Below are 922,746 nucleotides of genomic sequence, written 5' to 3'. Positions count from 1 at the left end.
CGCGCGGGGCGCCGCTGACCTGTGCGTCGTCGATGCGTGGAGACGCGCGGTGCGCACGGCCGCGGGGGCGCGTGCTGGGTGCTCCCTGCGCGCGTCAGGCCGGACGCGGGACGTCCAGCACCAGGTCGTGCACGCGCTCGGCGCCGCGGCGCGTCGACCCTGACCCGGGGGCCGTGCGCGAGGATGGGCGCGTGACCGAGCCGTACCGCGTGATGACCGTCTGCACCGGCAACATCTGCCGCTCCCCGATGGCGGAGATCGTGCTGCGCGACCGGTTCGAGGCTGCGGGCCTCGGCCACGCGGTCGTCGTCGACTCGTCCGGGATCAGCGACGAGGAGCACGGCAGGCCCGTCGACCGGCGCGCGCGCGCCGTGCTCGCGGAGCACGGCTACCCGGTCGGCGACGGGCACCGCGCGCGGCAGGTCCGCGCCTCCGACCTCCCGGCGCGCGACCTCGTCCTCGCGATGACGTCCTCCCACGCCCGCGCGCTGCGCCGGCTCGCGGGGGACGCGGGCGTCGCGGCGCGCGTCGTGATGTACCGGTCGTTCGACCCGGCCGCACCCCTCGTCGCGCCCGGCCAGCCTGAGCACGTGCTCGACGTCGACGACCCCTGGTACGGCGGTCCGGAGAACTTCTCCACGTGCCTCGCCGAGGTCGAGGCGGCCGCGGACGGGGTCGTCGCGCACGTCCGCGCGGCGCTCGCGGCCCGGGACGCCGCGACGGCGGGCTGACCCGCTCCGGCCGGGACGCCGCGGCGGGCTGCCGCCCTACACCCGCCCTACAGCCGCCCTACAACCAGCGGTTGCGTCGGAAGGCGCGGTGCAGCAGCACGCACGAGCCGACGATGACGGCGAGCACCACCCAGAACCCGAAGCCGGTGTCGGCGGCCGGCAGGTTGCGCACGTTCATGCCGTAGACCCCCGCGATCGCCGTCGGCACCAGGCCGATCGCGGCCCACGCCGAGATCTTCCGCATGTCCGCGTTCTGCTGCACGCTCACGCGCGACTGCGCGACGGTCACCTGCGCGAGGTCGGCGGCCAGCACACCGGACAGCAGCGCGTCGGCGGTCTCGATCGAGTCGGCGACCCGCAGCGCGTGGTCCTCGACGTCCCGGAAGTACGGTGCCATCTCCTCCGGGACGCCCGGCACCTGGCCCGCCGCGAGCCGGTGCAGCGGCCCGACGAGCGGCACGACCGCCCGCCGGAACTGCTGCACCTCCGACTTGAGCCGGTAGATGCGCTCCGCGTGGTCCTCGCCGGGCGTCGAGCCGAACACCTGGTCCTCGATCTCGTCGAGGTCGACGTCCACGGACCGCGTGACCTCCAGGTACTCGTCGACGGTCAGGTCGAGCAGCCGGTGCAGCACCGCCCACGGCCCGAGCGCCATCGTGTCCGGGTCCGCCTCCAGGCTCCGGCGGGCGCGCGCCGGGACCTGCGAGTCGCCGTGCCGCACGACGACGACGAACCGCGGCCCGACGAAGACCGCGAGCTCGCCCACGTCGACGACCTCGGCGTGGTCGACGTACCGCACGGGCTTGACGATCGCGAACGTCAGGTCGGGGTAGCGCTCGAGCTTGGGGCGCTGGTGCGCCCGGATCGCGTCCTCGATCGCCAGCTCCGGCAGCGCGAACCCCTCCGCGAGCGCGTCGAACTCGTCGGCGGACGGGTCCACGAGGCCCACCCAGACGAACCCGTCGTCCCGCTCCGCCTCCTGCGCGGCGGCGAACAGGTCGTCGAGCCGGTGCCGCCGGACGCCGTGGGTGTAGAGGGCGCAGTCCACGATCACGCACCGCATGCTGCTCTGTTCCGGCGGGAGAGTCGAACGGGCGCCCGGTGGTGCTCGGCACGGCAGGATGGGGCGGGTGAAGGTCGCCTCCCGGGCGCACGTGCCGCCCTTCGCCGTCATGGAGATCCTCGCTGCCGCGAACGCGCGCCGGGCTGCGGGGGAGCACGTCCTCAACCTGTGCGCCGGCGAGCCGTCGACCGGTGCGTCGGAGGTGGTCCGGCAGCGTGCCGTCGAGCTGCTGACCAGCGGCGACCTCGGGTACACCGAGGCTCTCGGCGCGCCGGGGCTGCGCGCCGCCATCGCCACGCACTACCGGACCTGGTACGACGTGGACGTCGACCCCGCGCGCATCGCGGTCACGACGGGATCGTCGGGCGGGTTCCTGCTCGCGTTCCTCGCGGCGTTCGACGTGGGCGACCGGGTCGCCCTCGCCCGCCCGGGCTACCCGGCGTACACCAACATCCTGCGCGCGCTCGGGTGCGAGGTCGTGGAGCTGCCGTGCGGGCCGGAGTCGCGGTTCCAGCCGACGGTCGCGCACCTCGAGGCGCTCGACGGCCCGCTCGACGGACTCGTCGTCGCGAGCCCCGCGAACCCCACGGGCACGATGGTCGACGCCGCGTCGCTCGCCGAGCTCGCCGCGTGGTGCGCCGAGCACGGGGTCCGGCTGGTGAGCGACGAGATCTACCACGGCATCACGTACGACGAGGGTGCCGTCGTGGCCACCGCCGCGCAGTACCTCGACGGCGGCGCGGTCGTCGTGAACTCGTTCTCCAAGTACTGGGCGATGACCGGGTGGCGGCTCGGCTGGCTGGTGCTGCCCGACGACCTCGTCGCGCCCGTCGACGCGCTCGCGGGCAACGTCGCGCTGTGCCCGCCGGCGCTCGCGCAGCACGCGGGTGTGGCCGCCTTCAGCCCGGAGGGCTACGCGGCGGCGCGTGCCAACGTCGAGCGGTACGCCGCGTCGCGCGCGCTCCTGCTGGAGCGGCTGCCCGAGCTCGGGTGGACGCACGTCGCCCCCGCGGACGGTGCGTTCTACCTGTACGGCGACGTGTCGTCGTCGGGCCTCGACTCGGTGACGTGGTGCGCGCGGCTGCTCGACGAGGCCGGCGTGGCCCTCACGCCGGGCACCGACTTCGACCCCGTCGACGGGCACCGGTTCGTGCGGCTGTCGTTCGCGTCGTCGCCCGAGGTGGTGCGGGAGGCCGTCGACCGGGTCGTCCGCTGGCAGGCGACGCTGGGAGCCTGAGGCCACGACGTTGACGAGCGCGGCGGAGCATCCACGGGCACGATCGGGTCGCGTGGAGCGTTGACCCCACGACCGCAGGACACCGCCCCGGGAGGACCCATGCGCTGCCCCGTCGACCAGGCCGAGCTCGTCATGTCCGAGCGGCAGGGGGTGGAGATCGACTACTGCCCGACGTGCCGCGGCATCTGGCTGGACCGCGGCGAGCTCGACAAGATCCTCGACCGCGCCGCCGCTCCCGACCCCGGCCTCGGGTCCGGACCCGCTCGCCCCGCCGAGCCGCGCCCCGAGGACCGGCGCGGCTACGACGACCGTCGGGGCTTCGACGACCGGCGCGGGTACGACGACCGCCGCGGCACCCCCGACCCGCGCTACGCCGACCCGCGCTACGCCGACCCGCGTCACGCGGGCGACCCCCGCTACCGGCGCAAGAAGAAGGAGTCCTGGCTGGAGGACCTCTTCGACTTCTGACGACCGCTCCTCACGCACGGGCGTCCGGGCGATTTCGACGGCGGCCGCCCGTGCTGACGGGCTCGCGCGCGACGTAGGTTGGACGGCGTGCCGCTGCCCCCGCTCGTCGACCCCGGGCCACCGCTGACTCCCGCGCAGGTGACGCGTGGGTCGCGGCACCTGCTGCTGCCGGGGCTCGGCGTCGACGGGCAGCGCAGGCTGCGCAACGCGCGCGTCCTCGTCGTCGGCGCCGGGGGCCTCGGGGCGCCCGTGCTGCAGTACCTGGCCGCGGCGGGTGTCGGCACGATCGGCGTGGTGGACGACGACGTCGTCGACGTCACCAACCTGCAGCGGCAGGTCATCCACGGCACGGCCGACGTGGGACGGCTCAAGGTCGACAGCGCGCGCGACGCGATCGCGGAGCTCGACCCGGACGTGCGGGTCGTCGTGCACGCCCTGCGGCTGGACGAGGGGAATGTCGACGACGTCCTGCGCCGGTACGACGTCGTCGTGGACGGCACCGACAACTTCCCGACCCGGTACCTCGTCAACGACGCGTGCGTACGGCTCGGGCTGCCCGAGGTCTGGGGCTCGGTGCTGCGGTTCGACGCGCAGACGACCGTGTTCTGGGGCCGTCCACCCGCCGGGGTCCCGGCCGTCCAGCTCCGCGACCTGTTCCCGGCACCGCCACCGCCCGACACCGTGCCGTCGTGCGCGGAGGCCGGCGTGCTCGGGGCGCTGTGCGGGCAGGTCGGGTCCGTCATGGCGACCGAGGCGGTCAAGCTCGTCACCGGGCTGGGGGAGCCGCTGCTGGGCCGCGTGCTCGTCGTCGACGCGTTGCGCGGCCGGTGGTCCGAGGTGCCGCTCGTCGGCACCGCCCGCCCCGGCGCCGACGACGGCGTCGCCGAGCGGTCGGCCGCCCCGGTCTCGCCGCGGTCCGCCGCCGCGCCCGCCGCGCCCGCCGCGCCCACCGCCGCGCGCGCCGGCGCCTCGTCGGCGACGAGCCCGTCGCGCCCCCTCGACGACGTCGTGCCGACCGTGACGGCCACCGAGCTCGTCGCGCGCCTCGACGCCGACCCGACGACGGTGCTCGTCGACGTCCGCGAGGCCGCGGAGCTCGCCGTCGTGTCCGTCCCGGGCGCCACCCACGTCCCGCTGGCGCGCGTCCTCGACGGCTCGGCCGTCCCCGACCTGCCGCGCGACCGCCCGGTCCTCGTCATCTGCCAGGTCGGCGCACGCTCGGCCCTCGCCGCCCGCACGTTGCGCGCCGCCGGGGTCGACGCCGCGAACGTCGAGGGCGGCGTGCTCGCCTGGCTCGCCGCGCGCGCCTGAAGGCGTTTCTCCCGGTGGTCCCGCACGCCGGGGCGCCGGGGTCGGGTGGCAGGATCGGGGGGTGCCGACGACCCCCGCGCTGCGCAGCCTCGAGGAGCACCGCGCGGCAGCGCTGCAGCTGGCCGCACCGCTGCCCGCCGTCGTCGTCGCTCTGGCCGACGCGCTCGGCCTCGTGCTCGCGCAGGACGTCACGACCGACGCGCCACTGCCCCGGTGGGACAACTCCGCGATGGACGGCTACGCGGTGCGTGCCGAGGACGTGCGGGACGCGTCGCCGTCCACCCCGGTGACGCTGCGGGTGGTCGCCGACCTGCCCGCGGGGTCGTCGCACCGGCCGACGGTCGGACCCGGCACGGCGGCGCGGATCATGACGGGCGCACCCGTGCCGGCCGGCGCCGACGCGATCGTGCCTGTCGAGGACACCGACGCCGGCACGGTCACCGTCCGGGTCGGCGCGCCGAAGGTCGTCGGGCAGCACGTCCGGCGTGCAGGCGAGGACGCCGTGCCGGGCGACCTCGTCGTCGCCGCGGGCACGCTGCTGGGCCCCGCGCACGTGGCCGCGGTCGCGTCGGTCGGCGTCGCGGAGGTCGCCGTGCACCGGCGGCCTCGCGTCGCGGTCGTGAGCACGGGCGACGAGCTCGTCGCCCCGGGGAAGCCGCTCGCGCACGGGCAGATCCCCGACTCGAACTCGTGGCTGCTCGCCGCGGCCGTGCGCGACGCGGGCGGTGAGGCGCTGCGGCTCGGGCCCGTCGGCGACGACCCGGTCGCGCTGCGCGACCTGCTGCACGGCCTCGACGGCACGGTCGACGCGATCGTCACGTCCGGCGGCGTGAGCGTCGGTGCGTTCGACGTGGTCAAGGCAGCGCTGCTCCACGAGCCCGACGTCGCGTTCGTCCCCGTCGCCGTCCAGCCCGGCAAGCCGCAGGGGCTCGGCCGGCTGCCCGGCGGGACGCCCGTGTTCACGCTGCCCGGCAACCCGGTGAGCTCGTTCGTGTCGTTCGAGCTGTTCGTGCGGCCCGCGCTGCTGCGGATGCGGGGTCTCGTGGAGGTCGAGCGCCCGACGACGACGGCCGTCGTCGTCGACGGCTGGCGCACGCCGCCCGCTCGCGCGCAGGTGATGCCGGTCCGCTTCGTCGCGCCCGAGTCCGACGGCCGCCACGTCGACACCGTCCCGCCCGCCCACGGGCAGCGCACCGACGAGCACGCGACCTCCGCCCCGCGCCACCCGCGCGTCGTCCGCGCGACCGCGGGGGGCTCCGGGTCGCACCTCGTCGCGCGCCTGGCGGTCGCCGAGGGCCTCGCCGTCGTCCCCGCCGAGATCGAGCAGGTCGCGCCCGGCGACCTCGTCACCGTCCTGAGGATCACCCCATGACGCAGCCCTTCACCCACCTCGACGCCGCCGGCCACGCGCGCATGGTCGACGTCACCCACAAGCAGCCGACCGTCCGCGCCGCGACCGCGACCGGCCGGGTCGTGTGCGGCCCGGACGTCGTCGCCGCGCTGCGCGACGGGACCGTGCCGAAGGGCGACGTGCTCGCCGTCGCGCGGGTCGCCGGCATCGCGGCCGCGAAGCGCACCGCCGAGCTGCTGCCGCTCGCGCACGTCATCGGCGTGCACGGCGTCGTCGTGGACCTGTCCGTCGAGGACGACGGTGTCGCGATCACCGCGACGGTCCGCACGGCCGACCGCACGGGCGTGGAGATGGAGGCGCTCACCGCGGTGTCCGTCACCGCGCTCGCGGTCGTCGACATGGTCAAGGGCCTCGACAAGTCCGTGTCGATCGCGGACGTCCGCCTCGAGGCCAAGACCGGAGGCAAGTCCGGCGACTGGCGGCGCGAGCCGTGACCGGTCCGGCCTCGCCGGCCGCGCCCGAGCCTGGTACCGACGAGTTCGACGCGGTCGTGCTCGCGGGCGGTCGCGCGCAGCGGCTCGGCGGTGCCGACAAGGGGTCGGTGGTCGTCGCCGGGCGCGCGCTCGTGGACCACGCGCTCGCGGCCGTCTCCGGGGCGCGGTCCGTCGTCCTCGTCGGTCCGCCGTCGGTCGCCCGGCCGGGTGTCGCGACCGTCCAGGAGTCACCACCGTTCGGCGGTCCCGTCGCCGGCCTGGCCGCGGGCCTCGCGGCTCTGCCCGACCCCGGTCCGCGGACGGCTCCCGACCGCCTCGTCGTGGTGCTCGCGTGCGACGTCCCCGGGGCGGTGCGCGTGGTGCCCGCGCTCGTCGCGGCGGCGCTGGCAGCACCGGCGGCGGACGGCGCGCGGCTCGTCGGCCCGGACGGGGCACCGCAGCACCTCGTGGCCGCCTACCGGCGCACCGCGCTGGACGCGGCGCTCGCGGCCCTCCCGGACGGCCCGCGCGACGTCGCCGTCCGCCGGGTCGTCGGCGGCCTGGACCTCGTCGACGTCCCCGACGTGGACGACGCCGGTGCCGACGCGGACACGTGGGACGACGTCCGCCGGCTCGACACGCGGCTGGCTGCGGGTGGCAGCATCGGACCCAGCGACCACGACCGGAGGACACCGTGAGCACCGACCCCCGCAAGGCGCCCGGCGCCGACCTGCCCGCCTGGGTGGACCACATCGCGCGCGAGCTGGGTGTCGACCCCGCGCTCGTCGACATCGACCGCGTCCTGGGCGTCGCCGCGGACGTCGCGCACTCGGTCGCACGGCCGGCCGTGCCGGTGACGATGCTGGTCGCGGGCCTCGCCGTCGCGTCGGGCCGCGCGGGCGACGACGTGCTCGCGACGGTCGAGCGGGCGGCGCTCGCGTGGGCGTCCGACGAGAACGTCCTGCCGTGACCGCGTCGACGACCCCGGCGGTGGAGACGCTGACCGTCCGCTACTTCGCCGCCGCGGCCGAGGCGGCCGGTCTCGACACCGAGGCCGTGCCGGCCGGGCCGGCCGCCGGTGTCGTCTCCGAGCTCGTGCGTCGCCACCCCGACCTCGCCGGCGTCCTGCCCCGCTGCGCGCTCCTGGCCGACGGCGTGCGCGTCGAGGACTCCGACCAGGTCCGGCCCGGCGCGACCCTCGACGTCCTGCCGCCCTTCGCGGGCGGCTGACCGCCCCGGCGCCCGGACGCGGACGACGGTCCACGGCGTCGACGTCCCGGCCGAGAGGTCGGCCCCTCTCGTGCGACCACGCGAGCCGCCCGCTGCGACACGCCGTCACCTCGCCGCGCCGAACCGCCCCACGGGCGGTAGGCATGGGACCTTCGGCCCTTGTCTAGGGTGGGGCGGTGCGCAAGGAGGTACGTGGGGCGTGAACGCACCAACGACAGATGCAGCCGGCGGGACGTCACAGCTGCTGTCCGCGATCCTGGACATGGCCGGCGACCTGGACCTCCCCAGCCTGCTGGAACGGTTCGTCGCCGCCAGCACGACGCTGACGGGAGCCCGGTACGGCGCGATCAACATCGTCGACCCCGACGGCACGTCGTTGACGTTCGTCCAAAGCGGCGTCGACGAGGCCACCGCCGCAGCGCTCGGGCACCCGCCGCACGCGTGGGGTGTGCTGGGGCAGATCCCCGACCACGGGGTCCTGCGGCTGGAGGACCTGACGCAGCACCCCGCGTTCCGCGGCCTGCCTGCGGGACACCCGCCGATGGGCTCGTTCCTCGGCTCGGCCGTCCGCGTGCACGGCGAGCGGTACGGGACGCTGTACCTGTCGGAGAAGCAGGGCGGGTTCGACGACGCCGACGTCGAGGTGGTGCAGGCTCTCGCGGCAGCCGTGGCCGTGGCGGTCGACAACGCGCAGCTGTACGCCGCACAGGTGCGCCGCCAACGCTGGCTGTCCGCGTCGCAGCAGATCACGACGATGCTCCTCGAGGGTGCGGACGCCGAGGACGCCCTGGAGATGATCGCCCAGGCCGCCGCCGACAGCGGTGAGGCGGACGTCGCCGCTCTCGTGCTGCCGGGCCCGGAGGGCGACGACCTGATCGTCGAGATCGTCACCGACGGCGGCCGCCAGCTCCTCGGCCTGGACGCGACCGACGACCCGCGGGTGCGACAGGCGTTCACCAGCGCCGACGGGGGCGTCCTCATCGTGAACGCGTCGACGGACGCGCACCCCGCGTTCGCAGGCTTCGGGCCCGCGCTCCTGGCGCCGCTGCACGCGCACGGCGACGGTCTGGGGGTCCTCGTGCTGCTCCGCGCGGCGGGCGGGGAGCCGTTCACCGAGCAGGACCTGACGTTCGCGCAGTCGTTCGCCCGGCAGGCGGCGCTCGCGTTCGTCCTGGGCGAGGCCCAGCGGCTGCGGGGGCACGAGGCGCTGCGGGGCGAGCGCACCCGCATCGCCCGCGACCTGCACGACCTCGCGATCCAGCAGCTGTTCGCCGCCGGCATGCAGGTCGAGTCGTTGCGGTCCGACCCGTCCGTGCCCGTCCCCGAGCACGTGTCGCAGGCGCTCGGGCAGGTCGTGGAGCACGTGGACGCCGGCATCCGGCAGATCCGCGTCATCGTGCGCACCCTGGACGACCCGGGCGCGACGATCCCCCTGGTGCAGCGAGTCGTCGCGGAGGTCGAGCTCGCGCGCGCGTCGCTCGGGTTCGCGCCCGCGTTGAGCGTCACGGTCGACGGCGTCGACGTGGACGTCACCGCGGCCGGCCCCACGGACGCAATCGACTCCCTGGTCGCCCCCGGCCGGGCGAACAACGTGGTCGCGGTGGTGCGCGAGGGCCTGTCCAACGTCGCGCGGCACGCCCGTTCGCGGCAGGTGTCGGTCCGGCTGGCGGTCGCCTCCGGCGGTGACGGGTCGATCGTCGTGGAGGTCGAGGACGACGGCGTCGGCGTCCCGGCGGCGCCGACCCGCTCCTCGGGCACCCGGAACCTCGCGGAACGCGCGCGCGAGGTCGGCGGGTCCTTCTCGTTGCTGCAGCCCCCGTCCGGACGAGGGGCGCTGCTGCGCTGGCAGGCACCGCTCGACTGAACCTCACGCCTGACCTGGGACGACGCGTGCCCGGCGGCCTCACGCGCCGGGGACCTAGGTCACGTCCCGGCCTGACGTGCGACCGCGAGCCTGGGCGGATGAGCGACCCGGATGGTGGCGACGGACCCTGTGCGAGCGACGCACCGGAGGACCGGGCGGCGCCGACCGCCGAACCCGGCATCGACGTCACGACGCCCCGGCTCCACCTCCGGCCGTTCCGGGCGGGCGACGCGACGGCGCTGCACGCGTACCTCTCCCACCCCGACGCCGTGCGGTACGAGCCGTACGGCGTGCTCGACCCGGACGCCGCCGCGCGCGAGGCCGAGCGCAGGGCGCACGACCCGGCCTTCGTCGCGGTGTCGCTCCGCTCCACGGGCACCCTGGTCGGGAACCTCTACCTGGCCGGCGAAGGACCGGCCGAGTGGCACACGTGGCAGCTCGGGTACGTGTTCCACCCGGCCCACTGGGGCCACGGCTACGCGACCGAGGCGTGCACCGCCCTGCTCGACCACGTGTTCACGGTGCGGCGGGCGTGGCGCGTGGTCGCGCGCTGCGACCCGCGCAACGAGCGGTCGTGGGCGCTGCTGGAGCGCCTCGGCATGCGCCGCGAGGGCCACCACCTCCGGGCCGCGTCGTTCACGGCCGACGCCGACGGGCACCGGGTCTGGCACGACACGTACGTGTACGCACTCCTCGCGGACGAGTGGACCCGACCGCCCTCCTGACGCAACCGTCACGGGTGGCGTCACGCCGTGGCGCCCGCCTCTCGGTGACGCGTTCGGGGGACGATCCACGGCACGGCCAGACACAGCTGCCAGAGGCCAGCCCGCGTCAGCCGCCGATCGCGCTCATGGGCCGGTCGGGCTGCCGGAACGTCGGCTCGCCGATGCCGTGCCCGGCCTTCTTGCCCGCGAGGCACCGCCGGTACGCGTCGGCCACGGCCTCGTCGCCCAGCGCCTCGTCGCGCACGACCGCCCGCACGTCGACCTCGTCCTGCGCGAACAGGCACGCGCGCAGCTGCCCGTCGGCGGTCAGGCGCAGCCGGTCGCACGCGGAGCAGAACGGCGCGGTGACGGACGCGATGACGCCGACGGTCTGCGGCCCGCCGTCGACGTGCCAGAGCTCGGCGGGGGCGTTGCCGCGCCCGGGAACCTCGGTGAGCGTGAACGCCGAGGTCAGCCGGTCGAGGATCTCCGCCTGCGTGACCATCTGCGTGCGGTCCCAGGTGTGGCCGCCGTCGAGCGGCATCTGCTCGATGAACCGCATCTGGTACCCGCGCTCGACCGCGAACCGGGTGAGCGCGACGACCTCGTCGTCGTTCACCCCACGCATCGCGACGGCGTTGATCTTGACGGGGTGCAGCCCGGCGGCGTCCGCGGCGGCGATGCCGGCGAGCGTCTCGACGAGCTTGTCGCGCCGGGTGAGCTCGATGAACTTCCCGCGGTCGAGCGTGTCGAGGCTGATGTTCACGCGGGACAGCCCGGCGTCGCGCAGGGGAGCGGCGAGCGCGGGCAGGCGCAGCGCGTTGGTCGTGAGCGACACCTCGGGGCTGCCGTGCGGGCCGGTGAGCGCGGTCAGCCGCCGGACGACGTCGACGACGTCGACGCGTAGCAGCGGCTCGCCGCCCGTGAGCCGGATCTCGGTGATCCCGAGCTCGACGCCGACGCGGGCGACGCGCACGATCTCCTCGGTCGTGAGCATCGTCTGCCGCGCGAGCCACGGCACGCCCTCGGCGGGCATGCAGTACGTGCACCGCAGCGAGCAGCGGTCGGTGAGCGAGATGCGCAGGTCGTGGTGCGGGCGCCCGAACCGGTCGACGAGCGGAGCGTCGGGGCGGGCGGCGTCCTGCGGCCGTGGACCGTCGGCGCGCGGCACGACAGGGCTGCCGTCGTCCGACGACGAGGCCCGCACGGTCGGCATCGGCAGGTCCGTCATGACATCCCCACCCACACGTGGGAGCCGTCCGCGAGGATCTCGCGCTTCCAGACGGGCAGCTCGGCCTTGACGGTCTCGACGAGCGCCCGGCACACGTCAAACGCCTCGGCGCGGTGCGCGGTCGCCACGGCGCACACGATCGCTGCCTCGCCGACCTCGAGCCGCCCGACGCGGTGGCTCACCGCGAGCCCGAGCACGTCGTCGTCCGCCGCCGCACGCCCGGCGAGCCGCGCGAGGACCGCCGCCGCGTCGGGGTGCGCGCTGTACTCGAGCGCCACGACCCTCCCGTCGACCGACGGGTCGTGGTCCCGGACGAGCCCGACGAAGGTCGCGACCGCCCCGGCGCGGGCGTCGCTCACATGTTCCACGTGAAACAGCAGGTCAAGCGGCCGGTCCTCGATCCGCGCCAGCACCGTCATCCGTGGTCACCCCCCGCGACCTGGTCGAGGAGGTGGCCGAGGAGCGGGACGAGCGCCGCGAGGTTGTCCCGGACGCCGCCGGGCGAGCCCGGCAGGTTGACGACGACGACCCCGTCGGCCGTCACGCCTGCGAGCCCTCGCGACAGCACCGCGGTGGGGACGGTCCGCGCGGACTCGCGCCGCAGGAGCTCCGCGACACCCGGCAGCTCGCGGTCGAGCACGGCGCGCGTGCCCTCCGGAGTCCGGTCCCGCGGCCCCACGCCGGTGCCGCCGGACGTCACCACGAGCCGCGCGCCGGAGCGTGCCGCGGCGTCGATCGCGTGCTGCACCGGCAGCGCCCCGTCCGGCACCACGACCGGCTGGTCGACCTCGAAGCCCGCCTCGACGAGCAGGTCCCGCGCGAGCGGACCGGACCGGTCTTCGCGCGTCCCGGCCGCCGAGCGGTCGGACACGACGACGACCGCCGCGTGCCGCGAACCCCGGGCGTTGGTCACCGCGTCAGCCTAACGACGCACCCCGGAACCGCCTCCGGTGCCCGCACCGTGGAAAACCCCGGCGCACGGCGTGCCAGCATGGGCGCGACACCGGCAGCCCACGGGGAAGAGCGACGATGCGCACACGCGTCCCGACGAGCGAGGTCGAGCCGTGGTGGCGCCGCCGCGGCCGGGGCGCGTCGGCGGTACCGGGGGGAGCGCCGCGCCCGTCGTCGCCCAGGTCGTGGCGACGCAAGCGGCGGCTGCTGCTCAACGCGGCCGTCGTCCTCGTCGTCGGGCTGGCGGTGCTGCGCGCGGCCGCCCGCGGCTCGACGCCGATCGTCCTCGCGGTCGTCGCCCTCGTCGCGACCGGCGTCTGGATGCTGGTCGACCGCCGCCTCGACCGTCGCCGCGCGCGTGCCCGCGACGACGGCGGGCGGCGCTGACCGCCCGCACGCCAGGACCGCCCGCACGCCAGGACCGCCCGGCCGCGGACACCACCGCCCGGGCCACGCGCGGCGGGTAGGCTGGCCGGAGCACGGCGACAACTGAACACGCTGCTCGAACCGACGCGGGAGAGCTCCGGCCACGGCCGGACGCCGAAGGAGCAACCCTCCCCGGGAATCTCTCAGGCCCCTGTACCGCGACGGCGAGGCAACTCTGGAAAGCGGCCGCGCCCGACGAGGGCCGGCCCACCGACGGTGCAAGTCGGCGCGCCCCGGGCCACTCGGCCATGGCGGACCGGCAAAACTCTCAGGTCGTGCGCCCGGCGCGCGGATGACAGAGCGGGGAGCCCACCAGCCCGTCCCGGCGCGCCTGCCGGACGACCCCCGGAGCAGCCCGTGACCGACCTCAGCTCGTTGCACGACGTCGTCGCCCGGACCGGCGCCCCCGCCGTCCCGCCGATCCCCGTCCCCGCCGGCGCGACCGCGGTCGCCCTCACCGCCGTGGAGCACACCCCGGCCGCCGAGGGCTTCGTCGACCGGCACGTCGGCCCGCGCGGCGAGGAGACGCTGCGCATGCTGGAGACGGTCGGCTTCCCGACCCTCGACGCGCTGATCGACGCGGCGGTCCCGGCGTCGATCCGCACGGGCCGGGAGCTGGACCTGCCGCCGGCCCGCAGCGAGGAGGACGTCCTCGCGGCGCTGCGCGAGGTCGCGGGGCGCAACCGGGTGCTCACGTCCATGATCGGCCAGGGGTACTACGACACGGTGACCCCGCCGGTGATCCGCCGGAACGTGCTGGAGTCGCCCGCCTGGTACACGGCGTACACGCCGTACCAGCCGGAGATCTCGCAGGGTCGCCTGGAGGCGCTGCTCAACTTCCAGACGATGGTCACGGACCTCACGGGTCTCGACATCGCGAACGCGTCGCTGCTCGACGAGGCGACCGCGGTGGCCGAGGCGGTCGCGCTCATGTGGCGCGGGCAGCGGAACAAGCCGGGCACGGTCGTGCTGGACGCGGACCTGTTCGGGCAGTCGCTCGCCGTCACGGTCGGTCGGGCGGAGGCGATCGGTCTGCCCGTCGTCGTCGCGGACCTGACGGACGGGCTGCCCGAGGTCGAGGGGACGCTCCTCGGTGTCGTGGTGCAGCAGGTCGGTGCGTCGGGCCGGGTGCGGGACCTCGCGCCGGTCGTCGCGCAGGCGAAGGAGCGCGGGGCGCTCGTCACGGTCGCGGCGGACCTGCTGGCGCTCACGCTGCTGACGTCGCCGGGTGAGCTCGGCGCGGACGTCGCGGTCGGCTCGGCGCAGCGGTTCGGCGTGCCGCTGTTCGGCGGCGGCCCCCACGCGGCGTTCATGGCCGTGCGTCAGGGGCTCGAGCGCTCGCTGCCCGGGCGGCTGGTCGGCGTGAGCATCGACGCGGACGGCGCACGGGCGTACCGCCTGGCCCTGCAGACGCGTGAGCAGCACATCCGCCGCGAGAAGGCGACGAGCAACATCTGCACCGCGCAGGCGCTGCTCGCGATCGTCGCGTCGATGTACGCCGTCTACCACGGGCCGGACGGCCTGCGGGCGATCGCGCAGCGCGTGCACCGGCACGCCCGGTCGGTCGCGATGGTCCTGGGCGAGGTCGGCGTCGAGGTCGAGCACGCCACCTACTTCGACACCGTGCGGGCGGTCGTGCCGGGGAAGGCCGCCGACGTCGTGGCCGCCGCCGCGGGGCTGGGCGTCAACGTCTGGGCGCCCGACGCGGACCACGTGCAGGTCGCGTGCGACGAGAAGACGCGCCCCGAGCACGTCCTCGCCGTCGTGCTGGCCTTCGCGCAGGCCGGGACGACGCGCCTCGAGGCCGACGACGACGGCACGTTCGCGTTCGGCTTCGTCGGCCCGACGGCGTTCGACGACGAGTCCGACGCCCTGCCCGCGGCGCTGCGCCGCACCACGAGCTACCTGCAGCACCCCGTCTTCCACCTGCACCGGTCCGAGACCGCGATGCTGCGGTACCTGCGCAGGCTGTCCGACAAGGACCTCGCGCTCGACCGCACGATGATCCCGCTCGGGTCCTGCACGATGAAGCTCAACGCCACGGTCGAGATGGAGCCGATCTCGTGGCCGGAGTTCGCGGCCATCCACCCGTACGCGCCCGCCGACCAGACCGAGGGCTACGCCGAGCTCGTCACCGAGCTGCAGGACTGGCTCGCCGAGATCACGGGCTACGCGGCCGTGTCGGTGCAGCCCAACGGCGGCTCGCAGGGCGAGTTCGCGGGCCTGCTCGCGATCCACGCGTACCACCGCAGCCGCGGCGAGGACCGCGACATCTGCCTGATCCCGGCCTCCGCGCACGGGACGAACGCGGCGTCGGCGGCGCTCGCGGGCCTGCGCGTCGTGGTCGTCGCGACCGCCCCCGACGGGTCGATCGACCTCGACGACCTGCGCGCGAAGCTCGACCAGCACGGCCCTGCGGTCGCGGCGATCATGATCACCTACCCCTCGACGCACGGCGTCTACGAGGAGGGCGTCCGGACGGTGTGCGACCTCGTGCACGACGCGGGCGGCCAGGTGTACATCGACGGCGCGAACCTCAACGCGCTCGTCGGGCTCGCACGGCCGGGCGAGATCGGCGGCGACGTGAGCCACCTGAACCTGCACAAGACCTTCTGCATCCCGCACGGCGGCGGCGGGCCGGGCGTGGGGCCGGTCGCGGTCGCCGCCCACCTGGCGCCGTTCCTGCCGGGCGACCCGACCCCGGCCGCCGCGCGTCCCGCCGACGAGGCCGCCGCGGACCGGGCCGGGCTCGGCGCGGTCGCACCGGTGTCCGCGGCGCCGTGGGGCTCGGCGGGCATCCTGCCGATCTCGTGGGCGTACGTCGCGCTCATGGGTCCCGACGGGCTGCGCACCGCGACGGAGACGGCGGTCCTGGCCGCGAACTACCTGGCCACGCGCCTCGCGCCGCACTTCCCGGTGCTCTACACGGGCCCGAACGGGCTCGTCGCGCACGAGTGCATCCTCGACCTGCGCGACATCACGAAGCAGACGGGGGTGACCGCCGAGGACGTCGCGAAGCGGCTCATGGACTACGGCTTCCACGCCCCGACGCTGTCGTTCCCCGTCGCAGGCACGCTCATGGTCGAGCCCACCGAGAGCGAGGACCTGGCCGAGCTCGACCGGTTCGTCGACGCGCTCGTCGCGATCCGTGCCGAGATCGACGCGGTCGCCGCCGGACGCTGGGCCGTCGAGGACTCGCCCCTGCGAAACGCGCCGCACACCGCGGCCAGCGTCTCGACCGACGCGTGGGACAAGCCGTACGGCCGTGAGCTCGCCGCGTTCCCGGTCGCGTCGCTGCGTGACGGCAAGTACTGGCCGCCGGTCCGCCGCATCGACGGCGCGCACGGCGACCGGAACCTCGTCTGCTCGTGCCCGCCGGTCGAGGCGTTCGCCGAGTGAGCGCCCCCGACCCCGCGGCGCCCGCCGGCGCCCCCGCCCCGACGAACGGAGACCCCGTGAGCGACCCGACCGCCGACGTCCTGTCCCCGCTGCATGACGAGCACGTCGCCCTCGGCGCCGCGCTCACGTCGTTCGCCGGATGGCAGATGCCGCTGCGCTACACGTCCGACCTGGCCGAGCACACCGCGGTCCGCACCGCCGCCGGGCTGTTCGACCTGTCGCACATGGGCGAGCTCGAGGTCACCGGACCGCAGGCGGGGTCGGCGCTCGACGCAGCCCTCGTCGGCCACCTGTCCGCCCTCGCCGAGGGCCGGGCGCGGTACACGATGATCGTCGACGAGCACGGGGGAGTCCTCGACGACCTCGTCGTGTACCGGCTGGCGCCCGAGCGGTTCGTCGTCGTCGCGAACGCCTCGAACGTGGCCGTGGTCCGCGACGCGCTGCGCGAGCGGCTCACCGGCTTCGACGCCGCGCTCGACGACGCCTCCCTGCGGACCGCGCTCGTCGCCGTCCAGGGGCCGCGCGCCGAGGAGATCGTCGCCTCCGCGACCGAGCCGGCCGACGTCGACGCGGTGCGTGCGCTCAAGTACTACGCCGCGGTCCCCGCGACCGTGGCCGGACTGAGCGCGCTCGTCGCCCGCACCGGCTACACCGGCGAGGACGGGTTCGAGCTGTTCGTGGACGCCGCCGACGCCCCCGCGCTGTGGCGCGCGCTCCTCGCCGCGGGTGCACCGCACGGCCTCGTCCCGGCGGGCCTGTCCGCGCGCGACAGCCTGCGCCTCGAGGCCGGGATGCCGCTGTACGGCAACGAGCTCGACAGCACGACGACGCCCTACGACGCGGGTCTGGGTCGCGTCGTGCGGCTCGACAAGACCGACGCCGACGGGGACCCGCTGCCGTTCGTCGGCCGCGACGCGCTCGCGGGCCGCGCGGACTCGCAGCCGGCGCGCGTGCTGGTCGGGCTGCAGGGGCTCGGGCGTCGCGCCGCGCGGCACGGCTACCCGGTGCTCGCGTCCGCCGAGGCCGGCGCCGCGCACGTCGGGACCGTCACGTCGGGTGCGCCGTCGCCCACCCTCGGCCACCCCGTCGCCATGGCCTACGTGACCCCCGAGGTGAGCGCCCCCGGCACGGAGCTCGCGGTCGACGTGCGCGGCAGGGCCGAGCCGGTGCGCGTCGTGCCCCTGCCCTTCTACCGTCGTCCTCGGTGACGGCGGCCGCGCACCTGACCGGCGCCGTCCCGGCGTCCCGCACGACCCGCACGGCCTGCCGCGCGGCACCCGCCCGACCCGCCCGATCCCGCACAGACCAGGAGACGACATGACCGCCCTGCCGGCGCACCTGCACTACACGCTCGAGCACGAGTGGCTCGAGGACGGCTCGCCCGCGACCGTCGGGATCACGTCGACCGCCGCCGAGGCGCTCGGCGACATCGTCTACCTCGAGCTGCCGGCCGTGGGGGAGCAGATCGCCGCCGGGGCAGTGGTCGGCGAGATCGAGTCGACGAAGTCCGTGTCCGAGCTGTTCTCGCCCGTCTCCGGCACCGTGGTCGAGGTCAACCAGGACGCCGTCGACGACCCGTCGCTCGTGAACTCCGACCCCTTCGGCCGGGGCTGGCTGCTCAAGGTCGACGTCGCGTCGACGGGGCCGCTGCTGACCGCCGAGGAGTACGAGGCGCACGCCGCGGGCTGACCCCCGCGGACCCTCCGGTCGAACGTCCCCTATCGGACCAACCCGACGCCACACCATCGGCCGAACGGGTGAACATAGGGACCTACGTCCCATGGGGTGTATCTGCATCGGATGCCGAAGTTCATTGTGGGTGGCAGCGAGACCGGTTCAGCAGCGATCCGCGCGAAAAGAGTTGGTGGAAGTGGCGTCATGGCGCCGCCCGAGCTCCCTCTCATCCGGTACGCCGCCTTTGGCGGAGCCGGAGAAGTCGGCACCACAGCAGCACAACCGGAGGACACGATGAGCATGCTGGAGACGCGCGAGACGGCCGGGACCGTCACCGAGGCGCTGACGCGACGCGAGCGCGTGGTGCTCGGCGAGCTGGCCGAGGACGTCACGCTCGAGGAGATCGCCACCCGTCTGTTCGTGACGCGCAACACGGTCAAGTCCCAGGTGCGGAGCGTCTACCGCAAGATCGGCGTCTCGACGCGCGCCGAGGCGGTGGCGTGGGCCGTCGCGCACGGCATCCGCTGAGCGCACACCAGTCGACTTCCCGACGGCCCGGGCGACCGGGCCGTCGCCGGGTCGCCACGCCCCCGCCACACGGGCCTGGCAGACTCGCCGCATGACACAGCCCGTGCTCGTCGTCGCGGCCGCCGTCGTGGACGACCTCGACGACCCACGGGTGCTGCTCGCCGCTCGTCGTGCGACGCCGGCGAGCCTCGCGGGTCGATGGGAGTTCCCCGGCGGCAAGGTCGACGCCGGGGAGACCCCCGAGGCCGCGCTGCACCGTGAGCTCCGCGAGGAGCTGGGTGTCCGCGTCGCGCTGGGCGACGAGGTCGTCGGCCCGCACGACGGCGTGTGGCGGCTCACCGACCGCTACGTGATGCGGCTGTGGTGGGCCGAGATCGTCGACGGCGTGCCGCAGCCGCTCGTCGAGCACGACGAGCTCCGCTGGTTGCCCGACGGGCAGTGGCACGACGTGCCGTGGCTGGACGCGGACGTCCCGATCGTCGAGGCGCTGACCGCCTCGCTGCGCGACGGCGCGCGCTGACGGCTCGCGCTGACGGCTCGCGTGCGACGTGCGCTGCGGGGCGTGCACGCCCGAAGGCCCCGCGCCGGACGGCAGGGGGCCTTCGTGGTCCGCGTCGAGCACGCGGACGGGCGGACGCGGTCCGCGTCGAGCACCCGCGGACGGGCGGACGTGGTCCGCGTCCGGCAGTCGCCGGCGAGCCGGCGTGGTCCGCGTTCAGCAGTCGCGGGCCGCGCGGGTCACCAGCGGTGGTTGGCGTTGCCGGAGCACGCCATGCCCGTGCCGCGGCAGTACGTGCACTCGCCCTTCCAGCGGCGCCGACCCTGGCCCTCGCAGTGCCCGCACTCGCTCACGGGAGCGCTGCACTCGTCGCACCTCTTCATGTCCGCCTCCTCGCCGGGCTCGCCGTCCCGCCCGTCCTGACCCCGCGCACGGGGCGGCACGAGCTCTGTGAGGAAGGGATCGGCACCTGCCGACGGCCCTTGAGCGCCGTCTCCGGACCGTGACCTGCAACGACGCCTACCAGGCGGTAGGGAGCGCTCCCATGCCCGGCTTGCGTCGGTCTGGGACCTAGGACCCCCGCAAGGATCCACCGTTCGGAGCAACGCCGACCGGACGTCCCGACGTCACCCGAACGCGCGACGCGGGGCGTGTCGCGCGATGCGGTCAGCGCAGCGCCGCGGCCGCTCGACGGACGCCGTCCGTGAGCGTGGCGGTCGACGCCGCGAGGTTGAGACGGACGAAACCGGCGCCCTCGTGCGCGCCGAACGTCGGGCCCGGGTTCACCGCGACCCGACCGACGTCCAGCAGCAGCCGGGCCGGGTCGGCGCCGGCGCGGACCGCGGGCAGGTCACGCAGGTCGATCCAGGCGAAGTACGTGGCGTCGGGCGGGGACCAGCGCGCCTCGGGCAGGTGCGCGGTCAGCAGGTCGGCCAGGAGCCGCTGGTTGTGCCGCAGGCCGTCGAGCACGGCGTCGAGCCAGTCGCCGCACTCCCGCAGGGCCGTCGCGTGGGCCACGGCGCCGAGGTGGCTGACACCGTGCAGGACGATCTCCGGCAGACGGGCCAGGTCGGCGCGTGCCTCAGGGCCGGGGACCGCCACCGCGGCCTTGAGCGCCGCGAGGTGGAACGCTTTCGACGCCGAGTGCAGCGCGATCGCGGACGGGATCACGGTCGTCGTGGGGACGAACGGCAGGGGAGCCCCGGTGTCGTCGGTGCCCGTGACCAGCGGTGCGTGGATCTCGTCCGCGACGACGCGCACCCCGTGGCGCCCCGCGAGCTCGCCGACCGCCGCCAGCTCCGCCGCGGTGTGCAGGGTGCCCGTCGGGTTGTGCGGGTGGCACAGCAGGTACGCGGCGCGGCGGCCGCCCGACGTCGCCGCCGCGAACGCCGCGTCGAGCGCGTCGACGTCCAGCCGGCCGTCCGGCCCGAGCGGCGCGGCCAGCGGCCGGCGGTCCGCGTGCTCGACGAACTGCACGAACGGCGGGTAGACGGGCGGGTTGACGACGACGGCGTCGCCCGGGCCGGTGACGAGGCGCAGCACCTCGACGACCCCGAGCATGACGTCGGGCACCAGCCGGCAGTCCGCGACGGGCACGTCCCACCCGTACCGGTCGGCGGCGAACCCGGCGAGGGCCTGCGCGTAGCCCGGCCCGAACACGTAGCCCGTGTCGCCCGCCCGCAGCGCGTCGGACACGGCGCGCACGACCGCCTCCGGCTGCAGCACGTCCATCTCCGCCACGTACATCGGCAGCACGTCCGGCGGGTAGCGGCGCCACTTCTGGCTCGTGCGGCGCCGCAGCGCGTCGAGCGGGACGGCGTCGAAGATCGTGGTCTCGGTGCGCGCTTCCACGCGGCGACCCTAGCCCCGCGGTCCCTCGCCGTCCCCGGGGACGACGGAGGGCCGGGTCCGTGCTGGACCCGGCCCTCGCGGCTGTCGTGCCTCAGAGCGTCGCGCGGACCGCCCGCGTCGCCTCGATGATGTGCGCCAGCGACGGCGTGACCTCCTCGTAGCGGCGCGTCTTGAGGCCGCAGTCCGGGTTCACCCAGAGCTGGTCGAGCGCGATCGACCGGACCGCCTCGGTGAGGAGCTCCTCGACCTCGCCCTCCGACGGGACGCGGGGAGAGTGGATGTCGTAGACGCCCGGACCCACCGCACGCGGGTAGCCCGCGCCGGCGATGTCACCGAGGATCTCCATCTTCGAGCGCGCCGCCTCGATGCTCGTCACGTCGGCGTCCAGGCCGTCGATCGCGCCGATGATCTCGCCGAACTCCGAGTAGCACAGGTGGGTGTGGATCTGGGTGTCCTCGCGCACGCCGGCCGTCGACAGGCGGAACGAGCGGACCGACCAGTCGAGGTAGGCCGCGTGGTCCTCCTCGCGCAGCGGCAGGAGCTCGCGCAGCGCCGGCTCGTCGACCTGGATGATGCCGATGCCGGCGGCCTCGAGGTCCGTGATCTCGTCGCGCAGCGCGAGGGCGACCTGGTTCGCGGTGTCGCCCAGCGGCTGGTCGTCGCGGACGAACGACCACGCGAGGATCGTCACCGGCCCGGTGAGCATGCCCTTGACCGGCTTCGGGGTGAGCGACTGCGTGTACGACGTCCAGGCCACCGTGATCGGGGCAGGACGGGACACGTCGCCCCACAGGATCGACGGACGCGTGCAGCGCGAGCCGTAGGACTGGACCCAGCCGTTCGTGGTCACGGCGAACCCGTCGAGGTTCTCCGCGAAGTACTGGACCATGTCGTTGCGCTCGGGCTCGCCGTGCACGAGGACGTCGAGGCCGATCTGCTCCTGCAGCTCGACGACGCGGCGGATCTCCGCCTTCATCTCGTCCTCGTACTGCTCGGCCGTGAGCTCACCCTTGCCGAACGCCGCGCGCGCCTTGCGGATCTCGGGCGTCTGCGGGAACGAGCCGATGGTCGTCGTCGGCAGCGGCGGCAGGTCGAAGCGGGCCGCCTGCGCCGCCTTGCGCGCCGCGAAGTCGCCGCGGCTGAACGCGTCCTCGCCGAGCGCCGCGACGCGCTCGCGGACCTCGGGGCGGACGACGCCCGGCGCGCTCGTGCGCGACGCGAGCGCGTCCGAGGCGGCGAGCAGCTGCTCGTGGATCGCCTCGCGGCCCTCCGTCAGGCCCTCCGCGAGGGTGACGACCTCGACGACCTTCTGGTCGGCGAACGCGAGCCAGGACTTCAGGGTCGGGTCGAGCGTCGGCTCGTCCTCGACGTCGTGCGGGACGTGGAACAGCGACGTCGACGTGCCGACCGTGACAGCCCCCGCGCCGAGGTTCTCGAGCCGCTCGAGCACCTGCAGCTTGGCGTCGAGGTCCGCGCGCCAGATGTTGTGGCCGTCGACCACGCCCGCGACCAGCGTCTTGGTCTCCAGGCCCGGGACCGCCTGCGTCGGCGCCGGGCCGCGCACCAGGTCGACGCCGATGGCCTCGACGTCGGTCGCGGCGAGCACGCCGAGCGCGTCGCGCAGGTCGCCGTAGGGCGCGGCGACGAACAGCGCCGGGCGGCCCTCGACGGCGGTGAGCGCGCCGTAGGCCTCGGTCACCGACGCGAGCAGGCGCTCGACGGGCACGTCCACCGAGTCGGACACGAGCGCGGGCTCGTCGAGCTGCACCCACGTGGCACCCGCGGCGGCCAGGTCGCGCAGCAGGGCCGCGTACACCGGCAGGACGTCCGCGAGCCGGTCGATCGGCGCGAAGCCCTCGGGCGCGCCCTCGGCGGCCTTGGCGAGCGCGAGGAACGTCACCGGGCCGACGACGACCGGCCGCGTCAGGACGCCCTCGGCCAGCGCCTCCGCGAACTCGCGCACCGGGCGGTCGCTCGCGTAGCGGAACTCGGTGTCCGGGCCGATCTCGGGGACCAGGTAGTGGTAGTTCGAGTCGAACCACTTGGTCATCTCGAGCGGCAGGTCGTCGCCGCGGCCGCGCGCGACCGTCGAGTAGCCCGCGAGGTCGAGGCGACCCTCGGCGTCGACGAGGTCAGCGAACCGCGCCGGCACGGCGCCGAGCACCGTCGCGGCGTCGAGCACGTGGTCGTAGAACGAGAACGCGCTCGGGATCGCCGGCACGTCCGTGCGCAGGCCCAGCTCGGCCAGGCGCGTGCGGGTGCGGCGGCGCAGGTCGGCGGCGACGGCCTCGACCTCGTCGGCGGAGGACCGCCCGGCCCAGAACGCCTCGATGGCCTTCTTGAGCTCACGGCGGGGGCCGATCCGGGGGTAGCCCAGGACCGAGCCGGCGGGGAACGTGGGGGTGGTGGTCATCGCGGTGTCTGTCCCTCGTGGGTGGGGTCGGGTGACGTCGGGTCCGGTGCGGCCTGCCGGCCGGTGCGCGCCCCGCCGTCGAGCCCTGCTCCTTCGAGCAGGTCGAGCGCGGCGTGGTGCTGGTTGAACGTGTACAGGTGGACGCCGGGCGCGCCGCCGTCGAGGACGCCCCGGACGAGGTCGACGCCGTACCGCACGCCGCGGCGGTGGCGCTCCACGTCGTCGTCGGCCGAGCCGAGCAGGTCGAGCAGGTCGCGCGGGACGGGGACGCCGGAGAGGTCCTGCACCCGCAGCAGCCGGGCCGGGTCGGTCGCCGGGATGATGCCGGGCACGATCGGGATCGTCACGCCCGCGTCGCGCGCCTCGGCGACGAGCCCGAGGTACGCCTCGGCGTCGAAGAAGAGCTGCGTGATCGCGAAGTCCGCGCCGGCCTCCTGCTTGGCCAGCAGCGACGCGACGTCCTGCGCACGCGTGCCGCCGGTCGCGGCGTTGCCGCGCGGGAACGCCGCGACGGCGACCGACAACGGGCGGACCCGGGCGCGCACCGCCTGCGACGGGCTTCCCGCGCAGCGCCGCGACTCGATCTCGCGGAGCAGCTCGACCAGCTCGCTCGCGGTGTGGAGTCCGTCGGGGTGGGGCTGCCAGTCCGGCTGCCCGGCCGGCGGGTCGCCGCGCAGCGCCAGGAACGAGCGTGCGCCCTCGTCGAGGAACTCCTCGACGATCGCCGTGATCTCGGCGCGCGACGTGCCGACGCACGTGAGGTGGGCGATGGGGTTGAGCGACGTCTCGCGCAGCAGGCGGCGGACCAGCGCGCGCGTCGTCTGCCGGGTGCTGCCCGACGCCCCGTAGGTCACCGACACGAAGTCGGGGTGCGCGTCGGCGAGGTGCTGGATGGTGTCCCAGAGGCGCGGCGCTGCGCCGGGGTTGCGCGGCGGGAACAGCTCGAACGACACCGTCGGGCGGTCCACGGCCGCGAGCGGGCGGTCGACGGCGGCGACGTGCGGACCCGTTGCGCGGCGGCTGACCGTGCGGGTCCCGAGCGCCTCGTCCGGGACGGTGCCGGCGGGGGAGACCGTGGGCGCGCTCACGGCCGGGTCCGGGGTGTCCGGTGGGTGCGGCGGTGCCGGCGGTCGCCGGGACACGCGTGGTGCAGGGACATCACTCACTCCATCGACCCTGGCGGAAGCACCCACACCCTCGCCAGGAGGGGGGTTGCTGCGGCGTCGTCGAGCCAGGTCTCTCGGCCGCTCTGGATGGTTGTCGTGATGCTAGACCGCCGACCACATGGTGGGCAACGTCGCTCGATGGGTGAGACGCAGGTGTCCGCCCCCTAGCCCTCCGGGACGGGTCGTGCGGCGAGGCGCGTGGCCGGCAAGGCGCGCCCGCCGTCGGCCCTGTCGCAGCGCCCGGCGCCGTCCTGCCGGCCCCACCGGCACGGGCGGCGCGACGACGGCGGTGCCCGTGCCCTGGGGTCGGGCTCCCGGCGGCGGTGCGCCGAGGGGCGTCAGTGGCGGCGGCGCGGCGTGAGGTGGCCGTGACGCACACGGCTGCGCTGCGTGGGCACGTCGAACCACGAGGTGGGCGAGCCCGCCGGGACCTCGCGCAGCCCGTCGTGCACGGCCGCGAGGACCTCGGCGTCGACGGCCGTGGGGTCGGACAGCGCAGCGGCCGCCGCACGCACGGCGTCGAGCCGCCCGTCGGGGTCGTGGGTGTCCGTCATGCCGCGAATCCTAACCGCCGTGTCCGAGGCGGCCACGGGCGGGCCGAGGGCGTCACCCAGGGGGAGCAGCGCGCCGGCGGGGCGTCACGGGCGGGGCGTCACGGGCGGGGCGTCAGGGGCGGGCCACCGAGGGGCACCCGGCGCGGTGGTCGTCCACCAGTCCGCAGGCCTGCATGGCGGCGTAGGCGGTCGTCGGGCCGACGAAGCGGAAGCCGAGCGACTTGAGCTCCTTGGCCAGCGCACGCGACTCCGCCGTGGCTGCCGGGACGTCGGACCAGGTCACGGGCCTGACGTGGTCCGAGCGTGCCGGTGCGTGCGACCAGACGACCTCGTCCAGCGTCCGGCCCGCCTCGTGCAGCGCCCGCAGCGCGCGGGCGTTGACCACGGTCGCCTCGATCTTGGCGCGGTTCCGCACGATCCCCGCGTCGGCCATGAGCCGCGCGACGTCGTCCTCGTCGAACGCGGCGACCGCCTCCGGGTCGAAGCCGGCGAACGCCGCGCGGAAGGCGGGCCGCTTGCGCAGGATCGTGATCCAGGCGAGCCCGGACTGGAAGCCCTCGAGCGCGATGCGCTCGAACAGCGCCTCCTCGCCGTGCACCGGGACGCCCCACTCCTCGTCGTGGTACCGCTCGTAGAGCGGGTCGCCGTCGCCGAAGCACCGCGCGCCGGCCGGGACCGGGCGTGCCGGCGGCGCCGGGTCGGTGTCCGTGAGCGGCGCCGGGTCGGTGTCCGTGAGTGCGGCCGGCACGGCCGGCGCCGTAGCGTCCGTCGGGGGCGGGGCCGTGGGGTTCTGGGTCACGCCGCCAGTCTGGCGTGGGCCGCCGACAGGCGGGTGCCGGGCGCTCGCGGTCCGTGGAGCCGCTCCGCCGGGCAGGGGCTGTGGACGGCTCGGTCGGTGGTGCCCGGACGCCCCCCGCCGGGCGCGCGCGCCCCGGACTGGACGGTCAGCGCCCCGGCGCCCCCGCCGGCCCGTCATGCCCCGCACGCTCGGCACGCGCCACGAGCGCCGCGATGCCGTCCAGCACCAGGCGCGTCCCGAACGACACCGGCGACGACTCGAGCTCGGCGCCGAACGCCCCCGCGGACGCCGCGCGACGGACCGCGGGGTGCGCGTCGGGCGTCGCGACGGCGAGCAGGAGCCCGTCCATGTCGTACGGGGACGCCGTGGCCTCCTGCACCGTCCGCTCGCGCTCGGCCCACGACGCGTAGAGCGTGAGCTCGCCGAGCTGGTGGTGCGCGAGGATGCCGACGGCCGCCACCTTCTCGTCCTCCCCGAGCGGGGTGTCCTCGAGCGCGGCGATCATGGCCTCCATCCACGCCAGCCGGTTCGGGCCGATCGCGTGCAGGACGGTGCCGGCGTGCGCGAGCCACGGGTGGGCGTGCAGGACCGGCTGCTGCAGCGCGACCAGGAGCTCGAGGCGCGCGCGCCAGTCGCCGACCTCCCGGCCCACGGCGGGCGGGCGTCCGCTGGCGCGGTCGGCCATGAGGCTCACGACCTCGTCCTTCGACGCGACGTACCGGTAGAGCGACATCGTCGTGAAGCCGAGGGACTCGGCGAGGCGGGCCATCGAGACCGCCCCGATCCCTTCGGCGTCGGCGAGCGCGACGGCGGCGTCGGCGATCGCGTCGAGGGTCAGGCCGGGACGGGGCCCGCGCCGCGGCGGCTCGGGGACGCGCCACAGCACCGCCAGGTCGGGCGGGAGGGCGGCGGCGTCGACGGTGAGCGCGGGTGCGGGGTCGGTCCCCGCGCGGGCGGCCTCGCGGCGTGCGCGCTCGGCCTCGCGTGCCGCGCGCTGCTGCGCGAGAGCGGCGTCGCGCGCGGCCTTCTCGGCCTCTCGCAGGGCGCGACCGGCCTCCCGTGCCGCGTCACGTGCGGCACGCTCGCGCTCGGCCTGCGCGCGCTCGGCCTCCTTGCGGGCCTCGGTCTCGCGGCGCTCGCGGTCGCGCTGCGCGTCGAGCAGGGCGCGCTCGCGGGCCTCCTCGGCCTGTCGGAGCGCCTTGAGCCGGTCCTGCTCGGCCTTCTCCTCGTCCCGGCGACGGCGGTCGGCGTCGCGCTGCGCGCGCTCGGCGTCCCGGGCGGCGGTGCGCTCGGCCTTCTCGCGGTCCCGCCGGGCCCGTTCGGCCTCCTTGGCGGCGGCGCGCTCGGCCTTCTCGCGGTCGCGCCGCAGGGCGTCGAGCTCGCGGCGCGCGTCGGCGTCCTCACGGGTCGCCGTCACCTCGTCCGTCGCGTCGTCGCCGGTCGCGTCGCCCTCCGGTCGTCCCTGCTCCACGTCGCACCTCCTTGACGCCCGATCCTATAAGTGTGTATGACATACACACACAGTTTACGACGTACACAGAAGGAGGAGTGATGGCAGACCCGATCGTCGTCGCCCGCAGGCTGCGCAAGGCCTACGGCGACGTCACCGTGCTCGACGGCGTCGACCTCGACGTCCACCGCGGCGAGGTGCTCGCGCTGCTGGGCCCCAACGGCGCCGGCAAGACCACGACCGTCCGCATCCTGTCGACGCTCCTGCGTCCCGACAGCGGCACCGCGACCGTCGCCGGGGCCGACGTCGAGCGCGAGCCCGCCCGCGTCCGTTCCGCGATCAGCCTCACCGGCCAGTACGCCGCGGTCGACGAGCTGCTCACCGGCGAGGAGAACCTCCGGCTCATGGCGCGCCTCGCCCACCTCGGCCCGCGCGAGGTGCGCACCCGGACCGCCGCGATGCTCGAGCTGTTCGACCTCACCGACGCCGCCCGCCGGCTCGTCAAGACGTACTCCGGAGGCATGCGGCGACGCCTCGACCTGGCCGTCAGCCTGCTCAGCCGGCCGCACGTCGTGTTCCTCGACGAGCCGACCACGGGCCTCGACCCGCGCAGCCGCGGCGACCTCTGGGACGTCATCCGCGGGGTCGTCGACGCAGGCGCGACGCTCCTGCTCACCACGCAGTACCTCGAGGAGGCCGACCGGCTCGCGGACCGGATCGTCGTCATCGACCACGGGCACGTCATCGCCGAGGGCACCGCCGCGCAGCTCAAGCGGACCGTCGGGTCGGCGCACGTCGAGCTCGTCCTGCGCGACGGCACCGTCCAGCGGGTCCCGACGGACGGCTCCGTCACAGACGTGCACCGGATCCTCGGGGACGTCGCGTCGCGGCCGCTCGACGTCGCCGCGTGGCAGGTGCGTGAGCCCACGCTCGACGACGTGTTCCTCGAGCTGACCGGCAGGCCCGCGCCCACGGACGCCGACGGTGCCCGCCCGACCGACCCGATCCTCGCCGGCGCCGCCGGTCCGCACCCCCGGGAGACCCGATGACCACGCTGCTCGCCCCCGCACCCGTCACCGACCAGGAAGGACGCGGCACCGGACTGCGGGACACGTCCGCGCTGGTCGGCCGCACGCTGCGCCGCACCACCCGGCAGCTCGACACGCTGCTGATCTCGGTGATGCTGCCCGTGATGCTCCTGCTGATGTTCACGTACGTGTTCGGCGGGGCGATCGACCCGAGCGGGCGCTACGTCGACTTCGTCGTGCCGGGCATCATCCTGCTCACCGCGGGCTACGGCGCCGCGAACACCGCGGTCGAGATGGCGTCGGACATGACCAACGGCATCATCGACCGCTTCCGGTCCATGCCGATCCGCCCCACGGGCGTCGTGACGGGGCACGTGGTCGCGAGCATGGCGCGCAACGCGGTGTCGAGCGCGCTGGTCGTCGGCGCCGCGTTCCTCGTCGGGTTCAGCCCCGACGCGACGCTGCTCGACTGGCTCGGCGCGCTCGGGCTGGTCGCGCTGTTCGTCCTCGCGCTCACCTGGGTCGGCGTCGCCGTGGGGATCCTCGCGTCCGGGCCTGAGGCGGCGAGCGGCTTCACGTTCGTCATCCTGTTCCTGCCGTACGTGTCGAGCGCGTTCGTCCCGCCGGAGTCGATGCCGTCGGTGCTGGAGACGATCGCGGCGTGGAACCCGGTCACCCCCGTGACGGACACGATGCGCAGCCTGCTCCTCGGCCTGCCGCTCGCGACGTCGACGTGGGTGTCGGCGGTCGCGTGGTGCGCGGGCATCTTCCTCGTCGCGCGGGTCGCCGCGGGCCTGCTGTTCGCACGCCGACGCTGACGGACGGCGCGGCGGGCGACCGCCGCACGTGGCACCGGCGGGGGCGGCGTCCCCGGCCCGCGGGCGTGACCCACGTCGGTGCCACGGCCGCCCGCCGGTCAGCGCAGCGCGGCCAGCGCCTTGCGGATGCGGGTCGGGCTCACGGGGACCGGGGTGCCGAGCTGCTGCGCGAACAGGCTGACGCGCAGCTCCTGCAGCAGCCAGCGGACCTCGTCGAGCGCGGCCTCGCGCGTCGCGTCGGGGGCCGCCGCGCGGGCCGCGGTCACCGCGTCGTCGTACAGGTCCTCGACGTCGTGCACCTGCCACGCGAGGTCGCCGTCACGCTGCGGGTTCTCCGCGGCCTTGCCGAGCCGGTGCCGCGCCGCGCGCAGGTACCGCGTGAGCTGCGGCAGCCGGACCGCGCCGACCTCGGAGACGAACCCGTCGTGCACGAGCGCGGCGGACTGCTCGCGCACGTCCTGCACCGTCGCGAGCAGCGCGAGGCTGGCCGACGAGCGCAGGTCGCCCTCGAGCTCCCGCCACGCGCCCAGCACCGCGACGAGGTCCGTGACGACCGCGTGGACCGCGTCCTCCAGCCCGTCGCGGACGGCGGTGCGCAGGGCGGCGTACGCGTCGGCGTCGCGCACGTCGGCGGCGGTGCGGGTGCCGAGGTGCTGCGCCGTCAGACGGTCGATCGCGGCGAGCTGCACGTCCCTGACCAGCGCGTCCGTGCTCGGGTACGGGCTCGCAGCGAGCGTGAGCGCCTGCGTCCCCGACCAGCGCGTCGTGATGCGGGCCGTCGCGAGGCCGACGTCGAGCAGCAGCAGCCGGCGCAGGCCCCGGCGGGCCGCCGACGGCACCGCCGCGGCGTCCGCGAGCGTGCGCACCGCGACGGACGTCACCTCGTCGACCAGCGTCGGGTAGGCGCGCACGACGACGCCCGCGGCCCGCGCCTCGAGCACCTCGGGGAGCGCGCCGCCCGGCAGGTCGTCGGGCCAGGTCCGCAGGCCCGTGCGTTCGAGCGACGGCGGTGCCGCCGTGGCGGACGGGCCAGGGCCGGGCACGGCGGGGACGCCCGCGGCCGGAGCCGCTGCCGGTCCCGCCCCACGCGCACGCGCAGCCGACCCCTCGCCACCCGGAGCGCGCGCGCCACCCGGCGCGCCCGCGTCGCCGGACGTCCCGGGAGCCGCGGACGCGCGTGCCTCCTCCATCGCCGCGCGCACCGCCGTCCGGACGGCGGCGTCGACCGCCTGCTGGGTGCGTGACGCGAGCCGCCGCTGGAGCGTCAGCAGGTCCTTGCCCTCGTCCACGACGCCCCCGCGGTCGCCGACGACGCGGAACGTCATCCGCAGGTGCGGCGGCAGCTTCTCGTCGTCGAACGCGTCGTCGGGCACGTCGACGTCGCGCACGGCCCGCACGGCCTGCCGGAACAGCTCACGGAACGACGGGGCGGCGTCGCCGGCCCGCACGGTGTCCTCCCACGACGCGGTGTGCTCGCGCAGCCACGCCTCGACGGACCGCGCGACGTCGGGCGCCGGGACCAGCTGCACGCGGACCGGCTTGGGCAGCGCGCGGATGGTCGCGGTGACGAGCTCCTCGCGCAGGCCGGGCACCATCCAGTCGAACCCGTCGGGGGTCAGCCGGGCCAGCGCCGTGAGGGGGACGTGCACCGTGACGCCGTCGGCCTCGGTGCCGGGCTGGAACTGGTACGTCAGCGGCAGGCGCAGGTCGCCCTGCGGCCAGCGGGACGGGAACGCGGACTCGTCGATCGCCTCGGCGTCGTCGGCGACGAGCAGCTCGCGCGTGAACGTCAGCAGGTCGGGGTCGCGTCGCCGGGCGCCCTTCCACCACTGGTCGAAGTGCCGGGCGGAGACGACGTCGGACGGGATCCGCTCGTCGTAGAAGTCGAACAGCACGTCGTCGTCGACGACGAGGTCGCGGCGGCGGGCGCGCGCCTCCAGGCCCTCGGCCTCGGCGAGCAGGCGGCGGTTCTCGTGGAAGAACTGGTGGTGGGTCGTCCACTCGCCCTGCACGAGCGCGTGCCGCACGAACAGCTCGCGCGCGTGCTCGGCGTCGACCTTGGCGTACAGGACGCGCCGCTGCGCGACGATCGGCACGCCGTACAGCAGGACCTTCTCGAACGCGGTCGCGGCGCCCTGCTTGGACGACCACGCCGGCTCGGAGTACGTGCGCCTGACCAGGTGGGCACCGACCTCCTCGGCCCACTCGGGCTGGATGCGGGCCGCGTCGCGCGCCCACAGGCGGGACGTCTCGACGAGCTCGGCGGCCATGACCCACGCCGGCGGCCGCTTCGCGAGACCGGACCCGGGGAAGATCGCGAACCGCGCCCCGCGCGCGCCGAGGTACTCGTTGCGCGCGCGCCGGTCGGGCCGCCGCCCCCGGCCGGCAGCGGGTCCCCGGGCCGGTGCGGCGACCTCCGTCGCCTCCTGCATCCCGATGTGCGACAGCAGCCCCGACAGCACGCTCACGTGGATCCGGTCCGCGTCCCACTCGAGCCGCAGCGCCCCCCGGGCCGTGTCGTCGGGACCGCGACCGTCCGAGGCGGAGGCGCCGGTGTCGCCTGGCGACGTCGCGGTCTCGCCGCCGGGCGCGGGACCGGATCCCGGGCGCAGCGGGGAGACGTGGATGCCGAGCGGCTTGGCCAGCTCGCGCAGCTGCGTGACGACGTCCTGCCACTCGCGGATGCGCAGGTAGTTGAGGTGCTCCGACCGGCACATCCGGCGGAACGCGTTGCCCGACAGCTCGCGCTGCTGCTCGCGCAGGTACTGCCACAGGTTGAGGTACGCGAGCAGGTCCGACGTCGGGTCGGCGAACCGGCCGTGCAGCTGGTCGGCGCGGTCGCGCTCCTCGGCCGGACGCTCGCGCGGGTCCTGGATCGACAGCGCGGCGGCGATCACCATGACCTCGCGCGCGACCCCGCGACGCCCGCCCTCGACGATCATCCGCGCGAGCCGCGGGTCCATCGGCAGCTGCGCGAGAGCGCGCCCGGTGTCGGTGAGCCGCGTGACGCTCGTCGGCCGGCCCGAGCCGTCGACGGGTTCGACCGGCACCGTCTCCAGCGCCCCGAGCTCGGTCAGCAGCTGCACGCCGTCCCGCACGGCCCGCACGTCGGGCGGGTCGACGAAGGGGAAGTCGGTGACGTCGTCGGGCGACGCCGCGACCCCCACGGCGATCATCTGCAGGATCACCGACGCGAGCGACGTGCGCAGGATCTCCGGCTCGGTGTACATCGGCCGCGACGCGAAGTCGTCCTGGGAGTACAGCCGGATCGCGATGCCGTCCGCGACGCGCCCGCACCGCCCCGACCGCTGGTTCGCCGACGCCTGCGAGACCGGCTCGATCGGCAGCCGCTGCACCTTCGTCGCCTTGGACCACCGCGAGATGCGGGCCGTGCCCGGGTCGACGACGTACCGGATGCCGGGCACGGTCAGCGACGTCTCCGCGACGTTGGTCGACAGCACCACGCGCCGCCCGGCGTGCTGCTCGAACACCCGGTGCTGCTCGGCCGCGGACAGCCGGCTGTACAGCGGCAGCAGCTCGACGGGCTGCGGGTGCCGCGGGTCCGTGACGCGGGCGCCCAGCGACGTGCGCAGCGCGTCCTCCGCGTCCCGGATCTCCCGCTCGCCGGACAGGAAGACGAGGATGTCGCCCGGCCCCTCCGCGGACAGCTCGTCGACCGCCTCGGTGATGGCCGTCATGAGGTCGCGGTCCTCGGTGGCCTTCGCGCGCGGACGCCGGCCCGCGTCCTCGTCGGGCGCCTCGACGTCCGGCGACAGCGGCCGGTAGCGGATCTCGACGGGGTACGTGCGGCCGCTGACCTCGACGACGGGCGCCGGAACGCCCTCGGGGTGCTCGGGTGTCGCAGGGCCGGCGAAGTGCCGCGCGAACCGCGCGGAGTCGATCGTCGCCGACGTGATGACGACCTTGAGGTCCGGCCGCTGCGGCAGCAGCCGTGTGAGGTAGCCGAGGATGAAGTCGATGTTGAGCGAACGCTCGTGCGCCTCGTCGATGATGAGCGTGTCGTACGACCAGAGCATCGGGTCGCGCTGGATCTGCGCCAGCAGGATGCCGTCCGTCATGACCTTGACGAGCGTCTCGTCGGACGAGGTGTCCGTGAACCGCACCTGGTAGCCGACGAGCTGCCCGAGCGGCGTGCCGACCTCTTCCGCGATGCGCTCCGCGACCGACCGGGCCGCGATCCGGCGCGGCTGCGTGTGCCCGATCTGCCCCGCGCGCCCGCGGCCGAGGTCGAGCGCGATCTTCGGGATCTGCGTCGTCTTGCCGGACCCCGTCTCGCCCGCGACGACGACGACCTGGTGGTCGCGGATCGCCGCCGCGATCTCGTCGCGCCGCGCGCTGACCGGCAGGTTCTCCGGGTAGACGATCGCGGGGACCACGACGGCCTCGCGGACCGCGGCGGCGCGGGCCCGGCGCGCGGCCGCGCGCTCGTCGTCGCGCCGGGGGTCGCGAGCGTCACGACGGCGTCCGCGCTGGTCGTCGCGGTGCGGGTCACGGCGGCCGTCCGGCTGCGTGCCGCTCTGGCCGTCGCGCTGGTCGCGCTGGGGGTCGCGCTGCGCCTCCCGCTGACCCCGGCGGCGGGGACCACGACCGCCGCGCCCGCCGCTGCGGCGGGGGCCCGCCGGGCGGTCGGCGCCGGTCGACGGCTCGCTGGTGGTCACGACGCACGATTCTCCCAGGTGCTCCCGGCGGCCCGCGCGCTCATTCCGGTCCCGCTCGCAAATGCGGTCGTGCCGGGCACCGTCGACGTCGTACCGTCGCCGGGTGCTGATCTGACCACCCGCGCCGAGTCCCTTCCCGACTCCCCGCGCCCGTCGCCGCCCGCACCGGGCCCGCGACCGTCGGCGCCCCCCGGTGGTGATCGCATGACCCCAGTCCTTCGTGCCCGTTCCCTCACCCGTTCCTACGACGGGCGCCCCGTGCTGTCCGGACTCGACCTCGACGTCGACCCCGGGCACCGGCTCGGCGTCGTCGGGGAGAACGGCATCGGCAAGTCGACGCTCCTGCGGCTGCTCGCCGGCGTCGAGGACCCCGACAGCGGCAGCGTCGAGCGCCCCGCCGCGCTGCAGCTGCTCGCGCAGGAGCCCACGTTCCGCCCGGCCGACACCGTCGCCGACGTCATGGCCGCCGCGCTCGCGGACGTCCGCGCCGTCGAGCGGGTGCTCGAGGACGCGTCGGCAGCGCTCGCCGACGACCGGCCCGGTGCCGCCGACGCGTACGCCGAGGCCCTCCTGCGCGCCGAGCTGGCCGGCGTCTGGGACGCCGACCGGCGCGCCGAGCTGGCGCTCGTCGGCCTCGGCCTGGGCGACGTGGAGCCGACGCGGCCGACCGCCCGGCTGTCCGGCGGTGAGCGGTCCCGGCTCGCGCTCGCCGCGCTGCTCGTGCGCAGCCCCGCGGCCGTGCTCCTCGACGAGCCGACGAACCATCTCGACGACGCCGCCGCCGAGTACCTCGCCGGTGCGCTGCGCGAGCTGCCCGGAGCCGTCGTGCTCACGAGCCACGACCGCGTCTTCCTCGACGAGACGTGCACCGGGATCCTCGACCTCGACCCGTCGCTCGACGGTCCGACGCGCTACGGCGGGACGTTCACGGACTACCTCGCGGCCCGGCGCGCCGAGCGCCAGCGGTGGGAGGAGCGGTGGAGAGCCGAGCGGGACGAGCTCGCACGCCTGCGGCACGCGGTGCGCGTCACGGCGCGGCAGGTCGGGTACGGCCGCGCGCTCGGCAACGAGTTCAAGATGGCGTACGACGCGAAGGGCGCGCGCGTCGAGCAGCAGGTGTCTCGGCGCGTCCGGGACGCGCGGCGCCGGCTCGACGAGCTCACGCGCGACCAGGTCCCCCGGCCGCCCGCGCCGCTGCGCTTCGCGGTGCCCGACGGCTGGTCCAGCGCCGACGGGGTCGTCCTGCGCGTGCGGGACGCCGTCGTGCCGGGCCGGCTCGAGGTGCCGTCGTTCGACCTCCTCGCCGGTGCGCAGGTCCTGGTCAGCGGCCCGAACGGCGCGGGGAAGTCGACGTTGCTGCACCTGCTCGCGGGGGACCTCGTCGCGGCGCACGGGTCGGTGCAGCGGGCAGGCGGCGCCGAGGTGGCGCTGCTGGAGCAGGACGTGGGGCTCGCCGACGACGTGCGGACGCCGCGCGCGCTCTTCGACGCCGTGACCGCCGACGTCCCCGCCCCGGTGCGGCTCGTGGACCTCGGCCTGGTGGCGCCGCGGGACGTCGACCGGCCCCTGCGGGAGCTGTCCGTGGGCCAGCGGCGGCGCGTCGTCCTCGCCCTGCTCGTCGCCCGCACGCCCGCCGTCCTGCTCCTCGACGAGCCGACCAACCACGTGTCGGTGCGGCTCGCCGACGAGCTCGTCGACGCGCTCGAGGTGTCGCCCGGGGCCGTCGTCGTCGCGACGCACGACCGGTGGCTGCGCCGCCGGTGGACGGGCGAGCGCCTGCACGTCGCCGACGGCCGGGTCCTACAGTGACCGGGTGAGCGACGAGGGCCGCGCGGGCGACGAGGTGACCGAGGGCGAGCGGCGGGCCGTCGGCGCGCTGGAGGCGTCCGGGATCGGGTTCGTCGTTACCCGGCACGGGCCCGTCCGCTCGCTCGCGGAGGCGGCCGCGGCCCGCGGGGTCGCCCCGGCCGACGTCGTCAAGACGATCGTGGTGCGGCGCGGCGACGACGACTTCCTGCTCGTCCTCGTCCCGGGTGACCGGACGATCTCGTGGCCGAAGCTGCGCGCCCTGCTCGGGGTGAGCCGCCTGTCGATGCCCGACGCGGCCACCGCCCGGGACGCCACCGGGTACGAGCGGGGCACGATCACGCCGTTCGGGTCGCTGCGCGCGTGGCCCGTGGTCGCCGACGCGCGCGTCCCGGGGCGGGCCGTGTCGATCGGCGCGGGGGCGCACGGGGTGGCGGCGACGGTCGACGGCTCGCAGCTCGTGCGCGCGCTCGGGGCGACGACGGCGGACGTGACGGAGCCGGACGGCGGCTGACCCACGGCGCCGTCGCGTCTGCGCAGGTGGCGCGCGGGACGGTCCCGCGGCGGGAACGTCGACCGGCATCCGGGCGTTGGGACCTCTCGAGTGGCGGTGTCGTCGCCGACGAGTACCGTCATCACGCCGACCGGGCCGAGGTGCCCGGAAGCGCAGAGCTGAGGAGTCATGGAGCTGATCGAGCACACCGCCGCCGCCGGGACGATCCGGGTGGAGGAGCAGGACGGACGCAGCGTCGTCGTCCTCGTGGGGGAGATCGACGCGGCCCTGCGCGACGAGGCGAGCGCGACCATGGGGCGGGCGCTCATCAGCGGCGCGCCGGTGGTGGTCGACACGACGTCCGCGACGTTCATCGACTCGTCCGGCATCGCGTTCGTGCTGCAGCTGCACCTCGCGGCTCGTGAGGCGGGCATCCCGGTGTCGCTGCGGGACCCGCACCGGGTGCTGCGGGACGTCCTGGAGATGATCGGCATGGGCGACGAGCTGCCGGCCGAGGTCCCCGTCGGGGTGCCCGAGCCCGCCTGACCCCTCGGGCCGCCCGTGCGCTCTGCGCACCGTGCGACCGTCGCCGAGCCGTCCACAGACCCCGTGCGACGGTCGCCGAGCCGTCCACAGCCCCCGTGTGACGCGTCCGTCTCCCGACGCTCCGGCGACCCTCGGCCGCCGTGTCGGAGGAGCCGGTTAGCGTCCTGGCCATGCGCATCCTGCACACCTCCGACTGGCACCTCGGTCGGACGCTGCACGGGGTCGACCTCCTCGACCACCAGGCGGCCTACCTCGAGCACCTCGTGGAGGTCGTGCGGGCCGAGCGCGTCGGCGCGGTCGTCGTCGCGGGCGACGTGTACGACCGCGCGATCCCGCCCGTCGAGGCCGTGAACCTCCTGTCGGACACGCTCGCGCGCCTCTCGGAGCACACCACCGTCGTGGTGACCTCCGGCAACCACGACTCCGCGACGCGGCTCGGGTTCGGGTCCGCCCTCATGCGGGAGCGCGTGCGGCTGCGCACCCGCGTCGCAGGCCTCGCCGATCCCGTCGTGCTGGCCGACGACGGCGGCGACGTGCTGGTCTACGGCCTGCCCTACCTGGACCCCGACACCGTGCGCTCCGCGCTCGCGGAGCCGGGCGCGCACGACGGCGAGGCAGTCGTCCCCGCCCGCTCGCACGAGGCCGTGGTCGGAGCCGCGATGCGGCGCGTGCAGGCGGACCTCGCCGCGCGGCCGAGCGCCGCGGGCCGGCGGCCGCGCGCGGTCGTCGCCGCGCACGCGTTCGTGGTCGGCGGGCAGGCCAGCGAGTCGGAGCGGGACCTGCGCGTCGGCGGCGTCGAGCACGTGCCGGCGGGCGTCTTCGCGGGCGTCGACTACGTGGCGCTCGGGCACCTGCACGGGCCGCAGCGGATCAGCGGGCCCGACGGCACCGTCCTGCGCTACTCCGGGTCGCCGCTCGCGTACTCGTTCTCCGAGCTGCGGCACACCAAGTCGACGGCGCTCGTCGACCTGTCCGGCGCCGAGCCCGTCGTCCAGCTCGTCCCCGCACCCGTGCCGCGCCGGCTCAGCGAGGTCACCGGCACCCTGGACGCTCTCCTGGGTGCAGCCGGGGAGGCCCACGTCGACGACTGGGTCCGCGTCACCGTCACCGACGAGCAGCGCCCCGCGGACCTCTACCGCCGCGTCACGCAGCGGTTCCCGCACGCGCTCGTCGTGCAGCACCGTGCGCCGCAGGGCGAGCAGGCAGCCCGCGCGGCCGTGGTCACCGCCGCCGCCGACCCGGTCGAGGTGGGCGCGGACTTCGTGCGGCACGTGACCGGACGGGTCGCGACCGCCGTCGAGGTCGACGTGCTGCGGCGCGCGTACGAGGACGTGCTCGCCGCGGAGCGGAGCGCCTGATGCAGCTGCGGTCGCTCACCGTCCAGGCGCTCGGCCCGTTCGCGGGCCGGCACACCGTCGACTTCGCCGCCCTCGGGGCGTCCGGGCTGTTCCTGCTGGAGGGACCGACCGGGTCCGGCAAGTCGACGCTCATCGACGCGGTCGTCTTCGCGCTGTACGGGAAGGTCGCGTCCGCCGACGCGTCCGACGACCGGCTGCGCTCGGCGTACGCCGCCGACGACGTGCCGACCGTCGTCGACCTGACCTTCGAGGTCGCGTCCGGCGTCTACCGCGTGCGGCGGAGCCCCGGGTACGACCGCCCCAAGAAGCGCGGCACGGGCACCGTGAAGCAGCAGCCCTCGATCACCCTGTGGCGGCTCGGCTCCGACGACCCCGCGGCCGCCGACCCGGACGCGCTGCCCGCAGGCGACGTGCTCTCGACCCGGCTCGACGAGGCCGGTGCGGAGATCCAGCGGGTCGTCGGGCTCGACCGCACCCAGTTCGTGCAGACGGTCGTGCTGCCGCAGGGCGAGTTCGCGCGGTTCCTGCGCGCCAACCCCGAGGACCGCCGCGGGCTGCTGCAGAAGATCTTCGGGACCGAGGTGTACGACCGGATCGGGCGCCGGCTGGTCGAGCTGCGCCGCGAGTCCGCAGCGGCGGTCGAGGCGGCACGCTCGGCCCTCGGGACGGCCGCGGCGCACCTGGTGGGCGCCGCCCGGCTGGACGCCGACGACGCCTCCACCCTGCGTGCCGCGCTGGACGCGGCCGCCGCGGAGGACGCCGCCGACGGCGTCGACGCGGTGCGCGCGGTCCTCGACGGGCTGGGCCGTGACGTCCGCGCGGCGGCGGACCAGGCGCGCGTGCACGCCGAGAACGCGGAGCAGGCCCGGGCAGCGGCGCGGTCCGCGCTCGACGAGGCGACCCGGACCGCCGACCTCGTGCGCCGCCGCGATCGGCTGCGATCCGACCGGGCCGCGCTCGCCGAGGCGGCCCCCGTGCACGAGGAGGCGCAGGCACGCCTCGCGCGAGCCCGCGCCGCGAAGGCCGTCCGGCCCCTGCTGCGGCGCGCGGACGAGGCGACGGTCACGCTCGAGGCGGCCGCGAAGACGCTCGACGCCGCGCTCGACACGGCCCCGGTCGACCTGGCGGACCTGGCCCGGACCGCGTTCGGAGACGCGGCCGGGACGGCGCTCGACCTCGTCCGTGACGACGCGCCGGCACGGCCGTTCCGCGCGTCGGAGGCCCGCAGGGGCCTCGACGCGCAGCGCGAGGCCGACGTCGCGCGCGCCGGGGCCGTCGACCGGCTCGTCGCCGTCGAGGCCGGGCTCGAGGCGCAGCGCCACGAGGTCCGCAACGCCCGCACGACCGTCGAGGACCTGCACGCCGAGATCGCCGTGCACGACACCTGGCTCGCGGGCCGCCCCGACGCGCGGTCGCAGCTCGAGGACGCGCTGCACGGCGCGCGCGAGCTCGCCGGGAGCGTCGAGGGCCGTGCGGCCCGGGTCGCCGCGCTGGAGGAGCTGGGCGCGAACCTGCGGGCGCTCGACGCCGCCCGGGCGGCGCACGACGCGGCGTGCGAGGCGCGCGCCGGGGCGGCGGTCGTGGCACGCGACGCCGTCGCGCACGAGGCGGCACTGCGCACCGCCCGGATCGCCGGGCTCGCGGGCGAGCTGGCTGCCGCGCTGCAGGACGGCGACCCGTGCTCCGTGTGCGGCGCGGTCGAGCACCCCGCGAAGGCGCCGCTCGCACCGGACCACGTCTCCGCCGACGACGTGCGACAGGCCGAGGACGTCCGGGCCGCCGCCGAGGAGGCGCTCCGGGTTGCGGACGCCCGGGTCGCGGAGTGCGCGGAGCGGGTCGCGGGGCTGACCCGCACGTGCGCCGACGCGCTCCCCGACGACGTCGCCGAGCAGCTCGCCGAGGCCCGGGCTGCGCTCGACGCCGCCCGCGCGTCGGCCGCAGACGTCCCCCGGCTGGACCAGGAGCTGCGCGCGCACGACGAGGCCACCCGTCTGCGCTCACGGGAGCGCGCGGAGGCGTCCACCGCGCTCGCCGGAGCCGAGGTCCGCGCCGAGACCCTCGCGCAGGCGCTCGCGTCCGCCGAGGCCGAGGTCGAGGCCGGGCACGACGGGTTCCCGACGGTCGCAGCCCGGCACGCAGCGCTGCGCGAACGGATCACGGCTGCGGCGACGCTCGCGGACGCGCTGCTCGACCTGGAGCACGCCGCCCGGCAGGCGCAGGAGCACCGGACGGAGCTCGCCGGCGCGCTCGCGGATCACGGCTTCCCCGACACCGACGAGGCACGCGACGCCGTGCTCGACCCCGCCGCGCTCGACGAGCTCGTCGCCGGCGTCGAGGCGTACACCGCCGCGGTCGCCGCCGTCACCGCCGGACTGGCCGACGCGGCGCTCGCGGCTCTGCCCGAGCACGTCGACGTCGACCTCGACGCGGCACGGGCCGCCGAGTCGGGTGCCCGCACGGCCGCCGAGCACGCGGCGGGCGAGGCGCGGGTCGCCCTCGACCGGGTCGCTGCCGTCGAGGCCGCCGCGGCCGACGTGCTCGCCGCCGCCGAGTGCGTCGTCGAGCACGCCGCCGCGCACGCCCCCGTCGCCCGGCTCGCCGCGCTCGCCGCCGGGACCGGGGGCGACAACGCGCACGCCCTCTCGCTCGCGACCTACGTCCTGACGCGACGGTTCGAGGACGTCGTGGCGGCCGCGAACGACCGGCTCGCCGGGATGTCCGACGGCCGGTACGAGCTCGTGCGCAGCGACCGCAAGGAGGACGTCACGAGCCGGCGTACGGGGCTGTCGATGCGCGTCGTCGACCATCGGACCGGCCAGGAGCGGGACCCGCGGACCCTGTCCGGCGGGGAGACGTTCTACGTCTCGCTGTGCCTCGCGCTCGGCCTCGCCGACGTCGTGTCCGCCGAGGCCGGCGGCATCGACCTCGGGACGCTGTTCGTCGACGAGGGCTTCGGCTCGCTCGACCCGCACACGCTCGAGCAGGTGCTCACCGAGCTGGGCCGGCTGCGCGCCGGGGGGCGCGTCGTGGGCGTCGTCTCCCACGTCGACACGCTCAAGCAGGCGATCGCCGACCGCATCGAGGTCCGCCCCACGCCGCACGGACCGAGCACCCTCACGGTTCGCGCCGGCTGACACGTCGGCACCGCCGTCGCCGGACGCCGGCCCGAGTGAGCACCCTCACGTGTCGCGCGGGCTGACACGTCGGCACCGCCGTCGCCGGACGTCGGCCCGAGTGAGCACCCTCACGGTTCGCGCCGGCTGACACGTCGGCACCGCCGTCGCCGGACGCCGGCCCGAGCAGGACGGGCGAGTCCGCGACCCACCGAGGGCCCATGACGCGGGCGGCCATGCGGGGGGCGGGCGGTTCTGCCCCCGGTGGCACTCTCACCAGGTCCAGCCGCGGGCGGCGAGCTCCACCTCTTCCCGGAACCGCTCCGCCGGGTCGCCCTTGGGCCGGGGGAGCACCTCGACGCCCGCGAGCCGGCAGGCCTCCGCCAGCAGCTGGTCGTAGGCGAGCTGCGACGCGATGATCCGTTCCGCCCGGGCGAACGTCCGGGGGTCGAGCTCCAGCGAGCGGACGTGGTCGGCGACGGCACCGAGCCGCTCCTGGACCCGGAGCGCGTCGAACGGGTCGGGCGGCTGCGGGCGTTCCGGGCGGATGCGGTGCGCCAGCCGCTCAAGCCGGTCGGCCACCGCCACACGCCACCGCGGCGGCTCGTCCGCACCCGGGAGCAGCGCCCACAGGAGGCTGAAGACGAGCGCCGGTACGAAGAGGACTGCCAGCAGCAATACCCACGACATCGTGAGGTCCTTCGACGGAGCGCGTTCCTCCCAGGCTAGGTCGCCGCTGTGACGCATGCCACACCTTCCGCCGGGGCGATCGCGCCGTCTCACGGGCCGTACGTCACGCGGTCGGTGTGCAGGTCAGCACAGCGCCGCTCGCGTGGTCGGCCGCGGCGCTGACGCCTACGGTGGCCGGGTGATGCCGACACCCGTCCCCGTGCCGCACCCGATGCCCTCGTCTCCGCGTGCGGGCGAGGTGCGCCCGTGAGCGCGCGAGGGGTGGTCGCGTTCGTCTCGACCCTCGTCATGCTCGGTGCGGGCGTCGTCGTCGCGGACCGTGTCGTCGCCGCAGCCGCGGAGCGCCGGGCGGTGACGGCGGTCCAGGAGAACCTCGACGTCACGGGAACCCCGACGGTCACGATCGACGGGTTCCCGTTCCTCACCCAGGTGCTCGCGGGATCGCTCGACCACGTCACCGGGTCGGTGGACGGCGTGACCCTCGAGGGCGGGCTCACCGCCACGGACGTCACGTTCGAGGCCTACGGCGTCACGACCGCGCAGCCCTCGACGGTCAGCTCGGGCACCGTCGAGGGGACGCTCCCCACCGCGTCGGTCGAGCAGGTCGTCGCCGAGCAGACGGACCTCGACGTGACCCTCGCGACGCAGGCCGACGCGATGGTGGCGACCGGGTCGGTGCTCGGCGTCGAGCTCTCCGTCGCGCTCACCCCGCGCGTGCAGGACGGCCGCCTGCTCGTGGACGTCGGCACGGTGTCGCTCGGCGGCCTGACGATCGCGGTCGACGACCTGCCCGACCGGGTCGCGGGGAGCCTGCAGGGCCTCGAGATCCCGGTCGAGGGCCTGCCCGACGGCATGACGCTCGATGCCGTGTCCGTGCAGCCCGAGGGCGTGCGCATCACCGCGACCGGCGAGGACGTCGTCCTCGCGACGACCACCGGCTGACCCCGAGCCGGTCACGCGCCTGCCCGGCCCTGCGGGCGAGCGGGCGTACAGGCGATGCGCAGCCGTGCCCGAGGGGGTGGATGACGCGGTGCCCGCTGCGGACGGGCGCACGTCGGCGAGCGTGCGGATGGTGCGGCGACGGGTGCGCCCGGCCCCACCGGAGCGCCGATGGTGCGGTGCCCCGGTGCGGGCGGTGGGCGACGCGGTGCCGGGCGGTGTCCGAGGCGCCGGTAAGGTCCGGTGCGCACCGCCGCGCGGCGGTCGGGGACGACGAGGAGAGCCGTGGACTGGTGGACCGAGACGTGGCGGTCGGTGACGACCCCCCAGCCCGTGCCCGAGACGGCGGTCGTCGTGCTCAGCGCGGCGCTCGTGCTGGTCGTGCTCGTCGTACCGGTGCTGTGGCACGTCACGCGGCACGCCCTGACGATCGTTCACGAGGCCGGGCACGCCGGCGTCGCCGTGCTCGTCGGGCGGCGCCTGTCGGGCATCCGGGTCCACTCGGACACCTCGGGCCTCACGGTCTCGGTCGGCAAGCCGCGCGGCCCGGGCATGGTGGCGACGGCAGCCGCCGGGTACCCCGCACCCGCCGTGCTCGGCCTCGGCGCGGCGTGGCTGCTGTCCCGCGGGTACGCGGTGGCGCTCCTGTGGGTGCTGGTCGTGGTCGCCGCGCTGGTGCTCGTGCAGATCCGCAACTGGTACGGCCTGTGGTCCGTGCTCGTGAGCGCGGGCGTCCTCGTCGCCGTGACCGTCTGGGGCTCGGCGGCCGTGCAGTCGACGTTCGCGTACCTCCTCACGTGGTTCTTCCTGCTGGGCGCCCCGCGCGCCGTCCTCGAGATGCAGGCCTCCCGGCGGCGGTCGCGTCGGCGTGGTGCTCCCGACCAGTCGGACGCGGGCATCCTCAGCCACCTCACCCACCTGCCCGGCCTGCTGTGGGTCGGGCTGCTGCTGCTCGTGTGCCTCGCCTGCCTCGCCGTCGGCGGTGCATGGCTCGTCGGGCTGCAGCTGGCGTGAGGCGGACACCGCCCGACGCCTGACGGCATCGCCTCGACCCTGCGCGCCGCTGCGCGGCGGGGGCCGGGCGGGCGACGACGCATCCGTCCAGCGCCCGGTCGAGCGCGGCTCGTTCCTCGCTCGACACGCTGAGGCGGTACGCGGCCTTCACGCGCACCTGCCGGACGGCGTACGCGCACCGGTATCCCGGCTCGGGCGGCAGCCACGCGGCCGCGTCGGCGGCGCCCTTGTCCTCGTTCGCGTCGCCGTCGACCGCGAGCAGGTTCGCCGGGTCGTTCGCGAACGCGGTGCGCGCGGCCGTCGACCACCCGGCGGCCCCCGACCTCCAGGCGTCCCCGAGCGCGACGACATGGTCGACCTGCACGTCACGCGAGTCCGGCCCGCGCGCGAAGCGCACGACGCGCCCCGTGTAGGGGTCGTCGAGCCGTCCCGTCAGGATGACGCAGCCCCGGGTCGCGGGGTCCAGGGTCACCTCGGCCAGGTCGCGGCGGAGCACGTCGTTGCGGGTGTCGCACCCGTTGCCGTCGGTGTCGGCCCACGCCTGGCCGAACGCCGACCTCTCGTAGGGTTCGACGGGGTCGCGGCGGCGCACGGTCAGCGTGTCGAGCTCCGTGCGGGCGCGCGCGAGGTCGGCGCCCGTGACCGGGTGCCGTGCCGCCGCCCTCCGGTCGGTCCACAGCGGGGTGCCGGCCCCGACGACGAGGCACACGACGACCACCAGGAGCGCGCGACGGCGTCGGGCCACGTGCGCACGCAGGTCCTGGACGAGAAGGCGGGCGGGAGGCGGTCGGCGGCGCTGGCCGGGACGGGCGGGCATGGCGAGGACCCTGCCGTCGCGGCGCGCCGTGCAGGACCGGTCGCGGGCAGGCCGAGGGACGGCGCCGGCGACGGAGGGGCTGTGGACGGTTCGCGCTGGCCGACGTGCACCCCTTGACCTGGAGTGCACTCGAAGGGCGATCATCGGCGCATGAGCGTCGTCGCGGACCGCGTGAGCCTGAGCATCGCCGAGGCGGCCGAGGCCACCGGCCTCACCGCGCACACCCTGCGCTACTACGAGCGCGACGGGCTGCTGCTCGACAGCGTCGAACGCGCGTCGTCGGGCCACCGCCGGTACACCGACGCGGACCTCGGGTGGATCCGCCTCGTGACGCGGCTGCGTGCGACCGGCATGCCGATCCGGGAGATCCGGCACTACGCCGAGCTCGTGCGCAGCGGCGAGGGCAACGAGGACGCGCGCCTGGCCCTGCTGCGTGCGCACCGTGACCGGGTGCGCGCGCAGCTCGTCGAGGTCGCGACCCACCTGGAGGCCATCGAGGGCAAGATCGCGGTCTACGAGGGCACCGCCGACAGCTGCACCTCCGCCTGACGCCCGCATCGGCCGCCCGCCCGCACCCCGGCACGGCCCCCGGACCCACGCCTTTGCGTACTCCCGCCCGGCCCAGCCGGACCCGCGCGCGGCCCTGCGTCCTCCCGCCTGGCCCGCCGGACCTGCGCGCGGCCCTGCGTGCTCCCGCCCGGCCCGCCGGACCTGCGCGCGGCCCTGCGTACTCCCGCCGGGCCCCGCCGGACCCACGCACGGCCCTCCGTATCCCGCACGGCCCCGCCCAAGGCCCGCACGCCACCTCCACCCCGCGTCGGGAGAGCGCCTCTAGGGTCGACGCGTGCCCGCCCGCAGACGTCCCGTCGTCGCCCTGGTCGCGCTCGTCGTCGTCGCGGCGGGCCTCGCCGTCGCGACGCTCGCCGACGGGCCGCTCGCGGACCCGGCGGGCGACGCTCTCTACGCCGTGCTCGTCTACGCGCTCCTCGTGCTCGTGGCGCCCCGCACGCGCCCGGCCCGTGCGGCGCTCGTCGCTGCCGCCGTGTGCGCGCTCGTCGAGGTCGCGCAGCTCACGGGCGGTCCCGCGGCGCTCGTGGCGGCCGTGCCGCCCGCGCGGTTCGTGGTCGGCACGACGTTCGTCGCGGCGGACCTGGTCGCCTACGCGGTCGGCGCGTCGGTCGCGGGCCTCGCCGACGCAGCCGTGCTGCGCCGCCGCTCCGCCAGCTCGCGCGGTGGCTCGGCACGGGCCGGCCGCGAGGCCGCCGTCCCGCCCGGTGATGTGGCGGGCGTCTCAGCCGTCCACAGCCCTTACGGTATGGAGCCCTGACCACAGGGGACCTACGTCAGGGTGCCGACCGGGGCCCGGAACGGCATGCTGGCGCGGGTCACGGGACGCCGAGGAAGGGCACGACGATGACCGCTCCGACGAGCATCTTCCGGCGCAAGTCCGTCGAGGACTCACTGGCTGCCGCCGACGATCCCGACCGGCACCTGCGCCGCAGCCTCACCGCGTGGGACCTGGCGGTCCTGGGTGTCGCGGTCGCCGTCGGTGCGGGCATCTTCTCGGTCGGCGCGACGGCCGCCGCGAACTACGCCGGCCCGTCCGTCATCGTCTCGTTCATCATCGCCTCGATCGTGTGCGGGCTCGCGATCATGTGCTACGCCGAGTTCGCCTCGACGCTGCCCGTCGCCGGGTCCGCGTACACGTTCTCGTACGCGTCGATGGGCGAGTTCGTCGCCTGGATCATCGGCTGGGACCTGATCCTCGAGATGCTGCTCGCCGCGGCGGTGATCGCGAAGTTCTGGGGCGTGTACCTCGCGGACGCGTTCGGCCTGTTCGGGATCGACGTGGCGACGACGCTGCACCTCGGCCCGGTCGACGTCGAGTGGGGACCGGTCGTCATCGTGGCGGTGTTCACCACGCTCCTGGCGATCGGCACGAAGCTCAGCACGCGCGTGAACAGCGTGTTCACGATCATCAAGGTCGGCATCACGCTGTTCGTGATCGTCGCCGGCTTCTTCTACGTGGACAAGGCGAACTACACGCCGTTCGTGCCGCCGGCCCAGCCCGCGGAGGGCGCCACGGCGCTCGACCAGCCGCTGTCGGCGTTCCTCCTCGGGTTCGAGCCGACGACGTACGGCGTCGTCGGCATCCTCTCCGGCGCCGCGCTCGTGTTCTTCGCGTTCATCGGCTTCGACGTCGTCGCGACGACGGCCGAGGAGGCGCACGAGCCGCAGCGGACCATCCCGCGCGGCATCCTCGGCGGCCTCGCGGTCGTGACGGTGCTGTACATCCTCGTGACGGTCGTCGTCACCGGCATGGTGTCCTACACCGAGCTCGCGGAGTCCGGGTCGCCGTCGTTGACCACGGCGTTCGTGCTGGTCGGGGCCGACTGGGCCGGCCGCATCATCAGCGTCGGAATCCTCGTCGGGCTGACGTCCGTGCTCATGGTGCTGCTGCTCGGGCTGACCCGCGTGGTGTTCGCGATGAGCCGCGACGGGCTGCTGCCGCGCGGCATGTCCCGGACCTCCCCGCGGTTCCGCACCCCGGTCCGCCTGCAGGTGGGTGCCGGCATCGTCGTGGCTCTCATCGCGGGCCTGTCCGAGGTCGAGCTGCTCGAGGAGATGATCAACATCGGCACGCTGTCCGCGTTCGTGCTGGTGAGCTTCGGCGTCCCGATCCTGCGGCGGCGCCGTCCCGACCTCACGCGGGGCTTCACCGTCCCGTGGTCGCCCGCGCTCCCGATCATCTCCGGCGTCGCGTGCCTGTGGCTCATGCTCAACCTGACGACGCTCACCTGGGCCCGGTTCGCCGTCTGGCTCGCGATCGGCGTCGTCATCTACGCCGTGTACTCCTACCGGCACTCCGTCGCCGGCAAGCAGGTGGAGGTCGCTGCCCAGGAGTGACCGCGGGCCCGCAGCGAGCGACCCCGTGCCGTCGTGCGACGTGCCGTCTCCGACGAGCCCACGCGGGACGTGCCGGTGCCCGGCGCCCTACCCCACGTGCCCCACGTGCGCTGACGGCGAGCGGCACGCCGGACGCGCGATGCTGGGCGGCCGCCCCGTCCGCTAGCGTGACGCCCGCCGCGCGTCCGGACGACATCCTCGCGACGTTCTCCACGGTCAACGCGGCCCGCTCGCGCCTCAACGGCTTCGCGAACGAGCTCCTCGGGTCCGTCGTGCTGTTCTCGTGCGCCCTCGGGCTCGTGCACTCGCCGCTCACCGCGAACGAGCCCGGCGTCGCGCACGTCGCCATCGGGTTCCTCGTGTGGGGACTCGTCGCGGGCCTCGGCGGCCCGACCGGCCCCGCCCTCAACCCCGCGCGCGACCTCGGACCGCGCCTCGTGCACGCGCTGCTGCCGCTCAAGCACAAGGGCGGGTCCGACTGGCGCTACTCGTGGGTGCCGGTCGCCGCGCCGATCCTCGGCGGGCTCATCGGCGTCGGCGGCTGGAAGCTCCTGCTCGGCTGACCGACTGACCGACTGACCGGCGGCTCGACTGACCGACTGACCGGGGTCAGTCCTCGACCGGGGTGAGGACGAACACGGGGATGAGGCGGTCCGTCTTCGTCTGGTACTCGGCGTACGCCGGCCAGACCTCGAGCGCCCGCGCCCACCACTCGTCGCGCTCGGCGCCCGACACCTCGCGCGCCTCGTAGTCCTTCCTCACGGCCCCGTCCTGGAGCTCGACGTGGGGGTGCGCGACGAGGTTGTGGTACCAGGCCGGGTTCTCGGGCGTGCCGCCCTTCGACGCGACCACGGCGTACCGGCCCTCGTGCTCGACGCGCATGAGCGCGTTCTTGCGGAGCTTGCCGCTGGTCGCCCCGACGGACGTCAGGACGATCACGGGCTTTCCCTGCAGCGTGTTGCCCTCACGGCCGTCGGTGGCCTCGAAGAGCTCGGCCTGCTTACGGGCCCACTCGGACGTGCTGGGTGCGTACTCACCGGTCAGAGGCATGTCGCCCCCAACCACCGTCGCCCGCGCGCCATTCCCATCAGCGGGTCCGCTTCTGGTCGTCGAGGAAGTCCTTCGCCTTCGCGACGACCTGGTCGACCTTCGCGTCGGTGCCGGCGTCCGTCCGCGTCTTGAGCGCGTCGGCCGCCTTGTCGAGCGCGTCCTTCGCCTGGTCCTCGCGTCCCTCGAGCGCGCCCTTCGCCTTGCTGACGAGGTCGTCGATGCCCACGGTGTCCTCCTCGGGGTGGCCGGCGGTGCGGTCGCCGCCGGGTCAACGGCCAGTGTGCGGGTACCGGGGCGGTGCCGCGCGCCGACCGGGCCGCCGATCACGGTGCCGTCGACCGGGCCGCCGATCCGTGCCGTCGACCGGGACGCCGAGCACCGCGCCGTCGACCGCGCGACCGGTCACCGTGCCGTCGACCGGGGCGCCGAGCACCGCGCCGTCGACGGTGGCCCTCGACCACCAGGTCGCCAGGCACCGGGCCGTCGAGGAACCGACGGACGAACGGACGACCGCAGATGCCCGGCCGTCCGGGGTGGGCGAGGCGGGCGGGGCGTCCTAGCCTGGGAGGCGAGGTGAGCGCACATGCACGCTGAGGTGGGAGACAAGGTCGTCGTCCACGGCCGGACCGTGGGGACGGCGGACCGCTGCGGGACGGTCGTCGAGGCGCGGGGGGCCGACGGGCCGTACCTCGTGCGGTTCGACGACGGGCACGAGTCGCTCGTGTTCCCGGGGCCGGACGTGTCGGTGGAGTCGCACGCGTCCTGAGCGGCGGCGGGCAGACTGCCGGGGCGGCCGACGAGGGACGTCGCGACGGCCGGGCGGGGCATCCGGCGCCGACCGGGGACGTCGGCGTGCGGCCGGCACCAGCACCGGCGCCGGCCGAGGTCAGTCGGAGGCGGTCGCCGGTCCGCGCGCGGACGGCGCCCGGCGCGCGTCACTGGGGTGGTCCGTCGTCGGCGTGCTGCCCGGGATCAGCGCGGCGCCCACGGCGAGCACGACCGCGGCGGCGACGACGCCGACCAGGCCCACGGTGACCGCGTGCTGGAACCGTGCGGGGTCGGACGTCGCGTCGGTGCCGTGCATGAGCCCGTTGACGACGGCGCCGAGCACCGCCACCCCCACCGCGCTGCCCAGCGACCGGGCGAACGCGTTGGCCCCGGTCACGACGCCGCGGTCGCCCCACCCGACGCTCGCCTGCGCGGCGATGAGCGTGGGGGACGCGGCCAGACCCATCCCGGCGCCGACGACGAAGCAGCACGCACCGACGGCGAGCACGGACGGGCGCGTCGCGACGACGACGAGCGCGACGGTGCCGACGAGCACGAGCGCGGCACCGGCGAGCGCGGTCGCCCGGAACCCGAACCGCAGGTACAGGCGCCCGGACTGGGACGCCGAGATGGGCCAGCCGAGGGTCAGGGCGGCGAGCGTCAGGCCGGAGACGATCGGGCTCGCGTCGAGCAGCGCCTCGAGGAACGTCGGCACGTAGGAGGACAGGCCGACGAGAACGGCGCCTACCGCGAGGCCGACGAGCAGGGCGGCGACGAGCAGCCGACGCCGGAACACCCACAGCGGCAGGACGGGCTCGACGGCGCGGCGCTCGACGAGCACGAACGCGCCGAGCAGCGCGGCGGCGAGGCCGAGCGAGCCGAGCCCGGGCACGGAGACCCACGGCCATGCGTGCCCGCCCTCCAGCAGCCCGAGGACGAGGAGCGTCAGGCCGACGGTGAGGAGCGCGCCCCCGGTCCAGTCGATGCGGTGCGTGGTGCGGGCGACGGACTCGCGCAGGTGCCGCACGAGCAGCCACGCGGCCCACACGCACAGCGGCACGTTGACCCAGAAGATCCACCGCCACGACGCGTACTCGGAGAAGAGGCCGCCGAGCGTGGGCCCGACGACGGACGACGCGGCCCAGACGGCGGCGATGTACGCCTGCGCCTTGGCGCGCTCGGCGACGGTGTAGATGTCGCCCGCGATCGTGATCGCCATGGGCTGCACCGCCCCGGCGCCCAGCCCCTGCACGGCGCGTGCGACGACGAGCGCCGGCATGCTCCACGCGAACCCGCAGAGCACCGACCCGAGCAGGAACAGCCCGATGCCGACGAGCACGACGGGCAGCCGCCCGACGGTGTCCGCGAGCTTGGAGTAGATCGGGACGCTCACCGCCTGCGTGAGCAGGTACACCGAGAACAGCCACGGGAACGTCTCGAAGCCGCCGAGCTCGCCGACGATGGTCGGGACCGCGGTGGCGAGGATCGTGGCGTCGATGGCGACGAGGCCGGTCGTCACCATGAGCGCGAGGAGGATCGGGCCGCGTTCGGAGCGCAGCCCCACGGCGGCGCGTGTGACGTCGCCGGCGCCGGTGCTCGTGCGCGTGCTCAGGTCGGCCTCCTCGTCGTGCGTCCCGGTCGAGACTGCCACCGGGGCCGGGCTCCCGCTGCTCGGGCCCCCCTACGCTGGCGCGCATGACGCACGAGTACGCCATGACCGGGTTCGTCGTCCGTGACCACCGGGTGCGGGTGCCCGTCGACTGGGCCGACCCCGCGCGGTTCGGCGACATCGAGGTGTTCGCGCGCGAGGTCGTCGACCCGCGGCGTGCGACGCAGGACCTGCCGCTGCTGCTGTTCCTCCAGGGCGGCCCGGGCGGGATGGGTCCGCGTCCGGCGCCGGGCTCGTGGCTCGGTGCGGCGCTCGAGAAGTACCGCGTCGTGCTGCTCGACCAGCGGGGCACGGGCCGCTCGTCGCGCGTCGACGGGCGCGTCGTCGCGCGCTTCGACGACCCGGAGGTGGCCGCGGACTACCTGGCGTGCTTCCGCGGGGACGCGATCGTCGCCGACGCGGAGCACCTGCGCACCACGGTGTTCGGCGGCCGACGCTGGGCCACGCTCGGGCAGTCGTACGGCGGCTTCCTCACCATGACGTACCTGTCGCGGCACCCGGAGGCGCTGACGCGCTGCTACGTCACGGGCGGGCTGCCGCCGCTGACGGTCGACGCGGAGGGGGTCTACCGGGAGACGTTCGACCGGCAGGCGTCGCGCAACGCCGAGCTGCGGCGGCAGCACCCGGACGACGTCGAGCTGCTCGGGGCGCTCGCGGACCGGGTCGCCGCGGGGGACGTCCTGCTGCCCGACGGGGACGTCCTGACGCCCGAGCGGCTGCAGACGCTCGGCATGCAGCTCGGCATGAGCACGGGCATCACGGGCCTGCACTGGCTGCTGGACACGGCCCTCGACTCGACCGGTGAGCCGTCCGTGCCGTTCCTCGCGGACGTCGCGTCGCGGACCGGGTTCGACGCCATGCCCCTGTACGCGGTGCTGCAGGAGGTGATCTACCACCAGGGCGAGCGTGCGGGCGGGTGGGTCGCGGAGCGGGAGGCCGCACGCCGGCCGGAGTTCTCCCCGTCGGCCCGGCCGCTGCTGCTCACGGGCGAGGCGATGTTCCCCTGGATGTACGCGCAGCAGGCGGCGCTGCGTCCGTTCGAGCGCGTCGCGCACGTGCTCGCGGAGCGGACGTCGTGGCCCGAGCTGTACGACCTGGACCGGCTCGCGTCGAACGAGGTGCCGGTCGCGGCCGTCATGTACTACGACGACCCGTACGTCGACCTGGGGCTGGCGCTGCGCGGGGCCGAGGCGGTCGGGAACGTGCAGGTGTGGATCACCAACGAGCACCTGCACGACGGGGTGCGCGTCGCGGGCGACACGATCCTGCCGCGGCTGGTCGACCTCGTCGACGGGGTGTGGTCGGTGACGTCCCGCTGACCGCGGCGCGGCGGCCCGGGTGACGGGCCGCCGACGGCACCGGTCACACGGCCGTCGTCGTACGCCCCGCGTAGGCCTCGCGGACCGTGGCCTCCGCCGCCTTGCCGTACATGCAGTAGTCGTCGTCGGCGGCCGCGTCCGCCTCGTCGTACAGCGCCGCGGGCCAGTCCCAGAGCATGAAGCCCTGCACCCAGGGGCGTGCGGCGCACGCGCGGAACGCCGACTCGTACCAGTGGACCTGCGCCTCCTGGGACGGTGCACCGGGCAGCGACCAGTCGTTGGGGAGCGCGGGGGAGCCCTCGCGGCTGGGGCAGCCGGCCTCCATGAAGAAGAACGGCTTGCCGAACCGCTCGACGACGGGCGCGATGCGGTCGAGCTGGGCCTCCCAGTCGTCGGCGGGGTAGTACCCGGACGACGAGACGACGTCGACGGCGTCCCACCAGGTGACGTGCTCCTCCTGGTACTTGTCGCAGTTGTAGGTCACGAGCCCGTCGTAGACGGCACGGACCTCGGCGACGAGCGCGCGCCACTCGTCGGCGCGGCGGTCCGTCTGGACCATCTCGCAGCCGATGCAGAGCATCTCGACGCCCTCCTCGGCGGCGATGCGCGCGTGGTGCACGACGTAGGCCGTGTACGACGCGAACCACTGGGACCACTTGGGCTCGGGCGGGACGTCGTGGTCGAAGAAGTTGATGTGCGCGCGCCAGGTGCCGTCGGCGACGTTGACGACGGGCTTGAGGACGACGCGCAGCCCGCGCGCCTTGGCGGCCCGGATCGCCCAGCGGACCTCGTCGTCGGTCACCGTCGGCGCCTGGTCGAAGCGGATGTCGACCGACTGCGCGGTGTCCTGGTAGGCCGCGAACGTGATCGCGGTCCAGGTGACGCCGAGCCGCTCGACCATGAGATCCATCGACCGTTCGGCGCGCGGGCCGCCCCACGTCCCGCGGACGCCGGTCCAGCCCCACGTCATGCCGGCGACGTACCCGCCGGGGATCTGCTGCGTACCCACGTCCACCTCCGCGTGACGCGCCGCCCCGTCGCGACGCTCGCGTCAGCGTAGACTTATTCAGTCAGCCAAACAAAGTCGCCTCGCTAACGCGCGCCGGTCAGCCGGCGCCCGACGCGAGCGCACGCGCCCGGACCAGGACGGCGTCGAGCATCGCCGGGGTGAGGCGCCCCGTGAACGTGTTCTGCTGGCTCACGTGGAAGCAGCCCACCAGGGCGAGCTCCCCGTCGCCGTCGACCCGCCGCAGCCGGACCTCGGCGCCGTGCGCGAACGCGGGCCGCGGCCGGGGCACCGCCCAGCCCTGCTCCGCGAGCGTCGCGAGCACCGCCTGCCAGCCGAAGCCGCCCAGCACGACGACGACGCGCGGCTCCACCAGTGCGAGCTCCCGCGCCAGGAACGGGCCGCACGTGCGGCGCTCCTGCGGGGTCGGGGCGTTCTCGGGCGGCGCGCACCGCACGGGCGCCGTCACGCGGATGCCGTCGAGCGTCAGCCCGTCGTCGGCGCGCACCGACAGGGCCTGCGACGCGAACCCCGTGCGGTGCATCGACGCGAACAGGAAGTCCCCCGAGCGGTCCCCGGTGAACATCCGGCCCGTCCGGTTGGCACCGTGCGCCGCGGGGGCCAGACCGACCACGAGCACGTCCGCCCGCGGGTCGCCGAACCCCGGCACCGGGCGCCCCCAGTACGTCTCGTCGCGGAACGCCGCGCGCTTCACCTCGGCGACGTGCTCGCGCCACGCGACGAGACGGGGGCAGGCCCGGCAGCCGACGACGAGCCCGTCGAGCTCGGCGAGGGTGCGTGCCGAGGGGGCCCGCATCGGGTTCGAGGTGGCGTCGTCGACGGCCCCGGCGTCGCCGCCCGCGGTCCCGCTCACCGGCGCCCCAGCACGTCGTCGACCAGCGCGAGCGCCGCCCGCGCGTCCGGTACGTGGTGCACCGCGGGACGTCCGGGATCGGCCGCGGTGAGGCGTTCGGCCGTCGCGCCGCCGTCCGGGGGCGGCCCGGGCTCGTGCCCGTCCGCCGCGCGCACCGTCCAGCCGCCCACCGCGACCACCGGGACGCCGGTGCGGACGGCCAGCGCGACCTCGCTCAGGGTCCCCCAGGACCCGCCCACGGCGACGACGACGTCGCTCGCCCGCACCAGGAGCGCGTTGCGGACCTCGCCGAGCCCGGTCGGGACCGCGACCGTGAGCCACCGGTTCCCGTCCGTGCGGTCGTCGCCCGGGAGCAGCCCGACGACCGTGCCGCCCGCCTCCGCGGCCCCCTGCGAGGCCGCCGCCATCACGCCCCCGAGCCCGCCGGACAGCACCACGCAGCCGCGCTCCGCCAGCCCGCGGCCGACGGCACGCGCGACGTCGAGCTCCGCGGCCGACGCGGTCCCCGGCCCCACGACCCCGACGTGTGCCCTGTCCATGAGCCCTCCTCGTGCGCCCCGCAGCGGCGCCCCGTCAGCGGTCCCGCTCAGCGGTGCCTGGCAGCGGTGCCGCTCAGCGGTGCCTCGCCACGGTGCCTCGCAGCGGTGCCGCTCAGCGGTGCTCTCATCCGACCACACGCGGGCCCGCCGCACCCCGGCGACCGACCGGGCCCGGAGCTGCCGTGGTCCGGGACGGCGACGGCGAGCGGATCGGGACCGCATCGTGACCTGAGGTGCTCGCGTGGCAGCGCACCCATCGCGCATCCTGCGGGCACGTCGAAGGAGGCGCCACATGGCGGGACCCGCCGCAGGACCGTCCGACGGCCCGGCCACCCCGGCCGGCTGCTACTGCGGATGCCCCACGTGCCCCGGCACCGGTGCGGTGCCGCACGACGCGACGACGGCCCGGTGGCTGCACGCGGTGCTGCCGCCGTCGACCGCGCAGCCGTGGGTGCTGCTGCCGTTCGGCGCGGTGTGGAGCGGGACGACGGAGGTCGGCGCGGACTGACCGCGGCGCCGGGGCGCCCCGGGCCGCATCACCGGGCCGCCGCACCGGGACGCTCGGCGTGTGCCGTCGACGACCGGCGTCGTCCGTCCGAACCTCGCGTCAGGCGAAGCGGGACGGGTCGCCCGCGCCGACGCGGACGACCTCGGGCGTCCCCTCGGTCCAGTCGACGACGGTCGTCGGCACGGTGTCGCAGTCCCCGGCGTCGACGACGGCGTCGACCTGGTGGTCGAGCTCCTCCTTGATGAGCCAGCCCTCGGTGAGCGGCTCCTCCTGGCCGGGCAGGAGCAGCGTCGAGGACAGCAGCGGCTCGCCCAGCTCGTGCAGGATCGCCTGCACCACGCGGCTGTCCGGGATGCGCACGCCGACCGACCGCTTCTTGGGGTGCGCGAGCCGGCGCGGCACCTCCGGCGTCGCCTTGAGGATGAACGTGTACGGGCCCGGCGTCGCGGCCTTGATCGCGCGGAACGCCGCGTTGTCGAGGTGCACGAGCTGGCCGAGCTGCGCGAAGTCGGCGCAGACGAGCGTGAAGTGGTGCCGGTCGTCGAGGTGCCGGATGCGGCGGATCCGCTCGGCCCCCTCCTGGTCGCCCACGCGGCAGCCCAGCGCGTAGCAGGAGTCGGTCGGGTAGGCGATCAGCCCACCCTCACGCAGCAGGTCCACGACCTGCGTGATCGCCCTCGGCTGCGGGTCGTGCGGGTGGACGTCGAAGTAGCGGGCCATGCCGCCGAGCGTAGGGCTGGCGGCCCGGCGGCGGCGAGGTCGCGCGGGTGCGTCGGGGCGGGACTCCGAGCCCGGCAGGGGGCGTCAGGCAGGGACGAGGTGGTCCGGGCAGACGTCGAAGCGCTCCGGCGTCATCGTCAGCTCCGCGCGCCCGCCCGTGATCGACCGCAGGTCCAGCGCGTAGCGCGACAGCTCCGCCTCGGGCACGGACGCCTCGATCCGTACGGTGCCGTCGTCGAGGGACGTGGTCGCGCTGATCCGGCCCCGCCGCGACGACAGGTCGCTCATCACGTCGCCCTGCGCGGAGGCGGGCACGACGACCTCGACGTGGCTCACGGGCTCCAGCACGACGGTCCCGGCCGCGGCCAGCGCGTCGCGCACGCCCGTCGCCGCCGCGGTCCGGAACGCCATGTCGGAGGAGTCGACCGAGTGCGCCTTGCCGTCGTACACCTCGACGCGCAGGTCGACCACGGGGTACCCGTGCGGTCCGCCGTGCTCCATCGCCTCGACGACGCCGCGCTGCACGGCGGGCAGGTAGCCGCGCGGGATCGCGCCGCCCACGACCTTGTCGACGAACTCGAACCCCGACCCGTGCGGCAGCGGCGACACCCGCAGCTGCACGACGGCGTACTGCCCGTGTCCGCCGGACTGCTTCTTGACCTTGCCCTCGGCCTCGACGGCCTTGCGGATCGTCTCCCGGTAGCCGACCGGCACGGGGGACGTCGTCACGTGGACGCCGAAGACGCGCGCGAGCCGCTCGAGCGCGACCGTGAGGTGCGTGTCGCCGAGCCCGCGCAGGACCGTGCGGTCACCGGTGCGGTCGACGCTGAGCGTCACGTCCTCGGCGGTCAGCCGCCCGAGCGCCGCGGACAGGCGGTCGTCGTCGGACTGCGTGACGGGCTCCAGGGCGAGCGCGTACACGGGCGGGCGCGGGCGCGGCGGCTCCGCGGTCATCGCGGCCCCCGGTCCCGTGCGCTCCGCGAGCAGCGACCCCGACGGGGTGGCGGCGAGCTTCGCGATCGCGGCGACGTGGCCCGCGGGCACGCTGTCGACCGGCAGGTGCTCCTTGCCGCGCAGCCGGAACAGCCCCGGCACGCGCTCCTCGGTGCGGGTCGTGGTGTTGAGCAGCTTGTCGCCGGGGCGCACGGTGCCGGACAGCACCCGCACGAGGGTCACCTGGCCGACGAACGGGTCCGCGACCGTGCGGAACGCGTGCACCAGCACGGGACCGGCCGGGTCGGCCGCGACCTCCACGACGGTGTCGCCCGCGCGCACCCGCTTCGGGCGGTCCGTGGGCGACGGCGCGAGCTCGCACAGCAGGTCCGCGAGCCGGTCCACGCCGACCCCGGTGACCCCCGAGACGACGAGGACCGGGAACGCCTCCCGGTCCTGCACCTCGTGCGCGAGCGTCCGCTCCAGCTCGGCGGCGCTCGGCACGTCTCCCGCCAGGTAGCGCTCCAGCTGCTCGTCGTCGTGCGCGACGATCTCCTCCGTCACCTCGTCGTGGAGGCGGTGCTCCTCGTCGGCGACGTCCGCCGGGAGCGGCTCCGTGCGGTGGTGCCCGTCCTTGTCGTACGCGAACCCCTGCTCCGTGAGCACGTCCGCGACGCCGGTGAACGACGACTCCTCGCCGAGCGGCAGCTCGAGCGGCACGAACCCGTCACCGAACGCCGCCCGCAGGTCCGCGAGCACGTGCCGGAAGTCGGCGCGCGCCTTGTCCTCCTTCGTGACGACGACGAACGTCGGCAGCCCCGCGTCCGCCGCGAGCCGCCAGGCCGCGTGCGTCCCGGCCTGCACCCCGTCGACGGCGCTCACGACGACCAGCGCGAGGTCCGCCGCAGCGACGGCCGCGTCCGCGGCGCCCGCGAAGTCCGCCGAGCCGGGGGTGTCGAGCAGCGTCACGTCGTACGTCGCGCCGTCCGGCGCCTTCCACGGGAACGGCGCCACGCCCAGGCCGAGCGAGATGCCGCGCGCGACCTCCTCGGGCTCGTGGTCGCTCACCGTCGAGCCGTCCTCGACCCGGCCTGGTCGGGTGAGCACCCCGGCCTGGTGCAGCAGCTCCTCGACGAGCGTCGTCTTGCCCGCCCCGGACGCTCCGAGCAGGGCCACCGTGCGGGTCCTCGGCGTCGTTGCCTGGTCCATCGTCGTCTCCCGGCCGGCTCCCGGCGGTTCCCCGGGGGCGCGTGCGACCACACTAGCCAGACGCGTCGTGCCGTGGCAGGACGAGAGGCCCTGGTGCGCCGGGCGGTCGCCGCGGTACGCCGACGGCCCGGCCCCGACCTCGTGGGAGGTGCGGTGCCGGGCCGTCGGGCCGTGCGCTCAGCTGCTGGTCAGCGGGCGTCGAGGATGTCGACGACGAAGACGAGCGTCGAGTTCGCGGGGATCGTGCCGTTGTCCTGGTCGCCGTAGCCCTGGTCCGGCGGGACGACGAGCAGCACCTGGCTGCCGACCGTCTGGCCCGTGACGCCCGTGTCCCAGCCCGGGATGACCTGACCCGCGCCGACCTGGAACGGGAACGTCGTGTCCTTCGACCAGGACGAGTCGAACTCCGTGCCGTCCCACAGCCAGCCGGTGTACTTCACGGTGACCGTCTGGCCGGACTCGACCGCCGGGCCCGAGCCCTTGATGAGCGGCTGCGCGACGAGCGTCGTCGGCGCCGCGGCCGTCGACGGCGTGATCGACGGTGCGCCGTCCTCGCCCAGCGTGACGGTCGGCAGGCCCTCGACGGGCGCGACCGCCTCGCCCTCCGCGCGGTCCGGGATCGTCACCGCGTCGACGACCTCCATCGCGTACACCTGCGTGTTGTTCTCGCCCGACGAGAGCGCGACGAGCACCCGGGCGCCGACGTGCGCGCCCTCGAGCTCCTTGTCGAGCTCCGCGATGCTCGTGGCGCCGGCCGTGACCGTCTCCGGGCTGTCGGGGTACGTCGAGCCCATCGTCGAGCCGTCCGTGCCGCTCACCATGACCATGTGGACCGTGAGGTTCTGGCCGTCCTCGATCGCGGCGCCGTCACCGTCCTGCACGAGGTGTGCGACGAAGGTCGTCACGTTGAACGGGGTGCTGGGGAGCGTGACCTTCGGCTCCTCACCCGGCTCGCCCTCGACCTTGACCTTCGCGAGGGCGGCCTGGTCGGCGGCCTGGGCCGCGCTGACCGACGCGCTGGCGTCGGCGGACGGGGAGTCGTCGGAGCCGCCGTCGCCCGAGCAGGCGGCGAGCGAGAGGGACAGGACGAGCGCGGTGGTCGCTGCGGCGATCGCGCGGGCGGTGGTCGTGCGGCGCACGAGGGTCCTCCGTCGGTTCGGGTCCCGCCCGGGGTCGAGCGGCGGACTCGGGAACGGTACGCGACTTTCCTGGACGACGGCTGGGTGCGCCCGCCCGACCGCCCCCCACCCCCCCACCAAATCGTTTCGCCACCCCGATCCCCCACCCCGCTCGTCGGCACCCTCCGTGCCCCGCCGAGATCGCGAGAACGTGCCGAGCTCGTGAGCCGCAGCTCGCGATCTCGGCAGGACCTCGCGATCTCGGCGAGGAAGGGGGGCCGGGGTGGGTGGGTCAGGTGGGGGTGGGGTGGGGGGAGAGGGAGGCTCTCAGGGTGGTCGGGTCCGTGGTGGGGCGGTCGCAGACGAAGCCGCGGCACACGTACGCGGCCGGGCGGCCGTCGACGAGGGGGCGGTCGCGCAGCAGCGGGACGGCCGACGCGTCCGCGGCGACGGCCGACGGGTCGCCGAGCGCCACGACGAGCCCGGGAGCCGTCGACGCCAGCGCGACCCGGTGCAGGTCACGCGTCGCGTCGTCCCGCACGGGCCCGACGACGGCCACCTCGCGCGGGCCGTCGAGCAGCGCCTCCGCCGTCGCGAGCGCCCAGCCCGCAGCGCGCGGGTACCGCCCGGCGAACGTCAGTGGCACCGCGAGGGCACGGACCGCAGCCTCGCGGTGCCGCGACGAGCCCGTGAACGCGCCGTACGTGACCAGCGCGCCCGCGGCCGCCGCCTGCCCCGACGGCGTCGGCCCGTCGGCCGGGTCCTGGGGGCGACGGATGCGGGCCAGCACCGGGTCGGTCTCGTCGTCCGCGGTGTCGTAGAAGCCGCCCGCCCCGTCGCCGAACCGGGTCAGGACGGTCTCCAGCAGGCCCCCCGCGCGCGCGACCCAGCGGTGCTCGCCGGTCACGGCCGCGAGCGCCAGGAACCCCTCGGCGACGTCGGCGTAGTCCTCCAGCACCGCCGCGGCCGTGCCCGGCACCCCGTCCCGCGACGCCCGCACGAGCCGCACAGGAGTGCCGGGCTCGACGCCGTCCGCGCCGGGTGCCTCCGCGTCGCCCGAGGCGCGGCGGACGTGCAGGTCGACCAGCAGGGTCGCCGCCGCCGTCGCCGCCTCGACCCAGTCGGGCCGGTCCAGGAGCGCGCCGGCCTCGGCCAGGGCTGCGACGGCCAGGCCGTTCCACGCCGAGACGACCTTGTCGTCGCGTGCGGGCTGCGGGCGCGTCGCGCGGTGGGCGAGGAGGCGCTCGCGGACGGAGGAGAGCCGGTCCTCGTCGTCCGGGTCCGCGCGCAGCTGCAGCACCGACGTGCCGTGCTCGAACGTGCCCGCGCCGGTCACGGCCAGCACGTCCGCCGCCCATGCCCCGTCGTCGTCGCCGAGCACCGCCCGCAGGTCGTCGGGCGTCCAGACGTAGGTCGCACCCTCGACGCCACCCGTGTCCGCGTCCAGCGCGGACGCGAACCCGCCCTGCCCGGTCCGCAGCTCGCGGAGCATCCAGTCGGCGGTCTGCGTCACCACGCGCCGGGCCAGCGGCGAGGCCGTCGCGCGCCACCAGTGCGCGTACACGCGCAGCAGGAGGGCGTTGTCGTAGAGCATCTTCTCGAAGTGCGGCACGGTCCACGTCGCGTCGACGGAGTACCGCGCGAACCCGCCGCCGAGCTGGTCGTACATGCCGCCGCGGGCCATGGCCGTGAGCGCGTGCCCGGCCGCGTCGAGCGCGTCCCGGTCGCCCGTGCGGGCGTGGTGCCGCAGCAGCCACTCCAGGACGGTCGACGGCGGGAACTTGGGGGCGCCGGCGAAGCCGCCGTGCACGCGGTCGAGCGACGCGCGCGCCGCGGCGAGGGCGCGCTCGACGACGGACGCGTCGACCTCGGCCGCCGGCGCGGGCACGAGCGGGGCGCCGGGGGAGAGCGGGGCGCCGGGCTCCGCACCGCTGGGCGCCGCGTCGGGTCGACCGTCGACGAGGTGCTCGTCGGCGGCGTGCGCGTCGTGCCGGTGCCCGTCCTCGTCGGCCTCGCCCGCGAGCGCGCTGCGGATCGACTCCGCGCTCGCCACGACCTCGTCGCGCCGCGTCTGCCACGCCGCCGCGAGCGCCGCGAGGACCTCGGGGAACGACGGCACGCCCTGGACGGGCCGCGGCGGGAAGTACGTGCCGCAGAAGAACGGTGCCCCGGCGGGTGTCGCGAACACCGTCATCGGCCAGCCGCCCTGGCCGGTCATCGCCTGCGTCGCGGTCATGTAGACGGCGTCGACGTCGGGGCGCTCCTCGCGGTCGACCTTGACGTTGACGAAGTGCGCGTTCATGAACGCGGCGGTCACGGGGTCCTCGAACGACTCGTGCGCCATGACGTGGCACCAGTGGCAGGCGGCGTACCCGACGGAGACGAGCAGCGGCACGTCGCGGCGCGCGGCCTCGGCGAACGCCTCCTCGCCCCACTCGAACCAGTCGACGGGGTTGTCGGCGTGCTGCCTCAGGTAGGGGCTCGTGCTCGCGGCGAGACGGTTCATCGACGTCACCTCCGGGACCGGACGAGGACCGTGCCGCGTCGACGCTACGGGAGGGTGCGACCGGCCGCCCGGTCACGCCCCGAGGAGCCGCCGCGCCTCGGGGCCGAGGGTGCGGACGTCGAGCGACCGGCCGCATCGACCCCGAGCTGCACGGCCGTCGGCGTGGTCCCGGACCCGCCGCGGCGCGTCGAGGGGCGGCGACGGGTGGGTCGTTGGTCCCCGGGGGCGGGCCGGAGCGGGGCGCGCGGCGGCGGCTTGACCGGATCTTCATCGTCCATGAGCACCGGCACGACACGTCGCCCCGACGGTGGTGTCGTCGCCGGACGTGCCGGCGCTCGCCGAAGGGACGTCTCATGGTCACCACAGCCCCGTCGTCTGCCGGGTCCGTCGACCGCACCTCCGCGGTCCGCGGGCACGGGACCCGTGTCGCGGCGGTCGCCGCGGTCAGCGTCGTCATCGCCGCGGTCGCGCTGCTGCTGCCTGCGTGGCCCGCGGGGGAGGACATGGGCTCGACGCACTACATGGGCCTGCTCGCCGCGAACCAGCCGTGGAACCTGCTGCTGTTCATGGCCGTGCCGGTGATCCTGGCCGAGACGATCGCGGTGAGCGAGCTCGCGATCCTGTTCCGCCGGCAGGTGCCCGTCGCGGTGGCGCGGCTCAACCGGTACGCGGGGCTCGTCGTGGGGTTCTACTTCCTCGGCGTCGTCGTGTACCTGATGCGGCACGCGGTCGTGCCGCTGACGACGAGCGGCGGCTGGCGCGGCTGGGTGGACGTCGTCGCGGTCGGGTTCTACCTGCTGGGGATCGTGCCGCTGTACGGGATGACGCTGCTGGAGACGCGCGTCGTCGGTGCCGGCTGGGACGACCGGCGCCGGCTGCAGGTGCACGCGACGCTCGTCGGGGTGTTCCTCGTCGTGGCGCACGTCGCGATGATCGCGGGCATGCTCGACCCGGCGGTGGCCGGCTGGGAGCCGACGCACGTCATGGACGACGGCTCGAGCATGGAGGGCATGACGCATTGAGCCGGGACGACGCCGACCGGTCGGCCCGCGGTCCCGGACGGGGCGCCGCGGGCCTGACCTGCGGCCGTGCGAGCCGGGCCGGGCGCCCGCGTACTGTGCTCCGGTGACCGCCGACCGCCCGTCCCCCCGCCGCGCGCGCCCGGCCGAGGACGTGCCCGGGCTGACGGCGTGCGCGCTGTGCGCGGGGGAGACCGCGGGCGGGTCCGACCCGCTGCCCGGCGGGCAGGCGGAGCGGCTGCGGCGGCTCGCCGCGGACGGGGCTGCCCGGCTGACGTTCGTCGACTGCCTCGACGAGTGCGAGCGGGGCGACGTCGTCGTCGCGCGTCCGTGCTCCTCGCAGCGTCGGGCGGGCGTGGTGCCCGTGTGGTTCGAGCGGCTCTCTGGCGACGACGCGACGGCCGACCTGGAGGGCTGGCTGCGCGCGGGCGGCCCGGGTGCGGCGGAGGTGCCGGCGGGGCTCGCCGACCTCGTGCTGCCGCGGACGGCCGACGTGGACGAGGCCGCCACCGCCTGACCCTCCCTGTCGGCGTGTGGGTGGTCGGGGCCACGATGGGGCAGGTCAGCACCCGACGGACGAGGAGCACCCCATGGCCGTGACGCTCAACCCGTACCTGAACTTCCGCACCGGCACGCGGGAGGCGATGGAGTTCTACCAGTCGGTTCTCGGTGGCGAGCTCAACGTGAGCACGTTCGCCGACTACGGCATGGCGCAGGACCCGGCGGACGCCGACAAGGTCATGCACAGCCAGCTCACGACGCCCGACGGCCTCACGCTCATGGCGGCCGACGTGCCCGCGCACATGGACCTCGCGCCCGCCTCGTCGATCTCGGTGTCGCTGAGCGGTGACGACGAGGCGAAGCTGCGGGGCTTCTACGACGCCCTCGCCGCCGGGGGGACGGTCCTCGAGCCGCTCACGGTCGCGCCGTGGGGCGACAGCTTCGGCATGGTCGTGGACAAGTTCGGGACGACGTGGCTCGTCAACATCGCGGGGACGCCGGCGGCGTGACCACCCCCGAGGCCCGTCAGGCGACCGCGTCGACCTGGCGGGCCTCGTCGTGCGCCCGCACCGGGTCCGGCACCGGGTAGCCGACGAGGGCGCGCGCCGGCAGGACGCGGTCGATCCCGACGAGCGCGAGCCCGAGGACGTAGAAGCCGACGCCGTACACCAGGACGTTGAGGCCGAGCCCGCCCCAGCCGAGCTCGTCGAGGTCGACGAACCCGTACGGGTAGCCGAGGTCCCAGACGAGCCCGCGGACGGTCGCGAACACGCAGTACGCCAGCAGGTACCCGAGCCAGTACGCCGCGTGCCGCAGCCGCAGCCGCCGGTGCGCGTCGAGCAGCAGGAAGTCGAGGAACGCCGCGACGGGCGTGATCTCGTGCTCGATGGTGCCCGACGTGAGGCCGAACGCGACCGCGGGTGCGTCGGCCGCCTCCGGGGCGAGCACGAAGAACGAGATCAGCCCGGTGATCGCGAGGAACAGCGTCACGCCGCCCTTGAGCCACGCGGGCGGCTGACGTCGGCCCAGCACCGACGCGACGCCCGCCCAGATCATCACGACCGCGAGCATCAGCCCGGCCTGGTTGGTGAAGTACGCGAGGCCGTCGAGGTCGCCCCGCATCCAGATGTCCTTGGTGCCGACGAGGGCGAGGGTCGCGATGGCGAACCGGACGAGTGCGACGACGACGTTGACGGCGGTGTGCATGCGACCCCTTCGACCAGCCCCGGTGCTGTGCAGGTCGAAGACTCTCACCTGCCCCGGCCGTCGCGCACGCACGAGCCGCGCGGGGGACGTCAGGTGCGGTCGCCGACGATCGCGTCCGCGTGGTCGGCGACCCACTCCATGAGCGGCAGCAGGCGGGCGACGAGCTCGGTCCCGAGCGGCGTCAGCGAGTAGTCGACCCGCGGCGGCACGGTCGCGGTCACCTCGCGGTGCACCAGGCCGTCCGCCTCGAGGGTCCGCAGCGTCTGCGCGAGCATCTTCTCGCTGATGCCCTCGACGACGCGGCGCAGCTCGCCCCACCGCAGCGACCGCTCCGACAGGGCGACGAGCAGCAGGACGCCCCACTTGCTGGTCACGTGGTCCAGGACCACCCGGGTCGGGCATGCCGATGCCAGGATCCCGTTCGTCAGCAGCCTGTCCAGCACGCTGACCTCGTTGCTCACCGTCACGTCCGTACCTTACGACGAAGTGGGTACCCTCCGACGGGAAGGTGCTCCGGTGGGCTGTGGTTGACCACGGCGACACACCGTCGCCCGCGTCGTCGGGCCAGCGAGAGGAACACCATGTCGATCGTCGTCACCGGAGCCACGGGCCACCTCGGCCGCCTCGTCGTCGAGCACCTGCTGGAGCTCGGCACGCCCGCGCAGGAGATCGTCGCGACGGGCCGCTCCGTCGACCGGATCGCGGACCTCGCCGCACGCGGCGTCCGCACGGCCGTCGCCGACTTCGACGACCCGGCGACGCTGACCGCCGCGTTCGACGGCGCCGAGACCGTCCTGCTCGTCTCCGGCAGCGAGGTCGGTCGTCGCGTCCCGCAGCACACCGCCGCGATCGAGGCCGCGCGGGCCGCGGGCGTGCGCCGCGTCGTCTACACGAGCGCCCCGCACGCCGACACCACGCCGCTCGCCCTCGCCGCCGAGCACCGCGCCACCGAGGAGGTCCTGCGCGCGTCGGGCCTGACGTGGACCGTCCTGCGCAACAACTGGTACCACGAGAACTACCTGCCGGTCCTCGACCAGGCCGCCGCGACCGGCGTCGTCGTGTCGAGCACGGGAGCGGGCCGGGTCGCGAGCGCCCCGCGCGACGACTACGCCGCCGCGGCCGCCGTCGTCCTGTCGACCGACGGGCACGACGACCGCGTCTACGAGCTCAGCGGTGACGTCGCGTGGACGCACGACGACCTCGCCGCGGCGGCCGCCGAGGTGCTGGGCACGCCCGTCGTGCACCGCGCCGTGCCGGCCGACGAGCACCGCGCGATCCTCGAGCAGGCGGGCCTCGACGCCGGGACGATCGCGTTCCTCGTCGGGCTGGACGAGGGGATCGCGCGCGGCGACCTGGCCGACGCCACCGCCGACCTGCGCACCCTCGTGGGCCGCCCGACGGTCCCGCTGGTCGAGACCCTCCGCGCCGCCCGCGCCTGACCCACCCCACCCCCGACTCCCCACCCCCCCAGCACGCCCTCCGCCGAGCTCGTCACCTCGGGCCGAGCTCGTCAGCTGGAGCTGGCGACCTCGGCCGGGACTGACGAGCTCGGCGCCGGGGCGCGGGTCGGGGCGGGTTAGCCTCGGGACGTTCGGGCGGCGACGGGGACGAGGGACGGTCATGGCGAGCAGCGCACCTCTGAGGTTCGGCGTGGTCGGCAGCGGGTGGCGGTCGGGGTTCTTCCTCCGCGCGGCCCGGCAGATGCCGGACAGGTTCGCGTGCGTGGGCGTCGTGACGCGCACCGCCGAGAGCGGCGCGGTCGTCGAGCAGGAGTGGGGCGTGGGGACCGTCCGGACCGTCGACGAGCTCCTCGCGGCCCGACCGGAGCTCGTCGTCGTCTCCGTGCCGTGGCCGGTGACGCCCGAGGTCACGCGCGAGCTCGTGGCCCGCGGCGTCCCGGTGCTCGCCGAGACACCGCCCGCGCCCGACGCGGACGGCCTGCGCGCACTGTGGGCGGACGTCGGCAGCAGCGGGCTCGTCCAGGTCGCGGAGCACAGCCCCTCGATGCCCGCGCACCAGGCCCGCATCCGGCTCGTCGAGGACGGGCTGATCGGCACGCCGACGAGCGTGCAGGTCTCGTCGACGCACCTGTACCACGCCGTCGGTCTCGTCCGGCGGCTCCTGCGCGCCGGCCGAGGCGAGGTCGCGGTGCGCACCAGCCGGTTCACGGCGCCGCTGATCGACCCCCGCAGCCGCGACGGCTGGACGGGCGAGACGCAGCCGCAGGACCGCTGGACGCTGCTCGCGACCCTCGACTTCGGCGACGGTCGCAGCGCGCTCTACGACTTCACCGAGAACCAGTGGCACAACCCGCTGCGCACCAACCGGATCACCGTCCGCGGCTCGCACGGCGAGGTCGTGGGCGACTCGGTGACGCGCTGGGTCGACGAGCAGACGATCGTCACCTCGTCGATCGTGCGCCGTGCGTCGGGGATCGAGCAGGACCTCGACGGGTTCGACCTGCAGCACCTGAGCCTCGACGGACGCGTGCTGTACCGGAACCCGTTCGACGGTGCTCGGCTCGCCGACGACGACCTCGCGGTCGCGACGCTGCTCGCCGACTCCGGTGCCTGGGTGCGCGGCGACGGCCCGCCGCCGTACCCGCTCGCCGACGGGTGCCAGGACCACCTGCTGGGGCTCGCGATCGAGGAGTCGGCCCGCACGGGCGAGACGGTCCGCACCGGACGCGAGGCGTGGGCGGACGCGTGAGCCCCGCCGGCGGTGCCGGGTCGGGCGACGACGGCGGCTCTGCCGAGGGCGGTCCGGGTCGCGGCGGACCCGTGCGGGATGGCCAGGACGGGCCGGTGCTCCCGACGGCGCTCGTCCTGGGGGCCGGGATCGGCGGGCTGGCCGCCGCCGTCGGGCTCGCCCGGTCGGGCTGGTCCGTGACCGTCCTCGAGCGGGCACCTGCGCTCGAACCCGTCGGGGCGGGCATCGCGCTCGCGCCCAACGCGATCCGGGCGCTCGACGCGCTCGGCGTCGCCGACGAGGTGCGCGCGATGGCGGCCCTGCGCGGCGAGATCGGGATCCGCCGCGCCGACGGACGGTGGCTCGTGCGCGCCGACGCGACCGCGGCCGGCGAGGCGCTCGGGGAGTCGACCGTCGTCGTGCACCGTGCGCGGCTCGTGGACCTGCTGGTCCGGGCGCTGCCGGACGGCGCACTGCGCACGGGCGTGGAGGCGGCCGTCGTCGACGCGGGTGACGCGACCCGGCGCGCGCAGGTGACGGTGCACCCGACGGGCCGACCCACCGACACCCCGGACGTGCTCGACGCGGACCTCGTCGTCGCCGCCGACGGGATCGACTCGCGCACGCGCACGGCGCTCTTCCCGGAGCACCCCGGGCCCGTCGCGACGGGAGTCGTCGCGTGGCGTTTCGTGGTCCCCGCGCCCGAGGGTCTGGTCCCAGCGGAGACGTGGGGACGAGGGTCGGTCGTGGGCCTCGCACCGCTCGCCGACGGCCGCGTCTACGGGTACGCGACGGCGGTCCTGCCGCCCGGCACCCGCAGCGACGACGAGGTCGCGGAGCTCCGCCGACGCTTCGTGACGTGGCACGACCCGATCCCGGCGGTCCTGGACCGGTTGTCGGAAAGCGACGTCCTGCGGCACGACCTGCGCTGGCTCGCGACACCCCTGCCACGGTTCGACGTGGGTCGTGTCGCGCTGCTCGGCGACGCCGCCCACGCGATGACCCCGAACCTCGGCCAGGGCGGCTGCCAGGCGCTCGAGGACGCGGTGACGCTCGGCGTCCTGCTCGGACGGCACCGCAACCCGCCGACCGGCCGCCCGGGACCCGCACCGGCCTCCGCCCAGCCCGCGGCGCCGGTCGCGCACCCCGACCCCGCGGGGGTGCCCGCGGCCCTCGCCGCGTACACGGCCGAGCGGCTGCCGCGCACACGACGCGTGCAGCGCATGTCCGCCCAGGTGGGCCGGCCCACGACGTGGACGTCGCCGGTCGCCGTGGCCCTGCGGGACGCGGGGGCGAGCGTCGTCGGCAGGATCGCCGGTCCGCTGCTCGTCCGGCGCACCGCCCCGGTCGTCGGGTGGCGGCCACCGGCCGCGGAGGGCGACGGCACCGACCCCGCGGACGCCCGACCCGGAGCGGGACGCGGCTAGGCGCGGACGACGCCCGCCTCGACGGCGACGATCGCCGCCTGCACGCGCGACGCGCAGCCCAGCTTCGCGAGCACGCGGCTGACGTGCGTCTTCGCGGTGGCCTCGGTGATGACGAGGGCGTCGGCGAGCTCGGCGTTCGACATCCCCGCGCCGAGGCACGCGAGCACGTCGCGCTCGCGGGCGGTGAGGGACGCGACCGCCGCCGCGTGGACGCCACCGGCCCCCGGCGCGGCCGTGGGGGTGTCCGCGGCGGGCGCGGCCGCGACGAGGTCGGCGAGCAGCCGTCGCGTGACCTCGGGCGCGAGGACCCCGTCGCCCGCGGCGACGCGCTGCACCGCGTCGACCAGCGCGGCGGCGCCCGTGGTCTTCAGCAGGAACCCGACGGCCCCGGCGCGCAGCATCCCGAGCACGTACTCGTCGAGGTCGAACGTCGTGAGGGCGACGACGTCCGCGAGCCCCTCGCGCGTGATGACACGCGTCGCCTCGATGCCGTCGACGCCGGGCATCCGCACGTCCATGAGGACCACGTCGGGGCGCAGCGCGCGGGCGTTCGTGATCGCGGCCTGCCCGTCGGCGGCCTCCCCGACCACCTCGATCCCGCCCTGCTCGAGCAGGAGCCGCAGCCCGGCGCGGATCGCCGCGTGGTCGTCGGCCAGCAGCACGCGCGTCACGCGACCTCCTCCGGGAGCCGGGCCCGCACACGCCAGGCGCCGTCGACGAGCCCGGCGTCGAGCCGCCCGCCGAGCGCCTCCGCACGCTCGCGCATGGTGTGCAGCCCGGTCCCGCCTCGCAGGCCGGTCGCGACGGCCGGCGGGTGCGCCGCCGACGAGCCGTCGGCCGGGTTCGTCACCGTGAGCTCGAGGCTGCCGTCGGAGCGGCGCAGGGTCACGACGGCCGGGGCGCCGGGCGCGTGCTTGGCGGCGTTCGTCAGTGCCTCCTGGACGATCCGGAACGCGGCGAGGTCGACGGCGACGGGCAGGTCGGTCGGCACGGGCCCGTCGACGACGACGTCCTGACCGGCGGCCTGCGCGAGGGCGACGAACGCGTCCAGGCGGGCCAGGCCGCTCGGTGCCGTGGCGGCGCCGGGGCGCTCGCGGAGCACCATGATCATCGACCGCAGCTCCGTGAGCGCGTCCAGCGTCCCCGCTCGCACGGCCCGCAGCGCGGCGCGGTCGGCGTCGGCGTCCGGTGGCCCGGCGAGCGCCGCCTCGGCCCGGATCGCGACCGCGGACACGTGCCCCGCGACGACGTCGTGCAGGTCCCGGGCGGTGCGGGCACGCTCCTCGCGCACGGCCGACGTGCGGTCGAGCTCGGCGATCCGCTCCAGGTCGTCGGCGTGCGCGCGGGCGAGGGCCGCAGCCCGCTGCTCGAGGTCGGCGCGTCGACGCTCCGCCTCGGCACGGGACCGCTCCGCCTCCGCTCGGGACCGCTCGGCCTCCGCGCGCTCCGCCTCGGCGCGGGCGCGGCCGGCCTCCAGCGCGGCCAGCTCGTCGCGCTGCCGGACGTCCTTCGCCCACCACAGCGGCGTCACGTACAGGGCGACGGACTGCAGCAGGAGGAGCACGGCCTCGCGCGGCGGCGCGCCGGCCACGAGCACGAGCACGGGCGCGACGACGACGACCACGACCACGGTGGCCACGATCCGGCGCCGCACGACGGGCCGCGTCAGCAGCGCGGCCGTGTAGAGCGCGTCGAACAGCGCGATCGAGGTGGCGACGCTGCCGCCCAGCACGGCGTCGAGCACGGTGCACGTCACGGCCACGAGGAGGACGCCGACGGGGTGGCGCCGCTTGACGACGAGGGCGGTGCACGCGACGAGCAGCAGCACGACGTGCCACGCGCCCACCCGGTCCGCGACGGCGGCGGGCACCCACGGGGGCGCGGGACTCGCGAGGCCGAGCCCGATCAGCGCGAGCCCGAGCAGCGCCGTGGCGGCGGCCGATGCGCGGTCGTCCCACCACCCCCGCGCGCGCACGGTCGCCTGGATGCGGGCTGCGGCCTCCCACAGCCGTGTCAGGGCTCCGTCCGAGGGCTGCGGGCCCGCGGCCCGCGCCGTCGTCGCCCGCGGGACGTGGCTTCCGCCGCGCCCGTCGCCCGTCGCGCCGCTCACCCGCCCATCCCAGCACAGGGGCGCAGCGCGCCCGTCGTCCGGACGATGTACGCCGCGGCGCAGGGATCGGCCGTCCGCCCGACGCGCCGTGCCTGGCGCGACGGCGACGGTGGCGGCATGGTCGAGACGATCCGTGAGAACCCCGTCGCCGCGCTGGTCGTGGCCTGCGAGGTCGCGTTCTGGGTGTTCCTGGTGGCGGCGGTCGCCGCCCGGTACGGGCTGCGGTGGCGGCGCACGTCGACGGTGCTGCTGCTGTGCGAGCCGCTGCTGGAGGTGGTCCTGCTCGTCGCCACCGTCGGTGACCTGCTGCGCGGCAGCGAGGCGACGTGGACGCACGGGCTCGCGGCGCTGTACCTCGGGTTCACGGTCGGCTTCGGCAAGCTCACGGTGCACACGGTCGACGCGTGGGTCGCGTGGTGGTTCGCGGGCGGCCCGCGTCCGGCCCGGCCGCCGAAGCACGGCCCGGGGGCGCGCTCGCACGAGTGGCGCCTGTGGGGGCGCGTCGTCGTCGCGTGGGTCGTGTCCGCGGCCGTGCTGGGGGTGCTGCTCCTGCTCGCGCAGGACGCCGCCGCCCGTGAGGTGCTGCTCGGCTGGCTGGGCCGCGCGACGGTCGTCCTCGTGGGGTGGTTCGTCTTCGGGCCCGTGTGGACGGAGCTGTCGTCGCGTGGCCGTCCTGCCGACGACCGCGACCCCGCGGGCGACCGCCGGCCCGTCGACGCCCGCTGAGCAGCCCCGACCGCCGGACCGTCCGTCCCGCGGATGCGGGCCCGCCGGTCCGGTGCGACGGTCGGAGCATGACACGGTTCGGCTACACCCTCATGACCGAGCAGTCCGGCCCGAAGGACCTCGTCCGGTACGCCGCCGCCGCGGAGGAGCTGGGGTTCGACTTCGAGGTGTCGAGCGACCACTACTTCCCGTGGCTCGACGCGCAGGGCCACTCCGGGTACGCGTGGTCGATGCTCGGTGCCGTCGCGCAGGCGACGAGCCGCGTCGAGCTCATGACGTACGTGACGTGCCCGATCCTGCGCTACCACCCGGCCGTCGTCGCGCAGAAGGCCGCGACGCTCGGGGTGCTGAGCGACGGCCGGTTCACGCTCAACCTCGGCGCCGGGGAGAACCTCAACGAGCACGTGGTCGGCGAGCGCTGGCCGGCGGTCGGGGAGCGGCACGACATGCTCGAGGAGGCCGTCGAGATCGTCCGCGAGCTCCTGTCCGGCGAGCGGACCACCTACGACGGCCAGTACTTCCGCGTGGACTCCGCGAAGGTCTGGGACGTGCCCGACGAGCCCGTGGAGATCGGCGTCGCGGTGTCCGGCGACCAGTCCGTGCAGCGATTCGCGCCGCTGGCCGACCACCTCGTCGCGGTCGAGCCCGACGGTGACCTCGTCGCGTCGTGGGACGCCGCGCGCCCCGCGGGCGCCCCGCTGTCCCGCAAGATCGGGCAGGTGCCCATCAGCTGGGACCCGTCGGAGGAGCGGGCCGTCGAGCGTGCGCACGAGCAGTTCCGCTGGTTCGCCGGCGGGTGGAAGGTCAACGCCGACCTGCCGACGACCGAGGCGTTCGACGCCGCCAGCCAGTTCGTGCGCCCGCAGGACGTCGCCGACCAGATCGCGTGCGGGCCCGACCTCGACGCGTTCGTCGAGTCCGTGCGCGCCTACTGGGAGGCCGGGTTCACCGACGTCGCGATCGTGCAGGTCGGCGACGAGGCGCAGGACGAGTTCCTCGAGAAGGCCGCCGGCCCCCTGCTGGAGAAGCTCCGCGCCGCCGCACCGTCCTGATCCGTCGCCCGTGACCCCCGAGAGAGGAGCACCACCATGGCCGTGCCCGCGTTCCAGGACCTCCCCCTCGCCGACCGTGACCGCGCGTGGGACGGCGACGCCGCCGAGAAGCGCGTGCGCGCCTGGGCGAAGGCGCAGGACGAGCCCAACGAGAAGTACCGCGACGCGCACGTCTGGTACGACGCCGACGCCAAGGAGAACTTCACGTCGTACAAGCTGCTCATCGCCGACGTGGTCGACGGTCGGCTGCGGGCCGTGCCGCGCGCCGTGTTCGCCGCGGCCGCCGTCATGCAGGGCTCCCGCGGCGGCGTCGACCTGCCGGACAAGGACCGCGACCGCGTGAAGAGCCACCTGGCCAAGTACTACGCCAAGCTCGACGACACCCCGCCCTGGTCCGACGACTGACGGCCGCCCGACGCGACGTCAGTAGCCGGGGCGGAGGCGGACGCGCGGCTGGTTGCCGTTGCCCTTGTCGTTCTCGACGATGCTCGGGCGGTCCGCGACGAAGTCCCCGAACGTCTTGTAGCCGAGCGAGCGCTCGCTGAACGCCGGGTCCATGCGCGTCATCTGGTTCTTCAGCTCGCCGAACGACACCCACTCGTCGTCGGGCTTCTTGGTGCGCACGAGCCGCATCGCGCGCATGAGGAGCTGCGTCGCGGCCCGGTGCGCGGCCTTGCCGCTGCGCGCGGGGCCGCGGTCGCCGTCGCCCGCGGCGTCGACGTCGGCCGCCCCGCCGCTCTCCCCGACCCGGGCTGCGTCCGCCGTGGCCCCGGTCAGGGCACCCGAGGCCGCGGACGCCGCGGTGCCGTCCGCGTCGGTCCCGCTCACCGGCGAGCCCGCGGGTGCCTGGGCGCGCCGGGAGCGGCCCGACCGCGGTGCGGCGGCCGGGTCCGGTGCCGGCTCGTCGACGTCCCCGCGCACGACGGACCGCGCCGGACGCGCCGGGGCAGGTTCGGGCTCGTCGTCCGGCTCGTCCTCGCCGCCGGCGGCCGTGTCGAGCAGGTCGTCGTAGTCGGCGAACTCGTCGCACGCGGCCATGAGCGCGCGCGAGGTGGCGCCTGCGACACCGATCCCGACGACGTACCGCCCGAGCCGCTTGGCGCGCTGCGCGAGCGCGATGTAGTCGGAGTCGCCCGCCACGACGACGACGTGCGTCACGTCGGGGAGGCGGAACAGGTCCTCGACGACGTCGACGGACAGCCGGATGTCGGCACCGTTCTTGACGCCCGCGGTGACGGGGAACAGCTGCGTGAGGTCGACCGCGCGGTCGACGAGCTGGCGCTGGTAGCCCGCGTTGGCGGGCACGGACCAGTCGGCGTAGGCGCGGCTGACGACGACGGACCCGAACGACGACGCGTAGTCGAGGATCGCCCCGACGTCGACGCGTGCCTCCGCGAGACGCCGGTCGACGAGGTCGTCGGACGCGGCGTCCATGCGGTGCTGCCGCGCGCTGTCGCGCTGCCACTCCCCGCGGCGGAAGGTCTGGTCGTAGCGCGAGATGACGATGTTGTCGAAGTCGATGTAGACGGCGACGCGGGCGGTGGTGGACTCCGGCATGCGCCCATCCTCGCCCCTGCGCCGTGGTCGTCGCTGCCGGTGCCCGGCCGTGGTGCGGCCGAGCCGCGGCCGTGGCGGGTCGTGCGCGGCCGGCGGCTACGGTGTGGCGGTGGTCGTGGACGGGGTGCGCTGACGTGCCGTCCTACCGTGTGCGCGCGTTCGTGGGTGCGCTGCGCCCGGGCACGGCGGCGCCGGACCTGCTGCCGTCGGCGGTGGCGTTCGCGCGCGAGACGGTGACCGTCGAGTCGTCGGACGTCGACGTGGTGCGTGGCCGTGCCCGCGTGACGGTGCGGTTCCAGGCGGACGACGACGCGACGGCCCGGCGTGCGGGCTGGGCGGTGCTGCACCACCTGGACGAGCGCGCGGAGATCGACGGCCGCTCGGTCACGCGCCGCTTCGGGGCCCGCTGGTACCCGGTGCAGACCCGCGCCTGACGGATGCGGACCCTGGCCGGGCGGTGCGGCGGTCAGCCCTGCGGCGTGAAGCGGGCGAGGTCGGCCGGGACGTGGTCGTGCCGCAGCTCGAACCAGACGGCCTTGACGGCGACGCCGTCCTCGTCGGCGCAGGTGCCCCAGCGGGTCGAGAGCCGGTCGACGAACATGACCCCGCGGCCGCCGAGCGCGGTGGGCGGGGGGTCGCGCAGCACGGGCTCGTCGCGCGCCCCGTCGGTGACCTCGACGCGCGTGCGCTCGTCGTCGACGTCGACGCGCAGCACGACGGGCGGGTCGGCGTGGGCGACCGCGTTGGTGACGAGCTCGCTGACCAGCAGCACGAGGACCTCGAGCCGGGCGGGCTCGACGCCGGCCTCGACGAGCCGCTCACGCGCCCAGCGGCGCGCCGGCGCGACCGCGGACAACGCGGGGGCGAGGGACGTCTCGGCACGCATGGGCGGGGCCTCCTGCTGAGCACTGGTCGGGGGCGGCGAGCAGTGGGAACTCCGCCACGGTCGTGCACATCCGGTGATTCGGCAACTCGAACTCGACCCCCGGACGCACGGGCGGCCGGTGCGCGTGTGAGCATGGTCGCCGTGCCGCATCATCCCGCAGGACCGGCCGCTAACGCGCCCAGGGCGCCGTCGACGCGGCAGGTCCGCAGGTGGCGCCGCTACCTCGCGGACGAGCGGGCCGAGGCCGCGGTGTACCGGGACCTGGCGGCGCGCCGGACGGGTGAGGAGCGCGCGATCCTGCTGGCGCTCGCGGAGGCGGAGCGCCGGCACGAGCAGCACTGGCTCGACCTGCTGGGCGACCAGGTGGGCCGTCCGCTGCCGGGGGACCTGCGCACGCGGGTGCTCGGCTGGCTCGCGCGGCGGTTCGGGTCGGTCTTCGTCCTGGCGCTCGCGCAGCGTGCGGAGTCCCGGTCGGACTACGCGGACGACGTCGACGCGACGGCCCGGATGGCGGCGGACGAGCGCATCCACGAGGAGGTCGTGCGGGGTCTGGCGACGCGCGGTCGCAACCGGATGTCGGGCACGTTCCGCGCTGCGGTGTTCGGCGCGAACGACGGCCTGGTGAGCAACCTCGCGCTCGTGCTGGGCATCGGGGCGAGCGGCGCGTCGCAGGCCACGGTGCTGCTGACCGGGCTCGCGGGTCTGCTCGCGGGGGCGCTGTCGATGGGTGCGGGGGAGTACGTGTCGGTGCGCTCGCAGCGCGAGCTGCTGGAGGCGTCCCGGCCGGGTCCGGACGCGGCCGCGGCGCTGCCGCACCTCGACGTCGACGCGAACGAGCTGGCCCTCGTCTACCGCGCGCGTGGCCTGGAGGCCGACGAGGCGCAGGCGCGCGCCACCCGGGTGCTGGAGTCGTTCGGGCCCGGGGGTGCGCGGGCGGCCGGCTCGGGGACGTCGGCGGCGGCGCGGCAGGCGCTCGCGGTCGCTGCGGGCGAGGGTGACGAGGACGCGGTCGTCGAGGTCGACGAGCACGAGGCCGTCGGCACGGCCTGGGGTGCGGCGCTGGCGAGCTTCTGCTTCTTCTCGTCGGGCGCCGCGATCCCGGTGCTGCCGTACCTGCTGGGCGGCGAGGGGCTCGTGGCGGTCGCGTGGGCGGCGGCCCTGGTCGGGCTCGCGCTGCTGGGCACGGGTGCGACGGTCGGGGTGCTGTCGGGGGCGTCGCCGGGGTTGCGGGCGCTGCGGCAGCTCGGGATCGGGTTCGGCGCGGCAGCGGTGACGTACGGGCTCGGGCTCGCGTTCGGCACGTCGGTGGCGTGACGCTCGTCCGCCCACCAGGTGAGCCAGGTTTGGCAAACCTTACTTAGTCGAGGCTAACCTTCGCTTCGTGCCCTCGACGACACCGTCCGACGCCCCCGCGCTCCGCGGCGAGGACCTGCGCCTGGCCTACCACGGCACCGTCGTGGTCGAGCGTGCCGGCCTGCGCCTGCTGCCCGGCGAGGTCACCGCGCTGATCGGACCCAACGGCTCCGGCAAGTCCACCGTCCTGCGCGCGCTCGCCCGGCTGCACAAGCCCGAGGCCGGCACCGTCGCGCTGCCCGACGTGCCCGACACCCGCACGCTCTCGGCGTCCGAGTTCGCCCGCCGCGTCACGCTGCTGTCCCAGTCGCGGCCCACGCCGTCGGGCGTCTGCGTGCGCGACGTCGTCGGCTACGGCCGCCACCCGCACCGCGGTCGCTGGCGGCAGTCCGACCCCGACGGCCCGCGCGCGATCGCGTGGGCGATGGACGTCACCGGCACCACCGCCATGGCCGAGCGGCCCGTCGACGAGCTGTCCGGCGGCGAGCTCCAGCGTGTCTGGCTCGCGACCTGCCTCGCGCAGGACACGCGCGTCCTGCTGCTCGACGAGCCCACGACGTACCTCGACCTGCGCTACCAGGTCGAGATCCTCGACCTCGTGCGCGACCTCGCCGACGACCACGGCGTCGCCGTCGGCGTCGTCCTGCACGACCTCGACCAGGCCGCCGCCGTCGCCGACCACGTGGTGCTGCTGCGCCGCGGCGAGGTCGTCGGCGCGGGCCTGCCGCACGAGGTGCTCACCGCCGACGCGCTCACCGAGACCTACGGCATCCGCATCGACGTGACCGTCGACGAGCACGGCCGCGTGCACACGCGCCCCGTCGGCCGGCACACCCGGCGCACCCGCACGCTCGCCGCCGTCTGAGGCGCGCACCGAGCCGAGCGTCCCCGAACCCGCACCGCCCGCACACCCGCTCCGCCCCCCGCGGAGCAGCCACCACCACCGACGAGGAACCCCATGCGAAACCTGCGCGCCCTGCCCGCCGCCGCCCTGGCGGGCACCGCCGCCCTCCTGCTCGCCGCCTGCGGCACGACCGAGGAGGCCGGCGCCGCCGAGCCCAGCACCTCCGCCGACGTCGCGGGCGGCCCGGTCACGATCACCGACGACCGCGGCGAGGAGGTCACGCTCGACGCCCCCGCGACCGACGTCGTCTCGCTCGAGTGGGGCCTGACCGAGAACCTCCTGACGCTCGGCGTCACCCCCGTCGGCCAGGCCGACGTCGCGGGCTACAACACGTGGGACACGGTCGTGCCGCTCGACGCGTCGGTCGCCGACGTCGGCATGCGCGGCGAGCCGAGCCTCGACGCGATCGCCGCGCTCGACGCCGACCTCGTCGTGACCACCACGGACCTCCCGGAGGAGGTCATCGCGCAGATCGAGGAGCAGGTCCCGGTGATCGCGCTGCGCGGCTCCGACGCGAGCGACCCGATCGGGCACATGCGCCGCACGGTCGAGGTGCTCGGCGAGGCGACCGGCACGTCGGACGCGAGCGAGAAGGCGCTCGCCGACTTCGACGCGGCGGTCGAGGACGCCAAGGCCGAGCTCGACGAGGCCGGGCTCGCCGGTGCGCGCTTCACCATGGCGGACGGCTGGCTGTCCGACGGTGCCGTCTCGGTCCGCATGTACACCGAGGGCTCGTACCTCGGGGGCGTCGCGGCCCTGCTCGGCCTGGAGAACGCCTGGACGGGCGAGGGCGACCCCGACTACGGCCTGGCGACGACCGACGTCGAGGGTCTGACGAACCTCGGCGAGGACGTGCACTTCCTCTACGTCGCGAACGACACCGAGGGCGGCGACGCCTTCACCGAGGGCCTGTCCGGCAACGCGATCTGGCAGCAGCTCCCCTTCGTGACGGCGGGCGACGTGCACCGCCTGCCCGACGGCATCTGGATGTTCGGCGGTCCGGCCGCGGGTGAGGCCTGGATCGACGCGACGGTGGACGCGCTGACGAAGTGAGCCTCGGTCTCGACGAGCAGGTCGACGCCCCCGGCGCACCCGCCCGGCCGGGCGGGGGGACGGTCACGGCCGCCCCCCGCTCGGTCGCGCAGCGCGCGCTCCTGGTGGGCGTGTTCGTCGCCGGTGCGGTGCTGGTCGCCGTGCTGGCGCTGGTCGACCTCACGCTGGGCACCTCCGACGTGGGGGTGGCCGACCTGCTGCGCCTGCTGACGGGCTCCGGCGACGACGAGGCCCTCGCGGTGCTCGTCGCGTCGCGTGCCCCGCGGGTGCTCGCCGGCCTGCTCGTCGGGGCCGCGCTCGGGGTGTCCGGGGGCGTGCTGCAGTCCGTGGCGCGCAACCCGCTGGCCTCCCCCGACACGCTCGCGGTCAACGCGGGCGCCTACGTGACCGTCGTCGTCGCGAGCGTCCTCGGCCTGTCGCTGCCGTTCGCGCTGAACGGCGCGCTGACGTTCCTCGGCGGGCTCGCGGCCGCGTCGTTCGTGCTCGCGATCTCCCGCGGCGGCGCGAGCGGGCCGTCGCGCCTCGTCCTCGCCGGGTCCGCGACGATGCTCGCGCTGTCCTCCGTGACGTACCTGCTGATGATCCTCTTCGAGGAGGAGACGCAGGGGATGTTCGCGTGGGGCGAGGGCACGATCGTGCAGTCCGGGTCGCAGAAGGTGGCCCAGGCTGCACCCGTCGTCCTCGTCGCGATCGTCGTCGCGGTCGTCTGGGCCCGCCGTCTGGACCTGCTCGCGCTCGGCGACGACACCGCGTCCGTGCTCGGGCTCGACGTGCGCCGCACGCGGCTCGTCGCCGTGCTGCTCGCGGTGCTGCTCGCCGCGCTCGCGGTGAGCGTCGCCGGGCCCGTCGGCTTCGTCGGCCTGTCCGCGCCGGTGATCGCGCGCCTCGTCGCGTCCCGCGTGCCGGGCCTGCACCGGCACCGGCTGCTGCTGCCGTTCGCGGCGCTCGCCGGCTGTGCCGTCGTGCTGGCCGCGGACGTGCTGATCCGCCTCGCCGTGCCCGCGCGCACGGGCGTCATGGTGCCGACCGGGGTCGTGACGACGCTGCTCGGGGCCGCGCTCATGGTGTGGCTCGCGCGCCGCCTGCGCGCCTCGGGGCCGGTGCGCGTGACCGCGTCCGTCGGTGCCCGCACCGCGTCGCACGCCCGCGTCGCGACCGTGCTCGGCGTGCTGACGGCGCTCGTCGTCGCGCTGCTCGTCGCCGGCCTGCTGCTGGGCGACCGCCTGCTGCTCACGGGCGACGTGCTCAACTGGCTCTCCGGGGTGAGCGGCCGGCAGGTCACGTTCGTGCTGGACCAGCGGGTGCCGCGCGTCCTCGCGGCCCTGCTCGCGGGGGCGGCGCTCGGGCTCGCCGGCACGTCGGTGCAGGCCGTGGCGCGCAACCCGCTCGCCGAGCCGGGGCTCCTCGGCATCACCGGCGGGGCCGGGGTGGGTGCAGTCGTCGCGACGGCGCTCGTGCCGGGCGCGTCGGTGTGGACGGTGTCCGTCGGTGCCGTGCTCGGCGCGGTGCTCACGTTCTCGCTCGTCTACGGCCTCTCGTCGCGGCGCGGGCTCAGCTCCGACCGGCTGGTGCTCGTCGGCATCGGGGTGTCCGCGGCGGCGACGTCCGTCATCACGCTGCTCGTCGTGCTCACCAGCCCGTGGAACACGACCATGGCGCTCACGTTCCTGTCCGGCTCGACGTACGGGCGCACGGCCGCGCAGGTCTGGCCGGTCGGCATCGCGCTCGTCGTCCTCGTGCCGCTGCTGCTGCGGTGGCGTCGCGACCTCGACGTGCTCGCGCTCGACGACGACGTGCCGCGCGTGCTGGGCGTCGCGCTGGAGCGCACGCGGTTCGGGCTGCTCGTCGTCACCGCCCTGCTCACCGCGTCGGCCGTGTCGGCCGTCGGCGTCGTCGGCTTCGTCGGCCTCGTCGCGCCGCACCTCGCCCGCGCGCTCGTCGGCTCGTCGCACGCCCGCGTCGTGCCCGTCGCCGCGCTGCTCGGAGCCGTCGTCCTGAGCCTCGCGGACACCGTCGGGCGGACCGTCATCGCGCCCGCGCAGATCCCCGCGGGCCTCGTCACGGCGCTCATCGGCGCGCCGTACTTCGTCTGGCTCCTGTGGCGCACGCGCCGCTCCGCGTGAGTGTGACGTGGACAGGGGTTTAGGCAAGCCTCACCTTCCCGTAGGCTGACGCACGTGACGACGACCACGACGACGGACGCGCTCGCGACCGCCACCGAGGCCCTGCCGTTCCGCATGTTCGCCGTGCAGGTCGCGGACGTGCAGCGCCTGTGCCCGAGCGTCCTGCGCCTGACCTTCACCGGCGACGACCTGGACCGCTTCGCGGACAACGGGTTCGACCAGCGCATCAAGTTCTTCCTGCCGCTGCGTGACGCCGGCTACGACGAGCTGCTCTCCCTCGACGGCTCCGCCGACTGGTACGGCCGCTGGCGCGCCCTGCCCGACGAGCGTCGCCACACCGTCCGCACCTACACCGCGCGTGCCGTCCGCCAGCACCGCCGCGAGCTCGACGTCGACGTCGTCCTGCACGGCGACCTCGGACCCGCTTCCCGCTGGGCCGGCAGCGCCGCCCCCGGCGACGAGCTCGTCATCCTCGGCCCCAACGCCGACGCCGTCGGCCCGCACGGCGGCGTCGACTTCGTGCCCCCGGCCCGCACCGACCGCCTCCTCATCGCCGGCGACGAGACCGCGCTGCCCGCCATCGCCGGCATCCTCGAGCGCCTGCCCGCCGACGCGCGTGGCGAGGCCATCATCGAGATGCCTCACCCGGAGGACCGCCTCGACCTGACCGCCCCCGCGGGCGTCACCGTCCGCTGGTACGGCCGCGGGGAGAACCCGCACGGCTCGCTCCTCGTCCCGGCCGTCCAGGCCGCCGCCGCCCGCATGCTGCCCGGCCAGGCTCCCGCCCCCGACGTGGTCCTCGAGGACGTCGACGTCGACGAGGGCATCCTGTGGGAGGTGCCCGTCGACTGGGCGACCGGCGCCCCCCTCGCCGAGGAGGCTCACCTGTACGCCTGGCTCGCGGGCGAGGCCGCCGTCATCAAGACGCTGCGCCGCCACCTCGTCGCCGAGTGCGGCGTGGACCGCAAGGCCGTCGCGTTCATGGGCTACTGGCGCGAGGGCCGCTGCGAGGCGAACTGACCGCGGACCCGCCGCGAGGGTGCCTCCTCACGGTCAGGCGTGCCCACGATCGTCACCGTCGCATGCCTCCACGTCGAGCCTGCCCGGATCAGGCGATCGCGAATGCGCCGGCCGGGAGCCGATGCGCATCCTTGACGTCGTTCGAGCAGCGGGCCGGCGGCACCCCGAGCACAGTCGGTCAGATGCTCATCACGGCGCGCACCCGCGGGAGCGTCGTGCGCCGCATCGCGCAAAGCACCCGGTCGAGTGACGCGCCCGTCGTGAGTCGAAGGCGTGTCCGATCGTCGGTCTGACGACGGGCGGGCGCTCTGCGGTCGAGGCTCAGGTGGGCCTCCCGGGACCGCTCGCAGCTCGTCGAGCTTTCTCGCGATCGACGCCCCATCGACGGAGATCTGTTCAGGCGCCGTGCGCGCATCGGTGCCGCCCTCCCCGTCGCGAGGTGGCTCCGTGGCATCGCTGGGAGAGGTATCACAACGAGGCAGGCGCTACTCATCCCTGTTGGGATGCGCAGGCGTTGCACGGCCGGCCCGGCGCTCTGCACACGGGGAGGTGGTTCGCATGAGTACCCTGCTCGGCTCCGGTCAGGCCGCTGCGTCGCCAGGCATGCCGACGATGCCGCCGCACTCTTCCAGTGCTCCACCTGAGCGCGATCAGCCGATCGTTCCCACCAGTGCTGAGGAGGTCAGGAGTCGAGCCGCGACTGGGGCGTGGGACTGCTACGTAGAGGCGACGTGGAACTCCTCGCGGACTTGGTGGTGGTCCGCAGGTGGCACGACTCTGCGACTCGCTACGGCAGTCGCCGCAGGCCTGTCGGCCCTGAGCACGGTCACCTGGTCCGATGGCTGGACCCAGGCGCTGGCGGTCGTGACTGCGGTGTCGGCGGCCGCCAACGTTGCTCTCGACCCGGCTCGCAACACCGAAGCCCACCGCCGCGCGGCAAAGGACTACCGTCGCATGCAGATCCGCTTCAACGACCTTCGAGCGTGGGTCGAGATGCGACAGGCGGCGCTGGCCGAGGACGAAGCGATTCCTTCGGAGCAGCTCGAGGAGTTTGTGCACGCTCTCCTGGCAGCTGAGGCACGTCGCGAGGCCATCGCAGATGCATCGCCGCCGCGCACGGAGCGCCTGAGCGGGGACCCGGCCGTGCGGCAGGACTGGACACGGTGGAGTTACGGCCGCCTCACAGCTCACGAGGAGTGGAGTCGCCGGGCGGCAGTCGTCTTGGCAGCCCGAGAACGTCGGCTATCTTCGCCGCCGACAGTGCGCCTCGACGAGCAGGGCAACATCAGCAACGTCGTCTGGCCGGAGGCGCGCGACGCCGACGACGCTTCGGTACGGGACGAGCCGGACACGCGATCGGTGCCGACGCCACGGCCGTAGCAGCTTCGAACTGGGGCAGCCGCCGGCCGAGTCGGCTGCGCAACCGCAAACGGTGGCGGTCTCAACCCGTCAACGCACCACACGGAAGGATTCGTGCGGGAGGTTGAGCGGTGGCGCTGGTGGAGTCGGTCGAGGATCGGGTGTGGGCGGGATGGCGCGCCGGGGAGTCGCTGCGTTCGATCGTGCGGGCGACCGGCGCACCCCGAGAGACAGTCCGTCGAGTGCTGGTGGCTCACGGCGGCATCCGTCCAGCGCCCCGCCGGCGGGCTCCGCTGCGGTTGAGCGCGCAGGACCGTGAAGCGATCTCGCGTGGGCTCGCGGCGGGCCGGTCGTGTCGCGAGATCGCGGCGGATCTCGGCCGATCCGCCTCGACCATCTCCCGCGAGGTCACTCGGAACGGCGGGCGAGCCGCCTACCGCGCTGTCGATGCGGAGACCGCCGCGCTCGTGCGGGGTCGGCGACCGCAGACGACGAAGCTCGCGCTGGACCCTGAGCTCGCGCAGGCGGTTCGAGCTCGGCTTGAGCTCGACTGGTCCCCGCAGCAGATCGCGGCCTGGTTGGCCCGCTCACGCCCGGACCCGGCACAGCGGGTCAGCCACGAGACGATCTACCGGACGCTCTACACCGCGGCTCGCCGGGAGCTCGGCGACCGGCCGCACAGGCATCTACGCACGGGCCGGCCGATGCGCCAGCCGCGGTCGGCGCGCCGCCCCGACGGGCGCGGGCGCCTGCGGAACATGACGTCGATCCATGCCCGCCCCGACGACGTCGCCACGCGAGCCGTGGCCGGGCACTGGGAAGGAGACCTGGTGATGGGCCGCCGGCCGAGCGCGGTCGCGACCCTGGTCGAGCGCCAGACCCGCTACCTGCGACTGGTGCGACTACCCGAGGGGTACCGGTCAGAGCACGTCCGAGAGCAGCTCACCTCCGAGCTCGCGCAGATCCCGGCCTGGATGCGGCTGTCGCTGACCTGGGACCGCGGCCGAGAGATGGCCGAGCACCAGGAGCTGACGGCCGCCTCTGGGGCGGCTGTGTACTTCTGCGACCCGCGCAGCCCGTGGCAGCGCGGCACCAACGAGAACACCAACCGGCTGCTGCGGCAGTACCTGGGCAAGAGCGCGGACCTGCGGTCCCTGACCCAGCACGACCTCGACGCCATCGCGATGCGCATCAACGACCGGCCGCGTCGCGTCCTGGGCTGGGACAGCGCGACCGACCGCTACCAGCGCCTCATCAGGGATCGCTACCTCGCTGACCGTCTCAGTGAGGGATCGACCAGCGAGACGCACTCCGCGATCCACCCACCTTCATCCGCTGAGCACGTGGCAGCGTCTCATTAGACCCGCCCGCGAATGTGCCCGGTTGAGGTCGCTCAACTGCGACACTGCACGCATGACCGCCATCCTCGTCGGCTACGCCCGCTGCTCGACCGCAGGGCAGGACCTGACCGCCCAGCAGCTCGCGCTCCGAGCGCTGGGCGTCGAGCCGAGCCGGGTCTACGTCGACCAGGGCATGACCGGTACCAACCGGGCTCGGCCCGGACTCCGCGAAGCGATCGCTGCGACCCGCGCCGGGGACACCCTCGTCGTGACCAAGCTGGACCGTCTCGCCCGCTCCATCCGAGACGCGCGCGACATCGTCGATGAGTTGACCGGCGCCGGTGTCCGCCTGCAGATCGGCGCCAGCGTCCATGACCCGGCCGACCCCGTCGGGCGGTTGCTGCTCAACGTGCTGGCGATGGTCGCCGAGTTCGAAGGGGACCTAATCCGCAGCCGCACCCGGGAGGGTATGGCTGTTGCCCGCACCAAGGGGCGGCTGCGTGGGCGTGCCCCGAAGCTCTCCGGCGCTCAGGAGCGCCACTTGGTCGACCTGCACCGCGGCGGCCGCCACACCTCGGCCGAGATTGCCGAGCTGTTCGGTGTGTCGCGCGCGACCGTCTACCGCGCCATCCAGCGCGCCGGTGATCCCACGAACAGCGTTTGACCAGCAGACATCGCTCGCCAGCGAGCGGGAGTGGAACGCGGGCCGGGGGTCGAGCGTGCTCCCGTAGACCTGCGCGCCTGGCTCGCGATCTCAGCCGCTCGAGCGGCCCGTGAAACGGCTCGCGAGTGAGCGGCGTGCGGCCCAGAGCGCGCAGCCGGCGCAGATGTACACCCCGGGTGTGCTGCCGAGCTCGGCGGCGTGTGGCCGCACCCGGCCGCAACAGCCGCAGGTCCTGCTAGCGGCGGGAGGTTGGTTTGCTGGGGATGTCATGGCCCAGGGTGGCTCATCGGCGACGACGGCGTCGATGGTTGGCGGGTCAAGCGCAGCAGGAGGTCGGCATCTCGTTGCGGAACAGTCCGGCGGCGATGCGCAGGCTCTCGGCCATCGTCAGGTAGGGCGCCCAGGTGTCGGCGACGTCGTCGACGCTCATGCCGGCCCGGATGGCGTAGGTGGCGGCGAGCATGATCTCTCCTGCGCCGTCGGCTAGGGCGTGCACACCTAGGGCGCGACCCGTGGTGGCGTCGGCGACTACCTTGACCACCCCTCGGGTGTCGCGGTTGACCAGGGCCCGCGGAACGTCGGAGAGGTCCAGCACCCGGCACGCGCAGGCGTAGCCCTGCTCGAGCGCTTCTTCCTCGGTCATCCCGGCCGAGGCGAGCTGAGGGCTGGTGAAGACCACGGCGGGCAGGCCGTTGTAGTCGACCTGCGCGTCGGGCGGGCCTGCGGGGCCGGCGAGTGCGTTGCGCGCGGCGGCCCGGCCGGTTGCGGCGGCGACGTAGACGTACTGCGGGGCACCGGACACGTCACCTGCGGCGTAGACGCGGGGGTTGGTCGTGCGCTGGAGCGCATCGGTGCGGATGAAACCTCGCTCGTCGAGGTCGATGCCCGCGGCCGCGAGCTCCAGCCCGTCGGTCCTGGCCGACCGGCCCACGGCGACCAGAAGCCGCGCGCCGCGGGCCGCCGCACCCGAAGCCGCCCGCACCACAACCTGATCCCCTTCCACCGCGACAGAGACGGCGTGCTCTTCGAGCATGACGATGCCGTCGTCGGAGAACACCCCGCGCAGCCCCTCGGCCAGCTCCGGCTCGGCGCGGGGTGCCACGCGCCCGACCAGGGAGACCCTGGCTCCGAGGTGGGCGAAGAGCTGCGCCTGCTCCAGGCCGACGTAGCCACCGCCGACCACCACCAGCGACTCAGGTACCTCGTCGAGCTCCATGGCTGTCGTCGACGTCAACCAGTCCACCGAATCCAGACCCGGCAGCGCGGGAACCACCGGTTCGGAGCCGGTCGCCACGACGTACGCCCGGGCGCGCATGGCCTGCCCGTCGACGGCGAGCGTGTCCCGGTCGATGAAGCTCGCCTGCCCCGAGATCACCTCGAACCCGTAGGCCGCCGCGACCTCGGCGTACTTCGCCCCTCGCAGGCGTTCGATCAGCTCGTCCTTCTGGCGCACCAACGCGCCCAGGTCCACCGCGCCGGCCGAGGTAGGAACTCCGTCGAACGGATTGTTCAGCGCCGCATGTCGGGCGCCGGCCGCCGCGAGGAGCGTCTTGGACGGGACGCAGCCGATGTTCACGCACGTCCCACCCAGAACGCCCCGCTCGACCAGCACGACACTGCGCCCCGCCTGCCGTGCGGTAATGGCCGCGGCCATCGCCGCGCCCCCCGACCCGACGACGGCCAGGTCTACGCCGGAGTCGTCATTCATGTCGCACTCTCTCCTCACCGAACGTCGCTACGCCAGGGTGGACCTTCCCCCACACTGGAAGGTCAAGGCGACCGGCGAAAGGACCCGACGATGCGCATCGGAGAGCTCGCTCGCGCGGGCGGGACCACGACGAAGACCCTGCGCTACTACGAGACAGTGGCACTGCTCCCAGCACCCGCGCGGACCGCCGCCGGCTACAGGGACTACGACGCCACGACCGTGGCCCGACTGGACTTCATCCGCCGCAGCCAAGCCGCCGGCCTGACCCTTGCCCAGATCCGCGAAGTCCTGCAGGTCCGCGACGCCGGCACAGCGCCCTGCCACCACGTCCACGAGCTCCTCGACCGGCGCGTCCACGAGCTCGACCGCCAGATCGCAGACCTCCAAGCGCTCCGCCTCACCGTCGCAGAGCTGCGCGACTCCGCCAGCGAGGCAGACCCCGAGACCTGCAACCCCTCAACCGTCTGCCGATACCTCTGAGCCTCGGCGTCGCGGACCTGGCTACGGTGCAGGCCGAGGGTGGTGCGTTGACGGGTTGAGACCGCCATCGTTATCGGCGCGCGAGGAGGGGTGCCCGACTTGACCCACCGCATTCGGCGACCGGTTTGCTGCGGGGGTATCGGTCGGTTCGGTTCGGGTGCTGTTTTCGGGTAAGCAATTGTCAAGCTGCAAGATCGTCGAAGACCCGGGCGTCGGCGCTCATGGACGGCGACTTGGCCCGACGATCGCTATGCGTCACCTGCCGCGACAACGGCATCCCGCCCGGGTATGGGGGTGTCCGCCGTGCTGGGCCAACTGGCGGCGCCGCACCGGGCTACAGCGTTACGTCTTGGTGCCCGCCTTCGCTGCCGTCGCTGAGGTACCAGGTGATGGTGAAGCTCTCGATCCCGCTGCCGGCCTCGGCGGGCACGGGCCACCAGGCCGCGAAGTAGCCGTCGGAGACGGTGGTCTCGATGACGACTCCGTCGGCCCGGGTGAGGGTGACTCGATCGACGTCGGCGCCAACGTGGCCGTAGGCGGATCGCCATCCTTCGTGGCCAAGTCCACCGCTCCACTCCGCCTCGGTCGCGCGGACCTGCACCACCCGGCCCGCGGTCGCCGTGCCGCCCGAGCCTCCACCAAGCTCGGCACTGTCAGGCATGAGGCACTCGTGAACCGATCCGATGCTTCGTCCCGGCACTTCGCTGCTCAGCAGCGCGTAGGTCCAGTCTCCGCGGCGCTCAACCAGGACGGTCCTCGCGTTCTGGACGTCCAGCGTGGCGCCCTCGCGGGAGCCGGCGATGAGGCGTCGGCACTGGGCGGCGCTCTGCGCCGTGTCGATCTGCGTGACGGGCTCCGGGCTCGCCGTCCAGCTGGCGAAGGCCACAGTCGCACCGATCCCGGGCACCACGGTGACGGCCATGGCCACGGCAGCGGCAGCCGCTGCCGGGAGTGCGAGCCATCGCCACGTCGGACGTCGGCGATCGACGTCGACGTCCGTGCCTGCCTCGTCGGCGATGCGGGTATCGAGAAGCGCCCGCGCTGCCGACAGGTCCTCGGCCCGGGTGGCGGCCGGAGCGAGCGCATCGAGGACGTCGTACGCGTCAGGTCTGGTCATGGCCTACTCCTGAAAGGGATGGCTGCGGGGTCGAGGGAACGAGCGGTCGGCCGTCCGGGGGGCTCGTCATCGTTCGCAGATTGCGTGAGTCGCCGCCGAGCTCGCGAAAGGCGGACGCGGAACGCCTCGGGCGAACAACCGGCAACTTCGGCTGCAGCTGCGGCCGACAAGCCGTCCCACGCGGTCAGCAGTAGCGCTTCTCGGTCGCGAGCATCGAGGTACGCCAACGCCGTCAGCACCCGCGTCCGCTCGCCGGCCGTGACGTCTGCCCCGTCAGCTGGCGGGGCCAGGTGGGCAATGCGTGCGAGCTCGAGTTCGACTGCGCGCTTGCGGTACAGCGACCGGCGCTGGTTGGCGATGGTGTTCTTGGCTACGACGAGCAGCCATGGCAGGGGTTCACCAGGTACGTCGGCTAGCCGGCGCCACGCGACGAGAAACGTCTCGGCTACCACTTCCTGAGCGGTGTGCGGATCGACGTGCCGCATCGCGTACGCGTGAACACGTCCAGCGTTCGCCTGCCACAGAGACTCGAAGCGCTGGGCTTCGAACTGGGCGGTCCCGTCCGGGGGGTCTGTGTCCACACTAGGAAGTGTCCGCACCCGGCGAGATGTGACGGGGAAGCGCGCATCAGTCTCCCCTACGTCGCCTCCGCTGACCTTCAGCGCCCGCGACTGCGGCCACGGTCGGCCGCGTCCCCCGAGGGCAGCTCTCCGGGGTTCGTTGCATGTCGGCGGACTGCCACGGTTGAGCGCCCGCGAGCCGCCGGGCGCTGGTCGCCTCTGGCAGCCGCTGGGCGATCCGTGGCGGTCACACCCTTGGCAGGACGCGTCCCGGTCGACAGAGTCGTGCCATGCCCGAGGCTCGAGTGCTGCCGGCCGACTTCGACGGCCAGGTCCTGGTCCCTGGTGACGCGGGGTACGACGAGGCGCGCGCGGTGTGGAACGGAACGGTCGACCGCCGGCCCCGGTACGTCGTGCGGTGCGCCGGCGTGGAAGACGTCCGGCGCGCGGTCCGCGTCGCCCGCGAGCTCGGGCTGACGCTCGGCATCCGCTGCGGCGGGCACAGCGCCGCGGGGTGGGCGGTGCCCGACGACGGGCTCATGATCGACCTGTCCGGGATGCGCGAGGTCATGGTCGACCCGGCCGCGCGCACGGCGCAGGTGCAGGGTGGTGCGCTGCTCGGCTCGCTCGACGCGGCCACGCAGCCGTTCGGGCTTGCGACCACGGCGGGCATCGTGTCGCACACCGGCATCGGGGGCCTGGCGCTCGGCGGCGGCGTGGGGTGGCTGGCGCGTCAGGCGGGCCTGACCTGCGACAACATGATCGGGTTCGAGGTCGTCACCGCGGACGGCGAGCTCGTGCAGGCGTCCGCCGACGAGAACCCCGACCTGTTCTGGGGGCTGCGGGGCGGGGGTGGCAACTTCGGCGTCGTCACCCGCTTCCACCTCCGGCTGCACGACGTCGGCACGCAGGCGCTCGTCGCCGAGGTGGACCTCGACCCGGAGCACGCCCTCGACCCGCTGCGGACCTGGCTGGCCCGGGCGTGGGACGCGCCGCGGCAGGCCACGCTGTACGCGCAGGTCATGGCGGGCGGTGCGCTGACGCTCGGGTTCGTCTGGGTCGGGGCACCCGCCGGGAGCGACGCGCTGCTCGCGGAGCTCGACCGGCTCGGGGCGCCGCTCGCGCGACGCGTCGAGCCGCGCTCGTACCTGCAGCTCCAGAGCCAGTCGGACGTCCCGACGGCGCACGGCTTCCGCCGCTACGCGAAGAGCCACTACGTGCGGGGCCTTCCCGACGCGGGCCTCGAGGCCTTCCTCGCGCACGTCGACGCGGGCGTCGGCGCGGCGAGCCTCGTCTCGTACGGCGGCGCGATCGCCGACGTCGACCCGGACGCGACGGCGTTCGTGCACCGCGACGCCGAGTTCGAGTACGACGCGGGCGCCCGCTGGGAGGACCCCGCGGACGACGCACGCCACGTCGAGTCGTGCCGCCGGCTCGCGTCGGGGCTCGAGCCGTGGAGCACGGGCGTCTACGTCAACGCGCTCGCCGACGAGGGCGTCGCGGGCGTCCGGCGGGCGTACGGCGACGGCGCCTACACGCGGCTGCGCCAGGTCAAGGCCGCGTGGGACCCCGAGAACGTGTTCCGGCTCAACCAGAACATCCCGCCGGCCTGACGCCGCGTCGTCGCGTCCCTCGTCCCGGCCGCTCCGGCGGACGTGGCGCCGAGCGCCGCCGGTTGCCGGTCGACGGTGCGCCCCGCACGCTGGGGTGACGACGAGGGGGATGCATGAGCTCGACAGACCCGTACCGCAACGCCGATCCCGACCCCGACCAGACGCCGGGGCTCGAACCCGGTGGTGGTGTCGCGCCCGGCGACACGCCGCCCGGGGAGTCGTCGACGTCCGGCGCGTCGGACCGGCAGCCGGGTGCCGCGTCGACGCGCGCGAACTGGATCGCGTACGCGGTGATCGGCGCGTTCGTCGTGCTCATCGGGCTGTTCTTCGTGGGGTACGCGGTCGGCCTCGCCGACTGACCGCAGGCTGGCTCTTGCCGAGCGTCGCGGGCGGACGGACACTGACGGGATCCCGCCCGGTCGGAGGTGATCGACGTGCCCGACACGTCTCCGTTCCCCGACGCCCTGCCGGTCCTGTCCGCCGGACGTCACCGTCACCCGCGCTACGGCGGGTGTGCCATGGAGTGGGCGAGCCTGCTCGCCGGTGAGCGGTGGAGCGACCACCCGGCGTGCACCCACCCGCTCCTCGCCCACCTCACGCGGTCGGTCAACGACCGGGTGAGCGACGACGCCCGGACGGCCCTCGCGCACCTCGTGCCGACGCTCGTCGGGCTGCGCAGCGACGACCGCGAGTGGGCGCTGGAGGTCGCGTACGTGTCCGTGCGGCACGCGCTGCGCCACGCGGAGCCGTCGGACGTGCGCGACCTGGTCGTCGCCCTGCTGACGCTCGACCGCCTGCTTGCCGCGTCGGACGCCCGGCTGCCGACGCAGCGCCGTCCGGAGACCACCGCGCTGCTCGCGCCCGTAGGCCCCGGCGACATCGCCTGGGCCGAGCGGTTCACCCGCGCGATGGGCGTGCCGCGGCGCGCGCGCGGGCTGACGCGCATGGTCGTCGAGGTGTCGGTCGCGACGGTCGCCGCAGCGCCGCACGCGGACGATGCGCTCGTCGCGATGCTCACCGACGCCGTCGGCGCGTGCCAGCGGCTGTCGGGCCGTGCGCAGCCGGACGCAGCGCTCCCTTCCGCGGCCCGCTCGGGTGCCCGGCAGCAGGTGCCCACGTGGAGCGGCTCGGCGGCGTAGCCGCACCTCCCGGTGCGGCCGAGGGCGCTCTCCGGGGCTGCTGCGCCCGGGGGCGTCACCGAGAGCCGGCCGTCCCACGGGCCCGGCGCACTACGGTCGACGCGTGAGCGACGAGGTGGTGCGGGCAGTCCGGGACCGTTTCGACGGGAGGGCGCCCTCGTACGACGGCAGCGCGATGCACCAGGGCCTCGCCCGCGCGGTGGCGGAGTTCGCGGACCTCGTCGGCGTCACCACGGTGCTCGACGTCGCGACGGGAACCGGCCTCGTGCTGCGTGCGCTGCGCGACCTGCCCGGCGGGCCCGCGCTCCGCCTCGCGGGCGTCGACGTCTCCGCCGGGATGCTCGGGGTCGCCCGAGCCACGTTGCCGGACGCCACGCTCACCCAGGCCGACGCCCGACGGCTCCCCGTCGCCGACCGCTCGGTCGACCTGCTGACCTGCGTGACGGGCCTGCACCTCATCCCCGACACCGCGCGGGTCGTCGAGGAGTGGGTGCGTGTCCTGCGCCCGGGTGGGCGCGTCCTGACCGCCACCTTCGCCGAGCTCGACCCCTCCCGGCACCACCGCGAGCTCGCGCCGGGAGCCGCACCGCCGTACCCGGTCGTGCACGACCCGTTCCGCACGCCGGAGGCGCTCGGCGAGACGGTGGCGGCGAGCGGGCTACGGGTGCTGCGGCACGCGGCGTGGACGGACGGCTACGACCGGGTGCTCATCGCGGAGCTGGGGGTCGGCGACGGAGGCCGAGGCCGACGCCCGACGGCGTCGGCTCACTGATCGGGCGTCGCCGGCTCGCCGGGGGGCGTCGGGACGAGTGCGGAAGCGGCACGTCGGCGGGCGTTGCGCGCGGCGAGAGCCTCTCCGACGAGGACGCACACCATGCCCGCCGCGGTCCACCAGTTCTGCAGCACGGCCGCGCCCCCTCCGACGACGAGCGCTGCGACCACGAGACCGAGCCGGAAACCCTGCATCTGTGCAGAGTGGCAGACGGCGGGTGTCCCCGGGGCCCGTTCGACGTGACTGGTCGCAGCGGTGTGCGCCGTCGCCCTCTGCCAGGGTGGACGCCATGCGGACGACGTTGCTGACCTCGACGGTTGCCCTGTGCGTGCTCGCCCTCGCGGGGTGCGCGACGGATCGACCGGGCACGGCCGGACCGAGCACCCCGGCGGCCCCCGCGTCGTCCGGCGCGCCGACCCCGACCGCGGCCTCGACCGTCGCGACGGACGTCGCGCCGGAGGTGATGCTCACGGAGGCCGCGTGGACGGCGGTCGGTGCCGAGGCGCCGCGGCAGGACAAGGACGGCGTCGTCGAGTGGCGGCTGCCGATGGCCTGCGCGGCAGGGACGCCGACGGAGGCGCTCGCCATGCGCACGGTCACGCACGGCACCGGTGAGTTCGAGTCGTCGGTGGGCGTGCAGCAGGTCGCGGTGCTGCCGGACGCGGACACCGCGGTCGCGGAGGCGGACCGGCTGGCGACCGCGCTCGGCGACTGCACCGGCGAGCCGCCGACCCTGTACGTGGTCGAGCCTCTCGCGGTGGGGGCGCAGGGGATCGGACTGGCGACGGACTACTACGGGGCGTCGGCGTCGGCACCGCTCGACCAGGCGATGGGCACCTACGTCGCGATCACGCGTCGCGGCACGGCGGTGACGCTCGTCGCGCTCGACGGCGGAGAGGGGACCGTCGGCGCCGCACGGGCGACGGTGACCGGGCTGGCGCCGCAGGCCTGGGAGCAGCTCTGCGGGTTCGACGCCGCGGGCTGCTGACGCGGGTCTGCCTCGCGCCCGTGCGCGCGGGTCCTTTCACCCGGCACGTGGTTGCGCGGGGCTACGGGTGCGGAGACGATCGTCGCGGGCGCCAGGCCACGGACGCCCTCGTGCTCACTTGGGGGGGTGAGGACGGGTGGCTGACCTGGACGCCCGAGAGCATCCGCGACGGGGTGCCGTGTCGCGGGGGGTCGTGCCCCTGCTCGACGTGCTGGTGGGTTCGCTCGGTGCGACCACCGCAGCCGTCTTCGTCGTGCCGGACGGGCGTCTTCTGGCGTACTCGGGGCAGGAGCCGTCCGACAGCGCCCTCGAGGACGCCGCGGCGCTGGTGACGAGCGGCGGGATCTCCGTCGGGCTGTCGTCGCGCCGCCGGGACCGGGCGGGTCACGCGGTCGCGGGCGTGCCCTTGCGTGCGGCGGACGGGAGCGTCCTGGGTGCGCTGACCGTGCGGCTGCCCGAGCATCCGCCGGAGGCGCTGGTCGCCGCGCTGCCCGCCCTGGCCGGCTACGTCGCGGTGCTGCTCGTGCCCGACGCAGACGGCGACGGTGCGGTGCCGGACGCCGTCGCGGCCTTCGCGCTCTCGGGGGCGGGTGTCCTGCAGGCCGATCCCGCCGGGGTCGTCGTGGCCGCCAACCCGGCGATGTCGTCGCTCGCCGGTGGTGCTCCGCTCGTCGGGAGGGCGCTCGTGCACCTCGTGACGGCGCGCGAGCGGGCGCAGGTCCGGGACGTCGTCGCGGCGCTCGCGGACGGTCGCCTCGACACGGCCGACCTGGCGCTCGAGCTGCGCACGCCGGACGGGACGCGGGCGGTGCGGGCGTCCGCCACCGTCGAGCGCGCGCCCGACGGCTCGCCGCTGCGCCTGCTGCTCGTCGCGCTCGACGACACGCAGGCTCGTCAGACGGCGCGCGAGCAGGCGGCACGTGCGCAGAGCGCGTGCGCCCTCGTCGCGGCGATGCCCGACGCGATCCTGGTGTGCGACCGCAGCGGCACCATCCGTGAGGTCAACCGGCAGGCCGAGGTCCTCTTCGGGTACACGCCCGAGGAGCTCGTCGGGCTGCCCGTCGAGACCCTCGTCCCCGTCTCCCGCGCCCACAGCCACGACTGGTTGCGGAAGAGGTACACCGCGGCGGCGCACGCCCAGCCCATGTCGACCGGTCCGGGGATCGCGGCCCGGACGAAGGGGGGTGCCGAGGTCCCCGTCGAGGTCAGCCTCGCGGCCGTCGACCTGGCCGACGGGCCGGGCGTGGTGGCCTCGGTCCGGGACGTCACGCAGTCCCGGCGCACCCTGGACGACCTGCGCGCCTCGCACGACCTGATCGCCGGGATCCTCAGCGCGGCCACCGAGCAGGCGATCATCGCGACGGACCTGGACGGCAACGTCGAGCTCTACAGCGCCGGGGCCGAGCGGCTGCTGGGCTGGTCCGCGCAGGAGGTGCTGGGCGGGCCCGCCGCACGGTTCGACAGTCCCGCGGCGGACCTGAGCACGGACTGGGGCCTCGATCCCGAGGCGCCGCTCGAGGCGCGTGTCCGGGAGCTCGTGGGGTCCGGGGTCGCCACGACGCACCCCTGGATCTACCGGACGAAGTCCGGTGAGGACCGTGCGGTGCTGGTGTCGGTCACGGTCCGTCGCGGACCTGCCGGCCCGACGGGCCTCATCATCGTCGCGACCGACCGCACGGCGTCGATCGCCCGTGAGGCCGAGCTCGCGCGCAGCGAGGAGCGGTTCCGGCTGGCGTTCGACAACGCCCCGGTGGGTGTGGCGCTGCTCGACGCGCGGCCGGGTGCCGTCGGGCGGGTCCTGCGTGTGAACCGGGCCCTGTGCGAGATCCTCGGGTTCGACGAGGTCGAGCTGCTCGGCGTCGACCTCACGGCGCTCGTGCACCCCGAGTCGCTGCCGGACCTGCTCGACGCGCTCGACATCCTCGTCGACGGCACGGTGAGCAGCGAACGGCTCGAGCACCGGTACACGAGCGGGGCGGGCGACGACGTGTGGGTGCAGATGAACCTCGCACTCGTCCGGGACGGCGACGGCGCCCCGGACTACCTCATCGGCCAGTTCGCGGACATCACGGAGCGCAGGCGAGCCGAGGCCGAGCTCACGCACAACGCGCTGCACGACTCCCTGACCAGCCTGCCGAACCGCGCGCTGCTCACGGAGCGTCTCGACCGGGCGCTCGCGCGCGCCGGGCGGGACGGCACGACGGTCGCGGTGCTCTACCTCGACCTCGACAACTTCAAGGACGTCAACGACTCGCTCGGGCACGCCGCGGGTGACGAGCTGCTCGTCCACATCGGGCGGCGGCTGACCACGGTCATGCGGGAGACGGACACGGCCGCGCGCCTCGGCGGCGACGAGTTCGTCGTCATCTGCGAGGACCTCACGAGCCTGGAGGACGTCGGTGCGGTCACGCACCGCATCACGCAGGCGCTCGCCGTGCAGGTGCCGATCGCCGGACGCATGGTGACGGTGTCGGCGAGCATCGGCATCGCGCACTCCACGTCGGGCCACGACCGGTCCGAGGACCTGCTGCGCGCCGCCGACATCGCGATGTACCGCGCGAAGGCCAACGGCCGTTCGCGGTACGAGTTCGCCGACCCGCACACGCAGGTGCGCGCGGTCCGCCAGCTCGAGCTCGAGTCGGACCTGCGGTCGGCCCTCGACCTGCAGAGCCACCCGTCGCTCCCGCCGACCGGCCAGCCGTTCCGGCGGGGCGACGACCAGCTGCTGCTCGACTACCAGCCGTGCTTCGACGCCCGGACCGGGCAGCTCGTGGCCGTCGAGGCCCTCATCCGCTGGGAGCACCCCGCGCGGGGCCGGCTCAGCCCCGGGGACTTCCTCGACGTCGCCGAGGACCGCGACCTGATGGTGCCCCTCGGTCTGTGGGTGCTGCGTGCCGCGTGCGCGCAGGCCGCGGGGTGGCACCGGGCGTACGGGCCGCGGTGCCCCGAGATCTGGGTGAACGTCTCGTCCCGCCAGCTCGGCCGCCACGAGTTCTCCGCGCGGCTCGCCGACGTGCTCGCCGAGACGGGCCTGCCGCCGGAGAAGCTCTGCGTCGAGCTCACCGAGCGGCAGGCGCTCAGCAGCGCGCACTCGACGCTCGCGGACCTGCACGCGCTCCCCGGCCTCGGGGTCCGGCTGGCCATCGACGACTTCGGCACCGGCTACGCGGGCCTGGACTACCTGCGGCGCCTGCCGGTGTCGTGCCTCAAGGTCGACGCGAGCTACGTGGCGTCGCTCGGCGTCGACAGCACGGGCACCGCGGTCGCGGCGGGAGTCGTGAACTTCGGGCGGGCGCTCGACCTGACCGTGGTGGCCGAGGGCGTGGAGACGCCGCAGCAGCGCGACATGATCGTCGACCTGGGCGCGGACGTCCTGCAGGGATTCCTGCTGGCCCGCCCGGCGGGCCCGGACGTCGTCGACCGGCTCCTGCACGACCAGGCCTGCGTCACGCCGCCGCCGTCCTGACGGCGCGCCGCCCTGGGGATCAGCGGCCGGGGACCGACGCGCACGTGTCGGCGGCGGGGTCGTCGGCGAACCGGTCCGTGGTCCAGGCGAGCAGGTCGGGGACGAGCGGGGAGTCCGCCTCGACGAGCGCGACGTGGGTGCGGCCGTCGTACAGGCGGTAGTCGACGGCGTACCCGGCGGCGCACCGGGCCCGCACGTAGCCGGCCTGCGCGGCGGGCAGGACGAGGCCGTCGGCTGCGCCCTGCGCGACGAGCACGGGCGCGTCGACGGGGCCCGACGGCACGTTCTCCAGCAGGCGTTCCTGGAACGCGCCGCGGGTCGGGTCGCCGTGCCACAGGGGCTTGTCCAGCACGAGGGACGTCCCGAGGGAGACGACGACGCCGGGCTCGGCGAGGCAGCGGCTCGCGGTCTCGCGGACGAGCAGGCGCGCGCCGGGGCGGACGTACTCCTCGAACGCGACGTCCGGGTAGAGGGTGGTGTACGCGTCGATCGCGTAGGCCGCGAACATCGCCCCGCCGGGGACGGTCGCGAGGTTCTCGACGAGCGCGGGCAGGTCCGCGGCGGGGGCGAGCGCGGCGACCCCGTCGAGCGGCACGTCCGGGGCGTAGCCCGGTGCGAGCACCCCGGTCCAGAGCGCCGCGTGGCCGCCCTGCGAGTGCCCCCAGACGACGGTCCGGTCGGCGAGGCCGACGTCGAGCTCGCGGGCAGCGCGCACGGCGTCGAGCACCGAGCGGCCCTCGGCCTGCCCGACCAGGTACGGGTGCGGTCCCTCGGTGCCCAGGCCCACGTAGTCGGTCGCGACGAGCGCCCACCCCGCGGCGAGGACGTCGTCCTGCACGAACATCGCCCCGGCGGCGAGGCCGTCGTCGAGCACGCTCGGCGCGCACCCGGACGCGGTACCCGTCGTGCCGTGCGCCCACGCGACGACCGGCACCGGCCCGTCCGCGTGGGTCGGCACGACGACGAGCCCGCTCGCCACGGCGGGCACGTCCTCGTCGCGCGTGGTCGTGTAGAGGATGCGCCACGCGTCCGCGCCCGACGGGATCTCGGCGCTGGTGAACGGCTCGCTGCGCAGCAGCCGGCCCGGTTCGGCGGGCACGTCGGCGGGCGGGTCGTAGAAGGCGTCGGGCGTGGGCGCCGCGCGGTGGATCCCGACGCTGACGAGCGCGAGGGCGAGCGCGAGGGCCGCCCCCGCGGCGGCGCCCGACACCCGCCGCCAGCCGCCGCGCGGCTCCGAGCGGACGGGTCGCAGCAGCGGGTCGGTGCTCCCGCGCACCCCGGCGACGACCGCCCGGACGCCGAGCAGCACGAGCCGCGCGCCGAACAGCACGGCGACGACGAGCACCGTGACGTCCGGCCACGCGAACGCGAGCACGCCGACGAGCAGTCCCGCGACGCCCCCGAGCACGGCCTCGGCGCGCGCCGACCCGCGCGCCGCACGCGCCGCGAGCAGGTCGAGCGCGCCGTCCGCGACGAGCGCGCCCGCGAGCACGAGCGCCAGGACCCGCACCGTGACCTCCGGCCAGGCGAGCACGACGGCCGCCGTCGCGAGGAACAGCAGGCCGCGCACGGGCCGGAGCCGTGCGCCGGCGGCGGGCGTGCCGGCGGGCGTGCCGCGGGCGGCCCGCGACGACGCGACGAGGTCCACGACGCCGGCCACGACCAGACCGGTGACGACGACGGCGACGAGCACGGCGAGCGACGAGAAGGGTCGCAGGGCGAGCACGGCGCCCAGCGCGGCGACGACGGCACCCCCGACGACCGACGCCCACCGGCGCCCCGGCGTCGCGCGCGAGGCGGTCACGGGCGGCGCGGTCACGGGCGGTGTGGCCTGCGCCTCGTCCGGCGCCTCGTCCGGCGCGCGTCCGTGCTGGTCGGCGGCGTGTCCGGCGTCCATGTCGGCACCGTAGCGCCGCAGGTCCCGCCCGTCGCCGCCCCCCACCGGTCACAATGGTCCGGCGGCCCGGTCGGCGGGGCGCGCAGCGCTGGGCGGCGTGGCCCCTGACCGAGGGGGCGACCCGTGACGACCGTGAGCACCACCGACGAGGCGACGCGCCCCGCCGGCGTCCCGCACAGCCTCGCGGACGACGTGATCGGGCTGCTGACGGGCGTGATCCTCGTCGCCGTCGGGATGTCGCTGCTGCGCACCGGCGAGCTCGTGACGGGCGGCATCGCGGGCGCGGCGCTGCTGCTCACGCACGTCGTCGACCTGCCGCTCGGCGTGCTGTTCTTCGCCGCGAACGTGCCGTTCTTCCTGCTCGCGGTGCGCCGGTCGGGGTGGTCGTTCACGCTGCGCAGCGTGCTGACCGTCGGCCTGGTGTCGGCCGCGACCGCGGTGACGGGTCGGCTGCTCGACGTCGCGTCGGTCGACCCGCTGTTCGCCGCGGTGGTCGGCAACGTGCTGTGCGGGACGGGCCTGCTGGTGGTGTTCCGGCACCGGTCGAGCGTCGGCGGGTTCTCGATCCTCGCCGTGATGCTGCAGGAGCGGGCGGGGATCCGCGCGGGGTACGTGCTCATGGTGCTCGACACGCTCGTCGTCCTGGCGGCGTTCACGGTCGCGCCGCCGTTGCAGGTGCTCGTGTCGGCGGCGGGCGCCGTCGTCCTGAGCCTCATCGTGACGCTCAACCACCGGCCGGGCCGCTACACCGGGTTCTGAGCGCTCAGGCGCGCCGCCCGTCAGACGGCGGGCGACCGGCGCTCGAGGAGGACCACGTCACGCCACTGGCCGGCGAGCGGTCCGTGCGTCATGCGGCCGAGGCGTTCGCGCGTGCCGACGGCGCGGAACCCGGCGGCGGCGTGCAGGGCGAGGCTGGCGGCGTTCTCCGGGAAGACGCCGGACTGGACCGTCCACACGCCGGCGGCGTCGGTGCTGGCCAGGAGCGCGTCGAGCAGCGCCCGCCCCACGCCGCGGCCACGGGCGGCGTCGTCGACGTACACGGAGTGCTCGACGACGCCGGAGTAGACGCACCGGTCGGACACGGGCGACGCGGCGACCCACCCGAGCACGGTGCCGTCGTCGGCGAGCGCGACGAACCGGTGGTCGGCGAGCCTGCCCGCGTCGAACGCCTCCCAGGTCGGCACGTCGGCGGCGAAGGTCGCGTGGCCGGTGGCGATGCCCGCGGCGTAGATGCGCGCGACGTCGGGCCAGTGCTCGGCCCGCAGGGGGACGGTCGCCGTCACGCGGCGCCGACCCGCAGGTGCGTGCCGAGGTGCGCGGTGACGGCCTCGACGGCGCCGGGGACGATCGTGAAGTAGGCCCACACACCGCGCTTCTCGCGCGTGAGGAGGCCGGCCTCGGTGAGCTGCTTGAGGTGGTGGGAGACGGTCGGCTGGCTGAGGCCCACAGGCTCGGTGAGGTCGCAGACGCACGCCTCGCCACCCGCGTGCGCGGCGATGAGGGACAGCAGGCGCAGGCGCGTCGGGTCGGCGAGCGCCTTGAGCGTGCGGGCGAGCTGCTGCGCGTCGTCGTCGCTGATCGCCGGCGACGTCAGGGGCGTGCAGCACGCCGGGGCGGGTGCGGCCACCACGGGGAGCAGGTCGAGAGCCATGACGGCAGTGTACGCCCGAAGATCGACGGCCGTCGATATTGACAATGATCGATCGATGGGTGCAGAGTCGGCGCATCGACAAACTTCGATGTGTTGGAGGGATCATGAGCGACATCCGGGAGCAGGTCCGGGAGCGGTACGCGCTGGCCGCCACGCAGGTCGGCGGCGACGCGGGCTGTTGCGGCGGCGGCTGCACGCCCACGAGCGAGGCGGAGATCTTCGGCGCCGCGCTCTACGACGCGAAGGACCTCGTCGACGTCCCGCTCGAGGCGCAGCTCGTCTCCCTCGGCTGCGGCAACCCGCTCGCCGTCGCCGAGCTCCGCGAGGGCGAGCGGGTGCTCGACCTCGGGTCCGGCGGCGGCATCGACGTCCTGCTGTCGGCCAAGCGCGTCGGCCCCACCGGCTTCGCGCACGGCGTCGACATGACGGACGAGATGCTCGACCTCGCCCGCGCCAACGCCGAGAAGGCCGGCGCGACCAACGTGGCTTTCCACAAGGGCACCATCGAGGACCTGCCGCTCGACGACGGGTCCGTCGACGTCGTCATCTCGAACTGCGTCGTGAACCTCTCGCCCGACAAGTCCGCGGTCCTGTCCGAGGTGTTCCGCGTGCTCGTCCCCGGCGGCCGCGTCGGCATCTCCGACGTCGTCGCGGAGGACCACCTGACGCCCGAGCAGCGCGCCGAGCGCGGCTCCTACGTCGGCTGCATCGCCGGTGCGCTCTCCCGGCAGGAGTACCTCGACGGCCTCGCCGCCGTCGGGTTCGTCGACACCGACGTCACGTTCACCCACCAGGTCGCCGACGGCATGCACGGTGCCGTCGTGCGCGCCCGCAAGCCGCAGGAGGTCTGACCGTCATGTACCCCGAGACGTACCTGGAGCTGCACCGCCAGCGCGAGCGGGAGCTGGAGGCCCGGCTCGCGTGGGCCCTCGCGCACCGCGAACGGTCCGGCGCCGTCACCGGGAGCACGCGACGCCCGGTCGCCGCCGCCTGGCACCGCGTCGCCGCCGCGGCGGCAGGTGTGCCGGGCCGGGTCCGCGCGGCGACGGCGCGTCCCGCCGGCTTCGGTCCCGCGGCCGCCTGCTGCCCCGCGGTGTGACGCACGACGGGGCCCGGCGCGGAGGGGTGCCGGGCCCCGTCGCCGCGCGGTCAGAGCGCGGCGGCAGGGACGCCGAGCTCGTCGAGCAGCCCGAGCACGCGGGTGCGGATCTCGTCGCGGATCGGGCGGACGGCATCGATGCCCTGCCCGGCCGGGTCCTCGAGCACCCAGTCCTCGTAGCGCTTGCCGGGGAAGAACGGGCAGGCGTCGCCGCAGCCCATCGTCACGACGACGTCGGAGGCCTGGACGGCCTCGGTGGTCAGGACCTTCGGCTGCTCGGCGGTGATGTCGACCCCGACCTCGGCCATGGCCTCGACCGCGACGGGGTTGACCCGGTCGGCAGGCGCGGAGCCCGCGGAGCGGACCTCGACGGCCCCGCCGGACAGCGCGGTGAGGAATCCCGCGGCCATCTGCGACCGGCCCGCGTTGTGCACGCAGACGAACAGGACGCTGGGCTTGTCGGTCGTGCTGGTCATCGTGGCTCCTCGGGTCCCGCGCGGGGCGGGCGCGGCGGTCGGTCGGGTGGCGCGCGGTGACGGGCACCGCGTCGGTCGTGGGGCCATCTTGACCATCCGCCAGTTGCTCAGTCAACATTGACTCAATGAACACCGAGTGGATGGACGAGGTGGCGCGCCGTGCCGCGCTGCACGCCGCGCTGTCCGACCCCGGCCGCCTCGCCGTCGTCGAGCTGCTGTCCCGCGGCGACGCCTCGCCCTCGGAGCTCGCCCGCACGCTCGCGGTGCCGTCCAACCTGCTCGCGCACCACGTCAACGTCCTCGTCGAGCACGGGCTCGTCGAACGCACCCGCTCGGAGGGGGACGGCCGCCGCACCTACCTGCGCCTCCTCCCGGTCGACCTCGGCACCGGCCCGGGCGCCCTGCCGCGCCCCGCACGCGTGCTGTTCGTCTGCACCGCGAACTCCGCGCGCTCGCACCTCGCGGTCGCCCTCTGGCGCAGCGCGAGCGACGTCCCGGCCGCCTCCGCCGGCACCCACCCCGCACCGGCCGTCCACCCCGGTGCCGTCGCCGCCGCGGCGCGGCACGACCTGACGCTCGGCGACGCGCGACCCCGCCTGCTCGACGACGTGCGGCAGGACGGCGACCTCGTCGTCACCGTGTGCGACCGGGCGCACGAGGAGGTCGACGTCGACGCCGACGTGCACTGGTCGATCCCGGACCCGGTCCGGGCAGGCACGGACGACGCGTTCGACCGCGCGGTCGTCGCACTCGACCGGCGCGTCGCGCTGCTCGCCCCGCGGCTCGTCGCCTGACCCCACCTGCTGCCCGCCGGGTCAGGTCCGCGGCGCGTACATGATCACGGCGACGCCCACGAGGCAGACCGCGGCGCCGACGAGGTCCCACCGGTCCGGCCGGAACCCGTCGACCACGACGCCCCACGCGAGCGACCCGGCCACGAAGATGCCGCCGTACGCGGCGAGGATGCGCCCGAAGTGCGCGTCGGGCTGGAGCGTCGCGACGAACCCGTACAGCCCGAGCGCCACGACCCCCGCACCGATCCACAGCACGCCGCGGTGCTCGCGCACCCCCTGCCAGACGAGCCACGCCCCGCCGATCTCGGCCACGGCAGCGGCGGCGAACAGCAGCAGGGAGCGCAGGAGCGTCATGACGCCAGTGTGACGGCGGACGCCGCGGCCGCCGCAGGCCGGTGCGGGGCTGCGGCAGCCCGGCTAGGACGCGCGTCCCGCCGCTCCCGTGTAGGTGAACGCGTGGACGGCGACCTCTCCCGCCGACGCCACGAGCCCGACCAGGCGGCCCGTGAAGCCCCCCGCGACCTCCGTGGACAGGTACCGGCCGTCGAGGCTGCCGAGCTCGACCCGCCCGTGCGCGCCGTCGACGGCGACGACGACCTCGTCGGGCCCGCGCTCGTGGCTGTACCAGGCGGCGGCCGACGGCCGGGCCTCGACGACCACGGCGGCGCCGGTCGGAAGGTCGGCCTCGCCGAGCACCTGGACGAGCGGGCCGACGCGCGCGACGGCTCGCACGTGCCCGCCCGTGACCTCGGCGGTGACGGCGTGCGTGGGGTCGATCCGCAGCTCGAGCCCGCCGACGGCGCCCGGGTCGTCGGCCGTGAGCACCGCGGTCGCGACGAACGACCGGTGCTGCTGGCGGCGGCCGACGAAGGTGCGCTCGTCGGGCCGCGCGGCGAGGACCCACGCGTCGTCGGACCGGCGCAGCACGTCGGCGGGGAACACGCCGGCGCCCACCCAGTCACCCGGGAGCGCGTCGGTGCCGAGCGTCTGCGTCGCCCCCGTGTCCGGGCCGGACGGCTCGACGGGCGCGCCCACCTGCGGCCACCCGTCGACCCAGCGGATCTCGGTCGCGAACGTCTCGCGGCCCAGCACGTGCCAGGACGGGAAGTACCCGGCGGTGCGGACGCCGAGGAACACCGCGGCCCAGGTGCCGTCGGGGCGCTGCACGAGGTCGGCGTGGCCGGTGTTCTGCACGACGGACGCGGTACCGCGCGCGGTCAGCACGGGGTTCGCGGGGTTGCTCTCGAACGGGCCGGACGGCGACGGGCCGCGGGCGACCGCGGCGGCGTGCCCGGCGGCGGTGCCGCCCTCGGCGACGAGCAGGTACCAGGTGCCGTCGACGCGGTAGAGGTGTGGGGACTCGACGTCCTTGCCGCCCGCCCCGCCCCACACCTTCTGCGGCTCGCCGAGCAGCTCGCCCGTGGTCGGGTCGAGCACGGCCTGGACGATGCCGCCGTCGGACCACGTGAGGTAGCAGGTGCCGTCCTCGTCCCACGCGAGGTCCGGGTCGATCCCCGTCGCGGCGCGCACGTGCACGGGCTCGGACCAGGGGCCCGCGGGGTCGGTCGCGGTGACGACCAGGTGCCCGGGACCGTCGGACACGTTCGTGGTGACGAGCCAGAACCGCCCGTCGTGGTGCCGCAGGGTCGGCGCGTAGACGCCCCCCGACGGGGCGACGCCGTCGAGGCGCAGCTGCGACGGGCGGTCGAGCGCGTGGCCGACGAGCTCCCACGTCACGAGGTCGCGGGACCGGAACAGGGGCACGCCGGGCGCGTACTCGAAGCTCGAGCACGCCAGGTAGTAGGTGTCGCCGACGCGGCACACGGTCGGGTCGGGGTGGAAGCCTGCGAGGACCGGGCGGGTGGGGAGCGTCAGGGTCACGGGCGGGGTCGTCGTCGACACCCGGCGAGCCTGCCACAGCGCCCGGCTCGCCGGGCGGGGGAGCGGGCGTGCGGTTAGCGTCGGGCGGACCGGACGGCGCGCGATCCGGAGGCGGTCGCGCCGGGGCGCCGGGCGACGGGCATGGGAGCGGCGATGACGCTGACGGGGAAGGTCGCGCTCGTGACGGGCGCCGGGTCGGGCATCGGGCGTGCCGCGGCGGTGCGGCTCGCCCACGAGGGCGCGACGGTCGTGCCGCTCGGGCACAGCCAGGACAGCGCGGACGACGTGGCGGCGGAGATCCGCCGGGACGGCGGCACGGCCCTGCCCCTCGCGGCGGACGTCGGCGACGCGGACGCGGTGCGGGACGTGCTGTGGCAGGTCGAGGAGGAGCTGGGCCGGCTGGACGTCGTCGTGGCGAACGCGGGCGTCAACGGCGTGTGGGCGCCGATCGACGAGATCGAGCCCGCCGAGTGGGCGTCGACGATCGGCACGAACCTCACGGGGACGTTCCTCACGGTCCGGTACGCCGTTCCGTTGCTCGTGCGGCAGGGCGGGGCGGTCGTCGTGGTGTCGTCGATCAACGGCACGCGCACGTTCAGCAACTCGGGGGCGTCGGCGTACGCGACGAGCAAGGCGGGGCAGGTCGCGTTCGCGCGCATGGTCGCGGTCGAGCTCGCGCCGCGCGGCGTCCGGGTCAACGTGGTCTGCCCGGGGGCGATCGAGACGGAGATCGACGACAACACCGAGCAGCGGCACACCGAGGGCCTGGGCGTGCGGGTCGAGTACCCGGACGGGCAGATCCCGCTGACCGGTGCGGAGCCGGGGCGGGCGTCGCAGGTGGCCGACGCGATCGCGTTCCTCGTGTCCGACGACGCGAGCCACGTCACCGGGACGGAGATCTTCGTCGACGGCGGGCAGTCCCTCGTCGTCTGACCCCTTGACCGGTGCGTCGCCGCAGGTGGACCGTGGCGTCGAGCAGCCGGAGAACAGGGGTGCGACATGGCGAAGGGCTCGGACGCGGGCGGCGCCGGGGGTGGGGCCGTGTACGGCCTCGGCCTCATCGGCGCGGCGGTCTACTACTTCTCGGCCGGTGAGGGGTTCTGGGACTTCGTCCTGGCGATCCCCAAGGCGATCGTGTGGCCGGCGATCGTCGCCTACGAGCTGCTGAAGAGCTTCTACGGCGGCTGACGTCAGGCGCCGACGAGCGAGGCCCCCCAGTCGCCGGCGCGGTCGAGCTCACCCGGCGCGAGCGGACCGCCGACGCCGGTGACGACGAAGTCCTGGCCGCGCTCGGCGGCGACGCCGTTCCGGCGCAGGTGCGCGGCGGCGGCCTTGCTGCCGGACCCGGAGAACGGTCCCTTGGTGCGCGTCGCGAACGTGACGACGCGCCCGTCGACGGCCTCGACGCGCTCGGCCCACTCCCGCACGCCGGGCTGGGCGGGCCCCGCGCCGCGGCCGGCGGCCTGGGCGCGCGACGCGGCGGACGGCAGCCCCATGTTGTGGGTCGGCACGCCGACGAGCACGAGGTCGGCGCGCAGGCGGGCCGGGGCGTCGGCGGCCGCGACGACGTCGACGGTCGCGCCGGCGCCGGCGATCCGCTCGGCGATGGCGCGGGCGACCTGCTGGGTGTTGCCGAAGCAGGACTCGGCGACGACGACGACGGTGGGCACGGTGATCAGCTCCAGGTGGGGTGGCCGGCGGCGACGGCCGCGAGGGCCTGCCCGAGGACGAGGACGACGCCGGCGAGGGTGCCGACGGCGGTGAGGGCGACGGCGGACGCGCCGACGCGTGCGCCGACGGTCCAGGCGGTGCGGCCCGGGCGCAGCGCTCCCCAGGTCGTGGAGAGCACGGCGACGACGAGCAGGAACAGCGCGGTCGCGAGCGTGTCGCTTCCCTTGGCGTGGGTCTGCGCGGCGGCGACCTCCTCGGCCGAGCCGGTGGCCTGCACCGCGTCGAGGAGCGTCGCGCCGGCCTCGGAGGTGGCGAGCGCACCGGCGAGCGCGACGACGACCAGAGCGAGCGTGGGCCAGCGCAGCGCGCGGCGGCTCGCGGGGACGAGGGCGTGGACGAGCGCGACGAGGGCGGCGACCGCGGCGACGAGCAGCGTCGCGGAGCCGAGGACGACGTGGGCGGGCATGGCACCCTCGCAAGTGGTTGAGACATGATGTCTCATGCAGACTAGGACCGTGCCCGACGAGCGTCAACGCCCCCCGACCGACGCCGCGGAACGCGTGGTCGCCGCCGCCGTCGGCCTCGCCCGCGAGCGCGGCCTCACCGTCGGGCTCGACCGGATCAGCCTCGAGGAGGCCATCGCCGCGTCCGGCGTCTCCCGCGCGACCGCCTACCGCCGCTGGCCGAGCAAGACCGACTTCCTGCGCCAGGTGCTCCTGCGCATCGTCCAGGCCGCACGCCTCGAGCCCGAGAGCGACGAGGACATCGCCGCGATCCGCGGGCTCGTCACCGAGCACCGCGACCGGCTCGCGACCCCCGAGGGGTGGCGGACCGTCGTCGTCGAGGGCCTGCGCATCTCCACCGACTCCGACTTCCGCCGCCTCGCGACGTCACCGGTCTGGCGCGACCACCTCGCGCTGCGCGCCACGTGCGCGAGCCTGCCCGCGGGCGACCTGCGCGACGCCGTCGCCGCGGAGCTCGCCGCCGCCGAGCGCGCGTTCACCGAGCGGCGCGCGGCCGTCTACGGGGCGCTGCCACGCATGCTCGGCTACCGGCTCGTCCCGTGGCTCGGGGACGACGGTTTCACGCTCATGGCCGAGACCACCGGCGCGCTCATGGCCGGCCTCGTCGGCCGCGCCGCGATCCTCCCGCCCCGCGCGCCGACCACCATGAGGGCCTTCGGCTCGGCCGTCGCGTCGTCGTGGACCACCGAGTCGTACTCGGTCGTCGCGACGATCCTCGCGTTCCTCGAGCCCGACCCGGCGGTGTCGTGGGGACCCGAGCGCGTGGATGCCGCCATCGCCGCCTCCTACGAACTCGAGCGCACGGCCCGCAGCCTGCGCCGGTGACGGGGGCCGCGCCGGGCGCCCGCACGCCCGGGAGCTACCGTTCCGGCAGCGCACCCAGGGTCAGCTCCGGCTCAGTGCCGGCGGGCACCGGGAACCACGCGAGGAAGGTGACACCCTCCTCCGTCGCGTCGAACCGGGCGATCGTCGCGTGGCCCGGCTCGTAGAAGGTGTCGCCGGCACGCAGGACGGACGGGGCGTCGTGCCCGACCTGGAAGTGCACGGACCCCGACTCGACGACGCCGAACACCGGGCCGTTGTGCCAGTGCGCACCCGGGTGGACGTCGGGCGCGATCGTGATGCGGCGCACCTCGACCGAGGCGAAGCTCGGGGCCCCGTCGAGCGTGAAGGTGCTCAGGGTCGTGCGCACGACCGGCGGTTCGCTCATCGGTCGATGATGCCACCGCGCGGCACGAGGCTGCGGGCGTCGGTGACCGCTCGGGACGGACCGCCTCCAGCCCTACGCCTGACCCGCGGCCCCGGCCGCCGCGTAGGTGTGCCCCGCGGCGCGCAGGCGGTCGACCAGCACGTCGCCCATCCCCGCCGCGGGCGTGAGCGAGCCCGCGCGGTCGGGCAGACGGTCCTCGTCGAGCGTGAGCGCGAGGGCCGTCTGCCCGAGCATGACCGCGGTCGCCGCGTACCCGGGGTCGCCCGGGCCCGACGCCTGTGCGCGGTAGCGGCGCCCGCTCGTCGTGGTCGCCACCGCGTCCATGCGGAACCAGCCGCGCTCGCGGGTGCGTGCGTCGGGCCCCTCGCCCGGGCCGGGGAGCCAGCGGTCGAGCACGGCGCGCGTGGGCGGGAACGCGAGGGCCGCGGCGCCGCCGCCCAGCCCGGCCGTCACCGCGACCGCCGCGACCGCGGCGCGCGGACCACGACCGACGCCCATCGCCTCGCCGTACCGCAGGCCGCGGCCGTAGGCCCAGCCCTGCAGGGCGTTGCTGCGCCGCACGACGCGGGAGTTGAACGACGCCATGAGGAACGGTGCGGTCCAGGTGCCGTCTGCCAGGCGGCGGGGTGGCGGTGCGTCGGCGGGCTGCGGCGGTGCGGGCTCGGCGGTGCGGTCGGGGCTCAGCGCGAACGGGTCGGCGAGCAGGCGTCGGACGTCGCGCGAGCCGGCCGCGGCGACCGCGATGCCACGCATCGACGCGACGGTCCCGCCGCTGACGCCCCCGCGTGCGCGGGCCAGCAGGCGGACGTCGCGCAGGTCGCCCGCGTCGTCGGCCGCGGCCGCACGGTGCAGCAGCAGCACCGCGAGGTCTGACGGCACCGAGTCGTAGCCGCACGCGTGCACCAGGCGCGCACCGGATGCTCGTGCGACGTCGTCGAGATCGTCCGCGACGCGGCGCACGAACGGCACCTCGCCCGTGAGGTCCGCGTAGTGCGTGCCCGCACGGGCGCAGGCCGCGGCGAGCGGCAGGCCGTGCTCCGCGTACGGGCCGACCGTCGACACGACCACCCGGGCGTCGGCGGCCAGGGCGGCGAGCCCGGTCTCGTCGGCGGCGTCCGCGACGACGAGCGGCCAGTCGGCCGCGCCGGCGGGCAGCCGGTCACGCAGCTCGGCCAGGCGTGACCGCGACCGGCCCGCGAGCGCGACCCGCAGGCCCGGCGGAGCGTGCTGCGCGACGTGCTCGGCGACCAGCGCGCCGACGAAGCCGGTCGCCCCGAACAGCACGAGGTCGTGCGTGCGCGTCGTCATCGCCCGATGCTCCCGCGTCGGTGGCGCGCCCGCGCGGTGGGCCTCGGGCCGTGTGGGTGGTCGGCGGCACGATGGAGGTCCGCCGCCGGCGTCGGGTCGGCGGCCCGTCGAGGGGGTCGACGATGGACTTCAGGCTCGAGCTCGTGATCGTCCCGGTCAGCGACGTGGACCGGGCCAAGGCGTTCTACGCGGACCAGGTCGGCTTCGCGGTCGACTTCGACAACGTCGTGTCGCCGGACCTGCGGTTCGTCCAGCTCACCCCGCCCGGCTCGGCGTGCTCGATCGCCGTCGGGCTCGGGCTGACCGACGCCGCACCCGGGTCGGTGAAGGGCCTGCAGGTGGTCGTCGACGACGCCGACGCGGCCCGCGCGTTCCTCGTCGAGCACGGGGTCGACGCGCCGCCCGTCCAGGACTTCCCGTGGGGCCGGTTCACGGGGTTCTCCGACCCGGACGGCAACGAGTGGGCCGTGCAGGAGCTCCCGGACCGCTCCGCCTGACGGTTCACGCCTCCCGGGCGCGCGTCCACACCCAGGCGGTGACGGCCGGGTCGAGGTCGCGCAGACCCTCGGAGCTCCGGTCGGCGTCGGCGTCCCGGAACGCCGACGCCGGGAGCTGTGCGAGCGCCGCGGCGACGACCGCGTCCGCGAGCCGCCACGAGCCGGGGACGTCGTGGAAGCCCTCGCGACCGCGCTGGTACTGCCAGCACCGGGCGGCCCAGACGGTCTGCAGCGGCTCGACGTCGGCGACCGGGCGGTACGTGTAGGCGGCGAGCGCGGCCCGCAGCGCGTCGCGGTCCTCCTCGAACTCCTCGCGCTCGTCGTCGTCCATCCAGTCGAGGTCGACGTCCTCGATGCGCTCGCCCATGTTCTCGCGCCACAGCGTCCGTCCGAGGTCCTGCGGGTCGCGGCCGGAGACGTCGGGGTGCTCGGGGACGTACCGGCAGGCGGCCGTGACCACGTAGTCGATGTGGTCGGCGGGCAGGACGAACGAGCTCATCGCGGGGCCTCCGTGGGTGCCGGCCGGCGGGGTCGGCGCGGCCACGGGGACGCTAGCGCGGCCCCGTGCAGAGGCGGTGCGGGTCGCGCGAGGTGCACCCGCTCGGCCCAGTCGCGCCCGGACCGGCGACGTCCCCGCCGGTGCACGCCCGGCCGGCGCCGTCGGGCAACCGGCCGGGCGGGACGTCAGGACCCGGCCGGGTCGAACGTCCAGGCCTGCTGCGGGTCGGTCGTCGACGGCGCGAGGCCGACGCGCGTGCCGGGGTCGGCGCTGCGGCGGCTCACGTCGAGCTGGCGGCCCGTCGCGACCGACAGCAGCGACCACGTGCGGCCGTCGGTCGTACTCAGCACCCACTGCTGCGCGCGCCCGGGGCCGGCCGCGTCGGGGCGCACGCGCGCGGTGCCTCCCTCGTCGGTCGCCGCGAGGAGCGTGCCGTCGCCGTCCGTGAGCGTCACGACACGCCGGTTGGTCCCGGCGCCGGACAGCGTGCGCAGCGTCCACCTCTGCCCGGGCGCGGCGTCCGCGGTGGACTCGACGGTGGTCACGACCGCCGGCCCGCCGTCCCCGGCCACCACGGGACCCGCCGTCAGCGCGAGGCCGCCGTCGGCGCTCAGCACGCGGAACGGTGTGCCGTCGGCGGGTGCGCCGTCCTCGGCCACGCCCGCGACACCCTCGACCAGGAACGTCGTGACGGACTTGGCGGGCACGGGCAGCGTCACGGTGCCGTCGCGCCCGACGGCCACGGGCTCGCCCTCGACCAGCGCGTGCGGCGGGTCGTCGGGCTGCGGGACGGGCCGCGGGGCGGTCGTGACGACGGGCGTGACGGTCGCGCCGGCCCAGGACCCGAAGCCCCGCAGGTCGAGCGTCACGGCCCGGTCCGAGCGGGACGTGTTGACGTGCACGAGCGTCGCGCCGCCGTCGTGCACGAACGCGGTGGTCGACGGGTCGTCGACGGCGACCTGGACGTCGCCGGGCTCGATGTGGTGCGTGAAGTTCCGGACGGTGTCGTACTTCGTGTTCGTCAGGATGCGGCACGTCGGGTCCGCGTGCCCCGCGGCGACGCGTCGCGCGGACGTGCCGTCGGCGCCGCAGTCGAGGTCGACGTAGACGCTGCCCCAGTTGCCGTCGGCCTCGAGCTCCATGTGCCAGCGGTCCTCGACGGGCTGCCAGAAGACCCACGCGCGCGGCTCGAGCTCGCGCAGGTCGTCGACGATCCGCGTCGCCATCCCGAGGCCGTTCGCCATGTCGTCGACGTCGAACCCGCCCTCGAGGCTGAAGTCGCCCTCGACCTCGCTCATCCACAGCGGCTTGCCGCTGGCCTTCGCGATGTCACGGACCTGCACCCGGTCCTCGGTGCCGTACGTGTGCACGTTGAGCTGGCCGACGGCGTCGCGCGCGGCGGGCGTCCAGCCCTCCCAGTCCTGCACGAACAGGCGCGGGTTCGTCTCGTCCGGGCCGGACACGACCGCGTCCGTCGCGGCGCCGTCGAGCCGGGCGGCGAGCGCCTCGACGAGCCGGGCCTGCAGCGCGGGCGACAGGTGCGCGCCCTCCTGCCGGCGGGGCTCCAGGCTGCCGTCCTCGCGGAACCGCGTCGCCCAGTAGTCGGTGTTGGGCTCGTTCATCGGGTCGATCGTCGCGAAGGAGATCCCGTAGGTGCTCTCCAGGTGCTCGACGACGCGCACCATGTACGCCACGAAGTCCTCGACGCTGTCGGCGCGCAGCTGGTCCGTGGTGGGGGACAGGCCGCCCGTCACGTACCCCGACTCGGTCATGAACCAGGGCGGCGAGTTGCTGAACGCCTCCCAGTGCGTGACGCGCGCGTCCTGCGCGAGCCGCTCGACCCACCACCGCTGGCCGGGGTCGGCGTCGAGGTCGTACGACGCGTCGTCCTCCGGGTCCCACGCGGTGCGGAACGCGTCGGCCTGGGCGAGGGTCGCGGACGGGGTGGGCGCCCACCAGCCGGGCACGTCGCCGCCGGGGCGCATGTACGCCGCCGAGTCGACGTCGGTCGCGTTGCCGCCGCCGACGTTGTAGCGCACGACCGTGAGGTTGAGCCCGTCCTCGCCGAACACCTTCTGGTACAGCTCCTCGCGCAGGGCGTCGGGGTAGCCGCCGGTGGCGTGCGCGAACCAGACGAGGCTCGTGCCCCAGCCCTGGAACGGCTCGCTCGACCGGTACGCCGGGTTGGGGCGGATGGTGAGCGGGTCGCCGGGGACGTCGTCGGGGGTGCCGACGGCGAGCGCGGTCACGGCGCCCCCGGCGGCGGCGACGCCCGCCACGGTCGCGGCGGCGATCACGGCGCGCCTGCGCCGCTTCGAGGTGCTGGTCACGGCCACACTGCCTTTCCTCGGGGTCTGCTGCGGGTGGTGCTGCGGGTGCTGCTGCCGGTGCTGCTCAGGTCGGACGTCAGGTGCGGCGTCACGCGTGGTCTCAGGTGCGCTGCGCGTGCTCCAGCCGCGCGTACCGCCCGCCCGCCGCGACGAGCGCGTCGTGGTCGCCGACCTCGACGACGCGCCCGTGGTCGAGCACGACGATGCGGTCGGCGCCGCGGATCGTGGACAGCCGGTGCGCGACGACGAGCGTCGTCCGGCCGCGCATGAGCCGCGCGAGCGCGTCCCGGACCAGCGCCTCGGACTCGGAGTCGAGCGCGGAGGTGGCCTCGTCGAGCAGCAGGACGCGCGGGTCGCGCACGAGTGCGCGGGCGATCGCGATGCGCTGCCGCTGCCCGCCGGACAGCCGTGCGCCGCGCTCGCCGACGACGGTGTGCCACCCGTCGGGCAGGTCGTCGACGATCTCGGCCGCGTTCGCGTCGACGAGCGCCTGGCGGACGCGCTCGTCGGGCACGTCGTGCAGGCCGTAGGTGACGTTCTCGCGGATCGACCCCTCGAACAGGACGGACTCCTGCGGGACGACGGACACGTGCCGGCGGTAGGTGCGCAGGTCGAGCGTGGCGGCGTCGACGCCGTCGAGCAGCAGCCGCCCGTCGGTGGGGCGCAGGAACCCGAGCGCGAGGTTGAGCATGGTCGACTTGCCAGAGCCGGACGGGCCGACGAACGCGACGGTCTCGCCGGGGCGGACGTCGAGGTCGACGTCGAGCAGCGCGGGCTCGGGGGCGTCGGGGTAGCGGAACCCGACGTGCTCGAACCGCAGCGCGCCGCCGACGGACGCGACGACGGCCTTGCCGGCGTTCTCCTCGAGGTCGGGCTCGGTGAGCACCTCGGCGACGGACCGCACGGACTCCAGGCCCTTCTGCCCGACGGGCAGCACCATGAGCACCTGCGTGACGCCCCCGGTGATGAGGCCGAAGTAGGCGGAGAGCTGGACGACCTCGCCGGGCGTGATGCCGACGCGCCCGGTCACGGCCGCCCACGCGCCGATGACGAGGCAGCTCACGGAGAGCAGCTGCAGGACGACCCAGGACAGGGACTGGAACCGGCCGTTGAGCACGTCGAGCTCGTACCCGGAGGTCCGCACGCCCTCGGCGCCCTCGGCGATCCGGGCCTGCGCGGTGGCCTCGAGGCCGTGGGCACGCGTGATGGGCAGCAGCGTGGCCATCTCGCCGACGCGCGACGCGAAGTGCTCGACGTTGCGGCGGAAGTCCTCGTTGCGCTGCCGGGACCGCCGCGCGAGCCCCCAGCGCAGGACGACCGCGAGGGGGATGGTGAGCGCGTAGACGGGCAGGAACTGCGGCACGGACAGCGCGGTCATGACGATCGCGCCGGTGACGACGGTGGTCTGCGCGAGGACGGGGTGGGTGACCTGCTGGAGCGCGAGCTCGATGTTCTCGACGTCGCGGACGACCTTGGTCTGCACGATCGAGGACGAGGTGCGGGAGTGGAAGCCGATGGACAGGCTCTGCAGCCGCGCGGTGAGCGCGTTGCGGAGGTCGGCGCCGATCTGCCGGACGGCCCCCATGAACAGCTTCGTGTAGAGCACGTGCGTCCAGTAGTTCTGGAGCAGCGCGACGAACGCGACGGCGGCCCAGACGCCGAGGTCCCGCAGGGGTCCGCCGTCGACGACGATGTCGATGACGTGGGCGGTGACGACCGGCATGAGCCACTGCGGGGAGTCCTTGACGGGGAAGACGAGGACGGCGCCGACGACGCGGGCGCGGTGCGCGCGCAGGAGCCGCAGCACGGACCGCAGGGGGTGGTGACCGTCGACGTGGACGGCTGAGCCTCGGCAGGCGACGGTCATCGGGGGTGCCTCTCGGCCGGTGCGGGCGCGGGTCCGTCGGGACGTGTCGTCCCTGCTGCGGGCTGCGTCGAAGGCCTCCGGGCGGTGCGCTCGACGTCGAGCACTCATAACTCTAGCCATTAGACGAAGGGTGCAACGATCTGTCTCGGCGATCCGGTCCGGCCGGGGGAGTCGTGATCCAACCGTGACCAGGCAGGCTTTCCATCCATTCGTCTAAGGGTTAGGTTAACCCCGACAGTTTCTCGACGGTGCCGTGGGACGACGACGCGGCGGCGCCGTCCCTGACCGCAGAGAGGCGGACAGCATGAGCACGAAGAGGTCGAAGAGCCTCCGGGCCGGAACGGCCGCGATCGCGGCGCTGGGCATCGTCACCCTGGCCGCGTGCGGCTCGGGCGGTGGCGACGACACCGCGGCCGACGGCAGCACGACGCTCAAGATGACGGTCTGGGGCGGCGACGTCGACAAGAAGTCGTACCAGGAGCGCATCGACCTCTTCGAGGCCTCGCAGGACGACGTCAAGATCGAGCTCCAGCTCATCCCCGGTGAGCAGTACGAGCAGAAGGTCCAGACGATGATCGCCGGCGGCGACGGCCCCGACATCATGCAGGTCGCCGAGGGCGTCAACGTCTACTCGTCGAAGAACCAGATCATCCCGCTCGACGACCTCGCCGCCGACGCCGGCCTCGACCTCGAGGAGCGGTTCGGCCCCGTCGGCACGCTCTACTCGTACGAGGACAGCGTCTACGCGATCCCCGACCGCTCCGGCGCGATGATCGTCTACTACAACAAGGACATGTTCGACGCCGCGGGCGTCGAGTACCCGAACGCCGACTGGACCTGGCAGGACGCGCAGGCCGCCATGGAGAAGCTGACCGTCCCCGGCCAGCAGTGGGGCTACTCGGGCGCCGGCTGGTGGGCGCAGTGGTGGTCGTTCGCGTACCAGAACGGCGGCCAGATCATCGACGACGAGGGCCAGCCGCAGGCCAACTCGCCCGAGGTCGTCGAGGCGCTGCAGTGGGCCAACGACCTCACGCACAAGCTGCACGTCGTCCCCACGGCCGCCGAGTACGCGGACATGGGCCCCGACATGGGCGGCGACCCGGCGTTCGCCGCGGAGAAGGTCGCGATGAACACGACCGGCTTCTGGGCGATCAACTCGCTGCTCGACGTGGACTTCAACTGGGACATCGCGCCGATGTGGCAGGGCGAGGAGCAGGCCGTCTCCGCGTTCGGCTCCGGCCTGGCGATCTCGCGTGACAGCGAGCACGCCGAGCAGGCGTTCCAGGCGATCGACTTCCTCACCGACGCCGAGGCGCAGGCCGTCATCATCAAGAACGCGCAGGACGTGCCCGCCAACCTCGAGGTGCAGCAGTCCGAGGCGTTCCTCAAGCCCGAGTGGGCCACCCGCGAGGTGAACATGGGCGCGTTCGGCGAGTCGTCGTCCTTCGTCTTCCGCTCGCCGCTCATCCCCGAGTGGAACGAGATGCAGGCCGCGTTCGACGACAACCTCGGCACGTTCTGGAACGAGGGCGGCGACGCCAAGACGCAGCTGGACACGATCCAGAAGCAGCTCGAGTCGATCATCAAGCCGGCGAGCTGATGACCGCGACCCTCGGCGAGGCCTTCGGAGCGGCGCGGGCGACCAGCCCGCGCCGCCCCGGGGGGCGCAGCGCGCCTCGCCAGAAGCTCACGCGACGGCGCAAGGTCGAGGCACGCTATTTCTGGCTCTTCATCTCGCCGTGGCTGATCGGCTTCGTCGGGTTCCTCCTGGGCCCGATGATCGCGTCGGTCTACATCTCGCTGACCGAGTGGGACTCGTTCACGCCCCCGCAGTTCGTCGGGTTCGACAACTACACGCGGGCGCTGACGGACGACCCGATCTTCTGGAAGGCGCTCGGCAACACGTTCTTCTACGCGCTCGTGTCGGTCCCGCTCGGGCTCGTCATCGGCGTCTGGCTCGCGAACCTGCTCAACAAGAAGGTCCGCGGCCGCAAGCTGTTCCGCACGTTCATCTACCTGCCCACGCTCGTGCCGCTCGTGGCCACCGCGATGGTGTTCAAGATGGTCCTCGCGCCGTCCGGTCCGCTCAACGACCTGCTGGGCGTCGTCGGCGTGCAGGGCCCGGACTGGCTGCTCGACCCGACGTGGGTCAAGCCCGCCCTGGTCGTGCTGTCCGCGTGGGGCGCCGGCGGCGCGACCGTGCTCCTGCTGTCCGCCATGAACGGCATCCCCAAGGAGTTCTACGAGGCCGCGGAGATCGACGGCGCGGGGCCGATCCGGCAGTTCTGGTCCATCACGTTCCCGCAGATCACGCCCATCATCTTCTTCAACCTCATCATGGGGCTGATCGGGGCGTTCCAGATCTTCGGGCAGGTCTACATCCTCACCTCCGGAGGACCCGACAACGCGAGCATGATGATGGTGCCGCTGCTCTTCCGTGAGGCCTTCAGCTTCTACCACTTCGGCTACGCCTCGGCGATCGCCTGGCTGCTGTTCCTCGTGATCATCGTCTTCACGATCATCGCGTTCCGGACGTCCAAGAAGTGGGTCTTCTACGAGACGGAGGTGCGGTGATGGCTGCCGCCACCCAGGTGCCGCCCATCGCGGCGCCCCCGCACGACGAGCCCGGCGAGAGCAAGCACGGCGACCTCACGTCGGCCCGCACCCTCAAGGCGTTCAAGGCGTCGCCGGCCACCTACGCGGTGCTGCTGGTCGTCTCCGCGATCTTCTTCGTGCCGTTCATCCTCATGTTCTCGATCGCCCTCGCGAGCGACCAGACGAGCGCCACGAACATGTTCACGATCATCCCGACGGAGTTCGAGTGGTCGAACTTCTCGGACGTGTTCACGGCCACCGGCCTGCCGGTCGGCACGTTCATCCTCAACTCGGTCATCATCGCGACGCTGTCGGCCGTCGGCCAGGTGCTGTCGTCGTCGCTCGTCGGCTACGCGTTCGCGCGGCTGCGGGCGCCCGGCAAGAACGTCATGTTCATGGTCGTGCTCGCCACGATGATGATCCCCGCGCAGATCACGATGATCCCCCAGTTCCTGCTGTTCAAGGAGCTCGGCTGGGTCAACACGTTCCTGCCGCTCATCATCCCGAACTTCTTCTCCAACGCGTTCAACGTGTTCCTCGTGCGGCAGTTCGTCTCGCGCATCCCGAGCGAGATGGACGAGGCCGCGCAGGTCGACGGGCTCGGCTACTTCGGCATCTACCGCCGGATCATCCTGCCGATGATGTGGCCGATCCTCACGGCCATCGCGATCTTCACGCTCACCGCCGCGTGGGGCGACTTCATGGGGCCGCTCATCTACCTCAACCAGGAGGACATGATGCCGCTGGCCCTCGGCCTGCAGTACATGACCTCCACGAGCAACGCGATGCAGCTCCCGCCGTGGAACCTCGTGATGGTCGGCTCGATCATGCTGACGCTGCCGATGATCGCGATCTACTACCTCGGCCAGAAGTACCTGTACGAGATGAACGTGTCGGCCGGAAGCGCGGGTGTGAAGTGACGGTGCTCGACACGCGACCCGGGCTCACCACGTCCGGGCTCGTGCTCGACGGCCAGGAGCAGGTGCTGCTGTGCGCGTCGCTGTTCTACTTCCGCCTGCCGCGCGAGACCTGGGCGGACCGCCTCGCCCAGGTCCGCGCGTCCGGGTACACGGTCATCGACGTGTACCTGCCGTGGAACTTCCACGAGCTCGCCCCGGGCGAGTGGGACTTCGCGGGGCGGCGTGACGCGGGGGCGTTCCTCGACCTCGCGCACGAGGCCGGGCTGTCCGTCATCGCCCGGCCGGGGCCGTACATCTGCTCCGAGTGGGACGGCGGCGCGCTGCCCGCGTGGCTGCCGCTGACCCCCGGCCTGCGGATCCGGCAGGCCGAGCCGCAGTACCTCGACGCCGTGCGCGGCTGGTTCGACCAGGTGCTGCCCCTGCTCGCCGCCCGGCAGCACGGGCACGGCGGCAGCGTCGTCGCCGTCCAGCTCGAGAACGAGCTCGACTTCTTCGACACCGCCGACCGCACCGCCTACGTGGGCGCGCTGCGGGACATGGCGCTCGCGCACGGCATCGAGGTGCCGCTGATCGCGTGCGCCGGGCAGGGCGACGCCGCCGGGGCGACCGGTGACGTCGAGGGCGTCGTGCCCGCGTTCAACTTCTACCCCTCCGACGCCTCGGCCTTCGTCGAGCCCGAGGTCCGCCGCTACGCCGAGCTGCTCGCCGGGCGCGGGCTGCCCCTGCTCGTCACCGAGACCAACCGCGCGCACGTCACCCTGCGCCGGCTGCTCGTCAGCGGCGCGCGCGTCCTCGCGCCCTACCTGCAGGCGTCCGGGTACGACTTCGGCTGGACCCCGTCGACCGGCAACTGGGGCGACCCCGGTGGGTTCATGACGCACGACTACGACTTCGGCGGCTACCTGTCGCCCGTCGGCGAGCCGCGTCCCGAGATGGTCGAGGCCCGCGTGCTCGCCGCCGTGACCCGCACGCTCGGCGCCCGCCTCGCGCGCGCCGTCCCGCACGCCGCCGACGACGCCTACCGCACCGACGTCCCCACGAGCGCGTCGCCGTCGGTGCTCGCGCTCGACGGGGGTGGGACGCTGCTGGGGGTCCCGAACCTGGGGGACGTGGCAGGTCCGGCCGTCCTCGCTGCCGGCGGCGGCGGGCGTCGGGCACTCGCCGACGTGGCCGACGACGACCTCGTCGTCACGCTGCGCCCGCACTCGTGCACGCTCGTGCTGCGCGACCTGCCCCTCGACGGGTTCGGTCTCGACGGCACGCTCGTCCTCGCGACCGCCGACCTCGTCGGCGCCGGGCCGGACGGGCTCGTGCTCGCCGCGCACGGGCCGAGCACGCTCGCGCTGCGTTCGGGCGACGGCACGCCCGTCGTGGTGCGCCTCGACGCGCCCGTCCCCGGCTCACCCGCGTCGGTCGACGTCAGCGACGGCGCCACGACCTGGCACGTCGTCGTCCAGCACCCGCAGGACGTGACCGACCCCGACGGGACGCGGCACCCCGCCCCCGCCGGACCGTCCGGACGCGCCGCCGTCGCGCACGCCGCCGCGACCGCCGCCCGGATCACGGCCGCCCGGCTGCTCGACCTCCCGACGCGCACCGGCGTCACCGTCCGGCACGACCTGCCGCCCGCGTCCGAGCAGGTCGGCGTGCTGCGCGGCCGCACGCACTACACCGCCGACGTCACCGACGTCACCGAGCTGCTGCTCGTCGGCGCGGCGGACCTCGTCGACCTCGCCCTCGACGGGCAGGCGCAGCCGACGCGGGCCCGCTTCGGCGCGACCGAGCTCGTGCCGGTCGACGGCGCGACCCGCGTCGACGCGACCGTCGAGACGTGGGGCCACCCCAACTTCGACGACGTGCGCCTGCCCGCGATGCGGATGGGGTCGCTGCGGGGCATCGGGCAGGTCTTCTCGGTCACCGGCCGCGAGGACGTGCACGCGCTGTGGACCGTCGACGGCGGCTCGCAGTGGGCCGGCGAGCCCGCGCCCCTGCGGACCCTCGGCGGGTGGAGCAGCACGCGCGTGGGCCAGCCGATCACCTACCGGCGCCGGCTGGACGTCGACGGCACGTCGCCGTACGCGCTGCACGTCGACGGCCTGCCCGGGTCCGCGCGCGTGCACGTCGACGGCGTCGAGCGGCTCGTCACCGCCACCGACCCGTGGGTCCACCTCGCGCCCGGCGAGGGCCGCGAGATCACCGTGACCGTGCCGCACGCACCGGGCGCGTTCGGGCCGACGACCCTGCTGCGGCTCGAGCCCGTCCGCGGGTGGGACGTCGAGGCGCAGTCCGACCACGACCTGCTGGCCCTCGCGGGGTCGTCGGCGGGCGGCGCGCCCGTCGACCTGCCGCTCGCGCTCGACCCCGGCGACGAGCGCTGGGTCGACGTGGACGTGCCGTCGGGCGGCTGCTCGATCCGGTTCGAGGGCACCCACGTGCGGGTCGCCGTCTACGCGCACGACGAGCTGCTCGGGCGCGTGTGGCTCGACGACGACGCGCGCCCCCGGTTCACCGGCGGAGATCCCGGGCGGGTCTGGCTCCCCGCGGCGTGGAACGGTGGGACCATACGTCTCCAGGTGCGCGCCACCGCCGGCCGCACCGACCCCGCACTGGTCGCCGTGCTGGTGACGCCCAGCAAGGAGTAGGGATGGCAGTCCGGAAGAGGTCGTCGCGCGACATCCGCTCGGAGTCGCGGCTGGACGTCCTGCACGCCCTGCTGTCCCTCGGCGAGTCCACCCGCAACGAGCTCGCGCGGCGCACGGGGCTCAGCCTCGCGACCGTCGCGACCGTCGTGTCCGAGCTCATCGGGGAGGGGCTCGTCGTCGAGGCCGGGCTCGCCGCGACCGGCGTCGGGCGGCCCACCACGACCCTGCGCATCAACGGCGGCCGCGGCCTCATCGCGGGCATCGACGTCGCCGAGACCTACGTGAGCGCGCACGTGTTCGACGCCGCCCTCGCCGAGGTCGGCACCGCGGACCTGACCCTCGACGAGCACGAGACGTCCGCCGAGTACGTGGTCGACGCGATCGTCCGCGCTCTCGACGAGGCCGTCGCGTCCACCGGGCTCGACCGGTCCCGCCTGCTCGGCGTCGGGGTCGCGCTGCCCGGGCTCGTCCAGCGCAGCACCGGCGCGATGTCCGTCGTCGTGCCGAAGTGGTCGTGGCGCGCCGACGACCTCATCGACCTGCTGCGGGCCCGCGTCGGCCTGCCGCTCGTCGTCGAGAACCCGCTCAAGGCCATCGCGACCGCCGAGCTGTGGCTCGGCACCGGGCGCGGCGCGTCCAGCATGGTGACCATCAACCTCGGCACGGGCGTCGGCGCGGGCATCGTCCTCGAGGGCACGATCCTGCGCGGCGCGACCAACTCCGCGGGCGAGTGGGGCCACTCCCTGCTCGTCCACGACGGCCGGGGCTGCCGGTGCGGGCGGCGCGGCTGCGTCGAGGCCTACGTCGGTGCGCCCGGCATCCAGCAGACGCTGCGCGAGATCGCGCCCGACCACCCGCTGGCCGACCCCGACCTGCAGCAGCGCGACGTCATCGGCGCCCTCGCGTCCGCCCTCGACGGCCCGGACCCCGACCCGGCCGTGGTCGAGACGCTCGACCGCACGGCCCGCTACCTCGGCTCGGCGATCGCGGACGTCGTCGCGATCATCAACCCCGAGGTGGTCATGCTCACCGGCTGGACCGCGTGGGCGTTGGGCGAGCACCTGCTGCCCGGCACCCAGTCGGAGATCCGCACCCAGTCCCCGAACGGCGCCGCCACGGACCTGACCCTCGGCATCTCCACGGTCCGCGGCAACTCCGCCGCCATCGGGATGGCCACCCTCGCCTTCGAACGCTTCCTGGGCGACGTCGGCCTGGTGACCACGAGGGCCCCCCTGGCCCTCTAGCCACCGGCCCCCCGCCCCGCCGACGAGTTCGTCAGTCCGGGTCGAGTTCGTCGGCTGCACCTGACGAACTCAGCGGGGAGTGACGACCTCACGCCCACGGCCCCGGCGGCGGCCCGGGTGCCGCCCTCCGGGCGAGGTGTCCCGCTCGCCGACGCCCGCCCCGCAGCGCCCAGCCCACCCGGCCGTCGAGATCGCGAGATCCCGTCGAGATCGCGAGCTCCGACTCACGATTCCGACGACACCTCGCGATGTCGGCGGCGGCGGGCAGCGTGCGGGGACGCGGCCGCGGGCTCGTGGGTCAGGTGGTGACGCGGAGGTGGAGGCGCGTCGGGGTCGGGCGGAGGGAGGCGTTCGGGAGGACGCCCGGGCCGCACGCCGCCGAGCCGAGGCCGTGCTGGGCGGCGTCGACGTGCAGCCACAGGAGGCCGTCCGGGGCGAGCTCGTGCGGGTGGGCGGCTGCGGCCAGAGCCGCGTCGGACCACGGTCGGGCGGTGAGCTCGAACCCGGTGACCTCACGGCCGCCGAGGCGCGTGTCGCCCGCGGTCAGGGTCAGCGGACCCGCGGCGAGGTCGAGGGTCGCGCGCGTGACGCCTCGGCGGGCGCCGTTCTCCTGCGGGTGCGTGTAGCGGGTCTGGAGCGCGTCGACGGTGTGCTGCCACCGGCCTGCGAGCGCGGCGCGCGACGAGTCGGCGTACGACTCGTCCGGCCCGAGCCCGACCCAGTCCACGCCGACGGCGCCGGCCGAGTCCTGCTCGAGCGCGAGCAGCCAGCCGAGCCGGGCCACCGACCCCGGCCAGCGGCCCTCGGGCCGCAGGTGGACGACGAGGTCGGCGGTCGAGGCGTCGACCTCGCGCCACTCGTACCGGACGGCGAGCGCGCAGTCGGTGGCGGCGCCCGCGGTGCGGGCCGTCACGACGAGCGTGCCGTCGTGCCACGCGACGGTGTCGAGGCGTTCGTGCAGGCGGGTCAGCCCGGCCCGCTCCCACGCCTCGCCGTCCCCGATCGCGTCGTACCAGGAGCGGCGCAGGTCGTTGTCGGTGGGTGCGCGCCACGCGTCGGCGCGTGCGAGCCGCACGGCCGTGCCGCCGATCCGCGTCACGCGCCCGTCGGCGTCGAGCTCGACGGGCCCGACCCGGTGCACGCCCGCGGTGGACGGGTCCCAGGTCGACGCCGCTGCGCCGGCCGACGAGCCGCCTGCCGCCGACCCCGCCGCGCCCGGGCCCGCGGTGGACGGCGCCCAGGTCGACGACGCCGTGCCGGCTGACGACTCGCCTCCCGACGAGGCGCCGTTCGGCGACGCCGCGGGACCCGTCGACGCGTCGGCGCGCGGGTCGGGGACCGGGGGGAGGGTGCCGCGGCGCAGGAGGAGCTGGCCCGCGCCGAGGTTCCCGCCTGCGAGGTCGGCGGACGCGTCGCGCGGGAGGGCCCGCAGGACGAACCAGACCGTGACGGCGGGGTCGAGGTGGTCGAGCGTGTCGCCGACGACGTCGGCCGCGACGACCTCGGTCGACTCCCCGGGGTCGAGGACGGTGTCGATCTCGCCCTTCGCGGCGACCTCACCGTCGGCGACGACGGTCCACACGAGCCGCGCGTGCGCGGTGCTCCGGAACGCGTACCGGTTGCGGACGACGAGCGTCCCGGGCCGGTCGTCGACGGTCCGGACCCCGACGGGCGCGTAGACGGCGGCGAGCTCGAGCAGACCCGGCGACGGGGTGCGGTCGGGCAGCAGGAGGCCGTCGGCGATGAACGTGCCGTCGTGCAGCTCCTCGCCGAAGTCGCCGCCGTAGCCGAAGAACGGCGTGCCGTCGGCGGTGCGCGTGGCGATGCCGTGGTCGATCCACTCCCACACGAAGCCACCCATGACGCGGGGGTGGGCGTCGAACAGGTCGACGTAGTCGGTGAGCCCGCCGGGCCCGTTGCCCATGGCGTGCGCGTACTCGCACAGGACGAACGGCAGGGTGCGGCGGCGGGCGTCGAGCGCGGTGTCGGCCCAGGCGGGCTCCTCGCCGCGGCCGACGAGGTCGACCTCCTCGCTGCTGGGGTACATGCGGGAGTACATGTCGACGTGCTCGCTGGACCAGTCGCCCTCGTAGTGCACGGGGCGGGTGCCGTCGAGCGCGCGGACGGCGCGGGCCATGGCGCCGACGTTGCAGCCCCGGCGGGCCTCGTTGCCGAGCGACCAGATGACGACGCTGGGGTGGTGCGCGTCGCGGCGGACCATGCGGGTCACGCGGTCGACGAGCAGCGGCTCCCAGGCGGGGTCGTCGGTGGGGTTGCCGCGCCAGTCGAAGGCGTCGAACCCGTGGGTCTCGAGGTCGTTCTCGTCCATGACGTAGAGGCCGTGCTCGTCGCACAGGTCGAGGAAGTGCGGGTGCGGCGGGTAGTGGCTGGTGCGGACGGCGTTGACGTGGTGCCGCTTCATGAGCAGCACGTCGGCGAGCATCGTCTCGGGCGTCACGGCGCGGCCGCGGGTGGGCTCGAACTCGTGCCGGTTGACGCCGTAGAGCGTCACGGGACGCCCGTTGACGGTGAAGACGCCGTCGACGATCGCGACGGTCCGGAAGCCTGCGCGCAGCGTGACGGTCTCCGCCGCGGCCGAGACGACGACGTCGTAGAGCCGGGGGTGCTCGGCGCTCCACGGCTCGACGCCGGGCACCTGCACCTCGTCGCCGGCGGCCACCTCGACTCCCAGCTCGGGCACGCGCACCAGGGCTCCGGCGGCGCCCTCGACGGACACGCGCAGCACCCCCTCACCGGTGACGTGGTCGTAGGCGGCGTGCAGCGTGACGTGCTCGACGCCGCCGGCCGGCCGGTGCTCCAGACTCACCCCGCGGTAGATGCCGGACAGCCACCACTGGTCCTGGTCCTCGAGGTAGGTGTGCGCCGACCACTGGGTGACGCGGACCGCGAGGAGGTTGTCGCCGTCGACGAGGGCGTCGGTCGCGTCGACCTCGGTGGGCACCCGGGAGCCCGACGACTGGGCGAGCACGCGCCCGTTGACGGCGACCTCGAACCAGGAGTCGACGCCCTCGAACCGCAGCACGACCCGGCCCTCGGACCGCCAGTCGGCGGGCACGGTGAAGGTGCGCCGGTACTCGCCCGTGGGGTTGTCGCGCGGGACGCGCGGCGGGTCGACGGGGATCGGGTAGAGCACGTTGGTGTACGCGGGGCGCCCGTAGGGCCACGCGTCGGGAGCGCCGGCGAGCTGCCAGTGGCCGGGGACGTCGAGCTCGTCCCAGCCGTCGCCGGGGTCGGCGGGAGAGATGCCGGTCGTCGCGGTCTCGACGAGCCGGAACCGCCAGGGCCCGTCGAGCGACGCGACGCCCGCGGTCGACGCACCGGCCGGCGGCCGGAACCGCGCCGGCCGCACCCCGGTCGGTGGCACGAGGGACTCGTGCGTGGGGCGGACGGGAGGCAGCGGCGGGACGCCGCCGAGGGTCGGGACGACGGGCCGGAACGTCGAGCCGTCGACCTGCAGCCGGTCGACGACGACCTCGCGGTGGGTCCCGTCGCCGCCGGGGATCGCGTGCCGGTGGTAGGCGACGTACCAGTCGCCGGTGTGCGCGCGCAGGATCGAGTGGTGCCCGGTGCCGACGACGCCGAGCGCGGGGTCCTTCTGCAGCAGCAGGCCCCGGGCGGTCCACGGGCCGTAGGGGGTGGGGCCCGTGGCGTGCGCGACGCGGTAGTCGGGGCTGCGGGTGTCGTCGACGGACCAGCTCAGGTGGTAGCCGTCGCCGAGCCGGACGACCCACGGCGCCTCGCGGAAGCCGTCGAGGCCCTCGAGGACCCGCACGTCGGCCGGGTCGTAGCCGAGCAGGTCGTCGTCGAGCGGCACGACGCGCGGCGTCATGTTGCCCCAGTACAGGTACGCCTGTCCGTCGTCGTCGACGAACACGGACGGGTCGATCTGCTGCTCGCCGCCGTAGTCGGCCCTGTCGACGAGCGGGTGCCCGAGCGCGTCGACGAACGGGCCGGTCGGGGAGTCGGCGACGGCGACGCCGATGCTCTGCGAGGCGGTGAAGTAGAAGTAGTAGCGGCCGTCGCTCTCGACGGCCGCGGGGGCCCAGGCGTGCCCGTCGGCCCACGCGAGGTCCCGCACGTCGAGAACCGTGCCGTGGTTCGTCCACGTGACCAGGTCGGGCGAGGACCAGGCCTCGAACGACGTGCCCGACCAGCCGTCGTACCCGTCGGTCGTCGCGTAGAGGTAGTACGTGTCGCCGAACCGGACGAGGTTCGGGTCGGCGTAGTGGCCGGGCAGCGCAGGGGTGGGCATGGCGGGGCCTCTCAGGCGGACGGGGGTCCGAGCGTGCGGCGCAGCGCGTCGTGCTCGGCGGCGGTCAGGGGCAGGACGGACCCGTGGCGGGCGCCGGGCGGCAGGTGGTGCTCGGCGACGGGGGCCCAGACGGGCGCGTCGAGGGTGGCCGACGTGAAGGGCACGTACCCGCGGCCGCCGAACTCGTCGACGAGCAGGTACCAGCGGTCCCCGGTGGGGGACGGCACGACGACGGGACCCTCGCCGTGCGCGACGCCGGGGCCGAGGTCGGTGGTGCGGCCGATGCCGTCGGTGACGGGCTCGTACGCGGTGGAGCGCAGGTCGCGCGAGCGCTCGGCGGTGAGGAACTTCGCGGTGCGGGACGCGGACGACGGGTCGCGCTCGTCCTTGGTGAACCGGTACCACCAGCCGTCGTGCCGGAGGAGCGTCGAGTCGATGACGGAGTGGCCGGGGTCGCTCCAGACGCGTGCGGGCTGCACGGTCACGAAGTCCCGCGTCGTCGCGCAGAGCATCCGGTGGTGCGTCTCGCCGAGGTGCTCGGGGTCGTCGGCCGCGTAGAGCGTGGACGCCCAGAAGACGAGGAACTCGTCGTGCTCGTCGTCCCACACGGCCTCGGGCGCCCACGTGCACCCGGCGGTGGGCGGCGACACCTCGACGAGCCGGGGCGTCGACCAGGTGAGCAGGTCGGGCGACTCCCAGACGACGAGCGACCGGCTGCCGGTGCGCACGGCCGCGGCCCAGTCGCCGCTGCCGTGGATGCGCAGGTCGGTCGCGATCACCCAGTACCGGCCGCCCGCGGGGGCACGGACGAGGAACGGGTCGCGCACGCCGCGCTCGCCGACGGTCGAGACGAGCACGGGCCGCCCGTCGTGGAGCACGTCGTAGCGCAGCGGGTCGGCGCCGCGGCTGACGGCGAACCGCACCTGCTCGCCGTCGGGCGTGCTCTCGCCCGCGAAGTACGCGAACAGGTAGCCGTCGACCACGCTCACTCCTCCGTGTGCCCGAGCGCGAGGTCCTCGACGAACGTGACGGTGGGCGCGGCGGTGTCGAGCACGAGCACCAGGATGTCGTTCCCCTGGGCGCGCAGCACGGGCGCGGGCACGTAGAGCGTGCGCTGCGGCGCGCGGGACCAGAACCGGCCGAGGCAGAAGCCGTTGACCCAGACGACGCCCTTGCCCCAGCCGGCGGTGTCGAGGAAGTGGTCGGCGTCCGGGTCGGGGGTGTCGAACGTCGCGTGCGCGAAGGCCGGGCCTGCGACGACGCCGTCGACGGGTGCGGCGTCGCGCACGTGGGCGGTGAGCGCGGTGACGTCGTCGAGCGCGAGCGGCCGGACGCCCCAGCGGGTCACGGCCTCGGCGCCGACGCGTGCCGGTCCGATCAGGCCCTTGGGCTCGCCGATGCGCGGCCCGTAGTTGACCCGCCCCTGGTCCTCGACGAGCACCTCGAGCGCCCCGCCGTGCGGCAGGACGGCCCGGTGCTCGCCCAGGTCGCGGCTCAGGACGGCGACGGGTGCGCGGTCGACGAACACCTGGGCGCGGTCGCGGACCTCGGCGACGTCGAGGACCCCGGGGGCGACGTCGTCGAGCGCGCGGTACAGCGCGAAGCCGTCGAACCGGCCGAGCTCGTCGACGGTGGGCAGGTGGTCGTGCGGGTGCTCGGGTCCGAGCAGGTCGAGGACGTCCCACAGCGGCGCGACGGTCGTGAGCGGCGCGGTGAACGCCGGGGCGTCGGTGCGCGGCGGCGCGGTGACCGCGGGGACGTCGGTGTAGCGCGACAGGACCTCGCGGAACGCCCAGTACTTCGCGGTGGGGCGCCCGGCCTCGTCGAGCGGCGCGTCGTAGTCGTAGCTCGTGACGATCGGCACGTAGGTGCCCTTGTCGTTGGCGCCGTTGGTGAAGCCGAAGTTGGTCCCGCCGCACACCATGTAGAGGTTCACGGACGCGCCCGCTGCGAGCAGCGTGTCGAGCTCGTGCGCGGACGCCGCGGCGTCGGTCGTGTGGTGGTGCAGGCCCCACGAGTCGAACCAGCCGTCCCAGAACTCCGCGCACATGAGCGGGCCGGTGGGCTGGTGCTCGCGCAGCGTCGCGAGGCGCTCGGCGGCGCGCGACCCGAACGAGCCGGTCTTGTGCAGCTCGGGGAGGCTGCCGTTCTCGAGCATCCACGGCTCGGGCTGGTCGATCGTCGTGAGCGGCGTGGTGATGCCGGACTCGCGCAGCAGCTTGACGAGCGCGCGCAGGTAGTCCTTGTCGTCGCCGTAGGCGCCGTACTCGTTCTCGACCTGGACGAGCACGACGGGGCCGCCACGGTCGACCTGCCGGGGTGCGACGATCCCGGCGACGGCCTCGTAGTAGTCCTGGATCGCGGCGAGGTAGGTGGGCTCGTGGCGGCGGACGGCGGCGCCGGCGGTGAACAGCCACCCGGGCAGGCCGCCCCCGGTCCACTCGGCGCAGATGTAGGGCCCGGGCCGGACGATCGCCCACATGCCCTGCGCGGCGACCTCGTCGAGGAACCGGCCGAGGTCGAGGATCCCGTCGGTGCGGAACTCGCCGCGGGCGGGGGAGTGCGCGTTCCACGGGATGTAGGTCTCGATGGTGTTGAGGCCGAGCTCGCGGGCGCGCGTCAGCCGGTCGCGCCACTGGTCGGGGTGGTGGCGGAAGTAGTGCAGCGCCCCGGACAGGATGCGCACGGGCGTCCCGTCGTGCAGGAAGTCCTGCTCACCGATCTCGAACCGGCTCATGGCCCGCCCCTTCCCTGTCTCCGTCGACACGGCGTCGTCGCTGGGCCGGACGTGCTGGAGGACGAGCGCGGCACAGACTTTCCAACCCTTAGTCTGAGGGTCGAACGAATTGCCGTCAACTCACCCGTGGCGACCGCCGCCGTCAGGGCGGGCAACGGTCGCCGCGGGCGGCCGACCTCAGCGGACGGGCGTGCAGCGCAGCAGCGCGGCCCCGTGCGGCGCGAGCGTGACGTGCAGCGCCGCACTGCCCGGCGCGACCCCGCGCGCGTCGTCGCTCTGCACCGTGACGGCCGACGTCCGGACCCGCGCGCCGGTCCACAGCTCGACGACCTCGCCGGCCACGTCGTCGTCGGCACCCACCGGCAGCCCGACGTTCCCCGCGTCGAGCGCGACCGACCGCGGCTCCTCGCGCAGGTTGAAGGCCGCGACGTACCGCACGCCGTCCGGCCCCTCGGCCGCCCACAGCACGAGCCCGTCCTCGCGGAACACCTCCCGGTTCCCGGACGAGGCGGCGTGCACCGCCAGGACGTCGGCGTTCTGGAACAGCGCGACCGTCGCCGGGTCGGACGTCGGCAGGTCCCCGCCGATCATGAGCGGCGAGCGCGCGACCACCCACAGCGTCATCAGCGAGACCCGCTCGTCGGGCGTCAGGCCGTCGTGCCGCGGCTCTCCGCGCTCGGCCCGGATCCCGACGCGCCCGAGCGGCAGCATGTCGCCGTCCGGCCAGCCCTGCGCGGAGGCGAACGGCGCCCACCGCGCGAACCGCGCGAAGTTGGCCTCGACGTCCTCCCAGCGGTCCCACAGGTCGTCGCAGACGCGCCACATGGTCGCGTGCTGCCGCAGGTGGTCCAGGCGCGTCAGCGACAGGTCACGGCCGGGCGACAGGCTGAGCTCGATCGGCCGGCCGGAGCGCTCGATCGCGCGCGCGTACGCCTCGATGTCCGCCGCCTGGTAGGGCCACAGCATGTCGTCGGCCTTGACGAAGTCCACGCCCCAGTCCGCGTACAGCGCGAGCGTCGAGTCGTAGTACGCCTGCGCGCCGGGGTGCCGGTGGTCCAGGCCGAGCATGTCGGGGTTCCACTCGCAGACGTTCGTCGCGTCCGCCACCGCCGACGCCGTGACGCCGGCCGCGCCGAGCACGGGCAGGTCCTGCTCGACCGCGCCGCGCGGGATGCCCCGCATCGTGTGGATGCCGAACCGCAGCCCGAGCGCGTGCACCCGGTCGGCGAGCGGTCCGAAGCCCGCGCCGCCCGTGGCGCTCGGGAAGCGGCCCGGGTCCGGGACGAGGCGGCCGTGCGCGTCCATCGCGAGCGGCGCGCCCGCGTTGTAGCCGTGCGACCGGGCCGTCGGGTCCGACCAGTCGATGTCCACGACGACCGTGTCCCACCCGTACGGCAGCAGGTGCTCGGCCATGAACTCGGCGTTCGCCATCACCTCCGCCTCGGTCACGGTCGTGCCGTAGCAGTCCCAGCTGTTCCAGCCCATGGGCGGTCGGGGGGAGGGCGTCGTCGCCATGTGGTCTCCGTGCGCTCGGGGACGGTCCGGTGCGCGCGCGTGCGGCGGCGCGACCGGCGGTTCCATCGATGTTAACGCTCACATCCACGGTCACCCAGACGTGTGGTCGTGCCCGGCCGCCGTGCGAGGACGCGGAGCGGTTCCTAGCGTGGAACGACCGGAACCCGCCTGACGAAGGAGGACAACGGCATGGCCACCATCGAGCAGACCGTCGAGGTCGACGTCCCGATCCGCACCGTCTACGACCAGTGGACGCAGTTCGAGGACTTCCCCCGGTTCATGGGAGGCGTCGAGCGCATCACCCAGACCGACGACCGGCACACGCACTGGACGACGTCCGTCGGCGGCGTGCACCGCGAGTTCGACGCCGAGATCGTCGACCAGCACCCCGACGACCGCGTCTCGTGGCGCAGCGTCGACGGAACGACCCACGCGGGCGTCGTCACGTTCGACAAGCTGGCCGAGAACCGCACGCGCGTGACCGCCCGGATCGACTGGCAGCCCGAGGGCGTCGTCGAGAAGGTCGGCGCCGCCGTCGGCATGGACGACCGCCAGGTGAAGGCCGACCTCGAGCGCTTCCGCGAGTTCATCGAGACGCGCGGCACCGAGACGGGGGCGTGGCGCGGCGACCTCTGACGCCACCCGCCCCGCGCACGCGCGACGCCGGTCCCTCCGCAGGGGCCGGCGTCGCCGCGTCCGGGCCCCGCTCGCCGGACCCAGCCCGAGCCGGTCGCGAGCGCCGCGGCTAGGGTCGCCCCATGGCCGTCTCGGACGTCGACCTCGCCCACCTGCGCCGGTGCCTGGAGCTCGCGCGGGAGGCGCTCGACGACGGCGACGAGCCGTTCGGGTCGGTCCTCGTCGACGCCGGGGGAACCGTCCTGCTCGCCGACCGCAACCGCGTGAAGGACGGCGACGGGACCCGCCATCCCGAGCTCGAGATCGCCCGGTGGGCCGCCGCGCACCTGCCCGTCGAGGAGCGCGCCGGGTGCACCGTCTACACGTCCGGCGAGCACTGCCCCATGTGTGCGGCCGCGCACGGGTGGGCCGGGCTCGGCCGGATCGTCTACGTCGCGTCGAGCGGGCAGCTCGCCGCGTGGCGCCGCGGGTGGGGCCTCGCGCCCGGCCCGGTCGCGAGCCTGCCGATCAAGGGCGTCGTCCCCGGTGCGGTCGTCGAGGGTCCGGTCGAGGCGCTCGTCGACGAGGTGTGCGCGCTGCACCGCGAGCACGCGGACCGCCACCGCTGACACGCCACCGCCGACCCGCCGCCGATCCGCCGCCGCCGACCCGGCACCGCTGACCCGCCGCCGCCGACCCGGCACCGCTGACCCGCCGCCGCCGACCCGCCGACCCGCCACCGCCGGCGAGCGGCGACGCGGGCGAGCGGCCGGTCAGGCGCCGGACGCGTCACCCACGGGCCCGCCCGCGCGGGACAGCGCCCACCGGTTGACGACGTAGAGCACGACGCCGACGGCGAGGAGCACACCCGCCCGCAGGTACACGGCGGGGTCCCGGCTGGTGAGCGGCGACGCGAGCACGAGCGAGACGACGGCACCGGCCACGGGTGCCCACGTCGGCGCCCGGTAGCCCCGCGCGCGGGCGTCGTCGGCGTCGGCGGTGCCCCCGTCGTCGTCCGCGTCCGCGGGGCGTCGCCGCAGCACGAGGACCGAGACGTTGACGGTGGCGAAGACGAGCAGCAGGAGCAGGACGGTGGTGTCCGCCAGGCCCGCGAGGTCGCCGGTCGAGACGAGCGTCAGCGCGACCGCCACGGTGAACGCGATCGCGACGTGCGGCGTCTGCCGCCGCCCGACCTGGCCGAGCACGCGCGGCACGATCCGCTCCTGCGCCATGCCGTAGACGAGGCGCGACGCCATGAGCATGTTGATGAGCGCGGTGTTGGACACCGCGAGCAGCGCCACGACGGCGAACAGCGCGGGCGGCACGGTCAGCCCCGCGACCTTGACGACCTCGAGCAGCGGACCGGTGGACCCGGCGAGCACGTCGGTCTCGACGAGCATCGACGACGTGAACGCCACCCCGACGTAGATCAGCCCGGCGACCGCGAGCCCGCCGAACAGCGCGCGCGGGAAGTCGCGACGCGGCGCACGGCACTCCTCGGCGAGGTTCACGGAGTCCTCGAACCCGAGCAGCGCGTAGAACGCGAGGGCTGTCGCGCCGAGGACCGCCATCCAGGCGGGCCCGTCGGTGTCGAGCACGAACGCCCGGGACGGGTCGCCGTCGCCGGTCAGCAGCGCCCACCCGCCGATCGCGAGGATGACGAGCAGCCCGGTCGCCTCGACGACCGTCAGCACGACGTTGACGCGCACGGACTCGGAGATGCCGAGCAGGTTGACGGCCGTGACGGCGAGCAGGAACCCCCACGCGGCGACGAGCGTCGGCACGGTGACGAGCTCCGCGAGGTAGTCCCCGCCGAACGCGCGGGCGGCGGCGCTCGCGCTCGTGACGCCGGACATCATGACGGCGAACGCCACGACGAACGTGAGGAACGGCCGGCCGAAGGCGCGCTGCGCGTACAGGGCGGCGCCGGCGGCCTTCGGGAAGCGGCCGACGAGCTCGGCGTAGGCCGTCGCCGTGAGCGTGGCCAGCACGAACGCGCACACGAACGGCAGCCACACCATGCCGCCGACCTCGGCGGCGACCTTGCCCGTGAGCGCGTAGATCCCGGCGCCGAGGATGTCGCCCACGACGAACAGGACGAGCACCCGGCGGCCGATGGTCCGCCGCAGCGCGGTCGGTCGTTCCGCGGTCCCGACCTCCATCGCACCCCCCTGGTCTGCGGCCAGTGTCGTCCGGCGGTGCTCGCTCCGCGCGCCGGACGCCGCCGGCCGCCCGGATCGGCCTCCCACGTCGCCGGCACGTGGTCCCCGCCGGCCGCCCACCCGACGTACCGCTCGACGCGCACCGGTCCGCGCGCCCCGTCCTCGCGCCCGCCTCGACGCCCACCGGTCCGCGCGCCCCCGTCCTCGCGCCCGCCTCGACGCGCGCCGCGCCCCGCCCCTGCCTAGGCTCGGACCTCGACCCCCAACGACGGTGCGGCCCCCTCGCCGCGCCGCACGGACCTCGGGAGGACTGCGCATGAAGGGCAAGATGGCGTTCGTCGTCGGAGCCGGAGTCGGGTACCTGCTGGGCACCCGCGCCGGCCGCGGTCAGTTCGAGAAGATCAAGGGCTGGGCCAACGACGTGTGGCAGGACCCGCGCGTCCAGGGCTACGTCCAGGACGTGGAGAGCCAGGCGACGGCGTTCGCGAAGCAGCAGGGCGTCGCGCTCAAGGACAAGGCGGTCGAGGCGGCCCGGTCGGCGGTCGCGGGCAGCGCCCCGTGGAAGTCGGGCAGCCGGCCCGAGGCGGACGACCCCGCGCCGGACGTCCTGGCCGGCGAGCCGATCATCGACGCGGAGGACGCGCGCCTGCGTCCCTGACGGGGGCCTCCGCCCGTGGGCTGGGGAGCCGGCGGAGGACCGACCCGACGCGCCCTCGCAGACACCTCCGGGTGCTCGGCGGGGGCGCGTCGCCGTCCCCGGGCCGCACGCTCCGCGATCCGTGCCCGTGGGCGGCGGCGCGACAGGTCGTCGCCGGTCAGGCGCCGAGAGCCTGCAGCACGGCCTCCGCTGTGTCGGCGGGCACGGACGTGACCGGCACGTCGAGGCCGTCCTCGTCGTCGCCCAGCGGTTCGAGGGTCGCGAGCTGGGACTCCAGCAGCGTGGCGGGCATGAAGTGCCCGCGGCGGCCCGCGAGCCGGCGGTCGAGCTCGGGCCGGGGGACGGCGAGGTGCACGAACCGGACCCGGCCCTCCGCCGACCGGAGCACGTCGCGGTAGGCGCGCCGCAGCGCCGAGCACGCGACGACGGTCGGCCGTCCCGCCTGCGCGTGCTCGGTCATGGCCGCGGCGACCAGGCGGAGCCACGGCCCGCGGTCGTCGTCCGTCAGCGGGACGCCGGAGCGCATCTTCTCGACGTTCGCGGGCGGGTGCAGGTCGTCGCCCTCGACGAACGCGGCCCCGAGCCGCTCGGCGACGAGCCGCCCGATGGTCGTCTTCCCCGTCCCGGACACGCCCATCACGACGACGTGCTGCACTCCCACCGCTGACCTCCGGATCTCGTCCCGCGCGCCCACCTTCCCATGCCGTCCGCGCCGAGATCGCGACGTCTCGCCGACCTCGTGAGTCCGGCCTCGCGAGCTCGACGGGGGCTCGCGATCTCGGCGCCGGCGGCGTGGGGGTGGGGACCGGCGGGAGCGGAGGGGCGGGTTAGGGTGCGGCGGATGTCTCTCGTCGTCGACACGACCCCCCTGCGCGTCAGCCCGGAGTTCCGGCGCCTGTGGTGGGGGCTGTCCGTCTCCAACCTCGGCACGCAGCTCACGGTCGTCGCCGTGGGCCTGCAGGTGTACGAGCTCACGGGGTCGACGTTCTCGGTGGGCGTGCTCGGGCTGTGCGCGCTCGTGCCGCTCGTCGCGTTCGGGCTGTACGGCGGCGCGATCGTCGACCACTACGACCGCCGGCGGGTCGCGCTGGTCGCGTCGGTCGTGTCCTGGGTCGTGGTGCTGGGGCTCGCGGCGCAGGCGTGGCTCGGCAACGCGCACGTCGGGCTGCTGTACGCGCTGGTCGCGGTGCAGTCGGGTGCGGGCGCGGTCAACAGCCCGGCACGCACCGCGATCATCCCGCGCCTGCTCGACGCGAAGCTCCTGCCCGCCGCGAACGCGCTCCAGACCACGGGATGGAACGTCGCCCTGACGGTCGGCCCGCTGCTCGGCGCGGCGGTCGTGGCGTGGCTGGGGTACGCGGCGGCGTACACGCTCGACGCGGTGCTGTTCACGTTCGCGCTCACGGCGCTGCTGCGGCTGCCGCCGGTGCCGCCCGAGCCGTCGTCGACCCGGCGTGCGCGCGTCGGGATCGGCTCGGTCGTCGACGGGCTGCGCTACCTCGGCACGCAGCGCAACGTGCGCATGACGTTCGCGGTGGACCTCGTCGCGATGATCTGCGCGTCCCCGCGCGTGCTGTTCCCCGCGGTCGGCGTGGTCTACCTGGGCGGCGGCGAGACGACGACGGGCGTCGTGACCGCGGCGGCCGCGGTCGGCGCGGTGCTCGCGGGGGTGTTCTCCGGGCCGCTCGTGCGCGTGCGCTGGCAGGGCCGGATCATCACGGTGGCGATCACGGTGTGGGGCCTCGCGATCGCGGGCTTCGGCGCGGTCCTCGTCGTCGTCGACCGCGACCGCCCGGACCAGGTCCTGTGGGGCGCGCTGGCGCTGGCCGTGCTCCTGCTCGCGGTCGCGGGCGCGAGCGACGCGATCAGCTCGGTGTTCCGCCAGAGCATCCTGCAGACCGCGACGCCGGACGACATGCGCGGCCGGCTCCAGGGCGTCTTCGTCGTGGTCGTCGCGGGCGGCCCGCGCGTGGGCGAGCTGCTGCTGGGCGGCCTGGCGACGCGGGTCGGCGAGGGCTGGACCGCGGTGATCGGCGGGCTGACGTGCGTGGTCCTCGTCTGGCTCCTGGTGCGCGCGCAACGCACCTTCTGGGACTACGACTCCCACCACCCGACGCCGTGACCCCCGCGGCGTCTGCGGCGGGCGTGGGCGGCGGCGGTCAGGCCAGCGCGGCCAGGTGCACGTCGAGCGCGCGCCACAGCTCCGCGCGGTAGCCGGGCACCCAGTCGCCGTCGAAGGCGCGGGGTGTGATCTCGGTGAGCAGGATGAGCGTGAGGAACGTCCGGTAGAGCGCGAGCCGGGTGCGGGCGGACGGGCTCGTGACGTCCAGCCCGCCGGGCACGACCGACGCGTACCCGGCGAGCACGCGCGGGTTGACCGGCCCGGTGTTGTGGCAGTCGGCGCCCACGACCTCGTGCAGCGGGTCGCCCCAGAACGCGCGCTCGGGGTCGATGACGCCGACGATCTCGCCGGTCGCGGCGTCGACGAACAGGTTGCCGGCCCACAGGTCGGTGTGGACGAGCGCGGGCTGCGTGACGTCGGCGAGCGCGGACCGGTGGCGCGCGACGGCGGAGCGGACGAGGTCGGCGGGCAGCTCGACGCCCCAGCGCGGCGCGTCGTCGAGCACGGCGTCGACCATGGCCGTGAACGTCTCGGTCCAGGTCCGGCCGACGAGCCCGCTGGCCGCGTTGGGGTAGCCGAACGGACGGTCGTGCTCGCCGTCCGTCGGGGTGAGGGCACGCGCCCACGCGAGCCCCGGAGCGGTGTGCAGCCGTGCCATGTACGCCCCGAGCTCGTGCTCCGCGCGTGCGGCACGCGGGTCGGTGTCGGCGGGTCCGAAGCCGGCGTCCGTGAGCGGGACGCCGTCGAGGTGGCTGACGACGAGCGCGTCCGACGGCAGCACGCTGCGCGTCTCGTCGGTGAGCAGCACGCGCGGCATCAGGAGCTGGGGGTGCTGCTCGGCGAGGCGGTAGACGTGCGCCTCGGACCGCACGAGGTCGAGCTCGTAGGTGAGGAGCTTCTCGGTCGCGGTCGGCGCGGTCTTGACGATGACACGCACCCCGTCGTCCAGGACGACCCGATAGCTGGTCGCGAACATGCCGCCGGTGAGCCGCTCGGCGGACACCACGGTGCCGAGCGGTGCCAGCACGGTGCGCAGCGCGTCGAGCGGCACGTCGGTGGCGTCGGTGCTGGTGACGGAGGTCTCGTCGGCGAGGGTCACCCGGCGCACGCTACTGCGCGCCGTGGCCGGGTGGGAGGGGCCGAGGGCCGTTGCGGGTGTCGAAACTCCCGGCGCCGTCAGCCCTCGTCGACGACGTGCGTGGTGCGAGGTCCCGACGGCTCGGTCGCGCTCGCGCCGTCACCGGCTCCGGTGCGCTGCTGCGGGACGGTGCCGCGCGGGTCGACGCAGTCCGCGATCTCGCAGGCCGCGACGGTGGCTCCGGCGGTGGGCGAGGGCGACTCGTCCTCGACGGCGCGGGCGACGCGGGCCTTCTCGTCGCCCGGGGTGGGCCGCAGCGTGCGGTAGGCGGCGAGGGTCGCGACCAGCGCGAGGACGGCGGACACGATGACGACGAGGAACCCGCCGTGCGACCCGTCGGCGTCGATCCGGGAGCCCGCGACGGACGACCCGACGGACACGCCGACGCCGAGCGACGTGCCGACCCAGGTGAGTCCCTCGGTGAGCCGCGCGGCGGGCACGAGCTGCTGCACGAGCGCGTTGCCGTTGATGAGCGTCGGCGCGATCGCGAACCCCGTGACGAACATGACGGCGGCGAGCGCCACGAGGTTGGCCGCGACGACGAAGAACGAGACCCCGACGGCGAGCACGACCACGCCGATGGCGAACCGCTGGTGCAGGGGCCGGACCCAGTGGCGGGTGCCGTAGAGCAGGCCGGCGATGAGCGAGCCGAGCGCGAACACCGCGAGGATCACGCCCGCGACGCCCGTGTTCCCGGACTCCTCCGCGAAGGCGACGGTCGAGACGTCGGTGGCGCCGAAGATCGCGCCCATCGCGATGAACACGAGCGCGAGCACGACCATGCCGGGCGACGCGAGCACCGACCCGCGGTGCCGCTCGCCGGTCGCGGCGCTCGGTGCGGGCTCGGTGGCGCGCAGCGCGAGGAACCAGTAGCCGCCGAGGACGAGCGCGACGAGCGGCACCACGAGCCCGGCGGCCGGGTCGACGCTCGTCGCGAGGAGCGTGGCGAGGACGGGCCCGACGATGAAGACGAGCTCGTCGATGGTGGACTCGAGCGCGTACGCGGTGTGCATGGCGCGGGGCTCGCCGCCGAGCACGCCGGCCCACCGGGCCCGCACGAGCGAGCCGAACGACCCCACGGCGGCGCCGGTGACGGCGGCGGCGGCGTAGAGGAGCACGGGGTGGGTGTCGGCGCGGGCGGCGACCACCAGGGTGACGAGGCCGACGGAGGCGACCGCCACGGCGGGGCGCATGACGCGCGCCTGCCCGTGCCGGTCGACCAGTCGCGCGAGCTGCGGCGAGCACAGCGCCTGCGCGACGACGTAGACCGCGGACACCCGGCCGGCGAGCCCGTAGGAGTCGTAGAGCGCGGCGATCATGAGGACGATGCCGATGCCGATCATCGACATCTGGAGCCGGGCGACCATCCCTGCGACGGAGAACGCCAGGGCTCCGGGGCGCGACAGGATCTCGCGGTACGGCTGGAGCATGCGGCTAGTCTCGCACCGGGCGCCGACGTGGGCCGGGGGCTTGGCGCGGGGCGCGGCGTGGCGCACGATCGGGTCATGGCAGACGTGCTGGTCAGCGACGCGCCGCAGGCGCACCGGTTCGAGGCGCGCGACGAGGCGGGTGAGCTGCTCGGCTTCGCGGTGTACGACGGTGTCGGCCGGACGGTGGTGTTCACCCACACGGAGGTGGACCCGCGGCACGAGGGACGCGGTGTGGCGTCGACGCTCGTGCGCGGGGCGCTGGACTCGGTGCGCGCGCAGGGGCGCGACGTCGTCGCCCTGTGCCCGTACGTCCGGGCGTGGATCGCCCGTCACCCCGACTACCAGGACCTCGTGCACCGGTCCGCATAGCACACGGCGGTTGTCACAAGCAACTTGAGTAAATTTCTGATGAACTTGCCTAGGGCAATACGGACACATCGGGTCAAGCGGTAAGCGTTTCCGGTGAACGGCGTCACATTTGGACGCTTGTTCGTCTCAATGTCCCTTTACCGCCTGGTAGGTTCCATTTACCGAGTTCGTGGCGGGCTGTGACAGGCCATCGCTGCCCCCGCGCACCGGCCGTGCGCCTCCATCGATCAGGGGGCGGTTGCGCACGTCTCTTCGCGGTCATCACGCCTCACAGGGACCACCGACGCCCGACGTATGCCCAGACCGGGATGCGTCCGGGACGTCCTTCGCTGTTCGCCATCGTCGTCGCTCAGCAGTCATCACACACGACTCACGATGAGCGGGTAGGCCATTGTTCGTCTTCGTGCTGCAGCTCCGTCACATGTTCGCGGGGCAGTCAGAATTCTATTTGTTCGCGGTCTTCTCGACCCTGATCTGGGCATTGTGGCTGCTCAAGGTGCTTCTCTCGCGCCGCTACAAGCCCTACACCGGTGAGTTCCACGGCACGACGTCCGTCGTGATCCCCGTGGTCGACGAGCCGCTCGACCTCTTCCACGACGTGCTGAAGCGGATCGTCGCCCAGCAGCCCGACGAGGTCATCGTCGTCATCAACGGCAAGCGCAACCCCGCCCTGGAGCGCGTGAGCGAGGAGTTCGCCCCGCTCGTCCGCTGGGTGCACACCCCGATCCCGGGCAAGCGCAACGCCGTCAAGATCGGCACCGAGATGTCGCGCGGCGAGATCACGGTCCTCGTCGACTCCGACACCGTCTGGACCGACGGCACGCTGCCCGAGCTGGTCAAGCCGTTCGCGGACGACAACGTCGGCGGCGTCACGACGCGCCAGCGCATCCTCGACCCCGAGCGGTCCTGGATCACCCGCTGGGCCGACTGGCTCGAGAACACCCGCGCGCTCTACTCGATGCCCGCGCAGTCCGCGCTGGGCCAGGTCGGCTGCCTGCCGGGGCGCACCATCGCGTTCCGCCGGCACATCCTCGTCGACGTCATGGACGACTTCATGACCCAGAAGTTCATGGGCGTCTTCCTCGAGGTCTCCGACGACCGGACCCTGACGAACCTCACGCTGAAGGCCGGCTACAAGTCCGTCTACCAGTACACGAGCCTCGTCTACACCGACGCGCCGCTGCAGGTGAAGAAGCTCTTCAAGCAGCAGCTCCGCTGGGCCCGCGGCAGCCAGTACAACACCCTGCGGATGCTCCCGTGGATGCTGGGGCACGCCCCCATGCTGGCGATCTTCTTCGTCATGGACATCGTCCTGCCGTTCCTGCTGGTCGGGACGATCGCCGGCTGGATCTACCGGTCCGCGTCCGGCACCGGGATCAACCTGTACCAGGCGATCCTCGAGACCTACACGGGCCTCACGGGCTGGGTCTGGGTCGTCGCCACGATGATCGTCTCCTCCGTGCTGTCCATGGCGATCCGGCAGATCCGCCACCTGCACGAGAAGCCGTCGGACTTCCTGCGGCTGCCCCTGTTCATCATCGTGTCGACGTTCTTCCTCATGCCGGTCCGCCTCCTCGGCTTCCTGCGCATGGCCCACGCCAGCGGCTGGGGCACCCGTGCGGGCGCCTACGCCGGCGGCGACCTCATGGAGGAGCTCGAGCAGAGCCCGCAGGGCCCCGTCGACCTCGTCGACCGCGCCCCCGACGGCGTCGTCCCCTCCCAGCGGGACGCCGACGGCACCGTGCTGACCCAGGCCCCGGCCCGCGTCCGTCGCGCCACGGCCGGCCCGGCGCCCGCGCCGCGCCGCCGTCGCCGTCTCAACCCGCTCGCCGGCATCCCCTACGTGGTGGCCGTCGCGATCTTCGCCCTGGAGGCACTCGTCTATGTCTGAGCACACCGCACACGCCGGCTGGTGGGCGCGGGCCATCCGCCCGTCGCCGCGCAAGCGGCTCTCCGCAGCCGCGATCGCCCTGGCCCTCGTCGCCGTCACCGTCGGCGTCTGGCTGTCCCCGTCCGTCGACGCGGTCGTCCCCACCCGGGCCACCGCCGAGGAGCTGCGGCTCCAGGAGCAGAACGACGAGCTGCGCTACGCGCTCGAGGCGCGCGAGAAGGAGGTCGCCGACCTCGAGCGCTCGCAGCGCAAGGCCGCCGCCGACCGCAAGGCCGCCGCGGAGCGCGGGCAGGCCAAGGCCGAGGAGGAGAAGGCCGCCGCTGCCGCCGCCGGCGCGCAGAAGGCCGCCGAGGAGCAGGCCGCCGCCCAGGCGGCGGGCGCCGCCAAGGCCGCCGCGGAGCGCAAGGCCGCCGCCGAGCGCGGCAAGGCACGGGACCGCGCCGCGCGGGCCGAGGCCGCGCTCGCCCGTGCCCGGGCCGACGCCGCCGCGCCCACCACCTCCGGGCCCGCGCCCGAGGTCAAGCCGACCGCCCCGCCGCTCGACGCGCTGCGCCGGCCGGCCCAGCGTCTCCTCGGGCTCTACACCCCGCAGGCCCCGTTCAGCTGGGCCGAGCAGGACTCCGTCGCCGCGAAGATCGGCACCCAGCCGAACGTCGTCGGCTACTTCCAGGGCTGGGACGGGCCGTTCCGCGCGGACGCCGTCTCCCGCACCTGGGCCAAGGGCGCGATGCCGATGGTCACCTGGGAGTCGCGCGCTCTCGCCACGGCGAACGACGTCGTGGAGGAGCCCGAGTGGTCCCTGCCGGAGATCATCAACGGCCGGTACGACGACTACCTGCGGCAGTACGCCGCCGACGTCACCGCGCTCGGCCTGCCCGTCGCGATCCGTCTCGACCACGAGATGAACGCGTCCTGGTACCCGTGGAACGAGCAGGGCTCCGGCGGTGCGTCCGTCAACGGCAACAACCCCGGCGACTACGTGAAGATGTGGCGCCACGTGCACGACATCTTCGAGCAGGCCGGCGCCAACCAGTACGTGCTGTGGGTGTGGGCGCCGAACATCGTCAACAACCTGCCCGCGGCGAACCAGTCGCTCGAGTACACGCGCAGCCTGTACCCCGGTGACGAGTACGTCGACTGGGTCGGCCTGTCCGGGTACTACCGCCCGCCGTACCGCGACGGGCAGACGCCGACGTTCGCGTGGACGTTCGACAAGTCCCTGGACCAGCTCCGCGCCATCACGAGCAAGCCCATCTTCCTCGCGGAGATCGGCGCCTCCGAGGCCGGCGGCCAGAAGGCCGCGTGGGTCACGGACCTGTTCGACGCGCTGGCCGAGCCGAAGAACGCCGACGTCGTCGGGTTCGCCTGGTTCAACCACGCCGTCACGACCATCAGCCAGGGCGAGCGCATCACCAACGACTGGCGCGTCGAGTCGCGCGCCGACTCGCTCGCCGCCTTCGTCGAGGGCCTGCACGACCCCGCCGACGGCTTCGCCCTGACCCCCGGCGGTGCGTCATGACGCCCGCGACGCCCACCGCCAACCCTCGCCGATCCAGGAGAACCGACATGACCGAGCAGCACGCGGACGACCTCAGCGTCGCCGACCTCTTCCCCCGGCGCGTCTTCGACGCCGACGCCCCGGCCCCCCGCATCTCGGTGCTCGGCACCGGCTACCTCGGTGCGACCCACGCCGTCTCCATGGCCGCGCTCGGCATGGAGGTCGTCGGCTACGACACCGACCCGGCCAAGGTCGCCGCGCTGCAGGCCGGCAAGGTGCCCTTCTTCGAGCCCGGGCTGCCCGAGCTCCTCGAGGAGCAGCTCGCCACCGGCCGCCTGCGCTTCACGACCGACGTGGCCGAGGCCGTGGCGTTCGCCGACGTGCACTTCGTCTGCGTCGGCACGCCGCAGACGAAGACGAGCCACGCCGCGAACCTGTCCTTCGTCGAGGCCGCCACCACGGCCATCGCGGAGAACCTCACGCACGACGCGCTCATCGTCGGCAAGTCCACCGTCCCCGTCGGCACCGGCGCCCGCCTGCGCGAGCTCGTCGCGGCGAAGGCCCGCCAGGACGTGCGCGTCGAGCTCGTCTGGAACCCCGAGTTCCTCCGCGAGGGCAAGGCCGTGCAGGACACGCTGCACCCCGACCGCATCGTCATGGGCGGCACCACGCCCGAGTCGGAGGCCGTGCTGCGCCGCGTCTACGCGACGCCGATCGCCGAGGGCTCGCCGGTCGTCGTGTGCGACCTGCCGACCGCCGAGCTCGTCAAGGTGAGCGCGAACGCGTTCCTCGCCACCAAGATCTCGTTCATCAACGCGATCGCCTCGGTGTGCGAGGCCGCCGACGCCGACGTGACCGTCCTGGCCGACGCCCTCGGCCACGACGTCCGCATCGGCCGTCAGTTCCTCGACGCGGGCCTCGGCTTCGGCGGCGGCTGCCTGCCCAAGGACATCCGCGCCCTCATGCACCGTGCCAACGAGCTCGGTGCGCACCAGGCCTCGGCCCTGCTCCAGCAGGTCGACGAGATCAACATGGGCCAGCGCGGCCGCGTCATCGACCTCGCCCTCGAGGCGTGCGGCGGGTCCGTCCTGAACCGCCGGGTCGGCGTCCTCGGGGCGGCCTTCAAGCCGCAGACCGACGACGTGCGCGACTCGCCGGCCCTCAACGTCGCCGCGGCCCTGCACCTGCGCGGCGCGCAGGTCACCGTGTACGACCCCGAGGCCGGCGACACCGCCCGCGCGTCCTTCCCGACGCTCGGCTACGCGACCTCCGTCGAGGAGGCCGTCGAGGGTGCGGACGTCGTCCTCGTCCTGACCGAGTGGGACGAGTTCGTCGGCGCCGAGCCGGCGACGCTCGCGCCGCTCACGCAGCACGCGAACGTCATCGACGCGCGCGGCAAGCTCGACCCGCAGCGCTGGCGCCAGGCCGGCTGGTCCTTCCGGGGCCTGGGCCGCACCGCCGCCTGACGGGTCACAGACCGGCCGTCGGAGGCACGCCGACGGCCACCCCGTACGTGTCCCCTCCGCCACCGCGGGGCGGGGAGGACGCGTACCGCGGTCGACGTCGCGCCCCCGCGACGACCGCAGGGCCGCGCACCTCTGCCCGGGTGCGCGGCCCGTCCGCGTCCCCGGGCGGGTGCGCGGCGCTGCGTCAGCTGCCCAGGGCCTGGGCCACGACCTGCTTGGCCTCGTCCTGGACCTGCGCCAGGTGCTCCTGCGAGACGAACGACTCGGCGTAGATCTTGTACACGTCCTCGGTGCCGGACGGGCGCGCGGCGAACCACGCGTTCTCCGTGGTGACCTTGAGGCCGCCGATCGCCGCGTCGTTGCCGGGCGCGTGCGTGAGGCGTGCGGTGATCGGCTCGCCCGCGAGCGTCGTCGCGGTGACCTGCGAGGCGTCGAGCGCGGCGAGCGTCTTCTTCTCCTCGCGGGTCGCGGCGGCGTCGACGCGCGCGTACCAGGACTCGCCGAACTCGCCGACGAGCTCGCGGTGGATCTGCGACGGGGACTTGCCGGTGGTCGCGATGATCTCCGAGGCCAGCAGGGCGGGCAGGAGGCCGTCCTTGTCGGTGGTCCACACCGTCCCGTCCTTGCGGAGGAACGACGCGCCCGCGGACTCCTCGCCGCCGAACCCGATCGACCCGTCGACGAGGCCCGGCACGAACCACTTGAACCCGACGGGCACCTCGACGAGCCGGCGTCCCAGACGGGCGGCGACGCGGTCGACGAGGCTCGACGACACGAGCGTCTTGCCGATCGCGGTGCCGGTCGGCCAGCCCGGACGGGCCCCGCCGTACAGGTAGTGGATCATCACGGCGATGTAGTGGTTCGGGTTCATCAGGCCCGCGTCGGGCGTGACGATGCCGTGCCGGTCGGAGTCGGCGTCGTTGCCCGTCGCGACGTCGAACGGCGCCTCCCCGCCCGCCATGCGGGACACCAGCGACGCCATCGCGTACGGCGACGAGCAGTCCATGCGGATCTTGCCGTCCCAGTCGAGCGTCATGAACGACCAGCGCGGGTCGACCTGCGGGTTCACGACCGTGAGGTCGAGGCCGTACCGCTCGCCGATCGCGCCCCAGTACTCGACGGACGCGCCGCCGAGCGGGTCGGCGCCGATGCGCACCCCCGCCGCGCGGATCGCGTCGAGGTCGAGGACGTTCGCCAGGTCGTCGACGTACGCGGACAGGTAGTCGTGCTTGCGGGTCGTCTCGGCGGCGAGCGCCTGCTCGACGCTCACGCGCGGCACCGACCGCCAGCCGGACGCGAGGATGGCGTTCGCGCGGTCCGCGATCCACGACGTCGCCTCGGAGCCGGCAGGGCCGCCGTCCGGCGGGTTGTACTTGAAGCCCCCGTCGCGCGGCGGGTTGTGCGACGGGGTCACGACGATGCCGTCGGCCAGGCCCGGGCCGGACGTGCGCACGCCCTCGGACGTGCCCGCGCCGTTGAAGCTGAGGATCGCGTGGGACACGGCCGGCGTCGGCGTCCACGAGTCGCGGGCGTCGATCCGCACCTCCACGCCCGCGGCGGCGAGCACCTCGAGCGCGGAGCGGAACGCGGGCTCGGACAGGCCGTGGGTGTCCCGGCCGATGAACAGGGGGCCGTCGGTGCCCTGCCCGCGGCGGTACTCGACGATCGCCGCGGTGATCGCGACGATGTGCGCCTCGTTGAACGCCGCGTCGAGCGCCGAGCCGCGGTGGCCGCTCGTGCCGAACACCACGCGCTGCGCGGGGTCGTCGAGGTCGGGCTGGCGGTCGTAGTAGGCGCTGACCAGGGCGTCGAGGTCGACGAGGTCGGACGGCTGGGCGGGTGTTCCGGCGCGCGGGTCCATGCGGTCGATCCTCCCGCACGCCAGGCGTCCCCGCAGCCCCCGAGGTCCCAGGTCGCCGGGCGTGCGCCCCGTCGTCGCCCGGACGCCCGGTACCCTTCACCGCATGGCCAGGAACACGCCCGACTTCGTGCTGCGTCCGTTCGAGGGGCTCCCCGGCGAGCCCGACTGGGTCGCGCTCAAGGAGCTCGTCCCCGCCGCGACGGCCACGGCCCGCACCACGAAGGAGCACGGCGCCCGCGAGGTGCTCGTCACGACCGTCCTGCCGACCGCGTGGCCCGCGCTGCACCGCTCGGACGGTGTGGTCCTGCTGGCGCTGCAGACGGTCGGCAGCTCGGGCGACGCGAGCCGTGACCTCGCCGCCGCGCTGCTCGAGGCGCTCGACGTCGAGCCCGGCACGGCCGTCGAGACGGTCGGCCTGCCCGGCCCCGGCCCGCGCCTGCAGGACGTCCTCGACCTGTCGGTGCCGTTCGAGGTCACCGTGCACGACTCGTTCGCCTACTGGCTCGCGCCGGACACCGAGCGCACCCCGGACCTCACCGCCGCCATGGAGGAGGCCGACGCGGGCATCATCGACACCCGCAAGCTCGCGGCGGTCGAGTCCGCGTACTGGTGCCGCATGGGGGCCCGCGAGTTCCTGCGCTGGGCGCAGCCCCACGACGAGCAGACCGTGCTCGACGCGCTCGCCCGTCTGCACGCGCGCCGCGCCTCGGGCTTCGACGGCGGCAAGTTCGTCGGGTACTTCCGCTCGAGCGGGCTCGTGGTGCCGGTGTGGGAGCTCGCCCGCGGGTCGGAGGCGGAGGACGTCGAGGGGCCGGTGGCGCAGTTCGCGCCGTCGTTCGCCGAGGCGCTCGCCGACACGAGCCCGCTCGACGCGAACGCCCGCCGCGCCCGCGCCGGCCTGGTCGCGCGCCAGGTCACGCTGCGCTGACGTCACCCGACGTGCGTTCCGACGTCCCCCGGTCGGGCGTGCCTGCCCGGCGGGCGAGCACCTCGCGGATCGCTAGGCTGACGCCCGTGACGCGCAAGGGCGGGAAGGCCGCCGACGACCACCCGGAGGCCGGCCCGCCCGCCTCCTCCGCCGCCGCACCCGCGCCCGCGCCCAAGGCGCACCGGCAGCGGCAGCGTGTCGCCGTCATCATCCCGGCGAAGGACGAGTCGCGGCGCATCGCCGCCACGGTCCGCTCCGCGCGCGCGATCCCGTACGTCGACCTCGTGCTCGTCGTCGACGACGGCTCCGAGGACAACACCCAGCACGTCGCCCGCGAGGCGGGTGCCGTCGTCGTGCGGCACTCCCACAACCGGGGCAAGGCCGCCGCGATGGAGACGGGTGCCGCCGTCGTCGCGATGCGCGACGCGCCGGACCGTCAGCCGCGGATCCTGCTGTTCATCGACGGCGACCTCGGCGAGACCGCGGTCAACACGGCACCGCTCGTGCCGCCCGTCGTCGAGGGCCACGCCGACCTCGCGATCGCCCTGCTGCCCCCGCAGCCCGGTGCCGGCGGCCGCGGCATCGTCGTCGGCGCGGCGCGTCGGGCCATCGCGTCGATGACGGGCTGGACGCCGACGCAGCCGCTGTCGGGCATGCGCTGCCTCACGCGCGAGGCGTTCGAGGCGGCCACGCCGCTGGCCCGCGGGTGGGGTGTCGAGACCGGCATGACGATCGACCTGCTGCGGCAGGGGTTCCGCGTCGTCGAGGTGCCGTGCGAGCTGCGGCACCGGCCGTCGGGCAGCGACCTCAAGGGCCAGCTGCACCGGGCCGCGCAGTACCGCGACGTGCAGCTCGCGGTCAGTGCGCGCCGCGTGCGGGGGGCGGCGTCGGTGGTGCGGCAGACGGTCGCGCCGCGTCCGCGTCCGCCGCAGACGCACCGCTGACGGCGGGCTCCTCGCGGACCTGCTCCGCGCCGTCCGCCTGACCAGCCCTCGGCGCGGCCCGGTCCTCGCCGTCCGCGGCGACGCCGGACGGTCCGGCGTCCGCCGGCACCGGGGTGCCCTCGGGGGCCCCGAGCCGCCACTGCGCCGCGGCGGCCACGAGGCACGGCACCGCGACGGCGATGCCCGTCGCGGGCACGACGATGCCCGAGTCGTTCATGAGGAACCCGACGCCGAGCCCCGCGCCGATCGCGGCGACCGCCGGACGCAGCAGCGGGACGGCCGCCTGCAGGCCGGCGAGCGGGCTCCGGGGGCCCATGAGCGCGCCGCGCCCCGGCCGGTCGCCCGCGACGACGATCCACGTGAGCGCGACGCCCCCGACCGCGAGCACGAGGTAGCGCCAGTTGGTCAGGACGCGCAGGTTCACGGACAGCTTGCGGTAGACCACGTCCCACAGCCCGCCGTCGAGGACGGTCGCGAAGAACCGGCCGAGGTGCGTGCGGTCCGCGGGCGGGCGCATCCAGTCGAGCACCGCGAAGCCGCCCACGACGAGCGCGCCGACCCCCAGCACCACCGCGAGGACCTTCCAGTTCACCGACCGTCCGCTGACGACGATCGCGAGCAGCGCGAACGCGAGGATCAGGGCGGGCGGCCCGCCGAAGTCGGACCCGAGCCCGGGGGCGCCGTCCACGACGACGAGCAGCAGGCCCAGCCCGGCGACGAGCACGGTCGCGAGCGTGCGGCGTCCACGTCGCACCAGGGGGTCCGCGATCGCGACGGCGACGAGCAGCCCCGCCGCGGTGAGCAGCGCGAACGCCTGGTTGCTCATGCCGTAGAAGCGGGCCGCGAGCAGCCGGTGCGCCCCCATCGGGGTGTCGATGACGAGGTGCGACCCGGTGCAGGCGTCGACCACGAGCACCCCGACGGTCACCGCGGCGACGAACCCGGCCGGGCCGAGCACGGACCGCCGCCACGGCCCGGCGAGCGCGAGCGCGGTGATCAGCGCGATCCAGCCGAGCACCGTCCACCAGAACGCCGCGCGCGGGTCGGACGCGCGCCACCACGGCACGACGCCCGTGAGGAACGCGGTGACGGGCGCGGCCGCGAGCGCGAGCGCCGCGACCTTGAGCACCTGCAGCGCGGGCCGCAGGGGAGCGCGGTCGGAGCGGCCCTTGCGCGTGAGGATCACCGCCGCGGCGACGAACAGGACGGCCTGCACGAGCACCATGCGCGTCGAGAACCCGCCGCTCACGCGCGTGACCCACAGGGCCTTGTCCTGGACGTCGAGCAGGACCGCCATGCGTCCCGCCGCGGTCGGGGGGCCGGCGACGGGCAGGATCGTCGCGCCCGCGAGCGCCGGTGCCTCGTCCTCGAGGTCGAGCGCGTCGAGCAGCGTCGGGGTCACGTCGGCGGTCTGCACGAGGCCCGCCTGCCGGGTCGCGCCGGACGTGAGCAGGTTCTCGGCGTACGCGTCCCCGTCGGGGGCGGTCCCCGTCGCGGCGGCGAGCTGCAGCGTCGTGCGGCTGGAGTCGGCGAGCGACACGACGAGCACGGTCGCCCCGCTGCGCTCGGTCGCCCGCAGCACGGCGCCGATGCGGTCGTCGAGCGTCTGCGCCTGCGCCGCGCGGCTGGGCTCGACGATCGCGTCGGGCGACGGGAGCTCGGGGTCGGTCGCGCCGGGCAGGCCCGGGATCTCGTCCGCGGGCTCCTGGTCCTCGGGCAGCGTCGACGAGGCGCGCGGCGCGGTCGCGTACCCGGGGTCGCGGATGACGCCCGCGTCGACGACGACGAGGCGGGACGTCGCGAGCGCGTCGCGGACGGCCCGCGTCAGCCCGCTCGTGGTCGTGGGCCGGGGCACGTGCGTCCCGACGGGCAGGCCGTCACCGTCCGCGAGCGCGATCGCCGCACCCGGGCCGATGCCCGTGGCCGCGGTGCCCGACCCGTCGAGGAGGTCCCCGAGCAGCCCGGGGCGGGCCCCGTACGACTCGGCCCGGGCGGACGCCTGGTAGTCGGTCCACCCGGGGACGAGACCGTCCTCGCCCGGCTCGCGCAGCGTCCGGCACCGGCGGTCGTCGGCGGGCAGGTCCGACGCGCGCTCGCCCGACGACACCGCGAGCCAGCCGTCGGCGGGGCACGACCGCAGCTCGACGGACCGGGCGGCGACCAGGCCGACGGACCCGTCGCGGGACAGGTCCCACAGCGCGGGCGTGGTGAGCGTCGTGACGTCGTCCCAGCGCAGGCCCGTGACGCCCACGAGGACGACGGGTGCGGTGCTCGCGTCCCCGGCGGCCCCCGTCGCCGTGGCGGACGGGCTCGGCTCGACCGCCGCGGGACGCGTCCCCGCGCCGGCGGGCGGGGCGAGCAGCAGCAGCGTCACCGCCGCGAGCAGCGCACCGGCGAGCACGCGCACGCGTCGGGACAGGGCGCGCGGGCGGGCAGGACGGGGCACCGGACCAGCCTACGGGCGCACTACCCTCGACCCCGGCGGGTGGGGTCGACGCCGCGTGGAGCGCCTGAGGAGGAGCTGTGATGTCCGAGTCGGGAGCGGTCACGCCCGGGCCGGCGACGCCCGCGGGCGCGGACCGGCCGCGGTACGCCTACCTGGGTCCCGCCGGGACGTTCACCGAGGCCGCGCTGCGGCAGGTCGTGAGCCCGCAGGACGCGCAGTACCTGCCGCAGACCGACGTGGCCGCCGCGATCGGCGCCGTGCGGTCCGGCGAGGCCGACTACGCGGTCGTCGCGATCGAGAGCACCGTCGAGGGCGGCGTCACGGCGACGCTCGACAGCCTCGCGGGCGGCTCCCCGCTGGTCCTCCTGCGCGAGGTGCTGGTCCCCGTCCAGTTCACGCTCGCAGCCGCGCCCGGGGTCACGCTGGCGGAGGTGCGCCGCATCTCCGCGCACCCGCACGCGTGGGTGCAGTGCCGACGCTGGCTCGCGCACCACCTGCCGCGCGTCGTGCACGTGCCGGCGACGTCGAACACCGCGCCCGCGGCGCTGCTCGCCGGGCGGGCCGCGCAGGCCGCCGCCGACCTGGGCTTCGACGCCGCGCTCGTGCCGCCCACCGCGGTCGACACCTACGGCCTCGTCCCGCTCGCGGTCGACGTCGCGGACAACGCGACGGCCGTGACGCGGTTCGTCGTCGTCGGGCACCCCGGCGAGGTGCCGCCGCCGACGGGAGCCGACAAGACGACCCTGGTCGTGCACCTGCCCGACAACGAGGCGGGCGCGCTGCTGGCCATGCTCGAGCAGTTCGCCGTCCGTGGCGTGAACCTGTCGCGCATCGAGTCGCGGCCGATCGGCGACGCGCTCGGGCGCTACTCGTTCTCGATCGACGCGGAGGGGCACATCACCGACGAGCGCGTCGGCGAGGCGATCATGGGCCTGCACCGCCGCTGCCCGCACGTGCGCTTCCTCGGTTCGTACCCGCGCGCCGACGCGGTCGCGCCGACCGTGCACGTGGGGACGGCTGACGCGGACTTCGTGACCGCGCGCGAGTGGCTGCGCGCGGTCCGCGGCGGCCGGGCGACCTGACCCCGGCCGGCCCCGCGCCGGTCCACCACCGCGCCGGTCCACCCACCGCGCCGGTCCACCCACGCCGGTCGACCGACCGCGCCGATCCACCCACCGCGTGGGTCGACCCACCGGCGGTCGACCCCGCCGCTCGGTCGACCTACCGCGCAGGTCGACCGAGCCGCGCCGGTCAGCCGGCCGCGTCGAGCACCTCGGCCGCGGGGACCACGCCCACGTCCACGCCGCGCAGCACGCGGTCGGCATCGAGGTCGGCCGGCGCGAGGTCGAGCTCCTCGGCGGTCAGCGCGAGCGGGCCCGACAGGCCGACCGTGCCGCCCGCGTCCACCGGGTCGGCGTCGGAGTCGGCCGTCGCGCGGCCCGGGCGGGCGAGCGGCGTCGTGAGCCGGTGGCCCGCGGGGAGCACGTACCGCACGCGGTAGACGCCGTCGGGCAGGCCCGCGAACGTCGCGGTGCCGTCGTCGCCCGTCGACACCGGCGGGACGGGCCGGCCGCGGACGTCGCGCGCCGGCTCGGCGTCGGCGGTCTCGAGCTGCACGAGCACGCCCGGCAGTGCCCCCTCGTCGTCGCTGCGCAGCCCGTCGCCGTCGTCGTCCCGCCACGCGCGGGTCACGAGCGCGAGCCGCGGTGCCGTCGCGGGCGCGACCTCGTCGGCGGCCACGGGCCCGAGCGTCACCGCGTCGAGCCTCTCCACCACCGCGTCCGGCGCACCCAGCGCCACGACGAGCCCGACGGCGGCCAGCGCGCCGACCGTGGACGCCCCGACGGCGGCGACCGCGCCGAGCCGGTGCCGCCGCGCGGCCGTCGCAGCGGTCGCGGCCGCGGCCCGTCGTGCGCGCCGGCGCGGGACGTCGTCGGGCTGCTGCGGGCCGGGCACGCGACGTCGGGAAGGGGTGACGGCGGGTCCGCCCGGGGGGACGCGCGTCACGCCGCGCGGCGCGCTCGCCGGCGGGTCCTGGTGGGTGGAGGTCGGCAACCGTGACTCCTTCGTCCGTCGGCAGGGGCACGCCGACGGCCCACGGTAGCGCCCGTTCCGGACAGGTCGGGAGGAACCGGACGCGCTGTCACCGGTCCGGGGGAACGCGCGGCAGCGGCCGCGGCGCGCCGCCGACGCCGCGTGGGGTGCGGACGCCCGGACGCTCCAGGTCGCGCGGCCCCGGGCTCAGGCCGACGGCACCCGCACGACGAGCGCCCCCGGGTCGACGCGTGCCCGCAGCTCGGTGACGCGCCCGACGACGTCGCCGTCGACCTGCACGTGGTCGCCGCCCGGGACGACGAGGCGCACCTCCTGCGCGCGCGTGTGGTCGATGCGGCCGATCTTCGCGGGCAGCTCGTTGCGTACGCCGACGCCCTGCAGCACGACCTCCCCGAGCAGCTGCGCCCAGCCGGCGATCCCGGCGCGGGTGTCGATCGCGGCGACGTCGAGCCAGCCGTCGTCGAGCTCCGCGTCGGGCAGGAGCGTGATCCCGCCGGGCAGCCGCCCGCAGTTGCCGATGAGCAGGCTGCGCAGGCGTGTCGTGGTGGTCTGCTGGTCGTCGAGCCGGACGTGCACGCGCGTGCGCCGGCCGTGCAGGTGCCGCATCCCGGCGAAGAAGTACGCGATCCAGCCGACCCGCGCCTTGAGCTGCTCGTCGGTGTCGGCGACCATCGCCGCGTCGAACCCGACGCCCGCGATGACGAGGAAGATGTGGTCGCGCGGCAGGTCGGTGTCGTCGGGCAGGTCGTCGGCGGCCTCGGCGACGTCGTCGTGCACGTCGGACTCGAACCGCAGCACGCGCAGCCAGCCGACGTCGATCGTCCGGTCCCGGCCGTCGAGCGCGACGTGCAGCGCGGCCAGCGGGTCGGACAGCGGCAGGTCGAGGTTGCGGGCCAGCAGGTTGCCGGTGCCGAGCGGGATCAGGCCCATGGGGACGCCCGTGCCGACGAGCCCCTCGGCGACGGCCCGCACCGTCCCGTCGCCGCCGATCGCGACGACGACGTCGGCACCCTGGTCGACGGCGGCGCGCGTCTGCCCGACCCCCGGGTCCTCGACCGTCGTCTCGAGCCACAGCGGCTCGGGCAGGAGCTGGTCGGCGCACGCGCGCACGACCGCGGCCCGCAGGTGCGCCACGTCGGGCTTGGACGGGTTGGCGACGAACGCGACGAGCTGACCGCTGCCCTGGACGTCGCGCGCGAGCCGCAGCGCGCGGGCCACCTGCGCCCGTCCGGGGGACTCGATCCGGCGCCGCAGCTCCCTCTGCCGCACCCACAGCAGCAGCGCGATCCCGAGCGCGGCGAGCGCGAGGACGCCGGCCACGACCGCGACCCACCCCTCCCACGCCATGCGGGCAATCTAGGCCCCCGACCGGGCCCCCGACCTGCGGACGCGCCACCCACCCCCCGCCCCGGGGAACCGCCCCACCCTCGACACCCCGCCACGCCCGTCCCTCCCTCCCTCTCGACCCCGACCCCGAGCCGCAGCCGCGGCCCTCCCCTCCACCCCCTCCGGCGCCGAGATCGCGACCTCCCGCCGAGATCGCGAGTCCTGCCTCGCGATCGGGGCGAGAGCTCGCGATCTCGCGGGCGGGCGGGCGGCTGGGGGTGGGGGTGGAGGTGGGGAGAGGGGGGCCGGGGGAGGGGCGGGGCGGCAGGGCGGGGTGCGGCGGGGGTGGGGCGGGGCGGCAGCGCGGGATGCGGCGGGGTGGGGCGGGGCGGCAGGGCGGGGGTGGGGCGGGGCGGCAGGGTGGGTGCGGCGGGGGTGGGGAGGGAGGGGTGGGGGTGGGTCGGTAGCATCGGGCGGGTGATCGATCTGCGGCTCCTGCGGGAGGACCCCGACCTCGTCCGGAACAGCCAGGTGCTCCGCGGGGACGACCCGTCCCTGGTCGACCAGGTCCTCGACGCCGACGCCCGCCGCCGGGCCGCCCTGACCCAGTTCGAGACGCTGCGGGCCGAGCAGAAGGCCCACGGCAAGAAGGTCGCGGCCGCGCAGGGCAACGAGAAGCACGCGCTGCTCGCGCACGGGAAGTCGCTTGCCGAGCAGGTCAAGGGCCTGCAGCAGGAGGCCGAGGAGGCCGAGCGGCACGCCGCGGACCTCACGCGCCGCATCGGCAACGTGGTCGAGGACGGCGTCCCGGGCGGCGGCGAGGACGACTACGTCGTCGTCGAGCACGTCGGCACGCCCCGCGACTTCGCGGCCGAGTACGGCGACGGCTTCGCGGTCCGCGACCACCTCGCGCTCGGCGAGGGTCTGGCCGCGATCGACACCGAGCGCGGCGCGAAGGTGTCGGGCGCGCGGTTCTACTACCTCACGGGCCTCGGGGCGCGGCTCGAGCTCGCGCTGCTCAACGCGGCCGTCGACCGGGCGCTCGCGGCCGGGTTCACGCCCGTCATCACGCCGACGCTCGTCAAGCCCGAGGTCATGGCGGGCACCGGGTTCCTCGGGGCCCACGCGGACGAGATCTACCACCTCCCCGCCGACGACCTGTACCTCGTCGGCACGTCGGAGGTCGCGCTCGCGGGGTACCACAGCGGCGAGATCCTCGACCTGAGCGGCGGCCCGAAGCGCTACGCGGGCTGGAGCGCGTGCTACCGGCGCGAGGCCGGCTCGTACGGCAAGGACACGCGCGGCATCATCCGCGTGCACCAGTTCCACAAGGTCGAGGCGTTCTCGTACACGACCGTCGAGGACGCGGCCGACGAGCACCGGCGGATCCTCGGCTGGGAGAAGGAGATGCTCGACCTCGTCGAGCTGCCCTACCGCGTCATCGACACCGCCGCGGGCGACCTGGGCAGCAGCGCGGCCCGCAAGTTCGACTGCGAGGCGTGGCTGCCGAGCCAGCAGCGGTGGCTCGAGCTCACGTCGACGTCGAACTGCACGACGTTCCAGGCGCGCCGCCTCGGCGTGCGGGAGCGGACCGCCGACGGCACGGTGCGCCCGGTGGCGACGCTCAACGGCACCCTCGCGACGACGCGCTGGATCGTGGCGATCCTGGAGAACCACCAGCAGGAGGACGGCTCGGTGCGGGTGCCCGAGGCGCTGCGGCCGTACCTCGGCGGCCTCGAGGTGCTGGAGCCCGTGCGATGAGCCGCTGCCGCCTCGTGGCCCTCGACGTCGACGGGACCCTCATGTCCTACGACGGCGTGCTGTCCGACGACGTCCGCGAGGCCGTCGCGGCGGTCCGGGACGCGGGCGTGCACGTGGTGCTCGCGACGGGCCGCGGGGCGCACTCCGCGGTGCCGGTCGCGCGCGAGCTCGGGCTCACCGAGGGGTGGGTCGTGTGCTCCAACGGCGCCGTGACGGCGCGCCTCGACGGCAGCCCCGAGGGGTTCGTCGTCGACCGGTCGGTGACGTTCGACCCGGGCCCGGCGCTGCGCACGATCGCGATGGAGCTGCCGGACGCGCTCATCGCGGTCGAGGACCTGGGCGTGGGGTTCAAGGTGTCGGCGGACTTCCCGACGGGGGAGCTGTCGGGTCGCGTCGAGGTGGTGCCGTTCGAGGAGCTCGCGTCCACGCCCGCGACGCGTGTCGTCATCCGGGCGCCCGAGGCGAGCCCCGAGGAGTTCCACGCGCTGGTGGAGCGCGTCGGCCTGCACGAGGTCGAGTACGCGGTCGGCTGGTCGGCGTGGCTCGACCTCACCCCGGGCGGGGTGTCGAAGGCGAGCGCGCTCGAGGAGATCCGGCAGCACGAGGGCGTCGAGCCGTTCCAGACGGTCGCCGTGGGGGACGGCAGCAACGACGTGCAGATGCTGCGCTGGGCCGCGCGCGGCGTCGCGATGGGTCACGCGACGGACACCGTCCGCGCCGCGGCCGACGAGGTGACGGGGACGATCGAGGACGACGGCGCCGTCGCGGTGCTCCGCAGCCTCCTGGTCTGACGGGTCCGTCACGTCGACCGACCGCGCGGTAGGCCGCTCAGGTCTGCGACCTGCGCGAAGACTGACCGGCGTGTCGGCGCTTCGTTGCGCAATCGTGACCGACTTGTCCCCCTCCGAGAGTTGCGGTCGCGTTGCGCAACGGCTTGCATCGCAGTGGAGGGCGCGACAGGGGTAGGTCGTGCCTCCGGCAGACATGACGACGTGGAGGTCTCATGAACATGCGGAAGCGCCGCGGCTACGCGGCGGCGGCGGCAGCGGGTGCGAGCCTGGCTCTGGTGCTCACGGCCTGCTCCGACGGGGGCGACGACAACGGGGGCGGCGGGGGTGATGACGAGCCCACCGTCGACTGTGCGGCCTTCGAGGAGTACGGCGACCTGTCGGGCAAGCAGATCAGCGTCTACACGTCGATCGTGGACCCGGAGGCGCAGCAGCAGCGCGACTCCTACGTCCCGTTCGAGGAGTGCACGGGCGCCGAGATCGTGTACGAGGGGTCGCGGGAGTTCGAGGCACAGCTCCCCGTCCGCCTGGAGGCCGGCAACCCGCCGGACATCGCCTACGTGCCGCAGCCGGGCTTCCTCGCGTCGCTCGTCGCCGACTACCCCGACGTGGTCGTCCCGGCCCCGCAGGGCGTCATCGACAACGTCGCCGAGTACTTCTCGGAAGACTGGGCCGGGTACGGCACGGTCGACGACACGCTCTACGCGTCGCCGCTCGGCGCGAACGCCAAGTCGTTCGTCTGGTACTCGCCGCAGTTCTTCGAGGAGTACGGCTACGAGATCCCGGAGACGTGGGACGACCTCGTCGCCCTGTCGGACAAGGTCGTCGAGGACTACCCGGACGGCAGCGTGAAGCCGTGGTGCGCCGGCATCGAGTCCGGTGACGCGACCGGCTGGCCGGCCACCGACTGGCTCGAGGACATGGTGCTGCGCACGGCCGGCGCCGACGTGTACGACCAGTGGTACAAGCACGAGATCCCGTTCAACGACCCGCAGATCCTCGCGGCGCTGCAGGCCACGGGCGAGATCCTCAAGAACCCCGACTACGTCAACGGCGGCCTGGGCGACGTGACGTCCATCGCGACGGCCCCGTGGACCGAGGCCGGCTACGGCATCCTCGACGGCTCGTGCCTCATGCACCGGGCGGCCAACTTCTACGCGGCCAACTGGGACGAGGGCGTGACGGTCCAGGAGGAGCCGACCGACCAGGGCGTGTACGCAGGTTCTACCTGCCGAGCATGGACGACACCAAGCCGATCCTCGGCGGTGGCGAGTTCGTGACCGGCTTCTCCGACCGTCCCGAGGTCGAGGCGTTCCGCGCCTACCTCGCGTCGCCGGAGTGGGCGAACGCCAAGGCCGAGGCCACCCCGCAGGGTGGCTGGTTCAGCGCGAACAACGGGCTCGACCCCGAGCTCATCGTGCAGCCCGTCGACAAGCTCGCGTTCGAGCTCATGACGGACGACGCGTACACCTTCCGCTTCGACGGCTCCGACCTCATGCCGGGTGCCGTGGGTGCGGACGCCTTCTGGAAGCAGATGGTGGCGTGGATCGCGGAGGACCAGTCCGACGAGGAGACGCTCGACAACATCGAGGCGGCCTGGCCCGCCTCGTGACGCGGCGACCGGACTGAGGCGACGTGGTGGGAGCCGTCAGCGGTTCCCACCACGTCGTCGTCCCGGCCGCCCCGACGCCCCGCGCGCCCGCGCGCCCCCTCGTGCTCCACGCCGGCCTCGACGGCGAGGAAGGGTGACTCATGGACTGGCTGCTCCACCCGGACACGACGCCGGAGAAGCTCGCGCTGATGCTCGTCGCGATCCTCCTGTTCGTCGCCGTCATGGGCCTGATCCTCTTCGGGATCGACAAGATCAAGCGGCTGCCCGTGTGGGCAGTCGTCCTCGGCTTCCTCGGGCCGACCGTGCTGTTCCTCGTCTTCGGCCTGCTGTACCCGGGCCTGCGCACCGTCCGGGCGTCGTTCTACGACAACAAGGGGCGCGAGTTCGTCGGCGTGGACAACTACGTCCGCGCGTTCACGGAGGACCAGTTCCAGATCGTCCTGCGCAACACGCTGCTGTGGGTCGTGCTCGTGCCGCTGCTCGCGACGTTCATCGGGCTCGTCTACGCGGTCCTCGTCGACCGGTCCCGGTTCGAGTCGTTCGCCAAGACGCTGATCTTCCTGCCGATGGCGATCTCGCTCGTCGGCGCGTCGATCATCTGGAAGTTCGTCTACGAGTACCGCCCGGACCAGGGGCAGATCCAGCAGATCGGCCTCGCCAACCAGATCCTCGTGTGGCTCGGGCTGCCACCCCAGCAGTTCCTGCTCGACCAGCCCGCGAACACGTTGTTCCTCATCGCGGTCATGGTGTGGATCCAGGCCGGGTTCGCGATGACCGTCCTGTCCGCCGCGATCAAGGCGATCCCCGACGACATCGTCGAGGCGGCGCGGCTCGACGGCCTGCACGGCGTCGGCATGTTCCGCTACATCACGGTGCCGAGCATCCGGCCCGCGCTCGTCGTCGTGCTCACCACGATCGCCATGGCGACGCTCAAGGTCTTCGACATCGTCCGGACCATGACGGGCGGCAACTTCAACACCTCGGTCGTGGCGTACGAGTTCTACACGCAGAGCTTCCGGGCCCAGCAGCAGGGCCTGGGCGCCGCGCTCGCGGTGCTGCTCTTCGTGCTCGTCATCCCGATCGTCGTCTACAACGTCCGGCAGCTGCGGCTCGCGGAGGAGATCCGATGACCGTCATCCCTCCCACCACGCTCGTCTCGGAGGACGAGGGCGACACCCGCAAGGTGCCGAGCAAGCTGTCCCGGGCCGACCGGCGCGCGCTGGCCGTCAAGGGCAAGATCAGCTCGCCCTGGGCGTCGGGCATCGCGATCGTGCTGGCGATCCTGTGGACCGTCCCGACGTTCGGGCTGTTCGTCACGTCGTTCCGGCCCCGTGCCGAGATCCGGACCACGGGCTGGTGGACGCTGCCGTGGAACCCCGAGCTGACGTTCGACAACTACCAGGAGGCGCTGTTCGGCTCCTCGACGAGCCTGTCGACCTTCTTCGTCAACTCGGTCGTCATCACGCTGCCCGCCGTCGTCATCCCGATCTCGCTCGCGCTGCTCGCGGCGTACGCGTTCGCGTGGATCGAGTTCAAGGGCCGCAACCTGCTGTTCGTCGCCGTCTTCGCGCTGCAGGTCGTGCCCATCCAGGTGACCCTCATCCCGCTGCTGTCGCAGTACGTCGACTGGGGGCTCGCGGGGTCCTACTGGGTGGTGTGGCTGTCGCACTCGATCTTCGCGCTGCCGCTCGCGATCTACCTGCTGCACAACTTCATGAAGGACATCCCGGCGTCGCTCGTCGAGGCCGCACGCGTCGACGGCGCCGGGCACGTGAAGATCTTCTTCCGCGTGCTGCTGCCGCTGCTCACGCCCGCGATCGCGTCGTTCGCGATCTTCCAGTTCCTGTGGGTGTGGAACGACCTGCTCGTCGCGCTCGTGTTCGCGGGCGGGACGACGGACGTCGCCCCGCTGACCGTCCGGGTCGCCGAGCTCGCGGGCACGCGCGGGTCGCAGTGGCACCTGCTGTCGGCGGGCGCGTTCGTCGCGATGGTCGTGCCGCTGGTCGTGTTCCTCGCGCTGCAGCGGTACTTCGTGCGTGGCCTGCTCGGCGGTGCCGTGAAGGGCTGACCGCCGCAGCAGCACCGCGGCCCGCACCCCGTCGAGGGTGCGGGCCGCAGTGCTGCGCGGTGAGCGGCGGGGGCCGGGTGAGAAGGTGGGCGGGTGCCCGCGCCCCTGCTGTTCGTCCTGTCGGGGCTGACCCAGTACCTCGGCGCCGCGATCGCGGTGGGGCTGTTCGACGAGCTGCCCGCGGCGGTCGTCGCGTGGCTGCGGCTCGCGGTCGCCGCGGTCGTCCTGCTGGTGTGGCGGCGACCGTGGCGCGAGCGTGACCGGTGGACGCGCCGGTCCGTCGTGACGACCGTGCTGTTCGGCGTCGTGCTCGGTCTCATGAACGTCGCGTTCTACGTCGCGATCCAGCACCTGCCGCTCGGCACCGCGGTCGCGCTCGAGTTCGTCGGGCCGGTCGCGGTGGCGGCCGTCACCGGGCGGGGATGGCGCGACCGTGCCGCGATCGGGGTCGCCGCGCTGGGCGTGGTGCTGCTGGCCGGGGTGACGCTCGGCTCGGGCGCGGTGCCGGGCGGCGACGCGGTCGTCGGCCTCGTCGCGATCGGGGTGTCCGCGGCCTGCTGGGCCGGGTACATCCTGCTCGGGCGCCGGGTCGCGACCGCCGAGACGGGCGGGGTCACCGGCCTGTCCGTCGCGATGACCGCGGGCGCGCTGGTCCTCGCCCCGTTCTTCGTCGCCGACGCCGCGCCCGCCGTCACCGACGCGAGGCTCGCGCTGCTGGTCGTCGGCGTCGCCGTGCTGTCCTCGGTCGTGCCCTACGCGCTCGAGCAGGTCGTCCTGCGCCGGGTCAGGCCCGCGACGTTCGCCGTCCTGCTCGCGCTGCTGCCCGCGACCGCGGCCGTCGTCGGTGCCGTCGTGCTGCGTCAGGTCCCGCACCCGGCGGAGCTCGTGGGGCTGCTCCTCGTCTCGGGTGCGATCGCGCTGTCGGCGACCGACCACGACGTGGCCGACGAGGCGCCGCCCCCGGCGTGACCGCCGGCCCCCGCGGCGCGCGTCAGAGGTACTGGCCCGTGCCCCCGTCCTCCTCCTCCGGGTGCCCGAGCGTGAACCCGGGCGGCGTCGCGACCGCGGGACCGCGCCCCGGGGGCAGCGCGCGCCGCATCTGCGACAGCTGCGCTTGCGCCGCCATCTGCTGTGCGACGAGTGCGGTCTGGATGCCGTGGAACAGGCCCTCGAGCCACCCGACCAGCTGCGCCTGCGCGATCCGCAGCTCCGCGTCCGACGGCGTCTGCTCGTCGACGAACGGCAGCGTGATCCGGTGCAGCTCCGCGACGAGCTCCGGCGACAGGCCGTCCTCGAGCTCCTTGAGCGAGCGCTCGTGCACCTCCGCGAGCCGGGCGCGGGCCACGTCGTCGAGCGGGGCGCTGCGCACCTCGTCGAGCAGCTGCTTGATCATCGTGCCGATCCGCATGACCTTCGCGGGCTCGCCCACCAGGTCGGTGACGTCCTCGCGCTCCTCCTCGGCACCCGCCTCGGGGCCACGACCGGCGCCGGGCGCCGGCACGACCACCACCCGCGGCCCCGTCCCGCCCTCGGCCTGCTCCTGCGGCTCGTCCTGACGTGCGTCGCTGTCGCTCATCCGGGCATTGTGTCCCGCCCGTCCCGGCCCGGCCAGCACGGCCCGGCGCACCCGTGCGCGTCGGTAGGGTGTGCGCATGTCCTGGCTGACGACGCCCGCGCACGCCCGGTGGCTCGAGGGTGAGACCGACCGGTTGCTGGACTTCGGGAGGGCGTCGGCGCTCCCCGGCGGCGGCTTCGCCCGGCAGGACGACGAGGGCCGGCCCGTCGACGGCCCGCTCGAGCTGTGGATCGCGTGCCGCATGACGCACGTGTACGCCATCGGCCACCTGCTCGGCCGCCCGGGCTCCGCCGCGCTCGTCGACCACGGGCTCGCGGCGCTGCGCGGCGTCTTCCACGACGACGAGCACGGCGGCTGGTTCGCCGAGGTCGAGCGCGACGGCACGCCGCGCGACACCGACAAGGCCGCCTACCCGCACGCGTTCGTCGTGCTCGCCGCGTCCAGCGCGACCGCGGCGGGCCGGCCCGGGGCGCGCGAGCTGCTCGACGAGGCCCTCGCGGTGTCCGAGCAGCGCTTCTGGGACGACGCGGCCGGCATGGCCGTCGAGCAGTGGGACCGCACGTTCACGGACCTCGACGCGTACCGCGGCGTCAACGCCAACATGCACACCGTCGAGGCGTACCTCGCGGCCGCCGACGTCACCGGGCACCGCGTCTGGCTGGACCGCGCCGTGCGGATCGTCGAGCGCGTCGTGCACGGCTTCGCGCGCGGCAACTCCTGGCGCATCCCCGAGCACTTCGACTCTGCGTGGACCGCCGACCTCGAGTACAACGTCGACACCCCCGCGCACCCCTTCCGCCCCTACGGCGCGACGATCGGCCACTGGTTCGAGTGGGCGCGGCTCACCCTGCACGCGCGTGCCGCGATCACGGCACGCGGCGACGTCGCCCCGGCGTGGATGCTCGACGACGCCGTCGCGCTGTTCGACGCCGGCGTGCGCGAGGGCTGGGACGTCGACGGCGCCCCCGGGTTCGTCTACACGGTCGACTGGTCGGGCCGTCCCGTGGTGCGCGAGCGCATGCACTGGGTCGCCGCCGAGGCGGTCGCCGCGGCCGCGACGCTGCACGCCGCCACGGGGGAGCAGCGCTTCGACGACCTGTACACGCTGTGGTGGGAGTACGTCGGCGCGCACCACCTGGACCGCGAGGGCGGCTCCTGGTGGCACGAGCTGGGGACCGACAACACGGTGTCCCGGACGGTGTGGGCCGGCAAGGCCGACCTCTACCACGCGGTGCAGGCCACGCTCGTGCCGCGGCTGCCGCTCGCACCGGTCATCGTCCCGGCGCTCGCCGCAGGCCTGCTGGACTGATCCGGCGGCCCCGGGACGGTCCGCCGCGGCCGGGGCTCGCCGCGCGGGGCCAGGGTCAGGGGACGAGCAGGACCTTCCCGAAGACCTCGCCGGCCTCCAGCATCCGGTGCGCCCGCGCCGCCTCGTCGAGCGGGACGCGCTCGTGCACGACCGGGCGCAGCCGCCCGTCGGTGAGCATCGGCCACACGTGCCGCGCGACGCCGTCGACGATCGCGGCCTTCTGCGCGTGCGGCCGCGAACGCAGGGTCGTCCCCACGACGGACGCCCGCCGGGCGAGCAGCAGCCCGAGGTCGAGCTCGGCGCGGCGGCCCTGCTGCAGGCCGATGACGACGAGCCGCCCCCCGTCGGCGAGCAGCCGCAGGTTGTCGGGCAGCGCGCGGCCGCCGAGCACGTCGAGCACCACGTCGACGCCCCGGTGGTCGGTCGCCGCCCGGACCCTCCCGACGAGGTCGTCCTCGCGGTGGTCCAGCACGACGTCGGCGCCGAGGTCCGCGACCCGCCGCACGCGGTCGGGCCCGCCCGCGGTCGCCAGCACCCGGGTGCCGAGCGCGCGGGCCACCTGGACGGCCACCGACCCGACGCCGCCGGAGCCGCCGTGCACCAGCAGCGTCTCCCCGGGGGCGAGGTGCGCGGCGCGCAGGTTGGACCACACGGTGGCGACCGCCTCGGGCAGCGCGGCCGCGTCGACGAGGGGCAGGTCGTCCGGCACGGGCAGGCACAGGTCGGCCCGGACCGTCACCCGTTCGGCGTAACCTCCACCCGCGAGGAGAGCAGCGACACGGTCGCCGACGCCCCACCGGTCGACCGCGTCGTCGCCGACGGCCACGACGGTGCCCGACACCTCGAGCCCGGGCCACGCCGGTGCACCCGGCGGCGGGGGGTAGTGGCCCTCCCTCTGGAGGACGTCGGCCCGGTTGACCCCTGCCGCGCTGACCTGCACCAGGACGTCCCCGGGCCCCGGTGTGGGCTCCGGGACGTCCTCGACCCGCAGCACCTCCGCGGGACCTGGCCCGTCGACCACGACTGCCCTCATCTGCGCACCTTAGCGGCCGTCCCGACGCGGCCCGGTAGGGTGCGCACCTGGTCCCCACCCGCCGTATCCCATCGGGTGAGGTCCGTGGCAAACTCTGCCGCGGGCTAATGGTCCGGTGTCCAGGAGCCGATGACGGCGGTGGACCCCTCGTGGGGTTCTTGGGACGCAGGGCCGGCACGCCCCCCGGTGGCAACACCCGTGTCGGGTGGAGGAAAGGAACGACATGCTGCGACGGCTTGGCATCCGCGCCAAGGTGATGGCTGTCCTCGCCGTGCCCATGCTCGTCCTGTTCGGTGCCGGGGCGTTCATCTCGTACGACGCCATCCGCGAGGCGCAGCGCGTGCGCGCCGCCGAGGGTGCGGTCCTCGCGCTCCAGGCGTACGCGCCGCTCGCGAGCGCGATCCAGACGGAGCGCACGCTGTCCGTCAACGGCGTGACGGGCGACCCGCTGGTCGCCGCGCGCGACGAGACGGACTCGCTGCTCGCGAAGGTCAAGCCGCTCACGCGCGAGCTCGACCTCGACGAGTTCCCGCAGCCCGTCGTCGAGCAGTTCCAGGAGGTCCAGCTCACCCACAACACGCTGCTCCCGCAGGTGCGACGCCTCGTGGACGGCAAGGGTGAGCGCGGCCAGGTCGGCAACAGCTACGAGCAGATCATCGACGGGCAGATCGACCTCGTCGAGCAGGTCGCCAACGCGCTCGACGACCGCGAGCTCGCGTCCTACGTGACCGCCTACCGCGACGTCGGCGCGACCGCGGACAGCCTCGTCACCGAGATGCTCGACGGCCAGCGCCTCATGCGCGCCGTCAACGCGCAGGTCGCCGCCGCCCGTGCCTACGCGAACACCGCGGCCACCACCGAGATCGCCCGTGCCCGTGCCCGCGCCTCCGTCGAGCGGCTCGGCGAGCAGGGCATCACGATGCCGAACCGCGACCCCTCCTCGTCCTTCACCGCCATGCGGTCCTGGCTGCAGCAGGGAAACGCGGGCGGTATCGCCCAGGTGAACCAGGAGGCGTACGTCGGTGAGGTGACCCAGCAGCTGACCTCGCTGGGTGCCGTCAACGACGCCGTCCTCGAGCGCGCCGCCGAGATCGCCGACGCGGCCGCCACGAACGCCGAGACCCGCGCGATCTACACGATCGCCATCGCGCTCGTCGCCGCCGGCCTGTCCCTCATGTTCGCCCTCGTCATCGCCCGAGGCATCGTCACGCCGCTGCGGCGCCTGACGGCCGCGGCGTCCGAGGTCCGCGAGCAGCTCCCGAAGCTGGTCGAGCAGGTGGCCGTCCCCGGTGAGGGCCCCGAGATCGTGCTCGAGCCCATCCCCGTGACGACGCGTGACGAGGTCGGCGCGCTCGCCGAGGCGTTCAACTCCGTGAACGCCACGACCGTCCAGGTCGCCCAGGAGCAGGCCGCCCTGCGTGGCTCGATCGCGGAGATGTTCGTCAACGTCGCCCGCCGCGACCAGGTCCTGCTGAACCGGCAGCTGTCGTTCATCGACTCCCTCGAGCGTGCGGAGGAGGACCCGTCGACCCTGGCGAACCTGTTCCGCCTCGACCACCTCGCCACCCGTATGCGCCGGAACGCGGAGTCCCTCCTCGTGCTCGCCGGCATCGACTCGGGCCGTCGCCTGCGCGACGCGATGCCGCTGTCCGACGTGATCCGGACCGCGTCCTCCGAGATCGAGCAGTACGACCGCGTCGAGCTCGACCTGCAGGTCGACCCGCACATGCTCGGGTTCAACGCCCTCGGCGCCGCGCACATGCTCGCCGAGCTCCTCGAGAACGCGACGATCTTCTCCGAGCCGGAGACGCCCGTCACGGTCACCACCGGCGTCTCGGGCCAGTACGTGTACGTCCGCATCCTCGACCACGGCCTCGGCATGACGGACGCCGAGATCGCGGCCGCGAACGCGAAGATCGTGTCGGTCTCCGCGAGCGACGCCCTGGGCGCCCAGCGCCTCGGCCTCTTCGTCGTCGGCCGCATCGCCCAGCGCCTCGGCGCCGAGGTCAAGCTGCACAAGAGCTCGCACGGCACCGGCACGGAGACCATCGTCCGGTTCCCGTCGACGCTGTTCGCCGCGACCGAGACGTCGCTGTACGGCGCGCCGTCCGCACCGGCCGCGGCCCAGCTGCCGGCCGCGGCACCGGCCCCCGCGGCCGACGCCGCGCCGGTCGTCCGCGAGGTCGACCTCGCCGCACTGACCGACGGCCAGACGGGCCTCGGCCTGCCGCGTCGCAAGCGCGGTGACGACACCGGCGAGCAGGAGGTCGCACCCGGCTCCCTGCCGGTCCGTGGCGGCGGCCAGCTGCCGACGCGCTCCGCGAAGACGTTCGACGAGGACAAGATCGTCCTGCCCGAGGTGCCCTCCGGCAACCTCAGCGCCGACCTCGGCTCGGCGGGCACCGAGTGGACGCCCCCGACCATCGCCACGACGCCGCTGGGCTCCGGCCTGCCGAGCCGCCAGCGCGCCGGCACGTCCGCCTGGGCCGCTCCCGAGCCCGAGCAGCCGGCCGCCCCCGCGGCCCCGGCGTCGCCGTCCGCGCGTGCCGGCCTGTTCTCCGGCTTCCGTGGCCGCGGCGAGATCGTCACCGGCACCCCCGCGTCCGGCATCGAGATCCCCGGCCTCGCCGACGACGACGCCCCGCAGCGCCCGGCCGACCCGGTGCGCGCGCCGTGGATGGCCCTCGGCGGTGCGCACTCCGCCGGCCCGGAGCCGGTCGTGGTCCCGGGCCTGGTGGAGGACTCCGAGGAGGAGGCCTGGCGTCCGACCGAGCCTGCTCGCGAGGAGGCCCAGCCTGCGGCCGAGGTCGAGCCCGCGTGGTCGCCGACGCCTGCGGCGGATGCGGAGCCCGCGTGGGCCCCGACGCCCGCTGCCGAGGCGGAGCCGGCATGGTCGCCGACGCCTGCTGCTGACGCGGAGCCCGCCTGGTCGCCGACGCCTGCTGCTGACGCGGAGCCCGCCTGGGCCCCGACGCCTGCGGCCGACGCCGAGCCGGCGTGGTCGCCGACGCCCGCGGCGGATGCGGAGCCGGCCTGGTCGCCGACGCCTGCCGCCGACGCCGAGCCTGCCTGGGCCCCGACGCCTGCCGCCGACGCGGAGCCCGCCTGGTCGCCGACGCCTGCTGCCGACGCCGAGCCGGCGTGGTCGCCGACGCCTGCTGCTGACGCGGAGCCCGCCTGGGCCCCGACGTTCGCCGCCGAGGCCGAGCCGGCCTGGTCGCCGACGCCCGCCGACGCGGAGCCCGCCTGGGCGCCGACGCCCGTCGCCGAGGCCGAGCCCGCGTGGGCGCCGACCCCGGCCCCCGAGGCCGAGAGCTGGGCCCCGACGCATGCCGCCGACGCCCCCGCGCACGAGGCGTGGCAGGCCGAGGAGGCCGCCGCCCCGCTGCCGACGCGGAGCCGTGTCGCGGAGCCCGCGGCGTGGTCCGCGCCCGCCGAGGCCGCCCCCGAGGCACCCGCCGCCACCGAGCAGGCGCCTGCCGCCGAGACGCCCGTGTGGACGTCGCGCATGCAGGGCTTCACCTCCTACAGCGGCTACTCCGGCTGGGCGGCGCGTCAGGCCGCGCAGGCCGAGGTGCCGTTCGAGAAGGCTCTCGACGAGGCCCGTGCCTGGCACACCGGTGCGATCCCGGTCGTGCCCGAGGCCTCTGCCGCCGCGCCCGAGACGTCGGCCCCCGAGTCCGACGACGCGTGGCCGACCCCCTCGTGGGAGACGCCGACGTGGGAGCCGCCGACGTGGCAGGCACCCGCATGGCAGGACGCCGAGCCCGCAGCCGAGCCGGTCGCGCAGGTCGAGCCCGAGCCCGCCCCCGTGCAGCTCGCCCCGGAGGAGCCGGAGCCCGCTCCGTGGCAGGCCGCGGCTGCGCCCACGGCGGCGTGGCAGGCTCCCGCCGTCGAGGAGCAGCCCGCGTGGCAGGCCCCGGTCGCGGAGCAGACGCCGTGGCAGCCGCCCGTCGCCGAGGAGCAGCCGGCGTGGCAGGCCCCGGTCGCGGAGCAGACGCCGTGGCAGCCGCCCGTCGCCGAGGAGCAGCCGGCGTGGCAGGCTCCCGTCGCGGAGCAGACGCCCTGGCAGCCGCCGGCCGCCGAGCAGCCCGCGTGGCAGGAGCCGCAGCAGGAGCGTCCGGCGCAGCCGTTCGCCCCCGTCGACTCCGCGCAGCCCGCCCCGACGCAGCAGCCCAGCCCCGCCTGGGCGCCGGCACCGGTCGCCGCGACCACCCCCGGTGGCGGCTTCGCCGAGGTCGTGCGTCCGGACGAGCAGGACAAGCCCAAGCGTCGCTGGGGTCTGTTCGGGCGCAAGAAGGGCGAGGACGGCGAGCCGCTGTCCGGCCCGACGCCGGTCGCGCACGCTGAGGCCGTCGAGCAGCCCGTCCGCTCGTCCGCCTGGAACAACGAGCCGCAGGCCGCGCCCGCCGCACCGGCGTGGGCAGCGTCCACGTGGTCGGCCCCGTCCGCCCCGACGCCGGCGCCCGCGCCCGTCCCGGCCGCCCCGCCCGAGCCGCGTCCCGCGGCCGGCTGGGCACCGCCGGAGTGGGCCCCGCGTCCGCCCGCCGCGGCGGCTCCCGCCGCCACGGTCCCGCACCCGACGCTCCCGCCGTCCGTCGCGCCCCGCATCGGGACGCTGGACGACGAGGTCGCCGCGATGCTGGCCATGCGGTCGGACATCCAGGAGCAGGCGCTGTCGGAGCTGAGCCAGCTCTCGGCCTACCGTCCGGCCTCGATGGGCACGTCCAGCGAGACGCTGACCCGTCGTGTTCCTTCCGCTGTGCCGTCGGCCGTCCCGGCCGCGGATGAGGGCAAGCCCGTGCAGCGTGACGCGGACCAGCTCCGCTCGCGCCTGTCGAGCTTCCAGTCCGGGACCAGTCGCGGCCGCCGTGCCGCGGACGGCCCGTCCGGTCAGAACGGCCAGGCCCAATGACGGCCATCGAACCCACATCAGCCGTCCCCGCCCAGGTGACGTCTCACCCAGCAGTCGTCACCGACTGCACCAGCAAGGAGGAAGTGTGACCGCGCTCAGCACCGAGGCAGCCAACTTCGGCTGGCTCCTGGACAACTTCGTCCGGACCGTGCCCGGCACTCGCCACACGCTCGTGGTGTCGGCGGACGGTCTGCTCATGGCGATGTCCGAGCAGCTCGACCGCACCAGCGGCGACCAGCTCGCGGCGATCGTCTCCGGCATGTCGAGCCTGACCCGTGGCGCGTCGCGCCAGCTCCGTGCGGGGGAGGTGCGGCAGGCCATCATCGAGATGGACAGCCTCTTCCTCTTCCTCATGAGCGTCTCCAACGGCTCGGTCCTCGCCGTCGTCGCGGAGTCGAGCTGCGACGTCGGGCTCATCGGCTACGAGATGGCGATGCTCGTCTCGCGGACCGAGGCGACCCTCACCCCGCAGCTCATCTCCGAGATGCGCGGGCAGCTCCCCGTCGACGGCGCGACCCGCGCCCCGGTGGCCTGAGAACGGACGGAGACCGCTCGAAGATGAGTGAGCACATCGAGTACGAGGCCAGGACGGTGCGGCCCTACGCCGTCACCGGCGGCCGCGTGCGCTCGGCGCGCTCCGACCTGCCTCTCGAGGCGCTGGTCGAGGTGATGCCGGGTGCTGTGACGAGCGCAGGGCTCCCGCCCGAGAAGCGGGCGATCCTGCAGCACGCGGCGCACAACTACATCTCGGTCGCGGAGCTGTCGGCTCTGCTCCACCTCCCGCTCGGCGTGGTCCGGATCCTCGTGTCCGACCTCTCCGACCAGCAGTACGTGCGCGTGCACACCTCTCAGCCGGTCGAGGTCAACACCGGTGAGTCCCCCGCCCTGTCCCTGAGCGTGCTGATTGAGTGTCTCAATGGCATTTCCGCCCTCTGACGCCGCCGTCGCCGCTCCGGCGGGGACCGCGGGGTCTGTCGCACCCACCGTCGTCAAGATCGTCGTGGCGGGCGGCTTCGCCGTCGGCAAGACGACCTTCATCGGGTCCATCTCGGACATCGAGCCCCTCAACACCGAGGCCGCGATGACCGAGCACTCCGTCGGCGTCGACGACGCCGGTGGCGTGTCGGACCGCAAGACCACCACGACCGTCGCCATGGACTTCGGCCGCATCGCGCTGCCGGGCCAGCTGTGGCTGTACCTGTTCGGCACGCCGGGCCAGGACCGCTTCCTCTTCATGTGGGACGACCTGGTGCGCGGCGCGATCGGTGCCGTCGTGCTTGTCGACACCGACCGTCTCGACCAGTGCTTCCCGGCGGTCGACTACTTCGAGAGCCGTGGCATCCCGTTCGTCGTGGGTGTCAACTGCTTCGACGGCGTCGCCAAGCACCAGCTCGACGACGTCCGCGAGGCGCTCGCGATCCCGGCCCACGTCCCGGTGCTCTACACCGACGCCCGGTCCCGCGCGGCCACCAAGCAGGCGCTCATCTCGCTCGTGCAGCTCGCCATGGAGCGTCTGCGCAGCCGGTGAGCACACCCGCAGTCGTCGACGGCCGGGCCCCTTCGGGGGTGCCGGCCGTCGGCGTCCCGGGACCCGGGGCCGTCGAGCCGACTGCCGCCGCGGACGACGACGGCGACGTGCCCGCCGCCCTCGTCGCCGTGCTGCCGCAGCCGCGCGGGCCGGTCGACGACGAGCCCGTCCCCGCGACCGGGCCGGTCGACGACGAGCCCGTCCCCGCGACCGGGCCGGTCGACGACGAGCCCGTCCCCGCGACCGGGCCGTCCGTCGAGGGGGAGCTCCCGGCGACGGCCCCGGCCGCGGTGGTCGAGGTCCCCGCGCCGCGTCGGGTGCCCGCGACCGGGCGTCGGACGCCGTGGGACGCCGCGGAACCCGCGTTCGGCCCGGACGGCCGTCGCGTGCGGCCGCGGGTCTACGCCGACGGGTCCGCGCTCTCGCGGTACTTGGACGGGGCGCCGTGCCGGCAGGCGTGGCTCGCGTGGGCGCGCGAGCACGAGGACCGGCTCGTCACGACGTTCCTCGGGGTGAGTGAGCTGCGCCGGGTCGCACGTCCCCGTGGGGTCCGCGCGCACGGCGTCGCCCACGACGTCGGGGACCGGGTCGAGGTGCTGCGGTTCTCCGACCAGTCGCTGCACGCGGCCGCGGCGGTCGCGAACGTCCTGCCGTCGTTCGTGGCGCTGCACGTGGGAGCGGCCGTGGCGCACGCGGAGGTCGGCACGGTCGCGACCTACGACGTGCAGCTCGCGCAGATCGCCGTGCTGCTCGGGCTGGACGTGGTGAGCCCGGGGTGGCCCGACCGCTGGTGGGAGCGCGCGGTCTGACGGCGTGGCGCTGTGGGAGACTCGTCGCCGAGCGCATGGGCGTCGCGACGCCGCGTCCGGGCGGCTCCGGGAGGGCTGTCTGAGCGGCCGAAAGAGACGGTCTTGAAAACCGTTGGGGCGGGACACCCCCGTCCTCGTGGGTTCGAATCCCACGCCCTCCGCCCTTCACCCGCGGGGAGTGCTCACATCGCGGGTGCGGCGGTCGACGGGATGTCCACGCCCCCGTCGCACCCGGAGGACCCGTGTCCCGTCTTGCCGCCCTCGGCATCCGTACCCGCCTGCTCGCCCTCGCGCTGCTGACCGCCGCCGGCCTGGTGGCGCTCGTCGCCGTCGCGGTCGGCGGGATCGAACGCCGGATCGTCGAGGAGCGGCAGAACGCGACGCGGGCCGTCGTGCAGACGGCGCTGGGCGTCGTCGAGCGCTACGGGCAGCTCGCGCAGGACGGGAGCATGTCGCAGGACGCCGCCCAGGCGGCGGCTCTCGACGAGCTGCGGACGCTGCGTTACTCGGGCGAGGAGTACTTCTGGGTCAACGACATGCACCCGACGATGCTCATGCACCCGATCAAGCCCGAGCTCGACGGCACGGACCTCACGCAGAACACGGACCCGGACGGCAAGCACCTGTTCGTCGAGATGGTGGACGTCGTCGAGGCCGACGGTGCCGGGTTCGTCGCCTACCAGTGGCCGAAGCCGGGTGCGGACGCGCCGCAGCCGAAGATCTCCTACGTCGCCGGGTACGCGCCCTGGGGCTGGGTGGTCGGGTCGGGGATCTACCTCGACGACGTGCGGGCCGCGGCGGTGTCGGACGCGCGCGGCGTGGTCGGCACGGGCGCGGTCGTGCTCGTCCTGCTGGTGCTCGTGAGCCTCGCGGTGGCGCGCTCGATCGTGCGGCCCATCGGCGACGCGACGAGCGCCCTGCGGTCCGGTGACGCGCACGTGCGGCTCGGCTCGGGCCGGGGCAAGGAGCTCGACGGCCTCGCGGCGGCGCTCAACGACACCCTGGACCGCACCGCGTCCGCTGCGGAGCAGGTGACGCGGGCGGCGGTCGACGTGCAGGACTCCGTCCGGGCGCTGGTGGGGACGAGCGACGTCCTGACGGGCGCCGCGGACGACTCGTCGCGGCTCACGTCGGTCGTGGAGACGAGCGCGGGCGACGTCGCGACGAGCATCGACACCGTCGCCACGGGCGCGCACCAGATGGGTGCGTCGATCCTGGAGATCGCCCGCAACGCGAGCGAGGCGGCCGCGGTCGCGGCGGAGGCCGTGCAGATCGCGGCGCGCACGTCCCGCACGGTCGCGCAGCTCGGCGAGTCGTCCGCGGAGATCGGCAGCGTCGTCAAGGTCATCACGTCGATCGCGGAGCAGACGAACCTGCTCGCGCTCAACGCGACGATCGAGGCGGCGCGCGCGGGCGAGGCCGGCAAGGGGTTCTCGGTCGTCGCGGGCGAGGTCAAGGAGCTCGCGGCCGAGACGAGCCGTGCGACGAGCGACATCGGGAACCGGGTCGACGCGATCCAGTCGGCGGTCGCGCTCGCGACGCGGGAGATCGAGCAGATCCACGACGTCGTGGGGAAGATCAACGACTTCCAGACGACGATCGCGGGTGCCGTCGAGGAGCAGACTGCGACGACGTCGGCGATGGCCTCGGCGGTGAGCGAGGCGGCCGCGGGCGGCCGGGGGATCGCGGAGAACCTGCGGGTCGTCGGCGAGGCGCAGGCGCGCGCGGCCGACGGGATCGGCACGCTGCGGACGGCGACGCAGGAGCTCGAGGTCACGGCCCGCCGGCTGCACGAGTCCGCGGAGTCCTTGCGCGCCTGACGCCCGCCGCCGTCTACCCGCCACGGGCGAGGAGGAGCGGTGCGGCGCGGCGCTAGCGTCCGGACGTGCTCGACGAGACCGCGACGGACGTGCCACGGCGGCGCGCGTCCGCGCAGCGGGAGCAGCGGGAGGAGGCCGGGCGCGCCGCACGCCGCCGACGGCCGCGCTCGTCGCTCGCCGAGGTCGCGGGTCGCGACGGCCGTCCGGACCCGCTGGACCTGCTCGAGGCGCAGGCGACGACCCGCCTGCCGGACCTCGTGCCGCTGCGGTACGGGCGCATGGCGGAGTCGGCCTTCGCCTTCTACCGCGGCTCGGCGGTGGTCATGGCGGCCGACCTCGGGGCGGCGGGCAGCACGGGGCTGACCGTCCAGCTGTGCGGCGACGCGCACGTCGCGAACTTCGGCACCTACGGCTCGCCGGAGCGCCGGCTCGTCTTCGACCTGAACGACTTCGACGAGACGCACCCCGGCCCGTTCGAGTGGGACGTGCAGCGGCTGCTCGCGAGCCTGGAGCTCGCGGCGCGCGCGGTGGACGTCGGCCGTCGCCGCCGGCGGACGCTGGTGCGCGACGCGGCGCGCGCCTACCGGGAGGCCGTGCGCGGCTTCGCGCAGCAGCCGGCGCTCGCGGTCTGGTACGCGCGGGCGGACGTCGAGGACGTGGTCGCGCTGGCCGCTGCGGACACGCGGACGGCTCGGCGCACGCAGCAGGCGGTCGAGAAGGCCCGCCGTCGCGACCACCTGCAGGCCCTGGCACGGCTCACGACCGTGGTCGACGGCGAGCGGCGCTTCGTCCCCGACCCCCCGCTGGTCGCGACCCTGGAGGACGTGCTTCCCGCGAGCCGCGCGGCGACGTTCCGTCACGGCATGGCGGACCTGCTGGTCGACTACCGGGCGTCGCTCGCGCCCGACCGGCGCCGGCTGGCGGAGCGGTACCGGGTCGTGGACGTGGCGCGCAAGGTCGTGGGCGTGGGCAGCGTCGGCACGCGCGCGTTCGTCGTGCTGCTGCAGGGCGTGGACGCCGACGACGCGCTCGTGCTGCAGGCGAAGGAGGCGCAGCCGTCGGTCCTCGCGGCGCACGTGGGCGGCCGTCACGAGCACGACGGCCGCCGCGTCGTCGAGGGGCAGCGGCTCATGCAGGCGGTGAGCGACGTGATGCTCGGCTGGCAGCGCTCCGCCGGGCTCGACGGGGTCGCGCGGGACTACTACGTGCGTCAGCTGCGGGACTGGAAGGGCGGCGTGGACCTCGCAGCTGCCCGGCCCGAGGGGCTGGCGGCGTACGCGCGGCTGTGCGCGTGGACGCTCGCGCGGGCGCACGCACGGTCGGGGGACGCGATCGCCGTCGGCGCGTACCTGGGTGCCGGGACGGTCGCGGACGAGGCGCTCGCGGACTTCGCGGCGGCGTACGCGGACGTCACGGAGGCCGACCACGGGGCGCTGGTGACGGCGGTCGACGACGGGCGGCTGCCGGCGACGACGGGCGTCTGACCCGCTCGCCCGCGCGCGACGCAGCCGGGGCGGTGCTCAGGCGCGCGGGCGGACCAGCGTCCAGATCCCCGCGCCGTCGCGCTCGGTGTACGTGAGGTCGACGAGCATCCGCGTCAGGGCCAGGCCGCGCCCCGACTCGGCGTCCGCACCCGGCATGACCGCGTCGAGGTCGACGTGCGGCGGCGGGCCGGGCTGGGTGATCTCGGCGACGAGACCGTGGTCGCCGGCACGCAGCAGCAGGTGCCGGCCCGCGCGGTGGTCCCCGTGCCGCACGACGTTGCCGGCGACCTCGACGACCGCGGTCTCGAGCGCGATGCGGTCGGTCTCGGCGACGTCCCCCGCGGAGCGCCACAGCGTGGCGAGCGCGTCGTGGACGCGCTCGAGGACGGCCACGTCGTCGGGGCCGTCCAGATCCGTCTCGACGCGCGCGTCAGGAGCCACGCAGGGCGTCCTCGACGGTGTCGTAGGGGCGCAGGACGCGGTCCATCGTCGTGAGCTGCAGGACGGTGAGGATCTGCGGGCCGGGCCGGGCGATGCGCAGGTCGCCGCCGACCTCGCGCGTGGCGCGCAGCCCGCCGACGAGGGCGCCGAGGCCGGAGGAGTCCATGAACGTGGTGTCCGCGAGGTCCAGCACGACGACCTTGTGCCCGGCCGCGACGGTCTCGTCGACGCGCGTGCGCAGCTCGGTCGCCGTGGCCATGGTGAGGCGCCCGGTGGGGCGCAGCACGGCGGCGTCGGGTCGCAGGTCGGTCTCGATCTCCATCAGTCCATCCTCTCCGCGCCCGCGTACCCGCGGTACCGGAGCGCCTGCACGATCACGCTGAGCACGACGAGGTCGTACGCCACCCACAGCAGGTTGACGGACGTGCCGACCCACGGGGCGTAGCCGAGCCCCCACCGGACGATGCCGACGACGGCGGCGACGACGAGCACCGCCATCGCGGTGAGCTGCGGCACGACGAGCCGCCACGACCCGCCGCCGTCCTGCCGCACCTTCGGGGTGACGGCGAACCCGAGGGGTCGTCCGAACCAGACGTTGGCGGCGGCGGTCCAGGTCGCCTCGATCCACACGGGGAACAGGGCGAGGCTGTACTGCTGCCCGCGCCAGGTGCGCAGGCCGCGCGCGGCGACGAGGAACAGCACCTGGCTCGCGATCTGGAACGGCAGGAACCGCGCGAAGAAGTCCCAGGTCCAGGCGGTGACGGGCAGGACGCCGAAGCACAGGAAGATGACGGGCGCGGCGAGGTACACGACGGCCGTGAACCCCGACAGGTAGCTCCACATCGTCGCGAAGTACATGAGCCGCTGGCCGACGCGCAGGCCGCGGACCGTGAGCGGGTTCTCCTGCAGGAAGACCTGCATGGTGCCCTGCGCCCACCGCAGGCGCTGCGTGATCATCGTGCCGAGGTCCTCGGGCGCGAGGCCGTGCGCGAGCACCTCGTGGTGGTAGACGGTCCGCCAGCCGAGCGCGTGCAGCCGCATCGCGGTCGCCATGTCCTCGGTCACGGACAGGGTCGCGACGGGCATGACGGGCTGCGCCTCGGCGGCCCGGTCGACGTCGACGGCGCGCACGAGGGCCTGCACCGACGCGAGCGCGTGCACCGGGGAGAACTCGCGGTCGGCGAGCTGGCCGAGCGCGGTGTCGTCGACGACGGGCGTCCCGAGCTCGGTGTCGGTGTCGATGGGCCACGCACCGAGCGCGTCGAGGTCGGCGCGGATCGCGGCCAGGTCGGTGTCGACCACGCCCGCGGAGACCTCGTCGACGCGCCGCTGGAAGCCGTAGGTGACGTCGGCGAGGGGCTGCCCGGCGTCCAGCTCGGAGAGCGACGTGCGCGCGGCGACGGCGACCTCGTCGAGCGCGGTGGCGACGCGCGGGTCCTCGGCCCTGCGGCGGGCGCGCGCGAGCACCGACCGGGAGGTCCGCAGCGCGTCGCGCACGGCCTGCTCGGTGGCGCGCACGTACCCGACGAGGCCGAGCTGCATGAGCGCGTCGCGGCGCAGGATCGCGTTGGAGCCGCAGAAGAACGCGGCGTTCCAGCCGTCCTTGCCCTGCTGGATGGGCCCGTAGAACAGGGGCGCCTGGCTGCCGAGCGGGTCGGCGTCGGGGACGTTCGTGAACCACTGCGGCGTCTGCACGAGCGCCACCTGCGGGTCGGTGAAGTGGCCGAGGGTGCGGTCGAGCAGCGCGGGGTCGGGGATCTGGTCGGCGTCGAGCACGACGAGGAACTCGCCGTCCGTCTGGAACAGGGCGTTGTTCAGGTTGCCCGCCTTGGCGTGCCGGGGGCGGTCCTGCCAGTCGTCGGTGCGGACGAGGTAGCCGACGCCGGCGTCGTGCGCGGCGGCGGCGAGCGCGGGGCGGGCGCCGTCGTCGAGGACCCAGGTGCGGTGCGGGTAGGTGATGTCCCGGGCGGCGACGGCGGTGCGCATCACGAGGTCGAGCGGTTCGTCGTAGGTGGTGACGAACACGTCGACGGTGAGGTCGGTCGGGGGCGCGGCGGGGGTGGGTCGCGGCTTGGCGCGCCACATCGTCACCCCGAACAGGGTGACGTCGACGAAGCTGTACGTCTCGGCGATGACGAGCGGCACGGCGATCCACCACGCCGACCAGTTGACGGACTCGAGCCACCGCCAGACGACGTAGTTGAACCCCAGCAGGACGGTGAGCGCGACCACGGCGCGCAGCACCAGGAGGCGGCTCACGGCTGCTCGCGGTGGACGGCGACGACGGTGAGGTCGTCGGGGCGGTCGGCGGCGCCGCGCGCGAGCGCGAGGACCCGGTCGACGGCGTCGGACGCGCTGCTCGCCCCGGTGAGGCGGTGCGCGACCTCGTCGACGGAGGCGAGCGTGCCGTCGAGCACGTCGAGCACGCCGTCGCTGAACGCGACGAGCAGGTCGCCGGGGGCGAGGTCGACGTGGGGGGCGTCCCGGACGGGTGGTGGTGCGTCGGGGTCGAGCGCGGCGGCGAAGCCGAGGGGTGCGCCGCCGGGCTCCAGGCGGGTGGTGCGGCCGTCGGCGCGCACGACGACGGACAGGCCGTGCCCGGCGTCGACGTAGTGCACGCGTCCGGTCGGTGCGTCGAGGTGGGCGTGGAACGCGGTCGCGAACATCGACGTGCCCGACAGGTCGAGTGCGAGGCTCTCCTCGGCGGTCGCGACGGCCTCGGCGACGGTGCCGCGGCGGGACGCGGCGCGCAGCACGGCGCGCACGGTCGCGGCGATGATCGCGGCGCCGCCGCCCTTGCCCATGACGTCGGCGAGGGTGAGCGTGAGCCCGCCGTCGGTGGGTGCCCAGTCGAAGAAGTCGCCACCGACGCCGCGCGCGGGCAGGCACGCGCCCGCGACGTCGTACCCGGGGACGACGGGCACGGTGCGGGGCAGGAGGCCGGCCTGCACCTGGGCGGCACGCTGGAGGTCGTCGTCGACGACGAGCTCCTGCTCGACCCACGACGCGAGGTCGCGCAGCAGCACGGCGTCCTGCGCGCCGAACTCGCGGGGCTGCACGTCCATGAGGCACAGGGTCCCGACGCGGTGGCCGCCGGGGGCGACGAGCGGGTGCCCGGCGTAGAAACGCAGGCGCGGGTCGTCGACGACCCACGGGTTGGTGTCGAACCGGGGGTCGCGCGTGGCGTCCTCGACGACGAACGTCTCGGGCTGCTCGATGGTGAGCCGGCAGAACGAGGTGTCGCGCGGCGCCTCCTGCTGCTCCAGGCCGACCTTGGCCTTGTAGAACAGCCGGTCGCGGTCGACGAGCGACACGAACGCGGTGGGGACGCCGAAGAGCTGCTGCGCGAGCCGCACGACGCGGTCGAAGCGCTCCTCGGGCGGGGTGTCGAGCATGTCGAGCCCGTGCAGGGCCGCGAGCCGCGCGTCCTCGGTGTCCACCCCCATGCGACCGACGGTAGCCACGGGCGACGACGACCCGCACCTGGACGGCCGACCGCTGTCCGGTTCGCCCCGGCTCGACCGTTGCGAGTTCACCCGCAGCGGCGTAACGTACAACCACATGGTTGTAGGAATGGATGCCGACCACGTCGACCGGGTCTTCGCCGCCCTGGCCGACCGCACACGCCGCGACATCGTCCGGCGCGTCCTGCACGAGCAGGAGTCGGTGTCCGCCCTGGCCCGGCGGTACGACATGACCTTCGCCGCCGTCCAGAAGCACGTCGCGGTGCTCGAACGCGCCGCACTCGTCACCAAGCACACGCACGGCCGCGAACGGCTCGTGCGCGGCAACGTCGAGGCGGTCCGGGCCGCGGCCCGCCTCCTCGACGCCTACGAGGACGTCTGGCGCGGACGCCTCGACCGCATGCACGCCCTGCTGGACGAAGGAGACCCGACATGACCGTCGTCGACACCCGCAAGGACCCGGGCGCCCTCACGCTCGAGATCGTCAACGAGTTCACCGCCCCGCCCGAGAAGGTGTGGGAGCTGTGGGCCGACCCGCGCAAGCTCGAGCGGTGGTGGGGCCCGCCGACGTGGCCCGCCACGTTCACCGACCACGACTTCGTCCCCGGCGGCGAGGCGCGCTACTTCATGACCGGCCCCGAGGGCGAGAAGGCGCACGGCTGGTGGCGCTTCGTCAGCATCACGCCCGTCGACGGCCTGGAGTTCGACGACGGCTTCGCCGACGACACCGGCAGCCCGCAGCCCGACAGCCCCGTCATCCACGGCCGCGTCACCCTCACCGGCACCGACGCCGGCACCCGGATGACGGTCACGACCCGGTTCGACAGCCTCCAGCAGATGGAGGAGGTCGTCGCCATGGGCATGGTCGAGGGCATGACCGGCGCCCTCGGGCAGGCGGACGCGATCCTCGCCGAGGGCTGACGTCGACCGGCCTACACCACGGGGAGCGCGGTGCCGAGGTTCGCGTTCATCCACACCCGGCAGGCCTCGTAGCCGGTCCGATCCGTGGTGCGGGCCAGGGCCGCCGCGACGGCCGCCTCGATCGTCGCGACGTCCCGCCCGGGGAAGTTGACGCGGGTCGCCGCGTCGCTGCCGTACTTCACGTGGTCGTAGTGCACGTGCCACGCGGCACCGACGCCGGCCCGGAACCCGTCGCCCTTGCCCTTGGTGAGCCCCGGGACCGGCTTGCCCGTGCGGACGTTGAGCGAACCCCCGCGCGACGAGCTCGGTGCGGGGGTCTCGTTCCGGTTCGCCAGGTCACGGGCGCTCCGGGCGGCAGCGCTCTCGAGCTCCTCGATGGTGGACACCGGGGTCTTGCCGATCCGCAGGACCCGGCTCATGTGCCCGGCCTTCTCCACCCCGTAGTACGGCTCGAGACGACTGCGCAGTGCCGCCGTGCTCGTGTCCGCGCGGAGCTCGGCGAGGGTCGGCCGCACGGGTGCGGGGGGCTGGACGGGTGCGGTCGGCTGGTCGACGGCCTCGCCCGGCTGCTCGGCGGCCGCGCCCTCGGCCTCCTCGTCCGCGAGGACGCCGAACGGGTTGACGGTCGGGTCCGCCTCGTCCTCGTCGTGCTGGGCCTCCGCGTCGACGTTCGCCTGCTCCATCAGGTCCAGCTCGTCCTGCTCGGCCTGGCGCTGCCGCTTGGAGCGTCCAGGCAGCACGACCTGCCCCGACCGTGCCCCCTGGTTCGGCTTGGCCCGCTGCACGGCGACCGTGCCGCCGTCGCGGATCAGAGCCGTGGTCGAGCGGTTCCCGAGCGTGCGTTGCAGGTGCTGCACCCGCCACGCGCTCAGAGCCGAGGGCGGACCCGGCGGGACCGCGACCGTGCCGGGTGCAGCCGTCGACGGGACGCTCGGGACCCGCGGGCGTGACCGGGTCGCGCCGTCCGTGGCGAGCTCGTCGAAGGTCACGTGCGCCCCCTGGGTGTCCCTTGTGCCATCCGGCCTGTGCCATCCGGCCTGTGCCGTCCGGCCTGTGCCGTCCGGCCTGTGCCGTCCGGCCTGTGCCGTCCGGCCTGTGCCGTCCGGCCTGTGCCGTCCGGCCTGTGCCGTCCGGCCGTGCGGCGGCCGCGCCGCCCACGAGCCGAGCGTCCCGCAGTCCGCGCCGGTCCGCCGCCGGAGCGCTCCCGGGAGGTGCGTCGCGCTCGGCGCGCGCCGTCGGCCGGGCGCACCGACGATGGGGCGATGACGACCGAGGACCGACCCGACCCCGCCCACCGCCCGCCCGACGGCGTCAGCGACGCCGTCGTCGAGGCCGTCGGGGGCGTGACCGCCGCGTTCGAGGTCATCGAGCACGCGCGCGGGATGCTCTACGCGTTCCACCGCCTCGTCGGCCGCGCCGACGCCGAGCTCGCCGACGCCCTGGACCGCCTCGCGGACGCCGGGCACCCGGACCTCGCCGACGAGCTGCGCGCCGAGGTCGTCGGACGCAACGTGCTCGAGGGCCGGTGGACGTTCCAGGTCGTCGAGGACTTCGACGACGGCTACTACCGGACGTTCGCCGACGCCGAGCGGCGGCTGCGTGACCGGCTCATGGACGGCCGCCGGCACGTCTACGAGTCGGAGCTCAAGGAGCGCAACCGCACGCACGGCCGCCCGGGTCACGAGGCGCGGCCGGCCTCCTGAGTCGCACGGCGGCACGCGTCGAGGAGTGTCTCCACGCCCGACCGGATCTCGTCGAGCGTCTCCCGGGACAGGCCGAGCCGGTCGACCATGGCCGCGGGGATCCCGACGGCGTCGGCGCGCATCGCCCGGCCGTCGTCGGTGAGTGCGATGACGAGCAGCCGCTCGTCGGTGCTCGACCGCCGCCTGGTCACGAGTCCGAGCATCTCGAGGCGCCTGACCAGGGGAGACGTGGTCGCGGCGTCGAGCTGCAGGACCGTCGCGAGCTCCTTGAGCGACAGGTCGCCGTGCTGCCACAGCGCGAGCATCGCGAGGTACTGCGGGTGCGTGAGCCCGAGGGGGTCGAGCAGCGAGCGGTAGAGGCCGACGAGCGCGCGGGCGGCGGCGGAGGTGGCGAGGCACAGCTGGGCCTCGACCGCGAGGGGGTCGTGGGTGCCGGTCTCGGGCGCGGGGGCCGTGGCTGCGGGGGTCGCCATGCCGGCAGCCTATGGTAATTTCGTGCACGAATCATCTGTCCACGAAGGAATGTCCGTCCCGGACGGACCGGTCCACGGAGGAAGGTCGCGATGGGCTTCGCCGACCGGTTCGACGCGCTGAACAACCACGTGACCCTGTTCTTCCTGCGGTTCGTCGGGCCGCCGTCCGTCGCCGACCCGGAGGGGCGGGGGCGCGGGGTCACCGAGGACGAGCGGCAGCGCGAGACGCAGATCCGGCAGACGTTCGAGCGCGTCACCGGGCCCGACGGGCGCCCCTACCTGGTCGAGCGCCCGTCGTCGGACGCCTGACGCGGCGCGTCACAGACGCCCGACGCCTCCGTCCGACGACCGCACGCGGGCGCCCCCCTACGCTGGCCCGATGCCGCTGACCGTCGAGACCCGCACGCCCGCCGACGTCACCGCCGCCGAGCTCTACGCCCTGCTGCGGCTGCGCGTCGACGTGTTCGTCGTCGAGCAGGCGTGCGCGTACCCGGAGCTCGACGGCCGTGACCTGCTGGACGACACGCTGCTCGTCTGGGCCCACGACGACGGCGAGCTGCTCGGCACGATCCGCGTCCTCGGCGCGCACGGCGTGACGCCCGCGATCGGTCGCGTCGCGACCGCACCCGCCGCACGCGGCCGCGGCGTCGCCGGCGCTCTCCTCGAGCACGGCATCGCGCTGTGCCGCCCTGACGCCGACATCCATCTGCACGCCCAGGCGCACCTGGAGCAGTGGTACGCCCGCTACGGCTTCGTCCGCGCCGGGGAGGACTACGACGAGGACGGCATCCCGCACGTCCCGATGGTCCGCACCCCGGCCGCCCGCCCGCGGGACGCCGGCCCGACACCCGCCCCGGCGTGACCGACGGCACCGCCCCCGTGCTGCTGACGACGGCCCGGCTCGGTCTGCGGCCCTGGTCCGTGGCGGACGCCGTCGTGCAGCGCGAGCTGTGGACCGAGCGCGACCCGCGCGTCCCCGCGCACCGCCGGATCGACGCGCAGGGCAGGCCGACGGTCGCCGACCTCGAGCAGGCGGTCCGTGCGGGCGCGTCGGCGGGGCTGCTCGCGGTCGAGCGCGCGGCGGTCGGCGACGTCGTCGGCTACTGCGGGCTGGTCGAGAGCGGGCACGGCCGCCCCGGTGAGCCGGAGCTGGCGTTCGAGCTGCTGCGACGGGCGTGGGGCCAGGGCTACGCGACCGAGGCCGCGACCGCCGTGGTGGAGCACGCGCGGTCGGCGGGGTACGCCCGGTTGTGGGCCGGCGTCCGTGACTGGAACGTCGCCTCGCGCCGTGTGCTGGCGAAGGTCGGGTTCGTCGAGACGGGACACCGGGAGGAGGACCCCGTGCACGGCGCGCTCCTGCTCACCACGCGGCGCCTCTGACCGGGCGCCGGGAGCGTCACCAGACGCCGAGGTGGTCCAGCAGGATGCGGACGCCGATGAGGACGAGGATCGCGCCGCCGACGACCTCGGCCGGGCCGCGGAAGCGGACGCCGACCCGGTGGCCGATGAGCACGCCCGCCAGGGAGACGACGAGCGTGACGACGCCGATGAGCGCCGCGGCCCCGGCGATGGAGACGTCGAGGAACGCGAAGCTGATGCCCACCGCGAGCGCGTCGATGCTCGTGGCGACCGACAGGACGAGCAGCTCACGCAGGCCGATGTGGTCCTCGTCGGGCTCGTCGTCGTCGCCGGCCGTGAACGCCTCGTAGAGCATCTTGCCGCCGACCACGGCGAGCAGGCCGAACGCGACCCAGTGGTCGACCTCGGTGATGTACCCCTGCAGCCGGGAGCCGAGGAACCAGCCGAGCACCGGCATGAGGGCCTGGAACGCGCCGAAGGCGACGGCGATCGACGCGACGTCCCGGAACGAGAGCCGGCGGATGTGCAGACCTCGCCCGAGCGCGACGGCGAAGGCGTCGGCGGACACGCTCACGGCCACGAGCAGCAGGGTCCAGGTCGGCACGGGTGGGACGCTACGGGGCGGTCGCACGGGCGCGGAAACGCGCGCGGTGTGAGACCGATCTCGGAACTTTCAGGTCGGTGACCTGCGAAGACGGAAGTTCGGACGGCCGAACCGCGCCGGACCCCGCCGATCCGGGCCCGGGCACGGGCGGGCACGGCCCGCCGGTCGGGGTGGCGACCGCACCACGTCGGCCTACGCTCGGTCCGTGCCTCGACGACGTGTCCGCCTCGCCCCCGACGCGCAAGGAGCGCGCCCCCCGCGCGCCGTCGACGAGGACGTGCGCAGCGGCCTCGCCCGCCTGCGTGACGAGCTCGCGGTCCCGGCCGAGTTCCCGCCGGACGTGCTCGCCGAGGCCCAGCAGGCGGCGTCCCGGGCCCCCGACGGGCTCGTCGACGCGACCGACGTGCCGTTCGTGACGATCGACCCGCCCGGCTCGCGGGACCTCGACCAGGCGGTGCACCTCGAACGCCGGGGCGCCGGGTTCCGGGTGCGGTACGCGATCGCCGACGTCGCGTCGTGGGTCCGGCCCGGGGGGGCCGTCGACGCCGAGGCGCGCCGCCGCGTCGTCACCCTGTACGCCCCCGACGGCCGCACGCCGCTGCACCCGCCCGCCCTGTCCGAGGGGGCCGCGAGCCTGCTGCCGGGCCAGGACGCGCCCGCGCTGCTGTGGACGGTCGACCTCGACGCGGACGGCACCCCGACCGCGGTGGACGTGCGCCGCAGCCGGGTCCGCAGCCGCGCGCAGCTCACGTACGACGAGGTGCAGCGGTCCTTCGACACCGGCACCGCCGACGGCTCGGTCGCGCTGCTGCGCGACGTCGGCCTGCTGCGGCAGGAGGCGGAGCGGGAGCGCGGCGGGATCACGCTGCCGACGCCCGAGCAGGAGGTCCAGCGCACCGACGGCCGCTGGCGGCTCGTCAGCCGCGCCACGCTGGACGCGGAGGAGTGGAACGCGCAGATCTCGCTGCTGACCGGCATGTGCGCCGCCCGGCTCATGCTCGACGGACGCGTGGGGGTGCTGCGCACCCTGCCCCCGTCCGACCCGCGCGACGTCGCACGGCTGCGCCGCGAGGCCGCCGCGCTCGGCGTCGACTGGCCCGACGGGGCCGCGGTCGGCGACGTGGTCCGCGGGCTCGACGCGTCCGACCCCGCGCACGCCGCGCTCCTGTCGGAGGCGACCACCCTGCTGCGGGGTGCCGCCTACGTCGCGTTCGACGGCGAGCTCCCGGAGCAGCCCCTGCACGCGGCGCTCGCCGCGCCGTACGCGCACACGACCGCCCCGCTGCGGCGCCTCGTCGACCGGTTCGTGGGGGAGACGTGCCTCGCGCTCGTCGCCGGGACGGACGTGCCCGAGTGGGTGCGTGCGGCGCTGCCGGACCTGCCCGCCCTCATGGCGGGCGGTGACCGGCGTGCCAACGAGTACGAGCGCGGGTGCCTCGACATCGTCGAGGCGGCGCTGCTGGTCGGCCGCGTCGGGGAGGAGTTCGACGGGATGCTCGTCGACGTGCGCGACGACGCGACCGTGGGCGTCGTGCAGCTGCGCGACCCGGTCGTGCGCGGCCGGGTCGAGGGCGTCGACCTGCCCGTCGGGACGCACGTGCGCGTCCGACTGGCCGAGGTGTCGACCGAGCGGCGCACGGTGCGCTTCGCGCTCGACGGCGCAGGCTCCTCCGCCGGGCCCGCCGAGGGCTGAGCGGTGCCGGGCCTCGACGACGTCGCCGACGAGCTCTACACGGCCGCGCCCGACGACTTCGTCGCCCGGCGGGACGCCGCCGCGAAGGACGCCCGTGCCGCCGGGGACCGCGACCTGGCGAAGGAGATCGCGGCGCTGCGCAAGCCGACGGTCGCGGCGTGGCTGGTCAACGCGCTGCTGCGCGACGTGCCAGGCCTCGCGGACCAGCTCCTCGCGCTCGGGGACAGCCTGCGCGAGGCGGAGCGCAGCCTGGACGGCCCCGGGCTGCGGGACCTGTCGAAGCAGCGCCGCGCGCTCGTCACCTCGCTCGTCGGACGCGCGAGGGCGCTCGGACGGCAGGCCGGCCACAAGGTCGGGGACGCGGTCGCGCAGGAGGTGGACGCGACCCTGACCGCGGCGCTCGCGGACCCGGCCGTCGCGCGGGACGTGACGTCCGGGCGCCTGACCGCCGGCCGCGAGTTCGTCGGCTTCGGCGGCATCGCCGCGGGTGAGCCGGTCGAGCCGGCCGCACCGGCGGAGCGGACCTCCGCGGGTGGTCGGGGCGGGTCGCGCGGCGAGGGTGGCGTCGACGACACGGGCGCAGGCGCCGGGGCGCGGCCACGCACGCGATCCGGCTCGCGGACCGGCACGGGGTCGGGGTCCGGCGGCGCGCGGTCGGCCACGGGTCGCGGGCACCTGCGCGTCGTCGAGCCGCCCGAGCCCGAGGAGCCGCGCGAGTCGCCCGCCGAGCGCCGCCGTCGCCGGGAGCGGGAGCAGGCCGTCGAGGCGGCGCGCCGCGCGCACGCGGACGCGGACGAGGCCCTGCGCCGGGCGCGCGGCACGCTCGACGAGGCCACCCGTGCACGCGACGAGCAGGAGCGGGAGGTCGCCGACGCCGAGCAGGCTGCCGCGGACGCGCGCCGGGAGGTCGACGACCTCACCGCCGCGCTCGTCGACCTGCGGCACCGCCTCGCGGCCGCGCAGAAGGCCCTGACCCGCGCGGACGACGCGGAGAGCCGTGCCGCGACCGCTCTGCACGCGCGCGAGAAGGCCGTGACGTCCGCGCAGCGCGACCTGCGGCAGGCCGAGCGTGCGCAGGCCGACGCCGAGCACGCCGCGGAGCGTGCCGAGCAGGCGCTCGCGGACCTCGACACCCCCTGAGCGCACCCTCCCGGTGTGGGCGGCCGGGTGGACGATGAGCGTCATGAGCAGGCTCGACGACGCCCCGCAGCTCCACGCCGAGACCCTGGAGCAGTGGCGGGACTGGCTCGTCGCGCACCACGCCGACACCGCGGGCGTGTGGCTGGTGTCGTGGAAGCGGGCGACGGGCCGCCCCGCGGTCCCGTACGAGGCCGCCGTCGAGGAGGCGCTGACCGTCGGCTGGATCGACGCGACCAAGCGGTCCCTGGACGACGAGCGCAGCGCGCAGTTCTTCGCGCCCCGCAAGCCCGGGTCGGGGTGGGCCCGCACCAACAAGGCCCGGCTCGCGCGGCTCGACGCCGAGGGGCGGATGCTTCCCCCGGGCACGGCCGTCGTCGAGGCCGCGAAGGCCGACGGCTCCTGGACGCTGCTCGACGACGTGGAGGCGCTCGTCGTCCCGCCCGACCTGGAGGCCGCGCTCGACGCGCTCCCCGGCGCCCGCGCGCACTGGGACGCGTTCCCGCCGTCGGCGCGGCGCCTGCACCTGCTGCGCGTCGTCGAGGTCCGCCGTCCGGAGACGCGTGCCGCGCGGGTCGCCGAGATCGCGCGCAGGGCCGCGCAGGGGGAGCGGACCTACCGCTGAGCGTCGGCCGGCCGGTGACCACCACCACACCCCGGACGGCCGACCGGGACGACGGTCCCGGGGTGAGGGGGGCGGTCCACCAGCGATGATGGTCCGGTGCCCACGGAACCGGACGACGACGAGCTCGAGCTCATCCGCCGCTCGGGCGTCGCGCTGCGCGTCGGCCGCCTGAGCCTGTCCGCCGGCACCGGTTCGTACCGCGTGAAGGCGTCGATGGCCCGCATGGCCCGCGCCCTCGGCATCGACCGGCACGAGGCGCACGTGACGCTCACCGAGATCACCACGACCTCGCACCGCGGCCGCTCGTTCCGCACCGAGGTGGCCGAGGTCCGGTCCGTCGGCATCAACGCCGACCGGCTGTCCCGGCTCGAGGCGCTCGTGTCCCGGCTGGAGCAGCGCAAGGTGCGCGACGGCGTGGAGACGACCGTCGAGGAGGCCACCGCCGAGCTCGACGCGATCGCGTCCCGCAAGCCCCTCTACCCGGCGCTGCTCAACGCGCTGTGGTCCGGCATCGCGTGTGCGGCGTTCGCGTTCCTCAACAACGGGGGGCCCGTCGAGGTCGCCGGGGTGTTCGTCGGCGCGTCGCTCGGCCAGGCGCTGCGCCGCGCCCTGCTGCACCGCGGCTACAACCAGTTCGGCGTCACGATGCTCGCGGCCGCGCTCGGCGCGTTCACCTACCTCGGCTTCGTCACCGTCCTGCACGAGATGGGCGCCATCCCGCTGCGGCACGAGGCGGGGTACGTGTCCGCGGTGCTGTTCCTCATCCCCGGGTTCGCGCTCGTCACGGGTGCGCTCGACCTCGCGAAGCTCGACTTCTCCGCGGGGGTCGCGCGGCTCGTCTACGCGATCATGATCCTGACGTCCGCGGCGCTCGCGGTGTGGGCCGTGTCGAGCGTCGTCGGCCTGCAGCCCGACCCGCCGCCGCCCCTCGGCCTCGACCCTGCGCTGCTGCTGCTCCTGCGGTTCGTGGCGTCGTTCCTCGGGGTCATCGGGTTCGCGCTCATGTTCAACAGCCCGTGGCCCATGGCCGTCGGCGCCGCGACCGTCGGCATGGTCGCGAACGTCGTCCGCCTGGAGCTCGTCGACGCCGGCGTGGTCGTGCAGGCCGCCGCCGCCGTCGTCGCGCTGCTCGTCGGGCTCATGGCCGCGGCCGTCGCGCCCCGGCTCGGCGTCCCCCGCATCACCATCTCCGTGCCCGCCGTCGTCATCATGGTCCCCGGCGTCACCGCCTACCGGGCCGTGTTCCACCTGTCCGACGGGCAGACGCTCGACGCGATCGCCTACGCCGTGCAGGCCGGCCTCGTCGTCGCCGCCCTCGCGATCGGTCTCGCCGTGGCCCGCATGCTCACCGACCGCGCCTGGGCGTTCGAGCGCTGAGCGCTCAGGGGGCGCCGGGCAGGGACTCGCACGCCTCGCCGTCGTCGTTGCCGTCGAGCTCCGCGACGTCGCCGTAGTACGGCTCGTAGGTGCGGAACCACGCGTCGGCCTCCGCCCACGTCGCGAAGTCCCGGCAGTCGACCGCGTTGCCGGGGTTCGCGGGTGCCGCCGCGTCCGGCGCCGGAGGCGGCTCGACGGGCGCGGCTTCCGCCGGTGCCGGTGCCGCGGCAGCGGGCGGCTGCACGTCCGTCGCCCCCGGGAGAGGTGCGGAGCCCGCAGGCAACGGCTCCTCCGGGCACGTCGCGAGGATCCGTGCGATCGCGTCGTGCTCCGCCTGCGTGACCCACAGCCCGAACGTGTACTTCACCGCGACCTGCCGCGCCACGTACGCGCAGCGGAACGCGGTGTTCGGCGGCAGCCACGTCGCCGCGTCGCCGTCGCCCTTCTCCTGGTTGAGCGGCCCCGACGCCGCGAGCAGGTTGAGCGGGTCGTTGCCGAGCCGGTGGCGCGTCGCCTCGTCGAGCTGCTGCGCGCCCTTCTGCCACGCGTCCGACAGCGCGACCACGTGGTCGATCTGCACGTCGTCCGACGTCGACGCCCCGCGCGTGAACGGGATGGTCGTGCCCGAGTACGGGTCCACGAGCGTGCCCTGCTGCACCACGCACCCCTGCGTCCCGTCCTTGAGCACCGCGTCGACCAGGTCCCGGCGCAGGACGTCGTTGCGGACGTCGCACCCGTTCCCGTCGAGGTCCACCTCGCGGTACGCGAACAGGTCGCGGTCGTAGCCCGTCCTGGGGGCACGACCCTTGACCTCCAGAAGCGCCAGCGCAGCGAGTGCCGACCCGTCCGCGGCGTGCGCGGGCGCCGACGGAGCCGGCCCGGCGGGGGCGGGGTCGACCGCGGCGGCGTCCGTCGGGGCCAGCGGCCCGCACGCGGCGGTGGACGCGACGACGAGCGCGACGAGCCCGCCGACGAGGGGGCGCCGGTGGGTGCGGGAGGCGAGGGTCACGCCGAGAAGTATCGGTACGTCGGGCCGCCGGTGTGACCGGGACGCGCGGCCGAGTCGCTGGTCACGGCACGCTTTGCCGCCCGGCGAGCGGGCCAGGTACCCTGTGCTGCACTTGGAGACGTCGCATAGCCAGGTCTAGTGCGCGACCCTGCTAAGGTCGTGAAGGGGCAACCCTTCCGTGGGTTCAAATCCCACCGTCTCCGCTCCAGGTAGTTCGTCCGACTACCGCCCGTGGTTCTTGGTCGACACCCGTCCTGGGTCTTCCGGGACGGGTGTTGCTGTCTCTGCGCCTGACCTGGCACTACAGGCACGCTGCGGTGCTGGTTCGTGGCGTCGACGGGCGGAGCTCTCGTCGCGCATGTGGGCCGCGAGCCCTGGCCGGCTGCACGGCAGAGCGCTCGACCGGTCGCCAGGGGCGGTCGGGTGCGCGGCGAATGCGATGGACGGCGCGACGATCGCCTGAGACCGTGACGCGGCCGTCGCCCGAGGAGGTCCCTGCGACATGACGGAACGCCCGGCCCCGTTCAGCGCCTTCACCACACCGGCCTTCTGGGACGACCCGCACGTCGCGCAGCAGATGCTGGCGTGCCACCTCGACCCCGGCTCGGCGCTCGCGTCCCGCCCGCACGACGTCATCGCCCGCTCCGTCGGGTGGATGGTCGACGAGCTCGGGCTGGTCCGTGGGTCGCGGGTGCTGGACCTCGGGTGCGGACCGGGCCTCTACGCGTCGCGCCTCGCGCGCCGGGGTGTCGTCACGCACGGGGTCGACGTCTCCCGGCTGTCGGTGGCGCACGCGCGGGAGGTCGCCGCGCGGGAGGCGCTCCCGGCGACGTTCGACGTCGGCGACTACCTGGAGGCCGACCTGGGTGGACCGTACGACGCGGCGCTGCTGGTGTACGAGGACTTCTGCGTCCTGAGCCCGGAGCAGCGCGGCCTCCTCCTCGGCCGCACCTTCACCGCCCTGCGGCCGGGCGGCGCGTTCGTCATGGACGTGACAGCGGACCGACGCTTCGACGAGGTCCAGCCCGGGGTGGTCGAGGCGGCGGACCTCGACGGCGGCTTCTGGGCCGACCCGCCCTACCTCGGCACGCACGAGACGTGGACGTACCCCGAGGAGCATCTGGTGCTCGACCGGTACACCATCGCCACGGACCGCAGCGTGCGGCAGTTCTGGAACTGGATGCAGTGCCTCACGCCGGCGCAGGTGGCGGCCGAGCTCGCGACCGGGGGGTTCGGGCCGCCCGACCTGTGGGGCGACCTCACGGGCGCGCCGTACGACCCGGACGCCCGTTCCTTCGCCGTGGTCGCGCGACGCTGACGCGAGCCCACGCGGGTCGGCGTCACGCTGCCCGGGGCCCGGCATCGCGGCCGCAGCCGGCACGACCCGCTGGCTCCGAGGGGACAGAGAGACGTCACCGGCGACGGGCGGTGGGCGTCACCGGGGGCGGAGGCCGCCCAGCACGAGGTCGACGTAGGCGGCGGCGTCGGCGGCCGGGTCGGTGCCGAGGCGGGCTGCGTGGTCCAGCCCGCACAGCAGCCGGATGAGGTCGCCCGGGCCCAGGTCCGCCACCGCACCCTGGGCCTGTGCGCGCGCGAGCGCCCGCTCGACGTCCGCGGTCATGCCGGCCACGAGGGCGGCGACCTCGGCGTCACCGCCGGGCCCGTGGCGCAGCACCTCGGCGATCGCGGGGTCGGCGAGCTGGGCGAGCATCGCGTGCCGGAGCACCTGGCCGATGCCGTCGACGGGGTCGTCGACCTGGGTGTCGTCGTGCACCTGCGCGGCGAGCGCGGCGAGGCCGGGGCGGGCGAGCGCGGCGAGGAGCGTCGGGCGGTCGGGGAAATGGCGGTAGGCCGTGCCGACGCCCACGCCCGCGTCGGCGGCGAGCGCGTTCAGGCGGAGCTCGAGGTCGCCGTCGTCGAGCCGTCGGCGTGCCGCCTCGACGAGGAGCTCGCGGTTGCGGGCGGCGTCGCGCCGCAGCTCGGTTGCCACGTCGGCCAGCCTACCGATGAGTCGATCACCGATCCGATCGGATGAACTATCCGAATCCTGCTACGGTGAAGCGGATAGATGATCCGATCGACCGCCGGGAGTCGCCATGACCAGCACGAGCACCGCCACCACGCCCCGCGCAGGACGCCTCGACCGCCGCGTCGTCGACTGGGCGGTCGCCGACGTACCCGACCTCGCCGGGCGGCGCGCGGTCGTCACCGGCGCGTCCGCCGGGCTCGGGCGGGCCCTCGCCGGCCACCTCGCGCGCGCCGGTGCCGACGTCGTCCTCGTCGCACGCGACGAGTCACGCGGAGCCGTCGTGCGCGACGCGCTCGTCGCCGCCGGGGTACGCGGCCGCGTCACGGTCGAGCGCGCCGACCTCGCGGACCTCGGATCGGTCGAGCGGCTCGCGGAGCGGCTCCTCACGGACCGGGTCGACCTCGACGTCCTCGTGCACAACGCGGGCACGGGCGCCGCCGCGCGCCGCACCACCGCCCAGGGCCACGAGGTGCTGCTCGCGACGCACGTCCTCGGGCCGCACCTGCTGAGCGGGCGGCTGCGCGGCGCGCTCGAGCAGGGCAGCTCCCCGCGGGTCGTGACCGTCGGGTCGGGACTGCACCGGCTGGTGCGCACGCGGCTCGACCTCGACGACCTCGAGGGCGAGCGCCGCTACAGCCCCGCGCGCGCGTACGTGCAGACCAAGACCGCCGGCATGGTCGTCGCGCGCGAGCTCGACCGGCGCCTGCAGGCTGCGGGCTCGCCCGTCCGCAGCGTCGTCGCACACCCCGGCGTCGCGCGCACCGCCCTGCAGTCCAGCGGCACGACGCTCGCGGAGCGCGCCGTCGCGCGGGTGCTCGCTGCGACGATGGGCCGGGACGTCGAGCAGTCGGTGCTCCCGCTGCTGCACGCCGCGACCGCGGACGACGTCGTGCGCGACCGGCTGCTCGGCCCGGGCGGCCCGAGGGACCGGACGGTCGTCACCTCCGAGCGGCACGTCGGCGCCCTGGCCGACCCCGCCGTCGGGGCCGCGGCCTGGGACGCGGTCGAGGACGCCGTGGCCGGTTGACGGTCCAGGCGTGTCGTCTCGCCATGGCCACGGCAACCGGGGAGGCACGAGCAAGGTCAGCGGGTCGGCTGGTCGCCGCCGTGCGGGGCCGCGGGGCCCGCGGAGCGTGCGGGCAGGTCGTCCCAGGTGTCGGTGCGGGCCGCCGGTAGGGTCGGAGTCCGCGCGCGGTGCAAGGGTGGCCGCTGCGCCGACCCGGTGGCGAGCGAGAGGTGCGGACGTGGCGGACGGCAAGGTCAAGCGGGTCGGCATCCTCACCGCGGGCGGCGACAGCCCCGGCCTCAACGCGGCGATCCGCGGGTTCGGCAAGGCGGCGATCGGCGCCTACGGCATGGAGCTCATCGGGTTCCGCGACGGCGTGACGGGTCTCGTCGAGAACCGGTCTGTCCCGCTCGACGGCGCCGCGCTGTCCGGCATCCTCACGGTCGGCGGGACGATCCTCGGCACCAGCCGCGACAAGGTGCACCGGTGGGTCGTCGACGGCGAGGTCCGCGACATGGTGCCGACCGTCGTCGAGAACTACCACCGCGAGGGCCTGGACGCGCTGGTCATGCTGGGCGGCGGCGGCACCGCGAAGAACGCGATGAAGCTCGTCGAGGCGGGTCTCAACGTCATCCACCTGCCGAAGACGATCGACAACGACATCGCGCGCACCGACACCACGTTCGGCTTCGCGACCGCGACCGAGATCGCGACCGAGGCGATCGACCGCGTGCACTCCACGGCCCACAGCCACCACCGGATCATCCTCACCGAGATCATGGGCCACCGGGCCGGCTGGCTCACGCTCGGCGCGGGCATCGCGGGCGGCGCCGACATCATCCTCATCCCCGAGATCCCGTACACCGTCGAGTCGATCGCCGAGACGATCCGCGCCCGCCGCGCGCGCGGCTCGAACTTCAGCGTCATCGCCGTCGCCGAGGGTGCGCGCGACGTGGGCGACACCGCCGACTTCGAGGCGGCCCGGCTGCTGGTCAAGGCCGCGAAGACGCCCGAGGCGGTCAAGGCCGCGAAGGCGCACCTCGCGCACGTCGAGGACCAGCAGCGCGAGCACACCTTCAAGCTGGCCCGTGAGCTCGAGGCCGCGACGTCGCTGGAGAGCCGCGTGACGATCCTCGGCTACGTGCAGCGCGGGGGAGCACCGGTCGCCGCCGACCGGATCCTCGCGACCCGGCTCGGTGCGGCCGCGGCCGACGCGCTCGCGCGCGGCGAGTCGGGCGTCATGGTCGCCGCCCGCGGGGAGGGGACCGAGCTCGTCCCGCTCGCCGAGGTGGCCGGCAAGGTCAAGCTCGTCCCGCCGGACCACGAGTGGATCACCGCCGCCCGTCAGGTCGGCACGGGCCTCGGCGACTAGCGGCCGCGCGTAGGCAGACACTGACTCCGTGGACACGACCGCTCCCGACTGGGACGACCTCGACCTGACGGCAGCGCGCCAACAGGCGTTGTCCGGGGGGCGCGTCTCGGACGTCGGTCGTCGCGCGAGACGGTGCCGGTGACTGCGCTCTCGCTGTGGTCGCTGACGCGCGAACCGGGTGGTTCGTCGTCGCGCTCGGCCACCACGGGACGGGTGAGTCATTCGTCCCGACGGTGATCGACCCGGCGGAGGCGGAGACCCGAGTGTGGGGCTCCGTTGCCACCGCGTTCGGCCAGGGCCCACGACTGCACTACGCCCGTCGTGCGAGCTGCATCAGTCAGAGGTCTACGCATGCGAGGCCCTGACGGCGCGTGGGCAGTCCACGAGCCAAGCTCCGCGGGTTGGGCCGTGAGCTGCATGTCGTTCGACGACTTCAACACGCTGCCGCAGGTCGAGATCTTCGAGGACGGGGCGTGGAGCGCGCTCGCCGGTGAGCCGCGAGGCGACGGTGCCGGGCCATGACCGCCGCCGGTGCACCCACGCTCGTGACCCGCTGCCCGGCGGACGCCGGCCCCCGCACCGTGACCGGCCCTGCCATCTGACGGCGTCGACCTGCGACCAGGACGCACCTCGGAGAGGTAGGGACGTGGCGGTCCGGCGCTGACGGACAAGGACGACGCGGCGGCGGTCCGCGCGGCGAGGTGGGCGAAGGTATCGGCGAGTGCCGGCGGCCGACGACCCCGACGCCGGACTCGAGAACGGGCCAGGTGGGCCGCGAGCGCGGTCCAGGAGGACGACCCCGCGGTCATGCGGCAGCGGTCGGAGTCGAGGACCTCGACGGTCGCGTCGGCAGCGAAGGGCAGGACGTCGGCGGCGGCAGTGCCAGCTCGACGGTCCCCTCGCACGGCCAGGTGTCGGGGCGGTCGGAACCGCGGAAGCTGCGGACAGGGACCCGGCGACGTCGCCGCCGGGCACCTCGCGCGGGGGGAAGCGCGGGCCTCCGGGTCAGGGGCGGGAACTCGCCGTGCCGGCCGTTGCCGCCGCCGTGAAGCGTGCGGCGAGCCGGGAGAACGCGTCGGCGAGTGCGGGCGGGCCGACGACGGCCAGGTCCGCGTCGAAGCGGCCGAGGTGCGCGGCGAGCGCGGTCCAGGACCACGAGCCGGCGGTCACCCTGCAGCGGGATGGGCCGACGTCCTCGACCGTCGCGTCGCCCGCGAAGGGCACGACGTCGGCGGCGGGGAGGGACAGCACGACGGTTCCCTCGCACGGCCAGGCACCCGGGCGGTCCGAGCCGCGGAAACGGGCCGAGAGGAACGCGGCGACGTCGCCGCCCGGCACCTCGCGGGGCGTGAACCGTGGGCCGCGCGGGGTGCGGGGCGTGAGGCGGTCGGCGCGGAAGACGCGCCAGTCGTCGCGGTCGACGTCCCACGCGACGAGGTACCAGCGGCCCCGGGCGGCGACGACGTGGTGCGGCTCGACCCGGCGTGGGGCGACGACCGGGTGCGCTGCGGACGAGCCCGGCGGAGCGACGGTCGCGTCCCGCGACGAGGCGTAGTCGAACCGCAGGACCTCACGGGCGCGGACGGCGGACGAGAGCGCGACGAGCGTCGCGGGCAACGCGGAGTCGCGGGGAGCCGTCGGGGCTGTGACGACGTCGACCGCGTCGAGCCGGTGCCGCAGGCGCGGGGGCATCACCTGCCGGAGCGTCGCGAGCGCGCGGGCAGCCGCGTCCTCGACGCCGGCGCCGGTCACGGCGGCCGCACGCAGGGCCACGGCGAGGGCGACGGCCTGCTCGTCGTCGAACAGCAGCGGCGGCAGCGCCGACCCCGCGTCGAGCCGGTAGCCGCCCGCGCGGCCCTTCGCGGAGTCGATGCGGTAGCCCATCGTGCGCAGCCGGTCGACGTCGCGGCGGACGGTGCGCGAGGTGGTGCCCAGGCGCTCGGCGAGCTCCTGGCCGGGCCAGTCGCGGTGCGCCTGCAGCAGCGACAGCAGGCGTAGCAGCCGCTCTGTCGTCCCCATGGTCCGAGCCTAGGGAATCAGAGGACCGTACCTGTCCTCTGAGATGGCGAGGGTGGGCAGTGCCCGCCGACGACCGGTGCGGCACCGAGACCGAGGAGCAGCCATGACCATCGCCACCACGCCCCACCTCAACTTCCGCGGCGACGCGCGCGCCGCGCTCGACCTCTACGCGGCCGCCTTCGGCGGCACCACGACGGTCGTGACCTACGCCGACGCGCACGCCGTCACCGACGCGGCCGAGGCCGACCAGGTGATGTGGGGCCAGGTCGTCTCGCCCGACGGGTTCCGCGTCATGGCGTACGACGTGCCGTCGCACACCGCGTACGAGCCCGGTGTCATCCCCGTGTTCGTGTCCGTCCGCGGCGCCGACGCCGACGAGCTCACCCGGTACTGGGAGCGGCTCGTCGACGGCGCGACGGTCGTCGTGCCGCTCGGCCCCGCGGCGTGGGCACCGCTGTACGGCATGCTGCGCGACCGGTTCGGCGTGACGTGGGTGCTCGACGTCGCGGTGCCGTGGGACGCCGCGTGACCCTGGCGGCAACCGGGTGAACCGGGCGTCGGACCGGCGACGGGCGGGGACGGGCGCTGGCACCATCCGGGCGTGAGCGAAGGATTCGCGCCCCCGCCCGGCTGGTACCCGGACGGCCGCACGACCGGTGTGCTGCGGTGGTTCGACGGCGCCGGCTGGACGGAGCACACGACGCCCCACCCGGCGCACAGCCGCCCCGCCCCAGCACCCGACCCGGTCCTCCCGGTCGCGTCGCGACCGTCGTCCTTCGTGCCCGGGGGCGGCATGGCGGCGGCCGGCGCGGTGGGCGGGAGCTCGTTCGGCCAGGTGCCCCTCCGCCTCGGGCAGTCGCTGAACCTCGCCGACACGGTGTTGCAGAGCGAGGCGTACCGCACCAACCGCGTCCGCGAGGCGCAGGTCAAGCGCCGCAACGCGCTCTGGTTCTCGCTCGGCGGCGCGCTCGCGCTCCTCGCCCTGTCGGGCCTGGTCGCGTTCGCGACGCGCACGATCATCGGCGTCCCGACGATCGTCTGCCTCATGGGCGCGGCCGGGCTCGCCACCCAGGCGGTGCGGGGCTACCGGGACGCGGTGTTCCGCGGCGCGGAGCCGCTGAGCCCCGGGGGGTGGGTCGCCGTCGCGGTCGCCGGGCTGCTCGCCGTCGGTGTCGCCGTCGCCGGTCCCGTCGTGACGGTCGTCGCTGTTACGGAGTCCGTGCGGGAGGCCGTCGGCGGTTGACGTCCGCTGTGGCCCGGGTCGCTCGCGGCGCGGGAACCGGTGCGGCCCGGTGCGCGTTGACGGGTGCGGACGAGGTTCCCCCCCAGGAGAGAGATGGACAGCGACAGCAGTACCCGCCCACCCCGCCGACGACGACCGGTGAGGGTGGGTGAGCACTGAGATGTGGGTGCTGTCCTTGCTCGTCGGGCTGCTCGTGGTGCTCGCGATCACCGCCGCCACCGGCTGGTTCGTGGCGCAGGAGTTCGCGTACATGGCGGTGGACCGCTCGCGCCTCGGCGCGCGCACCGCTGCGGGCGACCCTGGGGCGCGTCGTGCGCTCGCCGTCACGAAGCGGACGTCGTTCATGCTGTCGGGTGCGCAGCTCGGCATCACGGTGACCGGCCTGCTCGTCGGGTACGTCGCGGAGCCGCTCGTCGGCGAGTCGCTCGGCGAGGCGTTGGGGGGCGTCGGCGTGCCGACGGGTGTCGGGCTCGCGGTCGGCACGGTGCTCGCGCTGCTGCTGTCGACGCTGGTCCAGATGGTGTTCGGCGAGCTGTTCCCGAAGAACCTCGCGATCGCCCGCCCCGAGCCCGTCGCCGTCGCGCTCGCGTCCTCGACGACCGTCTACCTGCGCGTCATGGGCTGGCTGATCCGCGTGTTCGACTCCGCGTCGAACGCGCTTCTGCGTGTGCTGCGGATCGACCCCGTGCACGACGTCGAGCACTCCGCGACCGTCCGCGACCTCGAGCACATCGTCGCGGAGTCCGCGCAGTCCGGTGACCTCCCGCCCGAGCTGTCGGTGCTGCTCGACCGCATCCTCGACTTCCCCGAGCGGGACGTCGAGCACGCGATGGTGCCGCGCTCGCGGGTCGACGTGCTGCGGCCCGACGACACCGTGGGCGACGTCCGGCTGCACATGAGCACCGGCCACTCCCGCTACCCGGTGCTGTCGGACGACGAGGACGTCCTCGGCGTCGTCCACCTGCAGGACGTGCTGGCGACGACCGAGAGCGACGACGCCCCGGTGGCGTCGCTGCTGCGCCCGCCCGTGCTCGTCCCCACGTCGATGGCGCTGCCCGACGCGCTGCGCGCGCTGTCCGGCACGAACCAGCTCGCGTGCGTGCTCGACGAGTACGGCGGCCTCGCGGGCGTCGTCACCGTCGAGGACCTCGCGGAGGAGCTGGTCGGGGAGATCACCGACGAGCACGACCCCGACGCCGCGACCGGTCCCGTGCTGGAGGACGGCGCGTGGACGGTCCCGGGTGAGCTGCACCTCGACGAGCTCGAGCGCACCATCGGCCGCGACCTGCCGCGCGGCGACCACGAGACGGTCGCCGGGCTCGTCATCGACGCGCACGGCGCGCTCCCGCCCGTCGGGGCCGGCGTCGTCGTCCTGCTCCCCGCCGACCCGGCCGAGCTCGCGCACGCCGGACGGTCCGAGGAGGTCTGGATGCGGCTCGACGTGCTCGCCGTCGAGCGGCACGTGCCGTCGTCCGTGCGCGTCACCGTCCCGGCAGAACCCCCGCCCACCGCCGAGGAGATCGCCGCGACCCAGGAGGACGCCCGATGAGCCCTCTCGCCGTCGCCCTGGTCACGGCCGCGCTGATCGCGCTGTCCGCGTTCTTCGTCGCCGTCGAGTTCGCCTCCCTCGCCGCCAAGCGGCACCGCCTGGAGGACGACGCCCCGACAAGCCGCTCCGCGCGCGCCGCGCTGCGCTCGGCGGGCGAGCTCACCGTCCTGCTCGCGGGCGCCCAGCTCGGCATCACCGCCTGCACCCTCGCGCTCGGCGCCGTCACCAAGCCGGCCGTGCACCACTGGCTCACGCCCGCGTTCGAGTCGTGGGGCGCCGCCCCGTGGCTCGCCGACGTGGCGGGGTTCGTGCTCGCCCTCGTCGTCGTGACGTTCCTGCACCTCGTCGTCGGGGAGATGGCACCGAAGTCGTGGGCGATCGGGCACCCGGAGTCGTCGGCGACGCTGCTGGCGTTGCCGATGCGCGCGTTCATGTGGGCGACCCGGCCGCTGCTGCGCGGGCTCAACGAGGCCGCCAACTGGTGCCTGCGCCGGGTCGGCGTCGAGCCGTCCGGCACGCTCGCGACCGGCCAGAACCCCGACGACCTGCGGCACCTCGTCGAACACTCCGCGAACGTCGGCGCGCTCGACGCCGCGTACTCCGCGCAGGTGACGGGCGCGCTCGACCTGCAGACCCTCACCGTCGCCGACCTCACGCGCCCGGACCCCGACCCCACGGCCGTGCCGTCGGGGGCGACCGCCGCGGACGTGCGTGCCGCGACCCGGGCCTCCGGGCACCTGCGTGTGCTCGTCGGAGCCCGGGACGACCTCGTCGGCGTCGTGCACGTGCGCGACACCCTCCTGCGTGGCGACGACGAGCACGTCGACGACCTCGTGCGACCCGTGCTCACGCTCGACGCGCGCACGCCCGTGTACGAGGCGCTCGCGCAGATGCGGGAGAGCCGCCAGCACCTCGCCGTGCTGCGGGACGCGGGGCGGTTCGCGGGCGTCGTCACGCTCGACGACCTCGTCGCCCGGCTGTTCCCGCGCGTCGCCGAGGTGGTCTGACGCGGGCACTGCACACATCGGCGTCGAGCGGCGTTCTTGGGGGGCAAGCACGTCCCGATGACCTGGAGGTCTCCATGACCAGCAGCACCCGCTCGAACCGCGCGCACTTCCTGCGCCTGACGGCGATCGGCGTCGCCGCCACCGGCCTGTGCGTCGCGGGCGCCGGTCTGGCGGCTGCGGCCAGTCCGCAGTGGGGCTTCGCGCGGGCCGTCGAGGACGCCGCGCAGGTCGTCGGCATCGACTGGTCGGCGATGCCGGAGAACTACACGCGGGAGCAGTACGAGGCGTACTGGGCCGCCGAGTACTCTGCCGAGGACCTCGAGGCGCTCCAGGAGATGTGGTCGGTGGACGAGACCGAGGCCAAGGCGCGTGCCGGCCAGATGCTCATCGACGGCGAGGCGCTGCCGTTCGCGCCCGGCACCCACGCCAGCCCGACGGTCACCGCCGACGACGAGGCCGAGATCGCCGCGTTCTTCGCCGCCGGCTACGACGCCGACGACGTCGCGGAGCTCGGTGCGCTGTGGAGCACCGACGCGCTCGAGACCAAGGCCCGTGCCGGTCAGCTCCTGCTCGACGGTCAGACGCTGCCGGTCGAGGGCCCCGGCGCCACCCCCGCCGGCTGACGTCGTGCACCTGGCACCGCTCACGACCCGTCCGGAGGACACCATCGACGCCCTGACGTGGCGCACCGGGTTCGAGATCGAGCTGCTCGCGCCCGGCGGTTCCGACCGCCAGGTGCTCGCGGACGCCCTCGCCGCGCGTCACGGCGGCCGGGTCCGACGGTCGTTCCACACGGACAGCGAGCCGTCGGCGGTGCCAGGTGTCGGGGTGTTCCGCCACCTGTCCCCGGCGTTCGACGTGGTCGACGCGCAGGGGGCGCCGATCGCGCGGCTCGTCGACGACATCACCATCGTGGCCGACCTGGTCGGCGTCGGGACGACCGCGCGCGGCCACCGGGGCTGGTACCGGCTGCTGTCCGACGACGCCCGGCTGCTGCGGCTCGTCGAACGGCACGCCGACCCCGATGCGGCGCTGCCCGACGTGCTCGGACCCGTGGCGGAGCTGGTCGGCACCAGCGTCGAGCTGCGGGGCGGCGCGGCCCGGGTGAACGACGCCGCCGGCGCGACCGTCGCCGTGGCGATGCCGCTGCCCGCGGGTCGGGAGCGGCCGACCGAGATCGTCACGCCGCCGCTGGTCGCCGACCACGCCCGAGCGCTCGAGGACCTGCTCGGGCCGGCACGCGACCTCGGGTTCACCGTGCCGGCGGAGGCGGCCGTGCACGTGCACCTCGACGGGGCGCCGTTCCGTCGGCCGGCGGCGTTCGCCAACGTGGTCCGGCTGTTCGGACACTGGCGTGAACCGCTGCACGTCGCGCTCGAGACCAACCCGGCCTGCCGCCGGCTCGGCGCCCTGCCCGAGGGTCTCCTCGACCTGGTCGAGCGCGTCCCGGCGCCGTCGTGGGACGCGCTCCGGGCCGCCGCGCGTGGGCTCGGGCTGACCAAGTACGCGGACGTCAACCTCACCCAGCTCGTCGCGGACCGCCCGGTGCGGGACACCCTCGAGGTCCGGATCCTGCCGGGCGACCTCGACGCCCGGGCGATCGTGCGCCGTGCCGCCCTGGTCGAGCGGTTGCTGCTGCGGTGCCTGGACGACCGCCCGGTCCCCCGCCCCGACGCCGACGCCGCTCGTGACGCGACGGCCGCGCTGGAGGCGCTCGCCGGCGTGCGTGAGGCGGTGGGCCGGTGACCACCTGGCTGCCCGTGACCGGGCCGGAGTGCGCCCCCACCCGACGCATCGCGCCCCTCCCGACGCCGGCGCGCGGGGTCGCCCTGCCACCCGCGCTCGACGACGTGGTCCGCACGCACCTGCCGGGCCTGCTGCGGTACGCGACGATCCTGGTCGGCGACGAGCACACCGCCGCCGACCTGGTGCAGGAGGTCCTGCTGCGCGCGCACGTGCGCTGGCACCGGATCGCCCTGATGGAGCGCCCGGACCTCTACCTGCGGCGGATGGTCACCAACGAGCACCTGTCCTGGCGACGCCGCTGGCACGTGCGCACCATCCGCCCGGCCACCGACGAGGTGATCACCGCGCACGCCGGCACCTCCCGGGACCACGCCCACGGGCTGGCCGAGGAGGACGCCATGTGGCAGCGCCTCGGACGGCTGCCTCCGCGCCAGCGCGCGGTCCTTGTCCTGCGCTACTACGAGGGGCTCCCGGACGCCGAGATCGCGGCCGTCCTGGGGACCTCGCCCGCCACCGTCCGAGCCCACGCCGCGCGCGCCCTGGCGACGCTGCGCACCGACCCCACCCTGGAGACGCGATGACCCCGCACCCTGTCCGCCCCGTCCCGGGCGGCGCCGGTACCCCGGACGACGACCTCGCGCGCGCCGTCACCGCCGCGCTGCGCTCGCGCGAGCCGGACGCGGCCGACGTCCGCCACGCGACCGACCGGATCGCCGCGAGGATCGCCGCAGCGGACGGGGTCGCCGCGATCCGCCCGATCCGGCGTCGCGCGGGCACCGTCGCGGCCGCGACCGTGGTGACCTCGACCCTCGCCGTCGTCGGCGCGGGCGCCGCCGCGGCGGCCCACCCGTACACGCCGTTCGCCGAGGTGGTCGAGGGGGCCGCGGCCGTCGTGGGCGTCGAGTGGTCGGCCATGCCCGCCGGGTACACCCGCGAGCAGTACGAGGCGTTCTGGGGCCAGGGGTACACCGCCGAGGACGTCGCGGTGCTGAGCGACCTGTGGCAGACCGACGCGACGACGGCCAAGGCGCGCGCCGGCCAGCTGCTGCTCGACGGCGAGACCGTACCGGTGCCGCCCGCGTCCACCCCGGTCACCGAGGTGCTGGACGACCCGTCCACGGCCTACTGGGACGCGGGCTACGGGCCGGCCGAGGCCGAGCAGCTCGCCGAGCTGTGGGGCGTCGACCTCATGGAGGCCAAGGCCCGCGCCGGGCGGATGCTCGTGGACGGGCAGGAGCTGCCGGTCGAGCCGCAGCACTGACGTCCCGGCACCCGTGCCGTCTGCGAGGGCGACCTACGCCGTCGCCCGGTCGCCCTCACGGGCCCGGGTGGCGGTGGTCGCCCGTCGGGCGACCGCGACGTCCCCGAGGATGACGGTGAGCAGCACCGTGTTCGTCAGCCACGACAGCGTGAGCGGAGTGACGACGGGCGCGAGCAGCACGAGCGCGAGCGCCGCGGCCCCGCCGCCGAGGTGCCACGCGGACCAGCGCCCGCCCGTCGCGCGCCGGAAAAGCGTGTTGCCGAGCAGGTAGACCGCCGCGGCCCCGCACATGAGCCAGGCCGTCCACCCGTCGGTCGCGCCGTGGTGGCCCTCGGGGTGCAGCAGCACCAGCTCGTCGGCGACCGCGGTCGCGACGATGCCCATGACCAGCAGGAACGGCACGTACGTGTAGGCCGTCTGCGCGACCATCCCGGTCTCGTCGCGCGACACGAAGAACTCCGTCGCGCGCCGCTCCGACCGGTCGAAGAACAGCAGCCACATGAGGACGGTCGACACGAACGCCGCGAGGAACGCGACGATCGTCACCGGCGTCACCGTGAGGTCACCGAACGCGGTGCCCGTCACGATGATCGACTCGCCGAGGCTGATGATCATGAACAGCGCCACGCGCTCCGCCATGTGGTCGCCGCGGACCTCCCACGTCGACGCGTGCGTGCCGCGCATGCCGGGCACCCAGAACATCGCCCGCGGACCCGTGGCGTCGATCAGCGCCGCGACGACCCACAGCAGCAGCCGCTGCTCGTCGAGCAGGGCACCCGCGACCCAGAAGGCGCTCGACACCGACAACCAGACCGTGATCCGCACGAAGTTCAGGGCGTTGGCCGGCCAGTGCCGGCCCATCGCCCACGCCGTGAACAGCGTGCGCCCCATCTGGATGACGACGTACGGCACCGCGAACAGCAGCGCCTTGTCGCCGAACGCCTCCGGGATCGCGCTCGACATGAGCAGTCCCAGCAGCATGAGGACGAGGAGCATCGCCCGCACCGGCAGCCGCTCCGGGTCCAGCCAGTTCGTCACCCACGTGGTGTCCATCCACAGCCACCAGACCGCCCAGCCGAGGATCAGCGTCTGCACCAGGTGCTCGCCGTCCGGGTGCGCGATCAGCAGGTGCGACAGCTGCGTCACCGCGAACACGAACACCAGGTCGAAGAACAGCTCGACGTAGCCGACGCGGCTGCCGTCGTGGCCGTCGCCGTGCCGCAGCACGTCGGCACGCATCCCGATCCGTCCGCCGCCCGTGCCCAGCCGTCCGGTGCTCGTCATGGCGGCGATCCTGCCAGCCACGACGCGGCGTGCCGAGGGTCACGCGCATCCAGTTTGGGGACTGGCCCGTGCTCCCTGTATCGTTCAGGACGGCCCGCGAGGGCCATGCGCCCGTAGCTCAATGGATAGAGCATCTGACTACGGATCAGAAGGTTGGGGGTTCGAGTCCCTTCGGGCGCACAGATGAAAGGCCCGGCACCCCAGGTGCCGGGCCTTTGTCGTTGCTGGCGACGGACGCGCATGCGAGCTGCACCGCGCGTCACGGCTCGACGCACGGACGGACGGCCCGGTGCGGCCGCTCGGTCTCGCAGGTCGCAGGTCGCGGCCAGGGCAGGGCGCGCGGTGGGGGAGACGTTTGTCCCTGCCGGGGGCGGGCGTGCGGCGAGACGCTGGAGGGGTGGGGCCGTCCGGAGGGAGGATCCCGTGAGCGTCGTCGACCGGCCCGCAGGACCGACACGGAGGCAGACGTCGGCCGCCGCCCAGCGCGGCGGCTACGTGGTCGCCGCGATCGTGAACGGCGTGCTGCTGTGGTTGCTGGCCGTCGAGCCGGGCTGGCGTGCGGTGCCGTTCCTCACGGAGGACGCCGCTGCCGTCGTGCCGCTCGTCGGGGCGTCGCTCGCGGCCGGGATCGTCGCGAACGGCGTGTACGTGCTGGTGGACAGCCCGGTGGTCCGGGCCGTCGGCGAGATGGTCGTGACCGGCATCGGCCTGGTCGCGCTCGTCGCGACGTGGCGCGTCTTCCCGTTCGCGTTCACCGACCCGGCCGTCGACTGGGAGTACGTGACGCGCGTCGTGCTGGTGTTCGCGATGGTGGGCAGCGTCGTCGGGATCGTGGTCGCGCTCGTGCGCCTGGTCCTCGCGCTGGCGCGTCCCGCGAGCGCGGCTCCGTAGACGGACCGCGGGGCGCGTCGGACACCCCGTCGCGCCGGGCGGGCGGTGCGAGGGCCACGAGCGTGCCATTCCTGCTCGCCGGATGTCTCGACCAGGCGCGAGGTCTCGGGTGGCGGGCGGTGAGCCTGAGCGTCGAGGACGGCAACGTCGCCGCCCGAGGGCTCTACGCCCGGCACGGGTTCGTGACGGTCGGCCGCGACCGGGGCTCCGACACGATGCTGCGCGAGCTCCGAGCCCGCCGCCGTCCCGCGGTCGCACGAAGGTGCGACCGAACCGATCCCCCCAGCAGGTCGACGGGACCCGCCGTCAGGCGAGCGCGGCGGCCGACGCGACCAGCACCTCGCGCTGTCCCGCGGCGTGCGCGCGCAGACGGTCGCCCAGGTCGGTCAGCCAGGCCGCGTCCTCGGCGGTGTCGAGGATGCGGTCGAGGTCGGCGAGGTGCGCGGCAGCGAGGGCCCCGACGTGGGGCAGGAGGGCGTCGTGCGTGACGGTCGTGCCCGACGTCCGGGAGTAGCCGTCGAGGAACCCGTCCAGCAGGCGCGGGTGCGCGGGGTGGGCCGGGTCGGGGCCGAGCAGGTCGCGCACGGCCGACGCGACGTCGGCCGCGGCGGGACGCAGCGCAGCCTCGTCGAGGTCGAAGCACACGGGCCGCCAGCCGCGCCAGCGCAGGTTGTCGAGCTCGTAGTCGCCGTGCCCGACGACCGTCCGGGCGGGTCCGCCCCGGCCCAGCGCGTCGGCCAGGACGCGGGCCGCGTCGGCGACGTCGGTGTCGGGGGAGCGGGCCAGCGCCGCGAGCGGGGAGACGGGGGCGGGCTCGACGACGTCCTCGTAGCGGGCGGCAGCGAGGTGGAAGCGACCCAGCCCGCGGCCCCAGGCGGCGGCCAGGTCGACGGTGAGGTCGTCGACGTCGGTCTCGTCGCCGTCGACGCGGCGGACCACCGCGGCGAGCACCGGACCGAGCGGCGTGGTCAGGCGTTCGAGGAGCCGCCCGGACGTCGACGGGACGAGGGGTGCGACGTCGGCCGCGTCGGCGGACAGTCGCGCGTGCAGGAGCGTGCCGCGCGCGAAGCCGCGGGCCCCGGCGGCGCGCTCGGGCACCCACCGCACGTAGAGCACACCACGGGGGTCGGCCCCGGCCGGGACGACGACCACGTGCGACGCGGACGACCGCCAGTACAGCGCCTGCCCCGTCCCGACACCCCATGCGGCGGCGACCGCGTCGGCGACCGGCGAGCGCCACTGGTCGTCGACGGCGTCGTGCACGTCGCGGATCTGGGACAGGGTGAGCACGAGCGCATCGTGGGCATCCCGGACCCTCGTCGGCCACGGCAATACGTCCTGTCTCGACGGGCAGCGGGTCGTGGGTCCCACGCCAGGGCGGGCAGGCCGGGTGAGCATGGCTGTGTGCGACAGACGCCGGTCTACTACTACTCCTCGACCTCGGGGCTGGTCCGGGCGTTCGCGGAGCGGCTCGAGCGCCCCGTGCTCAACCTCGCGGAGCGCGAGCACCGGCTGTCCGAGGTCGACGGGCCGTGGGTGCTGCTGACGCCGTCGTACAAGACGGGCAACCCGGCGAACGACACGATCCCCGAGGCGGTGCGCCGGTTCCTGAGCTCGCCGGTGAACCGGCGCGCGATGGTCGGCGTCATGGGGTCGGGCAACCGGAACTTCGGCACGCACTACCAGATGGCGTGCCGGGAGATCGCGGCGCGGTCGCACCGACCGGTGCTGTTCGAGTTCGAGCTCGCGGGGACGCCGTGGGACGTCGCGCGCTGCCGTGAGGTGCTCGCGGAGCTCGACGAGGCTCTCGCGCTCGCGCACGACGCGCCCGTCGCAGGCTGACGCCGGCGCACGACGAGCGCGCCGCGGACGACGCCGGCCGTGACCGGCGCGGGACCGACGTGCCCGTCGTGCGAGGGTTCTGTGCGACCGCGGGCCACGCGCACGCGACGACGACGTCCCGCCCCCTGGACCCGAGGAGCCCGCCGTGCCCGACCCGCTGCACATCCGTCCCGCGGCCTGGACGGTGCCGTCGACGCGGCCCGCGATGGCGAACGAGGTGGACCGGCGGCCGGGGCTCGCGCTGACGTCGCGGTACCTGGAGCGCGACGGCGTGCCGTGGGTGCCGGTGTCGGGCGAGGTGCACTACTCGCGCGTGCCGCGGGAGCGGTGGCGCGAGCGGCTGCTGCTGGCCCGCTCGGGCGGGGTCGACGTGGTCGCGACGTACGTGCTGTGGATCCACCACGAGCCGGTGCGCGGCCAGGTGCGGTTCGACGGGGACCTCGACGTGGCGGCGTTCGTCCGCACGTGCGCGGAGCTGGGCCTGTCGGTCGTGCTGCGGGTGGGCCCGTGGTGCCACGCGGAGGTCCGCAACGGCGGGCTGCCGGACTGGGTGCAGGACGCGCCGCTGGCGCACCGCACCGACGACCCGGCGTACCTGGACCTCGTGCGGGGGTGGTTCGGCCGGCTCGGTGCGCAGCTCGCGGGGCTGTGCGGGCCGGACGGGCCGGTGCTCGGCATCCAGCTCGACAACGAGCTGTACGACCAGCCGGGCCACCTGGTCACGCTCAAGCGGCTCGCGCGTGAGGCCGGCCTGCACGCTCCGGTGTGGACCGCGACGGCGTGGGGCGGGGCGCAGCTCCCGGCCGGCGAGGTGCTGCCGCTGTACGGCGGGTACGGCGACGGCTTCTGGGTCGACGCCGACGAGGGCTGGCACCCGACGTTCCGCGCGCACTACCGCGTGTCGCACACGTGGGACGACCCCGGCATCGGGGCGGACGTGCGCGGCGAGCAGGTGCGGGCCGTCGAGCGGGACACCGCGTTCCCGCCGGCGACGTGCGAGCTGGGCGGTGGCATGGCGACGACGTACCACCGGCGGCCGGTGCCGTCGGCGCTCGACGTGGCGGCGGTCGCGCACGCGAAGATCGCGTCGGGCTCGGCGTGGCAGGGCTACTACATGTACGCGGGCGGCACGAACCCCGCGCCGGACCTGCAGGAGTCACACGCGACCGGCTACCCGAACGACCTGCCGACCTACGACTACGACTTCCACGCGCCCGTCGGCGCCGCGGGGCTGCTGGCGCCCTCGCACGCGGCCCTGCGCACCCAGCACGCGTTCCTCGCCGCGTTCGGGCCCGCGCTCGCGACGATGCCGGCGACGCTGCCCGCCGACCTCCCCTCCGGACCGGACGACGTCGCGACCCCGCGCTGGTCGGTGCGTGCGGACGGCGGTGCCGGCTTCGTGTTCGTCGTGCACCACCAGCCGCACGTCCCGCTGCCGACGCTGCCCGCGTTCCAGGTGCACGTCGACCTGCCCGACGGCCCGCTCGTGCTGCCGTCCCGGCCCGTCGACGTGCCGGCGGGGACGCTCGCGCGCTGGCCGTTCGGCCTCGACGTCCCGGCACCGGACGGCTCGGTGCGGCTGCGCTGGGCGACCGCGTCCGCGCTGACGACGCTGACCGACGGCACGCTCGTGCTGCTCGCGTCGGCGGGTGTGCCGGTCGAGCTCGGGGTCGACCCCCAGGTGCGCGTGACGGGCGGCGCCGAGGAGGTCGCGCCCGGCGTGCACGCGCTCGACGAGCGCCACGGCGGGCTGGTGCTGCTGCACCCGGCGGACCCGGCGCACCCCGCACGGCGGACCCGCGCAGCGCACGCGACGGCGGGGGCCGGGGCGCGGGGCGGCGCGTCGCCGGGCGAGGCCGACGGTGCCGCGCGCGTGCTCGTGGTCGGGGCGGCGGACGCGGACCGCGTCTGGGTGGTCGACGGACCCGACGGCCGGGCCCTGCTGCGCTGCGCGGAGCCGCTGTGGGTCGAGGGCGGCGAGGTCGTGGTCCGCGCCTCCCGACCGCCGCGCGTGGACCGGTGGACGGGCGACGCCTGGCTCCCGGTCCGCACGACGCCGGACGCCGCGGGGGTGGGCACCGGCCGGGTGCCCACGGTGCCGGTGCGCGCGGCCGCCGAGCCGCGCGCGTCCTACGGTGCGCGTGAGGGCCGCGCGTCGGCCCCGGCGGCCGGCGTCGTCGCGGAGCTGGCGGCCGAGCACCGGCTCGCGGACGTCGGCACGCCCGAGCCCGGCACGCGGCGCGTGCTGGAGGTCGCGTGGGCGGGGGACGTCGCGCAGCTCCTCGTCGACGGCCGCGTCGTCGCGGACCGGTTCTGGGACGGCACACCGTGGCACGTGGACCTCGACGTGCTGCCCGGTGCGGAGGCGGACCGCGTCGCGGTGCGCCTGCTGCCGCTGCACCGCGAGGCCGCGGTGTGGCTGCCCCCGGACGCGGCCGACCGCCGGCGCTCGTCGGACGGCCCCCTCGGCGCGCTCGACGCCGCGACCCTCGCGCGCTCGACGACGTGGCGCGCGCGGCTCGCCTGACCTGCCGCCCCGAACCTCCACCGAACCGCCCCACCGAAGCGCCCACGGGCGTGAGCGTGGGCGCCTAGCATCGCGGCCGTGAGCGGTGCGCGCGGGCGGGTGCGGCGGGGCGTGACGGCGGGTGCCGTCGCGGTCGTCTGGGTGCTCGCGGCCGTGACGGTCGTCGTGCAGGGCGTCGGCCAGGCGGCCGTGCGCGGCTCGGTGCAGGACGTGCCGCCGTCGGGCGTGGTGATCGTGCCGGGTGCCGGCCTGCGCCCCGACGGGACGCCGTCGACGTACCTGCGCCGCCGCCTCGACGCGGCCGCGGAGCTCTACGCGCAGGGCACGGTCGAAGTCGTCCTGGTCAGCGGCGACAACCGCACGCCGCAGCACGACGAGCCGACGGCGATGCGCGACTGGCTCGTCGAGCGCGGCGTCCCGGCGGACCGGGTCGTGCGGGACCACGCGGGCCTCGACACGCACGACACGTGCGTGCGCGCGCACGACGTCTTCGGCGTCGAGGAGGCTGTCGTCGTCACGCAGTCGTACCACCTGCGCCGCATGCTGTTCTCCTGCCGGGCCGCGGGGATCGACGTCACGGGCGTCGGGGTCTCGGCCGCGAGCGTCGAGCCCGCCAAGGCGGTCGTCTACCGCGTCCGGGAGCTGCCCGCGTCGTGGCGGGCCGCGCTCGACGCGGTGACCCGGCGCCCGCCCGTGCACGGCGGCCCGGTCGAGCCGGGTGTGACGGACGTCCTCGCGCGCGTCCCCTGACGCCTCCGTGCGCACCGCCCGAGCCCGGGGCAGGGTGGGACGGGACAGGGGGAGGGTGCGCATGCGCGACGGCGGAGAGGTCTCGACGGGCGGGCCGGAGGCCGTGCACGTCGACTGGGCGGTCCCGCCCGGGCCGCGGGACTGGCTGTACGGGACCGGCGCCACGCGCGTCGAGCGCGGGGTCGTGTGGCTCACGGCGGCGGCGTGCGTCACGGCGCTGCTCCTCACGGCACCGACGACGTGGTCGTGGGGCACGTGGCTCGCGGTGCTGCTGGTGACGCTCGACGTGACGGGCGGGGTGGCCGCGAACGCGCTCGGGACCGCCAAGCGGCTGTACCACGCACCGCTCGCGCCGCCCGTGACGCGGCTCGACCGGGTGCTGCACGACCCGCTCGCGTTCGCCGCGCTGCACGTGCACCCGTTCGTGCTGGTCGTCGTCGTGCCCGACGCGACGTGGGTGTGGGCGCTGTGGTGGTACCTCGTCCCGCTCGGCGGGGTCGTGCTCGTGCGGACCGTCCCGGTGCACCTGCAACGGCCCGTGGCGCTCGGCGTCGCGGCCGTGGCGCTCGTCGCCGCACCCGTCGTCGGTGCCCCGGACGGGTTGTCCTGGTTCGGCCCGGTGATGGTCCTCAAGCTCGTCGTGGCGCATGCTGTGCGGGAGGAGCCGTACCGCCCGGCGCCCCGGGAGCCGGGGGTGGGTCAGGGTCTGACCAGGGCCTGACCAGGGACGTCACCCATGTCGCCGCCGCCCGCACGCGAGGACGATCGTCCCGTCAGGCCCGTGCGGGCGTGCAGTGAGGTGGAGGACATGACGACGAAGCAGGCGCCCATCGCGAGCGCGCGCGGACTGGTGAAGACGTACGGCCGGGGCGACACGGCGGTGCATGCGCTCGCGGGTGTCGACGTCGACTTCGGGCGCGGTGAGCTGACCGCGATCATGGGCCCCTCGGGGTCCGGCAAGTCGACCCTGATGCACTGCATGGCGGGCCTGGACCGCACGGACGCCGGCACGGTCGTCGTCGACGGCCTCGAGGTCAGCGGCATGAACGAGCGGCGGCTGACGAAGCTGCGCCGCGACCGGCTCGGGTTCGTCTTCCAGGCGTTCAACCTGGTGCCGACCCTGACGGCGCTGGAGAACATCACGCTGCCGCTCGACATCGCGCGCCGTCCCGTCGACCGCGCCCACCTCGACACGGTGGTGCAGGCCGTGGGACTCGCGGACCGCCTCGACCACAAGCCCGCCGAGCTCTCGGGCGGCCAGCAGCAGCGCGTCGCGTGCGCCCGTGCGCTCGTCACGCGCCCCGCGGTGGTGTTCGCCGACGAGCCGACCGGCAACCTCGACTCGCAGTCGTCCGCGGAGGTGCTGGGCTTCCTGCGCCGGTCCGTCGACGAGCTGGGCCAGTCCGTCGTCATGGTCACGCACGACCCGACCGCGGCGTCCTACGCGCACCGGGTGCTGTTCCTCGCGGACGGCCGCCTGGTCGGTGAGGTCCTCGACCCGACGCCCGACTCGGTGCTCGCCGCGCTGACGGCGCTGCGACCCGCGCGCGACGCCGCCCCGGTGCCCGCCCCGCTCACGGCTGCGGCCGTGGCGCAGCCCGTCGCCCGCTGATGGGCCGCGTCGCGCTGCGCGGGATCCGCGCGCACCTCGTCCGCTTCCTGCTCTCCCTGCTCGCGGTCGCCCTGGGCGTCGCGTTCGTCGCCGGCACCTTCGCGCTGCGCACCATGCTGTCCTCGACGTTCGACGGCATCGTCGACGCCGCCGCCCCCGCCGACGTGTACGTGCGCGCCGCCGAGACGCAGGGCTCGTCCGTCGTGACGGGCGGTGCGACGGGGCAGCGCGTGCCGCTCGACCTGGTCGAGGACGTCGCCGCCGTGGACGGTGTCGCGCACGCGATCCCGGGCGTGCAGGGCCCGATCGTGCTCGTCGGGGCCGACGGGACCGCGGTGCAGAGCACCCAGGCGCCGAGCGTGGCGCTGCTGTACGTCCCCGACGACCCGTCGCTCGACCTGGTCGAGGGCCGCGCGCCCGAGCGTGCCGGGGAGGTCGCGCTGGAGACCGCGACCCTCGAGTCGTCGGGCCTGGCCGTGGGGGACACCACGACCGCGGTGCTCGGCGGCGAGGTCACGGAGGTCGAGATCGTCGGCCGCGTCGACCTGGGCGGCCCCATGGCGGGCGCCACGCTCGTCCTCGTGGACCAGGCCACCGGCCTGTCCGTGCTGGCGCCCGACGGCGGCGTGTCGGAGATCGCTGTCTACGCCGCGGACGGGACGACGCCCGAGGAGCTCGTGGACCGCCTGGACGGGTTCGCGTCCGACGGCCTCGAGGTGATCACGGGCGACGCGCTGCGCGCCGACAGCAAGGCGGACATCGCCGACCAGCTCGGCTTCATCACGACGTTCCTGCTGGTCTTCGCCGCGATCGCGCTGTTCGTGGGGGCGTTCATCATCTCGAACACGTTCGCCATGTCGGTGCGGCAGCGGATGCGCGAGCTCGCGCTGCTGCGGGCCGTGGGGGCCTCGCCGGCGCAGGTGTTCTCGTCGGTGCTCGTGCAGGCCGCCGTCGTCGGGCTCCTCGGCTCGGCGCTGGGGATCGCGGGCGGTCTCGGGCTCGTGTCGGGGCTGCGCGTCGTGCTCGGCTCGGTCGGCATGGACCTCGTCGGGGACATCCCCGTCGACGCCGCGACCATCGGCGTCTCGCTGCTCGTCGGCACGCTCGTGAGCGTCCTCGCGGCGGCGCTGCCCGCCCGCCGGGCCGCGCTCGTGCCGCCCGTCGAGGCCATGCGCGACGACGTCGCGGTGCCGGAGCGCTCGCTGCGGTGGCGTGCGATCGGCGGCCTGGTGATCACGGGCGTGGGGGTCGCCGCGCTGGTCACGGCGCTCGTGCGGCCCGAGGCCGACGCCGCCGAGCCCGCGCTCGGCGTGGGCGCCGGAGCGGTGCTGGTCGGCGTGCTCATGCTGTCGCCCGTCGTCGCCCGCGCCGCCGTCGGGGTCCTCGCGTGGCCGTTCGTCCGGCTGCTGCGGCCCGTCGGCCGGCTGGCGCACGGCAACGTCGTCCGCAACCCGCGCCGCACCGCCAACACGGCCGGCGCGCTCATGATCGGCATGGCGCTGGTCGGTGCCGTCTCGGTGATCGCGGTGTCCGCGCAGCAGTCCGTCGCGGGCGTCGTCGAGGCGCAGACCGACGCGGACGTCGTCGTGCGGTCCGCCAACCAGGTGATCCCGGCGGGCGCGGTCGACGACGTGACCGGGCTGCCGGAGGTCGGCACCGCGGACGCGGTCGCGTTCGTGCCGCTGCCGGTCGCCGTCGGCGACGACGAGCCCGCGGTCCAGTACGTGATCGGCGTGGACGACGGGACGCTCGGCCGCTCGATCGAGGTGGAGGTCGTCGACGGCGACCTCGACGGCCTCGCCGACGGCCAGGCGGTCGTGCAGGAGGCGGCCGCGGAGTCGAACGGCTGGAAGGTCGGCGACACGATGACGATCACGGGCGCCGACGGCCCGCAGCGCCTCACGGTCGCCGCGGTGTTCACCACGAACGTGCTCGGTTCGCCCGTCGTGGTCGACCAGGACGTCCTGGACGGCCTCGTGCCGCGCGACCAGCAGCAGGTCGACACGATCCTCGTGTCCGCCGCCGCCGGGGTCGGCACGGCGGAGCTCCAGGACGCCGTCGCGGACGTCGTCGCCCCGTACGTGGTCGTGTCCGTGCTGACCCGGGACGAGTTCGTGTCGAGCCTGGCCGACCAGGTGAACCAGATGCTCGTCATCCTGTACGCGCTGCTCGGCCTCTCGGTCGTCATCGCGGTGCTGGGGATCGTCAACACCCTGGCGCTGTCCGTGATCGAGCGGACGCGTGAGATCGGGCTCCTGCGCGCCGTCGGCCTCGGCCGTCTGCAGCTCGCCGGCACGGTCACGGTCGAGTCGGTCCTGACGGCCGTCTTCGGGACCGTCCTGGGCCTGCTCGTCGGCGTCGCGCTGGCCTCGACGATGCCCACCGTGTTCGCCGACGACGGCCTGTCCTCGCTGGTCGTGCCGTGGGGCAGCCTCGCCGGGATGCTGGTGCTCGCGGTCGTCGTGGGGGTGCTCGCGGCGGTCTGGCCGGGCGTCCGCGCGGCACGGCTGAAGGTCCTCGACGCGGTCGCCTACGAGTGACCCACCCCCTCTCGCGGGGTCGCCCGGTCGGACGAATGCGCAGGTCCGAGTGACCAAAGTCCCGCGCAGACGGCCCCGCGAGGGGGTGGGATAGCACCATCGCCCCGGGCAAACCGGCAGGTGCGGCCGGTCGGGGCAGCAGGGGGCACAACGCCCGGACGTGGGGACGCGTCCGTGGCAGGAGGAGGGCGCGTCCGACCCCCGGTCCCCGCGCGCCCTCCTCCGTGCCCCCACTCTCAGGGGTGCGCCGTCGTCTGCCGCGACGACCTCCGACGCGCCCACCCCGTCGACCGCCCCGACCGCCCGCGCGAGGGCCTGTCGGCCGGTCTCGCCGACGGCAGCGTGCGGGACGGGGACGTGGGCAGACGCCCCGCACCGGTGGTCTCTCGGCCACGACGCTCGCCGCGCGACTCGCGTCCCGCTCCTGCGGCGCCCCGGGCGCCGTCACCGCTGAGGTCGGTCGGCACCTGGCGCTCGGCGCCGACACCGGCTCGCCCCCTGACGGTGGGCGTCCAGCTCCCGCATCGTGCGGCACTCGCGGCGTGCGCCGTGCGGCGTGCGGCGTCGCGTCCGCCGGTGCGCGATAGCGCACGCGAGCACCGTCGTCACACTTTCTCCACATGCTGGGACTTGGGTCCCGCTCGCGGGGTTCATTCAGACGCAACGATCTTCACGTGAGCCCGATCGGCTCACCGGGTCTGGGGAGACCCGCACTCCGGGGGTACCGAAAGGTCACGAACCATGAGCACCATCACCGTCCAGAAGTCGCAGGCCCGCCTGCTCGGCCTCATCGTCATGATCCTCGGAGGCGTGTTCCTCGTCTCCGGCGCCGTCACCTGGGGCGCCGTGTCCAGCAACCTCAAGGCGGAGAACATCACCGTCTCGGAGGACGCGGACATGTTCGCCAACCAGCTGGTCGACACGCCCTGGGAGGCGTACTCGCAGGCCGCGATCATCAACCACCACGCGCTCGACGCGTCCGGCGGCAAGACCTACGCCGAGCTCGACCGTGAGGACCCGGTCCGCGCGACCGTCATGAACGGCTCCTTCCTGCGGGCCTCGCTGTTCACCTCCGTCGTCGCCTTCGGTGTCGCGCTGCTCGTCATGGGCGTCGGCGTGACCTTCGGTGTCGCCGGCTGGGCCATCCGCTCGCTCGGCTCCGCCGTCGCCGGAACCTCGGCGGACGAGCGGCCCGTGGTGGCCGCGGTCTGAACCGCTCGGCGAACCCCGCCGTCTCGGCGGTGATCCCGCCGCGGTGACGACCACCGGAAGGCCGGTGCCCGACCAGGGGGCACCGGCCTTCTGCACGTCCACGTCCGAACGACGGCCGCCCCGCCGCACCCCCGACGACGTCCGCCCAGGTGGCCATGGCGTGTCGGGAAGGCGGCGACGGCCGTCCCCCCGTGTCCCACGGGGCCGAGCCCGACTACGGTGATGAGGGTGACAGCGAACACCGAACCCATCGCGACGCGTGAACGGACTGTCGAGGGCTTCGTGCGGGAGTACCTGCGCGAGCTCAACTTCGGTCAGGGGGTCGACCTCTCGCGAGCGTCCGTCAACGACCAGTACCTCGCCCTCGCACGCACCGTGCGCCACTACCTCATGGTCCGCTGGCTGGAGACGCTGCGTCACCAGTCCGAGATCCAGGCCAAGTCCGTCGCCTACCTCTCGGCGGAGTTCCTCCTGGGCCGGCAGCTCGACAACGCGCTGCTCGCCGCCGACCTGACCGACATCGTCGAGGAGGGCCTGTCCGGCCTCGGCATCAGCCTCGACGAGCTGCGGCAGGCCGAGGTCGAGCCCGGTCTCGGCAACGGCGGCCTCGGTCGCCTCGCGGCGTGCTTCATCGACTCGCTCGCCACCATGAACGTGCCGAGCATCGGCTACGGCATCCGCTACGAGTACGGCATCTTCCGGCAGACGTTCGTCGACGGCCGCCAGGTCGAGAAGCCCGACTCGTGGCTCAGTCTCGGCTCGCCGTGGGAGTTCCCGCACCCCGAGGCGGCCGTGACGGTCAGCTTCGGCGGGTCCGTGGAGGACTGGACGGACGACGACGGCACCGTCCGGCGCCGCTGGAACCCGGGCTGGAGAGTGCTCGGCGTCCCCTACAACTACATGGTCCCCGGGTACGGCAACGGGCGCGTCAACACCCTGCGGCTGTGGAGCGCCCGCGCCACGCGCGCGTTCGACCTGGAGATCTTCAACTCGGGTGACTACGCGCAGGCCGTGCGCGCCCAGACCTTCGCGGAGAACATCTCGAAGGTCCTGTACCCCGAGGACTCCACGCCCCAGGGCAAGGAGCTGCGGCTCCAGCAGCAGTACTTCTTCGTCGCGTGCTCGCTCAAGGACTTCGTCGACCAGGTCCTGCCCGACGACTTCGACCTCACGCGGCTGCCGGACCGCATCCACTTCCAGCTCAACGACACGCACCCCGTCATCGCGATCCCCGAGCTCATGCGGATCCTCGTCGACGAGAAGAAGTGGGCGTGGGACGAGGCGTGGAGCGTCGTGCGCCAGGTGTTCTCCTACACCTGCCACACGCTGCTGCCCGAGGCGCTGGAGATCTGGCCCGTCGAGCTGCTCGGCCGCCTGCTGCCGCGGCACCTGGAGATCATCTACCGCATCAACGAGGAGTTCCTCGAGGGCGTGCGGGCCGCTCACCCGGACGACGAGATCCGGGCACGCCGCATGTCGATCGTCGCCGAGTTCCCCGAGCGGGGGATCCGCATGGCGCACCTCGCGACCGTCGCCGCGGTCAAGGTCAACGGGGTCGCGGCGCTGCACTCGCAGCTGCTGCGGGACAAGGTGCTGCACGACTTCGCCGAGTACTACCCGGGCAAGTTCACGAACGTCACCAACGGCATCACGCCGCGGCGGTTCGTGCGGCTGTCCAACCCGGGCCTGTCGGGCCTCGTCACCGAGGCGCTCGGCAGCGAGAAGTGGGTCACCGACCTCGACCTGCTGAAGGGCCTCGAGCCGCTGGCCGACGACGCCGAGTTCCGCCGCCGGTTCCGCGACGTGAAGGCCGCGAACAAGCGGCGGCTCGTCGGCGTGCTCGCCGAGCGCGACGACCTGCACCTCGACCCGGACACCATGTTCGACGTCATGGTCAAGCGCCTGCACGAGTACAAGCGGCAGATGCTCAAGGTGCTGCACGTCGTCACGCTGTACGAGCAGATCTCGACCGGCGCGCTCGACCCCGCGGACGTCACGCCGCGCACGTTCGCGTTCGGCGCCAAGGCCGCCCCGGGCTACCGGATGGCCAAGGAGATCATCGCGCTCATCAACGCGGTCGGCCGGACCGTCAACGCCGACCCCGCGGTGCAGGGCCGGCTCACCGTCGCGTTCCCCGCCAACTACAACGTCACGCTCGCCGAGACCCTCATCCCGGCCGCCGACCTGTCCGAGCAGATCTCGCTCGCGGGCAAGGAGGCGTCCGGCACGGGGAACATGAAGTTCATGCTCAACGGCGCTCTGACGATCGGCACGGACGACGGCGCGAACGTCGAGATCCGGGAGCTCGTCGGCGACGAGAACTTCTTCCTGTTCGGGCTGACCGAGCCGGAGGTCGCCGACCTCGTCGAGCGCGGCTACCGCCCGGCGTCGTACTACGAGACCAACCCGGGCCTGCGGCACGCTCTCGACCTCATCGCGTCGGGCGCGTTCTCGGGCGGCGACCGCACCGTGTTCGAGCCCATCGTGTCGAACCTCCTGCACGAGGACCGCTTCCTCGTGCTGGCGGACTTCCAGGCGTACGTCGACGCGCAGGCCCGCGTCGACGCCGCCTACGCCGACACCGAGGCGTGGACCCGGTCCGCGATCCTCAACGTCGCCCGCGGCGGGTTCTTCTCGTCCGACCGCTCGATGCGCGACTACCTGGACCGCGTCTGGCACGCGCACCCGGTGCCGCCGTCGGCCTGACGCCCCGCCCGGCGTCCGCCGTCCGTCCGACGCCTGACGCCCCGCACGACCCGCAGGGCCCCGCCGCACGCCGCGACGGGGCCCTGCGGCGTGCCGGCCGTGACCCGCGGGAGGGCTGACGGGACGACGGGCTCACGGGTCGGGCGTCGTCGGTCGTTAGGCTGGGGCGGTGAGCCCGAAGAAGCCGCAGGAGATGAAGCCGTCCACGGCTGCCGCGAAGCTCGACGTGTACCTGCCGGCGACGCCGCCGGAGTTCCAGGAGGGCACCGTCACGCGCGACGAGCTCGCGGAGCTCCAGCGCAACCCCCCGCAGTGGCTCGTCGACCTGCGTCGTGACGGGCCGCACCCGCGTTCCGTCGTCGCCGGCCGCCTGCGCGTGTCGATCAGCGGCCTGGCCCGCGGCGGGATCACCGACCCGCTGACGACCGCGCAGATCAAGGCGCTCGTCGCCGACCCGCCCGAGTGGCTGGTGCGCGAGCGCGCGACGTTCGACGAGGTCCGCCGCGAGGAGCGCCGCCTGCGTGCCCGCGAGACGGACCGCCGCGCCGAGGCCGCCAAGCGCGACGCCTGACCGTCCCGTGGCCCGACGCACCCCGCAGGCCCCCGGCTCCGGGGCGGACGCCGGCGAGGGCGCGGACCCCGGCGTCGACGCGGACCTCGCGCGCCGCGAGGTCCGGGACGACCGCGGGCACGTCGCCGCGCCCGCCCCGCCGCGCGCCGCGCGCCGCGTGGCCGCGACGTGGCGCAGGCTCGCGACGCCCACCGCCACGCCGCAGCCGTTCGGGCCCGTGGACGACCGTCTCCCGTCGCCCGTGCACCGGTGGCTGACGCGCGCCGTCGCGCCCGACGCGCCGTCGTCGACGGCCGCGGTGCTCGAGATGAGCGGCCGCATCCGCGTCGGGAGCTGGCGGCCCTTCACGGCCCGGCAGGTCCTCGCGGCGGACCGGGGGTTCGTGTGGGCGGCCGTCGCGCGGTTCGGACCGCTCCCCGTGCTGGGCTACGACGCGTACGCGCAGGACGAGGACGTCGCCGAGATGCGCTGGCGCCTGGCGGGCGTGCTTCCGGTCGTCACGGCGAGCGGCGAGGACGTGCGCCGCAGCGCCGCGGGCCGGCTCGCCGGTGAGCTCGTGCTGAACCCGGGGACGGCGCTCGCTCCGCACGTGCGGTGGGAGGCCGTCGACGACCGGCACGCCCTGGCCCGCGTCGCCCTGGGCGGCGTCGAGCACGCCGTCACGGTCGCGGTCGACGACGACGGGACGCTCCGCTCCGTGCGGCTCCCGCGGTGGGGCGACCCGGACGGGACGGGGTCGGCGCTGCACGAGTTCGAGGCGCGCTGCACCGGGGACCGGGCCTTCGGCGGCTACCGGCTGCCCGCGCACGTCGAGGCCGGCTGGGACCTCGACGCGCCCGGCGGCGAACCGTTCATCGTGTTCGACGTCGACGGGGCCCGGTTCCTCTAGCCCGCGGGGGAGTGCCGCCGCGCCGCGTCGGCTGCTGCTGCGACGTGCGGGGGCGTTGGCGGCCCGACGCGTCGCCGCCCGCCCCGGGGGTCGCCGGGGGCGTGCCGCGCCCGCGCGAGGAGCCGGCGGTGCGGCCGCGGACGATGCCGATGAACTCCTCGGTGAGGTCGTCGTGCGTGTCGGTGACCCACGCGAGCGCGATCTGCGAGCCCGGGGCGTCGGTGACGGGGCGGGCGACGAGCCCCCGGCGGTGGTGCAGGCGGGCCACGGACTGGGGGAGCAGGACGACGCCGATCCCGGCGGCGACCAGGTCGACCGCGTCGGCCGTCGTCGAGACCGGGCCGCCCGCGAACGGCTCGCCCGGCGCGTCGTCCCAGCCGACCAGGTCGTCGTCGGGGCGCACGAGGGTCTCGTCGGCCAGGTCGGCGGGCGTCACCTCGTCGGCGACGGAGAACACGTGGTCGCGGGCCGCGACGACGACGGTCGTCTCGGTGTAGAGCGGGATCGCGGACAGCGCGTCGCGGTCGACCGGCAGCCGCAGGATCGCCACGTCGCCCGCACCCGCGCGCAGCCGGTCCTCGGCCTCGGAGGGCTCGACGACGACGAGCTCGAGGGGGACGTCGGCCAGGCGTTCGTGCCACACGCGCAGCCACCGGTCGGGGTTGACGCCCGGGACGACCAGCACGCGGAACGTGCGCGGACCGTCCGGCGTGCCGCCCGGCGTCGACGGGTCGGGGTGCTCGCTCATCGGACCCTCCGGACGACGACGTCGTGGACCGTGTGGCCGAGGTCGAGGCCACGCTGCTCGAACTTGGTGACGGGCCGGTGCGCCGGGCGGGGCGCGAACCCGTCGGCGGTGTTCTCCAGCGCGGGGTCCGCGGTGAGGACGTCGAGCATCTGCTCGGCGTAGTCGGCCCAGTCCGTCGCGCAGTGCAGCGTGCCGCCGACACGCAGCCGGGACCGCAGCAGCGCCACGTGCGCGGGCTGCACGAGCCGGCGCTTGTGGTGGCGGGCCTTGGGCCACGGGTCGGGGAAGAAGACGTGCACGGCGTCGAGCGTGCCCTCCGCGACGCGGCGGCGCACGAGGTCCAGCGCGTCGCCGTGCGCGACGCGCACGTTGGTGAGACCGGCGCGGTCGAGCAGGACCAGCAGGTTCGCGACGCCGGGCAGGTGCGCCTCGACGGCCAGGTAGTCGCGGGCCGGGTCGGCGGCGGCCATCGCGGCGGTCGTCTCGCCCATCCCGGAGCCGATCTCCAGCACCAGCGGCGCGTCACGGCCGAACAGCGCGCGGGTGTCGAGCGTCCCGTACGGCGTGGTCGGCGCGCCGCCCAGGGCGTCGTCGTGCACCGAGAACCCGAACCGCGGCCACAGGTGCGCGAGCGCGTGCTCCCGGTCACGGCCGAGCGTCGCGCGGCGCGGGTGGAACGTGCGCAGCGGCTCGTGGGGTCGGGACGCGACGTGCCGGAACGCGTCGGACGGGAGGCTCACCCCGCGAGCCTACGGAACGCCGGGCCCGCACCCCGCCGCCGGCCGGCGCGGGCGGGGCCCGGCCGTCACGTCAGCCGGGCTCGTCGTCGCCCGCGTTGATGAGCGCGAACACCTCGCCGAACGGGCCCGCCACGATCGCCATCCGGCCGTACGGGGTGTCGGCCGGCTCGCTCATGACCGTGCCCCCCAGCTCCGTCACGCGCTGCGCGGCCGCATCCGTGTCGGCCGTGCCGAAGTACAGCGTCCACGCCGCGGGCGTCGCCGGGTCGACCTTGTCGCTGTACGCGCCGATCCCGCAGACGAGCTGGCCGTCGAGCCGCACCGAGGAGTACGTGAACCCCGGCCCGCTCATGTCGTCGGCCGTGAACCCGAACACCCGCCGGTAGAACTCCAGCGACGCCGCGTGGTCGTGGCTCATCACCTCCGTCCACACCACCGCGCCCGGCTCGTCGGTCACGTCCCAGCCGGTGTGCTCGCCGTGCTGCCAGCCGCCGAACACCGCACCCGTCGGGTCGACGAAGATCGCCATGTCCCCGAAGTGCAGGATCTCCATCGCGGGCAGCAGCACCTCGCCGCCCGCGTCCGTCACCGCCTGCGTCGTCGCCGCCAGGTCCTCCGTCGCGAGGTACACGCACCACGCCGACGGCGGCGCCGGGTCCTCGCCCGTCGGCTCGCCGAGCCCCACGACACGCCGCCCGTCGACGAGCGCCTGCGTGTACCCGCCGACCTCCGGTCCGCCGCGCTCGAACGTCCAGCCGAGCAGCGCGCCGTAGAAGTCGACCGCCCGGTCCAGGTCGGGCACGGTGATGTCCGCCCACGCAGGCGTGCCCGTCGGCCAGGGGTCGGGGTGGGTCGTCATGGGTCCTCCTCGCAGGTCCGGGGGGTCGAGCCCATCCCACACCCGTCTTCCCGGTCGCACCACGCGAGGGCGTGTGCTACCCACGACGCATGACGCAGGCCGGTCCGGGGGAGGGCCGCGCGACGACGACGGGCACCGACGCGTTCCGCGTGCCGGTGCGGGCGCTGCTCGCGCTCGCCCTGCCCGCCGCCGTCGTCGGTGTGCTGTGCGGTTTGAGCCTCATCGCGCTCAGCGCGTTGGCCGAGGTCGTCGAGCGGTGGGTGTGGGACGACCTGTCGGGCACGCTCGGGCTCGACCGCGAGTCGCCCGTCTGGATCGTGGTCGTGCTCACCGCGACGGGTCTGCTCGTCGGCCTCGTCATCCGGTACGCGCCCGGCCACGCCGGCCCCGACCCCGCGACCGCGGGCCTCGTGGAGCCGCCCCTGCCGCTGCGGACCCTGCCAGGGCTGGCCGTCGCGCTCGTGCTCACGCTCGCCGGCGGCGTGAGCCTCGGCCCCGAGAACCCGATCATGGCGATCAACGCGGCCCTCGTCGTCTGGCTGGGTGCGCACGCCCTGCGCCGGGTGCCCGTGCCGCAGTGGATGGCCCTGTCGACCGCCGGGACCATCGGCGCGATGTTCGGCACACCCCTGGCGGCCGCGCTCATGTTCAGCGAGCTCGACCCCGGCGACCGGCGCATCCCGCTGTGGGACCGGCTCTTCGCGCCGCTCGTGTCCGCGTCGACCGGCGCCCTGACGATGCTGCTGCTGTCCGACCTGGACATGGCGATGGACCTGCCGCCCTACCCCGGGCTGCAGCTCGGGCACCTCGGGATCGCCGTCGTCGTCTCGCTCGGCGCGGCGGCGCTCGGGCTGGCCGCGTCGTACCTGATCACGCCGCTGCACCGGCTCGCGCACCGCGTCCGGAACCCCGTCGTGCTGCTGACGCTCGGCGGGTTCGTGCTCGGGGTGCTCGGTGTCGTCGGCGGGCCCGTCACGCTGTTCAAGGGTCTCGACGAGATGCAGGAGCTGCCGGACCTCGTCGGCACGACGACCGCGCTCGGGTTCCTCGCGTTCGCGCTGGTCAAGCTCGCCGCGCTGCTCGTCGCGTCGTGCGTCGGGTTCCGCGGCGGGCGGATCTTCCCGGCCACCTTCGTCGGGGTCGCGCTCGGGTTCGCGGTGCACGTCGCGTGGCCCGCGGTTCCGCTCGCGCTGGCCGTCGGCGCCGCGACCGTCGGGATCGTCGTCGCCGCGACCCGCTCCGGGTGGCTGAGCATCTTCCTCGTCGTCGCGATCGTCCCCGAGGCGACCCTCATCCCGCCCCTGCTGTTCGCGACGCTCGCCGCGTGGCTCCTGGTGACGAACCGCCCGGAGCTTCGCGCCGTCCCCACCCCGTCCCTTCCGCCCGCGTCACCGCCCGAGGCCGGGGGCCGGGACCGCTGACGCCGACCTCGTCGACGTCCTGAGGTGCCTGAGCGCCAACCAGGGTCGTGTCGGTCGTGCAGGTGGCGGTCAGGCCGGGCGCGAGCCGCCGTCCTGACCGGCCGCAGCGGTCGACGTGACCCGGTCGAGGAACGTGACGACCTCCCTCAGGTAGCGCTCGCGGGCCGGCGACGGCGACAGCGCCAGGTCGTGCGCGCCGCCCGGCACCTCGACGAACGACACGTCCCGCCCGAGCCGCGGCGTGAGGCGCCGGATGTCGGCGACGTCCAGCACGGAGTCGGTCGTCAGCAGGGCGTCGTGCTCGCGGTCGTCCGGCCCCGACGCGTCCGACGCCAGGACGAGCACGGGGCACCCGATGTCGAGCCCCCGCCGCACCCGGGCCTGGCCGGCGCGGACAGCCCGGATGAACGCCGCGCGCGCCGGGAACCCCTCGTGCGGCTTCCACGCCAGGTCGAAGTCCCACTCCCCGCCGGTCGCGGCGTGCAGCGCGCGCCCGTAGTGCGGCGCGATGTGCCCGACGACGAGGTCCGGCGTGACCCGGCCGACCGCGCGCAGCGCCAGCGTGAGCGGCTTGCGCTCGAACCACGACCCCCGCAGCTCGAGCCACGGGCTGTTGAGCACGACCGCGTCGACCGCCCCCGGCCGCCCGTTGGCCCACAGCGCAGCGACCAGCCCGCCCGTCGAGTGCCCCAGCAGCGACACCGACCCGTACCGCTCGCGCAGCAGCCGCACGGCCGCGTCGACCTCCTCGGCGTACACCGCGAGGTCGCGGATGCTGTTCGGGATGCGGCCCTCGCGGATCGACCGCCCGTAGTCGCGCAGGTCCAGCCCGTGCAGGTCGTAGCCGTGCTCGGCCAGCGCGGCCGCGACGTGCGGGTGGAAGAAGTAGTCGACGAACCCGTGCACGTACAGCACCGCCCGCTCGCGCCGCTCCCCGTCCGGTCGCAGCGTCCCCGCCGGGCTCACGAGCGTCGCGACGGGGTCCGTGCCGGTGCGGGACCGGTCGTCGGGACGCAGCGGGATCGTCCGGGCCGTCCAGCCCTCGCCGAGCACGTCCGGCACGTCGGTGACGTCGTCGTCCATGCCCGCGATCCTGCCACCCCGGCGGTGGCGGGCGGCGGGCGGCTCGCTCGTGGCGTCGGCGTGACGCGCCGACGTCCGTGACCGGGCGGGACCGGTGACGTGCCGTGCCTCGTCCTGCACGGACGTCCCTCCGCGTACGGCGTCCTCGGACCGCCGAGCATGCCGTCCCGGCGCTCGCCGAAGGATGCCCGGACAGGGACGTGGGTGGACGCACCGGCTGCGTGAGACCGGTCGAACCGGCAGCGGCGTCCCGGCTCGACGGCTGCGACCCCGCGCCAGACGGGCTTCGACGGCAGGCGTCCCGCAGTCAGGCGACCGACGGGACCGGGGTGGGGGTGCGCATCGGGCGGGCGGCCGTGTGGCCCTGCTGGGCGACGTCGACGGCGATGCTCGTGATGCGGGTGGTGCCGTCGGCGTCGACCTCGACGGTGGAGACGGAGGCGTTGGGCAGCGGGACCAGGCCGACGTCGTCGACGGTCGCGAGGTAGGCGCCCAGGGTGAGGCCGTGGCCGACGACGAGGACGTGCCCGTCGTCGTGCTGGGCGGCGATGCGGGCGAACACGTCGCGCGTGCGGTCCATGAAGTCGCGCGCGTGCTCTCCGCCGGGCAGGCCGGGGTGGCGGCCGGCGAGGACGTCGGTCACGAGGTCGGGCCAGGCGACGACCTCGTCGAGCACGCTCTCCGGCTTCTGCTCGTAGATCCCGAACGCGTACTCCAGCAGCCCACGGTCGGTGCGCAGCGGGACGCCCTCGTGGTGCCGCAGCAGCTCGACGGCCGTCGCGACGGCCCGGCCCGACGGCGACGACCACGCCGCGGTGAACGGGGTGTCGGCGAGGCACCGGGCCGTGACCCGCACGCCGGCACGGCCGTCACGCGTGAGCGGGGAGTCGCAGCGGCCCTGCAGGATGCGGCGGGCGTTGAAGTGGGTGCGCCCGTGGCGGACGAGCGTCATGGTGAGGGTCATCGGTGCCCTGCTCTCTTCTCGGTGGTCGCTCCCGACGCTAGGCGCGGGGCGTGTCCCCGGCCCGACGCCGTGATGACGACGAGGCGACGACTCGTCGTCGGGTGCTTCGCACGCCCGCCCCCAACCGCGACGATCTCTCGGACGTCTTGGACGGTGCACGCCCCGGACGAGCGGGGCGGCGGAGGGAGCGGGATGCGCGGGTGGGGCGAGGCGATCGACGTCCTCGTGCGTCAGCGGGGGCCGGCGCTGCTGCGGTACGGATACCTGCTGACGGGGAGCACCGCCGACGCGCAGGACCTCGTGCAGGAGGCGCTCGCCCGGGTCCTCGCGCGACGGCCCCGGCTCCGCGCGGCGGTGACCCTGGAGTCGTACGTGCGTCGGACGATGGCGACGCTCGTCGTCGACGACGGGCGGCGGGCGCAGCGCTGGCGGCAGGTCCGGCACCTGCTGGCCGCGCCCGACGAGGTGCCCGACGGCGCGTCGGTGGCCGACGACCGGCAGACGCTCGTGGCGGCGCTCGCGACGCTGAGCCCCCGGCAGCGGGCCTGCGTGGTGCTGCACCACCTCGACGGGCTGAGCGGCCCGGAGGTCGCCGACGTGCTCGGCATCGCGCCCGGGTCGGTCAAGCGGTACCTGAGCGAGGGCATGGAGCGGCTGGAGCGTGTGGTCGGGCCGGTCGCGGAGACGACGGACGTCGTGGCGACACGAGGGAGGGGTGGACGATGACGTACGACCTGCACGAGCGCCTGCGGGACCTCGAGCGGACGGCTCCGCTCGGTGCGCTGGACCTCGCCGCGATCGAGCTCGCGGCCCGCGGGCACCGGCGCACTCTGGTCGCCCGACGGGCCGGCGGGGCGCTGGCCCTCGTCGTCGTGGCGCTGGTCGCCGTGACCCTCGGCGGCTGGTCCCCGGAGCTCCGGTCCGCTCCTCCCGCCGGGCCGTCGCGCGCCGCCTCCCCGGACGTGGCCGTCCGCTGCGGCGGTCCCGCCCCTGCTCCGGCGGACGGGAGCGGCATGGCCGTGGTCGTGCCCGTCCCGGAGATCGAGGGCCCGGACGCCGTGGCGCAGTGGCGGATGTCGCTGTTCGTCACGTTGGTCAACGCCGGCGACGAGCCTCTCGTGGTACGGGAACGCGTCGCGGTCACCTACCTGGTCGACGCCGACGGGCGGGTCGTCCAGAAGAGGAACCACACCGTCCGGCCCCAGCCGGTGCAGCTGCCCGCCCACGGGTGGAGCTCGGTCGGGGAGGCGTCGGACCTTCGGGCGTGCGACGGGTCGCCGCTACCCGACGGCGACTACACGCTGCACGCCGCGCTCACGGTGGAGGCGGCGGGGTCCGACGAGCCGCTGGGACTCGTAGGCGGCGGGTCTCCTGTAGTGGTGCGCGACGGGCGGGTCCAGCACGACCCGCCGACCGGCTCGGCCGACCTGCGGCTCACGCTCGCTGCCGATCCCGTAGGCGGGTACGAGGTCACGGTCGGGCGCGGCTCCGTGCCGGACGGGCTTCTCGTGCTCCGTGCGCAGGTCGTGGCGAGGGATGCCGCGGGGGCGGTCCTGGGCGCCTCGCCTGGCACGCCGGTCGTGCTGCCGGCGGGCGAGCGCACGGGCACGGCCGTGGTGATGCCCACGTTCGCCGTGGGGGGTCGCGAGGTGGACCTGTCGCCCCGCATCGCGCGGACCGACGTGGTCGTCGAGGGGTTCGTGGTCACGGGCGACGGCGAGCAGCGGTCGGTCGCGGGGGCGGTCGACGTGCGGGAGCAGTCGTCGCCCTGACACCCACGGTCCGGGGGTGGGTGGCGCCTGAAGTTGAGTGGAATAGACTCAACTTCGGCCGGTGTTGAGACCAGCAGTCATCCCTCGACCATGGAGGCTCCGTGGACGCCAAGTTCACCACCCGCTCGCAGGAGGCCCTCGGCGACGCCATCCAGCAGGCGTCCGCCGCAGGGAACCCCCAGCTCGAGCCCGCGCACGTCCTCAACGCCCTGCTCCAGCAGGAGGGCGGCGTCGCGAACGGGCTGCTCGACGCCGTCGGCGCCGACCGTGCCGCGCTCGGCCGCGCGGTGCGCTCGACGCTCGTCGGCCTGCCCTCGTCGGCGGGCCAGACCGTCGCGCAGCCGTCCGCGTCGCGCGCGACCGCCGCCGCGCTGGAGGCCGCGTCGGCCGAGGCGCGCTCGCTCGGCGACGACTACGTGTCCACCGAGCACCTGCTGCTCGGCCTCGCCGCGGGCCAGTCGGGCGTCGCCGACGCCCTGCGGTCCGCCGGCGCGTCCCGCGACGCCCTCGCGGCCGCCCTCCCGAACGTCCGCGGCAACGCGCGCGTGACCAGCCCCAACCCCGAGGGCACGTTCAAGGCGCTCGAGCAGTACGGCATCGACCTCACGCAGCGCGCCCGCGACGGCAAGCTCGACCCGGTCATCGGGCGGGACTCGGAGATCCGGCGTGTCGTCCAGGTCCTGTCGCGGCGCACCAAGAACAACCCTGTGCTCATCGGCGAGCCCGGCGTCGGCAAGACGGCCGTCGTCGAGGGCCTCGCGCAGCGCATCGTCGCGGGCGACGTGCCCGAGTCGCTGCGGGGCAAGCGCCTGGTCAGCCTCGACCTGGCCGCGATGGTCGCGGGCGCGAAGTACCGCGGCGAGTTCGAGGAGCGGCTCAAGGCCGTCCTGTCCGAGATCACCGGCGCCGAGGGCGAGGTCGTCACGTTCATCGACGAGCTGCACACGGTCGTCGGTGCCGGCGCCGGGTCCGAGGGGGCGATGGACGCGGGCAACATGCTCAAGCCCATGCTCGCGCGCGGCGAGCTGCGGCTGGTCGGCGCGACGACGCTCGACGAGTACCGCGAGCGCATCGAGAAGGACCCCGCCCTGGAGCGCCGGTTCCAGCAGGTGTTCGTCGGCGAGCCGTCCGTCGAGGACACCGTCGCGATCCTGCGCGGCCTCAAGGAGCGGTACGAGGCGCACCACAAGGTCACGATCTCCGACGCGGCCCTCGTCGCCGCCGCGACGCTGTCCGACCGGTACATCACGGGCCGGCAGCTGCCCGACAAGGCGATCGACCTCGTCGACGAGGCCGCGTCACGCCTGCGCATGGAGCTCGACTCCTCGCCCGTCGAGATCGACGAGCTGCAGCGCGCCGTGACGCGCCTCGAGATGGAGGAGGTCGTGCTCTCGGAGTCCGACGACCCCGCCTCGCTCGACCGTCTAGAGCGGCTGCGCAAGGACCTCGCCGACCGGCGCGAGGAGCTCGCCGCGCTCACCGCCCGGTGGGAGAAGGAGAAGGCCGGTCACAACCTCGTCGGCGACCTCAAGGCGCGCCTCGACACGCTGCGCACCGACGCCGAGCGGCTGCTCCGCGAGGGCTCGCTCGAGGCGGCCGCGCGCATCCAGTACGGCGAGATCCCGGCCCTGGAGCGGGAGATCGCCGAGGCCGAGGAGTCGGAGGAGTCCACCGACGACGAGGTCGCCTCGCTCGGCACGCCCATGATCGCGGACAAGGTCGGCCCGGACGAGGTCGCCGAGGTCGTCGCCGCGTGGACGGGCATCCCCGCGGGCCGGCTGCTGGAGGGTGAGACCGCGAAGCTGCTGCGCATGGAGGACGTCCTCGGCGAGCGGCTCATCGGCCAGCGCCCCGCCGTCGCCGCCGTGTCCGACGCGGTCCGTCGCGCACGCGCGGGCATCTCCGACCCCGACCGCCCCACGGGCTCGTTCCTGTTCCTGGGGCCCACGGGTGTCGGCAAGACCGAGCTCGCGAAGGCGCTCGCGGACTTCCTGTTCGACGACGAGCGCGCCATGGTCCGCATCGACATGTCGGAGTACGGCGAGAAGCACTCGGTCGCGCGGCTCGTCGGAGCGCCGCCCGGGTACGTCGGGTACGAGGAGGGCGGCCAGCTCACCGAGGCCGTCCGCCGCCGCCCGTACTCCGTCGTGCTGCTCGACGAGGTCGAGAAGGCGCACCCCGAGGTGTTCGACGTCCTGCTGCAGGTGCTCGACGACGGGCGGCTCACCGACGGCCAGGGCCGCACGGTCGACTTCCGCAACGTCATCCTCGTGCTCACCTCGAACCTCGGGTCGCAGTTCCTCGTCGACCCGCTGCTGTCGCAGGAGGCCAAGCGCGAGGCCGTCATGGGAGCGGTCCGCACGGCGTTCAAGCCGGAGTTCCTCAACCGGCTCGACGACGTCGTGCTGTTCGACCCGCTGTCGCTCGACGAGATCGGGCACATCGTCGACCTGCAGGTCACGTCGCTGGCCCGGCGGCTCGCCGACCGTCGCCTCACGCTCGACGTCACGCCCGCCGCGCGCGAGTGGCTCGCGATCGAGGGCTACGACCCGGCGTACGGCGCGCGGCCGCTGCGCCGGCTCGTGCAGCGCGAGATCGGCGACCGGCTGGCCCGCGCCCTGCTGTCGGGCGGCATCCACGACGGCCAGACGGTGGTCGTGGACCGCGACGGCACGACGCTGACGGTGGCCGCCGCGTCCTGACGCGGGCCGGCGTCGGCGGTGCGTCCGCGCGGCGCCGCCGCGCGCCGGGGAGGTCGACGACGACGCCCGGGTCGGTCACGCGCCGGCCCGGGCGTCGTGCGTGTGCGCCACGGGCGGTGCCGCGTGATGCTGGGCGCGTGCGAGGACGCCGCACGCCCGCCCGACGACGGAGGCCGACGTGGCCGCACCCGAACGGCCCGGCGCGCAGCAGTGGGTGCCGCCCGACGCCGACGTCCCCGCGCTCGCCGCCGCCGCACCGGCGTGCCGCGGCTGCGAGCTGTGGGCGCCCGCGACGCAGGTCGTGTTCTCCTCCGGCTCGCCGCGCGCGGCGATCGTGCTCGTCGGCGAGCAGCCGGGCGACCGCGAGGACCGCGAGGGCGAGCCGTTCGTCGGCCCGGCGGGCAGGCTCCTGGACGAGGCGCTCGAGGAGGCCGGGGTCGCGCGCGACGACGTGTACGTGACGAACGCCGTCAAGCACTTCCGGTTCGTCGAGCGCGGGCCGCGACGCCTGCACAAGACGCCCGCGGTGGCCCACATCCGTGCGTGCCTGCCCTGGTTGGAGGCCGAGCTGGCCGCGGTCCGGCCGCGGGTCGTCGTCGCGCTGGGGGCGACCGCGGCCCGGGCGGTCCTCGGGCACGACGTCACGGTCGGCGACGTGCGGGGTCAGGTGCTCGACGGGCCCGCCGGCGTCCGCGTCGTCGTCACCGCGCACCCCGCGGCGATCCTGCGGCTGCGGGACCGCGCCGACCGGGAGGAGGCGCGCGCCGCCCTCGTCGCCGACCTGACGACGGCGGGGCGCGCCGCGGCGTGAGCCGAGCTCAGGGCAGCAGCTCCGACGTCCCCGCGACGAGCGAGCCGGTCGTCGGCCCGTCCGGCGTGCCGAACAGGCAGTACGCGGCGCGGCCGCCCTCGTCCCACTGGTTCGCGTGGGGCCACGTCATGTAGTTCCCGTAGCTGTCGGGGTTCGTCGCCTTCTCGCCCGGGGCGGTGCCGAACATGCCGTTGGTCCGCATGCACTCCGCCTCGACGCCCGCGATCTGGTCGAACGGCATGTCGTCGAGCGGGACGTCGATCGGCAGCACCGCGGTGAGCTCGGTGTCGTGCGGCTCGTCGCACGGCACCTGCGTGACGTCCGACAGGTCGTCCGCCTCCGGCAGGCCCGTGAAGCACGTACCCGCGGCCAGGTCGAGCGGCAGCACGTAGACGGGTCCCGCGGTCTCCTGGCCCGTGCCGTCGAACGGGTCCACCGCGTCGTCGATCCGGTCGGCGGGCCGCACGAGGACCACGACGACGATCGCGGCCGCGACCAGCAGCGTCTCGACGAGCCCGATGATCACGCCCGACCGGGCGAAGCCGCTCACGGGACGTCCCGCGTTGCGGGCGCGGCGGATCCCGACGAGCCCGAGCACCACGGCGAGCGGGCCGAGCACGCCGAGGCACACCAGGCTGACGAGCGCCGCTGCGAACGAGAACACGCCCCACAGGTCGGTCGACGACGGCGAGGCCGGGGCGGGCGGGAAGGCGGTACCGGGGCCGGGCGGCGGGTAGGCGCCGGCCTGGGGCGCGGGCTGCTTCGCCAGCGACACGGGCTCCGGCGCCGGACCGGCCGGGTCTGCCGGGTCGGCCGCGGAGGCCGTCGGCTCCGCCGGGACGACGGCGGGCGCCACGGGGACGACCACCGGCTCGGCGGGTGCGGCGGCCGGCGCGGCGACCGGGGCCGAGCGGGTCGTGCCCGGCTCCGCGGCGGCGACGGGGGCGTCGGGAGCCGTGGGCGCGGGCGTCGACGCGCCGGGCTGCTTCCAGGACCCCGGCGGCGCCCACGTCGGGTCGGTCGGGGTCACAGGCGGCTGGTCGGGCGTCGAGGGCGGTTCCGGCGTGCTCACGGGGCGCACCGTACCGGCTCCGCGCACCCGTCCCGGACCACGGTCACCGGGCCGGCGCACGTCTGGCACGCTGGCCCGCATGTCCCGCGACCTCGTCCTGCCCGAGCCCCGGACCGCCGACCCCGCCGATGCGCCGCCGCTGCGCTGGGGCGTCCTGGCCCCGGGCTACATCGCCGGACGGTGGGCCGACGCCGTGGGCGAGCACACCTCGCAGCGCCTCGTCGCCGCCGGTTCACGGTCGCTCGACCGCGCGGGGGAGTTCGCCCGGAAGCACGGCGTCGAGCGTGCGCACGGCTCGTACGAGGCGCTCGTCGCCGACCCCGAGATCGACGCCGTCTACGTCGCCAGCCCGCACAGCCACCACCTCGACCAGGCCCTGCTCGCGGTGCGCGCCGGCAAGCACGTGCTCGTCGAGAAGGCCTTCACGCGCAACGCGACCGAGGCGCGTGCGCTCGTCGACGCCGCCCGCGAGGGCGGGGTGCTGCTCATGGAGGCGATGTGGACGCGGTACCTGCCGCACACCGACGTCGTCCGGCAGCTCCTCGACGACGGGGTCCTCGGCGACGTGCACCGTGTCACGGGCGACTTCGCCGTCCGCGCCGACGTCGACCCGACCCACCGGCTGCTCGACCCCGCGCTCGCGGGCGGTGTGCTGCTGGACCTCGGCGTGTACCCGGTCGCGTTCGCGTCGTTCGTCGCGCGGCACGCGGGTCTCGGTGTCGCCCCGACGGCTGTCCAGGCGACGGGCTCGCTCACCGCCACGGGCGTCGACGCGCAGGTCAGCCTGCAGGTCGCGTACGGCCAGGCGCAGGCCCAGCTGTTCACGTCGATGCTCACGGCCGCGGGTCAGGGCGCCGGCGTGCACGGGTCGGCCGGGCACCTCGCCGTCGACGACTCCGCGTACGTCCCGGCGGGCGTCACCGTGACCGTCGACGGCCGCACGGCCCGGTGGGACGACAACCGCGTCACCGGGTACGGCGGCCTGGCCTTCCAGGCCGCCGCGTTCGCGACCTACGTCGCCGAGGGCCGCACCGACTCGCCGCTGCTGCCCCTCGCGGAGACGGTCCGCATCCTCGAGACCACCGACGAGGCCCGCCGCCAGCTCGGGGTCGTGTACCCGGGGGAGTGACGGCGGCCCGCGACCGAGGCTGCCGCGCGCGACCTCGCCTCGTCCCACGGCCGCCCCGTCCGGGCGGGCGGATCCGAGAGCCGGATGACAGCATCGGGACGATGGGAGAACCGCTGCACCTGGCCGTCGCCGGGATGGGACCGCACGCCGGCCTCGTCGGCGCCACCACGGAGAACGAGCTCACCGGGCTCGTCGGCTGGGTCGTGTCGGTCATCACCGCGCTCGGCCCGATCGGCGTGGGGCTGCTCGTCGCCCTGGAGAACGTCTTCCCGCCGCTGCCGTCCGAGGTCGTGCTCCCCGTCGCCGGCTACGTGGCGAGCCAGGGCGGCATGTCCCTGTTCTGGGCGATCGTCGCGTCCACGCTGGGGTCGCTCGTCGGCGCCTGGGCCCTGTACGGCGTCGGTGCGTCGGTCGGCCGTGTGCGGCTGCGCCGCTGGCTCGGCAAGGTGCCGCTCGTCGAGGTCGAGGACCTCGACCGGGCCGAGGAGTGGTTCCGCCGACGGGGCGGCGCGGCCGTCCTCGTGGGGCGGTGCGTCCCCGTGGTGCGGAGCCTCGTGTCCGTCCCGGCGGGTGTCGAGCGGATGCCGCTCGTGCGTTTCAGCATCTACACCGTGCTCGGGTCCGGCGTGTGGAACGCGGGGCTCATCCTCGCCGGGTACGCGCTGGGCGACCGGTGGGAGGACATCGGGCGCTACAGCGACTGGCTGAACTGGCTCGTCTACGCGATCCTCGCGTGGCTCGTCGGCCGGTTCGTCTGGACCCGCACGCGTCGACGGCGACGCGCCCGCGTCTGAACCGGCGCACGCACGGTCGCGGGGACGACCGGCGCGACGCGCACGGCCGCGTTGGACCGCCCGGTCAGGACAGCGTCGCGGACCCGTCGAGGAACGAGCCGCTGACCGTGCCGTCCACGACCGCGAGGCACAGCCCGCGCCGGTCGCCGCCCGCCCAGCCCCGCTCCGTCGGTGCCCACGTCACGGCACGGACCCCGGCCTCCCGCTCGGCGTCGTCGAGCACGCAGGCCCGCGCGACGCGCGCGTGCGCCGCCGCCTGGCCCGGCCACACGGCGTCCCGGTCGAAGTCGAACTGCGTGACGACCTGGGCCGCGTGCGGCTCCGCGCAGGGCACCACACGCACCGTGTCGACCGGCCCGTCGTCGGGGAGCTCCTCGACGCAGCTGCCTGTCACGAGCTGCACCGCACGGGCGTCGCGGGCCGACGTCACGTCCGCCGGCAGCGGCCGGGTCGCCTGCGCGGTCAGGACCAGACCCACGACCGTCCCCGCGAGCGCGAGCGTGCCCACCGCACCGAGCACGAGGCCCGCGACCGCGAGGCCCCGGCCGCGGGTGCCCCGGGACGCGATGCGCCGCAGCGCCACGATCCCGAGGACCACCGCGACCGGGCCCAGCGCGAGGACCCCGGTGACGAGCGACCACACGGCCGTCGGCTCGCGGGGTGGCGGCACCTCGTCCCACCCGGACGCGTAGTACGGCGCCGGGTTCGCGTACCGGTCGTCGGCCGGCGTCGGCTCGCTCAGGAGCCGACCGCCTGGCCGTCGACCAGCAGGTCGCCCGCCACGATCGACCCCGTGAGGTCCGTCATGTACGACGTGAACGTGCAGAAGGCCGTCGATCCGCCCGGCGAGTCGAAGTCCGACGGGTGCGGGTAGTAGACCTCCGGGGAGCCGTACGCGTCGACCAGGCCGGGTGCCGCCGCCTCGATCTGGAGCCCGCACGCGTCGATGGCGTCGGTGTACGCCTGGTCCGCGGACTCGTCGAAGATCGGCTCCGCGAGCTCGATCTGCGCGACGATCTCGGTGTCGTGCAGGTCGGAGCACGGCAGGACGACCGCGTCGCCGAGGTCGTACTGCAGCGGGTACGACTCGATGCAGTCGCCGACCGCGACGTCGTCGCGCAGCTCGTAGTAGCCGTCGACGAGCTCGTCCGCGGTGGGGGCGGGCGTCTCGAGCTGCTCGATCTCGTCCAGCTCCTCCAGCGTGGAGGTGAACTCGTCGGAGTTGGCCGCCGCGATGACGAGCCCGATCACGACGATCACGCCGACGATGAACGCCAGCACGCCGAACGCGCCGATCGCGACGCCCGCGATCGCCCACGGCCGCCCGCCCGCACCCGTGCGCTTGATGCGGCGCAGCGACACGATGCCGAGCACGAGGCCCACGGCCGACACGAGGCCGCCCGTGAGGATGAGGCCGCCGGTGCTCGTCGCGAACGAGGCGATGGCGAGGTTGTCCGTCGGGGCCGCGGGAGCGCCGTAGGGCGGCTGGCCCGGCTGGCCGTAGGGCTGCCCCTGCTGGCCGTACGGCTGACCCGGCTGGCCGTACGGCGCCTGACCGCCGGGCGCGTAGGGCGACTGCGGCGCCCCGTACGGCGGCTGGCCCGGCTGCTCCTGTGCGGCGGGCGGGGCGGACGGGGAGGGCGCGGCAGGCGCGGCCGGGGGCGTCGTCGCGCCGTCCGGCTTGGCGAAGGACACGGGCTCCTCGGCCGACGTGGCCGGCGCGTCACCGGCCGGCGGAGCGGCAGGGGTGCCGGCGTCGGCGGCGGCCGCGGGAGCCGGGGGCAGCGGGGTGGTCGGCGGGACGGACTCGCCGCCGTCCGGCGTCCGGGGGAGCGGGGTGGTCGGCGGGACGGACTCGTCGCCGTCCGGCGTCGGGGGGAGCGGGGTGGTGGGCGGGACGGACTCGTCGCCGTCCGGCGTCGGGGGGAGCGGGCGCGTCGTGGCGGCGTCGTCGGCAGGGTCGTGCTCGGGCGGGTTCGGCCCCGACTGGTTGCTCATGCGCGCAACCTAGCGGACGGCGCCGACGTCCGGGACGTCCGATCCGTCACGTCCTCCCGTCGAGCCGTTCGCCGCGCCCCGCAGCAGGTCAGTCGGCGATGTCGAGCACCACCGGGACGTGGTCCGACGGTGCCTTGCCCTTGCGCTCGTCGCGCACGATCTGCGCGCCCCGCACGCGTGCGGCGAGCGCCGGCGTCGCGTAGGTGAGGTCGATCCGCATGCCCTCGTTCCGGGGGAACCGGAGCCGCTGGTAGTCCCAGTAGGTGTACGTGTGCTCGGCGGGCAGGTGCTCGCGGGAGACCTCGGTCCACCCCGCCTCGGCGATCGCCGTGAACGCGGCTCGCTCCGCGGGCGTCACGTGCGTGCGGCCCGCGAACCACGCGGGGTCCCACACGTCGGTGTCGAGCGGCGCGATGTTCCAGTCCCCGACGAGCGCGGCGGCGAGCTGCGGGTCCGCGACGAGCCAGCCCTCGGCCGCGTCCCGCAGCCGCGCGAGCCAGTCGAGCTTGTAGACGTAGTGCGGGTCGTCGACCTCGCGGCCGTTCGGCACGTACAGGCTCCACACCCGCACGCCGCCGCACGTGGCCCCGAGCGCACGCGCCTCGGCCGCCGCGGGCTCGCCCCACGTCGGCATGCCGGGGAAGCCCACCTCGACGTCCTGCAGCCCGACACGGGACAGGACGGCGACGCCGTTCCACTGGCTGAAGCCGCTCGTCGCCACCTCGTAGCCCAGCGCCTCGAACGGCTCCCGGGGGAACTGCTCGTCCGTGCACTTGGTCTCCTGCAGGGCGAGCACGTCGACGCCCGACCGCTCGAGGAAGGCGACCGTCCGCTCGGTACGGGCGCGGATCGAGTTGATGTTCCAGGTGGCCAGGCGCATGGCGCCCGACCGTACCCGGCGCCGCGGACATCCGGACGGCCCGCTCGTGCGCCCGTCCGGGTGTCGGCCGGACGGACGAATCGGACGACAAGGCTGTCCGCGGGACGAACCGCTCGGTAGCCTTCCCGCCAGCGGCGCCGGGGACGTGACCGGGAGGTCACGGCGGTCGCCCGCAGGGGTGCGGGTGCCAAGGAGGAACGGACGTGCACGACGGTCTCAAGGGGCGCCGCGCCCTGGTCACAGGCGGGGCGAGCGGCATCGGCCGCGCGGTCGCGGTCGCTCTCGCGCGTGCGGGGGCGGACGTCGCGGTCACGCACCTCGCGCACGACGCCGCCCACGTCGTCGCGGAGATCGAGGAGGAGGGGCGGACCGCCGCGGCCTTCCAGGTCGACGCGCGGCACTCGTGGGACGTCGACCGCGCGGTCAGCGACGCGGCCGCCGCGCTCGGTGGCGGCATCGACGTGCTGGTCAACAACGTCGGCGGGATCGTCGAGCGCCGCAGCGTCCCCGCGATGGACGACGCGCACTGGCACCACGTCCTCGACCTCAACCTGTCGTCCGTGTTCTACGCGACGCGCGCGGCCCTCTCCGTGATGCCCGACGGCGGTCGCGTGGTGAGCATCGGGGCGCAGGCCGCCCGGAGCGGCGGTGGCACGGGCATGGTCGCCTACACGACCGCGAAGGCCGCGCTGGAGGGGTTCACGCGGTCGCTCGCCCGCGAGCTCGGGCCGCGCCGGATCACCGTCAACGCGGTGGCGCCCGGGTTCGTCGCGCACACGCCGTTCCACGCGGCGCACACGCCCGAGCCGGCGCAGCGGGCGGCGGTCGCCGCGGCGGCGCTCGGCCGCGCGGGTGTGCCCGACGACGTCGCGGAGGCGGTGCTGTACCTCGTCTCCGACGGCGCCGCGTTCGTCACCGGCACGGTCCTCGACGTCAACGGCGGCGCGTACTTCACCTGACGCCGCGACGGTCAGTCGCGCAGCGCCCAGCCGTGCGGCTCGGCGAGCGCGTCCGCCGCCACGGGCCCCCACGAGCCCGGCCGGTACGGCAGCGGGTCCGGCCGTGCGTCACCGAGCAGCGGCTCGAACGCGCGCCAGGCCGACTCCAGCCCGCGCGGCGTCGTGAACAGCGTCCGGTCGCCCTCGAGCACGTCCTGCAGCAGCCCCGCGTACGGCGGCAGCGGGTCGCCCTCCGGCTCCACGTCCTCGAGGCGCAACGTCGCCGTGCCCGTCGCGAGCGCCAGGTCGGGTCCCGGTCGCTTGACGGTCGTGGTCAGCCGCACGGCCCCGGACCCGGCGAGCGAGATCTCCACCCGGTTCGGCCCCACGTCCTCGCCGAACAGGTCGGACGGGGAGCGCAGCACGAGCGTGACCTGCTGCGCCGAGGCCGCCATGCGCTTGCCCGTGCGCAGCAGGAACGGCACGCCCCGCCAGCGGTCCGTGTCGACCCACAGGCGTGCGGCGACGAACGTGTCCGTCGTCGAGTCGTCGGGGACGCCGTCGAGCTCGCGGTAGCCCTCGAACTGCCCGAGGACGACGTCCGCGCCCGGGTCGAGCGGCCGGAAGTGAGCGATGACGTCCTCGCGCGCGGCCGTGAGGTCGTCCGCCGAGAGCCCGGTCGGCGGATCCATCGCGACCTCGGCAGCCACCTGGAACAGGTGCGTGACGAGCATGTCGAGCGCCGCGCCGGTCGCGTCGTAGAAGCCGGCGCGGTGCGCGACGTCGAGCGTCTCGGGCACGTCGACCTGCACCTGCGCGACGTGGTGCCGGTCCCACGCACCGCCGAGGAGCTCGTTCGCGAACCGCGACACGTGCAGGTTCTGCGTCGCCTCCTTGCCGAGGAAGTGGTCGATGCGGAACACCTGCTGCTCGTCGAGCACCTCGTGCACCACCGCGTCGAGCTCCCGGAACGACTCCGGCGACGTGCCGTACGGCTTCTCGTAGACGACCCGGATCCCCTCGTGCAGCCCGGCGCGGTGCAGCGCGCGCGTGATGGGGGCGAACGACGACGGCGGGACCGCCAGGTAGTGCACGACCAGCACGTCCTGCGGGTCGAGGTCCGTCCCGTCGACGAGCGCACGTCGCAGCCGGTCGAGCGCGCCGGGCAGCTCGTCGTGCGTGTCGTCGTCCGAGACGTCACCCGCGTACGCGGTGTGCCGGGTCAGCTCGCGCGCCCCCGCACGGTCCGCGTCGGAGCCGAACTCGTCGACCGCGTCCCGCAGGAGCGCGTCGAACTCCTCGCCCGAGATCGGCTCGCGCCCCGTCCCGAGCAGCGCCCACCGCTCCGGCAGCAGCCCGCGGCGCTGGAGCGTCGCGAGCGCGGGCAGCACCATGCGGCGCGACAGGTCGCCGCGTGCGCCGTGGAGCACGAGGACGAGCGGACGGTCGACGCTCACGCGAGACCGGGGCTCAGCGCAGGACGGCGCGGACGCGGCCCGCGGCCGACTCGAGGAGCCGCAGCCCGCGGGACGCGACCGTCGGCTGCGGGTGCGCGGCCTCGACGCGCTCCGCGATCCGCCGCGCGACCACGGCGATGACGGGGGCGAGGACGGCGGCGATGAGGAAGGTGCGCACGCGGCGCAGGAGGAAGGCCCACATGGCGGCTCCAGTCGATCGGGTCGGGTGGGGACGGCGAGGAGGCGTCAGCCGGTCGGGACGGCGACGCGCGGTGGCGGAGCGGCGTCAGTCGGGCGGCTCGCCCGTCGCCGTCGTCGGGCCGAGGTCCGAGCGGTCGGGGACGCCGGGCGCGTCCGGCGCGGGCGGAGCGTCGCTCGGCAGCGGGTCCTCCTCGCGCCGCGGGTCGTCGCGCGGCAGGTCGGTGAACGCCGGCTCGTCGGGCACGCGGCCGGGGTCGGGGATCGGGCTGCTCATCGGGGGCCTCCCTGGAGGGCGGGTGGCGACCGCGTCCGGATCACCGGCCCGCGCACGGCGGACCCAGCGACCGTAGGCACGACGCGCCCGCACCGCACGTCGAGCGCGGCCGCCGCCGTCAGGTCAGGTCGTCGAAGTCGCCCCGGGTCCACGCGGCGTGGCGCTCGGCGGACCGGCGCACCACGTCCAGGGCGTCCGCCGGGATCACGCCGTCGAAGTTGTTGTAGAGCCGGTCGAACGGCCGGCGGGCGACGTGCTCCGCGACCCGCAGGGCGACTGCGCCCGACAGCGGGATGCGGTTGGGGTAGGAGCGCATGAACGACGCCGTGCGGTCGGGGTTGGCGAAGATCGTGTCGCCCGAGAGCAGGACGCCCCGCCCGTCGGCGCCCGCCGCCCAGTGCACGACCGCGCTGCCCGGGAAGTGCCCGCCCGGCTGCGACAGCACGACGCCCGGCAGCACCTCGCGCTCGCCCTCCCACGTCTCGATCACCGGGTCGGGTCGCTGCACCCACGACGCGTCGGCGGCCGAGACGAGCACGGGCACCCCACCGAGCGCGCGGCTCCACTCGACCTGCACGCCGAACATGTGCGGGTGCGAGGCGGCGACCGCGACGACCTCACCGAGCTCCTGGACGGCGGCCACGGCGGTGTCGTCGACGTACCCGAGCGGGTCCCACAGCAGCATGCCGGCGGGGGTCCGCAGCACCTTCGACTCCTGCGCGATGCCGACGCCGGGCGTCGCCGTCAGCCCGTACAGGTCGGGCTCGAGCTCGCGCACCTCGGCCCGGTGCCCCTCCGCCTGCAGAGCGTCGAGCGTGGTCCACACCTGCCCGGTCATGGGCACCCACTGGCGCTCGTCCGCGCAGATCGGGCACACCTCGGGCCGCTCGGCGCTCTCCACGGCGCACGTCCGGCAGATCCACCAGGTCACGTCAGCGTCCCCCTCCCGTCGCGCCCGCGTCACCGTCGCCGCAGGCCGGTCCCATCGTGCCGCATCGGACGGCCCTCGCCCGGACGAGCACGCGGCCGCCGCACCCCGAGGGGCACGGCGGCCGCGGTGGTGTGCATGCTCGCCGGCTCGCGAGCCGGTGAGCACGGGCCGGTCAGGACACGGGCGCCGCCTTCGGGCACAGCGAGCCGCGGGCCGGCGCGAGGTACCGGAACGGCGTCCCGTCCGACGTGCCGCCCGCCGTCGTGACGCGCACCGCGACCTTCCCGGCGGCATGTGCGGGAACGCGGACGCTGAGCGCCCGGTCACCCACCACGGTGAACGTGGCGGGCGTGGACCCGAACGTCACCGCGGTGGCACCGGTGAGGTGCCGGCCGAGGAGCAGCACCGTCGTTCCGCCCGCGGTGCACCCGACCGGCGGGAGGGCGGCCGTCAGCACCGGCTTCGCGACGGGCGCCGTCACGACGAGGTCGAGCGTCCCCGTCGACGACGCGTACGTCGCGTCGCCCACGAACGTCGCGGTGACCGCGTGCGTGCCTGCGGCGGGTGCCGTCACGTCGAGCGATGCCACCCCGTCGACGAGCGGCGCGGTGCGCGGCTGCCCGCCCGCGACGGTGAAGACCACGTCGCCCGTCGGTCCGCCGGCGGCGCCGACGACCCGCGCGGTCAAGTTCACGGTCCCGCCGCTCGGCACGCTCGGCGTCGACGCCGTGACCGTCGTCGTGGTCGGGACCTTCTCGTAGGTGTAGGTGACGGTCCCGTCGCTCGCGCCCTGGTCCGTCGTCACGACGACCGGCGCCGGACCGGCGACGTTCGCCGGGACGACCGCCCGCAGCGTCGTGGCGGACTCGACGACGACGTCCGCAGCGGCCACGCCGCCGAACGTCACCACGGGCGACCCGACGAACCCGCTGCCCGTGAGGACCACCTCGGACCCGCCGAGCACGGGGCCGACGGCCGGGTCGACGGACGACACGGTGGGCGGCACAGGCTCCGGGTCGGTCGGGGTCTCGACGGTGAACGGCACCTCGCTCCAGGCGGAGTCGAAGGTCGCGTCGCCCGAGTACGAGATGCCGAGCGCGGACGTGCCGTCGGACCAGCCGGCGGCGGGGACGGTGAAGGTCACCTCGGCAGCGCCCGCCTCGAGGACCGCGTCCGCGAGGAACCCGGCCGGGCCGGTGACCGAGACGACCCCGGTCGGCACGGCGCCGTCACCGGTCACCGCGACCCGCACGGTGGCGGTCCGCCCGACGAGTGCCGGGTCGGGCGACGTCGTGACGTCGAGCGTGGCCGGGGTGCTGCCGCGCGGCGGGACGACGATCCGCAGGCCGTCGACCGTCTGGCCCAGGGCGACGTCGACGGGGACCGCCTTGCTGCGCTGCTGCGTGCCGGTGGCGCCGTCGTAGAAGGTCGTGACCCCGTCGTGGAACCCGGGCTCGCCGCGCGCGTCGCTCAGCACCTCGAGGACGTGCGGTCCGGGCGGGAGGTCGTCGATCGTGAACGCGCCCCCCGGTGCCGAGGCCCACGTCGGGCCCTCGTCGGCTATCGGGCCGTGGACGAGCAGCTCGGCGCCCAGGACGGGCTGGCCGTCCGGCGTCTCGAGCGTCCCGGCCAGGCTGCCGCCGGTGAGCATCCGCAGATCCCCGATGGCGGTGTCCTGCCCCGCGATGACGTGCACGAGCTCGGCGTCGGCCGGGAGCGCGACACCCGGGTGGTAGACGGCCAGCCCTGCACCCAACCCCTGGCCCCGCACGAGGTAGTCGCCGGTCGCGAGGCCGCGCAGCACGAACGTGCCGTCGGTCGCGGACATGGCACCGGCGGTCGACGGGCCGCCGACCGTCCACGCCGAGCCGCGCGTCGGCTGGCCGTCCTTGTCGAGCAGCCGCCCGCTGATCGTGCCGCCGACGGGCAGGGTGACGGTGCCGAGGTCGAGGCAGTCGACGCCGAGCGTGAGCACCTGCGCGTCGTCGCGCGTGACGCTGCCCGGGTAGTAGCCGCTGACGACGTCACCGCTGGTGGTGGTGATGCGCAGCAGGTAGTCGCCCGCGGGGGCGTCGGAGAGCGCGAAGGTGCCGTCGGTGCCGGACCCCCTGAGGGACCCGAACCAGCCCGTCCCGTCGACCGCCTCCAGCTGGAGACCGGCCGACTGCACAGGGTTGCCGGCCGGGTCTCGCAGGGTGCCGGTGAGGCAGACGCCCGGGTCGAGGGTGGCGTCGATGCCGGACGTGCCGCCGGTGCCCACGACGACGGGTGTGGCCGTGTCGTGGGAACGGGCGTCGTCGAAGTACTCGGTGCGCAGCCCGGAGACGCCGGGCGGCGAGAAGAACAGCACGTAGGACCCTGCGAGAAGCCCGGTGACGCGGTACGTCCCGTCCACGCCGCTGGTGGCGAACCCACCGGCGCCGAGCGCCCCGTCGGTCGCGCTCACGGACACGCCCGCGACCGGCTCGCCCTGCGCGTCGCGCACCGTGCCGGAGATCGTGAGGCCGGCCGGGAGGTCGATGTCGCCCAGCGGGGTGGTGGTGCCTGCCGAGAGTGTCAGCACGCCCGCCTGCGACCACGACTGCGTGCCAGGCCAGTAGGTCGTCAGCAGGTCCGACCCCCACGGCCCGTTGAGCTGGACCCGGTAGGAGCCCGGCGCGACCTTGACGCGGAACGTCCCGTCGGACGCCGCCGATGCGAAGCCCCCGGACCCGCCGGAGACGCTCTGGACGGACACCGACCCGTACGCGACGGGCTGGCCGCCCGACACGAGGCGACCCTCGACGACCGCGCCGGTGGCGACCACGGTCGGCTCGACGACGGTCGTGGTCCCGGCGGTCACCGTGAAGGGAGTCGCCGTCCAGGCGCTCGACCCTCCGTGGAACGTCTCGAGGAGCGGCGAGTCCTGCGGGGGGATCACCCGGACCGCGTACGTGCCGGCCGGTGCCAGGAGCGTCCACTCCCCGTCCACGCCCGTCGAGCCCTGGATGCCGGTCCAGCCGCCCGTCGTGGTCGTGAGCTGGACGTCGGCGCGGTGCACGGGCGTGCCCGACGCGTCGACGACGTGACCGGTCAGGGTTCCGTCACCCTCGGCGGCGGTCGCCGGTGCGGCGAGCCCGACGAGTGCGAGCAACGCCGACAGGGCGAGGACCGCGAGGCGGCGCAGAGGACGGGGTGGGGCGTGTTCGGGCACGTCGGCTCCTTCGTGAGGCGCGCTCGTCAGCGAGCGTGTGGCCCGGACACTAGCGGGACGTACCCACACGACACACGCGTCTCGGCGCGCCGCTGCGTCGCCCCTGCTCGGGCGCGCGCGAGAGGCGGCGGCCGGGCACGACAGGGGCCGGGTGGCCTGCGGTCCACCCGGCCCCCGGCCGGCGCGGCTGCCCCGGTGCCGCGCCGGCTCCCCCCGGTGTCGTCTACTGCACGTCGTCGTCCACCCAGTCGAAGGTCTTCGTGACGGCCTTCTTCCACAGGCGGTACTGGCGGTCGCGCTCGCCCTCGTCGGCGCCGGGCTCCCAGCGCTTGTCCTCCGCCCAGTTGTCGATGACGTCCTGCTCGCCGGACCAGAACCCGACGGCGATGCCCGCGGCGTACGCGGCCCCGAGAGCGGTGGTCTCGGCGACCTTCGGCCGGATGACCGGCACGCCGAGGATGTCGGCCTGGAACTGCATGAGCGCGTCGTTGGCGACCATGCCGCCGTCGACCTTGAGCTCGGTCAGGTCGACGCCGGAGTCGGCGTTCATCGCGTCGAGCACCTCGCGCGTCTGGAAGGCGGTGGCCTCCAGGGCGGCGCGGGCGATGTGGCCCTTGTTGACGTACCGCGTGAGCCCGACGAGCGCGCCGCGTGCGTCGGACCGCCAGTACGGCGCGAACAGGCCGGAGAAGGCGGGTACGAAGTACGCGCCGCCGTTGTCCTCGACGGTCTCGGCGAGCTGCTCGATCTCGGGCGCGGAGCTGATGATCCCGAGGTTGTCGCGCAGCCACTGCACGAGCGAGCCGGTGACAGCGATCGACCCCTCGAGGGCGTAGACCGCGTCGGCGTCGCCGATCTTGTAGCAGAGCGTCGTCAGCAGGCCGTTCTTCGACGGGATGGGCTTCGTGCCGGTGTTGAGCAGCATGAAGTTGCCGGTCCCGTACGTGTTCTTGGCCGTGCCGACCTCGAAGCACGCCTGCCCGAAGGTCGCCGCCTGCTGGTCGCCGAGGATGCCCGCGATGGGCACGCCGGGGACCATGCCGCCCTCGCGGCCGTTGCCGTACACCTCGGAGGACGAGCGGATCTCGGGGAGCATCGACATCGGGATGCCCATCTCGCCGGCGATCTCCTCGTTCCACGAGAGCGTGTCGAGGTTCATGAGCATGGTGCGCGACGCGTTCGTGACGTCGGTGACGTGCACGCCGCCGTTGACGCCGCCGGTCATGTTCCACAGCACCCACGCGTCGGTGTTGCCGAACGCGAGGTCGCCGCGCTCCGCCTTCTCGCGCGCGCCGTCGACGTTGTCGAGGATCCAGCGGATCTTCGGGCCGGAGAAGTAGGTCGCGAGCGGCAGGCCCACGCGGTCCTTGTAGCGGTCCGCCCCGCCGCCGAGCGCCCCCAGCTCGTCGCAGATCTTCTGCGTGCGGGTGTCCTGCCAGACGATCGCGTTGTAGACGGGTTCGCCGGTCGTGCGGTCCCAGACGACCGCCGTCTCGCGCTGGTTGGTGATGCCGACCGCGGCGATGTCGCGGAAGGTGAGGTTCGCGCGCGTCAGTGCGAGGCCGACGACCTCGCGGGTGTTCGTCCAGATCTCGGCGGCGTCGTGCTCGACCCACCCGGCTCTCGGGAAGATCTGCTCGTGCTCCTTCTGGCCGACGGACACGATCTGGCCGGCGTGGTCGAAGACGATCGCGCGCGTGCTGGTCGTCCCCTGGTCGATCGCGAGGACGTACTGGGTGTCGGGCATGGGGGTCTGCCTTTCGGTGGTGGCCGCGGTCAGAAGAGGTAGGCGTTCGCAGCGAGGCCCGCGAGCACGCCGCCGATGATCGGTCCGACGACGGGCACCCAGGAGTACGCCCAGTCGCTCGAGCCCTTCCCGGGGATGGGCAGGACGGCGTGCGCGATGCGCGGTCCGAGGTCGCGGGCGGGGTTGATGGCGTACCCGGTCGGACCGCCGAGGCTGGCACCGATGCCGACGACGAGGAAGGCGACGGCGAGCGGGCCGAGGCCGGAGGGGGTGGGCCCGAACGCGAGGATGACGAAGACGAGGACGAACGTCGCGACGATCTCCGTGACGAGGTTCCACGCGTACGACCGGATGGCCGGCCCCGTGGAGAACACGGCGAGCTTGGTGCCGGCGTCGGCGTCGGCGTCGAAGTGCTTCTTGTACGCGAGCCAGGCGATCGCGGCACCGAGGAACGCGCCGATGAGCTGCGCGAGGATGTACCAGAACGCGTTCCCGACGGTCGGTTCGAGCGTCACGGTGACGACGTCGTCCGGGCCGGTCTTGCTGAAGAACGGCTGGTCGGCCGTCAGCAGGCCGAGCGTGACGGCGGGGTTGAGGTGCGCCCCGGACTTGAAGGCGGTGTAGACACCGGCGAAGACGGCGAGACCCCATCCGAAGTTGATGAGGAGCCAGCCGCCGCCGAAGCCCTTGGTGCCGGGCAGGATCACGTTCGCCACCACACCGGCACCCAGCAGGATGAGCATCGCGGTGCCGAGGATCTCGGAGACGAACGCCTGGGACATGAGTGTGCCCACGGCCTATCCCTTCTGTTGACGAGACGTCGTTGTCACGTGCACCCCGCGCAGGGCCGCGGGGGGTCTGGGGTGGTGCTCAGGTCCCCGCGGGACCTGACGACCCGCGGCCGCGCGGCGAGCCGGGCTTGGTCCCGGCGTCCACGACGTCGTCGAGCCGACGCATGGGCGCCAGGTCCGCGGCGCGCAGCCGGACGCGCTCGGCGGTCGCGTCGTCGTGCTCCTGCGCGGCGGCGTCCTCCGCCTCCGCGCGCGCGGTGTACGCGGCGATCTCCTTGCTGCGGGTGCGCTCGTCCCAGCCGAGGACGGGCGCGACCAGGTCGGCGATCTCCTCCAGGGCGCCGACTCCCTTGTCCGCCTGCTCGTAGTTCAGGCGGGTGCGGTGCATCATGACGTCGTCGAGGTGCAGGGCGCCCTCGTGGCTGACGGCGTAGACGATCTCGGCACCGATGTACGCGGGGGCGTTCGCGAGCGGCTCGGCGAGCGACGGCTCGGCGTCGACGAGGTCGATGAGCTCGCCGAGCAGGGAGCCGTACCGGTGCAGCAGGTGGTCCATGCGGGGGCGGTCCCAGCCGTAGCGTGCGCCGATCGCCTTCGCCTGGCGCTGGAGCACGCGCAGGCCCTCCGCGCCGACGAGCGGCAGGTCGTGCGTGAGGGACGGGAGGCTCGTGGCGCGCGACCCGATCGCGAAGTCGACGGCGTCCTTCGCCATCACGCGGTACGTCGTGAGCTTGCCGCCCGCGATGACGGTGAGGCCTGGCGTGGGTGACGCGACGGTGTGCTCGCGGGACACCTTCGCGGACGACGTGCCCTCCTTGACGTGGGGCTGCAGGAGCGGCCGCAGGCCCGCCCAGGTGCCGATGACGTCGTCGCGCGAGATGGGCCGGGACAGCACCGCGTTGGCGTGCTCGATGACGTAGTCGATGTCCGCGCTCGTGGCGACGGGGTGGACGAGGTCCTGCTCCCACGGCGTGTCGGTCGTGCCGATCACCCAGTACCGGGACCACGGGATGATGAACAGCACCGACTTCTCGGTCTGCAGGATCAGGCCGGTGTTGCCGGCGATGCGGCTGCGCGGCACGACGATGTGGATGCCCTTGCTGGCGAGCACCCGCAGGCCGCCCTCCGAGCCGGCGAGCGACTCCGTCTCCTCCGTCCAGACGCCGGTCGCGTTGATCACGGCGCGGGCGCGCACGTCGAGGTGCTCGCCGGTCTCGAGGTCGACGAGCTCGGCGCCCGTGACGGCCCCGCCGGACGTGGTGTGCAGGTCGAGCACCTGCGTGCGGCTCGCGGCGTGGGCACCGTAGGAGACGGCCGTCCGGACGAGGGTCTCGACGAGGCGCGCGTCGTCGACGCTCGCGTCCCAGTACCGGACCGCGCCGACGGCCGCGTCGTGCCGCAGGTCGGGGAACAGCCGCTCCATGCCCTTGCGGGTCAGGTGCTGGTGCATCGGCATCGCGCGCTTGCTGCCGTTCACGGTCGCGAGCGTGTCGTAGAGCAGGACGCCCGCGCCGACGTACGCCCGCTCCCAGACCCGGTTCTCGAGCGGGTAGAGGAACGACACCGGCTTGACGAGGTGCGGCGCGAGGGTGTGGATGAGCAGGTCGCGCTCGGTGAGCGCCTCGCGCACGAGGTGGAAGTCGAGCATCTGCAGGTAGCGCAGGCCGCCGTGCACGAGCTTGCTGGAGCGGCTCGACGTGCCGCTCGCCCAGTCCTGGGCCTCGACGATCGCGGTGGACAGCCCGCGGGTGACGGCGTCGAGCGCGATGCCCGCGCCGGTGACACCACCCCCGATCACCAGCACGTCGAGCTCGTTGCCCCGCTCCCCGCTCGCGCGCATGGTGTCGAGCGCGTCCTGGCGTGCCTGGACCGTCAGTGGTGCCGTTCTCATGCGGTCGTCCCCCGGGTGTTTCCGTCCGCCCCGGATCGCTGCGCCCGTGGCTCCTCGCTATCGTCATCACGAGGCGAACAGACGCGCAACCGGGGTGCACAAACGTGCATGCACGCCCGTTCACCCGACAGGAGGGGTCATGTACGTCGAGCGGGAGCAGGACGTGCTGCGGGCGGCGTCCATGTACTACCTGCAGGACCTCAAGATGGAGGTCATCGCCCGGCACCTCGGCACGTCACGGTCGACGGTCTCGCGGCTCATCAAGCGTGCGCGGCAGGCGGGGCTCGTCGAGATCACGCTGCGCCCCGCGAGCACGCGTGCACCCGGCCTCGGGCGCTCGGTGGCCGCCGCGTTCGGCATCGACACCTACGTCGTGCCCGTCCCCGACTCCGCGAGCCACATCGAGCGCCTCGACCAGGTGTCCATGACCGCCGCACGCCTGCTCTCGTCGTGGTTCGACTCCGACATGGTCATGGGCGTGGCCTGGGGGACCACGCTCGCATCGGTGTCCCGCTTCCTCACGCCCAAGCCCACGCGCGGCTCGCACGTCGTCCAGCTCAACGGTGCCGCCAACATGCGCACGTCCGGGATCGAGTACGCGTCCGACCTCATCTCGTCGTTCGGCACCGCGTTCGGGGCGGCCGTGCACCACTTCTCGGTGCCCGCGTTCTTCGACTACCCCGACACCAAGGCCGCCATGTGGCGCGAGCGGTCCGTGCGGCGCGTGCTCGACATGCAGCGGCGCGCCGACATCGCGGTCTTCTCCGTCGGGGCCGTGGCCGGCGCCGTCCCGTCGCACGTCTACTCGGCAGGCTACCTCGACGACGCCGACGTCCGGCTGCTGCACGAGGAGGGCGTCGTCGGCGACGTGTGCACCGTCTTCCTGCGCGCGGACGGGTCCTGGCAGGACGTCCACCTGAACGAACGTGCGACCGGCCCGACGCCCGACGAGCTCCAGCGCGTGCCGCGGCGGGTGTGCGTCGTCGCGGGGGACAACAAGGTCGCCCCCCTGCTGGCCGGGCTGCGCGCGGGCGTCGTGACCGACCTCGTCGTCGACGAGATCACCGCGACCCTCCTCCTCGACGCGGTCGAGCCCGCCACTCCCCGCCGCCGCCCTCGCACGTGACCCCACCCGATACCACCCCGACCGCCACGCACGCACCCGGACCACCGGCGCACGGCGAGCTCGTCGGTCCGAGGTGAGGTCGCCAGCCGCGCAAGACGAGACCGACGTGAGCCCCCGGGCTCGGCGGGCATGACCGGTCCGAGGCCGGGGGGTCCGTCGCGCGGGGGAGGACGGGTCCGTCGGGCGGGCCTGGCGGCCGGACGGGCGCAGCCAGGACGATCGCACGCATGAGGAGCACAGCGATCCCCGCCGTCGACGAGCCGCGACCTGCGCCCGCGGCGCGCGACACCGACGCCGGAGACCCGACGTGGGCAGGTCGGGGCGCCACGCTCCTGCCCGCCGTCCTCGCGACGCTCGTCGGCGGGTACGTGCTGCTCTCGCCGCGCCTCGTCGACGTCGTGATGCGGCCGGGCGAGGTGCAGTACGCGACCGTCTGGTCGCTTCTCGTCGCGCTGCCCGCGACGGTGGTCGTGGTCGCCGCGGTGCTGCTGGGGGCGCGCCACCCGGTCGGCGGGACGATCCTGCTCGCTGCACCGTTCGTCGCCGTGCCGAGCCTGGGGTGGTTCCCCTACGGCTGGCTGCTGGGGTTCTACGCGATCGCGGGGCTCGCGGCCCGCCGGCGCGTGCGGGACGCAGCCGCGCCTGCCCTCGCGGTCCTCGCGGTCGCGACGGTGTTCGCGGCGGTGGACGTGCTCGGGTCGACCCCGACCGGCGCGATGCAGGCAGGTGCGCCCCACGGGTTCGACTGGCCGAGCCTCGTCGGGCACACGGTCCTGCTGGTCGCCGTCGTGCTCGTCGCCGCTGCAGCCGGGGCCGCCGTCCGGAGCCGCGCGCTGGCCGCCGCCGCAGGGGACAAGGAGCGCCGCGCACTCGCCGTCGAGTCGGTCGCCGCCGAGCGGGCGCGGCTCGCGCGCGACCTGCACGACGTCGTCGCGCACCACGTCTCCCTCGTCGCCGTCCGGGCCGAGAGCGCGCCGTACCAGTACCCGGATCTCGACGACCGGGCGCGGGAGGTGCTCGCCGCCGTCGCGGTCGACGCCCGCCAGGCGCTCGGGGAGCTGCGGCACGTGCTCGCGGTGCTCCGCCGCACGGGCGACGACCCGGACCGGGCGCCGCAGCCCGACGCCGACGACGTCGACGTCCTCGTCGCAGCGGCCCGCGACGCCGGCCAGGCCGTCGACGTCTCGGGCGAGTGGGGCGTCGTGCCCGCCGCGAGCGGGTACGTGCTGTTCCGCGTCGTGCAGGAGTGCCTGACGAACGGGCGACGGCACGCCCCGACGGCCGCCGTCCACGTGACGCGCTGGGTCGACCCCACCGGTGCCGAGCCCTCCGTCGGCCTGCGCGTCACGAACGACGTGGGACGGCCGGACGGGCCGGTCGAGCCCGGCCGTGGCCTGCACGGCATGCGCGAACGCGTCGAGGCAATCGGCGGCCGCTTCGCCGCCGAGGTGACCGACGGGCGGTTCGTCGTCGAGGTCGTGGTGCCCGGGGCGTCGCGGTGACGCGCGTCGTCGTCGCCGACGACCAGCCCGTCGTCCTGCAGGGGTTCGCGGCGATCCTCGGGTCGGTGCCGGACCTCGACGTCGTCGGGACCGCTCCCGACGGCCGCGCGCTCGTCGACCTCGTGGCCCGCACCGCGCCCGACGTCGCGGTCGTCGACGTCCGGATGCCCGTGCTCGACGGCATCGCGGCGACCGTCCGGGTGGTCGCGGAGCACCCCGGTACGCGCGTCCTCATCCTCACCACGTTCGACCTCGACGAGTACGTGTACGACGCGCTGCGCGCCGGGGCCAGCGGCTTCCTGCTCAAGGACGTCACCGCGGAACGGCTCGTCGACGCGGTGCGCCTCGTCGCGGACGGGTCGATGCTGCTCGGCGCGAACGTCACCCGGCGGCTCGTCGAGGACTTCGCCCGCCGCGGCCGCGTGCCGTCGACCACGCTCGACGCGCTGACCCCGCGCGAGCACGACGTCGCGCTCGCGGTCGCCCGCGGCCTGTCGAACGGTGAGATCGCGGCCGAGCTCTTCATCGGCGAGGCGACCGTGAAGACGCACGTGTCCGAGTGCCTGCGCAAGCTCGGCTGTCGCGACCGCGTGCAACTCGTCGTGACCGTCCACGAGGCCGGCCTGCTCCACTGACCTGCCGCGGCGCGTGGGTACCGTGTGCCGGTGACGACCGAGCAGACGGGCGAGCAGCTCCGGGTCCGCGCCGCCCTGCCTGCCGACGTGCGAGCGATCCGCGCGCTCGTGGAGCCCTACGCCGAGCAGCGCATCCTGCTCGCGAAGGAGTGGGTCGGCTACTACGAGGCCGTGCAGGAGTTCGTCGTCGCGGAGGCGCCCGACGGGACCGTCGTCGGCTGCGGTGCGCTGCACGTGATGTGGCAGGACCTCGCGGAGGTCCGGACCCTCGCGGTCGACCCCGCGTACCGGGGGCGCGGCGTCGGTCACCTGCTGCTCGATGCGCTCGTCGGCCGTGCGCGCGACCTCGGGCTGCGCCGGCTGTTCTGCCTGACGTTCGAGGTGGCGTTCTTCGAGGCGCACGGCTTCCACGCGATCGAGGGGACGCCCGTGACGCCGGAGGTCTACGCCGAGCTGCTGCGCTCGCACGACGACGGCGTCGCGGAGTTCCTCGACCTCGCGCGCGTGAAGCCCAACACGCTGGGCAACACGCGCATGCTCGTCGAGCTCGACGGACCGCCCGTCGACTGACGCCGGTCAGGTGCGCTCGGTGAAGCCCTGGTCCAGCTCGAGCTCGCCCGACGTCTCCGCCACCGCCAGCACGGCGTCGGTCGTCGCCCACGTCTGGTGCATCTCGCCGGGCTCCCACACGACGAAGGACCCCGCGGGGACGACCACCCGTGCGTCGTCGTCCGCCTGCACCTCGACGTCGCCCGAGACGACCGCGAGCACCTGACGGCGGACCGCGCGGTGCCGGCCGATCGTCCCGCCCGCGGTGAGCTGCACGACGTGCACGCTCGTCGGTCCGGTGGTCGGGGGCAGGGCGTCGAGGACGACCCCGCTGCTCTCGAACCGGGTGAGCGGGTACCGGACGACGTCGAACAGGCGCATGCCCGCACCGTCCTCGCGGACCGGTCGCCCGTCAAGCGGGACGCGCCCGCGACGCGGACCGTCGCCCGTCCAGCGGGACGCACCCGCGACGCGGACCGAGGTCAGTGCGGCAGCCGGTACGTGGCAGGCGTGTCGTCGTCCACCCCCGGCACGCGCACGGCCAGCCCGTCGGCGAGGAGCGCGTCGACGCAGCGGCGCAGCTGGCCGGCGTCCGGCCAGAGCGCGTCGACGGCCTCCTGCGGCACGGGCCCGAGCGCGTCCCGCAGCAGCGCCATGACCCGCCCGCGCACCTGCCGGTCCGTCCCCGTGAACGCCTGGGTGCGTCGCCGGTCCGCGTGCGCGTCACCGGGACGTCCGGCGGCGCGCCAGGCGCACACGTCCCGCACGGGGCACGCGTCGCAGCGAGGGGCCCGCGCGGTGCACACGAGCGCGCCGAGCTCCATGGACGCGGCCGCCCAACGGGCCGCCCCGGCGTCGTCGGCGGGCACGAACGACGCGGCGAGCCGCACCTCCGCGACGGTCTGGGCGGGGGCGGGGAGCGCCGCACCGGCGGCGGCCCGCGCGAGCACGCGTCGGACGTTCGTGTCGAGCACGACCGAGCGCCGCCCGAACGCGAACGCCCGCACGGCGGCGGCCGTGTAGGAGCCGACGCCGGGCAGGGCGAGCAGCGCCGCCTCGTCGTCGGGCACGTCGCCGCCGTGGCGCTCGACGACGGCGCGCGCGCACTCCTGGAGCCGCAGCGCCCGCCGCGGGTACCCGAGCCGGTCCCACGCGCGCAGCACGTCCGCCGTCGACGCGGCCGCGACGTCGGCGGGCCCCGGCCAGCGCCGCATCCACGCCCGCCACGCGGGCTCGACCCGGACGACGGGCGTCTGCTGCAGCATCACCTCGCTGACCAGGACGCCCCACGGGGTCCGGTCGGCCGCGCGCCACGGCAGGTCGCGCGCGTGCTCCTCGAACCACGCGACGACCGGCGTCCGCAGCGCGGCGGGGTCGAGGGCGGTCGGCACGCGTCCATCCTCGCCGACCCGGGAGCGCGTCGTGCCCGGCGTCCTGCGTCTCGGCCCGCGAGTCGCCCGGTCCGGACGTCCCGGGCGGCCGTACTGTGGTCGCGCGTCGGGCGGGCTCGCGCCACGGAGCGCCGCGCCGAGCCGCCGCGGGACCCGACCCGGGTCCCGGGCAACCGGTCCGACCGCACAGGAGCGAGGGGGAGCACGATGGGCGTCGTCCGGCCCGCGGGCCCCCTGCCTGCGCGCGTCTACTGGGTGCGGCGGGCCGTCGTGCTCGGCGTGCCGCTGCTGCTCGTCGCGCTCGTGGTGTGGCTCGTGGTCGGCCGCGGCGCCGCGGACGCACGCGCCGACGAGCCGACGCCCGCGCCCACCGGGACGACGTCGGCCCCCGACACGACGGCCGACGACACCGGGGCGGACAAGGGCGACGACGAGTCGGACGACGGCAAGCCGCCGGAGTGCACGCCCGAGGTGCTGGCGCTGTCCGTCGCGGCGACCGCGGAGTCCTTCCCGGAGGGGGCGAGCCCGACGTTCGTCCTGCGCATCACCAACACCGGCACCGACCCGTGCCTGGTCGACGCGGGGGAGGCGCACCGCGAGGTCGTCATCACCTCGGGCGTCGACCGGGTGTGGTCCTCGCGCGACTGCGTCGCGGCGGGCACGGAGTCCCGCACGCTCCTGCTCGCGGGCGGCGCGGTCGAGGAGGCGCAGCTCGGCTGGGACCGGGTGCGGTCGGCGCAGGGGTGCCCCGGCGACCAGCCGGCCCCGGGCGCCGGGACCTACTCGGTGGCGTTCACGCTGGCCGGCGCGACGGCGACGCCCGCGGTCTTCGGCCTGGGCTGAGCGGCCGGGCCAGGCGCTCCGCGCGCCGGTCGTGCTGCTCCGCGCGCCAGCCGGGTGGGACGCCCGCGACGTGCCGGCTAGGTGTCGGACGCGACCGCCGGGTGAGACGCCCGCGACGTGCCGGCTCGGCGTCCGGACGCGACCGTCGGGCGAGACGCCCCCGACGTGCGGACCGCGGCGTCGGGACGCGACCGGTGGGCGCGAGGTCAGACGTAGCGCTCGAGGATCGACGACTCCGCGAGCCGCGACAGCCCCTCCCGCACGGCCCGCGCCCGCTGCTCCCCGACGCCGTCGACGGCCATGAGGTCGTCGATCGTGGCGGCGAGCAGCTTCTGCAGGCCGCCGAAGTGGGCGACGAGCCGGTCGACGATGGTGCCGGGCAGGCGCGGGACCTTGGACAGCAGCCGGTAGCCGCGCGGGCCGGCGGCGGCGTCGAGCGCGTCCCCGCCCCCGGGCAGACCCAGGACGCGCGCGATGTGCGCGATGTCGAGCAGCTCGGTCGAGTTGAGCTCGCCGAGCGCGGCGAGGACGGTGTCGACGTCGCGGCGCGCGGTGTCGACGTAGTCGCGGATCACGAGCTCGCGGTCGGTGCCGAGTCCTCCGACGAGCTCGTCGAGCTGGAGCGTGAGGAGGCGCCCGTCGGTCCCGAGCTCGACGACGTAGCCCTCGATCTCCTCGGAGATGCGCCGGACCATCTCGAGCCGCTGCACGACGGTGGAGACGTCGCGGACGGTGACGAGGTCCTCGATCTCCAGGGCGGACAGGGTGCCGCTGACCTCGTCGAGGCGGGCCTTGTAGCGCTCGAGCGTGGCGAGGGCCTGGTTGGCGCGGGACAGGATGGTCGTCGAGTCCTCGAGGACGTGCCGCTGCCCCCCGACGTACAGCGCGATGATCCGCATCGACGCGGACACGGAGATGACGGGGAAGCCGGTCTGCTTCGCGACGCGCTCGGCGGTGCGGTGGCGGGTGCCGGACTCGGACGTCTCGATGGTCTGGTCGGGCAGGAGCTGCACGGCGGCCCGCACGATGCGGTCGCCGGCGACCACGACGGCGCCGTCCATCTTGGCGAGCTCGCGCAGGCGGGTCGCGCTGAACTCGACGTCGAGAACGAACCCGCCGGAGCAGATCCGGGCGACGAGGTCGTCGAAGCCGAGCACGATGAGGGCGCCCGTCCGGCCGCGCAGGATCCGCTCCAGGCCGTCGCGGAGCTCGCTGCCGGGCGCGACGGCGGCGAGCGTCGACCGGAGCAGGTCTTCGGGGGCGTGCGAGTGCGGCACGGTTGCACGGTTGCATGGTAACGAGGGCTGTCGAGCCTGTTCCGGACGACCCGCCTGCTGGGTGGTGCGAGCGCGACGGTTCGCCCGTTCGCCGCGTTCACCGTCGGGTCCTGCGCACCCGGGCGGGTGGCGTCACGAGCCGATCCCGGCGGCGGCGACGGCCTGGGCGAGGTCGGCGACCGGCAGGACGGTGAGGCCGTCGGGAGGCGCGGCCCCGTCGAGCGAGCCGGCGGGGACGACGGCGCGCGTGAAGCCGAGTCGTGCGGCCTCGGACAGGCGCCGGCCCACGCCGCTGACGGTGCGGATCTCGCCGGCGAGGCCGACCTCCCCGACGGCGACGAGGCCGCGCGGCAGGGCGGTGTTCTCGCGTGAGCTGACGGCGGCCAGCGCGAGGGCGAGGTCGGCGGCGGGCTCGACGACACGCGCACCGCCCACGGTCGAGACGTACACGTCCTGGTCGGCGAGCCGCGCGCCGAGGCGACGCTGCAGGACGGCGAGCACCATCGCGAGGCGGCTGGAGTCGATGCCGCTGGTGGTGCGCCGGGGGTTGGGCACGGCGGACGGGGCGACGAGTGCCTGCACCTCGGTCGCGAGCGGCCGGCGACCTTCGAGCGTGACGGTCAGGCACGTGCCGGGGACGGCGGTCTGCGCCTGGGAGACGAACAGCCCGGACGGGTCCGCGAGGCCGATGATCCCCGTCTCGGACAGGTCGAAGCAGCCGACCTCGTCGGTGGGGCCGTACCGGTTCTTGGTGGCGCGCAGCAGCCGCAGGCGGGAGTGGCGCTCGCCCTCGAACTGGCAGACGACGTCGACGAGGTGCTCGAGCGTGCGCGGCCCCGCGACGGAGCCGTCCTTGGTCACGTGGCCGACGAGGACGACGGGCAGGTCGCGCGACTTCGCGGCGGCGATGACGGCCGCGGTGACCTCGCGCACCTGCGCGACGCCGCCGGCGGTCCCCTCGACGGCTGCGGACGCGATGGTCTGCACGGAGTCCAGGACGAGGAGGTCGGGGTCGACGACCTCGACGTGCCCGAGGACGGTGGCGAGGTCGGTCTCGTCGGCGAGCAGCAGCGAGGGGTGCAGCGCACCGATGCGACCGGCGCGCAGCCGCACCTGGCCGGCGGACTCCTCGCCGGTCACGTAGAGGACGCGTCGGCCGGTGCGCGCGGCGCGAGCGGCGACGTCGAGGAGCAGCGTCGACTTGCCGACGCCCGGCTCGCCTGCGAGGAGCACGACGGCGCCGGGCACGATGCCGCCGCCGAGCACGCGGTCGAGCTCGTCGACGCCCGTGGGGCGGGCGCGCGCGGCCTCGACGTCGATCTCGTCGATCGGGCGCGCGGGCGCGCGCGTCGGTGCGGTCGCGACGGTGCGCGGCGCGCCACCGCCGGGTCCCACGTCCTCCGCGACCGTGCCCCACGCCTGGCACTCGCCGCAGCGGCCGACCCACTTGGAGGCCGTCCAGCCGCACTCCGAGCAGCGGAAGCCCGGGCGGGCGCTGCGGTCGGCGCGGCGGGGGGTGGTCGTGGTCACGCGCGGAACGGTACCGACGGCGTCCGACACGGCGAGCGCGCCGCACCGGGACGCGAGGCTCTTGCGCCAGGGCTGAACGCGCGTTTAGTGTGCTGAATGTGCGTTCAGCCGTCGACGACCTCACCGCCCGAGCCCGGATCCGCGACGCCGCCGTCGCGCGGTTCGGGCGCGACGGGTTCGGCGTCGGCCTGCGCGTCATCGCCGCCGACGCGGGCGTGAGCCCCGCCCTGGTCATCCACCACTTCGGCTCCAAGGACGGTCTGCGCACCGCCTGCGACGAGCACGTGCTCGCCCGGATCCTCGAGGAGAAGAAGTCCGCCATCGGTGCGGCCGCCCCGTCCGAGGTCATCGCGAAGCTCGCGACCCTCGAGCAGTACGCGACCGTCTTCGCCTACGTCGTGCGGTGCCTGCTCGAGGGCGGCAGCGTCGCGGCGCACTTCATCGACGGGCTCGTCGAGGACGCCGAGACCTACCTCGCCGATGCCGTCGCCTCCGGCAGCGTCCTGCCCAGCCGCGACCCCGCAGGCCGCGCCCGCGTCCTCATCGCGATGTCGGTCGGCAGCCTCGTCATGGCCCAGGCCGACGCCGCCGCCGGTCGCGGCCCCGCGCCCACGGAGCAGCCGGCCGCCGCGATGGAGGAGCTGTACCGCCGCATCATGCTCGGCTCGCTCGAGCTCTACACGCAGGGGCTGTTCGCCGACCGCTCCTACCTCGACGCCTATCTCGCCTACCAGGAGACCACCCATGAGTGACGCGATCGTCGCGCGCGGGCTCGTCAAGACCTTCGGACCCAAGCGCGCCCTCGACGGGTTCGACCTGACCGTACGGACCGGGGAGGTGCACGGCTTCCTCGGGCCCAACGGCGCGGGCAAGTCCACCACCGTGCGCGTCCTGCTCGGGCTGCTGCGCGCCGACGCGGGCGAGGTCCGGCTGCTCGACGGCGACCCGTGGCGCGACGCCGTCGCGCTGCACCGCCGCCTCGCCTACATCCCCGGCGACGTGAGCCTGTGGCCCAACCTCACGGGCGGCGAGGCGATCGACCTGCTCGGGCGCCTGCGCGGCGGCCTCGACCCTCGCCGGCGTGCCGCGCTCGTCGAACGGTTCGAGCTCGACCCGCGGATCAAGGGACGTGCCTACTCCAAGGGCAACCGGCAGAAGGTCGCGCTCGTCGCCGCGCTCGCGGCGGACGTCGAGCTGCTCCTCATGGACGAGCCCACGAGCGGCCTCGACCCGCTCATGGAGGCGGTGTTCCAGGACGTCGTCCGCGAGGCCGCCGCGCAGGGCCGGACCGTGCTGCTGTCGAGCCACATCCTCGCGGAGGTCGAGGCGCTCGCCGACCGCGTCACGATCATCCGGCAGGGCCGCGCCGTGCAGTCCGGGTCGCTCGACGAGCTGCGCAGCCTCACGCGCACGACGGTCACCGCGGGGGTGCAGGACGGGGACGCCGCCGAGCGGTCGCTGGCTGCGCTCGACGGGGTGCACCACGTGCGGCGCGACGACGGCCACGTGACGGCCGACGTGGACACCGTCGCGCTGCCCGGCGTGCTCGCCGCCCTCCCGGCGTTCGGCGTCCGGTCGCTCACCGCGCACCCGCCGACCCTCGAGGACCTGTTCCTGCGCGAGTACAGCGACGAGCTCGTGACGCTCGGCGTGCGCGAGGGGGACGAGCGATGACGACGACGGCGCCCGCCCCGGCGGCACCGACCGGGCGCACCGCTCCCGCCACGGGGCGGTCCGGGGCCCTCGTCGGCACCGGCGGTCTCGTCCGCGTCGCGCTGCGGTTCGACAGGTGGCGGATCCTCGTGTGGTCCCTGGCCGTCGCCGGCCTGACGTTCGCGTCGGTCGACGCCATCGCGGGCCTCTACGGCGGCGACGACTCGCGCGCCGCGCGCGCCCTGCTCGTCTCGTCCCCGGCCGCCACCGCGCTCGCCGGGCCGGGGTACGGGCTCGACGACTACACCGTCGGCGCGATGACCGCGAACGAGCTCGGGCTGTGGGTCATGCTGCCCGTCGCGATCCTCGCGCTGCTCACCGTGACGCGGCACCTGCGCGCCGCGGAGGAGGACGGGCGCCTGGAGCTCGTCCGCTCCGGCCCCGTGGGCCGTGACGCGCCCGTCGTCGCGGGCCTCGTCGCCGCCGTCGTGGCGACCCTCGCGGTCAGCGGCCTGACGTTCCTCGCGCTGCTCGGCACGGACGTCGACCCGGTCGGGTCCGCCGCGCTGTGCGCCGGGATCGCGATGGTCGGCCTCGTCTTCGCGGGCGTGTCGGCGGTCGCGTCGCAGGTGACCGCGCACGGCCGCACGGCGTCCGGGCTCGGCATGGCCGTGCTCGGCGTCGCCTTCGTGCTGCGGGCCGTCGGTGACGTGCGCGGCCCGCAGGGCACGAGCGTCCTGACCTGGCTGTCGCCGTTCGGGTGGGCGCAGGCCACGCGGGCCTACGTCGACGAGCGGTGGTGGCCGCTGCTGATCGGCGTCGTCGCCGCCGGTGCCTGCGTCGCGCTGGCCTTCTGGCTCGCCGCCCGCCGCGACCTCGGCACCGGGCTCGTCGCCGAGCGGCTCGGGCCGCCGCACGCCTCGCGCGCGCTGTCCGGCATGGTCGGCCTCACGCTGCGCCGCCAGTGGGGCTCGATCGTGTCCTGGGGGTCGGCCGTCGTCCTCATGGCCGCGCTCGTCGGGGTGCTCGCGGGCGCGATCGTCGACTTCGTCGAGGACGAGGCGACGCTCGGCGCGATCTTCGGCGGCGAGGACCCGACCGCCGGCGCGTTCAGCCTCTACGTCGTGTTCCTGGCGGTCACGACCGCGGCGTACACGGTGACCGCCGTCGGTGCCGTCCGGGCCGAGGAGGTCGCCACGCGCGGCGCGCGCGTCCTCGCCGGCCCGGTGACGCGCAGCCGGTGGCTGGGCGCGCAGGTCGGCGTCGCCGCCGTCACCGCCGTCGTCGTCACGCTCCTCAGCGGGCTCGTCATGGGCGCGACCGCGGCCGCGAGCCTGTCGGAGCCCGACCGCGTCGCGAGCCTGCTGGGTGCCAACGCCGCCACGCTCCCCGCGACCGCGTGCGTGCTCGCCCTCGCGGTGCTGGTCTACGGCGTCGCGCCCCGGTTCCTCGGGCTCGTGTGGGCGTACGTCGCCTACGTCGCCGTCGTCGGCATGTTCGGGCAGATCCTCCCCGACGGGTCCGACGTCGCGTCGCCCTTCACATACCTGCCCGCGCTGCCGCGCGAGGAGATGCAGTGGCCGCCCGTCCTCGCCGTCTCGGCCGTCGCCGTCGCGCTCGCCGCGGCCGGCTTCGTCTTCTTCCGCCGGAGGGACGTGGCCGGGTGAACCGCCGTCGGTAGGCTGCGTGACGTCCGGCGGGCGAGCCGGGCACCGCGAACGATGGGAACCCGATGAGCGAGACCGGCGGATCCGGCGGCACGAGTCCGCACTGGGGGCGGTTGCAGTGGGGACCGGTGGGCGCTCCCGCCGAGGGGGCGACGCCAGCGCCGGACGCCCAGCCGGCGCACGTCGCACCTCCCGTGAGTCCTGCGCCCGCCGCGGCAGCTCCGGGCGTCCCGGCGGCGCCGCCCGTCGACGGTCCTCGACGCGCGGCCGCCCGACCGGCCTTCGACGTGCCCGCGTCCGCACCGCAGGCTGCTCCGGCCGGGCCCCTGGCGAGCCCGGTCGCGCCGTACCAGCCGACGACCAGCGCGCCCCGGTCCGCTCCCGCCGCCCGGGAGTCGGCGCCGCCCGCGGCACCGCCGGTCGCGGGCGACCCCCTGCGCGCGCGCCCGCAGCGTCCCGCGCAGCCCACGCCCCCGGGCGCCCAGCCCGTCGGCGCGAGCGCCCCGCCCCCGCCCGCCGCCGCCCACCCGCAGCCGGCGCTGCCGAACCGCGCCCCGCAGGCACCGCCGAACGGCGTCGCCCCGGTCGCCGCGCACCCTGCGGCGCCGGGCACCGCGGACGGCCCGGCGCAGGCACCCGGCAACGGAGCGCCGCACCCCCTCGCGCACGGTGCGCCGCGCGGCTCTGCGAACGGTGCGCCGCAGGGTGCCCTCACCGGTGCGCCGCAGGTCAACGGTGCGCCGCAGGGTGCCGTCAACGGTGCACCCCAGCTCGACGGTGCGCCGCAGGGTGCCGTCAACCGTGCTCCGCACGGCGCACCCCCCGCGGCACCCCTGCCGCGTCGGGCGTCCGCCGCCCCTGCCCCCGCGCACGCGCCCGCCGGGCCGCCCGCCGCCCCGCCGGTGGCCGTCGCGCCGGCACCCGTCCCGGCGGCTCCCGCCGCCTCCGCGCCCGTCCCGCCGCGGTCGCCCTTCGCCCCGCCCGCCGCCCCGGCAGCCGGTGGCCCGGGTGCCGCCGCGCCGCTCGCCGCGACCCCGCCGGGTGCGTTGCCGCAGCGGACGGGTGCCGCACCTCAGCAGCCGTCCCCGGGCGCCCCGTACCAGCCGCTCACCTCGCCGCCCCCCGCGACACCGCCGCGCGTGTCCGAGGCGGCGCCCCCGTCCCGGCCCGGGCCCGCCGCGCCGGGCGCTGCGCCGGGCGGTCCCCTGCGGCCCGCGTGGGCCGTGGCGCAGCCGGCGCCGGGTGCGCAGGCGGGGCAGGGTGGGCAGGCGGGGCCGGGCACGCAGGCGGGGCCGGGTGCGCAGGCGGGGCCGGGCGCATCCGCGCCGGCAGCCGCCGGAGGGGCACCCGTGGGCAGCCCGGCGGGCCGGGGTGCCGCTCCGCAGGCCGCCGCGCCGGCCCGACCCGCTCCGCCGGTCGATGCCGACGTGCCGTCGCCGAGCCCGACGACGCACGACACCATGCGGTTCGCGCCCGTCCGCCCCTCGTTCGCGCCTCCCTCGGCCGAGGTCCCGGTCCGCTCGGCGGCAGCACCGCCCTCGGCGCCGCGGCCTGCGGCTCCGCCCGCGGGCGCACCGGTGCCGCACGGCACGGCCGTGCCCGCCTCCGTGCCCGCGGGTGGTCCGGCGGGTGCCCGGGGCGTGGCGTCGGCGGCCGGCGACACCGCCGCGGGCGACGCCGCAGGACCCGGGGGCGCCTCGGGCGGATCCGGACGGCCGCGCTGGCTCGTGCCGGCGATCGCGGGTGCCGTGGTGCTCGTCGTCGGCGTGATCGTGGCCGGCGTGCTGCTGACCCGCGGCCGGGACGACGCGACGCCGCCCCCGGTGGCGTCGACGATCCTCGTGCCGTCCCCGACACCCACGATCGAGCCGGCGGCCCGGACCGCGACGACCGCGTTCGCGTCGGCGCTGCCCACGAGCGTCCTGCAGTACGCGCTCACGGAGTCGGTCGCGGACGAGGAGTGGCTCGCCGCGGGCGCCGTCGAGGCGTACACCGAGGTGTACTCCGACGGCGGCAGCGGTGCCGTGACGGTCCGGACCGGCCAGTGGGAGACGCCCGAGGACGCGGCGACGTTCGCCGCGACGCTCGTCGCCGCCCTGCCGACCGCCGCCCCGCAGCCGTCCGCGTCGGCCGACGCCGCGGGCCCGCAGCTCCCGCAGTCGGGCGAGGTGATCGGTGGCGGTGCCCCGGTCGGCACGTTCACGGTCGTGGACGCCGGCGACGGCACGGGGGTCGCGGTGTGGACCAACGGCGCGACCGTCTTCCACGTCGTCGCCCCCCTGGCCGACGTGCTCGACGTGTACGAGGCGTACCCGCTCTGACGTCCGCGCAGCCCGACGCCGCCCCGGGGACCCTCGGGGCGGCGTCGGTGCGTGCGGGCCGGGTCAGTCGCGGGCGATCAGCGACAGGACGTTGCCCGCGGGGTCGGTGAACCACGCGATGAGCGGCCCGCCGCCGCGGAACACGAAGTCCTCGTCCGTCTCGGTCGGCAGCCCCTCGTAGCGCTCGAACCGCACGCCCTTGTCGCGCAGCTCGGCGACGGCCGCGGGCACGTCGTCGACGCGGAAGTTGAGCACCGTGTAGGTGGCGGGCGTGTGCGCCTCCCCCTTGGGGTAGACGAGGACGTCGCGGCCGCCGGCGAGGTGCAGGTGCAGCAGCCCGTCCTCGACGGAGACGTCGAGCCCGAGGAGGCCGCCGTAGAACTCCCGGGCGGCGGGCACGTCGTCGGTGGAGAAGCCGGAGAAGGCGTCGCTGAGGTCGGTCACGGGGTCTCCTGTGGTCGTCGGGGCGGTGCGGCCGGTCGTCCGGGAGGCGGTGCGGCGAGGTCGACGTGCCGGCCGGACCACTGTGGCGCGGGGTCGTGTGACGGGCCACCGCAGCGGCGCCGTCACCCGTCCGGGCGATAGGTGCCGGGGGTGGTGCGGGGAGCCCGGCGTGTCGTGCCGCGGCGTGTCCGGGCGAAGAGGACGCTCGGCCTGTGGACCCGGTTGTGCACGGTGCTGTGCGGCTCCTGGGGACGGCTGTGGACGGCTGACGAACGCGCAGGTCGCGGGCTCTGTGGGTGGTCGCCGGTAGCGTGAGTTCTCCACAGGGTGAAGTTGAACGACACGCATGTAACACAACCAGTAGTGGTGGCTTGCAGGCCGCACCCCTAGGTGTAGTGTCTAGGACGACGCGGTGGGGGAGCCGCAGTCGGCCCGCGAGGGCCCCACGAACCACACGCGGCCACTCCGGGGGGAGCGCCGCGGGACAGTGAACAAGGAGCCACGATGACGATCACGGTCTACAGCAAGCCGGCGTGCGTGCAGTGCAACGCGACCTACCGCGCGCTCGACAAGCTGGGTGCCGAGTACACCGTCGTGGACATCAGCGAGGACGCCGACGCGCGCGACTACGTGATGTCGCTCGGCCACCTCCAGGCGCCCGTCGTGATCGTCGACGGCGACCACTGGTCGGGCTACCGCCCCGACCGCATCAAGGCGCTCGCCGACCGGATGGCCGCCGCGGTCGCCTGACCCACCGGGCGGCCGGACCGGCCGCCCGCACGGACGCCCCGGGCCGGCGCCGGGCACGCACCGCGCCGGCTCGGCAGGCCTCCGCCCCCGGCACGCACCACGAGGGGTCGGCTCCGCCGTGCCGAGACGTACCCCACCGCCACACGTCCCGAGGTCGAGGGGAGCAGGTCGATGAGCTCCTTGGTCTACTTCTCCTCCGCGTCGGACAACACGCACCGCTTCGTCGAGAAGCTCGGTCTGCCCGCGCAGCGCATCCCGCTGCGTCCGGCGGACCCGTTCCTGCACGTGTCGGAGCCGTACGTCCTGGTCGTCCCCACCTACGGCGGGGGCAACGAGGGCGGTGCGGTCCCGCGGCAGGTCGTGAAGTTCCTCAACGACGAGGGCAACCGTGCGCTGATCCGCGGCGTCATCGCGGCCGGCAACACGAACTTCGGCGAGGCCTACTGCATCGCAGGGGACATCGTCGCGGCCAAGTGCCGCGTCCCCTACCTGTACGGGTTCGAGCTCATGGGAACGAACGAGGACGTGCACCGCGTCCGCGAGGGATTGAGGACATTTTGGCAGCGACAGTCGCAGATACCCGCGTAGAGCTGACGGGGCTGGACTACCACGCCCTGAACGCGATGCTGAACCTCTACGACGCGGACGGGAAGATCCAGTTCGACAAGGACCGTGAGGCGGCGCGGCAGTACTTCCTGCAGCACGTCAACCAGAACACGGTCTTCTTCCACGACCTCGACGAGAAGCTCGACTACCTGGTCGAGAACAAGTACTACGACCCGGCCGTGCTCGCGCAGTACGACCGCGCGTTCATCAAGACGCTGTTCGAGTACGCGTACTCGAAGAAGTTCCGGTTCCAGACGTTCCTGGGCGCGTTCAAGTACTACACGTCGTACACGCTCAAGACGTTCGACGGGAAGCGGTACCTGGAGCGCTTCGAGGATCGCGTCTGCATGGTCGCGCTGAGCCTCGCGGCGGGCGACCAGGACTTCGCGGTCAACCTCGTCGACGAGATCGTGAGCGGCCGCTTCCAGCCGGCGACGCCGACGTTCCTCAACCTCGGCAAGGCGCAGCGCGGCGAGCCCGTCTCCTGCTTCCTGCTGCGCATCGAGGACAACATGGAGTCCATCGCGCGCGGCATCAACTCCGCCCTGCAGCTGTCGAAGCGCGGCGGTGGCGTGGCCCTGCTCCTGTCGAACATCCGCGAGCACGGCGCGCCCATCAAGCACATCGAGAACCAGAGCTCGGGCGTCATCCCCGTCATGAAGCTGCTCGAGGACTCGTTCTCGTACGCGAACCAGCTCGGCGCGCGTCAGGGGGCCGGGGCGGTGTACCTGCACGCGCACCACCCGGACATCTACCGGTTCCTCGACACCAAGCGCGAGAACGCCGACGAGAAGATCCGTATCAAGACGCTGTCGCTCGGCGTCGTCATCCCGGACATCACGTTCGAGCTGGCGAAGAAGAACGAGCCCATGTACCTGTTCTCGCCGTACGACGTCGAGCGGGTGTACGGGGTGCCGTTCGCGGACGTGAACGTGACCGAGAAGTACTACGAGATGGTCGACAACGCGGCCATCCGCAAGACGAAGATCAGCGCCCGCGAGTTCTTCCAGACGCTCGCCGAGCTGCAGTTCGAGTCCGGCTACCCGTACGTCATGTTCGAGGACACGGTCAACCGCGCGAACCCCATCAAGGGCAAGATCACCCACTCGAACCTGTGCTCCGAGATCCTCCAGGTGTCGACCCCGTCGACGTTCAACGAGGACCTGTCGTACGCGGAGGTCGGCCGCGACATCTCGTGCAACCTCGGCTCGATGAACATCGCGCTGTCGATGGACTCGCCGGACTTCGGCAAGTCGGTCGAGACCGCGATCCGCGCGCTGACCGCGGTGTCGGACCAGACGGACATCGAGTCGGTGCCGTCGGTCAAGCTCGCGAACCGCGGCGGCCACGCGATCGGCCTCGGGCAGATGAACCTGCACGGGTACCTGGCGCGCGAGCGGATCTTCTACGGGTCCGACGAGGGCCTCGACTTCACGAACATCTACTTCTACACGGTCGCCTACCACGCGATCCGTGCGTCGAACCTGCTCGCGCAGGAGCGCAAGCAGGCGTTCTACGGGTTCGAGGACTCGAAGTACGCGACGGGCGAGTACTTCCAGAAGTACGTCGAGAAGGAGTGGGCGCCGCGCACCGAGCGCGTCCGCGTGCTGTTCGCCGAGGCCGGCGTGCACATCCCGACGCAGGACGACTGGCGTGAGCTGGCTGCGCTCGTCCAGGAGCACGGTCTCTACAACCAGAACCTGCAGGCCGTCCCGCCGACGGGCTCGATCTCGTACATCAACCACTCGACGTCGTCGATCCACCCGATCGCGTCGAAGATCGAGATCCGCAAGGAAGGCAAGATCGGCCGCGTCTACTACCCGGCGCCGTTCATGACGAACGACAACCTGGAGTACTACCAGGACGCGTACGAGATCGGCTACGAGAAGGTCATCGACACCTACGCCGAGGCGACGCAGCACGTCGACCAGGGCCTGTCGCTGACGCTCTTCTTCAAGGACACGGCGACGACCCGTGACCTCAACAAGGCGCAGATCTACGCCTGGAAGAAGGGCATCAAGACCATCTACTACATCCGCCTGCGCCAGCTCGCGCTGGAGGGCACGGAGGTCGAGGGCTGCGTCAGCTGCATGCTGTGACCGCTCCTCGCGGCGTGGACGACGCCGTCTCTGCCCGGGCCGCCTGCGGCGGCCTTGACGCCCACCACACCGGAGCCGGCGCCGTCCACGCCGCGCTCCACTCGCTGCACCTCACGAAGGAAGATGTCCGATGACCCCCACGGGGAAGCTCAAGCTGATCGACCGGGTGTCGGCGATCAACTGGAACCGGCTCGAGGACGAGAAGGACGCCGAGGTCTGGGACCGGCTCGTCGGCAACTTCTGGCTGCCGGAGAAGGTGCCGGTGTCGAACGACATCCAGTCCTGGGCGACGCTCACGGAGGAGGAGAAGACGCTCACGATGCGCGTCTTCACCGGCCTGACGCTGCTCGACACGATCCAGGGAACGGTCGGCGCGGTCAGCCTGATCCCGGACGCGATCACGCCGCACGAGGAGGCCGTCTACACGAACATCGCGTTCATGGAGTCGGTGCACGCGAAGTCGTACTCGTCGATCTTCTCGACGCTGTGCTCGACGCGGGAGATCGACGAGGCGTTCCGCTGGTCGGAGGAGAACGTCAACCTCCAGCGCAAGGCCGAGATCGTCATGAAGTACTACAAGGGCGACTCGCCGCTGAAGCGGAAGGTCGCGAGCACCCTGCTCGAGTCCTTCCTCTTCTACTCGGGCTTCTACCTGCCCATGTACTGGTCGAGCCGCGCCAAGCTCACGAACACGGCGGACCTCATCCGCCTGATCATCCGTGACGAGGCGGTGCACGGGTACTACATCGGCTACAAGTTCCAGAAGGGCCTGGAGAAGCTGTCGCCCGAGGAGCGTCAGGAGCTCAAGGACTACACGTTCGAGCTGCTCTTCGAGCTGTACGACAACGAGGTGGAGTACACGCAGGACCTGTACGACGGCGTCGGGCTGACCGAGGACGTCAAGAAGTTCCTGCGCTACAACGCCAACAAGGCCCTCATGAACCTCGGCTACGAGGCGCTGTTCCCGCGCGACGAGACGGACGTCAACCCGGCGATCCTGTCGGCGCTGTCGCCCAACGCGGACGAGAACCACGACTTCTTCTCGGGGTCGGGCTCGTCGTACGTCATCGGCAAGGCGGTCAACACGGAGGACGAGGACTGGGACTTCTGATCCCGGTCGCAGGACGCGGTGGCCGGCCCTCGACGGGGCCCGGTCATCGCGTCCTGCCCGCCGCTCGACGGGGCGTTCGGGTGAACTTCCGCGGCGGCGGGACGGCAGAACACGGGACCGGGACGTAGGTCCCACCACCACCACATGTGGGGTTGGAAGGCTGCTCTCGGCACTACATCTAGTGCCGAGGAGCAGAACGGGGTGGGTGGCGTGACGACGGTGGTGCCGGAGGGCGCGGGACTGGTCGAGACACGGGGCGGGACGACGCAGTCCCCCTCGACCGCCGCGGGGCTGGTCGTGCGCAAGCGGGACGGGCGCGTGCTGCCCTTCGACCCGATCCGGGTCCACAGCGCGCTGGGGCGGGCCTTCGCCCACGTGCACGGGCTGCTCGGCCCGCTGCAGGACCTCACCATCGCGGAGCTCGTCGAGCGCATCGACGCCGAGCTCGCCGCCCGGTTCACGGGCGAGGTGCGGATCTACGAGATCCAGAACGTCGTCGAGCACACCCTGCTCGAGGCGCGCGAGTACGAGGTCGCCGAGGCGTACATCGACTACCGCGTCCAGCGGGACCTGGCCCGGTCCAAGGCGCTCGACGTCAACCACTCGATCGGCCAGCTCGTCGGCAAGGACTCCTCGGTCGTCCACGAGAACGCGAACAAGGACGCCGACGTCTTCAACACGCAGCGCGACCTGACCGCCGGCGCGGTGGGCAAGGCGATCGGTCTGCGGATGCTGCCGCCGCACGTCGCGAACGCGCACGCCAAGGGCGACCTGCACTACCACGACCTCGACTACCACCCGTACGCGCCGATGACGAACTGCTGCCTCATCGACTTCCGGACGATGCTGTCCGAGGGCTTCCGGATCGGGAACGCGCAGGTCGACCCGCCGCGGTCCATCCAGACGGCGACCGCGCAGATCTCGCAGATCATCGCGAACGTCTCGTCGAGCCAGTACGGCGGCTGCTCGGTCAACCGGATCGACGAGCTGCTCGCGCCGTACGCGGAGCGGAACTTCGCCAAGCACCTGGCTGACGCCGAGCAGTGGGTGTCCGAGCCCGAGCGGCGCCGCGCGTACGCGGAGGAGAAGACCCGCAAGGACATCTACGACGCGATGCAGTCGCTCGAGTACGAGATCAACACGCTGTTCACGTCCAACGGGCAGACGCCGTTCACGTCGGTCGGGTTCGGGCTCGGCACGGGCTGGTTCGAGCGGGAGATCCAGCGCGCGATCCTGCAGATCCGCATCCTCGGCCTCGGCAAGGAGCGCCGGACGGCGATCTTCCCCAAGCTCATCTTCACGCTGCGCCGCGGCGTCAACCTGGGTGCGGACGACCCGAACTACGACATCAAGCAGCTCGCCGTCGAGTGCGCGACCAAGCGCATGTACCCGGACGTGCTGAGCTACGACAAGATCGTCGAGATCACCGGCTCGTTCAAGGTCCCCATGGGCTGCCGGTCGTTCCTGCAGGGCTGGACCGACGAGGACGGGAACGACGTCGTCGAGGGACGCATGAACCTGGGCGTCGTCACGCTCAACGTCCCGCGCATCGCGCTGGAGACCCGGGGCGACCTGGACGCGTTCTGGGCTCTGCTCGACGAGCGACTCGAGACGGTGCACGACGCGCTGGTGTACCGCGTGGGCCGGTGCAAGGAGGCCGTGCCCGCGAACGCGCCCATCCTGTACGTGCACGGGGCGTTCGGTCAGCGTCTCGCGCCGGACGACGACGTCGACGCGCTGTTCCGCGACGGCCGCGCGACCGTGTCCCTCGGCTACATCGGGCTGTACGAGGCCGCGGCCGCGTTCTACGGCGGCGACTGGGAGGGCAACCCCGAGGCGAAGGAGTTCACGTTGCGGGTGCTGCGCACGCTGGCCGCGCGCGCGAAGGAGTGGACCGCACGCCACGGGTACCAGTTCTCGGTCTACTCGACGCCCTCGGAGTCGCTCACGGACCGGTTCTGCCGGCTCGACACGAAGAAGTTCGGCCGCGTCCCGGACATCACCGACAAGGACTACTACACGAACTCGTTCCACTACGACGTCCGCAAGGCGCCGACGCCGTTCGAGAAGCTCGACTTCGAGCAGGACTACCCGCAGTTCACCTCGGGCGGGTTCATCCACTACTGCGAGTACCCCGTGCTCCAGCACAACCCCAAGGCGCTCGAGGCGGTCTGGGACTACGCGTACGACCGCGTCGGCTACCTCGGCACCAACACCCCGATCGACCACTGCCTGGAGTGCGACTTCACGGGCGACTTCACGCCGACCGAGCGCGGGTTCATGTGCCCCGCGTGCGGCAACACCGACCCGCGCACCTGCGACGTCGTCAAGCGCACGTGCGGCTACCTGGGCAACCCGCAGCAGCGCCCGATGGTGCACGGACGGCACGTCGAGATCTCCTCGCGCGTCAAGCACCTGGCGGGTCCGACGGCCCTCGCGGCGGGCCGCGAGGGCGAGTGACGTGACCCGCACCCCCGCCGTCGGCCAGTGGCGCGCGTCGGCGCTGAGCCAGGACCGCGTCGCGGACTACCAGCCGTTCGGCATGGTCGACGGCGAGGGGGTGCGGTGCAGCCTCTACGTGTCGGGCTGCCCGTTCGCGTGCGACGGGTGCTTCAACGAGGCCGCGTGGTCGTTCCGGTACGGCGTCCCGTTCGACGACGCGCTCGCCGACCGGATCGCCGCGGACCTCGCGCACGAGGCCGTCCAGGGCCTGTCCCTCCTGGGCGGCGAGCCGTTCCTCGGCACGGGCGTGTGCCTGCGGGTCGTGCGCCGGCTGCGCGCCGAGCACGGCCGGGCCAAGGACGTGTGGTGCTGGACGGGCTACACGTTCGAGGAGCTGCTCGCCGAGGTCGCCGACGGGCAGGACGACAAGGCGGAGCTGCTGTCCGAGCTCGACGTGCTCGTCGACGGCCGGTTCGAGCTCGCCCAGCGCGACCTCACGCTCGCGTTCCGCGGGAGCCGCAACCAGCGGGTCCTCGACGTCCCGGCCTCGCTCGCCGCAGGCCGCGCGGTCCCGCGGGCCGGAGTGGTCGACGCCGTGCCGGTCGGTGCGGGCGTCGACGGCGTCGCCGTGCCCTGAGCCGACGGGCGGTCGGGCGACTCAGCGGGAGCCGGGGCCGTCGCCGCGGGAGCGGCGGGGCAGCCCGCTCCGGACGCGTCGCCGGGCTGATCGTCCCGCACAGGAAGCCGCCGCGCGGTCTGCTTCGATGGGCGCAGCGGAAGGAGCACCGGTGAGCGACGACGACGGGCCCGCGGGCGACGGCTGGCTGCGGGCCGCTGACGGGACGGCGTACCCGCCCGGGCCGTGGTTCCTCGGGGCGGACCTGCTGGTGTCGGTCCTCCGGGTGCCCGAGGAGCGGCTGGCCGGGCTGGCCCACGCGCTGCCCGACGGCTGCGAGGCGGTGCCCGTCGGCGGCGCGCTGCTCGTCGGGCTCGCGGTCGCGCGGTACGCGCCGGGCGGGGTGCTCGCGTACGACGAGCTGCTCGTCGCGGCGCTGACGACGGACGGCCGCGGGCCGCGCGTGACGATCCCGCAGATCTGGGTGACGAGCACCGCGTCGCGTGCGGGCGGCCGAGACCTGTGGGGCATCCCCAAGGACCTCGCCGTCGTGCGACGGTCCGAGCAGCCGCTCGGCAGCGGGACGACCGCACGTCGTGCGGGCGCCCCGAGCCGGGACGCACCGCGCACGCGGATCCGCACCGACGTGCGCGCAGCCGACGGTCGCCCGATCGCGCGCCTCACGGCGCGCGTCGGTCCCCGGCTCTCGCCGGTGCCCGTCGTGCTGCCCCTGCCGACGGCGCAGCGCCGGCCCGACGGCACCGGCGTCGTCGCGCACAACACGGTGACGGGCACGCCGCGCCGGCTCGCGGTCCGGTGGGACCTCCCCGAGGGCGGCCCGCTCGCGCACCTGCGTGGCCTGCGCCCGGTCGCGTCGGTCGCGGTCACGGACGCGACGGTCGTCTTCGGGCGGCGCGTCCACGCCGTCTGACGGCACCACGGCGGACGGCGGTGGCACCGCGCCACCCTGACGGCGCAACGTCAGCCACGCACGGGTGAGCGCTGGGCCGATCAGGCGTGAGGGCCCTCACCTGGACATGCGCTCAACTCGCCGTCGGACGTGTCGATGTCCAGACGACGGAAGAAGACCGTCGCTCGCGCCACGCCACGCCACCTCGAGGACACCCATGCCCTTGCTGTCCCCTGCCCGCGCGCTGCGCGGCGCTCTCCAGCGTGCGGAGGGACCGCGCCACCGCGCCTCGGTCGTCCCCGTGCTCCTGCCGTCCGTCGTGGGCGTCGTCGTCCTCGGTCTGCTCCTCGCACTGCTCGCCGTGGTCCGGCCGCCGCTCGCGGGCGCGGCGGGGTCGGGCACCCTGCTGCTGCAGGACGACTTCAAGTCGGCGACGACCGTGGCGAGCAGCTACGTCGTCGGCGGGACGAACTACCGGCCGTGCCTCACGGCGGGCTCGAGCACCGCCACGACGCCGATCCCCGGCTGCGGCGGCGCCGCGGACGCCGCAGGCAACGGCACGCTGCGCCTCACGGCGAACGTGAACAACCAGGCGGGCTTCCTGCTCTACGACAAGGCGCTGCCGACCAAGGCCGGGCTCGACATCACGTTCAACGAGTACCAGTACGGCGGCACGCAGGCGGACGGCATCACGTTCTTCCTCACCGACGGCCAGTACACGCTGAGCTCCGCAGGTGCGTTCGGCGGCTCGCTCGGCTACCACCACCAGACGACCGGCTCCAACGGCGTCGCGCACGCGCTGCTCGGCATCGGCCTCGACGTGTACGGCAACTACACCGTCGAGACGAACGACACCGCGACGTGCGGGACGACGTACGCCGCCTCGACGCTGCAGAAGAACACCGTCGCGGTCCGCGGGCCCGGCAACGGCAAGACGGGCTACTGCCTGCTCGGCGCGGCCGCTCCGGCGCCGCAGCTCAACCACCGGTCGGGTGCGACCCGGCCCACGCCGGTCCAGGTCAGGATCGTCGTCGACCCGCCGAGCACGCCGTCGCCGAAGGTGCGGGTGTCCCTCGACGGCACGCAGGTCACGGTCGTCGACCAGCCCGCGCTGCTCGCGAGCACCCCGACGTTCAAGTTCGGGTGGGGTGCGTCCACGGGCGGCCAGAACGACTTCCACGAGATCAACTTCCTCACGGTCGAGTCGGTGAACCCGATCCGCTCGGACCTCGCCCTGACCTCGACGGCCTCGACGGTCCCGAGCGGTGACGCCGCGACGGTGACGCTCACGGCGCGCACCGACCCCGCATCGGGGCCCGTCCCGGCGGGCGAGCCCGTCACGGTCACGGCCGACGCGCCCGCGGGAGCGGAGCTCGGCACGCCCGCCGGTGCCGGGTGGGACTGCACCGCGAGCACGACGACGCGTGCGTCGTGCACGCGGACGTCCGCGACCGCGGTCGACCCCGGCACGACGTTCCCGCCGGTCGGCGTGACCCTGACGCGCACGGCGACCGGCACGAGCGGCACCTCGTCGATGTCGGCGACCGTCACGAGCGCCTCGGACGACCCGACGCTCGCCGCGAACAACACGGCGACCGCGACGGTGCGCTGGAGCCCGGTGGTCGCGCCGGTCACGGCCGCGGCGGTGACGGCGTCCGCGTCGCCCGCCGCCGTCTCGATCGACCCGTCCGTCGTCGGCACCGGCCCGTACACGTTCCAGGTCGTCTCGCAGGACACGCCGGGGGTCGGCTCCGTCGCGGTCGTGGACGGCCGGCTCGTCGTCACGCCCGTCGCTGGCGCGAGCGGCACGGTCCGCGCGACGTACCGCGCGACCGACGCGGCCCGCGGCGTGAGCAACATCGCGACGGTCCAGCTCGTCGTCGCGCCGGTCGCGACCGGCGGCACGGTCACGACGTCGGCGGGCACGCCGGCCGTCGCGACCCTCCCGACGCCGCTCGGCACCGGTCCGTTCACGGCGGCGGTCACGAGCCGAGGCGCGGGCCTGAGCGGCGCCTCGGTCGTCGTCGACGGCGCGGGTCGCCCGGTCGTCACCGCGACGCCCGAGGCGGGCTTCAGCGGCTCGACCACGGTGGAGTACCGCGTCGCCGACGGCACGGGCGTGCTCGGCGCGCCCGTGACGCTCACGGTCCTGGTCCGTCCTGTCGCTGCCGACGACGCGGCGGAGACGACGCTCGACGCCGCGGGCGCGGCGACGCTCACCCGCACGCTGCCGTCGGGCACGGGCTCGGGGACGCTGACGTACGCGCTGGTCGGCTCGGGAGACCTGGGCGGCGCGCAGGCGACGCTCACGCCCACGGGCGAGCTCACGGTCGTCGCCACGACGGGCGTCTCGGGCACGTACTCCGTGGGCTACACCGTCACGGACGGCAGCGGCACGAGCGACGCGGCCGAGGTCGACGTCGTCGTCCACCCGTACCTCGGTGCGGTGGCCACCGCCGTCGGCACCGCGGACGGCACCGTCGTCGCGAGCGCCCCGGTCACGCGCGGCACCGGTCCCGTCACCTGGACGCGCACGACGCCCACGGGCACCACGACCTCGGTGGCGTCCGACGGGCGCGTGACGCTCGACGCGCAGGGCCGCTCGGGCACGTTCACCGTGCAGCTCACGGCTCGCGACGCGCACGGCGTCGCGAGCGCGACGCAGACCGTGACGTTCGTCGTCGCCCCCGTCGCGCCGGCCCTCACGGCCGACGCCGTGGCGTCGGCGACTCCGGTCGCGACAGTCGTCACGCCCACCGCGACGGTCGGCACGGGGCCGTTCGTGCCCGCGGTCGCCGCGGGCCTCGCACCGGGCGCCGGCACGCTCGCCGTCACGGGCAGCGGGCTCGCGGTCACGCCCGCGGCAGGCGTGAGCGGGGTCCTCACCGGCTCGTACACGGTCCGGGACGCGTCGGGCCTCGACAGCGCGGTCGCCCCCGTCACGCTGCGGGTCCGTCCCGCCGCGCACGACGCCGCCGCCGACGTGGCGTCCGGCACCGCCCAGGACGTGACGCTGCCGGTCCCGACCGGCACGGGGCCGTTCACGTGGGCGCTGCTCTCGAGCACGCCGTCGGCGGCCGGTGCGGTCACGCTCGACGGCGGCGTGGTGACGGTCGACGCGGCCGCGTCCTACTCGGGCCCGCTCACGGTCGTCTACACCGTGACCGACGCGGACGGGCTCACGAGCGACCCGGCGACGCTCACGGTGACGGTCGACCCGACCGCCCCCGACGGCGGCACGGGCACCACCGCGCAGCAGCCGGGCACCGCGGGCACCCCGCTCCACGGCCCCACGCCGACGCCCACCGGCACCGGGCCGTTCACGTTCGAGATCGTGACCGGCCCGACGCCCGCGCAGGGCGTCGCGACGATCGACCCGGCCACCGGCGTCGTGACGTTCGTCCCCGCGCCCGGCTTCTCCGGACCGGTCGACGTCCTCTACCGCGCGATCGACGCGCACGGCACCCCGGCGACACCGGCGACCGTCACGTTCACCATCGCGCCGCTCGCGGCCCCGACGGGCGGCACGCCCACCGGCTCGCCGTCACGGCCGGTGCGGACGACGGTCGGCGGCCCGGTCACCACGCCGCTGCCGACGCCCGTCGGGACCGGCCCGTTCACGTACGAGCTGGTCGACGGCCCGTCGCCTGCGCAGGGCACGGCCACGATCGACCCGGTCACGGGCAAGCTGCGGTTCGTCCCCGGGCGCGGCTACAGCGGTCGCGTCACGCTGACGTACCGCGTGGTGGACGGCAGCGGCCTGCCGAGTGCGCCGCAGACGGTCACGCTCGAGGTCGCCCCGACGGCGCCCGCGACGGCGACCGCCCCGGCGCAGCCCGGCGCGTCGACGACCGTCACGCTGCCGACGCCCGAGGGCCGCGGCCCGTTCGGGTGGACGCTCGTGAGCGGCCCGTCGGCCGACCAGGGCACCGTGCGCCTCGACCCGGCGACCGGTCGCCTCACGTTCGTCGGGGCGCCCGGCTGGACCGGCACGGCGCGCGTCACGTACACGGTCACCGACGCCGACGGCGTGGTGAGCGAGGTCCTGGCGTTCGAGCTCGCCGTCCGCTCGCTCGCGACCACCGGTGCGCGGGCCGCGGGCGTCGCCGGGGCAGCCCTCGCGCTGGTCCTCGTCGGCGGCGCGCTCGTGCTCGTGCGTCGGCGGCGCGGGGACGCGGTCCGCACCTGACGTCCGCGCACGGGCACCGCAGCGACGACGGCGCCGCCTCCTTCCCGGGGGCGGCGCCGTTCGTCGCGTCCCGGCCGGCGGCGTCGTCGGCGGGGGATACTGGGCGCGTGCGCCCCTTCCGCCGTCGACCCCACGTGCAGGCGCTCGTCGCCGACGGCTTCCTCGCCGCCGAGGCGCCCGCGCTGCAGACCTCGATCGTGGCCGCGCTCGACGTGCGCGAGCGGGCCGTGCCGCAGCCGCTGCGCGCCGAGCTGCACGTCGACCGCGGCGCGGGGGACCGGCTCGTGCTGTCGTGGCGCAACGTCGTCGTGGGCTTCGTGCCGCCCGACCGGGTCGCGGCGCTCGCGGCGCAGCTGCCGGACCGGAAGGCCGTCGTCGTCGTGCCGGGCGTCGTGCACCCGTCGGGCGACATCTGGCGGGTGTGGGTGGGGGAGGAGCCCGCGGACGGCTTCCCGGCCGCCCCGGAAGGCCTCGACACGCTGCCGGTGCCGGAGCCGACCATCGCGGGCCTGCCGATCAAGCTGCTGCGCGACCGCGACGCCGACCCGCACGCCTGACCGGCGGCGGGCCGTGCGCCGACGCGGTCAGGCCAGCCGCAGCCCCGGCCGCCCGTCCCCGTACGTCGTGGCGCCGGTGATCGCGGCGAGGATCGACTCGTAGCTCGCGGTCGACGCGTCGAACGAGCCGTTGTTCCGCCCGTGCCGCAGCACCTCGATGCGGTCGGACACGGCCCGCACGTCGACCATGTTGTGGCTGATGAGGATCACGCCGAGACCCAGCTCGCGCAGGCGCTCGATGTGCGTGAGCACCTCGGCGGTCTGCGCGACGGACAACGCGGCGGTCGGCTCGTCGAGCACGACGATCCGCGGGTTGCCGATGAGCGTCCGGGCGATCGCGACGGCCTGCCGCTGCCCTCCGGACAGGGCGTGCAGCTCGGTCTTGACCGACGGGATCGGGCTGTTGAGGTCGTGCAGGATCCGCTTGGTGATCTGCTCCATCTCGCCGTCGCGGAGCATCGAGCCGCCGGCCGTGACCTCGCGGCCGAGGAACAGGTTCGCGGTCACGTCGAGGTTGTCGCACAGGGCGAGGTCCTGGAACACGGTCGCGATGCCGAGCGCGTGCGCGGCCGACGGGGAGCCGATGGTGACGGGCTCGCCCGCGAGCTCGATGAGGCCCGCGTCGGGGGTGAGCACGCCCGACACGATGTTCGCCAGGGTCGACTTGCCCGCGCCGTTGTCGCCGACGAGCGCGACGACCTCGTGCGGGTACACCTCGAGGTCCACGCCGACGAGCGCCTCGACGGCGTTGAACCGCTTCGTGATCTGCTTCATCGACAGCAGCGGGGTCCGCGGCGTCGTCGCCATCGACCTCACCTGCTCTCCGTCGTGCACGTTGCCTCCTGTCATGATGCCCCCACCCCGAGCTGCCCGTCGGACGCGTCGACCCCGTCGTCGGCGTCGGAGCGGGGGTCGAGGTCCACGTCGGAGTGCTGCAGGACGAGGGCGATGGCGCCCGCGACCTCCGCGGCCCCGCCGAGCTCGGCCGGGAGCACCTCGAGCGGCGCGATCTGGTTGAGCAGCACGCGGCGCCGGATCGCCTCGCGCATCGGGTCGAGCAGGATCTCGGCGGTCTCCGCGAGCTCGCCGCCGACGACGACGCACTGCGGGTTCACGGCCATCGCGAGGCCGGAGACGACGGCCCCGATCTGCGCGCCCGCGTCGGCGATGACCTGCGCGCACCCGGGGTCGCCCGCGTTGGCGCGCTGCACGACGTCGCGCAGGGTCAGGTTGCCGTGCGTGGCCCGCAGGGGCTCGACGAGGGCACGGGCGCCGACGACGGTGTCCAGGCACCCGCGGCTGCCGCACCGGCAGATGTCGCCCTGCGGGTCGACCTGGACGTGCCCGATCTCCCCGGCGGTGCCCGCGAAGCCGCGGTGCAGCTGGTGGTTGATGACGATGCCGGCGCCGGTGCCGTAGGAGGCGCGCACGTAGACGCTGTCGCGGTAGACGCGGGAGGCGCCGCGGGTGCTCTCGGCGAGCGCGCCGAGGTTCGCGTCGTTGTCGACGTGCACGGGCACGGACAGCCGCTTCGACAGGACGTGCGCGACGTGCACCTCGTCCCAGCCGCGCATGACGCCGCGCACGGAGATCATCCCGGTGGCCTCGTCGACGGGGGCGGGCAGGCCGACGCCGATGCCGACGACGTCGTCGAGGGACAGGCCGAGCCGCTCGAGCAGGTCGACGACGAGGAGCGCGGCGCGGTCGAGGGAGGTGTCGACGCGGTGCTCGTGCGGCATGGGCAGGACGCGCTCGGCGACGACCTGGTGCGTGAAGTCGGCGATCGCGACGCGCAGGTGGCGCTGCCCGACGAGCACGCCGGCGGCGAGGCCGACGCGGTGGGCGAGGGTGACGAGCTGGGCGCGGCGTCCGCTGCGCGTGGTGGTCCGGGTCTCGACGACGCCGTCGGCCAGGAGCTGCTTGACGATGGTGGAGACGGTCGCGGCGGACAGCCCTGTCGCGCCGACGAGCTCGACCTGGGTGAGGCCCCCGTGGCGCTTGACGGTGTCGACGACGGCAGCGCGGTTCGCCTCGCGCAGGGCGGTCTGGGAACCGGCCACGGTCTACCGTCCTTCCACGCCGGGGAGCCTACCTGACCTGCGGGGGGAGCCCTGGCGGTTCGGGGCCCCGGAACGACGACGGCCGGGCCCGCAGCACGTGTGGTGCTGACGGACCCGGCCGCGTGCGGTACGTCAGCGGGTAGCGCCCGCGCGACGCTTGTTGTAGATGTCGAACGCGACGGCGAGCAGCAGCACGAGGCCCTTGACCATCTGCTGCACCGACTGGTCGATGCCCATGAGCTGCATGCCGTTGCTCATGACGCCCATGATCAGACCACCGACCATGGCGCCGGTCACGCGGCCGACACCACCGGTCGTCGACGCGCCACCGATGAAGCAGGCGGCGATGGCGTCGAGCTCGAACATGTTGCCGGCGCCCGGCTGGGCCCCGTTGGAGCGGGACGAGTAGACGGCACCGGCGACACCGGCGAGCAGGCCCATGTTGACGAAGATCCAGAAGTTGATCTTCTTGACCTTGACGCCGGACAGCTGGGCGGCGTGCAGGTTGCCACCGATGGCGTAGACGTGGCGGCCGAAGACCGTCTTCGTCGTGACCGTGGTGTAGGCGAGGATCAGGACGCCCAGGATGATGAGCACGATCGGCAGGCCGCGGCTGCGGGACAGCTGGTAGGCGAACGCCATGACGACCGCCGAGACGAGCACGAGGCGCAGCACGAACAGCGGGAACGACTCGACGGCCTGCTGGTACTTGATGCGGCCCTGGCGCGAGCGGAACTGGCTGAAGGCGTAGCCGACGAGGGCGAGCGCCGCGATCACCAGGGTGAAGACGTCGAACCCGTTGCCGCCCAGGATGCCGTTGAGGAAGCCACCGGCGATCTTCTGGTACTCGGCGGGGAACGGCGAGAGCGAGATGTTGTCGAGCACCTGCAGCGTCATGCCGCGGAACAGCAGCATGCCGGCCAGGGTGACGATGAACGCCGGGATCCCGACGTACGCGACCCAGAAGCCCTGCCAGGCGCCGACGACGATGCCGACCGCGAGGGCGGCGAGCACGCCGATCCACCACGGTGCGCCGTTCTTGATGACGAGGACGGCGGAGACCGCGCCTGTCAGTGCGACGACCGATCCGACCGACAGGTCGATGTGCCCGGCGATGATCACGATGACCATGCCGATGGCCAGGATCAGGATGTACGAGTACTGCAGCACGATGTTCGTGAGGTTGCCCGGGCTGAGCAGCATGCCGTTGGTGGCGATGGTGAAGAGCCCGACGATCACGACGAAGGCGATGTAGATGCCGCTCGTGCGCAGGTTGCGCGTGAAGATGTCCTTGAGGCCCGCGACGGCAGTCATCAGGCGTTCTCCCTTTCCTTGGTCATGAGCTGCATGAGGCTCTCCTGCGTCGCCTGCTCCCGCGGCAGCTGACCGGTGATCCGGCCGAACGCCAGGGTGTAGATGCGGTCGCAGATACCGAGCAGCTCGGGCAGCTCGGAGGAGATGACGACGACGGCCTTCCCCTGGTCGGCCAGCGCGTTGATGATGGTGTAGATCTCGTACTTCGCGCCGACGTCGATACCACGCGTCGGCTCGTCGAGGATCAGCACGTCAGGGTCGGTGTAGATCCACTTGGACAGCACGACCTTCTGCTGGTTTCCGCCGGACAGCTGTCCGGCGAGCGCCATGACGGTCGGGCTCTTGATGTTCATGGACCGCCGGTACTCCTCGGCGACCTTGATCTCCTCGTTGCCGTTGACGAACCCGCCACGGGAGAGCTTGCGCAGGCTCGCGGCCGAGATGTTCGTCCGGATGTCCTCGATGAGGTTGAGCCCGTACTTCTTGCGGTCCTCGGTCGCGTACGCCAGGCCGTGGCTGATCGCCTCGTCGACGGTGCGCGTCCGGATCTCCTGGCCGTTCTTGTAGACCCGGCCGCTGATGTTGCTGCCGTAGGAGTGGCCGAACAGGCTCATGGCCAGCTCGGTCCGCCCGGCGCCCATGAGGCCCGCGATGCCGACGATCTCGCCGGCGCGCACGGAGAACGACGCGTGGTCCACGACGACGCGGTCGGGCTGCGTCGGGTGGTGCACGGTCCAGTCCTCGACGCGCAGCACCTCGGCGCCCGCGTTCGACTCGTGGGGCGGGTACCGGTGCTCCAGGTCGCGACCGACCATGCCCTTGATGATCCGCTCCTGCGTGACGTTGTCACGCTTCATGTCGAGCGTCTCGATCGTGCGGCCGTCGCGGATGATCGTGGTGGAGTCGGCGATCTCGGCGATCTCGTTCAGCTTGTGGCTGATCATGATCGAGGTGATGCCGTGGTCCTTGAGCTGCCGCAGCAGGTCGAGGAGGTGCTCCGAGTCGTTGTCGTTCAGGGCGGCGGTCGGCTCGTCGAGGATGAGCAGCTTCACCTTCTTGGAGAGCGCCTTGGCGATCTCGATGAGCTGCTGCTTGCCGACACCGAGCTGGCCGACCGGCGTGACGGGGAGCTCGTCGAGCCCGACCCGTGCCAGCAGCTTGGCCGCCTCCGCGTTGGCGAGGTTCCAGTCGATGAGGCCGCCCGCGCCGCGCTGCTCGTTGCCCAGGAAGATGTTCTCGGCGACCGACAGGTACGGGACGAGCGCCAGCTCCTGGTGGATGATGACGATGCCCTTGTCCTCCGAGTCGTTGATCGACCCGAAGGCGACCTCCTCGTTCTCGAAGAGGATGCGACCGTCGTACGTGCCGTGCGGGTACACGCCCGACAGCACCTTCATGAGCGTCGACTTGCCGGCGCCGTTCTCCCCGCAGATCGCGTGGATCTCACCACGCTGGACGACGAGGTTGACGTCCTGCAGCGCCTTGACGCCAGGGAACGTCTTGGTGATCGACTGCATCTCGAGGATGGTGCTCATCCGCGTGCGACCGCCTCTCTGTTAGCTCTGGTCCGATGGGCTGTTCGCCCGGCCGGCCGGCCGGCGCCGGGGGGTGGTGGCGCCGGCCGGTCGGTGTCCGGGCGTGAAGCCCGGGAGGGTGGCTCAGGCCTGGCCCTTCTCCACCTGCTCCGCGGTCCAGTAGCCGGTGTCGATCAGCAGCGACTGGATGTTGTTCGCGTAGACGATGTCCGACGTGAGGAGGTACGAGGGAACGACCTTGACGCCGTTGTCGTACGTCTCGGTGTCGTTCGCCTCGGGGTCCTCGCCGTCCAGGAACTGCTCGGCGGAGACGACGGCCTGCTCGGCGAGCTTGCGCGTGTCCTTGAAGATCGTCGAGAACTGGACGTCGTCCTGGATGAGCTTGACCGAGGCGATCTCAGCGTCCTGGCCGGTGACGACCGGCATCGGGTTGGCGTCCGAGCGCGACGGGCCGTAGCCCGCGTTCTGGAGCGCCGTGATGATGCCGCGGGAGATGCCGTCGTACGGCGAGAGCACGGCGTCGAGCTTGGTGCCGCCACCGTACGTGGAGGTCAGCAGGTCCTCCATGCGCTTCTGCGCGGTCTCCTGCTGCCAGCGCAGCGTCGCGGCCTGCTCGATGTCCGTCTGGCCCGACGGGACCGTGATGACGCCCTCGTCGATGTACGGCTGCAGGGTGTCGATCGCGCCCTTCCAGAAGAAGTGCGCGTTGTTGTCGTCGAGCGAGCCCGCGAAGAGCTCGACGTTGAACGGGCCGGTGACCTCGGGGACGGCCGTGCCGTCCTCGTCGAGCACGCCGAGGCCGACGAGCAGCGACGTGGCCTGCTGGACGCCCACGTTGTAGTTGTCGAACGTGACGTAGAAGTCGACGTTCTCGCTGTCGCGGATGAGGCGGTCGTACGCGATGACCGGGATGCCCGCGTCGGCGGCGGCCTGGAGCTGGTTCGCCAGGGCGGTGCCGTCGATCGAGGCGACGATCAGGAGCTTGGCGCCCTTGGTGATCATCTGGTCGATCTGGGACTGCTGGGTCGGGATGTCGTCGTTGCCGTACTGGAGGTCGACCTCGAAGCCGGCCTCCTCCAGGCCCTTCTTGACGGCGTCGCCGTCGGCGATCCAGCGCTCGGAGGTCTGCGTGGGCATCGCGACACCGACGAGGCCACCCTCGCCGCCGCCGCCCGAGCCCTCGCTCGCACCGTCCGTGCTGCCCGCGCCGCCGCCCGAGCACGCGGCGAGCCCGAGGGCCAGCGTTGCACCGATGGCGGCGATGGTGAGCTTGCGTCGCATCGTCCACTCCTTCTCGTCGTTGAGACGGGCCGCCCTTCGGCGGACCTTTCTTGTTCGTGCGAACCGCGGGAGTGCCCCGCTCGCTGCGCGGTCCCGGCTGCCGAGACCTGATCGACGGGCGACCTCGCCCGGCAGCACGCATCAGATTCCTGGGTTCGACAACCGAAGTCAAGACGAGCGGGAGTCATTTGAGTCTCGAATGCATAACGGCGGCGGGCGGACCCGGACGTGTGGGACGGACGTCCCGCGAGCGCCACCCGAGGACGGGTGGGAAGGCGGGTGAGTTCGCCCCAGGGCGCCGTGGTGAGGCAGGCCTGCCTTCCTAGGCAGGGTCCCCGGCGCGGGTCTAGCGTCGGTCGGGTACGTCCCTGCAGGACTCGCCACCCCTCGGAGGTCGTCCCATGAGCACGCTGATGGACCTGCCCCCGGTCACCGAGTGCTCGGTCGCCGGCTGTTCGTACAACGACCACTCCCACTGCCACGCCGCCGCGATCACGATCGCCGGGCACGACGGGGACGCCGCGTGCGCGACGTTCATCCCGCTCGGCGTCAAGGGCGGGCTCGAGAAGGTCGTCACCCACGTGGGCGCCTGCCAGCGCCAGGACTGCGTGCACAACTCCGCGCTCGAGTGCTCCGCCGAGTCGGTGCGCGTGGGCGCCGGCCACGACTTGGCCGACTGCCTCACCTACACCCCGCGCTGACGCCGGGCACCTGCCCCGCACGACGAGAGCCGCCCACCTGACGGGGGCGGCTCTCGTCGTGCTCGGGGGGCCGTGCTCGGGGAGAGTGCGTGGTCAGTCGTGCGGCGGGGCGGCCACCGCGACCAGGTCACGGACCAGTGCCGCCGACGCGGGGACCAGCTCGCGCTCGCCCGCCACGAGCGACGGGTCCTGCGCGCGCAGCGCCGCCGCGTCCCCGAGGGCCGAGACGAAGTCGTGCCCGGCTGCGCCGAGGAACGCCGCGAGCAGCGCACGGGCGGCCGACGAGTACTCGCCGCCCGCGTCCACCACGACCTCGCCGATGATGAGCGCCGTCAGCGCCACGTCGAGCTCCGCCGGGCCCGTCCGTGCGTTCGACCAGTCGATCAGAGCCGGGCCGTACGCCTCGGTGAGGATCACGTTCGCGGGGTGGATGTCCAGGTGCACCACCGTCGGGCCGCCGCTCACGTGCGGCCACTGCGACCGCGGGTCGCTCCACCCCGTGGGGGCGGGGATCTCGTGCAGCCGCCGGTGCAGGTCGGCCAGGATCGCCGCTCCGTCGTGCAGCGACACCTCGCCGGCCGTCATCGCCTGCAGCAGCGTCGGCCCGTGCAGCCGCTCCGCGACCAGGTCCGGGCCGTCCACGTGCAACACCGTCGGCGCGGGGAACCCGTGCGCGACCACGTGCCGCAGGATGTCGGCCTCGCCGGACGCGTCGCGCCCGTTGCGGTCGCGCCGCAGGACCCGGCGGTCGTCGAGCGCGAACACGTCCGCGAACGTGCCGCTCGTCAGCAGCGGGCCGGGGGCGTCCGACGTCAGGTCGACGTCCAGCTCCGGCAGGCCGGGGTGGTGGTGGGGCTGCGTGGGGACCTCGTGCTCGCCTGCGGACGCGCCACCTGTCGTCGGGTGGGCCGCGGGATCCTCTGGCGAAGCAGGGTCGCGGGGAGCGAGCTCGGCAGGGTTCATGCATCGACGGTAGACGCATTCACCCGACTTGTCCCTACCTGCGAGCAGACGCGCGCCTGACCTGCGGCGGTACAACGGTTGAACCGTCACAGGAACCGTCTTGACCCTGTGGACGCCTGTCCGGGACGCACCCGGACCGCTGACGTCAGGGTCGCGCCGCGCGCCGCAGCGCGTGCACCGCCTCCTCCGCCGTCGCCGGGAGCCGCTCGGCCCGCACGCGTACGGGCTGCCGCGTCGCCGCCGCGACCTCCAGCACCGCCACCCTCCGGGCGATCTCGGCCCGCAGGTGCTCGGTCGCCTCGTCGAGCGGGTCCTGGCGTCGCGCGAGCACCGCGAACACCCCGCCGCCGAGCGTCGCCATCGGGTGGCCCTCGCCGAACGTCGCCGTGAGGGCCGCTCCCACGGCCGCCGACCGGGCCGCACGCGTGAACGGGTCGACCACCCCCGCCGCCACGTCCACGAGCACCAGGTGGTGGGTCTCGTCGGCCGGCACGCCCGAGCGCGTCGCGTCGAGGTACGTCTCCGCGAGCCGGACGGCCAGGTACTGCCGCGTCGGCAGCCCCGACTCCGGGTCGAGCGACGTCCCGACCGCGACGGCGGCGGCCTGCGCGTCGGCCCAGCCGTCGCACAGCGCGCGCACCGCCGTCAGCGGGGGCTGCTCGGCCCCGCGCGACCGGTACAGGCACGCGAGGTCGTCGATCGTCTCGCCGATCCCCACGCCGTCGTACCCACGGGCACGCCCGAGCTCCTCGGCGGCGACCGTGGGGTCGCACTCGTCGAGCACCGCGACCGCGAGGTCGTCCACCGCGGGGTGGTACCAGTCCGCCGGCCGCAGCCACACGGAGCCGAGACTCTCGTGCCGCCACAGCTCCCGCAGGGCGGTGCGGGCGGAGTCGTCCCTGCCGATGTCCGTCGTCACGCGGGATGAGAGGGGCCGGCCCGCGGTCCGTGACGCGGGTCCGGGTGTTTTCACCCGCAGGGCGAGCGCTTGCCCGCCACCCTGGGAGGTGCCGACAGCGGTTCGTCGCGTACGTTGAATTTGGGTGTTTGGGCTCTGGACACCCGATCCGTCCGTTGTGGCAGGCTGTGCGCTCGGGAAAAAAGGATGCGCTGACGGGAGCAGGTCGTGGTGGTGAACGCGCGGCTCAGCGACGGCGTCATGGCAGACGCCGAGCTCATCGCCGCCGCGCGCACCGGTGACGCCGACGCGTTCGGGGCCCTCTACGAGCGGCACGCCGGCGCCGCATGGGTCGTCGCGCGGCAGTACACCGACACCCGCCACGACGCCGACGACGTCGTCGCCGACGCCTTCGCGGCCGTGCACGGGGCGCTCCAGCGCGGCAACGGGCCCGAGTCCGCGTTCCGCGCGTACCTGTTCACCGTCGTCCGGCGGACCGCGACCGAGCGTCGCGAGAAGGCGCGTCGCGTCGTGCCGACCGACGACATCGGGACGCTCGAGGCCGGCACGGCGCTCGCAGGCACCGCGGACGAGCCGACCCTCGAAGGGTTCGAGCGGGGCGTCGTCGCCCGTGCCTTCCACTCGCTGCCCGAGCGCTGGCAGGCCGTCCTGTGGCACTCCGAGGTCGAGGGCCTCACGCCCGCGCAGATCGCGCCGATCCTCGGCCTGACCGCCAACGGCGTCGCGGCGCTCGCCTACCGAGCGCGTGAGGGCCTGCGGCAGGCGTACCTCCAGCAGCACCTGCAGGACCCGCTCGAGGAGACGTGCCGCAGCACCGCCGCCAAGCTCGGCTCCTACGTGCGCGGGGGCCTCGGCACGCGCGAGAACGCGCAGGTCGAGAAGCACCTCGAGGGCTGCGGCGACTGCCGCGCCCTCGTCCTCGAGCTCGGCGACGTCAACCACGGCATGCGGGCCGTGGTCGCGCCGCTCGTCCTCGGCATCGCAGGCCTGGGCGCGCTGGCGCACCTGCTTCCGGTCGGCGGCGGGCTCGCGGCCGGCGCGGCCGCGGCCGGCGGCGGCGCGGGCGGCGGGGCGGCGGGCGGCGCGGCCGCCGGGACCGCCGCGGCGACCGGCACGACCGCCGCGGTCGGCGCCGGTGCCGGGGCCGGTGCGGGTGCCGCAGCCGCGGGAGGTGCCGCCGCGCTGTTCGGGGCCATCCCGCTGGGGGCCGTGGCCGTCGCGGCAGGTGCCGTCGTGCTCGGGGCGGTGACCGTCGCGGGCGTCGCCGGGCTGCTGACGGGCGACGAGCCGCAGGCCGCACCCGTGCCGTCGGTGTCCGCGTCGTCCGAGACCGTCGCGCCCACGGGCACCGCCACCCCCGCACCGACACCCTCGACGCCCACGCCCGGCCCCTCGCCGTCCGCGATCCCCACGCCCGACGCCGACCTGGACGGCACGATCCTGGCCGAGGACGACGACGGGACGACCACGCCCGACGACGACACCGTCGTCACCGACCCCGAGCCCGCGGACGAGCCCACGACCGAGCCCGATCCCGTCCCGCCCGCGGACGTGTCCCTCGACCTTCCCGACGGCGGGCTCGTGCTCGCCGCCGGCGTGGCCGGGCAGGACCTGACGATCGGCGTGCGCAACTCCGGCGGCACGACGGCGACCGAGCTGGTCGCCGAGGTCACGCTGCCCACCGGGGTCTCGCTCGACGGCATCGCCGACGTGGCGCTCCAGGCGCTGCCGGCCGGGCGGTTCGGGGTGCGCGCCGCGGGCGGCTGGGTGTGCGCCGGCGGGTCCGGCGGCGGGGTGGTGCGCTGCACGCTCGACGAGCTGCCGCCGTCGACCCTCGCGCGCCTCGTCCTGCGCGTCTCGATCGACGAGTCGTACGACGGCGCCGACGCGCAGGTCGGCGTGAGCGTGCACGGCACGGGCATCTCCTACCGTCCCGCACCCATCCCGCTGCGCGTCCACGCCGCCCCCGCGCGCCTCGCGCTGCGCAGCGTCCCCGCGCCCCTCACGCTCGTCTCCGGCCGTCCCGGGCGGCTCGACCTCGACCTCGCCAACCTCGGCGGCACGGCGGTCACGGGCGCACCCGCCACGGCCACGCTGCACCTGCCGCGCGGTGTGCAGTGGTCCCTCGCGCCCGGCAGCGCGGACTGGTCGTGCCGTGGCGTTCCCCAGGACCAGGCGGTGACGTGCGCGATCGCACCGCTCGGGGTCCGGGAGGCCGCGCCTCTCGGGCTGCTGCTCACCGCGGGTGAGCCCGCCGAGGTCGGCGAGCGGACCCTGGGCCTGGACCTGCAGCCCACGGGCGTCCGGCAGCCCGAGCACCTCGCGCTCGCGTTCGAGGTCGTCCGTCCGGCGCGACCGTCCGTCAGCGGCGACACGTCGACGACCCTCGCGCGTGGCCGTGACGTCGTCACGACGCTGGCCGTGACCAACCGCGGCGACCTCGCCGCGACCGGGCTCGTCGCGCACCTCACGCGGCCGGCGGGGACGACGTGGGCTCCCGCTCCGGTGCCCGGCTGGGCGTGCGGCCCCACCGACCAGGCGCACATCACGTGCACGCGGGACGGGCTCCCGGCCGGTCAGACGGCCGCGATCAGCGCTCGCGTGGTGCCCGACGTCGGTGCGGTCGGCGCGCTGGGCGACCTCGTCGTGCGTGCGGAGGCCGCCGGTGCCGACCCGACGCCCGAGCACCGGGTCGCCGTGCGCGCCACGGCACCCGTCCTGTCCGTCGCCGCGCCGACGGTCGTGCTGTCGGAGTTCGGCGGCACCGGCACCGTCTCCTTCGGCGTGAGCGTCGCCGGGGGAGCGACCGCCGCCGACGCGGAGGGAGTCGTCGCGACCGTCACGCTGCCCGCCGCCCTGCGGGTCGACCCCGAGAGCGTCGGGCCCGAGGCGGGTGACTGCGTCGCGGTCGATGTGCGCCACGTGCGCTGCACCGTCGACGTCGCCTCCGCCGGATCAACGGTGGAGGCGCTCTTCGGCGTGCGCTGGTCGGGGAGCGCGCGGGGCGCGGTCCGGGTCGACGCGAGCGCGCCGGGCGCCGCACCGGTGTCCGCGTCGGCGCCCGTCACGACGTCGTCCGCGGGTCTCACGCCGCGCGTGCACGTCGACGGCGGCTGGGCCGTGACCGAGGTCGGCGCCCCCCTGCTGACCTGCCCCGCGTCGGTCACGACGTGCGCGTCGGCCCTGCAGAACGGCGACCGGGACAACAACAGCTTCGACATGGTCGAGCTCGACGAGGCGCCCGACGTCCCCTGGGCGAACGGCACGCGCCCCGCGCTGCCCGTCTCGTCCGCGGCGACCCTCGACGTGCCCACGGGCCGCGAGATCGCGTTCGCCGGGCTGTACTGGTCCGCGAACGTGGGCCCCGGCGAGGAGTTCAGCGGCGCGCTCGACACCGCGCGGCTGCGCGGCCCCGGCACCGCCTACGAGACCGTCCGGGCTGCCGCGGACGACGTGCGGGTCGTGAGCGACAAGGAGGGCCGGCGCTACTACCAGTCGTTCGCCGACGTGACCCGGCAGGTCGCCGCGGAGGGCGGTGGGCGCTGGTCCGTCGCCGACGTCGCCGTCCGGGCCACCCGCACCGACCCGAACCGCTCCTACTACGCCGGCTGGTCGCTCGTCGTCGTCTACTCCGACCCGGGCACCGACGCCTCGGTGACCGTGTACGACGGCGCCGCCTGGATCGGGACCGGCGCGCAGCCGCCCGTCTTCGAGTTCGCCGCCGAGCCCGGGACGAGCGCGCGGATCGGCGTCGTCGGGTGGGAGGGCGACCGCACCGCCGTCGGCGACCGGCTGCTGCTGGACGGCCAGCGTGCGCTCGTGCCGCAGCGGTGGGACGGCTCCACGCCGCAGTCGGGCACCGGGAACGCGTTCGACTCGACCGCGCGCGGCTGGCGGCTGCCGAACTCCCTCGGCGTCGACGCGAAGTCGTTCGCGCCCGTGAACCTCGGCGGCAGCGTGAGCTCGCTCGTCGCGACGACGAGCGGGGACCAGTACCTCGTCGGCGTCGTCACGCTGCGCACCGACCCGGTCGGCAGGTCGGCCCCGCGCTGACGTGCCTCGCTCGTCGGCGCCTCGTCGGCGCCTCGTCGGCGCCGGGCGGCGGGTCAGTCCGCGGGCTCGGTGACGGCCGCGACGGCCGCCTCGACGGGCACCACGCCGGCCGTCAGCTCGAGCACCAGCCCGGCCGTGAGCGGCGCGTGCAGCACCGCCGCGAGCACCCCCGCCACGTCCGCGCGCGTCACCTCGCCGAACGGAACGTGCGCATCGAGCCGGACCGTGCCCGTCGGCTCGCCGTCCGTCAGCCGGCCGGGCCGCACGATCGTCCAGTCGAGGTCCCGCGTCCGCAGGTCGTCCTCGCTGGCCGCCTTGGCACGCAGGTAGGCGGCGAACACCTCGTCCGTGCCCGGGTCCGGGGAGCTCGTGGCTCCCATCGACGACACCAGCACGTAGCGCCGCACGCCCGCCTGCTCGGCGCCCTCGGCGAGCAGCGCAGCGGCCCCGCGGTCGACGGTGTCCTTGCGCTCGGCACCGCTGCCCGGGCCAGCGCCCGCCGCGAACACCACCGCGTCCGCACCCGCGACGGCCTCGGCGACGTCCCGGGCGTTGCTCCGCTCCAGGTCGAGCACGACGCCCTCGGCACCGTCCTCGACGACGTCCTGGACGTGCCCGAGCTGCCGGACGAGCGCGACCGGCACGTCGCCGCGCGCGGCGAGCGCACGGGACAGCTGCCGGGCGACCTGGCCGTGACCTCCCGCGATGGCGATGCGCATGCCGTCCACGGTAGGCAGCGGTCACGGGACCTGCGACCGGAGGGGCGTGCACGGCGCGGCGTGTGGTTCGCGCTGCCGGACCTCCAGGTCCCCCAGACCGTCGCGAGGTCCGGCAGCGCGGCCCCGAGCGGCGTCCCCCGAGCCGTCGAGGAGCGCGATGCTGGCAGCCGCGCCGCCGCCCACCAAGGGGTCGCCAGCGGTGTCTCAGGATCCGGACGGCGACGGGCCTGCCAGGGGCCTGCCGGGCGGGTCAGGTGGTGCGGGGGCGGTCAGACGATGCCGTAGAGGCGGTCGCCCGCGTCGCCCAGGCCCGGGACGATGTACGCCTTCTCGTTGAGGCGCTCGTCGACGGCCGCGACCACGATCTTCACGTCGGCCCGGTCGCCCACGAACTTCTCGACGACCTCGATGCCCTCCGGCGCGGCCAGCAGGCACACCGCCGTGACGTCCCGTGCCCCGCGCGCCAGCAGGTAGTCGATCGCGGCGACCAGCGTGCCGCCCGTCGCGAGCATCGGGTCCAGCAGGAAGCACTGGCGGCCCGACACGTCGTCCGGGAGCCGGTTCGCGTACGTGATCGCCTCGAGCGTCGTCTCGTCGCGCTGCATCCCGAGGAAGCCGACCTCCGCCGTCGGCAGCAGGCGGGTCATCCCGTCGAGCATCCCGAGGCCCGCACGCAGGATCGGCACCACCAGCGGGCGCGGGTCCGCGAGCTTCACGCCCGTCGTCACGGCGACCGGCGTCTCGATCTGCACGGTGTCCGTGTGCACGTCGCGCGTCGCCTCGTACGCCAGCAGCGTGACGAGCTCGTCGACGAGCTGCCGGAACGTCGGCGACGGCGTCTTCTTGTCCCGCAGGACCGTGAGCTTGTGGGCGACGAGCGGGTGGTCCGCGACGTGCAGGCGCATGCGCCCAACCTACCGGCTGTCCCAGCACGTGGACGTCACCGAACGTCCCCACCGTGCGCCGTCGCTGCGCGATCATGGCTCTCATGACGGAGGGTCCTCGGCGCGCGGTGCAGACGGCGGACGCCTGGGCGATGGGGCTCGCGCTCGACGAGGCGCGGCGCGCCGTCCAGTCCGGCGACGTGCCTGTCGGCGCGGTCGTCGTCGGGCCGTCCGGCGAGGTCGTCGCCCGCGGGCACAACGTCCGCGAGGCCCTCGACGACCCCACCGGCCACGCCGAGGTCGTCGCGCTGCGCGCCGCCGCCGACCGGCTCGGGCGCTGGCGGCTCGACGACTGCACGCTCGTCGTCACCCTGGAGCCGTGCCTCATGTGCGCCGGCGCGATCGTGCTGGCCCGCGTCCCGCGGCTCGTCCTCGGCGCGTGGGACCCGAAGGCCGGCGCGTGCGGCTCGCAGTGGGACGTCGTGCGGGACCGCCGGCTCAACCACCGCGTCGAGGTCGTCGGCGGCGTGCGGGCCGACGAGTGCGGGCTGCTCCTGCAGCACTTCTTCGAGGCGCAGCGGGAGGCGGCGGCGTTCTCCGACGGGCTGTGACGTCAGAGGCGGGCGGCCGGGCTGTGACCGTCAGAGGGAGTCGGCGAGGGCGGAGAGCGTCTCCGAGGTGCCCGCGTGGAGCGTGACGGTCGCGTAGCGGTCCCCGCGCGTGACGCCGCGGTTGACGATCGCGACCGGCGTGCCCGTCTGCGCCGCGTGCCGCACGAACCGCAGCCCCGACTGCACCGTCAACGACGACCCCGCGACCAGCAGGGCGTCGGCCGCGTCGACCATCGCGTACGCCCGCTCGACCCGCTCGCGCGGCACCGTCTCCCCGAAGTAGACGATGTCCGGCTTGAGCATCCCGCCGCACACCGCGCAGTCCGCGACGACGAAGTGGCTGGTCCGCTCGACGACCGCGTCCGCGTCCGGCGCGATCTCGACGTCCGCGACGACCTCGTCGGCGAACCCGGGGTTGAGCTGGTCGAGGCGGTCGGCCAGCTCGCTGCGGCTGACGACCGTCCGGCAGCTGAGGCAGACCACGCGGTCGTAGCGGCCGTGCAGGTCGATGACGTTCCGCGAGCCCGCCTGCTCGTGCAGCAGGTCGACGTTCTGGGTGATGACGCCCAGCAGCGTTCCCTCGCGTTCCATCTGCGCGAGCGCTCGGTGGCCGGCGTTGGGCTGCGTGCGGTGCACGTGCCGCCAGCCCACGTGGTTGCGGGCCCAGTAGTGCCGACGGAAGCGCTCGTCGCCCGTGAACTGCTGGAACGTCATCGGGTTGCGCGGCGGCGAGTCCGGGCCGCGGTAGTCCGGGATGCCCGAGTCCGTCGAGACACCCGCCCCCGTGAGCACCGTCAGCCTGCGGCCCTGAAGGAGGTCGATCAGGTCCGCCAGCGTGCCCGCCGGTGCGGGGAGGGTGTCGCTCACCCGACCACGGTAGGCGCCGCCCGCCCCGGCGGCCCGATTCGGTGCAGCGGCCCCGACCGGGTACTCTTCTCCGCGAGGTAGCGTGTCCGAGCGGCCTAAGGAGCACGCCTCGAAAGCGTGTGTGGGTGAAAGTCCACCGTGGGTTCAAATCCCACCGCTACCGCCAGCCAGTCGAAGGGTCCCACCCGCATGATCATGCGGAAGTGGGGCCCTTCGTCGTTCCCGGCCCTCCCTTTCACTCCCCGATGCGTCCTCCGACGCCTGTGACACCAGCTGGTCGATGACCATGCGGAGGTCCGGAGCCACGCTGATCTGTTGTCATCTCGTCGGCGTGCCCGAGGAGGGCCGTGGCGTTCGCGAGCGTCGTGGCGCGGGCCACCTGCGTCGCTACGGTGCGGCGGAAGTCGTGGGGTGTGACATCGAGGTCGACGCCCTCGAGCGCCTGCTTGAGGTGGTCGCGGACATGACTCGGAGCGCGCGGCGTGGCTCTGGTCGTCGGGAAGACCAGGTCGTCGGGTCCGCCATCGAGCTCGAGCGCGATTGCCTCGCGGAGCGCCTTCAACAAGGAGGTCCGACAGGACGCACACCCGGTCGTCCTGATTTCCGGGTCCGACATCGTCGATGTGCTCCGGGAAAGTGGCCTCGGCACCGCAACGCAAGTGCAAACCTGGCTCGACGTCGAGTTTCCCCGACATTGGAGCACGAGCAGCTAAGGTCCCCCTCCGCATGTATGTCGCGGGATCCTCCTGTGGCGGGCCGCGCGCAGCAGCGCACACAGGGCGGCCAGCACATCGCCGCCATGGTGGACAACGGGAAGCGTGTCACGCCAGCTGGCTAGAGCGTGTCTCCCATTTCTGAGACGAGGCTCGCGAGATCTTGGGCTTGTGACGTCGTCTTCGCGGTTTCGGGTGTTCTCCGACGGGCAATGGGCGCGGATCGAGCCGTTGCTGCCGTCGAATGCGGGGCGGCGGGGCCACCCGTTCGGTGACAACCGGCGGATCGTCGAGGCGATCGCCTACCGGTACCGGACTGGAATCCCGTGGAGGGATCTGCCGCGTGAGCAGTTCGGTCCGTGGCAGACGGTATGGAAGCGGCACCGCCGGTATGCCACCGATGGGACCTGGGACCGGGTCCTAGCCCGGTTGCTGGCCGAGGCCGACGCCGCCGGTCAGGTCGACTGGACGGTGTCGGTGGACGCCACGATCACACGGGCCCACCAGCACGCGACGAACACGGCGCGTCCCGATCAGGACACAGGGGGCACGGTCGAATCACAGGAATCTGCCGATCGAGGCCTGTGAACCCGCGGGTCATGGAGTCGGACGTTCCCGTGGCGGTCTGACCACGAAGATCCACGCCGCGGTCGACGGGCACGGTCGCCCGCTCGCGGTTGTGGTCACCGGAGGGCACCGCAACGACGGTGCCGTGCTGGGCGCTGTGCTGGCTGACATCCGTGTCCCGCGCCTGGGTGCGGGCCGACCGCGCACGCGACCGGACGCGGTGGTTGCCGACAAGGCCTACTCGGCCGGCGCCTACCGTCGCGCGCTGCGGGGCCGTGGCATCAGGGCCGTGATCCCTGAGAAGTCCGACACGATCAACGCCCGCCGGCGACGCGGTTCACGCGGCGGCAGGCCGCCCGGGCTCGACGTCGCCGCCTACCGCGGTCGCAACGTCGTCGAACGCCACTTCGCCCTGACGAAGCAGTGGCGAGGGCTGGCGACCCGCTACGACAAGCTCGCCATCACCTACCGCGCCGCTGTTGTCCTCGCCGCCTGCATCGCGTGGGCCAAGGCGTAGTCCGGCACTACCCATGCCGCCAGAAGGTGGGCCGCCACCAGTGCAGCGTCGTGAGATCGGCGGGCCACGGGGCCTTCTGCACGCCTCGGGCTTCGAAGTGATCGACCGCGAGATCGATCGGGCGCCATCCCTCGTCCAGCGGTTCGGACTCGTCGGCGGCGCGTACGTGTCCGACGAACCGGCTCTCCATGGCGCCCACTTCGGCAAAGGTGCGCTGGGCCTCGATCAGCGAAGGCGTGTTGGCGCCGCCACCGTAGTTTGGCCAACGCAGCTGGACCGCGTCGTCCTCCCAGAAGCAGACGCCACAGATCTCGTAGCTACCAGGAGGTTCGCCGAAGGTGACGTGCCCACAGCACGGGCACGGATAACCCGGCTCGGATCGATCCACGACGCCAAAGGCTCCACATCCCGACCTCGCCCGTCAACCCGAATGGGAGACACGCCCTAGAGCGCGCCAGCGCTTGATCGCGTCGAAGGACCGTTCGATCACGTTGCGACCTCGGTGGGCAGTGCCGTAAATGACGGCGGGGCCCGCCTAGCTTCCGTCAGCTGACGTTCGCGGGCTCTCGTGCCCGAACCGCATCCGGGCCTTGGACACGTCTAGGGTCGCGAGTCCGGCGCGTACCAGCGCGACGGGGTTCGTGTAACGGGTGATGCGGGGCGCGGAGGAGCGCACGTCCGTGACCCTGTAGACCCGGAACTTGTCGCCGTACCGGATGGATTGGGTGAGCTCTGCTGTCGAGATGTCGAACGGCGCGCACGGGTCGGAGCCGGTCGTCGACTTCACCTCGATGAAGATGCTGACCCCGTCGTCGTCAACCGACTGGATGTCGTACGGGGCGTACTGCTCGGCGTCCGAACGCCACACCACGGCGTCGTCCGGGTTCAGCCCGAGCGCCGCCACCCGCTGCCGCTCGTATAGGTACACCGCACGTTCCCCGTGGCGGCCGATTGCTCGCTTGTCTGCCTCGGAGACAGCCGGCTCAGGGGTCCACCCGCCACCGAATCCTCCGCCTCCGCCGCCACCACCGGGGCCGGGCGCCGTCACGGCCGGACCGGGGTCGCCGTCCTCGACGACGAACGCGTCCGGGTCCAGCTCGGGGAACGTCGGCGCGGACGCCGGCGCGGGTGGACCATCCGTCGCCGGGCCACCGCTCGGTGCACCCGCACCCCCAGCGGTCCCACCGCCGCTGACGCCCGGCCCCGGTGGTGGCGGCGGAGGCGGATCCGGCGGCCTCTGGTCGCCCGCCAGCTTGTCACTGCCCGGCGTACCAGGTTCGGTCTCGGCTGGTCCCGCGTCCGGCGCGTGGAGGTCACCCACTGGGATGTCGTCCGGCGCCCGCTCTTCGTCGCCCTCATCGGTGTCCGGGATGAGCGGGTCGACGAGGTCCTCGAGCAGGACGTCAGTGCGTCCCAGGGTCTCCGCGGCGGCGCGCACGTCGTCCGCCGTGATCTTCTTCGACGCCAGGAACCGGGCACGGGTCGTCTCGTCGGAGGCCAGGATCTGCCCAAACTGATCGCCGTAGTTCTCCGCTCGGACATGCGTCGCCAGCTGCGGCCCGAACTCGAACCACGGCCCGTGCCCTGTCGCCCGGTCGACCTCCAGGTATGCGGTCCCGAACATCGCAGCTCCGACGCCGCGACGTGGGCCGGGCACCACCCGGGACGCGATGTGCGAGACGGCCGCCTCTAGCTCGACCTGCTCTCCGTCGAACTCGTAGGCGAGGATCAGCTCGTTGCACGGCCGCACGTCCAGACGCTTGATGCGTGGCACGAACGTCTCCTCGGCGGACGCCCGCAGCTTGCGCAGCAGCGCCAGCATCCACGGCGCGGCCCGGTCGACGTGCATCTGCATAGCCTCAGTCAGATCCGGCCGGTGCCCCACCTCGACCGGTGTCACCTTCACGTGCTCGTCCAGCAGCACCAGCGACAGGACCCGCATCAGCGACACGCAGTCCTCGTCCGCGGCCAGAACCGGCCGCCGCGCGCCCCATGCCTCTCGCAGCATCGGGTCCCGCACGACCAGCGGCTCGGTGACGAACGTGTACCGGCCGTCTAGGGTCGCCAATAGCGGCACTGGGTCCGTTGGCGCTTCATGCACGCCGACCTGCAGGACGTCGTTCAAGGTTCGCATCGCCCACCGCGCCGCCTTGACCTGGCCGTCGTCCGGCTCAGCCTGGCCGGCTTCGTCGCACAGGTCCCGCAGCAGGTCGAACAGGTCGGCAGCGGTCAGGCGGGCGGCGTCTGCGACGCCGAGCTCGACCATCATCATCTTCTGCGCCTGCCCGGACGTCATGGCTTCCGGCAGCGCCGGCACACGGGACCGGATGTGCGCCGGAGTCGACTGCGCCACCCGCCACGCCTGCCATGGCATCACGAGCTCGACAGTGGCACCACGGCGGGCGGGCACCCATGCGCTGGCGGTCAGGGCATACTGCAGCAGCGAAGGGGCGGTGCGTTCGTCACCGGTGTGGTTGCCGTGCACGCAGCGGAACGTCGCCTTCGTGGCTGGCTCGTACACGTTCGTCCAGCGCGTCGCGAGCGCTGACCACAGCAGCCGAAGTCGGCCCGGGTCCCCGGCCGCCACGAGCTCGGTGAACCTGTCCAGTCGGTGGGACACCTGCAGCTGCTGCGACTGGGAGTGGTCGGCACGGCACACCTTCGCGGCTTGGACGTCGTCGTCCTGCCACCACTCCGCCCACAGAGGGTCGCTCTTATGCGGGTGGCCCTGCCAGATCGCGTACGTCAGGTACCCACGGGTGTTCTCCGCCTCAACGGTCAGCACGCGTGGGCAGTCGGCAACTCCGCAAAACGACCAAAGCTCACGCTCCTGGTCGCGCTCGGCAGGGTCGTCCGGTGCGGGGACGTCGAGGAACTCCACCTCCCCGAACGGGCCGTAGATGCCTTCCAAGCGCGTGTCCGCGGTCCAGTCCACCGCGAAGTACACCTGCGCGGCGGGGGAGAGTCCGCGTGCGGTCCCCGCCGCGTCACGTGCCGGGACTAGGACGTCTGCTACCACGTCGCGGATCTCCCGGTCGCCAGCGCTAGTACGTCGCGTGCGGACGTAGGCACGCAGCGCGTTCAGCGCGAGCCGCCGGTTTTCCTCGTCCGCGCCGGCATCGGTGAGGATCGGCACGACGTAGTCCGGAATGATGTCGCGCCAGTCAAACCGACCGACACCGGCGGAATCGAGCAGGTCAGTCAGCCCGGCGACATCGTCGGGCAGGACCGCGATCGGCAGCGGCAGCTCGACCGCGACATCGTCATTCGTGCGCGGGAAGAACACCCTCGATGACGGTGTTACGACCCGTCCGTCTTGGGTTCGCACGCACGGGATCACCGACAGCGCCTTCGCGTACGTGCTGCGTGCGAGCCCGGCGTCCCACGCGACCAGGTGCTCGTAGTACGCGTGAGCGTCGTCCGCGTCCGGTGGGCGCAGCAGGGCAAGGGTGGCGTCCAGACTCAGCGTGGCGGCGCCCAGCGTCACCAGGGTGGTGCGCACCGCCGCGTCAGCCTCGACGTCCGCGGCGACCAGGGTGGGGCGTGCGCTGGTGTCCGACAGCATGTGGAAGCTCCGCACGTCCGGGCACTTGGGGAAGAGCAGGCGCGCAGCCCGCGGGCTGACAAGGGCGCCGCTGACTGTGGCGACAAACTCGACGTCCGGCAGCGCCGCCATCAGGTTGGCATGCAGCCCGGCGCCGGCCCCGGTCGGCGCTGCGCGTGGGGCAAGCACCGCGGCGGCGACGGATGGGTTCCCGAACCGGGTCGCGAGGTCGGGTGCGACGCCGGTGCAGATGAGGTCGACCATCGCCGCCGTCATGAACTCGTTGTACGGGGTGGCGTCCGGCGTGCCGGACAACTGGCGGCGATCCAGGTGCAGCGCCCAATCGGCGTGCGCGATGAACGTGAACCCCGTCTTTTCCTCGGTCGGGAAGTAGACGTGCATCGGGTAATGCGTACTGGTCGAAGGGCGCCCGTCCTCCGCGAGCGGCAGCGCCACCGCGGCGGTTACGGTTTCGACCTCCTGCCAACCGTCCATGGGAGCGACCAGCTCACGTGCGACCGGCAGCTGGCGGGCGTACACCAGCCACTGCGTCAGGTCGTCGCCGACCTGCATCAAGACACGCTGCGCACCGTCGGTGTCCTGCCTGGCTACCTCGGCGACGAAGTCGCGGGCGGTCCCAGACACCTCTAGTCGGTCCAGCGACCCGAGGAACAGCATCAGCTGGGCGTCGACGTTGCGGAGCAGCTGCGCCTCGACGTGTGAGCGGTCCACCCCGGTGCGCAGCGGCAACCGCATCACTGTCGTGTACCCGCCGGTGAGCAGCTCGTCGACCAGTGCGATGTCCTCGCCGAGGTCGGCCTCGCTCAACGTGAACGGGAACGCGTACGTGGGCAGTTTCTGGTCGGCGGGCAGCCCACCTGTGAGTGCGGCGACCTGCTCGAACACGCGGTTCTCGTCGAACCCGAACCGCACGGCGCCGGTGATGACCTGCGGCCGGTCGGTGATCTCTCCGACGGACCGGAAGCCAAGACCCTTGTACCCGATGGACTTCGTCGGGCTCTTCGTAGATCGCCCGAGCCGGCATATGGAGCGGATCGCGTCCGGGCTGAACCCGATCCCGTTGTCCGCCACAAGCAGAGCCTGGTCGGACAGGTGGAAGCGCACATGACCCGCGTGATTGGTGTCCGCGGCGGCATCGGCCGCGTTCTGCAGCAGCTCGAACGGGTACCGGCCCGTGTACTGGTTGCGGACCAACAGGTGTCCCGTGCCACGCTCGTCGAGCGACTTCAGCTGGTGCTCACGCCTGCCCGCTTGCACGTCGGCGGCGATCGACGCGAGTTCGACCCGGGAGAGCTCAGCGACGACGTCAGCAGCGACGAGAGCTTCGGTCACGTGGCCTCCTCGTCGCTGCGTGCCTCATGGTTACCACGAGACACCCACACCCCGGCAGCCCCTGCGCGGATGACGGTGCCGGTGCGCGCGCAGACCATAGAAACCCGGGCCTCGGCGACCCCATCCGGGTTGCCCTGCGCCAGGTGATGTGCGACATCGGAGTGCCACCTGTTGTGCGACATCTGGGCTAGGAAACTGAGGGATGCGGGCCGCGGGCCGCCGTCTCTGAGGCTGCGCATCCGACGGGGTCGTGGTTCCGCTGCTGCCGGGGCCGGGGCATATCTGGTCCGTGGACGTTCGGCGATGCAACGCTGTGGTGTGATCTGGGCGTCTCCCCGCGGCGGTGTCGACGACGGTGGTTGGGAGCCTGAGGCGCCCGGACGATGAATGAGTGGCAGGAAGAGGCGTTGCAGTTGACTGCGATTGACCGACAAGCTGAGCTCGCCGCACGGCAAGCATCCGAGCTCGTCATCACCAAGCCGTGGTCGTCGGAGATGGCGGAAGCTATCCGCGCGGGTCGCGTCACTCGGGTGGTCTGTAACTACGCTCTCGGCTTCGACGAGCCGACTCTCGACTTCCTCCGCGATCTACCCGTCCGGGAGTTGGTCGTTCTGGACCGCCGACTGCCCAGCCTGGACGCCATCTACACGTTGGCGCCAACCCTCGAACTCCTCGAGATCACGACCGACCCGGGCATCAGCCTGGATCTCCTGCGCCTTCCCCGGTTGCAGACGATCAGCGCTGACTGGGCTCAGGTGGCAAACACGATCATGGCGTTGGCCGACCTCCGTTCCGCTGCTTTCGGCGCCTACCAGCCACACGATCTCTCCCCGCTTGCTCCACTAAGCGAACTCACTACCTTGTCTATGAAGGACCGACCCCGTCTTCGTTCGCTGGCAGGCCTCGACGCTCTGCCAAGGCTGGCCGATCTGGGCATCTACTTAGCGGCGGAGCTGCGAGACATCTCGCAACTGCGCGGCCGCGCCACCATAGAGCGCCTCGAGCTCGAGGCTTGTCGGCGACTTGATTCCACGCTTGCCCTCGAAGGATGCACCGGCCTGCGAACGCTGAGCCTTGCCGAGGGCGGCCAGATGGACACCCTCGCGCCCGTTGGCGAACTCGTGCGCCTTGAGGAGCTCTACCTGCACGGCTCCACCCGATTCCTCGACGGTGACCTGACGCCCATTGCGGGTCTGCCCCGCCTGCAGGAGCTCCGCATGCAGAATCGACGGCACTATCGACCGACTGTCGCCGAGATCACCGCTCAACTGCCGCGAGCCGCATGAACGGCCACCGCGCCAGGGCCCCTCACCGCGGCCGTTTCGGCCCGAGCGGCATACCAGGTAATCGCACGAGGGGACTGCTGCAGGGGCGGTTGACACGGCGTGAGTGGTGATCATGCCGCAAGGGCGGCGTTCTGGGCGGTGAAGGCGAGCTCGAACTCGACCGGGGTGAGTTTGCCGAGGGCGCGCTGGCGCCGGCGACGGTTGTAGGTCCGTTCGATCCAGAACACGATCGCGTCGTGCAGCTCGTCGCGGGTGGCCCAGCGGCGGCGGTTCAGGACGTTCTTCTGCAGCAGCGCGTTCCAGGACTCCATGGCCGCGTTGTCGCCGGCCGAGGCGACGCGGCCCATCGAGCCCTGCAAGCCGGCGGCGGTCAGGACCGCCCGGAAGGTCCGTGCTCGAAATTGCGCTCCTCGGTCCGAATGCACCACCACGACACCGGTCGGCTGGCGGCGGGCGACGGCGGTGCGCAGCGCGGTGACCGCGAGCTGGGCCGTCATCCGCTCGTCGATCGCGTAGCCGACGATCCGGTTGGAGAACAGGTCCTTGATCGCGCAGCAGTAGACCTTGCCCTCGGCGGTCGGGTGCTCGGTGATGTCGGTGACCCACACCCGGTCCGGCTCAGCGGCGGTGAAGTCCCGGCGGACGTGATCGTCATGGACCGCCGCCCCCGGCGACTTCCCCGCGCCGCGGCGGCCCTTGCGGACTGTGGTCGACCACAGGCGCTGCTGGGAGCACAGCCGCCAGACGCGCCGCTCGCCGACGTCGTGGCCGGCGCGCTCGAGCTCATCGGCCAAGAACCGGTAGCCGAACTCCGGGTCGTCGCCGTGGGCGTCGACCAGCGCGTTGGTCAGGTAGGCGTCCTGGAGTTCGCGATCGCTGATCGGCTCGGCCAGCCAGGCGTAGTACGCCTGCCTGGAGTGGCCCAGCACCCCGCAGGTCAACCGCACCGGGATGCCCTCGGCGGCCAGGTCACGGACCAGCGGGTAGCTCATTTTGGGAGCGAACCGGCGGCGAAGTAAGCCGCCGCGCGCCGCAGGATCTCGTTCTCCTGCTCCAGCCGGCGCTTCTCGCGGCGCAGCTGGACCAGCTCGTTCTGCTCGCTGGTGGTCTTGCCGTCCACGACGCCGTCGTCGATGTCGGCCTGGCGCACCCAGCGCCGCACCGACTCGATCGAGATGTCGAAGTCGGCGGCGACCTCGGCGTGCGTCAGATCGCCGCGGCGGGCGACCCGCACGACGTCACGCTTGAACTCAGGCGGGAACTTCTTCGGCACAGCGACATCCTTCCAGCGGGACCTCGTCCCACAGATGGAGTGTCAACCAGCCCTGCAGCAGTCCCGAGGACCTGCCCTGCGTCAGGTGGTGTGTGAGATCTGGGCTACGACAACTGAGGGTTGAGCGGGTCGTGGCCGCTGCCCCTTGATGCTCCGGATGGGCGTGGTGGTGGTGCGGGGGACGACGGTGGTCTCACCGTCCGGCAGCTCGATCGCCAGCGTTGTCTCGGGGACGTGCACGCTCACCACGGCGCCGGCGTGGCTGCGCCCGAGGAGGACCTTCTGCCCGGCGACGACGATCACGCCGGTGGCCGAGACGCGGCGCTGCACTCGGATCGGCTCCACGGACGGACGAGGCGACGGGCCTGGGGGCGAGGTGCGCTGCAGGCGGATCGTCGCGACCGGCCCCAGCGGGTTGGGGCGGGAGCGCAGCAACTCGCGCGTGCTGGGGTCGAAGAACAGCAGCGGACAGCCGTCCTCGATGTAGATCCCGACCCGTCGCCCGGCCAGCGCGTCCGCGACGAGCACGACGTGACCGCCCAAGGCGATGGTCCCGTTGCGGGCGACGGTGCGTTCGACCTCCACCACGGTGCGCCCCGCCCGGGCACCGGGACCGCCCCGGGAGGCGATGGGCGCCGGTCCGGCCGGGGTGGCGCCGCGCGTGACCAACAGCTCCAAGTCGGCCACGGTGAACCGCGACCGCAGCGACTTGACCCGCTGCCCAGACACGGACAGGTGCACCCACTGGCAGTCGACCCAGAACCGCACGACCTGCCCGGCGCGCTGGGGGCCGAGCCAGAACTGGCTACCGCAGATCGCCAGGTTCCCCGAGGCGGGCACGACCCGATCAAACTCGACCGCACCACCGCCATCGCCAGCGCCCCGGTCCGTGGACACGTCGACGACGTCCTCAGGGTCGTCGACGTCGTCCGCCAGGGCCGGCGCGAGCGTCGGCGGCACCCACAACGGCAGGCCGCCCGGTGCTGCCGGCACGAACCGGTCGGCCGGCATCACCGGCACGTTCCGGTCCAACCCCTGGTGCGGGCGTTCGGCGTTGTCGTGCGCGACCCACGCATCGACCGCCGCCTGGCAGGACCCCGCGCTTCGGCGCTTCGCGCCTCCGCGCACCCCACCCCTCCGGCCGCCCTCAGACACGACGAAGGCGGCCCGGAGCCACCCGGAACCGCCCCACGGCGAACTGCTATCGACGCCCACTTGCCCCCGCTCGACAGCCGGCACCGCACCGATCGCTGAGCATCCGGCCACTGACGGCGATCCGCCTCGCGCGGGCGCGCGAGCACATCAGCGCAAGCTCGACCACCATGCCTCGTCGCGCGGTGCCGACTCCAGCAACTCGATGCGGGACTGCGCATGCTCGACGAACCGCGCCGGCAGTCGCACGGCGTGATCCACTACGTAGTGCCTGAGCCCCTCCGGCCACACGAAGAAGCCGTCGGTGAACTCGAGCGACCCGTTCAGCCGGCCGCGCATCCGACACTCCGAGTAACCCATGTACGCCCTAGCAACGTGGCCGCGCGACAGATAGTCAGCCACGAGCTCGCGCTCGTCGGCGTCCCAGGTCGTATCCACAAACTGCTCCGGCCTCGGCCAACCTGGCCGGGTGTTCGGGCCATCCCAGTAACCGATCACCGTGAGCTCGTTTACGAGACCCATCGACCTCCACCTCCGCATCCGTCAGGGCATCCGGCACTCGCGCCCGCGCTGGCACCGCACCGACCGCTGAGCATCCGGCCGGCTCCACTCCGCGTCAAGGGCGCCTTCGGCGTCGCTCGGCGATGGCCCCTGGCCACCCTGGACCCGGAGCTCCGCCAGCCTCTCGTGCTCCGCTATCGGTTCGGTGCCTTGGAGTGTCCCTACCCACCGCGAGGCCCAAAGTTGCCCGATAGGCCGCCACTTTGCGGTCCGAACGAGGACGGCAACCAGGAATCCCATGGCAACCCATACGAACCGTCCGACCAGGTCATGTCCTAGATCGTCCAACCGAACCAACCCCCTATAAAAGGACCACTCGTAACCCACCGCTACCGCCAGCCGAAGGGCCCCACCCGCGTTGTCGTGCGGATGTGGGGCCCTTCGTTGTCTGCGTCGCCGGCGGGCGGTGCGTGCCCTGCGTTGACGTTGTCAGGCGGACTCGCGGACAACGAGAGTGATCGCCTCCGAGCGCGGGGGGCGTGGTGGGGTGCCGCCCGCGAGGCGGCGGAGGACGGCGGCCGTGAGGAAGTCCATGATCGCGTCGGCGTCCTGGCGGACGGTGGTCAGGGGTGGGTGCGCGAAGGGCGCCAGCGGGGTGTCGTCGACGCCGATGACCGCGAGGTCGGTCGGGGCGGTCAGGCCCAGGGTCCGCATGCCCGCGAGCAGGGCGAAGGCCATGTCGTCGTTGTAGGCGCACACGGCGGTGACGGCGGGGGACTCGGCGCGCCAGGCGGCGACGACGTCGGCCGCACCACCGACGGACATGGGCACGACGCGCACGGACGGTTCGGCCAGCCCGAGCTCGAAGGCCGCGGTGCGGACGCCGTCGAGGCGCAGGTCGCGGAACACGGCGACGCGCGGGTCGTCGGGCAGGCCGTAGCCGATGTGCCGGTGGCCGGTCGCGGCGAGGTGCTGGAGCTGGGTCGCGCCGATGAGGGTGTGCGACCCGGTGAGGACCCCCGGCGCGGAGGCGCGGGGGCGGACGAGGGCGCTGACGACGGGGATGCCGGCGCCCTCCATGGCCTCGAGCTCGGCGCCGTCGAGCGCGTCGAGGCTGACGACCGCGGCCGGGGACACGCTCCGCCACAGCCCGGACAGCGCCACGCCCTCGGCGGCGCGCCGCACGAGGAGTGACAGGCCCTGCGCCTGGAGGCGTTCCGTCAGGCCCTCGACGAGCGTGACGACGGCGGGGCCGATGGGCCAGTCGGGCAGCAGGAACAGGACGACGTCGCTGCGTCCGAGGCGCAGGGCGCGCGCGGCGCCGTGGGGCGCGTAGCCGAGTCGGGCCACCGCGTCCTGGACGCGCTCGCGGGTGTGCGCGGGGATCGTCTGGCCGGGGGTGTTGTTGAGGACGTAGCTCACGGTGGCCTGGGAGACACCGGCTTCGCGGGCGACGTCGGTCGCGGTGACCCGGCGACGTGCGGTCCCGTCGGCGGTCGGTGCGCGTCTTGACGGAGCCATACGGGGGACTTTAACGTATCAGCGGCACTGATACGTACAAGTGGATCGAGGCGCCGGTCCACCCCCAGTCCCCGCCCCGCTTCTCGGGAGTCCCCATGTCCACGAACCCCTACGGCACCACGCCGCCGACGACGACGGCCGCGGTCGCCTACGACGTGCTCGACCCGCACGAGCACCGCTGGTTCGCCGAGCCCACCCGCAAGGTCGGCCCCGGTTTCACGACCGCCCTGTTCGTCGCCCAGCTCGTCTTCTTCGTCGCCCTGCTCGGCCCGGCCATCGTCGGCATCGCGGTCAAGGTCGACTCGATCGTCCCCGAGGCGCAGCGCACCTCCGCCGTCGCGCTCGTCGCCGGGTTCGGCGCCGCAGCCGCGTTCGTCGCGAACGTGCTGTTCGGCCGCCTCTCCGACCGGACCACCTCGCGCTGGGGCCGGCGTCGTCCCTGGATCGTCGGCGGCACCGTCGTCATGACGCTCGCGTTCGTCGTGATGGCGCTCGGCACCACCGTCCCGATGGTGACGCTCGGCTGGTTCCTCGCGCAGATCGGGGCCAACGCGGCCCTCGCGCCGTTCGTCGCGACGCTCGCCGACCAGGTGCCCAGGGCGCAGCGCGGCAAGATCGCGGCGGCGCTCGGCATGGCGCAGAACGTCGGCATCTACGGCGGCACGCTCGTCGCGCAGTTCTTCCAGGACCAGCTGCTGATCATGTTCGTCGGGCCCGCGGTGCTCGCGATCGTCGCGATGGGCGTCTACGCGTTCGTCCTGCCCGACCAGGTCCTGCCCACCAAGCCGGCCAGCATGTCGCTGCGCGAGTGGGTGACGACGTTCTGGGTGAGCCCGCGTCGGCACCCCGACTTCGCGCTCGCGTGGTGGTCCCGGTTCCTCGTCATCCTCGCGACGTTCATGTTCACGACGTTCCGGCTGTTCTACATGCAGGACCGCATCGGTCTCGACGCCGGGGACGCCGTGGCTGCGGTCTCGACCGGTGTGCTCATCTACACCGTCGTGCTGCTCGCCGTGTCGCCGGTCGCCGGATGGATCTCCGACCGCACCGGCCGCCGCAAGGTGTTCGTCGCCGGGTCCACGCTGATCTTCGCGGTGGGCACGCTCATGCTCACGCAGGCCAGCACCGTCGGGCAGTTCTACGCCGTCGAGGCGGTGCTCGGCCTCGCGTACGGGATCTACGTCGGCGTCGACCTCGCGCTCGTCGTGGACGTCCTGCCCAACCCCGACGACTCCGGCAAGGACCTCGGGGTCTTCAACATGGCCAACGCCATCCCGCAGACGCTCGCCCCCGCCCTCGGCGGCGTGCTGCTCGCGGTCAACAGCGCCACCAACCAGAACTACGACCTGCTGCTGTGGGTCGCCGGCATCGCCAGCGTCATCGGTGCGCTCGTCGTCCTGCCCATCAAGAAGGTCCGATGACCGCGCCCACCGCCACCCCAGCCGGCCCCGCCCCCGCCCCGGAAGGACCCCCGATGACCGTCACCGACACCACCGCCCCCACCACGGACGAGGCGATCCGCGCGCGCGTCGAGGACCTGCTCAGCCGCATGACGCTCGACGAGAAGGCCGGTCAGCTCACGCAGTACTTCGCGTTCGACCTGCCCCCGGGCGAGGCGGCCGTGGGCGACCTGCCGCAGAAGCCCGGCGAGGTCGACGACGCGCTCGCGAGCGGTGGCGCCGGGTCGCTGCTGTTCGTCAACGACGCCGCCCGCACCAACCGGCTGCAGCGCCAGGCCGTCGACGGCTCGCGGCACGGCATCCCCGTGCTGTTCGGGTACGACGTCATCCACGGGCTGCGCACGATCCTGCCCGTCCCGATCGCGCTCGCCGCGTCGTGGGACCCCGAGACGATCGAGCGTGGCCAGGCCGTCGCGGCCCGCGAGGCCCGTGCCGTCGGCATCCACTGGACCTTCGCGCCCATGGTCGACATCGCCCGAGACCCCCGCTGGGGGCGCATCGTCGAGGGGGCGGGAGAGGACCCGTACCTCGGCTCCGCGGTCGCGGCCGCGCAGGTGCGCGGGTTCCAGGGCGGCCGCATCGGCACGCCGGAGCGCGTGATCGCCGGGCCCAAGCACTTCGCGGGATACGGCGCCGCGATCGGCGGGCGCGACTACGACGAGGTCGACCTGTCCGACCAGCAGCTCCGCAACGTCTACCTGCCGCCGTTCAAGGCCGCGGTCGACGCGGGTGCGGGCAACATCATGACCGCGTACATGCCGCTCAACGGCGTCCCCGCGACGGCGAACGCGTGGCTCCTCAAGGACGTGCTGCGCGACGAGTGGGGCTTCGACGGCTTCCTCGTGAGCGACGCGAACGCGGTCCGCAACCTCGTCACGCACGGCTACGCCGCCGACCTCCCCGACGCCGCCGTGCGCGCCGTCGAGGTGGGTCTCGACCTCGAGATGGCGATCAGCGACCCCGCGTACGCGCACCTGCCCGAGGCCGTCGAGTCCGGTGCGGTGAGCATCGAGGCGGTCGACGCGTGCGTCCGCCGGATCCTCGAGGTGAAGGTCCGGCTCGGGCTGTTCGAGGAGCCCTACGTCGACGAGGACCGTGCCGCCGCGGTGCTCGCCGACCCCGCGCACCGGCAGGTCGCCCGCGAGGCCGCGCAGCGCTCCGCGGTCCTGCTGCGCAACGACGGCCGGCTGCTGCCGCTGGACCCGGACGCGCTCGGCTCCGTCGCCGTGATCGGGCCGCTCGCCGACTCGAAGCGCGACACGCTCGGCCCGTGGGTCTTCGACGACGACCTCGACGAGACCGTCACGATCCTCGACGGCCTCCGCGCCCGCCTCGGCGACACGACCGACGTGCGGTACGCGCCCGGTGTGCGACCCGCGCAGCGCACCTTCCCGTCGATGTTCGAGATGTTCCCCGGCAACGCCACGCCCGACCCGGAGGACTTCGACGACGAGGCCGAGCTCGCGCGCGCCGTCGAGCTCGCCCGCACCAGCGACGTCGCCGTCCTCGTGGTCGGGGAGTGGCAGGGCATGATCGGCGAGGCCGCGTCGCGGTCGTCGCTCGAGCTCCCCGGCCGCCAGCTCGAGCTGCTGCAGGCCGTCGCCGCGACCGGCACGCCCGTCGTGCTGCTCGTCATGAACGGCCGCCCGCTCGACCTGCGCTGGGCCGCCCAGCACGTGCCCGCGATCCTCGACGTCTGGTACCCCGGCACGCAGGGCGGGACCGCCGTCGCGGACCTGCTCGTCGGCGACGTCGCCCCCGGCGGCAAGCTGCCGTTCACGTGGCCGCGGACCGTCGGGCAGGTCCCGATGATCTACTCGCACACCACGTCGTTCGAGCCGCAGAACCAGGGCCGCCGGTACTGGGACGAGGAGAGCACGCCGCTGTTCCCGTTCGGCTTCGGGCTCGGCTACGGCGAGTTCACCTACTCCGACCTGCGGCTGGACGCCGAGACGATCCCGCTCGACGGCAGCCTCACCGCCTCGGTCACCGTGACCAACGCCGGCCAGCACGACGGCGACGAGGTCGTGCAGCTCTACGTGCACCAGCGGCACGGCTCCGCCGCGCGTCCCGTGCGGGAGCTCAAGGGCTTCCAGCGGATCCACCTCGCCGCCGGCGAGTCCCGGACCGTCGAGCTCACGATCGGGCCCGACGAGCTGCGCTACTGGAGTGCCGCCGCGCGCGGCTTCGTGGTGGACGCGACGACGTTCGACGTCGGCATCGGCGGCGACTCGACCGTGCCCCTGACCGCGTCGTTCACGACCACCGCCTGACCGCCCGCCCGCGGCCCCGCGCGCCACCAGGCCCGCGGGGCCGCGTCGGTCACCTCACCGAGGCGTCAGGTCGTCGACGTCGTCCAGGTCGCGATCGGGGTCGGCCCGGTCGGCGCCCTCGTCGAGCGCGCCGCTCTCGCGCAGCAGCTCGACGACCGAGACCGGGTCGTCGTCACCCTCGTCGGCATCGTCCTGCGAGCGGCTGAACGGGATGCGGTCGTCGGCCGCGAGGTGCGGGTACTTCTCGAGGAGGAACCGCCGCCGGTAGGCGAGGTTGGCGGCATCGACGACAGGCTCGAGCGCCATCCAGTTGAAGGAGATGCCCGCGGCGACCGCGACGAACGGCAGGTACCGCGCCAGGGCCGGCTTCGTGAGCCGCACACCGAGCCGCTTCGTGACCTCGCCGAGGATCCGTGACGTCGCCGTGGTGTTGAGCTGCGACCACGTGGCGCCGCGCATGAGCAGCTGGGTCAGCGTCGAGATGTCGCCCCACGCCACCTGCTTGGCGACCTGCGAGCCGGCCGTGCCGAGGTTGACGATCGCGCTCGCGAACAGCTTCTCCTCGGGAGCGGACGGGTCGTACCCGTAGTACAGCCCGACGTGCGCGACCGAACGGCCGCAGAGCGCGATGACGGCCGCGGCGTCTGCGGCGGTCGCGCCCAGGACGACACCCGCCGACGTGCCGGCGGTCACGGTGGTGGCCACCTCGGCGCCGGTGATCGCCAGTCCGGTGGTGCCGCCCACGGCGGCGGCCACCGACGCGTAGGCGATGTCCAGCCGAGCGGGCCGGACCTTGTCGACCAGCTCGAGGTCGAGCGCGGTGATGTCGCTCAGCGAGGCGACGGGGTGGCCTGCCTTCTGGTGCGCGGCGACGACTCGAGAGGGCTGGAGGGTCGACGAGGACGCGCGCGTGAGGGCACGGTGCGCGCCCTGCGCCGCCGTCGCCGCGGCGGCAGCGGCCTGCGACCCGGCGCGCTGCACGACGCTGGCCGCGGCGTCCGGGATCACCTCGCGGACCGCCGATGCCGTCCGGACGACGCCCGTGCCCACACGCGAGGCCACCGGGTTCGCCGAGATCGCGCGTCCGGCGGTCCGGGCGGCCCCCCAGGCGCGCGCACCGCCGTCCGACGCCCACTGCGCCACACGCGTCGTCGGGCTGGGGTGAGCGTCCTGGAGACGCTTCCACTGCTGTGCCTCGTAGGACGACGGTTCGGCGCTCACGGGAGGCACCGTAGCGGCCGACGTCTCCGATCCGCTGCCCCGTCACGCCGGGATGCACGTGCGTCCTCCGATCGGCCTGGCGGTGCCTCCGCGGTGGGGGAAGGTGCCGACAGCCCGACCGTGACGAACGGGGCTCTGGTCTCGTCACCGGATCAGCGGGTGCCCCCGGGTCACAGGACGCCCGTGCGGCGCTCGCGGGCGCGAGGGCGGCGGACGACGACCGGAGGCGCTGGTTGCGGCGGGCCGCCGCGGGCGTCGGCGTCGGCGGGGACGCCGGGGGGCGGCGGGACGACGACGGTCTGCGCCTCGGCGGCTGCGGCGAGGGAGACCGCGAGCGCGTGGACGCGTGACGCGTGGCCCATGTCGGTGCTGCGCGGAAGGGCCTGGGCGGCGGCGACGACGTACTCCACCGCGACCGGGTCGGCGGCGGGGGACAGCACGTCGGGCGTCAGCAGGTGGCCCAGCGAGCGGTAGCCGTAGGCGACGACGCCCACGGCAGCGAGGCCGGCGAGGACGGCGATGCCGACGCGCAGGGCGGTGTCGGCGTCGAGGTCGACCGCGGCCCACACGACGTTGAGCAGCAGCCCGAGGGTGCCGGCGAGCGTGAGCCCGCCGCCGAGCAGGAGGCCGAGGATCGTCACGTCCTCCGTCTTCCCGACGATCTTGAGGACCATCGGTGCGGCCGACACCAGCAGGGACGCGGCGAGCCCCGCGACGAGGAGGCGCGCGACGGTCTCCTCGGGCTCGGACCCGAGCAGGGCGGTCAGGGGGTCGGCGGCGCCGACGAGCGCGAGCAGCGCGGTGCCGGTGACGGTCAGGTTGCCCGCCCAGCTGTCGAGCGACCAGCCCGCCGTGATGCCGTCCAGGGTGGTGCTCAGGGGGTAGCGCTTCGCGGGGGCCGGGCCCAGCCTCGGGCGGCGTGCTCCGCGGACCAGCATCGTGAGGAGCGCGGCGACGAGCGCGATGCCGAAGGCGACGACGACCCGCGTGGTCGGGGCGACGTCGGGGTCGTCGACGTCGAGCTCGACGGTGTGCCGGGTGGTGCCGAACGTGAGGGTGAGCTCGTCGCCGTCCTCGACGGTGCAGCCCGACAGCGTGACGTCGAGCGTCACCTGACGCGCCGCGGGCACGTCGGCGGGCACGAGAGTCGCGGAGCAGCCCGACGGGCCGGTGACGTCCGCCCGGACGGTCGCGTCGGTGAGGTTGGTGGCGGTCACCTCGCCCGTCCAGGAGCCGTCGGACTCCTCGATGGACAGGCCGTCCGCGCCGACGCCGACCACCACCGAGGGATCGGCCGCCACCGCCGGGCCGGACGACGTCAGGATCAGCCAGACCACCCCGACCAGCAGGGTCGTCGTGCGTGCGCGTGCCCCCATGCGGACCTCCGTCGGTCGTCGCGTCCCCCCGGGTGCGACTGTGCCAGACCGGGACGAACCGGGACCAGCGCCCCGCCACACCGGGGCCGCCGGACGGTTCGGCTCAAGAACACCTGGAGGCCCGCCGAAGGACCTGGTGTGAAGCGACGCAGGACGCCGGCCGGGTGGTACCCGGACGCGAGGACCCCCGGGCAGCGCCGGTGGTTCGACGGTCGTGCGTGGACCGAGCACACGACGCCCACCGCGTCCGTGCCGCCGCCGCCCAGGCCCGGCCAGCACGTGGAGCGCACCCGCCGAGGGGTCGTCTCCGCACCGCCCACCGTGGTCTGATCGGTCCGGCGGTCGTGCGTTCCGGGCGCGGCCCGGACCTGGAGGACCGATGGCGACCCTCGTCTCGACCCTGTTCATCTCGCTCGACGGCGTCGCGGAGATCGACCCGGCGTGGCACTTCCCCTACTTCGACGACGCGATGGGCGCGGCCGTCGGTGACGACTACGAGGACGTCGACGTGCTCCTGCTGGGGCGCGTCACCTACGACAGCTTCGCGGGTGCGTGGCCCGGGCGGGAGGCCGCGGGCGAGGAGGACGCGACGTTCGCCGCGCAGCTCGGGGACACGCGCAAGGTCGTCGTGACCCGCGGCGACGCGGACCTCGGCTGGCGCAACGCGGAGCGCCTGCAGGGGGACCTCGTCGAGGCCGTGACGGCGCTCAAGGCCGAGGCGGGCGTCGAGCGGGTCCTCGTCCCCGGGTCGCTGTCGGTCGTGCGGCAGCTGCTCGCGGCCGGGCTCGTCGACGAGCTGCGGCTGTTCGTCCACCCCGTCGCGGCGCGCAAGGGGGAGCGGCTGTTCGACGAGGGCGAGCCGATCTACCCGCTGCGGCTGCTGCGCTCGGACGTGTTCCCGACGGGCGTCATGAAGGTCGTCTACGCGCCGAGCTCCATGCCCGGCGAGGCCGGCTACGACGACGTGAAGGACTCGCTGCCCGGGGCGTGACCTGCGGTGGTGCTCAAGGTCGGGGGCGGGGATGCCGACGACTCCGGCATGACCCACGTCCCGGCCGGGTGGTACCCCGACGGCAGCACGCCCGGTGTCGTCCGGTGGTTCGACGGGAACGGCTGGACCGAGCACACCCAGCCGGTCGCGCCTGCGCCTGTGTCGGCGCCCGCGACGGGCTGGGCGGTGCCCCACCCCGGGCCGGACACGCCCCGGCAGCCCGCGTACGTCGCGTCGGCCCCCTCTGCGGCGCCGTTCGCGCCGGCCGCAGGGTCGCCCGTCGTCCCGTCGGCGGGCTTCGGTGCGTCGCCGTACGCCGTGCAGACGGTGGGCGCGGCGCCGTTCGTGCCGACGTTCGCGACCGGTCCGGCCGCCGACGCGCACGGCCCGCGCACCGCGATGCACTGGACGCTGCCTGTCGGCCGGTCGTGGCAGTCGATCGTGGCGGGGTACGTCGGGCTGTTCGCCCTCGGGCTGTGGGTGCTGGGGCCGGTCGCGATCGGCTTCGGGGCGTGGGCGATGGTCGTGGCGGGCCGGGGCGGGCACGGGCGGGGCCGGGCGGTGTTCGCGATCGTCGCGGGCGTGCTCGCGTCGGCCGCGGCGATCTGGGCCCTGACCTCGGCCTGACGGCGCCGCGGGACCTCTCGGCGGTCACCGGCGCGCGCACGGGCGGTGCGTGCGCGGCGCTCCTAGGATCGGCGCGGACCGACCGTCAGCGTGGAGGGAGCCCGTCGTGATCGACCTGACCGCCAAGGCGCAGGAGCACCTGGACCTCGCCCGGCAGGACCCGCACGGCCGCAGCGCGGAGCTCGTCGCGCACGACGGCGAGCTCCGGCAGACCGTCCTGGCTCTCACGGCGGGCTCGCGCCTGGGGGAGCACAACTCGCCCGCGGCGGCGACGATGCAGGTGCTGAGCGGGCGCGTGCGCGTCGAGTCGGACGGCGGCCAGGCCGAGCCGGCGGCGGGCGAGCTGTGGGTGCTCACGCACGAGCGGCACGCGGTCGTCGCGCTGGAGGACGCGGTCTTCCTGCTGACGACGGTGACGAGCGTCCCGCGCGGCTCCCACGGCGAGAACGACGCCGACGACCCGCCCGTCGCCCGCAGCTGACGCCCACGCGTCGCGCCCGCCGGGCGAGCGCGCGCCTGCCCGTCGAGAACGCACCTCCGCGGAGCGCACCTTCCCGCGGACGCGACCTTCCCGCCCGCGGCGTGAGCGTGAGCGAGACGGCGACGACCACGTGTCGTGCTCAGCGGGCGTGGCCGGTGGCCGGCGCCGGCTGTGGGTGGGCTGAGGGGCCGAGCGGGGCGAGGCGGCTGGCCTAGCGTCGGCAGCAGCACGGGAGCCGGGGCGGGGAGCGGGGGCGGTCGGCATGAGCGTCGCGACGGTGTGGGGGGCCCGGCCCGACGAGGTCGAGCGGCGGTACGCGTGCGACGACCTCGCCACCGACCAGCCGCTGCGGCTGGTCCGGGCGGTCGACGTCGCGGCCCCGGTCCCGACGGCGTTCGCGTGGCTGGGCCAGCTGCGCGTCGCGCCCTACAGCTACGACCTGCTGGACAACGGCGGCCGGCGCAGCCCACGGACGCGGACCGTCCGCCCGCAGGAGCTCGTCGCCGGGACCACGATGATGCGGATCTTCGAGCTGGTCTGCGTCGAGGCCGACGAGCACCTGACGCTGCGGATCGTCGAGCCGCGGGCGCTGCGGGCGTTCGGGCCCGTGGTCATGACCTACGCGGTCCGCCCGGACGGGCCGGGCCGGTCGCGGTACGTGGCGGTCCTGCGCGTCGGCTCGCCGACGGGCGGCCGAGCCGACGCGGTGCGTCGCGAGCTGCTGGCCTGGGGCGACCTCGTGATGATGCGCAAGCAGCTGCGCACGCTCGCGGCGCTCGCCGGACGCGAGGCGCTCAGCGGCGCGCGCGCCCCGCGCTGACGGGCGTCGCGCGGGACCGCGAGCCGCTCGTGTCGCGACGCAGGTAGCCCCACGCGAGCACGGCGCACGCGACGCCGTTGACGAACCCGAGCAGCACGTCCGTCAGGGAGTGCATGCCGCGGTACATGCGCCCGATGCCCACGCAGAACGGCACGAGCAGGCACAGCACGGTCAGGGTCCAGCGCAGGACGGGGTTGCCGATGCGCTGGCACAGCGCTGCGAGCGTGAGGTAGAACGCGGTCGCGGCGCCGGTGTGGCCGCTCGGGTAGCTCGACGTGGGCGGCGAGTCGTCGAGGTGCTGCACCTCGGGACGGCCCCGCCCGACGACCAGCGCGGACGTGAGGAACACGAGCGCCTGCAAGGAGACCGCGAGCCCGGGCACGAGGGCGAACCACCACTGCCGGGTCTTCCACCACAGCAGCCCGATCGCGAGCGCGCACGCGCCGATGATGAACTCCGTCTGCCCGATGCCGGACAGCACCGCGGTGACCGTGTTGAGCGTCTCCGTGCGGCGCGCCTCGAACCACCGGTTGACGCCCGCCTCGGACGGCAGGTTCTGCAGCGGGCCGACGATGAGCAGCCCGGCACCGACGATCACGAGCCACAGCCCGACGGCGGGCAGCAGCGCGCGCCGTGACAGGTCCCGCCAGAACTCGTGCGACGTCGGCGCTGACGTGTCGAGCTCGTAGCGGTGCAGGAAGGTGTGCACGGAGTCCTCCTCGGGGGGCGGGGACGGGCGCGTCGGGGTGCGGGGCGGTCAGGGACGGGCACCGGGCGGGCGTAGGGGGTGCCGAGGCGCGTCGACCGGTGTCGGACCGTCGCGACGAGTGGTGTCGTCCGGCGGGGCGTCGCCGCCGTGCGGGACGTCGGGCACGTCGGCCGGTGGCCGCGTGGTGCCGCCGAAGCCGCGGTAGCCGACGTAGGACGCGCCGGCGATCGCGCCGCCCAGCAGGATCCCCGCGACGACGTCCGACGGGTAGTGCACGCCGAGCAGGACGCGGTCCGCGGCGGTCGCGAGCACGAGCGTCCCGGCGACGGCGGGCACGACGACCCGGGCGGTGCGGCCGAGCAGCGGCCAGACGAGGAGGGTGAGCGTCACCGCGGCGACCGTCGTGTTCGCGGCGTGGCCGGACGGGAAGCTGGACCCGGGGGCGTGCTCGACGGCGTCCTCGACGACCGGCCGGGCGCGCTGCACGACCCCCTTCGCGGCGAGCTGCAGCATCCACCCCGCCATGAGGGTGCCGAACGCCCACAGCGCTCGCGTGCCGAGCTGGTGACGACGCCACACCCACACGCACAGGGCGGTGCCGGCGAGATTCACCCACACCGCCTGGAACGCGGCCTGCCACGCGACGAGCGCGGTCCGCAGCCCGGGCCGGGCCCGGGTGGCGTCGGTCGCGGCGGCGATCACGGACGTGTCCAGGCGGACGAGCGCGCTCAGCTCGCCCCGGACCAGGAACGCGAGGACGAGGACGGGCGCCGCGGCGACCACGCCGAACGTCGCGGCGCGCACGAGTGCGCGGCGGCGGACGGTGGTCGCGTGCATGCGGTGAGGGTAGGTGCGCGTCCGCGGGACCGCGCGGCGAACGCCGACGGCCCGACGACGGGCGAACCGCCGGCCCGGGTCAGCCGACGGTCGTGACGACCGTCCCCGCCGGGGCCTGCCACAGCGCGTCGATGACCTCGTCGCTCACGCGCACGCAGCCGTTCGACACCGCGCCCCGGCCGCGCAGCGTCGTGGTGTGGATCGCCGTGACGGCGGTGCCGGTGGGGATGTCGTAGTGGTCGATCGTCTCGCTCTGCGTCGACAGCGGGAGCACGCGCGGCGTGGTCGTGCCGGGCTCGACCCACCGCAGCCCGAGCAGGAACGCGGGCGCGTGCGGGGTCGGCGTCGCGGGGGCGCCCGTCGCGAGGACGGGGAAGGTGCGCACCGACGTGCCGTCGTCGACGGTGAGCGTCTGCGCCGCGACGTCGACCACGACCGACCAGTCCGTGCCGGACGGCGCCACGTCCGAGGTGCGGACCCACGCCGTCCGGCCGTTGACCCGGCTGCGGTCCTCGCGGGGCAGCGCGCCGCGCGTCGCGACGAGCACGCGCACCCACCCGGGCGACTCCTCGACGACGGGCAGGACGTTCGCGGCACCGAGCACCTCGGACGGCAGGACCCCGACGGCCGGGCCGCCCGCCGACGCGTGCGCGGCCGTCGGCTCGGTGACCACGACGGTCCGCCAGCGGCCCAGGGCCGGGTCCTCGTTCTCCAGGGGCGTCAGCCCGTCCGGGCCGGGCAGTCCCGGGACGACGTGCAGGAGGTCGACGACGGGCAGCGTCGCCAGGTCGACGGGAGGCGGCGGCGCGGGTGCGGCGGCCTTGGCCACGGCGACGGGCTGCGGCACGAGGACGGGCTCGGGCGCGGCCCGCTCGGCGGTACCGGCGCAGCCCGCGAGCGCCGCCACGACCAGCGCACCGGCCACCGACGCCCGCAGCGCCCGCCGCCGTACCGCTCGTCGCCGCGCCCCCTGCCGCGCCCGGCCGTCCGCGCGCGCACCGGCCGGGGCCACGACGGAATGGTGCCGGGCGGCGACGACGGGCATGCGGACGACCTCCGGGTGGAGCGTGGCGCGGGAGCACGCGCGTGCACGTCCATCGTGCGCCGCACCGGTGGAGCACCGCAAAGCGGCCGCTGCACCCGGCCGGCCGCACCCCCGTCCGCGGGCGCGTCGCCGACCGCGGCGTGCGGGGTCAGATCGCCGTCGCGTCGCCGATCCGGTGGTACGTGCGGTCGTGGTAGACGAGCGGCGTGACCTCGGTGGTCGTGCCGTGCGCGAGCGCGCGGACCGACACCAGGTACGACCCCCCGACGGGCGTGCGCTGCACGACGCGCCCCCGCACCCACGACACGGCACCGTCGATCACGGGCTCCCCGGACGGCAGCGCCGTCCAGCCCCCGGCGGCGAACCGGTCGATGCCGCTCGTCGCGAACCGCGCGGACACGTCGTCCTGCGCGCCGGACAGGAAGCTGATCGCGAGCGTCCGGGCGCGCGCCACGGCGGGCCACGACGACGACGTCGACGCGAGCGAGAAGGCGAGCAGCGGCGGCGCGGCGGACACGGAGATGACGGACGTCGCGGTGAACCCGACGAGCCGGTCCTCGTCGCGCAGCGTCACGACGGCGACGCCCGCGGGGTGCCGGCGGAACACCTCCTTGTACGCGTCGGGGGACAGCTGCGGCTCGTCCTGCTGCGCGAGGTCCGCGTCGAGGGCGCGGAGCACCTCGGCGGTCACCGGAGCGCCCCGGCGAGGGCGGCCGTGCCGTGCAGCGCGCGGCGCAGCGGCTCGGCGGCCCGCTCGAGCCAGCGGTCGACGACCGTGTCGAGGTCGGCGAGCTCGGCCTCGGTGACGGCGAGGGCGCGTGTCGGGACGGTCGCGCCGAGCTCGACGAGGAGCGGGCGCAGGTACGCCTCGCCGACGAGGGTGTGCGCGGGGGAGCCCGACACGACCAGCGGCACGGCGACGACGCCCGCGAGCGCGTCCGGCCCGTACCCGTCGAGGAACGCCTTCAGCAGCCCGGTGTACGAGGCCTTGTAGACGGGTGTCGCGACGACGAGCACGCCCGCGCCGGCGACGGTCCGCAGCGCGGCGTCGACGTCGGGGTGCTCGGCCGCGAAGAGCTGGGGCGCGAGGGCCGCGAGGTCGACGGTCGTGACGGCGGACGTCGGCGTGCCGGGATCGGCGCCCACGTGCGGCAGGACTCGCGCGGCGACGCGCTCCGCGGTGCTGCGGGTGCGGGACGCCGGACGGGGGTTGCCGACGAGGGCGACCACGGGGACGAGGTGGCTCACGGTGCTGCTCCTTCACGTTCACGCTTGCCGCACCGGGTGGCGCGGCCGGGTCATCTCCCGGAGCACCCCGTCGTGGAGGGGTTGCTGACCAGCGAGCCGGGGCTTGCGTGCTGGTGCTCGTGACCTGGCCGCGGTTTCTACCAGCGGCGTGGAGCCCGACAAGGGGTTCGGCCGGTGATCTCGCAGTGCGGACAGCGCGCGTCGTGCCACGATCGCGGGATGACGGAGGTCCCCGACCCGCACGTGCTGCCCGCGACGGCGGTGACGAACCTGCGCGACCTGGGCGGGCGCCGCACCGCCGACGGCGGGACAGTCGCGCGCGGGGTCGTGTTCCGCTCGGGAGAGCTGTCGTCCGACGACGTCGTGGACGACCCGGCGCTCGCGGGCCTCGGCATCCGGACGGTCGTGGACCTGCGCACGGCCGCCGAGCGGGAGGCGCGCCCGGAGCGGGTGCCGCGGGGTGCGTCGCTCGTCGAGGTCGACGTCCTCGCCGACATGCCGCGGGCCGCGGCGACCGCGGCCGCGTCGCTGCTGAGCCGTCCGGCGGCCCTGGCCGAGGCGCTCGACGGCGCGGACGTCGCCGAGCAGATGCGCGCGACGTACCGCAGGCTCGTCGCGGCGCCGGCCGCGCGAGCCGGCTACGCGACGCTGGTCCGCACGGTCCTCGACGCGCGGGGCGCGCCCGTGCTGTTCCACTGCACGGCCGGGAAGGACCGCACCGGCTGGGCAGCCACGGTGCTGCTGCTGGCGGCGGGCGTCGCCGAGGACGACGCGACCGAGGAGTTCCTCGCCGTGAACCCGGCCGTGCGTGCCCGGTTCGCGCCGCTGCTCGCGCAGCTCGAGGACGCGGGCGGCGACCCCGCGGTGCTGACCCCGTTCCTCGAGGTCCGGCCGGACTACCTGCGGGCCGCGCTCGACACCGTCGACGACCGGTTCGGCTCCTTCGACGCGTACCTGCGCGACGGGCTCGGGCTCGGCGAGGTCGAGGTCGAGGCGCTGCGGCGCACGCTGCGCGAGCACTGACGGGCTCCGCGACCTGCGCGGTTCGTCCGGTTGGTCCGTTCGGGTGGTCCGGTATGTCCGATGTTGCCGCACCCGGCGTGGCGCGCCGACGATGGGCGGACCGGACCCGACGGAAGGCGGACGCGTGCACGAGGACGAGCTGGTCTCCCCCATCCGGCGCGGCGCGCACGACATCGCGCGCGACCGCGAGCGCATGCGCCGCCGCCGCGTGTACCGGCTCGCGGTCGTCGTCCTCGCGCTCGAGGCGTACGTCATCGTGAGCGCCCTGCTGGGCCGCGAGATCGTCCCGTCGGTGCCCGCGGTCGACCCGCTCGTGCTCGTGCCGGTGCTGTTCTTCGCCGCGCTGCTGCTGCTGATGGTCGGCACGCAGGTCGGCTCCGCCCGGTCGCCGCACGTCGTCTACCGGCCCGAGCAGGTCGACGTGCGCCTGGCGGACGTCATCGGGATCGACCCCGTCAAGGAGGACGTGCGGCGCTCGATCGACCTCTTCCAGACGCACAGGCAGTTCGCCGACCAGATGGGCGGCACCCCGCGCCGCGGTCTGCTGTTCGAGGGGGCGCCGGGCACCGGCAAGACCATGACGGCCAAGGCCATGGCCGCCGAGGCCGGCGTGCCGTTCCTGTTCGTCTCGGCGACGTCGTTCCAGTCGATGTACTACGGCGCGACGGCCCGCAAGATCCGTGCGTACTTCCGGGCGCTGCGTCGTGCGGCGCGCGCCGAGGGCGGGGCGATCGGGTTCATCGAGGAGATCGACGCGATCGCGCTGCGCCGCGGCGGGCTGCTCGGGTCGTCCTCGCGGACCGTGCTCGGTGCCGCCGGAGGTGCCCGGCCCGGGACGGTCGTCGACGCGGTCGTCAGCGAGGGGACCGGCGGCGTCGTCAACGAGCTGCTCGTCCAGATGCAGTCGTTCGACGAGCCCACGGGGACGGACAAGCTCGTCAACCGGTGCATCGCCGCCGTGAACCTGTTCCTCCCCGCGCACCGGCAGCTCCGCCAGCGGCGTCCCGGGCAGGCGCCGGTCCTGCTGATCGCCGCGACCAACCGTGCCGACTCGCTCGACCCCGCCCTGCTGCGCCCGGGCCGCTTCGACCGCCGCCTGACGTTCGCCGCGCCCGACGCGCACGGCCGGCGCGCGCTCGTCGACCACTTCCTGGCCCGCCGTTCGCACGACGAGGAGCTCGACGACCCCGTCGTGCGGGACCGCGTCGCCGCGTCGACCAACGGCTGGACGCCCGTGATGATCGAGCACCTGCTCGACGAGGCGCTCGTCAACGCACTGCGTCGCGGCTCGCTCACGATGTCCTTCCAGGACGTCGAGACAGCCCGCATCACCGAGATGGTCGGCATCGGGCAGCCCGTCCACTACACGCGCGCCGAGCAGGAGCTCATCGCGACGCACGAGGCCGGCCACGCCGTCACCGCCTGGCTCGTGGCGCCCAACCGCAGCCTCGAGGTGCTGACGATCGTCCGCCGCGGCGAGGCGCTCGGTCTCCTCGCGCACGGCGACTGCGAGGAGGTGTGGACCCGGTCCCAGGGCGACCTGCGTGCCCTCGTGCAGATCGCGATGGGCGGCTGGGTCGCGGAGGAGCTGTTCTTCGGCCAGACGACGACCGGCCCCGCGGGCGACCTCGCCGCCGCGACGCGCACCGCCGCGCAGATGGTCGGCGCGGCGGGCATGACCGGCTCGCTCGTGTCGTTCCTCGCGACCGACAAGCCGCTCGTCGACGCCGTGGTGTCCGACCCGCGGGCTCGCGCGCAGCTCGAGCAGGTGCTCGAGGACGCGCGCGCGACCGTGCGGCGGCTGCTGTCCCGGCACCGCTACCTCGTCGAGGCCCTGCGCGACGCGCTGCTCGAGCGGCACGAGCTCATCGGCCGCGAGATCACCGACGTGCTCGTGCAGGCGCACGCCGAGGCGACGCGCGACGCGGACCTCGTCGTGCCGCCGCCCCTCGCGGAGGAGCCGTACCGCCCGGCGCCGTTCGGCCGTGCCGTCGTCGCCCCGGCGGTGCGCCCCACGTCGACCGACTGAGGGCCCGCCCGGCCGCGAGGGTCGGACTGCCGGGGCCAGGCTGCCCGCGTCGGGCCGCGGACGTCGGGCTGCGGACGTCGGGCCGCGGACGTCGGGCCCGGGCGTTAGCGTGGGCGACCGTGCCCGAGGGTCATACCGTCCACCGCATCGCCCGTCAGCTCCGCCGCGACTTCGTCGGCCACCGGATCGCCGTCACGTCCCCGCAGGGGCGGTTCGCCGCCGGCGCCGAGCGCCTCGACGGGCGTGAGCTCGTCGGCGTCGAGGCGGTCGGCAAGCAGCTCTTCGCGACGTTCGACGGCGGCGACGTCCTGCGCGTCCACCTCGGGCTGTACGGCGCGTGGGACTTCCACGGGGTCGTCTCGCCGATCGTCGACGGTCAGGTGGCCGTGGGCAGCATGGGAGCGCCGCGCCTGCGGCGGGCGGTGCGCATGGGCGAGGGCGAGCACGAGCTGCGCGGCGGCGCCGACGCCCCCGTCTTCCCGCCGGAGCCCGTGGGCGCGGTGCGCGTCCGGCTCGCGACGACGCAGTCCGTCGCCGACCTGCGCGGCCCGACGGCGTGCGAGGTCCTCGACCCGGTCGCGGCGCAGGCCGTGGTCGACCGGCTCGGCCCGGACCCGGCGTCCACCGACGACCTCGACGCCGCGCAGGAGGTCGTCGTGCAGCGCGTGACGTCCCGCACCGTGGCGGTCGGCCAGCTCCTCATGGACCAGTCCGTCGTCGCGGGGATCGGCAACATCTACCGCGCCGAGCTGCTGTTCCGCGCGCGGCTCGACCCGCACACCCCCGGCCGGCGCGTGCCGCCCGACGTCGTGCGGGCGCTCTGGCGGGACTGGGTCGTCCTGCTCGACGACGGCATCCGCGTAGGCGCCATGATCACGCGCGAGGACCTCGACGCCGAGGGGCGCGCGCAGGCGCTCGCGGACCCGAGGCAGCGGCACTGGGTCTACGGCCGCGCGGGTCTGCCGTGCCGCGTCTGCGGGACGCCCGTCATCGTCGAGGAGATGGCGACGCGCAAGCTCTACCACTGCCCGGTCTGCCAGCGCTGAGTCCCGCGGCCCGGCGGTGCGCCCCGGGCATCGGGAGGCCGGTCAGTCGGGGAGCGGGAAGGTGCGCTCGCCGACGGGGAGGTCGACCGCGACCGTGTTGGCGCGCGTCGCGAGCGGGCACGCCCACGACGGGTCGTACGCGCACGACGGGTTGTACGCGAAGTTCAGGTCGACGACCAGCAGCCCGCGTGACGTGCCGAGGTCCGCGCCCTTGATCGTGTCCAGCACGTACCGGCCGCCGCCGAACGTGCCGCCCGGTGCGCCTGCGAGCGCGTCGCGCACCGGCACGAACAGCCCGCCGCCGTACGACCGCAGCGCCCAGACCGCGAGCGTCCCGACGTCGGGCAGCGTCACGGTCCCCACGCGCTCGAACGGGACGACGCCGTCGGTCCCCGTCGTCAGGTCGAGGCGCTGCGACTCCGAGGGCTCGACCTCCACCTCGAACCGGAACGCCGCGTCGTAGCGTCCGACGTCCAGGCCCGCGAACGCCGCGCGTGCGGGGGCGTCGAGCGGGGACGCAGGGTGCTCGGCGAAGAGCTCGTCGCGGCGCTGGACCCACACGGCGTGGGCGCCCGCGGGGTCCTCGCGCGCGAGCCGGCGCACGGTCGTGTAGGTCTCGGTGACACGCCGCCGCCAGTCGGCGACGGCGAGCGCGTCGGCGGCCCGGGCGGACGGGGTCGTCGGTCGGTGCGGCACCCTCCCACCCTCGCACGCCGTCCCCCCGCCCGCCCCGCCTCCCACACCCCCTCCCCACCCCACCCCCGCTCACGCCACCCCCGGCGTCGAGTTCGTCAGCTCCGGTCGAGTTCGCGCGCTCTAGCTGACGAACTCGGCCGGGGCTGACGAACTCGGCCGGGTCTGACGAACTCGACCCGGGGGGACGGGCGGCGGGGGGCCGGGAGGGGCGGGAGGGGCGGGGGTGGCGTGCGAGGGGGTGGGGTGGGCGTGTGAAGGTGGGGGCATGGATCTGCGCATCTTCACCGAGCCCCAGCAGGGGGCCACGTACGACGACCTGCTCGCGGTCGCGAAGGCCACGGAGGACCTCGGGTTCGACGCCTTCTTCCGCTCGGACCACTACCTGACGATGGGCGGCGACGGCCTGCCGGGGCCGACGGACGCGTGGACGACGCTCGCGGGGCTGGCCCGCGAGACGAGCCGCATCCGGCTGGGCACGCTCGTGTCGTCGGCGACGTTCCGGCACCCCGGGATCCTGGCGATCCAGGTCGCGCAGGTGGACCAGATGTCGGGCGGGCGGGTCGAGCTCGGGCTCGGCACGGGCTGGTTCGCGCAGGAGCACGCGGCGTACGGCATCCCGTTCCCGGAGAAGCGGTTCGGCATCCTCGAGGAGCAGCTCGCGGTCGTCACGGGCCTGTGGGGGACGCCGGTGGGGGAGACGTTCTCGCACGAGGGCGCGCACTACACGCTCACGGACTCGCCCGCGCTGCCCAAGCCGGTGCAGCAGTCTCCGCTGGACCCGTCGCGCGCGGGAGTACCGGTGATCGTCGGCGGCAGCGGCCCGCGCCGCACCCCCGCGCTCGCGGCGCGCTACGCGGCGGAGTTCAACCTGGCGTTCCCCGCGTTCGACGAGATCGCCGACAAGCTCGCGAACGTCGACCGGGCGCTCACGGAGGCGGGCCGGGCGCCGGAGAGCCTCGTGCGGTCCGCGGCGCTCGTGCTGTGCGCCGGCGCCGACGAGGCTCAGGTCGCGCGGCGTGCCGCGGCGATCGGGCGGGAGGTCGACGAGCTGCGCGAGCACGGCGTCGCAGGCACGGTCGACGAGGTCGTGGACCGGCTGGCGTGGCTGCGCGAGCAGGGCCTGTCGCGCGTGTACCTCCAGGTGCTCGACGTGCACGACCTGGACCACCTGGACCTCGTGGCGCGTGAGGTCGTCCCCCGGCTGGGCTGACCTCAGGTCGCCCGGTCGGGCGCGCGCGGAGTCACCTGACCGGGGCATCTGTGTCTCGGCACGCGAGACGCGCCGGTGCGGGAGGCGGACGTCCACGAGCAGGGCGGCTCGCCTCCCGCACCCGTCCCTACCTGCGCCGCGACGCTTGTCCGTTCATGTCCTGTTCGTCCGCGTGAACCCGGATTGTGATCCGGCGCACATCGGACGTGCGTGGACACATCCGACAACCCTCCGTACGTTCGAAGTCATTCACGGGGCGGCGACGCCCGCCGGGAGCCACCCGCGCACCATGGCTCCCGCGGCGTCCCGCCTTGTGCGGCCCGGCGCCAGCGTCGCCGTCGCATCGGGGTGGTGAGCACACACCACCCCGCTCGACCGGACGACCACAAGGGGGCGCCAACGTGGCCACCACGTTCGACAGGCTCGTGATCGAGCCGCGCAGGACAGAGTCCGAGCGCATCAGACCCACCAGCACACCGGAGAACGTCGAGGCGCAGAGCCCGTCGCTGCTGCTGCTGGTCCTCCTCGCCGCGGCGGGGGTCATCATCTACGCCGTCTTCCTGCTCAACCCGGCCAACCGCGGCGACTGGCTGCCGTACACGATGGTCATGGTCGCGGAGACGATCCTCGTGCTGCACGCCCTGCTGGCGATGTGGACCGTGCTGTCCAGCGGGCACAACCCGCGGACGTTCGCGTTCCACCTCGCGCAGGACCGGCTGTACGACCTGGCCGAGATCGTCCGCGAGAAGGCCGAGAGGCGGCCGCAGGACTGGCGGATGCACCTGCAGGAGTGGCCCGTCGACATCGACGTGTTCATCACGACCTACGGGGAGGACCTCGACACCATCCGCCGCACCGTCTCCGCCGCCGTGGCCATGCAGGGCAGGCATGACACGTACGTGCTGGACGACGGCCGGTCCGACGAGGTCCGCGACCTGGCGGCCGAGCTCGGCGCCCGGTACGTGCGGCGGCTGTCGAGCAACGGCGCCAAGGCAGGCAACATCAACCACGCGCTGTCGCTGACGCGCGGTGACTTCTTCGTCGTGTTCGACGCGGACTTCATCCCGAAGCCCGAGTTCCTGCACGAGACCGTGCCGTTCTTCGCCTCGGACGACGTCGCGTTCGTCCAGACGCCGCAGACGTACGGCAACCTGCACACGGTCATCTCGCGCGGCGCGGGCTACATGCAGGCGGTGTTCTACCGCTTCGTGCAGCCGGGCCGTAACCGGTTCAACGCCGCGTTCTGCGTCGGCACCAACGTGATCTTCCGCCGGGCCGCGATCGACTCGGTCGGCGGCATCTACTCCGACTCGAAGTCGGAGGACGTGTGGACGTCGCTCATGCTGCACGAGAAGGGCTGGCGGACGATCTACATCCCGACCACCCTCGCGGTCGGCGACACCCCCGAGACCGTCGAGGCGTACACCAAGCAGCAGCAGCGGTGGGCGACGGGCGGCTTCGAGATCATGCTCACCCACAACCCGCTGTCGCCGCGGCGCAGGCTGACGATGGACCAGCGCCTCATGTACACGGTGACGGCGACCCACTACCTCACCGGCATCGCGCCGCTGCTCCTGCTTCTGGTGCCGCCGCTGCAGATCTTCTTCGACCTCACCCCGATGAACCTGACCATCACGCCCCTGCAGTGGGCGCTGTACTACGCCGGGTTCTACGTCCTGCAGGTCGTCCTGGCGTTCTACACGCTCGGGTCGTTCCGGTGGGAGGTGCTGCTGCTCGCGTCGGTGTCCTTCCCGATCTACACGCGGGCCCTGGTCAACGCGCTGCTGCGCCGCGAGCAGAAGTGGCACGTGACCGGCCAGAAGGGCGCCTACCGGTCGCCGTTCGCGTTCATGATGCCGCAGGTCCTGTTCTTCGTCCTGCTGCTGCTGACGACCGTGGTCGGGGTCTGGAAGGACCTCGGCAACGGCTACCTGAGCCTCGCGCTCGCGTGGAACGCCACCAACACCCTCATCCTCGGCGGCTTCGTCGTGACCGCGTGGAAGGAGGGGCACGCAGGCCGCCTGGCCGCACGGGCCGAGCAGCGCGCCCGCCGGCTCGCCGAGACCGCAGCCCCCACCACCGCGTCCGACACCGCCCGCCCGCAGACCGCTCTCACCGGAGGTGCCGCATGACCTGGGGAAGCCGCATCCGCCTCGCCGTGGGCGTGCTCGTCGTCGCCGTGCTCGCCGCACTGGCGACGTACCAGCTCAACGAGACACGCGGGGTCGCGCAGTCGAACTCCGCGCAGATCCTGGCCCGCTCGTACAGCGTCGGGACGCCCTACGCGGGCCTCGTCGTCGACCAGCTGGTCGACGTGGGCGACACCGTAAAGACGGGCGACCCGCTGTTCGTCATCGACTCCGCCACGCTGCAGTACGACATCCGCAACGGCTTCGCCCGCCAGGCGACCGAGGCGACGCAGATCGACGCCGGAGGCCGCCTCGTCGTCCTCGCCACGGGCGACGGCACCGTCACGACGATCGGCTCGGAGCGGGGCACGTTCGTGCAGTCCGCGAGCGAGCTCGCGACCGTGCAGCGGGCCGGGACGCTGTACGTCCAGGCCGAGTACACGCTCTCCGCGAAGGAGTACGCACGCGTCCCCGACGGGGCCGACGTGACGATCGTGCTGCCCAACCAGCGCGAGATCACCGCGACCGTCGACAAGAACACCGTCGAGACGGTCAACGGTCAGGCGCAGGCCGTCTTCACCATCAAGGGCTCGTCCCTCAAGGAAGGCGCGCAGGACGGGCTCGTGTCCGCGGGGACGCCCGTCACCGCCGAGCTGCACCTGGAGAACGACGGGGTGGTGACCCGCGCCGCCGACTCCGTGAAGGGCTACCTGGAGGGGATCTTCGGATGACCGCACGCACCGACCTGCCCACGAACCTGCCGGCGGGCGCCACGTCCCGCCGCCGACGCTGGGTGGTGGTCGCCGTCGCGGCGGTGGCGGTGCTGGCCGTGGGGGCCGTCGTCGCCCTGGTCGGCCCGTGGGGGCGCGCCGACGCCCCCACGGCCGACCGGGCCGGCGGCTCCGCCCCGGAGGTCCGGCTCGAGGGTCCGCCCGACGCGACGCCGCCCGACCTCGACACCGCGGCGCTGACCGCGGGCGTCGAGCAGGCGTCGGTCGCGAAGATCGACCCGGTGCGCCTGGCCGACGGGGTCGTCCCGCCGACGAACCGCTGGTACAGCGGCCTGGTGTTCGGCGAGGAGTCGCAGCCGGTGTTCGCGCAGCCGGTGTCGTTCGCGCTCACCGGGTCCGGGTTCACGCTCGGCGTGCCGGACCCGGTCGCGAGCGACAAGGCGGTCGTGGGGCCGCACGTGCCGGCCGTCACGGTCGACGCGGGCGCCGCGTCCGCACAGGTCAGCGCCGCCGACCCGGTGAGCGTCACGATCGACCTGCTCGACGCCGCCGGCGCGGTGCTCGGGCACGTCGTCCTCGCGGAGGGTTCGCCGTTCGTGAGCCTGACGGCCGAGCGGGAGCTCACGGTCGCGTCGTCGGCGCAGGCGGGGTCGTTCGAGGCGTCGGGCGACGGGCCGGCCACGGTCACGGTCGCGGGCACCGAGTGGGCGCTCGTCGGCGCCGACCCGGACGGCACGCTCGCCGCCGGGTCGACCGCGACGTGGTACCCGGTCCCGCAGGACGCGGACGCCGACGCGGCCGCGACCCTCGCGGAGGCGGCCGCCGACCCCGTGACCGGTGTCGACGTCACCTACGGCGTGGACGACGACGTGGCCCGCACGACGCTCACGTACCGCACCGCGGGCGGCGCGCCGACGGCCTACGTGCTCGCCCCGCACCACCGCACCGGCACCCAGCCGGAGCGCGACGGCTGCGACCTCGGGACGTACCCGAGCGTGTACGGCTCGCTCGAGCTGTGCGCCGGCTCGCACCTCACGGCGTTCGCGCCGACGGTCCGCCCGACGGGCAGCCTCGACCTCGACGGCGTCCCCGACGACGAGCGCACGGCGGTCGTCGACGCGCTCACCGCGGACGTCGCCGCGACCGAGCCGTTCCCGTCGGACACGTACTTCGGCGGCAAGGCCCTGTTCCGGGCCGCGTCGCTCGTCACGCTCGGCGAGCAGCTCGGTGCCGACGACGTCGTGGCCGACCTGCGCACGCGCACGACCGAGGCGCTGCGCGAGTGGGCGCAGCCGGACGGGTGCGCGCAGCGGGACGCGCGGTGCTTCGTCTACGACGCGGACGCCCGGTCCGCGATCGGCCTGACGCCGTCGTTCGGGTCGGACGAGCTCAACGACCACCACTTCCACTACGGCTACCTGCTGGCCGCGGCGGGCCTGCTCGCGGCGGACGACGCGTCCCTCGCGGACGACGTCGCCCCGGTGATGGACCTGCTCGCGGCGGACGTGGCGTCGCCGACGCCCACCGACGCGCTGCCGCAGCTCCGGTCGTACGACCCGTGGTTCGGGCACTCGTGGGCGTCCGGCACGTCGCCGTTCGCCGACGGGAACAACCAGGAGTCGTCCTCCGAGGCGGTCAACGCCTGGAACGGGCTCGGGCTGTGGGCGCAGTCGTCCGGCCAGGACGACCTCGCGACGCAGGCCGCCTGGCTGACCTCGACGGAGGCGGCCTCGGCCCGCGCGTACTGGACGGCACCCGACCTGGACGACCCCGCGCTCGACGGGTTCGGCCACGAGGTCTTCTCGATCAGCTGGGGCGCCAAGCGGGACTACGCCACGTGGTTCAGCCCCGAGCCGAGCGCGATCCTCGGCATCCAGCTCATCCCGATGGGTCCCGTGCAGACGTCGCTGGCCACGGACGTCGACCCGGAGCGGATCCGGGCGGCCGTCGAGGAGTCCGGTCTCACCGGGCCGCTCGCGGACTACGTCGTGACGTACTCGGCGCTCGCGGGCCCGGACGAGGCCAAGGCGGCGTGGGAGACCGCGGTCGACCTGCCGGAGGAGGCGATCGACGACGGCTCGTCGCGTGCGTCGATGCTGGCGTTCATCGCGTCGGTCAGGGCGAACCCGCCGGCGAGCTGACGGTGCCGGGCGCGACCTCGGGGGAGACCCCAGGGGCCCCGCCCGCGTCGCCGGGCAGCGGGTGGGCCGGCGGGCGCAGGAGCGCGCGGGCGGTGAGCACGAGCAGGACGACGAGGGCGACGTTGCGGGCCGCGAGCACGGCGGTCACGAGCGGCTCGCCCGCGAGCACCTGGTCGTACCCCCACGGGAAGACGACCTGTGTCGCCGCGGCGACCCCCGCCACGGTCCAGGCGGTCACGCGCCAGCCCGGGAGGCGCAGCGCGAGGGCGACCGCGACCGGCGGTGCGAGCCACCCGACGTACTGCGGCGTGCCGACCTTGTTGAACACGATCGTCGCGAGCACGAGCAGCATCGCGCCACGCACCACGAGCTCGCGCTGCGCGACGGCGTCCTGCCAGAACCGCGGACCGAGGTGCAGGCGTCGCCACCACAGCAGCGCGGCGCACGCGGCGAGCCCGACGACGAACAGCGCCCCGAGCGCGTCCGCGGCCCCCGCCGTGCCCGGGCCGGAGACCTCCCACGTGACGATCGGCTGGTTGAGGAACCGCTCGACCTCGTCGCTCCACAGCCCCCAGACGACCCACGGCGTCGCGCCGACGGCCTCGATCTGCAGCCCGCGGTCCTCCTGCTCGCCGAGGAACGACAGCAGGTGCGGCGCACCGCCCCCGGCGACGACGGCACCGACCACGACGACGCACACGACCGCCGCGGGCAGCACGACGTCGCGCCACGGCCGGCGCACCGCCACGACGACGGCGAGCAGCAGCGCCCCGGGGGCGACCTTGACCCAGGCGCCGACCGTGAGCAGCACGGACGACAGGCGCGGGTGCCGCAGCGTCACGGCGAGCGCGACGACGACGACGGGCGCGACGACGGCGTCGAGCCGGCCCATCGCGATCGGACCGAGCAGCGCGAGGAACCCGATCCACCACCACGCGCCCGTGGTCACGCGGGGCTCGTGCGGGTGGCGGTGCCCCGACCGGCCGACCGGGCGCGCGAGCCGCGGCGCGTGCAGCAGCACGCCGAGCGCACCCGCGTCGAGCGCCGTGACGAGCAGCGCCCACACGGTCGCGTACCCGGACCCACCGGCGGTGCCGCCCGCGGCCGCGGCGAGCATCGGCACGACCGCGCCCGCCGGGTACACCCAGTCGCCCGACAGCACCGGCCACTGGCCCTCGTGCAGCCCGAGCCACATCCAGTAGCGGTACAGCTCGAGGTCCCAGAACGCCTTCTGGGGGATCCACACGACCCCGACCCACGCGAGCCACGCGTGCACGACGAGGAACGCGACCCAGACGGCGGTCAGCGAGCGCAGCAGGCGGTGCAGGGAGGCCTCCGGCGGTGCGGGACGACGCGCGTCCGGGCGGGCGGGCGACCGTCAGGCTATCGCCGACGGCGCAGCCGCGGACCCCGTCGCCACCGGTCGGCACGCACGCCGAGGCCTGACGTCGGGCGCGGGCCGCGCACCGACGTCGGGCCCTGGCGACTCACTCCTGCGTCGGGCGCACCGGCGGCGGCGGGACCGCTCCCTGGGCACCGGGGACGGGGTAGACCACCGGTGCGTCGTCGACGTAGCCGTCACCGTCCGCGTCGACCTCGTGCGGTGCCGGCTCCGCGTGCGGCGCGGTGTCGCGCACCGGGTCCGGCGCGCCGCCCGGGACGACCCCCGTGGGCGTGGGCAGGTCGTACCTCGTGTCGTCCTCGCTCATGACGTCTCCTTCGTCGTGGCTCCCTGGAGGTGCTCGCACCTCCCACGCTGGCACGGGGGCCGGAGGTCCGCGCGTCGAGGCGCCGCACGGCCGTACCCTTCGTCCGGCGACGCGCGGCGCGGAGCACGACGACGAGGAGCGGTGATGGCGGGTCTGGGCTGGACACTGCACGCGGACGGCAAGGACGTACGACCCGGCGAGGTGGTCGCGCCCGACGAGCGGCTGACGTGGCCGCGGACCATCGGGATCGGGCTGCAGCACGTCGTCGCGATGTTCGGCGCGACGTTCGCGGTCCCGCTCATCACCGACTTCTCCCCGCAGACGACGCTGTTCTTCTCCGCGATCGGCACGGTCGCGTTCCTGCTCCTCACGGGGAACCGGCTGCCGAGCTACCTCGGGTCGTCGTTCGCGTTCATCGCGCCCGTCGTCGCGGCCACCGCGAGCGGCGGCCAGTCGGTCGCGGTCGGCGGCATCCTCGTGACGGGCCTGGTGCTCGCCGGGGTCGGCGCGCTCGTGCACGTCGTCGGCGCCCGCTGGATCGAGGTCGTGATGCCGCCGGTCGTGACCGGCACGATCGTCGCGCTCATCGGGTTCAACCTCGCGCCGGTCGCGTGGGGGTCGGTGCAGAAGGCGCCGCTGACCGCGATCGTCACGCTCGCCGCGATCGTCCTGACGACGGTCCTGTTCCGCGGCATCCTCGGTCGCCTGTCGATCCTCGTCGGCGTGCTCGTCGGCTACGTCGCCGCGCTCCTGCAGGGTCAGGTCGACTTCGCGCGCTTCCGCGACGCCGCCTGGTTCGGGCTGCCGCCCTTCACGGCGCCGTCGTTCGACGTCGAGGTGCTCGGCCTGTTCGTGCCGGTGGTGCTCGTGCTCGTCGCCGAGAACGTCGGTCACGTGAAGTCCGTCGCGGCCATGACGGGGCGCGACCTCGACCCGCTCACGGGCCGCGCGCTGCTGGCCGACGGCATCGCGACCTCCCTCGCGGGCCTCGGCGGCGGGTCCGGCACCACGACGTACGCGGAGAACATCGGCGTCATGGCCGCGACGCGCGTCTACTCGACCGCCGCGTACTGGGTCGCCGCGGGCGGTGCCCTGCTGCTCAGCCTGTCGCCGAAGTTCGGCGAGCTCGTCAAGACGATCCCCGACGGCGTCCTCGGCGGGGCGACGACCATGCTCTACGGGATGATCGGCCTGCTCGGCGCGCGCATCTGGATCCAGAACCGCGTCGACTTCTCGAGCCCCGTCAACCTGGTGCCGGCCGCGATCGCGCTGGTCGTGGGCGTCGCCAACTTCACGTGGGTCGCCGGGGAGCTGCGCTTCGAGGGCATCGCGCTCGGCACCGCGACCGCGATCGGCCTCTACCACCTCATGCGCGTCGTCGCGCAGTGGCGCGGCACGGGTCAGGAGCCCGCGACGCCCGCGTCGGTGCCGGCGGCGGACGAGCCGGCCCACTGACGTGCGGGCTCCCGCGCCCGCACGGGCGGCGCGCGGGAGCCGGCCGGGTCAGCCCTGCGCGGCGGGAGCCTCGGGGGTCTGGACGGCGCTCTCCTCGAGCGGCGTGCAGCCCTCCGGGCCGACGAGCGGAGCGGCCGGGTCGAGCAGGACCTGCTCGGTGGGCAGCAGACCCGGCCACTGCGAGCCGAGCGTGATGTCGACGCCCGCGTCCTCGCGCGCGACGAGCAGCATGTCCGCCCCGTCGACCTGCGCCGCGAGCGTGTAGGCGGCCGCAGCACCGTTGACGCCGAACGAGATGAGGGCGACGCCCTCGTACCCGGCCTCGGAGTTGGCGGTGCCGGCGACCGTGAAGCCGCGCAGCCGCAGCTCCTCCGCCGTGGCGCCGGCCAGGCCGACGGACGACGTGCCGTTGAGGACGTTCACCGAGACCTGCGCGTACGCGACGGGCAGCGCGTTCGCCGGCGGGCAGGGCCCCACGGGGGCGGCCGGCTCGGGCGGCGGCGTGCTGAAGCCGCGCGCGACGAACGGCAGCGACACGTTGCCGGTGTAGACCGCGGCGGCACCGAGACCGGCGACCGCGAGGCCTGCGAGCAGCACGCCGAAGATCACGGCCTGACGCTCGTGCATGTGCCGCCGGCGCAGGGCGCGGGCCCGGTCGACGTCGCTCACGCGTCGCCCGTCGACGGCTCGGCGGCACCCGTGGCGCGGCCGGCGGCGACCGGCTCGATCACGAGGACCCGGGCGTGCAGGACGGCACGCTGCTGCAGCGCGGCCCGGACGGCGCGGTGCAGACCGTCCTCCAGGTACATCACGCCGCGGTACTGGACGACGTGCGCGAACAGGTCGCCGTAGAACGTCGAGTCCTCCGCGAGCAGCGCGTCGAGGTCCAGCGTCCGCTTGGTCGTCACGAGCTCGTCGAGGCGCACGACGCGCGGCGACACCTCGGCCCACTGCCGGGGCGTCTCGAGCCCGTGGTCCGGGTAAGGCCTGCCCTCGCCCACCGCCTTGAAGATCACGGTGGGCAGTCTAGGTGGAGACGGCCGCGCGCCGGGCTGTCCGCGCGCATCCGGACGCGGATCACCCGCTGGGCGCACGCGACGGCGCGCGGGTACGACCGTGGTCGGACGCCGCACCCGAGGCGCCGCGCACCCCGGACGACACGGCCGCCCGCAGGTCCGGACCGCGGGGGGACGCGACCGGGCCGCCCGCACCGCGAGGCTGGACGGCATGAGCACACCGGTCCCCGCGACACCCCCTGCCGTCGCCGCGCCCGCCGCGACGGCGACCTCGGCCCCCGCGCGGCTGTCCGCGCGTGCGCTCGTCAAGCGGTTCGGCGAGACGACCGCGCTCGCGGGCGTCGACCTCGACCTCGCCGACGGCGAGTCGCTCGCCGTCATGGGGCCCTCCGGCTCCGGCAAGTCGACGCTGCTGCACTGCCTCGCCGGCATCCTCGTGCCCGACGCGGGCTCGGTCATGCTGCGCGGGCGCCCGGTGCACGGCCTCGACGAGCGTGAGCGGTCGCTGCTGCGGCGCACCAGCTACGGCTTCGTCTTCCAGAACGGCCAGCTGCTGCCCGAGCTGCCCGCGGTCGAGAACGTCGCGCTGCCCGCCCTGCTGCTGGGCACGTCCCGGCGGGAGGCGACGGAACTCGCGACGCGCTGGCTCGCGTCCCTCGGGCTCGCCGGCATGGAGGGGCGGCGTCCCGGCGAGCTGTCCGGCGGGCAGGCGCAGCGGGTCGCCGTCGCGCGCGCCCTCGTCACCCAGCCCGACGTCGTGTTCGCGGACGAGCCGACCGGCGCGCTGGACCAGGCGAACGGCCACGAGGTCATGCGGCTGCTGACCGAGGCGACGCGTGCCGTCGGGGCGTGCCTCGTCGTCGTCACGCACGACGAGCAGGTCGCGGCCTGGTGCGGCCGGCGCATCGTGGTCCGCGACGGGCGCGTCGTCGACGAGCGGCGGACGGCGTGAACGCGGTCGTCGCCCTCGCGCCGCAGCTGCGCCGCGCGGGCGGTCGGGACACGCGCGTGACGACCGGCCTGTCGGTGACCGCGTTCGCGGTGTCGACGGCGCTCACGCTGTCCGTCGTCGGCGGCCTGCTGGGCTTCGCGGACCGCGCCGCGCACCCGGCGGACGACCTGCAGCGCGAGCTCGGGCCCCTGTACGTGCAGCTCGCGTGGACCGCCGTGATCCTGCTGGTCGTCCCGCTCGTCACGCTGGGCGGTGCCGCCGCCCGGCTCGGCGTCGCGCGGCGCGACGCGCGGCTCGCGACCCTGCGGCTGCTGGGTGCGACGCCACGGGAGGTCGTCGCGCTCTCGCTCGTCGAGACGTGCGCGCAGGGGCTCGCGGGCGCGGTGGCCGGCGTGCTCGGCTACGCCGCGCTGCTGCCGCTGTGGGCGCTCGTGCCCTTCCAGGGCGGCACCTTCACGGTCGGCGAGCTGTGGGTGGGACCTCTCGGGGTCCTCGGCGCGCTCGTGCTGGTGCCCGCGCTCGCCGCCGTGAGCGGCGCGGTGTCGCTGCGCCGCGTCACCGTGTCCCCGCTCGGCGTCGCCCGGCGGACCACCCCGCCCGCGCTGCGGGTCGTGCGGCTCCTGGTGCTCGTCGCCGCGTTCGTGGGGTTCACGATCGCCACCGCCGCGGGCGGCGCGCTCGCCGCGGCCCTCGTCGCCGTGCTGCTCGGGTTCCTCGCCGCGGGCTTCGCGGCGCTCAACCTCGTCGGGCCGTGGGTGCTCGGGATCCTCGGCCGGGTCCAGGCGCGGCGGGCGCGGACCGCGGTCCGGCTGCTCGCCGCGCGCCGCCTCGCCGACGACCCGCGGGCCGCGTGGCGCGTCGTCGGCGGGCTCGGCCTGGCGGGGTTCGTGGCGGGCGCGCTCGCGGTGCTGCCCGCGTTCACCGCGGGGGAGCGGCTCGACCGGCAGGGTCAGATCCTGAACGACGACCTCGTGACCGGCGCGATGCTCACGCTCGTCATCGCGTTCCTGCTCGCGGCGGTGTCGGCGGGCATCGCGCAGGCGTCGAGCGTGCTGGACCGCCGCCGGGAGCTGGCGCTCGCGCACCTCGCCGGCATGCCCGTCGAGATGCTCGACGCGGTGCGCCGCCGCGAGGTGCTCGGGCCGATGGTCCGCGTCGCCGGCGGCTCGGCGCTCACCGCGCTGTTCATGCTCGCGCCGCTGTTCAAGACCGCCGCGTTCAGCGACCCGCGGGGGATGCTGCTGCTCGCCGGGTGCCTCGTCGGCGGGTGCCTGCTGGTCCTCGCGGCGACCGAGACGAGCCGCCCGCTGCTGCGGTCGGTCCTGGCCGAGCCGGTCGTGCGGGCCGACTGAGCGTCAGCCGACCTCGTGCAGCGCGTCCCACGCACGGCCCGGGGCGGCGTCCGCCCAGGCCGCGAGCAGCGCCGCGACGGCGTCGCTCGCGCCCGCGAGGGCGACCGAGCGACGCGGCGACCACCCGCTGTCCGCTGGCTCGTGGTCGTGCGCGCCGGGCCGGCCCGTCGAGCACGCGACGCACAGCGTGCGCAGCCCCGACGTCCAGTCCTCCGCCGCGAGGCCGGCGTCGTCGGCGGACCGCTGCAGCGCGTCCGAGTCGGCCTCGGCGGGGGCGGTCACCTCGACCGTCCAGGTCGGCGCCGACGAGCGCGTCAGCACGAGGATCTCGTCGAAGACCGAGACCCACCGCGACCCGTCGAACCGCTCGCCGTTCGGGACGCCGTCCATGAGCACCACGTCGCCGTGGCGGTGGCGGCTGCCCGGCGTCGGCACGCTCACCACGCGGCCGTGGCACGGGGACAGGCGCTCGGTCCAGACGACCTCGGCCGTCGGCCCCGCGCCGGTGTCGTCGGGGTTGAGCCGCACGGGCGCCGTGCCGAGCCTCATGCGCAGTGGCCCGTCCCCGTCGGGCACGTCGAGGCCGCCCCAGGCGCGCCAGGCGGTGCGCGCGTCGTCCCAGCGGCCCAGGGCCGTCGCCGCGATGCCGAGGTTCCAGGCCGCCGGCTCCTCGCGCGGGTCGTCCGCGAGCGCGAGCGCGCGGGCGTTGCACCGCAGGCTCTCCGCCCAGTCGTGCCGCCGCTTCGCGTACAGCCCGAGGTTGAACCACGTCGCGCCGTCGTCGGGGAACTCCTGCGCGACGGCGCGCGCGAGCCGTTCGGCCTCGACCGCGTCGCCCGCCTCGTCGACCGCGAGGTAGGCGTGGCGCCGTCGGTCCACGCGGCTGCGTCTCCATCGCACGTGGCGATCCTGCCAGGCCGGGCGCGCCGGCGGGCGGGCGGTCAGTGGTGCATCCCCCGGGTGGTCCAGAGCACCGCGCGCACCAGCCCGTCCGCGTCGGTGACCGTGCCGAGCACGTACCGGCCGGCGAGGGCCTGCGCGGCGACCGACCCCGAGGTGCCGGCGCCGAGCTCGGTGAAGCGGTCGCCCTGGAGCAGGAACGCGGTCGTGCGCGCGGGGTCGGCCGCCCGCTCGACGACGCCCACGACGCGGTGCCTGTCGAGGTCCGTCGCGCGCGTCGTCACGTCGTCGGGCCCGAGCGCGACCCAGCGGTCGCCGTCCCACAGGTGCGCGCGCCACCGGCCGTCGTCGGTCCGCAGGTTCGCGACGGCGTGCCCGTGCTCGTCCACGGCCACCGGGTCGGCGTCCGTGAACCCCGGCGGCAGGCCGAGCCACCGCTGCGCGCCGTCCCGCCACAGGAGCGGACCCCCCTCGTACGCGTTGCCGAGCACGAACCCGGAGTCGGACAGGTCGACGACGCCGTTGCCGCCGAACGCGGACGGGTCGCCCACCGGCGTGAACGCGCCGTCCCACACGTACCCCACCTCGAAGCTCTCGGGCCCGAGCCCGATGCCGAGCACCCGCCCGTGGTCGTCGAGGTCGACGAGCCGGCTGCTGGTGCCCTCGAACCCGGGCACCGGCCCGAGGTCGACGCGCGTGCCGCTCGTCCAGACGAACGGGTTCGTCCCGTCCGCGCCGCGGACCAGCCCCGCGACCTGACCGTGGGCGTTGACGAGCTCCGCCCGCACCTCGCCGAGCTCGGCGGTGCGCCGCCCGTCGAGGAGACGGGACGTCTCGGGCCCGCCGGCGGTGGCCGTGACCCGCACGACGATCCCGCCGCGCTCGTCGACGTCGACCGCAGCACCGTTCGCCGCCCCGGGCGTGAGGTCGGTCATCCGGCCCCGCCACCACGAGAACGCGTGCCACCGGCCGTCGGCGGTCTGCGACGTGCCGACGACCCGGCCGTGCGCGTCGACCGCGTACGGCACCGTCTGGGCGCCGCCGAGCGTGCCGAGATCGACGGCCTGCGGCACGGTGCGCGGGCCGTGCCGGACGTCGTCGCCCCCGGGTGTGGAGGCCACGACCGGTCCGGGGGCCGCCGTGGCCGGGGCTGACACGCCGGCGGCCGTGACGACGGCCAGCGCGGTGAGGGTCATGCAGGTGAGCAGACGTCGGGTCATGCGGATCGCCCCCAGGGCATCGCGGCCCGGGCGGGGCGCCCGCGGCCACCCGGCGCGCCGCACCGTCGCGACGGCCGTCCTCCCGTCCTAGCCCTCGGGCGCGCCGGGGACAACGGGCGCCCGGGGTGATATCCCCGAAGCATGACCCCGACCGAGCCCCCGGCCGCCGCGCGGCCGGGCACGCGACCGGATCTGCCTGCCGACGACGCCCGCTGCCCGTGCGGCACGGGCCTCGTGCTGGGGGAGTGCTGCGGCCCGCGGCTGGCCGGGCGGGCGGCGGCGCCGACCGCGGAGGCGCTCATGCGCTCGCGGTACACCGCCTTCGTGGTCCGGGACGCCGCCTACCTGCGGGCGACGTGGCACGCGTCCACGCGGCCGGCCCGGCTCGACCTCGACGACGGGGTGCGCTGGCGGGGGCTCCAGGTGCTGGCGACGCAGGCGGGCGGCCCGTTCGACGACGCGGGGGTCGTGGAGTTCGCGGCGCGCTACGTCGACGGCGACGTGCGGGGCGTGCTGCACGAGACGAGCCGGTTCGTCCGCGAGGGCGGCCGGTGGTGGTACGTGGACGGCGACGTCGGCTGACCGCTCGCCGACGTGGCGGCCGGTAGCCGTCTGTCCGGGCCCGCGGCGGCGCGGGCCGGTGGGCCCGGACGCGACGAGACCCCGGCCGCTGGAGCCGGGGTCTCGCGGAGTGCGTCCTGGTGGGACGTCAGAGAGGCGTGATGTTGGACGCCTGCGGGCCCTTGGGGCCCTGCGTGACGTCGAACTGGACCTTCTGGTTCTCCTCGAGCGAGCGGTAGCCGCTCGACTGGATGGCGGAGTAGTGCGCGAAGACGTCGGGGCCGCCGTCGTCGGGGGCGATGAAGCCGAAGCCCTTCTCGGCGTTGAACCACTTCACGGTGCCAACAGGCATGTCGTTCTCTTCTCTGCGTGCGGTACTGACAACCCCGTACGGACGGGACCGGTGAATCACGGTGGTCGTCCGCCCGGGGGCTGGCGGGAGCAGGTCCTGCCGGCGACCGGGACAAGCGAGGCAACGCGACTACGGGTGAGAGGCTACGCGACCGCGGCGCGGAACGGCAGCCCCTGTCTGCGCGGTGATCCTGCGCCGGGCGGGCGCGCCGGCCCGGTCAGACGCGGTGGGCCGCGACGAGCGGGCAGACGAACGGGTCGCGGTCCGCGAGGCCGACGGTGTTGAGGTGCCGGACGACGATCGCGTAGGAGCGCGCGAGCGACACCTGCGTGTAGGGGATCTGGTGCGTCTCGCAGTACTCGCGGACGATCGGCGCGACGCGGCGCAGGCTGACCGACGGCATCGACGGGAAGAGGTGGTGCTCGACCTGGTGGTTGAGCCCGCCCATGACGACGTCGAGCCACCGGCCGCCGCGGATGTTGCGGCTCGTGAGCACCTGGCGGCGCAGGAAGTCGATGCGCGCGTCCTTCGGGACGAGCGGCATGCCCTTGTGGTTGGGCGCGAACGACGCACCCATGTACAGGCCGAACAGCCCGAGCTGCACGGCGAGGAAGACCGCGGCCTTGCCGGGCGACATCACGGCGAGCACGAGGGCGAGCCCGCCGCCGAGGCGCACCAGCAGGAACGCGGCCTCGACCCAGCGGCGCTCGAGCGGGCCGGGCTGGGCGATGCGGCGCACGCTCGCGACGTGCAGGTCGAGGCCCTCGAGGAGCAGGAGGGGGAAGAAGAACCAGCCCTGGCGGGCGAGGAACCAGCGGCTCAGCGGGTTGGTGCGCCGCGCGGCGTCACCGGGTGTGAAGGCGAGCACGGGCAGGTCGATGTCGGGGTCGGCGTCCACCTGGTTGGGCTTGGCGTGGTGCCGCGTGTGCTTGCGCTGCCACCAGCCGTGCGAGAGCCCGACGAAGAGGTCGGCGAGGACGAGGCTCGCCCAGTCGTTGGCGCGGCCGGAGCGGAAGATCTGCCGGTGCGCGGCGTCGTGGCCGAGGAACGCGATCTGCGTGAAGGTCACGGCGGCGACGGCGGCCACGAGCACCTGCCACCAGGAGTCGCCCACGAGGACGATCGCGGTGACGAGCGCGGCCATCGCGAGCACGGCACCGGTGAGGCGGGCGGCGTAGAAGCCGTACCGCCGGCGCATGTACCCGGCCTCCTGCACGGTGCGGGTCAGCGCGGTGAAGCTGCTGGTGGGGTTCGGCCGGGTGCTGCGGGTCGCGGTGGCGCTGCGCGTCCCGGGGCCGTCGGGAGGGGTCTGGGTCATGGTGGTCCGTCTCCGCCCCGGTTCGGGGGCCGGTCGTGTGCGGTCGTGCAGGCGGTGGGTGCGCGACGCAGGACGACGAGGACCCGGGAACGACGCGGGCGCCCCGGCACGTGCGTGCTGGGGCGCCCGGTCAGGGACGGCGCTGGGTCAGGCCGGCGTGATGTTCGAGGCCTGCGGGCCCTTGGGGCCCTGCGTGACGTCGAACTGCACCTTCTGGTTCTCCTCGAGCGAGCGGTAGCCGCTGCTCGCGATGGCCGAGTAGTGCGCGAAGACGTCCGGGCCGCCGTCGTCGGGGGCGATGAAGCCGAAGCCCTTCTCGGCGTTGAACCACTTCACGGTGCCAATAGCCATGGCGTTCTCTTCTCTCTGGTGGGTTACGTGACAACCCCGGGTGTCCGGGACCGGTGAATCACGGTGTGTCGTCCGTCCGCTGCCGAGAGAGCTCTCGAGAACGTTTGCCGGGGTTGCCCCCGGCGGTCATGACAAGCGATGCACTGCGACTACGACGACCACGGTACGGCACATGTGCCGTCGATGGCGGATCGACGTCCGAACTGTGGGCGTCCGCGCAGGTCGCGGCGTCCAGGACGTCGGGCGTTCGGCCCGGCGACAGGGCCTGACGCGGCGGGATGCGCTGTGGACAGCGGTTTCCGCGGGGTGGTGACGCTCCCACCCGGGGGATTCCGACGAATCGGTCGCAGGGCCTTCAACCGCCACGGACCTGGCCGGTACGGTCGCGGGCAGGCCGAGGCAAAGGCGCTCCGGCCGCTCGTGCCTCCTGGGTCCCCCCTGGCGCATTGAAAGGATTCAACGATGAGTCTTCCCCGCATCCACGGTCGCCTCGCGGTCTCCGGAGCGGCCGCCCTGGTGGTCGGCTGCCTCGTCGTGCCGACCGCGACCGCCGCTCCCGTGCCCGCCACGGGACCTGGCGCACACCGCGACGGACCGGACCGTCTCACCCTCGAGCGCCTCGACCGCGGCCTCGTCGCCGCGAGCACCCCGCAGGGCGTGTTCCTCTCCTGGCGCCTGCTCGCACCCGAGGTCACCGGTGCCACCACGACGGGCCAGACCGGCCCCGACTTCGCGGTCTACCGCGACGGCACCAAGGTCGCGACCGTGACCGACTCGACGAACTACCTCGACGCCGACGGCACGGCCGCGTCGCGGTACCGCGTCGCGGCCGTCGTCGACGGCGTCGAGGTCGACGGCACCGAGGCGACGCCCTGGACGCAGGCCTCCGTCGACCTGCCGCTGAACAAGCCCGCCGACGGCGTGACGCCGGTGGGCGAGGCGTACACGTACTCGGCCAACGACATGAGCGTGGCCGACGTCGACGGCGACGGGCAGTACGAGTTCGTCGTGAAGTGGGACCCGTCCAACTCCAAGGACGTCAGCCAGGTCGGGTACACGGGCAACGTCTACGTCGACGCCTACGAGCTCGACGGCACGCAGCTGTGGCGCATCGACCTCGGCGTGAACATCCGGGCGGGCGCGCACTACACGCAGTTCCCCGTCTACGACTTCGACGGCGACGGCAAGGCCGAGCTCATGATGAAGACGGCCCCCGGCACCATGATCACGACGTACCGCGCCGACGGGACCGTCGCGAGCGAGAAGTTCGTGACGATCCCGAAGCGCGACCGCAAGGCCGGCGTCACCGACACCACCGACTACCGGCTGAGCAAGCAGGGCTACTACGAGCACGTCGTCGCGATGTTCCAGGGGTGGTCGACGCGTCCCGAGGTCACGTCGGGCCAGTGGCCCGCGACGCTCGAGGAGGCCTTCGGGATCGCGCCGCAGTACACCTACCCGCTGTCCGACGCCGACGCCCGCGCGCTCGCCGACTACTTCATGGACGTCTACGCGCCGAGCCGCAGCGCGCGCAACGTGCTGCGGAACTTCGAGGGTTTCGTCGTCGACGGGCCGGAGTACCTCACGGTCTTCGCCGGCGACACCGGCAAGGAGCTCCAGACCGTCGACTACAAGCCCGGGCGCGGCGACGACGGGCTGCTGTGGGGCGACTACGCGATGGCCCGCATCGAGCCCGGCAACCGCGTCGACCGGTTCCTGTCCGGCGTCGGCTACTTCGACGGCACGACGCCGTCGGCGGTGTTCGCGCGCGGCTACTACACGCGCACGACCGTCGTCGCGTACGACTGGGACGGCAGGAAGCTCCAGGAGCGCTGGTACGTCGACTCCGGCCACGTGCCGCTGACCAACCCGTTCAACGACGGCCCGCACGGGCGCGACGGCACCGACCCCGAGTTCGGGACCCTCACGACGCAGGGCTTCCACTCGCTGTCGGTCGCGGACGTCGACGCCGACGGGAAGCACGAGCTCGTCTACGGTGCCGCGACGATCGACGACGACGGCTCGCTGCTGTACTCGTCGTTCGGCACGCTGCCCGCCGGCAGCGCGGCCCCCGGCCAGGTCGTGCGGCTCGGCCACGGCGACGCGATGCACGTGACCGACATCGACCCCGACCGCCCGGGCCTGGAGATCCTCACCGCGCACGAGGGCGGCACCTTCGCGCCCTACGGCATGGCGATGCGCGACGCCGCGACCGGCGAGGTCCTGTTCGGCGTGTACTCCGGCCGTGACACCGGCCGCTCGATGATCGGGGACGTGCTGCCCGGCACGCGCGGCACCGAGGCGTGGGCGTCGCTGCCCGGCGGCTCGAGCTCGCTCGGCCTGTACTCGGCCGCCGGCGTCCTCACCCCGGGTCCCATCCCCGGCACGAACCAGTCGATCCGGTGGGCCGCCGACGGGACGACGCAGATCGTGGGCGGCTCGGGCGACCAGGACGTGACGATCGACGACTGGTCCCGCGGTCGCCTGCTCACCGCGACCGGCACGCGCGCCAACAACGGCACCAAGGGCAACCCGTCGCTCGTCGCCGACGTCCTGGGCGACTGGCGGGAGGAGCTCCTGGTCCGCACGGCCGACTCCTCCGCGATCCGCCTGTTCGTCTCCACCGAGGTGACGGGCCACAAGCTCGCGACCCTCATGCACGACCCCCAGTACCGAGCCGAGGTGGCCCGCCAGCAGACGACGTACAACCAGCCGTCGTACCCCGGCTTCTCCCTCGCGTCGGACACCGACTACACGCAGGTGCCGGTCGCGGACCTCTGGGCGCCGGGCAGCATCGACGCGCTCCAGTCGTCGCTGGAGGCCCGCATCGAGGCACGCGAGATCCGCGGACCCGTGGCCGCGGTGCTGCTCGCCGCCGTCAAGGCCGCCGACCTCGCGGCCGACCACGGCAACGAGAAGGTGGCGGTCCGCTCGCTGGAGGCGTTCGTGAAGGCGCTCACCCCGCGGACGCGGACGTCCAGCGTGTCCGACGCCGCACGCGTCGCGCTGACGCACCAGGCCGAGCAGGTCGTGGCGATGCTCGACTGACCGGCGCGACCTCGGTGCGGGGGCCGGACCCTTCCCCGGCAGACGCACCCGCACCGCCGAGCGCCCGGGACCCCGACCGGTCCCGGGCGCTCGGTCGTCCGGGTGACGCGACACGGAGGCCGCACGGACCGACGTCCGGCGGGCCTACGCTCCGCGCGTGCACCCGCTGCTCCCGCCGCCCGACGATCCGGCGATCTCCGTCCGGGAGTGGACGGCCGACGCGGGCTACCCGGCCCGCGTCGTCTCGGTGCTGTCCCGCCGCGTGCTCTGGACCCGGCGCGGACGGGCACTGCTCCTGGGCGTCGCGCTGGTCCTCGGCGGGTGCGCGCTCGTGCTGGACCCGGGACCGCTGACCGTGCTGCTGTGGCTGCTCCCGATCGCCGTCGCCGTCCCGGTCGGGCGGGTCCGCATGAGGAGGCAGGTCGCCCGTCAGCTCCCCGTGGGCACGACGGTCCGCGCAGCCCTGACGCCGGACGGCGTGTGGATGCAAGGGCCGCTCGGTGCGGCGGTCACGTCCTACGGGGCGTACCGCGACGTCGTGCCGTGCTCCGACGTGCTCGTCCTCGTGCAACGCCACAGCGGCCGGCAGGTCGCCGTGCCGGCCGCGCTGTTCCCCGGGCCGGACCTGGACCTCCTGCGCGCCCGCGTCGCCGCGGCCGCGGTCAGTGGATGAGGTCGCGCCAGTTCGTCGGGACGCGGTCGCGCGGGCCGGGGACGCCCTGGTCGGCGGGCCGGGCGTCGGGCGGGGCCAGGTCGGGGCCGTCGACCGCGGCCTCCTCCTGGTAGTCCCACCACCACGACTCGCCGGGCTCGAAGCTGCGCATGTAGCGGTGGCCGGTCGCGCGCCAGTGGGCGGTGGCGTGCTGCGCGGGGGACGTGTCGCAGCAGCCGACGTGGCCGCAGTGCGCGCACCGGCGCAGGTGCACCCACCAGCCGCCGTCGGCCTCGCACTCGGCGCAGCCGGTGCCGCTGGGCGGGACGGTGGTGTCGACGTCGACGGTCACGAGGCCTCCGGGTGGGTGTAGGGAAGACGGACGAGGAAGCGGGTGTCGCCCGGCTGCGACGTGACGCGCAGGTCGCCGTGGTGCTTGCCGACGACGATCCGCCACGAGATGTCGAGGCCGAGGCCCGTGCCGGACCCGACGGGCTTCGTGGTGAAGAACGGCTCGAAGACGCGGTCGACGATCTCCGGCGGGATGCCGGGACCGGTGTCGGCGACCTCGACCTCGAGCCAGTCCTCGACGCGGCGGGTCGAGATCGTCAGCCGGCGGCGGTCGGCGGGCACCTCGGCGAGGGCCTGGCGCGCGTTGTCGACGAGGTTGGTCCACACCTGGTTGAGCTCGGCACCGTGCACCAGGACGGGCGGGAGGGTGCGGTCGTAGTGCCGGACCACCTCGATGTCGCGCAGCTTGGCGTCGAGCATGGTGAGCGTGCTGTCGAGCAGCACGTGCACGTCGACCTCCTGCTGCGCCGCGCGGCCGATCTGCGAGTACTGCTTCGCGGCGTCGACGAGGGTCGAGATGCGGGTCGTCGCGTCCTCGACCTCGTTCATCAGCAGCTCGGTCTCGAGCGTGTAGCCGAGCCAGTGCACCGCCGCGGCCGCGACGTCGTCGGGGATGCTGCCCACGTGGTCGTCGAGCCACTGCGGGTCGATGCCGGCCTCGACGAAGCTGTGCGCGATCTCGGCGTTGTCGGGGACGCCGTGGTCGTCGAGCCAGTCGGCGACCTCGTCCTCCCGGTCCGACGTCTCGAGCGCCGACAGCGACGCCCGCCCGCGGGCCTCGGCGAGCGCCGCGACCGCCTTCTCCTGCAGCTCGATGATCTGCACGAGCTCGTCGCGGTCGAACGCGCCCGACGCGACCAGCCCGAGCTTGTTGCGCATCCGCCCGACCCGCTCGCGCAGCGTCGACGCCGCACGCGTGGCCGCCGACGCCGGGTTGTTGAGCTCGTGCGTCAGCCCGGCGGACAACGCGCCCAGCGCCTGCAGCCGCTCGCGCTGCGCGGTGGCGGTCTGCATGCTCTTCTGCCCGAAGAACAGGCCCTCGAGGAGGTGCATCGCCATGGGGAACCACGTGTGCATGACCTCGGAGAAGTCCGCGGCGGGCAGCACGTAGAACCGCGACGGCTCCAGGACGCGCAGGGTGTGCAGGTAGGAGCGGGTCTCCGCGCGGTCGAGGTAGGCGTGCCACGCGCCCGCGTACACCCCGACCTGTGCCGTCCGGCTGATCTCCACGTCGTCCGCGCCGACCCGCCGGTACAGCGCGACCGACCCCTCCAGCAGCACGTAGAACGCCTCCGCGGGCTCGCCCTCGCGGAACACGAACCCGGGGTCCTGGTGCTCGACGTGCCCGTGGCTGCACAGCCACGTGAGCTGGTCGTCGTCGAGCTTGTCGAACAGGAAGAGCCGGCTCAGCTCCGCGATGTCGCAGGGCAGCCGCTCGGGCTCGCGGCGGGCGGGGGGCGTCGGTGTCGTCGGTGTCGTCACAGCTGCTCCAGGTACCGGTGGACGAGCATGACCGCCATCGCGCCCTCGCCCACGGCGGACGCGACGCGCTTGGCCGACTCGGCGCGCGCGTCGCCCGCGACGAACACGCCCGGCTGGCTGGTCTCGAGGTGGTACGGCGGGCGGTCGAGCGGCCAGCCTGCGGGCGGGCGGCCGTCGACGAGCAGGTCCGGCCCAGCCAGGACGAACCCGCGCGGGTCGCGCGCGACCGTGCCGTCGAGCCACTCGGTGCGCGGCACGGCGCCGATGAAGACGAACAGGTGGCTCGTCTCCACCTCCTCCTTCTCGCCGGTGACCGAGTCCTGCAGCACCAGACGCTCCAGGTGCTCGTCACCGGAGGCGTCGACGACCTCGCAGCACGTGCGGACCCGCACCTTGGGGTTCGCGGAGAGCTGCTCGACGAGGTAGTGCGACATCGACGCGGACAGCTGCTCGCCGCGCACGACGAGCGTCACGGACCGGGCCGTGCGGGACAGGTACATCGCCGACTGGCCCGCCGAGTTGGCGCCGCCGACGACGTACACGTCCTGGTCCTGGCACGCGGGTGCCTCGGTGAGCGCCGAGCCGTAGTAGACGCCGCGGCCCGTGAGCGCCGCGAGCCCCGGCCCGTCGAGCTCGCGGTACGAGACGCCGTTGGCGAGCAGCACCGTGTGCGCGCCCACGACGCTCCCGTCGGCGAGCCGCAGCTGCCGCGCCGCACCCTGCACGTCGAGGCCCACGACGTCCGCCGCGAGGACGATCTCGGCCCCGAACCGCACGGCCTGCCGCCGCGCCCGCTCGGTGAGCTGCGCGCCCGAGACGCCGTCGGGGAAGCCGAGGTAGTTCTCGATGCGTGAGCTCTGCCCCGCCTGGCCACCGGTGGCGACGCGCTCGACGAGCGCCGTGCGCAGCCCTTCCGACGCGCCGTACAGCGCTGCGCTCAGGCCCGCCGGGCCGCCCCCGACGACGACCAGGTCGTAGAAGTCCGTGGCGGGCGTCGTCGTCAGGCCCACGCGTGCGGCGAGCGTCGCGTCGTCGGGGGAGTGCAGCGGCTCGCCCTCGTGCGTCACGACGAGCGGCACCGCGGACTCGTCCGCACCGGCCGCGTCGAGCAGGCGCCGCCCCTCGGGCGACTCCGAGGAGAACCACCGGTACGACACCTGGTTGCGGGCGAGGAACTCCCGCACCTGCGACGACCTGGCCGACCAGCGGTGCCCGACGACCTTGACCTGCGGCACGGGCGAGGGCGCGCTCGCGGCCCACGCGTCGAGCTGCGCGTCGATGACCGGGTACAGCTTCTCCTCGGGCGGCTGCCAGGGCTTGAGCAGGTAGTGGTCGAGGTCGACGACGTTGACCGCGTCGATCGCGGCCTCCGTGTCGGCGTACGCGGTCAGCAGGATGCGGCGGGCCTGCGGGAACAGGTCCATCGCCTGCTCGAGGAACTCGATGCCCGTCATCCCGGGCATGCGGTGGTCCGCGAGGAGGACCGCGACCTGCTCGCCGCGCAGCTTGAGCTCGCGCAGCGCCTCCAGCGCGGTGTCGCCCGACTCGGCGCGCACGATCCGGTAGCCGGAGCCGTAGCGGCGGCGCAGGTCGCGCGCGACCGAGCGGGAGACGGCGGGGTCGTCGTCGACGGACAGCAGGGTGGGTCGAGGGCTGGCGACGGGCGGGGTGGCGGTGGTCGTCGTCACCGGGGCATCGTGCCTCGCGCGACCGCCGTCTGTCAGCGGGTGGCGGCCACCGGATCCGGCGGCGTCACAGGTACATGCCGGTGCCCTGGTCGGGCTCGGCGCCCTGCTCCTCCTCGGGCGGGCGCGGCGACGTGCCCCGCAGGAGCAGCCCCGCGGCGTCCGGCCGGGTGCGGGTCGACAGCCAGCGCACGCCCGTCAGCGGGCACTCCAGCGCGTGCGCCTCGTGCACCGGCAGCGCCGGCAGGTCGACCGTCGCGGGCTGCAGGTGCTGACGCTCGTAGGCGTCCGCCGAGATCGAGCGCAGCGACGACTGCTTCCAGCACCGGCAGTCCTTGAGCGCCGCGGCCTCCCGCGCCAGGTCGGCGGCGCGCCGTTCGGCGTGCACCCGGGCGCGCATCCGCAGCCGCAGGCGCCAGCCCAGCACCGCGCCCCCGACGGCCCCGGCGACGACGAGCAGCATCCAGACGAGCGCCATCGCCGTCGGCTGGGCCTCGTCGACCGTCGTCGACTCCATCAGCAGACCGCCCGCGACCGTGCCCACGCCCGCGCCGACCAGGCCCGTCCCGACGAGCGCGAATCGCGTCGCGCCCCGGCGGAACGCCACGTGGTTGTTCTCCAGCTCCGCGGGCGCCGCGCCGAGCGACCGCCACACGTGCTCGTCGGCGTCCGACGCCCCGACCACGGACGGCAGCCGCACGAACGTCGCCCCGAGCATGAGGACCGCGGCGAGCAGCAGCAGCGCCGGGTGCCACATCATCGCGACGGTCACCACGGCCAGCGCGAGCGCCAGCGGCCACACGAGGATCGGCACGAGCCAGTACCGCAGCCGCCGGACGTGCAGGGGGTGCTCCGGGAGCAGCGCGGCGAGCGCCGTCGTCCCGGGGGCGAGCCGCGACACCATGCGGACCAGGAGTGCCGCGCCGAGCGCGTCACCGCGGGCCGCGACACGGTCCGCGGAGTCCCGGGCCAGCCACAGGTCGTCGTCGGGCGTCGGCCACTCGCGGATCACGGCCTGCCCGGCGTCGAGGACCGCGGCGAACGCCTCCTGCGCCTCGTCGCCGCGGCCCGCCACGCGCGCCACCACGAGCCGCCCCACCGAGAGCTGCGTGCGCGGCGCGTCGGTGCGGCCCAGCTCCTGCCACGCGGCGTCGGCGAGGTCGAACCGGCCGCGCGACTCGGCGGCGGCACCGAGCAGGTAGAGGTGCGTGATGCCGATCGGCCCGCGCACCACCGTGCCGGCCCGCACGAGCGCGGCGAGCGCGGCGTCGTCCCCGAGGCCTGCCGTCGCGGCGAGCGCGACCAGGTCGGCCACGGTCTCCGGGCCACGGGACACGACGCCCTTCACGTCGATGTCGGGCAGCAGCGCGAGCGCCTCGGCGTGCCGGCCCTGGTACGCGAGGAGCCGCGCCCGGTGCAGGGCGATCCCCGGCGTCTCCTCGGTCTCCGCCGCCGCGAGCAGCTGCTCGGCCAGGGGGAACTCGTCGAGCGTGTTCGCCGTCGACGCCCAGCTGAGCAGGAGCTCCTGGTGGTCCTCGAGGGTGCTGGCGGGGGCCGGTGGCTGGTCGGGCATGGGCAGGATGATGACACCTGCCGCAGCCTCGCGGAGCCGATTCCGCGCCCGGCCGGCGACCGGGGGTGGTCAGACGCGGTACGCGGAGGTCACCGGGCAGGCGAACAGGTCGCGGTCCGGGTGACCCACGGTGTTCAGGTGGCGCACGATCGTCCGGTACGACCGGGCGAGCGACACCTGCACGTACGGGATGCCGTGCGCCTCGCAGTAGGCCCGGACGATCGGCTGCGCGCGGCGGAGGCTCGGGCGCGGCATCGACGGGAACAGGTGGTGCTCGACCTGGTGGTTGAGGCCCCCCATGAGCACGTCCACCCAGCGCCCGCCGCCGATGTTCCGGCTGGTGAGGACTTGACGGCGCAGGAAGTCGACGCGCGCGTCCTTGGGCAGAAGCGGCATCCCCTTGTGGTTCGGCGCGAACGACGCACCCATGTAGAAGCCGAGGATCGCGAGCTGCACCGCGGCCGCGACGAGCGCCTTCAGCGGCGACATCACCGCGAGCAGCAGCACGACGGTCCCGACGAGCCGCACCGCGAGCAGCGACGCCTCCACCGCCCGGCGCTCCATCGGCTCGGGCGACAGCACCCGGCGGATGGCGTGGACGTGCAGCGCGACGCCCTCCAGCAGCAGCATGGGGAAGAAGAAGAACCCCTGCCGGGCGAGGAACCACCGCGACCAGCGCGACGTCCACGACGCCGCCTTCTCCGGGGTCATCGCGAGGACCTCCATCGCGATGTCCGGGTCGGCGTCGACCTTGTTCGGGTTCGCGTGGTGGCGCGTGTGCTTGTGCTGCCACCACCCGTGGCTCAGGCCCACCAGCAGGTTGGCCAGCACGAGGCTCGCCCAGGTGTTTGCCCGGCCCGACGCGAAGATCTGCCGGTGCGCGGCGTCGTGGCCCAGGAACGCGACCTGCGTCAGCACGACGCCGGCCACGGCCGCGACCGCCGCCTGCCACCACGAGTCGCCGACGAGCACCGTCGCGACGACGAGCCCGGCCACCGCCAGCACGGCCGCCGACAGCCGCGCGGCGTAGTGGCCCGGACGGCGCGCCATGAGGCCCGCCGCCTGGACCTGCCGGGTCAGCTCCGTGAAGTCGCTGACCGCGCGCTGGCGCGAGCCTCGGGAGCCGTCGACGGCGAGGGGCGTGGCGGTCATGGGCGGTCCGTCCTGTCGGTCCGGCGCGGGCGCGGCGGCGCGGCGTGGGGGCGTCGTCGGTGGCCGCCGGTCCGGCGGGTACGACACGGCCCCGGCGTCCTGCAGGGCCGATGGTGCAGGTGCTCCCCGTCACGGTACGTCACCGCTCGACGGCCCGCGCCCCGGTCCCGTGCCGGCGTCGGGCGGCCACCGCGACCGCCGCGAGGCCCAGCGCCAGCAGCGCCACCGCCAGCGCGACCGGCACCGCGACGTCCGCGCCCGTCGTCGCGAGCGCGGAGCCCGCGACCCGGATCTCGACTTGCGCGAGCACCGCGCCCGTCGCGTCGCGGGCCTGCAGGTGGTGCAGGCCCGCCGCGAGCGTCGTCGGGACGGTCACGGTCGCGGTGGCCGTCCCGTTCGACACGGGCACCGTGGTGAGGCGCTGGTAGGTGCTGGCGATGCCGATCTCGACCTGCGTCCCGCTCACTCCCGTGACCGTGACGCCGACCTTCTCGCCCGGTCGCACGGTCCGCCTGTCGGCCGAGATGGCGGGGCTCGCAGGGCTGGCAGGGCTGGCGGGGCTGGCGGACGGCGACGCCGACGGGCTGGCGGACGGCGTGCCGGTCGGCGCGGTCGTGGGCGTCGGCGTCGTGGGTGTCGAGGTGGGCGTCGGCGTCGGCGTCGCCTGCAGCGCGTCGAGCGCGCCGGTGACCAGTGCCGTCACCGCGTCGACGTCGGCCTGGGTCGGCTGGCCCGCGGCGAGGACGACCCTGCCGGCGGCGACGGCCTCGTCGAGGTCGGCGAGGGACGTGTCGGTCCACCTGCTCCGGTCGACTGCCGCGGCCTCGTCGAGCGCCGCCTGCAGCGCCGTGCGGTCGACCGGCGCGGCGGAGACGACGGGCTCCAGCCGGAACGCGTCGAGCGTGCCCCACGCGTTCGCCGACAGGCCGAGGTACGCGCCGACCTCCACCGTGCCGTCCGCGCCGACGACGACGCCGTCGAGCGTGAACGTCGTCGGGTTGCTCCAGCCGGCCAGCCACACGGGCTCCTGGACGCCGTCACCCAGCGCGGACGACCACGCCCACAGGTTCAGCGTGTCGCCCTCGCCCTGGCCGCCGCCGCGGACGACCGCCGACAGCCGGTACGTGCCCGCCGGGACGCCCGTGATCCGCTGCTTCGCCTCGACGACGAACGGCTCACCCGCCCAGAACTGCAGCGCGCGCGTGCCGTCGGTCGCGTCGCCCGTCGCGTGGATCGCGTTCGCCGACGTCGCGACCGACCAGGAGGCGTCCCACATGCTCGTGTCGCCGTCCTCGAAGCTGCCGTTGCGCACGAGGTTCGGCGCGGTCACCCGGACCGTCGCCGTGACGTCGAGGTCCGTCGAGGTGATGCCGGGGATCGTGTACGTGCCGGTGCCGCGGATCCACGCGACCGCGCCGCTCCACGCGACCGTCGGGTTCTCGACGCTCCCGTCGTTGTACGTCACGCGCACCGTCGACGGCAGCGTCACGTCGTCGCCCAGGCGCACGTCCACCACCGGCGACTCGACCTGCGACGGCACGCGCGCCGTCGTCGCGCCGGTCCGGGCGTACCGGAACACGCGCAGCGACTCCAGGGGCGTGCCGTCGAACGCGAACAGCGCCTGGTTGTCCCACGCGGAGCCGCCGTACCAGTCGGCGGCGTCGTCGTACCCGCCCGCGAAGCTTGACGCCCACCCGGAGCCGTGCTCCTCCCACAGCGCCTGCTGCGACGCCGCGTCCGCCGGGCCACCGACGGGGAGCCACGCGGGCTCCCAGTAGAAGACGCCGATGCCGGCCGGGCCGACGTCGTGCACGGCCTGGATCACGTCCCGCACGAGCCACGCCTGGCCCTGCACGCTCACCGGGTAGCCCTCGACCGCGGGGGAGCCCGAGCTCACCGTGTTGGGGTGCGTGTCGCCGTTGTCGAGCGTGGACGCCCACGACGTCTCCGCGACCATGACCTTCTTGCCGTAGGTGTCGGCGACGTCCTTGAGCACGCTCGTGAGGTTGGTCAGCGAGCCGTGCCACATCGGGTACCACGAGCTCGCGAACACGTCGTAGTCGACGTCGTAGTGGTCCAGGATGCCCGCGTAGGTGGCGTACCGGCCGTTCTCCGGGTTGGTGAAGTGCAGTGCGACGAGCGCCTCCGGGAACACCGACCGCACCGCGGCGGCGCCCGCCTCGTAGACGCCGACGCACGGCTCCCACGACGAGACGGTCGCGCTCGCGGACGGGCACGAGATGCCGGCGATGCCGTTGTTCGACTCGTTGCCGACCTGCACCATGCCGACGTCGACGCCCGCGTCCTCGAAGTCCTGCAGCGCGTCCTGCGTGAACTCGCCCGCGGCCGTCGCGCGCTGCGCCGCGTCGAGGCCCGCCCACGCCTTGGGCACGTGCACCTTGGCCGGGTCCGCCCAGAAGTCGGAGTAGTGCAGGTCGACGAGCACGCGCATCCCGGCGGCGGTGGCCCGGCGGCCGATCTCGACGGCGCGCGGCACGTCGACCGTCCCGCCGCCGTACCCGTTGCCGTCGGCGTCGTAGGGGTCGTTCCACACCCGGACACGGACGTAGGTGACGTCGTGGTCCGCGAGGACCTCGAACAGGTCGGCTGGCTGCCCGTCCTCGTCGCGGAAGACCGTGCCGCTCGCCTCGAGCGAGAGGACCGACGAGACGTCGACGCCCGCCACGAAGTCGGCGGGGAGACCGTCGACCTTGTCGACGAAGATGCCCGCGTCGACGGGACCGTCCTCGGCCGCGGCGGCCACCGCCAGGAGCACGGGAGTCAGGACCGCCGCAGCGGCGGCCGTGACGGCGGTCGTCACGCGCATGGCGTGCGTCGGGCGGGTGCGGAGTCGGGTGTGCGCGGTCATGACGCTCCGTCGGGTCGTGAGAGCCGCGTCGTCGCGACCCTGCGCTGTGCACGGTCCCAGCCAAGGACCGCGCACAACATACGGCAGCGCCCGGGCTCGCGCGCAAGAGGCTGTCCAGATGCGATGCGGATCCGTGACCGTTCACAGTTGCAGCGACGAGCCACCGCTCGGGCTCGCGCGTGCGCGCGGGCTCGTCCGTCGGCCGTGGGCCGTCGGGCCGACAGGCGTCAGTGCGTGCCGGTCACTCGCCGGCGAGCAGCCGCGCCTTCGCCGTCGCGAACTCCTCGTCCGACAGGTGCCCCGCGTCGCGGAGCTGCCCGAGCCGCTCCAGGCGCGCCAGCAGGTCCCCCTCGCCGCCGTCCGGGCCGGCCGTCGCCGCAGCCGACTCCGGCGCCGCGTCCGTCACCGGCTCGACGATCGCGAACGGCCGCTTCGCCGCCGCGGCCTCCTCCTCGCGCTTCGTCTCGAACGCGTGGTACCCCTCGCGCGCCGCGTCGACCGCACCCTTGCCCGCGACGACCGCGCCGTTGGCGAGCGCCGTCCCGGTCTCCGCCGCGAACGCCACGACCTCGCCGCTGCGCGTCGTCAGCATCGCCTTCGTCGACTCGCTGACCGGCAGGAAGTCGATCCCCTTCGACAGCCCCCGGTGCACGTCCCGCGCGATCCCGTGCCGCTGCAGCCGCGCGTCGAGCCTCGGTCGCGTCTCGTCCGTCATGTCGCCGCCCTCGTTCACGTCGTCGGCGTCGGCCCCCTGCTCCCGCAGGCGACCGCGCCCGGTCGTCCGCGCCAATCTAGGCCACCCCGCTGTGACCCGGCCGTCCAGGGCGGCCCGTGCGACGAGATCCGACGGGCGTCACGTTCTCGCGCAGCCGACGACGCGCGGGGACGATGAGATCCGGCCGCAGCGCCGGTCCACCCGTCGACCACCCCGTCCACGTCGCGAGGTCTCCCATGAAGCTCCTGCTCACGTCCGGCGGCGTCACCAACCCCAGCATCCGGGCGGCGCTCGAACGGCTCCTCGGCAAGCCCGTCGGCGAGTCCCGCGCGCTCTGCATCCCGACCGCGCAGTGGGGCCACCCGATGTGCGGCCCCGCATCCGTGCAGAGGACCGTCGCCGCAGGGACCGGGACGGGGGCCGCGCACCTCACCGGCCTCGGCTGGGCGTCGCTCGGCGTCCTCGAGCTCACCGCTCTGCCCACCGTCGGCGAGGAGCGGTGGATGCCGTGGGTCCGCGAGGCCGACGTCCTGCTCGTCGACGGCGGCGACGCCACCTACCTCCACCACTGGATGCACGAGTCCGGCCTGGCCGACCTGCTGCCGTCCCTGACCGACACCGTCTGGGTCGGGGTCAGCGCGGGCAGCATGGTCATGACGCCCCGCATCGGGCAGTACTTCGTCGAGTGGCCGTCCGCCCCGGACGACCGGACGCTCGGCGTCGTCGACTTCGCGATCTTCCCGCACCTCGACGCCTTCCCCACGAACACCCTCGCGCACGCCGAGCGGTGGGCCGCGGACCTCGGCGTCCCCGCGTACGCCATCGACGAGCAGACCGCGATCGCGGTCGTCGACGGCACGACCGAGGTCATCTCGGAGGGCCGGTGGGTCCAGCTCGGCGCGTGACGGCCGACGTACCGGCTTCAGCAGGAGCCGGTTGCTGCCGATCCGTCGGTCATGGGGGAGTTCGAGACACGACACTGGCGTCGGTACGGCAAGGACCGGACGTATGTCCTCGACGTCGCGACGGGTGTGCAGATCGGCTACCGGGACAACGTCAGCGGCGAGCTGGTGCCGGCGGACGCGAGCACCGCCAGGGTCTTGGACCGCTGGGCGTGCCTCGCCGACGCAGGCTTCACGTTCGCGACGCCGCCTGCTCCCACGGGTCCGACGGCTCCCGCGGTTCCGTCACTCACGATCCCCGGAGGTGAGGGGCCCAGAAAGCACACCCGGCCGCCGCGGCTCGACGAGGACCTCAGCGTGCGAGCGGCGGGTCAGGGGGCCCGCAAGCGGGCGAACGAGGAGCTCGAGGCACGACGGGCCCAGCTCGGTCGGTTCCGGACCTGGGTCGGTAAGGTCGTCGACGCCCGGACGGACGAGCGCGCGTGGCGGATCGGCGCGGCGGCCGAGGAGTCGATCGGAGCCGAGCTCGAACGGCTGACTCCGTACGGTTGGCGGATCCTGCACTCGGTTCCGGTCGGAGCGAACAGCTCCGACATCGATCACGTGCTGATCGGCCCGCCCGGCGTCTTCACCGTGAACTCGAAGCATCATCCCGGCGCGAACATCTGGGTCGTGTCGAAGCAGGTCAGGGTGAACAACCAGCCCGTGCCGTACCTCCGCAACTCCCGACACGAAGCCGCGCGAGCTTCCGCTCTGCTCACGGCGGCCGCCGGGGTCCCCGTCACGGCCGCAGCAGTGCTGGTCTTCCGTCTCGGGTCCGGATCGCTGACCGTGCGCGAGCACCCCGGCGACGTCCTCGTCCTCCGAGCGACCAAGGCGGCCAGGGCCTTGCGGGCGCTCCCGCCCTCCTTGACGGCCGAACAGGTGGGCGTGGTCTACGACGCCGCCAAGCGGCGCTCGACCTGGCAGCCAAGCTGACCCGATTGCGCGATCGGACGGCGGCCTACGCCACCGCGGCGCCGAAAGCCTGGAAGAGGTCACCCGGCAACGGTGTCGTGAGCTCCCAGGTGATGGCCATCGGACGTTCACCCACGTGGCCGCGGTACGTGCCGGGTCCGAGGAACCAGAACGCGCGGTCGTCGGCGCGGAGCCGGGCGAACAGCAGGATCGACCGGGCCTCGCGTTCGTGGTTCCGGTAGCGCAAGCCGGTAGCGCTGTCCGCGCGTGTCGTTGACTGGCTCTCCCAGTGGATGAGGGTGGGGGTGATCGCGTAGTCCCGGTAGCGCGTCGTCGGTGAGAAGCCACCGCTGCTCTTGTCGAGCGTGAAGGCGAGCAGGTCAGCGTTGGCGCGCTTGGCGTCGAGCACGCCGCTCTGCCATGCGAACGCCTTGGCGCCGTCGACGAGGCCCAGCGCGGTGAGGATCTCGATCCGCGAGTAGCGCGCGTGAACCTGCAGCGGAGCCTGCGGGTGCGTGAGCAGCGGCTCGTGGACGTGGTCGATCCGACGCTCGAGCACCGCGGCTAGCTCGACTAGCTCGGCGAGGACTTGAGGGTGCGCCCACACCACATCGACCGCGTCCTGAAGTGTCGTCGCCGTCGTGATGGCTTGATCAGCGAGGCCAGCGACCATCATGTGAAGAAGCCGCCGATCCCGCTCGCGTAACGACGCCGCATCTGGAGCGGCCGGGAGCGACGCGAATCGGGTGAGCGCTTCGGTCCGGACCCGGTCGTTGACATGCAGAAGGCGCCCAACCGCGCGGCGAAGCGTCCGTTCGTTCGGCCCTTCGGCACGGCAGGGCGCGTCGGCCGCGGTCCGCAGGTCGGACCACGAGTGAGTGCCGTCGTAGACGTCTTCGAGGTCGAGGCCGGAATCCTCCAGGAAGGCGCTCAGAGTGAGGTCGCCACGATCCCTCCGAAGCGCGCGGAGTTCCTCCACCTTCGCAGGCCAGCGTGACGGAATCGCGTCGCGCACACTTTGCAGAACGATCTCGGACGACTTTCGGTCGAGTTGCATGTGGCAGCCGGCCGGTAGGAAGGGGAAGCCCGCCGTGACGGCGTGTTCCACGTCCCTGCGCGTGCCGCCCAGCAGGGCGCGGAAGCGGCGGTCGAATCGAAACTCGGCACGGTGGATGCCGACGAAGTCGAGAACCGTGCAGGCGCCCTTGTGAGGCGTCTTGCGCAGGCCCCGACCGAGCTGCTGGAGGAAGAGTGTCGGGCTCTCCGTCGGCCGGAGCATGAGGATGGTGTCGACGTCGGGGACGTCCACGCCCTCGTTGAAGAGATCGACCGAGAACAGCACCCGAATGCGGCCGCTGGCCAGGTCACGCAGCGCCTGCTCGCGGTCGGAGCGCGGGCTGTCACCCCAGACGGCCACCGCAGCAATGCCGTGCCGATTGAAGTGCTCCGCCATGAACCGTGCGTGCTGGACGCTGACACAGAATCCGAGACCGCGCAGCGTCGCGACATTCGCTCGCGCGGCGACCTCCTTGATGACCCTTCGCGCCCACGCGTCGGAACTTGTGTACAGGTTGCTGAGCGCCTCGACGTCGTACCCCCGACCGCGCCGCCACGGAACCTCTCTGAGGTCGAGCCCGTCATGGACCCCGTAGTAGACGAACGGAGCCAGGTGCTGCTGGTCGATGGCGTCCCAGAGCCGCAGTTCGGCGGCAATCCGGTGATCGAACCACTGCAGGATCGGGAGGCCGTCGGTGCGCTCAGGGGTCGCGGTGAGGCCCAGAAGCTCCTTCGGCTTGACGGCGGTGAGGATCCGCTCGTAGGAAGCCGCCGCAGCATGGTGGAACTCGTCGATGATGACGACGTCGAAGTGCTCAGGGTCGAGCGAACCGAGGCCGTTGGCATTGAGGCTCTGGACGGACGCGAAGACGTGATCGAAGTCCCTCGGTCGCGACTGCCCCACCCACTTCTCGCCGAACTGCGTCTCGCGAAGGGTGTGCCGAAACGTCGCGAGGCTCTGGTCGAGGATCTCTTCTCGGTGGGCGACGAACAGCAGGCGCGCACTGCCGAGCCGCCGTCGAAGCCGGGCGTAGTCGAGCGCTGCCATGACTGTCTTGCCGGTGCCGGTGGCCGCGACGAGCAGGTTCCGGTGATGGCCGCGCTGACGCGATACCTCAAGCAGTTCGAGCAGGCGTGACTGGAAGGGATGGGGCCGTACCTCGAGCGGACTGAGCATGACGCGGGGGCCGTGGTCGCTGTTCCCAGCTCGCCGCTGCTCGGCGGCGAATTGCTCGGGGTCGTAGGGGACGAAGTCGCCGGCCGACCAGTAGCTGTCATAGACCGCCTGGAACTTCGCGATCACGTCAGGGTTTCGGGCGGCCGACAGGCGCACGTTCCACTCGAGGCCGGTGACCGTCGCGGATCGCGTCAGGTTCGACGAGCCCACGTAGGCAGTCGAGAACGGTGTGCGGTGGAAGATCCACGCCTTCGCGTGCAGCCGCGTCGAACCAAGGTCGTAGGAGACCCGGACATCGGCGCCCAACTCGGCGAGAAGATCGAGGGCCTCGCGCTCGGTCGAGTCCGTGTAGGTGGTCGTCAACACGCGCAGTGGTCGGCCGCTCGCGCAGTGCCGCCGCAAATCCTCGAGCAACGGGTTGATGCCGCTGCGCCGAATGAACGCCATCACCAGATCGATCGCTGTCGCGGACGCAATCTCGGACTTGAGTTGGCTCCACAAACTGGGCTCACCAGGTGCGTTCGTGAGGAGCGTCGTGTCCAGGAGCGGGATGACTGGCGCGGCCAACTCCTCTGGCGCGCCGTCGGGCCGTCGACGAAGGACTGCACGTAACACCGAGGTCGGCTCGACGAGATGAGCTGCATCGTCGAGTTCGACAAGTTCCCCGAGACGACCGACAAGGCCGTGCGCTACTCGGGCTGCGACGGCGACGCGGTCCTTGTCATCGACATCCAGCAACGCCCGCTCGACGAGTTGGCTGACGTGCCACGCGATGCGATCGGCCGCATCCGCGGCGTCAAGCGTGCGGCGACGCTCGCTCAGGCTCTCGGGCAGACGATCGAGGTCCGCCTGCAGCCCGCGAGTGACGAGCGACTCATAGAGGCCAGGCTCGAGGTTCGCCACGGCTGGACGGTACACGCGGCGCGGGACGCTGCAGAGCAACGTGTGCTCCCACCTCACGCCACGCCGGCCGCGCGCACCCGCCGACGACGAAGGGCCCGTACCCACACAGCGGTGGGTAGCGGGCCCTTCGGGCGGCGGAGGATGGGGGATTCGAACCCCCGAGGGCTTGCACCCAACACGCTTTCCAAGCGTGCGCCATAGGCCACTAGGCGAATCCTCCAGGCGGGCCCAGGGTACTCGACCCGACGGGCTTCTCCGAAACGGGCGACGAGCGCGGGGGTGAGCGGCCACGATGGTCTGGCGGCGCACGAGCACGGACCGGCGACGAGGAGGCTCCATGGTGGTGGCGCAGGACGCGAGCGACGAGACCACGACGGCGGGGGTGCGCGTGCGGCGCGCGGAGCCGGCGGACCTGCCGGCGGCCCGGACAGTGCTGGCGCGGGCCCTCGCGCACGACCCGTTGATGGACTGGATCTTCGGCCTGCGCGCGGACCGGTCGGCGGCGGTGTCGGCGTTCCTGTGGGCGGGGGTCGAGGGGTACGTGCTCGCGGGGACGACGTGGCTCGCGGTCGACGACCGGCGTGCGGTCGGGGCGGCGGCGTGGCGCGTGCCGGGGACGGAGGCGGCGGGTGCGGACGGTGGGCCGCCGCTGCCGGGGCCGTCGATCCTCGGGCTGCTGCTGCCGGCGGACCGCGTGGTCATGGTGCGCGACGGGTTCGAGGCGATGCGGGACCAGTTCCCCGACGAGCAGCACGTGCTGCTGCACTTCCTGGGAGTGGACGCGGACCGGCGCGGGTTCGGGATCGGGGCGTCGCTCGTGGAGGCGGGGCTGGCCGCGGCGCCCGACCACCTGCCGGCGCACGTGAACACCACGCTCGACGCCAACGTGCGGTTCTACCAGGCGCGCGGGTTCGAGCAGGTCGGGTCGGTGCGGCTGGGGGATCGGGGCCCGCTGATGCACGGGCTGCGTCGCCCTGCCCGTCGCCCCTAGGCTGGCGGACGTCCGAGGTCCGCCCGGACACGGCGGGCCGCGACCGACGAGGGAGCAGCGGCAATGGCGCACGGCGACATCACGCACATCGACATCCCCGCGGACGACCTGGGCCGCGCGACGGCGTTCTACCGGGCGGTGTTCGGGTGGGACGCCCAGGAGATGCCCGGGTTCGAGGGCTACCCGATGTGGCAGGCCCCCAACAAGATCAGCGGCGGCGGGTTCGGGCCGCGCGACGACAAGCTCCGCATCCCGCGGTCCTACGTCGAGGTCGACTCGATCGACGACGCGCTCGCGACGGTCGTCGCGCAGGGCGGCAGGGTCGTGATGGAGAAGTCGGAGATCTCGCCGACGAGCTGGTGGGCGGTGTTCGAGGACACCGAGGGCAACGAGCTCGGTCTGTACGAGAGCGACACGCACGCCGAGCCGCAGGGCTGACCGGTCGTCCGTCGAGCGGGCGCCTGACCCGTCAGGCCAGCGGCTTGGCCATGACGAGGCACGCCGTGCCGGGCCAGAGGTCCATGAGCTCCTCGAGCCGCAAGAACCCCTGCGCCTCGTAGAACAGCCGCGTGCGGCGGTAGCCCTCGTCGGGGTCGGACGGGCCGAGCGTCTTCACGGTCAGCAGGCGCGTGCCGGCGGTGACGAGGTCGCGCTCGACGGCAGCGAGGAGCGCGCGGCCGACGCCCCGCCGGTGCCAGGCGGCCTTCACGGCCATGAGGTGGAGCTCGGCGGTCTCGGGGAAGTGCTGCTCGACGAGGAGCACGCCGACGGCCTCACCGTCGGGCGCGACGGCGACGTCGGCAGGGAGGCGGTCGGCGGCGTCGACGTAGCCCGCGGTGGCCTCGGGACGTCCGAACCACGCGGGCAGGTCCGCGAGGATGGTGTGCACCGTCTCCCGGTCGCCGGGTTCGTGCCGTTCGGTCCGCAGCCGGAGCTCACCCATGCGCGCACCGTAGCGGCGACGCATCGCTGCAGGTAGACGCTACCTTCGGCGCGTGACGTCGAACCTGGGGTGCATCGGCCTGGACGCGCCCGACAGCGCCGTGCTGGAGCGCCTGCTGCGGACCGCCGCCGAGCGCGGGGCCGAGCTCGGCGTCCGGGACGGGCGGAGGGTGGTGCGCTGGCAGGACGACGAGGGGGCGCGGCTCGTCCTCGTGCTCGACCGGTCGAACCGGCTCGTCGCCGTCACGCCGTCGTTCGCGTCCGAGCCGGGTGCGGTGCTCGGGTCGGTCCAGCACGCGAACGACGAGTGCTGGACGGCCGCCGTCATGGAGGACGGCTCGCAGGTGACCGCGCTGGCCGCCGACCTCGAGCAGTGGGCGCTGCTCGACCCCGGGGCGAGCGTCGCGGGGGACGCCGGTGTGGTCGCGCTGGGCCGGGCCGTCGAGGTGCTGCCCGACGCCGCGACGTTCGCGGCGTCGTCGGCGTCGCTGCTGGACCCGAGCCGGGGCGACGCCGACGGCGGGCACCGGATGGGGCCGGAGTCGTTCATCCCCACCGGCATGTTCGCCGACGGCCCGTCGCAGGTCCGCCCGCACGGTCGGCTGAACGGCACGGTCCTGCGGTCACGGACGTGCCGCAACTCGCTCACCGGCACGGAGTTCCACGTGGCGCGGGTGCGCACCATCGGGTTCGAGGTCGACGTGTGCCTCGCCGCGTCCGAGCATCCCGAGCCGCCGTCGCCCGGTGCGGTCGTCGCGGGGATGGTGTACCTGGTGGCGGCCCTCGACGGGCCGTCCGACCCGGAGCCGACCGCCCCGAGGCGGCGGATCCGGGCTCCGTGGCGGCGGTGACGCGACCTCGCGGCTACGTCTGCGCGAAGCGGGCGACCGCGCGGATCTTGTTGGTCGCGTCGAGTGCCGCGACCTTGTACGCCTCGGACAGCGTCGGGTAGTTGAGGACGGTGTCGACGAGGTAGTCGATCGTGCCGCCGCACGCCATGATCGCCTGCCCGATGTGCACGAGGTCCGTCGCGGACGTCCCGAAGATGTGCACGCCCAGCAGGTGCCGCGTCTCGGTGTGGACGAGCAGCTTGAGCATCCCGTACGAGTCGCCGACGATCTGCCCGCGGGCGAGCTCGCGGTACCGGGCGACCCCCACCTCGTACGGCACGGAGTCGCGCGTGAGCTCGTCCTCGGTGCGCCCGCAGTAGGAGATCTCGGGGATCGTGTAGATGCCGATGGGCTGCACGGACGCGAGCTCGCGCGCGGGCTCGTCGAACGCCCGGTAGGCGGCGAGGCGGCCCTGGTCCATGGACGTCGCGGCGAGCGCGGGGAAGCCGATGACGTCCCCCACCGCGAAGACGTGCGGGACCGCGGTCCGGTAGTCGCCGTCGACCTCGATGCGCCCGCGGCGGTCCGCCTCCAGGCCCGCGGCGGCCAGGTCCAGGTCCGCCGTCTGCCCCTGCCGTCCGGCGGAGTACATGACGGTGTCGGCGGCGATCTTCTTGCCGGACGCCAGCCGGGTCACGGTGCCGTTCGGGCCGCTGTCGACGCCGGCGACCTCCTCGCCGAGCCGGAACGACACCGACAGGTCCCGCAGGTGGAACTTGAGCGACTCGACGACCTCCGGGTCGCACATCTCCAGCATCGTCGGGCGCTTGTCGACGATCGTCACGCGCGTGCCCAGGGCGGCGAACATCGACGCGTACTCGATGCCGATGATCCCCGCGCCGACGACGACCATCGACCCCGGCACCCGGTCGAGCGCGAGCACCCCGTCGGAGTCGACGACGGTCCGCTCGTCGAACTGCACCGTCTCCGGGCGGTGCGGGCGGGACCCCGTGGCGATGACGACGAACCGGGCCGAGATCCGTGTGCGCCGCCCGTCGTCGTCGGTGACCTCCACGGTGTGCGGGTCGACGAACGCAGCCGCACCCGTGTGCAGGTCGACGTGGTTGCGCAGGAGCTGGGCGCGCACGACCTCGATCTCGCGCCCGATGACGTGCTGCGTGCGGGCGAACAGGTCCTCGACCGTGATGTCGCTCTTCACGCGGTAGGACGCGCCGTACACGTCGCGCTGCGCCATGCCCGTCAGGTACAGGACGGCCTCGCGCAACGTCTTCGACGGGATCGTGCCCGTGTTGACGGACACGCCGCCCATCATGTGCCGCCGTTCGACGATCGCGACCCGCTTGCCGAGCTTGGCCGCGGCGATCGCCGCCTTCTGGCCGCCCGGCCCGGAGCCGATGACGACGAGGTCGACGTCGTACCGGGGGTCGTCGGGGGCCGGCGCGGGAGGTGCGTCGGGGCCGGGGATGCCGTCGTCGCTCACCCGTCGAGTCTGGCCCCGCCCGCCTCCGCGCACACCTGGACGGGGACGCGCCCGGACGGGTACACCTCGTCCGTGAGCCTCGACCGTCCGCTGCCGGTCCGCCGCGTGCCGCCGTCGGGAGGCGTCCCCGACGACGACGGCGCCTGGTACCTGCGCATCCCCGCGGTCCGGCAGGTGCTCACGGACGGCTGGGACCTGGACGCCGTGACGGTGCTCGTCGGGGAGAACGGGGCGGGCAAGTCGACGCTCGTCGAGGCGCTCGCGCTGAGCCGCGACATGGGGCCCGAGGGCGGCTCGATCGGCTCCCGGCACTCGACGCGCCCCTCAGAGGCCGAGCTGACGTTCCGCCTGGAGCGGGACATCGGCGCGGGACGCTTCGGCTTCTTCCTGCGCGCCGAGACGATGCACTCCTTCTACACGTACCTCGAGGAGAACCCGGGCAGCCGCCCGGAACCGAGGTTCCACGAGATGTCGCACGGCGAGTCGTTCCTGTCCCTCGTCGGCGACCGCATGTTCAAGCCCGGCCTGTACCTCCTCGACGAGCCCGAGGCGGCCCTGTCGTTCACGGGCTGCCTGGCGCTGCTCGCGCACCTGCACGACCTCGTCACGACGTCGCCCGCGCAGGTCGTGCTGTCGACGCACTCGCCGATCCTGGCCGCGCTTCCCGGCGCCGCGATCTGGGAGGTCGGCGAGTGGGGGATGCGGCGCTGCGACTGGGAGGACCTCGACCTCGTGCAGCGCTGGCGCGGGTTCCTCGACGACCCGCGGCGGTACCTGCGGCACGTCATCGACTGACGGGCCACGCGGCCCGGCGGGACCGGCCGCACGTGCGCGACGGCCCTCCCGCGTCCGTTAGGCTGGTGGGCAGACCCCTCGTGCGGCGTCATCTCGCTGAACCCCCCCAGGGCCGGAAGGCAGCAAGGGCAGGCGAGCTCTGGCGGGTGTGCGGGGGGTCCTGACGTTCCCCGGCGCGTCAGCCCACGGGCGGGCGCGGGTCCCGGCGACGCACGGCGAGCACGATGCCGACGACGGCACCGACGACCACCGTCGCCACGGCGAGGAAGCCCAGACCCAGCACGAGCAGGTGCCAGACGCTGACGCTGCGGAACATCCCGGGCCTCCCGACACCCTCGCCGGGCACGGCACCCGACGGCTGGTGCGCACGCTAGCGGTGCGGGAGGTGTGCCGTGCGCGGTTCGGTGCGACCCGTGGGCCCGACCCGGTGGCGCGGCCTCACACCTGGGACGACGCACGCTCCCGACGGGACCACTGGGCGAGCAGGGACCCCGCGGAGGCGACCACGACGAGCGCGACGAGGAACGCCGCGGCGCCGCCGATCAGCACGGCGGTGTGCCAGAACGTCATCCCCACGGTGGTCCTTCCCGGTGCGTCACGACCGTCGTCGAACCTATCGACCGGTTCGCGCGTGCCGAGAGGGACCGACGTCCCGTGCCGTGGGTGATCCCGCGGCGCGGCCCCCCGCGGGTGCCCCGGGTCGGGCCTCCGGTCAGCCGGCTTCCGGGTCGCGCAGGGCGAGGCGCGTGAACGTCTGGGCGGCACCGGCCTCGCGCTTGAGCCGACGGACGAGCAGGTCGAGCGACGCGGGGTCCGCGACCAGCGCGTGCAGGAGGTAGTCGTAGGAGCCGGTGACGTGGACGGCGTCGAGCACCTGCGGGAAGCCGGGCGGGCGACGCAGGGCCGCCTGGAAGTCCTCGTTCGTCGTCTCGGGAGCGAGCCGCACCTCGACGAACACCTCGAGCCCACCCGGCGGGGCGCCCGCGGGCGAGCGGCCCGTGACGATCGTGAAGCCGCGGATCGTTCCGTCGTCCACGAGCCGGCGCACGCGCGCGGCCGCCGCGTTCGCGCTCAGGCCCACGCGCGCCCCGAGCTCGCGGAACGGCAGCCGCGCATCCGCGGTCAGCTCACGAAGGATCGCGTCGTCGATGACGTCCACGGCGCGCATTCTCGCAGTCGGACCGCGCCTTGCGCAGCGCGGCGTCGACGCGGGTGCGGGTTCCGTCGATCCTGGCGGCATGGACCTGACCCCCGTGCTGCTCGGCGCGCTCGCCGGGCTCGCCGTCGCGGTGCCCGTCGGGGCGGTCGGGGTGCTGCTGCTGCGCGAGGGGGTCGTGCACGGCACGCGCGTCGCGCTCGGCGCGGGGCTGGGCGTCGCGACGGTCGACCTGCTCTACGCGGCCGTCGCGGTGGTCGCGGGCACGCAGGTCGCCGCTGTCGTGACGGCGCACGCGACGACGGTCCGGTGGGTCACGACGGCCGTCCTGCTCGCCGTCGCGTCCGGCGTCCTGCGGTCGTGGTGGCGGGACCGACGCGCGCCCGGTACCGGCAGGCCGACCGGCCCGCAGCCCCTGGCCGCGGACGGTGCGACGGCGGGCACCCGGACGACGGTCGTCGCCTGGGTCGGCCGTCCCGTTGCGCTCGCCGCGTACGTGCGGTTCGTCGGGCTGACCGTCGTCAACCCCGCGACGCTGCTGATCTTCGCGACCGTGGCCGTGGGGCTCGCGTCGCGGGTCGGCGGCGACGGGTCCCCGGCGCTCGCGGGGGTGCTGTTCGTCGCCGGCGCCGGGGTCGCGTCGGCCGCCTGGCAGAGCGTGCTCGCGGTCGGCGCGGGGGCGCTCGGCCGGGTCGCGGGGGAGCGCGGGAGGTCGTGGGCCTCGCTCGTCGGGGCGCTCGTCGTGCTCGTCCTCGCGGTGCTCGTCGCCCTCGGCTGAGGCCGCCGTCGACCCGACGCGGCGAGGCCGACCGGCCCGGTGCCGCGCGTCTCCCCAGGCCCCGGCCGCGTGCTCCCGCCCGTGGGTGGGGACGTCTAGGGTTGCCGCGTGACGACAGCCCTGTACCGCCGCTACCGGCCCGAGAGCTTCGCCGAGGTCATCGGTCAGGACCACGTCACGGCGCCGCTCCGGCAGGCGCTGCGCAGCGGTCAGGTCAACCACGCGTACCTGTTCAGCGGCCCCCGGGGCTGCGGCAAGACGACGTCGGCCCGCATCCTCGCGCGCATCCTCAACTGCGAGCAGAACACCGAGGGCAGCCCGACGGACACCCCGTGCGGGACGTGCCCGTCGTGCGTCGAGCTGGCGCGCGGCGGGTCCGGCAGCCTCGACGTCGTCGAGATCGACGCGGCGTCGCACGGTGGCGTCGACGACGCCCGTGAGCTGCGGGAGCGCGCGACGTTCGCGCCCGCACGCGACCGGTACAAGGTGTTCATCCTCGACGAGGCCCACATGGTCACGCCGCAGGGGTTCAACGCGCTGCTCAAGATCGTCGAGGAGCCCCCGCCGCACGTGAAGTTCATCTTCGCGACGACGGAGCCCGACAAGGTCATCGGCACGATCCGGTCCCGCACGCACCACTACCCGTTCCGCCTGGTGCCGCCGGACGTCCTGGTGCCGTACCTCGAGCAGCTCTGCACGAGCGAGGGCGTGCCCGTCGGAGCCGGTGTCCTGCCGCTCGTCGTGCGCGCGGGCGGCGGGTCGGTGCGCGACACGCTCTCCGTGCTCGACCAGCTCATCGCCGGCTCGGCTGGCGGCCTCGACTACGACGACGCGGCCGCGCTCCTCGGCTACACGCCCGCCGCGCTGCTCGACGACCTCGTCGAGGCGGTCGCCGCCCGTGACGGCGGCTCCGCGTTCCGCGTCGTCGAGCGCGTCATCTCGACCGGCCACGAGCCGCGCCGGTTCGTCGAGGACCTGCTCGAGCGGCTGCGCGACCTCATCGTCATCGCCGCCTCCGGCGACGCGGCCGACGCGGCCCTGCGCGACGTGCCGTCGGACCAGATGGCCCGCATGCGCCTCCAGGCGCAGCACCTCGGCGCCTCGGAGCTCTCCCGCTCCGCGGACCTGGCGAACGCCGCCCTCACCGAGATGACGGGCGCGACCTCCCCCCGCCTGCACCTCGAGCTCCTCATGGCCCGGCTCCTGCTGCCCGCCGCCGACGACACGCGCACCGGGCTGGGTGCGCGGCTCGACCGGCTGGAGCGCGGGCTGCCCGCCGGGGGTGCGGCGTTCGCGTCGGCACCGCTCGTCGCCCCTGCGGGCGTCCCGCCGACGGCCACCGCGGCGGCTCCCGTGCCGCCGCACGGCGCAGCGGCCGCGGTCCCGTCGCAGGTCCCGACGGCCGTCGCCCCGCCGGTCCCGGCCGCCGCGACGCCGACGCCGGGTGGATCCGACGCGGGCCCCGCGGCGCCGGACCGGACGGCGCGCGGGGGAACCGATCGGCGGCCGGCGTCCGACGCCACCGACGCCTCGGACGGCCCGCGTCCCGCCGCCACGAGCTCGCCCACGGGTGCCCCCGAGGGGGACGCCGCCGCCGCGCAGGGGACGAGCCGGCCCGCGGAGCAGCGCCCGTCGAGCCTCGAGCCGGCCCCGCCCGAGCCCACCTCCGCGGCCGAGCAGGCCGCGAGCCGAGCGCCGTCCCCGGTGACCGCGCAGCCCTCGTCGCCCGGGCAGGGTCCGGCGTCCGTGCCGGCTCCGGCGCCCGGACACGTGTCGGCTGCCGCGCCGGGTCCGGCGTCCGTGCCGTCGTCGGCTGGCACGTCGGGTCCGCCCGCCGCACCCGCGGCCACCGCTGCACCCGCGGCGTCGGCTGCGGTCGCGCCCTCGGCGCCGCCCGCCGGTGGTCGGGACACCGAGGTGCTGCGCCGCCGCTGGCCCGAGGTGCTCGAGACGGTCAAGGGGCTGCGCCGCGTGACGTGGGCGCTCGTCGACCCGCGCAACGCCCAGGTCGCCGAGCTCGACGCGACGACGCTGCGCCTGTCGTTCAGCACCCCGCAGCTCGCGGCGACCTTCCGCAACGGCGCGCACGCGGACGTCGTCGCGCGCGCGGTCCGCGAGACGCTCGGCTTCGACGTGCGCGTCGAGGGCGTCCTGGGCGACGCGCCGACGGCCGGTGCTCCCGGTCGTGGACCGGCCGGCCCGGCTGCTGGGGCCACGGGTCCGGCGGGCGGCGGCGGGACCGCGGCCCGAGCAGCGAGCCCCGGGTCGGCCGGTGCCGCGCCTGCCGCGGGCCCCGCGGGCGTGGTGAGCGCGGCCGCCGCGGCAGCCTCGTGGGACGACGAGCCGCCGCTGCCGGAGCCGCCCGACGACGACCCCGGTGAGCCCGGCGTCCCCGACGGTCCTCCGGACGACGCCGCCGGGCTGCGGTCCGGGTCCGACGCGGTCGCGCACGGCGCCGCCGCCGACGGTCGCGCCGACGCCCGCGGGCGCGACGCAGCAGCGCCGGGTGACGGTGGACCCTCGAGCCCGGCGTCGACCGGGCCGGCGCCCGAGCGTGGCGCGGCAGCGCCCGGGCGCACGGCGGCGGGTGGTGGAGCGAGCGGTGCGCCTGCCGCCGGCCCGTCGGCGCGCGAGCTCGGGATGGCCGCCGCGGCGCGTGACTCCGCCGCGCGGTCCGCGGCTCGGCAGGTCGAGGACGACCCGTCGCCCGACGACCCCGACATCACGTCGTCCTCGCTGGTGGGCGCACCGCTCGTCGCGCAGCTGCTCGGCGGCACGGTGATCGACGAGCAGTACGACGACCCGACGGCGTGACGACCGCCCGACGGCCGCGCGGGACGCTGCACCACCTGGAGCTCTGGTGCCCGGACCTCGCGGCGGCCGAGGCGGACTGGGACTGGCTGCTGCGCGCGATCGGCTGCGTGCCGCGTGACCGGTGGCCGGCGGGGCGCAGCTGGACGACGCCGGACGGCTCGTACGTCGTGCTGGAGTCGGGCCCGGACGTGGTCGGCACCGCGCACGAGCGGCGACGCCCGGGCCTCAACCACGTCGCGTTCGTCGCGGGCACCCGCGCGGAGCTCGACCGGCTCGTCGACGCCGCCCCGGCGCACGGCTGGACGCTGCTGTTCCCCGACCGGCATCCCTACGCGGGCGGCCCGGGGCACTACGCGGCGTACCTCGAGGACGCGCGCGGGTTCGAGGTGGAGCTCGTGGCCGCGGACGGCGCGTGACGCGCACGGCCTCGGGGCGTGGGTCCCGTCTGCCGTACCTCGCCGAGCCGTACCTCGCCGAGCCGTACCTCGCCGAGCCGCACCCCGCCGCGCCGCACCCCGACGGCGGCCTGCGCCGAGACCGCCGACGCCCCGCCAGCACGTAGGCTGGGCGCGTGTACGAGGGCGCGGTCCAGGACCTGATCGACGAGCTCGGGCGGCTGCCCGGCGTCGGTCCCAAGAGCGCCCAGCGCATCGCGTTCCACATCCTCGCGGCGGACCCGGCGGACGTGCGGCGGCTGTCGGACGCGCTCGTCGAGGTGAAGCGCCGCGTGCGGTTCTGCGAGGTCTGCGGGAACGTCGCGCAGGAGGACCAGTGCCGCATCTGCCGTGACCCGCGGCGGTCACCGGCGACGCTGTGCGTCGTCGAGGAGCCGAAGGACGTCGTCGCGATCGAGCGCACCCGGGAGTTCCGCGGGAGGTACCACGTGCTCGGCGGGGCGATCAACCCGATCGCGGGCGTCGGGCCGGACGACCTGCGGATCGCCCAGCTCATGACGCGGCTCGCGGACGGGGTGGTCACCGAGGTGATCCTGGCGACGGACCCGAACGTCGAGGGCGAGGCGACGGCGACGTACCTCGCGCGTCTGCTGGTGCCGATGGGCCTGACGGTGAGCCGGCTCGCGTCGGGGCTGCCCGTCGGCGGCGACCTCGAGTACGCGGACGAGGTCACGCTGGGACGGGCGTTCGAGGGACGACGGCGCATCAGCGCCTGAACGCGTCCCCGCACCACGGGGGCGTGACGTACGGGGAAAGGGGCGTCGCATGGACATCGCGACACCGACCGGGGCCACCGAGCCCGACGCCGACCTGCTCGACCTGGCGCGCGCCGTCGCGGACGAGTCGCGCAGCTACCTGACGACGGTCACCGAGGTCGCCGCGGGCACGACGCCGGAGGCGACGCTGCCGCTGCTGCTGCTCGCGGTCTCCGACGTGCTGGCGGTGGGCGCGCGGCTGGGCGCGACGACGGACGTCGTGCCGGTGCTGCGCTTCGAGCCGGACCTCGGGCCGGACCCGGACGTCGACCCGCTGCGCGCGGCGCTCGCGAACGTCTTCGAGGGCATCGACGAGTACGCGGAGGTCGTCGACCCGCTGGTCACGCCCGAGGTGGAGACGTCGTCGGTGTCGGGCGACCTGGTGGCCATCGCGGGTGCGCTCGCGCAGGGCCTGCGGCACTACCAGACGGGTGCCGTCACCGAGGCGCTGTGGTGGTGGCAGTTCTCGTACCTGTCCGACTGGGGCGAGCGCGCGTCGGGCGTGCTGCGGGCGATCCAGACGATGCTCGCGCACCTGCGCCTCGACGTGGCCGACGACGTCGCGACCGAGGCGGAGTACGACGCGCTGCAGTCCTGACACGACCCGCGGGCGGGCCGGCGGGCCGCGCGTGCTCCGCGTGCCGACCCGCGCCTGACGGCCGAGGTCGGCGGGACGAACACCTCACGGCGGGCACCGGCCCGCCTATGGGTCGGACGATCAGCGGAGGACGCAGCGCCCCGGCGGGTCCGACCTCCGGGGACCGCGCGACCGCACGTCCCGTCCCCGAGGAGACCGCGCGATGGCCACCCCGACCGCCGCACCCGCCGGCCGCCGTCCGTTCGCCGACCGCTCCGTGCGCACCAAGGTCCTGTCCGTGGCAGGCGTCATGGCGCTCGCGGCGGTGCTCGTCGCGAGCGTGACCCTCGTCGGCATGCGCATGCCGGCGGCCGACGCGCAGGAGATGTACTCCTCGCGCGTCCAGCCGCTGCAGCAGCTCACCGAGATCCAGCGCGCGTTCCAGGGCGACCGCGCGCGCGTCATCCAGTACGGCATCGCGGACGACGCGATCCGCGCGGGGCTGCGCACGGAGCTCGTGGAGCGCAAGGCGGACCTGGCCGCGCAGCTCGACGCGTACGAGCCGAACGCGATCGACGCCACGTCGGTCGACGCGATCCGGGCGGCCCTCGCCACGTACTACGCGGCCGCGGAGGACACGCTGTTCCCGCTCGCGGACGCGGGGGACACGGCGGCGGCACGTACTTCCAGGAGACCGTGCGCCGACCTGCCGACGGCCGTGATGGACGCGATCCAGGCGGAGACGACGGCGCAGGGTGAGGCTGCCGCCGAGCTGGCGGCGCACAGTCACCGGTGTGGCGTCCTCCGCGGCCACGTCGAACGACGTGCTGGGCCAGATGGGCTCGTCCGTCGCGGAGCTCGCACGCCTGTCCGCCGACTTGCGCGCTCGCGTCGGGGCGTTCACCGTCTGACGCGCCGCGCGGACGGCGACTGACCGGTCGGCGCCGGCGCTCCCCGCAGCAGGAGCGCCGGCGCGCCGGGCTACGCGACGCGGGTGCCGCGCGCGAGCGTGTGCTGCGGGACCCGCAGCCGCCGGACCGCCACGACGAAGCCGGTCGCGCCGAGCAGCAGGTGCAGCCCGAGGCCGAACGGCCAGACGGGCGTCGACGCAGGGCTGTCCGTCTCCTCGAGGGGCACGACGGCACTCTCCTGCTCGGAGACGACCACGTCCGACCACCAGCACTCGTCCTGGATCGGGGGCGGGCCCTGGCGCAGGCCCCGCACACCCTCACGGAGCGCGCCGAGCGGCTCGTCGACGTCCACGTGGCGCGAGGTGCCCGCCGCGTCGGCGACCACGACGAACGGGTTCGCGGCCAGCAGCCACCACGTCCGCTCGGTGTGCGTGACGTAGCGCTCCTGCACCGTGACGTCGCACTCGGGCTCGGCCTCGACCTGCTGGGCGTCGGTGTACCAGTCCTCGGGCGGCCCGTAGACCTGCACCTGCTCGTGGCCGCTGACCAGCGGGAACGTGAGCGCGAACAGCAGCGGCGTGAACACGGTCAGCGCGGCGACCGTGACGAACGTCAGCACGGTCGAGCCCGCGGTCCGCGCGACGAGCGACGACCACCCGAGACCGACCCCGCACACCGAGGCGAGCAGCAGCGCGATGACGACCAGAGCCGCGAGCGTCGACGTCGGCGGAGTGTCGCCGAGCAGCAGCGCGAGCACGAGGAACGGGAGGCTCACCACGAGGAACGCGCACGCCGACGCCCACGCGGCGAGCAGCTTGCCCGCCGCGATCTCGGCGGGCGTCAGGAGCGTGACCTGCAGCGTCGCGAGCGTGCCGGCGTTGCGGTCGCCGTTGACGGACGTGGACGTGAGCGTCGGGGTGACGAGCAGCCCGAGGCCGAGCACGAGGAACGTCACGCCCGCGAACACGAGCGACCCACGGCGCAGCCCCTCGTCGTCGGCCATGCCCAGCGCACCGGTGATGAGCAGCGTCATCGCCCCGACGACGAGGAACCAGACCACGAGCGCCACGATCCAGCGCGTCGAGCGGACCCGCTGCCGCAGCTCGAGCGCGGCGACGGTCCGGACGCCGTGCCAGGTGAGACCCCAGGTCGCGGAGCGCGGGGCGGCCGGCGGCGCGGCCGGGCTGTCGTCGAGCTCGACGTGGGTGACGTTCATCGGCGCTCCTCGTCGAGGTCCAGGTAGGCCTGCTCCAGGCGCCCGCGCACGGGTGCGAACGCGGTGACGGGCACGCCCGCGGTGACGGCCTCACGCAGCAGCCGGGCGGCGTCCTCGTCGTCGGCGACGTCCACGACGGCACCACCCGGACGGTCGCCCGCGATCGGGCCCGCCGGCGTGTCGGGCGCGGCCGGGTCCGGCGGCGCGGTGGACGCCGCGGGGTCGGGCGCACCGGCCGGTGCTCCGTCCTCGTCGTCGGCCTGCCAGGCGACGCCGGCGCGGCCCAGCCAGTCGGTGAGCGCGGCGGTCGACAGCGAGCGGACCCGGTACCGGCGGGGCGCGGCGGCCTGCGACGTCTCCGTCCACCCGCCGACGACCGTGCGGCCCTTCGAGAGGAAGACGGCGTCGTCGGCCATCTCCTCGAGCTCCGAGAGCACGTGGCTCGACACGAGGACGGTGCGGCCCTCGTCGGCGAGCCGCCGCAGCAGCAGGCGCAGGTCGACGCGCGAGCGGGGGTCGAGGCCCGACGCGGGCTCGTCGAGCAGCAGCACGTCGGGGGAGTGCACGAGCGCGCGTGCGAGGCCGAGCCGCTGCTTCTGACCACGCGACAGGACGCTCGCGGGGCGGTCGGCGTACTCCTCGAGGTGCACGGTCGCGAGCAGCTCGGCGACCCGCTGGTCGGCCTGCGCCCGCGGGATCCGGTACGCCGCGGCGAACGTGCTGAGCACCTCGCGGGCCGTGAGGGAGTCCCACGTGCCGAACGCGTCGGGCATCCAGCCGGTCCGCCCGCGCGCGGCCGCGCCGTCGGTGACCGGGTCGTGCCCGGCCACGCGCACGGACCCCTGGTCGGGGACGAGCAGGCCCGCGAGGACCAGCAGGAGCGTCGTCTTGCCGGAGCCGTTGGGCCCGACCAGCGCTGTGACGCGACCGGCGCGCGCCCGCAGGTCGACGCCGTCCAGGGCCTGCACCGTGCCGAACGCCCGCCGCAGGCCGGCGACGACGATCCCGTCGGCGGCGTCGGGCGCCTGCGGCGTCGGGACCGGTGCGGGGACGGGCGGTGGGCCGCCGCCGGGGGTGTCGTCGTCGACGGTGCTCGTCATGCGCACACGCTAGGCGCGCGCGCGACGCCCCCGGGCCGGTTCGCGGTGCAGAAACCGTGGAGGTCGCGACCACCCTCCGGCCGGTGACACCGACCTGGTTGCCGCTCCGGCGCGTCGACGCGCCCACCAGGTCGGGGTGAGCGCGACCTGCGGCGCTGCGCGCGGGCGTGGGACGGGTTTGCGGGGCGCGTCGTCGCGTGCCTACCCTCGCCGCGACCACCAGGTACCCGGCGGGCCGTTGAGAGAGACGGAGGCCGGCGACAGATGGAGCATCACCATGGCACTAGTCGTGCAGAAGTACGGCGGGTCGTCGGTCTCCGACGCCGCCAGCATCAAGCGGGTCGCCAAGCGGATCGCGGCGGCCAAGCGCGCGGGTGACGACATCGTCGTCGTCGTCTCGGCGATGGGCGACACGACCGACGAGCTCATCGACCTCGCGCAGCAGATCACCCCGCTGCCGCCGTCGCGCGAGATGGACATCCTCCTCACCGCCGGTGAGCGGATCTCGATGTCGCTGCTCGCGATGGCGATCAACAACCTCGGCGTGAAGGCGAAGTCGTTCACGGGCCAGCAGGCGGGCGTCATCACCGACGCCGTGCACGGGCGCGCGCGCATCGTCGACGTCGTCCCCCACCGCATCCGGGAGACGATCGAGAAGGGCCAGGTCGCGATCGTCGCGGGCTTCCAGGGCGTCACGTCGGACACGAACGACGTCACGACGCTGGGCCGCGGCGGATCGGACACGACGGCCGTCGCGCTCGCGGCCGGTCTGGGCGCGGACGTCTGCGAGATCTACACGGACGTCGACGGCGTCTTCAGCGCGGACCCCCGCATCGTCCCGGCGGCCCGCAAGCTCGACCGCGTCTCCTACGACGAGATGCTCGAGCTCGCGGCGAGCGGCGCGAAGGTGCTCGTCCTGCGGTGCGTGGAGTACGCCCGCCGGTACGGGGTGCCGGTGCACGTCCGCTCGTCGTTCTCGACCCACACCGGCACGCTCGTGACGAGCGAGCCGACCGACGCAGGCCTCGAAGGAGCAGCAGTGGAGCAGCCGATCATCGCGGGCGTCGCGCACGACCGCAGCGAGGCGAAGATCACCGTCGTCGGCGTCCCGGACGTGCCCGGCAAGGCCGCGCGGATCTTCCAGGTGGTCGCCGGGTCGGGCGTGAACATCGACATGATCGTCCAGAACGTGTCCGCCGCCGCGACGGGCCTCACGGACATCTCGTTCACGCTGCCCGCGTCCGACGGCGCGACGGCGACCTCCGCCCTGTCCGAGCACCAGCCGGACATCGGCTTCCAGTCGCTGCAGTACGACGACACCATCGGCAAGCTCTCGCTCATCGGCGCGGGCATGAAGTCGCACCCGGGCGTCTCCGCGAAGCTCTTCGCCGCGCTGTCCGACGCCGGCATCAACATCGAGATGATCTCGACCTCGGAGATCCGCATCTCCGTCGTCACCCGCGCCGACTCGCTCGACGAGGCGGTCCGCGCGGTCCACACCGCGTTCGAGCTCGACTCGGACCAGCAGGAGGCTGTCGTGTACGGAGGGACGGGACGATGAGCGGGCTCGTTGTCGCCGTGGTGGGTGCCACGGGTCAGGTCGGGAGCGTCATGCGGCGCCTGCTCGACGAGCGCGACTTCCCGGTCGGGACGATCCGCTACTTCGCGTCGGCCCGCTCGGCCGGCACGACGCTGCCGTGGCGCGGCACCGACGTGGTCGTCGAGGACGTCGCGACCGCCGACCTGTCCGGCATCGACATCGCGATCTTCTCCGCGGGCGGCGGCACGTCGAAGGAGCACGCACCCCGCTTCGCCGCCGCGGGCGCGGTCGTCATCGACAACTCCTCGGCGTGGCGTCGTGACCCCGAGGTCCCGCTCGTGGTGTCCGAGGTGAACCCGGGTGCGCTCAACGAGACCGTCAAGGGCATCGTCGCCAACCCCAACTGCACGACCATGGCCGCGATGCCGGTGCTCAAGGTGCTGCACGAGGAGGCCGGCCTACGCCGCCTCGTCGTCTCGACCTACCAGGCGGTGTCGGGCGCGGGGCTCGCGGGCGTCGCGGAGCTCGCGGGCCAGATCCAGGCGGCGGCGTCGCAGGACATCGCGGCCCTGACCCACGACGGGTCGGCGGTCGAGTTCCCGGCGGCGGAGAAGTTCCCGCGGACGATCGCGTTCGACGTCATCCCGCTCGCCGGGTCGATCGTCGACGACGGCTCCTTCGAGACCGACGAGGAGCAGAAGCTCCGCCACGAGTCGCGCAAGATCCTCGGCATCCCCGACCTGCTGGTCTCGGGCACGTGCGTGCGCGTCCCGGTCTTCACGGGCCACTCGCTGTCGATCAACGCGGAGTTCGAGCGGCCGATCACGCCCGAGCGTGCGCGCGAGCTCCTCGCCGACGCGCCCGGCGTGCAGCTCGAGGACGTCCCGACCCCGCTTGCCGCCGCCGGCGCCGACCCGAGCCTGGTCGGCCGCATCCGCCAGGACGAGGGAGTGCCGGAGGGGCGCGGCCTGGCGCTGTTCATCAGCAACGACAACCTCCGCAAGGGCGCGGCGCTCAACGCCGTCCAGATCGCCGAGCTCGTCGCCGCGCGCCTGACGGCCACCACGCCCGCTTGACCCGATGTGGGGCGGGGTGGCTGGGACACCCTCGTCGAGGAAGGGCGCCGGCTACCAGGTGCGGTGTCGATCAGCGGGGGCCGTGAACACCTCGACGGAGGTGGTCTGCCGGATGCCCACGCGCCACGTGCAGTCCAGGACCTGAGCGGCGAGCCACGACATCGCGTCCAGGTCGTCGCCGGGCACCCGACCTGCGAAGACCGCGGATGCCAGGCCATGGCCCTGCCACCACATCGCGTCACGCGGCGCGGTCTCCTGGCGAGGCTTGGCGTCCACCTCGACCCGGTCGAGCGTGAGCGCGAACGACTCGACGTTGCGAGACGCGAACACCGTCTGCACGTCCGAGAGCCGGTCTGGAGTCAGACCGTCCGTCGTCGGGACGCGGAGCTTGACTTCGACGTCCACCAGCTCGTGCCGGCGCGGCGTGAACCAGTTGAGCTCGCCCGCGAGGTCGAGCAGAGCGTCCGCGTGGTCGTGGAGCGGGGCCAGCACGTGGACCCCGTGCGCTCTAAACCTCCCGAGGCGACCGAGGACGTCGCCCGCCACGGCTGCGCACGCTGAGACCGGAAGGGGACGCCGGTCGACGCCGGCGGGGACGGTGACCTGGTACCACGCGACGAGCCCGGCGGCCGTCGGGCCGTCGGCAGGCCCGGCCGACGCCGGGCTCCAGGCCCGGGTGGAACGGCCGCGCCCGTTCCACCCGGTCAACCTGAGTGCGGTCGACCGTGACACGAACAGGCTGTAGACGTCGTCCGGGAGCGTGCCCAGATCGATGTCCGGATCGCGCTCGAAACGACCGTAGAGGTCGACGAACATAGAGTCGTCAGGAACCATCGTCTGACCTCGGGTGGACTGGTGGCGGCGAGGGTCGCGTGCCGTCCGCGGGGCGGTGCGGCCGTTGAAGGATACGCAGTCAGTTGCAGGCCAGCTCCACGCCGGGTGAGTAGGACTTGTTGGCGGCGCGGAGCTCGACCCGGTCTGGCGCGGCGCATTTGCGCCTGACGCGCGTCGTCGGTACCAGGCGTTGTGGATGCTCGTCCACATCTGTACTAGTGGACGATCATCCACATCTGCTAAAGTGGACGGTGATCCACTTCTGCCAGAGTGGATCACCGTCCACACGTGAGGGGGAGCGGTGCTGGTCAGGACGATGGTCGACATGGGCGCCGTCCTGCGTGATGCCCGCGAGGCGGCCGGCCGGACCCAGGCCGAGCTCGCGCGCGCGGCGGGCGTCTCCCGTGAGTGGCTCATCAACGTCGAGGCGGGCAGGACGGCCGCCGACCTCCCGCGGCTGCTCGCCGTCATGGGCGAGCTAGGCCTCGTCGTCGAGGTCCGCCGCTCATGACCAGGACGCTGCTCGTCCACCTCGAGGGCGTCCTGGCGGGGACCCTGTCGATGTCGTCGGGCGGGACGCTGTCCTTCGAGTACGACGAGGACTACCGCAGCGGCCCTGACCCGACACCGCTCTCGTTGTCGATGCCCCTCGCGACCAGGAGGCACAAGCAGCGTGCGGTCCTGCCGTTCGTCCAAGGCCTCCTGCCGGACAACGTGCAAGCGCTCGAGGCGATGGCGCGCACGTTCCAGGTGTCCGCGCGCTCGCCGTTCGCGCTCCTCGAGCACATCGGGCACGACGTCGCCGGGGCTCTGCAGCTGGTGCGGCCTGGGGAGCCGTCCGAGGACGCGGCCGCCGACCGGTCGTCGCGCTGACTGCCGTGACCGACGAGGACGTCGCGACCGAGCTCGGTCGCACGATCGTCGCCTACCGCACCGGACAGCCGTACGCCAGCACCTGGGGCCGCATCAGCCTCGCCGGTGCCCAGCCGAAGCTCGGGCTCGTCCGTGCGGGCGACGGTTCCTGGCACATGCCGGGCCGCGGCGTGCCGACGACCCACATAGTCAAGCCCGAGCTGACTGCTCCCGGCGAGCGCTACCCGGACCTGACGATCGTCGAGGCTTTCGGCCTTGCCGTCGCCGGGCACGCGGGGCTGCGTGTGCCGCGATGGTCGATCTGGACGTCGCCGGACGAGAGCATCCGCGCCCTGGTCGTCGAGCGCTACGACCGCCGTCTCGACGAGGACGGCGTCGTGCGCAGGCTGCACCAGGAGGACCTGTGCCAGGCCCTCGGCGTCCCACCCGCGCTGACGTACCAGCGCCAGGACGGCGGACCGGGTGTCGGGCAGATCGGCGAGCTGCTGCGCTTCCGTGTGCCGCACCCGGACGCCGCCCTCGCCGCACGCGAGTTCCTCGCGGGGCTCACGTTCAACATCGCGTTCCTCAACACCGACGCTCACGCCAAGAACTACTCCGTCATGCTGTCGGGCGCGCACGTCGAGATGAGTCCGCTCTACGACCTGACCACCTACGCCCTCTACACGGACAACGACGACGAGCGTCCTCTGGACTTCCCGATGCATGTGGGCGGCGACTACCGGTTCCGATCGATCCTGCCCGGGGCGATCGTCCAGGAGGGCAAGCGGCTCGGCCTTCGTGAGGACGAGGCTGCCGACGTGGTCCACGACGTCGTCGCCCGCCTCCCGGGGGCGTTCGACCTGGCCCGTCAGGATCTCGCTGCCGTGCCGGACGGCGAGCGTGTCACCGACACGGTCGTCGCGAACCTCCCGAAGCTCTCGCCGCTGTACGGCGCTGCTGTCGGCTCGCCGGCGATCATCGACCTGTCGCCGCACCGCTGAGTGGCCGTCCCGGGCTCCGGGGGCGTGGCGAGGGCGGTCAGGCGGACGGGTCGATGGGGAAGTTCTGGTCGAAGACGTGGTCCGGGTCGTAGGTGCGCTTGAGGGCGCGGAGGCGGGACAGCGTCGCGGGTGGGAAGGCGTCGAGCAGGCGCTCGGGGCGCGGGTCGGTCTCGAACGACAGGTAGAGGCCGTCCATGTGCGGGTAGGCCTGCCGGTCCCAGACGGCGTCGAGGCCCGCCCGGTCGAGGCGGCCGGCGAAGCTCGTCACGGAGAACGCCTGGGACCGGTGCGCGTAGGCCGTGGCGTCGGCCGCGACGTCGTTGACGGCCCCGCCGACGGCGCGCAGCTGCAGGAGTGACGCCTCACCGCTGAGCAGCACCTCGCCGAGGGCGGCGCCGGCGGCGGGCGTCATGCGGGGGAGCAGGCCGGAGCGCGACACGGGCGGGGCGCCGCCGTCGTGGTGCTTCGCGACGGGGCCGATGATGCGCGCGTACGGGGTGACCTGCGCGCGCTGGTCGAGGACGGGCCCGGCGTCGAGGAACGGCTCGAGCGCGGCGACGGCGGCGTCGGTGTCGGACGACGCCCACACGGTCATGGCCTGGGCCATGGGCCCGCGGTCTCGGCCGCCGGCGGAGACGTGCAGGAACGACGTGAGCTCGCGCGGGGCGTCCTGAACGAGCGTCCCCCACCGGTCGATCAGGCCGCCGGGGTCGGTCGCGTCGAACACCACCTGCGCGAAGACGACGTCGGGCACCTCGGACGCCTCGATCTCGACCGCGGTGACGACGCCGAGGTTGCCCCCTGCGCCGCGCAGGCCCCAGAACAGCTCGGGCTCGGCGTCGGCGGACACGTCGTGCACCGACCCGTCCGCCAGCACGACCTGGTAGGCGACGACGTGGTCGATCGTCAGGCCGTGCAGGCGCCCGAGCAGCCCGATACCGCCGGTGGTCGCCAGGCCGCCGACGCCGACGCCGCCGTAGTCGCCCGACGACACCGCCCATCCGCGCCGCGCGATCGCGGCAGCCACGGCGCCCCACGTCGCCCCCGCGCCGAGGCGCACGCGCCGCGTCGTCTCGTCGACGACCTCCACGGAGTCGAGGTGCGCGAGGTCGAGCACGACCCCGCCGTCGTTCGTCGACCGTCCCGAGATGCCGTGGCCCCCGGAGCGCACCGCGAGCGGCCCGCGCTGCCCGCGCGCCCACGTGAGCGACGCGGCGACCTCGTCGACGGTGCGTGGCCGCAGGACGAGTCCGGGTGCACCGCGCCGCATGTAGGTCGAGCGGACCTCGGCGTAGCGGCGGTCGCCGGGCTCGACCGCCTCGACGCCGGACGGGGCGTCGTCGTACGCGATGCCGTCGACGCGTCGTGCGAGCGCGGCGGCGCTCCGGACGGGTGCGGTCGCGGTTCCGGCACGCGCGCGCTCGGCGGCGACGGCCTCGCGGACCGCGGGTGCGACCTCGGCGCCGTACGCCTCGATGACCGCCGGCTCGTCGGTGCCGAGGATGAAGGTCCCCACGCCGTCCTCCAGCGCGAGGGCGACGAGGGCCTCGACCCAGCGGGACGGCGGGCCGACGAGCGAGCCCTGGCCGGGGGTGAGGTTGTAGAGGCGGCGGATCTCGCGCGGGTCGCGGCCCGCCTCGGCGGCGGCCTCGTCGACGGCGGCGTTGCCGCGCGCCAGGTCGCCGGGCTGCAGGTACCCCTCGGACGGCAGCCACCCGTCGGCCTTGGTCCCGACGAGCCGGAGCATGCGCGGCTTGTACGCGCCGAGCCAGATCCCGACGTCGTGCACCGGTGCGGGCCCGCGCTTGGCGCCGTCGACGGCGTGGTGGTCGCCGCCGGCCCGCAGCGGGACGCGGGTCGAGGTGTCCCAGAGCCCGCGGATGACGTCGATCGCCTCGGACAGCGCGTCGACGCCCTGCCCTGGCGTCAGGCGCCCGCCGCCCATCGCCGAGATCGCGTCCCAGAACGCCCCGGCGCCCAGCCCGAGCTCTGCGCGCCCGCCCGACAGCAGGTCGAGCGACGCGACCGCGCGGGCCAGCACGGCGGGCGGCCGCAGGGGGAGGTTGAGGACGTTCGCCGACAGGTGCACGCGTGACGTGCGGGCGGCCACGTAGGACAGCAGGGTCCACGTGTCGAGGAACCGCGGCTGGTACGGGTGGTCCTGGAACGTCACGAGGTCGAGCCCGGCCTCCTCGGTGAGGACGGCGAGCGCGACGGGCACCTGCGGGTCGGCGTTCGACGGGGTCAGGAACGTGCCGAAGGTGAGCTCGTGGCCGTAGTCGGGCATGGGTCCTCGTCCTGGTCGGGGCGCGGCGCCCGGGGAAGTGCCGCACTGTGCCGCAACCGTCGCACCGTCTCGGGGCTTCCCGCACGCACACCCTTGTGGCCGCACCGGTTCTGTGGTTCATTAGTCGAGTAATGAACCACAGAACCTCACGACGACAGGAGCAGCCGCATGTTCGACGGCCGTGACCCCCTGTACGTCCAGATAGCCGACCAGATCCGTCAGGACGTCCTCAGCGGCGCCCTCGAGGCCGAGGAGCAGGTCATGTCCACCACGCAGTACGCGACGACCTTCCGGATCAACCCGGCCACCGCCGCGAAGGCGTTCGGCGAGCTGGTCGACGAGGGCGTCCTCTACAAGCGCCGCGGGGTGGGCATGTTCGTCGCCCCCGGTGCCCGCGAGAAGCTGCGCGCCGAGCGCCGCGACTCGTTCTTCGCCGACGTCGTCGACCCGATGATGGAGCAGGCCCGCCTGCTCGGCATCGACGTCGACGAGGTCGTCGCCCGCCTCCGGGCGACCGCCACCGACACCCCCCAGGCAGGTGCCCGATGACCGGCTTCGGCGTCGAGGTCCGCGACCTCACCGCACGCTACGGCTCGACGACCGCGCTGGACGGGGTGTCGTTCGACCTCCGCCCCGGCGTCATCACCGGGCTGCTGGGCCGCAACGGCTCCGGCAAGACGACGTTCCTGTCGGTCCTCGCCGCGTTCCGCCGGCGCAACGGCGGCACGGTGCTCGTCGACGGCGAGGACCCGTGGGAGAACCCGCGCGTCATGGGCGGCACGTGCCTGATCCGCGAGAGCGGGGACGTCATCCTCGACGAGGCCATCACGGAGAACCTCGCGTTCCTCGAGCAGCGCCGGCCGACCTTCGACCGGGCGACCGCCGAGGCGCTGCTCGACCGCTTCGAGCTCGACCCGGCCAAGCGGCCCGACCGGCTCAGCCGCGGGCAGCGCTCGGCGTTCGGCGTCGTCGTCGGCATCGCCACGCGCGCGCCGCTCACGCTCCTCGACGAGGTGCACCTCGGCATGGACGCCCCCGCGCGGTACGCGTTCTACGACGCGCTCCTCGCCGACTGGATCGAGCACCCCCGCACGATCGTCCTGTCGAGCCACCTCATCGGCGAGGTCGAGCGGCTGCTCGAGGACGTCGTCGTCATCGACCGCGGCACGGTCCTGGCCGCCGCCGACGCGACGACCCTGCGCGAGCAGGGACGCACCGTCACCGGCCCCGTCGACGCGGTCGAGGCGTTCGTCGCCGGACGCCGCGTCGTCGCCCGGCAGACCCTCGGCCGCACCGCGCAGGCGACCGTCATCGGCACCGAGCCCGACGACGAGGCCCGCGCCCGCGCGGCCGGTCTGGAGCTCGGCGCCGTCGGGCTGCAGGACCTGTTCGTCCACCTGACCGACCGCGGCGCCGGCGAGCCCGCCGCCGCCCTCACCCCGCAGGAGTCCCGATGACCGCCGCGACCCCCGCCGTCCCCGCGAAGGCCGGGACCGGGTACCTCGTCGGCCAGGTGTGGCCGACCGCCCGGTGGCTGCTGCGCATGCACGTCTACCTGGCCGTGTGGTTCTGGGCGATCGCCGTGGTCGTCGTGACGGCCGCGACGGTGATCACCGCCGTCGTGGGCGAGCCGCACAACAGCATCCTGGCGTTCGCCCGCCAGGGCGCGATCTGGTTCCCGTTCTCGGTGTTCATCATCGTGTCCGGCACGTACTTCCCGGTGCACGTCGCGACCGGCCTGACCCGCCGCAGCCTGTCGCTCGGCGCGACGCTCGCGGCCGCCGTGACCGCGCTGCTCTACGGGACGGTGTTCGTCGCGCTGCTGCTCGTCGAGCGCGCGGTGTTCGGTGCCCTCGGCTGGCAGTGGCGGTTCTTCGACGACATGTCCGCGGGTGCCGAGGCCGGCACGTTCGTCCCCGCGTCGATCCTCACGTTCCTCGTCGCGTACCTGTCCGGGCTGCTCGTCGGCATGGCGTACCTGCGCGGCGGCGGCTGGGTCGGGACCCTCACGCTGCCCCTGACCGTCGGACCGATCCTCCTCGTCTCGGGCCTGTTCTCCGCGGACGCGGGACCGGTCGCGACCGAGAGCTGGTTCGGCGGTCGCGCCCTGGCCGTCCCCGTCGCGGTCGCCGCCGCGCTCGCCGTCGCCGCGGTCATGGCGGTCGCCTTCGACCGGCTGGCCCGCGACGCGGCGGTCCCGGTGCGCTCCGCCTGACACCTCCGCCCCACCCGCACCCGCACCCACGGGACGGCGACCAGGCCGCTCCCGCGGCACCGCACACCCTCGTCCACCCCGTCCGACCCAGGAGGAGCACCATGCCCACCCCCGTGATCGAGGTCGAGCACCTGCACAAGGCCTACGGCAGCACCGTGGCCGTCGAGGACGTCAGCCTGCACGTCATGCCCGGCGAGATCTTCGGCGTCCTCGGACGCAACGGTGCCGGCAAGACCACCACGGTCGAGATCGTCGGCGGGCTGCGGCACGCCGACGCCGGTGACGTCCGCGTCCTGGGCCTCGACCCCCGACGCGACGCGCGGCGCCTGCACGAACAGGTCGGCCTGCAGCTGCAGGAGAGCGAGCTGCCGGGCCGCATCACGGTCCGCGAGGCGCTCGACCTGTACGCGGCGTTCTACGCGGACCCGGCCGACCCGGCGTCGCTCGTCGCCGACCTCGGCCTGACGGAGAAGGCCGACACCCAGTACCAGCGGCTGTCGGGCGGTCAGAAGCAGCGGCTGTCGGTCGCGCTCGCGCTCGTCGGCAACCCGCAGGTCGCGATCCTCGACGAGCTCACGACGGGCCTCGACCCGCTGGCCCGCCGCGAGACGTGGGGCGTCGTCGAGGCGGTCCGGCAGCGCGGCGTGACGATCGTGCTGGTCACGCACCTCATGGAGGAGGCGGAGCGGCTGTGCGACCGGATCGCGCTCATCGACGCGGGCCGCGTCGTCGCGACGGGCACCCCCGGCGAGCTCGCGGCCCGGGCCACCGCCGGGCAGGTGCTGCGGTTCCGGCCGTCGGCGCCGCTGCCGGCGGGGCTGCTCGACCGGGTCCCGACGGTCACGTCGGCGACCACCGCACCAGCCGCGTCCGGCAGCATGCCCGCCGAGGTGTCCGGCAGCGTGTCCGACTCCAGGTCCGGCACCGCGTCCCGTCCGGCGTCCGGCAGCACGCCCGACGGCGTCGTCGAGGTGCGCGGCGCGGACAACGTGGTGCAGGACGTGCTCGTCGCGCTGCACCAGCACGGCATCCGCCCGCTCGGGCTCCAGCTCGAGCAGGGCTCGCTGGAGGACGCGTTCGTCGCCCTCACCGGGCGTGCGTCGGCCGACGCCGGACCGTCCGTCACCGCGGCGCGGGCCGCACGCCGCGCGAAGAACCGGGAGGCCTGAGCCATGACCACGACCACCGCCCCGACCCGCCCCACGTCCACCCGGCCCGCGTCGGGCGCGCGCGCCCTGCGCCGCCTCACGCTCACCGAGGGCCGCCTGTTCCTGCGGGACCCCTCGAACGCGTTCTTCGCGATCGTCTTCCCCGCGCTGCTGCTCACGGTGCTGGGCCTCGTGATGCCGTGGGCGGACCAGCCGTACGACGACAAGGACCCGATCCTGTCGCAGTTCACGGCCATCACGGGCTACACCCCGATCGTCCTGTCGCTCGCGGTCGGCACGGTCGCGTTCACGACGTACCCCACGACGCTCGCGACGTACCGGCAGCGGGGCGTGCTGCGGCGCCTCTCGACGACACCCCTGCCCCCGACGCGCGTGCTCGTCGCGCAGGTGGCCGTCAACCTCGGGGCGCTGCTGGTCGCCGCCGCGCTCGCGTTCGTGCTCGGCGTCGTCGTGGTGGGCGTCGAGGCGCCCACGCAGCCGCTGCTCGTCGTCGCGGCCTTCGTGCTCGCGGTGGTGGCGGCGTTCGCGGTGGGGTCGCTCATCGCCGCCGTGGCGCCGACGGGCCCGGCGGCCAACGGCATCGGCGCGACGGTCTACTTCCTGTCGCTGTTCTTCGCGGGTGTCTGGCTGCCGCTGCCGCTCATGCCGGACGTCGTCCAGACGATCGCGCAGTACACCCCGCTCGGCGCCGCGTCGCAGGCGCTGGCCGCGGCGTGGTTCGGGCAGCCGTTCCCCGCGACCGAGCTGCTCGTGCTGGCCGGCTGGGGTCTGGTCGGCATCCCGCTCGCGGCCCGGCTGTTCCGCTGGTCGTGAGCCCCGGCACGCTCCAGGAGGGGGAGCGCGACGGCCCGTCGGGAGGTCTCCCGGCGGGCCGTCGTCGTGGGAGGGGCGTGGGAACGGACCAGGGTGTGGTCACGCTCCCACCCGAAAGGTTTAGGAGTCTGGACGCGACCTGTGCGAACTCGGAGGGTGGGCCCGACCTGCCCGACGCCCACCGGCGGACCCGCACCGACGCGAGGCCCGGCGGACGGCGACGGACAGGGTCTCGTGCACCTCCACCACCCCGCCCGCGGGGTCCGGTGGGTTCGCCCCCGCGACGACGCGAGGGCACGCCCGCACACCAGAAAGGTACGGACGATGTCGTCAACGACCCGCCGGCGATCCGCCTGGGTGGCAGCAGCCACCGTAGGCGTCTCGTCGTTCTTGGCGGTCGCCGGGATCACCCCCGCGATCGCCGCGGCCGGAGCGGGACAACCCGCCACGGTCACCGTCCCCGCGGCCTCCCCGGTCCGCGCCGCCGTGGACGGCGAGTACGCGCAGCGGTTCCTCGCGCAGTACGACAAGATCAAGGACCCCGCCAACGGGTACTTCAGCGCGCAGGGCATCCCGTACCACGCCGTCGAGACCCTCATGGTGGAGGCGCCCGACTACGGCCACGAGACGACGTCCGAGGCGTACTCCTACTGGCTGTGGCTCGAGGCGCTCTACGGCCAGGTCACCCAGGACTGGGCACCGCTCAACCACGCCTGGGACACCATGGAGAAGTACATGATCCCCCAGTCGGTGGATCAGCCCACGAACTCCTTCTACAACCCCAACTCGCCGGCCACCTACGCGCCCGAGTTCAACCACCCGAGCAGCTACCCGTCGCAGCTCAACAGCGGCATCAGCGGCGGCACCGACCCGATCGGCGCCGAGCTCAAGGCGACGTACGGCAACGCGGACGTCTACCAGATGCACTGGCTGGCCGACGTCGACAACATCTACGGCTTCGGCGCGACGCCGGGCGCGGGCTGCACGCTCGGCCCGACCGCGACCGGCACGTCGTTCATCAACACCTTCCAGCGCGGCCCGCAGGAGTCGGTCTGGGAGACCGTCCCGCAGCCGTCCTGCGAGGAGTTCAAGTACGGCGGCAAGAACGGGTACCTCGACCTCTTCACGAAGGACGCGTCGTACGCGAAGCAGTGGAAGTACACCTCGGCGTCCGACGCCGACGCCCGCGCTGTCGAGGCCGTGTACTGGGCCAACCAGTGGGCGACCGAGCAGGGCAAGGCCGCCGACGTCGCCGCGACCGTGGCCAAGGCCGCCAAGATGGGCGACTACCTGCGGTACACGCTGTTCGACAAGTACTTCAAGAAGATCGGCTGCACCTCGCCCACCTGCGCCGCAGGCCAGGGCCGTGAGGCCGCGCACTACCTGCTCTCCTGGTACATGGCGTGGGGCGGCGCGACCGACACCAGCTCCGGCTGGGCGTGGCGCATCGGCTCGTCGCACGCGCACTTCGGCTACCAGAACCCGCTCGCCGCGTGGGCGCTGTCGACGGACCCGAAGCTGACGCCGAAGTCGCCGACCGCCAAGGCGGACTGGGCGGCCTCGATGCAGCGCCAGCTCGAGTTCTACACGTGGCTGCAGGCGTCCAACGGCGGCATCGCCGGCGGCGCGACCAACAGCTGGGACGGCGCCTACGCGCAGCCCCCGGCCGGCACGCCCACGTTCTACGGCATGGGCTACACCGAGGCGCCCGTCTACGTCGACCCGCCGTCGAACCGCTGGTTCGGCATGCAGGCGTGGGGCGTGCAGCGCGTCGCCGAGCTCTACTACGCGTCGGGCAACGCGCAGGCCAAGAAGATCCTCGACAAGTGGGTCCCGTGGGTCGTCGCGAACATCTCGACCGACGGTGCGAGCTGGAAGGTCCCGAGCGAGCTCAAGTGGACCGGCAAGCCCGACACGTGGAACGCCGCCGCACCGACCGGCAACCCCGGCCTCACGGTCGAGGTGACGAGCTACGGCCAGGACGTCGGCGTCGCCGCCGACACCGCCCGCGCCCTGCTCTTCTACGCCGCCAAGTCCGGCGACACCGCGTCCCGCGACAAGGCGAAGGCGCTGCTCGACGCCATCTGGGCCAACAACCAGGACCCGCTGGGCGTGTCCGCGGTCGAGACCCGCGGCGACTACAAGCGGTTCGACGACACCTACGTCGCCAACGGTGACGGCATCTACATCCCGTCCGGCTGGACCGGCACGATGCCCAACGGCGACGTCATCAAGCCGGGTGTCTCGTTCCTCGACATCCGCAGCTTCTACAAGAAGGACCCGAACTGGTCCAAGGTGCAGACGTTCCTCGACGGCGGCGCGGAGCCGCAGTTCCGGTACCACCGGTTCTGGGCCCAGACGGCCGTCGCGGGTGCGCTCGCGGACTACGCGCGGCTCTTCGACGACGGCACCACGACGCCTGACACGACGGCGCCGACGGTCCCGACGGGCCTGCAGGCGGGCGTCGTCACCTCGACCGAGGCGACGATCTCCTGGACGGCCTCGACGGACGACACCCGCGTCACGGGCTACGACGTGTACCGCGGCGCCACGAAGGTCGGCACCGCCACCACGACGTCGTTCACCGACACGGGCCTGACCGCCTCGACGGCGTACGCGTACACCGTCCGGGCGTTCGACGCGGCCGGCAACGTCTCGGCACCGTCCGCGGCGCTCACCGTCACGACCAAGGCCACGCCGTCCGACACGACCGCTCCGAGCGTCCCGGCGATCACGTCGAGCTCGAGCACGGCGAACAGCGTGACCATCGGCTGGTCGGCCTCGACCGACAACGCCGGCGGCTCGGGCCTCGCCGGGTACGACGTGTACCGCGGTGCGACCCGCGTGGCGCAGACGACCGCGCTCACGTTCACCGACACGGGCCTGACCGCCTCGACCGCGTACGAGTACACGGTCCGGGCGCGGGACGTCGCCGGCAACGTGTCGGCCCCGTCGACGGCCGTCTCGGTCACGACGAAGTCCGACACCACGCCGGACACGACGGCGCCGAGCGTGCCCGCGGGCCTCGCCGCGATGACCGTCACGGAGACGAGCGTCGCGCTCACCTGGAACGCGTCGACCGACACAGGCGGCTCGGGCCTCAAGGGCTACGACGTCTACCGCGGCGCCACCAGGGTCGGCTCGACGACCACCGCGTCGTACACCGACACCGGCCTCACGGCGGCGACGGCGTACCAGTACACGGTCCGGGCCACGGACAACGCGGGCAACGTCTCCGCCGCGTCGGCCGCCCTGTCCGTCACCACGAAGACGCCGCAGACCGGCGGCTCGTGCTCGGTGGCCTACAACGCCAGCAGCTGGAACAGCGGCTTCACGGCGTCGGTCCGGATCACCAACACCGGCACGACGACGATCAACGGCTGGAGCCTCGGCTTCGACCTGACGGCGGGCCAGAAGGTGCAGCAGGGCTGGAGCGCGACCTGGACGCAGTCCGGGTCCACCGTGACGGCGACCAACGCACCCTGGAACGGGACCCTGGCCCCGGGCCAGACCGTCGACGTCGGCTTCAACGGCTCCCACACGGGCCAGAACCCGAACCCGGCGTCGTTCACGCTCAACGGCGCGTCCTGCACGTGACGCGCTGAGCGAGGACGCACCACCCGCAGGACCGCACGACCGCACCGCACCGAGGCCGGCCCGGAGCACGACCGGGCCGGCCTCGGCGCGTCCGCAGCAGCACGCCACCAGCCCGCGGACCAGGGGCGACGCGCCGGGGTCGGGTTGTCCCTACCCCCACCTCGGGGGTGGGCGTGGTGTCGGCGGGCGGGCGCCGCGCCCTAGGTTCGACGACATGGCCACAACGACCACCCCGACGCCCGCCCCGGGTGCACCGGTCGACGACCTGCGTGTCGTCGCACCGGCTTTCGCCTCGTCCCGCGACCTGCTCGCCGCCCCGTACTCCGGCGCGACGTGGCGGGCCGTCGCCCAGCTCGTGATCGGCTGGCCGTGGCTGCTGACGATCGGGCTCCTGGTCCTCACCTGGACGCTCACGTCGATCGTGCTCGTGCCCGTGTTCGGGGTCGGCCTGCCGATGCTCCTCGCCGGACTGGTCGTCGGCGCGTGGTGCGCCCGGGTCGAGCGGGCCCGGCTCGGCGCGCAGACGGGCGCGCTGATCCCCGCACCGACGTACCGTCGGGCCGACCGGCCGGGCTGGTGGCGCTGGGGCACGTGGCGCGCGGTGCTCTCCGACGGGCGCATGTGGGCGCACCAGGCCTACGCGGTCGTCGCGATGAGTGTCTCGTCGCTCGGCTGGGCGCTCATGGTCGGCCTCGGCGGGCTGGGTCTCGCCGCGATCGCCTTCCCCTTCTACGGCGCAGGCTCCGCCGTGGACGACTGGTCGCGGCTCCCATGGCCGCTCGCCGTCGTCGCCGCCGTCCTGGTCGGCGTCGCGCTCGTGTGGCTCGCCGCGCTCGTCGCGCAGGGCACCGCGCTGCTGACCGTCCGGCTCGCCCGGGGGATGCTCGGCGCGACCGCGCAGTCCGAGGCGCTGCGCCAGGCACGGGCCGCCGCCGACGCCGCCCGGCACGACGCGGACCGCGCCCAGGTGCGGGCCGAGCACCTCCAGGAGACCCGCACCGCCGCGGTCGGCGCCGCCGACGAGGAGCGCCGCCGGATCGAGCGCGACCTGCACGACGGCGCGCAGCAGCGGCTCGTCGCGCTCGGTGTCGAGCTCGGCGTCGCCAAGCGGCACGCCACCCGCGACCCGGACGCCGCCGCGGCGGCGCTCGACTACGCGCACCGCGAGGTCAAGGAGACCTTGGCCGAGCTCCGTGACCTGGTCCGCGGCATCCACCCTGCCGTCCTCACCGACCGCGGCCTCGACGCCGCCCTGTCGGCGCTGGCCGCGCGCACACCCCTGGCGGTCACGGTCGACGTGCCCGAACCCGCGACGCTCGCCGTCGCCCAGCCCGGTGCGCAGGCCGCCGCGTACTTCGTCGTGGCCGAGGCCCTGACCAACGCCACGAAGCACGCCGGCGCCCAGTCGGTGCTCGTCGAGGCGACCGTGGTGCACCGTCCCGACGGCTCCGTCCTGCGGGTCGTCGTCGCGGACGACGGGAAGGGCGGCGCGACCGCCGCGCCCGGCAGCGGCCTCGACGGGCTCCGCAGCCGCGTCGAGGCGCTCGACGGCACGTTCGACCTCGACAGTCCCGCCGGTGGCGGGACGCGACTCACCGTGGAGGTGCCGTGCGCATCGTGATCGCGGAGGACTCCGTCCTCCTGAGGGACGGCCTGTCCCGCCTGCTGACCGCCGAGGGCCACGACGTCACCGGCTACCCGTCGGCGGACGAGCTGGTCGCCGCGCTCGGCCCCACCGGCGCCGACCTGCCCGACGTGCTCGTCACGGACGTCCGGATGCCGCCCACGCACACCGACGAGGGCCTGCGGGCCGCCGTCCACCTGCGCAGCGTGCACCGCCGCCTGCCGATCCTCGTGCTGTCCCAGTACGTCGAGCAGCGGTACGCGGCCGAGCTGTTCGCGGGCGACGTCCGCGGCCTCGGCTACGTGCTCAAGGACCGCGTCGCCGACGTCGACGAGTTCCTCGACGCGCTGGGCCGCGTCTCCACCGGCGGGACGGTCATCGACCCCGAGGTCGTGGCGCAGATCCTCGCCCGCACCCGCAGCACCGGCCTCGAGACCCTCACGCCGCGCGAGCGGGACGTCCTCGGGCTCATGGCCGAGGGGCGCTCCAACACCGCCATCGCCGAACGCCTCGTCGTCGGGCTCCCCGCCGTCGAGAAGCACGTCACCTCGATCCTCACCAAGCTCGGCCTGCCCCCCGACAGCGACGACCACCGTCGCGTGCTCGCGGTCCTGCGCTGGCTCGAGCACGGACCCACCGCCGCCCAGCCCGGTCCTGCCGTCACGCCGCCCCGCGGCATCGGCACCGGCCGCTGACCCCGAACGGAGCACCCCATGACCACGCCCACGCTCGACAAGCCCCCGACCACTGCGCCGACGGCCGACGTCGCCGCGACCCGCACCCCGCTCGGTCGCGCCCTGACCTGGACCGGCGCCGTCCTCGGCGGCGTCACGCTCCTGTGGGGCGGCGTGCAGGTGGCCGACCTGGTCGTCTCCCGCACGATGACCGAGCACGCGACCTACGCGTCCGCCGACGTCGTCGAGCTCGTCGCCGACGGCCGCGTGACCGTCTCCGGCACGAGCGGCTCGTCCGTCGACGTCGTGCGCACCCAGCGCGGCGGGTTCTCCATGCCGACCTACGAGGTCGACGAGGGCGACGACCGCCTCGTCGTGCGCAACCGCTGCTCGTGGTGGTTCGGCTCGTGCTCCGGCTCGCTCGACGTCGACCTGCCCGCCGGCACGCAGGTCGTCGTCCGCACGTCGAACGGCGAGGTCCGTGCCACGGGCGTCGCCGGGCCGCTGGACCTGCAGACGTCCGACGGCGGGATCGAGGTCGTGCAGGCCGACGGCGACGTCACGCTGCGCTCCAGCAACGGCGCGATCGTCGTGAACGACGTCGACGGGTCGCTCACGGCCCGCACGAGCGACGGGCGGATCGACGTGGACGACGTGCGCGGCGACGTCGCGGTCGTGACCAGCAACGGCGGCGTGCAGGTGGGCCGCGTCGACGGCGACGCGCAGGTCCGGACCAGTGACGGGCGCATCGACGTCGCCGACATCGGCGGCAGCCTGCAGGCCGTGACCAGCAACGGCGGCGTGACCGTGCAGGACGTGCGCGGGGACGCGGCGGTCCGCTCCAGCGACGGCGGGCTCGACGTCGCCGCCGTGCAGGGGAACGTCGAGGCGGTGACCAGCAACGGTCACGTCACGGTCTTCGGCACGGGCGAGCCGGTCGCCCTGACCATCTCGACGTCGAACGGCCGGCAGGTCGTCGACGCCCCGACCGACCCGTCGGCGTTCCGCTCCGTCGTCATCCGCTCGTCGGACGGCAACGTCGCCTACCTGGGGCCCCGCGGCTCCTGACCCGGCCCCGTGAGGCCCGGACCGGCACCCGCCGTCCGGGCCTCACCCGTCCCCGGGGCGGCGAGCCCCGGCCGCGCGGATCACCAGGCCGTGACCGGCGCCACGCGCAGGGTGCCGTCCGCCGCCCGCTCGTACAGCCCGGTCCGCCCGTCCGCGGCGTCCTCCGCCCCGAACCCCGAGACCTCGAAGCCCGTGAGCGCGTAGGCGAACGGCACCGACCCGAACACCGCGCCGGCCACCCCGGCGAACCACTGCTCGACCGGCTCGCGCCACGCGCGCGACGGCGCGTGGCTGAACGGGTACGCGCCCACGCGGGCGTCGAGGTGGCTGAGAGCCCCGAGCGGGAGGCAGAGGTCCAGCCAGTCGTCGCCGTGGCGCGTCACCCCGCCGTCGTCCGTGACCTCCCGCACGACCAGGACCGTGCACACCGTCCGGCCCAGGCCCGGCACCGTCACGCGCGCGTGCAGGTGCCCGTCGAGGAGGGCGCGGGCCGACACGTCGGGCCGCTGCCGGGGGTCGAGGCGGCGGAACGGAGGCTCCAGCCCGGCGGCCGCCCACAAGGCCCGCACGGCTGCGTCGAGCCGGCCGTCGTCGTGCGGGCCGAGGTCGATCGCCAGCTCGTAGTACCCGCCGGTCCAGTTCTCGTCGTCCGCCGCGTCGGCAGGGTCACGTCTCACGCCCCGATCCTGGCAGCACCGGCTCCGTCCTGGACCGGCGCCGACGACGTGCGCGACCAGCGGCAGGATGGGCGGGTGCCGCTGATCCCCGCACCCGTCGTCCCGTCCGGCCTGTGGGGTGCGCGACCGCAGCCCGTGCTCACCGCCGAGGGGCTGCTGCTGCGCCCCTGGGCGGCGGACGACGCGCCCGCCGTGCGGGCCGCCTACGACGACCCCGCGATCCGCCGGTGGCACGCCCGCACGATGGCGGACGACGCCGAGGCGGTCGCGTGGATCGACGGCAAGAACGCCGCGTGGCGCGAGGAGCGCTCGGTGGAGTGGGCCGTCGTGGAGCCGGACGAGGCCGGCGGGTCCGGGGGCGGAGGCTCCGGCGGGGCGCTCGTCGGACGCGTCGCCCTCACGCACATCACGCTCTTCGAGGGCTACGCCGCGCTGGCGTACTGGACGGTGCCCGCAGCCCGGGGGCGGCGCGTCGCCGTCCGGGCGGGCCGCGAGGCGCTGCGGTGGGCGTTCACCGACCTCGGCCTGCACCGGGTCGAGGTCGAGCACTCCACGCGCAACCTGGCGTCGTGCCGGGTCGCCGACCTGCTCGGCTGCACGGCCGAGGGCGTGCGCCGGGGCCACGCGCTGCACGCCGACGGCCACCACGACATGCACCTGCACGCCCGCCTGCGCACCGACCCCACCCCGTCGTGAACCGGCGACGGTCGCTCAGCACGTCCCCGCGCGTCACCGAGCCGGCGCCCGAGCGATGCCGCGAGTCAGATCAGGGCTGCCGCCCCGGGAGACCGGAGGACGACGCGTCGGGCGGTGTCACTCACGGTCCGTCGTCTCCTCGTGCCGTGCGTGGCGGTCGTCCGGGGAAAGCGATAGGCCCTCATGTCGCACGTCGCCGCGGTCATGAGGGCCCATCGTCTGTCGGGGTGGCGGGATTCGAACCCACGACCTCTTCGTCCCGAACGAAGCGCGCTACCAAGCTGCGCCACACCCCGTGGAGCCCCGTAAGGATAGCCGACGATGCGGCTCCCGACGAAACCGGATCCCACCGCCGCAGCAGCGCCCGTGCGGGGCCGTCGCGGTCAGGCGGCGACGAACGTGAGCAGCGTCGCCTCGGGCCGGCACGCGAACCGCACGGGGGCGTACGGGGACGTGCCGAGGCCCGCCGATACGTGCAGCCAGGACGACCCCGCGCCGCCGGTGCGGTCGGGGCGCGGGCCCGGCCAGCCGTGCAGACCCTTCGCGCGGCGCGTGTCGAGGTCGCAGTTCGTCACCAGGGCGCCCCACAGCGGGACGGCGAGCTGGCCGCCGTGCGTGTGGCCCGCGATCGTGACGTCGACGTCGTCGGCGTGCATCGCGTCGAGCACCCGGCGGTAGGGCGCGTGCGTGACGCCGAGGTGCAGGTCGATCGGGACGGAGCCGCCGCGCACGTCGTCGTCGCCGCCCGCCGCGGGGAAGCGGTCGCGGTCGAGGTGCGCGTCGTCCGTCCCGACCAGGGAGAGCACGCGCCCGTCGACCTTGAGCACGTCGCGCCGGTTGGTCAGGTCGATCCAGCCGGCGGCCGAGAAGCGCGCGACGAGCTCGCGCCACGGCAGCTCCACGGGGCGTGCCGGGGCGTCGCCGCGGGAGTCCGGCAGCAGGTACCGGGCCGGGTTCTTGGCCCGCGGGGCGTAGTAGTCGTTCGAGCCGAGCACGAACGCTCCCGGGCGGGCCAGGTGCGGCTCGAGGGCGTCGAGCAGCGAGGTCATGGCGTCGAGGTGCGCCCAGTTGTCGCCCGTGTCGACGACGAGGTGGGGGTCGAGCGACGCGAGGTCGCGGACCCAGTCGACCTTGCGGCGCTGGCCCGGGGTGAGGTGCAGGTCGGACAGGTGCAGCACCCGCAGCGGGTCCTGCCCGGAGGGCAGCACCGGCACGGTCACCTCGCGCAGGGTGTACCAGCGCGCCTCGACGAGCGACCAGGCGAGCGCACCGGCACCGGCGAGGGCGACGGCGCCGAGCGCCCGCGGGAGCGTGGCGGTCACGGGTTGCCCCGGCCGTTGCCGGGCCCTCCGTCGCCGCCTCCGCCCGGTCCCGGTCCGGGCTGCTGCGGCTGGCCGCCGCCCTGCCCGTTGGAGATCCGCAGCGTGATCGTCGACCCCTTCGTGGCGGTGCCGGACGGGCTCTGCTCGGCGACCGTCCCCGCGGCCTGGCCGGAGGGGATCTGCGTCGGGTCCACGGACACGCGGAAGCCGCGCTGCTCGAGGATCGCCCGCGCGTCGCCCTCGCTCCGGCCGACGACGCTCGGGACACCCACGCGCTCGCCGAACACGAGCTTGTCGTCGGGGGCCGCGAAGCCGGGGTTGTCACCGCTCGCGAGCGCCTGGACCATGAACCGCCGCCACGTCGGCGCCGAGACGGTCGCACCGTAGGCGCGTCGCACCCAGGTCGGCCCGACGTACATGTTCTTGACCTGGCGCTTCGACTGCTTCGGGTCGCCCAGCCACACGGCCGTCGACAGGCGCGGCGTGTAGCCGACGAACCAGGTCTGCTCGTTCTCGCTGGTCGTGCCCGTCTTGCCGGCGGACGGGAAGGGCGGCGCGTCGACCGTGCTGGCCGTGCCGTTCCACACGCCGCTCAGGGCGAAGTTCATCGTGTTGGCGAGGTTGGCGGGGATCGCCTGGTGGCACTGCGCGTCCGGCACGGGGAGCGGGTTGCCGTCGGTGTCCAGGACGCTCGTGATGGCGATCGGGGTGCAGTACGTGCCGCCCGAGGCGAACGTCGCGAACGCCGCCGCCATCGTCAGGGGCGCGACCTCGTCGGTGCCGAGGACGTTCGACGGGTTGAGGCCCGGGCCGTTCGTGCCGGCGAGCAGGCGCTCGTTGCTGCCCTGGTCGGCGGTGCGCGGCTTGGCGATGTGCACGCCGATGCTCGACGCGGTGTCGGCGATGTCGCACATGTCGAGCTCCATGGCCATCGACAGGTACGCGAGGTTGACCGAGTTCCGGGTCGCGTCGAGCACCGTCATCATGCTGCCGCTGCCCTCGGAGTTGTTGGGCTTCCACGGCTCGTTGTTCGACCACTTGCCGCCGCACGCGCGGAACTGGTTGAGGTTGAGCTGCCGCTCGGCGCCGTTGACCGACTCGTACAGGCTGTGCCCCTTGGACAGCCACGTCAGCAGCGTGAACGGCTTGTACGTCGAACCGGGGTTGAAGCCGCCGGACGCGCCGTACGCGAAGTCGGTGTTGTAGTTGACCGGCTCCTCGCCGGCGTTCGCGGCGACGGGCGCGTAGATGCGGTTCTGCGCCATCGCGACGATCTTGCCGGTGCCCGGCTCGACGCTCACGAGCGCGTGCCCGAGCTGGCTCGAGTCGTCGACCGGGACCGCCGCCTTGACCTCGGCGTCGGCGATCGCCTGCCGGGCCGGGTCGAGCGTCGTCGTGATCGTCAGGCCGCCCTGGTAGAGCAGCGACTCGCGGTCCTTGCGCTCCGCACCGAACGCCGGGTCGTTGACGATGACCTTGGTGACGTAGTCGCAGAAGTAGCCCGCGCCCGGCACCGCGTCGCTCGCGGCGACGCACCCGATCCGCAGCGGCTTGAGGTGCAGGGTGTCCGCGACGGGCGTGGCCAGGCCGGCCTCGTACTCCTCGTCGGTGATGTAGCCCTGCTCGTGCATCGTGAACAGCACGACGTCGCGCCGCTCCTGCGACTTCACCGGGTCGCGCGACGGGTCCCACAGCGACGGGCTCTGCGTGATGCCCGCGATCGTGGCGGCCTCGAGGTAGGTGAGGTCCTTCGCAGGCTTGCTGAAGTAGTACTGCGCGGCGGCCTCGGCGCCGTAGACCTTGATGCCGAACTGCGCGATGTTGAGGTACTTCTCGAGGATCTCGTCCTTCGTCATCTGCTTCTCGAGCGTGATGGCGAGCTTCGCCTCGCGGAGCTTGCGCGCGTACCCCTCCGGCCCCTCGGCGACGGTCGCAGCGGTCATCGCGGCCTGCTGCTCGGCGCGCGTCGGCAGCTTCTGCGCGGCCTGGATCAGCACGTTCTTGACGTACTGCTGCGTGAGCGTCGACGCGCCCTGCTGGCTGTCGCCGGAGCCGACCTGCCCCTGGACCGCGGCGCGCAGCATGCCCGTCGGGTCGACGCCCGCGTGCTGCCGGAAGCGCTTGTCCTCGACCGCGATCACCGCGTTCTGCAGGTGGATCGAGATCTCCGACTGCGGCACCACGACGCGGTCCTCGTCGAAGAACGTCGCGAGCAGCGTGCCGTCGGCCGCGAGGATCACGGACTTCTCCGGCAGCTTGGTCGGCTCGAGCTCCGTCGGGAGGTCGTCGAACGCGGTCACGGTCATGTCCGTGACCCCGTTGGCGACCGTCACCGCGGGCAGCAGCAGGCCGGCGCCGAGCACGCCGCCGACACCGGCGACGAGCACGAACGACAGCAGCAGCGCCAGCGCCTGGAAGAGGTTGACCTGACGGCCGCGCGCGCGCGGAGGATGAGGCATGCCGACAGGGTAGTCGGGGCACCTGTGCGGACCCCCGCGGCGGGCCGCCGAGGACCTCGACCTGCACGGGACCTGCACAGGCCGGCGTCTCGCGACGACATGGTCAAACGTCCATCAGGCGAAACGACCCGTTCGGAGTCTCGCCATACGGGCGCCGGACCCACTAGTTTCCCGGCAGGACACGGGTGCCCGCGGCACCCGTCCGGCGAACGAGGGAGGGTGCGTGGCGACTGTCATGCAGGACGCGCACTGGACCGCCGTCGCCGCGTGCGGCACCGGCAAGCTGGCGCCCGACGCGCTGTGGAGGGCGCCGCCCAGCGCGAGGCCCGGTCCGTCTGCACCGGCTGCCCCGTGCGGCTGGAGTGCCTCGCCGACGCGCTCGACAACCGTATGGACTTCGGCGTCTGGGGCGGGATGACGGAGCGCGAGCGGCGCGCCCTGCTGCGTCGACGGCCCGAGGTCCGGTCGTGGCGGGCAGAGCTCGTGGGCACCGAGGTGGTCCCGACGCCGGTCCGGTGAGAGCGCTTCTACGGCCGCTGGACGACCCCGCTAGGGTGTCCGCATGGCCACGCAGCAGTGGGAGTACGCCACCGTTCCGCTCATCATCCACGCCACCAAGGCGATCCTCGACCAGTGGGGTGCCGACGGCTGGGAGCTCGTCCAGGTGATCCAGGGGCCCGACGCGGGTCTCGTCGCCTACCTCAAGCGCCCGAAGCAGGCCTGATGGGCGCCGCCGAGCGCCTTGCCGCGCTGGGCCTCGAGCTCCCCGCGGTCGCTGCGCCGGTCGCCGCCTACGTGCCCGCGGTCGTCGACGGCGACACGGTCTTCACGTCGGGCCAGCTGCCGTTCGTCGACGGGACGCTGCCCGCGACGGGCAAGGTCGGAGAGGGCGCCGGTCTGGTCGCCCCGCAGGACGCCGCGGCCCTCGCCCGCACGGCCGCGCTGAACGCGCTCGCCGCGGTCGCGGCTGCGGTCGAGGCCGCCGGCGGGCCCGCGGGTGCCGACGCCCTGGACCGCGTCGCGCGCGTCGTCAAGGTCGTCGGCTTCGTCGCGAGCGACCCGGCGTTCACCGGGCAGCCCGCCGTCGTCAACGGGGCGAGCCACCTGCTGCACGAGGTCCTCGGCGACGCGGGCGTGCACGCCCGGTCCGCGGTGGGCGTCGCCGTGCTGCCGCTCGACTCGCCCGTCGAGGTGGAGCTCGTCGTCCGCCTGCACCCCTGACCCGCCTGCACCCCTGACCCGCGCCGGCACGCCTGACCTGTCCGACGCCCGCCCCGTCGCGCGCCGGACCGTTCCGAGCTCGCCCGCACGACGCCTCACCGACCGGCCGCCGCGCGGCCGGCACGACGAAGCCCGGCCCCTCCTGCGAGGTGCCGGGCTTCGTCGTACTGGCTTGGGAGCGGCGGTCGCTCAGCGGGCGCGGCGCTCCAGGCGGTCGACGTCGAGCAGCACGACCGCGCGGCCCTCACGGCGCACCCAGCCGCGCGCGGCGAAGTCCGCCAGAGCCTTGTTGACCGTCTCGCGCGACGCGCCGACGAGCTGGGCGAGCTCCTCCTGCGTCAGGTCGTGCGCGACGCGGACGCCCTCGTCGACCTTCTCGCCGAACCGCGTCGACAGGTCGAGGAGCGCCTTCGCGACCCGGCCGGGGACGTCGGAGAACACCAGGTCGGCGAGCGCCTCGTTGGTGCGGCGCAGCCGGCGGGCCAGGGCCTGCAGCAGGTGCTGCGCGACCGACGGCTTGTCCTGGAGCCAGCGGACCAGGTCCGCGTGGCCGAGCTCGACGACCTCCGCGTCCGCGACGACCGTCGCGGTCGCCGTGCGCGGGCCCGGGTCGAACAGGGACAGCTCGCCGAACATCTCCCCGGGGCCGAGCACCGCGAGCAGGTTCTCGCGGCCGTCGTTCGAGCGGCGGCCGAGCTTGATCTTGCCCTCGCGCACCACGTACAGGCGGTCTCCGGGCTCGCCCTCGTGGAACAGCGTGTCGCCGCGCACGAGGTGGAGCTGCTTCATGGCTGAGACGAGCGTCCCGGACGTCTCGACGTCCAGCCCTGCGAACAGGGGGGCCGCCAGCACGATGTCGTCCTCCACCGTGGCTCCTTCCTTCCCGGTGCCGACCCGTGGGTCACCCGGCATCCGTCCGCGCGCGCCCGTGGGGGTCCTGGCGGTACCGATCCGGTGTCGCAGGTCAGCGGCGCCGGCACCTACAGTTTGCCGCATCCGGGCCGTCACACCCGACCGATGGGCTCCTGCAGGCAGGCGGTGGTCGTGCCGGGGTCCACCGCGAGGCGGGTGATGAGCTGCTCCGTGGCGTCCGACAGCGCCGTCGTCACGCCCTCCTCGTACCGGGCGAGCTGGGCGTCGAGCGCCCGCAGCTCGTCGAGCGTGACGAGCTCGGAGGAGGGTGTGCCCGTCAGGACGGCCGCGAGCTCCGTCGGGCGCGGCACGTCCACGCCCACGTCGACGGGCAGCTGGAACGCGACGTCCTCGCCGAGCGTCTGCGGGCGTGCGACCTGGGCGACCGCGAGGTCCAGCCGCGCGCGCACGAGGCGGCGCCACCACCCGACCCGCGCCCGCTCGGCACGCAGCGCACGCCGGTCGAGTCGCAGGTCGCGCACTCGCTGCTCGGTCGGGGGTGTCATGCGCGGGGCCTCCTGAGGTCTCACGGATGGTTCGGCGTCCCGCGTGGCGGACTTGAGTCGGCATACGTGTGAGTTGCGGCAGGTCAGGCGCCCGGACGGGGGCTTGCCGTCGCCGCGTGGGCCGTGCCGCCCGGGTGGGCCCGGGCGCCGCCCGTCGCCGCCGGCCTGGTAGGGCGGTGCGACGGCGTGCGGCCTACGCTGCCTGCGTGAGCGTCGCCCCCGAGACCCCGCTCGCGCGCACCCGCCGTGCGCGCCGCGTCGACCGGGCCCTCGCCGTGCGGTACCCCGACGCGCGGTGCGAGCTCGACTTCACCTCGCCGTTCGAGCTGCTGGTCGCGACGGTGCTGTCCGCGCAGACGACCGACGTGCGGGTCAACCTCACGACGCCGACGCTGTTCGCGCGCTACCCCGACCCGGCCGCGCTGGCCGCCGCCGACCCGGACGAGCTCGAGGAGATCCTGCGTCCCACGGGATTCTTCCGGGCGAAGGCGAAGTCGGTCACGGGGCTGTCGCGGGTGCTCGTCGAGCAGTTCGGCGGGGTCGTGCCGCACCGGCTCGACGACCTGGTCCGGCTGCCGGGCGTGGGGCGCAAGACCGCGAACGTCGTGCTGGGCAACGCGTTCGGCATCCCCGGCATCACGACGGACACCCACGTGCTGCGCCTGTCCCTGCGGCTCGGGTACACGACCAGCGAGGACCCGCTGGTCGTCGAGCGCGAGCTCGGGGAGCTGCTGCCGCGCAAGGACTGGACCATGGCGTGCCACCGGCTGATCTTCCACGGGCGGCGCACGTGCTTCGCCCGGCGTCCGGCGTGCGGCGCGTGCCCCGTCGCGGCGTGGTGCCCGTCGGCGGGGATCGGCGAGAACGACCCGGTGCGGGCGACGGAGACGCTCAAGGGCTGAGCCGTGCGGCCGCTCGCGGGGCGGGCCGGGTCCGGGCGCGGCGCGGGCCGCGTCAGGCGGGCGCGACCTCGCGCAGCCAGTCGAGCAGCAGGTCGTTGACGACGGCCGGCGCCTCCTCGGGCAGCCAGTGCCCGGCGGTGCGGACCAGCTCGTACCGGTAGTCGCGGCCGACGAGCGCGGCGGTCGAGGGGGACAGCGCGGCGTGCGCGGACGGGCGCAGGCCGTCGCGGCCCCCGTGGACCTGGAGCACGGGCAGAGGGCGGGTACGACCCAGCGCGGCCAGGTACCGCCGGCCGTCGGTGCGCGGCACCGACCGCACGAGCCACCGCAGCTGCTCCATCTGGCTGTGCGCGGCGAACGGCACGCGGGCCGCCTCGCGGTAGCGGTGCTCCGTCGGCGCGTCGAGCCAGCCCGGTGCGCCGCCCCACTCGGTCAGCAGCGTCCGGACGAGGTCGCCCTGCTGGAGCGCGCGCTCCGGGAACGACGGCAGCTGCGCGAACGCGAGGCGCCGGACGGCCCTCGCCCGCAGCGACGTGCGGGGGTGGCGGTGCAGGTCGAGCGGGTGCGGGGCCGCGAGCACGGCGACCGCGCGCGTCACGTCGGGCTGCAGCGCGGCCATCGCCCACGCGATCTCGCCACCCGTGCCGTTGCCGATCACGACGGCGCGCGACGCACCGAGCGAGCGCACCACGCCCGCGACGTCCGCGGCGAGCGTCGGCACGTCGTACCCCTGCGGCGGCTTGTCCGACGACCCCGTCCCGCGCACGTCCATCGCGGCGACCTGGTACCCCGCGTCCGCCAGCACCGGGATCTGGTGCCGCCACGCCCACCAGAACTGCGGCACGCCGTGCAGGAGCACGACGAGGGGCGTGTCGCGGTCGTCAGGACCCGACACGGTCACGTGGAACCGGGCGCCGTTCGCGGCGACGAACCGGTGCCGCCACGGGCCCTCGACGAGGAGCGTGGCGGAGTCGACGGTGGTCATCGCAGCCGAACCTACCGGGTACGCGGCGGTTCCGAGGTGGTCGCGTGGTGCCGGTCCCGCAGCCACAGCGCCCCGCCGCCGGCCAGCGCGGCGGTCACGGACGCGACCAGCACCGCGACGACGACGTGCTCGTCGTGCGCGCTCCCGGCACCGAACGCGAGCTCACCGACCAGGAGCGACACCGTGAAGCCGATGCCGGCGACGAGCCCCACGGACAGCACGTCGGCCCAGCCCAGCCCCGGGGCGAGCTCCGCGCGCGTGAACCGCGCCACGAGCCACGTCGCCCCCAGGATGCCGAGCGGCTTGCCCACGACCAGCCCGAGCGCGACCCCCTGCGCCACCGGGTCGCCGACCGCTCCCGTGAGCGTCGCGGCGCTGAACGTGACCCCCGCCGCGAAGAGTGCGAACACCGGGACCGCGAAACCGGCCGACACAGGGCGCCACCGGTGCTCCCACCGCTCGGCGAGCGACTCCTCGGGCGGTGCCGGGAGCCGCAGGGCGCGCTGCGTGGCCCGCGGCGTCGCGGGCACGACCACCCCGAGCAGCACGCCCGCGATCGTCGCGTGCACGCCCGACGCGTGCATGAGCGCCCACGCGACGACCGCCAACGGCACGAGCACCCATCCCGTCGTCACCCCGCGGGCCACGGCCACCGCGAACACGGCCACCGTGAGCAGCGCCGCGCCGAGCCACACGAGCGCCACGTGGTCGGTGTAGACGACCCCGATGACGACGATCGCCAGCAGGTCGTCGACCACCGCGAGCGTCAGCAGGAACGCCCGCAGCGCGTTCGGCAGCGAGCGTCCGACGACCGCGAGGACCGCGACCGCGAACGCGATGTCCGTCGCCGTGGGGACCGCCCATCCCTTCGGCACGCCGTCCGGCGCCGACAGGTTCACCGCGAGGTACAGCGCCGCCGGCACGAGCATCCCGCCCACCGCGGCGACGATCGGCACCACCGCCGTGCGGGGGTCGCGCAGCTCGCCCGCGACGACCTCGCGCTTGAGCTCGAGACCGACGACGAAGAAGAACACGGCCAGGAGCCCGTCGGTCGCCCACTGCGCGAGGGTCAGGTCGAGGTGCAGCGCCGCCGGACCCACGACCGTGGACGACAGCGCTGTGTACGACGCGGGTGCGAGGTTCGCCCACACGAGCGCCACCGCCGTGCCGGCCAGGAGCAGGAGCCCCCCGGTGCGCTCCTCGCGGAGCGTGTCGAGCAGGTTGCGCTCGCCGCCGGGCGTGAGCGCGGCGAAGAGGCGGGGAGCGGTGCGGGCCACGGGGACCTCCGGGGTCGGCGACGGGACTGCCGACCAGACTTCCCGGCGCACCGCGGCCCAGGGTACCGGCGACCTGCTCGCCGGCGCGCCGGTCAGGCGTCGGCGGCCGTCGTCACGTCCGAGCGGTCCTCCGCCGCAGCGCGGCGGTCCTTCGGCGGGTCGAAGCGGTAGCCGACGTTGCGCACCGTGCCGATGAGCTGCTCGTGCTCCGGGCCCAGCTTCGCGCGCAGGCGCCGGACGTGGACGTCCACCGTGCGCGTGCCCCCGTAGTAGTCGTAGCCCCACACCTCCTGCAGCAGCTGCGCGCGCGTGAACACGCGGCCCGGGTGCTGCACGAGGTACTTGAGGAGCTCGAACTCCTTGTACGTGAGGTCGAGCGGCCGACCCCGCAGGCGGGCCGTGTAGCCGCCCGCGTCGATCGTCAGCTCACCCGACGAGATCTCCTGCGGGGCGTCGTCGTAGCCGGCCGTCGCGGCCCGCTCCATCACGAGCCGGAAGCGCGTCTCGACCTCGGCCGGGTTCGCGGACTCCAGGATGATGTCGTCCGCGCCCCACTCCGCCGTGACGACCGTCAGGCCGCCCTCGGTCAGCACGAGCACGAGCGGCACCGTCAGGCCCGTCGCGCGCAGCAGGCGGCAGGTCGTGCGAGCCGTCACCAGGTCACGGCGGGCGTCGAGCACGACGATGTCCGCGTCCGGGGCGTCCACCAGGGCCGACGGTTCGACGGGGAGCACCCGGACCCGGTGCGACAACAGACCGAGCGCCGGGAGCACCTGTGCGGAGCCCCCGGACGCGGGAGTGAGCAGCAGCAGATCTGCCACGTGGAACCTCCTCCCCGCGTGCGAGTGCTGCACACCGTACCGCGCCCGCCGGGCGGCCCGTGCCCGGAGACGACCGGGTGGACGGCGGTCGTCTGCGACAATCCATGCCGTGCCGATCCGCCCCGAGCCCTCGCCGACGTGCCCGTCGACGCTGCCCACGACGCCCCTGACGGCGTCGCCGGCCTGCGTCGCGACGTCCCGGACGACGGGGCGGTAGCGGCCGCATGCAGCTCGCCACACGCGCGGTCCTCACGGCCGTCCTCGCCGCTGTCGTCGCGGTCGCCGGGTTCCTCGGCCCGCTCCCGCTCGCCGCGGTGTGCGCCGCGCTCGTGCTGGTCCTCGCCGCGGGCTGGCCCGCGCTCGCGGGGCTGCCGTTCGGGCCGGGGTCGTCGGCCGTCGTCGCCCTCGGCGGCGTCGGGTCCGTCGCGGTCGTCACGTTCGCCGAGACGCAGCCCTACCTGCAGGGCCTGCCGGTCGTGTTCGCGGGCGCCGTCGTGCTCGCGTTCGTCAACGAGCTGCTGCGCCGCGACGGGCGGGTGCGGCTCGTCGAGTCGGTGTCCGGCACGGTCGCCGGGACGCTCGTCGCGGTCGCGTCGACCGGGTGGGTCGCCACCTCGCGCGGCACCGGCGGCGAGGCGCTCGTGGTCACCGGCGCGCTCGCGCTCGCGGTCGGCTCGGTCGTGGTCGCCGTGCACCTGCCCGCGTGGCTCGGCGTGGTCGTCACGACCCTGTCGTCCGCCGCCGCCGGTGCGCTCGTCGGGCTCCTGCTCGACCCGCTCGACCCCGTCGCCGGCGGGCTCCTCGGTGTCGCCGTGGGCGTGCTCGTCTCGGCCCTGCACGCGCTGTTCGACCGCATGGCCGCGCTCGAGCGCAGGCTCCCGTCGCTCGCCCTCGCCGCCCTGCCGGTCACCGTCACGGGCCTGCTCGTCTACGTCGTCGGCCGCGTCCTGGTCGGCTGACGTGGACCGCGTCGCGCTCGTCCTCGGCGTGCTCGCCGTCGCCGTCGTCGTAGGGCTGGTGTGGCGGTCGCGCGAGGGTCGGTTCACAGCCGTCGCTCCCGCCGTGCTGGCGGCGGCCGAGGCGTCGACCGGCCCGGGGGGCGCCTCCGACGCGGACGCGCGGGACGACCGGGTGGGCGCGCACGAGCTCGGTGGGCCGCTCGGTGCGCGCGCCACGTTCCTGCAGCTCTCCTCCGAGGTGTGCACCCCCTGCCGGCGGACCCGTGCCGTGCTCGCGGCGGTCGCGGCCGAGCACGACGGCGTCTCGCACGTCGACCTCGACGTCGCCGAGCACCTCGACCTCGTGCGACGCTTCCACGTGATGCGCACGCCCACCGTCCTGCTCCTCGACGCGAGCGGAGCGGTCGTCGGCCGGATGTCCGGTGCGACGGACCGCCGCCAGGCGCTGGCCGCGCTCGACTCCTGTCGCGACGGGGTCGCCCCGCGCTGACGGCCCGTCGGCGCGCGGCCCGTCCGGCCGACCGCCCGACGCGCCTGCGACCCCGGCCCCGCGCCCGCTCCGCCGGGTCGCCCGTGCGTCCGTGGGCGGTCCGGATCTCCCCGTGCACCGGATCGCGGCCCCGCACCGAGGCCCGTCCTGAGAGGACCTGCCATGAACAACGTCACCGCCCCGACCCCCACGACCCGGCAGACCACGCCTGACCCGGTCCCCGCACCCGGAGACGGCGGGATCGACGTCCGCGGCCCGCGGTTCGGGGCCGGCGTGAGCGCCGTGCTTCTCGTCGCCGTCCTGCTGCTCGGCGACCTGCCGGGTGTCGCGCTGGCGCTGCTCGCCGTCGTCGCCGCGAGCTTCGCGCTCGGCGTCGCGCGCGGCGTGCCCGGGACGTGGCAGGCCGGGCTGTTCCGCCGGGTCGTCGCGCCGCGGCTCGGGCCGGTGCGGGAGCGGGAGGACCCCCGTCCGCCGCGGTTCGCGCAGCTCGTCGGCCTGCTGGTGACGGGCGTCGGCGTGCTGCTGGGTGCGCTCGGTGTCGCGGCGGCCGTCCCGGTCGCCGCCGCGGTCGCCCTCGTCGCGGCGTTCCTCAACGCGGCGTTCGGCCTGTGCCTCGGCTGCGAGCTCTACCTGCTCGCCCTGCGCCTGCGCACCCGCCCCTGACCCACCCGTCCGCCCGCTCCCCGTCCCCCACGGCCCACGTCGAGCTCGTCACTCCCGGACGAGGTCGTCAGTTGCAGCTGACGAACTCGACCGGAGCTGACGAGCTCGGCGCCGTGGTGGGGAGGCGGCAGGGGCGGGAGAGGGGTCAGTAGACGAGGGCCTGGGCCGTGGGGCGCAGGGTCTCCTCGACGAAGACTGCCGCGCCCGCGATGCGGACCCCGGGCAGGAGGTCGTCCGGCCCGATGCCCCGGCGGACCGCGCACTGGGTGCAGACGGTCACCGTGCCGCCCTCGAGGACGACGTCGAGGAGGTCGGACAACGGGGTCGCGTGCGGGAGGTCCAGCTCGGCGGCACGCCCGGGAAGGCCGAACCACGCGGACTCGCCCGTGAGCCACAGGCTCACCACGGCCCCGGCGGCGACGGCCGCCGCGGCGACCGTGAACGCCTGGTTCGCGGCCTCCGGCCGGTCCAGGCCCGAGGTGGTCTTGATCACGAGGGGGCGGATGCCGTTGCTCACCGGAACAGCGTAGGGGTGCGGCGTCGTTAGGATTCGGTGCATGACTGCGCTCGAGGGAGTCTTCATCGGCCTGCTCGTCGCGGCGACCCTGGCGATCGCGTGGGTCGCCGGGCTCGTCGTCTGGAAGCTCTTCAAGGGCCAGCGCTGATCCGTCGAGAGGTCTGAGATGGCGTTCGTCCTGCCCGAAGGGCTGGCACCCGAGGTGTACCCGCTCGCGTGGCTCGTCGGCCGCTGGCGCGGCGAGGGGGTCGTGGGCTACCCGGGGATCGAGGAGACCGCCTTCACGCAGGAGGTCGTCTTCGACCACGACGGCGGTCCCTACCTGTCCTACACGTCGACGATCCGGCTCGTCGTCGCCCCGGACGACGCCGCGGCGCTCGACGACGGGGGCGCCGCCGACGCGCCCGGCCCGGTGTGGTCCACGGAGTCCGGCTACTGGCGCGTTCCCCCGGAGCGGCCCGAGGGCATCGACGCGGACCAGCACCCCGTCGAGCTGTTCCTCGCCGACCCGTCGGGACACGTCGCGGTGTACCTGGGAGTCGTCGGCAAGGGCCGCATCGACCTCGCGAGCGACCTGATCGCGCACACCGCGTCGGGCGCCGACGTCAGCTCGGGCAAGCGGCTCTACGGCCTCGTGCAGGGCGACCTCATGTGGGCGCACGACATGGCGGCGTTCGGCCAGCCGATGCAGTCGTACGCCTCCGCCCGCCTGGTCCGCGCCGACGACGCGCCGCAGGGCCCCGCCGACGACGTCACGGACGCGCCGGCCGAGGGCGCCGACGACGCGTCGAGCGAGGGCTGAGACCGTGCCGGCACCGCAGGACCCCGCTCCGGACGCCACGGCGCCGACCCCGCACGGCGAGCCCGTGCGGCACACGAGCCCGCTGCTGCAGCGGCGCGGTGCCGTCGCCGGCTCCGGTCCCGACGCCGGGGTCGCGTGGCACTACGGCGACCCGACCGCCGAGCAGCGCGCGCTGACCCGCGGCGGAGCGGTCGTCGACCAGTCGCAGCTCGGCGTCGTGCGCGTCGCCGGCCCGGACCGGCTGACGTGGTTGCACTCGATCACGTCGCAGGACCTCGCGACGCTGCCGCCGCGCACGTCCACCGAGCTGCTCGTGCTGTCGCCGCAGGGGCACGTCGAGCACGCGGCCGGGGTCGTCGACGACGGCGAGGCGACGTGGCTGCTCACGGAGACGCCCGTGGCGCTCGCCGCGTGGCTCGACCGCATGAAGTTCATGCTGCGCGTGGAGATCACGGACGCGACCGACGAGTGGGCGGCGATCGGCGAGCCCGTCGACGCGGAGGGCACGCCGGACGAGCCCGTCACCTGGCGGGACCCCTGGCCGGCCACCGCGCCGGGCGGCACCCGGTACGGCGCCCCCGACGACGAGCACCCCGGTGCCGACCGCGCGTGGCGGCTCGTGCTGGTCCCGCGGGACCGGCTCGTCGACGAGGTGCGTGCCCGCGAGGCGGCCGGCTGGCCGCTCGTCGGCACGTGGGCCGCCGAGGCGGTCCGCGTCGAGGCGCTGCGCCCGCGCGCCGCACGCGAGGTCGACCACCGCACCATCCCGCACGAGCTCGACTGGCTGCGCACCGCCGTGCACCTGCACAAGGGCTGCTACCGCGGCCAGGAGACGGTCGCGCGCGTGCACAACCTGGGCCGCCCGCCGCGACGGGTCGTGCTGCTGCACCTCGACGGGTCCGGACACCTGCTGCCCGAGGCGGGTGCCGCGGTGCACGACGTCGTGGGCGACGCCGGGTCGCCCGAGCCGGGCCGTGCCGTGGGCCACGTGACGACGGTCGCGCGGCACCACGAGCTGGGTCCCGTCGCGCTGGCCGTGGTCAAGAGGTCCGTCCCGGTCGACGCGCCGCTGGTCGTCGACTGCGAGGGCGGTGTCGTCGCAGCCGGGCAGGAGGAGGTCGTGCCGGGCGAGGGCGTCTCGGTCGACCGGCCGGCCGCGCGCGGTCCGGTGAGCCGCGGGCTCGGCCACCACGTCAGCCTGTGAGCGCGCGCCGGGCGCTCGACGTGAGCGCCCGATGAGCGCGACGTGAGTGCCGCCGCGGAGGCGGACGCAGGTCGCCGGCCGAGCCGCCGGGACCTGCCGCTCCTCGTGCGGGCGCGCGTGCGGCAAGGACGGGCGCGGGTCGCCGCCGGGTGGTTCCCGATCCTGCAGGCGGCGGTCGCGGGAGCCGTGGCGTTCGCGATCGCGCACTTCTGGTTCGGTCACCCGTACCCGTTCTTCGCGCCGGTCAGCGCCTGGATCGCGCTCGGCTTCACGATGGACCGCTCGGTGCGGCGCGTCGCCGAGCTCGCGGTCGGCGTCGCGATCGGCGTGGCCCTCGGCGAGGTCGTCGCCGTCGTCATCGGGCAGGGCGCGCTGCAGGTCGGGCTCGTGCTGTTCGTGTCGGCGGTGCTCGCCCGCTTCCTCGACCGCGGCGGCATGCTCACGACGCAGGCCGGCGTGCAGGCGATCGTCATCGTCAGCCTCCCCGCCGCCGCGGGTGGACCGTTCGGGCGCTGGGTCGACGCGGCGCTCGGCGGTGCGGTCGCCCTCGCCGTGGCGCTGCTGACCCCGAGCGACCCCCGACGGCACCCGCGCGCGCTCGGCCAGGCGGCGCTCGACGAGCTCGCGGGCGTCCTGCACGGGCTCGCGCGCGGCCTGACGGACCGGTCCGTCGGGGCGGTCGAGGACGCGCTCGTGCGGGGCCGCGCCTCGCAGCCGGCCCTCGACGAGTGGTCCGAGCAGTCCGCGAGCGCGCGCGACCTCGCCCGCGTCTCCCCGGCCGCCCGCCGGTTCGCCGACGAGCTCGCGGCGCTCGTGGGCTCGGCGGTCCTCGCCGACCGTGCGATGCGCAACGCGCGGGTCCTCGCCCGTCGTGCGCTCGCGGTGGTCCAGGCGGACGTGCTGCACGACGCGACCGGCCTCGGCGTCCAGGTCGAGGCGACCGCGGCGGCCGTCGACGAGCTCGCCGCGGCGGTCGGCACCGGCCACGACCCCGAGCGTGCGCGCGAGCAGCTTCTCGCGGTGGCGGGCTCGCTCGACCCGTTCGCGCTCGCCGTCGACGACTGGCAGGTGCAGAGCCTCGTGCTGCTGCACCGGTCGCTCGTCGTCGACCTGCTGGAGACCGCGGGTGTCACGCCGCGCGACGCGCGGGCCGTCCTGCCTGAGATCTGACCGCCCTCGACGCGGGACCTCTCGTAGGCTCGACCCGTGGTCGCCACCCTGCAGGTCTACCTGTTCCTCGCCTTCTACCTCGCCATCTTCGCGCTGAGCGTCTGGGCGCTGGTCGACCTGCTGCGCCGCCCGGCGGCCGCGTTCCCGTCCGCGGGCAAGCGGACCAAGAACTTCTGGGGCGCGATCCTCGGCGTGGGCACGGCGGTCGCGTTCATGGCGATCCCGCCGCCCCTCGGGCTCGGCTTCCTGTCCTTCCTCGGGCTGCTCGCGGCGGTCGGCGCGATCGTCTACCTCGTCGACGTGCGCCCGGCCGTGGCGCCCTACTCGCGCCGGCGCGGCCCCCGCGGCCCGTCGTCGCCGGGCGGCTGGTGACGCCCGACGTCGCGACCGGTGCGGTGCCGCTGGCGCGCGTCGTGCGGGGCGCGCTCGTCGAGTCGGTGCACCTCGGTCACGTCGTCGTGCTCGCGCCCGACGGCTCGGTGCGGCACGCGCTCGGCGACCCCGACGTCACCGTGTGGGCCCGGTCCTCCCTCAAGCCCGTGCAGGCGGTCGCGATGCTGCGCGCAGGTCTCGACGTCGACGGGGAGCGGCTGGCGCTCGTGTGCGCGAGCCACAACGGCGAGGACGCGCACCTCGACGTCGTGCGCCGCCTCCTGACCGGCGCGGGCCTCAGCGAGGCGGACCTGCGCAACACGCCCGACTGGCCGCTCGACCCCGACGCCGCGTGGCGCTGGCGCGCCGAGGGGCGCGAGCGCGCGTCGCTCACGCAGAACTGCTCCGGCAAGCACGCGGGGATGCTCGCGACGTGCGCGGCGCGCGGCTGGTCGACCGACGACTACCTCGACCCGGCGCACCCGCTGCAGCGTGCCGTGCGTGACACCGTCGCCGAGCTGACGGGTGTCGACGTGGCGCACACGACCGTCGACGGGTGCGGGGCGCCGCTCTTCTCGACGACGCTCGTCGGGCTCGCGCGCGCGTTCGCGCACGTGGCTGCGGCCACCGACGGCCCGGCCGCCCGGGTCGGCGCCGCGATGCGCTCGCACCCGTGGCACGTGGCCGGAACGGGGCGCGACGCGACGGCGTTCGGTGCGGGCGTGACGGGGCTCGTGGCCAAGGACGGCGCCGACGGGGTCTACGGTGCCGCGCTGCCCGACGGGTCGGCCGTGGCCCTCAAGGTGCTCGACGGGTCGGCGCGCCCACGGGCGGCGGTGCTCGCGGCGGCGCTCGCGGTCGCGGGTGCCGACGCCGACGTGGTGCGTCCTCTCGGCGTCACGCCCGTGCTGGGGCACGGCGAGCCCGTGGGGGCGGTCGTGCCGGCCTTCGGGCCGTGGGCGCAGGCGGCATGAGGGGCGTCGTGGCGGCCTCCCGGCCGCGGGCGGGTGCCGCGTGAGGGCCGTCGTGCAGCGCGTGACGCGCGCGTCGGTGACCGTCGACGGCGTCGTGGTGGGCGCGATCGACCGTCCCGGGCTCGTGGCGCTGGTGGGCGTGACGCCCGGCGACGGGCCCGCGCAGGTCGAGCTCGTGTCCCGCAAGATCGCGGAGCTGCGGATCCTGCGCGACGAGCGCAGCGCCGTCGACGTCGGGGCGCCCGTGCTGGTCGTCAGCCAGTTCACGCTCTACGCCGACACCCGCAAGGGACGGCGGCCGACGTGGAACGCCGCGGCGCCGGGCCCGGTCGCGGAGCCGCTCGTGGACGCGGTCGTCGCGGCGCTGCGGGACCGGGGGCTCGAGGTCGCCACCGGGGTGTTCGGTGCGGACATGGCGGTCGAGCTCGTGAACGACGGCCCGGTGACGATCGTCCTGGAGTCGGCTCCCGCCTGACACGCCCGCCGTGCCGGCTGCCCGCCGTGCCGACTGCGCGCCGTGCCGGCTGCGCGCTGCGAGGGGGTCGGTCCCGAGGAGGTCCGAGCACGGAGAAGGCCCCTCGGAGTAAGCGTCCGAGGGGCCTTCCCGGTGGACCGCAGGTCCCGGTCCGCCGGAGGACCGGCGGGGACCCCGCTGCGACGGTGCGGCTCCGCCTCGCCGCCCGGAGTGTCCTGCGGTCCGGCGCCCTCGGGAGGGATCCGGCGCCGTCGGCTCCACCGGGGACGGGGAGGACTGCGTCCTGACCTTCCGGTCCGTTGCGGCCCCTGCGTCGTCGTCCACAGGTCGGCGAGATGCCTCGTCGAGATGGCTGCCCGTTCTCCGGTCGGCCCGCGCCCGTCAGCTCCGGGCGCAGGTTGTTCGCCCTCGAAAGGGCCTCTCACCTGCGGTTCCGATGCTGTCGAGCTCGTTGGTGAAGTTCTAGTCCTGCCCGTCGGCGGGTCGCAAGGGTCTGTGCGGACCGACTTTCGTCCACCGGTCCGCGCACAGGTTCGTCCACAGGATGTGCAGGCACGACGCGCTCCGTGCACACCCCTGTGGACAGAATTTGTGGACAGGCCGCGCGGCGTTCACCCGTCCGGGCGTCCGCATCGGTACCCTCCACGCAGGCCCCTCGGTGTAAGCGACCGAGGGGCCTTCGTCGTGCCCGTCGGCCCGCGGTCGGTGGCCGCGCGGCGCGGCCGGATCCCTACCGCATGGTAGGTTTTTCGCGAAGGGTGATCCGCACGCACGAGGAGGTGCCATGCCGCACGCGCCGTTCGACGTCGAACGCGTCCTGTCCGCGCTGTCGCTGGAGGAGAAGGCGTCGCTCACGTCGGGCTCCGACTTCTGGCACACCACGGGCGTCGAACGCCTCGACGTGCCGCCCGTCATGGTCACCGACGGGCCCCACGGCCTGCGCAAGCAGGCGCAGGACGCCGACCACCTCGGTCTCGGCAGCTCCGTCCCCGCGACGTGCTTCCCGACCGCCGCCGCGCTCGGCTCGACGTGGGACGTCGACCTGGTCCGCCGCGTCGGCGAGGCGCTCGGCCGCGAGACGCGCGCCAACGACGTCGCCGTGCTGCTCGGCCCGGGCGTCAACATCAAGCGCACCCCGCTGTGCGGCCGCAACTTCGAGTACGTGTCCGAGGACCCGGTCGTCGCCGGCGACCTCGGTGCCGCGCTCGTCGCCGGCATCCAGAGCCAGGGCGTCGGCACGTCGCTCAAGCACTTCGCGGCCAACAACCAGGAGACGGACCGCATGCGCGTGTCCGCCGACGTCGACGAGCGCACGCTGCGCGAGATCTACCTGCCGGCGTTCGAGCGGGTCGTGACGAAGGCCCAGCCGTGGACCGTCATGTGCGCGTACAACAAGATCAACGGCACCTACGCGTCCGAGCACCACTGGCTGCTCACCGAGGTGCTGCGCGACGAGTGGGGCTTCGAGGGCCTCGTCGTCAGCGACTGGGGTGCGGTGCACGACCGCGTCGCGTCGCTGGCCGCGGGTCTCGACCTGCAGATGCCCGCCGCCGGCCCGCGCCCCGACCAGGAGGTCGTCGACGCGGTGCGCGCCGGACGTCTCGACGAGGCCGTCCTCGACGCCGCCGTGCGCCGGGTCCTGCACCTCGTCCGGCGCGCGCTGCCGGCCGTGACGGGCGCCGACGCGTTCGACGTCGACGCGCACCACGCCCTCGCCCGCGAGGCCGCGGCGGCCGGTGCCGTGCTGCTCAAGAACGACGCCGTCGACGGTGCGCCGCTGCTGCCGCTCGCCGGGGCCGAGGGCCTGCTCGTCGTCGGCGAGTTCGCCCGCACCCCGCGCTACCAGGGTGCCGGCTCGTCGCAGGTCAACCCCACGCGGCTCGACGACGCGCTCGGCGCGCTGCGGTCCGCGACGGGTCTCGACGTGCCGTTCGAGCCCGGCTTCACGATCTCGGGCGGGCCGACGGGGGACGACGACGCGCTGCGCGCGGCCGCGGTGGAGGCGGCCCGCGCGGCGGGCACGGTCGTCGTCTTCCTCGGCCTGCCCGGGCCGGACGAGTCCGAGGGCTACGACCGCCCCCGCCTCGGCCTGCCCGACAACCAGGTGGCGCTGCTCGACGCGGTCGCCGACGTCAACCCGCGCGTCGTCGTCGTGCTGGCGAACGGCTCGGCCGTGTCGCTGCCGTGGCGCGACCGTGCGGCGGCGGTGCTGGAGACGTGGCTGGGCGGGCAGGCGGGCGGCGCGGCCGTCGCGGACCTGCTGCTCGGCTCGGTCGCACCGTCGGGCCGGCTCGCGGAGACCGTCCCGCACCGGCTGGAGGACACCCCCGCGTTCGGGAGCTTCCCGGGCGAGGCGGGCCACGTCCGCTACGGCGAGGGCGTGCTCGTCGGGTACCGCTGGTACGACACGCGCGGCGTCGACGTCGCGTACCCCTTCGGCCACGGGCTGACGTACACGACGTTCCGGTACGGCGACGTCACGGCCGAGGTGACGGGCGAGGGTGCCGACGTGCGCGTCGACGTCCGCGCGACCGTGGCCAACACCGGCGGGCGTCCCGGTGCGGAGGTCGTGCAGGTCTACGTCCGCGACCCCGAGGCGTCGGTGCTGCGCCCCGCGCACGAGCTCAAGGCGTTCGCCAAGGTCGCGCTGGAGCCCGGCGAGCAGCGGACCGTGGCGTTCACGCTCACCGCTCGCGACCTCGCGTACTGGCACCCCGGCCTGCGTCGGTGGGCCGTCGAGGGCGGGACGTTCGTGGTCGAGGTCGGTGCGTCGTCGCGCGACGTGCGCGGCACGGCCACCGTCGAGGTCGTCGGGGAGCCCCTGTGGGGCGAGTTGACCGCGTGGTCGACGATCGAGGAGTGGCTGGCCCACCCCGTCGGTGGGCCGCTCCTGTCGGAGGTCCTCGGGGGCGACGACGTGCCGCAGCTGGACGAGGCCACGGCCGCGATGCTCGCGCAGACTCCCGCGCGCGTGTTCGCGAGCTTCGGGCTCGCGCCGCTGACCGTGGAGGACCTCGACGCGCTCGTGGAGAAGGCCCGCGCCTGATCCCGGTCGACCGCCCGGCACCCGTCCGCAGGGGTGCCGGGCGGTCGTGCGTCCGGGAGCGCGGTGCGACTCGTGTGCCGGGCCGCCCGGTGCCGACCCGTGTGGCCGGCGGGCCGGTGCGACCCGTGCGGCGTCCGGAGCGGCGACGCACGGCCGTCGTACCCCGGATGCGCGTGCGGGAGCGCTCCCGCCGGGTCACACGGGGGCGAAGAACGCGTCGTAGGCGACCCGCAGCGCGGCGGCCATGTCGACGCGGCGGTCGGGCTGGTCGGCCTCGAGGAGCCACTGGACCTGCAGGCCGTCCATGATCGCGGTGATGAGCCGTGCGCCCGTCGCGGGGTCGACGCCGGGCCGCAGCCGTCCGGTGGCGCGGTGCCGCTCGAGCTCGGCGGTCGCGTTGGCGATCACGGCGGCGTACCGGCGCTGGAAGTAGGCGTGGGCAGGGTGCGCGGGGGAGGTGGCCTCGGCGGACAGGGTCGCGAACAGCTCCACGATGGCGGGGCGCTGCGCGTTCCGCTCGACGAGCAGGACGAGCGCGTCGAAGTAGTCGACGCCGCGGTCGAGGTCGGCGCGGACGGCGGCCTCGTCGATCTCGTCCCGGCGCTCGAGCACCGCCTCGAGCAGGGCGACCTTGTTGCGGAAGTGGTGCAGCAGACCGGGGTGCGTGATGCCCACGCGGGAGGCGACCTCGCGCAGCGACGCGGAGGTGTAGCCCACCTCGCCGAACAGCCGCATGGCGGCGTCCAGGATCTCCTCGCGGGTGGCCCGGCCCTTGGCGTAGCCGGTGCGGGCGTCGTTGACCTGGGTCGCCATGGCCCCAGGATTGCACAGAGCCGACGAAAACTAACCGAGCGGTAGGTATTGCGCCAGGTCGGGCTGCCGCCTCACGGCGTGGGTCCGGTATCGGGCGACGCGTCCCCGCCCGGTGCGGACGGCGGAGCGGGCGTCGACGGCACGCCCGACGGTGCCGGGGACGGGGTCGAGCGGCCCGTGCCGGCCACCTGGTCGAGCGTGTACCCGAGACCGGCACCGGCCCCCGCGACGAGCAGCAGCGTCACGCCGGCCAGCACGAGCGACCGGGCGGGGGAGAGCCGGGCCATGCCGGTCGCGAGCTGCGGCACGAGCGCCTGGGCGGCCGCCGCCGGCGCGCCGGCGCGGGGGACCTCCGCCGGCACGTCGGTCTCGGTGGTCTCCGTCGTGGTCACCCGCACGTACTCCGACGTGACCGTCCCGCACCCGACCGCGATCAGCAGCAGCCCGCCCGCGCACAGCGCCGCGACCGCGAGGACCCCGAGCTGCCCCGACGCGCGCGCGCCCAGCATCCGCCACGCCACCGCGCCGACCGCCAGGACCAGCAGCACGCCGACCGCCCACCCGAGCGCGTGCCGGGCCTCGAGCGCGCCCCGGGAGAACGCCGGCTCGCTCGTGGTGGTCCGCGTCGTCCTCGTCGTCATGGCACCACCGCCTGCTCCGCACGCTAGACCCGCAGCGGGCGCGCGACCCAGCGCGGGTGGGCGACCGCCGCGCGTGGCCCAGGATGGTGGCATGCAGATCGAGGCCGCCCGCGGCGACATCACCACGCAGGACGTCGACGCCGTCGTCAACGCCGCCAACTCCACGCTGCTCGGCGGCGGGGGCGTCGACGGTGCGATCCACGCCGCCGCCGGGCCGCGACTCCTGGAGGCGTGCCGGCGCCTGCGCCGGACCGAGCTCCCCGACGGGCTCCCCGTGGGCGACGCCGTCGTCACACCCGGGTTCGACCTGCCCGCCCGGTGGGTCGTGCACACGGTCGGCCCGAACTGGAACCGCGGGCAGCGCGAGCGCGCCGACCTCGCGTCGTGCTTCACGCGGTCGCTCGAGCGTGCGGTCGAGGTCGGCGCGTCGAGCATCGCGTTCCCCGCGATCAGCGCGGGCGCCTACGGGTGGGCGGGCGAGGACGTCGCCGAGATCGCCGTCCGCAGCGTCCGCGCGTGGGCCGTCGGGTCGGAGCCCGCCGACGAGGACGGGCACACCCACCCCAGCGGCATCCGGCTCGTACGCTTCGTGCTCTTCTCGGCCCCGCTGCTCGACGCGTTCGAGCGGGCGCTCGCGGCACCCCACCGCTGACCGCCGGCGTCAGACCCCCGGCGACGGCGTCGCGGCCAGGTCCGCCTGCCACAGGTCCGGGCCGAACACCTCGTACTGGATCGCGCGCGCCGGCACGCCGCGGTCGAGCAGCGCGCCGCGCACGCCCTTGAGGAACGGCAGCGGACCGCACAGGTAGTAGGCGGCGCCGTCGGGCAGGTCGACCGCGTCGACGTCGAGCAGCCCGGCGTGCACCCCGGCGACGGGCAGGGCGCTGTCGGTGCCGCGCTCGTACCAGACGTGCACCTGCGCGCCCAGGGAGGCCGCGTCGGCGACGACCTGGCGGCGCAGCGCGAACGCGTCCTCGTCGACGTCCGCATGCAGCACGACGACCTGCAGGTCGGACCCCGCCGCGACGAGGTGCGACAGCATCCCCGCCATGGGCGTGACGCCGATCCCGGCGGAGACGAACACGACGGGCGCGCCGCCCTCGTCGAGGACCACGTCGCCGAACGGGACCGAGAGCGTGAGGGTGTCGCCGACCTCGACGGTGTCGCACAGCAGGTTCGACACCTCGCCGTCGGGGCGGTCGCCGCCGCGCACGCGCTTGACCGCGAACGCACGGTGCTCGCCGTCGTCGGCACGCGTCAGGCTGTACTGCCGCGGCTGGCGCACGCCGTCGGGCATCGGCACCAGGACGCTCACGTACTGGCCGGGCAGGGACGTGCGCACCGAGCGGCGGTCCGTGCGCCGCACGACGAACGAGACCACGTCGGCCGTCTCGGGGACCTTCTCGACGACCTCCCAGGTCCGGTAGACCGTCTCGGGCCGCACGCCGCGGGCGCTGTACAGGCCGCGCTCCAGGTGGATGAGCGCGTAGGCCATGAGCCAGTAGACCTCGTCCCACGCGGCCGCGACCTCGGGCGTCACCGCGTCGCCGAGCACGTCGCCGATCGCCCAGAACAGGTGCTCGTGCACCACGGCGTACTGGTCGGGGCGCAGGCCGAGCGACGCGTGCTTGTGCGCCACGCGCGCGAGGAGCTGCTCGGGCAGCTGCTCGGGGTTCTGCACGAGAGCCGACGCGAACGCCGCGACCGACCCCGCGAGCGCGACCTGCTGCGTCCCCTCGGCCTGGTTGCCGCGGTTGAACAGCCCGTCGAGCAGGTCCGGCCGCGCGCCGAACATGTGCTCGTAGAAGCGCTGCGCGATCTGCCCGATGTGCTCGGCGACCACCGGGAGGGTGGCCTCGACGACCGGACGGGACGTGGACGAGAGCATGCGAGGGCTCCTCGGGGTCGGCCGGTGGTGCTCGGTCCGTCCACCGTACGGGTGACCCCGAGGGACCCGTCGCCCGTCCCGGGGGGCGGGCGGCGGGCTGCGTCAGGACGTCGCGTCGAGCAGCGCGATCTCCTCCGGGCCGAGCAGCAGCTCCGCCGCGCGGACCGAGTCGGTGATGGTCTCGGGGCGGGACGCGCCGGGGATCGGGATGACGACCTGGGCCTGCGCGAGCTCCCACGCGAGCGCGACCTGCTGCGGGCTCACGCCGTGCCCCGCCGCCACGCGCTCGAAGGCGCCGAACCGCGACCCCAGGTCCCCGGCGCGCGCGATGCCGCCGAGCGGGCTCCACGGCAGGAACGCGATGCCGAGCTCGGCGCACAGGTCGAGCTCGGGCTGCGACGAGCGGAATGCGGGGGAGTACTGGTTCTGCACGGAGGCGAGGCGGCCGTCGAGGACCTGCACGGCCTGGCGGATCTGGTCCGGGTTCGCGTTCGAGACGCCCGCGAGCCGGATCTTGCCCGCGTCGAGCAGCTCGCCCAGCACGCCGACGGAGTCCGCGTACGGGACCGAGGGGTCGGGCCGGTGGAACTGGTAGAGGCCGATCGCCTCGACGCCCAGGCGGCGCAGCGAGTCGTCGACCGCGGCCCGCAGGTGCGCGGGCGAGCCGTCGACGGTCCACGTGCCGTCGCCGGGTCGCAGGTGCCCGCCCTTGGTCGCGACGAGCACGTCGGAGGAGTCGCCGCCCCACGTGCGCAGCGCCTCGGCGATGAGCTCCTCGTTGTGGCCCACCTCGTCGGCGTGCAGGTGGTAGGCGTCGGCGGTGTCGACGAGCGTGACGCCGAGGTCGAGCGCGGCGTGGATCGTCGCGATCGAGCGGTCCCGGTCGGGCCGGCCCTCGATCGACATCGGCATGCCGCCGAGCCCGATCGCGCCGACCTGGACGTCACCGAGGGTGCGTGTCTGCATGGTGGCCATGACATCACGCACCCCCGGCGAGCGCGCGGGGTTGCGTCAGCGTGCGGCGACGGGCTCCGGGCTGGTGCTGTCCGCAGGTGCCTCGGTCGGCTCGGGACGGCGGGCGAGCGCGCTCGGCCACCACATGCGCGGGCCGACGTCGAGGTTGAGCGCGGTGACGAGGATCGACCGCACGACGAGCGTGTCCAGCAGCACCCCGAGCGCGACCGCGAAGCCGATCTCGGCGAACGACACCACGGGCAGCGTGCCGAGCGCCGCGAACGTGCCGGCGAGCACGAGCCCCGCCGACGTGATGACGCCGCCCGTCGCCGCGAGCCCGACGAGCGAGCCGCGCCGGTGCCCCTGGCGGACCGCCTCCTCCCGGACGCGCGTCATGAGGAAGATGTTGTAGTCGATCCCCAGCGCCACGAGGAACACGAACGTGTACAGCGGGAACGACGCGTCGGCGCCCTCGAACCCGAACGCGTACCGGAACACGATCGCGCTGATCCCGACGGCCGCCCCGAAGCTCAGCACGACCGTGCCCATGAGGACCAGCGGTGCGACGAGCGCCCGCAGCAGCAGCACGAGCACCAGCAGGACGACGAGCAGGATGATCGGGATGAGCAGCACGTTGTCGTCCGCCGACGCGCGCTGCACGTCCACCGACGTGGCCGTCACGCCGCCGACGAGCGCGTCCGCCCCCGGCACCGCGTGCACGGCGTCCCGCACGCGGTCGACCGTCGCCTCGGCCTGCGCGCTGTCCGGGGCGGCCTCGAGCGTGCCCTCGAGGTAGGCCGTCCCGTCGAGCACCACGGGCTCGGTGACGGTGCCCGCGTCGATGCCCTCGACCGCGGCGAACGCGTCGCGCACGGCCGTCGCCGCGTCCGCGTCCGCGACGACGACGACGGGCGTGCCCGCGCCGCCGTCGAAGTGCGCGGCCAGGACTTTCTCGCCCTCGATGGACGGCTGCGTCGTCCGGGACGAGTCCTCGCTGCTCAGGCCGGTCGCGTCGAGCTGCGTCCACCCCAGGCCGGCCACGACGAGCACGGCGGCCGTCGCGACCCACGTGCGGCGCGGGTGCCGGGCGACCTGCGCGCCGACCCGCGCCCAGAACCCGTGCGCGGTCGGCTCGTCGTCACCCAGGTGCGGCACCCGCGGCCAGAACACCCACCGCCCGACGGTGACGAGCAGCGCCGGCAGGAGCGTGAGCATGACGAGCAGCGCGACGCCGATGCCGACGGCGGCGACGGGCCCGAGCCCGGCGGTCGAGCTCATCGTCGCGAGCAGCAGCACGAGCATCCCCGCGGCGACCGTCGCGGCCGACGCCACGATCGCGGGGCTCGCGCGGTGCAGCGCGACGGCCATCGCCGCGTGCCGGTCGCCGTGCTTGCGCAGCTCCTCGCGGTAGCGGGCGACGAGCAGCAGCGCGTAGTCCGTCCCGGCCCCGAACACGAGGACCGTGAGGATGCCCGCGCTCTGCGCGTTCACGGTGAGGTCGAGCCGGTCGGCCAGCACGTAGACGACGGCCTGCGACACGGTGAGCGCGACGCCCGCCGACACCACCGGCAGCAGCCACAGGACCGGGCTGCGGTAGGTGAGCAGCAGCATCACGACGACCACGCCCGCCGCCGCGTACAGCAGCGTCGAGTCGATGCCCTCGAACGCCGCGGCCGAGTCCGCCGCCTGCCCCGCCGGCCCGGTCACCCAGGTCCCGAGCCCGTCGGCGCCCTCCTCGGCGGTCGCGCGCAGGTCCTCGACGGCCGGGGCGAGCGCGTCCCAGCCGTCCGAGCCCGCGTCGAGCGGGACGACGACCTGCACCGCCTCGCCGTCGGCGGACGGCACCGGGCCGACGACCTCGCCCGCGACGGTCCCGAGCGCGCCGAACGCGGCGACGTCCGCGGCGACCGTCTCCAGGTCGCCGGGCGTCAGCCCGCCCGTGCGCTCGTACACCACGACCGCGGGGACCACGTTCTCCGGCACGAACGCCCGGGCCGCCGCGATCACCTCCGTCGACTCCGCACCGCGGGGCAGCCAGCTCTCCGCGTCGTTCTCCTGCGCGCTCGTGAGCTTGCCCGCGAGCGGCGCGAGCAGCGCCGTGACGACGAGCCACAGCGCGATGACGACGTACTTCACGTAGCGGTGGGTGATCCACCCGGCAACACGGGCCATGACGGTTCCTCGGGCTCGACGGGACGACCGGTGCGGGGTCGGAGCACGGTCCGCCCTGCGACTCGTCCTACGGACGAGACTCGTGCAGAAGGGGCGAACCGGGACATCGGGGATACCCCGGAATCGTGGGTCGGGGTGCCCCGACGTGTCGAGGGAGGTCTCTCAGGGTCGGCTCAGGAACGCGCCGGGTCGAGGCGCGCGTCGGGACGCGCCGGTCAGGAGGCGCGGTCCCCGGGGGCGTCGCCGAGCAGCCACGCGCGCACGACCGTGGCGACGGCGACGTCGTCCGTCGGCGAGTGGTCGCCGGGCACGAACGCGAGCGTGAGCGGCCCGGCGACGCCCGCGAGGTGCGTGCGGAGCTCGTCCGGGGCACCGAACGGGTCGCGCAGCCCCGAGACGGCGAGCACCGGCACCGTCACGTCCGGCAGGTGCGCGACGCGCAGGTCGTCGGGCCGGCCCGGAGGGTGCAGCGGGTACGACAGCAGCACCAGCCCGGCCAGCGGCATCCCCTCGGAGGCGACCAGCGACGACATGCGACCCCCGAACGACCGGCCGCCGAGCACGAGACGGTCCGTCGTCGTGCCGAGCTCCGCCGCGAACGCCGTCGCGTGCTCACGCAGGTGCGGCACCGCGGCCTCGGGGCGCTCCGGCGCGCGGCTCCCGCGGGACTGGTTGGGGAAGTCGAGCCGCAGCACGGGCAGCGGGGCGAGCGCCGCCTCCAGCGCGACGAGCGTGCGGTGGTCGCGTCCTGCGCTGGCGCCGGGCGTCAGCACCACCCCGGCGACGTCCCGCGGACGCGCGGCGGGGTCGACGCCCAGGACCTCCGCCACGGGCGTCGCCGCCGGCCCGCCCCCGTCGGCGGTCGCGCCCCCGGCGCTCACGCCCTCGCCCCTGCCGCGCCCCGTGCTTCCCGCACGGCGCGCGCCGCGCGCTCCACGTCCTCGTCGTCGTTCCACACGTGGAACGCGAGCCGCACCCCGCCGCCCCGTCCCGCGACGCGGCACCCCGCCGACGTCAGCGCCGCCCGCAGGGTCCCGGCCTCGTCGTCGGGCAGGGACACGATCGCGCTGCCGCCGGGCGGCAGGCCGACACCCGCGCGGAACGCGTCCGCGAGCGCCACGTCGTGGTCGTGCACCAGCCGGGGGTCGACCCCGGCGAACGCCTCGACCGCGGGGGCCGTGCCGAGCCACACGAGCCACGCGGGGGAGACGTCGAACCGGCGCGCGTCGTCGGCGAGCCGCATCGTCGGGCCGTAGATCGAGCGCCACACCTCCGCACCCGCGTACCACCCGGCGTGCAGCGGCCGCAGGCGCTCGCGGGCCGCGGGGCCGGCCGTGAGGAACGCGGCGCCGCGCGGCCCGGCGAGCCACTTGTAGGCAGCCCCGACGGTGACGTCGAAGCGCCCGGCGTCGACCGGGTACCAGCCCGCGGCCTGCGTGACGTCGCACAGCGTCAGGGCCCCCGCGGCGCGGGCCGCGGCGACCACCGCGTCGGCGTCCGCGACGCGCCCGTCACGGGACTGCACGAGCGAGAACGCGACGACCGCCGTGCCCGGCCGGACCTGCGACGCGAGGGCCTCCAGCGGCACGTGGCGGACGGTCACGCCCCGGTCCGCGTGCGCGACGAACGGGAACACGACCGACGCGAAGTCCCCCTCGACGACGACGACCTCGCCGCCGTCGGGCACCGCCGCCGCCACGAGGCCGACCAGGCTCGACGCCTGCGCGCCCACCGCGACGTCGGCCACGTCCACGCCGACGACCCGCGCGTACGCGGCGCGCGAGCGGGCGACCGCCTCGTCGTACGCCGCCATGTCGATCCGGCCCGCCTGCCACGCGTCGATCCCCGCGCGCATCGCGTCCGCCGTCGCGCGGGGAGGCAGGCCGCACGTCGCGGCGTCGAGGTACCCCGGGACCCGGTCGATCGCGGAACGCAGGGCGGCGAGCGGGTCGGTCATGCGCAGGATCCTGTCGCAGGCCCCGGCCAGGCACAACGCCCCGACCCGGCCCGGGCCCCGCGGGCGCCTCAGGCGCTGAGCGGGCCGCGGACGATCGAGTCGCCGGAGTGCGCGGGGTCGCCGTCGAACGGCTCCTCGGAGACGTCGACGACCGAGAACTCGTCCAGGTCCAGCCCCGGCGGCAGGTCGAACCGGCCCGACGCTCCCGCGAGCGTCCCGAGGCTCACCAGACCGGAGACGTCCGGCTTGAGCAGCCACACCTCGCGGAAGCCCGAGTCGCCGTCGACCGGCCCCTCGACGTCGACGACCAGCACGCGCGTGCCGTCCGCGTCGACCTCGACCGTGGCCGTCCCCGACGCGTCCCAGCCGGGCAGCGCGTCGAGGGTCGCCGACGCGACGACGTCCGTCGTCACGGCGTCCCCCGTCGCGGCCCACGTGCCGACGCCGCCGACGACCACACCGACCGCCGCCGCGGCGGCCACCCAGGTCCACGGTCCGCGGGTGCGGCGGCGCGGCCCGAGCGGCACGACGTCACCGCCCGCGTCACCGCCGCCCGACGAGGGGGGAGTCGCCGGAGCCGGCGCCGGCGGCAGCGTCGTGACGCGCGGGGGCTCGGCCGTGACCACGGACCCGGCCGGCACGCCCGCGGCCTGCGCTGCCTGCGCCCCGAGCCCGAGCTCGGCCGCCACCCGCTCCCACACGTGCGCGGGCGGTGCGACCAGCGGCACGTCGTCGCGCGCGTCGCGCGCCAGCCCTGCGACGTCGCGCAGGCCGGCCAGCTCGTCGGCGCACCGTGCGCAGGTCTCGACGTGGTGGCGCTCGTCGTCCGTCGCGGCGTCCTCCCCGAGGGCGAGGAGGGCGAGCACGTCGTCGTCCACGTGCGTCTCATCGAACGGCACCGTCCACCTCCCATCGGGTCCGCAGGCGCGCGAGGCTGCGCCGCACGTGGCTCTTCACCGTGCCGAGCGGCAGGTCCAGTCTCGTCGCGATCTGGTCGTGCGTGAGGTCGTCGTAGAAGGCGAGCCGCAGGATCGTGCGCTGCGGGTCGCCGAGGCGGTCCAGCTCGTCCGCGACGAGCACACGGTCCACCACGCGCTCGTCGACGCGCGGCGCGCCGGCCTTCTCCTCCGTCATCGCCGCGGGGGCCGCCGCGTCGGCGAGCCGCCGGTCGCGTGCGCGGCGCTCGTGCGCGTCGGCGACCGCGTGCCGCGTGATGCCCAGCAGCCACGCAGGCAGCCGGGCGCGCGTGGGGTCGAACCGGTGCCGCCCGCGCCACGCCTCGACGAACACCTGCTGCGTGACGTCCTCGGCGTCGGTCGAGCTGCCCAGCGAGCGCAGCGCGACCGTGTGGACGAGGGCCGACCAGCGCCGGTACGCCTCCCCGACGGCCCGCTCGTCACCCGCCGCGAACGCGGCGCCGAGGGCGTCCACGTCGTCGCCGTCGCGGTCGCGGTGCAGCGTGGGGACGGGCGGCTGGGCGGGAGCGGGCGGGGGACGGCGCGACGGGTCCGCGGGCGGCTGCCCGGGTGCGGTCACGATCGGCTCCTCACTGCCCGTCCGCCGCGGCCGTCGCAGGTCCGCCTGCACCGGCACGGTCAGCCACCGATCGGTTCGGCGGTGACGACGACGTTGTCGGCATAGTGCCCCACGTCGCGCCGGAACGCACCGCCGCAGGTCACCAGGACGAGGCGGCGGGGTCCGTCCCGGTCGAACCAGGTGTCCACGGGAGCCTCCTCCTTCGCGATCCGGACGACGTCGAGCACGCGGTACGCCGTGGTGGTGCCGTCGGCCTGCACGACGTCGACCTGGGCGCCGACCGCGACGTCGCGCAGCCGGGAGAACGGGCCGACGCCGGTGCTGCGGGCGTCGACGTGCGCCGCGACGAGGGTGCTGCCGGCAGGCGACGCTGGTGCGGGGCCGAACTGGTACCAGCCCGCGACGTCGGCGGAGGCGGGGAGCGCCATCGTGCCGTCGGCGTCGACGCCCACGGGCTCGACGGGCAGGTCCACGCCGACCGACGGGACGGTGACCCGCACGGGTGCGGGCGGTGCGTCGGGGGCCTCGAGCGCGGCGAGCGAGGCGTCGCGCACGGGGACCTCGGGGACGGTCGCGGGGGGCGGGGTCGTGCTCGGCGTCGGTCGCGGTGCCGGGGTGCCGGGTCGTGACGACGCCGTGGGTGCGGCGTCGGCGCCGTTGCCGGGCGAGCACGCCCCGGCGACCAGGACGGCCAGCACGGCGAGGGCCGCGCCGGTCGTCCGCCACGGCCGCCGGCGGGCCCCCGCGCCGGGGCGCCCCGCGCTGCAGGAGGCGCCCCGGCTGTGGGTCGTGCCCCGGGTCACTGCGGTGGTCGTGACCCGGGGCACGGTGCGGACGGGACCGAGCACGTCGTGCCCGTTCAGCGGTCCTCGTCCGGGCGCGTCGCCCGCGCGGAGGCGGGGACGACGGCACGGCCGCGGGCGACGGCCAGCGCGAGAGCGCCGACCAGGCCGAGCGCCCCGACGGTGAGCAGCCACGGGTTGGTGCCGGGCTCGGAGACGAGGCCGAGCTCACCGGCGTCCACCCCGGACGGCGACGAGTGCAGGCCCGTCACGGTCTGCGTCGCGAGCGCGAGCGTCGCGGGGGACGCCGTGGCGCTGCCCCACGCGTACACGATGGTGTTCGTGCCCTCCGCGACGGGGACGTCGGCCGGGCCGAGGAGCGCGGGCGTCGTGGTGCCCGCGGCGACGACGCTCGCCGAGACCGTGCCGGCCGGCAGGTCGAGCACGGCCTCCTTCGGGTTGGTCAGGCCGCTGACGACGGCCGTCCCGCCCGCGAGCACGTCCACGGCTGGGGCGGCGGCGATGTGCCGGACCGTGAGGCGGCCCTCGCCGGCGGCCGTGGCCGAGGTGTCGTTCGTGAACAGCGTCGCGGTCGGGTTCCCCGACGCGTCGAGGTGCGCCGCCGCGGTGTAGTTGCGGCCGGCCTCGAGCGGCAGGTCGACGGGGCCGATCGCCGGGGTGCTCGCGTCGGCGGCGTCGGCGGCCGTGATCGCGACGCTGTACGTGCCGGCGGGCAGCTCGAGCGGGCCCGCGAGCGTGCCCGGGGTGAAGTCGTCGAGCGTGCGCTCGCCGTTGACCCACACGTCCACGGTGAGCCCCGGGACGCCGTGCAGGACGGAGAGCTGGGCGGGGTCCGCCGCGGAGGCGGGTGCGGCGCCGGCGGCGACGGCGGCGAGGGCGAGCATGCCGGCAGCGGTGCCGGCGAGGGGACGAGCGCGCATGGTGACCTCCTGGGTGGGGGTGCTGCTGCTGACTGACACCCCTCCTTCCGGCCGGGAGGGCCGGACGGATGCACCCGGTGCGGACGTCCTCGCGCGCGCCGGTCCTCAGCGCACGACGGCGGCGACCGCGGACACCTCGACGAGCGCGCCCGGGACGCCCAGGCCCGCCACCCGGGCCGCCGTGACGAGCGGCGGTGCTCCCTCGCGGGCGAGCGCGGGGGCGGCCGCGCCGTACGCGGCGGCGAGGTCCACGCCGTCGACGAGCAGGACGGTCACGGACACGAGGTCCGCGACGCCCGCTCCGGCCGCCGCGAGGGCGGCCACGACGTTCTCCATGACCTTCGTGACCTGGGCGGCGACGTCGTCGCCGCCCACGAGCGTGCCGGCCGCGTCGACGGCGTTCTGGCCGCCGACGAGGATCGTGGTCGCGCCGGGCGGGACGACGGCGACGTGGCTGAACGCGGGACTCACGACGAGCCCGCCGGGCGTGGGGTACGTGATCGTGTCCATGCCCGCCACGCTAGGACCGGCGTCCGACACGCGCGTGGGGGCCGCGTCCACCCAGCCCCCGCCCAGCCTGCCCCGCCGGGGCCCGCCGACCGGCCGCCCGAGCCTCGGGGGCGTAGACTCGGGGTAGTTCCGGGACGAAGGGTCCTCGCTTCGGCGGCTCGCCACCCGGCACGGTCGAGGAGGGCATCATGCCCGTCCGAAGCACCCCCACCCCCCCAGACGCAGCCCCGGACCGCGCGCACCGCGCCGAGGCCCCGCGCAGCAGCGGCACCCCACGCCAGAACGCCACCACCCCCGCCCGCACCCGGACGAGCGCCGCCTGGGTCGGCGCGTGCGTGGGCGTGCTCGTGCTGGTCATGCTCGTGATCTTCATGCTGCAGAACACGGCGCCCGTCGAGGTCGCCTTCCTCGGCATGAGCGGCGCCGCACCGCTCGCGCTCGTCCTGCTCATCGCCGGTCTGGGCGTCGGCATCGTCGTCCTGACGCTCGGTGGCCTGCGGATCGCGCAGCTGCGTCGTCGGCTCAAGTCCGACCGCACGGAGCCCGCTATGGTCCGGCCGCGCTGGCAGCCCCCGACCGGCAACCGTCCCGCCCAGCCCCGGTTCGAGCGCTGAGCCGTGACCACCATCGGCACGGCCCACAGCCCGGCCCCCCACGCCACGGAGGAGCTCCACCTCGTCTCCGTCCTCACCCAGGGACTCCCGGTCGAGCTCGGCACCCCCGCCGCCCCGGCCCGCTACACGGTGCCCGCCGTCTTCTGCCGGCAGGTCAGTGCGGCGGAGCGGGCACGCATCGAGGACCCCGCGACCGCGCGCTCTCTGCACGAGCACGCGAGCGGCGACCTCACGCTCACGGTGTCCGACCGTCGGCTCCTCATCGGTGACACCTCGCTCGACGAGCTGCGCGACGGCCTGGCCACCGCCCTCGCCGGCGCGCTGCGCGACATCGGGCACGACCTGTCGGCCGAGCGGGGCCGCCGGATCGCCGACGCGGCTGCGCGCGACGCCGTCGAGCACGACCGCGAGGCGGCGGTCGCCGCCGCTGCGGCCGCGGTCCGGTTCGAGTAGCGGTCATGACCACCGTGCCGCCGTCCGGGGCGGTCCCCACCGCGGCCGCACGGCCCGCCTCGCCGCGCACGCGGCAGACGAGCGAGTTCATGGCGCTGAGCCGCGCGGTGCAGGAGTCCGGGCTCCTGCGCCGCCGGCACGCCTACTACTGGACGCGGTTCCTCGTCCTGACCGCGCTGCTCGGCGGCACGGTCTACGCGTTCGTCGTCGTCGGGCCGTCGTGGTGGCAGCTCGCCGTCGCGGCGCTGCTCGCGCTCCTGCTCGGGCAGGTCATGTTCCTCGGCCACGACGCCGCGCACCGGCAGATCTTCGCGTCGGGGCGGTGGAACGACTGGGCGAGCCTGGTCATCGCCAACCTGTACGCCGGCATGAGCTACGGCTGGTGGCAGCACAAGCACTCACGGCACCACGCCAAGCCGAACCAGGTGGGTGCCGACCCCGACATCGAGACCGACGTCATCGTCTTCCACACCCAGGACCTGACCCGGCCGCGCACGGGCCTCACGGGCTGGCTCACCCAGCGCCAGGGGTGGCTGTTCTTCCCGTTGCTGCTGCTCGAGGGCGTCAACCTGCACGTCTCGGGCGTGAAGACGATCTTCGGCCGCGGTGAGGTGAAGCGCCGCCCGTGGGAGATCGCGTTCGTGACCCTGCGGATCGGCGGCTACCTCGCGCTCGTGTTCTGGCTGCTGCCGTTCGGCATGGCCGTCGCGTTCCTCGGCGTGCAGCTCGGCCTGTTCGGCCTCTACATGGGGGCGGTGTTCGCGCCCAACCACAAGGGCATGCCGCTCGTCCCGCCCGACGCCCGGATCGACTTCCTGCGCCGTCAGGTGGCCGCGAGCCGCAACGTGCGGGGCGGCCGCCTCACGGACCTCGCGATGGGCGGGCTCAACTACCAGATCGAGCACCACCTGTTCCCGAGCATGCCGAGCCCCAACCTCGTGCGGCTCCAGCCGATCGTGCGCGACTACTGCGCCGCGCACGGCATCCCCTACACGGAGACGACGCTGGGGCGTTCCTGGGGCATCGTCGTGCGGTACCTCAACGGCGTCGGGCTCGCTGCGCGTGACCCGTTCCAGTGCCCGCTCGTCGCGCAGTACCGCTGACGCGGACGCGGCAGGTCACGGCTGGGGCAGGCCGAGCGCGGCGACGATCGTGCGGACGACGCCGTTGGCGTTGTTCGACGGTGCGACGAACCGCGCGTGCGCGCGCACCTGCGGGTGCGCGTTGTCCATCGCGAACGACCAGGCCGCGGCGTCGAGCATGCCGAGGTCGTTGAAGTAGTCGCCGAACGCCATCGTCTGCTCGCGCGTGACGCCGAGCGCGTCCTGCACGGCCCGCAGCGCCGCGCCCTTGTCCACCGTGCGGCTCATGACGTCCACCCAGTGCTCGCCGGAGACGACGACGCGGGCCTCCCGGCGCAGCTCCGACAGCGCGGGCCCGGCTCCCTGCTCCGCGGGTCCGAAGTCGTACACGGCGACCTTGAGCACGTCGTCGTCGACCGCCCGCAGGTCGTCGACGACCTCCAGCAGCGCGTAGTACGGCTCGCACTGCGCGAGGAACGCCGCATCGGTGCGCTCGACGTACGCGGAGCGCTTGCCGCACAGCACCGTGCCGACGTCCAGGCCGGCCGCCGCCTCGGCGCGCACGACGTCGACCGCGTCGTGCGCGACCGCCCGCGCGAGGGTGTCCGCGCTCAGCTCGGCACCGTCGCGCACCACGTAGGCGCCGTTCTCGGCGACGTAGACGAGGTCGTCGCGGCCGAGCTGCGCGCGCAGCGTCGCGTACTGCCGCCCGCTCGCCGGGCAGACCGTCACGCCGCGAGCGAGGAGCTCGTCGAGCAGCGGCCAGAACGTCGGGTGGATCCGCTTGTCGTCGTCGAGCAGCGAGCCGTCCAGGTCGAGCGCGACGAGCCGGACGTCGGGGACCTCGGGCAGCACGGGCGGTTCCAGCACGGGCGGGACGTGGCTCACCGGGTCATCCTCGCAGCCGCCTGGTGCGCTCCCCGCCGCCGACCGGCCGTCCCGGGCTACGGTGCCGGGGTGACCTGGGCCGAGACCTGCATGTTCTGGCACGTGTACCCCCTGGGCTTCACCGGAGCCCCGGTCCGCGAGGCGCACGACGCCGCACCCCGGCTGCGGCACGTCGAGGCGTGGCTCGACCACGTGCTCGGCCTCGGGCTCAACGGCCTCCTGCTCGGACCGGTGTCCGCCTCCGAGACGCACGGGTACGACACCGTCGACCTGCTGCGCGTCGACCCGCGGCTCGGCACCGAGGACGACCTCGACGCGCTGCTCGCCGCGTGCCGCGAGCGGGGGGTCCGCGTGGTGCTCGACGGCGTGTTCCACCACGTCGGGCGCGGGCACCCGTGGGTCCGGCAGGCGCTCGCGGACGGCCCCGACGGCCCGTACGCGCGGTACTTCCGGATCGACTGGTCGGACCCGGCCGCGCCGCGGCTCGCCGACTTCGAGGGGCACTCCTCGCTCGTCGCCCTGAACCACGACGAGCCCGCCGTCGCGGACCACGTCGCCGACGTCATGACCGCGTGGCTCGACCGCGGCGCGGACGGCTGGCGCCTCGACGCGGCCTACGCCGTGCCGCCCGCGTTCTGGGCCCGCGTGCTGCCGCGCGTGCGCGCCGCCCACCCCGACGCGTGGTTCGTCGGCGAGGTCATCCACGGCGACTACGCCGGGATCGTCGCGGAGTCCGGCCTCGACTCGGTCACCCAGTACGAGCTGTGGAAGGCGATCTGGAGCAGCCTGCTCGACGGCAACTTCTTCGAGCTCGACTGGGCGCTGCAGCGGCACGCCGACTTCCTGCGCACGTTCGTGCCGACCACGTTCGTCGGCAACCACGACGTCACGCGCGTCGCGTCGCGCGTCGGCCCGCAGCGCGCGGTGCTCGCCCTCGTCGTCCTGATGACCGTCGGCGGCGTCCCGTGCGTCTACTACGGCGACGAGCGCGCGGCGACGGGCGTCAAGGAGGAGCGGGTCGGCGGCGACGACGCGGTCCGGCCGGCCTACCCGGCGACGCCCGACGCGCTGCCGCCCGACGGCGCGTGGATGCAGGAGGTGCACCAGGCGCTGGTCGGGCTGCGCCGACGCCACCCGTGGCTCGTGCGCGCCACGACCGAGGCGGTCGAGCTCACCAACACGCGCTACGTCTACGCGGCGCGCGCGGACGGCAACGAGCTGCTCGTCGAGCTCGTCGAGCTCGACGTGACCGACGTGCCGCGCGCCACCGTGCGCGACGCGACCGGGGTGCTGTTCACCTCGGCACCCTGACGGCACCCGGTCTCCCGGCGCGCGCCGACCGCGACCGTCGCACCCCCGGGGCCGCGTGCCCGTCCGGGCGGGTCGGGCCTCCCGATCGGGCGCCCCGCCGGACCTGCTGCGGGGCGCCACCGGCGAGGACCGTGGTCGCCGAGCGGCCCGCCGCGGGCCGCCGGACGAGGGGGACGCCCGTGCGACGCACCTGGAGGACCGCAGCCGCAGCGCTCGCGCTGGCCGTCGTCGTGACCACCGGTCAGGCTGTCGCGGCCGCCGCCCGGCCGCCGGGCGTCGCGTGCGGCGACGTCCTGACGGGCGACGTGCGGCTCACCCGCTCGCTGCACTGCACCACGTCGCCCGGGCTGACGCTCGCGGCGGGGGCGTCCCTCGACCTCGGCGGGCACAGCCTCGTCGGACCGGGCACGGGCGTCGCGGTCGTGACCGACCCGACCGCGCCCACGACGCTCCGCAACGGCACGGTCCGCGGCTGGGACGCGGGGGTCCGGCGGGCCGTCGAGGACGAGCCGACGACCGCCCCGCTCGTCGTCGACCGGCTCGTCGTGCGGGACACGGGGACCGGGCTGGGCGTCGAGCTCGGTGCGACGCTCGACGTGCGGCGCTCGCGGTTCGTCGGCAACGGCACGGCCGTCAGCGGCTTCTACGGGACGGTGGACGTCGCCGACTCGGTGTTCGTCGGCAACCAGGTCGGCGCGAGCGTGTCGCAGGGCCGGCTCACGGTCACCGGGTCGCGGTTCACGGACGACGTGTTCGCGCTGGACTGCGGGGAGTGCGCGCTGACGCTCGCGCGCTCGACCGTGACGGGCAGCGACCGGGCCGTCTACGGGTACGGCTCGGGCGGTGCACGGATCGAGGACAACGTGTTCACGCGCAACCGGGTCGTGCTGTCCTCGGAGTGGTCGGGGACCCCCGACCAGGTGCTGCGCAACCGGTTCGCGGACAACGACGTCGCGGTCGAGGCGCTCGTGCCGATGCACCTCGAGGGCAACGTGTTCGTCCGCAACCGCCTCGCGGTGCACTCCGACGACCACGAGCGCGGGTACTTCGCCGAACCCGTCCTGACGCTCGTCGACAACCGGTTCGACCGCAACGGCGACGCCGTCTACACGACGTTCCCGGCGACGCTGCAGGGCACGGTCGCGGTCCGCAGCACCGGGTACGGCATCTACGCGCCGCTCGCGACCGACCTCGGCGGCAACGTCGCGTACGGCAACGGCACCGAGCCGCAGTGCACGGGCGTCGTATGCGCGGGACGGTCCTGACGGCGCGCAGGCGCGCAGCCGCGCGGCGGCCCGGGGGAGCCGATCACGCCTGCGGCGAACACGGGCAGTGAGGGCAGTACCCCACGGTTAGCATCGAACAACGCCGCTCGTCGTCGCCCATCGGCCGCCGCCCCGGGTACCCGGCGAGCACGTCGCTCGTGAGGAGTGCACATGTTCGAGAGATTCACGGACCGAGCCCGCCGCGTCGTCGTCCTCGCCCAGGAAGAGGCGCGGATGCTGAACCACAACTACATCGGCACCGAGCACATCCTCCTGGGACTCATCCACGAGGGTGAGGGTGTCGCGGCCAAGGCCCTGGAGTCGCTCGGCATCTCCCTGGAGGCCGTCCGGGCCCAGGTGCAGGAGATCATCGGCGAGGGCCAGCAGGCGCCGTCGGGTCACATCCCCTTCACGCCGCGCGCCAAGAAGGTGCTCGAGCTGTCCCTGCGCGAGGCGCTCCAGCTCGGCCACAACTACATCGGCACCGAGCACATCCTGCTCGGCCTCATCCGCGAGGGTGAGGGCGTCGCCGCCCAGGTGCTCAACAAGCTGGGCGCCGACCTCAACCGCGTCCGCCAGCAGGTCATCCAGCTGGTGTCGGGCTACCAGGGCAAGGAGCCGGTCGCGGCCGGCGGCCCGCAGGAGGGCCAGCCCTCGGGCTCGGCCGTGCTCGACCAGTTCGGTCGCAACCTCACGCAGGCGGCGCGTGACGGCAAGCTCGACCCGGTCATCGGGCGCGAGAAGGAGATCGAGCGGGTCATGCAGGTGCTGTCCCGCCGCACCAAGAACAACCCCGTCCTCATCGGCGAGCCCGGCGTCGGCAAGACGGCCGTCGTCGAGGGGCTCGCGCAGGACATCGTCCGCGGGGACGTGCCCGAGACGCTCAAGGACAAGCAGCTCTACACGCTGGACCTGGGTGCGCTCGTGGCCGGCTCCCGCTACCGCGGTGACTTCGAGGAGCGCTTGAAGAAGGTCCTCAAGGAGATCCGCACGCGCGGCGACATCATCCTGTTCATCGACGAGATCCACACCCTCGTGGGTGCGGGTGCCGCCGAGGGCGCGATCGACGCCGCGTCGATCCTCAAGCCGATGCTCGCCCGCGGCGAGCTGCAGACCATCGGCGCGACGACGCTCGACGAGTACCGCAAGTACGTCGAGAAGGACCCGGCCCTGGAGCGCCGCTTCCAGCCGATCCAGGTCGCCGAGCCGAACCTGCAGCACGCGATCGAGATCCTCAAGGGCCTGCGCGACCGCTACGAGGCGCACCACCGCGTCTCCATCACGGACGCCGCGCTCGTCGCCGCCGCCACGCTGGCCGACCGGTACGTCAACGACCGGTACCTGCCGGACAAGGCGATCGACCTCGTCGACGAGGCGGGCGCGCGCCTGCGCATCCGTCGCATGACGGCCCCGCCGGAGCTGCGCGAGCTCGACGAGCAGATCGCCGAGACGCGCCGCGACAAGGAGTCGGCGATCGACGAGCAGGACTTCGAGAAGGCCGCCCGCCTGCGCGACGCCGAGAAGCAGCTCGGCCTCAAGCGCCAGGAGAAGGAGAAGGCCTGGAAGTCCGGCGACCTCGACGCCGTCGCGGAGGTCGACGAGGAGCTCATCGCCGAGGTGCTGGCGAACGCCACGGGCATCCCGGTGTTCAAGCTCACCGAGGAGGAGTCCAGCCGCCTGCTGCGCATGGAGGACGAGCTGCACAAGCGGGTCGTCGGCCAGGACGCCGCCATCAAGGCGCTGTCCCAGGCCATCCGCCGCACGCGTGCCGGGCTCAAGGACCCGAAGCGTCCCGGTGGGTCGTTCATCTTCGCCGGCCCCACGGGCGTCGGGAAGACGGAGCTCGCCAAGGCGCTCGCGGAGTTCCTGTTCGGTGACGAGGACGCGCTGATCCAGCTCGACATGTCCGAGTTCTCGGAGAAGCACACCGTCTCGCGGCTGTTCGGCTCGCCCCCCGGGTACGTCGGGTACGACGAGGGCGGTCAGCTCACCGAGAAGGTGCGTCGTCGTCCGTTCTCCGTCGTGCTGTTCGACGAGGTCGAGAAGGCGCACGCGGACATCTTCAACTCGCTGCTGCAGATCCTCGAGGACGGTCGCCTGACCGACTCGCAGGGCCGGGTGGTCGACTTCAAGAACACCGTCATCATCATGACCACCAACCTCGGCACGCGGGACATCGCCAAGGGCCTGCAGACCGGTTTCCAGGCCGGTGGCGACCTGTCGACGTCCTACGAGCGGATGAAGGCCAAGGTCAACGACGAGCTCAAGACGCACTTCCGTCCCGAGTTCCTCAACCGCGTGGACGACGTGGTCGTGTTCCCGCAGCTCTCGCAGCCGGAGATCTTCGCGATCGTCGACCTGATGGTCGCGAAGCTCGACAAGCGTCTGCGCGACAAGGACATGGGCATCGAGCTCACGCCCGCCGCGAAGAAGCTGCTGTCGGAGAAGGGCTACGACCCGGTCCTGGGCGCCCGGCCGCTGCGCCGCGCGATCCAGCGGGACATCGAGGACACGCTGTCCGAGAAGATCCTGTTCGGCGAGCTCAAGGCCGGCCAGCTCGTGGTGGTCGACGCCGAGGGCGAGGGGCTCCTCGGGGAGTTCATCTTCCGCGGCATCGCCAAGGGCATGCGCAAGGAGCCCGTCGCGGTCGGCGCGAGCGTCGGCACGCCGGGCTCCGGCACGGACGTCCCGGCGGCACCGCCGGTGTCCGGCGCCGGCGACGGCGGCACGGGCACCCAGCCGCTGGGCGCCTGACGCCCACCGCCTGACGACGAAGGCCCTGGTTCCTCGTGACGAGGACCGGGGCCTTCGTCGTGCGCGGACCAGGGCGCCGGGGCGTCCGCCGACCAGGTGACGTCCGTGCACGGATTGTCGGGAACGTGTGCGTATGGTTCGTCCGGCGCGTCCGAGATCCGGGCGCGTGCGAACCAGGAGGCTCTCGACAATGAGGCTACGCAAGCTGGCTGCTGCACTCGTGATGTCCGGTGTGATCGGCACGCTGGGCGTGACGGTGGCGCCGTCCGCGTCCGCGGCGGGGTACATGTACCTCGGGCCGTACTCGCTCACGAGGTGCCGGCAGCTGCTGACGGTCCACGACGCCGGCGCCCAGTGCGTCCGCAGCGGGTGGCCGCAGTCGCAGGGGCTGTACTACCTGCGGTACTGGCAGCCCTGATCGGCGGACCGCCTTGACGCCTGCGGTCGTCGGCCTCCCGCATCGCGTGAGGGGTGGTCGCAGGCGTCGGGCGGGTGAGCCGCACGTGACGTCCGGACCGGTCGCGCAACGCGACCGGTCCGGACGTCGAGGAGCGGCACGGTGCAGCCGATCGGGATCGTCGCGCCGCGGGGGAGCACAGCCACGCGCCCGACGGCAGCGGTCAGCGGGCCGGGGTCGTCGCGCAGGCAGCCGCAACCTGCTCGACGGTCGCCCGCATGAGAGCCACGCGGGCCGCGACGCCGGCGTCGTGCGGACGGGCGGCCCACTTGAGGCCGATCCGCGGGACGTCGCCGGCGGCGGCGAGGGTCGCGGCGATCTCGGACGGGCCGAGGAGCGACGCCGAGGAGGCGGCCAGGGCGGGGTCCTCGCCGCGGGGCGGGATGTGCATGTCGCCCCAGGCCGGGCCCCACGCGGTGTCGGCGTCGGTCGCGCCTGACAGGACGAGGAGGCGGAGCAGGCCCTCGTCGGCGACGGTGCGCGTGTGCGCGACGGGCGTGGTGGTGTCGCGGCCCTCGATCGCGGAGCGCCCCCAGTTGACGACCATGCCGAGCCGGTCCGGGGGGAGCCCGAACGACCGGACGACGGCGAGCTCCTCGTCGAGGCCGAGGAACCCCTTGGCGGGCGCCTGTCCCGGCACGTGCGCGTCGCAGTGCTCGACGAGGAGCTCGGCCCCGGCCAGGTCCCAGCCGAGGATCTCCTCAAGGGACCGCGCGAACGCGTCGGGCGCGCCGCGCAGCGGGCCGGGGGAGGTGTGCACCTCGATCGCGGCGACGCGCCGGCGGCCGTGCCGGTCGGCGAGCGTGCGCGCCAGGTCGCGCGCCCGGGCGACGTCGCCGAGGGCGAGCGCACGATGCTCGGGCTCGTGCGACGCCAGGCCGTAGCCGGGCTCGTCGGCGCGGCGCACGGTCATGGCCGGGACGAGCGTGACGACGAGGTCGCTGTCCGCGGGGACGTGCGCGTCGATCCACGCGGGGTCGAGCGTGCGGTGCCCCTCGGGCTGGAGCGCGAACTCCAGGCCCGCGAGGTCGAGCTCGCCGACGGCGTCGAAGAACGCGTCCTCGGCCGCGGGCTCGGTGGGGGCGGTGATGTACGCGGAGACGTACAGGTCGGGCGTCGGCATGCGTCCTCCGGGGTCGCGTCGATGGGCTCGGCGGTGGTCTCACCGGCGACGCGGAAGGTCCGACCCGTCCGGAAGACGGGGTGTTGACCGGTCTGCGACGCTGCGTTACCGTTCCGTTCCGCTACATGGAACTGAGTTCCACGAAAGTCTGACACCGTCGTCCTGACTCCCGCAAGCACTCGCCGGGCCGCACCGCCTGGCACCCCGGACCATCCCCGCGCTCGCTCCTGAGCGCCCGCACGCCCACGCCCTGCGTGGGCCGCACCGAGGAGCACCCATGAGGCGAAACACCGTCGTTTCCGTCACCGCGCTCACCGTCGCCGCCGCGCTGGGCCTCACGGCCTGCAGCAGCGGCGGCACCGACTCCGCTGCCGGTGGTGGCAGCACCGGCGCATCCGGCGGCGAGGCCGCGACCGTCTTCAAGGTCGCGTTCAACCAGCAGCCCAACCACCCGCAGTTCCGCGCGCTCGACGCGATGGGCGACCGCATCAAGGAGCGCACCGACGGCGCGTACGACCTGGAGATCTACCCGAACGAGACGCTCGGGGCGCAGAAGGAGACCATCGAGCTCGTGCAGTCGGGGGCCGTCGAGTTCTCGGTCGTCGCGAGCCCGCTCCTGGAGAACTTCAACCCCGACTTCGTGGTCTTCAACCTGCCCTTCACGTTCGACTCGCAGGACCACCAGCGCAAGACGACGAACGACCCCGAGATCGTGTCCGAGCTGTACTCCTCGCTCGACGACCAGGGCCTGCACGTCCTCGCGTCGTTCCACGGCGGCGTCCGGTCGATGTACAACGCCGAGAAGCCCATCGAGACGCCGGCCGACCTCGAGGGCATGAAGGTCCGCGTCATCGAGTCCGACACGAACATCGAGATGATCCGGCTGATGGGGGGCACCGGGACGCCCATGGGCATGGGCGAGGTGTACGGCGCGCTCCAGTCCGGCGTCATCGACGCGGCCGAGAACAACGAGCTCACCTACGCGAACGTCAAGCACGCCGAGGTCGCGCCGTACTTCAGCTACACGCGCCACCTCATGCTGCCCGACTACCTCATCACCAACCCGGCCGTCATGGAGGGGCTGCCGGACGACGTGCGGGCGATCTTCGAGGAGGAGCTCGCGGCAGCCGTCGAGGAGGAGGGCGAGCTCTGGAAGACGGAGATCGAGGTGGCCAAGGAGATGGCGACCGAGGCGGGGGCGACGTTCAACGAGGTCGACGAGGACGCGTTCGCCGAGGTCATCCGGCCGCTCACCGAGTCGAGGCTCGACAACGACCTCATCCGGGAGATCCACGAGAAGGTCCGCGCCGCCGCCGAGTGACGGCGTCGACCGCCGCCCCGCGTACCGAGAGGCCCGTCGATGACATCCCCTCCAGGACCCCCGCAGCCGCCGGACGACCCCGACCGGGCGGGTGGCCCCGACCATGCCGACGACCGCACCGACGACCAGGCCGGTGTCCCGCCCGTGCACGCCGAGCACGCGCTGCTCATCCGGTTCAAGGCGGGCCTCGACGCGGTGCTCCGCACGGTCTGCGTGACCCTGTTCGCACTGCTCGTCCTCCTCGTGACGTGGCAGGTGTTCACCCGCCTCGTGCTCGACGCGCCCAGCGTCTGGTCGGAGGAGGCCGCCCGGTACGTGTTCGTCTGGGTCAGCCTCATCGGGGTGTCGATCGCGACCGGGGAGAAGGCGGACGTCGCGATCGACTACTTCGTGCTCAAGGCGCCGCTGGCCGCGCAGCGGGTGCTCGAGGTCGTCGCCTACCTCGCGACCCTGACGTTCGCCGGTGTCGTCATGGTCTGGGGCGGCTGGACCAACGCGCACCAGACGTGGGACCAGGCCAACCCCGTGCTGCCCGTCTCTGCCGGCGTCCTGTACCTCGCGGTCCCGGTCGCGGGCGTGCTGTTCGCGTTCTACCTGCTCTACCACCTGGCCGGCACGCTCTCGCGCCGGTACGCGGGCGTCGAGCACACCGCACCCGAGGAAGGGGTCGAGCTGTGAGGGACGTCGCGCTCGTCACCGCCGTGCTGTTCGGCGGCATGGCCGTGCTGATGGCGATCGGTGCGCCGGTCAGCATCAGCATCGGCCTGCCGTCGGCCGTCTCGCTCGTGCTCGTCATGGGCCTCGAGGACGGTGCCGCGACCTCCGCGCAGCGGATGTTCAACGGCGTCAACTCGTTCGCGCTGCTCGCGATCCCGTTCTTCATCCTCGCCGGCGGCATCATGAACAACGGCGGCATCGCGACGCGTCTCATCAACCTCGCGAAGGTGCTCGTCGGCCGCACCCCTGCGCCGCTCGCGCAGACCAACGTGCTGGCGAACATGCTGTTCGGCGCCATCAGCGGATCGGCGATCGCCGCGGCCGCCGCGGTCGGCACCACGATGTCGCCGATGCAGGCGCGCGACGGGTACGACAAGGCGTTCACCGCCGCCACGAACGTCGCGTCGGCTCCCAGCGGCATGCTCATCCCGCCGAGCAACCTCATGATCATCTACGCGATGGCGAGCGGCAGCGCGTCCGTCGGGGCCCTGTTCCTCGCGGGGTACGTGCCGGGCGTCCTGTGGGGTGTCGCGTGCATGCTCGTCGTCGCGTGGTACGCCCGCCGCCACCCCGAGCTCAAGGTGCCGGTCCGGTGGAACCTGCGCGAGATCGGGATCGTGTTCGTCGAGGCGCTGCCGTCGCTCGCGCTCGTCGTCGTCGTCATCGGCGGGATCGTCGGCGGGTTCTTCACCGCCACCGAGGGGTCCGCGGTCGCGGTCGTCGCCTCGCTCGTGCTCGCGTTCCTCTACCGGGCGATCACCGTCAAGGACCTGCCGCGGATCCTGTACGCCGCGGCCCGCACGAGCTCGGTCGTCATCTTCCTCATCGGCGTCTCGTCGATCATGTCGTTCGTCATGAGCTTCACGCGCATGCCGCAGCTCATCGCCGAGAGCCTGTTCGGGTGGACCGACCAGAAGGTCGTCGTGCTGCTCGTCATGATGCTCGTCCTGCTGGTCATCGGGATCCCGCTCGACGCCACGCCCGCCGTGCTGATCTTCACGCCGATCTTCCTGCCCATCGCGCTGCAGTACGGCATCGACCCCGTGCACTTCGGGATCATGCTGACCTTCAACCTCTGCATCGCGATCATCTCGCCACCGTCGGCGCCCGTGCTGTTCGTCGGCGCCCAGGTCGCAGGCGTGCGCATCGAGCCCGTCATCCGGCACCTCATGCCGTTCTTCCTCGCCCTCGTGGCGGTCCTCTTCCTGGTCGTGTTCGTCCCGCAGCTGTCCCTCTGGCTGCCGGGGCTGCTCGGCCTGCTCTGACCCGTACGTCGACCCGAACCCCGACACACGACCCCACGACGGAAGGCACCCGATGGACCTGCGGTACGCCACCAGCCCCGAGCACGTGCCCGGCATGGACACCGACGAGCTGCGCCGGCGGTTCCTCGTGCAGGACCTGTTCGCCGACGACGAGGCCCGCGCGGTCTACACGCACCACGACCGCGTCGTGCTCGTCGGCGTCGTCCCCGCGAGCGCGCCCGTGACGCTCCCGACGTTCCCCGAGATCCGGTCCGAGCACTTCTTCGACCACCGCGAGGCGGGGATCGTCAACGTCGGCGGACCAGGCACGGTCACCGTCGACGGGGCCGTCCACCACGTCGACCGGGGGGCGTGCCTCTACGTGGGGCGCGGCGCGCGCGACGTCGTCCTCGCGTCCACCGGCGCCGGCGGAGCGGACGGCCCGGCCCGGTTCTACCTGTTCTCGGCACCGGCCCACACCGCGTTCCCGACGACGCTCGTCGAGCCCGGTGGCGGCACCGTCCGCGAGCTGGGCGACGCCCTCACCTCGAACCGCCGCACGCTCACGCAGTACATCCACGAGGACGGCGTGCGGTCCTGCCAGGTCGTCATGGGCGTGACCCGGCTGCACCCCGGCTCGATGTGGAACACCATGCCCGCGCACACGCACGACCGGCGGACGGAGGTCTACCTGTACGTCGACGTCCCCGACGACGCCCGCGTCGTCCACCTGCTCGGCGAGCCGACCGAGACCCGGCACCTGCTCGTCGCGAACCACGAGGCCGTCATCGCCCCGAGCTGGTCCGTCCACTCGGGGGTCGGCACCGCGAGCTACGGCTTCGTGTGGGCCATGGCAGGCGAGAATCAGTCGTTCGACGATATGGATGGGCATCCCATCACCGACATGCGCTGACGCGCCCAGGACGACAGGTGGACGGACATGGTCTCCGGCTCGACGCCAGCACCCCGCACGCGAGCGGGCGACGAGCCCGACCAGCCCGACCAGCCCGTCCGGCTCGGCCCGCGGCCGGACACCGCGCCGGGTGCGAGCGAGAAGACGCTGCTCGTGCTGGAGGCGGCCATGGCGCACGGCCGGTTCACGGACGTCGTCGAGGCGACGGGTCTCGCGAAGGCCACCACCCACCGGATCCTCGCGACGCTCATCAACCGCCAGTTCGTGGTCCTCGCGGCCGACGGGACCTACCTGCCCGGCCCGAAGATCCTGTCGCTCGCCGGGCGGGCGATGGCCCGCATCGACATCACCGCGATCGTCCAGCCGTTCGTCGACGAGCTCGTCGAGAGGACGCACTGCACCGTCCACGTCGGGGTCAAGAACGGCGACGAGATCGTCTACCTGATCCGCGCCGACTCCGACAAGCCGTACCTCATGCCGTCCCGGGTCGGCCTCGCGATCCCCCTGCACACCTCGGGGATCGGGAAGGTCGTCCTCAGCGGCTTCACCGACCAGGGCCTCGAGCGGTTCGTCGAGCGGGTCGGGCTGCCGCGCCGGACGGCGAACACCATCACGACGCTGGAGGAGCTCCAGGCCGAGGTCGCCGAGATCCGGCGGCTCGGGTACGCGCTCGACCGCGAGGAGAACGTCCCGGGCGTCGCGTGCGTCGCGGCCCCCATCTACGACACCACCCACACCGTCAGCTACGGGATCAGCATCTCGACGCTGACGCTCGAGCACAGCATCGACCAGATCGAGGCGATGGCCCCCCTGGCCATCGAGGCCGCACGACGGATCTCCGCGGCCCTCGGTCACACGGGCTGACCGGACCGGTCGCCCACGGCGCACCGGAGGAGAGCAGCCCATGACGACCGCCCCCAGCACCTCGGCCGAGTACACGGCCCGCCTGTTCGGGCTGACCGGCCGGCTCGCTGTCGTCACCGGTGCCAGCCGCGGCATCGGGCTCGCCGTCGCCGAGGCGCTCGCCTGGTCCGGTGCGGACGTCGTCGGCGTCAGCCACTCCCTGCCGTCCGGCGCGAGCGACGTGCGCACCGCCGTCGAGGCCGCCGGCCGGACGTTCACGCCGCTGCGGGCCGACCTCGCCGACCGGGCCGCGGTCGCCGCGCTCGCCGCCGACCTCGCCGGCCGGGACGTCGACATCCTCGTCAACAACGGCGGCACCATCCGCCGCACACCCGCCGTGTCGCACACCGACGCCGACTTCGACCACGTGCTCGACGTCAACCTGCGCGCCGCGTTCGTGCTCTCCCGGGAGGTCGGCCGGACGATGGTCGCGCGCGGGTCCGGGTCGATCGTCAACGTCGCGTCGATGCTGAGCTTCCAGGGCGGCATCACCGTGCCCGGCTACACCGCGTCCAAGTCGGCGCTCGCCGGCCTGACGCGCGCGCTCGCGAACGAGTGGGCGTCGTCGGGCGTGCACGTCAACGCCGTCGCGCCCGGCTACGTGGCGACCGCGAACACCGACGACCTGCGGGCCGACCGTTCGCGCTCCGACGAGATCCTCGGCCGGATCCCCGCGCACCGCTGGGCGACGCCCGCCGACGTGGCGGGTGCCGTCGTCTTCCTGTGCTCGCCTGCCGCGGAGTACGTGCACGGCGCCGTGCTGCCGGTCGACGGCGGGTGGCTCGCGCGCTGACGGGACGACGACGGCCCCGGTCCTCGTGAGGAGGACCGGGGCCGTCGTGCGTCTACCGCGACGAGACCGTCGTCAGGCGTTCGCGACCATCATCGCGCCGACGATCGCGCCGATGATGAAGCCGAGCACCGTCGCGACGATCGAGATGATGAACGCGATGTTGCCGAGCGGCTCGTGCTTCTTGAACTTCGCGATGCTCGCGAGGACGATCGCCGCGCCGCCGAACAGGATCGGCACGAAGAGCAGTGCGATCGCCGCGAGCGGGAACGAGATGATCGACAGGACGTTCGACGCCTTCGCAGGGGCCGGCTCGTAGGGCGCGGGCGCAGCGGGCGGCGGGTACTGGGGGTCGGACATGGTGCTCCTCAGTCGTGGGGTGTGCGCGCCCATCCCACCATGAACCCGACCCCGCACTCTCCCGATCTGGGCGATTTCTCACTGTTCGGGTGAACGTCACGCCCTGGTCGGCCCACCGCAGCGCGCCGCACACCGCGCGACGCGCGCGTCCTACGCGCTCGGGAGGGCGTGTCGGTGTCATGCTGCGGCCAGCAGCCGACCCCCGAGTGAGGAGCGCCGATCGACACGGCCGTCGTCCTCGACACGTTCGTCGACGTCGCGACCGCTGACGCCCGCGGACGCTGGCCGGACGTGCGCATCCTCGGCAGCGAGGTCGGGCCCGCCCACGCGGCGGTTCGGCTGAGGATCGGGGTGGTGCACCTCGAGCGCTGTGCAGAGCTGCGCGACGGGCTCGTGTTCGACACGGTCGGGCTCCCGGCCGGCGGCTGCGCGACGGCGTTCCTGGACGTCCTCCCACCGCAGCTGGTGGGGGAGATCGCGCAGTGGCGCACGTATGACCGACGCATCGACGTCGTCGCTGGCTTCGACCGGGCGCGTCGAGCACGCCGGCTCCGCGTCACCCGATGGGACCGTCGCGAGATCGGCGCCGCCGTCGACGTCTCGTCGGACCGCGCCGTGTGGCTCGTCGCCCACGCCGGGGGTTCCCCGCTGCAGCTGCGGGGTCAACGGGTGACCTCCGCGGCCGCGAGGCGCGCCGCCGTGTGGGGGTTGGTGGGCCGGGGCAGGCCGTAGTGGTCGCGCAGGGTCGTGCCCTCGTACTCGGACCGGAACAGCCCGCGCTCGACGAGGATCGGGACCACCTGGTCCACGAACTCCTCCAGGCCCGACGGCAGGACGGCGGGCATGACGTTGAAGCCGTCGGCGGCGCCCTGGTCGTACCAGTCCTGCAGCGTGTCGGCGACCTGCTCGGGCGTGCCGGAGAACGTGCGGTGCCCGCGGCCGCCGCCCAGCCGCCCGATGAGCTGACGCACGGTCAGCCGCTCCCGGCGGGCCAGGTCGACGATGAGCGTGTACCGGCTCTTCGCGCCCTCGATCTCGTCCTCCGACGGCAGGTCGGCGGGGAGCTCGCGGTCGAGCGGCAGGTCGTCGGGGTCGACGCGCAGGGTCGCGGCGAGCTGGCGGCGTGCGTACTCGGGCGCGATGAGCCGGTCGAGCTCGTCCTCCTTCTCGCGGGCCTCGGCGGCGGTCGCGCCGAGCACCGGCACGATGCCCGGCAGGACGAGGATCGTCGCGGGGTCACGACCCCACTCGACGGCCCGGCGCTTGAGGTCGGCGTAGAACCGCTGCGCGTCGTCCAGCGTCTGCTGCGCCGTGAACACTGCCTCCGCGTAGCGGGCGGCCAGGTCCTTGCCGTCTTCCGACGACCCGGCCTGCACGAGCAGCGGGTACGCCTGCGGCGAGCGCGGCGTCGTCAGCGCCCCGGCGACCGAGAAGTGCTCGCCGACGTGCCCGATGGGGTGCACGCGCGACGAGTCGCCCCACACGCCGGCGGCCTTGTCGCCCACCTCCGCGTCGTCCTCCCACGAGTCCCACAGCTTGAGCGCGACCTCGAGGAACTCCGCCGCGCGCTCGTACCGGGCGTGATGGGCGGGCTGCTCGTCGAGCCCGAAGTTGCGGGCCGCCTCGACGAACGCGGTCGTCACCACGTTCCACCCCGCGCGCCCGCCGCTGATGTGGTCCACCGACGCGAACCGCCGCGCCAGGTTGTACGGGTCGTTGTAGGTCGTCGACGCCGTCGCGATGAGGCCGATCCGCTCGGTGACCGCCGCGATGGCCGCGAGCACGACGGTCGGCTCGAGCGTCCCCGCCGGGCGGCGGCCGATGTCCCGGTGCAGCGCGGGGCCGTCGGCGAAGAAGATCGAGTCGAGCTTCCCGCGCTCCGCGGTCTGCGCGAGGCGCTGCAGGTAGGCGATGTTCGTCGAGACGTACGACGGGTCGCTCTCGGGGAGCCGCCACGACGCCTCGTGGTGGCCCGTGCTCATGAGGAACGCGTTGAGGTGCAGGCGGCCCGGGCGGTGCTCGCCGCGCGCGCGGGTGGGCGGGGTGTGCGTGGTCATCGGGTGCTCCTCGTGTCGTGGGAGTCGCTGCGGTCGGAGAGGTCGGCGCGGTCGTGCGTGTCGGTGCGCTCGTGGACGTCGGTGCGGTCGTCGGAGGCGGTCCGGTCGAGGTGACCGGTCGGGCCGGGGGCGTCGGCTCCCGTCGCGGGGCGCGCCGCAGCGGGCACGCCGAGCGCGTCGAGCAGGCGGGCGCGCAGGTCGGCGAACCGCGGGTCGGCGGGGTCCCGCGGGCCGTCCAGCGCGACCGGGACGTCGAGCGCGATCCGGCCGTGGTCGAGCACGACGACCCGCTCCGCGAGCACGATCGCCTCGTCGACGTCGTGCGTGACGAGCAGGACCGCGGGCCGGTGCCGCGCGCACAGGTCGCGCAGCAGGTCGTGCATACGGATGCGGGTGAGGGCGTCGAGCGCCCCGAACGGCTCGTCGGCGAGCAGCAGCTGCGGCTCCCGGACGAGCGAGCGGGCCAGGGAGACGCGCTGCTGCTCGCCGCCCGACAGCTCGGTGGGCCACGCGCGCTCGCGGCCCGCGAGGCCGACCTCGGCGAGCCGCTCGCGCCCGAGAGCCCGCGCGTCCCCGCCGCGCAGCCCGAGCGTCACGTTGTCGAGCACACGGGCCCACGGCAGCAGCCGCGAGTCCTGGAAGACGACGGACACCCGCTCGGGGACCGCGACCGTGCCGGTGCCGTGCACGTCGTGGTCGAGCCCGGCGAGCGCGCGCAGCAGCGTCGACTTCCCCGAGCCGGAGCGGCCGAGGATCGCGACGAGCTCGCCCGGCGCGATGGTCAGGTCGAGGTCGCGCAGCACGCGCCCGTCACCCTCGGCCAGGCCGTAGGAGCGGACCAGGTCGCGCACCACGACGGACCCGTCGGACGTGGTCGTCCGCTCGTCGGCGAGCACGCCGTGCACGGGCGGCGGGACGGCGGACCTCGCGGGCACCCGCTCGTCGGTCCGGTCGGGCACGGAGGTGGTCAGTCCGCGAGCGTGCGTCGCCATGCGAGCGCCCTCCTCTGCACGAGGCGGACGAGCGCGTCCGAGCCGAACCCGAGCAACCCGTACAGCACGAGGCCGACGACGATGACGTCCGTCTGCCCGTAGGTGCGTGCGAGCTCCATCATGTAGCCGATGCCGGCCGTGCCGTTGATCTGCTCGACCACCACCAGGGACAACCAGGCGCCGGTGACGGCGAACCGCAGCCCCAGCAGGAACCCGGGAAGTGCGCCCGGCAGGACGACGCGGCGGACGAACTGCCACCGCGACAGCCCGATGGTCTCCGCGAGCTCGACGTAGCGCGCGTCGATGGTCCGCAGGCCGTTGTGCGTGTGGATGTACACGGGCACGAGGACGCCGAGCAGGATCGTGACGACCTTCATCGTCTCCCCGATGCCGAGCCAGAGGATCAGCAGGGGCAGCAGGGCGAGGCTGGGGATCGCCCTCTTGACCTGCACGGGGCCGTCGACGAGCGCCTCACCCCACCGGGACAGCCCCGAGAGCAGCGCGAGGAGCGTGCCCGCGACGATCCCGAGCGCGAGACCGGCGGACGCGCGCCCGGCGGACACCGCGAGGTTCTCCTGCAGACGGCCGTCGGCCAGCAGGTCGCGTGCGGTCGTGACGACGGTCCACGGTGCGGACAGCGTGCGCGGGTCGACGAGCCCGACGGCGCTGCCGACCGACCAGGCGGCCAGGAGCGCGAGCAGCCCGACGGCGGCGCCGCCCGGCACGGGCCGGCCGGGGCCGAGGCGCCGGGTGCGGCGTCGGACGGCGGGTCGGGTCCGGCCGCCGGCGCGAGGGGCCGTGAGTGCGCGGGGTGCGGCGAGCGTCGACATCAGCCGCCCGCCCCCGCCCGGTAGGCCGCGGCGCCCTCGGCGACGACGGCGGCGAACCGCTCGTCCCACAGGTCGGCGGCGTCGAGCACGTCGTTGCCCGTGGCCTGCGCGAGCAGGTCGATCGTCTCCTGGTGGCGGGCGATCGGCTCGGTCCAGTCCTCCGGCAGGTCCGGGACGCCGGCGTGCGCGACCAGGTAGTCCGCGTCCGCCGCGCTCAGGCCCTGGTCCTCGACGTAGTACCCCTGCTTCCACTCCTCCGGGTGGTCGTGCACCCACAGCTTCGCGGCGGCCCACAGCTCGACGTAGGCGCGCAGCGCGGCCGCCTTCGCCGGGTCGGCGAGCACCTCGCTCGGCACGTACAGGGTGCTCGGGTCGTCCCGCAGGCCGTGCGCGACGACGTGCGCGCCGTCGGACCCGTACGCGTCGAGGTAGCGGGCCACCTGGATCCCGCCGAGCGGCGCGACGTCGACCTCCTTGGCGGCGAGCGCGGTCGGGTACACGTCACCCGTGCTCGGCAGCTCGACGAGCGTCACGTCGTCCTGCGTGAGCCCGGCCTCCTCCAGCGCGCGCAGCACGATCGCGCCCTGCGCCTGGCCCGGGCTGTACGCGACCCGCAGCCCGCGGAGGTCCTCGAGCTCGTCGACGCCGTCGACGCCGGGCGCGACGCCGAACGAGTAGATCGGGTTCTCCTGCCAGTCCTCCCGGTAGGCGGCGGCCACGATCTGCACGTCGAGGCCCGTCCACGTGGCGTGGATGGGCGGGATGTCGGCGACGGCGCCCACGTCGAGGGACCCCGCGCGGAACGCCTCCGTCGTCGCGGGACCGCCGGACACGTTCGCCCACTCGATCTCGAAGCCCAGGTCGCTGTCGAGGTCGTCGCCTGCGATCTCGACGGCCTTCTGCGTGGTGGGGTCGCCGACGACGAGCGTCGTGCCGGCCGGGACCGCGGTCGGCAGCGCACCGGTCGGTGCGCTCGCGGCGCCGTGCCCGGCCTCGGCGTTCGCCTGCGAGCAGGCGGCCAGGCCGGCGAGCGCGAGGACCGCGAGCGCGGCGACGGCGACCCGCGTGGGGCGCGGCGTGCGTGGCGGGCTGCCGGTGCGGCGCGCGACGGGGCGCGCCGGCCGTGCGAGGTGCCGGGAGGTGCGGGCGGTGCGGGACATGGGTGGTCCTCTCGATGGCAGGACGGATCGACCCCGGGACGGCCCGGCAGGGCGCGGGGTGCGTGGTCGGACGGCAGCGGTGCGCGGCCGCCGCGTCGCCGGCGCGAGGCCGGCCGGGTGGCGGCCGTGGTGCGACGCCGGGCGCGCGGGGGCGCCGACGGTGGTGCCAGGTCAGGAGTGCGCGGACACGGACGCGGGGGAGAGGGGCCCGACGAGGGCGGTGACGGTCGCGGCACGCAGGGCCGGGAGCGTCACGGTCGCGGCGCGGGGGCGCCGCTGGCCCGACGGTGGGCGGCGACGGCGGGGTCGACGCTCAGCGACAGGCGCGACACGCCCGACACGCGTCGACGACGGCGTGCAGCGGCGCTGCGGCGTCGAGGACTCGGCGTGCGGGCATGGGACGACCCTGCCAGGCGTGCCGAGGCGTGAGAAGAGGCCTCCCAAATCCCGAGACGATTGGTCGGGATTTGGGTCTGGCGGCGGTCACCGCCTCGGAACAGGGGTGAAGGGTGCCGCCGACGCGACCGCGTCAACGGACCTCGAGCACCGACCACCAGTCGTTGTCGTCCCGGCCGTCGTAGCCCGTGACCTCCTGCTGGCCGGCCGTGTGCTGCTGGTGCGCGGCCCGGTGCGAGTGCAGCGCGACCCCGGTCGCGACGTGCACGAGCCGGACCCGGCCTCCCGCGCGCCACCTCCCGCCGCCGTCGGACTCGACCCGCCAGTCGTCGTTCGCGTCCCCCGCGTCGTCCCCGCCGAACGCCGTGACCTCCTGCTGCCCCGACACGGGCGACGGGAAGCCGTGGTGGCTGTGCAGCCGGCGCCCCGTGGAGACGTGCCGCAGCCGCACCACGTCGCCGTCCCGCAGCGCCCGGCCGTCACCCTCGCCCGCGGCGGTCCCGTGCGGGCCCTCGAGCCGCCACAGGTCGTTGTCGTCGGACCCGTCGAACGCCGTCACCTGCTGCTGACCGGACGTCCCGTCGTGCGTGTACGCGAGCGCGTGCGAGTGCAGCGTGCGGCCCGTCCAGACGTGGGACAGCTTCATGACGTCGCCCGTGCGGACCTGCAGGTCCGGGGCGGGTGCCGTCCGGGTCAGCACGCGCGGCGGCTTGGGCGTGTAGTCCTGCACGAAGAACCCGCGCCAGCGGGCGCCGTTCGTCGCGGTCCAGTCCTTGTGGTCGCCGTCCGAGACGAGCTGGACCTCGCGGCCCGGCGTGTTCGGGTCGTACACGCGCAGCACCGTGCGGCCCGAGGCCCGGTCGAGGTCGTACCCGTACGCGACGACCTGGTGGTTCTGGCCGACCTTGCCCAGCGAGCGCGCGACGACGAGCCCCAGCACCACCGGACGTCCGGCGTCGACGGCGGCCACGACCCGCGGGACCTCCTCCTCCTTCGTCCAGCGGCTCACGCCCTTGAACACCCACGTCTCGTCGTCCGAGTGCAGCGTCCACGTGAGGAACTTCGCGGCGGAGCCCGTCATGAACGACTGCACCTGCCGCTCCTGCAGGTAGCGGGCGAGCCAGTGGTCGTCGGGAGGCACGCGGCCCGGGGCGTAGAGCGCCGCGGACCAGCGCGGGACGGGCCGGCCGGAGAGGAAGTAGTCGAGCGTCGCGTACGACATGCCGCCGCACCGGCCGCGCGTCGTGATCGTCGCGCCGTTCGGCAGGGTCAGGTGCTCGTCGACGAACGCGTTGGGGAACGCGAACCCGTGCACCGCCGGGTCGAGGTCGACCGTCCGCCACGACCGCGTCCCGTCCGAGCGCGGCGGGACCGGCGCGTCCCACGGGCCCGGCACGCCCGTCGATCCCGGGAGCCGGGGCGGGGGGATCCGGTTCGGCATCGGCGGCTGTCCTTCGTCCGGGTGGCGCGGGGCGGGCGGCTGCCCAGCCTGCCAGGGTCGAGCCTCGCACCGTCCAGGAGTCCGCGCCCGAGCGAGCAGATACCGGGGGCGTGCCCGGCCGGGCCGTCGAGCGGTTCGCCGGGGGACGCGCAGACGCCGACGGGCGACCCGCACGCGGCGGGCCGCCCGTCGGCGGTCAGGGACGGTCGGGCCGTCCCGCGCGGGTCAGGACTGGCCGATCGCCAGCTTGACCTCGGCGGTGAACTGCTCGGCGGCGGCCTCCGGCGTCAGGCGCCCGAACAGGACCTCCTCGTTGATGCGCCGGATGATGCCCGCGACCTCGCCCGCGCCGACGGGCGGCACGACGGGCCCGTCGACGATCTCGTCCTCGAGGTCCGCGAGGAACTCGGCCGCCTGCTTGTCGGTGTCGTTGAACTTGTCCTGCACCGCGGCGCGGACGTCGGTGTTGGCCGGCAGGCCGCGGTCCGACAGCAGGATCTCGCCGGCGGCCGGGTCGTTGAGCAGGAAGTCGACGAGGAGCTTCGACTCCTCCGGGTGCTCCGAGGCGGCCGAGACGGAGTAGAACATCGCCGGCTTGAAGTACATGCCGGTGCGGTCCTCCTCCGACTCGCCCGGGACGCGCAGGAGCTGCAGCGTGCGGCCCGACGCCTTGGTGATCGCGCTGAGCTGGTTGGTCCAGAACCACGCCATCGCGCCCTTGTTGGTGCCGACGAGCGACTGCTCCGGGCCGCCCGCGTCGGTCTCGACCGTCAGCGCGGCGTCGGGCGTGCCGCCGCCGGCCTGCAGGTCGAGCGAGTACTGCCACCACTCGGCGAGCGTCTTGTCCTTGTAGCCGACCTCGGCCTCGTCCGTGTAGAGGGACTCGCCGCGCTGGCGGGCGAAGATCGAGAAGCCCGGCTCGTTGAAGCCGTAGTCCTGCGTCCCGTAGACCGCCTTGCCGGTCTTCGTCGAGATCTCGTTGGCGATGTCGACGTAGTCCTCCCACGTCCACGTCGTGTCGTCCGGCATCTCGACGCCCGCCGCGGCGAACGCCTCCGGGTCCGCGACGATCGCGTACGCGTTGACGCCGGTCGCGACGCCGTAGAGCGCGTCGTCGATCGTGCCGGACTGCAGCACGTTGTCGTCGATCTTCGACGTGTCCAGGCCCAGCTCGTTGAGGTCCGCGAGCACGCCGCGCGAGGCGTAGTCCGACAGGAAGCGCTCCTCCTGCGTGATGACGTCGGGCGCGTCACCGCCGGCCACGGACGTGCCCAGCTTGTCGAAGTACGAGTTCCAGTCCGTGTAGTCCGGGACCACCGTGATGTGGGGGTACTTCTTGGTGAACTCGTCGAGGACCTGCTGGGTGAGCTCGTGCCGCGAGTCCGAGCCCCACCAGGAGAAGCGGATCTCGACGGGCTCGGGCGGGCCCGAGCTGGTGGCCTCGGCGGCGGGCTCGCCGGATCCGGCGCAGGCGGTCAGGGCGAGGGCCCCCACGGCGAGCAGGGCGGCGGACCGCAGGACGGCGGTCCGGCCGCGCAGGGCGGGACGGTGGCGCATGGTTCTCCTTCGTGACGAGGACGTCGGTGTGCTGGTCACTGCGGCCGGGAACGAGCCCGGGTGCTACTTGATGCCCGTCGTCGCGATGCCCTTGACCAGGTACTTCTGGCCGAAGAGGAAGGCGAGGAAGACGGGCAGGAGGGAGACGATCGACATCGCGAACATCGGTCCCCACGAGCTCTGGCCCGTGGAGTCGATGAAGGTCCGCAGCGCGACGGGTGCCGTGTACATGTCGGGCCGCGTGAGGAAGATGAGCTGGCTGAAGAAGTCGTTCCACGTCCAGATGAACGTGAAGATCGCGGTCGTCGCGAGGGCCGGCATCGACAGCGGCAGCATGATCCGCAGGTAGATGCGCCCGTGCCCGCAGCCGTCCAGGCGGGCGGCCTCGTCCAGCTCCTTGGGGATCCCGCGGAAGAACTGGACCATGAGGAAGATGAAGAACGCGTCCGTGGCCAGCAGCTTCGGCACGATCAGCGGCAGGAACGTGTTGATCCAGTCCAGCCGGGAGAACAGCACGTACTGCGGGACGATGATCACGTGGATCGGCAGCATGATCGACATGAGCATGATCGCGAACCACAGCTGCCGGCCGCGGAACTCGAGCCGCGCGAACGCGTAGGCCGCCATCGAGCAGCTCACGAGGTTGCCGACCAGCGAGCCCAGCACGATGAGCGCGGAGTTCATGAGGTACCGGCTGAACGGGTACTGCAGCGCCGTCCAGCCCGCGGTGTAGTTCGTGGTGTCGATCTCCGTCGGGATGATCGAGACGTCGCGGAAGATCAGCTCGCTCGGCTTGAGGGAGCTCACCAGGAGCCACACCAGCGGGTACAGCATGATCAGCGCGAGCGTGATCAGGCCGACGTGCTTGACGAACGCGCGCCAGCGCGCGGGCCAGGGGGAGCGGTGGTGCTCGACGGGCGTGGGCTTGCCGTGCCGCGCGTCTGCCCGGCTGGCGTGCACGCCGGCCGCGGGGTCGGGGCGCATCTGGAGGTCAGTCACTGTAGAAGACCCAATACTTGGAGGCGAGGAAGTTGATGGCCGTCATCGCGGCGACGATGAGCAGGAGCAGCCACGCCATCGCTGACGCGTAGCCCATCTGGAAGGCCGTGAAGCCCTTCTGGTACAGGTAGAGCGTGTAGAACATCGTCGAGTCGGCCGGACCGCCGGTCCCGCCGGAGACGACGAACGCCTGCGTGAAGCTCTGGAACGCGCCGATGACCTGCAGGACGAGGTTGAAGAAGATGATCGGCGTGAGCAGCGGGACGGTGATGCTGCGGAACTGCCGCACCTTGCCCGCGCCGTCGATCGCGGCGGCCTCGTAGTACATCTCCGGGATCTGCCGCAGGCCGGCGAGGAAGATGATCATCGGGGCGCCGAACGTCCAGACGTGCAGGACGACGAGCGTCCACAGCGCGGTGTCCGGGTCGGACACCCAGCCCTTGCCCTCGATGCCGAACAGCCCCAGGAACGCGTTCACCAGGCCCTCGGCGCCGAACACCTGGCGCCACAGGATCGCGACGGCGACCGAGCCGCCGAGCAGCGACGGCAGGTAGAACACCGACCGGTAGAACGCGAGCCCGCGCAGGCCGCGGTCGAGCAGCATCGCCAGCGCGAGGGCCACGACGAGCTGCAGCGGCACCGCGGTCAGCACGTACGTGAACGTCACCTTGAGCGAGTTGAGCAGCCGCGTGTCCTGGAACAGCCGGGTGTAGTTGTCCAGGCCGATCCACTCCGGCGGGCGCAGCAGGCTGTAGTCGGTGAACGACAGGTACGCCGACGCGAGCATGGGCCCGACCGTGATGAGGCCGAGCCCGAGGAACCACGGCGCGAGGAACACCGCGGCGGCCTTGCCGTCCCCTCGCCTGGTCCCCGTGCGGGCTGCGCCCGGGGTGCGTCGTCGTCCGGCCGTCCGCCGGAACTCACTCACTACCGACATGCGTCGATCACCTCGTTGTCGATCGGCGTTGCGCGGGAAACCGGTTCCCGACTCGGTACCGTAGCACCGGCCAAGGGCATTGGGAACCGGTTTCTGGTGGTGTATGTTCGGCGACGAACCGTACCGGACGCCGAGGTCAGTGCGAGCTGCCACCGCATCCGCCGGTCGCCAGGATCACGACCCGCTGGAGGGCTGCAGTGACGCAGAACGGGTGGGCGCGCAGCGCGCCGACCATCGCGGAGGTCGCGCGCATCGCCGGCGTCTCCCGCGCGACCGTGTCGCGCGTGATGAACGGCCGCACGACCGTCGACGCCGAGCTCGCCACGCGCGTGCGGGAGGTCGCCGACCAGCTGCACTACCGGCCGAGCAACGTCGCGCGGAGCCTCTCGCTCGGGCGCACCGAGACGGTCGCCGTCGTCGTGCCCGACCTCGCCAACCCGATGTTCCAGCAGGTGCTGCGCGGGGTCGCGTCCGCGGCCGCCGACAGCGGGTACCGGGTCCTCGTCGCCGACACCGCCGAGGACACCGCCGACGAGGAGAAGATCGCGCTCGACGCGCGGCTGCGGTGCGACGCCGTCGTCCTCGTCTCCCCGCGCATGCCCGAGACGACCCTGCGCGCGCTGCTCCCCGAGATCCAGCCCGTCGTCGTCGTCAACCGTGCGCCCGACGGCGTGACGCCCACGCTCGGCATCGACTACGCCGACGGCATCGAGCAGATCGTCGACCACCTCGCCCGGCTCGGGCACCGGCACCTGCTCTACCTCGCCGGGCCCGCCGGGAGCGCGTCGCACGGTGCCCGGCTCGAGGCGCTGCGCGTCGCCGCCGCCCGCCGCGAGGACCTGCGGCTGTCCGAGATGCCCGCCGGCTCGTCCGTCGACTCCGGGTACGCCGCCGCGCAGGACGTGCTCGCCTCGCGCGCGACCGCCGTCGTCGCCTACAACGACCTCGTCGCGTTCGGCCTGCTCGCACGGCTCAACGAGCTCGGCGTCGCCGTCCCCGGGGACATCTCCATCACCGGCTTCGACGACATCGAGCTCGCCCGGTTCGCGACCCCGTCGCTCACCACCGCGACCGTCCCGCAGGTCGAGCTCGGCCGGCTCGCGTGGGAGCACCTGCGGCGGTCCGCCGCCGGCGACGCCATCGACCCGACGCCGCCCCTCATCCGCCCGCTGCTCGCCGTCCGCGCCAGCACCGGACCCGTGCCGCCCGCGGTCCGGCTGCGCCGCAGCACCCGGCCCGCCACCGACCGCCCGGGCGAGCCGCACGTGCAGTCCGCGCCGCGCTGGAGCGCCGACGGGCGCTCGCACGTCCTGTCGGCCACCGTCCGCACCGGCGCCCGTCCCGCAGCCGCGCTGCCCCTCGCGCGCTACGAGCCCGGCGACACCCTGCCGCCCGTGCACTCGCCCCGCCCGTTCCTGCACCCCGTGCACACCGCCGCCGGCACGGCGCTCACCCAGACCAGCCCCGCCGACCACCGGCACCACTACGGCATGTCCGTCGCCGTGCCCGTCGTCAACGGCACCTCCTACTGGGGCGGCCGCACCTTCCTGCGCGACGAGGGCCCGACCCTCCTGCCGAACCACGGCCGCCAGGTCTCCACCGGCGTGCACGTCGACGACGACGGCGCCACGCTCGTCGACGACGTCCTCTGGCGCGACGAGCGTGACCGCCCGCTGCTGCGCGAGGACCGGCGGCTGCGCGCCGCGGCCCTGCCCGACGAGCGTGGCTGGTCGCTGCGCTGGACCAGCGAGCTGCGCGCCGAGCACGGCCCCCTGCGGGTCGAGAGCCCCGCCGTCAACGGCCGCCCCGGCGCCGGGTACGGCGGGCTGTTCTGGCGGCTGCCGTCCGCCGACGTCACGACCGTCCTCGGGGCGGGGCTCGTCGGCGAGGAGGCCGTGCACGGCAGCCGGTCGCCGTGGCTCGCGTTCGTGCAGCGCCGCGAGGCCGCGACCACGACGCTCCTGCTCGTGCAGGGGCCCGACGAGGTGCGGCCCTGGTTCGTGCGGGTCGCCGAGTACGTCGGCGCCGGGCCCGCGCTCGCCTGGGACGCGCCCGTCGAGGTCGCCGCCGGGGACGTCCTGCGGGCCGGGCTCGCCGCCGTCGTCGTCGACCGGGCGCTCACCGACGACGAGGCCGCCGACCTCGCCGCGCAGGTGTGGGCGTGACCGCACCCGCCGCCGTCGACCTCGCGCGCGTCGCCGTCGTCGGGGTGCACGGCCACGGCGCGAGCCACGTGCGGCGCGTCGCCGCGCTCGCGTCCGAGCGGCGCGCGCTCCTCTCCGCGGTCGTCGACCCGCGACCCGTCGACGGTGCTCCCGACGTGCCGCCCGGCACACCCTGGTTCGGGTCGCTCGACGAGCTGCTCGCCGTGCAGCGCCCCGACGTCGTCGTCCTGTCCACGCCCATCCCCACGCACCTGCCCCTCGCCTCCGCCGCGCTGCGCGCCGGGTGCGACGTGCTCCTGGAGAAGCCGACCGCCGCGTCCCTCGCCGAGCACGCCGCGCTGCTCGCCGTCGTCGCCGAGACCGGGCGGCGGTGCCAGGTCGGGTTCCAGACGTTCGGGTCCGGCGCCGTCGACGAGGTCGTGCGGATCGTCGCGTCCGGCGAGCTCGGTGACGTCGTCGGCGTCGGCGCCGTCGGCACCTGGGTGCGGACCGCCGCCTACTACCGGCGCGCGGCCTGGGCCGGGCGGCGCGCGCTCGACGGCGTCGAGGTCGTCGACGGCGTCGTCACCAACCCCCTCGCGCACGCCGTCGCGACCGCGCTGCTCGTCGCCGGCGCGCGCACCGTCGACGACGTCACCGACGTCGACGTCGACCTGTTCCACGCGCACCCCATCGAGGCCGACGACACCTCCGCCGTCGTCGTCGGCACCCGCTCCGGCCTGCGCGTCGCCGCCGGGCTCACCCTGTGCGCACCCGAGCGGACCCCCGCCCGCGTCCTCGTCCAGGGCACCCACGGGTCGCTCACCCTGTTCTACGAGCAGGACGCCGTCGAGGTGCGCTCGGCGCGCGGCACCCGCCGGATCAGCACCTCCCGCGTCGACCTGCTCGCGCAGCTCCTCGACGCACGCCGCTCCGGGGGCGCGCTGCGCTGCGACGTCGCCGACACGGGCGCCTTCATGCGCGTCCTCGAGGCCGTCCGCACCGCGCCCGACCCCGCCCCCGTCGCACCCGAGCACGTGACGTGGCGTGGTGAGGGCGCCGACGCGTGGCCCGTCGTGACCGACGTCGAGGGCTGGTGCGAGCGGGTGGCCACCGAGGCCCGCACGTTCACGGCCCTGGGCGCCCCCTGGACCCACGCCACCTGACCCCAGCCGACCCGCCCCGTCACGCGGGCGAGGGCGGCGAGATCGGGGGGTGGTGCCGTGGGGGTCGGGTGGGGAGGATCGCCGGGTGAGGTGGATGCGGGGTGCGGTCGGCGCGGGGGTGCTCGTGCTGGCCGCGTGCACGTCGGCCGGGGGTGGCGCGCGCGCGGGCGTGGGCTCGCCGTCCGCGGTCGGGTCGAGCGCGTCCGCCGCGGCGCTGCCCGGGTCCGTCGCCGGGGCGCTCGCGGTCGAGATCCGGCAGTCGCGGGCCGACTGGGGGCGGCGCGTGGTGCAGGTGCGCGTCGCGAACACGGGCACGGAGGACGTCACCGTCCGCAGCGCCACCGTGCGCTCGCCGACGGTGGACGGGCCCGCCACCAGCGAGAAGGGGCGCGAGGTGCGGGCGGGCGTCGACCGGGACCTGTCCGTCGCACTCGGCGACCCCGTCTGCGGGCCGGGCTCGGGGGCCGCGGGCTCCGGTGGGCGGGTGCAGGTGGAGCTCGACGTGGTCGACGAGCGGGGGCGTGCGGGGACGGTGGTCGCCGTGCCGGAGGACCCGCAGGGGCACCTCGCGCGGATCCACGGGGAGGACTGCGCGGCGCTCGCGGTCGCGGCCGGGGCGCGGCTCCGGCTCGACGACGCGCTGCCCCGGTCGACGGTGGAGGGCGTGGTCGTCGGGAGCCTGGTGCTGCACGTCGAGCCGGTCCCGGGCGGGCCGCGCGTCGAGGTGTGGCAGGTGGACCGGACGAACCTGGTGATCCCCGCGGACCTGGGCAACGACTGGCCCGTCGCGGTCGACACGGCGGCGCTCGACGGGCCGACCACCGTGGTGCTGCCGGCCGTGCCGAGCCGGTGCGACCCGCACGCGGTCGCGGAGGACAAGCGGGGGACGTTCTTCGGGGTGCACGCGCGCGTGGACGGGGTCGATCAGGCGGTGTTCTACGTGCCGTCGTCGGACGAGCTGCGTGGGGCGGTGTACGACCTGGTCGGCGCGTCGTGCGGGTGGCCGCCGGACTGACCCGCGACCGCGCCCGGCGGTCGTCGGCGGCCCCCGAGGCGTGCGGAGCCGGGCGCGTGGGCGGATCGCCCTGCCTTGACCGATCCCGCGTGTGACCGCCAGGATGACTGCCGTCATCGCCGCTTACTTGTCTGTCAGTAACCGAAGGGGGTGCCGGTCGGGCTCGTCGGCGGCGTGGCACGTACCGCCCCACCCGTGGTCGTCGGGCACCGCCGCCCGTCGACGCGGGGACGCACCAGACCGCGCACGGCGACCGTCGCCGGCGCGGAGGCACGTGGTCGCGGGCGCTCCCTGCGAGCGTCGCGACAGGGACCGTCCCGCCTCTCCCTCGCGCACCGCACCGATCCCGGAACCGCCCGGGGTCCGCGTCGGCCGAGTGACACGTGTCATCGTCCTCCCGGTCCGCCTCCACGGACCGGACGGGCGTCCCACCGGCCACCCCCGGAAGGTTCACAGATGCGCATCGGCACACCCAGAGCGCTCCTCGGCATCCTCGCCGCAGCGGCCCTCGCCGTCCCGCTCGTCCTCACCGGCACCACCGCGGCCCAGGCCGTCGGCCCGTCGGTCCTGCCCGTCACGGTCACCAACAGCACCGGGCGCGGCGACACCGTCCACCTGTACGTGCTGGGCACCGACCTCGCGACGGGCCGCCTCGGCTACGTGAACGCCGCCGGCACCTTCACGCCGTGGCCCGCCGGCTCGAACCCGCCGTCGCCCGCCCCCGACGTCTCCATCGCCGGCCCGGCGAACGGCGGCACGAAGACGATCAACGTCCCGCGCGGGTTCTCGGGCCGCGTCTACTTCTCGATGGGCGCCAAGCTGCCGTTCTTCCTCACGCCCGACGGGCTCGTGCAGCCCGCGCCCTGGGCCGGCGGCGACGCGAGCCACGACGTGCTCTTCGACTGGAGCGAGCTCACCTACAACGACTCCGGGCTGTGGCTCAACAGCTCGCAGGTCGACATGTTCGCGATCCCGCACGCCGTGACCGTCACGGGCGCGAGCGGCGTCACGAGGCGCACGGGCGACGTGGTCGCCAACGGTCGGGACCAGGTGATCGACGCGCTCAAGGCGCAGCCCGGCTGGTCCGGCAGCGTCGTCACCCGCGCCGACGGCACGGTGCTGCGGGTCCTCGCGCCGGGCAAGGCGGCGGCGGCCGGCCTGCTCAGCACCACGTACCTCGACCCGTACATCACGTCGGCGTGGAACGCGTACACCACCAGGACGCTCACGGTGACGCCGTTCTCCGACCAGCCGAGCCTGCGGTACTACGGCCGCACGAGCGGCGACGTCATGCGCTTCACCAACGCCTCCGGCGCGCAGGTGGCGTCCTTCAGCAAGCCGAGCAGCGCCGACGTGTGGGGCTGTGACGGCGCCCTGCACGCACCGAACGACCAGGTCGTCGGGCCGATCGCCCGGACCCTGTGCGCGGCCCTCAACCGCGGCACCCTCGGCACGGTCGACACTCAGCCCAGCACGAACGCCGCGGAGTTCTACCGCAGCAGCCCGACCAACCAGTACGCCAAGGCGATCCACGCGGCCATGGCGGACGGCAAGGCGTACGCGTTCGCGTTCGACGACGTGGGCGCGTTCGAGTCGCTGGTCCACGACGGCGACCCGCGCTCCGCCGGTCTGGTCCTCAGCCCGTTCACGGGCGGCGGCACCGGCGGTGGCGGCGGTGGCGGCGGCGGCGCGACCGCCGGCGCGCTCGTCAACGCCAACGGCATGTGCCTGGACAACGACAACCGGGGCACGACCAACGGCAACAAGATCCAGATCTGGGGCTGCAACGGCACGGTCGCGCAGCAGTGGTCGTTCGTCGAGGCGGGCAGCACCCTGCGCGTGCAGGGCAAGTGCCTCGACATCGCGGGCGGCGGCACGGCGAACGGCACGAAGGTGCAGCTGTGGGACTGCAACAGCACCGGGGCGCAGGTCTGGGTCCCGCAGACGGGCGGTGCCTACCGCAACCCGCAGTCGGGCCGGTGCCTCGACATCCCGAGCGGGTCGTCGACCGCGGGGACGCAGGTCCAGATCTACGACTGCAACGGCACGGGGGCGCAGCGGTGGACGCTGCGCTGACCCTCGCCGGCTGACGCGCCGACGCGCGTCGCCCGGCCCGACCAGGAGGCTGTCCCGCACGCGCGGGGCAGCCTCCTGCGCGTCCGCCGACCGACCGGCGCGCGCGTCCCCCGCCCGATCCGCACGCGCGCCGATCCGCCGAGGCCGGCTCGCGCGCGTCGCGTCAGCGCATCGCCTGGTACCAGTTGCCGCCCCAGTCGCGGTCGACGGTCTCCTGCGACTCGGCGCCGACCCGGGAGGCCTGGGCCAGGTCGGGCCGGACTCCCGCCTGCGTCATGTGCCGCACCACGACGTCCCGCGGCAGTCCCTGTGCGACGAGCAGGTCGCGCTCGGCATCGCTCTGCGTGATCAGGAACACCACGGGGTACAGGGAGTAGGTGACGAACGGGTAGGTGCCGGTCACGCCCTGGTCTGCGAGCTCGCGGACCAGCGTCTCGGTCCCGCGGCGCATCGCCTGCTGGGTCTGCTCGGCCAGCTCGGGGTCGCTCGCCAGGGTCGGACCGTCGGGGTAGGGCGCCATGCCGGCATCCTCGCACCCCCTGCGGCCGGGCGGCCGGGCGACCGGCGGCGAGGACGGCACGACGCCACGAGGCCGACCCGTGCTTGTCGCGGTCTCGTGGCGTCGTGCCTCGCCCAGCGGGGGGCGGGGGCTGCGCGTGCGGGGGCGGTGGGGTCAGACGCGCACGACGACCTTGCCGCGGACGTGGCCCGACGCGCTCGCGTCGTGGGCCGCGGCCGCGTCGGCCAGGTCGAACACCTGCGCGACCTCGACGCGGACCTTGCCCTCGTCGATCAGCGCGCCGAGCGCCGCCAGGTCGGCGGGGTCGGGGCGGACCCACACGTAGTGGCCGCCCAGCTCGTCGCGGGCCTTCGCGTCCACGATCGACGCGATCGTGCCGCCGTCGCGCAGCAGCGACGGGGCGGTCGCGATCGCGTCCGGGCTGCCGTAGTCGAGCACCACGTCGACGCCCTCGGGGGCGAGGGCGCGCACGCGCTCGACGAGCCCGTCCCCGTACGTCACCGGCTCGGCTCCGAGGTCGCGGAGGAACGCGTGGTTCGACTCCGACGCCGTCCCGATGACGCGTGCCCCGAGCGCGCGGGCGACCTGCACCGCGAACCCGCCGACCCCGCCGGCCGCCGCGTGCACGAGCACCGTCTGCCCGGCCGTCACGCCGCTGCGCCGGATCGACTGGTACGCCGTGAGCCCGGCCAGCGGGACCGCCGCCGCCTCCTCGAACGACAGGGTCGCGGGCTTGCGGGCGAGCGTCCGGACCGGTGCGGACACGTACTCGGCGAACGTCCCGCCGTGCACCCAGTCCGTGCGCACGTAGCCGAACACCTCGTCGCCGACCTGGTACTCGGGCGTGTCGAGCCCGACACGCTCCACGACGCCCGCGACGTCCCAGCCCGGGACCACGGGGAAGTGCACGTCCATGATCGGGTCGAGGTACCCCTGGCGGACCTTCCAGTCGACCGGGTTGACCGACGCGGCCCGCACGCGGACCAGGACCGTGTCGGGCCCGACCTTGGGGGTGGGCTGCTCGGTGAGCTCGAGGACGTCGCTGCCGCCGTAGCGGGAGTAGGTGATCGCACGCATGCCCCTCCCAGCACCGCCCACCTGCGGTCCTATTCCACCCGCCCTCGCGACGTCACCGACGTCACACCCCCCGAGTCCACGCCCGTCCTTCCACCCCCGCTGCCTCTCCTCCCTCCGGCCGCCCCGCCGACGTCGTGACTCCGGCCTCGTCGGTTCCAGCCAGGGGGTCAGGTGGGGTCGGGGGCGCGGGGGACGATCGTCAGCGGCCAGGGGTGGCGGCGCAGGGCCGGGCGCAGGCGGCCGACCTGGGCGAGCGCGACGGCGACCAGGGCGGTGGCGAGGAGCGCGAGGGCGCCCGTGACGACGAGGCCCGCGCGGACACCCAGCTGCTCGGTGAGCCACCCCTGCAGCAGCCCGCCCAGCGCGTGCCCGCCGAGCAGCAGCGGGCTGTAGAGCGCGAGCACGCGCCCGCGGACACGCGGGCCCGCGGTGAGCTGGACGAGGGTCGCGGCGGACGTGAGGAAGAGCAGCGTCGCAGCCCCGACGAGCGCGAGCATGACGAGGAAGACGCCGTGCGTGGGCGACAGTGCGGCGGTGGCCTCGGCGACGGCGAACAGGGCGGACGCCCCGACGACGGACCGGGCGCGCAGGCGCAGGAACCGTGCTCCGACGACGACGCCGGCGAGCGCCCCGAGCGCGCTCACCGAGTTGTAGAGGCCGAACCCGCCGGCGCCGGTGCCCCACACGTCCTGCGCGAACGCGGTGAGGACGACGGGGCCGTTCATGCCGAGTGCGCCCATGAGCCCGGCGAGCACGATGACCCAGGCGAGGCGCGGCCGGTCGAGCACGTACCGCACGCCCTCGCGGACCTGCCCGCGGGCACGCGGCACGCGCGGGGCGGGCTGCATCTCGCGCGCACGCATCGAGGCGACGACCGCGACGACGCACAGCGCCACGACGCCGTTGACGGTGAACGCCCAGCCCTCGCCCCAGTGCGCGATGACGAACCCCGCGGCGGCGGGGCCGAGGAGCCCGCCGGCCTGACCGACCGCGTTCATGGTGCTGACGGCGCGCTGCAGCGCCTGGTCGCCGACGACCTCGCTGACGAGAACCTGGCGGGACGGCTGGTCGACGGACGCGACGACGCCGAGCAGGACGGCGACGACGTACAGGTGCCACACGGCGACGGCCCCGGTGAGCGTGAGCACGGCGAGGCCCGCGGCGAGCACCGCGTTGGCGACCTGCGCGGACTCGACGAGTCGGCGCTTGTCGTAGCGGTCGGCGAGGAGGCCGCCGAACGGCCCGACGACGAGCATCGGCAGGAACTGCAGCGCGACGAGCACGCCGACGGCCGCCGAGCTGCCGGTGAGCTCGAGGACGAGCCAGTCGGTCGACATGCGGACCATCCACATGCCGGTGCCACCCAGCAGCTGGGCGCCGACGAGGAGCCGGAAGTTGTGCAGACGCAGGACGGAGTCGCGGCGGCCCGACGAGCCCGGTGCGGGTGCAGGGCCGCCGGGATGGTCGGCGGTGCCCGTGAGGACGCTCCTTCCTCGGTGGCGGGGGAGCGGTGCTGGCTGACCGCGGTGTCACGCGAGCCGTGGTGCCGCGGGACGGTGGACGCGCACGCGACTCACCGGCGCGGCGGGCGACGGGTCGTCAGGGCAGGCGCACGTGCTGCGGGCCGAGCTGGTCGACCGACGCGACGCCGAGCAGCGCCATGGTGCGCCGCACCTCGCGGGACAGGATCTCGGCGGCCCGGTCGACGCCGCGCTCCCCGCCGGCCATGAGCCCGTAGAGGTAGGCGCGGCCGACGAGGGTGGCGCGCGCGCCGAGCGCGAGGGCCGCGACGACGTCGGCGCCGGACAGGATGCCGGTGTCGACCCACACCTCGGTGCGGTCGCCGACCGCCTCGACGACGTCGGGCAGGAGCCGCGCGGGCACGGGTGCGCGGTCGAGCTGCCGTCCGCCGTGGTTGGACAGGACGATCGCGTCGGCCCCGGCGTCGGTGACGCGACGTGCGTCGTCGACCGTCTGGATGCCCTTGATGATGAGCGGCCCGTCCCAGGAGGCGCGCAGCCACTCGAGGTCGGCGATCGTCATGGTCGGGTCGAAGAGCTTGTCGAGCAGCTCGGCGACGGTGCCGTCCCACGTGGACAGCGACGCGAACCTCAGGGGCTCGGTCGTGAGGAGGTTGAGCCACCAGGCCGGGTGCGTCGCGGCGTCGAGGACGGTCTTGACGGTGAGCGCGGGCGGGATCGCGAAGCCGTTGCGGGTGTCGCGCAGCCGGGCACCGGCGACGGGCACGTCGACGGTGAGCATGAGCGCCTCGTACCCGGCGGCCTTGGCGCGGGCCATGAGGTCCTCGCCCGCGGAGCGGTCCTTCCAGACGTAGAGCTGGAACCACTTGCGCGCGTCGGGTGCGGCGGCGGCGACGTCCTCGATGGACGTGGTGCCCATCGTGGACAGCGCGTAGGGGATGTCGCGGCGCTCGGCGACGCGGACGACGGCCCGTTCGCCCTCGTGGTGCATCATCCGCGTGAACCCGGTCGGCGCGAAGCCGAAGGGCTGCGCGGACGGCCTGCCGAGGAACCGCGTGGTGGTGTCGACCGCGGAGACGTCGTGCAGGATCGACGGGCGGAACTCGATGTTCCGGAACAGGGACCGGGCGCGGCGCAGGCTGATCTCGGCCTCGGCGGCGCCGTCGGTGTAGTCGAACACCGAGCGCGGCGTGCGGCGCCGGGCGGTGCGGCGCAGGTCGGTGATCGTGAGGGCGTCGTCGAGTCGGCGCCTCGTCGGGTCGAGCTCGATCGGCTTGGGCCGCAGCAGCGGCTTGAGCTCGGACCAGGACGGGATCTGGCGGTCGGTCACCTGCGGGCTCCTGGGTGGCGCGTCGTCGGGCTGCACGGAGGTCGGTGGTGCGGCGGTGCGCGGCGGCGGTGGCGTCGCGGCGGTGCGGTGCGGTGCACCGAGGCTACGGCGCCTCGGCGGGCGTGTCCCAGGCTGGCGCGGTAAGCGCTCGCCAGGACTCGCTTGAAACGATACACCGCGACGCCGTCGAGGTCATCAGGCGGGGAGCGCGGGCGGTCAGGGCCTCGCGTAGCGTGGTGCGCAGCCCCGGTGGTGTGGCCTGGACCACAACGGCTTTGTAACGTTTCATCGTGAACCGTTGACACTGCCGTCGGGGCTCACCTACCGTCCGGAATGCGCTTTCACAGATCCGAGCAAGGAGGCTCCTGACGATGAAGCGACCGTTCTGGAAGATCACCGCGCTGGCCGCGGTCACCGCACTCACCCTCACCGCCTGCGCCTCCGGCTCCGGCGACGACGAGGACGCCGCCCCCAGCGCCAACCCGACCGACCCGGTGACGATCAACTTCACCTGGTGGGGCAACGACGACCGCGCGGCCCGGTACCAGCAGGCGCTCGACCTGTTCCAGGAGAAGTACCCGTACATCACGGTGCAGACGAGCTTCGCCGCGTTCCCCGACTACTGGACGCAGCGCTCGACCGAGGCCGCGGGCCGCAAGCTCCCCGACGTCATGCAGTTCGACCTGTCCTACCTGCGGGAGTTCAACCAGAACGGCCAGCTGCTCGACCTCGCCGAGTACGTCGACAACGGCACCATCGACCTGTCCGGGTACGACGAGACGCTCACCGAGGCCGGCGTGCTCGACGACAAGACCATCGGCATCCCCACCTCCACCAACACGTTCGCGATGTTCCAGAACCCCGCCGTCATCACCGCGACCGGCGCCGAGTTCCCGGACGACGCGGACTACACGTGGGAGGACTACAACGAGTTCATCGCCGACGCCTCGTCCTCCGGCACGACGACCGCCGACGGCTACCAGCTGTTCGGCGCCGTCGACTACACCGGCACCTTCTGGTTCTTCATCCAGTGGCTGCTGCAGAAGGGCGTCACGCCCTTCGAGGACGACGGCACGTTCGGGTTCGACGAGGACGACATCACCGAGTTCCTCGGCCTCACCGCCGACCTGCGCGCCGACAAGCTCGTCTACCCGATCGACCGCGGCACGTCGCTGCTGCCCAAGGGCGGCTTCACGGTCAACGAGTCGGCCACCGAGATGAGCTGGGACAACTTCCTCGCCGCCTACACCGCCGACTCGGGCACGCAGGACATCCAGCTCGCCCAGATCCCGTCGGTCGAGCCCGGCGAGAAGCACCTGTTCTTCAAGCCGTCGATGCTGCTGTCCGCCGGCGCGAACACCGAGCACCCCGAGGCCGCCGCGACCCTCATCAACTTCCTCCTCACGGACCCCGAGGTCGGCACCATCTTCGGCACCTCCAAGGGCGTCCCGGCCGACGAGGAGCAGCGCGCCGCCGTCGCCACCGAGGAGGGCAGCGTCGACGCCCGCGTCATCGCGTACGAGGAGGAGGTCGCCGAGCAGGTGACCGAGTCGACGCCGATCCCGGTCAAGGGCTTCGGCACCATCGAGGCCAAGTGGAAGACCCTCGGCGAGGAGCTCGCCTACGGCACGATCACCGAGGAGGACTTCGCCTCGCAGTGGTTCGCCGAGGCGGAGCTCGCGACCTCCTGAGCCGACCGGCGCCCCGCCCGCCCACCCCGCGGGCGGGGCGCCCACCCGGCGGCCGCACCGGACCGCCAGCGGAACCCGCTCACCGACGAACGGAACGACCCGTGACCCTCACCGCCGAGGTGACCACGCCTCCCGCCGCCCCCGCGCCGGCGCCCGGCAGCGCGCGCAAGCGCCGCAAGGCCGCCGAGACCCGCGCCGGGTACGCCTTCCTCACCCCCTGGCTGCTGGGCTTCTTCCTGCTGACCGCCGGCCCGATGCTCGCGTCGCTCTACCTGGCGTTCACGAACTACAACCTGTTCGCGCCGCCCGAGTTCACCGGCCTCGAGAACTTCCGGCTCCTGTTCTCCGACCCGAGCTACCTCAAGGCGTGGCAGGTCACCGCGACCTACGTGCTGTTCGGGACGCCGATCAAGCTCATCGCGGCGCTCGCGGTCGCGATGCTGCTCAACACCCGGCGGCGCGGCAAGGGCTTCTACCGGTCGTCGTTCTACATGCCGTCCCTCGTCGGCGCGTCCGTCTCGATCGCCATCGTCTGGAAGGCGATGTTCATCGACGACGGCATCGTGGACCAGATCCAGCAGCTCTTCGGCGCCCCCGCGGGCGGCTGGGTCGGCGACCCGAACCGCACGATGCCGATGCTCGTGCTGCTGACCGTCTGGCAGTTCGGTGCGCCGATGGTCATCTTCCTCGCGGGCCTCAAGCAGATCCCGAACGAGCTCTACGAGGCCGCGTCGGTCGACGGCGCCGGCCCGGTGCGCAAGTTCCGCAACATCACGCTGCCGATGCTCTCGCCGGTCATCTTCTTCAACCTGCTGCTCGAGACCATCCACGCGTTCCAGATCTTCGCGTCCGCGTTCATCATCTCGAACGGCACCGGCGGCCCCGCCCGGTCGACGCTCTTCTACACGCTGTACCTCTACCAGCGCGGCTTCGTCGACTTCCGCATGGGCTACGCCTCCGCGATGGCCTGGGTCCTCGTCGTGGTCGTCGGCGTCATCACCGTCATCTTCTTCCGCAGCTCGAAGTTCTGGGTGCACTACTCCGGGGAGGGCAAGTGACCACGATCGCCGCGACCCCCAGCGGTCCCGTCTCCACCGAGCAGAGCGCCCGCCTGCGCCAGCAGCACCGCACGCGCGACCGCCTCAAGGGCCTCGGGTTCCACGCGATCGTCCTCGCGATCGTCGGCGTGATCCTCTACCCGGCCGTGTGGATGCTCTCGTCGTCGTTCAAGCCGAGCAGCGACATCGTCGGCAACGTGAGCCTCATCCCCGACGCGGCGACCTTCGCGAACTTCGCCAAGGCGCTCGACGGCATCGGCGGCGTCTCGTTCTGGACGTTCTTCACCAACTCGCTGATCCTCGCGATCGGCTCCGTCGTCGGGATCACGCTGTCCTGCTCGGTGTCCGCCTACGCGTTCGCGCGGATCGACTTCCCCGGGCGGAACGCGTTCTTCGCGCTCATGATCGGCACGCTCCTGCTGCCGTTCCACGTCGTCATCATCCCGCAGTACATCGTGTTCTCCCGGCTCGAGCTCGTGGACACCTTCGTCCCGCTGCTCGTCGGCAAGTTCCTCGCCGCCGAGGCGTTCTTCGTCTTCCTCATGGTGCAGTTCATGCGGAACCTGCCGCGCGAGCTCGACGAGGCCGCGCGCATCGACGGAGCCGGGCACGTGCGGATCTTCACCTCGATCATGCTGCCGCTCATGAAGCCCGCGCTCGTGACGAGCTCGATCTTCGCGTTCATCTGGTCGTGGAACGACTTCTTCGGCCCGCTCCTCTACCTCAAGGACCCCGACCTGGCGACGATGCCGCTCGCGCTGCGGCTCTACGTCGACCAGACCACCACGTCCGACTACGGCGCCCAGATGGCGATGGCCGTCCTCGCGCTCGTGCCCGTCCTGCTGTTCTTCCTCGTCTTCCAGCGCTACCTGGTCGAGGGCGTCGCCACGCAGGGCCTCAAGGGCTGATGACGCACGTCCCGCGGGGCGGCTCGGCTGCGGCCGGGTCGCCCCGTCGTGCGAGCCTGGACGCCATGACCGCGAGCGCCGACCGCCCCGACGAGCCGCACCCCGACGACACCGCGCGGCGCCCCACGGACGTGCCCGCCGGCACCGGCGACGACGAGGCCGGTCCCCGCCCCGACGACCGCGCGCTGCTCGGCGGCGGACGGGTCGGGCTGTTCGGCGAGGCGCTCACCGTCGGGCTCGCCGTCTCGGTGCTGTCGCTGCCCGTCGTCACCGCGCTGCCCGCACTCGCCGCCGGCGTCGCGCACGTCCGCCGGCACCTGTCCGGGCGTCCCGACACCCTGCGTGACCTGTGGGACGACTTCCGGGCGGCCTGCCGCGGGGTGTGGCTCGTCGCGGTCGGCTCCGTCGCGCTGCTGCTCCTCCTCGCCTTCAACTACAGCCTCGCCGGCACCGGGGTGCTCCCCGGTGGCACCGGCGTGCGCGTCGTGTCCGCCGCCGCCGCCGTGTCCCTGCTCGTCGCGCTCCTGCGCGCCGCGGCCGGGTGGGCGCCGGGCGCCTCCTGGCGGATCGTCCTGCGCGACGCCAGCCGGCGCACGGGCGACGACCTGGCCGGCTCCGGGCTCCTCGTGCTCGCGCTCGCGCTGTGCGGCGTGATCGTCTGGATGCTCCCGCCGCTGGTCGTGGTCGTCCCGGGCCTCCTCGCCCTGGCCACGGTCGCGGTCGAGCACCGCGCCCTCCACCACTGACCACCCCACCGGCGCCCCGTCCCCCCGTGCCTGCCCCTCCCGACCGGCCCCGGCTCGCCCGACCCGGCCCCGGCTCGCCCGACCCGGCCCCCACCTCGCCGAGATCGTGAGGTCGCGCCGAGATCGCGAGTCCCGGCTCGCGATGTCGGCAGGAGGTCGCGAGCTCGGTGCACGTGGGCGAGGCCCCGAGAGTCGCGCCGGGCGGCGGCGCGGTCTCGGGGCCTCGTCGTGCTCCCGGTGCCGGAGGGCGGCCGGCGGGGCGGGAGCGGCAGGGGCGGGTGCGGGCACCCGGCCCGGGTCAGCGGGTCAGGGTCGCCGGGAGGGCCAGCCAGGACTCGGGGGCGAGCGTGAGGACCGTGCGGCCCGCGTCGGCGGACGTGACCGGGGCGTCGACCTCGGCGACGTGCTCGGCGGCGACCTTGGCCGCGTGCTCCGGGCCCTCGACGGCGGGCTCGTGGTCGGCCGTGACCTGGACGCCGCGGCCGAGGGTGAGCTCGACGCCGGGGTGGGAGAGCTCGACCTCGACGGGCTCGGCGGACCGGTTGACGAGGAAGACCGCGCCCTCGGTGCCGTCGAGCGTCGCGGCGGCGGTGACGACGGGGACGTCGCCGTGCTGCGCGGTGCTGACGGTCGGGGCGGTGACGCGCAGGTCGAGCGCGGTGCCGCGGGCCAGGCGCGCGGTGGTGGCGAACGGGTGGAACGTCGGCTGGCGCCAGGCGGGGCCGTCGGGCTCGGTCATGATCGGCGCGATGACGTTCACGAGCTGCGCGAGGCACGCGACGGGCACGCGGTCGGCGTGGTTGAGCAGCGTGACGAGCAGGTCGCCGACGACGACGGCGTCGAGGCCCGAGTAGACGTCCTCGATGATGCGCGGGGCGTCCTTCTGCAGCGGCAGGTTCTTCTCGCCGACGAACCGGGACTGCAGGTACCAGACGTTCCACTCGTCGAACGAGATGGTGATCTGCTTGTCGGAGCGGCGGCGCGCGGCGACGGCGTCGGCGGACGCGACGACGCGGCGGATGAAGCGGTCCATGGCGGTGCCGGAGCCGAGGAAGGACGCGCGGTCGCCGTCGAGCTCCTCGTAGTAGGCGTGCATGGAGATGTGGTCGACGACGTCCCACGTGTGCTCGAGGACGGTCCGCTCCCACTCGCCGAACGTGTCCATCTGCATGGACGACGAGCCGCACGCGACGAGCTCGATCGTGGGGTCGACGAGCTTCATGGCCTTGCCGGCCTCGGCGGCCAGCTTGCCGTACTCGTCGGCGGTCTTGTGGCCGATCTGCCACGGGCCGTCCATCTCGTTGCCGAGGCACCACAGGCGGACGCCGTAGGGCTTCTCGCGGCCGTTGGCGATGCGCAGGTCGGCCCAGCGGGAGCCCGCCTCGCCGTTGCAGTACTCGACGAGCGCGGCGGCGGCGGCGACCCCGCGGGTGCCGAGGTTGACGGCCATCATGGGCTCGATGCCCTCGCGCTCGGCCCACTGGAGGAACTCGTCGGTGCCGATGGTGTTGGGCTCGATGGTGCGCCAGGCGAGGTCGATGAACGGCTTGCGGTCCTCGACGGGGCCGACGCCGTCCTCCCAGTTGTAGTTGGAGACGAAGTTGCCGCCGGGGTAGCGGGCCATGGTCACGCCGAGCTCGTGCGTGAGGTCGGCGACGTCCCGGCGGAAGCCGTGCTCGTCGGCGGTCTCGTGGCCGGGCTCGTAGATGCCGGTGTAGACGGCGCGGCCGAGGTGCTCGACGAACGAGCCGAAGACGCGGCGGTCGATCTCGCCGACGCGGAAGTCGGGGTGCAGCAGGACGGTGGCGCGCTGAGGCATCGGGTCTCCTGGGGTGTGCCCGACGGCGGCGTCAGGCGTTCGTGCAACGTTGTAGAAGCGAGACTAACCCCGATCCGGCGGTGCTGGGAAGTCCGTCCCCGAGGGCGAGGGACGAGCGCGCCCGACACGGGCCGGATCGATTCGATGATCGTGCCAGACCCTGGCGGCCGCGCGTGGCTCGTCCTAGTCTGTGCAGCACGGAACGCGCTTTCCCAAGCGGTGCGACGTCGCACCGAGAGCAGAGGATCCACGTGGTCGACCAGAACCCCACCGCCCCCCGTCCCGCCTCCAGCGCGAGCACCGCCGCCGGGCACGGGGTCGTGCCCGACTTCGCGCCCGCGCCCGCCGGCGAGCAGCGCCGGTTCGCCGTCGCCGGCACCGGCCACCGCGCCGGGATGTACGTCTCCGCGATCACCGGCGAGCACGCCGACGTGGCGACGCTCGTCGCGTGGCTCGACCCGAACCCGGGCCGCATCGACTACTACGACGCGGAGGTCGGGCGTGCGCTCGGCCAGGACGGCCCCGCCGGGCTGCCCCGGTACACGCCCGAGGGCCTCGAGAAGATGATCGAGGAGAGGCGCGTCGACACCGTCGTCGTCACGTCGCCCGACCACACGCACGCCGACCTCGTCGCGCGCGCGCTCGCCGCCGGCGCGGACGTCGTCGTCGAGAAGCCCCTCACGACCGACCGGGCCGGCTGCCGCCGCATCACGGGCGCCGTCGCCGACACGGGCCGGGACGTCACCATGACGTTCAACTACCGGTACGCCCCCCGGAACTCCTCGCTGCGCCAGGTCGTCCAGTCCGGCCAGATCGGCGAGGTCACGAGCGTGCACTTCGAGTGGGCGCTCGACACCGTGCACGGCGCCGACTACTTCCGCCGCTGGCACCGCGAGAAGAAGAGCTCGGGCGGGCTGCTCGTGCACAAGTCGAGCCACCACTTCGACCTCGTCAACTGGTGGCTCGACGACGTCCCGTCGCGCGTCTACGCCTCCGGCGGGCTGCGGTTCTACGGCGACCGCAACGCCGCCGCGCGCGGCCTCGGCCCGCGCCCCGCCCGCGGGACCGGCGCGGTCGGCGACCCGTTCGCGCTCGACCTGCACGACGACCCGCGTCTGCAGGCGCTCTACCTCGACGCCGAGCACCACGACGGCTACCTGCGTGACCAGGACGTCTTCGGCCCCGGCATCACGATCGAGGACAACATGGCGCTCGTCGTCGACTACCGCTCCGGCGCGACGCTCACCTACTCGCTCAACGCGCACAGCCCGTGGGAGGGGTACCGGGTCACCGTCAACGGCACCGAGGGGCGCGCGGAGCTCGAGGTCGTCGAGCGCGGCGCGGTGCTCGTCGGCGACGACGGCAAGGTCGTGCTCGACCCGTCCGCGACCCCCGAGGGCGTCGCCGCGGGCGGTCTGCGGCCCGAGGGGGAGCGGCTGCTCGTCCAGCGGCACTGGCAGGCGCCGACGCAGTACGAGATCCCCGCCGGGATCGGCGGGCACGGCGGCGGCGACGCGATCCTGCTCAAGGACGTGTTCCGCAAGCACCTGCGCGTCTCCGAGGACGCCCTCGGGCGGCCCGCCGGCTATCTCGACGGGCTGCGCGCGGTCGCGGTCGGCATCGCCGCGAACCAGTCGCTCGTCACGGGGCTCCCCGTCCGCGTCGACGACCTGGACCTCGGCGTCGACCTGTCCCGACCGGCGCGCGCACCGCGTCCGGCCCACGAGGCGAGCGCGTGAGCGCCGGTCCCGACCAGCACGCCGTCGCCGACGCGTTCCCGGGCTCGCGGCCTCCGGCCGTCCCGGCCCACGGGACCGCCGCACCGGGCCGGCGGCCGCGCCTCGACCCGCGGCCCTCGGTCCGCGCGCTGCACGACGTCGGCCGGGCCGTCGACGTCACCGCGGGCGACGTCACGCTCGGCCGGTACGTCTACGTGCCCGACGACGTCCAGCTCGAGAGCCCCCGCCCGTACGTGCACCCGCTGCGCACGCGCGGCGGCGACCTCGTCTCCGCGTTCCGGCCCTGGGACCACGCGTGGCACAAGGGCGTCGCGTGGTCGCTGCCCGTCGTCGGCGAGCACAACTTCTGGGGCGGCCCGACGTACGTGCACGGACAGGGGTACGTGCAGCTCGACAACGACGGGTCGATGGACCACCAGGCGCTCGACTCGCTCGTCGTCGGGAGCAGCCGCGTCGACCTGGCGCACACCCTCGCGTGGCACACGCAGGCCGGGGAGCGCGTCGTCGACGAGCGCCGCACGCTCGGGTTCGTCGTGCCCGCCGACCGGTCCGACGCGTGGGTGCTGACGTTCCGCACGACCCTGACGAACGTGTCGCCGCACGACCTGCCCCTCGGCTCGCCCACGACCCGCGGCCGCGAGAACGCCGGGTACGGCGGGCTCTTCTGGCGCGGGCCCCGGTCGTTCACCGACGGCGTGCTCGTCGCGCCCGGCGGCACCGGCGGCGAGGAGCTGCGCGGGACGCGGCAGCCGTGGCTCGGACTCGTGGGGCGGCACGACGACGTGGGGCGTGCGTCGACCGTCGTCCTCGTCGACGGCCCGGGCAACCCCGCGAGCGACCCGGCCGGGCCGCAGTGGTTCGCGCGCACCGAGCACTTCGGGTGCCTCAACCCGGCGCCGTTCTTCTCGGCCGAGGTGCCGTTCGGCCCGGGCGAGAGCCTGAGCTTCGCGTACGCCGTCGTGGTCGCCGACGAGGCGTCCGACGTCGACCGCGCGGCGGACCTCGCGGCGCTCGGGACCGCGGCCCTCGCCACGGGCGGGGCTGCGCCCGGTGCGGCGTCGGGCGGCGCAGGGGGCGACGGCCGGGTGCCGTCGTCGTGAGCCTGCTGCCCGGCGGGGTGTCGCTCAGCCACCTGCGCGTCTACGACTGGCCCGCGCCCGACGGCGTCGGCCGGGCGGGGTCCGGGGCACCTCACCTGCACACCGCGTCGGCGGAGGCCTACGTCGTGCTCGGCGGCAGCGGCGCGGTCCACACGCTCGGGCCGGCGGGGTTCGCCGAGCACCCGCTGGGCGCGGGGGACGTCGTGCGGTTCGACCCCGGCGTGGTGCACCGCGCCGTCAACCACGGGGACCTCGAGGTGCTCGTCGTCATGGGGAACGCCGGGCTGCCCGAGGCCGGCGACGCGGTGCTGACGTTCCCGTCCGCCGTGCTCGCCGATGCCGCCGCCTACCGGGCCGCCGCGCTGCTGCCCGGACCGGGCGCGACCGACGACGAGCTGGCCGCCGCCGCGCGTCGCCGCCGCGACCTGGCCCTGGAGGGCTACGCCGAGCTGCTCGACGCGGTCCGTCGGCTCGGCCCCGCGGCGGCGCTGCGGCCGCTGCACGACGCCGCCGCCCGGCTGGTCCGCCCGTACGTGCCGCACTGGCAGGACCGGTGGACGCGGACCGTGCTGCGCGAGACCGACGCGACGGCCGGGGCCCTCGAGGCGCTGGTCCGCGGCGTGGCGGGGCACCTCGGGTCGGCGCAGGTGCGCGACGTCCGCCCGGACCCGGCGCCCCGCCGGTACGGGATGTGCGGCCGCCTGCAGACCTGGCCGCTCGGCTGAGCCGGCGGGTCGCCCGGTCGACCCGGCCCCCGGGAGGGCGACCGCAGCGACGACGCCCGGGCGGCGGGTTCGGCTGCTGGCGCCGAGGTCGCCGGACGTCGCCGGCCCTCACCGGACGTCGTCGGTCTCAGCGCCGGCGCGCGCGCAGGATCGCGTCGTGCAGGACCACCTCGCGGCCCTCGGGGTCGGTCGCGGTGCGCGGACGGGCCTCGACGGTCACGAGCTCCCACGCGGCGGGGTCGAGCAGCGTCGCGAGCTCGACGGCGTCGGCGAACAGCTCGGGCACGTCGGGGCGGTGCACGGCGGTGCTCAGGTCGTCGGCGTGGTGCCCGACGACCAGCAGCGTCCCGCCCGGCCGCACGAGCGACGCGAGCCTGCGCACCGCGGTGGTCCGCAGGGCCGGAGGCAGGTGGAGGTAGTGGGACGTGACGAGGTCGTACGGCTCGTCGTCCCAGCCGTCGTCGGACGTGATGTCGGCCTGGCGCCACGTGACGCGGTCGCCGACCCCGCGCTCGGCGGCCGCTGCGGCACCCCGCGCGAGACCCGCGGGCGCCCAGTCGGTGGCGGTGACGTGCCAGCCCTGCTCGGCGAGCCACACCGCGTCGCCCCCCTCGCCCGCGGCGACGTCGAGCGCGCGGCCGCGCGGGAGGTCCGCGACCTCGGCGACGAGCGTGGCGTTGGGGCGGCCGGACCAGACGTGCGTGGCGCCGCTGTAGCGCTCCTCCCAGAAGTCCGGGGCGAACATGCCGCGCAGCTCCTCGGGCAGCTCGACCCCGGTGACCGGGTCGGTGTGCCGGCCCGCGGTGCCCTTCCCGTGCCGGACGCCGTCCGCCCCGTGCCCGGTGACGTGCGCGTCGTGCGCCGCGGCCACCGCCGCGTCGGCGTCCTGGAGGACGAGGTCGGCGTTGAGCGCGGCGGCCGCCGTCGTGCCCGCGGCCGCCGCGACGACGACGGTCGCGCGCAGGTCGGTGACGTTCCCCGCGAGCCACACGCCCGGCAGCGCGGTCGCGCCCGACGGGTCGGCCGGGACGGCGCGGCCGATCTCGTGCCCGCCGACCTCGAGCGGGACCGGGTGCAGCCCGAGCGGGGCGAGGTGCTCGGCGTTCGCGACCAGCCGCGTCGGTGCGACGACAGCGGCGGCCGGGACGGTCCCGCCGTCGGCGAGGTGCACGGCGAGGTCCCCGGGCGGGCCGTCCACGCCGGTGACCGCGGTGTCGAGCACGCGGACGCCGCGGGCGGCCAGGCGCTGCGCGTCGTCGTCGCCCAGCGGCGGCGCGGTGTGCCGCACGAGCGTGACGTCGGGCGTCCACTGCCGCCACAGGAGCGCGGCGTGCGCGGCGAGCGGGGTGGTGCCGAGGACCACGACGGGCCGGTCACGGACCTCCCACCCGTGGCAGTACGGGCAGTGCAGCACGTCGGACCCCCACCGCTCGGCCAGGCCCGGGACGTCGGGCAGCTCGTCGCGCAGGCCCGTCGCGTTGAGGACGGCGCGCGCGACGACGGACCGGCCGTCGGCGAGCTCGACGGTGAACGCGCCGTCCTCCTGGTGGACCGCGACGACGGAGCCGGGCTCGACGTGCGCGCCGTAGCGCTGCACCTCGGCGCGGCCGGCCGCGAGGATCTCGAGCGGCGGCGTGCCGTCGCGCGTCAGCATGCCGTGCGCATGCGCGGCCGGGGCGTTGCGGGGTGTGCCCGCGTCGACGACCAGCACGGACCGCCGCGCCCGCGCGAGCGTCAGCGCACCGCTGAGCCCGGCCGCGCCGCCGCCGACCACCACCACGTCGTACCGCTCGTCCATGCGTTCCTCCTGCGTCTCGTCGTCGTGCACCACTGTCGACCGGACACCCGCCCACTGGCAAACCATGTTGCCGGAGTGGCAAACTCGACCGCCATGCGCGACCACCACGAGCACCGGGCCGACGCCGAGACCGACCGGTTCGCCCCCGACGCGGGCGACCGTCTGCGGCCGACCGACGTCGAGGCGGCCCTGGAGGGCGTCGGCTCCCGTCTGCGGGCCCTGCGGCAGGACCGTGGCCTGACGCTCGCGCAGGTCGCCGACGCGACGGGCGTCTCGCTCTCGACGCTGTCCCGCCTGGAGTCCGGCGGGCGGCGCCCGACGCTCGAGCTGCTGCTCCCGCTCGCCCGCGAGTACCAGGTGCCGCTCGACGAGCTCGTCGACGCGCCCGCGACGGGCGATCCCCGGGTGTTCGCCCGCCCGTTCGAGCGTCACGGCCGGACGTTCGTGCCCCTCACGCGGCGCGCCGACGGCGCCCGGGCGTACAAGATCGTCATCCCGCCGGACCCGGCGCCGGCCACGCCCCCGCTGCAGGTGCACGACGGCTGGGAGTGGCTCTACGTGCTGTCGGGCCGGCTGCGCCTGCTGCTCGGCACGCACGACCTCACGCTCGACCCCGGCGAGGTGGCGGAGTTCGACACCCGCACCCCGCACGCGCTCGTGAACCCGGGTCCGGAGCCCGTCGAGCTGCTCACGCTGTTCGGCCCGCAGGGCGAGCGCCTGCACGTGCGGGCACGCCAGCGACGCGCCGACGGGACCTGACCCTCCGACCGACGCGCCGGGTGCGCTCACTTCGCCTGGTCGTAGCTCTCGACGACGGACACGTCCAGCGCGAAGTCCACAGGGGTGTCCCCGAACAGCAGCCGGCCTGCCTCGACGGCGGCGTCGCGCACGGCCTGCGCGACCTCCTCGGCGACCGGCGCGGGGGAGTGGACCATGACCTCGTCGTGCAGGAAGAAGACGAGGTGCGGCCGCCCGGGCACGTCGCGCAGCCGCCGCCGCAGCGACGCCATCCAGCACAGCGCCCACTCGGCGGCGGTGCCCTGCACGACGAAGTTGCGCGTGAACCGTCCCCAGTCCCGCGCCCGGCGCCGCACGGCGCGCACGTCCTCGGCGGCGGCGCCCTCGGCGGACGCGGCCGACAGCTCGGCCTGCCACGCGGCGTCGGGCGTGGGCGACGAGCGACCCAGCCACGTCGTCACGGCCTCGCCGCGCTCGCCGGCGCGTGCCGCGGCCTCGACCAGCGCGACCGCCTGCGGGTACGCGCGCGTGAGCTGCGGCATGAGGGCGGCGCTCGCCCCGGTCGTCGCCCCGTAGATCGCGCCGAGCATCGCGTACTTGGCGTCCGACCGGGTCGCGACGATCCCGGCGTCGACCACGCCCTGGTACAGGTCCGCCTGCCGGCCCGCGGCGGCCATGGCACCGTCGCCCGACATCGCGGCGAGCACCCGCGGCTCGAGCTGCGCGGCGTCCGCGACGACGAGCCGCCACCCGTCGTCCGCGCGCACCGCCGCCCGTACGGCTGCGGGCAGCTGGAGGGCGCCGCCGCCGCTCGTCGCCCACCGCCCCGAGACGACGCCGCCGGGCACGTACTCGGGCCGGAACCGCCCGTCGTGGATCCACGTGTCCATCCACGCCCAGCCGTTCGCGGACAGCAGCCGGGACAGCGTCTTGTACTCGAGCAGCACGTCCCGGACAGGATGGTCGATGCCGCGGATCTCCCACTTGGAGGTCGACGCGACGTCGAACCCCGCGAGCCGCAGGCCGCGCAGCAGGTCGGGCTGCGAGTCGGGGTTGAGCGTGGGCTGCACGAGCTCCTCGCGGATCCGGGCGACGAGTGCCTCCAGCCGGGCGGGCCGCCCGCCGCCGCGCGGGCGCGGGCCGAGGAGGTCGGTGAGCAGCGCGTCGTGCACGGTCACGTCCCACGGCATGCCGTCGTGCCGCATCTCCTGCGCGATGAGCGCACCCGTCGACTCCGCGGCGAGCAGCAGCCGCAGGCGGCCGGGCTGCGTGGAGCCCGCGACCGCGGCGAGCTGGCGGGCGAGCTCGTCGGCGACGTCGAGCGGCGCGTCGACGGCGTCGTGGGCGGGGACAGGGCCGTCGCCCCGGTCGTCGAGGAGCGTCAGCTCGTCGAGCAGGTCCGGCTCGGTCGGCGGGGGCTCGTCGGGGCGCTGGTCGTCCCACGGACCGCGCGGTGCGCGCGCGAGGTCCGAGCCGGCGCCGTACGCGCTGCGGCGCAGGATCGTGTGGCACAGGCGCAGGTCGTGGCAGCGCTCGACCCGCACGCCGGCGCGCAGCAGCGGCGGGTACCGCCGGGCGGTGTCGTCCCACACCCACCGCGGGCGGTCCGCCTCGGCCCGCGCGACCGCGGCCGGGAGGTCGCGTGCCGGGACCCGGCGTGGCGGGCCGTCAGGCGTGCCGTCGTCCGCGGCGTCCTGCAGGAGCGTGCCGCCGGCCCGGTCGGGGTCGTCCAGGAGCAGCACGTAGGGCACGCGTCATCGTCCCGCACGCCGCCCACACGCCGGACCGGCCCGGGTGGCTGCGGCACCGGGACGTCGGACCGGCGGGCGCGGGCGGGCCGAGCGGTCCCTCAGGACGCCAGGCGGCGCGGGCGCTCCATCGGGATGATCCAGGGCCCATCCTGCGCGAGCGCGACGCGCGCGTTCGTCTCCGTGTACCCCAGGGCCGAGTAGTACTCGACGTTCGGCTGCTTGGTCGTCTCCAGGTACCCCGGCGCGGCGCTCGCGTCGATGAGCTCGAACACGCGGGCCATGAGCCGCTTGCCGCGACCCGCGCGCTGCAGGTCGGGGCGGACCCCCAGGGCCTCGACGTACCAGGCGTTGGGCGGCACGCCCTCGGACGTGAGGTCGCCGAACTTGATGAGCCCGAGCGCGTGCTCACGGGTCCGCAGCGCGATCGCGGCGATCCGCAGGCCCTGCCGCCACCAGCGCGCGGGCGTCATCGGGTAGGTGCCGGGCGCGTACAGCGCGACGGCACCGGTGACGACGCCGTCGAGCTTCGTCACGAAGCAGTGCCCGTACCGGAGCGCGTCGGACAGGGTCATCCGGTAGACCGCCCGCAGCTCCTTCTCGCGGCGTGCGTCGACGGGGAACAGGTGCCGGAAACCGGGGTCGTCGGCGAGCGCGGCGGCCAGGACGGCGGCCGCGGCGGGGAGGTCCGCGCGCGTCATCCGCTCCACGCGGTCCGGGGCCGCGGGCCGGGAGGCACGCGGCTCGATCGGGGTCGCTGCCATGTCGCGAATCCTGACTGGGACATGCGTCCAGTTGCAACCGGTACGTCCGTCACCGTCACCGGACAGCGGGTGAAAAGTCAGACATGCCCGTGACATGGGGGTGGCGCGCCGGAGCCGTGACCTCGCGCGACGGTCGCCGACGCCCCTGCCGGCCGCGCCGGAGCACCTCCCGCGCGGCCCCGCGTGACGTTGCCCACGTGCCCGGACGGACCTACGTCCGGTCCGACGCCTCCCGCAGCACCGCGTACCCGCCCCCGAGGACGCGCCCGTCCGCGACCCGCCCGGCCAGGACGTCGCCCGGCGGCAGGTCGACGGGAGCCTCCGTGTGGTTGAGGACGAACAGCCACGAGCGCCCGTCCGCGGCCCGGCGGCGCGCCACCTCGACCCCGGCCGGGACCCCGTCGAGCACCGGCGAGACACCCGCCTCGACGAGCAGCCGCTCCGTGAGCGCCCCGAGGGCGGCACCGTCCAGACGCGTCGCGAGGTACCAGGCGGCCCCGTCGCCCACCGCGCGCCGCGTGACCGCCGGCAGTCCCGCGAGGTCGCCGTCCGCGAACGTCCGGACGACCTCCGTGCCGGGCGCGACGTGCACCTTCTCCGACCACACGTCCGCGACGGAGCCGTCGTCGAGCGTGACCGTCTCGCCCTCCTGAAGCGCCCAGAACTCCTCCGTGCGCACCCCGAGCAGGTCCCGGAAGGCGCCCGGGTACCCGCCGAGCCGCACCCGGTCGTCCTCGTCGACGATCCCCGAGAAGTACGTGACGAGCACCGTCGCTCCCGCCCGGGCTGCGCCCGCGACGTTGGCGGCGTCCTCGTCGGACACCAGGTAGAGCGTGGGCACGACGACCAGCCGGTAGCGCGACAGGTCCGCGGAGGGCGGCACGACGTCGACCGGCACGTGCCGCTCCCACAGCGCCCGGTAGTGCGCGAGCATCCGGTCCTGGTACGTCACGTCGACCGACGGGTGCGAGTCGAGCTCGACGCCCCACCACGCCGGGTAGTCCCAGACGAGCGCGACCTCCGACTCGACGCGCGAGCCCCTGACCTCGCCGATCGCCCTCAACGCGTCGCCGAGCTCGACCGTCGCGCGCCACACGTCGGTGTCCGTCCCCGCGTGCGGGAGCATCGCCGAGTGGTACTTCTCCGCGCCCGCCGCGGACTGCCGCCACTGGAAGAACATGACCGCGTCGGCACCGTGCGCGACGTGCGCGAGCGAGTGCCGCAGCATCTCGCCCGGCCGCTTCGTGCGGTTGCGCGGCTGCCAGTTCACCGCCGACGTCGAGTGCTCCATGAGGATCCACGGGCCCCCGCCCGCGACGCCCCGCGACAGGTCCGCGCTGAGCGCGAGCTCGACGTGCGCGTCCGGGCGCGACGCGATCGTGTAGTGGTCGTTCGCGACGACGTCGAGGTCCGCCGACCAGGAGAAGTAGTCCATCCACTTGGTCGCGGTCGACAGCATGAGGTTCGTCGTCGTCGGCACGTGCGGCGTGACCTCCCGCAGCACGTCGCGCAGCGCCCGGTAGTGCACGAGCAGCTCGTCGGACGAGTACCGCGCGAAGTCGAGCTGCTGCGTCGGGTTCGGGAACGTCGGGGCCGTGCGCGGGGGCAGGACCTCGTCGAACGCGTCGTACCGCTGCGACCAGAACGCCGTCCCCCAGGCGGCGTTGAGCGCCTCGACGGTGCCGTAGCGCGCCTCGAGCCAGCGGCGGAACGCGGCGGCGGCGTCGTCCGAGAAGTCGTGCGGCACGTGGCAGCCGAGCTCGTTGTCGACGTGCCACAGCGCGAGCGCGGGGTGGCTCCCGTACCGCTCCGCCATGCGGCGCGTCATCGCGACCGCGTACTCGCGCCACAGCGGCGCGGACACCCGGTACGCCTGCCGCCCGCCCGGGTGCAGCACGGTCCCGTCCGCGAGCTCCGGCAGCAGCTCGGGGTGCTTGCGGGTGAGCCACGGGGGCGGGCTCGCCGTCGCCGTCGCGAGCGCGACCTTGATGCCCGCCGCGGCGAGGCGGTCGAGCACGTCGTCGAGCCAGCCGAAGTCGAACACCCCCTCGCGGGGCTCGAGCTGCGCCCACGAGAAGATGCCGACGCTCACGAGCGTGACGCCCGCCTGCTGCATGAGCTCGACGTCCTCGACGCGCGTCGCGAGCGGCCACTGCTCCGGGTTGTAGTCGCCGCCGTAGGCGATGCCGTCGACGCCGAGCGGCCAGGGGGCGTTCGTCATGGGGTGTCCTCGCTGGTGGTGCGGGTCCACGCCGGGTGCGGCGGGGAGCGGAGGTGGGCGGTGCCGGGGCGGGGCGTCCCGGTCGGGTGGCGGTGGGCCCGAGCGCGGCGCATGCCGAGGGCGCGGGCCGTCAGGCGGTGCGGACGACGGTGGGCTCGGTGGGCGCGCCGAGCGGGTCCTGGTCGAGCGGCGCCGGGGCGACGCGGGCGGCGCTCGTCGGGCGGTCGGTCCCCGGGCGCCGGGTGCCGCTCGTCACGCGGGCGCCCCGACGTCGCGCCGGTCCTCGACGCCGTGCAGGAACGCACCGCGCAGGTCGCTGCCGGGCGCGAGGTCCGCCGGGGTGACGGGCCGGCCGAGCGCGGCGGAGGCGTAGATCGCGGTGACGAGCTCGAGCGGGCGGTGCGGGTCCGCGGCGACGGGCGGCAGCGGCGCACCGGTGCGCAGCGCGGCGTACACCTCGCGCAGCAGGGGCGCGTGCCCGCTCGGCTCGTCGTCGACCGGCAGCGCCCAGGCGTCGGGCGCGGGCTCGGGGGCGCCGCCGGTGACGGCGGGTGCGGGCGTCAGCCGCCACGACCGGGCGTCGTGCCCGTACAGGTGCTCGACCTCGACCGTGCCCAGCGTCGTGTCGACGCGCACGTAGCTCGTCTGCCGCGGCGCGAGCGCGGTCGTCACGACCGAGACGACGGCCCCGTTGGCGAACCGCACGACGGCCGTCGAGGTGTCCTCGGTCTCGACCTCGCGGTCGAGCCGGAACGCGCGCGCGTCGACCTCCGCCCAGTCGCCGAGCAGGAACCCGAGCAGGTCGAGCTGGTGGATGCCGAGCCCCAGCAGCGGCCCGCCGCCCTCCGTGGCCCACTTCCCGCGCCACGGCACCGCGTAGTAGTCCTCCTGCCGGCGGAACCACAGGGTGTGGCAGATGCCGACGAGCGGCCGCCCGAGCGCGCCGTCGGCGAGCAGCCGCTGCACGTGGCCCGCGGCGGTCCCGGTGCGCTGCTGGAAGACGACGGCGTACTCGCGGCCGGCCTCGCGGGCGACGTCGAGCACCTCGTCGAGCTCCGCGAGCGACAGCACGGGCGGCTTCTCGCAGACGACGTGTGCGCCCGCCCGCAGCGCGGCGACGGCCTGGTCCCGGTGCAGCCCGGGCGGGGTGCACAGGTGCACGACGTCCACGGGCTGCGCGGCGAGCAGCTCCTCGAGCGTGCCGTAGCGGCCGTGGATGCCGTACTGGTCCGCGAAGGCGTCCCTCACCTGCGTGCTCGGGTCCGCCACGGCGACGACGTGCACGCCCGGGTCGGTGTCGAGCACGCGCTGGTGGGCGTGCGCGATGGCGCCGGTGCCGACGATCGCGACGCGCGACGCGCTGGTCGGTGCGGCCGCGGCAGCGGCCCGGTCCTCGGTCACGTGCGCTCCTTCGCGAACGGATTGAATCGTCTCACTGTACGGGGAAGCGCTTGCCTCCTGTCCAGGGGGACGTGTCAGGCGTTCGGGTCGGACGAGCCCCGAACGACGAGCTCCGGCTGGAACTGCACCCGCTGGTGCTGGAAGCGGTCGCCCTCGGCCCGCTGGCGCAGCAGCAGGTCCGCCGCCGTCCAGCCGAGCTGGTGCGTGGGCTGCCGGACCGAGGTGAGCGGGACCGTCAGCATCGCCGCGAACGTCACGTCGTCGTACCCGACGACCGCCATGCCGGCGGGCACGGCGACGTCGCGCGCCCGCAGGCCGCGCAGGGCGCCGAGCGCCGCGAGGTCGTTGACGCAGAACACCGCGGTCGGCGTGTCGTCGGGGTGCTCGTCGAGCACGCGCGCGATGCCCTCCTCGCCCGCGTCCGCGTTGAGCGAGCCGATCGTGACCTCGACGAGCACGCGCTCGGGGTCGAGGCCGGCCGCCAGGAGCGCCTGCAGGACGCCGGCGCGCCGGTCCGCGCACTGGCGGATGCTCAGCGGTCCGTTGAGGAAGGCGATCCGGCGGTGGCCGAGCGAGACGAGGTGCTCGATCGCGAGCGCGGCGCCCCGCACGTCGTCGACCGCGACCGACGAGATGTCGTCGAACGGCGACGTGGCGTCGAGCAGAACGACGTCGGTGCCGCGGTCGCGCACCGCGAGTAGCGCGTCGAACGAGCCCGCGGACGGCGTGACCATGACGCCCTGCACGCCGTGCTCCTCGAACAGCCGCAGGTACCGCGACTCGCGCTCGGGGTCCTCGTCCGACGACGACAGCATGAGCGTGTAGTCCTCGGCCGCGAGCCGGTCCTCGACGCCGCGCGCGACCTCGGTGAAGAACGGGTTGGCGATGTCGAGGACGATCGCGCCGACCGTCTGGATCGTGCCTGCCCGGAGCTGGCGGGCGGACGCGTTGCGCACGAACTGCAGCTCGTCGATCGCGGCCTGGACGCGGTCGCGCGTGGCGGGTGTGACCTGGTCGGGCCGGTTGAGCACGTTGGAGACGGTGCCGACGCTCACCCCTGCGCGCCGGGCGACGTCGGTGATCGACGGCCGCCGTTCCGCGCGCCCCCGGGTCGTGGTGGCCATCCGTGGTCCTCCGCTCGTGCGTCTTCGCGTGCCGATGCTAACCGGCAGGGGTACGGCGCCCTGGGACGCGTCCGCGGACCAGCCTAGTGAAGCGATTCAAGGTGCCTGGTCGGATGCAGGTGAGATCCGCCCGCGGCAGGCGAGGGCGCAGTACGCTGGCGCGGGAAAGGGTTTACCGAGCCAATCGGCGCGGAAGGGTTGACGCCGAGACGGCCGGGTTCCTAGAGTTCCTGACGATGAATCGTTTCAACGACGCGACGATCGGAGGCAGACCATGACCCGTGTCTGCTTCGTCTCCCGGGTCCGACCGGACCGGCTCGACGAGTACCGCGCCCGGCACGCCGCCGTGTGGCCCGAGATGCTCGAGGCCCTGCGCGACACCGGCTGGCGGGACTACGCGCTGTACCTGTCGCCCGACGGCCTGCTCGTCGGGCACCTCGAGACGGACGACTACGCCGCCGCGCAGGAGGCCATGACGCGCACCGCGGTCAACCCGCGCTGGCAGGCCGAGATGGCGGAGTTCTTCGTCGCCGACGGCAACCCCGACGAGGGCTTCCAGGTGCTCGACGAGGTGTTCCACCTCGAGGACCAGCTGCGCGCCGCCGGCCTGCCCACCGAGCCCGCGACCTCGGCTCCCGGCCGCACGACGGCCACCCCCGGCCGCGCGACGGCCGCCCCCGGCCGCACGGCGGCCACCTCCGGCCGCGCGGCCGCCACCCCCGACCCCGCGGACGGCGCCCCCGACGACGCCGCACCGCGCCCCACCACGACCGACCCCGCCCGCCTGGAGGACCTCGCATGAGCCCCACCCCCGAGGCCCTCGCCGCCGCGCGCGGCGCCCTCGCCCAGCAGAGCATCGAGCTCCCCTCGTGGGCGTTCGGCAACTCCGGCACACGCTTCAAGGTGTTCGCCCAGCAGGGCGTCCCGCGCGACCCGTTCGAGAAGATCGCCGACGCCGCCCAGGTGCACCGGTACACGGGTGTCGCGCCGCGCGTCAGCCTGCACATCCCGTGGGACCTCGTCGACGACTACGACGCGCTCGCACGGCACGCCAAGGACCTCGGCGTGACCATCGGCGCGATCAACTCGAACCTGTTCCAGGACGACGCGTACATGCTCGGCTCCCTGACGCACCCCGACGCGGCGGTGCGGGCCAAGGCCGTGCGCCACCACCTGCAGTGCATCGACGTCATGCGTGCGACCGGCTCGCAGGACCTCAAGCTGTGGCTGCCCGACGGGCTCAACTACCCCGGCCAGGACTCGATCCGCGCGCGGCAGGACCGGCTCGCGGAGTCCCTGCAGGAGATCTACGCGGCGCTCGACCCGCAGCACCGGCTGATCCTCGAGTACAAGTTCTTCGAGCCCGCGTTCTACTCGATGGACATCCCCGACTGGGGGACGTCGCTGCTGCACTGCCTCGCGCTCGGCGAGCGGGCCATGGTCGTCCTCGACACGGGCCACCACGCGCCGGGCACCAACATCGAGTTCATCGTCGCGCAGCTGCTGCGCGTGGGACGGCTCGGCGCGTTCGACTTCAACAGCCGGTTCTACGCCGACGACGACCTCATGGTCGGCGCCGCGGACCCGTTCCAGCTGTTCCGGATCATGCACGAGATCGTCCAGGCCGGGGCGCTCGCGCCCGACAGCGGCGTCAACTTCATGCTCGACCAGTGCCACAACATCGAGCCGAAGATCCCCGGCCAGATCCGGTCCGTCATGAACGTGCAGGAGGCGACGGCCAAGGCGCTGCTCGTCGACCGTGACGCGCTGCTCGCCGCCCAGACCTCGGGCGACGTGCTCGGGGCCAACGGCGCGCTCATGGACGCCTACAACACCGACGTGCGGCCGCTGCTCGCGGAGCTGCGCGTCGAGCAGGGCCTCGACCCTGACCCGCTCGCCGCCTACGCGCGGTCGGGCTACGCCGAGACGATCGTGGCCGAGCGTGTCGGTGGCACGCAGGCCGGATGGGGAGCCTGACCACCATGACCGACGCGACGACGCACCACGCCGCGGCCGACCTGATCGCCCGTTCGAACCGCCTGGGTTCCGACCCGCGGGTCACCAACTACGCGGGCGGGAACACCTCCGCCAAGGGGCTCGCGACCGACCCCGTGACCGGCCAGGACGTCGAGCTCCTGTGGGTCAAGGGCTCCGGGGGCGACCTGGGGACGCTCACGCCGAAGAACCTCGCGGTGCTCCGCCTCGACCGGCTGCGCGCGCTCGTCGACGTCTACCCGGGCGTGGACCGCGAGGACGAGATGGTCGCGGCGTTCGACTACTGCCTGCACGGCAAGGGCGGCGCGGCGCCGTCGATCGACACCGCGATGCACGGGCTCGTCGACGCCGCGCACGTCGACCACCTGCACCCCGACGCAGGGATCGCGATCGCGACCGCGGCCGACGGTGAGGAGCTCACGCACGAGATCTTCGGCGACTCCGTCGTGTGGGTGCCGTGGCGCCGGCCGGGGTTCCAGCTCGGGCTCGACATCGCCGAGATCCAGGCGAAGAACCCGCAGGCCATCGGCTGCGTGCTCGGCGGGCACGGCATCACCGCGTGGGGAGACACGTCGGCCGAGGCCGAGCAGCGGTCGCTCGAGATCATCCGTTCCGCCGAGGCGTACATCGAGGAGCGCACGCGCGCGCTCGCCGCCGAGGGCGGCCACCCGTTCGGGGCGGTCGTCCCGGGCTTCGAGCCGCTGCCCGAGGCCGAGCGCCGGGAGCGGGCCGCCGCGCTCGCGCCCGTGATCCGCGGGATGGCGTCCGCCGACCGCCCGCAGGTCGGCCACTTCACGGACTCCGACGTCGTGCTCGACCTCCTGTCCCGCGAGAAGCTCGCGCCGCTGGCCGCGCTCGGCACGTCCTGCCCGGACCATTTCCTGCGCACCAAGGTGTCGCCGCTCGTGGTCGACCTGCCCGCGACGGCACCCGTCGAGGACGTGGTCGCGCGCCTGCGCTCGCTGCACTCCGAGTACCGCCAGGCGTACCAGGCGTACTACGACCGGCACGCGACCCCCGACAGCCCGGCGATCCGCGGTGCCGACCCCGCGATCGTGCTCGTGCCCGGCGTCGGGATGTTCTCGTTCGGCAAGGACAAGCAGACCGCGCGCGTCGCCGGCGAGTTCTACGTCAACGCGATCAACGTCATGCGCGGGGCCGAGGCGATCTCGACCTACCGGCCCATCGACGAGGCCGAGAAGTTCCGCATCGAGTACTGGGCGCTCGAGGAGGCCAAGCTCCAGCGCATGCCCGCGCCCAAGCCGCTCGCCACGCGCGTCGCGCTCGTCACCGGCGCCGGGTCCGGCATCGGACGGGCCATCGCCGAGCGGCTCGCGGCCGAGGGGGCGTGCGTCGTGATCGCCGACCTCAACCTGGCGGGGGCGCAGGAGGTCGCGGACGCGCTCGGCGGGCCCGACGTCGCCGTCGCGGTCGAGGCCGACGTGACCTCGGAGCAGGCCGTCGCGGCGCTCGTCCGCGAGACCGTGCTGGCGTTCGGCGGCGTCGACCTGGTCGTGAACAACGCCGGGCTGTCGATCTCCAAGCCGCTGCTGGAGACCACGGCCAAGGACTGGGACCTGCAGCACGACGTCATGGCCCGCGGCTCGTTCCTCGTCGCCCGCGAGGCCGCGCGCGCCATGATCGCGCAGGGGCTCGGCGGCGACATCGTCTACATCGCGTCGAAGAACTCGCTGTTCGCCGGCCCGAACAACATCGCCTACTCCGCGACCAAGGCCGACCAGGCGCACCAGGTCCGGCTGCTCGCCGCCGAGCTCGGCGAGCACGGCATCCGCGTCAACGGCGTCAACCCCGACGGGGTCGTGCGCGGGTCCGGCATCTTCGCGGGCGGCTGGGGTGCGCAGCGCGCGGCCGTCTACGGCGTGCCCGAGTCCGAGCTCGGCGCGTACTACGCGCAGCGCACGCTGCTCAAGCGCGAGGTCCTGCCGGAGCACGTCGCCGCGGCGGTCTTCGCCCTGACGGGCCCCGACCTCGTCCAGACCACGGGCCTGCACGTCCCGGTCGACTCGGGCGTCGCAGCAGCGTTCCTCCGATGACCCGCCCCCGCCTCGCGGCCCCCGCCTCGCGGCCCCCGCCCGGCCCCCCCTCGACCCCACCCACCCCACCCACCCCGCCGAGCTCGTCAGCTCCGGTCGAGCTCGTGAGCTGGAGCTGACGAGCTCGACGGGGAGTGACGAGCTCGCCGGTGCAGCCCGGCGCGGTGGCGGTCCCGGGACCAGGGCATGACGGCGTTCGCCGCCGTCGACCTCGGGGCGTCGTCGGGGCGGGTCATTGTCGGGCGGGTGGTCGACGAGGGGGACGGGCCGCGCGTGCTGCTGCACGAGGTCAACCGGTTCCCCAACGGTCCCGTACGCGTGCCCACCGTGCCCGGAGCGACGGCGGGGGCGGTGGCGGGGCCGACCCGCGAGACGCTGCACTGGGACGTGCTCGCGCTGTACCGCGGCGTGCTCGACGGGCTGCGCGCGGCGACGCGCGAGGTCGGCACGCTGGCCGGCGTCGGCATCGACTCGTGGGCCGTCGACGTGGGCCTGCTCGACGCGGACGGCGCTCTCGTCGCCAACCCCGTGCACTACCGCGACGCGCGCACCGACGGCATCCCCGAGAAGGTGTTCGCGACGGTCCCCGCGGCCGAGCTCTACGCCCGCACCGGCCTGCAGGTGCAGCCGTTCAACACCGTGTTCCAGCTCGTCGCCGCACAGGGCACGGCCGCGCTCGCGTCGGCCCGGCAGGCGCTGCTCGTCCCTGACCTGCTCGGTGCGTGGCTGACCGGCACCGCGGTCGCCGAGGTCACCAACGCCTCGACGACGGGGCTGCTCGACGCGACGACGCGCACGTGGACCACCGACGTCGCCGAGCGGCTCGGGATCGACACCGGCCTGCTGCCGCCGCTGCGCGCGCCCGGGGTCCTGCTCGGGCACGTCCGCGACGACGTCCGCGCCGACCTCGGCCACCACGCGCCGCTGCCCGTGTGGACGGTCGGGTCGCACGACACCGCCTCGGCCGTCGTCGCCGTTCCCGCGGCGTCGCCTGAGTTCGCGTACGTCTCGTGCGGCACGTGGTCGCTCGTCGGGCTCGAGCTCGACGCGCCCGTCCTCACCGAGGCGAGCCGTGCCGCGAACTTCACCAACGAGGCCGGCGTCGACGGCACCGTCCGGTACCTCAAGAACGTCATGGGCCTGTGGGTGCTCCAGGAGACGCTGCGCACCTGGAACGACGCCGGGCTGCCCGCGGACCCACCCGACCTGCTCGCCGCCGCCGCGCAGGTCCCCGCGCTGACCACGGTGGTCGACATCGACGCGCCCGACTTCCTGCCGCCCGGTGACATGCCCGCCCGGATCGCGGCCGCCGCCGTCCGCACCGGGCAGACGCCGCCGCAGAGCCAGGCCGAGGTCGTCCGCTGCATCCTCGACTCGCTCGCGCTCGCGTACCGACGTGCCGTGCGCCAGGCGGCGGACCTGTCCGGCCGGGACGTCCAGGTCGTGCACGTGGTCGGGGGCGGTGTCCGCAACGAGCTGCTGTGCCGCCTCACCGCCGACGCGACCGGCCTGCCCGTCGTCGCCGGACCCGTCGAGGGCGCCGCGCTCGGCAACGTCCTGGTGCAGGCGCGGGCCGCCGGCGTCCTGCACGGGAGCCTCGCCGACCTGCGCGCCGCGGGCGCCCGCGGCCTCGACCTGCGCCGCTACGAGCCGGGCGGACCCGGCACCCCCGGCACGCCCCACTGGGACGCCGCCGAGTCGCGTCTGTTCCCCTGACCACCCGCCGCCAGCCCGTGGCGACGGCGCGCGCCGTGTCGAGACGTGCGGGTGCCGAGCGTCATCGTGGTGCGTGGGTGCACCGGGCGCCCCGAGGGAGGAGAGGTGTCATGGCGAGGTACCTGGTGATGCTGCGGGGCGACGAGACCGCGTGGGACGCGCGCGACGACGACGCGCAGGCGCGGAACTCCGCCCGGCACGCCGAGCTGGCCCGCGTCGCCCCGAGCCGGGGGCACGTGATCGTCGGCGGCGAGGAGCTCACGCACTCGACCAGCGCCCTCGTCGTGCGCCGGGCCGCGGACGGCGGACGGACCGTGAGCGAGGGACCGTACGGGGAGGTCGTCGAGCAGGTCGGCGGGTACTACGTCGTCGAGACGGACGACGTGGCCGACCTCGCGGCGCTGGTCGCGGAGGTCCTGGACGAGGACGCGGAGATCCGCGGGTTCGTCGACCACGCGGCCGCGGCTCCCGCCGACCCGGCGCAGCCGGTTGCCGCGACTCCCTGAGCTCGCGAGCGCTAGCGTGCGGCGGGGCGGCAGGTGTCGCCCCGCCGTCGACGCCGACGGCGAGCGAGAGGAGCACGCCGTGGCCGTGCCGCCCCGTCTGACAGCCGCCCAGATGTTCTGGTGGAGCACGGGGCTGCTCCTCGGGTCGTTCGTGCTGTCCTGGCTGGCCGGGCACCCGGACGCGCTCGTCCGGACGCAGTGGCTCGCGAGCGTCCTCGTGACGCTGACCTCGGTCGGCTACACGCTCGGCCTCACCGGCGTGGTCGGGTCGTTCGTCGTGCGTGCGCTGGAGCCGCGCGGCGTGCGGGTCCCGGACGCGCCGCGCAACGTGGACCGCGAGCAGAACGTCTGACCGTCCCGCCCGCGGCGCCCCTGCTCACCGGCCGAGCAGGTCGACCAGGGCCTCGCCGCTGCGCGCCACCACGAGGTAGCCGCCGCCGTCGAGCGGCGTCGGCACGTCGATCGTGCCCGTGACGGTTCCGGCCTCGACGTCGAGGACGTCGACGACGCCGTCGCCGCCGCGTGAGACGTAGCCGGTGGCGCCGTCCGGTGTGAGCGCGGCGATCGGCCGTCCCGGCGAGGACCACACGGCGTCCGCGTCCGCGTCCGCGGCGGGCGCGCCGCTCGGGGTCGGGAGAGGGACGGTGCGGAGCGTGTCGAGGAAGGTCGGGGAGCCCGGGGCCGCGTCGACGACGTGCGCGCTGTACCCGTCCGGATGCATGCGGGCGAACAGCACGCGGTGGCCGCCGACGGCGAACCGGAACGCCAGGCCCGTGCCGAGCGGTCGTCGCTCGGCGGCGTCGGCGTCGGGCGCGAGCACCCACACGTCGTTGCGCCACTCGCCCCACGCGTCGGCCGTCTGGTCGCGCACGTAGCTCCACACGCGCGGCGACGTGGAGCCGACGACGCGCAGGTAGTAGGCGCGGCCCCAGTCCGCGCCGTCCGCCGACCACGGGACGGTGGGCTCGGCGTCGAGGTGGTCGCGCGCGACGTGGAACCGTTCGAGGCCCGCGTCGGTGGCCTGCAGGAGGTGCCCGTCGACGACGGCCTCGCCGTGAGCCCAGGCCCCGGTCGGCGCGCTCGCGGTGGGCTCGACAGGTCCGTCGGCTCCGACGGCGACGTCCGCGGGATACAGCGCAACGGTGCCCTGCTCGGCCCCGTCGCGGTGCAGCACGGCTCCCCCCGCGAGCACGACGCCCGGCTCGGTCGTCGCGACGTCGAGCGTGCCGCGGGGCTCCAGCGAGTCGAGGTCCACGAGCGTGATCGCCCCCTCGCCCTCCGTCGTGCTCGACGTGCTGACGGCAGCGAGCCCTTCGTCGGGGTCGACGGCGATGTGGACGGCGGCCCCGGGGAGCGGGGTGCGGGCGACGACCTGCGGGCCGTCGGCCGTGACCGTGAGCGCGACGAGCTCGGCGGGCTCCTGGCCGGCGGCCAGCAGTCGTCCGTCCTCGAGCTGGACGAAGCCCGCGTGCTCGTGGACGGCCAGGCCGTCGAGCGTGCCGAGCAGCTCGTGGCCCGGCAACGCGTAGGCGTGCACGGCTGCGGCGGCGGGGTCGGCGACGACGAGGCTGGAGGTGACGGGCGCGCTCGTCGACGGGGCGGCCTCGCGCGTGGCGGCGCCGGTGCCGGTGGCGCAGGCGGCGAGCGGGAGGAGTGCGAGGGCGGCGACGAGGGCGCGCGCGCGACGGCGCGGGGACGGGGGACGCATGGAGCGTGAAACTAATGATGAGAATCACTATCGTCAAACTCGACGGCGCGAGATCGCGCGCGTCCCCCGCCGCGTGGCGCGGGCCGGACGGTCACAGCGCGGCGGTCACCACGAGCAGGACGGGCAGGGCCAGCAGGGTCGTGACGAGGCCCGCGTCGCGCGCGAGCCCCTGGCCGCGGCCGTACTGGATCGCGTAGACGAGGACGTTCTGCGCCGTCGGTAGCGCAGCCATCGCGACGACGGCGAGGCGTGCGTCCCCGTCGAGCCCCAGGGCGGTCGCGACGAGCGCGGCGAGCGCCGGGTGGATCGCCGAGCGCAGGACGACGGCGAGCACGAGGTCGGGGTGTGGTGCGCGCTCGCGGTCGGCGGCGGGCACCGCGAGCGACATGCCGAACGTCAGCAGCGCGAGCGGGGCGGCGGTGGCACCGACGAGGTCGAGGGGGCCGTAGACGACGTCGGGCAGGTCCCACGGGAGGGCGGCGAGCACGAGGCCCGCGAGCGTGCCGACGATGATCGGGTTGCTGAACGTCCGCCGGGCGGTGGCCACCACGGCGCGTCCCACGCCCGTGGTGGTGCTGCTCGGCGACGCGGTGCCGTCCTCGTCGACGGCGTCGTCGGGAGCGGCGACCGGGAGCGTGCGGGCGCGGTCGGTGCCGGGCGCCGCGGACCGGGAACGGTGCGCGTCGAGGACGGTGAACGCGATCGGCGCCAGGACGAGGAGCTGGAACAGCAGCGCCGGGACCGCGGCCACGGGGTCGCCGAGCAGGAACACCGCGAGCGCCAGGCCGAGGTTGCCGGCGTTGACGTAGGAGGACGCGAGCGTCCCGATCGTGACGTCACCGGCCGACCGGCGCAGGACGAGGCGCAGCACGAGGGCGGCGACGAGCGCGACGAGCGCCGTGCTGGTCCAGGTCGCCAGGGCGGAGCGTGACGCGAGGACGTGCAGGTCGGTGCGGGCGATGCTGACCAGCAGCAGCGCCGGGGTCGCGACGGTGAACACGACGCGCGCGAGCACGGTCGGCGCGTGCGGGCCGAGCACCCCGAGCCGTCCGAGGAGCCACCCGGCGGCGACGACGGCGGTGAGCGTGCCCAGCGCGGTGAGGACGGCGCCCATCAGCGGCGGACGCTCGCGGGGTGCACGTCGTCATCCTGTCACGCCCGGCGCGAGCCGGAAAGCGCTTGCCCTCGCACCGGTCCGCGTGTCAGGATCGCCGTGGACGACGCCGTGCCACGGCGTCCGGACGCGCACGGAGGACGTCGACGATGCCGGCAGTCGCACTGGTCACCGGAGGCAACCGGGGCATCGGCCTCGGCATCACGCAGCGGCTGCTCGCCGACGGGTACGCCGTGTCGATCCTCGCCACGCGCGAGGAGCCGACCGACGTCCTCGCCGGGCTGCGCGAGCTCGCGGGCGCCCACGACCGCGTCCGCTACGTGCGCGGCTCGGTCGCCGACCTCGACGACCACCGGCGCTACGTCGACGACGCGGTCGACGCCTGGGGACGGCTCGACGTGCTCGTGAACAACGCGGGCGTCGCCCCGACCGTCCGCGCGGACCTCCTGGAGGCGGGCGCCGAGTCGTTCGACCGCGTCCTGGGCATCAACCTGCGCGGCCCGTACTTCCTCACCCAGACGTTCGCGAACCGCGTCATCGCGCTCCGCGGCCCGCTCGACACGCTGCCCGAGCCGCCCGACGGTCCCGTCGCCACCGTCGTCAACGTCTCGTCGGTGTCCGCGACCACCGTCTCCACGAACCGCGGCGACTACTGCGTCTCGAAGGCCGGCGTCGCGATGGCGACGCAGCTCTTCGCGGCGCGGCTCGCCCCCGAGGGCATCGTCGTCTACGAGGTCCGGCCCGGCGTCATCGCGACCGACATGACGGCCGGCGTCGCGGCGCGCTACGACGCGCTCTTCGAGGGCGGGCTCGCGCCGATCGCCCGCTGGGGCCGTCCGGCCGACGTCGCCGGCGCCGTCGCGATCCTCGCGTCGGGGCAGACGCCGTACTCGACCGGCGAGGTGTTCCACGTCGACGGCGGCATGCACATCCCGGTGCTCTGACCACGCCGCGCCACAGCCCCCGCACCCGGCACCGCGCACCCCGGTGCCGCCCCGCCCACCGCACGCCGCACGCACGACGAGGACCACGACATGAGCGACACCGACCGACACGAGCCGCAGACCGTCCGCATCGGCGGTCACGACGTCCCCGTCGTCACGGCGCGCACCGTCGTCGTGGGCACCGGCTCCGCGGGGTTCAGCGCCGCCGACCGGCTGTGGGAGCTCGGCCACGACGACGTCGTCATGGTGGCCGACAAGGTGAACGCGGGCGCCTCCCGCAACGCAGGCTCGGACAAGCAGACCTACTACAAGCTGACGCTGTCGGGCGGCGACGGCGACTCCGTGCGCGAGATGGCCGAGACGCTGTTCGCGGGCGGCGCGATGGACGGCGACAACGCGCTCGCGGAGGCGGCGCTGTCGGCGCGCGGGTTCCTGCGGCTGTGCGACCTCGGGGTGCCGTTCCCGCAGAACCGGTTCGGGGAGTTCATCGGCTACAAGACGGACCACGACCCGCGCCGGCGCGCCACGTCGGTGGGCCCGTACACCAGCAGGTCGATGGTCGAGCAGCTCGAGAAGAAGGTGCACCGCAACGGCACGCGCATCTTCGACGAGTGCCGCGTGGTCGACGTCGTGGTGCGGCCCGTGGCGGGCGGTGCGCCGGCGGCGGACGGGGCTCCCGCCGACGACGGTGCGACCGCGGCCGAGCGCGAGACGGAGGTCGTCGGCCTGCTCGTGCTGCGCACCGACGTGCCGCACGACGGCTCGCGGTCGCCGTTCCTCCTGTTCCGGTGCACCACCATCGTCTACGCGACGGGCGGCCCCGCGGGCATGTACGCGACGCGCGTCTTCCCGAACGGCCAGTGGGGCGCGTCCGGGGCCGCGTACCGCGCGGGCGTCCACGGCAAGAACCTCACGGAGTGGCAGTTCGGGCTCGCGTCGACGCACCCGCGGTGGAACGTCTCCGGCACGTACATGCAGGTCGTCCCGCGGTTCGTGTCGACCGACGCCGACGGCGGCGACGAGCGCGAGTTCCTCACCGAGGCGATCGGCGACTACGGGCGGCTCATGTCGCTCGTCTTCCTCAAGGGCTACCAGTGGCCGTTCGACATCCGGAAGGCGCTCGACGGCTCGTCGCTGATCGACCTGCTCGTCTACCGGGAGACGGTGCTGCGCGGGCGGCGCGTGTTCCTCGACTTCCGCCGCAACCCCGTGCAGGAGTCGTTCGACCCCACCGCGCTGAGCCCGGAGGCGTACGAGTACCTCGACCGGGCGGGCGTCCTGTTCGGGACCCCCATTGAGCGGCTGCGCCGCATGAACGAGCCCGCGTACCAGTTCTACCTGCAGAAGAATCCGTACGTGGACCTCGAGACCGACCTGCTCGAGGTGGACGTGTGCGCGCAGCACAACAACGGCGGGCTCGTCGTCGACGCGTGGTGGCAGTCCAACGTCACGGGCTTCTTCCCCGTCGGGGAGGCGGGCGGGGCGCACGGCGTCTACCGGCCCGGCGGCGCGGCGCTCAACAGCGGGCAGGTCGGGGCGACGCGCGCGGCGCAGTTCATCGCGGCCCGGCGCTCCGTCGACCCGGTGGCCGTGCCGGACTTCGCGGCCGCGGCGGCACCCGTGCTCGACGGCGCCCTCGACCTCGTCGAGCGGGCGTCGCGACGGGCGGCCGCCGGCGTGCCCGACAACACCGGTGACCTGCTGCGGGACGTCCAGGTGCTCATGAGCGCCAAGGCCGGGCCGGTGCGGTCCGCGGCGTCGATCCACGAGGCGCTCGTGCAGGTGCACGAGTGGCTGTCCGGGTACGCGGACCTCGTCACGGCCGACGCGACGTCGCGCCGGTCCGTCAACCGCACGTTCCTCGTCCGCGACATCCTCACCAGCGCCTACGTGTACCTGTCCGCGATGGCCGACTACGTCGCGCACGGCGGGCGCTCGCGCGGGTCGGTGCTGTACAGCGACTCGGAGGGCACGCTGCCGCGCGTCGGCTACGGGCCGTCGGCCGACGACGAGCTCGACCTGCCGGACGTGTTCCGGTTCCGGCTCGACGGCGGCGCGCTCGACGACGTGGTGCAGGAGACGGGCTGGGTGCCGCCGGGGTGCTCGGCGCCGGACGTCGACTGGGCGCCCGTGGTCGAGCGGAAGGTCGACGATCCCGCGGGCGTGCCGGTGTTCCGGTGGCGGCCACGGCGACCGATCCCCGAGGACGACGACTTCTTCGAGAACGTGTGGCGGGACTTCCGGGCGCACGGGAACGTCTACTGATGCCGTCCGGGGACGATCCCGCGGCCGACGGCGTCCCCGGTGCCGCGACGACGCTGCCGGTGACCGTCGCGCTGCCCGACGCGCGCGTCGAGGTGCGGGGTGCGTCGTGGCTCGAGCCGACCGACCGGGGGCTCCTGCCGCACCGGCTGCCGGCGTGGACGCGCGCGCAGTTCCCCGACCGGTTCGTCGCCCTGTGCGACGAGCAGCCCGCGGGGGTCCGGCTGCGGCTGCGCACGGCCGGGACCCGGCTGCGGCTGGTCGTCGACGTGCTGCGCGTCGCGGTGGAGCCGCAACCACCCGGCGCGCCGCAGCCGTACGACGTGCTGGTCGACGGCGTCCTGGTCGAGCAGCCCGCCGGGCACGGCACCGCGGCCGGCGGAGGCGTCGTCGAGCTCGAGCCCCAGCGCGGCACGACCGTCGAGCGACCCGGGCCCCCCGCGGCCGTCGACCTGTGGCTGGGCGACGCACCCGGTCGCGACCGTGACGTGGAGGTCTGGCTGCCCTACGGCGAGTCGACGCGCCTCGTGACGCTGCACGCCGACGCGCCCGTCCTGCCCCCTGCGCCGGCGACCGGGACCCGCTGGGTGCACCACGGGTCGTCGATCAGCCACGGCGCGTCCGCCGACCGGCCGACGGGCACGTGGCCCGTGGTCGCCGCGCGCACCGCGCGCCTGGACCTGGTCAACCTGGGGATGTCGGGCAACGCGGTGCTGGACCCGTTCGTCGCCCGCACGCTGCGCGACGCGCCCGCCGACGTCGTCTCGGTGAAGCTCGGCATCAACGTCGTGAACCACGACGCGATGCGCCTGCGCGCGTTCGTGCCGGCGGTGCACGGGTTCCTCGACACGATCCGCGAGGGCCACCCGTCGACCCCGCTGGTCGTGGTGTCGCCGCTGTGGTGCGCGCTGGTCGAGGACACTCCCGGCCCGACGTTCGTCGACCCCGCGTCGCCGCCCGGCGCTCCGCTCTTCGCGACGCGCGGGCGCCCGGAGGAGGTCGCGGACGGCAAGCTGAGCCTGCGCGTGATCCGGGCGGTGCTCGCGGAGGTCGTGGCGGCCCGCCGGGCGTCCGGTGACGAGGCGCTGCGCCTCGTCGACGGCCGTGACCTGTACGGCGAGGCGGACGCAGCGGCGCTGCCGATGGCGGACCTGCTGCACCCGGACCCGCCCGCGCAACGGCTCGTGGGGGAGCGGTTCGCCGAGGTGCTGCGCGGGGTGCTCGCTCCCTGACTGCAACTCGATGGTTGCGCTTGGGCGTCGCGTGTGCAACTCTGTGGTTGCATCTAGTTCGCCTGTCGGAAGGACACCGCCGTGAGCACCATCGAGCCGCAGCCCGTCGCCGTCGCCGACGTCGACGCGTTCACCGTCACCCGCACCATCCGCATCGCCGCCACCCGCGCCCGCGTCTGGCAGGCCCTCACGCAGGAGGAGCACATCAGCGGCTGGTTCGGCGACCGCACCGAGCTGCCCGAGCGCCGCGTCGGCGGCGAGGGGGCGTTCATCTGGGACGACCACGGCGCCGTGCCCGTCCGCATCGAGCAGTACGACGAGCCCGACGTGTTCGCGTACACCTGGGGCTCGCCCGGGCAGCCGCTCGCACCGGGCAACGCCACCCTCGTCCGGTTCACGCTCGCCGACGACGGCGACGGCACGCTGCTCACCGTCGTCGAGACCGGCTTCGGCGAGCTCACCACGCGCGACCCCCGGGCCGAGCTCGAGGACCACCGTCGCGGCTGGAGCTCCGAGCTCGACGAGCTGGTCGGCTACCTCGAGCCGGTCCGCTCGGCATGAGCGCGACCGCCGCCGAGACGCTGGTCCCCGTGTTCGCCGCGCTCGCCGACGAGACCCGGTGGCGGGTCCTGTCCGAGCTCGGTCGCGGGGAGGCGTCCGCGTCCGCCCTCGCAGCGCGGCTGCCCGTGACCCGGCAGGCGATCGCCAAGCACCTCGCCGTGCTCGCCGACGCCGGGCTCGTCGAGCCCGTGCGGGTCGGGCGGGAGGTCCGCTACCGGCCGCTCGGGTCGCGGCTCGACGAGACGGCCCGCGCGCTCGACGCCGTCGGCGCCGCATGGGACCGCCGCCTGGCGCGCATCCGCGACGTCGCCGAGTCGCTGTAGCCCTCCGACCGCCCGCCGGCACGCGGCTCCGCACGCGTGCCGGCGGGCGCACCACGGCCCCACGAGGTCCGTCCGGGTCCGTGGACGCAGGCGCGCCGGCCGCCTCGCGCCGGTCCTGCCCGGCGCCCGGGACGGTCTGCGGCACGGCGGGTCCGACCGCCCGTGCCTGGACGTCGCACCCGCGACGGTCTGCGGCCCCGCGGGTCCGACCGCCCGTGTCGTCCCGGGACGCGCGCGAGGGCGGTGCGCCCGAGAGGGACCCCTCCCCCCGGGCGCACCGCCCTCGTCGTCACGCCGCCGGCTCGGCGGGCGGCGCGACCCACCGTCCCGCGTGTCGCTCCGCGGCCGCGTCGCTCAGCCGGCCGCGGCGCGGCTCACAGGTGCGGCAGCACGTGCCGGACGTACCGCTCGGACATCGTCGCCAGCGTCTCGTCGCCCGGTGCACCCCAGACGTCCTCGTGGAAGATCTCGACCTCGACGTCGCCCGTGTAGCCCGCGTCGCGGACCCACCGGGTGATCGACGCGAAGTCCACGTACCCGTCACCGACGTGCCCGCGCGAGAGCAGCGGGTCCGCCGCGAGCGGCAGCACCCAGTCGCACACCTGGTACCCCGCGATCCGCCCCGCGGCGCCCGCGCGCGCGACCTGCCGCTGCAGGTCCGGGTCCCACCACACGTGGTAGGTGTCGACGACGACGCCGACGACCTCGGCGGGGAACGGCTCGGCGACGTCGAGCGCCTGGCCCAGCGTCGAGATGACCGCCCGGTCCGCCGCGAAGATCGGGTGCAGCGGCTCCAGCACGAGCCGGACGCCGTGGCCCGCCGCGAACGGTGCGAGCTCCCCGATCCGGTCCACGACGCGCTCGCGCGCCGCCACCAGGTCCCGCGCCGGGTCGTCCGCGCCGCCGCGCACCCCACCGGGGCGCGCCGCGGGGTACGGACGGGCCGGCCCGCCCGGGGCGGTGGCGGCGGGCAGGCCGCCGACCACCATCACGAGCTCGCGGGTGCCGAGGGTCGCCGCCTCGACGATCGCGCGCCGGTTGTCGTCGAGCGCCGCCCGCGCGGCCGCGTCGTCGTCCGTCGTGAGGAAGCCGCCGCGGCACAGGGAAGACACTCGCAGGCCCGCGTCGGCGATGATCCGCGCCGCCTGCTCCGCCCCGACCTCCTGCACGCGGTCGCGCCACGGCCCGATCGACGACAGGCCCGCGCGCACCGCGCCGTCGACGGCCTCGCGCAGCGTCCAGTGCTTGGTCGTGGCCGTGTTCAGCGAGAGCCGCGAGAGGTCCGCGCCGGTGCCCGCGGGGGTCGGGTCCGTGCCGGTCGCCGCCGCGGCGGTGCTCGCGGCCGGGCCGGCCGGCACCTCGTGGCCGACCCCCGTCGTCACAGCGTGATCTCCGGCACCGGCAGGCGGCGGCCCTCGGCCGACGACTGCAGACCCAGCTCCGCGAGCTGCACCCCGCGCGCCGCCGACAGGAGGTCGAACCGGTGGGTGCGGCCCGCCGCGACGTCGCGCAGGAACTCCTCCCACTGCAGCTTGAAGCCGTTGTCGAGGTCCGCGTTCGCGGGCACCGGCAGCCACTGCTCGCGGAACGGCTCGGTCACCGGCAGGTCAGGGTTCCAGACCGGCTTCGGGGTGTGCGCGCGCTGCTGCGCGACGCAGTTGCGCAGGCCGGCGACCGCCGAGCCGTGCGTGCCGTCCACCTGGAACTCCACGAGCTCGTCGCGGAACACGCGCACGGCCCACGAGGAGTTGATCTGCGCGACCACCGGGTCGCCGCCCGGCGTCTCGATCTCGAAGATGCCGTACGCGGCGTCGTCCGCCGTCGCCGCGTACTCCCGGCCCTGCTCGTCCCAGCGGGTCGGGATGTGCGTGACGGCCTGCGCGTTCACCGTCCGCACCGTGCCGAGGATTCCCTCGAGCACGTAGTTCCAGTGGCAGAACATGTCGACGACGATGCCGCCGCCGTCCTCCTTGCGGTAGTTCCAGCTCGGCCGCTGGGCCTCCTGCACGTCCCCCTCGAAGACCCAGTACCCGAACTCGCCGCGCAGCGACAGGATCCGCCCGAAGAAGCCCTCGTCGACGAGCCGCCGCAGCTTGACCAGGCCCGGCAGGTAGAGCTTGTCGTGCACGACGCCGGCCGTGACGCCCGTGGACTCGCGCAGCCGCGCCAGGTCGATCGCCTCCGCGAGGGTCTCGGCGGTGGGCTTCTCGGTGAAGATGTGCTTGCCCGCCTTCATCGCGGCGGTGAGGGCCGCGTACCGGCGCGACGTGACCTGGGCGTCGAAGTAGACGTCGACCGTCGGGTCGTCGATGACCGAGTCGGCGTCCGTGGTCCAGTGCTCGACGCCGTGCAGGTCGGCGAGCTCCTTGACCTTGTCGGCGTTGCGACCGACCAGGATCGGCTCGACCTGCAGGCGCGTCCCGTCCTCGAGCGTCACACCGCCCTGGTCCCGGATCGGCAGGATCGAGCGGACGAGGTGCTGGCGGTAGCCCATGCGGCCGGTGATGCCGTTCATGGCGATGCGCAGGGTGCGGGACGTCATGGTCTCTCCGAGGTTCAGGACCGCGTTGTCGGTCGGAGTGGAATGCGCTTTCCAATGTAGCGCACCAACGGCCGCAGTCAAGGGCCCCTCGGCCGTGCGCCCAGTCCTGGCCCGGCGTCGGGCCGCACCCCGTCCTGGCCCGGCGTCGGACCGGACCGGCGTCCCTCAGACCAGGGCGAGCGTGCGGACGTGCGCGCGGACGGCGGAGCGCAGCTCGGAGGACGCAGCCAGGTCCGCCCCGAACACCTCCCGCACGGCGAGGAGCCGGTCCACCAGCCCGTCGACAGGGCCGTCGGCGGCGGAGGCGAGCGCGTCCGCGAGCGGGTCGTCGAGCGAGACCTTCCGTCCGGCGACCTCCAGCCCGCCGTGCGTCGTCGCGTGCACGTAGGACATCCACGCGGCGAGCGTGGCCGCCGCAGCGGTGGGCACCGCACCCGCGGCGAGCCGGTCGCGGACGGTGCCGAGGAGCCGCTGCGGCAGCTTCGCCGACCCGTCCATCGCGACCTGCACGGTCGTGTGGCCGGTGTTCGGGTTCGCGAACCGGTCCAGCACGTCGTCCCGGTAGCGGACGAGGTCCAGCCCTTCGGGGGCCTCGAGCGTGGGCAGCACGTCCTCGTCGACGAGGGCCCGCACGATCGCCTCGAGCTCGGGGTCGGCGACCGCCTCGGCGATCGTCGCGTACCCGCGCAGCGCCCCCAGGTAGGCGAGCGTCGAGTGCGAGGCGTTGAGCACCCGCAGCTTCGCCCGCTCGAACGGCGCCACGTCCGCCGTCAGGGTCGCCCCCGCGCGCTCCCACGCCGGACGCGGGCCCGCGAACGTGTCCTCGACGACCCACTGGGTGAACGGTTCCCCGACGACGAGGCCCTCGTCGCGCAGACCCAGCAGCGCGGTCGCCTCGGTCCGGTGCGCGTCCGTGGTCGCGGGGACGATCCGGTCAACCATCGTCGAGGGGAACGCGACCGACGCACGCACCCACTGCGCCAGCGACTGCGCGTGCGGGACGGCCGCCAGCAGCTCGTGCACGAGCGCACCGACGACGCGTCCGTTCTCCGCGAGGTTGTCGCAGCACACCACCGTCAGGGGTCCTGCGTCCTGCCGGTGGCGGAGCGCCAGGCCACGGACGAGCAGCCCGATCGGCGAGCGCGCGGGCTGCTCCGGGGGAGCGCCCCCGATCTCGGCGGCGAGCGCGGCGACGTCGGACCCCAGGTCCGGGTCGGTCAGGTCGGGCAGGCCGTCCGGCCGCCGGCGGTAGCCCTTCTCCGTGACCGTCAGGGTCACGACGTGCGTGCTCGGGGCGGCGATGGTGCGGAGCACGTGGGGCGTGCGCTCGCCCGGGAACGCGACGTCGCGCAACGAGCCGATCAGGCGCAACGACGTGTGGGTGGCGCCCTTGGTCAGGACCCCGTACAGCCCGTCCTGCGGCGCCAGGTGCTCGGCGACCCGGGCGCTGCGCTGCGTGACGCCGAGGATCCCCCAGCCGGTGTCGCCGGCCGCTGCGGCGGCGTCCTCGGTGTACACGGCCTGGTGGGCGCGGTGGAAGGCGCCGAGCCCGAGGTGCACGAGACCGACGGTCGTGCTCGCCGGGTCGACGGCGGGACCGGGCACCGCGTGCCCGCGGCCGTCGGCCAGCGCGGCGAGCGTCGCACGGGACAGGCGTGGGGTCATCGGTCGGCCTCCGAGGTCGGACGGGTCGGGACGGGCCCGGTCGAGGCGCGGACCACGAGCTCGACGCGCAGCCGCACCGGCTGGGGCGCGGGTTCTCCCGTGCCGTCGGGCGACGCGGGCGCGCCGACGACGCCGACCCGCGGTCCGTGGGCGCCGGCCGGCGCGTCCGCCCGGCCGTCTGCTCCACCGTCTGCGCCGACCGCCTTGCCGTCTGCCCGGCGCGCGCCGTCCGTCCCGCGCGCGCCGTCCGTCTCGTGCGTGCCGTCGTGGGGCGTGTGCGGCTCCACGGCCCTCGCCGCGTCCACGTCGACGTACGACGCGCCCCTCGGCCCTCCCGTGATCGAGGCGCTCACGCCGGGCGCACCGCCGGCGCCGTCCCGGTGCGCGGCGAGCGCAGCCGCCACGACGCGCTCCGCCGCCGAGCCGCGGCGCGTGCTCATGGCGTGCGCGACCAGCAGATCGACAGCCTCGCGCCCGAGCCGCGCGAGCGGCACGGTGACCGTGGTCAGTGCGGGGGACACCAGCGTGGCGGCGGGGATGTCGTCGTAGCCCACGACCGAGACGTCCTGCGGGACGCGGAGGCCGCGCGCCTGGAGCCTGCTGAGGATGCCGAGGGCGACGAGGTCGTTGTGGGCGAGGACGGCGGTGGCGCCGCTGGCGGCGACGAGGTCGCCGGCGGCGACACCGCCGGCGAAGACCGGGGCGAACGGACCGAGGTCCACGACCTCGACGCGGCGCAGCCCGTGCGACACGTGCGCGAGGCCCTCGCGTCGTCGCGCGTCCGACCAGGAGTCGGCGGGGCCGCCCACGTAGGCGATCCGCGTGTGGCCGAGCGCGTGCAGGTGCGTGACCGCCTGCCGGACCCCGTCGGCGTTGTCGATGACGACGGATGCGAGCGCGCGGTGCCGCCTGTTGACGAGCACCAGGGGGACGTCCTCGGCGAGACGGTCGAGATCCTCGTCCGACATGCGGGGCGAACAGAGGACGGCGCCGTCGACCTGCGCGCCGAGGTGCGCGACGAGCTCCGGTTCCAGGCGCGGGTCCTCCTCGGCGTCCGCGACGAACACGGCGTAGCCGAGCGTGCGCGCGCGGGCCTGGACCCCCTTGGCGACGGCGGCGAAGAACGGGTTCTCGAGGTCGGGCACGACGAGGCACAGGTTGCCGGTGCGGCCGGTGATGAGCTCGCGCGCCGCGCGGTTGGGCCGGTAGCCGAGCTCGCGCGCCACGCGCTGCACCTGCTCGCGACGCGCGGGTGCCACGAGCTCGGGCGAGCTCAGGGCGCGGGATGCGGTCGCGGGCGACACACCCGCCGCGCGGGCGACGTCGCGCAGGGTCACGACCACCTGGTCGGGCCTCCCGTCCCGGGTTGGGGCGCCCGTCCGCCGGTCGCTGCTCCGCGACTGAATGCGATTTCAGCACGATCCGGTCGGCGAGCGCAAGCCGCGCCCTTCGGCGGAACTTTCGATCGCCTTCCCTCTTGCGCGCACCGCGTCGACGCTGCTTGAGTACCGATGAAACCGATTGCAGGCGCCACTGCGCGCCGGATCCCGGGCCCTGCAGGCAACCCTGCTCGGTCGCGCACACGACAGAGAGGTCGACGATGGGGCACGACGCCTGGACCCTGCACCCCGACCGGGCGCTGCCCAGCGACGCGAGCGTGCGCCCGATCGCCCGGGAGATCCTCGAGCGGACGCGGAGCCTGCCGATCGTCTCCATGCACGGGCACGTGGACGCGGGCCTGCTCGCCCGTGACGAGGCGTTCCCGGACCCGTCGACGCTGCTCGTCGTGCCCGACCACTACCTGGTGCGCATGCTCGTCTCGCAGGGCGTCCCGCACGACGCGCTCGGCGTCCCGCGCCGTGACGGCCGGCCCGTCGAGACGGACCCGCGCGCGATCTGGCGGACGTTCGCCGCGCACTGGCACCTCTTCCGCGGCACGCCGACGCGGTACTGGATGGAGCACGTGCTGGTCGACGTGCTGGGCGTGTCCGAGCGGCTCTCGGCGGAGTCGGCCGACCGGGTGTACGACCACATCGTCGAACGGCTCGCGGACCCCGCGTACCGGCCCCGGGCCCTCTTCGAGCGCTTCGGCATCGAGATCCTCGCGACCACCGACCCGGCCACCTCCGCACTGCCTGACCACGCACTGCTCGCGGAGGACGGCTGGGGCGAGCGGGTCGTCCCCACGTTCCGTCCCGACGCGCTCCTGCACGTCGACCGGCCGGGCTGGCGGGACGACGTCGCACTGCTCTCCCGGGTGACCGGCACGACGGTCGACGGGTACCGGTCCCTCGTCGCGGCCCTCGAGGAGCGACGGTGGGCGTTCGTCGAGGCGGGTGCGCGGGCCACGGACCACGGGCACCTGTCGGCCGACGCGACGCCGCTGGAGGAGTCCGTCGCGGAGCGCATCGTGGCGGACGCGCTGCGCGGGACGGTCTCCCGCGAGGACGCCGCCGCGTTCTCGGGGCACATGCTGTTCGAGATGGCGCGCATGTCGACGCAGGACGGTCTCGTCATGCAGCTCCACCCGGGCGTGCTCCGCGACCACGACCCCGCGGTGCTCGCCGCGCGCGGGCCGGACGTAGGCTACGACATCCCCCTGCCGACGGAGTACGTGCGCGCCCTCCGGCCCGTGCTCGAGGCGTTCGGACATCACCCGCGGCTGCGCCTGTACCTCTTCACGGTCGACGAGGACGTGTTCAGCCGCGAGCTCGCGCCCTTGGCCGGCGTGTACCCGGCGGTGCGGCTCGGTGCGCCGTGGTGGTTCCTCGACACGCCCGACGGGATGCGGCGCTACCGCGAGGCGGTGACCGACACGGCGGGCTTCTACAACACCACGGGCTTCGTCGACGACACCCGGGCGTTCTGCTCGATCCCTGCCCGGCACGACCTGGCGCGGCGGATCGACGCCGGCTTCCTCGCGCGTCTGGTGGCGGAGCACCGCCTCGACCTCGACGAGGCGGTCGAGACCGCAGTCGACCTGGCGTACCGGATCCCGCGGGAGGCGTATGCTGCACCGCAGCGGGGAAACGCTTTCCCGTCTGCGACCGCCACCACCGCTGCGAAGGAGCACGTGTGAGCGACACCGACATCCTCGACCGCCTGTCGGCCCACCGGCTGGTCCCCGTCGTCGTGCTCGACGACGCCGCGCACGCCGACCCGCTGGCCGCCGCACTGGTCGACGGCGGGCTGCCCGTCGCCGAGGTCACGTTCCGCACCGCCGCGGCCGCCGAGTCCATCCGCGCGATGAGCGCGCGCGGCGACGTGCTCGTCGGCGCGGGGACCGTGCTCACCGTGCACCAGGTCGACGAGGCCGTGGCCGCGGGCGCGCGCTTCGTCGTGTCGCCCGGCACGAGCCGCGCCGTCGTCGAGCGCTGCCAGGAGCACGGGGTGCTCGCGCTCCCCGGCGCGGTCACCGCGACGGAGGTCATGGCGGCGCTCGAGCTGGGGCTGTCGACCGTCAAGTTCTTCCCGGCCGGCACCTCCGGAGGCGCCGCGGCCGTCGCCGCGCTCGCCGCACCGTTCGGCGGCGTCGGGTTCGTGCCGACTGGCGGCATCGGCCCCGGCAACCTCGCGGAGTACCTCGCGCTCGGCTCCGTCCGTGCGGTCGGGGGCTCGTGGATGGTGCCCCGCGACCGCGTCAACGCCGGTGACCTCGACGGCATCCGCGAGCTCGCCGCGGCCGCCGTCGCCCTGGTCTCCGGCGGCTGAGCCCTCGATCGGCGACGACGGGCCGCGTCGTGGACGAGGCTCCACGCGCGCCGAGCCGACCCCCACCCGGATCGGCCCCCGACCGGACCGGCCCCCGACCGACCGCCCCCCGACCGGGCCGGCCCCCGACCGACCGCCCTCCGACCGGACCGGCCCCCGACCGGACACACACCCGACCCGATCGACCTCCGGCTCGACCGACCTGGCCGATCGGACCGGACCTCCGACCCGACCGACCCGACCGACCCGACCGACACCGCGACCCGCACGAGGAGCCGACCGATGTCCGACCTGGTGATCCGCCCCGCCGAGGAGACCCGCTACGACGCCGTCTCGCTCGGTGAGGTCATGCTGCGCCTCGACCCGGGCGAGGGGCGGGTCCGCACGGCACGCTCCTTCCGTGTGTGGGAGGGCGGCGGCGAGTACAACGTCGCGCGCGGCCTGCGGCGTGCGTTCGGCCTGCGCACGGCCGTCGTGACGGCGCTCGCGGACAACGAGGTCGGGCGCCTCGTGGAGGACTGCATCCTCACGGGCGGCGTCGACACGTCGTTCGTCCGGTGGGTGCCGTACGACGGCGTCGGCCGCACGGTCCGCAACGGCCTGAACTTCACCGAGCGGGGGTTCGGCGTGCGTGGCGCGGTGGGTGTGAGCGACCGGGGTCACACGGCCGCGTCGCAGCTCGCCCCGGGCGACGTGGACTGGGAGCACCTGTTCGGCGAGCTCGGCGTGCGCTGGTTCCACACGGGCGGCATCTTCGCGGCGCTCTCGGACAGCGCCGCGGAGACCGTGATCGAGGCGGTCACGGTGGCCCGCAGGCACGGCACGGTCGTCTCGTACGACCTCAACTACCGACCGAGCCTGTGGAAGGCGATCGGCGGGCAGGAGCGCGCTCGAGAGGTCAACCGTGCGATCGCGCCGCACATCGACGTGATGATCGGCAACGAGGAGGACTTCACGGCCTCTCTGGGGTTCGAGGTCGAGGGCGTCGACGAGAACCTCACCGAGCTGGAGATCGGCTCGTTCGCGGCGATGATCGACCGCGTCGCGGAGGCGTACCCGAACTTCCAGGTCATCGCGACGACGCTGCGCACGGTCCGCAGCGCGACGGTGAACGACTGGGGCGCGATCGCCTGGTCGCGAGGCACGGGTGTGGTGCGCGCGACGCACCGCGAGCGGCTCGAGATCCTGGACCGCGTGGGCGGCGGCGACTCGTTCGCGTCCGGCCTGGCCTACGGCCTCATCTCGGGCGAGGGGCTGCAGACGGCCGTCGAGTACGGGGCCGCGCACGGGGCGCTCGCGATGACGACCCCGGGTGACACGACCATGGTGTCGAAGGCGGAGGTCCTCAAGCTGGCCGGCGGCGGGGGCGCTCGCGTCGACCGCTGACCGCCGCGGCCGGTGCGTCGGGCACGGTGGAGGTGACCCGGCGCGGACGGCTCGTGCCGCACGACGGGGACGTGCGGGACGAGCCGTCACCGGGTCGGGGACGCGGGACCGGGACCGGTCGACCCGAGGGTGACCGGTCCCGGTGCGGGGCGGTGGAGCCGCGCGGCGGTGTCAGGCCGGCGCGAGGGTCCGGTCGGCGTCGGGGCCCAGCGGCGCCTGCGGTGCCTGCGGTGCCTCGGGCGCGAGGTTGGCATCGCGCACCTCGCGGTACTGGGGGAGGTGCGTGTAGAGCTCGTCGCGCAGCGGGTTGCGCCGCCGGGTGACGATCACGCGGACCTGGTAGACCGCGACGGCGATGTTGGACGCGAGCGACAGGGCCGACACGACGAACAGCGCGACGGGGTCGTGCGAGGACTCGACCGAGAACTGCGACGAGCTGACGAACGTCGGCACGGCCATGGTGAACATCATCCACAGGGCGAGCGTGTGGGCCCGGTGCTGCAGCCAGGCGCCCTTCTTGAGGAAGAACGCGGGGATCGTGCAGGAGATGAGCAGCGCGGCACCGGCGTAGAACGCGTGGTCACCGACGCAGTTGTAGACGTAGGCGAAGTTCCACAGGTCGTAGGCGATGATCCAGAACCAGAGCATGTCGGGCCAGATCATGTCCTTCGACCTGTCCCGGGACACGATGATCCCGGCCCAGCCGCAGATGGTGAGCAGGTTGAGGATGCCGGCCACGCCGTTCATCCAGTTCCACGGCCCGCCGACCATGAAGACGCCGTCGTGCATGCCCTGGAGCCCCGCGACCTCGAAGTCGCGGACGACGGCCTCGCCGATGTTGATGGCGAGGATGAGCGCGGGGAACGTGAGCATCCAGCGGTTGCGGGACAGGCGCGGCACGTACCGCAGCAGCATGAAGCCGAGGCACCCCGCGAGCGCGGAGTAGACCTTGACCCAGTGGAACCACGTGCCGGTGGAGGAGCCCTCGCCGGCGGTCGTCGGCCAGACGAACACGGTGAGGACGGCGGGGAGCGCGACGAAGAACGCGATCCCGGCCCACTTCCAGCGGCGGGTCACCTCGTTGAGCACGATGAGGGCGGCGAGGACGACGCCCCACATCACCCACGAGTACCAGGGGATGGAGTCGAACAGGAACATCGGGACCTCCTCGTCCGTCGGTCGGGGCAGGTCGCCACCGGCGTGCCGACGCTAGGCAGGGGTGGCCGGGGCGGCACTGGACAGCGGGGCTGCGGTGTCCAGTGGTGGGATGTCGTGGCGGGTGAACCGGGCCCCGAGCAGCGGCCGGACGGGACCTTGGGCCCATCGAGCGGCGATCCCGTGCGGCCGTACCGTGGAGGATGCGTGCGTCGGCGAACGGGGTGACGGGGCGTCGCCCGGACGCGCGTGACGCGCTGGCGGCGGCGCTCAAGGTGCGCCTGGAGTCGCAGCCGCTCCCGCGGGTCACCGTCACGGAGCTGACGCGGGACTGCGGCCTGACGCGGCAGGCGTTCTACTACCACTTCCACGACGTGCGCGAGCTCGCGGTGTGGGTGTTCGAGTCCGAGGTCGCCGAGCAGGTGCAGGTCTCGGCGTCGCAGGACGCATGGGCGGACGGTCTGGTCCGGCTGCTCGTGTACCTGCGGGACAACCGGACGTCGACGACGGCGGTGCTGGACGGGATGGGGCGGTCGGGGCTGGAGCGCTTCCTGTTCCACCAGATGCGGCCGGTGACGGCAGGGGTCGTCACGGAGGTCGGCGAGGGGCGGCCCGCGGACGCGCGCGACCGTGACCTGGTCGTCGACTTCTACACCTCGGCGGTGCTCGCGGTGGTGCTGCGCTGGGTCGCGGACGGGATGACCGCGGACCCGTACCGGCTGGTGGGCGACGTGGAGCTCATGCTGCACGGCGCCGTGCGCGAGTCGGCACGCAGGCTCGACGAGCGACGGGTCAGGTGACGGCCCCGAGCTGCCAGGGGACGAACTCGTCGGCGCCGAGGTCCAGCTCCTCGGAGACGGTCTGACGGCCGGACGCGACCTCGACGACCAGGTCGAACAGCTCCTCGCCGACGGACGTCACGGTCGCGGTGCCGTCGACGATCCGCCCGGCGTTGAGGTCCATGTCCTCCCGCATCCGCAGGTAGGTGGCGGTGTTCGTCGCGACCTTGATCGACGGCGTCGGCTTGCAGCCGAGGACGGACCCGCGCCCGGTGGTGAACACGACGACGGTCGCGCCGCCCGCGACGAGGCCGGTCACGGAGACGGGGTCGTACCCGGGAGTGTCCATGAACGTGAAGCCGCGCGCCCGCACGGGTTCGGCGTACTCGTAGACGGCGGTGAGCTCGGCGGTCCCGCCCTTGGCGACCGCACCGAGCGACTTCTCGAGGATGGTCGTGAGCCCGCCGGCCTTGTTGCCGGGTGACGGGTTGTTGTCGAGGGTGCCGCCACCGGCGGCGGTGTACTGCTTCCACCAGTCGATGCGGTCGAGCAGCTTCTGCCCGACCTCCGGCGAGACGGCGCGGCGCAGAAGGAGGTGCTCGGCGCCGAACACCTCGGGCGTCTCGGCGAGGATTGACGTGCCGCCGCGCGCGACGAGCAGGTCGGACGCGTGCCCGAGCGCGGGGTTGGCGGTGATGCCGGAGTACCCGTCGGACCCCCCGCAGTTGAGCCCGAGGACGAGCTCCGAAACGGGCGCGGGGGAGCGGCGCAGCGCGTCGACGCCGGGCAGCATCTCCTCGATCGCGGCGACGCCGGCGCGGACGGTGGCGCGGATGCCGCCGTTGTCCTGGATGACGAGGGTGCGCACGGGCTTGTCGGCGGGCAGGTCGAGCCCGTCGAGCAGCGACTGCGCGGGCAGCATCTCGCAGCCCAGCCCGAGCACGAGGAGAGCGGCGATGTTGGGGTGGTCGGCGTAGCCGCGCAGGGTCCGCCGGGTGATCTGCGCGCCCTCCGAGGTGGGGACCAGGCCGCAGCCCGTGTCGTGCGTGAGGGCGACGACGCCGTCGACGTGCGGGAACGCGTCGAGCGCGCGGCCGCGGAACTGGTCGGCGATGAGCCGCGCGGTGGACGCGGAGCAGTTCACGGACGTGACGATGCCGACGTAGTTGCGCGTGCCCCAGCGGCCGTCGGCGCGCCGGTAGCCGTCAAAGGTGCGCACGGGGCCGGTCGGCTCGGGCAGGGTGACGCGCGCGGTGCCGATCTCGTACGCGCGGTCCGCGTCGTCCATGCCGAGGTTGTGGGTGTGGACGTGGTCGCCGACGGCGATGTCGGCGGTCGCGCGCCCGATCGACTGCCCGTACTTGCGCACCTGCGCGCCGGCGGCGACGGGGCGCAGGGCGAGCTTGTGCCCGCGCGGGACGCTCTGCCGGACGACGAGGACGTGCCCGCCGCCCGGTCCGGCCGCTGCACCCGCCTCGCCCGGTCCGGCCGGTCCGGCCGCTGCACCCGCCTCGCCCGGTCCGGCCGCTGCACCCGCCTCGCCCGGTCCGGCCGGTCCGGCCGCTCCGGTGGGGAGGGTCAGCACGGTGCCGTCCTGCAGGTCACGGGTCGCGACGCCGACGTGGTCGTCGGGTCGCAGCACGAGCACGCAGTCGGCGAGGTCGGTCGTGGCCGTCTTCATCGAGAGCCCTTCGGGAGACTGGAAGTCAGGATACCGCTTTCCCGAGCCCCGCAGCAGGTGCTTCTCGCGCGGTGACGGCGCTGTGCCGACGCCGTGCCACCACGACCCCCTACCCTTCGACCATGGCCGGATCCGTGACCCTGAGCGACGTCGCCCGCGAGGCCGGGGTCTCGCTCGCCACCGCCTCGCGTGCCATCAACGGCAGCGCGAACCGCACCGTCCGCGCCGACCTGCGCGACCGGGTCCTCGCCGCCGCCGCGCGCCTGCGCTACACCCCCGACGCCAACGCGCAGGCGATGGCCCGCGGCCGCACGACGTCCCTCGGCCTCGTCGTCCACGACATCGCCGACCCGTACTTCTCCTCGATCGCGGCGGGCGTCACGCGCGCCGCCGACCGCGCCGGTCTGCAGGTCACGCTCGCGAGCACGCAGCACGACCCGAGCCGCGAGGCGGGCCTCGTCGACCTGCTCAAGCGGCAGCGGGCCCGCGCCATCGTCATCGCGGGCGGCCGCCTCGACGACCCCGGCACGACCGACGACCTGCGCGCGGCCCTCGCCGACTACCGCGCCGTCGGGGGCTCGGCGGCGGTCATCGGCCAGCCCGTGCTCGGCGTCGACGCGGTCGTCGTCGCGAACGCGCAGGGCGCCGCCGACCTCGCCCGCGCGCTGCACGAGCGCGGGTACCGGTCGTTCGCGGTGCTCGGCGGACCGGACGCGCACCTGACCGCGCGGGAGCGGCGCGAGGCGTTCGTCGGTGCGCTCGCCGAGCTCGGCATCGAGGTGCCGCCCGCGGCGGTCGTCGCGAGCGCCTTCACCCACGAGGGCGGCGAGGACGCGATGCGCACGCTGCTGCGCTCGGGCCCGCTTCCCGAGGTCGTGTTCGCGGTCAACGACGTCATGGCGCTGGGCGCGCTCGCGGCCGCCCGGGACGCCGGCGTCGAGGTGCCGCGGGACGTCGCCCTCGCCGGGTTCGACGACATCGCGACGCTGCGGGACGTGGTGCCCGCGCTGACGACGGTGCGGATCCCGCTCGTGGACATCGGCATCGCCGCGACCGAGCTCGCGCTCGCGGAGCCGTCCGACGAGCCGCGGCTCGCGCACGTCCCGACGCAGGTCGTGCTCCGGGACTCGACCCCGCCGCGCTGACCTGCGGCGCTAGGGCGCCGCCGAGGTCGCGACCGCCCGCTCGGCGCCCGCCTCGCCGACGCCCGTCACGGCCTCCTCGAGGCTCAGCAGGTGCGTCGCCATCCGCAGCCGCGCCCGGTCGGGGTCGCGCGCGACGATCGCCGCCAGGATCGCCTCGTGCTCGACGAACGTCCGGTCCTCGAGCCCGTCGTCGTGCGCCCCGCCCCCGGCGCGCCGCTGCGACGTGCGGCCCGCGATGCCGTCGATGAGCGCCGCGAGCACCGCGTTGCCGGACGCGCGCGCGACGACGGCGTGGAAGGTGACGTCGGCGGCGGCGAGCCGGTCGCGGTCGAGCGGCTCGGCGGTCAGGGCGCGCGCGGACTCGTCGAGGGCGGCGCGGGCGTGCTGCACGTCCTCGTCGGTGATGTGCAGGGCCGCGAGCCCGGCGGCCTCGGTCTCGAGCAGGCGGCGGACCGCGTGGAACTCGGCGTCGTGCTGCAGGTCGGCGACGAACGAGACGGGCGCGAGCAGCCGGGCGGGGTCGAGCGTCGTCACGTAGGTGCCGTCGCCGTGCCGGGAGTCGAGGATGCCGAGCGTGCCCAGCGCCCGCACGCCCTCGCGGAGGGAGCCACGGGAGACGCCCAGCGTGCCGGCGAGGTCCTTCTCGGCGGGCAGGCGGTCGCCCGGCCCGAGCAGGCCGTCGAGGATCATCTGCTTGATGCCGGCGACGACATCCTCGGAGCGGGACACCTGCAGCAGTATTCCGTGCGACGGCGGCGTGCGGGCCGGGACCGGTCAGACGTCGTCGAGCGGCAGCCCGTAGACGCGGTTCGCGGTGCCGCCGAGCAGCAGGGCGCGCGCGTCGCCGGGGAGCTGGTCGAGCGTGCTGCGCAGCCCGTGCCAGACGCGGCCGTACGACTCGCCGTCGAGCAGCGCGTGCGGCCAGTCGCTGCCGAGCATGAGGCGGTCGGGACCGAACACCTCGAGGGCCCGGTCGACCGCGGGACGCAGGTGCTCGGGCGTCCAGCCCGGGCCCGCCGCGGCGGCGAGGCCGGACACCTTGGCGACGACGTTCGGGAGCTCCGCGACGGCACCGAGCAGCGCGGACCAGCGCGTCCAGCCGTCGCGCTCCCCGGCGCGCAGGGCGTCGAGCGGCGGGCCGCCGAGGTGCTGCACGACGACGGTGAGCTTCGGGTGGTTCTCGGCGAGCGTCGCGACGTGCGCGAGCAGCGTGGGCGTCGGCGCGGGCAGGTCGAGCGTGAGCCGGCGCTCCGCGAGCAGGCCGAGCGAGTCGTCGACGGCGGCCTGGAGCAGCCAGTCGGGGTCGGCCTCCTCGTGCACGCGGTGCCCCACGCCGACGACCGGCTCCATGCGCCAGGCGTCGAGCTGGCTCGCCGCGTCGTCGGGCTGCGTGAGCGGGACCCACGCGACGACACCGGCGACGCGGGGGCAGGACAGCGCCTGGAAGAGCATGAGCTCGGAGTCGGCCCGGTTGTCCGCCGCCTGCACGAGGACCACCTTCGCGACGCCCTCGCCGGCCAGCTCCGGCTCCACGTCGGGCACGCGGAACGGCCGGTCGATCGCCGCGACGTCCCTCGTCATCCACGGGTAGTGGACGGCGTCCGGGTTCCACACCTGGAGATGGGCATCCACGACATCGTGCATGGCTCGGACGCTAGCAGTGGTCGAACCTCTGGCACCCGGTGGGCGCCCGTTCCTCATCGAACCCTCATGTTCCGCCCATGGGACGACCGAGTCATCGGACGAGTGCGTCCTCTGTGACTCCCCGGCCGGGCGGAGCCGATGAGTCCGGCGCCCGGTGCAGGTCCGTAGCGTGAGGCCCCGGACCGCCGGGGCGGAGAGGAGGAGTGCCATGCCGACGTACGACGTCGCGGTGGCCCGGCTGGTCGAGGCGCCCGTGGGACGCGTCTGGGCCGCGTGGACCACGCCCGAGGACCTGCGGGCCTGGTGGGGACCGACCGGCTTCACGTGCCCGCGCGCCGAGGTCGACCTCCGGGTCGGCGGACGCATCGCGGTGACCATGCGCGCGCCGCAGGAGTGGGGCGGGTTCGAGCAGCACAGCGCGTGGACGATCATCGAGGCGTCGGCACCCACCCTGCTGCGGTACGTGTTCCGGTTCACGGACGCCGACGGCTGGGCGATCACGCCGGCGCAGGCCGGGATCCCGGCCGAGGGCGTGCCCGACGAGGGACGGCACGAGGTGCTGCTGACCGACCTCGGCGACGGGCGCACCGAGCTGCGGATGACCGAGCACGGCTACACCACGACCGACGCCCGGGACATGTCGCGGACGGGTCTCGAGCAGTGCCTCGACAAGCTGACCGCGCTCGTCGAGACGGGTCGCGCCGAGCGCCCGGCCGGAGCCGCCTGACGCGCGGTCCTCAGCGCCCGACCGCGTACCCCTGCATCCCGCGGGGGTTCGCGGCGGCGACGAGGAAGCCGTCGGACCGCACACCGGCGGCGCTGATCCGGCCGAGCGACCACGGGCCCGCGTCCTGCACCGCGTGCCCGCGTGCGGCGAGGCCTGCGAGGACCGCGTCACCCAGCCGCGACTCCGCGACGAGGCCGCGCGGGACGTGCGCGCGCGGGTAGAACGACTCGGGCACGTGCGAGGAGTGCCACGACGGCGCGTCGATCGCCGCCTGCAGGTCCAGCCCGCCGAGCAGGTGGCGCAGCAGGAACGGCACGGTCCACTGGTCCTGCTGGTCACCGCCGGGCGTGCCGAACGCGAACCCCGCGCCGTCGTCGTCGAGCACCAGGGCCGGGCTGAGCGTCGTCCGCGGCCGCCGCCCCGGCACGAGCGAGTCGGGCAGGCCGTCCTCCAGCCAGAACATCTGCGCGCGCGTCGGCAGCGGGAAGCCCAGCCCCGGCACGACGGGGCTGGACTGGAGCCAGCCGCCCGACGGCGTCGCCGAGACCCGGTTGCCCCACCGGTCGACCACGTCGACGTGGCAGGTGTCGCCCGGCGAGAGGCCGATCGTGGAGCCCGTCGGCTCGCCGACGCCGGCGACGTCGTCGACCGGCCGCGCCGCACGCCGCAGCAGCGCGGGCAGCGTCGGGGTGCGGCCGTCGGGGCTGCCGGGCCGCAGGCCGTCCGCCGCGTCGGGCCCGACGAGCCGGGCGCGCTCGGCCGCGTACGCCGACGACAGGAGGGTCTCCAGCGGCACGTCGGCGGCGTCGCCGTACCACGCCTCCCGGTCGGCGAACGCGAGCTTGGCGACCTCGACGACGGTGTGCACGAGCTCCGTGAGCGCGTCGGGCGACGCCGCAGCGGCCGGCACCAGCGCGTCGACGCCGAGCGCGTCGAGCACGGCGAGCTGCTGCAGCAGCACCGGCCCCTGCCCCCACGCGGCCGTCTTGTGCACGGTCCGGCCCGCGAACCGCAGACGCGTCGTCGGCTCCTCGGTCGCGCGCCACGACGCGAGGTCGTCGGCGGTGAGGAAGCCCGTGTGCGCACGGCCCGACGAGTCGACGACGGGCGTCCCGCCGACGAACGCGTCGACCGCCTCCGCGACGAACCCCTCGTAGAAGGCGCGACGTGCGGCCTCGATCTGCGCGTCCCGGTCCGCCCCGGCCGCCCGGGCCTCCGCGAGCAGCCGCTCGAACGTCGCGGCCAGCGCCGGGTTGGTGAACCGCGACCCGCCCGCGGGCACGGCGCCGCCCGGCAGCCACACCTGAGCCGAGGTGGGCCAGTGCGTCGCAAGCATGTCGCGCACCGTCTCGATCGTGCGGGCCGCCGACGGCAGCAGCGGGAAGCCGTCGCGCGCGTACGCCGCGGCGGGTGCGAGCACGTCCTGGAGCCGCATCGTCCCGTAGCGCGCGAGCAGGTCGAGCCACGCGCCGAACGCGCCCGGCACGACCGCGGCCAGGTGGCCCGTGCCCGGCACGAGGTCCAGGCCCAGGTCCCGGTACGCGGCGACGGTCGCCCGGGCGGGCGCGACGCCCTGCCCGCAGACCACGAACGTGTGCCCGTCCGACGCGCGGTGGCCGATGATCGGCGCGTCGCCGCCCGGCCCGCACAGGTGCGGCTCGACGACGCTCACGACGAACCCCGCCGCGACCGCGGCGTCGAACGCGTTGCCGCCCGCCTCGAGGACGCGCATCCCGACGCCGCTGGCCAGCCAGTGCGTCGAGGCGACCATGCCGAACGTGCCGGTGAGCTCGGGGCGCGTGGTGAACACCCGACGATCCTGCCGCAGCCGCCCGCGTCCCGCCCGCCTCCCGCCCGACTCCCGCCCGCCTCCCGCCCGCCACCCGCCCACGTCGCGCCCGCGCCTCCGCCGGCCGGCAGCGTGGGTCCCGCCGCCGGGCCGTGCCCCCGGTCGGAGCAGCGCGCGAGCAGCGACGGTGACGTCCCGTGAAGGGCTCGACGAACGCTCGGTGAACACCGGTCGACGTGTCCGCTTCGCCCGCTGACCTGCGTCGATGATGCCTCGGTGGATGCTGACCTGACCCTCCTCGCCGACCGGCTGTCGCAGGCCGTCGGCGACTACCGCACGACCGCCACGACGACCGTCTCGTCGCTCGCGCACGCCGTCGACGTCATCGACGCGGACCTGCCGATGGGCCGGCTCGACGTCCTGTTCCGCTCGCCGCACGTCATGACGGTCGCGGTGCGCGACCCCGCGGAGCCGGACCGCATGGGCCTGGTGACCCGCACCCGGTACACCGCGGCGATGACGGGGCGGCTCGGCTTCGGGCGCGCCGTGCACGCGCGGCGGACGACGGGCGACGTCGCCGACTGGGCGCCCCTGGTCGCACCGCCCGACGCGCCGGTGTCGGAGGTCGCGGTCCGGGCGATGGAGCGGCACGACGAGCGCCGCTACGACGACGTGCTCGTGGCGGGCGACGTGTGGGCGGTCGCGTCCACCGCGGACCTCGTGCACGCGCTGTCGACGCTGCTCGCGGTGCGCTCGCTGCACGACCCGCTCACGGGCCTGGAGCACCGCTCGATGCTGCACCACCGGCTCGCGCAGCGCTGCGCGGACGAGTGGGGCACGACCGCGCGCGTCGCGCTCGTGCTGCTCGACGTGCGCGACTTCCGCGGCCTCAACGTGCGACGCGGGCACGCGTTCGGGGACGTCGTCCTCGCCGCGCTCGGCGCCCGGCTGCGCGCGGTGTCACCCGTGCGGACGGACGTCGCGCGCACGGGCGGCGACGAGCTCGCGCTCGCGGCCACGCTGCACGTGCGGGACGACGGGCACGCGGCCGCCGTCGCCGACGGCCTGCGGGCGCAGCTCGTCGAGCGCCTCGCGACGCCCGCCGCCGGGATCGACCCGGCGGACTGGCCGGAGCTGCTGTCGGTCGTCGTGTGGTCCGAACCCGGCAGCGCGACGCCGGACGGGCTGCTGCGCGACGCCCAGCGCCGGCTCGGCGAGGCGAAGGCCGCGGCGCGCCGGTCGGCGGACGTGCTCGACCTGCCGGAGGTGCGGGCGCTGCTCGGGCACGACGACGTGGAGGTGGTCGACCTCTGAGGACCGGCGCGGTCGGTCAGGCGCCGCCCGGGAAGCCGAGCTGCCGCCACGCCTCGTACGTCGCGACCGCGGCCGCGTTGGACAGGTTCATGGACCGGCGCCCGGGCAGCATCGGGATGCGCAGCTGGTCGGTGACCCGCGGGTGGGCCAGGACGTCGGCGGGCAGCCCGGTCGGCTCGGGGCCGAACAGCAGCACGTCGTCCTCCCGGTAGCCGACGTCGGCGAAGGACGTGGTCGCCTGCGTGGTGAACGCGAGGACCCGCGAGCCGGGCAGCACGTCGAGGAGCGCGTCGAAGGACGCGTGCACGACGACGTGCGCGAGGTCGTGGTAGTCGAGCCCGGCCCGGCGCAGGCGGGCCTCCGAGAGGTCGAACCCGAGCGGCTCGACGAGGTGGAGCGTCGCGCCGGTCCCCGCGGCCATGCGGATCGCGTTGCCGGTGTTCCCCGGGATGCGGGGCTCGAAGAACGCGACGTGCAGCACGGGCCGATCCTAGGCGGCGGCCCGGTTGGAACGATTCGAGCGTGGGCCGCGACGGGCACTAGCGTGGGGGTCGCACGCCGTCATCACCGTCGAGAGGACGCCCCCGCGATGCCCACCGAGCCCGTGTACCGCGCCGCGGACGAGCGCTACGACACCATGACCTACCGCCGCACGGGCCGCAGCGGGCTCGACCTGCCGGCGCTGTCGCTCGGCCTGTGGCACAACTTCGGCGACACCACGCCGCTCGAGACGCAGCGCGCCGTCCTGCGCCGCGCGTTCGACCTCGGCATCACGCACTTCGACCTCGCGAACAACTACGGCCCGCCCTACGGCTCCGCCGAGGCGAACTTCGGGCGCGTGCTCGGGCGCGACCTCAAGCCGTACCGGGACGAGCTCGTCATCTCGTCCAAGGCCGGCTACGACATGTGGCCCGGGCCCTACGGCGACGGCGGCTCGCGCAAGTACCTGCTCGCGTCGCTCGACCAGTCGCTCGCGCGGCTCGGGCTCGACTACGTCGACGTCTTCTACTCGCACCGGCCGGACCCGTCCGTGCCGATCGAGGAGACGATGGGTGCGCTGCACACCGCCGTGACCAGCGGCCGCGCGCTGTACGCGGGCATCTCGAACTACTCGCCGTCGCAGACGCGGACCGCGCAGCGCGTGCTCGCGGACCTCGGCACGCCGCTGCTCATCCACCAGCCGTCCTACTCGATGTTCAACCGGCACGTGGAGAACGTCGCGCCCGGCGAGACGGAGTCGCTGCTCGACGTCGTCGGCGACCTCGGGATCGGCACGATCGTCTTCTCACCGCTCGCGCAGGGGCTGCTCACGGGCCGCTACCTCGGCGGCGACGTGCCCGCGGACTCGCGCGCGGCCGTCGGCCACTTCCTCAAGCCGGCCGCGATCTCCGAGACGTACCTCGCGCGTGCGCGCGCCCTGGACGAGATCGCTGCGGCCCGCGGCCAGTCGCTCGCGCAGCTCGCGCTGTCGTGGGTGCTGCGCGACGAGCGCATCACCTCCGCGCTCGTCGGTGCGTCGTCCGTCGCGCAGCTCGAGGACAACGTCGCGGCGCTCGCCGCGCCGCCCCTCACGGCCGACGAGCTCGCCGCGATCGAGCCGCACGCCGTCGACGGCACCGGCCGGTGAGCGCCCCGCTCGTCCTCCTGCACGGGCTGTCGGACTCGGGCGACTGCTGGCCCGGCGTCGTCGCGCACGTCCGCGACCGGAGGGTGCTGACGCCCACCGCGCTCGGGCACGGCGGCCGGCCGCTGCCCGAGGAGTTCGCCGTGAGCGCGCTGGGGGCCGACACGGTCGCGACGCTGCGCCGCGAGCTCGACGGGCCCGCGGTCGTCGTGGGGCACTCCATGGGCGGGCTCATGGCGCAGGAGGTCGCGCTGCAGGCCCCCGAGCTGGTCGCCGCGCTCGTCCTCGTCGACCCCGCGTGGGTCGGCGGCGACGGTCTCGCGCCGGACTGGCTGGTCGACGTCGTGGCCGCCCGGGACACTCCTGTCGAGGACCTCGTCGCGCAGTCCCACCGGGACGAGCCGGCGTGGCCGGACGACGAGCGCGGCCCGTGGGCCGCGGCCCGCAGCGGTCTGCACCCGCGGCTGGCCGAGGTGCCGCACGCGTGGGCGGAGCGTGACTGGCCCGCGGTCGTCGGCGAGGTCGTCCGGCTCGGCATCCCCGTCACGCTGGTCACCGGCGACCCGGACCGCACGATCGTGACGCCGCCCCTCGTCGCCCGCGCGCTCGCGGCCGCCGACGTCCCCGGCGCCGCCCGCCTGACGGTGGTCAACCTGCCCGGCACGGGCCACAGCGTCCACCGCGACGACCGCCCGGGCTTCCTGGCGACCCTCGACACGGTCCTGACGACGGTGGACAGCCCGGCACCCTGACCGGCGCCGTCCCGGACTCACGGACCGGACCCGGATCAGCCGGGCGGGGTCAGGTGGGTGGCGAACCAGGACAGGACGCGGGCGACGTGGTGCGCGTCGCCGCCCTCGTGGTGGTTGAACGGGTAGACGGCGATCTCGCGCGGGACCGACGGGTCGTCGTCGGCGTAGGCGTGGAAGGCCGCGAACGCGGTGGACGGCGGGCACACGGTGTCGCGCAGGCCCGTGCCGAACAGCGCGGCGGCTCGGGCCCGCCGGACGAGGTGCACGCCGTCGAGGTACGACAGGGTGCGCAGCACCTGCGCCTCGTGCCCGCGGTGCACGGCGAGGTAGCGGACGACCTCGGCGTACGGGTCGGCGTCGGTGAGGGCGAGCGCGCGTTCCACGTGGCACAGGAACGGTGCGCTCGCGGCGACGGCGGCGAGGTCCGGGACCAGGCCGGCGACGGCGAGCGCGATGCCGCCGCCCTGGGAGTTGCCGAGCGCGGCGACGCGTGACGGGTCGACGCCGGGCAGCGTGCGGACCGCGTCGACGGCCCGGACGCCGTCGGTGTAGACGCGCCGGTAGTAGGCCGTCGACGGGTCGAGGATGCCGCGCGTGACGAACCCGGGGGCGGCAGGCCCGCTGCCGACCGGGTCGGGGGTGTCGCCGCCGTTGCCGTGCTGCCCGCCCTGCCCGCGCGTGTCGACGAGCAGGTGCGCGTACCCGGCGTTCGACCAGGTCAGCCGCTCCCCGGGCAGGCCGCGGCCGCGCCCGTAGCCGAGGAACTCCACGACGGCGGGCAGCGGCGCGTCGACTCCCGCGGGGCGGGTGTACCAGGCGCGGACGGGGTGCCCGCCGAAGCCGGGGAACGTCACGTCCCAGGTGTCGACGAGCGTGAGGCCGGTGGCGACGCGCTCCAGCCGGACGTCGTCGCCGAGACCGCGCGCCTCGGTCAGCGTCGCCCCCCAGAACGCGTCGAGGTCGTCGGGCTCGACCACCTGCGGCCGGTACCGCTCGAGCTCCGCGAGGGGCAGGTCGAACAGGGCCATGGCGTCCTCCGGGCGGCGCGTCGTCGCGCCGGGTCGGGCGGCGGGGGCCGCGGGGGTGTGGTGCCGGCGGTGCGGCGGTCAGGCGGGCGGCGGGGGTGCGGTGCTCTCGCGCACGACGAGCTCGGTCGCGAGGTCGATGCGCTGGTTGGTGGGGCTCTCGCCGCGGGCGAGCGCGAGGACCATGCGGGTCGCGGTGGCCGCCATCTCGTGCAGCGGCTGGTGGACGGTGGTGAGCGCGGGGCCGAGCCACTCGGTGACGGGCAGGTCGTCGTAGCCGACGATCGACACGTCCTCGGGGATCCGCAGGCCCAGCTCGCGCGCGGCACGCATGACGCCGAGCGCCTGGAAGTCGGACCCGGCGAAGATCGCGGTGGGGCGGTCGGGCCGGGACAGGAGCTCGAGCCCGTGCCGGTAGCCGCCGTTGACGAAGAAGTCGCCGTACCGGACGAGCGTGGGGTCGACGGCGATGCCGGCCTCGTCGAGCGCGCTGCGGTAGCCGTCGATGCGGGCGCGGCTGCACAGGACGTCGACGGGCCCGGAGATGACGGCGACGCGCCGGTGCCCGAGCGACAGCAGGTGCCGCGTCGCGGCGAGGCCGCCGGCCCAGTTGGCGGAGCCGACGACGGGCACGCCGGGGGGCTGCTCGCCCGCGGTGTCGACGACGACGAACGGGATGGACCGGGTCTCGAGCTGGCGGCGCTGCGCGGGGTCGAGGTCGGACAGCACGAGGATGACGCCGCGCGGGCGGCGTGCGAGGACGTCGTCGAGCCACTCCTGCCGGGGGCGGTGCGCCCCGCCGAGCTCGGACAGGACGACGCCGATGCGCGCAGGCCCGGCGACCTCCTCGACGCCCTTGATGATCTGGGTGGCCCATGCGGAGTCGAGCTCGTGGAAGACGAGGTCGAGCAGGCCGGGGCCGGTCGTGGTGCGGCCGCGCCGCCGCCGGTACTGGTAGCGGTCGATGACCTCCTCGACGCGTGCGCGGGTCACCGCGGCGACGTCGGTGCGGCCGTTGAGCACCTTGGACACGGTGGGGACGGACACGCCGGCCTCGGCGGCGATGAGCGCGATCGTCGGGTTGCCGCGGCCCGCGCCGGCGACCGGTCCGTCGTCGTCGACGGTGTGCGCGTCGCTCGCGTCGCTGCTGGTCATGGCCGACCTTCTTCCTGGCAACCGCGTGCCGACCGCAAGTATCGCGTCCGAACGTAGCACCGGGGGCGGGGCCACCCGTCCGCCTTCGGGGTGATCTGTCCGGGTGAAGCGCGGCGCCACGGCAAATCTTGGCAAACGGTTGACACGCTCACCCGGCGCTGCCTACGTTCCGATTCGATCCGCTTTCGCCAACGACGGCGATAGTTGCGACGCCCACGAGGACGTGGGCCGAGAGGGGGCACCGAGCGTGACCGACGCACCGACACCCGCCTGGCGGGACGAGGCGCTGAGCGCGGACGAACGCGCCGACGCCCTCGTCGCGGCCATGACCCTCGACGAGAAGGTCTCCCAGCTCGTCGGGCTGTGGGTCGGGGCGGACGCGTCGGGAGCGGGCGTCGCCCCGCACCAGGCCGAGATGACCGCCGACGGGCTCGGCTGGTCCGAGGTCATCGCCGACGGGCTCGGGCAGCTCACGCGCCCCTTCGGCTCGGCACCCGTCGACCCGGTCGCCGGCGCACGCTCCCTCGCGGCGTCCCAGGCCGAGATCGCCGCCGCCAACCGGTTCGGCATCCCCGCGCTCGTGCACGAGGAGTGCCTCGCCGGGTTCGCCGCCTGGAAGGCCACCGCGTACCCCGTGCCCCTGTCGTGGGGCGCGAGCTTCGACCCCGAGCTCGTCGAGCGCATGGCCGGCCGCATCGGGGCGACCATGCGTGCCGCCGGCGTGCACCAAGGCCTCGCCCCCGTCCTCGACGTCACGCGCGACTACCGCTGGGGCCGTACCGAGGAGACGATCGGCGAGGACCCGTACCTCGTCGCGACCGTCGGCACGGCCTACGTGCGCGGCCTCGAGCAGGCGGGCGTCGTCGCGACGCTCAAGCACTTCGCCGGGTACTCCGCGAGCCGTGCAGGCCGCAACCTCGCACCCGTCTCGATCGGCCCGCGCGAGCTCGCCGACGTGATCCTGCCGCCGTTCGAGATGGCCGTCCGCGAGGGCGGCGCGCGCTCCGTCATGCACTCCTACGCCGAGCTCGACGGCGTCCCGTCGGCCGCGGACCGCCGGCTGCTCACGACGCTGCTGCGCGACACGTGGGGCTTCGACGGCACGCTCGTGGCCGACTACTTCGGCATCCGTTTCCTGCACACGCTGCACGGCGTCGCGGCCGACGACGCGCACGCCGCGACGCTCGCCCTGACCGCAGGCGTCGACGTCGAGCTCCCGAGCGTGCACTGCTACGGCACGCCGCTGCGCGCGGCGCTGGCCCGCGGCGACGTCGACGAGGCGCTCGTCGACCGGGCCCTGCGGCGCGTGCTGCGGCAGAAGGCCGAGCTCGGGCTCCTCGACGCAGGCTGGGACCCGCTGCCCGCGGACGTCGACGGCCTCACGCTCGACGACGACGAGGGCCGCGACCTCGCGCTGCGCCTCGCCCGGGAGTCCGTCGTGCTCGTGACCAACCCGCACGCGGCGCTCCCGCTGGCCCCGGGTGCGCGGGTCGCCGTCGTCGGGCCCCTCGCCGACGACCCGTACGCGATGCTCGGCTGCTACTCGTTCCCCGCGCACGTGGGCGTGCACCACCCCGACCACGCGATCGGCATCGACATCCCGACGGTGCTCGGCGCGCTGCGCGACGCGGGCGTCGCGACCACGACCGCCCGCGGCTGCGACGTGACCGACGCCGACCGGTCCGGGTTCACCGAGGCCGTCGAGCAGGCGCGCGCGGCCGACGTGGTGCTGGCCGTCGTCGGCGATCGGGCGGGGCTGTTCGGCCGCGGCACGTCGGGGGAGGGCTGCGACGCGACCGACCTGCGCCTGCCCGGCGTGCAGGCCGACCTCGTGCGCGCGCTGCTCGACACGGGTACGCCCGTGGTCCTGCTGCTGCTCACGGGCCGCCCGTACGCGCTCGGCGACCTCGCGACCCGGGCGGCGGCCGTCGTGCAGGCGTTCTTCCCCGGGCAGCGCGGCGGTCAGGCGCTCGCGGAGGTCCTGACGGGAGCGGTGTCGCCGTCGGGGCGGCTGCCCGTGAGCCTGCCCGCCGACCCGTCGGGCCAGCCCGGGACGTACCTCTCGCAGCCGCTCGGCCGGCGCACCCAGGTCTCGGACGTCGACCCGACGCCGGCGTACGCGTTCGGGCACGGGCTGTCCTACGCGTCGTTCGACTGGGACGCGCGGCTCGTCGGGGGCCCGGACTGGGCCGTCGACGGCGAGGCCCTCGTCGAGGTCGACGTCACGAACACGAGCACCACCGCCGGTGCGGACGTCGTCCAGCTCTACCTGCACGACCCGGTCGCCCAGGTCACGCGGCCCGTCGTGCGGCTCGTCGGGTACGGCCGCGTCGCGCTCGCGCCGGGGGAGCGGGCCCGCCTGACGTTCACCGTCCCCGCCGACGTCACCGCGTTCACCGGGCTGCACGGCACGCGCGTCGTCGAGCCGGGCGACGTCGAGCTGCGGGTCGCGCGGTCCAGCGCCGACGTGCACACGACGCTCGCCGCCCGCCTCGTCGGCGCCGAGCGCACGGTCGACCACACGCGGCACCTCGTCACGCACGTCACCGTCACGAGCGACGCACCGGAGGTGGTGCCGGCATGAGCAGCGTCCAGGAGCCCGTCGTCGCGGGCGTCGCGACGACCCCGGGTGCGCCGCCGCCCGTCGGGGTCGCCGCGCAGGCCCCGCCCCCCGTCGGCACCGCGCCGCCGAGCCCACGGCGCGGCCCGCGTCGCCGGCCGCAGCCGTACACCACGCCCGGCGGCGTCGTCGTGCGCCCCCCGCGCGTCACGTGGCGGCAGGCCCTCACGCGCGACTGGCGGCTCTACACGTTCCTCGTCCTGCCGCTGCTGTTCCTGCTCGTGTTCCGCTACGTGCCGATCCTCGGCAACGTGGTCGCGTTCCGGCGGTTCCGGCCCGGGTCGAGCATGTTCGGCGACGAGTGGGTAGGCCTCTACTACGTCCGCATGTTCATCAACGACCAGCAGTTCTGGCACGCGTTCACCAACACCGTCGTGCTCGGCCTGCTCACGCTCGTGATCGTCTTCCCGCTACCGATCCTGCTCGCCCTCATGCTCAACGAGGTGCGCTCGCGGACGTTCAAGCGGTCCGTGCAGACGATCTCCTACCTGCCGCACTTCATGTCGGTCGTCATCGTCGCGGGCGTCGTCTTCCAGCTCACGGCCGTGAACGGCACGGTCAACCAGATCGTCACGGCGCTGGGCGGCGACGCGATCACGTTCCTGCAGGAGCCGTCGTGGTTCCGCACGATCTACCTGACCTCCGAGGTCTGGCAGACGGTCGGGTGGGGCACGATCCTCTACCTCGCGGCGCTCACGACGATCGACGAGCAGCTCTACGAGGCGGCGCGCATCGACGGCGCCAACCGCTGGCATCAGACGTGGCACATCACGCTGCCGGGTATCCGGCCGACCATGGTCGTGCTGCTCATCCTCAACGTCGGCACGTTCATGGCGGTCGGCTTCGAGAAGATCCTGCTGCTGCAGAACCCGCTCATCTACTCGACGGCCGACGTGATCTCGACCTACCTGTACCGGGTCGGGATCGTCTCGAACAGCGTCTCCTACGCCACCGCGATCGGCCTGTTCGAGGCGGTCATCGGCGTGACGCTCGTCCTGTCCGCCAACGCGATCTCGCGCAAGACCGTAGGGGCGAGCCTGTGGTGACCACCGACCTGTCGAAGCCCGCCGCCGTCACCACGAAGCCGCGCGTCGTCCAGGACTCGCGCGCCTACCGGACGTTCCGGGTCGTGAACGCGCTGCTGCTCGTCGTGATCTGCGCGCTCGTGCTGTACCCGTTCGTCAACATCGTCGCGCAGGCGTTCTCGTCCGAGGGGTACATCAACTCCGGCCAGGTGAACCTCGTGCCGCGCGGGTTCAACCTCACGACGTTCGGCGTCGTCATGGGCGACGACATGTTCTGGCTCAACTACCGGAACACGGTCGTCTACACGGTGGTCGCCACGGCCATCGCGATGGCGCTCACGACGACGTACGCGTACGCGTTGTCGCGCCGCAACCTCAAGGGGCGGACGTTCTTCATCGGCGTGGCCGTCGCGACCATGTTCTTCAACGGCGGTCTCATCCCGAACTACGTCCTCATCAGCGAGCTGGGCCTGCGCAACACGATGTGGGCGATCGTGCTGCCGAACGCGATCAGCGTGTTCAACCTGCTGGTGATGAAGTCGTTCTTCGAGAACTTCCCGAGCGAGCTCGAGGAGGCCGCGGCGATCGACGGGATGACGACGTACGGGATCTTCTTCCGCGTCGTCCTGCCGCTGTCGAAGGCGGTCGTCGCGACGATGCTGCTGTTCTACGCGGTGTCGTTCTGGAACGGCTGGTTCGGGGCGTTCCTCTACATCGACGACCCGCGCCTCTACCCCGTGACGATGTACCTGCGGAACCTGCTCGCGGGCGTGACGTCGGGGACGTCGATCCAGGGCGGGTCGACGGACGACCTCACGCAGATCGCGGCGAACGTGCAGTCCGTGACGATGCTCCTCACGGTGCTGCCCATCCTCTGCCTCTACCCGTTCATCCAGAGGTACTTCGTGTCGGGCGTGATGCTCGGCGCGGTCAAGCAGTAGGTCCCATCCCCTTCCCCCGTGCAGGACGACGGAGTTCCACGACAAGGAGAATCATGAGGGCAGCACGAGAGCGTGCGGGCGCTGCGGCGTCGGTCGCGGTCCTGGCGCTGGCGCTGACGGCGGCGTGCTCGTCGTCGGAGCCGACCGCCGAGGAGACCGGTGACGGCGGCGGCATCCCGGAGGCCAACAGGGTCGGCGCGATGGAGGACTTCGCGGCCGGCACCGAGTTCGTCGCGACCGAGCCGGTCGAGTTCGGGCTGCTGTACCGCGACCACCCGAACTACCCGCTGAACCAGGACTGGCTGTTCTTCTCCGAGATGGAGGACAAGCACAAGGTCACGTTCGACATCACGAGCGCGCCGCTGTCCGACTGGGACCAGAAGAAGTCGCTCATCATCAGCTCGGGCGACGCGCCGGACTTCATCCCGGTGACCTACAAGGGCCAGGAGACGCAGTTCGTGTCGGGCGGCGCGATCCTCCCGCTGTCGGACTACGTGCAGTACATGCCGAACTTCCAGCAGAAGATCGAGGAGTGGGGGCTGCAGGACTACCTCGACTCGCTCGAGCAGGCCGACGGCAAGTACTACATGCTCCCCGGGCTGTACGAGTCGCCGCAGCCGCAGTACTCGATCGCGGTCCGCAAGGACCTGTGGGACGCCGCGGGTATCACCGACGAGCCGGAGACCTGGGACGACTTCCGCGACGCGCTCGAGAAGCTCAAGGCCGCCAACCCCGGCGTGTGGCCCATGTCGGACCGCTGGTCGACGAACAACAACACCCCGCTCGGCGCGACGCTCAACATCGCCGCGCCCGCCTTCGGGACCATCGCGGGCTGGGGCTTCGGCCAGGGCCTGTGGTTCGACGAGGACCAGGAGAAGTTCGTCTACGCGCCGACGACCGACGAGTACAAGGAGCTCGTCGAGTACTTCGCGAGCCTGGTGGAGGACGGCCTGCTCGACCCCGAGTCGCTGACGCAGGACGACGACACCGCGGTCCAGAAGTTCGGCTCGGGCCAGTCGCTCGCGATCTCCGGCAACACGCAGGAGGTCACGACGTACCGCAAGACGTTCACCGACGCGGGCAACACGTCGGCCGAGGTCAAGCTCATCCGCGTCCCGGCAGGCCCCGCGGGTGACAACGTGGCGGCGGGCTCGCGCATCGCGTCGGGCTTCATGCTGTCGTCGACGGCGAAGGACTCGCCGCACTTCCTCGCCCTGCTGCAGTGGATCGACTGGCTGTACTACTCGGACGAGGGCATCGAGTTCTCGCAGTGGGGTGTCGAGGGCACGACGTACACGAAGGACGGCGACACCCGCACGCTCGCCGCGGACGTCGACTGGAACGGCCTGAACCCGGCCGGCACCAAGAAGCTCAACGCCGACTTCGGCTTCAGCAACGGCGTCTTCATGTTCGCGAACGGCTCGACGGACGAGCTCATCGGCTCGATGCAGACCGACAGCACGCGGGAGTTCGTCGAGTCGATGGCGGACAAGGAGGAGCTGCCGCTCGCACCGGCCGCGCCGCTCGACGAGATGCAGCAGGAGCAGGTCACGCTCTGGCAGTCCGCGCTCAACGACTCGGTCCTGCAGAACACGGCCGCGTTCATCCTCGGGTCGCGCCCGATGTCCGAGTGGGACGCGTGGATGACGGAGCTCAAGGGCCTCAACGTCGACCAGTACGTCGACACGTACAACCAGGCGCTGGCCGCCAAGGGCTGACGCCGCAGGTCCCCGGCCGGCCCCGCGCCCCGTCGCGCGGGGCCGGCCGTCCGCTCGTCCGCACCCGTCGTCGATCGTCTGGAGACCGCCCGCATGACGTCCCGCACCACCGAGCAGGTCCGCAGGCAGGCCCGTCGGCAGGTCCGCTACGGCGGCGACTACAACCCGGAGCAGTGGCCGCGCGACGTGTGGGAGGACGACCACCGGGCCTTCGACCTCGCGGGCGTCACGACCCTCACGGTGGGCGTGTTCGCGTGGGCGCACCTGCAGCCGGAGGAGGGCCGGTACGACTTCACGACGCTCGACGCGATCGTCGAGAGGGCCGCCGCCTCCGGCCGGGACGTGGTGCTCGCGACACCGTCGGGCGCGATGCCGCCCTGGCTCGCGCGCGCCTACCCCGACGCGTGCCGCGTCGACGTCGAGGGGCGGCGGCACGTGTACGGGCAGCGGCACAACCACTGCCCGTCGTCGCCGGACTTCCGCCGGCTGTCCGTCGCGCTGGCGTCGCGCCTCGCGGAGCGGTACGCGGGCCACCCGGCCGTCGTCGCCTGGCACGTCGGCAACGAGTACGGCGGCGCCTGCTACTGCGGCCTGTGCGCGGACGCGTTCCGCGGCTGGCTGCGGCACCGGTACGGCACGCTCGACCGCCTCAACGACGCATGGAACGCGACGTTCTGGTCCCACACCTACACGGACTGGGCGCAGGTCCAGCCGCCGACGATGCTGTCCGAGCACTGGCGCGGCCCGAACCACACCGCGTTCCAGGGCACGACGCTCGACTACCGGCGGTTCATGTCCGACGCGCTGCTCGGCGGGTTCGTCGCCGAGAAGACGGCGATCCGCGCGCACGACGCCACGACCCCCGTGACGACGAACTTCATGGGCCTGTACCAGCCGGTCGACTACCACCGCTGGGCCGAGCACCTCGACCTCGTCACGTGGGACAACTACCCGCCCGCCGACACCCCGCTGCGCACCGCCGCCCGCATGGCCGCGACGCACGCCGCGATGCGTGGCCTGCGCGGCGGCGAGCCGTTCTGGGTCATGGAGCAGACACCGTCGACGACCGCGTCGCGCGACGTGAACCCCGTCAAGCGGCCGGGAGTCCTCGCGCTGTGGACGTGGCAGTCCGTCGCGCACGGTGCGGACGCGACGCTCTACTTCCAGCTGCGGCAGTCGCGGGGTGCCTGCGAGAAGTACCACGGCGCGGTCCTCGACCACTCGGGCCGCACCGACACGCGCGTGTTCCGCGAGGTCGCGGCACTCGGCGCCGACCTGGCCCGGCTCGGCGACGGCGTGCTCGGCGCGCGCACCCCGGCCCGCGTCGCGCTGCTGCTCGACTGGGACTCGTGGTGGGCCGTCGAGATGACCGACGGCTACAACCGGCACGTCTCCTACGTGCAGACGCTCCTGCAGTACCACCGGGCGCTGTGGGCGGCGAACGCCGCGGTCGACGTCGTGCCCGTGACCGCCGACCTGTCCGGGTACGACGTCGTCGTCGCGCCCGTGCTGCACGTCCTCGCGGGTGACGTCGTCGAGCGGCTGACCGCGTTCGTGCACCGCGGCGGGTCGCTCGTCACGACCTTCTACGGCGGGCGCGTCGACGAGGACACCAACGCCTTCCTCGGCGAGCCGCCGCTCGACACCCTGCTCGGGGTGCGCGTCGAGGAGACCGACTCCGCGCCGCCGGGCGCTGCCAACCCCGTCACGCTGCGCCTCGGAGGCGCCGGCACCGACGGCACGCCTGTCGACTGGGACGGCACCACGACCCACCCCGCGACGCTCGTCTTCGAACTCCTCGTCCCGCACGACGGCACCGACGTCGTCGGCACGTACGGCGCCGACTTCTACGCCGGCACGCCCGCCGTGACGCGCGCGGCCCGTGGCGAGGGTGCGGCGTGGCACGTCGGGACCGCGCTCGACGACGACGGGGTCGCACGCGTGCTGGGGCACGTGCTCGACCAGCACGGGCTCATGGGCCCGCACGCCGACGAGCCCGCGCTCGAGGTCGTCGACCGCGTGCACCCCGACGGCACCCGGTACCGGTTCGTGCTGCACCACGGGTCGCAGCCCCTGACCGTGACCTCCGAGGTGGCGGGCACCGACGTGCTCAGCGGGCGCGTCGTCCGCCGCGACGACACGCTGACACTGGCACCCGCCGGCGTCCTCGTCCTCAAGGAGACCCCGTGAACCGCGTCGTCGTCCCGGCCACCCCGGTCGGCCCGCTCCCGGACGCCTGGCGGCACTGCGTCGGCACCGGCCGCCTCAACCTCGCGCTGCGGGCGGACTACCGGGAGTCTCTCGCCCTCGTGCAGCGGGACATCGGGTTCCGGCACATCCGCGGCCACGGGCTGCTGTCCGACGACATGGGGGTGCTGCGCCCGTGGACGCACGAGGGCCGTGCGGGGGTGCGGCACGCCTTCACCTACGTCGACCAGGTGCACGACGCGTTCCTGTCCCTCGGCATCCGCCCCTTCGTCGAGCTCGGCTTCATGCCGACGGCGCTCGCGTCCGGTGACGACACGGTGTTCTGGTGGAAGGGCAACATCACGCCGCCGTCGTCGTGGACGGGGTGGGCCGACCTCGTCAGCGGGCTCGTCCGGCACCTCGTCGACCGCTACGGCATCGAGGAGGTCCGCACCTGGCCGATCGAGGTGTGGAACGAGCCGAACCTCACCGTGTTCTGGAAGGACGCCGACCAGGCCGCGTACCTGCAGCTCTACGAGGTCACCGCCCGTGCCGTGAAGGAGGTCGACGCCTCGCTGCAGGTCGGCGGACCCGCGATCTCACCCGGCGCCGGCGACTGGTGGGAGCCGTTCGCCGACTTCGTCGCCGCGCGCGAGGTGCCGTGCGACTTCCTCAGCGTGCACGCCTACGCCTCCGGCCCCGCGCAGGACGTCCCGTTCGGCACCTACCAGACGCTCAAGCCGCCGCAGGACCTGCTCGACCAGTTCGCGGCCCCCCGGCGGCTGCTGGCGGGGCGTGCGCTCGCGGACCTGCCCGTGCACGTCACCGAGTTCAACACCTCCTACCGCCCCGACAACCCGGTCCACGACACCGCCTACAACGCCGCCTACCTCGCGCCCGTGCTCGCGGGCGGCGGCGACCACGTCGACTCGTTCTCCTACTGGACGTTCAGCGACGTGTTCGAGGAGACGTGGATCCCCACGTCCTTCTTCCACGGCGGGTTCGGGCTGCTCACGCACCGGCAGGTCCCCAAGCCGACCTACCACCTGTACGCGTTCCTGGCCCGCATGGGCGCGCACGTCCTCGCGCGCGGGGACGACCACCTCGTCTGCGCCGACGACGACGGTCGCGTCACCGTCCTCGCGTGGCAGCCCGTCGGCGGGACCGACGGCGCGCCGGCCGACGCGCGGCACGAGCTGCGGCTGTCCGTGCCGGTCGGCGGGCCGGCGCCCGCTGCGGGCGGCGGCGGTGCGGTGCCCGCGACTGCCTTCGTCGTGCGCGAGCGCGTCAACGAGCACGAGGGCAACGCCTTCGCCGCCTGGCGCGAGCTCGGCCGCCCGTTCTCCCCGACCGAGCGCCAGGTCGACCTGCTGCGCGACCTCGCCCGCCCGTCGGTCGCGCACGCCGCGTACCCCGTCGTGGACGGCCGCGTCTCCCTCGACCTGTCCCTGGCCCGGCATGAGGTCACGTTCGTGGAGGTCACGCCCGTCGTGCCGACGCTCCACGAAGGCCTCGACGACCGCCGCCTGCTCGGCGTCGACGACGACCGCCTGCTGGCCGACCCGCCCGGGACCGGCCGCGCGGTGGCCCTCCTCAGCGGCGCACGCGCGCACGCCGACACCGGCGCCGCGGCGCTGCCGACGCCGCGCACGAGCGACGACGGTCCGGCAGGGTGAGCGCCGTGAGCGCGGACGCCGAGCGGTTCTCCGAGGTCGGCCGCGGCCCCTTCTCCCGCGGGTCCGCGGCGGTCTACTGGGCGCTCGTGATCGAGGCGCTGATCGTCCTGACGTCGCTGCCCGGCCTGCTCGCGTTCGTCCTGCTGGACCGGTCGGTCGGGAACGCGCCGCTGTTCGCGCTGGCCGCCGTGCCGCTCGGTCCGTCCCTGTCCGCGGCCGTGCACGTGTGGCGGCACTGGCAGACGACGCCCCCCGCCGACCGGGACCTCGCACCCGCGGCGCACTACTGGCGTGGCTACCGGCTGAACTGGCGTGACGTCCTGCTGTGGTGGGTGCCGACCGTGCTGGTGCTCGCGGTCCTGGCGGTGAACGTCGCCGGGGCCGGCGCGCTCGAGGGCTCGGGTGGCGCGTTCGCGCTGGTGTCCGTGCTGATCGGCGTCTCCCTCCTCGTCTGGGCCGGGCACGCCCTCGTGCTGTCGTCGCTGTTCTCGTTCCGCGCGCGCGACGTGGCGCGGCTCGCGGCGCACTACCTGGCCGCGCGCCCGGCGAGCACGGTCGGCGTCCTGGCCCTCGTCGTGGTCGGGGCCGGTGTCGCGCTCCTCGCGACCGACTGGCTCCTCGTCCTCCTGGCGTCGCCCCTCGTCGCCCTCCTGGTCCGCAACGCGACCCCGGTCGTCGCGGACGTCACCACGCGCTTCACGGCTCCCTGACCGATCGGTGGGGTCAGTAGAGCGTGCGGCCCGTCGCGTCCGGCAGGCCGCTGTGGCGGTGGACGTACGTGCGGAGCTGGTCGCGCCACTCGTGCGCGCTGCGGACCTGCTCGGCCAGGCGCTCGGTGACGCGCGCATGCAGGTCTGCCGGGACCTTGCCGGCGACGGCGGCCCACGCCTCGGCGTTGCGCTCCGTGCGGGCGGCACCCTCCCAGTGGGTGTCGTAGACGTGCTGCGCGACGCAGACCCCGCTGCGCAGCCCGTGCGACCACGGGACGTGGTGGAAGAACAGCAGCAGCTCGTCGGGGCAGGTGGCGACGTCCTCGTACACGTCGCGCCACGGCGCCGGGTACTGGCCCGTGAAGCCCGTGCCCGTCGCGCGGGTGCGGTCGACGCCGATGCCGTCGCGGTCTGCGAAGTGGTACGTGCCCCACGGGGTGTACTCGTAGCCGTCGACGTCCGGGCCGTAGTGGTGGCCGGGGCGGACCATGAACCCGACGCCGAGCGGTGCGGTGTAGTCCTCGTAGGTGCGCCACGAGTCGTCGAGGATGCCGTGCAGCGTGGCGCGGACGTCGTCGTCGGCGTCGGGGAACGTCAGGCCGATCCACTCGTCGAGGACCGCGACCGGGTCGATCTCCGGGGACCAGGCGAGGCGGGCGAACGTGTAGAGGTTGGCCTGCGCGAGCGGGTGGCCGGTCCAGAACGCGTCGTCGCCCACGTTCGACACCGCGACCAGCCCGGCGCGCGGTGCGTCGGTGGGCCCGCACAGGCCCGCCGCCACGTCGGCCACGGTCCGCCCACCCTCGCCCCACAGCGGGAACCCGAGGATCTGCGACCACTGCGGCCCGAGCCAGACGGCGTGCTTCTGCTGCCCCGTGTACTCCTGCGTCACCTGCAGCTCGAGGGCCAGCCGGGTGCGCGGCATCGCGGCGATCACGGGGGAGACGGGCTCGCGCGTCTGGAAGTCCATGGGGCCGTACTTGACCTGGAGCACGACGTTGTCGTCGAAGCGGCCGTCGAGGGGGGAGAAGTGGTCGAACGCTGCGCGGGCACGGTCCGTCGAGCGGTCCCGCCAGTCCTGCTTGTGGTCGTAGACGAACGCCCGCCAGAACACCGTGCCGCCGAACGGCTTGAGCGCGCGGGCCAGCAGGTTCGCCCCGTCGGCCTGGTCGCGACCGTACGCGAACGGCCCCGGCTGGCCCTCGGAGTCGGCCTTGACGACGAACCCGCCGAAGTCCGGGACGACCGCGTACACGTCGGCGACGCGCGCCGCCCACCACGCCTGGACGTCCGGGTCGAGCGGGTCGGACGTCGGCAGACCGCCGACCGTCATGGGCGCCGCGAACGACACCGACAGGTGGACGCGGATGCCGTGCGGGCGGAACAGCGCCGCGATCCGCGCGACGTCCGGCAGACCGTCGGTGAGCAGCCGCGCCTCGGTGCGGGCCACGTTGACGTTGTTGATCGCGACCGCGTTGATCCCGACCGACCCGAGCAGCCGCGCGTACGCCGCGACCCGCGACAGGTCCTCGCGGACCCGACCGTCGGCGTAGAAGATCGACCCGCCCGAGTACCCCCGCTCCACCTGGCCCATCACCGGGTGCACGTCGACGTTGTCCCAGTGGTCGAGCATGCGGATCCCGTTCACCGGAAGATCGACGCTCACGTCGTCCGGGCCCGTGAACGCGGACTCGCCGCGCCGCACCAGGTCGTGCAGGCCGTGGAGCAGCCCGGCCGCGTCGGCGGCAGCGACCACCGTCCGGCCGCCGCGCCGGACGGTCGTGAACATCCCCGGGTTCCACGGTGCGCCTCGCCCGAGCACGAGGGCGCCGTCGAGCGTCGCCTGCACGGCGGGCAGGTACGCGTCGGTCCGTGGCACCGTGCCCGGCGGGGGAGCGAGCCGCGCCGAGGCCGTGCCGACCTGGCCCGCGCTGCCGACGACGGCGAGCACGACCTCGTGCGTGAGCGCCTCGTCCGCCGTGAGCGGCTCGTCGGGCGTCGTCGTCGTGACGCTCCCGCCGAACTGGGCCGTCGCCGCGGCGACCTCGTCGACGACGGTCGCGGCGACGGGCCCGTCCTCCGGCGCGGCGGCGACGAGGACGCGCCGGCGGCCGAGGGGGCGGAAGGCCGCGTCGGGCAACCACATCGGGTGGGCGTCTGTGCTGGTCACGCGGGTCCCTCCGGGGGTGCGAGCAGGGTCGGGGGTGCGTCACCAGTCGTGGACGGTGCCGTCCTTGAGCCGGTTGAACGGCAGGTACGCGGGCTGGTACGGGAATCGGTCGGCGACGGCGTCGTCGTAGACCACGCCCAGGCCCGGCGCGTCGCCGGGGTGCAGGAAGCCCTCGGTGAACGTGAACGACTGGCGGAACACCTCGTCGGTCAGGCGTCCGTGCGGCATGTACTCCTGGATGCCGAAGTTGTGGATCGCGAGGTCGAGGTGCAGCGCCGCGGCCATGCCGACGGGGGAGATGTCCGTCGGCCCGTGGATGCCGGACTTGATCTGGTACTGCGCCGCGAAGTCGAGGATGCGGCGCAGCGCGGTGATGCCGCCCGTGTGCGTGACGGCCGAGCGGACGTAGTCGACGAGCTGCTCGCGCACGAGGGTCTGGTAGTCCCACACGGTGTTGAACACCTCGCCGATCGCGAGCGGCGTGGTCGTGTGCTGCCGGACCAGCCGCAGCGCGTCCTGGTTCTCGGCGGGCGTGCAGTCCTCGAGCCAGAACAGGTCGTACGGCTCGAGGTCCTTGCCGAGGCGGGCGGCCTGGATCGGGGTCATGCGGTGGTGGCCGTCGTGCAGCAGCGGCAGCTCGGGCCCGAACTCGTGGCGGACCGCCTCGAACACCCGGGGCAGGTGCCGCAGGTACGCGCGCGTGTCCCAGTCCTCCTCGGCGGGCAGCGGGATGCGCTGCGCGGGCTCGTAGTCGTACCGGCTGCCCGTGCTGGTGTGCTGCGCGGCGATCCCGTAGACCTTGTCGATGCCGGGCACCGCGGTCTGCACGCGGATCGAGCGGAACCCGAGCTCCTGGTGGTGGCGGATCGAGTCGAACAGCTCGGGCAGGTCCCGGCCGCTCGCGTGCCCGTACGCCATGATCCCGGTCCGGCTCGCGCCGCCCAGCAGCTGGTAGAGCGGCATGCCGGCGTACCGCGCCTTGATGTCCCACAGCGCGACGTCGACGGCCGCGATCGCCGCCATCGTCACGGGACCGCGCCGCCAGTACGCCGACCGGTAGAGGAACTGCCACGTGTCCTCGATGCGGTGCGCGTCGCGACCGATCAGCAGCGGGACGACGTGGTCGCGCAGGTACGACACGACGGAGAGCTCACGCCCGTTGAGCGTGGCGTCGCCGAGACCGACGACGCCGTCCTCGGTCGTGACGCGCAGCGTGACGAAGTTGCGGTCCGGGCTGCTGACGAGCACCTCGGCGGACCGGATCGCGCTCCCGGACCGCTGCGGCGCGCTGTGCGGGCCGGTGCCGTGCGGCTCCGTCGGTGCCGCGGCATCGCCGCTGGTCGGGGTGGTCGGCGCCTCCCCGCCGGCGACGGGCGCGTCGGCGACGACGTCCCGCGGGTCGGCCGCACCGGCCTCGTCGCGGGCGGGGGTCGGGGGGTGCTGGCTCGTCATCGGGGCTCCCGTCGGTCGCGGCGCCGTCGCCGCGTGCTGCGTGTCCGCGGTCGAGCCTAGACAGCAGGGCCGTTCGGCGGCAATCGTTTGCCAGACGTTGCCGAGAAGGCCGTCCAGCAGCCAGGATGGGCCGCGGTACCGACGCCGCGCGTCGCCTCGCCGGTGCCCCGCCGCGCGGGTGTGCGACGTCGACGACGACACCCCACCCGCGGGGACGGTGCACGACACCGGCGGACCCTTCCGCGGGTGCGACGACGAGGAGAGCACGACGACATGAGCGGCACCCGCCCCACCCTGCGCGACGTCGCGGACGCGGCCGGGGTCGCCGTGTCGACCGCGTCCCGGGCCCTGACCCGCCCCGGCCGCATCACCGAGGAGACCGCGTCGCGCGTCCGGGCCGCCGCCGACGCCCTCGGCTACGCGCCCAGCGCCTCCGGCCGCGCCCTCAGCTCGGGGCGCACCGGCACCGTCGCCCTCGTCCTGCCCGACGTCACCAACCCGTTCTTCTTCGGCATCGTCCGCGGCGTGCAGTCCCGGCTGCGCATCGACGGCTACATGCACGTGCTCGTCGACACCGAGGAGTCCGCGCCCGCCGAGGAGCGGACCCTGCGGATGCTGCGGTCGTCGTCCGACGGCGTCGTGCTCGCCGCCCCGCGGCTCGAGGACTCGACCCTGGCCCGGTGGGCGCGCGAGCTGCCGCTCGTGACGATCAACCGGCCGGTCGACGGCGACGGCGTCGTCCTCGACACCCCCGGCGGCGCGGTCCAGGCGCTCGAGCACCTCGCCTCGCTCGGGCACCGGCGCGTGGCCTACGCCTCCGGACCGCGCACGTCCTGGTCCGACCGGCACCGTCGCGCGGCCCTGCGCCCCGCCGCCCGCCGGCTCGGCGTCGAGCTCGTCGTGCTCGGCCCCTACGCCCCGCAGCGCGAGGCCGGGGCCGCCGCCGCCGACGCCGCGTGCGGGGCCGACGTCACCGGGCTCCTCGCCTTCAACGACCTGCTCGCGTTCGGCATCCTCGACCGGCTCGCCGCGCGCGGCGTCGACGTGCCGACCGGCATGAGCGTCGTCGGCTGCGACGACGTGTTCGGCGCCGACCTGGTCCGACCGGGCCTCACGACCGTCGCCGCCCCGCTCGAGCGCGCCGGCCACCGCGCCGCCGACCTGCTGCTGTCCCGCCTGGACCGCCCGGGACCCCGCGTCTCCGCCGTCCGCGCCGCAGCCGTCGGTCGTCCCGCCGACGCGGGCCTCGCTGACGCCCGCACCGCCGACCGCGCAGCCCTCGACGTCCCGCACGTACCGGCCGTCGACCTGCTCCCGACGCACCTCGTCGTGCGGGGCACGACGGGCCCGGCGCCCCGCTGACGGGCCCGGTAGCTGACCGGCCCATCAGCTGACCGGCCCGGGGAGCTGACCGGCCCAGGATCGACACGCGCGACGATGGTGCCGTGACCGACCGCGCGACCCTCGCCCGCACCGTGCACGCCGACGCCTGGGAGCTGCACGGGCGGCTGCGTGCCGGACGCGGCGGCGGTGCCGCGACCCTGCCGGGAATCCGCGTCATGGCCAGCGGCCTCCCGCACCCCCAGTGGAACAACGGCGACGTCACCGACCCCACGCGGGTCGACCTGGCGGCGGTCCGGCAGTGGTACGCCGTCGCAGGAGTGCCGTGGGGCGTCCGCGTCCCCGCCGGCGCACCGTGGCCGCACGGCTCCTTCCTCTTCCGCAAGCACCTGTGGCTGGGCGGTGCGGCCGACGTGGTCGCAGCACCGGTGCCGGGGCTGCGGATCCGCTCGGCCACCACCGCGGACCTCGCGCGCGTCGCAGCGCTCTGCGCGGCCGCTTTCGACGGTGACCCGGCGCTGGAGGCGGTGTGGGTCGCGCCCCACCTGGACGCCCCGCACGTCGCCACGGTCGCTCTCGCCGAGGTCGACGCGCACGACGTCGCGACCGCCTGCGTCCTCCGGTCCGACGGGCTCGCCGGGCCGGCCGCCTACCTCGCCGGGCTCGCGGTCCTGCCCGGCGCCGGCGAGGACGTCGCCGCCGCGGTCAGCGCGTGGCTGCTGCGAGGCGCGTTCGCCGCGGGCGCGCGGGTCGCTCTCGCGCACCCCGACACCGACGCCGAGGCCGACGTGCTGAGCGGCCTCGGCCTGACGCCCGCCGGGGCGCTGGACGTCTACGTCGACCTTGCCTGACCCCCCGGGTGCCCCGCGCCCGCCGACGCGTGGACGGGGCGCGGGGCACTCCGGGGGAGCGCCGGGGCGCGGTGGACGGGGTCAGCCCGTGGTGAGGGTCCAGCCGCCGTCGGCGACGACCTCCACGACCGACGGACCCGAGCCCAGCGTCAGCGGGCCGGACCACGGGCCGATCTCGTTGACGGGCAGGTCCCACCACGGCGGCTCCGCACGGCTCTGCGAGACCTGGAAGTTCTCCTCGCCGTCGTGCGCGCCGGTGAACGTCGCCTCCTCGCCGTCGTAGAGGAACACGCCGTCGCCCGCACCCGACGGGGGCAGCACGGGCGCGCTCGAGATGGGTGCGACCGAGATCGTCCACGCCCCGTCGGCCACGACCTGCAGCGACGTGCCGCCGTCGACGCTGGACAGGCCGAACGCCGTCGCACCCGAGTACGCCCCGATCGTGTTCACCACCAGGTCGCCCGTCGGCTGACCAGCGGCGTCGACCACGTCGATCACGAAGTTCCACTCGCCGTCGTGCGTCGCCGTGACGAGGCCGCCGACCGCACCGGCGGGCAGCGGCACGACCGCGTCGCCGACACCGGAGTGCGTCGCCACCTCGAACGTCCCGAACTCCTGGTCGGCCCACTGCGCGGCCGTGAGGTCCACCACCGGCGCCTCCTCGGTGGGGGACGGCTCCTCGACCGCGGGCCAGTCGTCGAGGTCGTCGCCGTACCCGCTGTCCTCCTGCACGACGTCGGGCATGTTCGCGGCGACGACGGCCATGGCCGCGAGCTGGGCGAACCCGCCGACCACGCCGAGCAGGAGGCTGGCCCCGTAGGCCGCGCCCGTCACGATCCACGCGGTCTTCTTGGTGTCCTCGTACCCGGCAAGGGGCCGACCCTGCGTGTCCCGCATCGAGCCGGTGAGGACGAGGAGCAGGTCCACGAACGCCCAGACGCCCAGGCCGCCGCACGTGACGAGCTTGAGGATGCCCGTGCCGACCTTGCCGAGGTAGAAGCGGTCCACCCCGAGAGTTCCGAGGAACAGGGAGAGCAGCCACGCCGCGACGAACGACTTGTCCGACGTCCCGCCGTCGGCCGTGCGCGCGTACGGCCCGGCAGCCCCGTACGCGGTCGGGGTTGCGTGCGGAGCGCCGTACCCGGCAGGAGCGCCGTACCCGGCAGGAGTGCCGTAGCCGGCAGGAGCGCCGTGGCCGGCAGGAGCGCCGTGCCCCGCGGCCGCCGCGTAGCCGGACGCAGCGGGGTCGCCGGTCGGTGCGGCGTACGGCGCGGGCGAGGGGTAGGCACCGACCGGGGCGTCACCCGTCGCGCGCGCGTCCGGGGCGGAGTCGGCCGACACGTCGGTCCCCGGGGTCTGCGGAGCGCTGCCCTCGGCCGGGCCGACGCCGCCCGTCGCTGCGGGCTTCCCCGGAGAACCGGGCGCCGTCCAGTCGTTGCCGTCCGGGGTCGTCGACACGTCGCGTGCTCCTTCTCGTGAAGGGGCCGCAGGCATGACACGGGGCGCGCCGCCCCTGCGCGCGCCCCGGGGGCCCACCGTACAAGTCCGTCGACGGTCCGGGACGGTGTTCTCACTGGTCAGGCCGGGGGCGCGTCAGCGCGAGATGCCCGGGCCGCCGCTCGGCGCTGGCATCGTGTCGGCGAGTACGGAGCCGTCAGCAGTCCTCCGGTCGGGGGACGTCCGTGCACAGGTCGGCGACGAGGCGGGACGACCGCTCGACGACCTCGAACGGCGGCGTCGTCGTCGACGTCTGGGCCGTGCCGGTGACGGGGTGCCACGTGTCGTCGCCCGCGACGCGGTAGCGGCCGCTCCACTCGGTCGTCAGGGTCACCTGGTACGTGCCCGTCTGCTCGTACACGCGGAACGTGTCGTGGTCCGGGTACGGGTGCCCGGCCGACCGGGTCCACAGATCGGTGCCGTCGCCGAACGTGTAGTGGAACCGCTCGGGTGTCGCGACGACCTCGACGTCGTACCCCAGCAGCGTCGTGTGCAGGGTCTGCTCCGCGCGCTCGGTGAGCACGATCGTCTCCTTGTTGACGAGCACCCACCCCCGGTCGGGCTGCATGCGCAGCACGGGCGGCGCGAGCGGCAGCCGCCGGAAGTCCTCCGCCGTGAGCACGGGCAGCATCTCCCCGCACCCGCCGAGGTCGACCTGCTCCCACGCCGTCCACGCTGCCGGGCCGACCGGGTTGCGGCGCCACGTGGGCAGCACGACCTGCTCCGCCTCGCAGTCGATCGCGAGCGCCTCGTCGATCCCGGGCGGACACGACCCGTCCTCACCGCCCATGATCCAGATCCCCGCCGCATCCCGGCACGCCGCCGCCCGCCGGTACTCGGGCCGCCGTCCGACAAGCTCTGCGCTTCGAGATGTCCGGCCCTGCGCCTGGGAGCCGCGTTCAGCCAGCGCATTCCACGCCGCACGGTCCTCCGAAGCGGCAGCCTGGTGCTTCCAGCCGCGTTGGGCGCCGGCGTCGTCGACCGCTGCCGTCAGCGCGAGACCGACGACCAGGGCAACGGCCACCGGGCTCATGACGGCGTGAGGGTGCCAGGGTCGAGGACGTCGAGCTCGTCCACACGCCAGCCGCCGACCCAGCTCAACGCGAAGAGGAGGTCGTACTCCCCGCCGACCTCCTCCGAAAGGACCTCTCCGGTCGCGCTGCGGCGGACCGAGGGTTCCTGCCGGACACGGAGCGTGGCCGAGTACCACTCGGCCGGTGTGATCTCTGTCCCTGATGCGTAGAGGACGGTGCTTCCTCCGCCTTCCTCCGACGCGGCTGCGGCAAGTCCTTCGCGGACGTCCTCCAGCGTGGAGGTGCAGAACGAGCAGGTGTCGGCTGACATCTGCTCCAGCGGGGTGGTGTCCCCGCTTGCATAGGCGTACTCGTAGAGCGCGACGAAGTAGGCGGCGGCGGAGGCCGCGCCGTCTGCGCTCGGGGTGCCGAGAGCATCGGGCCGCTCGGGCGGGACGGTCAGATCGACTGTCGGCGTGGGGCTAGGTGCCGCGGTTGACGGGCTTGCGCCGCCGCTGGGGCTCGTCGGTTCAGTCGTGGGCGAATCCGGGGCCGTGCACGCGGGCAGGGTCAGGAGACCTGCGAGGAGTGCGACGGCGACCGCCCCCTGCGCGGTTCGTCGACGGGACATGGCCGCGAAACTACCGAAACCGGACACCCCGTGGGACGGGCGCGCCCGATCTGTGGACAACGCAGGGCCAGGTCGACATCGATCGGGGACGTCGATCGGCGACGCCGCGACGTCGCCCGAGGGTCGTCAGCGCGACGCTCCGGTCAGACGGTCGTCACTCCGGTGCCTCGCCGGACAGCGCCGCGAGCACGCCCTCGCCGTAGCGGTCGAGCTTGGTGGCGCCGACGCCGCTGATCGTGCCGAGAGCGGCGAGGGAGTCGGGCACCTGCGTCGCGATCTCGCGCAGGGTCGCGTCGTGGAACACGACGTAGGCGGGGACGCCCTGCTCCTTCGCGGCGCCCGCGCGCCAGGCCCGGAGCCGCTCGAACCGCTCGGTCGCGTCGTCGGACAGGTCGGCGGCGACGGTCGCGCGGCGCTCGCGCGACGACGACCCCCGGGACCGTCCGGTCCGCTCGGGCTCGCGCCTCAGCCGCACCTCCCGCTCGCCGCGCAGCACGTCGGCGGAGGCGGGGGACAGGCGCAGGGTGCCGTACCCGTCGGTGTCGACGGCGAGGAGCTCCATCGCGAGGAGCTGGCGGACCGCGCCGCGCCACTCGCCGTCGGACAGGTCGGTGCCGACCCCGAAGGTGCTGAGCGAGGAGTGCCCGAGCTGCTGGACGCGCGGGGTCGTCTTCCCGCGCAGGATGTCGACGAGGTGCCCGACGCCGTACCGCTGGTTGCGCTGGTCGAGCCGGACGATGGTCGACAGGAGCTTCTGCGCGGCGACGGTCCCGTCCCAGGACTCGGGCGGTGTCAGGCAGGTGTCGCAGTTGCCGCAGGGCTCGCTGCTCTGCCCGAAGTAGTTGAGCAGCTGCACGCGCCGGCAGGACACCGTCTCGCAGAGCGCGAGCATCGCGTCGAGGTGCTGGGTGAGCCGCCGGCGGTGCGCGGCGTCGCCGTCGGAGGTGTCGATCATGCGCCGCTGCTGCACGACGTCGGCGAGCCCGTAGGCGAGCCACGCGGTGGACGGCAGGCCGTCACGGCCGGCACGCCCCGTCTCCTGGTAGTAGCCCTCGACGGACTTGGGCAGGTCGAGGTGCGCGACGAACCGCACGTCGGGCTTGTCGATGCCCATGCCGAACGCGATGGTCGCGACCATGACGATGCCGTCCTCGCGCAGGAACCGGGCCTGGTTGCGTGCGCGCACGAGGCGGTCGAGGCCTGCGTGGTACGGCAGCGCGGGGATGCCGTTGGCGACGAGGTGCTCGGCGGTCTGCTCGACGGACGCGCGCGACAGGCAGTAGACGATCCCGGCGTCGCCGTCGTGCTCGGTGCGCAGCAGCTCGAGCAGCTGGGCGCGCGGGTTGTCCTTGGGGGCGATCCGGTACTGGATGTTGGGCCGGTCGAAGCTCGCGACGAAGTGCTTCGCGTCCTCGAGCTGCAGCCGCTGGGCGATCTCCGCATGGGTCGCGGCGGTGGCCGTCGCGGTGAGGGCGATGCGCGGCACATCGGGCCAGCGCTCGTGCACCATCGACAGCTGCAGGTAGTCGGGCCGGAAGTCGTGCCCCCACTGGGACACGCAGTGGGCCTCGTCGATCGCGAACAGCGCGATGCGGCCGCGGTCGAGCAGGTCGATGGTGTCAGGCACGCGCAGGCGCTCGGGCGCGAGGTAGAGCAGGTCGAGCTCGCCGTCGAGGAACGCCTGCTCCACGGCGCGGCGCTCGTGGGGCTGCTGCGTGGAGTTGAGGAACCCGGCGCGCACACCCAGCGCGGACAGCGCGTCGACCTGGTCCTGCATGAGGGCGATGAGCGGCGAGACCACGACGCCCGTGCCGGGCCGCACGAGGGCCGGCACCTGGTAGCAGAGCGACTTGCCGCCACCGGTCGGCATGAGGACGAGCGCGTCGCCGCCCGCGACGACGGTGTCGATGATCTCGGCCTGGTCGCCGCGGAACGCGTCGTAGCCCCAGACGCGCTGGAGCACCTCCTGGGGCGTCGGACGCGGTCCGTCGTCGGGCTCCGCGACCGCCCGCGGGCGCACGCGGCCGGGGACGGGCGCACCGTGCGCGGCCTCGTCACGGATCGTCCGCTCGTCGGGGCCCGCGTCGTAGGCGGGGTCGAACGGCGGCTCGTCGTAGGCCGGGTCGTACGGCGGCTCGTCGAGGTCGAACGGCGGCTCGTCGAACGGCGGGACGTCGTCCGCCCACGGCGCCGGCGTGGCGGCGCGGGGCGCGGGGCGGGCGGGTCCGGGGGGCACCGGACCACCCTACGAGGCGCAGCAGACACCCGGGGACGCCCCCGACGGCCTGTGGACGCACCGCGCGCGACACGACCCGTGCACGGCTCGCCGAAGCCGTGCGGCGGCACCGCCACGGTCCGTAGGGTGGCCCGCATGGGAACCGCACTCGTCACGGGCGCCAGCGCAGGTCTCGGCCTCGAGTTCGCCTGGCAGCTCGCCACCGCCAAGCACGACGTCGTCCTCGTCGCGCGCGACGAGGAGCGCCTCACGCGCCTCGCGGCGCAGCTCGAGGCGGCCGCGGGCGTGCACGCCGAGGTCCTCGTCGCCGACCTGACGCGCGACGAGGACGTCGCCCGGGTCGCCGAGCGGCTGCGTGACCCGGAGCGTCCCGTCGGGCTGCTCGTGAACAACGCGGGCCTGGGCCTGGGCAAGCCGTTCGTCGGCAACGACATCGACGCCGAGGTCAAGGCGCTCGACGTCATGGTCCGGGCGGTGCTCGTGCTGTCGCACGCCGCGGCGGGCGCGATGGTCGAGCGGGGACGCGGCGCGATCCTCAACGTCGGCTCGATCGCGGCGCTCATGGCGTCCGGCACGTACTCCGCGCACAAGGCGTGGGTCCGCTCGTTCACGGAGTCGCTCGCCGTCGAGCTCAAGGGCACCGGCGTGACGGCGACGGTCGTGAACCCCGGCTTCACGCACACCGAGTTCCACGAGCGCGGCCAGATCGACATGTCGTCCTTCCCGGAGCTCGTCTGGCTCAACGCCGAGGACGTCGTCGCCGCGGCGCTCGCGGACGTCCGGCGCGGCGTCGTCATCTCCACGCCCAGCGCCCGGTACCGCACCGTGTCGGCGATCGTCCGGACGCTGCCCCGCAGCGCGGTCCGCCGGATCGGCAAGTACCGCCGCCCCATGGACGAGACGGCCGCGCCCGACGCCTGAGACGCACGACCGACTCGCGCGAGCCGTACGTGCGGTGCGGCCGGACGCACGGCAGCACGCGCTTCGCGGCAAGACGGTCGGCTCCCGCCCGCGAGCCAGCGGCTAGCCTGGCCGCCGTGACCCACGACCTGTCGCCGACGCCCCGCGAGCAGCTGCTCGCCCTCATCCAGGACCTCGCGGTCGTGCACGGGAAGGTCACGCTGTCGTCGGGCCGCGAGGCCGACTACTACGTGGACCTGCGCCGTGCGACGCTGCACCACCGGGCCGCGCCGCTCATCGGGCACCTCATGCTCGACATGCTGGAGGAGGCGGGCCTCGGCACGGCCGAGGTCGACGCGGTCGGTGGGCTCACGCTCGGCGCCGACCCGGTCGCGACGTCGCTGCTGCACGCCGCGGCGTCGCGCGGGCAGGACCTCGACGCGTTCGTGGTCCGCAAGGAGGCGAAGGCGCACGGCATGCAGCGCCGCATCGAGGGGCCGGACGTCGCCGGGCGTCGCGTCGTCGTGCTGGAGGACACCTCGACGACGGGCGGCTCGCCGATCACGGCGATCGAGGCGGCGCGCGAGGCCGGGGCGGAGGTGCTCGGCTGCGCGGTCATCGTCGACCGTGCCACGGGCGCCCGGGAGAAGATCGAGGCCCTCGGCGTGCCGTACCACCACCTGTTCACGCTCGACGACCTGGGCCTCGCCTGACGCCCGACGCCTGACGCGAGCGCGCCCGGCCGGAGGACCCTCAGACCACGGCGAGCACGACGGCCGCGACGACGACCGTCGCGGCCGTCTCGCCGAGCCCGATCGCCTTCGCCGACGGCCACGGTCGCACGCGCGCCACGAGGATGGCGCGTGCCAGCAGCGCGGCGGCCACCGGCACGAGCAGCACCGGTCCGCCCAGCACGGCCGCGGCGACGGAGCCGGCGAGCAACAGCGCGTGGTACGCGACGGAGACGGCCAGCACGCGCGGGTCGTCCCGGTCGCGGATGAGCGACTTCACGTACGGCACGGTGCCGAGGAAGTACGCCGCCAGCAGCCCCGTGGCGGCCCACGCCCGGGCGTCGTCGGCGCCGGGCAGGGGGCCGGGACCGCCGAGGCCCGCGGCGACGACGGTCATGAGCATCGCGGCGACGACCGTCACGCCGTCGTTGAGCCACGAGCGATCCGCGCGTCGAGCGGAGCACACGAGGCTCACGGCGAGCAGCACCCCGTAGACGGGCCCCCACCACAGCAGCGTCGGTGCGGACGCCACGAGCGCCCCGCCCAGGACCGCGGTCACGATGCCGTAGGCCCGCACGGGCGGCAGGTAGCGGGGCCGCCGTGACGCCTTGAGCCAGAGCCCCGCGGCGTGGAACGCGAGGTACGCCACGAGCCACGCGACGAGCAGCAGCAGGTGCCGCCAGCCCGGGCCCGCGAGCACCGCGCCGACGACGACGGGGACGACGAGCATCGCCCACGCGCCGTGCTGCTTCGGCACCCACCCGGGGCCACGCCGGCGCGCCGGGGCCACGCGGTGCGGGGTCGTGGTCGGCACGCGGCGAGCATCGCCCGCGGGGCGGCGCCGGGGGCCGGGACCTAGGTCCCGGGTCGGGCGGCGCCGCACGGCCGCGACAGTCCGGGCGTCCGGCGCAGGCGGCCGGCGGGTCAGACGCGGGCGACCAGGTCCGCGACCGAGTCGAGGATCTCGTTCGGCCGGAACGGGAAGCGCTCGACGTCCTCCCGCCGGGTCGACCCCGACAGGACCAGGAAGGTTCGCAGGCCCGCCTCGATGCCCGCGACGACGTCGGTGTCCATCCGGTCGCCGACCATGACGGTCGTCTCCGAGTGGGCGTCGATCCGGTTGAGCGCGGAACGGATCATCATCGGGTTGGGCTTGCCGACGAAGTACGGCTGGCGGCCGGTCGCGGCCGAGATCATCGCGGCGACGGCCCCCGTGGCGGGCAGGTCACCCTCCGCGGACGGGCCCGTGACGTCGGGGTTGGTCGCGATGAACCGCGCACCGCCTTGGATGAGGCGGATCGCCTGCGTGATCGCCTCGAACGAGTAGGTGCGCGTCTCGCCGAGGACCACGAAGTCCGGCGAGCTCGACGTCAGCGTGTAGCCGGCCTCGTACAGCGCGGTCGTGAGCCCCGCCTCGCCGATCGTGTACGCGGACCCGCCGGGCATCTGGTCGGTGAGGAACTGCGCGGTCGCGAGGGCCGACGTCCAGATCGCACGTTCCGGGATGTCGATCCCGCTCGCGCGCAGGCGGGCGGCGAGGTCCCGCGGCGTGAAGATCGAGTTGTTGGTCAGGACGAGGAACGGCCGGTCGCCGTCCCGCAGCGCGGTGACGAACTCCGCGGCACCCGGCAGCGCCGTGCCCTCGTGGACGAGCACGCCGTCCATGTCGGAGAGCCAGGAGCGGATCTCCCGCGTCACTCGCCGAAGGCCTTGCGCTCGACGGCCTCGCGCTCGTGCGGCTCGTCGTAGCGGGTGTCGCGACCCTCGGCGTCGAGCGGCGCGGCCGCCTTCGCCCGCCGCGCCCGCCACATCTCGACCATGATCGGGATGACGGACACGAGGACGATGAGGACGAGCAGCGGCTCGATGTTGTTCTTGACGAACGTGATGTTGCCCAGCAGGTAGCCGAGCATCGTCACCCCGACGCCCCACAGCAGCGCTCCGACGGCGTTGTAGGAGACGAACGTGCGGTAGCGCATGTTGCCGACGCCCGCGGCGACGGGGGCGTACGTGCGGACGATGGGCACGAAGCGCGCGACGATGATCGTCCGGCCGCCGTACTTGTCGAAGTACGCGTACGTCTGGTCGATGTACGACTTCTTGAAGAACCGCGAGTCCGGCTTGTTGAACACGCGCGGACCGAGGCGCCGGCCGATGAAGAACGCCGTCTGGTCGCCGAGGAACGCCGCGAGGAACAGCAGCAGGCACAGCACCCAGATGTTGATGTGCACGGGGAACGAGTCCTGCGCGACGAGCGCGCCCGCGGTGAACAGCAGCGAGTCGCCCGGCAGGATCGGGAACAGCAGGCCCGTCTCGACGAAGATGACGGCGACGATGCCGATGACGACGGCGGTCCCGAACGAGGAGATCATGTGGTCCGGGTCGAGGAAGTCCGGCCCGAGGGCGGACACGGGGCCTGCGGCGTGCAGGGCGGCCCCGAGGGTCGTCGTCAGCATGGCCTCCAGCGTACGGGGCGTCCTGTGCCCGGGCCGCGGGTCCCTGTGTGGGAAGCGTGTGGACCTGGACGTGCGCGCGTCGCGACAATGGGCGCCCACCGGCGATCGAGAAGGGGTCGGCGATGCGGTCCACCGTGAAGGACGTCGCCACACGTGCGGGCGTGTCCCCGAAGACGGTGTCCAACGTCATCAACGGCACCGCGTTCGTCCGCCCCGACACCCGCGCGCGCGTCGAGCAGGCGCTCGCCGACCTCGACTACGTGCCCAACCTCGGCGCGCGCGGGCTGCGCAACGGGCGCTACGGGCTCATCGCGCTCGCGCTGCCGGACCTGTCGACGGCGTACTCCGCGGAGCTCGCGCACCACTTCGTCGAGGAGGGGCACGCGCGCGGCTGGAGCGTGCAGATCGAGGAGACGGCCGCGGAGCCGCGGCGGGAGAAGGCGCTGCTGTCCCGCGCGCGGTCGCACCTCGTCGACGGGCTCGTCCTGAACCCGGTGTCGCTCGCCGACTCGGTCGTCGACGAGCACGTCGCGCGCGGCCCGCTGCCGCCGACGGTGCTCATCGGGGAGGTCGAGCAGGACCGGACGGACCAGGTGGGCGTGGACTCCGTCGCGGGGGCCCGCGACATGACGGCGCACCTGCTCGCGACGGGCCGCCGCCGCATCGCCGTGGTCGGGTCCCCGGGGCTCCCGGAGACGGCCGCCGCGCGGCAGCGGACCGAGGGCTACCGGCTGGCGCTCGCCGACGCCGGGGTGCCGCACGACCCCGCCCTGGAGCTGCCGACCGCGCGGTGGACCGCCGACGAGGCGCGCGACGCGGTCCGGGCGTTCCTCGACCGGCAGCCTCCGCCCGACGCGTTCTTCTGCTTCACCGACTCGATGGCGCTCGCCGTGGTGCACGTGCTGTGGGAGCGCGGGCTGCGTGTCCCCGACGACGTGGCCGTCGCAGGCTTCGACGACGTGGAGCCCGGCCGCTACGCCGTCCCGCCCCTCACGACCGTGTCGTTCGACCTGCGGGCCTTCGCGGCGACGGCCCTCGACCTGCTGCAGCACCGCATCGACGACCCGGGTCGGCCGCCGCGACGGGTCACCGCGCCGCACCACGTCGTCGCGCGCGCGAGCACCGCCCGCCCCGCCTGACGTCCCCTCCCCGGCGCGGGCCGCGCCGCACCCAGGCGTGGGCCCGGCGCACCCGGGTCCGCTGACGGCCGCACCCGTCCTGGTCCGACGCCGGCCGGGCGGTGCGCGCGGCGACCGACCGTGGACACGTCGCACGGGGCAGGCCCGGCGGCACCCGTCGGCGCGACGCCGTCGGGTCTCGCGAAGGAGGAGCGACATGGTCAGGTCGACGGTCGTCGCGCTCGCGGCGACGGTGGTGGTCGCGGGCGGTCTCGGGGTCGCGCAGGCGGTGCCCGCCGCGGCGGCGCAGGACGGCGGGCACACGCCCGTGACGCTGTGCCACGCCGCGGGCGGGTCCGGCACGTTCACGCTCGTGACGGTGGACGCCGAGAGCGTCCTGCAGGAGGGGCACTCGAGCCACCCCGGCGACATCGTCCCGGCGTTCGAGCACGCGGCGGGTACGTTCCCCGGGCAAGGGCTCGACGCGCTGTTCGGCGACGCGCAGGTGACGGGTGCGCAGGTGCTGGCCAACGGGTGCGTGGTCCCCGCGGTCGTCGAGCCGTCGGGCCCCGTCGAGCCGACGCCCGAGCCTGCGCCGGTGGAGCCGGCGCCCGAGCCGGTGCCGGGCGAGCCGACCGACCCCGCACCCGTCGAGCCGACGCCGACGGACCCGGCCGCGACCGCCCCCCTGGTGCCGGAGCCGGCCGAGGAGGGCTGGACCGCGCAGGTGCTCGCAAGCCCGGGTGAGCAGGGCGCGACGCTCGCCGAGACGGGCACGCCCGCCGCGGGCCTGGTCGCCCTCGCCGCCGGGACGCTCGCCGCCGGTGCGGGAGCCCTCGCGCTGCGGCGCCGCCTGTCCCACGGGTGAGCGTCGTCAGCCCTGCACGGCGCGGGCGACGTCCGCACGGTCGGCGACGCCGAGCTTGTGCAGGACGCGGTTGAGGTGGTTCTCGACGGTCTTCACGGAGATCGTGAGGCGTTCGGCGATCTCGGGGTTGCTGAGCCCGTCGCCGACGAGCCGGGCGACCTCGTGCTCGCGTGCCGTGAGCGCGGCGGCGGCGTGCAGGGACGGGAGCAGCCGCCCCGGGTCGAGGCCCCGGGCGACGAGCTCGGCCCCGACGGTGTCGAGGAGTGCGGTCGCGGCGTGCGGGTCGCCGTCGGCCCGGAACAGGCGGACGGCGTGCGCGACGGCCCGGCACGCGAGCCAGACCTGCCCCTCGCGCAGCAGCGCGTCGCCGACGCGTACCGACACGGCCGGGTCGGGGTCGGCCTGCGCGTCGAGCACGCGCAGCACCGCACCCACGAGGCCGCCGGACACGTCGGCGGCGGCCTGGCGCACGGTCGCGATCCGGGTCGGGTCCGGGTCGGCGAGCACCACGGCGCCGGCGAGGACGACCCCGGCGACGAGGTGGCCGCTCGTGAGGGCGACGGCCGCGCGCTCCCACGCGTCGTCCACGTCGCCCGCACCCGGGGTCGTGTCGTCCCACGGTGTCGTCAGAGGGCCCACGAGGCCGGGGCCTGTCGACGCCGCCGCGGCGAGCTCGCGGTACGACGCGGACGTGCGGTCGTGCCCCTCGTCGCGCGCGAGGGCGCCGGCCATCGAGGACAGGGCCGAGGTGTAGTGCCGCTGCCGGGTCGACACCATCGAGGCGGCGAGCACGGAGCCGAGCAGCGCCCGGAGCTCGGCGAGGCGGCCGAGCAGGAGCAGCGCGCTCGCGGCGACGTAGGCGTGCCCGGGGATCGCGTCGGCGTCGAGCTGCGCGCGTGCCGCGTCGAGGTGGCGCAGCGCCCAGGCGAGCGCGTCCTGCGAGGCGCCGTCGGCGAGCAGCGCGATCCCCGTGAGCACGGCCGCGTCGCGGCCGAGGTCGTCGTCGACGACGGGCGTGGCCTCGAGCAGGTCGAGCGCCTCGCGGGGCCGTCCGTGCGCGATCCGGACGGCCGCACCCGCGACGGCGACGGCGGCCGCGCACACGGGCGGGGCGCCCGCGGGCACGTCCCGGTCGTCGTGCGGGGCGGGCACGACCGCGAGGAGCACCTCGAGCAGGTCCTGGGTCGCGGTGAGCAGCGGTGCCCAGGCCCCGACCTCGGCGGCGCGCGCCTGCAGGAGCGTCCGGGCCGCGGGGAGGTCGTCGAGGGCGAGCGCGAGGACCTGCGCCTCCCAGCGCGTGAGCTCGGCCGTCTCGGCCGGGTCGGGCGACGGCACGGCGCGGGCGAGCACGTCGCGCATCCGGGTGCGGTCGGCACCGCTCACGAGCAGCGCGCGCAGGTACGCGGCGGTGGTCCGCGGGTTCGGTTCCTGCGCCCAGGCGGCCCGGCTGAGCACGGCCTGCCGGTGCGCCTCGTCGAACAGGACCCGGTCGAGCACGGTCTCGGAGCGGGGCTCGGTGAGATCGACGGGGTGCGCCGTCTCCGCCTCGACGCCGCTCGCCGCCTGCGGCCACGGGTCGCCGACCATGCCGGCGTGGTCGTCCTGCGGCCGGGCGCTGGTCGGCAGCGTGGCGAGGACGCGGGCGCCGCGGACGGTGAGCGGTCCGCGGCGGTGCTGCTCGGCGAGCGCAGGCGGGAAGACGCCGACGAGGGCCCCGCCGTCGGTGCCGACGGTCCGCAGGAGCCCGCAGTCGTCGAGCTCCTCCAGCGCGTCCCACGTCGCGATCTCGGCGGCCTGCTCGACGGGCAGCGGGCCGGCCACCGACAGCGCCAGCAGCGCGCGCTCGGCCGCGGGGCCGAGGTCGGCGACGAGCGCGTGCAGCGTGCGGGACAGCGCGCGCTGCGTGAGGTCGGGCACGCCGCTCCACAACCCGTCGGCCTGCCGCAGGATGCCGGCGTGCCGGGACGTGCGCGCGATCGCGACGGCGACCCCCGGCAGGCCGCCGGACGCGTAGGTGATGCGGGCGACCAGCTCGGGCGTGACCGCGCCGCCGAGGGTGCGTGCGACGAGCGCGGTCACGTCGACGACGTCGAGCAGCGGGACGTCGAGCCGCACGCCGGGCCGCACCTCGGAGGGCAGCGCGTACGGGCTGCGCAGGCGTTGCGGCCGGGGGCGCGTGGTGCTCAGCACGGGGAACGGGCGGCGGGCGTGCGCCGCGGTGAGGGCGCCCGCCGACGCCTGGTCGAGGTCGTCGGCGTCGTCGATCGCGACGACGGTGCGACCGTCGCGCGTGGCGCGGGCCACGGCGTCGGCGGCCGCCGCGACCGCGGAGGGCCCGCGCGGCTCGGGCCGGTGGGCGAGGCCTGCGAGAGCGAGCGCCTCGAGCGGACGGTCGGCGAGGGTCGTGATGCCCTGGACCCGGACGGCCTCCCAGCCGCGCTCGGTGAGGGCGCCGAGCGTCTCGGCGAGGATCGTGCTGCGTCCGGAGCCCTTGAGGCCGACGAGGTCCACGCTCATGCCTGCGACGAGGTAGTCGACCACGTCGTCGCGTAGGCCCGTCCGGAAGAACCGTGCCGGCATGGCCCCACCCTAGGGCGGCCGGTCGCCGCGATCACCGCCCGATTTCCGGCGCGGCGTCCCTCTTGCCGACCCGTTTCAACGATGTAATGCTCACGTCGGGCCTGGCCCCGGCGGCTCGCGGAGGCTCCGCACCTCCCGGCCGTCGGCGTCGAGGCCGACGTCCCGTGTCTCACGAAGGAGTGACGGCATGACCGACCGACACGCGCCGCCCGGCGGCGCCCGTCCCGCACCGACCGCCCTCGAACGCGCAGGCTTCGTCGTCCCCCGGCACGCCGCGCCACCCGGTCCCGGCGTCACCCGCCGGCAGATGCTCCTCGGCTCGCTCGCCGCGCTCGGCGGGGTCGCCGCCGTCGGCGCGCTCGGCGGGTGCGCCGCGCCTGGCGCTGTGAGCGGGGCCCGCGAGCTCGCGTTCTGGCACCTGCTCAGCGGCGGCGACGGCATCAACATGGCCGGCCTCGTCGAGGACGTGAACGCCCTCGGCCACGGCTACGAGGCCACCCAGACCGTCCTCGCGTGGGGCGCGCCGTACTACACCAAGCTCGCCATGGCGAGCGTCGGCGGGCGCTCGCCCGACACCGCGATCATGCACGCGTCGCGCATCGCCGGGTACGCGCCCGGCGGGCTGCTCGACCCGTGGGACCTCGACCTGCTCGCCGAGTTCGAGGTCACCGAGGACGACTTCCTGCCGCGCGTGTGGGAGAAGGGCGGGCTCGAGGGGACGCAGTACTCGATCGCGCTCGACTCGCACCCGTTCGTGATGTTCTACAACACCGACGTCGCGGAGCAGGCCGGTGCGCTCGGACCCGACGGGCTCCTCGCGCCGATCGAGAACGCCGAGCAGTTCCTCGAGGTCGCGCGCGCCATGCAGGCCGTCACCGGCAAGCACGGCCTGTCCTACGGCTACCTCGGCGACGGCGCCCAGATGTGGCGGCTGTTCTACACGCTCTACAAGCAGCACGACGCGGTCTTCGACCTGTCCGGCGAGACGGCCGAGGTCGACGAGGACGCCGCCGTCGCGTCGCTCGCGTACATCCAGACGCTGCTCGACGGCACGATCTGCGCGCCCGACGGCGACTACGGCACGGCCGTCGCGGAGTTCATGTCGGGGGAGTCCGGCATGTTCTTCACGGGCGTCTGGGAGCTGCCCACGGCGAAGAACGCGGGCATCCCGTTCGACGCCATGCCGATCCCCACCCTGTTCGGCACGCCCGCCGCGTACGCCGACTCGCACGCGTTCACGCTGCCGCACCAGTCGAACCCCGACCCGGAGCAGCGGCGTGCGACCTACCAGTTCGTCGCCGACCTGCTGCACGGCTCGCTCGACTGGGCCGTCGCGGGCCACATCCCCGCGTTCCAGCCCGTCGTCGAGAGCACCGAGTACCAGGAGCTCGTCCCGCAGGCGCACTACGCACCGGCCGCCGAGATCCTCAACTACGACCCCGAGGCATGGTTCACGGGGTCCGGCAGCGACTTCCAGAGCTATTTCCTCGAGACGGTCCAGAACGTCTACCTGCGCGGTGCGGACCCCGCCGAGGGCTTCGGCGCGTTCGTCCGACGGATCAACGTCCAGCTGTCCAAGCCCAACCCGGTCTGACGCCGTCCGGCCACCCCCGCCCGATCGACGAAGGAGTCCGATCGTGTCCTCTGCCGCAGTCGACGTCGGCCGCGACCGCACCCGGTCCCGCGACGCGTCGTCCCCCACCACCCGCACCCAACGCTCGCGCGACACCCGCATCGGCTGGCTGTTCGTCGCACCGTTCGTCGTCGTGTTCGCGATGTTCCTGCTCTGGCCGCTGCTGCACGGCCTCTGGCTGTCGTTCACCGGCGAGTCCATCACCGGCGCCGGCGGCGCCTTCCTCGGGTTCGACAACTACGCCGAGGCGCTGCGGGACCCGATCATGTGGCGCTCGATGCTCAACACCCTGTGGTTCACGATCCTGTCGACGGTGCCGCTCGTGCTGGTCGCGCTCGTGATGGCCCTGCTCGTGTTCCAGGGGCTGCCCGGCCAGTGGCTGTGGCGGCTGTCGTTCTTCATGCCGTTCCTGCTCGCGTCCACCGTCGCGGCGCAGTTCTGGATCTGGATGTACAACCCGCAGCTCGGCCTCGTGAACTACATGCTCGGCGCCCTCGGCGTCGAGGGACAGGCCTGGTTGCAGGACACGCGGTGGGCCATGCTCGCGGTCGTCGTCCAGACGCTGTGGTGGACCGTCGGCTTCAACTTCCTGCTGTACCTGACGGCGCTGCAGAACATCCCCGAGCAGCAGTACGAGGCGTCGGCGCTCGACGGCGCCGGCCGATGGCGGCAGCTCTGGTCGATCACGATCCCGCAGCTCGGCCCGACCACGGCCCTCATCGTGATCCTGCAGATCCTGGCGTCGCTCAAGGTCTTCGACCAGATCTACATCATGACCCAGGGCGGTCCGGGCGGCGTGACCCGGCCCGTCGTCCAGTACATCTTCGAGGCCGGCTTCACCGGGTACCGGTTCGGCTACGCGTCGTCGATCGCGTACATCTTCTTCGCGGTCATCATCATCGTGTCGCTCGCGCAGGTCCCGTTCACCTTCCGCAGGAGCGCCCGATGACCACCACCGTCACCCCGCAGCCGAACGCCGAAGCCGCCGGAGCCGTCGTCGTCGGCGGTCGTCGCCGTCGCCCGCAAGGCCGGCTCGCGCACGCCGCCGGCCTCCGCGTCGGCGAGCACTTCGCCTCCCCGGGCCGGATCCTCGCGATCCTCGCGCTCGTCGCCCTCGCCGTGTTCTGGCTCCTGCCGTTCCTGTGGGCCGTGTTCACGTCGTTCAAGTCCGAGACCGCCGCGGCGGCCACGCCCGTGTCCTGGCTCCCGTCCGACGGCTTCACGGCCGACGCGTACACGACCGTGCTCCGCGAGGGGAACATCCCCCTCTGGACGTGGAACAGCCTGCTCACGTCCGTCACGATCACCGCCGTCACGCTCGCCGTGTCGTCGCTCGCCGCCTACGCGCTCGCCCGGATCGACTTCCGTGGCCGCAAGTGGCTGTTCTGGCTCATCATCGCGTCGATCATCGTGCCGCCGCCGGTGCTGATCGTCCCGCTGTTCTACGAGATGCTCACGCTCAACCTCGTCGACACGTACGGGGCGATCATCCTGCCGCAGCTCGTGCACCCCGCCATGGTGTTCGTGCTCAAGAAGTTCTTCGAGCAGGTGCCCGTGGAGCTCGAGGACGCCGCCCGGATCGACGGAGCCGGACGCCTGCGTGTGTTCTGGTCCGTGGTGCTGCCGCTGTCGCGGCCGATCCTCGCGGCCGTCTCGATCATCGTGTTCATCGGCGCGTGGAACAACTTCCTGTGGCCGTTCATCATCACGAGCGACGCCTCCCTCATGACCCTGCCGGTCGGGCTGCAGACCGTGAAGAGCGCGTACGGCCTGCAGTACGCCCAGACGATGGCGTCGGCCGTGCTCGCGGCGCTCCCGCTGATCGTCGTCTTCCTGTTCTTCCAGCGGCAGATCATCAAGGGCTTCTCGACCACCGGCTTCGGCGGCCAGTGACGCCCGCCCGCGAGGGCCGGCCCGACGCGACCGGCCCTCGCGGGGCCCCGCACCGCACGCACGACCCCGAGGAGACCCATGACCCAGGCACGACTCGTCCTCGACCGCGACTTCACCGTGGGGGAGGTGCCCCGCCGCATCTTCGGCTCGTTCGTCGAGCACATGGGCAGGTGCGTCTACACCGGCATCTACGAGCCCGGGCACCCCGCCGCCGACGAGCGCGGGTTCCGCACCGACGTGCTCGACCTCGTCCGCGAGATGGGCGTGACCGTCGTGCGCTACCCGGGCGGCAACTTCGTGTCCGGGTACCGGTGGGAGGACGGCGTCGGTCCCGTCGACCAGCGCCCCCGGCGGCTCGACGGCGCGTGGCACACCGTCGAGACCAACGCGTTCGGGCTGCACGAGTTCGTCGACTGGGCGCGCGTCGCCGGCGTCGAGGTCATGGAGGCCGTCAACCTCGGCACGCGCGGCGTCGAGGAGGCGCGGCAGCTCGTCGAGTACGCCAACCACCCGGGCGGCACGGCGCTGTCCGACCTGCGCCGCGCGAACGGGCACGCCGAGCCGTTCGACATCCGCCTGTGGTGCCTCGGCAACGAGATGGACGGTCCCTGGCAGATGGGCGCCAAGACCCCCGACGAGTACGGGCGGCTCGCGCAGGAGGCCGCCAAGGCCATGAAGCTCGTCGACCCGACCATCGAGCTCGTCGCGTGCGGCTCGTCGAACTCCGGCATGCCGACCTTCGGCACGTGGGAGCAGACCGTGCTGGGGCACGCCTACGAGTACGTCGACTACGTCTCCCTGCACGCCTACTACCAGGAGCACGACGGCGACCACGCGTCCTTCCTCGCGTCCGCCGTCGACATGGACCACTTCATCGAGTCCGTCGTCGCGACCGCCGACGCCGTGCGCGCCGCCGGCAAGCACCGCAAGCGCCTCCACCTGTCGTTCGACGAGTGGAACGTCTGGTACGCCACCGGCAAGGACACCCCCGACCAGCCGCACGTCATCGAGCGCGAGGGCGTGTGGCGCGAGCACCCGCGGATCATCGAGGACGAGTACGACGTGACCGACGCGGTCGTCGTCGGCACCTTCCTCAACTCGCTCCTGCGGCACGGCGACCGCGTCACCGTCGCCAACCAGGCGCAGCTCGTCAACGTCATCGCGCCCATCCGCTCCGAGCCCGGCGGGCCCGCGTGGCGGCAGTCGATCTTCTGGCCGTTCGCGCGCATGGCCGCGCTCGCCCGCGGGCAGATCCTGCGGGTCGCGGCGACGTCCGACCGGTACGACGCGGGGAAGTTCGGCGACACCGACCTCGTCGACGCCTCCGCCACGTGGGACGAGGAGAACGGCCGCGTGGCGCTGTTCCTCGCCCACCGCGGTCTCGACGACGCCGCCGACGTCACCGTCGACCTGCGCGGCTGGACGGGTGGGCGCGTGACCCGCGCCGAGGTCCTGACCGTCCCCGAGGGCGGCGACCGGTCCACCGCGAGCACGCAGGACCACCCCGACGCGGTCGGACTGACGCCGCTCGACGGCGTGGCGGTCGACGGCTCCACGGTCACCGTCCGCCTGCCCGCGCTCGCGTGGGCCGTCGTCGAGCTCGAGGTGACGCGCGCCTGACCCACCCCAGCCCCCACCCTTCGCCGGCGAGTTCGTCGGTCCGAGGCGAGTTCGTCGGTCCGAGCTGACGAACTCGCCTGGTACTGACGAGCTCGGCGGACGAGCCCGGCGGACGAGCCCGGCGGAGGGCGCGTCGTGCCGTCCGGGCGGGGGCGGGCGGCATGATCGGGGCATGGCGGAGCGGACGGTCGTGGTGGTCGGGGGGACAGGGCTCGCGGGGCGGGCCGTCGTCGAGGAGGCGCTGCGGCGCGGGCACCGCGTGCGGGCCGTGTCGCGGCACGTCCCGCCGGCCGCGCGGCAGGTGCTCGGCGCCGAGTACGTGGCCGCCGACGCGGTCGCCGGCGACGCACCCGCGCGGCTGGGCGCCGCGTTCGCGGGGGCCGACGTCGTGGTCGACACCGTCAACGGCGAGACGCCCGCTGCCGCGAAGGTCCTCACCGCGGGGGCGGCGTCGATCGCGCTCGCGGCCCGGGACGCGGGCGTCGGCCTGGCCGTCGTGCTGTCGATCGTCAACGTCGACCGCGGCGGGGCCGTCGGCTACTACCGCACGAAGGTCGCGCAGGAGCGCGTCTACCAGGCGGGTGCCGTGCCGACGACGCTGCTGCGCGCCGCGCAGTTCCACGACTTCTTCGACCGGTTCTTCGGCCGCCCGACGCTCGGCGGCGCGCTCAGCCGCCTCGGCACCGTCCCGTACCTGCGGGGCGCTCGGCTCCAGCCGATCGACGTCACCGACGTGGCACGGGCCGTCGTCGACGCGTGCGCCGCCCCCGACGCGCCGCTCGACGGACCGGTGCGCGACGAGGGCGAGCCCGGTCGGCGGACCGTCACCGTCGCGGGTCCGGAGGAGCTCGACGGCCGCGACCTCGCGCGTCGCTGGGCCGCGGCGCACGGCAGCCGCCGAGTGCCGCTCGGCCTGCCCGTCCCCGGCTACGGCGCCTTCTTCGCCTCGGGCGACGCGACCGCACCCGACGCCCGCTACGGACGCGTCACGTACGACGAGTGGCTTGCCCGGACGGCCCGCGCATGACCGGCGACGGCGGCCGGACGGTCACGCTGCGCGACGCCCGCCCCGACGACGCCCCTCGGCTGGCGGAGATCTGGTCGACCGGGTGGCTCGACGCGCACGACGGCCGCGTCCCCGACGCGCTCGCGGCGCACCGCACCCCGCAGTCGTTCGTCGAGCGTGCGCCGGGGGTGGTCCGGCACACCCGGGTCGCCGAGGTGGCCGGGACCGTCGTGGGCTTCGCCGCGACCGTCGACGACCACGTCGACCAGCTCTACGTCGACGCGAGCGCGCGCGGGACCGGCGTGGCGGCGGCGCTGCTGGCGGACGCCGCCCGGGTCGCCGCCGAGGCGGGTCACGTGCAGCCGTGGCTCGCGGTCGTGCCGGGCAACGAGCGCGCGCGCCGCTTCTACGAGCGTCAGGGCTGGTCCGACGAGGGTCCGTTCGACCTCCGCGTCGACGTCGCACCGGGCGTCGGTGTCGACGTGCCGTGCCGGCGCTACCGCCTCGCGGGTCCGGGGCCGTCGGCGGCGGACGGGTGACGCCCGCCGACAGCCCCTCGGACCCCGCCGACGGCACCCCGGTCCCCGACCCCGGCACCCCGCTCCCCGACGACGGCGCCCCTGTCCCGGAGGTCGGTGTCGGGCCGTGGCCCGGCGGGCCGGGCGCGTGGCCGCGCGACGCCGACGGCGGGCTCGACCCCCGGTACGACCCGGAGCTGCTCGCGCACGGCGACCGTCGCAACGTGGTGGACCGGTACCGGTACTGGACGGTCGAGGCGGTCGTCGCCGACCTCGACACGCGCCGGCACACGTTCCACGTCGCGATCGAGAACTGGCAGCACGACCTCAACATCGGCTCGGTCGTGCGCACCGCCAACGCGTTCCTCGCGGCGGAGGTGCACGTCGTCGGCCGCCGGCGCTGGAACCGGCGCGGCGCGATGGTCACCGACCGCTACCAGCACCTGCGGCACCACCCGACCGTCGACGACCTGCTCGCGTGGGCGTCGACCGCGGGCCCGGACGGGGGAGCGCTGCCCGTGCTGGGGATCGACAACCTGCCGGGCTCGGTCCCGCTCGAGGGCTACCCGCTGCCGCGCGCGTGCGTCCTGCTGCTCGGCCAGGAGTCGGTCGGCCTGTCGGACGCGGCCCGCGCGGCGGCCGTGGACGTGCTGCACATCGCGCAGTTCGGCTCGACGCGGTCGATCAACGCGGGGGCCGCGGCGGCGATCGCGATGCACGCGTGGGTCGCGCAGCACGCGGGTCCCCCGCCCGGCTGATCGCAGATCGGGCGATTCGCCCGATCTGGGGACGGGGGACCCGGGCAACCGCGCGGTGTCGCTAGTCTCCGCGGGTGACGATCGGTGGGAACCCGGAGGACGTGCGTGCGCGGGCACGCCGCGTGCGGTCCATGGCGGCTGACCTGGAGCGGACGGCGGACGCGGTCCGCTCCGGTGCGGGCATCGAGTGGGTCGGCGTCGCCGCCGACCGGTACCGGGACCGCCTCGCGGACCACACCCGGCAGGTGGACGAGGCGCGCGAGGAGCTGCTCGGCACGGCCGCGGCGCTCGACCACCTCGCCGACACCCTCGAGGAGCGGCAGGCCGCGATCCGGCGTGCGATGCAGCTCGTCGACGACGCGGTCGACGACGCGCGGCGCACGGTGACCCGGCTCGCGGGGGACGCCCTCGACGACGCCGAGCGGGCCGCCAAGCGGGCCGCGCAGGAGGTCCTCGACCGTGCCCGCTCGCTGCCCCTGCCCGGCGCCCCGGAGTGGACGAGCATCGCCAAGACGATCGGAGACCTGTGGTGACCGCCGCGCTGCACCCGCTGGACGGTGCGCTCCGCGCGCGCCTCGACGAGCAGGACTGGGCGGCGGCCCGCCATGACGTCGAGGGGCTCCCGGCGTGGGCGCAGGTCCTGCCGACGACGCGTGAGGGCGAGCCGGTGGACCTGGCGCTCGCGGCTGACGCGGAGGTCGACGCGGAGGTCCGCGCGGCCGTGACCCTGGGCGCGTCGGCGCTGGTCGAGGTCGAGGTCGCCGCCGCGGGTACCGAGCGCGCCGTGCTCGCGGTCGCGTGGACGGACGGGCAGGCGTGCGCGTCGCTCGTGCGCGGCGTCGACGTCACGCCCGGCGCGGGTGCGCAGGGCGCGGTGCTGCGTCCCGGCGTCGAGGTGAGCGCGTTCGGCGTGGACGCGCTGCTCGACGAGGTCCTGCGCCTCCTCCCGGACGCGCCGGTGCTGGTCGAGGCCGCCGAGGCGGTGGTCCCCGAGGAGCTGACCGTCGCGCTCGCGCAGGCGATCCGCACGGGCGACCGGTCGACGGTCGACGCGCTGTGCGCCGCGCTCGGCGTGCCCGAGCCGCCCCCGGTCGTCGACGCCGCCGTGCGCGGCCTGTCGGGAACCCTCACCCTGAGCGCGCGCAGCCGGGGCCGTGACGACGTGAGCGTCGGCACGTGGCTGCGCTGCGACGCGGGCTGGGTCGAGCTCGCGCGCACGGCCGACGGGATGATCCGGCACACGCCGCGTTCGCGCGACGACATCGCGCGCGTCCTGCTGTCCGACCTGACGGGCCGGCTGTCGGCGGCGCTGCGCGCTGCGGGCGACGGCGGCCCGCTCGACGGCGGCCCGGTTGCCGAGGGCCCCACGGGTGGTGCCGGCGGCCACGGTCCGGCGGGTGCGGCGGGTGCGACGGGTGCAGCAGGTGCGGCGGCCGAGCGTGAGGAGGGGGACGCGTGAGCATCGAGGTGCACGGCGGCGCGGGCGGCATGGGCGCCCGCATGCAGGACCTGCGGTCCGAGGCGGGGCTGCTCGACGGACTGGGCGACGAGGTGCGCCGCTGGTCCGGCGCGGTCGCCGGTACCGCGATCGACGGCGACGTGCTCGAGGCGGCCGTGCTGTGCCCGCTCGAGGTCGCGGCCGTCGAGGGCAAGGTCACGGCCGCGACCGTCGGGCCGAACGGGCTGCTCGTCGTGAGCACCGCGTTCGAGACGACGGCCGTCGTGCTGCGCGCGTCCGCGACGACGTACGAGTTCGTCGACCAGGCCAACGAGCGGCTCATGGAGGCACTGAGCAACGCGGCGGGGTTCGCGGTCGGCCTGGCGCTCCCGGGGCTCGTGCTCGGTGGCGGGCTGCTCGCGCTCGGCGGCGGTCTCACGCTGCTCGCGACGCCCGGTGGCCCGCTCCTCGTCGCCGCGCTCGTCCGGAACCGCGACCAGCTCGGCGCGCTCGGCATGCAGGCGCTGCACGACAACCCCTGGCTGTTCGAGGGTCTGACGCGCATGGCGCCCGGCCTCATCCAGGGCGGCACCGTGAGCATCGGCACCCTGCTGGGCGGACCCGTGGGCGGACTCCTGCTGCCGTTCGCCCTCTCGGGCGGGAAGTGGCCGACGGGCGACTACGAGGACGCGGTCGCGGGCCTCATCAACGCGGGAGGCCAGTTCGGGCTGTTCGACGACGCGGGCAAGGCCGGCACGGTCGGCGAGGTCGAGATCCCGGAGACGGCCCGCTTCCAGGACCCGGTCACGGGCGAGTGGATCGAGGTCCCGTACGACGCGGACCTGCACGCGCCGGACTCGGTCGAGGACATCTTCCTGGAGCAGTACGACCTCTACCGCGACGCGGACCCCGACAACACGGGCCAGGTCCAGATCGTCACGCGCACGCACCCCGACGGGACCGTGACGCACGTCGTGCAGATCCCGGGCACCGAGGAGTGGGCGCCGCAGCGTGGTGACAACCCGTTCGACCTCACCTCGAACGTCCACCTCATGGCGGGGCACGACACGTTGGTCGCCCAGCAGGTCCAGGCCGCGATGAGGGCGGCGGGGATCGGCCCGGGAGAGCCGGTCATGCTCACCGGGCACAGCCAGGGCGGCATCATCGCCGCGTCGCTCGCCGCCGACCCGGACTTCCGCGCCCAGTACGACGTGCAGAGCGTCGTCACCGGCGGCTCGCCGATCGCCCGGTTCGACATCCCACCGTCCGTGCAGGTCCTCGCCCTGGAGCACGACCAGGACGTCGTGCCGATGCTCGACGGCCGCGAGAACGTCGACCGCCCGAACGTCGTCACGATCGAGCGGGACGTCGACGCGAGCGAGCTCACGGTGGGCACCCCGTACACCGGCGGCCGGCAGGACCAGCTGAGCCCCGGTCCGGCCGACGCGCACGACAACCGGCTCTACGCCGAGACGGGTGCGCTCGTCGACTCCTCGACGGACCCCGGCGTGCAGGCGTGGCGGGCCGACCAGGAGCAGTTCTTCTCGGGCGACGCCGAGGTGACGCGGTGGGACGTGACGCGCCCGTGACGCCCCGCCGTCGTCTCGGCCGGTTCGTGGCCACCGTGTCGGCCGTCGTGCTGCTGGCGAGCTGCGCGCTGGGGTCCTCGTCCGGCGCGGTCGACGACGAGACGCTGTTCCAGCAGATCGAGGACCTCGACGGGGTGGCGTCCACCGAGGACCTGAGGTTCGTCTCCGACATGACCCGTGGCCAGCGCTACGCGGGCGAGATCGTGCTGGACGACTCGCTCACCGAGGACGAGGCGGCGTGCGTGTCCCGCCAGCTCTACGAGCTCTTCTGGCAGGGCCGGCGGGCCTCGGACTCGAGCGTCGTGGTCGTCCACGGTGACACGCGCGGCACGATGGTTGCCGCCTCGGGCCTCGAGGACCTCTACGGCCCGCGTCCGACCGAGCCACGCGCGTCGGCCACGATCAGCCCGTGCTCGGAGACGGACCCGGGGTGACGGGACGACGCGTGGTGCCCCGACCGACGTCGGCGCCCTGACGGCGGGGACGCTGGGGGCCCGGTCGCTGCACTAGCGCGCGGGGACGGGTGTCCGTGGGCAGGACGTCCCGGCCGGGTCTTTGCCGACCAGTGGCAAACTGGGGCCGACACCGCCCTACGAGACGCAGGAGTTGCTGCAGATGGCCATCGCCACCCCCGAGGTGTACGCCGAGATGATCGACCGGGCGAAGGCGGGCAAGTTCGCCTACCCGGCCGTCAACATCACGTCGTCCCAGACCGTCACCGCCGCGCTCCAGGGCTTCGCGGAGGCCGAGTCGGACGGCATCATCCAGGTCTCCGTCGGCGGCGCCGAGTACGCGTCCGGCTCGACCGTCAAGGACCGCGTCGCCGGTTCCCTCGCGCTCGCGGCGTACGCCGCCGAGGTCGCCAAGGGCTACGGCATCACCGTCGCGATCCACACCGACCACTGCGTCAAGAAGAACCTCGACTCGTGGGTCCGCCCGCTGCTCGCCATCGAGGCGGAGCAGGTCAAGGCCGGCAAGAACCCGACGTTCCAGTCGCACATGTTCGACGGCTCGGACATCCCGCTCGAGGAGAACCTCGTCATCGCCGCGGAGCTCCTCGAGCTCTCGCAGGCGGCCCGCACGATCCTCGAGATCGAGGTCGGCGTCGTCGGCGGCGAGGAGGACGGCCACGAGGCCGAGATCAACGAGAAGCTGTACACGACGGCCGAGGACGGTCTCGCGACGGTCCGCGCGCTCGGTGCCGGCGAGAAGGGCCGCTACCTGACGGCCCTCACGTTCGGCAACGTGCACGGCGTCTACAAGCCGGGTGCCGTCAAGCTGCGCCCGTCGATCCTCGCGGACATCCAGAAGGCCGTCGGCGCCGAGGTCGGCAAGGAGTCGCCGTTCGACCTCGTGTTCCACGGTGGCTCGGGCTCGACGGCCGAGGAGATCGCCGAGGCGGTCGACAACGGCGTCATCAAGATGAACATCGACACGGACACGCAGTACGCGTTCAGCCGCCCGGTCGCGGACCACTTCTTCCGCAACTACGACGGCGTGCTGAAGGTGGACGGCGAGGTCGGCAACAAGAAGGCGTACGACCCGCGCGCCTGGGGCAAGCTCGCCGAGGCGGGCATGGCCCAGCGCATCGTCGAGGCGGCCCAGCAGCTGCGCTCGGCGGGCCAGCGCCTGCGCTGAGCCGCACGGCGGTCCGCATGACCGTCCGGTGACGACGAAGGGCCCCGACCGCGAGGTCGGGGCCCTTCGTACGTGCCGGGTGGGGGCGGGTCTCAGCTCGGTGTGCCGCCCTCGGACGCGGCGTCGCCGACCGGCTGGAAGTCGCCCGTGTCGCCCTCCTCGACCACGTCGAGGAGCTCGCCGATCCGGGTCACCTCGAGCAGGAACCGCACGGTCGGCGGCACGCGCAGCAGGCGGACGCGGTGCTGGCTGCGGATCGACAGGCGCGCGAGGAACGCGACGCCCGAGGAGTCCATGAACGTGACGTGGTGGGCGTCGACCTCGATCGGCAGGCCGACGTGCTCCGCCTCCGCGGTGGCCTCCTGCAGCTCGGGACCGAGGTCGGCGTCGACCTCGCCGGACAGCACGATGCGTGTGCGGTCGGTGCCCACGATCACGTGCACAGCGCCGGGCTCTCCCACGACGCGTCCCGCCGCGTCGTCGGTCTCGGCCGACTCGTCGGGGATGCTGCTGTTACCGTCGCGCACGGTGCTCCTTCTGGTGTCGGCCGTCGAGCGTCCTCGCCGACAGCTCGACGACTCGTTCCGTTCGGCACGCTAGACGATCGGAGGTGGTGGTGGTCAACTCCCACGCGGATCCGCTGCCCGACGACGCCGTCGTCTCGCCACGCGGGACGATCGTGCCCGACGTCGGCCTGCAGGCCCGGGCGCTGTCCGCGACGGTCGTCCCGATGGGCCTGTTCGAGTCGCGCGACGGGGTCCTCTCGGTCGTCTGGGTGAACGAGGCGTTCGAGCGTGCGCTGGGCTACGGCGTCGACGGCGCGCAGCTGCTCGAGCCGTCCGTGCGGCAGGAGCTCGAGCGCGACCCGGTGCGCGCGTCGCAGCTCGCGGCGGCGCTCGCGGCGGCCCAGCCGTTCACGCCGACGTTCACCCTCGGCCGCGCGGACGGGACGCGGTTCGTGTGCGAGGTGCACCTGGCGCCCGTCCCGACCGACGACGGGTCCGCGCCAGTGCACTGGGTCGCGGCGTTCCAGGACATGACGGAGCGGCTGTCGCACGACGCGGAGCAGGCGGCGCTCGTCGAGGCGGAACGACGCGAACGACGCAGCCTCGGACTGATCGCGCAGGTGTCGGACCTGCTCATGGACGTCGACGACCCGCACTCGCTGCGGGAGATCGCGATGCTGCTGCGGCACGGCGTCGTGGCGTGGGCGGGCTTCTTCCTCAACGACCGCGGGCTGCGCGCGGCGGACGGCGTGGACGCGGCGCACCTGCCGACGGGCCGGGGGCACCGGCACGGCGACACGCGCGACGACGCGCGCGTCCGCCGGGACGCCCCGGACGCGGTGCAGCTGCTGCTGGACGGCGAGCGGGACCGCCCGGTCGAGGTGGACCTGGACGCCGCGTACCCCGACGGCAGCGCGTCGGGCTGGCTCGCGCATCACCTCGCGTCGGAGGCGTACCGGCAGGAGGGCGGCGCGGTGCTGCCGCAGGACCGGCGGGCCGTGGTGTACCCGGTGCCGGGCCGCCGGCGTGTGCTGGGCCTGCTCGTGGTGCTCCCGCGCGGGGGCGGCGGGCTGCGGGGCGTCGAGCCGTCGACCACCACCGTGCTCGAGCTCACGGCGCGCCGCGTCGGGCTCGTCGTCGACAACGCGCGTCTGTACGACCGCGAGCACCGGCTCGCGGAGACGCTGCAGCGCGCGATGCTGCCCCAGCAGGCCGAGGTCGAGGGGCTCGACGTCTGGACGTACTACGCGCCGAACTCCGAGAACGTGCAGGTCGGCGGCGACTGGTACGACGTGCTGCAGATCGCCCCGGACGTCGTCGGGGTCGTCATCGGCGACGTCGTCGGGCACGACGTCGAGGCGGCGGCCGCGATGGGCCAGCTGCGCTCCGTGGTGCGCTCGTACACGTTCGACATCACGACCCCGGGCCCGGTGCTGGAGCGCGTCGACCAGCTCGTCACGGGCATGCGCATCCCCCGTTCCGCGGGGCTCGTGCTGTCCACGCTCACGCGGCACGCGTCGGGCTGGCGCCTGGAGTACTCCCGCGCGGGCCACCTGCCGGTGCTGCACGTGCGCGGCGGGGTCGCGACGGAGCTGCGCGGCGCGGGCGGTGCGCTCATCGGCTTCGGGGGCAACGGCCGCTCGACGAGCACGGTCGAGCTCGCCGAGGGCGACGTCCTCGTCTACTACACCGACGGCCTGATCGAGCGGCGCGACCGCGGCCTGCGGGACGGGCTCGCGGCGCTGGCCGGCGTCGCGTCGCGCGTGACGGCCCGCGACGCCGCGGGGATCGGCGAGGAGCTGCTGTCGCGGCTCGCGGACCACCCGGAGGACGACGTCGCCGTCGTCGTCGTGCGCGTCCCCGACCCGCGCGACCACCTGGAGCGGGCGCGCAGCCCCCGCCGCCGCCGCTGGTCTCTGCCGAACGAGCCCGGGTCGATCGGCCGTGCCCGGCACGCCGTCGTGCGGACATGCCAGGCGTGGGAGATCCCGGACGCGGCCAACGCCGAGCTCGTCGTCTCCGAGCTCGTCGCGAACGCGGTGCTGCACGGGTACGGCCACGTGTCGCTGCAGCTGTACGACACGGGCGACGGGCTGCGCATCGAGGTCGAGGACGGCAACCCGGCCCCGCCCGTGACGACGGACGGGCACCCGGGCCGCGTCGGCGGGTTCGGCATGCAGATCGTCGAGCGGCTCGCGGACTGGGGCTGGCGGCAGTCGCGCGGCGGCAAGCTGGTGTGGGCGAAGGTCCGCCCGGGCGCGCTGCCGCCGACGGGCCGCGGCTGACGGAGGTCCGACCGACCGGGGCGACCGGGCGCCGGCGCCGGGCGTTGCTCGGCGCCGGGGGCGCGGGCCGGCTCAGTGCGGGGCGGGCGCCCCGTCGGGCTCGACGAGCCCGGGACCGGCTGCGGCGGGCGCGCACCGGTGGTCGCCGTCGACGCGGAACAGGTCCATCGCGCCGCAGATCTCGATGACGAACAGGTCGCGTGCGTCGGCGCCGCGCAGCACCGTCGCGCCGCCGCGCTTGCGGCTCGCGTCGGCGAGCGAGATGAGGAACGCCGCGCCCGTGGAGTCCATGAACGTCACACCGCACATGTCGATGACGAGCAGCTGACGGCGCAGGCCGACGACGCGGGCCGCCACCTCGGGGAACTGGTCGCGTTCCGCGAGGTCGAGGTCGCCGGTGATGACGAGCGTGGTCGTCGTCGGCGACGTGGAGATCTCGATCATGAGTCCACCGGGGTCGAGGGGGAGACCCAGCTCCTGCGGGGCGCCGGGCGGGGGTCCGGCGGCTCGACTGTAGTTGCGCTCTCATCGACCCGCATCCGGGACGGTGGTGCTCCGAGCCGCGGTCGCCCGGACGGGCGACGCCGGCCCCGGAGTCGGGGGAGAGACGTCGGCCCGGCGGTCGGGGAGACTGGTCCGCATGAGCCACGAGAACCTGCTCGACGGTCCCGCCCCGACCCTCCTGCCCGCCGAGGGGCCCGACGCGGACGCCCGTGCGGCGCTCACCGGCGGGACCCCGGCGCGCGACGTGGTGGCGCTCGCCCCCGCGTCGTCGCTCGTGTGGGCGCTGCTCGCGGAGCGTGCGCTCGCCGACGACGGCGACCCGGTTGCGGCGTACGCGTACGCGCGGACCGGCTACCACCGCGGCCTGGACGCGCTGCGGCGCGCGGGCTGGCGCGGCCGTGGGCCGGTCCCGGCGGACCACGCCCCGAACCAGGGCTTCCTGCGGGCGCTCCTCGCGCTCGCGGAGGCGGCGGACGCGATCGGCGAGACCGAGGAGGCGCAGCGCTGCGAGCAGTTCCTCGCCGACTCGGGCACGTCGGCGCAGGAGGTCGCGGGGCTCCGCTGACGACCACGGCCATGACCGTCCCTTGACCGTCCGGTACCCTCTCGGAGGTACCGGGTCACTGCCGCCCGTGCCCGGGGCCACAGGCAAGCGCCGCGTCGATCTCGGCCGGTCTCCGCCGTGCAGCCCCGCACCGCAGGCAGGTAGGAGTGGTGACAGATGCCTGCAGTGGTGGTGCTCGGCGCCCAGTGGGGCGACGAGGGCAAGGGCAAGGCGACCGACCAGCTCGGCTCCCGGACCGACTACGTGGTGAAGTTCAACGGCGGCAACAACGCCGGCCACACGGTCGTCGTGGGCGGCGAGAAGTACGCGCTGCACCTGCTCCCGTCCGGCATCCTGTCGCCCGGTGTCGTCCCGGTCATCGGCAACGGCGTCGTCATCGACCTCGAGGTCCTGTTCCGCGAGATCGACGCGCTCGAGGCCCGGGGCGTGGACACCTCCCGCCTGCTCGTCTCGTCGGCCGCGCACGTCATCGCGCCGTACAACCGCACGCTCGACAAGGTCACGGAGCGATTCCTCGGCAGCCGCCGGATCGGCACCACGGGCCGCGGCATCGGCCCCACCTACGCGGACAAGATCAACCGCATCGGCGTGCGCGTGCAGGACCTGTTCGACGAGAAGATCCTGCGGCAGAAGGTCGAGGGCGCTCTCGACCAGAAGAACCACCTGCTCGTGAAGGTCTACAACCGCCGCGCGATCACGGTCGACGAGACCGTCGAGGAGCTGCTGCGGTACGCGGACCGCGTCCGCCCGTTCGTCGCCGACACGCCCCTGGTGCTCAACCAGGCGCTCGACGCGGGCAAGACGCTCGTGTTCGAGGCGGGCCAGGCGACGATGCTCGACATCGACCACGGCACCTACCCGTTCGTGACGTCGTCGTCCGCGACGGCGGGCGGTGCGTGCACGGGGTCGGGCGTGGGTCCGACCCGCATCGACCGCGTCGTGGCGGTCGCGAAGGCGTACACGACGCGCGTCGGCGAGGGTCCCTTCCCGACCGAGCTCGACGACGCGGACGGCGAGTGGCTGCGGCAGACGGGCGGCGAGTTCGGCACGACGACCGGCCGCCCCCGTCGGACGGGCTGGTACGACGCGGTCGTGGTCCGGTACGCGGCGCGCGTGAACGGCCTGACGGACCTCGTCCTGACGAAGCTCGACGTGCTCACGGGCCGCGACCGCATCCCGGTCGCCGTGGCGTACGACGTGGACGGCACGCGCTTCGACGAGATGCCGTTCGACCAGACGGACTTCCACCACGCGAAGCCGGTCTACGAGTACCTCGACGGCTGGACCGAGGACATCTCGGGCGCGCGCGAGTTCGACGACCTGCCCGCCGCGGCGCAGCGCTACGTGCTGCGCCTGGAGGAGATCAGCGGCACGCGGATCTCCTCGATCGGCGTCGGCCCGGGCCGTGAGGCGACGATCGTCCGGCATGACCTCCTCGCCTGAGGTTCACCCGCAGGAGTGACGCCGACGTCGGTCCCGGACGCCTGTCCAGCACCGACGTCGGCCCCGCGGGGCGCGGCGCGCTGATCGCATTGTGAGATGTCGGCGCGCTCTGCCATGCTCCGCGCCGTGGACGCTGCCGCCTGGGACACCCCCGCCGCCTACGTGATGCTGGGCGCGCTCGTCGTCGTCGTCGGCGGCATGGCCGTCGCGGGGATCGCGAGCACGCCGGCCTACCGCCTCCTCGGGATGTCCGCCGACGGCCCGTGGTGGTTCTCCCCGCGGGGGGGCAAGACGCAGGGCGTCGTCGTGGCATACCTCGGCCTCGTCGTCGCCGTCGCCGCGCTCGCGTTCGTCGTGGTCGACGCGTACACCGCCGCACGCTTCGCCTGGACGGCGTGCTGGACCACCGCCGCCGTCGTCTTCGCCCTCACCGTCACGCGCGCGGGCAAGCTCGTGCTGCGGCTCGCGACGGGCGGGCTGGTCGTGCTGGCCGACCCGCTGCCGGGCGACTACGTCGAGGCCGACGACGCGCTCGACGACGTCGACCTGCGGGCTGCCCGCGACGCCGCGGCCGCCGGCGACTGGCGCCCGGCCGCGCACCTGCTGGCTGCGACCCTCGACCCCGACGCCCGGCACGACCGCGTCTGCGAGCTCGCCGCTCTCGCGTCGCGTCGCGGCCGCTGGCTCGACGCCTGGCTCCAGGAGGAGCCGTCGAACCCGCACGCGCTCGCCTGCCGGGTCGCGGCCGGCGTGGAGCGGGCGTGGACGCTGCGCGGGACGGACTTCGAGGCGCGGAACGTCCCCGACTTCCTCGCCGTGCTCGAGGACACCGACGCGGACGCCGACACGGCGCTCGTCGTGAGTCCCCGCGACGCGTCGGTCCTGGCGTCCCGGCTGACCGTCGCGCGTGGCCTCCAGCTCGGCGTCGTCGAGCACGAGCGGCGCCTCGCGCAGCTGCTCGCCGTCGCGCCGCACCACCGCGGCGGGCTGTCGGCGGCGCTGCAGTTCAAGGCCGCGAAGTGGTTCGGGTCGTCCGAGGAGATGCTGCGGTTCGCGCGCGCCGAGTCCGCGGCGGCTCCGGCCGGCCACGCGACGAACCTGCTGGTCGTCGTCGCCCTGCTGGAGGAGGGGTGGGCGCGCGGCCAGAGCCAGAGCTTCCTGCACCGCCGGGAGGTCCGGGACGAGATCGTCGCGGCCGCGAACCGATGGCTCGGGGGCGGCCCGTCGCCGGTCGGCCGGGCCTGGGGGCACAACCTGCTCGCCTACGCGTTCTGGTTCGCGGACCTCCCGCAGGAGGCCGCCCCGCACCTCGCCGAGACGCACCGCCACCTGTCGACGTGGCCGTGGCACGACGACGCCCGCGAGGTGCACGCCCAGGTCAGGGCGTGGGCGCGCGAGCGCCTGGGGGCATCGGCCGGAATCTGACGCGCCGGCGCGCCCGCACCCGGCGTGGGCTCACGGCGTCGGACGCCTGCCGCGCGGGTCCGCGCCGCGGTACGGTCCGCCCGATGCCTGCCGACGATCCCGCCCCGAGCGCGACCGACGACACGCGCGTGCTCGACGTGCGGTACGCGACGAGGAACCGGGCCGCGCGCGCCGGCGCCGTCGCCGGGCGCCTCGTGCTCGCGGGCGGGGTGCTGCGCTACGACGACGGCGCCGACCCCCGCCGGTCCTTCGTGGCTCCGGTCGGTGCCGGACGGGGTGCGGCCGCGGAGCTGGTGCACGTGCACTCGTCGCTGTTCCTGTCGACGGGTTCCGCGCCCGACCCGCAGTGGGAGTGCGTGCTGGTGCTGGACGGCGCGGGTGCGGTGGTCGGTCAGGTCGGGGGCTGGTCGCCGCGGGTCGCGAGCCCGCTCGAGCTCGACCCGGCCCGGCTGCGGTCGTTCGGTCGCCGCGCGGGCCTGGACCTCCGGTACGAGCGGGGCCCGGCCTCGGTGCTGCGCTCCCGGTACCCGGCCGCACGGTTCGGCGGTCTGCGCGTGATGGAGGCGATGGCGACCGTCCTGGGTCCGCTCTTCGCGGGTGTGGGCGGCGTGCTCGTCGCGGTGGTGGTGCAGGAGCCCTCGTGGTTCGGGCTCGTGCTGGGCGTGCTGGGCGTGGTGACGGTCGTGACCGGGCTCGGCCTGGTCCCCGCGCTCCAGCGCCTCACCCTCCGGGTGGCATCCCGGAGGGTGGGCCGGCACCGGCAGTCGGACGACGGCTGACGCGTACCGACCGAGCGGCGACGGCACCCGCCCCTTCCCGTGGCCGGGTGCCGCCGGTCCCTCGCACCGTCAGGCGGCCGCCTCCGCGACGGGGCGCGCGTCGCGGTCGGCGGTGCCGGGGACGGGGTCGCCCGCCGCCGCCAGGAGGGCCGCCTCGGCGGCGTCGACGGTGCGCTGGCGGACGACCGCCATCGAGCCGAGCGTCGCGAGGACGGCGAGCGTGGTGCCGCCGACGAAGACCGCCTCCAGGCCCCACGTCTCGGCGACGAACCCGGCGAGGAGCGCGCCGACCGGCATGAGCCCGTACCCGAGGGTGCGGCCCGCGCCGCCGACGCGACCGAGCAGGGTCGCGGGGACGATCCGCTGGCGCATCGACATCGAGATGACGTTGCCGATCGTGTTGGTGAGGCCGAGCAGGAGCAGCGTGACGGCGACGGCGCCGACGCTGCGCACGAGGACGGGGACGATCAGCAGAAGGCTGTTCGCGAGCCAGCAGCCGAGCATGAGGCGGACCTCGCCGACGTGCCGCGTGACGGGCTCGGCGACGACCGAGCCGACCACCGCGCCGACGGCGAGCGTGGCGGCGAGCAGCGTGTAGTGCTCGGCGCGCATCCCGAGCGCGGAGCCGGGGCCGACGGCCCACAGGACGAAGACCGCGAAGTAGCCGGTGCTGGCCATGTTCATGAGCGAGCCCGAGAGCAGGAGCGGGCCGAGCACGCGGTGCCTCGCCAGGAACGTGATGCCCTCGACGACCTCGCGGCCGGCGCGCTTGCGCTCGGTCTGCTCGTGCCGGTACCGCCCGGGGATGCCGCGCCACAGCAGGACGGCGGACGCGACGGCGAGCGCGGCGGGCACGCCGAACACCCAGCCCGTGCCGAGCGTGAGGACCGCGCCCGCGACGGGTGCGCCGACGAACGAGTTGGTGACCGTCTGGACCGCGAGCGTGCGGCCGTTGGCGGCGCCGAGCCGGGAGCGGGGGACGAGGTCGGGCACGAGCGCGCCGGCGGCGAGGTCGGCGAACACCTCGGTCGCGCCGTAGACGAGCGCGACGACGACGAGCGCGGTCATGGTGAGCCGGTCGGTCGCGATCAGGCCGACGGCGGCGGCGAGCACGGCGGCGCGGACGGTCATGGCGACGACCTGCACGACGCGGCGGTCCTGCCGGTCGACGAGGACGCCCGCGACGAGCCCGAGCAGCAACCAGGGGAGCCAGGCCGCGGCGGTGACGAGCGCGATCTGCCCGGGCGAGCGGGTGAGGGTGAGGGCGACGAGCGGGACGCCCATGCCGAGGACGCCGTCGGCGAGGTTGGCGGCGCCCGTGGCGCCGAGAGCTGCGGTGAACCGGCGGCCGAGCGGCTCGACGGGGTTCGCGTCGGCGGGGGAGTGCTGCGTGCTCATCGGGCGCCCCTAGGATCGAAGAGGAAGTTCTGCAAAGGTCTCTTTGCAGAGAAGACTTTGCAAAGGTAACTCTGCATATGGCCGAGCGCAAGACCCCCGACGACGCCGACGCGCCCCTGTCGGTGTTCGCCGAGCGTCCGATCACGCCCGAGGCGCTCAAGGCCCTCGCGCACCCGCTGCGGATCGCGATGTACAACCTGCTCGGCGAGGTCGGGCCGTCGACCGCGAGCCGGCTCGGGCGGCTCCTCGGCGAGAGCAGCGGCCAGACGAGCTACCACCTGCGCCAGCTCGAGCGGTACGGCTTCGTCGAGGACGACCCCGAGCACACCGGCGGCCGCGAGCGGTGGTGGCGGCCCGTCGGGTTCAGCATCGACGGCCGCGCGATGCTCGAGGACCCCGCGACCGCGCCCGCCGCTCGCGTCATGCTCCAGTCCGTCGTCGCCGACCGCGCCGACGTCCTCACGCGCTGGATGACCGGCCCGCGCGAGCCCGAGTGGGACGACGCACAGATCAACGACCGCATCACGACCGACTTCACGCCCGCCGAGGCGCACGACGTCATCGCCGCCCTGCAGCACGTCGTCGAGGAGCACATCCAGGCCGCCAAGGCGCGCAAGGCCGCCGGGGAGACCGAGGGCCGCCGGCGCTACCGCATCTACCTCGACGGCCTCCCGCTGCCCGCCGACGAGCCCGGCCAGCCGGCGGGCTGACACGCGCGCGGCCCGGGCCGGGCCGCCCGCCCAGCCGTCGACGGTGCCGGCCTCGCCCGCACCGACCGCTCGACGGACGGTCGGCCGGCGCGCGCGGGCGGCTCGGTAGGCTCGGCGCCCGTGAAGATCCTCGTCGTCGGCACCGGTGCCCGTGAGCACGCCCTCGTCCGTGCGCTCTCCCTCGACCCGGCCGTCACCGCGCTGCACGCGGCGCCCGGCAACCCCGGCATCGGCACGCTCGCGACGCTGCACGCCGTCGACCAGCTCGACGGCGCCGCCGTCGCCGCGCTCGCGCGCGAGGTCGAGGCGGACCTCGTGGTCGTGGGACCCGAGGCCCCGCTCGTCGCGGGCGTCGCGGACGCCGTGCGTGCGGCCGGGATCCCCGTCTTCGGGCCGTCGGGCGCGGCCGCCCGGCTCGAGGGGTCCAAGGCGTTCGCGAAGGAGGTCATGGCCGCCGCGGGCGTGCCGACCGCCGAGCCGCGCGTCGCGTCGACCGTCGCCGAGGTGGAGGCCGCGCTCGACGCGTTCGGCCCGCCCTACGTCGTCAAGGAGGACGGGCTCGCCGCGGGCAAGGGCGTCGTCGTCACCCAGGACCGCGCCGTCGCCCTCGAGCACGGGCGTGCGTGCGTCGAGAAGGAGGGCGGCCGCGTGGTCGTCGAGGAGTACCTCGACGGTCCCGAGGTGTCGCTGTTCGTCCTCACCGACGGCACCGCGGTCGTCCCGCTCGTCCCGGCGCAGGACTTCAAGCGAGCGCTCGACGGCGACGCAGGCCCCAACACGGGCGGCATGGGCGCCTACTCGCCGCTGCCGTGGGCGCCCGAGGGGCTCGTCGAGGAGGTCGTCGAGCGCGTCGCGCGGCCGACGGTCGACCAGATGGCACGCCGGGGCACGCCGTTCGTCGGCGTCCTGTACTGCGGCCTCGCGCTGACCTCGACGGGGGTGCGTGTCGTCGAGTTCAACGCGCGGTTCGGCGACCCCGAGACGCAGGTCGTGCTCGCGCGCCTCGCGACGCCGCTCGCGGGCGTCCTGCTCGCCGCGGCGACCGGCACTCTCGGGGCGCTCCCGCCGCTGCAGTGGCGCGACGACGCGGCCGTGACGGTCGTCGTCGCGTCGCACGGCTACCCGGGCACCGTCCGCAGCGGGGACCCGATCACGGGGATCGACGACGCCGAGGCGCTGCCGGGCGTGCACGTCCTGCACGCGGGCACCGCGCTCCGGCAGAACCCCGCGGGCGACGACGACGCCGCGCTCGACGGCGCGCACCTCGTCTCCGCGGGCGGTCGCGTCCTGTCGGTCGTGGGCGTCGGTCCGGACCTGGCCGCGGCGCGCGCCGCCGCGTACGCGGGTGTCGCGCAGGTCGAGCTCCCGGGGTCCCACCACCGCACCGACATCGCCGCGGCCGTCGCCGCGGGCTGAGCCGGCAGGACGCCTGGTGGACGGGGTGCACGGGCGCGGGCCGGCGCGCGGCAGACTGTGCCGGTGACCGCCGACGCGACCGCGACGACCCTGCCCGGCTGGGCGCACACGTACTCGGGGAAGGTCCGCGACCTCTACGCGCCGGACGGCACCGAGGCGGGCGCCGCGATCCGGGCGGAGCACGGCGACGTCGTGCTCGTCGTCGCGAGCGACCGGGTGTCGGCCTACGACCACGTGCTGCAGCCGGGCATCCCCGACAAGGGCGTGGTGCTCACGCAGCTCAGCCTGTGGTGGTTCGAGCAGCTCGCGGACCTCGTGCCGAACCACGTCGTCTCGACCGACGTGCCCGCCGCCGTCGCGGGCCGCGCGATGGTGTGCCGCCGCCTGTCGATGTTCCCGGTCGAGTGCGTCGCGCGCGGCTACCTGACCGGCTCCGGCCTCGTGGAGTACCGGGCGTCGGGCGAGGTCACGGGCATCCCGCTGCCCGCGGGGCTCGTCGACGGGTCGCGGCTGCCGGAGCCGATCTTCACGCCGGCCACCAAGGCGGAGCTCGGCGAGCACGACGAGAACGTGCCGTTCTCCACGGTCGTGGCCCAGCTCGGGCAGGACGCGGCGACGACGCTGCGCGACCTGACGCTCGCCGTGTACGCGCGGGCCGAGGCGATCGCGCGCGAGCGCGGCGTGATCCTCGCGGACACCAAGCTCGAGTTCGGCACGGACCCCACGACGGGCGCGGTGACGCTCGGCGACGAGGTGCTGACCCCCGACTCGTCGCGGTTCTGGCCGGCCGACTCGTGGGAGCCGGGCCGCGCGCAGCCGAGCTTCGACAAGCAGTTCGTGCGCGACTGGCTGACGTCGCCCGCGTCGGGGTGGGACCGCGCGTCGGACGTCCCGCCGCCCGCGCTGCCTGCGGACGTCGTGGCGCGCACACGCGCGCGGTACCTGGAGGCATACGAGCGGCTGACGGGCGCACCGCTGCCGCTCTGACGCCCGCCCCGCCGGCCGCGTGCGGGCCCGGCCGGGCACGCGTCGCGGCCTGCACCGAGCGGTGCTCGGTGTGAGCAGGGCGACAGGATGCGCCCGTTCAACCGGCCGGATGCTGAGGTTAGGCTTGCCTCATACGCCGCGTCGCCGACGGACCCGTCGCGCGCCGGCACCACCCGAACGATGGGAGCCTCCCGTGCGCCACCTGCGCCGCACCGCCGTCGCCGCCTCCGTGGCGGTCCTCGCCCTCGCGCTCGCCGCGTGCTCCGGCTCCACGGACGACGACGCGACCGCCGAGCCCGGCAGCACCGCGAGCGACGGCACGACGTTCCCCGTCACGATCGAGTCGGCGCTCGGCACGGCCGTCGTCGAGGAGAAGCCCGAGCGCGTCGTGACGCTCGGGTGGGGTGCGGACGACATCACGCTCTCGCTGGGCACCGTCCCCGTGGGCGTCGAGGCCGACACGTGGGGCGGTGACGCGGACGGGTACCACCCGTGGTTCCGCGAGGCCGTCGAGGAGCGCGACGGCGAGCTGCCCGAGACGATCGCGGCCTACCCGCTCGACGTCGACGCGATCGTCGCGCTCGAGCCGGACCTCGTCCTCGCGCCGCAGTCCGGCATGGAGCAGGACGTGTTCGACCAGCTCTCCGAGATCGTCCCCGTCGTCGCGTACCCCGAGGAGCCGTGGCAGACGACGATCGAGCAGCAGGTCGAGATCATCGCGACCGCGCTCGGCGTCCCCGAGCAGGCCGAGCCGCTGCTCGACGCGCGCCAGCAGGCCATCGACGAGGCCGCCGCGGCCCACCCCGAGCTGGCCGGCATCTCGTTCGCGTACGTCTACGCAGCCGAGCCGGGCAGCATGTCCGTCTACCTGCCGGGCGACCCGCGCGTCGACCTGCTGAGCGACCTGGGCCTCGAGCTCGCGCCGTCCGTCGCCGGCCTGGAGCCCGCGCCGAACACGTTCACGGCGAACCTCGGCCTCGAGAACGCCGACACGCTGTCCGACGTCGAGCTGCTGTTCACGTGGTTCAACGACGACGCCGAGAAGGCCGCGACCGAGGCCCAGCCGCTGTTCGCGCAGATCCCCGCGTTCGCGAGCGGCGCCTACGTGCCGATGCTCGACCGCTCGCTCGGCATGGCCGTGTCCGTCGCGACGCCCCTGTCCGTGCCGTGGGCCCTCGACGCGTACCTGCCGCTCATCACCGCGGGCGCCGAGAAGGCCTGACGCCCCCGGACCCGCACCGCCCGTCGGCGCTCACGGGTCCCGGCACTCCGTACCGTGCACCCATGAGCACCGCCGCCCGAGCCCCGCGCGCCGCGCGCCCGCGGCCGTGAGCACCGTCGCGCCCGCCGCGGTGCCCACGCGCCGCGCACCCGCGCGGGGCTCGCGCGCCCTCCTGCTCGCCCTCGGCCTCCTCGCGGCGGGCGCGCTGCTCGTCCTCGCGGTCGGGCTCAGCGTCGCCGTCGGCGCGAGGTCGGTGCCGCTCGGCGACGTGTGGTCCGCGCTCCTGCACCCGGACGGCTCCTACACCTCCACCGTCGTCGCGTCTCGCGTCCCGCGCACGCAGCTCGGGGTGCTCGTCGGTGCGGCGCTCGCCGTCGCGGGCGTCGTCATCCAGGGGCTCACGCGCAACCCGCTCGGCGACCCCGGCCTGCTCGGCGTCAACGCGGGTGCGTCCGCGAGCGTCGTGCTGACGATCAGCCTGCTCGGGCCCGCGGCCGGGCGGTCGGTGTGGGCCGCGATCCCCGGTGCGCTCGTCGCGGCCGTCGCCGTGTACCTCGTCGGGTCCGGCGGGCGGCGCGCGACCCCCGTCCGGCTCGTGCTCGCCGGCGCTGCCGTCAGCGCCGTGCTCGTGGCGCTCGTCGAGGCCGTCTCCCTCACGCAGCCCCTCGTGTTCGACTCCTACCGCGTGTGGGTCGTCGGCTCGCTCGCCGGGCGACCCCCCGAGCTCGTCGGCCGCATCCTGCCGTTCGTCCTCGCCGGGCTCGTCCTGTGCGCGCTGCTCGCCCGCCCGCTCAACGCCCTCGCGCTGGGCGACGAGTCCGCCACGTCGCTCGGCCTGCACGCCGGCCGCACCCGGCTGCTCGGAGGCGCCGCCGCGACGGTGCTGTGCGCCGCCGCCGTGGCCGCCGTCGGGCCGATCGCGTTCGTCGGCCTCGCCGTGCCGCACGTCGTCCGGTCGTTCACCGGGTCGGACCACCGGTGGCTGCTGCCGTACTGCGCGCTGCTCGGACCCGTCCTGCTGCTCGCGTCCGACGTCGTGGGGCGGGTCGTCGCACGCCCCGGCGAGCTCATGGTCGGCGCCGTCACCGCTTTCGTCGGTGCGCCGTTCCTCGTCGCGGCCGTGCGCCGCGGGCGGGTCGCGCTGTGATGCTCGAGGCGCGCCCGCCGCGCGTCCTGCGGCTCGGCCCGGGCGACCGGGGCGCGGCGCTGCTGTGGCGGCCGCGGCCCGTCGTCGTGTGCGTCGCGGCCGTCGCCGTCGCGATCGCCGCCGCCCTCGTGACCGCGACCGCCGGGCGCCTCGGCATCCCGCTCGCCGAGCTGCCCGCCGTGCTCGCCGGCGAGGGGTCGCGGGTCCAGGAGTGGGCGCTGTTCACGACGCGCCTGCCGCGGCTCGTCGTCGCGGCCACCGCGGGAGCCGCGCTCGCCGTGTCCGGTGCGTTGTTCCAGTCCGTGACGCGCAACCCCCTCGGAAGCCCCGACGTCATCGGGCTCAGCGCGGGGGCCGCCGCGGGGGCGGCCGCCGCCGGGCTCGTCTGGCCGGGCCACGTCCCCGTCCCGGTCGGCGCCGCGGTCGGGGCGGTCGTGGCGGTCGTCGCCGTCTGGCTCGGCACGGGTCGCGGGTTCGCCGCGCCGCACCGCATGGTCGTCACCGGCATCGCGATCGGGGCGATGGCCCTCGCGTTCGTGCAGCTCGCGCTCGCCCGGGCCGCCCGGCAGGACGCGCAGGAGGTCGCGATCTGGCTCAACGGCTCCCTCGTCGCGCGCACGTGGTCGGACGCGGCCGTGGTCGGCGCCGCCCTCGCCGTCCTCGTGCCGCTCGCGCTCGCGCTGACCCGCCCGCTGCAGGTCGTCGAGATGGGCGACGAGGCCGCGACAGCGGTCGGTGTGCGGCCGACGCACGTGCGGACCGCCGCCGTCGTCGTGGGTGTTCTCGCCACCGCCGCCGCCGTGAGCGTGTGCGGGCCCGTCGCGTTCGTCGCGCTCACCGCGCCCCAGATCGCGCGCCGGCTCACCCGGTCCACCGGGCCCGGTGTCGTCGCCGCGGCGTGCACGGGCGCGGCGGTGCTCGTCGTCGCCGACCTCGTCGCGCAGCACGCGGTGCCCGGGCAGCAGTTCCCCGTCGGAGTCGTCACCGCCGCGCTCGGCGGCGTCTACCTCGCGCTCCTGCTGGTGCGCGAGTGGAGGAGGAGTGCCGCATGAGCGTCGCCCCGCTGGCCGCGCGCGGCCTCACCCTGGCCTACGACCGGCTCGTCGTCGCGCGGGACCTGTCCGTCGACATCCCGCGCGCGTCGTTCACCGTCGTCATCGGGCCCAACGGCTGCGGCAAGTCGACCCTCCTGCGCGCCCTCGCGCGGACCCTCACGCCGCGCGCCGGGCAGGTGCTGCTCGAGGGCGAGCCGCTCGACCGGATGCGCGGCAAGGACGTCGCCCGGCGCCTCGCGCTGCTCCCGCAGAGCCCCGTCGCACCCGAGTCGATCACCGTCGGCGACCTCGTCGCGCGCGGCCGCTACCCGCACCAGGGCATCCTGCGGCAGTGGTCGCCCGCCGACGCGCGCGCCGTCGCCGCGGCCCTCGCCGCCACCGAGGTCACCGACCTGCGCGACCGGTACGTCTCCGACCTGTCCGGCGGCCAGCGGCAGCGCGTCTGGCTCGCGATGGCGCTCGCGCAGGAGACCGACCTGCTGCTGCTCGACGAGCCCACGACGTACCTCGACATCGCCCACCAGGTCGAGGTCATGGACCTGTGCGCGCGCCTGCACGAGGAGGGACGCACGCTTGTCGCCGTCCTGCACGACCTCAACCAGGCGGCCCGCTACGCCACGCACCTCGTCGCGATGCGCGACGGCGTGATCGTCGCCCAGGGGCCGCCGCAGGAGGTCGTCACGGCCGAGACCGTCCGGGACGTGTTCGGGCTGGCGTGCCGCGTCGTGCCCGACCCCGAGTCCGGGACGCCCATGGTGGTCCCGCTGCGACGCGCCACGACCCCCTGACGGTCCGCCGACGTCGGCGCGCGAACCCCGGGCCGCGCGGCGCGCCCGCTCAGAGCACGATGTCCGAGGCCCTCGTCAGGGTCACCCACGGCTCCGCGTCGCGCGCGCGCGTGGGCGGCAGCACGTCCGCGTCGACCGCGGGCCCGAGGTCGAGCCCGGTCAGCTCAGCCACCGTAGAGACCGGGACCTGGAAGGTCCGGAACGGGCCCAGGGGAGGCGGCACGTCGGCGTCGCGGGCCGCGCGGGTCGCCTCGTCGAGGTCGACGCCACCGAGCATCGGGGTCTGGTCGACGAGGAACCCCGCCGACGCGAGCCGCACGCGCGGCCCGTCGTCGCCGTGCCCGACGCCCGCCCTGTCGGGCGTGGCCCACACCGCGACCTTCCAGAAGTGCCGCGGCACGCCCACGCCCCGGTAGACGGGGTCGTCGTCGCGCAGCACGGGGCCGGTCAGGACGCTGAGCCGCTGGCGCCACGTCTCGGCGTACTCCAGCACGTGGTCCTCCAGGCCGACCCACAGCTCCTTGCCCTGGTTGAACACGTCGACCTGCGGCGCCGCGTTCGTGTACCGGAACGTCTCGGTGTTCGCGCGCCTGGCGACGTCGGGCGGGCCCCACACGGGGTCGGCGCGCCGGACGAGGTGCCCACGGTCGAGCCGGTTGTCCCGGTACACGCCCGGCCCGGCCTGCTGGTCGGCGGGCACGCGGGGGTCGAGCTCCCAGCGGTCGTCCCGCGGCAGGTCCAGCAGCTGGTCGCCGTCGATGTTCACGGCGGTCGCCGCCGCGAGCTTGGCGGTGGTGTCGAACAGCACCGTGAAGTGCGTCGACGGGAGGTCCTCGACCGGTCGGGGCACGCCCGGCAACGGCAGCGGAGGGCCCAGGAAGAACGGGTCGTACCCGCCCGCGTGGTCCAGGTCGTGATCCATGCCGCCCCCTACGGTGCTCACATGACGACGGTAGCCACGCGCCGACCGTGAGCGACATCACGAACGGGACAAATCACCCACTGCTGCTGCGTGACGCCCGGCGCGCCGGGGACGACACGCGGGTCGACGTCCTGGTGCGCGACGCGCGGGTCGCGGCCGTCGGGCCCGACCTCGCGGCGCACGCGGGGCCGCGCGCGGAGCACGTGCCGCTCGACGGGCGCGTCGTCGTGCCGGGCCTGTGGGACGCGCACGTGCACCTGACGCAGTGGGCGCTGGCCCGGCACCGGCTCGACGTGTCCGCCGCGTCGTCCGCCGCGCACGCCGCCGACCTCGTGCGGGCCCGGCTCGCGACCGGTCGCCCGCCCGCCGGGAGCCCGCTCGTGGGGTTCGGCTTCCGGGACGGGCTGTGGCCCGACGTGCCGACGGCCGCGCTGCTCGACGCCGTCGCGGGCGAGGTGCCCGTCGTGCTCGTCTCGGCCGACCTGCACTGCGCCTGGCTGTCGAGCGCCGGGCTGCGGCTCGTCGGCGCGGGCGGGCACCCGACCGGGCTGCTGCGCGAGGGGGAGTGGCTGCCGCTGCAGGGCGTCGTCGACCAGGTGCCGGACGACGCGGCGGACGCGCTCGTGCACGACGCGTCCGCCGCGGCCGCCGCACGGGGCGTCGTGGGCGTCGTGGACCTGGAGATCGCCGACAACCTCGACGTGTGGCGACGACGGGCCGCCGCGCGCCCCGGCCTGCTGCGTGTGCGGGCCGGTGTGTGGGAGCAGTACCTGGACCGCGTCGTGCGCGAGGAGCTGCACACCGGCGACCGGGTCGTCGGGCTCGTCGAGCAGGGCCCGCTCAAGGTCATCACCGACGGCTCGCTCAACACGCGCACCGCCTACTGCCACGACCCGTACCCCGGCACCGCCGACCGTGGCGTGCTGGCCGTGCCGCCCGACCGGCTCGTCCCGCTCATGGCCCACGCCCGCGCGCACGGCCTGCGCTGCGCGATCCACGCCATCGGCGACGCGGCGAACACGCATGCCCTCGACGCGTTCGCCGCGACCGGTGCCGCCGGGTCGGTGGAGCACGCCCAGCTGCTCACCGACGACGACGTGGCCCGGTTCGCCGCGCTCGGCGTCGTCGCGAGCGTGCAGCCCGAGCACGCGATGGACGACCGCGACGTCGCCGACCGGCACTGGGCCGGCCGCACCGCACGGGCGTTCCCGTACGGCGCGCTGCACGCCGCCGGCGTCCGCCTCGCGCTCGGATCCGACGCCCCCGTCGCCCCGCTCGACCCGTGGGCCGCGATCGACGCGGCCGTCTGGCGGGCGCGCGACGGGCGGGACGCGTGGCACCCGGAGCAGCGGCTCGACCTGCACGCCGCGCTCGCTGCGTCGGTCGACGGGCGGCCCCTGTCCCTGCGCGTCGGCGACCCGGCCGACCTGGCGGTCCTCGACGAGGACCCGCTCGTGCGGGGGCGGACGCCCGGCGCGCTGCGCACGCAGCCCGTCGCGGGGACGCTCGTCCGCGGGGTCTGGACGTCGCCCCTGGCCTGATGGGGCGCGCTGCGATGGTCCGCAACCGCGTCGACCTGCGGAAACTCTTGCGGCGATAGGTCGTCCGACGATATATATCGCGCATGACGTTCCGCATGAGCGAGCAGGCCTATCTCGTCCTGCTCGCGCTCGCCGAGGAGCCCCGGCACGGGTACGGCGTCGTCCAGGCCGTGCGCGCGCTGTCCGACGACCGCGTCCGACTCGGTGCGGGCACGCTCTACGGGATCCTCGACCGGCTGGTCGACGCCGGGTACGCCGAGCCGTCCGAGGAGGTCGTCGTCGACGGGCGCGCGCGCCGGTACTACCGGCTCACGGGCGACGGCCTCGACGCGGTGCAGGCCGAGACCCGGCGGCTCGCCGCGCTGTCCCGCCGCGCCCGCCAGGTCCTCGGCCGCCCCGCCCTCGGCGGTGCGTGATGGGCGCCTCCGCCTCGCCCGCGCTCGAACGGTCGGTCGACCGCTGGCTGCGCGCCTACCCGCCCCGCTGGCGCGAGCAGCGCGGCGCCGAGCTCCGGGACGTCGTCCTCGACCTCGCGGCGCCGGGTGCGCGACGCGTCGACCTGCGCACCGCGGCCGGCCTGGTCGCGGGCGGCTGGCGTGCCCGCCGGAGCACACGGCCCTCCGCACGGGTCGTCCTCGCCTACCGGCTGCGCGGGCGTCGGCTCGACGCGCGCCACGACGCCTGGCTGCGCGACGACCTGGCCGGCCGCTGGTACCCGGTGCGTGCCGAGGCGCCGATGGCGGTCGTCTGCGCGGTTCTCGTCGCCCTCCTCCACGCGGTCGGCGACCTCACCGGCCACTGGCTGACCCCGCGCGGCTGGGGCGAGGTCGCCGCCGTGCTCCTGTTCGTCGTCGGGGTCGACGTGGTGCGGCGGGCCCGCCACCGTGAGGACGACGTCGCCACCGCCTTCGGGCACCCACCCGCCGACGCTCCCGGGCGCTTCGGTCCGTACGTCGGCCTGGACCGCGGGCAGGCACGATGACGCCCGGCCCCGGGACGCGACCGGCGGACCGTGTGGTCGTGCCGGGCGTCGCTCCCGCGTTCGCGCGGTCCGCCGCGCGGTGGACGCGGGCCTACCCGCGCGGATGGCGGCTGCGGCGGGGGCACGAGCTCGTCGCCGTCCTGGCCGACCTCGCCGGCCCCGACGCCACGCGCGTCGACGTCCGCACCGGGCTCGGCCTGCTCCGCTCGGGCCTCGTCACGCGACACCGGTCCGGCCCGCCGTGGCCGTCCCGCGTCGGCTACCTCCTGCTCGACACGACCCTGTCGGACAGGTACGCCACCTGGGTCGTCGACGACCTGACCTCCCCGCGCTACCGGATGTGGCGTGCGGTGCGCTCGTCGTGGCCGGCCGTGCTCCCGACGGCGATCCTCGCGACCGGCGACGCGCCCGCCGCCCTGCGACTGCTCGGGCTGCTCGTCGTCGTGCAGGCGGTGGCGCTGCTCGCGTCGCACCCGGAGACCGTGCGGCGGCGTGCGGTCCGACGGCACCTGGTCCCCGGTCCTCCTGTCGTCGGGCCGCGTGGCGAGCAGGTCGTGCTGGGTCGCACGCGACGGCTCGCCGCCCTGCCCGTGCTGCGCGGGTGCCTCGCCCTGGCGGCCACGGGTGCCGTCGCGTGGTCGGCCGCGGCGCTCCTCGCGCCGGTGACGTGGTCCACGACCGCGTGCCCTGCCGACGGAGCCGTCGTCACATGCACTGACGTCGGCACCGCGCCCCGCGGCCCTGACGTGTCCGCCGTTGTCGTCGCGGTGCTCGCGGTCGCGCTCGTCGTCGGGCTCGTGCTCGCCGCGGTCGCCCGGCGCGCCCTGCGTCGCGGGCTTCCCAGCCTGCCCGGCCAGCCCGGGCGCGAGGTGGTGCCGCCCGTCCCGACCGCCGTGACCGGCTGGGTGGCCGCCGCACTGGGTGTCGTGGCCGCGGCGGCCGCCGAGGCGGTCGGCACGTGGACGCTGTCCTTGTCGGTCCTGGCCGGTCCCGCCTGCCTCGTCCTGCTCACGGTCGGCGCCGTCACGCTCGCGGCCGTACGGGACGACGCCACGGTCGCGTTCGTCGACGTCGTGCGGCTGCTCGCAGGCCGCGACGTGGCCGTCGACGAGGGGGAGCCGGCCCTGGCCGTCCCGTCCGCCTGACCGGCCGCCTGGCGACCGCCGGTGGTCCCGCTCGGCCGTCCCCGCGCGTGAGCCGACGCGCGGCGCGGCTTGCCCTTCCGCTGCGCCGCCCTGGGCGGTAGGAATTCGGGCATGACGACGAGGCCCGTGCGCCCTCCGTTGCGCGTCCTGCTGGCCTACCGGCTGCGCGGGCGTCGGCCCGGCCCGGCCTACGACGCGTGGCTCCGGCGCGACATCGACGGGTTCTGGTTCCCGCTGCGCGCCGAGGCGCCGGTGCAGGCGGTCGTCGCGCTCGTCCTGCTCGCGGCCACCCTCGCCGGGGTGGCGGTCGGCGCGCCCCTGCCGACGAGCGTCGTGGTCGGGCCCTGGGTCCTCGCGGCCGGGCTCGCCGGGATGGCGGTGCTGCGGCGGTCCCAGGAGCGGGGTCGTGAGCGCGAGGAGCTGTTCGGCGAGCGTCCGCAACCGCCGCACGCCGGCCCGGACGGGGGCCTCGACGACGCCGCCCGGACCACGACGCGGTCCGGGCGGCGGACGCACGACGGACGTCACGCGGCTGCTCGGTAGACTCACCGCGACCCCCCACCGCCGCGCGAACACAGGAGCACACCCGTGGGACGAGTCGTCGTCGACGTCATGCCGAAGCCCGAGATCCTCGACCCGCAGGGCAAGGCCGTGGCGGGTGCGCTGCCCCGGCTCGGGTTCGGCCAGTTCTCCTCCGTCCGGCAGGGCAAGCGGTTCGAGCTCGAGGTCGACGGGCCGGTGACGGACGAGGTGCTCGCCGCCGCCCGGGCCGCGGGCGAGCAGGTGCTGTCCAACCCCGTCATCGAGGACGTCGTGGCGGTGTACGAGGACACGCAGGTGGCCGCCCAGTGACCCGCGTCGGCGTCGTCACGTTCCCCGGCACGCTCGACGACCGCGACGCGGCCCGCGCCGTGCGCCTCGCGGGCGGGGAGCCCGTCGCGCTCTGGCACGCCGATGCCGACCTGCACGGGGTCGACGCCGTCGTCCTGCCCGGCGGGTTCTCCTACGGCGACTACCTGCGCGCGGGTGCGATCAGCCGGTTCGCGCCGGTCATGGGCGAGATCGTCGACGCCGCCCGCACGGGCCTTCCCGTCCTCGGCATCTGCAACGGCTTCCAGGTGCTCACCGAGGCGCACCTGCTGCCCGGCTCGATGATCAAGAACGACCACCTGCACTTCGTCTGCCGTGAGCAGGTGCTGTCCGTCGAGCGCACGGACACCCCCTGGACGCGCGACTACGCGCAGGGCGAGCGCATCACCATCCCGCTGAAGAACCAGGACGGCCAGTACGTCGCCGACGAGCGCACGCTCGACGAGCTCGAGGGCGAGGGCCGGGTCGTCTTCCGCTACGAGGACGGGAACCCGAACGGGTCGCGCCGCGGGATCGCCGGCATCAGCAACGCGGCGGGCAACGTCGTCGGGCTCATGCCGCACCCCGAGCACGCGGTCGAGCCAGGCTTCGGCCCCGACGGCCCGCAGGGGCCGCGCTCCGGGACCGACGGCCTGCGGTTCTTCACGTCGGTGCTGCACGCGCTCGTCGGCTGATGACGGCGGCGGGCGAGCGGACCGTCACCGTCGACGTCGTCGCGTGGGACCACCCGGACGTCGTCCGGCTGCGGGACGCGCAGCAGGCGGAGCTGCGGGACCGGTACGGCGAGGACGACATCGGCCACGACATGACCGGCGAGGACATCGTCGGCGTCGTGCTGCTGCGCGTCGACGGCGAACCCGTGGCGACCGGTGCGCTGCGGGACGTCGACGCGGCGTACGACGACCTCGCGCCCGGGACCGGCGAGGTCAAGCGCATGTACGTGGTGCCCGGCCACCGCGGGCGGGGTTACTCGCGGCTCGTCCTGACCGAGCTCGAGCGCATCGCGACCGCGCAGGACTGGCGGTGCCTCGTCCTGGAGTCCGGCCCGCTGCAGCCCGAGGCGATCGGCCTGTACCTGCGCGCGGGCTACCTGCCGATCGAGAACTACGGCGAGTACGCAGGGGTCGTGGACTCCCGCTGCTTCGCCAAGTGGCTCGTGCCCGTGCCGGAGGTCGAGCGTGGCCCGCGGTACGCCGGGCGCGTCGAGCTGGAGCACACCGACTGGCGGGACCCGCGGGCCGTCGCGCTGCGCCGGGCCATGCACGAGTTCAACGGCTGGCGGTACCCCGAGCTGCTGCCCGTCTTCGAGGCGGCGGGCGGGTTCGACGGCGACGACGCGCAGCAGGGCGTCGGCGTGCGGTCGACGATCCTGGCGCTGCTCGACGGCGAGCCGGTGGGCCACGTGGCGCTGCGCGACCCGCGCGAGGGCTACCCGCCCGGATCGGCCGAGGTGAAGAAGCTGTTCGTCGACGGTGCCGCTCGAGGTGCGGGCGTCGCGCGCACGCTGATGCGAGCGCTCGAGGCCGACGCGCGGACGGCAGGGTTCACGCAGCTCCTGCTGCAGACCGGCGTCCGCCAGCCCGAGGCGGTGCGCCTCTACGTGTCCGAGGGGTACCGGCCCGTCGCGCCGTTCGGCCCGTACGCGGGCGACCTCCTGTCGCTCTGCTTCGTCAAGGCGCTGTGAGCGCGGAGCGCGCGTGACCGTCCGGGTCGGCACGTCGGGCTGGTCGTACGACCACTGGGACGGAGTGCTGTACCCGCCCGGGCTGCCGCCCGCCGACCGGCTCGCGCGGTACGTGCAGGAGTTCGACACGGTCGAGCTCAACGCGTCGTTCTACCGCTGGCCGCGCGAGGCGTCGTTCGCGAGCTGGCGCCGGCGGCTGCCCGACGGGTTCCGGATGTCGGTCAAGGCGCCGCGCGGGCTCACGCACGCCAAGCGGCTGTACGCGCCCGAGGCGTGGGCCGAGCGGATCGCGCGGTCCTGGCACGAGCTCGGCGACCGGCGCGAGGTGCTGCTGGTCCAGCTCCCGCCCGGCCAGCAGCGCGACGACGCGCGCCTCGACTGGTTCCTCGCCGCGCTGCCGTGGTGGGTGCGGGTCGCGGTCGAGCTGCGGCACCCGTCGTGGGACCACCCCGACGTGTACGCGCTGCTGGAGCGGCGCGGGGCCGCGTACTGCGTCATGAGCGGCGCCGGCCTGCCGTGCGTGCTGCGCGCGACCGCACCGTTCGTCTACGTCCGGCTGCACGGACCCGACCAGGACTGGCTGTACGGGGGCTCGTACTCCGACGACGACCTGCGCTGGTGGGCGGACCGGGTGCGCGAGTGGGAGGCGCAGGGCCGGGACGTGCTCGTCTACCTCAACAACGACGGCGGCGGGAACGCGGTGCGCAACGCCCGGACGCTGCGGTGGCTGCTGGGCCGGTGAGCGCGGCGACCGTCCCGCGGGGCGGACGGGGGTGGTGCGCGTGCGCCGTGGCGGCTAGCGTGCGAGCCATGTCCTCGAGCCGGGTGTGTTGTCGCTGAGCTGACGACCCCGCGCGCCCGCGGCCCTCTGGCCCTCGCTGCGCACCCCGTTCGACCCGAGGACTCCCACCGTGGCTCAGCCCGTCCTGGCGCACCCGTCCGCGCCGCGCTCGTCCCGTTCCCTGCACCCCGCCGCCGACCGCGCGTCCGCGCCGCGGGCAGACCGGCCCGCACCCCGTCCGTCCCGCCCCTCGGGCCCGCCCGTGCAGCCCTGGGCCACGTCGCCCGACTCGACGCCGCGCGAGCGTGTGCACGTCGAGGTGACCGGACCGGCTGACGCCGGACCCGTCCGCGGCACGGAGGTCGTCGTCGCGAGCGCGGCGTTCGACGACGTCGCGCTCCTGCGGTCCGCCGCACGGGCCGACACCGTCCGCATCCGGTTCTCGGCGGCCCTGCCGACCACCGGCGCGGTCCGTGCCCTCGTCGCGGTGCTCGAGGGGCACCTGCTCGCGGTCGGCCGCCGTCGCGAGGACGTGCGGCTCGTGCTCGAGGTCGAGACGGTCGTCGCGCGCGACGAGGCCGACGCGACGCGCCGCCGTTCCTGGCTGGCCCACGTCGAGGCGTTCGCCGGTGCGTCGTGGGCACCGTCCGCGTCCTGGGTGGTCGCACCGCCCGAGCGTGTGCTGGCCGACGGGGCCGCGCTCGCCCGGGAGGTCGGGGTCGACGTCGTCGCCCTCGCCCTGGTCGGGCCGTCGCAGGGGCACGCCGAGGCGCTGCGGGCCGCGGCGCTCGCCGCCTGACGGCACGCGTCGTCGGACGCTGCCGTACGGGCGAACCGGTCCCGCCGCGCGTGCAGCGATGCGCGCGAATGCGCAGGTCAGCGCCGACGAGCCTGGGGAGGGCCCACGGGCACCGGGACCGCGTCGTGGCATCCTTTCCCGCATGCCGCAGCCCCCCCGCCCCGTCCCGCTGCCCGTGCGGCTCCTCGGGACCGGCGTCCACCGGCCGTCGCACGAGGTCCGGTCGGAGGAGCTCGACACGACCCACGGACGGGCGCCGGGGACCTCGTTCGCCCGCTCCGGCGTCCGCAGCCGGCGGTGGGCGGCGCCGGAGGAGACGTCCTCGGCGATGGCCGCGTCCGCCGTGGCGGGGGCCCTCGACGCGGCAGGGCTCGGCGCGGCCGACCTCGACGCGCTCGTCGTGTCGGCCGTCGCACCCGAGCAGCCGATGCCCACGACCGCCGTGCTGACCGCCGCCGCGCTCGGGATCCCAGGCGGGCGCGTCGCGGCGTTCGACGTCAACGCCTCCTGCGTCGGGTTCCTCACCGCGCTCGACCTCGCCACGACGGGCGTCGCGGCGGGCCGCTGGCGGCGCGTCGCCGTGGTCGCGACCGAGATCGCGTCGAAGGGTCTCGACCACCGGGACGTGGAGTGCAGCGCGCTGTTCGGTGACGGTGCCGCCGCCGTCGTGGTCGGCCCGGCAGACCCCGGTGACGGGTCGGCGGTGCTCGCGTCGTCGTCCGCGGTCTGGCCCGAGGCCTGGGCGGCGTGCCGGATCGACGCGGGAGGCACGCGGCTCAACGTCACGACGCCGCCGGCGGACCCGTCGGCCTACCTGTTCCGGATGGACGGGGCGGCGCTGCTGCGGCAGGTCGCGCGGCACCTGCCCGGCTTCCTGCGGGACGTCGAGGAGCGGTCCGGCGTCGCGCGCGACGAGGTCGACGTCGTCGTGCCGCACCAGGCGAGCGCGGTCGGTCTGCGGTACCTGCGCGAGCGTGTCGGGGTGAAGCCCGACGCGGTGGTGGACATCCTCGAGGACCACGGCAACCAGGTGTCCGCGTCGGTGCCGACCGCCCTGCACCACGCGGTCACGTCGGGGGCGCTGCAGCGGGGCGGGACCGCGCTGCTGCTCGGCACGGGTGCGGGGCTCGCGCTGTCCGCGACCGTCCTGCGGTACTGAGGACGGAGCGGCGTGGCTGACGTGTCCGGCGTCCCCGACGGGCCGCGCTCCGGCGAGCCGGCAGCGACGGCAGCCCACGGTGCGCCGGGCGGGCGCCCGGTCGCGGGGACGGGCGGACGCGGTGCGGCGGGCGGCGTGCCGCGCGTGCCCCTGCTGCTGCTGGAGGCGGGTGCGACGACCCACGCGGCGGGCGTGGCACGACGGGGCGCCGGACGGGAGCGCGTGCGGTTCCCGGCGCTCGTCGCGGTCGTGACGCACCCGGGCGGCGTCGTGCTCGTCGACACCGGTTACGCGCCGCGCGTGCCCGACGCGATGTCGCGCGGCGTCGACCGCGTGTACGGGCGGCTGCTGCCGGTGGACGTCGCACCCGAGCAGGCGGCGGTCGCGCAGCTCGCAGCGCTCGGCGTCGCCCCGCACGACGTCACGCACGTCGTCCTCACGCACCTGCACGCCGACCACGTCGGCGGGCTGCTCGACTTCCCCGACGCCCGGGTCGTCGTCGCGCGGCGCGCCGTCGCGGAGGCCGCCCGCGTGCGCGGGTTCGGGCGGCTGCGGCGCGGGCTCGTCACGGCGCTCCTGCCTGACGACCTCGCCGAACGGCTCCTCGACCCCGCGACGCTGCCCGCGGCCGACCCCGAGGAGCTCGCCCCGCTGACCGGTGCGCGCGACCTCCTGGGCGACGGCACCGTGCTCGTCGTGCCGCTGCCCGGGCACGCGACGGGGCACCTCGGCGTGCGGGTCCGCGCACCGCAGCGCGACGTCCTGCTCGTCGGCGACGCCGCCTGGCACGCGCGCGCGGTCAGCGACGGCGAGCTGCCGCACCCCGTCGCGCGTCTCGTCACCGCCGACTGGCACCGGTACCGCGGCACCCTGGGCGCGCTGCGCGTGCTCGCCACGCGTCGGCCGGACCTGCTCGTGCTGCCGTCGCACGACGACGCGCTCGTCGCCGCGGCCCGCGCGGAGCTCGCCGGATGAGCCGCGCCCGCGTCCTGTGGCACTACGCGCAGGCCCGCCGCCGCCGGTTCGCCGACCGCGACGACCTCGCGTCCTGGCAGCAGCGGCACCTGCGCCGGGTCCTGCAGCGCGCGCCGCAGCGGTACGCGTTCTACGCGGGCACCCGGCCCCGCGCCCTCGACGAGCTGCCGGTGCTCGACAAGCCGGACGTGCTCGCACACTTCGCCGAGCTCAACACCCGGGGGGTCGGCCTCGACGCGTGCGTCGCGGCGGCACGGGCCGCCGAACGCGGCCGGGACTTCGGCACGACCCTGCGCGGGCTGTCGGTCGGCCTGTCGTCCGGCACCTCGGGGCGGCAGACCGCGTTCCTCACGTCGGCCGCGGAGCGGGACCGGTGGGCGGGGGAGGTCCTCGCGCGCGCCCTGCCGCGCGGGCTGCTCGGCGGCGCGCGGGTGACGCTCGTGCTGCGCGCCGGCGGGCCGCTGTACGAGTCGGTCGACGGCGGCCGCGTGTCGTTCCGGTTCGTCGACCTGGCCCTCGACCACGACCGTCTGCTGGAGCACGTCCGCGCGTCGGCGCCCACCGTCCTCGTCGCGCCGCCGTCCGTGCTGGTCGCGGTCGCGCGTGCCGACCTGGGGCTGCGGCTCGAACGGGTGCTGTCCGCGGCCGAGGTGCTCGACCCGCACGACGCCGCGACGGTCGAGGACGCGCTCGGTGTGCGGGTCGACCAGGTCTACCAGGCCGCGGAGGGCTTCCTCGGCATGAGCTGCGGGCTCGGGGCGCTGCACCTCGCCGAGGACCTCGTCGTCGTCGAGCGCGAGGACGCGGGCGACGGCCGGTTCGTGCCCGTCGTCACCGACCTGTTCCGCAGCAGCCAGGCGGTGCTGCGGCGGCGGCTCGGCGACGTGCTGGTCCCCGCCGACGGTCCGTGCGCGTGCGGGGACCCGACGCTCGTCGTCCGCGAGGTCGTGGGCCGCTCCGACGACGTCCTGTGGTTGCCGCGCCGCACGCGTGCCGGCGGCGCCCCCGGTGACGCGGCTCCCTTCCACCCCGACTTCGTGCGCGCCGCGGTGCTCGCCGCGCCGGGGGTCGAGGACTTCCGCGTCGTGCAGACGGCACCGTCCACGGTGCGTCTGGCCGTCGAGCCCGCGGGGGCGTTCGAGCGGGCGAGCCGCTCGCTGGGGGACGCGCTCGCGGCCGCCGGCTTCGTCGCCCCCGACGTCGTCCCGGGCGAGATCGAGCCGTGGGACCCCCTGGTCAAGCGCCGCCGTGTCCGCCGCGACCCGTCGGTGCCCGCAGGAGGCGTCACGCCAACGACGCGGTGACCTCGTCGGCGACCGACGCGACCGGGTCGTAGGCCGCCGCGGCGGCGGCCAGGCGGTCGAGGCGTGTCCGGTCCGCGGCGAGCACGTCGCTCAGGGCCTCGCCCGCCCGACGGCCGGTGAGCCGGCGTACCCGCACGCCTGCACCGGCGGCGACGATGCGCGCCGCGTAGTCGAACTGGTCGTAGTCCTGCGGGCACACGACGGCGGGCACGCCCGCGCGGATCGCGCTGTAGGTGATGCCGGCGCCGCCGTGGTGCACGACGGCGGCGCACCGCGGCAGCACGTCGTCGTAGGGCAGGTGCCCGAAGACGTGGACCGGGCCGTCGACGAGCAGCGGCTCGGGCGCGGCGCGGCCCGCGTCGCCCAGCGTGACGACGACGGTGTGCCCCGGTGCGTGCGACGCCAGGGCCCGGGCGTGCTCGGCCAACCGGTCCTTGGCCCAGGGCAGGTGCGTGCCCATGGTGACGAGCACGAGCGGGCCGTCGGGCAGGCGCGGGGGCACGGGCCAGGGCTCGGGCGTGCCGGTCACGGGTCCGACCATCCGGAACCCGGCGGGCCAGTCGCGCTCGAGCTCGAGCTCGGTCATCCCGAGGCCGAGGATCGTCGTCGGCGAGTACGCGGCCTCGGACCCGTCGGCCCGGTAGACGCCCGTCCCGGCGGCGCGGAACGCGGGTGCGAGCACCGCCTGCATCGTGCGCTTCGCGAGCCGGGTAGCGCCGCGGCCGGCGGCGTCGCGCATCCGGTGCCCGGCGTGCCGGGCCGGCCCCCAGCCGCCGCAGTACGACGGGGTGCCCGTCCGGGTCTCGAGCGCGAACGGCGTCGGCATGGTGGTGAGCCAGGGCAGGCCGTGCGCCTGCGCGACCATGCCGGCGACGGGCGCGGTGAAGTCGGCGAGGACGGCGTCGGGACGGTCACGACGGACGAGGTCGTCGAGCTCGGCGCGGGCGCGCGGCAGGAGCGCGAGGTTGGCGGCGAGCTGGCGCGTGAGCCGCACCGGGTCGGAGCGCACGGGACGGGGCGTGTCGGAGATCCGGTCGAAGACGCCCGGGTCGTCGGCGATGAGCGCGTCGGCGGCGAAGCCGTGCGCGCGCAGCAGGTCGAGCTTGGTGCCGCCCGTGGCGAAGCGGACGTCGAACCCACGGTCGCGCAGCCCGCGCCCGAGCGTGAGCAGCGGGTTGAGGTGACCGGCGAACGGCGGCGCGACGAGCAGCAGGCGGGCGCTCATCGAGGCGCCCCGTCGACGTCGGGTCGGGCAGCAGCAGCCGAGCGGCCGTCGCCGGACGGCTGCGCGGACGCGTCTCCGGACGGCTCGACCGGCGATGCCCCGGACGCCTCCTCCGACGGCGTCACCGACGGCGCCGCTGACGGCGCCGGGGAAGCCGCCCCGGACGGCGGTCCCACCAGGTGCAGCACGGCGGCTACGGCTGCGGGCGACGTCGCGGCGACGAGATGCCCGCCGGGCACGACGACGTCGGCCGCCCCGCGGTGCCCCCAGCGGCTCAGGAGGTCGGACCGGCCGCGGACGACGTGCACCGACCAGCCGCTGCCCGCGACGGGCAGCGCACCGACCGGTCCGAGCCCGACGACGTGGACGCGCAGCCCCGCGGGCGTGCGCAGCGACGGTGCGGCGGACGCGAGGACGCGGGCCCCGGCGCTCCCGCACAGCAGGAGCAGGTCGGTCGCGGTGCGGTCGAGGAGCACCTGGAGGTGGTCGGCGGCGTGCCGCGCGAACCGGCTGCCGGGGCGCGCCGCGGCCCACTGCCGGGCGTTGCGGGCGGACGCGGCGAGCAGGGGCTCGCGGCGGTAGGGCTCGGCGGCGGCCCGCTCCGTCCAGGGGAAGCCGACGCGCAGGGGCTCCCAGCCGTGCGCGGCGAGCGTGTCGAGCACGGCGAGCTGGCCGGGCGACAGCTGGGAGTGCCGCCACGAGCTCTGACCGGTCAGCCACACCGCGCGGGCGGTCGCGGGCCCGGCGAGCGGGGTCGCGTCGGCGTGCGCGACGAGCCACCTCACGGCACGGCCCCGATGCCGACGGCGACGCGGCGCCCGCGCCACGTGACGGTCCGCGGCCCGACCTGGGCGGCGGCGGCCTGCAGCGGTGCGAGCACGGCCGCGACGGGCTCGAGCAGGACCCCGAGGACGCCGGTCGCGTGCCATCCCGCACGCCGGCGCAGCACCCAGGTGCTGACCGCCGAGGCGAGCAGGGCTGTGCCCGCGCACAGCAGGGCACGGCCGTCGCGCGCGGCGACGGCCAGCACGGCGACCGCGGCCGGCAGGACGCTCGGCAGCAGCACGAGGAGCACGAGGCGGGGCGACAGGTCGCGGCGCACGACCTCGCCCGCGAACAGCAGCCAGCGCCGCAGGATCCGCGCGTAGACCGTGGCGGACGGGATCGTCGTGGCGACGACGGCCGGCTGGGCGGTCTGGACCAGGCGCAGGCCGTGCACCCGGAACAGCCGGGCGAGCGCGTAGTCGTCGCACGTGGCCCCGGTCAGTGCGGCGAACCCGCCGACGGACCGCAGCGCGTCGCGACGCACGGCGACCACCATGCCGTTGATGCTCACGGGCGGGCCGACCTGCGCGAGGGGCAGGTAGGTGACGAGCGCGGAGCCGTTGACGAACGCCGCGACGAGCCGCGACCACAGCCCGCCCTGCTCCCGGTAGACGGGTACCCCGGTCGCGAGGTCGGCGTCGCTCAGGGGTGCCACGAGCCGGAGCAGGCCGCCGGGCGGCAGCGTCGTGTCGTCGTCGAGGACGACGACCGTGCCGGTGGTGACCTCGGCGGCGGCGAGCTTGTGCACCTTGGGGTTGCTGCCGGCGGGCGGCGGGGCGCAGGTGACGACGTCGACGTGGCCGTGCGGCGCGGCCGCGTCCCGGGCGGCGCCGGCACCCGCGGGGTCGTCCTCGTCGACGAGCAGCAGGACGCGTGCCGGTGCCAGCGTCGCGACGGACGCGGCCAGGACGTCCGCGAGCAGGGGGTCGCCGGAGCGGACCGCGACGAGGACGGTGACGTCGCGCAGGTCCTGCGGCCCGGCCGCTGCCGAGGGCGCCCCGAGCGCGCGCCGGGCGAGGGTCGTGCGGACGGCGACCAGCAGGACGAGCAGCGCAGAGGCGGCGACGGCCGTCTCACCCATGCGCGCGCACGAGCCGGTCGACGCTCTCGTCGAGCGAGACCGCGGGCGCACCCAGGTCGCGCAGCGTCCGCGACACGTCGAACGTCTTGGAGCGGGAAAGCACGGACACCCCGAACCGGGTGAGCGGCGGCTCCCGCCAGCCGAGCAGCGTCGCCGACGCCACCTCGCCGGCCCGGGCGGCCGCGCGCACGGCCGCGGCCGGGACGTGGACCGTGCGGGGGTGCGCGCCGAGGCGCTGGAGCACGTCGAGCAGGAACGGGTAGAGGTCGACGGGCTCGGCGTTCGTGAGGTGGTACGTGCCGGTCACGCCGCGCTCGACGGCCTCGGTGACGTAGTGCGCCGCGGTGTGCACGTCCGTGAGGTCGACCCGCACCCGAGGGCCGTCGCGCGGCTCCAGGACGGGCAGGGCGCCCCGCTCGGCGAGCCGCAGGATGCGGGGCAGCAGCACGGTGTCGCCGACGCCGAACACCGCGCGCGGGCGCAGCACCGACCACGCCCCGGGGTACTGGGCGACGACGCGCTCGCTGATGCGCTTGGTGCGCGAGTAGACGTTGATCTGCTCGTGGTCGGGCGGGACCGGGCTGTCCTCGGTGAGGCCGAGCTGGTCCTCGTCGCGGTAGAGCACGGACGAGCTGGAGACGAGCACGAGCGGGGGTGCCCCGTGGTCCGCCGCCCACCGGGCGACGTGCCGGGTCGCGTCGACGTTCGCGGCGACGAACTCCTGCGGCGGCGCCCACGGCGACGCGAGGGCCGCGCAGTGCACGACCGCGTCGACCGTGCCCGGGACCGCGTCGGCGGGGACCGGGCGGGTCAGGTCGTGCCGGACGTAGGTGTCGACGGGGCTGCCGGGGGACGCGGCCCGGCCGACGCCGACGACCTCCCAGCCACGCGCGTGGGCGTCGGCGACGATCCGCGTCCCCAGGAAGCCGTTGGAACCGGTGAGCAGGAGACGCATCCGGCGAGGATAACGGCGTCGCGCCTCCCGGCCGCGCCCGCCGTCCACGGGTGCCCGACCTGCCCCGCCGGGATCGCCCGGTCGGCGCAGCAGCGCGAGGACCGACGCCTCGCGCCGCTGCGGACCGGGTCAGCGTCCGAGCCGCGCGTACCGCCGCACCGCGAGCGCCCCGAACACGGCGGTGAGCACGACGGGCCAGACCACGGCCAGGAGCAGCGCGTTCTCCGCGGCCCATCCGGTCCCGGCGACGGTCGGGTTGCCGAACAGCTCGCGCGTCGCGGCGACGGTCGCGGTGATCGGGTTGAACGCGGACAGCGCCTCGAGCCAGCCGGGCATGGTCGAGATCGGCACGAACGCGTTGGACAGGAACGCGAACGGCCACACGAGGATCTGGACCGCGGTCACGCCCCCCTGCCCGCGGAACAGCAGCCCGAGCCAGATGCCGAGCCAGAGGAACGCGAACCGGAGCAGGAGCAGCAGCCCGAGCGCGGCCAGCGCGGGCCCCAGCCCGTGGTGCCAGCGCCACCCGACGAGCAGCCCGCCGACGAGCAGCGCGAGCAGCCCGACGACGCTCGACAGCATGTCCGCGACCGCGCGTCCGAGCAGCACGGCGGCCCGGGACATGGGCAGGGAGCGGAACCGGTCGGTGACGCCGCGCTGGACGTCCTGCGCGACCGCCGTCATGGTCGTCTCGAGCCCGAAGGCCATGGTGACGGCGAGCATCCCGGGGAACAGGAACTCGACGTAGCCCCCGGGGACGTCGATCGCGCCGCCGAGCAGGTACCCGAACATGAGGAGCAGCAGCAGCGGGAACGCGAGCCCGATGAGCAGGTCCCAGGGCTGGCGTCGCCAGTGCCCGAGGTCGCGCAGGGTCACGGTCCACGCGTCGCGCAGCGCCCAGCCGGGTCCGCCGGGGGGCACGCGGGTCGGGCGGCGGGCGACGGTGGTGGTGGTCGCGGTCATCGGGAGACCTCCTCGCTGGGCTCGGTGACGGGACGGGGGGCGGTCGGTGCCGTGAGGTGCAGGAAGGCCTCGTCGAGCGTGGGGCGTCGCAGGGCGACGTCGTCGACCGCCACGCCCGCGTCGTCGAGCGTGCGCACCACGTGGGTCAGCGCGGCGACGCGGTCGGCGACCGTCGCGGTGACCCGGCGGGTGTCGAGCTCGGTCTCGACGTCGCTGCCGACGGCGTCGAGCGCGGTGCGGGCGGCCGCCAGGTCGGCCTCGTGCCGCACGACGACGTCGAGCCGGTCCTGCCCGATCGACGCCTTGAGCGCGTCGGGCGTCCCCCGGGCGACGAGCCGCCCGCGGGCCAGCACGCTGACCTGCGACGCGAGCTGGTCGACCTCCTCCAGGTACTGCGTCGTCAGCAGGACCGCCGTCCCGCCACGGACGAGCTCGCGGACCGCCTGCCACACCTCGCGGCGGCCGCCCGGGTCGAGCCCGGTGGTCGGCTCGTCGAGCAGGAGGACCTCGGGGTCGAGCACGAGCCCGGCGGCGAGGTCGAGCCGGCGACGCATGCCGCCCGAGTAGGTCGCGACGGGCCGGTCGGCGGCGTCGACCAGGTCGAACCGCTCGACCAGCTCGTCGGCACGGCGCCGCGCCTCCCGGGTCCCGAGGTGGGAGAGGCGCCCGAACATCACGAGGTTCTCGCGCCCGCCGAGGATCTCGTCGACGGCGGCGTGCTGACCGACGAGCCCGACGCGGCGCCGCACCTCGCCGGCCTCGCGGACGACGTCGAACCCGGCGACGTGCGCGGTGCCGCCGTGCGGGGCGAGGAGCGTGGCGACGATCCGGACGGTCGTCGTCTTGCCGGCGCCGTTGGGGCCGAGCAGCGCGTGCACGGTGCCGGGCTCGACGTCGAGGTCGAGGCCGTCGAGGACGGTGGTGTCGCCGTAGCGACGTGTGAGGCCGCGGGCGCGGACCGCGAGGTCCGGGCGGGCGGGGGAGCGGGTGGACGAGGGCATGGGTGGCCTCCTCGGTGGTGGACGCTTATCGTACAGCGTACGACAACAACGCACGGCCGTCACCATCCGTTCCCGCCGGGGAGGATGAGCGCATGAGCGAGCACACCGGGACCGGCGACCCCGCGCGGAGCATGGCCCTCCTGTGGCGCACCGAGGAGCCCGCGGCGCCCCGCGGCCGGGGTGCCGCCGCGGGGCTGTCCGTCGACCGCGTCGTCCGCACGGCCGTCGCGCTCGCCGACGCCGAGGGCCTCGCCGCGCTGTCGATGCGCCGCGTCGCGAGCGAGCTCGGCGTCGGTGCGATGACGCTCTACACGTGGGTCCCCGGCAAGGGCGAGCTCGTCGACCTCATGGTCGACGACGTGCTCGGCGAGGTCGTCGACGCGCTCGGTGGGCTCGCCGCGCCCGCCCCGCCCGCCGGGCCGGACGGCTGGCGCGACCGGCTCGGGGCCGTCGCCCGCGCCAACTGGGCGGTGCACGAGCGGCACCCGTGGCTGCTGCAGGTCGCGACCATGGGCCGCCCGCCGCTCGGCCCCAACGTCATGGCCAAGTACGAGGTCGAGCTCCGCGCCGTCGACGGGACCGGGCTCGACGAGGTCACGATGGACGCGGTCGTCACGCTCGTCGACGGGTTCGTCGCCGGCGCCGCGCGCGGTGTCCTCGACCGCGCGCAGGCCGAGCGCCTCACCGGCATCAGCGAGGAGCAGTGGTGGGCGGCGACCGCCCCGTACGTCGACCAGGTCTTCGACCCGGCCGCCTACCCGACGGTCGCGCGCGTCGGGCCGGTCGCGGGCGAGGCGAACCAGGCCGCCTACGACCCGTACCGGGCGTTCGAGTTCGGCCTGGCCCGCCTCCTGGACGGCATCGCCGTGCTGGTCGACGCCGCGCCCCGGGCGTGAGCGTCGGCCGGTCGTCCCGCGCGAGCACGGCCCTGCGGTCCGCGTGATTGCCGCGCGGGCCCGGGGCGCGTGCTCGTCTCACGCGACGCGTGGGCGCGGTGCGCCGGCTTCCCGGGCGTCGTGGCGATCAGCGACTGACGGGCGGTCGCTCGACCGGCGTCACAGCGCGTGGTCGAGCGCCTGCGCGAGGTCCTCACGCAGGTCCTCGACGTCCTCCAGGCCGACGGACAGGCGGACGGTCGACTCGGCGATCCCGACGGCGGCGCGGCCCTCGGGGCCGAGCTTGCGGTGGGTCGTCGTCGCCGGGTGCGTGACGATGGACTTCGCGTCGCCGAGGTTGTTCGAGATGTCGACGACCCGCAGCGCGTCGAGGAACGCGAACGTCGACTTCTTCGCGACGTCGGGGGTCGCGCCCTCGGGGACCCGCAGGTTCAGCGTGACGACGGTCCCGCCGCCCGTCTGCTGGGCGCGCGCGAGCTCGTGCTGCGGGTGCGACGGCAGGAACGGGTAGCGGACGGACGCGACGGCCGGGTGCTGCTCGAGCCAGCCGGCCAGGTCGAGCGCGGAGGCGGCCTGGTGGCGCACGCGCAGCGACATCGTCTCCAGCCCCTTGAGCAGCACCCACGCGTTGAACGGGGAGAGCGACGGGCCGGTGTTGCGGATGAGCGTCTGCACGGGGCCGCGCACGTACGCGGCGGAGCCGAGGATCGCGCCGCCGAGCACGCGGCCCTGGCCGTCGATGTGCTTGGTCGCGGAGTAGACGACGACGTCGGCGCCGAGGTCGAGCGGGCGGGACAGCACGGGCGTCGCGAAGACGTTGTCGACGACGACGGTCGCCCCCGCGGCGTGCGCGAGGCGCGACACGGTCGCGATGTCGACGAGGTCCTGCATGGGGTTGGACGGCGTCTCGAAGAACACGACGTCGGCGGGGGTGGACAGCGCCTCCTCCCACTGGGACGACACGTGCCCGTCGACGTAGTCGGTCCGCACGCCCCACGCCGCGAGGATCTCGTCGAAGATCACGACGCTCGACCCGAACAGGGCCCGGGCGGCGACGACGCGCGAGCCCTGCCGCACGAGCGCGGCGAGCGCGGTGAACACCGCGGACATGCCGGTCGCGGTCGCGTAGGCGGCCTCGGCGCCGTCGAGGAGGCGCAGGCGCTCCTCGAACGTCGACACGGTCGGGTTGGAGTAGCGGGAGTAGAGGAACCGGTCGACGTCGCCGGCGAACGCCGACTCCGCCTGCGCGGCGGAGTCGTAGACGTACCCCTGCGTGAGGAACAGGGCCTCGGACATCTCCTGGAACTCGGAGCGCACGAGCCCGCCGCGCACGGCGAGCGTGTCCGGGCGCAGCGTGGAGCGGTCGACGGACCGGTCGTCCCAGTCACCGGGGCCGGGCACGCGGCCGGGTGCGGACCCGCTCACAGCGTGGTCCAGGGCAGGCCCTCGGCGCGCCAGCCCACGTGCCCGCGCTGCCCGTCGGGGCCGACGTCGCCCTCGAACCCGCGCAGCACGTTGTACGCCGGGCCGAACCCGGCGGCGGTCGCGGCCTGCGCGGCGGCGACGGAGCGCACGCCGGAGCGGCACAGGAAGACGACGGGCCGCTCGTCGCCCGGCGTGAGCCCTGCCTGGGCGAGCTCGTCGACGAACCGCGGGTTGAGGCCCTGCGGGGTCGTCCACTGGACGAGCGCCGCGCGGCCGCCGAGGTCGCTCGCGTCGGGGACGCCGATCGTGCGCCACTCGCCCTCGGTCCGGACGTCGACGAGCAGCGCGCGCTCGTCCGACGCGAGCAGGTCCCACGCCTCCTGCGGGGTCAGGTCACCGGCGTAGCCCATGCGTTCCTCCATCGGTCCTGGCGGTAGCACCCTCGCCCGGGCGGGCCCGGGGGGTTGCTGCGGCGTCGTCGAGCCAGATCTCTCGGCCGCTCTGGATGGTTGCCGCGATGCTACGCGCGCTCGCGCCGCCGTGGTCAAGGGGCGGACACGACGTCCCGTCATACGAGACACGCCGTCGCTCTCGTTGACAGTCCCGCGGCCGTCGGAAACCCTCGTCGTCAGGTCATGAGCGCCAGCGCGAAGCCCCGGCTCGCTGGCCGGCAACCCTCCTCCGCGGTGGGGTGCCCCGGGTGACGACCAGGCCGACCGCCGCCCGGCGGACGGCAAGCGCGGGGACCGCCGTCGGTGCGGCTCCCACGGACCGTGAGGAGCACCATGACCGCCACCGCCGAGCACGCGTCCTGTGCCGAGGTCGACGCCGTGCCCACGTCGTCGACCCGCGAGCCCGTCGCCGCCCTGCTGCCCGTCGTCGGGGCGGACACCACCGTCCCGCTCGTCGACGGCACGCAGCGCACGTACGCGAACCTCGACTACGCCGCGAGCGCCCCTGCCCTCGAGGCCGTCGCCGCGCGCGTCACCGAGGTGCTGCCGCTGTACGCGTCGGTGCACCGCGGCGCCGGCTACCTCTCGCAGGTCTCCACCGCGCTCTACGAGTCCGCCCGGCAGACGATCGCCCGCTTCGTCGACGCGCGTCCCGACGACGTCGCGATCGTCACGCGGAACACCACGGACTCGCTCAACCTGCTCGCGGGTGTCGTGCCCGACGGCGGGCGCGTCCTCGTGCTCGACATCGAGCACCACGCGAACCTCCTGCCGTGGGTCGAGCAGTCCGGCCGCGGTGCCACGACGATCCTGCCCATCGCGTCCACCGTCGCCGGCACGCTCGACGCGCTGCGCGACGAGCTCGCCCGCCAGCCGTACGCGCTGCTCACGCTCACGGGCGCGTCCAACGTCACGGGCGAGGGCCTGCCCGTCGAGGAGGTCGTCGCGCTCGCGCACGCCGTCGGCACGCGTGTCGCCGTCGACGGGGCGCAGCTCGTGCCGCACCGCGGCTTCTCGCTCGCCCGCACGGGGGCCGACTACGTCGCCTTCTCGGGCCACAAGACGTACGCGCCGTTCGGGGCCGGGGCGCTCGTCGGCCGCCGTGACTGGCTCGACACGGGCACGCCGCACCTCGCCGGCGGCGGGGCGGTGCGGGACGTCCGCGCCGACCGCACGGTGTGGCAGCCCGCACCCGCCCGCCACGAGGCGGGGTCCCCGAACGTGCTCGGCGCGATCGCCCTCGCGGAGGCCTGCGACCGGCTCGCCGCGCTGCCCGCGGGGACGCTCGCCGCGCACGAGGACGCCCTGCGGACCCGCCTGCTCGACGGGCTCGCGACGATCGACGGCGTCGAGGTCGCCCGCATCTGGCCCGACTCCGCCGACCCCGTCGGGGTGCTCACGTTCACCGTCCCCGGGCACGACCCGGGGCTCGTCGCCGCGTACCTGTCGGCCGAGCACGGCATCGGCGTGCGCGACGGCCGGTTCTGCGCGCACCCGCTGCTCGCGCACCTCGGCGCCTCGGGCGGGGCTATCCGCGCGTCGGTGGGGGTCGGGACGACGAGCGAGGCGGTCGACCGGCTCGTCGTCGCGCTGCGGCAGTACCTGGCTCACGGCCCGTCGTCCCGGTACGAGGTCGTGGACGCCTGCTGGACGGTCGTCGACGACACCCGCCCGCTCGTCCAGGTGCACGGCCTGGACGCGCTCGCCGCGACGGCGGCGGCCGCGTGCGGTCCGGCGCTCGACGACTGAGGCCCGGCCCGGACCGGCCCGCGGCCCGCCGAGGCCGGGACCGTCAGGCGGGGAAGCGGCGGTTCCGGGCCCAGCGGTCCCACGGGCCGACGTGTGCCGCGACACCGTGCGCGTGCAGCCGCGCCACGGTCCGTCCGAGCGCGCCGACGACCTGACCGCGGATCCGGTCGGCGCGCAGCGTGCGGATCCCGACCTCGATCTCGGACCCGTCGGGCCCCTCGCCCAGCACCCGCACCGTCAGGACGGGGCCGGAGAACAGCTCGACCGGCTCGAGGAGCTGCAGGAGGCTCAGGGCGAGGTGCGCGCTGCCGCGAGCCGTGAACGAGCCGTCGGGGGCGACCCGGACGCGCATCCGCGCGGCACGCAGCTCCTGCGCCAGCACCTCCATGACGCCGCCCGGGGGTGCGGCGACGTGCAGCGTCGTGACCGGTGACCCGAGCAGCAGCGGCCACGGCTGCACGACGGGCGGCGGCGCGCCCGTCACGCGGTCGCCTCCGGCTGGCCCAGCACCTGCTGCGTGCGCACGAGCACCGGGCACGACACGTCGACCGCCACGCCACCTCCTTCGTCAGGCGGGACGCTACCGGTCACCGGTCACCGGTCAGCCGACGACGATCCCCAGGTGCGCCGCGACCAGCGGGGCGAGGTCGAGCAGCTGCTCCTGCGTGACACGTGCGCCCCGCAGGCCGTCGAGCCCGTCGATGCGCCGCAGGCCGCCCACGCCGCGCAGGTCGACGTCCTCCAGGCGCGCCCCGGAGACGTCGATCCGCCGCACCCGGCAGTCCTCGAGCGTGACGCGCCGGGCCGTGACGCGGGCCAGGTCGAGCTCGTCGACGACCACGCCGACGAGCGTGACGTCGGTGAGCCGTGCGTCGCGCAGGTTGAGGTAGTCGACCTTGCCGCCGTGCAGCTCGACGCGCGTCCACTCCGACCCGTGCGCCTCGACCGCACCGAGCCGCGACTCCTGCCACCGGCAGTCGAGCCACGTCGTCGACACCGCCGAGAGCATCCCCGCGCGCACCCGTGTCCAGGTCGTGTCCGACGCGCGCGTGCCGTCGAGCCGCACGTCGTCGAACGAGCAGTCCGTGAACGTGCACTCGATGATCCGGGAGTGCGAGCCGTCCTGGCCGTCGAGCGTCTCACCGGTGACGTCGAGGGCGTCGAGGTCACCGTCGCGTTCGAGGTGCGGAACCATGCGAGCCACCCTGCCAGACGTGACAGGGTGGCGGGCGTGCTGCACGACGTCGCCCTCGACGGCCATGGTGTCCGCCTCGTCCCGCTCGACGCGTCCGACGCGGACGGGCTGGCCGCGTTCGTCGACGCGCGCGTCTGGGCGGGCATGTCGTCGCCGCTGCCCGTCGGTGCCGACGCGTGGCGCGCCGAGGTCGAGCGGGCCCGGGCCACCCCCGGGCGGCTCGCGTTCGCGGTGCTCGACGCGCAGACGGGCGAGGTGCGCGGCAGCACCTCGTTCTACGACTGGGACCCGTACGTCCGGCGCGTCGAGGTCGGGCACACCTACTACGCGCCGCGCTGGTGGGGCACGTCGAACAACCCGGCGTGCAAGCTGCTGCTCCTCACGCACGCGTTCGAGACGTGGGGCTGCGCACGGGTCGCGTTCCGCGCCGACACCCGGAACACCCGCTCCGTCGCGGCGATCACCCGGCTCGGAGCCGTGCCCGAGGGCGTGCTGCGCAGCCACCGGCTCGCGCCGGACGGCACGCGCGGCGACTCGGCGTACTTCTCGATCCTGCCCGAGGAGTGGCCCGCGGTCCGGGCCGGGCTGCTGGCGCGGCTCGACGCGACGGGCTGATCGCGCGCAGGTGCATCCGCCGGGCGGGTCCGCGCGGAAGGAGGGGCAGGGCGTCGAGACGACGCCCGCGCGGTGCGGCGCAGGACGCCTGCCGCGCCCGACGACCCGCAGGAGCGCACCATGAGGACCCGTCGTCTCGTCTCCGCCCTCGCCGCCGCCACGCTCGCGGGCGGTGCCGCCGTCGCACTCGCCCCGTCCGCGACCGCTGCGCCGCCCCCGTCCGGCACCACGAGCCTCGCCTCGGTGCTCGCCGCCGACGGCTCGGGCTTCGACCGCAGCTGGTACGACTTCGACGTCGTCGACAACGCCGTCGCCGCCGTCCTCGCCGCCAAGCCCGGCAGCCCCGTCGCCGTCCTCGCCGACGGGACGGTCCCGCTCACCGCGTTCCTGCCCAACGACCGCGCGTTCCAGCTGCTCGCGTTCGACCTCACGCACCGCTGGTACGGCAGCGAGCAGAAGGCGTTCGAGGCGATCGCCGGCGCCGTCGGCATCGACGCCGTCGAGACCGTGCTGCTCTACCACGTGGTCCCCGGCGCGACGATCGACTCCGGCACCGCGCTGGCGTCGGACGGTGCGGCCCTCACCACCGCCCAGGGCGGCTCGTTCACCGTCGACGTGCTGTCGCGGCACCTCGCGCTCGTGCGGCTCAAGGACGCGGACCGCAACGACGGGGACCCGTTCCTCGTGCGCAGCAAGCTCGACCTCAACGCGGGCAACGTGCAGATCGCGCACGGCATCTCCGCCGTGCTGCGGCCGGTCGACCTCTGACGACCGCGCCGTGCCCCGCGGCCGCCACCTCCCGCACCGGCGGCCGCGGGGCACACCTGCGCCCGGGACCGGAGCCGGAGCCGGGGCCGGCGGCGCGGACCGGGGCCGGGAGCCTGGGCCCGTGCACGTCGCGCACGCCCGTCACACTGGCGCCGGAGCCCCACCGCCCGCGGGCCGCGGGCGGCACAGGCCGAGGACAGGAGGCGACGGTGGCGGACGATCGGCTGCACGGTGCGGACGCGGACGACGAGCGGGTCCGCGCGGACGACGAGCGGGTCCACGCGGACGCCGAACGGGTCCGCGCGGACGCCGAACGGGTCCGCGCGGGCGACGACCACGTCGCGGTCGGGTCCGGGGCCGGGGGCGCGGACGACGCGCACGTCGAGGCGTGGGACGCGATGGCGGACGGCTGGACGACCCTGTGGGCCCCCATGGCCGCGCCCGCGCACGCGCTCCTGGCGGACCGCGCGGGGGTCGGCCCCGGCACGCGCGCGCTCGACGTCGGGTGCGGGGGCGGCCAGCTGCTGGCCGTCCTCGCGGCACGCGGCGCGACCGTGGCGGGCGTCGACCCCGCTCCGCGCATGGTGGCCCGCGCCCGCGCCGCCGTCCCGGGCGCGGACGTCCGGCGCGGCGACGCCGAGCACCTGCCGTGGCCGGACGCCGCGTTCGACGTGGTCGTGTCGCTCAACGCGCTCGACCTCGCCGACGACGTGCCGGCGGCGCTCGCGGAGGCGGTCCGCGTGACGGTCCCGGGCGGGCTCGTCGCGCTGTGCGGATGGGCGGAGGCGGCCCGCAACGACGTCGCGGTGCTCGCCTCGGCGGTCGCCCGGCACGCGGGGGACGGCGACGGGCTGCCCGACCAGGAGCTCCGTGTGCCCGGCGGATGGGAGCGGCTGCTCGTCGCGGGCGGCCTGGGGGTCGAGGCCACGGGCGTCGTCGACGTGCCGTGGGACCTGCCCGACGCCGACACGCTGGTGCGGGCGCTGCTGCTCGGCGCGGACGACGACGAGCGGGACGACACGGCGCCCGTGGTCCTCGCCGCGGCCCGGCCGTTCCGGACGGCGGCCGGCGGCTACCGGCTGCGCAACGCGTTCCGCTGGGCGATCGGGAGACGACCGGCCTGACGCCGCCGGGGGCGTCGTGCGGGAACCACCCGTGCGGGCTCTCATCCGCCCGGGTCCGGCGGCCGATGAGCACCCCATGAGGCCTGCACCGCAGCTGTCCCTCCGCGGCGAGCTCACCGCGCGCATGGAGCGCCACTGGCTCGCGGGCTACGTGCTGCTCGTGCTGTGCCTGCCGTCCGCCATGGCGTGCGCGCGGATCCCCTCGTTCACGGGCAAGGGTGCCGTCCTGGTCGCGGGGCTCGCGCTCGCGTTCGCCGGCTGGGTCCGGCTGCGGTGCGCGCGCCGGCTGGAGCGCATCCTCGACGAGAGCCGGCCGCTGCGGGTGGTGCCCGTCGACGACCGCGGCGACGACGTCGACCGCGCCTGACCGGCGCCTCCTGGCCCGCGCCCGAGGCCGCGGGTGCGGGCCCGGCCGGCCGGCGCGCGCCGGGGCCGGGCTCAGGAGTGCCGGACGACCTCGCCCGTCAGGTGCGGCCGACCGGACCGTGCATCCCACCCCGCGACGACCGTGCGCCCGTCACCGTCCGGCGCGACGCGCACCGTCACGGTCCCGGGCAGGAGCACGGGCCGGTGGAACTCGACGCTCCACGTGAACGCGTCGCCGCGTGCGGCGCCGACGTCGGCGAGCGCGCGGGCCGCGGTGTACATCCCGTGCGCGATGGTGCGCGGGAAGCCGAGGGCCTTCGCGGAGAGCACGGACAGGTGGATGGGGTTGTGGTCGCCGGACACGGCCGCGTACCGCCGGCCGGTGTCGGCCGCGAGCCGCCAGCGCCCCGTGGGCAGCGGCGCGGCGAACTCGGCCCGCGGCTCGTCGTCGGCGCGGCCCGCGAGCTGCACGCCCTTGGCGAGGTAGGTCGACACGCCCCGCCAGACGAGCCGGTCGTCGACGCGGACCTCGGCGACGAGGTCGACGGTCGTCCCCGACCGGTGTGCGCGCAGGTCCTGCGCCCACGCGAGCACGTCGAACGCGTCGCCGAGCAGGAGCGGCTCGTGCTGCTCGACGCGGTTCGCGACGTGCACGAGGCCGAGCAGCGGCAGCGGGAAGTCGGGCCGGACCATGACGGCGAACGCGACCGGGAACGCGAGGACGTGCACGAACCCGGCGGGCAGCCGGTCGGACGCGGACTCGCCGACGAGGTGCTGGTACTCCGTCAGGTGCGCCGCGTCGGCCTGCACGCCCCGCACCTCGTGCACGACGTCGGGCAGGGTCGTCGGGGCGCGGCCGGTGCGCCGGGCGACGGCCAGCCGGCCCGTCGCGGCCGCGCCGCGCGCGTAGAGCCTGCCGAGCGCCGGGACGCCGGGCAGGACGACCGTCGTCACCGGCCCACCAGGTTCTGCCCGCAGACGCGCAGCGTCTCGCCGACGACGCCGCCCGCGGCGGGCGACGCCAGGAACGCGACGGCCTCCGCGACGTCGACGGGCAGCCCGCCCTGCTGCAGGGAGTTGAGCCGTCGTGCGACCTGCCGGGTGACCGCGGGGATCCGCGCGGTCATCTCGGTCTCGATGAATCCCGGGGCGACCGCGTTGGCGGTCCCGCCGAACGGCACGAGCAGGGGGGCGGTGGCCCGCACCATCCCGACCACGCCGCCCTTGGACGCGGCGTAGTTGGTCTGCCCGCGGTTGCCCGCGAGGCCCGAGGTCGACGCGAGCGACACGATCCGCGGCTCCTCGGTGAAGTCGCCCGACGTGAGCAGGGCCTCGTTGATCCGCAGCTGCGACGCGATGTTGACCGCGAGCACCGACTCCCACCGGTCGGGCGTCATGTTGGCGAGCAGCTTGTCGCGCGTGATGCCCGCGTTGTGCACGACGGCGTCGAGCCGCCCGTGCCGCTGCAGCGCGTGCGCGAGGATCCGCTGCCCCGCGTCCTCGGCGGTCACGTCGAGCTGCAGCGCGGTGCCGCGCACGGCGTTCGCGACCGCGGCGAGCTGCTCCCCGGCGGCGGGCACGTCGACCGCGACGACGGTGGCCCCGTCGCGCGCGAGGGTCTCGGCGATGGACCGGCCGATCCCGCGGGCCGCGCCGGTGACGACGGCGACCCGCCCGTCGAGCGGCGTCTCCCACGATGCGGGCAGCGATCCCGCGTCGGACGCGACGGTGAGCAGCTGCCCGTCGACGAACGCGGACCGCGCGGACAGGAAGAAGCGCAGCGCCCCGAGGGCCGACGGCGCCGTCGGCGGCACGCCCTCGCGCAGGACGACCCCGTTGCCGGTCGCCCCGCCGCGCAGCTCCTTGGCGAGCGAGCGCAGCAGCCCGTCGACGCCCTGCCGGACGGCGGCGAGCGCGGGGGCGTCGTCGGCGGTCGCCTCGCGGGACACGGTGACGACGCGCCCGCCGCGGGCCAGGCCGCGCAGCACCCCGGCGGCGGCGAGCACGGGCCCGGCGAGCTGGTCGGGGTGCGTGAGTCCGGTGAGCACGAGGACGACGGCCCCGTACCGCGTGTCGGGGACCGGGTGCCGGTGGACGTCCAGGTCCCAGCCGTCGAGGACGGCGTCGTGCAGGGCGGCGTCGTCCCGCGCGGCCACGCCCGGGTCGCCCCCGGCGGGGCCGGACAGGACCGCGGCGAGCGCGTCGGCGTCGGCACCGCGACCCAGCACGAGGACCGGGCCGGCGACCAGGGGCGTGCCCGGGCGGTGGCGGCGCAGCGGCGCGGGCTGCGGGAGCCCCAGCTGCTTCGCGATCTTCTGCGTGACGCCGCTGTTGACGAGGTTGAGGTAGGTGTCGGTCATGGTCACGCCGCCTCGAGGATCGCGGTGAGGCCGAGCCCGCCGGCCGCGCAGACGGAGACGAGCGCCCGCACGGGACGTCCCTCGGTCTGCTTGCGGCGGTGCAGCTCCTTGCTGATGGTCGCGACGATCCGCCCGCCGGTCGCGGCGAACGGGTGCCCCGCCGCGAGCGACGACCCGTGCACGTTGAGCCGCGCGCGGTCGACCGTCCCGAACGCGCCGTCGAGCCCGAGCCGCTCGGTGCCGAACTGCTCCGACTCCCACGCGGCGAGCGTCGTGAGGACGGTCGACGCGAAGGCCTCGTGGATCTCGACGTAGTCGAGGTCGTCGAGCGTCAGCCCGTTGCGGGCCAGCAGCCGCGGGACCGCGAAGACGGGCGCCATGAGCAGCCCGTCGACGCCGTGCACGAAGTCGACCGCGGCGGCCTCGGCGTCGACGACGACGGCGAGCGGCGTCAGGTCGTGCGCGGCGGCCCACTCGTCGGAACCGAGCAGCACGGTCGCCGCGCCGTCCGTGAGCGGCGTGGAGTTCCCGGCCGTCATGGTCGCGGGCGTGTCGAGGCCGAGCCCGAACGCGGGTGCGAGCTTCGCGAGCTTCTCGAGCGACGTGTCGGCGCGCAGGTTCCCGTCGCGCGTCTGCCCGCGGAACGGGGTCACGAGGTCGTCGAAGAACCCGGAGTCCCACGCGGCGGCGAGCCGTTGGTGCGACGCGAGCGCGATCTCGTCCTGCGCCTCGCGCGTGATGCCCCACTGCGCGGTGGTCAGGGCCTGGTGCTCGCCCATCGACAGGCCGGTGCGTGGCTCGTCGGTGCGCGGGGCTGCGGGCGCGAGGTCCTTGGGGCGGATCTTCGCCGCGGCGGCGATGCGCTGGCCGACCGTCCGGGCGCGGGACAGGTCGAGGAGCGCGCGGCGCAGGCGCTCGCTCACGGCGATCGGCGCGTCGGACGTCGTGTCGACGCCGCCCGCGATCCCGGAGTCCAGCTGTCCGAGCCGGATCTTGTTGGCGAGGCCCACGACGGTCTCGAGACCGGTCGCGCACGCCTGCTGCACGTCGTACGCGGGGGTCGTGGGCGAGAGCGCGGAGCCGAGCACGGCCTCGCGGGTCAGGTTGAAGTCGCGCGAGTGCTTGAGGACCGCACCCGCGGCGACCTCTCCGATGCGCTCGCCCTGCAGCCCGTACCGGGCGACGAGGCCGTCGAGCGCGGCGGTCAGCATGTCCTGGTTGCTCGCGTGGGCGTACGCGCCGCCGGAGCGGGCGAAGGGGATCCGGTTGCCGCCGAGGACGAGCGCGCGCCGGGTGGCGGGCGGGGCGCTCGGGGAGGGCTGGCGGGGGGAGGGGGCCACGGTTGGTTCCTCTCGCATCGTCGCTGCGGAACGGGTGTGCGCCGGAGCGCGAGGGACCTTCGTCCCGGAGTTGTGTCCGAAACCCACAGTACCTGATACCTTCGGTTTCGTGAGCCCGATCACACGGGGCCCGTCGACGACGACCGGCCCGACGCTGGTGAGCACCGTCGCCGGGTCCCCCCCGAGCGGCGCGAGCGGTGCGCCCGACGTCGACCAGCTGCCCGTCGACGGCCGCTCCACCCGCTGGGCCGACCACCGCGAGGCCCGCCGTGCCGAGCTCGTCCGCATCGCGCGCCGCACGGTCCACCACCACGGCCCCGACGTCTCCATGGAGGAGATCGCGGCCGCCGCGGGCACGTCGAAGTCGATCGTCTACCGCTACTTCGCCGACAAGACGGGCCTGCAGATCGCCGTCGCCGAGGCCGTCGTCCTGCAGATCCAGGGCGCCCTCGAGGGCGTGCTCCGCGTCGCGCCCACCCCGCGCGACGGGCTGCGCGCCATGGTCGCCGTCTACCTCGAGATGATCGAGTCCTCGCCCCACGTGTACGCGTTCGTCACGCGCGACGGGTCCGTGGAGTCCGGGGGACCGCTCGGCCACTTCCTCGACTCCGTCACCGCGCTCGTCGCCGCGCCGTTCGCCCGCGGGCTCACGCAGGAGCACGCCGACGGCCGCCGCACCGCCCGCCGCCCCGAGCCCGCCCCGGGCGAGTCGCCGACCGACCCGGCCGAGGCCGCGCGCGTCGCGCTCGCCGAGGTGTGGGCCGCCGGGGCCGTGGGCTTCGTGCGCGGTGCGGGCGAGTGGTGGCTCGCGCACCGGCACGAGCCGGGCGCCCCGGACCGCGCGACCCTCACGGCGCAGGTCGCCGCCTGGCTGTGGGCGGGCCCGGTCGGCCTGCTCGCACGCGACCGCACGCGTGCCGAGGGCGCCGAGAGCACCGACGGCACCGACGGCACCGACGCCGTCGACCTGCCCCGCACGTCCAGCACCGCCCGCACGGACCGCACCCCACCGTTCCCCGACGCGACGCACCCCGCAGACCCGGAGGAGTCCCGATGACGACGACCACCCCCCGCCTGACCCCGGCGGACACCGAGCAGGGCGACCCCCGGCTCGACGCCGACGTCCGGCGCATCGACGTACAGCACCTCGCACGCGTGCTGCTCGGCCACTACCCGGAGCTGCGGCTCGGCGCGCGCCGGCTCATGGCCGACGAGCGGTTCCACCAGATCCCGGGCCTGACGCTCGCCGAGCACCGCGAGCGCGTGCTCGCCCAGCTCCGGCTGCTGGCCGCCGAGGGCGACGTGCACCGCTCCTTCCCGGTGCGCTTCGGCGGCGCGGAGGACCACGGCGGCTTCCTCGCGCGGTTCGAGGAGCTCACGCACGCCGACCCGTCGCTGCAGATCAAGTCCGGCGTGCAGTTCGGCCTGTTCGCGTCCGCGATCTACCACCTCGGCACCGAGCGCAACCACGAGGAGTTCCTCCGCGACGCCCTGACGCTCGCGGTCCCCGGCGCGTTCGCGATGACCGAGACGGGGCACGGCTCCGACGTCGCGTCGATCGCCACGACCGCCACGTACGACCCGGAGACGCAGGAGTTCGTCGTCCACACGCCGTTCCGGGCGGCGCGCAAGGACTACCTGGGCAACGCGGCGCTGCACGGGACGGCCGCCGTGGTGTTCGCGCGCCTGATCACGGCTCCCGCCGGGCAGCCGCGGGTCGACCACGGCGTGCACGCGCTGTACGTGCCGGTCCGCGACCCGCAGACGCTCGAGCTCCTGCCCGGCGTGGGCAGCGAGGACGACGGGCTCAAGGGCGGCCTCAACGGCATCGACAACGGCCGGCTGTGGTTCGACCACGTCCGCGTGCCGCGCACGAACCTGCTCAGCCGCTACGGCGACGTCGCGCCCGACGGCACGTACAGCTCGCCCGTCGCGAGCCCGGGCCGGCGGTTCTTCACGATGCTGGGCACGCTCGTGCAGGGTCGCGTGTCGCTCGACGGCGCCGCCGTGACGGCCTCCCGGCTGGCCCTGACGATCGCGATCACCTACGCCAACCAGCGCCGCCAGTTCGCGGGCGGCGACGGCGACGAGGTCGTCCTCATGGACTACGCCGAGCACCAGCGCCGGCTGCTGCCCCTGCTCGCCGAGACGTACGCGTCGGGCTTCGCGCACGAGGACCTGCTCGCCGCGTTCGACGACGTGTTCTCCGGCCGCAACGACACCCCGGACACCCGCGAGGACCTCGAGACGCTCGCCGCCGCACTCAAGCCGACGTCGACGTGGCACGCGCTGCGGACCCTGCAGACGTGCCGCGAGGCGTGCGGCGGTGCCGGGTTCCTCGCGGAGAACCGCCTCACCGGCCTGCGTGCCGACCTCGACGTGTACGCGACGTTCGAGGGCGACAACACCGTGCTCCTCCAGCTCGTCGGCAAGCGCCTGCTCACCGACTACGCGAAGGGCTTCAAGCACCTCGACGCGGTCAAGGTGGCCCGGCTCGTCGCCGAGCGCGCGTCCGACGCGGCCCGGTTCCGCACGCCGCTGCACCGCGCGCTGCAGACCATCAGCGACGTCGGCGACCCGCGCCGCAGCGCCGGCCAGCTCCGCGAGACGGAGACCCAGCGGGCCCTGCTCGTCGACCGCGTCGAGACCATGGTCGCCGAGATCGCACAGGCCCTGCGCCCCGCCCAGAAGGCCGACCCCGCGGCCGCCGCGGCGATCTTCAACTCCCAGCAGCACGCGCTCGTCGAGGCGGCCCGCGCGCACGCCGAGCTCGTCCAGTGGGAGTCGTTCACCGCGGCGCTCGCCCGCGTCGAGGACCCGGGCACGCAGCAGGTGCTCACGTGGGTCCGCGACCTGTTCGGGCTCACCGTCATCGAGCGGCACCTCGCCTGGTACCTCGTGAACGGGCGGCTGTCCGCGGGGCGTGCCCGCACCGTCACGTCGTACATCGACCGGCTCGTCGCCCGTCTGCGGCCGCACGCGCAGGACCTCGTCGACGCGTTCGGCTTCGAGCAGGCCCACCTGCGCGCACCCATCGCGTCGGGTGCCGAGCAGGCGCGTCAGGACGAGGCGCGCGCGTACCACCGCGCGCAGCGCGCCTCGGGCGACGCCCCGATCCCGGAGAAGCACACCCGCTGACCCGGTCCGGCCACGGGCCCCGGGGTGCGTGTGGAGGCGCGCCCCGGGGCTCGTCCGCGTCAGGCCGGCGCCGCGTGCCGGGCGCGCGCGTCGACGCCCGTCAGGCGGGTGCATCCAGCCGGGCCACGAGGTCCGCGTCGAGCGCGAGCCGCGCACCGGCCACGGCCTCCTCGACCTGCTCGAGGCGCGTCGCGCCGACGATCGGCACGACGCCGTGCGCGACCAGCCAGGCGATCACGACCTGGTTCGGCGAGACCCCCAGCCCGTCCGCGACCTCCCGCAGCACCGCGAGCCGCGCGGTCGTGCCGGGGTGCTCGAAGATCTCCTGCATCGGCTTGTCGGGCCGCGTGTAGGCGCCGAACATCAGCGTGTTGTACGCCCACAGCGTCAGGTCGCCCTCGGCTGCCAGGTAGTCGAACGTCTCGGGCGTCGCGAGCGTGTGCCCGCCCTCGGGCAGGTGCACGCCCGGCCGCGGCTGCAGGTAGGTGTGCCGGAGCTGCACCTGCGCGAACGGCGCGACGCCCAGGTCGCGTGCGACCCGCCGCGCCCGCTCGAGCCGCCACGTGGCGTGGTTGCTCGCGCCGAGCACCCCCACCGTGCCGTCGGCGACGAGCGCCCCGAACGCGGCCACCGTCTCCTCGAGCGGCACGGAGCGGTCCTCGACGTGCGCCCAGTAGACGTCCAGGCGGTCGGTGCCGAGGCGCTTCAGGCTGCCCTCGACGGCCGCGCGGATCGCGGGGGCCGACAGGCCCTCGACGTCGTCGAGCGTGCGGTCGCCGGCGGTGCGCGGCCGCGCACCGACCTTGGTCGACAGCACCACGTGGTCCCGGTTGCCGCGCGCGGCGAGCCAGCGGCCGATCGTGGCCTCGCTCTCGTCGCCCGTGCAGCCGTCCTGCCAGAAGGGGTAGTTGTCGGCGGTGTCGAGTCGGGTCCCGCCCAGCTCGACGTACCGGTCGAGGATCGCGAACGCGTCCTGCTCGTCGACGGTCGTGCCGAGGGGGATCGTGCCCAGTGCCAGTCGCAGATCGGTCATGCGGACCACCGTGCCGCTTCGAGCGCGCTCCAACGCAAGACCCCGCGGGAGGTCGCGGCGAGCGGCTACTCGGGGTTGCAGCGTGCGGCGACCACCGACAGCCAGCCGACGTCGGGCCGCCACGGCTCGAGGTTCCACGTCGCCTTGTCGGGTGCCCCGAGCTGGTGGCAGGAGAGCTGGTCGCGCATCGTCGGGCTGTCGGCGCGGGGTTCGAGCGCGACGAGCTGGGTCCACGTGAGCCGCTCGGCGGCCGCCCCGGACGCGCGCGCCCACGCCGTCGGCGTCACCGCGAGCGACTCGCCGCCCTCGCGGTCGCCCCACGCGGTCGCCTCGACGGTCCGGGTCGCGAGCCACAGCGTCGTGCCCTCTGGCGCGTCGACGCGCACGACGTCGGGCGCGACCGTCGTCGCACGTCCGCCGGACAGCCCGGCCACCTCGGCGCCCGGCGGCGGCTCGCCGGTCGTGCCGTCCGCGGGCGCGTCACCCGCGGACGCGTCGCGCGGGGGCACGGTCACGAGCACCGTCCCGTCGCCCAGCGCGGACAGGCCCGCACCGTCCGCGGCGGCGACGTGCACGGTCCCCGGGGTGGTCGTCGCGCGGGCGCTGCCGTCGTCGTCCGGTGCGACCGCGACGGTCGCGGGCGCCGTCGCGAGGACCCACAACGTCACGTCGCCGGACGTCAGCGGGACGCCCGCGGCCCGGACGTGCGCGGCGGTGACCTCGCCGGCCGTGGGTGCAGGGGCGGGCGTGGGCGTGGCGGCCGGGGAGCCCGGCGGCGCCTCGGACGACGGGACGGCCGGACGGTCCGCGTCCGCCGTGCACCCGACGGCGAGCGTGAGCGTCAGGCCGACGACGGCCGCTCGAGACGCACGTGCCGGCCGCATGACGGGCACGCTAGCAGCGGCGGCACGCCCCACCGGGCGCGCGCGGACCCCGGCCGCCCGGACCGGTGTCGCGCCGCCGTCCGGCCACCGGCACCGCTGCACGATCCGGTGGCGGCGGCCGACGTCGCGCGGCGAGTCCCTGGTGAGGGCGTCAGCGTCGGTGTGCGGGGCGTGCGACGGCGGCGCGCGCGGGTCGCCGGCGCACCACGCGCAGCACCACGCCCGCGACGAGCGCGGCGGTGGCGAGCCCGAGCAGCGGGACGAGCGTGCCGCCGGTGGTCGCGAGCGCACCACCCGGGCGCGGGCTGTCGGCCAGCACCTGCGAGCGCACCGTCGCCGCGGCTGCGGTCGACGCGGGCCGCGGCGTCGCCTGGAGCGCGGCGCCGCTCACGGTCGGCGACGGCACGGGCGCGGCGTCCGCCGTGACCGTCGGCGCGGGCGTCGCGGGCGTCGCGGGCGCCGCGCCGGTCGCGGGCGCCGAGGGCGCGGGCGACGCCGCAGGGCTCGCGGGGGCCGGGGACGGCACGGGCGTCGCCGGGACGGGGGCCAGCGGTGCGACCGGCACGGCCGTCTGCGCGGGCGGCGCGGCGCTGCAGACCGGGCGCTGGCCGCCCTCGCCGAAGTGCTCGTTGAACCCGCTGACCTGGACCCACGTGATGCACCGCCCCGCGGGGAGGCCCAGCTCCGACCAGAGCACGTCGGACCGTCCGGCGACGGCCCCCTGTGCGGTCGCCGCCTGCACGTGCAGCTGCGCGGACAGGGTCACGCCGTCCACGACGTAGCGGACGTTGACGTGGTCGTTCTCGACGAACGTGCGCCCCTCGGGCAGCGTGAGGCCGTCGGCGGTCACGGTGTACGGGGTCGGGTCGTCGGAGCCTCCGGCGGTCGCGGCGGCGGCGGAGCCCAGCAGGACCAGGACGGACAGCGGGGCGACGGCGACGGCGCGGCGGAGCATGGGACCTCGGGCTCAGGAGTGACGGACGGTTCGTCCGGAACCCTAGGGCGGAACGGGACATCGCGGACGAACCGGGCGATGAGAGTCCGGTGAGAACTGCGGTCGCGGCGGCCGTGGACGGCGCCCGGGCGGCCGACGACCCGCGGGTACCCTGGTCCCCGTCTGCCGACCCCGCCGCGGCACCCGGCGCCCGAGCCGGCCCGCGCCCCACCGAGGGAATCGATGACCACCGCATCCTCGCGACCCGCGCGCACCGCCCCCACGACCGACACCGTCGAGCACGCCGCGGCGACGCCCGACCAGGAGCAGCCGTACGCCGAGCTCGGGCTCAAGCCCGAGGAGTACCAGCGGATCCGCGACATCCTCGGCCGGCGCCCCACGGCCGCCGAGCTCGCGATGTACTCCGTCATGTGGTCCGAGCACTGCTCGTACAAGTCCTCGAAGACGCACCTGCGCCAGTTCGGCGACAAGACCACGCCGGCGATGAAGGAGCACCTGCTCGTCGGCATCGGCGAGAACGCGGGCGTGGTCGACATCGGCGACGGCTGGGCGGTGACGTTCAAGGTCGAGAGCCACAACCACCCGTCGTACGTCGAGCCGTACCAGGGTGCGGCGACGGGCGTCGGCGGCATCGTCCGCGACATCATCTCGATGGGCGCGCGCCCCGTCGCGGTCATGGACCAGCTGCGGTTCGGCGCGGTCGACCACCCGGACACCGCGCGCGTCGTGCACGGCGTCGTCGCGGGCGTCGGCGGCTACGGCAACTCCCTCGGCCTGCCGAACATCGGCGGCGAGCTCGTCTTCGACGCCTCCTACCAGGGCAACCCGCTCGTCAACGCGCTGTGCCTCGGGGTGCTGCGGCACGAGGACATCCACCTCGCCAACGCGTCGGGCGCGGGCAACAAGGTCGTGCTGTTCGGCGCGCGCACCGGCGGCGACGGCATCGGCGGCGCGTCGATCCTCGCGTCGGAGACGTTCGACGACACCAAGCCGTCGAAGCGCCCGAGCGTCCAGGTCGGCGACCCGTTCATGGAGAAGGTCCTCATCGAGTGCTGCCTCGAGCTCTACGCGGCGCAGGTCGTCGAGGGCATCCAGGACCTGGGCGCGGCCGGCATCTCGTGCGCGACGAGCGAGCTCGCGTCCAACGGTGACGGCGGCATGCACGTCGACCTCGAGAACGTGCTGCTGCGCGACCCCACGCTGACCGCCGGCGAGATCCTCATGTCGGAGTCGCAGGAGCGCATGATGGCGGTCGTCGCTCCCGAGAAGCTCGACGCGTTCCTCGCGATCACGGGGAAGTGGGACGTCGAGACGGCGGTGATCGGCGAGGTCACGGGCACGGGCCGCCTGACGATCGACCACCACGGCCAGCGCATCGTCGACGTCGACCCGAAGACGGTCGCGCACGAGGGCCCGGTCTACGACCGCCCGTTCGCCCGCCCGGCGTGGCAGGACGCCCTCAACGCCGACTCCGTCGCCGACGAGTCGCGGTTCGCCCGCCCGGCGACCGCCGCCGAGCTCCGCCAGACGGTGCTCCGGCTGCTCGCGAGCCCGAACCTCGCGGACAAGTCGTGGGTGACGGACCAGTACGACCGCTTCGTGCAGGGCAACACCGCGCTCGCGCAGCCCGACGACTCGGGCGTGATCCGCGTCGACGAGACGACCGGCCTGGGCGTCGCCCTCGCGACCGACGCGAACGGCCGCTACGGCAAGCTCGACCCGTACACGGGGGCGCAGCTCGCGCTCGCGGAGGCGTACCGCAACGTCGCGACGACGGGCGCACGCCCGCTCGCGGTCACGGACTGCCTGAACTTCGGCAGCCCCGAGCACCCCGACTCGATGTGGCAGCTCGTCGAGGCGATCCGCGGGCTCGCGGACGCGTGCCAGGTGCTCGAGGTGCCGGTCACGGGCGGCAACGTGTCGCTGTACAACGGCACGGGCGAGCCCGGCAAGATCGACTCGGCGATCCACCCGACGCCCGTCGTGGGTGTGCTGGGCGTGCTCGACGACGTCGCGACCGCGACCCGTTCGGGCTGGACGACCCCGGGCCAGGCGGTCTACCTGCTCGGCACCACGCGCGCGGAGCTCGACGGCTCGGCGTGGGCCGACGTCGTGCACGGCCACCTCGGCGGGCTGCCGCCGCGCGTGGACCTCGACGCGGAGCGTCGCCTCGCGACGGTCCTCGCGCACGCGGGCCGCGACCACCTGGTCGACGCCGCGCACGACCTCTCGGAGGGCGGCCTCGCGCAGGCGCTCGTCGAGTCGTCGCTGCGGTACGGCGTGGGTGTCCAGGTCTCGCTCGACGCGCTGTGCGCGCGGGACGGCGTGACGCCGTTCGAGGCGCTGTTCTCGGAGTCGACGGCGCGGGCGCTGGTCGCGGTGCCGCGCTCGGAGGAGGTCCGGTTCGCGGACCTGTGCACGGCGCGCGGCGTCCCGGCGCTGCGGCTGGGCGAGACGTCGGAGGCCGTGGTCGACGCGGCGGCGGGTGCGGACGCCGAGCCGGTCGCAGCCGTCGAGGTGGCGGGCCTGTTCACGCTCCCGCTCGACGAGGCCCGCGAGGCCTGGTCGGCGACGCTTCCGCGCCACTTCGCCTGACCCCTCACGGACGGCACGCCCCTGCACCGGGGGCGTGCCGTCCGTGCGCACGGTGGTGCGCGACGTCAGGTGACCAGCGCAGCGGCCGGCCGAACCGTCTCGAGCGCGGCACCTCACCCCCGCCGGCGGAACGGGACGTATCGGACACCTCGCGGGCGGCTCCTCACGGATGGCGCGGCAGGGGGACTGTCGCCGACCGTGAGGGGGCACGACCATGCCTGCATCGAAGAAGAAGCCGGCGGACCTGGGCGGCGCGGGGCTGTACCCGCCGCACCTGGAGGACCTGCCCGGCAGCGAGACGAGGGACGCCGGCGCGCGCGTCGCGTACGCGGAGGTCCTGCGTTCGATCTGCGGGGCCACGGACGACTCGCAGGACGTCGAGCAGTACGACGGCACGCTGGGCGTGACGGTCGGCTTCGTGAACGCGCACGAGCGGCCCGTCGTGCAGGTGCAGTGGAACGACAACCTGGCCGCGACGTTCACGAACCCGGGCAACGTGAGCGGCGTGCGGTGGGGGACCGGCACGCTCATCGGCCCCGACCTGGTGCTGACGTGCGGCCACCTGTTCGACCCGGACCCGAACGGCTGGACGATCCCGCGGCAGAACGGCACGAGCACGCCGCTGTCGCCGCAGCAGGCCGCGACCGCGATGCACGTGAACCTCAACTTCCAGGAGGACTCGACGGGCACGCTGCAGGCGGAGCAAAGCTTCGCGATCACGCAGCTCGTGGAGTACCGCCTGGGCGGGCTCGACATGGCCCTGTTCCGCGTCGCGGGCAGCCCCGGCAACACGTTCGGCTGGTCGGAGTTCGGCACGACGAACGCGGCCGTCGGCGACATGCTCGCGATCATCGGGCACCCCGCGGGCCTGCCGAAGCGGGTCGAGGCCGGCCCGGCGACGCAGGTCTCCGGCTCGACGATCCGCTACGCCGACATCGACACCCTCGGCGGCAACTCGGGGTCCGGCATCCTGCACAGCCCGTCGGGGCGCGTGGTCGGGGTGCACACCAACGGCGGCTGCACCGCGACGGGTGGCAGCAACTCGGGCGTCGCGATCGCCGCGATCGTGGCGGCGTCACCGACGCTGCAGGGCCTGACGCCGAGCTCCAGCACGGGCCTGGGCCTCGACCTGTCGACGCCGCTCGCGGCCGACGTCGGCGGCACGTTCCTCGCTGCCGACACCGCTGCGGCGTCCGACACGGGCATCCAGGACGTGATCGGCACGCCGATCGCGCAGGACCTCGCGACGACGATCGCGGCCGACACGGCGACGCCGAAGATCCAGGACCTCGTCGGCACGCCGCTGTCGCAGGACCTCGGGACGGCGCACGCCGCCGACACGATCGGCACCGCGAGGATCCAGGACCACATCGGCACGCCCCTCACGCTGGACGTCGCCACCCCGGTGCACCGTGACAACCTCACGTCGCTCGCCCACGACACGCACGTGGCGCTCGACGCCGGCACGCCGGTCGCGATCGACTCGGGTGCGGCGGACCAGCCGGGCACCGTCACCGCGGCGGACGTCGGCATCTGGCCGCCGGGAGGCACGGTCGTGAACCCGGTGAACCCGGGCCTCACGGGCGGGCTGGTCGGGGGGCAGCGCCCGTTCGTGCAGGCGGGGCCCTACATCTCGCTCGGTCAGGACGACACCGCGGAGACGGTCCTCGGAGCGGTCCTCGCCGAGCTCGAGGCCCTCATCGCGACCCAGGCGCAGGCCCTCGCGTCCCTCCAGGCCCTGTACGCGACGCTCGCGGGCGACGCGGACCTCACCGGCCCGGTCTGACGGAGCCGGACGTGATCGGCATCGTCTCCCACGCGGGCGACCTGCACACGCAGGCGGTGGCCGGGCACCTCGACCGACGGGGTGCCGGCCACCGGCTGCTCGACACGTCACGGGTCCCGACGGCAGCGGCGCTCACGTCGCGGCAGCGGCCCGACGGCACGTGGACGGGCACGTGGTCGGACGCGGACGGCGACCTCGACCTCGCGGACGTGCGCGCGGTGTGGTGGCGGCGGCCGCAGCCGTTCGTGCTGCACGACGAGGTCACGCGCCCGCACGACCGCGGGTTCGCGCACGGCGAGTGCGCGGCGATGGTCGCGGGCCTGTGGTCCTGCATGGACGCGCGGTGGGTCAACGACCCGGACCGTGACGAGGCCGCCTCCCGCAAGATGTGGCAGCTGCAGCTCGCGGCCCGCGCCGGCCTGCGGGTGCCGCGCACGTGCATGACGAACGACCCCGACGAGGCGCGCGCGTTCGTGGCGGCCGAGCCGGACGGCGTCGTCTACAAGTCGTTCTCGGCGACGCCCCGCACGTGGCGCGAGACCCGCCGGGTGCGCGCGCAGGACGTCGGGACGATCGACGCGGTCCGCTTCGCACCGGTGATCTTCCAGGAGCTCGTGCCGGGCGGCCGCGACGTGCGCGCGACGGTCGTCGACGGCCGGGTGTTCGCGGCGGAGATCCGGGCGGGCGAGTCGGCGTACGAGCTGGACTTCCGGATCGACACGACGCACGCGCCGATCACGGAGCACCGCCTGCCGCCGCCGGTCGAGGAGCGCCTCGTCGCGCTCGTGCGCCGGCTGGGCCTGCGCTACGGGGCGGCCGACTTCCGCGTCGGCCCGGACGGTGAGCACGTGTTCCTCGAGGTCAACCCGGCGGGCCAGTGGCTGTTCGTGGAGCTCGCGACGGGGCAGCCGATCTCGGCGGCGCTCGCGGACCTCCTCGTCCGTCTCGACGCCGACGGTCCCGTCCGCGAGGCGGCCGGGCCACGGGCCCGGTCGGTCGCGTGACGGCGGCGCGTGCGGTCCTGGGCGCGCGGTCGTCCTCGCGTCGTGGGCCGGTGCCGTGCGACCGCCGCGCCCGCGCCGTCGTCGCCCGGCCCCGGGCCAAATCCGTGGCCGCGGCCGCGGGGGCGCGCCTAGCGTCGCCCGGGTGACGAGCGAGCAGCCTCTCCCCGACGGGGCCGTGCGGGTGGTCCGCGCCGACCGCGGCGCGGTCCTCGTGCTGCCCGCGCACGCCCTGGACGCGCACCCGCCGGACGGGCCGGTGCCCGCCCCGGCAGGGCGCCCCGGCACGGACGACCCGGCCCCCGGCGCGGCACCGGGAGCGGACGCCGGCCACGAGCCGCGCCGCGTGGTCCTCGACCGTGACGGCCTCTTCGCCGCCGCCGACGGACGCACCCCGCCGACGGTCGGCGACTGGCTCCTGCTCGACGAGACGCCCGACGGCCCGCGCGCCGCGACCCTGCTGCCCCGCCGCACCGCGCTCGTGCGCGACACCGCGGGGGAGACGTCCCGCACCCAGGCGCTCGCGGCGAACGTCGACGTCGTCCTCGTCGTCGAGCACCTCGACCCCGACCCGGACCTGGGACGGGTGGAGCGGCTGCTGACGCTCGCGTGGAGGTCGGGCGCCCGCCCGGTCGTCGTGCTGACCAAGGCGGACCTCGTGCCCGACCCCGACGGCATGGCGTCCGACGTCGCGGCGGTCGCGCTCGCGGTCGACGTGCACGCGGTCTCGGCGCAGGACGGGCGCGGCCTGGACGACCTCCGGCGGGACGTGGTGACCCCGGGCAGCACGCTCGTCGTCGTGGGGCCGTCCGGCGCGGGCAAGTCGACGCTGGTCAACGCGCTCGCGGGCCGCCCGGTGATGGACGTGGGCGAGCGCCGGGCGGACGGCAAGGGGCGGCACACGACGACGCACCGCGAGCTGGTTCCGCTCGCGGACGGCGCGGTGCTGGTCGACACCCCGGGGATCCGGACGGTGGGCGTCGTGGCCGACACCGACGCGCTGGAGACGACCTTCGCGGACGTCGCGGACCTCGCGCGGCAGTGCCGGTTCGGCGACTGCCGGCACGAGCGGGAGCCGGGGTGCGCGGTGCGGGCGGCCGTCGAGTCGGGCGACCTGCCGGCCCGGCGGCTGGACTCGTGGCGGCGCCTGGAGCGCGAGGCGGCCTACCAGGCACGGCGCAGCGACGCGCGGCTGGCCGCGGAGGAGCGCGCACGCTGGAAGAAGATCACCAAGGAGTACCAGCGGGGGATGCGCGGGCCGGGGCGTCCGCGGAGCTGACGGGCCCCGGGAGGCCCGCAGCCGGGCGTGGGGAGTCCGCTCGGCGCCAGCCGGGGTGTCGAAGCGACGGGTCGAAGCGCGCCAACGTCGCCCGATCCGGAACTGAAGCGATTAGGAAATCCTCATCCGCTCGCGCCGTGGGGCATTCGTCGGGTTTCCTCGTCGGGACCCGCACGAGCGTGCCACGAGGCCCGAACCCAGGGAGCTCCTTGATGTCCACCCGCAGAACCGCCGCAGCGCTGCTGGCGGCCGCGGCCGTCGCCGTCGGCGGTCTGACCGCCCTCACCACCACCGCCGCGCAGGCGGCTCCCGGCTGCCGCGTCGACTACGCCGTCACCAACCAGTGGCCCGGCGGCTTCGGCGCCAACGTCACGATCACCAACCTCGGCGACCCCGTCTCGTCGTGGAAGCTCGACTGGACCTACACCGCAGGCCAGCGGATCCAGCAGCTGTGGAACGGCACCGCGTCGACCAACGGCGGCCAGGTCTCCGTCACCAGCCTGCCCTGGAACGGCAGCATCCCGACCGGCGGCACGGCGTCGTTCGGGTTCAACGGCTCGTGGGCCGGGTCCAACCCGACGCCGGCGTCGTTCTCGCTCAACGGCACCACCTGCACGGGCACCGTGCCGACGACCAGCCCCACGCCGACCCCGACGCCGACGACCCCCACGCCGACGCCGACCCCGACCCCCACCCCCACGCCGACGGTCACGCCGCAGCCGACCAGCGGCTTCTACGTCGACCCGACGACGCAGGGCTACCGCGCGTGGCAGGCCGCGTCCGGCACGGACAAGGCGCTGCTCGAGAAGATCGCGCTCACCCCGCAGGCGTACTGGGTCGGCAACTGGGCCGACGCGTCGCACGCGCAGGCCGAGGTCGCCGACTACACCGGCCGCGCCGTCGCGGCCGGGAAGACGCCGATGCTCGTCGTCTACGCGATCCCGGGCCGCGACTGCGGCTCGCACTCCGGCGGTGGTGTGTCCGAGTCCGAGTACGCGCGCTGGGTCGACACCGTCGCGCAGGGCATCAAGGGCAACCCGATCGTGATCCTCGAGCCCGACGCGCTCGCGCAGCTCGGCGACTGCTCCGGCCAGGGTGACCGCGTCGGCTTCCTCAAGTACGCCGCCAAGTCGCTCACCCTCAAGGGCGCGCGCGTCTACATCGACGCGGGCCACGCGAAGTGGCTGTCGGTCGACACCGCGGTGAACCGCCTCAACCAGGTCGGCTTCGAGTACGCGGTGGGCTTCGCGCTCAACACGTCGAACTACCAGACGACGGCGGACAGCAAGGCGTACGGCCAGCAGATCTCGCAGCGGCTGGGCGGCAAGAAGTTCGTCATCGACACCTCGCGCAACGGCAACGGCTCGAACGGCGAGTGGTGCAACCCGCGCGGCCGCGCGCTCGGCGAACGCCCGGTCGCGGTGAACGACGGCTCCGGCCTGGACGCGCTCCTGTGGGTCAAGCTGCCCGGCGAGTCCGACGGCGCGTGCAACGGCGGCCCGGCCGCCGGCCAGTGGTGGCAGGAGATCGCCCTGGAGATGGCGCGCAACGCCAGGTGGTGAGCTGAGACCTCGCCCACGACGAGCCCGCGGACGCGCACGTGCGTCCGCGGGCTCGTCCGCGTCCGGCCGCGGGCGCCCGGACGTCGGGGCGGCGGGGACAATGGGGCGGTGGCAGGCAGACGACGGACCGCACCCGACGACGGACGCGCCGCGCTCGACGTGTGGCGCGCCGACCCCGCAGGCGTGCCGACCCCGGCGCGGCGGACCGCGGTCCGGTTCACGCTCGAGGAGCTCGCCGACGTGGCCCCCGGCAACGCGGTCGAGGTGCGCGTCCCGCCGGACGGCGCCGTGCAGGCCGTGCAGGGCCCGCGGCACACCCGGGGCACGCCGCCGAACGTCGTCGAGACCGACCCGCAGACGTGGCTCGCCCTCGTCACGGGCGCCCTGACCTGGCACGAGGCCGTGGCGGCCGGGAACGTGCGCGCGTCGGGGGAGCGGGCCGACCTGTCGGCGTGGCTCCCGCTCCAGGCCGCCCGACCCCGGCTGTGACGCCCGCGCGAGCGCCGCTGTGAGCAGCCGCACGCCCGCGTGCCCCGGCCCGCGCCGCCGCCCCGCGAGCCGCTGACCTACGATCGCGGGGTGTCGTCGACCACGCCCGCCCCGCAGGAGCCGCAGCCCGGCGCCGAGCCGCCCGTGCCCTCCGAGGACGAGCTGCTCGCGACCGCGCGGCCGGCACGCGTGCGCCGCGCACCCAAGTTCAGCGTGTTCATCGGTGCGGGCGCGATCGTCGGGTTCGTCCTCGGGCTCGTCCTCGTCGCGGTGGTCCGGCCGCCCGTCGCGTGGGTCGCGGACGGCAGCGGGTTCATCGGCTTCCTCGACGGCGAGGGGGCCGTGCGGACGGTCACCGCGGTGGGCCTCGCGGTGCTCGGCGGGTTCGTCGGCGGTGCGCTCGCCGTCCTCGCGGACCGCCGCAGCAAGGACCCGTACGCGCGTCGGCGCCGCTGACGCCGGCGCCCGCGAGGAGCGTCCGCCGAGGTCGTCCCGGGGTCCGGGCGCGGCCCTGGACGCGTGGGGGCCGTGTGCGACCATAGGCCCGTGGCCCCCCGCGCAGACGGACGACTGAACCACGACCTCCTCCCGAACGAGAAAGGCCCGCAGGACGCCTGCGGCGTCTTCGGTGTCTGGGCACCCGGCGAGGAGGTCGCCAAGCTCACCTACTTCGGCCTCTACGCGTTGCAGCACCGCGGGCAGGAGTCCGCCGGGATCGCGACGTCGAACGGCCAGCAGCTCCTCGTCTACAAGGACATGGGTCTCGTGTCCCAGGTCTTCGACGAGACCGCGCTCAACGCCCTGCAGGGGCACATCGCGATCGGGCACGCGCGCTACTCGACGACGGGTGGCAGCACGTGGGAGAACGCCCAGCCGACGCTCGGCCCGACGGCCGCCGGCACCGTGGCCCTCGGCCATAACGGCAACCTCACCAACTCCGCCGAGCTCGTCGACCTCGTCGCCGAGCGCTACGGCAGCCAGCGTCGCGGCGAGCTCGCCCGCGGCAACACCACGGACACCGCGCTCGTCACGGCGCTCCTCGCGGGGGACCCGGACCACACGCTCGAGGCCACGGCGCTCGAGGTCCTGCCCCGGCTGCGCGGCGCGTTCAGCCTCGTGTTCATGGACGAGCACACGCTCTACGCCGCGCGCGACCCGCAGGGCGTGCGCCCGCTCGTCCTCGGCCGGCTCGAGCGCGGCTGGGTCGTCGCCTCGGAGACGCCCGCGCTCGACATCGTGGGCGCGTCGTTCGTCCGCGAGGTCGAGCCCGGTGAGTTCCTCGCGATCGACGCCGACGGCCTGCGCTCGACGCGGTTCGCCCCGGTCGACCGCGCCGGCTGCGTGTTCGAGTACGTCTACCTCGCCCGCCCCGACACGACGATCGCCGGCCGCTCCGTGCACGCGGCGCGTGTCGCCATGGGCCGCCGGCTCGCGGTCGAGCACCCCGTCGAGGCGGACCTCGTCATCCCGGTGCCCGAGTCGGGCACGCCCGCGGCGGTCGGCTTCGCCACCGAGTCCGGCATCCCGTTCGGCCAGGGCCTGACGAAGAACGCCTACGTGGGTCGCACGTTCATCCAGCCGTCGCAGACGCTGCGCCAGCTCGGCATCCGGCTCAAGCTCAACCCGCTGCGCGACGTCATCCGCGGCAAGCGGCTCGTCGTCGTGGACGACTCGATCGTGCGCGGCAACACCCAGCGTGCGCTCGTGCGGATGCTGCGGGAGGCGGGAGCCGCCGAGGTGCACATCCGGATCAGCTCCCCGCCCGTGAAGTGGCCGTGCTTCTACGGGATCGACTTCGCGAGCCGCGCCGAGCTCATCGCGAACGGCCTCGGGCCCGAGGAGATCGCGGCCTCCCTGGGCGCCGACTCGCTCGGCTACATCTCCGAGGAGGGCATGGTCGAGGCGACCGAGCAGCCCGCCTCGCAGCTGTGCACGGCCTGCTTCAGCGGGCGGTACCCGATCGAGCTGCCGCCCACCGACCGCCTCGGCAAGCACCTCCTCGAGCAGAACGAGCTGCCGCTCGGCCCGCCCGAGGACGGCCTGCTGACGATCGTCCCGTCGACCGGTGGCGCGAGCGCGCTGGAGCACCCGTGAGCGAGCAGCAGGTCACCTACGCCGCAGCCGGCGTCGACACCGAGGCGGGCGACAAGGCCGTCGAGCTGATGAAGGACGCCGTGCGCGCGACCCACGGGCCCCAGGTGCTCGGCGGCGTCGGCGGCTTCGCCGGGCTGTACGACGCGTCCGCGCTGACCCGCTACCGCCGGCCGCTGCTCGCGACGTCCACCGACGGCGTCGGCACCAAGGTCGCGATCGCGCAGGCGCTCGACGTGCACGACACCATCGGCTTCGACCTCGTCGGCATGGTCGTCGACGACATCGTGGTCGTCGGCGCGAAGCCCCTGTTCATGACGGACTACATCGCGTGCGGCCGCGTCGTGCCCGAGCGCATCGCCGACGTGGTCCGCGGCATCGCGGCCGCGTGCTCGGTCGCGGGCACGGCCCTCGTCGGCGGCGAGACCGCCGAGCACCCCGGGCTGCTCGGCCCGGACGAGTACGACGTCGCCGGCGCGGCGACGGGTGTCGTGGAGGCCGACGAGCTGCTCGGCCCGGAGCGTGTGCGCGCGGGCGACGTGCTGGTCGCGCTCGCGTCGAGCGGGCTGCACTCGAACGGGTACTCGCTGGTCCGCAAGGTCGTGCAGGTCGCCGGCTGGTCGCTCGACCGGCACGTCGACGAGCTCGGCCGGACCCTCGGCGAGGAGCTGCTCGAGCCGACCCGCGTGTACGCGAGCGACTGCCTGGCCCTCGTCGAGCGCGCCGGCGTCGCGGGCGTGCACGCGTTCAGCCACGTGACGGGCGGCGGTCTCGCCGCGAACGTGGCGCGCGTCCTGCCGCAGGGGCTCGTCGCGGACGTCGACCGCGGCGGCTGGCAGCTGCCGCCCGTGTTCTCCCTCGTGCAGCGCCTCGGCGGCGTGCCGTGGCACGACCTGGAGGGCACGCTCAACCTCGGCGTCGGGATGGTCGCGATCGTCGCCGCCGACGCGGTGGACGGGGTGCTCGCGCACGCCGGCGAGCTGGGACTGCCGGCCTGGGAGCTCGGCGCCGTGCGCGACGCCGACCCCGCGCACGACGTGCCGGGCACGCCCGATCTCGTCGCGGGCACCAAGGGCGTCGACGGCGGAGCGGTCCGCCTCACCGGCACCTACCGGGCCTGACCCGGGACCGGACACGACCGGCCCGGTGGCGTCGAGGACGCCACCGGGCCGGTGTCGGTCGGTGTGCTGCCGCCCAGCGGGTCGCTACCGACGCGCGGTGCTCGGTGCGTCGCGTCCGCCGGGGCGGTGCCGTGCGGGTCGCCGAGGGCGCGCCGGTGTCGTCACCTCGAGGGAGTCGAGGTGGTCGACGGTCCGGTCGGGCTCGACGGACCCGGAGACGTCAGCGGTCGTCGTCCGTCCAACGACGGTAGTCGTCGTCGTCACCGGACCACTCACCCGTGTCCACGGAGCTCCCGCGGCGGTCGGATCCGAGATCGTTGTGGCTCAGCGAGCCGAGCTCCCGCTCGAGGGCTCGGTAGTTGGTCTCAGGGCTGAAGTACTTCAGCTCCCGGGCCACCTTGGTCTGCTTAGCCTTCTGACGGCCGCGCCCCATGGCATCGACCCCCTCTAACGTGGATGCGGGGCGGCACCGTGCTCACACGTGCGGCCCCGGGGTGCTGAATCGTCTCTTCGTGGGGCAACGGTACATGGTCGTGCTCTATTCCGACCACTCGCGACGAGGCGACGCACATCACGTGTCGCACAGGGGTCGTATGACCGATTCGCCAGGTTTAGGCTGACGGTACGGTTCGTGTAACGATGCATGATGAGAGTGGGATGAGAGTCATGGCCGCATCCGTGACCACATCGTGTCCCGGAATGCGTCATCTGCCCCCTTCGTTCATGCTAGGGGAGCGACCCTGCATCGCCAGCACGCACGGCGCCCCGGCGCACCGCACCACCCGCACCCGAAGGGGGCGGCCGCCGACAGGCCCGTCGGCCGCCCGCACGCTCGCCCAGGGAGGCAGCAGATGACCGCACACCCCGCCGAGTCCGAGGCCCTGCTCACGCCGTCGGAGGTCGCGACGCTCTTCCGGGTCGACCCGAAGACGGTCACCCGCTGGGCGAAGGCCGGCAAGCTCTCCTCGATCCGGACGCTCGGCGGCCACCGCCGCTACCGCGAGTCCGAGGTGCGGGAGCTGCTCAACGGCGTGCCGCAGCAGCAGAGCCCCACCGACGACTGACCCGACCACCCGGTCGACCCGCCGCCCTCGGGCGGCACGCACCCGTGCCCGACCGGCGCGGGTGCAGCACCGTCGGGCCCCGTCCACGGGCAGCCCTCCGGATCGCTCGTCCCCGCACGTCGACCGTGCGCCCGCGGCACCGTCGCGCGGCGCCACCCCGAACGTGAGACCGGCCCCGGTACCGCAAGGACGCGGTACCGGGGCCGGTGCGTGCCGGTCGTCAGCCGCGGCGGCCCCGGATGCCCGCGGCGGCGAGCAGGGCCACGACGGCCACGGCCCCGCCGAGCACGGCACGCGCGCGCGTGCGCCGGTGCGGCTCCGCGTCCTTCGCGGTCGCGTCGTGCAGCAGCCGCTTCGCGCCGTCGACCGCCTCCTTCGCCTGGTTGCGCGGGTCGAGGCGGTCCGCGAGCTCGTCGACCGTCGCCGCGAGCTGCGCACGGGTCCGGACGACCTCGCTCTCGGCGTCGACCATCGCGGGCGTCGTCAGCCCGGGCTCCGCGGCCTTGTCCGTCTTCGAGCTGTCCGTCTTCGAGCTGTCCGTCTTCGCGCTGTCCGTCTTCCTGCTGGTCGCGTCGCTCACGCGTTCCACCCCGCCTTCACGGCCTCGAGGTCCTCCTGCACGTTCTCGATCGCGCGCTCCGGCGTCGGGGGCGAGCCCCGCTTGACCAGCCGGATGCCGACGAAGGCCAGCACCGCCGTGACGAGCAGCAGGACGAGCGTCACGATCAGCGCGGCGAGCCACGGCGCGAGCACCGTCGACAGGCCGAGGATGGCCGTCGTGATCGCCGTCGCGAGCACGTAGAGCGCGAGCACGCCCGCGGCCGCGAGCAGCCCCGCGCCGATGCCGAGCTTCTGCGCCTTCGCCGTGATCTCGGCCTTGGCGAGGTCCAGCTCCGCGCGCACGAGGCGCGAGGTCTGCTCGCTCAGGTCGCTCACGAGCTGGCCGATGCTGCGGGGCTCGCCGGTCGGTCCTGGCTGCGCGGTCATGGTCACACCCTCTCGTCCACTCGTCGGTCCGGCACTCGCCCCCGGATCGGCACGAGGCCTCCGGCCGGCGGCGCCGTCCACGGACTCTCAGTGTGACGGTGCAGGTCGCGGCCCGCATCCGAGCGGGCCGACGGGTGTGCGGGCGTCAGTCCGCCCAGGGGTGCACCTGCTCCTCGGCCGGGTGCACGACCTGGCGTGCCTTGGTGACCGACATCGCCGATCCCTCGGGGAGGCGGTGCCGTGCCCAGTACGCCAGGCCGGCGGCGACCAGGAGCAGCGTCGCGCCGACGAGGAGGGCCGCGAGCCACAGCTCGACGACGTGCGCGAGCCCGACGACCGCGGCCGTGAAGAACAGCGCGAGGGCGAAGAACGTGAGCAGCGCCGCGGCGCCGAAGCCGATGGCGGACGGGCGGACCTGCACCGCCCGGGCGCGGACGCTCGCGCTGACGGCGTCGATCTCCGCCTGGATCGCCTCGCGGACCCGGTCCTCGGCCTGGCCGATCTTCTCCCGGGCGACGTCCGCGAACGGCTCGGTGAACCGCTCGAAGAAGGTCTTGCGCGGGTGCTCAGGTCCGGACGTGCTGCTCACGGGGTCCTCCGGTCGACGGGACGGTGCGGTGCAGTCCCACCCTAGGCGCGCGCCGCGTACGTGCCCGGGATCATCGGCCCAGGTCGCCCGTCCGCATGCGAAAGGCCCCCTGGGATCCAGGGGGCCTTCGGCTGGTGGCTCCGACCGGCGTCGATCCGGTGACCTTTCGATTTTCAGTCGAACGCTCTACCAACTGAGCTACAGAGCCTCGAACGAGAACGCCGGTCCGAGGACCGGCGATTCGAGCGACCCCGACGGGACTTGAACCCGCGACCTCCGCCGTGACAGGGCGGCGCGCTAACCAACTGCGCTACGGGGCCTTGGTGGAACAAGGCCTTGCTTCTACTTCACTGCACCTGCTCGTACCCCCAACGGGATTCGAACCCGTGCTACCGCCGTGAAAGGGCGGGGTCCTAGGCCGCTAGACGATGGGGGCGTGTCCCGCCCCTGACGTCGAGGCGCCGGATGACCGGAGACGAGCATACGGGGTGCGCGGCCGGAACTCCAAAAGCACTGCCGGACGGTGCTGCGACCAGCGCGGACGCGCCCGATCTCGTGGTCGGTCCTCCCGGGGGGCGGGGCGCCCGCGCGGTCCGGGGAGCGGGCAGGATGGGGGTGTGGTCGAGATGACGCGGGACGAGTTCGAGGACGCCGTCCGGGACGCGCTCGACGAGATCCCACCCGAGCTCGCGCGGCTCGTCGACAACGTCGTCGTGCTGGTCGAGGACGAGGCGCCCGCGGACGACCCCGAGCTGCTGGGCCTGTACGAGGGCACGCCGCTCACGGAGCGCGGCGAGTGGTGGGCCGCGGGGTCGCTGCCGGACCGGATCACCATCTTCCGCAACCCCACGCTCGCGGTCTGCGAGGACCGGGACGAGGTGGTCGAGGAGGTCGCGGTGACCGTCGTGCACGAGGTCGCGCACCACTTCGGCATCGACGACGACCGCCTGCACGAGCTCGGCTGGGGCTGACCCGGGAGGGCTAGGGTCGGGCGCATGGTCGCCGTCGGCATCGTGCTGCTCCCCCAGGACCGTTGGTCGCTCGCGAAGGACCGCTGGCGTCGCGCCGAGGCGTGGGGCTTCGACCACGCCTGGACCTACGACCACCTGGCGTGGCGGACGCTCGCCGACGGGCCGTGGTTCGCGACCGTGCCGCTGCTCGCCGCCGCGGCGGCGGTCACCGAGCGGATCGCGCTGGGCACGTTCGTCGCCTCGCCGAACTTCCGGCACCCCGTGCCGTTCGCGAAGGACGTGCTCGGGCTCGACGACGTGTCCGGCGGGCGGTTCGTGCTCGGGATCGGCGCCGGCGGCGAAGGGTTCGACGCGTCCGTCACCGGGCCGGCCTGGTCGCGGGGCGAGCGCACGCGCCGGTACGAGGAGTTCGTGGCGCTGCTCGACACGTTGCTGACGCAGCCCGTCACCGAGTTCACGGGGGAGTTCTACGAGGCGCACGACGCGCGCATGCACCCCGGCACGGTCGCGCGGCCACGCACGCCGTTCGCGATGGCCGCCGCGGGCCCGCGGACCATGGCGCTCGCCGCGCGGTACGGGCAGGGCTGGGTGACGTACGGCCCCGCGCTGGGCGCGGACGAGACCGCCGACGACCCGCTCGCGGCGCAGGAGCGCTGGTGGGCGGGGCTCGCGGACACGTGCGCGCAGGTCGACGCGGTCGAGGCCGCTGCGGGGCGCGACGGCTCGACCCTGCCGCGGCTGCGGCGGTACCTCAGCCTGGACGGGGCGCCGCTGTTCTCCCTGTCCTCGCTCGACCTGGCCGTGGAGGGCGTCGAGCGGGCCGCCGGGCTCGGGTTCACCGACGTCGTGGTGCACTGGCCGCGGCCCGAGGGCGTGTACGGGGGCAGCGAGGCGGTGCTCGAGGAGTTCGCGGAGCGGCTGCCCGGCCTGCAGGCCCTTCCCGTCGCCGCACGCTGACCCGCGCGAGGCGCCGCCGGTTGCCGCACGCCGACCCGCGTGAGGCACCGCCCGTCGGCGCACGCTGCCCTGCGTGAGGCATCGCCCGTCGCCGCAGGCTGACCGGGACGGCGCGCCGGTCGTCCCTGCGGGCTTGGGCGGCCGTGACGACGGAGGCCGCCGCGTCCTGCCGGTCGGGCAGGGGTGCGGCGGCCTCGTCGAGCGGTCCGGTCAGTGGGCCTGGCGGGCCTCCCACGCGCTGCGCACCATGTCGGCGAGCGTGTGGGTCATGCGCCAGCCGAGGTCGCGCGCGGCCAGCTCGCCGGACGCGACGATGCGCGCCGGGTCCCCGGGGCGGCGGGGGGCGACCTTGGGCTCGAACGGGATGCCGGTCGCGTCGGCCATCGCCGTCATGATCTGGCGCACGGAGACGCCGTCACCCGAGCCGAGGTTGTAGACGCGCTCGAGCGGGGTGCCCGCGGACAGAGCGCGGGCGGCGGCGACGTGCGCGTCGGCGAGGTCGGCGACGTGGATGTAGTCGCGGACGCAGGTGCCGTCGGGCGTCGGGTAGTCGGTGCCGTTGATGCGCGGCGTGCGGCCCTGGGTGAGGGCGTCGAGGACCAGCGGGAACAGGTTGTGCGGGCTCGTGTCGTACAGCTCGGGCGTGCCGGAGCCGACGACGTTGAAGTAGCGCAGCGAGGTGTGCCGCAGGCCGGTGGCGCGGCCCTGGTCGCGCAGCAGCCACTCGCCGACGAGCTTGGACTCGCCGTAGGGCGACTCGGGCGAGGTCGCGGTCTCCTCGGTGACGAGGTCGACGTCGGGGGTGCCGTACACCGCGGCCGACGAGGAGAACACGATCGCGGGGACGTCCTGCGCGGCCATGGCCTCGAGCAGGCGCGCGGTGCCGGTGACGTTCTGCTCGTAGGTGTGCAGGGGGCGGTCGACGGACACGCCGGCGTACTTGAACCCGGCGAGGTGCACGACGCCCTCGACCTCGTGCTCACCGAGCGTGCGGGCCAGGAGTGCGGTGTCGAGCAGCGACCCCTCGACGAACGGCACGTCGTCGGGGACGAACACGCGGTGCCCGCTCGACAGGTCGTCGAGCACCACGGGCGCGATGCCCGCCTGTCGGAAGGCCCGCACCACGTGCGACCCGATGTACCCAGCCCCGCCCGTCACCATCCACGTCATGGCGTCAGCGTAGTCGATCCCTGTTGATCTGTGTTCGATCCTGGGGATATTTGATCGAAACTCGCTGCATCCAGACGCGTCTCCCGCGCCGAAGTGGTCTGCAGTGGCGGTCCGGAAATTGCTCAGTACGCTGAGCATTCCGCGGTCGGACCGCCTGCGGCACTGTGACACGCGCCAGACCAGGAGGCCACGTGGACGACGGCGACCTCGCCCTCGCCGGAGGGAGCATCCGCTCGACCGCTGCGCTCGCGCACGCCGTCGAGGACGCCACCCGGCTCGCGACATCGACGCTGCAGGACCTGCTCGTCGAACGCGCCGTGCGCGCCGGCCGGCACGCCGACGCCGCGCGCGTGCTGTGGGAGGACCTCGCCTCGACCCTCGGCGGCAAGCTCATGCGCCCCCGGCTCACCGCGGCGGCCTACCTCGGCCTCGGCGGCACCGACCTCGGCGCCGTCGCGCCCGTCGCGGCCGCGCAGGAGGTCCTGCACGTCGCGATGCTCGTCCACGACGACGTCCTCGACCACGACGACGTGCGCCGCGGGCGGCTCAACGTCAGCGGTGCGGCCCGCCGGCGCGGGCTCACCCGGGGACTGCCCGCGGTCGACGCCGACGCGCAGGCGCTCGCGGCCGGGATCCTCGCCGGCGACCTCGCACTCGCCTCAGCGTTCCGCCTCGTCGCGCGCACACCCGTGCCCGGCGACGTGCGCGAGCGACTCACGGACCTGCTCGCCGACGGCGTCGAGACGGCCGTCGCGGGGGAGCTGCTCGACGTCGCGTCCGAGACGCTCGCGCCCGCCGACGTCGACGCGCTGCTCGTCGCCGCGCTCAAGACCGCCGAGTACTCCTGCCGCGTCCCGCTCGCGTCCGGCGCGGTCCTCGCCGGCGCCGACGAGGACGTGCTGCGGCGCCTCGACGACGTCGCCGCCGCGCTGGGCCTGGCGTTCCAGCTCACCGACGACGACCTCGGGGTGTTCGGGGACCCGGCCGTCACGGGCAAGTCGGTGCTGTCCGACCTGCGCCGCGGCAAGCGGACCGAGCTGCTGCGGGTCGCCTACGACCGCTCCGGGCCCGCGGGCCGCGCGACGCTCGACCGGTACGTCGGGCAGCCGGACCTCGACGAGGAGGGCGCGGCGCTCGTGCGCGCGGTCATGGTCGACTCGGGTGCGCTCGCGGCCGTGCGGACGCTCGTCGCGCGCACCGCGCGCGCGGCCCGCGAGCACGCCCGCGCGCTGCCGGAGCCGTTGGCGGACTACCTTGTGGGCGTCGTCGACGATCTGGTCGGACGGGGGCACTGATGGTGGTCGAGCACGCGCACGAGCCGGCGCGACGCCCCGACGCGCCCCGGCCCGCGGCACCCGCGGGTGCGCGCGACGCCTTCGCGGGGGCCGCGCACGACCGCTCCGTGCGGCTGTACGACACGACCGCCGCGCGCACGAGCGCGCTCGTCCTCGGCGCGTACTCGACGTCGTTCGGCTGGGGCTCGCGGCTGCTCGGGCGGCGCGCGCACCGCGACATCGAGGCGGTCTACGGCCTGGTCCGGCTCGCGGACGAGGTCGTCGACACGTTCGGCGGGCCGGGCGCGGCGCAGGAGCTCGACGAGCTCGAGGCGCAGACGGTCCGCGCGCTGCGCACCGGCTACTCGACGAACCTCGTCGTGCACGCCTTCGCCCGGACCGCGCGGCGCACGGGCATCACGACCGCCGAGACCGCGCCGTTCTTCGCCTCCATGCGCGCCGACCTGCACGCCACCGTGCACGACCGGGAGAGCTTCGAGCAGTACGTGTACGGGTCGGCGGAGGTCGTCGGGCTCATGTGCGTGCGGGTGTTCCTCAACGCCGACCGGATTCCCGGGGAGCCGCTCGTCGAGCCGGACCCGCAGCAGGTCGCGGGCGCGCGCGCACTCGGGGCCGCCTTCCAGAAGATCAACTTCCTGCGCGACCTCGGGGTCGACGCGCACGAGCTCGGGCGGGCGTACTTCCCCGGCACCGAGCGGGGCCGGCTCACCGAGGAGCAGCGCGCGCAGGTGCTCGACGAGATCGGCCGGGACGTCGCCGTCGCGCGCGCCGCGCTGCCGCGGCTGCCTGGGCGCTCCCGGTACGCCGTCGCCGCGACGCTCGCGCTCTACGACCGGCTGCTCGCCGACCTCGCGGCGCAGCCCGCGGACCGGCTGACGGCGGCGCGCGTGCGCGTGCCCGGGCCGGTGAAGGTGCGCGTCGTGGCCGGCGCGGTCGGCCGGCAGTGGTGGGCGCGGCGACGCGCGGGCGGACGGGACGGACAGGCATGACGACGACGGCACCACGGGCCGGCGGCTCCGACGCGCCCCCGGCGGGCCGCACCCCGCGGTCGCGCGCTGCGACCGGCACGGCTGCGCAGCCCGGTGACGGGCCCGGCCGGGTGGTCGTCGTCGGCGGCGGGATCGGCGGGCTCATGACGGCCGCGCTGCTCGCGCGCGGGGGCGCGCAGGTCACGCTGCTCGAGCGGCACGAGCGGCTCGGCGGACGGATGGGCACGCTCACCGTCGACGGGTTCCGGTTCGACACCGGGCCGTCCTGGTACTTCATGCCCGAGGTGTTCGCGCACGCGTTCGCGCTGCTCGGCGAGCGGGTCGAGGACCACCTCGACCTCGTGCCGCTCGACCCCGCGTACCGGCTGTTCACCGAGCCGCAGACGCCGGGCGGGCGTGCGGAGGGCTTCGACCTGGTCGCCGACGCGGAGCAGAACTGGGCGACGTTCGAGGCGCTCGAGCCGGGCGCGGGCGAGGCCGTGCGGCGCTACGCGCAGGACGCGTCGCTCGCGTACCGCACCGCGCTCGACCACTTCCTGTGGACGACGTTCCAGCGCCCCGACCGGCTGCTGTCCGCGCCGGTCGTGCGGCGCTCGGGGACGCTCGTCGACCTGCTCACGCACACCCTCGCGGAGAAGGTCGAGCGGACCGTGCAGCACCCGGTGCTGCGGCAGGCGCTCGGGTACCACGCGGTGTTCCTCGGGTCCTCGCCGTACCGCGTCCCCGCGCTGTACTCGCTCATGAGCCACCTCGACCTCGTCGACGGCGTGCGCTACCCGCGCGGCGGCATGTACACCGTGATCGAGGCGCTCGAACGGCTCGCCGTGCGCGAAGGCGTCGAGATCCGCACCGGCGCCGACGTCGTCGAGATCGACGTGGAGCCCGCACCGCGCACCGCCCGGACCCCGCGGCGCACCGGCGTCGCACGCGGCGTCCGGCTCGCGACCGGCGAGCTCGTCGAGGCGGACGTCGTCGTGTCCGGCGCCGACCGCCACCACACCGAGACCGCGCTGCTCGACCCGCGGCACAGCGACCATCCCGCGCCCACGTGGGAGCGCAGCGGCCCCGGCATCTCCGCGCTGCTCGTCATGGCCGGCGTTCGCGGCGCGCTGCCGGAGCTCGCGCACCACTCGCTGTTCTTCACGCGGGACTGGCCCGGCAACTTCGCGGACATCCTCGGCGACGGGCGCTCGACGCCCGCCGACCGGCTGCGCGTGCCCGAGGTCGCGTCCGTGTACGCGTCGCGCACCACCGCGACCGACCCGACCGCGGCCCCGCCGGGGCACGAGAACCTCTTCCTGCTCGTGCCGTTCCCGGCGGACGCGTCCCTCGGCGACGGCGCCCCCGGCAGCCCCGAGCGTGACGAGGTCGAGCGGCACGCCGACCGTTTCCTCGACCAGGTCGGCGCGTGGGCCGGCATCGACGACCTGCGCGGCCGCGTGGTCACGCGGCACGTCGTCGCACCCGCCGACTTCGCGCGAGACCTGTCCGCGTGGCGCGGCACCGCGCTCGGCATGGAGCACACGCTCGCGCAGAGCGCGATGTTCCGCCCCGGGGACGCGTCCGCGCGGGTGCCGAACCTGCTGCACGTCGGCGGGGGCACCGTCCCGGGCGTCGGGCTGCCGATGTGCCTCATCAGTGCCGAGCTCGTCGCGAAGCGGCTGCTGGGCGAGACGTCGACGCGACCGCTGCCCGCACCGCTGCGGCCCGGCTTCCTCGACGCGGCTCGGCCCGCCGGGGTGTGGAGCGCGGTGCGGGCCGGGCGCGCATGAGGTTCGCGTACCTGGGGGCGCTGCTGCTGTCCCTCGGCGGGCTCGCGCTGCTCGACCGGCGGTTCCGGCTCGCGTTCTGGCACGACGCGCGCCGCGCCGCGCTCACGGTCGGCATCGGCGTGCTGGCCTTCCTGCTCTGGGACGTCGCGGGGCTCGTCCTCGGGATCTTCGCGCGCGGGGACTCGCCCCACATGACGGGCCTGCTGCTGGCGCCCGAGCTGCCCGTCGAGGAGGCCTTCTTCCTCGCGCTGCTCTGCTACACCGCGCTGCTGGCCTGGCGCTGGTTCGACCGGACGGCGTCGCTGCGGGACGCCGGGGTGCGTGCGCGCGCGGGCGGGTCGGGCGGCGCCGACGGCCCCGGGACCGGCGGACGGGGTGGCCCCGCGTGACCAACATCGTGCTCAACGTGGCCGTGCTCGTCGTGCTGCTCGCGGTGTCGTTCCCGACGCTGCGGCGGCTGCGCGGGATGCCGCTCGTGTGGACCGTCGTGCACCTGTGCCTGCTCACGGCCGTGTTCGACACGCTGATGATCGGTGCCGACCTGTACGTCTTCGACCCGGACAAGATCCTCGGCGTGTACGTCTGGGGCGCGCCGCTCGAGGACTTCGCGTACGCGATCGCCGCGGCGGTCGGGATGCCCGTGCTCTGGACGGTCCTCGGGCGCCGGCGTCGGGCCGCCGCGGCGGAGGGCGCCGCATGAGGGAGGTCCTCGCCGCGTCGCGGCCGTTCTCCTGGATCAACACGGCCTACCCGTTCGCCGCGGGCTACCTCATGGCGACGGGCGGCCGTCTCGACGCGACGTTCGTCGTCGGCACGCTGTTCTTCCTCGTGCCGTACAACCTGCTGATGTACGGCGTGAACGACGTGTTCGACTACGCGTCCGACCTGCGCAACCCGCGCAAGGGCGGGATCGAGGGCGGTCTGGTCGCGCCCGAGCGGGCCGCCGCCGTGCACCGGCGGATCCTGTGGTCGAGCGTCCTGCTGCCGCTGCCGTTCGTCGCGTGGCTCGTCGCCGTGGGGGACGCCGCCGCGACCGCGGTGCTCACCCTCGTGCTGTTCCTCGTCGTCGCCTACTCGGCACCGGTGCTGCGGTTCAAGGAGCGGCCCGTCCTCGACTCGTTCACCTCGGCGATGCACTTCGTCGGGCCGCTGCTGTACGCGCTCGTGCTGGTCGACGCCGACCTGGCGGCCCGGACCGCGTGGCCCGTGCTGGTCGCGTTCGTGCTGTGGGGCATGGCGTCGCACGCGTTCGGCGCCGTGCAGGACGTGCGCGCCGACCGCGAGGGCGGCATCGCGTCGGTCGCGACCGCACTCGGGGCGCACCGGACCGTCGTGCTCGCGACGCTGCTGTACGTCGGCGCCGCGGGCGTGCTGCTCGTCGTGCCGTGGCCGGGCGTGCTCGCCGCCCTGCTGCCCCTGCCTTACGCGGTGAGCACCGCGGTGTTCTGGCGTGTCACCGACGACGACTGCGAGCGGGCCAATGCCGGCTGGCGCCGGTTCCTGTGGCTCAACCTCGTCACGGGGTTCCTCGTGACGATGCTGCTCATCGCGGTCGCGCGGACCTAGGGGCGCCGGTCACGCCGGCGCGCTCACGGGGTCGGCCCCGGTCGGGCCGGGCAGCGGTCCGTGCTCGGGCAGGACCGCGTCGGCGTCGAAGCAGGGGGCGCGCAGCTGGGTCAGGGTCGCCCAGCCGCGGGCCAGCAGGCCGGCGTCGGTCTCGGGCTCACGCGTGATCTCGACGTCCGAGTACGTGAGCTGCAGGTGCCCGTGCTCGAGCTCGTGGATGCGGGCCTGGACCGCGCCGAACGACGCGAGCGGTGCCTTGCGCAGGCCGCGCACCTGGTCGGCGGGCAGGTCCGGGACGTTGAGGTTGACGACGCGCGCGTGCCGGTCGCCGTCATGCTGCTCCGCGAGCCAGTCGAGGACGGGCCGCGCGAACGCCGCAGCCGTCTCCCAGTGCCGGGGCTCGTGGTAGGCGATCGACACCGCCAGGCCGGGGATGTCGTGCGTCGCGCCCGACAGCGTCGCGCCGACCGTGCCCGAGTGCAGCACCGCGTGCCCGGTGTTCGCGCCGCGGTTCACGCCCGACAGGATCAGGTCCGGCTTCGGGCCGAAGCCGCCGTACGCCGCGACGAACGCGATGAGGCCCGGCGCCGCCCGGACCGCGAACGACGTCACGTCGTCCGGCAGGCCCGGCGGGGACTTCGGCGCGACGATCAGCCGCCCGTCCTGCTCCGCCCCCAGCAGCGACGCGCTCGCGCCCGACGACTCCCGCGCGGGCGCCGCGACCACGACGTCGTGGCCCGCCTCGAGCGCCATCGCGGCGAGCGTCGTCAGGCCGGGGGAGTCGATGCCGTCGTCGTTCGTCACCAGCACGCGCACGGTGAGCCGCCTCTCGTCGGTGTCGTCCCATCGGACCGGACGTCCGGTGCGGGCGCCACCGGGGCGGGCGGCCGTCAGGAGCCGGCGCCACCGTCGGCGGGGCGGACCTGCACGCGCCGCGCGAACCGTTCGATCTGCTCACGACGGCCCGTCCCGAGGCCGCGGCGCGTGACGTTGAGCGCGCCCGCCGCGGCGCCGAGGCGGACCGCCTCCGCCAGGGTGAGTCCGCGGCCCAGCCCGACGGCGATGCCCGCGGTCATCGAGTCGCCCGCGCCGCGGTGGTCGACGACCGTGATGGGCGGCGGGACGACCTCGTGCGTCTCGCCGGCGGTGACGATGAGGACCGGCTCGCCGGCCCGCGAGACGACGACCGCGTCGAGCCCCTGCTCGACGAACCGCAGGGCGGCTCCCCGCAGGTCGTCGAGGCTGTCGGACGCGACGAAACCGCCGTCGACGAGCTCCTCGTGGCTGATCTTGAGCACCGCGCCGCCCGCCTGCGCGAAGGCCGCCGCGGCGCGGCCCGACAGGTCCGCCACGACCGTCCGGCCCGCGGCGCGCAGGTCGCGCGCGAGCCGGCCCACGACCGCCGCGGGCAGGATCCGCGCCGGGTCCGCGCCCGTCAGGACCGTGACGTCGGCGTCCATGGCCTCGACCAGGACCGTGCCGTACAGGTCGTCGAGCTCGTGCCGGTCCAGCGGGTGCGGCGGCGTCTCGGCGACCTCCCGCCGGTCGCCGTCGCGGCGGTCGTGCACGTACGCGCCGTTGCCGCCCGCGTAGGCCGTCGGGCGCACGCGCAGCCGCTCGACCTCCGCGAGGTGTGCGAGCACCGTCCCCGTCTCGCCGCCGAACGGCCCGCACACCACGACGTCCGCGCCCAGCGACACCGCCATGCGGCCCACCCACAGGCCCTGCCCGCCCGCGTGCACGTGCACCTCCGGGTGCGACTCCTCGCTCGTCGGCGGCTCGATCGTCACCGTGAGCAGGGGCGTGGGCGCGAGCACGCAGACCCGCGGGGTGCGGGGCTCGTCGGAAGCGCTGCGGTCCGGCATGAGCCGAGTGTGCTCGGAGGGCGGGTGCGCCGCGCGGCGAGGGGCAGGGGATCCGGAGCACGCCGCGAGGAGGTCCTCGCGGCCGTCCAGGCGCTCCGTGCGCGGTCCGTCGACGAGGCCCTCGCCCGGCGCGGACGGCTCCCGGGGCCCGGCGGCGTGAGCGACCTCAAGGGCCGGGTCCCGATCGCCCTGGGGAGCCGTCAGGGCTTGTCGGGGGCGCGGCCCCGGACCTCGTCGGCGACGAAGCGTCGGTGCGCGTCGGCGAGCTTCGCGCGGGCCGCCGCGCCGAGGTCGACGCCGAGCACGTCGGCCAGGCAGACGAGGTAGACGAGCACGTCGGCCATCTCCTCGGCGGCGCGCGCCTTGCGCTCGGGTACCGCGAAGGCGGTGACGGCCTCGTCGGCCCGGACCCACTGGAACAGCTCGGCCAGCTCGCCCACCTCGCCGACGAGGGCGAGGATCACGGACTTCGGGTCGTGGAACTGCTGCCAGTCCCGCTCCGCGGAGAACTCGCGGACCAGGCGGGTCAGCTCGGCGATCTCGCGCTCGTCGGGCGTCGTCATGCGGCCACCCTGGCACGGGCAGCGCCCGCGGCGCCCGCGGCGCCCGCAGCGGCCGCGGCGGACGTGGCGCCGCGCGCCGGCGTCACGTCGGCGGCACGAACTGGCTGAGCGTGAGCTCGGCGCCCTGCGGGTCGCGGACGGTCACCGCGCGCGTCCAGTCGTTGACCTCGGAGCCCAGGACGGTCCCGCCGTGCCGCTCGACGGCCTCGGCCGTGGCGTCGCGGTCCTCGACCGAGAAGGTCACGTGCCAGGTCGCGGGCCCGTCGGTCGGGGTGATCCAGCCGATCGCGTCGGCGAACCCGGGCGGGGCCGAGACGTCGTCCTGCCGCTCGTGGATCCCGGGGTCGACCGTGGCGGCGAGGTGGTCGCCGTAGCCCGGCACGCGGATCATCGTCGCGAACCCGAGGTCGGTGAACTCCCAGCCGAACAGCCGTCCGTACAGGTCCTGCGCGGCGGCCGGGTCGGTGGTGCGCAGGTCGCTGAAGTTCCACGTGCCCGGGGCGTTCGTGATCTGCGCGCCCAGGCGACGCCTCGGCTGCCACAGCCGCAGGCGTGCGCCCTGCGGGTCGGTGAACGCCGCCCACGTGCCGCCCTCTCCGGCGACAGTCGGGCCTGCGGTGACCGTGGCGCCGACCTCCTCGACGCGGCGGAGCGTGGCGGCGACGTCGTCGACCGCGACGTACGTCTGCCACGACGGGTCGCCCGGGCTGCCCGTGGGGGTGCGCGGGCCGCCGATGCCGGCCGCGTCGCGTCCCTCGACCTGCGCGACGACGTAGCGCGCGGGTGTCTGCGGCGGGGTCGCGTCGTGGAACGTCCAGCCGAGGACCGCGCCGTAGAAGGCCGTCGCGGCCTCGACGTCGTCCTGCTCGATGTCGACCCAGGACGTGACGCCCTGCGGGTAGGTGCGCTGCACGGTGGTGCTCCCTCGCTCGTCGGGGTGGCCGCCCGTCGGGTCGTCGCCGCGGCCCGGCGCGACTGCGTCGACCGTACGAGTGACCTCTGACACCGTCCCGCGACGGCGGTAGACATGTGCGGGCCGCCCCGCGACGGCGGCAGTCGGGATCGCGGACGGGAGCGGCCCGTCACTCGTCCGTGTGAACCCTTCACCCGCCCGACGGCGCCGAGCAACCGTTTGCCGGTCCTCCCGAGGGCGAGGGGAGGTCGCGCGTCGTGGAAGCGGTCTCAGGGGCCGTGACCAGCGTCAACGTCCTGCACGACAGGCGCCTGACCTGGGGAATCGCACGGGTGCCCGCATCCGGCGCCGCCGGGGCGCGAGGCGCGACGGCGGCTCGGGGTGCGTTGACCCGCTTCCGACGCCGTCGCTAGTGTCGCAAGTGAACCATTAGTACGTGATCTTTACAAATCACCGGTTCCCATCCCCCATGGAGGCCCCATGCGTCCCAGTCACCACGACCCCGCCCACCGGCCGCGCCGGCGACGGCTCGCCGCCACCGCGATCACCGCCTTCCTCGGCGTCGCGACCGCGCTCGTCGCCGCGACCCTGCCGACCGCCGCGTCCGCCGCCGGATCCCTCACCGCGACGTTCACCTCCACCGGCAACTGGGGGAGTGGGCACGAGGTCGCCGTCCGCGTCACCAACGGCTCCTCCGCACCGGTGAGCTCGTGGACGCTCGAGTTCGACCTGCCCGCCGGCGTGGCGATCACCAGCTCGTGGGACGCCGACGTCACCCGCAGCGGCAACCACTACCGCGCCACGTCCAAGAGCTGGGCGGGTGCGCTCGCCCCGGGTGCGACGCAGCAGTGGGGCTACGTCGCGTCCGGCCCGTTCGGCGCGCCGAGCGGCTGCACCGTCAACGGCGGCTCCTGCTCGGGCGGTCCCGGCCCGAGCCCCACGCCGACCACCCCGACGCCGACGCCGACGACCCCCACGCCGACGCCGACCACCCCGACGCCCACGCCCACCACGCCCGGCCCGTCGGGCCAGAAGGTCGTCGGCTACTTCGCCGAGTGGGGCGTCTACGGCCGCGGCTACCACGTCAAGAACATCGAGACGTCCGGCTCCGCCGACAAGCTCACGCACATCCTGTACGCGTTCGGGAACACCACCAACGGCCGCTGCAGCATCGGTGACTCCTACGCCGACTACGAGAAGGCGTACACCGCCGCGGAGAGCGTCGACGGCGTCGCCGACACGTGGGACCAGCCGCTGCGCGGCAGCTTCAACCAGCTCCGCAAGCTCAAGGCCATGCACCCCGACCTCAAGGTCATCTGGTCGTTCGGCGGGTGGACCTGGTCCGGCGGCTTCACGCAGGCCGCGCAGAACCCGCAGGCGTTCGCCGAGTCCTGCTACAACCTCGTCGAGGACCCGCGCTGGGCCGACGTGTTCGACGGCATCGACGTCGACTGGGAGTACCCGAACGCGTGCGGCCTGACGTGCGACACCAGCGGGCCGAAGGCCTTCGACGACGTCGTCACCGCGCTGCGCAACAAGTTCGGCTCGAAGGCCCTGGTCACCGCGGCGATCACGGCCGACGGCAGCAACGGCGGCAAGATCGACGCGACCGACTACGCCACGGCCGCGCAGAAGCTCGACTGGATCATGCCCATGACGTACGACTACTTCGGCGCGTTCAACCCGCAGGGCCCGACCGCCCCGCACTCGCCGCTCACGTCGTACTCCGGCATCCCGCAGGCGGGCTTCAACTCGGCCGACGCGGTCGCGAAGCTCAAGGCCAAGGGCGTGCCGTCGAACAAGATCCTGCTCGGCATCGGGTTCTACGGCCGCGGCTGGAACGGCGTCACGCAGACGGCGCCCGGCGGCACCGCGACGGGCCCGGCCCCCGGCACGTACGAGCAGGGGATCGAGGACTACAAGGTCCTCAAGAACCGCTGCCCCGCGACCGGGACCGTCGGCGGCACCGCCTACGCGAAGTGCGGCACCGAGTGGTGGAGCTACGACACCCCGTCGACCATCAACGGGAAGATGACCTGGGCCAAGAACCAGGGCCTGGGCGGCGCGTTCTTCTGGGAGCTGTCCGGCGACACCTCGAACGGCGAGCTCATCACGGCCATCAGCAACGGCCTGAGGTAGCGCGCGGCGACGCGGCCCCGGACCCCCCTTCCTCTCCCTCGGGTCCGGGGCCGCGTCGTGTCGGTGCCCCGGCGTAGCGTGCGACGCATGACCATCGCCCGGTTCCCGTCGTTCGTCATCGACTGTCCCGAGCCGCTCACGCTGGCCCGGTTCTACGGCACGCTGCTCGGCTGGGAGGTCTCCGGCGACGAGGGGTGGGCCGACATCCGCGAGGGCGAGACGCAGTGCATCTCGTTCCAGCGCGTCGAGCCCTACACGCCGCCGCGGTGGCCCGGCCAGGACGTGCCGCAGCAGATGCACCTCGACGTCATGGTGCAGGACCTCGACGCCGCCGAGCCCGAGGTGCTGGCCCTCGGCGCGACCAAGGCCGAGCACCAGCCCGGCGAGACGTTCCGGGTGTTCCTGGACCCGGCCGGCCACCCGTTCTGCCTCTGCGTGAGCTGACGCGGGCCGTGGCTCGGGCCGCCCGCGGCACGTGGCGCCGAGCCGACCGGAGCCGCGTCACGCAGGGTGGTAGGCCCGCTGCCGCTCGACGGGGGCCGCGGCGAAGTCGCCGACGCCGTTGACGACCTCGCCCACGCCGACGTGCAGGCCGCGCGCCAGCCCGAACCCCTTGAGCACCCCCGCCCGCGCGTCGACGTCCTCCTCGCGATGGCTGCCGCCGCCGTCGAGCCGGACCGACTGCACGCGGATGGGCCCGATGACCTGCCCGCCGTCGCCGACGTGCGTCGCGCCGACGAGCTGAGGGCCGTTCATGAGGCGCACCTCGTCGCCGACGAGGATCGTCGTCCCCTCCCCGGCGAGGACCTGCACGCCGCCGGGGCCGTACTCGCCGCACGCGCCGACGACGAGCCGCCCACCGTCCTGCGCGCGCAGGAAGCAGCCGGGGTAGAAGACGTTGCCGTGCCCGACGACCAGCTCCGAGCGTTCGTCCGCCTCCAGCACCGTGCCCGGGTAGAACGTGTTGCCGTCCCCGACCACCGCGAAGCGGCTGACCAGGACGGAGTGCGGGTCGAGCACGGTGTTCCGCCGGCCGAGCGCCCGGGTCTGCGCCACGGACAGGAACTCGCCGCGGGCTCCGCGCGGCTCGTCGTCGACGGCTGGCTCGTGCGCGGCGGGGTCGTGCGCCGGTGCCTCGCGGGACGCATCTCGACCTGCGGTGTCCACGTGATCTCCTCGGGAGCGGTGTGCCCGAGATCGTAGGGACATACGTCGGTCCTCCGTCACAGCAGCCCGGCCAGCCGGTAGAGCACGAGCGAGCCGGCGACGGCGACGTTGAGGCTCGCGCCGGTGCCGACCATCGGGATCTCGACGGTGACGTCGAGCAGGTCGAGCGCCTCCGGCGGGATCCCGGTCTGCTCGTGCCCCAGCACCACGACCGTGCGTCGCCGGGCCGCGGGCAGGTCTCCGAGCCGCACGGACTCCTCGGCGAGCTCGACGCCGACGACCGTGCTGCCGCGGTCGCGTTGCCGCTCGAGCCAGCGGACCCGGTTCCCGGTCCAGTGCACGCACGCCGGGTGGCGCAGGGTGTTGCCGCGCTCCAGCGCCTCGGGGACCCAGGGCAGCCGCGGGACGGCCAGGCATGCGCCGACCGCGTCGCACGTGCGCAGCAGGGTGCCGAGGTTGACGCCGTGCAACGGCCACAGCGGGGCCACGACGAGCTGGTCCCAGCACGAGTGGGGGTGCGGGCGGCGGTCGCGTCGCAGGTCCTTCGGGGTGCGCACGCGCACCTGCGGGCCGTTCACGGGCGGACGAGGGCGGACCCTCCGGGCTCAACGGTCATGGTGAGGCGTGCTTCGCGGCGCACGTGGGCCATCGTCGGGAGCGGCCATCGTTCCGCACGACGCCGTCGTGCGGAACCCCTTCTGCTGGGCCCGTCGCGGCGACGGGCGCGGCGGGCGCGAGACGCGTGGCGCGGGCGGGCGACGTGGGGGGGAACGCGGGTGGTGGCGTGGGGGACTCCGACGGCCGGTAGCGGACGCGTCTCCACCGATGAAGAAATGTTGCCTGCTGAAACGTTTTGCACCCAGTCTGGGCGGCCGTACTCCGTGCCAGAGTGTCCGCGTCCTGCTGTGTGAGCGCTAACACGGCGCACCAGCCAGCCTCACAGAGACGCACCTGGAGACAGCGATGAGCGACGACGACGTCGACGGTCGCGAGCGAAGCGGTTCGATGCACCCCACGCCCCGACGGGCCCGCCGACGGTCCTGGGCCGGCGCACTCGCGCTGAGCCTCGCCGTCACGGGGGCCATGGTGGCGACGGTGGCGCCCCCGTCTGCGGCGGCGTCGATCGACACCTCGGCGTCGTACGTGCTGGTGAACCGTGGCAGCGGCAAGGCGCTGGACGTGTACAACCTGGCGACGACGGACGGCGCGAAGATCGTGTCGTGGTCGCGCAACGACGGCGCGCAGCAGCAGTGGCAGTTCGTGGACTCCGGTGGCGGCTACTACCGGCTGAAGTCGAAGCTGTCGGGCAAGGTGCTCGACATCACCGGTCGCTCGACGGCCGACGGCGCCGCCGTGATCCAGTGGTCCGACGCGAACTCCACGAACCAGCAGTTCAGCGTGCAGGACGTCGACGGGTACGTCCAGCTCGTGGCCCGGCACAGCGGCAAGGCCGTCGAGGTGCAGGGTGCGTCCACGGCCGACGGCGCGGCCGTCGTGCAGTACGCCGACTGGAACGGCGCCAACCAGCAGTGGCAGCTCGTCAAGGTCGGCGGCACGAACCCGAACCCCACCCCGTCGGGCACGTTCACCAACCCCGTCGTCTGGCAGGACTTCGCCGACGGCGACATCATCCGCGTCGGCGACGCCTACTACTACTCGGCCTCGACCATGCACTACTCGCCCGGTGCGCCGATCCTGCGCTCGTACGACCTGGTCAGCTGGGAGTACGCGGGCCACTCGGTCCCGCGCCTCGACTTCGACGACAGCGGCTACGACCTCACGGGCGGCCGCAAGTACGTCAAGGGGATCTGGGCGTCGGCGCTGACCTACCGTCCCAGCACCAGCACCTACTACTGGCTGGGCTGCACCGAGTTCAACCGCACCTACGTCTACACGGCACCCGCGGTCGACGGGACGTGGACCAAGAAGGCGCGCATCAACGGGTGCTACTACGACGCGGGCCTGCTCGTCGACACCGACGACACGATGTACGTCGCGTACGGCAACGGCACGATCAGCGTCGCGCAGCTCAACGCCGACGGGACCGCACAGGTGCGCGCGCAGCAGGTGTTCCAGACGCCGTCGAGCGTCGGAACCCTCGAGGGTGCGCGCTTCTACAAGCGCAACGGCTACTACTACATCTGGCTCACGCGGCCCGCGAACGGGCAGTACGTGCTGCGGTCGACGTCGCCGTTCGGACCGTACGAGATGCGTCAGGTGCTGCTCGACCTGCCCGGGCCGATCTCCGGCGGGGGAGTCCCGCACCAGGGCGGGATCGTCCAGACGCAGGCCGGCGACTGGTGGTACATGGCCTTCACCGACGCCTACCCGGGCGGCCGGATGCCGACGCTCGCGCCGCTCACCTGGAGCGCCGACGGGTGGCCGTCCGTGCAGACGGTGAACGGTCGCTGGGGCACGACGTACGACAGGCCCCGGATCACGACCACGAAGACGGTCGCGTCGATGATCGGCCGCGACACGTTCACGGGCCCGACGCTCGGCCACCGGTGGGAGTGGAACCACAACCCCGACACCAGCCGGTTCTCGGTGAACGACGGCCTGCGGCTCCAGACGGCCACCGTCACGAACGACCTGTACAGCGCGCGCAACACGCTCACGCACCGCATCCAGGGGCCGACGTCGACGGCGACGATCGAGCTCGACTACTCGCAGATGGCTGACGGCGACCGCTCGGGGCTCGCGATGCTGCGCCAGTCGTCGGCCTGGATCGGGGTGGTTCGCTCCAACGGCACCACGCGCGTCGTGATGACCGACGGGCTCACGATGAACAGCTCGTGGGCGACCACCGGGACGGGGGTCGAGCGCGCCTCGGCGCCCGTGTCCGGCGGGCGGATCTGGCTGCGCACGCACGCCGACATCCGCCCTGGCTCAGGCCGGACGGCGACCTTCTCCTACAGCACCGATGGAACCACGTTCGTCCCGCTCAGGCCCGCGTTCACGCTGAACAACGCGTGGGAGTTCTTCATGGGCTACCGGTTCGGGATCTTCAACCACGCGACGCGGGCCCTCGGCGGATCCGTGACGGTCCGCAGCTTCGACCTGACCACGCCCTGACGACGTCCCTGACCAGGCCCTGACCACGCCCTGACCACGCCCGAGCAGGCGTCCCCAGACCGACGGCGCGCCGGTGCGCCGTCCCGGCAGGAAGCGAGTGACGATGCACACGAAACTCCACGCGACCCCACGCCACGGGTGGCGTCCACGGGCCGCCGCGCTGGCCGCCACGGCCGGGCTGGTCCTCACGACGTTCGCCGCGATCTCGACGCCGGCGCAGGCCGCGTCGACGCTCGGCGCGTCGGCGGCGGAGAAGGGCCGGTACTACGGCACCGCGATCGCCGCAGGGCGGATGGGCGACAGCACGTACATGACCATCGCGAACCGCGAGTTCAACATGATCACCGCCGAGAACGAGATGAAGATGGACGCGACGGAGCCGTCGCAGGGCCGCTTCACCTTCACCAACGGCGACCGCATCGTCAACTGGGCGCTCAGCAACGGCAAGCGCGTCCGCGGGCACACGCTCGCGTGGCACGCCCAGCAGCCCGGGTGGATGCAGAGCATGTCGGGCTCGGCGCTGCGCAACGCCCTCATCAACCACGTCACGCAGGTCGCGTCGTACTACCGCGGCAAGGTCTACGCCTGGGACGTCGTCAACGAGGCGTTCGCCGACGACGGGCGCGGCAGCCGGCGCGACTCGAACCTGCAGCGCACCGGCAACGACTGGATCGAGGCCGCGTTCCGCGCCGCCCGGGCCGCCGACCCGGGAGCGAAGCTCTGCTACAACGACTACAACACCGACGGCATCAACGCGAAGTCCACGGCCGTCTACAACATGGTCCGCGACTTCAGGTCGCGGGGCGTGCCGATCGACTGCGTCGGCTTCCAGGCGCACCTCGGCACGAGCCTGCCGAGCGACTTCCAGGCGAACCTCCAGCGGTTCTCCGACCTCGGCGTCGAGGTCCAGCTCACCGAGCTCGACATCCAGCAGGGCAGCAACCAGGCGAACATGTACGCCCAGGTGACGAACGCCTGCCTCGCGGTGGCGCGCTGCACCGGCATCACCGTGTGGGGCGTGCGCGACTCCGACTCGTGGCGCACCGGGGCCAACCCGCTGCTCTTCGACGCCTCCGGCAACAAGAAGCCCGCGTACACGTCCGTGCTGAACGCCCTCAACGCGGGCGGCAGCAACGGCGGTGGCAGCAGCTCGATCGAGGCCGGCGCCTGGTACGTGCTCGTCAACCGCAACAGCGGCAAGGCCCTCGACGTGTACAACCTGGCGACCAACGACGGCGCCCGGATCACGCAGTGGACCCGCAACGACGGCAGCCAGCAGCAGTGGCAGTTCCAGCTCAACAGCGACGGCTACTACGAGGTCAAGTCCCGCCTGTCGGGCAAGAACCTCGACGTGTCCGGCAAGTCGACCGCCGACGGCGGCGCGATCGTCCAGTGGACCGACAACGACGGCGCCAACCAGCAGTGGCGCGCCACCGTCACCAACGGCTACGCGACCCTCATCAGCCGCCTCAGCGGCAAGGCGCTCGAGGTGCAGGGAGCCTCGACGGCCGACGGCGCCAACATCGTCCAGTACACGAGCTGGAACGGCGCCAACCAGCAGTGGCAGCTCGTCCGCGTCGGCTGACCGACACCCCGGGGTGGGGCGTCGACCGGCGCCCCACCCCCGCAACCCCGAAGGAGTGGGACACATGAGAACGACCCCAGGAACTCTCGCGCTGAGCGCGCGACGACGCTGGCAGGCAGGGCTCCTCGTCGTGAGCGTCGCCGCCGCCGGGCTCGTCGCCGCGGCGACCGCAGCACCGCCCGCGGCGGCGGCGTCGATCGACACCTCGGCGTCGTACGTGCTGGTGAACCGTGGCAGCGGCAAGGCGCTGGACGTGTACAACCTGGCGACGACGGACGGCGCGAAGATCGTGCAGTGGTCGCGCAACGACGGTGCGCAGCAGCAGTGGCAGTTCGTGGACTCCGGTGGCGGCTACTACCGGCTGAAGTCGAAGCTGTCGGGCAAGGTGCTGGACGTCTCGAACCGGTCCACCGCCGACGGCGCCGCGATCATCCAGTGGTCCGACGCGAACTCCACGAACCAGCAGTTCAGCGTGCAGGACGTCGACGGGTACGTCCAGCTCGTGGCCCGGCACAGCGGCAAGGCCGTCGAGGTGCAGGGTGCGTCCACGGCCGACGGCGCGGCCGTCGTGCAGTACGCCGACTGGAACGGCGCCAACCAGCAGTGGCAGCTCGTGCGCGTCGGCAGCACCGACCCGACCACCCCGCCGCCGACCGGCTCGTGCAGCCTGCCGTTGAGGTACAGCTGGTCCTCCACCGGTGCGCTCGCCCAGCCGCGCTCCGGATGGGCCTCGCTGAAGGACTTCACGACCGCCCCGTACAACGGTCAGCACCTCGTCTACGCGACGACGCACGACTTCGGCACGTCGTGGGGCTCGATGAACTTCGGGCTCGTCTCGAACCTCACCCAGCTCGGCTCCGCGTCGCAGAACGCCATGTCGTCCTCGACCGTCGCACCCTCGCTGTTCTACTTCGCACCCAAGAACATCTGGGTGCTCGCCTACCAGTGGGGCGGTGCGGCGTTCTCCTACCGCACCTCGAGCAACCCGACGAACCCCAACGGCTGGTCCGCGCCGCAGACCCTGTTCTCCGGCTCCATCACCGGCTCCGGGACCGGCCCCATCGACCAGACGATCATCGGTGACGGCCAGAACATGTACCTGTTCTTCGCCGGCGACAACGGCAAGATCTACCGCGCCAGCATGCCGATCGGGAACTTCCCCGGCTCCTTCGGCTCGTCCTCGACCGTCGTCATGAGCGACACCACGAACAACCTGTTCGAGGCACCGCAGGTCTACAAGGTCAAGGACCAGAACCTCTACCTCATGATCGTCGAGGCCATCGGCGCGAACGGCCGGTACTTCCGCTCGTTCACCGCCACCAGCCTGTCCGGCTCGTGGACCCCGCAGGCCGCCACCGAGAGCAACCCCTTCGCGGGCAAGGCCAACAGCGGCGCCACCTGGACCAACGACATCAGCCACGGCGAGCTGATCCGCACCTCCGCGGACCAGACCAACACCATCGACCCGTGCAACCTGCAGCTGCTCTATCAGGGCCGCTCGCCGTCGTCCGGCGGTGACTACGGGCTCCTGCCGTACCGGCCGGGCCTGCTGACGCTCCGGCGCTGACGGTCGGGTCACCACGCCGCTCCCGGTGTCGCTGAGGGGGACGGACGCGCACCGACGCGGCGTGGGTCGAAGGGGCGGGCTTCCCACCGGGAGCCCGCCCCTTCTCGCGGCTCGGCGCAGGCGTGGCGCCCGGCGGGACCTCGGTCCGTCGTCGGCCGACGGGGTGCGGCACACGATGGGAGCGGGTGCGCGGAAGGAGCCGCGATGGGGACCACCAGGACACCGACCGGCCCGGCCGTCGCCACGGACGGCGGGGTGGGCCTCCGTGGGCCCAGCCTCGGACCGGCGCGCGCGTGGGTCGCGGCGTCACCACAACCGTCGAGCGCCCCGTGGTCGCAGGTTCTGGGTGCCCAGCGCGACGACGGCAGCTGGGGCGCCGCCGACGACTGGCCTCGACGCGCCCTGCCCACCCTCTGGACCGCCTCGACGCTCGCTGAGCTCGACCACCTCGGTGAGCTCGACCGTGCCGGTCCGCCCGCCGCGGGAGCGGGCCCGGTGCGCCGCCCTGCGGCGGTGGACGTCAGGGCGGCCTGCGCCGCCGCGCTGCACTTCCTCGGCGACCGTGCGCTGACCGACGAGGGCGTCTTCTCGCGTGACGGTACCCCGGCCGGTGTGCTCGCCTGCTACGTCGCGATCGCGGCGACGACGTTCCTGCTCGGCGGCCGGACGGATCTCGCCGCGCCGCAGGTCGACTGGATCCTGCGGTACCAGGACGTCCGGGTGCAGGGCCGCTCCCGCCGCGGCGATCCCGACGTCTACCACCCGGGGCTCGCGACCCGGTACGGCGGCTGCCTCGCCTCCACCAGCTGCGTCATCGGGGTGGTCAAGGCAGGGCGCGCACTGCGCCTCTGGCGGGACCTGACGGACCCACGAGACGACGACCGGGCCGCCCAGGTGCGTGACATGCTCCACGTCGTCCGCGGCGCACTGCTCGAACGCGAGCTCATGTACACGCACAGCCACGACATCCTTCCGCTCGGCACGCGAGCGGACCGGGCCGCGGACTGGCTGGCACCCACCTTCCCGCTCGACTGGCGCACCGACCTGGTCGAGGTCGTCGGCCAGGTCGCGGGCACGGGACCGCCGGACGCACGGATGCAGCCCGCGCTCGACCATCTCGCGCAGACGCAGCTGCCCACCGGCGGGTGGCCCCTGCGACGCACCTTCTGGCCCTCCGGGTTCCCGCCGCTCGAACCGCGGTCCCGCGCGGCGAGCCGGCTGGCCACGTTGCGCGTGCTCGACGCGCTGACGCCTCTCGGAGAGTGATCGACATGCCCCGACCGACCACGAAGGACCAGCTGCTCGCCGCGGCGGCATCGCGTTTCGACGCCCTCACCGCACTGATCGACTCGATGACCGACGACGAGCGCGACGCGGCGTTCGACTTCGCCCCCGACCACCGCCGCACGGAAGCGCACTGGAGCCGCGACAAGAACCTGCGTGACGTGCTCGTGCACCTGCACGAATGGCACCTGCTCCTCCTGGAGTGGGTCGCGACCAACGAACGGGGCGTCGCGCGGCCCTTCCTGCCGGAGCCGTACACCTGGAAGACCTACGGCCAGATGAACGAGGAGATCTGGGCCCGGCACCAGGCGACGCCTCTGCCGCACGCCCGTGAGCTGCTCGACTCCAGTCACGCCCGGGTGACGGAGATGATCGAACGGTTCACCGACGCCGAGCTGTTCGAGAAGCAGCACTTCGCCTGGACCGGGACGACGACGCTCGGTTCCTACTGCGTATCGGCGACGTCGAGCCACTACGACTGGGCCGCCAAGAAGCTCCGCGTCCACCTGTCGTCGCGCGCACCGAGCCGGGCGACGCGCCGCGCATCCGCCGTGCCGACCGCACCCTGACGCCCCGCCCGACCAATCCCGCCGCGAAGGCCCCCGATCCCACCCCGTCGACGTACTCACCGTCACCCACGGTAGGGTCGGAGCCGCCGCAGGAGCCCCAGCCGGGGCTTGGCGGTGCGACGTGACGACCAGACGCCACGGCCCAGAGCCCGCGCCCGCACCGCGAGGGGTCTGACCGGGCTGCTGACGCGTCCTTCGCGCCTGTAGCTCAGGGGATAGAGCACCGCTCTCCTAAAGCGGGTGTCGGCAGTTCGAATCTGCCCAGGCGCACAGAAGTGTTATCGCAGGTCAGAGGCGGTATCGGCGCCGGAGCCGCGGTAGGGCTCGTGTCCGATTTGTCGGGCATTGGTCAGCGCGTGGTCAGCGACTTGTCTCAGTACGTGGACGGCCTGTCAAGGACGTGGACGGACGCCGGCGGACGGAGCGCCCTCGCTCCGGAGGCCCCCCGCGCGCCCGGCCGGTTGCGGTTGGGCCGTCGACAACGGGGGCAGAGGCACAATGCAGGGGTGCGCCGCGACCCCGCCGTCAACGCATGGTTTCTCCACCCGGCGATGCTCGACGGCCTGCTCTACTCCAACAGGAGGGCCCGCGTTCGCGCGGGTACGCTTCAGCGGCTCCGGGGCGACGTGTACGCGTATGCCAGGGATCTAGAGGACTGGCTTTCCGAACACGACGTTCCGAGCATTCGCCAGGCAGTCCTGTCTGGGCAGTGCGCCGAAGGCATGTTGGTGACGGCAGACCTCCCGTGGCAGTGGAGCGATGTGGCCTCTGAGCGCGCCAGGGCGCACGCCGGCGAGCCCGTGCGGTCGTCGTTCTGGGCGCACCTGCACGACGACGACCGTGACCCCGTAGAAGTCAGCGGCAGCTTCGACCCGCGGAAGCTCACGTGCAGCACGGCGAACGTCGAGCTGCGCGGCCGCCGCTCGCAGTGGATCTTCGGCCAGGTCTCAACGGTGCACGCCCATGCCGTGGAACTTCGGCCGATTGCCATCGCAACGCTGCTGCTTGCACCGCCGCCTGGCCAGTGGTCGCCCGACTGGCAACGGGTGTACCCGCGGCAGGTCGACCAGTGGAGCGGCGTCGACTGGGAGGGTCAAGTCGGCGACGACGACCTGGCGCGGCTCAAGTCCATACCCGAGCAGGAGGTGAAGCGCGCCCTTGCCGCGCTAATCGGCGAGCCAGTCGTGCCAGCCGACTGGGGCGGTGAGGTCAACGACCTGTACACGAGCCGGCTCATGGTCGACGGTCGCCAGCAGTCGGCGGCCTTCCTGCTCAAGGGACCAGCTCGGTTCTCGCCCATGACGATCGCGCATCTGGGGAAGAACGGCGACCAACTGACCCGGCTCGCACGAAGCCCTGCCGATGTCCTCGTGCTTCAGCACTGCCACCACATCCGCCCGGAGGTCATCTCGTACCTGCAAGACGTCACCAGCAACTTCCGTCACGTCCGGCGGTACCTCGTCCTAGACGGCCCGGACACCTACAGGTTGCTGTCTGCCGCCGGGTACCTCGACCCACGCGCGTGACTCTCGCGGCCGCTCGAGTGGGTTCGTCGGTTCCGGCCGGGGCCGCGTGGCCCGTGCCGATGGAAGGCTGCCCGTTACATCATTGCCCGCTCGGCTCCGCACGCTGAGAACAAGAAGAGGCGATCCCCGTCTCTACGGAGCGGTCGACAGCAACGGCGCGCGCGTTGCTGGTGCTGGCTCACGCCAGAACAGAGAGGTCCGCTCTCTCCCGGAGTCGCCCGAACGTCCTCCAGTCGCCCGTCACGTGCGCATACTGACCGGCCACCATTGTCGGCGAAACGCCGGCGCGCTGCGCCAGTTCCAGCAACTCCTCGGCCGTGCTGACCTCGCGGAGCTCTGCCTTCAGGCGCGCACCGAGGATCAAGTCCGCCGCGAACGAGTCCGCAGCGCTCTCCTGTTCGTCAGCGTCATCGTTCGCGTTCCGGCGCTCCACATCCAGGTACGTGGCCCGCTTCGGGTGCAGGAGCACGTGTCCGATCTCATGCAGGAGAGCGAACCAGAAGATGTCGAGGAACTTGTGGCGGCCCGAGAGCGCGATCACAGGGTGCGTTGACGCGAGCCAGCGCGATGCACCGGTAATGCGAGTCCCGGCGACCTCTGGCTCAAAGACCAGTAGCACGCCGGCCTCGCGGAGGAGGTCTTGAGCCTTCTTGAATCCGATCTTCACCGGCTCGCGTGTTAGGGACGGAATCTCCCGTGCTACGGACCGGAGCTTGTCGGCATCATAGGGTCGAGCGTCGCGGGCTGCCTCGGCGGACACTTCGGCCAATCTGAGCCAAAGAGCAGTAGCGAAGGCGTCGATCTCGAACTTCTGGCTTCGTCTGTAGTTGGCCTGAGGCGCCAGCCAGACTCGGTTGAAGGCCTCGGTGTCGGCGACCTGGAAGAACCGCAATAGGGACTCGGCTCGCTCGGCGACGGGTGCGCTTGCGTCGATGATGGCGCGTCGGCGCAGCACGTCTTCAGGGAACTTCCGCAGCCAGGAAGAGAGTCCGGCGAACGACATCTGCGCACTCTCGCGCGCCCTATGTGCCTGCCACGTTGCCTCAAGCCTAAGCCAATGATCGGCCGAAACTCCAAGGACCCGCTCGAGCGCGACCGCCACCTCCGGTGACAAGGGAACATGCCCCTTGATCACTTGGTTCAGGTGCTTGGCGCTAATGCTCGCACGAGCGGCGACGTCGGCTTGTGTGAATCGGAGGTCCTCAAGGGCTAGCTGAATCATCTCGCCAGGTGCAACTGCCCAGTCGGGTTCAAACTCCCGTGGAATGTAGCGCACTGTGCTTGGTCGGGATGTCGTCATCAGATTGCCTTCCGAAGTCTGCCGAGAGCCTCGGCAGTGAGGTCTGTCACGAGCAAGGCGGTCGCGTGGTCAGCGAGCTGGTTCGGCCCTGCGGCGGTTATTACCTCGCCAGCCCTAGTGAGGGCCATGGCGAGCATCTCCGCCGTGCGAAGCCGAATGCGGAACGGGTCCCCAGGGCCGCCCACTCCACCGGCGGTGACGGCGACGCTGGGGTGCCGAGCGAGCTCCGCGAGGTCTCGCGAGTGCTTCACGAGCCACAGGAGGCACTTCACCGCCTCCGCGGAGTCTGGCCAGCGCCGCTCGAGAGCCGCGCCCGACCCGCAGACGCGCTCGAGCGCAGGGTCCCGCCACGCCAGGTGCACCTTTACCTCCCAGGTAAAGCCGTCGTGGTGTATGCTGGTTTACCAGACGGGTAAAGCCTACTGCGTCGGCAGGCCGGTTCCCCGTGCGACACCCTGGAGGTTCCCGTGAGCACAGCAGATACGCCGGCGGAGCTGGCGTCCCCCGAGCGCGGCAGGATGACCGAGATCTTCGTCAACGCGCGTCCGCACCTCGTCGCGGACAAGGCCGTGTCGTTCGAGGAAGTCGTCGCCCTCGCCTTCCCCGGGCAGGAGCCGGCACCCGACACGGAGTACATCGTCACGTACACCCGCGCGCAGCACGGGAACGGGTCGGGCTCCCTTGCTCCCGGCCAGGAGGTGCGCGTGAAGAAGGGTACGAGCTTCAGCGTCCAGATCACGACCCGGTCCTGATCATGGATGCGCTCAGCCGCCTGCTCGAGGATGGCTACGACGTCGAGCTCCGCGAGGGCTACCTCGTGGTGAGCGACGTCCCATACGTGACCACCGACAGGAGTGTAGCCAGGGGGTGTCTAGTCATGCCGGCGAACATGGCCGGTGATGAACTGACGACCCCTACGGACCACACGACCCACTTCGCGGGGTCCGAGCCTTGCGACGACCAGGGCCAGCCACTGATGAAGGTGATCAACAGCGCGCAGGTCAACGAGTTCCTCCCCGGGCTCCGCACGGACTTCTACTTCTCCGCCAAGCCGCCCGGGGGCAACTACGGCGACTACCACACCAAGGTGAGCGTCTACGTCGAGCTCCTCTGCCGCTGGGCGCGTCTCATCGATCCGGCCGTCACGGCGCGCACGTACCCCGTTCGCGAAGTCGGTGTCGAGGAGGACTACCCGTTCTGCTACCGCGACTCCGCCTCAAGCCGGGCCGGCACCAGCGCGCTGAACGCGGTGTTCAGGGGCATGAGGGTTGCGATCGTCGGCCTCGGCGGTACGGGGTCGCACATTCTCGACCTCGTGGCCAAGGTGCCCGTCGCAGAGATCCACCTCTATGACGGCGACGTCTTCGTGAACCATAACGCCTTCCGAGCCCCCGGGGCGGCGGGCGTCGATGACGTCCGACGCCGATCTAACAAAGCCGAGTACTGGGCGGGTCAGTACTCGCGTCTGAAGAGAGGCATCTACGCCCATCCTGACTACTTCGGTGCGGAGAACGTGGATGAGCTCGCTGGCTTCGACTTCGTGTTCCTTGCGCTCGACGATGGATCGGACCGCAAGGGTATCGTCGCCGCGCTCGAGTCCGCGAGCCTGTCGTTCATCGACGTGGGCATGGGTGTCATCGACACCGGCGCGGGCCTGACGGGGATGCTTCGTGTGTCGACCAGCACGCCCCGTCGGCGCACGCGAATCCCCGTCGGCGGCAACGCGCCAGATGAGTATGCGCGGAACATCCAGATTGGTGATCTCAACGCACTCAACGCCGCTCTGGCGGTCATTCAGTGGAAGCGGCACCTGGGGTTCTATGCTGACATGGCTGGCGACGTTCCAGCGTTCGCCTATCCAGTGAGCGACAATACGATCGCCGGGCTGGTCGCGTGAGCCACGTGCATAGCGTTGATCATCGATTCGTCGAACTGCTGCCTACGCCTCTCGAGCGCGGCGTGTTGTACATCAGCGGTGCGCATGACATTGTCGCCCATCTGTGCCTGTGTGGGTGTGGAAACGAGGTGGTCACTCCCCTCGGCCCAGCGGGCTGGGTACTCCGCTACGATGGCCGGGTCAGCCTCTCGCCCTCTATTGGCAACGGGGCTCTCCCGTGCAAATCGCACTACGTCATCCAAGGGTCGCGTGTGCATTGGCTCTCGAAGATGACCGAAGACCAGCACCACCGAGCGCAGGCTCGAGACCGGGACGCGGTGCGCGGGCTCAATCCGACGAGGCTAGGCCGCGCGAAGCGACTGTTTACTAGCCTCCTTCGGCGGGGTCGTGTCTGAGGTAGGCCCGCCCGGTGGTCGTGCCCGTCGCGGCTGAGTGTCGCCGCCGCGCTGACGTTGTCGCTCAGAGTTGCTCGCGCTGGCGACCAACTGTCCCCGGCTCGATCTGCCGTAGCCCCTGCGTCAGCGGGATCACGGGTAGCCGTTCCATCGCCTGCCACGTGGCCTCGCTGAAGAGGTGCCCGTACAGGTCCATCGTCATCGTCGCGGTGGAGTGCCCGAGGATCACCTGCACCGCCTTCACGTCCGCCCCGGCCGCGATGAGCAGCGACGCAGCGGTGTGGCGCAGGTCGTGGATCGTCGTCCCCTCCACGCCCGCGCGTCGCGTGGCCTCCATCCACCCCGACCGCGCCCGGAAGTTGGTGTTCGTCCACACGCCCCCGCTCGGGCTCGGGAACAGGTACCCGCCCGGCGCGGTGAAGGCGACCCGCGTCCGCACGTACTCGTCCAGCGCCGCCGGCACCGGCACCGTCCGCGTCTGATGGGTCTTCGTGGGCCCGAACACCGCCCCGCTGGTCCGCTTGGACTGCGTCGCCGCCCGGTGCACCCGCACCCCGAGCCCGTGCGGGGTCTGCACGACGTCGTCGACCCGCAGCGCCGCCATCTCCGAGAACCGGCACCCCGTCGTCCCGAGGAACAGCACGACCGGCTGGCACAGCGGCGGCACCGCCATGACCAGTCGGCCGAGCTGCTCGGGCCGCAGCCAGTGCGGCTCGCGCTTGGTGCCCCCGCGCGGCAGGGCCACCATCCGCGCGACGTTCACCGACAGCCGCCGGTCGCGGATCGCGTAGTCGAACACCAGCCGCATCATCGACAGCGCGCGACGCCGCGTCGCCGTCGCCAGCCCGCGCGCCGTCAGCGCCGACATGACCCGCTCGACGTCGGCGGCCGAGATCCCAGAGATCGGGTACGCCCCGATCTCCGGGATCACGTACTTGTCCAGCAGGAACCGCGTGGTCTCCTGGCTGCGCACCGCCAGGTGACCACGCGAGGCCTGCCACTCCTCGGCCAGCGCCGCGAACGTCATCCGCCCGCGCGCCGGGTCGATCCACGTGCCGGCGTCCAGCTTCGCGAGCTGGTCCGCCTCCCAGCGCTTGGCGTCGACCCGGCGCCCGAACGACCGCTGAGCGATGACCCGGCCCTCGAAGAACACCTTCGCGCGCCAGGTCACCTTGCCCGTCGGGTGCGCCCGCCTGGTGACGGACATCAGCGCCGCTTGACCGGCATCGTCGGCTCGCGCTCGACCCACGCCGCCGGGAGCAGGATCACCGTGCCCAGCCGTCGGTGAGGGATCTGCTCGTGCTCGACCAGGTGGTACAGCGTCCGGGGCGGCACCCCGAGCACCCGGGCCGCGTCCTTCACGCGGTAGTACTGCCGGGCCGGCGTGGTGGGGACGGTGTGCTGTGCGGTGGTGGTCATGACCTTCTCCTTCTGTTGGGTTGGGTGTGGCGGTGGTCAGCGACCGAGCACCGGTCCATCGGCGGACAACGGCGGCGGCGCGGTCAAGCGATACGGCGCAGGCTGTGGAGGCCAGGGGTTCAGCGGTTGCTGTGGGTGCACCGGCGGCACGAGGGGCGCGGCCCGGCCGGGGTGGTAGGTGTCCCAGGTCTCGGTGGCGCTGGGCTCGGCGTGGCTGGTGGCGAGGATCTGCTCGAGCACCTCGCGGCCCGACGACGGCGCGTGGCCGGGCAGGCACTCCGGGTCGCCTTGGTCGACGACGACGTAAGCGCGATTGGTGTGGCGGCCGCGGCTCATCGCGACGTACAGGTCCTCGCGGCCCATGCCCGGGGTGGCGATGGTGTGCGTCTCGTCGACGGTCATGCCCTGCGTGCGCGCGATGGTCGTGGCGTAGCCGAGCTCCACGTGCTCGGCTACGTAGTCCGCCGGGAGCCGGACGGTGGCCGCGTCGGCGCGGTTGGCGGGGCGGACGTGGAGGGAGCCGTCGGGCAGGGCGGCGGTGACGTCCCACAGGGCGCCGTTGCGCACGAACCCGTCGGCGGTGGTCAGTCGCCGGTGGTTACGGCGGGTGACGATCCGGTCGCCGACGCCGGCCGTCAGCCCGTCGTGCAGGCTGACCCCAGTCGGGTCGACGTCGCCGGTGGTGATGCGGTCGGCGCGGATCCGGGCGTTGAGTTCGCGGACCGTGCGGTTGTCGATCGCCTGGAGCACCCCGACGCGGCCATGCTGGCTGGCGGTGCCGACGGCGTCGATCGCAGCGTCGAGCATCGCGTCGTGGTCGCCGGACCTGATGGCGGCGTGGGCCTCGTAGGCGTCGAGCGCGGACGTGTGGGCGCGGCGCAGCTCGAGGCTGGCCCGCGCCTCCCACGGCTGGCTGAACCGCCAGAGGCTGGTGAGCTCGGCGGTCGGTCCCCGGCGGGCGAGCATGCCGAACGCGCCGCCGGCGTCGACCGACCCGCGCTGCAGGTGGTCCCCGACCAGCAGCACCTTCGCCGTCGCCGCCCGCGCTTGCTCCACGATGGCCGCGAGCGTGCGCGTGTCGGCGAGGGATGCCTCGTCGACGATGACGAGCTGGCCGGGGGAGAGTCGCCACTGGTCCTGCTCGGCGCGCAGTCGCCAGTGCTCCTCGTTGGCCGCCCGCTGCTCCCGGTAGTCGCGGGTCGCCATGCGGGCGACGGCGTCGGCGTAGCGGACGGCGCGGGTGGTGGCGCCGTCGCCGGTGGACTCGTGCAGCCACTTCGCGGTCGTCTCGCACGGCACACCGAGCGACTCCGCCAGCGCCCGCGCCGCGGTGGCCGACGGCGCCAGCCCGACGACCGACCCGATGCCGTGCCCCCAGAAGGAGGTGAGGGCGGCGAGGGTGGTGGTCTTGCCCGAGCCGGCCGGCCCGACGAGCACGTCGAGGAGGCGGGCGGAGGTGATGACGGCCTCCGCCGCGGCGCGCTGGTCCGGGGCGAGGGCGCCGAGGTGGTGCTCGGTGCGCAGCGGGATTGCGCCGAGCATCTCCGCCGGCCGATGCGGTGCGCCGGTGGTCTCGGCGGCGTCGATGAGGACCTTCTCCGCCCCGAGCAGTTCGGTCGAGGTGAACAGCGACTCGCCGACGCGGCGCGTCATCGGGTCACGGTTGTCGTCCAGGTGCACGCACGCCGCGGCGGCCTTGGTAGTGATCTCGTTGAGCAGCGTCCGTCGCTCCGCGGGCGAGGCCATCCGCAGCAGCTTGGAGGCGCGGACGGCGGCGGCGCCGAGGTTCCACGTCGTCCACACCGACCGCCGCGTCGACACGTCATCGAGCAGCTGGGCGACCATCGCCGCCCGAACCTCGGGGCCGACGTCGTGCGCGTGCAGCGGCCGCCCGTACGCGCCGGCCAGTGCCCGGGCGGCGAGGTCGTGTGGCTCGAGCCCGGCGAGTGCCCGAGCGCGGTTCGCCCAGTCGGCCAGCAGATCCGCGAGCGGTCGGATCGTCTTCGGTGGCCGGGTGACGCGCGTGAGGTGCTGGCGGGCTCGGCTCGTCTCGACGCGCGTCGGCGCGCGGCCGTGGGTCGTCTCGAACTGGGCGAGCCACTCCTGCTCGGCGCAGTGGATCGCCTCGGCCCGGGTCGAGAAGTGCGCCAACAGGTCCTCGCCGATCCCGTCGACCTCGAACGCGGGGTTCCGGCGCGGGCCGCGGTCGCGCATTGACCACTCCACCGGGAGCCGCCGCGCCAGCTCGTCGGCGAGCAGCGCGTCATAGAGCTCGGACACGGTGACGACCGCGGCGTGCATGGTGCGCCCGTCGAGGCTGCGCCAGGCGCCGTCGGGCCGCTGGACCTTGTTGGCGATGACGACGTGGGTGTGCAGGTTGGGGTCACCGGCGCGGGTGTCCCAGTGGTCGAACGCCGCGGCGACCATGCCGCGGGTGCGGACCTGATGACGGCCTCCGTCGCCGATGCGCGTGCGGATGACGCGCTGCTCGACGAACTCCAGCGATGACGCCAGCGCCACCCGGTGCGCGTCATAGACGATGACGCGCGTCGCGTCATCGGCCAGCGCCCACAGCACCGAGACGGACTTCGGTGCCGTGAACGTCAGATCGAACCCGACGACCGCATGCCGCTTCCCGTCATCGAACCGGCTATGGGGCCGGCCGAGCGCGTCATCGGTGAGCGGGTCGACGCCGTCGCGGAACACCGCCGTCATCGCCGCCTCGGTGACGACGTCGCCCGGGTGGAGCCGCCGGGTCGTGTCACCGAGCCCAGCGAGGCCTTCGCCGTACCAGCGGCCCGCAGGGTTGCCGGTCTGCTCGTAGTACGCGGTCAGCGACGCGCCCGGCTCGAGGCCCGCATCGCCCGCTGCGACGTGCCGGGTCAGGTACGCGTACCCGTCCCCGGCGGTGAGCTTGTGCATCGACATCACCGGCACCACCTCCCCTCGCGACCCCGTCGCTACCTGCAGGTGTGCGGCAGCGGGGGAGAAGATGCGCAGCTGCCGCCGCGACGGCGTTCAGGTAGAGGTGTGCCAGCGGGACTACCAACGTGAGGTCAGGTGCACGGGGCCGTCGAGCCGGTGGCAGAGGCGCACCTCTCACGCGCCTGGTTTCAGCTCAATGATCTTCGGCGCCAGGCCGATGCAGTGAACGTGAGCACGCCGCATGACGACCTCCCACGGTCACCTTCTGGACGGATTCCCCAGTGGGTGCGGGACGAGGCGTTGGGGCGAGCGTCCGCGCCTGCGCCGTGGCGGGCGGCGGCGCCAACGCCTGTCGTGAGCAGCAGACGGCGCGCAAGGGCGGCGTCGTCTGGGCCTGGCCGGATGCCGCGTCGCGGCGGGACGCGAGTCGGCCAGCGACGACACACAGGTCCGAGCGGTCGGACGCGAGACTCGTCTGCGCTGTCGTGGTTCCTTGCCGTCTTTGTCGTCGTTGCGGTTCTCGTGGGCTCGGCAGCGCGTCATCCTGGCGGCATTGTCGGAGCGTGGAATGACCTCACGCAGGCCGTCGGGCCAGGCCAGCCGTCGGCCGTCGCGCCCGGAGACCGCTTGGCACCTCCACCCGGCCAGGGCGAGGCTGACGCGCCGCTGGGCCTGCCGCCCGCCGTTACCGACGCCGGGGCGCCCCACGCGTTCACGGAGGTCCGGACGCTGGAGGACGGCCAAACGGCGCCGGTCACATGGTCGCCGTGCCGCCCGATCCACTACGTCGTGGATACCACTGGCGCGCCCGCGGACTTCCCAGACCGCGTCTCGGCTGTGATCGCGGAGGTCAGCGCTGCGACGGGCTTCGCCTTCGTCAACGACGGCCTGGCGGTGGAGCTGGCCTCAGCGTCGCGCGACCCGTTCCAGCCTGACCTCTACGGCGACAGGTGGGCGCCCGCCCTCATCCGCTTCGCGGACTCGACCGTGATCCCTGGGTTCGCCACGGACCACGTCGGCCTTGGCGGTCCGGTTTCGGTTCGATCCACGCCGGACGGCGTACCGCACTTCGTCTCGGGCTTCGCGTACCTCGACTCAGACCTCCTCACGTGGCCGGATGTGAACGGTGAGCCGGCCTACCTCCCCGTCCTCAGGCACGAGGTCGGCCACATGATCGGCCTCGCGCATGTGAACGACCCGACGCAGCTCATGTACGCCGAAGGGAACACAGTGACGACCTTCCAGGCCGGCGACCTTGCGGGTCTGGCCGAGCTCGGCCGCGGGCCCTGCGCACCGGACCTCTAGGGCCGGCTCCGACGCGAGGCCCCTCGCCACGAGCGATGACGGGCCGCGACTCTTCTTGCACGTATGGAGGGCCGTGGGCGCGGAGAGAGATCCGGTCGCGGTCCTGTTGGTTCGCCAGGATCGGCGAGTCGGCAGCTGCTCGGCTTCCTGCCACCGATCGAACGGCCCGAGAAGGTCCGCGGTGATACGTCGGGCCGTGGTCATCACCCGCCAAAGGGCGCGTCGCCGCTACTCTGAGGAGGCGGCGCGGATTGAGCCAAAGCCCGGGAGCATGGAGAGGACGCTCGGTGACTGAGTTATCGCCTGAGCTGCGCCGCCTAGCAGCGCAATTGGCTGGCGGACCCGCCTTCCTCTTGCTGGGGGGCAGTGGTCGCAGGCTGCTCAGCTCCTCGGCGATTGGGTACCCGTGGAACGGGGTGTACACGACGGCGACGGACCGGGAAGTCGCCGAAGCGTTCGCCGCGGAGTCCCGAGTCAGCACCTCCCTTGGCGCCATGAGTCGCCCCCCTTCTCGCAGCCAGTCAGACCTAGAGGTGCGATACCTGTTCGGGGGCGCGCATCTTCCGGAGTCGGAGCGCCCGCCGAAGTCGGCGGTAGAGGAAGCGACAGCCCGCCTTCGTAGCAACCAGGAGCTCACCCGCCTGGTCACAGAGACATTGACGCCGCGAGGGACCCTCATCATTGAGGGGTGGAGCGCAGGGGACCGGCTCAAGGCAGACGATCTGCTTCCGATGCTCGGCCTGCTCGGTCCCGCCCAAGCTCACCTCTTCTCCGCTAGCGACCTGGCACATGACCCGCTGCTCGAGGCATTTGTCTCCAGCGGACAGGTAGTCACTTATGGCGAGACGCTCGAATCGGCGCTCACGGCGATCGTTGACGCAGGAGCTTCGAAACTTCCCTCGGGAGCGGGCGTTGCGGCGTCGCAGCACGTCATCCCCCTGGGTGACGGCTTCGTGGACGTCGATATCCACAGCTGGAACCAAATCAGGCGGTCAGCTCGGCCCATAGGCCTCGAAGTGCTTACCCCACCGCTTCTCGCGTCTGATGCGGCCCGATATCAAGAGTTCCGCAACTTCATCGGTGCTACCGAGGGTGTTCCGCGATGGCGGGGAATCGCTGCAGCGATGAACCTCACGCGCGACTTCGAGCATCAACTCCTGAAACTGGTCCATGCCGAACTGTCCGAGCGGGAACTGCCAGCGCCGATCATCGTCGCTGGCCAGACCGCTACGGGCAAGTCAGTAGCCTTGGCTTCACTCGCAATGGAGTTAGCACGCTCCGGCGATTTTGCAGTGCTCCATCAGTCACGTCGAACGGTGCGCCCGTCGGTCGACGACATCGACATGTACAGTTCGTGGGCAGAAGAGTGTGGTGCCAAGGCCGTCGTCATGGTCTGGGACGGCATGCTCGAGCCCGGGGAGTACGAGAGTCTATCTCGGCAACTGCACGCACGGGGTCGAAAGGTCCTCGTCGTGGGCTCTGCCTACAAGACAATGAGCGACTCGTCAGAAATTGTGCTCGCCCCGGCCGAGCTGAGCGAAGGCGAAACGTCGCGGTTGGTCGCGTTGCTCAGCGGGTTTGGGATCGAAGTGATCGCTCCGAAAGGGGCTGTCGACGCGAGCTTCCTTGCATTCCTCTACCGGTGGTTGCCGGAAACCGAGCATCAGCTGCGCAGCGGCCTGTCGAAGGAGATGCGTTTCGCAGAGCGAAGCATCGCACGACTCGCCCGGCAGCGAGGCTCCGACGCCACGAGCGAACAGCGCGTCACGGCAATGCAGGCGGCACTTCAGGACGCTGGCTTTGCCCTGGCGGAACTACTGCCACCGGACCAGAGCGATGCCCCCATCGGTGAGTTGGCGTTCGCCGAGCGCGCGCCTATACAGCGCGTCACGACCTTGGTCCTTGTCGCTGGCCGTCACGGGATTCCCGTTCCCATCGACCTGGCCCTGCGCGTCCTGGGGCGAGAGGGATTCCAAAGCGTGCGCGATGCGCTCGTTTCCTCGGACATTATTCGGGAGATCGACGACGACAGCGGCGACTACTTCCTGAGTGTGCGGTCCCAGCTTGAGGCGGAGCTGCTCGCCCAGAACGAGATTCCGATTGCCGTTGAGGCCGAGGTGCTCGCGGAGGCAATCCAGCACGTTCGGGTGTCAGAGGGATTCGTCGGAGGCGCGGACGAGGTCGAGTTCCTCGTGAAGCTCCTTGAGCGCGTGGGGCCCACCTCTGACAAGGCAAGGAAGTACCAGCGCTACTTCGGAGACGTTGCAGGTGCCTTGCGCAGTCGCCGCATGACGCTCGGGCGCGCCCACCCCCGTCTCGTCCTACAGGAGTCCACCTTAGCCAGAGACTACGTGCACTGGCAGCAGGGTGTCCGAGACGGCAGCGTCGAGGAGCGCGTCGCGAGCCTCGAGTACAACCGCGAGTTGCTGGACGAGGTCCTGGGGAGCCCGGCGACGCGGGGGCTCATTAGGCTCTCCCTCTCGGTTGAGCTCGCATCAACGCTTGGTGCCATCATCTACGAGTACGCGCACTCGAGTCAGAGCGAGACGGTCCAAGGCCTCGGGTCTCGCCTTGATGACGTGCTCGACGCGGTCCTCGATGCCCGCGCCGTCGACCCGGGCAATGTCTATCCAGTTGACGTCCTCGCCTGGGCGACTCGCGACGCCGTCGAGTCCGGGGTGCTGAGCCCGTCCGAGCGCGTCGACCACCTGGCGAACGCGGTCGCGACCTTGGAGTCGCTCGACCGCAGCTCGCTCACGGAGAAGCAGCGCGCAGCGCTCGATCGCCGTGGCGTCGAGCTCAACCAACTCCTTAAGAAGGATGACGCAGTCTGGGAGTACCTCTCGAAGCTCGAACTCAATGAAAGCCCCGCGGCGACGTACTTTCTGGCCCAGTTCGATGCCCATGAGGGGCCCCCTGGCGAGGCCAAGGCCTTGCAGCGCTTGCGTCAGGTCCCGGTCGAAACGCGATCGGACTGGCGGTGTGCACAACTCCTAATCGATCTGACCTGGAAGGAGATCACTGGCAGCAGGCTTCTGCTCGGGGAGCGCGTCCCCCTTTACCTGTCGCCCGAAGCGCTCGGTCGGATCGCCCAGCTCGGGATCGAACTTGGCGACGCTGACCTGCCGGACGGGTATCGATTGACGTTCGTCCGAGCGATTGGAGAGTTTGTTGCCGGGCACTACGTCGAGGCAGCGCGGCTCTTCCGGGAGGTCAACGACCTTTCCCAGCAGTTGTCAAAGCGAATCTACACGTCGTACTTGCTCGCTGATAGCTCGGGTCGGCCGACGACCTTCACTGGGCGTGTCGAGCTTTCCGACACGAGGTCGGGCCAGGTCTGGGTCAACGAACTTGGAACCCGGGTTAAGTTCGAGCCGAGGTTGTTCAACCAGACGGGCGAGTTTGCCCGGCACCAGCAGCCGCCCCCGTTCTACATCGGCTTCAAACTCTCAAGAGGACCCGTGGCCGAGCCTCGTTCGGTGTTCCGGGGGACGTCGCGCGCATGAGTAACCCGTTCGACGTCTTGGCGCAGGCGCGCCGGCTCGCGACGGGCGCCGGGCTGGATTTCGAGCCCCCAAATCTACGGCCATCGTGTATTAGCGAAGCCGAGTTCGACGCCGTCGTTCGCGACTATTACACGTTCTTCTGCGAGCACCTTGCGGCGGATACGAGCTTCCTCGTGCGCTTGCGGCCGGCGAAGGACGTAGATACCGTGCGCCGATTGCTTTATGACCTGCGTACAGCCGCGAATCACGCCGACAACCCGAAGTCCGAGGAGGCGGCAGCGCGTTGGCGCGGTGAGTACCCATCGCCGCAAGCCGCATCGGATGCTCTCGCGGGACTGCTCGTCGCGGCACTGCAGGCACTTAGCCGGGCAGCGGTTGCGGCCGCACGAGACCAGGCTACGTCTAGGGAATGGCGCGAGGTCGCATCCGTTGAGGTGGGTGCTGTCTTCGTGGCAGTGTCGGAGGATCTCGGGCTCAGCTTCACAGAAGGCAACCGGCGGCGAATGGTCCGTCTGATCGAGAAGCGGATCCAAGTACATCCACGTCGCGGTGACCGGCACGCGCTCGTCGCGGAGTATTGTGCACAAGAGATTCTTGCTGATCGCCGACCGCTTCCGGTGCCGTACGATCAGGTGCTCGACGCGCTGGGCCTTCTCAGGAGTCGCCAGGCCTCGGGTGCCCTCCTCATCGCCCATTCGGTGGCCGAGATCGCGCCCGGTCTCCGAGGTGAGGAGTTCCTTGAACGTGTTGCGGAGACTTGGCGAACTGCAGGCTCGCAGTCACCGCCGGCTTGACCCGCGCCCTGCAACCGAGCGTCCACTCTCGACTTGAGCGGAGGGGGCGCCGCAAGCGCTCATCACCCGATGGCGAAGGTCACGTCGGTACTGAACTCTGGGGGGCGACCGGGTCCCGTACGTGCCGAGGCTCGGCACAGGTGGCCCCGGCTGGCCAGGGAGGATCGCACGGAGGCTGCCGGCGTCTGGCGGTCGGGCGCGTTGGCGACGCGTGGTCAGCGTGTGGTCAGCGAGAGCCCCGGAACGGGGTCACGCCACGAACTACCCGCATGTAGTTCCGCAGGTCAGAGCGTTGTCCACACACCAAGATCGAACTCCTAAAGCGGGTGTCGGCAGTTCGAATCTGCCCAGGCGCACAGAGGTGTTGTCGCAGGTCAGGGGCTGTGCGCGAGGCTGCCTTGGGGCTGTGTCAGTCCTCCGACACTCGGCGGGCCGCCTGCTCGGGGGACATCCCAGAAGGCGGTCGCCCTGCCCATCGGGCGAGGAAGTCGAGCTTTGCCTGGGCCGCCGCGCCGGGTGGCGCCGTGTACTCGATCACGCCCAGGTCGTCTCGCCAGCCCCCATCTGTGCCTGCGCCGGCCGTCGCGCGCGGACGATCATCGAGTCGTACGAGCGGGGCGTGAGCGTAGCCGCCTGACCTCGCGGCCTACCCCGAGGCGGTGACCCACCAGGTCCCGCCCACTTCCGGCTGGAAACCGAGCCGCGAGTAGAACGTCTGAGCCGAGCCGACGTACGCCACCTGCGCGCCCAGGTCGCGCGCCCGCCGCACGGCCTCGAGCACGGCCGCGCGCCCGAGCCCCAGCCGCCGCAGGCCGGGGTCGGAGCAGACCGGCTCCACCATGGCGTACGCGCTGCCCGGCCAGAGCCAGACACCGCAGAAGGCCCCGTACGCGCCCTCGCGCGACTGGACGAGGACCTGGAGGTCGGCGCGCTGGCTGGGCGACGCAGTCGAGCGCAGCCGCCACGCGAGCTCCGACTCCCCGTAGTCGGGCTCCCCGGCGTGCCCGAACCCGCGGTGCAAGAGCCGGTGAAAGGCGCGCAGGTCCCAGTCGTCAGCGAGGCTCACGGTGCGGTACCCGTCAGGCAGTACGTAGTGCAGGTCGCTCGTCAGGTCCAGCAGCGCGTTCGGTTCACCGTCTTCCGCCCGCACCAGCCCGCGCGCGGCCGCGTGACCGGCGAGCTCGGCGTCGTCGTCGGGAACAAGGATGCGTACCCGGCCGTCGGCCGAGAGGCGGTCGACCGCGTGGTCCACCATGGCGGACAGCAGGTCGCGGTGGTCCGGATCGACGACGAGCCAGGCGTCGCCGAGGCCTTGCTCGTACGTGGCGAGCCCGACGACGTGACCGTCCTGCTCCCACACGCCGATGCGGTCGAGGGCTGTGGTGTCCTGGAACGGCAGCGCGAACGCCCACTCCCACCGCGCCCACAGAAAGCCTGGCGTCCGGACCTCGTCCGCGTTGAGGCGGACCAGGAAGTCGCGGACGGCGCAGAAGTCCTCGGTAAAACCGGGTTCCGCCGTGAACGGACGCACGGAGACCTCCATGCCACACCTCTCTCGTCACGCGCGCCGGCATGGCCGACGGGCCCTGAACCAGGCCCGGCTCGAACGGGCCGCCATCCTCACCGCCTGCGCGGACGAACCGTCTCCAGCGGGGCGGGCGAGCCTGGGCGGGGTCGAGTCAACTGCAGGGAATGCCGCATCGCCGAGCGATATTGGGCTGCTCGTTCCACGCGTGGCCGTGACGCTCCTTCGCCGCGGGCGGGCTCGGTGCGCTTGACCCGGTCGTTCAGGGGCCACCCAGACCGCGGTAGCGGCGCCGATCAGGGGTCCCTGCCGCGCATCGGTTGTTGCGCCCATCTGAGGATGTCGCCAAAGGGCTGCTTCGATGCCGTTGGAGATGGCAGCGTGGGTCGCCGCAGCCTCCGGAAGGAATGACGCAGAATGCCGATCGAGACCGACGTCGTCACGCTGTGGCGTCCCACGGGGCCCGACGAGCTCGCACTCGTCGAGGCGAGCGGGTGGCGGCGGTGGCCGCCGCGACTGCCGGACCAGCCGATCTTCTACCCGGTGCTCAACGAGGACTACGCCGTCCGGATCGCACGGGACTGGAACGTCAAGGCGTCGGGAGCGGGGTACGTCACGAAGTTCGACGTCCGCCGGGGGCACCTGGAGGAGTACGACGTCCAGCAGGTCGGTGGAGAGACGATCCTCGAGTACTGGATCCCGGCCGAGCGGCTCGAGGAGCTCAACGACAACATCGTCGGCACGATCGAGGTCGTCCGCACCTTCCGTTGATCTGGTCTGCTTCGGAGAAAGCTGCTACCGCCTCTGTGACTATCACCTGCGAGAGCAACCTGGTGGCGAGAGAGACCATGGGGCCGGTTCGAGAGCCGGGGTGACTCGAGGCCTCGCCTCAGGCTGGGCGGCCGAGCTGAGCCGTGGAGGGAGCCTGGGCGACGTGCGCCTCTGAGGGTGCGGTGCTCCTTGTCCGCGGTCGAGTCTCGAGGCGTGCGTCGCGCGCAGCCGAGCGGGCGGCACCGCCAGCCGGTCCAGGTCAGTCCTGGGCAGCGTCGAAGCTCGCGCGCGCGGCGGCGACGTCGGGAAGGTGCGTCGTCGTCCAGGCCAGCAGCGCGTCGATCGGGTCCCGGAGCGTCTTGCCCAGCGGGGTGATGCGGTACTCGACCGCGACGGGTCGGATGCTGGAGACGACGCGTTCGACGATGCCGTTGCGTTCGAGGCGGCGCAAGGTCGCCGTGAGGGACTTCTGCGTGACGGCCGGGATGGCGCGGCGCAGGCCGTTGAAGCGCAGCGGGCCGTCGCACAGGTGCTCCAGCACCTGTACGGACCAGGTGTCGAGGACCTGGCTGAGCAGCTCGCGCTGGAGCGCGCTGATCTCGAGCGCCTCCCGCTCGTCGTCGTGCGCGAGCACCTCAGGGGTCGTCGTGGTCTCCGTCACGACACCTAGTCTCGTTGAAGTGCCCTGCGGTGACCAGGTAGCAATCGGATACCAACGTCACCGCACCGAAGGAGCACCCCATGACCGTTCAGCTGCTCAGCCCCGCAGGCCTCGCCGACGGGACGCCGTACCACCACGTCGCGATCGCGACCGGCTCCCGGCACGTGCACGTCGCGGGTCAGGTCGCCGGCGGGCCGGGTGTCGACCGTGCGCCGGATCTCGCCGGCCAGGTCGCGCAGGCGCTGCGGAACACGGCGCGCGGTCTCGCGGGTGCGGGCGCGACGTTCGACGACGTCGTCCGGCTGACGTTCTACGTCACACGCTGGACCCCGGAGCAGATCGGCGAGCTCATGTCAGGCGTGGAGAGCGTCGCCGGGGAGCTCGACCTGCCGTCGCCCCTGCCGCCGTCGTCCTTGATCGGCGTCGAGGTGCTGTACGAACCTGACGTGCGGGTCGAAGTCGAGGCCACCGCCGTCCTGGGGTGACCCCCGTCGACGTCCTGGACGGAGCGACGAGAACTGCGTCGCGGTGACGCCGCCGCGAGGAGAGGAGCGACCCCCGATGACCGAAACCCTGTCGATGCTCGCGCGGAGGCTGCACGACGCCGGGATGACGGACGTGACCGCGATCGAGCCGGCGACCGGGGGGCTCGCGGCGGCGGCCGGGATCGCGCGTCGCGCCGACGGTGAGGCCGTGTTCGTCAAGATGTTCGACGAGCCGCCGTCGGACGACGCGTTCGACGCCGAGGCCGAGGGGCTGCGCGCGCTGCGCACGCTCGGCGGGGTCACGACGCCCGACGTCCTCGTCGCCGGTCCGGACCTGCTCGTGCTGTCGATGCTGCGGCCCCGGCCCGCGACCGAGCAGTTCTGGGAGCGGCTCGCGCACGACCTGGCCCACCTGCACACGAGCACGACGCACCCGCGGTTCGGCTGGCACCGCGACAACTGGCTGGGCCGCCGCCGGCAGGTCAACACGTGGACCGACGACGGGTTCGCGTTCTTCGCCGAGCACCGGCTGCTGCGCTGGCTGGGCGAGCCGCGGGTGCGCGAGGCGCTCGACGCCGCCGACCTCGAGGCCGTCGAGCGGCTCGCCGCCCGGCTGCCCGAGCTGCTGCCCGAGCGGCCGGCGTGCCTCACGCACGGCGACCTGTGGATGCAGAACGTCCTCGCCACCGACGACGGGCGGCCTGCGCTCATCGACCCCGCGGTGTCGTACACGTGGGCCGAGGTCGACCTCGCACACCTGTGGACGACGGCACCGCCGCCCGAGTCGCACGTGTTCTTCGACCGGTACGCCGAGCTCACGGGCCTCGACGCCGACTGGCGCGCGCGCATGCCGATCCTCCAGCTCCGTCAGCACCTCGCCGTCCTCGCTCAGTTCGACGACCTCTGGGGCACGGCCGACCTGCTCCGTGCCACCGTCGCGCCCTTCCGGCGGCAGGTCTGAGGCCGCGTACCAGCAGCGTGCGACGACGAGCCGGGCGAACGAGCCCGTCACCCGATCCGCGACCGGTAGCGTCCGCGGAGTGGCGATGCGCGACGTGGACCTGGTCGAGACGTCCGACGCGTCGTCCGAGGAGCCGACGCCCCCGCACGTGCCGTCCTTCCTCGCGCGCGTCCGCCGCCACCCGCGCTGGCTCGCGGCCGGTGCCGTGGTGCTCGTCGGGCTCGTCGGGTACCAGGTGGTGAGCGACGGACGTCTGCGGGCGCAGGACGACGCGCGCGCTGCCGCGCTCGCCGACGTGCCGCTCGTCCTCGACCCCGTGGACCCGCAGCTCCCGGTGCTGCACCACGGCACGTACACGTGGGACGGCGACGGGCCGGAGCTCGCGGTGCTGGCGCAGCTCGGCTACGGCGCCGAGGCGGCCGGCGTGTCGGTCGTGAGCTCGCAGGGGGTCGCCGGTGCGCCGGACGTGCGGCTGGCCGGCTTCGACTCGTCGAGCGGCGAACCGGTCTGGGAGACGCCGGTCCCGGCGCCGCGGGGCGGCCTGACCGGAGGCGGCGGATGGTGCTCGTCCGGCGACCAGTCCGCGTCGGCGGACGCGACCGCGGTGAGGTGCGTGGTGCGCTGGCAGGCGCCGGCTCCCGTGCAGCCGCAGGACGACTCAGGGGTGTACCCCGAGGCTGTGTCGATCGTCCAGGTCGACGCGACCGACGGGTCGGTGCTCCACCGCGACGACCTGCCGCCGGGCGCCCTGTACGGCACCGGACCGTGGGGGACGGTGGTCGGCGCGATCGATGCGGCGACCGGCACGGCACGGCTGACGCTCGAGGCGTCGGCCTGGGACGGCACGGCGCGCTGGACGCGCGTCCTCGACCTGCCGACGGCGGTCGACCCGTCCTTCGTGTGGATCAACGGGGACGAGGAGCACGTGCTCGTCGTCGACGGCGACGGCGGGGGCGGCTGGGTCCTGTCGGCCGACGACGGGACGACCGTGCTCGAGATCCCGGGGAGTGAGGGCGGCGGCTCGTCGCCCACGCTGCTGGCGTCCGGGGCGGTGCTCGTCCCCGACCCCGCGTTCCCGGGCTCCGACCCGACGAGCGGAGAGGTCGCCCAGATGCTGCTCCGGCCCGACCGGCCGGCGGTGTCGTTCGACGGGGACCGCGTCGTGTGGGTCGGCATCGACGACGGGACCGTCGGCGACGCGATCCTCACCGCAGCCCGCGCGCAGGGCCGCGACAGGGGTGACCTCCTCGGCAAGGGCGCGCTCCGGCTGCGCAGCCCGGACGGATCCGTCCGCTGGGAGATCCCCGGGCTCGACATCGGCACGGCCCTCGCGGTGGACGGGCTCGTCGTGGGCCGCACCGCGGACCACGTCGTGGCGGTCGACGCGCGCACCGGCGCGGTGCGCTGGCGGTCCCCGGTGCAGCCCGTCGAGGACGGCTTCGCCCGCGGCCTCCTCACGGACGGGCGCGTGATCCTCGTCCCGTCCGGTGCGCAGCTCGACGCCTTCACCTTCCGTGGGGAACGCGTGTGGTCGGTCCACGTCGAGGCCGACGGCGACGGGCACGCCGTGCGGACCGGGCCGGTGCCGACCGCGTCGACGGGGTCGACGGTGGTCCCCGGTGGCAACCGCGTCAGCTGGAGCACGTCTCTCGCAGGCCGGCTCACGCTCGCGATCGACGACTCGTCGACCGCAGGGCAGGAGTTCTTCGTCTTCGGCCGCCCCTGACCGTCCGGCCGGGCACCCGCCCGCGGGGGATCGGGCGGATCCGTCGGGTGGTTTTTCGGTGCGGCGGACACCTGCGTCCACGTACCGGGCGGTAGGCTTCGGGTCTGCGGCGACGTGCGGTCCCCGCGAGCAGGCACCCGAGACGGTGCCCGGAGGCGCCCGGGGGCGTGCGGCCTCCGTGAGGTGCTCGCGTCGGAGGTCGTCGCTGCACGACGACTCGGCGCCCACCAGAGCGCGCCGGCCCGGACGGCGGACCGATGCGTCCGGGGCCCGGCGGCGACCCGCTCGGGCGCGTCCCGTCGCGTCGCAGCGTGCGGCGCAGTGGAGGAGGAGCAGTGGCACGTCCTGGCCAGCGCGGGTCCGGTCGCGCGCGCCCCGACGCCGGGGCGCAGCGTGACGCCGGTGCGCAGCGTCGGCGGGCCCCGCGTCGGGACCAGGAGGGGATCATCCCCGTGCTGGCGGGCGTCGCGCACGAGGTCGACGACGCGGTCCGGCGCCCCCCGACCCGGCCGGCAGTCCGCACGAAGTTCCAGGTCGTCGCGCTGCTGGTCCGCGAGGAGCGGGCGCGCGTCATGGCCGACTCGGAGATGACGTCCGCGCGGCGCACCGAGCAGCTCAAGCGGCTCGACGGCGTCGCGACGCTGCTCGCCCGGATCGCCGCCCGTGACACGTCGCTGCTGCAGCTCCTCGCCGAGGACGCCAAGGTGTCCGACGCCGCCCGCGCCTACAAGGCGACCGTCATGCGTGCGGGCGGGCTCGAGCCGCCCGAGGAGCCCGAGGCCCCGCCGCCGCCCCCGCCCCAGCCCGGTGCGGAGCGGCGCGTCGTCCCGCGGTCCGTCATCTCGCGCCAGCTCGCGAACCCGTTCCTCGCGCCCGACTTCGAGGCGGCTGCCGAGCGGAGCGCGGCCCGGGCGCGTCGCCTCGCCGGCTGGGAGCTGCTCGAGCCGCTGTTCCGGTCGTTCGAGGACGCCGGACCCGGTGCCCCCGCGTGCATGGAGCTGCCCGAGCCTCGGCCCGTGCGTCTGCCGCTGGGGCGTGAGCTCATGCCGCACCAGGCGCAGGTCGTCGCGGCCGCGAGCCGCGGGCACCGCACGTTCCTGCTGGCCGACGAGCCCGGCCTCGGCAAGACCGCGCAGGCCCTCCTCGCCGCGCAGGCCGCCGACGCGTTCCCGCTGCTCGTCGTGGTCCCGAACGTCGTGAAGACGAACTGGGCGCACGAGGTCTCGATGTGGACGCCGCTGCGCCGCGCCACGGTCGTGCACGGGGACGGGGACCAGGTCGACGCGTTCGCGGACGTCGTCATCGTCAACTACGAGATCCTCGACCGGCACGTCGGCTGGCTCGGCGACCTCGGGTTCCGCGGCATGGTCGTCGACGAGGCGCACTTCATCAAGAACAAGTCGTCGCAGCGCTCGCAGCACGTGCTCGCGATAGCCGACCGGATCCGCGAGCGCACCGCCCGCCCGCTCATGATGGCGCTCACCGGCACGCCGCTCATCAACGACATCGAGGACTTCCGCGCGATCTGGCAGCTGCTCGGCTGGATCGACGACACGATGCCCCTCGGCGCGCTCATGACGTCCCTGGAGGAGACCGGCCTGACGCCCGCCGACCGCGGCTTCTCCGCCGCGGCCCGCGCGAGCGTCATCGACATGGGCATCGTGCGTCGCCGCAAGGCGGACGTCGTCGCCGACATCCCCGCGCGCCGGGTCGCGGACCTGCCCGTCGAGCTGGACGGGGCCGTCGGCCGGTCGATCCGCGCCGCCGAGGAGGCGCTCGCGCGCCGGCTCGTCGGCCGCTACCGGGCCGCCGTCGAGGCCCGCGGCGGAGACGCCGCGGACGGCATCGACCTCGCCCTCGCGCGCCGGGTCGCCGCCGCGGAGCTCAAGGACTCCGAGGACAAGGCCGGCGGCGAGAACGTCTTCACGATGGTCCGGCGCATCGGCCAGGCGAAGGCCGGGCTCGCCGCGGACTACGCCGCGCAGCTCGCGCGCAACGTCGGCAAGGTCGTGTTCTTCGCCAAGCACGTCGACGTCATGGACCAGGCCGAGCGCACCTTCGCCGACCGCGGCATCCGGTACGCCTCGATCCGCGGCGACCAGACCCGCCGGGTCCGGGACAAGAACGTCGCCGCGTTCGTCGAGGACCCCGAGGTGCAGATCGTCGTGTGCTCCCTGACGGCTGCCGGCGTGGGCCTGAACCTGCAGGTCGCGTCCAACCTCGTGCTGGCCGAGCTGTCCTGGACGTACGCCGAGCAGACGCAGGCGATCGACCGCATCCACCGCATCGGCCAGTCCGAGCCCGTGACCGCGTGGCGCGTCATCGCGGCGCAGACGATCGACGCGAAGATCGCCGAGCTCATCGACAGCAAGGCCGGCCTGGCCGCCCGTGCGCTCGACGGCGCGTCGGACGACGAGGGCGGCTCGTCGACGGACATCCAGCTCGACGCCCTCGTCGCGCTCCTCACCGACGCCCTCACGTCGGGAGTCCCGGCCTGACTCCCGGCCGGAGGCTTCAGCAAGGGCCGGCTGTGGTGAAGGCTCTCGCCATAGCCTTCACCACAAGCCTCGATTGTTGAAGGCTATGCGGCTAGCCTTCAACAAAGCGAAGGGGTGTTGAAGGCTATGCGCGACGTCGACGAGGCTCAGCGTCTGGCGCACTCCGTCGAGGACGTGTGGCCCGCGCTGGGGAGCGAACCCCGGTCATGGACGAGCAACCTCGACGACGGGCGCCTGTCGGTGTTCGAGCGGCAGAGGATCGCGCGTCCCTACCGCGCCGCGGTCCTGCCGAAGATCGCCCACCGCACCCTGCGGATCGGCAGTCGGGTGCAGGCGCTCGTCGACGAGGCCACGTCCGACATCGCGCGGTTCGACAGCGAGGTCGCGGCCCTGCCCGTGCCCATGCCCGCCGTCCTGCTCCGCACGGAGTCGGCCTCCAGCTCACAGATCGAGCACCTCACGACCAACGCCCGCAACCTCGCCATGGCCAGCCTGGGCGTCGGGTCTCGGCAGAACGCCGAGCTCGTCGCCGCCAACGTGCGCGCCATGACCGAGGCGCTCGCCGTCGGCGACCTGATCACGCCGACGACGATCCTCAGCGTCCACCGTGCCCTGCTCGGCGACTCGGACCCCGACGTCGCCGGCCGCTGGCGGAGCGAGCAGGTGTGGGTCGGCGCGTCCGCGATCAGCCCCCACGGCGCCGACTTCGTCCCGCCGCACCACGAACGCGTCGAGTCGGCGATCGACGACATGGTCGCCTTCGCTGCCCGCGACGACGTCGCCGCGCTCGTCCTCGCGGCGCTCGTGCACGCCCAGTTCGAGACCATCCACCCGTTCGTCGACGGCAACGGTCGCACCGGGCGCGTCCTGATCCAGCAGGTCCTCCGACGCCGAGGCCTGTCGCGGCACACCACCGTCCCCGTGTCTGCCGGGCTGCTGCGCGACCCCGAGCGGTACTTCCGCGCGCTGACGACCTACCGCGCAGGCGAGCCGGAGGACATCGTCGAGCAGGTCGCGCATGCGGCGATCGCCGCCGTCGTGAACGGCCGCAGGCTCGCCGACGACGTCGTGGCGATCCGAGCCGAATGGCGTGATCGCATCACCGCGCGATCGGACTCCGCGGCGTGGCGCCTGGCCGACGCCCTGTTCGCCCAGCCGGTCGTCAACGCCTACTACGTCGCGGCCACGCTCGGCGTCTCCGACCGCGGCGGCCGGAACGCTCTCGAGGTGCTGGCGGCGGCGGGGATCGTGGAGCCGACCACGTCCGCCAAGCGGCACAGGGTGTGGCAGGCGCCCCAGGTCCTGACGGCGATGGACTCGTTCGCCGCGCGCGCAGGCCGTCGCACCTGAGCCCGCGGTGCAGGGGCCCGGACCCGTCGCCGTGGCGGGTCGGCGGTCCCCCGGGCGGGTCAGAGCGCGAAGACGTTCCAGCAGATGGAGTTGCGGGTCTGCTGGTCGTCGAGAACCAAGGCGCGGACAGCCGCGGGGAGGCGGTCGTGCTGCCAGTGGAGCTCGGCGCGGCGGGCGGACTCCGCCTCGTCGGGCGGGGCGGCGGCGACCGTGGCGCGGATCGCGTAGGCGGCGGCGCCCAGGTCGTGCGCGGCGACGTGCGCGACCGCGACGGCCTGCCCCGCGGCGAGCGCGGCGAACCGGGCGGCGTCGGGCAGGCCCTTGCCGGCGGCGTTGGCGCGGAACGCCGCGTCGTGGGCCTCGCGCATCGTGGCCTCGCCGCGGGTCCAGGCGTGGCCGATGCGCAGGGCGTCGGCAGGCCGGTCGTCGTCGGGGCTCGACCGTGCGAACAGGGGCAGGACGTGCTCGGCGCACTCCAGCGCCCACAGGGCCAGCAGGACGTGGTGCTCGTCGGTCAGGGAGCCGCCGCGGCGGAGCGTGATGAGGCGCGGGTCGCGGTCGGTGGGGAGGATCGGCACGTCAGCATCCTGCCGCGAGTCCACGCGGGCGACGACGGCACCGGGGCGACCGGGTGATGTCCGGCCGGTGCGCGCGCGGGGACACCGCGTGACCCGGGTGGGTCGCGGTGCGGCGGGCAGAATGGGGGCATGGCAGCGGCGGCCCTCTACCTCGGTGTCGCTCTCCTCGGCGGGCTCGCCGCGGTGCTGCTGCGGCTGCCGCCGCTCGTCGGGTTCCTCGCGGCGGGGTTCGTGCTGGGAGCCGGGGACGTGCCGGAGCCCGCGTTCCTCGAGCCGGTGGCCGAGCTCGGGGTCGTGCTGCTGCTGTTCGCGATCGGGCTCAAGCTCGACGTGCGCACGCTGCTGCGCCGCGAGATCTGGCTGACGAGCGTCGCGCACATGGCCGTGAGCGTCGCGATCGCGCTCGGCTTCCTCGGGCTGCTCGCGGTGATCGGGTTCGGGCACGTCGCGGGGGAGTCGCTCGGGGCGCTCGCGCTGGTCGGGTTCGCGCTGTCGTTCTCGTCGACCGTCTTCGTCGTCAAGGTGCTCGACGACCGGTCCGACACCACGTCGCTGTACGGGCGGATCGCCGTCGGTGTGCTCGTCATGCAGGACGTCGCGGCCGTCGTCTTCATGTCGATGTCGGGTGGCGAGGCGCCGACGCTGTGGGCGCTGCTGCTCGTCCTGCTGATCCCCGGCGCGTGGGTGCTGCACCGCATCTGGGACCGGGTCGGGCACGGGGAGCTGCAGGCGCTGTTCGGCGTCACGGTCGCCGTCGTCCTCGGGTACGGGCTGTTCGAGCTCGTCGGGATCCACGGGGACGTCGGCGCGCTCGTCGTCGGCGTGCTCCTCGCCTCGCACCCGCAGGCGGGGGAGCTGTCGCGCTCGCTCATGACGTTCAAGGACCTCATGCTCGTGGCGTTCTTCGTGCAGATCGGCCTGCACGGCACGCCGCAGCTGCTCGAGGTCGCGCTCGCGCTGCTCCTGCTGCTCCTGCTGCCGTTCCAGGTCGCGGCGTACGCGCTGCTGCTGTGGCTCATGCGGCTGCGGCGACGCACGTCGTTCCTCGCCGGGCTGGTGCTGTCGAACTACTCGGAGTTCGGGATCATCGTCGTCGCCGTCGGGGCGAGCACGGGCCTGCTGGACGCGCAGTGGGTCGTCGTCGTGTCCCTCGCCGTGGCGTTCAGCTTCGGGCTGTCGGCGATCGTCAACCGCCGCGGCGTCGAGCTCGCATCGCGCCTGTCGCGCTTGCTGCCCGCACGGGACAGCGACCGCCTGCACCCCGACGACCGGCTCGTCGACGTGGGTGACGCGGACGCGCTCGTCCTCGGGCTGGGGCGCGTCGGCGCGTCGACCTACGCGCGGCTGCGGGACGAGTACCGGCTGTCCGTCGTCGGCGTCGAGCACGACCGCACACGCGTCGCCGCGCTCGAGGACGAGGGGTACGAGGTCGTCCGCGCCGACGCGACCGACCTGGAGTTCTGGAACCGCGTGCAGCGGGCCGGGCGGGTCAAGGTCGCGGTGCTCGCGATGCCGTTCCACAACGCCAACCTCATCGCGCTCGCCCGGCTGCAGGCCGCGGGTTTCGCCGGGAAGGTCGCGGCCGTCGCGCGGTACGACGACGACGTGAGCGAGCTGCAGCGGCACGGTGCCGACGCGGTGTTCCACCTGTACGGGTCGGCCGGCTCCGCGCTCGCCGACCACGCGGCCGAGGTGCTGCTGCAGGAGCACGACGGCGGGAAGGTCGAGCCGCACCCGCCGGCGCGGCCGGGCGACGAGATCGACGTGCTCGACCCGCTCGAACGTCGGGCCGAGCCCGCCTGACCACGCCGGCGCGCCCCGTCCGACGCGCTGCGGCGTCCCGCGCGGGCACCCGGTCCTGCCCGTGCGGGCGGCCGTCGGGGCACGACCGGGCACCGGCGCGCCACGAGGATGGGGACGACCACGCCGTGCGGGCGGGGCGATCGGCGGTGGACGTGGAGCCCAGGAAGGTCGTGCGCGTCGCACGCGTGGCCCGTCGCCGCACCGACGTCCTCGACGCCGCCGACGCACCTCCCGCTGCCGACGCGCGGCACCGCCTCCTGGAGGTGCAGCGCAGCGCGGGCAACCGGGTCGTGACGAAGGCCGTGCAGCGCGCTCCCGTCGACACCGCCGCCGCGCAGGTCGTCGGCCCGCCCGCGGTGCGGATGCTGCGGCGCGGGCACACGGGCGAGGACGTCCGCCACGCGCAGGACCGCCTCAACGCGCACGGCGCCGCGCCACCGCTCGTGACGGACGGGATCTTCGGGCCCCTCACGCAGGCCGCGACGACGCAGTACCAGCGGACCCACGGGCTGTCGCCCGACGCGGTGATCGGCCCCCGCACGTCGGCGTCGCTCGAGGGCCCGACCGACGTCGGCGGCAGCAGCGGCCAGGCCGCGCCGCGTCCGACCGGGCCCGCGCCGGGCGCGGTGCTCCGGTACGACACGAGCGCGTACACGATCACGCCACCGTCGAGCGGGACGACGCTCGCGACGCTGCGGGCCGCGGTCCAGGCCGCGCAGGGAGCGACGCCGCCGCAGCTCGGGCCGACCGTCCACGTCCAGGGCGTCACGCCGGGCAGCCAGGCGGAGCTGCACCTGTGGAACGTGCTCGTGCAGATGGGCCAGCGGACCCGGTGGGGGACCGAGGCGGACATCGTCACGCGCATCGGGCCCGCGCCGACGCGTCCGCCCGGCCCGGCACCCGTCGGCCGCGTGACCGTGCGGATCGACGGGCAGGGCAACGCCGTGGTGACGCTCGTCGCCGCCGGGCCCGTCCCGGTGGCGCCCGCGTTCGCGGACCGGGCCGCTGCCGACGCCGCGCTGCTGGCGCTCGGCTTCGCGTCCGTGCGCGACGGCAGCGCGTCGTGGACGCTGCCGCAGCTCGCGAAGGTGCACGCCGCGATCGCCGCCGTCCCCGCGGCCGACCGGGCCGCGCTCGCGGGCGTCGACCTCGTGCGTGAGCGGACCCTGACCAACGCCGCCGGCGAGCCGCTCGCGGGCCTGTTCTCGCACCGCGCCGCGCTCGCTGCCGGGGCCACCACCGCGACCCGGTCGGCGTCGCTCAGCATCGCGGACAGCGCCTTCGCGGGCGACGGGCTGTCCTTCATCGGCGACGCGACCCGCAGCGGCCCGGCGAGCGCGCACACCATCGTCCACGAGGTCGGGCACGCGGTGGAGACCAAGGCGCAGCGCGACGCGCAGTTCGCGACGCTGCAGGCCCAGGGTGCGATGAACGCCGAGGTCGCGCGCGTCAACGCGGCGGTCCTGCGGCACAACGCCGCAGGCCCCGCCGCCTTCGCCGCGGCCCGCCGCTGGACCCGCGCGCAGCAGGGCCAGGCGCGTGCGTTCCTCGCGACCGTCCGCACGACGAGCACCCGCGTCAACGCCGTCGCGCAGAACGACGACCCTGACCGCAACGCCGCGCGCGAGGCCGCCGCACGGACCGCCGTGCAGCGCCGCGACGCCGCCCGTGCAGCGCTGCCGGCGGGTCATCCGGCCCTGACCGACTTCGCCGCCCTGCTCTCCGCGCAGGACGACTGGCTCACGGCCGCCGTCGCGCGGGCCCAGGCCAACGCGACCGTGCACGCCCGCCGCGCCGACGAGGACGTCGTCACGGGCGGGGGTGGTCGCTCGCAGCGGCTCGACGACTTCGTCGCCGTCGTGAACGCGAACTCCATCCCGCCGCTCACCGAGTACGCGCGCCGGAACTGGCCGGGCCACCCCGAGGAGTTCTTCGCCGAGGCCTACTCGTTCTGGCGCAACGACCGGCAGTACCTGCAGACGAACGCGCCCGCGCTCGTCACCTGGTTCGACGGGGGAGGGCACCGACGATGACCCCACGCCTCGTGCTGCTCCCGCTGACGCTCCCGCGGACGTCGCGGCCGTTGCCGTCGTGCGTCGACGACGCCGTGCGCCGGTTCGACGAGGCGTCCGCGGCGTACGGGCGCGGGGCGCACCTCGCCGCGGTCGACGGGTTCGTCGACGCCGCGGACGCGCTGCGGTCGTGCGTGCCCGACGAGGTCGCGCTGCGGACGGTCTGCTGGGCCGACGCGGTCTTCGCGCTCGTCGACGGCGGGCAGGACGAGCGGGCGGCGGCCGTCGTGGCGGGGCTGCCGACGACGGACCCGGGCTGCGCCGCCGCGGTGCGGGACCTCGTGGCGGGAGTCGTCCCCGGGACGTGAGCGGCCGGTGGTGCCGACGGCAGCCGCACCGGAGCGAGCCGGCGTGCGGCGGAGCGCCCGGAACCGGCACCGATGGTCAGCCCTGGCGGCGCACCATCTCCGCGATCCACACCGGCGCGAACGGCGACGTGCAGCCCGGCGGCGTCGGGTAGTCCTTGAGCACCTCGAGGCGCTCACCGATCGCGACGGCGCGAGCCCGGTGCGCCGGGTGGTGGATGCCGATCGTCGCGAGGCACTCGTTCATCGCCCACTGCAGCCGGTCGGGGGCGTCCTTCATCTCGGCCTCGACACGGTCCAGCAGCGCGTCGAGGTCCAGGCCCTCCGGGGTCTTCGCGACGCGCGCGCTCGTGAGCGCCCACCCCGCGCTCGCGACCACGGGGTCCGGGTCGTCGAACCACGCGACGCGCAGGTCCTCGACGTGCGGGCTCTTCTTGACGACGTAGGAGACGAGCCAGTCGTGCACCTTCGGCACGCGGGCCTCACGGAGCATCGTGTCGAGTTCGGCCGCGGAGAACGCCTTCGGGCGGCAGACCAGGAGCGCGACCAGCCGCGCCGCCGTGTCGCCCGTCGCCCACAGCCGGACCGCGAGGTCGTGCTGCGTGCGCAGCTCCTTCGCGACGGCGCGCAGCTTCGTCAGGTTGACGCCGTGGTCGTCGCCGTGGCGCTCGTTCACCGCCCGGATCTTCGGGTCCTCGAGCGCGGCGAGGCGCGCCCGGACCTCCTCCACCGTCGTCGTCGCGGTGTCCGTCACGGGTGCTCCTCGTCGTCCGGCGCGGTCTCCCGCCCAGACTAGGACGGCGACGCGTCCGCGCCCACGACCTCGCCCGTCCGACGTGCGCGCGGGCGTCGACGCACCGCCGCGAGCGTCGCCGCGGCCAGGATGGCGCCCAGCACCGCGCCGATCGTGTTCATCTCCCAGTCCGTCGTGTCGCACGCGCGTCCGAGCGTGGGCGCCAGGGCCTGGACCAGCTCGATCACGACGGAGACCGCCGACGCGCCGAGCGCGACGAGCACCGGCCGGCCCACGAGCAGCGTCACGACGTACGCCGCGGGCAGCAGCAGGGTGATGTTGGCGAGCGTCTCGACGCCCCCGAGCGACGGCCACGCGAGCTGGACGGCGCAGAACGACTGCGCGCGGGCGTCGTCGGGCAGGAGCGTGAGCAGGGGGACGGGCAGGGCGGCGACCACGGCCACGGCGCGCAGGAGGCGGCGTCCTCGCTCACCCGCCCGCAGCAGGAGCCCGCCGAGCACGAGGCAGCCGACGACCACGAGCAGCGCGGCCAGCGGCACGGCCCAGGCGTGCTCGACGAGGAGGGTGGCGATCATCGCCCGACACCGTAGCCCGTCGGCCCGGCGGGTGAAGTGTGACGGCAAGCGCATCCCGATGCGCTCAAATCGTTTCGTGCAGGGTCGATCGTATCGATACGATCAGAGGGCGACGCGACCGGCACCACCCCGACCACCGCGGACGTCCCATTCCCGCCCACTCCGTTCCCGGAGATCGCTGTGCCCAAGGTCCTCACCGCCGGTCGCCCCTGGCGCGTCATCCTCCTCTTCGCCGTCCCCCTGCTCGTCGGCAACGTCGTCCAGCAGCTCTACCAGGCCGCCGACGCGATGGTCGTCGGCCGCGTCCTCGGCGTCGACGCCCTCGCGGCCGTCGGTGCCACCGGCTCCCTGCTGTTCCTCCTGCTCGGCTTCGCCTGGGGCATGACGAACGGCTTCGCCATCCCGACCGCGCAGGCGTTCGGCGCGGGCGACCACCGCGCGGTCCGCCGATCGGTCGCGGCCGGCGCCGTGCTGTCCGCGGCGACCAGCCTCGTGCTGACGGTCGTCGCGCCGCTGCTCGCCGGGCCCGCGCTGCGTCTGCTGCAGACGCCCGAGGAGCTGCTGCCGCAGGCGACGACGTTCGCCGTGATCAGCTTCCTCGGCGCCAGCACGATGATGTTCTTCAACTTCCTGTCGGCCGTCATCCGCGCGATCGGCGACTCCCGCACGCCGCTGGTCTTCCTCACCGTGAGCTGCGTGCTCAACATCGTGCTCGTCGTCGCCGCCGTCGCGTGGCTCGGCTGGGGCGTCGGGGGCGCGGCCGCGTCGACCGTCGTCTCGCAGGGCGTGTCCGTCGCGCTGTGCCTCGACTACGTGCGGCGCCGCGTGCCCGTCCTGCACGTGCACCGCGAGGACTGGCGTGTCACGCGCGACGAGCTCGCGCTGCACCTGCGGCTCGGTCTCCCGATGGGCTTCCAGGCGTCGATCATCGCGATCGGCACGCTCGCCGTGCAGGTCCGGCTCAACGAGCTCGGCTCCGACGCCGTCGCCGCCTACACCACGGGCGCCCGCGTCGACGGTCTCGCGGTCGCGCTGCTCGCGTCGCTCGGCCTCGCGGTGTCGATGTTCGTCGCCCAGAACCTCGGCGGGGGCCGTCCCGACCGCATCCGCCGCGGGGTGATCCAGGGCTGCTGGATGGCGATCGCAGGGTCGCTCGTCCTCGGCGTCGTCCTCGTCGCCGCGGGCGGTCCGATCGTCGCGCTGTTCGTCGGCGAGGGGGAACAGCAGGTCGTCGACATGGCCGCGCACCTGCTGCTCGTCAACGGCGTGCTCTACACCGTGCTCGGCGTGCTGTTCATCCTGCGCGGCGCGCTGCAGGGCCTCGGCCAGACCGTCGTCCCGACGATGACCGGCGTGATCGAGCTCGTCTGCCGCGTCGGCGCGGCCGTCGTGCTGGGGGCCTCCTACGGCTACGACGGCGTCGTGTGGGGCAACCCGCTCGCCTGGATCGGGGCGATCGCGCTGCTCGTGCCTGCGTACCTCGCGGCGCACCGGCGCCTCGCGCTGCAGCCCGTCACCGGCGTCGGCGACGCCCCGACGACTCTCGTGTCCGAGGGGCCGGCCGAGGGGTCGGCGGTCATGGAGTCGGTGGTCGCGGACGTCGACGCGGTGCCGGCGCCGCGCCCGGCCCCCGACGGCTCGGAGCCCGTGGCCGTGGACGCCGAGCAGCGTCCCGTCCCCGCGGGCGAGCGCTGCGCCTGCGACTGAGCGCCTCGCCCTGACGGCACGACGCCCGGCACCCCCAGAGCGTGGGGTGCCGGGCGTCGTCCTTCCCGCCTACACGTCCAGCCGCAGCAGCCCCCGCTGCACGGCCCGGACGAGACGGCGGGGGACCTGGACGGTTCGCCCCTCGACGGTGACCGGCACGAGATCGGGCGTCGCGGCCTTCCACTGCGACCGGCGGGTCCGGGTGCGGGCGCGGCTGAGCCTGCGCTTCGGGACCGCCATCAGCCCTGCCGCGCCTTCCAGCGCGGGTTCCGCTTGTTGATGACGAAGGTCTTGCCGTGCCGGCGCACGACGATCGACCCGTCCTTCTTCTTCAGCGACGCGAGCGACGCGCGGACCTTCATCGGAGCTCCTCGGGGGACGTGGCGGCGGGCCGGCCGTAGCGGCGGCGGAACTTCTCGACGCGGCCCGCGGTGTCCACGACGCGCGCGGTGCCGGTGAAGAAGGGGTGGCTCGCCGACGAGATCTCCACGTCGACGACCGGGTAGGTGTTCCCGTCGGTCCACTCGACCGTCGTCGCCGACGTCGCCGTCGACCGCGTGAGGAACGCGACGTCGGCGGACGCGTCGCGGAAGACGACCGGGTGGTAGTCGGGGTGGATGCCCTGCTTCACGGGTGGTGCTCCTCTCGTCGGGTGCGGCGCCGGGCCGTCACCAGCTGGACGTCGTGACGCCGGGCAGCTCGCCGCGGTGCGCCATCTCCCGCAGCCGGATGCGTGACAGCCCGAACGTCCGGAGGTAGGCACGGGGGCGGCCGTCGACGGCGTCGCGGTTGCGCAGGCGGGTGGGCGAGGCGTCGCGGGGCAGGGCGTGCAGTGCGGCCATGGCGGCGGCGCGCTCGTCAGGCGTGGCGTGCGCGGCGACCGACGCGGCCTTGAGAGCGGCGCGGCGAGCCTCGTACCGGGCGACGACCTCGCGTCGCTGGGCGTCGCGGGCGATCTTGCTGGACCTGGCCATCAGCGCTCCTCGCGGAAGTCGACGTGCCGACGCACGACGGGGTCGAACTTGCGCAGCACGAGCCGCTCGGGGTCGTTGCGGCGGTTCTTGCGGGTCACGTAGGTGAAGCCCGTGCCCGCGGTGGACCGGAGCTTGATGACGGGCCGCAGGTCGGCCCGGCGCGCGCCGCTCATCGCAGCCGCTCCCCGCGGGCGAGCATGCGGGCGACGACGACGTCGATGCCGAGGCGGTCGATCGTCGTGATGCCGCGCGCGGACACGGTGAAGGTCACGCGGCGGCGGAGCGACGGCACGAAGAAGGTGCGGCGCTGGACGTTGGGGTTCCAGCGGCGCTTGGTGCGCCGGTGGGAGTGGGAGACGGCGTGGCCGAACCCGGGGACGGTGCCGAGCACCTGGCAGCGAGCGGACATGGCGGACACCGTAGATAGTGAGAATCATTCCCGTCAACCGTGTACGGTGTGCCGCATGACCGCACCCACGCCGCTCGTCGTCCTCGCGACCGTCGACCCCGTCGTGCGCGACGCGACGGTCTTCGGACTCGTCACCGACCACCCGCGCCTCGTCGTGCTGCGGCACGACATCCTCGACGACGAGGACGGCGGCCGGATCCGCCGCGTCGTCGTCAGCGGGGACGGGGTCTTGGAGGACGTCGAGATCCCGCTCGAGCACGCCTGCCTCAGCTGCGCCGTGCGCGAGGACGCCGTCCCGCACCTCGCACGGCTCGCCCGCGACCCCCGCTGGGACGCCGTCGCGCTCGCCCTGCCCGTCGGCGCCGAGTCGCTGCCCGTCTCGCGTGCCCTCGCGTGGAGCACCCGCCGCGGCGGCGCGCTGCGCGGCGTGCGCGTCGCGAACGTCGTCGCCGCGCTCGACCTCGACGCGTTCGAGGACGACCTGCTCGGCGACGACCTGCTCGCCGAGCGAGGGCTCGCACTCACGCAGGACGACCGGCGCTCCGTCGGGGAGGCCATCGCCGCACAGGTCCAGCACGTCGACACGCTCCTCGTCGGCGGCGACCGCACCGCGCACCCCGTCGCCTCCGACCTGCTCGACCACCTGCGCGCCCCCGACGCCCGACGCGTCGACCGCCTCCACGGCGACCCGCGCGACCTGCTGCGGCACGTGCACGACGTCCAGCGCGCCGACCGTCGCGCCGACCCCCTGCACGTCACCCCCGCCGCCGGCGCGCCGACCGCGCACGGCGTCTGGACCCTCGACCTGCACTCCGGCCGCCCCCTGCACCCCGAGCGGCTCGTCGCCCACGTCGAGCGGCTCGGTGACGTCGCGGCGCGCAGCCGCGGGCGGTTCTGGGTCCCGAGCCGGCCCGACTCCGTGTGCGTGTGGGACGGCGCGGGCGGCCAGCTGTCCGTCGGCGAGCTCGGCACGTGGGGGCGACGGGAGCCCGACACGCGCCTGGTCTTCACGGGCGTCGGTGACTGGGCCGGCGACCTCGTCGACGCGTTCTCCGACGTCCTCATGACCGACACGGAGCACCGCGCGGGCCTGAGGCCCTGGCTGGGCCGTGAGGACGTCCTGGAACCCTGGCTCGGCACCCGCACCCTGGCCTGACCACCGCCCCCACCCGCCGTCATCGGGCGAGTTCGTCAGCTCCAGGCGAGTTCGTCAGGTCGAGCTGACGAACTCGACCGGGCCAGACGAACTCGCGGCGGGCGGCGGGAGGGTGGGGGCGGAGAGGGACGAGAGAGGAGAGGGCGCGGCGGGGTGGGATCAGGGGGGCGGAGGTCAGGGGGCGGAGGTCGGGCCGGGAGGGGCGGGGGTGGGGCCTCGCCGGGCGCCGGGAGGGACGAGGGGGCCGTCAGGGGGCGTCGCCGTCGAGGAGGGTGTCGAAGAAGGCGGACTTGCGGGACTCGTACTGGTCCGGCGCGGTCGTCTCCGCCTCCGTCTTGACGCGGTTGTAGGCCGCGAGGAGCGCCGGGTCGGCGCGCAGGAGCTCCCAGGTGCGGGTGAAGCGCACGTCGTGCTCGGAGCCGACAGGCGTGACCGCGAGGCCCGTGGGCAGGGGAGCGTCGACGGCGAAGGTCGCGAGGGTGTCGCACCAGATCTCGGGGTGCACCACGACGTGGTCGCGCCGCAGCGTCTCGACGACCTGCACGAAGTCGCCGGGCGGCACGCGCAGGTGCAGGTCCACGTCACCGCGGGTCAGGGCGCCGGGGACGCTCGACCCGCCCACCCACAGCAGCTCGCCGGGCACGCCCCGGGCGCGGAGCCGCGCACGCTCGGCGGCCACGACCGCCGTTGCCGCGTCCCGCAGGTCGTCGGCGAAGATCAGCACGTCACCTCCTCGTCCGGTCGTCGTCGGGCGGCCGCGGACCTGCCGCGGGCGGGTCCGGACTCGTCACGCGTCCTGGGCGTCGAGGCGGGCGGCGACGTCGGCCGGGAACCCGCCGGTGGCGATCGGGCCCCAACGGGTCGGGGTGACGCGGATCAGGGACTTGTCCTGCAGGCGCATCGCCGCGCGGTACTCGTCCCAGTCGGGGTGCTCGGCGGCGATGCAGCGGTAGTAGTCGACGAGCGCGTCCTCGGCGTCGGGCATGTGCAGCACCTCGGCGTCGCCGTCGACCTGCACCCACGCACCGCCGAAGTCGTCGGACAGGACGCAGACGGTGACGCGCGGGTCGCGCTCGGCGTTCACCGCCTTGGCGCGGCCGGGGTAGGTCGAGACGACGAGCCGGCCGTGCTCGTCGACGCCGCCGGTCACGGGCGACACCTGCGGCCTGCCGTCGCGGCGCAGCGTGACGAGCAGGAAATGGTGCCGGGGCCGGACGAAGTCGAGCAGCTCGGTCAGGTCGACGGTGCGGGTGGAGGCGACGGTGCGGGCCATGTCCTCACGGTAGGCGCCGGGCGAGCGCGGCGACGTCGTCGAGGCCGGCCCGCAGGTCGCGGGCGAGCGCGTCGACGAGGTCGGCGGACTCCGGCGAGCAGACGACGGCCACGTCGAGGCGGCCGTCGACGGACAGCGCCACGGCGCACGTCGTCACGTTCCCGACGACGGGCACGAGCGGGACGGTCGCGACGAGCGGCAGCCCCAGGAAGCGCACGGGTGCGGGCGGCCCGGGGGCGTGCGTGACGACGGTGCTGATGAGCCGCTGCCGGCGCAGGATCGACGGCAGGACGCCGAGCCGGCGCAGGGCCAGGACGCCGAGGGGGGCGAGCGGCCACGCCCAGGGCCGGACGCGACGCTTGGCGTGCCGGGTGCGGGCCGCGAGCGCGGCGAGGCCGGCGGCGGCGTCGTCGTCGAGCGCGGTCGCGCCGCCGGGCTCGTCGAGCGCGGGCACCGCGACGCGCAGCGTGCCGACGTGGTTGCCGAACCGCGACCCGGGCACGGTGACGGGGACGGACAGCACGACGCGCTCGCCGGGTCCGCCGCGCGCGAGGTCGGCACGCCGGTAGGCCCGGGCCCACGCCCAGAGCAGCGCGTCGTTCACGGTCGCCCCGCAGGTGCGGGCGCCGGCGCGCACGGCGGCCGCGTCGACGCTGACGGGTGCGGCCGCGATGCCGCCGGTCACCTCCCGCAGCAGGGGGCTGCGGCCGGCCCGGCCGGGTCGGCCGCGCCCGTCGGCACCGGTGACGGGCCGGGGGCGTCGGCCGGGGGCGCGCCACGGCGCGTCCGGCGGGGCGTCGGAGAGTGCCGCGACGAGCAGGGTCAGCAGGCTGGGCCCGTTGCCGAGCAGGTGGTGGCTCGTCCAGACGAGGGCGGACCGCTCCGCGGCGAGGTCGACGACGGTGAGCCGCCAGGGCGGGCGGTCGGGCGGCATCGCGGTGCCCAGGTCCGCGACGGCGAGCGCGACGGGGTCGGCGCCGGGTGCGTGCTGCGCGACGACGTGCCGGTCGACGTCGACCGCGCCGGTCTCCCACACGCGCCGCCGCAGCGTGCCGGTCCGCGCCCGCACCCGGGCCGTGAGCCGCGGCTGCTGCGCGACGGCCGCGAGCATGCGGCGGCGCACGTCGTCGACGTCCGGCGCCGGACCGCCGAGCTCCAGCAGCACGGTGATGTGCCGCGGGTTCGGGCCGACGTCGGTCGCGAGCTCCGCGCGGTCGAACACCGTCAGCCGTTCCTTCACCGTGGCAGTCTCCGCGCACCCGACGGTGCCCGGCAGGTCCGAACGTCCCGCGGCGCGGCCGCCCGGCGGTCGCACGAGGGCGGCGCGTCCGGGTGCGCGTCCGCCGTGGGTGCCACGCGGCTGTGCCATGGCGAGACTGCAGACCCCCGACGGACGTCCCGGGCGCGACGTACCGGCTCGAGAGCTCGACTGGGACCACGGCGACGTCGCCGAGGCGTGGTACCGGATGGGCGAGCCGCTCGACCTCACGCGCGACCAGGAGGCACGGCTGCGCGCGACCGCCGACGACCTCCTGCGTCGGGAGCTGACGGTGTCCGACGACGGCGTGCTCGAGATCGACCTCGAGCTGCCGCCGTGGGCCGTCGTGTCCCTGAGCCGCGCCCGCTGACCTCGGAGCGGCCGCGCCGCGTGTCTGTCGCCGGTGCGCAGGATCGTCATCACGGTGCCGGGGCGCCCGCCCCGGCGGCACCCGGCACCCGGGTGCACCCTGGTCCCACGACGACACCGGAGGTCGCCATGCGGTACACGATCCTGCTGCACTACCCGGAGATGAGCCCCGAGACCCTCGGCGACGAGGGCTGGGCGGAGGGCGAGCGCGCGTTCACGGCGTACGCGGCGACGCTCCAGGCGGCGGGCGTGCTCGTCGGCGCGGAGGTTCTGCAGCCCTCGACGAGCACGACGACCCTGCGCACGGTCGACGGCACCCTGCAGGTGCAGGACGGTCCGTTCGCCGACACGAAGGAGCAGCTCGGCGGCACGTTCGTCGTCGACGTGCCCGACCTGGACGCGGCGCTCGCGTGGGCGCGGCAGGCGCCGTCGGTGGAGTGGGGCCCGGTCGAGGTGCGGCCGGGCGCGATGTTCACCGTCGACGGCGTCTGGACGCCGAACGCGTGACCGAGCGGGCGCGGGCGGCGGCCGAGCATGCCGCCCGCGACTCGTACGGCCGGCTGCTGGCGCTGCTGGCGGCCCGGTGCGGCGACGTGGCGCTCGCGGAGGACGCGCTCGCGGACGCGTTCGAGCAGGCGCTGCGCCGTTGGCCGGGCGCGGGCGTGCCGGCGAACCCCGATGCGTGGCTCCTGACGGTGGCGCGCAACCGGGTCCGCGACGTGTGGCGGTCGGCGGCGCACCGCCGCTCGGTCCCGCTGCCGGAGGACTCCCCGCTCGGCGGCGCGGGGCCGTGGGACCGCGCCGGGGCCGGCACGCGGGACGCCTTCGCCGTGGACCCGTTCGCGGACGTCGACCCGCTCGCGATCCCGGACCGCCGCCTCGCGCTGCTGTTCGTGTGCGCGCACCCGGCGGTCGCGGCGGACGTCCGCACGCCGCTCATGCTGCAGACGGTGCTCGGTCTCGACTCGGCCCGCGTGGCGCGGGTGTTCGCGGTGGCGCCCGGGACGATGCAGCAGCGGCTGGTGCGGGCCAAGCGGCGCATCGCGGCGGCGCGGATCCCGTTCGTCGTGCCGGACCGTGCCGCGATGGCGGAGCGTCTGCCGCCCGTGCTGGAGGCGGTGTACGGGTGCGCGGCGATCACGTGGCGCGAGGGCGGCGCCGACCTGGCGGGGGAGGCGCAGCACCTGGCCGTGACGCTCGCGACGCTGCTGCAGGACGAGGCGGAGGCGTGGGCGCTCGCGTCGCTCGTCACGCTGTCGCTCGCGCGGCGGCGGCCGGGGCCGTTCGTGCCGCTCGACGAGCAGGACCCGGCCGACTGGGACGAGCGGCTGCTGGCCGACGGAGAGGCGTTCCTGCGGCGTGCCGAGCGTCCGGGGCCGCCGGGACGGTTCCGGCTCGAGGCCGCGATCCAGGCGGTGCACGCGGACCGGCGGCGCACGGGCCGCACCGACTGGGCGGCGCTGCGCACGCTGTACGTCGCGCTCGACGCCGTGGCCCCGAGCCTGGGGTCGCGCGTCGCCCTCGCCGCGGTGGTGGGGCGGCTCGACGGGGCCGAGGTGGGGCTCGCGGCGCTGCCGCCCGCGCCGGTGCCGGCGTTCCAGCCCTGGTGGGCGGCGCGCGCGGACCTGCTGGCGCGTGCGGGTCGTGACGACGAGGCGGCCGTGGCGTTCGCGCGGGCGGCAGAGCTCGCGGACGACGTGCCGGTCCGCGAGCACCTGCTGCGCCGGGCGGCGCAGGCGCTCGCGGGCGGTGGGGGAGCGGCCCCGACGGCGCAGGCGGGAGCGGCTGCGGACCCGACGGGTGCCGGCGGTCGCGGGGACGCGGGTGGTTGACCTGTCAACGATTACTTGCCGGTCAGTCAGCATTGCCGTTACGGTCTGCGCCGGACGGACAGGTCGCCCCCGCGTGCGCAAGGACGTGACACGTGTCAGCGGGTGACGCCGACTCCGGCCCGTCCGCTCGCCGACCGGTTCTCAGGAGGCACGATGCACGCACGCCTACGCACTGCGACCCCCATCCCCGCACGACGCCGACGCGCAGCGGCCGCCGCGCTCGGCGCCGCGACGCTCGTCGCGGCCGGACTCGTCGCCTCGTCGCCCGCGGCCCCCGCGGAGGCCGCCGTGGGTGACATCGTCTGGGCGCAGGAGTTCGACGGCGCGTCCGGGAGCGCGCCCGACAGCAGCGTCTGGAGCTACGACACCGGTGCAGGCGGCTGGGGCAACGCCGAGCTGCAGAGCTACACCACGTCCCGCAGCAACTCCGCGCTCGACGGCCAGGGCAACCTCGTCATCACGGCGCGTCGCGAGGCCGACGGCTCGTACACGTCCGCCCGTCTGCAGAGCAACGACAAGGTCGAGCTGAAGTACGGCCGCGTCGAGGCCCGCATCCAGATCCCGCGCGGACAGGGCATCTGGCCCGCGTTCTGGATGCTCGGCGCCGACTTCCCGCAGACGTCGTGGCCGTCCTCCGGGGAGATCGACGTCATGGAGAACGTCGGCAAGGAGCCCCACCGCATCTACGGCACCGTGCACGGGCCCGGCTACTCCGGCGGCAGCGGCATCTCCGGGATGTACCAGCACCCGCAGGGCTGGTCGTTCGCCGACACCTTCCACACCTACGCCGTCGACTGGAAGCCCGGGTCGATCACCTGGTCCGTCGACGGCAACGTCTACCACCAGGTCACGACCTCGCGGGTCGGCAGCAACCCGTGGGTGTTCGACAAGCCGTACTTCCTCATCCTCAACGTCGCGGTCGGCGGCCAGTGGCCCGGCTACCCCGACGCCACGACCCAGCTCCCTCAGCAGATGAAGGTCGACTACGTCCGTGTCTACGACAACGGGTCGGGCGGCGGAGGGGGTGGCGGGGGCCTGCCGACCGGCACCGGGACCGTCAAGCTCGCGAACAGCCTGTGCCTCGACGTGCCGTGGGCGCAGACCCACGACGGCAACCCGATCCAGGTCGTGAACTGCAACGGCAACGCCGCCCAGCAGTGGACGCGGGGCTCGGACGGCACGATCCGTGCGCTCGGCAAGTGCCTCGACGTGAGCAACAGCGGGAAGACGAACGGCACCGTCGTGCAGCTGTGGACCTGCAACGGCACCGGCGCGCAGCGCTGGACGTACGACTCCGGGACGCGGGCGCTGAAGAACCCGCAGTCCGGCCGGTGCCTCGACGGCGTGGGCGGCCTGCCCGTCCACGACGGCCAGCGCGTCCAGATCTGGGACTGCAACACCCAGGCCAACCAGCAGTGGTACCTCTGACCCGATGAGCACCGCGGGGTGCGGGCGGCCGACGGGCGGCCCGCACCCCGCGGCACGGGTCGCGCGGTCCGACGGGGACGCGCCGGACGTGCGCGGCCTCGCGGTCAGCGCGACGGGCGGACGACGTCCTCCCACCGGTCGACGGGCCACAGGTCGTCGAGGTCGAGCGCGGCCGCCTGCGCGACGAGCCCCGCCACCACCGGGTCCTCCAGCCCCGCGGGCCCCTCGTGGGCCGTGACGTAGTCCGCGAGGAACGCCCCCAGCACGGCTCCCGGCACGCCCGGCGTCGCGTCGAGGCGCAGCAGCAGCATCCCCTCGACGCGCGGCGCCCCCGGGCTCAGCGACGGCTGCACGTAGGGCAGCGGGACCAGCCGTGCACCGTGCCGCCCGTAGAACCGCAGGCGCGCGACCGGGTCGCCCTGCGTCGCGTCGGCCGGCCACGCGCGCGGGTCGTCGACCTCGGCGAGCACGAGCGCCCCCGGCGACGCGGCGGCCCAGCGCGGCAGCACCTCCCCGACGAGGCGCGCGCCGAGACCGAGCCCCCGCGTGGACGGGTCCACGGCGAGGTACGTGAGCAGCAGCGCGCGCCGGTCCGCGTACCAGCCGCCGAGCATGAGCGCGACGGGCCGGCCGCCCTGCAGCACCACCACGGACGGCTGCGCCTGGGGACCGGTGAACGCCGCGCGCACCTCGTCGAGCGTCATGAGCTCCTCGGGGCGGAACGTCGGCGCGAGCAGCCGGTCGTACACCTCGCGGACCTCCTCGGGCGTGAGGTCCGCGAGCGTCAGGTCCTGGAGCGCCGTCACGTGGTCGTCGGTCACCCCTCGATCCTCCCGCACGCCGCCCCGCGCGAGGTCGCCGGCCGCCCCGGTGCGGTCGTCCGTCGCCGGGCCCACACTGGTCGGGTGCTCGACCGCTACGACGGCCACATCCTCGGGCTCGCGACGCAGGACGGCCGCCGGGTCGTCGTGGGCCGGTGGCTCCGCTCGCCGTGGCCGCCGTTCGCGGACGTCATGACGCAGGACGCCGACGGCCACCGCACCCTCGTCGCCCCGACGCGCGCGGTCGCGGACGAGATCGCGGCGACCTACGTGTTCGACGAGGTCGTGCTCGCGCCGGTCCGCGTCGCGTGCGACGCGACGTCCCGACGGTGGACGGTGGACGCCGGCCCCCTGACGGCCGACGTGACCGTCGGCGCCCGCACGCCGCTGGGCGCGCTGCTCGGCCTCGTCCCCGGCCCGCTCACGCGCTCGCGGGTGTTCGCGACGCTGGCCGACCCGGTCGCGCGCGCGTTCCTGCCGGGCGTGCGGACCCGGGGCAGCGCGGGCGGCGGGCGCCGCGAGTGGTACTCGGCGACGGACCAGCACCGCGTCACGGGGGCGCGCGTCACGTGGGACGGGCACGGGTGCGGCCCGCTCGAGCCCGTCGTCCCGCCGGTCGCGTTCGGCTTCTCCTCCGTGCCGCGGCGCCCGACGGTCACCGCGGTCCGGACGACGATCGAGCGGCCTGCACGAACGTGAGCGGGAGGCCGGCGATGCGGTCGGACGCCACCTCGCGCGCATCGACCAGGCCCGCGCCGGCCAGCAGCCGCGCGATGCCGTCGTCGAGGTTGTCCCGCAGCCGGTCGGCGACGTCGCCGCGGCGGTGCAGGTGCCCGCGCCGGGCCGGTCCGCCGTGGTCGTGCGCGCCGAAGTCCAGCACGGTGACCGTCCCGCCCGGGCGCAGGACGCGGGCGATCTCCGCGGCGGTCGCGGCGCGCGCGTCGGCCGGGACGTGGTGCAGCGCGAGCGACGAGACGACGCGGTCGACGCTCGCGTCCGGCAGCGGCAGCGACTGGCCGTAGCCGCGCACGAGCGTGAGCGGGACGCGTGCGCGTCGGGCGGCGCGCGCGGCGCGGCGCAGCGCGGGGAGGTCGGGGTCGAGGCCGGTGACGTGCGCGCCGGGCACCGTCCGTGCCACGCGGACCGCGACCGCGCCGGTCCCGCACCCGAGGTCGAGCACGCGGTCGCCGGGCCGGACCTCGGCGAGGGCGACGAGCCGCGCGTGGCGGCGCCGCACGCCCGTGACGCGGCTGAGCAGGTCGTAGAACGGCAGGTACGCCGCCTTGCCGGCGGGCGGCAGGTAGGGGGCGTCGGCGCCCGTGGGCAGGTCGTCGACGAGCACGACGGCGGGGTGGGGGGACATCGGCATCACCTGTTCGTGGTCGGGGGCGGCGTGGTAGGACGTCGCCGGGGTCCCCTCGAGCGTCCGGCCGGGGGCGGGGCAGGACCAGGACGGATGGTCGGCGATGATGCGACGTTCCTCGGGCACGGGCACGGGCCTGACTCCGCCGGCGTCCCTGCGGGTGCGGCGTCGGCGGGCGGACGGTGCGCCGGTCGTCGGCTACGACCGGCGGCCCGGGCGCGCGCCCGTCGGCGCCGAGTCGTTCACCGGCCCGGAGATGGCGGGAGCCGCGCTGCCGACGGGCGGCCCGCACGCGCACGACTTCCTGCTGCTCGTGCACGTCGAGCGCGGGTCCGGGGAGGTCACGGTCGACGGGCGGACGGTTCGCCTGGCCGAAGGCGACGTGTGCCTGCTCGCGCCGGGCCAGGTCGTCGCGGGCGCGTCGTCGGACGACCCCGGCACCCGCGCGTGGGTCGTGTTCTTCACGGCCGACGCGGTCCCGGGCGCCACGACTGCACCGCTCGCCTGGCGGCACCACCCGCTGCTCTCCGCCTTCGCGGCGGTCGGCGACGGCCAGCCGACGCTGCACCTGCCCGAGGACGAGCGCGCGTCGTGGGCCGCGCTGCTGCCCGTGCTGGCCGCGGAGGCACCCGCGCACGGCCACCCGCCGACCCGGCCGGGGACGCGCGAGGCGGCCACGGCCGCCCTCACGCTGCTCCTCGTCTCGGTCGCGCGCCTCGCCCCGCACCCCCTGCGACCGGACGAGGCTCCTGGATCCGTGCCCGGTCGCGCCGAGGACGTGGCGACGGCGCGCGGCGGCGACCCGCTCGTGACGGCCGTCCTCGCGGCCGTCGAGGAGCTGTACGCCCGACCCGTCTCGACGCGGGACGTCGCCCGGGCGCTGGGGTACACGCCGGGCCACCTCACGACGGCGGTGCGCGAGCGGACCGGACGCACCGTGCTGGAGTGGCTGACCGAGCGCCGGATGATCGAGGCGCGCCGGCTGCTGGCCGAGACGGACCTGCCGGTCGCGGTGGTCGCGGAGCGTACGGGGCACCGGGACGCCGCCTACCTGGTGCGACGCTTCCGCGAGCAGCACGGCGTCACGCCCGCGCAGTGGCGGCGGGGGACGCGCTGACGCACCGCGCGTCGCCACCGTCGCCGCGCGCCCGCCGTAGGCTCCGCGCGTGATCACGCGCTCGGGGTCCCTCTCCGCCGACTACTCACAGGTCGAGCTGCACCTCGGCGACGGTGGCGACGCGACCGCCGAGGACCTGGGCGTGCTCGGGGAGTGGCCCGCGCTCATGACCGCGTGGGACCACCTCGTCCTGACGACGGCCCGCCAGCACGGCACCCTCCCGTTCGAGGTCCAGGTGCACGACGGGCCGGTGCCGCTCGACCCGGCCTGGGACACGGTCCACGAAGCGAGCGTCCGGCTCGGCCCGGGCGCCCGGATGACGGGCTGGGCGGGCGAGGGCGAGGTCGTCGACGTGCCGGTCGAGGACGCGGCGACGTACCGCCTGCGGTACGTGGTCGAGGGCGGGCAGGAGGGCTCCCGCCAGTTCCGCGACGGCTCCTGGGACGACGAGCCGCTGGAGCGGTACATGGTGCAGGTCTGGCCGGACGAGCCGCGCGAGGCCGTGGTCGTCGCGACCGTGCCGTGGTCGCAGTTCTGGGCGTTCGGCCCGGACGCGGTGCGGCTAGTCGCGGAGCTGCAGCACGTGCCGGACCCGGAGCGGCTGACGGTGCTGGTCGACGCCGCTCTCGCGGCCCACCCGGACGTGGCCGCGCGCCTGCGGGCGGGCGACGACCGCTACACGCTCGGGATCCGGCGCTACGTCGGGGAGCTGTTCCGTGTCACCTACGCGCTGCCCGTGTACGCCGAGCAGCGCACCGACCACGAGGGCCTGCAGCGGCTGATCCTCGACCGCGCGGCGCGCTAGCGACGCCGCGCACGCCCCGGCGCGAGGCTGACGGCCGCCCGACGGCGGCCGTCAGCCCGTCGGGCCGGCCCCGTCGAGCACGTGCCGGTCGCCCTCGAACGGGCGCAACGTCGCGGGTGCAGGGAACGGCAGGACGTGCCGCATGACGACCGCGTCGACGTTCCCGAAGTCGTCGGTCGCGACGACGACGCGGTCGGTCGCGACCTCCGCGATCCGCACCCGCACGACGAGGCCGTCGTCGAGCGTGAGCTGCCAGAGGTCGGCGAGCCAGTGCAGCCCGTGCTCGTCGAGCGCCTCCTCGGCCTCGTGCCAGTCGACGACCCCGGTGAGCTCCCGGCCGATCCGGTCGACGGCGACGAACCCGTCGCCGTCGACCCGGACCCAGCCGAGCAGCTCGCGGTCGCCCGCGCGCCGGTGCTCGATCCAGCCCTCGGGCACCCCGGTCATCAGTGCCCGCCGCCGTGCGGCGCGACGACCGGCTTGGCGGGGACGGCGAGCACGACGGGCAGCGTCGCGAGCGACAGCACGGCCCCGACGAGGAACGCGAGGTGGATGCCGCCGGCGGTCGCGGCGGTCGCCGAGGCGCCCTCGTCCGCGAGCGCGATGGACTGCGCGGTGAGGACGGTGACGAACAGCGCGGTGCCCGCGGCACCGGCCACCTGCTGGAGCGTCCCGACGACCGCGGACCCGTGCGAGTACCGCTCGGCGGGCAGCGACCCGAGGGCCGAGGTGAACAGCGGCGTGAACATGAGCGCGAGCCCGGCGGACATCGTGAGGTGCCCGGCGAGCAGCATCCACGGCGAGGAGTCGGGCTGCAGGAGCGTGAAGCCCCACAGCGCGGCGGACAGCGCGACGGCACCGGGGATGAGCAGCGGACGCGGACCGACACGGTCGTAGGCACGTCCGACGCCGGGCGCGAGCAGACCCATGAGCAGGCCGCCTGGCAGGAGCAGCAGGCCCGTCTGGAGCGTCGTGAGCCCGAGGACGGTCTGCGCGTAGATGGGGAGCAGGATGATGACGCCGAACAGCGACACCATGAGACCCGCGAGCAGCGCCACGGACACCGCGAACGTGCGCGAGGAGAAGACGCGCAGGTCGAGCAGCGCGTCGTCGACCTTGGCGAGCGAGCGCTGCCGCAGCACGAACAGCACGAGCGTGACGGCGCCGACGCCCAGGGCGATCCAGGTCGCGGTGCCGACGCCGCCGTCGGTGATCTCCCCCAAGCCGGACAGGCCGTAGACGATGCCGCCGAACCCGAGCGCGGACAGGATCACGGACGCCACGTCGACCTTCGCGTAGCGCGGCTCGGTGACGTTCGGCAGGCGCGCGGCGCCGAGCAGGATCGCGACGACGGCGATCGGCAGGACGAGCCCGAACATCCACCGCCAGCTCAGCACCGACAGGATGAGGCCGGAGATCGTCGGGCCGATCGCGGGGGCGACCGAGATGACGACGGAGATGTTGCCCATGGTGCGCCCGCGCGCGGCGGGCGGGGTCACGGTCATGACGGTCGTCATGAGCAGCGGCAGCATGATCGCGGTGCCGGTGGCCTGCACGATGCGGCCGAGCAGCAGCACGACGAACCCGGGGGCGATCGCGCAGATCAGCGTCCCGACGGCGAACAGCGTCATGGCCAGCAGGAACGCGGGGCGCGTGGTGATGCGCTGCAGCACGAACCCGGTGACGGGGATGACGACGGCCATCGTCAGCATGAAGGCCGTGGTCAGCCACTGCGCGGTCGACGCGGTGATGGCGAGGTCGGTCATGAGCCGCGGGAGCGCGACACCCATGATCGTCTCGTTGAGGATGACGACGAAGGTCGAGACGAGCAGCACGGTGACCGCGAGGCGGTCGCGCGGGGACATGCGGTCGGGGGACGCGGCCGGCGCACCGCTCGCGGCGGGGTCGTCGCGCAGCGGGACGGTCGGGGTCTCGGTCACTGAGGGCACCTTGCTTCCGGTGGCGGGCGGAGTGGTGGCGCGCGCCGCGGCGCGGGGCACCGACGGCGGAGCGTCCAGTCTTCTGGAGGGGTCTGACACGGGTCGAGCGAATACGCCGACCGCGTACGGATCCCCCTGGACCGACCGCCCACCAGCCCACAACTCATCGGCCCCCGCGCTGCTTCCCGCGCCGGGTGGCGCCCTGAGCGGCCCCGACGTGCGCGACCGCCCTCGACAGTCGGCCCGGACGTGCGGCACGGTGCGACTGCCGGACCTCTCCGCGAGGGGACGGGCCGGGGCGGGCACGCCCAGGGACGCGAGAGGGGAGCCGCGTGGCGCCGGGACGAGATCGCCGGCTCGCGTCCGACGTCGCCACCGTCGCGACCCTCCTGACCGGCGGCGAACGGCTCCTCGAGGTCGGCCCCGGTGCCGGGCTCCTGCTGCAGGAGCTCCTCGCCGCGCACCCGGGGCTCGTGGCGACCGCCGTGGACCGCTCGCCCCTCGCGGTCCGACGCACGCGCGGACGCAACGCCGCGGCGGTGGCCGCCGGCCGGCTGACGGTCCACGAGGCGGCGCTCGCGGACCTCACGGCGGCGGTCGGCCCCGACGCGCGGTTCGACGTCGTCGTCCTGGTGGACGTCAACGTGCTGTGGACGGGTCCGGCGACGGCCGAGGTCGCGACGCTCGTCCGGCACCTCGCGCCCGGGGCGGTCGTGGTCGCCGTGCAGCACCCGCCGGACCCGGCGCGGCGCGCGGACATCGCGGCCCGGGTCGCCGCGAGCCTGACGGGCGCGGGCCTGTCGGTCCGCGCCCGAGGGCCCGACGAGGACCCGGACGCGGGAGCGGTCGTCGTCGCGCGCCGCCCGACCACCTAGGGGCGTGCCTCCCCGTGCGGAGCCTGCCGGCGGCGGTCGTCCCGGGGAGCGCGGCCGCACGCCTGTCGACAGAGAGAGCAGGGGTCCGGGCAGGCGCGCCCGGGGCAGCGGCGACCACCCTCCCGACGGTCGGCTCGGCCGGTCGTGCGTGCGGGAGACGCACCGAGGGGCGTCAGACCCGGCGACGCAGCGCCCGGACGGCGACCACCGCGCCCGCGGCGGCGAGGACGAACGGGCCCGCGACCAGGAGCGGGTCGATGCCCTGGTGGTGCGTGTCGACGCGGTGGCCCTCGGTGCGCGAGCGCAGCCCGTGCCGGCGGCCCTCGGCGAGCACGCCCGTCTCCGTCAGGGGGTTGTCGGGACGCAGGGTGGCGAGCGACGCGAGGTGCTGCTCGACGGCGTCGACGCGGTCGGCCGCGACGAGCAGGAGCCAGTGCGCGGCGCGCCCCTCGCTGTAGGCGGCGTAGGCGTGGCGGCGGATCACCCCGGACAGGCCGTGCAGCGGCTGGGCGGTGCCGAACACCGGTGTGAGGCGCGGGTGCTCGACCGACCTCTCGCGCGGGGTGAGCTCGGGCTGCTGCTCGGGCTCGGTCCAGTGCGCGCCGGTCTCGAGGTCGCGGCGCTCGCGCGGGACGGAGGGGCGGTCGGCGGGGTCCTTGTCGGCCCCCCAGCCGGGGATGCGGGCGGCGAGCTGCTCGGGCGTCTCGGGCAGCGGCGGCTTGTCGGCGGTGTACGGCACGGTCGGCTCCTTCGGGCGACAGACGGGCGACAGACGGGCGACGGGCGGGCGACGGGCGGACGGCGGCCGGGCGGTGGCCGGACGGCGGGCAGACGCGTCAGTGCGCGCCCGGCAGCACCAGGGTCTTGATGCAGCCGTCGAGCTTCGCGGAGAACATGTGGTAGCCCTCGGCGATGTCGTCGAGCGGCAGGCGGTGGGTGACGACGTCGCTCGGCCGCAGGTGGCCGGCCCGGACGTGCTCGAGCAGCCGCGGCCACTGGCGCTTCACGGGCGCCTGGTTGGTGCGGATCGTCAGGCCCTTGTTGACGGCGTCGCCGAACTTCACGGCGGAGAAGATCGGCCCGTAGGCGCCCATGACGGACACGGTGCCGCCCTTGCGGACGGAGTCGATCGCCCAGTTGAGCGCGACGGGCGAGCCGCCCTGCAGCTTGAGCTTGGCGCCCGTGACGTGCTGCGTGAGGTTCCCGTCGGCCTCGGCACCGACCGCGTCGATGACGACGTCCGCGCCGAGCCACCCGGTCGTGCGCTTGAGGTGCACCACGAGGTCGTCGACCTGCGCGAAGTTGACGGTCTCGGCGTACGCGAAGGTGCGCGCCTTGTCGAGGCGCTCGTCGAGGTGGTCGACGACGATCACGCGGCCCGCGCCCATGAGCCACGCGGATCGCGCGGCGAACAGACCGACGGGCCCGGCGCCGAGCACGACGACGACGTCGCCCTCGGAGATGTCGCCGAGCTGGGCGCCGAAGTAGCCGGTCGCGCACGCGTCGGTGAGCAGCACCGCGTCCTCGTCGGGCAGCCAGTCGGGGATGCGGGACGGGCCGACGTCGGCGAACGGCACCCGCACGAGCTCGGCCTGCCCGCCGTCGTAGCCGCCCGCGGTGTGCGAGTAGCCGTAGATGCCGCCGACGGCGGTCGCGTTGGGGTTGACGTTGTGGCAGTTCGAGTACAGGCCGCGCGCGCAGAAGAAGCACGTGCCGCAGTAGATGTTGAACGGCACCATGACGCGGTCGCCGACGGACAGGTTCTGCACGGACGGGCCGACCTGCTCGACGACGCCGACGAACTCGTGGCCGAACGTGTGCCCGACCCGGGTGTCGGGGATCATCCCGTGGTAGAGGTGCAGGTCGGAGCCGCAGATCGAGGCGCAGGTGACCCGCACGACCGCGTCGTTCGGGTGCTCGATGCGGGGGTCGGGCTTCTCCTCGACCCGGACCTTGTAGGGACCTCGGTAGACCATCGCGCGCATGGGGCGCCCCTCGCGAGCCGTCGGTGCGCGCCCGGGCCCGACGCTCCCGCCAGGCTCGCACGCGCGGGCTCCGGTGGCGACCGCGGGAGGTCTCCGGCAGGGTCGGCCCATGGGCGACGGAGCTCGACTCGACGGACCGGCGACCGACGCGCTCCTGCAGGCAGGGCGCTTCTTCACGAGGTGGGACGAGACCGCCGACGGGCGGGCCGTCTTCCGGAAGGGCGGGCGGCGCGGCGACGCGTTCTACCGGGACCGGTGGCGGCACGACAAGGTGGTCCGGTCCACGCACGGCGTCAACTGCACGGGCTCGTGCTCGTGGAAGGTGTACGTCAAGGACGGCATCATCACGTGGGAGGCGCAGCAGACGGACTACCCGTCGGCAGGCCCGGACCGGCCGGAGTACGAGCCGCGCGGCTGCCCCCGGGGAGCCGCGTTCTCCTGGTACACGTACTCGCCGACGCGCGTGCGGTACCCGTACGCGCGGGGCGTGCTCGTCGAGATGTACCGGGAGGCGAAGGCCCGCCTGAAGGACCCGGTGCTGGCGTGGGCGGACGTCGTCGGTGATCCCGAGCGCCGCCGCCGGTACCAGCGCGCGCGCGGCAAGGGCGGGCTCCAGCGGGTCTCGTGGGACGAGGCCGTCGAGATGGTGGCCGCCGCGCACGTGCACACGATCAAGCGGTACGGGCCGGACCGGTGCGCGGGGTTCTCGCCGATCCCGGCGATGTCGATCGTGTCGCACTGCGTCGGGACCCGGTTCGTGCAGCTCATCGGCGGCGTGATGACGTCGTTCTACGACTGGTACGCGGACCTGCCGGTCGCGAGCCCGCAGATGTTCGGCGACCAGACGGACGTCCCGGAGTCGGGCGACTGGTGGGACGCGACGTACCTCATGATGTGGGGCTCGAACGTCCCGGTGACGCGCACGCCGGACGCGCACTGGATGGCGGAGGTGCGCTACCGCGGCACGAAGGTCGTCACGGTGTCCCCGGACTACGCGGACAACACGAAGTTCGCCGACGAGTGGCTGCCCGCGCAGGCGGGCACGGACGCGGCGCTCGCGATGGCGATGGGGCACGTCGTCCTGCGCGAGTACCTCGTCGACCGGGACGTGCCGTTCTTCCGCGACTACGTGAAGCAGTACACGGACCTGCCGTTCCTCGTGACGCTCCGGCAGCACCCCGAGGGCGGGTTCGTGCCGTCGAAGTTCCTGCGCGCGTCGGACCTGCCGGGTGCCGCGACCCCGCCGGCCGAGGGCGACGAGTGGAAGACGGTCCTGCTCGACGAGACGACAGGCGCGCCGGTCGTGCCGAACGGGTCGATGGGCTTCCGCTACACCGACTCGGGCGAGGGCCGCTGGAACCTCGACCTGGAGGGCGTGCGCCCGGCGCTCAGCGCGGCCGACGCGCACGGGGCGTCCGAGGCGGTGCCCGTCCTGCTGCCCGTGTTCGACCAGCCGGACGGCTCGGGCTCGGTGCTGCGCCGCGGGGTCCCCGCGCGGCGGGTCGGGGACCACCTCGTCACCACGGTCTACGACCTCATGCTCGCGCAGTACGGCGTCGGCCGGCCGGGGCTCCCGGGCAGCTGGGCCGCCGGCTACGACGACGCCGCCACCCCGTACACACCCGCGTGGCAGGAGGCCATCACGTCCGTCCCGGCGGCCGCGTGCACGCGCATCGCGCGGGAGTTCGCGGCCAACGCCGAGAAGTCGCGGGGCCGGTCGATGATCATCATGGGCGCCGGCATCTGCCAGTGGTTCCACGGCGACGCCACGTACCGCGCGGTGCTCGCGCTGCTCGCGCTCACGGGCTGCTTCGGGCGCAACGGCGGCGGCTGGGCGCACTACGTCGGGCAGGAGAAGTGCCGCCCGCTGACCGGGTGGCTGTCGCTCGCGAACGCGCTCGACTGGTCGCGGCCGCCGCGCACCATGACGGGCACGTCGTACTGGTACATGCACACCGACCAGTGGCGGTTCGACGGGTACCGCGCGGACGCGCTCGCGTCCCCGCTGGCCGAGGGGCACCTCGCGGGGATGCACACCGCGGACACGATCGCGCAGTCGGCGCGGCTCGGCTGGATGCCGTTCTACCCGCAGTTCGACCGCAACCCCCTCGACCTGGCCGACGAGATCCGGGCGGCCGCCGACGCGGGAGAGGCGGACACACCCGTCGACGCGCTCGTCGAGCGGATCACCGACCGGCGCGTGCGGTTCGCGGTCGAGGACGTCGACGCCCCGGAGAACTGGCCGCGCACGCTGATCCTGTGGCGCGCGAACCTGCTGGGGTCGTCGGCCAAGGGCAACGAGTACTTCCTCAAGCACCTGCTCGGCACGCACTCCAACGTCACGGCCGAGCAGTCCGACGTGCGCCCGACGAGCGTGACGTGGCGCGACGACATCCCCGAGGGAAAGCTCGACCTGCTCGTCAGCGCGGACTTCCGGATGACGTCGACGACGCTGCTGTCGGACGTGGTCCTGCCCGCGGCGACCTGGTACGAGAAGTACGACCTGTCGTCGACGGACATGCACCCGTTCGTGCACGCGTTCACCCCGGCGATCGACCCGCCGTGGGAGGCGCGCTCGGACTTCGACGCGTTCCACCTGGTCGCCCGCCGGTTCTCGGACCTCGCGCGCACGCACCTGGGCACGCGCCACGACGTCGTGAGCGTCCCGGTGCAGCACGACACCCCGGGCGAGGCCGTGCAGGCGGGCGGGCACGCGCGGGACTGGGCGCGCGGCGACGCACCCGCCACGCCCGGCGTGACGATGCCGCTGCTGCAGGTCGTCGAGCGGGACTACACCGCGATCGCGGACAAGCTCGCGTCCCTCGGCCCGCTCGCGGACCGGCTCGGGTTCACGATCAAGAACGTCACGTACCGCCTGGAGCACGAGGTCGAGCGGCTCGGGCGGCTCAACGGCGTCATGCTCGGCGGCGCGGGCGACGGGCGACCGGCGCTCGACACCGACGTCAAGCTCGCCGAGGCGATCCTGTCGCTGTCCGGCACGACCAACGGCGAGCTCGCGACGCAGGGCTTCCGGACGCTCGAGCGCCGCGTCGGCAAGCCGCTCGCCGACCTCGCGGAGGGGTCGGAGGAGAAGCGGATCACCTTCGCGGACACGCAGGCGCGACCGGTCCCCGTCATCACGTCGCCCGAGTGGTCCGGCTCCGAGACGGGCGGGCGGCGGTACGCGCCGTTCACGGTCAACGTCGAGCGGCTCAAGCCGTGGCACACGCTCACCGGGCGCATGCACCTCTTCCTCGACCACGACTGGATGACGGACCTCGGCGAGGCGCTGCCGATCTACCGACCACCCCTCGACCTGCACACGCTGCTCGGGGAGCCACGGCTCGGGCCCGACGGGTCGGCGCAGGTCACCGTGCGGTACCTGACGCCGCACAACAAGTGGTCCATCCACTCCGAGTACCAGGACAACCTGCTCATGCTCTCGCTGTCACGCGGCGGGCCGACGTGCTGGATGTCGGTGCAGGACGCCGCCGCGATCGGCGCGGCGGACAACGACTGGGTCGAGTGCGTCAACGGCAACGGCGTGTTCGTCGCCCGCGCGATCGTCACGCACCGCATGCCCGCCGGGATCGTCTTCGTCCACCACGCGCAGGAGCGCACGATCGACGTGCCGAAGTCGGAGAAGACGGGCCGCCGCGGCGGCATCCACAACTCCGTGACGCGCTTGCTCGTGAAGCCGACGCACCTCGTCGGCGGCTACGCGCAGCTGTCCTACACGTTCAACTACCTCGGTCCGACCGGCAACCAGCGGGACATGGTGGCGACGATCCGCCGCCGCTCGCAGGACGTGGAGTACTGACCATGCGCGTGATGGCCCAGATGGCGATGGTGATGAACCTCGACAAGTGCATCGGCTGCCACACCTGCTCGGTGACGTGCAAGCAGGCGTGGACGAACCGCGCGGGCGTCGAGTACGTGTGGTTCAACAACGTCGAGACGCGCCCCGGCCAGGGGTATCCGCGGCGGTACGAGGACCAGGAGCAGTGGCGCGGTGGGTGGACGCTCAACCGGCGCGGCCGGCTCACCCTCAAGGCCGGCGGCCGCGTCAAGAAGCTCCTGACGATCTTCGCGAGCCCCGTGCAGCCGAAGCTCGAGGACTACTACGAGCCGTGGACGTACGACTACGAGAACCTCACCGACGCGCCGCTGGGCGACGACTTCCCCGTCGCGCGCCCCAAGTCGCTCATCACGGGCGAGGACACCAAGATCCGCTGGTCCGCGAACTGGGACGACAACCTGGGCGGCACCGCCGAGATGGGCCACCTCGACCCGATGGTCGCGAAGGTCCGCGCCGAGTCCGAGGACCGGATCCGGTTCGAGCTCGAGAAGACGTTCATGATGTACCTGCCGCGGATCTGCGAGCACTGCCTCAACCCGTCGTGCATGGCGTCGTGCCCGTCGGGCGCGATCTACAAGCGGGCCGAGGACGGGATCGTCCTGGTGGACCAGGACCGCTGCCGCGGCTGGCGCCAGTGCATCACGGGCTGCCCGTACAAGAAGATCTACTTCAACCACAAGACCGGCAAGGCCGAGAAGTGCACGTTCTGCTACCCGCGCGTCGAGGTGGGCCTGCCCACCGTCTGCTCGGAGACGTGCGTCGGGCGGCTGCGGTACATCGGGCTCGTCCTGTACGACGCCGACCGGGTCACCGGTGCCGCGTCCGTCCCGGACGAGCAGGACCTCTACGAGGCGCAGCTCGACCTCATGCTCGACCCGTCCGACCCGGGCGTGATCGCTGCGGCGCGTGAGCAGGGCATCCCGGCGGACTGGATGGACGCCGCCCGACGCTCGCCCGTCTACGCGCTCGCCAAGACGTACCGCGTCGCCCTCCCGCTGCACCCCGAGTACCGGACCATGCCGATGGTCTGGTACGTCCCGCCGCTGTCGCCCGTCGTCGACCTGCTGCGCGAGCAGGGGCACGACGCCGAGGACCACGGCAACCTGTTCGGCGCGATCGAGGCGCTGCGCATCCCCGTGGAGTACCTCGCGTCGCTGTTCACCGCGGGCGACACCGAGGTCGTCACCGGCGTGCTGCGGCGGCTCGCCGCGATGCGCGGCTACCTGCGCGGCATCACGCTCGGCGACGGCGCCGACGAGCGCATCCCCGCGTCCGTCGGGATGTCCGGCCAGCTCATGTACGCGATGTACCGGCTGCTCGCGATCGCGAAGTACGAGGACCGGTACGTCATCCCCAAGGCGCACGAGGAGCGCGGGCACGAGCTCGAGGAGCTCGGCTGCTCGCTCGATTTCGACGAGGGCCCCGGCATGTACGAGCAGGCGCCGTTCGGCGAGGCGTCCGGCCGGCCCGTGCCCGTCGCCGTCGAGACGTTCCACGCGCTGAAGCAGCGGCAGACGTCCGACGGGCTGGCGACGCCCGACGAGATGCGCGGCCGCGTCAACCTGCTCAACTGGGACGGCAAGGGCACCCCCGAAGGGCTGTTCCCGCGCACGGCGCCGGGCCGCGCGACGGCCGACGGGCCGGGCGCGACCGGGGGAGCGACCGACGGTCCGGCCGTGGACGGCCAGCCGTGAGGCGCCGCGCCGCCGAGCGGGCCGCGCGCGACGCGCGCGTCGTCCACCAGGTCGCCTCGTGGTGCCTCGCCTACCCCGACGACGCGCTCGTCGACCGGCTGCCGCTGCTCGTCGCGGCCGTCGACGAGCTGCCCGCCGGGCGCGCGCGCGACGGGCTGCGCCGGTTCCTCGACCACGCCGTCGCGACGCCGCTCGCGGACCTGCAGCGGCGGTACGTCGAGCTGTTCGACCTGTCCGGCCGGCGCGCGCTGCACCTGTCGTACTGGACCGACGGCGACACGCGCCGCCGCGGCGAGATCCTCGCGCGGTTCAAGGAGCGGTACCGGGCCAGCGGCATGCTCGTGCAGACGGGCGGGGAGCTGCCCGACCACCTGCCGCTCGTGCTGGAGTACGCCGCGGTCGCCGACCCCGTCGACGGGCCCGTGCTCCTGCAGGAGTACCGGCCCAGCCTCGAGCTCATCCGGCTCGCGCTCGAGGACGACGACGTCCCCTGGGCGGGCCTGCTCGACGCCGTGTGCGCGACCCTGCCGGGCGCGTCGCCCACCGACCGGGCCGCGGTGCACGCCATGGCGCAGGCCGGGCCGCCGCGCGAGTCCGTCGGGCTCGACGCCGCCGACCCGCGCCTGCTGCCGCTCGCCGGGGGCCTACCCGGCACGTCCGCCGGGCCCGTGGTCCCGGCACCGACCGGGGGAGGCCGCTGATGGACGTCCTGCTGTGGGGCGTCGTGCCCTACCTCGCCATCGTCACGCTCGTCGGCGGGACGATCTGGCGGTACCGGTACGACCAGTTCGGCTGGACGACGCGCTCGTCGCAGCTCTACGAGTCGCGGCTGCTGCGCATCGGCAGCCCGCTGTTCCACTTCGGGCTGGTGTTCGTCATCGTCGGGCACGTCGGCGGCCTCGTGATCCCGCAGGCCTGGACCGACGCCGCGGGCCTCTCGCAGGAGGCGTACCACGCGATGGCGCTGGTCATCGGCGGGATCGCGGGCTTCTGCACGCTCGTCGGGGTCGCGATCCTCGTCTGGCGGCGCCGCCGCACCGGGCCCGTGTTCATGGCGAACCCGTCCCGCTCTCGGCGTCTGCGGGACCTGTGGCGCACCCTCCGGCCGCCCCGCCTCGTGGGCCTCGCGCGCCGACGCGCCGCCGCCGTCGGCTGGGCAGCCGCATGACGACGCCGTTCGACGACCCTCGGCGCGCCACCGGGTCGACCGCGCCGCCGTTCGTTACCGTTCCGAAGGTGACCGTCCCCGCGCGCGCGTCCGGCACGGGACCCGAGCAGGCTCCCGCGCCCGACGCGAACCCGACCGCCGACGACGCCCCCGTCGTCCTCGTCGCACCGCCGACCCCCGGCCAGGTGGTCGAGAGGGCCGTCGAACGCTGGCGTGAGGGCCTCGTCGAGGCCGCCGGCGGGTCGACCCTCGCCGACATGGACCTGCTCGGGGACGCCGCGCTCGACCTGTCGTCCGCGCACCCGTCGGGCATGGCGCAGCTCTTCGCCGGACGCCCCACGCGCCTGTCCAACCTCGTCCGCGAGGGTGCCGCGCTGTCCAACGCCCGCCGCCGGGCCCGGGCCGTCGCGTCACGCGCGACCGTGTACGAGCAGCGGTACGGCATCGCCCCCACGGCCCTCGCCATCGGCGTCGCCACCTGGACCGAGCGGCCCACCGCGCACGCCGCGCACGACGACGTCGCCGCGCTCGCCGACGCCACCCGCGGCGCGCAGGCCGCGCCCCTCGCGTCGGCCCGGTCCCGGACCGTCCGCGCCCCCGTCCTGCTGCGCCCCGTGACCCTGCGCCCCCGCGGCACGGGGGAGGCGGACTACGAGATCGCGCTCGAGCCCACCCTCGACGTCAACCCCGTGCTCGCCCGCGCGCTGCGCACCCGTGGCGCGCTGCTCGACCCCGGGGCCGTCGCGCGCGGCACCTTCGAGAGCGGCGGCTTCGACCCCCGCGGCGCGCTGCACCGGCTCGCGTCCCTCGGCGAGGCCGTCCTCGACGACTTCCGGCTCACCGAGCGCGTCGTCGTCGGCACGTTCGTCCACCCGGGGCAGATCCTCGTCGACGACCTCGACGCGCTCGCCGCCGACCTCGACGCGCACGAGGTCGTGGCCGCGCTGGCCGGCGTCGAGCCCGCACGCGAGCGGCTGCGCACCCGCCTGCCGGACCCCGCCGCAGGGGACCGTGACCCGCACGTCGAGCGCGGCGTCGGCGACCTCGACCCCGCGCAGCAGCACGTGCTCGACGCCCTCAGCACGGGCGCCCACCTGTTCGTCGACGCGCCCACGGGCGCCGACGTCACCGGGACGCTCGCCGCAGTCGTGGCCGACGCCGCCGCGTCCGGCCGCACCGTGCTCTACGTGCCCGGGCACCGCCGTGCCGCGGCCGCGCTCGCCGAGCGCCTCGACCGGCTCGGGCTCGGCGACCTGCTGCTCGACGTCGCACCCGAGGCAGGCTGGCGCACCGCCGCCGCGCGCCGCCTGCTCGGCGCCATGACGCTCGACGCCCCGTCGGTCGACGGGCAGGGGCTCGTCACCCTGCGGGCGCGCCTCGTCGAGCACCGCGAGCGCCTGCGCTCCTACGTCGGCGACCTGCACGCGGTCCGCGAGCCGTGGGGGGCGTCCGCGTACGACGCGCTGCAGCAGCTCGCGCGGCTCACGTCCACGCGGCCCACGCCGCGGACCACCGTGCGGCTCGCCCCCGACGTCGCACGGCTCCTCGACGCCGACCGCAGGTCCGGCCTCGCCGCCGACCTCGTCCGCGCGGGCGAGCTCGGAGCGTTCGACGTCCGGCCCTCCGACACCCCCTGGTACGGCGCGGACCTGCGCACCCGTGCCGACGCCGACGTCGTCGTGCACCGCATCGAGCGCCTGCTCGACGTCGCGCTGCCGACGCTCGTCGAGCGCACGCGCCAGGTCGCCGCCGAGACCGGGCTCACGCAGGCCACGAGCGTCGCCGCGTGGGCCGAGCAGCTGCGGATGCTCGACGGCGTCCGGGGTGCGCTCGACGTGTTCCTCCCCATCGTCTTCGAGCGCACCGCCGCCGACCTCGTCGCCGCCACCGCGACCCCGCAGTGGCGCACGGAGCACGGTGTCGAGATGGGCTTCTGGCTGCGCCGCCGCCTGCGCCGTCAGGCGCGCGACATGGTGCGTCCCGGCCGCCCCGTCGCCGACCTGCACACCGCGCTGCTCGACGTGCAGGCGCAGCGCGAGATCTGGCAGGCGCACTGCCCCGCCGGTGGCTGGCCCCGGCTGCCCGACGGGCTCGAGCACATCGAGGAGGAGCACCGCGCGGTCCGCGAGGACCTCGCCGCGCTCGACGAGGTCCTCGCCGGCACGCCCGCCGGCTCCGGCCTGGCCGACCTGCCGTTCGCCGCCCTGCAGGAGCGGCTCACGCGCCTGCGCGCCGACACCTCCGCCCTCGAGACCCTGCCCGACCGCACCGGGCTGCTGCACCGCCTGCGCGGCGCGGGCCTCGGCGAGCTGCTCGACGACCTCGCGACGCGTCGCGTCGACCCCGCCCTCGCACCCGCCGAGCTCGACCTCGCGTGGTGGAGCACCGTCATCGAGCAGATCCTCACGCAGGACCCGACGCTCGCCGGCTACGACGGCGCGGCGCTCGGCGACCTGTCCGCGCAGTACGCGGCCCTCGACCGTGCGCACGTCGCGAGCCTGTCCGGGCCGGTGCGCGCGGCCGTCGCCCGGCACACCCAGGAGGCGCTGCGCCGCCACCGCGAGCAGGCCGAGTCGCTGTTCGCCGAGCTCGTCGAGGAGCGGCTGACGTCGCTGCGGGACACCGTCGCCCGGCACCCGGACGTCGCCCGCCGGCTGCGTCCCGTGGTCGCCGCGAGCCCCATGCTCGTGCCGCAGGTCCTGCCGCCGTCGCGGTCCGTCGACCTCGTCGTCCTCGACGCCGCCGCGCACCTGCCCGTCGACATGGCCGTCGCGGCCCTCGCGCGCGGCCGCCAGGTCGTCGTCGTCGGCGACGCGCGCTGCGCGTCGGGCAGCGCGGTCCGGGAGCTCGCCGACGTGCTGCCGTCCGTCGCGCTGCACGCCGAGACGTCCCGCCGCGACCCCTACCTCACGGCGTTCCTCGCCGCCCACGGGTACGCGGGGGTCCTCACGCCCACGCCGCTGCCCGAGCACCGGCCGCTCGTGCGGCTCGACGTCGTCGACGGCACGGGGATGCCGGACACCGCGAGCGGCACCGTGGCGTCGACCCGCGCCGAGGTCGAGCACGTGGTCGAGCTCGTCCTCGCGCACGCCCTCAACCACCCGGACGAGTCCCTGGCCGTCGTCACGCCCTCGCCGCTGCACGCGGACGCCGTGCGCGACGCCGTCCTCACCGAGGTCCGCGGCAACCCCGCCGTCGCCGCGTTCTTCGACGGCGGCCGCGCCGAGCCGTTCGTCGTCACCGACCTCGCGAACGCGGCGGGCCTGCGCCGCGAGGCCGTCGTGCTGTCCGTGGGCTTCGGTCGCACCCCGCACCGCCGCGTGCTGCACTCGTTCGGCGTCGTCGCCGAGCCCGGTGGCGACGCGCTGCTGCTCGACGTGCTGGGCGCGACCCGGCACCGCCTCACGGTCGTCTCGTGCTTCGGTTCCGACGACCTCGACCCGGAGCGCGTGCGCGGCGCCGGCCCGCGGCTGCTGCGGGACCTGCTCGCGTTCGCGGCGTCCCGTGGTGAGGGTGCGAGCGGCGCGGAGGTCGCGCTCGTCGCTCCCGGGCCGCGCCCGGACGACGCCGTCGACCTGCGCGACCCGGCCGACGTGACCGCCCGTGGCGCCCGAGCGGATGCGGCTGGCGCCGGCCACGCCGACCTGGCCGACCGCGCCGCCGACGGCTCGGGCGGGGAGCCGGACCGGCTCCTGCTGGACCTCGCGGAGCGGCTCTGGCGGCACGGTCTGACCGTCGAGGTCGACCACGGCATCCCCGGCGGTGCGCGCATCCCCATGGTCGTGGGTCACCCCGACGCGCCCGACCGGCTGCTCGTCGCCGTGCTGACCGACGACGAGGCCTACGTGGGCGAGCCGTCGGTGCGCGTGCGCGACCGCCTGCTCGCGGACCGTCTCGAGCGTCTCGGCTGGACCGTCGTGCGGGTGTGGTCTGCGGCGGCGTTCCTCGACCCGCAGGCCGAGGTCGACCGGATCCGTCGGGCGGTGCACGCCCGGGTCCCCGCGCCGGCCGCGCCGCGCAACGCGCCTCTCGTCCTCGGCGTCCCGACTGCCGTCGACGTGAGCGACGAGGTCGAGGAGCTGCCGCCCGTCACGGCCCCGATCCGCATCTCGGTGCGCACGACCCTGGCCGAGCGGCGTGCCGCCGCGGCCCAGGCCGACGCCGCCCCGCTCGACGCCGCCGCGGCCGCCGCCGACGCCGCCCCGCCCCGCTCGGAGGCCGACGAGCCGACGACGGACGAGCCGACGCCCACCGGCGCCGGAGCCGGCGCGGGTGCTGCGCCGCGGGCCCGCGTGGACGTGACGCCGACGACGTCCTCCGTGGTCCGGTCCTCGAGCGACGGCACCTCGCAGCCGCAGCCCTCGGCGGGAAGCACCGGGACGGCGGCGGACGAGGACGACGCAGCCGGGCACGACGCCCCGGACGGTGCGGTCCGCGCCGAGCGCCGCGGGGACGACGACGCGTCGGCCGTCGCCGGCGGGGCGGGGGACGACGCGCCCGCCGCCGGCTCGGGACCGACCGGTGCCGGGACGAACGGCCACGTGCAGCTCACGCTCGCCGTGCCGGCGACGCCGCGGCCCGACGTGCGCACGGGTCTGCCGATCGGTGCGTACAGCGACGACCAGCTCGACGAGCTCGTCGCGTGGCTGCTCTCGGACGGGCGCGAGCGCAACCGCGAGCAGCTCGCGGCCGCCCTGCGGGAGGAGCTCGGGATCACCCGCCGTTCGTACCGGATCGACACGGCGGTCCGCTCCGCGGTGACGCGCGCGCTGCGCTGAGGCCGCGGCCGGGCCCGGTCCGGGGTGGGATCATCGACCCGTGACGTCCGACCAGCCCCGCACCGCCCTGCACGGGGACGCCGCGGCGCCTCCGGGTGGACGTCGTCCGCGACGGGCGGTCCGGACGGCGGGGACGGTCGGCACGGACGAGGCGGTCCTGCGCACGACGGTGCCCGCGTCGACCGCGGCACCGAGCACGGGCGCGGCGGCGGCGCCGCGGGGGCCGGCTCCCTCCGGCGACGGGCCTCGCCGCGCGGATGCCGGGCGGGCGTCGACCGGTGGAGGTCGCGTCGCGGACCTCGACGGACCGGCCGTCCCGTTCCGCAGCCGGGACGACAGCGACGTGGGCTGGGGCGACGCGACCGACTCGAACGACGACCGCCTCCGGCGGGACCGCCCGCCGCACTGGTGACGGTGCGGGAACGACGCGGGACCGCTCCGGCCCCGTCGTCGGACGAGGGGCGGAGCGGTCCCGTGGAACCGTGCCGTGCTCAGGTGAGCGGGCTCAGGTGAGCGGGCTCAGGGGAGTGGGCTCAGGGAGCGGGCTCAGGCGAGTGGGCTCAGGCGAGTGGCTCGGCCGAGCGGTCGGCGGCGTGGTTCAGGCGAGCGGCTTCGGCGGGAAGGCCGGCGGCGCGTCCGGCCCGCCGGGAGTCCCGGGAGCGCCGGGGACGGTGCCGGTGTCGTTGACGACGGCCGGGCTGGGCCGCGACGCGAGCAGGTCGCGGATCTCCTGGAGCAGCAGGATGTCCTCGGCGGGCGCCTTCGGCTCCTCCTCCTGACCGCGCTTGCGGCGTGCGGCGAGGGCGTTGAGCGGCAGGACGATGACGAAGTAGACCGCGGCCGCGGTGATGAGGAACTTGAGCAGTGCGTCGAGGATGAGGCCGATCGAGAAGACCGCCTCGTTGACCTCGAACGACCAGACGTTCGTCAGGTTCGGCTGGCCGAAGATCGCGGCGATGAGCGGGCCGATGAAGCCGTTCTGGATCGCGGCGATGACCGCGCCGAACGCGGCACCGATGACGACACCGACGGCGAGCTCGATCGCGTTCCCGCGCGAGATGAAGTCCTTGAAGCCCTGGAAGACCTTCGGCAGGCCGCTCAGGTGGTTGCCGGCCCCCCGCAGTCCCTGCGTGATCGAGTCTGTCACGGGCATCTCCCTGTCCGTCGTCGTCGGTGGGCTGCCGGGAACCCGGACAGGCCGGGACGATCATGGCACGACGACCGCGGACAGGACCGAGGACGCGGCAGCCCCCGCCAGGGCGAGCGACTCCTCCGGTGTGACCGCGAGCAGCACGGGCGGCGGGTGGTCGGCGTCCGCGGCGAGGGCGGTCCCGAGCCCGGCGGTCGCCTCGGGACCGGGCGCGGCCGGGGGCGGCAGCACGAGCGCGCGTGCGGCGACGACGGTCGCCGGTCCACCCTCCGGTGTCGCCGCGAGGACGTCGACCCGCCGGCCGGGTTCGAGCATCGCGGCCGCGCCCGTGTCGGCGAGCCGGACGGTCGTGACGACGGTGCCGGGCGGTCCCGTGGCGCCGTCGGCGGCCAGCACACCGGGCACGAGGGGGCTGCCCGGCGTGAGGTCGACGGCCAGGCTCCGGTCCAGCACCTCGTCGACGCGGGCCGCGGCACCGTCGGCGGCGAGGCGCGTCGGCACGTCGACGACCCGGACGTCGTCGGCCGTCAGGCGCGTGCCTGCGACCAGCGGCAGGCCGGCGACGACGACGGGTCGCGTCTCGGGCGGCGCCGGCCGCAGCGTCCCGAGGACCCCGGCGGCGGCGATGCCCAGCCCGAGGGCGGTGACCACCCAGCGCGAACGCCACGCGAGCACCCTCCAGCGCAGGGTTGCGGGTGGGCGCCGGTGGGCCAGCGCCGGTCGGCGGTCCGGGAGCCGGTCGGCCGCCCGCCCGCCGGGCCGGGCGCGGTCGTGGTGCGGGGTCACGCCCCGATGCTCGCGCCGAGCGGCACGAGCCCGCGTGGGCGCGTCAGGGGCCCGTGGAGGCCGTCCGTGCCCTGGGGGCTGTGGACGGCTCGGGCGCTCTCAGCGCGTCAGGAGGACGCGGCCGGGGCCGCGGCGGGCTTCGAGGCGGGCGAGGAGGTGGTGGTCGACGAGGAGGAGGACTCCGCCGGCTTCGACGACGACGAGGAGGACGAGGAGCTCTTCGACGAGGACGTCGTCGACGACGACCGCGCGTCGTTCCGGTAGAAGCCCGAGCCCTTGAACACGACGCCCACGGCCGAGAACACCTTGCGCAGGCGCCCCTCGCACTCGGGGCACACGGTCAGCGAGGCGTCGCTGAACGACTGCTGGATCTCGAAGGCGTGACCGCACGCCGTGCACGCGTAGGCGTAGGTGGGCATGGCTGCAACTCCCTGGCGACTGTCCGCCGCCGACCGGTGGGACGTCCGGCCGTCGGCGGGACCTGGCACTTCCTGGCACTCACATGGTCCGAGTGCCAATGATAACGGGTCGTCCGTCGCGCACATTCCGGCGGTCCGGCGGGCGAGCGGCCCAGGACCCCGCCGCGGGGCGACTCGGACGGCTCCGCCTCGGCCGGGCGGACCGGGACAAGTACCCTCGCACCGTGTCCCGTCTGCGCCTGGTCCGTGTCGCCCTCGCGACCGTCGCCGCCGTCCTGGTCCTCGCCCTCGTCGCGACCGCGGTCGTCGCCGTGGTCGTGGTCCGTCGCCCGCTCCCCGAGGTCTCGGGCGAGCTGGCCCTGCCCGGGCTCGACGCCGACGTCACGGTGACGCGCGACCCGCGCGGCGTGCCGACCATCACGGCCACCACGACCGAGGACCTGTTCCGGGCCCAGGGCTACGTCGCCGCGCAGGACCGGTTCTTCGAGATGGACTACCGCCGCCACGTGACGTCGGGCCGGCTCTCGGAGCTCGTGGGGGAGAACGAGGACGCGCTCGCGGCGGACAAGGTCATCCGCACGTTCGGGTGGCGGCGCGTCGCCGAGCAGGAGTGGGACATCCTCGACCCGTCGACGCGCGACGCGCTGCAGGCCTACGCGGACGGGGTCAACGCCTACCTCTCGACGCGAGACCCGTCGCAGGTCGCCGTCGAGTACGCGGTGCTCGGGCTGCGCCTGCACACCCCGGCGCCGCGCGAGTGGGACCCGGTGGACTCCCTGGCGTGGCTCAAGGCTCTCGCGTGGGACCTGCGCGGCAACTACGACGACGAGCTGGCGCGCGCGCAGACGTTCGCCTCGGTGCAGGACGTGGCGCGCGTCGAGCAGCTCTTCCCCGCGTACGCGGACGACGTCAACGCGCCGATCCTCTCGGCGGACGAGCTCGCCACGACCGCGACCCGGACGGCCGCCACGACGGAGCTCGACCTCACGGACGACGGGCTGCAGTCGGCGCTCGCGTCGGCGCAGGAGGCGCTCGACGCGGTCCCGCACCTCGTCGGCGACGGTGCGGGCGTGGGGTCGAACTCGTGGGTCGTCGACGGGCGGTTCACGGAGTCGGGCGGGCCGCTGCTCGCGAACGACCCGCACCTGGGCATCTCGGCCCCGGGCATCTGGGCGCAGGTCGCCCTGCGGTGCGCCGAGGTCACCGCGCAGTGCCCGTACGACGTCTCGGGCTTCTCGAACGCCGGGATGCCGGGCGTCGTCATCGGCCACAACGCGGACCTGGCGTGGGGCCTGACGAACATGGGCGCGGACGTGACGGACTTCTTCCTGGAGAAGGTCGAGGGTGACGTCACGGTCCGCGACGGCGAGACGGCACCGGTGCGCGAGCGCACGGAGACGATCAGCGTCAACGGCGGCGAGGACGTCGAGCTGACGGTGCGCGAGACGGTGCACGGCCCGATCGTCTCCGACGTGCTCGGCGTCGACGCGGTGCAGGACGCACCGCGGCCCGAGGACGCGCCCGGGCGCCAGCTCGAGGTCGCGCTCGCGTGGACGGCGCTGCAGCCGGGGCACACGGCGGACGCGCTGCTGGCGATGGCGCGGGCCCGCGACGCCGACGACGTGGCGGAGGTCGCGGCGCTGCTCGAGGTGCCGGCGCAGAACATCGTGTTCGCGACGACGGACGGCCACATCGGCTACCAGGCGCCGGGACGGATCCCCGTGCGGTCCACCGTGACGGGCGGCGCGGTGCCGTCGGACGGCACGTGGCCGCGGCCCGGCTGGGACAGCGCGTACGACTGGCAGGGCTACGTCGACCCGGCGGACATGCCGCGCGCGCTCGACCCGGCCGAGGGCTTCGTCGTCGCCGCGAACCAGGCGGTCACCCCCACGGGCGTCGGCCCGTTCCTCACGAAGGACTGGGACTACGGCTACCGCTCGCAGCGGATCCGGACGCTGCTGGAGGAGCGCCTGGCGACGGGCGAGCCGCTCGACGTCGAGGACATGGCGCAGATCCAGGCGGACCAGCGCAACCCCTACGCGGAGGCGCTCGTCCCGACCCTCCTGGAGCTGCCGATCGACGACGCGTTCGACGACGACGGCCAGGAGCTCCTGCGCGACTGGGACCTCGTGTCCGACACGGACTCGGCCGCCGCCGCGTACTTCGCCGCGGTGTGGCGCACGCTCCTGCGGCTCGCGTTCGACGACGAGCTGCCCGACGACGCGTCCCCGACGGGTGACTCCCGCTGGCTGGAGGTCGTGCGCCGGCTCGTCGCCGACCCGTCCTCGCCGTGGTGGGACGACCGCTCGACCCCGGGCGTCGTCGAGGGCCGCGACGAGATCCTGACCCGCGCGATGGTGTCCGCCCGCCGCCAGCTCACGACGCAGCTGGGCCGCGACGCGGAGGACTGGCGGTGGGGGATGATGCACGTCGCCGAGCCGGAGCACCCGGTCCTGGGCGGCCCGTCGCTGCCGGGCCTGGTCCGCAGCTTCGTCAACCCGTCGCCGCTCAGCGTCGGGGGTGGCTCGTCGATCGTCGACGCGACGGCGTGGGACGCCAGCACGCCGTCGTACGCGGTGACCGCGGCGCCGTCCATGCGGATGGTCGTCGACCTGGGTGACCTGGACGCCTCGACGTGGGTGACGTTGACGGGCACGTCGGGGCACCCGGCGAGCGTGCACTACACCGATCAGTTCGAGGAGTGGGCGACGGGCCGGACGTTCCCGTGGCCGTTCACGCGGGAGTCGACGGACGCCGACGCGAAGGACCGGCTGACGTTGGTCCCCGCCTCCTGACGTCAGGCGGTCAGGCGACGCCGGGGCCGACCCGTCGGCGACCCTCGGGGGTCGCGACGGTCGGCCCGACGGGCTGCCAGCCGTCAGGCGTGGCGACGGCGTCGACGAGCCGGTCGTGCGGCTCGCGCGGCAGCGGCCGCTCGCGCGCGTCGTACAGCTCCTCGGGGTAGACGATGCCGACGACGGGGGCGCCGGGCCGCGCGTGCAGCAGCGCCCGGTCGTACCAGCCGCCACCCTGCCCGAGCCGCGCGCCCGACGTGTCGACCGCGAGCGCCGGGGCCAGCACGACGTCCGCGTCGGCGAGCGCGGCGGGGCCGAGCGTCGGGCCGCCGGGCTCCGGGGGACGGCCGGGGGCGCGCTCGCGCAGGTCCTCGCGGCCGGCGTACTCGGCCCAGTCGCGCTGCAGCCCCGACCCGAGGACGGGCAGCAGCAGCCGCACGCCGCGCGCGGCGAGCGCGTCGAGCAGGGGCAGCGTGCCGGGCTCGGAGGGCCGGGCGGCGTAGACGGCGACGCAGCGGGCCTCGGCGACGGCGGGGATGGTCGTGACGACCTCGGCGAGGGCCTGGGCCGCGGCCTCGCGGCGGCGGGGTGAGCGGGCGGTGCGCGCGTCCCGGATGGAGCGGCGGAGCCGGTCCTTCACGTCCTCGACCTCGTCCCCCTCGGACACGGACGGGTACGGCTGGGCGACGCTGCTCATGGCACCAGTCTGGCCCACGCGCGGCCCCTGACGGGCAGGACCCCGGTGTGAAGGTCCGGGGGAGGTTGGCGGACGGCGCGTGACCTGCGGTGGAACGACGGACGAATGTCACACGTGTCGTGACGCGCACCACTGCGGGGTCGCACCGGTCGACCTAGCATCGCAGGATGAGCGCCCACGGACTCGCACAGGCCCAGCGCAAGATGACCGACGGCGGGGTGCACCCCACCGCGATCGACGTCTTCTCCCGGTTCTACGGACTCCTGGAGTCGGGGGAGACGGGGGTGATCCCGGAGAGCGGGGTCGACCCGCTGACCGACGTCCCGCACCTGGCGGACCTCGACGTGGACGACGCGACCGCGCGCGACGCGCTCGCGGTCACCGCGGTCGTCAAGCTCAACGGCGGGCTCGGCACGTCGATGGGCATGGACCGCGCCAAGTCCCTGCTGCGCGTGCGGGACGACGCGACGTTCCTCGACGTCATCGCGGGCCAGGTCCTCGAGGCCCGGCGGTCGACGGGCGCGCGGCTGCCGCTCGTCCTGATGAACAGCTTCCGCACGCGCGACGAGACCCTCGCCGCGCTCGCGTCGTACCCGGACCTGGCGGTGGACGGGCTGCCGCTCGACTTCGTGCAGAACCGCGAGCCCAAGCTGCGCGCCGACGACCTGACGCCCGTCGAGTGGCCCGCCGACCCGGACCTCGAGTGGTGCCCGCCGGGCCACGGCGACCTGTACACGGCGCTGCACGCGTCGGGCGTCCTGGACGCGCTGCTCGACGCGGGGTTCCGGTACGCGACGGTGTCGAACTCCGACAACCTCGGCGCGTCGCCGGACGCGCGCATCGCGGGCTGGTTCGCGCGCACGGGCGCCCCGTTCGCCGCGGAGGTCGCCCGCCGCACCCCCGCCGACCGCAAGGGCGGGCACCTCGTCGTGCGGCGCGCGGACGGCCGGATCGTGCTGCGCGAGTCGGCCCAGACACCGCCCGAGGACGCCGCCGCCGCGGGCGACATCGAGCGGCACCGGTACTTCAACACGAACAACCTGTGGCTGGACCTGCGGGCGCTGCGCGCCGAGCTCGACCGCACGGGCGGCGTGCTGGACCTGCCGTTGATCCGCAACGAGAAGACCGTCGACCCGAGCGACAAGGCGTCGACCAAGGTCGTCCAGGTCGAGTCCGCCATGGGCGCCGCGATCGAGGTGTTCGACGGCGCCGCCGTGCTGGAGGTGGACCGCTCGCGGTTCCTGCCGGTCAAGACGACGAACGACCTGCTGGTGCTGCGCTCCGACGTGTACCGGCTGGAGCCGGACCACCGGCTGGCCGCGCAGGTCGAGGCCCCGTTCGTCGACCTCGACGACGAGCACTACAAGACGATCGCGGCGTTCGACGCGCGCGTGCCCGCCACGCCGTCGCTCGTCGGGGCGTCGTCGCTGCGCGTGCGTGGCGACTGGACGTTCGGGTCGGGCGTGGTCGTGACGGGCGACGCGGTGCTCGACGACCCGGGCGCACCGGCGCGGGTGCCCGACGGTGCGCGGGTGGGGCCCGACGGCCTGTCCTGACGACGCCCGTCCCGCCCGTCGGCGGGTGACGGGCGGGCGGGACGGCGGTCGGCTGCCCGCCTCCCGGCTCTGGCTCGACGCGCACGGCCCGGCCCGTCCCCGGGCCGTGCGCGCGCAGGGCAGAATGCGCGCATGAGATCGGTCCAGGACCACCTGGCCGCGGTGCTCGCCGCCGTCGGCCCGGTCGCGCCGCTCGACGTGGTGCTGCACGACGCGGTGGGCTGCATCCTCGCGGAGGACGTGGCGGCGGTCCGTGACCTGCCGGTCCGTGCGCTGGCCGCGCGCGACGGGTACGCGGTCGCGGCGCACGACACCGCGGTCGCCGCCGGGTACGCGGCGTCGCGCGCGCTGCCCGTCGCGCACGACGTGCGTCCCGGGGCCGACGCGCAGCTGCGGCTCGTGCCGGGCCAGGCCGTGCGGGTCGCGTCGGGAGCGCCCCTGCCCCTCGGCGCGGACGCCGTCGTGCCGCTCGAGGAGACGGACCGTGGCGCCGCCCAGGTCGCGATGCAGCGCCCCGCCGTCGCGGGCCAGCACGTGCGCCACGCGGGCAGCGACGTGCGCGCGGGGGAGACGGTGCTCGTCGCCGGCACGCGGCTCGGCGCCCGGCAGCTCGCGCTCGCCGCGAGCATCGGGCGCGGGCGGCTGCGCGTGCACCCCACGCCCCGCGTCGTACTCCTGTCCGTCGGCGACGAGCTCGTCGAGCCCGGCACCGCCGCGGCACGCGACGGCGGCGTCTACGAGGCCGACGGGCACGCGCTCGAGGCCGCCGTCCGCGACGCCGGCGCCGCACCCGTGCGCGTCGGGATCCTGCCCGACGACCGCGCGACGCTGCGCGAGGCGCTCGACGACCAGCTCGTGCGCGCCGACATGGTCGTCGTCACCGGCGGGCTGTCCGAGCTCGCGCACGACACCGTCAAGGACGTCCTCGCGCCGCTCGGCACGGTGCGGCTCGACCAGGTCGCGATGACCCCGGGGTTCCGGCACGGGTTCGGGTCCGTCGGCGACGCGCTGGGCCGCGACCGGGCCGTGCCGCTGTTCGCGCTGCAGGGGCACCCCGTCGCCGCGCAGGTGTCGTTCGAGGTCTTCGTCCGCCCCGCCCTGCGCGCGATGGCCGGCCACACCGAGCTGTTCCGCCCGTCGGTCGCCGCCGAAGCCACCACGGGCTGGGTCTCGCCGCCCGGGCTGCGCCAGTTCGTGCCCGCGACCGTCCTCGGCTCCCCCGAGGAGGGGTACCGCGTGACGCCCGTCGGGGACCCCGCGGCGCCGACCGTGCACGCGCTGTCGCGGGCCAACGCCCTGGCCGTCGTCGGCGAGCAGGACCTCACCGTCCACCCCGGGCAGGTCGTGCACTGCCTGGTCCTCGAGGGCTGAGGGGCGTCGACGATGGTCGTGGGATGGCCGGCGGTGCTCGTCGAGGGACCCGTGCGCCTGCGCCCGCTGCGGCGCCGTGACCAGGACGCGTGGATGACGCTGCGCGCCCGCAACGCCGGGTGGCTCGAGCCGTGGGACGCGACCAGCCCCGAGCCGGTGACGGGCTCGCGCCCGACGTTCGGCGCGTTCGTCCGGACGCTGTCCGCGCAGGCCCGCGCGGGCGTGACCCTGCCGTTCGCCGTCGACCACCACGGCGAGCTCGTCGGGCAGCTCACGGTCGCGTCGATCTCCTACGGGTCGCTGCGCTCGGCGAGCATCGGGTACTGGGTCTCCGAGCACGTCGCCGGCCAGGGCATCACCCCGACCGCCGTCGCCCTTGCGACCGACCACTGCTTCGGCGCGCTCGGCCTGCACCGCGTCGAGATCAACATCCGGCCCGAGAACGGCCCGTCGCTGCGCGTCGTGGAGAAGCTCGGGTTCCGCGACGAGGGCCTGCGCGAGCGCTACCTGCACATCCAGGGGGCGTGGTGCGACCACCGGACCTTCGCGCTCACGACCGAGGAGGTCCCGGAGGGTCTGCTGGCCCGCTGGCGGGCGTCGCGTGGAGCGCCCGCGGGGTGATGCGCCACCCGACACGCCGGTGCGGTCCCTGCGAGTTCCCGGTCCGCCCCCTACCGTCGTGACGTGGACGATCTCGCAGGCCTCGTCGCCCTGGCGCTCGTGGCACTGTGGGGGGCCTACCTGGTGCCGCACAAGCTGCGGCACCGGCAGCAGCTGCTCGAGTCCCGGACGGACGACCGGTTCTCGCAGGCGCTGCGCGTGGTCGCCGTGAGCGAACGCACGGGCCGGCTCCGCCGGTCGGGGACGTTCCGGCGGTCGCGCGAGGCGCCCGCGACCGGTTCGGCCGACTGCGGGACGGTGGGCGGTGGTTCGCCGGGGCTGCTGACCCCGGGCACAGGGCTTCCGGCGCTCGTCGCCGGGCCCGCGACTGGAGGTACCACCGTGGACCGACCGACCGCGACCCAGGACAGGATCACCGCCGACGCCGCACGCCGCGCCGCGCAGGCGCGTGCCGCCCGCGCGGCCGCCGTCGCGCGCCGTGCCGCGGCCGCGCGCCGCCGTGCGCTGCTCGCGGGGCTGCTCGTCGTCGCCACCGTCGTGGGGTGGGCCTTCGCCGGACTCGCGCCCGCCGTCACGTGGGTCGCGGGCGCCGTGCCGAGCGTGCTGCTCGGCGGCGTCCTCGTTCTCGGCCGTCGCGCCGTGCTCGCGGGACGTGCCGCCGACGCCGCGTGGGAGGCGCGCATGGCGGAGGAGCGCATCCCGGGCGGGCCGCGCACCGGGGCCATGCGGGCCGTCGCCGAGGCGCGGGCCACGACCGGTGCGACGCCGCGCGTCGGCACGTCCACGGGCGCCACGCCCACCGTGCGCGCCACCACGGGCGCGACGCCGGTGGTCCGGACGACGACGGGTGCCACGCCGGTGGTCCGGACCGGCGCGACGCCGGCCGTCCGCACGGGGGCCACTCCGGCCGTGCCCGAGCGCACCGTCGCCGACGCCGCCCCGCACGCGATCGTCACGGGCCGTGCCGTCCACCCGTCCGACGCGAGCACCGAGGTCTTCGCGCGCATCGTCGAGGACCGTGGCGAGGCCCCTGCGCCCGCCCGGCACGCCACGACGGGCGCGACGCCCGTCGTCCGCCGCTCCGTGACGGACCGCTCCGCCGACGAGCGCACGGACGCCCGCCCCGAGCGGACCGACGCCGACGCGGACGGCGACGGCTGGTCGCCCGTGCCCGTCCCGCGGCCCACCTACACGATGAAGGCGACCGCACCCCGCCGGGAGCCCGCGCCGCTCGACGAGGCGACCACCGCGCCGCGCGCCGAGACCCTGACCGAGCCCGTCGCCGAGGTGCCCGTGGTGGCCGAGCCTGCGCCCACGACGACCGGCAGCATCGACCTCAACGCGGTCCTGGCCAAGCGGCGTGCCGCGGGGGAGTGAGCCGACGTCGGCCGATCCCGGCCCCCGTCCGGGAGGGACGCCGATTTCACGGTTCCCCGGGACGTGGTGCTAGTCTGTAGCCCGCTCAAGGGGCTGTGGCGCAGTTGGTAGCGCGTCTCGTTCGCAATGAGAAGGTCAGGGGTTCGAATCCCCTCAGCTCCACCACAAGACGAAGGCCGGACCCACCAGGGTCCGGCCTTCGTCGTTCTGCGGTGAACGCTCCGTGAGGCTGCAACGGCTCGGGTCAGCCGCTGTGCCCGCCATCCGAGGTGGACCGTGTCTCGCGCAACCCCGGCGCGCCCCCAGCCCCGTTGAGCCTGTTCAGAACTGCCTCGTCGGCCCCGGCCCCGGCCCCGGCGGCTCCGAGGTAGTGGCGGTACCGGTTCGTGGTCGCGATCGACTCGTGGCCGCACCACGCCTGGACCGATCCAGGGTCGACGCCACGGGACAGCCCCGAGGCGTCGCATGGATCTTCGCGTCGTCGCGCAGCAGCGTTGGCGCGACATATCAGAGCCGTCGTGGCTCCCGCGGATCCCCGGCATCAGCGCCGACGGTTTCCTTTACGCCCGGTGCGACGCCGTACTGCACGGTCCGGAGACCGTGGCACAGATCGTCGCTGAGCCACGGACGTTCAGACGACGGTGGGACGTCCGGGCTGAGGCGCTGCTCTTCGTGGCTCAGCGGGCGTGGGAGGCCCGGACCCGGCGCCAGTGGGACGACACACGTGTGCCGCCCTTCAGCTACGAGACGGGGTCGAACCCTGCAGGCGGGTGGGGCTAGGTGTACTCGGCCGGGACGTTGGTGACGTCGGGGGCCGTTGACGACAGGAGAACCTCCGGTTGGGCTGTGGCTTGTCGAAGGCCCACACCCACCCGGAGGTTCTCGTGCCTCACGCTAACGCCCGACTGAATCTGCGTGGCCGCCAGCTGCTGATCGACCGCGTCGTGCATCAGGGTCGACCGGTCGCTCACGTCGCCCACGAGCTCGGGATCGCCCGCCAGACCGGTTACCGATGGGTCCGGCGCTGGCGCGCCGAGGGGGCCGACGGTCTCGTGGACAGGTCGTCACGGCCGCGGACGAGCCCGAGCAGGACACCGGCCGCCCTGGAGGACGCGATCTGCGCGGCGCGAGCACGTGACCGGTCAGGGCCGGACGTGCTGGGCGCGGCCCTGGGTGTCCCGGCGCGCACGATCACCAGGGTGCTGCGCCGGCGCGGGATGCCGTTGCTGCGCGACCTGGACCCGCTGACCGGCCAGGTCGTCCGGGCCAGCAAGGCCACCGCGGTCCGCTACGAACGCGACCGGCCCGGCGAGCTGGTCCACGTCGACGTCAAGAAGCTCGGGCGCATCCCCGACGGCGGCGGCTGGCGCGCCCTGGGCCGCGACGTCGCCGACCGGCACCGGGACGACCCCATCGGCTTCGACTACGTCCATTCCATGGTCGACGACCATTCCCGGCTCGCCTACTCCGAGATCCTCGCGGACGAGAAAGGCGCCACCTGCGCGGGGTTCGTGACGCGCGCCGCGGCCTACTTCGCCGCTCACGGCATCACCCGGATCGAGCGGATCATGACCGACAACGCCTGGGCCTACCGCTGGTCACTGCGCGACGTCGCCGCCGACCTCGGCGCGAAGCAGGTCTTCATCCGCCCGCACTGCCCCTGGCAGAACGGCAAGGTCGAGCGACTGAACCGCACTCTGCAGACTGAGTGGGCCTACCGGCAGGTCTTCACCACCAACGACGAACGAGCCGCCGCCCTTGCCCCCTGGCTCGAGCACTACAACACTCGACGACGCCACAACGCCCTGGGCGGACTCCCACCCGTCAGCCGACTGTCACCAACCTGACGGCCGAGTACAGCTAGGGGCCTGACGAGACTGCCTGCGGTCTGTCGGGTTTGACGCTCCGGACCGGGCGGGTGGTGGTGCGGTGGACGGTCCGGATCTCGCCGTCGTCGAGCTCGAACGCCAGGGTCGTCTCGGCGACGTGGATCGTGACGGTCTGGCCGGCGTGGACCCGGCCCAGGGAGACCCTCTGCCCGCAGACCACCACGACCCCGGTCGCGGACGCCCGCTGGACGGCCGGCCACACGGACCGCGCAGGTGCTCGAGGAGTATCGCCAGCACATGCCGCCGGCGGCCGTCGGGGCGCGCATCGCGACGTCGTTCACGCGGCCGGGTGGCGTGGCGATCGGGTGGCTCGTCGCCGAGGGCGTCGTGGCGGGCTCCGGTGTGCTGCTCGTCGTCCTCGGCTAGCACGCCCCGGCGGCGGCCTGGTCGGCGCGACCCGGTTCGCCCCGGTGCGGGTCGCCGGGCACGACGAAGGCCGCCCTGCGGGAGGGCGGCCTTCGTGGTCGTGCTCTGGTGCGTCCTGGGGCGAGGACGGACCGTCAGAGGACGCCGCGACGGCGGCTGCGGCTGCCCGAGACGGCGGCCACACCGACGGCCGCGAGGCCGACCTGCAGGATCAGCTCGACCCAGTCGATGCCTCCGGTGTCCCGGACGCCGATGAGGGAGGCGAGCCAGGTCCCGAGCAGGGCGGCGACGATACCGACGACGATCGTCAGGAGGATCGAGATGCGCTGACGTCCACGCACCAGCAGGCGTCCGAGGATGCCGACGATCGCACCGATGATGATCGCGCTGATGATGCCTTCGGGGCTCATTGACAACTCCTTGACATATCGGGGGTCACTCCGGTAGTGGGAACCGTAGGGCCGATTCGGACGTTCCGCCCGCCGAGCGGCGCGCGCGTGGTCTTCATCACCCGCACGAGCGCCACAAAACGGGACGAACCGGGACAGTGGGCGCCTCGGATGCGCTCGCACAGCGGACGCGCGGGCATGATGGCGCGGTGCCACGCCCCGACAGCCGCCCCTCCGGAGCTGCACGTGGCGGGCTCGCCGCGCTGCGCGCCTGGGTCGACCCGCTCGTCGTCATGATCATCGCGGTCCTCGTGCTCGGGCTCCTCGTCCCGGCGCAGGGGACGTTCGCGGACGTGCTGGGCGTCGTGCGCACGTGCGCGATCGTGCTGCTGTTCTTCCTGTACGGGGCGCGGATGCCGACACGGGAGGTCGTCGACGGCCTGCGCAACTGGCGGTTGCAGGGGTCGATGCTCGGGGCGACGTACGTGCTGCTGCCGGCGCTCGGGCTGGCGGTGCAGGCGCTGCCGGACACGGTCCTGGCCCCCGAGCTGCGGCAGGGCGTGCTGTACCTGTCGCTGCTGCCGTCGACCGTGCAGTCGTCGGTGGTGTTCACGTCGGTCGCGCGCGGCAACGTCGCGGCGGCGATCACGGGGGCGACCATCTCGAACGTCTCCGGGATCGTGCTCACGCCCGTCCTGGTCGGGCTGCTGCTCACGGCGACGTCGGGGGACCTGGGCGGCTCGCCCGTCGGGATCCTGCTGCAGCTCCTGCTGCCGTTCGTCGTCGGGCAGGTCGTGCAGCCGTGGATCGGCGGCTGGGTCCGGGCCCACGCGCCGCTGACGCGCACGACCGACCGCGCCACGATCCTGCTCGTCGCGTACACGTCGGTGAGCCAGGCGTCGGTGTCCGGCGCATGGGACCACGTGACCCCCTCCGCGCTCGCGGTGCTCGTCGTGGTGAGCGTCGTGGTGCTCGCCGCGGTCCTCGCCGCGACGTGGTGGGGCGGGCGGGCGATCGGGCTCGACCGCGCGGACCGGGCGGCGCTCCTCATGGTCGGGTCGACGAAGTCGCTCGCGACCGGCCTGCCCATGGCGGCGGTCCTGTTCTCACCGGTCGTCGCGGCGGGTGTCGCGCTGCCGGTCATCGTCTACCACCAGCTGCAGCTCGCGACCTGCGCCGTCGTGGCCCGCAGGGTCGCCCGCGTCGAGTAGCGTGCCGGGGACGGTGCACCAGCCGTCGCCCGCGCTCGCGCTGAAGGAGCCCCGGTGCCCGACGTCGCCGTCATCCCGCGTCCTGTCCTGCTCGAGACGACCGACGGCCCGCCGTTCGTCCTGACGGCCGCGACGATCCTCGTGGTCGACAGCGCCCCCGAGCTCGTCGCTGTGGGCGTGCTCGCCGCCGACCTGCTGGGCCGGCTCTCGGGCCGGCCCGTCGAGGTGCGGTACACCGAGGGCGGCGCGCCGAGCGTCGTGCGGCTGCGGCTGAGCGAGGACCTGCCCGCGGGCGACGAGGCGTACCGGCTCGTGGTGTCGGAGCACCGCGTCGACATCGACGCGCGCTCCGCCGCGGGCCTGGTGCGCGCGGTCGTCACGCTGCGCCAGACGGTCTCGTCCCTCGGCGACGGGACCCTGACCGTCCCGGCCCTGCGGGTCGAGGACCACCCGCGCTACGCGTGGCGCGGGCTGTCGATCGACGTCGCGCGGCACTTCTTCACGGTCGACGACCTCAAGGCGATCATCGGGCTGCTCGCGCACTACAAGCTCAACGTCCTGCACCTGCACCTCACGGACGACCAGGGCTGGCGCGTCCACCTGCCGTCCCGCCCGCACCTGACGCGCGCGTCGGCGGGCACGTCGGTCGGGGGCGGGCCGGGTGGCTTCTACAACCCCGCGCAGCTCGCGGAGATCGTCGAGCACGCGGCGGCGCGCGGCATCCGCGTGGTGCCGGAGATCGACGTCCCCGGGCACGTCAACGCCGCGACGCACGCGTACGGCGACCTCACGCCGAGCGGTGAGCCGACGGACGTCTACACGGGCATCGAGGTCGGCTTCAGCCGCCTGCACGACGACCTGCCCGCGACCCGGCCGTTCCTGCGGGACGTCTTCACGGACCTCGCGGCGATGACGCCCGGCGAGTACGTGCACATCGGCGGCGACGAGGTCCTGACGATGGACCACGACGAGTACGCGCGGCTCGTCGGGTACGCGGCGTCGGTCGTGCGGGACGCGGGCAAGAAGGTCGTCGGGTGGCAGGAGATCGCGTCGACGCCGCTCGAGCCCGGCACGGTCGTGCAGTACTGGGACATCAACGCCGACCCGGCGCCGTTCGTCGCCGCGGCGCAGGCGGGCGCGCACGTGCTCATGTCCCCGGGGTCGCGCGCGTACCTCGACATGAAGTACGACGCGACGACCGAGCTCGGCCTGGAGTGGGCCGGGCACATCGAGCTGCGCGACGCCTACGACTGGGAGCCGTCGACCCTGATCCCGGGCGTGCCGCCGGAGTCGGTGATCGGCGTCGAGGCGGCCGTGTGGACGGAGACGCTGACGGACCTCGGCGAGCTCACGTCGATGCTGCTGCCGCGGCTCGCAGCCGTCGCGGAGGTCGCGTGGACGGCTCCGCAGGACCGGGACTGGGACGACTTCGCGGGCCGCGTCGCGCAGCACGCGCCGTTCTGGGACCGCGTCGGCTTCCGCTGGCACGCGAGCCCGCAGGTGTCGTGGCCGGGGCCGGGTTCCGCGCCGGGCGCGGCGTTCTGACCGGTCAGATCCAGCTCGTCAGCCACATGTGGCTGTGCCAGAACCCGTAGGGCACGGTCCACGCCGCCCAGATGGGGTAGAAGAACGCGCTCACGGCGACGATGAGCACGACCAGGACGCCGACCGCCCGCACGGCCCACCGGCGCTGCCGCCACTCGAGCTCGTCCTTCGGGCCGATGACCAGGCCGAGCACGTAGGTGAGCGTCAGGACGACCCACGGCACGAACGCGATCGAGTAGAACGTGAAGATCGTGCGGTGCGCGTACAGGAACCACGGCAGCCACCCGGCGACGAGGCCCGACAGCACCGCGCCGGCGCGCCAGTCCCGGAACCGCAGCAGCCACACGACGGCGACGATGACCGCGGCGGCGGCGCACCACCACAGCACGGGGTTGCCCAGGGCGGTGATCGCCTCGGAGCACCGGTCGGCGCCGCACGCCTGACGCGCCGCGTCTCCGGACAGCTCGGAGACCTCGGTCGGGTACCAGAACGACGTCGGCCGCCACTGCACGATCCAGCCGAGCGGGTGCGCGCTGTACGTGTGCGGGGTGGTCAGCCCGTTGTGGAACGTCCACATGTCCTGGTGGTACTGCCAGAGCGAGCGCAGCGCGGGCGGCAGCCAGGTCACGCCCTGGCCAGGGTTCTGCTCGGCCCACTGCCGGTGGTAGGCGTCGCTCGACGCGAACCACGAGCCCCACGACGCCACGTAGGTGACCGCGGCCAGGCCGACCATGACGACGCCCGCGAGCACCCCGTCGCGCAGCACGCCCGCGCGTGCCCAGTGCCGCACGCCGACCGAGCGCCGCGCGGTCGCGTCCCACGCGACCGTCATCAGCCCGAAGACGGCGAGGAAGTACAGGCCGGACCACTTGGTCCCGATCGCCAGCCCCAGCAGCACGGCGGCGGCGACGCGCCACCACCGCCAGCCGAGCCGCGGCCCCCAGCCGAGGTCGTCGCCCGCGTCGAGCACGAGCGCGGCCCGTTCCGCGAGGCGTCGGCGCGCCTGCTCGCGGTCCAGCAGCAGCGCGCCGAACGCCGCGACGACGAAGAACGTGAGCACGGGGTCGAGCAGCGAGATGCGCGACATGACGATCGCCTCGCCGTCGACCGCGAGCAGCAGCCCCGCGACCGTGCCCAGCGCGGTCGACGCGAACAGCCGGCGGCCGATCCGCGCGACCATCAGCACGGACAGCGTGCCGAGCACGGCGACGGCGAGCCGCCACGCGAAGGCGCTGTCGGGACCGCCGCCGAGCTGCATCCCGAGCCCGATGACCCACTTGCCGACCGGCGGGTGCACGACGTACGACGCGACCGTGCCCAGCCCGCTCGTGTCGCCCGCCTCGAACGCCGGGTTCGGCTCGGCGGACCACTGCGCCTCGTAGCCGAGCGTGACGAGCGACCACGCGTCCTTGACGTAGTACGTCTCGTCGAAGACGAGGTGGTGCGGGTGGCCGAGGTTCCAGAACCGCGCGACGCCCGCGAGCACCGTGACGGCGAGCGGCCACAGCCAGCCGACGAGCCGGTCGCGCGGGGTCGTGTCGAGGGCGAGCCGGTCGGCACCGAGCAGCGTGCGCAGCAGGCGCTCGCGCGTCGGAAGCGGGGGCTCCTCGGCGACGTCGGGGTCCTGCCGGTCGTCCGTGAGGACCGCGCCCTTGGTGAGCACGACGCCCGTGGGTGCGCTCCCGGTGGCGGGCGCCCCGTCGGGGCCGTCGCCGAGCCCGACCGGGACCGGGCGCGCCGGTTCGGTCGGTGCGGGGTGCGCGTCGTCCGGCTGCTCCGGGGGCGCGGCGTCGTCGTCTCGCGTGGGCGGCACGCGGTCATCGTAGGGGGGGAGCGCTGTGCCGTGGGCGGGGTGCGGACGAGGGGTGGACGCCTCGCGGGGTGGCAGGCTGTCCGCGTGAGCGAGCGCACGACGGACCGTCAGACCGCCCCCGACGGCCCCCGGGTGCCGGGCGGACGGCTCGTGCTGGCGGCGACGCCGATCGGCAACACGGACGACGCGTCGCCACGGCTGCGGGCCCTGCTCGCCGAGGCGGACGTCGTCGCGGCCGAGGACACCCGGCGGCTGCGCGCGCTGGCCGCCCGCCTCGGGGTGGAGGTGCGCGGCCGCGTGGTGAGCCACCACGAGCACAACGAGGCGGAGCGCTCCGCGGACCTGCTCGAGGTCGTGGCGGGCGGCGGCACCGTCGTCGTCGTGACAGACGCGGGCATGCCCGCGGTGTCCGACCCCGGCTTCCGGGTGGTGACGGCTGCGGTCGCGGCGGGTCTGCCGGTGACGGCGGCGCCGGGTCCGAGCGCGGTCCTCACGGCGCTCGCACTGTCGGGGCTGCCGACGGACCGGTTCTGCTTCGAGGGGTTCCTGCCGCGCAAGGCGGGGGAGCGGGCGCGCGCCCTGGCGGAGCTGGCCGACGAGCGCCGCACGATGGTGCTGTTCGAGGCGCCGCACCGGCTCGCCGACGTGCTCGACGCGATGGTCGAGGCGTTCGGCGCGCAGCGGCCCGCGGCGGTGTGCCGCGAGCTGACGAAGACGTACGAGGAGGTGCGCCGCGGTCCGCTCGCCGACCTCGCGGCGTGGGCGCACGAGGGCCAGGTGCGCGGCGAGATCGTGGTCGTGGTGGGCGGCGCGGACCGGCCGGCCCCGGCGTCGACCGCGGACCTCGTCGCCGAGGTGCTCGCGCGCGCGGACCGCGGCGAGCGGCTCAAGGACGCGGTCGCGGAGGTCGCGACGGTCGCGGGCGTGGCCAAGCGGGACCTGTACGCCGCGGCGCTCGCGGCGCGCAGCCGGTGACGGGCGCGCGGCACACGGACAGTCGGGGCGACCAGCGCCTCGAATCGTTACGATCGGGCGTGTGACCTCCGTCCCCCTCGAGGACACCTACGACGGCGCCCACCCGGTGCGCACGCTCGTCGGCCTCTACTCCGGTCAGCGCCGCCGACTGCTGGTCGCCGCGCTCGCGTTCGCCGCCAAGCACTCGCCCATCTGGGTCATCCCCGTCCTCACCGCCGACGTGATCGACGTCGTCGTCGACCACGAGCCGCTGCGCGAGCTGTGGTGGGCCGCCGGGCTCATGCTCCTCGTCGTCGGCCAGAACCTGCCCATGCACTGGCTCTACGTGCGCTCGTTCTCCGTCGCCGTGCGCACCGTCGAGACGAACCTGCGGATGGCCCTCGCGCGCCGCCTGCAGGAGCTCTCCATCGGCTACCACCGCCGCGTCAGCGCCGGCGTCCTGCAGGCGAAGATCGTGCGCGACGTCGAGAACGTCGTCGAGAGCTCGCGGCAGGCGTTCGACTCCGGCATGTCCGCGACCACCACGCTCGTCGGCGCCCTCGTCGTGACCGCCGTGCGGGTGCCCGAGTTCCTGCCCGTCTTCGCGCTCGCGGTGCCCGCCGCGGCCGGGCTCGTCGTCGCCATGCGCCGTCGGATGGCCTCGCGCAACGCGGCGTTCCGGGTCGAGGTCGAGCACATGTCGGCGCGCGTCAGCGAGATGACGCACCTGATCCCCATCACGCGCGCGCACGCCCTCGAGCGGGACGAGCTCGACCGCATGGGGGCGACGCTCGTCGGCGTGCGGGACGCGGGCATCCGCCTCGACGTCACCAACGGCTGGTTCGGCGCGCTGTCCTGGATCCTCATGCAGGTCCTGTCCGTCGGCTGCCTCGTCGGCGCGGCGTGGGTCGCCTGGAACGGCATGTTCGACCTGTCCGCCGGCGACGTGACCATGCTGTCCAGCTACTTCGTCGCGCTCACCGGGGCCGTCACCGCACTCATGACGATCGCCCCTGTCGTGACCAAGGGCCTGGAGTCCGTGCGGTCCATGGGCGAGGTGCTCACCGAGCCCGACGTCGAGCGCAACGCGGGCAAGGAGACGGTCGCGTCCGTGCGCGGCGAGGTCGAGCTCGCGGGCGTGCGGTTCGCGTACGACGACGCGCCCGACGAGGCCGCCGTCGACGGTGTCGACCTGCACGTGCGCCCCGGCGAGACCGTCGCGCTCGTCGGGCCGTCCGGCTCGGGCAAGTCCACCGTGCTCAACCTCGTGATCGGCTTCCTCGCGCCCACCGCGGGACGGATCCTGCTCGACGGTCGCGACATGGCCGAGCTCGACCTGCGCACCTACCGGCGGTTCCTCGCCGTCGTCCCGCAGGAGTCGCTGCTGTTCGAGGGCACCGTGCGCGACAACGTCACCTACGGCAGCCCGGACCTGACCGACGCCGCGGTGCTCGCCGCGCTGCGCGACGCGAACGCGCTCGACTTCGTCGAGCAGATGGGCGGCCTGGACGCCGTCATCGGCGAGCGCGGCGCCCGGCTGTCCGGGGGGCAGCGGCAGCGCCTCGCCATCGCCCGCGCCCTGGTCCGCGACCCGCGCGTCCTGGTCCTCGACGAGGCCACGTCCGCGCTCGACACCGCCTCCGAGCGGCTCGTGCAGCAGGCCCTGGCGCGGCTCATGGCCGGGCGGACGACGTTCGTCGTCGCGCACCGCCTGTCCACGATCCGCGGCGCCGACCGCATCGTCGTCATGCGCGACGGCCGCGTCGTCGAGGTCGGGACGCACGACGACCTGCTCGCCGCAGGCGGTGCCTACGCCGAGCTCGACCGGCTCGGGCGGGCACCCGCCCCCTCGTGACGTCGCCGCGCAGCACCCCGCTCGACGAGGCGCGTGGCGGCGATCGTGGAAGGATCGCAAGGGAGTCCGGGGATGGGGGCGCGATGACGCAGGAACGTCCGATCGGGTACTGGGTGAAGCTGGTCGACCGGCTCGTCGAGGCCGGCGTCGACGCCGAGCTCGTGCGCGAGGGCCTCAAGCAGCGCCACTGGGTCGTGCTCAACGTGGTCGCGGAGCGCGGGCCCGTCGACGAGGCGGGCGTCGCGCGGATGCTCACGCCGTTCGAGCGGGCCTCCGTCGAGCCGGTCGGCAGCACCGAGCTCACGCTCCTGGCCTCGCGTCGCTGGATCCGCCGCGAGCCGGACGGCTACGTCCTCACGGACGACGGCGTGGGGCACCTCGCCGCCCTGCGCGAGCGCGTGGTCGCGCTGCGCGCGAGGGCCACCGCGGGCATCCCCGACGACGACGTCGCGACGACGTTCACCGTGCTGGAACGCGTCGCCGCGAACCTCGGCTGGTCGCCGGACGACGACGCCTGGGGCACCGAGGCCTGACCGCGGCGACCGGGCGCCCGGCTGCGCTCGCCACGACGCCCGTCGAGCGGTCCGCAGCCGGTGCGGCCGTCAGAGGTCCGTCGACGCCACCAGCTCGGCGCCCGCGGCCCGCATCTCCTCGCGCGCCGCAGCCCCGAGCTCGGGCGTCACCGGCGCGGTCAGGTCGGTCAGCACACGCGTGCGCAGGCCCAGCCCCACGGCGTCGACCGCCGTCGACCGCACGCAGTGCGACTCCGCGAGCCCCACGACGTCGACGTCCGTGATGCCGCCGTCGCGCAGGATCTCCGCGAGCCCGCGGCCCTCGCCGTCGACCCCCTCGAAGCCCGAGTACGCGGCCGCGTACTGGCCCTTCTTCACGCTCGCCTCGGGCACGATCGCGGACAGCGCCGGGTGCAGGTCGGCCTCCGCGGTGCCGGCGACGCCGTGCGGCGGCCACGTGTCGACGAAGTCGGGGGTCGTGGAGAAGTGGTCGCCCGGCTCGATGTGCCAGTCCTGCGTCGTGACGACCATGTCGTAGCGGTCTCGGTGCTCCGCGACGTACAGCGCGATGTCACGGGCGACGGCGTTCCCGCCCTCGACGGGCAGCGCGCCGCCCTCGCAGAAGGTCGGCTGCACGTCGACGACGACGAGGGCCCGACGGGTCGGTTCCGCGGTGCTCATGGTGGTCCTCCTGAGGGCGGGGCGGTCCTGGCACCAGCCTCGCACGACGGGCCGGCGAGGGTGGCGCGTGCGCGTCGTGCGTGCTGGTGTGGGGCATGGCCGCCCGCACCGTCCCGGCGCCCGCCCCGCCCGCACGGCGGCGCCCCACGACGCGCCGGTCGGGCGTCGCCCGCGCGCTGGCCGTCGCGGCGGTCCTCGCGCTCGCGGCGTGCACGGGTGGAGGTCCCGGGTCCGTCGGGTCGCCCGTCGTCCCGGCCCCCGCGACCACCGACCGTGGGCCGTCGTCGCCCCCGGGGCCGTCCGGGCCGGCGACGGTGCAGGTCGTCGAGGTGACCGACGTCGCGACGGGGCTCGACGTGCCGTGGGGGATCGCCTTCCTGCCCGACGGCAGCGCGGCCGTGACGCTGCGGGACGAGGCGCGCGTCGTCGTGGTGGGGGCGGACGGCTCCGTGCGCGACGTCGGGGGACCGGGCGCGCAGCAGCTCACGGACGTCGTGGCCCCCGGGGGCGAGGGCGGTCTGCTCGGCGTGACGGTGCTCGACGCGACCGCCGACGGGGCCGAGCTCGCGCTGTACGCCACGACGGCGCAGGACAACCGGGTGCTGCGCGGCACGCTCTCCGGGACCACGCTGGGCGAGCTGACCCCGGTGCTCACCGGCATCCCGCGCGCCCGCAACCACGACGGCGGGCGGCTCGCGGTCGGGCCGGACGGGTACCTGTACGTCACGACGGGCGACGCGGGCGACCGGCCCTCCGCGCAGGACGGCGGCAGCCTCGCGGGCAAGGTCCTGCGCGTCACGGCCGACGGCGCGCCCGCGCCCGGCAACCCCGACCCGGCCTCGCCCGTGTGGAGCCTCGGGCACCGCAACGTGCAGGGGCTCGGCTGGTCGTCGGACGGCCGGCTGTTCGCCGCCGAGTTCGGGCAGGACACGTGGGACGAGCTCAACGTCGTGGTCCCCGGTGGCAACTACGGGTGGCCGCTCGTCGAGGGCGCCGGGGGGGACGGGTTCGTGGACCCGGTCGCGACGTGGGCGACGTCGGACGCGTCGCCGAGCGGTCTCGCGGTCACCGACGAGGCCGTCTACCTCGCGGGCCTGCGGGGCGAGCGCCTGTGGCGGGTTCCGCTCCTGCCCCCGCCCGGCGGCGCCGGTCCGGCCGGGGGTGTCGGCGTCCCGCAGGCGCTGCTGACGGGCGAGCACGGCCGGCTGCGCGCGGTCGAGCAGGCGCCCGACGGGTCGCTGTGGGTGCTGACGAACAACACGGACGGGCGCGGCGACCCGCGCGACGGCGACGACCGGGTGCTGCGCGTCGTCGTCCGCTGACCCCCCGGCGCGCCGCGCGCCGACACGCCGCCGGGTTCGTCCGGTTCGCGCCACGCGGCGGGCGGTCCACCGATCCGGTATGCCCGGTCAGTACCCTGTGGCGCGCACCTGTGCCGAGCCGTCCGAGCCGCCCCGCCCGACGCCCCACCTGCGAGGACCCATGCCGCCGAAGCTCAAGACCACGCTGATCTGGATCGTCGCGATCTTCCTCGTCTACGCGATCGTGACGAGCCCCGACCGTGCCGCGGACCTGGTCCGTGCGCTCTGGGACATGATCACCGGCGCGTTCGCCAGCTTCGGCCGCTTCTTCGACGGCCTCACCTCCGAGTGACGCCGCGCGTGCCATGACCACGCCCGAGGCCGTCGCCCGCGAGCACCGCAACATCCGCCGGTACGTGCTGCCGGGGGAGCGCGTGGTGCTGAGCGCGCGGTCGCACTGGGGCAAGCTCGCCGAGCCGGTCCTCACGACCTTCGCGGGCTTCCTGCTGCTCGCGTTCGTGGTCGTCCCCGCCGCGGGCGCGGTCGCGGGCGACGCGGCGGACCACCTGTGGTGGCTGTTCGCGGTGCTGCTCGTCCGGCTCGGCTGGAAGGTGCTCGACTGGCGCAACGAGTGGTTCGTCGCGACGGACAAGCGCATGCTCCTGCTGTACGGCCTCGTCACGCACAAGGTCGCGATGATGCCGCTCGTCAAGATCACCGACATGCGCTACTCGCGGTCGATCCCGGGGCGCATCCTCGGCTACGGCGAGTTCCTGCTGGAGTCCGCCGGGCAGGACCAGGCGATGCGGCGGATCAACTGGGTCGCACGGCCGGACGCGACGTACCGCGAGCTGTGCGCCACGATCTTCACGCCCGCGACCCTGCCGACCGCCCCCGGCACGCGGCTGCCCGTCCCCGGGATGCTGCCCGGCTACGGCGCACCGGTCGCCGCCCCCGTGCACGGCCCGGTCCCCCCGCCCGTCGCCGCACCCGCGACCCCCTGGCCGCCCGTGCCCGGCGGCACGACCGAGCGCCCGCCCGCGTACCGCCCCGGCGACACGCAGCCGATCCGCATCCCGCCCGTCCGGGCCGACGAGCGAGGCTGGGACGTCTCCGGCGACCGGGCCAGGTTCGTCTCGGTCGAGGACCAGGAGGCGCACGACCGGCTCTACGACGACTGACACGAACAGGGCCGTGACCGGCACCGGGACGACGACGTGCCGGCGAGGGCGGCTCACCTAGGATCGGCGCATGTCCCGCATCCTGTCGGCCGTCGCGTGGCCCTACGCGAACGGCCCCCGCCACATCGGTCACGTCGCCGGCTTCGGCGTCCCGTCGGACGTCTTCTCCCGCTACATGCGGATGGCGGGCCACGACGTGCTCATGGTGTCGGGCACGGACGAGCACGGGACGCCGATCCTCGTGCAGGCGGAGAAGGAGGGCGTCTCGCCGCAGGCGCTCGCCGACCGGTACAACCGCGTCATCGTCGAGGACCTCACGCAGCTCGGCCTGTCGTACGACCTCTTCACGCGCACGACGACGCGCAACCACTACGCGGTCGTGCAGGAGATGTTCCGCACGGTGCACAAGAACGGCTACATGGTCGAGCAGCAGACGATGGGCGCTATCAGCCCGAGCACGGGCCGCACGCTGCCGGACCGCTACATCGAGGGCACGTGCCCCATCTGCGGCTACGACGGCGCGCGCGGCGACCAGTGCGACAACTGCGGCAACCAGCTCGACGCGATCGACCTCATCAACCCGAAGAGCCGCATCAACGGCGAGACCCCGAAGTTCGTCGAGTCGACGCACTTCTTCCTCGACCTGCCCGCGTTCGCCCGCGCGCTCGAGCAGTGGCTGAGCACGCGCCAGGGCTGGCGCCCGAACGTCCTGAACTTCAGCCTGAACCTGATCGACGACATGCGTCCGCGCGCGATGACGCGCGACATCGACTGGGGCATCCCGGTGCCGCTGCCGGGGTGGCAGGAGAACCCGAACAAGCGCCTGTACGTCTGGTTCGACGCGGTCATCGGGTACCTGTCGGCGTCGATCGAGTGGGCGCGGCGTTCCGGTGACCCCGAGGCGTGGCGCGGCTGGTGGAACGACCCCGAGGCCCTGTCGTACTACTTCATGGGCAAGGACAACATCACGTTCCACTCGCAGATCTGGCCCGCCGAGCTCATGGGCTACGACGGCCGCGGGTCGAAGGGCGGCGAGCCCGGCGAGTACGGGCACCTGCAGCTGCCGACCGAGGTCGTGTCGAGCGAGTACCTCAACGTCGCGGGCGAGCAGTTCTCGACGTCGCGCGGCGTCGTCATCCTCGTGCGCGACATGCTGTCCCGGTACCAGCCGGACGCGCTGCGGTACTACCTGTCGGTCGCGGGCCCGGAGACGCAGGACACCGACTTCACGTGGGCGGAGTTCAAGCGCCGCACGAACGACGAGCTCGTCGCCGGGTGGGGCAACCTCGTCAACCGGACCGCGAACATGATCCACAAGAACTTCGGCGCGATCCCCGAGGCGGGCGAGCTCCAGCCCGTCGACGCGGCGCTGCGCGCGACGACGGCCGCCGGGTTCGACACCGTGGGCCGGCTGCTCGGCGAGCACCGCAACCGGCAGGCGATCGGGGAGGCGATGCGCGTCGTGCAGGAGGCCAACCGGTACCTGTCCGAGACCGAGCCGTGGAAGCTGTCGGGCGACCGCGAGCGACTCGGCACCGTGCTGCACACCGCGGCGCAGGCCGTCGCGGACGCGAACACGATGCTTGCCCCGTTCCTGCCGTTCGCCGCGCAGAAGGTGCACGAGACGCTGGGCGGGACGGGCACGTTCGCGCCGATGCCGCGGATCGACGAGGTCGAGGACCTGGACGACGCGTCGCGCTCGTACCCGATCATCACGGGCGACTACGCGGCGACCCCGCGGTGGGCGTCGGTGCCGCTCGTGCCGGGCACGTCGGTCGCCAAGCCGGTGCCGGTCTTCACGAAGCTCGACGACGCGATCGTCGAGGAGGAGATCGCCCGCGCCGAGCAGGCCTGACGTGGCGCGCACGCGCGACCGCGGCTGGCCGCCGCCGCCCGAGCCGCTGCCGCTGCCGGTCGTCGACAACCACACGCACCTCGAGTCGGTGCTCGGGTGGCAGGCCGACGGCTGGCGGCGGACGCCCGACGGGGCCGCGGTCGACGGCGCGGCGGCCCCGACGCTCGACGAGCACCTGGAGCGCGCGGCGGCGGTCGGCGTCGACCGGATGGTGCAGGTGGGCTGCGACTACGAGTCGGTCGTGCTCACCGCGGACGTCGTCTCGGCGCACCCCGCCTTGCTCGGGGCGGTGGCGATCCACCCCAACGAGGCCGTGCTGCACGCGGGCGTCCGCGAGGTCGCGCCCGACGGGCTGACGCCCGACCCGCGGTTCGTGCACGAGGACGTCCCGCTCGACGAGGCGCTCGCGCGCGTGGCCGCGGTGGCGCGCGCGACGCCGCGCGTGCGGGCGATCGGGGAGACGGGCCTCGACTTCTTCCGGGCCGGTCCGCGGGGCCGCGAGGTGCAGCGGGACGCGTTCCGGGCGCACGTCGCGCTCGCCAAGGAGCTCGGGCTCGCGCTGCAGATCCACGACCGCGACGCGCACGCCGAGGTCGTCGAGGTCCTGCTGGCCGACGGCGCCCCGGAGCGCACGGTGTTCCACTGCTTCTCGGGTGACGCCGAGCTCGCCCGGCTCGCGGTGTCCCACGGGTGGTTCCTGTCGTTCGCCGGGCCCGTCTCGTTCGGCGCGAACGACGAGCTGCGGGCCGCGCTGCGCGAGGTGCCGCCCGAGCTGCTGCTGGTCGAGACCGATGCGCCGTACCTCACGGTGCACCCGTTCCGCGGCCGGCCGAACGCGCCCTACCTGCTGCCCGGGACGGTCCAGACCGTCGCCGAGGTGACGGGCCGGTCGCTGCCCGACGTCTGCGCGGCCGTGTCCGCCACCTCGGAGCGGGTCTACGGTCCCTGGTGACGTCCGGTTCGTCCCCGCGCGCCCGGCGTGTCCGCGGCCGACCGGGCGTCCGGGGGGCGGCTGCGGGTGGTGGGTCGGGTCACGGATCGGTTACGGTCGGACGGGCGTCCACCAGGGCGCTCCCGGACGGTCCCTCGCGGACCGGCCAGGCCGCCCCCTCCCGGCCCCCGAAGGACTGCTGCGTGCCACGCGTCGACCGCCCTGCGACCGCCCGTCGGTCCCGCGCGATGCACGCCGTCGCCCGCTCGCTCGTCCTTGCGCTCGTGGTGGGCGCCACCAGCGCCTTCGCGGTGCTGCACAAGGAGGTCACGCTCGACGTCGACGGCCGCGCCGTCGAGGTCACGGGCTTCGGCCGCACCGTCGGCGAGGTGCTCGCGGGCGCCGACGTCGCCGTCGGGGAGCGCGACCTCGTCGCCCCGGCGCTCGACCAGCCCATCGCGCGCGGCGGGCAGATCGTCGTGCGGCACGGTCGCGAGCTGCAGGTCGAGATCGACGGCCAGCAGCAGACGGTGTGGAGTACCGCGCTCACCGTGGGCGAGGCCGTGGACGGCCTTGGCCTGCGCGGCGGTGACGACGTGCGGCTGTCGGCCTCGCGCAGCGCCGCGCTCGACCGGTCCGACGTGCTGCGCGTCTCGACGCTCAAGACGATCCACCTCGTCGTCGACGGCCAGGTCATCGACGGCCTGAGCAGCGCCCCGACCGTGCGCGACGCGCTGCGCGACGTGGGCCTCGTGCTCGACGAGGGCGACCAGGTGTCGGTCCCGCTCGACGCGAACGCGGTCGACGGGCTCGTGGTGCTCGTGACGCGCGCGTCGACGGACGGCGAGACCGTGACCGAGGCCGTCCCGTTCGAGACGCAGGAGGTCGAGGACGGCACCCTGGTCAAGGGCAACAAGGTCGTGAAGACCAAGGGCAAGGCCGGCGTCCGCACGACCACGTACGAGCTGCAGGTCGTCGGCGGCGTCGTCGTGGGCCGCACGCCGGTGGCGTCGGTCGTGACGACGGCGCCCGTCACGCAGGTCGTCCACGTGGGCACCGCGGAGCTGCCGGACCCGTCGACGGTCGTCGTCGAGCCGGGCACCGCGCAGGCGCTGGGCAAGGAGATGGCCGCCGCCCGCGGCTGGGGTGACGACCAGTTCGCCTGCCTCCTGTCGCTGTGGAACAAGGAGAGCGGCTGGCGCGTCAACGCCGAGAACCGCTCGTCGGGCGCCTACGGGATCCCGCAGGCGCTCCCCGGCAGCAAGATGGCGACGGCGGGCGCGGACTGGCAGACGAACCCCGCGACGCAGATCTCGTGGGGCCTGGGCTACATCGCGGCCCGCTACGGCGACCCGTGCGGCGCGTGGGCGCACAGCCAGGCCAAGGGCTGGTACTGACCCCGGACGGGCCACGGCGGGGCGGTCGGTGACCGCTGCCCGACGTGCGCCGGTGTGACCTGGTCTGTCGCGCAAGCGTGACGCGTTTCACCCCTGGGGTGGCCGTGCAGGGCTTGGTGAACCGATCACGGTTCGGTTACGGTCGCGTGTCGGTCCTGCCCCTGTCGGGCACATCGTGCTCGTCGCACCGCGGTCGTGGTGCCGGAGCGGGACCAGCACGACGGCTCCACGCCGTCACGACGGCCGGATCGGGGATCCGGGACCGGTGGGGGACGGCTCGAGGGCCGACCGTCCGTGCGGACGCACCATGTCGCACGCCCGCCGGGTGCCACCGCGGCACGACCTGGACCCCGTGCCCGGGCACGACGACGGCTGGAGCCTCGTGACCTTCTCGACCCGCATCCGCAGCCCCTTCGCGCGCACGCGCACCGCGTCCCCCGACACCATCGGGACGCCCCGGGAGACCGACACCGGTCCCACCCCCGCGACGAAGGGCCTGCGGTCCGGTCGTCGACTGGTCCCGCTCGTCGCCGCGACCGCCGCGCTCGTCGTGGCGGGCGGCACCGCCGCGTACGCGACCGCGAACAAGTCCGTGACGCTCGACGTCGACGGCGAGGTCGTCCGGGTCAGCACGTTCGCCGGCTCCGTCGACGGCCTGCTGGAGGACCACGGCGTGCAGCTCGGTGAGCGCGACGTCGTCAGCCCCACCGGCACGCTGCGGGAGGGCGCCGAGATCGTCGTCCGGCACGCGCACCAGGTCACCGTCGCCCTCGACGGCCAGGAGCAGCCGGTGTGGACCACCGCGCTCACCGCCGACGAGGCGCTCGACACCCTCGCCGCCCGCGCGGACGACGTCGCGCTCGTCGCGTCCCGCTCCGCCGCCGGCGGCCGCCCCGAGCTCGCGCTCGACCTCACGCTGCACGGCTCCGCCGACGTCCTCGTCGACGGCGCCACGCTCGCCACGCCCGACGGCGACGCGCGCGTCGCGGAGGTCCTCGGCGAGCTCGGCATCACCCTGAACCCCCTGGACCGCGTGTCCGTGCGCCAGTCGCCCGAGGGGCGCGTGCAGGTCGTCGTCAACCGGGTCGTGGTGCAGGAGGTGGCCTCGACGCACGAGGTCGCGTTCGCGAGCAGCACGCAGGACGACGCCACGCTCTACACGGGGCAGAAGAAGGTCGCCGTCGCGGGCGTTCCCGGGGTGCGCACGCTCGTCGAGCGGGTCACGACCGTCGACGGCGTCGAGACCGCGCGCGAGACCGTCTCCGACCAGGTCACCCAGGCCCCCGTCGACGAGCTCGTCAAGGTCGGCACGAAGCCGCGTCCCGCGGTCACGCCGAAGCCCGCCGCGACGTCGTCCGGCACGGCCGGCCCCATCGCCGCGGGTGGCAGCGCCGACTCGCTCAACTGGGCGGCCCTCGCGAAGTGCGAGTCGGGCGGCAACCCGACGATCGTGTCGTCCACGGGCAAGTACCACGGCCTCTACCAGTTCTCCGTCGCCACGTGGCAGGCAGTCGGCGGCGCCGGCCTCCCGTCCGAGGCGAGCCCGGAGGAGCAGACGGCCCGCGCGAAGATGCTCTACAACCGCTCGGGTGCGGGCCAGTGGCCCCACTGCGGCAAGTACCTCTTCACCTGATCCGCCCCGGGACGCCCCGTCCCGACCGCCCGACGCCCGCCGCCTCCCCGGAGCCGGCGGGCGTCGCCGTCCCTTCCCACCCTCCATCCCTATCCCTTCCCACCCTCCATCCCTATCCCCTCCCACACCCACCCCCTCCTACCCGCCCCCTCCTGCCGCGCCCTCTGCCGCCCGCCCCCTCCCAGCCCCACCCGCCCGACGCGCTCGACCTCGCGACTCCGCGCCGAGCTCGTGAGCTTGAGCTCGCGATCTCGACGCGGGGTCACGATCTCGGCGCAGGGCGCAGGGCGCAGGGCGCAGGGCGCAGGGCGCGGGGGAGGGGACTCGGGGAGGGGTGGAGTCGGGTGGACGAGTGGGTGTGGGCCGGGGTGGGGTGGGGAGCGCCTAGGCTCGGGGGCATGTCGGGGAACGGGTTGCTCGGGGCCGGCGAGATCCGGGCGCTCGCCGAGCGGGCCGGAGTCCGGCCCACCAAGACGCTCGGGCAGAACTTCGTGCTCGACGCCGGGACGGTGCGCAAGATCGTCCGGCAGGCCGACGTCGCCGCCGGCGAGCGGGTCGTCGAGGTCGGACCCGGGCTCGGGTCGCTCACGCTCGGGCTGCTCGAGGCGGGCGCGGACGTCGTCGCCGTCGAGATCGACCCGGTGCTCGCCCGGCTCCTGCCCGAGACGGTCGCGTCCCACGTCCCGGGGCTCGTGCGCGTCGACGGCCCGCCCGACGGACCGGTCGTGCTGCGCGACGCGGGCGGCCGCGACCGGCTCACGGTCGTGCTGCGGGACGCGCTCGAGGTCGAGGAGCTGCCCGGGCCGCCGCCGGTCGCGCTCGTCGCCAACCTGCCCTACAACGTCTCGGTCCCGGTGCTGCTCACGTTCCTCGAGCGGTTCGACTCCCTGGAGCGCGCGCTCGTCATGGTGCAGGCGGAGGTCGCGGACCGGCTCGCCGCACCCCCGGGCAGCCGCACGTACGGCGTCCCGTCGGCGAAGGCGGCGTGGTACGCGCACGCGCGCCGCACCGCGACCGTCGGGCGCTCGGTGTTCTGGCCGGTCCCGAACGTCGACTCCGCGCTCGTCCGGCTGGACCGTCGGGAGCCGCCCGTGACGACCGCGACGCGGGAGCAGGTGTTCACGGTCGTCGACGCCGCCTTCGCGCAGCGGCGCAAGATGCTGCGGCCCGCGCTCGCGACGCTCGCCGGGTCGGCGGCGGCCGCGGAGGCTGCGCTCGTGGCCGCGGGGGTCGACCCGCAGGCGCGCGGCGAGCGGCTGGACGTCGAGGCGTTCGCCCGGATCGCCGAGCACCTCGGGCCGGTCCCGGGCGGACCTGGCACAGTGGAGGCGTGACGCTGACCCCCGTGGCCCCGCTGCCCGACCACGAGGTCAGGGTGCGCGCGCCCGGCAAGATCAACCTCTCGCTGCGCGTCGGGCCCCCGGACGCCGACGGCTACCACGTGCTGTCGACGGTGTTCCAGGCCGTGAGCGTGTACGAGGAGGTCATCGCCTCGTCCTCCGAGCGGTTCGAGCTCACGGTGAGCGGGCCCCAGGCGGAGGTCGTGCCGACGGACGAGGGCAACCTCGCGCTGCGGGCGGCGCGTGCGCTGGCCGACCGGGTCGGCATCGACGCCGGCGTGCACCTGCACCTCGTCAAGGACGTGCCCGTCGCGGGCGGCATGGCGGGCGGCTCGGCCGACGCCGCCGCCGCGCTCGTGGCGTGCGACGCCCTGTGGCGGACGGGTCTGGGCCGCGAGGACCTCGTGGAGATCGCCGCGGAGCTCGGCTCCGACGTGCCGTTCTCGCTCACCGGGCACACGGCCGTCGGGTCGGGCCGCGGGCACCTGCTGACACCGGCCCTGACCCGGGGCGAGTTCCACTGGGCGTTCGCGGTGCAGCACCGAGGCCTGTCGACGCCCGCCGTGTACCGCGCGTTCGACGAGCTGCACTCCGGCGGTGACGTCGCGGAGCCCGACCCCGAGGACGACGTGCCGCTCATGCAGGCGCTGCGCGCGGGCGACGCGCGGGCCCTCGGTGCGGCGCTGCACAACGACCTGCAGATGGCGGCCCTCGAGCTCGATCCCGGGCTGGCGGAGCCGCTCGCGGTCGCGGAGGACGCGGGGGCGCTCGGCGTCGTGGTGTCGGGCTCCGGCCCGACGGTCGCCGCGCTGGCCCGCAGCCGCCAGCACGCGCTCGTCCTCGCGGCGGCGTTCACCGCGTCGGGCGTCGCGGACCGCGTGCTCACGGCCGCAGGACCCGTCGCCGGTGCGCGCGTGGTGTCGGCGAGCGACTGAGCCGGACGCGGGAGGGTGCCGGGCGGCGGGTAGCCTGTCGCCTCGATGGCTCACCTTCTCGGCGCGGACCGCGTCACGCTCACGCTCGGCACGCGCACGCTCCTCGACGAGGTCAGCCTCGGCCTGGACGACGGCCAGCGGATCGGTGTCGTCGGCCCCAACGGCGCCGGCAAGTCGACGCTGCTGCGCGTCCTGTCCGGCCTGCAGGACCCCGACGCGGGCCGCGTGACCCGGGCCGGCGGCGTTCGCGTCGCGGTGCTCGACCAGCGCGACGACCTGGCGGCCGGCACGGTCCTGGACGCGGTGCACGGCTCCGCCGACGCGCACGAGTGGGCCTCGGACAGCCGCATCCGCGCGGTGCACGCGGGCCTGCTGTCGGACGTGTCGCTCGACGCCGACGTGGCCTCCCTGTCGGGCGGGCAGCGCCGCCGGGTCGCGCTGGCCGCGCTGCTCGTGCGCGACGACGAGGTGCTCGTGCTCGACGAGCCGACCAACCACCTCGACGTCGAGGGCGTGGCGTGGCTCGCGGCGCACCTCGTCGACCGGCACGCGCGCGGGTCGGGCGCGCTCGTCGTCGTCACGCACGACCGCTGGTTCCTCGACGCGGTGTGCACGCGCACGTGGGAGGTGCACGACGGCGGCGTCGACCAGTACGACGGCGGGTACGCGGCCTACGTGCTGGCGCGTGCGGAGCGGGCCCGGACCGCGGCGACGACCGAGGAGAAGCGGCAGAACCTGCTGCGGAAGGAACTCGCGTGGCTGCGCCGCGGTGCGCCGGCGCGGACCTCGAAGCCGCGGTTCCGGATCGACGCGGCGAACGCGCTCATCGCCGACGAGCCGCCGCCGCGCGACCGCATGGAGCTCGCCCGCATGGCGACGGCTCGCCTGGGCAAGGACGTGCTCGACGTGGAGGACGTGACGCTCGCGTTCGGCGACCGCGTGCTGCTCGACGACGTGACGTGGCGGCTCGGCCCGGGGGACCGGATCGGCGTCGTCGGCGTGAACGGGGCCGGCAAGACGACGATGCTGCGCCTGCTCGCGGGGCGGCTCGCGCCGACGTCCGGGCGCGTGAAGCGCGGCAAGACCGTGCAGGTCGCCGAGCTGCGGCAGGACGTCGAGGACCTCGACGAGCTCGCGGACCTGCGCGTCGTGGAGGTCGTCGAGCGGGAGAAGCGGTCCGTCGTGGTCGGCGGCAAGGAGCTCACCGCGTCGCAGCTCGTCGAACGGCTCGGCTTCCCCCGGGACCGCGCGCGCACCCCCGTCCGGGACCTGTCGGGCGGGGAGCGGCGACGCCTGCAGCTGCTGCGCCTGCTCGTCGGCGAGCCGAACGTGCTGCTGCTCGACGAGCCGACCAACGACCTCGACACCGACACGCTCGCCGCCCTGGAGGACCTGCTCGACGGCTGGCCGGGGACGCTCGTCGTCGTCTCGCACGACCGCTACCTGCTGGAGCGCGTGTGCGACCGGCAGGTCGCGCTGCTGGGCGACGGCAAGCTGCGGGACCTGCCGGGCGGCGTCGAGCAGTACCTGGAGCTGCGACAGGGGTCCGGGACCACGCTGCCGCCGGCCGCCGCCTCGCCCGCGCCGGACCTCGACCCCGCCGCGGCGGGGGGCGTCGTGGACGCCGGCCCGTCGCAGGCCGAGGTGCGCGCCGCACGCAAGGAGATCGCGCGCATCGAGCGCCGCCTGTCGCGCATCGCCGACCTGGAGAAGGGCCTGCACGACCAGATGGCCGCGCAGGCCACCGACCACCAGGCCGTGCTCGCGCTCGACGCGGAGCTGCGTGTCCTGGCCGCCGAGAAGGACGAGCTCGAGGCCGCCTGGCTGGAGGCCGCAGAGATCGCCGGCTGAGCGTCAGCCCCGCAGGGACGCCCACTGCTCGCGGCCGAGGAACGCGAGCTGGGCACGCTTGTCCGGCAGGTCGACCACCGGTCCGAGCGTGAAGCCCTGCCGCACCGCGCGGGCGACCGCTCGCTCGTTGCGCACGTCCGGCTCGATCACGACGCGGCGGGCCGCGGGCGGCTCGAGCAGCGCGTCGAGGACGGCGCCCATGAGGAGCGTCGAGAAGCGCGGCGTCGGGCGGCCGCGTGCGCCGAGCAGGAAGTGCACGCCGACGTCGCCGGGCTCGACGGCGTAGTGCGCGCCGACGGGGTCGTGCTCCGGCTCGTACGTCTGCAGGAGGGCGACCGGCAGGCCGTCGCGGCGCAGGACGAACGCGTGGTGGCTCGGCAGCGCGTCGACGAACGCGTACGTGTCGCGCAGCTCGGCACGCGTGAGCCCGCCCAGGCCCCAGAACCCGGTGTGGGGCTGCGTGACCCAGGCGTGCACCGTGTCGAGGTCGTCGTCGGGGTCGAGCACCGTGGTGGTGAGCCGGCCGAGCCCGGGCACGTCCCGGGCGTCGACCACCGTGCCGGGCGGGCCCGAGCGCAGGCGGGTCCCGGCCGCGTCCGGTGCGGGCCCGCCGTGCGCGGCAGCCACGCGGGTGGTGCTCGTCGAGGTCGACAGGGTCGTCGCGGGCGTCGCCGCGGTGGTGCGCGGTGCGGTCATGGCAGGTCCTCCCGGTGGAGCCGGTCCCAGTCGGTGACGAGCTCGGTGGTGCGCGCGTGCACCCAGTCGTCGAGCTGGTCGAGCGCGTGCGGGGCGCCGGGTACGCCGCTCGCGCCGAACGGCACGTTCCAGCGGCTGCGGTCACGGTCCGCGAGGTCCCACACGTACCGCGCGACCGACCCGCGCCACGCCCGGTGCGACACCCCGGGCGTCGACGACGTGGACCGCACGCAGTCGGTGTCCCCGCCGAGCCCGACGTCGACGACGAACGGTGACGCGCACCCCGGCACCTCGTCGAGCACGTGCAGCGGGTGCAGGCGGTGCAGGTCGCCCCACGTGCGGTCCCCGACCGCCGCGCCTTCCGCGGCCGGGCGCGGCGTCGTTCCCGGCGCCGGGCCGGTGGGCGGTTCCGGGCGGGCCGCGTCCTCCAGGGCGGCCCGCACGAGGGCCGGGCCGTCGAGGTCGATCCGCCCCGCGCGGTCGGCGTCGAGCAGCGCCGGCAGGGCGTCGGCGACGCGCGCGGGCACGACGAACCACGGGGCGAGCACGGGCCCGGCACCGGGGTCGTCGTGCAGCGGCGCGAGCGCGGGGTGCGCGGCGACGCGGGAGACCAGCGCGGACCGCCAGCGCGCGAACGCGGCGGCGTCGGTGCTGCCCGCGTGCATCTCGTGGTCCCAGGCGAGCAGCCGTGCGCGCAGCGCCCGCGCGGCGGCGGACACGGGCTCCGGCGTCCCGGCAGGCGGTCCGACGCCGTCGGGCGGCACCGTGCCGACGTCCGGTCCCGAGGTGCCGACCTCCCGTCCCGAGGTGCCGACGTCCGGTCCCGAGGTGCCGGCGTCGGCCAGGTGGGCGAGGAGGCGGGCGGCGCCGTCGTGCCGCACGTCGCCGTGCAGCCGGGCGGTGCCCGCGGCGGTCGCGGGCTCGGTGCGGGTCGCGTCGAGCAGCGCCCGCAGGCGGCGCGCTCGCTGGCTGGGCGCGTACAGCGCCCCCAGGTCCTGCTCGGGCCGGGCCGGCCGCTCGTTGGCGTCGACCGCGACGTCCCGGACCTCCTCGGGCGGGACGGGCGGTGCCCACGTGGGGGCACGTCCCGCGTCCGACCAGGCGTCGTGCGGCCGCAGCCGGTCCGCCGCACCGCGCCGGGGCACCCGGCCCGCGACGACGCGCAGCACCGTGCCGGACCGGTCGGCGACGAGCACCCGGTTCACGGGGTCCACCCAGTCGCGCAGGACGGCCGCGACGTCGTGCGCGTCGCGCGCGTGCAGCAGCCGGCGCAGGCAGCTGACGCCCGCGTCGGCGGTCGCACGCACGGGGAAGCGCACCGACCAGGCGGCGACGTCGCCGTCCCCACCTCCCGGCGGGTCGCCGGCCCGGGCGGCCCGTGCCCGTCCGGACCGGCCCCCGCGTCCCGGGCCGCCGGGCGCCGTCGAGACGTCCGGCGGGTGCCCCGACCCGGAGGGACGCGCGGGGTCCCCGGGCCCGGGGCCGCCACCGCGCCACAGCACCGGCCCGCGCGCGGTCTCGCCGACGAGCACCGGGACGTCGACGCCGCCGCGGACGTGCACGGTCTCCTCGTGCACGGCCGCGGGTTCCCAGCCGTCCGGACCGAGCGCGCTCCAGCCGTCCGTGCCCGGCCGCAGGCGCTCGCGGAACACCTCGACGTGGTGCGCCATCGCGTTCGTCACGCCCCACGCGACGCCGCCGGCGTGCGCGACGTGCGGCACCCCCGGGACGCCGGGGAACGCGAGCCCGACGACGTCGACCCCTGGGCACGCGAGCCGGACCTGCTGGTAGACGCCCGGCAGCTCGAGGAGCCGGTGCGGGTCGCCGGCGACGACCGGCAGGCCGCTCGCGGTGCGCGACCCGTGCAGCGCCCACGCGTTGCTGCCGCCCGAGCCCGGGTCGCCCGCGCCGCCGGCGGCGTCGAACAGGTCGACGGCGTCGTCGCCGAGGGCGTGCGCCACGTGGTCGTTCCACAGCAGACGCGGGAAGGTCGAGAACAGCACGTGCGCGACCAGCAGGACGCCGACGGGTCCCCACGCGGGCCACGGCTCGCGCGGCGTGACCCCGCCGAGCCGGGCGTCGAGCGCGTCGACCTCCGCGACCGGGCGCCCGCGCAGCCCGTCGTCGACGCCCCGCACGTAGGCCGCGAGCCACTGCCGGTCGTCCTCCGGCAGCGCGTCGTGCACGCGCTGCGCGGTGTCGGCGATCCGCAGCTGCCGCGCGAGGACGTCCCACGCGACGCCGGCCGGGCCGAGGCGCTCGGCCAGCCGACCCTGCGCGCGCCACAGGTCGACCTCCACCTGCCACGCACGGTCGACCGCGGTGACCAGGCCCTGCCCGTAGGCGAGCCCGAGCTCGTCGGCCGCGCGCACGTGCGGGACGCCGAGCGCGTCGCGGAAGACCTCGACCGTCATGCCGCCACCGTGCGCCGCGCCGCCGTCACGCGTCGAGCCCGCGGGCGATCGGGTTGGCGAGCGTGCCCGCGAACAGCAACGACCCCGACTGGTCGGCGAGGTCGACCATCTGCGCGGTGTTGCGCAGCTGCAGGCGGTTGAGGCACGAGTGCGCGAACCGGGGCGCCCGCAGGTCGACGCGGCGGTGCAGGTCCGGGAAGCGCACGGCGTGCGCGTCGACGCACGCCGCCACGAGCGCCCAGAAGGACCGTTCGTCGATCAGGCCGTCCGTGTCGAGGATCGCCGCGAGGTGCCGCAGGACGCCGTCGAACACGTCGGTGAAGATCGCGAGCGCCGCCTCGGCGGCGTCGACGGGCTGCCGCACGCGGGCGACCTCGTCGGGCAGCGGCCGGTCGGTCAGCACGACGACCTCCTCGCCGACGTCCTTGAGGAACGCGCCCACGGGCACGTGCGCGTCGAGCTCGAGGATCACGTTCTCCCCGTGCGGCATGAACGCGAGGTCGTGCGCGAGCAGGCAGTGCACGAGCGGCGCGAGGTAGACGTCGAGGTAGCGGCCCACCCACGTCGCGGCGTCGAGGCCCGACGCGGCGACGAGCGCGCCGACGTACGACGCGCCGTCGGCGTCGCGGTGCAGCAGCGACGCCATGGTCGCGAGACGGTGGCCGGCGGGGACGAGCGGGACGGGGCTCTCGCGCCACAGGGCCGCGACCATCTTGCGGTGCGCGTTGGGCTGCGGCGTGCGGTGGTACGCGTCACCGGTGTAGCCGATCGACACGCGCTCCCGCAGCAGCCGGAACCGGTGGCCCGCGAGGACCGGGTCGGACGCGACGAGGTCCGCGACCCAGTCGTTGATCGCGGGGGTCGCGCGCATGTACGCGGGGGACAGGCCCCGCAGGAAGCCCATGTTCTGGATCGCGAGCGCGACCTTGACGTAGTGCCGCGTCGGGTCGGACACGTTGAGCAGGGTCCGGATCGACTGCTGCGGCAGGTGGTCGTCGTCGCCCGCCCCCAGCAGGACGAGGTCGCGTCGCGCGACGTCCGGCGCGAACGTCACCGCGAGCCGGTGCTCCCACTGCCACGGGTGCACGGGCAGCCAGCGGTAGTCCGCGGGGTCGAGCCCCAGGTCGCGCAGCTGTGCGTGGAACCGGGCGACGGTCGCCCCGCCGAGCTCCTGCCGGTAGAACGCGTCCTCGTCGAGGCCCGCCCCGAGCGCGAGGTGGCTCACGGAGCGCCGCACGGCGAGCCACACGAGCCGCACGGGCCGCCCGGCCTCGGGGGCGAACGCGGCGTGCTCGGCCACCCCGAACCCGATGCGCGCGTTGTTCGCGACGAACGACGGGTGCCCCTCGGTCATCGCCGCCTCGACCTCCCACAGCGGTGCGCCGACGAGGTCAGCGGCCGACGGCCCGCCGTGGTGCGCCTTGAACGCACCGCTCGCGAGCGTCGCGGCGATCTCCTCCAGGTAGACGGCGAGGAGGTGGTCGGGGATCCGCAGCAGGGGCTGCAGCTCGAGGACGAGGTCGAGCGCGTCGAGCGGCGCGGGCGTTCCGTCGACGTCACGGGTCAGGCTCGACTCGTCGAGGGCCCAGTGCTCGAGCGCGAGGCGCCGCGCGCGGAACCGGTAGACGACCCGGCCGCCGTCGAGCACGACGCGGTAGTCGTGCGGGCCGCGCGCGTCGTCGGCCGTCGTGCCCGCGTCGACCCGCACCGGCGCGAGCAGCCGCTCGTGCGCGAACTCGGCCAGCGCCTTCGCGACGAGGTGCCGCTGCGCGACCGCCATGGGCTCGGGCCGCAGGTGCGCGGCGGTCGACGCCAGCGTGGCCGTCGTCGTGGGCCGGTCGGTCGTGGTCGTCATCGCAGGGTCCTTCCCAGGGGGCTCGCGGCGAGGTCGGCGCGCGTGCACACGGACAGCAGGGCGCGCTTGCCGGGCAGGTCGACCTCCCGCAGCACGCGGAACCCGGCGGCCGCGTTCATCGCGGCGATCCGGGCGTTGGTGACGTCGGGCTCGACCACGACGCGCGTCGCGCCGAGGTCGTCGAGCACGAACCGCACGACCTCGCGCATGACGGCGGACGTCAGGCCGTGCACGGGCGGGCCGGCGGGCGGTGCGACGAGCAGGTGCATGCCGACGTCGCCGGGCAGCGCGTCGTGCACGCCCGGGAGCAGCACGTGCGCGGGGTCGTAGGTCTCGACGAGGAACGTGGGCTCGCCGTCGACGCGCCCGAGCCACGCCTGCTGGTGCGGGTCGGCGTCGACGCCGTCGAGGTAGGCGCGCACGCCGGCGAGGTCGAGGTGCGTCATCTCCCAGGCCGCGGAGCGCGGGTGGGTCAGCCAGGCGTGCATGCGGGCCGCGTGCACGTCGACGTCGAGCGGTTCGAGCGTGACGGCGAGCGCGCGAGCGGCCGCCCCGGGTGCGCTCACCGGGCCCCGCCGACGACCGCGCCCGCGTCGACGCCGTCCACGGCCGCGGCACCCGCGGGTCGCGCGTCGCCCGGGACGCCGAACTCCTGGAACGCGATCCGGCGCTCGCGGGGATACACCTCGCGGCCCACGACGGCCTCGAGGATCGCGGAGCTGCGCCACGGCCCGAAGCCGAGGTCGGGCGCGGTGACGCCGTGCGTGTGCTCCTCGCCGTTCTGGACGAACACGCGCCGGCGTCCCCCGTCGACGGAGTAGTCCCGGGCGACGGCGAACCGGCCCTGCGCGTCGAGGTCGAGCCGGTCGAGCACGGGGTCGAGGAACGCGGGGACGTGCGCGGCGTACCCGGTCGCGAGGACCAGGCCGGCGGTGGTGCGCTCGTGCTCGGTGCCGAGCTGCGCGTGCCGCAGCCGCAGCGCGAACCGCTCGCCGTCCCAGCGGGCCCCGAGCACCTCGGTGTCGGTCAGCAGCGTGGTGGGCACCGGCCCGGCGGCGCTCTTGCGGTAGAGCGTGTCGTAGATGTCGTCGACGAGCGCGCCGCTGATGCCCTTGGACAGCGCGCGCTGCTCGCGCGCGAGCCGGTCCCGCACGCCGACGGGCAGCGCGTGGAAGTGGTCGGTGTACTCGGGCGAGGTCATCTCGAGCGTGAGCTTGGTGTACTCCATCGGGAAGAACCGCGGGGAGCGGGTGACCCAGTCCAGGCGGTAGCGGTGCCGGTCGACGTCCTCCAGCAGGTCCCGGTAGATCTCGGCCGCCGACTGCCCGCTGCCGACGACCGTGATGCTGTCGCCCGCGCGCAGCCGGTCGCGCGCGGGCAGGTACCCCGCGCTGTGCACGACGGGCCCGTCGAGGTCCCGCAGGCCGGCCGGGACGACGGGCTGCGTGCCGACGCCGAGCACGAGGTGCCGCGCGCGGTACGTCTCGACCGTCCCGTCGGCCCGCTGCGCGCGCACGACGTACACGTCGTCGTCGGCCTCGACGCGCACGACCGTCCGCCCCCAGCGCAGCGACGCGAGCTGCCCCGCGACCCACCGGCAGTACGCGTCGTACTCGCTGCGCAGCGGGTAGAACGACTCGCGGATGTAGAACGGGTACAGCCGGCCGGTGGCCTTGAGCCACGCGAGGAACGAGAACCGCGACGTGGGGTCGGCCATCGTCACGAGGTCCGCGAGGAACGGGACCTGGGTCGTCGCGCCCTCGAGCATCATCCCGTGGTGCCAGGCGAAGCCGTCGCGGCCGTCGAGGAAGACCGCGTCGAGGTCGAGCGGGTCGGCGAGCGCCGCCAGCCCGAGGTTGAAGGGCCCGATGCCGATGCCGACGAGGTCGTGCGTGCGCGCGCTCACCGGACGGCCGCCGTCGCGTCGCCCGCGAGCAGGTCGTCGCCCTCGACGAGCGCCGCACCGGCCGCGCGCACGAGCTCCAGGACGCCGACGACGTCGTCGAGCGTCGTGCCGGGGTTGAGCAGCGTGAGCTTGAGGCACGCGCGCCCGTCGACGACCGTCTTGGCGACGAGCGCGCGTCCCGAGCCGAACAGCGCCGAGCGGATCTGCGGCACGAGGGCGTCCGCCTGCGCGTCGGGCACGCCGGGCGGCTGGTAGCGGAACAGCACGGTCGAGAGCTGCGTGCGGCCGACGAGGACGAGGTCGCCGTCCTCCTCGACCCACCGGTGCACGGCCGCGGCGAGGTCCAGGACGGTGTCGAACATGGCCCCGAGCCGGTCGGCGCCGAGCGCGCGCAGCGTGGTCCAGAGCTTGAGCGCGTCGAACCGGCGCGTGGTCTGCAGCGACTTGTCGACCTGGTTGGGCTCGTCGCTGTCGTGCGGGTTGAGGTAGTCGGCGTGCCAGGCGACGGGTGCGAGGTCGGCGGCGTCGCGAACGACGAGCGCGCTGGAGGAGACCGGCTGGAAGAAGCTCTTGTGGAAGTCGACGGTCACCGACCGGGCGCGCTCGATGCCGTCGAGGAGGTGGCGGCGGGTGGGGGAGACGAGCAGCCCGCACCCGTAGGCGGCGTCGACGTGCAGCCACGCGCCGTCGTGGGCGCACACGTCCGCGACCGACGCGAGCGGGTCGAGGCACCCGCGGTCGGTCGTGCCGGCGGTCGCGACGACGGCCATCGGCACGTGGCCCGCGGCGCGGATGGCGGCGAGCGTCGTGGCGAGGGCGTCGGGGCGCAGCCGCCCGAGGGCGTCGGACGGTGCGAGGACGACCGCGTCGGGTGAGAGCCCGAGCAGCAGCGCGGCCTTCTGGACGCTGAAGTGGCTGGACGCGCTCGCGACGACCCGCAGCCGGGGGAGCGTCGTGCCGCGGTCCGCCACTCCGGCGAGCGCGTGCTCGCGGGCCAGCAGCAGGCCCTGGAGGTTGGACTGCGTGCCGCCCGACGTGAAGATGCCGTCGCCGCCCGCGAAGCCGATGCGCCGCGCGGTCCAGTCGACGACGGCCCGCTCGACGAACGTGCCGATGCCGGACTGGTCGTAGGTGTCGACGGACGGGTTGACGGCCGCGAGCACGGCCTCCGCCGCGACGGCCGGCAGGACGACGGGGCAGTTGAGGTGGGCCGCGTAGGTCGGCACGTGGAACCAGACGGAGTGCGCGGTGACGAGCTCGTCGACCTCCTGCAGCGCGGCGGGTGTGCCGATCGCGGGACCGTCGAGGTCGACGGCGTCGACGAGCCGGCGCAGCTGCTCGGGCGTCGCGCCCGAGAACGGCTGGGTGGTGGTGCGCAGCCGCCCGGCGAGCCGTTCGACGGTGGCGTGGACGGTGTCGGCGTAGTGCTCGGCGGTGGCGGACGACAGCAGCTCGCGCACGCGAGGCCCCCTGGTGGTCGACGGACGGGACGCCTCGCGGTAAGGACGTCCTTACTGAGCGAAGGCTTGCCTAACCTAGCGGTGGCGGGCCCGACGTCAAGTCGCGTGCCGCAGGCTGGACGAGCCCGACGACCCCGACGATCCGGACGGGACGGTCCGGCGCGAGATCAGGCCTGCCGGGCCGCCCGTGCGGCCGCGGACGTCCAGCCCGCGCGGTGCAGGCGCTCGATCCCGTCGAGCAGCAGGTCGAGCGTGAACTCGAGCTCGAACCGGTCGTCGCAGCCCGCGTCGACCACCGACGCGGGGTCGTGCGACGCGGCGGTCGCCACGGCGACGACGTGGGGGAACGTCCCGGCGAACCAGGCTGCCGTCTCGTCGTCGAGCGGCGTGCCGGCGTCCGTCGACTCCGTGTGCAGCTCCTGGCTGAAGCCGAGCACGCGGCTCCCGAGTGTGTGCATGACGTGGTGCGTGAGGTCGGCGCTCAGGCCGCCGCGCAGCAGGATGGCGATCGTCGCGTCGAGGTGTCCCAGGACCACCGGGGTCGGCGCGGCCTGGCCCTCGAGCACCCGCCGCGCCCACGGGTGGCGCAGCATGACGTCGCGCGCGTCGAGCACCCGCGCGCGCAGCGCGTCGCGCCAGGGCAGGTCCGCGTCGGTCGGCGGGATCGCGGCGACGACGCGGTCGGCCATGCCGTCGAGCAGCTCGTCCTTGTGCGCGACGTGCTTGTAGATCGCCATCGGCACGACGCCCAGGTCCTGCGCGAGCCGCCGCATGCTCACCGCGTCGAGACCCTCGGCGTCGGCGAGCGCGACGGCGGCGTCGAGCACGCGCTCGCGGCTCAGCGGCGGTCGGGCTGCACCCGTCGGCATCCGGTCGACCTCCTTCACCCTTGACCGGTGTACACCGTACACCTAGAGTCCTGACCCATCAGGTGTACGCGGTACACCATCGCCACGAGGAGTGATCGTCATGAGCCCAGACCGACGCAGTGCCGTGGTCGTCGGCACCTTCTTCGTCCTCGCCGCCGTCGCCGCGGTCGCAGGGCTCGCGCTGTACCAGCCCGCCCTGTCCGACCCCGGCTACGTCCTCGGCGCCGGTGCCGACGGGCAGGTGCTGCTCGGCGGCCTGCTGGAGGTCGTGCTCGCGGTCTCGTGCCTCGGCACCGCCGTCGCCGTCTACCCGGTGCTCCGCCGGCACGCCCCCGCCGCTGCGATCGGGTATGTCGCGGGCCGGCTGCTCGAGGCCGCGGTCATCTGCGTCGGCATCGTCGCGACGCTGTCGCTCGTCACGCTCCGCCGCGAGCGCGACGCCGTCGGCGACGACGGCGCGCTCGTCGCGGTGGGCCACGGCCTCGTCGCGCTGCACGACTGGACGTTCCTGCTCGGACCCGGCCTGGTCATCGGCCTCAACAGCCTGCTGCTCGCCGCCGCAGTGCACCGCGCGGGCCTCGTCCCGCGGTGGATCACGGTCCTCGGGCTCGTCGGCGGGCCGCTCGTCCTCCTGTCGTCGACCGCCGTGCTCTTCGGGCTGTACGCGCAGGTGTCACCCGTCGCGATGGCGGCCGCCGTGCCGGTCGCGGCGTGGGAGATGAGCCTCGCCGTCTACCTCCTGGTCCGCGGCTACCGGACGGTCCCCACGGCGGGAGCGGGGGGGCCGGCGGGGGGACGGGTCGCCACACCGTCGCTCGTCGCGCGGCCCGCGTGAGCCGGCCGCACCGGCCGCACCGGCTGCACCGGGGGCGCCGGGCCGCTCCGCCCGCACGCACGTGGCGCCGCCCGCGCGGGCGCTCCCAGGGCGCCCGCGCGGGCGGCGTGCGTGGCGGCGGCGTGGCGGCGCCGCGGGCGGTCAGTGCGCGTGGCGCCCCGGGGCCGACGTGATCTCGTTCGGCGTCACGTCGAGCTCGGCGGTCCGCCACACCTCGCCGGTCGCGACGTCGACCGCGAGCACGCGGTTCGTCGCCGGGTCCGTGACGTACGCGGTGCCGTCGAGCACGTGCAGCGCGGGCCGCGGCTCCTGCCACTCGTCGGGCTCGGTCCACGCGTCGATCAGCGGGACCGACCGCACGAGCGTTCCCGCCTCGGGGTCGATCACGTGCAGCGCGCCGTCGGTGCCGAGCACGAGCGCCTCGCCCTCGGGGCCTCGGCCCAGGGAGCGGAACGTGTAGGACGACGGCAGGTCGACGAGCCGCAGGGTCGCGGTGCGGGTGTCGACGAGCGAGACGCGCGTCGGCCGCTCGAGCTCCGCGTCCGGGTCCGACTTGTAGTCGCCGAGGACGACGGGCGACTCCTCGCTGCCGGCCTGGTTGCCGATCCGCCCGTACGCGTCCGGGCTCGCGACCTTCGTGACGGTGTCGGGCCCGACGACGACGAGCCCGTCCTCGCAGCCGACGACCACGACCTCGTCGGCGGCGACGGCCTCGCCGTGCACGCCGGGGCAGGCGTCGGTCGATGCGATCTCGGCGTCGTCGGCGTCGAGCAGCCGCACGCCGGTCCGCTCCTCCTCGGTGCCGTCGGAGACCACGAGCGCGTCGTCCGTGCGCAGGACGGCCACCCCGTGGTGGGCCGCGGGGGTCGTGTAGGTGCGCGTGACGGCCTCGTCGCCGCCCGCGACGTCGTCGACGTCGAGGACGGTCACGGTGCCCGTGCCGTCGTCGAAGAGCGCGACGCGCTCGTCGTGCACGACCGCGTGACCGGGCTTGTCGGCCGCGTAGACGACGTCCGTGAGCGAGGGTTCGGCGGTCCAGTAGTGCGCGTGGTCGCCGTGCTCCTCGGCCCACGTGCCGGCGTCGAGCACCTCGAAGCCCGCATCGGTGGACACCAGGACGTGGCGGCCGTCGCCCGCGGGGTTGACCCGCAGGAAGCCGTCGCGCTCGATGGTCGAGACGGTCTCGAGGGTGTCGGCGTCGAGGACCAGCAGGCCGCCGTCGTAGGTGAGGACGAGGCGCGGCGCATACGTCGCGGACTCGGACGCGCGCGCGTCGGGCGTGGGCGTGCTGCTGGCCTCCGGGGCAGCCGTCTCGGTGCCGGCGCAGGCGGCGAGCAGGACGAGGGGCAGCGCGCCGGCGGCGGCACGGACGGCGGCGCTGCGGACCGTGCGCGGGCGGGTCGGGGCGGGGTGGTGGCTCATGGTGGTCAGGGGCCGGCAGGTGCGCGGCGCCTGCTCCTTTCCGGGTGTTCGGCTCGGCGACGCGGGTGCGTCACGCCGGAACCCTAACAGCGGATGAGAGTCGTTATCACTACCATCCTGTGGTCGGACACGAGCACGCCGATCGTCCGACCGTGGGGGCACGCGGCCCGCTCGCCGGTGTCCGTAGCGTCCTCGGCGTGACCGCCCTCGCCCCCGCCCGCCCCACGGACGGCGCCGTGACCCACACCGTCCGCGTCGTCCTGCTGGCCGCGACGCTCGGGCTCGCCTGGGGCGCGGCCACCTCGTTCCTGCAGACCGTCCTGCCCGACCCCGTGTCCGGCCTGGCCAACGCCGTCGCCCCCTGGCTCGTCGTGCCGTTCGTCGTCGGCGCGCGCGCCCGCGGAGACGGCACCGCCGCCGCGGCCGGCCTCCTCGCGTGCGCGCTCCAGGTGGTCGGGTACTACGTCACCTCGGACCTGCGCGGCTACGGGGTCGCGACGGCGACGGTCCTGGCCTGGACCGTGACCGCCGCGCTCGGTGGGCCGCTGTTCGGCATCGCGGGCCGCACCTGGCTCACCGGCGAGGGGCGTCGACGCGGCCTCGGCGAGGCGCTGCTCGTCGGCGTCTGGTTCACCGAGGCGGTCGTCGGCTTCGGCGTCCGCCTGCACTACTACGACGACGCGGTCGTGTTCGCACTCGTCGCCGCCCTGCTGCTGCTCACCCTCGGCCGGCGACCCGGGCCCCTGACCGCCACGCTGCGCTGGCTCGCCGCCGTCGTGCCCGCGGGCGCGGTCGGGATGCTGCTGCTCGACCCCCTGCTGCGCGCGCTCAGCTGACGGGCCGCTGCCGCACCGCCCGCAGCGCGACCTGGGCCGCGACCGCCATGAGCAGCACCGCGCCCAGCACCACCGCGAGCGGCCCCTGCCACGCGCCCGTCCCGGCGTGCACCGCCCCGAGCACGCTCGGCCCCGCCGCGCCGCACGCGTACCCCACGCTCTGCACCGCCGCCGACATCCGCCGCGCGGCCCGCTGCGAGCCGGCGGTCTGCGCGACCACCGTGAAGATCACCGCGAAGTTGCCGCCCTGCGCGACCCCCGCGAGCGTGCACCACACGCCCCACGCCGACGGCGCGAGCACCAGGCCCACGGGCAGCGTCACCCAGCCGAGCGCGATCGCGAGCGACACCACGCGCATGGGCACGCGGCGGGCGAGGGCGATCGGGACCGCGACCCCGCCCACCATGCCGAAGAGCTGGAAGAGCGCCGCGGCGCCACCCGCCGCCGTCGGGTCCAGACCGGTCCCGTCGTGCAGCACGGTCGGCAGCCACGCGCTCACCGCGTAGTACGCGAACGCCTGCCCCGCGAACGACACCGCGAGCAGCCACGTCACGGGCCGGCGCAGCGCGTCGGGCACGCGCGGGGCGCCGTCCCCCGCCGAGGCGCCTGCCGCCGACGCCCCCGCGGCCCGCGCGGCCGTCGCGTCGGTGCCGGGCGGTGCCGCGGCGTCCGTCTCCTCCGCTTCGTCCCCGTCCACCCCCGCGCGCGGCGGCCCGCCCCGCACCAGGCCGCCGTACGCACGCCGCCACACCACGAGCGCGACCACCGCGAGCGCACCCCACGACGCGAGCGCCCACCGCCAGCCGACCAGCGACGCGAGCGGCTCCGTGAGCGTCGTGGTCAGCACGCTGCCCGCGTTGAGCGCCGCGGTGTACAGGCCGGTCGCGCGCGGCACCGCGGACGGGAAGTCCCGCCCGATCACGACCGGCACGGCGACGTTGCCCGCCGTGATCGCGACCCCGATCAGCACCGTCCCGACGAGGGCCCTGCCGAAGCCGTCGACCGACCGCAGCACCGTGCCGAGCAGCACCGTGACGAGCGACGCCGTCACGACCCGGGTCGTCCCCGCACGGGCCAGCAGCACCGCCACCAGGGGCGTCGCGACCGCGAAGCACAGCACCGGGACGCCCGTGAGCAGGCCCACCCCCGCGGCCGACAGCGCCAGGTCCGCCTGCACGTCGTCCACCACGGGCGCGAGCGCCGTGATCGGCGCGCGCAGGTTGAGCGCGTACAGCAGGACGGCCGCGAGCAGCAGCCCGCGCGCACCGTCGGCGGCGACCCGCCGAGCAGCCGCCGTCATGCCCTCACGGCGCGTCGAACGGTGCCACGACCTCGCGCAGCAGGTCGGCGAGCCGCTGCCGGTCGGCCTCGTCGAGCTCGCCGAGCAGTCCCCGCTCGACGTCGAGCAGGTCGGCGAACGCCGCGTCCACCCGCTGCCGGCCGAGCTCTGTCAGCACCACGAGCACGCCACGGCGGTCGTCGGGCGACGGCTGCCGCTCGACCAGGCCGTGCTCGACGAGCCGGTCGATCCGGTTGGTCATCGTGCCGCTCGTCACGAGCGTCTGGGTGAGCAGCGCACCGGGGGACAGCCGGTACGGGGCCCCCGCGCGGCGCAGCGCGGACAGCACGTCGAACTCCCACGTCTCGAGGTCGTGCCGCGCGAACGCGCCCCGGCGCGCCAGGTCGAGGTGACGGGCCAGCCGGCTCACGCGCGACAGGACCGTGAGCGGGCGCACGTCGAGGTCCGGCCGCTCCCGCTCCCATGCGAGCACGATCCGGTCGACCTCGTCCTGTGCTCCCGGCTCCTCGGGAGCCGTCCCTGGCGCCATGCCCGCGAGATTACTCGACGTCGACACAACGCCTCTGGGACCTGTGCGTGTCGCTACGGCGTCGTCTCGGTCAGCCGCGTCAGGTGCGGGCGCCGCTCCAGCCCTGCGAGCCCGTTCCACGCCAGGTTGACGAGGTGGGCCGCGACCTCCGCCTTGCGCGGGCGACGTGCGTCGAGCCACCACTGGCCCGTGAGTGCGACCATGCCGACCAGCATCTGCGCGTAGATCGGCGCCGTGCGCGGGTCCAGGCCCTGGCCGCGGAACTGGTCGGCGAGCAGGTGCTCGACCTGCGTCGCCACGTCGCCGATGAGGCTCGAGAACGTGCCCGTGGCCTGCGCGACCGGCGAGTCCCGCACGAGGATGCGGAAGCCGTCCTCCGACGTCTCGATGTACGTGAGCAGCGCGAGCGCGGTCCGCTCCACGAGCACCTTCGGGTGGCCGCCGCCCTCCAGCGCCCCGGTCAGGGCACCCGTCAGGGCCTGGATCTCCCGGTCGACGACGACCGCGTAGATGCCCTCCTTGCCGCCGAAGTGCTCGTAGACGACCGGCTTGGAGACCTCCGCGCGCGACGCGATCTCCTCGATGCTGGTGCCGTCGAACCCCTTCTCCGCGAAGAGGCGGCGGGAGACGTCGAGAAGCTGCGCACGACGTTCGGTACCCGTCATGCGCGAGCGGGGCGCCCGCCTCGTCTCCGCAGCCACGGGGACATCATGCCGGTCGGGGGCGCCCGAGCGGGCTCCGCCCCCAGGATTCGAACCCGTCGCACCGGTGGGCGAGCGGGCTCCGCCCCCAGGATTCGAACCCGGACTGCAAGGCTCCAAAGGCCTGCGTGCTGCCGTTACACCAGGGCGGACCGGCGCGGCCGCGGCGGCGCCGTCGGCGGTCCAGTCTGCCAGCCGCCCTGGTGGGACGGCGCGAGCGGGGCGTCGGGAGGGGCCGGTGGGCGGCGGTAGAGTGCTGGTGCGCACGGTTCCGCCGCCCGGAGTGCTCCGGGCAGACCCGCGAGGAGCACCCCCAGGTGACGTTCCCCCGCCCAGCCGCCGTCATCGTCCTCGCCGCTGGTGAGGGCACGCGGATGCGCTCGGCCACCCCGAAGGTCCTGCACACTCTCGCCGGCCGCAGCATGCTCGGCCACGCCCTCGCCTCGGCGCGGGCGCTCGACCCCGACCGCGTGGTCGTGGTCGTGCGGCACGGGCGCGAGGCGGTCGCTGCGCACGTGGCCGAGGTCGACCCGCGCGCGCTGCTCGCCGACCAGGACGACGTCCCGGGCACGGGCCGCGCGGTCCAGGTCGCGATGACGGCGCTCGACGCCGCCGCGCAGGCGCAGGCCGCCGGCGCGTCCGACGGCCCCGGTGTGGCCGGCTCCGCCGCGGGCGTGCTGCTCGACGGTGCGGTCGTCGTCGTCGCGGGCGACGTCCCGCTGCTCGACGCGGGCACGCTCGGCGAGCTGCTCGCGGCGCACCACGCGGACGGCAACGCGGTGACGGTGCTCACGACCGAGGTCGACGACCCCACCGGCTACGGCCGGATCCTGCGTGAGCCGGGCACGGGGGACGTGCTCGGCATCGTCGAGCAGAAGGACGCCGACGACGAGCAGCGCGCGATCACCGAGATCAACTCGTCGATCTACGTGTTCGACGCGGCGGTGCTGCGCGGCGCGCTCGGGCGGCTCGGGCGCGACAACGCGCAGGGCGAGGTGTACCTGACGGACGTCCTGGCGATCGCGCGGTCGGAGGGTGGTCACGTCCGGGCGCTGCGCACCGACGACCCGGTGCTCGTCGAGGGCGTCAACGACCGCGTGCAGCTCGCGCGCCTGCGGGCCGAGCTGAACCGCCGGCTCCTCGAGGACTGGATGCGCGAGGGCGTCACGGTGGTCGATCCCGCGACGACGTGGGTGGACGTGGACGTCGAGCTCGAGCGCGACGTGACCCTCCTGCCCGGTACGCAGCTGCACGGCGCGACGGTGGTCCGCGAGGGCGCGACGGTCGGCCCGGACACCACGCTGACGGACGTCGAGGTGGGCCCGCGCGCGACGGTGAGCCGCACGCACGGCTCGCTCGCGGTGATCGGGGAGGGCGCGAGCGTCGGCCCGTTCGCCTACCTGCGGCCCGGCACGGTGCTGGGCGCGGACGGCAAGATCGGCACGTTCGTCGAGACGAAGAACGCGCAGATCGGCACGGGCTCGAAGGTGCCGCACCTGTCCTACGTGGGCGACGCGACGATCGGCGACCACACGAACATCGGTGCCGCCTCGGTGACCGTGAACTACGACGGCGTCAACAAGCACCACACGACGATCGGCTCGTACGCCCGCACGGGTGCGGACAACATGTTCGTCGCCCCGGTGACGGTCGGCGACGGTGCGTACACCGGGGCCGGCTCGGTGATCCGGCGCGACGTGCCCGCGGGGGCGCTGGGCGTCTCCGCCGGTGCCCAGCGCAACATCGAGGGCTGGGTCGCGCGCGCCCGCGCCGGGACCCCGGCCGCCGAGGCCGCCCGCCGTGCGGGTGCGGGGGGCGCCGACGAGCTCTCGCCGCAGGCCCGTGCCGAACGTGAGCGTGCCGCCCAGGCGGCGAGCGACCCGCGACGGACGCCGCCCCCGACGCTTCCCGACCAGCCCGCCCCCCTCGCCGACCCTGCCGGCACGACCTCGGAGGACTCCGCCCGATGACCGGCATCGTCTCGAACGACGGCGAGAAGCGGCTGGTGCTCGTGTCCGGCCGCGCCCACCCGGAGCTGGCGTCCGACGTCGCCGAGCACCTCGGCATCGAGATGGTGCCGACCACCGCCTACGACTTCGCGAACGGCGAGATCTACACGCGGTTCGGCGAGTCGGTGCGCGGCTCGGACGCCTTCGTCCTGCAGTCGCACGCGCGGCCGATCAACCAGTGGATCATGGAGCAGCTGCTCATGGTCGACGCCCTCAAGCGTGCGTCGGCGAAGACGATCACGGTCGTCGCGCCGTTCTACGGCTACGCGCGGCAGGACAAGAAGCACCGCGGCCGCGAGCCGATCTCGGCGCGCCTGCTGGCGGACCTGTTCAAGACGGCCGGTGCGGACCGGCTCATGAGCGTCGACCTGCACACCGCGCAGATCCAGGGCTTCTTCGACGGCCCGGTCGACCACCTGTGGGCCATGCCGACGCTCATCGACTACGTGCGCACGCGTGTGGACACCTCGAACGTCACGGTCGTCTCGCCCGACGCGGGCCGCATCCGCGTCGCCGAGCAGTGGGCCGCGAAGCTCGGCGGCGGCCCGCTGGCGTTCGTGCACAAGACGCGCGACATCCGCACCGCCAACAAGTCGGTCGCGAACCGCGTGGTCGGCGAGGTCGAGGGCCGCTCGTGCGTGCTCGTCGACGACCTCATCGACACGGGCGGCACCATCGCGGGCGCGGTGCGCGTCGTGCTCGAGGCGGGTGCGAAGGACGTCATCGTCGCCGCGACGCACGGCGTCCTGTCGCCGCCGGCGGCCGAGCGGCTGCAGGAGAGCGGTGCGCGCGAGGTCATCGTGACGGACACCCTCCCGATCGAGGAGGAGAACCGGTTCGACAAGCTGACGGTGCTGTCGATCGCGCCGCTCATCGCGCGGGCGATCCGCGAGGTGTTCGACGACGGCTCGGTGACCTCGCTGTTCGACGGCAACGCCTGACCACGCGGGCGCGCGAGCGCCCGTGCCGACGGCCCCGGCCCGCCCTGCGTGGTGCCGGGGCCGTCGTCGTCCCGGGCGGTCCGCCCGACCGTCCGCCCGGCGACCTGCGGGAGTTGGGGATGGGACCCGCCTGCGGGTAAGATCGTCAGGTTGCCTCGGCGAGGGACGTCGGACGGTACGACGCGGCCCAGGAGCGGTGCAGGTGCACCGCCCGGACCGCACGGCCGCCCCGCTCCGTGATCGACTGGGCGCACGCCTCCGCGTGCCCGTCCTGCGCCCCGCGTCGAGGCCACCACCCACGCCGTACGTCCTGCGCCGTCACCCCGGTGACGGCGCCATCGTCATCGTCATCTCCGTCCGCGACCGGTCGCGGACGCCTGCTCCTGGGAGTCACCGTGTCCGAGGTCAAGCTCGTCGCCACCGCCCGCACCGAGTTCGGCAAGGGTGCCGCGCGCCGCCTGCGCCGCGCCCACCAGGTCCCCGCCGTCCTGTACGGGCACGGCTCGGACCCGCTGCACGTGTCGCTGCCCGGCCACGAGACGATGCTCGCGGTCAAGCACGCCAACGCGCTGTTCGAGATCGAGCTCGAGGGCAAGACGACGCTCGCGATCGCCAAGGACGTGCAGATCGAGCCGGTCCGCAACGTCATCGAGCACGTCGACCTGCTCATCGTGAAGAAGGGCGAGAAGGTCGCCGTCGAGGTCCCGGTGCACGTCCAGGGCGAGTCGGCCCCCGGCACGCTGCACGTCGTCGAGACGCAGGCGCTGTCCCTCGAGGCCGAGGCGACGCACCTGCCCGAGAACGTCGTGGTCGACATCGCGGGCCTCGAGGCCGGCGCGATCGTGCACGCGGGCGACGTGACGCTGCCGAAGGGCGCGACGCTCCTCACGGACGCGGAGACGATCGTCGTGACGGTCAGCCTGCCGCAGGTCTCCGCCGACGACGTGGCCGCCGACGAGGCCGCCGCCGAGCTGGCCGCGGAGCAGTCCGCCGCGTCGGCCGCCGACGCCGAGGCCTGAACCTCCGCACCCACCGACGACGCCCGGTACCGTTCCCGCGGTGCCGGGCGTCGTCGTACGCCCGACCGGACCGACGCAGGGAGCGTTCATGACCGACGGACCGTGGCTCGTCGTGGGCCTGGGCAACCCCGGGCCGCAGTACGCGGGCAACCGGCACAACGTGGGCCAGATGGTCCTCGACGAGCTGGCGCGGCGCACGGGCGCGTCGTTCGGCGGCAAGGGCGGTGGTGTCCTGTCGCGCAAGCCGCAGGCCGCCGTCGCGGAGGCGCGGCTCGGCACGCTGCCCGGCGGTGCGCCGGGCCCGCGGGTCGTCCTCGCGAAGCCGACGACGTACATGAACGTCTCGGGCGGGCCGGTCGCGGCGCTCGTGCGGTACTACGACGTCCCCCTGGAGCAGGTCGTGATGGTGCACGACGAGCTCGACATCCCGTTCGCGGACGTGCGGCTCAAGCGCGGGGGCGGCGAAGGCGGCCACAACGGCCTGCGGGACACGTCGAAGGCGCTCGGCACGAAGGACTACGTGCGAGTGCGGGTCGGCGTGGGACGCCCGCCGGGGCGGATGGACCCCGCCGACTTCGTGCTCCGCGACTTCGCGAAGCCCGAGCTCAAGGACCTGCCGTGGCTCGTGGACGCGGCGGCCGACGCGGTCGAGGCCGTCGTCCTCGAGGGGCTCGAGCGCGCGCAGCTGCGCTTCCACACCAAGTCCTGACCGGCGGGCCCGGGCGCCGCGCCGCGGAGGTGCGCGGGTCGTCCGTGGACCGCGCGTCGAGGACGCCGGAGGCCGGCGCCCGCGCGGGGTGCCGGCCTCCGGCGCGTGGTCGACGGGGTCAGTCGCCGCGCGAGACGCTCACGGGGCTGCCGTCGGTCCACGTGTTGCGGGCGACCGTGAGGACCTTCGTCGTGGTGCTCGGGGCGATGATCGCGCAGCCGGTGACGCGCTGGTCGCGGGTGAAGACGTTGTCGGTGATGACGACGCCCTGGAACGCGCCCTTGCCCTTCTCGGCGAAGTTGATCGTGCAGCCGCCGCCGCCCGCCCAGTTCCTGGTGATCGTCACGTTCGAGACGACCCCCTGGTCCTGCGTGAACTGGATCCCGGAGTTGTCGGCGTCCTCGATCGTGTTGCCGGTGATGACGATGTTCGAGCCGATCTGGATCTGCACGGAGTCGTCGTGGCTCGGGGTGTTGTTCTGCAGCGGGTCCTTCTCGTAGTGCAGGTTGTCGTGCAGCCAGGACGACTCGACGGTGACGTTGCCGCCGGTCAGGTGGAACACGTCGATGACGTCGTGGATGTTGCTGCGCCGCACGGTGATGTTCGCGCCGCGGATGCCGTCGATGTGCGCGGACGGTGCCTGCGCGTACAGCTCGCTGTCCTGGATGAGGACGCTCGCGCCGGAGGTCGTGTTGGAGACGAGCGCCCGCTGGATCGTCGTGGCGTAGCCGCGGATCACGGAGTTCTTGATCGTCACGTTCGGGGCGGCGACCTTGACGAAGCCGCGGATGTCGAGCGAGTCGATGACGGCACCGGGCGTCGTGACGGTCAGGTCGCCCTCGTGCACGGTGAGCGCGGTCCCGGCGGGCACACCGGTGTTGCCCGGTCCGGGCTTGCCTCCGACGGGTGCGCCGCCGCCGGTGCCGGGTGCCGGCGTGGGCGTCGGCTTGGGCGTCGCGCTCGGGGTGGGTGTGGGGGTCGGTGTCGGGGTGGGCGTCGGCGTCGGCGTGGGGGTCGGCGTCGGGGTGGGCGTCACGGTCGGCGTCGGGGTCGGTGACGGGGGAGCGGCGGTCACGCCGCGGGGCCCGACGACGTAACCGAGCACCTCGGGCGTCAGCCGGACGCTGGCGTCGGTCGTGGAGAGCGTGATCGCGTTCCGGGCGGCTCCGCCGAGCGGCACGAGCGCCTGGTTGCGGGCCGGCACGTCGGGCGAGGCGACGAGGAACGACGTCGCGCGGCAGCCGTCGGACGCGGCGGTGCCCGGGCACGCGCTCACGGTCGTGGGCCGCCACGCGCCCTTGGCGGTGAGCCGCACCTGGACCGCGGTCGCGTTCGGCGGGACGTCGGCGAGCGTGAGCGTCGAGCTCGTGCCCGAGCGGACGACCTTGTCGGCGAGCGCGCGGGGCGCCTCGAGCGTCTGCAGGTGCCCGCCGACACTGCTGACGTCCCGTGCGACGTACCAGCCGTCCACGTCGACGGCGACCTGGTGGTCGCCCTGCTGGTTGTAGAGCTGGAGCGCGCCGCCGCTGCCGAGCCGGACGACGAGCGAGGCCTGGCGCGCCCGGTCGGGGATCGGGTTGAGCGCCGACGTGGCGGCGCACGCGGCACCCGTCTGGCCGGCGGGGCACACCGCGACGTAGGAGGAGGCGGTGCTGCCGGTGGAGGTCAGGCGCAGCGCGACGGCGGTGGCGCCCTTCGGGGCGCCCGACAGGACGAGCCGCGTCGTGCTGCGCCCGGAGACGGTGGTCTGCGCCGCGCGGTAGGGGTCGACCGGGACGTACAGGGAGTCGTCCACGGCCGAGCCGCGGGCGGCGTCGACGCCGAAGCCGTGCAGGTCGGCGAAGACGCGCGTGCCCGCGCTCGCGCGCAGCGTGACGGTGGGGCGGGCGGCGCTGACGGGCACGGTGACGGTCGCGGAGCCCGGCTCGCCGGCGGGCACGACGAGCGCGGGCGCGGCGACGCAGTCGGCGGGGGCGGTGCTGCCGGGGCAGACCGCGAGCGCGGTGCTCGCGGTGGTCCGCGCGGCGGTGACCTGGAGCGTGGCGGTCGTCGCGCCGGCAGGGACGGAGGGGAGCGTCACGGTGACGGTCCCGCCCGCCGCCAGGGTCGTGCCCGACAGGACACGGGCGGGGGCGACGGGGCGGTACACGCCGATCGGCGCCGACTGGGCGGGCGCGACGACGGCCACGACGAGTGCGACGACGACGGCGGACGCACCGGCGACCGAGGCGAGCAGGCGCCGGGACGGCCGGGGGCGGCGTCGGCGGCGGGCTCTGCGGGTCGGGCTGGGCAGCGTCTCGCTGTGTCGTCCTCGCACGGGCGGTCTCCAGGGCTGGGGGCCAGGTCGTCGAGCGGCGATCCGGAGGGAGCCTCACGGGTGGAGCACCACTCGTCGAGGGTCCTGCCGGGCCCGCGAGGAGCCCGGGGCCTGCGGGTTCGCACCTGCAGGCTCGGGCTCGCCGCGCTAGCCGAGCATAGGAGAAACACCCATTCGGCGGAATCGACGCGTCCCGGACATACCGCCGAGCGCTCGTTACCCGTTCGTGACCTGCGCGGGGACCGTGGGGCAACCGATCTCGCATGCCGAGACCGCTTCACCCGCGACGCCCGGTCGCCGCGCTCGGACCGGGCCGGGACGCGACGGAGGCCCGCCCCGGGATCACCGGGACGGGCCTCCGTGGGGTTCGGGGCGGGGTCAGCCCTTGCGCACGGTGGCGACGACGCCGTCCGTGAAGTAGTTGCCCGAGTTCGCGATCACCGTGGTGACCGGCGAGATGATCGCGCAGTTGTAGTGCTTCGTCGTGCGGCCGAAGGTGTTGTCCTTCACGGCGATGCCCTGGAAGGGCCCCTTCCCCTTCTCCGCGAGGTTGACCGTGCAGCCGCCGCCGTCGAGGAAGTTCTTCTGCACGGTGACGTTCGACACCAGGCCCTGGTCCTGCGTGAACTGGATTCCGGTGTTGTAGGCGCCCGAGATCGAGTTCCCCACGATCCGGATGTTGTTGCCCTTCTGGATCTGGATGCTGTCGTCGTGGCTCGGGGTGTTGTTCTGCGCCGGGTCCACGTCGTAGTGCAGGTTGTCGTGCAGGTAGGACGCCTCGATCGTCACGTTGTCGCCGTAGATGTGCGCCATGTCGATGACGTCGTGCAGGTTCACGCGGACGAGCTTGAAGTTGTAGCCGCGCACGCCGTCGACCCACGGGCCGGGTGCCGAGTTGTACAGCTCGCTGTCGATCACGGTCACCGACGCGGTCGAGCTCGCGCTCGTGACGAGCGCGGTCTGCTTCGAGGTCGCCGCGCCGCGGATGATCGAGTTCTTGATCGTGACGTTGGCGGCGGCGACCTTGACGAAGCCGCGGACGTCGAGCCCGTCGATCACGGCGCCGGGCGTCGTGACGAGGAGGTCGCCCTGGTGGACGGTGAGCTTGGTGCCGTTCGGGACGCCGGTCGTGGTCGAGTCCGGGACGTACGTGCCGACGGCGCCCGGGACGACGGGGGCCGGGACGGGCGCCTGGGTGCCGGTCGCGCGGACGTCGGCGACGCGCGCGGTGAGCGGCGCGTTGGTGACCGACGACGAGGTGTAGCCGCCGAACGCGATGCCGCCGGCGACCTGGAGCGCCGCGGTGCTGTCGGTCGCGACGACCTGCCAGTCGGCCGGCTCGGCGGTGCCGGCGGTCCAGATCTTCGCCTTGAGCGAGGTCGGGGCGGTGCCCGTGACCTGCAGGCGGACCTGGAGCTGCTTGCCGGCCGTGAAGCCGAGGCCCGACTGCGTGACGGCCCCGAGCGTCGTGGTGACGCCGCCGCTCACGCTGACGAGCGAGGAGCGGACGTTGCCGTCGGCGAGGATCTTGTTGCGCAGGCGGTAGCCGGCCGTGGTGTCGACGGCACGCCCGACGACGTCGGCGTCGACGCTGCCGCCGGTCGGGGCCTTGTCGAGGCTGACGGCCGCGCGCAGGTCGGTGTCGGTCGAGCGCACGGCGGGGAGCGAGGAGAACAGCTGCCAGCCCGGCTGGCGGACCTTCATGCTCGCGACGCCGCTGGCGACGGCGAAGTCGGCCGCCTCTCCACCGGTCGCGGTCCAGGCGCCGCCCTTGGTCGCGGAGCCCCAGCCGCCGGTGACCTGCCGCGCGAACGCGTCGGTGGCGACCTCGGTCGGCGCGACGGCGGTCGCGGCGAGGGACTCGGCGCTGGTGGTGTAGTCGGCTGCGGTCGACGCCTGGGCGGGGGCGGCGAGTCCGACGAGACCCGCGCTGAGCGCGCCGACGACGGCGGCGAGCGCCGTGCGGCGGCCCGTGCGGGCGGCGTGGGGGCGTGCGGAAGACATGCTGAAGCTCCTCGGGGTGTGAGAGTCGCTGTCACCGGCGACCGTGTGGGTCGGCGGTCCGGGGCCTAGGCCCGGCGACCGCGGGGGGCCCATCCCGCGGTGGAGCGACGACACTCACGTTATCGGCGGGGAAACGGCCCTCCATGACCGATCGTCCCGAGTCTTATGTCACCCGTTATGTCTTGAACATGCGTTCAGACGAATAGGCCTATAGGGTGACCTGCGCGTTCGTCGAGGAATGTCGGAATTGCCGGACGCTGGACTTTCGCGTATGAGTTATGTCACACGCGCGACGCGAATCGCCCGAATCGCCCAGACCGGACGAGAACGGTGTCGGGAACGATTCAGTCGCGGGCCCTGCGGACGGGTCGCGGCCGCGCCGACGGGCGCCGTGCGGCGCTCCGGGACGCCGCCGGGCGCGTCAGCCGCGTCCGCGAGTGCGGCGTGCCACGGCGTGCCGCAGCGCGGCCACGAGCTCCGCGGCGGAGGAGTCCCAGCCGAACCGCGCGACGTGCGCGCGCGCCGCCGCCGCGTCGAACGGCAGCGTCCCGCCGAACGCGTCCTCCAGCAGCGCCCCGAGGGTGCGCGCCGCGTCGGGCGCGTCGACGTCCAGGTACGTGCACGCGTCGCCGCCGGCCTCCGGGATCGCGGTCGCGTCCGACGCCAGCACGGGCGTCCCCGCGGCGAGCGCCTCGAGGACCGGGATGCCCCAACCCTCGCCGCGGCTCGGGAAGACGAAGGCGCACGCGTGCGCGTACAGCGACCACAGCGCGTCCTGCGGCACGTCCGTGAGGTGGATCGCCCGCGGCTCGGCGGCGAGCAGCGCCAGCGTCGCGGGCTCCTCGAAGTCGTCACGCCCCACCACGACCAGGCGCACGTCCGGGTCGGCGACCCGCGCGAACGCCTCGAGCGCCAGGCGCAGGTTCTTGCGCGGCTCGAGGCGCCCCACCATGAGCGCGTACCGCGTCCCCGCCGGCACCTGCGCGGGCAGCGGGCCCTCGGCGGTGGCCGCGGTCACGTCGACGCCGTTGTGCACCACGAGGACGTCCCGCGCCGGCCGCCCGTAGACCCGCTCGATCTGGGTGCGGGAGTACTCCGAGACGGTCGCGACCGTCCCGGCCCGGCGCGCGGACCACCCCACGAGGACGCGGTTGCGCCACCGGGTGCCCCGCCCGAAGAACTCCGGGTGCGTCTCGAACAGGACGTCGTGCACCACGACGAGCTGGCGGTCCGGGTGCCGGGGCGGGCTGAAGTACTGCGTGACGAGCACGTCCAACCCGTCGGCGCGGATCGCGCGCGGCCAGAACCGCAGGTTGCGGCCCACCGGCCCGCCGGGCGGCAGCGTGCGGTGCTCGACGGGCAGGTCACCGAGCAGCGCGGCCGTCGCGGCCGGGTCGCCCGAGTACACGACGAACGTCAGGTCGGGCGCGAGCAGGGGAGCGCGGCGCAGCGTCTCGAGGACCCACGTGCGCGAGCCCTGGAACTTGCCGTCCAGGACGTGGGCGTCGACCCCGACGCGGGCGGGGCTCACGCCACCACCTCGGCCCGGTCGGCGCGGACCGTCGCCGGGCGCAGCAGCGCACGCACGGCCCAGCCGACCCCCTCGGCCGAGCCCCGCACGACCGCCCACCCGGGCCGCACCGGCCGCAGCAGCTGCCGCCGCCCGCCCCGCAGCAGGACCTGCCAGGCGTAGGCCGGCGTCCGCCACAGCCAGCGCCGCACGTCGGCGGCCGGCAGGTGCTTCGCCGCGAACACCAGGCGGTTGCGGCAGTTGTAGCGGTAGTACACGGGCGACTTCGCGCGGGTCCCGGCGGGCTCCTGCGTGCCGCCGACGTCGTGCACGACGACGAGGTCCTGCCGGACGAGCAGCGTGCCCCCTGCTGCGGTCCAGCGCGCCGACAGGTCGACGTCCTCCCAGTAGAGGAAGTAGTCGTCGTCGAACCCCCCGACCTCCTGCCACCGCGTGACGTCCGCGGCGAGGCACGCGCCCGAGAGCCAGCCCGAGGCCTGCGGCACGGCCGGCGCCTCCACGTTGCGGGTCCGGCCGGCCGCGACGTCGAGGACACCGCCCGTGAACCACGGGCGCCCGTCGGGGCGCACGACGCGCGGCGAGACCAGGGCGCCCGGGTCGGCGGCGACGGCGTCGGCGAGCGCGTCGAGCACGGCGACGTCGGCGCGCAGGTCCGGGTTCACCACGACGACCTGCGTGCACCCGCGCGCCGCGGCGTGCGCGACGCCCGCGTCGGCCGCCGCGCCGAAGCCTGCGTTGGTGGCGTTCTCGACGAGGTCCCAGCCGTGCTCGGCGGCGGTCGCGCGCACGTCGGCACGCTCGCGCGGCCCCCGGAGGTTGTCGACCACGACCACGAGCGCCGGACGGCGCAGGGCCGCGACGTCCACGTCGGCGAGGTTCGCGCGCAGCAGCGAGGCGGAGCCGTAGCTCACGACGACGATCCCGAGCACGGACGGAACGCTATCTTGTCGGGCACCGCCCGCCGCCGGTCGCGGCGGGTGAGACCGCAGGCCGGACGGCCGGCCGTCGCGCGGGCGGGTGCACGGCACGATGCGGGCGGGACCTCGACGCCAGGAGGCGCGCATGACGACGACGAGCCGCACCGCGGCCCGCGCCGCGCTGCCCCGCGTCCGGCTGTACGAGACGGTGCGCACGGCCCACCTCGAGCGCGCGCACGAGCTCGCGCCCGCCTCCATCGTCTACCGCCGCCGCCGGTACGACTTCGACGACGACCTCGCCCGCGGGCTCGACCTGGTCGAGGCGGGGCCCCTGCGCGCCGCCCGGGTGCTGCTGCGCTCGGACGTGCGCGAGCTGGAGATCAACGAGCCGCTCATGGTGTCGAGCCTGCGCCGCACCGCGCTCGCGCTGGCCGCGGTCGACCTGCGCCGCCTCCTGCGCCGTCCCCGCACGCTCGTCGTGACCTACGCCATCGCGAACGACGACCCCTTCCGCCCGCCGGCCCGCCCGGGCCTGCGCGGTCGTCTGCGGCGCCTGCTCGACGCGCGCCTCATCGCGCTGGTCGCGCGCCGGGTGGACCGCGTCGTCCTCGGGACCCCCGCGGCGCAGGAGCTCTACGCCGCACGGGTCCCGGGGCTGCTCGCGCACGCGGAGCACGTGCTGCTGCCCGCGCTGCCGACCGCGTGCGGCTGCGGCCCGCTCGACGCGCACGACCCGGACGAGGTGCTGTTCGTCGGCGCGTTCGAGGAGCGCAAGGGCGTGCCGCAGCTCCTCGCGGCGTGGCCGCTGGTGCACGCGGCGCGCCCCACGGCCCGCCTGACGCTCGTCGGGAAGGGGCCCCTCGCCGACGACGTCCACCGCTTCGCGGCCGAGCGGCCGGAGGTGACCGTGGTCGTCGACCCGCCGCGTCCGCAGGTGCACGCCCGGCAGCGCCGCGCCGCGGTCGCCGTCCTCCTCTCGCAGCGCACGCGCACCTGGCGCGAGCAGGTCGGCCTGCCCGTGGTCGAGGGGCTCGCGCACGGCTGCGCGGTGCTCACCACGACCGAGACGGGGCTCGCGTCGTGGCTGCGGGAGCACGGGCACGGCGTCGTCGAGCCCACCGCCGCCCCGGCCGACGTGGCCGCTGCGCTGCTCGCGCTGCTCGATCGCCGACGCCCCGCCGCCGACGTCCTGGCGGACCTGCCCGACGTCGACGGGCGCCTCGCCGCGGACACCTGGCTGCTGCGCGCCCGCTGACCCGATCGGGTTGCTGTGAGCCAGGGCACAGCAGGGCGCACGGGTGAAAAGCCTCCTAGGAGGATGAATCCGACATACCCCCCGTAATACGTTCATCCGCAGTTCTCGTGCGAGGGGGGTGGGTGTTCATGACGTTGACAGCCGGTCACGGGTCCGAGAGGACCGACGCGTGGCTCGAGCGACGTCGCCCCGCCAAGTACCCCCGCCGGTCCTGGGCCGCGCCGGAGCCGTTCGTGCGCCGCGCGACCGAGCACAACTCGGGCGACGACGCGCTGCGCGCGCTGCCGTGGGTGCGCACCGCGACCGGCTACCAGCGCACGACCGTCGCCATGGACACCGTCCTGGCCGGCCTCGGGGTCGGCGCGTCCGCCGCGCTCGGCGGTGCCGCGACCGGCTCCGCGCTGCTGCTCGCCGGCGTCGCCGCCCTTGCGCTGCCGACGACCGTCGCGGCCCTGCGCGGGTACGAGCGGCACAACATGGGCGACGGCCCCGGCGAGTTCCAGGTCCTGCTGCGCGCGGCCGTGCTGCTCGCGGCGCTCGTCATGGCCCTCGCCTACCTGACGCCCGTCACCGCGCCGCGCGAGGTCGTCGTCGTGGGCGTGCCCGTCCTCGCCGCCGCCGCGTGCACCGCGCGCTACGTGCACCGCCGCTTCCTGCACGCCCGCCGCAACCGCGGCCAGGCCATGATGCGGACCATCGTCGTCGGCGACACCGCGTCGGTGGCCGACGTCGTGCACGACCTGTCCGTCGCCCCGTACCACGGCTACCTCGTCATCGGCTCGTGCCTGTCGGACGTCGTGCCCGAGTCGGTCGCCGAGGTGCCCGTCCCCACGCTCGGCGCGCTCGCCGACGTGCCGCAGGTCGTCTCCGACTACGCCGTCTCCGTCGTCGTCGTCGCCGGCAACGCGCTGAGCGGGCAGGCTGTGCGCCGGCTGTCGTGGGCGCTGCGCCGCGCGGGTGCCGAGCTCGTCGTCGCCCCCGGGCTCGTCGAGGTCGCCCAGGAGCGCGTGAGCGTCCACCCGACCGCCGGGCTGTCCCTGCTGCGCCTCGAGATCGAGCCGCCGCGCCGCCGGATGGTCGCCAAGGCCGTCATGGACCGCGTCCTCGGCGTCCTCGCGCTGCTGCTCGTCGCCCCCGTCATCGCCGTGGCCGCGCTCGCGGTCCGGGTCACGTCGCCGGGGCCCGCGTTCTACACGCAGACGCGCGTCGGCGTCGACGGCCGCGAGTTCCGGATCTGGAAGCTGCGCAGCATGTACCGCGACGCGGACCGCCGCCGCGCCGAGCTGCTCGAGCGCAGCGACCGTGACGGCCTCATGTTCAAGATGGCGCGCGACCCGCGCGTCACCCCGGTCGGCCGCGTGCTGCGCCGGTTCTCGCTCGACGAGCTCCCGCAGTTCTTCAACGTCGTGCGCGGGGACATGTCGCTCGTCGGGCCGCGCCCGCCGCTGCGCGAGGAGGTCCTCGGCTACCACGACGCCGTGCACCAGCGCCTGCGCGTCAAGCCCGGGATCACCGGCCTGTGGCAGGTCAGCGGCCGGGCGGACCTGCCGTGGGACGAGTCGATCCGCCTCGACCTGCGCTACGTCGACAACTGGTCCGTCACGATGGACCTGATGATCCTGTGGAAGACGTTCCGCGCCGTCGTCACGGGGGCCGGCGCCTACTGACGACCACCCGGAACCCGGGCGCCGACGCGGTGCCCAGGACCGGCACGGACCAGGACGACCCGGCCGGCGGTACCGCCCGACGCGGCCGCCGGGCCATGCTCGCTCGACCGCCCGCGCGGTCATCGCCCCCGCAGGACGGGACGACGGAAGGACGGACATGACGCGCTCGCCCGACGGGCCGCTGCGCATCGCGCTCATCGGCACCCGCGGGGTGCCCGCCCGGTACGGCGGGTTCGAGACGTGCGTCGAGGAGGTCGGCGGCCGCCTCGCGGACCGCGGGCACGACGTGCTCGTCTACTGCCGCACCCCGGAGGCGGCCGACCGCGTCCCCGCCTACCGCGGGATGCGGCTCGTGCACCTGCCCGCCCTGCGCCGCCGCTCGCTCGAGACGCTGAGCCACACCGCGCTCTCGGTCGGCCACCAGCTCGCGCACCGGCACGACGCCGCGATCGTGTTCAACGCCGCCAACGCGGTGTTCCTGCCCGCGCTGCGCGCCGCCCGTGTCCCGGTCGCGACGCACGTCGACGGCCTGGAGTGGCAGCGCGCGAAGTGGGGCGGTGCGGGCCGGCGGTACTACCGCACGGCCGAGGCGCTCGCCGTGCGCTGGTCGGACGCGCTCGTCGCGGACGCGGCGGGCATCGCGGACTACTACACGCGCGAGTTCGGCGCCCCGACCGAGCAGATCGCGTACGGCGCGCCGCTCCTCGACGACCTCGGGACGGACAAGCTCGCGACGCTCGAGCTGCCGTCGCGCGGCTACCACCTCGTCGTCGCCCGGTTCGAGCCGGAGAACCACGTGGAGCTCGTCGTCGAGGGCTACCGCCGCTCGCGCGCGACGCTGCCGCTCGTCGTCGTCGGCTCGGCGCCCTACGCGGACGAGTACACGCGCCGCGTGCACGCCGCCGCGGACGGGCGGGTCCGGATGCTCGGGGGCGTGTGGGACCAGGAGCTGCTCGACCAGCTCTACGGCCACGCCCTCACCTACCTGCACGGGCACAGCGTCGGCGGGACCAACCCGTCGCTGCTGCGCGCCATCGGTGCGGGTGCCCCCACGGTCGCGTACGACGTGGGGTTCAACCGTGAGGTGCTGCGCGACGCCGGTCGCTGGTTCCGGACGCCCGACGACGTCGCGCGGCTCGTCGAGGACGCCGAGGCGGACCCCGGCGCCGCTCTCGCCCGCGGCGCGGCCGCCCGGCTGCGGGCGCAGGACTACGACTGGGACGACGTCGCGGACGGCTACGAGGCGCTGTGCCGCCGGCTCGCCGCGGGTGACTTCCGCGGCCGGCGCCGCCCGTCGGGCCGTCGTCGCGGCACGGCCGACGCCGCGGCGGTACCGTCGCCTGACCGCGCAGCCGGGGCCGGCGCCCCCGACCCCCGTCCCGCCGCCCGTCCGGGTGGTGCCGCATGACGACGTCCCTGCAGCAGGAGGACAACGTGCCGTCGACCGTGACCGAGACGTACGCGCAGACGCTCGCGCGGCTCGGGTCCGTGCAGAAGGGCGCGCGCGGCGCACCCGCGTACTCGCGCTTCGTGAACCGGCGCGCCGGGCGCGTGCTCGCGGCGTGGGCGTACCGCGCAGGGCTGTCCCCGAACCAGGTGACCGCGATCAGCGCGGTCTGGACGTTCTCCGCGATCGTGGTGCTCGCGCTCGCGCCCGTGGCCTGGTGGACGGGCGTGCTCGTCACGGTCCTGCTGCTCGTCGGGTACGCGTTCGACTCGGCGGACGGGCAGGTCGCGCGGCTGCGGGGCGGCGGGAGCATCGCGGGGGAGTGGCTGGACCACGTCATCGACGCGGTCAAGGTGTCGAGCCTGCACCTCGCGCTGCTGGTCGGCCTCTACCGCGCCGACGCGGTGCCCGACGCGTGGCTGCTGGTCCCGCTGGGCTACTCGGCGGTGTGGTCGGTGCTGTTCTTCACCATGATCCTCAACGACCAGCTGCGCCGGCAGGCGGGCGTCACGATGCGGGCCACGGCGGTCGGCGAGCGGCCGTCCGTGCTGCGGTCGCTGGTCGTCGCCCCCACCGACTACGGCGTGCTGTGCCTGGCGTTCCTGCTGTACGGCGCGACCACGGCGTTCGGCGTCGTGTACGCGCTGCTCGGGCTCGCGACCGCGGGGTACCTCGCGCTCGCGCTGCGGTCGTGGTTCGCCGAGATGCGCACGCTGCGCCGCCCCACGGGCGAGGCCCGCGGCGGTGAGGCGTGAGCGCGGAGCCGGCAGTCCGCCGCACGCCGCCGCGCTGGCTCGTCGTCGCGCTCGCGGTCCTGCTCGTCGTCGTGGTCGCCGGCGCGGTGTGGGCGGCGGTCGCGCGGTCGCAGCCGGGCGACGACGTCGCCGGGGGCGCGGCGCCCACCGGGTCCGGGACGACGTCCGGGGACGCGACGCCCGACCCGTCGGCGCCCGTCGTGACCCCGACGATCCCCGCCCCGGGCGAGCCCGGCGGTGGCGCGACCGACGACGCGGACCCCGCGGCCCCGTTCGAGCCCCGGACGGAGGACGCCGTGCCGCTCGACCGGCCCGCGGCGTTCGACTCGGGCGTGACCGCCGAGCTCGTGCGCGTCGAGGCCGTGGCCGGGGAGGCCGAGGGCCCGGGTGAGGTCGCGGGTCCGGCCGTGCGCGTGACGGTGCGCCTGACGAACGGCACGGCTGCTGCGGTGCCCCTCACCAGCACCGTGGTCAACGTGTACGGCGGCACCGACCGCGCCCCCGCGGAGCCGCTCAGCGGCCCCGGCGCGAAGCCGTTCACCGGGACCCTCGAGCCGGGTGCCTCGGCGACGGGCGTGCTCGTGTTCAACGTGCCGGCCGACCAGCGCGACCCGCTCCAGGTCACCGTCAGCTACGACCCGACCGTGACGACGGTGCTGTTCGAGGGCACGGGTCCGGCCGCCTGACCTGACCAGCGGCGTCCGCGCAGAGCCGGACGGGTGTTCGAGTATCACCCGCAGTGACCGGGGTTTTCACCCGTCCTGTCCTGTTTTGGGGAGTTTGCCGCTCATAGGATCGTGGCCGTTCGTCCCGTGTCTCGAGCGCCCCGAGGTGTCCCCATGTCTCTGCGTCCCGTCGCCGACCGGTCACCGGTCGCTCGTACCTGGGCCGTCCTCACGTCGGTCGCTCTCGTGGCGGTCGGGCTCGTCGCGGGCTCCGCGCCCGCGCAGGCCGACACCGCGCCGCCGGCGGGCCTGCCGCCCACGGTCGCGGCCGACGCGCTCCCGACGGTCCAGATCGACGGGGTCGTGTGGCAGCAGGCGCTGTCCGGGAACCTCGTCTACGCGGGCGGCGAGTTCTCCAACGCCCGCCCGGCGGGCAACGCGGCCGGCGTCGGCAACGTGCCGCGTGCGAACCTCCTGCGGTTCGACGTCCGCACCGGCGTGCTCGACCCCTCCTGGGCCCCGAACCCCAACGGGCAGGTGCGCGCGGTCGTGAAGTCGCCCGACGGGTCGCGCATCTACGTCGGCGGCAGCTTCACGAGCATCTCGGGCGTCGCGCGGTACCGGATCGCGGCGTTCGACGCGGTCACGGGCGCGCTCATCACGACGTTCAACGCGGGCGCGAACGGCCAGGTCCGGGCGCTCGCGGCGACCAACACGACGGTCTACGCGGGCGGCATCTTCACGCAGGCGGGCAGCTCGAGCCGCACGCGGCTCGCGGCGTTCAACGCGTCGAACGGCGCGCTCCTGCCCTGGAACCCGACGGTCGACGACGGCTCCGTGAGCGCGCTGACGGTCGCTCCCGACGGCGGCACCGTGATCGTCGGCGGGAACTTCACCTCGTTCAACGGCAGCACCGCGGCGCCCGACGGCCTCGCGCGCGTCGACGCCGTGACCGGTGCGGCGCTCCCGTTCCCTGCGACGTCGCAGATCCGCAACGGCGGCACGAACGGCTCGATCCTCGGCCTGACGGGCGACGCGGACAACATGTACGGCGTCGGCTACACGTGGGGACGCTCGGGCGGCACGCTCGAGGGCGTCTTCGCGGCGGACTGGGCGACCGGCTCGATCCGGTGGATCGCGGACTGCCACGGCGACTCGTACGCGGTGCACGCGCAGGGTCCGGTCGTGTACGCCGCGAGCCACCACCACTACTGCGGGAACGTCGGCGGCACGCCGCAGAACGACGAGTGGCTGTTCTACCGGGCGGACGCCTACACCAAGGAGCCCATGCGCAAGCTCGGCCGCGAGCACCTCGGGTACACGAACTTCGAGGGCACGGCCGCGCCGGAGATGCTGAACTTCTACCCGGACCTCGACACCGGCACGTTCACCGGCCAGAACCAGGGCCCGTGGGCCGTGACAGGCGACGACCGGTACATCGTCTACGGCGGCGAGTTCCTCAACGTGAACTTCCGGCGCCAGCAGGGGCTCGTGCGCTTCGCGATCCCGAGCATCGCCCCGAACGACCAGGGGCCGCGCTTCTCGGGCGCGGACTTCACGCCCACGGCGCGCGCGATCGGTGCGGGCACGGTCCGCATCTCGTGGACGGCCAACGCCGACTTCGACAACGAGGACCTCACCTACACCGTGCTGCGCAACGGGCAGCCGCTGCCCGCACAGGTGAAGAAGTCCCAGATCTGGATGCGCCCGACGCAGGGCGTGACCGACACGGGCCTGACGGCGGGGCAGACGTACACCTACGCGGTGCGCGTGTCCGACCCGTTCGGCAACACGGTCACGAGCCCGTCGGTCACCGCGACCGCCAACGGCTCGGGTGCGGTGAGCGCGTACGCGCAGACCGTCATGGCCGACGGTGCGTCCCACCTGTGGCGGCTCGGCGAGTCCTCGGGCACGACCGCGCTGGACACGGCCGGTACCGACGACGGGTCGACCGGCACGGCGCTGACGCGCGGCACGCCGGGGGCGATCGCGGGCGACTCCAGCTCCGCGACGACGTTCGCGGGCACCACGAACAGCCGGGTCGTCGCGCCGCAGCGCGAGCAGAACCTCAACGAGCTGTCCGTCGAGGCGTGGATCCGCACGACGTCGAACCAGGGCGGCTGGGTCGTCGGGTTCGGGAACTCGACGAGCCTGACCGGCACGAGCACCTCGCGTGACCGCCAGCTCTACGTCGACAGCGCGGGCCGCGTGCAGTTCGGCGCGAGCCCGGGGCAGAACCGGACCGTGCGCTCGCCGGGGGCCGTCAACGACGGCCAGTGGCACCACGTCGTCGGGACGATGGGGGCGACCGGCATGGCGCTGTACGTCGACGGCGCGCTCGTCGCGTCGCGCGCCGACAACCCGTCGGGCCGCAACTTCACCGGGTTCTGGCGGATCGGCGGCGACAGCCTGAGCGGCTGGCCGAACACGCCGGCGTCGAACAACTTCAACGGCGCGATCGACGAGGTCGCGGTGTACCCGTTCCCGCTGTCAGCGGGCACGATCGCGGCGCACCACACGCTGGGCCGCACCGGTGACGCGCCGGAGCAGCCGCCGGTGGCGGCGTTCACGACCGCGACCGACGGCCTCAAGGTCACGGTCGACGGCACGGGCTCGACCGACCCCGACGGCACCGTGGCGAGCTACGCGTGGGCGTTCGGCGACGGCGCGACGGGCACCGGCCCGACGGCCAGCCGCACCTACGCCGCCGCGGGCACCTACACGGTGACGCTCACGGTGACCGACGACGACGGCAACACGGCCCAGACGTCCCACGACGTCACGGTGACGGCGCCGCCGCCGAACCAGCCGCCGGTCGCGTCGTTCACCGCGGCGACCACGGGCCTGACGGTGCAGGTCGACGCCGGCGCGTCGTCCGACCCCGACGGGACCGTGACGCAGCGCTCCTGGAGCTTCGGCGACGGGGGCACGGCGACGGGTACGACCGCCTCGCACACGTACGCGGCGGACGGCACCTACACGGTCACCCTGACGGTCACGGACGACGACGGTGCCACCGCGCAGACGACGCGAGCCGTGACCGTCACGACGCCGCCCGCGGACGCCCCGTTCGCCGCCGACGCGTTCGCGCGGACCGTCTCGGGCGGCTGGGGCACGGCCGACACCGGCGGCGCGTGGAGCGTCGCGGGCGGTGCGACCAACTTCTCGGTCGCGTCGGGTGTGGGCGCCATGCGGGTCACGGGCGCCGGGTTCCGGCTCTCCGGGTTCCTGCCCGTGTCGTCGACGAGCGCGGACGTCCGCGTCGACGTGGCGCTCGACGCGATGCCGACCGGCGGCGGGACGGACCTCGAGGTCGCCGGCCGGACGGTCGGCACGACGGACGGCTACCGGGCGCGGCTCAAGATGCTGAGCACCGGCGTCGTGCGGGCGTCGATCGTCGGGATCTCCGCGGGCACGACCACGACCGTCGCGCAGGTGAACGTCCCGGGCCTCACGTACACGGCCGGGCAGACGCTGTCGGTGCGGTTCCAGGCCGACGGCACGGGGACGACGGCGCTGCGGCTCAAGGTGTGGCCCGCGGGCACCCCCGAGCCGGCCGCGTGGACGCTCACGGGCAGCAGCACGACGGCGGCGCTGCAGGTCGCGGGCGGTGTGGGCCTGTCGGTCTACACGTCGTCCACCACGACGACGCTGCCGCTCACGGCACGGTGGAGCCAGCTCACGGCGCGGCCCGTCCCCGCCTGAGCCACCCCGCACGCACGTCACGACCCCGCCGTCCCGCCCTGCCGGGACGGCGGGGTCGCTGCGTCAGGCGGACCGTTTCGCCCGAATCACCCGGTTGCGCGTCCAGTTCACCCGGTTCGTCACGCTTCTGCGCACGGTCCGCTGCATACGATCGGCCTCGCGTGGCTCGCCCTGCCTCGCGGACCCCGTCGCCCCCGAGGTGCCCATGACCCGCTCGCGTGGCCCCGTCGCCCGCTCCGCCGCCCTTCTCGCGGCCGCCGCCCTGACCTTCGCCGGCGTGACGCTCGCGACCCCCGCGGCCGCCGACACGGTGCCCGTCGCCGGGACCACGGTCACCGTCGCAGCCGACTCGCTCCCGACCGTCCAGATCGACGGTGTCGCCTGGCAGCAGGGCGTCGCCGGCTCGAAGGTGTTCGTGGGCGGTGACTTCGCGAACGCGCGGCCCGCCGGGTCCGCGGCGGGCACGAACCTCGTCCCCCGCGCGAACCTCCTCGCCTACGACCTGACGACGGGCGTGCTCGACGCGTCCTGGGCCCCCGACCCCAACGCGCAGGTGCGCGCGGTCGCGGTGTCGCCGGACGGCAGCCGGGTGTACGTCGGCGGCAGCTTCACGACCATCGCCGGCCAGCCCCGGTACCGGATCGCCGCGTTCGACGCCGCGACGGGGGCCCTCGTGTCGTCGTTCGCGCCGGGCGTGGACTCGCAGGTGCGGGCGATCGCCGCGACGGACACCGCGGTGTACGTCGGCGGCACGTTCACCAACGCCAACGGCGAGCCGCGCAGCAAGGTCGCGGCGTTCTCCGCCGCGGACGGCTCGCTGCTGCCGTGGGCGCCGAGCGCCGACAACGGGTCGGTCAGCGCGATGGTCGTCTCGCCCGACCGCACGCAGGTCATCGTCGGCGGCAGCTTCACGACGTTCAACGGCAGCGGCAACCCGGGCTACGGCCTGGCGCGCGTCGACGCGACCACGGGTGCGACGCTCCCGCTCGCGATCAACGGGCTGATCCGCAACGGCAGCACGCAGGCGTCGATCACGAGCGTCACGAGCGACGCGACGAGCTTCTACGTCACGGGCTACGTGTTCGGCAGCACCGGCAACCTCGAGGGGACCGCGCGCGGCGACTGGGCCACGGGCGCGCTGGTGTGGGTCGAGGACTGCCACGGCGACACGTACGCCGCGTGGCCCGGACCGGGCGACGCCGTCTACGTCGCCGGCCACCCGCACTACTGCGGCAACATCGGCGGCTTCCCCCAGACCGAGCCGTGGACGTTCTACCGCGGCCTCGCGTTCAGCAAGTCCGTGACCGGTACGGCGACCGCCGACCCGTACGGCTACCACAACTACGCGGGGCAGCCGACGCCGTCGCTGCTCGCGTGGTACCCGGACATCAACAGCGGCTCGTACACGGGCCAGGGCCAGGGCCCGTGGACCGTCACGGGCAACGACCAGTACCTGCTGTACGGCGGCGAGTTCACGATCGTCAACAACAAGGGGCAGCAGGGCCTCGCCCGGTTCGCCCGCACCGACGTCGCCCCGAACAAGCAGGGCCCGCGTCTCGCGTCCGCGACGTGGCCGCTCGCGGCGGCGTCGTTCCAGGCGGGCACGGTCCGTCTGAGCTGGCCGGCCAACTACGACCGCGACAACGAGAACCTCACGTACACGGTGTCCCGCAACGGGCAGGTCGTGCACACCGTCACCGCGGCGTCGGTCGTCTGGAAGCGGCCCCAGATGGGCTTCCTCGACACCGGCCTGACGCCGGGCGCGTCGTACACGTACCGCGTCAAGGCGGTCGACCCGTTCGGCAACCAGGCGATCACCGACCAGGTGCAGGTCACGGTCTCCGACGCGTCGTCGACCAGCGCCTACGCGCAGCAGGTCGCGGCGGACGGCGCGACGTCCCTGTGGCGGCTGGGCGAGCCCGGCGGCACGACGGCCTTCGACTGGGTCGGCTGGTCCGACCTGACGCTCGGCACGGGGGTCACCCGCGGCGCCGCGGGCGCGATCGGCGGTGACGCGAACGCCGCGTCGACGTTCGACGGCACCTCCACCGCCTCCGGCGCGACGAGCACGCCCGTGCAGGGACCCGACACGTTCGCCGTCGAGGCGTGGGTCAGGACGACCTCCACGCGCGGCGGGAAGATCGTCGGCTTCTCCAACCAGCAGACCGGCCAGTCCGGCAGCTACGACCGGCACGTCTACATGGACGACACCGGCAGGATCACGTTCGGCGTCTACCCGGGTGCGGTGCGCACGATCACCACGAACGCGTCGTACAACGACGGCCAGTGGCACCACGTCGTCGCGTCGATGGGCGCCGAGGGCATGAAGCTCTTCGTCGACGGCCGCCGTGCCGGGCAGCGCGCCGACACGACCTACGGCCAGGCGTACACGGGCTACTGGCGGATCGGCGGGGACAACGTGGGCGGCTGGCCCAACCAGCCGACGAGCGGCTTCCTCGCGGGCAGCATCGACGACGTCGCCGTCTACCCGGCGCCGCTCACGGTCGCGCAGGTCGAGCAGCACTACACGCTGTCGGGCCGCACGGTCGCGAAGCCGCCCGCGCCCGCCGACGCGTACGGCAAGGCGGTCTACGACGCGGGACCCGAGCTGTACTGGCGGCTCTCGGAGGGCTCGGGCACCACGGCGGCCGACTCCGGCCCCTACGGGATGCCCGGCACCTACCGCGGCACGTTCCTGCGCGGCCAGTCCGGCGCGCTGTCGGGCGTCAGCAACCCGGCCGTGCGGACGCTGGGGACCAGCAACACGCTGGTCGCGAGCTCGCAGCAGTTCTCGAACCCGACGGTCTACTCGCAGGAGCTGTGGTTCAGGACGTCGACGACCAACGGCGGCAAGCTCATCGGCTTCGGTGACAAGGACACGGGCGTCTCGGGCAGCTACGACCGGCACGTCTACATGGAGACGGACGGCCGGCTCACGTTCGGCACGTGGACAGGCGTCACGAACACGATCACGACGACCGCGTCGTACAACGACAGCCAGTGGCACCACCTGGTCGCCACGCAGGGTCCGGACGGCATGCGGCTGTACGTCGACGGGGTCCTGCAGGGCACGCACCCGCAGACGGCGGCGCAGGCGTACAACGGCTACTGGCGGGTCTTCGGGGACACCACCTGGGGTCCCCAGGCGTGGTTCGCCGGGACGATCGACGAGGTCGCCGTCTACTCCTCGGTGCTCGACGCGCAGACCGTCGCGAACCACCACGCGCTCGGCACGACGGGCCAGCTGCCCAACCAGCTGCCGGTCGCGGCGTTCACGTCGACGCCCACGGACCTCGCGGTCGCGTTCGACGCGACGGGCTCGAGCGACCCGGACGGGACGGTCGCGTCCTACGCGTGGGCGTTCGGTGACGGCGCGACGGCCACCGGTGCGACCCCGACGCACACCTTCGCGGCGGGCGGCACGTACACGGTGACGCTCACCGTGACGGACGACGACGGCGCCACCGCGCAGGTCGCGCACGACGTCACGGTGGTCCCGCCGAACCAGCTGCCGACGGCCGGGTTCACCGCGACGCCGCAGGACCTCACGGTCGCGTTCGACGGCGGCGTCTCGACCGACCCCGACGGGACGATCACGCAGCACGCGTGGACGTTCGGCGACGGCACGACGGGCGAGGGCCCGGCGCCGACCCACACGTACGCGGCCGGCGGCGACTACGAGGTCACGCTCACGGTCACGGACGACCGGGGCGGCAGCGCGCAGCAGGTCCGCACGGTCACGGTCGTGGCGCCGAACCAGGCCCCGGTCGCGGCGTTCGACGCGGTCGCGACCGACCTCACGGTCGCGGTCGACGGCTCGGCGTCCACCGACGCGGACGGCACCCTCACGGGCCACGCGTGGGACTTCGGCGACGGCACGACGGGAACGGGCGCGACGGCGTCGCACACCTACGGCGCGGCGGGCACCTACACGGTCACGCTGACGGTCACGGACGACGACGGCGAGACGGGCACGACGACGCGCGAGGTCGCGGTCGCGGCGCCCGTGCCGAACCAGGGCCCCGTCGCCGCGTTCACGGCCACGCCGACGCATCTCGCCGTCGCGGTCGACGCGTCCGCGTCGACCGACGCGGACGGCCAGGTCACGGCCTACGCGTGGGAGTTCGGCGACAGCGCGACCGCCACGGGTGCGACGGCGTCGCACACGTACGCGGTCGACGGCACCTACACGATCACGCTCGTGACGACGGACGACGACGGCGACACCGGCACGACGACCCGCGAGGTCACGGTCGCCGCGCCGCCGGCGGACACGCCGTTCGCGCTCGACCCGTTCGCCCGGTCCGTCACCGGCGGCTGGGGCGCGGCCGACACGGGAGGCGCCTGGTCGGTCACGGGCGGCGCGGCGAACTTCTCGGTCGCCGCCGGCACGGGGGCGATGCGGGTCACCGGTGCCGGGTACCGCCTGTCGTCCTTCCTGCCCGTCTCCTCGACGAGCACGGACCTGACCGCGAAGGTCGCGCTCGACGTGATGCCGACCGGCGCGGGCACCGACCTCGAGCTGGCCGGGCGCACCGCGGGCACGACCGACGGCTACCGCCTGCGCCTCAAGATGCTCGCGACCGGCGTGGTGCGCGCGTCGCTCGTCGGGATCTCCGCGGGCAGCACCACCACGGTGGCGCAGGTCAACGTCCCGGGGCTGACGTACACGGCGGGCCAGACGCTGCAGGTCCGCCTCCAGGTCGACGGCACGGGCACGACCGCGCTGCGCGCCAAGGTGTGGGCGGCAGGCACGCCCGAGCCCGCGGCGTGGACGCTGCAGGGCACGAGCACCACCGCGGCACTGCAGGTCGGGGGCGGGATCGGGCTGTCCGTCTACACGTCGTCGACCAGCACGACGCTGCCGCTCACGGCCCGGTGGAGCGAGCTCGCCGCGCGACCGGTCGTGCCATGATCGCGGCTCAGGGGGAGCCGCGGACGCTTCGGGGGGCCGAGATGACGCAGGACAGCACGACGACGGGTGCCGCGGCGGCGCCGGCGACGGCACGACGGGACCCGCGCACCGTCGTCGCCGCGCTCACGTACCGCCGTCCCGACGACCTGCGGGCTGCGCTGCCGATGCTCGTCGAGCAGGCCGCGCTGCTCGACCCGCCGGCCGACGTGCTCGTCGTCGACAACGACCCCGAGGGCGGCGCGCACGCGGTCGTCGAGGACGCCGCGGCGCGGTCCGCCGCGCAGGGCGGGCCGGTGGTCCGCTACGCGCACGAGCCGCACCCCGGCATCGCCGCGGCGCGCAACCGCGCGCTCGACGAGTCGGCCGACCACGACGTCCTCGTCTTCATCGACGACGACGAACGCCCCGTCCCCACGTGGCTGCGCCTGCTCGTGGACGTCTACCTGGTCGACCGCCCCGAGGGCGTGGTCGGGCCGGTCGTCTCGGAGTACGAGCAGGAGCCTGACGCGTGGGTGCGCGCCGGCCGGTTCTTCGACCGGCGCCGCCTCCCGACGGGCACGGTGACGGACGTCGCGGCGACGAACAACCTCCTGCTCGACCTGGGGCGCCTGCGCGAGCTGGGCCTGCGGTTCGACGAGCGCTTCGGGCTGTCGGGCGGCTCGGACCAGCTCCTCACGCGCCAGCTCGCGAAGGCCGGCGGACGCATGGTGTGGTGCGACGAGGCCGTCGTGGTGGACGTCGTGCCGCCGGACCGCGTGACGCGGCGGTGGGTGCTCGCGCGCGCGTTCCGCAACGGCAACACGTGGGGCCGCACGTCGGTCGTGCTGGCCGACGGCCCGTGGGGGCGCACGCTCGCGCGCGCCCGCGTCACCGGTCAGGGTGCCGTGCGGGCCGCGGGGGGTGCGGCGCGTCTCGCCGTCGGCCTCGTGACCCGCTCGCAGGCGCACCAGGCCCGTGGTCGGCGCACGTGGGCGCGCGGCACGGGCATGATCGCGGGCGCGTACGGCACGGTGTACGTGGAGTACGCGCGCGACGGGCAGCGCACGGTCCGCGCGGGGAAGGTGCCGGGCGCGTCGTGACACGGGGGCAGCCGGTGAAGGACCGCACGACCGCCACGGGCGGGACCGCCCGCAGCATGACGATCACGCTGGTCGGGAACCTGTTCCCGCCCGTGGTCGCGCTCGCGAGCGGACCGATCCTCGCGCAGTCCCTCGGCGTCGACGGCCGCGGTGCCGTCGCGGCGGCGACCGCGCCGCTGGGCCTGGCGATCGCGCTCATGACGTTCGGCGTCCCGGAGGCCGTCTCCTACGCGGTCGCGCGGCACCCGCGGCTGGTCCGGACGGCGGCCCGCAACGGCGCGCTCATCGTCGTCCTCGCGGGCCTGCTGGCGACCGCGGCGGTGTTCGCGGCACGCGAGTGGCTGTCGGGCGGCGACCCGGAGATCCGCCACCTCATGGCGGTCGCGTCGCTCGCGGTCCTGCCGACGCTGCTGCTGGGCGTCCTGCGGGGCATCGCGTCGGGGCTGCAGCGCTGGGCGATGGTCGCGTGGGAGAAGGTCCTCGCCTCCGCCCTGCGGCTCGCGGTCCTCGTGCCGCTGTGGCTCACGGACCACCTGACGCCGTTCACCGCGACCGTCGTGCTGGCCGTCATGCCGGTGATGGGCGCCCTGGCGTACGTGACGCTGCCGCGCCGCCTGCCGCCCGGCGAGCCGGACACCGAGCACCTCGCCTCGACGCGGGCGCTCACCGGGTACGGCCTGCGCCTGTGGATCGGCACGATCTCGGGGATCCTGCTCTCGCGCGTCGACCAGACGATCATGACGCCGCTGAGCAGCGCCTACCAGCTCGGCCTCTACGTCGTCGCGGTCAACGTGAGCGAGCTGCCGCTCGTGATCCACCGCGCGGTGCGCGACGTGACGTTCGTGACCGACGCGCACCGCAGCGAGGACTCCCGCCTCGCGGCCGCGGCCCGCATCTCGACGCTCATCTGCACGGTCGTGGCGATCGGGCTGGGCGCCACGATGGCGTGGTGGCTGCCGCTGCTGTTCGGCGCCGAGTTCGGGCCCGCGGTGCCGATCGCGTGGCTGCTGCTCGTGGCGGTCGTCGTGAGCACCCCCGGCTCCATCGCGGGCGCGGGGCTCAGCGCCCGCGGCCGGCCGGGCCTGCGCAGCATCGCCCTGGTGATCGCGTGCGTGCTCAACATCGGCCTGCTCGTGCTGCTGGTGCCGACGTACGGGGCCATGGGCGCGGCGTGGGCGACGCTGCTCGGCTACGTCGTCTCGTCGGGCCTCAACCAGCTGTTCCTGCGCCGCCTGTTCGGTGTCTCGATGCTGTCGTTCTACGGCGTGCGCCGCTCCGACCTGACGATCCTGCGGGCGTACGCGGGCTCGGTCGCGGGCGCGCTGACGCGCCGTGGGCGTCGCTGACCCGCCCCCGAGGTCCGCGCGTCAGTCCAGCCCGACCGCCTGCGCCATCCCGTCGGCGAGGTGCGCCGAGGTGAACCGGTCCTCGACCGCCTGCCGTGCGCGGCGGCCGAGGGCCGCGGCGTCGTCGGGGGCGTCGAGCAGCCCGATCACGCGGTCCGCGAGCTCGGCGGGCTCCTGCGGCGGGACGAGCAGCGCGGTCTCGCCGTCGCGGTGGTAGTCCTCGTGCCCGGGCGTCGCGGTGAGCACCACGGGCCGCCCGGTCGACATCGACTCCAGGGACACCGTCAGCCCCGACATGTGCAGGTTGGGCCGCGTGGCGAGCGCGACGACGCTCGCGCGCGCGTACAGGTCGCGCAGCTCGGCGTGCGTGAGCCGCGGGATCTTCGTGACCCCCGCGGGGGCGGGCACGTCGGACGCGTTCTGCACGACGATCTCGACGTCGGGGCGGGCCTCGTGCACGCGCGACAGGGCGGCGAACAGCGTGGTCGGGTCGCGGTCGCGGTCGCCGCCGACGCTCACGACGAGCGGCGTCGCGGCGGGCGGCTGCGCGGCGAAGAACTCGTGGTCGACGCCGAACGTGAAGAACGACACCGGGGGGCCGGACCGCCCGAGCGCGGCCTGCAGCGGCTCGACCTGCGCGCGGCTGTTGACGAACACGCCGTCCATGCGGCGCAGCACGTCGAGCGCGTGCCGGACGCGGTCCGCCGACGGGTCGATCTCGAGCGCGTCCGTCAGCCAGATCGTGCCCGCGAACATGCGTGCGTGCGGCGACAGGACGAGCATCCGGCGCGCGAGGTTCTCGTCCCACGCGATGCCGACGTCGCCGTGCCCGCGCGGCCGGTGGACGGTGGCGCGCACGAGCGAGCGCACGCGGTCGGCGCGGGTCGGCTCGGGCAGGCTCACGGTGCGCAGGTCGACGCCGGGACGCGCGAGCAGGTCGAGCCCGTAGGGCCACCGCCCGGGGACCTCTCCGCGCGCGTGCCGCGCCTCCCACGACGCGACGTCGCGCTCCGCCCGGAAGACGACCTCGACGGACGTGCGGGTGGTCTGCCGGCTGCCGCGTGCCGCGGGAGGGCTGACGGTCATCGGGAGGACTCCTTCGAGCCGGTGACGCCGACGGACGTGTGCTCCCCGACCGTGGCACGGACGGGGTGCCCCTGACCAGGGGTGTCGGGCGACGAGTCGTGCTCGCGTGCGCGGCGGGCCCGCCGCGGGGCGCGGGCGAGGCGGCGGGCGGTGCGGAAGACGTCGGCGTGCGCGGCGGCGACGGAGGCCCAGTCGCGCGCCGACAGGTCCGGGTGGTCCGTGCCGAGGTCGAGCGCCGCCGCCCGGTCGAGCGCGGCGCGCAGGTCGGCGGGGGTGACGGTGCCCTCGAACGTCGAGACCCACGCGTCGCCGACCTCGGCGGCCAGCTCGGCGGAGGTCGCCCCCGCCGGCACGAGCACGGGGCGGTCGAGCGAGAGCGCGAGCAGGGCCGCGCCGGAGTTGTGCAGGCGCCGGTAGGGCAGGACGACGAGCGACGCGGCGCCGACCTCCTCGGCCAGGGTGTCGTCGTCGACGTACTCCAGCCGCAGGCCGACACGCGGGTCGGCGGCGGCGAGCTCCTCGACGGTCCGGCGCAGCGCGGGTGTCTCGGGGCTGCCGACGACGCGCAGCTCGAGCGAGTCGCCCGGCAGGTCGCGGAAGGCCTGCACGAGCTCCTCGACGCCCTTGTAGGGCCGCACGAGCCCGAAGAACAGCACGCGCCCGGGGCGGGCCCTGCCGCGGGGGCAGGACGCGTACCAGTCGCGGTAGTGCGGGTGGGGGATCGTCACGAGCGGTGTGCCGGGCCGGGCGTCGGCGGGCAGCGGCGTGGTCCCGTTGAGCCGGACGAACACCGTGGTGAGCCGGTCGACGCGGCGCAGCACGGCACGTTCCAGCCGGCCGCCGGCCTCGTGCGGGTCGACGTTGTGCAGGGTGCGCACGACGGCGGTGCGCGTCAGGGCCAGCCGGGCCAGCAGGAGGCCCGTGGTGACGAACCGCGCGGCGGTCTTGGCCCGCGACGTGCCGCGCAGCAGCTTCTCCGGCCAGTGCACGTGGAACACGTCGTAGCGGCCCAGCAGCGCGGTGCGCCACTCGAACGTCCGCGTCGGGACGTCGGGCGGCAGCTCGGCGAGCAGCTGGGTGAGGTACGGGTTGGTGGTGCGCCGCGGTCGCGGGAACGACTCGAGGACGAGGGTCATGCGCGGCCTTCCGGGGTCGTGACGGGGTCGAGCGTCGCGTGCCCGGCGTCGACGCCGGCCCGCGGGAGCAGCAGCATCCCGAGGGCGAGCACGATGATCGGCATGGAGCTGTAGATCGGCCCGAACGCGAAGTTCCAGAGCATGAGGCAGGTGAGGTAGATCGCGAGTCCGGACGCGACGCGCCGCGCGGCCGCGCTCGCGAGCGACCACACGGACAGACCGAGGATCCACGCGCCCAGCGCGAGCCCCGCGAACCCGAAGTTGGACCACAGGTCCGCGACGACGGCGTGCAGCTTGATCTCGCTGCCGAACATGTAGTTCTCGACGTACCCGTTGTCCGGGTCGTAGTTGAGGGACGCCATGCCGGACTTCGCGACGAGGATGTCGTCGAGGTTCGCCACGACGCCGACGCCGAAGCCCATGGGCCGCGACTCGAACAGCGCCGTGCTCGCCCCCCACTCGGGGCGCCCGCCGAGCAGGATCGACCCCGAGGCCTGCACCTGCTCCTGCGAGCGCTGCTGCGTGGCCTCGCCGAGGTACCCCTCGAGGATGAGCGTGGTCCCGACCGAGTAGACGCACGCGGCGATGCCGCCGAACAGCGCGACGGTCGCGAGCGCGCTGCTGCGCCGACCCATGGACACCGGGCGCAGCTGGTAGGCGACGAGCAGGGCCGCGAGCACGAGCGTCGCGAACGCGGACCGCGAGTCGTTGACCATGCAGACGCCGGCGAGCAGCAGGAGCAGCACGACCTCGACCGGCCGGGGCCGCTTGCGCACGACGAAGCCGAGCGCGAGCACCGTGACGGCGTACGAGAAGTTGTACTTCCAGGGGTTCGCGGGGTTGATGGGCTCGAGCACGATCCGCGCGAGCAGTCCGGCGGCCGCGGCCAGCGCGACGGTCTTCACGGGCAGCACCGTCCGGGCCCACAGCAGCAGGCCGATCCCGCAGAACCCGCCGACGACGAGCAGCAGGTTCGCGCGCAGCACGACGGGGCTGATCGCGTGCGTCGCGGACGACACGGCGGTGAGCCAGACGCCGGAGGCCAGCGCCAGGCCGCCGAGCGCGTACAGGGCCCGCGCACCGACGAACCGGCGAGGTGCCGACCACCACACGGGCACGAGCGCGAGCGGCACGACGATGGCCGTGGTGAACGCGTCGACGAGCTGCAGGTTGAGCGTCAGGAGCGCGACGGCACCCATCGCGACGTACCGGGTGGAAGCGCGCACGCGCGGCTCGACGACGACCGGCGTCGGCGCGGCCGGTCCGGCGGGTGGCGCCGGGGGCTGCACGGCGCTCGCGGCACGCACGGCCGCGCTGCTGACCGGTGCGGTCCGCGGGCTCATGCGCGCACCCCGCTCGAGCGGCCCGTCACGACGGGCTCACAGCCAGGACGCGTGCGCGCCGCGCTCCTGCACGTGCGGTCGGGGTTCCGGCAGCTCGAGGTCGTCGAGGCCGGACAGCTCGCGGCCCGGGAGCAGCCGCTCGTCGGCGGACGCGAGCACCACGGGCCGCGGCTGCGGGACGTCCTCCGTGCGGGCGGCGGGTACAGGCGCGACCGGGGGCTGCGCGGGTGCCGTGGGTGCGCCCGGACGTGCGGCCGAGCCGTCCGCGCGGGCACCCCGGCGGTTCGGGCGTCCCGGCAGGGACCACGCGCGGGCCGTCGCCTGCGGCGTCGAGCCGTACGTGAGGATCGACCCGGACGCCTTCGCGGAGACCTGGTTGAGCAGCAGACCGAGCACGCGCGCGTCGACGGCCTCGAGCGAGGCGAGCGCGTCGGCGAGCTGGTTGCGGTGCACGGCCCGGCAGCCGACGACGACGAGTGCGCCGTCGGTGAGCCGCGACAGCACGGCCGCGTCGGTCACGGGCAGCAGCGGCGCGGAGTCGAGCAGGATGACGTCGTAGCGCAGCGACAGCCGCTGCAGCAGGCGGGCCATCGCGGGGGAGTCGAGCAGCTCGCTCGGGTTCGGCGGGATCTGGCCCGCGGGCAGCACGTCGAGCGACCCGTCCCCCCAGGGCTGGATGACCTCCTCGGCGGTGGCCTCCCCGATGAGCACGGTCGTCAGGCCCACGGCGCCCTCGATGCCGAGGTACCGGTGCACGGACGGCCGGCGCAGGTCGGCGTCGACGAGCAGGATCCGGGCGTTGCCCTCGGCCATCGCGATCGCGAGGTTGATCGCCGCGGTCGACTTGCCCTCGGTGGGCAGCGACGACGTCACGACGATCGACCGGCTCGGGCCCTCGATGGTGAGGAACCGCAGGTTGGTGCGCAGCCGGCGGAACGCCTCGGCCTGGTCGCCGAACGGGTCGCGGCGGATGACGAGCGGGTCGCGCCGGTTCTTGCGGTCGTACCGCACGGACGACAGGACCGGGGTGGCGGTCACCCGGCGCAGGTCTCGCATGGAGCGGATGCGGGTGTCGAGGAGCGTGCGCGCGAGCGCGAGCACGACGCCCGCGATCCCGCCGAGGACGAGCCCTGTCGCCGCGTTGAGCTTGGTGTTGGGGGCGAACGCGAACGACGGGGGCGTCGCCTCGCCCACGAGCGTGATCTGCACGTTCGGGTCGCCGTCGCTCGTGTCGCCCTCGAGCTCCTCGACGGCTGTCGCGAGCTGGCGGGCGACCGCGTTCGCGATGTCGGCGGAGCGCTGCGGGTCGCCGCTGACGGCCGCGATCTCGAGGATCGTCGAGTTGAGCGGGGCGGACACGCTCACCGACTTCGCGAGCGAGCGGCCGGTCGTGTCGAGCCCGAGCCGCTCGATCACCGGGTCGAGGACGTAGGGCTTGGTCGCGAGCTGCGCGTAGTTCTCGATGCGGTTCTGCGCGTAGGTGGAGCCCTGCACGAGCTCACCCACGGAGCTGCTCTGCGGGACCGTGACGTAGACGCTGGACGTGGCGCGGAAGCTCGACGGGAGCGACGTGGAGTAGGCGTAGCCGGCCCCGAACCCGAGGACGGACAGCAGCAGGATGACCAGCCAGTGCTTGCGCAGTGCGGCGAGGTACTCGGCCGGCTCCATGCGTGATCCCCTCTCGTGGACGTGAACCCCGGGACGTACACCGGGGAACCTGTCTCCCGAGCTGCCCTCCACCGTCGTCGGTGCTGTCGATTCTCGACGATCCTGCCCCGGAAGGCGCTGCCGCGGTGTGGGCGAAATGTGAATCCTCGGTGGTTTTAACCCGGTCGGCGCAGCCGTCCGGCGCCGCGCGCCCGCCCCGCCACCCGATCGGCCCGACGAACCTGGACAGGTGGGTGAAAAACGGCTCGGGCGGGTGACGTCCGGTGGGGGCTATGTCCGACTTGGTCCGGTTCCCCCTACAGTCGGTCACTGGCGGGACGCGAGCAGTGCGCCCTGCGTCCAGGTCCCCGACGGCGCGGGCCACACCGTTGATCGTCGGCAGGAGGGTTCGGCATGGCACGCATCGTGGGGTACGCACCCGGCGCGTACGACCTGTTCCACGTCGGGCACCTGAACATCCTGCGGCACGCCAAGCGGCGCTGCGACTACCTGATCGCAGGCGTCGTCGCGGACGAGGTCCTGGAGCTGACGAAGGGCCGGCGCCCGATCATCCCGCTCGCGGAGCGCATGGAGATCCTGCGGCACATCTCCTACGTCGACGAGGTCGTCGCCGAGGTCCAGCCCGACAAGGTCGAGACGTGGCGCAGCGTGGGCTTCGACGTCATCTTCAAGGGCGACGACTGGCGCGGGACCCCCAAGGGCGACCGGCTCGAGCGCGACTTCGCTGCGGTCGGCGTCGAGGTCATCTACTTCCCGTACACCGTGCACACGTCGAGCACGGCGCTGCGCCGGGCGCTCGCGGCGATCGACGGCCCCGAGGAGCTCGTCGCGTCCGAGGTCGGCTGACCCCTCCCCGGGCCCGCGTCCCGGCGGGCGGTGACGGCGGGCACCGACGGCAGGCGCCGACGGCAGGCACTGACGGCTGGCACTGACGGCCGGCACCGACCCGAGCCGGCGGTGCGCCACGCCCCGCGACCGCCCGCGGGCGGTGTCGGCGGGGGCTCGTAGACTCGTCGTGCACCCCGGATCCGCCTGGATCCGGGGCGTTCGTGCTGGCTGCCCTCGCCTGCACCCGGACGCCACGCGAAGGAACCATGGACCTCACCGGCCTGCTGCCCGCCCTCCTGGCCGACCCCGCCGCCGCGGAGGCCGTGTCGCTCGTCCCCGCGCGCGGCGAGCTCGACGTCGTCGGCCCGGCCGGCGTCCGCCCGCCGCTGCTCGCGGCGCTCGCGGGGGCGCGGGCGTCGTCGGGCCCGGCCGGCAAGGGCCGCCCGCTCGTCGTCGTGACCGCGACCGGCCGTGACGCGGACGAGCTGGCCGCCGCGTTGCGCTGCTACCTGCCCGAGGACGTCGTGGCGGTCCTGCCCGCGTGGGAGACGCTCCCGCACGAGCGGCTCTCGCCGCGGTCGGACACGGTCGCGCGCCGCCTCGCGGTGTTCCGCCGGCTCGCGCACCCCGGGCAGGACGGGCCGACCGGCCCCGTGCGCGTGCTCGTGCTGCCCGTGCGCGCGCTGCTGCAGCCTGTCGTCGAGGGGCTGGGCGAGCTCGAGCCCGTGGCCGTCTCGGTCGGGGACCGGGTCGACCTCGACGACCTCACCGAGCGGCTCGTCGCCGCCGCGTACCAGCGCGTCGACATGGTGGAGAAGCGCGGCGAGTTCGCGGTGCGTGGCGGGATCCTCGACGTGTTCCCGCCGACCGACGACCACCCGCTGCGCGTCGAGCTGTGGGGCGAGGACGTCGAGGAGATCCGTTGGTTCTCGGTCGCGGACCAGCGCAGCCTCGAGGTCGCGCAGCACGGGCTGTGGGCGCCGCCGTGCCGCGAGATCCTGCTGACCGACGAGGTGCGGGCACGGGCCGCGTCGCTCGCGGAGCGCCTGCCGGGTGCGGTCGACATGCTCGACAAGCTCGCGCAGGGGATCGCCGTGGAGGGCATGGAGTCGCTCGCGCCGGCGCTCGTCGAGCGGATGGTGCCGGTGCTCGACCTCGTGCCGGACGACGCGCTGCTGGTCGTCGCTGACCCCGAGCGCGTGCGGCGCCGCGCGCACGACCTGGTCGCGACCACCGAGGAGTTCCTCGCGGCCGCGTGGACGTCCGCCGCGGCGGGTGCGGCCACGCCGCTCGACCTGTCGGCGGCGTCGTTCGCGTCGTTCGCGGAGGTCCGGGCCCTGGCGGCCGTGCGCGGGCTCGGCTGGTGGACCCTGAGCGGCTTCACGCTCGACGCGGACGCGGCGGTCGCGGCGGGTGCTCCGGGGTCGGACGCGGGAGACGCTCCCGCCGCCGCGCCGGTCGCCGTCGACGACCTGGCCTCGGACGGCCGGACCGTCGTGGTCGCGGCGCGCGACGTCGAGCGGTACCGCGGCGAGGTCGCGCGGGCCGTGGCCGACGTGCGCGCGCTGCAGCAGCAGGGGTGGCGGCTCCTGCTGGCGACCGAGGGCCACGGGCCGGCGCAGCGCATGGTCGAGCAGCTCAAGGCCTCGGACGTGCCCGCGCGGCTCGTCACGGGCGTCGACGACGAGCCCGAGGGCGGCGTGGTGCTCGTCGTCCCGGCGCCCGTCGGGCCCGGGTTCGTCGCCGAGCCGCTGCACCTCGCGGTGTTCTCCGAGGCGGACCTCACCGGGCGCGCGGGCAGCAGCACGCGCGACATGCGGCGCATGCCGAGCCGGCGGCGCAACGTGGTCGACCCGCTGCAGCTGCGGCCGGGCGACTTCGTCGTGCACGAGCAGCACGGCGTCGGCCGGTTCGTCGAGCTCGTGCAGCGCACGATCGGCACGGGCGCGAACGCGGCGACGCGCGAGTACCTCGTGATCGAGTACGCGAGCAGCAAGCGCGGGCAGCCGGGGGACCGGCTGTTCGTGCCGAGCGACCAGCTCGACCAGGTGACGAAGTACGTGGGCGGAGAGGCGCCGACGCTCAACAGGATGGGCGGCGGCGACTGGGCCAAGACGAAGGGCCGTGCGCGCAGGGCGGTCAAGGAGATCGCGGCCGAGCTCATCCGGCTGTACAGCGCACGGATGGCCACGCCGGGGCACGCGTTCGGCGCGGACACCCCGTGGCAGCGTGAGCTCGAGGACGCGTTCGCGTACGTCGAGACGCCGGACCAGCTCGCCACGATCGACGAGGTCAAGGCCGACATGGAGAAGTCGGTCCCGATGGACCGCCTGGTCTGCGGGGACGTCGGGTACGGCAAGACGGAGATCGCGGTCCGCGCGGCGTTCAAGGCGGTGCAGGACGGCAAGCAGGTCGCGGTGCTCGTGCCGACGACGCTGCTCGTGCAGCAGCACCTCGACACGTTCTCGGAGCGGTACTCGGCGTTCCCCGTGACGGTCAAGGCGCTGTCGCGGTTCCAGTCGGACAAGGAGTCGAAGGAGGTCGTCGCGGGCCTGGCCGACGGGTCGGTCGACATCGTCATCGGCACGCACCGCCTCATCACGGGCGAGGTCCGGTTCAAGGACCTGGGCCTCGTCATCATCGACGAGGAGCAGCGGTTCGGCGTCGAGCACAAGGAGACGCTCAAGGCGCTGCGCACCAACGTCGACGTGCTCGCGATGAGCGCGACGCCGATCCCGCGCACGCTCGAGATGGCGGTGACGGGCATCCGTGAGATGTCGACGCTCGCGACGCCGCCCGAGGAGCGGCACCCGGTGCTGACGTTCGTGGGCGCGTACGACGAGAAGCAGATCTCCGCCGCGGTGCGCCGCGAGCTGCTGCGCGAGGGCCAGGTGTTCTACGTCCACAACAAGGTCGACTCGATCGAGCGGGCCGCGTCGCGGATCTCCGAGCTCGTGCCCGAGGCCCGCGTCGCCGTGGCGCACGGCAAGATGAACGAGCACCAGCTCGAGCGCGTCATCGTCGACTTCTGGGAGAAGCGGTTCGACGTCCTCGTCTGCACGACGATCGTCGAGACGGGCCTGGACATCTCCAACGCGAACACCCTCATCCTCGAGCGTGCGGACCTGCTCGGCCTGTCCCAGCTGCACCAGCTGCGGGGTCGCGTCGGCCGCGGCCGGGAGCGCGCGTACGCGTACTTCCTGTACCCGCCGGAGAAGCCCCTGACGGAGACGGCGCACGACCGCCTCCAGACGATCGCCGCGAACACCGACCTCGGCGCGGGCATGGCGGTCGCGATGAAGGACCTGGAGATCCGCGGTGCGGGCAACCTGCTCGGCGGCGAGCAGTCCGGGCACATCGAGGGCGTCGGCTTCGACCTGTACATCCGCATGGTCGGCGAGGCCGTCGCGAGCTTCCGCGGCGACCAGCCGGAGGAGCTGCCCGACGTCACGATCGAGCTGCCGGTCGACGCGCACATCCCGCACGACTACATCGCGCACGAGCGCCTGCGTCTGGAGGCGTACAAGAAGGTCGCGTCGGCGGCCGACGCGGCGGCGCTCGGCGAGGTGCGCGCGGAGCTCGCCGACCGGTACGGCGCCGTCCCGGCCGCGGTGGACAACCTGTTCGAGGTCGCGGAGTTCCGGCAGAAGGTCCGCGCCTCGGGCCTGTCGGACGTGACCGCGCAGGGCAGGTTCGTGCGCTTCGCGCCGGTCGAGCTCGCGGAGTCGGCGCAGCTGCGGCTCAAGCGGCTGTACCCGGGGTCGGTCCTCAAGCCCGCGACGCGCACGGTGCTCGTGCCGTTCCCGACGACGGCGCGCATCGGCGGGCGCCCGCTGCACGGCCGCGAGCTGCTGACGTGGGCGCGCCAGTTCCTCGACGCGGTCGTGCTCGGCGACGTGTCGGCCGCCGCGGGCGCGGGGACGTCCCGCCGGTGACGGTCCGCGCCCGGGTCGCGCCGCGCGCGCCCGGTGGTCGGCAGGTGCCGGACGTACGCCCGGACCGCCTACGATGACGCCGATCGACGAGCGACGACGCAGGAGGTCCCAGGTGGCGGTGCAGAGGCGTGCGGGTGCGGGCGTGCGACGGTTCGGCGTGCTGGTGGCCGGCGGTGTCGCGGCGGCCGCGCTGGCCGGGTGCGCGGGGCAGCCCGGGGCGGCGGCGGTCGTGGACGGCACGGCGATCCCGACGTCCGACGTCCGCACGGCGACCGAGGAGCTCGGGCCGTACCTGCAGGACGTGTCGCCCGCCAACGTGCTGACGGTGCTGGTGCACGAGCCGACGATCGTCGACGTGGCGGCCGAGCACGGGGTCGGCGTCTCCGACGCCGAGGCCCAGGAGCTGCTGGAGTCCGTCGCGTCGCAGAGCGACCCGGACGCCGACGTCACGTTCTCCCCGGCCTCGCTGGCGGTCGCGCGGTACTCGCTCGCGTACACGCGCCTGCAGGAGCGCGAGGACGCGCAGGAGGTCCTGGGCGAGGCGCTGGAGCGGGTCGCGGCGCTCGACGTCGAGGTCAACCCGCGGTTCGGCACGACCGACGACGGCAACACGGTGGTCGCGCCCACGGCCCGGCCGTGGATCGTCGTGCCGGCGGCGGACGGCGCGGACGGTGAGGGCGTGCTCCCCGCGCCGAGCCCGACGGCTCCCTGACCTCCGCGGGGGTCGGCGGCGTGGACCGTGAGGCGGCGCCCGGTGGCGACGCGCTGAGCGAGCTCGTGGCGGTCATGGACCGGCTGCGGTCGCCCGGCGGGTGTCCCTGGGACGCGCAGCAGACGCACCTCTCGCTCGTGCCGTACCTGCTCGAGGAGGCCGCGGAGCTCGCGGAGGCGATCGAGGACGACGACCGCGCGGGCCTGCGCGAGGAGCTCGGCGACGTGCTGCTGCAGGTCGTGTTCCACGCGCGCCTCGCGCAGGAGCACCCCGACGACCCCTTCGACGTGCAGGGCGTGGCGGCGGACCTCGTCGCGAAGCTCGTGCGGCGTCACCCGCACGTCTTCGCGGACGCGTCGGCGGCGGCCGACGAGGAGGGGCAGCACGCCGCGTGGGACCGTCTCAAGCGCGCCGAGAAGGACCGCGCGTCGGCGTTCGACGGCGTGCCGCGGGGGCTGGGGGCGCTCGCCCGTGCGCAGAAGCTCGTCGCGCGCGCGGAGCGGTCGGGGGCGGTCGGGGACGTGCCGCGCGAGGACGGCGACGGGCTGGGGGAGCGGCTGTTCGCGCTCGTGCTGGAGGCGCGCCGGAGCGGGCTCGACGCCGAGGGTGAGCTGCGTCGCGTGACCGCGGCCTGGGAGGCCCGGCAGCGCGCCGCGGGTGTGTGACGTCCTTCCGTGCGGCGGAAGATTCCGGGGACCCATGACCTAGGTCACTCGTGGGAAGGCGCTTTCCCAGATAGTCTGCCCTGACGACCGGCACACCGGTCGCCCGAACCGACGGAGGTACGAGTGACGACCATCGGGGTGCCGCGCGAGACGCGGCCCGGCGAGCGGCTGGTGGCCGCGACGCCCAGGACCGTTGCCCAGCTCACGGGCCTCGGCTACGACGTGCTCGTCGAACGGGGTGCCGGGGCCGGCGCGACGTTCGACGACGCCGCGTACGAGGCCGCCGGCGCCACGCTCGGCGACGCCGCGCAGGCGTGGGCCGCGGACGTGGTGACGGCCGTGGGTGCCCCCGACGAGGCGCAGGTCGCGGCCCTGCGACCCGACGCGGTGCTCGTCGCGATGCTCAACCCGGGCGGCCGGGCCGACCTCGTCGACGCGCTCGCAGCCCGCGGGGTCACGGCCCTCTCGCTCGACGCGGTCCCGCGCATCTCGCGCGCGCAGAGCCTGGACGTGCTGTCCACGCTGTCGAACGTCGCGGGCTACCGCGCGGTCGTCGAGGCGGCGCAGGAGTACGGCGGCATGTTCGCCGGGCAGGTCACGGCCGCCGGCAAGACGCCCCCCGCCAAGGTGTTCGTCATCGGCGCCGGCGTCGCGGGCCTCGCGGCGATCGGTGCCGCGGACAGCCTCGGTGCCGAGGTGCGCGCGTTCGACGTGCGGCCCGAGGTCGGCGAGCAGATCGAGTCGATGGGCGCGTCCTTCGTCCGCGCCGAGCAGGCGCAGCAGCAGGTCAGCTCCGACGGCTACGCGTCCGCGCTCACGGACGACCAGGAGGCGGCGACCGCGGCGGTGTACGCGCGCGAGACGGCGGCCGCGGACATCGTCATCACGACCGCCCTGGTGCGCGGCACGGCGCCGCGCACCATCACCGCCGACATGGTCGCGGGGATGCGTCCCGGCAGCGTCATCGTCGACCTCGCCGCGTCCGGCGGCGGCAACTGCGAGCTCACCGTCCCCGGGGAGCGCGTCGTGACCGAGAACGGCGTGACGATCCTCGGCTGGACGGACCTCGCGGGCCGCCTGCCGCAGCACACGTCGCAGCTGTTCGGCACCAACGTCGTGCACCTCCTGCAGCTCCTCACGCCCGGCAAGGACGGCGAGCTCGTGCTCGACCTCGACGACCCGGTGCAGCGCGGCATGACGGTCACGAAGGCCGGCGACGTGCTCTGGCCGCCGCCGCCCGTCGCGGTCTCCGCCGCGATGCCCCCGCCCGCCGACAGCGCGCCCAGCCTGGAGGAGATCGCCGCCGCCGAGGCCGCGGCGCACACGCTCGCCGAGCGGCGCCGCCAGCGTCGCACCGTGTCCTTCGCGCTCGCCGCGGTGCTGCTCGCGCTCGCGATCTCGTTCGCCCCCGCGGCGTTCCTCGCGCACTTCACGGTGTTCGTCCTGGCCGTGTTCGTCGGCTACTACGTCATCTCGAACGTGAGCCACTCGCTGCACACGCCGCTCATGGCCCAGACCAACGCGATCTCCGGGATCATCCTCGTCGGCGCCCTGCTGCAGATCGGCTCCGACAACTGGGTCGTCACGGCGCTCGCGTGCGTCGCGGCCGCGGTCGCGAGCATCAACATCTTCGGCGGGTTCCTCGTCGCCAACCGCATGATCCGCATGTTCCGGAAGGACGCCTGATGCTCACGTCCGTCGCGCAGGCGGTCTACCTCGTCGCCGCGGTGCTGTTCATCCTGTCGCTCGCCGGGCTGTCCCGGCAGGAGACGGCACGCCGCGGGAACCTGTTCGGGATGGTCGGCATGGGCCTCGCCCTCGCCGCCACCGTCGCCCTCAGCCTCGACACGAGCGAGCGGCAGGTCGTCGTCACGGCCCTGCTCATCGCGCTCGTGCTGCTCGTCGGCCTCGTCGTCGGCACCTGGCAGGCACGGCGTGTCGAGATGACCCAGATGCCCGAGCTCATCGCGATCCTGCACAGCTTCGTCGGCCTCGCCGCGGTGCTCGTCGGGTTCAACTCCTACCTGACCGAGCCGGCCGACCCGGTGCACCTCGTCGAGGTCTACCTGGGCGTGCTCATCGGTGCCGTGACGTTCACGGGCTCGATCGTCGCGTACCTCAAGCTGTCGGCGAAGATCGCGTCGGCGCCGCTCATGCTGCCGCGCCGCAACACGCTCAACCTGCTCGCGCTCGTCGCGAGCGTCGGGATCGGCGCCTGGTTCGTCGCGTCGCCCTCGATCCTGCCGCTCGTCCTCATGACGGTCGTCGCGCTCGCGCTCGGCTGGCACCTGGTCGCGTCCATCGGCGGCGGCGACATGCCGGTCGTCGTGTCGATGCTCAACTCGTACTCCGGGTGGGCCGCGGCCGCGGCGGGCTTCATGCTGAGCAACGACCTGCTCATCGTGACCGGCGCTCTCGTCGGCTCCTCCGGTGCGATCCTCAGCTACATCATGTGCCGCGCGATGAACCGGTCGTTCGTCAGCGTCATCCTCGGCGGGTTCGGGGCCGAGGGCGGGACCGTCGTCGCGAGCGGCCAGGACTACGGCGAGCACCGCGAGATGTCCGCGGCCGACGTGGCCGACGTGCTGCGCGACGCCAAGCGCGTCGTCATCACGCCCGGGTACGGCATGGCCGTCGCCAAGGCGCAGTACCCCGTCGCGGAGCTCGTGACGAAGCTGCGGGCCAAGGGCGTCGACGTGCGGTTCGGCGTGCACCCTGTCGCCGGGCGCCTGCCGGGCCACATGAACGTGCTGCTCGCCGAGGCCAAGGTGCCGTACGACATCGTGCTCGAGATGGACGAGATCAACGACGACTTCGGGGACACCGACGTCGTGCTCGTCATCGGCGCGAACGACACCGTGAACCCGGCCGCGCTCGACGACCCGGGCTCGCCCATCGCCGGCATGCCCGTGCTCGAGGTGTGGCACGCGAAGCAGGTCGTCGTGTTCAAGCGGTCGATGGCCACCGGCTACGCGGGCGTGCAGAACCCGCTGTTCTTCCGGGACAACACCGCGATGCTCTTCGGCGACGCCAAGGAGCAGACCGAGAAGATCGTGCACGCCGTCTGACGCGGCCCTCGCTCCGGACCGCCACGGGCGGCACGCCACCTCGCGTGCCGCCCGTGGCGCGTCCCGGCCGGGCCGCCGACCGGGCGCCGACGGGCGCCCGGCGGGTCCGTCGGGCAGGTGACGGTCGTCGACGGCGGCGGCGGACGGCGTTCTTCGGCCTGTCCGGCGGCACGCCGTCCGCCGCGCCGACCGCGGCGGCCCTCGAGGGCACGGCCTGCGTGGTGCGCTGACCGCAGATGGCAGCACCACCGCTGCGCCGCGCGGGGGACCGGACGACCCGTACCCGCGCGGCGCGGGTGCGTCCAAGGTCGGACGTCCCACCGCGCCCCCGTCCGCGCCCCACTAGGGTGAGGTCGTAAACCCACCCGCTCGTCGAAGGAGCACCCATGGCCAGCATCGAGGCCGTCGGCGCCCGCGAGATCCTGGACTCGCGCGGCAACCCCACCGTGGAGGTCGAGGTCGCCCTCGACGACGGCACCATCGCCCGCGCTGCCGTGCCCTCGGGTGCGTCGACCGGTGCGTTCGAGGCCGTCGAGCGCCGTGACGGCGACAAGTCCCGCTACCTGGGCAAGGGTGTCGAGGAGGCCGTGAACGCGGTCATCGACGACATCGCCCCCGAGCTCATCGGCTTCGAGGCCACCGAGCAGCGTCTCGTCGACGCCGCGCTCATCGACCTCGACGGCACGCCGAACAAGGGCAAGCTCGGCGCCAACGCGATCCTCGGCGTCTCGCTCGCCGTCGCGAAGGCCGCGGCCGACTCGGCCGACCTGCCGCTGTTCCGCTACATCGGCGGCCCCAACGCGCACGTCCTGCCCGTCCCGATGATGAACATCCTCAACGGTGGGTCGCACGCCGACTCCAACGTCGACATCCAGGAGTTCATGGTCGCGCCGATCGGCGCCACGACGTTCCGTGAGGCCCTGCGCACCGGCGCCGAGGTCTACCACGCCCTGAAGTCCGTGCTGAAGAGCAAGGGCCTCGCCACGGGTCTCGGCGACGAGGGTGGCTTCGCGCCGAACCTCGAGTCGAACCGCGCCGCGCTCGACCTCATCCTCGAGGCGATCGAGAAGGCGGGCTTCACGCCCGGCACGGACCTCGGCCTCGCGCTCGACGTGGCGTCGACCGAGTTCTTCAAGGACGGCGCCTACCAGTTCGAGGGCAAGGCGCAGACGCCCGAGTTCATGATCTCGTACTACGAGCAGCTCATCGCGGACTACCCGCTGGTCTCCATCGAGGACCCGCTGTCCGAGGACGAGTGGGGCTCGTGGTCGCAGCTCGTCGCCACGGTCGGCGACCGCGTGCAGATCGTCGGCGACGACCTGTTCGTCACCAACCCGGAGCGCCTGGCCAAGGGCATCGAGACCAAGGCCGCGAACTCGCTGCTGGTCAAGCTCAACCAGATCGGCACCCTGACCGAGACGCTCGACGCCGTCACGCTCGCGCAGCGCAACGGCTTCACGACGATGACCTCGCACCGCTCCGGCGAGACCGAGGACACCACCATCGCCGACCTGTCCGTCGCGACGAACGCCGGCCAGATCAAGACCGGTGCCCCCGCCCGTGGCGAGCGCATCAACAAGTACAACCAGCTCCTGCGCATCGAGGAGGAGCTGGACGACGCCGGTCGCTACGCCGGGCGCTCCGCCTTCCCGCGGTTCCGCCAGGGCTGACCCGACCGGGTCCCGCTCGACGACCGGAGGCCGGTCACCCCTCGGGGTGGCCGGCCTCCGGCGTCCCCCGGGCGAGGTGCGCGCGCGGGGCCTCCCGGCGCCGTCGAGGTCCCGGGCGTGCGCCGCCGCGGCAGGCCGTCCGACGCCGGGCGGACGCTGCGGGCGCCGGCTCGTCCTCACGGACCACGCCCGCGCGCCCGCCGGATGACACCCCCGCCACGGGCGCCGTCCCAGGGGCGGACGCGCAGGTCAGGGCCGTTTCGGCAGGCTGATCTGCATGAACGTCGAACAGCTGGGCAGGCCCGTCACGTCGCGTCGAGGCCGGGGGTGGCGCCGTCTGCGACGCGTGCTCGCGGTGGTGGGCGTCGTCGTCCTCGTCGCCCTCGTGGGGGTCAAGGTCACCGACACCGTCATGACGGCGCGCGAGCGTGACGCGCACCCCGCCCCGGGGCAGCTCGTGACCGTCGACGGGCACCGCATGCACGTCGCCGTGTCGGGCACGGGCGGCCCGACGATCGTCCTGCTGCCGGGCCTCGGCACCGCGGCACCCGTGCTCGACTTCGAGCCGCTGACCCGCTCGCTCGCCACGTGGGCGACCGTCGCCGTCGTCGAGCCGTTCGGGTACGGGTGGAGCGACCCGACGAGCGGCCCGATGCTGCCGTCCGACGTCGCGTCCGACGTGCACGACGCCCTCGCCGCGGCCGGGGTGCAGGGGCCGTACGTGATGGCGGCGCACTCGATCGGCGGGCTGTACGTGCAGGCGTTCGCCGACGCGTACCCCGAGCAGACCGCGGCCGTCGTGGGCCTCGACCCGACGATGCCCCGCACCGACGACCACCTGCCCGCCGCGGAGCGGGAGGCCGACGCGTTCGCGGACCCGATCCCGACGGTGCTCGAGCTGGTCGCGCGCGTGGGTGGCGTGCGTGTGATGCAGGCGCTCAACGGGGACGACCCGCAGATGTTCAGCGGCGCGACACGCGCCGACGGGTACAGCGCCGAGAACCTCGCGCTGCAGTCGACGGTGAGCAGCTGGACCGCGATCAGCAGCAACGTGATCTGGCAGGCGGCGCACCTCGAGGAGGCGGTCGGGCAGGTGCGCGACCTGCGCTTCGCGCCGGACGTCCCGGTGCTCGTCTTCACCGCGGACCCGGCCGGGGAGCGGCCGACGTGGCGCGACGAGGCCTCCGCCGACTACCTCGACGGGTCGACGTGCGCGCGGGACGTGCCGCTGGTCGGCGAGCACTACGTCCACCACGAGCACGCGGAGCAGATCTCGCAGGAGGTGGAGGCCTTCCTCGCGCAGTGCGGCTCCTGAGCGGGGTGGACCCGGCCGTGCGACCCGCCCGCCCGGTCGGGTCCGCCCCCGCGTGCGCCGTTCGGGGCAGAATCGACCCCATGCCCTCTCAGCGCCGCCCCGTGCCGCCGAGCGGCCCGGGCAGGCGCCCGACGCCGCCGCGCGCGACGCCGGCGACCCCGGCGGTCGGCACACCGGCGGCCGGCACGTCGGCGGCGCGGCCGGCGCGCGCGAGCGGCCCCCGCTCCGGTGCGGTGCCGCGTGCGGGTGGACCGCCCTCGTCGGGCCGCCCCGCGTCGCGGCCCGCGGCGTCCCGCCCGGCGTCCCGCCCGGGGGGCACGTCGACGCCGCCGCGGGGCACCCCGCGCGCCGAGCGCGTCCAGGTGCGGCTCCCGCGCCTGTTCACGGTCCGCGTCATGGTCTTCTCGCTCGTCCTGCTGCTCGCGTTCGTGCTGGTCTCGCCGACGCTGCACTCCTACCTCGAGCAGCAGCAGGAGCTCGCCGAGCTGCGCGCGCAGGTCGCCGCCGCGAAGGCCCGCAACGACGAGCTGCGCGACGACCTCGGCCGGTGGGACGACCCCGCGTACGTGGCCGCGCAGGCCCGGGAGCGGCTGTCGTTCGTCCTGCCGGGGGAGAAGGCGTTCCGCGTCCTCGACCCCGAGGCCGTGCCCGACACCCCGGCGGTCGACGCCGGGCCGTCCTCGACGGTGCTCGACACCGGCGCGACGCAGCCCTGGTACACGACCGTGTGGGAGTCCGTCGAGATCGCGGGCACGGCACCTGCCGAGGACCTCGCCCCGACCAGCCCCACCCCGACCGGAGGACCCACCCCGTGAGCACCACCGCCGTGACCGACGCCGACCTCCAGGTGCTCGCCGAGCAGCTCGGCCGGCCCCCGCGGGGCGTCGTGGGGATCGCGGCGCGCTGCGTGTGCGGACGGCCGCTCGTCGTGCGGACCGCGCCTCGCCTGGACGACGGCACCCCCTTCCCGACGACGTACTACCTGACGTGCCCGCCCGCGGTGGCCGCGGTGAGCACGCTCGAGGCGTCGGGACTCATGAAGGAGCTGACCGCCCGCCTGGAGCAGGACGAGGAGCTCGCCGCCGCCTACCGCCGCGCGCACGAGGCGTACCTCGCGGGCCGGGAGGAGCTCGGTCACGTCGAGGAGATCGCCGGCATCTCGGCCGGGGGCATGCCGACGCGCGTCAAGTGCCTGCACGTCCTCGTGGGGCACGCGCTGGCGGCCGGGCCGGGTGTCAACCCGGTCGGCGACGAGGTCCTGGAGCTGCTGCGCGACGAGTGGCGCCCCGACCGCTGCGCCTGCTGACGCCCCCTCTCCGAGCCCTCGCCGCCGCCCCGGCCCCCGCTCTTCCCCAGCCCCCGCCCCGGCCGTACCCGCCAGCGCCGAGATCGCGAGGTGCTGTCGGGATCGCGAGTCGCTGCTCACGAGCTGGGCGGGACCTCGCGATCTCGGCGTGGGTCGGCGGCGGGGGAGGGGGAGGAGGGGATGGGAGGATGGGGTCGTGACGCGTGTGGCTGCCATCGACTGCGGGACCAACTCCATCCGGCTCCTCGTGGCCGACGTCGACCCGGTGGCCGGGACGCTCGTCGACCTCGACCGGCGCATGGAGGTCGTGCGCCTCGGCCAGGGGGTCGACCGGACGGGCCGGATCGCGCCCGAGGCGCTCGAGCGCACGCTCGACGCCGCGCGCCGGTACGCGGACGTGTGCGACGAGCTGGGCGTGGAGGCGATCCGCTTCGTGGCGACGTCCGCGTCGCGCGACGCCGAGAACCGCGCGGACTTCGTCGACGGCGTGCGGGCGCGGCTCGGCGTCGAGCCGGAGGTCGTCGGCGGCGAGGAGGAGGCCGCGCTGTCCTTCCGCGGCGCGACGGGCGTCCTCGCGGCGACCCACCCGGGGCCGTTCCTCGTGGTCGACCTCGGCGGCGGCTCGACCGAGCTCGTGCTCGGCTCGACGACGCCCGAGGCAGCGTACTCGATGGACGTGGGCTGCGTGCGCCTGACCGAGCGTCACCTTCTGGGCGACCCGCCGACGGCGGACGAGGTCGCGGGTGCGCGTGCCGACGTCGCGGCGGCCCTCGACGTCGCGGCGGGGGTGGTGCCGCTGGGCAAGACGGTGACCCTCGTGGGCCTCGCGGGCTCGGTGACGACGGTGACCGCGCACGCGCTGGGACTGCCGGCGTACGACCCGCGGCGGATCGACGGCTGCGTGCTGCCCGTCGGCACCGTGCTCGACGCGTGCGACGACCTGCTCGCGCGGTCGCGGTCGCAGCGCGCGGAGCTCGGTTTCATGCACCCGGGGCGTGTCGACGTCATCGGCGCGGGCGCGCTCGTGTGGCACGACGTGGTCGAGCGCGTGCGTGCGGACGTCGCGGCCGCGGGCGGGGAGCTCACGCACGTCGTCACGTCGGAGCACGACATCCTCGACGGCATCGCCTGGAGCGCTGTCCCCGCCTGAGCGTGGTCCTCGTCTGAGCGTGGTCCGCGCCCGGGGGCGCGCGTGCGGCGGGTGTGGCAGCGCCGCGGGCACGGTGCTCGCGGTGTCGGACGCCGCCCCGCAGGCGCGCCGGACCGACGGCTCCCGACGCGTCGTGAATCTCCCGGCACGTCGGCGCGGCGGTTCTGGTGCTACCGCGCATACTGCACTAGTGTGTGCGACGCGGGAGCCTGGAGGGAAGGCTCCCGCACCAGACCACGCGGTGCACCCCGCGGGACGGGAGGCGGTCCGATGGACACGACCCAGCTGCTCAAGGGCGTGCTGGACGTCGCGGTGCTCGCCGTCGTCGCGGACGAGGACGGCTACGGGTACGACGTCGTGCGACGCCTGCGCGCCGCCGGCATCGAGGAGGTCGGCGACGCCTCGGTGTACGGGACGCTGCGCCGGCTCTACTCGTCGGGCGCGCTGACGTCCTACGTCGTGCCGAGCGACGAGGGCCCGCACCGCAAGTACTACGGCATCAACGCCCAGGGCCGGGCGATGCTCGCGGCCCAGCGCAAGGACTGGCAGGAGTTCGCCGACACCATGTCGCGGCTGCTGGACACGGGAGGGACGCGATGACCGCCGGGACCACGCTCGGGGACGTCGAGCAGTACGCGGCGGCGGTCCGTCGGCACCTCGCCGACCTCGCCGCGGACCAGGTCGAGGACCTGACGGACGACCTCGAGCTCGACCTGCAGGACGCCCTGGGCGACGAGCGGCGCGTCGCCGCGGGCCGCACGCTCGCCGACCTGCTCGGCACCCCCGAGGCGTACGCGACCGAGCTGCGGGTCGCGGCCGGCCTGGGGGCGCCGCAGGGGGACGCCCCCGGCCGCCGGCTCCGGTCCACGCTCCTGCGTCCCGTGCGCGCGGCACGGATCCTCGGGGCACGCGTGCTGCGGACCCTGCGCGACAGGGCCTGGTGGCCGCCCGTCGAGTCGTTCGGCGTCGCGCTGCGACCCGTGTGGTGGGTCGCGCGTGCGTGGGTCGTGTTCGTGCTGCTGGCCCGGGTCGCCGGGCTCGACGCCGGGTACCTGACGCCGTGGGTGCCGCGCACGCCCGCGTCCGGTGTGCTGCTGCTCGTGTGCCTCGTCGTGAGCGTGCAGTGGGGCCGCGGCCTGTGGCTGCGTGCGCCCCGGCTGCGCTGGCTCACGGTCGGCGTGAACCTCGTCGCCGTGCTCGCGCTGCTGCCGACCGTGACGTCGGTCTACGAGGACCTGGCGCGCCACCAGCAGGTCTACGACCAGTGGGCCCGCGGGGCGATCGACCCCGCCGCAGGCGTCGTCTACCGCGACCGCATGACGGACGGGGTCGTCGTCGACGGCATGCAGGTGAGCAACCTGTTCGTGTACGACGCCGAGGGCAACCCGCTGACCGACGTGCAGATCTACGACGACCGCGGCCGCCCGGTCCGCACCACGTTCGACGACGGCTACGGGACCTGGTCGTTCCCGGGCAGCACCGAGCCATGGCAGTTCGTCGGCGCGTCCTCGCAGGACGGCGTCGCGCGGTGGAACGTGTACCCGCTGCGCGGGGCGCCCGCGTCGTCCTTCGGCTGGGACGACGAGGGCCGAGTGGTGCTGCCCGAGGGGGTCGAACCCGCTCTCCCGCCGATGCCGTTCGCGAAGGCCCCGGCCGTCCGCCCGGCGACCGCCGAGACGACCGAGGGGTCGAGCGGGCCGCGGATCGACGGCACCGTCGTCGCGGACGGCGCGAGCCCCGGTCCCACGTCGCCGCCACCCGCCAGTACGGCACCGACAACGCCCTGACCAGCAGTTCCGCGCCGCCGCGGGCACCGCTGAGAGCAGGCTCACAGCCCTCGTCCAGGGTGTGTGCGCAGCGTCACCGTCCACGGGACGGCGCACGCCGGACGACGGCGATACCGTGAAGGTATGCCTCAGTCTGTCGAGACCCCGGTCGACGCCGCACCCGCGGCCGGTGCGGTCAAGCCCAGTGGCAAGCCCCGCAAGGTGCCGCGCGTCGTGGTGCTCGGCGGCGGCAGCGTCGGGCTCACGACGGCCCGTCGTCTGCGCAAGCGGCTCGGCAAGCGGGAGGCGGCGATCGTCGTCGTCGACCCCCGCCCCTACATGACCTACGCGCCCTTCCTGCCCGAGGCCGCGGCCGGTTCGATCGACGCCCGCAACGTCGTCGCTCCCCACCGGCGTGCGCTCAAGGGCATCGACGTGCTCCAGGGCAAGGTCACGCAGATCCACCACGCCCAGCGGACCGTGGAGATCACGCCCGAGGAGGGCGACGCGTACTGGATCACGTACGACCACCTCGTCGTCGGCCTCGGCTCGGTCGCCCGCACGCTGCCCATCCCCGGCCTGGCCGAGCAGGGCATCGGGTTCAAGAACGTGGAGGAGGCCATCGCGGTCCGCAACCACGTGCTCAACCGGATCGACGTCGCCTCCAGCACGTGGGACCCCGAGCTGCGCAAGCGGATGCTCACGTTCGTCTTCGTGGGCGGCGGCTTCGCCGGCATCGAGGCGCTCGCCGAGGTCGAGGACATGGCCCGGTACAGCGTGCGGCACTACAAGCAGATCGAGGAGGACGAGCTCCGGTTCGTGCTCGTCGAGGGCTCGCCGCGCATCCTGCCCGAGGTCAGCGAGGAGCTGGGCGGCTACACGCTCGAGCAGCTGCGCAAGCGCAACATCGAGATCTTCCTCTCGACGTTCCTCAACTCGTGCGTCGACGGCCACGTCGTCCTGTCGAACGGCGTCGAGTTCGACGCCGAGACGCTCGTCTGGACCGCGGGCGTCAAGGCGAACCCCGTCCTGCAGAACTCGGACCTGCCCCTCGACAAGATGGGTCGCGTCCTGTGCAACCCGCGCCTGCAGATCACGGAGGCCGACGGCACCGTCGTCGCCGACGCGTACGCCGCGGGCGACTGCGCCGCCGTGCCGGACCTCTACAACCCCGGCCAGTTCTGCCCGCCGAACGCGCAGCACGCCGTCCGCGAGGGCAAGCACCTCGGGGACAACCTCGCGCGCGTGCTCCGCTCCGCCGAGCCGACCGAGTACAAGCACAAGAACATCGGCGCCGTCGCGTCGCTCGGCATGTACAAGGGCGTCGCGCAGATGTTCGGCAAGATCAAGGTCCGCGGCGTCCTCGCCTGGTTCCTGCACCGCACGTACCACGTCTACGCGATGCCGACGATCAACCGGAAGCTGCGCATCATGGCCGGCTGGACCGGGTCGATCCTGCTGCGCCGCGAGGTCGTCGCGCTCGGCACGCTGCACGACCCCCGCGCCGAGTTCCGCGCCGCGTCGGTCCCGCCCAAGCCGCGGGCCGTCGAGGCCGACGCCGCGCTGCCCCCGCAGAAGGCCGAGCCCGGCTCGCCCGCCGCGAAGGCCGCGTCCGGCAGCGGGCAGGCGACCAAGAGCGCCAGCTGACCCTGCCTGACCACGAGCCCCGGTCGCCCCTGCGCGGCCGGGGCTCGTCGCATCTCCTGGGGGCGCGACGAGCCGCACCTCCGGGCGCACGACGGACCGTGGTCCCGTCCTGCGTGAGCGGCCGGCCCGACGGTGGGCGTCGTCCAGGCACGGGGCGGGGTGCGCCGGCGCCGGACGTCGTCGGCTGCGCCCTGATCGACCGGGCCGTCGAGGGGTGCGTGCGGTGGTGTTCCGGCCCGGTTCCCCGCTCGGCGCGCGCGCCGACGCCCGACAGTGGGTGGCGCCGACGGCGGGCGGCGAGGCGCTGGCAGGATGGAGCCGCCGCGGGCCGACCGGCGGCGCCCCCGTAGCCCAATCGGCAGAGGCAGCCGGCTTAAACCCGGCCCAGTCCGGGTTCGAGCCCCGGCGGGGGCACCGGAGTGTGGTTGGGGAATCGTGTGCATTGGGGTTGGCGAAACTCATATGAGCCGTGACCTGCGAAAACGCGCGTTCGACGCCTGAGTCCACGACGGTATGCTCAGCGCCGAGCGCACCGGGATGCCCCCCTGCGCGCGGTTGAGCCGTCGTCGATGGACCTTCTACGTGGCGGTCCAGAGACCAGTTGGCGCGTTGCCTACACACGCCAAGAGTCGGTACGACAACTGGCTCAGGACCGAGGTCGGCAAGGAGCGCTGCTGCGCTGGGCGCAGCAGCGGGCAGAGACGATCGCCGAGGATGCACAGCGCCCGACGACTGGGGTGACCCATCACGAGCGGATGCAGCAGATGGAGACGCAGGTCGCCGACGCCGAAGCGGACCTGGCCCGTGTCCGTCAGCTCGTCGAGGACGTCGAGGACGAGCTGATCGCCACGCTGAACAGGCTGTCGGACTTCCTGCCGAACGGGCCGTCGCCTCTCGCGAGAGGCTTGAACGACCTGGGCGACCGGTGGGACTCGCTCAGCCCCTGGGAGCAGATCCTGATCAGCGTCGTCATCGCCGCAGGAGTCGCCGCGTCGGGCGGCAGTCTCGGTGTGGCAATCGGGGTGTCCGGGGCCGCCACGTACGGGATGGCACACGCGCACGGGGCGGCGACCTTCCTCACCGACCCGAACAGCGCCACGCGTGGCTACTTCTCTACCGTCACACCGCTGGACGCCGCTGGAGACGTCGCCGAGGGTGCACTCACGTTCGGCCCGTGGGCGTTCGGCGGCGCGGTCATGGGACGGGGCGCGAACGTTCTCCTCACCGAAGGCGTCGCGCCGTCCTTCGCCGTCGCGCGCGCCAGCGGGCTCGCGGCCGACGCCGGTGTCATCGACTTCCGGGCCTTCCTGAACCGCGACCCGATCGTGCTGGCCGACGGGGAGATACTCAAGGCGGTCGAGGGCACACAGCAAGCGGCCGCAGCAGCGCGCGTCGACGACCGGGCGGACGGCGCTCTGAAGGTCCGGGGGGCCGCGGCCGACTACCAGGTGCAGGTCTTCGGGTCCGGCGAGAAGCTCGTGCGCCTCGAGGGTCACGACCTGCCGGCATCGGTCGACGGCATCAGCACCGAGTACGGCGGGACCATCGGTGACGCGAAATGGGTGGGTGACGCCTCGAAGTCATCGTTCAACAACCCAGCATCGTTCGCGTCAGTAAAGATGCAGGATCTGGTCGTCCAGAAGATGGACGTCGTGCTTCTGTGCGCAGCCGACGCAGCCGACGCGTTCCGTGGCTCAGGTGTCGTTGAAATCGTCACGAACAACGTCGAAGCTGCATCGGCCTGGGAGGCGCGGATGCGTGCCCTTGGTGTGCCAGGCTACGTCCGCATCCACCCTGGAGGTTGAGCCGTGCCCGACACGACGATCGCTGTGATCGACGACGCGAGCCCGTTCCTGTTCGACGTCGATGCTATGCGCACCGGGATCGAGCGGCGGTGGCCGCGGGCGGTGTTCGAGGCGCCCAGCGGGCGACTTGCCGGGCGTCTCCTCGCGACCTTCATCATCCCCGGTGAGGACACCCGTGGGTTGAGCGTCGACGTGCCCGTGTCTCGGTCGTTCCTTTCCGTCGACTACGCCGACAGCGACATGGTCGGCGAGTTCGTCGAGTGGCTGGTAACCCTCGACGGGTTTCCCGGCGACGGCTCTGTCGCCATGTTTGACTGGGCCGACGACGTTCTGCCTCTACGCCCCGGATTGACGGCAGACGAAGTCAGCCGCGAACTTGTGTGAGGAAGGCACCTGCCACCGCGAGCGACGAAACCGTCTCTCGTAGCACGAAAATGCATGCGTACGACAGGCACTGGTGTGTCCCGCGTTCCGTGGAGTCGGATTCCTGGATTCTTGTGCCACTTGACCCTTGAAGGAGGGCCTCGTGGGACGTCGTGGATACCCGCCGGAGTTCCGGCGCAAGGTGCTGGACCTGCTCGACGCCGGCCGGTCCGTGGCCGACGTGGCGCGAGACCTGGAGATCAGCGCCGAGTCGATCTACACCTGGCGGCGCCAGGATCGGATCGATCGCGGACTGGTCCCTGGACTGACCAGTGCGGAGAAGTCCGAGCTGTCGGCCGCGCGCAAGCGGATCGCTGAGCTGGAGGCCGAGCTGGCGATCCATCGTCGAGCCAGTGAGCTGCTGGGGAAGGTGGTGCCCCCCAGAAGGCGGTACGAGGCCATCGCGGTGATGGCCGCCCAGGGACACGCCGTGCAGGTCGCCACTCGGGAGCTGCGCACCTCAGAGTCCGGCTTCTACGCCTGGCGCCGACGAGCACCGTCCCAGCGTTCGATCCGGCACGTGATCCTTACCGACGCGATCCGCCAGATCCACGCCGCATCGAACGGCATCTACGGCGCCCGTCGAGTCCACGCCGAACTGGTGCTCGGGCGCGACATCCCGGTCTGGCACGGCACGGTCGAGATGCTGATGGCCCGTGACGGGTTGCGGGGCGTGGCAGGGCGCCCGACGTGGCACCGCCCGCATCCGGACCTGATCTCCGCCGACCTGGTCGACCGACAGTCTCCGCCGCGACGGACTGGATCAGCTGTGGGGTCGGGTGCTCGGTGATGTCGGTGACCTGGGAGGGAAAGGTGTACTGCGCAGTCGTCCTGGACGCGTGCTCGCGGCGCGTGGTCGGCTGGTCGATCGACTCCTCACCGACGGCGGCGCTGGTCACCAACGCGCTCGGCATGGCGATCGACTCGCGCCGCCCGCCGGCGGGCACCGTGATCCATTCGGATCACGGAGTCCAGTTCGGCAGCTGGGCGTTCACTCGCCGCGCCCGCGGCTCCGGGCTGACCCCGTCGATGGGCTCGATCGGTGACTGTTGCGACAACGCTGTCATCGAGAGCTTCTGGTCGCGGATGCAGGTCGAGCTCCTCAGCAGGCGTCGCTGGCGGACCCGGATCGAGCTCGCGAACGCGATGTTTGAGTACCTCGAGATCTTCCACAACCGCCAGCGCCGACACTCCTCGATCGGCTGGCTGACACCCATAGAGTTCGAGAACAGACAACCGATCACCATGGCCTAAGAACCAGAAATCCGACTCCACGGAACCCGGGACAGGCCAAGAGCCTCCACGGAAGCCGGGGAGGTTCAACCGCCGCTTCGATGTCGATCAGGTCCCCGGTCAGCGCGGACGAAAGGTCGCGTGCACGGTCGGACGCACATCGAGCGAGAGCGGCCGGAACACGACAGCCGCCCGGTGGTCTGCGGGCCACCGGGCGGCTTGGTGTGCCACCCTGTGCCAGGGAGCGGGGCGCGGCTGCGCCTGCGGGGGTTAGTGGACCCAGCGCGAGTCGATGCTGAACTCCTGCGCAACCGCGGTGATCTCGTCCTGCGTCAGCCCCTGGGCGCGGCAACCGGCGACCAGGTCCATGTACTCGTACTTGGCGCCGGTCTCCGCGTACTCGATGCGGTCGACCGCGCGCGTGACGGATACGTCGGAGCGCGCCATCACGCCGTGCTTCGACCACAGCACGATCTCAAACTCGCGAAGCCCTTCGACATTGGCTGCCATGAGTTCGGCCGAGCCGGGGATCATGAACTCGAGCACGCCTACGCCAGCGGAGAGCGAGACGATCGACTCAGGCTCCCAACGAAGGATGCGCCGGTTCATCGCCTCGGTGTCGCGGTAGCTGGGGATGTGCGACAGGTACGTCAGGTTCATCGGCTGTGCATGCACGACGGCCTGGAACTCCACGCCCCGCCGTGCAACCTGATCCTGGTGCACGGCGAGGTGCGAGTTGAACTCGCTGGTGAGGCGCTCGAACAGTCGACGCGGGGACGTGTAGAGCGTGGCGGTCGTGCCGTTGTCATGAACGACGACGGCCCCGATGTTCGCCTCGGGATCCTCGTGGATCTGGCGGAGTCGCCGACCGGAGCCCGTGACGAGGATGGTGCGTCCGGCGAGCGCCGGGGCGGGCGCAGGGAGTTCGATCGTCTCCGCGATGGGGAACCTGCGTCGCACCTCCACGTCCCACCCGACGTACACCGAGATGTTGCCTGCGCCCGCCTCGGAAGCGTCGATCTCGCAGATGCGGTGGCCGGCGGAGCCCATCGCCGTGAGCAGCTCGTCGAGCTCAGGGCGGGGCGGGGTGTCGAGCATCATGGTCCTCACAGTCGGGCTGCGGTGAGATCCCGCAGCCGGTCGTCGGCCTGGTCCCAGACCGTGGTGTCCCCGGCGGGGTTCCACCGGGCGAGCTCCGTTGAGTCGGCGACGACCTGCCGGATCGCGGGCAGGCCTCCGTCCAGGTCACCCATGGCCCAGGCCTGGACGAGGAGGTTGCCCATCGCGGTGCACTCGGCGGGCCCTGCGACGACCGGCAGGCCGGTCGCATCGGCGGTGAGCTGACACAGCAGGGCGTTGCGCGACCCGCCCCCGACGACGTGCACGACTCGCACGTCCCTGTCCGCGAGCCCCGCGACAGTGCGGATCGCACGCCGGTAGGCGAGGGCGAGCGAGTCGAGGATGCAACGGGTGGTCGACGCCTCGTCGTCGGGGACCGGCTGCCCGCTGGCGCTTGCGGCCGCGGCGATGCGCGCCGGTATGTCGCCGGGTGCGGCGAACGCCGGGTCGTCGACGTCGACGACGGTCCGACAGACGGGAACGTGCGCCGCGGCGGCCAGGAGCGCGGCAAGGTCTGACACGCCACCTTGTGCCGCCCACGTGCGCTGCGACTCTGAGAGCAACCACAGTCCGGCCACGTTCTTCAGGTAGCGCACGGTGCCGTCGACACCGAGTTCGTTGGTGACGTTCGCGAGCCGTGACGGTTCGCTGCGGACGGGCCCCGGAAGCTCCACCCCGACGAGTGACCACGTTCCGGAGGAGATGTAGGCCGCATGCTCAGGCTCGAGCATCGGTACCGCGGCGACCGCCGAGGCCGTGTCGTGCGAGCCGACGGCGACGACGCTCGCGTCGCCCCACCCCAGACCAGGGCGCAGGGGGCCGAGGACCGTACCGGGCTCGACGAGGCGAGGGAGCAGTGCGGTGATGCCGCTCCCGGTCAGATCCTCGACGTGCCGGAGGATGCGGTGGCTCCAGGAACGGCTGTCGACATCGAGGAGGCCCGTCGTGGACGCGTTCGTGACCTCGGCGACGTGCACGCCGGACAGCCACGCAGCAAGGAGATCCGGCACGAGGAGCAGCTCCGCAGCACTCGCCAACTGCGTCGTGCGGGCCGCGGCGAGCAGCTGGAACACGGTGTTGAACGGCTGGACCTGCGCGCCCGTGACCGCGTAGTGATCGCTCGCAGGCATCGTCGTGAAGAACTGCTCGGGGACGTCGAGGGTTCGCTCGTCGCGGTAGTGCACAGGGCTACCGAGGAGCGCCCCGTCGGCGTCGAGGAGGCCGTAGTCGACGGCCCACGTGTCGACCCCGACCGACGTGAACCCGCCGTTGCGGTGGGCTGCGTCGAGGCCGCGCCGGATGCCTGCCCAGAGCGCGAGGACGTCCCAGTGGAGGACCTCGCGCCCATGGGCGGGCACCCCGACGGGGGCGTTCTCGAACCGGGCGACCTCGGTGGTGTCCAGGCGTCCGCCCGCGAGTCGACCAGTTAGTACGCGACCGCTGGTCGCGCCGAGGTCGACCGCTGCGTAGGTGTTCATCAGGGCAGTTCCTCGTCGCGCGTCAGGCGCCCCAGCCGGCCTGGGTACCGCCGACACGCTCGCCGACGATCACCTGGGCGTAGCCGGACTTCGCGTACGCCGCGATCGGGTCGGCGGGCAACCCTCGGGACTCGCGCCACTCGGCGAGCGCAGGACGCACGTCGGTGTAGAAGGCGTCCATGAAGACTGCGTTCGCGGCGAGCACGTCGCCCGCGTCCTGGGCTGCGCGCAGCGCGGGCTGGTCTACCAGCAACGCCCGTGCTGTCATTTCCTGGACGTTGAGGACGGACCGGATCTGGCCGGGGATCTTGTCCTCGATGTTGTGGCACTGGTCGAGCATGAAGCGCACAGGCGAGCCCGCCTCCATGCCGCCTCCCCGGACCACCTCGAACAGGATCCGGAACAGCTGGAACGGGTCGGCGGAGCCCACGATGAGGTCGTCGTCGGCGTAGAAACGGCTGTTGAAGTCGAACGAACCGAGCCGGCCGAGACGCAGCAGCTGAGCGACGATGAACTCGATGTTGGTGCTCGGTGCGTGATGGCCGGTGTCGAGGCACACGAACGCGCGTTCGCCGAGTGCGGTGACGTGCGCGTACGAGGTGCCCCAGTCGGGAACGTCCATCGTGTAGAAGTACGGCTCGAAGATCTTGTACTCGAGCACGAGCCGCTGCTCGTCCCCGAGCCGGTCGTAGATCTTCTGCAGGGAGTCGGCGAGTCGGTCCTGCCGCCCGCGGATGTCGCCCTGGCCGGGGTAGTTGGTCCCGTCGGGCAGCCAGATCTTGAGGTCCTCGGATCCAGTGGCGTGCATGACGTCGATGCACTCGTAATGATGGTCGATCGCCTTCTGACGGATGCGCGGATCCACGTTGGTCAGAGAGCCGAACTTGTAGGCGTCGTCCTGGAACGTGTTCGAGTTGATCGTGCCGAGGCGGACGCCGAGGTCCTGCGCGTACTCGGAGAGCTTGGTGTAGTCGTCGACGAGGTCCCACGGGATGTGTAGAGCGACACTGGGCGCAAGACCCGTGAGTCGATTCACCTGCGCAGCGTCAGCAAGCTTCTCCTGGATCGTGCGTGGCGTCCCAGGGGTGGTGAAGACCTTGAACCGGGTCCCGGCATTCCCGAACGCCCACGACGGGAGCTCGATCGCCTGGGTGGCCAGGGCGTCCAGAGTTTCCTTGCTGATCTCGCGCATCACGTCTCCTCACTGACTACATGAATCGTTTCATCGTCATCGGGCGAGTGTCAACTTCCTCCACCCGACGGGTGAGTCGTCTGGGCCTTCGCGGCCCCCCGAGGAGGCTCAGACGTCCGAGTGCAGTCGCGCTAAGCAGGCAAGACGGCGGACCAGCCGCCGTCGACGACCAGGTTGGCGCCCGTGACGTATGAAGACTCGTCCGAGGCCAAGAAGAGCGCGCATCTCGCGACGTCCTCCGGCTCTCCCACTCGCCCGAGCGGGATCGCCGACGCGATGCCTCCCATGGGATGGTCGGCAGCCAGGAGCGTGCCCTCGCTCCCCGGCGTCCTGATGAGGCCAGGGCTGATGCAGTTCGCCCGGATGCCGTGAGGTGCGCCCTCCGCGGCGATCTGCCTCGTCATCGCGACGACGGCGCCTTTCGTGGCCGTGTGTGCCAGCCGTTGGTTCGTGCGCGACCCCGTGATGCCTGCTGTCGAGCACCACCAGCTGGACCGAGCCTCCGCCGCGGAAGACCAGGTGCCGCCACCCGTGGCGAGTCACGAGGAACACGATGTCGAGCTCGTGGCGGACGACGAACGACCAGTCCTCGTAGGACGTGTCCCCGATCGGGCTGAAGCGGGTGGCCGCCGCGTTGTTGTAGACGGTGTCGATACCGCCGTGGCGGCTGGCGGCGTCATCGATCCAGGCGCGCACACGATCCTCGTCCGCGAGGTCAAGAGGGTGCGAGCTGTGCATGTCTCCGCCGTCACCGCGTACCAGCTCGCCTGTCTGCTGCGCGCCCGTGGCGTCGACGTCGCACGCCACGACGCAGGCACCCTTGGCTGCGAAGAGCCGCGCTGCCGCGCGCCCCTGCCCGCCGGCAGTCCCGGTGATGAGAGCGACCTTGCCCGCCAGGCGCCCGGTCACGTGGGCCTCGACAGCGCATCACTGATCGACTTCACGCCGCCGTGGGACGTCAGTCCACCGTCAACGGGGATCTCCGCACCGGTCACGAACGATGCTTCGTCGCTGAGCAAGAAGCTGACGACGCTGGACACCTCCTCGGTGCTGCCCGTGCGACCCAGCGGGGTCTCGGCGACGTTCGCTGCTCGGAACGCCGCGGGGGCGGACGCGGTCATCTCGGTCTCGATGAAGCCGGGATGGACGACGTTGACGCGGATGCCTGCCGGGCCGAGCTCGAGACTCGCTGCCTTGGCCAGTCCCCGAAGCGCCCACTTGCTCGCCGTGTAGGCGAGCGGGTAGTGCCCCGTCAGGCCCGCCGCGGACCCGATGGCGACGATCGACCCACCCGCCTGCATCAAGGGGGAGAGGTGCTGGATGGCGAGGAGGGTCCCACCGACATTGACGGCGTAGACACGCGCGAGGTCCGCGCCCTCGACCTCGCCGAGGCGTGCCCGCCAGGTCACGCCCGCGCTGGCGACCACACCGTCGACGTCGTTGCCCTGGTCGCGCAGATCCGCCACGAGCCGGCGCCAGTCCTCATCGGCAGTGACGTCGAGGCGCCGGTACTCCACGCCGTCCATGTCGTGCTCCGGCGATGATGCGATGTCGCATGCGATCGTGCGTGCGCCATCGGCCGCGAGCCTCTTTGCCAAGGCTGCTCCGATGCCGCGAGCTGCACCGGTGATGACGACGAGCCGGCCCGCGAGCCTGGACCTCGCCTGACGCGCGTGTACCTGGGGCGGCGGATCCGTACTGGCAACGCCCGTGTCGACCATCCGCTCAACCGACCACGCGTCGGACGCCAAGGGGAAGGCCGGTTCGTCGATGGGGCGCATTGATCCCGCGAATCCCGCGTCGAGCACTCACTCCGAGACGACCAGCCGACCCTCTCGACCGCGTGCGAGGTCGGCTTCGATCTCACGGCGCGTCTCGCGCGCTTGGGCGACGAGCTCGTCGCGCCGCCGAGGGTCCAGCCGCGACTGCGGCATCGAGATGCTGAAGGCGGCGATGCCCGCGCCGTTCGGGTCGTGGAGTGCGAGACCGATCGCGGCGACATGCGGCTCGGTGTAGGCGAGGTTCAGCGCGAACCCGTGCCGGCGAACGCGCTCGAGCTCCTTCTCGACGGTGGGCCACCAGCCGCGAGGGGCGTTCAGCTCCATCGCCCGCACCTCCTCCGGGGGCGCCTCGGCGACGAGCGCGAGCCCGCCTGACGCCTCCAGGGTGGACATCACGGCGCCCTGGCGGTCCGCGGTCCGGAGCGTCGCGCTGCCCTCGACGGTCTGGATGAACCGCACGTGGGGACCGGTGCGGATCATGAGGTTGACCGACTCGCCGCAGCGCCGAGCCAGGAGCTCGAGATGCGGGCGGCACGTCGATCGCAGCCGACCGACGAGCTCCGCCTGCGACGTCTCCGACAAGAGTCCTGGTCCAGGTGCATATGCCTTGTCCGGCCTCTGGATCGCGAACCCGCGGTACACCAGCATCGCGAGAAGCCGGTGCGCGGTCGAGCGCGAGACCTCGATCCGCGCGGATGCCTCCGTGAGGCGGACGGGGCCCTCGTCGCGCAGCATCTGCAGCAACCGCAGCGCGTTGTCGACGGACTCGATGACGTAGGCGGGTCGCTCCTGCAACGGCGTGTTCTGCACAGCAGAAACCTATTGCACCCACTAGAAGTCGATCCCAGGGTTGCCGCACCGGTTCAACGAGGAACGGACGGCTTTCATGGGCATCTCCCGACGCGTACTCGTCGTCGGCGGCGGCATCGCCGGGCTTGCAGCGGCGCTCCGGCTCGCATCGTCTGGCGCCGACGTCACGGTCGTCGAGCAAGCGCCCGAGTTCGCCGAGATAGGTGCCGGGCTTCAGCTGGGGCCCAACGCCACGAGACTCCTCGACGACTGGGGTCTGCTCGAGCGCATCCGCACGACCGCAGTCGCACCGCGAGGGCTCGTGATGCGGGACATCCGGACCGACGAGGTCATCGCCCGACAGGACCTGGGCGTGCGTTTCATCGAGCGCTACCAGGCGCCCTATCTCGTCACGCACCGGACCGACCTTCACGCCGTGCTGCTCGACGCTGCGCGGACGAGGGGTGCACGGCTCGTGCCCGGGACGTACATCGAGGAGATCGTGCAGCGTGACGACCACGTCGTCGCGGTCAGCGCTGCCGGACGGCACTTCACGGCTGGCGCGGTGATCGCCGCCGACGGACTGAAGTCGGCGCAGCGCATGCGACTCGTCGGCGACGAGCCGCAGCCGTCGGGCTATGTCGCCTACCGAGGAACGGTGCCGATCGAGCAGGTCCCCACCGCGGAGAACCTGCACGACGTCGCCTGCTGGGTCGGTCCTCGGTGCCACATCGTGCGCTACCCGTTGCGAGGCGGCCGCCTGCTCAACCAGGTTGCGGTCTTCCACGCGCCGCGCCCGTTCACCGACCGAGTCCTCACCGGTGACCGAGCCGAGCTCGACGAGGCGTTCAGCATGGCTCACCCGGACGTCCGCGCTGGACTGGAGTTCGTCAGCACGGACCGATGCTGGGCGCTCGCTGACCGCCTCCCGACGCGACGCTGGGTCGACGGTCGTCTGCTCCTCGTCGGAGATGCCGCGCACCCGATGTTCCAGTACCTCGCCCAGGGTGCCTGCCAGGCCCTCGAAGACGCAGCCGAGCTCGGCGACGTCGTGGCCGCCGGGCTGCCTTGGCGCGACGACTCGTGGTCGGCCGCATTGCAGGAGGTCGCGCGCCGGCGAGAGCCGCGCACGTCTTGGGTGCAGACGACTGCGCGCGCCTTCGGCGAGGTGTGCCACGCGGACGGAGTCGGCGCCACCCGACGGGACGCCTACCTGCGCAACAAGAACGGTGAGTTCTTCGACGAGCTCGACTGGCTCTACCGAGCTCCTGGCGAGGACAGCCGCCCGGTCGACCGACAGCCTGCACGCACCGCCGCGGGCACGAACGAGAGGTAAGAGATGCGCGTCGCACGTCTGGCTGGTGGAAGGGTCGCCGTCGCCGCTGACGAGGGGTGGCGGGACGTCACGGTGTTGCTGTCACTCGTCGGGCACGGGGATCCGGTCCGCGCTGTCATCGAGTCGGGAGTCGACCTCAGCGAACTTGACCTGACCCGCGCCGACTTCGTCTCCGCGGACGCAGCAGAGCTGCTGGCTCCGATCGCGCGCCCGTCGAAGGTGATCGGGGCACCGGTGAACTACGTCGACCACCAGGTCGAGATGCACGAGCAGAAGACCATCGCCGAGTACGGCCTCTTCCTCAAGGCGCCGTCGTCCATCATCGGCCCGGGGCAGGAGATCTCCCTGCCCTACTCCGACCGGCGGACCGACCACGAAGGCGAGCTCGGAGTCGTCATCGGACGACGCGCGCGCAACGTGACGCCGAGCGAGGCGCTCGACCACGTCTTCGGGTACGTACCCGTTCTCGACATCACCGTGCGCTCGGGCGAGGACCGCTCGACCCGCAAGTCCTTCGACACCTTCACGCCGGTCGGGCCGTACATCACGACGCGGGACGAGGTTCCCGACCCTGGCGGGCTCGACCTGCGGTGCTGGGTGGGCGACGAGCTACGACAGGCGGTCTCGACGGCCGAGCTCATCTTCGACGTCGCGACGCTGGTGAGCTACGCGAGCCACGTGATGACGCTCGAGCCCGGCGACATCATCGCGACCGGCACGCCAGCGGGCGTCGGGCCCCTCGCAGACGGTGACACCGTCGTCGTCGAGATCGCAGGTCTCGGCCGGCTGGAGGTCACGGTCACAGGCCGCGACGGCATCCCGTACGCCGAGCGCCCGGGCCCTCGCACCCCGGCGGCCCGGGCCAGCGGCTCGGCCGCCGGTTCCGGCCGACGCAGCCACTGGGCGCACCATCTCGCGGGCCTCTGGTTCCGGGACGACCTCGCATGAAGCGCGCGCAGCGGTCGCACGGGCCGTCGGCCGCCGCCGAGGCGTGGTGACCGGCATGGACAAGGTGACTCCCGACCCGATGGCCGTCGTTAGCCGCATCTGCGACGGTGCGACAGTCGCCGTCGGCGGTTTCGGTCTCTGCGGTATCCCGAGCGTGCTCATCGACGCCTTGCGCCGTCATGGTTCGACCGACCTGCACATCGTGTCGAACAACTGCGGAGTCGACGGCGCAGGCTTGGGCGTCCTGCTCGAGGCAGGCCGGATCTCGCGGATCACAGCGTCGTACGTGGGGGAGAACAAGGAGTTCGCACGGCGGTACCTCGCAGGTGAGCTTGAGGTCGAGCTCACACCGCAAGGCACCCTGGCGGAGCGGCTCCGGGCCGGCGGGTCCGGGATCGGCGCCTTCTACACGCCGACGGGCGTCGGGACGCAGGTCGCCGAGGGCGGTCTCCCGTGGCGCTACCGAGCGGACGGCACCGTCGCGACGTCCTCACCAGCCAAGGAGGTCCGCACGTTCGACGGCCGGCAGATGGTGCTGGAGCGGGCGATCGTCGCCGACGTCGCGCTCGTGCGAGCGGCGCGCGCCGACCGCCAGGGGAACGCCGTCTTCCACGCGGCGGCCCGGAACTTCAACCCGATCGTCGCCCAGGCCGGTCGTCTCACCATCCTCGAGACGGAGGAGCTCGTGGACGTCGGCGAGATCGACCCGGACGCCGTGCACCTCCCCGGCATCTTCGTGCAGCACGTCGTGCCGCTCACTGCGGCGCAGGCGGCGGACAAGGGCATCGAGCGGATCACGACCCAGAAGGAGACTGACCGTGCCGCTGTCACGTGACCAGCTGGCCGCCCGGGCAGCCGCCGAGCTGTGCGACGGACAGTACGTCAACCTGGGGATCGGGCTCCCGACGCTCATCCCCGACCACCTGCCCGCCGGGGCCTCCATCGTGCTGCAGTCCGAGAACGGCATCCTGGGCGTGGGGCCTTACCCGTCGCCGGACGACGTCGACCCCGACCTGATCAACGCGGGCAAGGAGACGGTGACGGTCCGCCCGGGGGCGTCCTACTTCGACTCCGCGACGAGCTTCGGGATGATTCGCGGCGGCCATGTGGATGTCGCGGTGCTCGGAGCCATGCAGGTCAGCGCGACCGGAGACCTCGCGAACTGGATGGTGCCAGGGAAGCTCGTCAAGGGGATGGGCGGGGCGATGGACCTCGTGCACGGCGCGCGCCGCGTCGTCGTGGTCATGGAGCACCTGACCAAGGACGGCGAGCCCAAGCTGCTCCGGGCGTGCACGCTCCCGCTCACCGGCCGCCGCGTCGTGCACCGCGTGATCACCGACCTCGCGGTGCTGGACGTCGTCGGTGACCAGTTCGCCGTCGCAGAGCTCGCCCCCGGCACCTCCTGGCGTGATGTGGTCGAGGCCACGGACGCCCCGTTGCTGGACGCCCGGAACCTCCGGGTGGAAGAGGAACGGGTCCGTGTCGCGACATAGGCGCGAGCGATGGGCGGCATCGGCGATCTCGTCTTCTCGACGGGTCGATGCGCCGGGCATGGTCGTCCGGTCGCACACCGCCGTGCGACGTCGCACCAGGGCTGGTCCTGTGGGCACCGCGGACCGGTCCGAACGAAAGGACCTGTCGTGTTCCAGCTCCTGTCGCACCTCACCCACCTCGAGGTCACCTCGCCGGACGTCGAGGCGTCGGTCGCCTTCTACGTCGACGGCTTCGGTCTGCGCGTCGTCGACCGCGACGCCGACGGCTCCGTCTACCTCCGATGCTGGGGCGACTACTACCCGTACAGCGTGATCGTCTCGCCCGGTGACGGCCCGTCCGTCAAGAACATGGCCTGGCGGACGTCGAGCCCGGAGGCGCTCGACGAGGCCGCAGCCCGCATCGAGGCCTCCGGGATCACCGGGCGCTGGAGCGAAGGACGCCAGGGCCACGGTCGGTCCTACCAGTTCGTCGGGCCGTACGGGCACCCGATGGAGCTGTTCTGGGACATCGAGCGTTACCGCGCCAGCGACGAGAACGCGTCGATCTTCCCGGACCGGCCGGAGAGGCGGTCGAGCCATGCAGCCGCCCCGCGCTTCCTCGACCACGTGACCGTCGCGGCCGCCGACGTCCGTGGCTTCTGCGAGTGGTACAACCGCGTCCTCGACTTCCGGATCATGGCGTACACGACGCTCGACGACGCGCCGATCACGGTGTTCGGCGTCCTGACGACGAACGAGAAGTCGCACGACCTCGGCGTGGTTCTCGACTCGTCGAGCATCCCGGGACGTGTCAACCACATCGCCTTCTGGACGGACTCCGACACGGAGCTCGTCAGGACGGCCGACGTGCTCATGGAGAACGGCGTGGAGATCGAGTACGGCCCGTCGATCCACGGCATCGGCGAGCAGACCTACCTGTACTTCCGGGAGCCGTCCCGCCTGCGCGTCGAGCTCAACTCCGGCGGCTACCGCAACTACGTCCCGGACTGGACCCCGAACGACTGGACGCCTGCGACGGGGTCGAACAGCATCTACCGGAACTCGGCGATGCCCATGTCGATGACGGAGTCCTTCCCGCACGACCCGGGCCACCCCACCGCCACCGAGGAGGGGGTGCTGCCGGGGACCGAGGAGGCGCTCCTCAACCCGTACGCGGTCCAGGGTCGCGGCTGATGCGGCTCGCCCGCTACCTGCATGGCGGACGAGCGCACACCGGCCTGGTGACCGGCGAGCCGGGGGACGAGGTGCTGCACGCACTCGCCGCTGGTGCGACCGTGCTAGGAGTCGCGGGCGCGACGACGGCTGAAGGTGCCGCCGCGGCGAGCTGGGCGCTGTCCAGCTCGCCGGCGGTGCCGGTGGGGAGCGTCCGCCTCCTCGCCCCGGTCCAGCCGGCCTCGATCCGCGACTTTGTCGCCTTCGAGGAGCACGTCGAAGGCGTGGTCCGCAGCGTCTCGGGCGGGGCAGGCGTGCCGGGTGAGTGGTACGACGCCCCGGCCTTCTACTTCGGCAACCCGCACAGCGTCGTCGGTGCGACCGACGACGTGGAGGTCCCGCCCGGGTGCACCGCTCTCGACTTCGAGCTCGAGATCGCGGCCGTCGTCGGCAGACGGGGGCGCGACCTCGATGCGGCGGGCGCGCGCGAGAGCATCGTCGGCTACACGGTCCTCAACGACTGGTCGGCGCGTGACCTCCAAACACGAGAGATGAAGGTTGGCCTGGGGCCTGCGAAGGGCAAAGACTTCGCCTGCACCCTGGGGCCGTGGCTCGTCACCGTGGACGAGCTCGAGCCGTATCGGGACGCCGACGGCTACCTGGCGCTCGAGATGCGCTCCTGGGTGAACGCCACGCCCGTCGGCCACGACCTGTCGTCGAACGCCGGGTGGACGTTCGAGGAGCTGCTGCAGCACGCGTCGCGCGGCGCGTGGGTCGACGCCGGCGACGTGCTCGGGTCCGGCACGTGCGGCAACGGCGGGTGCCTGGCGGAGATGTGGGGGCGCACCGGCGTGCAGGAGCCGCGGCCGTTGGGTCCCGGCGACGTCGTGCGCCTCGAGGTGGAAGCCATCGGCTCGATCGAGAACCGCGTCGTGGCCCCACCTGCCGGCACGGCTAGGGCGGCGGTCAGGGCGGCTCGTCCACGCGACCGAGCCCGTAGCCGCGTGGTCGCGGGAGGTGCCCGGTGACCTCGACCGCCGAGTCCACGCCGGTGATCCTCGGAGCCGCACGCACGGCGTTCGGTCGGTTCCGCGGCGCTCTGGCCTCCCTGCCGGCGACGGAACTGGGCTCGATCGCCGTCCGTGCCGCCCTTGAACGCTCCGGGGTGAGCGTCGACGACGTCCACGCGCTGGTCCTGGGCCAGGTGATCCAGGTGGGCGCCGGGCAGGGTCCCGCACGGCAGACTGCGATCGCGGCAGGTCTGGCCTGGAGCACGCCCGCGACCACCATCAACAAGATCTGCCTGTCCGGTCTCACGACGGTCATCGACGCTGCTCGGCTGGTCCGTGCCGGCGAGGCGGACGTCGTGGTGGCCGGTGGCCAGGAGTCGATGTCGAACGCCCCGCACGCCCTGCTCGGGTCGCGACGCGGACTGGGATACGGCGACGTGCCCTTGTTCGACACGCTCGGCGACGGCCTCACCGACCCGTTCTCCGGTCGCTCGATGGGCGCGCTCACGGAGGACGGCAACGGCAGGCTCGGCCTCGACCGGCAGGCACAGGACGCGTTCGCTGCGCGTTCGCACGCACGCGCGGCCGCGGCACGGACCGGCCTCGGTGCGGAGATCGTGCCGGTACTGGTGGAGGGACGCGCCGCCGCTGGGCAGGTGACCGTGGACGACGACGAAGGCGTCCGCCCGGACTCGACGGTCGAGTCGCTCGGCAGGCTCCGGGCCGCCTTCGCTCCGGACGGGACGATCACGGCGGGCAACGCGAGCCCGCTGTCGGATGGTGCCGCCGCCGTCGTCGTCGCGAGCGAGGGCTACGCGCGGCGCCACGGACTGACCTGGATGGCGCGGATCGGGGCCCACGGTCAGGTTGCAGGACCCGACACGTCGCTGCACCGCCAGGCGTCCCGGGCGATCCGCGCGGCGCTCGACCGCGAAGGCGGCAGCGTCGGCGACCTCGACGTGATCGAGATCAACGAGGCGTTCGCTGCCGTCGCCCTCGCGTCCGCGGCCGATCTCGGCATCGATCCCGAGCAGCTGAACGGTGAGGGTGGCGCCATCGCGATCGGGCACCCCATCGGCGCCTCGGGGAGTCGGCTCGCGGTCCACGCCGCCCACGTGCTGGCACGACGCGGACGGGGGACGGCTGCGCTCGGGATCTGCGGAGGGGGTGGTCAGGGGGAGGCGCTGCTGCTGCACGCGCCGTGACCGGCCCGCCCGTCGTCATCCGGCCTGGGGGGAGAAGGACGTGTCGACGCCCCGCGCGGCCTCCAGGACGACCGAGCGGAGCCAGGCGTGCCCGGGCTCGAGCTGCTGCGATGGGTGCCACCACAGCGCCTCCACGAGCGGGATGACGTCGAACGGGCACGGCACGGTTCGCAGACGGTGCCCTCGTCGCATCTCGGCGACCAGACGCTCCTGCACCAGCGCGACGCGGTCGGTGCCGACGACGAACTGGGGGATCGCGAGGAAGCTCTCGACGACCACCTGCACCTGGACGTCGACGCCCAGGTTCTCGAGCTGCCGCATCGGCGGGGTGAACGCGGACGAGGACCGGAAGCTCACGACCCACGGGCTGCGGCCCAGCTCGGCGAGCGTGACGGTGTCGCCGATCGTCGGGTGGTCCTCGTCGACCACGCACACCCAGGTGTCGGTGAAGAGGTCGAGGTGCGGGAGGCCGGAGAGGAAGCCGCGCGGAAGGATCATCGCGTCCACCTCGCGCAGCACCTCGTCGGCTCGTTCGATCAGCCGCGGTGTGTGCGGGTGGAACTCGACCCGCACACCCGGCGCGCGTTCGGCGACGATCCGGCTGAGGCCCGCGCCGAGAACCCCGAGCGCGTAGTCCGCGACGAGGATGCTGAACGCACGGTCGGACGCAGCAGGGTCGAACGTCGGAGCGACCGAGAAGACGCGCTGCACACCGGCCATCGCCGCCCCGGTGCGCTCGCCCAGCTGCTCGGCGAACGGCGTGAGCTCGTAGGAGTTCCCGACGCGCACGAGCAGCGGGTCGTTGAAGTGCCGGCGCAGCCGGGCCAGTGAGGCGCTGAGCGCAGGCTGGCTGAGACCGAGCTTGCCGGCGGCGTTGGTGACGCTGCGCTCGCGCAGCAGGGCGTCGAGTGCCGTCAGCAGGTTGAGGTTGAGGTTGGCGAGGTTCACGGGCGTGCCTTCCGGCAGGCGGGCGCCGCGGCAGTCCGTTGTCGGTGTGGGCGGCGTCCGTCGGGGACGACGGCGGACGGCAAGGGCGTGCCGTCGCCGGGAGGGGGCGAGCAGACGTGCGGGTCAGGTCGCGAGGCCGGGCATAAGACCGAGGTGGTGGGCGTTGATCCGCTCGATCGCACTCGTCTCGTCGGCGGTCAGCACAGAGGCCCGAAGATCGCCGACCGGGTCGTCAGACCCCATGTCGAACGGGAAGTCGCTGCCCAGGCACACCCTGTCGACGCCCGCCGCGTCGACGAGCGAGCGCAGGGCACGGGAGTCGTGCACGACGGAGTCGAACCACAGCTCGCGCAGGTACGTGCTCGGAGGACGGACGCACGTCCGTGCGTCGGACCGGACCTTCCACGCCCTGTCGCTGCGGCCGAGATAGGTCGGCAGGTACCCGCCGCCGTGCGCGGCGAGGACCCGGAGGTCTGGATGCCGGTCGAGCACCCCGGCGAACACCAGGTGGGAGAGAGCGACCGCCGTCTCGACCGGCTGACCGACCGTGTTCGAGAGGTACCAGCGGTCCAGTCGCTCGTCGAGTGTGCACCCGAACGGGTGGACGAACACGACCGCGCGTCGTGCGGCCGCCTCGGCCCAGAAGTCCTCGAGCCGGGGGTCCGACAGCTCGACGGTCCCTCCGCGTGGGTCCGGCGCGTGCGACGAGATCTCGACGCCACGCAGCCCGTGGGCGAGCGCGTCTCTGAGTGCCGCGACCGCGAGGTGCGGATGCTGCAGGGGGACGACTCCCAGCCCCGTGAGCCGTTCCGGCGTGGCCTGCACGGCCGTGGCGACCCCGTCGTGAAGACGGCGTGCCAGGTCGAGTGCGAGTGGCTCCGCGGCCCAGTAGTGGTACTGCGCAGGCGACGGCGCCAGGACCTGGACGTCGACTCCCTGACCGTCCATCAGTTCGACACGTTCGTCGGTGCGGACCAGCAAGGAGCCGCGTTCCTGGACCATCACGGCCGAGACGGCGGTCGACTCGGCCCCGTTCCGGCGGGCGTCGAGGTGACGCTGCGCGGCGAGGCCCGGCTCGTGGGCGACGAGCTGCTCGACCGCCGGTACGACGACGTGAGCGTGGACGTCGACGACCGGCAGGGGCGTCTGTTCCGTGGTCGAGCCGGTCATGCAGGGTCCGTGACGAGCGCGGCGATCCGGCCCATGAGCGCCGGGACATCGCCGCGCTCGCCGTCGAGCAGCCACTGCCCGAGCTGGACGGACGCCTCCACGACGGTGCGTGCCCGCGAGTACCGACGTGCGGTGAACTCCGCCCAGAGACCGGCGTCGACCGCAGCGCGAGTCAGCAGCAGCTCCGCCAGGACGGCGGCGTCCTCGAGCGCCTGTGCAGCCCCCTGCGCGAGCGTCGGGGGGCAGGCGTGCGCCGCGTCACCGATGAGAACGACCCGCCCCCGGTTCCACGGCTCGTCGAGCACATGGGTCTCGAACCAGGTGTAGCTGATCCTCGAGGCGTCGGTGAGGGTCGACCGGATCTCGTCCCACGGCCCGCCGTACGCCTCGGAGAGTCGCTGCATCTCTGTCAGCTGCTCGTCGGGCGTGAGCCCGCTGCGATCCTGGGCCGGCTCGACGATGTAGGCGTAGAGCGAGTCAGGCCCGGTGGGGCAGTAGCCGGCGATGTACGAGGGACCGCCGTAGAAGAGGTCGGTGCGCGTGACGCTGGCGGGGCGGGTGGTGAACGCGCGCCAGATCCCCATCCCGGTCGAGCGGGTCTCGAGCATGACGCCCAGCATCCGGCGGGTCCACGACCGGATGCCGTCGGCGCCGACGACGAGGTCGTACCGACCGTCCGAGCCGTCCGAGAGCTCCACGTCGACACCGTTCTCGTCCTGGTCGAGTCCGGTGCAGGTCGTCGCGAGGCGGATCTTAACGCCCACCTGGGTCGCGCGGTCGTGCAGGATGCGAGCGAGCTCCTGTCGCGGCATCCCGACCGTCGCGGGGAGGTCCGGGCCGCCGGTGCGTGCATCGGGCAGCACGGCGAGGAGGGTCCCGGCCGGGTCGGGCGCGCGGAGGCCCAGCTCGTTGAAGCCGTAGCCGGCTGCTTCGACGCGGTCCCACACGCCGAGGCCCCTCAGGACGCGCAGCGCGTTGCCCTGAAGCGTGATCCCGGATCCCAGGGTGACGATGTCGGGCTTGATCTCGATGAGGTCGACCTCGACGCCTGCCTCGGCGAGCAGGATGGCCGAGGCCGCGCCTGCTGCACCCCCACCGACGACGAGGACCTTGCTGACTGCGGGCATGTCCGCTCCTTTGAGAACGATGCGCTACTTGACTGCGAGAGGGTTCACGGGTGCTCCGACCGCACCCGTGAACGGGATGGGGGCTGCCGTGAGCCAGAAGTCGAAGACGCCGTCCTCGGCGCAGTCGGCGGCGAGTGCGTCGAGGTCCCACATCTCCCCGACGTAGAGGCCGACGTGGGGGATGACGACCTGGTGCAGAGGCTGGAACGCGTCGTCGAACTCGTTGGGGCGTACCTCGAAGCCCCACGTGTCCGTGGCGATCGCCGCGATGTCCGAGCGGTGCAGCCAGCCTGCGGTCGTGATCGAGAGCCCGGGTGCCGGTCCGCCGGCGTACTGGCCCCAGCCCTCCCGTCGTGCTCGCGCCAGTCGTCCGGTCCGGACCAGCACGACGTCGCCCCGCCCGATCCGCGCGGTGGGTCCTTGCTGCTCGATGCAGGCGTGGAGGTGGTCGGTCGTGATCGCGAAGCCGTCGGGCAGCTCCCCGCCGGTGCCGTGGTCGTCGTCGCCGAGGAGACGTCCGACGTCGAGCAGCACACCACGGCCGGCGATGTGCGCCGCCGCTGTCTCGATGCCTGTCACCTGGTCGCCCGCGCTCGTCACGACGTCGCCTGCCCGTCGACCGTTGTACGCGATGCCGTGATCGAAGATGTGGCCGAGCCCGTCCCACTGCGTGGAGCACTGCAGGGGCATCGCGACGACGTCGTCTGCACCCCCGAGGCCGTGCGGGAAGCCCTGGATGCCGCGCTCGGCGTCGATGCCGGTGTCGAGCATCGTGTGCACGGGGTTGGTGCGCCGACGCCAGCCGTTCTGCGGGCCGTTCGCGTCGAACGGCAGTGACAGCGAGAACGCCCGCCCTCGTCGGACGAGCCCGGCCGCGACAGCCCTCGTCTCCTCGTCGATGTGGTTGAGCGTGCCGAGCGCGTCGTCCGCTCCCCATCGACCCGTGTTGGAGCATGCCCGCGCGAGCAGCGCGATCACCCCTTCGGGATCGCTGCGGTCGAGCGACTCCGGCTGCAGCCCCACGATGCCGTCGAGCGTCGTCATGCCCAGGCACCCGTCGTCGCGTCGACGAACTCGGTCCGCTGAGCACCCAGTCCCGAGATCGACGCGTCGACGACGTCCCCGGGCCGCAGGAACCGGCGCCAGTGCATCCCGTTGCCGGCCGGGCTCCCCGTCAACACCAGGTCGCCGGGGTTCAGAGCGACGTAGTGCGACGCGTGGGACACGAGGGTGGCGACGTCGAAGAGCATGTCCTTCGCGGACTCGTCCTGCTTGATCTCGCCGTTCAGCGACAACGTCAGACGCAGGTCGCCCGGGGCGCCCACCAACGCCGAGGGCACCAGGTACGGCCCCAGCGGCAGGAACCCGGGCGCGTTCTTGGCGCGCAGCCAGTCGGTGCCGATCTCCGGCATGTCCTGCCGGAAGACCAGGTCCCGCGTCGTCAGGTCGTTCGCGATCGTGTATGCCGCGACGTGGTCGAGCGCGTCGTCGCGCGAGACCTGGTACGCCGGCCGACCGATCACGGCCACGAGCTCGAGCTCCCAGTCGTGCTGGTCGCTGTAGCCGGGGAGCCGCACCGCGTCGAACGCACCGGTGACTGCGGACGGCAGACCTGCGAACAGATAGGGGATCCCCGTGCGCGCCCGCTCGTCCATCATGGCCGCCGCCTCGGCGCGCACGTCGCTCTCCGACCGCCCGGCGGACAGCTCGGTGTGCTTCACCGCGAGGTCGATGACGTGCGTCCGGTAGTTCGCCCCCGCCTGGACGATCTGGCGTGGAGTCACCGGCGGAAGGACCGTCAGCCGGTCGAGCGGCTGCCAGAGACCTGGGCGCTCGTCGGCCAGCAGCGCAAGTGTCGGGAGGGCGTGCTCCCAGTCCGCGAGGATCTCGCTGGTCGTCCGCACAGGCGTGAAGCGCTGCGGGAGCGAGCAGAGGTCGAGCACCTCCGCCCCGACGACGAGTCCGGGGAAGCGGCGGCCGCCGGCGAGGAACATGCCGAGCCCGAAGGCGGTGGTCGAGGGGAGCGAGGCAGGGTGGGGCACGTCCAGATCCGTCCTTCGTTGCACGGGCACGCCGACGTCGGCGGGGACATCAGGATGAGTCGGCTCGCGCACACCGTGAAGCCGTGGATCCGTGATCCCCCGCATCATGAGTTCTGATGTCAGGCAGTGGGCGATGTCCTTGTCGGCGCTCGAGGGCGTGGGATACCAACGACTCTCGACTTCGACGAGAGGCCTGCGATGAAGCAGATGGACGGGACCGCCGACACGCCCGAGCTGGCGCGTCTGTACGAGGACTTCGCTGCGATCAGCACGAGCCCGCTGTGGACGCAGCGTGACGACCTGATGCCCATGGCCCCGTCGCCCCGGGCGGTGCCGTACGTGTGGCGGTGGAAGCAACTGTTCGACATCGCGAAGCGGTCTGGCGCGCTCGTCCCGGTCGGGCGAGGCGGCGAGCGGCGGGCGATCGGCCTGGCAAATCCTGGCCTGCCGGGGACGGCCTACGCCACACCCACCTTGTGGTGCGCGATCCAGTACCTCGGTCGGCACGAGACGGCCCCCGAGCACCGCCACGCCCAGAATGCCTTCCGGTTCGTGATCGAGGGCGAAGGCGTCTGGACCGTCGTGAACGGCGACCCGGTCGCGATGCGACGCGGCGACCTCCTGCTGACCCCGGGATGGCACTTCCACGGGCACCACAACGACACGGACCAGCCGATGGCCTGGATCGACGGGCTCGACGTCCCGCTGTCGCACTACACCGACGTGGGTTTCTTCGAGTTCGGCTCGGAGCGGGTCACGGACGAGGCGTCACCGTCGGTGTCGCGGAACGAGCGACTGTGGGCGCACCCGGGCCTGCGCCCGCTGAGCGAGCTCGAGGCGCGTACCAGCTCACCCCTGATGGCCTACCGCTGGGAGCACACCGACCGTGCGCTCACCGAACAGCTCGCGCTCGAGGACGAGGGGCAGCCGGCCACGGTCGAGCAGGGGCACGCGGCGATCCGGTACGTGAACCCGACGACCGGGGGAGACGTCATGCCGACGCTGCGCGCGGAGTTCCACCGTCTGCGCCCGGGTGCCTCGACGCCTCCGCGGCACGAGGTGGGATCGTCGGTCTGGCAGGTGTTCGAGGGGGCGGGCATCGTGACCCTGGGCGGTGAGGAGCACTCGCTCGAGAAGGGGGATCTCTTCGTCGTGCCGAGCTGGACCTCGTGGTCGCTGGCAGCGGAGAGCCAGCTCGACCTCTTCCGGTTCAACGACGGTCCGGTGATCGACGCACTCGGATTCGCGCGCTCCTACGTCCCCGGTCGGGACTGACCCATGCCGGCGCGGACCGACCGCACGGACGACCCGACGATCCGCGCCGACCTGTTGCTGGCCCGTCGAGCTCAGGCGTACTACGCGCGACAGCTCCGGGGCGTCCCCGACGCAGCGCTCGACGAAGCGAGCGCGGTGCCCGGCTGGACACGACGGCGTCTTGTCGCGCACGTCGCACTCGACGCGAGGTCGATGACACGGAGGACGGAGTGGGCCGTCGCGGGACACTACGAGCCGCTGTGGTCGTCGTCGGCCGAGCGGGACGAGGTCGAGTCGTTCACGGCGACGCTGCCGCCCCAGGCCCTGCGGAACCTCGCCCAGCACGCAGCGATCCACCTCGACGTCGAGTGGCGAGACCTCCCCGCGGACGCGTGGGAGATCGCGTTCAACGACCTCGACGGCGCGCGGACGTCGTTCAGGGCATCGGTGCCGGCGCGTGCTCAACTGCTGTGGCGTGCGGCACTCGCGCTGGGTCACGGGGGGCGGATCGACGACGTCCCGGCCCAGTATCGGGCGGTCGCGGCCGGCTGAGACGGTGCGTCGCCGCGAGGGCGACACGCGCACGCGAGGTCCGTTCGAGCTTCGCCGGCGATCGGTCCCGATGATGCCGACCATCACCAGAACGCCCGTTGCGGCCCGCGGCCGCCGGCCCTCGAATGGTCCCGCCGCAGCGTCGCGGCCAGGGCACGAGCACGACGTCCACGACGGCGTGCGTGGGTCGCCGCTGGCCACGACCGCGCGCTGATGCTCACGCACGCACCGCGTGGGCCACCACCCACCTGGAGGTTCAATGACGAACAGCTCCATCACCCTCACACCCACGGTCCGTCGGGCCGGCGTCTGGCAGGCCGTCCTGCTTCTCGCCGGCTCGTGCATGCCGGTCCTGGGCTCGGTGCTCCTCACGCCGATCCTTCCGCAGCTCTCGGAGGAGTTCGCCGCCGTCCCCGGTGCCGACGTCCTCGTCCCCATGGTTGTCGCGGTGCCGGCGCTCGTCATCGCTCTGTTCGCCCCGTTCGCCGGGCAGATCGTCGACCGGCTCGGACGCAAGACCCTGCTCGTCGTCGCGATGTTCGCCTACGCCCTCGCGGGGACCGCGCCGGTCTGGCTCGACGACCTGCACGCGATCCTGGCCAGCCGAGTTCTCGTGGGCGTGTGCGAGGCGGCGATCATGACCGTCTGCACGACGCTGATCATCGACTACTTCCACGAGGAGAAGCGGCGCAACACGTACCTGGGCCTGCAGACCGTGGTGACCACGCTGGCCGCGACCGTCTTCATCGCGGTCGGCGGCGCGCTCGGTGTCAGCGGCTGGCACACGCCGTTCTGGGTCTACGCGGTCGGGGCGATCATCGCCGTGCCGATGATCGTCTCGCTGTGGGAGCCGTCACCGGACGCCGCACCGGAGGCCGAGGCCGCAGACCGGTCGCGCGCGCGGGTGCCGTGGCGGGAGCTCGCGTTCCCGCTCGTCGTCACGCTCTTCGGCGGCTTCACCTTCTACGTCCTCATCATCGAGATCAGCTACCTGCTGGTCGGCGCGGGGGTCGCGGTGTCCGACACACGGACGATCGGAGCTGTGGCCGCGGTGGCGTCACTCGCGACCGCGTGCGGTGCGCTGGCGTTCGCCCGCGTGTCGGCCTTCCCGAAGCGCGCGTTGCTGTCGATCGCCTTCGGGCTCCAGGCGATCGGCCTCGGGGCGGTGTGGGCTGTCCCGGGAGTCGCTGGCGTCGTGGTCGGTGCGATCATCGCGTCGGCAGGCTCCGGCCTCCTGCTGCCGTCGCTCGTCACCTGGGCGCTGTCCAACGTCCGCTTCGATGAGCGAGGCCGATCGACGGGCCTGTGGCAGTCGGCCTTCTTCGGCGGCCAATTCCTGACCCCGCTCGTGATGGGTGCGCTGGCGGCCGCCGTCGGCGGACTGACGGCGGCCGTCGGCTGCGTCGCTGTGGCCGCTGCGGTCGTCGGCGTTCTCGTCGTCCTGCCCAGCCGAGGCGGCGGCCAGCAGTGAGGACAGCGAAGGGGCGCGTCGTCTCCGACGTGCCCCTTCGCTGTCGACGTGACGGCCCGCCGGGCGACGGTGCCGCCGCGAACGCTCGGGCTTCGAGCCTCGGCTACGCCGAGAGCTGAGCGATTCGACCATGCAGGGCGCCGAAGGTGACGCCCACGTGCTGGCCGGAGTCCTGGAGCGTGGCCAACAGTTCAGCTGCCTCTCGCGTCGCCGTCGCGACTCCGGTGATCGTCGACGCGATCTCGTCCGAGGCGGCAGCGGCGTCGGCGACTCCGTCCGCGATCGCACGGGTAGTAGCGCTCTGCTCCTCGACCGCGGCCGCGATCGTCGCCTGGTACTCGGTGATCTCGTCGATCACCTCGTTCACGCTCGTGATCGCGGTCTGGGTCGTCGCGACGTCGCTGAGGATCGCCTCCACCTGCCGGGCGATCCCCTCCGTCGCCTGAGCCGTGCTCTGCGCAAGCTCCTTGACCTCGCCGGCGACCACCGCGAAGCCCTTGCCGGCGTCACCGGCGCGAGCGGCCTCGATCGTGGCGTTGAGGGCGAGGAGATTCGTCTGCTCCGCGATCGAGGTGATCAGCTTGAGAACCTTGCCGATCTCCTCGGACGAGTCGGTCAGGCGACTGACCGTCGCGATGCCCTGAGTCGTCATCCCGGACGCCACCTGGGCGACGTGGGACGCCTTGCTGGCGCTCTCGGCGATCTCCGCGATCGCTGAGGTCATCTGCCCAGTAGCGACCGAGACCGACTGGATGCTCGCGGAGACGCGCCCGGCGGCGTCGGCCACATCCGCCGCATGCCCGCTGACCCCGGCAGAACGCATCGAGACACTTCGCCCGGCGTCGGCGAGGCCGTCGAGGCCTGCACCGAGAGCAGCCGCGGCATCGGCGAGACCGGCCGACCGCCCTGCGGCGTCGTCGATGACGGTCTCTACCGCGGACGCGCAGGCCTGGGTCTCACGGAACGCCGGTGTCAGGCGGCCGGCCCCCGGGGGGCGAGGAGCACGGACGTACCGTGCGATGTCTCGCACGTCGCGTTCGATGCGGAGGCCGACGAGCAGGGACGACGTCGCGGACGCAGCCACGCCGAGGATGAGGACGCCCGCGGACACGAGGTGGTTGTTGCTGATGGCGGGCACGAGGACGACTGCCGCCGCTGCGGCGACCACCCACGCGGCGGAGGAGACCAACGCCGTGGTGACGCGTGGACGGCGACGTCGCGAGGTGCGTGGCGTCGACTTGCTCCCGCTGGGCTGCGCCGGTGTCCCGCCACCGGGTGGTGTGCTGTCGGTCGTCGCGTTGGCCGTCGGCATCGATCCTCGCTCTACATGCAGGCGCGGGTCGGTCTGACGGCACCGTCGCTCGTCGCGACACGCGCTACTCGTCGTTCCTATCGGCCGGACGGAGTCGCTTGTAAGGATTCAAGCAGGAGGGCGGGTCAGGGGAGCCGGACGTGCTGCGGCCCGAGCTCGGACACGCTGCTCACGCCGAGGAGCGCCATGGTGCGGCGAACCTCCCGGCTCAGGATCTCCGCCGCTCGGTCGACGCCGCGCTCACCACCGGCCATGAGGCCGTACAGGTAGGCGCGGCCGACCATCGTCGCGTCGGCACCGAGCGCCAGGGCCGCGACGACGTCGGCGCCCGACATGATCCCCGTGTCGACCCAGACCTCGGCGCGCCCGTCGATCGCCTCCGCGACGTCCGGCAGGAGCCGGACCGGGACGGGAGCCCGGTCGAGCTGCCGTCCACCGTGGTTCGACAGCACGATGGCGTCGGCTCCCGCATCGACCACACGGCGCGCGTCGTCGACCGTCTGGATGCCCTTGATGATCAGGGGCCCGTCCCACGAGGCGCGCAGCCACTCCAGGTCCGCGATCGTCATCGACGGGTCGAACAGCTTGTCGAGCAGCTCGGCGACGGTGCCGTCCCAGGTGGAGAGAGACGCGAACTTCAGCGGTTCCGTCGTCAGGAGGTTGATCCACCACGCGGGATGCATCCCGGCGTCGAGCACGGTCTTGACCGTGAGCGCCGGGGGGATCGAGAAGCCGTTGCGGGCGTCGCGGAGCCGGGCTCCCGCGACCGGGACGTCGACCGTGAGCTGCAGCGCCTCGAAGCCCGCGGCCTTCGCGCGGGCCATGAGGTCCTCGCCCGCGGACCGGTCCTTCCAGACGTACAGCTGGAACCACTTGCGCGCGTCAGGCGCAGCCTTGGCGACCTCCTCGATCGACGTCGTGCCCATCGTGGAGAGGGCATAGGGGATGCCGCGCCGCTCGGCGACCCGCACCACGGCTCGCTCACCCTCATGATGCATCATCCGGGTGAATCCGGTCGGCGCGAACGAGAACGGCACGGACGACGGCTTGCCGAGCATCGTCGTCGTGGTGTCGATGCCGGAGACGTCGTGCAGGATCGACGGCCGGAACTCGAGGTTCCGGAAGAGCGACCGAGCCCGACGCAGGCTGATCTCGCCCTCGGCGGCGCCGTCCGTGTAGTCGAAGACCGATCGCGGCGTGCGCTTGCGGGCGACCGTACGGAGGTCCCCGATGGTCAGTGCGTCCTCCAGACGCCTGTCGGTCGGGCTCAGACGCAGCGGCTTGGCCCGCAGCAGCGGCTTGAGCTCGGACCACTTCGGGATCTGGCGGTCGGTCACGATCGGGCTTCTTTCTCGTGCAGGGTGGTGACGGGGCGGGGTCATCGGAGGAACGCCGCCGCCACGCCGGAGTCGACCGGGACGTGCAGGCCCGTGGTCTGGACGAGGTCGGGGCCCGTCAGGGCGAAGACCGCCGCGGCGACGTGCTCCGGCAGGACCTCGCGCTTGAGCAGCGTGCGCTGCGCGTAGTACGCGCCGAGCTCGGACTCGGGCACGCCGTAGACGGCCGCGCGCTGCGCACCCCAGCCGCCCGCGAAGATGCCGGACCCGCGCACGACCCCGTCGGGGTTGACGCCGTTGACGCGGATGCCGTGCTCGCCGAGCTCGGCGGCGAGCAGCCGGACCTGGTGCGCCTGGTCGGCCTTGGTCGCGGAGTAGGCGATGTTGTTCGGGCCGGCGAACAGCGAGTTCTTCGACGCGATGTAGACGATGTCGCCGCCGAGCCCCTGCGCGATCATGGCGCGCGCGGCCTCGCGGGCGACGAGGAACGAGCCGCGGGCCATGACGTCGTGCTGCAGGTCCCAGTCCTTGACCGTGGTCTCCAGCAGCGGCTTGGAGATCGACAGCCCGGCGTTGTTCACGACCAGGTCGACGCCGCCGAACGCCAGCACGGTCTCGCGGACGAGCGCCGCGACGGCCTGCTCCGAGGTCACGTCGGCCTCGACCGCGACGGCGACGTCGGGCCCGCCGAGCGCGTCCGCGACCTCCTGCGCCCCCGCCAGGTTGAGGTCGGCGATCACGACGCACGCCCCCTCGGCCGCGAGCCGCTCGGCGATGGCCCGTCCGATGCCGGACCCGGCGCCGGTGACGAGCGCGACGCGCGTGGCGAGCGGCTTGGGCGCGGGCATGCGCTGGAGCTTGGCCTCCTCGAGCGCCCAGTACTCGATGCGGAACTTCTCGGCCTCGTCGATGGGCCGGTAGGTCGAGATCGCCTCGGCCCCGCGCATGACGTTGATCGCGTTGACGTAGAACTCGCCGGCGACGCGCGCGGTCTGCTTGTCCTTGCCGAACGAGAACATCCCGACGCCGGGCACGAGCACGATCGCGGGGTCGGCACCGCGGATCGCCGGGCTGTCGGGGGTCGCGTGCCGGTCGTAGTACGCCTGGTACGCCTGGCGGTACTCGGAGTGCAGCGAGCGCAGGCGCGCGACCACGTCCTCGACGGGTGCCGTCGCGGGCAGGTCGACCACGAGCGGCGACACCTTGGTGCGCAGGAAGTGGTCCGGGCAGGACGTGCCGAGCGCGGCCAGCGGCGCGAGCTTCTCGCGGGACAGGAGGTCGAGCACGACGTCGGAGTCCGTGAAGTGGCCGACCTGCGGGCGGTCGGCGGACGCGATCCCGCGGATCACGGGCGCGAGCGCGGCGGCCCGCTCCCGGCGCTCGGCCTCGGGCAGCGGCTCGAAGCCCGGGACGACCGCCCCGAACGGGTGGCCGCCCTCGGCGGCGAGCGCGCGCGTGCGCTCCTCGATGTACGCCTCGGCGGAACGGATGATCTCGAGCGACCGCTGCTCGGCCTCGGCCGACGTGTCTCCCCACGCGGTGATGCCGTGCCCGCCGAGCACGCAGCCGATGGCCTGCGGGTTCTTCGCCTGGATCTCGGCGATGTCGAGCCCGAGCTGGAACCCCGGCCGGCGCCACGGCACCCACACGACGGAGTCGCCGAAGATCTCGTGCGTGAGCTCCTCACCGTCGGCCGCGGTCGCGATCGCGATCCCTGCGTCGGGGTGCAGGTGGTCGACGTGCGCGGCGTCGACCAGGCCGTGCATCGCGGTGTCGATCGACGGCGCGGCACCGCCCTTGCCGTGCAGGCAGTAGTCGAACGCCGCGACCATCTCGTCCTCGCGGTCCACGCCCGGGTAGACGTCGACCAGGGCGCGCAGCCGGTCCAGCCGCAGCACCGCGAGGTTCTTCGGCGTGAGCGTCCCCAGGTCGCCCCCGGAGCCCTTGACCCACAGGAGCTCGACGTCCTGGCCGGTCACGGGGTCGGTCGCGACCCCCTTGGCGGAGGTGTTCCCGCCGGCGTAATTGGTCACGCGCGGGTCGGAGCCCAGCCGGTTGGAGCGGTTGACCAGGTCGGAGACCACAGAGTTCGACATCGCCGTCTTCCTTGAGCGGGAGCACGAATCGATTCAGGCTAAGGGGGACCTTCGTCCTGGGTCAAGCCACAGAGCGACCCCGGTCTGCCCTTTCCGCGGCCCCTAAGGGACCTGACATCCTCCACGCGGCCGTCCGACCATGCGTCCATGACGGCGCGAACGGGGGAGTCCGTGCGGTTTCGTCACGACCCCAGGAGGGCTTGACGAGCGAATCGACACTGCTATTGGCCGTCGAGGCCTTTCGAGCGGAGACGTTCCGGTTCCTGGTCGCGGTTCGCGACGACCTTCCGAGCGCGGTCGACGCCCTCGCTCGCTCGGCACCGGCCGACGAGGCGACGACCGCTCGTCTTGCGCCCGTAGCCGAAGCGCTCGACTCGTGGTTGAGCGCCATCGACGCGCACGGCGGTGTCGCGGTCGATCTGACTCCCACCGACTGTGTCGAGTACGCGGAGCTCGCCGTCTGGTTCGTCATCGAGGCGGTCGTCGAGACCGCGAAGGGGCACGACGGCGCGGCGGCGGCCGCGAGCTCGATGGGTACGGCCGCACACGTCCTCGCCGTCGAGTGTGCGCAGCGAACGGCGCCGTAGGTCGCTGCGCACACGCTCCGCCATCGCCGAGGCGTGACGGGGCGCAGGGTGCGGATGCAGTCCACCCGCCGGGTCCGTCCCGCAGAGGGCGCGGGCGATCGCCCGCGCCCTCTGTCGGGTCACAGCAGCGAGCGGTACAGCGCCTCGATCTCGGCGACGGACGCCTCGCGAGGGTTGCCCCCCGCGCACACGTCGTCGAACGCCGCCTGGGCCAGCGCAGGGATGTCGGCAGCGCAGGCCCCGACATCGGTGATCGAGGTCGGGTTCCCCAGATGGCGTGTGAGGTCGGCGACGGCGTCGACAGCCGCCTCGCGAGCGCGCTCGAGCGGCATGGCATCAGCATTCGGGATGGAGAACGCCGCGGCGATGTCGCGGTACTTCTCGCCCGATGCAGCGGCGTTGAATGCCATGACGGGTGCGAGCAGAATGCCGTTCGCGACGCCGTGCGGTGCGCCGTACATGGCGCCCAGCGGATGAGCCATCGCGTGCACGAGCCCGAGTCCGACGTTCGAGTAGCCCATGCCGGCGACGTACTGTCCGAGTGCCATGCGGTCGGCGGCCGCCTCGTCGCCGTCGGCGGCGTCGGCGAGTGCTCCGGCGATGATCTGGATCGCCTTGAGGTGGAACAGGTCCGAGAGCTCCCATGCGCCCTTGGTCGTGTATCCCTCGATGGCGTGGGTCAGGGCGTCGAGGCCGGTCGCGACCTTGAGCGCGCGCGGTGCCGTCGCCATCATCTGCGGGTCCACGACCGCGAGGACCGGGATGTCGTGCGGGTCGACGCAGACGAACTTGCGCTGCCGCTCGACGTCGGTGATGACGTAGTTGATCGTCGTCTCGGACGCGGTACCCGCGGTCGTGGGGACCGCGATGATCGGCACCGAGGGATTCCTCGTCGGCGCGACGCCCTCGAGCGACCGAACGTCGGAGAACTCGGGGTTGGCGGTGATGATGCCGATCGCCTTGCAGGTGTCCTGCGGCGAGCCGCCGCCCACCGCGATCAGCACGTCGGCGCCGGCGGCGGCGAACGCCGCGACGCCCGCCTGGACGTTCTCGATCGGCGGGTTCGGCAGGACGTCGCTGTAGACCTCGTAGGCGAACTCTGCCCTGTCCAGGAGCGAGGTGACGCGCGCCGTCACGCCCGTGTCCACAAGTGCCTGGTCACTCGCGACGAGCGCCTTGCGGAACCCGCGACGGCGGAGCTCGTCGGGGATGACGTCGACCGCTCCCGGCCCGAAGTAGGCGGTCTGGTTCCAGATCATGCGCTGCGCCATGGCGGTCTCCTCGTGAATCGATTCATACACTGGAGAGAAGGACATCAGGCCGCCGGCCGCTGCCGGAGGGCCGAAGGTCCCCCTGGCGGAACGAGCCACGAGCCGGTGCGGTCGAGTGTTCGAGGTGAGCTCCCACTCGTCTTAAGGGCGCGTGGAGGAAGCGGCGGGGTCCTGGACGGTCGAGGCGCGGACGACGAGCTCGGGTTGGAACACGATGTGCTCCGCGTCGCTCCGCTCCGCACCGTGCAGGAGCACGTTCGCCGCCGCGTACCCCATCTCGTGCGTGGGCTGCCGGACGGAGGTCAGCGGCTGCGCGAGCTCGGCGGCCACGTCGATGTCGTCGTACCCGACGATCGCCGTCCGAGCGAGGAGCTCCGAGCCGCCGTGGCGACGCAGCCGGCGCTGGACGCCGATCGCGACGAGGTCGTTGACGCAGAAGACGGCATCGGGGGCTCGACCGCCGTGCCTGGCGATCCAGGCGGCGAGCGCGGCGTCGCCGCCTGAGGCGTCCATGGTCGTCAGCGTCACCTCGTCGACGACCCGGTCCGGTGCCAGGCCGGCGGCCTCGACCGCCCGGTCGACGCCGGTGCGTCGTGCCTGGCACTGCCGGATCGTGTGCGGGCCGTTGAGGAAGACCACCGAGTGGTGCCCGAGGCTCAACAGGTGAGCCATGGCGAGAGTTCCACCGGCGACGTCGTCTACCGACACCGAGGGCATGTCGGTCGTGGACGACGGAGCGTCGAGCAGGACGACGGGTACGCCCCGCTCCTGGATCTCGACGAGGTGCTCGTGCGCACTGCTCGTGGGCACCACGAGCAGGCCGAGGACGCCGTGCTCCTCGAACATCCGCAGGTACTTCGACTCCCGCTCAGGGTCGTCGTCGGAGCTCGCGAGCATCAGCGTGTGGTCGTCAAGGGCGAGCCGGTCCTCGATCCCGCGGGCGACGTCGGTGAAGAACGGGTTGCGGATGTCGAGCACGATGGCGCCGACGGTCGTGATGGTGCCGCGACGCAGCTGCCGCGCCGGGCCGTTGCGCACGAACGAGAGGCTCCGGATCGCCTCCTCGACGCGTTCCCGCGTCTCGGGCAGGACGGTGTCCGGCCGGTTCAGCACGTTCGAGACGCTTCCCACGGAGACTCCGGCCGCCCGTGCGACATCGGCGACGGACGGGCGACGGCGCGCGGGGGAGGTCACGCGGCCACTCTTCCACGTCGATCTGACCTCGTTCAGGAGCGACGCCGTGCGCGATCGGCAGGTGCTTCGTGGGACCGAGGTCCCAGAGTCGGCCTGACCGGCGACATGCGAGCCGAACGTCCCGACGGCGGCACCAGAACGATGTGAGGCTGCCGCGGCAGAGCTGCGTTCTGTTATGGCCTGCTCGTGTGGAGGCGCCGCGTCGGGATACGGCCCGCGGTTTCGGAGACCGCTCGGTGGGTGTCCTCGACCGCAAGAGCAGCCGCTCTTCCACGTATCAGTCCTCGTTGTCGGCCCGTTCGCACGCCCCGAAGCATGAACGCGATCACCCCAGACCGGCAGCAGAGAGGCTGTGCCATGACGAGCGAGAACGTCCTCACCGTCACCGACATGTCGAAGACCTTCGGCGTGGTCCGTGCACTCAAGGGTGTGGACTTCCAGCTCCGCGACGGCGAGGTCCACGGCCTCATCGGGGAGAACGGGTCCGGGAAGTCGACCCTCACCTCGATCATCGCGGGACAGCAGAACGCCGACCGCGGCCAGATGGCGTTCCAGGGTGCACCGTGGGCACCGGGATCGACGAACGAGGCCCTCGAGGCGGGGGTCGGGATGATCGTCCAGGAGAGCGGCACGGTCCCGGGGATCACCGTCGCCGAGAACATGTTCCTCGGCGCGAGCCGTCGCTTCAGCCGGTTCGGACTCGTCGACCGCAAGGCGATGGGCCTCGGCGCTGCCGAGGCGCTGGCCGCTGCCGGGATCGAGGGGATCGAGCCGTCGGCCGTCGCAGGATCCCTCGACTTCCAGGCGCGCAAGCTCGTGGAGCTGGCGCGCGTGATGATGCACCGACCCAAGGTGGTCGTCATCGACGAGACGACGACGGCCCTGTCGCAGGACGGGCGTCAGACGCTCTACCGACTCGTCACGGAGCAGAAGGCGCGCGGCGCGGTGGTCTTCATCTCCCACGACCTCGAAGAGATCATGACCGTCTGCGACCGCCTCACGGTCCTTCGCGACGGCGAGCTGATCCGGACGTTCGACAAGAACGAGTTCGACGAGGACGCGATCCGTGCGGCGATGATCGGGCGAAACCTCGAGGGGCAGTACTACCGCGAGGACACGGCGCCGAGCGCGCGACCGGAGGTCGTCCTCGCGGCGGAGCGCGTGACCGTGGGTGCCAAGGTCGTCGACGTCAGCCTAGAGGTGCGCAGCGGCGAGATCGTCGGCATCGGCGGTCTCAGCCACAGCGGCATGCACGAGCTCGGGAAGGCGCTGTTCGGGGCGGTCCGCCTCGACGCGGGGACTGTCACGGCCCGCGGCCGGCGCATCACCAGCGAGCCGCAAGCCGTGCGCGCGGCCATGGGCTATGTGTCCAAGGATCGCGACACCGAGTCGCTGAGCCTGACCGCGAGCATCCGCGACAACATCGCGAGCGCCGGCCTGCGGCTCATCGGCCGCGGCCGGGCCGGCCTGATCACGTCGCGCGCCGAGCGTCGCTACGTGCAGCGGCCGATGGAGCAGCTGGCCGTGAAGGCGACCAGTTCCGCGCAGGTGGTCGGCACCCTCTCGGGCGGGAACAAGCAGAAGGTCGTCTTCGGCAAATGGATCGCGTGCGGCAGCGAGATCTTGATCCTCGACTGCCCGACGCGTGGCGTCGACGTAGGCGTCAAGCAGGCGATGTACCAGCTCATGGCTGACCTCAAGAACGAAGGAAAAGCCATCGTCATGGTCTCCGAAGAAATGACGGAGCTCATGGGGATGTGCGACCGCGTACTGATCATGAAAGAGGGCCGCGTCACGCGAGAGTTCGAGCGCAGCCCTGAGCTGACCGAGATGGAGATCATCCAGTGCATGATCTGACCCAGACCTCCCGGCGCGAGCCCGTCAGCGGTGTCGCACGACGTGCCGTGCTCCGCGAGCGGCTCGCGGCGCTCGCTCCTCTCGCAGGCCTGATCGCGCTGTCCGTCACGTTCGTCCTCGTCGGCAACGCGCACGGCGTCAACATGTCGTACAGCGTGCAGACGCTCGTCAACCAGTCCGTGATCATCGTCGTCATCGCGACCGGGGCGATCTTCATCTTCTCGATGGGCTCGTTCGACATCAGCCTCGGCGCATCGACCCTGGTCGCGGCCATGGCGGGCGGGCTCACCTACAACGCGACCGAGAGCCTGTGGGCGATGCTTGCGGTCTGCATCGGGACCGCCGTCGCCGCCTCGTTGATCAGCGCCACCCTCGCGGCCGTGTTCGACCTGCCGGTGTTCGTCACCACCGTCGCGATGCTCTCGGTGCTCGGCGCCGTCGCGGTCGCGCTGGTCCAGACGACCGGCGGGGCGCAGATCCGGGTCGACCGCTCGTTCGCGCGGGAGTACGACACGCTCCCGGTCAAGTTCGCCGTCGCCGCGGCATTCATCGCACTCTGCGTGTTCCTCTTCAACTTCACTCGCCTGGGCCGCGCGGAGAAGCTCATCGGGGGAAACCCGATGGCCGCGAAACTCACCGGAATCTCGATGAAGAAGTCTGCGATCGCGGCGTTCGCCATTGCTGGCCTCGGCGTCGGGCTCGGCGCATTCCTCACGGTCCTGCGCACACCGACCCTGACCACGACGACCGCTGCCGACATCGGGATGAACGTCCTCGTCGCCATGGTCTTCGGCGGCATGCCCATCTCCGGCGGACCCCGGTCACGGATCTACGCCGCACTCATCGGCGGCCTCTCGATGGCCGTGCTCAACCAGACGATGACGACGCTCCTGGCGTCCACGTCCGCGGGAAACGGCCTCGCCCAGGTCGTCCGCGCCGCGTTCTTCCTCGCCGTCGTCTGGGTCGCGAGCAGCGGTCACCGGACCAAGCTCCTGCCTCGCTGAGGCCTCACTTACCCCCTGAAGTGCCCCACGAAATTCCACGAAAGGAAGATCGATGAAGATCACCAGGTCCACCGCACTCGCTGTGGCGGCCGGGCTCGGGCTGTCCCTCGGCCTCGCGGCGTGCGACAGCAGTGGCGGCTCCGCCGGCGCTGCGCCGTCCGGCGACGCCGGGACCGACGCCGGTGAGACGGTCAAGATGTGCGTGCTGGTCTCGGACGCGACGTCCTCCGAGGCGCTCGGCTTCAAGGACTACTACACGAAGTACATCCAGGCGAACTACAACGTCGAGTTCACGTACTCCGAGGAGCTCGCGGACGCCGACGCCGAGAAGCGTGCGATGGAGAACTTCATCGCGAGCGGCTGTCAGGCCGTCATCTCGTTCGCGTCCGGCGACCGCCCGGCCCAGCTCGACATGGCCGAGGACGCCGGCATCTACTACGCCGTCGCCACGGGCACGCTGACCGACGAGCAGTACGACGAGTTCAGCTCCTACGAGCACTACGTCGGCGCGATCGGCCCGAGCCTCGACATCGAGCGGCAGGCTGGCTACGACATGGCGAGGCACTACGTCGACGCCGGCAAGACCAAGTACGCGATCTTCGGCGCGGGTGTGCCGTTCTACATCGACATGCACATCGCTCGTACCGCGGGGATGCTCGCCGCGCTGGCGGAGGAGCCGTCGACCTCGTACGCCGGCACCAAGGACTACGACGCGATCCTCGGCACGATCATGGCGGACGGCACCATCAAGCTCGACAAGTTCGAGTCGGACGTCTACGAGCTCACGGGCTACCTGGAGGGCTGGAACTTCGGCGACTCCGCCTGGCAGGCCAGCATGGCGTCGGTTGTCTCCTCCAAGCCGGAGGTGATCCTTGCCGCCGGCACCGGTTTCGCGGTCTTCGGCGCCGCAGTCTCCGGGTCGGGCATCGAGATCGGCGACATCGACGCCTACACCGACGAGAACCTCCAGGCGATGGAGGCCGGCACCGTCACCTACCTCGCCGGCAAGTTCACCTCCAGCATCGGTCCGATCTTCGTCGCCACGCTGAACGCTGTCCAGGGCAACCCGATCCGTGGCGCGGCGGACACCGCGCTGGCTCTCGAGCAGGGCTACTGGGTGGCCGAGTCGGTCGACGACTTCACCGCCTACATGGCCGCCGACACGGTTGAGCACCCTGCCTACGACAAGGCCACGCTCGACCCGTTCGTCGGCCCGGACGTCACGTACGAGGACTTCGAGGACTTCGTGGCCGCGTACTCGTACACCGACCTCTTCCTCTGAGCAGGAACTGACGGGACAGGGAGGCACCGCTGATGGGAGCCAACTTCACGCGACGAGCGACAGGGACGTTGATCATCCCTGTGACGGTCTTCGTCGCCCTCACCGCGCTGTGCTCGATCAACGGTGTCTCCCTGTTCAACACCGACGACAGCCTGCTGCTGCTCACCCGGGGCGTCGCGACGACGATGCTCACCGCGATGGCGCTGGCCATCAACCTGAACAGCGGGCGGTTCGACTTCTCGCTCGGATCCATGGCGACGCTGTCGTCCGTGATCGGGGCGACGGTCGCCCTCAACACCGGCGGCGGGATCGTGGTCATGGCGGCCGTCACCGTCGGCAGCGGAGTGCTGCTCGGCGTGTTCGCGGGCCTCGTCTACGTCCGGCTGGGGATTTCGCCGATGGTGTGCTCGCTCGGCATCACGCTGCTCTACGAGGGCGTCTCGTTCGCGATCAGCGGCGGGGCGAACGTCAGCTTCCTGCTCGACACGGGGTTGACCTCGTTCTCGAAGAGCCCGCTCAACATGCTGCTGGTCATCGTCGCCGGCCTCGCGGTGGTGTTCGTCATCTTCGACCGCAGCCGGTTCGGGTACGACTACCGCTCGCTGATCACGGGCCAGGCCGCGGCGGTCGCCGCGGGTACGAACGAGCGGCGCAACGCGATCGGCTGCTACGCCGTGAGCGGGGGGCTCATGAGCGTCGTCGGGCTCATCATCGCCTCCCAGATGGGCTACATCGAGGCCGGGAAGCTGAACTTCGGGTCGATCGGCGTGATGTTCACCGCCTTCCTGCCCATGTTCATCGGCGGGTTCATCGGACGCTTCTCCAACGACAAGCTCGGCTACCTCCTCGGAGCCTTCTGCACCACTCTCATCGGGCTCGCCTTCGCCGCCCTGCGCCTGACCAGCACGGCCCAGTCGATCGCCAACGCGCTCCTCCTCGTCGGCTTCCTCGCCTACCTCAGCAACGAGGACCGGCTCAAGCGCGCGTGGCGCCGGCTCGCGGGGCCCCCCCGCGGCACGCCGGGTCCCGCTGCCCCCTCCTCACCGGCGAAGCCGGCCGAGGTCCCCGCCGTCACCGGAGCATCCGCATCATGATCGACCTGACCGCAGCCCCCTTCTCGCTCGACGACGACGGCATCGCCTGGGTCCGCACGACTCTCGCCGAGATGGGCGAGGACGAGAAGCTGGGGCAGCTCTTCTGCCTCATCACCTACACCAGCGACCCCGAGTACCTCGGCTACCTCACGCGAGGGCTGCACGTAGGTGGCGTGATGCTGCGCACGATGACCGCCGCCGACGCTGCCGCCACGGTGACCACGCTGCAGAGCACCGCCACAGTCCCGCTCCTGATCTCGGCGAACCTCGAAGGAGGCGCGTCACAGACGGTGCAGGAGGCGACGCACGTCGGCTCGAACATGGCGCTCGCCGCGACCGGCAGCACCGACCACGTCCGCAGGGCGGCGACGGTCATCGGTCGTGAGGCGCGCGCGCTCGGCATCAACTGGGCCTTCACGCCGGTCGTCGACATCGACCTGAACTTCCGCAATCCGATCACGAACACGCGGACGTTCGGCGCCGACGCCGCGACCGTGGCGGCGATGGGCGCGGAGTACGTCGAGGCGATCCAGGCGCAGGGCCTCGCGGCGTCCGCGAAGCACTTCCCGGGAGACGGCGTGGACGAGCGCGACCAGCACCTGCTGGCGTCCGTCAACACGATGTCGGTCGAGGAGTGGGACGACAGTTTCGGCGTGGTGTACCGCGCCGCCATCGCTGCAGGCGTGAAGACCGTCATGGTCGGGCACATCATGCTCCCCGCCTACAGCCGTGCCCTGCGGCCCGGCGTCGCGGACCGCGACATCCTTCCGGGCGTGGTCGCCGAGGAGCTGCTGAACGACCTGCTCCGCGACCGGCTCGGGTTCAACGGCCTCGTGGTGTCCGACTCGACCACGATGGCCGGGCTCGCGTCGGTCCTGCCCCGATCCCAGGCCGTGCCGCGGGTGATCGCCGCCGGGTGCGACATGTTCCTCTTCACGAAGAACCTCGACGAGGACTTCGGCTACATGCGGGCCGGGATCCGGGACGGCGTCATCACCCCGGAGCGGCTGGACGAGGCCGTGACGCGCATCCTCGCGCTGAAGGCGTCGCTCGGGCTCCACCGCGGGACCAACCTGCCTGCGCAGGGCGCCGCGGGGGTCCTGGCGGACCCGGACCACAGCGCGACCGCGCGCGAGGTCGCCGCCTCGTCCATCACGCTGGTCAAGGAGGAGCCGGGCGTCCTGCCGATCACCCGCGAGCGCTACCCCCGGGTGCTCGTCTACGACCTGCAGAACGGCGGCAGCCCCATCGGGCAGGGCGCACGCGCCGGGGCGGTCGAGCAGTTCGTCGACGCCCTCGTGGAGGCTGGGCACGACGTGACCCGGTTCGAGCCCGGCGGCGGCTGGGAGGGGATGGCGGCGCCGACGACCGACGTCACCGAGCGCCATGACCTGGTCCTCTACCTGGCGAACCTCTCGACGCGGTCCAACCAGACCGTCGTGCGGATCGAGTGGGCGGAGCCCATGGGGGCGAACGTCCCGGCGTACGTGCACTCCGTCCCGACGGTCTTCGTGTCGTTCGAGAACCCATACCACCTGTTCGACGTGCCGCGCGTGCGCACCTTGATCAACACCTACGGTTCGTCGCCCGTCGTGCTTGAGACGCTCCTCGCGGCACTCCAAGGAAAGGCGCCGTTCGCCGGGAGCAGCCCCGTCGACGCCTTTTGCGGCCAGTGGGACACCCACCTGTGAGCGGCCTCCGCGGCCTCGTGTTCGACCTGGACGGCGTCCTCGTCCACACCGACGAGCTGCACTTCCAGGCCTGGCTCTCGATCGCCGAGAGGCTCGGCATCCCGTTCACCCGGCACGACAACGACCGCCTGCGTGGCGTCTCGCGCATGGAGAGCCTCGACATCGTCCTGTCGCTCGGGACGTTCGAGGTGTCGGCGACCGAGAAGCAGGTGCTGGCCGACGACAAGAACCGGGTCTACCGCGAGCTTCTCGACGGCCTGACGCCGCAGGACGTCACCGACGAGGTGAGGTCGACGCTCGCGACGCTGAGGGACCGCGGGCTACGGCTCGCGATCGGGTCGTCCAGCCGCAACGCCAAGCTCATCCTCGACAAGGTCGGGCTGCGTGACTGGTTCGACGCGATCTCCGACGGCGAGAACATCACGCGGAGCAAGCCCGACCCCGAGGTGTTCCTGCGGGCGGCCGAGTTCCTGGCTCTCACCCCCGCGCAGTGCGCCGTCGTCGAGGACGCGCGAGCGGGTGTCGACGCCGCGGTCGCGGGTGGCTTCACGTGCTTCGGCATCGGTGACGCGGCGACTCACCCCCGCGTGACGTGGTCCATCGAAAGCCTGTCTGACATGCTCGATCACATCGAGAACTGACGGTGCGCGGTGCCCGGACGTGGCAGCCGGGCACCACACGCTGGAGTCGACCGAGATGCACACTGAGTCCGAGCTCGTCCTGCTGCCGCGCTCGGCGCCAGCCCGGGTCCTCCTGGTCGACGGCGACGCCCTACCGCCGTCCCGCCGGGACGAGGCGCAGCTGATCTTCGTCGTCCACGGACGCCCGCTGCTGGTGGTGGACGACGAGGAGACCTACCTCGAGCCCGAGGACGTCTACCTCGTCAACCCGCACAGCCTCATGGAGATGGAGGCCGACGAGCCCTGCCAGCTCCTCAGTCTCCGGTTCGACGTGCACCGTCTCGCGCCGTCGCTCGACGACGTCCGGTTCCGCGTCAACTCGGTGACCGGGCAGAGCCGGGCCGCGTTCCGCCCGCTCATCCACCTGCTCGCCTCGATCATCAAGGTCAACAGCACGCAGGACGACGAGCGCCGGTTCCAGACGGTCGCACTGCTCTACGCGTTGCTGGACGAGCTCGTCCACCGTTTCGTCGCCAGCCCGACAGGGGCCTCGACGGCGTCGGACAAGCACCGCGTGCGCCTGCGTCGCCTCCTGCGGTACATCGACGAGCACTACGCCGAAGGTCTCTCGCTCAACCAGGTCGCCGCGCACGAGCACCTCTCCGCGCCCTACCTGTCCGCCTTCTTCAAGGAGCAGGTCGGGATGACGTTCTCGGCCTACTACAACCAGCTCCGGCTGGACCGGGCGGTCGACGACCTGGTGACGTCCGACGAGAGCATCGAGGTCGTCGCGAAGCGCAACGGCTTCCGCGACCCCCGCACGTTCGTGAAGCTCTTCAAGGAGCGCCACAAGGTCCTGCCGAGCCAGTTCCGGCGTGACCAGCAGGTCGCCGCTGCACCGACGGGAAGCCTCTCCCGGACGACGGAAGGGCCGGCGCCTGACACCCCGCTCCGGGTGCTCGCGCGATATCTGCCGTCGGAGCCAGAAATGCGGGTCACGACGGCGGTGGACGTCGAGCCGGTGACGAAGCTGGTGGCGGTCGACAGCGTCGACGTCCACGCGAGCGGGCGGCGGCTGCGCCACACGTACCGCAAGATCACGACCGTCGGGCGAGCCAAGGAGCTCCTGTACGAGGACGTCCGCGAGATGCTCCGGAGCTGGCAGGCCGACGTCGGTTTCGAGTTCATCAAGTTCCACGGCCTGTTCGCGGACGACATGCACGTCTACCGCGAGAACGCGGCGGGGGAGCCGGTCTTCAGCTTCGTCCTGCTCGACAAGGTGTTCGACTTCCTGCTGTCGATCGGGCTCAAGCCTTTCGTCCAGCTCTCGTTCATGCCGCAGGAGCTGGCGTCGATCAAGGACCGGACCGTCTACTCCGCACCGTTCAACGTCAGCCCGCCCAAGAGCCTCGAGCGCTGGACCGCGCTGGTCGATGCGTTCATGAGCCACGTGATCGCGCGCTACTCGTTCGACGAGGTGTCGACCTGGCTCTTCTGCGTCTGGAACGAGCCGGACACCGGTCCGACGCTGTTCGGCTTCGACGACGACGACGTCTTCCGCGAGTTCTACGCGGCGACGTACCGCACCGTGAAGCAGCACGGCTCCTCTCTGCAGTTCGGCAGCCCGGCGATGCTGGTGTCGTACACCCAGAACAAGAACTGGCTGCTGGGCTACCTGGAGTTCGCGCGGGCGCACCGCTGCTCGCCCGACTTCCTGACGATCCACTACTACGACAACGACTTCGGGTGGGAGACGCTGCCCGACCACACACCTGGCCGGCCGAGCTCGTCACGCCTGAACAAGGACCAGGACGCGTTCCGCAAGACGATCAGCCAGCTCAAGCTGCTGATGCGTGATCTCGGGCTGCGCGTCCCCGTCTACATGACCGAGTGGAACCTCACGGTCTCGCATCGCGACCTGCTCAACGACACGACGTTCAAGAGCTGCTACCTCGCGAAGAACCTGCTCGAGAACTACGACGAGCTCGACGCGTTCGCGTACTGGAGCCTCACCGACCTCATGGAGGAGCTCCAGCCGAGCGAGGACATGTTCCACGGCGGCCTGGGGCTGCTGACCTCGAACGGCGTCAAGAAGCCGCACTACCACTTCTTTGCGGCGCTCTCCCGCGTCGGCGACCGGCTCCTGGCCTCGGGCGACGGCTACTTCGTCACGTCCACCGGTTCAGCTGTCCAGGTCTTCGTGTACAACTACGAGCACTTCAGCCACCTCTTCGCGTCTGGCGAGCGCTACGACATGACCTACCTCGAGCGGTACGCGCCGTTCTCAGAGCTCGGACGCATGGATTTCTCGATCGAGCTGACCGGGCTCCCAGCGGGGGAGTACAGGGTCCGCGAGCGGGTCATCAACAGCGAGCACGGTTCCGCGTTCGACACCTGGCTCCGGATGGGCGCACCGTCGATCGACCCGCAGTGCGTCGACTACATCCGGCAGGTGTCGGTGCCGCAGATGATCGTCAACGACCTGCACGTGGACGGAGCCGTCACCGTCTCAGCCGTCCTCGAGCCCCTCGAGGTCCGGTTGATCGAGCTCGTCCCCGCGGCCCCGTGCCCTGGGGTGGCGGGGACGAGCTCGTCCTGACGTCGACGTCACACAGCGTGGCGGCCGCGGGAGGCTTCGAACGCCACCGTGGCCCGGTGCGTGCCGTGGCCGACCCGGTACGGCGCCCGACCTGGCAGGTCGACGACCGCGGTGGTGCCGACCGGAACCGAGAACTGGACCGCGAGCTCGCCGTCGCGGAGCTCCCACTGCGCGGTCGCCTCGCCGAACGGTGTGAGGTGCCGCACCGCGGCGGACGTCACACCCACGCCCGGTCGGGGCGCGACACGCAGCTCGCGGTACGCGGCTGCGGTCGGCGCCAACCCTCCGACGGTGCGGTGGATCCAGTCCGCGACCGACCCCAGCGCGTAGTGGTTGAACGACGTCATGTCGCCCGGGTTCACGGTGCCGTCGGGCAGCATCGAGTCCCAGCGCTCCCAGATGGTGGTCGCGCCGAGGTCGATCGTCGCGAGCCACGACGGTGCCTCGTGACTGAGCAGGAGGCGGTACGCCGTGTCGAGGTGCCCTGTCCGGCTGAGGGCGTCGGTGACGACCGGAGTTCCGGCGAACCCGGTCGACACCGTGTACCCCCGTGACCGGACGAGCTCGTCGAGCCGGTTGCCGGCGCGAGCGCGCGTCGCGGCGTCCTCGAGCAGACCGAAAGAGATCGCGAGCGAGTGGGCGCAGGGCGTGTCGTGGGTCGGGTCGTCCGTGTCGACGTACCGGGCGACGAAGGCCGCGCGGATCTCCGCGGCGAGCTCGCCGTACCGCGCGGCGTCCTCGTCGCGGCCGAGCGCCGCGGCGATCCCCGACAAGGCGTCGGTCGAGCGCGCGAAGTAGGCGGTCGCGACGAGGTGCGGGTCTGTCATCGCCTGCATCGGGTTGTCCGGGGGGGCGGCCGGGTCCAGCCAGTCGCCGAGCTGCAGTCCTTCGTCCCAGAGCCGGCTCGGCCCGGCAAGCGTCGCGACCCGTTCGACCCACGTCCGGGCGGAGTCGTACTGGCGCTCGAGCAGGTCGCGGTCCCCGAAGGCGGTGTGCAGTGCCTCGGGGACGATCGCGGCCGCATCGCCCCACCCGGCGACGTCCATCTCCGGCCGCCAGAAGACACCCCCGGGGACCCACGGCACGTACACCGGCACTGTGCCGCCGAACCTCTTCTGCTCGATCGTGAGGGACCGGAGCCAGTCGGACAGTACGCCGTGCACGTCGTACAGGAAGGACGCCGTGGGCGCGAAGACCTGGATGTCGCCGGTCCACCCGAGTCGCTCGTCGCGCTGCGGGCAGTCCGTCGGGATGTCGACGAAGTTGGACCGCAGCCCCCAGACGACGTTCTCGTGCAGCCGGTTGAGGCCCGCGTTGTCCGAGGTGAACCACCCCGTGCGCCGCATGTCGGAGTGCAGGACGCGCGAGACGATCGCGCCCTCCGCAGGCGGCTGCTCGCCGGGCCACCCCTGGACGAAGGCGTAGCGGTAGCCGTGCACGGTGAAGCGCGGCTCCCAGACCACGGCCTCGCCCGCGGTCACGATCTCGTCCGTGGAGGCAGCCTGGCGCAGCGGCCGGCGGTAGAGGCGCCCGTCCTGCAGGACCTCGGCGTGCTGGATGGTGATGTGCGTGCCGGGCACGGTGGGTGGGACGGTCAGACGGGGACGACCCGAGTGGTTCTGGCCGTAGTCGAGCAGCCAACCGTCGTCCACCGCCGTGACGGACACCGGCAGGATCTCGCCCGTGCACCGGACGGCCGGGCCGTCGGGCGCGGAGAGGACGCCCTTGTCGAGGGGGAGCACGGCGACCGGGGTCCACGACGCGTCGTCGAAGCCGGGCTGCGACCACCCCTCGGGCAACAGCCGCAAGTCGATCCGCTCACCGTCGTAGAGGCTCGCACGTGTCAACGGACCGGGCGTGCTCCGCCACGTCCCGTCGGACGCGACGACGACCGTGCGGCCGTCCTCCAGGACGGCCTCGAGCTGTGCGAGCACACCGATGCGCGAACCGTAGATGTCCGTGGTGCCGCCCTCGAAGCCGAAGCGCCCGCGGAACCACCCGTCGGCCAGCCACGCACCGATGGCGTTCTCGCCTGACCGGACGAGGGTCGTCACGTCGTAGGTGTAGACCCGCAGCCGCTCGTGATACGGCGTCCAGCCGGGGAGGAGTTCGTCGGCGCCGACGCGCGAGCCATTGATCTCGACCTCGACCAGGCCGTGCGCGGTGACGTGCAGACGGGCGGACTGGACCAGCGAGTCCAGCCGGAAGTCCGTGCGGACCAGCGGGGCGCGGCGGTCGTCTTCCGGGCCCTCGAGGTAGTCGGGGCCGACGAGCTCGGCGCGCCAGTCGTCGACCGACAGGCCGCGCTCGGCGACGACGGGCTCGCTGAGCGCACCCCAGGTACCCGTCGACGCGTCCTGGGTCCGGACCCGTACCGTCGTCCTCGCGCGGGGCGCGAGCGGGGCGCCTGGCCACGGGACGAAGAGCTGGTCGGACGAGGTCACCACTGCGACGCCCTCGTCTGCGACGGCACCGGTCGGCGTGCGCGTCCTCCACGAGACCTCGTAGGCGAGCTGCCGGTAGTCGGCGGGCGCGGTGGCGAGCTGCCAGGAGAGTCGCGGGCGCTCGTCGCCGATGCCGAGGGCCTCCGGCTCGTCGTGGTGCTCGATCCGGACGGCGGGGGCGGCGGTCGTGATGTCGTTCGTCATCGTCTGCTGGTCTCAATCAGTTGGTGCTGCGGTCGGCGGTCGAGCGGCTGGGCACAGATCACGCGCACTGAGGTCTCGGTGTGTCTCGCGCGTCGCTGCTCGCGCGCGGCGGACGGCTCCGCTTGTCCAGTGGGGTTGTGCAGGTGGGCGCCGCCGAGCTGATTCCGACCGCGCGATCGAAATGCTCGACGCACAGCCCAGCGGCCCCGACCATCAGCCCTTCACCGAGCCGGCCGTCAGACCCTTCATGACCCGCTGGTTGAGGAAGAGGTAGATCAGGAGCGTGCCCAGGACGTTCAGGCAGACCGCCGCCAGCGTCGGTCCGTACTCGATCTGGCCGAACTGCCCACGGAAGTTGAGGAGACCCACCTGGATCGTCCTCAGCTCGTCGCTGTTCGTGAACGTCATCGCGATGAGCAGGTCGTTCCAGATGAAGAAGAACTGGACGAGCGCGACGGTGAAGAGGGCGTTGCTCACGAGCGGGATGCCGATCGAGAAGAACATCCGGATGACGCTCGCGCCGTCCAGCGTGGCTGCCTCGAAGAGCTCACGAGGAACCGACCGGAAGAACGTCGCCATCATGAAGGTCGTCAGCGGCAGACCGATCGCGGTGTAGGTGATGACGAGCGGCCAGAGGCTCCCCGTAAGGCCGGCACGGAAGTACATCGTGAACAAGGGGAGCAGGATCATCTGGCCAGGGACCATGATCCCGGCGAGGAAGAGCAGGAGGACCGTCGAGCGCCCCTTCCACACCATGACCTCGAGCGCGAATCCGGCGGCAACGCCGAACAGGAGCGTGAGGAACAGGGAAGGGAAGACGGCCAGGACGCTGTTGCGTGCGTACTGGCCGAGGTTGCCCTCGGTGATGGCACGGCTGTAGTTCTCGAAGTTGAGCCAGTTCTCCGGCAGGGCGAAGGCCGGGTTGTCGAGGAACTCCGCCTGCGTCTTCAGGGAGCCCAGGAACAGCCAGATCAGGGGCACGACGACGACGGCGAGCACGACGACGGTGATGGCCGTGGTCAGGACCTTCTGGACCGTCGCGCGCACGGGGCGTCGACGGCGCTTCCCGGTGGGTGACGGCGTGCGCAGGTCGGCACGGCTGTGGGGAACGGTCAGGGTGGACATGAGGTCAGCCCCTCGTCAGGTCGCGGCGGGACGAACGGAAGATGCCCACGGTCACGATGAGGCACACCATCGTCAGAAGGAGGGCGATCGAGCTTCCGAAGCCGTACTGCCCGTAGGAGAAGGACGTCTGGAACATGTAGAGCGTGAGCGGTGTCGTCTGGCTGCCGGGTCCGCCGCTCGTCAGGGCGACGACGGAGTCGAAGACCTTGAGGGTCCCGTTGATGCTGAAGATGAGCGAGGAGAACAGGACGGGCAGCGACAGCGGCACGACGATGTGACGAACGAGCCGGGCGCCCGAGGCGCCGTCGAGGCGCGCAGACTCGAGGGTCTCCTCGGGGATGTCGACGAGGCCGGCGTAGAGGAGGACGGCGTAGAAGCCCATCGAGCGCCACGCCTCCATGATGATGAGGACCCAGAACGCGGAGGAGCCGGTCGAGAACCAGTCGATGCTCTCGATGCCGACGACGTTGAGCAGCGCGTTGACGGGGCCGGTGCGCGGCGCGTACTCGAAGAGCTGCTGGAAGAGCAGCGCGACGGCGACGGTCGGGAGCACCACGGGGAAGAAGACGAGAGTGCGAACGAGCGAGGACGCGCGACGCAGGACGAACACGTAGAGCAGTGCCAGCAGGTACCCGAGCAGGACCTGGACGATCGTGGTCACGAGGGCGAAGCGGACGGTGAACCACAGGGCGTCACGGGTCGCCTCGTCGGCCCAGAGCTTCTCGAAGTTCGCCAGGCCGGCCCAGCTGAAGCCCGTGATCGGATTGCCCTCGAAGAGGGTGTACCCGAGCGACCAGAAGACGGGAATCAGGATGATCAGGGAGTAGACCGTGAGCGCTGGGGCGAGCAGCAGCGCAGCGGTGCGCCTGTCGCCGAGGACGTTCTTCATGGGGAGGGAGTCACTTTCGTTCCGCTAGCTGGCGTGCCGGGCGCGGCTGCGGGAGCCGCGCCCGGCACGGTCGTCACTCTTCGTCGAGATCGGTCTGCACGAGGGACATGAACTCCTCGGGCGAGATGCCGCCGGAGGCGAGCAGGCCGCCATTCGTCTGGCTGGTCGTGGTCGCCTTCGCGGGGAAGAGCGCCTCGAACCAGAGGACGGTGGACGTCGTCTGAGCGATCTGGTCCTGGACCACCTGCGTCAGGGCAGGGATCTCACCGGCGTCGCCGTCGACCTTGAAGCCCGTGATGACACCCTGCGTCTTCAGCGCCTCGCTGCCGTAGTTCTGCGCGATGCACTCGAGCCAGGCCTTCGCGCCGTCGTCGTAGGCCGAGCGGCCCATCGCGATCGGCACCCCCACGTTGGCTGCGAGCTGGTCAGCAGAGCCGTTGCCGCCCTCGATCGCCGGGAAGGGCATGAAGCCGATGTTCTCGGCGCCGATCTTGTTCTGCTCCGGGTCGTTGAAGTTCCCGAGGATCCAGCTGCCCATGTAGTACATGGCGGCGTTGCCCGAGAGGAACTCGTTCGCGGCCGTCGTGTAGTCGATCGATGTCACCGACGGGCCGAAGTAGCCCTTGGTCCCGAGGTCGGCAACCGCCGCGGCCGCCTCGACGTACTCCGGGTCGGTCAGCTTGGCCTCGCCGGACGCGACCGCGGTCAGGGCGTCCGGGCCGATGGAACGGTAGAGGTAGTTCCCGACCAGCCGGGTGACGGGCCAGCCGTCCTTCCCCGCCGCCGAGAACGGCTGGACGCCGGCCGCGGAGAGCGTGTCGGCTGCGGCGACCATCTCCGACCAGGTCCCGGGAACCTCGATGCCGTTGTCCGCGAAGAGCTTCTTGTTGTACCAGATGCCCTCGACGTTGAACTCGGTCGGCAGGACGTAGACGCCGCCGTCGTACAGGTTCTCGAGCGTGGAGCGCGCGGCCGGGATGATCGCGTCCTCCTGACCGAGTGCGGCAAGCTCGGCGTTGATGTCAACGACCTGGCCGGCGCTCTGGATGTCCTTGATCACCTGCGGGGAGTTGCCGGTGGAGAACAGCGCGGGGAGCGACGACTGGCCCGCGTCGAGCTGGAGGCGCTGGTCGATGCCGGCCTGGGGCGTGGTCTCGACCTTGAGCGGGGCCGTCGCCTCGGCGTCGGCGCACGCACCTGTGGACAGCGACGTGAGCGTGTCCTTGATGGCGGTGTTCTCGGCCAGCGACAGGTACTTGAACTGGTCCGAGCTGCCGCCCGAGCCGTTGTTGTCGCCCGAACCCGAGCACGCCGTGAGGAGCAGGGCGCCAGCAGCGGCCAGTCCGAGCACGGCGGTGGAGCGCCGGGTACGCATGTGAGTCAACATCACACTTCCTCCTTGAAATGTGCTCTGTGCGCTGTTGAAGCGCTTCAGAGCGAGAAGGTAGGCGCTCGTCCAGATCGAGACAAGGACCAAAGCCGGCGGATATCCAAGTCGAATCCCGGACATCAGCAGCGGTGATGACGCCCGCTTGAAGCGCTCCAATGGACTCGATACATGGGCTATGGTTCCGTCACACTCGACGAGGAGGACCGGTGATCCCCAACGGCAAGGCGCGAGCGGCGATCGGAGACGTTGCCGCGCTCGCGGGCGTGTCGCTCGGCACCGTCTCGAACGTGCTGAACCACCCCGACCGCGTCTCCGCCACCACCCGGGAGAAGGTCGAGCGCGCGATGACGATGCTCGATTACGAGCCGAACCGACTTGCGCGCTCTCTTGCGGCTGGCGCCAGCCCGACCCTCGGCCTCGTCGTCACCGACCTCACGAACTCGCTGTTCATCGACATCGCTCGTGGGGCGGAACGGGTCGCGGACCGGTCTGAACTCGCCGTGCTGCTCGCCAACAGCGACGGGCGCCTCGAGCGGGAGGCGCGACATCTGCGGATGTTCGCTCAGACGCGGGTCGCCGGCATCCTCATGACGCTCAACGACGCAGCACACTTCGCCGCGATCGCGCGACTTGCACCCACATCGGTCCCGGTCGTCATGCTGAACTTTGACGCGCCGACGACCCAGTTCTGCTCGGTGTCCGTGGACAACCATCTCGGCGGCGCTATCGCGACCCGGCATCTCCTCGACCTCGGACGTCGAAGGATCGTGTTCGTGGGTGGCCCTGGCATCCTGCGTCCCGTGCAGGACCGTGCGGCGGGATTCCACCAGGTGATGCGCGAAGCGGGTGTGGAGCCCGTTGCTGAGATCGCTCCCAACGGTGTGAATCGTGCCGACGGTTGGAGGGTCGGCCGAGAGCTCGTCCCCGCGATCCGGCGAGGTGAGGTCGACGGGATCGTGGCGGCGTCGGACCTGCTCGCAGCGGGAGTAGTGCAAGCGGTGACCTCAGCGGGCGACCTCTCGATCCCGGACCACGTCGCGATCGTCGGCTACGACAACAACCAGGCCGCCTGGGACAGTCCGATACCGATCACCACGGTGTCGCAACCGGGGGAGCGGATCGGCGAGCTCGGGGCCCAGATCGCTCTCGGCGGGTGCGGGGCCGACCACGACCATCGCTCCCACGTTCTCGAGCCAGCGCTCGTCGTGCGCCAGACGACGACAGGCGCCGCGCCTGCGCCGATGCACTGACGGTTCGCCGCGGTCTCGTAGGGGTCGTGGCGGGCGCCCGGCCATATGTGGCGCGCTCACGCCGATACGACGTCGCCCCGATGCCTGAGACCGGACCCGACGCTCTGAGGCGATTGTCAAAGGTCGGACGAGGCGCATCGCATGCGCGGCTATGCGCCCGAGACCGGACCCATCGTCGCGAGCGCCGGCCTGAATGGGGCAGTTTGGTCGTGGTTCGATCTCGCAAACGATGCGGTTAGCCAGACGGGAATCGACTGGCCGCCCGCTCGGCCGCGTCGACAAGGAGCGATCGCAGCCAGACGTGTCCGGGTTCGGTCTGCTGAATCGGGTGCCACCAGAGTGCTTCGACGAGCGGAATCACCTCGAACGGGCACGGCACCGCTCGGACGCGATGGCTTCGCTGCAACTGCGGAACGAGCCTGCTCTGGATGACGGCGACCCGGTTGGTTCCCACGAGGAACTGCGGTATCGCGAGGAAGTTCTCGACGACGAGCTGCACCTTCAGGTCGAGTCCGAGGTTCTCGAGCTGCCGCATCGGAGGGGTGAATGCGGACGACGAGCGGAAGCTCGCCACCCATGGCAGCTGTGCCAGTTCATCCAAGGACACCGTCGCGCCGACCGTCGGGTGGTCCTCAGCGACGAGGCACACCCAGGTGTCCGTGAAGAGGTCTCGGTGCGGCAGGTTCGAGACGAACCCGCGGGGAAGGATGAGAGCGTCCACCTCCCGAAGAACGGATTCGGCACGCTCCACGAGCTGTGGGGTGTGCGGGTGGAACTCCAGGCGAACGCCGGGGGCGCGGGCGGCGAGAAGCCGGCTCACCTCGGCGCCGAGGACGTTCACGGCGTAGTCCGCGACCAGAACGCTGAACGATCGCGTTGACGTCGAAGGCTCGAACGTCGGTCCGACGTCGAACACTCGCTCGACGGTCGAGACGGCGGCACCCGTTCTCTCGCGTAGTTGCTCCGCGAACGGCGTGAGCTCGTAGTTGTTCCCGACGCGAATCAGCAGAGGGTCGTCGAAGTACCGACGGAGGCGGGCGAGCGAAGCGCTCAGAGCGGGTTGACTCAGGCCGAGCCGGGCGGCGGCGTTGGTGACGCTCTGCTCCCTGAGGAGGGCATCTAGTGCGGTCAACAGATTGAGGTTCAAGTTCGCAAGGTTCACCGGCGACCTTTCGGTGAACGGACGAGACTGCACCGCGCCGGCGCGATGCCGTTGTCATCGTATGCCGCGGCCGTGGTGGGCAGTCGGAGATCACCGCTACGTGCCGCACGCCGCATGAGCCATCAGCGCGTGTGATCGGGATCATCAGCAACTGCTGGTTCCTAGGGACGGTTGCGGTCTGCACGATTGATCGAAGCGATGCCGTTCATCGACGACCGGCACGTGCGCCCCACGACCAGACCGGTCTCGGGTGGAGCCCGCCTCGACGACGAGTGCGACGGCTCGGAGGCGTGGAGACAACGCGCCCCGCTCTTGGTCGATGCCCTCGACCGAATCCCGCGCGGATGCCTGCCGTCGGTGCCCTGACGGTTCGTGACGGGTGTCGTGGCACGGCACCCACGCGCTCTCCCGTCTGCCCTATGACCTCGGCCCCGGCCCGACCGCTGAACCGCGCGCCAGACCGCGGACGCCGTCGCCTTGACGCGTGGCCGCACGAAAGGAGCTGCATGAACAGCAAGACGCGAGCACACCGGATGACTCTCGCGATCGTAGGAGCCGCAGTCATCGGCTGTGTTGCACCGGTACCCTCGATCGCTGTGGCGGACGCGGCCCCCGACTTCGGCCCCAACGTGAAGATCTTCGACCCGACCACACCCGTCGAGGAGATCAACGCGCACCTCCGCTCGATCGCGAACGAGACAGAGTTCGGTTCCAGTCGCCACGCCGTCTACTTCACGCCCGGAACCTACGGCAGCGCCGCCGGCCAGGATGCGCCCGCGACGGCCACCGGCATCGTGAACTCCGAGGTCGGCTACTACACGTCGATCGCAGGGCTCGGTGCGTCGCCCGACGACGTCCGCCTCAATGGTGCGCTCCACGCCGAGCCGTCGCAGACTCCGGACGGCGTCTCCGACTCGCTGACGGTGTTCTACCGCTCGCTGTCGAACCTCTCGATCAACCCGATTCAACGGCCCGTGGGGCCGGACGCCGACCGTGAACGGCCGGAGGGCATCGCGGAGCCGCACACCCTGCGGTGGGCGACGTCGCAGGCGTCCCCACTGCGGCGGGTTCACATCCTCGGTGACCTTGATCTCACGGGACGCTACGGCGCCAACGCGTTCGGCACGGAGATCGCAGACAGCCGGGTCGACGGTTGGGTGGTCAGTGGTGACGGTGCCGTCGAGAAGGCACAGGCGCAGTACTACGTGCGCGACAGCCAGATCGGTGGCTGGGACGGAGACGGCGCGAACCTCGTCTTCTCGGGCGTGCACGGGGCCCCGCGCACGAACTTCGGAACCGGGGGCATCACTGCGCTGGACAGCACACCCATCTCACGGCCCGCGCCCTTCCTCACGATGAACCAAGGTCGCTACGAGGTCTTCGTGCCCGCCGCGCGCCGACAGTCGTCGGGCGTCAGGTGGTCGACAGACTCCATCACCGGCAGCCGGGTGCCGATCAGCGAGTTCCACATCGCGAAGCCGGGCGCCGACACCGTGGCGACGATCAACGCCGCGCTCCGCGCCGGGAAGCACCTGATCCTGACCCCGGGTGTGTACCGACTCGACGGGCCGATCGAGGTGACGCGTGCGAGCACGGTCGTGCTCGGGATGGGGTACGCCACCCTGGCCCCGGCGGGCGGAAGGTCCGCGATCGAGGTAGGTGACGTCCCCGGGGTCGTCATCTCGGGCGTGATGGTGGACGCGAGTCCGGGCTCGGACGTGCTCGTGAAGATCGGTAGCGGCAAGACGCCGCACTCGGGCTCCGTCACCAACCCCACCACGCTGAGCGATCTGTTCGTGAGGGTCGGAGGAGCGCGCAACGGCTCGACGAAGCGGATGGTCGAGGTGAACCAGAACGGCGTGCTCCTCGACGGCAACTGGCTGTGGCGAGCCGACCACGGCACCGGTGTCGGCTGGGCCAGCAACACGGCAGACCATGGCCTCGTGGTGAACGCCGACGACGTGACCGCCCTCGGCCTGTACGTCGAGCACGCTCAGCGCAACCAGGTGGTGTGGAACGGGGAGCGTGGCGTGACGGTGTTCTACCAGAGCGAGATGCCGTACGACCCCCCGAACCAGGCCGCGTGGATGGACGGAACGCGCGACGGCTTCGCGTCCTATTCCGTGGGGTCGCATGTCAAGACGCACCAAGCGACCGGCCTCGCCATCTACACGCTGTTCACCGACTCCACGTTCGCACGACAGCCGGTTCACGCCGACCGGGCGATCCAGGCTCCCCGGATCAGCAACGTTCGGTTCCGATCGATGGTCACCGCCGTGATCTACTTCGGCGGCGGCATCCGCCACGTCGTGAACGACATGGGTCCGGCGGTCGATGCGACGGCGCCCAACTCCGTCATCTTCGGGATGACGGCCGCCGCTCGACTTGCGGCGTACCCCGTCGCCTAGCCGTCCCGCGGAGCCTCCGACTGCGCTGCTCTATGCGCAGTCGGAGGCTCCGCCTCCTGGGTTCGCTCGGTTGCCGACCGCACGCGTTAGCGCAGCGACGTCACCGAGGCCCCGGGAAACTGCGTGACGCTTCGGCCCAGGTGCAGCCACGTCTCCACGACCGTGTCCGGGGTGAGCGACATCGACTCGATGCCCTGGTCGAGGAGCCACTCGGCGAGCTCCGGGTGATCACTCGGGCCCTGACCGCCGATCCCGACGTACTTGCCGCGTGCACGGCAGGCGGCGATCGCGGCGCTCAGCATGAACTTCACCGCAGGGTCCCGCTCGTCGAAGCCGTCGGCGACCAGAGCCGAGTCCCGGTCGAGACCGAGCGTGAGCTGACTCATGTCGTTCGATCCGATCGAGAAGCCGTCGAAATGATCGAGGAACTGGTCAGCGAGGACGGCGTTGGACGGCAGCTCGCACATCATGATGACGCGCAGGTCGTTCTCGCCTCGGCGCAGCCCGTGCTCGGCCAGGAGTCGCACGACTCCCTCGGCCTCGGCCAGGGTGCGCACGAAGGGGATCATGATCTGGACGTTCGTCAGACCCATCTGGTCACGGACGTAGGACAGCCCCTCGCACTCCATCGCGAAGCAGTCCGCGAAGTCGGGGGGAGAGGTACCGGGAGGCGCCGCGGTACCCGATCATCGGGTTTTCCTCGTGCGGCTCGTAGAGCTCCCCGCCGACGAGGTTCGCGTCCTCGTTGGGCTTGAAGTCGCTCATGCGCACGATGACGGGATGCGGCGCGAAGGCTGCTCCCAGCATCGCAACGCCTTCGGCCACGCGGCTGACGAAGTAGTCGCGTGGACTTTGGTAGGCGGCGACGCGCTCGCTGATCTCAGTCCGTATCGGCTCGTCGAGAGTGGGCAGGTCGAGCAGGGCATTGGGGTGGATGCCGATCTGCCGGTTGATGATGAACTCGAGGCGGGCCAGCCCGACACCGGCGTTCGGCAGCCGCGAGAACAGCTTGCCGGCGGTGATGTCGGTGCCGATGAGGCCCGGCGCGACGGGGGCGCCGTGACGCCGTGTGGGCCAACCTCACGGGCGAGCGCCCGTGCGAAGCCGAGCCGGGCCGCATTCGCGGCGGAGTGGGCGACACCGCCGAAGACGCCGCCCCCCGCCTCGGCCGAGACGGACGAGAGGAACACGACCCGCCCGTCCTCTCGCTCGCCCATGTCTGGCACGAGGGCACGCGTCAGGTCGTAGGCGCATGGACGATCACGGCAAAGACGCGGTCCCACTCCTAGCCGCTGACCTCGACGAAGGGCACGGGCGAGGTGATGCCTGCGTTGTTGACGAGCGCACCGACCGGCGGAAGCGCGTCGGCAACGGCGGTCAGCTCGTTCTGCACGGACGCCTCGTCGGTGACGTCGCACCCGAGGCTGAGCGCCTGGACGCCGGTGCACTTGGCGATGTCGTGGGCGGCTCCTTGGCGCTGCCCGCGTCGATGTCGAGGACGGCGGTCCCAGCTGGCTGCCGCGAGAGCGTGCGCTGTGGCGCGGCCGATCCCGCGGGCGGAACCGGCTCCGGTGACGACTCATGGCTGCGCCTCGTCGACGAGCGGCCAGCCGCAGGCGGGGCAGTACCGGTCCCCATAGTTGTGAGGATGTGTGCATGCTTGGCGGCGCAGGTAGGTGCGGACCGTGGCGGCGATGAACGTGGCGGTCTTGCTGTAGTCGGGCGGCGTTCCGCCGTACAGGTCGTCGTCGGTGCCGGAGGCGACGGTGATCGTGGCGCTCTCGGTGGGTGCACCCCACGGGTTGAGGTCGGGGTCGTCGTCAGGCGCGATGGCGAGTGTGTACTCGCCCCACCGTTCACGCAGCGCGAAGCGCCTGCCGTTGACAGCGTCGACGAGCACCCATGGTGCGGCAGCCATTTCCTCGCGGATCTCGATGCCGAGACGTGCAGCCGCGTCGGTGAGTTCGCGTGCGTGCCGCTCGTGCGCGGGTGAACCGCCCCGGCTTCCGTGGAGGCTCTCAATCCCCGGAGGATGAGAGGCATGGCTGCACCGAGGAAGTACCCGGACGAGCTTCGGGAGCGAGCGATCCGGATGGCGGTCGATCTGCGGCGTGATTCGGCGACGAAGGTTGGAGCCCTGGCCCGGGTCGGGGCGCAGCTCGGGATCAATCCCGAGACCCTGCGCAACTGGGTCAACCAGGCCGAGATCGACGCGGGCGAGCGGCCCGGGACCACGAGCGGGGACGCCCAGCGGATCGCTGAGCTCGAGCGCGAGGTGCGCGAGCTGCGTCGGTCAAACGCGATCCCGCGGTCGGCATCGGCTTTCTTCGCGGCGGAGCTCGAGCTCGGTCGCCGGTGGGCGCAGATCGGCAACCTCGACGGCATTCCGTACGACGTGCGCGTCCGCGCCAACACCAACGCGATCAACGCCGCCCTGGACGACGCGCGCACACGGCAGGACGAGCTGAGCGAGCGCATCGAGAAGCTCCGCGCACGGCTGCCGGACGACCCGTACTGGAGCACGCGCGGGCGCGACTATCGGACCCTCGCCCTGCAGCTCGAGCTGCACGAGCTCGAGACCGAACTGGCTGACGCCCGCGAAACGGCCAAGCGCTACGACGCGCTCCTGAACGAGACGGTCAAGCGCCCTGGTCCGGACGGCGTACCGCAGTACGCGCGCGGCCATCAGGTCATCTTGTTCGACCCGACGCACTCACGCTTCGCCGAGATCGTCAGTCCTTCGTTAGTGCCGCCCCTGCTGGCAGCCTGGGGATCACCTATCTCGGTGGCCCGATGCCGCAGGAGATCTTGACTGACGCCCCGCAGTCGCGCTTTGCGCTCGACCAGGCGGGCGCGCTGAGGGACTTCGTCGCCGGCCTCGACAAGCCGGACTCCGTACCCGTCACGGTGGTCGGCCACTCCTACGGCGGCTCGGTCGTCGGCACCCCCTGACGCGGAATGCTCCCACGGCACACCGAGCTCGGCGACATCCCACCCGCCGAGCACGAGACCACTTACTACCGTCAGATCACCGCGTCGACGACGCTGGAAACCAGAGAACCGAGCCCTCTGGAAGTCCCGAGAACGCCCTCCCTGGCCTGCGACTCCAACCATTCACCGGACCGGACCGGCCGTCAGCGGGTGACGGCGGTCCCCGCGAGGCGCCCACGGGAGCCGGACCAGCGGCGGACCTCGTCGAGCCAGGTGGTCAGGGCGGCGGCCGACGCGGCGGGCTGGTCGAGGTGGACGTTGTGGCCCGCGGCGTCGAGCACGACGAACGCGGCGCGCGGGTAGTGGTCGAGCCGGCGGAACGCGTCGGCGTAGCCGACGACCTGGTCCTGGCGGCCGCACAGCACGAGCGTGGGCGCGGTGAACGGCGCGGGGGAGGCGTCCTCGGGGTCGACGTCCAGCGGGTACCGGGCGCGCAGGCGGTCGAGCACCGCGGGGTCGGCGGCGTCGACGCCGGGCTGCACCCACCTGCGGTAGTCCGCCAGCCCGGCCGCGCTCTGGACGACGGCCATCTCGGCGTACCCGTCGGCGAGCGTGGCGTCGACGCCCGCGAGCACGGCGGGGTCGGCGTGCAGGACGGTGCGCGGCGGGACGGTGCGGCGGGTGTCGTCGGCCTCCCACAGCCCGGCGACGGTCGCGAGGCCGAGCACCTGGTCGCGCAGGTCGTGCGCGAGGCGGCGCGCGAGCATGCCTCCGTAGGAGTTGCCGACGACCGCGAACGGCTCGTCGCCGAGCCGGTCGACGACCGCGTCCCGCAGCACGCGTGCGACGTCCTCGGTGCTGGCCACGGGCGTCCCGTCGGCGCGAGGCGACACCCAGGGCAGGTCGACGTAGAGCCGTCGCCAGCCGCCGTGGTCGGCGATCACCGGGTCGAGCGGGAGCAGGATCCGGTGGTCGACGCCGAACCCGTGCACGAGCACGACGGGCGTGCCCGTCCCCCGTTCCTGGATGCGCATGCCGGGCACGGTAGCGGGCCCCTCCGACACGGATGCCCCGGTCAGAGGCCTGCGGCGGCCTCCGCCTGCTCGATGTCGGCGAGCCACGCCTTCTTCCCCGACCGCCAGCCCTCGTCGTCGCTGCCGAGCCGCCAGTAGCCGGAGACCGACAGGTGCTCGCGCGGGACACCGCGGTCGGCGCGCAGGTGGCGGCGCAGCTCGCGGACCGCACCGGCCTCGCCGTGCAGGAAGGCGCTCACGGGTGCGGGCAGGGCGGGCAGGGCGAGCACCGCCTCGACGAGCGCGACGCCGGGAACCCCGAGGCCGGTGTGGCGCCAGTGCACCCGCACGCCGGCCGGGGTGGCGAGGGGCAGCTCGTCGTCGGCGTCGTGCACCTCGACGACGACGTGCCCGACGGCGTCCGCGGGCAGCCGCTCGAGCGCCACCGCGATCGCGGGCAGCGCGCTCGCGTCGCCGACGAGCAGGTGCGCGGCAGCGGACGGGTCGGGTGACCACGCACCGCCGGGGCCGAGGAGCAGCACCTCGTCGCCGGGCTGCGCGGAGGCGGCCCACGGTCCGGCGACGCCGTCGTCGCCGTGCACCACGAGGTCGAGCGTGAGCTCGCGCGTCGCGGCGTCGAACGCGCGGACGGTGTACGAGCGCAGCCGAGGGGCGTCCTGCGGGTCGAGCGCCGCGCGGACGGCGTCGAGGTCGAGGCGGCCGTCGTCGCGCAGCGGGCGCAGGCCGTCGGCGGTGGGCGGCAGGAAGACGAGCTTGACGTAGGAGTCGGCGTGCGGCGACGGCTCGAAGCCGGCCAGCCCGGGCCCGCCGACGACCACCCGGACGAAGGAGCGGGACAGCCGCTCGGTGCGCAGCACCTCGGCGACGAACGGGGCGGGCCGGGGGCGTGCGGGTGCGTCGGTCACCGGGTCACGGTAGCCGCCCGCCCTGTGCGCCGCGCCCGCGGGCCGGGAGGTGCCCGCGTGGTGGACGCGTGCGCTGGATGCGCTGGTCAGCGGCCTTCCGTCGCGCGGTCGAAGTCGCCGTTGAGGCGCGTCAGGACGTCGGCCAGGACGCGACGCTCGTCGGGTGACCAGCGGTCGAGGACCTCGTCGTACACCTCGGCGCGGACGGCCCGCGTGCGGGCCAGGGCGGCACGACCCTCGTCGGTCAGCGAGACGACGGCCCGGCGCGCGTCCGACGCGTCCCGGCCGCGGACGACGTGCCCGGCCGACTCCATGGCGTCGACCTGGCGCGTGACGGTCGACGCGTCGAGCCGCAGGTGCGCGGCGAGCTCGTGGATCGCGGACGGCCCGACGCGGTCGAGGTGCCGCAGCGCGAGGTACGCGGAGCGTTCCAGGGTGCCGTCGAGCCGCGCGCTGCGGCGCCGGTTGCGGTCCGCGAGCCGCAGCAGCAGGGCGACCTGCTCCTCGATCTCCGGCACGGCGTCGTCCACGCGCGCTCCTCCCGTGCTCCCGTCCGGCGGCGCCCGAGGAAGGCGCCGCAGCCACCTGAGCCTACGAGCACGAGCCCCGGGCGTCCTGCCCCGGACGCGACGCGGCCCGCGCACCTCGGAGCCGGTCGCGTCCCGCCCCGAGGGGGGCGAGGACGCACCAGCCGCCGACGGTGCGCGGGCCGGTGATCTCGGTCAGACGTCGCGGCGCCGCATCAGCAGGGCGGCGACCGCGAGGATCACGACGACCCAGGCGACGAGCACGCCGTACCCCTGCCAGGCGTTGAGGTTGGCCCCCGCGTCGGTCATCGAGTTCATCATCTCGTTGAGGCTGTCCGGCTGCGTGATCTTCCCGCCGGCGGTCGCCGGCAGCAGCGGGCTGACGTACTGCAGCGGCTTCCACGGGATCGCGCCGACGACCGTCTCGATGACGAGCAGCAGGCCGAGCACGGTCGCGAGCGCCGCGGCGGAGTGCCGCAGGAGCGCGCCGAGCGCGAACGCGAAGATCGAGATGGTCGCGAGGTACAGCGCGCAGCCGCCGAGGACGCGCAGCGCCTCCGGGTCGGACAGGTCGAGCGCGAGGTCCTTCGGGCCGAGGATGAGCAGCTCGACGAGGTACGCGAGCGCGACCGCGATGACGGACGCCCCGAGGATGACCGCGAACAGCACGGTCATCTTGGACCACAGCACCGGGGTGCGTCGCGGTGCCGCCGCGGCGCTCGCGCGGATCATCCCCGTCGTGTACTCGCCGGTGATGGAGAGCACGCCGAGCACGACGACCGCGAGGGACGCCATGTTCACGGCCGGGATGAGGGCGAAGTAGCCGAGCGCGGCCCCGGTCTCCGCCTCGCCCTCGGCGCCGTTGGCGACGCTGAGGCCGGCGACGGCGGCGACGAGGCCGACCATGACGACGATCATGATCGAGAGCGTCCAGACGGTGGAGCGCACCGACCAGAGCTTGATCCACTCGGCCTTGAGGAGGTGGCCGAAGGACACCTTGTAGGGCGACGCGACGGACTTCGGCGCGGCGACGGCGGGGGACGTGGCGGTGGTCGTGCTCACTTGGCCTGCTCCTGGCTGGTCGGCTGGCTCTGCCCCGTCGCGGGGGCCGTGGCCTGGGGGACGCCCGAGTGGTACTCGACGGCGTCCTGCGTGAGGGACATGTACGCGTCCTCGAGGGACCCGGTGATCGGCGTCAGCTCGTGCAGCACGAGCCGGCCTGCGGCCGCGACCTCGCCGACGGCCTCCGACGTGGCGCCGTGGACGTCCAGGACGCCGGGCGAGACGGCGGTGATCGTGACGTCCGGGCCGGCGAGCAGCCCGGCGAGCTCGGTCGCGTGCGGCGAGCGGACCCGGACCGTGGAGGTCGTGGCGCGCGCGACGACGTCCTGCACGGGCCCGTCGGCGATGATCCGGCCGCGGCCGATGACGACGAGGTGGTCCGCCGTGAGGGCCATCTCGCTCATGAGGTGCGACGACAGGAAGACCGTGCGGCCCTCCGCGGCGAGGTACTTCACGAGGTTGCGGACCCACAGCACGCCCTCGGGGTCGAGGCCGTTGACGGGCTCGTCGAGGATGAGCGTGCGCGGGTCGCCCAGGAGCGCCGCGGCGATGCCGAGCCGCTGGCCCATGCCGAGCGAGAACCCGCCGACCCGGCGCTTGGCGACCGCGTCAAGGCCTGTCATCGAGACGACCTCGTTGACGCGCTTGTCGGGGATGCCGTGCGTCGCGGCGAGCGCCCGCAGGTGGTTGCGCGCGCTGCGGCCGGTGTGGACGGCCTTCGCCTCGAGCAGCGCGCCGACCTCCGTGAGCGGGGAGCGGTGCTGCGCGTAGGGGCGTCCGTTGACGGTCACCGTGCCGTGCGTCGGGCGGTCCAGGCCCATGATCATGCGCATCGTGGTGGACTTGCCGGCGCCGTTCGGGCCCAGGAAGCCCGTGACCTTGCCGGGGTGCACCGTGAACGAGATGCCGTCCACGGCGGTCTTGCTGCCGTACCTCTTCGTCAGGCCCTGGGCCTCGATCATCGTCTGTCCTCGTGTCGGGGAGCGGTGACGTCCTCGACCCTAGGCCTCCGACGGATGGCGGCGGCATCCGTCGTCGGACGGATATCGAGGTCAGGGTCCCCCTGAGAGCGGATCAGGGTGGCAGCACCGGTCATTCGTTGGAACGATCTGGGGACGGTCGGCGTTCCGTAGGGTGAACGACCTGATTTTCCGCACCAGCCCCGTAGCCGCACCCGCTGCCCAAGCCGTCCCGGAGGACGCCATGAGCAACCCCGTCTTCAGCAACAGTCCCGTCTTCGGGGACCCGAACGACCGGCGCGCCCGCGCGCGTGCGCAGGCGGGTGGGGCGGCCACGGCGACGGTCGACGCCGCCACCCTGGACCGGATGTACGAGGCGCCCGCGGCCACCGCACGCCAGACGGGCCGGCTCACGTACGACGACGTCATCATGAAGACGGCCGGCGTGTTCGCGGTCCTCGTCGTGAGCGCGGCCGTCACGTGGACGCTCGTGCCCGGCCTGTGGATCGTCGGCGCGGTCGTCGGCCTGGTCCTCGGCCTCGTCAACGCGTTCAAGCGCGAGCCCAGCCCGGCGCTGATCCTCGCCTACGCGGTCGCGCAGGGCATGTTCCTCGGCGGCATCAGCCTGTTCTTCGAGCAGGAGCTCCCCGGCATCGTCGTGCAGGCCGTGCTCGCGACGTTCTCGGTGTTCGCCGCGTCGCTGTTCCTGTTCCGCTCGGGCCGCGTGCGCGTGACGCCGAAGTTCGTCCGCTGGCTGCTCGTCGCGATGGTCGGCTACCTCATGTTCTCACTGGTCAACGTCGGGCTCATGCTCTTCGGCGGCACCGGTGAGTTCGGCCCGCTGCGGTCCGGCCCCCTCGGCATCATCGTCGGCCTCGTCGCGGTCGGCCTCGCGGCGGCGAGCCTCATCGTCGACTTCGACTCGATCAAGCGGGGTGTCGAGCAGGGCGTGCCGGCGAAGTTCGCCTGGTCCGCCGCGTTCGGTCTCGCCGTCACCCTCATCTGGCTGTACCTGGAGCTGCTGCGGCTCATCGCGATCTTCCGCGAGTGACCCCGGCGGTCCTCCCGCCCCTCCGGCCGGTAGCGCGCGTCGCGTGCGCTACCGGCCGGTAGCGTTCTGGGGGTGAAGTACGCCGAGCACATCTCCGAGCTGGTCGGCGGCACGCCGCTCGTCCGGCTGTCGTCCGTGACCGAGGGGCTGACCGCGACGGTCCTGGCCAAGGTCGAGTACCTGAACCCGGGCGGCTCCGTGAAGGACCGCATCGCGCTCAAGATGATCGAGGCCGCGGAGGCGAGCGGGGAGCTGCGCCCCGGCGGCACGATCGTCGAGCCGACCTCCGGCAACACGGGTGTCGGGCTGGCCCTCGTGGCGCAGCGCAAGGGCTACCGCTGCGTGTTCGTCTGCCCGGACAAGGTGAGCCAGGACAAGCGCGACGTCCTGCGCGCGTACGGCGCCGAGGTCGTCGTCACGCCCACCGCGGTCCCGCCCGACCACCCGGACTCGTACTACTCGGTGTCCGACCGGCTCGCGCGCGAGATCGAGGGCGCCTGGAAGCCGAACCAGTACGCGAACGCGAACGGCCCGGCGAGCCACTACGAGTCGACCGGCCCGGAGATCTGGGCCGACACGGACGGGCGCGTGACGCACGTCGTCGCCGGCGTGGGAACGGGCGGCACCATCACCGGCACGGGCCGGTTCCTGCACGACGTCTCCGCGGACCGTCCCGAGGCGGACGGCGGCCGCGTGGTCGTCGTCGGGGCGGACCCGCTCGGGTCGGTGTACTCGGGCGGCGACGGGCGGCCCTACCTCGTCGAGGGCGTGGGCGAGGACTTCTGGCCGAGCGCGTACGACCCGTCGGTGCCGGACCGGATCATCGCGGTCTCCGACGCGGACTCGTTCGCGATGACCCGGCGGCTCGCGCGTGAGGAGGGGCTGCTGGTCGGCGGCTCGTGCGGCATGGCGGTCGAGGCGGCGCTGCGGTTCGCCCGCGAGCTGCAGGACTCCGACCCGGACGCGGCGGCCCGGGCGGTGATCGTCGTGATCCTGCCCGACGGGGGTCGCGGCTACCTGTCGAAGATCTTCAACGACTCGTGGATGCGCTCGTACGGCTTCCTGGGCGCCGACGAGGGTGCCACGGTCGGCGACGTGCTGCGTACCAAGACGGGGTCGCTGCCCGCGCTGGTCCACACGCACCCGACCGAGTCGGTGCGCGACGCGATCGAGATCCTGCACGAGTACGGCGTCTCCCAGATGCCCGTCGTCGGCGCCGAGCCGCCCGTCAAGGTCGGTGAGGTCGCCGGCGCGGTCTCGGAGCGGGACCTGCTCGACGCGGTGTTCTCGGGCCGCGCGGCGCTGTCGGACCGCGTCGACAAGCACATGGGCTCGCCGTTCCCGCTCATCGGGGCGGGGGAGTCGGTGGACGACGCCCGCCGGGCGCTCGAGTCGGCGGACGCGCTCATGGTCGTCGACGACGGCCAGCCGGTCGGCGTCCTGACGCGGCACGACCTGCTCGGGTTCCTCGCGCGCTGACGGCCCGTCGCGGCGGCCGGGCGAGCGGTTTCCTGGCGTGCGCGGCGGGGCGGTAGCGTCCCTCGGGACGGCGCCGCCCGTGCGGTGCCGCCGGACGCCCCGCCGGGCACCGCCGCGTGCCCGGCCGTCATCGCCGAAGGAGCACGATGGCCCTGTTCGACCTGCCGCTGCCCGAGCTGGAGCGGTACCTGCCCGAGCTCGACGAGCCCGCCGACCTCGACGACTTCTGGGCGACGACGCTCGCCGAGGCCCGGCGGCACGAGGTCCTCGTGGACGTCACGCGCGTGGACGCCGGTCTGCGCCTGGTGGACACCGACGACCTGACGTTCGCGGGCTTCGACGGCCAGCCCGTGCGCGCGTGGGTGACGCGGCCCGCGGGCAGCGCGGAGCAGGGCGAGCCGCTGCCCGTGGTGGTGGAGTTCATCGGCTACGGCGGCGGGCGTGGGTTCGCGCACGAGCGGCTCGCGTGGGCGACGGCCGGCTTCGTGCACGTGGTCATGGACACGCGCGGCCAGGGCTCGACGTGGGGCAACGGCGGGCACACCCCTGATCCCGCGGGCTCCGGCCCCGCGTCGCCCGGCGTCATGACGCGGGGCATCCACGACCCCGAGCAGCACTACTACCGCCGGCTCATGACGGACGCGGTGCGGGCCGTGGACGCGGCGCGCGCGCTGCCGAACGTCGACCAGCGGCGCGTGACGGTCGCGGGCATCAGCCAGGGCGGCGGCGTGGCTCTCGCGGCGGCAGGGCTGTGCGACGGCCTCGCGGCGGCGATGCCCGACGTGCCGTTCCTGTGCCACTACCGCCGCGCGGTCGACATCACCGACGCGTTCCCGTACGGCGAGCTCGTGCAGTACCTCGCGGTGCACCGCGGTGCCGAGGAGCGGGTGTTCCGCACGATGGCGTACTTCGACGGCGTCCACCTGGGCCGGCGGGCGACGGCTCCCGCGCTGTTCTCCGTGGCGCTGCGCGACGCCACGTGCCCGCCGTCGACGGTGTTCGCCGCGTACAACCACTACGCCGGCCTCACCGGGCGTCCGCGCACCGACATCGAGGTGTACACGTTCAACCAGCACGAGGGAGGGCAGGCGTTCCAGCTCGACCGGCAGCTGCGCTGGCTGCCCGAGGTGCTCGCGGCCACCCCGGCCGCGCAGGTGGCGGAGGCCGCCGCCCGCTGACGCAGGCTGCGCCCGCGCCCGGGCGGCTGCGGCGTCCGCCGCGGCTCGGGGCGCGCGTGCGTGCGGTGCGTGGAGGTGGTGCGCAGGGTGGGTGAGACAAAACCTACGCACTAGTAACTTACGGGTCCGTAGGTTACGGTCGTGCCATGAGCAACGCCGCGGGCCTCTCCTTCGACCTCCCGCCCGGGGTCCCCGCCGACGTGGACGTGCCGGACGAGCCGCTGACCGCCGCGCTCGACCGGGCCGCCGTGACCTGGCCGGACCGCGTCGCCCTCGACTTCCTCGGTGCCACGACGACGTACCGCGAGCTCGCCGACGCCGCCGCGCGCGGTGCCCAGGTGCTCCTCGACCTCGGCGTCCGCCCCGGCGACCGGGTCGCGCTCGCGATGCCGAACTGCCCGTCGCACGTCGTCGCGTTCTGGGCGGCGCTGCGGGTCGGCGCGGTCGTCGTCGAGCACAACCCGACGTACACCGCCGAGGAGCTCGCGCACCAGCTCGCCGACTCCGGCGCGGTCGTCGCCGTCGTCTGGCAGAAGACCGTCCCCGCCGTCCTCGCGTCGCTCGAGCGCACCGACGTGCGCGCCGTCGTCGCCGTCGACCTGTCCGCCGACCTGCCGTGGGCCAAGCGGCTCGCGCTCCGCCTCCCGCTCGCCCGCGCGCGCCGCACGCGAGCCGCGATGTGCGGCCCGGTCCCGTCGCACGTGCCCTCGTGGCACCGGCTCGCGGCCGCCGCCCGCCCGGCGTCCACGACCGCCCCGTCCCCCGACGACCTCGCGCTCCTGCAGTACACGGGCGGCACCACCGGCACGCCCAAGGCCGCGATGCTGAGCCACCGCAACCTCGTCGCGAACGCCCTGCAGGGCCATGCGTGGACCGGGGCCGAGCCGGGCACCGAGGTCGTGTACGGCGTGCTGCCGTTCTTCCACGCGTTCGGGCTGACCCTGTGCCTGTCCTACGCCGTGCGCGTCGGCGCGACGCTCGTGCTGTTCCCGTCGTTCGACCCGGCCCTCGTGCTCGAGGCCCAGCGCCGCCGACCCGGGACCTTCCTGCCCGCGGTCCCGCCGATGCTCGACCGGCTCGTCACCGCGGCGACGGAGGCGGGCGCGGACCTGTCCTCGTTCCGGCACGCGATCTCCGGCGCCATGGCCCTGCCCGCCGAGACCGCGCGGCGCTGGGAGGAGGCGACCGGCGGGCTCGTCGTCGAGGGCTACGGCATGACGGAGACGTCCCCTGTCGCGCTCGGCAACCCGCTCGCCCCCGAGCGCCGCCCCGGCACGCTCGGCCTGCCGTTCCCCGGCACGCGCGTGCGCATCGTCGACCAGGAGGACCCGACGCGCGACGTCGACCCGGCGACCGGCGGTGAGCTGCTCATCCAGGGCCCGCAGGTCTTCCAGGGCTACTGGCAGCGCCCCGAGGAGACCGCGGCGCAGCTCCTGCCCGGCGGCTGGCTGCGCACGGGTGACGTCGTCCGCGTCGACCGGGGGAGCGTCGTCCTCGTCGACCGCATGAAGGAGATGATCGTCACCGGCGGCTTCAAGGTGTACCCGTCGCAGGTCGAGGACCACCTGCGGGGCATGCCCGGCATCGCCGACGTCGCCGTCGTGGGCGTGCCCGGCGGCGCGATGGGCGAGTCCGTCGTCGCGGCGGTCGTGCTCGACGACGGCGCGTCCGGCGTCGACCTCGGTGCGGTCCGGGAGTGGTGCGAGCAGCGGCTCGCCCGCTACGCGCTGCCGCGGCGCCTCGTCGTCCTCACCGAGCTGCCGCGCTCGCAGGTCGGCAAGGTCCTGCGCCGCGTCGTGCGCGACCAGGTCCTCGCCGGCGAGCCGGCCTGAGCGACCGGCCTCCGTTACGGCGTCGCCGTGCGGGTCAGGCCCGCGACCAGGCCGTCGACGAGGAACGTGAAGCTCGTGTCGACGTCGTCGGGCATGCCGAAGCCGCCGTCGAGCTCGAGGACCACGAACCCGTGGAGCGCCGCGCGGACGGCGCGGACGGCGTCGACGTGCCGGTGCGGCGGGACCCCGAGGTCGGCGACCGCCGCGGCGAGGACCTCGACGGCCCGGGCGGCCGCGGCCTGCACCGCGACGGCCTGGTCGTCCTGCGGCCAGCCGCCCTGCACCGCGGCGTAGCGGCCCGGGTGCCGCCGCGCCCATGCGCGCGTCGCGACGACGGCCGCACGCAGGCGCGCACCGGTGTGCCCGGTGGGTGCCGCGTCCGTCGCGGCGACGAGGACCGCGGTGAACTCCTCGACGCACGCGAGCGCGACCTCGCGCCGCAGGCCGGGCAGGCCCTCGACGTGCTTGTAGAGGCTGGGGACGGCGACGCCGGCGCGGGCCGCCACGGCGGCGAGGGTCAGGTCGGCGAACCCGGTCGGGCCCGTGTCGTCGACGCACGCCAGGGCGACCGTCACGACCGCGGACCGGTCGAGCCCGGCCCTAGGCACGGGGGCCGGCCGGGCGGGCGGACGCGGCGGGCAGCACGCGGTCGACCAGGGCGGCGATGCGCTCGACGACGACGGCCGTCGCCTCGTGCTGCGGGTAGTGGCCGACTCCGGGGAGCAGGACGGGCGTGACGTCGGGCGCGGTCGCGACCATGCGGTCGAGCTCCGCGGCAGGGTGCTTCGACTCGGGGTCGGCGTCGCCGAGGATCGCGACGACGGGTGCCCGCACGGCGGCCAGGCGCGTGTCCTCGCGGCCCTCGACGAGCCGCAGCGCGAGGGTGCGCAGCTGCGCGAGGTGCCCGGGGCGCGCGAGGTCGGCGCGCAGGGCGGCGGTGTGTGCCGCGACGTCGACGGGTGCCTTGACGAGGCTGCGGTAGAACCACGCCCACGCGCGCGGCCCCCAGGGGCGGCTGAGCAGCGTGCGGACCTGCAGGCGCACCGTGCGCGTCGGTGCGCCGTCGTTGGCGGCGTAGGCGAGCGCGACGACGCCGGCGACGAGGTCCGGTGCGTCGGCTGCGGCGCGCACGACGCCGCCCGCGCCGACCGAGCTGCCGACGAGCACCACGGGGTGGTCCGGCGTGGCGCCGAGGTGGCGTGCGAGGGCCAGCACGTCCTCCGCGACGGGGGCGACGCCGTGCCCGGCGGGGTCGCGGTCCGGGTCGCTCTCGCCGTGGCCGCGCAGGTCGAGGGCGGCGACGCGGCAGCCGTGGGCGACGAGGTCGCGTGCGACCGCGTCCCAGGTGCGGCGCAGGTCGCCCATGCCGGGGACGAGGAGGACGAGGGGCCCGTCGGCCGGGCCGTCGACCGCGTACCCGAGCCGGCCGAAGGGGCGCTGGAGGTGCTGCGTCGTGGTCATGGACCAAAGCTAATGCCATTAGCCAACGCGCCGCAAGGCCCCTCCCGACGGCGTGCACCCCACCGGTGCGGCACGATGGACCGGCACTGTCGTCCACCGAAGGAGTTCGTCATGTCCGCAGCGCTGCCCGAGGTCTCGGGATCGTTCGGCGAGAAGCCCACGCTGACCTTCCCCGACGCGCAGCCGCCCGCCGAGCTCGAGGTGGTCGTGCTCTCGCGCGGCGACGGTCCGCTCGTCGAGGCCGGCGACGACATCGAGGTGCACTACCTGGGCCAGTCGTGGAAGGGCGGGGTGTTCGACAACTCCTACGACCGCGGCTCGTCGATCTCGTTCGGCATCGGCGTCGGCCAGGTCATCGCCGGCTGGGACGAGGGCCTCGTCGGCCAGCAGGTCGGCTCGCGCGTCCTGCTGTCCATCCCGTCGCACCTCGGCTACGGCGACCGCGGCGTGCCGCAGGCCGGCATCAAGGGCGGGGACACCCTCGTCTTCGTCGTCGACATCGTCGGCACCCGCAACTGACCCCGCGCGCGACCCCCGTCACCGGAGCACCCGGCCGGCGGGGGTCGCGCCGCGCCCGCACCATCCCGATCCCCACGAGAGGACCCCACGTGCCGAAGCCGCCGCTGCCCGCCGACGTCGCCGCGCTCCTCGCGCAGCCCAACCACGCCGTCATGGGCACCATCCACCCCGACGGCCGCCCCGTCACCGTCGCGACCTGGTACCTCGTCGAGGACGACGGTCGCATCCTGCTCAACCTCGACGCGTCCCGCGCGCGCCTCGCACACCTGCGCGCGAACCCGCAGGTCTCCCTCACGGCCCTGGCGCCGGACAACTGGTACACGCACGTGAGCGTCCAGGGGCACGTCGTGGAGATCCGCGACGACGAGGGCCTCGTCGACATCGACCGCCTGTCGGTGCACTACGGCGGCAACCCGTACCCCGTGCGTGACCGGGCGCGCGTGAGCGTGCTCGTGGAGATCGACCACTGGCACGGCTGGGGCGCCGCCAAGCAGGACTGACCCCGCACGCGGCGCGGCCGACCCGGCGCCTGCCCCGCGAGCGGGCGGGCGCCGGTCAGCCGCGCAGCACGTGCCGGTCGACGAAGTCGTTCCGGAACACCCCGTCCGGGTCGGTCCGGGCCACGAGGGCGCGGAAGTCGTCCCACCGCGGGTACAGCCGCGCGAGGTCCCGGTCGACGTCGGCGAAGAGCTTCCCCCAGTGGGGGCGCGCGTCGAACGGCCGCAGCGCCTCCTCCAGCGCCGGCAGCACCGCCTCGACCTGCGGCTGCAGCGGCTTCCACGTGAAGTGCAGACCGACCCGGGCGTCGCCGTACGCGGTCGACAGCCACAGGTCGTCCGCCGCGACCGTCCGCACCTCGCTCACCTGCAGTACCGGCGCGACCTGCGCCGACATGTCCCGGACCGCCTGCAGCGCCGCGACCGCGTGCGCGCGCGCCACGAGGTACTCGGACTGCAGCTCGTCGCCGTTGCTCGGCGTGAACTCGAGCCGGAAGTGCGGCAGCCGCTCGTGCCACGGACCCGGGACGCCGAGCTGCTGCGTGCAGCTCACGGGGTCGATGCCCGGCAGCGGGTGGAGCGGCCCGTCGGCCGGGCGCGCGCCGAGCAGGTCGGCGCGCAGCGCGTGGGCGCCGTCGGCGACGCGCGTCTTGCGCCACACCTGCTGCACGGCGTCGCCCGTCCAGTCCGTGAAGAGGCTCACCGAGTCCGCGCTCGCGGTCAGCTCGTCGAACCGGTCCAGCGCCGCCGACCAGGGCAGGTCGACGTGCACCTCCTGCGCCACGAGGAAGGTCGGCTCGACGTCGAGCGTGACCCGCGCCGCGACGCCGAGCGCCCCGAGGGCGACGACCGCGCCGGGGAAGTCGGCGTCGCCGCGCGCCACGTGCCGCAGCTCGCCGCCCGGCCCGACGAGGTCCAGCGCCGCGACCGCCGACGACAGGTTGCGCGACGCGTCGCCCGAGCCGTGCGTCGCCGTCGCGACCGCGCCCGCCACCGAGATGTGCGGCAGCGAGGCGAGGTTGTGCACGGCCCAGCCGGCCGCGTGCAGGTGCCGGGCGAGCGTCCCGTAGCGGGTGCCACCGGTGACGGTGACCGTGCGGGCGGCCTCGTCGAGCACGACGTCGGGCGCCAGCCCCTCCAGCGACACGAGCGTGCCCGGGCCGTCGGCCAGGTCGTTGAAGCAGTGCCGGGTGCCCAGCGCCCGGACGTGCCGGGCACCTGCGACGACCTCCTGGAGCTCGTCGACCGTGCGGGGCGACGCCACCTGGGGCGCGCGGTACGCGTAGTTGCCGGCCCACGTCGTCAGCGTCACGGGCAGGTCCTCTCGTCGGGTTCCGCCCAACCTACGTGCTCACCACGACGACGGCGCCGTGACGAACACGTCGAACAGCGACGGGTCGTGCGCGTGGACCAGCACCATGAACACGACCAGGTCGAACAGCAGGTGCACCGCCACGACGTACGTCAGCGACGCCGTGCGCCGGAAGATCCACCCCTGCACCAGCGCGAACGGGACCGTCAGCAGCGGTCCCCACTCGCGGTACCCGAGCTCCCACAGGAACGACACGAACACCGTCGCCTGCAGGACGTTCGCGAGCGGGAACGGGAAGTGCACGCGCAGCAGCGCGAGGACCGTGCAGACGAAGAACAGCTCGTCCCAGATCCCCACGGCGTTGACCCCGACGAACAGCCGCGCGACCTCCTGCCCCGAGTCGACGACGGGCCAGTTGCGGTACGCGCCCGAGCCGAGGAAGTACCAGGGCAGGATCAGGTACGCCAGCAGCACCACGACGAGCAGGTAGACCACCTGCGTCCGCGTCCAGCGTCGTCCCGTGCGCACCGGGAAGCGGATGGCGTCCTGCCCCAGCACGTACCGGTGCACGGCGTACGGCACCAGGACCGCAGCGGACAGCGCGAGCGCGAACCTCGCGATGCCCGCGTCGGACAGGTCGGCCCGCAGGGAGATCGTCGTGATGATCCCCATCCCGAGCCCCACGACGGCGAGGTCGCGGCCCAGGGCGCGGTCGACGGCGAGCCCCAGGACGACGCCGACGAGCAGCGGCACGTACCCCAGCGGCCGGACGTGCACCGCGAACAGCAGGACCGCCGACCCGCACACGAGCGCCGCGGCGAGCACGCGCGCGGCGTCCCGGGCCGTGGCGTGCAGCGGCGGGGCGGGGGCGGGCGCGACGTGCGCGGCGGGGGCGTCCACGGCCCGAGTCTGCGGTGCGGACCCGAGCCCCGCGAGCGGGGCCACGGTGCGACGCTGGTCCGGTGACCGACACCCCGCCCCCGTCGCCCGCCGCGCCCGCGACTCCCGCGACCGCGCGCGTCGTCGTCACCTACTGCACCCAGTGCCGCTGGCTGCTCCGGGCCGCCTGGTACGCGCAGGAGCTCCTCACGACGTTCCACCGCGAGGTCGCGGAGGTCGCGCTGCGCCCCGCGACGGGCGGCGTCTTCACGGTGGAGGTCGTCGACGGCGGCACCGCGACGACGGTCTGGGACCGCGCGACCGGCGGCGGCTTCCCGGAGATCACCGCGCTCAAGCGCAGCGTCCGCGACCTCGTCGCGCCGGACAAGCCGCTCGGCCACTCGGACCACCGCTGACCCCGTCCCACCTGCGCAGACGTCCTGGACCACGGTCCGGCGCCCCGTGGACAGGCGTGGACCTGCGCCGAGGCGCACGGCTACTTTCGCCGCGGACGCAGACCTTCACCGGAGGCGGCGGTTCGAGCGGTCACGGGGGCCCGCGGACCGCCGCAGGGTGGGCGGACGGCAGGGGAGGGGCGCCCCGGCCGCCCGCCCACCCGAGACGTCCTCACGGCGCCGACGAGACCGGCGTGCCGGCGCGCGGACGTCCGTCAGACTGCCGGGACGGAGCTCGACGCGGACCGGGTCCGTGGAGCGCTGCTCGGTCGGCCACCGGCCGAGCGGCCGCCCGACGTCCCGTGGGTCGTCGTGGCGCTCGGCCGGTGGCCCTCGGTGCCCGGAGGTCAGGCGCCGGTCGGGCGCGGGCAGGAGACGCCCGTGCCGCCCAGCCCGCAGTAGCCGTTCGGGTTCTTGTCGAGGTACTGCTGGTGGTAGCCCTCGGCGTAGAAGAACGTGCCCGCCTCGTCGGCCGGGCGGATCTCCGTGGTGATGTCGCCGAAACCGGCGCGCGCCAGGCGCGGCTGGTACTCGGCGCGGGTGCGCGCGGCCGCCTCGGCCTGCTCGGGCGTCGTCGTGTAGACCGCGGAGCGGTACTGGGTGCCGACGTCGTTGCCCTGCCGGTAGCCCTGCGTGGGGTCGTGCGACTCCCAGAAGGTGCGCAGCACGTCGTCGTCGGACAGCACCGACGGGTCGTACGCGACGAGGACGGCCTCGGTGTGGCCGGTCAGGCCCGTGCACGTCTCCTCGTAGGTCGGGTACGGCGTGAAGCCGCCCTGGTAGCCGACGGCCGTCGTCACGACGCCAGGGAGCTGCCAGAACGCGCGCTCGGCGCCCCAGAAGCAGCCCATCGCGACGTACAGCACGCGGGTCCCCTCGGGCCAGGGGCCTGCGAGCGGCGTGCCGAGGACCGTGTGCGTCTGCGGGACGTCGTAGGCGTAGCCGTCGCGGCCGGCGAGCGCGCGGCCGGGGTCCACCATCGTCGAGCGGAGCGCAGAGCCGAAGAGCCAGTTCATGGTCGTGGTTCCTCTCCGGGAGACCGGCGGTTCGCCTGGTCCATCCCGGCCAGCACAACCGTGCCCGGACGTCCCGTGTTCCCGGTCCGGGCGCGCGTCCGTGGCGCCCGTGGACGCACCACGGCCTAGCCTGGGGCGGTGACCACCGAACACCTCGCCGCCGACGACGACCGGCCGACCGCCGGCTTCGCCACCCGCGCCATCCACGCAGGTCAGGACCCCGACCCGTCGACCGGCGCCGTCGTCCCCCCGATCTACCAGGTGTCCACCTACAAGCAGGACGGCGTGGGCGGGCTGCGCGGCGGGTACGAGTACTCGCGCTCCGCCAACCCCACGCGCACCGCGCTCGAGGCGGCGCTCGCGGACGTCGAGCTCGGCGCGGCCGGGTTCGCGTTCGCGTCCGGGCTCGCGGCGGAGGACACGCTGCTGCGCGCGGCGCTGCGACCGGGTGACCACGTCGTCGTCCCGGACGACGCGTACGGCGGCACCTACCGGCTGTTCGCGCGCGTCTTCGGCCCCTGGGGCATCGAGCACACGCCGGTCGACCTCACCGACCCGTCCGCGGTCGAGGCCGCGATCCAGCCGGGCCGGACCAAGCTCGTCTGGGTCGAGACGCCCACGAACCCGCTGCTCAACGTCGCCGACATCGGCGTGATCTCGGCCCTCGCCCGGGGCGTCGGGGCGCTGCTCGCGGTCGACAACACGTTCGCGACGCCCTACTTGCAGCAGCCGCTCGCGCTGGGTGCGGACGTCGTCGTGCACTCCACGACCAAGTACGTCGGCGGGCACTCGGACGTCGTCGGCGGCGCGCTCGTCGTCGCGGACGGTGCACAGCTGCCCGTCGGCCTCGAGGGCCCCACCGGCACGACCCACCTCGCCGACGCCCTGCGGTTCCACCAGAACGCGTCCGGTGCCGTCGCGGGCCCGTTCGACGCGTGGCTCACGCTGCGCGGCCTGCGCACGCTCGCGGTCCGGATGGACCGGCACGTCGCCAACGCGCAGCGCGTCGCCGAGTTCCTCGACGCGCACGACGCCGTGACGTCCGTGATCTACCCCGGGCTCCCGTCGCACCCGGGGCACGAGCTCGCCGCCCGGCAGATGCGCGGGTTCGGCGGCATGGTGTCGTTCCGCACCGGCAGCGAGGCGTCCGCCCTGGCCGTGTGCGCCGCGACGCACGTCTTCACGCTCGCCGAGTCGCTCGGCGGCGTCGAGTCGCTGATCGAGCACCCCGGCCGCATGACGCACGGCTCCGTCGCCGGGACCGCGCTCGAGGTGCCCGACGACCTGGTCCGGCTGTCCGTCGGCATCGAGGATGTCGACGACCTGCTCGTCGACCTCGACCGCGCGCTCGCCGCCGGACGGGGCGCGTGAACCCGCCACCGGTCACGAAGACGGCACCGGCCGACCACGCGGTCCCACCCGCCGTCCGCGCTGCGGCCTCCTGGTCGTGGCGGCTGCTGCTCATCGGCGCTGCGCTCGCGGTGCTGCTGTGGCTCATCGCGCAGCTCAAGGTCGTCGTCGTCCCGGTCGCGGTCGCGCTGCTGCTCACGGTCCTGCTCGCGCCGCTCGTCGGCTGGCTGCACCGCCGCCTGCGGCTGCGGCGCGGGGCAGCCGCCGGGATCGCCGTCGTCGCCCTCGTCGCGGTCGTCGGCACGCTGCTCGGCCTCGCGGGCCGGTCCGTCGTGCGAGGCATCGGGGACCTGTGGGACCAGGCCTCCGAGGGGATCGACACGATCCTCGACTGGCTCGCGACCGGGCCCCTGCAGCTGTCCACCGCCGACCTGGAGGGCTGGGTCGACCGTCTGCAGGAGTCGGCGTCGGGCGCGTCGTCCAGCGTGCTGTCCGGGGTGCTGACCGGCGCGACGACCGTCGGGCACCTGCTCGCCGGCGCCGTCATCGCGCTGTTCTGCACGTTCTTCTTCCTCCTCGACGGGCGCACCATCTGGGCATGGGTCGTCGGGCTGCTGCCGCGCGGCTCCCGCGAGCACGTGCACCAGGCCGCGCGCCGGGGCGTCGTCACGCTCGGCGCCTACACGCGCACGCAGATCCTCGTGGCGGCCGTCGACGCGGTCGGCATCGGCGTGGGCGCCGCGATCCTCGGCGTCCCGCTCGCGCTGCCGCTGGCCATCCTCGTGTTCCTCGGGTCGTTCGTGCCGATCGTCGGTGCGGTCGTGACCGGGTCGATCGCGGTCCTCGTCGCGCTCGTCGCGCAGGGACCCGGCGCCGCGATCGTCATGCTCGCGATCGTGCTGGGCGTGCAGCAGCTCGAGGGGCACGTCCTGCAGCCGTTCCTCATGGGGCACGCGGTGTCGCTGCACCCCGTCGCGGTGCTGCTGTCCGTCGCGGCCGGGTCGTTCGTCGCGGGCATCCTCGGCGCGCTGTTCGCGGTGCCGATCGTCGCCGTCCTCAACACCGTGGTGCTGTACCTCCACGGGCACGACAAGTTCCCCCAGCTCGGGACGTCCGACCACGTCACGGTCCGCGGCCGGGGGCACCCCGTGCTGGACCGCGCGATCGCCCAGGTCGCCGAGCTCGAGTCGGAGCGGGCGGCCACGAAGGCCGACGAGAGCGACCTCGGTGCCGGTCAGGCGACCGGCGAGGACGAGGGTGCGACGGTGCAGGGGGCCGGCGACCGTACGTCCGGCGCGCGCGACCGCGACGAGCAGCGGTGACCGGGCTCGCGGAGGTCCGCGCCGCCGCGCGACTGCTCGACGGCGTCGCCGAGCGCACGCCCGTGCAGCTGAGCCGCGCCCTCGGGCACGTCGCGGGTGCGGACGTGTGGCTCAAGTGCGAGAACCTGCAGCGCGCGGGGTCGTTCAAGATCCGCGGCGCGTACGTGCGGATGTCACGGCTGAGCCCGCAGGAGCGGGCACGCGGCGTCGTCGCGGCCAGCGCCGGCAACCACGCGCAGGGCGTCGCGCTCGCGGCGCGGATGCTCGGGATCGACGCCGTCGTCTACATGCCCGTCGACGCGGCGCTGCCGAAGATCGCGGCCACGCGGGACTACGGCGCGCGCGTCGAGCTCGTCGGGCGCACCGTCGACGAGGCGCTCGTGCACGCGTGCGAGCACGCCGAGCGGACGGGCGCCGTGCTCGTGCACCCGTTCGACCACGAGGACGTCGTCGCGGGGCAGGGGACCGTCGCGCTCGAGATCGTCGAGCAGGTGCCCGACGTCGCGACCGTCGTCGTGCCCCTCGGCGGCGGTGGGCTCGCCGCCGGCATCGTCGCCGCGCTCGCGGAGGCCCGCCCCGACGTCCGCGTCATCGGCGTCCAGGCCGCTCGTGCGGCCGCCTACCCCGCGTCGCTGCAGGCGCACCACCCGATCCCGGCGCCCGAGCTGCGGACCATGGCGGACGGCATCGCCGTCGGCGTGCCCGGGACGGTGCCGTTCGAGGTGCTCGACCGCCACCACCTGGAGGTCCGCACCGTCTCGGAGGAGGACATCTCCCGAGCCGTGCTGCTCGTCGCGGAGCGCGCCAAGCTGCTCGTCGAGCCGTCGGGCGCCGTCGCCGTCGCCACGATCATGGCGACGCCCGGCGCCTGGGACGGTCCGGTCGTCGCGCTCCTGTCGGGCGGCAACATCGACCCCCAGGTGCTCCTGCACGTGGTGCGGCACGGCCTGGCGTCCGCCGGCCGGTTCCTGCAGGTGCGCGTGCGGATCGACGACAAGCCGGGCTCGCTCGCCGCGCTCCTGCGGGACCTCGCGGCCACGGGCGGCAACGTCATGCACGTCTCGCACGTGCGCACCGGCTCGGACCTCGCGTTCGACCAGGTGACGATCCAGACGCAGGTCGAGACCAAGGGCCCCGAGCACTGCGCCCAGGTGCTGCAGCACCTGCGGGCCGCGGGCTACCAGGTCCAGCCGGACTGAGCCCGGCGAGCCGGACGTCCGGCCGGGAACGACGACGGCGGCGCCCCCTCGAGGGGAGCGCCGCCGTCGTGCGTGCGGCTCAGGCGTCGAACGGCTTGGCGCCGACGATCTGCACCGGGATCTCCTTGCCGTTCGGGGCGGTGTAGGACGTCGTGTCGCCCACCTTGGTCCCGTTGATCGCGGCGCCCAGCGGCGACGTGGGGGAGAAGACGTCGATCTCCGCGGTGCCCGCGATCTCGCGCGAGCCCAGCAGGAACACCATCTCGTCCCCCGCGACGACGGCCGTCACGACCATGCCCGGCTCCACGACGCCGTCGTCCGGCGGGGTGCCGATCTGGACGTTGCGGAGCTTGGCCTCGAGCTCGCGGATGCGGGCCTCCTGCTTCGCCTGCTCCTCACGAGCGGCGTGGTAGCCGCCGTTCTCCTTGAGGTCGCCCTCGTCGCGGGCGGCGGCGATGCGCGCCGTGATCTCCGCGCGACCCTCGCCCTTGAGACGGTCGAGCTCGGCCGTGAGCCGGTCGTAGGCCTCCTGCGTCAGCCAGGTGGCCGCAGTCGTGTCGGTCACGATCGCTCCTTCCATGCGTGCGAGCCGGTCGGTGCCGGCGGTCTGCCCCGGGCGTCGGACCGCGGTCGGACACGCGTCGTGAGGGGCGGTGAACACTCGCACGCCGTTCCCACTCGGTCGCGTCGACCAGCGGTCACGCCGGACCGGGGCGGCGTGTGAAACGACCAGGATAGCCCAACGGGCCGGTCGTCAGCGGTCCTCGAGCGGCGTGCAGCCCACGACGACGCCCGAGACGGCCAGCTCCGACGTCCGCACGGGGACCGTCACGCGCTGTGTGCGGACCTCCGCGGGTCCCACGTCGACCGACCGCACGCCGACCTGCGCGTAGGACTCCGACAGCGCCTGCACCTGGCACGTCACGGCGAGCGCCGGGTCCTTCGTGACCTCGAACGTGACCTGCGTCGACGTCGGGCCGTCCACGCGGAAGCCGACGTCCTTCCACTGCACGGGCTCGCGCAGCACGCCGATCGTGACCCAGGCGAGGACCACGGCGGCGAGGACGCCGAGCGCCACCAGCCCGGCACGCCGGAGCGTCACCGATCGGGACGTAGGCTCGGGTCCGTAGCGCCCGGCGGGCGGGCGCACGGCGGGGGTCTGGCTCACGGGACTCCTCGGCTGCGGGACGGCACGGTGGCGCGTCGGGTGCGCGACCATTGTCCCTCGTCCCCCCACCTCGACCGACAGGAGGCCTGTGGTGACCGGAGAGCGGCTGCGCCTGATGGCGGTGCACGCCCACCCCGACGACGAGTCCAGCAAGGGCGCGGCGACGACGGCGATGTACGCCGCGCAGGGCGTCGACGTGCTCGTCGTCACGTGCACGGGCGGTGAGCGCGGCGACGTGCTCAACCCGCAGTACGGGCAGGTCGAGGGCGGCATCGAGGGCATGCGGACCGTGCGGTTCGCGGAGATGGCACGCGCCGCGCAGGCCCTGGGCGTCCGGCAGCACTGGCTCGGCTTCGTCGACTCGGGGCTGCCCGAGGGTGACCCGCTGCCCCCGCTGCCCGAGGGGTGCTTCGCGCTGCAGCCCCTCGAGGTCGCGTCGGCGCCGCTCGTCGAGCTGGTCCGCGAGTTCCGTCCGCACGTCATGACGACGTACGACCCGTCCGGCGGCTACCCGCACCCCGACCACGTCATGACGCACCGCGTCGCCTACGAGGCGTACCACGCGGCAGGCGACGCCGAGCGGTACCGCGGGCACGGCGACCCGTGGACGCCGCTCAAGCTGTACTACAACCACGGCTTCTCGCTCGCGCGCATGCGGGCGATGCACGACGCGATCGTCGCCGCGGGCCACGAGTCGCCGTTCGGGGACTGGATCGACTCCCGGCAGGCTCGGGAGATCCCCGAGCGCACCGCCACGACGTTCGTGCCGTGCTCCGACTTCTTCCCGCAGCGCGACGCCGCCCTGCGCGCGCACGCCACGCAGATCGACCCCGACGGGTTCTTCTTCGCGGTCCCGCGCGAGATCGAGCTCGCGCAGTGGCCGACCGAGGAGTTCGAGCTCGCGCACGCGCACGTGCCGACGCACCTGCCCGAGGACGACCTGTTCGCGGGTGTCCGTGGGACGGTCGGCGCGTGAGCGCCCTCGCGGCCCTCGGCCTGCTGGCCGCGGCGACGCCCAGCCCGTCGCCGGGTGACGTCGAGCTGACCCCGACGGGCGGTGGCTCGCCGGGGTTCGTGGGGTTCGTCGTGACGTTCCTGCTCGCGCTCGCTGCGATCGGGCTGTTCCTGTCGCTGACCAAGCAGCTGCGCGTCGTCGACCGGCGTGCGAAGCAGCTCGGGCTGGACGACGCCCCCGGGGCGGGGGCCGGTGACGGGCCGTCGGACGGGACACGTGCCGACGGCGGTGAGCGCGCTCCGCAGGACGGGTCGGGCGACGCGCCCGGTCCGCGCGGGTGAGCGTGCGGTGAGCACGCGTCCGCAGCCGCCGGTCCGTCCCGCCGTGCGGGTGACGGTGGCGCAGGTCGCGGTGAGCGAGGACCACGCCGCGAACCGGGAGCTCGTCGTGGAGGCGTTCGCGACGGCCGAGCGCGTGCGTGCGGACCTGCTCGTGCTGCCCGAGTACGCGTCGGGCTTCCGGGCCGCGGGCGTGGGGGTCGAGCACGCCGAGCCGCTCGACGGTCCGTTCGTGCGGCTGCTGCGCGAGCGTGCGGCGGCGACGGGCGTCGCGGTCGTGGCGGGCACGACGCTGCCCGGCGGCTCCACCGGTGACGGCTCCGGCGGTGCGGCGCCGCGCGCCGTGAACGCCGTGGTCGCCGTCGACGGGGCGGGTGCGCTCGTCGGGGCGTACCGCAAGGTGCACCTGTACGACGCGTTCGGGCACCGCGAGTCCGACCGGCTGGAGCCGGGGCCGGCCGACGCGCCGCCGCTCGTGCTCGACGTCGGCGGGCTGCGGTTCGGGGTGCTGACGTGCTACGACCTGCGCTTCCCCGAGTCGGCCCGGCGGGTGGTCGACGCGGGCGCGCAGGTGCTCGTCGTGCCGGCGGCATGGGCGTCGGGCGAGCTCAAGGCGATGCACTGGCGGACGCTGGCCGTGGCGCGTGCGATCGAGAACACCGCGGCCGTCGTGGCGGTCGGCCAGGCGGGCCGGGGAGTCACGGGCCGGTCGCTCGTCGTGGGGCCCGACGGCGTCGTCGGGCTGGAGCTCGACGAGCAGCCCGCGGTGCGGACCGTGGACGTCGACGGCGCCCTGCTGGCGCGGGTGCGCGAGACGAACCCGTCGCTGCAGAACCGCCGGTACGCGGTGGTGCCGCGCGGCTGACGCCCGGGGCGGCGGACGTGGACGGGTCAGGCGGCCCGGTACGGGTCAGGCCGACCCGTACGTCGCGATCGACACGGCGACGTAGTGGCAGCCGTAGCCCACGACCGTCAGCGTGTGGAAGACCTCGTGGAAGCCGAACCAGCGCGGGCTCGGGTTGGGGCGCTTGAGGCCGTACACGATGGCGCCCAGGGTGTACGCGAGGCCGCCCGTCGCGACGAGCCAGACGATCGCGGGGCCGCCCGACTGCCAGAACTGCGGCAGGAACCCGACCGCGACCCAGCCGAGCGCGAGGTAGATCGGCACGTACACCCAGCGGGGGGCGCCGAGCCACAGGACGCGCGCGAGCAGTCCGACGAGCGCGCCGGCCCAGACGATGACGAGCAGCGTGCGTGCGGTCGACGCCGGCAGCAGGAGCACCGCGAGCGGCGTGTAGGTCCCGGCGATGATGAGGAAGATGTTGGTGTGGTCGAGGCGCCGCAGGACGCCCTGCACGCGCGGCGACCAGCGGCCCCGGTGGTAGACGGCGCTCGTGCCGAACAGCATCACGGCGGAGATGCCGAACACGAGGTTGGCCCAGCGCGCGGCGGGCGTGGGGGACAGGGCGACGAGCACGATCGAGGCCGCGAGCACGAACGGGGCCACGCCCGCGTGGATCCAGCCGCGGAGCTTGGGCTTGATGGCGTCGGCGACCTCGCCGAGCGTCTCGGTGACTCCCGTACCGGGCACGGAGGTGGTGCGCATGTGCGGTCTCTCTCGTCGTCCGACCTGACCTACGAGAGCGTAGGTTACGTCACCGTAGGTTGGGCTGTCGACGCGGCCGCCGTGCCTCTGCGACCTCGCCGCGGCCCGTCGGGACCAGTGTCGCGCGGCCCGCCGCACGGTGCCGCACGGGCCGCCCGGCCCCGGGACGGAAGGCGGCACGGGCGACACACGGGACGGGTACCGTGAGCGGGTCCCGACGACGTCATCCGAGGAGAGGTCTGCGTGCGCCTGCCCCATCCGGTGTACCGGCTGTACGAGCGCCGCCTCGCCGCCTCCCTCCCGCGCGACCGGGTGCCCCGCCACGTCGGCGTCATCCTCGACGGGAACCGTCGCTGGGCGCGCAGCATGGGGGAGTCGACCGCGCACGGGCACCAGGCCGGGGCGGACAAGATCGCCGAGCTCCTGGGCTGGAGCGAGGACGTCGGCGTCGAGGTCGTGACGCTGTGGATGCTCTCGACCGACAACCTCAACCGCCCCGCCGAGGAGCTCGACCCGCTGCTCGCGATCATCGAGCACGCGGTCCGCGACCTCGCCGAGAGCGGCCGCTGGCGGCTCCAGGCCGTCGGCTCGCTGCACCTGCTGCCCCCGCAGACGGCCGCCGCGCTGCACGAGGCCGAAGAGGCCACCGCGGACGTCACCGGGCTGCACGTCAACGTCGCCGTCGGCTACGGCGGCCGGCACGAGATCGCCGACGCCGTCCGGTCCTTCCTGCGCGAGCACGCGCAGACGGGCACGAGCGTCGACGAGCTCGCCGAGCAGTTCGACGTCGAGCACATCGCCGAGCGCCTCTACACCAAGGGCCAGCCCGACCCGGACCTCGTCATCCGCACCTCGGGCGAGCAGCGCCTCGGTGGCTTCCTGCTGTGGCAGAGCGTGCACTCCGAGTTCTACTTCTGCGAGGCGTACTGGCCCGACTTCCGCCGCGTGGACTTCCTGCGCGCCGTGCGGTCCTTCGCCGCGCGCGAGCGTCGCCTCGGCCGCTGAGCCCCCTCCGCCCGACGCGCGCGCCACCGTCAGGTGAACGTTGCGTGACACCCCGCGCCGCGGTGGCGTGTCGGTCCGGCCGTGTCACCGGCCGGGGTTACGTTCCCGCGTAGAGGACGGCGACCGTCGTCCCCGGGAGGCCAGCCCATGGAGCATCCGCTCCGGGAGGAGGGTCGGACCCGGCCCTCACGCACCAGGGCCGGCCGCCCCCGTCCCGCCGCCGATCGTCGGCCCAGGTGCCCGCGCGAGCGGGCCGCCGGCGTGAGGTGCCCGTCACGGCGCACGTAGCGCCGGAGGGAGAGCCTGCCGTGGTCAGCAACGCACAGCACGTCCCGGGAACGCCGCAGCACGACGACGAGGCGCCCGCCGCGCCGGGTCGGATCACGTACGTGCTCGACACGTCGGTCCTCCTGTCCGACCCCCGGGCGATCCTGCGCTTCGCCGAGCACGACGTCGTCCTGCCGGTCGTCGTCATCACCGAGCTCGAGGCGAAGCGGCACCACGCCGAGCTGGGCTACTTCGCGCGCAGCGCCCTGCGGATGCTCGACGACCTGCGCGTCAAGCACGGCAGGCTCGACCACCCCCTGCCCATGACCGCCCAGGGCGGGACGCTGTGCGTCGAGCTCAACCACACCGACCCCGGGGTGCTGCCCGCGGGCTTCCGGCTCGGCGACAACGACACGCGCATCCTGTCCGTCGCCGCCAACCTCGCCGCCGAGGGCCGTGAGGTCACCGTCGTGTCCAAGGACCTGCCGATGCGCGTCAAGGCGTCCGCCGTCGGACTGCGGGCCGAGGAGTACCGCGCCGAGCTCGCCGTCGACTCGGGCTGGACCGGCATGGACACGCTCGACCTCACCGAGCAGCAGATGGCCGACCTGTGGGAGCACGAGACGCTCGCGCTCGCCGACGTGAGCGACTACGACGCGAGCGGCACCGCGACGGCTCCGCGCGACCTGCCCTGCCACACCGGCGTCGTCCTGCACAGCCCGCGCGGGTCCGCGCTCGGGCGCGTGACCGCGGACAAGCACGTGCAGCTCGTCCGCGGCGACCAGGACGTGTTCGGCGTGCACGGGCGCAGCGCCGAGCAGCGCGTCGCGATCGACCTGCTGCTCGACGAGGAGATCGGGATCGTCTCGCTCGGCGGCCGCGCCGGCACGGGCAAGTCCGCGCTCGCCCTGTGCGCCGGGCTCGAGGCCGTCCTCGAGCGCCGCCAGCACCGCAAGGTCATGGTCTTCCGGCCGCTGTACGCCGTCGGTGGGCAGGAGCTCGGCTACCTGCCCGGCAGCGAGGCGGAGAAGATGGGCCCCTGGGCGCAGGCCGTGTTCGACACGCTGGGTGCGCTCGTCTCCCAGGAGGTCGTCGAGGAGGTCCTCGACCGCGACATCCTCGAGGTGCTGCCCCTCACGCACATCCGCGGCCGGTCCCTGCACGACGCGTTCGTCATCGTCGACGAGGCCCAGTCGCTCGAGCGCAACGTCCTGCTGACCGTGCTGTCCCGCATCGGGCAGTCGTCGCGCGTCGTCCTCACGCACGACGTCGCCCAGCGCGACAACCTGCGCGTCGGGCGGCACGACGGGGTCGCGGCCGTCATCGAGGCCCTCAAGGGCCACCCGCTGTTCGCGCACGTGACCCTCACGCGTTCGGAGCGCTCGCCCGTCGCGGCGCTCGTCACGGAGATGCTCGAGGGCATCGAGGTGTGACGATCACGCCGGGTCGGAAGTTCGCCCTCCAAACGGCACATGCGGGCTCCGGCGGTTCACTACAGTTCGCTCGACACACCCGGTCCCGCACCCTCCGCGGGCACCGCACACCCCCGTTCTGGAGGCTTCCATGACCACCGCTCCCGTCGCGACCGGCGCCAGCCCGAAGCTGCTGCTCCCCGCCGTCCTGCTGTGCTTCTTCCTCGGCACGCTCGGCGTGCACCGCTTCTTCGTGGGGAAGATCGGCACGGGCGTGCTCATGCTGGTGACGCTCGGCGGCCTGGGCATCTGGACGCTCGTCGACCTGATCATGCTGATCATCGGCAAGTTCTCCGACAAGGAGGGCCGTCTGCTGACGCAGTGGACCTGATCCGCTGACGAGGGCCCCCGACCGTGCGACGGTCGGGGGCCCTCGTGCGTCCGCAGCGGCGGGCGACGTCAGGCGTCGACGAGGCGCCCGTCCGCGATGCGGATCACGCGGTCCGCGAGCGACATCATGAGCGGGTCGTGCGTCGAGACGATCGCCGTCATCCCCTCCGCCTCCACGACGGCCCGCAGCAGCGCCATCACCGCCGTGCCCGTCTCGGTGTCGAGCTGGCCCGTCGGCTCGTCCGCCACGAGCAGGCGCGGCGAGTTCGCGATCGCGCGCGCGATCGCCACCCGCTGCTGCTGCCCGCCCGACATCTCGCCGGGTCGCTGGCGGGCGTGGTCGCCGAGGCCCACGAGGTCGAGCAGGAGCGCCACGCGGGCCTCCCGGTCGGCTGTCGGGAGCCTCCGCAGCCGCAGCGGGACACCCACGTTCTCCGCCGCCGACAGCACGGGGACGAGCCCGAACGTCTGGAACACGAACGACACGACGTCGCGACGCAGCTCGACCAGGCCCCGCTCGTCCAGCGCGGACACCTCGCGACCGTCCACGACGACGCGCCCCTCGTCCGGCTTGTCGAGCCCGCCGATCGCGTTGAGCAGCGTCGTCTTGCCCGAGCCGGAGCGGCCCACGAGCGCCACGAGCTCGCCCGGAGCGACCGTGAACGACACGTCCTGGAGGGCGTGCACCGCCGCCGCACCCGAGCCGTAGGTCCGGCTCACGTGCTCCACGCGCACGAGCGGCGGGCCCTGCGGCGTGCGGGTCCCGGCGGGGGCGTCCGTCGTCGTGGTCACAGCTCCTCCTGCGGGGACGTGGGGGACGGGTCGCGGTCCGGCCACACCGAGACGTGGGACGTCTCCAGCGCCAGGCGGACCTTGCCGACGAGGTCGAGGGCCTCGCGGTACTCGCGTGGGAGCTGGACGCGGCCCGCGCGGTCGAGCACCGCGAACTCCTCGGCGACGACGTGCTCGGTGCCGTCGTCCGCGGTCCGGGTGCGCCGCACGACCTCCGAGCTCGTGCGCCCGTCGCGGATCGCGACCGTGCGCTGCACGTGCTCGCTGACCCCCGAGTCGTGCGTGACGACCACGACCGTCGTGCCGAGCTCGCGGTTGACCGTCCGCAGGCCCTCGAGGACGTCGTGCGACGTGGCGGTGTCGAGCTCGCCCGTCGGCTCGTCCGCGAACAGCACACGCGGGCGGTTGGCCAGCGCGACCGCGATCGCGACGCGCTGCTGCTCGCCGCCCGACATCTGCGCGGGACGGCGCTGCGCGCAGTAGCCGACGCCCAGCACGTCGAGCAGCTCCGCGGCGCGCGTGCGTCGCGTCCGGGCGCGGACGCCCGCGAGCGCCTGCGGGAACTCCACGTTCTCGACGGCCGTGAGGTACGGGACGACGTTGCGGGCCGTCTGCTGCCAGACGAAGCCGACCATCGAGCGCCGGTACGCCACACGCTGCTTCGCGGTCATCGACATGAGGTCCCACGGCCCGACCCGGACCCGGCCCGCGGTCGGCACGTCCAGCCCGGACAGCACCGACAGCAGCGTGGACTTGCCCGAGCCGGACGCGCCGACGATCGCGACGAGCTCGCCCTCCTCGACGAGCAGGTCGAGCCCCTGCAGCGCCTGCACCTCGATGCCCTCGGACTGGTAGATCCGCACGAGCGAGTCGCACACGATCAGCGCGTCCTCGCCGAACGCGCCGGTGCGCCGGCGCGCGCGTTCCTCGAGGGTGCCCAGCGTGGGGGTGTCCGCCGTCTGCGTGGGGTTCACGAGGGCCTCCGGGGGATGACGGGACGGGACGGGTGGGTGTCGCGGGACGGGACGGACGCCGGGGCCAGGGCCGGGGCCGGCGCCCGCGGGGCGGGCGCGGGTGGGCGCAGGCGTGGGGGCGCCGTCATCGCTCGCCGACCCGGAGGACCTCGCCGAGCCGGTCGCGGCGGCGCACGGCGGACTCGACCAGGACGGCCACGACGAGGCTCACGGCGACGACCGCGGCGGCGGCGGCGACGGGCACCCAGCTCAGCCGCAGCTCGGCCGTCCCCGGTGCGCCCGTGAGCCGGTCGAGCCCGAGCGCGTCGGTGAGCGCCCACGGCACCGCGATCCCGATCGCCGACCCCGCGAGGACGGCGACGACCGCGAGCGGCGCGAGCTCGCCGAGCGTGAGGGCCCGCGCCGCGCGAGCGTCGAGCCCCTGCGTGCGCAGCGCGGACAGCGTGCGGCCGCGCTCGCGGGACGTCGCGACGACCGTCAGGGCGAGCGCGATCGCGGCGTACAGCGCGAGCAGCACCGCCGACGCGAGGAGCAGCGCGCCGAGGCTCGACGCGACCGGGCTCGTCCGGGCGTCCTCGAGCCACGCGTCGTGCTCCGTCACGGTGACGCCGGCGAGGTCGTCGAACCCGGCCGCGGTGATCGCCGCGCGGGCGCCCGGGCCGTCGACGAGGACCGCGGTGACGGGCGCGGGCCGGCCCGTGGCCTGGACGTACAGGTCGCGGTCGACGACGAACGCGCCGCTCGGCGGCTCGGGGTCCGTCTCCTTCTCGCCGTCGGCCTCCGCGGGCGCGTCGTGCCGCGCCAGCTCGGGCACGGCGTCGACGACGCCCTGCACGTCGAGCTCGACGAACTCCTGCGCGGCCATGAACTGCGGCTCGACGAGCTGCGCGGTCCGTGCGAGGTCCGGCGTGAGCAGCGTGGGGAGTCCGTCCGACGAGGGCTCCGCGAGCTCCGCCCACCCGTCGGCAGGCTCGCCTCGCCCCGTGAGGATCCGCGCCATGTCGGCGGTGTCGACGATGAGCAGCCGTGCCTTCACGCCGCTCGACCGGCCGAAGGAGCGGCCGAGCTGCTCGGTCACCGCGGCCACGGCCGTGACGCCGGGTGCGTCCCGCAGCTGCGCGATGCGGTCGTCCTCGATCCGGCCGTCGACGCGCGCCTCCGCGCCGACGACGACGCCCGCGGCGGTGACCTGACCGGCGCTCACCGTGGTCGACGTGGTCCCGCAGAAGACGACGAGCGCGACGGCCGTGGTGAGCGTGAGCAGCGGGACGGCGGTGCCGGACGCGCGCGCGGCACGGGCGACCGAGACGACGCCGACAAGCCCGCGCCGGCGGGCCGCGACGCGCGACAGGCCGCGCAGCACGGGCGGCAGGACACGCGCGGCGAGCACGGTCGCCGCCGCCGCGAGGAGCGCGGGTGCGGCAGCCAGCAGCAGGTCGACGTCGCCGCCGCCGGAGGCGACGAGACCGCGGCCCCGCACGGAGACCACCGCGGCGGCCGCCACCGCGACGAGCGCGAGCTCGCCCGTCAGGCGCCGCGCGGCCCGACGGCGGGCCAGCCGCTCGCGGTCGCTGCGGTTCGCGGGCTGCCGCGCGCCGGTCCACGCGCGTCGCACGACGAGCGCGGCCGCGACGGCGGGCGCCAGGACGGCCACGACGGTGACCGTCGCGGCGATGCCGTAGCCGCCGGTCGCACCCGGCACGAGCGCGACCGCCGCGGCCGCGCCGGCGCCCGCCGCGAGCAGCGCCACGGGGACGCTCTCGGCGAGCGCCCGCACGACGACCGACGCCACCGACGCACCGCGAGCCCGCTCGGCGACCAGCAGCACCTCGCGCCGCGCGACGAGCAGCCGGGACGCGAGGACGAGCGCGAGGGCCCCGACCGTCGCGAGCCCGACGACGAGGACGGACGCCTGCGCGCGTCCGGCGGCGAGCTTCTCGGCGGCGTCGTCGAGCACCGCGGGCAGCCCGCTCTCGACCGCGGGGGTGCCGCCCGGGATCGCGAGGTCGGGCCGGGTCGTCAGCTCCACGACGGCGTCCGCGACCGCGCGTGCGCCTGCCTCGTCGAGCGCGGACGGGTCGGTGGGGAGGCGTGCCGTGCGGGTGATCGCGCCGGACGCGAGCGTGAGCGCGAGGTCCGGCAGCGACGCGTCGGACAGCAGGAGGCCGACCCGGGCCTCGGCCTGCCCGGTCACGGGTGCGGGCATGGCGCGCAGGAGGTCGTCGAACGTCTCCCACGCGGCAGCGGCCGGCGCGACGGGCTCGTACAGCCCGGTGACGACGACGACCGCGGACGTCGCCGCTCCGGCGGTCGTGAGCGGGAACCGGGTCCCCACCGCGATGCCGAGCTCGCGTGCCGTCGCGGCTGCGACGCCCACGTGCACCTCGAGCACGGGCGGCTCGGCGGGCGGCGGGGCGTCGGGGTCGTCAGACGTCGGGGTGAACGGGGCCGCGCCCGGTTCCTCACCCTCGACCCACCGCACCAGCTCGGGCGCGTCGGCGTCCGTCCCCCCGAGGTGCACGAGGCGCACGAGCAGCGGGGTGCCGTCGACCTTCGCCAGCCCGGGGACCGACTGCACGGCCGTGACGGGCTCGTCGGTGGCGTCGCGGACGACGTCGGGGACGCGCGCGTACAGATCGCGTGCCAGGTTCGCGACGATGACGGCCGCGTCCTCGTCGCGCTCGTCCGGCACGGGGTTGCCGCCCGGCAGCCGGATGAGCACGTCGGCGCGTGTGCCCGCGTCGGCGGTGACCTGCCGCACGACCTCGTCGGCCGTGCGGGCCTGCAGGCGCGGCAGCGCGACGGACAGCAGCACGGTGCCGGTGAGCAGGAGCGCCGCGAGGACCAGCAGCCCGACGTCGTCCCGCGCACGCCGGCGCGCGACGAGCGGCGCGAGCGCGACGGTCGCCCGCGTGCGGCTCCCCGAGGGGCGCCCCCGCCGGTCGCGCCGGGACGGCAGCGGTGCCGGCGGGCGAGGTGCGGTCGTCGTCATCGTTCGTCTCCCAGACGGAGGAGCGCGCCAGAGGCGCGACGCAGCAGGGCGTTCGTCGTGGTGCCGACGGCGAGCGCGACGAGCGTGACGAGGGCCCCGACGAGCAGCGCCTGGCCCGCCCAGTCCCACTCGACGCGGGCGTAGGGGACGGGTGGTCGACCCTGCGCGGACACCGTGAGCAGCGGCCCGAGCACGGACGCGAGCAGCCCGCCGATCGCGAGCCCGGCCGCGACGCCGAGCACGCCGATCACCGCGTGCTCGACGAGGACCGCGCGCACGATCCCGCCGCGGGACGCCCCGAGCGCCTGCAGCCGCGCGAGCTCGAGGCGCCGTGTGCGGACCGAGACGGTCGCGCTCATCGCGAACCCCGCGAACGCGAGCGCGAGGGCCGCGACGGTCACCACCCACAGCGCGGCCTGGACCCCGATGCGCAGCGGACCGTCGGTGCCCGCCGCCCGGACGGCCGCGCGCGTCGTCGCCTCGCCCAGTCCCTCCTGCGCGATCGCCTGCGCGACCGACGCCGCCTCGTCGTCGGGCACCTGCGCCCACCACTCGTCGACCAGGGGGTCCGCGAACGACGCCGCGAGGGTGGCCCGTGTGAGCAGGTCGCGGTCGACCAGCAGCGCGACGCCGCGAGGGTGGCCCGGCAGGTACGGCACGACGCGCGTGATCTCGACCGGGATCGCGCGACCGTCGCCGAGGTCCACCCCGACCTGGTCGCCGACGTCGGTCCGGAGCTGCCGTGCGAGCGTGTCGGAGACGACGGCCGGGACGACGGTCGGGGCGGCGAAGGTCGTCACCGAGAACTGCGCCGTCCCGCCCTCGATCGCCGTGACGGTGGCTGTGCCGCCGATCCGCAGCCCGTCGCCCTGCGGCAGCACCGTCATCGGCTCGACGTCGACCGGGCCCGTGCCCGTGCGCGGCGCCGACTCCCAGCGTGCCCCGGTGAGCGGGACCGCGGTCGCGGCCCCCGTCGGGGCGCCGTTGGCGCCGGTCGCGACCGCGCGCACCCCGGTGACGTCCAGCGTGAGCAGCCGCTGGGGCGAGAGCTCCGTGCGGCGGCCCCCGCGCTGCGCGGGCGTCTCCTCCTCCGCCTCGCCCTCCTCGGGCTCGACGGGCAGCACGCGCGCGACGACCGCGACGAGCGTCGCGTCGCGCACGGGCACCGGCAGGTCGACGCGCAGGTCCTGGACCGCCTTCCCGAGGGGGACGGTCAGGGGGACCGCGACGGGTGTCCGCACGCCGAGGTCGTCCTCCAGCACGACGGTCAGCGCGACCTCGCCGGGGGTCGCCGGCGCGACGGTCGACGCGACGTCGAGCAGCAGCTGCGCGACGTTCCCCGGCAGCGGCACGCCCTCGACGGCGTTCTCGGGACGCAGGGGCGCGGTCACCGCGTCCCACCCGTCGACGCTGCGGCCGCGCAGGAGGTCGCCGCCGAGCCGTGTGTCGACGGCGAGCAGGGCTGCCGTGGGGCGCCGGTTCTCCGACTCCGGACCGAGCGCCGCACCGACCGCCACGTCGCGGTCGGTGACCGGGCTGACGGCAGGCAGGTCCGCGGTGATCGCGGCCACGCGGGGCGTCTGCTCGAGCGGGGAGCCGGGCAGCTGGTCGATGCGCAGGTCGGTGCCCACCGCGAGGTCGGCCTGGTCCTGCTGCGACGTGCGCCACGTGCCGAGGAACGACTGCGCGAACGACGCGACCGCGACGGCGATCGTGAGCAGCAGCACGGCACCCGTGGCGCGCCCGGGACGGCGAGCGACCTCCCACGCGCCGAGCGGGGCCACGAGGGACCGGCTGCGCGACGCGAGCCGCTCGCCCAGCCCGGCGACGAGCGGCACGACGCGCAGCGCGAGCACGGCCCCGGCGAGCAGCAGGAGCGCCGGGGCGGCCACGAGGACCGGGTCCAGCCGTGCCGTGCCCTCGGTGCCGGCGAGCACGGGGGAGCGGTAGTCCTGCAGCTGCCAGACGCCCACGGCGGCGAGGGCGAGCAGGGCCAGGTCGACGCCCGACCGGGCGAGCGCGCCGCGGCGGTCCTGCCGCACGAGCTGCTGCTCGGCGTCGACGACGCTCCCGCGGCGCCGCAGGAGCGGCTGCAGCAGGACGCCGGCGAGCAGCGCGGCCGCCCCGACGCACGTGAGCCACAGCGTCGCCGGTGTGCCGGGGTCGCTGTGCAGGCCCGCGGCCTCGAGCACGGGGATGCGGGTCACCGCGTCGTACAGCAGCCGGGCGAGCCAGGGGGCGGCGAGCGCGGCGACGGTCGCGACGCCGAGCCCTTCCAGCGCGGCGAGCCGCAGGAGCTGCCCGGTGGAGGCGCCGCGGGACGCCATGAGCGTCTGCTCGGCGGCACGGCGCTCGGCCAGGAGACGGGCGGCCAGGAGCAGCACGGTGACGGCCAGCACGACGAGCATCAGCCCGACGACGACGACGCCGACGCGCGTCACGGCGAGGTTCCCGAGGGCCTCGTCGATCGTCGCGGGCAGGGGTGTCGCGATCCGCGCGCTCGTGGCGGCGGCGCCGATCGTGGACGAGAGGCGGGCCTGCCCGTCCGCGAGTGCGCCCTGCAGCGAGCGCACCTGCGGGGCGGACGCGTCGTCGAGGTCGAGGGCGGCCACGACGCGGGCGGAGCCCATGCTGGCCGGGCCGTCGACGAGGGCCTCGGGGACCACGACGAACGGCCCGTACAGCCGTCCGGTGAGCTGGCCGAACGACCCCGGGATGGGCCACGACGGGTTGTACTGCGCGCCGCCGAGGAGGTCGCGCCGCCACAGCGACCCGGGGCCCTCCAGGACGTGGACGCCGACCACGACGACCTGCTGCCGGAGCCCGTTCTCGCCGTCGAGCGTGGGCAGGACCGTCCCGACCTCCCACCCGAAGGTGTCGGCCGCGACCTTGGGCACGGCGACCGGGATCCTGCCGCGGGCGTCGACGGCGGCGTCGGGCCAGGTGCCGGCCACGAGCGTCGCGTGCTCGGGCACGGCCGGGCTCGAGGCGAGGTAGGCCATGGGCAGGCTGATCCGGCTGCCCTCGCCGACGTGGACGAGGTTCGACGTGAGCCAGCGGCTGCGCTCCGAGCCGATGCCGCCGAGCGCGTCGTCGAGGAACGTGTCGGCCCGGTCGAGCGCCTTCACGGGGATGCCGTCCACGGTGAGCACGACCTCGAGCTCGGTGGACTCCGCGGGCGCCCGGCCGAGGGCCTCCCCGAGGGCGTCGTTCTCGCTCGTGTGCAGCAGGAGGGCGAACGTGCCGAGCAGCGTGGCGCCCACGAGCGCGACCGCGAGGACGGCCGCGAGCAGCGTGCTCTGCGCGGCGGCACGGTGCCGCAGCACGCGCAGGGTCCAGCCCATCAGCCCTCCGGGGACGTCGTCGTCGGCACGCGCCGGCGGGGCGACGGTGCTGGTCCGGTCGATGCTAGGTGGGCCCTGCGAGGGCGTGGGAGCGATCCCGCGATCCGCAACCGTTCTGTGACCTTGCGCCGCGCGGGGTGTTCCGGGGCCCACGGAGCGGCTATATTCCGACCGGAATACTTCGGACGGACTACGGGACAGGGGGCGACGGCATGGCCGAGCTGTCCGCCGTGGCCGTCCTCGTGCTCGGCCTCCTGCGCGAGCGCCCGCGACACCCCTACGACGTCTTCCAGACGCTCGTGGAGCGCGGCGACGCGCGCCTCGTCCGCGTCAACCCCGGCGCCGTCTACCACGCCGTCGAGCGCCTGGAACGCGACGGCCTCGTCGCGGCCGTCGGCACCGAACGCTGCGGCAACCGGCCCGAGCGCACCACCTACCGGCTCACCACGACCGGCCGCGACGCGTACGAGCAGCGGCTCGCGAGCTTCCTCGGCGACGAGCACCCGGTGCACCCCGTCTTCCCCGTCGGACTCGCCGAGGCCGTCGACCTGCCCCGCACGGTCGTCGTCGACGCGCTGAGCCGGCGCCGCGCCCGGGAGGCCGAGCGCCTGGCCCGGCTGGAGGACGCGTACGACCAGGTGCGCGCCGACGGGCTCCCGCGCCGCTACCTCCTCGACGTCGAGCACGACGTCGCCCACCTGCGGCACGAGGTCGCGTGGCTCGACGCCACGCTCGCCGAGCTCGCCGACGACACCCTCGACTGGGGCGCACCGTTCCCCGCCGACTTCGCCCGCGCCCGCCACGCCCGGCGCGCGGCCACCCTCGCCGCCCCGGCGGCACCCGCCACGCACTGACGTCCCCCGGAGGACCCATGACCACCGAGCAGCCCCGCGCGCTCGTCGACCTGCACGGGCGCAGCCCGTGGAGCATCCTGCCCCCGCTGTGCCTCGGCTTCTTCATGATCATGCTCGACACCACCATCGTGAACATCGCCGTGCCGACCCTCGTCCGCGAGCTCGACGCGAGCCTCACCGAGGTGGGCTGGGTCAACAGCGCCTACCTGCTGACGTTCGCGGTGCTGCTGCTCGTGTCCGGCCGCCTCGGCGACCGGTTCGGTCCGCGGCCGGTGTTCGTCGTCGGCCTCGTCGTGTTCACGCTCGCGTCGCTCGCGTGCGGCCTGTCCGGGTCGGTCGAGGCGCTGATCGTCGCGCGCGCCGTGCAGGGTGTCGGCGGTGCGCTCATGACGCCGCAGACGATGTCGATGATCACGCGCGTCTTCCCGCCCGCGCGCCGCGGCGCGGCGATGGGCGTGTGGGGTGCGGTCGCGGGCGTCGCGACGATCACGGGTCCCGTCCTCGGCGGGTTGCTCGTCGAGACGGTCGGCTGGGAGTGGATCTTCTACGTCAACGTGCCCGTCGGCGTCGTCGCGCTGTGGCTCGCCGTGCGCCGGCTGCCCGTCCTCGCGACGCACGCGCGCACGTTCGACGGCGTCGGCGTCGTGCTGTCCGTCGTCGGCATGTTCCTGCTGGTGTTCGGCCTGCAGGAGGGCGAGACGTTCGACTGGGGCACGGTCGTGGGCCCGATCACCGTGTGGTCGATGATCGTCGCGGGCGTCGTCGTGCTGGTCGCGTTCGTGCTGTGGCAGCGCCACCTCGGCGACGACGCGCTCATGCCGCTGCGCCTCTTCCACGCCCGCAACTTCTCGCTGTCCAACGTCGCCGGGTTCGCGGTGACCTTCGCGATGACCGGGATCTTCTTCCCGTTCACGATCTTCGCGCAGCTCGTCCTGGGTCTGTCCCCGCTGCACGCGGCGCTCGTCGGGCTCGGCGGGTCGCTGCTCTCCGGCATCGTGGCGCCCGTGGCCGGCCGGCTGTCCGACCGGTTCCCCGCGAAGTGGATCGTCGCCACGGGGTTCGCGGTGCTCGTCGTCGTGGTCGTCTGGCTGTCCGCCGTGATCCGCCCCGACGTCCCGGTCTGGCAGCTCGTGCTGCCGATGACGGTGTTCGGCATCGGCACGGGCCTGCTGTTCTCGCCGCTCGCTGCCGCCGCGACCGCCGGGCTCGACCAGCGCAACGCGGGTGCGGGTGCGGGCGCGTTCAACACGAACCGGCAGATCGGCGGCGTCATCGGCTCCGCCGCGGTCGTCGCGATGCTCACCTCGCGGCTGGGCGTCGCCATCCCCGCCGCGGCGCAGGACGCAGCCGTCGACCTTCCCGAGCAGGCGCGCGCCCCGTTCCTCGACGGGTTCGCGCAGATCGACCCGAGCCGCTGGTCCGCCGGGGACGGCGCGTCGGCGACGCCGGCCCTGCCCGACTCCGTGCCGGCCGACGTGGCGCGCCAGATCACCGACGCCGCCACGCAGGCCGTGCACGCGGGCTTCTCGACGGCCGTCGCGCAGACGCTCCTGCTCACCGCGGTCGTGCTCGCGCTCGGGCTCGTCGCGTCGCTCGCGATGCGTGCCCTGCGGCCCGCGCAGCACGTCCCGGCACCCGCGCCGGGTGCGGGCGCACCGGCGGCGGGCGCGTCGGTGCCGGCGACCCGACCCTGACGAGGGGGTCCGCACCGCGCGGGCGCCGATCGGCGCCCGCCCAGGACCCGTTCAGGTCGTCGGCACGGGGCGGTAGGTGAGCAGGGTGCTTCCGTTGCCGAACGTGCGGACGTCGAGGCGCTCGAGCGTCGTGCCGTGCGGCGCGCCGTCGAGGAACCGCACCCCGGCACCGAGGACCACCGGCTGCAGGAGCACGCGCACCTCGTCGACGACCCCGGTCGGCAGCAGGGACGCGACGAGCGCGGAGGACCCGAAGACGGCGATCTGCTTGCCCGGCCGGTCCTTGAGGTCCCGCAGCCGTCCGGCGACGTCGTCCGCGACGAACGTCGTCGGCCCCCACGGGTGCGAGGTGAGCGTGCGGGACGCGACGACCTTCGGCAGGTCGCACATGAACGCGGCGACGACGGGGTCGGCGGCGTGCGCCTCGGGCGTCGGCCAGTAGGACGCCATGAGCTCGAACGTCCGCCGGCCCATCACGATCGTGTCGATGTGCTCGCCCTGACCGGCGGAGTACCGCTCGAGCTCGTCGTCGGTGACGAACCAGTCGGTGCCGCCGTCGGGCGTGGCGACGTAGCCGTCGAGCGAGACGAAGACGAAGGCGTAGACGGTGCGCATGCGGGCTCCCAGCTCTCGGGCCGGGACGACGGCGGCCGCCCGGCGGGTCGTGGGTCCGACCCGGCCGGGCGGCCGGACTCATCGGGTGGTGCGCGTCAGGCCTGCGGCGGGCGCGTCATGCTCAGCACGTCGAGGGCCGCGTCGAGCTGCTCCTCGGTGACCTCGCCGCGCTCGACGTAGCCGAGGTCGACGACGGCCTGGCGGATCGTGACGCCCTGCTTGACGGCGTGCTTGGCGATCTTCGCGGCGGCCTCGTAGCCGATGACGCGGTTGAGCGGCGTGACGATCGACGGCGACGACTCGGCGAAGGCCCGCGCGCGCTCCTCGTTCGCGACGAGCCCCGCGACGGTCTTGTCCGCGAGCACGCGGCTCGCGTTGGCGAGCAGCCGGACCGACTCGAGCACCGCGGACGCGATGACGGGGATCTGCACGTTGAGCTCGAACGAGCCCGACGCGCCGGCCCACGCGACGGTGGCGTCGTTGCCGACGACCCGCGCGCCGACCATGAGCACCGCCTCGGGGATCACGGGGTTGACCTTGCCGGGCATGATCGACGACCCGGGCTGCAGGTCGGGGATCGCGATCTCGCCGAGTCCCGTGTTCGGGCCGGACCCCATCCAGCGCAGGTCGTTGCAGATCTTCGTCAGGCTCACCGCGATGGTGCGCAGCGCGCCGGACAGCTCGACGAGCCCGTCGCGCGACGACTGCGCCTCGAAGTGGTCGCGCGCCTCCGTCAGCGGCAGCCCGGTGTCCTCGCGCAGCAGCGCGATGACGCGCTGCGGGAAGCCCGCCGGGGTGTTGATGCCCGTGCCCACGGCGGTGCCACCCAGGGGCACCTCGGCCGCGCGGGGGAGGGCCGCCTGCACGCGCTCGACGCCGTACCGGATCGCCGCGGCGTACCCGCCGAACTCCTGGCCGAGCGTGACCGGCGTCGCGTCCATGAGGTGCGTGCGGCCCGACTTCACGACCGTCGCCCACGCGTCGGCCTTCTCCTGCAGCGCCGCGGCCAGGTGCTCCAGCGCCGGGACCAGGTCGCGCACGACGCCCGCGGTGGCCGCCACGTGCACCGACGTCGGGAACACGTCGTTCGACGACTGCGACGCGTTGACGTGGTCGTTCGGGTGCACGTCGCGCCCCAGGACCCGCGTGGCGAGGGTCGCGAGCACCTCGTTGGTGTTCATGTTCGAGCTCGTGCCCGAGCCCGTCTGGTACACGTCCACGGGGAAGTGCGCGTCGTGCACGCCGGACGCGACCTCGTCGGCGGCGCTGACGATCGCGTCGGCCACGTCCTGCTCGAGCACGCCCAGCTCGGCGTTCGCCCGGGCAGCGGCCTTCTTGATGCGGGCGAGCGCCTCGATGTGCCCGCGCTCGAGCGTGCTGCCGGAGATCGGGAAGTTCTCCACCGCCCGCTGCGTCTGCGCGCGGTACAGGGCCGCCGCGGGGACGCGGACCTCGCCCATCGTGTCGTGCTCGATCCGGAACTCGGGCGACGTCGTCGTGCCCGTGACAGGTGCGGAAGTCATGCCGTCCATCCTGCCCCACGACAACCGGGGGCCGGTGGGGTGACGATGACCACATGGACGCCGTCGCGCACGACCCACGCTCCGCCGCTGACGTCAGCGTCTGCCCGGCCGAGCGGTTCCTCGAGAACGGCCGGCTGGTGCGCACGCCGCGCCGTCAGGACGACCGGCTCATGCTCCTCGAGCACCTCGTCTCGCGCCTGCTCGCCCCCGGCGAGGCCGCCGAGGAGCGCGCGTTCACCGCGCGCCTCGCGGAGGTCACCGCCGACCCGGTCCGCCTGCGCCGCGACCTCGTCGAGGCCGGGCTCGTCGGCCGACGGCAGGACGGAAGCCAGTACTGGCGCGAACGCCCGACGATCCACGACGACGAGCCGGGCGCCCGCCCCAGCCCCGAGGACTCCTGGCTCTGACCACCGATCGGCCCATCGCCCGAGGGCTCAGCGGTGTACCACGAGGATGCGAAGGTCGCTCACCAGTGCGACGCCGGTGACGAACCCCGCGACGTCGCCCCCGGGCATGCTGCGAGTGGGCGGCGGCGCGCCGGTCACCGATCCTTGAGCGCCGCGAGGGTCGGCGGGCGCCATAGTCCGACGAGGAGCACCATGGTCAGCGCGACGCAGAGTGCACTGGCGCCACCTCGCGCCGAGAGCGACACCGCGAGCGCGGCGGGGACCTCCAGGAGGCAGACCGACGCTGTGACAGCCCACGCGGCGCCCCAGAGGCATCCGAGCACCGCGACGGCGGCTCCCTCGGTCCACCGCAGGAGCACACCCCCGCTGTACGGCACTCCGATCGACGCGTACATCGCCGCCCGCCCTCGGCGTGTCCACGCGACGACCAACCACAAGAGCCCCACGGCCGTACCGCCGAACGGTGGAGCCCATCGTGTGGTCCTCGTGTCGAACGCTGCGGCAGGATCGGCTGCTGCCGCGCCCGCGGGGAGTCGGTCGGACACTGTGACGCCCGCTCCGTCGCGCGCACCAAGGGCAGCAGGCATGGACGCGCGGAGGTCCTCTCGGTACTGAGGTTCGATGCGGACGAAGCAGGCGTCGGCGGTTCCGGTCGGCGCTCGAACCAGCAGCAGACCCGTCGATGCTCCTTCGGAGAGGAGCGCAAGGTCCGCGGTGGCCGTCACCGTCAGCACCCCGGGCGGTACGGCGAGGTCAGCGTCGTCGAGCGGGGCGAGTTGCAGGTGCGACCCCGGCGCCCACTGCCACCGGTCCGCGATCGTCTGGGAAGCCAGGACCTCGTGCGCTCCGACGGAAGGCGCGTTCAGCAGGTCGAGAGCTCCGGCGGTCGCGAGCACGAGGGTCTGCTGGCTCTCAGGCCGGCCGACGACTCGCGCTGCGCTCGGACGGACTGAGACCGCGGCTGCCTCGCGGACTCCGGCAAGTCTCTTGAGGGCCACACATCTCGCGACGTCGATGGGCACCTCGTTGGGCCGCTGGGCGACGAGCAGGTCGCCTCCCGCGCCGAGGTACTCCTGCTCGGCCCGGACGACGCGCGCCGCTGTCACTGCGTCGGTCACGAGTGTTGCCGCCACGACCAGCGTCGTGAGGGTGACGAGCAGGGGTCCGAGCAGCAGGGCCTGCCAGAAGTTCGTCAACCCCTCGCGGAGCGAGGCGCGCGCGCGCCACTGCTGGGACGTGCGCGAACGAGGGGCCGATGTCGTCGACATCACGTCCTGAGCGTTCCTCACGCGGGCCTGACCACGCCGTCGTGGATCCGGACCACCCGGTTGCATCGCTCGGCTACGGCTCGGTCGTGCGTCACGACCACCACCGCTGCTCCTGCGGCAGAGTGGAAGAGTGCGTCCAGGACGATGTCGGAGGTCGCGCGGTCGAGCTGCCCTGTCGGTTCGTCGGCGAGGATGAATGGTCGCGCCGACATGAGGGCGCGCGCGATGACGACGCGCTGCAGCTCCCCGCCGGACAGGACCTTGGCCGCGTCGTCGAGGCGATCCCCGAGGCCGACGTCCGACAGCCGTACCTGGGCCTCTTTCCTGGCTGCGGCGTGGCTCATGCCTCGCGTGAGGCCGGCGATGGCTGCGTTGTCCAGCGCGGACCGCTCAGGGAGCACGTTGACGGTCTGGAGCACCCACGCCGTGACGTCCCGCAGGGACTGTCGTTCCGCGTGATCCAGGTGGGCGCTTCCGCGTGTCGGCGCTACGAGGCCCCCGAGCACGGAGAGAAGAGTCGACTTGCCGGAACCTGACGGCCCGAGGACGGCGATGGTCTCCCCCTGCGCAACGCGCAGGCACGCTCCTGCTAGTACGTCTCGGCTCGTCTTGCGGTAGCGGACGTAGACGTCGTCGGCTACGAGGTGCACGGGCTGTCCGGCAATGCTCGACCGGGGTTCGCGAGCACGCGATCGATTCGCACGGTCGCCGGCAGGTGGGTCCACCCGACCCCGCCACCCACGGGCTCGACCGCGATGGGCGCTGAGTCCGGGTCCTCATAGACGCAGAGCGAGCCGTCGAGACCCTGGACCAGCGCCGACGCCGGCACCATCACGACCGTCACGGGTTCAGCCGCTGTCACGCGCGCCGTTCCTTCGACCGCCGGCGCAAGTGCTGCGCGGATCGCGTCCACCGCCTCGGGCGCGCTGATGGCCCCGGATCCAGGGACGTACGCGACGGCGGCGTGACCGACGGAGAGTGTCGCCGCGGCGCCGAAGCGCCCGACCGCGCCGATCCCGCCTTGCGGCTCGGCGACGACGACAACGCCAGGTCGAGCGGGCCCGCGGACGATTGGTGTGCCAGGCGCGACGGACGACCCGACGGACACGAGTGGCTCGGCGACCTCCAGGGGGTCCGGCCCGACCCAGACGACCGTACCCGGGTCGAAGTCCGTCTTGGTGCTACCGCGTCCTGCGTCGGCGTTGAACCTGGCGACGGCGCGACCCAGAGCGCTTCCGAAGCGACCGTCGGCGCGGCCGTCGTAAAGTCCGAGTCCCGTGAGGAACCGTTGAAGCCGAGCGACGTCCTCGCCCTGGTCTCCCGGACGGAGCACCCGCCACAGTGGTGCGTCCGAAACCATGGCGCGGACCGGATGGTCGTCGACGCGGAGGACCTCGACGCCGTCGTCGAGCTCCTGGCCGGGGCGCGTCTCCCCGGTCACGGTGCCTGCCACGGCGACGGCGGCCTCCCGGCCCGCGACGTCGTCGACCCGAACGCCGACTGTCGTCTCGGCGCGTACGTCGTGGAGCTCGACGGGAACGATCACGGGCTTGACGAGTGCGGCCGCGGCTGTCGGGTTCTCCGTCGCCGCGACGAACCACCAGCCCCCCACCACCAGCAAGGGAGCCAGGAGCAAGGTCGCCAGTACCAACCAGACCGGCGTCGCCCCGCGGCCCGACGCCGTCCGTGACCTCACCACCGCATGCCTCCCGGTCCCTGCATGGCCTTCGTGTCCCATGAGCCCTTCGACGGGCAAGGCGGCCGGTGATGCGCCCGCTCCGCCAACGAGCGGGCTGGCGCATCATCGGCGACCCTCAGTTCGCGCCGTGCACGTGGTCTCGCATCTCCTTGCCCGACGCGCGGGCGAGGACGCCGCTGTGGGTCCACGGAGTCGACAGAGTCGTCGAGGTGCCGGGAGGGTTGAAGTAGACCAACGCGCTGACGAGGGTGCACTTGTTGTTGCGGTCCTCGGTCTGCGCCCAGTCGTACGTGAACGTCCACTCATACCGACTGACGCAGCCGTTGGACCATGTTCAGTCCTGGTACTCGGCGGCGGCTGCGCTGGCCGGGGCTACCAGGGCGACCGCCGCCACGAGGGCGGTCAAGGCCGTTCTGCGCTGGTTCATGCGTCTCCTGTCTCGTTGTGGTGATCGGAAACCACCGTCGACGGCTGTGGGCAGTAGGCGGACGTCCATGCGCTCGGCCCGTCGGCCATCGTGGCGATGCCTTATCGGCGGACGATGAAGAAGGCGATATCGCCCTCACCGTGCTGTGTCAGCGTCAGCTCGGTGACTTCGTCGTCCGTGAGCGTGCCGATCTCGACGGCCGACGGGTCAGGGCCGCTGCTGCACTCGGCGACCGCTGGCTCCGACGCCGGAGCGACGGGGTCCAGGACGACGGTGACGTCGTCGGCTCCGTCGCAGAGAACGACCAGGTCGTACCGGCCAGCCTTGAGCTCGACGGGGAAGGTGCCCCGCCCTTCACCGTCGTTGCAGGCGTGGACCGCGGTGCCGGTCGGCTCCGGCAGTCCTTCGGCGCATCGGGTGCGCAGGCCCGGGCCTCCAAGACCTGCCAACGGGTCAGCGCCGCACCCGAGGAGCAGGGACGCGAGCCCCAACGTCGCGACGCCGTGTGCGACCCGCCGGCGACGCGGAACCGACGCCGTCAGCCGTCCCACGTCGAGAATCCGATCTCACCGATGCAGTCGTCGGTCCGGTTCTTGCTCGTCAGGTCCGAAGCGACATGGACGAGGTCGACGAAACTCGCGTCCGTCGGGACGTCGGCTCCGGCGGACGCAAGACATTCGCGCAGCAGTGGCTCGAGGGCCGAGGCTCGTCGCTCCTCGAACGCCACCACCTCGTCAGACGCCGTCTGCCAGAAGGCATCGACGAAGCGGGCCTCCTCGACGTAGCAGGCCTCCTGGCGTGAGCGCCCAGCCTGTGTCGCCAGGTCCGTGTCCGATGTCGTCCCCTGGACGCTGAAGTCGAGGACGGTGGTCCCGTTCTGTCGGTTGGTGCCCGTGACGGTGACGGCGAAGCCCGCCGTGCGCATGCACTCGAACGCTCGGTTCATCGCCGTCTCGTACTCGTCGTACGTGACGTCGCCGTCCTCGAGGATCGCCATCTGCTCCGCGCCCACCTCGGCTTGCTCGGCGAGCTGGATGACCGCCTCGGCCTGGGAGGCAGGTTCTGCGCTCGTGGAGCCGTGGTCCGTACCGCACGCCGTCAGGAGGAGCAGGCCCACGAGGGACCACGCCGTCGGCACGTGAGTCGCGCGGCGGCGATTCGTCCGAGTCCGGAGCCGGAACTGCAGTTCAGAGGCGGTTTCGCGCCATCGTCCTCTGTGCACGGCATGACCGTAACGGAAGTCAGGGCCGCGTGTGACGGGTTTGAGGAGAGGAGCCTCGTGGTCCGGGTCAGCCGATGTCGCCGACCGACTCCGTGAGGTGCACCTGGCCGTCGGCGAGCGTGTACTCCAGGCCGACGATCGCGCAGCGGCCCTCGGCGATCGCCTCCGCGAGCGACCCCGAGTAGCCCTGCAGCATCTGGACGGTGTGCCGCACGTGCTCGTGGCCGAGGGTCGCGGCGTCGACGGAGCCGATGCCGCCGTCGCCCGTGAGGTTGACGATCGACGGGATGACGCGGTCGACGACGGCGCGCACGAACCCACGCGGCAGCTCGCCGTCGGTGAGCGCGGCGGTCGCGGCGGCGACGGCACCGCACGAGTCGTGACCGAGGACGACGACGAGCGACGCGCCGAGCACCTCGACGCCGTACTCGATCGACCCGATGACGGTCGTGTCGAGCACGTGGCCGGCGGTGCGCACGACGAACACGTCGCCGAGGCCCTGGTCGAAGATGATCTCGGCGGCGACCCGGGAGTCCGAGCAGCCGAAGATCACGGCGAACGGGTACTGCGCGGTCGACACCTCGGTCCGGCGGTCGATGCCTTGCGACGGGTGCTCCATCTCGCCGCGGACGAACCGGGCGTTCCCGTCGCGCAGCGCGGACCAGGCTTCGGCGGGGGTGAGGGTCTGAGGCACCGGCACATGGTCGCAGGGCTCGCGCCCGCCGGCACCTCCTGCCCGACAGGCGGGCTACCGCCGCGGACCTGCGACGACGGACGCCGTCCGGTGGCGCGCCGTCCCGGACGGGAGTAGCAAGGGTCCTGGCGCACCGCTGCGACCAGGGGAGGTACTCCGTGCGACGCCGGACGAGAGCACTCGTGGCCGGAACCGTCATGGCCGTGCTCGCGCCGCTGGCGGCGTGCGCGGCGGAGTCGGGCCCTCCGGTCCTCACCTGGTACATCAACCCCGACGACGGCGGCCAGGCGGAGATCGCGCGCCGCTGCACCGACGAGGCGGGCGGCGAGTACCGCATCGAGGTGTCGGTCCTGCCGCGCGACGCGGCGTCGCAGCGCGAGCAGCTCGCCCGCCGCCTGGCGGCCAAGGACTCGTCGATCGACCTCATGAGCCTCGACCCGCCGTTCATCCCCGAGCTCGCCGAGCCGGGGTTCCTCGCACCGATCCCGCAGGACGTCGCCGAGCGGGTCTCGCAGAACGTCGTGCAGGGCGCGCTCGACGGCGCGACGTGGAAGGACGAGCTCGTCACCGTCCCGTTCTGGGCGAACACGCAGCTGCTCTGGTACCGCAAGTCGGTCGCGCAGGCGGCCGGACTCGACCCGGCGACGACGCCGGTGACGTGGGAGCAGGTCATGGAGGCCGCACGCTCCCAGGACAAGTACCTGAGCGTGCAGGGCACCAAGGCGGAGTCGCTGACGGTGTGGATCAACGCGCTCGTCGAGTCGGCGGGCGGGCACGTGCTGGAGAACCCCGAGGCGCCGGCCGACGAGATCCAGCTCGGCCTCGACACCGACGCGGGGAGGGCGGCGGCCGACATCATCGGCACGATCGGCCGCGACGCCCTCGCGGGCCCCGCGCTCCCGACCGAGGACGAGAACGCGTCGATGTCGATCTTCCAGGGGGAGAGCGGCTCGTTCATGGTCAACTGGCCGTTCGTCTGGCCGGCGACGAAGTCCGCCGTCGAGGACGGCGCGATCGACCAGGCCGTGCTCGACGACTTCGGCTGGGCCCTGTACCCGCAGGTCACCGCGGGCACCGAGTCGCGTCCTCCGTACGGCGGGATCAACCTCGGCGTCGGCGCGTTCAGCCGGTACGTCGACCAGGCGTTCGCCGCGGCCGAGTGCATCGTCCAGCCGGACAACCAGGTCTACTACTTCGTCGAGAACGGCAACCCGCCGTCCAACACGACCGCGTTCGACGCCCCCGAGGTCCTCGAGGCGTTCCCGATGGCGGACGTCATCCGGCAGTCGCTCGAGCAGGCCGCACCCCGGCCGCAGACGCCGTACTACAACGAGGTGTCGTCGGGGCTGCAGGAGACGTGGCACCCGCCGTCGGCCGTGGACCCGGAGCGCACGCCGCAGGAGTCCACCGACTTCATCACCGCGGTCCTGCGCGGCGACCAGCTGCTGTGAGAGGGGAGGCGTCATGACGACACAGGCGACCGCCCCGGCGACGGCCGAGGGGCGTGAGGAGGCGCGGCGGATCAAGGCGCTGCGCAGCGACCGCGCACGCGCGGAGTCGCGGCTCGGCTGGATGCTCGCCGGCCCGGCGTTCGTCGTCATGCTGGCGGTGACGCTGTACCCGATCCTGCAGGCCACCTACGACTCGCTGTTCCGGTACCGGCTCACGGCCCCGGACGACCGCGAGTTCGTCGGGCTCGCCAACTACGGCGTGGTCCTGTCGGACCCGGTGTGGTGGCAGGCGTTCGGCGTGACGGCCCTCATCACGGTGATCACCGTGGCCGTGGAGCTCGTGCTCGGCTTCGCGCTCGCGCTCGTCATGCACCGGGCGATCAAGCGGCTGCGGGGCCTGCTGCGCACGGCGATCCTCGTGCCGTACGGCATCATCACCGTCGTCTCGGCGTTCGCGTGGTTCTACGCCTTCGACATCAACTCCGGCTACGTCAACCAGTGGTTCGCCTGGGTCCCGGGGATCGACGAGAACCTCAACTGGTTCGCGGAGTTCGGCACGGCGGTGTTCGTCATCATCGCCTCCGAGATCTGGAAGACCACGCCGTTCATCTCGCTGCTCCTGCTGGCCGGCCTCGCGCAGGTGCCGACCGAGCTCGACGAGGCCGCCGAGGTCGACGGCGCGACGTGGTGGCAGCGGCTGCAGCGCGTGACGCTGCCGAACATGAAGGCCGCGATCATGGTCGCCGTCCTGTTCCGGGCCCTCGACGCGTTCCGCATCTTCGACAACGTCTTCATCATGACGAACGGCTCCGCGGGGACCACGGTCCTGTCGCTGCTGGCGTACCGGACGTCGA

822 protein-coding genes, 13 tRNA genes, 1 other RNA gene, 7 pseudogenes and 5 riboswitches (2 of these 848 cut by a window edge) are annotated in these 922,746 nt (G+C 74.3%); of the genes and pseudogenes, 490 read left to right on the top strand and 353 right to left on the bottom strand.

What is annotated here, in order from left to right:
- Both CELF_RS18925 and CELF_RS18920 read left to right on the top strand, forming a co-directional pair.
- Positions 1–18 carry the 3' portion of a DUF1905 domain-containing protein gene (locus tag CELF_RS18925; protein WP_013772874.1) on the top strand. It extends 288 nt beyond the left edge of the window, so the window shows 18 of its 306 coding nt (coding positions 289–306); its start codon lies off the left edge, out of view; its stop codon occupies positions 16–18.
- Positions 19–212: 194 nt separating this feature from the next.
- Positions 213–731, top strand: coding sequence for a low molecular weight protein-tyrosine-phosphatase (locus CELF_RS18920; protein WP_041553626.1), 519 nt, complete (start codon positions 213–215; stop codon positions 729–731).
- A 58-nt stretch (positions 732–789) separates the two neighbouring features.
- On the opposite strand, the gene CELF_RS18915 is transcribed toward CELF_RS18920, so the two are convergent.
- Positions 790–1,794: a magnesium and cobalt transport protein CorA gene (locus tag CELF_RS18915; RefSeq protein WP_013772872.1), complete on the bottom strand. Its 1,005-nt coding sequence runs from the start codon at positions 1,792–1,794 to the stop codon at positions 790–792.
- Between the two features lie 67 nt (positions 1,795–1,861).
- Between CELF_RS18915 and CELF_RS18910 the strand changes: the two genes are divergently transcribed.
- From CELF_RS18910 to CELF_RS18865, 10 genes are all read left to right on the top strand, one after another.
- A complete protein-coding gene (locus CELF_RS18910; protein ID WP_013772871.1) occupies positions 1,862–3,031 on the top strand; it encodes a pyridoxal phosphate-dependent aminotransferase in 1,170 nt (389 codons plus the stop codon).
- Between the two features lie 99 nt (positions 3,032–3,130).
- The gene (locus CELF_RS18905) at positions 3,131–3,499 is read left to right on the top strand and encodes a TFIIB-type zinc ribbon-containing protein (protein ID WP_013772870.1); all 369 of its coding nucleotides are present in this window, start codon (positions 3,131–3,133) and stop codon (positions 3,497–3,499) included.
- 87 nt (positions 3,500–3,586) lie between these two features.
- Complete coding sequence (locus tag CELF_RS18900) at positions 3,587–4,810, top strand: ThiF family adenylyltransferase (RefSeq protein ID WP_013772869.1); 1,224 nt, start codon at positions 3,587–3,589, stop codon at positions 4,808–4,810.
- 61 nt (positions 4,811–4,871) lie between these two features.
- Complete coding sequence (locus CELF_RS18895) at positions 4,872–6,182, top strand: molybdopterin molybdotransferase MoeA (RefSeq protein WP_013772868.1); 1,311 nt, start codon at positions 4,872–4,874, stop codon at positions 6,180–6,182.
- The gene (gene moaC, locus CELF_RS18890) at positions 6,179–6,655 is read left to right on the top strand and encodes a cyclic pyranopterin monophosphate synthase MoaC (protein ID WP_013772867.1); all 477 of its coding nucleotides are present in this window, start codon (positions 6,179–6,181) and stop codon (positions 6,653–6,655) included. Before CELF_RS18895 ends, moaC begins: the two co-directional genes overlap by 4 nt.
- Positions 6,652–7,332 (top strand): molybdenum cofactor guanylyltransferase, encoded by a 681-nt coding sequence (gene mobA / locus CELF_RS18885; RefSeq protein ID WP_013772866.1) that lies wholly within the window; start codon positions 6,652–6,654, stop codon positions 7,330–7,332. Before moaC ends, mobA begins: the two co-directional genes overlap by 4 nt.
- A complete protein-coding gene (locus CELF_RS18880) occupies positions 7,329–7,604 on the top strand; it encodes a DUF6457 domain-containing protein (RefSeq protein WP_013772865.1) in 276 nt (91 codons plus the stop codon). Before mobA ends, CELF_RS18880 begins: the two co-directional genes overlap by 4 nt.
- Positions 7,601–7,864, top strand: a complete 264-nt coding sequence (locus CELF_RS18875; protein WP_013772864.1) for a MoaD/ThiS family protein — start codon at positions 7,601–7,603, stop codon at positions 7,862–7,864. Before CELF_RS18880 ends, CELF_RS18875 begins: the two co-directional genes overlap by 4 nt.
- 199 nt (positions 7,865–8,063) lie before the next feature.
- Complete coding sequence (locus tag CELF_RS18870) at positions 8,064–9,728, top strand: sensor histidine kinase (RefSeq protein ID WP_013772863.1); 1,665 nt, start codon at positions 8,064–8,066, stop codon at positions 9,726–9,728.
- Positions 9,729–9,826: 98 nt separating this feature from the next.
- The gene (locus CELF_RS18865; protein ID WP_013772862.1) at positions 9,827–10,453 is read left to right on the top strand and encodes a GNAT family N-acetyltransferase; all 627 of its coding nucleotides are present in this window, start codon (positions 9,827–9,829) and stop codon (positions 10,451–10,453) included.
- Positions 10,454–10,559: 106 nt separating this feature from the next.
- Here CELF_RS18865 and moaA read toward each other — a convergent pair whose 3' ends face one another.
- The 3 genes from moaA to CELF_RS18850 are packed head-to-tail and all read right to left on the bottom strand — an operon-like array spanning position 10,560 to position 12,576.
- Positions 10,560–11,663 (bottom strand): GTP 3',8-cyclase MoaA, encoded by a 1,104-nt coding sequence (gene moaA / locus CELF_RS18860; protein ID WP_013772861.1) that lies wholly within the window; start codon positions 11,661–11,663, stop codon positions 10,560–10,562.
- A complete protein-coding gene (locus CELF_RS18855) occupies positions 11,660–12,082 on the bottom strand; it encodes a molybdenum cofactor biosynthesis protein MoaE (protein WP_013772860.1) in 423 nt (140 codons plus the stop codon). The genes moaA and CELF_RS18855 overlap by 4 nt, the downstream gene beginning before the upstream one ends.
- On the bottom strand, positions 12,079–12,576 hold the full coding sequence (locus CELF_RS18850) for a MogA/MoaB family molybdenum cofactor biosynthesis protein (RefSeq protein WP_013772859.1): 498 nt from the start codon (positions 12,574–12,576) through the stop codon (positions 12,079–12,081). Before CELF_RS18850 ends, CELF_RS18855 begins: the two co-directional genes overlap by 4 nt.
- A gap of 116 nt (positions 12,577–12,692) precedes the next feature.
- On the opposite strand from CELF_RS18850, the gene CELF_RS18845 reads away from it, so the two are divergent.
- The 6 genes from CELF_RS18845 (at position 12,693) to CELF_RS18820 (ending at position 19,161) form a co-directional block, all read left to right on the top strand.
- A complete protein-coding gene (locus CELF_RS18845; RefSeq protein WP_013772858.1) occupies positions 12,693–13,001 on the top strand; it encodes a hypothetical protein in 309 nt (102 codons plus the stop codon).
- 116 nt (positions 13,002–13,117) lie between these two features.
- A riboswitch (glycine riboswitch) is annotated at positions 13,118–13,209 on the top strand.
- 188 nt (positions 13,210–13,397) lie between these two features.
- A complete protein-coding gene (gene gcvP / locus CELF_RS18840; protein WP_013772857.1) occupies positions 13,398–16,439 on the top strand; it encodes an aminomethyl-transferring glycine dehydrogenase in 3,042 nt (1,013 codons plus the stop codon).
- Between the two features lie 56 nt (positions 16,440–16,495).
- Positions 16,496–17,647 (top strand): glycine cleavage system aminomethyltransferase GcvT, encoded by a 1,152-nt coding sequence (gene gcvT / locus CELF_RS18835; protein ID WP_157457169.1) that lies wholly within the window; start codon positions 16,496–16,498, stop codon positions 17,645–17,647.
- 109 nt (positions 17,648–17,756) lie between these two features.
- Positions 17,757–18,128: a glycine cleavage system protein GcvH gene (gcvH, locus tag CELF_RS18830; protein WP_013772855.1), complete on the top strand. Its 372-nt coding sequence runs from the start codon at positions 17,757–17,759 to the stop codon at positions 18,126–18,128.
- 279 nt (positions 18,129–18,407) lie between these two features.
- Positions 18,408–18,641, top strand: coding sequence for a LuxR C-terminal-related transcriptional regulator (locus tag CELF_RS21550; RefSeq protein ID WP_013772854.1), 234 nt, complete (start codon positions 18,408–18,410; stop codon positions 18,639–18,641).
- Positions 18,642–18,732: 91 nt separating this feature from the next.
- Complete coding sequence (locus CELF_RS18820) at positions 18,733–19,161, top strand: (deoxy)nucleoside triphosphate pyrophosphohydrolase (protein WP_013772853.1); 429 nt, start codon at positions 18,733–18,735, stop codon at positions 19,159–19,161.
- 218 nt (positions 19,162–19,379) lie between these two features.
- Here the strand turns inward: CELF_RS18820 and CELF_RS18815 are convergent, their stop codons facing one another.
- The 7 genes from CELF_RS18815 to CELF_RS19805 form a co-directional block, all read right to left on the bottom strand.
- Complete coding sequence (locus CELF_RS18815; RefSeq protein ID WP_013772852.1) at positions 19,380–19,523, bottom strand: hypothetical protein; 144 nt, start codon at positions 19,521–19,523, stop codon at positions 19,380–19,382.
- 283 nt (positions 19,524–19,806) lie between these two features.
- Complete coding sequence (locus CELF_RS18810) at positions 19,807–20,991, bottom strand: aminotransferase class I/II-fold pyridoxal phosphate-dependent enzyme (protein ID WP_013772851.1); 1,185 nt, start codon at positions 20,989–20,991, stop codon at positions 19,807–19,809.
- A 91-nt stretch (positions 20,992–21,082) separates the two neighbouring features.
- Complete coding sequence (metE, locus tag CELF_RS18805; protein ID WP_013772850.1) at positions 21,083–23,404, bottom strand: 5-methyltetrahydropteroyltriglutamate--homocysteine S-methyltransferase; 2,322 nt, start codon at positions 23,402–23,404, stop codon at positions 21,083–21,085.
- Positions 23,401–24,492 carry a methylenetetrahydrofolate reductase gene (locus CELF_RS18800; RefSeq protein ID WP_013772849.1) on the bottom strand — a complete coding sequence of 364 codons (1,092 nt, stop codon included), beginning with the start codon at positions 24,490–24,492 and terminating at the stop codon, positions 23,401–23,403. Before CELF_RS18800 ends, metE begins: the two co-directional genes overlap by 4 nt.
- Before the next feature lie 76 nt (positions 24,493–24,568).
- Positions 24,569–24,664, bottom strand: a riboswitch (SAM riboswitch).
- Positions 24,665–24,908: 244 nt separating this feature from the next.
- On the bottom strand, positions 24,909–25,124 hold the full coding sequence (locus tag CELF_RS18795) for a hypothetical protein (RefSeq protein ID WP_013772848.1): 216 nt from the start codon (positions 25,122–25,124) through the stop codon (positions 24,909–24,911).
- Positions 25,125–25,236: 112 nt separating this feature from the next.
- Positions 25,237–25,923: a DNA-3-methyladenine glycosylase I gene (locus CELF_RS18790; protein WP_013772847.1), complete on the bottom strand. Its 687-nt coding sequence runs from the start codon at positions 25,921–25,923 to the stop codon at positions 25,237–25,239.
- A 145-nt stretch (positions 25,924–26,068) separates the two neighbouring features.
- Positions 26,069–27,394, bottom strand: coding sequence for a TetR/AcrR family transcriptional regulator C-terminal domain-containing protein (locus CELF_RS19805; protein ID WP_013772846.1), 1,326 nt, complete (start codon positions 27,392–27,394; stop codon positions 26,069–26,071).
- 80 nt (positions 27,395–27,474) lie between these two features.
- Between CELF_RS19805 and CELF_RS18775 the strand changes: the two genes are divergently transcribed.
- Together CELF_RS18775 and CELF_RS18770 are read left to right on the top strand one after the other, a co-directional pair.
- Positions 27,475–28,422 carry a daunorubicin resistance protein DrrA family ABC transporter ATP-binding protein gene (locus tag CELF_RS18775; protein WP_013772845.1) on the top strand — a complete coding sequence of 316 codons (948 nt, stop codon included), beginning with the start codon at positions 27,475–27,477 and terminating at the stop codon, positions 28,420–28,422.
- Entirely contained in the window at positions 28,419–29,219 is an 801-nt protein-coding gene (locus CELF_RS18770) for an ABC transporter permease (RefSeq protein ID WP_013772844.1), read from the top strand. The genes CELF_RS18775 and CELF_RS18770 overlap by 4 nt, the downstream gene beginning before the upstream one ends.
- Positions 29,220–29,317: 98 nt before the next feature.
- Here the strand turns inward: CELF_RS18770 and hrpA are convergent, their stop codons facing one another.
- Positions 29,318–33,898, bottom strand: a complete 4,581-nt coding sequence (gene hrpA / locus CELF_RS18765) for an ATP-dependent RNA helicase HrpA (RefSeq protein ID WP_013772843.1) — start codon at positions 33,896–33,898, stop codon at positions 29,318–29,320.
- A 204-nt stretch (positions 33,899–34,102) separates the two neighbouring features.
- On the opposite strand from hrpA, the gene CELF_RS18760 reads away from it, so the two are divergent.
- The 5 genes from CELF_RS18760 (at position 34,103) to CELF_RS18740 (ending at position 41,235) form a co-directional block, all read left to right on the top strand.
- Complete coding sequence (locus CELF_RS18760) at positions 34,103–35,707, top strand: ABC-F family ATP-binding cassette domain-containing protein (RefSeq protein ID WP_013772842.1); 1,605 nt, start codon at positions 34,103–34,105, stop codon at positions 35,705–35,707.
- A gap of 4 nt (positions 35,708–35,711) precedes the next feature.
- The gene (locus CELF_RS18755; RefSeq protein WP_013772841.1) at positions 35,712–36,218 is read left to right on the top strand and encodes an aminoacyl-tRNA deacylase; all 507 of its coding nucleotides are present in this window, start codon (positions 35,712–35,714) and stop codon (positions 36,216–36,218) included.
- 168 nt (positions 36,219–36,386) lie between these two features.
- Positions 36,387–36,743 carry an STAS domain-containing protein gene (locus CELF_RS18750; RefSeq protein ID WP_013772840.1) on the top strand — a complete coding sequence of 119 codons (357 nt, stop codon included), beginning with the start codon at positions 36,387–36,389 and terminating at the stop codon, positions 36,741–36,743.
- 170 nt (positions 36,744–36,913) lie between these two features.
- Positions 36,914–38,101 carry an exonuclease SbcCD subunit D gene (locus CELF_RS18745; protein WP_041553624.1) on the top strand — a complete coding sequence of 396 codons (1,188 nt, stop codon included), beginning with the start codon at positions 36,914–36,916 and terminating at the stop codon, positions 38,099–38,101.
- On the top strand, positions 38,101–41,235 hold the full coding sequence (locus tag CELF_RS18740) for an AAA family ATPase (RefSeq protein WP_013772838.1): 3,135 nt from the start codon (positions 38,101–38,103) through the stop codon (positions 41,233–41,235). Before CELF_RS18745 ends, CELF_RS18740 begins: the two co-directional genes overlap by 1 nt.
- Positions 41,236–41,487: 252 nt before the next feature.
- On the opposite strand, the gene CELF_RS18735 is transcribed toward CELF_RS18740, so the two are convergent.
- Positions 41,488–41,904 carry a hypothetical protein gene (locus CELF_RS18735; protein WP_013772837.1) on the bottom strand — a complete coding sequence of 139 codons (417 nt, stop codon included), beginning with the start codon at positions 41,902–41,904 and terminating at the stop codon, positions 41,488–41,490.
- 246 nt (positions 41,905–42,150) lie between these two features.
- On the opposite strand from CELF_RS18735, the gene CELF_RS18730 reads away from it, so the two are divergent.
- Together CELF_RS18730 and CELF_RS18725 are read left to right on the top strand one after the other, a co-directional pair.
- Positions 42,151–42,846, top strand: a complete 696-nt coding sequence (locus CELF_RS18730; protein ID WP_013772836.1) for an LmeA family phospholipid-binding protein — start codon at positions 42,151–42,153, stop codon at positions 42,844–42,846.
- Between the two features lie 282 nt (positions 42,847–43,128).
- Positions 43,129–43,857, top strand: coding sequence for a M50 family metallopeptidase (locus tag CELF_RS18725; RefSeq protein WP_013772835.1), 729 nt, complete (start codon positions 43,129–43,131; stop codon positions 43,855–43,857).
- On the opposite strand, the gene CELF_RS19800 is transcribed toward CELF_RS18725, so the two are convergent.
- Positions 43,754–44,674: an HNH endonuclease family protein gene (locus tag CELF_RS19800; protein WP_013772834.1), complete on the bottom strand. Its 921-nt coding sequence runs from the start codon at positions 44,672–44,674 to the stop codon at positions 43,754–43,756. The genes CELF_RS18725 and CELF_RS19800 overlap by 104 nt on opposite strands.
- Positions 44,675–44,824: 150 nt before the next feature.
- Here CELF_RS19800 and CELF_RS18715 point away from each other — a divergent pair, with 150 nt between their 5' ends.
- From CELF_RS18715 to CELF_RS21285, 4 genes are all read left to right on the top strand, one after another.
- Positions 44,825–45,223: a MerR family transcriptional regulator gene (locus CELF_RS18715; RefSeq protein ID WP_013772833.1), complete on the top strand. Its 399-nt coding sequence runs from the start codon at positions 44,825–44,827 to the stop codon at positions 45,221–45,223.
- 295 nt (positions 45,224–45,518) lie between these two features.
- Entirely contained in the window at positions 45,519–46,001 is a 483-nt protein-coding gene (locus CELF_RS18710) for a DUF2809 domain-containing protein (protein ID WP_013772832.1), read from the top strand.
- Positions 46,002–46,087: 86 nt separating this feature from the next.
- Positions 46,088–47,581: an amino acid permease gene (locus CELF_RS18705; protein ID WP_013772831.1), complete on the top strand. Its 1,494-nt coding sequence runs from the start codon at positions 46,088–46,090 to the stop codon at positions 47,579–47,581.
- Positions 47,582–47,748: 167 nt separating this feature from the next.
- On the top strand, positions 47,749–48,144 hold the full coding sequence (locus tag CELF_RS21285; protein WP_376698486.1) for an MIP/aquaporin family protein: 396 nt from the start codon (positions 47,749–47,751) through the stop codon (positions 48,142–48,144).
- 46 nt (positions 48,145–48,190) lie between these two features.
- Here CELF_RS21285 and CELF_RS18695 read toward each other — a convergent pair whose 3' ends face one another.
- Positions 48,191–48,631 carry a nitroreductase family deazaflavin-dependent oxidoreductase gene (locus CELF_RS18695; protein ID WP_013772830.1) on the bottom strand — a complete coding sequence of 147 codons (441 nt, stop codon included), beginning with the start codon at positions 48,629–48,631 and terminating at the stop codon, positions 48,191–48,193.
- 37 nt (positions 48,632–48,668) lie between these two features.
- Positions 48,669–48,857 (bottom strand): antitoxin, encoded by a 189-nt coding sequence (locus CELF_RS18690; RefSeq protein ID WP_013772829.1) that lies wholly within the window; start codon positions 48,855–48,857, stop codon positions 48,669–48,671.
- A gap of 357 nt (positions 48,858–49,214) precedes the next feature.
- On the opposite strand from CELF_RS18690, the gene CELF_RS18680 reads away from it, so the two are divergent.
- The gene (locus CELF_RS18680) at positions 49,215–49,397 is read left to right on the top strand and encodes a DUF1918 domain-containing protein (RefSeq protein ID WP_013772828.1); all 183 of its coding nucleotides are present in this window, start codon (positions 49,215–49,217) and stop codon (positions 49,395–49,397) included.
- 120 nt (positions 49,398–49,517) lie between these two features.
- On the opposite strand, the gene CELF_RS18675 is transcribed toward CELF_RS18680, so the two are convergent.
- The gene (locus tag CELF_RS18675) at positions 49,518–50,921 is read right to left on the bottom strand and encodes an MFS transporter (RefSeq protein WP_126298220.1); all 1,404 of its coding nucleotides are present in this window, start codon (positions 50,919–50,921) and stop codon (positions 49,518–49,520) included.
- A 173-nt stretch (positions 50,922–51,094) separates the two neighbouring features.
- Between CELF_RS18675 and CELF_RS18670 the strand changes: the two genes are divergently transcribed.
- Positions 51,095–52,387 carry an alpha/beta fold hydrolase gene (locus CELF_RS18670; RefSeq protein ID WP_013772826.1) on the top strand — a complete coding sequence of 431 codons (1,293 nt, stop codon included), beginning with the start codon at positions 51,095–51,097 and terminating at the stop codon, positions 52,385–52,387.
- Positions 52,388–52,430: 43 nt separating this feature from the next.
- Here CELF_RS18670 and CELF_RS18665 read toward each other — a convergent pair whose 3' ends face one another.
- From CELF_RS18665 to CELF_RS18655, 3 genes are all read right to left on the bottom strand, one after another.
- Entirely contained in the window at positions 52,431–53,396 is a 966-nt protein-coding gene (locus tag CELF_RS18665; protein WP_013772825.1) for a glycoside hydrolase family 113, read from the bottom strand.
- Between the two features lie 97 nt (positions 53,397–53,493).
- Complete coding sequence (locus tag CELF_RS18660) at positions 53,494–54,267, bottom strand: uracil-DNA glycosylase (RefSeq protein ID WP_013772824.1); 774 nt, start codon at positions 54,265–54,267, stop codon at positions 53,494–53,496.
- Entirely contained in the window at positions 54,264–54,806 is a 543-nt protein-coding gene (locus CELF_RS18655; RefSeq protein ID WP_013772823.1) for a TIGR00725 family protein, read from the bottom strand. Before CELF_RS18655 ends, CELF_RS18660 begins: the two co-directional genes overlap by 4 nt.
- 292 nt (positions 54,807–55,098) lie before the next feature.
- Here CELF_RS18655 and CELF_RS18650 point away from each other — a divergent pair, with 292 nt between their 5' ends.
- Complete coding sequence (locus CELF_RS18650; protein WP_013772822.1) at positions 55,099–55,314, top strand: hypothetical protein; 216 nt, start codon at positions 55,099–55,101, stop codon at positions 55,312–55,314.
- A 99-nt stretch (positions 55,315–55,413) separates the two neighbouring features.
- Here CELF_RS18650 and CELF_RS18645 read toward each other — a convergent pair whose 3' ends face one another.
- From CELF_RS18645 to CELF_RS18630, 4 genes are all read right to left on the bottom strand, one after another.
- Positions 55,414–56,034, bottom strand: coding sequence for an L-threonylcarbamoyladenylate synthase (locus tag CELF_RS18645; RefSeq protein WP_013772821.1), 621 nt, complete (start codon positions 56,032–56,034; stop codon positions 55,414–55,416).
- Positions 56,035–56,118: 84 nt separating this feature from the next.
- Positions 56,119–58,176, bottom strand: coding sequence for an elongation factor G (locus CELF_RS18640; protein ID WP_013772820.1), 2,058 nt, complete (start codon positions 58,174–58,176; stop codon positions 56,119–56,121).
- Between the two features lie 188 nt (positions 58,177–58,364).
- A complete protein-coding gene (locus tag CELF_RS18635) occupies positions 58,365–59,315 on the bottom strand; it encodes an FKBP-type peptidyl-prolyl cis-trans isomerase (RefSeq protein ID WP_013772819.1) in 951 nt (316 codons plus the stop codon).
- A 271-nt stretch (positions 59,316–59,586) separates the two neighbouring features.
- A complete protein-coding gene (locus tag CELF_RS18630; RefSeq protein WP_013772818.1) occupies positions 59,587–61,800 on the bottom strand; it encodes a thioredoxin domain-containing protein in 2,214 nt (737 codons plus the stop codon).
- A gap of 353 nt (positions 61,801–62,153) precedes the next feature.
- Between CELF_RS18630 and CELF_RS18625 the strand changes: the two genes are divergently transcribed.
- The 3 genes from CELF_RS18625 (at position 62,154) to CELF_RS18615 (ending at position 63,829) form a co-directional block, all read left to right on the top strand.
- Entirely contained in the window at positions 62,154–62,822 is a 669-nt protein-coding gene (locus CELF_RS18625; protein WP_013772817.1) for a DUF6803 family protein, read from the top strand.
- Between the two features lie 103 nt (positions 62,823–62,925).
- Positions 62,926–63,336: a hypothetical protein gene (locus CELF_RS18620; protein ID WP_013772816.1), complete on the top strand. Its 411-nt coding sequence runs from the start codon at positions 62,926–62,928 to the stop codon at positions 63,334–63,336.
- A gap of 73 nt (positions 63,337–63,409) precedes the next feature.
- Positions 63,410–63,829 carry a VOC family protein gene (locus CELF_RS18615; protein ID WP_013772815.1) on the top strand — a complete coding sequence of 140 codons (420 nt, stop codon included), beginning with the start codon at positions 63,410–63,412 and terminating at the stop codon, positions 63,827–63,829.
- A gap of 16 nt (positions 63,830–63,845) precedes the next feature.
- Here the strand turns inward: CELF_RS18615 and CELF_RS18610 are convergent, their stop codons facing one another.
- Both CELF_RS18610 and CELF_RS18605 read right to left on the bottom strand, forming a co-directional pair.
- A complete protein-coding gene (locus tag CELF_RS18610; RefSeq protein WP_013772814.1) occupies positions 63,846–64,526 on the bottom strand; it encodes a Pr6Pr family membrane protein in 681 nt (226 codons plus the stop codon).
- Positions 64,527–64,615: 89 nt separating this feature from the next.
- Positions 64,616–64,993, bottom strand: coding sequence for a winged helix-turn-helix transcriptional regulator (locus CELF_RS18605; protein WP_013772813.1), 378 nt, complete (start codon positions 64,991–64,993; stop codon positions 64,616–64,618).
- 114 nt (positions 64,994–65,107) lie between these two features.
- On the opposite strand from CELF_RS18605, the gene CELF_RS18600 reads away from it, so the two are divergent.
- The 3 genes from CELF_RS18600 (at position 65,108) to CELF_RS18590 (ending at position 68,641) form a co-directional block, all read left to right on the top strand.
- Complete coding sequence (locus CELF_RS18600; protein ID WP_013772812.1) at positions 65,108–65,965, top strand: SDR family oxidoreductase; 858 nt, start codon at positions 65,108–65,110, stop codon at positions 65,963–65,965.
- Positions 65,966–66,146: 181 nt separating this feature from the next.
- On the top strand, positions 66,147–67,235 hold the full coding sequence (locus tag CELF_RS18595) for a Gfo/Idh/MocA family protein (RefSeq protein WP_013772811.1): 1,089 nt from the start codon (positions 66,147–66,149) through the stop codon (positions 67,233–67,235).
- A gap of 95 nt (positions 67,236–67,330) precedes the next feature.
- Positions 67,331–68,641 (top strand): FAD-dependent monooxygenase, encoded by a 1,311-nt coding sequence (locus CELF_RS18590; RefSeq protein WP_013772810.1) that lies wholly within the window; start codon positions 67,331–67,333, stop codon positions 68,639–68,641.
- Here the strand turns inward: CELF_RS18590 and CELF_RS18585 are convergent.
- The gene (locus CELF_RS18585; RefSeq protein ID WP_013772809.1) at positions 68,638–69,312 is read right to left on the bottom strand and encodes a response regulator; all 675 of its coding nucleotides are present in this window, start codon (positions 69,310–69,312) and stop codon (positions 68,638–68,640) included. The two genes, CELF_RS18590 and CELF_RS18585, sit on opposite strands and share 4 nt — an antisense overlap.
- Positions 69,309–70,751 (bottom strand): sensor histidine kinase, encoded by a 1,443-nt coding sequence (locus tag CELF_RS19795; protein WP_013772808.1) that lies wholly within the window; start codon positions 70,749–70,751, stop codon positions 69,309–69,311. Before CELF_RS19795 ends, CELF_RS18585 begins: the two co-directional genes overlap by 4 nt.
- 117 nt (positions 70,752–70,868) lie before the next feature.
- Between CELF_RS19795 and CELF_RS18575 the strand changes: the two genes are divergently transcribed.
- From CELF_RS18575 to CELF_RS18565, 3 genes are all read left to right on the top strand, one after another.
- Positions 70,869–71,477: a hypothetical protein gene (locus tag CELF_RS18575; protein ID WP_013772807.1), complete on the top strand. Its 609-nt coding sequence runs from the start codon at positions 70,869–70,871 to the stop codon at positions 71,475–71,477.
- 68 nt (positions 71,478–71,545) lie between these two features.
- Positions 71,546–72,529, top strand: a complete 984-nt coding sequence (locus CELF_RS18570) for a TIGR03557 family F420-dependent LLM class oxidoreductase (RefSeq protein WP_013772806.1) — start codon at positions 71,546–71,548, stop codon at positions 72,527–72,529.
- Between the two features lie 36 nt (positions 72,530–72,565).
- A complete protein-coding gene (locus tag CELF_RS18565; protein WP_013772805.1) occupies positions 72,566–72,934 on the top strand; it encodes a hypothetical protein in 369 nt (122 codons plus the stop codon).
- Between the two features lie 18 nt (positions 72,935–72,952).
- On the opposite strand, the gene CELF_RS18560 is transcribed toward CELF_RS18565, so the two are convergent.
- Positions 72,953–74,086 (bottom strand): NYN domain-containing protein, encoded by a 1,134-nt coding sequence (locus tag CELF_RS18560; RefSeq protein ID WP_013772804.1) that lies wholly within the window; start codon positions 74,084–74,086, stop codon positions 72,953–72,955.
- 134 nt (positions 74,087–74,220) lie between these two features.
- On the opposite strand from CELF_RS18560, the gene CELF_RS18555 reads away from it, so the two are divergent.
- Positions 74,221–74,520: a hypothetical protein gene (locus CELF_RS18555; protein ID WP_041553622.1), complete on the top strand. Its 300-nt coding sequence runs from the start codon at positions 74,221–74,223 to the stop codon at positions 74,518–74,520.
- A gap of 32 nt (positions 74,521–74,552) precedes the next feature.
- Here the strand turns inward: CELF_RS18555 and CELF_RS18550 are convergent, their stop codons facing one another.
- Complete coding sequence (locus CELF_RS18550; protein WP_013772802.1) at positions 74,553–74,972, bottom strand: ATP-binding protein; 420 nt, start codon at positions 74,970–74,972, stop codon at positions 74,553–74,555.
- Between the two features lie 132 nt (positions 74,973–75,104).
- Between CELF_RS18550 and CELF_RS18545 the strand changes: the two genes are divergently transcribed.
- The 8 genes from CELF_RS18545 to CELF_RS18510 all read left to right on the top strand — a co-directional run bounded on the left by CELF_RS18545 (position 75,105) and on the right by CELF_RS18510 (position 84,788).
- Positions 75,105–76,286 carry a VIT1/CCC1 transporter family protein gene (locus CELF_RS18545; protein ID WP_083835760.1) on the top strand — a complete coding sequence of 394 codons (1,182 nt, stop codon included), beginning with the start codon at positions 75,105–75,107 and terminating at the stop codon, positions 76,284–76,286.
- 67 nt (positions 76,287–76,353) lie between these two features.
- The gene (locus tag CELF_RS18540) at positions 76,354–77,190 is read left to right on the top strand and encodes an ABC transporter ATP-binding protein (protein WP_013772800.1); all 837 of its coding nucleotides are present in this window, start codon (positions 76,354–76,356) and stop codon (positions 77,188–77,190) included.
- 93 nt (positions 77,191–77,283) lie between these two features.
- Positions 77,284–78,282, top strand: coding sequence for an ABC transporter substrate-binding protein (locus CELF_RS18535; protein ID WP_013772799.1), 999 nt, complete (start codon positions 77,284–77,286; stop codon positions 78,280–78,282).
- A complete protein-coding gene (locus CELF_RS18530; protein WP_013772798.1) occupies positions 78,279–80,405 on the top strand; it encodes an iron ABC transporter permease in 2,127 nt (708 codons plus the stop codon). Before CELF_RS18535 ends, CELF_RS18530 begins: the two co-directional genes overlap by 4 nt.
- A 54-nt stretch (positions 80,406–80,459) precedes the next feature.
- Positions 80,460–81,425 (top strand): siderophore-interacting protein, encoded by a 966-nt coding sequence (locus CELF_RS18525; RefSeq protein ID WP_013772797.1) that lies wholly within the window; start codon positions 80,460–80,462, stop codon positions 81,423–81,425.
- 558 nt (positions 81,426–81,983) lie between these two features.
- Positions 81,984–82,805, top strand: coding sequence for a hypothetical protein (locus CELF_RS20550; protein WP_126297913.1), 822 nt, complete (start codon positions 81,984–81,986; stop codon positions 82,803–82,805).
- 110 nt (positions 82,806–82,915) lie between these two features.
- Positions 82,916–84,145: an IS30 family transposase gene (locus CELF_RS18515; protein WP_013772795.1), complete on the top strand. Its 1,230-nt coding sequence runs from the start codon at positions 82,916–82,918 to the stop codon at positions 84,143–84,145.
- A 52-nt stretch (positions 84,146–84,197) separates the two neighbouring features.
- Positions 84,198–84,788 carry a recombinase family protein gene (locus tag CELF_RS18510; protein WP_013772794.1) on the top strand — a complete coding sequence of 197 codons (591 nt, stop codon included), beginning with the start codon at positions 84,198–84,200 and terminating at the stop codon, positions 84,786–84,788.
- A 316-nt stretch (positions 84,789–85,104) separates the two neighbouring features.
- Here CELF_RS18510 and merA read toward each other — a convergent pair whose 3' ends face one another.
- Positions 85,105–86,496 carry a mercury(II) reductase gene (gene merA / locus CELF_RS18505; RefSeq protein WP_013772793.1) on the bottom strand — a complete coding sequence of 464 codons (1,392 nt, stop codon included), beginning with the start codon at positions 86,494–86,496 and terminating at the stop codon, positions 85,105–85,107.
- Between the two features lie 90 nt (positions 86,497–86,586).
- On the opposite strand from merA, the gene CELF_RS18500 reads away from it, so the two are divergent.
- A complete protein-coding gene (locus tag CELF_RS18500) occupies positions 86,587–86,976 on the top strand; it encodes a heavy metal-responsive transcriptional regulator (protein WP_013772792.1) in 390 nt (129 codons plus the stop codon).
- Between the two features lie 334 nt (positions 86,977–87,310).
- Here the strand turns inward: CELF_RS18500 and CELF_RS18495 are convergent, their stop codons facing one another.
- A complete protein-coding gene (locus CELF_RS18495; RefSeq protein WP_013772791.1) occupies positions 87,311–88,093 on the bottom strand; it encodes a hypothetical protein in 783 nt (260 codons plus the stop codon).
- Positions 88,090–88,674, bottom strand: coding sequence for an RNA polymerase sigma factor (locus CELF_RS20105; RefSeq protein ID WP_126297911.1), 585 nt, complete (start codon positions 88,672–88,674; stop codon positions 88,090–88,092). Before CELF_RS20105 ends, CELF_RS18495 begins: the two co-directional genes overlap by 4 nt.
- Positions 88,675–88,943: 269 nt before the next feature.
- Here CELF_RS20105 and CELF_RS18490 point away from each other — a divergent pair, with 269 nt between their 5' ends.
- The 4 genes from CELF_RS18490 to CELF_RS18475 all read left to right on the top strand — a co-directional run bounded on the left by CELF_RS18490 (position 88,944) and on the right by CELF_RS18475 (position 92,177).
- Positions 88,944–90,266 (top strand): FAD-binding oxidoreductase, encoded by a 1,323-nt coding sequence (locus tag CELF_RS18490; protein WP_013772789.1) that lies wholly within the window; start codon positions 88,944–88,946, stop codon positions 90,264–90,266.
- A 113-nt stretch (positions 90,267–90,379) separates the two neighbouring features.
- Complete coding sequence (locus CELF_RS18485; RefSeq protein WP_013772788.1) at positions 90,380–90,625, top strand: DUF6480 family protein; 246 nt, start codon at positions 90,380–90,382, stop codon at positions 90,623–90,625.
- Positions 90,626–90,700: 75 nt separating this feature from the next.
- On the top strand, positions 90,701–91,405 hold the full coding sequence (locus tag CELF_RS21280; protein WP_013772787.1) for a hypothetical protein: 705 nt from the start codon (positions 90,701–90,703) through the stop codon (positions 91,403–91,405).
- A 103-nt stretch (positions 91,406–91,508) separates the two neighbouring features.
- Complete coding sequence (locus CELF_RS18475; RefSeq protein ID WP_232014272.1) at positions 91,509–92,177, top strand: class I SAM-dependent methyltransferase; 669 nt, start codon at positions 91,509–91,511, stop codon at positions 92,175–92,177.
- On the opposite strand, the gene CELF_RS19785 is transcribed toward CELF_RS18475, so the two are convergent.
- On the bottom strand, positions 92,171–92,371 hold the full coding sequence (locus tag CELF_RS19785) for a hypothetical protein (protein WP_013772785.1): 201 nt from the start codon (positions 92,369–92,371) through the stop codon (positions 92,171–92,173). The two genes, CELF_RS18475 and CELF_RS19785, sit on opposite strands and share 7 nt — an antisense overlap.
- Before the next feature lie 95 nt (positions 92,372–92,466).
- Between CELF_RS19785 and CELF_RS18470 the strand changes: the two genes are divergently transcribed.
- Both CELF_RS18470 and CELF_RS18465 read left to right on the top strand, forming a co-directional pair.
- Positions 92,467–93,165, top strand: coding sequence for a hypothetical protein (locus CELF_RS18470; protein WP_013772784.1), 699 nt, complete (start codon positions 92,467–92,469; stop codon positions 93,163–93,165).
- Positions 93,166–93,358: 193 nt separating this feature from the next.
- The gene (locus CELF_RS18465; RefSeq protein ID WP_126297909.1) at positions 93,359–96,631 is read left to right on the top strand and encodes a sensor domain-containing protein; all 3,273 of its coding nucleotides are present in this window, start codon (positions 93,359–93,361) and stop codon (positions 96,629–96,631) included.
- Positions 96,632–96,650: 19 nt separating this feature from the next.
- Here CELF_RS18465 and CELF_RS18460 read toward each other — a convergent pair whose 3' ends face one another.
- Complete coding sequence (locus tag CELF_RS18460; RefSeq protein WP_126297907.1) at positions 96,651–98,528, bottom strand: lipase family protein; 1,878 nt, start codon at positions 98,526–98,528, stop codon at positions 96,651–96,653.
- A gap of 123 nt (positions 98,529–98,651) precedes the next feature.
- Here CELF_RS18460 and CELF_RS18455 point away from each other — a divergent pair, with 123 nt between their 5' ends.
- On the top strand, positions 98,652–99,287 hold the full coding sequence (locus CELF_RS18455; RefSeq protein ID WP_013772781.1) for a YitT family protein: 636 nt from the start codon (positions 98,652–98,654) through the stop codon (positions 99,285–99,287).
- Between the two features lie 20 nt (positions 99,288–99,307).
- Here CELF_RS18455 and CELF_RS18450 read toward each other — a convergent pair whose 3' ends face one another.
- Together CELF_RS18450 and CELF_RS18445 are read right to left on the bottom strand one after the other, a co-directional pair.
- Positions 99,308–99,811: a GNAT family N-acetyltransferase gene (locus tag CELF_RS18450; RefSeq protein ID WP_013772780.1), complete on the bottom strand. Its 504-nt coding sequence runs from the start codon at positions 99,809–99,811 to the stop codon at positions 99,308–99,310.
- A complete protein-coding gene (locus tag CELF_RS18445) occupies positions 99,808–100,179 on the bottom strand; it encodes an ArsR/SmtB family transcription factor (RefSeq protein WP_013772779.1) in 372 nt (123 codons plus the stop codon). Before CELF_RS18445 ends, CELF_RS18450 begins: the two co-directional genes overlap by 4 nt.
- A 104-nt stretch (positions 100,180–100,283) precedes the next feature.
- Between CELF_RS18445 and arsM the strand changes: the two genes are divergently transcribed.
- The gene (gene arsM, locus CELF_RS18440) at positions 100,284–101,030 is read left to right on the top strand and encodes an arsenite methyltransferase (protein ID WP_013772778.1); all 747 of its coding nucleotides are present in this window, start codon (positions 100,284–100,286) and stop codon (positions 101,028–101,030) included.
- A 5-nt stretch (positions 101,031–101,035) separates the two neighbouring features.
- Complete coding sequence (locus CELF_RS18435; protein ID WP_013772777.1) at positions 101,036–101,278, top strand: hypothetical protein; 243 nt, start codon at positions 101,036–101,038, stop codon at positions 101,276–101,278.
- 50 nt (positions 101,279–101,328) lie between these two features.
- Here CELF_RS18435 and CELF_RS18430 read toward each other — a convergent pair whose 3' ends face one another.
- Positions 101,329–101,754 carry an arsenate reductase ArsC gene (locus CELF_RS18430; RefSeq protein WP_013772776.1) on the bottom strand — a complete coding sequence of 142 codons (426 nt, stop codon included), beginning with the start codon at positions 101,752–101,754 and terminating at the stop codon, positions 101,329–101,331.
- 125 nt (positions 101,755–101,879) lie between these two features.
- Here CELF_RS18430 and CELF_RS18425 point away from each other — a divergent pair, with 125 nt between their 5' ends.
- Positions 101,880–102,548: an arsenate reductase/protein-tyrosine-phosphatase family protein gene (locus tag CELF_RS18425; RefSeq protein ID WP_013772775.1), complete on the top strand. Its 669-nt coding sequence runs from the start codon at positions 101,880–101,882 to the stop codon at positions 102,546–102,548.
- Between the two features lie 21 nt (positions 102,549–102,569).
- On the opposite strand, the gene CELF_RS18420 is transcribed toward CELF_RS18425, so the two are convergent.
- Both CELF_RS18420 and CELF_RS18415 read right to left on the bottom strand, forming a co-directional pair.
- Positions 102,570–102,902, bottom strand: a complete 333-nt coding sequence (locus CELF_RS18420; RefSeq protein WP_013772774.1) for a YnfA family protein — start codon at positions 102,900–102,902, stop codon at positions 102,570–102,572.
- Between the two features lie 63 nt (positions 102,903–102,965).
- Complete coding sequence (locus CELF_RS18415; protein ID WP_013772773.1) at positions 102,966–104,450, bottom strand: glycoside hydrolase family 43 protein; 1,485 nt, start codon at positions 104,448–104,450, stop codon at positions 102,966–102,968.
- A 132-nt stretch (positions 104,451–104,582) separates the two neighbouring features.
- Between CELF_RS18415 and CELF_RS18410 the strand changes: the two genes are divergently transcribed.
- Both CELF_RS18410 and CELF_RS18405 read left to right on the top strand, forming a co-directional pair.
- Entirely contained in the window at positions 104,583–105,362 is a 780-nt protein-coding gene (locus CELF_RS18410) for an SDR family oxidoreductase (protein WP_013772772.1), read from the top strand.
- Between the two features lie 66 nt (positions 105,363–105,428).
- Positions 105,429–105,617, top strand: coding sequence for a hypothetical protein (locus CELF_RS18405; RefSeq protein ID WP_013772771.1), 189 nt, complete (start codon positions 105,429–105,431; stop codon positions 105,615–105,617).
- A 2-nt stretch (positions 105,618–105,619) separates the two neighbouring features.
- Here CELF_RS18405 and CELF_RS18400 read toward each other — a convergent pair whose 3' ends face one another.
- Entirely contained in the window at positions 105,620–106,099 is a 480-nt protein-coding gene (locus CELF_RS18400) for a flavodoxin family protein (protein ID WP_013772770.1), read from the bottom strand.
- A gap of 5 nt (positions 106,100–106,104) precedes the next feature.
- Positions 106,105–106,566, bottom strand: coding sequence for a hypothetical protein (locus CELF_RS19780; RefSeq protein WP_013772769.1), 462 nt, complete (start codon positions 106,564–106,566; stop codon positions 106,105–106,107).
- A 49-nt stretch (positions 106,567–106,615) separates the two neighbouring features.
- On the opposite strand from CELF_RS19780, the gene CELF_RS18390 reads away from it, so the two are divergent.
- Positions 106,616–107,449 carry a TetR/AcrR family transcriptional regulator gene (locus CELF_RS18390; RefSeq protein WP_169317642.1) on the top strand — a complete coding sequence of 278 codons (834 nt, stop codon included), beginning with the start codon at positions 106,616–106,618 and terminating at the stop codon, positions 107,447–107,449.
- Between the two features lie 34 nt (positions 107,450–107,483).
- On the opposite strand, the gene CELF_RS18385 is transcribed toward CELF_RS18390, so the two are convergent.
- Positions 107,484–107,834, bottom strand: coding sequence for a cupin domain-containing protein (locus CELF_RS18385; protein ID WP_013772767.1), 351 nt, complete (start codon positions 107,832–107,834; stop codon positions 107,484–107,486).
- A gap of 72 nt (positions 107,835–107,906) precedes the next feature.
- Positions 107,907–109,142, bottom strand: coding sequence for a saccharopine dehydrogenase family protein (locus CELF_RS18380; protein ID WP_013772766.1), 1,236 nt, complete (start codon positions 109,140–109,142; stop codon positions 107,907–107,909).
- A 122-nt stretch (positions 109,143–109,264) separates the two neighbouring features.
- Here CELF_RS18380 and CELF_RS18375 point away from each other — a divergent pair, with 122 nt between their 5' ends.
- Complete coding sequence (locus tag CELF_RS18375; RefSeq protein ID WP_013772765.1) at positions 109,265–109,639, top strand: glyoxalase superfamily protein; 375 nt, start codon at positions 109,265–109,267, stop codon at positions 109,637–109,639.
- Positions 109,640–109,643: 4 nt separating this feature from the next.
- On the opposite strand, the gene CELF_RS18370 is transcribed toward CELF_RS18375, so the two are convergent.
- The 3 genes from CELF_RS18370 to CELF_RS18360 all read right to left on the bottom strand — a co-directional run bounded on the left by CELF_RS18370 (position 109,644) and on the right by CELF_RS18360 (position 114,335).
- Complete coding sequence (locus CELF_RS18370; RefSeq protein WP_013772764.1) at positions 109,644–110,138, bottom strand: hypothetical protein; 495 nt, start codon at positions 110,136–110,138, stop codon at positions 109,644–109,646.
- 185 nt (positions 110,139–110,323) lie between these two features.
- A complete protein-coding gene (locus CELF_RS18365) occupies positions 110,324–112,468 on the bottom strand; it encodes a glycoside hydrolase (protein WP_126297905.1) in 2,145 nt (714 codons plus the stop codon).
- Between the two features lie 100 nt (positions 112,469–112,568).
- The gene (locus CELF_RS18360; RefSeq protein ID WP_013772762.1) at positions 112,569–114,335 is read right to left on the bottom strand and encodes an ABC transporter ATP-binding protein; all 1,767 of its coding nucleotides are present in this window, start codon (positions 114,333–114,335) and stop codon (positions 112,569–112,571) included.
- Between the two features lie 304 nt (positions 114,336–114,639).
- Here CELF_RS18360 and CELF_RS18355 point away from each other — a divergent pair, with 304 nt between their 5' ends.
- The 5 genes from CELF_RS18355 to CELF_RS18335 are packed head-to-tail and all read left to right on the top strand — an operon-like array spanning position 114,640 to position 121,736.
- The gene (locus CELF_RS18355) at positions 114,640–115,935 is read left to right on the top strand and encodes an ABC transporter substrate-binding protein (RefSeq protein WP_013772761.1); all 1,296 of its coding nucleotides are present in this window, start codon (positions 114,640–114,642) and stop codon (positions 115,933–115,935) included.
- Positions 115,935–116,909 (top strand): carbohydrate ABC transporter permease, encoded by a 975-nt coding sequence (locus tag CELF_RS18350; RefSeq protein WP_013772760.1) that lies wholly within the window; start codon positions 115,935–115,937, stop codon positions 116,907–116,909. The genes CELF_RS18355 and CELF_RS18350 overlap by 1 nt, the downstream gene beginning before the upstream one ends.
- Positions 116,909–117,850 carry a carbohydrate ABC transporter permease gene (locus CELF_RS18345; RefSeq protein WP_013772759.1) on the top strand — a complete coding sequence of 314 codons (942 nt, stop codon included), beginning with the start codon at positions 116,909–116,911 and terminating at the stop codon, positions 117,848–117,850. The genes CELF_RS18350 and CELF_RS18345 overlap by 1 nt, the downstream gene beginning before the upstream one ends.
- A 2-nt stretch (positions 117,851–117,852) precedes the next feature.
- The gene (locus tag CELF_RS18340) at positions 117,853–120,492 is read left to right on the top strand and encodes a beta-galactosidase (protein ID WP_041554788.1); all 2,640 of its coding nucleotides are present in this window, start codon (positions 117,853–117,855) and stop codon (positions 120,490–120,492) included.
- Between the two features lie 2 nt (positions 120,493–120,494).
- Entirely contained in the window at positions 120,495–121,736 is a 1,242-nt protein-coding gene (locus CELF_RS18335) for an ROK family transcriptional regulator (RefSeq protein ID WP_013772757.1), read from the top strand.
- Positions 121,737–122,034: 298 nt separating this feature from the next.
- On the opposite strand, the gene CELF_RS18330 is transcribed toward CELF_RS18335, so the two are convergent.
- From CELF_RS18330 to CELF_RS18315, 4 genes are all read right to left on the bottom strand, one after another.
- Positions 122,035–126,009 (bottom strand): glycoside hydrolase family 2 TIM barrel-domain containing protein, encoded by a 3,975-nt coding sequence (locus CELF_RS18330; protein WP_126297901.1) that lies wholly within the window; start codon positions 126,007–126,009, stop codon positions 122,035–122,037.
- An 11-nt stretch (positions 126,010–126,020) separates the two neighbouring features.
- Entirely contained in the window at positions 126,021–126,992 is a 972-nt protein-coding gene (locus CELF_RS20250) for a glycoside hydrolase family 43 protein (RefSeq protein ID WP_232014271.1), read from the bottom strand.
- A 2-nt stretch (positions 126,993–126,994) separates the two neighbouring features.
- Positions 126,995–128,746: a glycoside hydrolase family 35 protein gene (locus CELF_RS18320; RefSeq protein ID WP_013772755.1), complete on the bottom strand. Its 1,752-nt coding sequence runs from the start codon at positions 128,744–128,746 to the stop codon at positions 126,995–126,997.
- Between the two features lie 177 nt (positions 128,747–128,923).
- Positions 128,924–130,261 carry a glycoside hydrolase family 27 protein gene (locus CELF_RS18315; RefSeq protein ID WP_013772754.1) on the bottom strand — a complete coding sequence of 446 codons (1,338 nt, stop codon included), beginning with the start codon at positions 130,259–130,261 and terminating at the stop codon, positions 128,924–128,926.
- 189 nt (positions 130,262–130,450) lie between these two features.
- On the opposite strand from CELF_RS18315, the gene CELF_RS18310 reads away from it, so the two are divergent.
- Both CELF_RS18310 and CELF_RS18305 read left to right on the top strand, forming a co-directional pair.
- A complete protein-coding gene (locus CELF_RS18310) occupies positions 130,451–130,897 on the top strand; it encodes an SRPBCC family protein (RefSeq protein ID WP_013772753.1) in 447 nt (148 codons plus the stop codon).
- A gap of 122 nt (positions 130,898–131,019) precedes the next feature.
- Positions 131,020–131,505: a nucleoside deaminase gene (locus tag CELF_RS18305; protein ID WP_013772752.1), complete on the top strand. Its 486-nt coding sequence runs from the start codon at positions 131,020–131,022 to the stop codon at positions 131,503–131,505.
- Positions 131,506–131,649: 144 nt separating this feature from the next.
- Here the strand turns inward: CELF_RS18305 and CELF_RS18300 are convergent, their stop codons facing one another.
- Positions 131,650–133,038 (bottom strand): APC family permease, encoded by a 1,389-nt coding sequence (locus tag CELF_RS18300; RefSeq protein ID WP_013772751.1) that lies wholly within the window; start codon positions 133,036–133,038, stop codon positions 131,650–131,652.
- Positions 133,039–133,354: 316 nt separating this feature from the next.
- Here CELF_RS18300 and CELF_RS21275 point away from each other — a divergent pair, with 316 nt between their 5' ends.
- A complete protein-coding gene (locus tag CELF_RS21275) occupies positions 133,355–133,696 on the top strand; it encodes a hypothetical protein (RefSeq protein WP_013772750.1) in 342 nt (113 codons plus the stop codon).
- 157 nt (positions 133,697–133,853) lie between these two features.
- Here the strand turns inward: CELF_RS21275 and CELF_RS18290 are convergent, their stop codons facing one another.
- The gene (locus CELF_RS18290) at positions 133,854–134,357 is read right to left on the bottom strand and encodes a gluconokinase (RefSeq protein ID WP_013772749.1); all 504 of its coding nucleotides are present in this window, start codon (positions 134,355–134,357) and stop codon (positions 133,854–133,856) included.
- 180 nt (positions 134,358–134,537) lie between these two features.
- Between CELF_RS18290 and CELF_RS18285 the strand changes: the two genes are divergently transcribed.
- Positions 134,538–135,818, top strand: a complete 1,281-nt coding sequence (locus tag CELF_RS18285; protein WP_013772748.1) for an MFS transporter — start codon at positions 134,538–134,540, stop codon at positions 135,816–135,818.
- 37 nt (positions 135,819–135,855) lie between these two features.
- On the opposite strand, the gene CELF_RS18280 is transcribed toward CELF_RS18285, so the two are convergent.
- Both CELF_RS18280 and CELF_RS18275 read right to left on the bottom strand, forming a co-directional pair.
- Positions 135,856–136,917, bottom strand: coding sequence for a phosphotransferase family protein (locus CELF_RS18280; protein ID WP_126297899.1), 1,062 nt, complete (start codon positions 136,915–136,917; stop codon positions 135,856–135,858).
- A gap of 77 nt (positions 136,918–136,994) precedes the next feature.
- Complete coding sequence (locus CELF_RS18275; RefSeq protein WP_013772746.1) at positions 136,995–138,386, bottom strand: MFS transporter; 1,392 nt, start codon at positions 138,384–138,386, stop codon at positions 136,995–136,997.
- A gap of 75 nt (positions 138,387–138,461) precedes the next feature.
- Here CELF_RS18275 and CELF_RS18270 point away from each other — a divergent pair, with 75 nt between their 5' ends.
- The 4 genes from CELF_RS18270 to CELF_RS18255 all read left to right on the top strand — a co-directional run bounded on the left by CELF_RS18270 (position 138,462) and on the right by CELF_RS18255 (position 143,610).
- The gene (locus tag CELF_RS18270) at positions 138,462–138,755 is read left to right on the top strand and encodes a GNAT family N-acetyltransferase (protein ID WP_013772745.1); all 294 of its coding nucleotides are present in this window, start codon (positions 138,462–138,464) and stop codon (positions 138,753–138,755) included.
- A gap of 391 nt (positions 138,756–139,146) precedes the next feature.
- A complete protein-coding gene (locus CELF_RS18265) occupies positions 139,147–140,646 on the top strand; it encodes a glycosyltransferase family 2 protein (protein ID WP_049791506.1) in 1,500 nt (499 codons plus the stop codon).
- Positions 140,639–142,165 carry a glycoside hydrolase family 26 protein gene (locus CELF_RS18260; RefSeq protein ID WP_013772743.1) on the top strand — a complete coding sequence of 509 codons (1,527 nt, stop codon included), beginning with the start codon at positions 140,639–140,641 and terminating at the stop codon, positions 142,163–142,165. The genes CELF_RS18265 and CELF_RS18260 overlap by 8 nt, the downstream gene beginning before the upstream one ends.
- Positions 142,166–142,212: 47 nt before the next feature.
- Complete coding sequence (locus tag CELF_RS18255) at positions 142,213–143,610, top strand: UDP-glucose dehydrogenase family protein (RefSeq protein WP_013772742.1); 1,398 nt, start codon at positions 142,213–142,215, stop codon at positions 143,608–143,610.
- Between the two features lie 184 nt (positions 143,611–143,794).
- Here CELF_RS18255 and pgm read toward each other — a convergent pair whose 3' ends face one another.
- Positions 143,795–145,471: a phosphoglucomutase (alpha-D-glucose-1,6-bisphosphate-dependent) gene (gene pgm / locus CELF_RS18250; protein ID WP_013772741.1), complete on the bottom strand. Its 1,677-nt coding sequence runs from the start codon at positions 145,469–145,471 to the stop codon at positions 143,795–143,797.
- A 103-nt stretch (positions 145,472–145,574) separates the two neighbouring features.
- On the opposite strand from pgm, the gene CELF_RS18245 reads away from it, so the two are divergent.
- Positions 145,575–146,399 (top strand): DUF5926 family protein, encoded by an 825-nt coding sequence (locus tag CELF_RS18245; protein ID WP_013772740.1) that lies wholly within the window; start codon positions 145,575–145,577, stop codon positions 146,397–146,399.
- Positions 146,400–146,485: 86 nt separating this feature from the next.
- A complete protein-coding gene (locus CELF_RS18240; protein ID WP_013772739.1) occupies positions 146,486–147,343 on the top strand; it encodes a glycosyltransferase family 2 protein in 858 nt (285 codons plus the stop codon).
- Here the strand turns inward: CELF_RS18240 and CELF_RS18235 are convergent.
- Positions 147,258–149,789 (bottom strand): hypothetical protein, encoded by a 2,532-nt coding sequence (locus CELF_RS18235; protein ID WP_126297897.1) that lies wholly within the window; start codon positions 149,787–149,789, stop codon positions 147,258–147,260. The two genes, CELF_RS18240 and CELF_RS18235, sit on opposite strands and share 86 nt — an antisense overlap.
- 80 nt (positions 149,790–149,869) lie before the next feature.
- On the opposite strand from CELF_RS18235, the gene pheA reads away from it, so the two are divergent.
- Complete coding sequence (gene pheA, locus CELF_RS18230) at positions 149,870–150,871, top strand: prephenate dehydratase (protein WP_013772737.1); 1,002 nt, start codon at positions 149,870–149,872, stop codon at positions 150,869–150,871.
- Between the two features lie 169 nt (positions 150,872–151,040).
- On the opposite strand, the gene CELF_RS18225 is transcribed toward pheA, so the two are convergent.
- Both CELF_RS18225 and CELF_RS18220 read right to left on the bottom strand, forming a co-directional pair.
- Positions 151,041–151,844 (bottom strand): SdrD B-like domain-containing protein, encoded by an 804-nt coding sequence (locus CELF_RS18225; protein WP_013772736.1) that lies wholly within the window; start codon positions 151,842–151,844, stop codon positions 151,041–151,043.
- Positions 151,845–152,030: 186 nt separating this feature from the next.
- Positions 152,031–153,191 carry a diacylglycerol/lipid kinase family protein gene (locus tag CELF_RS18220; protein ID WP_013772735.1) on the bottom strand — a complete coding sequence of 387 codons (1,161 nt, stop codon included), beginning with the start codon at positions 153,189–153,191 and terminating at the stop codon, positions 152,031–152,033.
- Between the two features lie 456 nt (positions 153,192–153,647).
- Between CELF_RS18220 and serS the strand changes: the two genes are divergently transcribed.
- From serS to CELF_RS18190, 7 genes are all read left to right on the top strand, one after another.
- Entirely contained in the window at positions 153,648–154,931 is a 1,284-nt protein-coding gene (gene serS, locus CELF_RS18215) for a serine--tRNA ligase (protein ID WP_041553616.1), read from the top strand.
- Positions 154,928–155,722, top strand: a complete 795-nt coding sequence (locus CELF_RS18210; protein ID WP_013772733.1) for an HAD family hydrolase — start codon at positions 154,928–154,930, stop codon at positions 155,720–155,722. Before serS ends, CELF_RS18210 begins: the two co-directional genes overlap by 4 nt.
- Before the next feature lie 212 nt (positions 155,723–155,934).
- Complete coding sequence (locus CELF_RS18205; protein WP_311836348.1) at positions 155,935–156,999, top strand: ABC transporter substrate-binding protein; 1,065 nt, start codon at positions 155,935–155,937, stop codon at positions 156,997–156,999.
- Positions 156,957–157,331 (top strand): hypothetical protein, encoded by a 375-nt coding sequence (locus CELF_RS21475; protein WP_311836347.1) that lies wholly within the window; start codon positions 156,957–156,959, stop codon positions 157,329–157,331. The genes CELF_RS18205 and CELF_RS21475 overlap by 43 nt, the downstream gene beginning before the upstream one ends.
- A 140-nt stretch (positions 157,332–157,471) precedes the next feature.
- A complete protein-coding gene (locus CELF_RS18200; RefSeq protein ID WP_013772732.1) occupies positions 157,472–158,461 on the top strand; it encodes a carbohydrate ABC transporter permease in 990 nt (329 codons plus the stop codon).
- Complete coding sequence (locus CELF_RS18195; RefSeq protein ID WP_013772731.1) at positions 158,458–159,399, top strand: carbohydrate ABC transporter permease; 942 nt, start codon at positions 158,458–158,460, stop codon at positions 159,397–159,399. The genes CELF_RS18200 and CELF_RS18195 overlap by 4 nt, the downstream gene beginning before the upstream one ends.
- Before the next feature lie 93 nt (positions 159,400–159,492).
- The gene (locus CELF_RS18190) at positions 159,493–160,368 is read left to right on the top strand and encodes an EamA family transporter (RefSeq protein WP_013772730.1); all 876 of its coding nucleotides are present in this window, start codon (positions 159,493–159,495) and stop codon (positions 160,366–160,368) included.
- Between the two features lie 22 nt (positions 160,369–160,390).
- On the opposite strand, the gene CELF_RS18185 is transcribed toward CELF_RS18190, so the two are convergent.
- Positions 160,391–160,975 (bottom strand): bacterial proteasome activator family protein, encoded by a 585-nt coding sequence (locus CELF_RS18185; RefSeq protein ID WP_013772729.1) that lies wholly within the window; start codon positions 160,973–160,975, stop codon positions 160,391–160,393.
- A 76-nt stretch (positions 160,976–161,051) separates the two neighbouring features.
- On the opposite strand from CELF_RS18185, the gene CELF_RS18180 reads away from it, so the two are divergent.
- Positions 161,052–162,284, top strand: coding sequence for an AGE family epimerase/isomerase (locus CELF_RS18180; RefSeq protein WP_013772728.1), 1,233 nt, complete (start codon positions 161,052–161,054; stop codon positions 162,282–162,284).
- A gap of 55 nt (positions 162,285–162,339) precedes the next feature.
- Here CELF_RS18180 and CELF_RS18175 read toward each other — a convergent pair whose 3' ends face one another.
- Entirely contained in the window at positions 162,340–163,317 is a 978-nt protein-coding gene (locus CELF_RS18175) for an NAD(P)H-quinone oxidoreductase (RefSeq protein WP_013772727.1), read from the bottom strand.
- 223 nt (positions 163,318–163,540) lie between these two features.
- On the opposite strand from CELF_RS18175, the gene CELF_RS18170 reads away from it, so the two are divergent.
- The 8 genes from CELF_RS18170 (at position 163,541) to CELF_RS18135 (ending at position 173,873) form a co-directional block, all read left to right on the top strand.
- A complete protein-coding gene (locus CELF_RS18170) occupies positions 163,541–168,232 on the top strand; it encodes a nitrate- and nitrite sensing domain-containing protein (protein ID WP_013772726.1) in 4,692 nt (1,563 codons plus the stop codon).
- Between the two features lie 85 nt (positions 168,233–168,317).
- Positions 168,318–168,767, top strand: a complete 450-nt coding sequence (locus tag CELF_RS18165) for a roadblock/LC7 domain-containing protein (protein WP_013772725.1) — start codon at positions 168,318–168,320, stop codon at positions 168,765–168,767.
- Positions 168,768–168,790: 23 nt separating this feature from the next.
- A complete protein-coding gene (locus CELF_RS18160) occupies positions 168,791–169,168 on the top strand; it encodes a DUF742 domain-containing protein (RefSeq protein WP_013772724.1) in 378 nt (125 codons plus the stop codon).
- Positions 169,149–169,760: a GTP-binding protein gene (locus CELF_RS18155; RefSeq protein ID WP_013772723.1), complete on the top strand. Its 612-nt coding sequence runs from the start codon at positions 169,149–169,151 to the stop codon at positions 169,758–169,760. The genes CELF_RS18160 and CELF_RS18155 overlap by 20 nt, the downstream gene beginning before the upstream one ends.
- Entirely contained in the window at positions 169,757–170,569 is an 813-nt protein-coding gene (locus CELF_RS21270; protein ID WP_013772722.1) for a hypothetical protein, read from the top strand. Before CELF_RS18155 ends, CELF_RS21270 begins: the two co-directional genes overlap by 4 nt.
- A 69-nt stretch (positions 170,570–170,638) precedes the next feature.
- Positions 170,639–170,730, top strand: a tRNA-Ser gene (locus CELF_RS18145).
- Between the two features lie 81 nt (positions 170,731–170,811).
- Positions 170,812–172,389: a methyl-accepting chemotaxis protein gene (locus tag CELF_RS18140; protein WP_013772721.1), complete on the top strand. Its 1,578-nt coding sequence runs from the start codon at positions 170,812–170,814 to the stop codon at positions 172,387–172,389.
- Between the two features lie 65 nt (positions 172,390–172,454).
- A complete protein-coding gene (locus tag CELF_RS18135) occupies positions 172,455–173,873 on the top strand; it encodes a DUF2252 domain-containing protein (protein WP_013772720.1) in 1,419 nt (472 codons plus the stop codon).
- A 36-nt stretch (positions 173,874–173,909) separates the two neighbouring features.
- Here CELF_RS18135 and CELF_RS18130 read toward each other — a convergent pair whose 3' ends face one another.
- Genes CELF_RS18130 through CELF_RS18115 form a run of 4 tightly spaced genes read right to left on the bottom strand, consistent with a single transcriptional unit; the run spans position 173,910 to position 177,760 of the window.
- On the bottom strand, positions 173,910–174,314 hold the full coding sequence (locus CELF_RS18130) for an ATP-binding protein (protein ID WP_013772719.1): 405 nt from the start codon (positions 174,312–174,314) through the stop codon (positions 173,910–173,912).
- Positions 174,304–174,636 carry an STAS domain-containing protein gene (locus tag CELF_RS18125; RefSeq protein ID WP_013772718.1) on the bottom strand — a complete coding sequence of 111 codons (333 nt, stop codon included), beginning with the start codon at positions 174,634–174,636 and terminating at the stop codon, positions 174,304–174,306. The genes CELF_RS18130 and CELF_RS18125 overlap by 11 nt, the downstream gene beginning before the upstream one ends.
- Positions 174,636–176,573 (bottom strand): glycosyltransferase family 2 protein, encoded by a 1,938-nt coding sequence (locus tag CELF_RS18120; protein ID WP_013772717.1) that lies wholly within the window; start codon positions 176,571–176,573, stop codon positions 174,636–174,638. The genes CELF_RS18125 and CELF_RS18120 overlap by 1 nt, the downstream gene beginning before the upstream one ends.
- Positions 176,570–177,760 (bottom strand): PP2C family protein-serine/threonine phosphatase, encoded by a 1,191-nt coding sequence (locus CELF_RS18115; protein ID WP_013772716.1) that lies wholly within the window; start codon positions 177,758–177,760, stop codon positions 176,570–176,572. The genes CELF_RS18120 and CELF_RS18115 overlap by 4 nt, the downstream gene beginning before the upstream one ends.
- Positions 177,761–177,887: 127 nt before the next feature.
- On the opposite strand from CELF_RS18115, the gene CELF_RS18110 reads away from it, so the two are divergent.
- Together CELF_RS18110 and CELF_RS18105 are read left to right on the top strand one after the other, a co-directional pair.
- Positions 177,888–178,214: an ArsR/SmtB family transcription factor gene (locus CELF_RS18110; protein ID WP_013772715.1), complete on the top strand. Its 327-nt coding sequence runs from the start codon at positions 177,888–177,890 to the stop codon at positions 178,212–178,214.
- Positions 178,211–178,699 (top strand): SRPBCC family protein, encoded by a 489-nt coding sequence (locus CELF_RS18105; RefSeq protein WP_013772714.1) that lies wholly within the window; start codon positions 178,211–178,213, stop codon positions 178,697–178,699. Before CELF_RS18110 ends, CELF_RS18105 begins: the two co-directional genes overlap by 4 nt.
- Before the next feature lie 11 nt (positions 178,700–178,710).
- On the opposite strand, the gene CELF_RS18100 is transcribed toward CELF_RS18105, so the two are convergent.
- Positions 178,711–179,688 (bottom strand): hypothetical protein, encoded by a 978-nt coding sequence (locus CELF_RS18100; protein WP_013772713.1) that lies wholly within the window; start codon positions 179,686–179,688, stop codon positions 178,711–178,713.
- A 273-nt stretch (positions 179,689–179,961) separates the two neighbouring features.
- Here CELF_RS18100 and CELF_RS18095 point away from each other — a divergent pair, with 273 nt between their 5' ends.
- Positions 179,962–180,402: a hypothetical protein gene (locus CELF_RS18095; protein ID WP_013772712.1), complete on the top strand. Its 441-nt coding sequence runs from the start codon at positions 179,962–179,964 to the stop codon at positions 180,400–180,402.
- On the opposite strand, the gene CELF_RS18090 is transcribed toward CELF_RS18095, so the two are convergent.
- Positions 180,378–180,875 carry a MarR family winged helix-turn-helix transcriptional regulator gene (locus CELF_RS18090; RefSeq protein WP_013772711.1) on the bottom strand — a complete coding sequence of 166 codons (498 nt, stop codon included), beginning with the start codon at positions 180,873–180,875 and terminating at the stop codon, positions 180,378–180,380. The genes CELF_RS18095 and CELF_RS18090 overlap by 25 nt on opposite strands.
- Positions 180,876–180,965: 90 nt before the next feature.
- Between CELF_RS18090 and CELF_RS18085 the strand changes: the two genes are divergently transcribed.
- From CELF_RS18085 to CELF_RS18075, 3 genes are all read left to right on the top strand, one after another.
- Entirely contained in the window at positions 180,966–181,184 is a 219-nt protein-coding gene (locus CELF_RS18085) for a hypothetical protein (RefSeq protein ID WP_013772710.1), read from the top strand.
- Positions 181,185–181,254: 70 nt separating this feature from the next.
- On the top strand, positions 181,255–181,737 hold the full coding sequence (locus tag CELF_RS18080) for a GNAT family N-acetyltransferase (RefSeq protein WP_013772709.1): 483 nt from the start codon (positions 181,255–181,257) through the stop codon (positions 181,735–181,737).
- Entirely contained in the window at positions 181,734–182,255 is a 522-nt protein-coding gene (locus CELF_RS18075) for a GNAT family N-acetyltransferase (RefSeq protein WP_013772708.1), read from the top strand. Before CELF_RS18080 ends, CELF_RS18075 begins: the two co-directional genes overlap by 4 nt.
- Before the next feature lie 16 nt (positions 182,256–182,271).
- On the opposite strand, the gene CELF_RS18070 is transcribed toward CELF_RS18075, so the two are convergent.
- A complete protein-coding gene (locus CELF_RS18070; RefSeq protein ID WP_013772707.1) occupies positions 182,272–182,838 on the bottom strand; it encodes a manganese efflux pump MntP in 567 nt (188 codons plus the stop codon).
- A gap of 205 nt (positions 182,839–183,043) precedes the next feature.
- Here CELF_RS18070 and CELF_RS18065 point away from each other — a divergent pair, with 205 nt between their 5' ends.
- The 4 genes from CELF_RS18065 (at position 183,044) to CELF_RS18050 (ending at position 187,670) form a co-directional block, all read left to right on the top strand.
- Positions 183,044–184,531, top strand: coding sequence for an RNB domain-containing ribonuclease (locus CELF_RS18065; protein WP_049791505.1), 1,488 nt, complete (start codon positions 183,044–183,046; stop codon positions 184,529–184,531).
- Between the two features lie 3 nt (positions 184,532–184,534).
- Positions 184,535–185,671 carry a hypothetical protein gene (locus CELF_RS19775; RefSeq protein WP_013772705.1) on the top strand — a complete coding sequence of 379 codons (1,137 nt, stop codon included), beginning with the start codon at positions 184,535–184,537 and terminating at the stop codon, positions 185,669–185,671.
- A 43-nt stretch (positions 185,672–185,714) separates the two neighbouring features.
- Positions 185,715–186,293: a YdeI/OmpD-associated family protein gene (locus CELF_RS18055; protein WP_049791503.1), complete on the top strand. Its 579-nt coding sequence runs from the start codon at positions 185,715–185,717 to the stop codon at positions 186,291–186,293.
- Positions 186,294–186,389: 96 nt separating this feature from the next.
- Complete coding sequence (locus CELF_RS18050) at positions 186,390–187,670, top strand: threonine/serine exporter family protein (protein ID WP_013772703.1); 1,281 nt, start codon at positions 186,390–186,392, stop codon at positions 187,668–187,670.
- A 4-nt stretch (positions 187,671–187,674) separates the two neighbouring features.
- Here CELF_RS18050 and CELF_RS18045 read toward each other — a convergent pair whose 3' ends face one another.
- Entirely contained in the window at positions 187,675–188,679 is a 1,005-nt protein-coding gene (locus CELF_RS18045) for an HNH endonuclease family protein (RefSeq protein WP_013772702.1), read from the bottom strand.
- 114 nt (positions 188,680–188,793) lie between these two features.
- Between CELF_RS18045 and CELF_RS18040 the strand changes: the two genes are divergently transcribed.
- A tRNA-Ser gene (locus tag CELF_RS18040) sits at positions 188,794–188,882 on the top strand.
- A gap of 299 nt (positions 188,883–189,181) precedes the next feature.
- Positions 189,182–189,997: an SAM-dependent methyltransferase gene (locus CELF_RS18035; protein ID WP_013772701.1), complete on the top strand. Its 816-nt coding sequence runs from the start codon at positions 189,182–189,184 to the stop codon at positions 189,995–189,997.
- Between the two features lie 117 nt (positions 189,998–190,114).
- Here the strand turns inward: CELF_RS18035 and CELF_RS18030 are convergent, their stop codons facing one another.
- Positions 190,115–190,669: a TetR/AcrR family transcriptional regulator gene (locus CELF_RS18030; RefSeq protein ID WP_013772700.1), complete on the bottom strand. Its 555-nt coding sequence runs from the start codon at positions 190,667–190,669 to the stop codon at positions 190,115–190,117.
- Between the two features lie 106 nt (positions 190,670–190,775).
- Between CELF_RS18030 and CELF_RS18025 the strand changes: the two genes are divergently transcribed.
- A complete protein-coding gene (locus tag CELF_RS18025; protein ID WP_013772699.1) occupies positions 190,776–191,735 on the top strand; it encodes an SDR family NAD(P)-dependent oxidoreductase in 960 nt (319 codons plus the stop codon).
- A gap of 217 nt (positions 191,736–191,952) precedes the next feature.
- Positions 191,953–193,086 (top strand): 6-phosphofructokinase, encoded by a 1,134-nt coding sequence (locus CELF_RS18020; RefSeq protein ID WP_013772698.1) that lies wholly within the window; start codon positions 191,953–191,955, stop codon positions 193,084–193,086.
- A gap of 1,005 nt (positions 193,087–194,091) precedes the next feature.
- Here the strand turns inward: CELF_RS18020 and CELF_RS18015 are convergent.
- Positions 194,092–195,105, bottom strand: coding sequence for a helix-turn-helix transcriptional regulator (locus CELF_RS18015; protein ID WP_013772697.1), 1,014 nt, complete (start codon positions 195,103–195,105; stop codon positions 194,092–194,094).
- 103 nt (positions 195,106–195,208) lie between these two features.
- On the opposite strand from CELF_RS18015, the gene CELF_RS18010 reads away from it, so the two are divergent.
- The 8 genes from CELF_RS18010 to CELF_RS17975 all read left to right on the top strand — a co-directional run bounded on the left by CELF_RS18010 (position 195,209) and on the right by CELF_RS17975 (position 201,911).
- Positions 195,209–195,634 carry a VOC family protein gene (locus tag CELF_RS18010; RefSeq protein WP_013772696.1) on the top strand — a complete coding sequence of 142 codons (426 nt, stop codon included), beginning with the start codon at positions 195,209–195,211 and terminating at the stop codon, positions 195,632–195,634.
- 72 nt (positions 195,635–195,706) lie between these two features.
- Complete coding sequence (locus CELF_RS20975; protein WP_013772695.1) at positions 195,707–196,348, top strand: DUF2510 domain-containing protein; 642 nt, start codon at positions 195,707–195,709, stop codon at positions 196,346–196,348.
- A 160-nt stretch (positions 196,349–196,508) separates the two neighbouring features.
- On the top strand, positions 196,509–197,897 hold the full coding sequence (locus CELF_RS18000) for a hemolysin family protein (protein ID WP_013772694.1): 1,389 nt from the start codon (positions 196,509–196,511) through the stop codon (positions 197,895–197,897).
- A complete protein-coding gene (locus tag CELF_RS17995; protein WP_013772693.1) occupies positions 197,894–198,904 on the top strand; it encodes a hemolysin family protein in 1,011 nt (336 codons plus the stop codon). The genes CELF_RS18000 and CELF_RS17995 overlap by 4 nt, the downstream gene beginning before the upstream one ends.
- Before the next feature lie 74 nt (positions 198,905–198,978).
- On the top strand, positions 198,979–199,527 hold the full coding sequence (locus tag CELF_RS17990; RefSeq protein ID WP_013772692.1) for a hypothetical protein: 549 nt from the start codon (positions 198,979–198,981) through the stop codon (positions 199,525–199,527).
- A gap of 4 nt (positions 199,528–199,531) precedes the next feature.
- On the top strand, positions 199,532–200,650 hold the full coding sequence (locus tag CELF_RS17985; protein WP_013772691.1) for an amidoligase family protein: 1,119 nt from the start codon (positions 199,532–199,534) through the stop codon (positions 200,648–200,650).
- Positions 200,647–201,231 carry a SigE family RNA polymerase sigma factor gene (locus CELF_RS17980; RefSeq protein ID WP_013772690.1) on the top strand — a complete coding sequence of 195 codons (585 nt, stop codon included), beginning with the start codon at positions 200,647–200,649 and terminating at the stop codon, positions 201,229–201,231. Before CELF_RS17985 ends, CELF_RS17980 begins: the two co-directional genes overlap by 4 nt.
- Complete coding sequence (locus CELF_RS17975; protein ID WP_013772689.1) at positions 201,228–201,911, top strand: hypothetical protein; 684 nt, start codon at positions 201,228–201,230, stop codon at positions 201,909–201,911. Before CELF_RS17980 ends, CELF_RS17975 begins: the two co-directional genes overlap by 4 nt.
- Positions 201,912–201,944: 33 nt before the next feature.
- Here CELF_RS17975 and CELF_RS17970 read toward each other — a convergent pair whose 3' ends face one another.
- Positions 201,945–203,195 carry a low temperature requirement protein A gene (locus CELF_RS17970; RefSeq protein ID WP_013772688.1) on the bottom strand — a complete coding sequence of 417 codons (1,251 nt, stop codon included), beginning with the start codon at positions 203,193–203,195 and terminating at the stop codon, positions 201,945–201,947.
- A gap of 107 nt (positions 203,196–203,302) precedes the next feature.
- Between CELF_RS17970 and CELF_RS17965 the strand changes: the two genes are divergently transcribed.
- Both CELF_RS17965 and CELF_RS17960 read left to right on the top strand, forming a co-directional pair.
- Positions 203,303–203,375: transfer RNA gene (locus tag CELF_RS17965), tRNA-Arg, on the top strand.
- A gap of 243 nt (positions 203,376–203,618) precedes the next feature.
- The gene (locus CELF_RS17960; RefSeq protein WP_013772687.1) at positions 203,619–204,086 is read left to right on the top strand and encodes a hypothetical protein; all 468 of its coding nucleotides are present in this window, start codon (positions 203,619–203,621) and stop codon (positions 204,084–204,086) included.
- A gap of 306 nt (positions 204,087–204,392) precedes the next feature.
- On the opposite strand, the gene CELF_RS17955 is transcribed toward CELF_RS17960, so the two are convergent.
- Entirely contained in the window at positions 204,393–205,376 is a 984-nt protein-coding gene (locus CELF_RS17955; protein ID WP_049791502.1) for a phosphotransferase enzyme family protein, read from the bottom strand.
- 114 nt (positions 205,377–205,490) lie between these two features.
- Here CELF_RS17955 and nrdI (CELF_RS17950) point away from each other — a divergent pair, with 114 nt between their 5' ends.
- The 10 genes from nrdI (CELF_RS17950) (at position 205,491) to CELF_RS17905 (ending at position 218,735) form a co-directional block, all read left to right on the top strand.
- Entirely contained in the window at positions 205,491–205,928 is a 438-nt protein-coding gene (gene nrdI, locus CELF_RS17950) for a class Ib ribonucleoside-diphosphate reductase assembly flavoprotein NrdI (protein ID WP_013772686.1), read from the top strand.
- A gap of 145 nt (positions 205,929–206,073) precedes the next feature.
- Complete coding sequence (locus CELF_RS17945; protein WP_013772685.1) at positions 206,074–208,455, top strand: beta-galactosidase; 2,382 nt, start codon at positions 206,074–206,076, stop codon at positions 208,453–208,455.
- Positions 208,456–208,533: 78 nt separating this feature from the next.
- Positions 208,534–209,205: a SanA/YdcF family protein gene (locus CELF_RS17940; protein WP_232014269.1), complete on the top strand. Its 672-nt coding sequence runs from the start codon at positions 208,534–208,536 to the stop codon at positions 209,203–209,205.
- A 61-nt stretch (positions 209,206–209,266) separates the two neighbouring features.
- On the top strand, positions 209,267–209,926 hold the full coding sequence (locus tag CELF_RS17935; RefSeq protein WP_013772683.1) for a hypothetical protein: 660 nt from the start codon (positions 209,267–209,269) through the stop codon (positions 209,924–209,926).
- An 87-nt stretch (positions 209,927–210,013) separates the two neighbouring features.
- Positions 210,014–210,817, top strand: coding sequence for an ABC transporter ATP-binding protein (locus tag CELF_RS17930; RefSeq protein ID WP_013772682.1), 804 nt, complete (start codon positions 210,014–210,016; stop codon positions 210,815–210,817).
- Positions 210,817–213,357 carry an ABC transporter permease gene (locus tag CELF_RS17925; RefSeq protein ID WP_013772681.1) on the top strand — a complete coding sequence of 847 codons (2,541 nt, stop codon included), beginning with the start codon at positions 210,817–210,819 and terminating at the stop codon, positions 213,355–213,357. Before CELF_RS17930 ends, CELF_RS17925 begins: the two co-directional genes overlap by 1 nt.
- A gap of 741 nt (positions 213,358–214,098) precedes the next feature.
- Positions 214,099–214,569, top strand: a complete 471-nt coding sequence (locus CELF_RS17920) for a hypothetical protein (RefSeq protein WP_013772680.1) — start codon at positions 214,099–214,101, stop codon at positions 214,567–214,569.
- Between the two features lie 222 nt (positions 214,570–214,791).
- Positions 214,792–217,275: a glycogen/starch/alpha-glucan phosphorylase gene (locus CELF_RS17915; RefSeq protein WP_041553611.1), complete on the top strand. Its 2,484-nt coding sequence runs from the start codon at positions 214,792–214,794 to the stop codon at positions 217,273–217,275.
- Positions 217,276–217,444: 169 nt separating this feature from the next.
- A complete protein-coding gene (locus tag CELF_RS17910; protein WP_013772678.1) occupies positions 217,445–217,846 on the top strand; it encodes a DUF5997 family protein in 402 nt (133 codons plus the stop codon).
- Between the two features lie 7 nt (positions 217,847–217,853).
- Positions 217,854–218,735: a DUF6544 family protein gene (locus CELF_RS17905; RefSeq protein WP_013772677.1), complete on the top strand. Its 882-nt coding sequence runs from the start codon at positions 217,854–217,856 to the stop codon at positions 218,733–218,735.
- Here CELF_RS17905 and CELF_RS17900 read toward each other — a convergent pair.
- The 3 genes from CELF_RS17900 to CELF_RS17890 all read right to left on the bottom strand — a co-directional run bounded on the left by CELF_RS17900 (position 218,698) and on the right by CELF_RS17890 (position 221,082).
- The gene (locus tag CELF_RS17900) at positions 218,698–219,483 is read right to left on the bottom strand and encodes a LysR family transcriptional regulator substrate-binding protein (protein ID WP_013772676.1); all 786 of its coding nucleotides are present in this window, start codon (positions 219,481–219,483) and stop codon (positions 218,698–218,700) included. The two genes, CELF_RS17905 and CELF_RS17900, sit on opposite strands and share 38 nt — an antisense overlap.
- On the bottom strand, positions 219,480–220,223 hold the full coding sequence (gene trmB / locus CELF_RS17895; RefSeq protein ID WP_013772675.1) for a tRNA (guanosine(46)-N7)-methyltransferase TrmB: 744 nt from the start codon (positions 220,221–220,223) through the stop codon (positions 219,480–219,482). Before trmB ends, CELF_RS17900 begins: the two co-directional genes overlap by 4 nt.
- A 70-nt stretch (positions 220,224–220,293) precedes the next feature.
- Positions 220,294–221,082: a VOC family protein gene (locus CELF_RS17890; protein ID WP_013772674.1), complete on the bottom strand. Its 789-nt coding sequence runs from the start codon at positions 221,080–221,082 to the stop codon at positions 220,294–220,296.
- A gap of 89 nt (positions 221,083–221,171) precedes the next feature.
- Here CELF_RS17890 and CELF_RS17885 point away from each other — a divergent pair, with 89 nt between their 5' ends.
- Positions 221,172–222,503 (top strand): ion channel protein, encoded by a 1,332-nt coding sequence (locus tag CELF_RS17885; RefSeq protein WP_013772673.1) that lies wholly within the window; start codon positions 221,172–221,174, stop codon positions 222,501–222,503.
- 69 nt (positions 222,504–222,572) lie between these two features.
- On the opposite strand, the gene CELF_RS17880 is transcribed toward CELF_RS17885, so the two are convergent.
- Complete coding sequence (locus tag CELF_RS17880; protein WP_013772672.1) at positions 222,573–223,586, bottom strand: alpha/beta hydrolase; 1,014 nt, start codon at positions 223,584–223,586, stop codon at positions 222,573–222,575.
- A gap of 307 nt (positions 223,587–223,893) precedes the next feature.
- Entirely contained in the window at positions 223,894–224,550 is a 657-nt protein-coding gene (locus CELF_RS17875) for a histidine phosphatase family protein (protein ID WP_013772671.1), read from the bottom strand.
- A 192-nt stretch (positions 224,551–224,742) separates the two neighbouring features.
- Here CELF_RS17875 and CELF_RS17870 point away from each other — a divergent pair, with 192 nt between their 5' ends.
- The 4 genes from CELF_RS17870 to CELF_RS17855 all read left to right on the top strand — a co-directional run bounded on the left by CELF_RS17870 (position 224,743) and on the right by CELF_RS17855 (position 229,835).
- On the top strand, positions 224,743–225,276 hold the full coding sequence (locus CELF_RS17870; RefSeq protein ID WP_013772670.1) for a SigE family RNA polymerase sigma factor: 534 nt from the start codon (positions 224,743–224,745) through the stop codon (positions 225,274–225,276).
- A complete protein-coding gene (locus tag CELF_RS17865; RefSeq protein ID WP_041553610.1) occupies positions 225,273–226,322 on the top strand; it encodes a hypothetical protein in 1,050 nt (349 codons plus the stop codon). The genes CELF_RS17870 and CELF_RS17865 overlap by 4 nt, the downstream gene beginning before the upstream one ends.
- A gap of 101 nt (positions 226,323–226,423) precedes the next feature.
- On the top strand, positions 226,424–229,024 hold the full coding sequence (gene clpB, locus CELF_RS17860; RefSeq protein WP_013772669.1) for an ATP-dependent chaperone ClpB: 2,601 nt from the start codon (positions 226,424–226,426) through the stop codon (positions 229,022–229,024).
- 178 nt (positions 229,025–229,202) lie between these two features.
- Positions 229,203–229,835: a UdgX family uracil-DNA binding protein gene (locus CELF_RS17855; protein ID WP_013772668.1), complete on the top strand. Its 633-nt coding sequence runs from the start codon at positions 229,203–229,205 to the stop codon at positions 229,833–229,835.
- Positions 229,836–229,842: 7 nt separating this feature from the next.
- Here CELF_RS17855 and CELF_RS17850 read toward each other — a convergent pair whose 3' ends face one another.
- On the bottom strand, positions 229,843–230,907 hold the full coding sequence (locus CELF_RS17850; protein WP_126297891.1) for a DUF4190 domain-containing protein: 1,065 nt from the start codon (positions 230,905–230,907) through the stop codon (positions 229,843–229,845).
- Positions 230,908–230,986: 79 nt separating this feature from the next.
- On the opposite strand from CELF_RS17850, the gene CELF_RS17845 reads away from it, so the two are divergent.
- Both CELF_RS17845 and CELF_RS17840 read left to right on the top strand, forming a co-directional pair.
- Complete coding sequence (locus CELF_RS17845; RefSeq protein ID WP_013772666.1) at positions 230,987–232,036, top strand: Gfo/Idh/MocA family protein; 1,050 nt, start codon at positions 230,987–230,989, stop codon at positions 232,034–232,036.
- Between the two features lie 101 nt (positions 232,037–232,137).
- Complete coding sequence (locus CELF_RS17840; protein WP_013772665.1) at positions 232,138–232,830, top strand: DedA family protein; 693 nt, start codon at positions 232,138–232,140, stop codon at positions 232,828–232,830.
- A 64-nt stretch (positions 232,831–232,894) separates the two neighbouring features.
- Here the strand turns inward: CELF_RS17840 and CELF_RS20830 are convergent, their stop codons facing one another.
- From CELF_RS20830 to CELF_RS17825, 3 genes are all read right to left on the bottom strand, one after another.
- On the bottom strand, positions 232,895–233,500 hold the full coding sequence (locus CELF_RS20830) for a DUF4190 domain-containing protein (protein WP_179944480.1): 606 nt from the start codon (positions 233,498–233,500) through the stop codon (positions 232,895–232,897).
- Between the two features lie 68 nt (positions 233,501–233,568).
- On the bottom strand, positions 233,569–234,828 hold the full coding sequence (locus CELF_RS19770) for a DUF4190 domain-containing protein (RefSeq protein ID WP_013772663.1): 1,260 nt from the start codon (positions 234,826–234,828) through the stop codon (positions 233,569–233,571).
- Between the two features lie 88 nt (positions 234,829–234,916).
- Complete coding sequence (locus CELF_RS17825) at positions 234,917–235,708, bottom strand: exodeoxyribonuclease III (RefSeq protein ID WP_013772662.1); 792 nt, start codon at positions 235,706–235,708, stop codon at positions 234,917–234,919.
- A gap of 203 nt (positions 235,709–235,911) precedes the next feature.
- On the opposite strand from CELF_RS17825, the gene CELF_RS17820 reads away from it, so the two are divergent.
- Entirely contained in the window at positions 235,912–236,667 is a 756-nt protein-coding gene (locus CELF_RS17820; RefSeq protein ID WP_013772661.1) for an SDR family NAD(P)-dependent oxidoreductase, read from the top strand.
- Positions 236,668–236,678: 11 nt separating this feature from the next.
- Here CELF_RS17820 and CELF_RS17815 read toward each other — a convergent pair whose 3' ends face one another.
- From CELF_RS17815 to CELF_RS17780, 8 genes are all read right to left on the bottom strand, one after another.
- Positions 236,679–238,103, bottom strand: a complete 1,425-nt coding sequence (locus CELF_RS17815) for a glucose-6-phosphate dehydrogenase (protein ID WP_013772660.1) — start codon at positions 238,101–238,103, stop codon at positions 236,679–236,681.
- 13 nt (positions 238,104–238,116) lie between these two features.
- The gene (locus CELF_RS17810) at positions 238,117–238,305 is read right to left on the bottom strand and encodes a hypothetical protein (protein ID WP_013772659.1); all 189 of its coding nucleotides are present in this window, start codon (positions 238,303–238,305) and stop codon (positions 238,117–238,119) included.
- 84 nt (positions 238,306–238,389) lie between these two features.
- On the bottom strand, positions 238,390–238,578 hold the full coding sequence (locus tag CELF_RS17805; protein ID WP_013772658.1) for a hypothetical protein: 189 nt from the start codon (positions 238,576–238,578) through the stop codon (positions 238,390–238,392).
- 118 nt (positions 238,579–238,696) lie between these two features.
- On the bottom strand, positions 238,697–239,509 hold the full coding sequence (locus CELF_RS17800; RefSeq protein WP_013772657.1) for an MBL fold metallo-hydrolase: 813 nt from the start codon (positions 239,507–239,509) through the stop codon (positions 238,697–238,699).
- 172 nt (positions 239,510–239,681) lie between these two features.
- Positions 239,682–242,702, bottom strand: a complete 3,021-nt coding sequence (locus tag CELF_RS17795) for a carboxypeptidase regulatory-like domain-containing protein (RefSeq protein ID WP_013772656.1) — start codon at positions 242,700–242,702, stop codon at positions 239,682–239,684.
- Between the two features lie 223 nt (positions 242,703–242,925).
- Positions 242,926–244,449, bottom strand: coding sequence for a glycerol kinase GlpK (glpK, locus tag CELF_RS17790; RefSeq protein ID WP_013772655.1), 1,524 nt, complete (start codon positions 244,447–244,449; stop codon positions 242,926–242,928).
- 29 nt (positions 244,450–244,478) lie between these two features.
- The gene (locus tag CELF_RS17785; RefSeq protein ID WP_041553608.1) at positions 244,479–245,231 is read right to left on the bottom strand and encodes an MIP/aquaporin family protein; all 753 of its coding nucleotides are present in this window, start codon (positions 245,229–245,231) and stop codon (positions 244,479–244,481) included.
- 88 nt (positions 245,232–245,319) lie between these two features.
- Positions 245,320–247,131: a glycerol-3-phosphate dehydrogenase/oxidase gene (locus CELF_RS17780; RefSeq protein WP_013772653.1), complete on the bottom strand. Its 1,812-nt coding sequence runs from the start codon at positions 247,129–247,131 to the stop codon at positions 245,320–245,322.
- 139 nt (positions 247,132–247,270) lie between these two features.
- On the opposite strand from CELF_RS17780, the gene CELF_RS17775 reads away from it, so the two are divergent.
- From CELF_RS17775 to CELF_RS17760, 4 genes are all read left to right on the top strand, one after another.
- Positions 247,271–248,257 (top strand): sugar-binding transcriptional regulator, encoded by a 987-nt coding sequence (locus CELF_RS17775; RefSeq protein WP_013772652.1) that lies wholly within the window; start codon positions 247,271–247,273, stop codon positions 248,255–248,257.
- 227 nt (positions 248,258–248,484) lie between these two features.
- The gene (locus CELF_RS19765) at positions 248,485–249,759 is read left to right on the top strand and encodes a sensor histidine kinase (RefSeq protein ID WP_013772651.1); all 1,275 of its coding nucleotides are present in this window, start codon (positions 248,485–248,487) and stop codon (positions 249,757–249,759) included.
- On the top strand, positions 249,756–250,394 hold the full coding sequence (locus CELF_RS17765; protein ID WP_013772650.1) for a response regulator transcription factor: 639 nt from the start codon (positions 249,756–249,758) through the stop codon (positions 250,392–250,394). The genes CELF_RS19765 and CELF_RS17765 overlap by 4 nt, the downstream gene beginning before the upstream one ends.
- A gap of 30 nt (positions 250,395–250,424) precedes the next feature.
- Positions 250,425–250,964, top strand: a complete 540-nt coding sequence (locus CELF_RS17760; RefSeq protein WP_013772649.1) for an amino-acid N-acetyltransferase — start codon at positions 250,425–250,427, stop codon at positions 250,962–250,964.
- A gap of 6 nt (positions 250,965–250,970) precedes the next feature.
- Here the strand turns inward: CELF_RS17760 and CELF_RS17755 are convergent, their stop codons facing one another.
- Entirely contained in the window at positions 250,971–251,324 is a 354-nt protein-coding gene (locus tag CELF_RS17755) for a cupin domain-containing protein (protein ID WP_013772648.1), read from the bottom strand.
- 101 nt (positions 251,325–251,425) lie between these two features.
- A complete protein-coding gene (locus CELF_RS17750; RefSeq protein ID WP_013772647.1) occupies positions 251,426–252,334 on the bottom strand; it encodes an HhH-GPD family protein in 909 nt (302 codons plus the stop codon).
- A 207-nt stretch (positions 252,335–252,541) separates the two neighbouring features.
- Between CELF_RS17750 and CELF_RS17745 the strand changes: the two genes are divergently transcribed.
- Positions 252,542–253,177 (top strand): hypothetical protein, encoded by a 636-nt coding sequence (locus CELF_RS17745; RefSeq protein ID WP_013772646.1) that lies wholly within the window; start codon positions 252,542–252,544, stop codon positions 253,175–253,177.
- Between the two features lie 206 nt (positions 253,178–253,383).
- Here CELF_RS17745 and disA read toward each other — a convergent pair whose 3' ends face one another.
- Both disA and radA read right to left on the bottom strand, forming a co-directional pair.
- Positions 253,384–254,454, bottom strand: a complete 1,071-nt coding sequence (gene disA, locus CELF_RS17740; RefSeq protein ID WP_013772645.1) for a DNA integrity scanning diadenylate cyclase DisA — start codon at positions 254,452–254,454, stop codon at positions 253,384–253,386.
- 132 nt (positions 254,455–254,586) lie between these two features.
- Complete coding sequence (gene radA, locus CELF_RS17735) at positions 254,587–255,984, bottom strand: DNA repair protein RadA (RefSeq protein WP_041553607.1); 1,398 nt, start codon at positions 255,982–255,984, stop codon at positions 254,587–254,589.
- Positions 255,985–256,082: 98 nt separating this feature from the next.
- Here radA and CELF_RS17730 point away from each other — a divergent pair, with 98 nt between their 5' ends.
- The 4 genes from CELF_RS17730 (at position 256,083) to CELF_RS20540 (ending at position 261,625) form a co-directional block, all read left to right on the top strand.
- Positions 256,083–256,736: a TetR/AcrR family transcriptional regulator gene (locus CELF_RS17730; RefSeq protein WP_232014267.1), complete on the top strand. Its 654-nt coding sequence runs from the start codon at positions 256,083–256,085 to the stop codon at positions 256,734–256,736.
- Positions 256,729–257,658 (top strand): ABC transporter ATP-binding protein, encoded by a 930-nt coding sequence (locus CELF_RS17725; RefSeq protein ID WP_013772642.1) that lies wholly within the window; start codon positions 256,729–256,731, stop codon positions 257,656–257,658. Before CELF_RS17730 ends, CELF_RS17725 begins: the two co-directional genes overlap by 8 nt.
- Positions 257,655–259,304, top strand: a complete 1,650-nt coding sequence (locus CELF_RS17720; protein WP_013772641.1) for an ABC transporter permease — start codon at positions 257,655–257,657, stop codon at positions 259,302–259,304. The genes CELF_RS17725 and CELF_RS17720 overlap by 4 nt, the downstream gene beginning before the upstream one ends.
- Before the next feature lie 1,595 nt (positions 259,305–260,899).
- Positions 260,900–261,625, top strand: coding sequence for a hypothetical protein (locus CELF_RS20540; RefSeq protein ID WP_126297887.1), 726 nt, complete (start codon positions 260,900–260,902; stop codon positions 261,623–261,625).
- 63 nt (positions 261,626–261,688) lie between these two features.
- Here the strand turns inward: CELF_RS20540 and CELF_RS17710 are convergent, their stop codons facing one another.
- On the bottom strand, positions 261,689–262,069 hold the full coding sequence (locus tag CELF_RS17710; RefSeq protein WP_013772639.1) for a VOC family protein: 381 nt from the start codon (positions 262,067–262,069) through the stop codon (positions 261,689–261,691).
- 504 nt (positions 262,070–262,573) lie between these two features.
- Here CELF_RS17710 and nrdH point away from each other — a divergent pair.
- From nrdH to CELF_RS17665, 9 genes are all read left to right on the top strand, one after another.
- The gene (gene nrdH, locus CELF_RS17705; protein ID WP_013772638.1) at positions 262,574–262,819 is read left to right on the top strand and encodes a glutaredoxin-like protein NrdH; all 246 of its coding nucleotides are present in this window, start codon (positions 262,574–262,576) and stop codon (positions 262,817–262,819) included.
- A gap of 171 nt (positions 262,820–262,990) precedes the next feature.
- Positions 262,991–263,407 (top strand): class Ib ribonucleoside-diphosphate reductase assembly flavoprotein NrdI, encoded by a 417-nt coding sequence (nrdI, locus tag CELF_RS17700; RefSeq protein WP_013772637.1) that lies wholly within the window; start codon positions 262,991–262,993, stop codon positions 263,405–263,407.
- Entirely contained in the window at positions 263,377–265,524 is a 2,148-nt protein-coding gene (gene nrdE / locus CELF_RS17695) for a class 1b ribonucleoside-diphosphate reductase subunit alpha (protein ID WP_013772636.1), read from the top strand. The genes nrdI (CELF_RS17700) and nrdE overlap by 31 nt, the downstream gene beginning before the upstream one ends.
- A gap of 130 nt (positions 265,525–265,654) precedes the next feature.
- Positions 265,655–266,635, top strand: a complete 981-nt coding sequence (gene nrdF / locus CELF_RS17690) for a class 1b ribonucleoside-diphosphate reductase subunit beta (RefSeq protein WP_013772635.1) — start codon at positions 265,655–265,657, stop codon at positions 266,633–266,635.
- A 144-nt stretch (positions 266,636–266,779) separates the two neighbouring features.
- Positions 266,780–269,095 carry an anaerobic ribonucleoside-triphosphate reductase gene (gene nrdD, locus CELF_RS17685; RefSeq protein WP_083835758.1) on the top strand — a complete coding sequence of 772 codons (2,316 nt, stop codon included), beginning with the start codon at positions 266,780–266,782 and terminating at the stop codon, positions 269,093–269,095.
- 1 nt (position 269,096) lies between these two features.
- Entirely contained in the window at positions 269,097–269,714 is a 618-nt protein-coding gene (nrdG, locus tag CELF_RS17680; RefSeq protein WP_013772633.1) for an anaerobic ribonucleoside-triphosphate reductase activating protein, read from the top strand.
- A 151-nt stretch (positions 269,715–269,865) separates the two neighbouring features.
- Positions 269,866–270,624 carry an acetoacetate decarboxylase family protein gene (locus tag CELF_RS17675; protein ID WP_013772632.1) on the top strand — a complete coding sequence of 253 codons (759 nt, stop codon included), beginning with the start codon at positions 269,866–269,868 and terminating at the stop codon, positions 270,622–270,624.
- A gap of 196 nt (positions 270,625–270,820) precedes the next feature.
- Positions 270,821–274,792 (top strand): Ig-like domain-containing protein, encoded by a 3,972-nt coding sequence (locus tag CELF_RS17670; protein WP_013772631.1) that lies wholly within the window; start codon positions 270,821–270,823, stop codon positions 274,790–274,792.
- A gap of 107 nt (positions 274,793–274,899) precedes the next feature.
- The gene (locus CELF_RS17665; RefSeq protein ID WP_126297883.1) at positions 274,900–275,349 is read left to right on the top strand and encodes a hypothetical protein; all 450 of its coding nucleotides are present in this window, start codon (positions 274,900–274,902) and stop codon (positions 275,347–275,349) included.
- Positions 275,350–275,376: 27 nt separating this feature from the next.
- Here CELF_RS17665 and CELF_RS17660 read toward each other — a convergent pair whose 3' ends face one another.
- The 5 genes from CELF_RS17660 to chvE all read right to left on the bottom strand — a co-directional run bounded on the left by CELF_RS17660 (position 275,377) and on the right by chvE (position 281,539).
- A complete protein-coding gene (locus CELF_RS17660; protein ID WP_041553606.1) occupies positions 275,377–276,156 on the bottom strand; it encodes an ATP-binding cassette domain-containing protein in 780 nt (259 codons plus the stop codon).
- 38 nt (positions 276,157–276,194) lie between these two features.
- On the bottom strand, positions 276,195–277,409 hold the full coding sequence (locus CELF_RS17655) for an ROK family transcriptional regulator (RefSeq protein ID WP_013772628.1): 1,215 nt from the start codon (positions 277,407–277,409) through the stop codon (positions 276,195–276,197).
- A 132-nt stretch (positions 277,410–277,541) separates the two neighbouring features.
- Positions 277,542–278,723 carry a multiple monosaccharide ABC transporter permease gene (gene mmsB / locus CELF_RS17650; protein WP_013772627.1) on the bottom strand — a complete coding sequence of 394 codons (1,182 nt, stop codon included), beginning with the start codon at positions 278,721–278,723 and terminating at the stop codon, positions 277,542–277,544.
- Complete coding sequence (gene mmsA, locus CELF_RS17645; protein ID WP_013772626.1) at positions 278,723–280,258, bottom strand: multiple monosaccharide ABC transporter ATP-binding protein; 1,536 nt, start codon at positions 280,256–280,258, stop codon at positions 278,723–278,725. Before mmsA ends, mmsB begins: the two co-directional genes overlap by 1 nt.
- Positions 280,259–280,381: 123 nt before the next feature.
- Positions 280,382–281,539, bottom strand: a complete 1,158-nt coding sequence (gene chvE / locus CELF_RS17640; protein ID WP_013772625.1) for a multiple monosaccharide ABC transporter substrate-binding protein — start codon at positions 281,537–281,539, stop codon at positions 280,382–280,384.
- Positions 281,540–281,940: 401 nt separating this feature from the next.
- Between chvE and CELF_RS17635 the strand changes: the two genes are divergently transcribed.
- The gene (locus CELF_RS17635; RefSeq protein WP_013772624.1) at positions 281,941–282,240 is read left to right on the top strand and encodes a DUF1540 domain-containing protein; all 300 of its coding nucleotides are present in this window, start codon (positions 281,941–281,943) and stop codon (positions 282,238–282,240) included.
- A 93-nt stretch (positions 282,241–282,333) separates the two neighbouring features.
- On the opposite strand, the gene CELF_RS17630 is transcribed toward CELF_RS17635, so the two are convergent.
- Positions 282,334–283,203: a phosphotransferase gene (locus CELF_RS17630; protein ID WP_013772623.1), complete on the bottom strand. Its 870-nt coding sequence runs from the start codon at positions 283,201–283,203 to the stop codon at positions 282,334–282,336.
- A gap of 145 nt (positions 283,204–283,348) precedes the next feature.
- The gene (locus CELF_RS17625) at positions 283,349–284,122 is read right to left on the bottom strand and encodes a hypothetical protein (protein WP_013772622.1); all 774 of its coding nucleotides are present in this window, start codon (positions 284,120–284,122) and stop codon (positions 283,349–283,351) included.
- A 213-nt stretch (positions 284,123–284,335) separates the two neighbouring features.
- On the opposite strand from CELF_RS17625, the gene CELF_RS19755 reads away from it, so the two are divergent.
- Positions 284,336–288,175 carry a sigma-70 family RNA polymerase sigma factor gene (locus tag CELF_RS19755; RefSeq protein WP_013772621.1) on the top strand — a complete coding sequence of 1,280 codons (3,840 nt, stop codon included), beginning with the start codon at positions 284,336–284,338 and terminating at the stop codon, positions 288,173–288,175.
- 53 nt (positions 288,176–288,228) lie between these two features.
- Here CELF_RS19755 and CELF_RS17615 read toward each other — a convergent pair whose 3' ends face one another.
- Complete coding sequence (locus CELF_RS17615) at positions 288,229–288,894, bottom strand: SDR family oxidoreductase (RefSeq protein ID WP_013772620.1); 666 nt, start codon at positions 288,892–288,894, stop codon at positions 288,229–288,231.
- Positions 288,895–289,163: 269 nt separating this feature from the next.
- A complete protein-coding gene (gene upp / locus CELF_RS17610; protein ID WP_013772619.1) occupies positions 289,164–289,799 on the bottom strand; it encodes a uracil phosphoribosyltransferase in 636 nt (211 codons plus the stop codon).
- A gap of 74 nt (positions 289,800–289,873) precedes the next feature.
- Here upp and tadA point away from each other — a divergent pair, with 74 nt between their 5' ends.
- Positions 289,874–290,389 (top strand): tRNA adenosine(34) deaminase TadA, encoded by a 516-nt coding sequence (gene tadA / locus CELF_RS17605; protein ID WP_013772618.1) that lies wholly within the window; start codon positions 289,874–289,876, stop codon positions 290,387–290,389.
- Positions 290,390–290,419: 30 nt separating this feature from the next.
- On the opposite strand, the gene CELF_RS17600 is transcribed toward tadA, so the two are convergent.
- A complete protein-coding gene (locus CELF_RS17600; RefSeq protein ID WP_013772617.1) occupies positions 290,420–291,256 on the bottom strand; it encodes an NAD-dependent protein deacetylase in 837 nt (278 codons plus the stop codon).
- Positions 291,257–291,332: 76 nt separating this feature from the next.
- On the opposite strand from CELF_RS17600, the gene CELF_RS17595 reads away from it, so the two are divergent.
- Positions 291,333–291,422 (top strand) — tRNA-Ser (locus tag CELF_RS17595).
- A 69-nt stretch (positions 291,423–291,491) separates the two neighbouring features.
- Here CELF_RS17595 and CELF_RS17590 read toward each other — a convergent pair.
- Entirely contained in the window at positions 291,492–291,872 is a 381-nt protein-coding gene (locus CELF_RS17590; protein WP_049791497.1) for a site-specific integrase, read from the bottom strand.
- A 268-nt stretch (positions 291,873–292,140) separates the two neighbouring features.
- Here CELF_RS17590 and CELF_RS20095 point away from each other — a divergent pair.
- Positions 292,141–293,053 (top strand): IS5 family transposase gene (locus tag CELF_RS20095; RefSeq protein ID WP_376698511.1). Its coding sequence is split into 2 segments (ribosomal slippage): positions 292,141–292,521 and positions 292,523–293,053, totalling 912 coding nucleotides; the frame shifts between segments, so codons are not numbered across the junction.
- A gap of 7 nt (positions 293,054–293,060) precedes the next feature.
- Here the strand turns inward: CELF_RS20095 and CELF_RS17575 are convergent.
- Positions 293,061–293,441, bottom strand: a complete 381-nt coding sequence (locus CELF_RS17575; protein WP_013772616.1) for a CPCC family cysteine-rich protein — start codon at positions 293,439–293,441, stop codon at positions 293,061–293,063.
- A 147-nt stretch (positions 293,442–293,588) separates the two neighbouring features.
- The gene (locus tag CELF_RS17570; protein ID WP_013772615.1) at positions 293,589–297,950 is read right to left on the bottom strand and encodes a protein NO VEIN domain-containing protein; all 4,362 of its coding nucleotides are present in this window, start codon (positions 297,948–297,950) and stop codon (positions 293,589–293,591) included.
- Positions 297,951–298,333: 383 nt separating this feature from the next.
- Between CELF_RS17570 and CELF_RS17560 the strand changes: the two genes are divergently transcribed.
- Entirely contained in the window at positions 298,334–299,236 is a 903-nt protein-coding gene (locus CELF_RS17560) for a leucine-rich repeat domain-containing protein (RefSeq protein WP_013772614.1), read from the top strand.
- Positions 299,237–299,346: 110 nt separating this feature from the next.
- Here the strand turns inward: CELF_RS17560 and CELF_RS17555 are convergent.
- The 4 genes from CELF_RS17555 to CELF_RS17530 form a co-directional block, all read right to left on the bottom strand.
- Positions 299,347–300,509, bottom strand: a protein-coding gene (locus CELF_RS17555) for an IS3 family transposase (RefSeq protein WP_232014265.1) whose coding sequence is annotated in 2 segments (ribosomal slippage) — positions 299,347–300,248 and positions 300,248–300,509 — 1,164 coding nt in all. Because the reading frame shifts where the segments join, the coding sequence is not laid out codon by codon here.
- Positions 300,510–300,590: 81 nt separating this feature from the next.
- Entirely contained in the window at positions 300,591–301,520 is a 930-nt protein-coding gene (locus CELF_RS17545) for a hypothetical protein (protein WP_126297881.1), read from the bottom strand.
- A 291-nt stretch (positions 301,521–301,811) separates the two neighbouring features.
- Positions 301,812–302,183, bottom strand: coding sequence for a hypothetical protein (locus tag CELF_RS17540; RefSeq protein WP_013772611.1), 372 nt, complete (start codon positions 302,181–302,183; stop codon positions 301,812–301,814).
- 468 nt (positions 302,184–302,651) lie between these two features.
- Positions 302,652–303,683 carry a LacI family DNA-binding transcriptional regulator gene (locus CELF_RS17530; protein ID WP_013772610.1) on the bottom strand — a complete coding sequence of 344 codons (1,032 nt, stop codon included), beginning with the start codon at positions 303,681–303,683 and terminating at the stop codon, positions 302,652–302,654.
- Between the two features lie 95 nt (positions 303,684–303,778).
- On the opposite strand from CELF_RS17530, the gene CELF_RS17525 reads away from it, so the two are divergent.
- Both CELF_RS17525 and bglX read left to right on the top strand, forming a co-directional pair.
- Complete coding sequence (locus CELF_RS17525) at positions 303,779–305,104, top strand: MFS transporter (protein ID WP_013772609.1); 1,326 nt, start codon at positions 303,779–303,781, stop codon at positions 305,102–305,104.
- Positions 305,105–305,157: 53 nt separating this feature from the next.
- Positions 305,158–307,416, top strand: a complete 2,259-nt coding sequence (gene bglX, locus CELF_RS17520) for a beta-glucosidase BglX (RefSeq protein ID WP_041553602.1) — start codon at positions 305,158–305,160, stop codon at positions 307,414–307,416.
- A gap of 54 nt (positions 307,417–307,470) precedes the next feature.
- Here bglX and CELF_RS19750 read toward each other — a convergent pair whose 3' ends face one another.
- Together CELF_RS19750 and CELF_RS17510 are read right to left on the bottom strand one after the other, a co-directional pair.
- Complete coding sequence (locus CELF_RS19750; RefSeq protein WP_013772607.1) at positions 307,471–308,637, bottom strand: EcsC family protein; 1,167 nt, start codon at positions 308,635–308,637, stop codon at positions 307,471–307,473.
- Positions 308,638–308,807: 170 nt separating this feature from the next.
- Positions 308,808–310,013: a hypothetical protein gene (locus CELF_RS17510; RefSeq protein ID WP_041553601.1), complete on the bottom strand. Its 1,206-nt coding sequence runs from the start codon at positions 310,011–310,013 to the stop codon at positions 308,808–308,810.
- Positions 310,014–310,151: 138 nt separating this feature from the next.
- On the opposite strand from CELF_RS17510, the gene CELF_RS21545 reads away from it, so the two are divergent.
- The 5 genes from CELF_RS21545 to CELF_RS17485 all read left to right on the top strand — a co-directional run bounded on the left by CELF_RS21545 (position 310,152) and on the right by CELF_RS17485 (position 312,932).
- The gene (locus CELF_RS21545) at positions 310,152–310,343 is read left to right on the top strand and encodes a DUF2510 domain-containing protein (RefSeq protein ID WP_041553600.1); all 192 of its coding nucleotides are present in this window, start codon (positions 310,152–310,154) and stop codon (positions 310,341–310,343) included.
- A 49-nt stretch (positions 310,344–310,392) separates the two neighbouring features.
- The gene (locus tag CELF_RS17500) at positions 310,393–311,004 is read left to right on the top strand and encodes a dihydrofolate reductase family protein (protein WP_013772606.1); all 612 of its coding nucleotides are present in this window, start codon (positions 310,393–310,395) and stop codon (positions 311,002–311,004) included.
- Between the two features lie 48 nt (positions 311,005–311,052).
- On the top strand, positions 311,053–311,631 hold the full coding sequence (locus tag CELF_RS20240) for a DUF2510 domain-containing protein (RefSeq protein ID WP_085953212.1): 579 nt from the start codon (positions 311,053–311,055) through the stop codon (positions 311,629–311,631).
- Positions 311,632–311,737: 106 nt separating this feature from the next.
- Entirely contained in the window at positions 311,738–312,112 is a 375-nt protein-coding gene (locus CELF_RS17490) for a cupin domain-containing protein (RefSeq protein WP_013772604.1), read from the top strand.
- Positions 312,113–312,374: 262 nt separating this feature from the next.
- On the top strand, positions 312,375–312,932 hold the full coding sequence (locus CELF_RS17485) for a hypothetical protein (protein ID WP_013772603.1): 558 nt from the start codon (positions 312,375–312,377) through the stop codon (positions 312,930–312,932).
- Here the strand turns inward: CELF_RS17485 and CELF_RS17480 are convergent.
- The 5 genes from CELF_RS17480 to CELF_RS17460 form a co-directional block, all read right to left on the bottom strand.
- The gene (locus CELF_RS17480) at positions 312,907–313,641 is read right to left on the bottom strand and encodes a phosphatase PAP2 family protein (RefSeq protein ID WP_013772602.1); all 735 of its coding nucleotides are present in this window, start codon (positions 313,639–313,641) and stop codon (positions 312,907–312,909) included. The genes CELF_RS17485 and CELF_RS17480 overlap by 26 nt on opposite strands.
- Before the next feature lie 48 nt (positions 313,642–313,689).
- Positions 313,690–314,478, bottom strand: coding sequence for a phosphatase PAP2 family protein (locus CELF_RS17475; protein WP_013772601.1), 789 nt, complete (start codon positions 314,476–314,478; stop codon positions 313,690–313,692).
- A gap of 79 nt (positions 314,479–314,557) precedes the next feature.
- Positions 314,558–315,523, bottom strand: coding sequence for a L,D-transpeptidase (locus CELF_RS17470; RefSeq protein WP_013772600.1), 966 nt, complete (start codon positions 315,521–315,523; stop codon positions 314,558–314,560).
- Positions 315,524–315,671: 148 nt separating this feature from the next.
- The gene (locus CELF_RS17465) at positions 315,672–316,214 is read right to left on the bottom strand and encodes a flavin reductase family protein (RefSeq protein ID WP_013772599.1); all 543 of its coding nucleotides are present in this window, start codon (positions 316,212–316,214) and stop codon (positions 315,672–315,674) included.
- Positions 316,211–316,771: an NADPH-dependent FMN reductase gene (locus CELF_RS17460; protein ID WP_013772598.1), complete on the bottom strand. Its 561-nt coding sequence runs from the start codon at positions 316,769–316,771 to the stop codon at positions 316,211–316,213. Before CELF_RS17460 ends, CELF_RS17465 begins: the two co-directional genes overlap by 4 nt.
- A 15-nt stretch (positions 316,772–316,786) precedes the next feature.
- A riboswitch (SAM riboswitch) is annotated at positions 316,787–316,896 on the bottom strand.
- 94 nt (positions 316,897–316,990) lie between these two features.
- On the opposite strand from CELF_RS17460, the gene CELF_RS17455 reads away from it, so the two are divergent.
- The 3 genes from CELF_RS17455 (at position 316,991) to CELF_RS17445 (ending at position 320,869) form a co-directional block, all read left to right on the top strand.
- Entirely contained in the window at positions 316,991–317,794 is an 804-nt protein-coding gene (locus tag CELF_RS17455; protein WP_013772597.1) for a tyrosine-protein phosphatase, read from the top strand.
- Positions 317,795–317,918: 124 nt separating this feature from the next.
- Positions 317,919–319,823 (top strand): AAA family ATPase, encoded by a 1,905-nt coding sequence (locus tag CELF_RS17450; protein ID WP_013772596.1) that lies wholly within the window; start codon positions 317,919–317,921, stop codon positions 319,821–319,823.
- Positions 319,824–319,942: 119 nt separating this feature from the next.
- Positions 319,943–320,869, top strand: coding sequence for an Fpg/Nei family DNA glycosylase (locus tag CELF_RS17445; protein ID WP_013772595.1), 927 nt, complete (start codon positions 319,943–319,945; stop codon positions 320,867–320,869).
- A gap of 42 nt (positions 320,870–320,911) precedes the next feature.
- Here CELF_RS17445 and CELF_RS17440 read toward each other — a convergent pair whose 3' ends face one another.
- Positions 320,912–321,565 carry a DUF1684 domain-containing protein gene (locus CELF_RS17440; protein ID WP_041553599.1) on the bottom strand — a complete coding sequence of 218 codons (654 nt, stop codon included), beginning with the start codon at positions 321,563–321,565 and terminating at the stop codon, positions 320,912–320,914.
- A 265-nt stretch (positions 321,566–321,830) separates the two neighbouring features.
- On the opposite strand from CELF_RS17440, the gene CELF_RS17435 reads away from it, so the two are divergent.
- The 4 genes from CELF_RS17435 to CELF_RS17420 all read left to right on the top strand — a co-directional run bounded on the left by CELF_RS17435 (position 321,831) and on the right by CELF_RS17420 (position 327,776).
- Positions 321,831–322,775 carry an LLM class F420-dependent oxidoreductase gene (locus tag CELF_RS17435; protein WP_013772593.1) on the top strand — a complete coding sequence of 315 codons (945 nt, stop codon included), beginning with the start codon at positions 321,831–321,833 and terminating at the stop codon, positions 322,773–322,775.
- 401 nt (positions 322,776–323,176) lie between these two features.
- Entirely contained in the window at positions 323,177–324,907 is a 1,731-nt protein-coding gene (locus CELF_RS17430) for a glycosyltransferase family 2 protein (protein ID WP_013772592.1), read from the top strand.
- On the top strand, positions 324,904–325,635 hold the full coding sequence (locus CELF_RS17425) for an efflux RND transporter periplasmic adaptor subunit (protein ID WP_013772591.1): 732 nt from the start codon (positions 324,904–324,906) through the stop codon (positions 325,633–325,635). The genes CELF_RS17430 and CELF_RS17425 overlap by 4 nt, the downstream gene beginning before the upstream one ends.
- Positions 325,632–327,776, top strand: a complete 2,145-nt coding sequence (locus tag CELF_RS17420; RefSeq protein ID WP_013772590.1) for a glycosyl hydrolase — start codon at positions 325,632–325,634, stop codon at positions 327,774–327,776. The genes CELF_RS17425 and CELF_RS17420 overlap by 4 nt, the downstream gene beginning before the upstream one ends.
- Here CELF_RS17420 and CELF_RS17415 read toward each other — a convergent pair.
- Together CELF_RS17415 and CELF_RS17410 are read right to left on the bottom strand one after the other, a co-directional pair.
- Positions 327,751–329,052, bottom strand: coding sequence for a glycosyltransferase 87 family protein (locus tag CELF_RS17415; protein WP_013772589.1), 1,302 nt, complete (start codon positions 329,050–329,052; stop codon positions 327,751–327,753). The genes CELF_RS17420 and CELF_RS17415 overlap by 26 nt on opposite strands.
- Before the next feature lie 211 nt (positions 329,053–329,263).
- A complete protein-coding gene (locus CELF_RS17410) occupies positions 329,264–329,485 on the bottom strand; it encodes a hypothetical protein (RefSeq protein ID WP_013772588.1) in 222 nt (73 codons plus the stop codon).
- Positions 329,486–329,629: 144 nt separating this feature from the next.
- Here CELF_RS17410 and CELF_RS17405 point away from each other — a divergent pair, with 144 nt between their 5' ends.
- Positions 329,630–330,940: a uracil-xanthine permease family protein gene (locus tag CELF_RS17405; RefSeq protein ID WP_013772587.1), complete on the top strand. Its 1,311-nt coding sequence runs from the start codon at positions 329,630–329,632 to the stop codon at positions 330,938–330,940.
- Between the two features lie 48 nt (positions 330,941–330,988).
- Here the strand turns inward: CELF_RS17405 and CELF_RS17400 are convergent, their stop codons facing one another.
- Entirely contained in the window at positions 330,989–331,609 is a 621-nt protein-coding gene (locus CELF_RS17400; RefSeq protein WP_013772586.1) for a LytR C-terminal domain-containing protein, read from the bottom strand.
- Positions 331,606–331,956: a type II toxin-antitoxin system VapB family antitoxin gene (locus CELF_RS17395; protein ID WP_013772585.1), complete on the bottom strand. Its 351-nt coding sequence runs from the start codon at positions 331,954–331,956 to the stop codon at positions 331,606–331,608. Before CELF_RS17395 ends, CELF_RS17400 begins: the two co-directional genes overlap by 4 nt.
- A gap of 211 nt (positions 331,957–332,167) precedes the next feature.
- On the opposite strand from CELF_RS17395, the gene CELF_RS17390 reads away from it, so the two are divergent.
- Positions 332,168–332,908, top strand: a complete 741-nt coding sequence (locus tag CELF_RS17390) for an ABC transporter ATP-binding protein (RefSeq protein WP_013772584.1) — start codon at positions 332,168–332,170, stop codon at positions 332,906–332,908.
- Entirely contained in the window at positions 332,905–334,260 is a 1,356-nt protein-coding gene (locus CELF_RS17385) for an FtsX-like permease family protein (protein ID WP_013772583.1), read from the top strand. The genes CELF_RS17390 and CELF_RS17385 overlap by 4 nt, the downstream gene beginning before the upstream one ends.
- Before the next feature lie 3 nt (positions 334,261–334,263).
- Here CELF_RS17385 and CELF_RS17380 read toward each other — a convergent pair whose 3' ends face one another.
- Complete coding sequence (locus CELF_RS17380; protein WP_013772582.1) at positions 334,264–335,139, bottom strand: tetratricopeptide repeat protein; 876 nt, start codon at positions 335,137–335,139, stop codon at positions 334,264–334,266.
- Positions 335,140–335,201: 62 nt separating this feature from the next.
- The gene (locus CELF_RS19745) at positions 335,202–336,380 is read right to left on the bottom strand and encodes an HAF repeat-containing protein (RefSeq protein ID WP_013772581.1); all 1,179 of its coding nucleotides are present in this window, start codon (positions 336,378–336,380) and stop codon (positions 335,202–335,204) included.
- A gap of 141 nt (positions 336,381–336,521) precedes the next feature.
- Here CELF_RS19745 and CELF_RS17370 point away from each other — a divergent pair, with 141 nt between their 5' ends.
- A complete protein-coding gene (locus CELF_RS17370; protein ID WP_013772580.1) occupies positions 336,522–336,962 on the top strand; it encodes a YchJ family protein in 441 nt (146 codons plus the stop codon).
- Between the two features lie 127 nt (positions 336,963–337,089).
- Here CELF_RS17370 and CELF_RS17365 read toward each other — a convergent pair whose 3' ends face one another.
- The 3 genes from CELF_RS17365 to CELF_RS17355 form a co-directional block, all read right to left on the bottom strand.
- Complete coding sequence (locus CELF_RS17365; RefSeq protein ID WP_013772579.1) at positions 337,090–337,293, bottom strand: cold-shock protein; 204 nt, start codon at positions 337,291–337,293, stop codon at positions 337,090–337,092.
- 217 nt (positions 337,294–337,510) lie between these two features.
- Positions 337,511–338,611, bottom strand: coding sequence for a fatty acid desaturase family protein (locus CELF_RS17360; RefSeq protein ID WP_013772578.1), 1,101 nt, complete (start codon positions 338,609–338,611; stop codon positions 337,511–337,513).
- Between the two features lie 147 nt (positions 338,612–338,758).
- Positions 338,759–338,962, bottom strand: coding sequence for a cold-shock protein (locus CELF_RS17355; RefSeq protein WP_013772577.1), 204 nt, complete (start codon positions 338,960–338,962; stop codon positions 338,759–338,761).
- Between the two features lie 462 nt (positions 338,963–339,424).
- Between CELF_RS17355 and CELF_RS17350 the strand changes: the two genes are divergently transcribed.
- Entirely contained in the window at positions 339,425–342,010 is a 2,586-nt protein-coding gene (locus tag CELF_RS17350; protein ID WP_013772576.1) for a rhamnogalacturonan lyase, read from the top strand.
- Positions 342,011–342,167: 157 nt separating this feature from the next.
- Positions 342,168–342,683: a hypothetical protein gene (locus CELF_RS17345; protein ID WP_013772575.1), complete on the top strand. Its 516-nt coding sequence runs from the start codon at positions 342,168–342,170 to the stop codon at positions 342,681–342,683.
- Here CELF_RS17345 and CELF_RS17340 read toward each other — a convergent pair.
- From CELF_RS17340 to CELF_RS21265, 7 genes are all read right to left on the bottom strand, one after another.
- Positions 342,673–343,014 carry a UBP-type zinc finger domain-containing protein gene (locus CELF_RS17340; protein ID WP_013772574.1) on the bottom strand — a complete coding sequence of 114 codons (342 nt, stop codon included), beginning with the start codon at positions 343,012–343,014 and terminating at the stop codon, positions 342,673–342,675. The genes CELF_RS17345 and CELF_RS17340 overlap by 11 nt on opposite strands.
- Positions 343,011–344,495, bottom strand: coding sequence for an ATP-binding protein (locus CELF_RS17335; RefSeq protein ID WP_013772573.1), 1,485 nt, complete (start codon positions 344,493–344,495; stop codon positions 343,011–343,013). The genes CELF_RS17340 and CELF_RS17335 overlap by 4 nt, the downstream gene beginning before the upstream one ends.
- On the bottom strand, positions 344,492–346,183 hold the full coding sequence (locus CELF_RS17330; protein WP_013772572.1) for an NAD(P)/FAD-dependent oxidoreductase: 1,692 nt from the start codon (positions 346,181–346,183) through the stop codon (positions 344,492–344,494). The genes CELF_RS17335 and CELF_RS17330 overlap by 4 nt, the downstream gene beginning before the upstream one ends.
- 64 nt (positions 346,184–346,247) lie before the next feature.
- Positions 346,248–347,753, bottom strand: a complete 1,506-nt coding sequence (locus CELF_RS17325) for a hypothetical protein (RefSeq protein WP_041553598.1) — start codon at positions 347,751–347,753, stop codon at positions 346,248–346,250.
- Between the two features lie 69 nt (positions 347,754–347,822).
- Entirely contained in the window at positions 347,823–348,905 is a 1,083-nt protein-coding gene (locus CELF_RS17320; RefSeq protein ID WP_013772571.1) for a fatty acid desaturase family protein, read from the bottom strand.
- 139 nt (positions 348,906–349,044) lie between these two features.
- On the bottom strand, positions 349,045–351,774 hold the full coding sequence (locus tag CELF_RS17315; protein WP_013772570.1) for a glycosyl hydrolase 53 family protein: 2,730 nt from the start codon (positions 351,772–351,774) through the stop codon (positions 349,045–349,047).
- Between the two features lie 241 nt (positions 351,775–352,015).
- Complete coding sequence (locus CELF_RS21265; protein ID WP_049791492.1) at positions 352,016–352,564, bottom strand: SHOCT domain-containing protein; 549 nt, start codon at positions 352,562–352,564, stop codon at positions 352,016–352,018.
- A 161-nt stretch (positions 352,565–352,725) separates the two neighbouring features.
- Between CELF_RS21265 and CELF_RS17305 the strand changes: the two genes are divergently transcribed.
- Together CELF_RS17305 and CELF_RS19735 are read left to right on the top strand one after the other, a co-directional pair.
- On the top strand, positions 352,726–353,394 hold the full coding sequence (locus tag CELF_RS17305; protein ID WP_013772568.1) for a Type 1 glutamine amidotransferase-like domain-containing protein: 669 nt from the start codon (positions 352,726–352,728) through the stop codon (positions 353,392–353,394).
- Positions 353,395–353,445: 51 nt separating this feature from the next.
- On the top strand, positions 353,446–354,369 hold the full coding sequence (locus CELF_RS19735) for a nuclease-related domain-containing protein (RefSeq protein ID WP_013772567.1): 924 nt from the start codon (positions 353,446–353,448) through the stop codon (positions 354,367–354,369).
- A 25-nt stretch (positions 354,370–354,394) separates the two neighbouring features.
- Here the strand turns inward: CELF_RS19735 and CELF_RS17295 are convergent, their stop codons facing one another.
- A complete protein-coding gene (locus CELF_RS17295; RefSeq protein ID WP_013772566.1) occupies positions 354,395–357,484 on the bottom strand; it encodes a DEAD/DEAH box helicase in 3,090 nt (1,029 codons plus the stop codon).
- A 135-nt stretch (positions 357,485–357,619) separates the two neighbouring features.
- Positions 357,620–357,704 (bottom strand) — tRNA-Ser (locus CELF_RS17290).
- Between the two features lie 117 nt (positions 357,705–357,821).
- Here CELF_RS17290 and CELF_RS17285 point away from each other — a divergent pair.
- Complete coding sequence (locus CELF_RS17285; protein ID WP_013772565.1) at positions 357,822–358,475, top strand: GNAT family N-acetyltransferase; 654 nt, start codon at positions 357,822–357,824, stop codon at positions 358,473–358,475.
- Positions 358,476–358,538: 63 nt separating this feature from the next.
- Entirely contained in the window at positions 358,539–358,913 is a 375-nt protein-coding gene (locus CELF_RS17280) for a VOC family protein (protein WP_013772564.1), read from the top strand.
- Between the two features lie 31 nt (positions 358,914–358,944).
- On the opposite strand, the gene CELF_RS17275 is transcribed toward CELF_RS17280, so the two are convergent.
- Entirely contained in the window at positions 358,945–359,418 is a 474-nt protein-coding gene (locus CELF_RS17275; RefSeq protein WP_049791597.1) for a GNAT family N-acetyltransferase, read from the bottom strand.
- Between the two features lie 52 nt (positions 359,419–359,470).
- On the opposite strand from CELF_RS17275, the gene CELF_RS19730 reads away from it, so the two are divergent.
- On the top strand, positions 359,471–360,268 hold the full coding sequence (locus tag CELF_RS19730) for a hypothetical protein (RefSeq protein WP_013772562.1): 798 nt from the start codon (positions 359,471–359,473) through the stop codon (positions 360,266–360,268).
- A gap of 13 nt (positions 360,269–360,281) precedes the next feature.
- Here CELF_RS19730 and sthA read toward each other — a convergent pair whose 3' ends face one another.
- Positions 360,282–361,748 (bottom strand): Si-specific NAD(P)(+) transhydrogenase, encoded by a 1,467-nt coding sequence (gene sthA, locus CELF_RS17265; protein ID WP_013772561.1) that lies wholly within the window; start codon positions 361,746–361,748, stop codon positions 360,282–360,284.
- Between the two features lie 72 nt (positions 361,749–361,820).
- Between sthA and CELF_RS17260 the strand changes: the two genes are divergently transcribed.
- Together CELF_RS17260 and ffs are read left to right on the top strand one after the other, a co-directional pair.
- On the top strand, positions 361,821–362,543 hold the full coding sequence (locus CELF_RS17260) for an AAA family ATPase (protein ID WP_013772560.1): 723 nt from the start codon (positions 361,821–361,823) through the stop codon (positions 362,541–362,543).
- A gap of 69 nt (positions 362,544–362,612) precedes the next feature.
- Positions 362,613–362,709: signal recognition particle sRNA small type (ffs, locus tag CELF_RS19815), an RNA gene on the top strand.
- A gap of 12 nt (positions 362,710–362,721) precedes the next feature.
- Here ffs and CELF_RS20530 read toward each other — a convergent pair.
- The 3 genes from CELF_RS20530 to CELF_RS17255 form a co-directional block, all read right to left on the bottom strand.
- Positions 362,722–362,859: a hypothetical protein gene (locus CELF_RS20530; RefSeq protein WP_013772559.1), complete on the bottom strand. Its 138-nt coding sequence runs from the start codon at positions 362,857–362,859 to the stop codon at positions 362,722–362,724.
- A 122-nt stretch (positions 362,860–362,981) separates the two neighbouring features.
- A complete protein-coding gene (locus CELF_RS21415; RefSeq protein WP_269471690.1) occupies positions 362,982–363,113 on the bottom strand; it encodes a hypothetical protein in 132 nt (43 codons plus the stop codon).
- Between the two features lie 142 nt (positions 363,114–363,255).
- Positions 363,256–363,711, bottom strand: coding sequence for an Lrp/AsnC family transcriptional regulator (locus CELF_RS17255; RefSeq protein WP_013772557.1), 456 nt, complete (start codon positions 363,709–363,711; stop codon positions 363,256–363,258).
- 70 nt (positions 363,712–363,781) lie between these two features.
- Between CELF_RS17255 and CELF_RS17250 the strand changes: the two genes are divergently transcribed.
- The 7 genes from CELF_RS17250 to CELF_RS17225 all read left to right on the top strand — a co-directional run bounded on the left by CELF_RS17250 (position 363,782) and on the right by CELF_RS17225 (position 370,012).
- On the top strand, positions 363,782–364,477 hold the full coding sequence (locus tag CELF_RS17250; protein WP_013772556.1) for a LysE family transporter: 696 nt from the start codon (positions 363,782–363,784) through the stop codon (positions 364,475–364,477).
- Positions 364,478–364,585: 108 nt separating this feature from the next.
- Complete coding sequence (locus tag CELF_RS17245) at positions 364,586–367,291, top strand: DNA polymerase III subunit gamma and tau (RefSeq protein WP_013772555.1); 2,706 nt, start codon at positions 364,586–364,588, stop codon at positions 367,289–367,291.
- Positions 367,288–367,707, top strand: coding sequence for a VOC family protein (locus tag CELF_RS17240; protein WP_013772554.1), 420 nt, complete (start codon positions 367,288–367,290; stop codon positions 367,705–367,707). Before CELF_RS17245 ends, CELF_RS17240 begins: the two co-directional genes overlap by 4 nt.
- Positions 367,704–367,853 (top strand): hypothetical protein, encoded by a 150-nt coding sequence (locus CELF_RS20525; RefSeq protein WP_013772553.1) that lies wholly within the window; start codon positions 367,704–367,706, stop codon positions 367,851–367,853. Before CELF_RS17240 ends, CELF_RS20525 begins: the two co-directional genes overlap by 4 nt.
- A gap of 9 nt (positions 367,854–367,862) precedes the next feature.
- Positions 367,863–368,462: a recombination mediator RecR gene (recR, locus tag CELF_RS17235; protein ID WP_013772552.1), complete on the top strand. Its 600-nt coding sequence runs from the start codon at positions 367,863–367,865 to the stop codon at positions 368,460–368,462.
- A gap of 49 nt (positions 368,463–368,511) precedes the next feature.
- Positions 368,512–369,099 (top strand): DUF5063 domain-containing protein, encoded by a 588-nt coding sequence (locus CELF_RS17230; RefSeq protein ID WP_013772551.1) that lies wholly within the window; start codon positions 368,512–368,514, stop codon positions 369,097–369,099.
- A gap of 202 nt (positions 369,100–369,301) precedes the next feature.
- Positions 369,302–370,012, top strand: a complete 711-nt coding sequence (locus CELF_RS17225) for an MCP four helix bundle domain-containing protein (protein ID WP_013772550.1) — start codon at positions 369,302–369,304, stop codon at positions 370,010–370,012.
- A 47-nt stretch (positions 370,013–370,059) separates the two neighbouring features.
- Here the strand turns inward: CELF_RS17225 and CELF_RS17220 are convergent, their stop codons facing one another.
- Together CELF_RS17220 and CELF_RS17215 are read right to left on the bottom strand one after the other, a co-directional pair.
- The gene (locus tag CELF_RS17220) at positions 370,060–371,205 is read right to left on the bottom strand and encodes an ABC transporter permease (RefSeq protein ID WP_013772549.1); all 1,146 of its coding nucleotides are present in this window, start codon (positions 371,203–371,205) and stop codon (positions 370,060–370,062) included.
- On the bottom strand, positions 371,202–372,305 hold the full coding sequence (locus CELF_RS17215) for an ABC transporter ATP-binding protein (RefSeq protein WP_013772548.1): 1,104 nt from the start codon (positions 372,303–372,305) through the stop codon (positions 371,202–371,204). The genes CELF_RS17220 and CELF_RS17215 overlap by 4 nt, the downstream gene beginning before the upstream one ends.
- A gap of 277 nt (positions 372,306–372,582) precedes the next feature.
- Between CELF_RS17215 and CELF_RS17210 the strand changes: the two genes are divergently transcribed.
- The gene (locus CELF_RS17210; protein WP_013772547.1) at positions 372,583–373,866 is read left to right on the top strand and encodes an aspartate kinase; all 1,284 of its coding nucleotides are present in this window, start codon (positions 372,583–372,585) and stop codon (positions 373,864–373,866) included.
- Positions 373,863–374,921, top strand: coding sequence for an aspartate-semialdehyde dehydrogenase (locus CELF_RS17205; protein WP_013772546.1), 1,059 nt, complete (start codon positions 373,863–373,865; stop codon positions 374,919–374,921). Before CELF_RS17210 ends, CELF_RS17205 begins: the two co-directional genes overlap by 4 nt.
- A 51-nt stretch (positions 374,922–374,972) precedes the next feature.
- On the opposite strand, the gene CELF_RS17200 is transcribed toward CELF_RS17205, so the two are convergent.
- The gene (locus CELF_RS17200; protein WP_013772545.1) at positions 374,973–375,755 is read right to left on the bottom strand and encodes a hypothetical protein; all 783 of its coding nucleotides are present in this window, start codon (positions 375,753–375,755) and stop codon (positions 374,973–374,975) included.
- Between the two features lie 301 nt (positions 375,756–376,056).
- On the opposite strand from CELF_RS17200, the gene CELF_RS17195 reads away from it, so the two are divergent.
- Genes CELF_RS17195 through CELF_RS19725 form a run of 3 tightly spaced genes read left to right on the top strand, consistent with a single transcriptional unit; the run spans position 376,057 to position 377,611 of the window.
- Positions 376,057–376,266, top strand: coding sequence for a helix-turn-helix transcriptional regulator (locus tag CELF_RS17195; protein WP_013772544.1), 210 nt, complete (start codon positions 376,057–376,059; stop codon positions 376,264–376,266).
- Entirely contained in the window at positions 376,263–376,628 is a 366-nt protein-coding gene (locus CELF_RS17190) for a HipA N-terminal domain-containing protein (RefSeq protein WP_041553596.1), read from the top strand. Before CELF_RS17195 ends, CELF_RS17190 begins: the two co-directional genes overlap by 4 nt.
- 5 nt (positions 376,629–376,633) lie before the next feature.
- Entirely contained in the window at positions 376,634–377,611 is a 978-nt protein-coding gene (locus CELF_RS19725; protein WP_049791491.1) for a HipA domain-containing protein, read from the top strand.
- Positions 377,612–377,648: 37 nt separating this feature from the next.
- On the opposite strand, the gene CELF_RS17180 is transcribed toward CELF_RS19725, so the two are convergent.
- The gene (locus CELF_RS17180; protein WP_013772543.1) at positions 377,649–379,898 is read right to left on the bottom strand and encodes an LLM class flavin-dependent oxidoreductase; all 2,250 of its coding nucleotides are present in this window, start codon (positions 379,896–379,898) and stop codon (positions 377,649–377,651) included.
- Between the two features lie 168 nt (positions 379,899–380,066).
- On the opposite strand from CELF_RS17180, the gene CELF_RS17175 reads away from it, so the two are divergent.
- The 9 genes from CELF_RS17175 to CELF_RS17135 all read left to right on the top strand — a co-directional run bounded on the left by CELF_RS17175 (position 380,067) and on the right by CELF_RS17135 (position 391,058).
- A complete protein-coding gene (locus tag CELF_RS17175; RefSeq protein ID WP_013772542.1) occupies positions 380,067–380,447 on the top strand; it encodes a GntR family transcriptional regulator in 381 nt (126 codons plus the stop codon).
- The gene (locus CELF_RS17170) at positions 380,444–381,355 is read left to right on the top strand and encodes an ATP-binding cassette domain-containing protein (protein ID WP_013772541.1); all 912 of its coding nucleotides are present in this window, start codon (positions 380,444–380,446) and stop codon (positions 381,353–381,355) included. Before CELF_RS17175 ends, CELF_RS17170 begins: the two co-directional genes overlap by 4 nt.
- Complete coding sequence (locus CELF_RS17165; protein WP_013772540.1) at positions 381,352–382,113, top strand: hypothetical protein; 762 nt, start codon at positions 381,352–381,354, stop codon at positions 382,111–382,113. Before CELF_RS17170 ends, CELF_RS17165 begins: the two co-directional genes overlap by 4 nt.
- Before the next feature lie 101 nt (positions 382,114–382,214).
- On the top strand, positions 382,215–383,282 hold the full coding sequence (locus CELF_RS17160; protein WP_013772539.1) for an ABC transporter ATP-binding protein: 1,068 nt from the start codon (positions 382,215–382,217) through the stop codon (positions 383,280–383,282).
- 3 nt (positions 383,283–383,285) lie between these two features.
- Positions 383,286–384,095: an ABC transporter permease gene (locus CELF_RS17155; RefSeq protein ID WP_013772538.1), complete on the top strand. Its 810-nt coding sequence runs from the start codon at positions 383,286–383,288 to the stop codon at positions 384,093–384,095.
- Between the two features lie 324 nt (positions 384,096–384,419).
- Positions 384,420–387,692 carry a glycoside hydrolase family 48 protein gene (locus CELF_RS17150; RefSeq protein WP_013772537.1) on the top strand — a complete coding sequence of 1,091 codons (3,273 nt, stop codon included), beginning with the start codon at positions 384,420–384,422 and terminating at the stop codon, positions 387,690–387,692.
- A gap of 214 nt (positions 387,693–387,906) precedes the next feature.
- On the top strand, positions 387,907–389,313 hold the full coding sequence (locus CELF_RS17145; protein WP_013772536.1) for a sensor histidine kinase: 1,407 nt from the start codon (positions 387,907–387,909) through the stop codon (positions 389,311–389,313).
- A complete protein-coding gene (locus tag CELF_RS17140) occupies positions 389,301–390,011 on the top strand; it encodes a response regulator transcription factor (RefSeq protein ID WP_013772535.1) in 711 nt (236 codons plus the stop codon). The genes CELF_RS17145 and CELF_RS17140 overlap by 13 nt, the downstream gene beginning before the upstream one ends.
- 18 nt (positions 390,012–390,029) lie before the next feature.
- Positions 390,030–391,058 carry a DUF4097 family beta strand repeat-containing protein gene (locus tag CELF_RS17135; RefSeq protein ID WP_013772534.1) on the top strand — a complete coding sequence of 343 codons (1,029 nt, stop codon included), beginning with the start codon at positions 390,030–390,032 and terminating at the stop codon, positions 391,056–391,058.
- A gap of 80 nt (positions 391,059–391,138) precedes the next feature.
- On the opposite strand, the gene CELF_RS17130 is transcribed toward CELF_RS17135, so the two are convergent.
- Positions 391,139–391,735, bottom strand: a complete 597-nt coding sequence (locus CELF_RS17130; RefSeq protein WP_013772533.1) for a hypothetical protein — start codon at positions 391,733–391,735, stop codon at positions 391,139–391,141.
- Between the two features lie 75 nt (positions 391,736–391,810).
- Here CELF_RS17130 and CELF_RS17125 point away from each other — a divergent pair, with 75 nt between their 5' ends.
- The gene (locus CELF_RS17125; RefSeq protein WP_013772532.1) at positions 391,811–392,431 is read left to right on the top strand and encodes a GNAT family N-acetyltransferase; all 621 of its coding nucleotides are present in this window, start codon (positions 391,811–391,813) and stop codon (positions 392,429–392,431) included.
- Positions 392,432–392,653: 222 nt separating this feature from the next.
- On the opposite strand, the gene CELF_RS17120 is transcribed toward CELF_RS17125, so the two are convergent.
- The 3 genes from CELF_RS17120 to CELF_RS17110 form a co-directional block, all read right to left on the bottom strand.
- Positions 392,654–392,727: transfer RNA gene (locus CELF_RS17120), tRNA-Pro, on the bottom strand.
- An 87-nt stretch (positions 392,728–392,814) separates the two neighbouring features.
- Positions 392,815–393,753, bottom strand: coding sequence for a metallophosphoesterase (locus tag CELF_RS17115; protein WP_013772531.1), 939 nt, complete (start codon positions 393,751–393,753; stop codon positions 392,815–392,817).
- On the bottom strand, positions 393,750–396,212 hold the full coding sequence (locus CELF_RS17110; protein ID WP_013772530.1) for a penicillin-binding protein: 2,463 nt from the start codon (positions 396,210–396,212) through the stop codon (positions 393,750–393,752). The genes CELF_RS17115 and CELF_RS17110 overlap by 4 nt, the downstream gene beginning before the upstream one ends.
- Before the next feature lie 300 nt (positions 396,213–396,512).
- Here CELF_RS17110 and CELF_RS17105 point away from each other — a divergent pair, with 300 nt between their 5' ends.
- Genes CELF_RS17105 through CELF_RS17100 form a run of 3 tightly spaced genes read left to right on the top strand, consistent with a single transcriptional unit; the run spans position 396,513 to position 397,433 of the window.
- Positions 396,513–396,731 (top strand): WhiB family transcriptional regulator, encoded by a 219-nt coding sequence (locus CELF_RS17105; protein WP_013772529.1) that lies wholly within the window; start codon positions 396,513–396,515, stop codon positions 396,729–396,731.
- A gap of 43 nt (positions 396,732–396,774) precedes the next feature.
- Positions 396,775–396,936 carry a Sp36 family protein gene (gene sp36, locus CELF_RS20235; RefSeq protein WP_013772528.1) on the top strand — a complete coding sequence of 54 codons (162 nt, stop codon included), beginning with the start codon at positions 396,775–396,777 and terminating at the stop codon, positions 396,934–396,936.
- On the top strand, positions 396,936–397,433 hold the full coding sequence (locus CELF_RS17100; RefSeq protein ID WP_013772527.1) for a RidA family protein: 498 nt from the start codon (positions 396,936–396,938) through the stop codon (positions 397,431–397,433). Before sp36 ends, CELF_RS17100 begins: the two co-directional genes overlap by 1 nt.
- 189 nt (positions 397,434–397,622) lie before the next feature.
- Here the strand turns inward: CELF_RS17100 and CELF_RS17095 are convergent, their stop codons facing one another.
- Positions 397,623–398,300, bottom strand: a complete 678-nt coding sequence (locus CELF_RS17095) for a Crp/Fnr family transcriptional regulator (RefSeq protein ID WP_013772526.1) — start codon at positions 398,298–398,300, stop codon at positions 397,623–397,625.
- A 137-nt stretch (positions 398,301–398,437) separates the two neighbouring features.
- On the bottom strand, positions 398,438–398,851 hold the full coding sequence (locus CELF_RS17090) for a hypothetical protein (protein WP_013772525.1): 414 nt from the start codon (positions 398,849–398,851) through the stop codon (positions 398,438–398,440).
- 206 nt (positions 398,852–399,057) lie between these two features.
- On the opposite strand from CELF_RS17090, the gene nth reads away from it, so the two are divergent.
- Positions 399,058–399,753, top strand: a complete 696-nt coding sequence (gene nth / locus CELF_RS17085) for an endonuclease III (RefSeq protein WP_013772524.1) — start codon at positions 399,058–399,060, stop codon at positions 399,751–399,753.
- 52 nt (positions 399,754–399,805) lie between these two features.
- Here nth and CELF_RS17080 read toward each other — a convergent pair whose 3' ends face one another.
- From CELF_RS17080 to CELF_RS17070, 3 genes are all read right to left on the bottom strand, one after another.
- Positions 399,806–400,738, bottom strand: a complete 933-nt coding sequence (locus tag CELF_RS17080; RefSeq protein ID WP_013772523.1) for an alpha/beta fold hydrolase — start codon at positions 400,736–400,738, stop codon at positions 399,806–399,808.
- Between the two features lie 11 nt (positions 400,739–400,749).
- Positions 400,750–402,015 carry a Na+/H+ antiporter NhaA gene (nhaA, locus tag CELF_RS17075; protein ID WP_013772522.1) on the bottom strand — a complete coding sequence of 422 codons (1,266 nt, stop codon included), beginning with the start codon at positions 402,013–402,015 and terminating at the stop codon, positions 400,750–400,752.
- Positions 402,016–402,107: 92 nt separating this feature from the next.
- Entirely contained in the window at positions 402,108–402,836 is a 729-nt protein-coding gene (locus CELF_RS17070; RefSeq protein ID WP_013772521.1) for a winged helix-turn-helix transcriptional regulator, read from the bottom strand.
- Between the two features lie 224 nt (positions 402,837–403,060).
- Here CELF_RS17070 and CELF_RS17065 point away from each other — a divergent pair, with 224 nt between their 5' ends.
- From CELF_RS17065 to CELF_RS17055, 3 genes are all read left to right on the top strand, one after another.
- Positions 403,061–403,795 carry a hypothetical protein gene (locus CELF_RS17065; protein ID WP_013772520.1) on the top strand — a complete coding sequence of 245 codons (735 nt, stop codon included), beginning with the start codon at positions 403,061–403,063 and terminating at the stop codon, positions 403,793–403,795.
- A gap of 1 nt (position 403,796) precedes the next feature.
- Positions 403,797–404,285, top strand: coding sequence for a thioredoxin family protein (locus tag CELF_RS17060; RefSeq protein ID WP_013772519.1), 489 nt, complete (start codon positions 403,797–403,799; stop codon positions 404,283–404,285).
- 162 nt (positions 404,286–404,447) lie between these two features.
- Positions 404,448–404,948 carry a DUF4395 domain-containing protein gene (locus CELF_RS17055; RefSeq protein ID WP_013772518.1) on the top strand — a complete coding sequence of 167 codons (501 nt, stop codon included), beginning with the start codon at positions 404,448–404,450 and terminating at the stop codon, positions 404,946–404,948.
- A gap of 145 nt (positions 404,949–405,093) precedes the next feature.
- Here the strand turns inward: CELF_RS17055 and CELF_RS17050 are convergent, their stop codons facing one another.
- The gene (locus CELF_RS17050; RefSeq protein WP_013772517.1) at positions 405,094–405,465 is read right to left on the bottom strand and encodes a DsrE family protein; all 372 of its coding nucleotides are present in this window, start codon (positions 405,463–405,465) and stop codon (positions 405,094–405,096) included.
- Positions 405,466–405,631: 166 nt separating this feature from the next.
- Here CELF_RS17050 and CELF_RS17045 point away from each other — a divergent pair, with 166 nt between their 5' ends.
- The 7 genes from CELF_RS17045 (at position 405,632) to CELF_RS17015 (ending at position 413,508) form a co-directional block, all read left to right on the top strand.
- On the top strand, positions 405,632–406,267 hold the full coding sequence (locus CELF_RS17045; protein WP_013772515.1) for a heme-binding beta-barrel domain-containing protein: 636 nt from the start codon (positions 405,632–405,634) through the stop codon (positions 406,265–406,267).
- A gap of 4 nt (positions 406,268–406,271) precedes the next feature.
- Positions 406,272–407,471: a CAF17-like 4Fe-4S cluster assembly/insertion protein YgfZ gene (ygfZ, locus tag CELF_RS17040; RefSeq protein ID WP_013772514.1), complete on the top strand. Its 1,200-nt coding sequence runs from the start codon at positions 406,272–406,274 to the stop codon at positions 407,469–407,471.
- Positions 407,472–407,513: 42 nt separating this feature from the next.
- Positions 407,514–408,641: an FUSC family protein gene (locus CELF_RS17035; RefSeq protein ID WP_013772513.1), complete on the top strand. Its 1,128-nt coding sequence runs from the start codon at positions 407,514–407,516 to the stop codon at positions 408,639–408,641.
- A gap of 36 nt (positions 408,642–408,677) precedes the next feature.
- Positions 408,678–409,013 carry a DUF2516 family protein gene (locus tag CELF_RS17030; RefSeq protein ID WP_013772512.1) on the top strand — a complete coding sequence of 112 codons (336 nt, stop codon included), beginning with the start codon at positions 408,678–408,680 and terminating at the stop codon, positions 409,011–409,013.
- Entirely contained in the window at positions 409,010–409,987 is a 978-nt protein-coding gene (locus CELF_RS17025; RefSeq protein WP_013772511.1) for an asparaginase, read from the top strand. Before CELF_RS17030 ends, CELF_RS17025 begins: the two co-directional genes overlap by 4 nt.
- A gap of 40 nt (positions 409,988–410,027) precedes the next feature.
- Positions 410,028–410,462, top strand: a complete 435-nt coding sequence (gene dtd / locus CELF_RS17020; protein ID WP_041553595.1) for a D-aminoacyl-tRNA deacylase — start codon at positions 410,028–410,030, stop codon at positions 410,460–410,462.
- 784 nt (positions 410,463–411,246) lie between these two features.
- A complete protein-coding gene (locus tag CELF_RS17015; RefSeq protein ID WP_013772509.1) occupies positions 411,247–413,508 on the top strand; it encodes an aryl-beta-d-glycosidase in 2,262 nt (753 codons plus the stop codon).
- A gap of 195 nt (positions 413,509–413,703) precedes the next feature.
- Here the strand turns inward: CELF_RS17015 and CELF_RS17010 are convergent, their stop codons facing one another.
- Both CELF_RS17010 and CELF_RS17005 read right to left on the bottom strand, forming a co-directional pair.
- Positions 413,704–414,321: a TetR family transcriptional regulator gene (locus tag CELF_RS17010; protein WP_013772508.1), complete on the bottom strand. Its 618-nt coding sequence runs from the start codon at positions 414,319–414,321 to the stop codon at positions 413,704–413,706.
- A gap of 71 nt (positions 414,322–414,392) precedes the next feature.
- On the bottom strand, positions 414,393–414,962 hold the full coding sequence (locus CELF_RS17005; RefSeq protein WP_013772507.1) for a hypothetical protein: 570 nt from the start codon (positions 414,960–414,962) through the stop codon (positions 414,393–414,395).
- Between the two features lie 91 nt (positions 414,963–415,053).
- On the opposite strand from CELF_RS17005, the gene CELF_RS17000 reads away from it, so the two are divergent.
- Entirely contained in the window at positions 415,054–415,614 is a 561-nt protein-coding gene (locus CELF_RS17000; RefSeq protein ID WP_013772506.1) for an O-acetyl-ADP-ribose deacetylase, read from the top strand.
- Positions 415,615–415,623: 9 nt separating this feature from the next.
- Here CELF_RS17000 and CELF_RS16995 read toward each other — a convergent pair whose 3' ends face one another.
- From CELF_RS16995 to CELF_RS16950, 10 genes are all read right to left on the bottom strand, one after another.
- Entirely contained in the window at positions 415,624–416,850 is a 1,227-nt protein-coding gene (locus CELF_RS16995) for a globin domain-containing protein (protein WP_013772505.1), read from the bottom strand.
- Positions 416,851–416,952: 102 nt separating this feature from the next.
- A complete protein-coding gene (locus tag CELF_RS16990) occupies positions 416,953–417,816 on the bottom strand; it encodes an aldo/keto reductase (RefSeq protein ID WP_041554681.1) in 864 nt (287 codons plus the stop codon).
- A 45-nt stretch (positions 417,817–417,861) separates the two neighbouring features.
- Positions 417,862–419,976 carry an MMPL family transporter gene (locus CELF_RS16985; protein WP_013772503.1) on the bottom strand — a complete coding sequence of 705 codons (2,115 nt, stop codon included), beginning with the start codon at positions 419,974–419,976 and terminating at the stop codon, positions 417,862–417,864.
- A 215-nt stretch (positions 419,977–420,191) separates the two neighbouring features.
- On the bottom strand, positions 420,192–420,857 hold the full coding sequence (locus CELF_RS16980) for an alpha/beta hydrolase family protein (protein ID WP_013772502.1): 666 nt from the start codon (positions 420,855–420,857) through the stop codon (positions 420,192–420,194).
- Positions 420,854–421,933 carry an aminotransferase class V-fold PLP-dependent enzyme gene (locus tag CELF_RS16975; protein WP_013772501.1) on the bottom strand — a complete coding sequence of 360 codons (1,080 nt, stop codon included), beginning with the start codon at positions 421,931–421,933 and terminating at the stop codon, positions 420,854–420,856. Before CELF_RS16975 ends, CELF_RS16980 begins: the two co-directional genes overlap by 4 nt.
- Positions 421,934–422,001: 68 nt before the next feature.
- Complete coding sequence (locus tag CELF_RS16970; protein ID WP_244851199.1) at positions 422,002–422,811, bottom strand: anti-sigma factor; 810 nt, start codon at positions 422,809–422,811, stop codon at positions 422,002–422,004.
- A gap of 7 nt (positions 422,812–422,818) precedes the next feature.
- Positions 422,819–423,469 carry an RNA polymerase sigma factor gene (locus tag CELF_RS16965; RefSeq protein ID WP_013772499.1) on the bottom strand — a complete coding sequence of 217 codons (651 nt, stop codon included), beginning with the start codon at positions 423,467–423,469 and terminating at the stop codon, positions 422,819–422,821.
- 59 nt (positions 423,470–423,528) lie between these two features.
- Positions 423,529–424,023, bottom strand: coding sequence for a class F sortase (locus tag CELF_RS16960; RefSeq protein WP_244851198.1), 495 nt, complete (start codon positions 424,021–424,023; stop codon positions 423,529–423,531).
- A 305-nt stretch (positions 424,024–424,328) separates the two neighbouring features.
- Positions 424,329–425,192 carry a DUF4397 domain-containing protein gene (locus tag CELF_RS16955; protein ID WP_013772497.1) on the bottom strand — a complete coding sequence of 288 codons (864 nt, stop codon included), beginning with the start codon at positions 425,190–425,192 and terminating at the stop codon, positions 424,329–424,331.
- A 105-nt stretch (positions 425,193–425,297) separates the two neighbouring features.
- Positions 425,298–425,702, bottom strand: coding sequence for a Rid family hydrolase (locus CELF_RS16950; protein ID WP_041553594.1), 405 nt, complete (start codon positions 425,700–425,702; stop codon positions 425,298–425,300).
- Between the two features lie 188 nt (positions 425,703–425,890).
- Between CELF_RS16950 and CELF_RS16945 the strand changes: the two genes are divergently transcribed.
- From CELF_RS16945 to CELF_RS16935, 3 genes are read left to right on the top strand one after another with little or no spacing between them, the layout of a single operon-like run.
- Positions 425,891–426,316 carry a LapA family protein gene (locus CELF_RS16945; protein WP_013772495.1) on the top strand — a complete coding sequence of 142 codons (426 nt, stop codon included), beginning with the start codon at positions 425,891–425,893 and terminating at the stop codon, positions 426,314–426,316.
- Between the two features lie 3 nt (positions 426,317–426,319).
- Complete coding sequence (locus CELF_RS16940) at positions 426,320–426,769, top strand: hypothetical protein (RefSeq protein ID WP_013772494.1); 450 nt, start codon at positions 426,320–426,322, stop codon at positions 426,767–426,769.
- A 5-nt stretch (positions 426,770–426,774) separates the two neighbouring features.
- Complete coding sequence (locus CELF_RS16935) at positions 426,775–427,872, top strand: fatty acid desaturase family protein (RefSeq protein ID WP_013772493.1); 1,098 nt, start codon at positions 426,775–426,777, stop codon at positions 427,870–427,872.
- A 15-nt stretch (positions 427,873–427,887) separates the two neighbouring features.
- Here CELF_RS16935 and CELF_RS16930 read toward each other — a convergent pair whose 3' ends face one another.
- Positions 427,888–428,739 (bottom strand): Cof-type HAD-IIB family hydrolase, encoded by an 852-nt coding sequence (locus CELF_RS16930; RefSeq protein WP_013772492.1) that lies wholly within the window; start codon positions 428,737–428,739, stop codon positions 427,888–427,890.
- 69 nt (positions 428,740–428,808) lie between these two features.
- Between CELF_RS16930 and CELF_RS16925 the strand changes: the two genes are divergently transcribed.
- The 4 genes from CELF_RS16925 to CELF_RS16910 all read left to right on the top strand — a co-directional run bounded on the left by CELF_RS16925 (position 428,809) and on the right by CELF_RS16910 (position 434,487).
- Positions 428,809–430,050 carry an alpha-amylase family protein gene (locus tag CELF_RS16925; protein WP_013772491.1) on the top strand — a complete coding sequence of 414 codons (1,242 nt, stop codon included), beginning with the start codon at positions 428,809–428,811 and terminating at the stop codon, positions 430,048–430,050.
- Positions 430,051–430,229: 179 nt separating this feature from the next.
- On the top strand, positions 430,230–431,315 hold the full coding sequence (locus tag CELF_RS16920; RefSeq protein WP_013772490.1) for a right-handed parallel beta-helix repeat-containing protein: 1,086 nt from the start codon (positions 430,230–430,232) through the stop codon (positions 431,313–431,315).
- A gap of 171 nt (positions 431,316–431,486) precedes the next feature.
- Positions 431,487–434,069 carry an ATP-dependent Clp protease ATP-binding subunit gene (locus CELF_RS16915; RefSeq protein ID WP_013772489.1) on the top strand — a complete coding sequence of 861 codons (2,583 nt, stop codon included), beginning with the start codon at positions 431,487–431,489 and terminating at the stop codon, positions 434,067–434,069.
- A gap of 190 nt (positions 434,070–434,259) precedes the next feature.
- A complete protein-coding gene (locus tag CELF_RS16910) occupies positions 434,260–434,487 on the top strand; it encodes a hypothetical protein (RefSeq protein WP_013772488.1) in 228 nt (75 codons plus the stop codon).
- Between the two features lie 202 nt (positions 434,488–434,689).
- On the opposite strand, the gene CELF_RS16905 is transcribed toward CELF_RS16910, so the two are convergent.
- Positions 434,690–435,649, bottom strand: a complete 960-nt coding sequence (locus CELF_RS16905; protein WP_013772487.1) for a DUF4862 family protein — start codon at positions 435,647–435,649, stop codon at positions 434,690–434,692.
- Between the two features lie 277 nt (positions 435,650–435,926).
- Here CELF_RS16905 and CELF_RS16900 point away from each other — a divergent pair, with 277 nt between their 5' ends.
- From CELF_RS16900 to CELF_RS16875, 6 genes are read left to right on the top strand one after another with little or no spacing between them, the layout of a single operon-like run.
- Positions 435,927–436,970: a TRAP transporter substrate-binding protein gene (locus tag CELF_RS16900; RefSeq protein ID WP_013772486.1), complete on the top strand. Its 1,044-nt coding sequence runs from the start codon at positions 435,927–435,929 to the stop codon at positions 436,968–436,970.
- Positions 436,971–437,009: 39 nt separating this feature from the next.
- Positions 437,010–437,648, top strand: coding sequence for a TRAP transporter small permease (locus CELF_RS16895; protein WP_013772485.1), 639 nt, complete (start codon positions 437,010–437,012; stop codon positions 437,646–437,648).
- Positions 437,645–438,952, top strand: coding sequence for a TRAP transporter large permease (locus tag CELF_RS16890; RefSeq protein WP_013772484.1), 1,308 nt, complete (start codon positions 437,645–437,647; stop codon positions 438,950–438,952). The genes CELF_RS16895 and CELF_RS16890 overlap by 4 nt, the downstream gene beginning before the upstream one ends.
- A gap of 52 nt (positions 438,953–439,004) precedes the next feature.
- On the top strand, positions 439,005–439,844 hold the full coding sequence (gene kduI / locus CELF_RS16885) for a 5-dehydro-4-deoxy-D-glucuronate isomerase (RefSeq protein WP_013772483.1): 840 nt from the start codon (positions 439,005–439,007) through the stop codon (positions 439,842–439,844).
- 27 nt (positions 439,845–439,871) lie between these two features.
- Entirely contained in the window at positions 439,872–440,708 is an 837-nt protein-coding gene (locus CELF_RS16880; protein WP_013772482.1) for an IclR family transcriptional regulator, read from the top strand.
- Between the two features lie 40 nt (positions 440,709–440,748).
- Positions 440,749–441,540, top strand: a complete 792-nt coding sequence (locus CELF_RS16875) for an SDR family oxidoreductase (protein WP_013772481.1) — start codon at positions 440,749–440,751, stop codon at positions 441,538–441,540.
- Between the two features lie 72 nt (positions 441,541–441,612).
- On the opposite strand, the gene CELF_RS16870 is transcribed toward CELF_RS16875, so the two are convergent.
- The 10 genes and pseudogenes from CELF_RS16870 to CELF_RS16825 form a co-directional block, all read right to left on the bottom strand.
- On the bottom strand, positions 441,613–441,897 hold the full coding sequence (locus CELF_RS16870; protein ID WP_013772480.1) for a hypothetical protein: 285 nt from the start codon (positions 441,895–441,897) through the stop codon (positions 441,613–441,615).
- Between the two features lie 177 nt (positions 441,898–442,074).
- Positions 442,075–442,563 (bottom strand): hypothetical protein, encoded by a 489-nt coding sequence (locus CELF_RS20520; protein WP_126297869.1) that lies wholly within the window; start codon positions 442,561–442,563, stop codon positions 442,075–442,077.
- Entirely contained in the window at positions 442,560–443,954 is a 1,395-nt protein-coding gene (locus CELF_RS16860) for an LLM class flavin-dependent oxidoreductase (RefSeq protein ID WP_013772478.1), read from the bottom strand. The genes CELF_RS20520 and CELF_RS16860 overlap by 4 nt, the downstream gene beginning before the upstream one ends.
- 155 nt (positions 443,955–444,109) lie before the next feature.
- Positions 444,110–444,946 (bottom strand): annotated as a pseudogene (locus CELF_RS16855) (ABC transporter ATP-binding protein); the annotation flags it as partial.
- Complete coding sequence (locus CELF_RS16850; protein ID WP_013772476.1) at positions 444,922–445,776, bottom strand: ABC transporter permease; 855 nt, start codon at positions 445,774–445,776, stop codon at positions 444,922–444,924. The gene CELF_RS16850 and the pseudogene CELF_RS16855, both read right to left, overlap by 25 nt.
- A complete protein-coding gene (locus CELF_RS16845; protein ID WP_013772475.1) occupies positions 445,776–446,936 on the bottom strand; it encodes an ABC transporter substrate-binding protein in 1,161 nt (386 codons plus the stop codon). The genes CELF_RS16850 and CELF_RS16845 overlap by 1 nt, the downstream gene beginning before the upstream one ends.
- A 529-nt stretch (positions 446,937–447,465) precedes the next feature.
- Positions 447,466–448,773, bottom strand: coding sequence for an MIR domain-containing protein (locus tag CELF_RS16840; protein ID WP_013772474.1), 1,308 nt, complete (start codon positions 448,771–448,773; stop codon positions 447,466–447,468).
- 225 nt (positions 448,774–448,998) lie between these two features.
- On the bottom strand, positions 448,999–450,330 hold the full coding sequence (locus CELF_RS16835; RefSeq protein ID WP_013772473.1) for an ABC transporter substrate-binding protein: 1,332 nt from the start codon (positions 450,328–450,330) through the stop codon (positions 448,999–449,001).
- Positions 450,331–450,393: 63 nt separating this feature from the next.
- Positions 450,394–451,314: a carbohydrate ABC transporter permease gene (locus tag CELF_RS16830; protein WP_013772472.1), complete on the bottom strand. Its 921-nt coding sequence runs from the start codon at positions 451,312–451,314 to the stop codon at positions 450,394–450,396.
- A gap of 7 nt (positions 451,315–451,321) precedes the next feature.
- On the bottom strand, positions 451,322–452,266 hold the full coding sequence (locus CELF_RS16825) for a carbohydrate ABC transporter permease (RefSeq protein ID WP_013772471.1): 945 nt from the start codon (positions 452,264–452,266) through the stop codon (positions 451,322–451,324).
- Positions 452,267–452,463: 197 nt separating this feature from the next.
- Between CELF_RS16825 and CELF_RS19720 the strand changes: the two genes are divergently transcribed.
- From CELF_RS19720 to CELF_RS16805, 4 genes are all read left to right on the top strand, one after another.
- Positions 452,464–454,431, top strand: a complete 1,968-nt coding sequence (locus tag CELF_RS19720) for a DUF6807 family protein (protein WP_013772470.1) — start codon at positions 452,464–452,466, stop codon at positions 454,429–454,431.
- Positions 454,428–455,576 (top strand): Gfo/Idh/MocA family protein, encoded by a 1,149-nt coding sequence (locus CELF_RS16815; RefSeq protein WP_013772469.1) that lies wholly within the window; start codon positions 454,428–454,430, stop codon positions 455,574–455,576. Before CELF_RS19720 ends, CELF_RS16815 begins: the two co-directional genes overlap by 4 nt.
- Positions 455,577–455,661: 85 nt before the next feature.
- Positions 455,662–456,591, top strand: a complete 930-nt coding sequence (locus CELF_RS16810) for a hypothetical protein (protein WP_013772468.1) — start codon at positions 455,662–455,664, stop codon at positions 456,589–456,591.
- A 456-nt stretch (positions 456,592–457,047) separates the two neighbouring features.
- Positions 457,048–458,667, top strand: a complete 1,620-nt coding sequence (locus tag CELF_RS16805; RefSeq protein WP_013772467.1) for a glycoside hydrolase family 64 protein — start codon at positions 457,048–457,050, stop codon at positions 458,665–458,667.
- 163 nt (positions 458,668–458,830) lie between these two features.
- On the opposite strand, the gene CELF_RS16800 is transcribed toward CELF_RS16805, so the two are convergent.
- The 4 genes from CELF_RS16800 to CELF_RS16785 form a co-directional block, all read right to left on the bottom strand.
- Positions 458,831–459,187: a hypothetical protein gene (locus CELF_RS16800; protein ID WP_013772466.1), complete on the bottom strand. Its 357-nt coding sequence runs from the start codon at positions 459,185–459,187 to the stop codon at positions 458,831–458,833.
- Positions 459,188–459,340: 153 nt separating this feature from the next.
- Positions 459,341–460,264 (bottom strand): NADP-dependent oxidoreductase, encoded by a 924-nt coding sequence (locus CELF_RS16795; protein ID WP_013772465.1) that lies wholly within the window; start codon positions 460,262–460,264, stop codon positions 459,341–459,343.
- Between the two features lie 167 nt (positions 460,265–460,431).
- On the bottom strand, positions 460,432–461,616 hold the full coding sequence (locus CELF_RS16790) for an MFS transporter (protein ID WP_049791485.1): 1,185 nt from the start codon (positions 461,614–461,616) through the stop codon (positions 460,432–460,434).
- A gap of 247 nt (positions 461,617–461,863) precedes the next feature.
- Entirely contained in the window at positions 461,864–463,075 is a 1,212-nt protein-coding gene (locus CELF_RS16785) for an alpha-hydroxy acid oxidase (protein ID WP_013772464.1), read from the bottom strand.
- Positions 463,076–463,446: 371 nt separating this feature from the next.
- On the opposite strand from CELF_RS16785, the gene CELF_RS16780 reads away from it, so the two are divergent.
- From CELF_RS16780 to CELF_RS16765, 4 genes are all read left to right on the top strand, one after another.
- On the top strand, positions 463,447–464,766 hold the full coding sequence (locus tag CELF_RS16780; protein WP_013772463.1) for an ABC transporter substrate-binding protein: 1,320 nt from the start codon (positions 463,447–463,449) through the stop codon (positions 464,764–464,766).
- A gap of 101 nt (positions 464,767–464,867) precedes the next feature.
- Positions 464,868–465,824, top strand: coding sequence for a carbohydrate ABC transporter permease (locus CELF_RS16775; RefSeq protein ID WP_013772462.1), 957 nt, complete (start codon positions 464,868–464,870; stop codon positions 465,822–465,824).
- Positions 465,825–465,877: 53 nt separating this feature from the next.
- Positions 465,878–466,732 (top strand): carbohydrate ABC transporter permease, encoded by an 855-nt coding sequence (locus CELF_RS16770; protein WP_049791593.1) that lies wholly within the window; start codon positions 465,878–465,880, stop codon positions 466,730–466,732.
- A gap of 65 nt (positions 466,733–466,797) precedes the next feature.
- Positions 466,798–467,478 carry a YesL family protein gene (locus tag CELF_RS16765; RefSeq protein WP_013772460.1) on the top strand — a complete coding sequence of 227 codons (681 nt, stop codon included), beginning with the start codon at positions 466,798–466,800 and terminating at the stop codon, positions 467,476–467,478.
- Between the two features lie 298 nt (positions 467,479–467,776).
- On the opposite strand, the gene arfA (CELF_RS16760) is transcribed toward CELF_RS16765, so the two are convergent.
- Positions 467,777–469,297, bottom strand: coding sequence for an arabinosylfuranosidase ArfA (gene arfA, locus CELF_RS16760; protein ID WP_013772459.1), 1,521 nt, complete (start codon positions 469,295–469,297; stop codon positions 467,777–467,779).
- 251 nt (positions 469,298–469,548) lie between these two features.
- Between arfA (CELF_RS16760) and CELF_RS16755 the strand changes: the two genes are divergently transcribed.
- From CELF_RS16755 to CELF_RS16745, 3 genes are read left to right on the top strand one after another with little or no spacing between them, the layout of a single operon-like run.
- Positions 469,549–471,036 carry a Gfo/Idh/MocA family protein gene (locus CELF_RS16755; protein ID WP_013772458.1) on the top strand — a complete coding sequence of 496 codons (1,488 nt, stop codon included), beginning with the start codon at positions 469,549–469,551 and terminating at the stop codon, positions 471,034–471,036.
- Positions 471,033–472,136 (top strand): DUF6807 domain-containing protein, encoded by a 1,104-nt coding sequence (locus tag CELF_RS16750; RefSeq protein ID WP_013772457.1) that lies wholly within the window; start codon positions 471,033–471,035, stop codon positions 472,134–472,136. Before CELF_RS16755 ends, CELF_RS16750 begins: the two co-directional genes overlap by 4 nt.
- Complete coding sequence (locus tag CELF_RS16745; RefSeq protein ID WP_013772456.1) at positions 472,133–472,861, top strand: cupin domain-containing protein; 729 nt, start codon at positions 472,133–472,135, stop codon at positions 472,859–472,861. Before CELF_RS16750 ends, CELF_RS16745 begins: the two co-directional genes overlap by 4 nt.
- Before the next feature lie 127 nt (positions 472,862–472,988).
- On the opposite strand, the gene CELF_RS16740 is transcribed toward CELF_RS16745, so the two are convergent.
- Positions 472,989–474,659: a bifunctional NAD(P)/FAD-dependent oxidoreductase/class I SAM-dependent methyltransferase gene (locus CELF_RS16740; RefSeq protein WP_013772455.1), complete on the bottom strand. Its 1,671-nt coding sequence runs from the start codon at positions 474,657–474,659 to the stop codon at positions 472,989–472,991.
- 93 nt (positions 474,660–474,752) lie between these two features.
- Between CELF_RS16740 and CELF_RS16735 the strand changes: the two genes are divergently transcribed.
- Positions 474,753–475,418: an XRE family transcriptional regulator gene (locus tag CELF_RS16735; protein WP_013772454.1), complete on the top strand. Its 666-nt coding sequence runs from the start codon at positions 474,753–474,755 to the stop codon at positions 475,416–475,418.
- Positions 475,419–475,444: 26 nt separating this feature from the next.
- Here the strand turns inward: CELF_RS16735 and CELF_RS16730 are convergent, their stop codons facing one another.
- The 6 genes from CELF_RS16730 to CELF_RS16710 all read right to left on the bottom strand — a co-directional run bounded on the left by CELF_RS16730 (position 475,445) and on the right by CELF_RS16710 (position 482,655).
- The gene (locus CELF_RS16730) at positions 475,445–477,148 is read right to left on the bottom strand and encodes a bifunctional 3'-5' exonuclease/DNA polymerase (protein ID WP_013772453.1); all 1,704 of its coding nucleotides are present in this window, start codon (positions 477,146–477,148) and stop codon (positions 475,445–475,447) included.
- A gap of 98 nt (positions 477,149–477,246) precedes the next feature.
- Positions 477,247–477,909 (bottom strand): GNAT family N-acetyltransferase, encoded by a 663-nt coding sequence (locus CELF_RS16725; protein ID WP_013772452.1) that lies wholly within the window; start codon positions 477,907–477,909, stop codon positions 477,247–477,249.
- A 211-nt stretch (positions 477,910–478,120) separates the two neighbouring features.
- A complete protein-coding gene (locus tag CELF_RS16720) occupies positions 478,121–480,130 on the bottom strand; it encodes a beta-galactosidase (RefSeq protein WP_013772451.1) in 2,010 nt (669 codons plus the stop codon).
- Positions 480,131–480,260: 130 nt separating this feature from the next.
- The gene (locus CELF_RS21410) at positions 480,261–480,386 is read right to left on the bottom strand and encodes a hypothetical protein (RefSeq protein ID WP_013772450.1); all 126 of its coding nucleotides are present in this window, start codon (positions 480,384–480,386) and stop codon (positions 480,261–480,263) included.
- The gene (locus CELF_RS16715; protein ID WP_013772449.1) at positions 480,383–481,531 is read right to left on the bottom strand and encodes a Gfo/Idh/MocA family protein; all 1,149 of its coding nucleotides are present in this window, start codon (positions 481,529–481,531) and stop codon (positions 480,383–480,385) included. Before CELF_RS16715 ends, CELF_RS21410 begins: the two co-directional genes overlap by 4 nt.
- 74 nt (positions 481,532–481,605) lie before the next feature.
- A complete protein-coding gene (locus CELF_RS16710; protein WP_013772448.1) occupies positions 481,606–482,655 on the bottom strand; it encodes a LacI family DNA-binding transcriptional regulator in 1,050 nt (349 codons plus the stop codon).
- A 274-nt stretch (positions 482,656–482,929) separates the two neighbouring features.
- Between CELF_RS16710 and CELF_RS21470 the strand changes: the two genes are divergently transcribed.
- From CELF_RS21470 to CELF_RS16680, 6 genes are all read left to right on the top strand, one after another.
- Positions 482,930–483,457 (top strand): L-rhamnose mutarotase, encoded by a 528-nt coding sequence (locus CELF_RS21470; protein ID WP_013772447.1) that lies wholly within the window; start codon positions 482,930–482,932, stop codon positions 483,455–483,457.
- Entirely contained in the window at positions 483,454–484,632 is a 1,179-nt protein-coding gene (gene rhaI / locus CELF_RS16700; RefSeq protein ID WP_013772446.1) for an L-rhamnose isomerase, read from the top strand. The genes CELF_RS21470 and rhaI (CELF_RS16700) overlap by 4 nt, the downstream gene beginning before the upstream one ends.
- 5 nt (positions 484,633–484,637) lie before the next feature.
- Positions 484,638–486,704, top strand: a complete 2,067-nt coding sequence (locus tag CELF_RS16695) for a bifunctional rhamnulose-1-phosphate aldolase/short-chain dehydrogenase (RefSeq protein ID WP_013772445.1) — start codon at positions 484,638–484,640, stop codon at positions 486,702–486,704.
- A 186-nt stretch (positions 486,705–486,890) separates the two neighbouring features.
- Positions 486,891–488,420 carry a rhamnulokinase gene (locus CELF_RS16690; protein WP_013772444.1) on the top strand — a complete coding sequence of 510 codons (1,530 nt, stop codon included), beginning with the start codon at positions 486,891–486,893 and terminating at the stop codon, positions 488,418–488,420.
- Between the two features lie 110 nt (positions 488,421–488,530).
- A complete protein-coding gene (locus CELF_RS16685) occupies positions 488,531–488,926 on the top strand; it encodes a YciI family protein (RefSeq protein WP_013772443.1) in 396 nt (131 codons plus the stop codon).
- 79 nt (positions 488,927–489,005) lie between these two features.
- A complete protein-coding gene (locus CELF_RS16680) occupies positions 489,006–489,278 on the top strand; it encodes a hypothetical protein (RefSeq protein WP_013772442.1) in 273 nt (90 codons plus the stop codon).
- A gap of 24 nt (positions 489,279–489,302) precedes the next feature.
- On the opposite strand, the gene CELF_RS16675 is transcribed toward CELF_RS16680, so the two are convergent.
- A complete protein-coding gene (locus tag CELF_RS16675; protein ID WP_013772441.1) occupies positions 489,303–490,634 on the bottom strand; it encodes a hypothetical protein in 1,332 nt (443 codons plus the stop codon).
- 91 nt (positions 490,635–490,725) lie between these two features.
- Positions 490,726–491,748: an AEC family transporter gene (locus CELF_RS16670; protein WP_013772440.1), complete on the bottom strand. Its 1,023-nt coding sequence runs from the start codon at positions 491,746–491,748 to the stop codon at positions 490,726–490,728.
- A 149-nt stretch (positions 491,749–491,897) separates the two neighbouring features.
- Here CELF_RS16670 and CELF_RS16665 point away from each other — a divergent pair, with 149 nt between their 5' ends.
- The 5 genes from CELF_RS16665 to CELF_RS16645 all read left to right on the top strand — a co-directional run bounded on the left by CELF_RS16665 (position 491,898) and on the right by CELF_RS16645 (position 497,070).
- Positions 491,898–492,692, top strand: a complete 795-nt coding sequence (locus tag CELF_RS16665; protein ID WP_013772439.1) for a 3-ketoacyl-ACP reductase — start codon at positions 491,898–491,900, stop codon at positions 492,690–492,692.
- A gap of 90 nt (positions 492,693–492,782) precedes the next feature.
- Positions 492,783–494,957, top strand: coding sequence for an FAD-binding protein (locus CELF_RS16660; RefSeq protein ID WP_013772438.1), 2,175 nt, complete (start codon positions 492,783–492,785; stop codon positions 494,955–494,957).
- The gene (locus tag CELF_RS16655; protein WP_013772437.1) at positions 494,957–496,186 is read left to right on the top strand and encodes an SGNH/GDSL hydrolase family protein; all 1,230 of its coding nucleotides are present in this window, start codon (positions 494,957–494,959) and stop codon (positions 496,184–496,186) included. Before CELF_RS16660 ends, CELF_RS16655 begins: the two co-directional genes overlap by 1 nt.
- Positions 496,187–496,267: 81 nt before the next feature.
- Positions 496,268–496,747 carry an SRPBCC domain-containing protein gene (locus CELF_RS16650; RefSeq protein ID WP_013772436.1) on the top strand — a complete coding sequence of 160 codons (480 nt, stop codon included), beginning with the start codon at positions 496,268–496,270 and terminating at the stop codon, positions 496,745–496,747.
- Positions 496,744–497,070 (top strand): ArsR/SmtB family transcription factor, encoded by a 327-nt coding sequence (locus tag CELF_RS16645; protein WP_013772435.1) that lies wholly within the window; start codon positions 496,744–496,746, stop codon positions 497,068–497,070. Before CELF_RS16650 ends, CELF_RS16645 begins: the two co-directional genes overlap by 4 nt.
- 374 nt (positions 497,071–497,444) lie before the next feature.
- On the opposite strand, the gene CELF_RS16640 is transcribed toward CELF_RS16645, so the two are convergent.
- From CELF_RS16640 to CELF_RS16625, 4 genes are all read right to left on the bottom strand, one after another.
- On the bottom strand, positions 497,445–498,335 hold the full coding sequence (locus CELF_RS16640; protein ID WP_041554637.1) for a sugar phosphate isomerase/epimerase family protein: 891 nt from the start codon (positions 498,333–498,335) through the stop codon (positions 497,445–497,447).
- 113 nt (positions 498,336–498,448) lie between these two features.
- Positions 498,449–499,612 (bottom strand): Gfo/Idh/MocA family protein, encoded by a 1,164-nt coding sequence (locus tag CELF_RS16635; protein ID WP_013772433.1) that lies wholly within the window; start codon positions 499,610–499,612, stop codon positions 498,449–498,451.
- A gap of 165 nt (positions 499,613–499,777) precedes the next feature.
- Positions 499,778–501,277, bottom strand: coding sequence for a mannitol dehydrogenase family protein (locus CELF_RS16630; RefSeq protein WP_013772432.1), 1,500 nt, complete (start codon positions 501,275–501,277; stop codon positions 499,778–499,780).
- Positions 501,274–502,614, bottom strand: a complete 1,341-nt coding sequence (locus tag CELF_RS16625; RefSeq protein ID WP_232014262.1) for a LacI family DNA-binding transcriptional regulator — start codon at positions 502,612–502,614, stop codon at positions 501,274–501,276. Before CELF_RS16625 ends, CELF_RS16630 begins: the two co-directional genes overlap by 4 nt.
- A gap of 263 nt (positions 502,615–502,877) precedes the next feature.
- Between CELF_RS16625 and uxaC the strand changes: the two genes are divergently transcribed.
- The 3 genes from uxaC (at position 502,878) to CELF_RS16610 (ending at position 506,374) form a co-directional block, all read left to right on the top strand.
- Positions 502,878–504,356, top strand: a complete 1,479-nt coding sequence (gene uxaC, locus CELF_RS16620) for a glucuronate isomerase (protein WP_013772430.1) — start codon at positions 502,878–502,880, stop codon at positions 504,354–504,356.
- Complete coding sequence (eda, locus tag CELF_RS16615; RefSeq protein WP_013772429.1) at positions 504,353–504,988, top strand: bifunctional 4-hydroxy-2-oxoglutarate aldolase/2-dehydro-3-deoxy-phosphogluconate aldolase; 636 nt, start codon at positions 504,353–504,355, stop codon at positions 504,986–504,988. The genes uxaC and eda overlap by 4 nt, the downstream gene beginning before the upstream one ends.
- A gap of 282 nt (positions 504,989–505,270) precedes the next feature.
- Positions 505,271–506,374 (top strand): sugar kinase, encoded by a 1,104-nt coding sequence (locus CELF_RS16610; RefSeq protein ID WP_013772428.1) that lies wholly within the window; start codon positions 505,271–505,273, stop codon positions 506,372–506,374.
- 171 nt (positions 506,375–506,545) lie between these two features.
- Here the strand turns inward: CELF_RS16610 and CELF_RS16605 are convergent, their stop codons facing one another.
- A complete protein-coding gene (locus CELF_RS16605) occupies positions 506,546–507,532 on the bottom strand; it encodes a DUF5692 family protein (RefSeq protein WP_013772427.1) in 987 nt (328 codons plus the stop codon).
- A gap of 200 nt (positions 507,533–507,732) precedes the next feature.
- On the opposite strand from CELF_RS16605, the gene CELF_RS16600 reads away from it, so the two are divergent.
- Positions 507,733–508,329, top strand: coding sequence for a TetR-like C-terminal domain-containing protein (locus tag CELF_RS16600; RefSeq protein ID WP_013772426.1), 597 nt, complete (start codon positions 507,733–507,735; stop codon positions 508,327–508,329).
- On the opposite strand, the gene CELF_RS16595 is transcribed toward CELF_RS16600, so the two are convergent.
- Positions 508,322–509,989 (bottom strand): UxaA family hydrolase, encoded by a 1,668-nt coding sequence (locus tag CELF_RS16595; RefSeq protein ID WP_013772425.1) that lies wholly within the window; start codon positions 509,987–509,989, stop codon positions 508,322–508,324. The two genes, CELF_RS16600 and CELF_RS16595, sit on opposite strands and share 8 nt — an antisense overlap.
- Positions 509,990–510,111: 122 nt before the next feature.
- Here CELF_RS16595 and CELF_RS16590 point away from each other — a divergent pair, with 122 nt between their 5' ends.
- Complete coding sequence (locus tag CELF_RS16590; RefSeq protein WP_013772424.1) at positions 510,112–511,134, top strand: LacI family DNA-binding transcriptional regulator; 1,023 nt, start codon at positions 510,112–510,114, stop codon at positions 511,132–511,134.
- A 9-nt stretch (positions 511,135–511,143) separates the two neighbouring features.
- Here the strand turns inward: CELF_RS16590 and CELF_RS16585 are convergent, their stop codons facing one another.
- A complete protein-coding gene (locus tag CELF_RS16585) occupies positions 511,144–511,863 on the bottom strand; it encodes a FadR/GntR family transcriptional regulator (protein WP_013772423.1) in 720 nt (239 codons plus the stop codon).
- Between the two features lie 45 nt (positions 511,864–511,908).
- A complete protein-coding gene (locus CELF_RS16580) occupies positions 511,909–512,778 on the bottom strand; it encodes an amidohydrolase family protein (protein WP_013772422.1) in 870 nt (289 codons plus the stop codon).
- A 208-nt stretch (positions 512,779–512,986) separates the two neighbouring features.
- Between CELF_RS16580 and CELF_RS16575 the strand changes: the two genes are divergently transcribed.
- Positions 512,987–513,505 (top strand): SRPBCC family protein, encoded by a 519-nt coding sequence (locus tag CELF_RS16575; RefSeq protein ID WP_013772421.1) that lies wholly within the window; start codon positions 512,987–512,989, stop codon positions 513,503–513,505.
- 10 nt (positions 513,506–513,515) lie between these two features.
- On the opposite strand, the gene CELF_RS16570 is transcribed toward CELF_RS16575, so the two are convergent.
- Positions 513,516–515,276, bottom strand: a complete 1,761-nt coding sequence (locus tag CELF_RS16570) for a gamma-glutamyltransferase family protein (RefSeq protein ID WP_126298199.1) — start codon at positions 515,274–515,276, stop codon at positions 513,516–513,518.
- A gap of 294 nt (positions 515,277–515,570) precedes the next feature.
- Between CELF_RS16570 and CELF_RS16565 the strand changes: the two genes are divergently transcribed.
- The gene (locus CELF_RS16565; protein ID WP_013772419.1) at positions 515,571–516,608 is read left to right on the top strand and encodes a GGDEF domain-containing protein; all 1,038 of its coding nucleotides are present in this window, start codon (positions 515,571–515,573) and stop codon (positions 516,606–516,608) included.
- Positions 516,609–516,624: 16 nt separating this feature from the next.
- Here the strand turns inward: CELF_RS16565 and CELF_RS16560 are convergent, their stop codons facing one another.
- Positions 516,625–517,089: a tRNA (cytidine(34)-2'-O)-methyltransferase gene (locus CELF_RS16560; RefSeq protein WP_013772418.1), complete on the bottom strand. Its 465-nt coding sequence runs from the start codon at positions 517,087–517,089 to the stop codon at positions 516,625–516,627.
- Between the two features lie 108 nt (positions 517,090–517,197).
- On the opposite strand from CELF_RS16560, the gene mgrA reads away from it, so the two are divergent.
- Together mgrA and CELF_RS20225 are read left to right on the top strand one after the other, a co-directional pair.
- Positions 517,198–518,235, top strand: coding sequence for an L-glyceraldehyde 3-phosphate reductase (gene mgrA / locus CELF_RS20230; RefSeq protein ID WP_013772417.1), 1,038 nt, complete (start codon positions 517,198–517,200; stop codon positions 518,233–518,235).
- A complete protein-coding gene (locus CELF_RS20225; protein WP_013772416.1) occupies positions 518,232–518,984 on the top strand; it encodes an alpha/beta fold hydrolase in 753 nt (250 codons plus the stop codon). The genes mgrA and CELF_RS20225 overlap by 4 nt, the downstream gene beginning before the upstream one ends.
- Before the next feature lie 35 nt (positions 518,985–519,019).
- Here CELF_RS20225 and CELF_RS16545 read toward each other — a convergent pair whose 3' ends face one another.
- Positions 519,020–520,012, bottom strand: coding sequence for an acetylxylan esterase (locus CELF_RS16545; protein ID WP_013772415.1), 993 nt, complete (start codon positions 520,010–520,012; stop codon positions 519,020–519,022).
- A gap of 78 nt (positions 520,013–520,090) precedes the next feature.
- The gene (locus CELF_RS16540) at positions 520,091–521,164 is read right to left on the bottom strand and encodes a LacI family DNA-binding transcriptional regulator (RefSeq protein WP_013772414.1); all 1,074 of its coding nucleotides are present in this window, start codon (positions 521,162–521,164) and stop codon (positions 520,091–520,093) included.
- Between the two features lie 247 nt (positions 521,165–521,411).
- Here CELF_RS16540 and CELF_RS16535 point away from each other — a divergent pair, with 247 nt between their 5' ends.
- From CELF_RS16535 to CELF_RS16505, 7 genes are all read left to right on the top strand, one after another.
- Positions 521,412–523,748: a beta-xylosidase/alpha-l-arabinosidase gene (locus CELF_RS16535; protein ID WP_013772413.1), complete on the top strand. Its 2,337-nt coding sequence runs from the start codon at positions 521,412–521,414 to the stop codon at positions 523,746–523,748.
- Positions 523,745–524,830, top strand: coding sequence for an ABC transporter permease (locus tag CELF_RS16530; RefSeq protein ID WP_013772412.1), 1,086 nt, complete (start codon positions 523,745–523,747; stop codon positions 524,828–524,830). Before CELF_RS16535 ends, CELF_RS16530 begins: the two co-directional genes overlap by 4 nt.
- Positions 524,824–525,750 carry a carbohydrate ABC transporter permease gene (locus tag CELF_RS16525; RefSeq protein WP_013772411.1) on the top strand — a complete coding sequence of 309 codons (927 nt, stop codon included), beginning with the start codon at positions 524,824–524,826 and terminating at the stop codon, positions 525,748–525,750. Before CELF_RS16530 ends, CELF_RS16525 begins: the two co-directional genes overlap by 7 nt.
- A 53-nt stretch (positions 525,751–525,803) precedes the next feature.
- Positions 525,804–527,468, top strand: coding sequence for an ABC transporter substrate-binding protein (locus CELF_RS16520; RefSeq protein ID WP_013772410.1), 1,665 nt, complete (start codon positions 525,804–525,806; stop codon positions 527,466–527,468).
- Positions 527,469–527,561: 93 nt separating this feature from the next.
- Positions 527,562–529,658, top strand: coding sequence for a beta-galactosidase (locus CELF_RS16515; RefSeq protein ID WP_013772409.1), 2,097 nt, complete (start codon positions 527,562–527,564; stop codon positions 529,656–529,658).
- Positions 529,655–531,331 (top strand): GH39 family glycosyl hydrolase, encoded by a 1,677-nt coding sequence (locus CELF_RS16510; protein WP_013772408.1) that lies wholly within the window; start codon positions 529,655–529,657, stop codon positions 531,329–531,331. Before CELF_RS16515 ends, CELF_RS16510 begins: the two co-directional genes overlap by 4 nt.
- Before the next feature lie 5 nt (positions 531,332–531,336).
- Positions 531,337–532,041 carry a DUF624 domain-containing protein gene (locus CELF_RS16505; protein ID WP_041554617.1) on the top strand — a complete coding sequence of 235 codons (705 nt, stop codon included), beginning with the start codon at positions 531,337–531,339 and terminating at the stop codon, positions 532,039–532,041.
- A 13-nt stretch (positions 532,042–532,054) separates the two neighbouring features.
- Here CELF_RS16505 and CELF_RS16500 read toward each other — a convergent pair whose 3' ends face one another.
- Positions 532,055–534,211, bottom strand: coding sequence for an alpha-glucuronidase (locus CELF_RS16500; RefSeq protein WP_013772406.1), 2,157 nt, complete (start codon positions 534,209–534,211; stop codon positions 532,055–532,057).
- 39 nt (positions 534,212–534,250) lie between these two features.
- On the bottom strand, positions 534,251–535,663 hold the full coding sequence (gene manD / locus CELF_RS16495) for a D-mannonate dehydratase ManD (RefSeq protein ID WP_013772405.1): 1,413 nt from the start codon (positions 535,661–535,663) through the stop codon (positions 534,251–534,253).
- Positions 535,664–535,936: 273 nt separating this feature from the next.
- Here manD and CELF_RS16490 point away from each other — a divergent pair, with 273 nt between their 5' ends.
- Entirely contained in the window at positions 535,937–537,025 is a 1,089-nt protein-coding gene (locus CELF_RS16490) for a LacI family DNA-binding transcriptional regulator (protein ID WP_013772404.1), read from the top strand.
- Between the two features lie 83 nt (positions 537,026–537,108).
- Positions 537,109–537,855 carry a hypothetical protein gene (locus tag CELF_RS16485; protein WP_013772403.1) on the top strand — a complete coding sequence of 249 codons (747 nt, stop codon included), beginning with the start codon at positions 537,109–537,111 and terminating at the stop codon, positions 537,853–537,855.
- Between the two features lie 81 nt (positions 537,856–537,936).
- Here CELF_RS16485 and CELF_RS16480 read toward each other — a convergent pair whose 3' ends face one another.
- From CELF_RS16480 to recQ, 4 genes are all read right to left on the bottom strand, one after another.
- Positions 537,937–539,313: a TM2 domain-containing protein gene (locus CELF_RS16480; protein WP_013772402.1), complete on the bottom strand. Its 1,377-nt coding sequence runs from the start codon at positions 539,311–539,313 to the stop codon at positions 537,937–537,939.
- Positions 539,314–539,509: 196 nt separating this feature from the next.
- Positions 539,510–540,142 carry a hypothetical protein gene (locus CELF_RS16475; RefSeq protein WP_013772401.1) on the bottom strand — a complete coding sequence of 211 codons (633 nt, stop codon included), beginning with the start codon at positions 540,140–540,142 and terminating at the stop codon, positions 539,510–539,512.
- Positions 540,143–540,381: 239 nt separating this feature from the next.
- Positions 540,382–540,996: a DUF6318 family protein gene (locus CELF_RS16470; RefSeq protein ID WP_013772400.1), complete on the bottom strand. Its 615-nt coding sequence runs from the start codon at positions 540,994–540,996 to the stop codon at positions 540,382–540,384.
- Between the two features lie 154 nt (positions 540,997–541,150).
- Positions 541,151–543,232, bottom strand: coding sequence for a DNA helicase RecQ (gene recQ, locus CELF_RS16465; protein WP_013772399.1), 2,082 nt, complete (start codon positions 543,230–543,232; stop codon positions 541,151–541,153).
- A gap of 135 nt (positions 543,233–543,367) precedes the next feature.
- Here recQ and CELF_RS16460 point away from each other — a divergent pair, with 135 nt between their 5' ends.
- Positions 543,368–544,153: an SDR family NAD(P)-dependent oxidoreductase gene (locus CELF_RS16460; RefSeq protein WP_013772398.1), complete on the top strand. Its 786-nt coding sequence runs from the start codon at positions 543,368–543,370 to the stop codon at positions 544,151–544,153.
- 116 nt (positions 544,154–544,269) lie between these two features.
- Entirely contained in the window at positions 544,270–544,845 is a 576-nt protein-coding gene (gene pyrE / locus CELF_RS16455; protein ID WP_013772397.1) for an orotate phosphoribosyltransferase, read from the top strand.
- Between the two features lie 40 nt (positions 544,846–544,885).
- Here the strand turns inward: pyrE and CELF_RS16450 are convergent, their stop codons facing one another.
- The 3 genes from CELF_RS16450 to CELF_RS16440 form a co-directional block, all read right to left on the bottom strand.
- Complete coding sequence (locus CELF_RS16450) at positions 544,886–545,677, bottom strand: YwiC-like family protein (RefSeq protein ID WP_013772396.1); 792 nt, start codon at positions 545,675–545,677, stop codon at positions 544,886–544,888.
- Between the two features lie 110 nt (positions 545,678–545,787).
- The gene (locus tag CELF_RS16445; protein ID WP_013772395.1) at positions 545,788–546,561 is read right to left on the bottom strand and encodes an HAD-IIA family hydrolase; all 774 of its coding nucleotides are present in this window, start codon (positions 546,559–546,561) and stop codon (positions 545,788–545,790) included.
- A complete protein-coding gene (locus tag CELF_RS16440; protein WP_013772394.1) occupies positions 546,558–547,319 on the bottom strand; it encodes a VTT domain-containing protein in 762 nt (253 codons plus the stop codon). Before CELF_RS16440 ends, CELF_RS16445 begins: the two co-directional genes overlap by 4 nt.
- 122 nt (positions 547,320–547,441) lie before the next feature.
- On the opposite strand from CELF_RS16440, the gene CELF_RS16435 reads away from it, so the two are divergent.
- Together CELF_RS16435 and CELF_RS16430 are read left to right on the top strand one after the other, a co-directional pair.
- Positions 547,442–548,458, top strand: a complete 1,017-nt coding sequence (locus tag CELF_RS16435) for a LacI family DNA-binding transcriptional regulator (protein ID WP_013772393.1) — start codon at positions 547,442–547,444, stop codon at positions 548,456–548,458.
- A 196-nt stretch (positions 548,459–548,654) separates the two neighbouring features.
- Positions 548,655–549,305 (top strand): hypothetical protein, encoded by a 651-nt coding sequence (locus tag CELF_RS16430; RefSeq protein ID WP_013772392.1) that lies wholly within the window; start codon positions 548,655–548,657, stop codon positions 549,303–549,305.
- A gap of 6 nt (positions 549,306–549,311) precedes the next feature.
- On the opposite strand, the gene CELF_RS16425 is transcribed toward CELF_RS16430, so the two are convergent.
- On the bottom strand, positions 549,312–551,885 hold the full coding sequence (locus CELF_RS16425) for a helix-turn-helix domain-containing protein (protein ID WP_013772391.1): 2,574 nt from the start codon (positions 551,883–551,885) through the stop codon (positions 549,312–549,314).
- A 187-nt stretch (positions 551,886–552,072) separates the two neighbouring features.
- Between CELF_RS16425 and CELF_RS16420 the strand changes: the two genes are divergently transcribed.
- The 12 genes from CELF_RS16420 (at position 552,073) to fbaA (ending at position 563,978) form a co-directional block, all read left to right on the top strand.
- Positions 552,073–553,479, top strand: a complete 1,407-nt coding sequence (locus CELF_RS16420) for an extracellular solute-binding protein (protein ID WP_013772390.1) — start codon at positions 552,073–552,075, stop codon at positions 553,477–553,479.
- Between the two features lie 43 nt (positions 553,480–553,522).
- On the top strand, positions 553,523–554,467 hold the full coding sequence (locus CELF_RS16415) for a carbohydrate ABC transporter permease (RefSeq protein ID WP_013772389.1): 945 nt from the start codon (positions 553,523–553,525) through the stop codon (positions 554,465–554,467).
- Positions 554,464–555,411 carry a carbohydrate ABC transporter permease gene (locus CELF_RS16410; RefSeq protein ID WP_013772388.1) on the top strand — a complete coding sequence of 316 codons (948 nt, stop codon included), beginning with the start codon at positions 554,464–554,466 and terminating at the stop codon, positions 555,409–555,411. Before CELF_RS16415 ends, CELF_RS16410 begins: the two co-directional genes overlap by 4 nt.
- A 78-nt stretch (positions 555,412–555,489) precedes the next feature.
- Positions 555,490–557,031, top strand: a complete 1,542-nt coding sequence (gene arfA / locus CELF_RS16405) for an arabinosylfuranosidase ArfA (RefSeq protein WP_013772387.1) — start codon at positions 555,490–555,492, stop codon at positions 557,029–557,031.
- 172 nt (positions 557,032–557,203) lie between these two features.
- Entirely contained in the window at positions 557,204–558,058 is an 855-nt protein-coding gene (locus CELF_RS16400) for an SDR family oxidoreductase (RefSeq protein ID WP_013772386.1), read from the top strand.
- On the top strand, positions 558,055–558,576 hold the full coding sequence (locus CELF_RS16395; protein ID WP_013772385.1) for a GNAT family N-acetyltransferase: 522 nt from the start codon (positions 558,055–558,057) through the stop codon (positions 558,574–558,576). The genes CELF_RS16400 and CELF_RS16395 overlap by 4 nt, the downstream gene beginning before the upstream one ends.
- Entirely contained in the window at positions 558,573–559,313 is a 741-nt protein-coding gene (locus CELF_RS16390; protein WP_013772384.1) for a TrmH family RNA methyltransferase, read from the top strand. Before CELF_RS16395 ends, CELF_RS16390 begins: the two co-directional genes overlap by 4 nt.
- A 74-nt stretch (positions 559,314–559,387) precedes the next feature.
- Positions 559,388–559,846: a putative T7SS-secreted protein gene (locus CELF_RS16385; RefSeq protein WP_126297867.1), complete on the top strand. Its 459-nt coding sequence runs from the start codon at positions 559,388–559,390 to the stop codon at positions 559,844–559,846.
- Positions 559,843–560,772 (top strand): hypothetical protein, encoded by a 930-nt coding sequence (locus CELF_RS16380; RefSeq protein WP_013772382.1) that lies wholly within the window; start codon positions 559,843–559,845, stop codon positions 560,770–560,772. The genes CELF_RS16385 and CELF_RS16380 overlap by 4 nt, the downstream gene beginning before the upstream one ends.
- Entirely contained in the window at positions 560,769–562,340 is a 1,572-nt protein-coding gene (locus CELF_RS19710; RefSeq protein ID WP_013772381.1) for an alpha/beta hydrolase family protein, read from the top strand. The genes CELF_RS16380 and CELF_RS19710 overlap by 4 nt, the downstream gene beginning before the upstream one ends.
- The gene (locus CELF_RS16370; RefSeq protein ID WP_013772380.1) at positions 562,319–562,774 is read left to right on the top strand and encodes a hypothetical protein; all 456 of its coding nucleotides are present in this window, start codon (positions 562,319–562,321) and stop codon (positions 562,772–562,774) included. The genes CELF_RS19710 and CELF_RS16370 overlap by 22 nt, the downstream gene beginning before the upstream one ends.
- 175 nt (positions 562,775–562,949) lie before the next feature.
- Positions 562,950–563,978: a class II fructose-bisphosphate aldolase gene (fbaA, locus tag CELF_RS16365; protein WP_269471699.1), complete on the top strand. Its 1,029-nt coding sequence runs from the start codon at positions 562,950–562,952 to the stop codon at positions 563,976–563,978.
- Between the two features lie 92 nt (positions 563,979–564,070).
- Here the strand turns inward: fbaA and CELF_RS16360 are convergent, their stop codons facing one another.
- On the bottom strand, positions 564,071–564,505 hold the full coding sequence (locus CELF_RS16360; RefSeq protein WP_013772378.1) for an STAS domain-containing protein: 435 nt from the start codon (positions 564,503–564,505) through the stop codon (positions 564,071–564,073).
- A gap of 89 nt (positions 564,506–564,594) precedes the next feature.
- On the opposite strand from CELF_RS16360, the gene CELF_RS16355 reads away from it, so the two are divergent.
- Complete coding sequence (locus CELF_RS16355; RefSeq protein WP_013772377.1) at positions 564,595–566,769, top strand: ATP-binding SpoIIE family protein phosphatase; 2,175 nt, start codon at positions 564,595–564,597, stop codon at positions 566,767–566,769.
- A 72-nt stretch (positions 566,770–566,841) separates the two neighbouring features.
- Here CELF_RS16355 and CELF_RS16350 read toward each other — a convergent pair whose 3' ends face one another.
- A complete protein-coding gene (locus tag CELF_RS16350; RefSeq protein WP_013772376.1) occupies positions 566,842–567,213 on the bottom strand; it encodes an STAS domain-containing protein in 372 nt (123 codons plus the stop codon).
- Between the two features lie 196 nt (positions 567,214–567,409).
- On the opposite strand from CELF_RS16350, the gene CELF_RS16345 reads away from it, so the two are divergent.
- The 4 genes from CELF_RS16345 to CELF_RS16330 all read left to right on the top strand — a co-directional run bounded on the left by CELF_RS16345 (position 567,410) and on the right by CELF_RS16330 (position 571,485).
- Positions 567,410–567,838: a DUF3151 domain-containing protein gene (locus tag CELF_RS16345; RefSeq protein ID WP_013772375.1), complete on the top strand. Its 429-nt coding sequence runs from the start codon at positions 567,410–567,412 to the stop codon at positions 567,836–567,838.
- 156 nt (positions 567,839–567,994) lie between these two features.
- A complete protein-coding gene (locus CELF_RS16340) occupies positions 567,995–569,281 on the top strand; it encodes an adenylosuccinate synthase (RefSeq protein ID WP_013772374.1) in 1,287 nt (428 codons plus the stop codon).
- Between the two features lie 126 nt (positions 569,282–569,407).
- Positions 569,408–570,706, top strand: coding sequence for a hypothetical protein (locus tag CELF_RS16335; RefSeq protein WP_126297865.1), 1,299 nt, complete (start codon positions 569,408–569,410; stop codon positions 570,704–570,706).
- An 83-nt stretch (positions 570,707–570,789) separates the two neighbouring features.
- Entirely contained in the window at positions 570,790–571,485 is a 696-nt protein-coding gene (locus CELF_RS16330) for a hypothetical protein (protein WP_013772372.1), read from the top strand.
- A 69-nt stretch (positions 571,486–571,554) separates the two neighbouring features.
- Here CELF_RS16330 and CELF_RS16325 read toward each other — a convergent pair whose 3' ends face one another.
- A complete protein-coding gene (locus CELF_RS16325) occupies positions 571,555–572,883 on the bottom strand; it encodes an MFS transporter (protein WP_013772371.1) in 1,329 nt (442 codons plus the stop codon).
- A 77-nt stretch (positions 572,884–572,960) separates the two neighbouring features.
- Here CELF_RS16325 and CELF_RS16320 point away from each other — a divergent pair, with 77 nt between their 5' ends.
- From CELF_RS16320 to CELF_RS16290, 7 genes are all read left to right on the top strand, one after another.
- Positions 572,961–573,593, top strand: a complete 633-nt coding sequence (locus CELF_RS16320) for an ArsR/SmtB family transcription factor (RefSeq protein WP_013772370.1) — start codon at positions 572,961–572,963, stop codon at positions 573,591–573,593.
- A 120-nt stretch (positions 573,594–573,713) separates the two neighbouring features.
- On the top strand, positions 573,714–575,009 hold the full coding sequence (gene purD / locus CELF_RS21250) for a phosphoribosylamine--glycine ligase (RefSeq protein WP_013772369.1): 1,296 nt from the start codon (positions 573,714–573,716) through the stop codon (positions 575,007–575,009).
- Between the two features lie 57 nt (positions 575,010–575,066).
- Positions 575,067–575,996, top strand: a complete 930-nt coding sequence (locus CELF_RS21245; RefSeq protein WP_013772368.1) for a phosphoribosylaminoimidazolesuccinocarboxamide synthase — start codon at positions 575,067–575,069, stop codon at positions 575,994–575,996.
- 193 nt (positions 575,997–576,189) lie between these two features.
- Positions 576,190–577,218 carry an iron-siderophore ABC transporter substrate-binding protein gene (locus CELF_RS16305; protein ID WP_013772367.1) on the top strand — a complete coding sequence of 343 codons (1,029 nt, stop codon included), beginning with the start codon at positions 576,190–576,192 and terminating at the stop codon, positions 577,216–577,218.
- A 106-nt stretch (positions 577,219–577,324) separates the two neighbouring features.
- Complete coding sequence (locus tag CELF_RS16300) at positions 577,325–578,365, top strand: FecCD family ABC transporter permease (protein ID WP_013772366.1); 1,041 nt, start codon at positions 577,325–577,327, stop codon at positions 578,363–578,365.
- Positions 578,365–579,417 carry a FecCD family ABC transporter permease gene (locus CELF_RS16295; protein WP_013772365.1) on the top strand — a complete coding sequence of 351 codons (1,053 nt, stop codon included), beginning with the start codon at positions 578,365–578,367 and terminating at the stop codon, positions 579,415–579,417. The genes CELF_RS16300 and CELF_RS16295 overlap by 1 nt, the downstream gene beginning before the upstream one ends.
- Positions 579,414–580,208, top strand: a complete 795-nt coding sequence (locus tag CELF_RS16290) for an ABC transporter ATP-binding protein (RefSeq protein WP_013772364.1) — start codon at positions 579,414–579,416, stop codon at positions 580,206–580,208. The genes CELF_RS16295 and CELF_RS16290 overlap by 4 nt, the downstream gene beginning before the upstream one ends.
- Before the next feature lie 49 nt (positions 580,209–580,257).
- On the opposite strand, the gene CELF_RS16285 is transcribed toward CELF_RS16290, so the two are convergent.
- Entirely contained in the window at positions 580,258–581,130 is an 873-nt protein-coding gene (locus tag CELF_RS16285) for a DNA/RNA non-specific endonuclease (RefSeq protein WP_013772363.1), read from the bottom strand.
- Between the two features lie 47 nt (positions 581,131–581,177).
- Between CELF_RS16285 and CELF_RS16280 the strand changes: the two genes are divergently transcribed.
- The 13 genes from CELF_RS16280 to CELF_RS16220 all read left to right on the top strand — a co-directional run bounded on the left by CELF_RS16280 (position 581,178) and on the right by CELF_RS16220 (position 592,370).
- The gene (locus CELF_RS16280) at positions 581,178–582,671 is read left to right on the top strand and encodes an amidohydrolase (RefSeq protein WP_013772362.1); all 1,494 of its coding nucleotides are present in this window, start codon (positions 581,178–581,180) and stop codon (positions 582,669–582,671) included.
- 83 nt (positions 582,672–582,754) lie between these two features.
- A complete protein-coding gene (locus CELF_RS16275) occupies positions 582,755–583,087 on the top strand; it encodes a PadR family transcriptional regulator (protein WP_013772361.1) in 333 nt (110 codons plus the stop codon).
- Complete coding sequence (locus tag CELF_RS16270; protein ID WP_013772360.1) at positions 583,087–583,653, top strand: hypothetical protein; 567 nt, start codon at positions 583,087–583,089, stop codon at positions 583,651–583,653. The genes CELF_RS16275 and CELF_RS16270 overlap by 1 nt, the downstream gene beginning before the upstream one ends.
- A 38-nt stretch (positions 583,654–583,691) precedes the next feature.
- Entirely contained in the window at positions 583,692–584,798 is a 1,107-nt protein-coding gene (locus CELF_RS16265; protein ID WP_126297861.1) for a hypothetical protein, read from the top strand.
- A 111-nt stretch (positions 584,799–584,909) separates the two neighbouring features.
- Entirely contained in the window at positions 584,910–585,341 is a 432-nt protein-coding gene (locus tag CELF_RS16260; RefSeq protein WP_126297859.1) for a hypothetical protein, read from the top strand.
- Between the two features lie 45 nt (positions 585,342–585,386).
- Positions 585,387–585,650 (top strand): phosphoribosylformylglycinamidine synthase subunit PurS, encoded by a 264-nt coding sequence (purS, locus tag CELF_RS16255; protein WP_013772358.1) that lies wholly within the window; start codon positions 585,387–585,389, stop codon positions 585,648–585,650.
- Positions 585,647–586,342: a phosphoribosylformylglycinamidine synthase subunit PurQ gene (gene purQ / locus CELF_RS16250; protein WP_013772357.1), complete on the top strand. Its 696-nt coding sequence runs from the start codon at positions 585,647–585,649 to the stop codon at positions 586,340–586,342. Before purS ends, purQ begins: the two co-directional genes overlap by 4 nt.
- The gene (locus CELF_RS16245) at positions 586,342–587,352 is read left to right on the top strand and encodes a GNAT family N-acetyltransferase (protein WP_013772356.1); all 1,011 of its coding nucleotides are present in this window, start codon (positions 586,342–586,344) and stop codon (positions 587,350–587,352) included. Before purQ ends, CELF_RS16245 begins: the two co-directional genes overlap by 1 nt.
- Positions 587,353–587,365: 13 nt before the next feature.
- Entirely contained in the window at positions 587,366–588,094 is a 729-nt protein-coding gene (locus tag CELF_RS16240; RefSeq protein WP_013772355.1) for a DUF72 domain-containing protein, read from the top strand.
- A gap of 169 nt (positions 588,095–588,263) precedes the next feature.
- Entirely contained in the window at positions 588,264–588,932 is a 669-nt protein-coding gene (locus CELF_RS16235) for a hypothetical protein (protein WP_013772354.1), read from the top strand.
- A 142-nt stretch (positions 588,933–589,074) separates the two neighbouring features.
- Entirely contained in the window at positions 589,075–590,091 is a 1,017-nt protein-coding gene (locus CELF_RS16230) for a 3-oxoacyl-ACP synthase (protein WP_013772353.1), read from the top strand.
- 12 nt (positions 590,092–590,103) lie between these two features.
- Positions 590,104–591,066 (top strand): MBL fold metallo-hydrolase, encoded by a 963-nt coding sequence (locus tag CELF_RS16225; protein ID WP_013772352.1) that lies wholly within the window; start codon positions 590,104–590,106, stop codon positions 591,064–591,066.
- On the top strand, positions 591,063–592,370 hold the full coding sequence (locus CELF_RS16220) for a F390 synthetase-related protein (protein WP_013772351.1): 1,308 nt from the start codon (positions 591,063–591,065) through the stop codon (positions 592,368–592,370). The genes CELF_RS16225 and CELF_RS16220 overlap by 4 nt, the downstream gene beginning before the upstream one ends.
- Here CELF_RS16220 and CELF_RS16215 read toward each other — a convergent pair.
- The 6 genes from CELF_RS16215 to CELF_RS16190 form a co-directional block, all read right to left on the bottom strand.
- Positions 592,351–593,595, bottom strand: a complete 1,245-nt coding sequence (locus CELF_RS16215) for a glycosyltransferase (RefSeq protein WP_013772350.1) — start codon at positions 593,593–593,595, stop codon at positions 592,351–592,353. The genes CELF_RS16220 and CELF_RS16215 overlap by 20 nt on opposite strands.
- Positions 593,592–594,380, bottom strand: a complete 789-nt coding sequence (locus CELF_RS16210) for a hypothetical protein (protein ID WP_013772349.1) — start codon at positions 594,378–594,380, stop codon at positions 593,592–593,594. The genes CELF_RS16215 and CELF_RS16210 overlap by 4 nt, the downstream gene beginning before the upstream one ends.
- The gene (locus CELF_RS19705) at positions 594,377–595,501 is read right to left on the bottom strand and encodes a glycosyltransferase (protein WP_013772348.1); all 1,125 of its coding nucleotides are present in this window, start codon (positions 595,499–595,501) and stop codon (positions 594,377–594,379) included. Before CELF_RS19705 ends, CELF_RS16210 begins: the two co-directional genes overlap by 4 nt.
- Positions 595,494–596,456, bottom strand: a complete 963-nt coding sequence (locus CELF_RS16200) for an NAD-dependent epimerase/dehydratase family protein (protein WP_013772347.1) — start codon at positions 596,454–596,456, stop codon at positions 595,494–595,496. The genes CELF_RS19705 and CELF_RS16200 overlap by 8 nt, the downstream gene beginning before the upstream one ends.
- 129 nt (positions 596,457–596,585) lie before the next feature.
- Positions 596,586–597,419 carry an ABC transporter permease gene (locus tag CELF_RS16195; RefSeq protein ID WP_013772346.1) on the bottom strand — a complete coding sequence of 278 codons (834 nt, stop codon included), beginning with the start codon at positions 597,417–597,419 and terminating at the stop codon, positions 596,586–596,588.
- The gene (locus tag CELF_RS16190; protein WP_013772345.1) at positions 597,416–598,420 is read right to left on the bottom strand and encodes a daunorubicin resistance protein DrrA family ABC transporter ATP-binding protein; all 1,005 of its coding nucleotides are present in this window, start codon (positions 598,418–598,420) and stop codon (positions 597,416–597,418) included. Before CELF_RS16190 ends, CELF_RS16195 begins: the two co-directional genes overlap by 4 nt.
- Positions 598,421–598,512: 92 nt before the next feature.
- On the opposite strand from CELF_RS16190, the gene CELF_RS16185 reads away from it, so the two are divergent.
- Positions 598,513–599,316, top strand: coding sequence for a TetR/AcrR family transcriptional regulator (locus tag CELF_RS16185; RefSeq protein WP_013772344.1), 804 nt, complete (start codon positions 598,513–598,515; stop codon positions 599,314–599,316).
- A 159-nt stretch (positions 599,317–599,475) separates the two neighbouring features.
- On the opposite strand, the gene CELF_RS16180 is transcribed toward CELF_RS16185, so the two are convergent.
- Together CELF_RS16180 and CELF_RS16175 are read right to left on the bottom strand one after the other, a co-directional pair.
- The gene (locus CELF_RS16180) at positions 599,476–600,741 is read right to left on the bottom strand and encodes an O-succinylhomoserine sulfhydrylase (RefSeq protein WP_013772343.1); all 1,266 of its coding nucleotides are present in this window, start codon (positions 600,739–600,741) and stop codon (positions 599,476–599,478) included.
- Positions 600,738–601,151, bottom strand: a complete 414-nt coding sequence (locus CELF_RS16175; protein WP_013772342.1) for a rhodanese-like domain-containing protein — start codon at positions 601,149–601,151, stop codon at positions 600,738–600,740. The genes CELF_RS16180 and CELF_RS16175 overlap by 4 nt, the downstream gene beginning before the upstream one ends.
- A 5-nt stretch (positions 601,152–601,156) precedes the next feature.
- Positions 601,157–601,253, bottom strand: a riboswitch (SAM riboswitch).
- Between the two features lie 119 nt (positions 601,254–601,372).
- Positions 601,373–601,487: riboswitch (SAM riboswitch) on the top strand.
- A gap of 39 nt (positions 601,488–601,526) precedes the next feature.
- On the opposite strand from CELF_RS16175, the gene CELF_RS16170 reads away from it, so the two are divergent.
- Complete coding sequence (locus CELF_RS16170; RefSeq protein WP_013772341.1) at positions 601,527–602,942, top strand: aminotransferase class V-fold PLP-dependent enzyme; 1,416 nt, start codon at positions 601,527–601,529, stop codon at positions 602,940–602,942.
- A 43-nt stretch (positions 602,943–602,985) separates the two neighbouring features.
- On the opposite strand, the gene CELF_RS16165 is transcribed toward CELF_RS16170, so the two are convergent.
- Entirely contained in the window at positions 602,986–603,426 is a 441-nt protein-coding gene (locus CELF_RS16165) for a hypothetical protein (protein ID WP_013772340.1), read from the bottom strand.
- Positions 603,427–603,543: 117 nt separating this feature from the next.
- A complete protein-coding gene (locus tag CELF_RS16160; protein WP_013772339.1) occupies positions 603,544–604,137 on the bottom strand; it encodes a pentapeptide repeat-containing protein in 594 nt (197 codons plus the stop codon).
- A gap of 36 nt (positions 604,138–604,173) precedes the next feature.
- Here CELF_RS16160 and CELF_RS16155 point away from each other — a divergent pair, with 36 nt between their 5' ends.
- From CELF_RS16155 to CELF_RS16140, 4 genes are all read left to right on the top strand, one after another.
- Positions 604,174–604,752: a GNAT family N-acetyltransferase gene (locus CELF_RS16155; protein ID WP_013772338.1), complete on the top strand. Its 579-nt coding sequence runs from the start codon at positions 604,174–604,176 to the stop codon at positions 604,750–604,752.
- A gap of 120 nt (positions 604,753–604,872) precedes the next feature.
- A complete protein-coding gene (locus CELF_RS16150) occupies positions 604,873–605,520 on the top strand; it encodes a fasciclin domain-containing protein (protein ID WP_013772337.1) in 648 nt (215 codons plus the stop codon).
- 209 nt (positions 605,521–605,729) lie between these two features.
- Positions 605,730–606,644, top strand: coding sequence for a class I SAM-dependent methyltransferase (locus CELF_RS16145; protein WP_013772336.1), 915 nt, complete (start codon positions 605,730–605,732; stop codon positions 606,642–606,644).
- A 76-nt stretch (positions 606,645–606,720) separates the two neighbouring features.
- The gene (locus tag CELF_RS16140; protein ID WP_013772335.1) at positions 606,721–607,011 is read left to right on the top strand and encodes a hypothetical protein; all 291 of its coding nucleotides are present in this window, start codon (positions 606,721–606,723) and stop codon (positions 607,009–607,011) included.
- Between the two features lie 71 nt (positions 607,012–607,082).
- Here CELF_RS16140 and CELF_RS16135 read toward each other — a convergent pair whose 3' ends face one another.
- From CELF_RS16135 to CELF_RS16125, 3 genes are read right to left on the bottom strand one after another with little or no spacing between them, the layout of a single operon-like run.
- Positions 607,083–607,964 carry a MaoC family dehydratase gene (locus tag CELF_RS16135; RefSeq protein ID WP_013772334.1) on the bottom strand — a complete coding sequence of 294 codons (882 nt, stop codon included), beginning with the start codon at positions 607,962–607,964 and terminating at the stop codon, positions 607,083–607,085.
- Positions 607,961–609,370 (bottom strand): 3-oxoacyl-ACP reductase, encoded by a 1,410-nt coding sequence (locus CELF_RS16130; RefSeq protein ID WP_013772333.1) that lies wholly within the window; start codon positions 609,368–609,370, stop codon positions 607,961–607,963. Before CELF_RS16130 ends, CELF_RS16135 begins: the two co-directional genes overlap by 4 nt.
- A gap of 2 nt (positions 609,371–609,372) precedes the next feature.
- On the bottom strand, positions 609,373–610,728 hold the full coding sequence (locus CELF_RS16125; RefSeq protein WP_041553581.1) for an acetyl-CoA C-acetyltransferase: 1,356 nt from the start codon (positions 610,726–610,728) through the stop codon (positions 609,373–609,375).
- Positions 610,729–610,819: 91 nt separating this feature from the next.
- Between CELF_RS16125 and CELF_RS16120 the strand changes: the two genes are divergently transcribed.
- Positions 610,820–611,767 (top strand): TetR/AcrR family transcriptional regulator, encoded by a 948-nt coding sequence (locus CELF_RS16120; RefSeq protein ID WP_013772331.1) that lies wholly within the window; start codon positions 610,820–610,822, stop codon positions 611,765–611,767.
- Positions 611,764–613,848 (top strand): acyl-CoA dehydrogenase family protein, encoded by a 2,085-nt coding sequence (locus tag CELF_RS16115; RefSeq protein WP_013772330.1) that lies wholly within the window; start codon positions 611,764–611,766, stop codon positions 613,846–613,848. The genes CELF_RS16120 and CELF_RS16115 overlap by 4 nt, the downstream gene beginning before the upstream one ends.
- A gap of 100 nt (positions 613,849–613,948) precedes the next feature.
- Here the strand turns inward: CELF_RS16115 and CELF_RS16110 are convergent, their stop codons facing one another.
- From CELF_RS16110 to CELF_RS19695, 3 genes are all read right to left on the bottom strand, one after another.
- On the bottom strand, positions 613,949–614,881 hold the full coding sequence (locus CELF_RS16110; RefSeq protein WP_013772329.1) for an aldo/keto reductase: 933 nt from the start codon (positions 614,879–614,881) through the stop codon (positions 613,949–613,951).
- A 65-nt stretch (positions 614,882–614,946) separates the two neighbouring features.
- Positions 614,947–615,765, bottom strand: coding sequence for a DUF2599 domain-containing protein (locus CELF_RS20810; protein WP_013772328.1), 819 nt, complete (start codon positions 615,763–615,765; stop codon positions 614,947–614,949).
- 151 nt (positions 615,766–615,916) lie between these two features.
- A complete protein-coding gene (locus CELF_RS19695; RefSeq protein ID WP_013772327.1) occupies positions 615,917–616,720 on the bottom strand; it encodes a hypothetical protein in 804 nt (267 codons plus the stop codon).
- Between the two features lie 222 nt (positions 616,721–616,942).
- Here CELF_RS19695 and purL point away from each other — a divergent pair, with 222 nt between their 5' ends.
- The 9 genes from purL (at position 616,943) to purM (ending at position 628,644) form a co-directional block, all read left to right on the top strand.
- Positions 616,943–619,315: a phosphoribosylformylglycinamidine synthase subunit PurL gene (gene purL / locus CELF_RS16095; RefSeq protein WP_013772326.1), complete on the top strand. Its 2,373-nt coding sequence runs from the start codon at positions 616,943–616,945 to the stop codon at positions 619,313–619,315.
- Positions 619,316–619,529: 214 nt separating this feature from the next.
- Entirely contained in the window at positions 619,530–621,101 is a 1,572-nt protein-coding gene (locus tag CELF_RS19690) for a trypsin-like serine peptidase (protein WP_013772325.1), read from the top strand.
- Between the two features lie 11 nt (positions 621,102–621,112).
- Positions 621,113–622,105, top strand: coding sequence for an MvdC/MvdD family ATP grasp protein (locus CELF_RS16085; RefSeq protein ID WP_013772324.1), 993 nt, complete (start codon positions 621,113–621,115; stop codon positions 622,103–622,105).
- Between the two features lie 142 nt (positions 622,106–622,247).
- Positions 622,248–623,381, top strand: a complete 1,134-nt coding sequence (gene rsgA, locus CELF_RS16080) for a ribosome small subunit-dependent GTPase A (protein WP_013772323.1) — start codon at positions 622,248–622,250, stop codon at positions 623,379–623,381.
- A gap of 212 nt (positions 623,382–623,593) precedes the next feature.
- The gene (locus tag CELF_RS16075) at positions 623,594–624,943 is read left to right on the top strand and encodes a glycoside hydrolase family 6 protein (RefSeq protein ID WP_013772322.1); all 1,350 of its coding nucleotides are present in this window, start codon (positions 623,594–623,596) and stop codon (positions 624,941–624,943) included.
- 108 nt (positions 624,944–625,051) lie between these two features.
- Positions 625,052–625,432 carry a sterol carrier family protein gene (locus tag CELF_RS16070; RefSeq protein WP_013772321.1) on the top strand — a complete coding sequence of 127 codons (381 nt, stop codon included), beginning with the start codon at positions 625,052–625,054 and terminating at the stop codon, positions 625,430–625,432.
- A gap of 90 nt (positions 625,433–625,522) precedes the next feature.
- Positions 625,523–625,888, top strand: coding sequence for a histidine kinase (locus CELF_RS16065; RefSeq protein WP_126297857.1), 366 nt, complete (start codon positions 625,523–625,525; stop codon positions 625,886–625,888).
- A gap of 90 nt (positions 625,889–625,978) precedes the next feature.
- Positions 625,979–627,526 carry an amidophosphoribosyltransferase gene (purF, locus tag CELF_RS16060; RefSeq protein WP_013772319.1) on the top strand — a complete coding sequence of 516 codons (1,548 nt, stop codon included), beginning with the start codon at positions 625,979–625,981 and terminating at the stop codon, positions 627,524–627,526.
- Positions 627,523–628,644, top strand: a complete 1,122-nt coding sequence (gene purM / locus CELF_RS16055) for a phosphoribosylformylglycinamidine cyclo-ligase (protein ID WP_013772318.1) — start codon at positions 627,523–627,525, stop codon at positions 628,642–628,644. The genes purF and purM overlap by 4 nt, the downstream gene beginning before the upstream one ends.
- Before the next feature lie 220 nt (positions 628,645–628,864).
- Here purM and CELF_RS16050 read toward each other — a convergent pair whose 3' ends face one another.
- A complete protein-coding gene (locus tag CELF_RS16050) occupies positions 628,865–629,077 on the bottom strand; it encodes a DUF3073 domain-containing protein (RefSeq protein WP_013772317.1) in 213 nt (70 codons plus the stop codon).
- 418 nt (positions 629,078–629,495) lie between these two features.
- Here CELF_RS16050 and CELF_RS16045 point away from each other — a divergent pair, with 418 nt between their 5' ends.
- Complete coding sequence (locus tag CELF_RS16045) at positions 629,496–629,708, top strand: BldC family transcriptional regulator (protein ID WP_013772316.1); 213 nt, start codon at positions 629,496–629,498, stop codon at positions 629,706–629,708.
- 220 nt (positions 629,709–629,928) lie between these two features.
- On the opposite strand, the gene CELF_RS16040 is transcribed toward CELF_RS16045, so the two are convergent.
- The 6 genes from CELF_RS16040 to CELF_RS16015 all read right to left on the bottom strand — a co-directional run bounded on the left by CELF_RS16040 (position 629,929) and on the right by CELF_RS16015 (position 631,720).
- Positions 629,929–630,288 carry a DUF3618 domain-containing protein gene (locus CELF_RS16040; protein WP_013772315.1) on the bottom strand — a complete coding sequence of 120 codons (360 nt, stop codon included), beginning with the start codon at positions 630,286–630,288 and terminating at the stop codon, positions 629,929–629,931.
- On the bottom strand, positions 630,285–630,695 hold the full coding sequence (locus CELF_RS16035) for a phage holin family protein (RefSeq protein WP_013772314.1): 411 nt from the start codon (positions 630,693–630,695) through the stop codon (positions 630,285–630,287). Before CELF_RS16035 ends, CELF_RS16040 begins: the two co-directional genes overlap by 4 nt.
- Before the next feature lie 145 nt (positions 630,696–630,840).
- Positions 630,841–631,284, bottom strand: a complete 444-nt coding sequence (locus tag CELF_RS16030; RefSeq protein WP_013772313.1) for a phage holin family protein — start codon at positions 631,282–631,284, stop codon at positions 630,841–630,843.
- Positions 631,285–631,416: 132 nt separating this feature from the next.
- Positions 631,417–631,492, bottom strand: a tRNA-Phe gene (locus tag CELF_RS16025).
- Positions 631,493–631,530: 38 nt separating this feature from the next.
- Positions 631,531–631,604 (bottom strand) — tRNA-Asp (locus CELF_RS16020).
- Positions 631,605–631,647: 43 nt separating this feature from the next.
- Positions 631,648–631,720, bottom strand: a tRNA-Glu gene (locus CELF_RS16015).
- Positions 631,721–631,910: 190 nt separating this feature from the next.
- Here CELF_RS16015 and CELF_RS16010 point away from each other — a divergent pair.
- Positions 631,911–632,255 carry a metallopeptidase family protein gene (locus CELF_RS16010; protein WP_013772312.1) on the top strand — a complete coding sequence of 115 codons (345 nt, stop codon included), beginning with the start codon at positions 631,911–631,913 and terminating at the stop codon, positions 632,253–632,255.
- Positions 632,256–632,279: 24 nt separating this feature from the next.
- Positions 632,280–633,212, top strand: coding sequence for an LLM class flavin-dependent oxidoreductase (locus tag CELF_RS16005; RefSeq protein ID WP_013772311.1), 933 nt, complete (start codon positions 632,280–632,282; stop codon positions 633,210–633,212).
- Between the two features lie 210 nt (positions 633,213–633,422).
- Here CELF_RS16005 and galE read toward each other — a convergent pair whose 3' ends face one another.
- A complete protein-coding gene (gene galE / locus CELF_RS16000) occupies positions 633,423–634,382 on the bottom strand; it encodes a UDP-glucose 4-epimerase GalE (protein WP_013772310.1) in 960 nt (319 codons plus the stop codon).
- 191 nt (positions 634,383–634,573) lie between these two features.
- On the opposite strand from galE, the gene CELF_RS15995 reads away from it, so the two are divergent.
- Genes CELF_RS15995 through CELF_RS15970 form a run of 6 tightly spaced genes read left to right on the top strand, consistent with a single transcriptional unit; the run spans position 634,574 to position 640,004 of the window.
- Positions 634,574–635,677 carry a polyprenyl synthetase family protein gene (locus CELF_RS15995; RefSeq protein WP_013772309.1) on the top strand — a complete coding sequence of 368 codons (1,104 nt, stop codon included), beginning with the start codon at positions 634,574–634,576 and terminating at the stop codon, positions 635,675–635,677.
- Positions 635,677–636,666, top strand: coding sequence for a phytoene/squalene synthase family protein (locus tag CELF_RS15990; RefSeq protein ID WP_013772308.1), 990 nt, complete (start codon positions 635,677–635,679; stop codon positions 636,664–636,666). Before CELF_RS15995 ends, CELF_RS15990 begins: the two co-directional genes overlap by 1 nt.
- Positions 636,663–638,438, top strand: a complete 1,776-nt coding sequence (gene crtI, locus CELF_RS15985) for a phytoene desaturase family protein (protein WP_013772307.1) — start codon at positions 636,663–636,665, stop codon at positions 638,436–638,438. Before CELF_RS15990 ends, crtI begins: the two co-directional genes overlap by 4 nt.
- The gene (locus tag CELF_RS15980) at positions 638,435–638,827 is read left to right on the top strand and encodes a lycopene cyclase domain-containing protein (RefSeq protein ID WP_013772306.1); all 393 of its coding nucleotides are present in this window, start codon (positions 638,435–638,437) and stop codon (positions 638,825–638,827) included. The genes crtI and CELF_RS15980 overlap by 4 nt, the downstream gene beginning before the upstream one ends.
- Positions 638,824–639,138 carry a lycopene cyclase domain-containing protein gene (locus tag CELF_RS15975; RefSeq protein ID WP_013772305.1) on the top strand — a complete coding sequence of 105 codons (315 nt, stop codon included), beginning with the start codon at positions 638,824–638,826 and terminating at the stop codon, positions 639,136–639,138. The genes CELF_RS15980 and CELF_RS15975 overlap by 4 nt, the downstream gene beginning before the upstream one ends.
- Positions 639,135–640,004: a prenyltransferase gene (locus CELF_RS15970; RefSeq protein WP_013772304.1), complete on the top strand. Its 870-nt coding sequence runs from the start codon at positions 639,135–639,137 to the stop codon at positions 640,002–640,004. Before CELF_RS15975 ends, CELF_RS15970 begins: the two co-directional genes overlap by 4 nt.
- Positions 640,005–640,013: 9 nt before the next feature.
- Here the strand turns inward: CELF_RS15970 and surE are convergent, their stop codons facing one another.
- The 4 genes from surE to CELF_RS15950 all read right to left on the bottom strand — a co-directional run bounded on the left by surE (position 640,014) and on the right by CELF_RS15950 (position 643,345).
- Positions 640,014–640,808, bottom strand: a complete 795-nt coding sequence (gene surE, locus CELF_RS15965; RefSeq protein WP_280509172.1) for a 5'/3'-nucleotidase SurE — start codon at positions 640,806–640,808, stop codon at positions 640,014–640,016.
- A gap of 86 nt (positions 640,809–640,894) precedes the next feature.
- Positions 640,895–641,869 carry a 1-phosphofructokinase family hexose kinase gene (locus CELF_RS15960; protein ID WP_013772302.1) on the bottom strand — a complete coding sequence of 325 codons (975 nt, stop codon included), beginning with the start codon at positions 641,867–641,869 and terminating at the stop codon, positions 640,895–640,897.
- 200 nt (positions 641,870–642,069) lie between these two features.
- On the bottom strand, positions 642,070–642,432 hold the full coding sequence (locus tag CELF_RS15955) for a nucleotide pyrophosphohydrolase (protein WP_013772301.1): 363 nt from the start codon (positions 642,430–642,432) through the stop codon (positions 642,070–642,072).
- A gap of 82 nt (positions 642,433–642,514) precedes the next feature.
- Positions 642,515–643,345, bottom strand: coding sequence for a VOC family protein (locus CELF_RS15950; protein WP_013772300.1), 831 nt, complete (start codon positions 643,343–643,345; stop codon positions 642,515–642,517).
- 480 nt (positions 643,346–643,825) lie between these two features.
- Between CELF_RS15950 and CELF_RS15945 the strand changes: the two genes are divergently transcribed.
- Both CELF_RS15945 and CELF_RS15940 read left to right on the top strand, forming a co-directional pair.
- Positions 643,826–645,484: a glycosyl hydrolase family 18 protein gene (locus tag CELF_RS15945; RefSeq protein ID WP_013772299.1), complete on the top strand. Its 1,659-nt coding sequence runs from the start codon at positions 643,826–643,828 to the stop codon at positions 645,482–645,484.
- Between the two features lie 87 nt (positions 645,485–645,571).
- On the top strand, positions 645,572–645,928 hold the full coding sequence (locus CELF_RS15940) for a VOC family protein (RefSeq protein WP_013772298.1): 357 nt from the start codon (positions 645,572–645,574) through the stop codon (positions 645,926–645,928).
- A gap of 57 nt (positions 645,929–645,985) precedes the next feature.
- Here CELF_RS15940 and CELF_RS15935 read toward each other — a convergent pair whose 3' ends face one another.
- Together CELF_RS15935 and CELF_RS15930 are read right to left on the bottom strand one after the other, a co-directional pair.
- Positions 645,986–646,651 carry an acyl-ACP--UDP-N-acetylglucosamine O-acyltransferase family protein gene (locus CELF_RS15935; RefSeq protein ID WP_013772297.1) on the bottom strand — a complete coding sequence of 222 codons (666 nt, stop codon included), beginning with the start codon at positions 646,649–646,651 and terminating at the stop codon, positions 645,986–645,988.
- Between the two features lie 56 nt (positions 646,652–646,707).
- A complete protein-coding gene (locus CELF_RS15930; RefSeq protein ID WP_244851195.1) occupies positions 646,708–647,208 on the bottom strand; it encodes a TrmH family RNA methyltransferase in 501 nt (166 codons plus the stop codon).
- Between the two features lie 406 nt (positions 647,209–647,614).
- Here CELF_RS15930 and CELF_RS15925 point away from each other — a divergent pair, with 406 nt between their 5' ends.
- The 7 genes from CELF_RS15925 (at position 647,615) to CELF_RS19685 (ending at position 656,257) form a co-directional block, all read left to right on the top strand.
- On the top strand, positions 647,615–649,726 hold the full coding sequence (locus tag CELF_RS15925) for a family 43 glycosylhydrolase (RefSeq protein WP_013772295.1): 2,112 nt from the start codon (positions 647,615–647,617) through the stop codon (positions 649,724–649,726).
- Between the two features lie 103 nt (positions 649,727–649,829).
- Positions 649,830–651,311 carry a glycoside hydrolase family 10 protein gene (locus CELF_RS15920; RefSeq protein ID WP_013772294.1) on the top strand — a complete coding sequence of 494 codons (1,482 nt, stop codon included), beginning with the start codon at positions 649,830–649,832 and terminating at the stop codon, positions 651,309–651,311.
- A 64-nt stretch (positions 651,312–651,375) separates the two neighbouring features.
- Positions 651,376–652,878 (top strand): non-reducing end alpha-L-arabinofuranosidase family hydrolase, encoded by a 1,503-nt coding sequence (locus CELF_RS15915; protein WP_013772293.1) that lies wholly within the window; start codon positions 651,376–651,378, stop codon positions 652,876–652,878.
- Between the two features lie 204 nt (positions 652,879–653,082).
- A complete protein-coding gene (locus CELF_RS15910; RefSeq protein ID WP_013772292.1) occupies positions 653,083–654,144 on the top strand; it encodes a hypothetical protein in 1,062 nt (353 codons plus the stop codon).
- Between the two features lie 5 nt (positions 654,145–654,149).
- The gene (locus CELF_RS15905) at positions 654,150–654,731 is read left to right on the top strand and encodes a ClbS/DfsB family four-helix bundle protein (RefSeq protein ID WP_013772291.1); all 582 of its coding nucleotides are present in this window, start codon (positions 654,150–654,152) and stop codon (positions 654,729–654,731) included.
- Positions 654,732–654,928: 197 nt separating this feature from the next.
- Positions 654,929–655,001: transfer RNA gene (locus CELF_RS15900), tRNA-Arg, on the top strand.
- 236 nt (positions 655,002–655,237) lie between these two features.
- On the top strand, positions 655,238–656,257 hold the full coding sequence (locus CELF_RS19685) for a hypothetical protein (protein ID WP_013772290.1): 1,020 nt from the start codon (positions 655,238–655,240) through the stop codon (positions 656,255–656,257).
- A 178-nt stretch (positions 656,258–656,435) separates the two neighbouring features.
- Here the strand turns inward: CELF_RS19685 and CELF_RS15890 are convergent, their stop codons facing one another.
- Complete coding sequence (locus CELF_RS15890) at positions 656,436–657,557, bottom strand: HigA family addiction module antitoxin (RefSeq protein ID WP_083835749.1); 1,122 nt, start codon at positions 657,555–657,557, stop codon at positions 656,436–656,438.
- 467 nt (positions 657,558–658,024) lie between these two features.
- Between CELF_RS15890 and CELF_RS15880 the strand changes: the two genes are divergently transcribed.
- Genes CELF_RS15880 through CELF_RS21540 form a run of 3 tightly spaced genes read left to right on the top strand, consistent with a single transcriptional unit; the run spans position 658,025 to position 659,849 of the window.
- Positions 658,025–658,309, top strand: a complete 285-nt coding sequence (locus tag CELF_RS15880; protein WP_013772287.1) for a multiubiquitin domain-containing protein — start codon at positions 658,025–658,027, stop codon at positions 658,307–658,309.
- Positions 658,310–658,311: 2 nt separating this feature from the next.
- Positions 658,312–659,454 carry a ThiF family adenylyltransferase gene (locus tag CELF_RS15875; RefSeq protein WP_013772286.1) on the top strand — a complete coding sequence of 381 codons (1,143 nt, stop codon included), beginning with the start codon at positions 658,312–658,314 and terminating at the stop codon, positions 659,452–659,454.
- A complete protein-coding gene (locus CELF_RS21540; protein ID WP_376698491.1) occupies positions 659,451–659,849 on the top strand; it encodes a ubiquitination-like system serine protease family protein in 399 nt (132 codons plus the stop codon). The genes CELF_RS15875 and CELF_RS21540 overlap by 4 nt, the downstream gene beginning before the upstream one ends.
- Positions 659,850–659,913: 64 nt before the next feature.
- Here the strand turns inward: CELF_RS21540 and CELF_RS15870 are convergent, their stop codons facing one another.
- The 3 genes from CELF_RS15870 to mobF are packed head-to-tail and all read right to left on the bottom strand — an operon-like array spanning position 659,914 to position 664,196.
- The gene (locus CELF_RS15870; RefSeq protein WP_013772284.1) at positions 659,914–661,056 is read right to left on the bottom strand and encodes a tyrosine-type recombinase/integrase; all 1,143 of its coding nucleotides are present in this window, start codon (positions 661,054–661,056) and stop codon (positions 659,914–659,916) included.
- Positions 661,056–661,268 carry a helix-turn-helix domain-containing protein gene (locus CELF_RS15865; protein WP_013772283.1) on the bottom strand — a complete coding sequence of 71 codons (213 nt, stop codon included), beginning with the start codon at positions 661,266–661,268 and terminating at the stop codon, positions 661,056–661,058. Before CELF_RS15865 ends, CELF_RS15870 begins: the two co-directional genes overlap by 1 nt.
- A gap of 36 nt (positions 661,269–661,304) precedes the next feature.
- Positions 661,305–664,196 (bottom strand): MobF family relaxase, encoded by a 2,892-nt coding sequence (gene mobF, locus CELF_RS15860; RefSeq protein ID WP_013772282.1) that lies wholly within the window; start codon positions 664,194–664,196, stop codon positions 661,305–661,307.
- Positions 664,197–664,820: 624 nt separating this feature from the next.
- Here mobF and CELF_RS15855 point away from each other — a divergent pair.
- From CELF_RS15855 to CELF_RS20510, 3 genes are all read left to right on the top strand, one after another.
- Entirely contained in the window at positions 664,821–665,498 is a 678-nt protein-coding gene (locus tag CELF_RS15855) for a matrixin family metalloprotease (protein ID WP_013772281.1), read from the top strand.
- 731 nt (positions 665,499–666,229) lie between these two features.
- Positions 666,230–669,004: a P-loop NTPase gene (locus tag CELF_RS15850; RefSeq protein WP_197722517.1), complete on the top strand. Its 2,775-nt coding sequence runs from the start codon at positions 666,230–666,232 to the stop codon at positions 669,002–669,004.
- The gene (locus CELF_RS20510) at positions 669,001–669,798 is read left to right on the top strand and encodes a hypothetical protein (RefSeq protein ID WP_157457168.1); all 798 of its coding nucleotides are present in this window, start codon (positions 669,001–669,003) and stop codon (positions 669,796–669,798) included. The genes CELF_RS15850 and CELF_RS20510 overlap by 4 nt, the downstream gene beginning before the upstream one ends.
- A gap of 646 nt (positions 669,799–670,444) precedes the next feature.
- On the opposite strand, the gene CELF_RS19680 is transcribed toward CELF_RS20510, so the two are convergent.
- Entirely contained in the window at positions 670,445–671,341 is an 897-nt protein-coding gene (locus tag CELF_RS19680; RefSeq protein WP_013772279.1) for a GNAT family N-acetyltransferase, read from the bottom strand.
- Positions 671,342–671,740: 399 nt separating this feature from the next.
- On the opposite strand from CELF_RS19680, the gene CELF_RS15840 reads away from it, so the two are divergent.
- Positions 671,741–672,094 carry a hypothetical protein gene (locus CELF_RS15840; RefSeq protein ID WP_013772278.1) on the top strand — a complete coding sequence of 118 codons (354 nt, stop codon included), beginning with the start codon at positions 671,741–671,743 and terminating at the stop codon, positions 672,092–672,094.
- A 259-nt stretch (positions 672,095–672,353) separates the two neighbouring features.
- On the opposite strand, the gene CELF_RS15835 is transcribed toward CELF_RS15840, so the two are convergent.
- On the bottom strand, positions 672,354–672,755 hold the full coding sequence (locus tag CELF_RS15835) for a winged helix-turn-helix transcriptional regulator (protein WP_013772277.1): 402 nt from the start codon (positions 672,753–672,755) through the stop codon (positions 672,354–672,356).
- An 80-nt stretch (positions 672,756–672,835) separates the two neighbouring features.
- Between CELF_RS15835 and CELF_RS15830 the strand changes: the two genes are divergently transcribed.
- The 5 genes from CELF_RS15830 to CELF_RS15810 all read left to right on the top strand — a co-directional run bounded on the left by CELF_RS15830 (position 672,836) and on the right by CELF_RS15810 (position 679,775).
- Positions 672,836–673,240, top strand: a complete 405-nt coding sequence (locus CELF_RS15830; protein ID WP_013772276.1) for a RidA family protein — start codon at positions 672,836–672,838, stop codon at positions 673,238–673,240.
- Positions 673,241–673,316: 76 nt separating this feature from the next.
- Positions 673,317–674,201 carry a fructosamine kinase family protein gene (locus tag CELF_RS15825; RefSeq protein WP_013772275.1) on the top strand — a complete coding sequence of 295 codons (885 nt, stop codon included), beginning with the start codon at positions 673,317–673,319 and terminating at the stop codon, positions 674,199–674,201.
- Positions 674,202–674,286: 85 nt separating this feature from the next.
- Positions 674,287–675,927, top strand: a complete 1,641-nt coding sequence (locus tag CELF_RS15820; protein ID WP_013772274.1) for an outer membrane protein assembly factor BamB family protein — start codon at positions 674,287–674,289, stop codon at positions 675,925–675,927.
- A 335-nt stretch (positions 675,928–676,262) separates the two neighbouring features.
- Positions 676,263–678,425, top strand: a complete 2,163-nt coding sequence (locus tag CELF_RS15815; RefSeq protein ID WP_013772273.1) for a DEAD/DEAH box helicase — start codon at positions 676,263–676,265, stop codon at positions 678,423–678,425.
- Between the two features lie 126 nt (positions 678,426–678,551).
- Positions 678,552–679,775 carry a Fic family protein gene (locus CELF_RS15810; protein ID WP_013772272.1) on the top strand — a complete coding sequence of 408 codons (1,224 nt, stop codon included), beginning with the start codon at positions 678,552–678,554 and terminating at the stop codon, positions 679,773–679,775.
- Between the two features lie 59 nt (positions 679,776–679,834).
- On the opposite strand, the gene CELF_RS15805 is transcribed toward CELF_RS15810, so the two are convergent.
- The gene (locus CELF_RS15805) at positions 679,835–680,353 is read right to left on the bottom strand and encodes a putative immunity protein (protein WP_013772271.1); all 519 of its coding nucleotides are present in this window, start codon (positions 680,351–680,353) and stop codon (positions 679,835–679,837) included.
- A gap of 129 nt (positions 680,354–680,482) precedes the next feature.
- Between CELF_RS15805 and CELF_RS15800 the strand changes: the two genes are divergently transcribed.
- The 3 genes from CELF_RS15800 (at position 680,483) to CELF_RS15790 (ending at position 684,536) form a co-directional block, all read left to right on the top strand.
- Entirely contained in the window at positions 680,483–682,156 is a 1,674-nt protein-coding gene (locus tag CELF_RS15800; RefSeq protein WP_013772270.1) for a cation:proton antiporter family protein, read from the top strand.
- A 152-nt stretch (positions 682,157–682,308) separates the two neighbouring features.
- Complete coding sequence (locus CELF_RS20960; RefSeq protein ID WP_169317640.1) at positions 682,309–684,189, top strand: peptidoglycan-binding protein; 1,881 nt, start codon at positions 682,309–682,311, stop codon at positions 684,187–684,189.
- Complete coding sequence (locus CELF_RS15790; protein WP_013772268.1) at positions 684,186–684,536, top strand: hypothetical protein; 351 nt, start codon at positions 684,186–684,188, stop codon at positions 684,534–684,536. Before CELF_RS20960 ends, CELF_RS15790 begins: the two co-directional genes overlap by 4 nt.
- A gap of 76 nt (positions 684,537–684,612) precedes the next feature.
- Here CELF_RS15790 and CELF_RS15785 read toward each other — a convergent pair whose 3' ends face one another.
- Together CELF_RS15785 and CELF_RS15780 are read right to left on the bottom strand one after the other, a co-directional pair.
- The gene (locus CELF_RS15785) at positions 684,613–685,287 is read right to left on the bottom strand and encodes a DNA alkylation repair protein (protein WP_013772267.1); all 675 of its coding nucleotides are present in this window, start codon (positions 685,285–685,287) and stop codon (positions 684,613–684,615) included.
- A 38-nt stretch (positions 685,288–685,325) separates the two neighbouring features.
- Entirely contained in the window at positions 685,326–685,862 is a 537-nt protein-coding gene (locus CELF_RS15780; protein WP_013772266.1) for a VanZ family protein, read from the bottom strand.
- A 180-nt stretch (positions 685,863–686,042) separates the two neighbouring features.
- On the opposite strand from CELF_RS15780, the gene CELF_RS15775 reads away from it, so the two are divergent.
- Positions 686,043–687,569, top strand: coding sequence for an MATE family efflux transporter (locus CELF_RS15775; RefSeq protein ID WP_013772265.1), 1,527 nt, complete (start codon positions 686,043–686,045; stop codon positions 687,567–687,569).
- 69 nt (positions 687,570–687,638) lie between these two features.
- Here the strand turns inward: CELF_RS15775 and rpmF are convergent, their stop codons facing one another.
- Genes rpmF through rpmB form a run of 6 tightly spaced genes read right to left on the bottom strand, consistent with a single transcriptional unit; the run spans position 687,639 to position 688,952 of the window.
- On the bottom strand, positions 687,639–687,809 hold the full coding sequence (gene rpmF / locus CELF_RS15770) for a 50S ribosomal protein L32 (RefSeq protein WP_013772264.1): 171 nt from the start codon (positions 687,807–687,809) through the stop codon (positions 687,639–687,641).
- Positions 687,809–687,931 (bottom strand): type B 50S ribosomal protein L36, encoded by a 123-nt coding sequence (ykgO, locus tag CELF_RS15765; RefSeq protein WP_013115415.1) that lies wholly within the window; start codon positions 687,929–687,931, stop codon positions 687,809–687,811. Before ykgO ends, rpmF begins: the two co-directional genes overlap by 1 nt.
- Positions 687,928–688,200 (bottom strand): type B 50S ribosomal protein L31, encoded by a 273-nt coding sequence (locus CELF_RS15760; RefSeq protein ID WP_013772263.1) that lies wholly within the window; start codon positions 688,198–688,200, stop codon positions 687,928–687,930. The genes ykgO and CELF_RS15760 overlap by 4 nt, the downstream gene beginning before the upstream one ends.
- A gap of 37 nt (positions 688,201–688,237) precedes the next feature.
- Positions 688,238–688,543 carry a 30S ribosomal protein S14 gene (gene rpsN / locus CELF_RS15755; RefSeq protein WP_013772262.1) on the bottom strand — a complete coding sequence of 102 codons (306 nt, stop codon included), beginning with the start codon at positions 688,541–688,543 and terminating at the stop codon, positions 688,238–688,240.
- Positions 688,543–688,716 carry a 50S ribosomal protein L33 gene (rpmG, locus tag CELF_RS15750; protein WP_013772261.1) on the bottom strand — a complete coding sequence of 58 codons (174 nt, stop codon included), beginning with the start codon at positions 688,714–688,716 and terminating at the stop codon, positions 688,543–688,545. Before rpmG ends, rpsN begins: the two co-directional genes overlap by 1 nt.
- Entirely contained in the window at positions 688,713–688,952 is a 240-nt protein-coding gene (gene rpmB, locus CELF_RS15745; RefSeq protein WP_013772260.1) for a 50S ribosomal protein L28, read from the bottom strand. Before rpmB ends, rpmG begins: the two co-directional genes overlap by 4 nt.
- 55 nt (positions 688,953–689,007) lie before the next feature.
- Here rpmB and CELF_RS15740 point away from each other — a divergent pair, with 55 nt between their 5' ends.
- On the top strand, positions 689,008–690,108 hold the full coding sequence (locus tag CELF_RS15740) for a GTP-binding protein (protein ID WP_013772259.1): 1,101 nt from the start codon (positions 689,008–689,010) through the stop codon (positions 690,106–690,108).
- Between the two features lie 247 nt (positions 690,109–690,355).
- Here the strand turns inward: CELF_RS15740 and CELF_RS15735 are convergent, their stop codons facing one another.
- The 3 genes from CELF_RS15735 to CELF_RS15725 form a co-directional block, all read right to left on the bottom strand.
- Positions 690,356–690,832 carry a GrpB family protein gene (locus CELF_RS15735; RefSeq protein WP_013772258.1) on the bottom strand — a complete coding sequence of 159 codons (477 nt, stop codon included), beginning with the start codon at positions 690,830–690,832 and terminating at the stop codon, positions 690,356–690,358.
- A 63-nt stretch (positions 690,833–690,895) separates the two neighbouring features.
- Positions 690,896–691,381, bottom strand: a complete 486-nt coding sequence (locus CELF_RS15730; protein WP_013772257.1) for a PPOX class F420-dependent oxidoreductase — start codon at positions 691,379–691,381, stop codon at positions 690,896–690,898.
- A gap of 4 nt (positions 691,382–691,385) precedes the next feature.
- Positions 691,386–692,621 (bottom strand): wax ester/triacylglycerol synthase domain-containing protein, encoded by a 1,236-nt coding sequence (locus CELF_RS15725; RefSeq protein ID WP_013772256.1) that lies wholly within the window; start codon positions 692,619–692,621, stop codon positions 691,386–691,388.
- Between the two features lie 127 nt (positions 692,622–692,748).
- On the opposite strand from CELF_RS15725, the gene CELF_RS20215 reads away from it, so the two are divergent.
- From CELF_RS20215 to CELF_RS15705, 4 genes are all read left to right on the top strand, one after another.
- On the top strand, positions 692,749–693,009 hold the full coding sequence (locus CELF_RS20215) for a hypothetical protein (protein ID WP_041553573.1): 261 nt from the start codon (positions 692,749–692,751) through the stop codon (positions 693,007–693,009).
- Positions 693,010–693,137: 128 nt separating this feature from the next.
- Positions 693,138–693,515: a YciI family protein gene (locus CELF_RS15715; protein ID WP_013772255.1), complete on the top strand. Its 378-nt coding sequence runs from the start codon at positions 693,138–693,140 to the stop codon at positions 693,513–693,515.
- Positions 693,512–694,840 (top strand): RNA polymerase sigma factor, encoded by a 1,329-nt coding sequence (locus CELF_RS15710; protein ID WP_013772254.1) that lies wholly within the window; start codon positions 693,512–693,514, stop codon positions 694,838–694,840. The genes CELF_RS15715 and CELF_RS15710 overlap by 4 nt, the downstream gene beginning before the upstream one ends.
- 153 nt (positions 694,841–694,993) lie before the next feature.
- Positions 694,994–696,268: a glycoside hydrolase family 16 protein gene (locus CELF_RS15705; RefSeq protein ID WP_013772253.1), complete on the top strand. Its 1,275-nt coding sequence runs from the start codon at positions 694,994–694,996 to the stop codon at positions 696,266–696,268.
- Positions 696,269–696,372: 104 nt separating this feature from the next.
- Here CELF_RS15705 and CELF_RS20210 read toward each other — a convergent pair whose 3' ends face one another.
- Entirely contained in the window at positions 696,373–697,089 is a 717-nt protein-coding gene (locus CELF_RS20210; protein ID WP_013772252.1) for a GNAT family N-acetyltransferase, read from the bottom strand.
- A gap of 84 nt (positions 697,090–697,173) precedes the next feature.
- Here CELF_RS20210 and CELF_RS15695 point away from each other — a divergent pair, with 84 nt between their 5' ends.
- The gene (locus tag CELF_RS15695) at positions 697,174–697,788 is read left to right on the top strand and encodes a hypothetical protein (RefSeq protein WP_013772251.1); all 615 of its coding nucleotides are present in this window, start codon (positions 697,174–697,176) and stop codon (positions 697,786–697,788) included.
- Here the strand turns inward: CELF_RS15695 and CELF_RS15690 are convergent.
- Positions 697,745–698,452, bottom strand: coding sequence for a class I SAM-dependent methyltransferase (locus CELF_RS15690; protein ID WP_013772250.1), 708 nt, complete (start codon positions 698,450–698,452; stop codon positions 697,745–697,747). The two genes, CELF_RS15695 and CELF_RS15690, sit on opposite strands and share 44 nt — an antisense overlap.
- A gap of 103 nt (positions 698,453–698,555) precedes the next feature.
- Between CELF_RS15690 and CELF_RS15685 the strand changes: the two genes are divergently transcribed.
- Together CELF_RS15685 and CELF_RS15680 are read left to right on the top strand one after the other, a co-directional pair.
- The gene (locus tag CELF_RS15685; RefSeq protein ID WP_013772249.1) at positions 698,556–699,569 is read left to right on the top strand and encodes an AraC family transcriptional regulator; all 1,014 of its coding nucleotides are present in this window, start codon (positions 698,556–698,558) and stop codon (positions 699,567–699,569) included.
- A gap of 49 nt (positions 699,570–699,618) precedes the next feature.
- On the top strand, positions 699,619–700,374 hold the full coding sequence (locus CELF_RS15680) for a hypothetical protein (protein ID WP_013772248.1): 756 nt from the start codon (positions 699,619–699,621) through the stop codon (positions 700,372–700,374).
- 51 nt (positions 700,375–700,425) lie between these two features.
- Here CELF_RS15680 and CELF_RS15675 read toward each other — a convergent pair whose 3' ends face one another.
- On the bottom strand, positions 700,426–700,821 hold the full coding sequence (locus tag CELF_RS15675) for a hypothetical protein (protein WP_013772247.1): 396 nt from the start codon (positions 700,819–700,821) through the stop codon (positions 700,426–700,428).
- Complete coding sequence (locus tag CELF_RS15670) at positions 700,821–702,314, bottom strand: DHA2 family efflux MFS transporter permease subunit (protein ID WP_013772246.1); 1,494 nt, start codon at positions 702,312–702,314, stop codon at positions 700,821–700,823. The genes CELF_RS15675 and CELF_RS15670 overlap by 1 nt, the downstream gene beginning before the upstream one ends.
- Before the next feature lie 332 nt (positions 702,315–702,646).
- Between CELF_RS15670 and CELF_RS19675 the strand changes: the two genes are divergently transcribed.
- Positions 702,647–703,189 (top strand): methyltransferase, encoded by a 543-nt coding sequence (locus CELF_RS19675; protein ID WP_013772245.1) that lies wholly within the window; start codon positions 702,647–702,649, stop codon positions 703,187–703,189.
- Between the two features lie 172 nt (positions 703,190–703,361).
- Here CELF_RS19675 and CELF_RS15660 read toward each other — a convergent pair whose 3' ends face one another.
- Together CELF_RS15660 and CELF_RS15655 are read right to left on the bottom strand one after the other, a co-directional pair.
- On the bottom strand, positions 703,362–703,928 hold the full coding sequence (locus CELF_RS15660) for a hypothetical protein (protein ID WP_013772244.1): 567 nt from the start codon (positions 703,926–703,928) through the stop codon (positions 703,362–703,364).
- A gap of 97 nt (positions 703,929–704,025) precedes the next feature.
- A complete protein-coding gene (locus CELF_RS15655; protein ID WP_013772243.1) occupies positions 704,026–705,174 on the bottom strand; it encodes a zinc-dependent alcohol dehydrogenase in 1,149 nt (382 codons plus the stop codon).
- A 109-nt stretch (positions 705,175–705,283) separates the two neighbouring features.
- On the opposite strand from CELF_RS15655, the gene CELF_RS15650 reads away from it, so the two are divergent.
- From CELF_RS15650 to CELF_RS15630, 5 genes and pseudogenes are all read left to right on the top strand, one after another.
- Positions 705,284–708,994, top strand: a complete 3,711-nt coding sequence (locus CELF_RS15650) for a nitrate reductase subunit alpha (RefSeq protein WP_013772242.1) — start codon at positions 705,284–705,286, stop codon at positions 708,992–708,994.
- Between the two features lie 2 nt (positions 708,995–708,996).
- Positions 708,997–710,727 (top strand): nitrate reductase subunit beta, encoded by a 1,731-nt coding sequence (gene narH / locus CELF_RS15645; RefSeq protein WP_013772241.1) that lies wholly within the window; start codon positions 708,997–708,999, stop codon positions 710,725–710,727.
- Positions 710,724–711,428, top strand: coding sequence for a nitrate reductase molybdenum cofactor assembly chaperone (narJ, locus tag CELF_RS15640; protein ID WP_013772240.1), 705 nt, complete (start codon positions 710,724–710,726; stop codon positions 711,426–711,428). Before narH ends, narJ begins: the two co-directional genes overlap by 4 nt.
- Positions 711,428–711,802 (top strand): annotated as a pseudogene (gene narI, locus CELF_RS15635) (respiratory nitrate reductase subunit gamma); the annotation flags it as partial. The gene narJ and the pseudogene narI, both read left to right, overlap by 1 nt.
- 161 nt (positions 711,803–711,963) lie before the next feature.
- The gene (locus CELF_RS15630; RefSeq protein ID WP_232014258.1) at positions 711,964–716,673 is read left to right on the top strand and encodes a hypothetical protein; all 4,710 of its coding nucleotides are present in this window, start codon (positions 711,964–711,966) and stop codon (positions 716,671–716,673) included.
- Positions 716,674–717,271: 598 nt separating this feature from the next.
- Here CELF_RS15630 and mscL read toward each other — a convergent pair.
- Positions 717,272–717,826, bottom strand: a complete 555-nt coding sequence (gene mscL, locus CELF_RS15620) for a large conductance mechanosensitive channel protein MscL (RefSeq protein WP_013772237.1) — start codon at positions 717,824–717,826, stop codon at positions 717,272–717,274.
- A 54-nt stretch (positions 717,827–717,880) separates the two neighbouring features.
- Entirely contained in the window at positions 717,881–718,609 is a 729-nt protein-coding gene (locus CELF_RS15615) for an SAF domain-containing protein (protein WP_126297847.1), read from the bottom strand.
- A 66-nt stretch (positions 718,610–718,675) separates the two neighbouring features.
- On the opposite strand from CELF_RS15615, the gene CELF_RS21465 reads away from it, so the two are divergent.
- Positions 718,676–718,873: a hypothetical protein gene (locus CELF_RS21465; RefSeq protein WP_311836353.1), complete on the top strand. Its 198-nt coding sequence runs from the start codon at positions 718,676–718,678 to the stop codon at positions 718,871–718,873.
- Between the two features lie 62 nt (positions 718,874–718,935).
- On the opposite strand, the pseudogene CELF_RS21460 reads toward CELF_RS21465, so the two are convergent.
- A pseudogene (locus tag CELF_RS21460) lies at positions 718,936–719,028 on the bottom strand (FmdB family zinc ribbon protein); the annotation flags it as partial.
- A gap of 98 nt (positions 719,029–719,126) precedes the next feature.
- Here CELF_RS21460 and CELF_RS15605 point away from each other — a divergent pair.
- Positions 719,127–721,823, top strand: coding sequence for a penicillin acylase family protein (locus CELF_RS15605; RefSeq protein WP_013772234.1), 2,697 nt, complete (start codon positions 719,127–719,129; stop codon positions 721,821–721,823).
- Positions 721,824–721,833: 10 nt separating this feature from the next.
- On the opposite strand, the gene CELF_RS15600 is transcribed toward CELF_RS15605, so the two are convergent.
- The gene (locus CELF_RS15600; protein ID WP_013772233.1) at positions 721,834–722,520 is read right to left on the bottom strand and encodes a 5-formyltetrahydrofolate cyclo-ligase; all 687 of its coding nucleotides are present in this window, start codon (positions 722,518–722,520) and stop codon (positions 721,834–721,836) included.
- Positions 722,521–722,687: 167 nt separating this feature from the next.
- Here CELF_RS15600 and CELF_RS15595 point away from each other — a divergent pair, with 167 nt between their 5' ends.
- The 7 genes from CELF_RS15595 to CELF_RS20505 all read left to right on the top strand — a co-directional run bounded on the left by CELF_RS15595 (position 722,688) and on the right by CELF_RS20505 (position 729,700).
- A complete protein-coding gene (locus CELF_RS15595) occupies positions 722,688–724,076 on the top strand; it encodes a UTP--glucose-1-phosphate uridylyltransferase (protein WP_013772232.1) in 1,389 nt (462 codons plus the stop codon).
- Between the two features lie 132 nt (positions 724,077–724,208).
- The gene (locus tag CELF_RS15590) at positions 724,209–725,447 is read left to right on the top strand and encodes a molybdopterin molybdotransferase MoeA (RefSeq protein ID WP_013772231.1); all 1,239 of its coding nucleotides are present in this window, start codon (positions 724,209–724,211) and stop codon (positions 725,445–725,447) included.
- A gap of 12 nt (positions 725,448–725,459) precedes the next feature.
- Positions 725,460–726,068, top strand: coding sequence for a GNAT family N-acetyltransferase (locus tag CELF_RS15585; protein WP_013772230.1), 609 nt, complete (start codon positions 725,460–725,462; stop codon positions 726,066–726,068).
- Positions 726,069–726,131: 63 nt separating this feature from the next.
- Positions 726,132–727,445 carry a hypothetical protein gene (locus CELF_RS15580; protein WP_013772229.1) on the top strand — a complete coding sequence of 438 codons (1,314 nt, stop codon included), beginning with the start codon at positions 726,132–726,134 and terminating at the stop codon, positions 727,443–727,445.
- A gap of 89 nt (positions 727,446–727,534) precedes the next feature.
- Positions 727,535–727,610: transfer RNA gene (locus CELF_RS15575), tRNA-Ala, on the top strand.
- 719 nt (positions 727,611–728,329) lie between these two features.
- The gene (locus tag CELF_RS15565; RefSeq protein ID WP_083835766.1) at positions 728,330–729,292 is read left to right on the top strand and encodes an IS481 family transposase; all 963 of its coding nucleotides are present in this window, start codon (positions 728,330–728,332) and stop codon (positions 729,290–729,292) included.
- Positions 729,293–729,547: 255 nt separating this feature from the next.
- Complete coding sequence (locus tag CELF_RS20505) at positions 729,548–729,700, top strand: hypothetical protein (RefSeq protein WP_013772227.1); 153 nt, start codon at positions 729,548–729,550, stop codon at positions 729,698–729,700.
- A 134-nt stretch (positions 729,701–729,834) separates the two neighbouring features.
- Here the strand turns inward: CELF_RS20505 and CELF_RS15555 are convergent, their stop codons facing one another.
- Positions 729,835–730,110, bottom strand: a complete 276-nt coding sequence (locus CELF_RS15555) for a GlsB/YeaQ/YmgE family stress response membrane protein (RefSeq protein ID WP_013772226.1) — start codon at positions 730,108–730,110, stop codon at positions 729,835–729,837.
- A gap of 188 nt (positions 730,111–730,298) precedes the next feature.
- Between CELF_RS15555 and CELF_RS15550 the strand changes: the two genes are divergently transcribed.
- Both CELF_RS15550 and CELF_RS15545 read left to right on the top strand, forming a co-directional pair.
- Positions 730,299–731,300, top strand: coding sequence for a bile acid:sodium symporter family protein (locus CELF_RS15550; RefSeq protein ID WP_232014256.1), 1,002 nt, complete (start codon positions 730,299–730,301; stop codon positions 731,298–731,300).
- Positions 731,301–731,354: 54 nt separating this feature from the next.
- Positions 731,355–732,845, top strand: coding sequence for a family 20 glycosylhydrolase (locus CELF_RS15545; protein WP_013772224.1), 1,491 nt, complete (start codon positions 731,355–731,357; stop codon positions 732,843–732,845).
- A gap of 4 nt (positions 732,846–732,849) precedes the next feature.
- Here CELF_RS15545 and CELF_RS15540 read toward each other — a convergent pair whose 3' ends face one another.
- Positions 732,850–734,658 carry a dolichyl-phosphate-mannose--protein mannosyltransferase gene (locus tag CELF_RS15540; RefSeq protein WP_013772223.1) on the bottom strand — a complete coding sequence of 603 codons (1,809 nt, stop codon included), beginning with the start codon at positions 734,656–734,658 and terminating at the stop codon, positions 732,850–732,852.
- Positions 734,659–734,742: 84 nt separating this feature from the next.
- Here CELF_RS15540 and rsmI point away from each other — a divergent pair, with 84 nt between their 5' ends.
- The 3 genes from rsmI (at position 734,743) to CELF_RS15525 (ending at position 738,000) form a co-directional block, all read left to right on the top strand.
- Positions 734,743–735,633 (top strand): 16S rRNA (cytidine(1402)-2'-O)-methyltransferase, encoded by an 891-nt coding sequence (rsmI, locus tag CELF_RS15535; protein WP_126297845.1) that lies wholly within the window; start codon positions 734,743–734,745, stop codon positions 735,631–735,633.
- A gap of 61 nt (positions 735,634–735,694) precedes the next feature.
- Positions 735,695–737,467 carry an ABC transporter ATP-binding protein gene (locus CELF_RS15530; protein WP_013772221.1) on the top strand — a complete coding sequence of 591 codons (1,773 nt, stop codon included), beginning with the start codon at positions 735,695–735,697 and terminating at the stop codon, positions 737,465–737,467.
- 83 nt (positions 737,468–737,550) lie between these two features.
- Entirely contained in the window at positions 737,551–738,000 is a 450-nt protein-coding gene (locus CELF_RS15525; RefSeq protein ID WP_013772220.1) for a MarR family winged helix-turn-helix transcriptional regulator, read from the top strand.
- A gap of 69 nt (positions 738,001–738,069) precedes the next feature.
- Here the strand turns inward: CELF_RS15525 and CELF_RS15520 are convergent, their stop codons facing one another.
- On the bottom strand, positions 738,070–738,660 hold the full coding sequence (locus CELF_RS15520; RefSeq protein ID WP_013772219.1) for an isochorismatase family protein: 591 nt from the start codon (positions 738,658–738,660) through the stop codon (positions 738,070–738,072).
- 95 nt (positions 738,661–738,755) lie between these two features.
- Here CELF_RS15520 and CELF_RS15515 point away from each other — a divergent pair, with 95 nt between their 5' ends.
- From CELF_RS15515 to CELF_RS15475, 10 genes are all read left to right on the top strand, one after another.
- A complete protein-coding gene (locus tag CELF_RS15515; RefSeq protein WP_013772218.1) occupies positions 738,756–739,982 on the top strand; it encodes a PQQ-dependent sugar dehydrogenase in 1,227 nt (408 codons plus the stop codon).
- Between the two features lie 160 nt (positions 739,983–740,142).
- Positions 740,143–740,313, top strand: a complete 171-nt coding sequence (locus tag CELF_RS20685) for a hypothetical protein (RefSeq protein WP_013772217.1) — start codon at positions 740,143–740,145, stop codon at positions 740,311–740,313.
- Positions 740,314–740,326: 13 nt separating this feature from the next.
- Entirely contained in the window at positions 740,327–741,142 is an 816-nt protein-coding gene (locus tag CELF_RS19665) for a PH domain-containing protein (protein WP_013772216.1), read from the top strand.
- A gap of 70 nt (positions 741,143–741,212) precedes the next feature.
- Positions 741,213–742,997 (top strand): methionine--tRNA ligase, encoded by a 1,785-nt coding sequence (gene metG, locus CELF_RS15505; protein ID WP_013772215.1) that lies wholly within the window; start codon positions 741,213–741,215, stop codon positions 742,995–742,997.
- A 1-nt stretch (position 742,998) separates the two neighbouring features.
- A complete protein-coding gene (locus tag CELF_RS15500; protein WP_013772214.1) occupies positions 742,999–743,949 on the top strand; it encodes a TatD family hydrolase in 951 nt (316 codons plus the stop codon).
- Positions 743,950–744,176: 227 nt separating this feature from the next.
- Positions 744,177–745,325 carry a resuscitation-promoting factor gene (locus tag CELF_RS15495; protein ID WP_013772213.1) on the top strand — a complete coding sequence of 383 codons (1,149 nt, stop codon included), beginning with the start codon at positions 744,177–744,179 and terminating at the stop codon, positions 745,323–745,325.
- A 307-nt stretch (positions 745,326–745,632) separates the two neighbouring features.
- Positions 745,633–746,958 carry a resuscitation-promoting factor gene (locus CELF_RS15490; protein WP_013772212.1) on the top strand — a complete coding sequence of 442 codons (1,326 nt, stop codon included), beginning with the start codon at positions 745,633–745,635 and terminating at the stop codon, positions 746,956–746,958.
- A gap of 398 nt (positions 746,959–747,356) precedes the next feature.
- Entirely contained in the window at positions 747,357–748,292 is a 936-nt protein-coding gene (gene rsmA / locus CELF_RS15485; protein ID WP_041553566.1) for a 16S rRNA (adenine(1518)-N(6)/adenine(1519)-N(6))-dimethyltransferase RsmA, read from the top strand.
- Complete coding sequence (locus CELF_RS15480) at positions 748,289–749,233, top strand: 4-(cytidine 5'-diphospho)-2-C-methyl-D-erythritol kinase (RefSeq protein WP_013772210.1); 945 nt, start codon at positions 748,289–748,291, stop codon at positions 749,231–749,233. Before rsmA ends, CELF_RS15480 begins: the two co-directional genes overlap by 4 nt.
- A 45-nt stretch (positions 749,234–749,278) precedes the next feature.
- Positions 749,279–751,084, top strand: coding sequence for an ABC-F family ATP-binding cassette domain-containing protein (locus CELF_RS15475; RefSeq protein ID WP_013772209.1), 1,806 nt, complete (start codon positions 749,279–749,281; stop codon positions 751,082–751,084).
- Positions 751,085–751,087: 3 nt separating this feature from the next.
- Here the strand turns inward: CELF_RS15475 and CELF_RS15470 are convergent, their stop codons facing one another.
- The 7 genes from CELF_RS15470 to CELF_RS15445 form a co-directional block, all read right to left on the bottom strand.
- Positions 751,088–751,780 (bottom strand): GNAT family N-acetyltransferase, encoded by a 693-nt coding sequence (locus tag CELF_RS15470; RefSeq protein WP_013772208.1) that lies wholly within the window; start codon positions 751,778–751,780, stop codon positions 751,088–751,090.
- Positions 751,777–754,194, bottom strand: a complete 2,418-nt coding sequence (locus tag CELF_RS15465; protein ID WP_013772207.1) for a penicillin acylase family protein — start codon at positions 754,192–754,194, stop codon at positions 751,777–751,779. The genes CELF_RS15470 and CELF_RS15465 overlap by 4 nt, the downstream gene beginning before the upstream one ends.
- 25 nt (positions 754,195–754,219) lie before the next feature.
- Positions 754,220–756,049 carry an IucA/IucC family protein gene (locus CELF_RS15460; protein WP_013772206.1) on the bottom strand — a complete coding sequence of 610 codons (1,830 nt, stop codon included), beginning with the start codon at positions 756,047–756,049 and terminating at the stop codon, positions 754,220–754,222.
- The gene (locus tag CELF_RS19660) at positions 756,046–756,615 is read right to left on the bottom strand and encodes a GNAT family N-acetyltransferase (protein WP_013772205.1); all 570 of its coding nucleotides are present in this window, start codon (positions 756,613–756,615) and stop codon (positions 756,046–756,048) included. Before CELF_RS19660 ends, CELF_RS15460 begins: the two co-directional genes overlap by 4 nt.
- On the bottom strand, positions 756,612–757,955 hold the full coding sequence (locus CELF_RS15455) for a lysine N(6)-hydroxylase/L-ornithine N(5)-oxygenase family protein (RefSeq protein ID WP_013772204.1): 1,344 nt from the start codon (positions 757,953–757,955) through the stop codon (positions 756,612–756,614). Before CELF_RS15455 ends, CELF_RS19660 begins: the two co-directional genes overlap by 4 nt.
- Positions 757,952–759,415 carry a pyridoxal phosphate-dependent decarboxylase family protein gene (locus CELF_RS15450; protein WP_013772203.1) on the bottom strand — a complete coding sequence of 488 codons (1,464 nt, stop codon included), beginning with the start codon at positions 759,413–759,415 and terminating at the stop codon, positions 757,952–757,954. Before CELF_RS15450 ends, CELF_RS15455 begins: the two co-directional genes overlap by 4 nt.
- A gap of 167 nt (positions 759,416–759,582) precedes the next feature.
- Positions 759,583–760,284, bottom strand: coding sequence for a TetR/AcrR family transcriptional regulator (locus tag CELF_RS15445; RefSeq protein WP_013772202.1), 702 nt, complete (start codon positions 760,282–760,284; stop codon positions 759,583–759,585).
- A 100-nt stretch (positions 760,285–760,384) separates the two neighbouring features.
- On the opposite strand from CELF_RS15445, the gene CELF_RS15440 reads away from it, so the two are divergent.
- Complete coding sequence (locus CELF_RS15440) at positions 760,385–761,119, top strand: DUF4386 domain-containing protein (protein ID WP_013772201.1); 735 nt, start codon at positions 760,385–760,387, stop codon at positions 761,117–761,119.
- A gap of 141 nt (positions 761,120–761,260) precedes the next feature.
- Here the strand turns inward: CELF_RS15440 and aztD are convergent, their stop codons facing one another.
- On the bottom strand, positions 761,261–762,541 hold the full coding sequence (gene aztD / locus CELF_RS15435) for a zinc metallochaperone AztD (protein WP_013772200.1): 1,281 nt from the start codon (positions 762,539–762,541) through the stop codon (positions 761,261–761,263).
- Between the two features lie 197 nt (positions 762,542–762,738).
- On the opposite strand from aztD, the gene CELF_RS19655 reads away from it, so the two are divergent.
- A complete protein-coding gene (locus CELF_RS19655) occupies positions 762,739–763,377 on the top strand; it encodes a DUF6518 family protein (protein ID WP_126297841.1) in 639 nt (212 codons plus the stop codon).
- Here the strand turns inward: CELF_RS19655 and CELF_RS15425 are convergent.
- From CELF_RS15425 to CELF_RS15410, 4 genes are all read right to left on the bottom strand, one after another.
- Positions 763,370–764,677 carry an MFS transporter gene (locus tag CELF_RS15425; protein WP_013772198.1) on the bottom strand — a complete coding sequence of 436 codons (1,308 nt, stop codon included), beginning with the start codon at positions 764,675–764,677 and terminating at the stop codon, positions 763,370–763,372. The two genes, CELF_RS19655 and CELF_RS15425, sit on opposite strands and share 8 nt — an antisense overlap.
- A 4-nt stretch (positions 764,678–764,681) precedes the next feature.
- Complete coding sequence (locus tag CELF_RS15420; RefSeq protein WP_013772197.1) at positions 764,682–765,206, bottom strand: MarR family winged helix-turn-helix transcriptional regulator; 525 nt, start codon at positions 765,204–765,206, stop codon at positions 764,682–764,684.
- Positions 765,207–765,259: 53 nt separating this feature from the next.
- A complete protein-coding gene (locus CELF_RS15415) occupies positions 765,260–765,871 on the bottom strand; it encodes a TetR/AcrR family transcriptional regulator (RefSeq protein WP_013772196.1) in 612 nt (203 codons plus the stop codon).
- A 116-nt stretch (positions 765,872–765,987) separates the two neighbouring features.
- A tRNA-Gln gene (locus CELF_RS15410) sits at positions 765,988–766,059 on the bottom strand.
- 165 nt (positions 766,060–766,224) lie between these two features.
- On the opposite strand from CELF_RS15410, the gene glmU reads away from it, so the two are divergent.
- From glmU to pth, 4 genes are all read left to right on the top strand, one after another.
- Positions 766,225–767,877: a bifunctional UDP-N-acetylglucosamine diphosphorylase/glucosamine-1-phosphate N-acetyltransferase GlmU gene (glmU, locus tag CELF_RS15405; RefSeq protein WP_013772195.1), complete on the top strand. Its 1,653-nt coding sequence runs from the start codon at positions 766,225–766,227 to the stop codon at positions 767,875–767,877.
- A complete protein-coding gene (locus CELF_RS15400) occupies positions 767,874–768,857 on the top strand; it encodes a ribose-phosphate diphosphokinase (RefSeq protein ID WP_013772194.1) in 984 nt (327 codons plus the stop codon). Before glmU ends, CELF_RS15400 begins: the two co-directional genes overlap by 4 nt.
- Before the next feature lie 395 nt (positions 768,858–769,252).
- Positions 769,253–769,876 carry a 50S ribosomal protein L25/general stress protein Ctc gene (locus CELF_RS15395; RefSeq protein ID WP_013772193.1) on the top strand — a complete coding sequence of 208 codons (624 nt, stop codon included), beginning with the start codon at positions 769,253–769,255 and terminating at the stop codon, positions 769,874–769,876.
- A gap of 88 nt (positions 769,877–769,964) precedes the next feature.
- Positions 769,965–770,585 carry an aminoacyl-tRNA hydrolase gene (pth, locus tag CELF_RS15390; protein WP_013772192.1) on the top strand — a complete coding sequence of 207 codons (621 nt, stop codon included), beginning with the start codon at positions 769,965–769,967 and terminating at the stop codon, positions 770,583–770,585.
- A gap of 118 nt (positions 770,586–770,703) precedes the next feature.
- On the opposite strand, the gene CELF_RS15385 is transcribed toward pth, so the two are convergent.
- The 4 genes from CELF_RS15385 to CELF_RS15370 form a co-directional block, all read right to left on the bottom strand.
- Positions 770,704–772,902 carry a right-handed parallel beta-helix repeat-containing protein gene (locus CELF_RS15385; protein WP_013772191.1) on the bottom strand — a complete coding sequence of 733 codons (2,199 nt, stop codon included), beginning with the start codon at positions 772,900–772,902 and terminating at the stop codon, positions 770,704–770,706.
- Positions 772,903–773,280: 378 nt separating this feature from the next.
- Complete coding sequence (locus CELF_RS19650; protein WP_013772190.1) at positions 773,281–774,906, bottom strand: right-handed parallel beta-helix repeat-containing protein; 1,626 nt, start codon at positions 774,904–774,906, stop codon at positions 773,281–773,283.
- A 421-nt stretch (positions 774,907–775,327) separates the two neighbouring features.
- A complete protein-coding gene (locus tag CELF_RS15375; RefSeq protein WP_013772189.1) occupies positions 775,328–776,437 on the bottom strand; it encodes a glycosyltransferase family 4 protein in 1,110 nt (369 codons plus the stop codon).
- Positions 776,434–777,366, bottom strand: a complete 933-nt coding sequence (locus CELF_RS15370) for a glycosyltransferase family 2 protein (protein WP_013772188.1) — start codon at positions 777,364–777,366, stop codon at positions 776,434–776,436. The genes CELF_RS15375 and CELF_RS15370 overlap by 4 nt, the downstream gene beginning before the upstream one ends.
- 133 nt (positions 777,367–777,499) lie before the next feature.
- Between CELF_RS15370 and CELF_RS15365 the strand changes: the two genes are divergently transcribed.
- The 9 genes from CELF_RS15365 (at position 777,500) to CELF_RS15325 (ending at position 794,188) form a co-directional block, all read left to right on the top strand.
- Positions 777,500–778,609 carry a glycosyltransferase gene (locus CELF_RS15365; protein ID WP_013772187.1) on the top strand — a complete coding sequence of 370 codons (1,110 nt, stop codon included), beginning with the start codon at positions 777,500–777,502 and terminating at the stop codon, positions 778,607–778,609.
- Positions 778,610–778,737: 128 nt separating this feature from the next.
- Positions 778,738–780,276, top strand: coding sequence for a sugar transferase (locus CELF_RS15360; protein ID WP_013772186.1), 1,539 nt, complete (start codon positions 778,738–778,740; stop codon positions 780,274–780,276).
- A 157-nt stretch (positions 780,277–780,433) separates the two neighbouring features.
- Complete coding sequence (locus CELF_RS15355) at positions 780,434–781,684, top strand: DUF1972 domain-containing protein (RefSeq protein WP_013772185.1); 1,251 nt, start codon at positions 780,434–780,436, stop codon at positions 781,682–781,684.
- A complete protein-coding gene (locus CELF_RS15350; protein WP_013772184.1) occupies positions 781,681–782,478 on the top strand; it encodes a CDP-alcohol phosphatidyltransferase family protein in 798 nt (265 codons plus the stop codon). Before CELF_RS15355 ends, CELF_RS15350 begins: the two co-directional genes overlap by 4 nt.
- A complete protein-coding gene (locus tag CELF_RS19645) occupies positions 782,475–783,164 on the top strand; it encodes a hypothetical protein (RefSeq protein ID WP_013772183.1) in 690 nt (229 codons plus the stop codon). Before CELF_RS15350 ends, CELF_RS19645 begins: the two co-directional genes overlap by 4 nt.
- 153 nt (positions 783,165–783,317) lie before the next feature.
- A complete protein-coding gene (locus CELF_RS15340; protein WP_013772182.1) occupies positions 783,318–786,848 on the top strand; it encodes a PKD domain-containing protein in 3,531 nt (1,176 codons plus the stop codon).
- Positions 786,849–787,053: 205 nt separating this feature from the next.
- Positions 787,054–791,763, top strand: coding sequence for a PKD domain-containing protein (locus tag CELF_RS21405; RefSeq protein WP_013772181.1), 4,710 nt, complete (start codon positions 787,054–787,056; stop codon positions 791,761–791,763).
- A gap of 41 nt (positions 791,764–791,804) precedes the next feature.
- A complete protein-coding gene (locus tag CELF_RS15330; protein WP_049791479.1) occupies positions 791,805–792,842 on the top strand; it encodes a glycosyltransferase family 2 protein in 1,038 nt (345 codons plus the stop codon).
- Positions 792,839–794,188 carry a flippase gene (locus tag CELF_RS15325; RefSeq protein WP_013772179.1) on the top strand — a complete coding sequence of 450 codons (1,350 nt, stop codon included), beginning with the start codon at positions 792,839–792,841 and terminating at the stop codon, positions 794,186–794,188. The genes CELF_RS15330 and CELF_RS15325 overlap by 4 nt, the downstream gene beginning before the upstream one ends.
- A 21-nt stretch (positions 794,189–794,209) precedes the next feature.
- Here CELF_RS15325 and CELF_RS15320 read toward each other — a convergent pair whose 3' ends face one another.
- From CELF_RS15320 to CELF_RS15305, 4 genes are read right to left on the bottom strand one after another with little or no spacing between them, the layout of a single operon-like run.
- On the bottom strand, positions 794,210–795,274 hold the full coding sequence (locus CELF_RS15320; protein ID WP_013772178.1) for a glycosyltransferase family 4 protein: 1,065 nt from the start codon (positions 795,272–795,274) through the stop codon (positions 794,210–794,212).
- Positions 795,271–796,410 (bottom strand): glycosyltransferase, encoded by a 1,140-nt coding sequence (locus tag CELF_RS15315; protein WP_013772177.1) that lies wholly within the window; start codon positions 796,408–796,410, stop codon positions 795,271–795,273. Before CELF_RS15315 ends, CELF_RS15320 begins: the two co-directional genes overlap by 4 nt.
- A complete protein-coding gene (locus tag CELF_RS19640) occupies positions 796,407–797,753 on the bottom strand; it encodes a hypothetical protein (protein ID WP_013772176.1) in 1,347 nt (448 codons plus the stop codon). Before CELF_RS19640 ends, CELF_RS15315 begins: the two co-directional genes overlap by 4 nt.
- A gap of 36 nt (positions 797,754–797,789) precedes the next feature.
- Complete coding sequence (locus CELF_RS15305) at positions 797,790–799,421, bottom strand: tyrosine-protein kinase domain-containing protein (protein WP_013772175.1); 1,632 nt, start codon at positions 799,419–799,421, stop codon at positions 797,790–797,792.
- A 393-nt stretch (positions 799,422–799,814) separates the two neighbouring features.
- Between CELF_RS15305 and CELF_RS15300 the strand changes: the two genes are divergently transcribed.
- From CELF_RS15300 to CELF_RS19635, 8 genes are all read left to right on the top strand, one after another.
- Entirely contained in the window at positions 799,815–800,267 is a 453-nt protein-coding gene (locus CELF_RS15300) for an FAD synthase family protein (RefSeq protein ID WP_013772174.1), read from the top strand.
- Positions 800,268–800,515: 248 nt separating this feature from the next.
- Positions 800,516–804,184: a transcription-repair coupling factor gene (mfd, locus tag CELF_RS15295; RefSeq protein ID WP_013772173.1), complete on the top strand. Its 3,669-nt coding sequence runs from the start codon at positions 800,516–800,518 to the stop codon at positions 804,182–804,184.
- Positions 804,185–804,296: 112 nt separating this feature from the next.
- A complete protein-coding gene (locus CELF_RS15290; protein ID WP_013772172.1) occupies positions 804,297–804,896 on the top strand; it encodes a hypothetical protein in 600 nt (199 codons plus the stop codon).
- Positions 804,897–804,916: 20 nt separating this feature from the next.
- The gene (locus tag CELF_RS15285; protein WP_013772171.1) at positions 804,917–805,561 is read left to right on the top strand and encodes a nucleoside triphosphate pyrophosphohydrolase; all 645 of its coding nucleotides are present in this window, start codon (positions 804,917–804,919) and stop codon (positions 805,559–805,561) included.
- A 123-nt stretch (positions 805,562–805,684) separates the two neighbouring features.
- Entirely contained in the window at positions 805,685–807,247 is a 1,563-nt protein-coding gene (locus CELF_RS15280; protein WP_013772170.1) for a Re/Si-specific NAD(P)(+) transhydrogenase subunit alpha, read from the top strand.
- Entirely contained in the window at positions 807,247–808,629 is a 1,383-nt protein-coding gene (gene pntB / locus CELF_RS15275) for a Re/Si-specific NAD(P)(+) transhydrogenase subunit beta (protein WP_013772169.1), read from the top strand. The genes CELF_RS15280 and pntB overlap by 1 nt, the downstream gene beginning before the upstream one ends.
- A 386-nt stretch (positions 808,630–809,015) precedes the next feature.
- Entirely contained in the window at positions 809,016–810,299 is a 1,284-nt protein-coding gene (gene eno / locus CELF_RS15270) for a phosphopyruvate hydratase (RefSeq protein WP_013772168.1), read from the top strand.
- Positions 810,300–810,576: 277 nt separating this feature from the next.
- Complete coding sequence (locus CELF_RS19635; RefSeq protein WP_013772167.1) at positions 810,577–811,614, top strand: alpha/beta fold hydrolase; 1,038 nt, start codon at positions 810,577–810,579, stop codon at positions 811,612–811,614.
- A gap of 88 nt (positions 811,615–811,702) precedes the next feature.
- Here the strand turns inward: CELF_RS19635 and CELF_RS20680 are convergent, their stop codons facing one another.
- Positions 811,703–812,011 carry a hypothetical protein gene (locus tag CELF_RS20680; RefSeq protein ID WP_041553565.1) on the bottom strand — a complete coding sequence of 103 codons (309 nt, stop codon included), beginning with the start codon at positions 812,009–812,011 and terminating at the stop codon, positions 811,703–811,705.
- Here CELF_RS20680 and CELF_RS15255 point away from each other — a divergent pair.
- The 11 genes from CELF_RS15255 to CELF_RS20045 all read left to right on the top strand — a co-directional run bounded on the left by CELF_RS15255 (position 812,010) and on the right by CELF_RS20045 (position 820,965).
- Entirely contained in the window at positions 812,010–812,429 is a 420-nt protein-coding gene (locus CELF_RS15255) for an FtsB family cell division protein (protein ID WP_212758392.1), read from the top strand. The two genes, CELF_RS20680 and CELF_RS15255, sit on opposite strands and share 2 nt — an antisense overlap.
- On the top strand, positions 812,426–812,920 hold the full coding sequence (locus tag CELF_RS15250; protein WP_013772164.1) for a DUF501 domain-containing protein: 495 nt from the start codon (positions 812,426–812,428) through the stop codon (positions 812,918–812,920). The genes CELF_RS15255 and CELF_RS15250 overlap by 4 nt, the downstream gene beginning before the upstream one ends.
- Positions 812,921–813,116: 196 nt before the next feature.
- A complete protein-coding gene (locus tag CELF_RS15245; protein ID WP_013772163.1) occupies positions 813,117–814,070 on the top strand; it encodes a Ppx/GppA phosphatase family protein in 954 nt (317 codons plus the stop codon).
- A gap of 270 nt (positions 814,071–814,340) precedes the next feature.
- Positions 814,341–814,670 carry a PadR family transcriptional regulator gene (locus tag CELF_RS15240; RefSeq protein WP_013772162.1) on the top strand — a complete coding sequence of 110 codons (330 nt, stop codon included), beginning with the start codon at positions 814,341–814,343 and terminating at the stop codon, positions 814,668–814,670.
- Positions 814,667–815,857: a hypothetical protein gene (locus CELF_RS15235; RefSeq protein WP_013772161.1), complete on the top strand. Its 1,191-nt coding sequence runs from the start codon at positions 814,667–814,669 to the stop codon at positions 815,855–815,857. The genes CELF_RS15240 and CELF_RS15235 overlap by 4 nt, the downstream gene beginning before the upstream one ends.
- Before the next feature lie 123 nt (positions 815,858–815,980).
- A complete protein-coding gene (locus CELF_RS15230; protein WP_013772160.1) occupies positions 815,981–817,483 on the top strand; it encodes an NAD(P)/FAD-dependent oxidoreductase in 1,503 nt (500 codons plus the stop codon).
- Between the two features lie 340 nt (positions 817,484–817,823).
- Positions 817,824–817,897 (top strand) — tRNA-Leu (locus CELF_RS15225).
- A gap of 323 nt (positions 817,898–818,220) precedes the next feature.
- Entirely contained in the window at positions 818,221–819,288 is a 1,068-nt protein-coding gene (locus CELF_RS15220; protein WP_041553564.1) for a restriction endonuclease fold toxin-2 domain-containing protein, read from the top strand.
- Between the two features lie 3 nt (positions 819,289–819,291).
- Complete coding sequence (locus CELF_RS15215; protein WP_013772158.1) at positions 819,292–819,672, top strand: hypothetical protein; 381 nt, start codon at positions 819,292–819,294, stop codon at positions 819,670–819,672.
- A gap of 142 nt (positions 819,673–819,814) precedes the next feature.
- Entirely contained in the window at positions 819,815–820,501 is a 687-nt protein-coding gene (locus CELF_RS20500; protein ID WP_169317639.1) for a transposase, read from the top strand.
- A gap of 5 nt (positions 820,502–820,506) precedes the next feature.
- Entirely contained in the window at positions 820,507–820,965 is a 459-nt protein-coding gene (locus CELF_RS20045; protein WP_157457167.1) for an IS3 family transposase, read from the top strand.
- A gap of 249 nt (positions 820,966–821,214) precedes the next feature.
- Here the strand turns inward: CELF_RS20045 and CELF_RS15195 are convergent, their stop codons facing one another.
- From CELF_RS15195 to CELF_RS15170, 6 genes are all read right to left on the bottom strand, one after another.
- The gene (locus tag CELF_RS15195) at positions 821,215–822,045 is read right to left on the bottom strand and encodes a class II aldolase/adducin family protein (RefSeq protein WP_126297831.1); all 831 of its coding nucleotides are present in this window, start codon (positions 822,043–822,045) and stop codon (positions 821,215–821,217) included.
- A 5-nt stretch (positions 822,046–822,050) separates the two neighbouring features.
- Positions 822,051–823,541: a rhamnulokinase gene (locus tag CELF_RS15190; RefSeq protein ID WP_013772156.1), complete on the bottom strand. Its 1,491-nt coding sequence runs from the start codon at positions 823,539–823,541 to the stop codon at positions 822,051–822,053.
- Positions 823,542–823,563: 22 nt separating this feature from the next.
- Positions 823,564–824,733, bottom strand: coding sequence for an L-rhamnose isomerase (rhaI, locus tag CELF_RS15185; protein WP_013772155.1), 1,170 nt, complete (start codon positions 824,731–824,733; stop codon positions 823,564–823,566).
- A gap of 108 nt (positions 824,734–824,841) precedes the next feature.
- A complete protein-coding gene (locus CELF_RS21535; RefSeq protein WP_126297829.1) occupies positions 824,842–825,642 on the bottom strand; it encodes an SDR family NAD(P)-dependent oxidoreductase in 801 nt (266 codons plus the stop codon).
- A complete protein-coding gene (locus CELF_RS15175; RefSeq protein WP_232014255.1) occupies positions 825,639–826,514 on the bottom strand; it encodes an SDR family NAD(P)-dependent oxidoreductase in 876 nt (291 codons plus the stop codon). The genes CELF_RS21535 and CELF_RS15175 overlap by 4 nt, the downstream gene beginning before the upstream one ends.
- A gap of 27 nt (positions 826,515–826,541) precedes the next feature.
- Positions 826,542–827,324, bottom strand: coding sequence for an IclR family transcriptional regulator (locus tag CELF_RS15170; protein WP_013772153.1), 783 nt, complete (start codon positions 827,322–827,324; stop codon positions 826,542–826,544).
- Between the two features lie 76 nt (positions 827,325–827,400).
- On the opposite strand from CELF_RS15170, the gene CELF_RS15165 reads away from it, so the two are divergent.
- From CELF_RS15165 to CELF_RS15135, 7 genes are all read left to right on the top strand, one after another.
- The gene (locus CELF_RS15165; protein WP_013772152.1) at positions 827,401–828,639 is read left to right on the top strand and encodes an FAD-dependent oxidoreductase; all 1,239 of its coding nucleotides are present in this window, start codon (positions 827,401–827,403) and stop codon (positions 828,637–828,639) included.
- 3 nt (positions 828,640–828,642) lie between these two features.
- A complete protein-coding gene (locus CELF_RS15160) occupies positions 828,643–829,587 on the top strand; it encodes a fumarylacetoacetate hydrolase family protein (protein ID WP_013772151.1) in 945 nt (314 codons plus the stop codon).
- Positions 829,588–829,642: 55 nt separating this feature from the next.
- Positions 829,643–830,422: a CoA transferase subunit A gene (locus CELF_RS15155; RefSeq protein ID WP_013772150.1), complete on the top strand. Its 780-nt coding sequence runs from the start codon at positions 829,643–829,645 to the stop codon at positions 830,420–830,422.
- Positions 830,406–831,080: a CoA transferase subunit B gene (locus CELF_RS15150; RefSeq protein WP_013772149.1), complete on the top strand. Its 675-nt coding sequence runs from the start codon at positions 830,406–830,408 to the stop codon at positions 831,078–831,080. The genes CELF_RS15155 and CELF_RS15150 overlap by 17 nt, the downstream gene beginning before the upstream one ends.
- A gap of 147 nt (positions 831,081–831,227) precedes the next feature.
- Positions 831,228–832,253 carry a VOC family protein gene (locus tag CELF_RS15145; protein ID WP_013772148.1) on the top strand — a complete coding sequence of 342 codons (1,026 nt, stop codon included), beginning with the start codon at positions 831,228–831,230 and terminating at the stop codon, positions 832,251–832,253.
- On the top strand, positions 832,253–833,260 hold the full coding sequence (locus tag CELF_RS15140; protein WP_013772147.1) for a fumarylacetoacetate hydrolase family protein: 1,008 nt from the start codon (positions 832,253–832,255) through the stop codon (positions 833,258–833,260). Before CELF_RS15145 ends, CELF_RS15140 begins: the two co-directional genes overlap by 1 nt.
- Positions 833,257–834,447 carry an acetyl-CoA C-acyltransferase gene (locus CELF_RS15135; protein WP_013772146.1) on the top strand — a complete coding sequence of 397 codons (1,191 nt, stop codon included), beginning with the start codon at positions 833,257–833,259 and terminating at the stop codon, positions 834,445–834,447. The genes CELF_RS15140 and CELF_RS15135 overlap by 4 nt, the downstream gene beginning before the upstream one ends.
- Positions 834,448–834,462: 15 nt before the next feature.
- On the opposite strand, the gene CELF_RS15130 is transcribed toward CELF_RS15135, so the two are convergent.
- The 5 genes from CELF_RS15130 to CELF_RS15110 all read right to left on the bottom strand — a co-directional run bounded on the left by CELF_RS15130 (position 834,463) and on the right by CELF_RS15110 (position 839,734).
- Positions 834,463–835,395, bottom strand: a complete 933-nt coding sequence (locus CELF_RS15130; RefSeq protein WP_013772145.1) for a LysR family transcriptional regulator — start codon at positions 835,393–835,395, stop codon at positions 834,463–834,465.
- 123 nt (positions 835,396–835,518) lie between these two features.
- Positions 835,519–836,565 (bottom strand): amidohydrolase family protein, encoded by a 1,047-nt coding sequence (locus tag CELF_RS15125; protein ID WP_013772144.1) that lies wholly within the window; start codon positions 836,563–836,565, stop codon positions 835,519–835,521.
- Entirely contained in the window at positions 836,562–837,692 is a 1,131-nt protein-coding gene (locus CELF_RS15120; RefSeq protein ID WP_013772143.1) for an FAD-dependent monooxygenase, read from the bottom strand. Before CELF_RS15120 ends, CELF_RS15125 begins: the two co-directional genes overlap by 4 nt.
- 24 nt (positions 837,693–837,716) lie before the next feature.
- The gene (locus CELF_RS15115) at positions 837,717–838,736 is read right to left on the bottom strand and encodes a cyclase family protein (protein ID WP_013772142.1); all 1,020 of its coding nucleotides are present in this window, start codon (positions 838,734–838,736) and stop codon (positions 837,717–837,719) included.
- Positions 838,733–839,734 (bottom strand): fumarylacetoacetate hydrolase family protein, encoded by a 1,002-nt coding sequence (locus tag CELF_RS15110; RefSeq protein WP_013772141.1) that lies wholly within the window; start codon positions 839,732–839,734, stop codon positions 838,733–838,735. The genes CELF_RS15115 and CELF_RS15110 overlap by 4 nt, the downstream gene beginning before the upstream one ends.
- Before the next feature lie 198 nt (positions 839,735–839,932).
- Between CELF_RS15110 and CELF_RS15105 the strand changes: the two genes are divergently transcribed.
- The 3 genes from CELF_RS15105 (at position 839,933) to CELF_RS15095 (ending at position 843,011) form a co-directional block, all read left to right on the top strand.
- Positions 839,933–841,009 (top strand): cupin domain-containing protein, encoded by a 1,077-nt coding sequence (locus tag CELF_RS15105; RefSeq protein WP_013772140.1) that lies wholly within the window; start codon positions 839,933–839,935, stop codon positions 841,007–841,009.
- Between the two features lie 3 nt (positions 841,010–841,012).
- Positions 841,013–841,540, top strand: coding sequence for a maleylpyruvate isomerase N-terminal domain-containing protein (locus tag CELF_RS15100; RefSeq protein ID WP_013772139.1), 528 nt, complete (start codon positions 841,013–841,015; stop codon positions 841,538–841,540).
- Positions 841,541–841,799: 259 nt separating this feature from the next.
- On the top strand, positions 841,800–843,011 hold the full coding sequence (locus tag CELF_RS15095) for an MFS transporter (protein WP_013772138.1): 1,212 nt from the start codon (positions 841,800–841,802) through the stop codon (positions 843,009–843,011).
- A 103-nt stretch (positions 843,012–843,114) separates the two neighbouring features.
- Here the strand turns inward: CELF_RS15095 and CELF_RS15090 are convergent, their stop codons facing one another.
- The 3 genes from CELF_RS15090 to CELF_RS15080 form a co-directional block, all read right to left on the bottom strand.
- A complete protein-coding gene (locus tag CELF_RS15090; RefSeq protein WP_013772137.1) occupies positions 843,115–844,323 on the bottom strand; it encodes a methyl-accepting chemotaxis protein in 1,209 nt (402 codons plus the stop codon).
- A gap of 125 nt (positions 844,324–844,448) precedes the next feature.
- Positions 844,449–845,660: an alpha-hydroxy acid oxidase gene (locus tag CELF_RS15085; protein WP_013772136.1), complete on the bottom strand. Its 1,212-nt coding sequence runs from the start codon at positions 845,658–845,660 to the stop codon at positions 844,449–844,451.
- A gap of 41 nt (positions 845,661–845,701) precedes the next feature.
- Positions 845,702–847,756, bottom strand: coding sequence for a bifunctional rhamnulose-1-phosphate aldolase/short-chain dehydrogenase (locus tag CELF_RS15080; RefSeq protein ID WP_013772135.1), 2,055 nt, complete (start codon positions 847,754–847,756; stop codon positions 845,702–845,704).
- A gap of 200 nt (positions 847,757–847,956) precedes the next feature.
- Here CELF_RS15080 and CELF_RS15075 point away from each other — a divergent pair, with 200 nt between their 5' ends.
- The gene (locus tag CELF_RS15075) at positions 847,957–848,343 is read left to right on the top strand and encodes a hypothetical protein (RefSeq protein ID WP_126297821.1); all 387 of its coding nucleotides are present in this window, start codon (positions 847,957–847,959) and stop codon (positions 848,341–848,343) included.
- 119 nt (positions 848,344–848,462) lie between these two features.
- On the opposite strand, the gene fucO is transcribed toward CELF_RS15075, so the two are convergent.
- Positions 848,463–849,614 carry a lactaldehyde reductase gene (gene fucO / locus CELF_RS15070; protein WP_013772134.1) on the bottom strand — a complete coding sequence of 384 codons (1,152 nt, stop codon included), beginning with the start codon at positions 849,612–849,614 and terminating at the stop codon, positions 848,463–848,465.
- Between the two features lie 141 nt (positions 849,615–849,755).
- Complete coding sequence (locus CELF_RS15065) at positions 849,756–850,808, bottom strand: LacI family DNA-binding transcriptional regulator (RefSeq protein WP_013772133.1); 1,053 nt, start codon at positions 850,806–850,808, stop codon at positions 849,756–849,758.
- A 315-nt stretch (positions 850,809–851,123) separates the two neighbouring features.
- Between CELF_RS15065 and CELF_RS15060 the strand changes: the two genes are divergently transcribed.
- From CELF_RS15060 to CELF_RS15030, 7 genes are all read left to right on the top strand, one after another.
- Positions 851,124–852,665, top strand: a complete 1,542-nt coding sequence (locus CELF_RS15060; RefSeq protein WP_197722516.1) for a sugar ABC transporter ATP-binding protein — start codon at positions 851,124–851,126, stop codon at positions 852,663–852,665.
- Positions 852,653–853,669, top strand: coding sequence for an ABC transporter permease (locus tag CELF_RS15055; protein ID WP_013772131.1), 1,017 nt, complete (start codon positions 852,653–852,655; stop codon positions 853,667–853,669). The genes CELF_RS15060 and CELF_RS15055 overlap by 13 nt, the downstream gene beginning before the upstream one ends.
- 52 nt (positions 853,670–853,721) lie before the next feature.
- Positions 853,722–854,951, top strand: a complete 1,230-nt coding sequence (locus CELF_RS15050) for a type 1 periplasmic-binding domain-containing protein (RefSeq protein WP_013772130.1) — start codon at positions 853,722–853,724, stop codon at positions 854,949–854,951.
- 68 nt (positions 854,952–855,019) lie between these two features.
- Complete coding sequence (locus CELF_RS15045) at positions 855,020–856,045, top strand: ABC transporter permease (RefSeq protein WP_169317638.1); 1,026 nt, start codon at positions 855,020–855,022, stop codon at positions 856,043–856,045.
- Entirely contained in the window at positions 856,042–857,736 is a 1,695-nt protein-coding gene (locus CELF_RS15040) for a beta-N-acetylglucosaminidase/beta-glucosidase (RefSeq protein ID WP_013772128.1), read from the top strand. The genes CELF_RS15045 and CELF_RS15040 overlap by 4 nt, the downstream gene beginning before the upstream one ends.
- The gene (gene pgmB / locus CELF_RS15035) at positions 857,733–858,377 is read left to right on the top strand and encodes a beta-phosphoglucomutase (protein ID WP_013772127.1); all 645 of its coding nucleotides are present in this window, start codon (positions 857,733–857,735) and stop codon (positions 858,375–858,377) included. Before CELF_RS15040 ends, pgmB begins: the two co-directional genes overlap by 4 nt.
- Before the next feature lie 19 nt (positions 858,378–858,396).
- A complete protein-coding gene (locus tag CELF_RS15030; RefSeq protein WP_041553561.1) occupies positions 858,397–860,955 on the top strand; it encodes a GH39 family glycosyl hydrolase in 2,559 nt (852 codons plus the stop codon).
- An 8-nt stretch (positions 860,956–860,963) separates the two neighbouring features.
- On the opposite strand, the gene CELF_RS15025 is transcribed toward CELF_RS15030, so the two are convergent.
- From CELF_RS15025 to CELF_RS15010, 4 genes are all read right to left on the bottom strand, one after another.
- Positions 860,964–863,603 carry an alpha-L-rhamnosidase gene (locus CELF_RS15025; protein WP_013772125.1) on the bottom strand — a complete coding sequence of 880 codons (2,640 nt, stop codon included), beginning with the start codon at positions 863,601–863,603 and terminating at the stop codon, positions 860,964–860,966.
- 213 nt (positions 863,604–863,816) lie between these two features.
- The gene (locus CELF_RS15020; RefSeq protein WP_013772124.1) at positions 863,817–864,728 is read right to left on the bottom strand and encodes a carbohydrate ABC transporter permease; all 912 of its coding nucleotides are present in this window, start codon (positions 864,726–864,728) and stop codon (positions 863,817–863,819) included.
- A 4-nt stretch (positions 864,729–864,732) separates the two neighbouring features.
- Positions 864,733–865,617, bottom strand: a complete 885-nt coding sequence (locus tag CELF_RS15015) for a carbohydrate ABC transporter permease (protein ID WP_013772123.1) — start codon at positions 865,615–865,617, stop codon at positions 864,733–864,735.
- A 73-nt stretch (positions 865,618–865,690) separates the two neighbouring features.
- The gene (locus CELF_RS15010; RefSeq protein ID WP_013772122.1) at positions 865,691–867,004 is read right to left on the bottom strand and encodes an ABC transporter substrate-binding protein; all 1,314 of its coding nucleotides are present in this window, start codon (positions 867,002–867,004) and stop codon (positions 865,691–865,693) included.
- Between the two features lie 209 nt (positions 867,005–867,213).
- Here CELF_RS15010 and CELF_RS15005 point away from each other — a divergent pair, with 209 nt between their 5' ends.
- Positions 867,214–868,257: a LacI family DNA-binding transcriptional regulator gene (locus tag CELF_RS15005; protein WP_013772121.1), complete on the top strand. Its 1,044-nt coding sequence runs from the start codon at positions 867,214–867,216 to the stop codon at positions 868,255–868,257.
- A 235-nt stretch (positions 868,258–868,492) separates the two neighbouring features.
- Here CELF_RS15005 and CELF_RS15000 read toward each other — a convergent pair whose 3' ends face one another.
- Positions 868,493–869,419, bottom strand: a complete 927-nt coding sequence (locus tag CELF_RS15000) for a LysR family transcriptional regulator (RefSeq protein ID WP_013772120.1) — start codon at positions 869,417–869,419, stop codon at positions 868,493–868,495.
- A 506-nt stretch (positions 869,420–869,925) separates the two neighbouring features.
- Between CELF_RS15000 and CELF_RS14995 the strand changes: the two genes are divergently transcribed.
- The gene (locus tag CELF_RS14995; RefSeq protein WP_013772119.1) at positions 869,926–871,827 is read left to right on the top strand and encodes a hypothetical protein; all 1,902 of its coding nucleotides are present in this window, start codon (positions 869,926–869,928) and stop codon (positions 871,825–871,827) included.
- Positions 871,828–871,913: 86 nt separating this feature from the next.
- On the opposite strand, the pseudogene CELF_RS20955 reads toward CELF_RS14995, so the two are convergent.
- The 4 genes and pseudogenes from CELF_RS20955 to CELF_RS14980 all read right to left on the bottom strand — a co-directional run.
- Positions 871,914–872,832, bottom strand: a pseudogene (locus CELF_RS20955) (putative PEP-binding protein); the annotation flags it as partial.
- Between the two features lie 113 nt (positions 872,833–872,945).
- Positions 872,946–873,044, bottom strand: a pseudogene (locus CELF_RS21530) (short-chain dehydrogenase); the annotation flags it as partial.
- Between the two features lie 68 nt (positions 873,045–873,112).
- Positions 873,113–873,391, bottom strand: a pseudogene (locus tag CELF_RS21390) (SDR family NAD(P)-dependent oxidoreductase); the annotation flags it as partial.
- Between the two features lie 15 nt (positions 873,392–873,406).
- On the bottom strand, positions 873,407–873,745 hold the full coding sequence (locus CELF_RS14980) for a hypothetical protein (RefSeq protein WP_013772118.1): 339 nt from the start codon (positions 873,743–873,745) through the stop codon (positions 873,407–873,409).
- Positions 873,746–873,859: 114 nt separating this feature from the next.
- Between CELF_RS14980 and CELF_RS21525 the strand changes: the two are divergent.
- Together CELF_RS21525 and CELF_RS20495 are read left to right on the top strand one after the other, a co-directional pair.
- Positions 873,860–874,156 (top strand): annotated as a pseudogene (locus CELF_RS21525) (transposase); the annotation flags it as partial.
- A gap of 479 nt (positions 874,157–874,635) precedes the next feature.
- On the top strand, positions 874,636–874,779 hold the full coding sequence (locus CELF_RS20495) for a hypothetical protein (RefSeq protein WP_331855849.1): 144 nt from the start codon (positions 874,636–874,638) through the stop codon (positions 874,777–874,779).
- 182 nt (positions 874,780–874,961) lie between these two features.
- Here the strand turns inward: CELF_RS20495 and CELF_RS14970 are convergent, their stop codons facing one another.
- The 5 genes from CELF_RS14970 to CELF_RS14950 all read right to left on the bottom strand — a co-directional run bounded on the left by CELF_RS14970 (position 874,962) and on the right by CELF_RS14950 (position 879,248).
- Entirely contained in the window at positions 874,962–875,792 is an 831-nt protein-coding gene (locus tag CELF_RS14970) for an alpha/beta fold hydrolase (protein ID WP_041553559.1), read from the bottom strand.
- A 41-nt stretch (positions 875,793–875,833) separates the two neighbouring features.
- Positions 875,834–876,697: a siderophore-interacting protein gene (locus CELF_RS14965; RefSeq protein ID WP_013772114.1), complete on the bottom strand. Its 864-nt coding sequence runs from the start codon at positions 876,695–876,697 to the stop codon at positions 875,834–875,836.
- 86 nt (positions 876,698–876,783) lie between these two features.
- Positions 876,784–877,227, bottom strand: a complete 444-nt coding sequence (locus CELF_RS14960) for a MarR family winged helix-turn-helix transcriptional regulator (RefSeq protein WP_013772113.1) — start codon at positions 877,225–877,227, stop codon at positions 876,784–876,786.
- A gap of 192 nt (positions 877,228–877,419) precedes the next feature.
- On the bottom strand, positions 877,420–878,286 hold the full coding sequence (locus CELF_RS14955) for an ABC transporter permease (protein WP_013772112.1): 867 nt from the start codon (positions 878,284–878,286) through the stop codon (positions 877,420–877,422).
- Positions 878,283–879,248 (bottom strand): ABC transporter ATP-binding protein, encoded by a 966-nt coding sequence (locus tag CELF_RS14950; protein WP_013772111.1) that lies wholly within the window; start codon positions 879,246–879,248, stop codon positions 878,283–878,285. The genes CELF_RS14955 and CELF_RS14950 overlap by 4 nt, the downstream gene beginning before the upstream one ends.
- A gap of 241 nt (positions 879,249–879,489) precedes the next feature.
- Between CELF_RS14950 and CELF_RS14945 the strand changes: the two genes are divergently transcribed.
- The 4 genes from CELF_RS14945 to CELF_RS14930 all read left to right on the top strand — a co-directional run bounded on the left by CELF_RS14945 (position 879,490) and on the right by CELF_RS14930 (position 884,785).
- On the top strand, positions 879,490–880,296 hold the full coding sequence (locus tag CELF_RS14945; protein ID WP_013772110.1) for a Bax inhibitor-1/YccA family protein: 807 nt from the start codon (positions 879,490–879,492) through the stop codon (positions 880,294–880,296).
- Between the two features lie 72 nt (positions 880,297–880,368).
- Complete coding sequence (locus CELF_RS14940) at positions 880,369–881,775, top strand: cystathionine beta-synthase (RefSeq protein WP_013772109.1); 1,407 nt, start codon at positions 880,369–880,371, stop codon at positions 881,773–881,775.
- Positions 881,776–881,921: 146 nt separating this feature from the next.
- Positions 881,922–882,953, top strand: coding sequence for an acetylxylan esterase (locus tag CELF_RS14935; protein ID WP_013772108.1), 1,032 nt, complete (start codon positions 881,922–881,924; stop codon positions 882,951–882,953).
- Between the two features lie 146 nt (positions 882,954–883,099).
- Positions 883,100–884,785 carry an AMP-binding protein gene (locus CELF_RS14930; protein WP_013772107.1) on the top strand — a complete coding sequence of 562 codons (1,686 nt, stop codon included), beginning with the start codon at positions 883,100–883,102 and terminating at the stop codon, positions 884,783–884,785.
- 14 nt (positions 884,786–884,799) lie between these two features.
- Here the strand turns inward: CELF_RS14930 and CELF_RS14925 are convergent, their stop codons facing one another.
- Together CELF_RS14925 and CELF_RS14920 are read right to left on the bottom strand one after the other, a co-directional pair.
- Complete coding sequence (locus CELF_RS14925) at positions 884,800–885,360, bottom strand: TetR-like C-terminal domain-containing protein (protein WP_232014252.1); 561 nt, start codon at positions 885,358–885,360, stop codon at positions 884,800–884,802.
- Positions 885,361–885,385: 25 nt separating this feature from the next.
- The gene (locus CELF_RS14920; RefSeq protein WP_013772105.1) at positions 885,386–886,246 is read right to left on the bottom strand and encodes an alpha/beta fold hydrolase; all 861 of its coding nucleotides are present in this window, start codon (positions 886,244–886,246) and stop codon (positions 885,386–885,388) included.
- Positions 886,247–886,357: 111 nt separating this feature from the next.
- Here CELF_RS14920 and CELF_RS14915 point away from each other — a divergent pair, with 111 nt between their 5' ends.
- Together CELF_RS14915 and CELF_RS14910 are read left to right on the top strand one after the other, a co-directional pair.
- On the top strand, positions 886,358–886,765 hold the full coding sequence (locus CELF_RS14915) for an FKBP-type peptidyl-prolyl cis-trans isomerase (protein ID WP_013772104.1): 408 nt from the start codon (positions 886,358–886,360) through the stop codon (positions 886,763–886,765).
- A gap of 89 nt (positions 886,766–886,854) precedes the next feature.
- Positions 886,855–887,265 (top strand): PPOX class F420-dependent oxidoreductase, encoded by a 411-nt coding sequence (locus CELF_RS14910; RefSeq protein ID WP_013772103.1) that lies wholly within the window; start codon positions 886,855–886,857, stop codon positions 887,263–887,265.
- A gap of 55 nt (positions 887,266–887,320) precedes the next feature.
- Here CELF_RS14910 and CELF_RS14905 read toward each other — a convergent pair whose 3' ends face one another.
- Positions 887,321–888,574, bottom strand: coding sequence for a D-arabinono-1,4-lactone oxidase (locus tag CELF_RS14905; RefSeq protein WP_013772102.1), 1,254 nt, complete (start codon positions 888,572–888,574; stop codon positions 887,321–887,323).
- A 39-nt stretch (positions 888,575–888,613) separates the two neighbouring features.
- The gene (locus CELF_RS14900; RefSeq protein WP_376698493.1) at positions 888,614–889,474 is read right to left on the bottom strand and encodes a CPBP family glutamic-type intramembrane protease; all 861 of its coding nucleotides are present in this window, start codon (positions 889,472–889,474) and stop codon (positions 888,614–888,616) included.
- 62 nt (positions 889,475–889,536) lie between these two features.
- Between CELF_RS14900 and CELF_RS14895 the strand changes: the two genes are divergently transcribed.
- A complete protein-coding gene (locus CELF_RS14895) occupies positions 889,537–889,869 on the top strand; it encodes an Rdx family protein (protein WP_013772100.1) in 333 nt (110 codons plus the stop codon).
- 386 nt (positions 889,870–890,255) lie between these two features.
- On the opposite strand, the gene msrA is transcribed toward CELF_RS14895, so the two are convergent.
- On the bottom strand, positions 890,256–890,924 hold the full coding sequence (gene msrA, locus CELF_RS14890; protein ID WP_013772099.1) for a peptide-methionine (S)-S-oxide reductase MsrA: 669 nt from the start codon (positions 890,922–890,924) through the stop codon (positions 890,256–890,258).
- Positions 890,925–891,062: 138 nt separating this feature from the next.
- Here msrA and CELF_RS14885 point away from each other — a divergent pair, with 138 nt between their 5' ends.
- From CELF_RS14885 to ilvA, 3 genes are read left to right on the top strand one after another with little or no spacing between them, the layout of a single operon-like run.
- Positions 891,063–892,295: a cystathionine gamma-synthase gene (locus tag CELF_RS14885; RefSeq protein WP_013772098.1), complete on the top strand. Its 1,233-nt coding sequence runs from the start codon at positions 891,063–891,065 to the stop codon at positions 892,293–892,295.
- The gene (locus CELF_RS20945; RefSeq protein WP_013772097.1) at positions 892,292–893,596 is read left to right on the top strand and encodes an AI-2E family transporter; all 1,305 of its coding nucleotides are present in this window, start codon (positions 892,292–892,294) and stop codon (positions 893,594–893,596) included. Before CELF_RS14885 ends, CELF_RS20945 begins: the two co-directional genes overlap by 4 nt.
- The gene (ilvA, locus tag CELF_RS20940) at positions 893,593–894,795 is read left to right on the top strand and encodes a threonine ammonia-lyase (RefSeq protein ID WP_013772096.1); all 1,203 of its coding nucleotides are present in this window, start codon (positions 893,593–893,595) and stop codon (positions 894,793–894,795) included. The genes CELF_RS20945 and ilvA overlap by 4 nt, the downstream gene beginning before the upstream one ends.
- A gap of 79 nt (positions 894,796–894,874) precedes the next feature.
- On the opposite strand, the gene greA is transcribed toward ilvA, so the two are convergent.
- Both greA and CELF_RS14865 read right to left on the bottom strand, forming a co-directional pair.
- Positions 894,875–895,360, bottom strand: coding sequence for a transcription elongation factor GreA (greA, locus tag CELF_RS14870; RefSeq protein WP_013772095.1), 486 nt, complete (start codon positions 895,358–895,360; stop codon positions 894,875–894,877).
- 189 nt (positions 895,361–895,549) lie between these two features.
- The gene (locus tag CELF_RS14865) at positions 895,550–895,963 is read right to left on the bottom strand and encodes a DUF4307 domain-containing protein (protein WP_013772094.1); all 414 of its coding nucleotides are present in this window, start codon (positions 895,961–895,963) and stop codon (positions 895,550–895,552) included.
- A 91-nt stretch (positions 895,964–896,054) separates the two neighbouring features.
- Here CELF_RS14865 and mca point away from each other — a divergent pair, with 91 nt between their 5' ends.
- The 3 genes from mca to CELF_RS14850 are packed head-to-tail and all read left to right on the top strand — an operon-like array spanning position 896,055 to position 898,121.
- A complete protein-coding gene (gene mca / locus CELF_RS14860; protein ID WP_013772093.1) occupies positions 896,055–896,939 on the top strand; it encodes a mycothiol conjugate amidase Mca in 885 nt (294 codons plus the stop codon).
- Positions 896,936–897,259 (top strand): hypothetical protein, encoded by a 324-nt coding sequence (locus CELF_RS14855; RefSeq protein WP_013772092.1) that lies wholly within the window; start codon positions 896,936–896,938, stop codon positions 897,257–897,259. Before mca ends, CELF_RS14855 begins: the two co-directional genes overlap by 4 nt.
- A gap of 7 nt (positions 897,260–897,266) precedes the next feature.
- Positions 897,267–898,121 carry a nitrilase-related carbon-nitrogen hydrolase gene (locus CELF_RS14850; protein WP_013772091.1) on the top strand — a complete coding sequence of 285 codons (855 nt, stop codon included), beginning with the start codon at positions 897,267–897,269 and terminating at the stop codon, positions 898,119–898,121.
- Positions 898,122–898,166: 45 nt separating this feature from the next.
- Here CELF_RS14850 and trhA read toward each other — a convergent pair whose 3' ends face one another.
- Complete coding sequence (trhA, locus tag CELF_RS14845) at positions 898,167–898,862, bottom strand: PAQR family membrane homeostasis protein TrhA (RefSeq protein WP_013772090.1); 696 nt, start codon at positions 898,860–898,862, stop codon at positions 898,167–898,169.
- 243 nt (positions 898,863–899,105) lie between these two features.
- Between trhA and CELF_RS14840 the strand changes: the two genes are divergently transcribed.
- The 3 genes from CELF_RS14840 to CELF_RS14830 all read left to right on the top strand — a co-directional run bounded on the left by CELF_RS14840 (position 899,106) and on the right by CELF_RS14830 (position 901,937).
- Positions 899,106–899,867, top strand: coding sequence for an isoprenyl transferase (locus CELF_RS14840; protein ID WP_013772089.1), 762 nt, complete (start codon positions 899,106–899,108; stop codon positions 899,865–899,867).
- A gap of 308 nt (positions 899,868–900,175) precedes the next feature.
- The gene (gene phoH2, locus CELF_RS14835; protein ID WP_013772088.1) at positions 900,176–901,567 is read left to right on the top strand and encodes an RNA 5'-3' helicase PhoH2; all 1,392 of its coding nucleotides are present in this window, start codon (positions 900,176–900,178) and stop codon (positions 901,565–901,567) included.
- 130 nt (positions 901,568–901,697) lie between these two features.
- Entirely contained in the window at positions 901,698–901,937 is a 240-nt protein-coding gene (locus tag CELF_RS14830; RefSeq protein ID WP_013772087.1) for a TM2 domain-containing protein, read from the top strand.
- A 68-nt stretch (positions 901,938–902,005) separates the two neighbouring features.
- On the opposite strand, the gene CELF_RS14825 is transcribed toward CELF_RS14830, so the two are convergent.
- The 4 genes from CELF_RS14825 to CELF_RS14810 form a co-directional block, all read right to left on the bottom strand.
- Positions 902,006–902,728: an ABC transporter ATP-binding protein gene (locus tag CELF_RS14825; protein WP_013772086.1), complete on the bottom strand. Its 723-nt coding sequence runs from the start codon at positions 902,726–902,728 to the stop codon at positions 902,006–902,008.
- The gene (locus tag CELF_RS14820) at positions 902,725–903,702 is read right to left on the bottom strand and encodes an ABC transporter ATP-binding protein (RefSeq protein WP_013772085.1); all 978 of its coding nucleotides are present in this window, start codon (positions 903,700–903,702) and stop codon (positions 902,725–902,727) included. Before CELF_RS14820 ends, CELF_RS14825 begins: the two co-directional genes overlap by 4 nt.
- A gap of 124 nt (positions 903,703–903,826) precedes the next feature.
- Positions 903,827–906,694 (bottom strand): FtsX-like permease family protein, encoded by a 2,868-nt coding sequence (locus CELF_RS14815; RefSeq protein WP_013772084.1) that lies wholly within the window; start codon positions 906,692–906,694, stop codon positions 903,827–903,829.
- Positions 906,691–910,038 carry an ABC transporter permease gene (locus tag CELF_RS14810; protein WP_013772083.1) on the bottom strand — a complete coding sequence of 1,116 codons (3,348 nt, stop codon included), beginning with the start codon at positions 910,036–910,038 and terminating at the stop codon, positions 906,691–906,693. The genes CELF_RS14815 and CELF_RS14810 overlap by 4 nt, the downstream gene beginning before the upstream one ends.
- Before the next feature lie 212 nt (positions 910,039–910,250).
- Here CELF_RS14810 and CELF_RS14805 point away from each other — a divergent pair, with 212 nt between their 5' ends.
- Both CELF_RS14805 and CELF_RS14800 read left to right on the top strand, forming a co-directional pair.
- Positions 910,251–910,892 carry a PadR family transcriptional regulator gene (locus CELF_RS14805; protein ID WP_013772082.1) on the top strand — a complete coding sequence of 214 codons (642 nt, stop codon included), beginning with the start codon at positions 910,251–910,253 and terminating at the stop codon, positions 910,890–910,892.
- A 17-nt stretch (positions 910,893–910,909) separates the two neighbouring features.
- Complete coding sequence (locus CELF_RS14800) at positions 910,910–912,586, top strand: DHA2 family efflux MFS transporter permease subunit (RefSeq protein ID WP_013772081.1); 1,677 nt, start codon at positions 910,910–910,912, stop codon at positions 912,584–912,586.
- A 51-nt stretch (positions 912,587–912,637) separates the two neighbouring features.
- Here the strand turns inward: CELF_RS14800 and CELF_RS14795 are convergent, their stop codons facing one another.
- Together CELF_RS14795 and CELF_RS14790 are read right to left on the bottom strand one after the other, a co-directional pair.
- On the bottom strand, positions 912,638–913,201 hold the full coding sequence (locus tag CELF_RS14795; protein ID WP_013772080.1) for a dihydrofolate reductase family protein: 564 nt from the start codon (positions 913,199–913,201) through the stop codon (positions 912,638–912,640).
- 95 nt (positions 913,202–913,296) lie between these two features.
- The gene (locus CELF_RS14790; RefSeq protein ID WP_013772079.1) at positions 913,297–914,724 is read right to left on the bottom strand and encodes a class II fumarate hydratase; all 1,428 of its coding nucleotides are present in this window, start codon (positions 914,722–914,724) and stop codon (positions 913,297–913,299) included.
- Positions 914,725–914,777: 53 nt separating this feature from the next.
- Here CELF_RS14790 and CELF_RS14785 point away from each other — a divergent pair, with 53 nt between their 5' ends.
- Positions 914,778–915,131 carry a DUF2087 domain-containing protein gene (locus tag CELF_RS14785; RefSeq protein ID WP_041553558.1) on the top strand — a complete coding sequence of 118 codons (354 nt, stop codon included), beginning with the start codon at positions 914,778–914,780 and terminating at the stop codon, positions 915,129–915,131.
- A 134-nt stretch (positions 915,132–915,265) separates the two neighbouring features.
- Here the strand turns inward: CELF_RS14785 and CELF_RS14780 are convergent, their stop codons facing one another.
- The 6 genes from CELF_RS14780 to CELF_RS14750 all read right to left on the bottom strand — a co-directional run bounded on the left by CELF_RS14780 (position 915,266) and on the right by CELF_RS14750 (position 920,447).
- Positions 915,266–916,402, bottom strand: a complete 1,137-nt coding sequence (locus CELF_RS14780) for a hypothetical protein (RefSeq protein ID WP_126297810.1) — start codon at positions 916,400–916,402, stop codon at positions 915,266–915,268.
- Between the two features lie 14 nt (positions 916,403–916,416).
- Entirely contained in the window at positions 916,417–917,049 is a 633-nt protein-coding gene (locus CELF_RS14775; RefSeq protein WP_013772078.1) for an ABC transporter ATP-binding protein, read from the bottom strand.
- Complete coding sequence (locus CELF_RS14770; RefSeq protein ID WP_157457166.1) at positions 917,037–918,095, bottom strand: peptidoglycan-binding domain-containing protein; 1,059 nt, start codon at positions 918,093–918,095, stop codon at positions 917,037–917,039. Before CELF_RS14770 ends, CELF_RS14775 begins: the two co-directional genes overlap by 13 nt.
- A gap of 531 nt (positions 918,096–918,626) precedes the next feature.
- A complete protein-coding gene (locus CELF_RS14760; RefSeq protein WP_013772075.1) occupies positions 918,627–919,076 on the bottom strand; it encodes a hypothetical protein in 450 nt (149 codons plus the stop codon).
- Entirely contained in the window at positions 919,064–919,642 is a 579-nt protein-coding gene (locus tag CELF_RS14755) for a hypothetical protein (RefSeq protein WP_126297808.1), read from the bottom strand. The genes CELF_RS14760 and CELF_RS14755 overlap by 13 nt, the downstream gene beginning before the upstream one ends.
- 172 nt (positions 919,643–919,814) lie before the next feature.
- Complete coding sequence (locus CELF_RS14750; RefSeq protein ID WP_013772073.1) at positions 919,815–920,447, bottom strand: carbonic anhydrase; 633 nt, start codon at positions 920,445–920,447, stop codon at positions 919,815–919,817.
- A 191-nt stretch (positions 920,448–920,638) separates the two neighbouring features.
- Between CELF_RS14750 and CELF_RS14745 the strand changes: the two genes are divergently transcribed.
- The gene (locus CELF_RS14745) at positions 920,639–921,892 is read left to right on the top strand and encodes a sugar ABC transporter substrate-binding protein (protein WP_126298170.1); all 1,254 of its coding nucleotides are present in this window, start codon (positions 920,639–920,641) and stop codon (positions 921,890–921,892) included.
- A 13-nt stretch (positions 921,893–921,905) separates the two neighbouring features.
- Positions 921,906–922,746: the 5' portion of a carbohydrate ABC transporter permease gene (locus CELF_RS14740; protein ID WP_013772071.1), read on the top strand. Its footprint extends 128 nt past the window's final position; the window shows 841 of its 969 coding nt (coding positions 1–841); its start codon is at positions 921,906–921,908; its stop codon lies off the right edge, out of view.

It is taken from the genome of Cellulomonas fimi ATCC 484 (assembly GCF_000212695.1).
GTDB classification, from domain to species: Bacteria; Actinomycetota; Actinomycetes; order Actinomycetales; family Cellulomonadaceae; genus Cellulomonas; species Cellulomonas fimi.
The sequence above is the reverse complement of the archived record's forward strand: the minus strand, read 5'-3'. Positions and strand labels throughout refer to the sequence as shown.

Coding starts and splice junctions, on each gene's coding strand:
- CELF_RS15440 (WP_013772201.1), top strand. CDS start 760,385: ATGAGCCCAGACCGACGCAGTGCCGTGGTCGTCGGCACCTTCTTCGTC.
- CELF_RS18545 (WP_083835760.1), top strand. CDS start 75,105: ATGGTCGCCGTGCCGCATCATCCCGCAGGACCGGCCGCTAACGCGCCC.
- CELF_RS16400 (WP_013772386.1), top strand. CDS start 557,204: ATGGCGGAGCGGACGGTCGTGGTGGTCGGGGGGACAGGGCTCGCGGGG.
- CELF_RS15060 (WP_197722516.1), top strand. CDS start 851,124: ATGAACGCGATCACCCCAGACCGGCAGCAGAGAGGCTGTGCCATGACG.
- CELF_RS16710 (WP_013772448.1), bottom strand. CDS start 482,655: ATGGCCACCACGACCCGGGGGCGCGCGGAACGGCGGCCGTCGATCACC.
- rpmB (WP_013772260.1), bottom strand. CDS start 688,952: ATGTCCGCTCGCTGCCAGGTGCTCGGCACCGTCCCCGGGTTCGGCCAC.
- CELF_RS17915 (WP_041553611.1), top strand. CDS start 214,792: ATGAGGGTGACAGCGAACACCGAACCCATCGCGACGCGTGAACGGACT.
- CELF_RS15115 (WP_013772142.1), bottom strand. CDS start 838,736: ATGACGACGCTCGACGGCATCGTGGGGCTGCAGCCGGAGTCGCTCGAC.
- CELF_RS15360 (WP_013772186.1), top strand. CDS start 778,738: ATGACGTTGACAGCCGGTCACGGGTCCGAGAGGACCGACGCGTGGCTC.
- CELF_RS18125 (WP_013772718.1), bottom strand. CDS start 174,636: ATGGAGATCGAGACCGACCTGCGACCCGACGCCGCCGTGCTGCGCCCC.
- CELF_RS14935 (WP_013772108.1), top strand. CDS start 881,922: ATGGCCCTGTTCGACCTGCCGCTGCCCGAGCTGGAGCGGTACCTGCCC.
- CELF_RS16660 (WP_013772438.1), top strand. CDS start 492,783: ATGAGCGACACCGACCGACACGAGCCGCAGACCGTCCGCATCGGCGGT.
- CELF_RS17370 (WP_013772580.1), top strand. CDS start 336,522: ATGACCCCGACCGAGCCCCCGGCCGCCGCGCGGCCGGGCACGCGACCG.
- CELF_RS17110 (WP_013772530.1), bottom strand. CDS start 396,212: ATGCCTCATCCTCCGCGCGCGCGCGGCCGTCAGGTCAACCTCTTCCAG.
- CELF_RS16895 (WP_013772485.1), top strand. CDS start 437,010: ATGACATCCCCTCCAGGACCCCCGCAGCCGCCGGACGACCCCGACCGG.
- CELF_RS17280 (WP_013772564.1), top strand. CDS start 358,539: ATGGCGCACGGCGACATCACGCACATCGACATCCCCGCGGACGACCTG.
- CELF_RS16900 (WP_013772486.1), top strand. CDS start 435,927: ATGAGGCGAAACACCGTCGTTTCCGTCACCGCGCTCACCGTCGCCGCC.
- CELF_RS17165 (WP_013772540.1), top strand. CDS start 381,352: ATGACCGCCGCGACCCCCGCCGTCCCCGCGAAGGCCGGGACCGGGTAC.
- CELF_RS17250 (WP_013772556.1), top strand. CDS start 363,782: ATGGACCTGACCCCCGTGCTGCTCGGCGCGCTCGCCGGGCTCGCCGTC.
- rhaI (WP_013772155.1), bottom strand. CDS start 824,733: ATGCGCGAGATCAGCAAGGAAACTCTGGACGCCCTGGCCACCCAGGCG.
- CELF_RS16115 (WP_013772330.1), top strand. CDS start 611,764: ATGACGACGACCACCCCCCGCCTGACCCCGGCGGACACCGAGCAGGGC.
- CELF_RS14995 (WP_013772119.1), top strand. CDS start 869,926: ATGAACAGCAAGACGCGAGCACACCGGATGACTCTCGCGATCGTAGGA.
- CELF_RS15420 (WP_013772197.1), bottom strand. CDS start 765,206: ATGGCGCCAGGGACGGCTCCCGAGGAGCCGGGAGCACAGGACGAGGTC.
- CELF_RS18375 (WP_013772765.1), top strand. CDS start 109,265: ATGGACTTCAGGCTCGAGCTCGTGATCGTCCCGGTCAGCGACGTGGAC.
- CELF_RS16460 (WP_013772398.1), top strand. CDS start 543,368: ATGGGAACCGCACTCGTCACGGGCGCCAGCGCAGGTCTCGGCCTCGAG.
- CELF_RS18185 (WP_013772729.1), bottom strand. CDS start 160,975: ATGAGCGACAGCGACGCACGTCAGGACGAGCCGCAGGAGCAGGCCGAG.
- CELF_RS17885 (WP_013772673.1), top strand. CDS start 221,172: ATGACGCAGGCCGGTCCGGGGGAGGGCCGCGCGACGACGACGGGCACC.
- CELF_RS18285 (WP_013772748.1), top strand. CDS start 134,538: ATGTCTCTCGTCGTCGACACGACCCCCCTGCGCGTCAGCCCGGAGTTC.
- CELF_RS15355 (WP_013772185.1), top strand. CDS start 780,434: ATGACGCGCTCGCCCGACGGGCCGCTGCGCATCGCGCTCATCGGCACC.
- CELF_RS18000 (WP_013772694.1), top strand. CDS start 196,509: ATGTGGGTGCTGTCCTTGCTCGTCGGGCTGCTCGTGGTGCTCGCGATC.
- CELF_RS18220 (WP_013772735.1), bottom strand. CDS start 153,191: ATGGCGTGGGAGGGGTGGGTCGCGGTCGTGGCCGGCGTCCTCGCGCTC.
- CELF_RS17055 (WP_013772518.1), top strand. CDS start 404,448: ATGAACAACGTCACCGCCCCGACCCCCACGACCCGGCAGACCACGCCT.
- CELF_RS15915 (WP_013772293.1), top strand. CDS start 651,376: ATGAGAACGACCCCAGGAACTCTCGCGCTGAGCGCGCGACGACGCTGG.
- CELF_RS15955 (WP_013772301.1), bottom strand. CDS start 642,432: ATGACGACGCCCGACGAGCGCGAGATCGCCGAGCTGACCCGCCTGGTC.
- CELF_RS18245 (WP_013772740.1), top strand. CDS start 145,575: ATGGCCAGGAACACGCCCGACTTCGTGCTGCGTCCGTTCGAGGGGCTC.
- CELF_RS18500 (WP_013772792.1), top strand. CDS start 86,587: ATGCGCATCGGAGAGCTCGCTCGCGCGGGCGGGACCACGACGAAGACC.
- nrdI (WP_013772637.1), top strand. CDS start 262,991: ATGAGCTCCTTGGTCTACTTCTCCTCCGCGTCGGACAACACGCACCGC.
- CELF_RS18905 (WP_013772870.1), top strand. CDS start 3,131: ATGCGCTGCCCCGTCGACCAGGCCGAGCTCGTCATGTCCGAGCGGCAG.
- CELF_RS17360 (WP_013772578.1), bottom strand. CDS start 338,611: ATGACCCAGACCCCTCCCGACGGCCCCGGGACGCGCAGCGCCACCGCG.
- CELF_RS16645 (WP_013772435.1), top strand. CDS start 496,744: ATGAGCGCGACCGCCGCCGAGACGCTGGTCCCCGTGTTCGCCGCGCTC.
- CELF_RS15685 (WP_013772249.1), top strand. CDS start 698,556: ATGATGCGACGTTCCTCGGGCACGGGCACGGGCCTGACTCCGCCGGCG.
- CELF_RS21405 (WP_013772181.1), top strand. CDS start 787,054: ATGACCCGCTCGCGTGGCCCCGTCGCCCGCTCCGCCGCCCTTCTCGCG.
- CELF_RS17045 (WP_013772515.1), top strand. CDS start 405,632: ATGGCGTTCGTCCTGCCCGAAGGGCTGGCACCCGAGGTGTACCCGCTC.
- CELF_RS17970 (WP_013772688.1), bottom strand. CDS start 203,195: ATGACGAGCACCGGACGGCTGGGCACGGGCGGCGGACGGATCGGGATG.
- CELF_RS15460 (WP_013772206.1), bottom strand. CDS start 756,049: ATGACGACCACGACCGACCGGCCCACGACGACGGCCACGCTGGCGTCG.
- CELF_RS18310 (WP_013772753.1), top strand. CDS start 130,451: ATGGCCACCATCGAGCAGACCGTCGAGGTCGACGTCCCGATCCGCACC.
- purL (WP_013772326.1), top strand. CDS start 616,943: ATGACCACCGCATCCTCGCGACCCGCGCGCACCGCCCCCACGACCGAC.
- CELF_RS17840 (WP_013772665.1), top strand. CDS start 232,138: ATGGGAGAACCGCTGCACCTGGCCGTCGCCGGGATGGGACCGCACGCC.
- CELF_RS20215 (WP_041553573.1), top strand. CDS start 692,749: ATGGCGAGACTGCAGACCCCCGACGGACGTCCCGGGCGCGACGTACCG.
- CELF_RS15340 (WP_013772182.1), top strand. CDS start 783,318: ATGTCTCTGCGTCCCGTCGCCGACCGGTCACCGGTCGCTCGTACCTGG.
- CELF_RS15350 (WP_013772184.1), top strand. CDS start 781,681: ATGACGACGTCCCTGCAGCAGGAGGACAACGTGCCGTCGACCGTGACC.
- CELF_RS18425 (WP_013772775.1), top strand. CDS start 101,880: ATGAACACCGAGTGGATGGACGAGGTGGCGCGCCGTGCCGCGCTGCAC.
- CELF_RS17180 (WP_013772543.1), bottom strand. CDS start 379,898: ATGCCCGACTACGGCCACGAGCTCACCTTCGGCACGTTCCTGACCCCG.
- CELF_RS16190 (WP_013772345.1), bottom strand. CDS start 598,420: ATGCCCTCGTCCACCCGCTCCCCCGCCCGCCCGGACCTCGCGGTCCGC.
- CELF_RS18655 (WP_013772823.1), bottom strand. CDS start 54,806: ATGGACAGGGCACACGTCGGGGTCGTGGGGCCGGGGACCGCGTCGGCC.
- CELF_RS15705 (WP_013772253.1), top strand. CDS start 694,994: ATGCACGCACGCCTACGCACTGCGACCCCCATCCCCGCACGACGCCGA.
- nrdD (WP_083835758.1), top strand. CDS start 266,780: ATGTGGGGTTGGAAGGCTGCTCTCGGCACTACATCTAGTGCCGAGGAG.
- CELF_RS15235 (WP_013772161.1), top strand. CDS start 814,667: ATGACCGCCGGGACCACGCTCGGGGACGTCGAGCAGTACGCGGCGGCG.
- CELF_RS16955 (WP_013772497.1), bottom strand. CDS start 425,192: ATGCGCGCTCGTCCCCTCGCCGGCACCGCTGCCGGCATGCTCGCCCTC.
- CELF_RS17090 (WP_013772525.1), bottom strand. CDS start 398,851: ATGACACCCCCGACCGAGCAGCGAGTGCGCGACCTGCGACTCGACCGG.
- moaC (WP_013772867.1), top strand. CDS start 6,179: ATGACGCAGCCCTTCACCCACCTCGACGCCGCCGGCCACGCGCGCATG.
- CELF_RS18360 (WP_013772762.1), bottom strand. CDS start 114,335: ATGACCGTCGCCTGCCGAGGCTCAGCCGTCCACGTCGACGGTCACCAC.
- CELF_RS16160 (WP_013772339.1), bottom strand. CDS start 604,137: ATGGTTCCGCACCTCGAACGCGACGGTGACCTCGACGCCCTCGACGTC.
- uxaC (WP_013772430.1), top strand. CDS start 502,878: ATGGGGCACGACGCCTGGACCCTGCACCCCGACCGGGCGCTGCCCAGC.
- CELF_RS17455 (WP_013772597.1), top strand. CDS start 316,991: ATGACGGAGGTCCCCGACCCGCACGTGCTGCCCGCGACGGCGGTGACG.
- CELF_RS17670 (WP_013772631.1), top strand. CDS start 270,821: ATGCCCTTGCTGTCCCCTGCCCGCGCGCTGCGCGGCGCTCTCCAGCGT.
- CELF_RS16050 (WP_013772317.1), bottom strand. CDS start 629,077: ATGGGGCGCGGCCGTCAGAAGGCTAAGCAGACCAAGGTGGCCCGGGAG.
- CELF_RS19680 (WP_013772279.1), bottom strand. CDS start 671,341: ATGGAGGTCTCCGTGCGTCCGTTCACGGCGGAACCCGGTTTTACCGAG.
- CELF_RS16910 (WP_013772488.1), top strand. CDS start 434,260: ATGAGGCTACGCAAGCTGGCTGCTGCACTCGTGATGTCCGGTGTGATC.
- CELF_RS17065 (WP_013772520.1), top strand. CDS start 403,061: ATGCAGCTCGCCACACGCGCGGTCCTCACGGCCGTCCTCGCCGCTGTC.
- CELF_RS18155 (WP_013772723.1), top strand. CDS start 169,149: ATGGCATTTCCGCCCTCTGACGCCGCCGTCGCCGCTCCGGCGGGGACC.
- CELF_RS18445 (WP_013772779.1), bottom strand. CDS start 100,179: ATGGCTCTCGACCTGCTCCCCGTGGTGGCCGCACCCGCCCCGGCGTGC.
- CELF_RS16245 (WP_013772356.1), top strand. CDS start 586,342: ATGACGGCGGCGGGCGAGCGGACCGTCACCGTCGACGTCGTCGCGTGG.
- CELF_RS15195 (WP_126297831.1), bottom strand. CDS start 822,045: ATGATGCTCGACACCCCGCCCCGCCCTGAGCTCGACGAGCTGCTCACG.
- CELF_RS18845 (WP_013772858.1), top strand. CDS start 12,693: ATGCGCACACGCGTCCCGACGAGCGAGGTCGAGCCGTGGTGGCGCCGC.
- CELF_RS18205 (WP_311836348.1), top strand. CDS start 155,935: ATGAACATGCGGAAGCGCCGCGGCTACGCGGCGGCGGCGGCAGCGGGT.
- CELF_RS15740 (WP_013772259.1), top strand. CDS start 689,008: ATGACCGCACCCACGCCGCTCGTCGTCCTCGCGACCGTCGACCCCGTC.
- CELF_RS17975 (WP_013772689.1), top strand. CDS start 201,228: ATGACCCCGCACCCTGTCCGCCCCGTCCCGGGCGGCGCCGGTACCCCG.
- CELF_RS18435 (WP_013772777.1), top strand. CDS start 101,036: ATGTACCCCGAGACGTACCTGGAGCTGCACCGCCAGCGCGAGCGGGAG.
- CELF_RS16140 (WP_013772335.1), top strand. CDS start 606,721: ATGAGGCCTGCACCGCAGCTGTCCCTCCGCGGCGAGCTCACCGCGCGC.
- CELF_RS16290 (WP_013772364.1), top strand. CDS start 579,414: ATGAGCGTCGCCCCGCTGGCCGCGCGCGGCCTCACCCTGGCCTACGAC.
- CELF_RS16470 (WP_013772400.1), bottom strand. CDS start 540,996: ATGTCCCGTCGACGAACCGCGCAGGGGGCGGTCGCCGTCGCACTCCTC.
- CELF_RS18010 (WP_013772696.1), top strand. CDS start 195,209: ATGACCATCGCCACCACGCCCCACCTCAACTTCCGCGGCGACGCGCGC.
- CELF_RS15585 (WP_013772230.1), top strand. CDS start 725,460: ATGGTCGTGGGATGGCCGGCGGTGCTCGTCGAGGGACCCGTGCGCCTG.
- CELF_RS15305 (WP_013772175.1), bottom strand. CDS start 799,421: ATGGAGCCGGCCGAGTACCTCGCCGCACTGCGCAAGCACTGGCTGGTC.
- CELF_RS16875 (WP_013772481.1), top strand. CDS start 440,749: ATGACGACCGCCCCCAGCACCTCGGCCGAGTACACGGCCCGCCTGTTC.
- CELF_RS21475 (WP_311836347.1), top strand. CDS start 156,957: ATGGACGACACCAAGCCGATCCTCGGCGGTGGCGAGTTCGTGACCGGC.
- pgm (WP_013772741.1), bottom strand. CDS start 145,471: ATGGACCCGCGCGCCGGAACACCCGCCCAGCCGTCCGACCTCGTCGAC.
- CELF_RS16490 (WP_013772404.1), top strand. CDS start 535,937: ATGAGCGGCACCCGCCCCACCCTGCGCGACGTCGCGGACGCGGCCGGG.
- CELF_RS15125 (WP_013772144.1), bottom strand. CDS start 836,565: ATGACCGGCTCGACCACGGAACAGACGCCCCTGCCGGTCGTCGACGTC.
- CELF_RS16440 (WP_013772394.1), bottom strand. CDS start 547,319: ATGCTGACGACGACCCTCGGGGCCGCCCTGCACGCCGCAGGCCCCGTG.
- CELF_RS16690 (WP_013772444.1), top strand. CDS start 486,891: ATGACGGCGTTCGCCGCCGTCGACCTCGGGGCGTCGTCGGGGCGGGTC.
- trhA (WP_013772090.1), bottom strand. CDS start 898,862: ATGCGCACCACCTCCGTGCCCGGTACGGGAGTCACCGAGACGCTCGGC.
- CELF_RS18335 (WP_013772757.1), top strand. CDS start 120,495: ATGGCAGTCCGGAAGAGGTCGTCGCGCGACATCCGCTCGGAGTCGCGG.
- CELF_RS16985 (WP_013772503.1), bottom strand. CDS start 419,976: ATGGCCCGTGTTGCCGGGTGGATCACCCACCGCTACGTGAAGTACGTC.
- CELF_RS18795 (WP_013772848.1), bottom strand. CDS start 25,124: ATGACGGACACCCACGACCCCGACGGGCGGCTCGACGCCGTGCGTGCG.
- CELF_RS18615 (WP_013772815.1), top strand. CDS start 63,410: ATGGCCGTGACGCTCAACCCGTACCTGAACTTCCGCACCGGCACGCGG.
- CELF_RS15595 (WP_013772232.1), top strand. CDS start 722,688: ATGAGCGCCCACGGACTCGCACAGGCCCAGCGCAAGATGACCGACGGC.
- CELF_RS14950 (WP_013772111.1), bottom strand. CDS start 879,248: ATGATCGAGGCCCAGGGCCTGACGAAGAGGTACGGCAGCAAGACCGCC.
- CELF_RS15425 (WP_013772198.1), bottom strand. CDS start 764,677: ATGACGGCGGCTGCTCGGCGGGTCGCCGCCGACGGTGCGCGCGGGCTG.
- CELF_RS15820 (WP_013772274.1), top strand. CDS start 674,287: ATGCGCGACGTGGACCTGGTCGAGACGTCCGACGCGTCGTCCGAGGAG.
- CELF_RS19640 (WP_013772176.1), bottom strand. CDS start 797,753: ATGAGCCCGCGGACCGCACCGGTCAGCAGCGCGGCCGTGCGTGCCGCG.
- CELF_RS17865 (WP_041553610.1), top strand. CDS start 225,273: ATGACGTACGACCTGCACGAGCGCCTGCGGGACCTCGAGCGGACGGCT.
- CELF_RS14970 (WP_041553559.1), bottom strand. CDS start 875,792: ATGCGCATCCAGGAACGGGGGACGGGCACGCCCGTCGTGCTCGTGCAC.
- pntB (WP_013772169.1), top strand. CDS start 807,247: ATGCTCACGTCCGTCGCGCAGGCGGTCTACCTCGTCGCCGCGGTGCTG.
- CELF_RS18855 (WP_013772860.1), bottom strand. CDS start 12,082: ATGACGGTGCTGGCGCGGATCGAGGACCGGCCGCTTGACCTGCTGTTT.
- CELF_RS16870 (WP_013772480.1), bottom strand. CDS start 441,897: ATGTCCGACCCCCAGTACCCGCCGCCCGCTGCGCCCGCGCCCTACGAG.
- CELF_RS16545 (WP_013772415.1), bottom strand. CDS start 520,012: ATGGCCCTGTTCGACCTGCCCCTCGCGGAGCTCGAGCGGTACCGGCCG.
- CELF_RS18105 (WP_013772714.1), top strand. CDS start 178,211: ATGACCGTCGTCGACACCCGCAAGGACCCGGGCGCCCTCACGCTCGAG.
- CELF_RS14915 (WP_013772104.1), top strand. CDS start 886,358: ATGTCCGCAGCGCTGCCCGAGGTCTCGGGATCGTTCGGCGAGAAGCCC.
- CELF_RS17635 (WP_013772624.1), top strand. CDS start 281,941: ATGAGCACGCTGATGGACCTGCCCCCGGTCACCGAGTGCTCGGTCGCC.
- CELF_RS17890 (WP_013772674.1), bottom strand. CDS start 221,082: ATGACGACCCACCCCGACCCCTGGCCGACGGGCACGCCTGCGTGGGCG.
- CELF_RS15715 (WP_013772255.1), top strand. CDS start 693,138: ATGCGGTACACGATCCTGCTGCACTACCCGGAGATGAGCCCCGAGACC.
- CELF_RS15525 (WP_013772220.1), top strand. CDS start 737,551: ATGACGCAGGAACGTCCGATCGGGTACTGGGTGAAGCTGGTCGACCGG.
- CELF_RS15830 (WP_013772276.1), top strand. CDS start 672,836: ATGACCGTTCAGCTGCTCAGCCCCGCAGGCCTCGCCGACGGGACGCCG.
- CELF_RS21550 (WP_013772854.1), top strand. CDS start 18,408: ATGAGCATGCTGGAGACGCGCGAGACGGCCGGGACCGTCACCGAGGCG.
- tadA (WP_013772618.1), top strand. CDS start 289,874: ATGGCTCTCATGACGGAGGGTCCTCGGCGCGCGGTGCAGACGGCGGAC.
- CELF_RS15040 (WP_013772128.1), top strand. CDS start 856,042: ATGATCGACCTGACCGCAGCCCCCTTCTCGCTCGACGACGACGGCATC.
- CELF_RS16685 (WP_013772443.1), top strand. CDS start 488,531: ATGGCGAGGTACCTGGTGATGCTGCGGGGCGACGAGACCGCGTGGGAC.
- CELF_RS18915 (WP_013772872.1), bottom strand. CDS start 1,794: ATGCGGTGCGTGATCGTGGACTGCGCCCTCTACACCCACGGCGTCCGG.
- CELF_RS16540 (WP_013772414.1), bottom strand. CDS start 521,164: ATGACCAGCAGCGACGCGAGCGACGCGCACACCGTCGACGACGACGGA.
- CELF_RS15160 (WP_013772151.1), top strand. CDS start 828,643: ATGCGCGTCGCACGTCTGGCTGGTGGAAGGGTCGCCGTCGCCGCTGAC.
- CELF_RS17615 (WP_013772620.1), bottom strand. CDS start 288,894: ATGCGCATCGCCATCGCGGGAGGTCACGGCCAGGTCGCCCGGCAGCTG.
- CELF_RS17920 (WP_013772680.1), top strand. CDS start 214,099: ATGAGCACCATCACCGTCCAGAAGTCGCAGGCCCGCCTGCTCGGCCTC.
- CELF_RS18090 (WP_013772711.1), bottom strand. CDS start 180,875: ATGGCGACCCCCGCAGCCACGGCCCCCGCGCCCGAGACCGGCACCCAC.
- CELF_RS17225 (WP_013772550.1), top strand. CDS start 369,302: ATGGCCACCCCGACCGCCGCACCCGCCGGCCGCCGTCCGTTCGCCGAC.
- CELF_RS17210 (WP_013772547.1), top strand. CDS start 372,583: ATGGCACTAGTCGTGCAGAAGTACGGCGGGTCGTCGGTCTCCGACGCC.
- CELF_RS18630 (WP_013772818.1), bottom strand. CDS start 61,800: ATGAACCGTCTCGCCGCGAGCACGAGCCCCTACCTGAGGCAGCACGCC.
- crtI (WP_013772307.1), top strand. CDS start 636,663: ATGACGACGACGGCACCACGGGCCGGCGGCTCCGACGCGCCCCCGGCG.
- CELF_RS18110 (WP_013772715.1), top strand. CDS start 177,888: ATGGATGCCGACCACGTCGACCGGGTCTTCGCCGCCCTGGCCGACCGC.
- mobF (WP_013772282.1), bottom strand. CDS start 664,196: ATGTCGATGCACAAGCTCACCGCCGGGGACGGGTACGCGTACCTGACC.
- CELF_RS15960 (WP_013772302.1), bottom strand. CDS start 641,869: ATGCCGGACCGCAGCGCTTCCGACGAGCCCCGCACCCCGCGGGTCTGC.
- CELF_RS18320 (WP_013772755.1), bottom strand. CDS start 128,746: ATGAGCCGGTTCGAGATCGGTGAGCAGGACTTCCTGCACGACGGGACG.
- CELF_RS18695 (WP_013772830.1), bottom strand. CDS start 48,631: ATGCCTCTGACCGGTGAGTACGCACCCAGCACGTCCGAGTGGGCCCGT.
- CELF_RS17420 (WP_013772590.1), top strand. CDS start 325,632: ATGACCGCACGCACCGACCTGCCCACGAACCTGCCGGCGGGCGCCACG.
- CELF_RS16655 (WP_013772437.1), top strand. CDS start 494,957: ATGCCGTCCGGGGACGATCCCGCGGCCGACGGCGTCCCCGGTGCCGCG.
- CELF_RS15140 (WP_013772147.1), top strand. CDS start 832,253: ATGCGGCTCGCCCGCTACCTGCATGGCGGACGAGCGCACACCGGCCTG.
- CELF_RS19780 (WP_013772769.1), bottom strand. CDS start 106,566: ATGCCCGCCCACGTCGTCCTCGGCTCCGCGACGCTGCTCGTCGCCGCG.
- CELF_RS16435 (WP_013772393.1), top strand. CDS start 547,442: ATGCGGTCCACCGTGAAGGACGTCGCCACACGTGCGGGCGTGTCCCCG.
- CELF_RS17100 (WP_013772527.1), top strand. CDS start 396,936: ATGGGCGCCGCCGAGCGCCTTGCCGCGCTGGGCCTCGAGCTCCCCGCG.
- CELF_RS15080 (WP_013772135.1), bottom strand. CDS start 847,756: ATGTCGAACTCTGTGGTCTCCGACCTGGTCAACCGCTCCAACCGGCTG.
- CELF_RS18575 (WP_013772807.1), top strand. CDS start 70,869: ATGGTCGAGACGATCCGTGAGAACCCCGTCGCCGCGCTGGTCGTGGCC.
- CELF_RS18350 (WP_013772760.1), top strand. CDS start 115,935: ATGACCGCGACCCTCGGCGAGGCCTTCGGAGCGGCGCGGGCGACCAGC.
- CELF_RS17875 (WP_013772671.1), bottom strand. CDS start 224,550: ATGACCCTCACCATGACGCTCGTCCGCCACGGGCGCACCCACTTCAAC.
- gcvH (WP_013772855.1), top strand. CDS start 17,757: ATGACCGCCCTGCCGGCGCACCTGCACTACACGCTCGAGCACGAGTGG.
- CELF_RS15300 (WP_013772174.1), top strand. CDS start 799,815: ATGGCACGCATCGTGGGGTACGCACCCGGCGCGTACGACCTGTTCCAC.
- rhaI (WP_013772446.1), top strand. CDS start 483,454: ATGAGCCCCACCCCCGAGGCCCTCGCCGCCGCGCGCGGCGCCCTCGCC.
- CELF_RS15910 (WP_013772292.1), top strand. CDS start 653,083: ATGGGGACCACCAGGACACCGACCGGCCCGGCCGTCGCCACGGACGGC.
- CELF_RS16200 (WP_013772347.1), bottom strand. CDS start 596,456: ATGCGTCTCCTGCTCACCGGTTCCAACGGCTTCCTGGGGACGCGGATC.
- CELF_RS18200 (WP_013772732.1), top strand. CDS start 157,472: ATGGACTGGCTGCTCCACCCGGACACGACGCCGGAGAAGCTCGCGCTG.
- CELF_RS15100 (WP_013772139.1), top strand. CDS start 841,013: ATGCCGGCGCGGACCGACCGCACGGACGACCCGACGATCCGCGCCGAC.
- CELF_RS19695 (WP_013772327.1), bottom strand. CDS start 616,720: ATGCTCCGCCGCGCCGTCGCCGTCGCCCCGCTGTCCGTCCTGGTCCTG.
- CELF_RS16350 (WP_013772376.1), bottom strand. CDS start 567,213: ATGATCGAGATCTCCACGTCGCCGACGACGACCACGCTCGTCATCACC.
- CELF_RS17785 (WP_041553608.1), bottom strand. CDS start 245,231: ATGTCCCAGGCGTTCGTCTCCGAGATCCTCGGCACCGCGATGCTCATC.
- CELF_RS18485 (WP_013772788.1), top strand. CDS start 90,380: ATGAGCTCGACAGACCCGTACCGCAACGCCGATCCCGACCCCGACCAG.
- CELF_RS20810 (WP_013772328.1), bottom strand. CDS start 615,765: ATGCGGCCGGCACGTGCGTCTCGAGCGGCCGTCGTCGGCCTGACGCTC.
- CELF_RS15520 (WP_013772219.1), bottom strand. CDS start 738,660: ATGAGCACCGCGGAACCGACCCGTCGGGCCCTCGTCGTCGTCGACGTG.
- rpmF (WP_013772264.1), bottom strand. CDS start 687,809: ATGGCGGTCCCGAAGCGCAGGCTCAGCCGCGCCCGCACCCGGACCCGC.
- CELF_RS18865 (WP_013772862.1), top strand. CDS start 9,827: ATGAGCGACCCGGATGGTGGCGACGGACCCTGTGCGAGCGACGCACCG.
- CELF_RS16915 (WP_013772489.1), top strand. CDS start 431,487: ATGTTCGAGAGATTCACGGACCGAGCCCGCCGCGTCGTCGTCCTCGCC.
- CELF_RS16860 (WP_013772478.1), bottom strand. CDS start 443,954: ATGACCACGCACACCCCGCCCACCCGCGCGCGCGGCGAGCACCGCCCG.
- CELF_RS18210 (WP_013772733.1), top strand. CDS start 154,928: ATGAGCCGCTGCCGCCTCGTGGCCCTCGACGTCGACGGGACCCTCATG.
- CELF_RS15495 (WP_013772213.1), top strand. CDS start 744,177: ATGCACGCCGTCGCCCGCTCGCTCGTCCTTGCGCTCGTGGTGGGCGCC.
- CELF_RS17755 (WP_013772648.1), bottom strand. CDS start 251,324: ATGCGCCTGTTCGACGTCGTCCGGTACCCGCTCACCCGGTTCGAGAGC.
- CELF_RS18300 (WP_013772751.1), bottom strand. CDS start 133,038: ATGGAGGTCGGGACCGCGGAACGACCGACCGCGCTGCGGCGGACCATC.
- CELF_RS18495 (WP_013772791.1), bottom strand. CDS start 88,093: ATGACCAGACCTGACGCGTACGACGTCCTCGATGCGCTCGCTCCGGCC.
- mgrA (WP_013772417.1), top strand. CDS start 517,198: ATGCCCACCGAGCCCGTGTACCGCGCCGCGGACGAGCGCTACGACACC.
- CELF_RS16575 (WP_013772421.1), top strand. CDS start 512,987: ATGCCGACGTACGACGTCGCGGTGGCCCGGCTGGTCGAGGCGCCCGTG.
- rpmG (WP_013772261.1), bottom strand. CDS start 688,716: ATGAGCGGCGCGCGCCGGGCCGACCTGCGGCCCGTCATCAAGCTCCGG.
- CELF_RS15120 (WP_013772143.1), bottom strand. CDS start 837,692: ATGCCCGCAGTCAGCAAGGTCCTCGTCGTCGGTGGGGGTGCAGCAGGC.
- CELF_RS16170 (WP_013772341.1), top strand. CDS start 601,527: ATGACCGCCACCGCCGAGCACGCGTCCTGTGCCGAGGTCGACGCCGTG.
- CELF_RS16795 (WP_013772465.1), bottom strand. CDS start 460,264: ATGCGTGCGATCACCTACTCCCGCTACGGCGGCAGCGACGTCCTCGAG.
- CELF_RS15920 (WP_013772294.1), top strand. CDS start 649,830: ATGCACACGAAACTCCACGCGACCCCACGCCACGGGTGGCGTCCACGG.
- CELF_RS15940 (WP_013772298.1), top strand. CDS start 645,572: ATGACCATCGCCCGGTTCCCGTCGTTCGTCATCGACTGTCCCGAGCCG.
- CELF_RS16675 (WP_013772441.1), bottom strand. CDS start 490,634: ATGCGTCCCCCGTCCCCGCGCCGTCGCGCGCGCGCCCTCGTCGCCGCC.
- CELF_RS16670 (WP_013772440.1), bottom strand. CDS start 491,748: ATGGGCGCCGTCCTCACCGCGCTGGGCACGCTCACCGCCGTCGTCGCC.
- CELF_RS15490 (WP_013772212.1), top strand. CDS start 745,633: ATGTCGCACGCCCGCCGGGTGCCACCGCGGCACGACCTGGACCCCGTG.
- CELF_RS16185 (WP_013772344.1), top strand. CDS start 598,513: ATGAGCGAGCACACCGGGACCGGCGACCCCGCGCGGAGCATGGCCCTC.
- CELF_RS16520 (WP_013772410.1), top strand. CDS start 525,804: ATGAGGGCAGCACGAGAGCGTGCGGGCGCTGCGGCGTCGGTCGCGGTC.
- CELF_RS17305 (WP_013772568.1), top strand. CDS start 352,726: ATGAAGCTCCTGCTCACGTCCGGCGGCGTCACCAACCCCAGCATCCGG.
- CELF_RS16330 (WP_013772372.1), top strand. CDS start 570,790: ATGCCTGCCGACGATCCCGCCCCGAGCGCGACCGACGACACGCGCGTG.
- CELF_RS18600 (WP_013772812.1), top strand. CDS start 65,108: ATGTCGATCGTCGTCACCGGAGCCACGGGCCACCTCGGCCGCCTCGTC.
- CELF_RS20530 (WP_013772559.1), bottom strand. CDS start 362,859: ATGTTCCGCAGCGTCAGCGTCTGGCACCTGCTCGTGCTGGGTCTGGGC.
- CELF_RS21415 (WP_269471690.1), bottom strand. CDS start 363,113: ATGACGTTCTGGCACACCGCCGTGCTGATCGGCGGCGCCGCGGCGTTC.
- CELF_RS17990 (WP_013772692.1), top strand. CDS start 198,979: ATGACCAGCAGCACCCGCTCGAACCGCGCGCACTTCCTGCGCCTGACG.
- CELF_RS14815 (WP_013772084.1), bottom strand. CDS start 906,694: ATGACGACGACCGCACCTCGCCCGCCGGCACCGCTGCCGTCCCGGCGC.
- CELF_RS15400 (WP_013772194.1), top strand. CDS start 767,874: ATGACCGGCATCGTCTCGAACGACGGCGAGAAGCGGCTGGTGCTCGTG.
- CELF_RS18160 (WP_013772724.1), top strand. CDS start 168,791: ATGAGTGAGCACATCGAGTACGAGGCCAGGACGGTGCGGCCCTACGCC.
- CELF_RS16570 (WP_126298199.1), bottom strand. CDS start 515,276: ATGGTCGCCTCGACGCACTGGCTGGCCAGCGGCGTCGGGATGCGCGTC.
- CELF_RS15175 (WP_232014255.1), bottom strand. CDS start 826,514: ATGCGCCCCATCGACGAACCGGCCTTCCCCTTGGCGTCCGACGCGTGG.
- mscL (WP_013772237.1), bottom strand. CDS start 717,826: ATGCCCGTGACAGACTCGATCACGCAGGGACTGCGGGGGGCCGGCAAC.
- CELF_RS18080 (WP_013772709.1), top strand. CDS start 181,255: ATGCCGCTGACCGTCGAGACCCGCACGCCCGCCGACGTCACCGCCGCC.
- CELF_RS16610 (WP_013772428.1), top strand. CDS start 505,271: ATGTCCGACCTGGTGATCCGCCCCGCCGAGGAGACCCGCTACGACGCC.
- pth (WP_013772192.1), top strand. CDS start 769,965: ATGACCGACGGACCGTGGCTCGTCGTGGGCCTGGGCAACCCCGGGCCG.
- CELF_RS18255 (WP_013772742.1), top strand. CDS start 142,213: ATGACCGAGCAGCACGCGGACGACCTCAGCGTCGCCGACCTCTTCCCC.
- moaA (WP_013772861.1), bottom strand. CDS start 11,663: ATGACGGACCTGCCGATGCCGACCGTGCGGGCCTCGTCGTCGGACGAC.
- CELF_RS17510 (WP_041553601.1), bottom strand. CDS start 310,013: ATGGGGGCACGCGCACGCACGACGACCCTGCTGGTCGGGGTGGTCTGG.
- CELF_RS16320 (WP_013772370.1), top strand. CDS start 572,961: ATGGCCGAGCGCAAGACCCCCGACGACGCCGACGCGCCCCTGTCGGTG.
- rpsN (WP_013772262.1), bottom strand. CDS start 688,543: ATGGCCAGGTCCAGCAAGATCGCCCGCGACGCCCAGCGACGCGAGGTC.
- CELF_RS21275 (WP_013772750.1), top strand. CDS start 133,355: ATGAAGGGCAAGATGGCGTTCGTCGTCGGAGCCGGAGTCGGGTACCTG.
- CELF_RS15980 (WP_013772306.1), top strand. CDS start 638,435: ATGAGGTTCGCGTACCTGGGGGCGCTGCTGCTGTCCCTCGGCGGGCTC.
- CELF_RS17900 (WP_013772676.1), bottom strand. CDS start 219,483: ATGAGCGAGCACCCCGACCCGTCGACGCCGGGCGGCACGCCGGACGGT.
- CELF_RS16695 (WP_013772445.1), top strand. CDS start 484,638: ATGACCGACGCGACGACGCACCACGCCGCGGCCGACCTGATCGCCCGT.
- CELF_RS17135 (WP_013772534.1), top strand. CDS start 390,030: ATGACCACGCCCACGCTCGACAAGCCCCCGACCACTGCGCCGACGGCC.
- CELF_RS18735 (WP_013772837.1), bottom strand. CDS start 41,904: ATGTCGTGGGTATTGCTGCTGGCAGTCCTCTTCGTACCGGCGCTCGTC.
- CELF_RS17000 (WP_013772506.1), top strand. CDS start 415,054: ATGCAGATCGAGGCCGCCCGCGGCGACATCACCACGCAGGACGTCGAC.
- CELF_RS18260 (WP_013772743.1), top strand. CDS start 140,639: ATGTCTGAGCACACCGCACACGCCGGCTGGTGGGCGCGGGCCATCCGC.
- CELF_RS18345 (WP_013772759.1), top strand. CDS start 116,909: ATGGCTGCCGCCACCCAGGTGCCGCCCATCGCGGCGCCCCCGCACGAC.
- CELF_RS16420 (WP_013772390.1), top strand. CDS start 552,073: ATGACCGACCGACACGCGCCGCCCGGCGGCGCCCGTCCCGCACCGACC.
- CELF_RS18355 (WP_013772761.1), top strand. CDS start 114,640: ATGAGCACGAAGAGGTCGAAGAGCCTCCGGGCCGGAACGGCCGCGATC.
- CELF_RS15875 (WP_013772286.1), top strand. CDS start 658,312: ATGGATGCGCTCAGCCGCCTGCTCGAGGATGGCTACGACGTCGAGCTC.
- CELF_RS16975 (WP_013772501.1), bottom strand. CDS start 421,933: ATGACCGACCCGCTCGCCGCCCTGCGTTCCGCGATCGACCGGGTCCCG.
- CELF_RS16515 (WP_013772409.1), top strand. CDS start 527,562: ATGACGTCCCGCACCACCGAGCAGGTCCGCAGGCAGGCCCGTCGGCAG.
- CELF_RS16425 (WP_013772391.1), bottom strand. CDS start 551,885: ATGCCGGCACGGTTCTTCCGGACGGGCCTACGCGACGACGTGGTCGAC.
- metE (WP_013772850.1), bottom strand. CDS start 23,404: ATGACCACCACCCCCACGTTCCCCGCCGGCTCGGTCCTGGGCTACCCC.
- CELF_RS17995 (WP_013772693.1), top strand. CDS start 197,894: ATGAGCCCTCTCGCCGTCGCCCTGGTCACGGCCGCGCTGATCGCGCTG.
- CELF_RS18420 (WP_013772774.1), bottom strand. CDS start 102,902: ATGACGCTCCTGCGCTCCCTGCTGCTGTTCGCCGCCGCTGCCGTGGCC.
- CELF_RS16850 (WP_013772476.1), bottom strand. CDS start 445,776: ATGTCGACGCTCGCCGCACCCCGCGCACTCACGGCCCCTCGCGCCGGC.
- CELF_RS14745 (WP_126298170.1), top strand. CDS start 920,639: ATGGCCGTGCTCGCGCCGCTGGCGGCGTGCGCGGCGGAGTCGGGCCCT.
- CELF_RS19650 (WP_013772190.1), bottom strand. CDS start 774,906: ATGTCTTCCGCACGCCCCCACGCCGCCCGCACGGGCCGCCGCACGGCG.
- CELF_RS17545 (WP_126297881.1), bottom strand. CDS start 301,520: ATGCCGGCCGACCGGTTCGTGCCGGCAGCACCGGGCGGCCTGCCGTTG.
- mmsB (WP_013772627.1), bottom strand. CDS start 278,723: ATGACTGCCGTCGCGGGCCTCAAGGACATCTTCACGCGCAACCTGCGC.
- CELF_RS18460 (WP_126297907.1), bottom strand. CDS start 98,528: ATGGACGCCGGACACGCCGCCGACCAGCACGGACGCGCGCCGGACGAG.
- CELF_RS17285 (WP_013772565.1), top strand. CDS start 357,822: ATGGTGGTGGCGCAGGACGCGAGCGACGAGACCACGACGGCGGGGGTG.
- CELF_RS16220 (WP_013772351.1), top strand. CDS start 591,063: ATGAGCCGCGCCCGCGTCCTGTGGCACTACGCGCAGGCCCGCCGCCGC.
- CELF_RS16825 (WP_013772471.1), bottom strand. CDS start 452,266: ATGTCGGTAGTGAGTGAGTTCCGGCGGACGGCCGGACGACGACGCACC.
- CELF_RS15790 (WP_013772268.1), top strand. CDS start 684,186: ATGACCCCACGCCTCGTGCTGCTCCCGCTGACGCTCCCGCGGACGTCG.
- CELF_RS15415 (WP_013772196.1), bottom strand. CDS start 765,871: ATGACGGGTACCGAACGTCGTGCGCAGCTTCTCGACGTCTCCCGCCGC.
- CELF_RS16840 (WP_013772474.1), bottom strand. CDS start 448,773: ATGCCGAACCGGATCCCCCCGCCCCGGCTCCCGGGATCGACGGGCGTG.
- CELF_RS17880 (WP_013772672.1), bottom strand. CDS start 223,586: ATGGACGACGACGTCACCGACGTGCCGGACGTGCTCGGCGAGGGCTGG.
- CELF_RS18405 (WP_013772771.1), top strand. CDS start 105,429: ATGGCGAAGGGCTCGGACGCGGGCGGCGCCGGGGGTGGGGCCGTGTAC.
- CELF_RS16325 (WP_013772371.1), bottom strand. CDS start 572,883: ATGAGCACGCAGCACTCCCCCGCCGACGCGAACCCCGTCGAGCCGCTC.
- CELF_RS14785 (WP_041553558.1), top strand. CDS start 914,778: ATGGACGCCGTCGCGCACGACCCACGCTCCGCCGCTGACGTCAGCGTC.
- rsmA (WP_041553566.1), top strand. CDS start 747,357: ATGTCGGGGAACGGGTTGCTCGGGGCCGGCGAGATCCGGGCGCTCGCC.
- CELF_RS16990 (WP_041554681.1), bottom strand. CDS start 417,816: ATGCAGACACGCACCCTCGGTGACGTCCAGGTCGGCGCGATCGGGCTC.
- CELF_RS15105 (WP_013772140.1), top strand. CDS start 839,933: ATGAAGCAGATGGACGGGACCGCCGACACGCCCGAGCTGGCGCGTCTG.
- CELF_RS15810 (WP_013772272.1), top strand. CDS start 678,552: ATGCGCGACGTCGACGAGGCTCAGCGTCTGGCGCACTCCGTCGAGGAC.
- nrdH (WP_013772638.1), top strand. CDS start 262,574: ATGACGATCACGGTCTACAGCAAGCCGGCGTGCGTGCAGTGCAACGCG.
- CELF_RS15095 (WP_013772138.1), top strand. CDS start 841,800: ATGACGAACAGCTCCATCACCCTCACACCCACGGTCCGTCGGGCCGGC.
- CELF_RS16010 (WP_013772312.1), top strand. CDS start 631,911: ATGACGCGGGACGAGTTCGAGGACGCCGTCCGGGACGCGCTCGACGAG.
- CELF_RS20680 (WP_041553565.1), bottom strand. CDS start 812,011: ATGACGCGGACCGTGAACAGGCGCGGGAGCCGCACCTGGACGCGCTCG.
- CELF_RS18115 (WP_013772716.1), bottom strand. CDS start 177,760: ATGGGGGTGGACACCGAGGACGCGCGGCTCGCGGCCCTGCACGGGCTC.
- CELF_RS16285 (WP_013772363.1), bottom strand. CDS start 581,130: ATGGATCACGACCTGGACCACGCGGGCGGGTACGACCCGTTCTTCCTG.
- CELF_RS16800 (WP_013772466.1), bottom strand. CDS start 459,187: ATGGCGCCCTACCCCGACGGTCCGACCCTGGCGAGCGACCCCGAGCTG.
- CELF_RS16130 (WP_013772333.1), bottom strand. CDS start 609,370: ATGACCGACACCTACCTCAACCTCGTCAACAGCGGCGTCACGCAGAAG.
- CELF_RS18565 (WP_013772805.1), top strand. CDS start 72,566: ATGGCCGTGCCCGCGTTCCAGGACCTCCCCCTCGCCGACCGTGACCGC.
- CELF_RS16590 (WP_013772424.1), top strand. CDS start 510,112: ATGGCCGGATCCGTGACCCTGAGCGACGTCGCCCGCGAGGCCGGGGTC.
- CELF_RS19690 (WP_013772325.1), top strand. CDS start 619,530: ATGCCTGCATCGAAGAAGAAGCCGGCGGACCTGGGCGGCGCGGGGCTG.
- CELF_RS15320 (WP_013772178.1), bottom strand. CDS start 795,274: ATGACCGTCAGCCCTCCCGCGGCACGCGGCAGCCGGCAGACCACCCGC.
- CELF_RS17255 (WP_013772557.1), bottom strand. CDS start 363,711: ATGCGCGCCGTGGACGTCATCGACGACGCGATCCTTCGTGAGCTGACC.
- CELF_RS17155 (WP_013772538.1), top strand. CDS start 383,286: ATGACCACGACCACCGCCCCGACCCGCCCCACGTCCACCCGGCCCGCG.
- CELF_RS18535 (WP_013772799.1), top strand. CDS start 77,284: ATGCGAAACCTGCGCGCCCTGCCCGCCGCCGCCCTGGCGGGCACCGCC.
- mfd (WP_013772173.1), top strand. CDS start 800,516: ATGGACCTCACCGGCCTGCTGCCCGCCCTCCTGGCCGACCCCGCCGCC.
- CELF_RS15470 (WP_013772208.1), bottom strand. CDS start 751,780: ATGACCGCACCGCGCACCACCGCGGCGACGCCCGCGACGACCCTGTCG.
- CELF_RS17410 (WP_013772588.1), bottom strand. CDS start 329,485: ATGAGCGAGGACGACACGAGGTACGACCTGCCCACGCCCACGGGGGTC.
- CELF_RS21470 (WP_013772447.1), top strand. CDS start 482,930: ATGACCCGTGTCTGCTTCGTCTCCCGGGTCCGACCGGACCGGCTCGAC.
- CELF_RS19770 (WP_013772663.1), bottom strand. CDS start 234,828: ATGAGCAACCAGTCGGGGCCGAACCCGCCCGAGCACGACCCTGCCGAC.
- CELF_RS16260 (WP_126297859.1), top strand. CDS start 584,910: ATGACGACGAGGCCCGTGCGCCCTCCGTTGCGCGTCCTGCTGGCCTAC.
- CELF_RS14920 (WP_013772105.1), bottom strand. CDS start 886,246: ATGACCACGACGCAGCACCTCCAGCGCCCCTTCGGCCGGCTCGGGTAC.
- CELF_RS17390 (WP_013772584.1), top strand. CDS start 332,168: ATGAGCACACCGGTCCCCGCGACACCCCCTGCCGTCGCCGCGCCCGCC.
- CELF_RS17825 (WP_013772662.1), bottom strand. CDS start 235,708: ATGCGCCTGGCCACCTGGAACATCAACTCGATCCGCGCCCGTACCGAG.
- CELF_RS18595 (WP_013772811.1), top strand. CDS start 66,147: ATGGCGAGCAGCGCACCTCTGAGGTTCGGCGTGGTCGGCAGCGGGTGG.
- mmsA (WP_013772626.1), bottom strand. CDS start 280,258: ATGAGCACCATCCTCGAGATGCAGTCGATCACCAAGACGTTCCCTGGC.
- CELF_RS16430 (WP_013772392.1), top strand. CDS start 548,655: ATGGTCAGGTCGACGGTCGTCGCGCTCGCGGCGACGGTGGTGGTCGCG.
- CELF_RS16345 (WP_013772375.1), top strand. CDS start 567,410: ATGAGCCACGAGAACCTGCTCGACGGTCCCGCCCCGACCCTCCTGCCC.
- CELF_RS17160 (WP_013772539.1), top strand. CDS start 382,215: ATGCCCACCCCCGTGATCGAGGTCGAGCACCTGCACAAGGCCTACGGC.
- CELF_RS18675 (WP_126298220.1), bottom strand. CDS start 50,921: ATGGTGACGACCGGCCTCGTCGCCATCGACGCCACGATCCTCGCCACC.
- CELF_RS17530 (WP_013772610.1), bottom strand. CDS start 303,683: ATGGCTCCGTCAAGACGCGCACCGACCGCCGACGGGACCGCACGTCGC.
- CELF_RS17145 (WP_013772536.1), top strand. CDS start 387,907: ATGGCCACAACGACCACCCCGACGCCCGCCCCGGGTGCACCGGTCGAC.
- arsM (WP_013772778.1), top strand. CDS start 100,284: ATGAGCGACATCCGGGAGCAGGTCCGGGAGCGGTACGCGCTGGCCGCC.
- CELF_RS18570 (WP_013772806.1), top strand. CDS start 71,546: ATGACACGGTTCGGCTACACCCTCATGACCGAGCAGTCCGGCCCGAAG.
- narH (WP_013772241.1), top strand. CDS start 708,997: ATGCGCGTGATGGCCCAGATGGCGATGGTGATGAACCTCGACAAGTGC.
- CELF_RS15555 (WP_013772226.1), bottom strand. CDS start 730,110: ATGAGCCCCGAAGGCATCATCAGCGCGATCATCATCGGTGCGATCGTC.
- CELF_RS15445 (WP_013772202.1), bottom strand. CDS start 760,284: ATGCCGACGGGTGCAGCCCGACCGCCGCTGAGCCGCGAGCGCGTGCTC.
- CELF_RS19800 (WP_013772834.1), bottom strand. CDS start 44,674: ATGCCCGCCCGTCCCGGCCAGCGCCGCCGACCGCCTCCCGCCCGCCTT.
- CELF_RS16275 (WP_013772361.1), top strand. CDS start 582,755: ATGACGTTCCGCATGAGCGAGCAGGCCTATCTCGTCCTGCTCGCGCTC.
- CELF_RS19745 (WP_013772581.1), bottom strand. CDS start 336,380: ATGACCCGACGTCTGCTCACCTGCATGACCCTCACCGCGCTGGCCGTC.
- CELF_RS17190 (WP_041553596.1), top strand. CDS start 376,263: ATGACCAGGACGCTGCTCGTCCACCTCGAGGGCGTCCTGGCGGGGACC.
- CELF_RS16125 (WP_041553581.1), bottom strand. CDS start 610,728: ATGCGAGAGGAACCAACCGTGGCCCCCTCCCCCCGCCAGCCCTCCCCG.
- CELF_RS18650 (WP_013772822.1), top strand. CDS start 55,099: ATGGCGGGACCCGCCGCAGGACCGTCCGACGGCCCGGCCACCCCGGCC.
- CELF_RS17930 (WP_013772682.1), top strand. CDS start 210,014: ATGACGACGAAGCAGGCGCCCATCGCGAGCGCGCGCGGACTGGTGAAG.
- CELF_RS18035 (WP_013772701.1), top strand. CDS start 189,182: ATGACGGAACGCCCGGCCCCGTTCAGCGCCTTCACCACACCGGCCTTC.
- CELF_RS16950 (WP_041553594.1), bottom strand. CDS start 425,702: ATGGACACGATCACGTACCCCACGCCCGGCGGGCTCGTCGTGAGTCCC.
- galE (WP_013772310.1), bottom strand. CDS start 634,382: ATGACGTGGATGGTGACGGGCGGGGCTGGGTACATCGGGTCGCACGTG.
- CELF_RS16035 (WP_013772314.1), bottom strand. CDS start 630,695: ATGACCGCGCAGCCAGGACCGACCGGCGAGCCCCGCAGCATCGGCCAG.
- CELF_RS16805 (WP_013772467.1), top strand. CDS start 457,048: ATGCGCATCGGCACACCCAGAGCGCTCCTCGGCATCCTCGCCGCAGCG.
- CELF_RS18680 (WP_013772828.1), top strand. CDS start 49,215: ATGCACGCTGAGGTGGGAGACAAGGTCGTCGTCCACGGCCGGACCGTG.
- CELF_RS20510 (WP_157457168.1), top strand. CDS start 669,001: ATGAGTAACCCGTTCGACGTCTTGGCGCAGGCGCGCCGGCTCGCGACG.
- glpK (WP_013772655.1), bottom strand. CDS start 244,449: ATGCCCGACACCCAGTACGTCCTCGCGATCGACCAGGGGACGACCAGC.
- CELF_RS18740 (WP_013772838.1), top strand. CDS start 38,101: ATGCAGCTGCGGTCGCTCACCGTCCAGGCGCTCGGCCCGTTCGCGGGC.
- CELF_RS16605 (WP_013772427.1), bottom strand. CDS start 507,532: ATGTTCCTGTTCGACTCCATCCCCTGGTACTCGTGGGTGATGTGGGGC.
- CELF_RS16880 (WP_013772482.1), top strand. CDS start 439,872: ATGGTCTCCGGCTCGACGCCAGCACCCCGCACGCGAGCGGGCGACGAG.
- CELF_RS15675 (WP_013772247.1), bottom strand. CDS start 700,821: ATGACCGGGGTGCCCGAGGGCTGGATCGAGCACCGGCGCGCGGGCGAC.
- CELF_RS15905 (WP_013772291.1), top strand. CDS start 654,150: ATGCCCCGACCGACCACGAAGGACCAGCTGCTCGCCGCGGCGGCATCG.
- CELF_RS16110 (WP_013772329.1), bottom strand. CDS start 614,881: ATGACCGATCTGCGACTGGCACTGGGCACGATCCCCCTCGGCACGACC.
- CELF_RS18330 (WP_126297901.1), bottom strand. CDS start 126,009: ATGCCCACCCCTGCGCTGCCCGGCCACTACGCCGACCCGAACCTCGTC.
- CELF_RS17475 (WP_013772601.1), bottom strand. CDS start 314,478: ATGCACGCGACCACCGTCCGCCGCCGCGCACTCGTGCGCGCCGCGACG.
- CELF_RS18770 (WP_013772844.1), top strand. CDS start 28,419: ATGACCACGCTGCTCGCCCCCGCACCCGTCACCGACCAGGAAGGACGC.
- CELF_RS18015 (WP_013772697.1), bottom strand. CDS start 195,105: ATGGGGACGACAGAGCGGCTGCTACGCCTGCTGTCGCTGCTGCAGGCG.
- CELF_RS14830 (WP_013772087.1), top strand. CDS start 901,698: ATGACCACCGCTCCCGTCGCGACCGGCGCCAGCCCGAAGCTGCTGCTC.
- CELF_RS17720 (WP_013772641.1), top strand. CDS start 257,655: ATGACGACGACGGCGCCCGCCCCGGCGGCACCGACCGGGCGCACCGCT.
- CELF_RS18275 (WP_013772746.1), bottom strand. CDS start 138,386: ATGCTCCAGCCGTACCGCGAGATCCTGTCGCGCCCCGGAGCCCTGGCG.
- CELF_RS18170 (WP_013772726.1), top strand. CDS start 163,541: ATGCTGCGACGGCTTGGCATCCGCGCCAAGGTGATGGCTGTCCTCGCC.
- CELF_RS17355 (WP_013772577.1), bottom strand. CDS start 338,962: ATGGCTATTGGCACCGTGAAGTGGTTCAACGCCGAGAAGGGCTTCGGC.
- CELF_RS15970 (WP_013772304.1), top strand. CDS start 639,135: ATGAGGGAGGTCCTCGCCGCGTCGCGGCCGTTCTCCTGGATCAACACG.
- CELF_RS16045 (WP_013772316.1), top strand. CDS start 629,496: ATGACCGCACACCCCGCCGAGTCCGAGGCCCTGCTCACGCCGTCGGAG.
- CELF_RS18430 (WP_013772776.1), bottom strand. CDS start 101,754: ATGACCAGCACGACCGACAAGCCCAGCGTCCTGTTCGTCTGCGTGCAC.
- CELF_RS17500 (WP_013772606.1), top strand. CDS start 310,393: ATGGCGACCCTCGTCTCGACCCTGTTCATCTCGCTCGACGGCGTCGCG.
- CELF_RS15025 (WP_013772125.1), bottom strand. CDS start 863,603: ATGACGAACGACATCACGACCGCCGCCCCCGCCGTCCGGATCGAGCAC.
- CELF_RS18775 (WP_013772845.1), top strand. CDS start 27,475: ATGGCAGACCCGATCGTCGTCGCCCGCAGGCTGCGCAAGGCCTACGGC.
- CELF_RS17320 (WP_013772571.1), bottom strand. CDS start 348,905: ATGACCGCCACGCCCCTCGCCGTCGACGGCTCCCGAGGCTCGCGCCAG.
- CELF_RS19635 (WP_013772167.1), top strand. CDS start 810,577: ATGAACGTCGAACAGCTGGGCAGGCCCGTCACGTCGCGTCGAGGCCGG.
- CELF_RS17870 (WP_013772670.1), top strand. CDS start 224,743: ATGCGCGGGTGGGGCGAGGCGATCGACGTCCTCGTGCGTCAGCGGGGG.
- CELF_RS18760 (WP_013772842.1), top strand. CDS start 34,103: ATGACCCCAGTCCTTCGTGCCCGTTCCCTCACCCGTTCCTACGACGGG.
- CELF_RS16150 (WP_013772337.1), top strand. CDS start 604,873: ATGAGGACCCGTCGTCTCGTCTCCGCCCTCGCCGCCGCCACGCTCGCG.
- CELF_RS16995 (WP_013772505.1), bottom strand. CDS start 416,850: ATGCTCTCGTCCACGTCCCGTCCGGTCGTCGAGGCCACCCTCCCGGTG.
- CELF_RS15655 (WP_013772243.1), bottom strand. CDS start 705,174: ATGCGCGCGATGGTCTACCGAGGTCCCTACAAGGTCCGGGTCGAGGAG.
- CELF_RS17775 (WP_013772652.1), top strand. CDS start 247,271: ATGTACGTCGAGCGGGAGCAGGACGTGCTGCGGGCGGCGTCCATGTAC.
- CELF_RS14810 (WP_013772083.1), bottom strand. CDS start 910,038: ATGGGCTGGACCCTGCGCGTGCTGCGGCACCGTGCCGCCGCGCAGAGC.
- CELF_RS18305 (WP_013772752.1), top strand. CDS start 131,020: ATGGCCGTCTCGGACGTCGACCTCGCCCACCTGCGCCGGTGCCTGGAG.
- CELF_RS20240 (WP_085953212.1), top strand. CDS start 311,053: ATGACCCACGTCCCGGCCGGGTGGTACCCCGACGGCAGCACGCCCGGT.
- CELF_RS18920 (WP_041553626.1), top strand. CDS start 213: ATGACCGTCTGCACCGGCAACATCTGCCGCTCCCCGATGGCGGAGATC.
- CELF_RS15010 (WP_013772122.1), bottom strand. CDS start 867,004: ATGTTGACTCACATGCGTACCCGGCGCTCCACCGCCGTGCTCGGACTG.
- CELF_RS16410 (WP_013772388.1), top strand. CDS start 554,464: ATGACCACCACCGTCACCCCGCAGCCGAACGCCGAAGCCGCCGGAGCC.
- CELF_RS17845 (WP_013772666.1), top strand. CDS start 230,987: ATGTCCCGCGACCTCGTCCTGCCCGAGCCCCGGACCGCCGACCCCGCC.
- CELF_RS15465 (WP_013772207.1), bottom strand. CDS start 754,194: ATGACGGTCGAGGTCTTCCGCGACGCGCTCGGCGTCCCGCACGTGCGC.
- CELF_RS15730 (WP_013772257.1), bottom strand. CDS start 691,381: ATGGCCCGCACCGTCGCCTCCACCCGCACCGTCGACCTGACCGAGCTG.
- CELF_RS16635 (WP_013772433.1), bottom strand. CDS start 499,612: ATGACGTCCCGCACCCTGCGCATCGCCATGAACGGCATCACCGGCCGC.
- CELF_RS17170 (WP_013772541.1), top strand. CDS start 380,444: ATGACCGGCTTCGGCGTCGAGGTCCGCGACCTCACCGCACGCTACGGC.
- CELF_RS16665 (WP_013772439.1), top strand. CDS start 491,898: ATGCCGGCAGTCGCACTGGTCACCGGAGGCAACCGGGGCATCGGCCTC.
- CELF_RS18470 (WP_013772784.1), top strand. CDS start 92,467: ATGCGGACGACGTTGCTGACCTCGACGGTTGCCCTGTGCGTGCTCGCC.
- CELF_RS17005 (WP_013772507.1), bottom strand. CDS start 414,962: ATGACGACGAGGACGACGCGGACCACCACGAGCGAGCCGGCGTTCTCC.
- CELF_RS17275 (WP_049791597.1), bottom strand. CDS start 359,418: ATGGGTGAGCTCCGGCTGCGGACCGAACGGCACGAACCCGGCGACCGG.
- CELF_RS15255 (WP_212758392.1), top strand. CDS start 812,010: ATGGTCTTCTCGCTCGTCCTGCTGCTCGCGTTCGTGCTGGTCTCGCCG.
- CELF_RS17805 (WP_013772658.1), bottom strand. CDS start 238,578: ATGAGCAGCCCGATCCCCGACCCCGGCCGCGTGCCCGACGAGCCGGCG.
- CELF_RS20685 (WP_013772217.1), top strand. CDS start 740,143: ATGCCGCCGAAGCTCAAGACCACGCTGATCTGGATCGTCGCGATCTTC.
- CELF_RS17150 (WP_013772537.1), top strand. CDS start 384,420: ATGTCGTCAACGACCCGCCGGCGATCCGCCTGGGTGGCAGCAGCCACC.
- CELF_RS17175 (WP_013772542.1), top strand. CDS start 380,067: ATGTTCGACGGCCGTGACCCCCTGTACGTCCAGATAGCCGACCAGATC.
- metG (WP_013772215.1), top strand. CDS start 741,213: ATGTCCCGCATCCTGTCGGCCGTCGCGTGGCCCTACGCGAACGGCCCC.
- CELF_RS16475 (WP_013772401.1), bottom strand. CDS start 540,142: ATGGGCGGTGAGGACGGGTCGTGTCCGCCCGGGATCGACGAGGCGCTC.
- CELF_RS14805 (WP_013772082.1), top strand. CDS start 910,251: ATGGCCGAGCTGTCCGCCGTGGCCGTCCTCGTGCTCGGCCTCCTGCGC.
- CELF_RS18095 (WP_013772712.1), top strand. CDS start 179,962: ATGACGACCGAGGACCGACCCGACCCCGCCCACCGCCCGCCCGACGGC.
- upp (WP_013772619.1), bottom strand. CDS start 289,799: ATGCGCCTGCACGTCGCGGACCACCCGCTCGTCGCCCACAAGCTCACG.
- CELF_RS18180 (WP_013772728.1), top strand. CDS start 161,052: ATGTCCTGGCTGACGACGCCCGCGCACGCCCGGTGGCTCGAGGGTGAG.
- CELF_RS17560 (WP_013772614.1), top strand. CDS start 298,334: ATGAATGAGTGGCAGGAAGAGGCGTTGCAGTTGACTGCGATTGACCGA.
- CELF_RS15840 (WP_013772278.1), top strand. CDS start 671,741: ATGCCGATCGAGACCGACGTCGTCACGCTGTGGCGTCCCACGGGGCCC.
- CELF_RS15475 (WP_013772209.1), top strand. CDS start 749,279: ATGGCTCACCTTCTCGGCGCGGACCGCGTCACGCTCACGCTCGGCACG.
- CELF_RS17810 (WP_013772659.1), bottom strand. CDS start 238,305: ATGTGGGCCTTCCTCCTGCGCCGCGTGCGCACCTTCCTCATCGCCGCC.
- CELF_RS16530 (WP_013772412.1), top strand. CDS start 523,745: ATGAGCAGCGTCCAGGAGCCCGTCGTCGCGGGCGTCGCGACGACCCCG.
- CELF_RS18625 (WP_013772817.1), top strand. CDS start 62,154: ATGGTCACCACAGCCCCGTCGTCTGCCGGGTCCGTCGACCGCACCTCC.
- CELF_RS15850 (WP_197722517.1), top strand. CDS start 666,230: ATGCTCGGCCTGCTCGGTCCCGCCCAAGCTCACCTCTTCTCCGCTAGC.
- CELF_RS15925 (WP_013772295.1), top strand. CDS start 647,615: ATGAGCGACGACGACGTCGACGGTCGCGAGCGAAGCGGTTCGATGCAC.
- CELF_RS18490 (WP_013772789.1), top strand. CDS start 88,944: ATGCCCGAGGCTCGAGTGCTGCCGGCCGACTTCGACGGCCAGGTCCTG.
- CELF_RS17205 (WP_013772546.1), top strand. CDS start 373,863: ATGAGCGGGCTCGTTGTCGCCGTGGTGGGTGCCACGGGTCAGGTCGGG.
- CELF_RS16340 (WP_013772374.1), top strand. CDS start 567,995: ATGCCTGCAGTGGTGGTGCTCGGCGCCCAGTGGGGCGACGAGGGCAAG.
- CELF_RS14790 (WP_013772079.1), bottom strand. CDS start 914,724: ATGACTTCCGCACCTGTCACGGGCACGACGACGTCGCCCGAGTTCCGG.
- CELF_RS17925 (WP_013772681.1), top strand. CDS start 210,817: ATGGGCCGCGTCGCGCTGCGCGGGATCCGCGCGCACCTCGTCCGCTTC.
- CELF_RS17780 (WP_013772653.1), bottom strand. CDS start 247,131: ATGAGAACGGCACCACTGACGGTCCAGGCACGCCAGGACGCGCTCGAC.
- CELF_RS16905 (WP_013772487.1), bottom strand. CDS start 435,649: ATGCCGACGCCCGACCTGTACGTCTCCGCGTACATCACCGCCCCCACC.
- CELF_RS19665 (WP_013772216.1), top strand. CDS start 740,327: ATGACCACGCCCGAGGCCGTCGCCCGCGAGCACCGCAACATCCGCCGG.
- chvE (WP_013772625.1), bottom strand. CDS start 281,539: ATGCGACGCAAGCTCACCATCGCCGCCATCGGTGCAACGCTGGCCCTC.
- CELF_RS17425 (WP_013772591.1), top strand. CDS start 324,904: ATGACCTGGGGAAGCCGCATCCGCCTCGCCGTGGGCGTGCTCGTCGTC.
- CELF_RS15690 (WP_013772250.1), bottom strand. CDS start 698,452: ATGTCCCCCCACCCCGCCGTCGTGCTCGTCGACGACCTGCCCACGGGC.
- CELF_RS15515 (WP_013772218.1), top strand. CDS start 738,756: ATGGCCGCCCGCACCGTCCCGGCGCCCGCCCCGCCCGCACGGCGGCGC.
- CELF_RS15165 (WP_013772152.1), top strand. CDS start 827,401: ATGGGCATCTCCCGACGCGTACTCGTCGTCGGCGGCGGCATCGCCGGG.
- nrdF (WP_013772635.1), top strand. CDS start 265,655: ATGACCCCCACGGGGAAGCTCAAGCTGATCGACCGGGTGTCGGCGATC.
- CELF_RS18270 (WP_013772745.1), top strand. CDS start 138,462: ATGGCAGACGTGCTGGTCAGCGACGCGCCGCAGGCGCACCGGTTCGAG.
- CELF_RS16740 (WP_013772455.1), bottom strand. CDS start 474,659: ATGGACGAGCGGTACGACGTGGTGGTGGTCGGCGGCGGCGCGGCCGGG.
- bglX (WP_041553602.1), top strand. CDS start 305,158: ATGACCGTCACCGACACCACCGCCCCCACCACGGACGAGGCGATCCGC.
- CELF_RS17015 (WP_013772509.1), top strand. CDS start 411,247: ATGCCGCACGCGCCGTTCGACGTCGAACGCGTCCTGTCCGCGCTGTCG.
- CELF_RS16175 (WP_013772342.1), bottom strand. CDS start 601,151: ATGGGCTACGCCGGTGACCTGACCCCGCAGGAGGCGTGGGACCTGCTC.
- CELF_RS16195 (WP_013772346.1), bottom strand. CDS start 597,419: ATGACCGCGACCACCACCACCGTCGCCCGCCGCCCGACCCGCGTGCCC.
- CELF_RS17935 (WP_013772683.1), top strand. CDS start 209,267: ATGCGCGACGGCGGAGAGGTCTCGACGGGCGGGCCGGAGGCCGTGCAC.
- CELF_RS18745 (WP_041553624.1), top strand. CDS start 36,914: ATGCGCATCCTGCACACCTCCGACTGGCACCTCGGTCGGACGCTGCAC.
- CELF_RS17010 (WP_013772508.1), bottom strand. CDS start 414,321: ATGGCGACCCAGGTCAACGACGCCCGCACCGGCTACGCCAAGGGCCGG.
- CELF_RS16780 (WP_013772463.1), top strand. CDS start 463,447: ATGAAGCGACCGTTCTGGAAGATCACCGCGCTGGCCGCGGTCACCGCA.
- CELF_RS17485 (WP_013772603.1), top strand. CDS start 312,375: ATGAGCGTCGCGACGGTGTGGGGGGCCCGGCCCGACGAGGTCGAGCGG.
- CELF_RS17405 (WP_013772587.1), top strand. CDS start 329,630: ATGGCGGGTCTGGGCTGGACACTGCACGCGGACGGCAAGGACGTACGA.
- CELF_RS17630 (WP_013772623.1), bottom strand. CDS start 283,203: ATGAACCCTGCCGAGCTCGCTCCCCGCGACCCTGCTTCGCCAGAGGAT.
- CELF_RS16215 (WP_013772350.1), bottom strand. CDS start 593,595: ATGAGCGCCCGCCTGCTGCTCGTCGCGCCGCCGTTCGCCGGTCACCTC.
- CELF_RS17470 (WP_013772600.1), bottom strand. CDS start 315,523: ATGCCCGTCGTCGCCGCCCGGCACCATTCCGTCGTGGCCCCGGCCGGT.
- ykgO (WP_013115415.1), bottom strand. CDS start 687,931: ATGAAGGTCCGCGCGTCGCTCGCGTCGCTGAAGAAGAAGGACGGGTCG.
- CELF_RS15780 (WP_013772266.1), bottom strand. CDS start 685,862: ATGATCGCCACCCTCCTCGTCGAGCACGCCTGGGCCGTGCCGCTGGCC.
- CELF_RS16395 (WP_013772385.1), top strand. CDS start 558,055: ATGACCGGCGACGGCGGCCGGACGGTCACGCTGCGCGACGCCCGCCCC.
- CELF_RS16600 (WP_013772426.1), top strand. CDS start 507,733: ATGCGTGCGTCGGCGAACGGGGTGACGGGGCGTCGCCCGGACGCGCGT.
- CELF_RS18610 (WP_013772814.1), bottom strand. CDS start 64,526: ATGCACACCGCCGTCAACGTCGTCGTCGCACTCGTCCGGTTCGCCATC.
- CELF_RS17525 (WP_013772609.1), top strand. CDS start 303,779: ATGTCCACGAACCCCTACGGCACCACGCCGCCGACGACGACGGCCGCG.
- CELF_RS14930 (WP_013772107.1), top strand. CDS start 883,100: ATGAGCAACGCCGCGGGCCTCTCCTTCGACCTCCCGCCCGGGGTCCCC.
- CELF_RS16005 (WP_013772311.1), top strand. CDS start 632,280: ATGGTCGCCGTCGGCATCGTGCTGCTCCCCCAGGACCGTTGGTCGCTC.
- CELF_RS15240 (WP_013772162.1), top strand. CDS start 814,341: ATGGACACGACCCAGCTGCTCAAGGGCGTGCTGGACGTCGCGGTGCTC.
- CELF_RS19785 (WP_013772785.1), bottom strand. CDS start 92,371: ATGCAGGGTTTCCGGCTCGGTCTCGTGGTCGCAGCGCTCGTCGTCGGA.
- CELF_RS17725 (WP_013772642.1), top strand. CDS start 256,729: ATGAGTGACGCGATCGTCGCGCGCGGGCTCGTCAAGACCTTCGGACCC.
- CELF_RS16835 (WP_013772473.1), bottom strand. CDS start 450,330: ATGCGCCACCGTCCCGCCCTGCGCGGCCGGACCGCCGTCCTGCGGTCC.
- CELF_RS16630 (WP_013772432.1), bottom strand. CDS start 501,277: ATGACCCCACGCCTGTCCCGTGCGACGCTCGCCGCGCTGGCCGACGGC.
- CELF_RS18640 (WP_013772820.1), bottom strand. CDS start 58,176: ATGGACCAGGCAACGACGCCGAGGACCCGCACGGTGGCCCTGCTCGGA.
- CELF_RS15015 (WP_013772123.1), bottom strand. CDS start 865,617: ATGAAGAACGTCCTCGGCGACAGGCGCACCGCTGCGCTGCTGCTCGCC.
- CELF_RS19735 (WP_013772567.1), top strand. CDS start 353,446: ATGGGGGAGTTCGAGACACGACACTGGCGTCGGTACGGCAAGGACCGG.
- CELF_RS15890 (WP_083835749.1), bottom strand. CDS start 657,557: ATGACGACATCCCGACCAAGCACAGTGCGCTACATTCCACGGGAGTTT.
- CELF_RS16845 (WP_013772475.1), bottom strand. CDS start 446,936: ATGTCCCGCACCGCCCGCACCTCCCGGCACCTCGCACGGCCGGCGCGC.
- CELF_RS17080 (WP_013772523.1), bottom strand. CDS start 400,738: ATGACCACCGTCGACTCCGCCACGCTCCTCGTCGAGGGCCCGTGGCGG.
- CELF_RS17315 (WP_013772570.1), bottom strand. CDS start 351,774: ATGACCGCGCACACCCGACTCCGCACCCGCCCGACGCACGCCATGCGC.
- CELF_RS18055 (WP_049791503.1), top strand. CDS start 185,715: ATGAGCAGGCTCGACGACGCCCCGCAGCTCCACGCCGAGACCCTGGAG.
- merA (WP_013772793.1), bottom strand. CDS start 86,496: ATGAATGACGACTCCGGCGTAGACCTGGCCGTCGTCGGGTCGGGGGGC.
- msrA (WP_013772099.1), bottom strand. CDS start 890,924: ATGAACTGGCTCTTCGGCTCTGCGCTCCGCTCGACGATGGTGGACCCC.
- CELF_RS17215 (WP_013772548.1), bottom strand. CDS start 372,305: ATGACGAGCACCGTCGACGACGACACCCCCGGCGGCGGCCCACCGCCC.
- CELF_RS15365 (WP_013772187.1), top strand. CDS start 777,500: ATGACGACGACGAGCCGCACCGCGGCCCGCGCCGCGCTGCCCCGCGTC.
- CELF_RS17230 (WP_013772551.1), top strand. CDS start 368,512: ATGGACATCGCGACACCGACCGGGGCCACCGAGCCCGACGCCGACCTG.
- CELF_RS18550 (WP_013772802.1), bottom strand. CDS start 74,972: ATGCGTGCCGAGACGTCCCTCGCCCCCGCGTTGTCCGCGGTCGCGCCG.
- CELF_RS17350 (WP_013772576.1), top strand. CDS start 339,425: ATGAGTCTTCCCCGCATCCACGGTCGCCTCGCGGTCTCCGGAGCGGCC.
- CELF_RS15315 (WP_013772177.1), bottom strand. CDS start 796,410: ATGACCCTCGTCCTCGAGTCGTTCCCGCGACCGCGGCGCACCACCAAC.
- CELF_RS16270 (WP_013772360.1), top strand. CDS start 583,087: ATGGGCGCCTCCGCCTCGCCCGCGCTCGAACGGTCGGTCGACCGCTGG.
- CELF_RS15865 (WP_013772283.1), bottom strand. CDS start 661,268: ATGACCACCACCGCACAGCACACCGTCCCCACCACGCCGGCCCGGCAG.
- arfA (WP_013772459.1), bottom strand. CDS start 469,297: ATGCCTCAGCGCGCCACCGTCCTGCTGCACCCCGACTTCCGCGTCGGC.
- CELF_RS18820 (WP_013772853.1), top strand. CDS start 18,733: ATGACACAGCCCGTGCTCGTCGTCGCGGCCGCCGTCGTGGACGACCTC.
- CELF_RS18670 (WP_013772826.1), top strand. CDS start 51,095: ATGACGCACGAGTACGCCATGACCGGGTTCGTCGTCCGTGACCACCGG.
- CELF_RS19765 (WP_013772651.1), top strand. CDS start 248,485: ATGAGGAGCACAGCGATCCCCGCCGTCGACGAGCCGCGACCTGCGCCC.
- CELF_RS16765 (WP_013772460.1), top strand. CDS start 466,798: ATGACCGCGAGCGCCGACCGCCCCGACGAGCCGCACCCCGACGACACC.
- CELF_RS15945 (WP_013772299.1), top strand. CDS start 643,826: ATGCGTCCCAGTCACCACGACCCCGCCCACCGGCCGCGCCGGCGACGG.
- CELF_RS15825 (WP_013772275.1), top strand. CDS start 673,317: ATGACCGAAACCCTGTCGATGCTCGCGCGGAGGCTGCACGACGCCGGG.
- CELF_RS16580 (WP_013772422.1), bottom strand. CDS start 512,778: ATGCACGATGTCGTGGATGCCCATCTCCAGGTGTGGAACCCGGACGCC.
- CELF_RS15155 (WP_013772150.1), top strand. CDS start 829,643: ATGGACAAGGTGACTCCCGACCCGATGGCCGTCGTTAGCCGCATCTGC.
- CELF_RS20550 (WP_126297913.1), top strand. CDS start 81,984: ATGAGTACCCTGCTCGGCTCCGGTCAGGCCGCTGCGTCGCCAGGCATG.
- CELF_RS17590 (WP_049791497.1), bottom strand. CDS start 291,872: ATGTCGGACCCGGAAATCAGGACGACCGGGTGTGCGTCCTGTCGGACC.
- CELF_RS15800 (WP_013772270.1), top strand. CDS start 680,483: ATGGCAGCGGCGGCCCTCTACCTCGGTGTCGCTCTCCTCGGCGGGCTC.
- CELF_RS17365 (WP_013772579.1), bottom strand. CDS start 337,293: ATGCCTGTTGGCACCGTGAAGTGGTTCAACGCCGAGAAGGGCTTCGGC.
- CELF_RS18410 (WP_013772772.1), top strand. CDS start 104,583: ATGACGCTGACGGGGAAGGTCGCGCTCGTGACGGGCGCCGGGTCGGGC.
- CELF_RS15870 (WP_013772284.1), bottom strand. CDS start 661,056: ATGTCCGTCACCAGGCGGGCGCACCCGACGGGCAAGGTGACCTGGCGC.
- CELF_RS18510 (WP_013772794.1), top strand. CDS start 84,198: ATGACCGCCATCCTCGTCGGCTACGCCCGCTGCTCGACCGCAGGGCAG.
- CELF_RS16230 (WP_013772353.1), top strand. CDS start 589,075: ATGCCGCAGCCCCCCCGCCCCGTCCCGCTGCCCGTGCGGCTCCTCGGG.
- eno (WP_013772168.1), top strand. CDS start 809,016: ATGGCCAGCATCGAGGCCGTCGGCGCCCGCGAGATCCTGGACTCGCGC.
- aztD (WP_013772200.1), bottom strand. CDS start 762,541: ATGAGCCACCACCCCGCCCCGACCCGCCCGCGCACGGTCCGCAGCGCC.
- CELF_RS15650 (WP_013772242.1), top strand. CDS start 705,284: ATGGGCGACGGAGCTCGACTCGACGGACCGGCGACCGACGCGCTCCTG.
- CELF_RS18085 (WP_013772710.1), top strand. CDS start 180,966: ATGGGCTTCGCCGACCGGTTCGACGCGCTGAACAACCACGTGACCCTG.
- CELF_RS16830 (WP_013772472.1), bottom strand. CDS start 451,314: ATGCGCCCCGACCCCGCGGCCGGCGTGCACGCCAGCCGGGCAGACGCG.
- CELF_RS14980 (WP_013772118.1), bottom strand. CDS start 873,745: ATGGCTGCCGCACCATGGGTGCTCGTCGACGCTGTCAACGGCAGGCGC.
- CELF_RS18750 (WP_013772840.1), top strand. CDS start 36,387: ATGGAGCTGATCGAGCACACCGCCGCCGCCGGGACGATCCGGGTGGAG.
- CELF_RS18195 (WP_013772731.1), top strand. CDS start 158,458: ATGACCGTCATCCCTCCCACCACGCTCGTCTCGGAGGACGAGGGCGAC.
- CELF_RS16075 (WP_013772322.1), top strand. CDS start 623,594: ATGTCCACCCGCAGAACCGCCGCAGCGCTGCTGGCGGCCGCGGCCGTC.
- CELF_RS18715 (WP_013772833.1), top strand. CDS start 44,825: ATGAGCGTCGTCGCGGACCGCGTGAGCCTGAGCATCGCCGAGGCGGCC.
- CELF_RS15990 (WP_013772308.1), top strand. CDS start 635,677: ATGGTGGTCGAGCACGCGCACGAGCCGGCGCGACGCCCCGACGCGCCC.
- CELF_RS18025 (WP_013772699.1), top strand. CDS start 190,776: ATGACCAGCACGAGCACCGCCACCACGCCCCGCGCAGGACGCCTCGAC.
- CELF_RS16595 (WP_013772425.1), bottom strand. CDS start 509,989: ATGAAGACGGCCACGACCGACCTCGCCGACTGCGTGCTCGTGCTGCGA.
- CELF_RS17660 (WP_041553606.1), bottom strand. CDS start 276,156: ATGGCGACGACGCCGCGGACCCCGCTGCTGTCGATGAAGCAGATCACG.
- CELF_RS14795 (WP_013772080.1), bottom strand. CDS start 913,201: ATGCGCACCGTCTACGCCTTCGTCTTCGTCTCGCTCGACGGCTACGTC.
- CELF_RS15050 (WP_013772130.1), top strand. CDS start 853,722: ATGAAGATCACCAGGTCCACCGCACTCGCTGTGGCGGCCGGGCTCGGG.
- CELF_RS16720 (WP_013772451.1), bottom strand. CDS start 480,130: ATGACGAACGCCCCCTGGCCGCTCGGCGTCGACGGCATCGCCTACGGC.
- arfA (WP_013772387.1), top strand. CDS start 555,490: ATGACCCAGGCACGACTCGTCCTCGACCGCGACTTCACCGTGGGGGAG.
- CELF_RS18370 (WP_013772764.1), bottom strand. CDS start 110,138: ATGAGCTCGTTCGTCCTGCCCGCCGACCACATCGACTACGTGGTCACG.
- fucO (WP_013772134.1), bottom strand. CDS start 849,614: ATGGCGCAGCGCATGATCTGGAACCAGACCGCCTACTTCGGGCCGGGA.
- CELF_RS14800 (WP_013772081.1), top strand. CDS start 910,910: ATGACCACCGAGCAGCCCCGCGCGCTCGTCGACCTGCACGGGCGCAGC.
- CELF_RS16935 (WP_013772493.1), top strand. CDS start 426,775: ATGACCACCGTGCCGCCGTCCGGGGCGGTCCCCACCGCGGCCGCACGG.
- CELF_RS16790 (WP_049791485.1), bottom strand. CDS start 461,616: ATGTGGATGGTCCGCATGTCGACCGACTGGCTCGTCCTCGAGCTCACC.
- CELF_RS18380 (WP_013772766.1), bottom strand. CDS start 109,142: ATGACGACGCGCACGCACGACCTCGTGCTGTTCGGGGCGACCGGCTTC.
- CELF_RS16725 (WP_013772452.1), bottom strand. CDS start 477,909: ATGGCAGCGACCCCGATCGAGCCGCGTGCCTCCCGGCCCGCGGCCCCG.
- CELF_RS17540 (WP_013772611.1), bottom strand. CDS start 302,183: ATGGGTCTCGTAAACGAGCTCACGGTGATCGGTTACTGGGATGGCCCG.
- CELF_RS17220 (WP_013772549.1), bottom strand. CDS start 371,205: ATGAACGTCACCCACGTCGAGCTCGACGACAGCCCGGCCGCGCCGCCG.
- CELF_RS15330 (WP_049791479.1), top strand. CDS start 791,805: ATGACGCAGGACAGCACGACGACGGGTGCCGCGGCGGCGCCGGCGACG.
- CELF_RS18315 (WP_013772754.1), bottom strand. CDS start 130,261: ATGGCGACGACGCCCTCCCCCCGACCGCCCATGGGCTGGAACAGCTGG.
- CELF_RS14945 (WP_013772110.1), top strand. CDS start 879,490: ATGAGCAACCCCGTCTTCAGCAACAGTCCCGTCTTCGGGGACCCGAAC.
- kduI (WP_013772483.1), top strand. CDS start 439,005: ATGGACCTGCGGTACGCCACCAGCCCCGAGCACGTGCCCGGCATGGAC.
- CELF_RS16945 (WP_013772495.1), top strand. CDS start 425,891: ATGCCCGTCCGAAGCACCCCCACCCCCCCAGACGCAGCCCCGGACCGC.
- CELF_RS15590 (WP_013772231.1), top strand. CDS start 724,209: ATGAGATCGGTCCAGGACCACCTGGCCGCGGTGCTCGCCGCCGTCGGC.
- CELF_RS15230 (WP_013772160.1), top strand. CDS start 815,981: ATGCCTCAGTCTGTCGAGACCCCGGTCGACGCCGCACCCGCGGCCGGT.
- CELF_RS16295 (WP_013772365.1), top strand. CDS start 578,365: ATGCTCGAGGCGCGCCCGCCGCGCGTCCTGCGGCTCGGCCCGGGCGAC.
- CELF_RS15020 (WP_013772124.1), bottom strand. CDS start 864,728: ATGTCCACCCTGACCGTTCCCCACAGCCGTGCCGACCTGCGCACGCCG.
- CELF_RS18560 (WP_013772804.1), bottom strand. CDS start 74,086: ATGCCGGAGTCCACCACCGCCCGCGTCGCCGTCTACATCGACTTCGAC.
- CELF_RS18385 (WP_013772767.1), bottom strand. CDS start 107,834: ATGAGCGAACCGCCGGTCGTGCGCACGACCCTGAGCACCTTCACGCTC.
- CELF_RS17325 (WP_041553598.1), bottom strand. CDS start 347,753: ATGCCCGACCAGCCACCGGCCCCCGCCAGCACCCTCGAGGACCACCAG.
- CELF_RS17745 (WP_013772646.1), top strand. CDS start 252,542: ATGGGCGTCGTCCGGCCCGCGGGCCCCCTGCCTGCGCGCGTCTACTGG.
- manD (WP_013772405.1), bottom strand. CDS start 535,663: ATGACGAGCCAGCACCCCCCGACCCCCGCCCGCGACGAGGCCGGTGCG.
- CELF_RS17200 (WP_013772545.1), bottom strand. CDS start 375,755: ATGGTTCCTGACGACTCTATGTTCGTCGACCTCTACGGTCGTTTCGAG.
- CELF_RS15605 (WP_013772234.1), top strand. CDS start 719,127: ATGATAACGGGTCGTCCGTCGCGCACATTCCGGCGGTCCGGCGGGCGA.
- CELF_RS15600 (WP_013772233.1), bottom strand. CDS start 722,520: ATGAGCAGCGTCGCCCAGCCGTACCCGTCCGTGTCCGAGGGGGACGAG.
- sp36 (WP_013772528.1), top strand. CDS start 396,775: ATGGCCACGCAGCAGTGGGAGTACGCCACCGTTCCGCTCATCATCCAC.
- pheA (WP_013772737.1), top strand. CDS start 149,870: ATGTCCGAGTCGGGAGCGGTCACGCCCGGGCCGGCGACGCCCGCGGGC.
- CELF_RS15090 (WP_013772137.1), bottom strand. CDS start 844,323: ATGCCGACGGCCAACGCGACGACCGACAGCACACCACCCGGTGGCGGG.
- CELF_RS17435 (WP_013772593.1), top strand. CDS start 321,831: ATGGATCTGCGCATCTTCACCGAGCCCCAGCAGGGGGCCACGTACGAC.
- CELF_RS18705 (WP_013772831.1), top strand. CDS start 46,088: ATGACCGCTCCGACGAGCATCTTCCGGCGCAAGTCCGTCGAGGACTCA.
- CELF_RS15190 (WP_013772156.1), bottom strand. CDS start 823,541: ATGAACACCTACGCAGCGGTCGACCTCGGCGCGACCAGCGGTCGCGTA.
- CELF_RS18645 (WP_013772821.1), bottom strand. CDS start 56,034: ATGGCCCGCTACTTCGACGTCCACCCGCACGACCCGCAGCCGAGGGCG.
- CELF_RS19705 (WP_013772348.1), bottom strand. CDS start 595,501: ATGGGTGAGACGGCCGTCGCCGCCTCTGCGCTGCTCGTCCTGCTGGTC.
- CELF_RS18175 (WP_013772727.1), bottom strand. CDS start 163,317: ATGAGGGCAGTCGTGGTCGACGGGCCAGGTCCCGCGGAGGTGCTGCGG.
- CELF_RS18815 (WP_013772852.1), bottom strand. CDS start 19,523: ATGAAGAGGTGCGACGAGTGCAGCGCTCCCGTGAGCGAGTGCGGGCAC.
- CELF_RS16735 (WP_013772454.1), top strand. CDS start 474,753: ATGCGCGACCACCACGAGCACCGGGCCGACGCCGAGACCGACCGGTTC.